The following is a 905562-nucleotide window of genomic DNA, read 5'->3' as shown; positions in this document are numbered from 1 at the left end:
CGCGGCCGCGGGCAGTTTGAAATCAAGGCCACCGCCGACGGCAAAGAGGCCACGGTGTATCTCTACGATGCCATCGTGGCCACCGATGAGGAGGCGGAATGGTACGGCGGCGTGTCGGCGCAATCGTTCGTAAAGCAGCTGGCCGGGCTGGACGCCGAAACCATCCACCTGCGCATCAATTCGCCCGGCGGCTCGGTGTTTGCCGGGCGGGCGATGGAAACCTCACTGCGTGAGCATTCGGCCAAGGTGATTGTACATGTGGACGGGCTGGCCGCCTCCGCCGCTTCGTTTGTGGCGCTGGCGGGCGATGAAATTGAGATGGCGCAAGGTGCGTTTTTCATGATTCACAAGGCTTGGACGCTGGCGTGGGGCAACGGCAACGATTTGCGCAAACAGGCAGACCTGCTGGACAAAGTGGACGGCTCGCTGGTGAAAACCTACCACGCACGCACTAGGCTGCCTGAAAGCGAGCTGGCCGAGATGATGGCGGCGGAAACGTGGCTAGATGCCGACGAGGCGGTGGCAAAAGGCTTTGCCGACCGTGTGGCAGAAGGCAGTGCGGCGCGAAACCGCTGGGATTTATCCGCCTACCAAAACGCCCCATCCGCACCCGTAGCCGACGACCAGCCGCCCCCAGCCGCCAAGGGTGAGCCGCCGGCCAAAACCGGACCGCAGCCCGACCGTGCCGCCTTGGCGCGGGCGGCGCAGGTAGCCATTTTGGGCACCGTAGCCGCCTGAAATGTTTTTATCGCAGTAACCACGCCGCAGCTGCGGCACTATTTTTTGAAAAGGAAATGCTAATGTCTCAACATATTCAAGCCCTGCGCGCCAAGCGCGACCAAACCGCCGCCCTGTTGCAAAACTTGGTGGATAAAGACAAAACCCCGGAATGGACTGCCGACCATCAGGCGCAGTATGACAAGGCGATGGCCGACATCGGCCAAATTGATGCCGAAATCAAACGCCACCACGATGCCATGAACGCCATCGGCGCAGGGGTGAGCGATGAAGACCGCAACCGCTTTACCTTGGACAACGGCCGCCAATCCGGCGACAACCAGCCGCTGCGCGCCTACCTGACCGGCGGCTTGCAGGCACTGACGGACGAGCAGCTGCAGGCGCATAACGCACGCCGTTCGCCGGATATTCAGGCGGCCATGTCCACCACCACTGGCAGCGAAGGCGGCTTTACCGTAGCCACTGAATACTACCGCGAATTGACCGAAGCAATGAAACAGACCGGTGGCATCCGCTCAGTGGCACGCATCCTGCAAACCAGCACCGGCGCACAAATGCTGTTTCCCACCGCCGACGCCACCAGCGAGGAAGGCGAGATTGTGGGGCAGAATGAGGCGGTAGCTACTGCTGACACCACTTTCGGCCAAACCAGCATTGATGTGTTCAAATACTCATCCAAAAATATGGCTCTGCCCTTTGAGCTGATTCAGGACAGTATGTTCGACATTGAGGCTTATATTCAGGCGCTGCTGGCACGCCGTATCGGCCGCATCACCGACAAGCATTTCACGGTGGGCACCGGTAGCGGCCAGCCAAAAGGGCTGATTACCGCCGCCACGGTGGGCAAGGCAGGTAAAACCGGCCAAGCCACCAGCATAACTTACGATGATTTGGTGGATTTGGAGCATTCGGTTGATCCGGCCTACCGCAACGGCGGTAAAGTGGGCTTTATGATGCATGATGCCACGCTGAAAGAGCTGCGCAAACTTAAAGACAGCGACGGCCGTCCAATTTTCGTGCCCGGCTACGAACAGGGCAACCCCGGCGGCGCACCTGACCGCCTGCTGAACCGCCCGATTTACATCAATCAGGCAATGGATCCGATGAAAGCCAATGCCAAATCAGTGGCTTTTGGCGATTTCTCCACCTACTTCATCCGCGAGGTGATGGATTTGACCCTGTTCCGTATGGCGGATTCCGCTTTCATCACGAAAGGGCAAATCGGCTTTGTCGCCTTCAACCGCCAAGGCGGCAATCTGATCGACGTAGGCGGCGCAGTGAAGCTGTATCAAAACAGCGCTAGCTAAATCAGACAAGGCGGGGCGACCCGCCTTTATTGGATCTTTTTTGGAGAACAAATCATGGCAAAACCAAAAGGAAATGCAGACAAGTCAGCAGAAAACAGTACATCGAACGATGCCGCCGCCACTCTGCCGCCCAGTGACGAAAACAGTCTAGTGGACAACGGTACGGCTCCGACCCCGCCGGCAGACGGTGGAGAAAATCCCGCTGCGACAGACGGTACAGAAAATCCACCAGAAAACCCGCCTGTTCCGCCGCCAAGCGAAACACCGCCGCAGGACGGATTGTCCGCCAGCGGTACAGTGCGGGCGCGGGTGATTTGCGCCGGCGCATTCGGCACGGTGGACGAAATCGTGGAAGTATCCGCCGAAGTGGCGGCACAAACGGACGAACTGGATGCCGACCCGGCGGCAGTCGCTTACGCGGAGAGCCTGCAACATGGCCTTGCTTGATTTGGTGAAGGCCCACCTGCGCATCGACGGCGACGAGCACGATACGCTGCTGCAACACCTGATTGCCTCGTCCACCGCCGAATGCCGCCGCTTTACCGGGCTGAAGGCCGATGCCGCCGAACTCTCCGAGCCGGACATCCAAACCGGCATCCTGCTGGCGGTGCAGGCCGATTTCGACGGCAATCCGGCGCAGCGCACGGTGTATTTGCGCGCGGCGCAGGCGTTGTGGACGCCGTTTTGCCGCCAGTTTGGTGTGTAAGTGGTATTCAGGCTACCTGAAAGCGGTTTCAGGTAGCCTGATGGTTTAGCCGGTGATGACGCGGCTGATGAGGTTATGCAGCTTGCCCACTTCGTTCAACACCCAATTCAAGGTGTTTTCGGAGATGCCGGGCAGCTCGTTGTAATCGCGCTTGCGCTCGTAGGCTTCGATCAGCACCTCGTGCAGCAGGGAAGCCATAAACAGCCCGCCCTTGGTGCGGCGCTCGTATTCGCCGCGATCCATTTTGGCATATTCGAAATCGGCCAGGATGGCATCGAGCATATCGCCGCCGTTGCCCGCCGAGAGCCAGCGGAAATGATGCTGCAGTTCGTCGCTGCCGCTGCAGCTTTCGGCCTGCCCTGCCACCATCGGCAGCCCGGCGGCGGTTTGCGTTTTGCGGTGCAGCCGCCGGATCATGCCCACCAGCTCGTGATAGGTGGCTTCATACGGCAGCTTGCCGAAGGTGTCGATAAAGAAGCGCTCCACATTGCCGTCGCACCAGTTGTGGATTTCCTTTAAGCGGTCGCACAGCATGAGCAGCACTTGTTGCAGTTCTTCGCGGGTGGGCAGTTCGGTCACCACGGCGGGCAGCGCCACGGCGGGCGGCTGTTTGGGCTGCATAAAATGCGCGGCGAGCACTTGGAAGCATTCGCGCTGGTATTGCAGCAGGCGTTCGCGGATTTGCGGTTTCACGCGGCGGGCATCGACGCCGAACAGCCAGCCGTTGAGGTATTCCAGCGGCAGGCAGAGGGTTTCTTGTTTGCCACCGTTTGAAGGGGTGGTCATCATAACCACACCTTGTGCCATGACGCTGTTCCGCATGATGCGTTGCCGTTGGGCGCGCCAATCCAAGCCGATATTTTCACAAATCGGCTTCATGGCAACGTAGTGCTGGTGGTTTTGGGTGAATACGGGGATGGTTTGACCGTGGAACGGGATAGATTGAGGGTGAGCCATAATAGTTTCCTTTGTCTTAATTTCGAAGTTGCCCCGGAAAGGGGCGGCCGCGAGGTTCGAAAACCTAGACAAAGAGGCCGGCGTTATTCCCTGCCAAGGCAGGTATTGTATTCCGCACCCTCGCGGCCATAGGAAACTTGGCTGTAACAAATCAACAACACGGGAGCCGTGAATCTTATGGACGTAAAAATATCGCGGTAACGGTGCGATGCCGTTTGTCTTGAGGTTTTCGACGCCTCGTGGGCGGGAATATAGCGCCGCTGTCGGGATGAAGTCAAGAGTGATGATAAGTTGAAGTCTTGGCGATGTTCTTTTCTACTGATATTGTTAATTTCCTTTAACAATATCCATTAAGGAGAGGCTTATGACTGCGCCATCATCACTAGAGATTGAAAATATTACATTAACTGTAAAACTAGGCATGGCAACCGATGCGCTACGCTATATTTGCGCAATCTTGTCTGATATACCGACTGCTGCCGAGTTTGTCTCGGAAGGATTGCCGATTTTAGCTCAGTCGCAAATTGATCAAATACATGAGAGTCTAGCTTCCAACCATGAATATAGGGAAGAATTGATTGAGTTTGTTCAAGACCTCTATATAAAAATACATGATGATTTGGGTTTTCCAGTAGAGGATTGATTTATTTTATAGATTACAGGCTACCTGAAATTCAGGTGGCCTTTTTGTTGGAGGCAGGAAATGCGGGCAGGCGAGCTGAACACACGGGTTACGGTGCAGCGCAAGGTGAAAACGGCCGATACAAGCGGCGCCACGGTGTGGGATTGGCAGGATGTGCGGCAGCTGTGGGCCAACGTACGCCTTGTTTCCGGACTGGCCAAATTGAAGGCGGATCAGGAAATCAGCGTGGTGCGCACCAGCGTGCGTATCCGTTTCCGGCGCGATATTGACCACACAATGCGGCTGAAGCTGCCGAACGGGGCGATATACGACATCAAAGCCGTGCTGCCGGACGAGGAAAAACGGCGCTTCGTGGATTTGGTGTGTGAGAAGGCGGAATAAATGCTGGAATTGGATGTGGACTTATCGGCAGCACTGGGACAGCTGGACGGCATCGCGGAGCGGGTGGGACAAGAGTTGCGCCCGGCTACGCTGGCCGGTGCGATGCTGGTGCGGCGCGAAGCGGAGGAGCGGGCGCCAAGGAGTGAGGCGGCGCACTGGTTTTACAGCCGGCGGCACAAAGACGGCTCGCCGGGGCGCAAATACCTGTTTGAGCCGGGCAGCCTGAAAAAGGCCATCTATATCCGGCACATCGACGAAAACAGCCTGAACGGGCAGAGAGAGGAATACAAAATCGGCTGGCGTAAAAACCCGTCGAATAAAGGCTATGTGCCCTATGCGCACATGGTGGAATACGGCACGGTGCGCACGCCGGCCCAGCCGTTTCTGCGCCCGGCGTTTGATGCCATGCGCAAGCAGGCGGAACAGCTGATTATCGAACGCATTAAGGAGGCGGTTCGTGGAAAAGACCATTATTGATGCCATCCGCTCGCCGCTGCCGACGGTAGAGGTGTATCACGATTTTGCTCCGGATAACGCAGGCAATCCATTGGTGATACTGCAGCGGGTGGGCGGCGCCGGCAATCTGTTTATGGACAACAGAACACCAGGCGGCTACCAAATCCGTCTACAGGTGACGGTGTGGGCACAGACGCGGCTGGAAGCAGTGTCGCTGTCGCTGCGCATCGAGCAGGCGCTTGCCGCCCTGCCGGGCGTGGCACCGATTGGTGCGGCGCAGGCGGATTACGATACGGAAACCGGACTGCGCGGGATGCGGCAGGATTTTTATGTAATGGGGTAGCGGCGCGAAGCCGCTTTTTGTTTGGCCGTCTGCGCCCGCAGGCGGCTTTTTTGTGCCCGTTGGGGCATTTTTTATGGAGTAGTGAATTATGGCTATGAATTTGCCGAACGGTTCGACCGTATTTATCGCAACCGAAATGGAAGCGGAAAAATCCTTTACCGGCGCCAGCAATGCGGACGAATGCGTGCTGACTTCCCCAGCACACGGCCTGCAAAACGGCGATTACATCTTAGTGACCAGCGGCTGGGGCGATTTGAACGGCTGCGTATTCAAAGTGGGCGGCGTGGACACCGACAGCGTGAAGCTGATCGGCATCGACACTACCGATTTAAACCGCTTTCCGGCGGGCAGCGGTGGCGGCACGTTGAGCAAGATTAAAACCTGGCAGCAGCTGCTGCAGATTTTGGAATATTCCACCTCCGGCGGCGAGCAGCAGTATTACGACTATGCCTTTATGGAGGATGGGATTTCGCGCCAGCTGCCGACCACGGTATCGGCTACGCAGATCAATATCGCCCTTGGCGACGACCCGACCCTGCCCGGCTACCAAGCAGCGGTGAAAGCGAGCCGTGCGGGCAAACAGGTGCCGCTGCGCCTGAACCTGAAAAACGGCAGCGTGGTGGTGTACAACGGCTATCTCTCGGTAAACGAGACGCCGACTACCACCATGAACGAGGGCATGAAGATTCAGGCTTCCTACGCCATGAACGGCCGCCCCAACCGCTATCTCGGCTAAGGAGGGCTGAAACATGGCAAGCAAACTGAAACTGCAACCGCATCCGACTTTTAAATGCAAGGTGGATATTCCGGTGCCGGGTGCTGGAGTGGTGGAAGCGGTATTTGAGTTCAAACATAAGGGGTTGAACGAATTAGAACGGTTTTGGGCGGACAACGTGGACAACCCAGACCCTAAAGTAGCGGAAGCCTTGGTGGTTGGCTGGGAATTGGAAGATGAATTCACGACTGACAACTTACGCACGCTGCTGGATAACTATCCCGGCGCGGCACGCGCGCTGATTTCTGCCTACAGCGAAGAGCTGATTACCGCCCGCCGGGGAAACTGATTGCCGCCGCCCGCGCCCTGTATCGGCCGGAAGCCTCCGAAACGGAAATGGCGGCTTTCGGCCTCACGCCGGAGGATTTCGGCGAAGAGGATGCGGTGCAGGTATGGCCGGATTGTTGGGCGGCGGTTCAGCTGTTTGCGGCGGTATCCACCCAATGGCGGGTGAGTATGGCTGGGGCTTACGGGCTGGACTACGGCGCACTGTTCGACGTGATGCGCTCGTGGGGCATCCGCAAGAAAAAACGGGCGGAAATGCTGCACGATATTAGGGTGATGGAGCAGGCGGTATTGGATATGTGGCAGGAGGGTAAAAATGGCTGATTCAGTAGTAACCATCGGCGCGGAAGTGTCCGGCCTGAAGTCCGGGGTGGAAGAGGCTAAGGTATCGTTGCGCTCGCTGGCAGATACGGCAGAAAAAGCCGGCCGCCGTGGTGCGGACGGTTTGGGCGCAGTGGGGGTTGGTGCGGCCGATGCGGCTAAAGAGGTAGAGCGCGCCAACAAACGCCGTGAACGCTCCTACACTTCGCTGGAAAACGCCATCAAACGCGATATTGCTGCCATGCAGGCGGGTGGCAAGGCCAGCCGTGCTTACTACGAGACTTTGGCGGGGCAGCGCGGTTTGGATAAAGCCCGGCTGACGCCGCTGCTGCATGATTTGGAGCGGGCGCGCGAACTGCATTTAGCCAATATCGCGGCCGCCCGCCGGCACAGGCAGATGGTGGGCAATATCACGCTCGGGCAATACAACAACGCCCTGCGGCAGGTGCCGGCCCAGTTTACCGACGTTGTGACCCAGTTAGCGGGCGGGCAAAACCCGCTGCTGATTGCGTTGCAGCAAGGCGGACAACTGCGCGACAGCTTCGGCGGCTTCGGCACGATGTTTCGCGGGCTGGCCGCTTCGGTATCGGTAGGAAAGCTGGCGGTATTGGGCTTCGGCGGCGCAGTGGCCGGGCTGACCTATGCCATGCGCGCGGGCAGTGAGGAAGGGCGCGAATACCAAAAGGCGGTGATTTTTTCCGGCGACAGCGCCGGGCTGACCGCCGGGCAATTGGCTGATTTGGCCTTAGCCGTAGGCAAGGTAAGCGGGCGCTATAGTGAGGCGCGCGCGGCGGTGGTGCAGTTTGTGACCGGCGGGCGGGTGGCGGCGGATGATTTCGCGCAGTTTACCCAATCGGTGGTGTTGCAATCGCAAGCCACCGGCAAATCGGTGGAGGATTTGGCGGCCAAATACGTGGAAATCGCCAATGACCCGCTGAAAGCGGTGCTGCAGCTGTCGCGCACTTACCAAAGCATGACGGCCGATGTGTATGCCCAGGTGAAAGCCTTGCAAGACCAAGGGCGCGAGCAAGATGCCATCCGGTTGGTGCAGGGTAAATATGCTACTGAATCAGAGGATATGTCACGCCGGGTGGTGCAAAACCTCGGCGCGATTGAAAAGGCGTGGCTGGGGATTAAGAACGCTGCCTCCGGCGCTTGGGAGGAAATGAAAAGCATCGGCCGCGAAAAATCGCTGCAAGAGCAGATTGACGTGGTAAACCAACGCATCCGGATGCGGGAAGAAGAACGGGATAACCACCCCGGCCGTTTTTCTGCCTACGATGCCAAGCAGCTTGAGACAGACAAGCTGACCCGCGATCGTTTAACTCGGGAGCGGAATTTTGAGGCGGCACAAGCCAAACAGCGGCAGGAAGAAGCGCAGAAACGCCGCCGCAGTGTGGAGATTTTAGATGAAACCAACCGTGCATACGAACGCAACCGGACCGCACGCGAAGAAGAAACAAGTGAAATCAACAGACTAAGAGGAAATCTAGCTGAATTTAAAGCTGACCGCCGTAATTCGCCGGCGCAGGTGCGACAGATGGAGCAGCAGACGGCGCGCCTGATTGCCGCCGCCCAACAGAAACGTGCGCAGGCAGAACAGCGCGAGCAGCGGCGCAGCCGGCCGCGTGGCGAGCGCAACCAGTTTGCCACCACGGCGCAGGGGTTGCGGCTGAAACCATCGGCCATCGGCACGGTGAACGGGCAGGCGCGCTATGTGGCGCCGGGCACGTTTGCCGCCGCGCAGGCGATGCAGCAGCTGCTCGGCAACAAATTGGTGCATTTCTCGGCTTTTAACGACGATTACCACCATTCCGAAGCCTATTTCCGGCGCAAGGGCAACCGCAGCTCCGGCACGCACGGGGCGGGCTTGGCTTTTGATTTCTCCATCCGCGACCCGCGCAAATCGGAGGAAGTGGAACGGCAAATCCGGGCGTATTTCCGCGAGCTTGGTTTGTCGGAAAAAGATTTCACGCTGATCAACGAATACAAGCGGCCGAGTGCGGGGGCGAACGGCGGGCATTTCCATTTGAACTGGAATAATGCCCGTATTGCCGCGCAATTTGCCGGCGGGTTGGACGGCCGCGCCAAGGCGTTTGCTCACGGCGGGCTGTTTGCCGAGGCGGAAAAGGCCGCCACTCCCTACGAACGGATGCTGGCCCGGCTGACACAGCAGACGGAAAAGGCCAACCTGCAGGCGCGGTTATGGTCGGAAAACCTGGGCAAATCGTTCAGCCACCAGCTGGAATTGCTCGCCAGCCCGGAATATCAGCAATTCAGCGCCACCGAGAAGGAAACGCTGCTGGCTTTGGCGCAAAAGGCCGATGCGCAGGAGCGGGTGAACAGCGTGACCGAGAGATATAACACGCTGATTCAAACGCTGGCACTGGAAACCAATAAAGGTTTTGAAGATAAGGCGTTTGAATTGTCGCTTACCGGCAAAACTGCCGATGAAATCGACCGGTTACGGTTGGCACGGGAATACGACCTGAAAGTTCAGCAGGCAATCGCCGACGGCGCCAGCCCGGAAATTGTGGACGGGCTGCGCCAGCAGAAAGATGCGGCGGAAGCGGCACGCAAGGAGTTTCAGCAGCTGCGCCGGGCGCAGAGTGACGACTGGATGGCCGGCATCAATGACGGCTTCGTGCGCTATGCGGATTCCTTTAAAGGGATGCGTGAGGAAATGGCGGACGGGGTAACCGATTCGCTGGGCAGGATGTCGGATGCGCTGGGAACCTTTGTGGCTACCGGCAAGCTGGATTTCCGCGATTTCACGGTGTCGGTGCTGCAGGATTTATCCAAAATGCTGATTAAGATGGCGATTCTAAATGCCATGAAATCGGCATTTGGCAGCTATGCCGACGGCGGGGTGGTGAAAGACCTTAAGGGCGGTTTGAAAAGCTTGGCGGTTGGCGGCTACACCGGCGCCGGCGGCAAGTACGAACCGGCCGGCATCGTGCATCGCGGCGAGGTGGTGTTTTCGCAAGCTGATGTGCGCCGTTTCGGCGGGGTGCATAGGGTGGAGGCGGCGCGCTTGCGCGGCTATGCCGACGGCGGCGTGGTGGGGATGACACCGGCGCTGGCGGCGGCAGTGTCCGGCGGCGGTCAGCAAAACAATATGCAGGTGAGCATTGTGATCAACCAAGACGGCAGCAGCGAAGCAGGCAGCCAAGGCAACAGCGAAATGGCTAAAGCGTTGGCGGTGGCGCTGCCGGGCATGATTGAACAATGGTATATGGATAACGTGGCCCGTGTGGGCGGCCGTTATCACCGGAGTAATTAAGATGGCGATTGAAACATTCGGCTGGCCGGTGGAGGCCAAGCTCACAGCGGAGCATAAATTTGCCGTTCGCACGGTAAAATTTGGCGAAGGCTACGAGCAGCGGCAGGCACTTTCGCTGCGGCCAAAGCTGCAAACTTGGGAAGTAACCTTGGGCGGGCTGCCGGAAACGCTCTCGCAAGTGCGGGCGTTTTTGGATGCCCATACCGGGGTGCGGGTGTTTTATTGGACGCCGCCGGGGCGGGATAAGCTGCTGGTTAAGGTGGCGGCATACCGCGAAGAGCACCACGGCGGCCGGGTGTGGCAGTTGTCGTGGCGGTTTGAAGAGGTGCTCGCATGAATCCGCGCATGAAGCAGTTGTCGATTCCGATGCTGCGGGCGCTTTCGGCGGCCGAGCAGGGGGTGTTGGTGGATTTGTGGGAGCTGGATTTGCGGCCGTTGGGCGGCGAAATCCTGCGCTACTGCAATTTGTTGAACGAGCTCTCGCAGCCGGTAGTATGGAAGGGGCAGACTTATCAGGGTTTGCCGATTCAGGCCGACGGCTTTGAATCGAGCGGACAAGGGGCGGGCAACCGGCCCAAGGTTACGCTGGCCAACGTGTACGGCACGGTTACCGGCTTATCCGAGCAGTTCGGCCAGCTTATCGGCGCAGAAGTGTGGAGGAGGCAAACTTATGCCCGCTTTTTGGATGCTGCCAACTTCGCGCTGGGCAACCCGCAGGCCGACCCGGCGCAGGAAATTGTGAGCAAATATCTGGTGGAGCGGATGGTATCGCTTACCGCCGATTCGGCACAGTTCGAGCTGGCGGCACCATCGGAAGCAGATGGGGCAGTGATTCCGGCACGGCTGATGCTGCACGATTACTGCCCGTTTGATTATCGCGGCGAAGCTTGCGGCTATCGGGGCAAACCGGTAGCCGACCGCTTCGATATACCCACCGCCGATCCGGAAAAAGACGAATGCAGCCGCAAGCTGCAGGGCTGCAAGGCACGCTTCGGCGAGACTGCCGCCCTGCCCTTCGGCGGCTGGGTGGGGGTGGATAAAACTTTGAGCTCCTCTTGAGGCTACCTGAAATGTTGAAACTGACAAAATCCGTACAGGCGGCAATTCTGGCGCACGCCGCCAAGGAAGCGCCGCAAGAATGCTGCGGCCTGATTGTGCAGGCGGCCGGGAAACAGTTGTATCGGCCCTGCGACAACGCGGCGGCCGACCCGTCGGCACGCTTTAAAATCGCGCCGTTGGATTTGATCGAAGTGTCGGAGCAGGGCGAAGTGTGCGCCATCGTGCATTCGCACCCGCAGGGTGAACCGTGGCTGTCCGGCGCCGACCGGCAAATGCAGGTAGCCAACGGCCTGCCTTGGGTACTCGCTGTTTCAGGCAGCCTGAAAGTGTTCGAGCCTGTATCGCATTTGCGCGGGCGGGTGTTTGAATATGGGCGCTTTGACTGCTACAGCCTGCTGGCGGATGCCTACCATCTGGCGGGGATTGACTTGCCGGCGGTGCAGCGTGGCGACATCGACGATGATGCGTCGCAGGGGCGTTTCTTGGCGCTGGCTGGCGCAGCAGGTTTTGCGCGGGTGCACGAACTACAACCAGGCGATGTGGTATTAACCGAATTCGACGGGCGGGCTTCGCACGTGCTGCTGTATTTGGGCAACGGCGAAATGCTGCACCACGCTTTCGGCCAATTAAGCCGCCGTGATGGTTATGGGCCTTATTGGCAACGGCATACGCACAGTATTTGGCGGCACCAACAATGGCAGCCTGAAATGCTGCAGGCGGTGCTGAATGATTTGGAACACGCATCATGATTACAGTTTGCTTGCACGGCGGCCTGCGCGAATACGGCCGCCGTTTTGATTTGCACGCCGCCAGCCCGGCGGAGGCGCTGCGAGCGTTGCTCACCCAGCTGCCCGGCTTTCGGGAGATTTTAGGCAGCGGCTTTTATCAGGTGCGCTTTAACCGCCACGATTTCGCCGAGGCTGAATTGCCGGACGGTTTTCAGGCTGCCGGCAGCGGTGTTTTGCACATCGTGCCGCGCATTCAGGGCGCGGGCAAGGCGGGGCAGATTATCGCCGGCGTGGTATTGATTGCGTTCGCTTGGTGGAATCCGTTTGGCTGGGCGGCGGCTGGGGCATTGATGAGCGCTGGTATTGGTTTGGTAGCGGGTGGGATTGCGCAGATGTTGGCGCGGCCGCCGAAGCTGGACAACGAGCAGCGTGGGCAGAAGGCTGGGCGCAATACGGCGTTTTCCAATCTGGACAACACAGCGGCGCAGGGCCAGCCGGTGCCGTTGGCTTACGGCAAAGTTTATTGCGGCAGCCGTGTGGCATCGCAAGGGGTGGTGTCGCGCAGGGTGGATACCGACGGTGACCCGGTGTTGCAAAACCCAACGGCGGCCGACGTTACCCTGCGGCTGGTAAAAACCCCGATTACTGAGCAGGCTGCGAAAGCGCCGAACGGGCAGTATTACAACACGGATTTTAATGACGATTCTGTGCGGGCGCGCAATTACACAGCGGCGTTGCAGCAGAATTAGGAGTAAACAATGGGTGGGCAGAAAAGCGGTGGTGGTGCACGCACGCCGTATGAAGCGCCGAACAGGCTATCTTCAGCGCAGATGCTGCGCATTGTGGATGTGATCAGCGAGGGGGTGGTGTCCGGTTTTGCTAACGGCAATGATGCACCGTTTAAAAGCGTGTTTTTCAACGATACACCGGTGCAAAACCCGGACGGCAGCTATAACTTCAAAGGGGTAACTGCCGTATTCCAGCGCGGCACACCCGACCAAAGCTATATTCCGGGCTGGGAAAGCGTGGAGCGCACGGTGTTAGTGTCCAACCCGGTAAAAAACCACCGCCCGGTTATCCGCACCGTGTCCGACAGCGGCCCAACCCGGCTGCGGGTAACGGTGGGTGTAGAGCGTAATGCGGCGATACAGGATAACGGTGATACGCTGCCGGCGAACACGGCATTGATTATCCAGCTGGTGAATGATGACGGCGTGCAGCAGCAGCGTCATGTGAACTTTACCGAGAAGGGCAGCGGCGCGTTTTACCATGACGAAGTGTTCGAGCAGCTGCCGAAAGCGCCGTTTTCGATCAAGGTTTCGCGCCCTACGCCGGACAGCAGCAGCGACAAAATCCAAAACAGCACCTTTTTTGCCAGTTATGTGGAAATTACGGATGCCAAACTGTGCTACCCGTTTACCGCGCTGGCGGCGTTGAGTATTGATTCCGACCAGTTCGGCGGGCAGAACCCCCGCCGAAACTATCTGATTCGCGGCATCGAGGTGCAAGTGCCGAGCAATTACGACCCGGAAAACCGCACCTACAGTGGGCTGTGGGATGGCAGTTTTAAAACTGCATGGACGAATAATCCGGCTTGGGTGTTTTACGATTTGGTACGCCAGGAGCGCTACTCCACGCTGGCATTGCGCCTATCCCCGGAAGACATCGACAAATGGAGCCTGTATCAGGTAGCCCGCTATTGCGACGAGATGGTGCCGGATGGTTTCGGCGGGCGTGAGCCGCGCTTTACCTGCAATGCCTACCTGACCGACCGTCGGCAGGCGGGCGAGCTGCTCACTGAATTGGCGAGTGCGTTTTGCGGCATGCCGCTGTGGAACGGCAACCAGCTGTCGGTGTTGCTGGATCAGGGCGGCGACCCGGTGGCGCAGTATGACAACAGCAATGTGGTGGACGGGCAGTTTGCCTACAACGGGGTGGCGCTGAAATCTACCTATACCGCCGTATTGGTGCGTTTTGCCGACAAATATGATAGCTACCGCAGCAAGACCGAGTATGTGGCTGATGCCGAAGCCGTCAAACGCTATGGGTTGAATATCCAGTCGGTAACCGCTTTCGGCTGCACTACACGCGGACAAGCGGTGCGCTACGGGCAATGGATACTGCAAACCGGGCTTCGTCAGCAGGATGCAGTGTCGTTTACCGTGGGGAGCGAAGGGTTGAAACACCTGCCCTACGATATTATCCAAATAGCGGATAACAATTTTGCCGGCGCACAGCTGGGTGGGCAGGTGTTGGCGGTGAACGGCCGGATTGTAACCATTGACCGTTCCATCAACGACAGCCTGACTGGCTGGCGGCTGCAATACATCGCCCTCGAACAGAATGCGCAAGGCGAAACGGTGCCGAAACAGTACAGCATCAAGGTGGCATCACAGCCGCAGCCTAATCAGTTGCTGTTGGATGGCGACCCATCGGGGTTGGCTTATGGTGACCATTGGGCGTTGTCCGGCAAGGTGGTACCGCGCCAGTATCGGGCGGTAAGCATTAAAGAAAACACCGATGACGGCACTTATACCATTACTGCATTGCGCCATGACCCGGCCAAATATGCGGCGGTAGACAACAGTGCGCTGTTTAAGGCTGGAGCCACCACCAACTATGGACGCCAGCCGCAGCTCGGCAATAGTAACTTGTCCACCAATGGGCGGGATTTAACCTTAAGCTGGGAGAATTTGAGCGCCGATGGTCAAGTGGTGAGCTACGACATCAAAATTTTTAAAGACGGCCGCTTGTGGCGGCATATCCCAGATGCGCCCAGTGCCGAAATCAGCCTGCAAGGGCTTCCCAACGGCGATTACCGCGCTGAAATTCGGGGGCGCACCGCCCGTGGTGTGTTGTCTAAGCCGCTGGAAAAAGCTTGGAGCCTGAACTACACCATTACCGGGGTGCGACCCACGCCCAAGCTGTTTGCCATCGGCCTGAATTGGACGCTGCCCAGCCCGCTATTGGCGGAAGCACACACCGAAATCCGCTACGGCAAAAGCAACAACTTTAATCAGGCGATGCCGTTGGCGAAACTGCCGGCACCGCAAACCGACTACCAGCTCACCAACGTGAAAACCGGCGAGCATTGGTATTTCTGGCTACGACTGGTGGATAGTGCCGGGCTGGCCGGAGAATGGACGGCACCGGTGGATGGGGTGTGCAGCGATGATCCCTCCCTATTGCTCGAGCAGTTGAAGGGCAAGCTGAGCAAGGAACAGTTTGCACCGGGGGCTGGTGAAGACTTGATTAATCTGATCGGCAATTTGGCTGGTGATAACCAAGGCATGGCCGGCAACACCGGCAAGCAAGCCGGCAAGTGGGATTTTTACAGCCAAATGAACGAGGCGGATTACGTTTTATCAAAACGTATCAATGCTGTGCGTTCGCAGTTCGGCGACAAAATCGCCACGGTGGCCGAGGAAATGAAAGCCCTCACCACGCAAACTGAAGCGCAGGCACGGAAAGTGCAGGCGGTGGAAAGCGAAGTAGCCGGGGCCAAGGCATCGGTAACACAAGTGGCGCAATCGTTTGCCGATTTGAACGGTAAATTGCGTGCCGCCTACACTCTGAAGGTGAGCACTGATACCGCCACCGGCACTAAAGTGGTGGGCGGGATTTCGCTGCTGGCCGACGGCACGAGCGGGCAATCTGAAGTGGTGATTCAAGCCGACAAGCTGATGCTGTGGAACAACAAGAAGCTGCCGATGTTTACCGTAACCGGTGATAAAACCTACTTCAACGGGGACTTGATTGCTGACGGCTCGATTTTGGGACGGCACATCAAAGCCAACCAAACGATTGAAGCGCCGGATATCCGGGGTGGCACGTTGAATATGGCCGGCGGCCGCTTTATCGTGACCGCCGAACACGGTGCGCAACTGCGCTCCGACCCGAACGGGAAGGTGGGAACACAACTGGACTATCGCGGCCTGATCGTACGTAACGAGAAAGGCCATGTGATGGTGCGGCTGGGCAAACTGACCGGCTGGGATGATTGATGGGAGAAAATGATGGCGGCCGAATACGGCATCCAGATGTATGACAACGACGGCAAGGTGCTGGATACCAATCTGGATTCGGCGCTGATGGTGGAAGGGGTGTTTATCCTCGGTAATGACCCAATCGGGCGGCTGGCCTTGGACATCCTGTTTCCCTTGCGTGAAAAATTCAAAGGCATCTTCATCATGCCGGTGTTCCATTCATTCTGCATCAATAGTGGCACGGAACACGCCTCGACGGTGTATTTCGATCAGTGGTCTTTGTGCTGGAACATCAGCTACGATGCACGGAGCGGGGTAAACAGTAATGTGGCCCACTACGGTGGAGCCTTTGCCGGGAGACAGTTTTTATATGGCTACGTCAACTGATTACGGGCTGGCAGTGTACAACGGACAGGGCGTGAACGTGTTGGCGAAAAATCTGTTCTGCCCTAAGCTGATCGGCAGCATGACCCTGCGCCTGCGCGACCTGAATCAACCGGGGCAGTTGTCGGTGGTGGCCGCTGACGGCAGCGAACTGCCGCTCAATGACGGCTGTCGCAACCGTCCACTGAAAAAACTGATGGAGCGCGGCTTGACTCAAGGCGGTGAAATACATTCTGCCGGTATGCTGCGCACCCGCGGCGGCATGATTCGCACTGCCTGCACTGTGCGTTTCGAGTTCTCGCTGTACGGCGGCGAACGGGACAGCGAGCCCTTGCTGCCGGCGGTGATTCACGGCTGGGGCAGTGGCTACGATGCGGACAAATGGGAAAAGGCCAGACGCCTAGTACACTCAGTGCTTTCCGGGCAGGATTGGCAATTGGCCAAGTTGCTGAACAAACTGCGCTACGGTGGCGGTACGGCGGCCGACTACCCAAAATATCGGCTGGATTGGACACGCAGCCAAGGCTTGGGGCAGGGTTTGTTTACCGGCCTGCCGGTAACCATGACCTTCCGCAGCCGCGCCCTGGGCGCAACCGACAGCCCGCAGACGGAGTTGGACGGCTTCGGCTTGGTTTCTTGCTGCGGCGGGCGGCTGTATGTGGAGATGTCGTCGAATACAGAAATCACGGTGCATTTTTACGAATTAGCCGGCATCCCGTGGGAATACTTTGCACAATGCTCGACTGTAGCCGAGCCAACATCCTACGGTTTGGTAGTGTACCGCTACGAACCGGCACCGATGAAGTTTGTGATGACAGTGGGCGATACTGGCGATATGTTCGGTATGGCGCAGCAACCATCGCCGTTTGAGATGGGCTACATCGACCGTGGTAGTTATGTGTTTGCCACCGATACACCACTGCCTCTGGACGAGTTGGCGCAAAGGATCGGACAGGAAAACACAGCGGTCAAGCGCCAGATGTCGCAACTGTTCGAGGGCGACCCGGATAAGCCATTACGATACGAGGTGTTGAATAACGCCCGCCCTTACCTACGCCTACTGTCCAATACGGCGGCTATCCGCAAGGGGCAGGCCATCACGGTGCGTAACGACACCCGCCCCAACCAAGGGGCTATCTACACTGTCAAGGGCGGGCACGACTACAGCAAGGTATGCAATATGTTGGTGCACGGCGCGGCAGGATTGTTCAAATTGCCTGGCGGCGGGTTACTCAACGCGGTGGGTGGTACGATGGCACACAGCGCCTTCGAGCGTTCGATGTCCAATCGTCCGCTGTATGTTCACGGGCCGAACGTGCCGGACGACTACAAAGGCGCACCGTGGAATCCGACCGTGCCACTCCGAATGTCAGACGTATATAAACGGGCGAATTTGGACTACTACGCGCCGCAGCATAAACCATCTTGGGACGAGTTGATGGGCAACCCCAGCGTACTGGATAAATTCAACAACTTTTTGACGAACAGCACCTGGAGCCTGCAACGGGCATTCAACCTCCTGTTTAAGCTCAATCCGGTGGTGGCTTATGAAGAAAATGCCAACTACTCGCCGGAAGAGGCGGCTAAACGGCGGCGGGATCTCCGGGTCTTGCAGAACCGCTACAATGAAGCAGAGGCACAACGCGAGTTTGAGACTTGGGGCGGCTGGGATGTGGAGGCGCAGAAAGAGATTCAGGCTGCCGCTGCCGCACAGAAAGGGTTGCTGGATTTAATCGACTTGATTCTGAACTCAACCGAAGAGAACCGCTCGGATCAAGTGCCGTTTTGGGGCGGGCAAGGCTTCCGCCACAGCGACGACAAGTTGGAGGTGTACAAGTATATTTCGCTCAAATCCGATGGCAAGGCATACCAACCGCCGGAGTATGTCCCGGAAAACTGGATTCTGTGCCGGTTGCCGGTATAACGGCTTTCATTACCAAGACCCTGATGAGTCTTTTTTATTGGAGATAATATGGAGCAAATCAATTTGGGCAGCCTGCCAAACGGCGCCGGCGGCGACAGTATCCGCGTCGGATTTCAGAAGTGCAACGACAATTTTACCGAACTGACAGGAAAGGTCGGCAGTGGATCAGATGAAGAGCTAAAGCAGATTAAAAAGGCTGCAGCTGAACTGACGGAACGGGTGGCAAAGCTGGAAAAAGCCGGTGGGAACGCTGCGCCATCCGGTGAACTGGCCGAACTGAAAAAGCAGTTGCAACAACTGCAAACCAAGCTAACTGAGGCGGAAAAAGTAGCCACTGCCGCCGCTGGTAAGGCTGACAGCGCTAGCCAGGCTGCCACGAATGCAGATAGAACAGCACAAACGGCCAGCCAAGCCGCGCAGACTGCTGGCAATACTGCCGCTGCCGCCAAACTCTCCACTGAAACCCTGGAGAGGGAGGTGGCCGAACTGAAAAAGCTGCTAGCCAAAACCGGTACCGGTGATGGTCTATTTGTCGGCAAGATTGAACTGCTGTCCACTACCGCTGACGCTATGCCGGCAAAGTGGTACCTAGCCACCGGAGATAAATACCCGGAAAACTCACCCCAAGGGAAGGCTTTGAAATCATTACCTGAGCCCTACAAACGGGCGTTTAAGATTGAGTTGAAGAACGGGCAGATCAACACGCCAAATCTGTTCCATACCGACGGGCGTGGCTACTTTTTACGCCCATCTAAAACTCTGGGTGAAGTTCAGTCAGATACTCTGGCGAAGCACTACCACGTTACCGGCTTAGGAGCGACGGATAATGATGATATTTGGCTGCCCCGCGACCCGTCGCTTGGGAATAAAGGCATTCCGACCGGCAATCCCATGTACGTCACGTGCGGGATGGTGAACCAAGTCAACACCCCGCCCAAGGTGGCCAGCGCGGATTGGACGGAAAACCATACCGGGCTGGCCACCACCATCACGATGGACACGCCGAAACAAAACCCTGGGGCGAACGGCGAAAACCGCCCGCTCAATATCGGCTTCACGCCGGCCATCTACCTGGGAGTGTAACCATGCAGAACTTCTACTTTGACGACACCCACCCGCTGCACCCCTATACCTACAGCGCCCCGGCCAACCCGGACAGCCTGCCGCCGGACAATGCGCTGCGTATCGGGCCGCAGGCGAAACACGGCTTTTGGCCTTGCGAGACGGACGGCAGATGGCAATACCTGCCCGACCACCGGGGCAAGACCGCCTACCGGACCGGTGACGGCGCGGCGGTAGTGGTGGAACAGATAGGCGAGCTGCCCGACGGACTGACCTTCACCCCGCGGGAGAACGGGCATCAAACGTGGGATGTTCAAGCCAAGGCGTGGGTGCTGACCGAAGAGGCCGCCTCCCGGCTTTTAGCCGAAGCCGTGGAGCGCGGTATGGAGTCCATCGATAACGCGGTGGAACAGGCCTACCGCCACATTACCCGCTTTGAAGCCGAATACCGGCTGCGCGAACGGCAGGCGCGCGACTACAAGGCCGGCGGCTGCAAAGGGGAAGCGCCGTTACAGGTGGCCGCCTTTGCCAAACCCGCCGGCAAGACGGCATGCGAAGCGGCCGACATCATCATCGCCCAAGCCGATGCCTTACGGGCGGCGACGGACAAGCTGGGGATGCTGCGGATGCGCAAGCTCGAACTCAAAGGCTTGAAGAGCGCTGCCGAGGCGGAGGAGCGCACCGCCGAAATCTTGGCCGAAATCCGGCTGGTTGCCGGCCAATTGCAAGGGGCGGATCAATGAGCTGCCCGGCACTTTACCGGCCGGCACTTTAATCGATTGGTTGGTTGGAGGAGGCAATGACGGGTTTCCCGCGAAAAACCTTATACGGACGGTTAAGGCACGGTCTGGGCACTGCGGGCGGCACCGCCTGAAAACGGAGGATGAAATGTCCGAACAGGATAAATACCAAATCATTGCCGACTTTTTACGGCAGGTCGGCTTCCGGCGCGGCGTACTGCTGTTTCTCGCCGGCATCCCGGCACTGGTGTTGTGGAAAACCGACCCCATCGCGCTGGTCGACCGTTTCAGCCGGGCCGGTGCAGAAACGGCAATCGAAGGGGCGCGCAAAGAAGGGTCGGCCGCGCCCTACCTGCAGTCCCCGCACGGCTTTGTGGAAAACAAAGAAGCCGAAAGCGCGGCGGACGGCGTGGCGATGGCGGACCTGCAGGCCGTTTTGGGCTACAAATTCGTACCGAGCAGCAACCCCTACGAATATCAGGGGCGGCTGTTGGTATTTGCCAAAACCAAGCAGGACGAACAGCGCATGGTGTCGGAAATCGGGCTGTCGTGGCTGCCGATTTTAAGCGGCAAGTCCACGGTGGAGAGAATCCTGGCCGGGCAGAGTGGCGTGTCGGCGTGGCAGCCGGAGAAGCAGGGCTTTTACTTTGCCGACGGCACGGCGGACGAAACGCCGAGCCTGAATACCGACCTGCTGGCACACGGCTACGGCGTGCGGCGGGTATACCGCTACCCCGTTAAAAAAGGCGGGCGCGTGGCAGGCTATCTGGCCGTGTATGCGGAAAAGGAATTGGACGCGGCAACGCGCGCGCAGTTGGAAACCGCCGCCGCGAGATTGGGAGCGTATCTATGAGGGGCTTACTGACCGGATACGGCGGCGGTACCGCCAGCCTGTCCAAAGTCGTGATGTTCAGCGGGCATGTGGTGTGCAGCGCGGTGATCGGCTGGCAGGCATACAAGGGCAGCCTGCACTTTGATTTCTACCTGGCCTACATCTGCGCCTGCTACGGCGCGAACAGCACCAACAAGGCCATCAGCATCCTCGGCCGGCGGCCGGCGGCCTCTCGGGACGAACAAGGAGAGGCATCATGAAGCCGAGACTGCCCAAACACTGCACCGCCGCCATCGTGATTTGCGGGGCGCTGGCCGGCTTTACCGCCTATTCGTGGTACGGCTTTGCCGAAGCGCTGGCGGGCAAGAATGCCGAACTGGCGGCCTTGGCGGCCGAGCGGGACGAACTGCTGGAGATCATGGTGGCGCAGGACGGCCTGATACAGAGCCAAACCGCCGCACTGCAAAGCGCCAAGCTGGACAATGCCGGCAGCCGGGCGGAACTCCGTGCCCAGGCGCAAAAACTGGCACAGATGCGCGCCGAGCTGGCCGCCAAACATCCGGCCGCCTCCTTCAGGCCACCTGAAAAAGTCGGACGCGAGACCGCTAACAACCTGAGAAGGATAAACAGACTATGGCAAAAATAATCCTGACCGCCGCACTGCTGGGCCTGGCGGCCTGCACCGGCCCCGCCCACTACCCGACCGTCTGCAGCAAACCGAAACCCAGCACCGACGCCCCCCGGCTGCCGGCGGCGCAAATCAGAGCCGGTACCGGCCAAGACAAGGCCGTGGAACTGCTGACCCAATCCCTGCACACCGCCGCCGTGTACACCAAAAGGCTGGAAGAGTTTGCCGACAGCTGCCGCGCTAATCCCGCCTTCAAGGCACGCCGCTAGACGGCAGAATTTTAGGCTACCTGAAAGACTGCAGTCTGAAAGCTGAAATAAACCTTATAAACAGTAAATTGGAATTTAACCTGGTGTAAAACCACCAAATTAAAACGTTTCCAGGCAGCCTCATACCAGTTATTAAGTAATCCTTTATAACTGGTATGAGGCTACCTGAAACGCAAAAATTAAACCGTTTTAAAACAATGGTATATATTTTTAATTAGGTGGATTTACACCTATTTGGCGCATTTTAAGGCTACCTGGAAAAATCAAAGACTTACGTTTCTGCCCGCTATTGTGCGGGCTTTTTGTTTGGAGGTTAAAAATGACGAAACAAACCGAATTGCCGTGGATTGCCAAAGCGAAAAGCCACTTGGGTTTGCGTGAGATACCGGGCCCGCAGCACAACCCGGAAATCCAACGCTGGGTGAAAAAGTTCGGCGGCTACAACGGTGAACAGAAGGCATGGTGGACGGACGATGAGGTGGCGTGGTGTGGCACATTTGCCGGCATGTGTTTGGGTGAAGCCGGCCGCTTTGTGGTGCCGCAATGGTATCGCGCGGGCGCGTGGGCGGATGAACGCTACCTTACCCGCCTATCCAAACCGGCCTACGGCTGCCTAGCAGTCAAAAAACGCACCGGCGGCAATCATGTGTTTTTTATCGTGGGCAAAGACAGACAAGGTCGCCTGATGGGTTTGGGCGGTAATCAGGGCAACCGCGTGAGCATCATCCCGTTTAATGCGGCGGAATTGAGCTTTTGGTGGCCGAGCTACTGGCGCGATAAGCAGTGTGTTAAATCCGAGCCAGCAGCCATCCGCTACGAGTTGCCGCTGGTGGATGCCACAGGCAAGCAAGGCGAAAGCGAGGCATAGCATGGCAGATGAGAGTACAGCCGACTGGGTGCGCCGCATGATTGCCGAGCAAGAGGCGTTGCTGGCTGATGCTAAAGCCATCGGCGATGCCTATGCCGCCCGGCACGCGGAGCATGAATTGCGTAACTACCGGCAGTTTTTGGCGCGGTTGGAACAGGCTGCCTGAAAAGCGAAACCCCGCAAACTGGGCTGGTTTGCGGGGTTTCTGTATTCAACCTTTGAGCGGAAAGATTGAAAACTGTATGAATGATAAACGATTTACTTTCAAAATGCTAGGAGTATTTTTAATGGAAGCAATGAATGTGAGTCCAAAAGAAGTGCGTAAAACCTTCTGGCACGTTGTGGGCGGCTTGATATTGCTGATTTTGGCTTTCAGGCTGCCTGAAATTTTGGCCGTATTGTTGAGGTAAGAAACGATGTGGATAGTCAAATATTGGAAACCGCTAGCCATTGCCGCCCTGCTGGCGGCGGTGGTGGGCGGCGAATATTGGTACGGCGAGCAGCGCTATAACGCGGGCTACCGAGCCGCTGAAGCCAAACTGAAGCAACAACAAACCGAGGCGCTGGCGAAACAAACCGGCGCGGTGTTGGAAAAAGAAAGGCAGGCGCAGGCGGCATTAACTGCCGCGCAGGCCGAAGTAGAAAAGGAAAGAGAACATGCAAAAATTGCTGTGGATAATCTGCGCGGCGAGCTTGAGCGCGTGCGCGCCTACGCCGCTGCCCGTAGTCGCTCCCTGCCCCAAGCCACCGGCACCGCCGGCGCGGTTGATGAAGCCGCTGCCCGAGGCTGGCAGTTATTCGGCCACTGCGCAAAAGAATATGCAGGATTGGCAGAAATAGCCGACACCCAGCGCAACGACCTAGCCGAGTGGCAGGCGTATGGGCGCGTGGTGGCCGGTACAGCAGATAAGTAAAAACCCGCCGCCTTGCGGCAGTTCCTCCCGCCCTCCTTTGTGTGGGCATTATTTTTAGCAGGCTTGCCCGCAAGCCTGCTTGCTGTTTTGGAGCCTGCAAATGAGCGATGCAACGCAACCGATTATTCCGTGGATGGGTGGCAAACGCCGCCTTGCCGACCAATTATTACCGCTATTCCCGCCGCATGAGTGCTATGTGGAGCTGTTCACCGGTGGTGCGGCTTTGTTTTTTATGCGTGAGCACCCGGCAAAAACTGATGTGATTAACGACATCAACGGTGAGCTCGTTAATTTATATCGGGTAGTGCGTTGCCATTTTGACGAGTTTTGCCGCCATTTCGAGTTTATGCTGGGCAGTCGTGAGGATTGGGATTGGTTTCAGGCGGTCAATTTAAAAACTTTGACCGATATTCAGCGCGCCGTACGTTTCTTTTTTTTACAGCAACACGCCTTCGGCGGCAAAATCGACGGGCAGAATTTTGGCTATGCCACCACTGACCGGGCTTTTGATATTGCTACGGTGCGCGAAAGACTGGCGGCGGCACACCGACGTTTGTCTGGTGCGTATATTGAGCATGGCGATTGGCTGACTTGTGTGGAGCGATACGACCGGCCGCACACGTTTTTTTATGCCGATCCGCCATATTGGGAGACAGCCGGCTATGGCGTGGATTTTGAATGGTCGCAATTTGAGAGACTGGCGGCGGCTATGCGCAATATGAAGGGTAAGTTAATGTTGAGTATCAACGACCACCCGGATATAGCCGCGCTGTTTTCGGAGTTTTGGATGCGGCGGCTGGAGATTAAATACACGGTATCCAACAGCACTGATTTAAAAACCAGCGGGGAATTAGTGATTTGCAATTTTACGCCGGTGGAAAAACAGGCTGCGTTGTTTTGATTTCAGGCTACCTGAAAAAAGGCTACCTGAAATTCAGGTAGCCTTTGATGTGATCAGCCGGCCGTTTTATCGATGGCCGCCAGCGCAGCTTTGGCTAAAAAGCCGGAGCGGGTATCGTGATTTTCGGCGGCGAAGCGGTCAACCTTATCCAGCAGGTATTCAGGCCAGCTGACGTTAAAGCGGGTTTGCTTGGCGGATAGGTTGCTCTCGTCGATTTCGGCAATGCCCCATGCTATGGCATCGGCATAATCGGCATTGGCTCGTAATTCTTCAATCGAGTGCGTGGTTAAGTCTACTTCTAAATCGTTCTCCAGCATAAATTCAATATGCGCTTTGATGGCTGCCTTGCTGTCCTCAATGGCGGCCTCGATGGTGTCGCCGCAGGGATAACAGCCCGGCACATCCGGCACGACTACGCCGTAAGTGGGATTGTCTGCATCTTTATAGATGGCTAATGCAAATGCTTTCATTTTTTGCTCCTGTTTTTTTTGAATTGGTGTAGCAGCTTAGACAATTTTGAGGCGGGTGCGACTGCCCCCCCTTCGGGGCAGTGCTATTATCTTAGTTTTAGTCCTGATTTCCTTTCTGCATCCTTTATCTGGCCTATTGATAGATTTTTATTTGGGTGGGATATGGTGATTGGGAATTTTGCGCCTGGCTTGTAAAATATATGGTGGCTACCGTTTACTCTTTTCAGTTCCCACCCGTCGGCTTTCAGGGCTTTGATGATTTCGTGGCTGTTTTTCATTAAGTGCCTCCTGCTGTCTAAGTGTGTGTATTATTACACACGATAAATTATTTGTCAAGTATTTTATGTGTATTTGTGTGTATTTTACAGATATACCTTTTTCGCATTAGCGATTGCCTCGGCAAAGTCCAGCCTGTCGCCGCGCCGCCGCAAATTGACATAGCGTTGCAGGCTGCCCCACGAATCATGCAGGGTGTATTGCTGGATTTGCGGAATGGTTGCCCCATCCTCAGCTAGTCGTGTTGCTCCCTCATGTCGTAAATCGTGGAAGCGTAGGTCGTGGATGTCCAGCACTTTGCAGGCGCGGGTAAATTGGGCGCTGATGCTGGTGGCTTTGAGCGGCACAAGGCTGCCTGGCCGCTCAGTAATGCGTGCCATCCGTTGCTGCACGTCATCCTGCAGCAGCTCATCGATTACGGATAGTGCGGCCGGACTAACGGCAAAAGCTTTGTCGTTGCCACGGCTGCCATCCGGGTGTTTGATGTCACGGATCATCCACTCACCGGCAGCACGATCAAAATTAGCCAGCATCATGCGGCATATCTCATCTTGGCGGCGGCAGGTGTAAATCGCCAGCCACATAATCAAGTGCATGGGAATCACCGTGCTTTTGATAACGGCATACATCTTGTAAAAATAGTTGGTGAGCCGTTGCAGCTCGTCGCCTGTAGGCAGCCTGCTGCGGCGCGTTGCCTGCGCAATAATCCTACTTCTCCTCAGCCCCTCGAGGGCAAATTCAATTTCCTGCCAGCTAACTTTCAAATTCCACACATAAAACGCATGTTTTAAGACAATGCGGATATACTGTATATCCTGCATGATTGTGGGCGGTTGTACTGGCGGTAATCCCATTTCCGGTATACCGTTATGCCGCTGCTGTGCAAACAAGGCTACCTGATCTCGCGTGATTTTATCCAGCGGCAGCGCAGCAATCGGAAAACCACGTAGAAATAACAGCCCCTGCTTTTTACTGCGCCCAACTGCCGGCAGCTCGGCTAGGTAGCTATCAATGGCTGCGGCAAGTGTCGGCATCCGCTTCTTTTTGATGCCAAGTATTAAATCTGGGTTTGCCTCAATCTCAGCTTCGCGCCGCTTGAGCCATTCGGCGGCTAGAGCTTTTTTCGTAAATGTTTTAGACTCGCTATAAGCGGGCGCATCCGCCTTTTTTATGCGGACTTGCGCCCGATACACCACAGCCCCGCTGGGGTTTGTGCGCCTTATGATCGTTCCCATGTTTGCACCATCGGTAAAAAATCAAAAAATGGTGCATTTATGGTACAACAAATAAACGGAAATAAGCAAAAATAAACCGAAATAATCCGAAATGATACAAACCGAAAACCCAGAAAAAGCAAATATAAACAAGCAATATACTGATTATATTGGTATACACCGCCTTTCGGTTGCGCCGATGCTGGACTGGACAGACCGGCATTATCGCTACATGGCACGCCAAATCAGCCGCCATGCCTGGCTCTACACCGAAATGATTCATGCCGGCGCCATCATCCACGGCCAGACCGAGCGTTTTTTGGGCAAAGACGAAAGCGAAAACCCGGTTGCCCTGCAGCTGGGCGGCAGCAACCCGGCCGATTTGGCCAAGGCCGCCGCCATCGCAGCAGGCTGGGGCTATGACGAAATCAACCTCAACTGCGGCTGCCCCAGCCCGCGCGTGCAAAAAGGCGCGTTCGGTGCCTGCTTGATGAACGAAGTGGATTTGGTGGCCGATTGCCTCAACGCCATGCAGGAAGCCGCGCCTGATTGTGCCGTAACCGTGAAGCACCGCATCGGCATCGACCGCCAAACCGAATACCAAACCGTGTGCGACTTCGTGGGCACGCTCGCCGACAAAACCGCCTGCCGCACCTATATCGTCCACGCCCGCAATGCTTGGTTGGAAGGCCTTTCGCCCAAAGAAAACCGCGACGTGCCGCCCTTGAAATACGACTATGTTTACTGCCTCAAGCAGGATTTTCCCCAGCTGGAAATCATCATCAACGGCGGCATCAAAACCAATGCCGAAATTGCCGAACACCTGCAACACGCCGACGGCGTGATGATTGGCCGCGAGGCCCATCACAACCCCATGCTGATGCAATCGTGGGACAGGCTGTTTTACGGCGAAAGGCTACCTGAAACCGATTTCGACACCCTGATTCCCGCGCTCTACCGCTATATGCAGCGCTCGCTCGCTGCCGACCCGGGCCTCACCATCCGCCACATGCTGCGCCACTACCTCGGCCTGCTGCACGGCCGCAACCATGCCCGGGTGTGGCGGCAGATGCTCTCCGATGCCAGCCTGCTGCAAAGCAACCGCCCCGAATTGATTTTGGAAGCATGGGAGAAGGTTTCCGCTGGGGTTTAACTGCATAAACAAAGGCTACCTGAAAACGGAGCGAAGCGAAGTTTCTGCGTAGCTAAAGTTTCAGGTAGCCTTTTGCTTGGGCGCTGGTTTGAGTAGCGGCATGATGTAGAACCGCATGGACAGGCTGCTAGTGCAGGCTACCTGAAAACCATATAGCAACGCGGCTTCCGATGGAAGCCGCGTTTTAACTGCGTTGTTGTGGCACTTCGCTGCACAGAAACTTCTCTGTGCTTTGTTTTAGCCGCGCAGAAACTTCACTTCGCTCCGTTTTCAGGTAGCCTCTTCAGGCACAAGCATCACCTAGCCGCTGGTGCCCACTGCCGCCGCCTCCTGCGTTTCGGTTTGGGTATCCTCCACGTCTTGCAAGGCCTGGTAGGCGGGGAGCAGGAGTTTGGCAATCAAGGAAAGCTGCTGCCAGAGGGTGTGGGCGTGGGGGCTGGCGCTATTGTCGGGGCGCAGGGCGGTGAGCTGTTGGCGTAGGGCGCTGTAGGCTACCTGAAATTCGGCTTCGGTCAGGCCGGGCAGCTGTTCGAGCAGGCGGGCGGTTTCGTTAGCAGCCCGGGCAAAAGCGGCGTTGAAATCGGGCTCGATTTGGCCGGGGCTGAGGCGGCTGCGGTAGGCACCGAGGGCGGAGGTATAGCCGTTGATGGCGTAAACGGTTTTGAGCAGGGTGAAGCCGCCGGGCAGGTACGCGGCGTATTTTTTCGGCTCGCCGGACATGTCGGACAGGGTGCTGCTTAGCTGGGCGGCGCGTTCGTGGGCGCGGCGGCGTTCGATGCGGTAGGCGGCATCGTCGCAATGGCCGCCGTGCTGGAGCTGGTCGGTGATGCTTTTCAGGTAGCCTGCGTTGCCGGCGAGGGCGCGTTGGGCGGTGCGGGCAAGGGAAAGGTAGCGCCAATCCGGCCAGAGCATGGATACGGCCCACCAGGCCAGCGCGCAGCCGACGATGGTGTCGAGCAGCCGCCAAGGCAGGGCGTCGATGCCGTGCAGGCCGGCGATGTAGAGGTTGGTGATGGCTTGGATGGTGATGAAGAAGGTGGAGTAGCTGTATTTGTTGGTGCGGAAGAAGAAAAACAGGGTGCTGGATGCGGCCACCACGGCCAGTTGGGTAGCCAGCGAGGGAGTGAAATAGGGCAGCAGCGAGCCGACGGCCACGCCGGCCATCGTGCCGACCACGCGCTGGATAAGGCGGCTTTTGGTGGCGGAATAGTTGGGCTGGCACACGAATACGGCGGTAAGCAATACCCAATAGCCCATGGGCAGCTTGAGGCTTTCCACTAAGGCGATGCAGAGGAACACCACGATGGAGAGCCGCACGGCGTGACGGAATACGCCGGATTCGAAGCTGAGATGATGGCGCAGGATCTTGAGATGGCTGCGCCAGCTGCCAGCATCTTCGCGCACGATACGGGTTTGCTCGCTTGCTTCGGTGTAGCCTGCTTGCTCGCCGGCCAGGTGGGTGAGTTGGTAGTTGATGCCGTAGAGGTTGTCGATAAGGCGGCGCAGGCTGCGCGGGCTCTTGTCGGCTTGGGTGGATTGGTGGTGCTGGTATGAGCGGCGGATGCCGGCGGCCAGTTTGGCCAGCTTGGCATTGTCCGGCGCCGCGCTGCCGCGTTGCAAGCTGTGTGCCATGTCGCGGCAGGCCTGCGCCTGCCATTCGATCAGCCGCTGGATGCGGAAGATGAGGTCGCTGTGGCTGAGCTCGGCCACAAAGCGGCGGTATTCGCCGATGTAGCTGGAGCTGGCGCGCTCGTGGATGTCTTGCGCGGCAAAGTAGTAGTGCAGCATGCGGGCGGTACGCGGATGGCGGTGCTGGCCGCGCATGCGGTAAAACAAGGCGCTGCGCACCTGGTTGAAGGCGGCGATCACTTTGCCGTTTTGCATGGCCAGCGCGATTTGCTGCTGCTCGAGCTGATCGGTGTCGTCGGGGTCGAAGAATTGGGCTTTGATGTCGAGATAGCCCGCCAGCTCGGTATAGGCGGCGGCCATGCTGTCTTGCACGGGGCGGTGCGGCAAAATGAGGTGCAGCAGCAGGGTGTTGCCGCTGTAGAGCAGCGTGCCGCACAAAATCAGCAGGGTATTGGCATACCAAACCATGCTGTGGTTGATGGTGAGGATGGTGTAAAGCGCCACCACCAGCGTGCCGAAGGAGATGGTGCGGTAACGCAGGCTGATGGCGCCGGACAGGGTAAACACGAAAGTGAGCAGCGTCATCGCGGGCAAAAACAGCAGCGGCTGACCGAACGTAAACTGCACAGTGAGCGAGGAAACGCTGAAGGCGGCAATGGTGGAGAGCAGGTTTTGGATGCGGCCGGTGAGGCGGTTGTCTAAATCCACCAGGCCGCCGGCAATCACGCCGAGCACCAGCGGCATACACATCAGCGGCTTCTGCCAATACCATACGGCCAGCACGGCCATGCACACGCTAACCAGCATCGGCAGCGCGGCCAGCACGCGCGCGGAAAGCCATTTGAGCCGGGATGGGATAAGGGGCATGGTGGATAAATAAAGGATGAGTGGGAAAGGGCGCTATTTTAGCGCAGGCGGGCGCGGCATGATACGGGCTGCACCTTCGGCAGCGGGGCAGGGTTTTCAGGTAGTATTGAAATATGGAACACGAGCACCCCTATTGTATTTTGTTCGTGCCGCAGCAAGTATGTCCGCTTTCTTTTGTGGCAGAGAAGGCGAACGGCAGGCTACCTGAAAGCAAAGTTTTAGTAAAGTTCCAACCATGCAGGCGGCTTCAGGTAGCCTTGGGTATGCACGAAGGGGCTACCTGAAAAACGAAAGATTATCTTGTTTATACAGTGCAATCTGCCCGGCAGCGTGTTAGAATGCGCGCCGGTTTCGGGCTGCACTTTCAGGTAGCCTCAAGCCTTTGTTTTATTTCCAACCTGCCCTGCCTGTCTGAAACCCTAACCATGCGCCTGCGCTTGTGCGGGCTTATGTTTAGTGTTTTAGCGGCAGCGGCCTTTTCCTAAAGGAATCCTAATGTTTAACAAACACGTCAAATCCTTCCAATACGGCCAGCACACCGTCACCATCGAAACCGGCGAAATCGCCCGCCAGGCGGCGGGTGCGGTGAAAGTATCCATGGGTGAAACCGTGGTGCTGGTGGCCGTTACCGCCAATAAAGAAGTGAAAGCCGGGCAGGATTTCTTCCCGCTCACCGTGGATTATCTGGAGCGCACCTATGCCGCAGGCAAAATCCCCGGCGGCTTCTTCAAGCGCGAAGGCAAACAGAGTGAAAAAGAAATCCTCACCAGCCGCCTGATCGACCGCCCCATCCGCCCGCTGTTCCCCGAAGGCTTCTTCCACGATATCCAAATCGTGGCCATGGTGGTATCGGTTGATCCGGAAATCGATTCCGACATTCCCGCCATGATCGGCGCTTCTGCCGCGCTGGTATTGAGCGGCGTGCCTTTCGCCGGCCCCATCGGTGCCGCCCGCGTAGGCTACCTGAACGGCGAATACGTGCTGAACCCGACCAAAACCCAGCTGGCCAAATCGCAGCTGGATTTGGTGGTGGCCGGTACTGCACAAGCCGTGCTGATGGTGGAATCCGAAGCCCAAATCCTGCCCGAAGACGTGATGCTCGGCGCCGTGGTATATGGTCACAATGAAATGCAGGCCGTTATCCGCGCCATCAACGAGCTGGCCGACGCGGTCAACCCCGAAGTGTGGGACTGGAAAGCGCCCGAAACCGATGCCGCCCTGGTGGCCAAAGTGCAGGAAATTGCCGGTCAAACCGTAGCCGAAGCTTTCAAAATCCGCCAAAAACAGGCTCGCACCGCCAAGCTGGACGAAGCCTGGGCCGCCGTGGAAGCCGCGCTGATCACGGAAGACACCGACACCCTCGCTGCCAACCAAATCAAAGGCATTTTCAAACATTTGGAAGCCAACGTGGTGCGCAGCCAGATTCTGGCCGGCCAGCCGCGCATCGACGGCCGCGACACCCGCACCGTGCGCCCCATCAACATCCAAACCGGCGTGCTGCCGCGCACCCACGGCTCCGCCCTCTTCACCCGTGGCGAAACCCAAGCCCTGGCTGTGGCCACCCTCGGCACCCAGCGCGACGAGCAAATCATTGATGCCTTGAGCGGCGAATACACCGACCGCTTCATGCTGCACTACAACTTCCCGCCCTACTCCACCGGCGAATGCGGCCGCATGGGCGCGCCCAAACGCCGCGAAATCGGCCACGGCCGCCTGGCCAAACGCGCCCTGCTCGGCGTGTTGCCCACGCCCGAAGAATTCAGCTACACCATGCGCGTGGTATCTGAAATCACCGAATCCAACGGCTCTTCTTCCATGGCCTCCGTGTGCGGCGGCTGCTTGAGCCTGCTCTCCGCCGGCGTACCGCTCAAAGCCCACGTGGCCGGTATCGCCATGGGTTTGATTCTGGAAGGCAACAAATTCGCCGTGCTCACCGATATCTTGGGCGACGAAGACCACCTCGGCGACATGGACTTCAAAGTGGCCGGCACCACCGAAGGCGTGACCGCCCTGCAGATGGACATCAAAATCCAAGGCATCACCAAAGAAATCATGCAGATTGCCCTGGCGCAAGCCAAAGAAGCCCGCCTGCACATCCTTGAGCAGATGAAAGCCGCCGTGGCCGGCCCGCAAGAGCTCTCGCAGCACGCGCCGCGCCTCTTCACCATGAAGATTAACCAAGACAAAATCCGCGACGTTATCGGCAAAGGCGGCGAAACCATCCGTGCCCTCACCGCCGAAACCGGCACCGAAATCAACATTGAAGACGACGGCACCATCACCATCGCCGCCGTGAATGTGGAAGCCGTGGAAGCCGCCCGCAAACGCATCGAAGAAATCACTGCCGAAGTGGAAGTGGGCCAGGTGTACAACGGCGTGGTGATTAAGATTTTGGACAACAACGTGGGCGCCATCGTATCCGTGATGCCCGGCAAAGACGGCCTGGTGCACATCAGCCAAATCGCCCACGAGCGCGTGAAAGACGTGAACGACTACCTCAAAGTCGGCCAAAACGTGCGCGTGAAAGCGCTGGAAGTGGACGACCGCGGCCGCGTTCGCCTCTCCATGAAAGCCCTGCTGGATCAAACCCGCGAGCAATAAGCGCAGGCTGACCAGGGTCTGTCGGCACTCAATAGTTTCCGTGTCTTTTTTGCTCCCAAGGGAAAGCAAAGGCTACCTGAAAAAGTTTCAGGTAGCCTTTATTTGAAACTACAATGAATACAGCTGAAGCAATTATTTCCTAACCAAGAAAACCAATGCAGCAGGAAGAGAAGTGCTTTAACTATTAGGAGAAGAAGCCCATGCCCAACCGCCCCATCTTTAAAGAAGCCGATAGCATCGACCACCACATCCTCAAGCTCTTGCAGGAGAATGCCCGCCTGAGCATGACCGAGCTGGCCGAACGCGTCGGCCTGTCCGCCACCCCCGTAACCGAACGTGTGCGCCGCTTGGAGCGCGACGGTTACATCAGCGGCTACCACGCCCGCCTCAATCCCGCCCGCTTGGGCTACGGCTTGCTGGTGTTCGTGGAAATCAAACTGCATTCCAAATCCGGCGATATTTTTGAAGAATTCCGCCGCGAAGTGCTGAAAATCCCGCAAATCCTCGAATGCCACCTCGTGTCCGGCGAATACGACTACCTCATCAAAGTGCGCCTGCAAGACATGTCCGCCTACCGCGACATGCTCGGCAAAATCCTGCTGCAACTGCCCTCCGCTGTGGAAAGCCGCAGTTATGTGGTAATGGAGGAAGTGAAGGAAAACGGGCCGCTGGCACTGGAAGATTGGGAAGAGTAAACCAAAAGCTACCTGAAAATTTCAGGTAGCCTTTCTTAAATTGTTGCAGCAACGGTTAATCCATAACCCCCTTTGCCAGCACCACGCCCGCAGCGGCCAGGCGAGGCCAGTCGAAGAAGTGGCCGGGGTCGCTTTTGCGGCCAGGGGCAATGTGTTGGTGGCCAGTTACGGCTTCGATGGAGTAGTGTGCCTCCATGCTGTGCAGTAGCGGAATCAGGGCTTGGTATTGCGCCTCGGTGAAAGGTTCGAAATCGCAGCCCTCAAGTTCGATACCGAGCGAAAAAGCGTTGCAGCCGCTGCGGCCGCGATATTGCGACACGCCAGCGTGGTGCGCCGCGTCGTTGCCCGACACAAACTGCACCACCTGCCCGCTGCGTTCAATCAGAAAATGGCTGGACACGCGCAAATCCACCAGCTGTGGGAAGAAGGGGTGTGCCTGTGGATTGATGCGGTTGGTGAACAAATCGCGGATGGCGCTGCCGCCGTATTCGAAGGGCGGCAGGGAGATGTTGTGCAGCACCACCAGAGAAACGGTTTCGCCGGCGGGGCGGGACAAGAAGTTGGGTGAAGGGCAATGCACTGCGCCCTGCCACCAGCCGTTGTGCCAAGTTGTGGTCATGATGGGGTTCCGAAGAGATGGGGTGGGGATTATAGCAGGTTGACAGGGAAGGCTATTTGGCTATCTGCTGCCGGTAGCGTTGGATCAGGGCGGCGGTGGAGGGGTCGTGCCCGGCGGGGGATGCGCCTTGCAGTTCAGGCAGGATGGTTTGGACGAGTTCTTTGCCGTATTCCACGCCCCATTGGTCGAAGGAGTTGATGCCCCACACGGCGCCTTGCATGAAGACTTTGTGTTCGTACATGGCGAGAATCAGGCCGAGGGTGTAGGGCGTAATGCGTTCGACGAGGATGGTGTTGCTGGGGCGGTTGCCGGGGAAGCTGCGCTGGCGGGCGAGGGCGGCTTGTTCTCTTTCAGGCAGCCCTTTGCCGGCCGTTTCGGCGCGGGCTTCGGCTTCGCTTTTGCCGCGCATGAGGGCTTCGGCTTGGGCGAAGGCGTTGGCCACGAGCCGGAGGTGGCGGCCGTCGTCTGCCCCTTCGCCGCTGAGGGGGACGATGAAATCGACGGGAATAACCTGCGTGCCTTGGTGGATGAGCTGGAAGAAGGCGTGCTGGCAGTTGACGCCGGCTTCGCCCCAAATGGCGGCGCCGGTGGCGAAATCCACGGGGTTGCCGTGGCGGTTATGGCTTTTGCCGTTGCTTTCCATATCGAGCTGCTGGAGGTGGGCGGGCAGGCGGCGCAGGCCATGGCTGTAGGGGATGACGATGTGGCTGGTGCTGCCGCAGAAATTTTGCTGCCAGATGCCGATGAGGGCGAGCAGGGCGGGGATGTTGTGCCGCCACGGGGTGTGCAGGAAATGTTCGTCCATATCGTGGCCGCCGCGCAGGAATTCGCGGAAATGTTCGCGGCCGATGGCGCACATCACGGGTAGGCCGATGGCCGACCACACGGAATAGCGCCCGCCCACCCAATCAAACATGCCAAATACGTTTTGCGGGGCGCTGCCGAATTCGGCAGCAGCGGCCACATTGGCCGACACAGCGGCGAAGTGCTGCGCGATATCGGCTTCGCTGCGGCCGGATTGCAGAAACCAGCGGCGCGCGGCTTGGGCGTTGAGCAGGGTTTCGGGGGTGCGGAAGGATTTGCTGGCCACGATAAACAGCGTGGTTTCGGGCTGCACGCGGCGCAGGATGCCGTCTAAATCGGCGCTGTCGAGATTGGCGGCGAAGTGCACGTTCAGGTTTTGCCGGTATGGGGAGAGGGCTTGCGTCACCATGCGCGGGCCCAAATCCGAGCCGCCGATGCCGATGTTCACCACGTCGCGGATAGGTGCGCCGGTGCAGCCCGTGTGCGTGCCGTTTTGCAGGCGCTCGGCGAAATCGAGGGCACGGTTTAATTCGGCGTGCACCTGCGGCACGATATCGATACCGTCCACATACACGGGCGCGGCGGTTTCAGGTAGCCTCAGGGCGGTGTGCAGCACGGCGCGGTGTTCGCTCAGATTGATTTTTTCGCCGGCATACATTTGGCGGCGCAGCTCGGCCGCGCCGGATTCGTCGGCCAGGCGGCAGAGCAGGTTGAGGGTATCTTCGCCGATGAGGTTTTTGCTGTAGTCGAGCAAGAGGCCGTTGAATTCGGCGTGCATGCGTTCGAAACGGTCCGGCTCGGCGGCGAAGCGCTCGCGCAAGTGGAGGTGCGCGGTGGCGCGGCGGTGGTCGGCCAGGGCTTGCCAGGCAGGTAGGGAGGTAGGGAGCATGGTGGGTTTAGTGTGTGGGAAGGAGGATTTTGCGGGTCATGGTGTGGGTTTGTGCGGGTTGGGAGAGGCTACCTGAAAAGGTGAAACAGGTTTTTGCTTCGCAGAAACTTCGCTGTGCTCGTTTTAACTCCGTTGAAGCTTGCACTTTCAGATAGCCTCTCTCTCAGCCTCGGGCAGGCGCAGGAAGGTTCGGCGGTAGTGGCGTAATTCTTCGATGCTCTCCAAGATGTCGTCCAACGCGCAGTGCGAGCCTTTTTTACTGAAACTTTTGTAGGCGGCGGGATGCCAGCGGCGGGCGAGCTCTTTGAGGGTGGATACGTCAAGGTTGCGGTAGTGGAACCAGGCTTCGAGGCGGGGCATGTAGCGCTGCATGAAGCGTCGGTCTTGGTGTACAGTGTTGCCGCACAAGGGGCTTGCGCTTTGCGGTGCCCATTGCGCCACGAAATCAAGCAGGCGTTGTTCTACTTCGGCTTCGGAAAGCGTGGAATCTTTCACGCGCCGGGTGAGGCCGGTGCGCTCGTGGGTGCTGGTGTTCCAGGCATCCATGCTGTTGAGCAATTCGTCGCTTTGGTGGATGGCGTAGGATTCGGATTGGGCGAGGATGTTTAAATCGGCATCGGTAACCACCACGGCGGCTTCGATAATGCGGTCGTGCTCGGGGTTGAGACCGGTCATTTCCATATCGAGCCAGCAGAGGTTGAGGGGATTGGGATTGGGCGGAGTGTGCATGAACTTGCTCGCAAAGAGGATAAATGGTGCATTGTAGCGGATACGCCAAATCTTAAAAAGGTTTACCGCGAGCAGATACGGCGGCACAATGCTGGCTACCTGAAAACTTTATCTATAGAAAGCCCGCTCATGCCGCTCAACCTTACCGTGTTCGCCGTTACCCCCTTCCGCCAAAATTGCTCACTTTTGTGGGATGAAGAAAGCAAAGAAGCCGCGTGGATAGACGTGGGCGGCGATGTGCCGTGGTTGTTGGAAGAAGCTGCCAAGCTCGGCGTGCAGCCCAGGGCAATCTGGCTCACCCACGGCCACCTCGACCATGCCGGCGGCGTGGCCGAGATGATTGCGCACACCCCACTGCCCGTTATCGGCCCACACCGCGACGACCAATGGCTGCTTGACAACTTGCCCGAAATCACCACCGGCTTCGGTTTTCCCGTGTCTCCGCCGGTGAGCCCGAGCCGCTGGCTGGAAGAGGGCGACGAGTTAAGCGTGGGCGCATACCGCTTCCAAGTGCTGCACATCCCCGGCCACACTCCCGGACATGTGGTGTTTTACTGCGTCGAACAAAATCTCCTGATTGCCGGCGACGTGCTGTTTTACGAATCCATCGGCCGCACCGACTTCGAACGCAGCAGCCACGCCGACTTGCTACACAATATCCGCGGGAAACTGCTGGTGTTACCCGAAAACACCATAGTGCTGCCCGGCCACGGCCGCAGCACCACCATCGGCCACGAAAAACAACACAATCCGTTTTTGCGGGATTAAAACCCACAGGCGGTAAGGCAATCGATACATACAGCCTGTCTTATAAAGAGGCTACCTGAAAAACACGAAAACCAAAGCTTAGGCTTGCCAAAACAAGGCTACCTGAAAGCGACCAAACGCTTTCAGGTAGCCTTTTCGCCAGAAGATATTGCCGTAAATCTTGGTTAACCCCCCTTTTTATGCCGCACACTTTGGGCTAAGATGCTCTCGCCGCCGGCTATGGCGGTATTTTCTCATTTTATAGGAAATACACAATGAAAGTACGTACTTGGGCTGTACCGGCCTCTTTGGCTTTGTTGCTGACCGCCTGCGTGGCGCCTGCCCCGCAAGACGACGGCCATCGTCATCATCATCACCAACGCCATGAAAACAGCATGCAAGACCCGGGCAACGAGCCGGCTCCGCGCCACGAGCGTCGTGGCGAGCGCCGCGCACACGGTGCCGAGCGTTTCAGCTGTGAAAATGGCCTGTCTGTAACTGTGCGCCAGCAAGGTTCCGACCGCGTAAGCCTGCAGCTTGACGACAAGAGCGCTGTGCTCAACCGCGCTACTTCTGGCTCCGGCGAGCGCTACACCAGCAACCGCGGCCTGTTCGGCAGCGGCGCCGAGTGGCACCGCAAGGGCAACGAAGCTGCGTTCAGCTTCAAAGACCCCTATGGCAACCGCGTAGAAACCGCTTGCCAACGCCAGCAGTAAGCTGATTTAAATTCAACGCCGCATTAGTGAAATCAGGCCGGCAGCCCGAGAATTCCGAGGTTGCCGGTTTTCATTGGGGGCAGAAAATGGAGGACGCAGTAAGGCGGCGTTGTGATGCCATCACCTTGCTGCTTTGCCAAAACTTAATTTCAGCTTCGCAGAAACTCAGCTCCAGCTTTGCTGAAGTTGGCGTTTTCAGGTAGCCTTTTATCTCACTCTATGCTCATATTGATTGCTCCAAGCCATGCCAGCCACCCATATCCTGCAAGCCATCGCCTACGTTCGCTCTCCTTATAAACAGAAATTCGGTGTGCCGCGCCAGCCCGGCTTGGTGCCTTCCGCCCAGGTGTATATCGAGCTGCTGCCCGAGTTTCCTGCCGATTGCGTGCGCGGGTTGGGAAGCTTCAGCCATATTTGGGTGCAGTTCGTGTTTCACGGCGTGGCCGGGGCAGGCTGGCAGCCTTTGGTGCGGCCGCCGCGTTTGGGCGGTAACCGGAAAATGGGCGTATTTGCCACGCGCAGCCCGTTCCGGCCCAACCCGTTGGGGCTTTCCCTACTCAAGCTGGAGCGCATTGAAACCGATGGTGGAGTACGGCTATGGTGTGGCGGAGCGGATTTGCTCGATGGCACGCCGGTGTTAGATATCAAGCCCTATCTGCCCTTTGTGGAGGCTCAGCCCGATGCTGCTTCAGGCTTCGCCACTGTTCCGCCCGTGCCGCTCGAAGTAGCTTGGCTAGATGAGGAAACAGCTGCCACCTTGCCATCAACTATCCGCCTGTTGCTTGAACAAAGCATCGCTCAAGACCCGCGCCCGGCTTATCAGGATACGCCGCAGCGTGTATATAAGATGGCAGTGGAAGATTGGGAAGTGGCGTTTCGAATTGAAAACGGAACAGCTTTAATTGAAGCAGTGATGGAGGCAGAAGGCAAGGCTACCTGAAAGTGCCAGCTTCAACGTAGTTCAAACGATGTCTTGGCACAGCCAAGGCTGAGTTTCTGTGAAGCTAAAATAAAGCTCAATCCCCTGCCGGGCTTAAATAAGCATAACATCCGTGATATCCCGCCCGGCTTACGCAAAGATTCGCAAAAGAATTTGGCTTGTTCGCCTGTATCAGGCAAAGTGTTAAGACGCTTGAAATTCAACAGTCAACCAGCCTAATTCCGGCTGCTGAGATTGAAAAATCACGTTAGTTGGTCATATTGCCGGGTTTGCCCCGGCGGCAAAATTCCGTGCTGCAACGGCACATAAAATACTAAGGAGTAAGTATGAACCGTGTTTTATTGGTAGACGATGACGCCCTGCTCACCGAGCTCTTAACCGAATACCTGAGCGCCGAAGGGCTGGAAGTTAGCAGCGTGCCGGACGGCGAAGCCGGCGTAACCGAAATCCTCACCGGCAACTACAACGTGGTGGTGCTGGATTCCATGATGCCCAAGCTCAGCGGGTTGGATGTGCTCAAAACCGTGCGCCAGCAGAGCAAAATCCCCATCATCATGCTCACTGCCAAAGGTGATGACATCGACCGCATCATCGGCCTAGAAATGGGCGCAGACGACTATGTGCCCAAACCCTGCCAGCCGCGCGAACTCTTGGCGCGCATCAATGCTATTCTGCGCCGCACCCGCCTGGCCGAGCCGGACAACAGCACCCCCAATGTGATTTCCGTGAGCGGTGTAACCCTCTACCCAGCCAAACGCCAAGCCACCATCAACGAAGCCCCGCTGGAACTTACCAGCACCGAGTTCAACCTGCTGGAAGTGCTGATGCGTCACGCCGGCCAGGTGGTAAACAAAGAAACCCTCTCTCTCGAAGCACTCGACCGCAAGCTAGCCAAGTTCGACCGAAGCATCGACGTGCATATTTCCAGCATCCGCCATAAACTGGGCGATGCCTCACTCATCCAAACCGTGCGCGGCCTAGGTTATTTGTTTGTGAAAAACTGATGTTTTGATTCTAACTTGTGTTGAAGCTTACGCTTTCAAGTAGCCTCCATCGAACGAGATAAAGGCTACTTGAAATACCGCTTCTTCATTTGCGCCATTCACCCAACGGCCGCCGCCAAGCCCAAACCGACTGATGGCGGCATTGTTTTGTGGCCTGCCAAACCTTCCCGCCAAAGCATATTCATGAAACTGTTCCAGCGGATTTTCCTCACTTTTTTTTTCGTCATCATCGCCGCCATTTTCGTGGCCAGCTTCTCCTTCTGGCTGGTGCAAGACAAAATGGCCGAAAGCCGTTTCAAACAGCAGCGCGCCTTTGAAACCGGCCTGCTCAACAGCACTGTAACCGTGTTCCAAACCCGCGGCCTCTCCGGTGTACGCGAAACCCTGCAAGACTGGAACAATACCCCCACCTTCGACAATATCCTAGTAATTTCCGGCGACAGCAAAACCGATATTTTTCAGCGTCAGATTGAGCCCTCGCGCATCCTCGCCGCACGCAAATTCGCCTCTGAATATCCCAACTCCCGCGCAGTGCGCGTGGCCTACGACCCCTTGGGCGAAGAATATATCTTCATGTTGGCCGACTGGGACAAACAGCAGCCTACCCGCCCGCCTTCCCCGCTGATGATTCCCGGCATGGAAATGGCGCCCGTGTGGCACGAGCTCATCATCCTCAGCTTCATCATTATCGTCGGCCTGCTCTTAGCCTACATCCTCGCCCGCAATATCTCTCAACCCATCCGCACGCTGGAACGCGGCATGAGCCGTCTGGCCGAAGGCGACCTTGAAACCCGCATTTCCCACCAGCTGCTCGGTCGGCGCGATGAGCTGGCCAAACTCGCCGTCCAATTCGACCACATGGCCAGCCGCCTGCAAAAACTGGTGGAACGCGAACGCCATCTGCTGCACCACGTTTCACACGAAATGCGCTCCCCGCTGGCGCGTATGCAGGCGCTGCTTGCCCTGCTGCAAGTGCAGCCGCACAAACAGGAGCAAAACATCAAGCGCCTCGAATCTGAGCTCACCCGCATGGACAAACTCGTGGGCGAGTTGCTCACCCTCTCCCGTTTGGAAACTGCCAACGTGGAAATGGAAAAAGACCCGCTCAAGCTCGTGCCCTTTTTGAAAAACCTGGTAGAAGACTGTCGCGCCATCGCCTGCCAAAACAATCAGCAAATCGATTTCCACTACGACCCCGCCGATGCCGACGCCACCGTTTCCGCCAATGAGGGCTACCTCTACCGCGCTTTCGACAACGTCTTGCGCAATGCTATGGCCTACGGCCCCGAAGGCAGCAAAATCCACATCCGCCTCTCCGGCCACAAACACCATTGGCACATCGACATTGCCGACAACGGCCCCGGTGTGGACGAACGCCAGCTACCGCACATCTTCACCGCCTTCTACCGCGCCGACAGCGGCGCGCACAAACCCGGCACTGGCCTCGGTTTGGCCATTGCCCGCCACGTTATCGGCAAACACCACGGCCGCATCAGTGCCGCCAACGTGCAGCCCAACGGCCTGAACATCCACTTTGAGCTGCCCGAGCTCACCGCCAAGCAGCAGAAGCAGGAAGAAAAAGAACGCGAAGGAAAAGAGCACGGGCAGGATGAGGACAAATAAACAGGAAGCCGTTGCCGTTGTATAGCACGTATCTTTCAGGTAGCCTTACTCCTCCCGCGCTCCAATAATCGTTTCAAATCAAACCAAGCCAACACAATATGGCTTTATTTGAAATGGCCGTCTATGGGAAAGAAAGTCTTTTCGCTATATAATTCCGCTGTTTCGACAGCACCCCATTCGGAAGTATCAATGAGCACCAACACCATTCTAATTATCGCCATCCTCATTTTCGCCCCCGTGTTCGGCGTATTGCTGTACAACACCTATCAGGAAAAGAAATACCGCGATTCCATCCGCGCCCAATTCGGCCATGCCGATAAAGACGCGCTGATGGAAAGCCACACCCATTCCGTGCGCGACGGCCAGCAGCAAGCTCCCGCTGCCGAAGCAGAAGCCGCCCCGCGCCTGCAGCCGGCCTTTGTTAAATTCAGCCGCTCAAGCGAACCGGCTAGCGAACCCTCCGTTGCCGAAACACCGGCCGAAGCCGACAGCGCCCCTGCCGAGCCGGTATTGCAGGCCGAACCCGCCGCCGAAGCCCCCGCTTTCAACTTTCAGCCCGTACCAGCTGCTGCGCCTTCGCAAACCCAAGAGCCGGCCAAGCGCAAGCTGCTGCTCGATTTGCAGGATTTGGCCAAACAGCAACTGCCCTGGTTCGACAGCCGCTTCGACTACCTCTGCTACATCTCCCTGAAAGAGCCGCAGGAATTGCACGCCATGCCGCGCCTTTCCAGCCGCCACCGCTTCCGTATCGCCGGCTGCACCATGGACGACCGTTTCCAAATTGCTGAGCCGATTCCCAGCGTGTACTACCAAGGCTTCGTGATCGGTCTGCAAGCCATCAGCCGCAACGGCTTGGCCAGCATTGCCGATTTGGAACAATTCGGCGAACAGGCCAACGCCTTTGCCGAGAAAATGGACGGCGGCCTGCTACTCACCGACATCGACACCTTCCTCTCCATCGCCCGCCCGCTGGACGATCTATGCGCCCGCGTGGATCAAACCATCGCCATTCATTTGGTGTCCCGCAACAACGTGAGTGGCGTGGAATTGCGCAACGCCATAGAGCGCCAAGGCTTCGAGCTTTCCCACGACGGCATGTTCTACCTGAACGACGCCAAAGGCGAGCCGCTATTTGCCATCTCCACCCTCGACAACAGCGCCTTCACCGCCACCCTGCTCTCCACCCAAAACTACCGCGGCATCAGCATGCTGTTTGATGCCCCGCACATCCCCGACGGCGAGAAAAACTTCAACCGCTTCATGGATATCGCGGTTAAGCTTTCCAGCATGCTCGGCCTGGATTTGGTAAACGACAAGCTCGAAGAGCTTTCCACCCAATGGCTGAAAGAAATCCGCAGCTATGTGGTGGCGCGGCAAGACGAAATGAAACGGGTGGGCATCGAGCCCGGCAGCGAGCTGGCCAAACGGCTGTTCTCGTAGCCAACCCGCTAAAACACCCGGCCAACCAAACAGGCTACCTGAAACGGCATTTCCCGTTTTCAGGTAGCCTGTTTCCCCAATCCACACACCTCAAGGAAAAACATCATGCATAACGATAACGCCCTGCGCGCCGCCGTTGAGGCCGTCGCCATCCCCAACAGCAGCCTTACCATCGGCAGCAGCCATGCCCTGCAAGCCATCGAGCAAACCGCCGGCGGTTTGCAAATCGAACTCTGCTTCGGTTTTCCCGTCGGCCACATTGCCGACCAGCTCAAGCAAAACATCACCGCCGCGCTGACCCAAGCCGGTTGCACCCAAAACGTGCAAACCAACATCCGCAGCGAAATCACCACCCGCAAAGTCCAACCCGGCGTGCGCACCATCAACGGCGTGAAAAACATCATCGCCGTCGCTTCCGGCAAAGGCGGCGTGGGCAAATCCACCACCGCCGCCAACCTCGCCGTGGCGCTGCACAACATGGGCGCACGCGTGGGTATTCTCGATGCCGACCTCTACGGCCCCAGCCAGCCCACCATGCTCGGCGTGCCTGAGAGCAAACCGCAGCAGGAAAACAAACATTTCATCCCCGTGCGCTCGGCCGAAGGCATCCAGGTGATGTCTATCGGCTTTCTGGTCGATACCGACCAAGCCGTGGTGTGGCGCGGCCCCATGGTGAGCCGAGCCCTGCAGCAGCTGCTGTTTCAAAGCGAATGGGATAACGTGGACTACCTGTTTGTCGATCTGCCGCCTGGCACCGGCGACATCCAGCTCACCCTGTCACAGAAAATCCCCGTTACTGGCTCTATCGTAGTAACCACCCCGCAAGACATCGCCCTCATCGACGCGCGCAAAGCCGTGGATATGTTCGGCAAAGTCAACATCCCCATTTTCGGCGTGCTGGAAAATATGTCGGTGCACATTTGCAGCCGCTGCGGGCACCACGAGCCCATTTTCGGCCAAGACGGCGGCAAAGCGCTGGCCGAACGCCTCGGCGTGCCGCTGCTGGGCCAGCTGCCCCTGAGCCTGCCCGTGCGCGAAGCCATGGATAGCGGCAGCGCCGCCCAAATGCAAGCCACCCACCCCGCCATCGCCCAAATCTACACCGAAGCCGCTTGGCAAATCGCCCTGGCCGTGGCCGCCAAAGGCAAAGACTTCAGCAACCGCTTCCCGCAGATTGTGGTGGAATAAACAGCGCGGCGGGAATACAAAAAGGCTACCTGAAAGCGTTTATCTGCGGTTTCAGGTAGCCTTTTGTTATCTGTTAATTGTTGTCCCGGCTAGTCGGATAGCTTAATTATTCCCAAGTTTTAATCGGTTACTTCAAGCGGATAAAACAAAAGCAGCCCGAAGGTTGCTCGTGTGTACTGAATACATCACGCGTTCAGTTTGTGATAGAGGGTTTGCTCCACGCTGTCGCCATCCCAAGGGAAGTATTCAAAGTATTCATAAACAAAACCCCCTGCAAATGCAAGGGGTTTCAGCCTAGCGAGAGGCTTTAGCCAGCTCTCTTAATGAGAAATCCCACATAGCCAAAGAAGCCCCGTCAGTAGGATTATGGTAAATGTGCTCATCGCTCCGGTCTTGCTTGTTAGTATAAATGATATGGTCAAGCACACCGTCCGCATTTTCATCCACCATCAACACGTCATACACCACGCCATCTGTTCCATTTTTAGCTGTTGTATTTAAAGCCGTGCCAACAGCAAACCCATTTTTGATTTCATCATGCCTCGAGGCTAGAGCCATCCGCTCATCACCGCTACTTGCAGTCCAAATAACATCCAATGTCTCATGCCCTTTCAGGTAAGTAAAAATCTTTTGTGCGTCCTGCTTTCTTAAATTAGCGGCAAACGCTTCTTCATAAAGCGGCTCGTCCTGTCGAGCTGCTGGCACGGTGGCAGTCTGTGCCGAGTTAGGCTTTTGATTTGGGTAAGTATCAATACTGACGATAGAAGACTTCACGCTCATGAATACCGCCACACAAGCAAATGCCACCCACAATAAAATACTCCACCAGCTCTGTTTCGGCTTCATTTCCCCTCTCCTTTACACAATCCAACACTTCCCATCATCCCCCAAGCCAATAAAAAAGGCAGCCGAAGCTGCTAAGTGCCGTTCTAATGGGAACCCCCTACAAACCGCCAAATATCGCATCCTCTAACGTCTGCGGCTCAGCTCGTGCTGCTGCCGCAGATGAAGTGTGTAAAGGCTGCGCTAGCTGCCTACCTGGACCAAATCAGTGCGGCACAGGACGAAGAGAGTTGGCAGGAAGTTGAAGCCCTGTGCTTTGAGAAAGAATACCGCAGCGCCATCATCCGCGAATGGGCAGAAATCGCCATCGAAGACGGTGAAGAGAACTACGACTTCAGCGATCAATGCATACCCTCATTTTTAACTTCGTTGAAGTTGCGTTTTCAGGTAGCCTTTAGTGGTATGGCAAACCAACTGAACTTTCGCTACGGCCTGGGTTCGCCTTGCTGTGCTTTTGTGTTGTCTGTGGCTCACTGCCTCGTATCGAAAGCCAATTTGGCTCGCTATATATTTATTTGTTCTGCCCCATTTTGGCATTAAGCATATCGAGCATGCTGCGCAGGTTGGCTTTGCCTTCTTCGTGGCTCACGATGGGTTCGCCGCCTTTGCGGCCGAGGATTTTGAGGTCGGCTTGGGGCATTTCGTCGATAAAGCGGCTGGGCTCGGGGAATTGCCAGCCGCCTTGGCGGCGGCGTTTGACGCAGTGGGTGAGGGTGAGGCTGTGTTTGGCGCGGGTGATGCCGACATACATGAGGCGGCGTTCTTCGTCGAGGTTGCCTTCTTCTACGCTGTCGGCGTGGGGGAAGAGTCCTTCTTCGCAGCCGGCGAGGATAACGTGGGGGTATTCGAGGCCTTTGGAGGCGTGCAGGGTGGAGAGGGTTACGGTGTCGGTTTCTTCTTTGCTGCGGCTGTCGAGCAGGTTCATCAGGGCGATGGTTTGGGAAAGTTCGATCAGGGTTTTGCCGTCTTGTTCGCCTTTTTTGGCCAGCCAGGCGCATAAATCTTGCACGTTGCGCCATTTGATTTCGCCGCTTTTGCCTTCTTCGTGCTCGAGCAGGTAGGTTTCGTAGCGGATGTCGACCAGGAGCTCTTGGATGAGGCTGCCGGCGGGCTCGCTTTGGGCGCGGCTTTGGTAGCTTTGCATGAGGGCGGTGAACTGGCGCAGGGCTTCGCGGCCGGCGGCGGGGAGCTGGGCTAGAGCTTCGGCGGTGTTGGCGGCGGCGTAGAGGCTGCAGGAGGCTGCGGCGGCGTAGTGGTTGAGGCTGCTGAGGGTGGCGTCACCGATGCCGCGTTTGGGAGTGGTGGCGGCGCGCAGGAAGGCGGGATCGTCGTCGGGGTTGGCGAGCAGGCGCAGGTAGGCGAGGATGTCTTTGATTTCGGCTTTTTCAAAGAAGCTTTGGCCGCCGGAAACGCGGTAGGGAATGTGGGCGCTGCGCAGGGCTTCTTCAAACAGGCGGGCTTGGTGGTTGCTGCGGTAGAGAATGGCGAAGTCGGCGTAGTTGAGGCTGTCGCCGCTTTGGTTGCGCCGGCGGATGATGTTGCTGGCGGCGTATTCGGCTTCGTGTTGTTCGTTTTGGCAGGCAATGATGCGCACGGGCTCGCCTTCGCCATATTGGCTCCAGAGGGTTTTGGGGAAGAGCTTGGGGTTGTTGGCGATAACTTGGTTGGCCACGCGCAGGATGCGGGCGGAGGAACGGTAGTTTTGCTCGAGCTTGATGATTTTGAGGGCGGGGTAGTCTTGCTGGAGCAGGCAGAGGTTTTCCATGTTGGCGCCGCGCCAGGCGTAGATGCTTTGGTCGTCGTCGCCCACGGCGGTGAAGCGGCCCTCGGCACCGGTGAGCAGCTTCATGAGGGTGTATTGGCAGGTGTTGGTGTCTTGGCATTCGTCCACTAGGAGGTGCAGCAGGCGCATTTGCCATTTGATTCGGATGCCGGCTTCGTTTTGCAGCAGGCGGGTGGGCAGGAGGATGAGGTCGTCGAAATCGACGGCTTGGTAGCTGTGCAGGGTTTCCTGATAGCCGGCGTAGAGCTGGGCGGTTTGGCGCTCCCATTCGTTGGAGGCTACCTGAAAGGCTTGCTCGGGGGTGAGCAGGTCGTTTTTCCACAGGGAGATTTTGTGTTGGGCGCGGAAGATGGCGTCGCGGCCGCTGCTGCCGAGCAGCTCGGCGATGATTTTGCCGCTGTCGGAGCCGTCGAACACTGAGAAGTTTTGTTTGTAGCCGATATGCTGGGCTTCTTCGCGCAAGAGGCGCATGCCCAGCGAGTGGAAGGTGCAGACGGTAAGCCCGCGGGTTTGGCGGCTGCCGAGCATGGCGGCGGTGCGCTCCTGCATTTCGGCGGCGGCTTTGTTGGTGAAGGTGATGGCGGCAATATTGTGCGGGGCGTAGCCCACTTCGCGGATGAGGTGGGCGATTTTTTCGGTAATCACGCGGGTTTTGCCGCTGCCGGCGCCGGCCAGTATAAACAGGGGGCCGCCGAGATAGTGCACGGCTTCGAGCTGCTGGGGGTTGAGTTGGAAGGGGGATGCGGACATGGGGGAGTGGATAAGGCTGTTTGGTTTTTCAGGTAGCCTTTGGGTGGTTTGGGTAATGGATGCAGGCTACCTGAAAATAGTTTGTCTGATTTTCAGGTAGCCTCTTTTTTCTGTTTGGCGGCGGCTTTGCGGCGGCGGTTTTCTTTCGGGTCGATGAGCAGGGCGCGGTACACTTCCACGCGGTCGCCTACGCGCAGCGGGGTGCTGTCTTTCACTTTTTTGCCGAAGATGCCGATGGGCGCGGCGGCAAAATCAACGTGCGGAAATTCGGTTGGCAATACAGATTGCAGCACGGCCTGCCGTGCGGTGGTGCCGCAGGCTACCTGAAAAGCCAGCAGGCGTTGTTTGCCCGGCTCGGCATAGGCCACTTCGATATTGAGCGGGGTATTGCTAAGCATAGCGGCGGCCTGCCTCTTTCACGAAAGCATCCACCAGCGTGCCGCTAATGTGGCTGAACACGGGGCTGATGAGCGCGGAGAGCATGCGGCTGGAAAATTCGTAGTGCAGCTCGAATTCCACTTTGCAGGCATCGTCGCCCAAGGGCAGGAAGTGCCAAGTTCCGTTCAGGCTTTTAAACGGGCCTTCGAGCAACACCATGCTGATTTCTCGGCCGGGGATGTTGCGGTTGTGCGTGACAAACGATTGGTGCACGCCCATATAGTCCATAAATAGCCGTGCTTTCAATTCGTTGCCGCTGTGTTCGATGATTTCGGTGCGGCTGTACCACGGCAGAAACTGCGGATAATCCTCCGCTTTGTCCACCAGCTCGAACATCTGCTCGGCAGAATGCGGCACGAGCAGGGATTTCTTCACGGTTTTGAGCGACATACAAACGGCCTTGGCAACGCAAAGTGCGCATTATATAGCGAAACGCCAAACCGCCCCACCGCCAAGCACGTATATGGCGCATAAAAACACAGATTATCAATTTAAAACAATAGATTATTTATTATCTGCCATTCTTGGCTCGAAACTTGCTTGAAGTTTGTTCGATACCGCTCGGCCGCCGCCGACCCGCTTCTTCAATCCCTTTCCTTCACACGCAAAACACATGGAAAACTCCGCAGAACGTTTGGCTCGGATACAGCTTGCGCTGATGCCGTATATCGGCGCGGAAACGTTTTACGAATTGTGCCGCCACTACGGTTCAGCCGTCGCCGTGTGGGCTGCCGAGCAAGAAGTGGGCGCCATTCTGCCCAGCCGCCCGGCGCAGGAAGCCTGGCGAAGCCGCCGCCACGAGGCCGAGGCCGCTGCTGAAGCCGCGTTGGCATGGGAGCAGCAGGAAAACTGCCGTTTATTGTTGGCTTGCGACGCAGATTTTCCGCCGCAATTGGGCGAAGGCATCACCGCCCCGCCCTTATTGTTTGCCCGCGGCAATACTGAATGGCTGCATCGGCCTTCAGTGGCCATCGTGGGCAGCCGGCACGCCACGCCGCAGGCGATGCGGATTGCCGGCGAGTTCGGCGAAGCCTTGGCCGCAACCGGCATTGTAACCGTATCCGGCATGGCCGCCGGCATCGACAGCGCCGCCCACGAAGGCGCGTTGCGCAGGCAGGGTGGCACGGTGGCGGTGTGGGGCACGGGCATCGACCGCGTGTATCCCGTGGCCAACAAAGCCCTGGCGCACCGCATTGCCGAAGAAGGCTGCGTGCTCTCCGAATTCCCCTTGGGCACGCGCCCGCTGGCCGGTAACTTCCCGCGCCGAAACCGCCTGATTGCCGCTCTCTCCTCTGCCGTGCTGGTGGTGGAAGCCGCTTTGGAATCCGGTTCGCTGATTACCGCTCGGCTGGCAGCAGACATGGGGCGCGAAGTGTTTGCCGTGCCCGGCTCCATCGACAACCCGCACAGCAAAGGCTGCCACGCGCTGATTAAGCAAGGCGCAAAGCTCACCGAAACGCTGGCCGATATTCTGGAAGAATGCCCGCAGCTGCCGCAAACCGCATCGACTAACCGCCAAATGGCAGCCCAAGCCAAAAGGCTACCTGAAAATGAGTATAGCGAGTTTCTACAAAACCAAAACGCAGATGTCGAACATCGCCAAGCCGAATCGCTCCCAAGCGAACAGCCAGCCTTGGTCGATGCCACACCGGCATCAACTGAAACCGAAACCTCACTGCTGCTGCAAGCCATGGGCTACGACCCGATACACCCCGACAGCTTGGCCGAGCTGCTCAAACTGCCCGCGGCCGATGTGTATGCCGAACTGACTTTATTAGAAATCAACGGCCAAATTGCCCCGCTCTCCGGCGGCCGCTACCAACGTATTGCTCCAAACAGGAATACCAAATGATTGATGTAATTGCCTTTTTGATAAACAACTTCCAAGACTTCGATACCTGCCCGCCCAGCGAGGCCTTGGGCAGCCTCTTGGAGCAGGTGGGTTTCCAGGATGAGGAAATTCGTGATACGCTATTATTTATGAACGTGCTCCAAGAGCGTAGCCGCTCGCTACACCGTAATTTCCGCGAAGAGCAGGCGATGCGCGTGTATCTGCCCGAAGAACTTGCCGCTTTGCCGCCCGAGGCTTTGGGTTTGCTGCACTTTTTGGTGCAAAACGGCGCGCTTTCTGTGGAGCAGCGGGAATTTGTGCTGCTTGCGCTGATGCACCTTTCGGCCAAAGCAGACGAGCCGCTCACCGATGCACACGTGAAAGTGCTGTCGCTCTTGGTGTTGTGGGCAGACAAATCCGAGCTGCCCATGCTCATCAGCGACGATTTGGTCAATGCCCTGCTGCATGGCCGAGCAGTAATGAATTGAGAAAGGCCACTGCTCTTATAATATAAGGCTACCTGAAAGATTGAGATTTTCAGGTAGCCTTTGATTGAATACAGCGCTCTTGCACCAAGATGGATTAAGGCTACCTGATACCTTGCTTTTATTGGCTAAAGCACTATATTTCCTTAGCTACAGCGTGGCTAAAAACAAAAGTATTTTGCGAGGAAACTATGTCGAAAAACCTGCTGATTGTGGAATCTCCCAACAAAATCAAATCTATTAAAAAATACCTGGGCAGCGATTTTGAAGTATTGGCCTCCTTCGGCCATGTACGCGATTTGGTGCCGAAAAACGGCGCCGTCGATCCCGAGCACGATTTCACCATGAAATACGAAGTGCCGGCCAAGAGCAAAAAGTATATCGATGCCATCGTGGCAGCCGCCAAAGAAGCCAATACCCTCTATCTGGCCACCGACCCGGACCGCGAAGGTGAAGCCATTTCCTGGCATATCTACGAAATCCTCAAATCCAAACGCGGCATCAAAAATCTGGAAGAGCGCACCCTGCGCGTGGTGTTCCACGAAGTCACCAAAAAAGGTGTGCAGGAAGCCCTCAAGCAGCCGCGCAAGCTCGATATGGGCTTGGTGGACGCGCAACAGGCACGCCGTGCCTTGGATTACCTGGTCGGCTTCAACCTCTCCCCGCTGTTGTGGAAAAAAATCCGGCGCGGCCTGAGCGCCGGCCGCGTGCAAAGCCCCGCCCTGCGCCTGATTTGCGAACGCGAAAACGAAATCCGCGCCTTTGAAACGCAGGAATACTGGAGCGTGCACCTCGATAGCCACAAAGGCCGCCAAAAATTTGCCGCCAAGCTCACCCAATGGCAGGGCAGCAAACTGGAGCAGTTCTCCCTGCCCAATGAAGCCGCTCAGGCCGCCGTGTTGGCCGCCATGCAGGGCAAACCCGCGCGAGTGCTCGATGTGGTGAAGAAAAAAGCCACCCGCAAGCCAGCCGCGCCCTACACTACCTCCACCATGCAGCAAGACGCCGTACGCAAGCTCGGCTTCACCACCGACCGCACCATGCGCACCGCCCAGCAGCTGTTTGAAGGCGTGGACGTCGGCCAAGGCTCGGTCGGCCTGATTACTTATATGCGTACCGACAGCGTAACCCTGTCGCAAGACGCGATAGCCGAAATCCGCCACTACATCGACAACAAAATCGGCGCCGATTTCCTACCCAAATCGCCGCGCATGTACCGCACCAAATCCAAAAACGCCCAAGAGGCGCACGAAGCCATCCGCCCCACTTCGGTGTACCGCACGCCCGAAAGCGTGAAGCCCTTCCTTTCCGCCGACCAATTCAAGCTCTACCAAATGATTTGGCAGCGCACCATGGCCTGCCAGATGGTGGAGGCCAAATTCGACGCCACCACCGTAGACATCGGTGTGGGCGAAGGCGTGTTCCGCGCCACCGGCCAAGTGCTCGTATTTGCCGGCTTCCTGAGTGTGTATCAGGAAGGCCACGATGACGACGACGAGGATGAAGACAACAAAAAACTGCCCGAATTGGCCGTGGGCGACGCCCTGCCTGTAGACAAACTCTACGGCGAGCAGCACTTCACCCAGCCGCCGCCCCGCTTCAACGAAGCCACGCTGGTGAAGGCCTTGGAGGAGTTCGGCATCGGCCGCCCCTCCACCTATGCCAGCATCATCAAAACCCTGAAAGACCGTGAATACGTAACCATCGACCAGCGCCGCTTCCTGCCCACCGACACCGGCGAAATCGTGAACAAGTTCCTCACCGAACACTTTACCCAATACGTGGACTACGATTTCACCGCCAAGCTCGAAGACCAGCTCGACGACATTGCCAGCGGCAAGCGGCAGTGGATTCCCGTGATGGACAAATTCTGGAAAGGCTTCCACAAACAGATTGAGGAAAAAGCCGGCATCGAGCGCGCCAAAATCACCACCGAAGAGCTGGACGAAACCTGCCCCAAATGCGGCCAACACAAGCTGCAAATCAAATTCGGCAAACGCGGCCGCTTCATCGCCTGCTCCGGCTACCCCGATTGCGACTACACCCGCAATCTCAACGAAACCGCCGACGAAGCTGCCAAAGCCGCTGAAGAGCCCACCATCGTAGAAGGGCGAGAATGTCCTAAATGCGGCGGTCAGCTTGTGTATAAAAAAGGCCGTTTCGGAAAATTCATCGGCTGTGCCAACTACCCCAAGTGCAAACACATCGAACCCTTGGAAAAACCCAAAGACACCGGCGTGGCCTGCCCCAAATGCGGCAAAGGCAGCCTGATCGAGCGCAAATCGCGCTACGGCAAGCTGTTCTACAGCTGCAACACCTACCCCGACTGCGACTACGCCACCTGGAACCCGCCCGTGGCCGAAGAATGCCCGAAATGCCACTGGCCAGTGCTCACCATCAAAACCACCAAACGCTGGGGTGTGGAAAAAGTCTGCCCACAGAAAGAGTGCGGCTGGAAAGAGCAAATCGAACCGCCCGCCCTGAAAGGCTAAAGCCGTAAATAAACGAAAGGCTACCTGAAAATGAGCAATATTTTTCAGGTAGCCTTTATTGAGCAAATATATAAATCAAATTTAAATTAGGACAAAGCAGCTAGCCGCAGAAGTGTAGTTAAGTACAGCAAACCCGGCCAACGTTATCCTGGATGCAAATAGATTTACCGTACAACGCTAGAACATAAAAAAGCAGCCATCAACCGCTATCGGTTGAGGCTGCTTTCGGTTGTCAGTAGGGGGACATTATTTCCGCAGGTTCGCGAAAATAGCCAAAATAGCCACGGCGCCCAGCGTGGATGCAACCCAGCCTGCTGGCTGCCCGATGGCATACCAGCCCATCATCTGCCCAACCCAGCTGGCCAGCACCGAGCCACCGATGCCGAGTAGCGTAGTCATGATGATACCCAAGCGTTGCCCGCCCGGATACAGGAATTTGGCCAAAACACCGATGATGAAGCCGATGATGATGGTACCGATCATGGTTAGTTTTCCTCTTATGGTGTGATTAGATGGCATACATATCAGGCAAACGGCCGGCTTTTCAAGATAAAGGCTACCTGAATTTTAGCTTCGCAGAAACTCGCGGAGCTCGTTTTCAGGTAGCCTTTCCTATTTAACCAAAGCAACAAACTAAATTCCTACCACGGCTGTTCCTGCACGGCTTCCTGCAAGCTTTGGCGCACGCTGGTGCCTACTCCTTTGCTGAACAGGCGACTGATGTCATCGGCAGGGGTGTAGTCCACCAGCTCGGGGGCTTTGATGATATCGCGCGATACGCTGTAGATATCGCCCAGGCCATCGATGAGGCCGGTTCTGAGGGCTTCGTTGCCGGTGTATACGCGGCCGCTGAACAGGTCGGGATGGTCGGCTTCGTGCAGGCGTTTGCCGCGCCCGTCGCGCACGGCTTTGATGAATTGCTGGTGGATGTCGTCCAGCATGCCTTGCCAAATGGCGGTTTGCTCGGGGGTTTCCGGGCTGAAGGGGTCACCCATGCCTTTGTTGCTGCCAGCAGTGCGCAGGCGGCGTTGGATGCCCATATTGTGCATCAGACCGGTGAGGTCGAAGCTACTGCCGATCACGCCGATGCTGCCGACGATGCTGGAGGGGTCGGCATAGATTTTATCGGCGGCGGCGGCGATGTAGTAACAGCCAGAGGCGCACATGTCTTCGGCCACCATATACACGGGGATGTTGGGATGCTCGGCGCGCAGGCGTCGGATTTCGCGGTAGGCTACGCCAGATACCACGGGCGAACCGCCAGGGCTGTTGGCGCGGATGATGATGCCGCGTACCTGTTTGTTTTTATAGGCGGCTTCAAGGCCTTGGCGCAGTTTGCCGGCCTGGTTTTCGCCGGCGGTAATCGCGCCTTCCAAGCGGATCACTGCGGTATGCGGCCCGGCAGCGGCAGGATTGAGGCTGCCTATATTGCCGAAAATGGCAAACAGATAGAGAGCCAGGAAGGCGATGAGCAACAGGCGGAAAATGAGCTTCCAAATGCGGGCACGGCGTTGCTCGCGGTAAGCTTCGAGCAGGAGTTTTTCCAGGGTGTCGCGCTCCCAGTTGCCACTGTTCGGCTCGCTATTGCGGCGAATGATGTGTTTCATGGCGGGTAACTTTCTTGGAATGATGTGGAATGCCGGAAGGGCATACCTGAAAACGGTATGCGCCTGATTCCGACGGGAAAGGGCGGCTATTGTAACACGCGGCGGCGGCAGCGGTTTCAAGTAGCCCTTATGGTTGCCTACCAAAGATGTCTAGGGCCGGCTAACCCACTGACTACCTGAAAACAAAAGCTACCTGAAAAGCAGAAACACTTTTCAGGTAGCCTTTTATTCATCTGACAACAAACTATTTTTCAGCCTGCTTTTCAGCTTGCAGCTGGGCTTTGCGCTCTTCCAGCCAGTGCTCCAGATAATGGATGCTCACGCCGCCTTTGGCGAAGCCGGGGTCGCGGAACAGGTCGTCGTGCAGCGGGGCATTGGTTTTGATGCCGCTCACAGTGAGCTCGGAGAGGGCAACGCGCATTTTGACGATGGCCTGCTCGCGGTCGTTGCCATACACGCAGATTTTGCCGATGAGGCTGTCGTAGTTCGGCGGGATGCTGTAGCCCTGGTAGATGTGGCTGTCCACGCGCACACCGAAGCCGCCGGGCAAATGGCAGCTGGTGATGCAGCCCGGGCTGGGGATGAAGCTGTAGGGGTCTTCGGCGTTGATGCGGCACTCAAAAGCATGGCCTTGGATTACCACGTCTTTCTGCTTGTATTGCAGCGGCAGCCCGGCGGCGATGCGCAGCTGCTCCTGCACGATGTCGATGCCGGTAATCAGCTCGGTTACGGGGTGTTCCACCTGTACGCGGGTGTTCATTTCGATGAAGAAGAATTCGCCGTCTTCGTACAGAAATTCAAATGTTCCGGCGCCGCGGTAGCCGATGCGTTTGCAGGCAGCCACGCAGGCTTTGCCGATTTTCTCGCGCTCTTTGGCGGTGATGCCGGGCGCAGGCGCTTCTTCGATCACCTTTTGGTGGCGGCGCTGCATGGAGCAGTCGCGCTCGCCCAGATAAATGGCGTTACCGTGTTCGTCGGCCAGCACCTGCACTTCCACGTGGCGCGGGCGTTGTAGGAAGCGTTCCATATACACCATCGGATTGCCGAAGGCGGCTTCGGCTTCGGCCTTGGTCATTTCCACGGCCTTAATCAGGTCTTCGCGTTTTTCCACCACGCGCATACCACGCCCGCCGCCGCCGCCGGAAGCTTTGATGATCACGGGGTAGCCCACGCGCTCGGCAGTTTTCAGGATTTCGTCGGGGTCGTCGGAAAGTGCGCCGTCCGAGCCGGGCACGCAGGGCACGCCGGATTCGAGCATGGCTTTTTTGGCAGACACTTTGTCGCCCATCAGGCGGATGGTATCGGCACGCGGGCCGATGAAGATGAAGCCGGATTCTTCCACCTGCTCGGCAAAGCGGTCGTTTTCAGCCAGGAAGCCGTAGCCGGGGTGGATGGCGTCGGCGCCGGTTACTTCGGCGGCGGCAATGATGGAGGGAATGTGCAGATAGCTCTGCGCAGAGGGGGCGGGGCCGATGCAGACAGATTCGTCGGCCAGCTTAACGTGCAGGCTGTCGTTGTCGGCAGTGGAATGCACGGCCACGGTGGCGATGCCCATTTCGCGGCAGGCGCGCAATACGCGCAGGGCGATTTCGCCACGGTTGGCGATGAGGACTTTTTTCAGCATAATCTTTGCCTTATGGTTTTCAGGTAGCCTTTATGCCGCAGCAGGAGGCTACCTGAAAAATTATTCGATGATAAACAGCGGCTCGCCAAACTCTACCGGCTGGCCGTTTTCCACCAGAATTTCTTTCACCACGCCGCTGCGTTCGGCTTCGATTTCGTTCATCAGCTTCATGGCTTCGATGATGCATAAGGTGTCGCCGGCGTTCACGCTCTGGCCCACTTCCACAAACACCGGCGCGTTCGGGCCGGGGGCGCGGTAGAAAGTGCCCACCATGGGCGAGGTTTGCGCTTTGCTCAAATCGCGGGCGGGTGCGGCAGGCGCGCCTGCGGCTGCAACGGGCGCGGCAGCGGCCACGGCGGGAGCCGGAGCGGCGGCCACAGCAGGCGCGGCGGCATACACGGGCTGCGGCGCGGCCAGCGAGCGGGTAATGCGCACTTTTTCTTCGCCTTCGGTTACTTCAATCTCGGCAATGCCGGATTCTTCCACCAAGTCGATGAGTTTTTTGAGTTTGCGTAAATCCATAATGAGAGGTCCTTTTAAGGGATTCGGAGCCGGGCTTTAGCCGGCCTGTTTTTGTTGCAAGTATTCAATGGCGAAATCCAGCGCGGCAGAGTAGCCGTGTGCGCCCAGCCCGCAAATCACGCCCTGCGCCAAATCGGAAAAATAAGAATGGCGGCGGAAGGGCTCGCGGGCGTACACGTTGGAGAGGTGGACTTCAATAAAGGGTTTGCCGGCGGCGGCGAGCGCATCGCGCAGGGCGACACTGGTGTGGGTGTAGGCTGCCGGGTTGATGATGATAAAGGCGGTATGGTCGGCCATGGCCGCCTGGGCACGCTCCACCAGCACGGCTTCGGCATTGCTCTGCACGGCTTCAAAGGCAAAACCGGCAGCTTCGGCGCGCGCCTGCAGGCCGGCATTGATGTCGGCAAGGGTGGTGCGGCCGTAGATTTCCGGTTCGCGCTGCCCCAAAAGATTGAGGTTGGGGCCGTGCATAACGAGGATGGCGGGTTTCATGCTGGAGGGCAGTTTAAATTCGGTTGAAATGAATAATTGCGCCTGAAAACGCAGTTTGCTGCTAGCGGGCAAGATGTACATTTTCGGCGATAGTGGGGGAAATGTCCAGTTTTTGTATTTATCTGTATGGAAACGGCAGGATTTGTTAAGCAGCAGCTTCAACCGTATTTAAAGCGGCGAAGGCTACCTGAAAACGCAGCGCAGCTAAGTTTCTGCGAAGCTAAACTTCCAGGTAGCCTTCTGTGCCCTTTGCCAGGCAAGTATTTATTTCTTGTCGTGCTGTCTCAGAATTTGATAGAGCTGGTCTTTCAAATGCAGCTTCTGTTTTTTCAGAACTTCCACTTCGTCCAAATTGCCGGTAACCGGGTTTTTAACCATATTGGCGATTTTTTCGTCCAGCTCGTTGTGTTCGTCAAACAGGCGGGCAAAGCGCTTGTCGGATTGTTTGAGCTGGCTGATGAGGTCGCGGTATTCGGGGAACATTGTTTTCTCGCTTTCGAGTGGGCAAGGGTTGAACAAACTTTTTATCTTGACTGTACTTTATCATAGCCGGCGGGAAAAATCGAACGGCTCCTGCTTTTATTCGCCTTATAATGAAACCCTCCAAATTATTGCATTGCCGCCATGCCTGAAATCGAAAGCCACCCCTTCCCCGCCCTACTGCCGCCGGATGCCACCGTGATGATGATGGGCACCTTCCCGCCCAAGGCCGACAAACACGCCATGCTGTTTCATTATCCCAATTTCATCAACGATATGTGGCGCGTATACGGACTCGTGTTCTTTAATGATGCCGCGCATTTCCAAAAAATAGGCGAAAAGGCATTTGATGCGGAAAAAATCAAAGCCTTCCTGCGCGAGCGCGGTATCGCTTCCTGCCCCACCGTGCTCAAGGCCGTGCGCGAGCAAGACAATGCCTCCGACAAATTCCTACGCGTGGTGAAAACCGTGGATTTGCCCGCCGTGCTCGCCCAGCTGCCGTGCTGCCGCCATATATGCGCCACCGGCGGCAAGGCCACCGAAGTGCTGCTCTCCCTGCTGCCCGATGCGCCGAAAATGCCGAAAACCGGCGAAACGCTGCCCTGCACTTTGGCCGGACGGAATTTCACCCTCACCCGCCTGCCCTCCACCTCGCGGGCGTATCCGCTGAGTTTGCAGAAAAAGGCAGCGGCATACCGGGCGTTTTTCGAGATGGCTAGGTTGGTGTAGTTTTCAGGTAGCCTTTAAAAGTGGCTTGAGGCTACCTGAAAATTTGAAAGATTCGGCACTTCAAATGGCTGCGTACAACCCCGCCCCACTCAAACGTGCTGCAGAAAACCATATCGTGAAATTCACCATTCACTGTACTAATGCAAGGCGGCCAAACGCAAACAGCATGAACAATACGGCTAGGCACGCCCCGCCGTAGCAGCGAATTAGGAATTCCACTATAATCCGCCCCCTTGAGTCGGGGTGCTGCCTTGCGCGGCTGAGAACATACCCGTTGCACCTGAACCGGTTAATGCCGGCGGAGGGAACTCATGGCCGGTTTGGGCGAGATACTGCCCGGTTTGATTGGCTGCAGGCGGCAGAGCAGATTCTGCCGCGGCAACGTGATGATGCGCTCCGATTTATCGGGGCGTTTTTTGTTGCCTGTTGTCCTGAGCATGGCATGCAATCTTCGCCCGTAAGCAACTGTGTTTTCGCAGTAAATATTTTTCAGGTAGCCTTCCGCCAGCGGCAGCGGGCTGTTGCAAGAGGATTAAACCATGCGTTTCCGTATTTGGCAGGCAGACGGCCTGCCGCACCCTTATATGATGCTGTTTTTGGCACCGGCGTTTTGGGCCACGAGCAATGTGGCGGGCAAGCTGGGCAAGGCTTGGCTTTCGCCTTATGAGTTTACGTTTTGGCGCTGGGTGCTGGCGGCCTTGCTGCTTTCGTGGCTGTTCCGCGCGCGGATTCGGGAGGATTTGCCTGTGCTCAAGCCGCGTGCGTTGTGGCTGTTGCTGGTGGGCGGCAGCGGGTTCGCTGTTTAATATCGTACTCTACAGCGCGTTTGCGCGCGGGGCGGAGGTGGTGAATGTATCGATTATCACGGCGCTGATTCCGGTGATGGTGTTGCTCGCGGAAGTGCTGTTTTGGCGTACGCGGGCACATTGGCTGCAATGGCTGGGGGTGGGGCTGTCGTTTGCGGGCGTGGTGTGGGTGGTGGGCCGGGGCAATCCGGCCGCGCTGCTGGAAACGGGTTTGTCGCAAGGAGATGCGTTGGCGTTGGTGACTTCTTTGATTTATGCGGGCTATTCGCTGGCGTTGCGCGCTGCACCGAAGGTACATTGGGCGAGCCTGCTGTAGGCTATGTGTGTGGCGGCGGTAGTGGTGAGTGCGCCGTTTTATGTGTGGGAAGGGGTGGAGAGAGGCTTCCGGCTGCCGCCGTGGCAGGCTTGGCTGCTGCTGCTTTATGTTTCTGTGTTTATCGCGATTTTGTCCAAGCTGTTTTATATGGAAAGCGTGATTGCGATTGGCGCGGGGCGGGCGGCGCTCACGATGAATCTGCTGCCGGTGTTCGGTGCGCTGGTGGGCGCGGCGGCCTTCCCAGACGAGCGTTTGGGCGGCTATGTGCTCACAGCCTTGGTCTTGGTGGCAGCAGGGATTGCGGCTTCCGAATGGGGCGCAGCGAAAAAACGGGCTTTGGAAAGCGTGGAATAGTGGCAGCCGTACACTCAAAGACACGATGAACGAAGCCATGCTAGAATGAACCACCCGCATGGACGACATGACACCGAAGTCAAAGCACAGATGCAGGAAGCGATTGGGCGGCAACCCAATGTGGCCATGGCCTGTGTGGGTGGCAGCAACAACGCCATCGGCCTGTTTCCCGTATACTGGAAGCAGTATACGCCTCATCGGTGTGCTGCACGGTTTCCGCAGCTATTAATTGCGGGACGACAACAGCCAAGTGCTCGGCACGCATTCCGTTTCCGCCAGCATCAACTATCCCAGCATCAACTCGGAATACCGCCCTTTGGCCAACATCAGCCGCGTGGAATACACGGCAAGCTGAAAGCGGGCGTGAAAAATTCCGCGACAGAGTAAAACGCCAGTGGCTGGAAAATTATTCAAAGCCGAACTCAAAACACGCGGATTCCAGGTAGCCTCATACGACAGGGAAAGCAGGCATTTCTCCATATCGAAAAATATAGTGGTTCAGCAAAAATCAGAGCGAGGCGGCAAGCCGCAGATAGTACAAGTAGTACAACAAAACGAGCCAACGCTGCACTAGTTTAAATTTAACTCACTATAATGTTATCCACTATATAATTTTGTTTAATCATACTTTCAGGAAACGCCATGTCTGCTTCACGTATGCTTGCCGCTGCCGTATCCGCCGCCCTGCTGCTGAACCTGGGCGGCTGCGCCAACAGTTCCGCCTTGCAATACACCACCTCCCAAGCACAAAACACAGCACGGGTTTACTACGGTGAAGTGCTGTCGGTAACACCCACCACCATACGTGGCGAAGACAACCCGCTGCTCACCACTGCCGGCTCTCTGCTGGGCGGCATCGGCGGCAGTAATTTCGGCGAAGGCCGGGGTAAAGCGGTGAGCGCAATTTTGGGCGCGATTGTAGGTGGCTTGGGCACGCAGTCGCTCACACGCGGACTCGACAGCCAGCGCGGCTATGAAATCGTGGTGCAGCTCGAAGGCTCGCACGATGCAATTTCTGTGGTGCAAAAAAGCGACATCCAATTCCAGCCCGGCCAGCGCGTGCGCGTGCTGCGAAGCGCCAATGGCATGACCCGCGTGCTACCGGCGGGGCAGTCTCCGGTTTATTAATCGGCTGTATGGCTAAAGATGAAAGGCTACCTGAAATTCTTAGGTAGCTTTTTGTTGTTTACAGGCAAGCAATCGGCGTTAAATTCGCTTAGCCAGCTCCTCCGCTTTGCCTACATACAGCGCGGGAGTGAGCGAGAGCAGGCGCGCTTTGGCTTCTTCGGGGATGGCAAGGCCGCGAATGAAGGACTGGAGGGTGGCAGGCGTGATGCCGTCTTGGCCGCGGGTGAGGGCTTTGAGCTGCTCATAGGCCTGCGGCACGGCGTGGCGGCGCATCACGGTTTGGATGGGCTCGGCTAAAAGCTCCCAGGTGGCGTCGAGGTCGGCCTGCATGGCGGCGGGGTTGGCTTCGAGTTTGTTCAGACCGCGCAGGTGGGCGGCCCAGCCGAGCAGGGTGTAGCCTGCGCCCACGCCCATGTTGCGCAGCACGGTGCTGTCGGTCAGGTCCCGCTGCCAGCGGGATACGGGCAGTTTCTCGGCCATGAAGCCGAGGATGGCGTTGGCGGTGCCGAGGTTGCCTTCGGAGTTTTCAAAGTCGATGGGGTTCACTTTGTGCGGCATGGTGGAGGAGCCCACTTCGCCGGCCTTCACTTTTTGTTTGAAATAGCCGAGCGAAATGTAGCCCCACACGTCGCGGTTGAAATCGATGAGGATGGTGTTGATGCGGCTGAGGGTTTGGAAAAACTCGGCCATGTAGTCGTGCGGCTCGATTTGAATGGTGTAGGGGTTGAAAGTGAGCCCGAGCGACTGTTCGACAAAGCGGCGGCAATGCGCTTCCCAATCCATATCAGGGTAGGCGGAGAGATGGGCGTTATAGTTGCCCACGGCGCCGTTGATTTTGCCCAAAAACTCCTGTTTCTCCAGCTGGGCGGTTTGGCGCTGCAAACGGGCGAGCACGTTGGCGATTTCCTTGCCCAGGGTGGTGGGGGTGGCGGGCTGGCCGTGGGTGCGGCTCATCATGGGTTGGGCGGCCAAGCTGTGTGCCATTTGGCGCAGCTTGGCGGCGATTTCGGCCAGCTTGGGCAGCAGCACGCCGTCCCGGGCTTCGCGCAGCATCAGGGCGTGGGAAAGGTTGTTGATGTCTTCGCTGGTGCAGGCAAAGTGGATGAATTCGTTTGCCTTTTGGATTTCAGTTAGCCTTTCGAAGCGCTGCTTGAGCCAGTATTCCACGGCTTTCACGTCGTGGTTGGTGGTGGCTTCGATGGCCTTCACTTCGGCAGCGTGTTCGGGCGAAAAACCGGCAATCACAGCATCGATTTCGGCTAAAGTGGTGGCAGAAAAAGGCGGCACTTCGCTAATTTCGGGCGCGGCAGCCAGCGATTTGAGCCATTCCAGCTCCACGCGCACGCGGGCACGAATGAGGCCGTATTCGGAAAAAACGGGGCGCAGGGCTTCAACGGCGGCGGCATAGCGGCCGTCGAGCGGGGAAAGGGCAAGCAGGGCAGACATGTGGTTTCCTATGAAAAAAGGCCGACAAAACGGCGGTATTCTACCCGAAAAGCGGAAAGGCTACCTGAAAGCGATGGTTTGGCGCATTCTGCGAGGCTTAAAGCGGTAGAATACGTTTTCGCTTTATGCTTTCAGGTAGCCTCACACATGAGCCGCTTTATCCGCCAAACCCTAACCCGCCCGGATGCCCTCGCCATCAGCGTGGATTTATCCCGCATCAAAACCCCGCACAACCTGATGCAGCGCATGCAGGAAGCCTTCGAGCTGCCCGCCTGTTTCAGCGGCGGCCTCGATTCGCTCAACGACTGTATGCGTGACTTGGGCTGGCTGCCGCAACGCGAAATCCACATCGCCTTTTGCGGCCTGGCCGACCTCAGGCAACGCCAGCCCAAACTGTTTGCCGATATTGCCGACTGCCTGGAGCTATACCGCGATTATTGGCACGGCAACCCGCAGGAGCATAAAATCGTGCGGATTTCGATAGCGGATTAAACCGCCACCCCTCTTCATTTAAACGTCGTTGAAGCTCACGCTTTAGCGCCAGAACACCGTTTTTCAGGTAGCCTGTTATGACCTTTACCCTCCCCATCCTGCTTATCGCCTGCTTCGCCGCCGCCCTACTGTGCGCACTCATCGTTTGGCTGTGGCAAAACGCCCGCCACCAAGCCGCGCAACACCGCCACCAGCAAGAAGCCGATCGCCTGCAACATCAGCTCTCCCTGCAACAGCAAGTCTGTCAGCAAAACGAACAGCAACTCGGTCACACCGCCCAAAGCCTGGCCGACAGCCAACAGCAGCTTTCCGCCGCCCGCCAAGCCGCACAGGATTACCAAACCCGTGCCGCCACTGCCGAGCAATCGGTGCAACATTTCACCAACCGCCTGGCCGAAGCCGCCGAGCAGCAGCAGCAGCTCCAACAGCGCTACGAAACCACCCGCCAAGAGCTGGCCGCCAGCCGCCTGCAGCACGAACGCGTGCAAACCCAAATCGAACAGCAGCAGCAAGCCCATGCCGAGCAAATCGCCCTGCTCAACCAAGCCCGCCAAAACTTGGGGGAACAATTCCAAAACCTCGCCAACCAAATCCTCGAAGAAAAAAGCCGCCGTTTTTCCGAGCAAAACCGCCAAGAGCTCGACCAACTGCTCAATCCCTTGAGCGAAAAACTGCAAGGCTTCAGCCAACTCGTACAAAACACCTACGAAAAAGAAGCCAAAGAGCGGCTCACGCTGGAAAACGAGCTCAAACGCCTACAACAGCTCAACGCTCGGCTGCACCAAGACGCCCAAGCCCTCACCCAAGCCCTCACCGGCAGCCGCAACAAAAGCCAGGGCAACTGGGGCGAGATGATTCTGGAAAAAGTGCTGGAAAACTCCGGCCTGGTGAAAGGGCGCGAATACTTCGTGCAAAGCGGCGGCCACCAAACCGACAGCGACGGCGAAAGCCGCTACCTCCAACCCGACGTGCTCATCAACCTGCCCGACAACAAACAAATCATCGTCGATTCTAAAGTGTCGCTCACCGCCTACGTGCGCTATACCCGCGCCGAAAGCCCTGAAGTCGCCGAAGCCGAGCTCGCCGCCCACCTCGCCTCCGTACACCAGCACATCAAAGAGCTGGCTGCCAAACGCTACAGCGACATCGAAGGCCTGGTATCGCTCGATTTCGTCTTCATGTTCGTGCCCGTGGAGCCCGCCTACCTGCTCGCCCTGCAGCAAGACCCCGAGCTCTTCCAAACCTGTTTTGACCAACGCATCATCCTGGTTGGCCCCAGCACGCTGCTGGCCACCCTGCGCACCGTGGCCAACATCTGGCGGCACGAATACCAAAACCGCCATGCCCTGCAGATTGCCAGCGAAGGCGGCAAGCTCTACGACAAATTCGTCGGCTTTGTGGAAACGCTGGAAAAAGTGGGCAAAAACCTCCAGCAGGCGCAAGAAAGCTACCAAGCCGCCCACAAACAGCTCCACAGCGGCCGCGGCAACCTAGTCGGCCGCGTGGAAAAACTGCGCCAAATGGGCGTGAAAGCCGGCAAACGGCTCGATGCGCAACTGGTGGAACAAGCCGGCAGCGAAGAGCCGGAGGCGCTGGAAGATAAAACAGGCGGCGCGGCAGACAAGGTGTAGGGAGAGGCTACCTGAAAATTTCAGGTAGCCTCTTAATTATTGTATGCTGCCGTAACTTGAGCATTTATGCCCGATATTTGTGCCTCACTGAAAGCGTAAACCACAATGCAATAGTAAAACAGCAGCGCTACTACGCCAACATTTTATTCTACCTACTCTTCTTAATATTGTTAGGTAGTCTCCCCATTTGTGCTTCTTAATCTACATTAGTACCTCCTTTTAGCGATGTAGAAAAAAGGCTGCAGGAGGAGAAATATGGTGCTTGAGTGGCTGTTTGCCGGCCAGAATGCGGCGCGCTTGGCGCAAGGCTTGTGGCTCACGGTAAAGATTTCGTTGATTTCGATAACGCTTCCCTGTGTGTTGGACACGCTGTTCGGGCTGCTGATGCGGGTGCATCATCCGCTGGCGTGGTTTGTGGGTGCACTGTATTTGGAAGTGGTGCGGATCGTGCCGATTCTGATGTAGTTGTTTGTACTGTATTTCGGGCTCTCGGCCTAGACGGATATCCATTTGAACGGTGTGTGGGTGTGCATTTGGGTGTTTGTAGTTTGGGGCACACAGGCGAGATGGGAGATTTGGTGCGCGGTGCGCTGGAGCTGAACCGACGGCAGGTGTTTTGGTATATCGAGTTGCCACAGAGTGTGCAGCGGGCACTGCCAGGCACAATCAGTCTATTCACGCGTATGGTGAAAACCAGCTCGCTGGCGGCCTTGACCGGCGTGGTGGAGGTGGGGCAACAGATTATCGAGAATTCCCTACTTACCATGCCGAACGCTTCGTTTTGGGTGTATGGCCTGATTTTCATACTGTATTTCTTGTGCTGCCGGCCGCTTTCGTTGCTGACAGGCTATTTGGAAAAGAAATTAGGAGAGCTGATATGGCTTTGCTAAACGTGCGTCACTTGCGCAAAGGCTACGGTAACACCGTAGTGTTGCAGGACTTGGATTTTAGCCTGGAGAAGGGCGAGGTGGTGATTTTGGGCCCATCGGGCAACGGCAAAAGCTCCCTGCTGCGCTGCATCAACGGCCTGGAGCCGCATCAGGGCGGGCGGCAACATCGAAGTGGAAGGCGTGGACGAATTCGGCAAAAACGTGCCGTGGGGAAATCGCCCGCCAGAAAGTGGGCATGGTGTTTCAGAGCTATGAATTTTTTGCCCACATGAGCGTGATCGACAACATCCTGCTCGGCCCACTAAAGGCGCAAGGCCGCAGCCGCGAAGAAGTGGAGGCGCAGGCCGACAAGCTGCTCGCCTGCGTGAGCCTGCTCAACCACAAAACCGCCTTCCCGCGCGAGCTTTCCGGCGGGCAGAAGCAGCGCATTGCCATTGCGCGCGCTGTGGGAGCTGGCACGCGAGGGCATGAGCATGCTCATCGTTACCTACGAAATGGAATTCGCCGCCAAAGTAGCCGACCAGATTATCTTTATGGGTCAAGGAAACATCATCGAAGAAAGTACATCCGCTAAATTCTTCACCAAACCGGAAAGCAGCTGCGCCCAACAGTTTCTCAGCGGCGCGGATTATTCGCCCACCAGCATGCCCACAACGAGGAAAACCAACAGCAGAGGCATACCGAGTCGCTCCGATATACGGGTGGTCACCACACTGACAAACAGAAACAAGACCATAATCAGAAACAGAGTGTTTAACTGTTCCATATGGGCTATCCTTATGGAGGAATGTAATTGGGTAGAGGCTACTTGAAAATGTGAGCGTCAATGAAGTTAAAATAATAGGGCGGCGTGTAGATTGATCCTGCGGCAGAAACAAAAACAAAGCTTCCGTTATCATTAATAAAATGGATATTTTGCATCTGTCGAAATCGGCTTATATCAATTCATAATGGTAATCTCAAAATGCTTTTCCAATAGGCACATTTGGCCGACGCCCAATATGGAAAAGGCTACCTGAAAACAGATTTTGAGTTTTCAGGTAGCCTTATATATTGCACCCCGTTAACAAACCTTATCAAAGGTTATGTTGGCGGGGTTTTTTAAGCCCCGTTATTTCAAGACAGCCAAGCAAAGGGGCTTAACTCATGAAACTTCAATTACCCACCTATCCCAATATCACGGCCACGATTGACAGATCGAAAGAAGGCCTGTTTTACGAAGTCACGCTGATTCTGCACATCACGCCGGAGCGCGGCCATATCTTGTATTCAGAAATAGTAGAACTCGAATCAGAAGACGTCGTACCCGAATTGCTTGACAGCTATTCATTGTACGTAATCGACGCTATCGAATTGGGCATTCCGTTTTTCCGCAGCATTACCGAATCCGAAGTTGTGCGCCTCGTACCGGAGGAGTGCGTGCTATGAGCAAGCGAAAATATCAGCTACCGGAAGCATCCGATATTGATGCCATCATTGCAGCAGCCAGCATGCGGCCTGAAACGGCAGAGGCGGCAGCGGGCTGTGCCGGTGCTGACGCCGATGCCGATTCAGGCCGCCCCCCTCGGCTAATAGGGGGGGGGGGAACGAAAAAATAACCCTGAAGCGCAAGGTACGGAGGCAGACGGCTGGGAAACCTTTAAAACCTTTACTCACGTCATTTCCAGCAACGGCAAATTATTGGAAGTACCGCTTCGTCGCGGCCAAAGCAATGCCGCCTTTATCGACCAGCTGACCTTTACCATCCACGAAAGCACCCTGTGCCTGATAGCCGGTCATCCTTTGGTAGCGGATGAAGAATACCTGATTCAGTACAGCCGGACACTACAGGAAGTTTTCGGTTTCGGCATTACCAAGAAGTTCGATTACCGCGGCAAATTTTTCTATAACGAATGCTACCAACTCGGGCCTGAAGATATGCAATACGGCAAGCTGCATTACGGCGGCCAGCGTGAAACGGTATTGGTGGAACTGAACGCCCAAGGCTGCATAGCTGCAAAAGAAGGCTGGGAAAAACGCCTGTACGATTTTTTAGCCGATGCCGTCCGTCCGAAAATCACCCGCGTAGACGTGGCACACGATTTTTTTCAGGGCGAATACACACCGGAACAAGCCCTATTGGATTTGGACAACGGCGGTTTCTCGTGGACAAACCGCATCCCAAAAAGCGAATGCAGGGGTTCGGATTGGCGTTCGCAAGACGGTAGCGGCAAAACCTTCTATATCGGCTCGCGCGAAAGCTCCAAACTGACCCGCGTGTATGAGAAAGGCAAACAGTTGGGCGACAAAGAAAGTCCTTGGGTGCGCTTTGAAGTCGAATTTAGGGCGCGAGATATTGTGATTCCGCTCGACGTGTTGTTGAAGCCGGGTAAATACCTGTCGGGGGCATATCCGATATGCGAAAGCATCTTCAAGCAGAAATCGGAGCGGATCGAAGCTGTAAAAAAGACCGTTAACCTGATGCTGGAACACAAGGTCAGACACGCCAGAAATCAGGTGGGACGCTTACTCAATTTTCTATCCGATCTCGGTTACGACGCCGAAGATATCGTGAACCAGTTGAAACCGGAACACGATAAATACCCTAAAGGGTTACGGCCTGAAGAATATGACTGCCAAGTAGCGGCAGACGGTTATATGCATGCCATGCCAAGGCATAAGGTGGATGAATTCGGGATGGTCGAAATTGATTATTTGACCCGTATGCAAGAAGACCCGAATTTTGACTGGCAAGAAAGAATGTTTCCTGATGAGTGGAAAATATTCAAATGATTTTAAAGGCTTGGATGGCTGCCTGAATCGCCATTAATTAACTCTAACAGAAAGGTAAATATCATGAATCAAATCAATTTCGTTATGCAGGCTTCCGTGCTTGGTGTCAAAAAGTTCAAAGGCAACATCGAAGGCACGGAAATTGACCAGACCAAAGTTCTAGTGGCTACCCCACTGGATGAAAGCCAAGGCAATGCCCTTGGTTTGGTAACCAGCGAATATCGTTACGGCACCAGCCTGAATTTTGAAAAGTTCAAAGACAAAACTTTCCCATTCTTCGCTGAACTATCCGTATCCATGACCTCCAACGGCAAAACCCAGTGCATTAATTTAGTGGATTTCCGTGAAATTCCTGAAGAGCCGAAAAAGACAGCACCGGCCAAATAAGGGGGGTACATGAGGCTACAGCGTTTCTTTATCGTGCAGAGCTTGGAAAGTTACGACTTTCTTTGTTCGGACGATGCAGGGGATGTCGGCTTTACTCCGGTGTTGTCGCGGGCGGGCTGTTATGAATCCCGTGAAGACGCTGTGGAAGCAGGCATTGAAGAAATCGGCGCAGGTTTCGCCATCTTTGAGTTTCTGCGCTATTTGGAGGATTGAATGAAACCGAAAATTCCTTTGTCGTTCAAGATTGCCCTAGGCGCATTCGTTGTTTTGGGCTGCATTTTGGCCGTATCGACTTATTACTTGTTCGGTTAACCGGTTTCGGGGTCGGGCGGCGCTCCGGAATACCTTTGCACAGCCGCCAATTTCCTAATCACAACGCATTTAGAAAGGATAAATTATGCGTTTACTTCAGAAGTTCAAAGGCTTCGGCCTGAAAGCAACCGCTGCCGGTACGGCACTGGCAGCAACCGGATCTGCCTATGCAGAAGGTGTGGATTTGAGCAGCATCGGTACTACCGCTGCGACTGAAATCGCCAAATTCGCCGTTATGGTGTCTGCCATCGGTATGGCCTTGCTGTCCGTGGTGATCGTGATCCAAGGCTTCAAGATTGCCTACGGCATGATTAGGTCTGGTCGCTAAGGTGAGGGGGCTGTTGTGGGCTACAGAATCGGTTATCAGTGTTTCTCTTCGCAAGAAGACGCTGCGGACTGGCTGTTGTCGCAACAGCCTCCAACCATTACCGCCGAAGGCAGAGTAATTCGACCCTACAAAGTCGGCCAAACATGGCAGGTAGAAGGCCAGCCCGTCAACTTGTACTTTCCCGAATGCGATATTGGGGAACAAATCAAGCTCGGCATTTTTACCACGTTTCCGCTGTTGTTCCTGTTCTTCATGGTTTGGGGGTTCCGTATTTTGTACAAGCTTGTTTATTCGGCCACTAATTCGGCAGAGGGCGGGGGCGGCGATGATTGATTTTTGGTTTATGTACGGCTTTACCGCCGTGATTCTGGTCTTGTTCCTGTTCAAAGATTGAGCAGCATGTTAAATTCCTTTCCATTTTTGGGTAAGGGAAGGAATCTAAGATGTTTATTTCAGAAGAAGATTTGTACAGACTTCAAAAGTCCAGCCATTTATATCTCGGTCTACCAATGGCATTTATTTTTTATAAAGAGTTAGTTAGGAAGGAAGTTTTTCATACTGGTTTTGGTATGGAACAGGTTCATAATTTTTTTAACCGATGGGCGGATGATTATCGGGTGGAAGTTATGTTTCCTGATCATTCATATTTGAGGATACGTTTTGATAATGCTAAATGTTTTGTCATTTGTCCGCATAAAGAACTTTATAAGGAACTGCCTATTATTTAGTTGCTTGTTATTGCCGCTTTGTGCTTTTGCTGGGCCGGAGTTTATTATTGATGGTAAAACGGGTTTACCAGTTAGAGTGAGAAGTGGCTTTAATGTAAATGGTTTAAAACCTGCTTATTCTACAGCTACTCGAAGTTTTTATTATGAGTATTCTGTAGCTCATGATTTATCAACTCTTCGCTCCGTTATGACTGGTGCGCGTAAAACTGCCCGCGTTCCTGCTACAATCACACGCACCGTCTCCCGCGCCCGCGTAGCACGCGGGCTTCTAACCAAGCTTCGTTATGCCAAATTCACCCCGCAAAGCCTTGTGGCGGGTTTGTTGTTTGAAGCTATCCTAGATAAAGTTCTAGATGCAGGCTATAGCTACGATGCCGACAAAAACAATATGGTGATGCGCAATGTAACCCTATTTTGTGCGTTTTCTTCCGGAGGCTGCATAGATACCAAGGCTAAACAATATATACCGGATAACAAGTTTGCTGTTTACGGAAAGCCGGTAGAAAACCTAAGTAATGATGTTATTGAGCGCGAATTGTGTCGGCAGGTTACGAAGGAGCATTTTAACTTTTCCGACCAATCAGCTATCGGCGTTAAATTAAGCTGCGGTTATCAACCTGCGTCTAAACAACTCCTCGTACAATTCGAAGTGGTAAAGCAAATCGGTTTTTTAAGGCCGGGGCAGATATCCAAGCAGTATATGCAGGTTAGTACCCTTGCGTTGGGCGAAGTTGAATTGACAGAAGAAGATTTGGCACGCATAGCAGAACCCATTTTTGAAGAAAAACCAGAAGAGGTTATTAAAGCTGCCGAACTGCCGGATAGTGCGTGGAGTGAGCCGAAAGTATCCGTGTTGGACGGCACAATAGTTAATTCCGACCCGTTCACCGATTCGCGCGACGGCAAAGCCAAGCAAGCCCAATGGCGGTTTTATAACTGTTCTGCCGGAACGTGTGTACAAGAAACCTTCAAAGACCGTCCTGACCTCAAACCAAATTCCCCGGAAGCGCCCGCTGCCACGCCGGGTGGCAACCAATCCGGCAACGGCAATAAAGACCAGCCCGACCAGCAGAAACCATTCGACCTGTGCCGCGAGCATCCCGAAATTATGGCTTGCGACCAACAGCCTGAACCTGGAAGTGCCGACCTGACCATACCCAAAGAAACCGTCAATCTCGACTTCAAGCCTGAAAACGTCTTCAGCACCGATGCTGCCTGTCCCAAGGGCGAAGAGTTCGAAGCCTTCGGCGGCCGCTTCAGCATCAGCCTTGAACCCGCCTGTGCCGCCGCCCGCAAGATTAGGCCGTTCATCATTGCCGGTGCCTGGCTGGTGGCCGCCTTCTTCGTCGTCCGCGTGGTACGTCAGGAAGTGTAGCAACGTTTCCGCCTGGCCGTCTGAATCCCTGCAATCCTCACTAAGACCAGTGAAGTTTCTCTCCGCCTCCGGCAACAGCCGAACCAGTCAAGTGTCCGCACGGAAGCCGCAGCTAAGCGGAGTAATCAGCTCGCTGATTACGCAGTCTGAACGGGTGAGTACGGAGCCGAAGGCCTTGCACTTGACGCTCCTACCCTAAATACACTCCAGCCGTAGGGGAAGTGTCAAAGCGAAGCGGAGACCTTCCCCGCGCGGCGTCGCAAGTGAGACTAGGGGGTGCAGGGGGACTAGTCCCCCGCAAAACGGTCAATGCTTGCCTGAAACGTTGTCGGTTTCTGCGGAGAATTCGCAGAATTCGCAGCAGAAATCGCGGTGGGACTGCCGGTAGATGCTTGCTGAAAATGTTAGTGGTCTCCAGTGGGAATTTGAAGAATTTTCACTGGAAAGCACGGAGGATTAGGTAGCGAAATAATGAAAGGATAGACAATGAAATTTCTGGCCGCCTTAGCGCCTTTGTTGATTAACGTTGTAGCACGCATATTTACTGCGCTGGGTCTGACAGCGATTACTTATGTCGGTTTCGATTTAATCATCAGCCGCTTCAAGCAGGAAATAACCAGTCTGTTGCTCAGTTCGGGTGCACCTGCCGGGCTGTTGCAGATGTTTTATATTTCTGGTGGCGGGGTTGTGATGAACATCATGTTCGGTATGCTGACCTTTATCGTTACGTTTAAATCCATGACCAAACTGGCCAGTCGCCTCGGGAGGAAATAAGTATGGCGCAAATCGTTCTCGTAACAGGAAAACCGCGCATCGGCAAAACCGCCTTTGTCGTCGATATGATTATGCACGATGAAGCCTACAAAGACCGCAAGCTGTTCTCGAACATCAATGGCCTGAAACTGCCGCATCATCAGCCGCCGGAAGGGCATAGCTGGGAAGATATGTATGAGTGGCTTAAGTGGGAGGAGAATATCGGCTCGTTGGTGGTTTTTGACGAAGTGCAGGATTTATACCCTAAACGCTACGGCAACGGCAAAATGCCGCCCAACGTGTCCTTTCTCAACGTACACGGCCATTATGGCATTGATATGATTTTTATCACGCAATCTCCAAAAATCATCGATTTGAATCTGAAAGAGGTCGTGAATAAGCACATCCATATCGCGGCCAATCAAATGGGCGGTCTTACCCGTCTGGAGTGGAATGAGGCGGTAACGAATACGACTAGCGAAGCCAAGCGCGCCGTCTCCAGTGTACACAAAATCAATGAAGAAGTTTTTGATTACTACAAATCTGCCGAAGTCCACAGCCACAATAAGAAAGTTCGTTCGCGTTGGTGGTATGTCTTGGTATTCGGGCCGTTTGTAGTGTTGTTTATGTTGTCGATTGTCGGCTATATGGGTTGGAGAACCTATCAGGGCTTCAAATCCAAGGGGGACACCCAAGCCAGTCAGCATCAGGCACAAACGGTATCCGAACCAGCAAACCTTACTAACCCCGTGGCAGGCATTACACAGGCAACACAGGCGGCAACCTCTCTCGGCCAAGGAGAAAATGCCAACCTGACCCCGGAAATGTTTGTACCGACCTTGGCCGAAAGACCCGAATCCAAACCACTGTATAACGGCGTACGGCAGGTTCGGCAATTCGAGCGGGTGGCAGCCTGCATAGACGGTGGCGAAAGCGGCTGCGCCTGCTATACCGACCAGGCAACCAAGGTTACAGAAGTGCCGGAAGCTTTGTGCAAACAATACGCGTTGGAAGGGCTGCCGTTCAATCCTTATAAGGAGGCTAGACAAGAGAATGTCGGTCAGCAGCAACCAACCGTGAAGGAGGTCGGTAGCAGTGCTTCGGTATGGACTTTGGATAGTGAGACCAAACAAAATTTAGCTTATGCCCATGATGCGCCTGTTTCAGCACAATAAATACAGGGGCAAGAATGCAGCGTCATTACTGGAAAAATTTTGTTCTTCGCCGTTTTGTATCTAGTATCGTTTCATTGGTAGTAAGACAATTGGCATTATTATTGCGTGCATTTTTTAGATGATTCGGAGTCATGACCGAATCACAGAATCCGTGAGCCCGAAAGGTGTAGCCTGACTTTAAAAGTCGGAAAAAAGATGGGGACACGGATTCTTTTTTGACCTGAATTTGTAAGCTATCTTGGAACGGCTGTGGCCGAATCCGCATTAATAAGGTTAAATTTATGCACCTTGGAATAGACGTATCGAAGCACAGATTGGATTGCTGCCTGTTACTGAATAACGGCAAAACGGCAGAAATCACGATTGACAATTACCCGGAAGGTTATGCCAGATTGCGCAAATGGCTACAGGCACACAATGCGGAAGAAGATTTAAATATCTGCATGGAATACACCGGCATTTACTACGAACAGGCGGCAGACTATTTCAGCCGTTTTTATACGGTTTCGGTGGTTAATCCCTACTGGATAAAATCATTCGGTATGGCAGTATTCAAACGCTCCAAAACCGACAAGCAGGATGCCAAGCTGATTGCACAATACAGCAAAATGGTACAGCCGGAGCCGTGGCAGCCTTTGACTGAAAAACAGCGGCAATTACGCGATTTGAACCGCTATCTGATACGACTGAAACGGCAGCGGGCAGCAGAGGAAACCAAACGGCAGACCGCACCGGACTATTTGCAAGGCTACCTGAATCAAAACATCGACCATTTGGATGAACAGGTTAAAGCAGTAAACCGGCAAATCAAACAGCTACTGAAACAGGATAAAGAACATTCAGACAAAATCAAACAGCTGCAAACCATTCCGGGGATTGGTCTAACTTCCGCCACCATCCTGTTCACGTTGCTACAAGACGGGCGATTCAGCAAAGCCTCCGAACTGGTGGCTTATTTGGGACTAGATCCAAGGCATCAACAATCAGGCAGCAGCCTGAATAAGCCCAGCCGGATATCCAAGTTCGGCCAGAATGATTTGCGTGCCGCCTTGTTTATGCCAGCTATGGTTGCCTATCGGGATAATGCCTTTCCGGCATTTATTGAACGGCTTAGGCAAAAGAGAAAACCGCCGAAAGTAATTATTGTGGCCTTGATGCGCAAGCTGGCCGTGATTGCTTTCCACCTGATAAAAACAGGGCAAGACTTTGAGCCGAAGCGGTATCAGGCAGGGATTAACAGCGAATAGGATGTAGCAAAGAAACAAGGCTGCCCACGTTATTTGTCAATGAGGGGCAGCCTTGTTGCGCGGTAAAGAAACGTAAAGATATATTGACACGCAATAAGCTATCTTTTTTATTGTAGACAACGGTTATACCAAGAATTTCTTGATGTCGATGCCTTTTTCTTGGGCTTCTACAATCCATTTCGGCCGTTTACCCACGCCGCCCCACACTGCGCCGGTTTTCGGATTGCGGTATTGCGGGCGGCTTTGTTTTTCTTTCAGGCCTGCTTCGATATCGGCAATGCTGATTTCAAAGTCTCGCATAATGGCCAGAATTTGATTAACTTTCTTTTTACGCTCGGAAACCAAACGGCGTTGGATTCGGTCTTCCAAAGTTTTCTTCTGTTCCAGGAGTTGGTCTAAAGTCTCACGTGCTGCCATGATGTTTCCTTTGTGAAGGTTGTTAAAATTTATTTCGGGGCTGATTATAAGGGTATTTCGGTTTCTTATGCCAGAAATAAATTGCCGGTTTGGCACAGACACGCGCCAAACCGGCTCAGTTTCGTTATGGTAAATCAGGCTTCGGCTTTCAGCAAATCCTGTAATTCGCCGGCTTCATACATTTCCATCAAAATGTCGGAGCCGCCCACGAATTCGCCGTTTACATACAGCTGCGGGATGGTGGGCCAGTTGGCGTATTCTTTGATGCCTTGGCGGATTTCGGGGGTTTCCAATACGTTTACCGTAACGAAATCATTGCAGCCTGCGGCTTGCAGGATTTGCACGGCGCGGGAGGAGAAGCCGCATTGCGGGAATTGTTTGGTGCCTTTCATAAACAGCACTATGCGGTTGCTGTTTATGAATTGTCTGATTTCTTCTTGGATGCTCATAGTGTTTCTTCTTATGGATCAAATATGGATAAATGCGGATGCGAAACAGCAGTCATTATAGCGGATTAAATCTGCTTTCGATACAAGAAGCAGAAGCGAAGTTGATGCACTATAACCGATCTGACAACTATTCGGGGCGTATCCATACGGCGGCAAAGAAACCATCGGTGTGATGGGTGGCCGTAGCGAGTTGCAGATAGGGGCTACCTGAAAACAGTTCGGGGCAATCGGGCAGGAGTCTGGTGGCGTTTGCCAGCTGCCAATCGGGATGAGCGGCACTGAAGCGTTCAGCTTGGTGTTCATTTTCAGCCGCAAGCACGCTGCAGGTGGCATACACCAAACGGCCGCCGGGGCGCACTAGGCGGGCAGCAGCCTCGAGGATGGCGGCCTGCTGTTTTTCCAATTCGGCGATGCGTTCGGGCGATTGGCGGTATTTCAAATCGGGGTTGCGGCGCAGGGTGCCCAGGCCGGAGCAGGGGGCGTCCACCAGCACGCAGTCGGCTTTGCCGATGAGGCGTTCGAGGCGCGGGTCGGTTTCGCTGCCGATGCGCTGCGGGCTGATGTTGGTGAGGCCGGCGCGCACCATGCGAGGTTTGAGTTTGGCCAGGCGCTTTTCGGCCACATCGAAGGCGTAGAGGCGGCCGCTGTTATTCATGGCGGCGCCTAGGGCGAGGGTTTTGCCACCCGCGCCGGCGCAGAAATCGACGATGATTTCGCCGCGCCGCGCGCCGGTGAGGCGGGCGAGCAACTGACTGCCTTCGTCTTGCACTTCGATGGTGCCTTCCAAAAACAGCGGGTGGCGCATGAGGGCGGATTTGTCGCGCAGGCGGATGCCCCACGGCGAATACGGCGTGGCTTCGCAGCGGATGCCTTCATCTTGCAGTTGGGCGAGCACCTTGTCGCGTTTGGCTTGGAGGGTGTTCACGCGCAAATCGAGCGGGGCGGGGGCGGCGGTGCTGCGGCCGAAAGCGAGGATGTGTTCGTTGCTCCAGCCTTGGGCGTGCAGTTGGGCAATGAGCCATTCGGGCAGTTCGGCGGCAGTGTTCAGCTGCTCGGCAAACTCGGTTTTTTTGGCTTTCAGGTAGCCTAGAAACTCGGTTTCTTCGGCATTGGCGCAATCGGCGAGGGCGGAAATGCTGATGCCGCGACCCAATACCAGGGCGGCCAGCGCGGCGCGGCGGGATTGGCGCACGGGCTCGGGCAGCACACTTTGGATTTTCTGCAAATGGCGCAGGGCGGCAAACACGGTTTCGGCAATTTCGTGCCGGTCTTGGCGGCCGAGTTTTTTGTGGCTGCGGAAATAGGCGGAAACGAGGGCGTCGGCGGGCTGCTCGAAGCCGAGCACTTGGCCGAGCAGGGTGGAAGTATGGAGGAGTTGGGCAGGGGTCATTTGGGCGCGAGGTTTCAGGTAGCCTGGGAAAGGGGAAGGCTACCTGAAAATGGGCAGATAAGAAACAGACAGGCTGCGGGGCGGCTTGTCTGTTTGGTCTGGCATTTCAGGTAGCCTGCTTTGCTGCTTACTTGGGCGGCTGCAGCGGTGTGCCATCGATTTTGCCGCTACGCAGCTTAAGCTCGTAGGTTTTGCCGTCGTCGGTGTATTTGATCAGGGCGGGGATGTTGGCAAAATCGGGGGCAAAGGAATATTCGATGGTGTCGTCGCCACGCTGTACGCGAAAGCGGTTTACCGCAATGCTGGCGCCATTGATGTTGTAGCGGGCGGAAGGCAGGCGGGTCATGCCACGCACGGGATAAACACGTTTGCCATTGGTAATGTGCAAGTTGGCAGGCAGTTGGCCGTTGTTGAGCGCGAGCTGCCAGGCCAGGGTGAAGAGGTCGAAAGTGGGGCCGACAAGCGGCTGGCTTTCGGTGTGGCCGGCTTTGCCGTAAGTGATGGTTTTGGCACCGTAATCGAAGATGGCGCCGGCATAGGCGCGGCCTTTGCGGGTGTCGCTATAGCGGGCGGGCTGTAGTCGGTTACCGCTGATGCTGCCGCTGGAAGAAAAGCGCATTTTGTAGAGCGGCACGTTGATGTCGGCGTTTACGTTGTAGCGGCCGCCGTTTTGGTTGAAGGTCATCACAGCAGGCACGCCGTAGGGGCCGATGTAGTGCAGCTCGGCGTTTTTGGGGAAGGCGGTTTCGGCAGCGGCAGTGGGCGCGGCCAGCGCGGCGGCGCACAGGGCGGCGGCAGTGCCGAGGCGGAGGGTGAGACTGGTCATTTGAAATTCCTTTGGTGAAAAGGGATGGCATGCCGCGCGCAGCAGCTTTGAGGCGGCATTATAGCCTTAAGTTTTGCATTGGAGGGGCGGCGGTTATATGGTTTGACGAGAATTTTAGCTTTGTAAAAATTCCCTACGTTCGTTTAGCTAAGCTGAAACATCAGTTTCAGGTAGCCTTTCGGTATTTTATTTTGTGCTAGGCTGATTTTAATGCCCGGGGAACATGCCTTTCATGCCTTGCGCCATGCGCATGAGTTTGCCCATGCCTTTGCCGCCGAACATTTTCATCATTTTTTGCGACTGCTCGAACTGCTTGAGCATTTTGTTCACTTCCTGCACGGTGGTGCCGGCGCCGGCGGCGATGCGGCGTTTGCGGCTGGCTTTGAGCAGGGCCGGATTGGCGCGCTCTTTCGGGGTCATGGAATTGATGATGGCTTCCACTTTGCTCATGGCTTTTTCCGCTGTGCCCTCGGGGATTTGTGCGGAAAGCTGGCCCATCTCGCCGGGCAGTTTGGACATGAGCGATTCGATGCCGCCCATATTGCGCATCTGCTGGATTTGGGCTTTGAAATCGTTCAGGTCGAAGCCTTTGCCTTTGTGCAGCTTTTTGGCCATGCGTTCGGCCACTTCCTGATCGATGCCTTTTTGCACGTCTTCAATCAGGCTGAGCACGTCGCCCATGCCGAGAATGCGGCCGGCGATGCGGTCGGGGTGGAAAGGCTCGAGGCCGCCGATTTTTTCGCCAGTGCCGATGAATTTAATCGGCTTGCCGGTAACGTGGCGCACGGAAAGTGCCGCACCGCCGCGTGCGTCGCCGTCCATTTTGGTGAGGATAACGCCGGTGAGCGGCAGGGCCTCGTTGAAGGCCTGGGCGGTGTTTACGGCATCCTGGCCGAGCATGGCATCGACCACAAACAGGGTTTCCACCGGATTCACGGCTTCATGCAGGGCCTTGATTTCGGCCATCATGACTTCGTCCACTGCCAGTCGGCCGGCGGTGTCGACCATCAGCACGTCGTAGAAATGCTTTTTGGCGTAATCAAGCGCGGCCTGGGCGATGGCCACGGGCTGCTGGGAAACGTCGGATGGGAAGAAATCCGCGCCCACTTGCTCGGCCAATAGGCGCAGCTGCTCGATGGCAGCGGGGCGGTATACGTCGGCCGACACCAGCAGCACTTTTTTGCGCTGCTCTTCTTTGAGCAGTCGGGCGAGCTTGCCTGCGGTGGTGGTTTTACCCGCGCCCTGCAGGCCGGCCATCAGCACCACGGCGGGCGGTACGGCGGCCAGATTGAGGCTGCTGTTTTGCGTGCCCATCAGCTCGGTGAGCGCTTGGTTGACCACGCCGATAAAGGCCTGGCCTGGCGTGAGGCTGCCGATTACTTCGTGGCCGACGGCGCGTTCTTTCACGCTGGCCATAAAGTCTTTCACCACCGGCAGCGCCACGTCGGCTTCCAACAGCGCCATGCGCACTTCGCGCAGGGCTTCTTTGATGTTGTCTTCGGAGAGGCGCGCTTGGCCGCGCATTTTTTTGGCCCACTGGCTGAGGCGGCCGGATAGATTATCTAACATATTGTTCCTTATGCCGGGTGAAGCCGCCAAAATGCTGCGTTGGCTTGTCTTGTTTTAGGGTGGTTTCACCCGGCCGACAAATGGGGATGGTTATTCAGGATTAAGGATAGCAGCTTTTTTAAACAACTTTGTTGAAGCTGGGTTTTTCAGGTAGCCTTTCCAAGCTTTTCGGTTTTAAGAAATCCAACTTCAGCTTCACCAAAACATCGCTTTCAGACAGCCTCTGACAGGCCGCAAAGTTTGCTAAAATCACAGTATTTTACACTATTACACGCAGCCTTTGCGGCTTTCCTGATGGAAAAGCGGGCGCGCGACACATGGAAAAAGCATGGCCGGATTGTTTATTTTGCTTGCGTTGCTCTACGGCGGCATAGGCGTGTTTGCCTAGCGGTTCGGGAGGCAGGATGCCCGGCAGCCATGCCTGCTCAAAGGTGAGCTGCTGTTGCTGGTGGCGCAGCTGCCCGTGCACGCGGCGGTAGAGTGTCAGCCGCTGCTACTCAGCCGCTTCCCCAACGGCATCGGCTATGCCCAGTGTCTGGGTACCTAGTTGATGCTGCTGTTGTGTTGGTGCGGCAGTTTCTTTTATTTGCTGAAGGGTTTGCAACTGCTCTACCCTTTTGCCACGCTTTCCATGCCGGCTGCCGCGCAGTGGCCGGCGCTGGGCGCGGATTATGCGGTGGGCAATATGCCCTTTCTCTGCACGTGGGCACATCGGTGTTATCGTACAACCTGTTCGGTATTGCCGTGTTGCTTGCGCCGTTGGTTTTGCTGCTGAACCGCCGCCTGCGCAGTTACCGCATTTCGCCACTGATGTCGTTTTGCCACCGCTGTTGGGCCTGGAAAAGCTGATGTTTCAAAGCATGCTGGCGGGTTTTGTGCTGCTGAGCGTTTCTGTGGGCAGCAAGTTTGTGTTGCAGGTGTTGCTGCACCAAGTGTGAAGGCGAAAGGCTACCTGAAAAGTACTTCGGCAAGTTTTCAAGCAGCATTGGTAAACATAATTTTTAGCATACATCAAACAAACAGCAAATAAACCGGTTTCCATTTATAAGCTATCTTGACCACTCCCGTTCCACCACCTATTCTGCACCAAATCCTTTGTTTCCTCTTCATTCCAACCACAGGAGATACCCGATGAAAAAAGTGATGTTGTCCGTTGTCGCTTCCGCTCTGTTTGCCAGCGCCGGCACTTGGGCGCATGATGTGCAGGGCACGAACGAACCGAGCAAAACGCCGGTAGACCGCAGCGTGCAGGTGTACAGAATGTCCAACTTGCAGCAGTGGAACCGCGAAAAAGCCGGCGGCGGCGAAGGCAGGCTACTGGGACGTTTTGCCTACACCCGCCACCAAACCGGCGAGCAAGATGCTATCCGCGAAATCGGCTGGCTCACGCTGCCGCCGGGTGCGTCTATCGGCCTGCACAAGCACACCAACAATGAAGACGTGTACCTGATTGTGGAAGGCCGCGGCACGTTTATGGGTACAGACGGCAAGGAAGTGCCTGTGTCTGCCGGTGACATCACCATCGCCCGCCCCGGTCAGTCGCATGCGCTGAAAAACACCGGCCGCCGGCCGCTGCGCTTCATCAACTTTATCGGCCAGCTGCCGAGCACTGCTCCTGCTGCCCCGGCCGCGCGGTAATCTGGCGCAATCACAGCAAAGGCTACCTGAAAGTTTCAGGTAGCCTTTTTCTTTATTCAGACCGCCCCAAGTGCCCTTTGCCGAAAATTTCGGTATCATGCAGCCTCTTCCCGTTTTTAGGAAAACTTATGTTCCGTTCATTGCTTGTGGCCGCCGTGTTGGCGGCTTCTGTGGTGCCGGCGGCGGCAGAAACGCAGTCGCGCGTGCTGGCCAATGGTATGAAAGTAATTGTGCGCGAAGACCACCGTGCGCCGGTGGCGGTCACGCAGCTGTGGTTTAAGGTGGGCAGTGCCGACGAGCACGCAGGCAAAACCGGCCTGAGCCACGCCTTGGAGCACATGATGTTTAAAGGCACGCCCACCGTACCCGCCGGCGAATTCAGCCGCCGCATTTCCGCGCTGGGTGGCAGCGACAACGCCTTCACTTCACGCAACGAAACCGTGTATCACCAAGAATTTGCCGTAGCCAGCCTGCCGCAGGTGCTGGAGCTGGAAGCCGACCGCATGGTGAACCTGAATTTCAGCGATGCCGATTTTGAAAACGAAATGAAGGTAATCCGCGAAGAGCGTCGCCTCACCACTGATAACGATCCTGATGGCAAAATGTGGGAGCAGATTAATCTGAATGCCTATGCCAAGCCGGAAAACCGCGCGCCGGTTATCGGCTATGAGGCGGATTTGCACACGCTCAAGCCGGAAGATTTGCGCCAGTGGTACCGCGCCTGGTATGCGCCGCACAACGCCACGCTGGTGATTGTGGGCGACGTGAAGGCGGGCGAAGTGCTGGATAACGCGGAAAAACTGTTCGGTAGCCTGCCCGACCACCCGCTGCCCGCGCGCAATGATTTAATCGAGCCGCCGCAAACGGCCAACCGCTCCGCCCGTTCCACCGCGCCGGTAAGCTCGCCGGTGGTGGGCTTGGCTATTCAGGTGCCCGCCCTGCGCAAGGTAGACGACAAGCTGCCCTATGCGCTGAATATGCTGGCCGACGTGCTCGACGGCAGCATGTCTGCCCGCATCGAGCGCAATCTGGTACGCGGCCGCAAGGTCGCCGTGGAAGCCTCGATGGGCTACGATATGCTCACCCGCTCGCCGGATGTGCTGCTGTTTAGCGGCACGCCCGCGCCGAATGTGAAGCCCGAGCAGCTCACGGCAGCGTTTTTGAACGAAGTGCGCCAAATTGCCGAACACGGCGTGAGCGAAGAAGAATTGGCGCGTGTGCGCAACCGCAGCCTGGCCGCACGCGAGTTTGGCAAAGATTCGATGGAAACCCAAGCCACCAACATCGGCTCGCTGGAGTCGGCCGGCTTCTCCTACACGGATGAAGACGAAATTCTCCGCCGCCGCTTGGCCGTGAGCGCCGAAGAAGTGCGCGAGGCCGCCCGCTGGCTCCTGGCGCAGAAACACACCACCGTGGTGCTGTATCCCGAATCCAAGTAAGCGGCAAAGGCTACCTGAAAACGTAGAAATATTTTTCAGGTAGCCTTCCGGCTTGAATGAAAAGGCTACCTGAAAGCGCCCGCTTCAGCACAGCCCAAACCGTATCCAAATTTAGGAGTGAATCCCCATGAAACCCCTGTTCCGCACCCTGCTGCTGGCCTGCCTGCTGCCCGCCGCCGCGCTGGCCGAGAATATCCCCATTCAGCGCTGGCAAACCGCCGAGGGCACCAAAGTGCTGCTGGTGGAGCGGCGTGAAAACCCGATTGTCGATATCGACGTGGCCTTCGATGCCGGCAGCAGCCGCGACAGCGCCAATAAAATCGGCGTGGCCGATTTCGCCGCCGGCTTGGCCGATACCGGCACCAAAAGCCTGGGCGAAGAAGCCCTGCTCCAGCGCGTGGCCGATTTGGCCGTGAGCCTCTCCAGCTACAACACCACCGATACCTCCGGCGTGCGACTGCGCAGCCTCTCCAAGCCGGATATCCTCAATCCCGCCCTCGGCCTGATGCGCGACGTATTGGTTGAACCCCGTTTCGATCCCGCCGTACTCAAACGCGAGCAAGACCGTGCGGTGGAAACCCTCAAACAAAACCGCACCCAGCCCGATTTCCTCGCCTCCGTGGCCAACACCCGGCAGGTGTACCCCACCCATCCCTACGGCTACCCCGCCCGCACCAGCGAGCAAACCATCCGCCGCATCACCCCCGCCGACCTGCACCGCTTCCACCAGCAATATTTCACCCGCCGCAATGCCGTGGTGGCGATTGTGGGCGATGTCAGCCGTAGCCAGGCCGAAGCAATCGTGAGCAAACTCACCGGCGACTTGCCCACCGGCCAAGCCTTGCCGCCCCTGCCCGAAGCCACCCATGGCGCAGTGCAAACCCAAACCCTGCCGCACAGCGGCACCCAGGCGCACATCGTGTTGGGCATGCCCCTCCTCACGCCGAACGATCCCGACTACTACGCCCTGGCCGTGGGCAACTACATCCTCGGCGGCGGCGGCTTTGATAGCCGGCTGATGAAGGTATTGCGCGACCAACACGGCTACACCTACGGCGCTTCCTCCCGCCTCGCCCCCTTGCGCGCCCAAGGCCCGCTCACCATCTCCTTCGCCACCGAAAAATCCCGCGCCGCCGCCGCCCTGGCCGACACACAGAAAGTATTGCAGGAATTTGCCGCCAACGGCCCCACCGAAGCCGAGCTCGCCCAAGCCAAGGCTAATCTCGTGGGCAGCTTCCCCCTGCGCTTCGACACCAACGCCGAACTGTTGGGCTACCTGAAACTCATCGGCCTCTACAACCTGCCCGACGACTACCTCAGCCGTTACCCGGCAGCCGTTTCCTGCTTAAGCGCCGAAGAAGTGAAAGCCGCCTGGCAGCGCCGCGTAACCGGCCTGCACACCACCGTGGTCGGTATGCCCCAAGCCGGCAAACCCGCCGCCCGCCGCAGCAACGGCAGAAGGCGTTAAGCACAATCCGCTTGATTGAACCAAGCGTGGGCAAACCAAAAGGCTACCTGAAAGTTTCAGGTAGCCTTTATTTGGCTTTACAACTTCAACACCCACTTGCGGTAGGCAAACTCGCCGCCCATCAGGATGCCCATCAGGATGTAGGCGATGATGCCGGTGTAGAGCGCCCACCAGCGGTATTGTTCGAGCAGCACGAGCAGGGCGGCGAGGCTGCCGTTGAGGGCGAAAAAGCCGCACCAGATTTGGGTAACGCGGCGGGTGTAGGCCACGCCTTCGGGCGGCAGGTCGGGGTGTTGCAGGCGGGCGAGGCGTTCGATCAGGCTTTGTTTTTGCGTGAGGCTGAGGCCGAACAGCAGCAACAGCAGGCCGTTTACCCACACGGGATACCAATACATGCTGCCGGGCCGCTTCAAAAGGAGGATGGCGGCGAAGAAGGCGGCCACGAGGAGGGAAACGCGCCGCTGGCCGGGATCGCGCTGCATGGCGGCGCGGGCGAGCCAGAGCAGGAGCATGAAGCCGGCCAGCGGATAAAACCAGCCCTGCTCGCGGCCGTAATACCAGAGCAGGGGGTAGAGTACGCTCAAGATGCCGAGCAGGATTTTGGCGGCGGTTTTCACGCTTCGGGCTTGGCTTCTTGGTAGAGCTTGGATACGGCGGCCACGATGTCGTCGATGGTACGGACGTTGCGGAAGTCTTCAGCTTGGAGTTTGTAGCCGGTTTGGCGTTTGATTTGATCGAGCAGGTCGATGGCGTCGATGCTGTCGATTTCGAGGTCTTCGTAGAGATTGGTGCTGCCGGTTACGTTGCTGGTGTCGATTTCAAACATGTTTTCCAGGATGTCGAACAGGAAGGCGCGGATTTCGGTTTCGGTCATGGATGTTCCTTAAATGATGGGGGCGATCGGGCAGGCATGCCCAACCACTGTTTCAGGTAGCCTGCTGCTTTTCGCTTCGCAGTAACTTAGCCTTGGCTTCGCCAAGACTTTGCTTTCAGGTAGCCTTAATCAAACTGCTTCGGCTAGCCGCGTTGTTTCTGCACGAAAGCGGCCAGTGTGGACACATTGGCGAAGCTGTCACGCAGTTCCTGGCTTTCGCCGTCGAGCTGGAAGCCGAAGTGTTTTTGCACGGCCAGGCCGAGTTCGAGTGCGTCTACGGAATCGAGGCCGAGGCCGCTGTTGCCGAACAGGGCTTCTTCGTCGCCGATGTCGGCGGGGGTGAGGTCTTCCAGGCCGAGGCTGTCGATAATCAGTTGTTTGATTTCTTGTTTCAAGTCAGTCATGTTTTTGGCTTCTTTCGTTGAAATATTGTTGCAGGTGGTCGTTGAGGCGGCGGGCGGCGATGGGCAGGGGGTGTTGGCTGAGCCAATCCTGCGGGTTGATGTCGTCGCCCACAATAAAGCGGTAGGCCGGTTTTTGCAGCGGGATTTTGTACCACGGCTGGCCTTTTTTGAAGTTTGGCGGCTGCATTTTAATCACTACGGGGGTGATGACCTGCGCGCTTCTGAGGCCGATGGATACTGCGCCGCGATGAAATTTCACCACACCATCCCAGCCGGTGCGCGTGCCTTCGGGGAATACCAACAGGCATTGCTGCTGCAAAACTTCGTGCACTGCATCGACAAAATCCAAATCTTCCTGATTGGGCAGGTAGCCGCAGGCGCGGATTTGCCCAGCCATGGCCGGATTGCGCTGCAAATCGGCTTTCACGATGCAGTTGGCTTCGGGCACGCGGCCGAGCAGGAATACCACATCGAGCAGCGAGGGATGGTTGGCCAAAATCAGCTGGCCGGGGCGGCCTAGCCACTCGAAGCCTTCAAATTCCGCGCTCAAAATGCCCGAGCGCATCAAATAATAGCTAAACCACAGCCAAGTGCGCGTAACCACGCGCCGCGCCTGCTTTTGCTGCGCCAAAGTGGGCGATGGGCGGCATAGCCAGGGCAGCAGCACGATTTGCAGCAGCACGCCGAACACACCGAAAAACACGAAGCCCAGCCCGGTGGCCAGCAATCGCCACAGGCGGTTTAAACGGGCGCTCAAGGGGTAAGCCGCTGCCATTGCCAAGCCTTGTCTGCATAACGGTTTATCCACTGGCGGCTGCCTGAGTGCTGTTGCCGCAGCCATTCGAGCGCGCCCCAATAGCCGCAGTTTGCCGTACCGCCGGCATCGGGCGCGGCAGAGGAAAGTTCCCACTCTTCGCCGGCGGTGAGCAGCAGCGCGAGCGCGTGGGCGAAGGGCGCGCGTTCGGCCGGTGCGGCGGGGTATTGCGCCTGTAAGGGTTCGTCCACCACCACCGCCAACACGCGCTCCGCCCCATCGGCCAGCAGGCCGGCGGCCTCGAGCACGGCGCTTTCCAAACCGCTCTGCCGCACCGAAAGCGCGGTGTATTCGCTCATGTCGCCGCGCAGCATCGACCACTGCCCGGCCAGGGCGTTGTGTACGGAAAGGCCGAAGGAAGTGGGGGAAACTTCGTTGTCGCGCAACAGCGTGGTCCACAAGCCGAAGCTGCGGTTGATTTCGCCGTCGTGCGAGGCGAGCACCAGCGGGCAGGATTCGCCTTCCGCCAACAGCGGATGCGCCGCCGCAAACAGCAGCCGCGCCGAGAGGCCGAGCCGCCGCCGCTGCATGGCGGGCAGGAAATCCACCTTCGGCGGCGTGTCGGGCAAATCGGCGGCGTTTAAGCGGCCAGATGCCCACGTCGCCCAGTCTTCGCCTGTGTGCAGGCGGGTGGAGGCGGCGTGCCAGCTTTGGATAGAAAAGCGGAGGCGGAAATCGGCGGTCATGGTTTAACTTCGTTGAGGCTGCGTTTTAACTGCGCTGAAGCTTTGCTTTCAGGTAGCCTTTTTAAAAGCCGGCGGCCTGTTAAGAGCTGTTAAGGTGGCGCATTATAACAAGAAAGCAGCACTCGGGCATCTGGCCGGCGGGCGGAAAAATGTGGCGGCGGTTCTGCGAAAAGAAAAGTTTCAGGTAGCCTTTATTTCTGAAGTTTCCATCTTGGCGGCTCGCGAATTTGAGGCTACCTGAAAGCCCACAAGCGGCTAAACAAAACGATAAAGCAGCTGCTTTTCCACCGCCTGCCATTCGCCGAAGCCGTGCCAAGCCCATTCCGCCGCCACTTCCTGCGGCCACACCACGCCGCACAGCCAAGCTCCGTCCAACAGAAACACCGCGCCCTGCCAAAGGCGGTCGCCTGCGCAGAGCCGCCCGCCGTCCCCGTTTGGCCGCAATCCGGTTTGCGGCATCTCCGCCAGGCCCTGCCCGGTGGCCTTGAGCAAGGCTTCTTTCAGCGTCCACAAAGCATAATAATCGGCCAATTCGGCATGCTGTTGCAGCCAGCTCGCTTCGTCGGCATGCAGCACCCAATCCGGCCAGGCATCGAAACGGCGCGGGCGCAGCCGTTCCAAATCCACGCCCACGGGAAAATCGGCAGACGGCACTGCCAGCACGGCATGGCCGCCGCTGTGGCTGAGGCTGCCCGAATAATTCGGGCTACCTGAAAACCCGTCGGCCGCCGCCTGCTGCTTGAGAAAACGGCTCACCTGCCAGCCGGTTTGCACCGCACGGGCAGGGTAGCGCACAAGGTGGGCGCAGTCGGCCGCATCCAGCAGCTCGGCATGGTAGTGCTCGGCGCAGTCGGGCGCGGCCAAATAGAGGTGGAGGGGGTGTGGCGGCGGCAGGCGGGTAGGCATAGGCAAGGTTTTTTAATATACTTTAAACTCTGTGAAATCGCGGCTGCTTGGCCGTGGATTTTCGGTTTTCCAACCCAGCTTAAAAAGGGAGCAAATATGAAATCTCGCCAAATCATGCTGGCGGCTGCAATTGTAGCCGCTTTCGGCCTGGCCGGCTGCCAAAACAACCGCGCGCCAGACAACGCAGGCAATCAAGGCAGCCGCACTGAAGCCCGCCGCGATAGCGGCCGCAACAGCGCCCATGCCACCAGCCAAACCACCGGCCGCGTATGCCGCCTGCTGCGCGACGACGACCCCAACCGCGGCGGCCGCAAAGTGGTATATCGCTGCAACGGTCGTGCTGTGCTGGCTTCCGAAGAAGCCAAGAGCCTGCTCAACCCCAGCGTGCCGGTGAGCTTCAGTGGCGGCGGCCGTGTGATTCAGGCCAATTTGTCTACCCGTCAGGCAGCCAATGCTTCCAACAAATCCGACGAAGCCGCCTGCGAACGCGCCTTTATCAACGCTGCCCATAAATTCCAGGAAACCGCCCAAGCCCGTGGCGGCAGCCGCGTGAGCAACTTCCACAGCTACTACAACCGCCAAGTGCTGCGTGGCGGGCAGTACGATTGCGAAGTGGGCACTTTCCACGCCCGCGTAGTGATGCGCGGCAACATCGCCCGCTAAGTCGGCTGCGGCATCCGCCACCAAAGGCGCGAACTGCCGCTCACGCAGGGCGAATACCGCCTGCTGCGCACCCTGCTTCACCGCCCCGGCCGCGTGTTCAGCCGCGAAGAACTGCTCACCGCCATGTTCGGCGGCAACCGCCCCTCCGACCCCCACACCATCAACACCCACATCCGCGCCCTGCGCCACAAACTGCGCGCAGCCGGCATCGCCGACGAACACATCCGTACCCATCACGGGCTGGGGTACAGTTTTAACGAAACCTGAAGTACGGTTTTCAGACGGCCTTTCAAGCTGTCGCAACCATCCACAGGAGTAACGCCATGCCTTCCGCCAAGCTCATCCAAAAACTCAAACCCGCCTTACAAAACCCGCTTCCACCCGAACAAGACGGCATCCTGCTGTGCCTCGATTCCGACAACGTAACGGGCGACAACGCCAAATACATGAAAATGTACAACCACCTCGCCCGTTGGTACGATTTCGGCGAACGCTGGATAGCCCGCCTCAGATACGGCAACAGCATCAACGAGACACGGCGCAGCCTGATGGGCGAACTGGAATGGCGGCAGGATTGCACCGCCCTCTACGTCTCCATCGGCACAGGTACCGATTTAAACCACCTGCCCGCCAACATCGACCCCGCCGCGCTGGACTTGACCGGTGCCGACCTGTCGCTCGGCATGTTGGAACGCTGCCGCGACGTGTGGCAGAAAAAAGCGGCAGGCTTGGACTTGGTACACTGCAACGCCGAAGATTTACCCTTTGCCGACAATATGTTCGACGTCGTATTCCATGTGGGCGGCATCAATTTTTTCAGCGACAAACAAAAAGCCATCAACGAAATGCTGCGCGTCGCCAAGCCCGGCACCAAAATCATGATTGCAGACGAAACCACCGACTTCATCCAACAACAATACAAAAAAAGCCTATTCACGCGGAGCTATTTCCAAGACACCGATTTCGACCTGACACAAATCGAAAACTGCATTCCCGAAACCGTACAGGAAAAGAAAACGCGGCTGCTGTGGAACAACCGCTTTTACTGCATTACCTTCCGCAAACCTGCTTGAAACAGCCGCCGCATTTTATTTTTCAGACGACCTCCAACCTCGAAAAGGCCGTCTGAAAAATAAAATGCAGCCTGCATTCTTCAAACAAAGTGCAGGCTGCTTTTATGCTCTCAGGTAGCCTTTCAGACGACCTTAATGCAGATTTGCTTTAAAGAACTGCTCAAACTTATCAAACGGAATCTTGCCTCGAGTGTTGTCATACAAATCCGTGTGGTTCGCACCCGGCACGATGTACAGCTCTTTGTTTTTGCTGCCCAGAGATTTGAACATGTCTTCGCTGAAATAGCGTGAGTGAGCTTTTTCACCGTGTACGATTAAAGCGGGGGTGCGCAATTCGCCGGCACGTTGCAGGATGGGCATATTGATGAATGCCAGCGGCACTGTGTTTGCCCACGAACCTTGCGGATTGGAATTCACAGCGCGGGGATGGAAGCCGCGTTTGGTGCGGTAGAAATTGGCATATTCGGCGATGAATTTCGGCGTGTCGGCGGTGATGTCTTTTGCCGGGTCAAGGTTGTTGGCGGGCGAAAGAGTGGCGTAGCCGTTTTGCGCGGCTTCCCAGCGGCCGTTGTTCAATTGCACTTTCGTTTGGTAGCGCGCTTCGACATTCATTTGCGGCTGGGCGCGGTCGTAGCTGCCTTGTGCGTTCTGCTTCATGTTGATTTCGTAGCCGTTGGCCATCACGCGGGTCATGTCGTACATGGTGTTGGTGGCGACGGCCTTAATGCGCGTGTCGGATACCGCCGCGTTCAGTGCCATGCCGCCCAAGCCGCAGATGCCCAAGATGCCGATTTCATCGCGGTTCACGAAGTTTTGCAGGCCGAGAAAATCGACAGCAGCGCTGTAATCTTCGGTATTGATGTCGGGCGAGGCCATATTGCGCGGTTCGCCGCCGGATTCACCGAGGTAGGACGGGTCAAATGCCAAGGTTACAAAACCACGTTCTGCCATCGCTTGGGCATATAAACCGCTGGATTGCTCCTTCACCGCGCCGAACGCGCCGGCCACCGCAATTGCGGGCAGTTTCTGACCTGAACGGATATTTTTCGGCACATATAAATCACCAACCAATGTAATACCGTAGCAGTTGCGGAAGGTAACTTTGTGGTGCTCCACTTTATTGGACAGGGGGAAAATTTTGTCCCATTCTTGGGTAAGCTGCATGGTTTAAACTCCTTTCATCGGGGTAATGGATACGTCTGCCAGCGCAGGGGCGGACAAAGTCAATGCAACGGCGGCTGCGGCAGCAGTTTTCAGGAATGATTTTTTAGCTTGATTTTTCATGGGGTTGCTCCGTTATTTGCTTATCGAAGGAGTGCATTATAGGGATGGACTGATTTGCAAACAATGAATAAAATCTGAATTGTTAATTCTAAAATTTGGAACAATTAAGGTGCAGGCTGCCTGAAAAGGTTTTCAGACGGCCTGAACCAATCTCTTGAAATCAAAATGGATAAACTCAACGCCCTAAAACACTTCTGCTCCGCCGCCGAGACCCTGCAATTCCGCGAGACCGCGCTGCGCCTGTCCGTTTCGCCGCAGGTGGTAACGCGTGTGATTGCCGAATTGGAACAACACCTCGGCGAACAGCTTTTTACCCGCAACACACGCAATATCCACCTGACCGAGTTTGGCGCAGCCTTCCTGCCGCGTGCCCAGCAGCTCCTTGCCGACAGCGAAAACCTGTTTTCTGCCGCCAAAGAAAAAGACGAGATACGCGGCATTGTCCGCATTACCGTACCGCAGTGGAACGATAACAACCGCATACTCACCCGCCTGCTGGAAAAATGCGCCGACTATCCCGAACTTCATATCGATTGGCGCAGCAACAACGCCAAACTTAACGCGGTGGAAAACCAACTCGACATCGGCATCCGCATCGGCACACAGGCGGAAGATTTGATGATTGTCCGCAAAATCTGCGACACCACCGACAAAATCGTCGCCTCCCCCGCCTATCTCGCCCGCCACGGCACGCCGCAAAGCCTAGACGAATTAACCGGCCGTTTTCCTGCATCGTCGCTCATTAACGCCAACACCAACCGCCCGTGGGGCTGGCCGCTCAACTCAGAAATGCACGTTTTTCCAAAAAACATCCGTTTCATCACAGACGACCCTGCCAACGAACTCGCCGCCGCACTGGCAGGCAGCGTTGCCGCCTATATCCCGGAACATCTGTGCCGAATCCACCTGCAAAACGGCGAACTGGTGGAACTCTTTCCCGAAATCCCGCGCCGCCCGTGGCAACTCTACATCTACCGCCCGCAACGCACAGTAACTTCCGGGCGCGTGTTAAAGGTATTCGACTGGCTGACGGAAGTATTGCGGGAAATGTATGATAAAGAGGCTACCTGAAAATCCGGCAAGCTCAAGGATAGTCATCAGTTATCGCTAACCTCCTTTTCAGACGGCCTCCAAGCGCGAAAGCCCGACTTAATCACACACACTTTTCAGGCTACCTGAAAGCGAAACGCAACGAAATTGAAACACCGCCCGACTCAATATCAGGCCACGCAACCATATCCATTCAGCCAATCCCATTCTTAAATATTTCAAACACCTCAGCATCCGTCTTTTCTTCGTCCTGCTCGGCATCCTGCTCCTGCTCACTGCCAGCCTGCTCGTGCTCGGCGCGCTTGCCTGGTGGCTTGCCCACAGCATCAACCGCATCCGCCGTTATGCCGAAGCCATGGCCGCCAACCGCCCCGCCACCGCAATTCGGCGACAACTACCTCTACCGCCTCGTCCACGCCGTCGCCCACCTGCGCGACGAACTCGACCACCGCCAACACATTGAAAATTATGTCTTAGGCCTCACCCACGAACTCAAAACCCCGCTCACCGCCCAGCAGGCCGCCCTCGAGCTGCTGCAAGACAGCCCCCTCAGCCCCAACCAGCAGCAGCTGCTCGACCGCATCCGCCGCAACACCGAAAAACAAAAGTAACTCATCGCCCGCCTGCTCGAACTCGCCCGCCTGGAAAACCGCGACAGCCTGAACGATACCCAAACCGTCGATTTGGCCCATCTCGCCGCCCAAGCCGCCCAAGAAAGCCGCGCCGCCCTGCAAGCCAAACAGCTGCACATCGCCCTCAACTGCCCGCCCCGTGCTATCCAAGGCGATCCGCTGCTGCTGCGCCAAGCCATCGACAACCTGCTTTACAACGCCATTGATTTTGCCGAAACCGGCAGCGAAATCCGCCTCAGTCTCACCCGCAGCCGAAACCGCACCGAACTGGCGGTTTACAACCAAGGCAGCCCCGTTCCCGATTACGCGCTGGCCAAAATCCCCCAACGCTTCTACTCGCTCCCCCGCACCGACGGCAGCCGCAGCAGCGGGCTGGGCTTGAGTTTCACCACCGAAATCATGCGCCTGCACCACGGCCGCCTGATGCTCGCCAACCGCGAAAACGGCATGGAAGCGCGGCTGGTGTTCCCCGATGTGAAAGAGGCTACCTGAAACGCAGCCCCGCACAGTTTCTGCGCAGCTCAAGTTTCAGGTAGCCTGCCAGCATTGCGGCACCCCATGCCGCGGCCTGCTGCCGGAAACAGCCCATCTGTCTTGCACCCGTGTATAATCACGCCTCTCACAAAACCAATCTTTCCAACCAATTACGGCTGAAGCAATGTTCCTCCTGCTGGGTAGTAGTGCCGGCGGGAAAAAATAAGCGCTTTAGCCCTATTTAGGAGCAAACACATCATGACTTTAGCCTACTGGTGCATCTTCTTCGCCATTTTCCTGCCCATTTTCTGCGCCGCCTATGCCAAATACCGCGCCGGCTTTTCCCCGGCCGACAACCACAACCCGCGCGCCTTCCTGGCTCATGCCCAAGGCAAGGCCGCCCGCGCCGATGCGGCGCAGCAAAACAGCTACGAAATCTTCCCGCCGTTTGCCGCCGCCGTGATCATCGCCCACGTTACCGGCAACGCCGCCCAGTTCACCATCAACTTCTGGGCGCTGCTCTTCGTGGCCAGCCGCATCGCCTTTATCTATTGCTATATCAACGATAAAGCCACGCTGCGTTCGGCCATGTTCGGCGTGAACCTGCTGTGCATCGTGGCTTTGTTTATTGCGGCAATTTAATTTTCAGGTAGCCTTATGGAACGCCCCGTTAAGGTTTTGTTCGTTTGCCTGGGCAATATCTGCCGCTCGCCGATGGCCGAATATCTCTGCCGCAGCACGGCTGCCGCCCGCGGCCTGCCGGTGCACACCGCCAGTGCGGGCACATCTGGCTGGCACGATGGCGAAGGCATGCACTGCGGCAGCCTGGAAATCCTCTCCGCCGAAGGCATCGACAGCAGCGGCTTTGTGAGCAGCCGCGTACGCGCGCAGGATTTGGCCGATTTCGACTACCTGCTGGCCATGGACGACAACAACCTGGCCGAGCTGGAACAACGCTTCGGCCGCCACCCCGGCAAAATCTTCAAGATTACCGACCTTCTGCCCGATAGCGGTTACAGCCACGTTCCCGACCCGTGGTACACCGGCAACTTCAACGAAACCCGCCGCATCCTCACCGCCTGCTGCACCGCGCTGCTGGATAAGATTGAAAAAGATTTGGCCAACCAGTCCTAGCAGGCAAACGCTAAAAGGCTACCTGAAAGTTTTTCAGGTAGCCTTTGATTACTGCCGTATCGAAGCCCTACCACTCAAACGGCAGTCCAAGTTCTTCGGCCAAGCGGCGCATTTCGTCCAGCGTTTTGGGCAGGATGGGGATGCCGCTTTGTTTGCGTTCGCGGCAGCATTCGGCTTCTTTTTCGCCGTGGATGTAAATCCGCTCTTGGCCGGCGGCTTTTGCCGATTCGCGCAGCTCTTGCAGGTAGGCGCTGAAATGGCTGCGGATAGCTTGGGCATCGCCGAAGATTTCCGGGTTGAAGGCAGCGAAATAGTGGCAGATGCCGGCATGGCTGTTTTTCATGGTGTGGTTGGAAGTGGTGCCTTGCGAGAGGCAGGCGGAGAAGAATTCCACCAGCACGGCATAACCATAGCCTTTGTGGCTGCCAAACAGCTCGCTGCTGCCGCCCAAGGGATACATGCCACCGCCCAGCCCTTGGCGCACGCATTCCACAATAATCTGCGGGTCGGTTTCGTCCACGCCCTGGCTGTTAATTGCCCAGCCAAGCGGAGCGGTTAAGCCTTTTTTGAGGTATACCTCGGGTTTGCCGAAAGCAACCACAGAGGTGGCGGCATCGAGGCTGAAATCGGTCGGGCTGGCGGGAATGGCCACGGCGATGGGGTTGGTGCCCATCATCGGGGTGCGGCCGTAGGTGGGCACCACGATGGGGAAGGAGTTAGTCATGGAAATGCCCACTAGGCCTTGGCTGGCGGCCATGCTGCTGTAGTAGGCGGCGATGCCGTAGTGGTTGGAATTGCGCACCGACACCATGCCGATGCCGTTTTGTTTGGCCTTGTCGATGGCAATCTGCATGGCATAGCGCGATACGAGCTGCCCCATGGCGGCGTGGCCGTCCACTACTGCCGATACGGGCGTTTCAAACACAGTTTCCGGTTTGGCGCCAATGTGTACGAAGCCACCATTGATGTGCTGACGGTACATTTCCAGCCGCTGCGAACCGTGCGTGTCCACACCGCAGAGGTCGGCGGCTACCAGCACATCGGTAATCTGCGCCGCTTCTTCCGGCACGAAGCCGTAAGCCTTAAAGGCGGCCTCGGTGAACGCACGTAGGGCTGCAGCATCAATTTTTTTAATCGTTTGCATTGTTTATCCTCCTCCGCTTCTGCGGCAACAAAAAACTGGTTCCAACCTGATGTGTTCGCCTACTCACTGCCTTGGCAGCAGGCTTGTTATACCTTTATTATACCGCGATTTTCATCCCAGACGGCAACCAATGCAAACCCTGCGTTGAAAGTGGTAGCAAGTGACGGTTTTAACCTCGTTGAAGCTGCACTTTCAGGTAGCCTTTAATCTGTAAACAAACCTACTTTGGCAAGATGTATCCTTGAAAGGCTTAAAAAAAAAGAATATGCTGCACGCACAGCATCACAGGATGCTGTCTATGTTATCGGAAATGGGGCGGCCAGCCCCATACTATTGTTTAGGAGAACCAACGAAATGGCTAAAAATCTGAACGTTTTCGACCGCGAATACGGTCTGCTCATCAATGGCGAGTGGACAAAGCCCGGCAATCTGCTGGAATCGCACAACCCCGCCAACGGCGAGCTCTTGGCTAAATTCACCGACGCCACCGACGCCGGTGTGGATGCCGCTGTGGCCGCTGCACAGGCTGCGTTTAAAACCTGGCGCAAAACCACCACCGCCGAGCGCGCCGCCATTCTGAACAAAATTGCCGATGTGATTGATGAGAATGCCGAACTTTTCGCCCTGCAGGAAACGCTCGATAACGGCAAACCCATCCGTGAAACCCGCGCTGCCGACATTCCATTGGCCTCCGACCACTTCCGCTATTTCGCCAGCGTAATTCGCGGCGAAGAAGGCAGCGCCAACCAACTGGATGAAGAAGATCTCTCCATCGTATTGCGCGAGCCCATCGGCGTGGTTGGCCAAATCATTCCGTGGAACTTCCCCTTCCTCATGGCTGCCTGGAAAATTGCTCCCGCGCTGGCCGCTGGCTGCACCATCGTTATCCACCCCTCTTCCAGCACCTCACTGAGCCTGCTCTCCTTTGCCCAAAAAGTAAACCACCTGCTGCCCAAAGGCGTGCTCAACGTGATTACCGGCAAAGGCAGCAAATCCGGCGAATACATGCTGCACCACAAAGGCTTCAACAAGCTCGCCTTCACCGGCTCCACCGAAGTGGGCCGCCGCGTGGGCATCGCCGCTGCCGAGCTGCTGATTCCTTCTACTCTGGAATTGGGCGGCAAATCTGCCAACATCTTCTTCGACGACATGCCTTTCGACAAAGCCTTGGAAGGCGCGCAAAAAGGTATTTTGTTCAACCAAGGCCAAGTGTGCTGTGCCGGTTCGCGCATTTTCGTGCAGGAAGGCATTTACGACAAATTCGTAGCCGCCCTGTCTGAAGAGTTCAAGAAAGTGAAAGTCGGCCTGCCTTGGGAAGACGACACCCAAATGGGCGCCCAAGTGAACGCCGGCCAGCTCAACACCATCCTGAAGTATGTGCAAATCGGCGAACAAGAAGGCTGCCGCATCATTACCGGCGGTAAAAAAGTAGAAGGCGAGCTGGGCAAAGGCGAATTTGTTGAGCCCACCCTGATTGCTGCCGACAGCAACAACAGCCGCATCGCCCAAGAAGAAATCTTCGGCCCGGTAGCCACCATGATTAAATTCAAAACCGAAGAAGAAGTTATCCAGCTGGCCAACGACAGCGAATACGGCCTCGGCGGCGGCGTGTGGACGCGCGACATCAACCGCGCCCTGCGCGTATCCCGCGCCCTGGAAACCGGCCGCGTGTGGGTGAACTGCTACAACCGCCTGCCCGCCGGCGCCCCCTTCGGCGGCTACAAAACTTCCGGCATCGGCCGCGAAACCCACAAAATGATGCTCGAAGCCTACACCCAGGTGAAAAATATCTACATCAGCACTCGCGAAGAGCGCGAAGGCATGTATTAATTACTTTGCCTGATTGCAATGCAAAAGCTGCCGGTATCCCGGCAGCTTTTTTGCGTGATCGATGGGCGTTGCTATGTCGATAGGCTATCTGCGTGTTTTAAGATTTTCAGGTAGCCTTTGCGCATCACGCTTCCTGTTTAAAGGCTACCTAAAAATTAATCTATAGCTGAAATAAATATTTCAGCTATAGATTAAATATTCCTGCCATACAGCTTTAGCTACCTTGTATGGAGAAAGCTGCTTCGGTATAGTGCCGTTTATTTTTCGAGGAGAATCACTTAATGCACATTCTACCTTTTTCCATGCCGGTTAAGCCCTTTAAAATGCGCGGCATCGGGCCGCATCGGCCGATTATAATGGCTTTGGTGGCGTTGTTGTTGATACTGCCGGTTGGCGCAATATTTGTTGCGTGGCAGAGTCATGTTGCCACCGAAATCTATCAAGACTACCAAATCGGCCAACACGCTGTGCCAGTAAATGCGCGGATCGATGGTGAATGCAGCACTCGCAAATCCATCTTCACCAGCTGCAAAACTACCATCACATACCGCGATCATACGGTGAAAAAATCCTTTAGCTTTTTCGGTACTGGCGGCGATATTTATGCCCGCGCAGTGGCCGACGCCAACGATCCCTCGCGCCTGACGCTGGATGTGGCGGTGGAAAAAGTGGGCAACCGCAGTATGGGTGTGCTGCTGCTTGGCGGGCTGGGGCTGTTGATGATTGGCGCTGCGTTTTATGTTGCGCTAGTGCGTGTGCCGCGCTACCGCCGGATTTTGGCTGCCATCAACCGACCCGAAGCCCAGCCTTGGCAGCTGGCCGCCGTGCCCTGCCTGAGTACCGGCAATGCGGGTAAAGACGCGGTATATCAAGCGGAAATCGACGGCAAAACCCATAAGATCGGCCTCAGCTTCGGCAAACAGGAAAACCGTGCTTGGACGTTTCAAACCCCCGGCGGGCAGCACTACCTGCTGGCTTTCGTGCCCAATGGCGGCGGCGTGCCGGTGGCGCTGGATAGAAAGCTGCTGGCGGTAGCAGGCTTGAACAAGGAAGAGAAAAGCAAGCTGGCTGCCGAATTGAAGCGGGCGGCAGCAGCGGCAAAGGCAGAATGCTAGTGTGCGGTTTGGCATAAAATAGAGGCTACCTGAAAACGCATTTCCGGGTTTTCAGGTAGCCTTTCCCGCTATAATAGCGCCCGTTTTCCAATTCAAACCAAACCATGAAAACCGCCAAACGTTATCCCTTTCCCGCCCTGTTACGCCAACGCCTGCAGCTGTATTTTGCTGACCAAGCCCGGCTGCCCGGCAGCCCGAGTGAGGCGCAATTCCGCCGCTGGGCATGGCAGGCCCTGAAATCGCAGTACCGCCGTGCCGAAATCGGCCTGCTGCTGCTCGATGAAGAAACCGCCCGCGCCTACAACCGCGACTACCGCCAAAAAGACTACGCCACCAACGTGCTCAGCTTTGCGCTGGATGAAGGCGAGCAGGCCGCTTTGGCCGGGCTTTCAGGTAGCATGCCTGTTTTGCGCGGCGACCTGGTTATCTGCCCGCAGGTGGTGGCGCGCGAGGCTGCCGAACAGGACAAAACCCTAGAAGCACACTTTGCCCACCTCACCCTGCACGGCGTGTTGCACCTGATGGGATACGACCACATCGAGCCCGATGAATCCGAAGCCATGGAGGCACTTGAAATCCGCCTGATGAATCAGTTAGGATACCCCAACCCCTACGCACAGGATGCAGACTGAAATGGACGACCACCCGGCCAAGCCCGGATTTTTTGAACGGCTGTTCGGCCGCCTCGCCGGCGACGGCCCCGATTCCCCCGAAGACATACTCGTCCTGCTGCGCCAAGCGCGCGAACAGAAAATCTTCGATGAAGACACCCAGCAATGGCTGGAAAAAATCATTGATTTCCGCGGGCTGGAAGTGCGCGACGCCATGATCAGCCGCGCCCAGATGGACGTGGTGAAGGCCGGCGACAGCATCAGCCGCATCATCGCCTATGTGGTGGGCACCACCCACTCCCGCTTCCCCGTGATTGCCGACGACAAAGACAACGTGCTCGGCATCCTGCACGCCAAAGACCTGCTCAAATACACCCTCAATCCCGAACAGTTCAAGCTCGAAAACGTGCTGCGCCCGGCCGTGTTTGTGCCCGAGGGCAAGCCGTTGAACGTGTTGCTTAAAGAGTTCCGCGATATGCACAACCACCTGGCCGTGGTGGTGGACGAATACGGCAGCATCAGCGGCCTGGTAACGCTGGAGGATGTAATCGAGCAGATTTTGGGCGACATTGAAGACGAGTTCGACGAAGACGACAGCGCGGATAATATCTTCGCCGTTTCCCCCGACCGCTGGCGCATCAACGCCGTTACCGAAATCGAAGACGTAAACGAATTCTTCGGCACGGACTACAGCGACGAAGAAGTGAACACCATCGGCGGGCTGGTGATTAAAGAGCTTGGCCACCTGCCCGTGCGCGGCGAAAAAGCCGTTATCGGCCCGCTGCAATTCACCGTGGCCCGCGCCGACAACCGCCGCCTGCACACATTGATGGCGGTGAAAGCCAAGCCCGAATAAGCCCGCACGATAAAGGCTACCTGAAACCGGATTTCCATTTTTCAGGTAGCCTTTTGTTCCAACGTGCCCTTATGGTGAATGTATGCATAGAATCATAGGATATAGAGAATTACGTACAGGAACTGGCGAAGCTGTTGAGATTACCTTGCATCAGCCCATTTTTTCCGACGAATACAAGGCATATATTTGCCAATATAAAATAAGCAAACATGATTATTTGGATGAGGGCAGGGTAATCGGTGAAGATATGCTGCAAGCTATTTAGCCATGATCAAACTCGGTGTTATCCTGTCTCACACAGATTATTGGAAAAAGGAAGATTTATCTTGGTATGGGGACAAAAATCTTGGGTTTCCCTTACCCGATCATTTAAACTAGCGAGTAGCAACTGCATTTTTAACCCCGTCGGGCAAAAATTAAGCACGGGGCAAAGCGGCAAGCCGCAGGCAGTACGGCAAGGCGAGCCGACGCCGTATGAGGAAATAAGCAATTTGGCTATAATGCCGCCGTATTCCAGCCCAACACGCCCAAAAGCAACAGCATAAGGATTTTCAGGTAGCCTTCCGCCATGACCAAAAGGCTACCTGAAATTTATATCACAAGGATTCAAAATGGTTTTCTCCTCCCTCCTCACCCTGCTCGACGACATCGCCTCCGTGCTCGACGACGTGGCCTTGATGACCAAAGTGGCCGCCAAAAAAACCGCCGGTGTGGTGGGCGACGATTTGGCGCTCAATGCCAACCAGGTAACCGGCGTGCGCGCCGACCGCGAGCTGCCCATCGTGTGGGCGGTGGCCAAGGGCTCGCTGGTGAACAAGCTGATTCTGATTCCCGCCGCCCTGCTGCTTTCCGTGTTCGCGCCCGCGCTGATTACGCCGCTCTTAATGCTCGGCGGCGGCTATTTGTGTTTCGAAGGCGTGGAAAAACTGCTGCACAAGCTGATGCACCGCCGCGACGGCAGCGCCCACAGCGTGCCCGACGAATTGATAGACGAAAACGCCAAAATCAAAGGCGCCATCCGCACCGACTTCATCCTCTCCGCCGAAATCGTCATCATCGCCCTGGGCGTGGTGGCCGAATCCAGCCTCACCACCCAAATCATCAGCCTGCTGCTCATCGGCATCGGGCTCACCATATTTGTGTATGGCATCGTAGCGCTGATTGTGAAGGCCGACGACTTCGGCTTCGCCCTGATGCGCCGCCCGGCCACCGCCGCCGTAGGCAAAGCCATTATTTTGTTTATGCCGTGGTTTATGCGCGGCGTCAGCATCATCGGCACGCTGGCCATGTTCCTCGTGGGCGGCGGCATTTTTGCCCACAATTGGGGTGCGCTGCACCATTGGCTGCACGAACACCACTGGGACAGCGGCCTCACCAGCACGCTTGCCTACCTAATCACCGGCCTCGTCGTGGGCGCGGTTGCCTGCGCGGTGGTGTTGCCGCTGATGAAATTGTGGGAAAAGCGGCGGCAGAATTGATTTGGTGCATAGCACAATGGAAAGGCTACCTGAAACTTTTAGCTTCGCAGAAGCTTTGTTGCGCTGCGTTTTCAGGTAGCCTTTTTCTTATCTGGGTTGGATGCTTAATATCCGGCAAAGCATTCGATTCTTTCAATATAGCGAATTAAAATAAGAATGCTAGTGCCTTGGCTCGCTTGGTTGCTCTAGCTGTATTATCTGAGGCTTACTGCCTTGCTCCATTCCCATTTGCACAGTAATAAAGGCTACCTGAAAGTTTCAGGTAGCCTTTTCATTGCCTACACAAACGCTGGTTTAATCGCCTGCGGCCATCAGGTGGGCGTTGCCGCCGGCGGCGGTGGTGTTGATGCTGCAGGAGGTTTCTTCAAACAGCTGCAGCACGTCCACGCCGTGTTGGGCGTTGATGATGCGCACCAGTGCGCCGTCGCTGCCGGCCAGTGTCTGTTTGAGTTCCACCGGCAATTCTTCCAGGGCAACCACGTGGCTGATGCCGGCGGAAGCCGGAGTGGCGGAGGTTTCCAGCAGGTCGGCAGCCTGTTCGGCATAGGCGGCCAAGGGATGCTGGTCGGACACGAGGGCGGTGATGCCGGAGCCGGCAAGCTCAACCCAGGCAGCGAAGGCTTGCGGCAGGCTGCCGCCATAGAGCCATACGCGTTTGGGCGCCTGCCAGCTCAACACGTTGTGTTCGCCGGTGGGGCCGCGCAACACTTGCTCGGCTTGGCGCAGGGTGTGTACGCGGGCGCGGCCGAGGCTGCCGGCCAAGTCCAGTTTCTGTTCTTGGGTGAGCGGCAGGCTTTGCAGCAGGCTTTGCAGGCGGTTGAGCGCGTCTTCGTCGGCCTGGCCGCTGCGGGTGAGCGGGGGCGTGCGCCAGCTGTTGAGGCGGCTGAGGCGTTGCAGGTAGAAGGGGCCGCCGGCTTTGGGGCCGGTGCCGGAGAGGCCGTGGCCGCCGAAGGGCTGCACGCCTACCACGGCACCGACGATGTTGCGGTTCACATAAAGGTTGCCGGCTTCGATGCGGCTGCGGATGTGTTCCACCGTGCCGTCGATGCGGCTGTGGATACCGCCGGTGAGGGCGTAGCCTTTGGCGTTGATTTGGTCGATGAGCTGGTCGAGCTCGTCGGCGCGGTAGCGGATAACGTGCAGGATCGGGCCGAACACTTCGCGCTGCAAATCGTTCAAATTGTTCAATTCAAACAGGGTGGGCGCGATGAAGGTGGCGTTATCGGCATTTTCAGGTAGCCTGATTTGATGGCTGGATTTGGCGATGCCTTTCATGCGGTCGATGTGGCTTTGCAGATTGGCCTGCGCTTCGGCATCGATTACCGGGCCGATATCGGTGCTCAGCTCGGCGGGGTTGCCCACGCGCAATTCGTCCATCGCGCCGCGAATCATGTTCACCATGCGGTCGGCCACGTCTTCCTGCACGCACAAAATACGCAGGGCGGAGCAACGCTGGCCGGCGCTGTCGAAGGCGGAGGCGAGCACGTCAACGCATACTTGTTCGGCCAGCGCGGTGCTGTCCACAATCATGGCGTTCTGGCCGCCGGTTTCGGCGATCAGCACGGGTTGGCCGCTGCGGCGGGCAAGCGATTGGTTAATGAGGCGGGCCACTTCGGTAGAGCCGGTGAACACCACGCCGTTGATGCGTTCGTCTTGCGTGAGGGCAGCGCCCACATCGCCCGCACCAAGCACAAGCTGCAGCACGTTGCGCGGAAAGCCGGCTTCGTGCATCAGCTGCACGGCGCGGTAGGCGATCAGGCTGGTTTGTTCGGCGGGTTTGGCCACCACGGTGTTGCCTACGGCCAATGCGGCCACCACTTCGCCGGTGAAGATGGCCAGCGGGAAGTTCCACGGGCTGATAGTGACGATGGTGCCCACGCCTTGGCTGTTTTCAGGTAGCGTGTGTTCGGCTTCGTCGGCGTAGTAGCGGCAGAAATCCACAGCTTCGCGCACTTCGGCGATGGCGTTGTTCAGCGTTTTGCCGGCTTCGCGCACGGCCAAGGCCATCAGCTCGGGCATGTGCGCTTCCATCAGGTCGGCCAGGCGGCGCAGCATGTTGGCGCGTTCGGCGGCGGAAACGGCAGCCCAGCTGCTTTCGGCGGCTTTGGCGGCGGCGATGATTTCCGGCACGGCGGCGGCTTCCACGAAGGCGGCGCTGCCCACCACTTCGCTGTGGTCGGCCGGATTGCACACTTCATGCGCGGCCTGAGTTTTGGCGGCTACGGCCAAAAGCGGCACGGCGTGCAAGGGCATGGCGGCAGTGCTGTTCATAACGGTTTGCAACTCTTGCAGCGTGCTTTCATTGCTCAGGTCGAGGCCTTGCGAATTGAGGCGGGCGCTGCCATACAGATTGCGCGGCAGCGGCAGGCTGTTGTTGGGGTGGATGCCTTGTTCGGCCAGGGTGTCAAACGGGCTGCGGATGAGGGTATCGATGCTGATGTTTTCATCCACGATTTGGTTTACAAACGAGGTGTTCGCGCCGTTTTCCAGCAGGCGGCGCACCAAGTAGGCCAGCAGGGTTTCATGCGTGCCCACCGGCGCATACACGCGCACGCGCCGTCCCAAGTTCTGCGGGCCGACTACTTGGTCGTACAGGGTTTCGCCCATGCCGTGCAGGCATTGGTGTTCGAACTGTTTGCCTTTGCCCATTTGGTAAATTGCGGCTAGGGTGTAGGCGTTGTGGGTGGCGAATTGCGGGAACACGGCATCTTGCGCATCGAGCAGTTTGCGCGCGCAGGCCAGGTAGGAAATGTCGGTGTGGACTTTGCGAGTGTAGGTGGGATAGCCGTTCATACCGTCCACCTGCGCCCATTTGATTTCGCTGTCCCAATACGCGCCTTTCACCAGGCGGATCATCAGTTTCTGATTATTGCGGCGGGCAAGGTCGATTAAATAGTCGATCACGAAGGGGCAGCGTTTCTGATAAGCCTGCACCACGAAGCCGATGCCGTGGTAGCCGGCCAGGTCGGGGTCGGAAACCAGGGCTTCCATCAAGTCGAGCGAGAGTTCGAGGCGGTTGGCTTCTTCGGCGTCGATGTTGATGCCGATATCGTATTTTTTACCGAGCAGGAACAATTCTTTCAGGCGCGGCAGCAGCTCGCCCATCACGCGGTCGTGCTGGGCGCGGGAATAGCGCGGGTGGATGGCGGAGAGTTTGACGGAAATGCCATTGCCTTCATAAATGCCTTTGCCGGCGGCATCTTGGCCGATGGCATGGATGGCGTTGACGTAGTCTTGATAATAGCGTTCGGCATCGGCATCGGTCATGGCGGCTTCGCCGAGCATATCGAAGGAATAGAGATAGCCGAGTTTTTCGCGTTCTTTACCGTTTTTCAGGGCTTCGGCGATGGTTTGGCCGGTAACGAACTGCTTGCCGAGCATACGCATGGCGTAGTCCACGCCCTTGAGGATGAGCGGCTCGCCGCCTTTGCTCACGATGCGGGTGAGCGCGTTGCCGAGGCTCTGCCCGCTGGGGGCTACAGCCAGTTTGCCGGTGACCAGTAAGCCCCAGGCGGCGGCGTTTACAAATAGAGAGGGGCTGTTGCCGAGGTGGCTTTTCCAATCGCCGCCGGAGATTTTGTCGTGGATAAGTTTGTTACGGGTGGCTTTATCGGGAATACGCAGCAGGGCTTCAGCCAAACACATCAGGGCGATGCCTTCTTCGCTGGAAAGGGAGAACTCGTGCATCAATGCGTCCACCCCGCTGGCGCGGCGCCGCTCTTCGCGCACCTGCTTCACCAGCCGGCGGGCGAGCCGGTCGGCGGCGGTACGCTCGTCTTGGCTCATCTGGGCGCGTTCGAGCATATCCTGCACGGCTTCAACTTCGTCGCGGCGGTAGGCATCGGTAACGGCTTGGCGCAGGCTGGTTTGTTGGGGATGGGCAAACTGGAACATGGTTGGTCTCCGTGGTTGGCGGGGCTGCCCGATAAACCGCTTTTCAGGTAGCCTCTGTTTCGTTATGAATAGCTGCTTGGTTTGAACGTCGGTAAAATGGCATCATAAACCAAACTGCGGATAATGTGAAAGAATGTTTGGCAGGGGTGGGGGTTGGTTAATCGGTTAAGGGCTACCTGAAAAGGCCGGAAGCGGTTTCAGCTAGCCTGAAGCCTTTTGATACGGGCAGTTTGAAGGCTACCTGAAAACTTTTCAGGTAGCCTTTTGCCGCCCTTTATTTTGCGGCGCGGGAATCCGCATCGGCTTTTTCAAAGCGTTGGCAGATTTCCTCGGAAGGTGCTTTGCCAACCAGCGATACAGCCACGGCAGTCAGGCCGCAGGCGATGAAGCCAGGGATGATTTCATACAGCGTAGCCATGCCGGCATTGGCCAGCGCAGGATTCACTACCTGCACCCACAACACCACCACCGCAGCGCCGGCAATCATGCCTGCCAATGCGCCGTTGGCGGTCATGCGTTTCCAGAACAAGGAAAGGATGACGATGGGGCCGAATGCCGCGCCGAAGCCTGCCCAGGCAAATTCCACCAGTTGCAGCACTTTGCTTTCGGGGTCGGCGGCAATCAGGATGGCAATAACAGCCACCGCCAGCACCATTACGCGACCCACCCACACCAATTCTTTCTGCGGCGCATTCGGGCGCAGGAAGCCTTTATAGAAGTCTTCGGTGATGGCGCTGGAACACACTAAAAGCTGGCAAGACAAGGTAGACATCACGGCCGCCAGAATCGCGCTCAAAATCACGCCGGCAATCCACGGGTTAAACAACAGGGTGGACAAGGCGATGAATACGCGCTCATGGTTACCCTGCATGGCAGCAGCTTGCTCGGGGTGAGCGCCAAAGTAGGCAATACCGTAATAGCCCACGGCCACTGCACCGCCCAAACACAAAACCATCCAAGTCATGCCGATGCGGCGCGCGCCCACCAGCGATTTCACGCTTTCGGCAGCCATGAAACGCGCCAGAATGTGTGGCTGGCCGAAGTAGCCCAAGCCCCAGGCGGCGGTGGAAATGATGCCGATGAAAGTCGTGCCGTGCAGCAGGCTGCCGTATTCCTTGCCGCTGGCAGCGGCAGCAGTTTGAATGATGGCGGACACTTCATCCGCACCGCCCGCACCCAAATACACCATCACTGGCGTGAGCAGCAGGGCGAAAATCATCAGTGTGGCCTGTACAGTATCTGTCCAGCTCACCGCCAGGAAGCCGCCGATAAAGGTGTAGGCAATGGTGGCGCCCGCGCCCAGCCACATGGCGCTGGTGTAGCTCATGTCGGTAAACAGGCTTTGGAACAGACGTGCACCGGCCACAATGCCGCTGGCGCAATAAATAGTGAAGAAAAACAGAACGATGAACGCGGAAATCACTTTCATTGCCTGCCCGTGAGCACCGAAACGGTGGTGGAAATAATCAGGCAGGGTGAGCGCGTTGTTGTTGTATTCGGTGTGCACGCGCAGCCGCCCGGCCACCAAGAGCCAGTTGAGATACGCGCCGATAATCAGGCCGATGGCAATCCAAGATTTGCTCAGGCCGCTCAAATACACTGCGCCCGGCAGGCCCATCAGCAGCCAGCCCGACATATCCGAAGCGCCGGCCGACATAGCAGTAACAAACGGGCCCAGGCTGCGGCTGCCGAGGATATAGTCGTCGAAATTGCGGGTGGAGAAATAGGCTGCGAGGCCGATTAACAGAACGGCAACCAGATAGATGCCGAAGGTGATATACATCGGGTTCATGAGCTGCTCCTTGTTATTTTCTTTAATTTCCCGAGGCAACTTGAGATGTGGCTGCCTGTTGCAAAAGTAAGCGGCTTGGTTTCGCTTATACTGGGAAACAACAAAAGCAGTCAATATGTATAAAAAACTTGCAATAGGAAAGTAGGATAAATGCAATTTAAGAATGAGAAAGATCGCCTGATTGCTGGCCTAAGTAGGCGGTGATATTAGGATAGGTTGGAAGTTGATAAGACATGAAAAAAGCTCCCTTGAGTTAGCTTGATCAGAGAGAGCTAGTCCGGCCTTATTGTGAAAATAATGCCTGTTTGGCAAAGATACCGTCAGGACTAGCCCCCCGACGGCGCGATATATAAAGGCTACCTGAAAGCGCAGTTCCAGGAGCTTAAACGATGTCTTGGCTAAGCCAAGGCTAGTGGTTTCTGCGAGGCTAAAGCGCGAGCTTTGATGAGGCGCAAAACTTGCCATCGAAACAAACCGCACAGGCAAAATGTAAACCCGGAGAGGCTACCTGAAAACTGTTTTACGTTTTCAGGTAGCCTCTCCCCTGCCCCGCCAAGCAAAAACCATGCCGAACGGGTTTGTGCCCGTGCTAGAGCATGTTATCATGGGTCTAATTCGAAATTGAGATTGCCCGCATGAGCCCTATTCTGCCTGAACTGCCTGAATACCTGCGCCGCCGCGCCGCCGAAATCAAACTGCTGATTATGGACGTGGACGGCGTGCTCACCGACGGCCGCATCTTCATCCGCGACAATGGTGAAGAAATCAAGGCCTTCCACACGCTCGACGGGCACGGCATCAAAATGCTGCACCAATGCGGCGTACAAACCGCCATCATCACCGGCCGCGACGCCCCTTCTGTGGCCGTGCGCGCCAAACAGCTCGGCATCCATCACTACTTCAAAGGCATCAGCGACAAACGCGCCGCCTACGCCGAACTGCGCGAAACCGCCGGCGTGGCCGAACACGAATGCGCCTACATCGGCGACGACGTGGTGGATTTGCCCGTGATGGTGCGCTGCGGCCTGCCCGCGGCTGTGCCTGAAGCGCACGAATGGGTATTGCAACACGCTGCCTACATCACCCGCCGCCCGGCCGGCGCCGGCGCCGTGCGCGAATTGTGCGAAGTCATCATGCAGGCCAAAGGCTACCTGAAAACCGCTTGGGAGCAATACACAGAATGATTAAACGATTCGGCGGCTGGTGGTTTCCGCTGGTGTTGGCACTCGCGCTCGGCGGCGTGAGCTTCTGGCTCGACCGCATCAGCCAGCTTGAAACCGAAGAAACCCCGCTCGATCCGCACGAGCCGCAATACCAGATTTTCGGCATCCGAGGCCGCCGCTTTGCCGCCGACGGCAGCCTGGCCCAGCAGCTCACCGCCACCCGCGCTTGGCAGTTTCCCAACCGCCAAGACGGCTATTTGGCCGAACCCAACGTGATGTTTTCGCAAGGCGGGCAGATGGTGTACCGCATCACCGCCGATCAGGCACACTATATCGGCGGCGAAAACCAAGTAGTATTTGAGAAAAACGTGGTGTTTGACAAACCCGCTATGAACGGTCAGCCTGCCGGCCGCCTCGAAACCGACAGCCTCACCGTCAACACCCAAACCCAAACCGCCCACACCCAAGATTTGGTGAACTATCAATACGGCGCCTCCCACGGCACCGCCCAAGGTATGACCTACAACCACAAACAAGGATTGCTTAACCTCTCCTCCCGCATTAAGGCCGTGATTTATGACCCCAAACAACAAGATTAAACCCGCCCGCGCCCTCCTTCTTGCTGCTGCCTTGCTGCTGCCCGCCACGGCTTCTGCGCTCACCTCCGACCGCAACCAGCCCATCCAAATCGAAGCCGACCAAGGCTCGCTCGACCAAGGCAACCGCAGCACCGAATTTTCTGGCAACGTGGTTATCCAGCAGGGCACCATGTATATCCGTGCCGCCAAAGTGCGCGTGGTGAAAGCCGCCGACGGTGCGCAAACCATGACCGCCTCCGGCAGCCCCGTACACTTCGGCCAGCAGCTCGACCGCCAAGGCACTGTGAAAGGCCTGGCTGCCCGCGTGGAATACCAATCCGCCACCGGCATTGTGAAACTCAGCGGCGGCGCCAAGCTCGAACGCGGCGGCGACCGGGCCAGCGGCGATACCATTACCTACAATACCCGCACCGAAGTTTATACTGTGCTGGGCGGCAGCCGCAGCAACGCCAACAAAGGCCGCGTGAGCATCACCATCCAGCCGCAGCAGAAATAAGGGAGGCGGGATGAAGGCCGAAACCCTGTTTGCCGAAATGGCCGAACGCTACCGCGCCGCGCCCGACCATCCCTTTTCCCGCTTCCCCGGATACGCCGTATTCCGCCACAGCGGCAGCCGCAAATGGTTTGGCGTGTATCTGCCCGTGCCGGCGGAAAAGCTCGGGCGCGCCCCCGGCCGCACCGTGCCCCTGCTCAATGTGAAATGCCGCCCCGAACACATCGGTGCCATGCGCGCCCAAGCCGGTATCCTGCCTGCCTACCACATGAGCAAAGAACACTGGCTGAGCATCGAATTGGAACAGGCCGACGACGTGCTGATTCGCCAACTGATTGACGACAGCTTCCGCCTCACGCAGGGCAAAGCCAAGATCAGGAAACAGGCTACCTGAAAGCCTGCAATACCAGTTTCAGGTAGCCTCAAACGGTTTCAGGCAGCCCGCATTTGAGGCTACCTGAAAAAATAAAACACCTTTTGCATCGCTGAACAAGATGTTCAGGTAGCCCCACACCGCACAGGCTACCTGAAACCGAAAACCAAGCAAGCATGAATATCCGCGTCTTCCTCTTAGCCTGCCTAGCCATGCTGATCGCTTGCGCCGCCCCGCAGCCTGCAGCCATTGCCACACCAAGCATGTCCGGCGCCCAGCCGGAACAGCAAGCTGCCGACCGCGTGCTGATTGTGTTATACGACCCCGCTGTCGGCGCGGAGCCGCTGCTTCAGGCCGTGCGCGAAATGCAGGCCGAGCTGGTGTACCGTTATACAAACATCAACGGCATTGCCGCCCGCATCCCGCCGCCGCAGGAGATGGCGCAGGCCATCCATCGCCTGGAACGCGTACCGGGCGTGTTGCAGGTGCAGCGCGACCAAATGATGCAGCTGCAAAACCCTGCCGCACATTGAAACCGCGTATGGCAGCCCTATTTTTCAGGTAGCCTCAGCGCTGCTCGTGATACCCAACAAACACAAGGGAAAACCAAACCATGACCACACCGCACAGCCGCCTCAGCGTTAAACAGCTGCGCAAAAGCTTCAAACAGCGCCAAGTGGTGCAGGATTTCTCGCTCGATATCGAAAGCGGCGAAGTAGTCGGCCTGCTCGGCCCCAATGGCGCGGGCAAAACCACCAGCTTTTATATGATTGTCGGCCTGGTGGCTGCCGATCACGGCATCATCCGGCTAGACGAGCACGAGCTGCGCCACATGACCGTGTATCAGCGCGCCCGCTTAGGCCTGGGCTATCTGCCGCAGGAAGCCTCAATTTTCCGCAAGATGACGGTAGAAGAAAACATCCGCGCCATCCTGCAATTGCATGAAACCGACCGCCATACCATCGAATCGCGCCTCAACGACCTGCTGGCCGACCTGAACATTACCCACTTGCGGCAAAGCCCCGCCCCCGCCCTCTCCGGCGGCGAACGGCGCCGCGTGGAAATCGCCCGTGTGCTGGCCATGAGCCCGCGTTTCATCCTGTTGGACGAACCCTTCGCCGGCGTCGATCCGATTGCCGTTATCGACATTCAAAACATCATCAACTTCCTCAAACAGCGCGGCATCGGCGTGCTGATTACCGACCACAACGTGCGCGAAACCCTGCGCATCTGCGATCGGGCCTATATCATCAACAACGGCGCCGTGCTGGCCAGCGGCCGCCCCGAAGAATTGGTGGGCAACGAAGAAGTACGTGCCGTGTATTTGGGCGAAAACTTCGATTACTAAGGTTTCAGGTAGCCTCAAATGACCCAGCAATCCGTCAAACTCAAACTGCGCCAAACCCAGCAGCTCAATCAGAAGCAGCAGCAATCATTGCGCATTTTGCATATGTCGTCGCTGGAATTAGCCGAAGAAGTGGAAAGCTGGCTGGCCGACAACCCCCTGCTCGAACGACCAGAACACGACCCGGCCTACAGCGGCGAGCCCGAACCCCATTATTCCGCCGCCATACCGGTTACCCGCAAAACCAACAGCATGGAAGAGAGCGACGTGTGGGAAACCGTGGCCGACGAAGCCGATTTCTCCCGCATGCTGCACGAGCAGGTGTGCGAACACCCGCTAGACGAAAACCAAGCGGCCCGCGTGCATTTGCTGATCGATTATCTCGATGACCAAGGCTACCTGAATGACAGCCTCACCGACATCGTGGAAAACTCTCCGCTGGAATGGATGCTCGATGAGGACGACATGGCCGAAGCCCTGCGCCATCTGCAGCAGTTCGATCCCGCCGGCGTGGGTGCGCGCGATTTGGGCGAATCATTATTGCTCCAGCTGGCGCGGCAGCAGCCGGACGACACTGTATTCTGCGCCGTGCAGCTGGTGAAACACTTCCTGCCCGACATCGTCAAAAGCAGCCTGCCGCCGCAAGTGCGCAAAAAATTCCCCCAATACAGCGCCGCCACCATCGAAGCCGCCCAAGCCCTCGTCGCCTCCCTCAACCCCTTCCCCGCCTACGGCCTTTCCGGTTCCGGCCACACCGAATACGTCGATCCCGACGTATGGATCCGCCCCGATCCCGAAACCGGCAAATGGACGGTGGGCATGTACCGCCAGGCCTGGCCGCAGGTGCAGCTCAATCAGGAATATTCCGACCTGCTCGCCGAATATGGCAGTGAAGCGCCGGAGTTGAAACAAAAGCTCAATGAGGCTAAAGTATTGCTAAGCTCGCTGGAGCAGCGCAAAAGCACTGTGTTGCGGCTGGCCGAAACCATTTTGGAGCGTCAGGCCGACTTCTTCTCTTTCGGCGCCATCGGTCTCGTGCCACTCACCATTAAAGAAACCGCCGCCAACCTCGGCCTGGCCGAAAGCACTGTGTCCCGCGCCGTAAACCAAAAATATTTGGCTTGCCCGCAAGGCGTATTTCCGCTACGCTATTTTTTCAGCCAGGCAGCCGCCTACAGCAGCGAAGAAGACAGCGACGGCATCAGCGCCAACGCAGTAAAAGCCCTTATCGAAAGCCTGATTGCCGCCGAAGACAAACGCAAGCCGCTCTCCGACCAAGCCATGTCCGAGAGGCTCGCTCTGCAAGGTATCATACTCGCCAGGCGCACTGTGGCCAAATATCGCGAAGAACTCAATTTCCCGCCTGCGCACCAACGCAAGCAGAAAGCCTAGCTTGCCGCCGCGCGCAGCCAACCCACCTGTAAAGGAGTGAGCTATGAACCTGAAAATCAACGGAATCAACATCGAAGTGACCGATGCTCTGAGAGGCTATATCAACGGTAAACTCGAGCGCATCGTCCGCCACAGCGACAACGTGATTTCCGCCACCGTTACCCTGTCGGTGGACAAACTGGTGCAGAAAGCAGAAGTGGATTGGCATATGGCCGGCAAAGACCTGCACCTCGACCAAACCGACAAAGACATGTATGCTGCCATCGACCTCTTGGTAGACAAACTCGACCGCGCCGTACTCAAACATAAAGAGAAAAAACAGCAGCACCGCGCCGAACCCAGCGGCAAAGTGAGCATCGAATAAGCTTTGAACCGCCCGATAGGGCATAGATAAAGCAGGCTGCAAAGCCTGCTTTTTTACTAGAACGGGAGGATTGGAAAAGGCTACCTGAAAACCAAACTGCCCCATTTCGCCCGTTTGCGCCGCCCAACCGTTTATAAGATAATGGCAGCGTTTTATGCAGCTGGCACAGCTGCCCGATTTTCCCAACCAAATAACTGAAACCAAAAGAGATAACTATGTCCTTCCTTAAACTCACCGAACAAAACGTGCGCGGCAAAACCGTGCTGATCCGTGCCGACCTGAACGTGCCGATTAAAGACGGTAAAATTGGCGACGATACCCGCATCCGCGCTTCGCTCGCCTCCGTGCGCTACTGTCTGGAAAACGGCGCTGCCGTTATCCTGATGAGCCACCTCGGCCGTCCCACCGAGGGCGAATTCAAGCCCGAAGACGACCTCGCGCCCGTGGCCGCGCATCTGGGCAGCCTGCTCGGCCTCACCGTGCCCGTGAGCAGCGATTGGCAGCAAAACCCGCCGCGCCCGCAGCCAGGCGAAGTGGTGATGCTGCAAAACGTGCGCGTGAACAAAGGCGAGAAGAAAAACAATGCTGAGCTCGGCCAGGCCTACGCCGCGTTGTGTGATATTTATGTGAACGATGCCTTCGGCACCGCGCACCGCGCCGAAGCCTCGCTGGTGGCCGTGGCCGAAGCCGCACCCGCTGCCTGTGCCGGCATTTTGCTAGCTGCCGAATTGGACGCGCTGGGTAAGGCACTGAAAAACCCCGCCCGCCCGCTGGTGGCGATTGTGGCCGGCAGCAAAGTGTCCACCAAACTCACCATCCTCAACAGCCTGGCCGATAAAGTGGACCAACTGATCGTGGGCGGCGGCATCGCCAACACCTTCCTGCTCGCCGCCGGGCAGCCCATCGGCAACTCGTTGGCCGAATCCGACTTGGCAGCCGAAGCCCGCGCCGTGGCCGAAAAAATGGCAGCCAAAGACGGCGCCGTGCCGCTGCCGCAAGACGTGGTGTGCGCCAAAGCCTTTGCCGCCGATGCCGATGCCGAAACCAAAGCCGTGGCCGACGTGGCTGCAGACGACATGATTCTCGACATCGGCCCGCAGTCTGCTGCTTCGCTTGCCGCGCTGCTGCGCGAAGCCGGCACGATTGTGTGGAACGGCCCGGTGGGCGTGTTCGAGTTCGACCGTTTCGCCGAAGGTACGCGCGTGATGGCTGAAGCCATTGCCGAGAGCCGCGCCTTCTCCATCGCTGGCGGCGGCGACACCTTGGCCGCCATTGCCAAATTCGGTATCGCCGACAAAATCAGCTATATCTCCACCGGCGGCGGCGCGTTCTTGGAGTTCCTGGAAGGCAAACAACTGCCCGGCGTGGCCGTGCTGGAAAAACGCGCGGCGGGTTGATGGTAGGCTTAGATGTTTGAAAAGAGGCTACCTGAAAATTTCAGGTAGCCTTTCCTGTATCTAACACTGATAGGCTGGGATATGCGCTTCCACATCGGAAGACACGGTAGCATAGCTACTCCGCTGCTTGATTTTCAGGTAGCACCACCCGCCTTTACCCCGGCCACTATTGGCCGGGTAGGCACGGCTTGCAGTTGCCAGTGTTGCACGGCCCAATCCAGCAGCTCTTGCGGTTTATCCACTGCGGGCGCGGGCGGCAGTTTCAGGTAGCCCATTACTTGCCGCAGCAGGGCTTCTTTGTGTTGCAAATCCAGCGCGGGGGCGAGGGTTTGTTTCGACCATTTCTGCCCTTCGGCATTGGTGAGCAGAGGCAGGTGGGCGTAGTGCGGAGTGGGGAGGCCGAGGCAGCGTTGCAACCAGATTTGGCGCGGGGTGGACACGAGCAAGTCCTGTCCGCGCACGATATGGGTGATGCCCTGTTCAGCGTCGTCGGCCACCACGGCGAGCTGGTAGGCCCACAGGCCGTCGGCGCGCAGGAGGACGAAATCGCCGATGTCGCGGGCGAGGTTTTGCGCATAATGGCCGACGATGCCGTCGGTGAAGGCGATGGTTTCATCCGGCACGCGCAGCCGCCAGGCGGGCACTCTGCCGGCGGCTTCGGGCGGCAGGGCGGCCAGCTGCGCACAGGCGCCGTTGTAAACAAAGCCGTCCACGCCCTGCCGCGCTTGGGCATGCCATTGTTTGCGGCTGCAATAGCAGGGGTAGGCGAGACCGCTTTGTTGCAGGCTGTACAGGGCGGCGCGGTAGAGATGGTGGCGGCGGCTTTGGTAGGCCACGTCGCCGTCCCATTCGAAGCCAAATGCTTCGAGGGTGCGCAGGATATGGGTTGCGGCGCCGGGCATTTCGCGCGGCGGATCGAGGTCTTCCATGCGCACCAGCCAGCGCCCGCCCTGCGCACGGGCATCGGCGTAGGAAGCCAGGGCGGTGAGCAGCGAGCCGATGTGCAGCAGGCCGGTGGGGCTGGGGGCGAAGCGTCCGATATACATGGAAGGGCTTGGTTTAACAGTGTTGAAGCTTTCAGGTAGCCTCTGTGCGGGATGGAGGCTACCTGAAACTTTACAATCAACGGCTTATTCTACCCACTGCACAATCTCTTCCATCGGCAGACGAGTTTTGGCGCGCACTTCTTCAGCGCGGTAGCCGAACGCAGCCATGATGCTGACGCGGTATTCGGCGGGGTCGAACAGGCCTTTTGCGGCCAAGAAGGCATTAACTTCTTCCTGCCGGAAGCCCTCGATCGGGGTGGAGTCGATACCGATAAAGGCGGTGGCGGTCATCATATTGGCCAGGGCGATATAGCTTTGTTTGCTGGCCCAATCGTGGAAGGTGCGCGGGCTTTCGGTGATGCGGAAGTTGTGTTCGGCAAACTGTTTGAAGAAACCTTCGCGTATTTCCACGGCATGCGGCGGGATGTGGTGCACCCCGCTCCACATTTTGTGCCGGTAGTCCGGCTGCATCGCGGCCTGGGTGCGGGCGAGGAGTACGATAAAGTGGCTGCAATCCATGATTTTATCTGCCGCACCCCAAGCCAGCGGTTTGAGCTCGGCACGCAGCGCGGGGTTTTGGATCACGAGAAAACGCCACGGTTCCAGTCCGAAGGAGCTGGGCGAAAGGCGGCCGGTTTCCAAAATAAATTCGAAATCTTCACGGCTGATCTTTTTGGCCGGGTCGTATTTCTTGCAGGCATAACGGCGGTGGAAGGCTTTGAGGACGGTTTGTTTGATGCCGGGCATGGCACACTCCTGAATAAAGGTGCGGAAAAAGCGAAGGATAGCGGCGGCGCGGGGTAGAAGTCAAAATAGATGGCTTTAGCTTTATTGGATGTTTATGCTTTCAGCTAGCCTTCATCCCCGCATCAGGCTACCTGAAAACTATCTGCTTCCACTATAATTCGCTCTTTACGCCAATAATTTTCAGGTAGCCTCCGATGCTCGACAAATACAATCCCGCCGAAATCGAATCCAAACACTATCAAAACTGGGAAACCCAAGGTTATTTCCAGCCCGATATGGATTTGACCAAACCGTCTTTTTCCATCCAACTGCCGCCGCCCAACGTAACCGGCACGCTGCACATGGGTCATGCCTTCAACCAAACCATCATGGACGGTCTGACCCGCTACTACCGCATGAAAGGCTGCAACACCGCCTGGATTCCCGGCACCGACCACGCGGGCATCGCCACGCAAATCGTGGTCGAGCGTCAGCTTGCCGCGCAAAACGTGTCCCGCCATGACTTGGGGCGCGAAAAATTCTTGGAAAAAGTGTGGGAATGGAAAGAAGTTTCCGGCGGCACGATTACGCAGCAGATGCGCCGCGTGGGCTGCTCTGCCGACTGGACGCGCGAGTATTTCACGATGGACGACGTGCGCGCCGAAACCGTGACCGAAGTGTTCGTGCGCCTGTATGAACAGGGCTTGATTTACCGCGGCAAACGCTTGGTGAACTGGGATCCCGTGCTTGGCACGGCGGTGTCTGATTTGGAAGTGGAAAGCGTGGAAGAACAAGGCTCTATGTGGCACATCCGCTATCCGCTGGCGGACAATCCTGCCGAAGCCGTTATCGTGGCGACCACCCGTCCCGAAACGCTGCTGGGCGACGTTGCCGTTGCCGTCAATCCCGAAGACGAACGTTATACCCATTTGATTGGCAAGGAATTAATCCTGCCGCTGACCGGCCGCACTATCCCCGTGATTGCCGATGAATACGTTGAAAAAGACTTCGGTACAGGCTGCGTGAAAATCACGCCTGCGCACGACTTCAACGACTACGAAGTCGGTAAACGCCACGACACGCGCTTGGTTAATGTATTCGACTTGGAAGCCAAAGTGCTGGCAAACGCCGAAGTATTCAACTTCAAAGGCGAAGCGCAACCAGGCTTTGCCCTGCCTGAAAAATACGCAGGTTTGGACCGCTTTGCCGCGCGCAAACAAATGGTTGCCGATTTGCAAGAACAAGGCTTGTTGGTCGAAATCAAAGCGCACACGCTGATGACGCCGAAAGGCGACCGCACAGGTTCGGTGATTGAGCCGATGCTGACCAGCCAATGGTTTGTCGCCATGTCCGCCACCCCAAACGGCGGCGAGCCTGACAGCGAATTCAAAGGCTTAAGCCTTGCCGACAAAGCCAAAAAAGCCGTCGACAGCGGCGCGGTACGCTTTATCCCCGAAAACTGGGTCAATACCTACAACCAATGGATGAACAACATCCAAGACTGGTGCATCTCGCGCCAACTGTGGTGGGGACATCAAATCCCCGCGTGGTACGACGAAGCAGGCAATGTTTACGTTGCCCGCAATCAGGCGGAAGCCGAAAAACAAGCCGGCAAAACAGGCTTGACCCGCGAAGAAGACGTATTGGACACATGGTTCTCCTCCGCACTCGTGCCGTTCTCCACGCTAGGCTGGCCGTCTGAAACCGACGAACTCAAAGCCTTCCTGCCGTCCAACGTCTTGGTCACCGGCTACGAAATCATCTTCTTCTGGGTGGCGCGCATGATTATGATGACCACCCACTTCACCGGCAAAGTACCGTTTAAAGACGTGTACATCCACGGCATCGTGCGCGACCACGAAGGCAAAAAAATGTCCAAATCCGAAGGCAACGTCATCGACCCCGTCGATTTGATCGACGGCATCGACTTGGACAAGTTGCTGGTGAAACGTACGACTGGTCTGCGCAAACCCGAAACCGCGCCGAAAGTGGAAGAAGCCACGAAAAAACTCTTCCCCGAAGGTATCCCCAGCATGGGCGCGGACGCATTGCGCTTCACCATGGCGAGCTACGCCAGCTTGGGGCGCAGCGTGAACTTCGACTTCAAACGCGCCGAAGGCTACCGCAACTTCTGCAACAAAATCTGGAACGCCACCAACTTCGTCTTGATGAACACCGAAAACCAAGACTGCGGCTACGGCGCAACCGCCACCGAACCGCGCGGCTATTCCTTCCCCGATATGTGGATCATAGGTCGTCTGAATCAGACCATTGAGCAAGTAACGCAAGCCTACGAAACCTACCGCTTTGATTTGGCTGCGGAAACCCTGTACAGCTTCGTATGGAACGACTATTGCGACTGGTATCTGGAACTCGCCAAAGTGCAGCTTCAAACTGGCTGCGCCAGCCGTCAGCGCGCCACACGCCATACCTTATTGCGCGTACTCGAAGCCGCCCTGCGCCTGCTGCACCCGATTATCCCGTTCATCACCGAAGAATTGTGGCAAACCGTCGCTCCTATGTGCGACGCGAAAACAGCTGACAGCATCATGCTCGCCCGCTTCCCCGAAGCCGACCGCGAACAAATCGTTCAGACGACCTTCGAGCAAATGACCGTGTTGCAAGATTTGATCGGCGCCGTCCGCAACCTGCGCGGCGAAATGGGCATCCAGCCTAATGTCAAAGCCCCGCTGTTTGTCGAAAGCGCGGACGACTTGGCGGACTACCTCAAATACCTGCCGATGATGACCCGCCTGACCGAAGCACAACAAGTCGCCGCCCTGCCCGAAAGCGAAGACGCGCCCGTCGCCGTCTGCAACGGCGCGCGCCTGATGCTGAAAGTCGAAATCGACAAAGCCGCCGAAACCGCCCGTTTGAGCAAAGAGGCCGAGAAACTGCAAAAAGCCTTGGACAAACTCAACGCCAAACTCTCCAAACCCGGCTACACCGAAAAAGCCCCCGCGCATCTGGTGGAAAAAGACAAAGCCGATTTGGCGGAGTTGGAAGAGAAGATGGCCAAGCTACAAAACGCTTTGGTGAAGTTGAAAGAGTAAACTTCTCCTGTGATTGAAGAAGGCTACCTGAAAACCATTTTTCAGGTAGCCTTCTGTTATACAAGCCGCTCCGATAGGATTAAAATGCCGCTAGCAAAGATATCGGCCAGATTGCGCGGCACGGCATAATCAAATAGAATGCTTAATCTAGAGCTAAAACCTAAATTATGCCGTAAGCGCTTCGCCAACCAACAATTCTGGTTTTTCTCCCACTATATCAAGCTGCCTTTGGCAGCATTAAGGATACCCATGAGCAATTTCGTTCCACAAAACAGCTACTCCAAAGAAGAACTCTTGGCCTGCGGCCGCGGCGAACTTTTCGGCGCCGGCAACGCGCAGCTGCCGGTGCCCAATATGTTGATGATCGACCGCATTGTTGAAATCAACTCCACCGGCGGCAAATACGGCAAGGGCGAAATCATCGCCGAATTGGATATCCACCCCGATTTGTGGTTCTTCGGCTGCCACTTCATCGGTGATCCGGTGATGCCCGGCTGCTTGGGTTTGGACGCCATGTGGCAATTAGTGGGCTTCTTCCTGGGCTGGACGGGTGCGCCTGGCCGCGGCCGCGCCTTGGGCTGCGCCGAAGTGAAATTCACCGGCCAAGTATTGCCCAAGCACAAGAAAATCACTTACCACATCCACATGAAACGCGTGATGAACAGCAAGCTGGTGTTGGGCATTGCCGATGCGGAAATGAGCGTGGACGGCCATAAGATTTACGAAGGAAACGGCCTGCGCGTAGGTTTGTTTACCAGCACAGACGATTTCTAGCCAACGGGCTACCTGAAAACGCCGGCTTTAATTCAACAGAAGCTTCTGCGTTACTTTTCAGGTAGCCTACTTTCCTAACGGAGTTCATTATTATGAAACGAGTAGTCGTAACCGGTATCGGCATCGTGTCCAGCTTGGGCAACAACTGCCGCGAAGTGCTCGAATCGCTGCGCCAGCTCAAATCCGGCATCGCTTTTGACGAAAGCTACCGCGAAATGGGCTTGCGCTCGCACGTGGCCGGCAACATCAATATCGATACCAAAGAGCACATCGACCGCAAAATCCTGCGCTTTATGGGCAACGCTGCCGCCTATGCCTATATCGCCATGAAAGAAGCCATCGCCAACGCCGGGCTCACTGAAGAACAGGTATCAAACGTACGCACCGGCATCGTGGCCGGCAGCGGCGGCGCCTCTTCCGCCTCACAAGTGGAAGCAGCCGATACCTTGCGCGAAAGCGGCGTGAAGCGCATCGGCCCCTACGGCGTAACCAAAACCATGGCCTCCACTGTGGCCGCCTGCTTGGCTACCCCGTTTAAAATCAAAGGTGTGAACTATTCCATCAGCTCCGCCTGCTCCACTTCCGCCCACTGCATCGGCCATGCCGCCGAGCTGATTCAGCTTGGCAAGCAAGACATCGTGTTTGCCGGCGGCGGAGAAGAAGTATCTTGGCAGATGAGCTCCCTGTTTGATGCCATGGGCGCGTTATCAAGCAAATACAACGACACGCCCGAACAGGCCAGCCGCGCTTACGATGCCGACCGCGACGGCTTCGTGATTTCCGGCGGCGGCAGCATTTTGGTGATGGAAGAATACGAACACGCCAAAGCGCGCGGCGCCAATATTTTGTGCGAACTCACTGGCTACGGCGCCACTTCCGACGGCCACGATATGGTGCAGCCTTCCGGCGAAGGCGCGGTGCGTTGCATGCAAATGGCACTGGCCCAGCACGGCGGCAGCGTGGACTACATCAATGCCCACGGCACGTCCACCCCAGTAGGCGACACCAAAGAGCTCGGCGCCATCCGCGAAACCTTTGAAGGCAAAAAAGTGCCGCTCATCAGCTCCACCAAATCTCTCTCTGGCCACGCCCTCGGTGCCGCCGGCTCGAATGAGGCAATTTACTCTATTCTGATGATGCTCAACGATTTCGTATGCGCCAGCGCCAATGTTCTAAATTTGGACGAAAAAGCCGCCAATTTGCCGATTGTACGCGAAAACATCAGCAAAAAGCTTGACGCCGTAATGTCGAATAGCTTCGGCTTCGGCGGCACCAATGCCACCCTGATTTTCAGCTGCATGTAGAGGCCTACTTAAAAACAGCCGAACCCTAAACTGGTTCGGCTGTTTTTATTATGGGTTTTTCTGGCATAAAAAACGGCAACTTCAGCATACAATATCTGTTCATCTGATTCTGTTCACCTAATAATGAGGCAAAACATACAACATAGTTTGTAAAGTTTCTGCCAATTTTTTCAGATAGCCTTGATAATTACCCAGCCCACTATTATCTTAAGTAACGATAGCTCTTTAAAATACACCATGATGATGTATTTATTTTAATTTTGTAGGCAATACGCGCCTTATTGAACAGATAACTTGACTGGTTGTATCCAATATTTTGACTTTAATCAAGAAAATCAATTATCCGCACACTATAACTATTGGATTGAGTTATATAATAAACTAAAACAATACTCTGATTGTTAATAGAGAATTAATTATAAAAACCACACGAAAAAGTTTCCAACTATTTCATTACTTCATTTAAACCAAGGGAGATCACAATGATCAAACATTCCAAATATTCTTCGCTAAATATTGCACTGATACAGGCACGCGAAGCATTGATGACACATTTTCGCCCACTACTCAACGAAATCGGCCTCACCGACCAGCAATGGCGTATCCTGCGCCTCTTGGCTGAAAACGGTACGATGGATTTCCAAGACTTAGCCCGCAGTGCCTGCATCCTGCGCCCCAGCCTCACCGGCATTCTCACCCGCCTGGAAAAAATGAAACTGGTGGTGCGTCTGCGCCCGGCCAATGACCACCGCCGTGTTTACCTCAAACTCACCGAAGAAGGCGAGCGTACCTTCAACAACTTTGTCGGTAAAATCGATGCCTGCTACGACGACATCGAAACCCAGCTTTCCAAAGAAAACCTGGAACAGTTGCACGAATTGCTAAACCAAATAGCTGCTATCCATGTAGCCACTATGGCACGGATGTAAGGCCTTGCCGCATTACGTAAAGGCTACCTGAAACCTTTATCCGGTTTTTCAGGTAGCCTTTTTCTATGACTAAATTCACTTCCTACTACGTTGGCTTACTTCTTAGCTATATGTACAGCAGTTTCGCTTATAATCCTGCAGTCAAAACAAATATGCCAAAGGCTACCTGAAAGAACCCAACCATGCTCAAACAACGAATCCTCACCGCCTTGGTTTTACTACCAATGATGCTCGGTATGCTATTTACCGCCAACAGCGGGCTGTGGGCACTGTTTTCCGGCTTGATTGCTCTGCTCGCTCTGTGGGAATACAGCCGGCTGTGCAGTATGCCGGAACAAGTGCAGCAGCCCTATTTGGCCGGCACCGCGCTGTTTATGGCACTGGCCTGGGGCGGCGGTTGGCGGCTGCCGGCAGCGGCATGGGCAATCGTGCTCGCCTTCTGGCTGCTCGGCATGCCTGCTTGGCTGAGTTTCAAATGGCGGTTACAGGCCGATTGGAAAGGCATGGCCGCTGGCTGGCTGCTGATGCTGCCTTTCTGGTTTGCCCTGCTGGAGCTGCGCCCCAACAGCCAATCCGCACTCCATCTCTTGGCTGTGATGATGCTGGTGTGGATTGCCGACGTGTTTGCCTATGTATTCGGCCGGCTGTGGGGCAAACACAAACTGGCTCCCACCATCAGCCCCGGCAAAAGCTGGGAAGGCGTGTTTGGCGGGCTGTTATGCGTGCTGGTGTATGCCTCATTGGCACACGCTGCCGGCTGGTTCGGCTTCAATATTTCCTGGCTCGGCATCATGCTCACTGCCACTGTACTTACCTTCGTGGGCATCGGTGGCGACCTTCTGGAGAGCTGGTTTAAACGTGCTGCCGGCGTGAAAGACAGCAGCAACCTGCTTCCCGGCCACGGCGGCGTGTTCGACCGTGTGGATTCGCTGATAGCCGTGTTGAGCGTATATGCCGCTATCAGCACGTTGTTCGGCTGAATAGAAAAGGCTACCTGGAAAGTGTTGGCTTTGCGGAAACTTAGCTACGTTCACACTTTGCCCTCAGGTAGCCTTCCTGAGAAACTGCCTGTTTCTATGCTAAAATCCGCCCCCCTCAATATTTCAACCCCACAAAGCGGTTTTCCCTTTTAAATGAATATATTCTACGAAGAAAGCGGCCAATTCAAAGTTGCCGCCGTGGTGCAGAAAAACGATAGCACCTATCAGGCCACCACCCAGCATGGCAAACGCACCAAAATCAAAGCCAATAATGTTTTCGTGGAATTCACCGAGCCGATGGACGCTTTCCTCGAACGCGCCCAGGCCGAAGCCGCACAAATTGATACCGACTTGTTGTGGGAATTTTGCGGCGAAGACGAATTCACCACCCAAAACATCGCCGCCGACTACTTCGGTCATCCTCCAAGCCAGCACGAACTGGCCGCCACCTTGATTGCGCTCTATGCCGCACCGATGTATTTCTATAAAAAAGGCAAAGGCGTATTTAAAGCGGCACCGGAAGACACCCTGAAGCAGGCACTGGCCGCCATCGAGCGCAAAAAACAGCAAGACGCACAAATAGCCGCTTGGGCGGAAGAATTGACACAAGGCCGTCTGCCAGCCGAAATTGCTGCCGATTTACGCAGCATCCTGCACAACCCAGACAAACAATCACTCACCTACAAAGCCTTCACCAAAGCCGCTGCCGAACTGAAAATTTCCGCCTATCAGCTGGCTCGGCAAACCGGCGGTGTCAACTCATTGCCGCAATACCTGCTTGATGGCTTCTGCTGCAAACACTTCCCGCAAGGTACTGCAGCACCGGAAATCGCCGTGCCTGCTATCCCTGAATTACCAGATGCCGCCGATTTGCCCGCATTCTCCATTGATGATGCCGAAACCAGCGAAATCGACGATGCGCTTTCCGTGCAAGACCTGCCGGACGGCGGCAAACGTGTCGGCATCCACATCGCCGTGCCCACGCTGGCCATTGCCGAAAACAGCCCTATTGAAACCCTTATTAAACAAAGGCAAAGCACCGCCTACTACCCTGGCGGCAAAATCACCATGCTGCCGGACAACTGGATTCAAACCTTCAGCCTAGACGAAGGCAAACGGCCGGTATTAAGCCTGTATGTGGAAGTGGACGAGAATTTTCAGGTAGCCTCAGCGCCGCAAACCCGCCTCGAAAACCTAACCATCAAGCACAACCTGCGCATCCAAGACATCGAGCCGCATTTCAACGCCGACACCGGCCTCTCCGAGAACGAGCCCGTACAATTCCCCTGCCAGCCGCAGCTGCGCTGGCTGTACCATTTCGCCGTCGAACGCCAAAAACAGCGCGACCGCTACGAAGAAAACCGCGCCCCGCAATACGACTACGGCATCGAATTCAATCCCGACGGCAGCGTGCGCATCAGCCGCCGCGAACGCGGCTCGCCCATCGACACGTTGGTGTCGGAAATGATGATTCTGGCCAACAGCACCTGGGCGCAAATGCTGGATGAAAACGACCTGCCCGGTTTATTCCGCGTGCAAACCAGCGGCAAAGTACGCATGAGCACTCAATCTGAGCCACACATCGGCATGGGCGTGGCGCATTATGGCTGGTTCACCTCGCCGTTGCGTCGTGCCGCCGACTGCATCAACCAACTCCAACTGCTCAGCCTGATTGATCCCAACCTATCGCCGCGTTTCCAAAAAAACGATAGCAACCTGTTTGCCGCCCTGCGCGACTTCGACGCAACCTATACTGCTTATGCTGACTTCCAACGCCAAACGGAAGCTTACTGGAGCTTAATATATCTGGAACAAGAACAATGCTGCGAGCTGACCGCCGTATTGCTGAAAGAAGATCTGGTGCGTATTGATGGTTTGCCACTGGTCAACCGTGTGCACGGTATACCAATTGATATTCAGCCTAAAACCCACATGAAACTGGCCATTACTCAGTTGGATGCCGAGCAGCAGCTATTGTCTTTGAAATATTTAAATGTATTGCCGGCTGAACCAGCTGCCTAAATGATAGGGTACTGGCTCAGTACAACAACGGCTTATTTCTACTATTCTCTGCGGACAAAGCAGGCAAATAATCGATTTATCCACAAACAGGCAATTAACCCGGCCATTATCCCACAACAATCTACAATTGAACGACAACCAAACAACAAGGGTTACTTAGCCTATCTAAATGGTTTTAATGAATTTTCTAGATAATCCACTATTTCTATACTGCTCCAATATAAACAACAAAAATAAATTAGAAAATTAGATATAAAAACTACTTAGTTCAACCTACCCCGGTATTAAATTTCAAACTTCGTAATTTTAAAATATCATGCAAAACCCTCTTCACAATAAAAGCGATATTGCCGTTATCGGTTTGGCCGTTATGGGACAAAACCTGATTCTGAATATGAACGATCACGGTTTCCAAGTGAGTGCCTACAACCGCACGGCGGCTAAAACTGAGCAATTTCTTAATGGCCCAGCCAAAGGTACAAAAATTATCGGTGCCTACAGCTTGGAAGAACTAATCGGCCAATTGAAGCAGCCCCGCAAGGTGATGCTGATGGTGCAGGCCGGGTGGGCAGTAGACGAGTTGATTGCGCAGCTGGTGCCGCTCTTGGATAAGGGCGACATCATCATCGATGGTGGCAATGCCCATTATCCCGATACCGAACGGCGTACTGCTGAGCTGGCTGAGCAAGGTATTTTATTTATAGGCACCGGTATTTCCGGCGGTGAAGAAGGCGCGCGCCATGGGCCGTCTATTATGCCTGGCGGCAACCCGGAAGCTTGGTCGGCAGTAAAGCCGATTTTGCAGGCAGTAGCCGCCAAAACGGCCAGTGGTGAGGTATGTTGTCACTGGGTGGGCAAAAACGGTGCCGGTCATTTTGTGAAAATGGTACACAACGGCATCGAATACGGCGATATGCAGCTTATCTGCGAAGCCTACCAATTTATGAAAGACGGCCTGGATATGAGCCATGCCGAAATGCAGGCTGTTTTTGCCGAATGGAACAAGACCGAACTTAATAGTTATCTGGTTCAAATTACTGCCGATATTTTGGGCACAAACGACGTAGACGGCACACCGCTGGTAGAAAAAATCCTCGATCGTGCCGGTCAGAAAGGCACTGGGAAATGGACCGGTATCAATGCATTGGATTTGGGCACGCCGCTCATGCTGATTACCGAAGCAGTGTTTGCTCGCTGTATTTCCGCCCTAAAAACCCAACGGGTGCAGGCTGCAACGGTTTTCGGGCATAAAATCGAGCCGGTGGCCGGAAATCGGGAAGAATGGCTGGCTGCTTTGCGCCAAGCATTGCTGGCTTCCAAAATTATTTCTTATGCTCAAGGCTTTATGCTGATGCGTCAGGCCAGCGAGCATTACGGCTGGGATTTGGATTACGGGAATACCGCTTTGTTGTGGCGCGAAGGCTGCATCATCCGCAGTGCGTTTTTAGGCAATATCCGCGATGCCTACGCCGCCAATCCGGATTTGGTATTTCTTGGCAGCGATGCCTATTTCAAAGACCTGTTGCAGCAGGCTCTGCCGGGCTGGCGCAAAGTGGCTGCCGCCGCGATGCAGCACGGTTTGCCGATGCCCTGCACCGTATCCGCCCTCTCTTTCCTCGACAGCTACACCTGCGGCCGCTTGCCGGCCAATCTATTGCAGGCACAGCGTGACTATTTCGGTGCCCACACCTATGAGCGTATCGATCAGCCAGAAGGTGAGTTTTTCCACACCAATTGGACAGGAACTGGCGGCGATACTGCTTCTACCGCCTACAATGTTTGAGGCTACCTGAAAGCTGATGTAGCTTAGTGACACTTTGAAATTAGAGGCTACCTGAAAACCAACAAAAGGTTTTCAGGTAGCCTTTAATCTGCTTGCCCGTTTATGCCGCAGCAGGTAGTACGTGGAAAGCGGCGGGCAGATTTTGGTTATGTGGGAAAGTGACCCATTCGTAGCTTTCCGGGTCGGCGAGAATGGCGCGTAATAAGGCGTTATTGATGGCGTGGCCGGATTTGTGGCCTTCGAATGCGCCGATTATCGGCGCACCGATTACATATAAATCGCCCACGGCATCGAGGATTTTGTGGCGTACGAATTCGTCGGGGTAGCGCAGGCCTTCCGGGTTGAGCACGTCGTTGTCATCAATCACCACGGCATTGCTCAAGTTGCCGCCTAAGCCCAAGCCGTGGGCACGCATCATTTCTACTTCCTGCATAAAGCCGAAGGTGCGGGCACGGGCGATTTCTTCCACATAGGACGCACCGGCAAAATCGATTTCGAAAGTAGGATTACTGCGGTTGAACACAGGGTGGTCGAAATTGATGGTAAGGCTGACTTTAAAGCCGTCATACGGAGTAAAGCGCACCCATTTGCCCGGTTCTTGCACTTCCACCGGCTTCAAAATACGCAAAAAGCGTTTTTCGGCTTTTTGATCCACGATGCCCGCATCTTGCAGCAGATACAAAAAAGGCAGGCTGGAGCCGTCCATAATCGGGATTTCCGGCGCATTCAATTCAATCAACACATTATCAATACCGTAGGCGGCCAGTGCCGACATTAAATGCTCAATCGTGCCCACCCGCACGCCGTCTTCGGTAACGATGGTGGAGGAGAGGCGGGTGTCGTTGATCAGTTCGGGCACGAGCTTGATCGGGCGGCTCTGTTCGCCGGCCAAATCGGTGCGGCGGAATACGATACCGCTGTTTTCGGCAGCCGGATGCAGGGTGAGCAAAACCCGCTCGCCGGAATGCAGGCCGACGCCGGTGGCTTGAACGGATTGGGCTAGGGTGCGCTGTTTCATAAAAACTCCGAAAAATCTGCATAAAGCAGCTGCCATCATACGGGAAATATGTTTACCTGTCTTTCCGATTAAATTTGGCTATGGTTTGTTTTCAGGTAGCCACAAGGGAAAAGGTTACCTGAAACTTAATGCAGCCTACTTGCCAAGCTTCATCTTGTATAGTGGATTAAAATCGCAATGCTACGGCGTTGGCTCGCTTTGCCGTACTACCCGTACTGTCTACGGCTCGCCGCCTGGTATCATTTTTATTTTAATCCACTATAATTCCATCCGTTCCAACCACAGGTTTTCCCTCCGATGAAGATTTTACTGGTGCGCCTCTCCAGCATGGGCGATCTTATCCACACCCTGCCGGCAGTGCAGGATTTGGCGCGGCATTGCCCGCAGGTGGAGCTGCATTGGCTGGCCGAGGCTGGGTTTACCGATATTGCGCGGCTGCATCCGTTTGTGGCCAAGGTGATTCCGATGCGTTGGCGGCAGTGGCGCAAGCGGCTGTTTGCGGCAGATACGCGGCAGCAGATGCGCGCGCTGAAGCAGGAGTTGGCCGGTGGCGGCTATGATTTCGTGCTCGACAGCCAAGGCCTGATAAAAAGCGCATGGTTTGCCCGCCAAGCGGGTGTGCCGGTGAAGGGTTTGGACAAACACAGCGCGCGCGAGGGCTGGGCGGCGGCGTTTTATGCGCAAGGTTTTCAGGTAACCAAAGGACGCGATGCGGTGTGGCGCAACCGCGAGCTGTTTGCCCAAGTGTTCGGTTATCGGTTTGATGGCGCAGCGGATTTCGGCGTGCGTGTGCCGGAAGGCGCGGCGGTGCAGGAGCTACCTGAAAACTACCGTGTGGCTTTGCACGCCACCAGCCGTGAGAGCAAATTGTGGCCGGACAAATATTGGGTGGAATTGTTGAACCGGCTGCATGCGGCAGACGGTGCGGTGGTGTGGCTGCCGTGGGGCAGCGAGGTAGAACGGCAGCGGGCATTGGCCTTGGCCAATCAGATAGAGGCGGTGCAGGTACCGGAAGAAAAACTCAACCTACTGCAGGCGGCCTATGTGTTGCGTGGCGCGCGCAGCGTTATCGGTGTGGATACCGGCCTGCTGCATTTGGCCAATGCGCTGGATAAGCCGCTGATCGGTATTTATACTGACAGCGATTCGGCAAAAACCGGCGTGCAGCCCTCGGCTTGGGCGGAGAATATGGGCGGTATCGGCTGCCCGCCGCAGCCGGAGGAAGTGTTGGAACGGTTGCTTCTGCTGGAGCAGGCCTATCAAACCGGGCGGGGGGTTTTCAGGTAGCCCCAAGCGTTTGCGGCCGGGTTTTGGCCATACTTGCATTATTTCCGCCAAATCGGCACAATCAGCCCGTTTTGCCGGATAAGTGAATCACTAACTAGATAGAAGGAAAAGGAAATTTCATGAAAGCACTGGTTGCTGTAAAGCGGGTGGTGGATTACAACGTGAAGGTGCGGGTAAAGGCCGACGGTTCGGATGTGGACATCGGCAATGTGAAAATGTCGATGAACCCGTTTGACGAAATTGCCGTGGAAGAGGCCGTACGCCTGAAAGAGGCTGGAAAAATCAGCGAAATCGTGGTGGTATCGTTGGGCGTGAAGCAGTGCGAAGAAACACTGCGTACCGCGCTGGCCATGGGTGGCGACCGTGCCATCCATGTGCAGACCGATGATTATTTGGAGCCTTTGGCCGTAGCCAAGCTGTTGCGCAAAATCGCCGAGCGCGAGCAGCCGCAGCTGATTTTGCTGGGCAAACAGGCGATTGACGATGACGCCAACCAAACCGCGCAAATGCTGGCTGCCTTGCTCAACGCGCCGCAGGGCACGTTTGCCAGCAAGGTGGAATTGGGTGAAAACGAAGTAACCGTGGTGCGTGAAGTGGATGGCGGTTTGGAAACCGTGGCTCTGAAGTTGCCGGCAGTAGTCAGCGCTGATTTGCGTTTGAACGAGCCGCGCTATGTGAAACTGCCCAATATCATGCAGGCCAAGAAAAAACCGCTGGAAAAGCTTGCGGTGGAAGAATTGGGCGTGGACATTGCGCCTAAATTGCAGCAGCAGAAAGTGGCCGAGCCCAAACCGCGCAGCGGCGGTGTGAAGGTGCAAAGCGTGGCCGAACTGGTGGCCAAATTGAAAAACGAAGCCAAAGTAATTTGAGGATAATGCCATGACTGTATTGATTATTGCCGAACACGACAACCAACATTTGGCCGCTGCCACGCGGCATGCCGTTACTGCCGGCAGCAAGCTGGGTGAAGTGCATGTATTGGTGGCCGGTAGCGGCGCGGCAGCGGTGGCCGAGCAGGCTAAACAAGTGGCCGGAGTGGCCAAAGTATTACTGGCTGATGCCGAACATTATGCAGGTGGCTTGGCTGAAGAGCTTGCACCTTTAGTAGTGAAATTGGCAGCGGGCTACCGCTACATTACCGCTGCTGCCAGCACCTTTGGCAAAAACTTGCTGCCGCGCATGGCCGCCCTCTTGGATTGCCCACAGGTTTCCGATTTAACCGAAATCGTAGACGGCAAAACTTTTGTGCGCCCGATTTATGCTGGTAACGCCTTCGCCACCGTTTCCAGCGATGCAGAAACTTTGGTGCTTACCTTCCGAACCACTGCCTTTGCCGAAGCTGCCGCCAGCGGCGGTCAGGCCGAAGTGGTGCAGGTAGAGGCCGCTCCGGCTCAGGGTTTGAGCCGTTTCATTAGTCGCGAACTGGTGAAATCCGACCGCCCGGAGCTTACGCAGGCCAGAGTGGTGGTTTCCGGTGGGCGCGCCTTGGGTAGTGTGGAACAGTTTAATGAGTTGTTGCTGCCTCTGGCTGATAAACTTGGTGCTGCCATCGGCGCTTCACGAGCAGCGGTAGACGCGGATTATGCGCCCAATGATTACCAAGTAGGCCAAACCGGCAAAGTGGTGGCACCAGAGCTGTATATTGCTATCGGTATTTCTGGTGCCATCCAGCACACCGCCGGTATGCAGGACAGCAAGGTGATTGTGGCCATCAACAAAGATCCGGAAGCGGCTATTTTCAATATTGCCGACTACGGCTTGGTGGCCGACCTGTTTGAAGCCGTGCCGGAGCTGACTGCGGCATTGAGTAATTAAGCGTTTCATGCGTTCGTGTTTCACGTGAAACACAGCAGGCTACCTGAAAACAATCTGCTTTCAGGTAGCCTGTTTCTTATATAATCAGCTTATTTCCTGATACCACCATTGCTATGTCAACTTCTGATATTCACTGCACCTACCGCACCTTGGCTGAACCCGGCCAGGCCGAGTTTAAAGACAAAGGCAGCCGCTTTATCGCCTTTGCCTATCCCGTGCGCACGGCGGCAGAAGTGAAAAACCATGTGGACGCATTACGGCAGGAACACCACAAGGCGCGGCATTGGTGCTATGCCTATCGTTTAGGCACAGACGGCCTGCGGTTTCGCGCCAACGACGATGGCGAGCCTTCCGGCAGCGCCGGCCGGCCGATTTTGGGCCAGATTGATTCGGCCGGGCTGACCGATGTTTTGGTAGTGGTGGTGCGTTATTTCGGCGGCACGCTGCTGGGCGTGCCCGGCCTGATTCATGCCTACAAAACCGCCACCCAAATAGCCTTGCAGCAAACCGCGCAGGTGGAAAAAAATATTGAAAAACGGGTAACCCTGCGCTGCGATTACCCGCATTTGAGCGAGGTTTTGCGGCTGGCCAAACAGCACGGCGTGGAAGTGTTGCAGCAGGATTTGCAACTGGATTGCCGCCTGCATTGCGCCGTGCCGCTAGCTAATTATGCCGCCTGCCTGGATGCCTGGCAGAAAACGCGCGTAGTGGAAATTTTAGAAGACACGCAAGGCGACGAAGAGGCTACCTGAAAACCCGTTTCTGAGTTTCAGGTAGCCTTTATTACAAATTACACCTTACTTTAAAAGGATAATACTATGAAATTACTCGTTATCGGTGGTGGTGGGCGTGAGCACGCGCTGGCGTGGAAACTAGCGCAGTCGCCCAAAGTGCAAACCGTATTTGTTGCACCCGGTAATGCCGGTACGGCGCAGGAACCTAAGCTGCAAAACCTGCCTTTGAAAACACATCAGGAACTGATTGATTTCTGCCGCCGTGAGCAGATTGTCTTCACTGTGGTCGGCCCCGAAGCGCCGCTGGCAGCCGGCATAGTGGACGATTTCCGCGCCGCCGGTCTGCCCGTGTTCGGCCCTACCCGCGCTGCCGCACAGTTGGAAAGTTCCAAAGATTTCGCCAAGGCCTTTATGGCGCGGCACGGCATCCCCACCGCGCAATATCAAACCTTTGCCGATGCCGATGCCGCGCATGATTATGTGGCTGCCAAAGGCGCACCGATTGTGATTAAGGCAGATGGCTTGGCTGCTGGTAAAGGCGTAGTGGTGGCACAAACCGAAGAACAGGCACATCAAGCCATCGACCAAATGTTGCTCGATAATAAAATGGGTGATGCTGGCGCGCGCGTGGTGATTGAAGATTTTTTACAGGGTGAAGAAGCCAGCTTTATCGTGATGGTAGATGGCGAAAATGTGCTGCCGATGGCCACCAGCCAAGACCATAAACGCCTGCTCAACGGCGATCTCGGCCCGAATACTGGCGGCATGGGTGCATATAGCCCTGCACCCATCGTTACGCCCGAGGTGTATCAGCGTGCCATGGAAGAAATCATCCTGCCTACCGTGCGCGGTATGTGCGAGGAAGGACGTGAATTTACAGGATTTCTCTATGCTGGCCTGATGATTGGTGCCAATGGTGCACCTTATACCGTGGAGTTCAATTGCCGCTTCGGCGATCCGGAAACCCAGCCGATTATGAGCCGTTTGAACAGTGATTTAGTGGATTTGGTGCAGGCTGCTTTGGCACGTAAACTGAATATGGTGCAGGCTAAATGGAAAGCGCAAAGTGCTGTGGGCGTGGTGCTGGCTTCCGCAGGCTATCCCGAACGCTCCAGCAAAGGTGGCATCATTGAAGGCATCGAAGCGGCTAACCGCATTAGCAAAGTTTTCCATGCCGGTACAGCCACAGAGGCTGGCCACACCGTTACCAACGGCGGTCGTGTCTTGTGTGTGGTAGGCTTGGGCGATAATATGGCGGCCGCCAAGCAGCAGGCCTACCAAGCCGTGTCCGAGATCAATTTTCCCGGCATGCAGTATCGCCATGATATTGCCGATAAGGCTTTGCGCTGAGATATAATCGCCCCAAGGCATGATACAGCTGTTGTTGTTTCGCCTTGCTGTACTACTTGTACTGTCTACGGCTCGTCGCCTTGTTTCATGCCTATTTGAAACGACTAAATATTGAAACAAAAACGTGGTTCCAACTGGAATCACGTTTTTGTTAGATAGGTGAATTAAGCTGTGCGCGGCGAGTTTCAGGTGGCCTGCCAATATCTGAAGGCTACCTGAAGGCATAGTTTATACCCTGCCCGTACAAGATTGGCTGCAGGCATGGAGAAGATAGAGTAGTTTTGTTATAATAGCCGCTGGTTTTCTTAGCAATTTCATTGTATTCGCAAGAAAAAACAAGCAGCCGGCGGGCACCGCCGTTTTTGTGTAATTTACATATAAAGGGACATCATGTCTGATAAACTGATTCTGGTATTAAACTGTGGCAGCTCCTCTGTTAAAGGTGCCGTATTAGACAGCACCAACGGCGAAGTTCTGCTGAGCTGCCTGGCCGAAAAACTCCACCTGTCCGACGCACGCATTATTTTTAAAGCAAACGGTGAAAAACGTACCGTAAGCCTCGCTGGGAAGCCCGATCACACCGGCGCTGTTGAGGCCTTGATGAGTGAATTGGAAGCACGTAAGCTTGACAAACGCATTGGCGCAGTCGGTCACCGCGTGGTACACGGTGGTGAACGCTTCAAAGAATCTTGCCTGATTAACGATGAAGTAATTAAAGGCATTGAAGAGTGCATCATGCTTGCTCCGCTACACAATCCTGCCAACCTGCTCGGTATCCGTGCTGCCATGAGTATTTTCAGTCACGTGCCGCATGCTGTTGTGTTTGATACTGCCTTCCACCAATCTATGCCCGAGTACGCCTACACTTATGCTGTGCCGCGCGAGCTTTATCGCCAATACGGCTTGCGCCGCTACGGAGCCCACGGTACCAGCTATCGCTTCGTGGCCATCGAAGCTGCCCGCTTGCTCGGCCGTAGCGAAGAAGGCCTGCGCCTCGTGATTGCCCACCTTGGTAACGGTGCTTCTATTGCTGCTTCCAATAGCGGTAAATGCTGCGATACCAGCATGGGACTCACCCCGCTTGAAGGCCTAGTGATGGGCACCCGCAGCGGTGATATCGATGCCAACGTGTTCCCCTTTCTACACAACAACGTCGGCCTGAATATTGAGCAGATCACCGACTTGCTGCATAAACAAAGCGGCCTGCTTGGCATTTCTGAGCTTTCCAACGACTGTCGCGAAATAGAAGAAGCTGCCAGCAAAGGCCACGAAGGCGCCAAGCTCGCGTTGGAAGTATTTTCCTACCGTTTGGCTAAATACGTTGCCTCCATGAGTGTAGCTGCAGGCGGCCTGGACGCACTCGTTTTCACTGGTGGTATCGGCGAAAATTCCAGCACCATCCGCAGTAAAACCATCGGCTACCTGGGCTTCCTTGGACTCACCGTAGATGAGAAAGCCAATCTTGCCGCCCGGTTCGGCGAAGGTGGTATCATTAGTCAAGCCGGCAGCACCTCGCTAGTCATGGTTATCCCCACCAATGAAGAGTTGATGATTGCCCAAGATACCGCCCATCTAGCCAGCATCGAATAAACCAAATCACTGTTGAAGCAAGGCAAAGGCTACCTGAAACTGAAGACAAACGGTTTCAGGTAGCCTTTACCTTGCCATATGTGTGCTACAGTCTTCTCTTGCTCGCATATGCTGCACAGCGGCGCGAGTGGTGAACGAGGCGGGCAGCTCAATTTGACTGATAGTTTTTGGATGAGGGGAGCAAGCGATGAAAAACTGTTTTCCGTATTGGTATTGGAGCTGACCTTACTACTGGCCGGTTGTGGTGACAAGCCGGGGGCAGAGTTTGTGGGAAAGTAGCAGAGCCCAATAAGTAACTATCAATATGAAATTAAAAAAAATGAAGATGCCTTTAGATACTCATACACTAGAGGGCAAATTGCTGAATGACACACTGATAGTAAATGAAATACTGAATTTGCTATTGACCAAACTACTAGAGAAATGATTCTTCGTGATACAGGCGAAAGATTTAAGAGAATTGAATAGCGTTATATAAAATTAAGTTATTTAGCGTAAGATTGGGTTATGAATTATCCAACACCCAAATGATTCAAATTCCCTTTTCAGGTAGCCTCACGTTACTAGGTAGGCTACCTGAAATGTTTTTCTGTAGCCTTTAGGCCAGTTTGGCGGCTACGTCGCGCAGGGCGGTGCGCAGGCCTTCTTCGATTACGGGATGGTAGAAGGGCATGTCGAGCATTTGCGGTACGGTCATGTGCTGCTGGTGCGCCCAAGCGAGGAGGTGGGCGATGTGTTCCAGCGCGGGGCCGATGCCTTCTGCGCCGAGGAAGCGGCCGGTTTCGCGGTCGGCATACACACGCAGGCTGCCTTGGTTTACCAGCATCACGCGGCTGCGGCCTTGGTTGCGGAAGGATACTTGGCCAGCCACGAGCTTGCTGCCGTATTCTTTTTCTAGCTGGGCAAAGCGCGCGCCCACGCTGATGATCTGCGGGTTGGAGAATACCACGCCGATCATGCTGCGGCGCAGGCCGTCCCGCACATCGGGGTAGCGGCCGGCGTTTTCACCGGCGATTTTGCCTTGGTCGGCGGCTTCGTGCAGCAGGGGTAGCTGGTTGGAAGCGTCGCCAGCAATGAAGATATGCGGGATGCTGGTTTGCATGGTGCGCGGGTTGGCCACGGGCACGCCGCGTGCGTCTTTCTCGATATTGAGGTTTTCCAGCCCGATGTTGTCCACATTGGGGCGGCGGCCGATGGCGGCAAGCAGGTAGTCGGCGGTGAATACGCCGCTTTCGCCGTATTGCGTCCATGCTACTTCCACTTGGCCTTTATCGTTGAGCCTGGTTTCGGTTTGGGCGTTGAGATGAAGCGGAATTTCTTGGCCGAAGATGGCTCTGGTGTCTTCCAGCACCACGGGGTCGGAAATACCGCCGATGAGACCGCCCAGGCCGAACATTTCCACGCGCACGCCGAGGCGGCTTAGGGCTTGGCCAAGCTCGAGGCCGATCACGCCGGTACCGAATACGGCCAGGCTCTCGGGCAGGGTGTCCCATGAGAATACGTCGTCATTGATGACGAGGCGGTCGCCCAGTGCCTGCCATTGCGGCAGCACGATAGGACGGGAGCCGGTGGCGATTACGATGCGCTTGGCACGGATTTGGGTGTGGTCGTCGATTTGCACGGTGTGGTCGTCGATGAATTTGGCCTGCCCCATGATGCGGCGCTCGGCCGGCCAGGTTTCTACGTCTTCCAGCACGAAACCGACGAAGCGGTCGCGCTCGGATTTGACGCGGTTCATCACTTCTTTGCCGTTTACGCTGATGCTAGATTTATCCAGATGCACGCCGAAGGGATCGGTGTGCAGGGCGTGGTGGCGGGCTTCTGCGGCGGCAATCAAGAGCTTGGAGGGCATGCAGCCGACGCGTGCGCAGGTGGTGCCGAAAACGTGGCTTTCGATGAGATAAACGTTTTCGGTGTGGAGGCGGGCGTTACGGAAGGCGCCCATGCCGGCGGTGCCGCCGCCGATAACGACGACGTCTGCGGTAAGGTGTTTCATGTCTACTTTCCTTATGTGGGAAGACCTTTCAGGTAGCCTGTATGGCTGGCAAAAGGCTACCTGAAAAATATCGGCTGCTGCGGTGTAACAGGCTACCTGAAAGGTCTTGGGAAAAGAGCCGCCCTATTCGGGCGGCTCGCAAAGCTATCTACTGTATTGGCAACTGGATAGCTGGAAAATTAGGCGTGTTTGGCCAGGTATGCGTTCAGGTCTTCGCTGCCGCCGATGTATTTGCCGCCGATGAACACTTGCGGGGCGGTTACTTTACCGGTGATGGCGCGTACAGAAACGATGCTGGCGTCTTTACCCAACACGATTTCTTCGTAGGCCAGGCCTTTTTCCTGCAAAGCGGCTTTGGCTTTGGCGCAGAAGGGGCAGCCGGGTTTGGTGAAGATGGCGATGGATTCTTGCGGTTTCCAGTCCGGGGCCACGAATTTCAGCATGGTGTCGGCATCGGAAACTTCAAAGGGGTCGCCTTCTTTGATCGGCTCGATGAAGGCTTCTACGATTTTGCCGTCGTCCACCAGCATAGAGTAGCGCCAAGAGCGCGGACCGAAGCCGATGGCTTCTTCGTTCACTTCCATGCCCATACCGCGGGTGAATTCGCAGTTACCGTCCGGGATCATGGTGATGTTGTGGGCTTCTTCGTCGGCAGCCCAGGCGTTCATTACGAAGGTGTCGTTTACGGATACGCACAGGATGTCGTCGATGCCGTTTTCTTTAAATGCAGAAGCCAGCTCGTTGTAGCGCGGCAGGTGGCTGGAAGAGCAGGTGGGGGTGAACGCGCCGGGCAGGGCGAATACCACTACTTTTTTGCCTTTGAACAATTCGTCGGTGGTAACGTCTTTCCAAGAATCAGCCACGCGGGTGTGAAAGGTTACGTTCGGAACTTGCTGACCAACCAATTGGTCGCGGGATTTGATGTTGATAGACATATAGGGCTCCTTATATCAGGGTGTCAAAAATAATGCGGATGAATTTGCGAGATACGGTGTATCGACAGGGCGGCATTCTAGCCGCCGCCAAGCGATTTGTATAATTTATAGTTCAAATAATACGAATTGCTTTGAGCTATAAATATCTCGCTTATGCCTAGCGGTGCATATATATGGGAAACAACATTTATTCTTATTAGGGCTGGCGGCAGAAATTCAATAGGCTTGGCGGAAATTTGTTGCCAAAGGCTACCTGAAACTATTTAATTCAATAAAAATCAATCTATTAAAATGAAAATAGCCTTTTCCCTTGAAAAAAAAACAGGCAAACCCATTTACTGAGCAAGTTAAAGCGCCAGCAAGGCGCTGTCTGAATTCTACTAATCTCAAGGAGCAATCCATTATGGCAAAAGTTATCGGTATCGATTTGGGTACCACCAATTCCTGCCTGGCCATTTCCGAAAACGGTCAGACCAAAGTGATCGAAAACACTGAAGGCGCACGCACTACCCCTTCTGTTATCGCCTATCTGGACGGCGGCGAAATCCTTGTGGGTGCGCCGGCCAAACGCCAAGCGATTACCAACGCGAAAAACACCATCTACGCGGTAAAGCGCCTGATCGGTCACAAATTTGAAGATAAAGAAGTGCAGAAAGACATTGACCTGATGCCTTTTAAAATAGTGAAAGCCAAAAATGGCGACGCTTGGGTAGAGGCGCAGGGCAAAGAGCTTTCTCCGCCGCAGATTTCCGCCGAAGTGCTGCGCAAAATGAAAGAAGCCGCCGAAGCCTATTTGGGCGAAAAAGTAACCGAAGCCGTGGTTACCGTGCCGGCCTATTTCAACGACAGCCAGCGACAGGCCACCAAAGACGCCGGCCGCATTGCTGGTTTGGATGTGAAACGCATCATCAATGAGCCCACTGCAGCCGCACTGGCTTTTGGTATGGACAAAGGCACCAAAGGCGATCGCAAAATCGCCGTGTACGACTTGGGCGGTGGCACATTTGATATTTCCATCATCGAAATTGCCGATTTGGACGGCGAAAAACAGTTTGAGGTGCTCTCCACCAATGGAGACACCTTCCTTGGTGGTGAAGACTTCGATCAACGCCTGATCGACTATATTATTTCCGAGTTCAAAAAAGACCAGGGCATCGACCTGAAAACCGATGTGATGGCCTTGCAGCGCCTGAAAGAAGCCGCCGAAAAAGCCAAAATCGAGCTCTCCAGCGGCCAGCAAACCGAAGTGAACCTGCCTTACATCACTATGGACGCCACCGGCCCCAAACACTTGGCCATGAAGATTACCCGCGCCAAGTTTGAAAGCCTGGTGGAAGACCTGATCGAGCGTTCTATCGTGCCCTGCCGCACCGCCATCAAAGATGCCGGCTTGAGCGTGAACGAAATCGACGACGTGATCTTGGTAGGCGGCCAGAGCCGTATGCCCAAAGTTCAGGAAACCGTGAAAGAATTCTTCGGCAAAGAACCGCGCAAAGACGTGAACCCCGACGAAGCCGTGGCCTTGGGTGCCGCCATTCAGGGCGAAGTGTTGGGCGGCGGCCGCAGCGACGTATTGCTGCTGGACGTAACCCCGCTCTCCCTCGGTATTGAAACCATGGGCGGCGTGATGACCAAACTCATCAACAAAAACACCACCATCCCCACCAAAGCTTCGCAAGTGTTCTCCACCGCCGAAGACAACCAGAGCGCTGTAACCATCCACGTGTTGCAGGGCGAACGTGAACGCGCTTCCGCCAACAAATCGCTCGGCCAATTCAATCTCACCGACATCGCCCCCGCCCCGCGCGGCATGCCGCAGATTGAAGTTGCCTTCGATATCGATGCCAACGGCATCCTGCACGTGTCTGCCAAAGATAAAGGTACCGGCAAAGCCGCCAATATCACCATCCAAGGCTCTTCCGGCTTGAGCGAGGAAGAAATCGAACGCATGGTGAAAGACGCCGAAGCCAATGCTGAAGAAGACAAAAAACTGCACGAACTGGTGCAGAGCCGCAACCAGGCCGAAGCCTTAACTCACTCAGTGAAGAAATCACTGGCCGACTACGGTGATAAACTCGACGCAGCCGAGAAAGAAAAAATCGAAGCCGCGCTGAAAGAAGCCGAAGAAGCCGTGAAAGGCGACGACAAAGCTGCCATCGATGCCAAAACCGAAGAGCTGGGCAAAGCCAGCCAGAAACTGGGCGAAATACTGTATGCCGATGCCCAGAAACAGGCGCAGGAAGCCCAAGCTGGTCAGTCTGCCGATAGCGAGCAGCCGAAAAAAGGCGATGATGTGGTAGATGCCGAGTTTGAAGAAGTGAAAGATGACAAATAAGCATTGTCCGCTTTAGCGAATGATGAAAAGGCTACCTGAAAGCGAAGCTTCAATGCAGTTAAAACGCAGTACAGCAAAGTTTCTGCGAAGCTAAATTTTTCAGGTAGCCTTTTTGTAAATCCAGGCCGTTGTTGCTAGCCAAAGAAACCCATGCGCACTTGAATCAGTTTCTCCAATTCGCTCACCACGCGGCGGCGAGCCACAAACAGGATGATGTGGTCGCCGTCGGCCAGTTGCACGTCTTGATGCCCCATAAATACTTCTTCACCGCGCACCACGGCGGCAACGTGGCAACCGTTGGGCCAGCGCACGGCGCTCACGCGGCGGCCGACCAGCTTGGAGGTATCTTTGTCGCCGTGTGCCACGATTTCGATGGCTTCGGAATTGCCGCCGCGCAGGGGGTGTACAGCTTCCACGTCGCCGCGCCGGATATGCGCCAAAATTGAGCCGATGGTCACCAAGTGGGGCGACACGGCGATGTCGATGGTGTTACCTTGCAGCAAATCCACGTAGCTGGAGCGGTTTACGATGGCGATAACGCGTTTGGCACCGAGGCTTTTGGCCAGCATACCGGCCATGATGTTGTTTTCGTCATCGTTGGTGAGTGCGCAGAACACATCGATTTCGTCGATGTATTCGCCTTCAAGCAGGCTTTCGTCTGCAGCAGAACCGTGCAGCACGAGAGTGCTGTTGAGGTTTTCAGAAAGCCATTCGGCACGTTTTTCGTTGATTTCGATGATTTTCACATCGAAGCGGTCTTCCAGCTGGCGGCTGAGGCGGAAGCCGATTTGGCCGCCGCCGGCGATCATCACACGCCGCGTGGGCTGCTGCTGCGGGCGTAATTCGCGCAATACTTCGGTCACTTGAGAAGTGGCGGCGGCCACGAATACTTCGTCGCCCGGCTGAATTACGGTTTGTGGCGTGGGCATAATCAGCTTGTTGTTGCGGTAGATGGCGCAGATTTGGCAGTCGGTGTCTTCGGGCAGGTGTTCGTGGATGGTGTGGATGGGCTGCCCCAAAAGCCGCCCGCCGCTTTGTGCGCGTACCACGAGCATGCGCACTTTGTCTTCGGCAAAGGTGAGCACCTGCAGGGCGCTGGGGTGGCAGAGCAAATCGGCCAGCCGCTCGGTAACCAGCTGTTCGGGGCAGATGGATTCGCTCACACCGAATAAATCGAGCGTGCTGCGGCCAGCGTTATCTTCTTCGACATCGCAGCTGGTGAATTCTAAATAATCGGAAAGGCGCACGCGGGCGATGCGGTTAGGAATGTTGAACAGGCTGGAAGCCAGTTTGCAGGCGGCTAGATTGGTTTCATCGTGGCGGGTGAGGGCAAGCAGCAGATCAGTGTCGTAGGCGCCGCCTTCGGCCATCATGGCTGGTGAGGAGCCGTTGCCCAGCAGGGTTTGCACATCGAGCTTACTGCCGATGTTGTGCAGGGCTTCGGGATCGTTGTCGATGATGGTAACGTCGTGGTTGGGGATTTCCACCAGATTCTGTGCTACGGCAGTGCCTACTTGGCCGCTACCTAAGATGAGGATTTTCATATTGGAAGATTAGACTTGGTGGCCAAAGTTTCAGGTAACCTACCAAAGGGTTAGGAAATAAAGGTAAATGCGAGAGGCCGCTTTAAACCATAGCGGGCTGAATGCCGGAAACTAGTTGCTTGAGCCGCTCAGGTTTGAGCAAGCGGATGTGTTTGTATTCCACTTCAATCAGCCCTTCTTGGCTGAATTTGGAGAGTGTTCGGCTCACTGTTTCCAGCTTCAGCCCCAAATAGCTGCCGATTTCCTCGCGCGACATACGCAAAATAAAATCGTTGGCCGATAGGCCACGTTTTTTCAATCGTTGTGACAAATTCAGCAAAAATGCCGCCAGCCGCTCTTCGGCACGCATATTGCCCAAAAGCAGCATCACATTTTGGTCACGCACGATTTCTTGGCTGAACAGGCGGTAGAAATGTAGCTGCAATTCGGGTACCGCCGCGCACAACTCTTCCATACTAGCATAGGGCAGCTCGCACACTTCCGTATCTTCCAGCGCCACCGTATCGCAGTAGTGTATTTGGTTACAGATGCCGTCCATGCCCACCAGTTCGCCCGACATAAAAAAACCAGTAACTTGATCCCGCCCGTCTTGGTTGGCTATAACCGTTTTCAGGAAACCGGTGCGTACCACAAACAGCGAATCGAACCCGTCACCATTACGGAACAGGAAATCACCTTTTTTCAGGCGACGGCTGCGTTTGATAACCGCATCAACGCGTTCCACTGCCACCGCAATCGCGGCATTGGGCTGGCATAGTTCTTTAAAAACGCACCGCGAGCAAGTTGTGGAGTGGGGCATGGCTTTCATGTGTGTGCTAACTTTCTAAGCAAGAAGAGCCTATGAAGCGGCGGCAATTATCGTTTATACTTGCCACCTTGCAATATTTGGGGCAGATTGCCGAACACTGGCATTTTACCCGATTTCACAAACAAAACCTATACTACATATTTATCAAATAGTAGCAGCAACATAAATACAACCATGCTTACCGACCACACTCAAGAAATTATCTTCGACCGCTAGCTTATCACCCCCTACCCGCCAATGATTCATACTACATCCCTATCTCCACCGCTGACCACCTCTACAACAGCTTCACTGCCAATACTACATCCGAGCCGTGCAAAGTCTCCCCTGGCCTCCTCTCGCTCTATTAATCCACATTCCCTTCCGCGACACCATCTGCCTCCAATGCCGCATTGACACCAACATCGTGCCCGATAGCAACACCAAGCTAGACATGTTCCAGCAAATCGTGCAGCACTGGCCAGTGAAGGCTACATTTTTATCGGCGTGGACACACCACTTTGCCAAACCTAAAGACGAACCCTCTATAACCTTGCGTGAAGGTTGTATGCTCCTTCTTCCGAGGCTACTTGCTCAACGAAAATGACTTGCTGCTCCGCTGAATGTCGACAGCCCTCTGTCCCAGTACTTTGCCGCCGAAGGCTTGGTTGAGCTAAATGAAACCAGCCTGAGCGTTACCCCAAAAGACCATTTCCTCATCTGCAACATCGCCATGATGTTCAATCGCCATCTGCACTCCCGCGATACCGCCGCCAAATATTCGCAAATCGTGTTAGCCATTTTTTCTTCACAGAAACTTAACCTTGGTTGCGCCAATACATTGTTTTAATTTTGTTGAATCTAAGGTGAGCAACGCAATAGGAAGAAAGAAGTGCTTTAGTTATCCTGCGCCTCTCCCTCCAAACCCGATATAATCCCGCCATCATGAGCAAACCCACCGCCAAACCCCGCAAGCTCCCGAAGCCCGATCCGCGCCGCGCCCGAGCCGGCGAAGAGCTGCAACGCCACCTCGGCCACAGCTTCCAGAATTCCCGCCTCTTCGAGCAGGCGCTCACCCACCGCAGCTACAGCGCCCAAAACAACGAACGCTTCGAGTTTGTCGGCGATGCCATCCTCGATTACAGCGTGGCCAAAATGCTATTCGACGCCTTCCCCGGCTACAGCGAAGGCGAACTCTCCCGCCTGCGTGCCAATCTGGTCAACCAAGACGTGCTCGCCGAAATCGCCCGCAGCATGGGCGTGGGCGATGCGCTGTATTTGGGCGTGGGCGAGCTCAAAAGCGGCGGTTTCGACCGCCCCTCCATCCTGGCCGATGCCGTGGAAGCCCTATTGGCCGCCATCAGCTTCGATGCCGATTTTGCCGCCGCCGAGCAAACCGTGCTCCGCCTGTTTGCCCAGCGCATCGCCAACATCGACTTGAGCAACCAGGGCAAAGACCCGAAAACTCTGCTCCAAGAAGCCCTGCAAGCCCGCCGCCTACCCCTGCCCAAATACCGCATCGAGCACCAATCCGGCGAAGGCTGCGACGCTCGTTTCGACATCGCCTGCGACTTGGGCGAACTCGCCCACATCACCCGCGCCCAAGCCGCCAGCCGCCGTGCTGCCGAGCAGGCCGCGGCCAAAGAGGCGCTGGATTGGCTGCAGGAGCACCACCCCCTGCCCGGCAAAAACAAAAAACACCGCCAATCCCGTGCCTGAATCGCTGCTGATGCCGCCATCGTTCAGGCCAATAATGTTTGAGCTAATGCAAACAAGCCTTACTGGCAGGATTTACTGATAGAAAACGGCGTATTATATATAGCTACTCATTTTCAACTTAATAAAGGATTCAATCATGGTTTTTGTATTCAGCGTCTTATTCGGCGCCTTTATCGGCATTTTCTTCTTATGGTTTTCTTCCAAAAACGCGGTAAAAGACCATCCTGAACTGCGCATCCATGTGCCTGAAGGAGCGGAAAGCTCGCCAGAATGGCAGGAGTGGGCGCAGGAAAACGACTATAAACTGAACGACAAAGGCGTGTGGGCCAAAGGCACCGGTATGCTTACCAGCGCCACCGAAATCCGCTTTGAAGGCAACGATATGTTGGTTCAGGAGTGCATTAACTTCCTGCTCGGCATCAACCGCTTCGCCATCAACGCCCCCATTCTGGCCGGCAAACCCGTGCGCATGGTGAAAATCAAAGCATTGAACAAGCTCATGGCACAGTGGAATCTGCCCGAAATCGTGTTCGGCAACCCAGAAGACAAAGTTCGCATTAAAAACTAAGCCGCTATATTTTAGCTTTGTTGAAGCCCACGTTTTCAGGTAGCCTATTGAGCATTCCGCACAAGCTACCTGAAAATATATCCATATGAACAACATGAATTATTCCAACACCAAACATCCAACCGCCTTCCGCTGCGGCTTCGTGGCTATCGTTGGCCGGCCAAACGTAGGCAAATCCACGCTGATGAACCACCTCATCGGCCAGAAAATCAGCATCACCAGCAAAAAGGCCCAAACCACCCGCCACAAAATCACCGGCATCTACACCGATGCCGACACCCAATTCGTGTTCGTGGACACTCCAGGCTTCCAAACCCGCCACCGCAACGCGCTCAACGACCGGCTCAACCAAAACGTTACCGAAGCCATCGGCGGCGTAGATGTGGTGGCTTTCGTGGTGGAAGCCATGCGTTTCAGCGAAGCCGACCGCGCCGTGATCCGCCTACTGCCCAAACACCTGCCCGTAATTTTGGTGGTGAACAAAATCGACCGTGCCAAAAGCAAAGCCGAGCTCGACGACTTTATCCAACAGCTGCAGCAAGAATTTAATTTTGCCGGCGTAGAGGCCGTGAGCGCCAAACATGGGCTGCGCATCGGCGAGCTGCTCGCCATCCTGCGCCCCCACCTGCCCGAGGGCGTGCCGCTCTACCCTGAAGACGCGGTAACCGACCGCTCTGCCCGTTTCCTCGCCGCCGAAATCGTGCGCGAAAAACTGTTCCGCCACCTCGGCGAAGAGCTGCCCTATGCCGCCAACGTGGCGGTGGAACAGTTTGAAGAAGAAGACGGGCTATACCGCATCTACATCGCCGTGTTGGTAGACAAAGACGGTCAAAAAGCCATCATCATCGGCAAAGGCGGCGAAAAACTGAAAAAAATCTCCACCGAAGCCCGGCTAGATATGGAAAAACTATTTGAAACCAAAGTATTCCTCAAAGTTTGGGTGAAAGTGAAATCCGGCTGGGCAGATGATGCCCGCTTCCTGCAAGAATTTGGTCTATAGGGCTGCTTAGTTGAAACTCACGTTTAGCTGCGCAGAAATTCGCTTCGCTCATTTTAACTGCGTTGAAGCTCAAGCTTTCAGGTAGCCTCAACCCTTCTGCCCGCTAACCGCCCGTATCGGCAACACACCGCCACCCATCACTCCATCCAACCATCCCCACCGGAGGCCATATGTCGCACCCCATCACCCCCGAAGCCGCCCAAGAGCGCATCAACCGCATCCAAGCCCTCTACCGCGAATGGGAGCGCCTGCTGCCCGAACTGGAGGCTGCCCAGGAGCAATGGCAGCACGCTATGCAGCTGATGCGCGAAATGTCCGATTTCTACGACCGCGAATACATGCCGCTGCACCAAGCCATCGAAAACGGCCTGCCCGTTTCCCTGGCCACCGAAGGCGAATACAGCATCATGAGCGAAGATGCCCTGTGGAACGCCTTCCAGCAGCAATACGATCTATCCTGGGCCTGGCTGCGCGCCGCCACCCACGAGCTCGACCCACAAAACCGCTTCCACTTCGACCCGGCAGCAACCGATGAATAAACAAAGGCTACCTGAAATTTCAGGTAGCCTTTGTTTGGGCATATGCCTTATTTCTGGTTGGCTTCCAACGCTTGCTGCAAAGCATCTTTCGGCATATAGCCGGGCACCACTTTGCCGTTGGGGAATACCATGGTGGGGGTGCCGTTGAAGCCGTAGCGGTTGCCCAGCGCCATGGTTTCTTTCACCGGGTTTTCGCAGCCGGCGGATTCGGGCGGCACGGTACCTTTGCGCATCCAATTGATCCAGGCGGCGGTGCGGTCGGGGCTGCACCAGATGCGCACAGCTTTGGCTTCTGCAGCGGGGTGCAAATCGGGGATGGGCATCATGAAATTGTAGATGGTGATGTCGGTCATCTGCTCGAATTCTTTTTCCAAACGGCGGCAGAAGGGGCAATCTGGGTCGGAGAACACAGCCACTTTCAGCCTGCCGTTGCCGCGCACTTCTTTAATGGCGGAATCGAGCGGCAGGGTGGAGAAGTCGATGCGGTTGAGCTCTTCGCGGCGGGTTTCGGAAAGGTTGCTGCGTTTGTTCACATCGATCAAATCGCCGGTAAACATATAGTTGCCGTCGCCAGTCATGTACACCAGCTGATTGCCAGAAAAGAACACTTCATATAGGTTGTCTACGGGAGCGGGGGTAACGCTCAACACTTCCAGGCCTTGGTCGCCGTAGGTTTGGGTGAGCTTGTTGCGGATAACGGCTTCGGGGCTGCCGGCGGGCGCGGAGGCGGCCGAAGCGGCAGCACTGGAGGCGTTTTGCTGCATGGCGGGCTGGGCGTTGCAGGCGGCCAGAGGCAGCAGCGCGGCCAGCAAGATGGCGGAGAGGGTGTGCTTCATTGGTTTGTTCTCATTAGGTGGTTGTTAAAACAGGGGCGCATTATACCGAAATCTGCGCGGGTAGGCTTTTACGGTGTGTAAATGTAATTTATTGCCCGGATTGGTTTTCAGGTAGCCTTTGAAAGGCTACCTGAAACTGTTTGAGCAGCAGCAATGTTTTCTTCAGCCCACTATCCCCGGCCAACGCGCCAATACGCGTTCTACGGCATCGGGCTGGCGCAGCAGTTCGCCCTGCCATTGCTCGGCGGCCTGCTGCCATGGCGGCAGCTGTTGCAGCAGTTGCCGCCAGCTTTCGGCACGGGCGGCGGGTGTGAGCGTGGCAACGTGGTTCAGGTCGTCGGAGAGGGCTTGGTGGGCGGCAGGCAGCGGGGCAAACGCGGCGGCTTTATGCCAGAAGGCGTGCAGCTTGGGCAGGTGTGCCTGCTCGGCCTGGGGATAGATATGCCACAGCAAAGGTTTGCCGGCGAGCTGGGCACGCACGAAGCTGTCTTCGCCGCGCACGATGGCCATATCGGCCAGCCACAGCACGGCGTCAAATTCGGCCTGCGGCACAAAGCCGATGCGGATCAGCCGCACCGCACCGGCCTGCCACACGCTGCCGGGCTTGCGCAGGGCATGTTCGGGAATCGTGCCGGCTTGGCGCAGGCTGTGGATAATTTGCCGGTCGGCCAGCCATACGTCTAAGGCTTCGCCTGCTGCCTGCCAGGCGGCGAGCCAATCGGCCCATTGTGCGCCGGCATAGCCGAAGCAGAAACATTGCACGGCGCGGCGCGGGGTTTCAGGTAGCCCCAAGCGGCGGCGCAAGGCGGCTTGGGCGGCGGGGTTGGCGAGAAAGGCCTGCTGTTTTTTCAGGTAGCCTGCTTCGCGCAGGAGGCCGCCGCTGATTTCGCTAAAACCCATCAGCCAAAAATATTTTTCCGTGCCGTCGGCTTGCAGCGAAGGCTTGCCGTGCATGGCTTCCGCCCAAGGTTCGGCGCTGAGGTATTCCCAATTGAGCCACAGCGGGCGGTGTGTGCGGACGGCGGCAAGCGCGGCGGGAGGCAAATCGCAGCCGAAGGTTTCAATCACCAAGGTGGGCGCAACCGCAGCCAATTCGGCCGCAATGCTTTCAGCCGCATCGCCCTGCCAATGGTGCGCCCGAATTGCGACAGGCGGCGGGGCTTCGCCGAGCAGTTTGGCCAGTGCGGCGGGATGGTCGTGCCAGAGGGCTACCTGAAAGCCGGCTTCGTTCAGCCGGCGTGCCAGCCGCAGGGAAACGCCGATGTCGCCGTAGTTGTCGATCACGCGGCAAAACAACCAGGCGGCAGGCGGGGTGTCAGTATGTTTGGGTGAAAAAAACGGGTTTGATGGCACGATAAATCTTTCGCTGGGCAAATCTTCAGACAGGACGGCAATTTACGTTAGCTACGCGCTCTGTCAAGCGTTTTGGCAGAAATTTTTTTGGTTTTCCCACAAAGAGCTAAGGAAGCCGCTTTCGGATTGGCATAAAGGCTCAAATCTGCTGCTTGACAAGTTTCGCTTTCATTTAACATATTGATATTTATATTTTTTATAAAAATTGGGCATTTTTTACGCAACCTAAGCCAAGGCCTGATTTATCAGGAAATCTTACGCTTCCCACGGGGTTTTCCACAAAGTTTTCCACAGCTTTTGTGGGTAAGGGATAAAGCTGCAATAGCCGCGTTTTTTTGGCAGATTATTGCCTGCGGCAGATGGGGCGAACAGGTTGGGGGCAAATGCCGTTGGAACACAGGCAACCGACTAAATTTCAGGTAGCCTTGCGCATTGCTGCATCACTCAATGATGATAGCAAAAATGGCCTGTTTGGCAGGGAAAAGCGTTTCTAAGCTTGCGGGAGCTGGAGGCTACCTGAAAATGCCGCTTCAATGGTAATCATCATTTTTAGCTTGGTTAGAAACTGCATCCGAACCGACGCTTTCAGGTAGCCTTTTGCCGCGCCGCCGTTTCGGCTACCATAGCTGCCGTTTTATTGATTAAAGAAGCAATCATGACTTTCCAACAATGGCTGGATACCTGCCGTCTGCCCCGCCTGGAAGCGCGGCTGCTGGTGGAAGCCGTGTGCCGCATCTCTCATGTGCGACTCATCAGCCGCAGCGGCGACGAGCTGCCGCAGCCGCAACGCGCCGTGCTCGACATACTGGCCGCCCGCCGCCGCCTAGGCGAGCCGATGGCTTATCTGCTCGGCAGCCGCGAGTTTTACGGCAGAAGTTTCCGCGTGTCGCCCGCCGTGCTGATTCCGCGCCCCGAAACCGAGCTTTTGGTGGAAGCCGCACTTGCACGCCTGCCCCCGGGCGGGCGGCTGTGGGATTTAGGCTGCGGTAGCGGCATCATCGGCCTCACCGTAGCGCTGGAACGCCCCGATGCCGCCGTACGCGCTTCCGACATCAGTCCCGATGCGCTGGCCGTGGCGCAAGCCAATGCCGCCGCGCTGGGCGCAAGCATCGAATGGGCACAAGGCTCGTGGTTTGCGGCTCTGCCCGCGGCAGAAGGCCTGTTCGACATCATCGCCAGCAATCCGCCTTATATCGAGGCTGGCGACGAACACCTGACTCAAGGCGACCTGCGCTTCGAGCCCGCCGCCGCGCTCACCGATTTTGCCGACGGCCTCAGCCATATCCGCACCCTTGCCGCCCAAGCTCAAGGCTACCTGAAACCCGGCGGCTGGCTGCTGCTGGAACACGGTTGGAACCAAGGTGAAGCCGTGCGCGGCATGTTGGCCGAACACGGCTGGCAGCAGGTGGAAACCCTGCGCGATTTGGCCGGGCTGGATAGGGTGGGCATCGGGCGGAAGGCGGTATAGCTAGCATACTGTATACAGCCTTGGCTTGCTGCTTCGTCTGCGCAGTACTTCCGTTATACACGGAGATAAGCAGCTTTATTGTATCGGCACACTCAAAAGGCTACCTGAAAACCGGTTTGCAGTTTTCAGGTAGCCTTTGTTTCGCCCGAGGGATTAGTTCGGGATATATTGCAGCGGGTCTACCGGCTGGCCGTTTTTACGCAGCTCGAAGTGCAGCTGCACGCGCTGGCTATCGCTGTTGCCCATGGTGGCAATGCTTTGGCCGCGCCGCACGGTTTGGCCTTCGCGCACGAGCAAGCGCTGGTTGTGGCCGTAGGCGGTGAGGTAGGTTTGGTTGTGCTGTACGATGATGAGGTTGCCGTAGCCGCGCAGGCCGGAACCGCTGTACACCACTTTACCGTCGGCAGCGGCCACGACGGGCTGGCCGGCGGTGCCGCCGATGTTGATGCCTTTTTCACTGCCGCCGAAGCGGGTGAGGATGTTGCCGGCGGTGGGGCGCTGCCAGGTGATGCCGGCGGCACTGCGGGTGCTGCCGGATACGGAAGGCGTGGCGGCTGGGGTGGCCGCAGTGTTAGCCGACGGGCGGGGAGTGGGCGGCGCGGGGCGGTGCGCGGCGGAGTAGCGGGCGGCGGGGTTTGCGCAGTAGCGGGCGGAGTGTAGCCGGCGGGCTTCACACGCAATACTTGGCCGACGCTGATGTTGTTGTCGGACAGATTGTTCCAAGCGCGCAGATTGTCTTGGCTAATGCGGTAGCGCAGGGCGATGTTATACACGGTGTCACCGCGCACTACGGTGTGCTGGGCGGCGTTTACGTCCACCGGGGCGTAAGACGGAGTGTAGCCGCTGCCGCCGGCAGGAGCGGTGCTGGTTGCGGGCGGGGTGTAGGGAGTGGTGTTGGCGGATTGGGTGGCGCCAGGCGGGCTGTAAGGCTGCGCGCCGTAGGGGTTGCTGTCGGCCGCGGCGGTGTTGCCGCCGTAGTTGTTGCCGTAGCCTGCGCCGTTGCCGGACACTACGGGGGCGGGCGGCTGGGTGAGGGAGCAGGCGCCGAGGAAAACGGTGAGGGCGAGGGGAAGGGTGCGGAAGGTAAACAATTGATTCATGGGGATACGGGCTTTCTGTGCACGGAAACAGCGCAATCATAAGCAATCCGTGCGGTTTCATGCAAGGTTGGGCGGCGTTTATCGCGGTTAAGTTCCGTTAATCAGCGGTACAAAGCGGGCTTCGTGCACGCAGGTTTCGTGGAAGCCGTGGGCAGTTTTTTCGATGAGCCACAAGTATTGCTGCCCGCCTTCGTCCAGCGGGATCACCATGCGGCCGCCCACGGCGAGCTGTTGCAGCAGTGGCAGCGGCACTTCGGCAGGCGCGGCGGTCACGAGGATGCCGTTGAACGGGGCGACTTCGGGCAGGCCGAGGTAGCCGTCGCCGCACACCAGCCGCGTACCGCCAAGCAAACGGGCGGTGCGCAGATTGTGTTTGGCTTTTTCGTGCAGCGCCTGCAGCCGCTCTACCGAATAAATCTGCTTGAGCCCAACGGCTTGCAGCACGGCGGTTTGGTAGCCGCAGCCGGTGCCGATTTCCAGCACCGGGCCGAAATTTTCCGTGGTTTCGTTGCCAAGCATGAGCTGGGTCATCACGGCCACAGTATAAGGCTGGGAAATGGTTTGCCCCAGCCCCAAGGGCAGCGACATATCATCATAAGCGCGCGAGCGCAGGGCTTCTTCCACAAACACATGGCGCGGCACGTTGCCCATGGCGGCGAGCACGTCGGCGCGGCTGATGCCCATTTTGGCCAGCCGCTGCACCATATTGCGTCGCCGCCAATCGAAGCTGCCCAAGGCGTGTGCTGCGTTCATAGCTCGGTATCCTGCCAGAATTGCGCCACGCCGCCTAAACCGGCGTGGTCGGTTAAATCGACGGAGAGCGGGGTAACCGTGATCATGCCGGCTTCGTTTTGTGTGAAATCGGTGTCGTCTTCGCGGCTGAGTACTGCACCGGCTGCGCCAATCCAATACACATTCTCGCCGCGCGGGCTGCGGGCGGCCACCACGCTTTGCTGATGATGCCGCCGCCCCAGGCGCACGGTGGTGATGCCTTGGATTTGGTTTTCCGGCACCGCCGGGATGTTGACGTTCCACAGCACGGGCGCGGCGGGCTTGGGCACGGCAAATAGATGGGTAAGCAGCCGCCACACGGCCTGTTCGGCGGTGTGCCAATAGCGGCCGCTTTTGTCGTTGAGCGAAAAGGCGATGGCGGGGATACCGAGCAGATAGGCTTCGGTGGCGGCGGCCACGGTGCCGGAATAGAGGGTGTCGTCGCCCATATTCGCGCCGTGGTTGATGCCGGAAAACACCCAGTCGGGCTGGAAATCGGGCAGGCTGTGCAGGGCGAGGTGGATGCAGTCGGTGGGCGTGCCGTCCACAAAATAGAAGCCGTTGGCGGCTTCCTGAATGCGTAGCGGGCGGTCGAGCGTGAGCGAATTGCTGGCGCCGCTGCGGTTGCGCTCGGGGGCGACCACACGTACGTTGGCAAATTCGGCGGCCACCCGGGCAAGAATGGCGAGGCCTTCGGCTTGGTAGCCGTCGTCGTTGCTGATGAGGATATTCATGGTTGGCTTGGGGCTACCTGAAAACGGGTGATTTGGGGTTTCAGGTAGCCTGCAAATGGGGCAGCAGGCTACCTGAAATTGGATTTGGGATTTTGGCGCTGTTAAAGTGGCCGCATTGGCTACACAAAATCCAAGCTCGGCATTGCTAAGGCCTTGCTTTCAGGTAGCCTTTGGTGTTTACAAAACGGTATTGGCCGGCTCGTAGTCGATCACGTCGCGGATTTTGTTTTGCGCATCCACCAGCACCACTTTCGGCCGGTGTGCGGCAATTTCCGGCTCGGAGAGCAAAACGTACGACATGATGATCACCACGTCGCCCGGCTGCACCAGCCGCGCCGCCGCGCCGTTTAGGCAGATTTCGCCGCTGCCGCGCTCGCCGGCGATGGTGTAGGTTTCCAGCCGCTCGCCGTTGTTGTTGTTCACAATCTGCACTTTCTCGTTCACGCAGATGCCCGCCGCATCCAGCAGATCCAAATCCACAGTAATGCTGCCTACATAGTTTAAATCGGCGCGGGTAACGGTGGCGCGGTGGATTTTGCCGCCCAGCAAAGTTCGGAACATATCGGGAATCCTGGAAAAAAGCGGTATTTTATCGCAAGCGGTACGCGGGCTAAAGGCTGCTGGCTGCTTTCAGGTAGCCTTATTCTGCTCCGCAGCCGCAGGGCAGGGAAGCAGAAGCTTGCAGGCTGAGCTGTTTACGCTGCAGCGCTTTTTCGTGGCGGCAGCGCTGGCGTTCGCCGGTGATTTGCAGCGGCGGCACGGGCACGGGCTTGCCGTTTTCCATGGCCACCATGGTGAAATAGCAGCTGTTGGTGTGGCGCACTTGGCCGGTGCGGATGTTTTGCGCTTCCACACGGATGCCGATTTCCATAGAGGTGCGGCCGGTGTAGTTGACGCTGGCGTAGAACGTAACCAGCTCGCCCACGTGAATAGGCTCTTTAAACAATACTTTGTCCACAGACAGGGTAACGCAGTAGTGCCCGCTGTAGCGGCTGGCGCAGGAATATGCCACCTGGTCGAGCAGGCGCAAAAGCTCGCCACCGTGCACATTGCCGCTGAAATTGGCGGCGTTGGGCATCATCAGTTCAGACATCACCAGTTCGTGCGCGGGCAGCTGGCGGGTGTGGGATTCGGTCATGGTGTTCCTCGGTGCGTGAGATAAAAGAATTATTTTATGCTATTAATGCAGCATGGTTTGATTAAACTTGTTTATGGTGCGATTTCTGCATGCCCCGCCAGCCGTTGACCACCAAAAGCAGCAGCCCCGCCCAAATCAGGCCGTAGGTGATGTAGGCAGAGGCTTGCACCGGCGTTTTTAGCACCAACACCGCCAGCAAAAACAGCAAGGCCGGCTCCACATAGCTGAGCATGCCAAATAGGTTGATCGGCAGCAGCAGCCCCGATTTCATGTTCAGCGACATCGACACCGCGCTCAAGCCGCCCAACAGCGGCAACAGCAGCCAACGGCGCGGGCTGGTGAGAAACTGTTGCACAAAACGCGGCATTGCTGCCAGAACGAGCGTCCACGTCATTATCAGCCACAACCCTGCCGCTGTCATCACCATGCGCAGCGCAGACACATCCGTACCGCTAATCGGCTGCATCCAATGGCTAAACAGAGATACAGCACGCTAAACAGCAACTGCGACAGCAGGCACAACACCACGCCTTTGCTCAAGTCAGACACAAACACCCGGGGAGTGAATACAGAAAAGTGTGATTATATAATGAATTAACTACCCTATCGATACCAATCGGCGAACTGCAGCCCAACATTGTGGCAAAATTGAAATCAATCCACTCTATTGGCTTATGGAATACGGTGCAGAATTTTAGGTAGCCTGAGACCTTTGCAAAACCCCGGAGTTGAGTGCAGTTCAAAGTGGTAGCATTGCAGAATATGCAGATAAGATTGGAATATTTTCAGGCATTCGAGAAGCGAGGCGAAGAAATGTGCCGAAGATGGAATTTTGTAAAGGTTTCAGCCTTGATAAGCCGACCTTCCGCCTTATATAAATCCAAGCGGCAGACAGAATGCCGCTCTCCCCCAACCCAATCAGGAGATTAAAACATGAGTAAAGATTTTGACCAGCAGAAAGAAGAGCTCTTGCAAGAAGTGCGCGCCGTGCTCGATGACGTGGAAGAGCTGTACCACAGCGGCGTTGAAGAAGGCAGCAAAGAAGCCGAGCAGCTGCGCGGCAAGCTGCAACGCAAATTGCAGGCCGCCCAGCGCAAATTGGGCGATTTTGAAGAAGTGGCTGCCGAGCGCGTGAAACAAACCGCCCGCCAGGCCGACCAACTGGTGCAAGACAAACCCTACTACGCCATGGGCTTCGCCGCCCTCGCCGGCTTGGTAGTGGGCGTGCTGCTCAACCGCCGTTAATCCTTGCCCCCAGCCGCCCGCCCCGCCCTGTGCAGGCGGGCGTTTTATCATTGCGCCAAATAGGCAGAGCATAGCGTTGCCCGCCTATTTGGCACCTCTATCCCCATCCGAACGGGAGCGCCGCATGAGCCTCAAACACAACATCAACCACATCCGCTTCCTCGTCAACCAAGGCGCGGATCTCTTGCTGCTGCGCCTGCAAATCCTCGGCATCGACCTTTCCGGCCAAGCCACAGGCTTCATCAAAATCACTGCCACCCTGCTCGCCGGCAGCGTGTTGCTGCTCGCCGCCCTAATCAGCCTCTTCTTCGGCCTCGATGCCGTCCTGCCTGTACACGTCAAAATCTGGGTATTTTTCAGCCTGCCCGTATTGCTCCTGCTTATCGCTTGGTTCTTACTCTCCCGCGCCCTAGCTGGCTGGCGGCAGGCTGGTGTTCAGGTAGTCTCCACCCTCGCCGACATGCGCCGCGACCTCGACACCCTGCGCGGCCATACCGCCGGCACAAACACCCCGCCTGCCGACACCGCGCCGGAGCAGCCAGAATGAATCCACAGTCTCAGCAGCCGCTCAGCAAAGCGCAGCAGCGCGAACTTCTCGCCCTGCAGGCTGAACTCGCCCGCCTGAAAATCCGCAGCGAAAACCTGCGCCAACAAGGCCGAAACCGCGCCGGCAAGCCCATCGACTGGCTCAAACTGGCCGACAGCCTGCCTTTGGCCATGCTGCTGTGGCAAGCCGCCGTCCTACCCGCCCCCAAACAACGCCAACTGCTGCCCAAATTCGGCCGCCTGCTGTGGCGCTGGTGGAGCAGCGAACCGGAGAAAAGGAAAAAGGGAAAATAAATATTGGGGCTGATGGCCAAAGACTACCTGAAACCTGTTCCTTTCCCCCTATAGGTGAGCCGCAAAGTCGTTGGTGCGAAACAGAAAGGCTACCTGAAAACCGGTTTGAACCGTTTTCAGGTAGCCTTTCTTACATTCGGCCGGTGCTTAAAGTGTTTCCACCGTGTGCTGGTCGTTGGTGTAGATGCAGATGCTGCCGGCGATTTCCAATGCTTTTTTCACCACGGTTTCGGGCGGCAGCTCGGTGTTTTCCACCAGTGCGCGGGCGGCAGCCTGGGCGTAGGAGCCGCCGCTGCCGATGGCGGCGATGCCGCCTTCCGGTTCGAGTACGTCGCCGTTGCCGGTGATGATGAGGGTGTTGTCTTTGTCGGCCACAATCAGCATGGCTTCGAGGCGGCGCAGGGCGCGGTCGGTGCGCCACTCTTTGGCCAGCTCGATGGCGGATACCGTGAGCCGGCCTTGGTGTTTCTGCAATTTGGCTTCAAAAAGCTCAATCAGAGTAAATGCATCGGCCGTGCCGCCGGCAAATCCGGCCAAAACGGTGTTGTTATACAGTTTGCGCACTTTGCGCGCGGTAGCTTTGATGATGGTGTTGCCCAGGCTGACCTGTCCGTCACCGCCAATGGCGACTTGGTTGCCTCGGCGTACGGAAACGATGGTGGTGCCGTCGAATTGCTGCATGGTGCTTCCTTTTTGCAATGGTTTTTAAATGGTGGGTATGGGCGGCAGATTAGGGCGGCGGCGCGGATTTCAATTTTTCAGGTAGCCCCAACGCGAGATGAGGCTATCTGAAAGCCGGGTTGTCTGCTCTAGCGGGCATTGGCGGTGGCGGCTTGGGTGGGGATGAGGGCGAGCCATTCGATATTGCTTTGGGCGAAGGCTTCGGGAAAGAGATATTCGCCGCGGAATACGGCCAGGTCGATATGTTGCCAGGGTGGATTGAAGGCTGGTTCTTGGGTGCGTACGGCATCGAGCAGGAGGATGGTGCAGTAGTAGGGCTGTTCGGTGCGGGCGGTGAGGCGGAAGGGGCGGCCGGCTTGGGCCGCGGCGTTGTTCGTGGCTGAGGAAGCGGGAGCGGGCGTAGGCGGTCTGCCGGGAGAGGTGGGGCGCGGCGAATTCGGCCAGCGGGGTGAGCAGGACTTGGTTGGGATGGGCGGGATCGTCGTCGGTGGTGGCGTGGGCAATCCATACTTCGGGCTGGGTTTGCACCACGATGCCGATGTGGGAGAAACGGTTGCGGCTGAGCTCGCGGATGAGGTGGCTGTCGGATGAACTGCTCGGCGGTTTTTTCGGGCGTGCCGCCGCCGGAACAGGCGGCAATAAACAGGGTGAGTGCGAAGGCGGCAAGGGCTTTAAACAGAGTGCGTATGGGCATCTCCGTGAGGGTGGGAAAATGGGACTTTACAAAGCAAGGCGGGGCTTGTCAAACGGGGGTTCAGGTAGCCTTTCCCACTGGCTTTAGGCCGCTTTGCAGCGGGCGATGACTTCGTCGGCCAGTTCCAGATAGGCGATGCTGCCTTTGGCTCTGGGGTCGTAGGCCAGGGCGGGCATGCCGTGGCTGGGGGCTTCGGCCAGGCGTACGTTGCGCGGGATGATGGTGTTGAACACGAGGCGGGAGAAGTGTTTTTCCAGCTGCTCGCCCACTTCCAGCGACAGGCGGCTTTGCGGGTTGTACATGGTGCGCACGATGCCGAGGATATCGAGCTTGGGATTGATGGCTTTGCGGATTTTGCGCACGGTGGCGATGAGGTCGGAAATGCCTTCGAGGGCATAGTATTCGCACACCATGGGCACGATGAGGCGGTCGGCAGCCACCAGGCCGTTGAGGGTGAGCAGGGTGAGGGTGGGCGGGCAGTCGATGAGGATGTAGTCGTATTCGGGCAAAAGCGGTTTGATGGCGGTTTTGAGGCGCATCTCGCGGGCGATTTCCTGAATCAGCTCCACTTCTGCTCCGGCCAGGGAGCGGTTGGCGCCGAGGATGTGGTAGCGGCCGTGCGGGCTTTTGAGGCGGGAATCGGCGGCTGCGGCCTGCTCGAGCAGCACTTGATAAGTGCCGCTGCGCAGGCTGCTTTTATCTATGCCGCTGCCGGTGGTGGCGTTGCCCTGCGGGTCGAGATCAACCACCAGCACGCGCTGTTTGCGTTCGGCCAGGGAAGCGGCCAGATTGACGGCGGTGGTGGTTTTGCCCACGCCGCCTTTTTGGTTGGCTATGGCGATAACGGTAGCGCTCATCATCTGGCCTTTCTATGGGAGGGGTTGGGGAAGCTGGAAATTCAGGCTAATTACGGATTCATGCACGCTTTGGGCGCATGATCACCATATGCCGCTCGGCTTCCAGCAAGGGTACGTCGAGCTTATCGACAGACACCACTTCGATATTCGCGGGCAGCTGCTCGATTTCTTCGTAGGGATACACGCCTTTCATGGCGGCCCAATAGCCGTTTTCATTGAGCAGGTGTTTGGTGAGCGCGGCAAAATCGGCCAGCTCGGCAAAGGCGCGGCTGGTTACCACGTCTACTTTTTTATCGTAGATGGTTTCCACACGGCCGGCGGCCACGGTAACGTTGCTCAAGCCCAGCTCAATCACGGTTTGCTGCAGGAAGGCGGTTTTTTTGGTGTTGGCATCGAGCAGGGTGATTTGCAGGTCGGGGTGGCAGATGGCGGTGGGAATGCCGGGCATGCCGCCGCCGGAGCCTACGTCCATCAGGGTTTTCGCTTCTTTCACATAGGGCAGCAGGGTGAGGCTGTCGAGAATGTGGCGGCTGATGATTTGGTCGTTGCGGCGTAGGGCGGTAAGGTTGTAAGTGCGGTTCCACTTTTGCAGCAGCGAGGCGTGTTCGAGCAGCAAAAGCTGCTGGGCGGTGGAAAGGTTGAGGCCGAGGGCGGCTAAGCCTTCTTGCAGTTGTTGTTTGTTGTCCATAATTGTGTGTTTGAATTTTGGATAAAGATTAGGGCTACCTGAAAAGGTTTCGGCTGTTTCAGGTAGCCTGTTGGAATGTTGGGCGGATTTTACTCCATCTATACAAAGAATAAAATCTGGCAGCTAGGAAACCTTGTACCGACTGGCCAGCCAATAGGCGCGGATGTGGTCGAACGCCCAGTTGTAAACCAGGGAATAGAGCACAATCAAGAGGGTGAGGCTGATGTCGGTGAGCAGCGCCTGCCACAGCGTAATGTGCAGAAACCAGGCAATCAGCGGCGTGGTGAAAAACAGCAGCCCGCCTTCAAATGCGCCGGTTTGCAACATCCGCACACCCCAACCGCGCCGCTCGCGCCGGCCGGTGAAGATTTTGTCGAACCCCCAGTTGAACAGGAAATTCCACACCATCGCCGTTACCGACACCGCCACGCTCATGCCAAACGCCGTGCCGGCATGGGAAAGCCCAAACAGCAGCACGGCCACGGCAGAAATCAGCACCGCGCCGGTTTCAAACAGCAGGGCATGGATAAAACGCTCGAAGAAGCTCACGATTCGGCTCGCGTGGGAGAAGGATGGATATTATAGCGCAGAGGCTACCTGAAACTTTCAAGCAGCCTCTTACTCTTTACTCTAAATAGCTGCGGCTTGCCGAATTTCAGGTAGCCCCATCCAGCTAAATCAGCTCTGCCTGCTTCAGCTCGTTCTTCAAATAAGCATAATACACTGGCGAAATGATGATGCCGCCGATGCCGAAAATGCGTTCGAACACCACCATTACCAGCAATAATTCCCATGCGCTAGATTCGATTTGCGAGCCGATGATTTTGGCGTTGAGGAAATATTCCAGCTTGTGTACCACCACCAAAAACACCAGCGAAGCCGCGGCCACATAGAGCGACGCGCCCAGGCTGAGGATGATGATGACCGTGTTGGATACCAGATTGCCGGCCACCGGCACCAGCCCCACCATAAATGCAATCACCAACACGGTGAGCCGGAAAGGCAGCTCCACGCCGAAGGCGGGTAGAATCAGATACAGGTACACTGCGGTAACGGCGGTATCGATTAAGGAGATTTTCACCTGGGCGATAAACACGCGCTCGAAGCTGGTTTGGAAGTTGGTAATGCGCCGTACCAGCTGGGCTTTAAACGGCGGCATCTGATGGCGGCTGCGGCGGGTGTTGAGGCGGTGGAAGCTGAGCAGCGCGCCGATAATCACGCCGATGAGCACGTACACGAAGGAAGTGAAGCTGTTTTTGCTGATGCGGGTGAGCGTGGCACCGTATTCGGTGAGCAGCTCGGCGGCGGCAGCTTTGATTTCGGCCAGATTTTCGGGCAGCATGTTCAAAATGGCGGGCGGCAGCTCGCCGCTGTTTTTGGTGTCGGCCAGAATGGCAGCGAGCTTGGCCAGCATCACTGTGATGTGCCCGCTGTGAATCAGGCGGTACACACCCAACGCCATCAAAGTGATGGCCAAGAGCACCAGGCTGATGGTGAATGTGGCGGACACGAGGTTGATGTTGCGCACATTGAGCGAGCGGTGCAGGAAGGTGTTGTGCGGCAGCAGGCGGTGGCGCATCCACAAAATCAGGCCGTTGGTGCGGTTGATGAAAATGTAGGTGAGGATGATGGAGAGCAACAGCGGCAGGAAGCGGAAATGCAGGATAATCAGCAGCGCGGCGGCCATCAGGATATAGGAAGCTGTGCGGAATTTGGAGTGTTCGGTGTGCATGATGTGGTGTGGGTAAAGGGTGGGGCTACCTGAAAAGCGGGAATCGGGTTTCAGGTAGCCTTTCTCGGGATGAGATTAAACAGGCTACCTGAAACCGAATAGGTTGGCTTATTGTACAGTTAAAGTATCTGCTCCCTATTTCGCATCTTTAAACCCGCGCTTCAAATGCACCATCAGCAATGCCACCGCCGCTGGGGTTACGCCGGAGATGCGGCTTGCTTGCCCAACGGTTTCGGGTTTGTGCTGGTTGAGCTTCTGCTGCACTTCGGCGGATAAACCTTTGACTTTACTGTAATCGATGTCGTCGGGCAGCTTTAAGGTTTCGATGTCGCGGCGGCTGTCGATTTCTTCGTTTTGACGGTCGATATAGCCTTGGTATTTGACTTGGATTTCGACTTGCTCAATCACGTTTTCAGGCAGCCTGCACTCGGGTTCTGCGCCTTCGAGCGTCATCAGTGCGGCGTAGTCGAGGTTCGGGCGGCGCAGGAGGTCGTGCAGGTTGGCTTCGCGGCTGAGTTTTTGTCCGAACACGCGGATTTGTTCGGCTTCGGCGAGTTTTTGCGGCGTATACCACGTTGTTTTCAAACGTTGGATTTCGCGTTCGATGGCTTCGCGTTTTTCGTTGAACATGCGCCATTGCGCTTCACCCACCAAGCCGATTTTGTGGCCGTCTTCGGTCAGGCGCATGTCGGCGTTGTCTTCACGCAGTTGCAGGCGGTATTCGGCGCGGCTGGTGAACATGCGGTAGGGTTCGTTCACGCCTTTGGTGATGAGGTCGTCCACCAATACGCCGAGGTAGGCTTGTTCGCGGCGCAGCAGGAGCGGGTCTTGTTCGCGGACGTATTGCACGGCGTTTGCGCCTGCGATCAGGCCTTGTGCGGCGGCTTCTTCGTAGCCGGTCGTGCCGTTGATTTGTCCGGCGAAGAAGAGGCCTTGGATGGTTTTGGTTTCGAGGCTGGCTTTGAGGTTGCGCGGGTCGAAGTAGTCGTATTCGATGGCGTAGCCGGGGCGCAGGATATGGGCGTTTTCAAGGCCTTTCATGCTGCGCACGAGCGCGATTTGGATGTCGAACGGCAGGCTGGTGGAGATACCGTTGGGGTAGTATTCGTTGGTGGTCAGGCCTTCGGGTTCGAGGAAAATCTGGTGGCTGTCTTTGTCGGCGAAGCGGTTGATTTTGTCTTCGATGGACGGGCAGTAGCGCGGGCCGACGCCTTCGATTTTGCCGGTGAACATGGGGCTGCGGTCGAAGCCGCTGCGGATAATTTCGTGTGTTTCCAAATTGGTATGCGTAATCCAGCAGGACACTTGGCGCGGGTGTATATCGGCGTTGCCGCGCACGGAAAAGACGGGCACGGGCGTGTCGCCGGGCTGTTCGGTGAGCTGGGAGAAATCAATCGTGCGCCCGTCGATACGCGGCGGCGTGCCGGTTTTCAGACGACCTTGCGGCAGGTTCAATTCGCGCAAACGTCCGCCGAGCGATTTGGCGGCGGGATCGCCGGCGCGGCCGCCTTCGTAGTTTTCCAAACCGATATGGATTTTGCCGGACAAAAACGTGCCTGCGGTCAGCACGACGGCGCGGGCTTTAAATTCCACGCCCATCGCGGTGATTACGCCTGAAATGCGGTCGCCGTCCAGCGTTAGGTCGTCAACAGACTGCTGGAAAAGGTCGAGGTTTTCTTGGTTTTCCAGCATTTCACGGATGGCGGCTTTGTACAGGATGCGGTCCGCCTGCGCGCGCGTGGCACGAACCGCCGCGCCTTTGCTGGCGTTCAGACGGCGGAACTGGATGCCGGATTTGTCGGTGGCCAACGCCATTGCGCCGCCGAGCGCGTCGAGTTCGCGTACTAAATGGCCTTTGCCGATGCCGCCGATGGAGGGGTTGCACGACATTTGTCCGAGCGTTTCGATGTTGTGTGTGAGCAAAAGCGTCTGCGCGCCCATACGTGCGGCGGCGAGCGCGGCTTCCGTGCCTGCGTGTCCGCCGCCGACGACGATAACGTCGTAGGTTTTGGGGTAGAGGATGGTGGGCATGATTGTGTGGGTAGCAAAAAATCAAGCGATTATACGCGGTTTTGCCGCCGGATGAGGCTACCTGAAAAACAGGAATGGGTTTTGAGCTTGGCAGAAACCCTGCCTTGGCTTCTCCCAAATATTGTTTTAGCTCCGCAGAAACTCGGCTTCCTCCGGAAATCTCGTTTTGGCGAAATTCGCTTTGCTCATTTTTCAGGTAGCCCGTGCTGGGATAGAGGCTACCTGAAAAAGTTGTGTGTTTGAAAAACGGCTTTCAGGTAGCCTTTTCGGTTTGCAGCGTGAGGTAAGAAGCTAGCTGAAAGTGTTACAATACGCGGTTTCTTTTTATTCGAGCTTTCCGACTTCATCATGTGCAATCACAACCACCCACACCACACCCGCGACAACGACACCATCCGCATCCGCGGCGCGCGCACGCATAATTTGAAAAACGTCGATTTGGACATTCCGCGCCACAAGCTGGTGGTGGTCACGGGGCTGTCGGGCAGTGGCAAGTCGTCGCTGGCGTTTGACACGCTGTATGCCGAAGGGCAGCGTCGTTATGTCGAAAGCCTGTCCGCCTATGCGCGGCAGTTTTTGCAGATGATGGACAAACCCGATGTCGATTTGATCGAAGGCCTGTCGCCCGCGATTTCCATCGAGCAGAAATCCACCAGCCACAACCCGCGTTCCACCGTCGGCACGGTAACGGAAATCCACGACTACCTGCGCCTTTTGTACGCCCGCGTCGGTACGCCGTATTGCCCCGAACACAATCTACCGCTATCCAGCCAAACCGTGTCGCAGATGGTCGATGCCGTGTTGAAGCTGCCGGAAGACACGCGCGTGATGATTCTGGCGCCGGCGGTGCGCGAACGTAAGGGCGAGTTTGTCGATTTCTTTGCCGACTTGCAGGCGCAGGGTTTTGCGCGGGTACGCGTGGACGGCGAAGTCTATCAGTTGGACGAAGTGCCGAAGCTGGAAAAAAACATCAAGCACAATATCGACGTGGTTATCGACCGCGTGAAAGTGAAGGCAGACATCAAGCAGCGGCTGGCGGAAAGTTTTGAAACTGCGCTGCGCCACGGCAACGAACGCGCGCTGGCGATGGAGATGGACAGCGGCGAAGAACATTGGTTTTCCGCGCGTTTCGCCTGCCCAGTGTGTTCGTACAGCCTGCCCGAATTGGAGCCGCGCCTCTTTTCGTTCAACAACCCGATGGGTTCCTGTCCGACTTGCGACGGCTTGGGCAACACCAATTTCTTCGACCCCGAAAAAGTGGTCGCCCATCCTGAATTATCGTTGGCAACGGGCGCGATTGACGGCTGGGACAAGCGCAACCAGTTCTATTTCCAAATGATTCAATCATTGGCGCGGCATTACGGTTTCGATGTGCAGGCTGCTTGGGAAACGCTACCTGAAAAAGTCAAAAAAGTCGTGCTGCACGGCTCGGGCAAAGAAGTCATTGATTTCACTTACCTGTCCGAACGCGGCACCACCTTCAACCGCAGCCACGCCTTCGAAGGCATCATCCCCAATCTCGAACGCCGCTATCGCGAAACCGACAGCGAAACCGTGCGCGAAAAACTGCGCGAATACCAAAACCACCGCGCCTGCCCGAGCTGCGGCGGCGCACGGTTGCGTAAAGAAGCGCGCTACGTTTACGTCAGCGGCGAGCCTTTACACGAAGTTTCCGCCTGGCCGCTGACCAAAACCCACCAATTCTTTGAAACGCTGGATTTAGACGGCAACAAAAAACAAATCGCCGAAAAAATCCTCAAAGAAATCACCGAACGGCTCGGCTTCCTGATTAACGTCGGACTGGACTACCTGAATTTAAGCCGGTCCGCCGAAACCCTCTCCGGCGGCGAAGCCCAACGCATCCGCCTCGCCAGCCAAATCGGCAGCGGCCTGACCGGCGTGATGTACGTTTTGGACGAACCCTCCATCGGCCTGCACCAGCGCGACAACGACCGCCTGCTCGCCACGCTCAAACGCCTGCGCGATTTGGGCAACAGCGTGATTGTGGTCGAACACGACGAAGATGCCATCCGCGAAGCCGATTTCGTCGTCGATATGGGCCCGGGCGCAGGCGAACACGGCGGCAACGTATTGATTGCCGACACCCCCGAAAACGTCGCCAAATGCGAAAAATCCGTTACCGGACAATACCTCAGCGGCAAAAAATCCATTGCCGTGCCGTCTGAACGCACGCCCGTCAATCCCGACCGAATGCTCGTCCTCAAAGGCGCGCGCGGCAACAACCTCAAAAACGTAACCCTCGAACTGCCGCTCGGTTTGATTACCTGCATCACCGGCGTATCCGGCAGCGGCAAGTCCACCCTGATTAACGACACCCTCGCCAAAATCACCGCCCGCGAACTCAACCGCGCCCAAGAAGAACCCGCCCCATACGACGACATCCACGGCCTCGAACACCTCGACAAAGTCATCAACGTCGACCAATCCCCCATCGGCCGTACCCCGCGCTCCAACCCCGCCACCTACACCGGCCTGTTCACCCCCATCCGCGAACTCTTCGCCGGCGTCCCCCTCTCGCGCGAACGCGGCTACAACGTCGGCAGATTCTCCTTCAACGTCAAAGGCGGCCGCTGCGAAGCCTGCCAAGGCGACGGCGTCATCAAAGTCGAAATGCACTTCCTGCCCGACGTATACGTTCCCTGCGAAGTCTGCCACGGCAAACGCTACAACCGAGAAACCCTCGAAATCCAATACAAAGGCAAAAACATCAGCCAAGTCCTCGACATGACCGTCGAAGAAGCCCGCGAATTTTTCGACGCCGTCCCCACCGTATCGCGCAAACTGCAAACCCTGATGGACGTAGGTCTGGGCTACATCCGCCTCGGCCAGTCCGCCACCACCCTTTCCGGCGGCGAAGCCCAACGCGTCAAACTCGCCTTGGAACTCTCCAAACGCGACACCGGCAGAACACTCTATATCCTCGACGAACCCACCACCGGCCTGCACTTCGCCGACATCGCCCTGCTGCTGGAAGTCATAGGTCGTCTGAAAGGCAAAGGCAACTCGATTGTGATTATTGAGCATAATCTGGATGTGATTAAAACCGCGGATTGGATTGTGGACTTAGGGCCGGAAGGGGGCGATGGCGGGGGGAGGATTATTGCTTCAGGTAGCCCCGAAGAAGTGGCGAAGGTTAAGGGGAGTTATACTGGGAAGTATTTGAAGATGGTTCTGTAATTTGATTTGTTTTCTTAAATTTCTTGGTAATTCGTTATGGAAAATTCTTATAAAAACTACTTTGAAACTATCTATTCATTTCATGATGATAGTCATGGTATGGATGCCTTTATTAAAAATAAATGCGATGCAGAAATGCTAGCAATAATAGAGGCAATCTCAAAAGAATTAGGAATTAACAAGCAAATCAGATTAGAAACTCTTCCAGCAAGAGAGGGAAGTTATGATGAATGGCTTCAAACCACATTTTATGCAAATATTATTGCTTCAGCTTCATTGCTAGTATCTATTCTTGCCCTAATTTTTTCTAGGATTCCGGTAAAACCCTATAAGTCAAAAATAGACGAGGAAAATCAGATTTTAGATATTGAATCTAAAAAGCTGGACATTGAAAATAAACGATTAGAAGCTGAAAAGCGCAAAGTAGAACTAGAAATTCTTAAAAAGCAACTTTCTGCTATTAATGAAGAAGCCACAAGAAACAGTATTGAGGAAATCAATAAAAAGGTTTCTATGCTGCAAGATTCTTTTTTTGAAATCTTAAGTCAAAATATTTATATAAAAAAACATTTATCCAATTTCTATAAAACACTTTTAGACTATCCAAAAATAACTTACATTAGTTATTCACATTACGATATTAATTTAAATCTGATTGATAAAAAGCGTACTGTTTTAAAAAAGCAATTTAAAGAATTTATTATATATTCTGATATATTATTTGATTACGATGAAAATGCTAGGATTCATATATATGCACCAAGTTTAGTAAAAGGAAAACATAAATGGCGCGGATATTATGAAAAAGAAAATATTATTATTGATTTTAGTATGAAAGACACTGATTTTAAAGAAAATATTGGTGCTGGATTGATAAATTTTAGAAATGGTTCAATGATTGATGCCGTTTTAGCAATAAAAATTAAATTTGATGAAACTGGGAATGAATCCTCTCGATCTTACTCTGTACTTACAGTTTTACAAAAAATAGATGGCGAAATATTTACTGAAACGGAACAAGGGAAAAAATTCAAAGAACAAAAAAATTCACTGAAAATCAGCTTTCTTTACCATTAGAAGAAGATTCTAAGAAGATTTAACAAGGCATAGCCTGCATACCCACCAACCCAAAGGCTACCTGAAAGCGTGAGCTTCAACGAAGTTAAAACTCACTTCGTTCGTTTTCAGGTAGCCTTTTCTTAACTTGGCGGCAGCCGCAGTTTTAAAAATCAGAAACCGCCGTTATCCGCCAAACAACGCCGCCTTGCCTTCCGCGCCGGAAACATCCAGCACTTCAATTCTTTCCCCGTCCAACACCGCCTGCGTCAGCATGGCCACACCGCCGGAGGGGCCGATTTCCAAAATCCGCCGCACGCCCAGCGCAGCCATGCTGTGGCATTCGGCCACCCAGTCCACCGGATCCATCAGGATATTGTGCGCGATGCCGCGTGCTTGTTCCACGTCCAAACCGCAGGCGGCCGCCCATTCGGCCACTTGCGCCACGGCGGGCAGCATGGCGGGGTGGTGGAAACCGACTTCCACGTCCAGCCGCCACAGCAGGTTTTCGGGCGTTTGGCCGTTGGCGTCTTTTACCGTGTCCGACAACACGCCGCACACGCACGCCACCGATTCGGGCTTGCCGCTGACGACAAAACCGTCCGCGCTGTTCTGCAAGCCGATACACGGGCGGGCGGCCGAATCTGCGGGGAACAGTTCGTCCATCACGGCGGCAAGCTGCCCGCGGCTCACGCCCTGCACCATTACCATCGGATGCAGGCCGTCGTGCAGATACATGCCCGTTGCACGCCCTTGCAACGTGGCCGCCGCGCCAATCAATTCGGCCAAGGCCAGCAGTTCGGCGGCGTGCTGCGGCTCGCGCATCAGATAACGTCCGAGTATGCCCTGCGAATGCCCGATAACGCCCGCCGTCTTGCCGCTGTCCAGCCCGCGCGCTTCCAGCGTGTGCAGATTGGCGATTTGCGACAGAAAAATGCCGGGCGCGCTCACGGCGGCACGCACCAAATCGATGCCGTCCGCGCCGTTTTCCGCCCATTTGATCGGCTCGAAACCCTGCGGGCGGGCGGTGGCAAGCTGCTCTGCGACTGGTGCCAAGATTCGGGCAGCAGCAGCGGCCACTTCGTTTGCCCTGTCCAGCGCCCCGTCGGCCAAAGCCTCGCGCAGGCTGCTTATCCAATCAAAGCCCTGCCCGGAAAAGCAGAGGGCGAAAGGTTCGTTATGCAGTTGTTCAAGCAGGCGTTTTTGTTCAGCCATGATGTTGCTCCCGTAAGTGATGGATTTCAGACGACCTGTGCCGTCTGCAAGATGCCAATCAATGCTGGCGGATGAATTGCTTACGATAACTATACGGGCTGCTGTGATAATGGGTGCTGTGCTAGGTCAAACATCGGGCTGTTTGTAGAGAGAAAGGATAGGATGCGGGGAAGGCCACCTGAAAACCATGTCTTGGCATAGCTAAAGCGAAGTTTCTGTGTAGCTTTGGTTCTGCCAAGCAATAAACCCTCTCCGTTGAAACGGTGCTTTCAGTTAGCCTCTGCCATACTAAAAGGCTACCTGAAAACTGCTAAATACAGTTTCAGGTAGCCTTTTCTACTCAGCGTTTAAGCTGCCAAACGCTTATTTCTTCTTGCGCTGCGGCGGCAAGTCGGTGCAAGTGCTGTTGGCCACTTCTGCCGCCATGCCGATGCTTTCGCCCAAGGTGGGGTGCGGGTGGATGGTTTTGCCGATGTCGGTTGCATCACAGCCCATTTCGATGGCCAAGCAGATTTCGCCAATCATGTCGCCGGCGTGGGTGCCGACGATGCTGCCGCCGATAATCAGGCCGCTTTCGGCATCGAAAATCAGCTTGGTGAAGCCTTCATCGCGACCGTTGGCAATGGCGCGGCCGCTGGCAGCCCACGGGAATACGGCTTTGGTGATTTTTATGCCGTCGCGTTTGGCGATTTCTTCGGTAACACCCACCCAAGCCACTTCGGGGTCGGTGTAGGCCACGCCCGGGATCACGCGTGCATCGAAGTAGGCTTTGTGGCCAGCGCAGTTTTCAGCAGCCACATGGCCTTCGTGTACGGCTTTGTGCGCCAACATGGGCTGGCCGATCACGTCGCCAATGGCGTAGATGTGCGGCACGTTGGTGCGCATTTGTTTGTCCACTTCGATGAAGCCGCGTTCGGTAACGGCCACGCCGGCTTTTTCGGCAGAGCAAAGTTTGCCGTTCGGCGCACGGCCGGCAGCCACCAATACCAAATCATAGCGTTGCGGCTCTTTCGGCGCTTTTTCGCCTTCAAAGGTTACGTAGATGCCGTCGGGTTTGGCTTCCACGGCCACAGTTTTGGTGTTGGTCATGATGTTGTCGAAGCGGTGAGCGTTCATTTTTTCCCACACTTTCACCAAGTCGCGGTCGGCGCCCTGCATCAGGCCGTCCATCATTTCAACTACATCCAGGCGTGCGCCCAGTGTGCTGTACACGGTGCCCATTTCTAGGCCGATGATGCCGCCACCGATGACCAGCATTTTCTCCGGCAGTTTGCCGCCGTTTTGACGCAGTTCCAGTGCGCCGGTGCTATCCACAATGCACGGATCTTCGGGGATGAAGGGCAGTTTCACCACGCGGCTGCCCACGGCGATAATGCAGTTTTTGAAGGCAACGGTTTTTTTCGCGCCGGTTGTGGTGGCTTGTTCGTATTGGGTGGATTCGGTGAGCGACACTTCAATGTGGTTCGCGCCCACGAATTGGCCGTTACCTTGGATAACGTCCACTTTGCGGGCTTTGGCCATGCCTGCCAAGCCGCCGGTGAGTTTGGCGATCACTTTTTCTTTGTAGCCGCGCAGTTCGTCTACATTGATTTCAGGCTCGCCGAATTTGATGCCGTTTTTCACCAAGTGTTTCACTTCGTCGATCACAGCAGCGTTGTGCAGCAGCGCTTTAGATGGGATACAGCCCACGTTCAGGCACACACCGCCCAAGGTGCTGTATTGCTCGATGATGGCGGTTTTCAAGCCTTCGTCGGCTGCGGCAAATGCAGCGGAATAGCCGCCGGGGCCGCCGCCCAATACCACCATGTCGTATTCGGCATCGGCAGAGCCGGCAAATTGTGCAGGCTGCGGTGCGGATGCAGCAGCTTTGGGGGCTTCCTGAGCGGGAGCAGGTGCTGCGGCTTTCGGCGCTTCGGCAGCGGCAGCCGCACCGGCGGCTTCGATCACGGCAATCATGCCTCCTTCGGAGATTTTGTCGCCCACTTTCACTTTCACTTCTTTCACCACGCCTGCGGCTTCGGCCGGCACGTCCATGGTGGCTTTGTCGGTTTCCAGCGTAATCAAGGTGTCGTCTATAGCGATGGTGTCGCCTGCTTTGATTTCTACGGCGATGATGTCTACATTTTCGTGCCCGCCGATGTCGGGTACTTTTAATTCGATTAAGCTCATTGTGTTGTGCCTCATTTTGAGTGTTGGATTAATTCACAAAGGGCTACCTGAAAAATGGAAACCCGCAATGTTGCCAAGTTTTCGGTATTGTCCGATTAATTGTTCAACAGAGTGAATTATAACGCACGTCGCTGTCTTCCCCGCAGCTTTATCGGTGCAGGTTTTTCTGCTGCAGGCGCAGCGATGTCGGGATAGGTATATAATAGGTTCCTAATTATCAAGTTTTCAGGTAGCCTCAAATGACCCAGCCACGCTCCCCCGAACAGCCCGCCAGCCGCCGCGAAGCCTTCCGCCAAAACAGCATCTACCTGCTGCCCAATTCGTTTACACTGGCGGCCTTGTTTTGCGCATTTTTCGCCATCACCCAATCCATGCACGGCCACTACGAAACGGCAGCGGTGGCGGTGTTTGTGTCGATGTTGCTTGATGGCATGGACGGCCGCGTGGCGCGCTGGACCAACAGCCAAAGCGCGTTCGGCGAACAGCTCGACAGCTTGGCCGACATGGTGAGCTTCGGCGTGGCGCCCGCGCTGATTGCCTATAAGTGGCAGCTTTTCGAGTTCGGGCGCATCGGCTATTCGGTGGCCTTTATCTATTGCGCCTGCGCAGCTTTGCGCCTGGCCTTGTTCAACACTTTAATCGGCAAGGTGGACAAACGCTGGTTTATCGGCATCCCGAGCCCGACGGCAGCCGCTTTGGTAATCGGGCTGGTGTGGATGGATCACAACCTGGGCGGTCTGCCGCTGGCGCGTTGGTGGTGCTTGATCATCACACTGTTTGCCGGGCTTTCGATGGTGGCGCAAGTACGGTTTTGGAGCTTTAAGGAAATCAACGTGCGGCGCAAGGTGCCGTTTTTCGGACTACTCTTGGCCGTGATCGGCTTTTTGGTGATTACTTGGGAGCCTTCGTTGGTGCTGTTCCTGCTGTTTTTGGCTTACAGCTTGTCGGGCTATGTGATGTGGTTTTGGCAGCGCGGACGTAAGCAGAAAGAGCAACAGGAAGCGGAAACAGAAAAAGAACCAGAGGCTACCTGAAAAGTGGTAACAGCCTGAATTTCGGGATAGGCAAGTGCCAAGCCAGATTAACCTGAACGGCTAAAGGCTACCTGAAAATTCAAAGATGAACCGCCGCTGCCGATTTGCTTTCCGGCAGCGGCTTTATACAGCCGATAATTGTTGACAGACCCTAAAGTGGAGACCAGGCAATGTGGAGCATGGAAGTATTGCTGCCGATGGCGTCGGTGGGCGCGATAGCAGGATTTTTGGCCGGGCTGCTGGGCATTGGCGGCGGGATGATTATCGTGCCGATTGTGCTGTGGGTGCTGGGCAGGCAGGGCATCACGGGTGAGCACGGCCAGCATTTGGCGGTGGGTACGTCGATGGCAGTGATTGTGTTCACTACCTTTTCCAGCGCACTGGCGCAGCAGAAACAGGGGGCGGTGCGCTGGGAATTTGTGCGGCGTATGGCGCCCGGGCTGGCGGCGGGCAGCCTGCTGGGCTCGCTGGTGTCGAACCGGATTCCCACCTTCGGCCTGCAGGTGTTGTTCATCGTGTTTTGCTATTCGATGGCGGCAAAAAACCTATTTCAGCTCAATCCGAAACCGGCGGCCAAGCTGCCAAGCAGTCGGATGCAGGCGGGGATTGGCGGGTTGTTTGGGCTGCTTTCCAGCTGGGTGGGTATCGGCGGCGGGTCGTTGTCGGTGCCGTTTATGATGTATTGCCGCATGCCGGTGCATCAGGCAGTGGCCACTTCCAGCGTGCTGGCTTGGCCGATTGCGGTAGCGGGGGCGCTAGGCTATCTGCTTTCTGGCTGGAATGTACCGGGGCTGCCTGCGGGTGCAGTGGGTTTTTGGTATGTGCCGTGCATCGTGGTGTTGGGGGTGTGCACGGTGCTGTTTGCACCCTTGGGCGTGAGAGCGGCACACCGCCTGCCGCCTGCCGGCTTGAAGCGGGTATTTGGGGCGCTGATGGTAGTGATTGGTAGCCAGATGCTGTGGAAGTTGTTGCATGGGGCGTAGGGCCAAATGTTTTCACCCCTATAGAATCTGCCGGTATGTTTTTAACTTCGCTGAAGCTTACGCTTTCAGGTAGCCTTCAAGCCGCGCATGCGAGACCAAAGCCGACAAATGCAAAAATCCGTATCCAAACAAGCAATCGCGCGGAAAACTTGCTAAAATGCCATCCGCCAGCCGCACGCCTTTGGGTAGGATGAAAAATCCAATGCGGCCGATATGTTGATAGCGAATTAGATTGGAGAACCAAATGGCCACTGAACGCACCCTTTCCATTATCAAACCCGATGCCGTGGCCAAAAACGTCATTGGCAAAATCTACAGCCGCTTTGAAAGCAACGGCCTGAAAATCGTAGCCGCCAAAATGAAGCACCTCACCCGCGAGGAAGCCGAGGGCTTCTATGCCATACACAAAGAGCGCCCGTTTTTTGCCGATTTGGTGAAATTCATGACTAGCGGCCCGGTGGTGGTACAGGTATTGGAGGGCGAAAACGCAGTGGCCAAAAACCGCGAGTTGATGGGCGCTACCAATCCGAAAGAAGCCGCCCCCGGCACCATCCGTGCCGATTTCGCTTCCTCTATCGATGCAAACGCCGTGCACGGTTCCGACAGCTTGGCCAATGCCGCCATCGAAGTGGCCTATTTTTTCAGCGAGCAGGAAATCTGCCCGCGTTAAACCGGCCAAGCTGCAGGCTACCTGAAAGTTTCAAACGTGTTGAAACGCAGTTTTCAGGTAGCCTTTAAGCCTTTATATATAAATCATAAAACCCAAGAACACAACCAGCCGATTTGCGGCGCTCATATGAAAACCAACCTGCTCAACTACGACATCGCTGGCCTCACCGCCCATTTCGCCCAAATGGGGGAAAAACCCTTCCGCGCCCGCCAAGTGATGCGCTGGATGCACCAAGGCGCAGCCGGCGATTTCGATGAAATGACCGACCTGGCCAAATCGCTGCGCGCCAAGCTCAACGAGAGTGCACAAGTGGGCGTGCCCGCGCTGATGGCCGCGCAGGAAAGCCGCGACGGCACGCGTAAATGGCTGTTGGATGTGGGCACCGGCAACGGCGTGGAAACCGTGTTCATCCCCGAAACCGACCGTGGCACGCTGTGCGTTTCTTCGCAGGTAGGCTGTGCACTGGAATGCACTTTCTGCTCCACCGGCCGCCAAGGCTTCAACCGCAACCTCTCTACTGCCGAAATCATCGGCCAATTATGGTGGGCAAACAAAGCATTGGGTGCCACCCCCAAAGACGAACGAGTGATTTCCAATGTGGTGATGATGGGCATGGGTGAGCCGTTGGCCAACTACGATAATGTGGTGACCGCGCTCTCCATTATGCTGGATGACCACGGCTACGCCCTCAGCCGCCGCCGCGTTACCGTGTCCACCTCCGGCATGGTGCCGCAGATGGACAGGCTCAAAGAAGACATGCCGGTGGCGCTGGCTGTATCTCTGCACGCCCCAAACGACGCCATCCGCAACGAAATCGTGCCGCTAAACAAAAAATATCCGCTCAAAGAGTTGATGGTTGCCTGCCAGCGCTATCTGGTTAAAGCCCCGCGCGACTTCGTTACCTTCGAATATGTTATGCTCGACGGCGTAAACGACAAACCCGAACACGCCCGCGAGCTGTTGGAATTGGTTAAAGACGTTCCCTGCAAATTCAATCTAATTCCGTTTAACCCCTTCCCCAATTCCGGCTACAACCGCTCCAGCGATGAAAATATCCGCGTATTCCGTGACATCCTGTATCAGGCCGGTTTAGTGGTTACCGTGCGCAAAACGCGTGGCGACGACATCGATGCGGCCTGCGGCCAACTGGCCGGACAGGTGCAGGACAAAACTCGCCGCCAACAAAAATGGCTGCAATTACAAGTTGCGAAAGGTTGATTATCATGAGAAAAAATTTAGTTGCCTCCCTGACGGCATTCGCTTTGCTCGCCGGCTGCGGCGGCATCACTATCCACACCGGCAACAAAGAAGTGCGCAACCGGCCAGAGGAAATTGCCGCCATCAAAACCCAGCTTGCCATCGAATATATGAATTCGCGCGACTACCGTGCCGCCGTGTCTGCGATTGAAGAAGCCCTACAGGCTCAGCCACGCAACGAAAACGCCTGGCTGGTGCGTGCTGAAATTTATCAATATCTGAAAGTGCCGGAGAAAGCGGAAGAAAGTTTCCAACGCGCCCTGTCTATCAAGCCCGACAGTGCGGAAATCAACAACAACTACGGTTGGTTTTTGTGCAACTCCGGCAGCCGTGCAAACCAGGCCTTGGCTTATTTCGACCGCGCCCTGGCCGACCCTACTTATCCCAGCCCGCAGGTAGCCTACATGAACAAAGGCATCTGTAGCGCCCGCCTGGGGCAATACAACCTGGCCATGGCCTATCTGGAACGCTCCCAAGCCGCCGACCCGAGTTTCGCCCCCGCGCAAAAAGAAATGGCACGCGTGCGCATGCTCGAAGGCAATTTGGGCGAGGCCGACCGCCAGTTCCGCCAATATCAAAGTAAGGTAGACCGGCTAGGTGCCGACGATCTGCTGCTGGGCTGGAAGATTGCCCGCGCCCGCGGCCAAACCCAGGCTGCCTACGAATACGAAGCGCAGCTGCGCACCAACTATCCGTATTCGCCAGAACTTCAAGAAATTACCACAGGAAGACCCCAATGACCGAGATCTCAACCCCCCAGCTGGCCGCTGCTGAAGAACTGGGCAAATTGTTGCGCCACAACCGCGAACAGCAACAGCTGTCGCTTGGCGATGTGTCGGAACACCTGAAACTGCCCGCCCGCCAGGTGGAGGCGTTGGAAAACGCCGATTTCAGCAAATTGCCTGAGCCCGTGTTTGTGCGCGGCTTTCTGCGCAGCTACGGACGCTACCTGAATTTGGATGAAACCGTATTAAACAACTATCTGGAGCAGATAATTACCCCCAGCCAATTCCAAAGCCCTGCTGCCAAAGAAGACGGCAACGTGAAGATGACCTACCACAACGCTCTGATTAAAAAGCCATTTCCGCGCTGGATTTTCGGCGTGGCCGCCACTGCCGCGATTGTGGGCGTGGTAGTGTTGTGGCAGATGAAGTCCAATACCGAACACCAAAAACAGAATGCCCAAACCAGCATTCCGGAAAACCAAATCCTGCCGCCCAACTTAGACAGCAGCAATGTGCAGGTGTTGCCGCTGCAAGAAGCCTCCACGCCTACTGCCTCCCTGCCGGCGGTTTCAGGTAGCCAGCCGCAGCCGGTAGAAAACCCTGCTTCTGCACCGGCCGCTGCTGCAGGCATCCAATCGGCTCAGGGCGAATTGGTGCTCAAACTGCGCTTCCGCTCTTTCCTCACCGTAACCGATAAAGACGGCCAAATGCTGGTAAGCAAAATCGTGCCTGCCGGCAGCGAACACCGTTTCTCCGGTAACGGTCCCTACCGCGTACGCATCGGCTTTGCCAAAAACAGCTTAGCCAGCTACAGCGGTCGCGACATCAATGTGGCCGAGCACATGGTCGACCAAAAAACCGCCGCCTTCACTGCCGGCGGCCAAGATGATGCCGCCCAATAACCATACCTGTTTATGAACACAACCCTTCCTTCCCGCCGGCGCACGCATCAGGTAGAAATTGAACACATCACCGTCGGTTCCGGCTCGCCGGTGGTGGTGCAGTCAATGACCAACACCGACACCGCCGACGCCGAAGCCACCGCCTTACAGGTAAAAGAACTCAGCGAAGCCGGCTCGGAAATGGTGCGGATTACGGTAAACAACCCGCAGGCCGCCGCCAAAGTGGCCGAAATCCGCAGCCGGCTCGATGACATGGGCTGCCCCACCCCGCTCATCGGTGATTTCCACTTCAACGGCGAACGCCTCTTGGCCGAATTTCCCGAATGCGGCAAGGCCTTAGCCAAATACCGCATTAATCCTGGCAACGTGGGCAAAGGCACGAAAGGCGATGAGAAATTCGCCTTTTTAATCCGCACCGCAGCCGAAAACGGCAAAGCCGTGCGCATCGGCGTGAACTGGGGCAGCCTCGACCAAAGCTTGGCCAAACGCCTGATGGATGCCAACCGCAGCCGCCCCGAGCCGCAGCCGCCCGAAGCCGTGATGAAAGAAGTACTGGTGCTTTCTGCGCTGGAATCTGCACAAAAAGCCGTGGATTTGGGGCTACCTGAAAACAAAATCATCCTGTCGTGCAAAGTCAGTGCCGTGCAGGATCTGATTCAGGTGTATCGCGATTTAGGCAGCCGCTGCGCCTATCCGCTGCATCTGGGGCTTACCGAAGCCGGCATGGGCAGCAAAGGCATCGTGGCTTCTACTGCCGCGCTGTCTGTATTGCTGCAAGAAGGCATCGGCGACACCATCCGCATCTCGCTCACCCCCGAGCCAGGCAGTTCGCGCACGCAGGAAGTGATTGTGGCGCAAGAAATCCTACAAACTATGGGATTGCGCTCTTTCACACCGATGGTAACCGCTTGCCCGGGCTGCGGCCGCACCACCAGCACCGTATTCCAAGAGCTGGCGCGCGATATCCAGCTGCACCTGCGGATGCAGATGCCGGTGTGGAAACACAAATATCCCGGCGTGGAAAGCCTGAACGTGGCCGTGATGGGCTGCGTGGTAAACGGCCCGGGCGAAAGTAAACTGGCCGATATCGGCATCAGTCTGCCCGGCACCGGTGAAACCCCGGTTGCTCCCGTGTATGTGGATGGCGAGCGCAAAGTAACACTTAAGGGCGACAAGATGGCTGCCGAGTTTTTGCAGATTGTGGAAACCTACGTGGCTGAAAACTACGGCGAAGGCGGTAAAAAACGCCTTAGCCAAGCCGCCAAAATCATCCCTATCCGCCAAGCTTAGCCGGATTGGCGTACGAAAACGAAACTTTTGCCTTGATTGGCAAAGGGTTTTTATTTTCAGGCAGCCTCAGCTGCATCGTTGCAAGCTACCTGAAACGTCGTAGCGAAAATTCAGCTAATCCACCATATGTATAGTGGATAAAAATGAGAATGGGACAAGGCGAGCCACGCAGTGGCGTTCTTATTTTAATTCACTATATAAAGATGCTTCGGCCATCACTTGCCCATGTAGAGCTTGCTCTGCAGATTGGCTATAATGCCCACCAACCGCAGCTATAGCGGGCACATAAAGGGAAACATCATGGCCGCCGACCTCCGTCAGCTTCTGCTCAAACTCTATCTACTCAACAACCCCAAACTCGAACACAAGGTTTACATCTACTCCTATCGCGGCGTAACTGATGTGGCCACCAACCCTTTCCAATACGTGAGCGGTGATGTGGCCGAAAACGTGAAGAAAAGCCTGATCCTGCAAAACCTGGCCAGCGGCGAAATGCTGCAGGCCTTCATCGTGCCCACGCCCGATAGCAAAGGCAAAACCCACAGCGCCTACGAAATTGAAAACACCGTGCTCTATGGCAACAAAGCCGGCGTTATCATCGAAATCGGGCTCGACAAAGACAAAATCGAAAAAACCGATAAATATCGCCAGTTCAGCCACTTGGCAGTGAGCATGCTGCGGCAGTTTATCGACTAAACCACAACCCAAGCCCATACAGGCTACCTGAATTTCAGGTAGCCTTTTTCACGCCGCAAAGGCTACCTGAAAAACACCAGCCCACCGGATCTGCTTTGCGGGGCGAGCAGTAGAACTGCTATAATACGCGGTTTCCAAAATTATTTTCCGCACTCGCTGCGACCAAAACTAACATGAAAAACATCCGCAACATCGCCATCATCGCCCACGTCGATCATGGCAAAACCACACTCGTAGACCAACTCCTGCGCCAATCCGGCACCTTCCGCGCTAACCAGCACGTGGATGAGCGCGTGATGGACAGCAACGACATCGAAAAAGAACGCGGCATCACCATCCTGGCCAAAAACACCGCCATCGAATACGAAGGCTACCACATCAATATCGTCGACACCCCCGGCCACGCCGATTTCGGCGGCGAAGTAGAACGCGTGCTCGGCATGGTCGATTGCGTGCTGCTGCTGGTGGACGCGCAAGAAGGCCCGATGCCGCAAACCCGCTTCGTCACCAAAAAAGCCCTCGCACTGGGCTTGAAACCCATTGTGGTGATCAACAAAATCGATAAGCCCACCGCCCGCGCCAGCTGGGTGATCGATCAAACCTTTGATTTGTTCGACAACCTTGGCGCCAGCGAAGAGCAGCTCGATTTTCCCATCGTCTATGCTTCCGGCCTTTCCGGCTTTGCCAAGCTGAACGAAGAAGACGAGAGCAGCGACATGCGCCCGCTGTTCGACACCATCCTCAAATACACCCCCGCACCTTCAGGTAGCGCCGATGCGCCGCTGCAGCTGCAAATCTCCCAGCTCGACTACGACAACTACACCGGTCGCCTCGGCATCGGCCGCATCCTCAACGGCAAAATCCGCCCCGGCCAAACCGTGGCCGTGATGAACCACGACAAACAAATCGCCCAAGGCCGCATCAACCAGCTGCTCGGTTTCAGCGGGCTGGAACGCGTGCCGCTGCAGGAAGCCGAAGCCGGCGACATCGTGCTGATTTCCGGCATTGAGGAAATCGGCATCGGCGTAACCATTTGCGACAAAGACAACCCCGTCGGCGTGCCAATGCTGAGCGTGGACGAACCCACCCTCACCATGGACTTCATGGTGAACACCAGCCCGCTGGCCGGCACCGAAGGCAAATTCGTTACCAGCCGCCAAATCCGCGACCGCCTACAACGCGAACTGCTCACCAACGTGGCTCTGCGCGTGGAAGATACCGCCGATGCCGACGTATTCCGTGTGTCCGGCCGCGGCGAGCTGCACCTCACTATTTTGCTGGAAAATATGCGCCGCGAAGGCTACGAACTGGCCGTGGGCAAACCGCGCGTCGTGTACCGTGAAATCAACGGCCAAAAATGCGAGCCGTATGAAACCCTGACTGTGGACGTGCCCGACGAAAACCAAGGCGCAGTGATGGAAGAACTCGGCCGCCGCCGTGGCGAGCTCACCAATATGGAAAGCGACGGCCACGGCCGCACCCGCCTCGAATACCACATTCCCGCCCGCGGCCTCATCGGCTTCCAAGGCGAATTCATGACCCTCACGCGCGGCGTCGGCCTGATGAGCCATGTGTTCGACGACTACGCCTCCGTGAAGCCCGATATGCCCGGCCGCCACAACGGCGTGCTGGTTTCCCAAGAGCAAGGCGAAGCCGTGGCTTATGCCCTGTGGAACTTGGAAGAACGCGGCCGCATGTTCGTGTCGCCCAACGACAAAATCTACGAAGGCATGATTATCGGCATCCACAGCCGCGACAACGATTTGGTGGTGAATCCGCTCAAGGGCAAAAAGCTCACCAACGTGCGCGCCAGCGGCACCGACGAAGCCGTGCGCCTCACCACGCCGATTAAGCTCACGCTGGAAAGCGCAGTGGAATTTATCGACGACGATGAGCTGGTGGAAATCACCCCCAAATCCATCCGCCTGCGCAAACGCTACCTGAGCGAACTGGAACGTCGCCGCCACTTTAAAAAATTGGACTAAGGCTACCTGAAAAGCCTCAGGCCGCTTAAAATCCGGTAACAGGCTACCTGAAAACGAAGCTGAACATCTCCGCCATCTTTCAGGTAGCCTTTATTCCAATCCAACCTTTCAGCCATATCCACCAACATGAGCCTCCCCGCCTCCAACAGCAGCCTTTCCTACCGAGCCGATATCGACGGTCTACGCGCTGTGGCCGTGATTGCCGTTATCCTGTTTCATATTCATGCCAAGCTGCTCCCCGGCGGCTTTCTCGGCGTGGATATATTCTTCGTTATCTCCGGCTATTTGATTACCTCCATCATCCACAAGGAGCTAACCGGGCAACGCTTTTCGCTGCTCAATTTCTACCAGCGCCGTGCCAAACGCATTTTGCCCGCCTTCTTGTTTGTGCTCGCCGTCTGCACGGCCGTGGGCGCATGGCTGCTGATGCCGGACGATTTTTTTAACTATCTGCGCTCGCTGCGCTCCTCGCTGTTTTTCGGTGCCAACCTGTTTTTTGCCAAAAGCGGAGGCTATTTTGATATTGCTTCTGCCGAAAAACCGCTGCTGCACATCTGGTCGCTTTCCTTGGAAGAGCAGTTCTATTTTGTTTTCCCTCTCTTGATGTGGCTGGTGCACAAATATCTGCCCAAATACACCGTACACGCTGTTATCGCCATGATTACCGCCAGCCTGCTCTCCGGCTTGGTGCCTTATGAGGCAGATGCCTACTACCTGCCGCAAGTGCGCGCATACGAATTACTAATCGGTTCGCTGGCTGCCGTGGTGCCGGCTCGCTGTAAAACCCCGGGCAAAAGCCTAAACCCAACCGCTTGGTTAGCCGCTATTGTTATGCTGGTTTGTTTGTGTTTGCCCGACGGCTTCCTGCCTGGCAAAGGCTATATTGAGCGCTTGGCCGTATGCAGCGCTGCTGCCTGGCTGATTGCCGCCGGCAACGGCAGTCGTTTCAACCAGCTGCTCGCTTGGAAGCCGATGGTGGCCATCGGCCTGATTTCCTATCCGCTGTATCTGTGGCACTGGCCGGTGCTGGCGCTGCTGCGTTATGCATATATGGACAGCGTATTGCCGTTGGATGTGGTATTGGTGTCAATGGCCGGCGTGGTATTGGCTTCGTGGGTATCGTACCGCTTGATTGAGAATCCGATTCGGCACAGCAAAAAACTGTCTGGCAAGGCGTTTGCCAGCGTGATGGCGGTTTATTTCGCGCTGGGGATTGGGGTGAATGCAGGGCGTTCAGCTTACGATAAGCAGCTTCGCCACACTCCGGAAAAACAAGAGTTGGGTTGGCATACTGGTATCTGTAATGATGGAGAAAATAATGATTGCGTTAAAGGCGACCGCAACAAACCGGTAACCATCCTGGCTGTTGGCGATTCACATACCGCGCACTACAACACTTTCTATGAAGTAGTAGGCAGGCATGAAGGTTGGGCAGCATATGTCGTATCTGCTGGTAGCTGTGCTTTCCTATACAACACCACTACAGTACATAAAAACTTAGAACGGCCAGAATGGCGCGAGCGGTGTTTGGCCATGCGCCATCAAGTGGAACAGGATTTAGATAAATATCAAGTAGTAATTTTGTCTAACCGCTGGCAACAACGGTTAGAGCAGCCTGATTTCCCGAAAAATTTCGATAAAACCCTACAATTTCTGCTTAACCGGCAGAAAATTGTTTATGTATTGAAAGATAATCCTAACGCTGGAGTAAACATCCTTCGTAGGAGATACCTCCAATCCATTGGCCTATTTCAGCAACTGACGGAACGGCAGCAATTTATCCGTCAAGACTCGGAAGCAGCCAACCAAACCATTTACGAGATTGTCCGCAAATATCCCCAAGTACACTGGATAGATTTTACTGATTTGGTCCCTTCAGACTTTACCGTTGATGGCCTGCCCATCTATGTTGATAGTGAGCATTTCAACCCATACGGCTCGGAACAAATGGGCAAACGCTTTATCGCTTCCGGCCGCCGCTTATTGCAGCCGCTGCCTGATAAACCAGCCGATCGACAACCGGTAAACCATCAATAGCGCGATTCTGCTCTACCAAAAGGCTACCTGAAATCTGCCCATCGGTTTCAGGTAGCCTTTTCATATCAGCCGAAGAGTACGGCAGAATCGGCTATAATGCCGCCGTTTTCAATTCTTGATTTCAGGAAAGGCATCATGAGCGATTTTCGGCAGGACTTTCTGCGCTTTGCGCTGGAGCAGGATGTGTTGCGCTTTGGTGAGTTTGTTACCAAGGCAGGGCGGCTTTCGCCCTATTTTTTCAATGCCGGGCTGTTTAACGACGGCGCCTCTACCCTGGCGCTGGCGCGGTTTTATGCGCGTTCGATTCTCGAGAGCGGGGTAGAGTTTGATATGCTGTTCGGCCCGGCTTATAAGGGCATCGTGCTGGCTTCGGCCACGGCGATGATGCTGGCCGAACAAGGGCGCAATGTGCCTTTTGCCTATAACCGCAAGGAAGCCAAAGACCACGGCGAAGGCGGCACGTTGGTGGGTGCGCCGCTGGCCGGTCGGGTGTTGATTGTTGACGATGTGATTTCCGCCGGCACTTCGGTGCGCGAATCGGTGCGCCTGATTGAGCAGGCAGGGGCCATGCCGGCCGGGGTGGCAATTGCGCTCGACCGCATGGAAAAAGGCACGGGCAGCCAATCGGCGGTGCAGGAAGTGCGCCAGCAATACGGGCTGCCGGTGGTGCCGATTGCCAGCCTGGCCGATTTGCTCGCACTCTTACAAGACGATGCGCAGTTCCGGCAATATCTGGCGCCGGTGCAGGCCTACCGCGACCGCTACGGAGTGGCGGATTAAGAATAAAGGCTACCTGAAAGCGATGTCTTGGCGAAGCTAAAGCGCCAGCTTCAACGCAGTTAGAACGAGGCTCTGGCGCAGTCAAAGTGAACTTCTTGCGAAGCTGAATTTTTCAGGTAGCCTTCAACGTTCCATCCGCCCGCAGCCGCATTATTCGGTAGAATACCGCATCTTTATTTTCCAGCCGTTCCCACCATGAACACTTCCCCCCTTATTGCCCTGTGTGCCGGCGAAGCTTCGGGCGACCTGCTCGGCGCGCACCTGATTGAGGCCATCCGCGCGCGCTGCCCGCAGGCACGGTTTACCGGCATCGGCGGTCCGCGGATGCAGGCGGCTGGGCTGGAGAGCCTGTTCGACCAAGAAACGCTGGCGGTACGTGGCTATGTGGAGGTGCTGAAAAACCTGCCGGCGATTTGGCGTATCCGCAAGGGCTTGATTGGCGAAATGAAACGGCAGCGGCCAGATGTGTTCGTTGGCATCGACGCACCGGATTTCAACCTGGGTGTGGCTGCTGCGCTCAAGGCCGCGGGCATTCCCACGCTGCACTATGTGAGCCCTTCGGTGTGGGCGTGGCGGCGCGAGCGGGTGCATAAAATCGTGCAGCAGGCAGATGAAGTGCTGTGCCTGTTCCCGATGGAGCCGGAGCTATATCGGCAGGCCGGCGGGCGGGCGCGTTTTGTGGGACATCCGTTAGCGCAAACCCTGCCTTTGGAAGCCGACCGCGCCGCCGCACGCCACGAGTTGAGGCTACCTGAAACGCAGCCCGTATTCGCCCTGCTGCCCGGCAGCCGAGTGAGCGAAATCGACTATATGGCGCCGCTGTTTCTGCAAGCTGCGCAATTGGTGTGGCAACAAATTCCCGAGGCACGATTCCTGCTGCCCTACGCCACCGAAGCCACCCGCGCACGCCTGCAAAGCCTGCTCGCCACCGAGCCATATTGCCGCCTGCCCTTGCAACTGCTCCCGGGCGGCACGGCGCAGGCCTGCACGGCGGCGGATGCGGTGCTGGTCACCAGCGGCACCGCCACCTTGGAAGTGGCACTGTGCAAGCGGCCGATGGTGATCAGCTACAAAATCTCGCCGCTCACCTATGCGCTGGTGAAGCATAAAATCAAAGTGCCCTATGTGGGGCTGCCCAATGTGCTGCTCGGCCGTGCCGCCGTGCCGGAGCTGCTGCAGCACGATGCCGAGCCGGAAAAGCTGGCTGCCGCGCTGCTGGATTGGTATCGCTCGCCGGAGAAAACCGCCGCGCTGCAACAGGATTTCACCGAGCTGCATCGTTTATTGCGCAAAGACACCGCCGCCGAAGCCGCAGCGGCAGTGCTGGCCGCCGCGGGGGCAAACCCATGATTTGGCAGGCCGGGGTGGACGAGGCCGGGCGCGGGCCATTGGTCGGCAGCGTGTTTGCCGCCGCCGTGGTGCTGCCGGACGAATACGATTTGCCGGGGCTCACCGACTCGAAAAAACTCAGCGAACGCCGCCGCGACGAATTGGCGGTGTTGATTAAACAGCAGGCACTGGCTTGGTGCGTGGCCGCCGCCTCGGTGGAGGAAATCGACCAGCTCAACATCCTGCACGCCACCATGCTGGCCATGCGCCGCGCCGTACACGGGCTAGGAAGGCTACCTGAAAAAGCATGGATAGACGGCAACCGCGTGCCGCCCGATTTGGGCTGCGAGGCCGAAGCCGTAATAAAAGGCGACAGCAAAATCATCCAGATTTCCGCCGCCTCTGTGCTGGCCAAAACCGCACGCGACGCGGAAATGTATGCCCTGGCCGAACGTTATCCGCAATACGGCTTCAAACGGCACAAAGGCTACGGCACCGCCGAACACCTTGCCGCCCTGCAACGCCACGGCGCGCTGCCCGAACACCGCCGCAGCTTTGCTCCGGTGCGGGCAATATTGGCACAGGGTCGGCTGTTTGAGTGAATCAGGTTTGCGCCTGCAGAAACTCAGCTTTGCCTTCGTCAAACCATCGCTTTAGCTTCGCAGAAGCGCAGCCTTGGCTTTGCCAAGACATCGCTTTCAGGTAGCCTGCTGGGCAGAAAGCCAAATTGCGCAAACAAAATTAATCAAACAATGCAGGCCAATAGTCTTTATGTGGCGCACAAACTTGACAAGCTCCGCCAAGGCGCGTATAGTCCACTTTCCCTGACGCGGGGTGGAGCAGCATGGTAGCTCGTCGGGCTCATAACCCGAAGGTCGTAGGTTCAAATCCTGCCCCCGCAACCAAATTCAAACCTCCCGGCAATTTGCCGGGAGGTTTTTGCATTCCGGCAATTTTATGCCTTCACCTGGCTAGAAAGTAAAACGATGTGGCGAAATTTCGTTGAGCTCTGGCAATCTGTTGGAAATTTACCAATTCTAACATTATAGACCCGTGCTGTTTTGGCCGCTGAGTTTTATTTCTGCACGAAGTTTCGTGTAGAATAGTTATTCAACGTTAATAGCCAAACAGCTTCATTATTATGTATGCGGGGCAGCAAGCCGCAACGGATGCAGATGTTTAGCTGTATGGCGTAACGTTTCAGGTAGCCTCTTTCATCAAGGCTACCTGAAAACTTGCCTGTTAATCGACAAACACTTATTTCTTTAACCGAATACATCATGATAACCCGCCATTTCTCCCGCTTAGCCTTGTTGCTGGCCGCCGCCTTCTCCACCCAAGCCTGGGCTTCCGGCTACCATTTCGGTACCCAGTCCGTGAGCAGCCAATCCACGGCCAATTCCTCCTCCGCCGAAGCCGCCGATCCTTCTACTTTATTCCACAACCCGGCCGGCCTCACCAAACTCGAAGGTACGCAGGTCAGTATCAACGTAAACCTTGTTGCCCCCAGCGTGAAATACAGCGATGCCGAAGCCTACTACCCCGGCACCAACCAACCCGTGCAAGGTGCCACTTCCGGCAACATCCGCCCGAAGAGCATAGTGGTTGCGCCACATTTTTATTTGTCGCACCGCCTAAACGACAACCTTGCCCTCGGCTTGGGCATGTACGTTCCCTTCGGCTCCGGCACCGAGTACCAACATGATGCCGTTTTGCGCTACAACCTGAATGAGTTGAGCGTGAAAACCATCGCCATCCAGCCCACCGTTGCCTATAAAATCAACGACCAGCACTCCATCGCCCTCGGCCTCGTCGCACAACACACCACCGCCAAGCTGCGCCAATATGCCAACTTCGGCGCTTTCCCTCCGCTGCGCCGTAACGGCTTTGCCGACGGCTACGCCAGCGTGGAAGGCAGCGATTGGGGCTTCGGCTACAACCTCGCCTGGCTGTGGGACGTGAACGATTCCCTGCGCTTGGGCGCAAACTACCGCTCCAAAGTCAGCCACAACCTGCGCGGTGATGCCGAATGGAAACTGGTGGGCGCAGCCTTCCAAACCCCGATGGGCGGCGCACTTTCCAACGCCCTCCGCGCCAATGGTTACGCCGAATCCGAAGCAGCCAACGTACGCATCGTTACCCCCGAATCCTTCTCCCTGCACGGCATGTACAAACTCACACCGCGCTGGTCGCTCTATAGCGACGCCACTTGGACGCGCCACTCCCGCTTCAACCGTGCCGAGCTGAATTTCGGCAACACCAAAACCGTGGCCAACCCCCAAACCGGCGGCCTTGCCCGCAGCAACCAAACTATCCTCACCCCCCAATGGCGCAACACCTATAAGCTCTCCCTCGGCGCGTCTTACCAAATCACCGACCCCCTGCAACTGCGCTTCGGTATCGCCTACGACCAATCCCCCGTACGCGGCGCCAACACCCGTATGAGCACCCTGCCCGATGCCGACCGCCTCTGGCTCTCTCTGGGCGGCAAATACGACATCAATCAGCAACACAGTGTAAATCTTGCCTACAGCTATGTGCACGTGAAAAACACCTCCGCCAACGTAAACGGCTGGTGCGGCGGCACAGCCTCCGGTCCCGGCTCGCAAGCCTGTGTGTCCAGCCGCACCCACGGCTCCGCCAAATTTAGAAGCCACTCCCATATCTTAGGCTTGCAGTACACCTATAAATTCTGATTAGATTAGTGGCAACGGAAAAGGCTACCTGAAAATACCAAAAAGCAGCCTGCACTTTGCTGGGTAGCAAGTGCAGGCTGCTTTTGTGTTTTAGTTTGTGCTGAAGCCAATGCTTTCAGGTAGCCTCAAATGATGCTTGCCAATGATGCCGAGGCAGGCAAGAGGCTACCTGAAAAATGAGCTGGAACCTAAAACGGCGGTATGGTGATACCGCCTAAGTTTTGTCGAGCATAAATACCAGTTTGCGGACTTTCAGGTAGCCTTTCAATCGGTTTTGGAGGCTACCTGAAAGCTCACCCGCTTATCCGCACTGCTGCACGCCCACGGTTGCGGCCAGGGCTTGGAGGCAGCGTTCAGATTTTCCCACGTAGGGGTTGCTGCCATCCCAGGCGTAACCGGCGAGGATGGAGCTGATCATGCGGCTGATTTCGGGGTTGCGGTTGGGGGCGTAGATGGCGTCTTGGAAGCTGCCGTCATACCAGCCGTTCACATAGGTGCGGAAGGCGTTGACGCCCGTCATCAGCGGTTCGGCGAATTCGCACTGCCAGTCTGCTTCTTGGCCTTTGAGCTGGCGGGCGAGCAGGTCGGCGGCGAGTTTGGCCGAGTGCATGGCGATGGTGACGCCGGAGGAGAAGACGGGGTCGAGGAATTCGGCGGCGTTGCCCAAGAGGGCGAAGTGGCGGCCGTGCAGGGTTTTGACGTTGGCGGAATAGCCTTTGATGTGGCGGAAGGGGAAGTCGTTTTCCCATTGGGCGTTGCCCAAAATGCGCGCGAGCATGGGGATTTCGGCGGCGTAGCGGCGCAGGATGGCTTCGGAATCGCCCAGGCCGGCGAAGCGTTCGGGCAGGCCGACCACGCCGATGGAGCAGCGGTTGTCGCCGAAGGGGATGAGCCAGAGCCATACGTCGCGGTGCACCGGGTGGGTGGAGATGAGGATTTTGCTGCGGTCGAAATCGGGGTCGGCGATGTTGTCGTCGATGTGGGTGAAGTGGGCTTCGCGCATGGGCAGGTCGGACGGGGTGTCGAGGCTGAGCAGGCGGGGGAGGACGCGTCCGTAGCCGCTGGCGTCGAGCACGAAGCGGGCGGTGAGTTCGTAGGCTTCGCCGTTGTCGGTTTCCACGCTGAGGCGGGCGGTGTCGCCGCTGTTGTCGAAGGCGGTAACGGCGTGGCCGAAGCGCACATCCGCGCCTTGTTTGGCGGCTTCGTCGATTAGGATTTTATCGAAGATTCCGCGGCGCACTTGGTAGGTGGTGCCGGGGCCGGGGGTGAATTTGTCGGTGAAGTCGAAATAGGTGTAGCGGCTGCCCCAGGTGAAGGCGGCGCCGTTTTTAAACTGGAAGCTGGGCTCGGCTTCTACGGCGGGCAGGAAGCCGGCTTCTTCGATGAATTCCATGCAGTGCGGCAACAGGCTTTCGCCGATCACGAAGCGGGGGAAATGCTGCTTTTCGAGCACACACACGGAAAAGCCGTGTTTGAGCAGCAGGGCGGCGGCGACTGCGCCAGAGGGGCCGGCACCGATGATGGCGATATCGCAGGATTGGGGGCATGTTTGGTCTCCTTAAGGATGGGGGTGTGGGTTTCAGGTAGCCTTTCAGACGGCCTGGAAGGCTACCTGAAAATCGTGGGATAAGGTTTGCGCGGCATCAATATATAAAACCGTATGGGTTTAAGTTTCAGGTAGCCTTTTTCAGACGGCCTCCCGCCCCGCTCCTTCCTTCTTCAGCAGCCAGGCCGAGAGCAATACGTTCAGCCCCACGCCGAGCGATACGGTGATGCCGAAGGCGGCGACGGCGGGGGTGGTGCTGATGGCGAGCAGCAGGAAGGAGATGGCAGTGGTGAGGGCGGCGAGGAGGATGCCGCCGAGTTTGGCGGCGGGGGTTTCGCGGGCGGTGAGGGCGTAGACGGCGTAGTCCGCGCCCACGGCGGCTACCAAGAGCAGGCCGAACATGGCGAACAGGCTGATGGGCAGGCCGAGCCAGCCGAGCAGGCCGATGGTGGCGGTGGCGGAAATCAGCGGCACGGCGAGGATGAGGCTGCCGCGCCGTGCGCCGAAGATGCGCCACAGCACGAGCCAGGCTAGGGCGAAGGAGGCGAGTTTGAGCCAGGCGGCGTGGTTGCGGGTGTGGCGGAAGAGTTCGTTCAGCCGGGCGCGTTTGTCCACCAGCCGGGCGCAGGTGCCGCCTTGGTTGCAGGGCAGCGCGGAGAGCGCAGTTTGCACGGCGGCGGCATCGTTCAGGCCTTGCACGCGCACGAGGGCTGCTTCTTGGCCTTGGATGTTGCCCAGATAGAGGGTGCGCCAGGCTTCGGCGGTTTGCCCGCTTAAGGCTTGATCAAGCGGGACGACGGGCTGGGTGGCGGCTTGCTGCAGGGCGGTTTGGATGGTGTCGAGCTTCAGGCCGAGCTGGAGCATGGGATCGGCCGACGGGGCGGATTGTTCGGCCAGGCGGCGCAGTTGGGCGAGCAGGGCTTGCTGCTCTTCGGCAGGCAGCAGCCACTGGTTGAGCGACTGCACGCCGCCGAGACCGCCTTTGCCGACCAAGGGTTGCAGGGCGGCTTCCACTTGCGCGCTGCGGCGCAGCAGTTCGTCTGCGTTGTCGGCCTGCACGAGAATGCTGCGGCCGCCAGTGTCGTTGCCGCTGATGTCGGCCACTTGGCGCATTTCGGCGATGAGTTGGGGCGACAGGGCCGCCCAGTCGCGGATGTCGTCGCGCCAGTCGGTTTTCAGGTAGCCTGCGGCGGCCAGCGGCAGGATGGGCAGGAGCAGCCAGTGCAGGCGGGCGGCGGCGAGCTTGTGCATGGCGGCGGCAAACCAGGCGGCGCGGGGGTGGTAGCCGTGAAACAGCGGCGGCAGCAGGAGCACGGTGGCGGCAAACGCGCCGCCGAGCGCGGCCACGGAAAACACGGCAGTTTGGCGCAGCACGGGCAGCGGGGTGAAGGCGAGCAGCAGGTAGCCGGTGGCGGTGATGCCCAGTCCGGCGAGGAAGGCGGGCAGGACGCGGCGCATGGCTTCTTTGGCCGCCCAGTCGGGCGAAAACACCGAGGGCGTGAGCCAGTGCAGTGGAAAGTCCACCAGCATTCCCACCAGGCTGGTGCCGATCACGACGGTGAGGATGTGAATCTGCCCGAACGCGCCCACCACGGCCGCCGCGCCGAGCAGCATGCCCGCGCCCAGCGGCAACACCAGTGCAAACACGCGCGGGCTACGGAACACGGCCAACAGCAGGGCGAAGGTGAGCGTGAGGCCGATGGCGGACATCAGGCCGCTTTCGCGTTCGGATTGGGTTTTGGCTTCGGCGGCAAACAATGCGCCGCCGGCGGCCAGCAGGCGGTAGCCGCCGCGCTCGGCTTGGGCGCGGGAATCGGCCAGAAGCGGCAGCAGGCGTTCGGCCTGATTGGAGGCGGCTTTTTCAGGTAGCCTGGCGCGCAGCCACACCCAAGTGATGCCGTCTTGTTCGCTATACATCATGCCGTTGCCGCTGTGCCATTGCAGGCGGCTGGAAGGCTGTTTTTGCTGCACGAAGCGGGCGAAGCCGAGCCAGTCGTCTTCCAGCGGCACGATTTGCGCAGCAAACGGGTTGGCCGCGTCTTCGGCGCGTTGTTGGAAATAGGCGGCGGGGTCGTGCAAGAGCAGCTGTTGCTGTTCGCGCGGCAGGGCGTTCACGCCGAGGCGGCGGATTTCCTGCCGCAGTTGCGCCAAATCGGGGTTCAGCCGGCTGTCCACCGCGGCGAACAGGCCGCTTTGCTGCCAGCGGTCGGCCACTTGTTCGGCGGCGGCGAAGGCGCGGTCGGCATCTTCGCTGCCCACCAAGAGCAGGATTTGGCCGTTGAGCTGTTTTTCGCCCGCTTCGTCTGCCGCGCGCCACACCGCGTCTACCTGCGCGTCGGCGGGCAACAGCGCGGTGAGGTCGGTTTGCAGACGGCCGCCTTGCGCTATCCCCCAGCCCAGCCACGCGGCGGCGAAGGCCAGCAGCAGGGCATACAGCCACGCGAGCCTAGTCATGCAGCGCCACCCTGCCCGAAGCGCAAGGCGTGTCGCCCTGCCTGATGGCGAAATGGATTTTGTTTTTCGCCGCGTCGTGCCGCAGCGTGAGCTGCACGGTGTCGTGCGGGCGCACAAAGTGTTGGTATTTCAGGTTTTCGATGTGTTGCACCGGTTTTCTGCCCCAATCGAAGCGTGCCGCCAAATCCATCGCCCACTGCACTTCGATCACGCCGGGCACCAGCGGGAAATCGGCGAAATGGCCGCCGAAATACGTCAAATCCAGCGGTACAACGCCTTCAAACGCATATTCGCGCGTTTCTTCGTTTGCGTGCAGCAAAGCCCATTGCGGCGCGGTTTGCGGCTGGGTAAAGGCTACCTGAAAATCCTGCGTGCGGATTTTCGCCTGCGAATTGCGCGGCAGGGCGGCGGCAAAACGCCAATAGCGCGGCAGCGCGGCGGTGTCTTGCGTTTTGGCCAGATGCTGTTTCAGGGTTTGCACCACGGCGGCGCGCCCCTGCTCGCGCAGCGCGGCAATGCCCGCTTCGCCCAATGCCGCCCAGGCGGCAATCCGGCCGTGTTGCGGATGGCGGGCGCAATGCGCGTCGGCCACCCAGCCGTGCGCCAGCAAATCGTGCTCCAGCTGCGCCAGCGACACGCGCTTGTCTTCCAGCTTGATGATGCGGTCTTGGCGGCCGAGCAGCTCCAGCCGGCGCCCGTCCAGCCGCACCGCATCTGCGGTTTGCCGCACCCCGCCGCTCCACGGCGAGGCTACCTGAAAAATGTTTTCTTCGTTCACCGAAGCCTCCACTTCGGGCAGCAGTTCCCAAGCGCCGCCCTGCCGCAGCGCGATGACGCCGGTTTCCGTGCTGCCGTACACATCGTGCGGCGCGAAGCCCAGCTTCTCTTGCAGCAGCGCGGTGGTGGCCTCCGGCAGCATCCCGCCCGCGCTGATGATGCCGCGCACATTCTGCCGCAGCCGCGCCCAATCGCGCCCCTCGCCCAAGCGGTTCAACAGCGCGGGGCTGGCAATCCACACGCACTCGCGGCGCGAATCGGCCAGCAGCAATTCGGGATACACGCACTGCCGCCGCCCGATTGCCCAGCCCGCCGCCAGCGACACGAACACGCGGAAAGTCAGCCCGTATAAATGCTGCGGGCTCACGCTGCCCACGGCGGCCAAGCTGTGCCAGCTTTCAGGTAGCCTGTCGGCCACCGCCGCCGCTTCGGCCTGCATCTGCGCGCGGGTTTTGGTTTCCACCTTCGCTTCGCCCGAAGAGCCGGAAGTTTTCAGATACAGCACGTTTTCACGCGGCCATTCCAACGCTTCCGCCGGCGCAGCTGCCTGCTCCGCCTCCCCGTCGTACAGCCAAAGGCCGTTTGCAACGTCGGGCACGTCGCTCAACCACACCGCCCCGCCCGCTTCCGCCCAACGGCGGTTTTCCTCTGCCAGATTCGGCGGCAGATACACCTCCGCGCCCGCCAGCCACGCGGCCAGCAGCGCGGAAGCAAGCCGCGCCGCATCGTCAAACCACAACGCGGCGGCCTGCACCTTGTGCGCACGTAAACGCGCAGCCAAAGCCAGCGTGGCGGCGGAAAACTGCGAGGCTGTCCAGCCTTCGGCCAACAGGGAATCGGGGGAACGGTTTAAAAGCGGGAGTATGGGCATGGTTTCGGGTTGGATGTTGGATAAGGGATTGGCGGTGTTTCAGGCAGCTTTAGGGGCTATCTGAAAAGTGTCGTATAGGCAGCCCACTGTTAGGCTTGGAACGGTGGGCCGAAGTCCCTGCGAGCCGAAAAATAAAACGAAGTGGCACATGGGCGGCGGAAGCTGCAAGTCACTTGTGCAGGTTACGCTTGGCAAAAGGCTACCTGAAACTTTCAGGTAGCCTTTTTGGCTGTAACCGACTTAACGATGGCCGTAGATACTGTAATCGTAGCCCGTGCAGAAAGCCATGCCGTTTTTAGTACGCGGGTTCAAATAGCTGCATTGCCCTTGCCCATGTCGGGCTTCGCAGGCTTGTATGGATTTGGCCGCGGCTCTTGAGTCATCGGTATCAATGCCGACAAACAAATCTTCTGTTGAGCGCGCGCCCCTATCCGGGCGCGTAACCACAGCGCAAGCGTTTGAGAAGGTTGCAAATACCCGGCAATTGGATGTTTTGCATTGTTTCAAGCTTCTCTCAACTGCCCGGCGTTCAGAATAATAGCCACCGGCCCACATGATTTCAAACGTACCGAAATCATAGGCAATCGCCATGTAAAACGGCGTGCGGCGCAGTTCCGCGATTTCTGCTTGCACCTCCGCCTCGCGCTGCTCCCAGGCGCGTATTTCGGCGGTGGTGGGGCCGTGGTAGGTTGGCTGTTGTTGTGCTTCGCGGTTCTGCTGGATTTGCTTGTTCAGCCCGTCTGCCAGCCACGGGTCGAAACCATCCGCCCAAGCCAAGCCCGCACTGCCCAATAGCAGCGCCGCCAATACGCCCGCTGCCGTGTTCATCATGGTTTGCTTCATCTTGCCGCTCCTGTCTGTTTTGAAAGGGGAATAAGGGTATTGCCGATGATCGGATTGTAACAAAATACAAGATATTGTAAACATCTATCCCGCTGCTTGAAGGCTACCTGAAAACGCAGCTCCCGCGTAGTTAAAAGTGATTTCTGGCTTGGCTTATTCGCCCAAGGCTTGTTGGGCGGCGGGGTTGAGGGGCCGGTTGGTTTGCAGCTGGTTAAACTGCATCACGATGCGGTCGCCCTGTTTTTCATCCAGCTCCACTTTCTGCACCAGCTGGCCGCCGTTGATAACGATTTTGTTGAACACCTGGCGCATCACGGCGGTTTTCGGGGTGAGGGTGAGCTGCCATTGCCGGGCGTTGCCGGAAAGGGCGAGGTTGAAATGGCGTTGCAGCTCGGCCGTGTCGCCGCCGAGCACGGCCATGAAGAGTTTCACTTGTGCGGCCTGCGCGGTTTGGCTACCGTTTGCACGCCACTGGCCTTGCGCGTCTTGGCGGCTGATGCCGTCGCGGTGCACGCGCAGTTTCATTTCAAACGGTTTTTGCAGATGCCAAAACAGGCCGCGGCCGGGGCGCAGGGCGAAACGGCCGCCGGTTTGCACGGGTTTGTCCATCGAGCGCAAAAAACGCTGCTGGATAAACCCGCCCTGCACGCTCTGCGGGGCTTGCAGCTGCGTGGTGAGCTCGGCGGTGCTGAAGGCAAGCGCAGGGAGGACGGCAAGGGAAAGGAAGAGGCTGAGGAGGAGTTTTTTCATGGTGCCGGAGTTATGTGGGGAGGATGAAGAGAAGCGTAGTATAGTGGATTTGCGGGGCGTGCGGCGCGAAGAGGTTACAGGGTTTCAGGTGGCCTCAATCCTTGGCCAAGGGCACGAATCCTGCAAACTGCCGCACGGCCTGTTGCCAGCTTGCGGGGGTTTGGAACTGCATTTCGCTGTTGTCGATGCGCTGGGCAACTTGGGTGGTGTGGGCTTGGGTGAGTTTGATGCCGCTTTCTGCGTCGCGCAGGATGTAGTCGATGCGCAGGCAGCTTTCGTATTCGGTTACGGCCATTTCCACGCGGATTTTTTGGCCGAAGCGGGCGGGGTGGATGTATTTGAGGTCGAGCTTTACCACGGGCCAGGCGTGGCCGTGCTTGAGCATAACGGTGTAGTTGTAGCCGATGGCGTCGAGGAAGGCGCAGCGGGCGATTTCGAGGTATTTTACATAGTGGCCGTGCCAGACGATCTGCATCACGTCTACGTCGAAAAAGGGGACTTCGATCTCGGTGTGGTGGCGGCAGTAGATGTGTTTAGCCATGTGGGGTGTTGCTCCAGAAGTCGTAGAAGTTGAACCATTGCAGCGGCGCGCGGGCGGCGTGGGCGGCTAAAACGTCGGCATACTGTTGCGCCATGTTTTCAATCATTTGTTTGCGCGTGGCGGCGGTCCAGCTTGGGGCTACCTGAAAACGTTTCAGGCAGAGGTGATAGCGGCCGTGTTCTTTTAACACGAAGACGGTGTTGGTGGGTGCGCGCAAGAGGCCGGCCAAGAGCCAAGGGCCTTGCGGCAGATGGGCGGTGTGGCCGAGGAATTGCACGGGCACGGTTTTGTTGCCGCGCACGGGGGTGCGGTCGGCGGCGATGGCGAGCCATTCGCCGGCATCGAGTTTTTGCGAGAGCTGGAGCATTTTGGCCGCGTCGAGGTCGGCTACCTGAATCAGCTGCAAATCGCTGGAACCGGCGGCTTTGAGGGCGCGGTTGAAATCTTCGGCGTGGGCGTTGTGCACCAGCACGTTGAGTTTGAAGCCTTGGTGGTGGGAGACGAGGGCGCGGCACACTTCAATATTGCCCAGATGCGAGCAGATGATGATTTGGCCGCGTACGTTGTGGTTGTCTATATCGGCATACAGGTTGTCGGGGTCTTCCACCACGAGGTCGGGCACGGTAATTTTATGCTGCCACACGGCAAAGCGGTCGGCCACGGCTTGGCCGAAGGCGGCGAATTGGCGGTATACGGGGAAACACGCGGGCAGCGGTGCGGTGGGGAAACTGGTTTTCAGGTAGCCTTGATATTGGCGCACGCTGCGGCGTTGGGCGGCGGAAGTGAGGTAGAAATAGGCGGCAACGAGTGCGGCAATGCCGTGTACCGGCCACAGGGGCAGGTAGCGCACCAGCCATTCGGTAATCTTGAGGAAGAGGCGGTGGCCGCGTTCGCGCTGTGCCGACCAATGCGCCTGAGCGGTTTGTGCGGCTTGAGGCCGTCTGAAAAAGCGGCCGAGGCGGCGGGCGACCATGCCGCAAAACAGGCGGGCATGCATTTTGCTGATGAGCAGGTTGTCGCGGCGCACGTTGAAGTGCGATACGCCACCCGCTTCGTAGCGCACGGGCGTGTCCAGCCACACGAAGGGCGCGCCCGCCCAATGCAGGCGAATGAGGATTTCGTTGTCGAAATCCATGCGCTCGCCGATGATGCCGCCGCCGTATTGGATGGGCAAAACGGCATCCAGCGGATAAACGCGGAAGCCGCACATGCCGTCTTTGATGTCGAACGACCAAGTGTGCAGCACGTTCCAAAAATCGGTGATTTTGCGGCCGTAGAGGCGCGATTTGGGCACGTCGCCGCCGTATACCGGCCGCCCGCACACCACGGCCTGCGGCTGCGACTGCGCGGTTTCGATAAAGCGCGGGATGTCGGCAAAGCTGTGCTGCGCGTCGGCATCAATCTGTAAAACGTGGCTGAAACCCTGCTCCGCTGCCAATTTGAACCCCCATTTCATCGCGCTGCCTTTACCGCCGTTCACCGGGCGGAAGGCTACCTGAACGCCTTCTTCGCGCAAGGCCTCCAAACCGGCGCGGCAGTCTTCGCCTGAGCCATCGTCCACCACCAAAACGGGCAGGCCGCAATCTCGCAGGGCGAAAACCACCTGCGGCAGCGTGCCGAGATGTCGGTAGTGGGGGATGACGGCGAGGAGCTTCATGATTGGGCGGCGGTGGGAAAGGCTGGATTGTAGCAAAAGGGCGGAAGGGCTACCTGAAAGCGCAGCTTCAACGAAGCCAAACTTAACTCTCCCCGTTCTGCTTCGCTTCCAGCATCTCCCACCGCTCCAATTTCTCCAGCAGCAGCATTTCGATTTCTTCTGCGCGCGTTTGCAGGCTGCCGGCTTTTTCGTAGTCTTTGAAGATTTCGGGGTTGGAAAGTTGGGCGTTCAAATCGGCCTGTTCGGCTTCCAGCGCGGCGATTTCGTCAGGCAGGGCGTCGAGTTCGCGCTGTTCTTTGTACGACAGTTTCACGCTGCGGTTGGGCTTGGGTTTGTCTTTTTCTGGCTGTTTTTCGGGCTTGGCGGCGGGGGCGGCAGCAGCCTGCACTTTGTCTTCGCGCGCTTTTGCGTCGGCATAGTCCTGATAGCCGCCGATGTATTCTTTCAGACGGCCTTCCCCTTCAAATACAATGCTCTGCGTAATCACGTTGTCCAAAAACATACGATCGTGGCTGACGAGGAACACGGTGCCGGCGTAGTCGCGCAGCAGTTCTTCCAGCAATTCCTGCGTGTCGATGTCCAAATCGTTGGTCGGCTCGTCCAGCACCAGAATGTTGGCGGGGCGGGTGAACAGTTTGGCCAGCAGCAGGCGGTTGCGCTCGCCGCCGGAAAGCGACGACACGGGCGACTGGGCGCGGGCGGGGTGGAACAGGAAGTCTTCCAGATAGCCCATCACGTGCCGCTTTTTGCCGCCGATTTCCACATAATCGTTGCCCTGGCCGAGCGTGTAGAACACGGTGTCGTTTTCGTTCAGCGCGCTGCGGAATTGGTCGAAATACGCCACTTCCTGCTTGCTGCCGAGGCGGATTTTGCCGCCGGTGGGCGCGAGTTCGCCCAAAATCAGCTTCAAAAACGTGGTTTTGCCGATGCCGTTCGCGCCAATCAGGCCGATTTTGTCGCCGCGCTGAATCACGGCGGAAAAATCGTTCATAATCAGTTTATTGCCGTACGCAAACGAGGCGTGTTCCAGCTCGGCGACGATTTTGCCGCTTTTCTCGCCCGAATCAAGCTTGAACGACACCTGCCCCTGCCGATCGCGCCGCGCCGCGCGCTGTTTCCGCAATTCTTCCAAACGCTTAACGCGCCCTTCGTTGCGCGTGCGCCGCGCTTCGATGCCTTTGCGAATCCACGCCTCTTCCTGCGCGTGGAATTTGTCGAACAGGCGGTTGTGTTCGGCTTCTACCGCCAGTTCTTCCGCCTTTTTCTCGCTGTATTTGGCGAACGAGCCGGGATAGGAGCGCAGGCTGCCTCGGTCGAGTTCGACGATGCGGTTGGCCACATTGTCCAAAAAACGGCGGTCGTGGGTAATCACAATCAGGCTGCCTGAAAAGTTTTTCAGCAGATTTTCCAGCCACAAAATCGCGTCAATGTCCAAATGGTTGGTCGGCTCGTCCAGCAGCAGGATGTCGGGCTTCTGCACCCACGCCTGCGCCAGCGCGACGCGCTTTTTCTGCCCGCCGGACAGATTGGCGATTTTTTCGTTTTCAGGCAGCCCCAGCTCGCCGATGGTCTGGCTGACCAGCGCGTCGAACTGCCAGCCGTTTTGCGCTTCGATTTGGTTTTGCAGTTCGTTCAATTCTTTGATGAGGCTGTCGTTTTGTCCGTTCGCCAGCTCGCGGCCGATTTCGTGGTAACGCCGCAGCACGCCGCGTAGGCTGCCCAGCCCTTCGGACACCATGTCGAACACGGTGGCCGCGCCGTCGAAAAAGCTCTCCTGCGGCACATACACGGTTTTCAGCCCGTTTTGCAGGATGAGCTGGCCGTCGTCGGGCTTCTGCACGCCGGCGAGGATTTTCAGCAGGCTGGATTTGCCCGCGCCGTTGCGCCCGATAAGCCCGACTTTGTCGCCCGCGGCCAGTTGGAAAAACGCTTTGTCGAGCAGGGCGACATGCCCGAAGGCGAAGGAAAGGTTTTCGGCTTGGAGGATGGTCATGGGTGTCCTTGGGGTGAATGTTTCAGGGTTGCAGCCTGCATTTGGTTTCCAGATGGGGTTTCAGGCAGCCTGCAGGCGGTAGGTCGGATACAAGTATCTGACCTACAGCTGCTACATCCGCTCAAATACCAAATCCACAAATTCACGCCGTACCAGTTTGCCGCTTTTGCTGACTGCCCAATCGCGGCTGCGCTGTTCAAGTACGCAACGCAACGGCAGGTTATCAGTTAGGGCATGGATGTCGGTGGCGTTGTAGAACGTGAAGCCGTGAGCTGCAAACGGCAATTTGGACATGAATTCTTTTTCACAGAAATTCAGGCACAGTCGGCCGGCGGGTTTCAGTACGCGACAGAATTCGGACAACATGAGCGGCGCATCGTCCCAAAAATAGACGGTGTTGACTGACACGGTTTTATCGAACGAGGCATCGGTAAAGGGCAGCGCGCCGCCGTCATACAGCAAATAATCTGCCTGCCCTGCGGCAATAAACGGCGCGTTGAATGCCTGCGCCTGTTCACACATCAATGGCGAAATTTCCAAGCCGGTGTAGTGCAGGTCGTTTGCCTGCGACAGGATGTAGCCCAGCAGACCGCCGTTGCCGCAGCCGGTTTCTAAGATCTTGTCGCCGTTTCGCAGGTGGGCGGCGGCGAACGCGCTGATGATTTGGGCCAGGTTGCGCAGGTTCATCACCTGCCCGAACAGCACTCCCGCTTCATCGTGCGGACAGCGCAGTTGGGCGGCAGTTTGTTCAGCGGATAATTCCATTATGGCTCCTTAATGTCTGTAGTTTAAGTAGGTGTAGTGTAGGCAGATGATACAAATTGCCGATTGTTGTAGGGTGGGCATTTATGCTTATGCGGTTTCAAGTAGCCCCAAATACAAAACGTTCAGGTAGCAAGTGTCCACCTTGCTCATAGCTTATGGCTTGCCGCGACAGATAATATACCTACAGCCCCTGCGGATGAGCCCATGAAAGATACATATATGGGGTGTCGGCAGTTTGGTAAAACGCCAATGTGGGAAAGTTGGCAATATTGTTTGCCGTAATTTGGTGTACGGTAATACTTTCCAAATCCAAAATCCATTTTGTAGGCGGATGTTTTCAAACTAAAAATAAGCAACGTTTTGGAATAACAGTGTTTCTCCGTTGTTTAAAAACAGTTGCAGCGCTTGTGCGGCAGGGTTGTGGTGGTGACTGTGGCTTTCTTTGTCGTGGTGCATTTTTGCGGCGGGTGGTGTTGGGCAGGCAAAAGCTGTCTAAAAATCAAGCTTTCCGGCAGCCTGATAGGGGTTCCAGACTCGAAATTCGGTCTATGTGTTGTACGGTTTATGAAATTCCCAAGCATCATCATGCCCTTTGAATGCGTGAGCTTTGCTTGACTGATGAGCCTTATTGAGCATTTCGAACGTCTGCTCTGGCTCGTTTAAATGCGGACGGGCCTCGCCGATAGCGATTATAGTCATCATCATGGGATCTATTCAGGAATTTGATTAGGCTGACAGCCAATTCCAAGGCTTCTTTAATAGCGTTTCTGTTTTGTCCAAGCAAGCGTAATTAAAGTCTGCATTATTTAGTTTTTCAGTCAAGGTCGCTTATCCTGTGGTTGCGTAGGGCGATTTTGTGGTTCAGGCTACCTGAAAACCATACAAATCGTTGTTCGTACGAAATTTTGTGATAATATTGAAATGTTAATTTTAACACTTAGGAGAGCCTCATGTTGTGGATTGTCCTTCTTTTATCGGCTGCGTTGAGTGTGGTGGGCGTGATGGTGTATAACCGTTTAGTGATTTCGCAAAACCAATACCGCAACGCCTTCTCCCAAATCGGCGTTCAGCTGCAACGTCGGCATGACCTGATTCCCAATTTGGTGGCTGCCGCCAAAGGCTACCTGAAACACGAAAATGACACCTTTACACAGGTTACGCAGGCGCGCAATCAGGCCGCTGGCGTGCTGAGTGTTGCGCGGCCGGAAAATGCGGAAGCGGTGGCGCAGCTTTCTGCTGCTGAAACCCTGCTCACCCAAGCTGTGCGCAGCTTGATGGTGCAGCTTGAGGCCTATCCAGATTTGCAGGCTGCTGCTAATATGCGCCAGCTGGCCGAGGAAATTACCAGCACGGAAAACCGTATCGCCTTCGCCCGCCAGGCCTACAACGACGCGGCCATGGGCTACAACATGCTGCGCCAGCTGTTTCCGCACAGCATTATCGCCGCCTATTTCGGGCACCGGCAGCCGGCACAGCTTTTGGAGTTTCCCGACCGCGCCAAACACCAAGTGCCGCCTGAGGTGCGGTTTTAAGGGTAGATAATGAGGTTTTCAGGTAGCCTTTTTGAATCCATTCGGTATGCCCAAGGCTGATGTGGTTTTTGCATGGGTGACAAGTTGCTTCAGCTATATGTGCTCTGCAGGCTAGGACAATAGTAAGGCAAAAAGTGTTTTCAGGCAGCCCTTTCAAAATGCGAAGAGGCTTGAAAATATTTTGAACAATAATAACAACACATTACCATAACCCGTAGAACGCCAATCGCAGCATGCAGAAAAACCGCTTGAAAGGACATGCCCTTTCAAGCGGTTTGGTTTCGCTAAAGCTAGAGTCAGCAGCAGCGACCGCCGTTGGCGCCACAGCGGCGTTTGCGGCAGTAATCTGCAAACTGCTGTTCGGTCATCACCGGTGCGTTGGGGTTATAGCGCCTTTGGCGTACCACATAGTTGGCGTAATCCGGTACGCCCACCATCAGGTTGGCGGTCAACTTGGCTGTTTCCCAAGCCTGATGTAGGTGCTGTTTCAGTTTATGCTTCATTCACGGACTCGGTGTTTGCGCCGGCGGTTTCGTTACGGAATACCGGCGGGATTTCGTGGGCGGTGGCCCAGCCGACTTTGCGAGCTTTCATGGCTACCTGGAAGCCGTAAACAGCCACAAATACCACCACAGCCAAGAACAGCACGGTTAGGCCGGAGTTCACATAGTCGTTGAACGCGATGCGGCTCATTTCTTCGGCGGTTTTGGCCGGAGCCAGGATTTCGCCGTTGGCCAAGGCTGCTTTATATTTGGCAGCGTGAGCCATAAAGCTGATACGCGGGCTGGAATCGAACACTTTCTGCCAACCGGCATAGCAAGTTACCACTAATACGCCGATAGACGGTACCAAAGTAACCCAAATGTAGCGGTCGCGTTTCATCTTAATTAGAACCACAGTACACAGGATCAAGGCCACGCCTGCTAGCATCTGGTTGGCGATACCGAACAGTGGCCATAGGGAGTTAATACCCCCCAGCGGGTCGGTTACCCCGGTGTAGAGGAAGTAGCCCCACAGAGCCACGGCTATGAAGGTAGCAATCAGGTTGGCAGGCAGGCTGTCGGTGTTGCCGAACGGTTTGTAGAAGATACTGCCCAAGTCTTGAATCATGAAGCGGGCCACACGGGTACCGGCGTCCACTGCAGTTAGAATGAACAGAGCTTCAAACAGCAGCGCGAAGTGATACCAGAACGCCATCATGCCTTCGCCGGGAATCAACTGGCTCATGATGTGCGCCATGCCCACAGCCAGAGTCGGCGCACCGCCTGCACGGGACAGGATGGTGAGCTCGCCCACTTCTTTGGCAGTATGCAGCAGAGTGGCCTCAGTTACCGGGAAGCCCAGCTGGGTGGTGATCACGTGTGCGGCATTGGCAGCATCGGTGCCGATGAGGGCAGCCGGGCTGTTCATGGCGAAATACACACCAGGATCAAGCGAAGCAGCAGCAGCCAGCGCCATAATAGCCACAAAGCTTTCCATAATCATGCCGCCGTAGCCGATCATACGCACGTGTTCTTCGTTTTCCACCATTTTCGGGGTGGTGCCGGAAGAAATCAGGGCGTGGAAACCAGATACCGCACCGCAGGCGATGGTAATGAATAGGAAGGGGAAAAGGCTACCTGAAAACACCGGGCCGGAGCCGTCGATAAAGCGGGTAACGGCATGCATTTGCAGCGGCGGGCTAACAATAATGATGCCTAAGGCCAATGCAATGATGGTACCGATTTTCAGGAAGGTGGAAAGGTAGTCGCGCGGAGTGAGCAGCAACCATACCGGCAGTACGGAAGCGATAAAACCATAGATCATTACCGCCCAGGCGATAGACAAGCCTTCCAAGTCGAAGATATGCCCGAAGGAACTTTCGGCCACGTTTTTGCCATACACAATCGCCAACACCAGCAGGATAAAGCCGACGATGGAAATCTCGCCGATTTTGCCTGGACGGATGTAGCGGGTGTAGATACCCATAAACAGGGCAATCGGGATGGTGGTGGCGATGGTGAAGGTACCCCATGGGCTGTGGATCAAGGCTTTCACCACAATCAACGCCAGCACGGCCATAATGATCACCATGATCATCAGAATACCGATGGAGGCAATCACGCCAGCCACGGTGCCCAGCTCTTGTTTAACTATATCACCCAAGGATTTACCGTCGCGGCGCATGGACACGAACAATACCATCGCGTCCTGAACCGCACCGGCAAACACTACGCCGAAGATAATCCACAGCGTACCAGGCAGATAACCCATCTGCGCGGCTAGTACTGGGCCTACCAAGGGGCCGGCGCCGGCAATGGCGGCAAAATGATGGCCGAACAGCACACCTTTGTGCGTCGGCACATAGTCCAAGCCATCGTTGTGGCGCTCGGCCGGCGTGAGCCGGTTGGGATCGAGCTGCATTACGTTTTTGGCAATATAGAGGCTATAAAAGCGGTAGGCAATAGCATATACGGAGACGGCAGCAATTACCATCCAGACTGCACTTACCTGTTCACCGCGATGGATAGCCAAAGTGGTAAAGGAGGCCAAGCCAGCCAGCACCACAGCACCCCATATCAGGAAGCTTTTGAGTTTGTTCATGATAACAACACTCCGATTCAACAAAAATAAAACGGCTGTCCGGCCAGGCCGTACTGCCCAACTTCGGCAGCCCCCTATCCGGTAATCGGACGTTGTACCATTAATAAGGCACAAACGTCTTAAACTACCAAACAGTATAAGCTTAACATATTTGTGGAAATAATTACGTTAAATTTTCAAGAGCCAGCTGCTATTTTTGCCATGGTTTAGACAGAAAAGCCTAAATTCAGTACAAAAATGCACTTAAACAAGGATGATTTGACTTAAATCAATAAATAGCTATATAGATTTAAAGTAACCTATTAAATTTTACAAAAAATCGGTCGGGAGAAAGATTATAAAGATTGCTTTGTGGAGTTTGGCCACGCTGACGCTTTCAGGTAGCCTTTGGCCACTACCACTTTGACGATTGCCCAAAGCCTAATAGGCTGCCTGAAAACAGCAAAACCGGATAGCTGTGTGCCTGTCCGGTTTTTGTGGTTCAGCCGATAATCCTGATACCCCGCCTACTGTGCGGGCTGTGCCGTTTGGGCAGGGGCTTTCCGGTAGCGCCCGGCCATGGCTTTATACACCATGCTTTCGTAACGCAGGGCTTGATAGCGGGCCTCAAGCAGGCTTTGTGCACCGGAATATTCGGTGTTCAGCGCGGAAAGCCAGTCTTTGAGCTCGTTGCGGCCGTGTTGGTAGCGCACACGGTAGTAGCGGCTGTTTTCGGCATCGAGCCGGTGGCGGCGGCGCTGGTTTCCTAGGGTTTGGCTGCTGGCGCGGTATTGACGGTAGTTGGTATCGACTTCGTTGAGCGCGGTGGTGAGGGCTTTTTCGAAGGCGAGTTTGGCGTTTTCAAAGTCGGCTTCGGCGCTGCGGTCTTTCCAGTGCATGGTACGCCAGTTGAGGAAGGGCAGATTGAGGCTGACGCTGCCGCCCAATATCGGCACGTTGAACAGGTTCTCGCTGTGTTCAGACGAGGTGCTTAGCGCGGCATTCAGCGTGATGCTGGGATACCAGCTGCGGTATTGCGCCTGCTGGCTTTTGAGGGCGGACTGCAGGCGGTAGTCGGCGGCGATGAGGTCGGGGCGGGCGGCGAGGGTGGAGATGGGCACATTCAAATCGAGCTTGCCGCCTTCGGGTAGTCGGAAGGATTCGGGCTGCACGGCCATTGCCTGGCCGGGGCGCAGGTTGAGTAGGTTGCGCAGGGTGGCTTCGGTGTTGCTGCGGCTCTGTTGCAGGGACAGCAAGCTGTTTTCGGCGGCGAGCAGGGATTGCTCGGCTTGGGTAACTTCTATCGAGGCTACGCGGCCGTGGCGGTATTTGCTGCGGGCGATTTGCAGGATTTGTTTGTATTGCTCGATGGTTTTTTCGGTGAGCTTGACGGCTTCGTTGAGATAGGCTACCTGAAAATAGGCATCGGCCACATTGTTGATTACGGTGAGGCGGGTGGCGGCCAAATCTTGTTCGGTGGCACGCTGCTCCCACGCCTGGGCGGAGGCGGTGGCGTTGAGTTTGCGCCATAAATCGAGCTCATAGCTTAAGCCGAGCTGGCTGCTGTAGCTGTGGCTGTTTTGGCGGGTGTCGAGGTTGCGGTTGGCGTTGGCACCGAGCGAAGCGTTGAATTCTGGCACGAGGTTGGCGCCGAGAATATTGGCCTGATACAGGGCTTTGTTTACGCTAACGGCGGCTTGTTTCAAATCCACATTGTTGGCCAAGGCCTGCTCTACCAATGCATTGAGCCCGCTGTCGCCGAAAGTTTGCCACCAATCGCCTTCAGTTTGGTAGGTGCAGCCGGCGGGATCGGGGCAGTGGCCGCTTTCGCTGGCGGCGGTTTGTACGCTGCCATCGCGCTGAGCTTGGGCGAGGCCGATTTGGGTGTTGGGGGCTTGGTCGATGGCGCAGCCGGCGAGCAAAAGCAGAGCCAGCGCGGCCGCACGGATGGGCAGGTGGGTTGTGTGGTTCATAAACCCTCGTTTCTTGGTTGGGTGTCGGGTGGGTTTCAGGTAGCCTTGGTTGCCGGTTGTAGGCTACCTGAAAATATCAGGCAGCGTTTTAGCTTCGTGGCTTCTCACGCTCCCAGGGGTCTCTAATCGCGCGACAGGGCGGTAATCGGGTTGAGCTTGGAAGCGTTTTTGGCGGGCATGAAGCCGAACAGCACGCCGATGAAGGTGGAGCAGCACACCGCGCTCACAATCGACCAGGTGGAGAATGACATGGCAAACTCGCTGGCCAGAGCGTTGAAGCCCAAGCCGATTAAATAGGAAAGCAGAATACCGGCCGCGCCGCCGATGAGGCAGATGAGCACGGCTTCAATCAGAAACTGCTGCAAAATATTGCCCTGCCGCGCGCCGATAGCCATGCGTACGCCGATTTCCTTGGTGCGCTCGGTTACCGACACCAGCATGATGTTCATCACGCCGATGCCGCCAACCACCAATGAAATCAGGGCGATACAGGAGATCAGCAGAGTCATCGCACCGGTGGTTTTTTCGATGGTCTGCTTGATGCTATCGCTGTTGCTGGTGAAGAAATCTTCTTTGCCGTGCCGCGCTAGCAGCAGCTCTTTGATGCCCTGTTCGGCCACGGAGGTGCTCACATCGTCGCGGATTTTTACGGTTACCGAGCTGATATAGCGTTCGCCGGAAATGCGGTTCATCACCGTGGTGTAGGGCGCCCACATTTGCAGGCTGTCGTTGCTGCCGAAGCCGCTTTGGTCTTCGGCACTGATGCCGATCACACGCAACGGGCGTTTGCCGAACAAAATGGTTTGGCCGATAGGGTTGGTGCCTTCCGGGAACAATTGTTTGCGGGTGTTCGGGTCGATAACGACGACTTGCGCGGCGGTGTCCACGTCGTCTTGGTTAAACAGCCGGCCTTGATCGAGCTTGATGCCGCGTACGTTGAAATACTGCTCGCCCGCGCCGTAGAGCTGGGCGGTAACGTTGGTGTTGCGGTAGGTGGCGGTGGCGCTGGAAGTGGTCGTCGGAGTAACGCTATCGACATAGCTTTGCTTGCCGATGGCTTCGGCATCGGCAATGGTAAGCGTGCGGATGCGGCCTCGGTGGCGGTCGCCGAAGCCTTTGCCGGGATACACGCCGATGGTGTTGGTACCGATAGCGCTGATGTCGGAAAGGATTTTCTCCTGCGTGCCGCGCCCCAGCGCCACCACGGATACCACTGAAGCAATGCCGATAATGATGCCGAGCATGGTGAGCAGGGAGCGCATTTTGTGCGCCATGATGGCCTGCACCGACATTTTGAAGGCTTCCACAAACTGGTCTTTATAAAACAGCCAAGATTGCTTTTCGGTGCGGCTTTCCACGCTGCTGGGTGGGATTTCGGCATTTTTGCTGGTGTCGGCGATGATTTCGCCGTCTTTGATTTCAATCACGCGGTTGGCGAAGGCGGCGATTTTCGGGTCGTGCGTAACCAAAATAATGGTGTGGCCTTTGGCGTGCAGCCCGCAGATGATTTCCATCACCATTTCGCCGCTGTGCGAATCGAGTGCACCAGTGGGCTCGTCGGCCAGGATGATTTCACCGCCGTTCATCAGCGCGCGGGCAATGGAAACACGCTGCTGTTGGCCGCCGGAGAGCTGGTTGGGGCGGTTGGCTTCTTTGCCTTCCAGACCCAAATCGGCCAGAAGCCGGGTGGCGCGCTCGTATCGCTTTTTCTGATCCATGCCGGCATACACGGAGGGCAGGGCCACGTTTTCGCGCGCGCTCAATGCGCCCAAGAGGTTGTAGCGCTGGAAGATGAAGCCGAATTTGCGCCGGCGCAGTGCGGCCAGCTCGTCACCGCTCATCTGTGCGGTTTCCACACCATTGATTTGATACGAACCGGAAGAGGCGCTGTCGAGGCAGCCAAGGATGTTCATCAGCGTGGATTTACCGGAGCCAGATTGGCCAATGATGGCGATGAAATCGCCTTTTTGGATGGTGAGGTTGATGTCTTTTAAAACATGAACGCGGTTGGCGCCTTCACCAAAATAGCGATTGATATTACGGCATTCGATTAGGTTCATATGCGTACGGATTTTGTTGTGGCAGGAGCCACCTGAAAGCATAACTTCAACGAAGCTGAAACAGAGCGCCGCGGAGTTGCTGCGAAGCTAAATTGTCTATACGGCTTGGGTTGAGGGTTTCAGGTAGCCTTAACTTAAGACAGGAGTACGGTGAAAGTGTCGGGTAGTCTGCAGGCACATCTGCTGTCCGACACCTCTTATTACATCGGCGGACCACCCTGCCACTCTTTCACCGTGCCATCGCTCTCCGACACGATCACTTTCTCACCCTCTGTCACGCCCGATTTCACTTCGGTGAGTGTGCCATCGCTGATGCCCACGGTAATGGTGCGTTCTTCCACCTGATTTTCCGCTTTCAGCACGCGCACATAGCGCTCGCTGCCGCGCTGCTTCACGGCGGTGGCAGGAACGGTGAGCACGTTTTTGGCTTCACCGATCACAATGTTGTTTTGCGTGGTCATGCCGATGGCAAGCTTGCCGTCTTCGTTCGGTACGAGGGCGCGGGCGTAGTAGTAGATGGCGGTGTTGGTAGTGTCGGTGCTAGTGGTGTAGCTGCCTTGCGACATGGTAGTCAAGCCCGGATCAATGCTCTCCAACTTGGATTCCCGTTCGCTATTGGGGTCGGCCAGGGTGGTGAACAGCAGGGTTTGGCCGGCTTTCACGCGGGTTACGTCGCCCTCGGCAATCTGCATTTTATTCAGCATGCGGCTCAAATCGGCCACTTGGCCGATGGCGGGTGTGCTCTGCGCCGCATTCACGGTTTGCCCTTCTTCCACTTTCACTGAAACCATCGTGCCGGAAATCGGCGCGGTGATGCGGGTGTAGCCCAAATCAGCTTCGGCCGTGTTGATGGCAATGCGGGTTTGGCGGATAGAAGATTGCAGCTCGCCCACCTGCGCCTTGGCGGCGGCATACGAGCCCTGCGCGCTTTCCAGCTCTTCTTTGGAAGTGGCATTTTCCGCCCACAAGGCCTGCTCGCGGCGGTATTTGCGCTCGGCGTTTTGCAGTGCCACCCGTGCAGATACGAGCTGTGCCTGATAGGTTTCCAGCTTGGCCTTGTTTGTGTTCAGTGTGTTGAGCTGGGTGGTGGAGTCTATTTCGGCGATGAGGTCGCCTTTTTCCACATGCTGCCCGAGCTTCACATACAAGTGCTTGATTTGGCCGGAAGCCTGGGCGCCCACGTCTACCAGCTGCGCAGCAGAGATTTCGCCGGTGGCGGATACGGTTTGGCGCACGTCGGCACGTTTCACTTCTTCGGTGAGATAGGTGGTTGGTGGCTTGCTTGGATTCAAAAAGGCATAACCAGCCGCACCCATGGTCAGCGCAGCCACTGCCCACAACGTCCATTTCAATGGTTTTTTCATTTTGCTCTGCCTGCCCTTTCCGGCAGCTGTTGGGAAATGCGGCTATTCTAGGAAACTGTCGCTGTTTGCGCCATCTGATTAACCTATCCTTACCCCGGTGGGACTTTGTTGGCAGGGTTTTACGGAAATTAGGGCTTGTGCGGGGAAAGCTACCTGAAAACAGCTGCTCAGGCACAATCGTTTCAGGTAGCCTCTTGACTCAAATACCGTGCTACCAACGCTTAAAGATCAGCGACGTATTCACGCCGCCGAAGGCGAAGTTATTGTTCATCACGTATTCGGTGTCGATGCGGCGGCCGGAGCCGGTGAGGTAGTCGGCTTCGCCGCAGCGGGGGTCGATGTCGTTCAGATTCAGGGTGGGGGCGAACCAGCCGCTGCGCATCATTTCGATGGCAAACCAGGATTCGAGTGAGCCGCAGGCGCCGAGGGTGTGGCCGAGGTAGCTTTTTTGCGAGCTGATCGGGACGTGGCCGAACACGGCGGCGGTGGCTTGGGTTTCGGCAATGTCGCCCTGTTCGGTGGCCGTGCCGTGGCCGCTGACATAGCCAACGGCGGAGGGCGGTAGGGCGGCATCTTCGAGGGCAAGCTCCATGCAACGTTGCATGGTACGCATCTCGGGGCGGGTGATGTGGCTGCCGTCGCAGTTGGCGCCGTAGCCGACGATTTCGGCGATGATGTGCGCGCCGCGTGCCTGTGCGTGTTCCAATTCTTCCAGCACCATCATGCAGCCGCCCTCGCCGAGCACGAGGCCGTCGCGTGCGTTGTCGTAGGGGCGGGGGGTGAGTTCGGGTTCACCGTTGCGGCGGCTGGCGGCGTAGAGGCTGTCGAACACGTATGCTTCGGATGGGCAGAGCTGGTCGGCACCGCCGGCCAGCATCATGGGGATTTTGCCGTATTTGATGGCTTCGTAGGCATAGCCTATGCCTTGGCTGCCGGAGGTGCAGGCGCTGGAGGTGGGAATCAGGCGGCCGGTGAGACCGAAGAAGATGGCCACGTTGGCGGCGGTGGTGTGCGGCATCATGCGCACATAGGTGTTGGCGTTGAAATTGTTGGGCTGGTGTGCGAGCAGCAGGCCGATGTCGAGCACGTCGGCAGTACTGCCGCTGGAAGAACCGGCGGCCACGCCCATGCTGCCGCTGCGGATGAGGGGGGCGTCGAGCAAACCTGCCTGCTTTAGTGCTTGTTCGGCGGCATCGGTGCAGTATTGCGCCAGCGGACCCATGCTGCGCAGCTGTTTGCGCGTCCAATGTGCGGGCGGCGCATAGGCGGGCAGCGGCGCGCCGAGGCGGGTTTCCATTTCGGGGAAGGCATCCCACGCTTCCATGCGGCGCACGGCGTTTTTGCCTGCGCGGAAAGCGGCTTCGATTTCGTGCCACTCGCGGCCGAAAGCGCACACCGCGCCCACGCCGGTAATCACCACCCGTTTTGTTTTCATCAACACAATCCTCCGTTTACCGCAATCACCTGCCGCGTGATATAGGCGGCGTGTTCGCTCATTAAAAAGCGCACGGCATGCGCCACTTCTTCAGGCAGCCCCATGCGCTGTGCCGGAATGGCTTTCAAAATTTCTTCCACCGGCACGTTTTCATCCAAAATTTCCGTATCAATCAGGCCGGGGGCAACGCAGTTGACCGTAATCTTGCGTTTGGCCAGCTCCACAGCCAAAGCCTTAGCCGCGCCAATCAGCCCCGCCTTCGACGCACTGTAGTTCACCTGCCCGCGGTTGCCTATCAGGCCGGACACGGAGGCCATGCACACAATCCGCCCCGGCGCGCGGCGGCGGATCATCGGCATGATGAGCGGGTGCAGCACGTTGTAGAAGCCGTCCAGATTGGTGCGCAATACGCGGTCCCAATCCTCGTCTTCCAGCGCGGGGAAGGCATTGTCGCGCGTCAGCCCCGCATTCAGCACCACGCCGTAATACGCGCCATGCTCTTCAATATCCGCTTCCAGCACGCGGCGGCATTCGGCGCGGTCGGCCACGTCAAACTGCAACACCCGCGCTTGCCGCCCCAGCGCGCGGATTTGTTCCGCCACCGCCTCGGCATCCGCCATGCGGCTGTGGCCGTGTACCACAATGTCGAAGCCGTCTTGTGCCAAGGCCAAAGCCGCCGCACGGCCGATGCCGCGGGTGGAGCCGGTGATGAGGATGGTTTGGGTCATGATGGGGTTCCTTTGATATGGGTTGGAGGCTACCTGAAAACAAAGCGCGGCAAGTTTCCACCAAGCTGAAGTTTGGGCTGTATTTGGATGGGATGCGCAGCACATGGATTGTACCTGCGAACCGGATTTGTCGGAATGGCTATGCGGCTGTTTTGGCATTTCGTTGCCGTTTCATATTTGGATGGCATTGAAATTCTGTTTTCAGGTAGCCTGTGGAGGCTTGAGGCCGTCTGAAAGAGTGGATGTTAATAAGATTAAATGAGGCCGGCCTCTGTATGCGGGTGGAAGTTTTGGTGAGGCCATGTGAGATAGTATGAAATTGAAGATATGGATTGAGTGATACAATACCTATGCTCCATCACCCGTCAAGAGGGAATATGCTTCAACGCTTCACCGATCCGAACGAAAACATCTTATGGCAGGGCAATCCGCACCGTTTTTTATACGTATTGGGCAATCCGCTGATTTATCCGTTCGCCCTGTGCTGGGGCTTGTTCGACTTGTTTTTTATCGGCAAGTTTAATGCAGCATCGCATGGTGTGTTCCCCTATGTGAATTTCTTCATGCTTTTTCATCTGGCTCCGGTGTGGTACGCCATCTTTTCGCCGGTTTATCGCTTTTTCAACTGGTACCGCATGGATTACGCGCTCACCGATAAACGCCTATATTTCACGTCGGGAGTGATCGGGCTGGATATTGCCAGTGCCGAACTGCCTGAAGTGCAGAATTTGCGGGTGTATGTGGGCGTGTTGGAAGCCATGTTCAAACGGGGCACCATCCGCTTCGGTGGCAGAAACGCGCTGCGTTATGTGGAAAATCCCTACGAAGTGTATAAGCTGATTCAGCAAACCGCGGTGGACATCACCACAGACCGCCAATTCCCCAACCAATTGCGCCCCGAAGAAAATCCGGGCTACCGCACCCGATATAAGCCTTAATAATGCAGGCTGCAAAAAGGCCGTCTGAAACAGATTTTGCTGTGTTCAGACGGCCTCTTATTGCTTAAAGCAAGGGGAAGAAACTTAATTCCCTAGTTGCGTGGTTTTATTAACAATAATCTCCACACGGCGGTTTTGGGCGCGGCCTTCCGGATTGTCGCTGCCGTCGGGGTGGGTGTTGGGCGCAATGGGGCGTGTGGCGCCGAGGCCTTCAAGCTGATAATTCTGCTGCAGGCCTTTTGCTTCAAACCAGTTTTTTACTGCCTGTGCACGAGCCAAAGACAAGCGTTGGTTGTAGGCATCAGAGCCTTTGCTGTCGGTATGGCCGGTAATCAGGATTACCCCTTGGCCTTTTTGGCGGATGATGTCGGCAGCTTTTTGCAGATCGGCATCAGCTTCGGGTTTGAGTTCGGCTTTGTCGAAATCAAACAGCACATCCGACGACAAATTGATTTCGATATTAAACCCTGTTTCGGTAGCGCTCAAACCGCTGCCTTGTGCAGACAGGTTGCTGCCTTGGGAAGAAAGGCTGTTGCCCTGGGCGGAAAGGGCAGATGATGCTGATGCAACAGCAGAGGCCTGCTCGGTAGCAGGTGCTGAGGAATTAGATGCATCAGATGCGGTTTGGGGCATGACTATGGTGCTGGCGGCAGATGCCTGCGCTTGTGGCTCAGCAGGTTTGGGGTCTTGTCCGCAAGCACATAGAGTGGCTAGCGCTGTAATACAAGCAAGTAAACGTAAATTTTTCATAAAGTCACCTCTAACTGGGGCTGCATATAGGCTGCACGAAGCAGCCTGCACTTTGCCAAGTGGAAAATCAGCGGCTTACCGGCACCGAATCAAACGAACCGGCACCCGGGAAATCGATGGTGATGGTCGGCGATGTGGCGGGCGGGGCGGGGAATTTCAGCGCGACGATTTTGGGCGAGCTGCCTGTGAGACTGATTGTATTGCTCACTTCGGCGGCAGGATCGGTCATGTATTTACCGCTTTCATCTTGCAGCAGGCTGATGCGTTTGCTGGTGGATTCATCAACGTAGGCAAAATCGGTGATTTTACCGGAGTGCATATTAGTGAATTGATAACTGCCTCTTTCATTTTTCGGCGGGATATACATAAATTCCACGTTCAGAATCTGGCCGACTACTTTAACTTTGGTCAAAGCCAGCGTGCCTTCACCAAACGGTTTGGACTGGATGGCCTGTGCAGCGGGATCCTGCTGTTGTTGCGGGGCGGCTGGTTCGCGAATCAGGCTGGGGTTGGATGCTGGTGTGGGAGTAGGAGCAGGCGGAGCGGGATTAGGGTTGGGGGCTTGCTCCTGCGCTTGAGGAGGCGGAGTTGGCTCAGGTTCTTTCTGGCAGGCAGTCAGCAGGGCCAAAGCAGATAAAACGACAAAGGCACTTTTAGAAACACGCATTTTGTATACCTCTCTTAAGGTTGGATACTGCAGTGAAATATGATAGGACTGCATTTCGTGTATACCAAAAATCCCAATGAAATTCAAGCAAACTGTCTCTAGTGTGGACTTTTGAATTCCCATATAGATAAAGATTTCGCCCTTATTGGGCTGTGCTGAAATTTCATTTTAATTTTGTTGGAATTTTCTTTCAGACGGCCTTTTTCGGGCTTGAAGCCGTCTAAAACCCAGGCAGCCACATCCACTATACCGCCGTTTTTTACTTTACTATTGCTGCCAAAACTCCTCGTCATGGAATTTCTCGGGCAGCGCGATATTTTTGACTTGGTATTTTTCTTGCAGCCGATGCAGGGCAGATACATCGTTCAGGCTACGGGCATGGCTGATGTCGATTGTTTCCAAGGCGGTTAGGTTTTCGATGCCGTTTAATGTGCACACGGAGGGGCGAACCAGCAATAAATCTTTCAGCCGTGTCAGGTTTTGGAATTCAGTTAAGTCTTTGCCTTTGTAAGACCATAGGTATAAACGTTCCAAACGGGTGCATTGCCCGATATTTCGGATTTTTTTGTTGTAGTCCATCCTTAAGTCTTTAAGCGCGGGCAGTTGGGAGAGGTCGATGTCGATTGGCTGTCCGATTACCAGGGTGTCCAATTGCTCGAAGCGGTATAGGGCATCCGTATTGATGAATTCGGGCGACTCAAGATCGTGTTCGATTTGGAGGTGCGGCAGTTCGGGATAAGCGGCCAAATCGGCAAAATCCACCACGGCGTGTTTCGGCGCGGGTGTCGGGTTGATGACAACAGTCGGCCGGCTCAAGATCCGAATGCCGCAACGGTAACGCTTGGCCTGTCGCATGGCGGTGCGGATAAATGCGGGCTGAACTTCGATGAGGTTGATGTTTTTATTGTAGAAATACGTTTCCATGGGTGTACTCCGATTCGTGGGCATGCTGGCAAACGTAAGTTCAGGTAGCCTTGGAGAGGTTTGAGGCCGACTGAAAACGGGATGCGGCAGTACCAGCAGCGGGCTTCAAGCCCGCTTTGCTTCATTCATGTTGCAGTTTCGTAGCAAACCATGTTTTCAGGTAGCCTTTCAGACGGCCTCAAGGCTACCTGAAACTTATCTGCCCAAAATCGTGTCCAAGGTCTCGCGGTTGGTGGGGCTGAATACGTTGAGCGCGCCGGAGAGGAGCAGCGTGCCGGGGGTGAGGTCGTCGCAGCCTGGGGGTGGGATGCGGCAGGTGAGGGTGCAGTCGAACACGCCCATGTTGGTGGCGTTGTCTTGCCAGGACAGGGTGATTTGCACATCGAGCACGGTGCCGACGGGGATTTCGGGATGGGCGAAGTGGAGTTTGCGCGTGCCGAGCAGGAAGCCGAGTTGCACGGGGCGTCCGGCGTCCAGCGCGTGCGCGCCTGCCCATGCGCCCACGCCTTGCGCCATGATTTCGAGGCCGAGCCAGCCGGGCAGGGCGTTTGCGCCGTCGGGGAGCAGGATGCAGACGGGTCGGATGGTGCAGACAGCGTGTAGGTTGTTGTTGTCGTAGGATAAAACTTTGTCCAGCAGCACCATGCGGCCGCTGTGCGGCAGGAGGGCGGCGGGTTGTTTAATCGGGCATTGGGGCATGTTCTTCTCCGATGATGAGGACGCTGTTGTTGCCGCCGAAGGCAAACGACGAACTCGCGCCGATGCGCCGCCCTTGCGGCCATCGGCTGCCTGAAACGGTGAGCGCGATTGAGGGCAGTTCGGGGTCGGCTTGGCTGTCCCACAGTTGGGGCGGCAGGCTGCCTTCGGGGTTGTTGCGGCGGCTGGCGATGCCCCATACAAACGCGGCTTCGAGCGCGCCGGCTGCGCCGAGGGTGTGGCCGGTGAGCGGTTTGGTGGAGGTGGCGGCGGTATGGCTGCCGAACACTTCGGCCACGGCGCGGCTTTCCATGCCGTCATTGAGTTGCGTGCCGGTGCCGTGTAGGTTGATCCAGCCGATGCTTTCGGGCGGCAAACCCGCGTGGCTTAAGACTACCTGAAAAGCCTGCGCCGCACCGAGGCCGTCGGGGCGCGGGGAAGACATGTGGTGCGCGTCGCTGCTGGCGCCGTAGCCCAAGAGCGGCAGGGTGTCGCCGTCGTCTTCGCGGGTCATCACGAATACGGCGGCGGCTTCGCCGATGTTGATGCCGTTGCGGTTGCGCGAAAACGGGTTGGCAATGCCGTCGGACAGCACTTCCAGCGAAGCGAAACCGTTGATGGTGAGCGGCGAGAGCGTGTCCACGCCGCCGCACAACACCGCGTCGCACACGCCCAGCCGCAGCAGCCGTGCCGCGCTGATGAGCGCCCGCGCGCCGGACGTGCAGGCGGTGGATACGCCGTAACACGCGCCCCGTAGGCCGTACGCCGCCGCGGCAAAATCGGCGGGAGAGGAAAGCAGTTGCGCCTGCTGTTTGAACGGGATGCCCGCCCAGCCGCCGCCGTTTGCAACGTGTTGGAACAGCGGGATATTTTCATCCGCGCCGCCCACCGACGTGCCGATTACCACACCGATTCTGTCCGCGCCGTAGCGGCTGAGGGCTGCCTGAATTTGCGGCTCGATTTGCGCCAAAGCGTCCCACAACAATTGATTGTTGCGGCTGCGGTGTTCGGCGGGCAGATTGTCGGGGAACGAGCGCAGCGGCCGGTTTACCGCGCCGAAAGCACGGTTTTTGCCCTTCACCCATTCAGTGGAAAACGTGAGCGGGCTGTTTTCAGACGGCCTCAACAGGCCATCCAAATGCTCCGCCAAACCGCTGCCCAAAGCCGACACCAAACCCGGCTGGCCGAGGTATACCCGTGCCTTATTCATCACTCTCTCCCAAAGGCGTCAGCCGCCATTTCGCCCTGCCGCTTTCCAACTCGCGCGGCCGGCCGTCTGAAAAACCGTTTTCCAACAGCGGGAACATCGCCGTGAACACCGCCTGCGCGGCATGGTTCGGCGGCACAAAACCGTCGCGCCGCCAGCCGCTCTGCGTGGCCAGCAAACGCGCCAGCGGCGCACCAAACGCATCGGTTTGAATCCAGCGCGACTTCCCGCCCGCCTCGCCCTGCACCACCAACAGCGACACCTGCTCCGCCGCGCCGGTTTCATCCAGCCGCTCCAGCTTGAAACGGCGGCTCTCGCCCGCCGCCAAATGCGGCAAATCCTGCGGCGCGAAAGTGGCACCGCAGGCGGCAAGCAGCAGCGCGGCAACGATGGGGGTGAGAAGCTTGGGGAAGGTCATTTCAGGTAGCCTTTGCGGAATGGGAATGGGGTGGGATTATAGACGAAGCGGGGCGGGAGTGGATTGTCAGGGATGAGTGTCTTGTTTATAGGGTTTCAGGTAGCCTCAAATGAAATCGGCCAGCTATAAGGCGCAGGCACATGGGGCTACCTGAAATATGGAAGGCTACCTGAAATATGGAAGGCTACCTGAAAAGGTATGAATCACTTTTCAGGTAGCCTTGATTTCCTCCTCTGCTATTGCTGCGACTGCTGTGGGGTTGGGGCACTGCTGTGTTTGCGCGCATACAGTACCCAATACAACACGGCGCAGGCGGCAAACCAGATGGGCATGCACATCAGCCCCAGCCTAGTATCGGCATCGCGCGAGAAGAGCACCAGCACAAAGGCGAGGAAGGCGAGACATACCCACACCATAGCGGTGCCGCCGGGCAGTTTGTAGATGGATTTTTCGTGCAGATGCGGGCGGGTTTTACGATATTTGAGGTAGGCTAGCAGGATAATCGCCCACACGAAAATGAAGCCGATGCTGGAAAGGGTGGTGACCACGGTGAACATGGCCATGATGTCGCCCTCCTGATACAGCAGGAATACGGCCACAATCAGGTAGAGGCAGGAATACAGCAGGCCGGTGGCGGGCACGCCGTTGCGGTTGAGGCGGCTGAACATACGCGGAGCCACGCCGGCTTCGGAGAGGCCGTAGAGCATGCGGCCGGTGGAAAACATGCCGCCGTTGGCAGAAGAAAGAGCGGAAGTGAGCACCACGAGGTTAACCAGCCCGGCGGCAATCGGAATGCCGATGAGGGTAAACATATTCACAAACGGGCTCTTGGCGGGGTCGATTTCGTTCCAGGGCGTTACCACCATAATCACGCTTAAGGCCAGCACGTAGAAAATAATCACGCGCACAGGAATGCGGTTGATGGCTTTGGGCAGGTTAACTTCCGGGTCTTTGGTTTCGGCAGCGGCCGTGCCCACCAATTCAATGCCCACAAAGGCGAACACGGCAATCTGGAAGGCGGAGAAGAAGCCGCCGATGCCGTTTGGAAAGAAGCCGCCGTGGTTCCAGAAGTGGCTGAGCGAGGCTTTTTCGCCGGAAGTGGGGTCAACAAAGCCGCTGGCCACCAAAAAGCAGCCCACGGCAATCAGGGCAACAATGGCCACGATTTTCACCAGGGCAAACCAAAATTCCATTTCGCCGAAGAGTTTTACAGTGAGCAAATTCATGCCGGCCATGAGGATGATGCACAACAGCCCGGGCAGCCACAGCGGCACATCCGGCCACCAGAATTGGGTATAGCCCGTAATGGCGATGATGTCGGCCATGCCGATTACCACCCAGCAAAACCAATAGGTCCAGCCCACAAAAAAGCCGGCGGCCGGGCCAAGCAAGTCGTGGGTGAAGTCGGTGAAGGATTTGTATTCGAGGTTGGAAAGCAGCAGCTCGCCCATGGTGCGCATGATGAAAAACAGGAAAGTGCCGATGATGATGTAAGTGAGGATAACGGAAGGGCCTGCCAAATGGATGGTTTTACCCGAGCCCATAAACAGGCCGGTGCCGATGGCGCCGCCGATAGCGATGAGTTGCAGGTGGCGGTTTTTCAGGTTGCGTTGCAGGCTATGCGGGGTTTCTTGGTTGGTGCTCACGGGTATTCCTTTGTACTTCCTATCACGGATGAAGTCTGAACTTAATCCGCTCTAACTTAATCGGCCGCCGCAGCATTGTGGCAGCCCGAGTCGGAATATAACTCAGCCAATAGCACATATACAACTGATTTTTATGGATAATATTAAATTATCGCTGTTTAAAAACCCTTTCCAACCCGTTTTTGGCATGCATTTCCCCTGGGAAATATAATTTCGCATGAAAAATGCCGACCAGAATCACTGGTCGGCAGGGATTTTCAATGCTTAGCTTAATTCGTTAAGCAATCCGTTTGAGCAAATCCAGCAAAATGCGCCAGCACTCTTCCACGGTATCAATCTGCACCCGCTCTTTGGGCGAGTGAGCGCCTTTGATGGTCGGGCCGAAGGAAATCATTTCGGTGTGCGGCAGGTGTTTTTGCATCAAACCGCATTCCAGGCCGGCGTGTACCACTTCGATTTGCGGCTGCTGCCCGCGTACGGCGGCAAAGGATTCGATGGTTTTCTGCAGCAAGGCAGACGACATATGCGGCTCCCAGCCGGTGTAGTCCTGCTCGGTATGCAGGGTGGCGCCGGAGAGGCGGGCGATTGAGCCAAGCAGGCGGCAGAAGTCGTCTTTCGGCCGTTCGCGCAGTGAGCGCAACAGCATGGAGGCAGTAAATTGGCCGTCTTCCGTGTGCACCACACTTAAGCAGTTGGAGGTGTCCACCACGCCATCGAACTCTTCGCTCCATTTAAGCACGCCGCTGGGAACGGCAGCGAGCAAATCAATAATGCGGCGGCTGTCGGCATGGCTGGCAGCTTGTGCACCCTGGCCGAGTGGGGCTACCTGAATCACCAATTTATCGGCAAACTTGCCCAATTCGTTTTGCGTTTCAGCGCGCACGGTGTCGGCCAGTTCGGCCAATGCGCCGGCAAACGCTTGAGGCAGCACGATTTCGGCTTCCGCCTCGGAGGGAATCACGTTGCGCAACGCACCGCTGTGGAAAGCAGCCAGCCGCCAGCCGCTTTCTTCCGGCAGGCGTGCCAACAGATCGGCCAATACCTTAATGGCGTTGCCGTGGCCGCGATGAATATCGATGCCGGAGTGCCCGCCCAGCAAACCGGACACGGTAATGCGCACATGCTGGCCTTCGGCGGCTTCGGTGGCAAAAGGCAGGCGCAAATCGGCATCGCGCCCGCCGGCACAACCCACATACACGCAACCGGCTGCTTCGGTATCCAAGTTGATCAAATAGCGGCCTTGCAGCAAATCACCACGCATTTGGCGCGCGCCATCCATACCAATTTCTTCTTCCACCGTGAGCAACACTTCCAGGGGCGGATGCTCGATATCATCGGCAAACGCCACGGCCAAGCCCATAGCCGAACCGAGGCCGTTATCTGCGCCCAGCGTGGTTTGCGTGGCATGTACCCAGCCGTCGATGATTTGCGGCCGGATGGGGTCGGTGGCGAAATTGTGCGGCGAATCGGGAGTCTTTTGCGCCACCATATCGATGTGCCCCTGCAAAATTACGCCGGGCTTATCGGCCATGCCCGCGCCGTGTGCCGGCTTGCGGATATAAATATTGCCTTTTTCATCTTGCTGCACCGCCAGGCCTTTTTCCTTGGCGCGGGCAACAATCATTTCGGCCAGCGCGGCTTCCTGATAAGTGGGGTGTGGAATGGCGCAAATATCGGCAAACCACTGCCAAACAGCCTGCGGCTGCAAAGAATGAAGCGGATTCATGGGGTCTCCTTTGGGAATGATGGGCTACCTGAAAATGTAGCCGAAGCAAGAGCCGATACCATTTGGCAAACGCATCGGCGCGAATAAACGGCTTGAGTTTAAACCTGCATCGCACGACAGGCAAGTGGAGTAAAAAGACTACCTAAAAGCATGAGCTTCCACGCAATGAAAAACTGTTTTATTTTTCAGGTAGCCTCCCCGCTATTAGCTTGTCCGTTCCCTTTTCCATTACAATACTACTTAACCCATCTTCAAGCCATCTGCATGCGCACCCTCGTCTTCCTCCTATTCCACACCCTGGCCGCACTGCCGCTTTCCGTGCTGCACTTCATTGCCAACTGCGCCGGCGGCCTGCTTTATTGTTTCGCCCGCGCCGACCGCGAACGTATCCGCAACCACCTGCATACCGCTGGCCTGCCCAACGATGCCGCCCACGTCCACGCCGTGTTCCGCGAAACCGCCAAAGGCGCGCTCGAGCTGCCGCTGGCCTTTTTCCGCAGCCCCGAGCAGGTGGCCGCCCTCTTCGCGGAAACCCACGGCTGGGAACACATCCAGGCCGCGCTCGATGCCGGCGAAGGCCTGCTGCTCATCACCCCCCACATCGGCAACTACGACCTCGCCGGCCGCTACATCAGCCACCGCCTGCCCTTCCCGCTCACCGCCATGTATAAGCCGCCGAAAATCAAAATCCTCGACGACATCATGCAAGCCGGCCGCGTGCGCGACAAAGGCCGCACCGCCCCCACCAACCTACACGGCGTGAAGCAAATCATCCAAGCCCTGCGCCAAGGCGAAGCCACCATCGTCCTGCCCGACCACGTGCCCGACGAACACGGCGACGGCGTATGGGCGCCCTTCTTCGGCCGCCCCGCCTACACCATGACCCTGGCCGGCCGCCTCGCCCAAGTAAAAAACGTGCGCCCCCTGTTTTTCGCCGGCATCAGGTTACCTGAAAGCCGCGGCTTCGTCCTGCGCATCGAGCCCGTGGAAGGCAGCTTCAACGGCGACAAAGCCCACGACGCCGAAATCATCAACCGCAACGTGGAAAACTGGGTGCGCCGCTTCCCTGAGCAATATCTCTTCGCCTACAACCGCTACAAACATCCTGCCGGTGCCCCGCTGCCGCCTCAGGAGTAAATCACGCCTTTAGTTGAGAAAATATCTATTAGAATAAATAGATTAGAGGCTACCTGAAAATTTCAGGTAGCCTTTCTTGCCATAGCCTTCCGCCAAATAGCCAAGCACTTTTTGCTATAATTACTTCTTTTGTTTTCTCTCAACTTTCTCCAGCCAAATGCCGCAGCAAGATTTCTCCCAGATCCTCTCCAAAGACCGTCACTTTCTGCAATCCGCCTTCAAAAATCCCAACAAATACGGCGGCTTGTCCAAAGTCGAAGAAAAATACCGAAAATCGCACGACCTCTATCTGCAACGCCTGTCCAAACTGCCCAAACCCGAGTTCGACAGCACTCTGCCCGTTCACGAAAAACTCGAAGAAATCAAAAAAGCCATTGCCGAGAATCAGGTAACGATTATCTGCGGCGAAACCGGCTCGGGCAAAACCACGCAGTTGCCCAAGATTTGTTTGGAACTCGGACGCGGGGCGGCGGGGCTAATCGGGCATACCCAGCCGCGCCGTTTGGCCGCGCGTTCGGTGGCAGAGCGGATTGCCGAAGAATTGAAATCAGAAATCGGCAGCGCGGTCGGCTATAAAGTGCGTTTTACCGACCACACCTCGCGCGATGCCTGCGTCAAGCTGATGACCGACGGCATCCTGCTGGCAGAAACCCAGACCGACCGTTATCTCTCCGCCTACGACACGATTATCATCGACGAAGCGCACGAACGCAGCCTGAACATCGACTTCCTCTTAGGCTACCTGAAACAGCTGCTGCCGCGCCGCCCCGACTTGAAAGTCATCATCACCTCGGCAACCATAGACGCAGAACGCTTTTCCCAACACTTCAACGGCGCGCCCGTGCTGGAAGTGAGCGGACGCACCTATCCCGTCGAAATCCTCTACCGCCCGCTGACCAGCAAAGACGAAGACGACGCAGAAGTGGAGCTGACGGATGCGATTGTCGATGCGGCGGACGAATTGGCGCGACACGGCGAAGGCGATATTTTGGTGTTCCTGCCGGGCGAACGCGAAATCCGCGAAGCCGCCGAAGCCCTGCGCAAATCCACACTGCGCCGCAACGACGAAATCCTGCCCCTGTTCGCGCGCCTGTCGCACGCCGAACAGCACAAAATCTTCCACCCCTCAGGCGCGAAACGCCGCATTGTGCTGGCGACCAACGTCGCCGAAACCTCGCTCACCGTGCCGGGCATCAAATACGTCATCGACACCGGCCTCGCGCGCGTCAAACGCTATTCCGCACGGGCGAAAGTGGAACAGCTTCATGTAGAGAAAATCTCCCAAGCCGCCGCACGCCAACGCTCCGGTCGCTGCGGACGCGTCTCTGCAGGCGTGTGTATCCGACTGTTTTCAGAAGAAGATTTCAATAGCCGCACCGAATTCACCGACCCCGAAATCGTCCGCAGCAACCTAGCCGCCGTCATCCTGCGCATGGCGGCATTGAGACTCGGCGACGTGGCAGCATTCCCATTTTTAGAAATGCCCGATTCGCGGTATATCAATGATGGGTTTCAGGTGTTGTTGGAATTGGGGGCGGTTAATGAACATAACGGACTGACCAAACTCGGCGAACAAATGGCGCGCCTGCCCATCGACCCGAAAATCGCGCGCATTTTGTTGGCGGCAAAGAAGCACGACTGCATGGCGGAAATATTGGTGATTGCGTCCGCGCTGTCGACTCAAGACCCGCGCGAGCGGCCGCTGGGAGCGCGCGATGCCGCCGCCAAGGCGCACGAGCGTTTTACCGACAAGCAGTCTGATTTCCTTGCCTATCTGAACATTTGGGACAGCTTCCAGCGCGAGCGCGACAAAGGTTTGTCCAACAAGCAGCTGGTGCAGTGGTGCCGCCAATATTTCCTGTCGCACCTGCGGATGCGAGAGTGGCGCGAGCTGCACCACCAGCTTGCCCAAACCGCGATTGAAATGGGTTTGACCACCAAGGAAGCGGCTTTCAGACGGCCTCCCGAAGTCAGGCAGCTCACGTCGTCTGAAAATGCGGGCGACCAAGACCTATCCGCCAAACTCAAACAAAAACAACTGGATAAGAAACAACACCGCGCCCAAATCCGCGCTGCCAAAGAAGCGGGCTACGAACAAATCCACCGCGCCCTGCTCACCGGCCTCATCGCCAACGTCGGCATGAAATCGCCCGACGGCAACGACTACACCGGCGCGCGCGGCAGCCGCTTCCACCTTTTCCCCGCCTCCGCCCTGTTCAAAGCCAAACCCAAATGGGTGATGGCGGCAGAACTCGTTGAAACAACGAAACTTTATGCCCGCGATGTGGCCGCCATCCAGCCCGAATGGATCGAGCAGGAAGCGCCGCACCTCGTCCGCTACCACTATTTCGAGCCGCACTGGGAACAAAAACGCGGTGAAGTCATCGCCAGCGAACGGGTAACGCTCTACGGCCTGACCGTCTTGCCGCGCCGCCCCGTGTCCTATGGCAGAATTGCCCCCGAAGAAGCACGCGAAATCTTTATCCGCAGCGCGCTGGTGGCACAGGAATGCGATTTGAAAGCGGACTTTTTTGTCCACAACAAAAAGCTGATTAAGGAAATTACCGAACTCGAACACAAATCGCGCAAGCAAGACGTGCTGGTCGATGACGAAGCGCTGTTTGCGTTTTATCACGAACGGCTGCCCGACATGGCTTGGAAAGACGCGCAAGGCAGCGTTTGGGGAAGCGAAGACTCCGTACGGATTATTGAATCTGACAAAGCCGAGAGGTCGTCTGAAAACGAGCATTGCAAGTTTCGCCAAAATGAAAATCACGGTAACACCGTAGGTCAGGTTGCAGACTCAACACCCGCTGAAACTGCACAAACCATTAGGTTTGACAATCCAACCTACGCCGCCCAGCAAACTACCCCCTCCCCCGTGGGGGAGGGTCGGGGAGAGGGCAAAACAGTTGCCGCACAAACCAACTTTTCTGCAATCTCAGCAATCCCTCTCCCACAGGAGAGGGAACAGAGTGCCGCAGCTTCAACGATTTCAGACGACCCCAAAGCTCAAAGGCTACCTGAAAACTCCCTATGCTACGCCGACGGTCAACCAATACTGCTGGGTGACCGTGTAACTATCGACAGCAAACAATGGCACGGCAAAATCGTTGCCTTGATTGCCGAGCAGCAATGCGACCCGTCCATCGGTTCCGCCGAAGAATGGGCGGCATTACAAAGCGGCGTAATGGCGCAATTTGACGAAGCAGGCTTGGTGCACTATCCCGATGCTGAGACTGCCGACGAACTCATTTTGTTGGCACGAGCGGATGCAGCAGATGTCCTAAAATCTAAAAAGCACAACGTAGGGTGTGTGGCGCAAGCCACGCACGCGGATTCCAAAGATACAAATAACCGCGTGCGTGAACCGAGTTCACACACCCTACAAAATGTTTCAGTTTCAGCCGACCCCAAACCCAAAAAGCAGCCTGCACCCCAAAAAGGCCGTCTGAAACCCCTCCCCCTCGCCGACATCCGCACCTTCCAAGCCTGGCTCAAAACTGCCGAGCGCGACAATCCGCGCCTGCTGTTCCTCAGTCGCGACGATTTGATGCAACACGCCGCCGCACACATTACCGAAGAGCAGTTCCCCAAATTCTGGCAAACCGCAGACGGCAAATTCAAACTCAGCTACCGCTTCGAGCCGCACCACCCGCTCGACGGCGTTACCCTCACCCTGCCGCTCACCGTCCTCAACCGCATCAGCCCCGCCGCCCTCGAATGGCTCGTGCCCGGCATGATACGCGAAAAAATCCAGTTGCAAATCAAAGCGCTGCCCAAGCAAATCCGCCGCATCTGCGTGCCCGTGCCCGAATTCATCACCCAATTTTTAAACCAAAACCCCGACCGCAACGCCCCCATCCTGCCCCAACTCGCCCAAGCCATCGCCAAAACCGCAGGCGACATCCGCATACTCGAGCAAATCAACCAAGACGAAAGGGCCGCGTTCAGACTGCCCGAACACTGCTATTTCAACCTCCGCATCATCGACGACGGCGGGCAAGAATTAGCCATGGGGCGCGATTTAATCCAAATCCAACAACAACTTGGCAAAGCTGCCGCCACCACCTTCCGCGACAACACCCAAGAATTCGAGCGCGACAACGTCACCACATGGGACATCGGCACCCTGCCCGAATCCATCAAATTCGCCCGCGGCAAACAACAGCTCACCGGCTACCTCGGCCTGCAAAAAGAAAAAGACGGCCGCATCGCCCTGCGCCTGTTCGACACGTCCGCCGCCGCCGAACAAGCCCACAGGTTAGGCGTGATCGAACTCATGAAACTACAACTAAAAGAACAAGTTAAAGACCTGAACAAAGGCATCCAAGGCTTCACCCAAGCCGCCATGCTGCTCAAACACATCAACGCCGACACCCTGCGCGACGACCTCACCCAAGCCGTCTGCGACCGCGCCTTTATCGGCGAAGACGAGCTGCCGCGCAACGAAAAAGCCTTTAAAGAACAAATCAAACGCGCCCGCAGCCGCCTACCTGCCGTCAAAGAAGCCCTCAGCCGCTACCTGCAGGAAACCGCCGCTGCCTACGCCGAACTGAACGGCAAACTCGGCAAACACCCGCTCACCCACCTCCTGCGCCAACGCCTGCAAACCCTGCTCGCCGCCGGCTTCGCCACCCGTACCCCGTGGGTACAATGGCCGCGCCTCCCTATCTACCTCAAAGCCATGACCCTGCGCCTCGAAAAATACAGCGGCAACCCCGACCGCGACGCATCCCGCGAAGCCGACATACAGGAATTGGAACAAATGTGGCAGGAAAAAACCGACGGTTTGGTAAAACAAGGACAACCCGTTTCAGACGACCTCGCCATGTTTAAATGGATGATTGAAGAATTGAGAGTGTCGCTGTTCGCGCAGGAATTGAAGACACCGTATCCAGTGTCGGTGAAAAGGTTGTTGAAGGAGTGGGAGAGGTTAGGTAACTAAGCTTTAGCTTTGTTTCAGGCTATCTGAAAAATCAACTTCTTTGTTGATAACGATGTTACTATGCACGAAATCGAATGCACGTACTTGTCACACCGTCTTTCTCATCAACGAAGCCAGCTATGCTGATATTTTGCATTAAGTGCGTACGCAGGAATTTTATGCGGAAGTTCAGAATATAAGGTTACCTGAAAAGTGTGAACCCATTTTCAGGTAGCCTTTATTTATACAGCCAAACTAAGGCGCAAGCCTCTCTTTAATCCACTTATCACCCTCCAGCCGATATTGAATGCGGTCGTGTAGGCGGCTGGGACGACCTTGCCAGAATTCCATCCGGTCGGGAATCAGCAGATAACCGCCCCAGTGCGGCGGACGCGGTACGTGCAGGGGGTGTTTCACAGCTTCAGCCGCTGCGCGTGCCACGATGATACTTTTACCAGCAATCACGCTGCTCTGCTCGCTGGCCCACGCGCCCAAGCGGCTGGTGTAGGGGCGGCTGGCGAAGTATTCATCTGAAGATTTAGCGTCCAGTTTTTCCACCCGCCCTTCGGCACGCACCTGCCGCTCCAGCTCCGGCCAGAAAAAGGTGAGCGCGGCAAACGGATGCGCCGCCAGCGCGCGGCCTTTGCGGCTTTGATAGTTGGAGAAAAACACAAAGCCCCGGTCGTTTACCTCTTTCAACAACAGGATACGGCTGTTGGGCCGGCCGACTTCGTCCACCGTGGCCACGCTCATGGCGGTGGGCTCTTTAGCGGCAGAATGGATGGCCTCGTTCAGCCATTTTTCAAACTGCGGCAGCGGCGTATTGGCGCAATCGGCCTTGGAAAGCTCCTGTTTGCTGTAGTCTTCGCGGATATTGTGCAAATCCATCTGTTTCTCCTTTTTGAAAATTGCTAACTGACAAACACTACTATCTTGAAGTTATTAAAAAATTTTATTCACCATCCAGTGCGGTTTGGCTATAATAGCGCAGTTTCGGTTTTTGGGATAATCCGCCATGCAGCTTACCGCCATCGGCTTGAACCACCAAACCGCTCCGTTGAGCATACGTGAGTGGTTGGCTTTTGCTGCCGCCGCGCTGCCTGAAACATTGCGTGAGCTGGTGGGTAGCCGCACGGCTGAAGAAGCCGTGATTTTGTCCACCTGTAACCGCACCGAACTCTATTGCGTGGGCGAGCCGGACGATATTGTGCGCTGGCTGGCCGACTACCGCAAGATTTCCAGAGCACGCTGGAGCCCTACCTCTATCTCTACCAAACCGAAGCCTTGGTACAGGTGTATGAACTAAATTCTAGATAAAGCACTTTCTTGAAAGCTTGGTTGTTGAGCAGGAAAAGGCTACCTGAAAATCTCAGGTAGCCTTTTCCTATGCAGCCGGGTTATTTACTTTAACTTCGTTGTGGATTACGTGTTTGGTACAAGCATTCGAACTGCTGTTTTCAAGTAGCCTTTTCCGCCTTAGGCTTCGCCGGCTTCGTCCATGCCGACGATGGAGAGGCTGTCGATGCCGGATTTGTCGTTGTCGCGGCCGCGTTTGCTGTTGAGCTGGATATTGAGGCGCAAATCGTTCACCGAGTCGGCGTTTTTCAGGGCATCTTCATAGGCGATGTGGCCGGCTTCGTAGAGGTCGAACAGGGATTGGTCGAAGGTTTGCATGCCCAAATCGCGGGAGCGGGCCATGATTTCTTTCACGCCGTGGATGTCGCCGTTCAAAATCAGCTCGGAAATTAGCGGGGAGTTGAGCAGTACTTCCACGGCGGCCACGCGGCCTTTGCCGTCGGGCTTGGGCACGAGGCGCTGGGAAATGAAGCCTTTGAGGTTGAGCGAGAGGTCGTTCAAAAGCTGGGTGCGGCGCTCTTCGGGGAAGAAGTTGATGATGCGGTCGAGCGCCTGGTTGGAGTTGTTGGCGTGCAGGGTGGCCATGCAGAGGTGGCCGGTTTCGGCGAAGGCCAGGGCGTAGTCCATGGTTTCGCGGTCGCGGATTTCGCCGATGAGGATGACATCGGGGGCTTGGCGCAGGGTGTTTTTGAGGGCGGCAAACCAGTTTTCGGTGTCCACACCCACTTCGCGCTGGGTGATGATGCAGTTTTTGTGCGGGTGTACGAATTCGATCGGGTCTTCGATGGTGATGATGTGGCCGTGGCTGTTTTCGTTGCGGTAGTCGATCATGGCGGCCAGGGAGGTGGATTTGCCGGAGCCGGTACCGCCCACGAAAATCACGAGGCCGCGTTTTTCCATCACCACCTGTTTCAAAATCGGCGGCAGGTTCATGTTGTCGAACTTGGGAATCTGGCTGGTGATCACGCGGCACACGAGGGCGGCGGCGCCGCGCTGCACCATGGCGTTGATGCGGAAGCGGGACACGCCGGCCAAGCTGATGGCGAAGTTGCATTCTTTGGTGTTGTCGAATTCCTCGGCCTGTTTGTCGTCCATCAGGGCGCGGGCGATGAGGGCGGTGTGGTCGGCGGTGAGCGGTTTGTCGGTAATCGGGGTGAGCTTGCCGTCGAGCTTCATGGCCGGGGGAAAGCCGGCGGTGATGAATAGGTCGGAGCCTTTGCTCTGCACCAGGTGGTTGAGCAGGCCGTGGATGAATTTTTTCATCTCTTCGTTGTAAGCGGGGATTGCCATAGGACGTTTTCCATTTGGGTTAAGGTTGTGGAGTATTTAGATGACGTTTTCAGGTAGCCTTTCTGCGTGGGCAGGAGGCTACCTGAAAATATATTGAAGCTAGGCTTCACTGTCCGGACGGCGGAACAGCAGCACGGGCATGGGGGCTTGGCGCAGCACGCCTTCGGCCACGGAGCCCATCAACAGATGCAGCAGGCCGGAGAAGCCGTGGGTACCCATGGCGATGAGGTCGCACTCTTGGCGCACGGCCTCTTTAATCAGCACGTCGGAAATACGCATGCCGTCGTTTTCCAAGGTGGAGACTTCATATTTCACGCCGGCCTGTTTCATCACGGCTTCGGCATGGTCGGCCACCTGCATTTCGGCCGCATACAGCTCTTCAGAATTAGGCAGGCGGCTGGCTTCGCGCTTGAGATCGGTTAAATCCACCACGTGCACGGCCACCAACACGGCATCGGTTGCCTTGGCCAGCCGGCAGGTCTGTTCCAGGGCGTAGAGAGAGGTTTTGCTGTCGTCTATCGGAACGAAAATCCGTTGATACATTTTGCCACTCCTTTTAGTTGCTGGCGGCCGGGCAGGATTGCCGCCGCCAATTCTTTGCAGACCGAATCACTTTACCTGCGATAGGATTGTAAAGCAAATTGCATCACTTTACAGCGACTGCTCTATTTCCTGCGGCAGGCTACCTGAAAACTGTGGCAGTTTGGTACGGCAGCATATCTCACCAAGCGGTACTACACAGCTTAAAGGCTACCTGAAAAACGGAATGGGTTTTTCAGGTAGCCTTTAATAATAGACACAAACTACTTTTCGTCTGGCGGCAAATCGGCGCTGCCCATGCGGCGCAGGATGATGCGGGTTTTATTGCGCAGGCGGCGGTCGTTGCGGTGTTGCTGGAAGTATTTGGGGTTGGGCAGCATGGCGATGAGGGAAGCAGCTTCACCGGCGCGCAGGCGGGATGCCGGCTTGTGGTAATAATGCTGGGCGGCGGCTTCGATGCCATAAATGCCTTCGCCGAATTCGGCCACGTTCAGATACACGGTGAGGATGCGCTCTTTGTTCCACATGCTTTCCATCATCACGGTAATCACGGCTTCTTCGGCTTTGCGCACATAAGAGCGTTCGGCAAACAGAAACAGGTTTTTGGCCAGCTGTTGGCTGATGGTAGAGCCGCCGGCGCGGATGGTGCCGCTGCGCTGGTTGCGGCGCATGGCGTGTTCGATGCCGTTCCAGTCGAAGCCGTCGTGGTTGCTGAACTGGGCGTCTTCGCTGGCGATGGCCGCCTGTTTCACCACGCGGGCAATTTGGCTGTCGTCCACCCAGGTTTGCTGCACGCGGGAAAAGGTGGAGAGGTTGTGGCGCAGCATAAAGGCGCTGGTGTGCACGGGCTGGCCTTTCCAATAAGCTAAGAGCAGAAAAACCAACAGGTGAAAGCCCAGCAGCAAGAGAATGATGCTCCACACTAGGCGCTTAAACCAACGGCGCAGCAGGCCGGGGCGTTTTTTGGCGGGCGGTGCGGCGGGTACGGGCTGGGGGGTGGGGCTGGAAACGAGTTCGGGAGACGGGGTATCCATCGGCAAATCGATAATGATAAGACGGGGCGATTATAAAGGAATCCGGTTTTAATTTTGGTGAAGCTTGCGTTTGGGCTTTGCAGAAACTCAGCCTTAGCTTTGCCAAGACATCGTTTCAGGTAGCCTGGAGTATGGGTAACAGGCTACCTGAAAGCATTGGCTTCGACCTGACTTGTGCAAGGCTGAAGTGAAACAGCCAACCATCAAATCGAGAAGTCTTCGCGGATGGGCTCGTATAGCGCCTGCTCAATGCGGTCGCGGGTGAGGCTGGGCAGGTAGAGCTGCATAAAGTCGTAGGCATAATTGCGTAGGTAGGCATCCTGCCGCACCACAATATAAGTAAACGACGGCTTAAACAGATGGTCGGCCGGCAGGCAAACCAAATCGGCATCGCGCTGCGGATCGTAGGCGGTATCGGCTAGAAGCTCCCAACCGGTGCGCACATAAGTTTTAATCATGCCCTCATTCATGCTGGAAAGTGCCACCTGTGGCAAAGCCAACCTGCTGTCAGTGAAGGCTTGCTACAATGCCGCATCCTGTTCGGCATCGGTGTAACCGATGAGCGGTGCGGACGACAAATTTACTAGGTTGATGCAACTTTGCCCGTTAGCGCGTGCCCCTGCGGTACCAATACGCAGCGGTTCCAAGCCCGTACTGATGTGACGCAACTTGGAATGACGCGCATCCCCTCCGAATTGATGGTGAAATCGGCTAAGCTATCGGCCACTAACGGTGGCAACACATGCCGTGCCTAAGGCGTAGGCAATCATTTAGCCACTATCCTGCTCGGCAAGTTCAGTGCCGATGCTGCGGATGCTCTGCACCTTGAGGAAGATGCGCTCGGCAATCCCTAGTACGGCCTGCCTCAGCAGCGTAACTGCCACAATGCGCTTGCCGTGCTGCACAAACAGCTGCTTGCCCAGCTCGTCTTCTAAAAGTTTTATTTGTTTGGAAATGACCGGCTGGGAAGTGAAAAAATTTCTACCACCTCCGGAATATTCAGATTGCAGCGGTAATCTCTAGAAAATAGCGCGGTTGTCGCAGTTTCATGATGTATCCAAGTGGTGTTTGTCGGATTTATGCGACAAGCCGGTCGACGAAGTGCCACAGAAATCACCGGTTTCGCCTGAAACCGATAAAGATTGGATGGTAGCATGACCTGCCAGCATTATTTTGCCGTGTGCTGGTAATTTGCGATGGGATTTGTTGTTTTTTAACAACTTACAGAGAAATAACCCTTTCTTTTGCCATTATACTGCTGACAGTAAGGGTAATTTTGGGCATGATTGGGTACGTAGGAAACGGAGGCGCCCGTGTGGCGGGTAGCCAATTCCTTATTGACAGTTCGGGCACGGTTTTTTATAGTGATACCCCGAATATATTTGGATTACCGCAGTATCTGGGCGGTCCGTATATGGTGATTTTTGTGAAGACCGGTATGCTGTAAAGCTTCCCAGGTCTACGCATAACAAACTTTTTGATGAGGGAATAACATGACCAAACAGCTTAAATTAGGCGCTTTGTTCTTGGCCTTGGTTGCTTCCGGTGCCGCCATGGCGGACAGCAGCTTCAATAATGAAAAATATGGCTACACTATCAGCGAGCAGTCTCGCGAAGTAGTTCGCTCCAACTATGAGCCCAAAGGTGCTCACGAATGCTGGGAAAACAGCTTCTTGAATGCTGAAGTGGATCGCTTGGGTCTAGTAGAGTGTGGCGACCGTCAGCCAGAAGCTCCTCCTACCGAACCGCAAGTACGTGAAGAGCTGGTGTCCTTGTCATCCAACTTCCTGTTTGGTTTTGACAAATTCAACCTGCGTCCCGAGGCTCGCACTACTTTGGATGAGCTGGCTCAGCGCTTGACCGGCAGCAACGTACAATCTGTACGTGTTGAGGGTAACACCGACTTCATGGGTAGCGATGCCTACAACCAACGCCTGTCTGAGCGTCGTGCTAACACTGTTAGCGAGTACCTAGTTGGCCGTGGCGTACCGGCTGAGAAAATCTCTGCTGTTGGTTTGGGTGAATCTCAAGCTAAGATGACTGAGCAGTGTCAGCAAGAAGTTCGCAACTTGGGTCGTCGTGTTTCTGCTGCCCGCAAACGCAGTGCTCTGATTGCATGTATCGAGCCGGATCGTCGTGTAGACGTTCGCATCCGTACTTTGGTTGAGCAACCTGCTCAGTAATCGTTATCCAATTAGCATTTAATACAAAAAACCGGACTTTATACAAAGTCCGGTTTTTTGTATGCATTACTTGTAACTAGGGGAATGCAGAAATAGCTGCTTGCCAACAATTTCCCATTGCTAATGCAGGTGGGATGGAGCAAAATTTGTCTGCTGGAAAATATTTTATTAAAAATAATATTATGCTGGAAAAACTTCTACTCCTCTGCACACACCACTTCCGCCTGCTGTTGGCATTTGCTTTATCCTTTTATTTTCAGGTAGCCTTTGCCATCGATTTCGGACGTATCCCGCCGGAAGAGGCGGCCGTTTATGTGCAAGACCTCGACAGCGGTGAAGTGTTGCTAGCGCACCGGGCCGATGTTTCCATGAATCCCGCCTCCACCATGAAACTGGTTATCACCTTTGCAGCCTTGCGCGCATTGGGCGTTGATTACCGCTGGCAAACCCAATGGCGCAGCAGTGGTACGGTGGCTAATGGTGCACTACAAGGTGATTTATACTGGGTGGGCAGTGGCAACCCTGCCTTCGACCAGCCCGATCTCTTGGATATGCAACAGCAGCTAGTGCGGCAGGGCATCTTGTCGTTAAATGGCAAAGTGGTGCTGGATCGGCGTGTTTGGGGTGGCCTTGCTAGTGCTGAAGGTTTTGAAAATGACGCAGGCGAAAGCTTTGTTGTGCCGCCTGATCCACACATGATTGCTTACAAAGCCCTTTGGATTACTGCCGCCCGCAATGAAGCCGGACAGCCTGTTTTCTTGCTCAATCCGCCACTCTACGGCATCCAAACCGACCTCAGCCAACTTACCGAAACCGATGGCCGCTGCGGCAAACTTTCCAATCATGTTTCCGCCAAATTTGAAAACGGCGTGTTGGTATTCCGCGGTCGCCTGCCTGCTGCATGTATGGGCGAGAAAATGTTCATCAATTTGTTCGATGCCCCTCGCTTTGCCGAAGAAAGTTTTCGCGGCTATTGGCTTGCCCAGGGCTTAGGTGGTCTCTATGGTTTTGGTCGGGGAGCTGCCCCTAGCAACAGCCGCATCTTGGCCACGCACTTTTCCAAACCGTTAGGCGAAGTGCTGACCGATATGAACAAACATTCTAACAATCTGATTGCACGCAGCGTTTTTCTCACGCTTGGCCACCAGGCAAACGGACCGCACAGCGTACAGAATGCCGAGGCCGCTGTGCGGCGGCAGCTGGTTTCTGCCGGATTGGATGACGAAGCGCTGGTGTTGGAAAACGGCTCCGGCCTTTCCCGCCGTGAGCGGCTTACTGCCCGTTTTCTCGGCAGCATGCTGTTTCAGGCCTACCGCTCCCCCTTCCGTGATACTTTCATTCACACCCTGCCGATTGCCGGTACCGACGGTACCCTGCGTGGCCGCTTCCGTCAGCTAGGCCGCTCGCTGCGTATGAAAACAGGTACGCTGCGCGATGTGCGTGCGTTGGCCGGCTACTGGTTGCCACCCAATGGGCGCAGGCTGGCTGTGGTGGTGATTATTAACAACCACCGTTCCGGCGGCTACCTGCCCGATATGGATGCCATGGTGCGCCGGATTGTGCATGATGCCGATAGATTGGATAACGTTCAAACCGTACCCGCTCAATAATCGGCAAATGCAACGGGAAAGCTGCCGAATACCTTATCTCACAAGGAAAAGCTGGCAAAGTAGAGCATTTTCAGGTAGCCTAATGTGGTTTATAGCGGATCAATCCGCCATATCTCCATTTTGACTTTTTCACCCCCTTCTCAGGAGTAAACCATGAGCGAACAAGAACAACAGCAACCGATTTTCAATGTAGAAAGACTGTATGTAAAAGATTTGTCTTTGGAAGTGCCGCACGCACCGGAAGTATTTCTCGGCCAGGATGCTCCGAACGTGGAAATCCAAGTGCACACCGATTCTAAGAAACTGGAAGAAGAACACCACGAAGTAACCGTTACCGTAACCGTCACCGCCAAGTTGCCTGATGGCAAAGTATTGTTCCTGAACGAAGTGGCACAGAGCGGCATTTTCCGTTTGGCAAACATTCCGGAGCAAGATGTGAAAGTATTGCTCGGCATTGCCTGCCCGAACATCCTCTATCCCTACGCCCGCGAAGCTGTGTCTTCCTGCATCACCCGCGCCGGCTTCCCGCCCGTGGTATTGATGCCGATCAACTTCGAAGCCATGTACGAACAGCAACAAGCCGCTGCCAACGCTCCGGCTGCCGGTAACGCTTAATTCGAGGTCAATAAGGCAAGCAGGCTATGGTAGGAAATGCCATAGCCTGTTTTGCGTTTTGCACAAAGAGGCTGTTTATTTTTCAGGTAGCCTCTTTAATCATCTAGAAGGCTACCTGAAAACTTCCGGCAGCCCAAAAGCCAATCTTCAAGGGAATGCCTAAAGATTATTCTGTTATTCCCCTGATTCGTTTTATCTCTTTCTCGTATTTACGGTCATTGAAATAATCGCCTGCACTTATTTCCAGTTTGCCGCAATCGGAAATGAGGCGGTCTTGTGTGTCATAAATTTTGTAAGTTTGTTGAATGTTTCCTATCGCACATTCGCCATCCAATCCTAACGATATGGTGTAGAACACATCATCCAGCAGGGTGTTGATTGTTTCTTTAAGCTATTCGGTTTGGCTATCGTTAAGCAGCAGGGTTTTTATTTTGGTATTTACTGTGCTGGGGGGGGGTAGGCCGGCTGTTGTTCAAAACAAGATTTGAGAAATTTCAGCTTTCCCAGATAGAGATTTTTGGCAAATTCGTCTGCAGGCATAGCTATCCCTTCTTCCCGGAGAGATGTCGGTAAGATAGCTGGCAGGCTTGCGGATGTTTCCCAATTAAGTTTTAGCTTCGCAGAAACGCTGCTACGCTATGTTTCTACTCCGTTGAGGCTGACGCTTTCAGGTAGCCTAGCACAACTAAAAGGTTACCTGAAGCTTATAGAAGCTGTTTTTCAGGTAGCCTTTAATCAGAAAACCGCATTTAGCACAATAAAGCAAATCGATGCCAGCAGGCCGGCGGCCGGCACAGTAATTACCCAAGCTAAGGCGATTGGTTTCATCAGCCGCCAGTTGGCATTGCGGTTTACCAGCCCAATGCCGAGCACGGCGCCAACGAGGATGTGGGTGCTGGATACGGGCAGCCCCAGTGCGGAGGCCAGCATAACGACGGTGGCGGCAGAGAGCTCGGCCACGAAGCCGGAAGAGGGGTGCATTTTGGCCAGGTTTTCGCCCACGGTGGCAATCACTTCCCGCCCGATAAACCACAGCCCCACCACCAGCGACACGCCGAAGGTGAGCATAGTAATCGGCGGAATGTCGCCGCTGCTGCCGATGGTGCCGCTGCGCAGTACGTCCATGATGGCGGCAAACGGGCCGATGGCGTTGGCGATGTCGTTTGAGCCGTGACTGAAGGCGAAGCAGCAGGCGGTGAATACTTGCAGCCAGCTGAACATAATGAAGGTGGCGCGGTCGAGGTTGGCGCCGGTTTTTAAGGTGCGGGCGTAGGCAAACGTGCCCATCCACAATACCGCGCCCACCATGCCGACGATTAACAGGGTATCCAGCGTGCTCAGGCCTAAGTTGAGGTGTTTCAAGCCTTTAAACAGCAGCATCGCGGCCATTACCATGCCGCCCACTGCGCCTGCCAGCGGCACCCACAGGCGCAGGGCGCGGAAGGCGTTGATTTCATCTTTACGGCAGTCGATTTCGTGCAGGCCGCGATAGTAGTCGGACACCAGCTCTTCGGGCTGGTAGTTGCCTTCGTTGTAAAGCTGGGCATCACGCACGATGGTGGCGGTGTAGGCCATCTGCTGCAATTCGCTCATCTGCTCGAAGCGTGTTTTGTGTTCTTTTTTGTAGGCCAATTTCTGCTTGCGCAGGCGCTGCACATGGCGGCTGGAAGCCACGTTGTAGCCCAGGATATAGGTTTTGATGTTTTTAAACACCAAATAGGAAGTTACCCCGCCCAAGAGTGGCGAGAGTACCCAGGAAATGGCAATTTCGCCGATTTTTTCCCAGCGCACCATATTCAAACCAGCTAAACCGTTGTTGTAAAAGCCCAAAACCATCGCTGCTCCCACGATGCCGCCGATGATGGAATGCGTGGTGGATACTGGTAGGCCTTTTTGCGAGGCAAACAGCAGCCACAACGAGGCGGCGGCCAGTGCAGCCATCATAATATGGACAAATTGCACAGGTTCCAGTGGCATGCTGCCCAAATCCACGATGCCGTTGCGGATGGTATCGGTAACGCCGCCGCCAACCAGTATCGCGCCGCTCACTTCAAACACCGCCGCCACGGCCAGCGCCTGCGGGATGCTCAGCGTGCCTGCGCCCACCGAAGTGCCAAAGGAGTTGGCCACATCGTTGCCGCCGATATTGAACGCCATAAAGATGCCGAACAGTGCCGCGAGAATAAACAGCGCGGAATGGTTATGTTGTATATAGCCTAGCCCCCAATAGATGAAATAGCAGGACACGCTGAACAACAAGGCCATACCGAGGAAATTGACGCTTTTCAAACGCAGCGAGGCAGAAGAACCGGCCATGGTGAAAATCTTTACAAACAAAATGTTGAATACGGCAGCCGCAGCAATTCGTGCTGCAGCCGAACAAACGGCGCAATTATACCAAACCAATTTGTGCTACATGCAAAATCAGGCTACCTGAAAGCATCGCCTCAGGTAGCCTGATATACAGAATGGGCTGATTACTACACTTTTGCCTGGCTGTATTCCTGCAATAGCGCACGGAATGCTTCCGCCGTTTCCGGGTGTTTCAGCCCGTAGGCCAGCGTGGCTTCCAGGTAGCCCAGCTTGCTGCCGCAGTCATAGCGTTTGCCCGCAAAGGCGTGCGCCAGCACCGGTTCGTGTTCCAGCAGCTTGGCGATGCCGTCGGTGAGCTGGATTTCGCCGCCCGCGCCGCGCCCTACGGTTTGCAGCAGGGAGAAAATGCGCGGCGTGAGAATGTAGCGCCCCACCACAGCTAGGTTGGATGGTGCTTCTTCTGGCTTGGGTTTTTCCACAATGCTTTGAATGCGCTGATATTGCTGCCACGGCGACACTTCCACGATGCCGTAGGAGCCGGTTTGCGAAGGCGCTACGGTTTCCACACCCAGCACGCTGTTGCCGGTTTGGCGGTACACCTCGGCCATCTGCGCAATCGCGCCCTGCGGCGCGTCGATTAAGTCGTCGGCCAGAATCACGGCAAAGGGCTCGTTGCCCACTGCCGCGCGGGCACATAGCACGGCATGCCCCAAGCCCAAGGCCTCGGCCTGGCGGATATACAGGCAGGTAACATCGGGCGGCAAAATATCGCGCACATGTGAGAGCAGCGAAGTTTTGTGGCGCTGTTCCAGTTCGGTTTCCAGCTCGTAGGCCTTGTCGAAATGGTCTTCGATGCTGCGTTTGTTGCGGCCAGTAACGAACACCAATTCGGTGCAGCCGGCGGCTACTGCCTCTTCCACTGCGTATTGGATCAGCGGCTTATCTACAATCGGCAGCATTTCTTTGGGGCTGGCCTTGGTGGCGGGCAGAAAGCGCGTGCCCATCCCGGCCACGGGGAAGACGGCTTTTTTGATTGGAACGGGATTTTCCATGGTTTTGCTTCGGTATAGGTTGGAAAGATGCCGCATTATAGCAGCGGCTGAACATAGGATGTTTTAAAGGCTACCTGAAAGTGAGGCTTAAATTGCAGTTTCGTTGAAACTTCGTTGCACGGCGGTTGAGCTGTTTGCAGCTTACGCTTTCAGGTAGCCTCTTGAAAGCCATCTGCTGCTGTTCTAAGCAGACACAGCATCGGTTGGGCTCAGCGTTTCCGACGTTTGTCAGCTTTCGGGGTGGGGTGGCGACGGGCGGAGTGTGCCGCAACCGAACACAGCTGACGGCATGCCACAAGCAGATAATGGGCAGAGCCAGCAACATGGACGCTATCGGGGCAAGCAGCCAGGCATACCAAACCAGCGTGCCGAAGTGCCACCAGCTGAGGGCAAGGCACAACGGCGTAAACAGGCAGAGAAGCCCGAAGGCGAGCTTTGGGTATCGGCTGAAGGTGTTTTCCAGTATCCACTCAAACAGCGCCTCTATGGGGAGGAAGACTAGGCGGAGCAGGAGTTCAAGGAGGAAATCCATGTTGGGGAGGTGAAGGATTGGTGAGGCTGGTGGTTTTGCTTGGCATGAATGGCCGGTCTATTGGGGTGTATTGCAGAAGCATCTGATAAAGGCTACCTGAATTTCAGGTAGCCTTTTGGTTTGCGTCTCAACGCCATGCGGCCAGGAACTCCTGCCAATGCACTTTGTCTTCTTGGGTTTTCAGGTAGCCTTTGAGCCGCCGGATTTCCATTTCGTATTCGTCGGCATCGGCGGCGCCGCTCATTAGGCGGAAGCGTTGGAACATCAGGTAGGTGTTGGCGGCGTCGGTTTCGCAGTAGTCGCGGATTTCGCGCAGGCGGCCTTCGTGGAAGGCCTGCCACACCTTGCTGCCGTCCATACCCAGCTTGCCGGGGAAGCCGCACAGCTTGGCCATGTCGTCTAAAGGCACGCTGGCGCGGGGCTGGTAGAGGGCGAGTAGATCCATTAGATCGCAATGGCGGTTGTGGTAGCGGTTGATGTAGTTGTTCCACTTGAAGTCGCGGCTGTCGCCGAAGTCGCCCTCGCCGGTGTCCCAATAGCGGGCGGCGGAGAGGCCGTGAATCAGGGCACGGTAGTGCAGCACGGGCAGGTCGAAGCCGCCGCCGTTCCAGCTCACCAACTGCGGGGTGTGGTTTTCGATCAGCTCGAAAAATTTGGCGATGATGGTTTCTTCGCTATCGCCGATTTCGCCGATGGTGCCCACATGGATTTTGTCGCTACCCCAGCGCATGCAGCAGGAAATGGCCACCACCTGCTGCAAATGATAGGGCATAAAATCGCTGCCGTTGTGCGTGGCGCGGCGCTGCTGCTGCGCCCAAGCCACCACGTCGGCATCGGGCGTATCGGCGGGCAGGCCGTGCAGCAGGCGGATGCCGTTGGTATCGGGAACGGTTTCGATATCGAAGGCGAGGATCGGAGTCATGATGGGCGGCGTGAGGTGGGAACAGCATGGATTGTGGCACGAAGCGGGGGTTTCGCCAAGATTGGTCGATGAGTTTCAGGTAGCCTGCGGCTGCTTGGCCAAATCACTGCAATAAAATTGCAGGCACGGCCTCAATTTTTAGTGGAACCTTTTATTTGTATATCCTGATCAGCTGTGAAAAAAGAGCCGCAAATCATTTTGCAGCTCTTTTTGATACCTACCTTACCGCTTCAACTTCGCAAACGCATCCGCCATTGCCGAATTGGCAGGCTGCTTTTCGCGCTGTGGCTGGCCGGAACGGCTGTTTGCGCCGCGTTTTTCGGTTTCAGGTAGCCTTTTGCCGCGCTTCTCCGCGCCCGCTTCGTCATCCAAGCGCATGGTCAGCGCGATGCGTTTGCGTGCGGCATCGACTTCCAGCACTTTCACCTTCACCACGTCGCCGGCTTTCACCACTTCGCGCGGGTCTTGGACGAACTTATTGGACAGGGCGGAGATGTGTACCAAGCCGTCTTGGTGGACGCCGATGTCCACGAATGCGCCGAAGTTGGCGACGTTGGAAACCACGCCTTCGAGTATCATGCCGACTTGCAAGTCGCTGATTTCGTGGATGCCTTCAGCGAAGGAGGCCGTCTGAAACTCGCCGCGCGGGTCGCGGCCGGGTTTTTCCAGCTCGGACAGGATGTCCAAAATGGTCGGCAGGCCGAAGCGTTCGTCGGTGAAGTCGGACGCTTTGATTTGCTTCACGCGCTCGCGGTTGCCGATGAGTTCGGCGGCGGTAATGCCTTGTTGCGCCAGCATTTTGGCGACAACGGGATAGGCTTCGGGGTGGACGGCGCTGGCGTCCAGCGGCTCTTTGCCGCCGTTAATCCGCAAAAAGCCCGCCGCCTGCTCGAAGGTTTTTTCACCCAAACGCGGTACTTTCAGCAATTTTTTGCGGCTGTCGAATGCGCCGTTTTCATCGCGGTAGGCGACGATGTTTTGAGCAAGGGTTTGATTCAAACCGGAAATCCGCGCCAAGAGCGGGGCGGAGGCGGTGTTCACGTCCACGCCGACGGCGTTCACGCAGTCTTCGACCACCGCGTCCAGCGATTTGGCGAGCTGGCTTTGGTTCACGTCGTGCTGATACTGCCCCACGCCGATGGATTTGGGGTCGATTTTGACCAGTTCGGCAAGCGGGTCTTGCAGCCTGCGGGCGATGGACACCGCGCCGCGCAGGGAAACGTCCAAGTCGGGGAACTCGCGCGCCGCCAGTTCGGACGCGGAATAAATCGACGCACCGGCTTCGGAAACGACGATTTTGTGCAGGCTGCTTTCGGGCATTCCGCGCACCAGTTCGCCCGCGATTTTGTCGGTTTCGCGGCTGGCAGTGCCGTTGCCGATGGCGATGAGCTTCACGCCGTGTTGTTTAATCAGGCGCGACAACGTTGCCAACATATTGTTTTCTTGATGTAAATAGACGATGACGGTATCCAGCAGCTTGCCCGTGTCGTCCACCACGGCGCATTTCACGCCGTTGCGGTAGCCTGGGTCGAGACCCAAAGTGGTCAGCCGTCCGGCGGGCGCGGCGAGCAACAAGTCTTTGAGATTGCGGGCGAACACGGTAATCGCGTCGGTATCGGCGGCTTCTTTCAGACGGCCTAAGGCTTCGAGTTCCAACGACAAAAAGATTTTCGCGCGCCAAGTCAGGCGCACGGTGTCGAGCAGCCATTTGTGGCCGTCTGAAACCTTGAAGCGGCGGGCGATGATTTGCTCGTATTCGCTTTGCTGGGTAATCGGCGTGTCGTCGGGCTGGTATTTGAGCGCGATGTTCAACACGCCTTCGTTGCGGCCGCGCAAAACCGCCAGCGCGCGGTGGCTGGGCATGGTGCGGACGGGTTCGCGGTGGTCGAAATAATCGCTGAATTTTTCGCCTTCGGTTTCTTTGCCTTCAACGACTTGCGCGTGGATTTCGGCTTCGTTCCACAGCTTGTCGCGCAGCGTGCCGATGAGTTCCGCGTCTTCGGCAAATTGTTCCATCAGAATCGCGCGCGCGCTGTCCAGCGCGGCTTTGGTGTCGGGAACATTTTCGTTCAGGTAGCCCTGTGCGGCGGCTTCAACATCCTGCGGCTGCTCGGCAAGCAATACGTCCGCCAGCGGCTGCAAACCGTGTTCGCGCGCGATTTGCGCCTTGGTGCGGCGTTTGGGCTTGTAGGGCAGATACAGGTCTTCCAGCGCGGTTTTGTTGTCGGCGGCTTCGATTTGCGCCCTGAGGTCGTCTGAAAGCTTGCCTTGCTCTTCAATGCTTTTTAAAACAACGGCTTTGTGCTCTTTCAACTCGCGCAGGTATTGCAGCCGCTCGGCAAGCTGGCGCAACTGCGTGTCGTCCAGCCCGCCCGTGGCTTCCTTGCGGTAGCGGGCGATAAAGGGCACAGTCGCGCCGTTGTCCAAAAGCTCGACGGCGGCGGTAATTTGCGCGGCGGTGGCGGAGAGTTCTTGGGAGAGGATTTGGGTGATGTTCATGAGGGTCCTTTTGATGGGTGCAGGCTGCTTTTGGGGTGTAGGTTAGAACGAAAATAAATTTTCAGGTAGCCTGAAAAGTTATTTTCGAGAATTTTGTTTGTATTTCTAAGTTTCTAGTAAATAAACTGCTAGTGTTCCTGATAAATTAATGGCTAATTGTGCATGACGGGGCTTGGGATTAATACCTATTTTCCCTTTCCGTGCGCATCGCTCAAACGGTTTCGTAAAGAGCCTAATCCTTCAACGATAGCTGTACAGCCGCCTAATATTTGTTTGAAGATAATCTCCGTATGCTGTGATGGTGCGAGATTGAGATATTCGGCAGTTTGTTTATATAGTTTCTGCAAATCCTGTTTATCATCGTAAGCGATTTTTGCTTCATCTAAGATATATTTGCATACACTTTCTATCAATGTTCGTGCAGATGTAATTGCTCCTTCTGGGTCATCAATCCGTCTTTCGAGAGCCTTTTTCCAAGCATTTTCTATATGTATAGCATCGAGTTTTTTAATGCCTTGATTGATTAATTCGTCAGAAGGACAAGTCTTGCCATAATTAAATTCTATAAAATTCAATAATGGTTCAAATGCTTTATAAATAAATTCTCTGCGCTCTGCATATTTCTCAAATCGCGGTGCTTTTACTTCATTCCAAAATTGATGTAAATCCCTACATGTAAGTAAAAAACTTGGGATGTATTTTTCAAACTTTTTGTTTGAGATAAATAATTGCCTTAGCTGTAAATATTGTGCATTAGATTCTCTTTCGTTGGCGGATATAATTCCGCCGGTGGCACGGGAAATTAATAAATTTTGTAGACTTTGTGCTTGAATTAATAAATCTTGCATTTTTATACCTATCTGTTCATTTAATTTATCTATTTCAGGCTACCTGAAACTACCGTTTCAATACTTCTAATTCGGCAATATCTTCCGCTTCCGCCTGCCGCGCCATGTGCGCCAAACGGTTTTGCCTGAACAGTCCGTATTGTTCGCCGGCAAACGCTTCCATTTGTTTGTGGCTGCGCGTGCCTTTGCCTTCCAATACGGCGAAGCCGTTGTCGGCGATGATACTGTCTATGCGGCTTTGCCAAAACGAAAGCGTCAGGTCTTGCCGGTTTTTGGCGCGCAGTTCCGCACTTTCCAGGAAGATGACGGTCAGGCGGTTGAGTGTGTCGATTTCGTTGGCGGTCAGGTAGTTTTTGGCGATGACGATGTCGGCTTTGCGCACGCGTTCGCCGCTCCATGATGTCAGCCCCATATTGGGGGCGTTGCCGTCGGCGCGGTTGCAGACGAGTTCGGCGGCGGTTTGCTGAGTTACGGCGTAAATCAGTTTGTTTTGCGCTTGGGCGAAAAACATCTGCGTGGCTTTGTCGGTGGAGTCGTAGTCGGTAGAGAGTTTGAACAGTTCGCGCACTTTTTGATAAAACCGCATTTCGCTGGCGCGGATGTCGCGGATTCTTTCCAGCAGTTCGTCAAAGTAATCCACGCGTCCGTTGGGATTTTTCAGGCGTTTGTCGTCCAGCATGAAGCCTTTTTCCAAATAGCCCGTCAAAACCTCGTTAGCCCAACGGCGGAACTGCACGCCGCGTTTGCTGCGTACACGGAAGCCGACGGACAGAATCATTTCCAAAGCGTAATGTTTGACTTGGTATTGCTTGCCGTCTGCAGCAGTTATTAAGAAATTCTTAATAACTGAATCCGCATCCAATTCTTTGTCTTCAAATATATTTTTGATATGCGTTGCAATGTTTGGTACGGAGGTGCCAAAAAGTTCGGCAAGTTGGCTTTGATTGAGCCAAACGGTGTGTTCCTGCACCAGCAGGTTTACGCGGGTGCGGCCGTCTTCGGTTTGGTAAATCAGGATTTCGGACATGGGTTTTCCTTGTTTACAGGGCGGGCAGGCTACCTGAAAATCGGATTATGCCATATCCACCAATCAGTTTTAGCCTTGCAGAAAGTCAGTATCCTTATGGTAACTTTAGTTTTCAGGTAGCCCTCCTACCTAAACTCAGGCTACCTGAAAGCCGCCGTGCGCAAACTTTGCTAAAATGCCGCCAACTTTTTCTATGGAAACCGCTATGCAACAGCAGCCAGAAGACCGGCAGGAATGGGTGAGCAAAACCCGCCGCAAAAAAGAAATGCACGATTTGCAGGATTTGGGCATGCAGCTTGCCCGCCTTTCCGGTGATACCTTGAAGAAAATCGAATTGCCCGAGGAATTGCGGGAAGCCATTACTATGTATAAGAAAATCAATAGCAATGGCGCGCTCAAGCGGCAAACGCAATACATCGGCCGCCTGATGCGCGATCTCGATCCGGAGCCGATCCGCGAGTTTCTCGATAAACTGCAGGGCAGTCATGCCGCCTACAACGCTTTCTTGCAGCGTGTGGAGCAGGTGCGCGAAACCCTGTTGGAAAACGATGATGTGCTCACTGCCTTTCTGCGCGATTACCCCGCGGCCGAAGCCGGCCAGTTGCGCACGTTGATCCGCAACACGCGCAAGGAGCGCGAACAGGCCAAGCCGCCCAAACACTTCCGCGCGCTCTACCGCTACCTGAAAGAAGCGATGGAGGCGGATAACCCCGCCGCAGATATGCCGGAGGAGGAAGACGAACAGAGCGGGGAGCAGGAATAAGCGGTTTAGCCCTGGCCAGCAAGACAAAGGCTACCTGAAAAATGGTTTTCAGGTAGCTTTTATTTTGTTTGCGCTGGCTGGTGTTAGGCTTGATGGTTATAGTGGATGAAAGTCAAAATAGGGCAACAGAGGGAGGGCTCATCTTGATTGTGGCTTAACCTTGCCGTTTCAGCAAACGCGCTATAATGCCGCGTTTTCTAGTTTTACCCCGCAGTGGAGCAGCACCATGAATTCATCCAGCCAACGCCCAGCCGATTCCTCCCATGCCGACGGCCAAACGCCGCAGCGGCGCGCGTGGGCGGGCTACACCGACCGCCGTGCCGTGGCCATGCTATTGCTCGGTTTTGCGGCGGGGATTCCGATTTTGCTGATTTTCTCCAGCCTCTCGCTGTGGCTCACCGAAGCAGGCGTCGACCGCGCCACGGTTACCATGTTCAGCTGGGCGGCATTGGGCTATTCCTTCAAATTTATCTGGGCGCCGTTGATCGATGCGTTGCCGCTGCCGTGGCTCACACGCCGTTTCGGGCAGCGGCGCGGCTGGCTGCTGCTGGCGCAGGGGCTGATTATCGCCGCGATTTTGGCGATGGCTGCGCTCAATCCGGCCAATGCGGCGGTGTTGCCGTGGATGGCGGCAGCGGCGGTGTTGCTCGGCTTTTCTTCGGCCACACAGGACGTGGTGATCGATGCCTACCGCATCGAAAGCGCGCCGGGCGATGCGGCGATGCAGTCGGTGATGTCGGCCACTTATGCGGCGGGTTACCGCGTGGGCATGATTGTGGCCGGGGCGGGCGCGTTGTGGCTGGCCAGCGGCTTCGGCTCGGAAAAGGAGCATTATCTGTATGCCGCCTGGCGCAACACTTATTGGCTGATGGCGGCCACCATGGGTGCCGGTGTGCTCACCACGCTGTGGGTGGCCGAGCCTGCTGTCAAGCGCGAGCGGCCGGCCGGCTTGGCGCTGGGAGACAATGCGCGGCTGGTGGGTTTGTTTGTGTGCGCGGTGGCGGCTTTTGTGCTGGTGTTCCGAGTGGTTGGCGGGTGGCTACCTGAAAACCAAGGGCCGCTGCTTTCCCTGTTGTGGGAGGGCGCGCGGCTTTCGGCAGCACTGATGGCGGCGGTGCTGACGGGGCGGCTGTTGGTGTTGCTGGGGCTGGTGCGCGGCGAAGTGGTGCGGCAAACCTGGGTGTTGCCGCTGGCCGACTTTTTCCAGCGCTACGGTCGCCATGCCGCGCTGCTGTTGGCCTTAATCGGGCTATACCGTATTTCGGATATTGTGGCCGGGGTGATTGCCAATGTGTTTTATGCCGATATGGGCTTCAGCAAAGATGAAATTGCCGGCGCAGTGAAAACCTTCGGTGTGCTGATGTCGATTGCCGGCGGCTTCTTCGGCGGCCTCTTGGCGCAGCGGTTTGCCGTGATGAAAATGATGATGCTCGGCGCAGTGCTGGCTTCGGCCACCAATTTGCTGTTTATCTTGCTGTTTTGGCAGGGGCATAATCTGCCCTTCCTCTATTTGGCCGTGGCCTTCGATAATCTGGCGGGCGGTTTGGCCAGCGCCGTGTTTGTGGCCTTCCTCTCCTCGCTCACCAGTATTCGATTTACCGCCGTTCAATACGCCCTGTTCAGCTCGCTGATGACGCTCCTGCCCAAAACGCTGGGCGGCTACTCCGGCAGTATCGTGAACCAAATTGGCTACGATGGATTCTTCCTCTTCACCGCACTCTTGGGCCTGCCGGTGCTCGGCCTGGTGTGGCTGGTGGGACGCAAGCTGCCGCTGCGGAGGTGAGGTTTCAGGTAGCTTCAAGCAGGGATGAAAGGCTACCTGAAAACAGAAATTCCAACGAAATTAATCTTAACTGATTAAAAATAATTATATAAAACAAACCACAATATTCCACCGTAAACACACCGTCCACCTTTTGGTGTAGACTGCACGCCACCCAGCGTTATTTTTAGGAGTCAAACCATTATGCTGAAAAATATTCTCACCGCCGCCGTATTGTCTGCCTTGCTCGGTGCCTGTGCCGCTACCGGCAGCGGCGATGCCTTCCCCGCCCGTGCCGACCAGCTTTCCGCCCGCACTGAGCAGGCTGCCGCCGCCCTGCGCCAACGCGAAGCGCAAGAAAATATCATTGCCTACTACGATGCTGACGGCGACGCTGCCGACCGTCCGATGAAAGGCGGCTATTACCGCGTGCTGCTCGGCCGCACAGCCGACGGCAAAGCCGTGGTGCAGGATTTCTACCAAGACAGCCACACCAAGCAGATTAACCCCGTTATCATCAGCAAAGACAGCGAGCTGAAAAACTCCAGCTCCGAAGTGATTGAAGGCTTGGTGGTGTGGTACACCCCCGAAGGCCGCCTCACTAATTTTGCCGAAATCCATGACGGCAAATCGCAACGTGCCGGCATGTATGCTGAAAATGGCCAGCTGGTGTTGAGCATTGCGGGTGAGCCGGATGTTAAAGATACACCCTTCGAAATAAAAGGCTTCTACGAAAACGGCAAACCGATGTTCGAGCTAATTGATAACCACACCGACAACGGTTTGGTGCGCACCTACTACTACACCAACGGCAACAAGCTGATGCAGAGCGTGGGCAAAGAGAATGCGGTTAAAACCGAATTCTGGAAAGAAGACGGCAGCAGCGCTACGGCAGACGAGGTGCAGACTCAGCTGCGCGAGAGCCTCCAGCGCGTGAATTATCTGATGAGCAAACACCTGCGCTAAAGCTGGTATAAACCATCAAAGGCTACCTGAAGGTTTTCAGGTAGCCTTTTGCTATGGCGGTGTGGGTAGCATCCTGTATGGAAAAATAATGAGTTTGGCTATAGAATTGCATCAATCTGCCAATCGCGCAGATACTCACCAATTCCAATAGGGAAATCTATGAATAAACACTTCGCCACTGTGGCTGCGGCCCTGTTGCTGGCCGCCTGTAATCCCAATCAAAATAATAGCCAAAACAACGCAGCATTTGCACTGCCGGCTGCTTCCAACACTGCCGAAGGCCAGCAGGCGCCTGCTATGGCCTTGCCTGCCGATGCAACAGAACTTGAAGCGGCGGCTGCCAAAGCCGTGGAAGGTTATCAGCCTGCTGCTGAGAAGCAGGTGATTTATTTCGACAAAGATTCCAAACCCACCGATAAACCCAGCGTCGGCGGCTATTACCGTGAAGTGTTGGGCACCATGCCCGACGGCCGCCTAGTGGTGCAGGATTTCTACCAAGACAGCGGTAAACCGCAGATTCTGCCCGCCATCATCTCCAAAGACGGCGATCCGAAAAACTTCTCCACCGATGTGAACGATAGCTTGGTGGTGTGGAAAGAGGAGGACGGCACGGTATTTGCCGCCGGCAAATTTACCCAAGGCAAACTTGACGGCTGGTACGGTATGTACCGCAACGGCCGCCAGGTTCTCCAAGTTCGTGATAGTGGGTCTGAGTCGGATGACGAAGTGGTGTTCTTCTATAACGATGGCAAACCGATGGTGTGGGGGCGTTCCGCTGCAGACAAGCAACGTCTCATCTTAAACCACTATTATCCAGGCGGCGGCATCATGCTTCACTCCATTGTCAACATCAACGGGACAGAGCAACCCGTTCTCTCCGCTTGGGACAAACAAGGCAAACCCACCTCCGTGGACGCCATCAAAGAAGATTGGGAACCTATTCGATCTTCCTTGGTTGAGCTGCAAGAATATATGGAGCAGCTCAAAACTGTGATAGGCGACGGACAGTCTGCTTCCGAGCCTAAGTAACGCAATGACCTTACAGCCGCTTAACGCAGAGTGATGCCAACGCTTTCCTATGCTAAGCGGCTGATTCTTTCTCCACCCCGCTTTTCACACAAAAGGAGCTTCAATATGTCTCAATTCGACGTAGTGGTAATCGGTGCCGGCCCCGGCGGTTATGTTGCCGCCATCCGCGCCGCACAGCTGGGTTTCAAAACCGCCTGTATCGATGCCGGCGTGAATAAGGCCGGCGACGCCCCTGCTTTGGGCGGCACCTGCCTGAACGTGGGCTGCATCCCTTCCAAAGCTCTGTTGCAATCGTCCGAGCATTTCCATGCTGCGCAGCATGACTTTGCCGAACACGGCATCACTGTGGGCAATGTGCAGTTTGACGCCGCCAAGATGATCGAGCGCAAAGACGCCATCGTCACCAAGCTCACGGGCGGGATTAAGTTCCTGTTTCAGAAAAATAAAGTAACCAGCCTGTTCGGCACGGCCTCCTTCGTGGGTAAAAACGGCGATTTCTGGCAGCTGGAAGTGGACGATAAAGGCGCAAAAACCACGGTTGAAGGTAAGCACATCATCGTGGCCACCGGCTCCACCCCGCGCGCGCTGCCCTTGGTGGACATCGACAACGTAAACGTGTTGGATAACGAAGGCGCGTTGAATCTGACCCAAGTGCCGGCCAAGCTCGGCGTTATCGGCGCAGGCGTCATCGGTTTGGAAATGGGCTCGGTGTGGAAACGCGTGGGCGCGGAAGTTACCATTTTGGAAGCCTCCTCCGTGTTCCTTGGCGCCGCCGACCAGCAGATTGCCAAAGAAGCGTTCAAATACTTCACCCGCGAGCAAGGCTTGAACATCCAGCTGGGCGTGAAACTGAACAAAATCACCAGCGGCAGCAAAGTGGTGGTGGAATACAACAACGCCAAAGGCGAAGCGCAAACTGCCGAGTTCGATAAGCTCATCGTGGCCATCGGCCGCGTGCCCAACACCCACGGCCTGAATGCCGAAGCGGTCGGCCTGCAGAAAGACGAGCGCGGTTTTATCGTGGTGGACGGCGAATGCCGCACCAACCTGCCCAACGTATGGGCCATCGGCGACGTGGTGCGCGGCCCGATGCTGGCGCACAAAGCCAGCGACGAAGGCGTGGCCGTGGCCGAACGCATCGCCGGGCAGAAACCGCACCTCGATTTCAACACCATCCCGTGGGTCATCTACACCGACCCGGAAATCGCCTGGGTGGGCAAAACCGAAGAGCAGCTCAAAGCCGAAGGCGTGGACTACAAAAAAGGCACGTCCGGCTTTGCCGCCAACGGTCGCGCCCTGGGCTTGGGCAAGGCCAAAGGCACGGTGAAAATCCTGGCCGATGCCAAAACCGACCGCATCTTGGGCGTGCACATGATCGGCCCGATGGTGAGCGAGCTGATTAGCGAAGGCGTGGTGGGCATGGAATTCTGCGCCAGCAGCGAAGACATCGCCCGCATCGTCCACGCCCACCCGACCCTGTCGGAAGTGGTGCACGAAGCCGCCCTGGCCGCCGACAAGCGCGCCCTGCACGGCTAATCCCGCTGCCGCCTGCCTTGTGCGAAATGGCGCACAGGGCAGGCAGGATGTGATGAAGGCTACCTGAAATGGTTTGCAGATTTCAGGTAGCCTTTTGTGTGCCTGCCGATTATGGAGCGGGCTTGGTTAGGGCTACCTGAAATGCCGGAGAGGCGGGTTTGATGATGTGGGAATTAACGGTGTTGTGCCGCTCGGTCTGCTTTTTTCCCATCCGTTATATATCCGCCCTGTCGCCATAGCTAAGGCTACCTGAAAATAGGGCGAACGTATTTCCGGCTTCGTTGATGCTTTGCTTTCAGGTAGCCTGCAACGTTGCCGACGGCAGCTGATTTCGTGGGGCAGGGTTGATAATCGGCCCGCCCAAGCTGCTGATGTCGTGCTAAAATCCGCCCGTTACCAGATAGGGATAACGGCCATTCCGTTGGCCGGGCGATTTTCAGGTAGCCTCTCCTCGGCTTGAGGCTACCTGAAAATTTTCATATCCATCCGGCCGCTCTTGCCATCCATTCAGAATACGAAAGCCCATGATCCGACACCGCCTCCTCCCAATCTCTGCCGCCCTCCTGCTCGCCGCCTGTACCGGCCTTGGCACGCAAATGTCTGCCGAAAGCTGGCGCGACGATGCCGCCACGCCCGAATTCGAAGCCTCCGGCCGCATGGGCGTGAAGGAAAACGAACGCGGCAGCTATGCCAATTTCGATTGGCTGCGCACAGCCGCCGTGCAGCTGTTTGAAGTGAAAACCCCGCTGGGCAACAGTGTGGGCCGGTTGTGCCAAGACGGCGGCGGGGTGCAGGCGGTGGCGTCCGACGGCCAGGTTTTCCGCGCCGCCACCACTGCCGAACTCAGCCGCCAGCTGCTCGGCTACGACCTGCCCGTGGCCTATATCGACCGCTGGGCCAACGGCCTGCGCGTGCCCGGCGAGCCCTACAGCGTGCTGCCCGACGGCCGCCTGCAGCAAATGGGCTGGAAAATCCAACGCAATTTGGGCGAAGACGGCCAAGTGCGCATGCTGCTGCTGGAACGCACCGGCCTGAGCCTGCGCCTGGTGTTCGACCGCTTCGGCCAGCCCGAGCGCCGCCCCGGTAGCTGCGCCGCCGATGCCGAGCAGGCCGTATGATGCAGCCGCACCCCGCCGCCCTTGCTTTTCCCGCCCCGGCCAAGCTCAATCTCGATCTGCGCATCATCGGCCGCCGTGCCGATGGCTACCATCTGCTCGAAAGCATCTTCTGCCTGATTGATCTATGCGACACAATATGGCTGCTGCCACGCGAAGACGGGCAAATCATCCTGCACAACCCCGCCGGCGGCATCCCGCCCGAACAAGATTTGAGCCATCGCGCCGCCCGCCTGTTGCAACAGTTTTCAGGTAGCCCCAACGGCGTGGAAATCTGGCTGGACAAACATATTCCCAGCGGCGGCGGGCTGGGCGGTGGCAGCTCGGATGCCGCTACCGTGCTGCTTGCCCTCAATCATTTGTGGTACACTGCCGTGCCGCCCGAAACGCTGCGGGCGCTCGGCCTGAAGCTGGGTGCGGACGTGCCGTTTTTCCTGTTCGGCCAAAGCGCTTTTGTGCAAGGCATCGGCGAAATCCTGAGCCCGCTGGCCGTGCCGGAACAATGGTATGTGGTGGTGCGCCCCGATGCGCATGTGGCTACGCCGAAAATCTTCGCCCACCCCGATATCACCCGCAACAGCCCGCCCTGTGCCCAGCCCGGTTTCGCACAACTGCAACCTTTCCGCAACGATATGCAGGCCGTGGTGCTGGCCGAATACCCGCCCGTGGCCGCCGCATTCCGCCTGCTGCAAGATTACGGCACGCCGCAGTTAACCGGTTCCGGCACCTGCCTGTTTATCGCCTGCGCCACGCAAGACGAAACCGAGTATATCTATAGTAGGCTACCTGAAAATCTGGCTGCCTGGTGCGTGCGCGGTTTGGATAGGCATCCCTTGCAAGGCATCCTGAAAATATAGTGGATTAAAAAAAAGAATGCTACGGCGTTGGCCCGCCTTGCCATACTACTTGTGCTGTCTGCGGCTCGCCGCTTTGTCTCAATTTTATCCACTATGACAAAAACATCAGGCACGCTTGACAATATACCGAAAAAAACGCATAATTCGTCCCTTTCTTGAGTCGCCTGCCGCAATAGCAGGATTGTACTGGGGATTCGCCAAGTTGGTTAAGGCATCGGATTCTGAATCCGACATACGTAGGTTCGAATCCTACATCCCCAGCCAGATTCGTAAACAATACATTTGGGGATTCGCCAAGCTGGTTAAGGCACCGGATTTTGATTCCGGCATGCGTAGGTTCGAATCCTACATCCCCAGCCACCTTACAAAAGCATGTACGCGTACATGCTTTTATTTTTATTGTATGCACCATACACCAAAAGGCTACCTGAAAACGAGCGTAGCGAGTTTCGCCAAAACAAAATCGGTTCGAAAACCGGAGTGGTAAGAATTTTCTTGCCGTGGAAACCCGTTTATTCGGTTTTGATTGCTCAATTAAGGGCGAAAGCAAACCATGCTCAGGCATTCGTTGCCCGCCCCCGATATCAAGCAGGTACAAATGGTGGATATTCCGCACAAACAGCACTTTGGTTTTGCCTGCGCTCGGCGTATAATCTACCATTTGCAAGCCAGTCAAACCCAAGCGCGAGGGAGCGGCAATGTTTCCCACAGTCGGCGGCGAGACCGCAAACAACACAGGTAATGAAGAAATGGCATACGAAAGTTTAATGGTATTCGCCGGCAACGCTAGCGCCGGCTTGGCTGAAAATGTGGTGAAACACCTCGGTATTTCATTGGGGAGTGCTTCCGTTGGCAAGTTTTCCGATGGCGAGGTCGCCGTGGAACTCTTGGAAAACGTGCGTGGCCGCGATGTGTTTATTTTGCAGTCCACCTGCGCACCCACCAACGATAATCTGATGGAGCTGCTCACCATGGCCGACGCGCTCAAGCGCGCTTCCGCTGGTCGTATTACCGCTGCCATACCCTATTTCGGCTATGCCCGCCAAGACCGCCGCCCGCGTTCCGTGCGCGTGCCGATTTCCGCCAAGCTGGTGGCCAATATGCTCGCCACTGCCGGCATCGATCGTGTACTGACTGTGGATTTGCATGCCGACCAAATCCAAGGTTTTTTCGATATCCCGGTGGACAACATCTATGCCACCCCGATTTTGGTGCACGATATCCTTCAACAACGCATTGAAAACCTTACCGTAGTCAGCCCCGACATCGGCGGCGTGGTGCGTGCTCGTGCCGTGGCCAAGGTGCTGAACACCGATTTGGCGATTATCGACAAACGCCGCCCCAAAGCCAACGTGGCCGAAGTGATGAACATCATCGGTGATGTTCAAGGCCGCACCTGTCTGATTGTGGATGACATGATCGACACTGCCAACACTCTGTGTAAAGCTGCTTCGGCTCTAAAAGAGCGCGGTGCAGAACGCGTATTGGCCTATGCCACCCACCCCGTGTTCTCCGGCGAAGCCGTGAGCCGCATCGCATCGTCTGATATTGACCAAGTGGTGATTACCGACACCATCGCCCTGTCTGATGCCGCCCGCAACTGCGACCGTATCCGCCAAGTTACGATTGCCGGTTTGCTGGCCGAAACCATGCGCCGCATCAGCAACGAAGAATCTGTCTCATACCTCTTCAACGAGGATGTGGCATCCCCGGGAGCATTGTTCCTCCCGTAATCCCCGCCGTCAGGGTTGGTCGCAGCCCGGCAGACGGCTTTTTTAACTTAAATGGAGTTTTACCATGTCTTTCAAAATTGAAGCCCAAGTGCGCGAAGAGCAAGGTACTGGTGCGAGCCGCCGCCTGCGCCGAGAAGGCCGTGTGCCTGCCGTAGTTTACGGCGCCGGCTCTGACGCCACTGCTGTTTCCGTTGACCACAAAACCGTATTCTTTGCCCTGCAGAAAGAAGAGTTCCACACCGCCATCATCAAACTGGCGCTAAACGGCAAAGAGCACGACGTGATTGTGCGCGACTTCCAGATGCACCCCGTTCGCCGCGAAGTGCGCCACATCGACTTCCAAATCGTAGAAGCCGGCAAACCGATCAAAATCCGCCTGCCACTGCACGTGGTTAATGCCGAGAAATCTCAGGCTGTTAAACTGCAAAACAGCCGCGTGGCTCTGCTGAGCACCAGCGTGGAAGTGCTGCTGGATCCGAAACACATCCCGTCCGAACTGGTTTTGGATTGCGAAAAAGTTGTGGCTGGTGACGTATTGCACCTGTCCGACATCCAATATCCGGAAGGCGTGGAAAGCACCTCCCTGCGCCGTGGCGCCAACTTGGCCGTAGCCACTGTAACCGCCGCAGGCAAATAAGCCATAGCTTTGATAACAAACCCCGCTGCAAAGCGGGGTTTTGTTTGGCCGGTGTTGCGGTGTAAAGGCTACCTGAAAAGTTATAGCTGGCAGTTTCGGGCAGCCTCTTCGTATTTAAAGGCTACCTGAAAAAGCTTCACCGTCTTCTTCAGCCCGCAGCCCTGCTGCGTTTGGTGTTAAAATCCTGCCCAAACCAAATTACGGAAAAACCATGAACCACACTCTTGAAGTCAGCCCCATCAGCCGCCCCGTGCTTGTTCCGCCGGGAGGGCAAAACAAAGTCTTGCTCCATTCCTGCTGCGCCCCGTGCAGCGGCGAAGTGATGGAAGCCCTGCTTGCTTCCGGCATCGACTACACCATCTATTTCTACAACCCCAATATTCATCCGCTCAAAGAATACCTGTTGCGCAAAGAAGAAAACATGCATTTTGCCGACAAATTCGGCATTCCTTTCATCGACAAAGACGACGACTACGAAAACGACCGTAAAGAATGGTTTGAGAAAGCCAGGGGCATGGAATTCGAGCCCGAGCGCGGAGTCCGTTGTACCATGTGTTTCGATATGCGCTTTGAAAAAGCCGCCCAATATGCCTATGAAAACGACTTTCCTGTGTTCACCAGCAGTCTCGGCATTTCCCGCTGGAAAAATATGAGCCAAATCAATAATTGCGGCCACAGTGCCGCCAGAAAACATCCTGGTTTGGTGTATTGGGACTATAATTGGCGCAAAGGTGGTGGCAGCTCGCGCATGATAGAAATTAGTAAGCGCGAGCACTTCTACCAGCAGGAATATTGCGGCTGTGCCTACTCACTGCGTGATTCTAACGCCCACCGTAAATCGCAAGGGCGGCCGCCGATTAGAATCGGGGTGAAGTATTATGGTGATGAAGAGGATGCAGGTTGAATGCTGCTGATTACATGGAAAAGCTACCTGGAATTTTCAGGTAGCCTTTTTATTGCAGCTTTAATTGCAGCGAGCGGGTACGAAACAAGCTGCTACATAGCTTGCAGCGAGCAAAACCGATATAGGCGTAGACTACCTGAAAATTGGGAGGGGCTGCCCAAATCGATGTTTGCGTAGCAACACTGCGCTACAGTTTTCCAACAGAGTAGGGCGGATCGCTATACCGCTACATGAGGCTATCTGAAAATCCCGGCGCACATTTTTCAGGTAGCTTCCACTTCTATTAAGAAAGAGAAAATCGCTGAAAGGCACTGTATTCGGCGTTTGTAAAGCACTTTGGGTTGCTGATTAGGAAAATAAATGTTGGGAAATGCAAATTTATGCTTGCACGCAGGCGCAGTGCATACTAATATGTGCCACACCAAGTCCCCCTTTGTGCAGGAAAAGCGGATGCGGCTTTCATTTGGATACCGTCCGTATTCTTCTGCCAAAGGAGGAATTATTTTTTGTTACAACAGCGCCGCTTGGCCGGAAGCAGGCTTGCCATGGTTGGATGAGGCGCAACGCAGCATTTTTCAGGTAGTCTGTACGCAGGCATAGAAAAACAGACCATTAGCAAGGAATCCTTTATGACTACGCCAACCAATGAACGCTTTACCACTCCCGTCACCGAAGGCGGCTCATCCAAAGGTGATTTTTTCGGCCATCCACGTCAATTGGGTACCATGTTCCATATTGAGCTGTGGGAACGTTTCTCTTTTTACGGCATGCAGGCCATCCTGCTGATTTACCTCTACTACGCCACTAAAGACGGCGGCCTGGGCATCGATAAAAATCTGGCCGGCGGTGTGGTAGGCGCATACAGCGGCAGTATCTATTTGGCCACCATTCTGAGCGGCTGGTTGGCCGACCGCGTATTGGGAGCGGAAAAAACCCTGTTTTGGTCGGGCGTGGTGGTAATGCTCGGCCATATTGCCCTGGCTGTGCTGCCGGGTTTGGGTGGGCTGATTGTTGGCCTGGTGCTGATTGCCTTGGGAAGCGGTGGGGTGAAGTCTTCTGCCGGCGCCATGGTGGGATCGCTATATGAAGATCCGTCGCGGCGGCACCTGCGCGATGCGGGATTCTCAATTTTTTACACTGCCATCAACATCGGCGGCTTTATCGGCCCGTTGCTCACCGGTTGGCTGCAGTTGAAATACGGCTTCCACTACGGTTTCGGCGCGGCAGCCATAGGCATGGCTTTCGGCCTGTGGCAATACTGGCGCGGCCGTAGCCAATTGCCGCCCTCTCCGCCTGCCAATCCGTTGCCGCCCGAGCGGCGCAAACTGGCTGTATCCATTGCGGTAATCGCTTCGATGGTGCTAGGTGGCAGTATTGCGGGTAAGCTGTTGCATCTGGAAAATTTTTCACGTGTACTCTTGATCGTGGTAATTATTACCAGCCTTACTTATTTCGTGCGCATGTTTACCAGTGAGCAGGTTTCTTATGCGGAAAAACGCCATATTCTGGCCTATGTACCGATGTTTGCGGTAATGTGCCTGTTTTGGGCGGTGTGGTTTCAGATTTACACTGTGGTAACCATTTACTTTGACGAAACGTCTAACCGCGTGTTGTGGGGCTTCGAAATCCCCGTGGCTTGGCTGGCCGCTTTACAGAGTCTGTGGGTTATCGTATTTGCCGGCCTGATGGCTGCGCTGTGGACCAAAATGGGCACCCGCCAACCGAAAACACCCATGAAATTTACCTTGTCGATGGTGATTCTGGGTGCATCCTACCTGTGCTTCATTCCTTTCCTTTCCTCCGGTCAGGTTATGCCGCTGGTGGTAATGGCGCTACTGATTCTCACGATTACCATTGCTGAGCTGCTGCTCTCGCCGATTTCTTTGTCGTTTGCCACCAAAATTGCGCCCGAAGTATTCAAAACACAGATGGTATCGTTCAATTTCCTTACCATTTCGTTGGGTTTCACACTGGGTGGGGTACTGTTCGACCAGTTGTATAATGCTACCAAGGTAATTGAATTCTACCAACTGTTGGGCATCCTCGGCATCAGTGCAGGCGTGGTGTTGCTGGTGATGCTGCCTATGTTGAACCGTCTGTTGAGCGACATAGACTAAATTGCATGATTTTCAGGTAGCCTCAAGTTACCCACTCACTAAAACCTCTGCCGGAAAATGCTGTCGTGGTGGTTTTCCATACTTCTCTAACTAGGCAATATGATTGCATTAACTTTGCATTTGAAAAATCATATTTGCCGCTTTGTAAGCGGATTGTTTTCAGGTAGGCTTGCAGCTGCCGGCGATATTTAATATAGCAACGATAAGCGGCAATAAATGCGTACTTTACAATCAGACAAGTTAAAGCAGCAACACCTTGCATCAGCAGCATCTTTACCAGTAACTGCCAAAGGAGTCAGCTATGAGTAATATTCACGCACAACGTCTCGCCGCCCTGCGGCAAACCATGCAAGAACAGAAAATTGACGTTTGGATTGTGCCCTCCGCCGACCCACATATTTCCGAATACTTGCCCGAACATTGGTGCGGCCGTGCTTGGTTGTCCGGCTTTGATGGCTCGGTCGGCACGCTGGCCGTGAGCGCTGATTTCGCCGAATTGTGGGTGGACAGCCGTTATTGGGAACAGGCCAAACGCCAGCTCGAAGGCAGCGGTTTCGTATTGCAGAAACTCGGCCAGAGTTACCCCACCATGGTTGAATCGTTGGCTGAGAGGCTACCTGAAAACTCCGTAGTCGGCATTCCGGCAGATGGTTTGTCGCTCTCACTCAAGCACGAAATGCAGGCTGATTTTGCTGCGAAAAACATCTACCTGCGGCTTGATACCGACCTGCTCAATAACTTCTGGCACGACCGCCCCGGCTTGCCGGAAAGTCCTATTTTCGTACACGAAGCCCGATTCTCATCAGAAAGCGTGCCGGAAAAACTCGCCCGTGTGCGTGCTGCAATGAAAGAACTTGGTGCCGACCGTCATTTGGTTTCCTCGCTCGACGACATCGCTTGGATTACCAGTCTGCGCTGCAATGACGTGCCGTTCAACCCCCTGTTTATCTCCTATCTGCTGATTGATGCCGAACGGGCTACCCTGTTTGTGAATCCCACCAAGCTCACTGATGCCTGCCGCAAAGTACTGAACGAAGCCAAAATCGACGTGGCTGAATACCGCAGCGTGGTGGATGCCGTGGGCAAACTCAGTGGCAGCCTCCTAGTCGATCCCGACCGCACCGCCGTTTACACCTTGGGCAAGTTGCCCGACAGTGTGCGTGTAATTAAAGACATCAACCCCAGCACCCTATTTAAAGCCTGCAAGTCTGAAGCCGAAATCGAACACGCCAAACATGCCATGGTGCGTGACGGAGTGGCTTTGTGCGGCTTCTTTGCCGAGCTAGAGCAGAAACTGGCCGCCGGCGAAATCGTTACTGAGCTGGATATCGATACCATGTTAATCGACCACCGCAGCCGTCAGGCCGATTACATTTCGCTCAGCTTTGATACTATTGCCGGCTTCAACGAGAATGCCGCTTTGCCGCACTATGCCGCTACACCCGAGCACTATAGCACCATCACAGGGCAGGGCATCCTGCTGATCGACTCCGGGGCACACTATCTGGACGGTACCACTGATATCACCCGCGTTATCCCTATTGGTTCGCCTACTGCCGAGCAGAAACGTGACTACACCCGCGTGCTAAAAGCACACATTGCCCTAGCCGAAGCAGTGTTCCCGGAAAATCTCTCCGGTCAAGTACTGGATGCCATCTGCCGTGCACCGCTGTGGAAAGAGCAGTGCGACTACGGTCACGGTACCGGCCACGGTGTAGGTTATTTCCTCAACGTGCACCAAGGCCCGCAGAAAATTGCCTACAACACTTCTGGTCTCAAGTGCAACAATATGAAAGAAAACATGATTACCTCTAATGAGCCTGGTTTATACCGTTCGGGCAAATGGGGTATCCGCATTGAAAACCTGGTAGTGCACCGTCGCGTGAAACAGCCGAAGGAAACCGAATTTGGCCAATACCTGTGCTTCGAGCAGCTTACCCTGTGCCCAATTGATACGCAGCTTATCGAACGCAGTATGTTGAGCGACGACGAAGCCGCTTGGCTAAACGACTACCACTCCCTCGTGCGCGAAAAACTGGCCCCGCATACCGAAGGTGCAGCTAAAGCATGGCTGGAGAAGAATACCCAGCCCATTTGATTTTGATGATGTGGTTCAATAACGTGCTGACAAAAGACTACCTGGATTTCAGGTAGTTTTTTTTGCCTTTCAGGCCATATTTTCTGTCTGGAAAGGGGCAATTTCCGTTTCGTGTAAAGAAATTTTTACATAACTTGTTTTTACAAATAATAGACTTACGGTCAGTAGGTTGTTTTTTGTTGCTTTTCAAGCGAAAAATATTTGGCAGTTGTTTGGCAGTTATGCTAATATTTCACTGCGCAGCAAGGGAAAAATTTTAAGAATTGCGCTGTGTTAGCATATAAAGAAATAGAGATGTGAACCGTTTTCATTTAAGCGCACAGAGAATTTAGCACTTATTGTTTGGTTAATAATAAAGCAAAATGCTAAATTTTGTTTAGGTGGAATGCGGAGCAAGATGACTGATTCACAAAACTACACAAAAACACAAAAACACAAAACATAACATACACTCATCACTCCAAATAAAGAGTTTTCCCATTGCTGCCGCTGTGGTTTGGCGGCGGTGTTTTTAAACACATAGGAGTTTGATATGACGTTTTTGAAAGTAGCAGCCAGCCCGTCTGTTCAACAGGGCTTCACCACTGAGTTAGATGTGGTGGACGTGCAAGGTGCCGACCTCGCAGGTATTGGTGCCGTTGTTGCTTCTACTGCTGACGCAGCCAAGGCTGTAGAGCAGGTTGAAGCCACCGGCTTCGGTATTCCGGTATTTGTTGCTCTGCAGCCCGGCGAGAGCGTGCCCGAAAGCCTGTTGACCCGTGTGAACGGCGTGATTCAATTAGGTCGCGGCAATGAAGAATACTATGGCCGCCAAGTGGATACTGCCGTAAATCAATATGGTTCCAAACTTGCCCCTCCTTTTTTCGGTACGCTGAAGCAGTATGTAAATATCGGTAACGCCCAGTTCGACTGCCCCGGACACCAAGGTGGACAGTTCTACCGCAAACACCCTGCCGGCCGCGAATTTTACGAATTCTTCGGTGAAAACGTATTCCGCGCCGACTTGTGCAATGCCGACGTTCGCTTGGGTGATTTGCTGATCCACGAAGGACCTGCTTGTGCAGCTCAGCAATACGCTGCCAAAGTGTTCAATGCTGACAAGACCTACTTCGTTCTGAACGGTACTTCTTCTTCCAATAAAGTGGTGGCCAACGCTCTCTTGGCTAAAGGCGACCTGGTATTGTTCGACCGCAACAACCACAAATCTAACACCATCGGCGCGCTGATTACTGGCGGCGCTATCCCGGTTTACCTGCAAACTACTCGTAACCCCTACGGCTTCATCGGTGGTATTGACAATGCTTGCTTCGAAGAAGCCTACATCCGCGAACAACTGGCTAAAGTTGCTCCGGAGCGTGCTAAAGAAGAACGTCCGTTCCGCTTGGCTATCATTCAGTTGGGTACTTACGACGGTACCATCTACAATGCTCGCCAAGTAGTAGACCGCATTGGTCACTTGTGCGACTACATCCTGTTCGACTCTGCTTGGGTAGGTTACGAGCAATTCATCCCGATGATGCGCGACTGCTCACCGATGCTGCTGGAACTGAACGAAAACGATCCTGGCATCTTCGTTACCCAATCCGTACACAAACAACTGGCCGGCTTCTCTCAAGCTTCTCAGATTCACAAAAAAGACAGCCACATTAAAGGCCAGAAACGCTATTGCAGCCACAAACGCTTCAACAATGCGTTCATGATTCATGCTTCTACCAGCCCGTTCTACCCGATGTTCGCTTCTCTGGACGTGAACGCTCGGGTTTTGGATGGCGAAGTAGGTCGCAACCTGTGGCGCGACTGCGTAACCGTAGGTATTGAAGCTCGTAAGATGCTGCGTGCAAGCTGCAAGCTGATCAAACCATTTATTCCGGAAACCATCGACGGCAAACCGTGGGAATCCTACCCGACTGAAAAGATAGCCAACGACCTGCGTTTCTTCGAATTTGAACCGGGCGCTAAATGGCACTCCTTCCCTGGCTACGGTAAAGGCCAATACTTTGTTGACCCGTGCAAATTCCTGTTGACCACTCCTGGTATCAATGTGGAAACCGGTGAATACGAAGACTTCGGTGTACCTGCTACCATTTTGGCTAACTTCCTGCGCGATAACGGTATCGTTCCGGAAAAATGCGACTTGAACTCCATTCTGTTTCTGATGACCCCGGCCGAAGACCTGGCTAAGATGGAACACTTGGTTGCTCTGATCTCTCGCTTCGAAAAACACATCGAAGCCGACAGCCCGATGAGCGAAGTGGTGCCCACTGTATACGGCCGCAACGCCGAGTACTACAAAGGCTACACCATCCGTCGTCTGTGCCAAGAAATGCACGACTTCTACAAACGCAACAACATGAAACAGTTGCAGAGCGAGATGTTCCGTGCCGACGGCTGGCCGAAACAAGCCATGCTGCCCTACGATGCACAGCAAGCCTTCATCCGCAACGAAGTGAAACTGGTTCGCTTGAGCGAAATCGCTGGTCAAATCGCTGCTGAAGGTGCTCTGCCTTATCCTCCGGGCGTACTGTGTACTATCCCGGGCGAAGTTTGGGGTGGTGCAGTGCAGAAATACTTCCTGGCTCTCGAAGAAGGCATCAACTGCTTGCCTGGTTTCGAACCTGAGCTGCAAGGTGTATATCTGCAGACCGTGGAAGACGGCAGCCGCCGTGCTTTCGGTCATGTAGTGGTTAAAGGCTAATAAGCCGTATCAGGCTACCTGAAACGGTTTCGGGTAGCCTTTGTTAGATAAATTTGATTGCGCGGCAGCGCAGGCTTCGCCAGAATATTGGCTAAACCCGCCTGCTGCATTAAGAAGGATTAAGTATATGTCAACCTCTCAAAACAAGATGGGCGTGGTGCAACTGACCATTCTCACCATGGTAAATATGATGGGCTCAGGCATCATCCTGTTGCCGGCCAAATTGGCTCAGGTTGGTACGATTTCTATTTTATCGTGGCTAGTTACCGCTGGTGGCTCTTTGGCCTTGGCTTACGCGTTCGCTAAGTGTGGCCGCTTCAGTAAAAATACTGGTGGTATGGGTGGTTATGCCGAGTATGCCTTCGGTAGATCCGGTAACTTTATTGCCAACTACACCTACGCCGTTTCTCTTGTAATTGCCAACATCGCTATTGCTATTACCGCAGTAGGCTACCTTGCCCAGTTGATGGAATGGCAGCTTTCTCCGCAGCAAGTAGCCATGTGGACCATTATCTTCGTATGGGTAACCACGGTTGCTAACTTCGGCGGCGCATCCATCACCGGACGCATCGGCAGCTTCACCGTGTGGGGCGTGGTGATTCCGGTGGTTGGTATTTCCATTATCGGCTGGTTCTGGTTTGATGGCGCTAAATATGCTGCCGCTTGGAACCCGCATAACTACGGTGTGTTTGAAGCACTGCCGAAATCCATCTCAATCACTCTGTGGTCATTCCTTGGCTTGGAATCTGCTTGTGCAAACTCCGATGCTGTAGAAAACCCCGAGAAAAACGTACCGATCGCTGTATTGGGTGGTACCATGATGACTGCGGTAATCTACATTGTTTCTACCAACGTAGTAGCTGGTATTGTAGACAATTCTACTTTGGCTGCCTCTGATGGTCCGTTCGGTTTGGTATTTGCCCAAATCTTTAATCCGACTATCGGTAAAGTGGTAATGGGTTTGATGGTGCTGGCTTGTACTGGTTCCCTGTTGGGTTGGCAGTTCACTGTGGCTCAAGTGTTCAAATCCAGTGCTGACCAAGGTTACTTCCCCAAAGCGTTCAGCTCTGTTACCAAATCTAACACTCCGTTGGTAGGTATGATCATCCTGTGCGTGGTTCAAACCCTGCTCTCCCTGATGACCATAAGCCCGAGCTTGAGTGAGCAGTTCGACGTATTGGTGAACTTGGCTGTAGTAACCAACCTCGTGCCCTACGTACTGTCTATGTCTGCCCTGTATGTAATGCAGAAAGTCAGCAACGTGCCGGCTGGTGAATTGAAAGTAACCACTTTCGTTGCCTTGGTTGGCAATATATACAGTTTCTATGCCCTGTATGGTTCAGGCGCAGACGCCATGCTCGGTGGTGGTTTGGTAACTTTCTTCGGCTGGCTGATCTACGGTCAGGTTGCTGGTAAGAAATTCGACCTGAAAGAGCCGTATTAGTCGGTTATAGCAAACCGGTCTGAATACAGTTTAGACAAACCTGCTAAAAGCAGCCCCCGAATTCTAAATAGAGGAGAGTTCGGGGGCTGCGCTTTTTCAGGTAGCCATTCCGAATCTGTTACAATACATCCCCTGAATTTAACGCATTAAACAAGACAATAATTATGGAAGCCGAACGCATCAACCTGCTCAACAACACCCTCGCCGATTTAGAAAAACGCAGTGGCGAAATTCGCGTGTATCTCGAGTACGACGGCAAAAAAGACCGGCTGGAAGAAGTGGTCGGCCTATCCGAAGATCCCGAGCTTTGGAACGATCCCAAACGCGCCCAAGAAATCGGCAAAGAGCGCAAAGTGCTCGAAGGCATTGTGCTCACGCTCGACAATATCGCCAGCGGCATCGACGACAACCGCCTACTCATCGATATGGCGCTGGAAGAGGGCGATGAAGACAGCTTCGCTGCTATTGAGGAAGACGTAGCTGAGTTGGAAAAACAAATGGCCGAGCTCGAATTCAAGCGCATGTTCAGCCAGCCTGCCGACGTGAACAACTGCTTTATCGACATCACGGCCGGCGCCGGCGGCACCGAAGCCGAAGATTGGGCCGGCATGCTCCTGCGCATGTATGTGCGCTATGGCGAGCGCAAAGGCTTCAAAGTGGAAATCATGGAGCAGGACGACGGCGAAATCGCCGGTATCAATCGCGCCACCATCCGCCTGGAGGGCGAATACGCCTATGGTCTGCTGCGCACCGAAACCGGTGTGCACCGCCTGGTGCGCCACTCGCCATTCGACTCCAACAACAAACGCCACACCTCCTTTGCCTCCGTATTCGTCTACCCCGAAGTGGACGACAGCTTCGAAGTGGAAATCAACCCGGCAGACGTGCGCACCGATACCTACCGCGCATCCGGTGCCGGCGGCCAGCACATCAACAAAACCGACTCCGCCGTGCGCATGACGCATATTCCCACCGGCATCGTGGTGCAGTCGCAAAACAGCCGCTCGCAGCACGACAACCGCCGCGTGTGCGAAGAAATGCTGCGTGCCAAGCTGTTTGAGTTGGAAATGCGTAAGCGCAACGAGGAAAAACAGGCGCTGGAAGAAGGTAAATCAGACGTGGGCTGGGGCAGCCAAATCCGCTCTTATGTGCTCGATTCCTCTCGCATCAAAGACTTGCGCACCAGCTACGAAACCGGTAACACCAAAGCTGTGCTCGACGGCGATTTGGACGACTTCATCGAAGCTAGCTTGAAACAGGGCATGTGATTGCCGCCTAAGTGATTTGAATGCAGAAAGGCCACCTGAAAGTGTGATGAGGGTTTCAGGTAGCCTCAAACGTTTAACTCAAGGGGCAATATGATGACTAAACGACAGCGTGAATACACATTTCGCCTAAGCCAGCCTTACTCAGCGGGTGCAACTTTTGGCGGTATTGGTGTGCCTGAGCCAATTATTGAGTTGGCTGGTGGGAATGGTTTTGTTGAAGGCGTTGGGTTGGCTGGAATTGTCGACAGGGGAACTCGGCAACTTGGCAGGGTGGCAGTGTCTGGAACTTGGGTGTTGGTTGGTTTGCTGCTGTGTTCGGGTTTGGTGTTTTTGTGCTGGCTGTACCGGGCGGCCTGTAATGTGCGGGCTTTGGGGGCGCAGGGAATGCAGGTGAGCCCGGCTTGGGCGGTTAGCTTAGCTGTTTGGCCGCTTCAATGGCGTAATAGGTGAGAATGCCGTCTGCGCCGGTGCGTTTAAAGGCGAGCAGGCTTTCGATGATAACTTTGTTGCCGTCAAGCCAGCCGTTTTTGATGGCGGCTTGGAGCATGGTGTATTCGCTGGATATTTGGTAGGCATAGGAGAGTACGCCGAATTGGTCTTTCATGCAGCGGATGGCATTGAGATAGGGCAGGCTAGGCTTCACCATCACCATGTCTGGTCAAATGCGATTTCGTGCAAGGCTTTGTTGCTGTTGGCGGGACCCATTTGATAAGTGCGTTTGTCAGCCTTGCCTAAGTTGGCGGAACTGCCCACTGCATCGCGGAACGGACCGTAGAAGGTGGAAGCATAATTTAGCAGAATAGGCCATCAGTCGGGTATGGATGTGGCCGGCATCTTCCAAGGCTTCGTGGATGGCGCGTGGATGGAGCCAATACGACCGTCCATCATATCGGAGGGGCAACCACTTGTACGCCGGCTTCAGCGTGGCATATGCTTATTTAATCAGCACTTCTATGGTTTCATCATTATAATACATACGTAGCCATTTTCATCAATCAAGCTGTCTTGGCCGTGACTGGTGTAGGGGTCGAGTGCTACATCAGTCATCATGCCCAACTCGGGAGAGCGGTCGCGCAAGGCGCGTACGGTGTGCGGTACGATGCTTCTGAGTTGTAGGCTTCGCTGGCAGTTAGGTCTTTATGCGGCACTGAAGCAGGAAATAAGGTCAGCATGGGAATGCCCAGTTCGCAAGCTTGCTCAGCTTGGTGCAGCAGGTTATCCAAGGTTTGCCGCTCAATGTCGGGCATGGAAGGAATGGGCTCGTTGCCAGAGCATTGCTCCAGCACGAATACAGGGTAGATTAAGTGAGGGGATGCTTACCGCATCGGGCAACGAGAAAAATCATCTCTACGCATCCGGCGTGGGCGGATGAAGGGAACTTGGCAGGGCGGGAAATTCATACTGGAAACCTATGGGATGTTTTTAACGGCGTATATTCTATGTCGTTTAACTAGAAAAGGGGATGGATGAGAATGGTGGCAGATGTGGTACGCAATTTTCCGCTAATGAAACTTCTTCCGTCTTAGTGATTTAGTTTTTGTTTGTGGATATTTTGTTTTCCGGTATTTGACAAAATATTTTGGTAGGCGTATAGTCCGCATCTTCGCTGTTCCTTACGGCACGGTTTTGTTGTCGGTTTTACGGTTCAGCAGCTCTTTAACAATCAGATTACCGATAAGTGTGGGTGTTTTACACCTGCACTGTTGAGAAGAAGACAAGACGATGTTTAACATTGTTCTGTCGATTTCTTTGAAGCAGACCAGAAGTATTAAGTTAGAGATTGAACATAAGAGTTTGATCCTGGCTCAGATTGAACGCTGGCGGCATGCTTTACACATGCAAGTCGAACGGCAGCGGGGTAGTGCTTGCACTACTGCCGGCGAGTGGCGAACGGGTGAGTAATATATCGGAACGTACCGAGTAATGGGGGATAACCAATCGAAAGATTGGCTAATACCGCATACGTCCTGAGGGAGAAAGCGGGGGATCGCAAGACCTCGCGTTATTCGAGCGGCCGATAACTGATTAGCTAGTTGGTGGGGTAAAGGCCTACCAAGGCGACGATCAGTAGCGGGTCTGAGAGGACGATCCGCCACACTGGGACTGAGACACGGCCCAGACTCCTACGGGAGGCAGCAGTGGGGAATTTTGGACAATGGGGGCAACCCTGATCCAGCCATGCCGCGTGTATGAAGAAGGCCTTCGGGTTGTAAAGTACTTTTGTTCGGGAAGAAAAGGAGGGTGCTAATACCACCCTTTGCTGACGGTACCGAAAGAATAAGCACCGGCTAACTACGTGCCAGCAGCCGCGGTAATACGTAGGGTGCGAGCGTTAATCGGAATTACTGGGCGTAAAGCGAGCGCAGATGGTTATTTAAGCAGGATGTGAAATCCCCGGGCTCAACCTGGGAACTGCGTTCTGAACTGGATAGCTAGAGTGTGTCAGAGGGGGGTAGAATTCCACGTGTAGCAGTGAAATGCGTAGAGATGTGGAGGAATACCGATGGCGAAGGCAGCCCCCTGGGATAACACTGACGTTCATGCTCGAAAGCGTGGGTAGCAAACAGGATTAGATACCCTGGTAGTCCACGCCCTAAACGATGTCGATTAGCTGTTGGGCAACTTGATTGCTTAGTAGCGTAGCTAACGCGTGAAATCGACCGCCTGGGGAGTACGGTCGCAAGATTAAAACTCAAAGGAATTGACGGGGACCCGCACAAGCGGTGGATGATGTGGATTAATTCGATGCAACGCGAAGAACCTTACCTGGTTTTGACATGTACGGAACCCTTTAGAGATAGAGGGGTGCCTTCGGGAGCCGTAACACAGGTGCTGCATGGCTGTCGTCAGCTCGTGTCGTGAGATGTTGGGTTAAGTCCCGCAACGAGCGCAACCCTTGTCATTAGTTGCCATCATTTAGTTGGGCACTCTAATGAGACTGCCGGTGACAAACCGGAGGAAGGTGGGGATGACGTCAAGTCCTCATGGCCCTTATGACCAGGGCTTCACACGTCATACAATGGTCGGTACAGAGGGTAGCCAAGCCGCGAGGCGGAGCCAATCCCAGAAAACCGATCGTAGTCCGGATTGCACTCTGCAACTCGAGTGCATGAAGTCGGAATCGCTAGTAATCGCAGGTCAGCATACTGCGGTGAATACGTTCCCGGGTCTTGTACACACCGCCCGTCACACCATGGGAGTGGGGGATACCAGAAGCAGGTAGGGTAACCGCAAGGAGCTCGCTTGCCACGGTATGCTTCATGACTGGGGTGAAGTCGTAACAAGGTAGCCGTAGGGGAACCTGCGGCTGGATCACCTCCTTTCTAGAGAAAAAGTAGGGGTAGAGCATCCACACCTATCGGTAATCGGATACAGATGCGAAGAGAATGTTGGGTTTGTAGCTCAGCTGGTTAGAGCACACGCTTGATAAGCGTGGGGTCGGAGGTTCAAGTCCTCCCAGACCCACCAGTAGGCGTAGAGTGGAGCAGATCCGCCCAGGTACTGGGGGCATAGCTCAGTTGGTAGAGCACCTGCTTTGCAAGCAGGGGGTCATCGGTTCGATCCCGTTTGCCTCCACCACACAATACTTTCCAAATAAAAGTATGCTAAATATGCGAGCAAGCTGTTACATGTTGCAGTTTTGAGCGGTAGTTTATTTTTATTTGCGAAGTCAAAACGCATCGATCTTTAACAAATTGGCAAGCCGAAATCAACAAACAAACGAAGTAAGGCTTATCCTAAAGATAAGTCATACAGAAATTTGGGTGATGATTGTATCGACCGAATCCTGAAACGCAAAAGGCAGGGTTCGGACACAACAAGCAGTAAGCTTTATCAGAGTGGAGGCCTTAAGCCCCAGCTGTAGTCAACGCAGCGCGGGCGAAGTCAAAGAGGCGCTTCAAATGATAGAGTCAAGTGAATAAGTGCATCAGGTGGATGCCTTGGCGATGATAGGCGACGAAGGACGTGTAAGCCTGCGAAAAGCATCGGGGAGCTGGCAATAGAGCTTTGATCCGGTGATGTCCGAATGGGGGAACCCACACAGCAATGTGTATCCTAAGCTGAATATATAAGCTTAGAGAAGCGAACCCGGAGAACTGAACCATCTAAGTACCCGGAGGAAAAGAAATCAACCGAGATTCCGCAAGTAGTGGCGAGCGAACGCGGAGCAGCCTGTATGTGATAGCCGTCGGGATAGGAGAAGGAATTGGAAACTTCCGCCATAGTGGGTGATAGCCCTGTATCCGAAATTCCGGCAGTGGTACTAAGCATATGACAAGTAGGGCGGGACACGAGAAATCCTGTCTGAAGATGGGGGGACCATCCTCCAAGGCTAAATACTCATCATCGACCGATAGTGAACCAGTACCGTGAGGGAAAGGCGAAAAGAACCCCGGGAGGGGAGTGAAATAGAACCTGAAACCTGATGCATACAAACAGTGGGAGCACTTTATTGTGTGACTGCGTACCTTTTGTATAATGGGTCAACGACTTACATTCAGTAGCGAGCTTAACCGGATAGGGGAGGCGTAGGGAAACCGAGTCTTAATAGGGCGTCATAGTTGCTGGGTGTAGACCCGAAACCGAGTGATCTATCCATGGCCAGGTTGAAGGTGCCGTAACAGGTACTGGAGGACCGAACCCACGCATGTTGCAAAATGCGGGGATGAGCTGTGGATAGGGGTGAAAGGCTAAACAAACTCGGAGATAGCTGGTTCTCCCCGAAAACTATTTAGGTAGTGCCTCATGTATCACTTCCGGGGGTAAAGCACTGTTATGGCTAGGGGGTCATTGCGACTTACCAACCCATGGCAAACTCAGAATACCGGAAAGTGCAATCATGGGAGACAGACAGCGGGTGCTAACGTCCGTTGTCGAAAGGGAAACAACCCAGACCGCCAGCTAAGGTCCCAAATGATAGATTAAGTGGTAAACGAAGTGGGAAGGCTTAGACAGCCAGGATGTTGGCTTAGAAGCAGCCATCATTTAAAGAAAGCGTAACAGCTCACTGGTCGAGTCATCCTGCGCGGAAGATGTAACGGGGCTCAAATCTATAACCGAAGCTGCGGATGCATGCTTCATTAAAACAGCTTGCCGGAGCAAAGTGACGGAAAGCGCCCATCAAAGTCGAGTATGGTAGATGGGGTTAGCTGTTTTAATGAAGCGTGCATGGTAGGGGAGCGTTCTGTAGGCCTGAGAAGGCGTTTCGTAAGGAATGCTGGAGGTATCAGAAGTGCGAATGTTGACATGAGTAGCGATAAAGCGGGTGAAAAGCCCGCTCGCCGAAAGCCCAAGGTTTCCTGCGCAACGTTCATCGGCGCAGGGTGAGTCGGCCCCTAAGGCGAGGCAGAGATGCGTAGTCGATGGGAAACGGGTTAATATTCCCGTACTTGATTTAAGTGCGATGTGGGGACGGAGAAGGTTAGGTCAGCAAACTGTTGGAATAGTTTGTTCAAGCTAGTAGGTGGAAGAATTAGGCAAATCCGGTTCTTCATAACACCGAGAAGCGATAACGAGTATCTACGGATACGAAGTGACTGATACCACGCTTCCAGGAAAAGCCACTAAGCTCCAGCTTAAATCGAACCGTACCGCAAACCGACACAGGTGGGCAGGATGAGAATTCTAAGGCGCTTGAGAGAACTCGGGAGAAGGAACTCGGCAAATTGATACCGTAACTTCGGGAGAAGGTATGCCCTCTGAGGTGAAGGATTTACTCCGTAAGCTTTGGAGGGTCGCAGAGAATCGGTGGCTGCGACTGTTTATTAAAAACACAGCACTCTGCAAACACGAAAGTGGACGTATAGGGTGTGACGCCTGCCCGGTGCTGGAAGGTTAATTGAAGATGTGAGAGCATCGGATCGAAGCCCCAGTAAACGGCGGCCGTAACTATAACGGTCCTAAGGTAGCGAAATTCCTTGTCGGGTAAGTTCCGACCCGCACGAATGGCGTAACGATGGCCACACTGTCTCCTCCCGAGACTCAGCGAAGTTGAAGTGGTTGTGAAGATGCAATCTACCCGCTGCTAGACGGAAAGACCCCGTGAACCTTTACTGTAGCTTTGCATTGGACTTTGAAGTCACTTGTGTAGGATAGGTGGGAGGCTTAGAAGCAGAGGCGCTAGTTTCTGTGGAGCCGTCCTTGAAATACCACCCTGGTGACTTTGAGGTTCTAACCCAGGTCCGTAAACCGGATCGGGGACCGTGCATGGTAGGCAGTTTGACTGGGGCGGTCTCCTCCCAAAGAGTAACGGAGGAGTTCGAAGGTTATCTAGGTCCGGTCGGAAATCGGACTGATAGTGCAATGGCAAAAGGTAGCTTAACTGCGAGACCGACAAGTCGAGCAGGTGCGAAAGCAGGACATAGTGATCCGGTGGTTCTGAATGGAAGGGCCATCGCTCAACGGATAAAAGGTACTCCGGGGATAACAGGCTGATTCCGCCCAAGAGTTCATATCGACGGCGGAGTTTGGCACCTCGATGTCGGCTCATCACATCCTGGGGCTGTAGTCGGTCCCAAGGGTATGGCTGTTCGCCATTTAAAGTGGTACGTGAGCTGGGTTTAAAACGTCGTGAGACAGTTTGGTCCCTATCTGCAGTGGGCGTTGGAAGTTTGACAGGGGCTGCTCCTAGTACGAGAGGACCGGAGTGGACGAACCTCTGGTGTACCGGTTGTCACGCCAGTGGCATCGCCGGGTAGCTAAGTTCGGGAAGGATAAGCGCTGAAAGCATCTAAGCGCGAAACCTGCCTGGAGATGAGACTTCCCTTGCGGTATAACCGCGCTGAAGAGTCGTTCTAGACCAGGACGTTGATAGGTGGGGTGTGGAAGCGCGGCAACGCGTGCAGCTAACCCATACTAATTGCTCGTGAGGCTTGGCTCTATCATTTGAAGTGCTTTGCGGTGTGGAGACACCGGGAAGGGCACTCATAGAGAATAAAGCTTACTGGAATCGATACACATTACCCGATTGTTTGGTTAGTATAGCCGGACAGGACAGTTTGATTTGATTGGCCGGAGTGGACGCTACCGGCGGCTTGACGATTTGTACAGTTTAAGTTTGGCGGCCATAGCGGTTTGGTCCCACGCCTTCCCATCCCGAACAGGGCCGTGAAACGAACCAGCGCCGATGATAGTGCGGATACCCGTGCGAAAGTAGGACACTGCCAAACACCTATTTACGACACCCGCCTGATGGCGGGTGTTGTGCTTTGTGGGAGTATGATGAAAGGAATGGATGGAAATCCGGGATAGCGGTACAGTGTGAGTTGGAAAAGGAAGTGGGGATAAAGAAACGAGAGAGAAGAGGAGATGAAGAAATGGGTGAGGAATGGAACGAGGAAAGGAGAGAGGCTAGCTGAATGTTTCAGACAGCCTCTTCCTCAGACCGGGCAAGACTATTTATTTGCTAGCTTATCTGCCGGTGCGGCGATGGCTTTTCCCGGGGAGATGCCGGCAGGAGGAAGGGAGGCGTTGCCGGCATTGCGATCCATGCGGATATCGCCAGTGTAAACGGCTCCATCTTCCACTTGTAGGGATTGGGTGCGGATGTTGCCAGTTACGCGAGCGTTGGGCTTGAGGTGTAGTTTTTTCACTTCAATCAGACCTTCGGTTTTGCCGAACACGATCAGATCGCTGCCGCGGATGTCGCCATTCACCGCGCCTTTGTCGCCAACGATGACGGTGCCGCCGGCTTGCACATTGCCTTGGATTTGGCCGTCGATTTTCACCGATTGCTGGCTCAGGATGTCGCCCTGAATCCGGCATTGTGCGCCGATGATGGTGTCGATGGCGCTGGTGGAGTTGCTGGGTTGGGAACGGTCTTTTTTATCTTTAAACATGGTTGTTTCTCCGCGGATTGAATTGAAATGGAGTGCCGCGCGTGTTTATTTTGCGAGGCTGAGGAAAGTGGCGGGATCGTGCGGCTCGTTGTTGAGGCGCACTTCGTAGTGCAGATGCGGGCCGGTGGAGCGGCCGGTGGAGCCGATTTTGCCGATGAGGTCGCCGGCTTTAACAGTTTGGCCGGGTTGCACGCCGATGTGCGATAAATGTCCATACACAGTGCTGTAGCCGTAGCCGTGGCGCACTTTCACCACTTGGCCGTAGCCGTTCATGGTGCCGGCAAATTCCACTGTGCCGTTGGCAGTAACGCGTACGGGGTCGCCAATGTTGCCGCGAAAATCTAGGCCATGATGAAACTCGCTGCCTTTGCCGCTAAACGGGTTGTGCCTGGGGCCGAAGCCGGAGGAGATTCCGCCTTGAGCGGGGCGGCCAAGTGGTACATTGTTGGCTACTTTGAGTAGATTTTCAATAGTTTGGCTGAATTCTGGCGTGTCGGCTGGCGGTAGGATGTTGCGCGGGCCGCCGGCTTGGTGGATGGGCTTGCCTTCTTCGGAAGCGGTAGCTGGTTTTGGGGTGGGTACGTTCGCACCTCGCTGACGTAGGTAGTTTTGCAGATCGGCCACGGCTTTTTCGGATTGGGCGAGCTGATTGAGTTTGGCGCTAACCTCAGCGGAACGCGCTTCTTTCAAGTCTTCGATTTGCTGGCTGAGTGCTTGAGTTTGCTGTTGTTGTTGCGCAAAGCGGTTGTAGCTTTGGTAGTGGTGCCAACCCAACGCCAACAGAGCAGCCAAGAGCGTCACCGTGGCCACGGAAAGGCCGATGACGGTGGGCTTGATAGCGCGCAGCCGTGATTCAGCGATCACGAAAGTTTCGGTGCGGTGTTCGTCCAACACCATCACCGTAACGAGTTTCTTTTGCTTATCCATTGATTTGAATGGTAAATGAGTTGTTACTCAAAATTGGCATTGTATTACAAAATGCTATTGTTTGGCAAAAGCAAATCTATCATTTGGCGGGCTGTTTCTGGTTTGGCAGTAACCTGCTTTCAGGTAGCCTCAGCCTATTCATGGCCTACCTTGCCTGTTTCGCTATACAATCAGCCACTGCATACAGGAAAGCAAATGGGCAATTTTTTTCACACCATGCGGCGGATGCGGCAGGAAAAACAGCAGCTCGACCGCAACATAATGCGTATTTCGTTTAGCCTGCCCGTATTTTGGCTATTCGGCATGCTGCTGGCCGTTGCGTTAGGCATGGGCGCATTGGTAACTTCGGCTGAGTTGAGCAAGCGGCAGCGGCATTTGAACGTAGCCGTGGCTTATACGCATCATGCCACCGCTGAGCTGCAGCGGCGCCAATGGTATGACGATGACGACAACCTCCACGTGGCCGGCAGCATCCGCATCGCCGAAGGAAAACAGCTCAATTTGGATTGCCGCAACCTGGCCGACCCGTTGTGCCAATATGACGAAAACGTTTGGCAGCGTGAAGAAAAGCTGACTGTACAAAGCCTTATCCAGGCCCATTGGTTGAGCTACCATGTGATTACCGAGCTCGCCTACACCAAAGACGGCAGCGAGCGGCACTACCGCGCCGCCTTCAGCCCGCAGGAAGAAACCGAAAACTGGCGGCTGTATGCCCGCCTTTGGACACGCGCCGCCACAGTAGCCGGAGCAGGCTGGCTTTGGCTCAGCATTGCTTGGTATCGGCGCGCCAGGCGGCGCAGGAAGGCTCGGCAAAAGGCTACCTGAAACCTATTTCTTGTTTCAGGTAGCCTTTTTCAGGTAGCCTGCCCTGCCGCCTTTCTTTTAAAATACAACATTCCGCTTTTTCATTGTTTTTCATGCGCCTCACCCACATCAAACTTGCCGGCTTCAAATCTTTCACCGACCCCACCACCATCCACGTGCCCGGCCAACTGGTGGCCGTGATCGGGCCCAACGGCTGCGGCAAATCCAACGTTATCGACGCCGTGCGCTGGGTGCTGGGCGAAGCCTCGGCCAAACAGCTGCGCGGCGAGAGTATGCAAGACGTGATTTTCAACGGCGCCACCACCCGCCGCTCCGCCCCCCGCGCCTCCGTGGAGCTCGTGTTCAGCAATGCCGATGGCAGCCTGCAGGGCGCATGGGGGCAATACGGCGAAATCAGCATCCGCCGCCAGCTCACCCGCCAAGGCGAATCCAGCTATTACATCAACGGCCAGCAAGTGCGCCGCCGCGACATCACCGACCTTTTCCTCGGCACCGGCGTCGGTGCGCGCGGCTATGCCGTGATTGAGCAGGGCATGATTGCCCGCATCATCGAAGCCCGCCCCGAAGAATTGCGCGCCCACATCGAAGAAGCCGCCGGCGTATCCAAATATAAAGAACGCCGCCGCGAAACCGAAAACCGCCTGCGCGACACCCGCGAACACCTCCAACGCCTCGGCGACTTGCAGTCCGAACTCGGCCGCCAAGTGGAAAAACTCCAACGCCAGGCCGCCGCTGCCGAACGCTACCGCAGTCTCACCGCCGAACTCAACCACGCGCAAAACCGCCACGATTTCGCCCAATGGCGGCACACTCTTGCCGCCGCCGATCGCGCTGCTGCCGAACACGAACGCGCCCGCGAGCGGCAAGACGAACTCGTCCGCCAAAACCAGGCCATGAACGATGCCGTGCAAGTGTTGCGCCAAACCGAGCAGCACCAGCAGGCTGAGCAATACCGGCTCAACCAACAGCACGCCCTGCTGCGCGAGCAAACCGCCCGCCTCGAAGAGCAAATCCGCTCGCGGCAGAGCCAACGCCAGCGACTCGAACGCGAACAGGCTGCCGCCCAAGCCGCCCTTCAAAAAATCGACAGCGAACACGTCGAGCTACAACAGCAACACGCCCAAGCCGAGCAGGCCGTTGAGCAGCAACAGATGCAGCTTGAGCTGCTCACCGCCGAAGCCGCCGCCCTCGAAGAGCAACTGCCCGAACTCGAAGCCGCCCAGCAGCAGGCTGCCGAGCAGCAGCACAGCCGGCACGATGAAGCCGCCCGCCTCCGCCGTGAGCTCGCCCTGAAGCAGCAGCAACTGCAACACAGCCGTCAAAACATTAGCCGGCTGCAAGAGCGCCAAGCCCGTTTGCAACAGGAAGCTGCCGCCCTGCAAGGCGATGTCGGGCAGAGCACCGCCGCCATCCAAGCTCAGGCCGATACCCTTGCCACCCAATATCAACAGGGTGAGAAGCGACTGCAACAGCTCGAAGAACAAACAGGCTACCTGAAAACCGCCCTCGTGGCCGCCCGCGAACGCGAACAGGAACACGAACGCCGCATTCTCGCTGCCGAAGCCGAGCAGAAAACCCTCGCCGCCCTGTTGGCCGACAATGCCCGCCACAACTTCTGGCAGGGCAGCGAGCAAGCCGATGCGCCCGCCCTGTGGCAGCACATCCGCGTGCCAAAAGAGTGGCAAGGCGCACTGGCCGCCGTGTTGGGCGAGCGGCTCAACGCCCGCGCGCTGCCTGCCGATTTCCAGCCGCCGTCGCCGTTGCCTGAAGCTGCAGCCGCCTGGTTCAACCGCGAAGCCCATGCCCACCGCGCCGCCAGCCCGGCTCAGGCGCTGATTCACCAAATCCAGGCCGAGCCGCCTTTTCAGGTAGCCTTAGCCCATTGGCTCGAAGGCATTTTGTGTGCGCCTAATTTGGATTACGCGCTGGCGCATCGCAGCCGCCTCGAGCCCGGCCAAGAATGGCTCACCCCGCAAGGCCACCGCATCGACCGCCTCGGCGTGCTGCTGCATCATGCCGACAGCGGCAGCCAGCATATACGCCACCGTACTCGCCACGATGAAATCGCCGCAGCATTGGCCGAATGGCAGCCGCAGTTTCAGCTAGCCCGAGCCGAAGCCAAGCAACTGGCGCAGCAGCAAGCTCAAGCCGAAACCGAGCTGCGCCAGGCCCAAACCGAGCAACGCCGCCTCGCCGCCGACTTGGCCGTCGCCCAACAGCAGGCCGGTGCGCTTGCCGCCCGTGCCGCACAGGCGCAGCAGCGGCATGAACACATTGCCCAAGAACAGACCCGGCTGGCGCAGGAGGCGGAAGAGCTGGCGTGTGCTGCCGAAATTCTGGCTGAAGAAACCGCTGCCCTCGAAGAGCGCATGCCCGAACTGGAAGCAGAAAGCCGCACCCAAGCCGAGCACAGCCAGCAGGCGCAGCAAGCCCTGCGCCAAGCCCGCCAAGCCGTGCTCGAAGCCGACCGCCGCCGCAGCGCCGCCGAAATCGAAGCCCACCGCCAAACCCAGCAGCTGCAAAATATCACCGCCCGCATGGCCGCGCTGGTGCAGCAAAAAGCCGACTGGCAGCACCGCCAGAGCGAGCTCGCCCTCACCTACGCCGAAGACGGCGAAGACGAGCAACGCCTGCAGCTGGAAGAACTGGCCGAAGCCGCCTTCACGCTGGAAGAGCAAATCCAGGCCGCCGCCGCCGAGCTGGCCGAAACCCAAGAGCAGGGCAGGCAGCAATACGCCCGCCAGCAGGCTTTGGCTGCCGAGCTGCCGCAGTGGCAGCAGGCCGCTCAAACCGCCCTGTTGCAGCAGCAGGAAGCCCTGCTCAACGCCAAACACTTCCACGATAACTTATTGGCACGCCAAGCTGATATCGCCGCGCTCGAAGCCGAACAGCAGGCAGGCTACCTGAAAACCGACTGGCCGCAGCAAATCGACAGCATTTCCCGCCGCATCCAAGCCCTCGGCGCGGTGAACCTGGCCGCGCTCGACGAATTGGCCGAAGCCCGCGAGCGCGACGGCTACTACCAAAACCAACGCGCCGACCTGCAATCCGCCATCGCGCTGTTGGAAGAAGCCATCGCCCAAATCGACGGCGAAACCAAACAGCGCTTCCAAGCCACCTTCGATGCCGTGAACCAAAAAGTGCAAACCTTCTTCCCCACCCTGTTCGGCGGCGGCGAAGCCAGCCTGCACATGGTGGGCGACGATTTGCTCACCGCCGGCGTATCCATCATGGCGCGCCCGCCCGGCAAGAAAAACAGCACCATCCACCTGCTCTCCGGCGGCGAAAAAGCCCTCACCGCCATGAGCCTCGTGTTCGCCCTGTTCAGCCTCAATCCCGCCCCCTTCTGCCTGCTCGACGAAGTGGACGCCCCGCTGGACGATGCCAACACCGGCCGCTTCTGCAATCTGGTGAAAGAAATGTCTGCCCAAACCCAGTTCCTGTATATTTCCCACAACCGCCTCACCATGGAAATGGCCGAGCAGCTCATCGGCGTAACCATGCAGGAAAAAGGCGTGTCCCGCATCGTGGCCGTAGACATCAAACAAGCGCTGGAAATGGCGGAAACCGATTGAAATTAAAATTTCAGGTAGCCTCACGCCCGGCAGAGGCTACCTGAAACATGGAATCCATCACCGAACTGCGCCACTTCAAATTCCAGCTTACCGGCGAGCCCTGCGACGGCATGCGCAGCGGTGAAGCACGCAAAAGATACCTGGCAACTCCTGCCAAATCATCCGCGAACGCGGCTTTGCTGATTTGCCTGAGCCGGACATGTTGGGATAGTGGCGGGTTGCGTCTGGAAAGCAGGAATGGGCTGCCTGAAACCAAGCAGGCTGCCCGCCCCGTGGGAAAGGGTTGGCAACGTAGGCCTGCATTTCCCTTGCCGCCCTGTATAAAAACAGGATTCCGCTTAGAATTGCACTCTCCGTTTTCAGGCAGCCCGCCCAAGCTTTGAAGCTGCCTGAAAACGGGTAAAACGAATTTCTGCGAAGCTGAAAATCACCCCTGCCCCTTCTGCACTGCCCGCTGCCTGGTATGAAAAAATGAGCTTTAGCTATAGAGGTTCTTGGCAAGGGAAAGGCTACCTGAAATATTTTCAGGTAGCCTTGTCAGCCTCAAACGGCAGGTTTTAGCGCTGATTGTAAAGACTGTGGTCGTAGCCCACGCAGAAAGCCGTGCCGTTTGCGCCCTTGCCGGTATGCGCGCCTGTGTAGAAACACCTGCTTCTTGTAACACCATGTACCCGCTGGCAGGCCCGCATGGCTTGTTGTGCCGCTATTTCGTCGTCAGGATTGATACCAACGAACAAGTCGTTTGTATCTCGCGGATTGTCCGTTGCTTTCACCACAACCGCGCAACTGTTGCTAAAAGTGGCAAATACATGACAACTGGAAGAATTACATATTTGTTTTGCGCGTTCAATGGCTCTTTCTTTAGAAGGGTACCCTCCAGGCCATGTGATGGTATCTTTATCAAAATTCCAAGCCAAAGCCATCCAAAACGGCGTGCGGCGCAGTTCCGCGATTTCGGCTTGCACCTCCGCCTCACGCTGCTCCCAGGCGCGTATTTCGGCGGCGGTGGGGCCGGAGTAGGTTGGCTGTTGCCGTACGGCATTGCGCTCGCGTTGTATCCGATCTGCTTCCGACTGCATGATGCCATTAAAGTTGTGCCATTGCTGCGAGCCAACCGGATAGGGGTTGGCATATGCCAAGCCCGCACTGCCCAATAGCACTGCCGCCAATACGCCCGCTGCCGTGTTCATCATTGATTGCTTCATCTTGCCGCTCCTGTTTGGAAAGGGGAATAAGGGTATTGCCGATAATCGGATTGTAACAAAATACAAGATATTGTAAACATCTGTCCCGCTGCTTGAAGGCTACCTGAAAACAGCCAACGCCCGTTTTAACTGCGTTGCAGCCCTACTTTCAGGTAGCCCCAATTATATCCCGATTGCCCGAGCCAATTGGTTATTCTATTGGACAAGCTATATAATTCCGCCAGTTTCACCGCACCCACCCGCCCGTTATGAGCCTGATTACCCACCTGCGTCCGGCACGCATCCAAGATTGCGAACACATCTACAACGCCCACCAATACGCCGTGCGCTACACCTGCGCCCGCAACTACAGCGAAGCCGTGCTGCAAGCCTGGCTTGCCCTGCTCAGCCCCGACAGCTACCTCGATACCCTCGAAGACGAACGCAAGCTCTTGTGGGTGATCGAATTTAAGCACCATATCCAAGGCTTTTTCCAGCTTAATCTGCAAGAGTCCCAGCTCGATGCGCTGTATGTGCACCCCTTCGTGCAGCGCCAAGGCCTCGGCACTGCCCTGCTCGGCCGCGCCGAAGAGCTGGCCTACCAACACGGGCTGGGCATGCTCAAGCTCTACGCCTCGCTCAATTCCGAACAGTTTTACCTGCTCAACGGCTACCGCCCGCTGGGCGAAGCCGTGCTGCCGCTCAACCAGGAAATCGGCATCGAATGCCGGCTGATGCGCAAACTGCTCACCGACCGTTGATGCCGGCTTTCAGGTAGCCCACTCCTCCGCCATACCGAAAGAGCCGAAATGAAAATCCCGCTATTCCTGCTTGCCCTGTTCGCCCTCCCCGCCTGCACTTATCTCGACGGCCCAGACGGGCGGTTCTTCTCGCTCGATTTACCCGTGGAAACCACACACACCGTGCACAAAACCGTACGCGTGGATGCCGCCCCGGGCACCACCGTCATCATGAGCGAAAGCTCCCCGCTCGACGGCTACTACCGCCCCGTGCTCAACAACGGCCGCCGCACCCTGCTGCGCCAGGCCGCCGACAATTCCTGCCTCGGCCTCGAACGCAGCGGCATGCCCGCCTACCTGGTCAGCCAGCCCTGCCACGGGCGCAATAACCAACAATTCATGTTCGACGGCCCGCGCCTCAACATCAACGGCTTGTGTGCCGAAGCCACCGGCGGCGCCGGCAGTCCTGTCATCGCCACCGCCTGCCAAAACAGCCGCAGCCAGCATTGGGTTACCGAGGGCAGCCACATCCGCAGCGCCGCCAACGGCCTGTGCCTAGACGGCAGCGGCGGCACGGTGAGCCTGCAATATTGCGATAACGGGATGGGGCAGCAGTTTTACCGATAGTTTGGCTGCGGGTTGCGTGGGAATGGAAAAGGCTACCTGAAAACCATCCGATAGGTTTTCAGGTAGCCTTTTCTACTATTGCTTATTGCCGTGGGGCGTTTAGCGCCGGTAGTTGATTTGGATATTGCCGCGCACGGGCGATACCGGCCGCCAGTTGCCGGTGCAGATGGTGGAGCCGGCACTGGTGTGGCAGTTGCGGTGTTCGGTGTAGCCGATGCCGCCCCGGCTGTATTGCTCGGTGGTTTGGATTTGGCCGCCGCCGTATTGGTTGGAGCCGTTGTAGAAATAGTAGCTACGGTTGGGGTAGTAGCCGGGGTAGCCGTCCGGGCCACTGTAGTAGTAGTCGGCATGGGGGTTGATTTGTAGGTTGATTTGGGCGCTGGTTTCGGCTACTGCAGCGGCACTGAAGAGGATGGTGCAGATGAGGAGCAGGGTTCGCATGATGGGTCTCCCGAAAGGTGGCGGGTGGAAACGTTCGGCCTGCTTCGTGCCCATATCTTGTCTTCGGGCGCAGGTTGGAACGATAATTGCTATAAACTATAGCTGCCGCGCACGGCACTTTGCCGATGGCGGTATAATCATTATAGCGCTAATTCCCTCCAAACAGCTGTTTGTTTACACAGCGTTTTCATTCATTTTTCTTTTTCAGGTAGCCTTATGCCGAACCAGCCTACCATCCTTTGCCGCGAACTGAGCCTGCTGGCGTTCAACCGCCGCGTGCTGGCGCAGGCACGGGACGAGGGCGTGCCGCTTTTGGAGCGGTTGCGCTTTTTGTGTATCGTTTCTTCCAATTTAGACGAATTTTTCGAAGTGCGCATGGCTTGGCTGAAGAAGGAAAGCCAGCTCAACCCGCACGCGCTTTTGGATAACGGCACCACGCCCGCCGAAACCATGGCTGCCGCTGCTGCTGAGGCCAAAAAATTAATTCAGGAGCAATATGAGCTGTTTAACAAAGAGCTGATTCCCGCGTTGCGCAAAGAGGGCATTTTCTTTTACCCGCGCCACCAGTGGACAGACAAACAGTGCGCCTGGGTTGAAAGCTATTTCGACCGCGAGCTGCTGCCCATCCTCACCCCGCTGGGGCTCGACCCGGCACACCCTTTCCCGCGCCTGCTCAACAAATCGCTCAACTTCGCGGTGGCGCTTTCCGGCAAAGACGCTTTCGGCCGCGCTTCCGGCATGGCCGTGGTGCAGGCGCCGCGCATTCTGCCGCGCGTGGTGAAGCTGCCCGACGAGCTTGGTGAAGGGCACGGCTTCGTGCTGCTTTCCTCCATTTTGCACGCTTATGTGCACAAACTCTTCCCCGGCATGGAGGTGGAAGGCTGCTACCAATTCCGCCTCACGCGCAACAGCGAGCTCACGGTGGACGAAGAAGACCTCACCAACTTGCGCGCCGCCGTGCAAACCGAGCTGCGCGGGCGGCAGTATGGCGACGAAGTGCGGCTGGAAGTGGCCGACAACTGTCCGCCGCATGTGGCTGGATTCCTGCTCACGCAATGCAATTTGAGCCCGAACGAGCTCTACCAAGTGGTTGGCCCCGTGAACCTGGTGCGGCTGATGGCTGTGCCCGATATGGTGGATCGTGCCGATTTGAAATTCCCGCCCTTCGTGCCCGGCCTGCCCAAAGATGTGCGCAAAGACCAGCCCATGCCTGAGGTGCTCAAACAGCATGACGTGCTGCTGCACCACCCCTACCAATCCATCGCCCCCACCGTGCGCTTCATCCAAGAAGCGGCTGCCGACCCGGATGTGGTGGCTATCAAGATGACGATCTACCGCACTGGCACCCATTCCGACCTTGCCCGCGCCCTGATTGCCGCCGCCAACGCGGGCAAACAGGTAACCGTGGTGGTGGAGCTGATGGCGCGGTTTGACGAAGAAAATAATGTCAACTGGGCGCGCCGCCTCGAAAGCGCCGGCGCACATGTGGTATACGGCGTGTTCGGCTACAAAGTGCACGCCAAAATGGCGCTGGTTATCCGCCGCGAAGGAGGCTACCTGAAACGCTACGCCCACCTCGGTACCGGCAACTACCACCAAGGCACCTCCCGCATCTACACCGACTTCGGCCTACTCACCGCCGATGAAGCCATCACCGCCGACGTGAACGCCATCTTTATGGAAATCACCGGCCTGGGCCAGCCCACGCGGCTTAACAAGCTTTATCAAAGCCCCTTCACCCTCAGCCCCATGCTGCTGGAGCGCATCGCCGCCGAAACCGCCGAAGCCCGCGCCGGCCGCCCCGCCCGCATCATTGTCAAGATGAATTCGCTGATCGAGCCCGGTATCATCCGCGCCCTGTATGAAGCTAGCCGGGCAGGCGTGCAAATAGATTTAATCGTGCGTGGCATGTGCACCCTGCGCCCCGGTGTGCCCGGTCTTTCCGAAAACATCCGCGTGCGCTCCATCATCGGCCGCCTGCTCGAACACTCCCGCGTGTTCTACTTCCACAGCGGCGGGCGCGAAGAGCTCTTCATTGCCAGCGCCGATTGGATGAGCCGCAACTTCTTCCGCCGCATTGAAATCTGCACTCCCGTGGAAAACCCGGCCCTCAAACAGCGCATCATGCGCGAAGCCCTCACCCTCGCCCTGGCCGACAACCGCAAAGCCTGGCTGATGCAGCCCGACGGCAGCTATGTTCGTGCCGTTGCGCAGGAAGGGGAAGAAGGGCTGGATATGCAGGAAACGCTGTTGAACGAATATCGGCGTTGATGGCACGAGAGTGCAAAAGGCTACCTGAAAGTTTCAGGTAGCCTCTTTAGCAAGGTAGGAAGAGTATTTGCTACCCGCTTGCGATAATCTGGAATCTGGGTTTTGTATAGCCCCCGCTTCGCTTTCAGGTAGCTTCTTCATTTCCCGCTATAATCCTTATTTTTTGCTCCAATCCCCACGCTCCCCATGACCCAGCCCAGCCCTGAATACACCGCCCAGCTGCAACAAAAAGTAGGCTACCTGAAACAGCGTTTTGCCGAATTTTCCCCACCCGAATGGCAGGTGTTTGCTTCGCCTGAAAAACATTATCGGATGCGTGCCGAATTTCGGGTTTGGCACGATGGCAATCATATCAGCTATGCCATGTTCGAGCCCGGGCAGAAGGCTGGTTCGGCCTCGTCGCGCCGGATCGATTCCCTGCCTGCCGCGTCTGCTGCGATCAATGCCTTGATGCCTAGGCTGCTGGCCGCCGTGCAGGCCGATCCGCTGTTGCGGGAGCGGTGGTATCAGTGCGAATTTTTGTCTACCCTGAGCGGCGATATGCTGGTGGGCATGATTTACCACAAGCGGCTGTGCGGGCAATGGCAGGCTGCGGCGGCGCGTTTGCAGCGCGACTTGGGCATCATGATTATCGGCCGCAGCCGGGGGCAGAAGCTGGTGTTGGCGCAGGATTTCGTTACCGAACGCCTGCATGCCGACGAGCGCGATTGGCTCTACCGCCAATACGAAGGCGGCTTTAGCCAGCCCAATGCGCTGGTGTGCCAAAAAATGTTGGATTGGGCTTGCAGCGCGGCGGCGGGGTTGGGCGGCGATTTGCTGGAGCTCTATTGCGGCAACGGCAATTTCACCCTACCGCTGGCGCGTTATTTCCGCCGCGTGCTGGCCACGGAATTGTCGAAAACTTCGGTGCAGGCGGCGCAGTGGAATATAGAAGCCAACGGCGCAGCCAACATCCGCCTGGCGCGGCTCTCCGCCGAAGAGTTTACCCAGGCCTACCAGGGCGTGCGCCGTTTCCGCCGCTTGCAGGAGCAGGGCATCGAGCTGGCGGACTATGCCTTCTCTACCGTGTTTGTTGATCCGCCGCGCGCCGGCATAGACGATGCCACCTTGCGCCTGCTGCAGAATTTCAGCAACATCATCTATGTTTCCTGCAACCCGGAAACCCTGCACGCCAACCTTGCCACGCTCACGCAAACCCACTGCATCGAACGCGCCGCGCTGTTCGACCAATTCCCGTTTACGCCGCATATTGAGAGCGGGGTGTTGTTGCGGCGGAAATAATCGGTTTCAGGTAGACTTACTTTGTATGCGTCGCTGCCGACTGTTTGGTTTGCCCCTGCCGTTGGCGATATAATTAAGACTCTTTTCAGCAATCAACATATAAGGAGTTCCATTATGGCCAAAACTATCATTCATACCAACAATGCCCCTGCCGCCATCGGTGCTTATTCCCAAGCCGTGCGTGCCGGCAATACTATCTATTTAAGCGGCCAGATTCCGCTGGTGCCTGCCACCATGCAGGTGGTGGAAGGCGGCTTTGCTGAGCAAACCCGCCAAGTGTTTGAAAACCTCAAAGCCGTGATTGAAGCCGCCGGCGGCAGTTTCGACGATGTGGTGAAACTCAACGCCTACCTCACCGACCTCTCCAACTTTGCTATCTTCAACCAAATCATGGGCGAATACTGCCGCGAACCCTTCCCCGCTCGTGCTGCCGTGCAGGTGTCCGCCCTGCCAAAAGGTGTGCTGGTGGAAGTGGAAGGTGTGGTGGTACTGAACGCTTAAAGCACATAAAAGTATTATAGAGGCTACCTGAAAACAGAACTTCAACGGAGTGAGCTGATGTCTTGGCGCAACCAAGGCCGAGCTTCGGCGAAGGGAAAGTTTCAGGTAGCTTTTCGCTTTACTCAACCCACTATAAATCACCCTCTAACACAAACATCATGGCACACTACGCAATCGGCGACCTGCAAGGCTGTTTCGCCGAATTTCAAACCCTGCTGGTACACATCGGCTTCAACCACGGTCGCGATACCCTTTGGCTGGTGGGCGACATCGTCAACCGCGGCCCCCAATCCCTCGACTGCCTGCGCTACATCAAACAGCACGAAAACAGCATCCGAACCGTGCTCGGTAACCACGACCTGCACCTGCTCGCTATCGCCTATGGGCACGGCAAACTCAAGCGTAGCGACACTGTGGGCGACATTCTCGCCGCCCCCGATCGCCAATCACTGCTCGATTGGCTGCTGCACCAGCCCCTGATGCTGCAACACGGCAATAACCTGATCGTGCACGCCGGCATTTGGCCGCAATGGAAGGCCGAAACTGCACAGCAGCGTGCCGTCGAAGCGGCTACCGCCCTGCAAAGCCGCCCCGATTGGTTTTTTGCCCATATGTATGGCAACACGCCCGATAGCGACTGCGCCGATAACGAAACCGAACGCCTGCGCTTTGCCACCAATGTGTTCACCCGCATGCGCGCCCTGCACCGCAACGGCCGCATGGATTTCGACTACAAAGCCACTCTGCCCGAAATGCCCTCCGGTCTCATGCCCTGGTTTCGCGCGCCCAACCGGCAAACCCTTGGTTATCAAACTGTATTTGGCCATTGGTCGGCACTCGGCCTGTATCGCGGCGAGCAGGTATGCGGCATCGATACCGGCGCGCTGTGGGGCGGCCGGCTCACCGCACTGGATTTAGACACGCAGCAGATTTTTCAGGTAGCCTCCAAACAGCCCAAGAAGTTTGGTTAAGCTATTGTCTCTACATGATTTAATGTTTGTTAACACGAACAGGCAGGCGGGCAGGGCGGGCTTTTGTTACAATGTCGCCTGTTTGTGCCTGCCCGAGCCCTTGCCGTGGCATGTTTTTCAACCGATTAAGGAGTTACCCATGAACAGCAAATTAGTCATCCCCGCCGCCATCGCCGTATTGGCACTGAGCGCCTGCTCCAGTAGCAAATCGCCGGAAAAACCGGTGCAGCCGCAAACCCAGCAACAGACACAGCAGGGTGATGAAACCACCGCCGCTATCGGCAAAATCCAAGTGGCTCAGGTGGACAGCATCGATAAAACCGTAGAAGTGCACTACACCTGCCAAGCCGGTAACGGCCAGCAGCAAAAAGTGAGCGCCATGTATGGCATCAAGAGCGATACCTTGGTGGTAACTCAACTGAAAATCAACGATAAAGTTTCCCCCGGCCTGTGGCGCGTGCTCAACGACAGCAATGGCCAACAGCAAAATAGCTACTACAGCAACGGCGTGATTTGGGTAACCGGCAAAGCCACCCCCACCAACGTGACCCGCACCAATGCCATCGCCTTGCTGCAGGCGCAGAGCGTGGATGACGCCGGTAATCCGGTAAATCCCGTGGCCGTGCTGGAAAACTGCAGGGTAACCCGCCAAGCCGCTCCGGTTCGCGGTAACCGCCCGCAACGCCGCCGCTAAGCTGGTGTAATGAGAATGGAAAAAGCTGCCTTGGCTGGCAGCTTTTTTATGGGGGGAGGCTACCTGAAAGTGTGTGGGCGGTTTCAGATAGCTTTTTTTTGTGGCGAATATTGTTCAGGCAGTCTTGCGCTTATCAGAGGCTCTCTAAAACTTTAGCTTCGCAGAAACTTACTGAGTTCGTTTCCAGGCAGCCTTTCTGCCTACTGATTCGCCCGAATCCAGGCCAGCCAGCGCTCAAACAGGTCGGGCTGCAGGCCGGCGATGACGGAGCGTTTGAAAACGTGTTCGCCGCTCCAGAAGTCGTCGCCTTCCAGCGTGGCCAGGCGGCCGCCGGCTTCTTCGTAAATCAGAGTGCCGGCGGCATAGTCCCACAGTTTTTGACCGCCATGTAGGTAGAGGTCGTAGCGGCCGGCGGCGAGGTAGCACCAGTCGAGCGTGCTGGCGCCCATGCTGCGCTGTGAGCCGAAGGGGTGGAGGGTTTGCATGCGGCTGGCGAGTTTGCCTGAACGCAGGTATTTCACTTCCACGCCGGCAATGGACTCATGCAGTTTTTTCGGTGTGTTACGCAAGGGCAGGGGACGGCCGTTGAGGTGTGCGCCGTGACCGCGTTCGGCAGTGAACATTTCCTGCATCATGGGGTGGAAAATAGCGCCCAGTTGGGCGCGGCCGTGGCGGATGTAGGCCACGGAGAGGGCGAAGTGCGGCAGGCCGTTGATGAAGTTGTTGGTGCCGTCGATAGGGTCGACCACCCACAGCCCGGTTGCGGCGTACTGCCACATGGCGTGTTGTTCGTCGGCGCTCATTTCTTCGCCCAGCATCGGGCAGTCGATGATTTGCGGCAGCTTTTGAGCAAATAGGGCTTGGGCGTGCAGGTCGGCTTCGGTGAGGCGGGTACCGTCGCTTTTGGTGCTGACGGCGGCGTTGAGAAAACGCGGCATCACGGCGGTTTGTGCCACTTCGCGAACCAGTTCTGCTAAACGGTTGAGCAAAATCTTTCCTTCCCGATGCTTTTCTGATAGAAACGGGATATTAACCATTTTTCGGGGTAAACAATAGATGCCGCGTTTTTATGTTCCGCAAACTTTTGTTGCCGGCGAGGTGCTGAGGCTACCTGAAAATGTGTGCCGGCATATCCAAGTACTGCGCTTGCAGGCGGGTGCACCGCTGGTGTTGTTTGACGGGCAGGGGCAGGCGGCGGCGGCAGAATTGCTGGAAATTGGGCGCAAACAGGCGCTGGTGCGGGTGGATAAGTTGCTCTTGGAATCGCGCGAATCGCCGCTGGCGGTTACGTTGATTCAGGCGGTATCGGCTTCGGAAAAGATGGATTTTGCGGTACAGAAGGGCACGGAATTGGGGGTGAAACGCATCGTGCCGGCGGTTTCCACGCGCTCGAATGTGCGGCTTTCGGGCGAGCGGTCGGAGAAAAAGGTGCGGCGCTGGCAGGAAATCGCTATCTCGGCCTGTGAGCAATGCGGGCGCAATGAGGTGCCGCCTGTGGTGCCGATTGACGATTTGCCGCAGGTGCTGGCTGCACTGCCGGCCGATTCGGGGGTGCGGCTGCTGCTGAGCCCGCACGATGGTGTGTCACTGCGCAGTCTGCCTCCGGCGCAAAGCGCGGTTTTGCTGAGTGGACCGGAAGGCGGGCTGACGGCGGAAGAAGAGGATTTGGCACGCTCGCAAGGGTTTCAGGCGGTGCAACTCGGTGCACGGGTATTGCGCACGGAAACGGCGGCGCTGGCGGCGCTGGCGGCGATGCAGGCCTTGTGGGGCGATTTTTAGCGGTATGAGCGCTGTGCTAAAATGCGCAAATTGACAGTTTTCAGGTAGCCTTCTTCCTTACCTTAGAGGCTACCTGAAAAAATAAATGGATTAGGAAGCAGATAAATGGCAAAACCGAAAAGCGGCCTCGGCGGCCGGGGCTTGGATTCTTTGTTGGCCGGCGCGGTGGGCGACAGCAGCGGCGACAGGCTGACCAGTGTGCCGGTACGCGACATCAAGCCGGGGCGCTATCAGCCACGTTCGCAAATGGATGATGAAGGCTTGCAGGAGCTGGCCGATTCGATTAAGGCGCAGGGCGTTATCCAGCCGGTTATCGTGCGTGAGCACGGCCTGTCTCAATACGAGCTGATTGCCGGCGAGCGCCGTTGGCGCGCCAGCCAGCTGGCGGGATTGGTCGAAATTCCGGTGGTAATTAAGAGCATCGGCGATGAAGCGGCGCTGGCGATGGGTTTGATTGAAAATATCCAGCGCGAAAATCTTAATCCGATCGAAGAGGCGCAGGGTTTGAAGCGTTTGGTGGATGAATTCGGCCTCACGCACGAAACCGTGGCCAAGGCAGTAGGTCGCAGCCGCAGTGCGGTGTCGAACAGCCTGCGCCTGTTGGCTTTGCCCGAACCGGTGCAGGAAATGCTGTTTTTACGCCAGCTGGAAATGGGGCACGCACGGGCCTTGTTGTCGCTGCCGGTGATGGAGCAGCTTTCCTTGGCGCAGAAGGCGGTGAAAAATGGTTGGTCGGTGCGTGAGGTGGAGCGGCGCAGCCAGCTGGCACAACAGGCACCACAGGAGAAAAAATCGAAAATCGTCAGCCCGGATATACGCTACCTGAACGAGGCGCTTACGGAAAAATTGGGTGTGCGCGCGGAAGTGCAAACTGCCAACCACAAACGCGGTAAGGTGGTGTTGCATTTCGACAGCCCGGAAACCTTTGCACGGTTGATGCAGCAGCTGGATGTGAAGTTGCCTGGTTGAGCAAAGGCTTGTCTGTGGTTTCGAGCGCTCGGAAATTATGCGTGCTCGATTTTCAGGTAGCCTTTAATGCTATGAGCATTGATATTGTTTGACAAGAATTAACACTTTTCTTGACTTTGTTGGCGGTTTTGCTTATATTCAAAAAGCTAACATTTAGTGTGTGTGAAGATGGATGTATGGCGGCAACAATTTATCTCCAATTAGCAATCACGGCGATACTTGTTGCTGTTTTTTGGGTGTCTTCCGGTGTCGTTGCAGCAAAGTCAGCGGCGCTGGGTTGTTTGTGTTACGCCTTGCCCACCATCTTGGCAGTACTGGTTTTAAGGTTTTTCCTGAAGTTTCCGAAATGGCGCGGCAGCGCATTTTGGCTGGGAGAAAGTTTAAAAATAGTACTGGCGCTCGTGTTGATGATGCTGGTGTTCGTTTTTTATCGCCAACGCATCGTGTTCGTTCCGTTTATTGTCGGGTTGGGTGCGGTGAGTCATGCGGTGTTGTTGATATTTTGGAAAGCTAAGAAGTATGGCTAGTGAGAGCATGAGTGCAGCCGACTACATCAAGCACCATTTGCAAAGCTTGACCAGTCTGTCGGATGTGGGCAAAGGACAGGGTCTGCAAAATATTGCCGACTTCTCATTTATAAACTTGGATTCCCTTTTTATTGCGGCCTTTTTGGCGATTCTCGGTTCGCTGGTGATGTGGTATGCTGCTCGCAAGGCTACGCCAGGTGTGCCGGGGCGTTTTCAGGCTGCCGTAGAGATCTTGTTCGAGTTTATCGATAATTTGTGCAAGGGCATGATTCACAACGAGCAATCGCGTAAAACAGTGGCGCCGCTGGGTTTGGCGCTGTTTGTTTGGATTGTGTTGATGAATAGCATGGACTTTTTGCCGGTGGATTTGTTGCCGTGGATTTGGCAGCGTGTAACCGGTAATCACCACGCCTTGCTGCGCGTGGTGCCGACTGCGGATTTGAATATTACTCTGGGTATGTCGATTGGTGTGCTGCTTATCTGCTTTATGTTCAATATCAAGCTTAAAGGCTTGGGTGGCTGGATTCACGAACTGTTCGCTGCGCCGTTCGGTATTTGGCTGGCTCCGTTCAATTTTGTTTTGAATCTGGTGGAGTTTTCGTCCAAAACTATTTCTCACGGTATGCGTCTGTTCGGTAATATGTATGCTGGTGAATTGGTGTTTTTGCTGATTGCTATGCTAGGCGGCGCTTGGGCAATGCCGGGTGAAGCAGTTACTTGGGTGGATCCCGTTTTGGCATTCTTCCATGTTTTGGCTGGATTTGTTTGGGCGGTGTTCCATATTTTGGTTATCGTGTTACAAGCATTTATTTTCGTTGCTTTGGCTTTTGTGTATATCGGCCAGGCGCATAGTTCTCATTAGTAGTTTGTTGTTTTTTGTAGTAGTTTAACTTCACTTTTAGATAAGGAGTTTCAAATGGATTTGAATAGTGTATTGGCCATCACTTGCGGCTTGATTGTTGCGTTCGGTGCTGTGGCTGCTGCGGCCAGTATCGCATTCGTGGGTTCAAAATATCTGGAGGCTTCTGCCCGCCAGCCTGAACTGATTGAACCGCTGCAAACCAAATTGTTCCTGATTGCCGGTTTGATTGACGCAGCATTCCTGATCGGCGTAGCCGTTGCCTTGCTTTTCGCCTTCGTGAATCCGTTTGCTCCGGCAGTTGCAGGTTAAGATTACACAAACTTCTGACGTTTGTTTTAACCCTAACTGTGAAGGTTGAGTAAAGTGAATATTAATTCAGCTTTAATCATACAGATAATTGTTTTCTGCTTGTTGGTGTGGTTTACTGTGAAGTTCGTGTGGCCACCCATCGCTAAGGCTTTGGATGAGCGAGCCAGCAAAATTGCCGAGGGCTTGGCAGCTGCCGAGCGCGGGAAAAGTGATTTTGAACAGGCTGAAAAGCGTGTGGCCGAACTCATGGCTGAAGGCCGCAATCAAGTTGCTGAAATCATCACTAACGCAGAGAGGCGGGCTTCTCAAATTGTTGAGGATGCTAAAAAACAGGCTTCTGACGAGGCTGCTCGTGTTGCTGCGCAGGCTAAGACTGATGTGGAGCAGGAAGTTAATCGGGCACGTGAGGCTCTGCGTGAGCAGGTGGCGGCACTGGCAGTTAAAGGTGCTGAGCAGATTCTGTGCAGCGAGATTAATGCCGATAAACATGCCCAGTTGCTGGGTATGTTGAAGCAGGAGCTGTAAAACTATGGCTGAACTTGCCACTATTGCCAGGCCGTATGCTAAAGCCTTATTTGAATTGGCGTCTGAAAAAAGTCAAGTCGAACTTTGGCTGGAGAAGCTAAAAGATTTGGCGTGGGCTGTCGGCCAACCTAAACTTGCCACATTGCTGGACGATGCCGGCATTGCACCCCACCAGAAGGCAGATACTTTGATTGGATTACTTGACGGTATCCATACGCCACAACATGTAGCTTTCAAAAGCTTCCTGTATGTGCTGGCTGAAGGAGGTAGGTTGTTCGTTTTGCCGGAAGTTTATAACCAATACCAAGTACTGGTATTGGCAAAAGACCATATACAGAAGGCCGTAATTTACAGTGCTTTCCCGATGAGTGAAGGACAGTTTGCCAAGGTGGTGAGCGATTGCCAGCAGAAATTTGGCCACAAGCTGAAGGCTACCTTAAAAGTGGTGCCCGAGCTGATTGGTGGTATCAAAATTGAAGTTGGAGATAAAGTTTTAGACTTGTCCGTGCAAGGGAAGTTAAAAAACCTGTATACGGCCATGATAAATTAGGAGAGTTTCATGCAGCTTAATCCTGCTGAAATCAGTGAATTATTAAAATCTAAAATTGAGAACCTGAATGTAAAGCAAGAAGCCAACACCTATGGGGGTGTGATTTCTGTGACCGATGGTATCGTGCGCGTGCACGGATTATCGGATGTAATGCAGGGTGAGATGTTAGAGTTCCCCGGAAATACTTTCGGTTTGGCCATGAACTTGGAGCGTGACTCGGTTGGTGCGATTGTATTGGGCGAGTACGAGCACATTAAAGAAGGCGATCAAGTCAAATGTACCGGCCGTATTTTGGAAGTACCGGTTGGTCGTGAGCTAGTTGGCCGCGTAGTGAATGCGTTGGGGCAACCGATTGACGGCAAAGGCCCAATTAACACTAAAGAAACTGCGCCGATTGAGAAAATCGCTCCGGGTGTAATTGCGCGTCAATCCGTGGATCAGCCGATGCAAACTGGTTTGAAATCGGTGGATTCCATGGTGCCGATTGGTCGTGGTCAGCGCGAATTGATTATCGGTGACCGCCAAACCGGTAAGACAGCTGTTGCGTTGGATGCGATTGTTAATCAAAAGGGTACTGGTGTTATCTGTATTTATGTGGCAATTGGCCAAAAAGCCTCTTCTATTGCCAATGTGGTACGCAAACTGGAGGAGCATGGCGCGATGGAGCATACCATCGTGGTGGCAGCAACTGCTTCCGAAGCAGCTGCACTGCAATTCATTGCCCCATATTCCGGCTGCACAATGGGCGAATATTTCCGCGATCGTGGCGAAGATGCATTGATTGTATATGATGATTTGTCTAAACAAGCTGTTGCCTACCGTCAAATTTCTTTGCTGTTGCGTCGTCCGCCTGGTCGCGAAGCTTATCCGGGTGACGTATTCTATCTACATAGCCGCCTGTTGGAGCGTGCTGCACGTATCAATGCCGATGAGGTGGAAAAGCGCACAAATGGCGAAGTAAAAGGCAAAACCGGGTCGTTGACTGCATTGCCAATTATCGAGACCCAAGCGGGTGACGTATCTGCTTTTGTGCCAACTAACGTGATTTCTATTACTGATGGCCAGATTTTCTTGGAAACTGATTTGTTCAACTCAGGTATTCGTCCGGCCATTAACGCAGGTATTTCTGTATCGCGTGTAGGTGGCTCCGCTCAAACTAAGGTTATCAAGAAATTGGGTGGAGGTATCCGGTTGGCTTTGGCTCAATATCGCGAATTGGCTGCATTCTCTCAATTTGCTTCTGATTTGGATGAAGCTACCCGCAAACAGCTGCAACACGGTGAAGTGGTTACTGAATTGATGAAGCAAAAACAATTCAGCACAATGAGTATTGCTGAGATGGCTTTGACCTTGTGGGCAATTAACAAAGGCTTTTACGAGGATGTGCCAGTATCCAAGGCATTGGCATTTGAGGCTGATTTCTTAGGCTATGTGCGCACGCAGCACACCGATATGTTGGATCAAATAAATCAGCAAGGCGTAATGAGTGATGAGAACGAGCAAGTCTTGACTGAAGCCATAAATACATTTAAAGCCTCTCGCAATTACTCGGCCTAAACCGCAGAAAAGGAAAAGTCTGAAATGGCAGTAGGGAAAGAAATCCTCACGAAAATCCGCAGTGTACAGAATACACAGAAGATTACCAAAGCCATGCAGATGGTGTCGACTTCCAAAATGCGGAAAACGCAGGACAGAATGCATTTGGCACGGCCTTATGCCGAGAAAGTGCGCGTGGTGATGAGTCACTTGGCACAGGTAGAAACCGAGCATAAGCAGTTGCCAATCTTGGAAAGTCGGGAAAACATTCGGCGTGCCGGCTTCATCTTAATTACTGCCGACAAAGGCTTGTGTGGCGGGTTGAATGCCAACTTGCTAAAGAAGTTTTTCGGACAAGTGCAAGAATACCAGCAGCAGGGTGTGGAAGTGGAAGTTATCTGCTTCGGTAGCAAAGGGTTGGCTGCTTGTAATCGTGCTGGCCTCAATGTAGTGGCCAGTGCGGTAAGTTTGGGCGATACCCCGAAGATGGAAGTGTTGCTTGGTTCGCTGACTGAAGCGTTTCAACGTTATGCTGATGGTGGCTTGGATATTGTGCACTTGGTGTATTCTAGATTTATCAATACTATGTGCCAAGAGCCGAACTTAGAGATCTTGCTGCCTATCGGTCACAATGTGCTGAACGAAATATCGGAAGCAGAAGAATATGGCCGAGAATATATCTATGAGCCATCGCCAATTTTGGTGCTGGAATATTTGGTGCGCCGCTATTTAGAATCGGTAGTGTATCAGGCTTTGTGTGAGAACATGGCTTCCGAGCAGTCTGCCCGCATGGTGGCAATGAAGGCCGCTACGGATAATGCAAGTAATGCAATTAAGGAATTACGCCTGATTTACAACAAATCCCGTCAGGCAGCGATTACCACTGAATTGTCGGAAATTGTAGCCGGTGCTGCTGCAGTATAGGTGGGTAGAGCAGGCAGATTTGAATATTTAGGATAGATAAATGAACCAAGGCAAAATCGTACAAATTATTGGTGCGGTAGTCGATGTGGAGTTTCCGCGTACCGCTATTCCACGTGTTTACGATGCACTCAAACTGGTCGATACCGATTTGACACTAGAAGTGCAACAGCAGCTTGGCGACGGCGTTGTCCGCACCATTGCGATGGGTAGTACAGACGGTTTGAAACGCGGCGTGGCCGTGCAAAATACTGGTGCACCGATTACTGTGCCGGTGGGTAAAGCTACCCTGGGTCGCATCATGGATGTTTTGGGTAACCCTGTGGACGAGCAAGGTCCTATCGGTTCTGAACATACCCGTGCTATTCATCAATTTGCACCTAAGTTCGACGAACTCTCTAGTACTACCGAATTGTTGGAAACAGGCATTAAGGTGATTGATTTGCTTTGCCCGTTTGCCAAAGGTGGTAAAGTGGGTCTGTTTGGTGGTGCTGGAGTGGGCAAAACCGTGAATATGATGGAGCTGATTAACAACATTGCAAAAGCGCACAGTGGTCTCTCCGTATTCGCCGGCGTGGGCGAGCGTACCCGTGAAGGCAATGACTTCTACCACGAAATGAAAGACTCCAACGTGTTGGATAAAGTGGCCATGGTGTACGGCCAGATGAACGAGCCGCCTGGTAACCGCCTGCGTGTTGCTCTAACCGGTTTGTCGATGGCTGAATACTTCCGTGACGAAAAAGACGAAAACGGCAAAGGTCGTGACGTATTGTTCTTTGTGGACAATATTTATCGCTATACCCTGGCCGGTACAGAAGTATCCGCCCTGCTTGGCCGTATGCCTTCTGCCGTGGGTTATCAGCCGACGTTGGCTGAAGAAATGGGTCGTTTGCAGGAGCGTATTACTTCCACCCAAACTGGCTCCATTACCTCTATCCAAGCCGTATATGTGCCGGCCGACGACTTGACCGACCCGTCTCCCGCCACTACGTTTGCCCACTTGGATGCGACTGTAGTATTGAGCCGCGATATTGCCTCCCTTGGTATCTATCCTGCGGTAGACCCGCTGGACTCCACTTCTCGCCAGCTCGATCCAATGGTGCTCGGCCAGGAACATTATGATGTGGCTCGTGGCGTGCAATCTACCTTGCAGAAATATAAAGAGTTGCGCGACATCATCGCCATTTTGGGTATGGACGAGTTATCTGACGAGGATAAGATGACTGTGATGCGTGCCCGTAAGATCCAGCGTTTCCTGTCGCAGCCTTTCCACGTGGCAGAAGTGTTTACCGGCTCACCCGGCAAATACGTTTCGCTGCGTGATACCGTGGCCGGCTTCAAAGCTATTCTGAGCGGCGAATACGACCATCTGCCGGAGCAGGCCTTCTATATGGTGGGCGGCATCGAAGAGGCCGTGGAAAAAGCCAAAACCCTGAACTGAGGAATGCAGCATGAATATCATGCAGGTTGATGTGGTCAGCAACGAGGAGAGCATCTACTCCGGTGAAGCCAGCTTTGCCGTGGTGCCGACCCTAAACGGCGAGCTCGGTATTTACCCGCGCCACGAGCCGATTATGAGCTTGGTGCGCCCCGGTGTGCTGCGTTTGCAGGTGCCGGAGCAGGAAGAAGAGGTTTTGGTGGCTATCTCCGGCGGTATTCTGGAAGTGCAGCCGCACAAAATCATGATTTTGGCTGACGTGGCTGTGCGTAGTGCCGAGCTGGATCAGGCGCGGGCAGAGGAGGCCCGAAAAGCTGCAGAAGCCGGCGTGAAACATGCCAAAGATGATGAGTCAATGGCTAAAGCTCAGGCAGCGTTGGCAATTGCGCTGGCCGAACTGAAAGCTCTCAATTACCTGCGTATTAAAAATAAGCGCTAAACCAACCGGTTTGACGAACGAAAATAAAGCACGATGTAATCGTGCTTTATTTTTCTTGGCAGCTAAGGCTACCTGAAAAGACTGAGGCAAGGAGAGCATGACTGTTCTGCCGGTAATACCGTTTTCAGGTGGCCTACCTTGAGAGGCGGATGGCGGACAATCAATCCTCAGGCGAGCAGCCGTGGTCGGTTAGTATTTTGCGGTACACGGCATCAGGTATGTAGCGGCGGATGGTTTTCTGCCAGTTTTGCGGGCCGACCATGCTTTTGACCATGGTGGACGATACTTCGGCAAATTCGCGTGGCGGCATCAGGATAACAGTGGTGATGGCCGGCTGCAGGTCGGCGTTGATGTAGCGCATGGCGCGTTCGTATTCGTAGTCGGAGCCGCTGCGGATGCCGCGCACCACGAAATCGGCTTGGATACTATCGGCGAAATCAACCAGAAAGCGGTTATGAAACTGGGTAACGCACACGTTGGGAAATTCGGCGGTGATGTCCACCAGCATGGCTTTGCGCTCTTCCAGTGTATAGGTGGCCTGCTTTTCGGGATTGGTGCCGATGGCTACGATAAGTTCGTCAAACATGGCCTGCGCTTGGCGGATCATCCACAGGTGGCCGTTGGTGGGGGGATCGAAACTGCCGGCGTAAACGGCGCGGCGGTGATGTGGTTTCATGGGTGGTGCATGCAACAAATTAAAAACGGGCGAAGCCTACCCCGCTTGCTGCGGCAGCGCAAGTTTATTTTGGTAGGTTGTGTAGGTTGAGGTCGTTACTCAGTATCTTCAGCCATTGCGTTTTCAGGTAGCCTCCAGCCAGAAAAGGCTACCTGAAAACACCATGCCGCGATGATTTAGCTATATAATGCCGCTTCTTTATCAAGGCTACCTGAAAACATGAATTGGGTTGCAAAATTTGAGGATTGGTGTAGTCGGCGCTATGTGTACTGGCCGCTGGTGATGCTGCTGGCAGCCGCCACGCCGCTGGCTTTTGCGCCGTATTACCATTTTTGGCTGATGCCGCTGCTGTTCGGCGCCCTCATCCGGCTCACCGAGCTGCGGCCGCAAAACAGCGTGTTTGGCGCATATTGCTTCGGGTTGGTTGGCTACGCCGCACAGTTCTATTGGATACACACCGCGCTGCACGACATATCCGGCCTGCCCAATCTGTATGCCCTGCCGCTCACTATCCTGCTGCCAGCTTACCTTGCGCTCTATCCTGCCGCTTGCTTCTGGTTGCTGGAAAAAGCCCGTCTACCCCGTGGTTGGCGTATTGGCCTTTTGCTGCCCGTGTTGTGGGCATTGGCCGAATTTGCCCGCGAGCGGGCGATTACCGGCTTTGGTTGGGGGGCGCTGGGCTACAGCCAAGTGGCCGACTTTTCCCCGCTGGCCGGTTATGCTCCCGTGGGCGGGGTGCATTTGCTCACTTTGCTGTGTGCCTTTTGCGGCGCATGGCTGGTGCTGGTGCTGCACAACCAAGGTTGGAAGCGGCGGGCATTACCGCTTGTGCTGCTCATCGGTGTTATCGCCGGCGGCTGGCAGTTGCGCCAAGTGCGTTTCACTGAGCCCGACGGCAGCAGTGCCACCGTGGCGTTGGTGCAAGGTAATATAGCGCAAACTTTGAAATGGGATGCCGACTATCTGAGTGAAACCATACAAAGCTACTATGATCAAGTAGCCAACAGCCATGCTGACATCACTATCTTGCCTGAAACCTCCATTCCCGTGATGCGGCAGGATTTGCAGGAATATAATCCCGGCGTCCTCGACCAATTTGCCTACGAAGCCCAGCGCAACGGCAGCGCGCTCGCCATGGGTATTGCCCAATACAATCAGCAGCGCACAGGCTACCTGAACGCTGTGATCAACTTAAGCAATTACCACCCCGACCGCCCTGACGACATCCTGTTTTACGCCAAAAGCCACCTCGTTCCCTTCGGTGAATATAAACCCCTGCCTGCTATCTCCGAGCCGCTGTACCGCATGATGAACATGCCTTTGGCCGGGTTCGACCGTGGCGGCAGCGCCCAAGCTCCGTTGCTTTTAGCCAACCAGCACGTGGCGTTTAACGTGTGCTACGAAGACGGCTTCGGCGACGAACTGATTGCCTCTGCCAAACAAGCCAGCCTCCTGGCCAATGTGAGCAATCTGGGCTGGTTTGTCCGCTCCAACGCCATCCACCAGCATTTGCAAATATCGCAAGCCCGTACCCTTGAGCTCGGCCGCTACATGGTACGTGCCACCAACACCGGTGCCACCGCTATCATCAATCCGCAAGGCCAGGTGGTGAAACTCGCCCCGCCCGACACCCGCACCGTGCTCGAAGGCAATATCGAAGGTTATCGCGGCGAAACCCCGTATATGAAAATAGGCGGCTCGCTGCCCCTGGTGTGTGGCTTGTTGTGTTTGGCCGTATTGCTGATGCTGGCCGGCTATTTGCCACGGCGCAAACCTGCTCCCGATGCCGCAGAGGAAAGGCTACCTGAAAACAGCAGCGAACCAAGTGCCGAGCCGCAATATGAGGGCAAATAGATACCGTTTGCCCGAAGTTGCCGTTGTTTACGGTAATATAGAAAATAAATTAAAATGTAAAAAATACAAAATTTAACCTATCGTAAACCAAAATCACACAGTATGGGTGTTTAATCACCCTCGTAACTAAAGAGACAGAAGAGATAAATACCGCCGAAGGCGGCAGAAAATACTAAAAGGAATCAAAAGACAATGAATAACGCATTTGCATTGCCCATCCCCAGCGGCCACGGCAGTTTGGAGCAATATATTCACACTGTAAACAGCATTCCGTTGCTCACCGCAGAGGAAGAACACAGCCTAGCTGTACGCCAGCTGCAAGGTGACCTGGAAGCCGCCAAGAAACTGATCTTGTCGCATCTGCGTGTGGTTGTATCCATCGCGCGTGGCTATGATGGCTACGGCCTCAATCAAGCCGACCTGATTCAAGAAGGCAACATTGGCTTGATGAAAGCCGTAAAACGCTACGAGCCCAACCGCGGTGCCCGCCTGTTTTCCTTTGCCGTACATTGGATTAAGGCCGAAATCCACGAATTCATCCTGCGCAACTGGCGCATGGTGCGCGTGGCCACCACCAAGCCGCAGCGCAAACTTTTCTTCAACCTGCGCAGCATGCGTAAAAGCATGAACGCCCTCTCGCCCGAAGAAGCGCAAACCATCGCCGACGACTTGGGCGTGAAAATGGACGAAGTGCTGGAAATGGAACAGCGCATGACCGGCAAAGACATTGCCCTTCTGCCCGACAACAGTGACAGAGAAGAAGACAGCTACGCTCCCATCGACTGGTTGGCCGATACCCGCAACGAGCCCACTCAGCAAATCGCCCAAAAAGCCCGCTACGCTATGCAGACCGAAGGCCTGCAAAATGCGCTCGCCCAGCTAGACGAACGCAGCCGCTGTATCTTGGAAAGCCGCTGGTTACAAGACGGCGGCGGCCTTACCCTGCACGAGCTGGCCGCTGAATATGGCGTTTCCGCCGAGCGCATCCGTCAGATAGAAGCCAAAGCTATTCAAAAACTGCGCGGCTTTATGAGCGAAGAATAAGTGGATGAAAAAAGACTGCCTGAGGGCAGTCTTTTTTATTGGGTGTTTGGTTTTATGGTGGCTTACGTTTTCAGGTAGCCTTTTATATGATGGGGCTTATTCGTCTTCGTCCTCTTCCTCGTCGCCCAAATCCACTTTCTCAAGCGGAATCACCCGGGTGCGGTAGCGTAGTTTGTGGTAGAGGTAGAAACCGAAGAATATGGGCAGGCCCATATAGGTCACCACAATCCGTTGCCAATCGATTTCGCCGCTCATCACCAGCTCGGTGTCCTGACCCAGAATCACCAACACACACAACACCAGCGCGATCAGCGGGCCGAAGGGAAACCATTTGGCGCGGTAATTCAAGTCTTTCAAATCAAAACCCTGGGCGATATAGGCGCGGCGGAAGCGGTAGTGGCTGATGGCGATGCCCAGCCAAGAGATGAAGCCGGTTAAGCTTGAAGCGGCCAGAATATATTCATAGGCGTGGTCGTTGAAAATTTCGATTAAAAACAGCAGCAGCACCACCGCTGCCGTGGCCAGCACCGAACGTACCGGTACGCCGAAGCGGTTTACCTTGCGGAAGCTCTTGTACGCCATACCGCTTTTGCCCATGGCATACAACATGCGCACCGAGGCATACATGCCGGAATTGCCGGCGGAGAGGATGGACGTGAGGATCACCGCGTTCATCACCGCTGCCGCCATGGCTAAGCCAGCGCGCTCAAACACCAGCGTAAACGGTGATTTGGCAATCTCAGACACGTTTTCCGCGCCCAACAGCTCCGGGCTGGTGTATGGAATCAGCAGGCCGATCACAAAAATCGACAAGATATAGAAAATCAGGATGCGCCAAAACACCTGTTTCACGGCTTTCGGGATGCTCTCTTTCGGGTTTTCTGATTCACCGGCGGTGATGCCAATCAGCTCCGTCCCTTGGAAAGAGAAACCGGCGATCAGGAACACGCCCAGCATGGTTAAGAAGCTACCTGAAAAACCGTCACCTAAAAACGGCGCGTCGCCCACGGTAAAGTTAGCCAGACCCACATAGTCGCCGCCAAGAATACCGAAAATCGTCAGCATGCCCACGCCGAGAAATACGACAACCGTAACCACCTTAACCAGCGAAAACCAATATTCCGATTCGCCGAAAGCTTCTACCGACAACATATTCAACAGCACAATCAGCCCGAAAAACAGCAGGCTCCAGCCCCAAGGCGGCATAAAGCGCATCGGCTCCCAATACGTGATTACCAGCGCGGCAATGGAAATGTCTACTGCCACTGTGATGACCCAACTAAACCAATAATTCCAGCCTAGGGCATAACCCAGCGAGGGATCGACAAACTTGGCGGCATAAGTGGAAAACGAGCCGGACACCGGCAGATAAGTGGCCATTTCGCCCAATGAAGTCATCAGGAAATACACCATCAGGCCGATGGCGGCATAAGCCACCAATGCGCCGCCTGGGCCTGCCATGTGGATGGCGCTGCCGCTGGCCATAAACAGGCCGGTGCCGATACTGCCGCCGATGGCGATCATCGAAAGATGGCGGGTTTTTAAATTGCGGCGGATTTTGTTTTTGTTGGCCTGCGTGGTAGCAGGGTTGGCCGCGGTTGAAGGGGTTAGATTCGGTGTGCTCATGCTCTATTTCTCCCGACGAGGCTGCCTGGCAGCAACTAAACCGAAACGGAAACCTTGCAAAACTGCAAATTGGCAAAGATTCCCACCTTAACTTTGGGGCATTATAGGAGCAATCACTACTTGGTAAAACCGCTTAAACCTGCAGTTAAATCAAATAAACGGCATATACTGCTATTTTTAATAGAAACATTACTCGAAACAAAGACTTTTGATTTGCCCGAGAGTAGCTTGATATCTAGCTTTGCGTGAATTTTTTACCTGCTGAACCCCGTTTCACAACGTGTCATAAACACCACATCCGCAAACTTGAGGCTACCTGAAAACTGTCTATTTTTGATATCTCGTTTTCAGGTAGCCTTTTGATCTAGCGATTGCGCCAATCCACTCCGCAAGCGGCGGCCATTTCGATGGCGGCTTCGGGAGCGTGGCTGCCGGCAGGGTAGGGCTGGGGTTCGGGTTGGCGTGCCGCCCAGTCGTCGAGCACGGGCTGGAGCCAGTGCCAGGCGGCTTCGAGTTCGTCGCTGCGCATAAAGAGGGCGAGTTTGCCGTCTATTGCGTCGAGCAGCAGGCGCTCATAAGCGTCGGCACGGCGTTCGGGGAAGATTTTGAGCAAGTCCAAATCCAGTGCGGCTTCGTGCACGCACAGGCTGGTGCCGGGGGCTTTCATTTGCAGAAACAGCTTCACGGATTCCTGCGGCTGCAGGCGCACGCTGATGCGGTTGGGTGAGCCGCCGCAGCCGAATACGGGGTGGGCTTCTGGCCAGAAGTGGAGCACGATTTCAGCCAGCCGCCCGGCCATGCGCTTGCCGCTGCGTAACAGGAAGGGCACGCCGCGCCAGCGCGGGTTGTCGATTTCGGCGCGCAGGGCGATGAAGGTTTCGGTACGGCTTTGCGGGGCTACGTTGGCTTCTTCGCGGTAGCCGCACACGTTTTCGCCCCGGATTTGGCCGGCGGTGTATTGGCCGCGCACCACGTCGGCGCGCACGCTGTAGGCGTTGAAGGGCTTGAGTGCGCGCAAAACGTTGAGCTTGGCGTTGCGCACATCGCTATCGCCGAGGGAAAGTGGCGGCTCCATGGCGGTGAAACACAAAAGCTGCAACAGGTGGTTTTGCAGCATATCTCGTAGGGCGCCGGTTTGGTCGTAGAACTCGCCGCGTTTTTCCACGCCGAGCTCTTCGGCAATGGTGATTTCCACGGCGCGGATTTGGGCGGCACACCACAGGGGCTCGAACAGGCGGTTGGCAAAGCGCAGGGCGAGCAGGTTTTGCACGGGCTCTTTGCCTAGATAATGGTCGATACGGTAGATCTGCTCTTCGCGGAAGAAGGCGGCCACGGCGGTGTTGATGCTTTGCGCGGAGGCAAGGTCGTGGCCGAGCGGTTTTTCCAGCACGATGCGGGTTGCGGGGCGGTTCAGCCCGGCGGCGGCCAGATGTCGGCAGATGGGCATGAAATAGTGCGGCGCGGTAGAAAGGTAAACCACCAGGGCGCGGCTGTTTTGCCCGGCTTCGGCGCCGAGCAGCGCGGCGAGGTGGTGGAATTGTTCGGCGTTTTCGGCGTCTACGGGCAGGTAGTTGATGCGTTGGCAGAAGGTATGCCACGTTTCGGCTTCAAGGTTGGGAATATGCGGCCGGGCAGATTCCTCTACTTTTTTCAGGTAGCCTTCGCGCCCTAAATCGCGGCGGCCGAGGCCGATGATGCGGCCGCCCGGGTGAAGCGTGCCGGCGGCGTGGGCTTGATAGAGGGCTGGCAGCAGCTTGCGCATCACGAGGTCGCCGGTGCCGCCGAAGAAGACTATATCGAAAGGGGTAGGCATGGTTGGATAGGCCGTTAAGAAAAAACAGGCGCATTATAGCCCCGCCGTCAGGCTACCTGAAAATTTAGCATCGGCTCAGGTACAATACGGCGTTTTCATTTGATACGGGCACACCACCATGTTCAATCACAGCGAGCAAACCCTGCGCGATGTTTGCGCCCAAGCCCTCGAGCTGGCCAAAGCCGGCGGCGCCACCGCGGCCGAAGCCGACGTGAGCGAATCCATCGGCCAATCCGTGCAGGTGCGGCTGCAGGAAATCGAGCACATCGAATACCAACAAGACAAATCGCTCGACCTCACCGTGTATGTAGGTCGGCGCAAAGGCCGCGCCAGCACCGCCGATTTCTCCCCCGCCGCCATCGCCGATACCGTGCGCGCCGCGCTCGATATTGCCCGCTACACCGCCGAAGACCCCTGCGCTGGTCTGGCCGAAGCCGCCCTGATGGCTACCGAATTTCCCGATTTGCAAAGCTACCACGAATGGCCGCTGAGCACCGCCGAAGCCGCCGAGCTCGCCCGCCGCAGCGAAGCCGCCGCCCGCGCCGCCGATTCCCGCATCACTAATTCCGAAGGCGCCCACATCCAAACCGGCCATTATCAATATGTGTACGGCAACAGCCACGGCTTTATGCAACACCAGCGCAGCAGCCGCCACAGCCTGTCTTGCAGCGTGGTAGCCGGCAGCGGCAGCGGCATGCAGCGCGATTATTGGTACGACCTCGCCCGCAGCAGCGCCGATTTGGACACGCCCGAACACATCGGCCAAACCGCCGCCCGCCGAGCCGTGCAGCGCCTCGGTGCCAAAAGCCTGTCTACCGGCAGCTACCCTGTGCTATTCGATGCCACCGTTTCAGGTAGCCTCATCGGTCACCTCGCCGGCGCACTCAGCGGCGGCGCACTCTACCGCCAAACCAGCTTCTTGCAAGACAGCATCGGCCGCCAAATCCTCCCCGCCGCACTCAGCCTGCGCGAAGAGCCGCACCTGCCCAAAGCGCTGGCCAGCACCGCCTTCGATGCCGAAGGCGTCGCCACCCGCCCCCGCTTTGTGATTGAAAACGGCATTATCCAAGGCTACTTCCTCAGCAGCTACAGCGCCCGCAAACTCGGCCTGCCCACCACCGCCAACGCCGGCGGCGCCCACAACCTCATCCTCAGCCACACCCACCAAAGCCAGGCCGAGCTCCTGCGCGAAATGGGCAGCGGCCTGCTCGTTACCGAACTCATGGGCCAAGGCGTCAACACCCTCACCGGCGACTACTCGCGCGGCGCCGCCGGCTTTTGGGTGGAAAACGGCCAAATCGCCTACCCCGTGCAGGAAATCACCATCGCCAGCCGCCTGCAAGACATGCTGCCCAATATCGCCGGTGCCGCCAACGACGCCCTCAAACGCAGCGCCCACAAAACCGGCTCCCTGCTGCTCGAACAGATGATCGTGGCCGGGCATTGAGCGGGCAGGTGTCGGAGGCGGCGATGCTACCTGAAAACGTGGGCTGCTACGCAGTGAACATACCGCGTTGCTGTTTTCAGGTAGCCTTTTTCTATCCTTGTAGACAGGAATACTGGTGTAGTAAACTGATTGAACAATGATTTTCGGCATGGCATGCTTGAGGAGGAGTTGTGTTTTACAAGTTATTGCGCTGCTTTTATGGAGCAGTGCTTTTATTGCGGCCAAATATTCCTACACGATGATGGATCCGCTGATGATGCTGCTGTTCCGGCTGGCGATTGCGGCTTTGCTGGTGTTGCCGCCTTGCCTGCGCTATTGGCGGACTATTGAACGGCGCTATTGGCCAGGGCTGTTGTGGTTGTCGTTTTTAAATTATGTGGTGGTGCTGGCTTTGCAGTTTTGGGGGCTAAAGTTCACTTCAGCGGCGAGCACGTCCACCATTGCGGGGCTGGAACCGCTGTTAACGGTGTTTATCGGCCATTTTTTTTTCACGACCGTGCCGAGTGGTATCACTGGTTGTGCGGGTTGCTGGCCTTTATCGGCGTGGCGCTTTTGATTGCGGGCGGCGGCGAGGGCGGCGACATCAGTTTGCTTGGTTGCTTGATGGTGTTGGGCGGCGGGGTAGTGTTTTGTGCCACGTTGCGCCCGACGCAGAAAATGATTGCGGCCATTGGTGCGCCGGCGTTTACGTCGCTATCGATGGGGGTGGCGCCTTTGTTGTGTTTGCCGGTGAGCCTGCTGCTCGCAGATGATTTGCACATTGGCTGGAATTTGCCGGGCACGTTGGGCCTGCTGTATTTGGGAGTGTGTTGCAGCTGGTTGTCGTACACTTGTTGGAACAAGGGTATGACCAGTGTGTCGTCGAACGTGTCGGGCATGCTGACGGCCTCGGAGCCGATTTTCGGCACGCTGCTGGCTGTGTTAATTTTGGGCGAGCATATTTCAGCCATGTCACTGGCGGGTGTGGTGCTGGTGATTTCGGCCACGGTAGGCTCGGTGGTGATGCCGAAGTGGCTGGTGCGGCAGCGAGTGTAGCTTGCATTGGTAGGGGGAGTGTTCTGCACATGGCCTACGCGTTGATTTCAATTTTCAGGTAGCCTCCCGCAAAGCAAGCAGGCCGCCCCGTTTGGGGAGCGGCCTGTTTGTTTACAGCCTAAGGCTTAGTGATGGCAACCGCAAGCTTTCATGTCGATAACCATACGGCCTTGGATTTTGCCGTCGCGCATTTCTTGGAAAATGGTGTTGGCTTCGTCCAGTTGGCGCAGCTGCACCACGGGCACCACGATACCTTCGGCGCCGAATTGGAAGGCTTCTTCCAAGTCTTTGCGTGTGCCCACCAATGAGCCGACCACTTCGATGCCGTCCAGCACCAGGCGCGGAATCGACAAATCCATGGTTTCGGGCGGCAGGCCAACGGCTACTACGCGGCCGCAAGCGCGCACGCAATCCACGGCGGAATTGAATGCAGCGCGGGACACGGCGGTTACCACGGCGGAGTGTGCGCCGCCGGTTTTCTCTTGAATGAACTTAGCAGCGTCTTGTTTGGCCGGGTTCACGATCAAATCAGCGCCGGATTCTTTGGCCAGAGCCAGTTTGTCGTCGTTGATGTCTACGGCGATCACGTGTGCGCCGAATACTTTCTTGGCGTATTGCACGGCCAGGTTGCCCAAGCCGCCGGCGCCGTAGATGGCAATCCACTGACCGGGCGCAGCGCCGGCCACTTTGATGGCTTTATAGGTAGTTACGCCGGCGCAGGTGATGCTGCTGGCCTGGGCGGGATCAAGGCCTTCGGGCACTTTCACCGCATAATCGGCTTTCACCACGCAGTGGGTGGCCATGCCGCCGTCGGCGGTGTAGCCGGCGTTCAGCACGCTGCGGCAGAAGGTTTCGCGGCCGGTGATGCAGTATTCGCAGTGGCCGCAGCTGGCAAACAGCCAGGCAATGCTCACGCGGTCGCCTACTTTCAGGGTGGTTACATCGGGCGCAACCTGTTTCACGATACCGATGCCTTCGTGGCCGAGCACACGGCCGGGTTTTTTACCGTAGTCGCCGGCAGCCACGTGTAAGTCGGTGTGGCACACGCCGCAGTATTCTACTTCCACCAGCGCTTCACCTGCACCCACGGCAGGAATGTCGCGCTCAACGATTTCTACGTTACCGTCGCATTGGGGGGTAACAACTGCTGCTTTCATTTTCATGGCTATGATCCTTGTTCTGATTAGTTGATTAGGGGGACTACTCGATCGGAAGTATGCACTTTTTCCAAGCTGGCAGTCAAGACTTCTTAACAAATAACTTATTGATTTAAATCATGTTATATTATAACTTTCGCTTGAATTTGGGTCGCTTAAATAGAAGCTACCTGAAAGCAGCGCGGGCAGGGCGGCTGGCGCAGTTTGGCGGCGCCGGGTTTAACTCGTTTTACGGCTGGCGGCTGGCAATTATTGCAATATTATTTTTGTCAGTGCACAAGGTTTTGGCCGGCTGCCGAAGCTTGTGCTTTCAGGTAGCCTGCCTGCTGTTTCATTTGCTAGAATGCCCATTCCTCAACCACTTTGCCGCGATGCCCGCCATGTCTGTTTACACCAGCGTTTCCGATCAAGAAATCCGCCAGTTTTTAGAAGACTACGATTTAGGGAGCTTCGTGTCGCTGCAAGGCATTGCCCAAGGCGTGACCAACAGCAACTACTTCCTCGACACTGATCGCGGCCGCTATGTGCTCACCATCTTCGAGGTGCTCACCCGCGAAGAGCTGCCCTTTTTCATGGATCTCAGCCAGCACCTCAGCCGCAACGGCGTGGCCTGCCCCGCGCCCATTCCCCGCCGCGACGGGCGCTTCGACAGCACGCTCGCCGGCAAACCCGCCTGCTTGGCCACCTTCCTTAATGGCCGCGACACCGCCGTGCCCGAAGCTGCCCAATGCTTCCACACCGGTGCTATGCTCGCCAAAATGCACATCGCCGGGCGGAGCTTCGGCCAAAGCATGCCCAACCCGCGCCATGCCGCCTGGTGGGAAGCCGAAAGCCGCCGCCTGCTGCCCTGCCTGAGCAGTGAAGATGCCGCGCTGCTGCAAGACGAAATCGCCTTTCTCGCCGCCCACCCCGACAGCCACCTGCCCCACGGCATCATCCACGCTGATTTGTTCAAAGACAACGTGTTGCTCGACGGCATTCAGGTAGCCGGCTTCATTGATTTCTACTACGCCTGCAACGGCAGCTTCATGTACGACCTCGCCATCGCCGTAAACGACTGGGCGCGCCTGGCCGACAACCGAATCGACCCGCAGTTGCAGCAAGCCTTTATGCGCGGCTATCAAAGCGTGCGCCCCCTCACTCCTGCCGAACAGGCCTATTTGCCCATCGCCCACCGCGCCGGCTGTATCCGTTTCTGGGTGTCCCGCCTGCTCGACTACCATTTCCCGCAGGGCGGCGAAATGACCTTCGTGAAAGACCCCGACGTTTTCCGCGACCTGCTGCTCTATTTCCGCCAAAGCCCCGCCCCCGCCGCAACCGACCAAGCCCCGTTCAACCTCGGCGGCAAAGTGTTCCAACCCGCCGAAGCAGGCCATGCAGGCGAAATACCCGAACGCGGCCACTTCCACCAAGACGGCGACACCGCGTGGGCGGAATACCAAGGCGGCGGCATCCGCAAAGGTTTCCTGCTCGGCCGCTACACCGAACGCAGCAGCATCGCCTACACCCGCCAACACCTCACCCTCGCCGGAGCAGCCCACAGCAGCAGCGGCCGCCTGCGCATCGAAACCCTGCCCGACAGCCGCCTGCGACTGCATTTGTTTAGCGAAGACGGCGAAGCGGTGTGGGACGAGTGCGTGCCATAGGACTGTTGGAGTAGGGATGTGAAAAGGCTACCTGAAAGTTTCAGGTAGCCTTTTGTTTGATTGCTGCCGATACTACACCGCCACTTGCGCTTTGATATGCGGGTGCGGGTCGTAGTTTTGCAGCTCGAAGTCTTCAAAGCGGAAGTCGAACAGGTTTCGCACTTCGGGGTTGAGCTGCATTTGCGGCAGGGCTCGCGGCTCGCGGGTGAGCTGGAGGCGGGCTTGTTCGAAGTGATTGCTGTAGAGGTGGGCGTCGCCGAAGGTGTGGATGAATTCGCCGGGCTGTAGTCTGCACACTTGTGCCATCATCATGGTGAGCAGGGAATAGCTGGCGATGTTGAAGGGTACGCCGAGGAAGACGTCGGCGCTGCGTTGGTAGAGCTGACAGGATAGGCGGCCTTCGGCCACGTAAAATTGGAACATGGTGTGGCAGGGGGGCAGCGCCATTTCGTCGACGAGGGCGGGGTTCCAGGCGGATACGATGAGGCGGCGGCTGTCGGGGTTGCGTTTGATTTGCTCGACAACATTGGCGATTTGGTCGATGTGGCGGCCATCGGGGGCGGGCCAGGAGCGCCATTGGTAGCCGTATACGGGGCCGAGGTCGCCGTTTTCGTCGGCCCATTCGTCCCAGATGGAGACGTTGTTTTCTTTCAGGTAGCGGATGTTGGTGTCTCCTTTGAGAAACCAAAGGAGCTCGTGGATGATGGAGCGCAGGTGGAGCTTTTTGGTGGTGAGCAGGGGAAAGCCTTGGGCGAGGTCGAAGCGCATTTGGTGGCCGAATATGGAACGGGTACCGGTGCCGGTGCGGTCGGATTTGTTGGTGCCGTGGCTGAGGATGTGCTGCATGAGGTGGAGATAGGGTTGCATGGTGTGATTGGGTTGGGTGTCGAAATGGGGGTATTGTACACGTTTGAGGGTGTGGGGAGGAAAGGGAAAGGCTACCTGAAAACGTAGCGCAGCAAAGTTTCTGCGTTGCTAAAGTTTCAGGTAGCCTTTTTATGGCGAATGATCAGAATGCTGGTGCGTTGGCTCGCTGCCTTGCTTTATGAGCATTTTAGTCTGCTATAGCGGGCATGGAGGCTATTCCAAATCGAAGCAGCCGACGGTTTCAACGTGGGCGGTTTGGGGGAACATGTTGACGATGCCGGCATTGCGGAAGCGGTAGCCTTTGCCTACGAGTACAGCGGCATCGCGGGCGAAGGTGGCGGGGTTGCAGGAAACGTACACGATGCGATGGGGGAGGTAGGGGGCGTGCAGGGCTTGGACGAGGGCGTAGGCGCCGCTGCGGGGCGGATCGAGCAGGATTTTGTCGAAATAGCCCCAGCCGGCGACGGTGTGTTCGGTGGTTTGGAAGAGGTCGGCGCTGTGGAACTGGGCGCGTTCGGCGAGGTGGTTGAGGCGGGCGTTTTGGCTGGCACGCTCGGTGAGCGCGGGCGAGCCTTCGATGCCGATGACTTGTGCGCCGGCGGCGGCGATGGGGAGGCTGAAGTTGCCGAGACCGCAGAAAAGGTCGGCGATGCGTTCGCCGCTTTGGGGCCGCAACAGCTGCATGGCGCGGGCAACGAGCAGGGCGTTGGCGGCGGGGTTGACTTGGGTGAAGTCGCCGGGGCGGTAGGGGAGGGTGAGGGCGTATTCGGGCAGGCTGTCGCTGAGTTGGGGGCTGTCTGGCAGATGTGGTTGGGCGGGCTGGTGTGGGGTTTGCAGCCAGATGTGCCAGTTGGCGGGCAGGCTTTGGGCGTGCTGGATGAGGTGGGCGCGGGCGGCTTTGGGGAGGTGTTCGGTGTGTAGGGTGAGGCTGTTGGCGGTGGGGCTGTGGTGTAGTTCGATGGTGTGGACAGGGGCGTGCAGGCGGTTGAGCTGCTGGAGCAGGGCACGGGTGTTGCCCAGTTGGCTGGCAAGCTGGGGGGCGAGGATGGGGCATTGCCGGATATCGACAATGCGGTGGCTGCTGCGGCTTTGGAAGCCTAGGATGGTGCGGCCTTGGCTGTGGTGGGCGCTGAGGCGGGCGCGGTGGCGGTAGCCCCAGGCTTGGCCGTAGATGGGGGGTAGGAGGTATTGGGGGCGGATTTTGCCGAGGCGTTGGAGTTGGTCTTCGAGGATGCGTTGTTTGTAGGCTACCTGAACGTTGCTGTGGACGTGTTGGAGGGTGCAGCCGCCGCATTGGCTGTAGTGGGGGCAGGCGGGGGGTGGTGCGGTAGGGTGAGGGGGTGAGGATGCGGGTGGTTTGGGCTTCGTCGTGGTGTTTTTTGCTGCGGGTGATTTGGTAGACAACGGTTTCTTGGGGCAGGGCGCCGGTGATGAAGGTGGTTTTGCCGTGGATGCGGGCTACGCCGCGGCCTTCGTGGTCGATGCTGTGGATGGTGGCGGTGTTCATGGTGTGGGGTGTGGATAGATTGAGGCTACCTGAAAGCGGGATTGGAGTTTCAGGTAGCCTCTGTCGACTATTCGTGGTCGCCAATCTGGGGCGGGGCCTCTTCCTGGCTGGGAATGCGGTAGCTTTCGTCTGCCCAGGTGCCTAGATCGATCATTTTGCAGCGTTGGCTGCAGAAGGGGCGGTAGGGACTGCTCTCGCTCCAGAGTACAGGTTTTTGGCAGGTGGGGCAGGATACGGTGCGCTGGGTCATGGTTTGTCGGCGATGGGGTCGAAGCTGCACATTTTGAGCTGGAAGGGGATGTCGGTGTCGATCTGTTTTCCGCGCGGACTGTCTTGGGTGGCTTGGGTGAAGCGGATATGGGTGAAGTATTTGTTGGCGGAAATCTCGGGCAGGGTGTGGTGGGATTGGGCCACATCTACGGTGAGCATGTGGATGTTGCTGCCGAGCTTGGTGTTTTGATAGTTGCCTTGGCGGGCGAGGCATTCGAGGCGGATGCTGTTGCGGCGCAGGATGCGCAGTAGCAGGGAGATGGCGTCGCCGGTGGGGGTGAGGGAGCGAATCCAGCAGCCGAGGTCGGCCACGCGCTGCTCAAAGGGCAGTTGCAGCCAGTAGTGATAGGAGGGGAGGTCGAAGGGGCTGGTGCCGCCGGATACGAGCATGCGCTGCTTTACGCCCATAAGCCATTCGTTTTCACGCAGGTGTTGGCCGAATTTTTGCTGTACTTCTTGCAGATTTTGGGTGGCTTGATAGAGGTCGTCTTGCTCGGGAGTGGAGTCGTATTGCTCGCGTTCGGCCTGGGAAATCTGCTGGCGTTGACGTTCGAGCTCTTGCAGGATGTCTAGCTTGAGTTCGGCGCGGGAGGCGCAATCCATGATTTCGAACAGAGTGCCGAGGGCGGCGTGGTGTGCCCAAGGGTCTGGGTGGCTGACGGTGGCGTTGAAGCGGGAAAAGAGGTGCTCGAGGCGCAGGAAGTTGCGGATGCGTTCGGACAGAGGGTGTTCGAAGGTAATGATGGCGGACATGGTTCAACTACCGAATAATTGTTGGTAAATAAGGTGTTGCCGCTTCACGGCGGCAGCAAACTCGGGCAGGCCGGCTTCATTGCTGATGAGGTCGTCGGCAATGCTGCGGCGCTGTTGACGGCTGGCCTGGGCGGTGAGAATGCCGTTAATCATATCACGGGTAAGGCCGCTGCGTTCAATGGTGCGGCGGATTTGTGTTTCTTCACTGCAATCGATAACGAGAATGCGCTGGAGAATGCTTTGAAAAACAGGTTGCTCGGCAAGCAGGGGGATTTCGATGATGCCGTAGGCGGCTTGGGGATATTGCTGCTGTTGCGCCTGGATTTCTGCGAGAATCAGCGGATGTAAGATGCTTTCGAGCTTGGTTTTGGCTTCGGGGGATTGAAAAACGAGTTGGCGCAGGGTGGCGCGGTTGAGGCTACCTGAAAAATCGAATACGGCCTCGCCAAAGGCAGCACGGATGGCGTGCAGGGCAGCTCCGCCGTTTGCGGTGAGGACGCGGGAGACGGCATCGGCATCAATCAGCGGCACGCCGTGTTGGGCAAACAGGCGGGCAGCGGTGGATTTACCGCTGCCGATGCCGCCGGTGAGGCCGACCCAGGCGGTCATATCAGATGAACCCGGATTTGTGCAGCCACCATTGGATGCCTTGCAGGATATAGCTGTTGGCAGCGAAAACCAGCCAGCCGGCAATGGCGAGCGCGGGGCCGAAAGCGATGGGCTGGCCTTTGGCGGCACGCATCACCAAGGCGGCAACCAGGCCAACTAAGGCAGCCACGAAAACAATAACGGGCAGGGTGCTAACGCCGAGCCAGGCACCCAGTGCGGCGAGTAGTTTGAAGTCGCCATAGCCCATGCCTTCCTTGCCGGTGATGAGTTTGAATAGGTGGAACAGCAGCCAAAGGCTCAAGTAGCCGACCACGGCGCCGAGCAGTGCCGATGGCAGGCTGACGAAGCCAACTTGCCAGTTGAACAGCAGTCCGAGCCAAATCAGGGGCAGGGTGAGCTGGTCGGGCAAAAGCTGGGTGTCGGCATCGATAAAGGTGAGGACAACCAGCACGGCAGTGAACACCAGGCTGCCAAGGGTGAGCCAAGTGTAGCCGTAGCGCCAGGCGACGATACCGAACAGGATACCAGTGAGCAGCTCAACGGCGGGATAACGCCAGCTGATGGGAGTGTGGCAGCTGTGGCAGCGACCGCGCAGCAGCAAGTAGCTGATGATGGGGATATTTTGCCACGGTTTCACCGGGCTGCCGCATTTGGGGCAGCGCGAGGGCGGGGTGCTGATGTTGAATGGTTTTTGGTCTTCTTCGTCCAGCGGCAGTTCAAGATGCTGTTTGGCAGCGATACGCCATTGTTTCTCGAGCATGACCGGCAGGCGGTAGATAACCACGTTGAGAAAGCTGCCTACCAGCAGGCCGAGCAGGACGGCGAAGGGGATGTAGATTTCGGGATCAAGATTGGTCATGGGCGTGGTGCGGGTATATTTTCAGGTAGCCCGTGGGAGGCTACCTGAAAGGCTAAGATGATTAAGATGGAATGGGTTGACTGAATAGATTAGCCAACTACGCTGCCCAGGTTGAACAGTGGCAGGTACATGGCAACTAGAATCACACCAATAATGCTGCCTAATACCACCATAATAATCGGTTCCATCAGGGACGATAGAGTAGAAACGGCAATATCTACTTCCTCTTCATAAAATTCGGCAGCTTTGTTCAGCATATCGTCCAGTGAGCCGGATTCTTCGCCAATGGAGGCCATTTGCAGAACCATGTTGGGGAACAGGTCGGTTGAGCCCATTGCGGTGGTCAATGAAGTACCCTGGTTTACTTGGTTACGGATACTTCTAGTAGCTTCCTCATAAATAATATTACCTGATGCGCCGCCTACGGATTCTAGTGCCTCCACCAGCGGTACACCAGCGGTAAATAGGGTGGCGGTTGTACGAGCCCAGCGGGCGATTGTACCTTTCTCTACGATGTTGCCGAAGATAGGCATTTTGAGCAAGAGGGCATCGATACGTTTTTGCAGCTCAAAAGAGCGTTTATACCATTGAACGAAAGCTACTACAGAACCAATCATAATGACAATTACGATCCAGCCGTAAGCAACCATGAAATCAGAAATGCCCATCATGAATTGGGTAAGTACCGGCATTTCTGCATTCATACCGTCATACACTTTTTTAAACTCGGGCAATACGAACATCATCATGATGATAACTAAAACGATGGCTACTACCACTACTGCAATCGGGTAAGTTAGTGCGCTCTTGATTTTCTTTTTGATGGCTTGGGTTTTTTCTTTATATACGGCCAGTTTGTCCAGCAGAGTTTCTAGTACACCACCTGCCTCACCGGCATCCACTAGGTTGCAATAGAAATCATCAAAATATTTAGGATGCCTGCGGAATGCATTGGCCATAGATGTCCCTTGCTCGATGTCGTTGCGTACTTCCATCAAAAGCTTGGTCATAGAGGCATTGGAGTGACCTTTTGCCACAATATCAAATGCTTGCATAACCGGCAGGCCGGCTTTCATCATAGTAGCTAGTTGGCGGGTAAAAACGGTAATGTCGCTCTGGGTAATTTTCTTTTCGCGAACTTTTTTCTTTTTATGTAGGCTGATAACCTTGATGCGGCGGCGAGCGAGTTTGGCACGGGCATCCTGTTCGTCTTTGGCAACTACTTCGCCACGGACGATTTGTTCGGACTCCATGTGTCGGCCTTCAAATTCGTAGCTGGTTCCCGCCACTTTTTTGGGGTGGTTGTTTCGTTTGTTTGTAACCATGATGATTCCCTTTTAAATGAAACGAACTTTGAATTAATCATTGGTGCTGGCAAGAATTTCTTCTAAGGTGGTAATACCTTGCATTGCTTTTAAAATACCGGCTCGGCGCAAGTCCACCAGTCCGTCGGCATAGGCTTGTTCGGCAATATCCACCTCGGTGCCGTTATTGATGATGATTTTCTGCATGGCATCAGTAACCGGCATGATTTCATATACACCGGCACGGCCTTTGAAGCCTTTGCCTTTGCAACGGTCGCAACCCACTTGACGGTATAGCTGCCAGTCATCCTTGGTCAAATCTTCTTCAGTGAAGCCGACTTTCAGTAAAGCCTCGGCAGGCGGACGTTCGATTGGTTGCTTGCAGGTGCAGAGTCGGCGCACCAAACGCTGTGCCATAATCAGATTAACCGAGCTGGCGATATTGAACGGTGCTACCCCCATGTTCAGCATACGGGATAGAGTGGCCGGGGCGTTGTTGGTGTGCAGGGTGGAGAACACCATGTGGCCGGTTTGTGCCGCTTTAATGGCAATATCGGCGGTTTCCAAATCACGAATCTCACCTACCATGATGATGTCTGGATCCTGGCGCAGGAAAGCCTTCAGTGCTGCGGCAAATGTCAAGCCTTGTTTATCGTTCACATTTACTTGATTGATGCCAGGCAGGTTAATCTCGGCCGGATCTTCGGCAGTGGAAATGTTTACACTGTCGGTATTTAAAATGTTCAAGCAGGTATACAGTGACACGGTTTTACCGGAACCGGTCGGGCCAGTAACCAGTACCATTCCATAGGGGCGGTGGATGGCTTCCAGCAGCAATTCTTTTTGGAAAGGTTCGAAACCCAGTTGGTTGATGTTCAGCGTGGCAGCATCCGAATTCAAAATACGCATTACGATTTTTTCGCCGAATAGGGTGGGCAGCGTATTCACACGGAAGTCGATGGGCTTTTGGTTTTTATTGAACTGAATCTGAATACGGCCGTCTTGTGGAACGCGTTTTTCAGAAATATCCATTTTGGACATTACTTTTATACGTGAAGCAATCTGCCCGCGGATATTCAGTGGTGGTTGTACCACTTCACGCAGCTGACCGTCAGTACGGAAGCGGATGCGTGCCATTTCTTCGTAGAACTCAAAGTGAATATCAGATGCGCCAGTGTTGAGGGCATCAGACAGCACTTTGTGGATGAATTTGGCAATCGGGCCGTCTTCTTCTTCGTCATCCACCTTGAGTGCCGGTGCGGTCACGCCTGTGGGATCGGCAGAAATTTCATCCAAAATGGCTGTGGATGTTTGGCTGGCGAATTCCAGCAGACGATCTAGTTGCTCGTCGTTTACCAGAATCAGGTCGACAATTAGGCCGCTAGGGAAAACGAGCTTTTGGTATGTTTGCAACAAAGTGGGATCGGAGACACCCAAAAACAGTTTTTGTCCGCGTTTGAACAAAGGTACACAGCGGTACTCCATCATCTGGCTGTCGTTGAGCACATCCTGCACCATCATGCTGCGGGAGTAGAGGGACAAATCTAAAATCGGATAGTGGAACAACTTGGCCAAAAGTTGTGCCAAATCTGTCTGCTTGATGATGCCGGCTTCGGCCAGAATTGGAATTATATTTTTGTTTTGATTAACCTTTTCTCGGTATTTTTCAACCTGATCCTGTTCAATCAGCTTGGTTTGAAATAGGATGCGCAATAGTCCGACGCTCATAGTATTTGCCTGAGTAAAGTAGAATGGATTTCGAAATTTCGAGCGGATATTTGCTTTTTAGGATACCGCCCCCAATGTCCACATTTAGTAAGAATGCTTTTACAGTATTATAGTTAAGGTGCGATTATAAGTTAAATCATGGTAAGAATGCACCGTTTATGGAAAAAGTGATTATTCCCTGCAGCCAGATATGTTGGTGTACCATGAGGACAATGATAAAAGTTTTGGCTGTGTATTGCACATCAGCCTGCCTCCCAGTGGTCGATATGCAGTTGTAATTCGTATTGATTGCGCCATTGATTGGCGATGGGGCGGTATACGGTGTGAATTTTGGCCGGGAGTTCTTCGGTGCAACGGAAAAACATGGCTTCTACAGTGTGTCCGCCGCAGTTTAGACCAGCTTTTTTATGGCCGTTGCCAACTACCCGCTGCCACAATACTTCAAACTGGTTATAGAAACATGGGGGTTGAAAGCCTTGCCCCCATACTTGGTTGGACAGCGTTTCGGCAGTGTGCAGGGAAATTTCTTCTGGGTTCAGGCTGCCGTCAGTGAGGAAGGTGCGGGTAAGTGAGTCTCGATCTAGTAGTTCGGACAGCACGTTTTCGAAAGCCTGTTGGAATCGGGGAAAATCCTGTTCGCGGATGCTGAGGCCGGCAGCCATGGCGTGGCCACCGAATTTTAGAATTAGCTCGGGATGGCGTTTGGCCACCAAATCGATGGCATCACGCAGATGTAATGAGGGGATAGAACGGCCAGAGCCACGCAGTTCGCCATTGCCTGTGGGGGCGAACACGATTGAGGGGCGATGGAGGCGGTCTTTTAGCCGGCTGGCCACAATACCGACCACGCCTTGGTGCCAATCGGGATGGAAGGCGGTAATGCCCAGGTTGCTGCCAACGATGATTTGATCAGCCAGGGCAAGGGCTTCTTGTAGCATGTTTTGCTCGATTTCTTGCCGTGTACGGTTAAGTTCATTTAGCTGTTCGGCTAGTTCGGCGGCGGTGGCTGGGTCTTCGGTTAGCAAGCAGGCAATGCCGATTTCCATGTTTTCCAAACGGCCGGCAGCATTAATGCGCGGACCGATGGCAAAGCCCAAGTCAAATGGCTTGGCTTGCCGAATATCGCGCTGGGCTACCTGAAAAAGCGCCTGAATGCCGGGGCGGGTTTTGCCAATCTGCATTCGTTTGAGCCCTTGGCTAACCAAGATTCGGTTGTTGTAATCCAATGTCACCACATCGGCCACGGTGCCCAAAGCAACCAAGTCTAAAAGCTCGGCCAAATTAGGTTCAGGTAGCCTTTGTGGGTTGAACCATTGCTGTGTACGCAGCAGGGCGCGTAGGGCAGTTAATACATAGAAGATTACGCCCACTCCGGCCAGATTCTTGCTGGCAAACGTGCATCCCGGTTGATTGGGGTTAACGATGATACATTCAGGTAGCGTGTCGCCCGGCAAGTGGTGGTCGGTGATAATCACGTCCATGCCCAATGCGTGGGCGCGTGCTACACCGGCAGTGCTGGAAATACCGTTATCTACGGTTAATAGCAGCTGAGTACCTCGTTTGGCAGCCAGCTCGGCCAGTTGCGGGGTGAGGCCGTAGCCATGTTTGAAACGGTCCGGCACTAAAAACTCCACCCATGCCCCCATGCGGCGCAAGCCTAAAATGCCTGCCGCGCAGGCGGTAGCACCGTCAGCATCATAGTCGGCCACAATTAAAATTCGTTCTTCCTTTTGGATGGCGTAAGCCAACCGTTCGGCGGCAGCATCAATATTTTTCAGTGATTGATAGGGCAGTAGGCTCGCTAAGTGGTTATGCAGTTCGGCAGGAGAACGGACATTGCGGGCGGCAAACAGGCGTGCTAGCAAGGGCGGGGTGCCACCGGCTAGCAGGGCTTGTTCGGCTTGGAGGTCGATTTGGCGGGTACGGATAACGGCATTCATAAAGCCATAGTGCGTGGTATTAATTAAACGGCATATTATAGCGCAAACGGGTGGGCTGAGAGATTATCGACAGGTTGACAGGTGAAATGTTGAAAAAGTTTTTTCACTTTTATAACAGTGTGTTGCTATTTTATAGCAAGTTTTTTGTAAGAAATACTTGCAATGGCGAGGATAGTTTGGTGTAATACTCGTCTTCTAGTGCTGTGCACGGAAATACGGGTGATTAGCTCAGTTGGTAGAGCGTCTGCCTTACAAGCAGAATGTCGGCGGTTCGACTCCGTCATCACCCACCATTTTGCGCGCGCGGTGGTAGCTCAGTTGGTTAGAGTACCGGCCTGTCACGCCGGTGGTCGCGGGTTCGAGTCCCGTCCACCGCGCCATTTCAATATAAAAACCCCGCTGCTTAAAGGCAGCGGGGTTTTGGCATTTCCAGTTTTAATATTTTCCATATCCCACCGTGAAAAGCCGCTTGGTTTTATGATATATTCCCCTTGGCTAGGAATAAGTTGGATATGTCTTAATATAGTTATTTAGAATCAGTATGATGCAGATAGTGCCCGCTTAGTTGTGCCATAATTGGAAGCCGCTATAATTGAAGCATATTTTTCATGCAAGGCGATAATCCGCAGACAGTATGAGCAATATGGCAAGGTGAGCCAACGCGGTAATTAAGTGTTTTATCTACCCAGTTGGTTTTTGAATTTAGAAATCTAACAAACTTCAGGAGCTGTGTGATGGAATTTCGCATTGAAAAAGATACCATGGGAGAAGTAAGGGTGCCGGCCAACCGGTATTGGGGCGCGCAGACCGAACGCTCCCGCAACAACTTCAAAATCGGCCCGGCTGCTTCCATGCCGCATGAAATCATTGAAGCCTTTGCCTACTTGAAAAAAGCAGCTGCTTTTGCCAATGCCGACTTGGGTGTATTGCCTGCTGAGAAGCGCGATCTGATTGCTGCCGCCTGTGACGAAATTTTGGCGCACAAGCTGGATGAAGAGTTTCCGCTGGTGATTTGGCAAACCGGCTCCGGCACACAGTCCAACATGAATTTGAACGAAGTCATTTCCAACCGTGCTCACGTGTTGAACGGCGGCAAATTGGGCGAGAAAAGCGTTATCCACCCCAATGACGACGTAAACAAATCCCAGTCTTCCAACGACACCTATCCCACCGCCATGCACATTGCCGCCTACCAAAAGGTAGTGCAGCACACCCTACCCGCCGTTAAGCGCCTGCAAAAAACCTTGGCTGCCAAAGCCGAGGCATTTGCCGACGTGGTGAAAATCGGCCGTACCCATCTGATGGATGCCACTCCGCTCACCCTCGGTCAAGAATTTTCTGCCTATGCCGCCCAGCTTGCCTACGGCATCCGTGCCTTGGAAAACACCCTACCGCACTTGGCCGAACTTGCCTTAGGCGGCACTGCCGTGGGCACCGGCTTGAACACGCCCAAAGGCTATGATGTTCAGGTAGCTTTCTATATCGCCAAATTCACCGGCCTGCCCTTTGTTACCGCGCCGAACAAATTCGAAGCATTGGCCACGCACGACGCTATTGTGGAAACCCACGGTGCATTGAAGCAGCTGGCTGTGTCGCTGTATAAAATTGCCAACGATATCCGTTTGTTGGCTTCCGGCCCGCGTTCCGGTATTGGTGAAATCCTGATTCCCGAGAATGAGCCAGGCTCCTCCATCATGCCCGGCAAAGTGAACCCCACCCAGTGCGAAGCCCTCGCCATGGTGTGCGCCCAAGTGTTGGGCAACGACACCGCCATTTCTTTCTCCGGCACTCAGGGGCAGTTCCAGCTCAACGTGTTCAAACCCGTGATGGCCGCCAACTTCCTGCAATCGGCACAGCTTTTGGCTGATGCTTGCATTTCGTTTGACGAACATTGTGCAGCCGGCATTGAGCCTAACCTGCCTCGTATCAAACAGCAGCTCGATAACTCCCTGATGCTGGTTACCGCGTTGAACACCAAAATCGGCTACGAAAACGCTGCCAAAATCGCCAAAGCCGCTCACAAAAACGGCACCACCCTGCGCGAAGAAGCCGTTAAATCCGGCTTCTTGAGCGCCGAGCAGTTTGACGACTGGGTACGTCCTGCCGATATGGTAGGCAGTTTGAAATAAGTTCAGTTAGGAAGGAAGAAGCGCATATTGGAAGCAGTATGCGCTTTATTTCGTTTATTGTTTGCACGGTAGGAAGGCTACCTGAAAAGTGTTTGTTTGGATTTTCAGGTAGCCTTTCGATGATATTTGTATCGGTATGGCCATAGTTAAAGCACTTATTTCTGGCTACTGTATCGGCAAGCTTTGCCGTACTGCGGCGGCTTGTTGCCCGGTATGAAGACATAAGTGCTTTGGCTATTGTTGCCTGCGTGCAATCTAAAGGCTACCTGAAAGTTTGGCTCCGCAGAAACTTCGCTGCGTTGCGCTTTCAGGTAGCCTTTGCTTGTGATTACTGATGGCTCAGTTTGTTAGCGGTTGCGGCCGTTGTTGTCGTACACCATTTTGGTGCCTTCAAAGATGTGGATGCTGGCGGCGCAGGTGGCGGCGGAGCATGTTTTCATCGGCAGGGTTACGCTGTAGCGGCCGCTGCGGGCGGGGCGGTAGCTGAACAGGGGCACGCTGTCGCCCAATACGTCTTGTTTCACCACGCGGCCATTGAGGCGTACGGTGAGGTCGATGTCGGAGCAGTTGTCGTCGCAGTCGCCGTAGAAGGTGTAGGCTTTGCCGGCGGTGAGGTTAACTTGCTCGGTGTGGCTCTGGCCGGCAGCAAGGCGTTGCTGGCGTAGTAGGAACACACGGGCGGCCGGGTCGTGGTTTTTCACGATGTTCACGTTGCTTTGCTGGGCATGCAGCAGGGAGGGGTCGGTGTCGGTGCTGCTTTCAAACACTTGCACGGAGTAGGCGCAGGAGTCGTTGTCGCAGTCTTCCATGCTGATGTTGAGCTGATGGCGGCCGCCTTGTTCGGCTTTGAAGCTCAATTGGGGTGCATCGTTGCCTTCGGTGTCGGAGGCGATTGTTTTGCCATTGGCGCCGAGGGAGAGGTCGAGGTCTTCGCAGGATTGGTCGCAGCGGCCGAACACGCTGTAATACTTGCCGGCGGTGAGCTCGATTTCCACACTGCGGTTTTGGCTGTCGGTGAGCTGGCCGCTAATCAGGGGCAGTTCGTGGACGTTTTTGTCGAGAGCTTGCTGTGCTTCGCGGGTGGTTTTTTGGGCGGCTTCCAAGGAGGCACCTGCGCTGTCACTGTTGCTTACTTTGCCGCCGCTAAACACGTGCAGCATGGAACGGCAACGGCTACGGGAGCAAGCGACCATTTCGGTGTTGAGTTCCACGCGGCCGTCGCGTTCGGCTTGCCAGGTGAAGCGGGAGCCGTCGCCACGGTTTTTACGGAATAGGGTGGTGCGGCCTTGGGTAACGCTGAATTTGATGTTGGAGCAGTTCACGGAGCAGTCGGCAAACACGGTATATACCTGGCCGGCTTTTACATCCAGTGTGGTGGTGTTGCTTTGGCCTTCTTCCAGGCGGAAGCTGCGCTGGAACAGCTGCTGTGCGGCAGGGTCTTCGCCTTTGATGGTTTCGGTGTGGTTGGATGCTTGGCTGGTGAGGTAATTGTCGGCAGCAAAGGCGGGTAGGGAGAGGGCGGCCAAAATTGGCAGCAGGGCGAGTTTTTTCATGGGTTGTTTCCTTTTGTTGGAGGAGAAATAAATTTTGCCAAGAGGGTTATAGCAAAGGAATGCGTTTTCGATACAAGGCATGCTAACGTCGCAGTGGAAGCGTGTTCATCCGCTATATGCAAAATTTTGCAGCATTATGCATGATTGCGTTAAATTTTCCAACTAATTTGCTCGGGTATGTATGTTTTGGCTGATACGTTGAAGGCTGCCTGAAGTTTTAGCCCTGCAGAAACTGCGTTGCGTTTTAATTGTGTTGAAGCTTCACCTTCATGTAACCATTCCCCTGTCTGCCACAAGCCCCGTGCACTTTTGAGCTAAGTCAAACTCTGTGTCTGTCGAAGAGAGATAGGGATTCAGTTTTCCCTGCATGATGGATGGATACAAACTCTTGTCTGCACAAAAATCTTCCTGCCCTTCAGAGGCTGTTCTCATTTAAAAGCATTCGTAATTAACCCGATTTAACGGCGCAGCCGCTTGCGTTTTTCCTGCGAAAGCAGGACAATTCACCACAACATATAGTGTTTTAAAAAATTTATCGCACTATATGTTGTATTTTTAAGGATAGGGCTATGGAAACGCTGAATTTTACCCGTGAGCAGATCGTTTGGCAGGAAGTGCCGGGCGAAGTGTCGCTGGCATTTCTGTTTTCCGGCTGCCCGCTGCGCTGCAAAGGTTGCCACAGCGCTGACAGTTGGAAGGGCGGTTTGGGCACCGAACTGACTGCCGAATACCTGCAAAGCCGCCTGGCACGCTATCGCGGGCTGATTACCTGCGTGCTGTTTATGGGCGGCGAATGGCTACCTGAAAAACTGCTGCCGCTCTTGGAAACCGTGCGTGCAGCCGGCCTGCACACCTGCCTTTACACCGGCCTGGAGCAAGACGAGCTGGAACGCGCCTCCATCGCCATCATCCCGCAGCTCACCTATCTCAAAACCGGCCGCTGGAAAATGGAACTCGGCGGCCTGGAAAGCCCGCACACCAATCAGCGTTTCATAGATTTACGCACCGGCGAAGTGCTCAACCATCTGTTTATCGACGAGCAGGCCGCGCCCCGCCGCCCCGTCATCCCCTTGGTGCAACAACCGCCGCTGGCGGCCGGTAGTCTGCATTTCCAATCGGCCTAACGGCTGAATATTCGCCCCTTTCGTCCCCACTAACACTGTCAATGAGGAGAGTAAACCCATGATCCGGCTAGATTCCGAACGGTTAAACGGCAAACTGCAGTTCATGCACGACTACATCAGCGCGCAAAACGCGGCGGACGGCTCGAAAATGGACGCCAACGCCAACGTAACGCAGAAGAACATCGCCACGATGGAAGCCGAGCTGATGAAAGACTTTTTCGTGCAGATTAACCGTGCCCAGGTGTCGCGCAAAATTGCCGAGATTTTCGATCAATCTGTGGCAAACGAATATTTGCGCCAAATCGAAGCACACGAAATCTATGTGCACGACGAAACCAGCCTGAAACCCTATTGCGTGTCGGCCACGCTGTATCCCTTCCTGCTGGATGGTTTAAGCAAACTCGGTGGCGAATCCAAAGCGCCGCAACATCTGGCATCGTTTTGCGGCTCGTTTATCAACCTTGTGTTTGCCATCAGCGCGCAGTTTGCCGGTGCGGTGGCAACGGTGGAATTTCTGACCTATTTCGACTACTTCGCCCGCAAAGACTACGGCGACGATTATTTGGAAAACCACGGCAAAGAAATCGCCAACCACATGCAGCAGGTGGTATACAGCATCAACCAGCCCGCCGCCGCGCGCGGCTATCAGAGCGTATTCTGGAATATTTCCGTTTACGATCAATACTATTTCGATGCGATGTTCGGCGATTTCGTCTTCCCCGATTTCAGCAAACCGGTGTGGGCGAGCGTGGCGAAGCTGCAAAACTTCTTCCTCAAATGGTTCAATCAGGAACGCACCAAAGCCGTTTTAACCTTCCCCGTCGTTACCGCTGCGATGCTGACCGATGGCGGCAAATGCAAAGACACCGTGTTTGCCGACGAAATGGCGAAAGAGTTGGCGGAAGGAAATTCCTTCTTCGTTTATCTTTCCGACAACCCCGACTCGTTGGCTTCCTGCTGCCGCCTGCGCAACGCCATCGAAGACCGCACCTTCAGCTACACACTCGGTGCGGGCGGCGTAGCGACCGGTTCCATCAACGTCATCACCATCAATATGAACCGACTGGAGCAAGACGGTCGCGACCTTGCCGCCGAAGTCGCCAAAATCCACAAATACCAATACGCCTATCGCAAACTGATGGAAGAATACCAAGCTGCCGGAATGCTACCCGTTTACGATGCAGGCTTCATCACTCTGGACAAACAGTTCCTCACCATCGGCATCAACGGCATGGCGGAAGCCGCCGAATCGCAAGGCATCAAAGTCGGCTACAACGATGACTACATCAACTTCGTCCAAGGTCGTCTGAAAACCATATTTGAAGCTAATCAAGCCGCCAGCAAACACTACGGCGTGAAGTTCAACACCGAGTTTGTTCCCGCCGAAAACCTCGGCGTGAAAAACGCCAAATGGGACAAGGCCGACGGCTACAAAGTCAGCCGCGAATGCTACAACTCCTATTTCTATGTCGTCGAAGACGAAGAAATCAACGCGCTCGACAAATTCCTGCTGCACGGCAAAGAACTGGTGGACTGGCTCGACGGCGGCTCCGCGCTGCACCTGAACCTCGACGAAGCCTTGCCCGCGTCCGGCTACCGCTCGCTTTTGGACATCGCCGCGCAAACCGGCTGCAACTACTTCTGCGTGAACGTGCGCATCACCATTTGCAACAAATGCGGCCACATCGACAAACGCACCCTGCACGCCTGTTCCACCTGTGGTTCGCACGACATCGACCATGGCACCCGCGTTATCGGCTACCTGAAACGCGTTTCTGCCTTCTCAAGCGGGCGGCGCAAAGAACACACGCTCAGGCACTACCACCGCGAGCAGCAGCAGAAATGGCGGCAAGTGGCCTAGAGGATGCTGTGATTACGCCGATAGCGATTTAATCTGCTAGACAGCATTTTCAGGTAGCTTCTCCTCCACCTCCGAGCTATCTGAAAACTTTAAGCACACCGCTTTTGCGGTGTGCCTTTTTATTGGGTGGGAAAAATGGAATAGTGGCGTAGGATAGTGCTGCCCTGCTGCCGCGTAAGGCTATATGAAACTATCTGCAATTAAGATTAACTTTTCAGGTAGCTACAATAAAGGAGCCTCCCTGAAATCCAAACTGCCCGCACAAAAAAATCAGGCAGCCCATATACTAAAGGCTACCTGAAGTTTTACTCTCTCTAAGCACTTAATATCTGGTAACAACTATCCTAATCCATTTGCAAATGGTCCAATGGCAGCACGGTGGAATTTTTCACTTCCTGCAGTACAAAGCTGGAACGTGCATCCACCACGCCCGGGTGCGCCAGTAGGGTGTCTAGGATGAATTGGGAGAAGCTTGCCATGTCGGCGAAAAAAGCGTGCAGCATATAGTCGGTTTCGCCAGTGAGTGCGAAACAGCGCAGCACCTGCGGCCAATTGCTCACAGAATCGGCAAAGCCATCGCGCAGATGGTTGCTTTTATCCACCGATACGCGGATAAACACCTGCAGGCCGAGAGCCACGGTGGAAGGATGAACCAAGGCAGCATAACCCTGGATAATGCCGGTGGACTCCAATTGCTTGAGTCGGCGCAGGCAGGGAGAAGGGGAAAGAGCAACACGTTCGGACAGTTCAACGTTGCTCAGTCGGCCGTTGTGTTGCAAGGCCTGAATTATTTTCAGGTCGATTTTGTCAAGCGAAACAGATATGGTCATGATTTCGGTATCCAATCATACTACTGAGGCAGAGACTGTATGTGTGCCAGCCCAAGCTGTCAACTAGGAAAGCAACCACTCCGACTTGTAGCTGGTTTACTGGCTATACACAGCAAATATCTGGTCGATTATTATATTGTAAATATGTTGGAATAATCCGCTATAATTTCCAATTATAGAGAAATATCTTACCTAGCTATTCAATATCTGAGCATTTTTAGTTGAATTCGATATGAAGCAATAGGCCCTAAGCTCTACAAATCACTAAAATACCTCACGCTCAGTAAACAAATCTTGCCTCAAAACCCGATTTCAGGTAATAATTCGATGAGTTTGCAGGAGAATTATTAACAAAGATTAACAACGGCACCAAAGGCACAATTGCCCAGGTAAAATGCTGCAAGCCCATTTCAACTGTTATTTTTATTAATGACTTGGGAGGATCGGTCCTAAATAATGATAGACTTTTGATATTTTTGATAATACAGATTCCTGAGTTCAGTAAAATTTTTGAAATAAAACATTTATTTGGAGGTTTTAAGATGAAATCACAGCATTCAAGCCACCAGCAAACGGTCTCTTCGAAATTGAATAAATTTGACTTGGTTTGGATACTAAACCTATTCGGCACCGCCGTGGGCGCTGGTGTGCTGTTCCTTCCGATCAATGCAGGCATGAGCGGATTTTGGCCGCTTGTTGCCATGGCCATTATTGTCGGCCCGATGACTTATTTCGCCCATCGGGGGTTGGCGCGTTTTGTACTTTCTTCCGCCAAGCCCGGCAGCGATATTACCGAAGTAGTAGAAGAGCACTTCGGCAAAACTGCCGGCAAATTAATTACCCTGCTCTACTTCTTTGCCATTTTCCCCATTTTGCTGATTTACGGTAACGGCATCACCAATACCGTAGACTCTTTTCTCGTCAACCAGCTTGGCATGGCCTCTCCTCCGCGGGCCTTGTTGTCATTCATTTTGATTGCTTCGTTAATCGGTGTGCTGTTGTTGGGTGAGCGTATCGTTTTGAAAGTAACCGAATGGCTGGTATATCCGCTGGTATTTATTCTGTTTATCTTATCGGTATACCTGATTCCTGAATGGAATACTTCTTCGCTTACCAATATTCCGAGCGCGGGCGCGTTTTTAACCACCTTATGGATTACGATACCCGTGTTGGTTTTTTCCTTCAACCATTCGCCGGCCATTTCTTCTTTCGTTTTGTCCCAACAACGAGAATACCAAGATGCCGAATTAACAGACCAGCATGCCAGCAACACCCTGCGCAGCACTGCCACCGTGTTATTGGTTTTCGTGATGCTGTTCGTGTTCAGTTGCGTATTGACTTTAACGCCGTCTGAGCTGGCCATGGCAAAAGAACAAAATATTTCGATTCTGTCGTTCCTCGCCAATAAATTCGACAATCCTTACATTTCCTATTTAGGTCCGTTTGTTGCATTTCTAGCTATTGCCAGCTCTTTCTTCGGCCACTATATGGGTGCGCGCGAGGGTTTAGAAGGCTTGTTTATCAAACTTAAACGCGATGCCGGCTCGGATACTGCCATCAATCATAAAAAACTGAACCTCTACTCTGCTCTGTTCTTCCTGATTACTTTGTGGGTTGTTGCCATCATCAATCCGAGCATCTTGGGCTTGATTGAGTCGCTGGGCGGCCCCATTATTGCTATGATCCTGTTCATTATGCCGATGTACGCCGTCAGAAAAGTACCGGCAATGAAACGGTTCCAAGGCAAATTCAGCAATATCTTCGTGGTGGTAATGGGCTTGATTGCAATATCCAATATTATCTATAACCTAATTGCTTAAATAAGCTGTAACCGTATTCAGGCCATCTGAAAACCATCTGTTCAAATGTTTTATGGTCATGTGAAGCAAGAGGTTTCTCAGACGGCCTCTCAGACAAATACCATTCCGGCTTTATAAAGCCATATCCTAAAAGATAAGTGAGCAGTGCCATGATTAGTGTATTCGATATTTTTAAAGTTGGGGTCGGTCCTTCGAGCTCACACACTGTCGGTCCGATGAAAGCAGGCAAACAATTCATTGACGATTTGTGCGCTCAAGGCAAATTGAAGCAGATAGAGCATATCCGCATTGACGTATATGGTTCATTATCCATGACCGGTTTGGGTCATGGGACGGATACTGCCATCATTATGGGGTTGGCTGGTTATTTGCCGCATAACGTCGATATCGATTTGATTCCAATTTTTGTTGAAAACGTTAAAGCAAGCGGCAAACTGGCTGTGGCATTAAACGAACACGAAGTACGCTTCCAATACGCCGAAGACATGTTGTTCCATAACGATTTTTTGCCTCTGCATGAAAACGGCATGACTATCACAGCCTTTGATAAAGACGAAAAAGAAGGCTACCGCCAAACTTATTATTCCATCGGCGGCGGTTTTATTGTTGACGAAGCGCATTTCGGCGCTGAAGAAAAACAAACAATTGAAGTCCCCTTCCCTTATAAAAACGCCAAAGACATTATCAAGTATTGCAACGACAACGGTTTGTCCATTTCCAATCTGATGTATCAAAATGAAGTGGCATTGCATGGCGAAGAAGCAGTTGAAGAATACCTGCAATACATCTGGCAAACCATGTCCGACTGCATGAAGCATGGCTTGGCAACTGAAGGCGTGTTGCCAGGCCCACTAAAAGTCGTCCGTCGCGCCACAGGGCTTCACCGCTGGCTTTCTGCTAATAAAAGCCTCAGCAACGACCCGATGCAGATTATAGACTGGGTAAATATGTATGCTCTAGCGGTAAGCGAAGAAAATGCCGCCGGTGGCCGCGTGGTAACTGCCCCGACCAACGGTGCGTGCGGTGTCGTGCCTGCCGTTTTGATGTATTACGACAAATTTGTCGAACCGCTCACCCCCGAAATCATCGACCGCTATTTGCTCACCGCAGGCATTATTGGATCGCTCTATAAAATGAATGCCTCTATTTCGGGAGCGGAAGTAGGCTGCCAAGGCGAAGTCGGCGTAGCCTGTTCAATGGCAGCGGCAGGGTTGGCGGAAATTTTAGGCGGTACGCCCGAACGCGTTTGCAGCGCAGCAGAAATCGCCATGGAGCATAGTCTTGGTCTCACCTGTGACCCAGTAGGCGGCCAAGTGCAGGTTCCTTGCATCGAACGTAATGCCATCGGTTCAGTAAAAGCCATCAATGCTGCACGTATGGCTCTGCGCCGCGCCAGTACGCCATATGTCGACTTGGACAAAGTGATTGATGCCATGTATGAAACCGGTAAGGATATGGACGCCAAATACCGCGAAACATCACAAGGAGGCTTGGCAATCAAGATTGTCTGCAATTAACATTGCAACCTGCTTTCATTAAAGAAGCTATCCTAGATAACTGGGGGTTATTAAATGGGGCCTATACCCCACGGATGATTCCGCAACATCTTTAGCAAGAGTTGATACAGGTCTTCTTTGCGATGATTAAAGAGGAATCATCCGTTGGGGGTAAACTTGCTTCCCAAGTCCCTTATGTGTCGGTCTGTCTGCTAGGCTGCCTGAAACAGCTTCATCCAGAGAGCAGCATACAGTGCCCACTGAAGAATCGGCAAATTCGCTGAAAATCTCAGATACCCGAAACAGATTAGAGAAGCTACTTCTATTACCGCCCAATGGAGACTCTGAAATCATGCCTGCGATCAAAACTACCCCTTTCTACCAAGCCCATCAAGATGCGGGCGCCAAGCTGGTTGATTTTGCTGGCTGGGAGCTACCCATCCATTACGGCTCGCAAATCGTCGAGCACGAAGCTGTACGCACCGATGCTGGCATGTTCGACGTATCCCATATGCTCGTAACCGATGTATCCGGCGAGCAAGCCAAGGCTTTTTTCCGGAAACTGCTGGCCAACGACGTGGCCAAACTCGCCTTTGTTGGCAAAGCCCTCTACTCCGCCATGCTCAACGACCAAGGCGGAGTAATCGACGACCTCATCGTTTATCGCGGCAACGAAGCCGAAACGCAATACCGCATCATATCCAACGGCGCCACCCGCGAAAAAGACTCCGCCCAGTTCCAAAAAATCGGCGCCGAATTCAGCATTAAGCTTACACCCCGCTACGATTTGGCTATGCTCGCCGTACAAGGCCCCCAAGCCGTGGCTAAGCTACTCACCGTGAAACCTGAATGGGCTGACACTGTAAACAACCTCAAGCCCTTCCAAAGCGCCGATTTGGGCAATGATTGGTTCGTAGCCCGCACCGGCTACACCGGCGAAGACGGTGTGGAAGTGATTCTGCCCGGCAGCGCAGCCGAGCCTTTCTTTAAAGCATTGCAACAGGCCGGCGTGAAGCCTTGCGGCCTCGGCGCGCGTGACACCCTGCGTATGGAAGCCGGCATGAACCTCTACGGCAACGATATGGACGACGATACCAGCCCGCTTGAAGCCGGCATGGCCTGGACGGTGGATTTGAAAGACGAAGCCCGCGATTTCGTCGGTAAAGCCCCGCTGGTGGCCCTGAAAGAAAAAGGCGTGAGTGTGAAACAGGTCGGCCTGCTCTTGGCCAAGGGAGGCGTGCTGCGCGAGCACATGGAAGTGATCACCCCGCAGGGCAAAGGGGTAACCACCAGCGGTGTGTTCTCACCCAGCCTCAAGCAATCCATCGCCATTGCCCGCGTGCCCAAAACCTTTGAAGGAAATACTGCCAAAGTGGTGATTCGCGGTAAAGAAGTGGATGTGCGCGTGCTGAAACTGCCTTTCGTGCGCAATGGCCAGAAACAGTTTGATTAAACGCGTTTAGGTTTTCAGGTAGCCTGTTGCATCAATCGGGCACGCAGGCTACCTGAAAACAACTCTTTGACGTAGTTCAAAAGAAGTCTGCACAAGGTGTGGGCGAAGTTTCTACGAAGCTAAAAAACTGTTTTGCCCTTTTATCAAAGAATTCAATATGTACAAACTCCAGCTGACTCCCCTTCTGTTAGCAGCTATCGGTTTAAGTGCCTGTTCGCCGCAAGATAATAATTCTACTCCGACGGTTGTTTCTGTTCCTGCTGTTGCTGAAGCTCCGGCTCAAGTGCAAACCGTTTCCGTGCCCGTGGTGCTTGAGGGGTCGTGGAGCGATGCCGTTCCCGTGTATTATCAAACTCCCGATCCCGGTTTAAAGCGCGCGCTGGCCATTCTCCATCAAGGTCTGAACGATCCAATGATGACCACGCCCGGAGCCAAGCCCGGTCCATTCAATAACCTATCTGTTTGGGCGGCACAAATCTTGGCAACACATCCGGATCAAACCATGGCTTGGTGCCAAGAATTACGACAGCAGCATCCGAACAACCAACTTATTCTGATATTCCAACTCTCCGGCACACCGGATAGCAGAAAGTGTCTTGGCCAGCTTGATCTGCCTCCTGAGTACCAAGAAGTATTGTCCACTCCCACACTGACCGCAGAAAGCTTCTTGCGCTTGAATCTCGCGCCGGTAACTCTCGACATCCACTGGGCAAGCTTCTACGCTACCGGCCAGCCTGAATACGTGTACCGCATCGTCGATTATGTGGCCGATAATGCTAAGCTGCTTGATGAAAAGCCGGCCAACCCCACCCAGCAAGATGCTGAAAAAATCCTAACCTATGGTGCCGCCCGCTGGTCGCTCGGCTCGAACATGAAGCAATATCCGCAGATTAAAGCATTGGTAGAAAAATATACTGCCAGCTGGCCGTCCGAAAGGCAGCAGGCATTGCAAAGGGCGTTGAACCCGCCCCAGCAATAATGCAGGCTACCTGAAAATATCCGATTTACCCCACCACTCAAGAAAGGAAACCCGCTATGCGTCTCATCCTCGCCCTGCTTCTGCCCTGGGTGCAATTTTTTACCATCGGCAAACCCATTTCTGGCGTCATCTGTCTGCTGTTGCAACTCACGCTCATCGGTTGGATTCCCGCCGCCATCTGGTCGGTGTATGCCCTGAGCCAATATAAAACCGACCAGAAAATCCGCCGTGCCCTACAAGATAAATAAGGCTACTTGAAAGCACAGTTTCAACGAAGCTAAGCAAAAGCGTAAGCCCGTTCAACACACACCACGAATTTGCTCAGTGCAAGATGCTGTTTTTCAGGTAGCCTTGCGTCAGCGCAAACCCCAATACAGGCAAATCTGTATAATGTGAATGACCTTACATCAGCCCACCTTCATAACTCCGGAGAAAAACCATGAGCAACAACATTCCTGCCGAACTTAAATACGTTTCCAGCCACGAATGGCTGCGCGCCGAAGCCGACGGTAGCGTAACCGTGGGCGTAACCCACCATGCACAGGAGCTTTTGGGCGACATCGTATTCGTTGAATTGCCCGAAGTGGGCGCATCGCTCGCCGCCGAAGACCAAGCCGGCGTAGTGGAATCAGTGAAAGCCGCTTCCGACGTGTATGCCCCTATTGCCGGCGAAGTCGTGGCCGTAAACGAAGCCTTGCCTGATGCGCCCGAAACCGTAAACAGCGACCCCTATGGCGAAGGCTGGTTCTTCCGCATCAAGCCTGTCAACCTTGCCGACTTAGACAGCCTGATGAACGCAGAGCAATACGCCGCCGAAATTGCCTAACTAGGTAAACAACAGCCTGAAAGTTGGCTTTCAGGCTGTTTTCCATTTCCGCCCGCGGCAGGTTTGCCAAAAGGCTACCTGAAACCCACACATCCATGAACAGACGACAATTCCTCATCAGCAGCGCCATCCTCGCCCTGGCCGCCTGCGGCAAACGCCGCAACCGTGCCCAATCCCTCCCCAAAGGCAGCACCGTGCTCGCCTTGGGCGATTCCCTCACTTACGGCTACGGCGCCGCCTCCGATGCAGCTTATCCCGTGCAGCTGGCCGGGCTCACCGGCTGGAAAGTCATTAACGGCGGCGTATCCGGTGACACCACAGCCGATGCCCTCACCCGCCTGCCCGGGCTCATGCGGCAACAGCCCAAGCTCGTCATCGTCAGCATCGGCGGCAACGACTTCCTGCGCAAACTGCCCGAAAGCACCACCCGCGCCAATATCGGCAAAATCATCCAAACTGTGCAGGCCGCCAACATCCTCGCCGTGCTGGTGGCCATCCCCCATTTCACTGTGGGCGCACTGTTCGGCAAACTCAGTGACCACCCGCTCTACCAGGAAATAGCCGAACAATACCGCCTCCCCCTGATGAGCGGCGCGTGGTCGGAAATCCTCGGTGACCGAGATTTGAAATCTGACCAAATTCACGCCAATGCCGCCGGTTACCGCCTGTTTGCTGAAAAGCTGTATGCCTTTTTAAAAGAACAGGGCTTTGCTTAAAACCGCTGTTGAGGCTACCTGAAAGAGTTTCGTCCCAAACTAAGCCGTGCGTTTGTCACATTAAGAGAATTGCCGATGAATCAAGATAAAACACCATCAGAGTGAAAGTTTACGCGTATGGTATCCCCCTACAGCTGCTATACTGTCATGCAGGTATTTTGGGGCTTTCCGCTGGTTCTGTTGCTGATGGTTGCCGGTTTCGCATTAACCTGGGGCTGTGGAAATGGTCAGCTGAATGCTGTTTGCCGGCGAGCTGCTGTCGGCGTTAATCGACGGCGGTGTTTACTTTGCCGGCATTTCACTGTTTTTTCTTGTTTTCGCTATTCTGCCTAGTGATAACGGTGCAGGCGAGTCCTTGCCCATATTCGGACCGGTATTTGCCTTAGTCGGTGCCATCTCCTCCCTGATTTTATCGGCCGCATTGCCCAAGTCCGGCTAATCCTGCTGCCCATATTTTGAGGTTACCTGAAAACCGCAAAACAGTTTAACTTCGTTAAAGCCGATGCTTTCAGGTAACCTTTTCTTCGCCCTCTCCCACAAAAGCGGCTGCTTGCGGTACACTTGCGCCCGTTTTATCGATAGGTAGGAAAGCATGAACCTTCTTAGCGCGTTGGCGAAAATCGGCAGCATGACTATGCTGTCGCGGGTGCTCGGTTTTGTGCGCGATGCGGTGCTGGCACGGATTTTCGGCGCGGGCATTGCGATGGACGCATTCGTGGTGGCCTTCCGCCTGCCCAACCTGCTGCGCCGTATTTTTGCCGAAGGGGCGTTTTCGCAGGCTTTTGTGCCGATTTTGGCGGAATACCGGCAAAAGAAATCGCCGGCAGAAACGCAGGAATTTGTGCAGCATGTGGCGGGGATGCTGATGTTTGCGCTGCTCATCGTTACCGCCATCGGCGTGCTGGCGGCACCAGCGGTGATTTGGGCCACGGCCAGCGGCTGGGGCGGCAAGCCGGAGAAGTTTGTGCTGGCTTCGCAGCTCTTGCGGATTATTTTCCCCTACATTTTGCTGATTTCACTATCGTCTTTAGTTGGCAGCATTCTCAACACTTACGGCAAGTTTTCCGTGCCGGCCTTCACGCCGGTGTTGCTGAATGTGTCGCTCATCGGCTTTGCGCTGCTGGGGGCGAAGCATTTCGAGCAGCCGGTGATGGCTTTGGGTTGGGGCGTGTTTTGCGGCGGGGTGCTGCAACTGGGTTTCCAGCTGCCTTGGCTGTTTAAGCTGGGCTTTTTGAAAATGCCGAAGTTGCGTTTCGGCGATCCGGCGGTAAACCGGGTGATTAAACAGATGGCACCGGCAATTTTGGGCACGTCGGTGGCGCAGGTGTCGTTGGTGATCAACACAAATATCGCGTCTTACCTGCAAAGCGGTAGCGTGTCGTGGATGTATTTTGCCGACCGGCTGATGGAGCTGCCCACCGGTGTGTTGGGCGTGGCGCTGGGCACGATTCTGCTGCCGGGGCTGTCTAAACACGCGGCCACGGGCGACAAGCGGGAATTTTCCGCACTGTTGGATTGGGGCTTGCGTCTGTGCCTGCTGCTTACGGCGCCGGCGGCGGTGGGCATGGCGGTGCTGGCCTTCCCGCTGGTGGCCACGCTGTTTATGTATAACAAAATCGGCGTGCACGACGCACAGATGACGCAACAGGCGCTGATTGCCTATGCGGTGGGCCTGCTGGGGCTGATTCTGATTAAGGTGCTGGCGCCGGGGTTTTATGCACAGAAAAACATCAAAACGCCGGTGAAGGTGGCGATTGTAACGCTGGTGTGCACGCAGCTGATGAACCTGATGTTTGTGTGGAAGCTGCAGCATGCCGGGCTGGCGTTATCCATCAGCTTGGGCGCGTGTATCAATGCGGCGTTCCTGTTTTTATTGTTGCGGATTAAAGAGATGTATCAGCCCAAGGCGGGCTGGCGCGCGTTTTTGCTGAAGCTGGCGATTGCGCTGGCCGTGATGGCCGGCGGGCTTTGGGCGGTGCAGCATTATGTGGCGCTGGAGTGGGTGCACGTGGGCGGCTTGCGGCGCACAGGGCAGTTGTTTGCGCTGATCGGCTTCGGCATGGTGCTGTATTTTTCCACGCTGGGGCTGCTGGGCTTCCGACCGCGCCACTTCAAGCGGCGGGAGATGTAATTCTGGAGATTTCAGGTAGCCTCTTATCAAAAGGCTACCTGAAAACGGAGCGAAGCGAAGTTTCTGCGAAGCTAAAGCGCAGCTTCAATGTAGTTCAAACGCTCAATCCAAGCAAAACAATCCGCTGGCAGGCATGATGGTTTGCCGGCGGATTTTATCGTTGCGAAGGGACGCGCTTACTCATCTTCTTCCTCTGCCAAGGCAGGATGCGCCGCTTCCTGATTGCGGCCGATCAGCCACAATACGCCGCCCACCACAACGAGTGCAATCTTAATGCCCCAGGCCACGTCGTCGCCCCAGTTGTAAATCCAAGCCAATACTTTCGGCACACGGTTGAAGAAGTCTAGAAAAATCGCCAGGATGCCTAAAATGGCCAAAGTGCTACCTATGTTTTGCATGATTGTCCCCTTGTTGTATGGTTAAGAAAGAGGCAAAATCCTGCACAAAGCATACATTTTTTCAAGCCACAAGTGAAAATGGTATGATACCGTCTTCGCAATTCCAACACACAAAGGAACCGCCATGCCCCTGCTCGACAGCTTCACCGTAGACCACACCCGTATGCACACCCCCGCCGTGCGCGTGGCCAAAAACATGCGCACCCCAAAAGGCGACGACATCACCGTGTTCGACCTGCGCTTCTGTGTGCCAAACCAAGAAATCCTGCCCGAAAAAGGCATCCACACGCTGGAACACCTGTTTGCCGGCTTCATGCGTGATCACCTCAACAGCGCAAACGTAGAAATCATCGACATTTCCCCCATGGGCTGCCGCACCGGCTTCTACATGAGCCTCATCGGCACCCCAAGCGAAGAAGCCGTGGTCGCCGCCTGGCAAGCCGCCATGCAGGATATTTTAAACGTGCAAGACCAAAGCCAAATCCCCGAGCTGAACGAATACCAATGCGGCACCTACCGCATGCACTCCCTCGAAGAAGCCCAGCAAATCGCCCGCAACATCCTCGCCCGCCAGATCGGCATCAATAAAAATGCCGACCTCGCCCTGAGCGAAGACATTCTCGGCAAGCTATAAATAGCCAAACAAAGAGGCTACCTGAAACATATTTTTCAGGTAGCCTCTATCGCCCGCCAACCCAAACATTTGAAACAAAAGCCATGCAAACTTTCTCCCTCAACGGCCACGAACACATCGCCCTGTGCGACCTGCTCAAACTCACCGGCCTGGCCGACAGCGGCGGCCAAGCCAAAACCTGGATCGCCGAAGGCCGCATACGCCGCAACGGCGAAACCGAAACCCGCAAAACCGCCAAAATCCTCGCCGGCGAAATCATCGAGCTGGATAAAGGCAGCGCGATTGAAGTGCAGGAATAGCGCAGCAATAAAGGCTACCTGAAATTTAGCTTCGTAGAAACTTCGCTGTGCTGCGTTTTAACTCCGTTGAAGCTGCACTTTCAGGTAGCCTTTTTCTCAACCTAACTTTCCAATTCCTGCAAAATATAATCTCTCAAAGGCCGGTTATCCTTTAACACATCATCCATGATTGCCTTAAATGCCGGATTCATCGCCTTCGTTTGCGAATCCCGCCAATGGTAAACGGAAAGCATAAAGTACGTTAAAATATCCCGTTGCCCGTTTCCTCCCTGCTTATTTTGCGCCGCCGCATCCGCCAGATTCCGATACCTCGCTTGCAGATAGGCAGAACAGCTTGGGTATCGCTGATTCAACGGCTCTTCAGGCATAACGGGCAATAATTTTTGCCTGCCTGCTGCCGAAGGTGGAGCCTCGTTTTTCAACAGCAACAAACTGCTTCTGGAAAATTGTTGCAAAGCCGCCTGTTGCTTGGCAACTGATTCTGCTCCATCTACATTGCTGCCGCAAATTGAGATTGGCATATGTTGATTGTACAAAACAACTTCTGGATATGCTTGCTGCATTATCAGCACACAAAGTATAGAAAAAACAAATCTCGACATATCCATCCTTTCATATTCACAGTAAAACTTTTATAGGCTACCTGAAAAATTCAGGTAACCTTCTTGCACAACTTATCCCTAATCACAATCCAGGATAAGAGTAAATCGGCTTATTCTTATCACAAAGAATTCGAGCCGAAGGAAAATTTAGATCACCACGCACTGGATCTAAATTTCCTTCCATTGAAACATCAACTCCTACAATCACGTCATTATCCCATTTATTCACAGCCCAAAATACACTATAGCTATAGCGACCATTTATCATATTTTTCTCACCCCACAATCCGGAGCCACCGGTTTTTGTATTATCCAAACTCCTTTCTAAAACATCTTGTTTCGGATTGCTGAAAACCAATTCAGGGTGATTGGGACGGCCAAAACTATAAATATAGTTATCTTCTTTTTGATAAATTGCCAATTGTTTCCCATTAACTGTTGTACAGGAAAAAACTGTTATAGCCAATGCTTCTGGCTTTTTTATTTCCGCCCGGATAAAAAGGCTGATTGTGCACATAACAACTATTGGAAATATTTTCATAGACATTCCGCCTATTAGCTTTAGTTTAACCTAAAAATTTATGCTTATCAGATGCCTACCATACTATTTTCTGAGGCTACCTGAACCTTTCAGGCAGCCTCAATTGGTTTAAAATAACCCTTCCTGGCAATGAGGATTTGCCTCCGTATCGCCCCACCACAATTTATGTACATATCTGCACATCTCTGGATTATCTTTCAGAGATTCATAAACTACTGAATCTACTGGTTTCAGTACATAACCGCCTTCTCCCCCAATAACATTCGAACCAATCTTAAAAACCCGCATACTTTTTGGAGATGGAGCCCACTCATGTATTGTTTCTACAAAATAGGTGGCAACATCCCACTTCCTGATACTATTTTGGTTCTGTTTTGTAGCCTGCTCCATTACATGATAGCGATGCCGGAGATAGGTTTCACAATCGGCGGCTATTTGTTCGGCATGGGCTAAAGAGCCAGGAATAATCTGATCTTCGTCTACTTTATGAAATTGATTAGAAGTTTGAGGGTTAGGGGCTTGATTTTGCCTTAATAGTATCAATCCATTTTGGGCAAAATTTATGAATAATCCTCCTTTCTCACCTATATAAGTCCTAGCACCACACTTTATTCCGATTGACCCCCTATCTAAAGGACTAAGCCTATACACTTCACCATAAATAGAGCTGCTGGCAATAACAGTCATGATAAGAAATACGTGCTTCATACTCAATCCTTTAGATAATCATAAAACGGCATCCCATCCGCAGATCCATAAGCATTTCCACCAAATGGCTCATCCATATCGTCTATGATTGGATAACGTTTTGAGCATTCCTCATCCCGAATCATATTCTTACGCCTATTCCACACAGAAACCCCCGTCCAGACGGCTTCTGTTGCGCTATCTATTACTGTATATGCACGATAGCGATAGCCCTTATTTTCCATAACCATTGCATGCCACCGAAACCGCATAATCCCTGTCCCTCTAGGGCTTTGGGCGATGACCTGCCGTTTAGATTGAGAAAAAACCAACAGGGGGCGTTGCCCACGTTTACCAAAACTATATCGATAAGAATTACCTATGCTTTCTACTTTTACCTGATTGCCTCGGACAGTAGTGCAAGAAAAAACGGTTTTGGGGCGTTGTGCATAAGCTGGAAATATTACAGACACAAGAAATAATGTAAAAAGACTTCTCATTTTCCCATGAATAAATATATGGTTTTATTTAATTTAATGGCGTTTCGTCATATAAATTTAGGCAAATATAAATAGTATTATAACTTTATTTACTTTTCCGCATTAATGCATCATGAACATCCTGAATAAATCTTTCAATATCATAAGGAATATAATCTAAATTGTTCTGATTATTTTTATTCTCGTTTACAGCCCCATCTAGTACTTGTATCTGCCATTCAACCCATGGTTTGCAGTACTCAATATTTCTTGGTACTTCTATTTTTCTAAAAGAAGATGTATTTGAAAAATTTGTAGTCTTTCTTAATTCATCTGCTCTTATATCAAATAAATTAACAAGATCATTGCTCTCATTTTCAATACAATTGGTCATTGGTGTAATAATGTTATATGATCCTTCTTTGAAGTCCAAATATTTTATTTCGGTATTTGCATCTGTATTCATGGGAAAAGTTCCTATTGCTAGTGTTAAAAATAATAGTCTCATAACTTGTTTACCTGTTTGATTTATGGGCAAGATGATTTAAATCTTGGGATTCCTCCTAGTTGATTATTTATAATATCAATATTTTTATTTGGTTCGCTAAACTTAAAAGTTATCTCTACTAATCCCTTTCTTGTAGTAGTATATCCATTTTTGTCTGTAATAGTTGATTGCTGAAGTATTGTCAATAGGTATATCTTCCCATTTGGTTTTAATCTCCACTCATATGGAATATTATAATGAACCTCTCCTTGCTGTATATTTCTCATACAAAAATATGCGAGGAACGAGTATACAAAATCATTACCTGACAGGATATTTCCATCCTCTTTCATATGATATGACGAATCGAGCCAAGGACTATATCCCCCCAGGATAATTACCATGAAACGTACCATGGGAGTTAATTCGTGATCCTGTAGCATGGGCAGGACTATCTACCTCTCTGACTTGTACTCTATAAAAATTGACACTATTTGGCAATAAATAAAAGTTTGCGATAAATCCAGCATCTAATACATTTTGTGCATGAATAATTTCTCGCCTTATTACCATAAGTCCTTTAGGCTGGATAACGGAAAAGGTAATATTTTCCTCATCGCAATCTGTTCTAGCTATAACCCCTTAATACTTCCTTCTTGATCATCAGCAGTAAAAATCAAAGTAGTAGCTGTTTTATGTTCTTTATGCAATAAACCACCCCTGATTTCCCACTCTACAATCTGATTAGCAGTTACTTTGACTGTCTCACCAACACCAATGATTGTCCGCCGTCTGTTAACTGGCAGCGTGGCATCTGTCAGAGAAGTAAGCTCCAATTTAGCCGTCCCATTATCCTGTTCCATACCCAACACTTTCCCCGTAGCCGGATCAATCAGCATGCGCTGTTTGTATTTTTCCTGCCATAGCTCGATGCCGCGCTCGGTATGGCGGATGATTACGCAGTTGCCTTCGGCATCGCACAGGCTCAGGCAGCGGCGTTCGTTTTTCAAGCTCTCGGGCAGGTACGGATCGTGTTGGGCGCAGGCAGGCTTGAAACGGCCGGAGGCGGCATCGTAGATTAATTCGGAACAGGTTTCTTTCGGCCAGGTTTCCAAAGCGGGTTTCCGGCATATCTCTTTATCGGCGTATGAGGCGGAACAACTAATTTTACCAAACCAGCAAACGGCAGAAACGACACTATATTTGAAACCCGGATCTTTCGGCGGCTCGCGAAAAGTATTGTTTGTGATTGCACCAGATTCATGAGTTCTCATTTGCTCTGCAATGGATGAGCCAGGATCTTCCGCTTCGCCATTGTGGGGCTGACTGGTTCTATTTTTCGTGAAATACTTCCCATAGAAAGTTTCTGCGGCAGCAATCATTTCCTGCCGGGTTCGGAAACTGGTTTTTGGTAGCATCCGTCTATGTCCGGCAGACGGCCAGAACTTGCCTACACTGCCTTCCAAAGTGAAGTAATAATCTGATTCGGGCGGTTGGCAGACGGATTCCCAGCCCTGCGGTGCCACAGCCTTGCCGTCTAATCTCAAATTCAAACAGCGCCCGCTTTCGCAGTCTTTCAGGCCGCTCATGCCGTTTACGGTGTCACCGGTTTTCAGTTGGGTATTTGCATGGATGGTTGCCATATTCTTTCCCTTTCTGCAGATGTGTTTGAAGGCTACCTGAAAAAAGGTTTCAGGTAGCCTTCAATATAGGCCTCTTCATGGCGGATGGCAATCAATATACTGTAAATATTGGTATTTATTTGCAGCAAGTCAAATCTGCGGCCAACTTGCTATTCTGGCGAGGTGCTGCCGGTATCGGCCGTTTCGGCGGCCGCATCCTCCTCCTGCGCAGCCTCTTCGGCTTCAATCAGTGCGGACGGCGGCGGGGTGGCAGCGGCAGCTGCGGCTTCTTGGGCTTGTTTGTAGGCCAAGGCGGCTTCGCGGTCGCGTTTGTTTACGCGTCGCATCATGAGGTAGTTGCCGGTGATGACGAGGGTGCCGATGATGGTGATCAGGAAGGTGGCCAGCACGTTCATCTGCGGGTTCACGCCGCGTTTTACTTTGGCGAAAATCAGCTGTGGTAGGGTGGTGTAGTTGGGGCCGCTGAGGAAGGAGGTGATCACTAGGTCGTCCATGGAAAGGGTCATGGCGAGCAGGAAACCGGAAGCGATGGCGGGGGCAATCAGCGGTAGGGTGATCACCCAGAAAATCTTCCACGGCTTGGCGCCCAAATCTTGTGCGGCTTCTTCCAAGGATTGGTTGAGCTCGCCCAGGCGGGTGCAGATCACCACGGTAACGTAGGCCATGCACAGGGTGGTATGACCAAGCCAAATGGTGAACCACCCGCGCTCAAATTGCAGCCAGCTTAGGCTGGAGCCGCGCAGCAAGGCCTGCACCTGCAAAATCAGCATCACCAGCGAGATGCCGGTGATGATGTCGGGCATCACCATGGGGGCAGACACCATGCCGGTGAACAGGGTGCTGCCGCGGAAGCGTTTGATGCGCGCCAAGGCATAGGCGGCCATGGTGCCGAGCACCACGGCGGCGGCGGAGGAAATGAGCGCGATGCGGATGGAGAGCCAGGTGGCTTCCAAAATCTCGCTGTTATTCAGCAGCGCGCCGTACCATTTGGTGGAGAAGCCACCCCATACGGTTACCAGCTCAGAGCGGTTGAAGGAATACACCACCAGCACCAGCAGCGGGATATAGAGGAAGGCTAGCCCCAAAAACAGGCAGATGCGCAGAAACCAAGTGGACGATGCAGATTTTCTAGCCACGGCGCGCTCCTTCCAGCTGTTTGGCTTCATGACGGTGGAACAGGCCGATGGGCACCACCAAAAGCAGCACCATCACCACGGCCATGGCCGAGGCGAGCGGCCAGTTGTTTTGGGTGAAGAAGGCCTGCCACAGGGCTTTACCGATCATCAGGTGTTCGGGCCCGCCCACCAAATCGGGAATCACAAATTCGCCCACCGCCGGGATAAACACCAGCATAGAGCCGGCGATGATGCCGCTTTTGGAGAGCGGCAGGGTAATGGAAAAAAATGATTTCACCGGCCCGGCGCCCAAATCGGCAGAGGCTTCGAGCAGGCGGTTATCCAGCTTGAGGAGCTGGGTGTACAGCGGCAGCACCATAAAAGGCAGATAGGTGTACACCATCACGATATTGAGCGAGAAGCTGTTGTAGAACATATCCAGCGGCTGGTTAATCCAGCCCCAGCGCAACAGCAGGTTGTTGATGATGCCGTTTTGCGAAAGCAGGCCCATCCAGGCGTACACGCGTAGCAGCAGTGAAGTCCAAAACGGCAGCATAATGGCCAAGAGCAGCGGGTTGCGCCATTTTTCGCGGCTGCGCGAGATGGCGTAGGCGATGGGGTAGCCGGCCAGCAGGCAAATCAGCGTGGTGGTGATGGCGGTTTTGATGGAGAGCAGGTAGATGTGCACATACAGGTTGCTGCCGGATTTGTCGGCAAAGGGGTTGAGCCCGAGCCACAGCGACTGCCAGAAATTATCGAAAATACCGGTGTAGTTCAGGTAGCTCAGGGAAATATTCACGCGCCCGGCCGCTTCGTCCACCGTGTAGAGCGGGGTGTAGGGCGGAATCGAGGTGGCTTGCTCGGCCAGGCTGATTTTCAGCACGAAGAAGAAGGGGATCAGGAAGAGCACCAGCAACCACAAATAAGGTATGCCGATAACCAGCCCCTGCCCGGGGCTGAGTTTGCGTTTTAAAGCCTGCCATTTCATTTTTCAGGTAGCCTTTTCATGTTCGGCTGCCTTGCCGAACCGGTATGTTGGTTTTAACTGTGTTGCAGCTGTGCTGTGCTTCACAGGAACGCTGCTTTGGCTGCACAAAACATCACGAAGTTGCACTTTCAGGTAGCCTTTAACGGGTAAGCGGCACGGGCTGGTTGGCCGGCCAGCTCAGATACACGGTCTCGTCCCAAGTGGGCGGCTCCAAGTTGGCCAAATACCAATAAGACGACAACACCTGGCTTTTCACCATGCGCCCGCTGGGCAACTGCACATGATAAATGGCGAAGCTGCCCAAATAGGCGATTTCCTTCACCGTGCCGATGGTCCAGTTGTGTTCGCCCACATTGGCCGGCTTTTCCTTGTGCATATTGATGTCTTCCGGGCGAATGCTGACCCACATGGTCTGCTCTTCCGGCCCGGCCACGCTGTGGTCGATGAGGATATTCTGCGCCAACTCGGGGCAATCGATTTCGGCATGGTCGGCCTCATCCACCACCAGATGACCTTCAAAAATATTGGTTTCGCCGATGAATTCGGCGGTGAAGCGGCTGTTGGGGAAGTCATACACCTCGCGCGGTGTGCCCACCTGTTGCAGCTGGCCTTCCGACATGATGGCGATGCGCGTGGCCATGGTCATGGCTTCTTCTTGGTCGTGCGTTACCATGATGCAGGTTACGCCCACTTTCTCCAGCGTATCCACCAATTCCAGCTGGGTTTGCTGGCGCAGGTTTTTATCCAGCGCGCCCAAAGGCTCGTCCAGCAGCAAAAGTTTGGGCTGCTTGGCCAGCGCGCGGGCCAGTGCGATACGTTGCTGCTGCCCGCCGGAAAGCTGGTGCGGCTTGCGTTTGGCGTATTTGCTCATCTGCACCAGGCGTAGCATTTCCTCCACCCGTTCGGCAATCTGGTCTTTGGGCATTTTGTCCTGCTTCAGGCCGAAGGCGATGTTCTGCTCCACCGTCATGTGTGGGAATAGCGCATAGCTTTGGAACATCATGTTAATCGGCCTGTCGTAGGGCGGCAGACGGGTGATGTCTTGCCCGTCCAAAATAATCTTGCCCTGATCCGGCGTTTCCATGCCCGCCAGCATACGCAGCAATGTGGACTTGCCCGAGCCGGAACTGCCCAACAGGGCGAAGATTTCGTGTCGGTCGATATCCAAATCGATGTGGTCCACCGCATAATTCTCGCCGTAGGTTTTCACCACGTCTTTGATTTGCAGATAGGGCTTGGTTTGGGGAGGAATATATTTTTCAGACATGGGCACAGGGCTCCGCAGCAGTTGCAAACCGGCTTCCGCACGGGAAGCCGCAGGCGGCAGTTTGTGTCTGCTGGTGCAAAACAGAAACGAGGCGGCGAATCCAAGGCCGTATCGTTTCTATTTTAAGCAGCGATAAATCACAGACTGCAAAGCTCAATTGTAGGATAGTGCCACCGGCAGGGGCAATGAAAAAAACCAAATGCGCCCGCTTTTGGCCGATTTGGCAGGGAAAGTGTTGCCGACTGAGGCAGACCGGTGTAGCAAAAGGCTACCTGAAAGCTATTAGGCCGAGTCAGCAAGCCATCATTCCATTTTTCAGGTAGCCTCAACTCATACCTAAGATTTCAAACAATTCAATACCTTGGTTTAACCATAGAAAAGGCTACCTGAAATTTCAGCTTCGCGGTAATTCCGCTCTGCTGTGTTTCAGGTAGCCTCAATTCCAACCGGCTTAACTACTATTGCGCTGCTGTGCCGGAAATATCCACGGTAACGCGACGGTCGGGCTGCAGGCAGGCTTTCAGAGCCGCAGTAGCGCGAGTGCCGGTACAAGCCGTGGTAACCGGCTGGCTTTCACCGACGCTGGCTACGCTGATGGGGGCTTGTACGCCTTTGCCTTGCAGATAGTTTTTCACTGTTTGAGCACGCCGCAGGCCGAGGTTGTAGTTGTATTGCTCGCTGCCGAGACGGTCGGTGTGGCCGGTGAGGGCGATGCTGTCGATATGAGCTTGACGGCTAACGAGGTTTTCGGCCAAGCGGTCGAGGGTGGCTTTGCCTTCGGGCAACATATCGGCAGCATCCGATTGGTTGAAGCGGAACAGGGCATCAGCCGAGAGGTTAATGCGCTCAACTTGCGGCGCTGCCACAACGGGTTGCGCAACAGGAGCTTCTTCGGCACACCAGCGGTGGTGTACGTCGCGGGCGGCGGCTTGGCTGCTCAAACCGGCGGCCAAGGCGGTGAGAAGGAGGGTTTTTGTAATCTGATTCATTGTATTCAATCCTTGTTGGGGCTACCTGAAAACTGTTCGTTCAAACTTTTTCAGGTAGCCTTTGCTGCATCAAACGCTTACTTCCAAGTGTATTTGAAACCTACGCTGCCACGATAACCATGGCGGCTGGTGCTGCCAAAGTTGTGTTGGTAGCGGGCATCGCCATACACATAGGCGTTGTTGGATACGGGCAGCTGGGCACCGAGGCCAACTTCGCCCCAAGTGGCGTTGCGTTTCTCGCGCACATTATCTTCACCAATATCTACGCCATGCGGCTTGATAAAGTCGTGCCATACGTTGGCCACGGCATAGAAGGTGTTGGTACGCAGGCTGCGGCTGGGGCCGTTGTAGGCCAGGCGGGCGCCGAGGCGGCCGCGCAAGCTGTGCTGCTTGTCTTGGCTAACTTGGCGGATACCGTCGTTGAAATCTTTGAGACCAACGTATTGGTATACCAGTTGTGCCTGCGGCTCAATCAGCCAGCCACCTTGGTTATCGGCATGGCTGCCTAAGGCAAACGGACGGCCAACTTCGGCGGAGAGGGCAGCACCCCAGCCGTTTTGTTTCACGCTGGCGCTGTCGCGATCTTGGTATTTATTACGCAACCAGCTCAGCTGGCCAACCAAGTCGAAGTAGCTGCCGTTGGCGGCATAGTAGGTGTTGCTCAAGCCGAGGCTAACTGCATCGGTAGTGCCTTTACCGCTGTAGTGGTCAGGGCTGATGCTGCCGTTTACAGCACGATAGCGGTCGAAAAAATCGGTACTGGCTCGGGTGTAGGCCAGGTAGCCGCCGGTGAGACGGTGGCCGCCTTTATCGTTGCGGTGAACAGCGAAGTCGTGGCCGATCTGGAAGCCGCCCATTTTGGTTTCGAAATTGAAGCGTTCTTTGCCATCGCTATCGAGGCGGCTGCCAAGGAGGCGGGTCCAAGTTTGGCCTTTGGCTTGCTCGCCGCAACGGGCGCAATCATCCCAAGCCAGGGTTTGGTTCTCGCCACGGCGCTCGTGCAGAGTACCGATGGTGTGGTGGCCAATTTCTTGGTTCACTTGCGGCATCAACACATAGCCGGCTACGGCAGGGGCGTAAATGTAGGTCGACGGACCGGCGTTGGGGTCGGCAAACAGCGTCCAGGCATACACGTTTTTACCGCCGGCAGTGCTCTTCAATACAAGCTGAGCTTGGCCGGCATTGGTGGTATTAGCCGTACCGGTAAAGATAGCATTGCCGTCAGGCTGGCCTTCTTGCTGATTAGGGGCATTGGCACTCGGGGTTTCTACAGTAACCACATCAGACGAGAATTGCTGGGCGTTGGTTTTGCTGATGTTACCGATGATGCCGTTCGGTGTGCTAACCACAGTAGTACCGCTAGCGGTGCCTTTAATGATCAGGTAATCAGAATCTTTGTCGGCATCGCTATTCCACAGGGTGTTCACCACCAATTTACCGTTATTGCCGGTGTAGTCGCCGTTTACGGTGATGGTTTTGTAGTTGCCCACAGCAGCTGTAGTCGGTGTAGCAAAGGCTACGGTGCCGGCATTATCCAGGCTGGTTACGGTGGAATTGCCGGTATTGTTCCAAGTGGTACCGTTAGCCAGCTCCACGGAAGAAGTACCTGCCGCCAGCGACATAACACCATTCAGCACCGCGCCATTAGTGGCAACGAGTGAGTTGGTGCCAGCAACTGAATTGAATACGTTGGTGGTGCCGGTTACCGTACCGCCATTAACGTTGATGGTGTTGTTGCCAGCATTGGCTCGCAAAGCATCACCATTGGCTTTCACCGTTGCGTTGTTCAGGTTGGCTGTACCGTTATTCAGCGTTTGTACGGCAACACTGTTGGCACCCTTCAGATCAAGGTTACCTGAATAGTCCACTGTACCGCTATTTTGCGCACTGTATCCAGTCACACCTGCTGCATTGGTAGTGGTGTTCAGCTCAGAAACCAGTTTGGTGGTGTTATCACTGGCGCTACCTGCAATCAGTTGATTCTCCAAACCATAGCTTTTGCCATCTGCCTTACCGATGGTGGCACCAGTGGCGCTGTCAGCAACGGTTGCCGTGCCCTTCAGATTGCCGGTTGCACCGCCGGACACCAGCGCAACAGTTGCGCCGTTTCCAGTGAGGTTGAACGTACCATTATTTACTGTGATGGTGGATGCTTTGTTGGCATTGGCATCTTTGCCGTTGCTGGCCAAGATGACTGCATCTTTACCGGACGCGGTTACGTTCAAGCCTGCCGCATTAATGGTGCCGCCTGCTTCCGCACGGAATAGAGTGGAGTTTTCAGTAGTGATATCGGTGTTATTAGCCAAAGCCGCTACATTAGCGGTAGCTGAACCACCGTGAATATAGTAGGCGATTTGGTTTTTTGCGTTGTTGGCGTCATCGAACACGGTTGTCATGTTCGAATTCACGTCCATCGCTGAGTTGCCGCGCGCATGGGCACCGATTACGTTATCGCCTTTCAGCGTCAACGTACCATCTACCACCACATCAGCCTTACCTGTGCCTCGTCCTTCAGCATAAATGCCGTAGTTACGGGTAGCAGTGTTGGCGCTGGTTTCTTCCACGATAATTTTGCTGCTGGCAGTATTGGTAATCTTGGCCGTATGCCCAGCTTCGGCCACAATGTTCTCGCCCACAGCATTGGTGCCGCTCACATTAATTGTGCCGGCATTAGTGATTTGTGCAGCCCCAGAATTTTGCGCTTGAACACCGATATTCTGCTTCGGCTGACCGCCTGCTACCGTGGCATTGCCCAGTACATTAATGACGCTGTTCGCACCCAAATTAACCGTAGTCGAGGCATTGCCGTTACTTGCCCTAACAGCGGTTGCACCTTGGGTTTCCTTACCGATGGTAATAGTGCCATCGTGATTTACGGTAGCATTGTTGCCTCTCACCAAGATACCAACCTGATCCGAGGTGTTGCCAATTAGAGTAGTGGGCGCGTTCTTGCTATATTGTGCGGTACGGCCGATGAAGATTTCGCTGCCGGCTTCGCCCGTAAACGTACCATTGTCTTCCACACGTACGCCATGCACAGGATTGTTCGGCGTGTGATTCACCGCAACGTTAATAACACCGCCGGCCTGGTTTACAGCTGTGGCATTATTGTTTACCCGAATACCGTAGTTATTGAAATTTAGGTTGGGATAAGTAAAGCCGGCAACGTTGATGATACCGTCGTTTTTGAAAACGCCATTATTAGTAGCATTAACTGTTGTCCCTTCAACATAAACATCGTTTTTATTGGCCTGACCGGCTTTACTGGTATCAAAATTATCAGAAGCGTAATAGCCGCCAGAAATCACACCGTGGTTTTCACCGACACTACCCACACCGCGCACAACCAAGCTGCTGAAGACGCCGGACAAATTAGCGCCTTCTTCGATAACGGCCTTACCGCCTTCTTCAGCCAACATACCGCCACCGGTATTTTGCCCTGTACGATGGTCGATTTGACCACCATTCTTCAATGTAGCAGTTGAGCCGCTGCCGGTAGCAGCCAAAACCCAAATTTCTTTGGTCGGCAGCAACGAATCCGGAGTGGGCGTAATGGGGTTAGGTTGTTCAAACTTATAATTTTGAGTTTTGGCAGCCTCATTGAACCAACGGTCATACGCTGCCTGTTGGGTTTCGCCAGGTTTGGCAAAACCTGGCTTGCCGATAGCCGGTTTCAAAACATTGTTGTTGTAATTGATCAGATCTTGTACCGTGTCGAGCCGATGGGAGCTGCCATCCATAAAGGTAACGGTTTTCGGCTGGAACAAAGTCTGGGTAATAGATAATTTATCGGATGCAACCACATTTTGCTCAAACCGGATGCGGTTTTTAGACGTCCATTCCGCTGAAGCACCATTTTCAGCCTGCACCATGCGCGTATCTTTTGCAGCGATAGGCGTAGCCGTACGGTTGGTGGCAACGGTATTATCTACTATAGCAGCATTGGGATCCCCCAAAGAGGCAATAATTTTGCTGCCACTGCCGGTGGCGGTGCCGATGCGCATATCCACATAAACATCATTCCCTGTCGCCACGATGCTATCGATGTCCAACGCGGATAGAAAGCCAATATTATTGTATACGTTAACAGTTTGATTACTGCCGCTGATTGGGTCGGTAACAGTACGGGTTTCCCCCTTTTGATTGGGATTCACACGCTGCAAATCACCCAACTGCTGGAGAATAGCTGGATCGGTAAACAAATCACGTAGCTTGCCGGCTCGGAATGAGCTGCCTGCTGATGTAATTTTATTGATGTCTGGGGTGGTTACGGTAACGGTATCACCATTATTAGCCAAAGCCTGACCAACCTTACGGTCATTAACGGTTGCGCTGAATGTGCCCATATCACAGCTACCGCCATTGGCTACAGTACTACCGTCGCCGCAGGTAGAAGCCGCTGCGGGCAAAGCAGATACGCCAAGACCAATCACTGCAGCAGAAGCCAGCAGCTTGGCGGCAGAATTACTGGAAGATTTTTTCCGACTAGCACGCTCCAGCTCTGAGCACACCACCCAGCTGCCGCGCTCTTCAGAGTACACGATATTATATATTTTATTCATTAAATCAACTCCTTAAAGTGCAAATACGCTGATGCATTTGAACAGGTTTCAAATGCTCGCATACCATTCCGCAAAATAAAAGCGACGGATTTTAACATATGCAAACAAGGGAGCTAACGAAAACTCATCACCAACAACAGCAATTGATGGATAAAAGATACAAAACAGTAATACAACACATCTCATTGAACTGCTTACTCTAAATGGATACTGTTTCTCTGTTATCAATGTGCAACAACTAGTTTCAGGTAGCCTTTCCCTATCCGAAGGCTACCTGAAACACCCTGCCCATCCCTGTGTTACCATAGCGCCCATCTTTTCACATCACGCCATACACCATGCCCACCAAACACATCCTGCTCGGCATCAGCGGCGGCATTGCTGCCTATAAATCCTGCGAACTCGTGCGCCTGCTCAGAAAACAGGGGCATACCGTGAGCGTGGCCATGAGCCGCGCCGCTGCCAGTTTCATTTCTCCGCAAACCTTCCAAGCCCTGAGCGGGCACATTGTGTGGACGGACGATACCGCCGACTCCGCCGACGGCATGACGCACATCCGCCTCAGCCGCAAGGCCGACGTATTCCTCATCGCCCCCGCCAGTGCCAACACTCTCGCCAAAATCGCCCACGGCATAGCAGACAACCTGCTCTCCACCTTGGCCGCCGCCCGCGCCTGCCCGCTGGCCGTCGCCCCTGCCATGAACGTGGAAATGTGGCGCAACCCGGTCAACCTGCGTAACATCGCCCAACTACAAGCCGATGGCATTACCGTGTTCGGCCCCGCCAGCGGCAGCCAGGCCTGTGGCGAAACCGGCGAAGGCCGCATGCTCGAAGCCGCCGAATTGGCCGAACTGCTGCCCGATTTGTGGACGCCCAAACTGCTGGCCGGCAAACGCGTGTTGCTCACGGCCGGCGCCACCTTTGAAGCCATCGATCCCGTGCGCGGCATCACCAACCTGTCCAGCGGCCGCATGGGTGTGACGCTGGCGCAGGCCTGCCGTGCCGCCGGGGCGGAAGTGGTGCTGGTGGCCGGGCAGCTTCAGGTAGCCCTGCCTGCCGGAGTGGCCGTACACCACGCCCACAGCGCGCGTGAAATGCACGAAGCTGTGATGCGGGAAGTAGGCAGCTGCGACGTATTCATCAGCGTAGCCGCCGTAGCCGACTACCACGTGGCCAACCGCAGCACCGAAAAGCTGAAAAAAGACGGCAGCGGCACGCCGCCCGTTATCGAATTGGCCGAAAACCCAGACATCCTCGCCGCCGTGGCTCGGCTGCCCAACGCGCCCTTCTGCGTGGGTTTCGCCGCCGAAAGCCACAACGTGCTCGAGCACGCCCGCGCCAAACGGCTGCGCAAAGACGTGCCGCTAATCGTGGCCAACCACGCCGTCAGCGCCATGGGCAGCGGCAACAACCAAGTAACACTCATCAGCGATTCAGCCGAAACCGCGCTGCCGGAAATGGGCAAACGCGATACTGCTGATGCCATCGTGGCCGAAATCGCCCACCTGTTGGAAAAGGCTACCTGAAGCCCTGCCCTATGGCTGCAGTAGGTTTTTCTATACCAAATAGAGCAGCAAGAAGAACCAAAGCAGCAACCCAAAAGCAACGCTTGAACGATACTATTTTCAGGTAGCCTTACGCCCAACAGGCTACCTGAAAACGAGGCTTCCAAAGGAAGGCGAGTTTCTGCGAAGCGCGGTTTTGGCGCAGCCAACGCTGAGCTACTGCCAAGCTAAAATGCAACTGTAATGTAGCTAAAACAAAAAAACCGTGCCGCCGGAAAGCTCCAGCGGCACGGTTTTTATTGGGCAAAGATTACTTACGCAGATTCAAGCGGGTAATCACATCGCGGTAGGTATCCACATCGGTATTGCGCAGGTAGGCCAACAGGCGGCGGCGGGCGCTCACCATTTTCAACAGGCCGCGGCGGCTGTGGAAATCTTTCGGGTTGGCTTTGAAGTGCGGAGCCAGATCGTTGATGCGGAAAGTCAAGAGAGCGATTTGCACTTCAGAAGAGCCGGTATCGCCTTCTTTGCGCTGGAAATCTTTGATGATTTGCGCTTTTTGTTCTACGGTTAATGCCATAATAAAACTCCAAAAATATAGCCTTGCGGCCGGACAAGCTGGCCGAGCCGGGAAGACCCACGCCAACTCCTAATGCCTGCTAAAACAGGCAGGCGCGAATTATGGCACAAAACCGCTGCCAAAAACAGCCGCATAGGCAAAATCGCACTAAAGATGATGCCGCTGTGCAACCAAAAGGCTACCTGAAAACGAGGCTTCCGCAGAAAGCTGAGTTTTCAGGTAGCCTTTTAGCCGAAAACCGAACTTCCGCTACAACCGCTGCCGCATCTGCTCAAACAAGCAAACGGTGGCCGCCATCGCCACGTTCAGCGATTCGGTTTGCGCCGCCATCGGAATATGCACGAGGCGGCTGGCCGCGGCCAGCATGGTTTCGCTCACGCCCGCGCCTTCGTTGCCAAACAGCCAGGCAGCAGGCGCGCGTAAATCGCAATCGTACAGGCTCATACTGTTGCGGCGTAGCGCAGTGGCCAGCAACGGCACGCAGCATCGCTCCCGCCACGCCGCCAAATCCGGCTCAACAAACAAGCGCAGCGCAAAATGCGCCCCCATGCCCGCGCGCAACACCTTGGGCGACCACACATCGGCACAATCATCGGAAAGCACCACCTGCCCCACGCCCGCCGCTGCCGCGCTGCGCAGAATCGTGCCGATATTGCCCGGGTCTTGAATACGCTCCAGCACCACGCAATCGGCCTCGGCATCAAACGGCTCGGCAGGCGGCAGCGCAATCAGCGCGGTGATTTCTTCGGCATCGGTGAGGCTGGTGATTTTCTGCAAGGCCGCGCCCGCCGTCTGTACCACCCGTTCGGGTGGCAGCTGCGAGAGCAGCCGCGCAGTTTCCGGCTGCTGCATTTTGCTTGCCGGCACATAAGCTTGTAGCACCTGCCCGCCGGCCTGCAAATAGGCGGAGAGCAAATGCGCCCCTTCCAGCACAGCCTGCCCGCTCTCGCGGCGCGCACGGGCGCTGCGCAGCAGTTTGGACAGATGTTTGAGCGCGGGGTTTTGGGCGGATTCGATGGTGTTCATGGCGGCAGATTATATAGCAGGGCAAGGTAATTTTGCTTGTTCAGACAGCCTTTCGGCACACAAACCAAGGCTACCTGAAAACGAGGGTTCCGTAGGAAGACGAGTTTCTGCGAAGCTAAAGCACTGGCTTCAACGAAATTAAAACTGCTTTCCCATTTTTCAGGTAGCCTCTTTTCATGACACATCAATCTTGTAATCTTCCGGCGCAATCCATTTAAGCTTATTCACAAACAGCCAGTCCACCGCAAACGCCCCGGCCACAGGCACAATCACAAACACCAGCAGCGACACCGCCAGCTGCCCAGCACCCCAGCCAGCGAGTTTCAAATGGTTCACCGGCCCGATGAGGCCGCTGATGCCGAAACCGGCGCTAAATTCCGTGCCTTGGATGTGAAACAGCGAAGCCAGCACCCCAGCCAGCGCGGCATTGAGCATAATCGGCAGCAAGAGCTTGGGTTTAGCCACGATATTGGGCATCGAAAGCTTGGGCGAGCCCACAAAATGCGCCGCGCAAGTGCCCAACGGGTTCACCCGCCGCCCAGCCACGGCCAACGAAAACGCACAGGCACAAATGCCCAAATTGGCCGCGCCCGAGCCCACCCCGGCCAAATGAATCGCTGTGGCAATACCCACGGAAGACACCGGCGACACAATCAGGCAGGCAAACGCGATGGCAATCAACACCGCCATCAGCGTTTGCTCCAGCGTGAGCAGGTGGGCAATCCACGAGCCCAGCAGCTGCGAAAAGCCGATGAAATACGGAAACGCCAGCCGCCCCAGCGCACCCGCCACAAACAGGCTCACCACGGGCACCACCAAAATCGCATAGCCGCGTACCTTGCCACGCAGCAGCACAATCAGGCCGGCGGCAATGCCGGCAGTGAACACCATGGTGAAAATATCGCCCGTGCCCTTGAGCTGGATGATGCCGTCGGCAAAGCGCACCGCTCCGCCGGCGGCCATGGTGGCCAGCCCCACCGAAATCGATTCAATTGGTGTGAATTTAAACATATAGCCGATGGCCACGCCCACGGCGATGCCGACCATGGCGTTGGTGGCACCGATCATCTGCGTGAGCATGCCCAGCGGCTCGCAATACGGCGTGAGCGCCTTAAACAGCTCGCCCAACAGCGCACCTGGCACCAGAGCTACCACAATGCCCAAGGCCGAGCCGTTGAGCAGGTGCATCATAAAGGATTTGGGGGTGAGTTTTTCCATGATTTCACTCCTTTGGAGAAAGATTTATGTATGGAGAAATATAACGCTGCCGATAAAAGAGCGCAAATTTGCGTGGTTTGGGCGCGGAAACGGAAAAGCTACCTGAAACCGGCCAACCCCACACCGAATACATCATGACCAAACTCAGCCTCCCCCTCTGGCATATCCCGAGCAAGTCCGCGACATCTTGCTCGCCCTGCCCGTAACCAAGCACAACCGCGTCCTGTACGAACTTGTTTGGCGATTTGACCACAATAACCCGCAAGGCATACCGGAAACTAAAGCTCTGCCTGCGCCCCTGTGCCTGCTCTGGCACAACCCGCGCTTTCAGGGGCTGGAAAACATCAAATGCTGGCTGGAGGAAGTGCCCAACTTATGATGATGACAATGGCTCATGGCTTGCCCGGCAACCCGAAATCGAAGCCCTGCTTGATGTGCTCCACCCTGAAGCCTGCCGCGTGTATGGCGAGCATGGCGGCATGTGGCAAAGCGCGGAAACGTTTGCCTTCTTTGTTGCCCGAATGTTTGCCCGCAATACCGAAGCTTCGCGCGGTATGGCAGGGACTGCCTCTACTGAAGTGAAGCCCTCTGCTGCCAACGTCCCAATTGGGCGGAATGGCTCAAAAACGAAATCCGCAAGCTGCAAGAAAAATAAGGCTCAACATAGGCTGCCAAAAAATTTTAGCTCCATAGAAACTCGTGCTGCTCGTTTTAATTTCATTGAAGCTGCGCTTTAGCTTCACAGAAACTTTGCTTCGCATCGTTTTTCAGGTAGCCTTTAATTATTGGGGGATTGGGGCTGCCTGAAAGCGCAGTTTCAATGAAGTTAAAAACCAATCCTTCCACACACCATTCAAACCAAACCATGCTGCCCATCCGCCAACGCCTTTTCTCCTTCCTGCGCCAAGCCGCCACGATGGCTGCCGCCTTTATCGTTATCAGCCTGCTGCTTGACTGGTATCGCGCCCCTGTCGTGCCGCCCCAGACTGCCGTACTGCCGCTGCACACCCTGCAAGGGCGGCAAACCACCTTGTCCGAACTGGGCCGCCGCCGCACTACTGTGCTGTATTTCTGGGGTTCGTGGTGCGGTATTTGCCGGCACACCTCTCCGGCGGTGGATAAACTCGCGCGCAACGGCGTGCCCGTGGTGGGCGTGGCCTTGCAGTCGGGCGGCGATGAAGAAGTGAGGAGCTACCTGAAAACGCACGGCTGGCAATTCGATACAGTAAATGATGCAGACGGCGTCTGGGCGCGGCAATGGCAGGTGCAGGTAACGCCTACCATCGTGCTGGTGAAAAATGGCCGTGTGCGCCACAGCACCACTGGGTTGTCCAGCTATTGGGGCCTGCGGGCGAGGATTGCTTTGTTGGATGTGCTGGATGGGTGAGGCTACCTGAAAATTTGGGTAGGGAACCGGCTGAACTGCCGATACGGCGTTGGGTTGCTTGGCCGGATTCTTGTTATTGCCTGCGGCTCGCTGCCTTGTATCGATTACAATTCAGTCCGCTATCGCTCCGCAGAAACCCTGCTGCGCGTCGTTTTAACTTCGTTAAAGCCGCGCTTTCAGGTAGCCATTGCTTGGCAATCCGTAGAAAAACCTCTATCCTTGCCGCCGCGTAACAGCAATCTTCATCAACATCAAGAAAAGGATAGCAAAATGGCAAACATCACCTTCCGCGGCACGCCCGCCAACACCGTAGGCAACCTGCCCGCCGTTGGCGCCGCCGCTCCCGCCTTCACCCTCACCGTCGCCGATTTGTCCGACAAAACTTTGGCCGACTTCGCTGGCAAACGCAAAGTGCTCAATATTTTCCCCAGCATCGACACCGGCGTGTGCGCCCAATCCGTGCGCACCTTCAACCAACGCGCTGCTGCGCTGCAAAACGCCGTGGTGCTGTGCATTTCCGCCGACCTGCCCTTCGCCCTTTCCCGCTTCTGCGGCGCGGAAGGCATTGAAAACGTGGTAATGCTCTCCAGCTTCCGCAGCAGCTTCGGCGCCGACTACGGCATCACCTTAGCCGACACCCCGCTGTGCGGCCTCACCGCCCGTGCCGTGGTAGTGCTGGATGAAAACAATAAAGTGCTGCACGCCGAACTCGTGCCTGAAATCGGCCAAGAGCCCAACTATGAAGCTGCTTTGGCCGTGCTGTAACCCGGCTTAGCTAAGCCAAAGCCAAACTGCCTGCATCCATTGTGTGCAGGCGGTTTGGCTTTGGGTGGTAGGGCAGGGAGGGGCTATCTGAAATACTCCGCAGCGGGATTTTTGCGAAGGGTTTCAGGTAGCCTTTGTTGTGTGTCGGTTGCAACAGCTGTTTCGGTTCACTCGCTGATCACAACCCAAACACCGTGGTATCGCCAGCGCCTTGGCGGATAAGCTCGGTGCCGTTGGTCATATCGATTACCGTGGTCGGTTCGGTGCCGCACCAGCCGCCATCGATGATTAAATCCACGGCGTGTTCGAGCAGGTTGCGGATTTCGTAGGGGTCGGTTTGCGGCTCGGTTTCTTCGGGCAGCATCAGGGTGCAGGAGAGCATGGGCTCGCCCAGCTCGGCCAAAAGGGCGAGAGCGATTTGGTTGTCGGGCACGCGAAGGCCGATGGTTTTGCGTTTGGGGTGCAGCGTGCGGTTGGGCACTTCTTTGGTGGCGGGCAGGATAAAGGTGTATGCGCCCGGGGTGGCGGCTTTGAGCTGGCGGAATTGGCTGTTGTCCACCTTGGCATAAGTGCCCAGCTCGCTCAAATCGGCGCACATGAGGGTGAGGTGGTGTTTCAAATCGATTTGGCGGATGGCTAGGATGCGTTCCATGGCTTCCTTATTACCCATCTGGCAGCCGAGCGCGTAGCAGGAGTCGGTGGGATACACGATCACGCCACCCTGGCGCACGATTTCGGCGGCTTGTTTCACCAGCCGCTCTTGGGGATTTTCGGGGTGGATGGCGAAGAATTGTGCCATGGCTCTCTCCTGCTGGAAAAACGAGTATTTTAAGCCTTTATGCTGCGCCTTGTCCTGAATTAAATTGAATTCACGCTGCTTAAATCCCGTTGTGTTTTTCAGGTAGCCTGTTTACCTGTTTAAACCTAAGCCAGCAGCCTGTGTGCCTGCTGTTTGATATAATACCGTATCCATTCATAACACAGCAGATTAATTCTCTAATATAGGCGTGCCAACGCTATATTGGAGAACCTAAGTGTTTAGCTATACACACCAAATCATGCTCGAAGAACTAGCCCACATCGCCCTGCCCGGCTTTTTGCTGCTGGCTTTCAGCATCAGTGCCGCCACCGAAACCTCCACCGCCCGCAGCGAAACCGCTCCAGCCGAAATTTCCTATCTCTGTCAGCTGGCCGACGGGCGCAGTGTGCGCACCTCCTTGCCGCAAGGCCGTTGCCGCCCCGTGACTAAGTCTTTGGTGGAGGAAGAGGCTGATTTGCCCAAGCAGGCTGCCGCTGTGTTTGCCCCCGTGGTTGCTGCCTCCGCATCCGCTAGCCAACCTGCCAATAAAGCTGATGGTGGCAGCAGCGAATTGCCCGCCATATGGCAAGAAGCCGTGGCTGCCGCCAGCGATGTGGAAATCAGCAAACCCGTGCCCATGCGCGTTACCCTGCGCCACCAGCCCGAGCGTCGCGCCCCCGTGTACCCTGCGCCGGTGATTGCTGCCAAACCGCTCACACCCAAGGAAATCATCGCCCGCGACATTCGCCGTGAAGAACGTGCCTTGGCACAGGTAGAACGCGAGCTGGCCACTGCCCGCCGCAACAACCAGTCTGATCGTGCCGGCAACCTGCAACTGCAAATTGCCGACCGCCGCTCCGGCTTGCAGTCGCTGCGCCAAGAGCTGCGCCGGCATCAGTAGGCTACTGTTGTAAGCATGATTAAAGGCTACCTGAAAGGTTTCAGGTAGCCTTTTGATATTTTGAGTGCTTGCAGATTTGTTCTTTTGCAAGGAATAGGATGGTATTTCAGGTGGTCTGCGCCGCTGAGGCTACCTGAAACAAGCCCGAATATCCTCGCATCAATAAACTTGCACACCTGCCTGGAACATGGCAGGCTACCTGAAAATTCTTCATGAAAGAGAAGTCATGTTTCAGGTAGCCTTTTCTTTTGCTGGCTGGAGGTGCGCATGAGCCGGCAAACTATCGTGATTATCGGCGGCAGCGGCTTTATCGGCCGCCATCTGGCCGCGGCGTATCAGGCCGACGGCCATCGTGTGATCATCGTTAGCCGCCATCCGGCCAGCGCGCGTGAGGTGGATAAGCGTTTTGAATACATCGCCGCGCTGCACCACCTCTACGACAGCATCCGCCCCGATTTGCTGATTAACCTGGCGGGGGCGTCGGTGGGCGGAGGCCGCTGGACAGCGCAACGCAAGCAGGAGCTGTTGCAAAGCCGCTTACAGCCGGTGCAGGCTGTGGCTGACTGGCTGCGCCGCCACCCGCAGCCGCCGCGCCTCATCATCCAGGCTTCCGCCGTGGGCTATTATGGCAATGGCAGCGCGGAGGGCTGGCCGCCGTGTGCGGAAAACGCACCACCGCAAAATGTTTTCCCTTCGCAGCTGTGCCGGCAATGGGAAGCGGCGATACAACGCGTACAGCAGGAGAGCGGCGTGCCGGTGGCCGTATGCCGCTTTGGCGTAGTGCTGGGCAGGGATGGCGGCATTTTGCCGCAGCTGCTCAAACCGGTGCGCTACTGCGCGGGCCGGCTCGGTAGCGGCGAGCAGCCCCTGCCGTGGGTGCATATGGATGATATCGTAGCCTCCATCCGTTTTCTGGCCACGCAACCGCACAACAGCTTTCAGGCCTACAACATTACTGCCCCCAAGCGCACCACCCAGCTCGACTTTGCTCGCGCTGCCGCCCAACGGCTGCGCCGACCGCTGTTGTTTTCCGTTCCCGAGCAAGTGTTGCGCCTGATGCTGGGCGAGCAGGCCGATTTGGTGCTAGACGGCCAATTTGCCCCACCGAAAGCCCTGTTGCAGCAAGGATTTGAGTTTGCCTTCCCCACCATTGAGCGTGCGCTCGACAACTTGCTGGATTAGGCCGCCCAATTCAATCCTTAGCCGTTGCTTAAAATCAGGTAAAATAGCGTTTTCCTGTTTTAAATTTTCCCCCGAAAGAATGCCATGACTCAATCCCTCAGCTACCGCGATGCCGGTGTCGATATCGATGCGGGCGACCAACTGGTCGAAAACATCAAACCCTTTGCCAAGCGCACCATGCGCCCCGAAGTGTTGGGCGACTTGGGCGGCTTCGGCGCACTGGTGGAAATCAGCAAAAAGTATCAAAACCCCGTGCTGGTAAGCGGCACCGATGGCGTAGGCACCAAGCTGAAACTAGCGTTTGAATGGGATATTCACGACACCGTGGGCATCGACCTGGTGGCCATGAGCGTGAACGACATCCTCGTACAAGGCGCAGAGCCGCTGTTTTTCCTCGACTATTTCGTCTGCGGTAAGCTCGATGTGGCGCGCGCCACCGATGTGATTAAAGGCATCGCCGAGGGCTGCGAACAATCCGGCTGCGCCCTGATTGGCGGCGAAACGGCCGAAATGCCCGGCATGTATCCCGAAGGCGAATACGATTTGGCCGGCTTCGCCGTGGGCGTGGTGGAAAAAAGTAAAGTCATCAACGGCCGCAGCATCCGGCCCGGCGACGTGGTGCTCGGCCTCGCCTCCAACGGCGCGCACTCCAACGGCTATTCACTCATCCGCAAAATCATCGAGCGCAGCAATCCCGATTTGGATGCCGAGTTCGATGGCGGTAAAACCCTGTGCCAAGCTATCATTGCGCCCACCCGCCTGTATGTGAAGCCGATTTTGGCAGCGCTGGAAAAATTTGAAATCAAAGGCATGGCGCACATTACCGGCGGCGGCCTCACCGAAAACATCCCGCGCGTGCTGCCCGAAAATTGCGTAGCGCAAATCGATGCCCAATCCTGGCCGCTGCCCAAATTGTTCCAATGGCTGCAACAGGCTGGCAACGTGGAGCAACAGGAAATGTACCGCACCTTCAACTGCGGTATCGGCATGGCCGTTATCGTGCCTGCCGAGCAGGCCGATGCGGCGCAGGCCTTCCTCGCCGAACAAGGCGAAACCGTGTACCGCCTGGGTACAATCCGCGAACGCGCGGGAAGCGAGCATCAAACGCAGGTGGCATAAATGGTTTCAGGTAGCCTAATTATTGGTATGAGGAGGCTACCTGAAAAATCTAAGTGCTTCTTATTTATTAAGATTAAAAAGGGGAGGTAATGGGCGTTTATCGCTGCAACCATTGTAAACAACTAGGGGAACATTCTGTACAAGAAGGTGCCGTATGCCAAAAATGTGAGCAGCCAGTTACCGTTTACGATACCGTGTATTTCATCAGCCAGCTGATTAACCGCTACGCTGCTGTTATGCGTGAACTAAATGCGTTGAAAGAGCAGGAAAGCGAACAGGTTTCTAATTTAGCAAATGAGGCCACACAATCAAGTGATACCAATCCACTATACGGCATTAAATTGTCGAATACTGAAGTTCTAAGTACTACACAGCAGCATTTCGGATTGGCGCAATGGTTTGCTGACAAACAAATTACCCCAAACTTCGACTATTCCGCCGTGGACATGAGCGGCTATTACGATGAAGCTGCCGAACGTATTGGGCAGTATTACAACGTATTTAAAGACATTATCAGTAGAATTGCTTGGTCATACCGCAATAGCCACAGCGGGCTGAATTTGGATTTGAAAAAATACTCGCAAAAAGACGCCCAACAAATTAACACCCTCTGCCGCGAGTTTTATAGCAACACCCTATTTTCCCGTTATTCTTATCAAAAACAAGATAAACTCATCCACTTGAAACTACAAAGTGCCGCACCTGTCCGCCAATTTTTTAGTGGTGAATGGCTGGAGTGGTATGCACTCGGGCAGATATTGAAAGAAGCCAAGCAACGAGGGAAAACTTACTCTTTCTCTTGTGCCAGAAGCTTGGAAATTCGTTTCGCCAATGAAGACCTGCATGAACTGGATGTCGTCTTTCTACCTACTGGCAAGCAGCCTTTGGTAATCGAATGCAAAACCGGTGAGTACCGTCGCGATTTGGATAAATACCTTACCCTACGCAAACGGCTGAATATTCCCGCCGAAAACTTTATCTTACTGGTTACCGATATAGACGAAGCACAGGCCAAGGCTTTCAGTAGTATGTATGAATTAACATTCCTGACCCTGCCCATGCTACCTGAACACATTAAGGTGCTAATGTAGGCAGAAGTTACAAAAACCATTTCTACCAATTAACAAATAAAGGCAACAACATTATGGCAAAAAATATCGTAGTAATCGGCGCGCAATGGGGCGACGAAGGCAAAGGTAAAATCGTAGACTGGCTGGCTGAAGAATGCGCCGGCGTGGTGCGTTTCCAGGGTGGCCACAATGCTGGGCACACGCTGGTGGTGAACGGCAAGAAAACCGTGCTACGCCTGATTCCCAGCGGTATCCTGCATGAAAACCTGCATTGCTATATCGGCTCCGGCGTGGTGGTTTCCCCCGAAGCCCTGCTCGGCGAAATCGATGAGCTGACTGCTGCCGGCGTGAAAAACGTGGCCGGCCGGCTACACATCGCCCCCACCTGCCCGATGATTCTGCCCTACCACATTGCGCTCGATCACGCCCGCGAAGCTTCCAAAGGCACTGGTAAAATCGGCACTACCGGCCGCGGCATCGGCCCGGCTTATGAAGACAAGGTATCCCGCCGTGCCATCCGTTTGGGCGATTTGGCCGATGCCAAATTGTTGGCCGACAAACTGCGCGCCAATCTCGAAGTGTACAACGTGCAGCTGCAGCATCTGCACGGCGCCGAGCCCGTGCAGTTTGATGACGTGATGGCCAAAATCAACGCCTTCAAAGAGCGTATTTTGCCCATGCTAGCCGACGTATCGCGCAGCCTGCATGACACCATCCAGCGTGGCGAACGCCTGCTGTTTGAAGGAGCACAAGGCACGCTGCTGGATATCGACTACGGCACTTATCCCTTTGTTACCTCATCCAACTGTTTGGCAGGTGCCGCTTCCGCTGGTGCAGGCGTACCGCCTCAGGCATTGGATTATGTGCTCGGGATCGTGAAAGCCTACACCACCCGTGTCGGTTCCGGCCCCTTCCCCACCGAACTGTTCGATGAAACCGGCAAAGGCCTGGCCGAACGTGGCAACGAATTCGGCTCGGTAACCGGCCGTGCCCGCCGTTGCGGCTGGTTTGATGCCGCCGCCCTCAAGCGCTCCATCCAAATCAACGGCATCAGCGGCCTGTGCATCACCAAACTCGACGTGATGGACGGCATCCCCGAAATCAAAATCTGCACCGGCTACACCCTGCCCGACGGCAGCACCACCGATATCCTGCCCTTTGGAAGCGATGCCGTGGCCGGCTGCACCCCGATCTACGAAACCTTACCCGGCTGGACAGAATCCACCTTCGGCGTGCAAAGCTTTGATCAACTGCCGGAAAACGCCAAAGGCTACCTGAAACGCATTGAAGAAGTGTGCGGAGCACCCATCGCCATCGTCTCCACTGGCCCAGATCGCGTGGAGACCATCGTGCTGCAGCATCCGTTTACCAATTAAACCACTGGGCTGGATGAGAAAAGGCTACCTGAATGGGTTCAGGTAGCCTCCTCCATGTACAAGGTGAGTGCAGAGCAACTTTGTGAGCCATATTACGAGAGAAATATTGCAAGGGAAAGCTCCAGTATACGTGCGGCACACTCCATGATAGTTTGCTATACTAAATCGAAGGCTACCTGAGAATACAGATTGCCTGGTTTAGCTTCGTTGAAGCGTTACTTTCAGGTAACCCTATTTTCCTTTGTTCCAAACAATCAAGAAGAGTATAGGCAAAGAAAAGGCTTGCCGAAGCAAGCCTTTTGTTGGGTTACTAGACTAGGCTAGCCACAAATTAGAATTTATGTACCACGCCAGTGCCTACGCCCCAGTTGTTTACGTTTTTATCGTTAGTGTTGGCTTTTTCACGCAACCAACCTACAGATACCAAGCCAGTGGTGCGGCGAGAGAACGCGTAGTCAGCACCAACAATGGCTTGCAGGTAGCGACCACCATCGGTCTGAACGTTATCACTCTTAGCACGGCCGTAAGCTACAGTTGCTTTCGGAGTAATAGCACCGAAAGTGTAAGCAGCAGAGAGTTGAGCCTCTGTGGTTTTGCCGTTGTTTTCGGTGGTAGCAGCAACGTCAGCATCTGCAAAGAAGTTAGTGTTTACGTTTTTAGCGTATTGGAAACCACCAGCAACATACAGGTTGTTAGCATCATAACCTACAGACAGGTTGTGAGCGTGGCTGTCTTTCCGACCGGCAGCAGCACTGGTAGATTTGCGAGCGTATTCAGTTGCGTAACGTGCGAAGAAGCCGCTGTTTTTGTAACCTAAGCCCAAACCAAATACCGGCTTGCCGTCATTAGTGCGGCCGCCGTGTACGTTAGCACCAGGAGCCATCTGGAATGAGAAGTCAAAACCACCAAAGTCAGGAGACTGATAGTTCAAGCTGGTACGGCGAGTACCGAAACGGGTATAGCGATCCAAGCCTAAGAGGTAGCTGCCATATTCCCAGTTGTCTTGGGCAACTACAGCATTTCTCAGCGGAGTGCTTACACGACCAACTTTAACAGTACCGAAACCACCTTCCAAACCAATGAAGCTGTCGCGGTTGTTTACAAAGCTGCCACCGGCCAAGCTGGTGTTAGCTTCAACTTGCCAAATAGCTTTCAGGTTGCCACCCAGGTCTTCAGAACCTTTGAAGCCGATGTAGCTACCGTAGTCAACCACACCCCAAGCGTTTCTTACGCTCTTCGGCTGGGCAGAGGTGCCTTCACGAACAAATTCAACACCGGCACGGATGTTGCCGTACAGAATCACTTCTGCAGAAGCGGCAACCGGCAAGGAAACCAATGCTAATGCAATCAGGGTTTTTTTCATGCTGCATTCCTTTATCTATGTCTAAACTAAAAATACACACTTAAAAAAGAAACTTCGTCTTCCTTTATTTAAGCTCTTACGCAATCGCCGCATTAGCGATTTCATAACTGCAATATAATTGTTCGGCGGCAAAAAAACAAATCCAATCGCGGGCAAAACAGCAGATGCGGGCGAAGTTGTATGCTTTATGCAACAATGTAGCGCTGTGTTGAGGGGCGGGTTTTGTGTTGTTTCAGGGCTGTGCTTTCTGGCAGCATCTGGTTGCGCGGCGAGGATTGCCTTGGTACGCGATACGGCCTAATTATCGTATAAATTATATTGTTCCGGCTGCCAGAAGGCGGTGCAGCCGGGAGTTTGAAATAAATGTTTGAGAGTTTATGAGCCACACTGTACACCTGAAATTTGAAGAGATAGATAACTCAGTTTTGCAGCGGCTGTGCGGGCCGCTGGAAGAGAATTTGGAAAAACTTGGTAAAGTGTTGGAAGTAGAAATTGGGCGACAGTTTGCCGAATTTACCTTTATTGGCAATCATGCTCATGCAGCGCGGGCCGCCCTCTTAAAGCTGGCCGAATTGGCTGAACAGCGGGATTTGGACGATAACGACATCCAGCTCTCAGCGGTAGAGGCCAAAACAGCCGACGAGGCTTTTGTGCCAAAGAGTGAGGCTGGATATCAGTCTTTCCTGCAAACGCGGCGCGGCAAGCTGGGCGGACGCACGCCGCGCCAAAATGGCTATATCCGCGCACTGCTCAGCCACGATATTGTTTTCGGCTTAGGCCCGGCGGGTACAGGCAAAACTTATTTGGCAGTGGCGGCAGCAGTGGATGCCATGAGCAAGCACGAAGTGGAACGTATTGTGCTGGTGCGCCCCGCGGTGGAAGCGGGGGAGAAACTCGGCTTTCTGCCGGGCGATTTGGTGCAAAAGGTAGACCCTTATCTGCGCCCGCTGTATGACGCGCTGTATGATTTGATGGGCTTCGACCGCGTTACCAAGCTGCTGGAACGCGGGCTGATTGAAATTGCACCGCTGGCCTATATGCGCGGGCGTACGCTGAACGGCTCGTATGTGATTCTAGACGAAGCGCAAAATACCACTCCGGAACAGATGAAAATGTTCCTCACGCGTATCGGCTTCGGCGCTAAGGCAGCAATCACCGGCGACATCAGCCAAATCGACTTGCCACGCAATATTAAGTCCGGTCTGAAAGACGCGCGGGAAAAACTGCAAGGCATCGAGGGCATTTATTTCCACACCTTTACCAGCGAAGACGTGGTACGCCATCCCTTGGTGCAGAAAATTGTGGATGCTTACGATGCTGCGAATGCAGAGCGGGAAGAGTAGCGTTTGCCGCCTTTGTCTCTTTAATTATTCCAGTTTCAGGTAGCCTCAAACCATCTACTTAAAGGCTACCTGAAATTTATCTCGGGTTCGACCTCAACCTTCAAAGTAAAGAACGATTATGCAAAATATGCGGCTGCCGTTGCGGCTCTATTTCAAAATATTCACGCCATTTTGGCATATGTGAATAAGTCGCATTTCCTTCACCAAATGATACAATCGTACCAAACCTTGCGGGAGAATTAGGAATAATGGGCAAAATGGAATGGATGATTGCGGTTTCGGCGGCAGGGCTGGCGGCTGGGGTGGCGTGGATACGGCATCGCCGGCAAACTGGTCAAGATTCTTACTTACCGTTGTGGCGGCCTTTGGTGTGGCTGGCGGGTTGGCTGGCTATACTCTTGGGTATTATCGGCATTTTTTTGCCGGGTTTGCCGACTGTACCGTTTGTGTTGCTGGCGGCAGGCTGTTGGTCGCGCACATCGCCGCGTTTCCACCGTTGGCTGAGCGAACACCGCCATTTCGGCCCAATGGTGCGTGACTGGGAGCGCAAACGGGTAATTCCGCTTAAGGGCAAGATAATATCGGCGTTGATGATGTCCTGTTCGTGTGCGTGGATGCTGTATCGTTTCCCAGAGCGCTGGTGGGCAGGTGTGGGGATGGTGATAGTGTGTTTGGCGGTAACAGTGTGGATGTGGCGGCTGCCGAGCAAGTAAAGTTGAGGGAGGGGAACATGAGGAAGGGGCTACCTGAAGATTTCAGGTAGCCCCTCCTGTATCAAATAACGTGTCGTTCTACAGGCTGTGTACTTTAAAAACAGTCCTTCAATCGGAGCGAGCTGTTTGTCTGCGGCGTGTGCCGGTGGCTTCTTGCAGGATTTGTTGAGTCGTGATTTTTCCCTTTCGGGCGTGGTGGATACGGCTGCAGCAATTGTTTTTCATACCGGGAGAGCCAACGCGGTATGAAGCAATAAGTGCTTTAGCTGTAATGTTTGGCAATATAAGGGTTTTGTGGCGATGGGTAGTAGCGTATTGCGGCAAGATGGTGTTTCTTCGCGAGAAAGGATAGTTATGTTTTCACTTTGTTGGAGCTCTTGTTTTCAGGCAGCCTGTACTGGATGGTAGCTTCCTTGAATAAAAAGGCTACCTGAAATTCCAGCTGCGCAGAAACTTGCGTAGCCGTTTTAACTTCGTTGAAGCTTACACTTTCAGGTAGCCTTTTACCTACTATGGAATCATAAAATCTGCCACACGAAGAAAATCAAGGTGTGCAGGATAAACAGCGGCACGAGGATGCCGAACGACCAGGCCATGTAGCCGAAGAAGCCGGGCATGGGCACTTTGCGCTGTTCGGCGATGGCTTTCACCATGAAGTTGGGGGCGTTGCCGATGTAGCTGAGTGCGCCCATGAACACGGAACCCATGGATATGGCCAGCAGGGTGTGGAACAGGTGGCCGTTCATCAGGGTGTGTGTGTCGCCGCCGGCCATGTTGAAGAACACGAGGTAGGTGGGGGCGTTATCCAAAAAGGCGGAGAGCATGCCGGTCATCCAGAAATACATGGTATTGATCGGATTGCCGGAAGCATCGTGCACGAGGGAAATCAGCGGGGCAAACGCACCGTGTTCGCCGGCTTGCAGTATGGCCAATACGGGGGCGATGGTGATGAAGATGCCGAGGAAGAGTTTGCCCACTTCGGCGATGGGCCCCCAGTTGAATTCGTTGCCGGCACGCACCTGTTTGGGGGTGATGGCGAGGGAAGTAACGGCCAGTGCCACCAAAATCAGATCGCGGGCGAGGTTTTGCAGGGCGTAGTGGGTGCCGAAAATTTCCAGGCCGGGGTGTGCGGGTTTCCAAATGCCAGACATCATCACGGCTGCCACCACGCCGCCCAGGAGCAGGAAGTTCCATTTGCCCATGAGCTTGATTTTTTCGGGCGGGCTGTCGGGGCTCGGGTCTTTGGCCAGGATTTCGTCGGCTTGGGCGAAGTATTTGCTGTCGAGGATGTAGAACACGGTGAGCAGCACGGCGGCGCTAATCAGCACGGGCGGCAGCATGTGTTGTACCGTCCACATAAAATCCACGCCTTTGAGGAAGCCGAGGAAGAGCGGCGGGTCGCCCAGCGGGGTGAGGCCGCCGCCGATATTGGCCACGAGGAAGATGAAGAAAATCACCACGTGCACGCGATGCTTGCGGTTGTCGTTGGCTTTGAGGATGGGGCGGATCATCAGCATGGCGGCGCCGGTGGTGCCCATCACGGAGGCCAGGAGCGTGCCGATGGCGAGCAGCGCGGTGTTCATGCGCGGGCTGCCGTGCAGATTGCCCCACACGAGGATGCCGCCGGAGATGGTGTAGAGCGCCCACAGCAGCAAAATGAAGGGGATGTATTCGGCCACCAAGGCGTGCACCAGCACATGCAGGCTGGTGGAGAAGCCGTACACGAGGGTGAAGGGGATGAGGAAGACCAGCGTCCAGCCGGCGGTGATTTTGCCGAAGTGGTGGTGCCAAATGTGGGCGAAAAACAGCGGGCCGGTGGCGATGGAGAGCAGAATCAGCACGAAGGGGATGCCCCAGGGCAGGCTCAGCTCGGCGCCGTTGAGCTCGCCGGCCAGCGCGGGAAGCGGCAGGGAGAGCAGCGGCAGGAGGAGGGCGGTTCGGATACGCATCGGGTTTCCTTTTGACGGGTGGTCTCAAACAAAATATTTCAGCCGGACGGGTTATCCGGCTGCTTTGCCGTGCCGATTGTAAATGAAAGCGGGCGGTGTGTCAGTATGTGCTGTTGGGTGGCGGTTGCAGGCTACCTGAAAACAAGCAGGCTTTATTGCCTATGCCCGCCACTTGAGGCAGCAGAGGCTACCTGAAACCCACCCGCCCGCTGTGCTACAATCCCGCCCTTGAATCGAACTGCTGCAAACCCGCCATGACCAAGAAAAAACCGAAAACCTTTGAAGAAGCCGTGAGCCGGCTGGAAGCCATCAACCAAGCCATGCAGGCCAGCGATATGCCGCTGGAAGATGCCCTGGCCGCCTATCAGGAAGGCAGCGAACTGGTGCGTTTCTGCCAAGCGCGGCTGGCCGAAGTAGAGCAGAAGCTGCAAGTGCTGGATTCCGGCGTGGAACGCGAGCTGGTGTTGGAACAAGATGAATAAACCTGATCATTGGCAACAACGTGCCCGCGCCCAGGCCGAACTCGTGCTGGAGCGCGTGCTGCCCGAAGCAGACAGCCTGCCGCAGCGGCTGCACCAAGCCATGCGCTATGCCGTGCTCGGCGGCGGCAAACGGCTGCGCCCCCTGCTGGTGCTGGCTGCCGCCGAATTAGGCCAATCCGAAGCCGCCGCTGTCGAGGCCGCTATGGCTGCCGTGGAGCTGGTGCACGTTTATTCCTTGGTGCACGACGACATGCCCGCCATGGACAACGACAGCCTGCGCCGCGGCAAACCCACCTGCCACGTTCAATACGACGAAGCCACCGCCCTTCTGGTGGGCGACGCGCTGCAAACCCTTGCCTTCGACGTGCTCAGCCGCCCCAACGGCCTGCTCGCGCAACGGCAGCTGCAAATGGTGCACACCCTCGCCCGCGCTTCCGGCAGTCTCGGCATAGCCGGCGGGCAGGCCATCGATTTGCAATCCGTGGGGCAGCGCATCGGCCAGACCGAATTGGAAACCATGCACCGCCTGAAAACCGGTGCCCTAATCCGCGCAGCCGTGGCCTTGGGCGCGCTTAGCTGCCCCGATTTGGACGATGCCGCCCTGGCGCGGCTCGACGACTACGCCGCCAAACTCGGCCTTGCCTTCCAAGTAATCGACGACGTGCTCGATTGCGAAGCCGACACTACCACATTGGGCAAAACCGCCGGCAAAGACCAAGAAGCCGACAAACCCACTTATGTCAAACTCATGGGGCTGAACACCGCCCGCGACTATGCCGAACGGCTCGTGGCCGAAGCGCAGCAGGCCTTGTCCGGCTTCGATGCCCGTGCCGACCGTCTGCGCCAACTGGCCGCCTTTGTCACCGAACGGCGGAACTGATGGGTTGCTGGCCGAAAAAGGGAAAGGCTACCTGAAAACCTGTTGAATCGGTTTCAGGTAGCTTTTAATTTGATCGGTGCAATCCATTTTGCCGTGAACGGGTTTTGCCCATTTGCTGTAAGTGGAGGCTACCTGAAAAATCGGTGTGGTTTTTTTCAGGTAGCCTGTGGCGGCACGGGTTATCTGAAATGCAAAGTGCTCAAGTTTGCTGTTTGTACAGCCATATTGATCTGCTTTGTGTGTGGCAAACAATAAAAAGGCTACCTGAAACTGTCAGGTAGCCTTTCGTTATGCTTCAACGTGGCCGGTGTAAAGCTTGGGGTTTACCAGTAACCCCTCACTTTCCACCAAACACCGCCGATAATCACGAAGACGGTGAGGTTGACCACGCTCATGATGAAGCCTGCTTTCCACCATTCGCCCAAGGTGGTGTAGCCGGAACCGAAGATCACGGGAGAGGTGCCGGTGGCGTAGTGGGTAAGGGTCATCATGATGCTGGAAGAGGAAGCCAGCAGCAGGGCGTAGAGCATGGGAGGCGCGCCCAGGGCCAGGCCGGCGGCATAGAAGGCGCTGAGCATGGCGGTGATGTGGGCGGTGGTGCTGGCGAAGATGTAGTGAGCATACATATAGGCCAGAAGCAGCAGGGTTACCGCGCCAACCCAGCCCATGCCCATGCCGCCGATGCCGCTTTCCAAGAGTTTGGAGAGCCAGGCAATCAGGCCGAGCTTGTTGAGGAAGGTGGCCATCATCACCAGGGCGGAGAACCAGGTAACGGTGTCCCACGCGCCTTTTTCAGTCAGGACATCCTGCCAGGTAAGCACACCGCTGAGCAGCAGCAGGGAGAGGCCGAGGAAGGCGGTGGTGGTGGGGTTGACGGCGTAGGCTTTGCCGAAAATCATGGCCGGAATGCCTGCCCACAGCAGCAGCAGGATGGCAAAAATGCCCAACATGATTTTTTCGCCGCGGTTCATCGGGCCCAGTTCTTGCAGCTTGTCTTTGGCAAACTGAGAAGCGTTCGGGGTTTCCTTGATTTCGGGCGGGAAGAAGAAATACAGCACCAGCGGCATCAGGAACATGGCTGCCAAACCGGGCACAAGCATAGCAACAGCCCAAGTGCCCCAGCTCAGATGGATATCGGAGTTGGTGGCTTTAGCAATCAGATCCACGATCAGCGGGTTGGGCGCGGTGGCGGTGATGAACATGGCGGAGGTAATCGGGTTGCTGTGGTAGTTTACCAAGGCCAAGTATTTGCCGATGCGGCTTTGCGTGCCTTTTTCCGGGTCGGAATCGAAGCTGCCCGCAATAGATTTCATAATCGGGTGGATGATGCCGCCGCCGCGCGCAGTATTACTGGGCGTTACCGGAGCGAGAATCAGCTCGGAAATGGCCAGGCTGTAGCCGATGCCCAGCGTTTTCTTGCCGAATAAGGAGATAAAGTAGTAGCCGATACGTGCGCCCAGCCCGGTTTTCAGGATGCCGCGCGAAATCATGATGGAAATACCGATGAGCCAAATCAGCGGGTCGCCGAAGGAGCTCAACGCATCTTTAATGGCCACGGTGGCCGGGTTTTTGATCGGGTTGCCTTCGGGATCAAGCTCGGGCACGGTTACCTTGGTAATGGCCACCAGCATAATGGCGAGAATCGATAGCGCGCCGATGGGCATGGCTTTGCCGATGATGGCGGCAATTACGCCCACAAACAGCGCCAGCAGATGCCAGGCATTGGGGGTAACGCCCTGCGGTACGGGAATGACAAACCAAATCAACAGCGTCAGCGCCACGGCCACCGCCATTGGTATGGGTTTAAACCCGAGTTTGTTGTCCATTTCCTACTCCTTAACTCAAGTTGATGAAAGTACTGCAACCAATGAATTGTCTAGCGCATTTTAGCAGTTTTTTACGTAAATAGAAGGAATTTACTTTGCTAAAATTTATCGTGAATACAATGAATTGTTGAAATGATATGAATGCGGAGGCATCGAGGCGGCGCAAAATGGCAAAGGCTACCTGAAAATCGGCGGGGATTTTCAGGTAGCCTTGATTCGGGGGGTTGGCTGTTATAGCTGCTCTTTTTTCACGGCAGCCAGGGCGCGGGCGAGGTTGTAGGCCAATACGTCGTCCACCAGGCGGGGCACTTCGTCTAAGAAGGCCTGCTGCATATTCTGCACCATCAGCGCGGTTTGCCGCTGCAACGCGGTTTTCACCATGCCGGATACGGCATCGGCCAGATGCGGGCGCAATTTTTCGGCCAGGCGTTCGAGCAGGACTTGCTCGCTTAGGCAGAGGATTTTGTGTTGCAGATTGCCGGGCAGGGTGTAGGCGTTGAGCAGCACCACTTTTTCGGCAGCAGCGGCCAGCGCAGCGGTGCCGGGCTCGGCTTGGGCATCGTATTCGGGCTGTGCGGCAGCCTCGGCGGCGGCTTCGATTTGTTCGGCTACGTCTTGATCTGGCGTTACCGTGGGCTGTGCGCCGCCCAACCAAACGGTGGCCTGCTCGATTACGGGCTCGTCACGGCCGACGCGCAGGGAATGTTGGGCGGCCAGCCAGTCTTCTTGAAACAGGATTTGCGGGTTGTTTAGCTCGGCTTCGGAGCTGGCGGTTTGCAGGTTGTGCTGTTGCTGCCAATGCTGGAGATAGGCTTGATAGGCCTGTTTTTGTTCGTCCAGATTCAGGCGGCGGTGGAGGCTGTCGCGGAGTGCGCTGGGGCGTACGCCGGAGCTGGTGGGCTGTGCGGCGGTTCCAGCAACGGGTGATGGGGTGTGGATATGCGCGGGGCGGATTTCTGCGGTAGACGCGGGCGTTGGGTTGGCTTCGGCAACCAAGGTGTCGTATAGGAGGGCGGCAGAAGGGAGGCGGTTGGATTGGGCGGCGGGCGGTTGTTGTGCCTGTTTGGCCAGATGGCGGCGTTTTTGTTGCAGACGCTCTAGGTCTTTTTCCCAATCTTCGGTGTCTGCTGCAGCGGATTGCGGGGTGGAGGTGTTGTCGTTGAGGGTGAAAACCAAATTGTCTTGCGCTTGGGTCATGGTGGTTTTTTCGAGGAGTGGTTAGTTTATGTATTAACCGTTTTAGGTAGCCTTTGATTGCTTGCCATGAGGCTACCTGAAAACGTAACAGACGATATTATTTCATAAAATATGCTTCTGTGGGTGGCGGCTGTCCAATCGCCGGGCTTGAGCTTATAATCCGCCCCGTTGCCTGGCAGCGTGGCCTAGGGCGGAAAGGAAGAATGTTATGGAAGAAATCAATCAGAGAATCAGCTATTTGGAAGAAAGCTACGAGGCTTTGCGCGTGCAAAACCTAGTGTTGGGCAGCGCGTTGAAAAGCCTGCTGCGCAGCCTGCCGCCGGATATGGCGCAAGATGTGTTGGAGGCAGTGCGCGCGGGGTTTGATGATGAACTGGCGCGGCTGGAATATTCCGACAGCGCACAAAGCGAGCTGTTCCATTATGCAACTTATGCCTTTTTTGGTGAGAAGAACTACTGACTAAATTAGGTGTCGTGAATTCAGATTTAAATCGGAGTAAGGCTGGCCGCAGATAGTGATGGCGGGTTAACGCAGTATCGGTTTAAATTTAATTCACGAAAATACAGGAGAAAACCATGCACACACTTTGCAAACTGCCCTTTTTCGGCGTGGCGGAAGTGAGCGGCGTGGATGCCGCCGAATTTCTGCACAGCCAGCTTTCCAACCATATTTTGGATTTGCAGCCGGGCGAGGCTTGTTTCACCACCTACAATTCGCCGCGCGGGCGGGTGCTGGCCAATATGCTGGTGTTGCGCCGTGCCGACCGTTTCCTGCTGGTGATGGCGGCGGATTTGCTGGAAGCCACGATAAAGCGGCTGCGGATGTTTGTGCTACGCAGCAAAACGTTGTTCCACACCGACAGTGCCTGGCAGGTGTACGGCCAAAGCGGTGCGGATACGGGCACAGATGCCGCCGCGCTCAAGTTTGCTGCCGAAGAAGATGATAATGGTCTGATTACGCTGGCTTTGGCCGGCGGTAACCGCATTGTGCTCAGCCCTGCGCCGCTGCCCGATGCCGACCGCCCTGCCGCTGCCGAAGCCTGGCAGGCCGCCGAAATTTTGCAGGGGCGGCCGTGGATTTCACGGCCCACTGTGGAAAGCTGTGTGGCGCAAATGTTGAATCAGCACCTGCTCGGCGGCGTGCATTTCAAAAAAGGCTGCTATCCGGGGCAGGAAATTATCGCCCGTGCGCAATATCGCGGCCAGGTGCGGCGTGGTATGGCGGTGTGCCGCAGCGCCCAGCCTGTAGCCGTGGGCAGCAAGGTGGAAGCCGATGGTGAGGAAGTGGGCATTGTTATTAACAGTACGGCACACGACGGGGCTTTTGTGTTGCTGGTGGTAATCAAACACGGCGCGGCAGGCAAGGACTTGCAGGCCGGCGGGCAGGCTTTGCAAACGCTAAAGTTGTTGTTTGAGACGGAAGCGGCGGGATGAGATAGCCGCCTGCCTGGCTGAAGTGCAATTAAGAAACAGGCTACCTGAAAATGCTACACAGTTTCTGTGAAGCTAAAGTTTCAGGTAGCCTGTTGTGTTGCTGCTTTGCTTAATTGCACAGCAAAAGCGGTTCAGCTAAATTGATTAAGGAGTGATTCTCCGTGTGCCGAAAGCGCCGGTGTACTCACCTTGTTTTTGGTAGGTGCCGCCCATCTCGTCGGCATGGCCGCCATAGAAGTAGCCGCTGAATTTCGCGCCAGAGTTGGCCGTGCCGCTAAAGCTGTTGCCGGAAATGCGTTATCCAATACAACGGTCGCGTTGTTGGCGGGAGTAAGTGTGCCGCTGATAGTGTGATTGCCGAAATCAACATTGAAGTTGGCTGCACCGGTTTCAATCCGAGCGTTGGGTTGATTGGACATTGGGGCGTGAACGGCATAATCGGAATAGTTAAATGTACCGCTATTAGGCATATCGTTGGCTGATGTCACGATACCTTGCGAAAACATATAACCCTGAGCATCAGTTCCTTCACGGACGTAGCCATAGCTGGATTGCGTCATCACTTGCCCTACGCGTGCGGTGTTTCGTGCTTGCATATTGAGCAGACCGCCGGCAACTATATTGGGAGGGATAATGTTCAGCTCTTGACCATCTACCTTCAGAACGCCAAAGTTTTGTTGGGTAAAGGACAGAGCCTGCTCGCTGATGCGCTGATAGCCGTTAGATGACAGGGTGATGGCCTTGCCGGTACGCTGATTAGCGGGAGGGGGCGGGGGATTGCCGCCACCCGGATTGGGGTCGTCGGGATTGATCGGATTGTTGGGGTTACCCAATTTAGTTGGCTTGTGTGCTCATCAGGCGCAGGGCTTTCAGGTAGCCTTGCTGACTGGTGACGAGGCCGATGAATTCGCCGTTGGCGGCGTAGATGCGCAGGGGGGTGTTTTCCGGCAGCTCCAGTGGGGCGGCAGGGGTTTGGCCGAAGCGCAGGGCGCGAATGGTTTGTTCGCTGGCGGTGTGCTGCGGCAGATGTTGCACCAATGTATCGCAGGGCAACAGTAAGGCATCGCGCTGCTCCTCCGTGAGCGCGGTAAGGCTTTCGATGCTGTGGCTGTGTTCGATTTGGAAGCCGGCGGTGGCGGTGCGGCGCAGGGCGGTGAGGTGGGCTAGGGTGTGGATGCTTTTAGCAATATCTTCGGCGAGGGTGCGGATGTAGGTGCCTTTGCTGCATTGCACGCTGATTTGGGCTTCGGGGAATTGGAAGCGGAGGATTTGGATGGCGTGGATGTAGATGTTGCGGGGCTGGCGTTGGATATCGATGCCTTGGCGGGCATATTGGTATAGGGGTTTGCCTTGGTGCTTGAGGGCGGAATACATGGGGGGCAGCTGCTGTTGTGCGCCGAGGTGCTGGCGGCAGGCTACCTGAAAATCGGTTTGGCTGATTTCGGTGTGGCTGGTGGCGATGATGCTGCCTTCGGCATCGCCGGTGTCGGTGGACTGGCCGAGGCGGAGGGTGGCGATGTAGGCTTTGTCGGCATCGAGCAGGTATTGGGCGAATTTGGTGGCTTGGCCGAAGCAAACGGGGAGCAGGCCGGTGGCCAGCGGATCGAGCACGCCGGTGTGGCCGGCTTTTTCGGCATGGTAGAGGCGGCGGGCTTGCTGGAGGGCGCTGTTGCTGGATAGGCCGGTGGCTTTGTCGAGCAGGAGGACGCCGTCGAGGGGGCGTTTTTGAGGTTTCATGGCGTGGATTATTGATTGATCGGTAGTTTATTTTTCAGGTAGCTTTTCTTCGGAGGAAGGCTACCTGAAAATATTGGGGCGGGTTGTTCGGCCAAGCGGTACACTTCGGCGAAGTTGGGCTCGCCCACATGGGTTTTGGCGATCTGGCCGTTTTTGTCCATCAGAAAGGAGATGCAGCGGCGATGACTTGGTAGGCCTGCTGGGTTTGGCCTTGTGTGTCGTAGAGCACGGTGAAGGGCAGACGGTGGGTTTGGGCATTTTGGTTTTATGCAGCCGGGGCAGTAGGGAAACCAGAAGTTGATGAGGGTAACTTTACCTTGCAGGGTGGTTTGGTCCACGTTTTGGCCTTGCAGGTTTTGCAGGGCGAAGGCGGAGGCGTTTGGGGGCGAACAGGATGTAGCCGGCGGCAGCGAGCACGGCCAGCAGGAGGAAGGCGCCGAGGTATTTTTTCATGAGGCGGGTTCTGCGGGGTTGGACGGTATGTGGGCGGCAATGGCTTGCTGCAGTTCGGTAGGGAAGCGGATGGCGCGGCCGGTGGTTTGGTCGATGAGCATGAAGCTGACACGGGCTTCAGCGAGGATGTGTGGGCTGCCGGTTTTGCGGATGATTTGGTTGATAACGGCTTGGCGCGCGTCGGCTTGGGCAAAGGCGGTTTCGATGTCGAGCTTGTCGCCGAGGAGGGCGGCGCGGCGGTAGTGGATGTCGATGTGGACGATAGCCATGCCGTAACGGCTATTGCGGAAGAATTCGGCCAGTCCGTTGTGGTCGAAGTAATCCCAGCGGGCTTCTTCGAGGAATTCGAGATAGCGGGCGTTGTTTACGTGGCGGTATACGTCGAGGTGGTAGCCGCGCACGGTGAGGTGGGTGTGGTGTGGCATGGCAGGGATGGAAATGGCCGGTGTGCGGGCTGCCGGCCGTTGGTTTTACAGGGGTTGGAAGGGTTCACGTTCCACTTCGCGGGCGGACAAATCGCAGAGGATGGGGGAGAGTTGGATATCGAACCATTCGGCAAAGATGTCGGGATACAAATCGGGCCATTGGCTTTCGTCTTCGCACCAGTCGGCCAGTTCGGCGGCGAAGATGGTGTCGATTTGGGATTTGATTTCCGCCCACACTTCTTCGCTATCATCGCAGGGGTTGGTGAGGTAGGCGTTGGCGTTGTTTTGCAGGTCTTCGAGGGTAAGGTCGTCGAGCTCGGCGCCGGGCAGGGCGGTGAGCCAGTTCCAAAACGGCTGTAGCGGCACCAGCCGGAATACGCTGCGGTTGATTTCGTACATGATGCGCTCCTTTGTTGAGGCGGTGGGGGAAGGGTTTCAGGTAGCCTTTGTTTTTCAGGTAGCCTTTGCTGCTTGTGGAAAGGCTACCTGAAAATCAGAAGGGCGGCAATTTTAGCGGCTGAGGATTTCTTCGTAGATGGTATTGGGGGCGGGGCGACCGCTGTTTGAGTTGTCTGCCGGAGTATTGGTAGCTGGGGTGCCCAAGTTTGCTGCGGGCTCGGCAGACGGTTGCGCGGTGGTGGCTGGTTCAGCGGCGGGTTGCTCGGCAGTAGCTGTGGATTCGCTGCCGGTGTTGCCGCTATCTTCTTCAAAGCTGGGCACGTAGTCGTCTTCGCTGCCGGGCAGGGTGGTGCCGGTTTGTTTGGCACGGGCGGCCATGTAGGCATCGCGGATGAAGGTGTAGCGGTCGAGCGCAACTTGGTTTACGCCGTCGGTGAGGTCGAGCAGGTTGGCGCGGGTATCCAGGGTTTTCACGCCGGTGGCGGCCCAGTAGCCGGCGCCGTTGCCGAAGGCGAGTTTTTCGGGGGAATAAACGCTGGTGATGGTGTTGCCCAATGCATCGCGCACGGTGCTGGGACCGAGCAGGGGATAGACGAAGTAGTTGCTGTTTTTCCAGCCCCAGCTGGCGAAAGTGTCGCCGAGGGTGTTTTTGTTGTTGGGCATTTGGGCTTCGCTGGCGATGTCGATGAGGCCGCCGAAGCCAAAGGTGGTATTGATGCCTACGCGCACGAGGTCGCTGCCGGCTTTGGAAATGTTGAGCCGCAATAGGTTGCTGCCAACACTCACGATGTCGCGCAGGTTATTGAAAAAATTGCCGATGCCGCTGCGCACGGGGCGGGGGGTAACGGCGCGGTAGCCGCGTGCCACGGGAGAAAGGAAGTGGCGGTCGATGCGGTCGTTTACGCCGAACATGAAGCGGTTGTAGCCTTCATAGGGGTCGTAGGCGACGCCTTCGGCCAGGGCATTACCGGACAGGCCGATGGTGAGCAGGGTAAGGGTGAGCAGTTTTTTCATGATGTTATCCAGCCGCCTACTTCATACAATTCGGCCAAGGCCGCCACGCCGGCGGGCAGGCCGCGGAATACCCAAGCGGCTTCGGGGCGGCTGCGTTTGGCGGTGGCCATGAGGGAAATGCAAACGGAATCGGCTTGGCTGACGCCGGAGAAATCGATTGCGGGGGCAGGGCTGTTTTTCAGGTAGCCCAGCTGTTGGCAATAGGCGTGAAACAGCGGGGCGGTTACCGTGGCAACGGTTACTTCCCCACTGAGGTACACAGTTTCATCGCGGCATTCGCTGTGCATGGATTCAGCTGCCGTTTTTGCTGCGCAGTTCTTGAATCAGGCCGTCGATGCCTTTTTGCGCGATGGTGTTGTTGAATTGGCTGCGGTACACGGTTACCAGGCTGGCGCCTTCTACGGCCACGTTATAAACGCGGTATTTGCCGCCGCTTTGGTACATGGTGTAGTCCATGGTGACCGGTTTGCCGCCGGCGGGAGTGATGTCGGCGGTAACGATAATGCTGTTGCCGCGCTGAACCGCGTTCTCGCGGATAACCACGTTGGCGTTGCGGTATTGCAGCATGGTGCCGGAGTAGGTGCGGATGAGCAGGGTTTTAAACTGCTCGGTCAGTGCGGTTTTCTGCGCTGGGGTGGCGTTGCGCCAGTTGGCGCCCACGGCCAGCTCGGTCATGCGGGTAAAGTCGAAATAGGGGATGGCGTAGTTTTCGGCCTGACGGCGAACTTGCACATCGTTGTTGTTTTTGGCGTTTTGCAAGATGTTCAGCACTTGGGTGCTGTTCTGCTTGAGTTGCGCCACGGCCTGCTGCGGCGTGGCGAAGGCCAGGCCGATGCTCATGATGCCGATGCTCAGGGCGGCGGTGAGTGCGGATTTTTTCATTGATGTTTTCCTTTCCCAGTGAAAAATGAAAATGTTGTAGTGTGTTTATTGTGTTGCGCCGTTTTTTTCTACGGTATTGGTCATAAATTTGCCGATTAACTGCTCCAGCACCAAAGCGGAGCTGGTGATTTCGATGGAGTCGCCGTTTTTCAGTTCGGTTTCCTCCGCGCCCTGCTGCAGGCCGATGTATTGCTCGCCCAGCAGGCCGGAAGTGAGGATTTCGGCAGAAACGTCGGTGCTGAAGCGGTATTGGCTGTCGATATTCAAGCTCACATTGGCTCGGTAGGTTTTTGGATCGAGCTGGATGGAGGATACCCTACCCACCACCACGCCTGAAGCCTTCACCGGGGCTTTCACTTTCAAGCCACCGATGTCGGTAAAGCTGGCGGAAACGGTGTAGGACGACTGGCGGGAAACTGTTTGTCCGCCGGCTACGCGCAGTGATAAAAATACCACAGCGGCAATGCCTAAGGCCACAAAAACGCCGACCCAAAGTTCTAAAGTGCTTCTTTTCATAATCCGGTTATCCGATAAACATGATGGCGGTTAAAACAAAATCCAAGGCCAAAACGGTGAGCGCGCTGCTCACCACGGTGCGGGTGCTGGCACGCAGGATGCCTTCCGGCGTGCTGCGGCAGTGGAAGCCTTGATATACGGCAATTAGCGAAATGGCCACACCAAACACCACCGATTTAATCAACCCGTTCACCACATCGTAGCCCACATCGATATTCGCCTGCATCTGTGACCAGAAAATGCCGCCGTCCAAGCCCAGATAGCGCACGCCGATAAGATAGGCGCCGTAAATGCCGGCCACATTGCAGATAGAAGCTAACAGCGGCATGGAAATCACGCCTGCCCAAAAACGCGGCACCACCACGCGGGCAACGGGATCAACCGCCATCACCTTCATCGCCTCCAGCTGCTCAGTGGTTTTCATCAGGCCGATTTCGCTGGTCATCGCGCCGCCCGCGCTGCTGGCAAATAAGATGCCGGCCAGTACCGGCCCCAGTTCGCGCAACAGCGATGCAGCCACCATATAGCCCAAAATATCGGCCGATTTAAATTTGGCCAGCTGGGTGTAGCCCTGCAAACCCAGTACCATGCCCACAAACAGTCCGGACACAGCAATGATGACAATGGATAGCACACCGGTGAAATACATTTGGCGGATACCCAGCCGCAGGCGCGGCAGCAGCGTGCCGGAGCGTGCCAGCACGGCGAACAGGAATAGGGTGGTTTTGCCCAGTTCCTGTAGGAAATCCAGCGTTTTCGCGCCTAGGGTTTGGAAAAAATTCATAATTCAGCTATTGAGCAAAACTTGTTGTATGCCGCGCTCGGCCGGATAGCGGAAGGCGACCGGGCCGTTGGGCAGGCCGTTGATAAATTGGGTAATCCACGGTGAATCGAGGCTGCGCATTTCTTCTGGGCTACCTGAAAACAGGATTTCGCCGTGGGCAAGGAAAATCACTTGGTCGGCAATTTGCAGCGAGCGTGGCACATCGTGTGTAACCATCATGCTGGTGGAGCGCAGGGCACGGTTGATTTTGCTGATCAAGTCGGCAATTACGCCCAGCGAAATCGGGTCGAGGCCGGTGAATGGCTCGTCATACAGCATCAGCGCGGGGTCGAGGGCGATGGTACGCGCCAAGGCAACGCGGCGGGACATGCCGCCGGATAGCTCGTCCGGCATCAGGTTTTCCGTGCCGTGCAGGCCGACGGCACTGAGCTTCAGGCGCACCAAATCGCGGATGATTTCTTCTGGCAAGTCGGTTTGCTCACGCAGCGGGAAAGCCACGTTTTCATATACGGATAAATCGGTAAATAGTGCACCGAATTGGAACAGTACGCCCATATTGCGCCGATGTTGGTGCAACTCTTTTGCGTTGAATGCGGCAAGGTCGCGGCCATTAATCAGCACGCGGCCGGAAGTGGGGGCAATTTGGCCGGTAATCAGGCGCAGCAGGGTAGTTTTACCACTGCCGGAACCACCCATCACGGCGGCAAACGTGCCTTGGGCTACCTGAAAACTAACGTTGTTCAGGATGGGGCGTTCGCCATAGGCAAAGGCGACGTTTTGCATTTCGATGAAGGGTGTGGCCATGGGCGGCGGTGGTTAGGTTTACATACAAGGGAGTCGATTATAGGGAAAAAGCACACTGGGTTCAATGATTTTGCCAATGGTGAGGCTGAGTGCTGGCTGGAAGTGTTGTAGATTTTTCAGGTAGCTTTTGTGTGGAGGGAAGTGTTTTTATATCATGTAGATAGCTTGAACTGAAGGCTACCTGAAAGTTTTAAGACTGCTGCATGAGTGGCAGATTTTCAGGTAGCCTTTGTGCCTGATAGTGTGCGGCTATGATGGTGCGCGGTGGTGTTGCCAGTGTTTGGCCATATCGAGGGCGGTTTGAATGGCGGTGAGCAGGCTGCCGTGGTCGGCGCGGCCGGTACCGGCTAGGTCGAGAGCAGTGCCGTGATCGACTGAAGTGCGGATGAAGGGTAGGCCAAGGGTGATATTCACGCCTTGACCGAAGGAGGCATATTTGAGTACGGGCAGGCCTTGGTCGTGATACATGGCAAGCACGGCGTCGGCATCTTTGAGCAGGAAAGGCTGGAATAGGGTGTCGGCGGGGTAGGGGCCGCGTACATCGAGGCCTTGCTCGCGCAGGGATTGTAATTCGGGTTCAATGATTTGGATTTCTTCCCAGCCAAGATGACCTTGTTCGCCGGCATGGGGGTTGAGCCCGGCCACGAGGATGGTGGGCTTAGTGATGCCGAATTTAGTTTGCAGGTCGGTGTGTAAAATGTGCAACACGGAGTGCAACAGCGGGCGGGTGATGGCGGCGGGGATATCTTTGAGGGGGAGGTGGGTGGTGGCGAGGGCAACGCGTAGGCCGTTGCCGGCCAGCATCATGACGACCTGTTCGGTATGGCTGATGGCAGCGAGGTATTCGGTGTGGCCGCTGAAGAGGATGCCGGCGTCGTTGATGATGCCTTTGTGCAACGGGGCGGTTACCATGCCGGCAAATTCACCTTGGCAGATGCTGCTATAGGCACGATCAAGCAGGGAGAGTACGTAGCGGGCATTGGCGGAGTTGAGTTGGCCGGTGTGGCAGGGGGCGGAGAGGGGAATGTGTAAAACTTCCAGTGTGCCAGGGGCGGGCGGATGGTTGGGATGATAATCGGCAAGGGGGGTGTTGTAGCCGAGTTGCTGGGCACGTTCGGTGAGGAGTTGTTTGTCGGCTAAGACAACGCAGCGACAGGGTAAAGTCTGCTGAGCTAAAGTAAGACAGATATCGGGGCCTATGCCGGCAGGCTCGCCGGAGGTGATGGCTAGGATAGGTGTGACGGGCATGGTGAGGCTACCTGAAAACTAAAGATGGCAGGATTATAGCAGTTGGTAGCTAAGCAGATTTTTGATGTGGATAATACTTGTGTGCGGAATAAGGGTGTTAGCCAGGATAATTTAATTTAGGCAAAATAAAAGGATGCTACCTGAAGTAGCATCCTGAAATTAGGCTAGCCGTTGATTATTCGTCGGCACCAGTGTAGGGGCGAACGTTAACGGTTTTACGGTTGTGTACGCCTTTTACGGTAAATTCTACGTAGCCGTCCACTTTGGCAAACAGGGTATGGTCTTTACCCATGCCTACGTTGTTGCCTGCATGAAACTTGGTGCCACGCTGGCGAACGATGATGGAACCGGCAGGAATCAGCTCGTTGCCGTAGGCTTTTACGCCCAAGCGTTTGGCTTCTGAATCGCGGCCGTTGCGGGTGCTGCCGCCTGCTTTTTTACTTGCCATGTTTGATACTCCTGAATTAGGTTAAAAACTTAGGCGATGGCCACGATTTCAATTTGGGTGAAATTCTGGCGGTGGCCTTGGCGTTTCTGATAGTGTTTGCGGCGGCGCATTTTGAAAATGCGGATTTTTTCGCCGCGGTCATGAGCCACTACCTTGGCTGTTACTTTTGCGCCTTCAATAAAAGGTGCGCCTACTTTTACAGATTCGCCGTCAGCAATCATCAAAACTTCAGTCAGTTCGATTTGGCTGTCGAGTTCGGCAGGTATCTGTTCTACTTTCAATTTTTCGCCAACAGCAACTTTGTATTGTTTGCCGCCGGTTTTTATGACCGCGTACATACTCAACTCCATGTGGGGTTATTATCAAAGGTTTATAAAGGTTTAATTTTTTATCTAGTGTTCGATTAATGCCTGGAACACAAGACAAGAACTGCGTATTTTATTGCATCTGTGGTTATCTTGTCAAAAGGTTATTTTCCTTTTGTAGTCTGATGGCTGTGTTGTTGTTGGTAAAGAACGGGTCAAAAGGTATTTGACAAAATATTTTGGTAGGCGTATAGTCCGCATCTTCGCTGTTCCTTACGGCACGGTTTTGTTGTCGGTTTTACGGTTCAGCAGCTCTTTAACAATCAGATTACCGATAAGTGTGGGTGTTTTACACCTGCACTGTTGAGAAGAAGACAAGACGATGTTTAACATTGTTCTGTCGATTTCTTTGAAGCAGACCAGAAGTATTAAGTTAGAGATTGAACATAAGAGTTTGATCCTGGCTCAGATTGAACGCTGGCGGCATGCTTTACACATGCAAGTCGAACGGCAGCGGGGTAGTGCTTGCACTACTGCCGGCGAGTGGCGAACGGGTGAGTAATATATCGGAACGTACCGAGTAATGGGGGATAACCAATCGAAAGATTGGCTAATACCGCATACGTCCTGAGGGAGAAAGCGGGGGATCGCAAGACCTCGCGTTATTCGAGCGGCCGATAACTGATTAGCTAGTTGGTGGGGTAAAGGCCTACCAAGGCGACGATCAGTAGCGGGTCTGAGAGGACGATCCGCCACACTGGGACTGAGACACGGCCCAGACTCCTACGGGAGGCAGCAGTGGGGAATTTTGGACAATGGGGGCAACCCTGATCCAGCCATGCCGCGTGTATGAAGAAGGCCTTCGGGTTGTAAAGTACTTTTGTTCGGGAAGAAAAGGAGGGTGCTAATACCACCCTTTGCTGACGGTACCGAAAGAATAAGCACCGGCTAACTACGTGCCAGCAGCCGCGGTAATACGTAGGGTGCGAGCGTTAATCGGAATTACTGGGCGTAAAGCGAGCGCAGATGGTTATTTAAGCAGGATGTGAAATCCCCGGGCTCAACCTGGGAACTGCGTTCTGAACTGGATAGCTAGAGTGTGTCAGAGGGGGGTAGAATTCCACGTGTAGCAGTGAAATGCGTAGAGATGTGGAGGAATACCGATGGCGAAGGCAGCCCCCTGGGATAACACTGACGTTCATGCTCGAAAGCGTGGGTAGCAAACAGGATTAGATACCCTGGTAGTCCACGCCCTAAACGATGTCGATTAGCTGTTGGGCAACTTGATTGCTTAGTAGCGTAGCTAACGCGTGAAATCGACCGCCTGGGGAGTACGGTCGCAAGATTAAAACTCAAAGGAATTGACGGGGACCCGCACAAGCGGTGGATGATGTGGATTAATTCGATGCAACGCGAAGAACCTTACCTGGTTTTGACATGTACGGAACCCTTTAGAGATAGAGGGGTGCCTTCGGGAGCCGTAACACAGGTGCTGCATGGCTGTCGTCAGCTCGTGTCGTGAGATGTTGGGTTAAGTCCCGCAACGAGCGCAACCCTTGTCATTAGTTGCCATCATTTAGTTGGGCACTCTAATGAGACTGCCGGTGACAAACCGGAGGAAGGTGGGGATGACGTCAAGTCCTCATGGCCCTTATGACCAGGGCTTCACACGTCATACAATGGTCGGTACAGAGGGTAGCCAAGCCGCGAGGCGGAGCCAATCCCAGAAAACCGATCGTAGTCCGGATTGCACTCTGCAACTCGAGTGCATGAAGTCGGAATCGCTAGTAATCGCAGGTCAGCATACTGCGGTGAATACGTTCCCGGGTCTTGTACACACCGCCCGTCACACCATGGGAGTGGGGGATACCAGAAGCAGGTAGGGTAACCGCAAGGAGCTCGCTTGCCACGGTATGCTTCATGACTGGGGTGAAGTCGTAACAAGGTAGCCGTAGGGGAACCTGCGGCTGGATCACCTCCTTTCTAGAGAAAAAGTAGGGGTAGAGCATCCACACCTATCGGTAATCGGATACAGATGCGAAGAGAATGTTGGGTTTGTAGCTCAGCTGGTTAGAGCACACGCTTGATAAGCGTGGGGTCGGAGGTTCAAGTCCTCCCAGACCCACCAGTAGGCGTAGAGTGGAGCAGATCCGCCCAGGTACTGGGGGCATAGCTCAGTTGGTAGAGCACCTGCTTTGCAAGCAGGGGGTCATCGGTTCGATCCCGTTTGCCTCCACCACACAATACTTTCCAAATAAAAGTATGCTAAATATGCGAGCAAGCTGTTACATGTTGCAGTTTTGAGCGGTAGTTTATTTTTATTTGCGAAGTCAAAACGCATCGATCTTTAACAAATTGGCAAGCCGAAATCAACAAACAAACGAAGTAAGGCTTATCCTAAAGATAAGTCATACAGAAATTTGGGTGATGATTGTATCGACCGAATCCTGAAACGCAAAAGGCAGGGTTCGGACACAACAAGCAGTAAGCTTTATCAGAGTGGAGGCCTTAAGCCCCAGCTGTAGTCAACGCAGCGCGGGCGAAGTCAAAGAGGCGCTTCAAATGATAGAGTCAAGTGAATAAGTGCATCAGGTGGATGCCTTGGCGATGATAGGCGACGAAGGACGTGTAAGCCTGCGAAAAGCATCGGGGAGCTGGCAATAGAGCTTTGATCCGGTGATGTCCGAATGGGGGAACCCACACAGCAATGTGTATCCTAAGCTGAATATATAAGCTTAGAGAAGCGAACCCGGAGAACTGAACCATCTAAGTACCCGGAGGAAAAGAAATCAACCGAGATTCCGCAAGTAGTGGCGAGCGAACGCGGAGCAGCCTGTATGTGATAGCCGTCGGGATAGGAGAAGGAATTGGAAACTTCCGCCATAGTGGGTGATAGCCCTGTATCCGAAATTCCGGCAGTGGTACTAAGCATATGACAAGTAGGGCGGGACACGAGAAATCCTGTCTGAAGATGGGGGGACCATCCTCCAAGGCTAAATACTCATCATCGACCGATAGTGAACCAGTACCGTGAGGGAAAGGCGAAAAGAACCCCGGGAGGGGAGTGAAATAGAACCTGAAACCTGATGCATACAAACAGTGGGAGCACTTTATTGTGTGACTGCGTACCTTTTGTATAATGGGTCAACGACTTACATTCAGTAGCGAGCTTAACCGGATAGGGGAGGCGTAGGGAAACCGAGTCTTAATAGGGCGTCATAGTTGCTGGGTGTAGACCCGAAACCGAGTGATCTATCCATGGCCAGGTTGAAGGTGCCGTAACAGGTACTGGAGGACCGAACCCACGCATGTTGCAAAATGCGGGGATGAGCTGTGGATAGGGGTGAAAGGCTAAACAAACTCGGAGATAGCTGGTTCTCCCCGAAAACTATTTAGGTAGTGCCTCATGTATCACTTCCGGGGGTAAAGCACTGTTATGGCTAGGGGGTCATTGCGACTTACCAACCCATGGCAAACTCAGAATACCGGAAAGTGCAATCATGGGAGACAGACAGCGGGTGCTAACGTCCGTTGTCGAAAGGGAAACAACCCAGACCGCCAGCTAAGGTCCCAAATGATAGATTAAGTGGTAAACGAAGTGGGAAGGCTTAGACAGCCAGGATGTTGGCTTAGAAGCAGCCATCATTTAAAGAAAGCGTAACAGCTCACTGGTCGAGTCATCCTGCGCGGAAGATGTAACGGGGCTCAAATCTATAACCGAAGCTGCGGATGCATGCTTCATTAAAACAGCTTGCCGGAGCAAAGTGACGGAAAGCGCCCATCAAAGTCGAGTATGGTAGATGGGGTTAGCTGTTTTAATGAAGCGTGCATGGTAGGGGAGCGTTCTGTAGGCCTGAGAAGGCGTTTCGTAAGGAATGCTGGAGGTATCAGAAGTGCGAATGTTGACATGAGTAGCGATAAAGCGGGTGAAAAGCCCGCTCGCCGAAAGCCCAAGGTTTCCTGCGCAACGTTCATCGGCGCAGGGTGAGTCGGCCCCTAAGGCGAGGCAGAGATGCGTAGTCGATGGGAAACGGGTTAATATTCCCGTACTTGATTTAAGTGCGATGTGGGGACGGAGAAGGTTAGGTCAGCAAACTGTTGGAATAGTTTGTTCAAGCTAGTAGGTGGAAGAATTAGGCAAATCCGGTTCTTCATAACACCGAGAAGCGATAACGAGTATCTACGGATACGAAGTGACTGATACCACGCTTCCAGGAAAAGCCACTAAGCTCCAGCTTAAATCGAACCGTACCGCAAACCGACACAGGTGGGCAGGATGAGAATTCTAAGGCGCTTGAGAGAACTCGGGAGAAGGAACTCGGCAAATTGATACCGTAACTTCGGGAGAAGGTATGCCCTCTGAGGTGAAGGATTTACTCCGTAAGCTTTGGAGGGTCGCAGAGAATCGGTGGCTGCGACTGTTTATTAAAAACACAGCACTCTGCAAACACGAAAGTGGACGTATAGGGTGTGACGCCTGCCCGGTGCTGGAAGGTTAATTGAAGATGTGAGAGCATCGGATCGAAGCCCCAGTAAACGGCGGCCGTAACTATAACGGTCCTAAGGTAGCGAAATTCCTTGTCGGGTAAGTTCCGACCCGCACGAATGGCGTAACGATGGCCACACTGTCTCCTCCCGAGACTCAGCGAAGTTGAAGTGGTTGTGAAGATGCAATCTACCCGCTGCTAGACGGAAAGACCCCGTGAACCTTTACTGTAGCTTTGCATTGGACTTTGAAGTCACTTGTGTAGGATAGGTGGGAGGCTTAGAAGCAGAGGCGCTAGTTTCTGTGGAGCCGTCCTTGAAATACCACCCTGGTGACTTTGAGGTTCTAACCCAGGTCCGTAAACCGGATCGGGGACCGTGCATGGTAGGCAGTTTGACTGGGGCGGTCTCCTCCCAAAGAGTAACGGAGGAGTTCGAAGGTTATCTAGGTCCGGTCGGAAATCGGACTGATAGTGCAATGGCAAAAGGTAGCTTAACTGCGAGACCGACAAGTCGAGCAGGTGCGAAAGCAGGACATAGTGATCCGGTGGTTCTGAATGGAAGGGCCATCGCTCAACGGATAAAAGGTACTCCGGGGATAACAGGCTGATTCCGCCCAAGAGTTCATATCGACGGCGGAGTTTGGCACCTCGATGTCGGCTCATCACATCCTGGGGCTGTAGTCGGTCCCAAGGGTATGGCTGTTCGCCATTTAAAGTGGTACGTGAGCTGGGTTTAAAACGTCGTGAGACAGTTTGGTCCCTATCTGCAGTGGGCGTTGGAAGTTTGACAGGGGCTGCTCCTAGTACGAGAGGACCGGAGTGGACGAACCTCTGGTGTACCGGTTGTCACGCCAGTGGCATCGCCGGGTAGCTAAGTTCGGGAAGGATAAGCGCTGAAAGCATCTAAGCGCGAAACCTGCCTGGAGATGAGACTTCCCTTGCGGTATAACCGCGCTGAAGAGTCGTTCTAGACCAGGACGTTGATAGGTGGGGTGTGGAAGCGCGGCAACGCGTGCAGCTAACCCATACTAATTGCTCGTGAGGCTTGGCTCTATCATTTGAAGTGCTTTGCGGTGTGGAGACACCGGGAAGGGCACTCATAGAGAATAAAGCTTACTGGAATCGATACACATTACCCGATTGTTTGGTTAGTATAGCCGGACAGGACAGTTTGATTTGATTGGCCGGAGTGGACGCTACCGGCGGCTTGACGATTTGTACAGTTTAAGTTTGGCGGCCATAGCGGTTTGGTCCCACGCCTTCCCATCCCGAACAGGGCCGTGAAACGAACCAGCGCCGATGATAGTGCGGATACCCGTGCGAAAGTAGGACACTGCCAAACACCTATTTACGACACCCGCCTGATGGCGGGTGTTGTGCTTTGTGGGAGTATGATGAAAGGAATGGATGGAATACTCAGATTAATTAAGAATTTTAACTATATAATCCATCTTTTCTAGTTAGCCCAATACTCCATATCGTGTTCACGCCTATTCCGAAAAACTCCCTACTTTCCGGCTTAAACAATGAGCAACTTTCTGCGGTAACCTGGCCGGCGCAATCTGCTTTGGTGCTGGCTGGTGCCGGCAGTGGTAAAACGAAAGTGCTTACTACCCGCATCGCCTGGCTCTTGCATAGCGCCCAAGCTAGCCTACATTCGGTAATAGCGGTTACTTTCACTAATAAGGCTGCGAAAGAAATGCGTGCCCGGCTCGAAGCCATGTTGCCGCTTAATATTCGCGCTATGTGGCTGGGTACGTTCCATGGCCTGTGCCACCGATTTTTGCGTTTGCATCACAAAGAAGCTGGTCTGCCTGCTACCTTCCAGATTTTAGACAGCAGTGATCAGCTCGCTTTGGTCAAACGACTGCTCAAAACCCTCAACATTTCCGAAGAAATCATCGCTCCGCGTGCCTTACAAGGCTTTATCAACGCGCAGAAAGAAGCAGGTTTGCGTGCTACCGTGCTGCATGCCAGCAATTCGTTTGAGCAGCGCCTGATTGAATGCTATGCCGAATACGATCGTTTGTGTCGGCAGGAAGGGGTAGTAGATTTTGCCGAACTCATGTTGCGTAGCTATGAAGTGTTGCAAAGTAACGAGATCCTGCGTACTCACTACCAGAACCGTTTCAACCACATCTTGGTGGACGAATTCCAAGACACCAACAAACTACAATACGATTGGCTCAAACTTCTGGCTGGACAACATATTGCCGTGTTTGCTGTGGGCGATGATGATCAAAGTATCTACCGTTTCCGTGGTGCGCGCGTAGGCAATATGGCCGATTTCATGCGTGAATTTCAGGTAGCCTCTCCTATCAAGCTGGAGCAGAACTACCGTTCGGTGGGCAATATCCTTGCTGCGGCCAATGCCGTGATTTCCCATAATGACGGCCGCTTAGGCAAGAACCTGCGCACTGAAGCCGAGCATGGCGAAAAAATCCGCTTCCTTTCCGCCTTTACCGACGGTGAAGAAGCCGAGTTCGTGGTAGAAGAAATCAAAGCTCTGCACCGCGACGGCATGGATTTGGCACAAACTGCCGTGCTCTACCGCAGCAATGCCCAGTCGCGAATTCTCGAACAAGCTCTGTTTCGTGCAGGACTGCCCTATAAAATCTACGGCGGCCTGCGCTTTTATGAGCGGCAGGAGATCAAACATGCACTTGCTTATTTGCGGCTGGCGGTTAATCCTGACGACGATAACGCTTTGTTGCGCGTCATCAACGTGCCCGCACGCGGCATTGGCAGCCGTACGGTGGAAAACATTCAAGCCGCTGCTGCGCAGGAAGGCATGCCGCTGTGGCAGGCAGCCTGCCGCGTGGCCGTGAAAAACGGCAAAGTGGCAGCCTTTGTGCGCCTGATTGAAAGCCTGCGCGGCTGTATCGGCCAAGTCGGGCTACCTGAAATTGTGGCGGAGGCCGTACGCAGCAGCGGCCTGTATGAGTATTACCAAAACCAAAAGGGCGATCATCAAGACCGCTTAGACAACTTGGACGAGCTTATCCGAGCGGCCGAAGAATTCCGCCCTGAAGACAGTACGTTTGAAACCCTACCCGCCGATGCCGCAGAGAGCCCGGCATTCCCCGTGCTTGCCTTTTTGAGCAATGCTGCGCTTGAATCTGGTGAGAACCAGGCCGCCGCCGATGAATCTGCCGTACAGCTGATGACCGTGCACGCCGCCAAAGGGCTGGAATTCGACGCCGTATTCCTCACCGGCATGGAAGAAGGCCGTTTTCCCAGCGAATTAAGCCTGGCCGAACACGGCGGGCTGGAGGAAGAGCGGCGGCTGATGTATGTGGCCATCACCCGCGCCCGGCGGCGGCTCTACATCAGTATGGCGCAACAGCGGATGTTGCACGGCCAAACCCATTTCGGCACCGTATCACGCTTTGTGGAAGAAATTCCGCCCGATTTACTGCGTTTACTCACCCCCGTGCTGAAACCACGCTTCCCCGTGCCCGAAGGCCGGCCTCAACAGAGCAGGGCAGAATGGGCTGCGCCGGTGGCGAAGCAGGATTACGACGGCTTCAGCATCGGCCAAAATGTGCGGCACGCCAAATTCGGCACCGGCGTAATCATCGAAGGTGAGCACAAAGCCGGCAGCGCCCGCCTCACCGTAAACTTCGGCAAGCAGGGCATCAAAGTGCTGGACACCAAGTTTGCCAAACTGGAAGCCGTGTGAGTTTTCAGGTAGCCTTAGGGCTTGAAGCAAATTGCTTTAAAGGCTACCTGAAAAACATTAGCTTCAATGCAGCCAAAAAAATCCATTGATTATCAAGGAGAACACCATGTCCGCATACGACAGCAACAACATTTTTGCCAAAATCCTGCGTGGCGAAATCCCCAACCACACCGTGTACGAAGACGAAAAAGTCCTCGCCTTCCTCGACGTGATGCCGCAGGCGCGGGGCCATGTGTTGATTGTGCCGAAAACACAGGCTGTGGAGCTGACTGACCTGCCGCCGGAATACGCCCAAGCCGTGTTTGCTGCTGCCCAAAAAATCACTGCCGCCCAGCGCAAAGTTCTGCAGCGGCACGGCATCGTGCAAATGCAGCTTAACGGCCAAGAAGCAGGCCAGAGCGTGTTCCACTACCATATGCACCTGATTCCCGGTCATCTGCACGAGCTGGGGGAACACGAAGACAAGATGGCCGATCATGCAGAACTGGCCGTGCTGGCCGCCCAACTGCGTGAGGCCGTGGCAAAGTCGTGCTCCTATTCGGCAGCATATCGAAGCGGCGGCAATTAAATCGACTACATGCACAGCAGCATTCACGGCAAACCTGAAAAGTTTCAGGTAACCTTTTGGAAGAATCCAATTGAGTTGCTGAAGTTAGCGGCATAAGACCTTTTAAGAGTTGCCGAATATGGGCGCAGTTCAAGGCGTTTCACCAAACACCTTCTTCTCCTCCCCTTACGGCGTTAGCTCACCTTGTTGTACTACTGTGCTTTCTGCAGCTCGCTGCTTTGCGGGGAGAAAGAATTTGTTTGGCTGTCGCAGCACAGGCATATCATTAGGTAGGTAAGCGATTGAGTAGCGCATAATGCCCTAAGTGCCCGTGGGAGGTAGTTTTTCAAAGGTCTTAGCATGTCAGAATGGCAGTAGCTAAATCGTCTAATCACAAAGTATGGGCTACTTGAAAGTTTCAGGTAGCCTTCCAAAGCAAAATGAAACCTAACCAAGCAGACCCCAATCACCACCTGGAACAGGTTTGGCAGCAGGCCGATGTTGCCGAACTGCGGCGCAAACTTCTACGTTTTGCCACCTTGCAACTACACGATGCCCAATGGGCGGAAGACGTGGTGCAAGACACCATGCTGAAAGCTTTTGCCCGCCGGCAGCAGTTTCAAGCTGCCGCACAATGGCAAACGTGGGTGTTTGCTATTTTGCGTAACACCTTATTAGACAGCCTGCGTAGCCAACAAAACCGACTGCAATGGCAAGTGAGCAGCGAAGACGAGCAGTTTCTCGATGCCGTCCGCCGGCAGCAGTTTGACGAGAGCGGCCATTGGATGGACAGCGCCAACCCACAAGCATGGGCTTCTCCGGAAGACATCATCCGGCAGCAGGAATTTATGCATACTATGGAATACTGCCTCGAACAATTACCGGACAATACCGCGCGAGTATTTATGCTACGGGAGTTGATGGGGTTGGAAGTGGCTGAAATTTGTCAGCAAACCGGTATTAGCGCTGATAACTGCTACACTATTCTTTACCGCGCCCGTAATGGCCTACGTCGCTGTCTGCAAAGTAATTGGTTAAACGGATAAGGAGGATGCATATGCTGAAATGCCAACAAGCCGCAGAACTGATTTCGCTACAACACGACCGTCCACTGAGCCTCTTGGAATACTGGCAACTGCGATTGCATCTCCTCGTTTGTTCACCTTGCAAACACTACCGTAAACAGCTGTACACTATTGAGTTGGCAATGGAACATTTGCGGCAGGATCAGGGTAGAGACAAGAGATGAAAGGCTACCTGAAAAATATTTGAGAAAATAATATATTCGCTAATTAACAAAAATATTTTCCCGGGAAAGCTTGACTCAGATTGGAATAACTGGTGTAATAATAAGCTGCGAAAGCGGCCAGATAGCTCAGTTGGTAGAGCAACGGATTGAAAATCCGTGTGTCGGCAGTTCGATCCTGCCTCTGGCCACCACTAACCGCATTTTAGCGGTTATTTTTTTGTCTAACGCCATCTATCCAAATCTACAAGACCCAAGCCCAGCAAGGCTTCCAGCTATATTTGAGGCTTGTTTGGTATCTACCGCCGTCTATCCGAATTGCATTGAAGCAACAGAATTTTTACGGTATCTTTTACGGTATTTTGAAAATACCGCCGAAAAAATACCGTAAAAATGCCGCTAACCAACCGCCAAATCAAGAATGCCAAGCCTACCGCCAAAGCCTACAAGCTGACTGACGGCAGCGGGTTATATCTGCAAGTTACCCCTGCGGGCGGCAAATTGTGGCGGTTTGATTACGCGATAGCCAATAAGCGAAAAACACTATCAATCGGGAAATATCCCCTTATCTCCCTGCTCGAAGCGCGGGAAGCCGCCGAAAGCGCACGCCGCCTGCTGGCTGCCGGGCAAGACCCGGGCGAAGCCAAGAAGCAGGCTAAACAAGAGCGCATTGCCGCCCTGCAAAACACCTTCCGCAATTTGGCCGCCGAATGGTACGAACACCAGCGCGCCGGCTGGACGGCAGGCCATGCCGCTAAAGTGTGGCGCAGCTTCGAGGTAGATATTTTGCCCGCGCTTGGCAGCCTACCGATAGCGGAAATCCGTATTAAAGACGTGAAGGCAACCGTTGATGCGGTGGCCGCACGCGGTGCGTTGGATACGGCGGCCAGCGTATTGCAGCGCATCAAAGCTGTATTCAATCACGCCATACGCACGGAACGAGCCGAAAACAACCCCGCCGCCGCGCTAACCGGCACAATCAAACTGCCCAAACAAAAACACCAGCCCGCTTTGCCACAAGCCGAGCTGGTGGAGTTTTACCGCCGTTTGCTGACCGAAAAAATCCGGCAGCCAACCGTGAAGATAGGATAATCCGCAAGAGCGCGCGCGATTTCCTACAGGCCTACGGGCAGAGCAGCAAGTATTTTGTCAATTTAGCGGATGTGGGTATTGGCGGCAATTGCCAACCTGATTATGCGGAGTTTTGGGGCTTCGTTGTGCCGGCAAACTATGAAGACGGCAGTACGGGCAAACCGCGCTATTTCCTCACGGATAAGGTGTTTGAAGAATATATCTGCAAGGGCTTTGACCCGCGCAAGGTGTGCCAAGTCTTAACGGCGGACGGCTGGATGCGCAAAGACGGCAAACATAACCGTATCAAGCTGCCGCGTAAGGCGGTGGAGCTGAACCTGCTTTGCGTGAAGCGGATGTATTGCTTTGTCGGGGACGTGCCGCCGGATGAGGCGGCGGAGCAAATTTGACGGTGCGCGTCGGGCGGATATGAGCCGGCAAGGCAAGCGCGGGGTGTGTGCATTTTTAACACCAGCTATCACACGCGCGAGAAGAATAAGTGGGGAAGGTGGGGACAGGTTTAATATATAGCAGTTAATCAATATATAAATCAATTGGATATATTGAAATTTGCCGCTTAGTAAAAAGTGGGGAAGGTGGGGAAGCGTTTCAGGTAGCCTGCCCTTCCTGCCGGCTGGTGTCCCCAGCCCCTTCCTCACGCCTGTCCCCACCCCTCCCCCACCTAAACGCCTTTGTAATCTATTGATTATGTTTGGTTTCCCCACTTTCCCCACCATGTTTTGTATATATAGAAAAAATAAAATCAGGGTGTATTTTATAAATTCAGGAAAAACAATATGATAGATGGTATCGTTAGCGGTAGGCAGCAATTAAAGCCGAAAATGCTGAAAACCAAACGGGGAACGGACTACCTAATCGCGAAGCTGACGGTGTACGGCTAAATGAACCGACAACTAAGTTGATCGTACCAAGTTTAGTTATAACACGGTGGTGAGTATAGGCATACAAATAGGTAAGCGATAAGTGAGCCGGCAGCAAACAAAGAAAGTAGGCATGTGCCACAAACAACATTTTTCAAGTATCTAAGGCTACCGAGAATTTTCAGGTAGCATTAGATACTTGCATATAAATAAAGAGCCGGGGAAACCGGCTCTTCTGCAATATAAAACGAATTAACGTTTGGAGAACTGTTTGGCGCGCCGTGCTTTGCGCAGACCGAATTTTTTACGCTCCACTTCACGGGCATCGCGAGTAACGAAGCCAGCTTGAGACAGAGCAGATTTCAAACCTGCATCATAGTCGATCAGAGCACGGGTGATGCCGTGACGGATAGCGCCGGATTGGCCGGTTTCACCGCCACCACACACGTTTACCATAATATCGAATGCTTCAGCATTTTCGGTCAGAACCAAAGGCTGGCGCACCACCATGCGGCTGGTTTCACGGGCGAAAAATTCGTCAACGGGGCGACCGTTTACCACAATCTGACCAGAACCTTTTTGCAGGAACACACGGGCTACAGAACTTTTGCGACGGCCAGTGCCGTAGTAGTATTTACCGTTCATAAAATGGTGTCCTTAAATTTCCAATACTTTGGGTTGTTGGGCGGCATGCTGATGTTCGCTGCCAGCGTACACTTTTAGCTTGCGGATCATGGCGTAGCCCAAGGGGCCTTTAGGCAACATGCCTTTAACAGCTTGTTCTAGAGCGCGGCCGGGGAATTTGTCTTGCATTTCCCGGAAAGTGCGCTGGTAGATACCGCCAGGGAAGCCAGAGTGGCGGTAGTAGATTTTGCCTTCATTTTTATCACCGGTAACACGCAGCTTGTCGGCATTAACTACAATGATGTAGTCGCCAGTATCTACGTGCGGAGTGTATTCGGGCTTGTGTTTGCCACGCAAGCGACGGGCGACTTCGGTAGCCACACGACCCAGAACTTTATCTTGGGCATCAATGACATACCATTCGCGCTTCACCTCGTGCGGTTTGGCTAAGAAGGTTTTCATAGCAGAAAAATCCAAATTAATATAAGAAAACTTTAATTTTAAAGATTAAGCGGTTTACTGTCAATGTTTATCCTGAGCGGAAACGGAATTTATGGCGTAATCCCTATACATTGTTGCAGTAAGGCAAGCTAGGGAGGAAGGTTGTATATATGGATTTGGCCGCTGCTGTTTGGCATTGTTTGGCTGGGTGTGGTGCAGGTAAAGTAATTTTATTTCAATAGATTAGGTTTGCTCTATGTTGATTTGATTGGCGTATTGGAGACGCAACAAGGAGTGTAGAGGTTACCTGAAAACCGTATTGCCCGTAGCGCCAAGGATATTAGTCATCCCACAACATTTCCTGCATCAGCCGCATGCCCCATTGCCAGCCGCCCAAGCGCTGGTTGAGGTGGCCGGACTGTGGTGCGCGTAACAGCCTGGCTTGCCAGATGGTGGCGGTATCGCTTGCCCAGTCGGTTGGGCACAGTGGATTTTCATCTTGCCCGATTACTAAAGCGGCTTTGCAGTTGGTGCGGGCTCGTTGCAGGGTGTGCCATTCATCATCTATACAGGCAGATTGCAGGGGGGAGACCAAAATCATGCCGCGGATGCGTTGTTGGCTACACATACTGTTTTGGAACTACCAGGCCATGACGGCCGGTACGCCTGCGCCGTGTGCCACAATCATGGCCTGGCCGGGGATAAGCTGCCATGCGGTGTTGATTTTACTTTGCCATTGGGCAATGCCTTCGTTGGCAGCGCAGGCTACCTGTTGCACGAGCGGATAGCTGCGTGCCCAAATATCTATCCACATTTCCGGCTCAGCAGCATCGCGCACGAGGAGCAGGGTAAGGTCTTGAGCAGCAGACATAAGCGGTAGGGGAATATGGGGAAAAGTGTCATTGTAATGTATGGCTATTTCAAATAGGAGTGGGATGGGGTGAGTCCATGCGGTTATTTTTATTTCTTACGACTATTAAGGAAACTGCGCTGCCGCCTTTCAGGTAGCCTGCGGCACGATAGAAGCCGCCGAATGCCGGTGCTATAATCCGCCACTTCATATTACGCTGTTTCCATTAAAATGATTTTGCGGTGGAATCAGCGATTCCATTAAGCTAAAACAACAGGTTATTCATGCTTTCTAACTCCACCATCCTCGTAACCGGCGGCACCGGCTCGTTCGGCAACACCTTCGTGCCCATGACCTTAGCCAAATACAATCCCAAAAAAATCATCATCTTCTCCCGCGACGAAATGAAGCAGTGGGAAATGGCGAAAAAATTTCAGGGCGACAAACGCGTGCGCTTCTTCATCGGCGACGTGCGCGACAAAGACCGCCTGTACCGCGCGCTCGACGGCGTGGATTACGTCGTCCATGCCGCCGCCACCAAAATCGTCCCCACCGCCGAATACAACCCGTTTGAGTGCGTGAAAACCAACATCAACGGCGCAATGAACCTGATTGACGCCTGCATCGACAAAGGCGTGAAACGCGTCGTCGCCCTGTCCACCGACAAAGCCAGCAGCCCCGTCAATTTATACGGCGCGACCAAGCTCGCCAGCGACAAACTCTTCGTGGCCGGCAACGCCTATTCCGGCGAACACGGCTGCCGCTTCGCCGTGGTGCGCTACGGCAACGTGATGGGCTCGCGCGGCTCGGTGATACCGTTTTTCCTCACCCAACGCGCACGCGGCACGCTGCCGATTACCGACCCGCGCATGACCCGATTTATGATTTCGCTGGAACAGGGTGTGGAGCTGGTGTGGCACGCGTTTGACGACATGGTGGGCGGCGAAATTTATGTGAAAAAAATCCCGTCCATGAACATTTGCGACTTGGCTGCCGCCGTTGCACCCGAATGCGCGCAGGAAACCGTCGGCATCCGCCCCGGCGAAAAACTGCACGAGCAGATGATTGGCGCGGAAGACTCGTTCCACACTTACGAATATCCCGAACACTTCAAAATCCTGCCCGCCATCAACGGCTGGGATGAAACGCCCGAGCGCATCAAAAACGGCGTGAAAGTGCCCGAAGGCTTCGTGTATGCCAGCAACAACAACACGGAATGGATGACGCGCGAGGAATTGCAGGCGTGGATTGAGGCTAACAAAGAGAAAATCGGCGCGATTTGATAGAGAAGGCTACCTGAAAGGGAAGCTTCAATGAAGTTAAAACTAGTTGAACAATTTTCAGGTAGCCTGAATTTTATGATGGAGACATTAAAGGAGAAAATTATGTATTCAAATCAAAAGAGACTTTTGGCAGTATTGCTAGGAGCAACCGTCCTTTTTGCATGTACATCAATTACGGTTCAACCTGTTAGTGCGGCTGAGGATATTAGGGAAATCTGTATTGAGAATAACCCGCGTGTGCAGGTTAGAGATTTTGTTAGCGTACTGCAAAATCGGTTGGCATATCATAATATTCAGTCGCAAGTTGTAGAAAATAAATCAGCACAATGTTGTGTTTATTCTATGACTTATACTGCTTTGCGTTCTTGGGACGTAACTACTTACCTATCACATGCCGAATTATATCTTTGGAAAGAAGGAAGACAAATTGCGCAAGCAGAATATCATTTGCGTGGAGGCGGTGGTCTTGCATTGACAAAATTTGCTTCCACACAAACCAAAATGGAACCTGTCATTGATCAATTATTAGGACGAAGTGGTGTAAAACAAGGAGCTCCTACAACAGTTACTCAGCCACGAGTTTCCCCTGTTCCTATGCGGCAGAAAAAACCTCAGCAAATAGAGCAAGAGCAGCCGATGATAAACGGGAATATGGGAAGTAATTAAAACCTAATTTCAGGTAGCTTGCATCCATAAAGGCTACCTGAAAATAAAATCTCGGCAGCTGCGCAGTAGAAAAGCCATTTCCACAACAAACCCATCTATCCAACTAAAGGACTCCCTCATGATCCCCTACGGCCGCCAAACCATCTCTGAAGCCGACATAGCCACTGTCGTGCGTGTGCTCCAATCCGACTTTCTCACCCAAGGCCCGCAAGTGCCTGCCTTTGAAGACAGCCTGAAGAATTACTGCGGTGTGCAGCACGCCGTTGCTGTAAACAGCGCCACCTCCGCCCTGCACCTCGCCTGCCTCGCCCTCGGCCTGGGCAAAGGCGACAGCCTGTGGACATCTCCCATCACTTTCACCGCCTCTGCTAACTGCGCCCGCTATTGCGGTGCTGATGTGGATTTTGTAGACATCGACCCGCACACCCTGAATATGTCCCCCGCTGCGCTGGAAGCCAAGCTGAAAGCGGCCAAAGTTTCAGGTAGCCTGCCCAAAATCGTTGTGCCGATTCACTTTTCGGGTGAACCCTGTGATATGCGGAAAATCCACGCATTATCCAAAGAATACGGCTTCAAAATCATCGAAGATGCCTCCCATGCCGTTGGCGGCAGTTATCAGGGCGGCAAAGTTGGCAACTGCCAATATAGCGACATCACCGTATTCAGTTTTCACCCCGTCAAAATCATCACCACCGCCGAAGGCGGCGCAGCCCTCACCAACAGCCCAGAGCTTGCCGCTAAACTCGCCCTGCTGCGCAGCCACGGCATCACCCGCAATCCTGAAGAAATGACTCAGGAGCCGGATGGGGCTTGGTATTACCAGCAAATCGACCTCGGCTACAACTACCGCATGACCGAACTGCAAGCCGCCCTCGGCGTGAGCCAGATGACCCGCATCGACGAATTTGTCGCCCGCCGCCACGAGCTCGCCGCGCGATACGACCGCCTGCTTGCCCATCTGCCGCTCGTCTTGCCGTACCGACATCCAGAAAGCCGCTCCGCCTTGCATCTCTACCCCGTACAAGTCCGCGCCGACAGCGGCAAAACCCGCCGCCAAGTGTTCGACTTTCTGCGGCAAAATGGCATCGGCGCCAACGTGCACTATATTCCCGTCCACACCCAGCCCTACTACCGCCAATACTTCGGTTTCAAAACAGGCGACTTCCCCCGCGCCGAAGCCTACTACGCCGGCACAATCAGCATTCCGCTGTATTTTGATCTGACTGAAGCCGAACAGGATAAAGTGGCGGAAGTGTTGGAACGGGCTTTCAGGTAGTCTTTGGCAGCGAGGGGAGGCAGCCTGAAAACGAGGTTTCCGCAGGAAGATGAGTTTCTGCAAAGCTAAAATTTCTGCTGCCTGAGAGAAAAATCATGACAAATAAAGCATTATGGATATTACTGGCCTGCACGGTATTTGCTGCCCGGGCCGAGCCTCCGTCGCCTGAGCAAGAACGTGGTTATGCGCTTATGGTTGCAGCCATGCTCGGGCAGGCACATCAGGCATTGGTGCTGTGCGGCCTGTCGCAGGGAAACGACCCATTTTTTGCCGAGGGCAACCCCATTCAGCAAAACATGGTGATTCATATGAATCGCGTAGCGCCTGACGACAAAGCTTTTCCACAAATGTTTTACCAGACGTATCAAGATGCATTCCGCCGATCCAATCCCGATTTTTCGCCTGAAAAATGTGGTCATTTGGATGAGGAAGCCGTGAATCGGGAAAAGCAGCGTTTGCTGGATCGGTTTGCTGCACCGTTTGGCAGATAGCAACAGCCGTAAGATATGTGTGTGAGCAAGCTTCCCCCTGCTTGCTGATGAAGAGGTCTTGACGCAGACAAGACTGTTCATGTTCAGGTAGCCTTTATTAAAGTATAAAGGCTACCTGAAAACGAACGTAGTGCACTTCTACAGCATAACTTCAAGCCGCCCGGTGTTCGTATCCCAAATGTGCCGCACCCGCGAAACCACCGCACCCTATTGCCGGCACTACGGCATCGAGCCCGCTGAGTTGCCCTGTTTAAACGAATTTTCCTATCTGCCATTCGATTTGATCGCCAAGCTCAGCCCTAGCGAGCGCCGGCCTATTGGCAGCGCGGCGATGTGAACGAGCGAGTAGGGCAGGGCGCAGACAGCTTTGCCGATTTCGATGCACGGCTGGAGGCGTTTTTGCAGCAATGGCATCAGTTGCCCGATGGCAGTTTGTTGTTCGGTCACGGGCTTTGGATTGCCTTATTGGCGTGGAAGCTGTTGGGCTTTCAGGTAGCCTCTCCTGCCGACATGGCAGCCTTCCGTGCCTTTCAAACTGCCATGCCTATGCCGAATACCGCCGTGTGGACGCTCGTTGGCAGCTGCCGAGAAGATTTGCGGCTGGTGTTTCAAAGCGGCCCGGTGGCAGAGTGAGATCCCAAATAGTACATTGCCACCGCCTGCGCTTATTAAGGATTAATGCAATCATTTTATGCATTGTTTAAAATAATGTTTTCAGGCTACCTGAAGGAGTAATCATGACCCTGCAACAAGCCCTCGAACGCCGCCGCTCCGTGCGCCACTACGGCGACGCCCCCATTGATGCCGACACCGTACGCCAGTGCCTGCGCCTTGCCCAGCTGGCTCCCAGTAGCTCCAATATGCAGCTTTACGAGTTCTACCACATCACCGATGCTGCCGTGTTGAAGCAGCTCACTGCAGCCTGCCTTGGCCAAAAAGCCGCTGCCACCGCGCCGCAGATGGTGGTGTTCGTTACCCGCCAAGACCTGCACCGCAGCCGCGCTCAAACCGTGCTCGATTTTGAGCGCGGCAACATCCAACGCAACAGCCCGCCCGAAAAACAGGCCAAACGCATTCAGGCGGAAGAAGGCTACCGCAACAAGCTCATGCCCTTTGTTTACGCTCGCTGCTTCGGCCTGCTCGGCGCGTTCCGCACAATGCTGGCATGGAGCATCGGCCTGTTCCGCCCGATGATGCGCGACGTGTCTGAAGCCGATATGCGTATCGTGGTGCACAAAAGCTGCGGCTTGGCGGCACAAACCTTTATGCTCGCCATGGCCGAAGCCGGCTACGACACCTGCCCGATGGAGGGGCTGGACAGCCGTTGCGTAAAACGCATTCTGAACCTGCCGCGCGGCGCAGAAATCAATATGATTGTGGCCTGCGGCATACAAAAAGAAGGCCACGGCATTTGGGGCGAACGCTACCGCCTGCCGTTTGACGAGGTGTATCGGCATATTTGAAGCGCTGTATACAAATTTGAGGCTACCTGAAAAGTTTCAGGTAGCCTTTTTGATAAACGGGCGGATTTTATATTTGCCATGCCAAGGCTCCGCCGAAACCCTTGTTGTGCCCACCGCAATCCCTGCCTACACCCATCGCAAACCGCTGCGGCCGACTGCTCAAATCAGCTATAATCCCCGCCTTAATAAACCGTATGCGCCACGCCTTCCCAAAGGCCGGCAGAAACCGCTACTCCATGACCCTTTGCATCATTCCCGCCCGCGGCGGCAGCAAACGCATTCCGCGCAAAAACATCAAGCTATTCAACGACAAGCCAATGATTGCCTATTCCATCGAAGCTGCACTGGAGAGCGGCTGCTTTACGCGTGTGGCGGTGTCGACCGATGATGAAGAAATCGCCGCCGTGGCGCGGCAATATGGTGCGGAAACCCCGTTTGTGCGCCCGCCCGAGCTGGCGGATGATTTCGCCACCACCGGCGCCGTGATGCGCCATGCTGTTGCTACGCTGCTGGCGGAGCGGTTGTCTGAAAGTGAACGCAGCGGGTTGCTGCACGGCAAGAGCGGGCAGCCGGATTGTTCAGCTAGCCCCAAGCCAGTCTTGCCCGAAGTCTGCTGCCTGTATGCCACCGCCCCTTTTGTGTGCCCTGCCGACCTGCAACGCGGGCTGGATACGCTGCGCCAAAGCGGTGGCGATTATGCCTTTTCGGTAACCGATTTCCCCTTTCCTATCCAGCGGGCCCTGCGGCTAAACGAGCAGGGCGGCGTGTCGATGTTTCAGCCGGAGAATTTTGCCGTGCGCTCGCAGGATTTGGAACATGCTTGGCACGATGCGGGGCAGTTTTATTGGGGCAATGCCGAGGCTTGGCTGACGGAAAAACCGATTTTCAATAGCCAAGCTGCTGCCGTGAAGTTGCCGCGCTATCGTGTGCAGGATATTGATACGCCGGAAGATTGGGCGCGGGCGGAAATGATGTGGCGCGTGTTGCAGGAGATGGGTGATTAGTTTTTGCCGCGTAGCAGCTCGCTGAATCCGCTTTCAGGTAGCCTTTGATTAAAGACCAAACGATGAAGATTTTAATCCGTGCAGATGCCTCCCTCCAAATCGGCAGCGGCCACATCATGCGCTGCCTCACGCTGGCGCACGGGCTTTCGCGGCGCGGCCATGAGGTGCGCTTTATCTGCCGTGCGCTGCCCGGCCATTTGGGCGAAACCATCGGGCGTGCCGGTTTCGGCTTGGTGTTGCTGCCCGTGCCGCCGCAGGCCGTAAGGCTACCTGAAAGCGAACGCTGCGAGCTTCTGCGCAGCAAAAATGAACGCAGTGAGCTTTGCCAAAACGAAGCGAAGGCCGCAACACACTTTCAGCCAGCCCATGCCCATTGGCTGCCGGTATCACAGGCGCAGGATGCCGTCGATTGCTTGCCGCATATCCTTGCTTTTGTGCCGGATTGGATTATTTGCGACCACTACGCCTTATCCGCCGAGTGGGAGTTGGCCGCTAAAGCCGCTGCGGGCAGCCGCCTGATGGCGATCGACGATTTGGCCGACCGCCCCCACGCCGCTGATTTGCTGCTGGATCAAAACCTCGACCATACCCCTGCCGATTACGCCGGCCTGGTGCCGCCCGCCTGCCGCCTGCTCACCGGCACGCGCTACGCCCTACTGCGCGAAGAATTTGCAACGTGGCGCGCGGCGAGCCTGCAACGCCGTGCTGCCCAAGCCGACAAAGGCTACCTGAAGCATATTTTGGTGACCTTGGGTGGTGTGGATAAGGACAACCATACGTTGGCAGTGCTGCAGGCGCTTTCAGGTAGCCTGCCTGCCGCCTGCCGCGTCACCGTGGTGATGGGCAAAACCGCGCCGCACACCGCCGCCGTGCAGGCGTTTGCCGAAAGTGCGCCGTATCCCTGCCGCGTGCTGGTGGGCGCAAACAATATGGCCGAACTGATGGCCGAAGCCGATTTGGCCATCGGCGCGGCGGGCAGCACTTCGTGGGAACGCTGCTGCCTGGGATTGCCCACCATGATGCTGGTGTTGGCAGAAAACCAACACGGCATTGCCGAAACCTTGCAACAGGCTGGGGTGGCGAGCGTGGCCAATATGGCGGATTTGCCTGCCAGCTTGGCCAGTCTGCTGGCCGAAACGCCTGCCCTGCGGGCAGAGCAAAGCCGCCGTGCCGCCGCGCTGTGCGATGGGCGCGGCGCGCTGCGAGCAGCCAATAATTTGGCCGATTTCGTGCCTGCCGTGCTGCGACCTGCCGCGCCTGCCGACTGCCGCCGCCTGTTTGAGTGGCGCAATCACCCCGAGATTCGCCGCTTTATGTTCGATAGCAGGGAAATCGCTTGGGATGGGCATCAGGCATGGTTTGCCCGCCAGCTGGCCAATCCCGGGTTCACCATGCTGCTGTATGAAGCCGGCGGGGCGGCGCAGGGCTATGCCAGCTTCAAACACCTGGGCGGTGGCCGCTGCGAATGGGGCTTCTACCTCACCCCCGATTGCCCGCGCGGCCAAGGCCACGGCGGCACATTGGGGCAGCTGGCGTTACAATACGCTTTCGGCCGCCTGAATATGCACGAAGTGCACGGCCAAGTGTTGCCGCACAATGCCGCCAGCCTGGCCCTGCACTGCCGGCTCGGTTTCTGTCCGGCCGATAAGGCAGCCGGGCAGGGGGCGCAGCAGGCCTTATCATTTGTGCTTCGTGCCGAAGATTTTTTGTATTAAATGCTAAAACGACAGCCTCCCCATAAAGGCTACCTGAAACCGAAACCACCCATGAAACCCACATTCCAAATCAACTGCCGCCCCATCGGCGCTGCCCACCCGCCCTACATCATTGCCGAGATGTCGGCCAACCATAACGGCAGCCTGCAAACCGCCTTCAACATCATAGAACAGGCCAAGGCCGCCGGTGCCGATGCCGTCAAAATCCAAACCTACACCGCCGACACCATCACGCTGCGCAGCAACGCGCCCGAGTTTCAAATCAAAGGCGGCCTGTGGGACGGGCAAACGCTGCACGAGCTGTATCAAAAAGCGCATCTGCCTTGGGAATGGCACAAGCCGCTGTTTGATTTTGCCCGCGAGCAAGGCATCACCATTTTCAGCTCGCCGTTTGATTTTACGGCGGTGGATCTGCTGGAAAGCCTCAACGCCCCGGCTTACAAAATCGCCTCGTTTGAAGCGGTGGATTTGCCGCTGATCCGTTATGTGGCGCAAACCGGCAAGCCGATGATCGTGTCCACCGGCATGGCCGATGCCGAAGAAATCGCCGAAGCCGTGGCCGCCGCGCGCGAAGGCGGCTGCAAGGAATTGGTGCTGCTGCACTGCGTGAGCGGCTACCCCGCCCCGGCGGCCGATTACAACCTGCGCACGCTGCCCGATATGGTGCAGCGCTTCGGCGTGCCGGTGGGTTTGTCCGACCACACGCTGGACAACACCACCGCCATCGCCGCCGTGGCGCTCGGTGCGTGCGTGATTGAAAAACACTTCACGCTAGACAGAAACGGCGGCGGCCCGGACGACAGTTTTTCTTTAGAACCGCAGGATTTGGCCGAACTGTGCCGCAGCAGCCGAACCGCCTGGCAGGCACTGGGGCAGGCCGATTACGGCCTGAAATCGAGCGAGCAGGGCAATATCCAGTTCCGCCGTTCGCTGTATTTTGTGAAAGATATGAAAGCGGGCGACACCATCGGCGCCGACTGCATCCGCAGCGTGCGCCCCGGCTACGGGCTGGTGCCCAAACATTACGACGCGCTCATCGGCAAACGCCTGCGCCGCGATGTGGCGGCCAATACGGCCACCGGTTGGGATTGCGTGGAAGAGTAGAAAAAGTTTCAGGTAGCCTCACGGCGGGTTTAGAGGCTACCTGAAAAGTTCCGATATGAAGATTCTAAAAGACAGCCTCATCTACCTTGTCGGCGAAATGCTGGCCAAGGCCATGCCTTTCCTGCTGCTGCCTTACCTCACGCGCAAGCTGGGTACGGCGGGGTTTGGCGAGCTGTCGTATTATCAGGCGGCGTTTTCGCTGCTGCTTATCGGCTTCGGCATGAGCCAGGATGGCGCGGTTACGCGGTATTACTATGTATACGGCCAGCGCAATCTACACAGCGTGGTGTATGCCGGCGCGCTGTATACCGCCTTTGCCGCGCTCATCGGCCTGTTGGCGGCGTGGCAGCTGTATTCGCTGGCGTTGGCGGCGGTGGTGTGTGCGGCGGCGGCACAAACAGTGCTGTCCACGCAATTGAGCCTGCGCCAATGCCGCAAACAGGCCTTGTCCTATACCGCCATTCAGTTCGGCAGCAGCTTGTTTACCACCGTGCTCACGGTGTGGCTGCTGGAAATGAGTGCGGATTATCCGGTGGAGCGGCGCTTTTTGGCGCTGTTTGCCGGCAATGCGCTGGTGTCGCTGGCGGCCTATCTGCTCTATCGGCGCAGCGCCGGGCAGCAGCTGGGTTTCAACCGGCGGCGGGTGCGGCAGGCTTTGCGTTATATTTTCGCGCTCGGCCTGCCTTTGGTGATTCACCATGCGGGCAATTATGTGAAAGGGCAGTTCGACCGCGTGGTGATTTATCAGGGCTATTCCGCCGCCACGCTGGGCGTGTATTCGGCGGGTTATCAAACCGCCAGCGTGTTGGGCGTGTTGCTGATGGCGTTGAACAAAGCCACCGTGCCGTATTACTACCAGGCCTTGCGCAGCGGCAAAATCACGGCGGCCACGGTGCGCCGCTGGGCGCTGCTCTCGCTCTTGGCTGCGCCGCTGCCGGCAGTGGTGGCCTGGCTGATGCCGGAGCGGCTGTTTTTGTGGCTGCTTGGGGCGCAGTATGCGGGGGTGCATTACTATATTTGCCTGTTTTTGCTTGGTTTCGGTTTAACCGTGCCCTATTATTTGCAGGTAAATTATTTGTTTTACCACGCGCAAAACCAGCGCATCGCGCTCACTTCGCTGCTCTCGGCAGGCGGCTATTTGCTGGTGTTGCTGCTCACCGCGCGGGTGGGCATCCAATGGGTGCCGCTGGCGATGATTGCGGGCAACGCGCTGATTTTCCCGATATTGTTCCGGCAGGTGAAACCGTATGGCTGATTTGGCGAATTTAATCATCTGCCTCACGCCCCTGCAGGCCTTGATGGCGCAGCGGCTGATGGCGCAGCGCGCAGAGCCGTTCGATTTGCTGATGCTGTGCTACGAAGATGCGGATAATGCCAAGTTTCGGCATTATTTTCAGGTAGCCTCTGCGGGCAGCCGCCATGCCGAATATGCCCTGATTCCGCAAAGCAAATGGCGGCGCGAGCTGGGCTTGCCCCGCCTGCTGCGCGGGCTGGATAAAGAATACGCCACCGCCTTTGCCGCCAGCATCGATAATCCGAACGTGCAATATGTGCTGAACCGCATCCGCTTTGATGCGCTGGAAACCTTCGACGACGGCACGGGCAACCTGATTCCCGGCAGCGTGCTCTACCGCAACAGCAGCAACCGCCAGCGGCAGCTGATGAACCGCCTGCTCGGCATCCGCCTGCAAACCGAAGACCTGCGCCGCCTCTCGCGTCGGCACCACACGCTCTATCCCGGCCAGCCCAATATTGCCGCGCCCACCGTGCCGCTGGATTTGTGGGCGGTAGCCGGGCAAGGGCTACCTGAAAGCGGGCAGGGTGGGCTTCGCCAAAGCGAAGGCAGAGAGGTGCTGAGAAGCGAAAATGGGGCAGTGGATGAGTGTGGCTTAAACGAAAGGCTACCTGAAAAAAATACGGCCGACGTATCTGCCGCAAACCCTACGCCCGAGCACACCCGCCGCATCCTGCTCGGCCAGCCGTTGCTGCCCAATACGGCAGATAACGCCGCGCTGGCCGAAAGCCTGCTGCGCCGTTTTGAGATTGGCGAATATTTCCCGCACCCGCGCGAAACCTACCGCGTATCGGACGCCGAATACATCGCCAGCCCGCTGATTTTTGAAGACTATCTGTTGGAAAGCCTGCGCCGCGAGCCTGATACCCGCTTTGAGGTGTATCACCTCGTCAGTACTGCCGCGCTGAATGTGTACGCCTTCCCGCGCACCGCCGTGTATGCCGTGCGCCCCGCAGAAGCCGCCTTTCACACGCCCGGCGTGGCGCGGATTTATGAAGTGATGGCGCAGTTGGGCATTCCGATTATCGATATTGAGTGAGTTTCACGATAACTGTTTAGCGTTATGAGCAGCGCCTTTTTAATTTTGTGCCACCGCCCGCCGCTGTATTGGCTGCGGCTGGCCGAGCGCCACCCCGAAATCCGCCTGCTGCTGCACTACGATGCCAAGGCGGATATCGGTGCGTTGCCGACTCTGCCGCCGAATGCGAGCCTGATTCCGCAGCGCGTCAACATCCGCTGGGCGGGCTTCAGCATGGTGGAAGCCACGCTGCATCTGATGCGTGCCGCGCTGGCCGATGCAGACATCCGCTTTGTGCACCTGGTGAGCGGCAACTGCGTGTTGCTGCAATCTCCTGCGCAAATTGAGCGCGAATTTGCCGCACTGCCAAGCGGCAGCCTGCTGCTGGAATGCCGCGCCGCGCCGCGCCTGCGCTACCGCGTGCGGTTCAACACGCCGCACGCCGATACCGCCTGGCAGCGCTGCCTGCCCGGCAAATTGCTCACCAAAGCGTTTCAGGCGGCTGATAAAATCCTACCCGCCGCGCAAACGGCCTATGCCGGCAGCCAATGGTTTTCTGCCGACCGTGCGGCCTTGGCAGCCCTGCTGAACGCGGCTGATGAACAAGCTTGCGCCTTTTTCCGCAAGAAGCTTTGCCCGGATGAGCATTTCTTCCAATATCTGGCAAAAAGGCTACCTGAAACGACGCGCATCATGCTGTGGCCCAGCAACCACCGCCACATCCGTTTCGCTCCGGGCAGCAACCACCCCGATACGCTGGCTTTGGCCGAACTGCAAGCCTTGCGCCACAGCCCGAATTGGCTGGCACGCAAAGTGGACGATGATACTGCGCGGCACTTTTTAGACGAGATAGAAGGAGTAGCGTCATGACGGTGCCAGCGCAAAACCGGTTTTCAGGTAGCCTTTTGGTGGAAAGCACGCCGCCGTTTTCCGTGTTGATGTCGCTGTATGCCCGTGAACAGCCGGAATATCTGCGTCAATGTTTGGCCAGTTTGGCCGCACAAACCCTGCCGCCAAACGAAATCGTGCTGGTGTATGACGGTGGGCTACCTGAAAGCTTGGAAACCGTGGTAACAAGCTTTTCAGCTAGCCTGCCGCTGAAGATTGTGCGGCTGCCGCAAAACGTGGGGCTGGGGCGGGCGCTGAATGCAGGCCTGCAGGCCTGCATACACGAATGGGTGTGCCGCATGGATACCGACGACATCTGCCACCCCGAGCGTTTCGCGCGGCAGCTGGCTTTTGTGGCGATGCAGCCGCAGCTTGGCGTGTGCGGCAGCCAGATTGACGAGTTTGAACACACGCTGGCCGATGCCGCGCACAGCCGCCGCGTGCCCTGCGAACACGAGGAAATTGCCCGCTTTGCCAAAAGCCGCAATCCCATCAACCACATGACGGTGTGCTACCGCAAATCGGCCGTGCTCGCGGCGGGCAATTATCAGCACGCGCCGCTATATGAGGATTACGATTTGTGGGTGCGCATGCTGCTGAACGGCTGCCGTTTCGCCAACCTGCCCGAAGTGCTGGTGTATGCGCGCGCGGGCGACGAGATGTATCGGCGGCGCGGCGGCTGGGCGTATGCGAAAAACGAGCTGGCCATGCAGCTCCGTTTTTACCGCGCGGGCTTTTTGAGCGCGGTACAGTGGGCAAAAAACGTGCTGCTGCGATTGCCGGTGCGGCTGCTGCCGAACGGGGCGCGGCAGTGGGTGTATCGGGTGTTGTTGCGGAAGTAGATTCATTGTGAAGCCGGGCTTTTATTAAGCATAATTTGAGCTTGGGCAGCTTGCTGAATTTCAGGTAGCCTCTACCATTTTTACTCCATTCGCCCTTGTTTCCCGAAAAACCACGCTCCGTTCGGCTGTGCCAGCAGAGATACATAGCCCGAACCATATGCTCATAATGGCCTGCGCTTGGTTTTATAGGGTGTTTAAAATTTCAGGTAGCCTGTATCGACCCAACTGCCAAACGAGAAATAACGGAAATAATGAAAACGATAAAAATGATTCTGCGCTTTATCGCCGCGGCCTTGGTGATTCTGATTGCGCCGGCGTGGTGGTTTTGGCCGCCGCGCGAGTGGACTCATCCCACGGCCACCAATCTTTCCAGCTACAGCCTGCTCTTGGCCGGCCTGCTGCTCTCCTACGCTTTGAGCCGCAACCTGACGCGTTTCCCCGGCGAGCGTTCTAAGCTGTCGGTGATTCCGGTGGCGGCCATCGGGCTGGGGTTGCCGCTGGTGTTTGCTGCCATGCTGCGACTGCCGTATTCGGTGTATTACCTAGCCGCCGGGTTTGTGCTCACGGTGTTGTATCTGTTTGCCGAAACCTGGCTGGAAAAGCGGCACATCCGCCATCTGTACTATATTGATGTGGAAGGCATGCGTGATTTGCCGCAGCTATCGAATATCCGCTGGCATGAGCTTGCCGAGCCGAGGCTACCTGAAACCGGCCGCGTGAATACGGTGGTGACTAATCTGCATGCGCCCGATTTGGGTGCGGATTGGCAGCGTTTCCTGGCCGACTGCACCTTGCGCGGCATTGCGGTTTACAACATCCGCCAGGTGGAGGAGTCGCTTACCGGCCGCGTGAAAATCCGGCATATGTATGAAAACGATTTGGGCTCGCTGCTACCCAGCCCGGCCTATATGGCGATTAAGCAGGCGCTGGAAGCCTTGATGGTGGTGGCCAGCCTGCCACTCACCCTGCCGCTGATGCTGGCTACCGCGCTGGCCATCCGGCTGGAAAGCCCGGGGCCGGTGCTGTTTGTACAAAACCGTGTAGGCCGCGGCGGGCGCGAGTTTAAAATTTATAAATTCCGCAGCATGGTGTGCGATTCGGAAAAACACGGCGCGCAGCTGGCGCAGGAAGGCGACGCACGCGTTACCCGCACCGGCCGCTTCATCCGCAAAACTAGGCTGGACGAGCTGCCGCAGTTTTGGAACATCATTAAAGGCGACATGGCGCTCATTGGCCCGCGCCCCGAGCAGAAAGCCTTTGTGCAGCAGTTTGAGCAAAGCATCCCCTTCTACGGCTACCGCCACATCGTGCGCCCCGGCCTTTCCGGCTGGGCACAGGTAATGCAGGGCTATGCCGGCAACACAGACGAAACCCAAGTGAAAATCGAGCACGATTTCTACTACATCAAGCACTTTTCCTTCGCACTGGATGTGCTGATTCTGTTTAAAACCCTGAAAACGATCATCACTGGCTTCGGTGCAAGATAAGTTTCAGGTAGCCTTTTGCCAGCCTAAAGGCTACCTGAAAACCAATGCGGCGGGCTTTTGTGAAGCTAAAATATCATCCAAAACAAAAAGGAAACCCATGTCCACTATCCTCGTTACCGGCGGCGCCGGTTTCATCGGCTCGCACACCGTGGTCGAGCTCATCCAAGCCGGCCATCTCCCCGTGATTATCGATAACCTCTGCAATGCCTCGCCCCAAGTTATCGGCCGCATCGCCGAAATCACCGGCCACACCCCCGTCTTTTATCAGGGCGATATCCGTGACCGCGAATTATTGCGCCGTATTTTTGCCGAACACCCCATCCAATCCGTGATCCACTTCGCCGCCCTCAAAGCCGTGGGCGAGAGCGTGAACAAGCCGCTTGAGTATTACAGCAACAATGTTTCAGGTAGCCTTATCCTGCTGGAAGAAATGCAGCACGCCGGCGTGAAAAGCATTGTGTTCAGCTCCTCCGCCACCGTATATGGCGACCCGGATACCGTGCCGATTACCGAAACCGCCCCCCTTGGCGAAGCCACCAATCCCTATGGCGCGTCGAAACAGATGATGGAGCGCATGATGGCCGACCTCCACACCGCCGACCCCGAATGGAGCGTGATTTTACTGCGCTATTTCAACCCCATCGGCGCGCATCCCAGCGGCCACATCGGCGAGCAGCCCAACGGGATTCCGAACAACCTGTTGCCCTACGTTTGCCAAGTGGCTGCCGGCAAGCTGGCCGAACTCTCCGTATTCGGCGACGACTACCCCACCCCCGACGGCACCGGCGTGCGCGACTATATCCACGTTGTCGATCTGGCGCTCGGCCACGTGGCCGCCCTCGATAAAAAAAGCCGCGAAGCAGGCGTGCACATCTACAACCTCGGCACCGGAAAAGGCTCGTCTGTGCTGGAAATCGTCCGCGCCTTTGAAGCCGCCTCGGGCAAAAAAATCCCCTATGCCATCAAGCTCCGCCGCGCCGGCGATATCGCCGAATGCTACGCCGACCCCGCCCGCGCCTTTGCCGAGCTGGGCTGGCATGCCGAACGCAGCCTAGCTGATATGATGCGCGACTCTTGGCGCTGGCAAAGCGGTAATCCGGATGGGTATGGAGATTGATGGATAAAGGTTACCTGAAAAGAATAATGTACTAATTTTTCTAAATTTCAAAGCCCTATCTTGTTATGCTGCATGGTGGCAAACCTAATGGGTAGCGGAAAGAGAACTGTTTGTTTATTCAGAGTTGAAACTCAATTGGGTCAGGATTACCATGCTCGCCGGAATATTGCTTCCTCAAAGCATTAAACTGATTTTGTCAGCAGTATCCCGCCGTTGGATGCGGTAAACCGCCGCCACGGCATTCTTTCCATCCACACCGGAGAAAATTATGCAGAAAACCCTAATTGCCTTGGCCGTGTTGGCCTTGTCTGCCGCTGTTCAGGCCGCCCCTGCAGATGAGGGTGTGCCGCTGCACCCCATCAAAGACGGCCGCTACACCGTAACCACCGGTTACGCACACGAAAATGCCAAAATCGATCAACTTAAATATTCCGGCAACGGCGTTACCCTGCAAGGCCGCGCCGATATTCCGCTAGCTCAGCAACACGCTATTCGTGCCGAATTGGGCTATCAATACCTCGATTCCGATGCGAAAGCCAATGGCGAAAAAATCATCAACGGTGCCAAAACTAATAACGTAGATGTGTATGCCGGTTATTTGTTCTCTCCCTCCGGCTTCAAAAACGGCGGTCTGCGCGTGGGGGGTGGTTTGGGCTATAGCCACGGCAAAATAGATGTGCACAGCCACCGAATCGATCCCGACGACGATGCTGTCGATATCAGTGCCAACAACCTGTATCTGAAAGCCCAGGTGGAATACGAGCAGCAACTGGGCAGCAGCTGGAGCATTACCCCGTGGACCGAAGCCCAAGTCAGCCTACACCGCCGTGTGGAAGAACAATATACACAGATTGAGTATGCCAGTGACGGTAAATACAAACAAAACAACTACAGCCTCGGATTGGGTGTAGATGTGAACAAACAGCTGGGCGAAAGCACTAGCCTCACCTTCGGCCCCTATTACCGTTACACGCGGGATAAAGCCACCAACTTTACCCACGAAGGTGAAAATATCGAGGTGCAGAAAACCAACCGCCACAGCTTCGGCATCCGGGGCGGTGTGCGTTTCTAATAGTTGTATTTGTCTGCAATGCAAAGGCTACCTGAAAACGAGCTCGCGAGTTTCTGCGAGGCTAAAGTTTTCAGGTAGCCTTTTACTTGATGTCTAAATCCCAACAGGGCGGGCGGTTTATTTACCCATCTGCACGGCCTGGATGGCGGTGAGGGCGATGGTGTAGACGATGTCGTCCACCAATGCGCCGCGCGAGAGGTCGTTTACCGGTTTGCGCAGGCCTTGCAGCATGGGGCCAATGCTCAATACGTTGGCGCTGCGCTGTACGGCTTTGTAGGTGGTGTTGCCGGTGTTCAGGTCGGGGAAGACGAACACGTTGGCTTGGCCGGCTACTTTGCTGTCGGGCGCTTTCTGGCGGCCTACGCTGGGCACGCTGGCGGCGTCGTATTGCAGCGGGCCGTCGATGAGCAGATCGGGGCGTTTTTCCTGCGCCAGGCGGGTGGCTTCTTTCACTTTTTCCACATCGGCGCCGCTGCCGGAGGTGCCGGTGGAGTAGGAAATCATGGCCACTTTGGGATCGATGCCGAAGGCTTTGGCGGATTCGGCCGATTGGATGGCGATGTCGGCCAGCTCTTCGGCGGTGGGCTCGGGGTTCACGGCGCAGTCGCCATACACGAACACCTGCTCGGGCATCAGCATGAAGAACACGCTGGACACCAGGCTGGCGCCGGGGGCGGTTTTAATCAGCTGCAGGGCGGGGCGGATGGTGTTGGCGGTGGTGTGTACCGCGCCGGATACCAAGCCGTCCACGTCGTCTTGCTGCAGCATCATGGTGCCGAGCACGACGCTGTCTTCCAGCGCCTGGCGCGCCAAGCCGGGGGTGAGGCCTTTGTTTTTGCGCAGCTCTACCATCGGGGCAACGTATTGCTCGCGGATGGTGTCGGGATCGATGATTTCCAAGCCTTCAGGCAGAGTGATGCCGCGGTTGGCGGCCACTTCGCGCACAGCTTCCGGTTTGGCCAGGAGCACGCAGCGGGCGATACCTTTGCTTTGGCAGATGGCGGCGGCCTCCACGGTGCGCGGTTCGTCGCCTTCCGGCAGGACGATGCGGCGGTTGGCGGCGCGCGCCTGTTCCATCATGCGGAAGCGGAAGGCAGGCGGCGACATCAGCAGCTGGCGCGGCCGACCGATGTGGCGGCAGAGCTCTTCCGCATCAATATGTTCGGCCACGAATTCCACCATGGTTTCCATGCGTTCGGTGTCGTCGGCGGGGATGGTTTGGTCTTGGTGCGCCAGCGCGTAGGCGGTGGCGAAAGTGTCGTGTTCGGTGAGCAATACCGGCACGTTTTGGCTCAGCGCGGGGCTGATGATGCCCTGTACGGCGGGCGAAGGCGCGGTGCCGCAGGTGAGCAGCAGGCCGGCCACCGGCACGCCGCTGAGGATTTTCAGCGAGGCGGCCATCAGGATGTCTTCACGGTCGCCGGGGGTAATCACCAGCGCGCCGGAAGTGATGCGGTGGTGCATGTGGGCGGCGTTTTGCGCGGCCACCACGATTTCTTTGGTGCGGTTGCCCAAATGCTCTTGGCCGGCAATCACTTGGGCGTTCAGGTAGCCTGCAATGTCGGCCACGCGGCACGGCGATTGTTCTGGCGCGAAAGGCAGCACACCCATGCAGGGGATATCGCCGCGCACTTTGGCGGCCACGGTTTGGGCGAAGGCTTTGCTGTCGTTGCCGTGGTAGCGGTTGATGATGAAGCCGGCCACGTCGGTATGGCTGTTGGCGTATTCCTGTGCGGCTAGGTTGATTTGGTCGGCCACCTGTTCGGCACTGTGGTTGCCGGCTGCGGCCACCAGAATTACGTTGGCGTTGAGCGCGGCGGCGATTTGCGCGTTTTTGCTGGTGAGGAAGCCGCGTTCGCTATCGGGCACCATGCCTTCAATAATAGCTACATCGTGCTCGGCGGCGGTAACCTGGTCGAAATCGGATACCATCAGCTCGATCAAATCGTCGTCACGCCCTGCGCCCACCAGCTCTTCCACTTTGGAGAGCGGCTGCGGGTGCGGCGGGTTGAGGTGGAACAGTTTGTTGGCAAATACGATGGCGGCTTCGGTGTCGCCGGCGGGGGTGGGCTTGTGCGATACCGGTTTGTAGTACACCGGACGGCAGCCGCTGTGCTGCAGGGCGCGCAGCAGGCCGAGTGAGATGCTGGTGAGGCCGGTTTTGGTGCCGATAGGCACGAGGAGGAAGTTTGGCATAGGGCTTCTTTCTTGGTAAAGGGTTAATCAATCAGCGTAAAGCAGCCGAATCAATAAGACGGCCGGCAGACGTTTGCCTGTGCTGGTTTTTCGCAGGCCGCATTGTTGCACTATTAACCAGGGGCGGCAAGCGATGGGATTGGGTTTGTTTGGGTAAGGCTACCTGAAAGTGATTCGGTGCCTCAGGTAGCCTTAAGTTTGGGTTTGGCTATTTATTGGCCAGGGCGTAGATGGCGCCGAGGTTGCGCCACATGCCACCGGCATCCATGCCGTAGCCGAACACATAGCGGTCGGGCACGTGGATACCTACATAATCGGCAGTGATGGGTTTAGGGCGGTTGATGTTTTTATTGGCGAATACGGCGGTGCAGCAGGAGGCGGCGCCCATTTCCAGTACTTGTTTGTGGATGGCGGCCATGGTGTGGCCTTCGTCTAGGATGTCGTCGAGCACGAGAACGTGTCGGCCTTCCACGCTGTTTTGCGGGGCACGCAGCCAGTTGAGCTGCACGCTGCCGCTTAGTTCGCTGCCGTAACGGGAAACGTGTACGTAGTCGAAATCGAGCGGGAAGCGCAAGAGGGGCAGGAGCTGGCCGGTGAAAACGACGGCACCGCCCATCACGGGTAGGAGCAGGGGGTATTGCTCGGCCAAGTCGGCGGTAATTTCTTCGGCCATGCGCTCCAGGGCAGCTCGGCAGGCGGCTTCGTCGAACAGGAGGTCGGCTTCTTCCAGTATGGTGCTGGCTTGCCAGAATCGTTGTTTGATGGTCATGTGGGATGTCCTTGCGCTGGGGTTTGGATTGGGGCTATCTGAAAAATGCGTTGCGAACACGCCTTAAGAGGCGAATTTGGAAATGGTGATTTCTATGTTGCGGCCTTTGCGCTCAAAAAAGGTGGCACGGGTGTAGGGGGTGGCGGGGTCGTTGTAGTCAAAGAGGTCTTGGCTGTCATGGGGGGGATGTCTTTGGGGTTGTTGGTATGGTGGCCGCTGCTTATGAGTGGCAGGGAGGTAGTGGGATTATAACGCTAATGGGTGCTGAGGTTAGTGTGTGGTGGCGTTAATGAAAAGGCTACCTGAAAACCGCGTAAGGGGTTCAGGTAGCCTTTGATGATGTATGGCGTGGATTATTTGTCGAGTCGGCGGGTTTCCACGATGCGACCGTCGGCCACCATCCGGGGTAGTTCGTCGCGTTTGATTTGGATGCGCTCGGATTCGTCCCAAGTGATGTTGGAGAGGTTGCCGTTCAGGTCTTGTTTGGCGCCTTCTGGCACTTCCCAAGCAGCATCTTCGGTGATAACGATGATGTGGTTGGACTGCACTTCCACCACTTTCATCAGGCCGTAGGCTACGGACTGCTCTTTGCCGTTTCGGCTAAAGCCTTGGTCGGAAAACGCGCTGATTTTAGCGGCGTAGAGGTCGCCCACTTTGGGGTCGGCTAGTACGGAATCGAGAGCAGGGGCGGTAGCAGCGGGTTGTGCGACGCTGGCAGCAACGGGCTGTGTGCTGCTGGTGTCGGTTGATTGAGCCGGGGCAGAGCTGTTGGTTTGACCGCCGCAGGCTGCCAATACGGAAATGAGAGCTAAGGCAAGTAAGCATTGTTTCATGATTGGGAGGGTCCTTATGGATAATTGAATTTATTTATGGCTTTCGTGTCCGAAAGCAGGTGTATTATCGCTGTTTTACAGAAAATAGACAAATTATTACGCTTTTAGGCAGCACTTTGTGGCAAGGTCACCTGAAATTGATACATGCATTTTCAGGTAGCTTCCTGCGCGGCGGCAGCCTGTTTTTGCAGTTGATACAGCAGATCGAGGGCTTGGCGCGGGGTAAGTTCGTCGGGGTGTAGCGCGGCGATTTTTTGCAGCAGGTGGTGGGCGGCTGGCGGGGCGGCTTCAGCCGGGTTGTGTTCTGGCGCTGCATCTTCTGGCAGGCTGAACATATCCATCTGCGGGCGGTGGGCGGCGGCTTGGGCTTCGAGCTGTTCGAGGTGTTTCTGCGCGGCTTTGAGGGCAGGAGCGGGCAGGCCAGCCAGTTTGGCCACGGCGATGCCGTAGCTTTTTTCGGCCGGGCCGGGCTCGATGTGGTGTAGGAAGACGATGTCTTGCCCTTCTTCCAAGGCGGAGAGGTGCATATTGACGGCGGCGCTATGCTGCTCAGGCAGGCGGGTGAGTTCGAAATAGTGGGTGGCAAACAGGCTGAAGGACTGGTTTTTCTGGATTAAATGTTCGGCCACGGCTTGGGCGAGGGCGAGGCCGTCGAAGGTGGAGGTGCCGCGGCCGACTTCGTCCATGAGCACCAGGGATTGCTCGGTGGCATGGCGCAGGATGTAGGCGGTTTCGCTCATTTCCACCATGAAGGTGGAGCGGTTGGCGGCGAGGTCGTCGGAGGCGCCGATGCGGGTGAAGATTTGGTCGATTTGGCCGATGCGGGCGGCTTCGGCGGGCACGAAGCTGCCGGTGTGGGCAAGCAAAACGATGTGGGCGACTTGGCGCATATAGGTGGATTTGCCGCCCATATTGGGGCCGGTGAGCAGCATGAGGCGGTGTTTGTGGTCGAGGCGGGTGTGGTTTGGCGTGAAGTGCGGCACTTGGCCTTCAACCACAGGGTGGCGGCCGTTGTCGATTTCGATGCCGGGGTAGTCGGTGAACTGGGGGGGGTGGTAATCGTGTTCGGCGGCAAAGTGGGCAAAGCAGCAGAGTACGTCCAGCGCGGCAGCGGCTTTGGCGGTACGCTGCAGCAGGGGCAGTTGCTGCTGTAGCTTTTGCAGCAGGCTGTCGTAGAGGCGTTTTTCGAGGGCGAGGGCGCGATCTTGGGCATTGAGCACTTTGTCTTCGAAGGCTTTGAGCTCGGGGGTGATGAAGCGTTCGGCGTTTTTCAGGGTTTGGCGGCGTTGGTAGTCGGCGGGCGCTTCGGCGGCTTGGATTTTGGAAAGCTCGATGTAGAAGCCGTGCACGCGGTTGTATTCGACTTTGAGGGTGGAAAGGCCGGTGCGCTCGCGTTCGCGCGCTTCGAGTTCGAGCAGGAAGTCGCTGCCGTGGTTTTGGATGCGGCGCAATTCGTCGAGCTCGGTGGAAAAACCGTGGTTGATCACGCCGCCGTCGCGCAGCCACACGGCGGGCTCGGGCAGGATGGCCTCTTGCAACTTCTCGGCGATGCCGGCACCTTGCGGGAAAATGTCAGCCAGGGTGTTGAGCAGGCTGCTTTCAGGTAGTCTGAGTTGGGCAAGGGTGAATAAGCTGTCGCGTAGGCCGGAGAGGTCGCGCGGGCGGGCGGAGCCCACGGCGATGCGGGCGGCGATGCGTTCGATGTCGGCGATGGTTTTCAGGTAGCCTTGCAGGGCGGAATAATCGCTTTGCAGGGCGGATACGGCTTCTTGGCGGGCGCGGATGTGTTCGCGGTTGCGCAGGGGGTTGTGCAGCCATTGGGCAAGCAGGCGGCTGCCCATGTTGCCGGCGCAGCGGTCGAGGGTGGAAAAGAGGGTGGGCTCTTTTTTGCCGGACAGGGTGGCAGTGATTTCGAGGTTGCGGCGGGTGGCGGCATCCATGCCGATGTATTGCTGTTCGGTTTCGAGGCTGAGGTTGTCGAGGTGGCGCGGCAGGCGGGATTGGGTGTGGCGGATGTAGTTGAGCAGGGCGCCGGCGGCGCCGATGGCGGGGTCGTGTTCGCCAGCTTGGAGGCCGAAGCCGAGCAGGTCTTGGCAGCCGAAGTAGTCGGTGAGCAGGGTGTGGGCGCTGTCGGGGGCGAATTGCCAGTCGTGTAGGCGGGTGGGGTTGCAGTTTTCAGGTAGCCTTAATTTGGCGGCGGCTTGGTCGGGCAGCAATACTTCGGCGGCCTGCAAGCGGGCGAGTTCATCGGGCAGTTGAGCCGGGGCGATGATTTTGGCTTTGAATTCGCCGCTTTGCAGGGAGGCCCAGGCGAGGCCGACCGGTTGCTTGGCCTTGCCGTTCCAAGCCACGGCGGCGATGCGGTTGGTTTCTTTGTCTTCCAATAGGGCGGCATCGGTGAGCGTGCCGGGGGTAATGATGCGCACCACTTCTCGCGCCACCGGGCTTTTGCCGACGCCCACTTCACCTACTTGCTCGCAAATGGCCACGCTGCGGCCGAGTTTGACCAGTTTGGCCAAGTATTGCTCGGCCGCATGGTGTGGCACGCCGGCCATTTTGATGGGTTCGCCGTTGATTTGGCCACGGGTGGTGAGGGTTATGTCGAGCAAGCGGGCAGCTTCTTCGGCATCGGTGAAGAAGAGCTCGTAGAAGTCGCCCATGCGGTAGAACAGCAGTTTGTCGGTATGCTGGGCTTTGATCTCGAGATACTGCTGCATCATGGGGGATACGGCGCTTTTGCGGCTCATGAAAGGCTACCTGAAAAATGGAAAGGCGAAAAACGATATTGTAGCCGATGCGGCAGCGGGCGAAATGTTTGTACTTGTAAAATGATTTGCCCGGCGGCTTGGGTGGGTGGTTAAATTCTGCCAGTTTACGCCTGCGGCCGCCGTAAACGGGCAGGAGTTGGCTAGAATGCACCGGAAGCGGCGCGGGACGGGCGGCAATGTTTATATATTATTTATCGATTTCTTTCAGTGGTATAAATTCAACTTCATGGAATGAAAACTGAAATGGCAGGCAAATTTCTTTCTTCTCGTAACGGCCGGCTGTTGCTGTCGGCATTGCTGCTGGGCGGCTGTTTTTTTCATAGTCGGCCCAAGCCTTCTGGCAGCGGTGTCAGCGGTATGTCGGCTTTGCCGCCCGGGCAGCGTTATGCAGAAGGCTATCAGCACCGGGTTTCAGGTAGCCCGGCAGGGTATAAGGCGGTATCGTTTGCGGCGTTGCCGCAGTGGCCGCAGCAGGATTTTGCGGCTAGCTTGAATGCGTTTCGCAAAAGCTGTACTGCTTTGAAAAACAAGCCGCAATGGCAGAATGTGTGTGCCCAGGCCGACAGGGTGGGCAGTCAGTCTGCGGCGGCTAGGCAGTTTTTCGAGCAATATTTCACGCCGTGGGAGGTGAGCCACAACGGGCAGTTGGGCGGCACGATAACCGGCTACTACGAGCCGGTGTTGCATGGCAGTGCGCGGCAAACGGCACAGGCACGATTCCCGATTTATGGCTTGCCTGCGGATTTGGTTACTGTGCCGCTGGCCGGTGCGCCGCAATCGGGAACAGTACGAATCCGCCTCACCGGCCGCAACAGTGGCCAAATTGCCGCCAATGGTGAATACACGGCCAATCTGGCTGATTTCCCGGGGCGCGAGAAAAGCCGGTCTTTGAAAGGACGGGTTTCACGTAGCCGTTTTGTGCCGTATTACACCCGTGAGCAAATCAATGCCGGTGCGGTAAATGGCAGTGCGCCGGTGTTGGCTTATGCCGATGATCCGGTTGAATTGTTTTTCCTGCATATCCAAGGCTCCGGCCGAATTCGTACGCCGGATGGGCGCTATATCCGCTTAGGGTTTGCCGATAAAAACGACCACCCCTATATTTCTATTGGCCGTTATATGGCCAATAAAGGTTATCTGCCGCTGGCGCAAACCAGTATGCCGAAAATCCGTGATTGGTTGCGTGCACATCCGGATAAACTGGCTGAGGTGTTGGGTCAAAACCCCAGTTATGTATTTTTCCGCCAACTGCCGGACGGCAATGACGGACCGATTGGTTCGTTGGGAGTGCCATTGAGCGGCGGTTATTCCGGTGCAGTTGATAAACGCTTCATCACTTTGGGCGCACCACTGTTTCTGGCCACTGCGCATCCTGAAACCGGCCATGCGCTCAACCGCCTGATTATGGCGCAAGACACCGGCAGTGCCATCAACGGCGCGGTGCGGGTGGATTTTTTCTGGGGTTATGGTGACGAAGCAGGCAGAATGGCCGGCCGCATGAAGCAGACCGGCTATGTTTGGCTGTTGTTGCCCAACGGGGTGTTGCCGTGAAAATTGCCTATCAGTTATTGCCTGCTGGGAGGAGAACAAAGATACGCTGTTGGTGCGCAACCCCTTCCTTTTTGGTGGCGGTTTTCGTGAATCCGTTTGAATAGAACGTGTAAATTAATATATACTTTAGGCTGAATTTTCAACATTTGTATTTGGAAAGACGTAATTAAGAGAAGTAGGATGAATATTTTCATTCAATTATGTTTAGGGAGGGTGGGATAAATGGATCTGATGATTCTGATTCCGCTATTGGTGGTTTTGGCTGGCTTGATTTTTGTTCAACGCCGCCAGAAACAGCAGGCAAAAGCCGCTGTTGATGAAGAGAAAAAAGGCAGAAGTAAGCGTGCTGCCGCTAGGGTGGCCAGCAAGAAATCGGCTCCAGCGGCAGATCGACAGTCTGTAGCCGCTTCGTTATCCGAGCCTGAAGAGGTTGAGGTGAGCGAAGACTGGGGTTGGGAAGCTGTACCTGATGTGGAAGTGGAAGAAGCTACCAATGTGTCGCAGGAAGTGGATGCACTGACGGAATATAAAGTCTATAAGCAATTCGGTTACCACGAAAAAGCTGCCGAATCGCTGTCTCAATATCTAACTTCTGGCTCGGTAGTCGTGAGCGATGGTATGCGCAGCTCTTTAGTTAATGAGCTGGTGCAGCTGTGGCTGGATGCTAAAAAGCCGGATGAATTGGCTGAAACTTTGCGCCAGTTCGGCAATCTGCTCACTAAAGCGCAAACCGAGGACTACATCAAACAAGGTTTGGCAGTTGATAAAAACAACCTTAGTCTGCGCGTGTTGGCTGAAGAATTACTAGGCTGGGGTATACAGCAGACCTCTGCTGAAATCGGCGAACGCATCGGGCTGGATATGCCGGCACAAACCAAGCAGAAAAGCCGCCGTATAGCCGTAGAAGCCGAGAGCGAGCAGAAAGTGGCCAATTCAGCATTGGCCGAGTCCCGCAAAGAGCTGGTTACCAATTCCAAATATACCGGTGCTATTCTTGTACATGATGAAGAAAAAGCTGCTCTGATGGGCTTTATGAAGCCTGAATCTGGCTATCGCCTGATGAAGGACAGGCTTGCCTACGATACGGCAGTTAGCTATGCCAATAAGGCCATCCGCCAGGCCAACAAACCGGCTGCGTTGATTATTGATGCGCTGAGTTTGGACTATAAAAATCAAAATATTGACCGTTTTGCCCAACATCTTTGGCAGCTTTATTACACCTTGGGTCAGTATGGCCGCCAAGTGAAGGAAAGAATGCTGGGCTGGGGTCTCAACCTGGGCGAACACACCATCTTCACTCAGTTGGAATCCAATCCGAATGAGGTTCAACTGCGCGAAATCGGGACTGCCAACGGTTTCTTGGATCGTGGCACCAGTACTCAAAAAGCGCACCGTAAACCCCTTATTAAAACACGTACTGATGATGTCAGCATGAAACAGACCCCGGCAGAAAAAGTGTTGCGTGATGTCGAATCATTACTGATGTATGGCCAGTTAGATGAAGCAATGAATTTGCTGGAAGAATCCATCTTGGAGTACCCCAGCGAATCACAGTTGTATATTACGTTGTTCGATATTTGCGAACGTGCAGAAGAATGGGAACGCCTGGAGCAGGTATTGCATAAGATACGTGCCAATATCCAGCATCCGCCAGAGGAGGTAGTATTGGCAATGAGCCAATTACTACAAAAAATCAACTACGGTTCTGTTCGGACATGATAAATGACTAATAACGCAATCCCCCAAGTGAAGACGGTTCACATCATGTTGTTGGGCATGGATGAGCGCCAATATGCGATGTTCCGTATGGCATTCAAAATGCATGGTATTACTAATTATGAACTGGTTACAGTGGAGCAGGGTATTCAGCCAGATATGGTATTGGCCGATGCCGATACTGATGTGGAGATTTGGAAAGATGCAAAAAACCAGTTTCCCGATGCGAAGGTGGTGTATTTTTCCAGCTTGCCGCCTCCGGTAACCGCTCCTTATCTGGCCAAGCCGATTAAGTTCGATACTCTGTTTTTGAACTTAAAAAACCTGCAACAGGGTAACGGCATTTGGGTAGCCAGTAGTAGTAGCCGAGCGGAGCATGCTCCTAGGCTGGCAACACAGGAAACCGAGCAAGCTTCGTCTGTACGATCTCATTCGGCTAGTATCACCATCGAACATTTCGATGAAGACAACGGTTTGTTGGGCGAAGTACGCAAAGCAGCCAAGCAGGATGTCAATGTGGCGGTAATGCACAACGGCAAACCTATGTTGCTGGTGTTCCCGTCCATTCAGAAAGTGTTGTTGGTAACCGATTCTGAAACACTCAAATCTTTGTGTGAACAGAAATTTGTTGATTTGCAAACGCGAGCGATTACTGAAGAGAACTTGAAAGCCAAGGCCAAGCTTTCCATTACTGCTTGCTTATGGCAGTTGGCTATTTGGACAAGTAATGGCCGCTTTCCCAAAGTAATCAACAAAAGCACAGTATTCAAAGTTCGCAACTGGCCAAACCTGACTCGTTTGGCACCGCTTGCCGAATCAATGCGCCTATCCGCCTTCTTAACCAAGGCTTCAGGTAGCCTGACTATTCTGCACAAGCTGATGCTTATCGATAACAAAGATTTAGCTGATTATCTTACTGCGGTCTATGTTACCGACCATCTGATTGTGGAATCGGCCGGGCAGGCTGAGACTCAGACTGCTGGAGCAGGGCAAGCTAGAGTTGCTGCACAAACGCAAACTATACAGCGTCCGGAGAGAGTTCATACTAGAGCGCATGAAGAAGATAGCGACGAAGAAGTACCGAAACAGCGCGGGCTGCTGCAACGTTTGATGAATAAAATTATTGGCCGATAAAGGAATATAACATGGCAGAGAATAAGATTATTTTTACAGGTCCGGTCGGCGTAGGGAAAACTACCGCTATTGCTGCACTGTCAGACGACCCACCGATTAAGACCGATGCCCGTGCATCTGATATGACTACCTCCATGAAAAGCCACACCACCGTGGCCATGGACTACGGTGTGATTCACTTAGATGAGAATACCAAGGTGCATTTGTACGGCACGCCCGGGCAGGAACGTTTTGATTTCATGTGGGACATTTTGAGCCAAGGCAGTATGGGCTTGGTGTTGCTGTTGGATAATACCCGTTCCAATCCTTTGAAAGACCTGAAATTCTTCTTGGATTCGTTTAGTGATTTGCTCAAAACCGCACCTGTGGTTGTGGGTGTAACCAAGATGGATTTGAAAGCCACGCCCGGTATCGAGGTGTATCAGAAATACCTGCTGCAATACGGCATGAACGTGCCGGTATTTGAAATTGATGCGCGGAATGAAAACGATGTGAAACAGCTGGTTACTGCGATGCTGTATTCAATTGATCCTGGTTTAGAGGTATAAAAATGGATTCGACACTACTTTTGCAGCCTAATCTATACCCACGAGTAACTCCCGCTGGCGCATACTATGCGGTTTCCAATAAAGGCCAAAGTGCTAGCCGTACTCTGCTGGGCGGTATTCTGCAGGCTGGCGAGCAGGAAACTGTTGGCCGGGAAAATTTATTGCGTTGGGCGCAAACCAACGATATTGATGCCGCACTCAACTTGTTGTACCGCATGCAGCGTTTGGAATTTTTGTATGGCGAAGACGAGCCGGACAAAAAAACCGATTTGCTCAGCGGCACCGGCCTGCCCAATATTCTTACGCACCTCTCTGATGTGCAGAAGGCATTATTGGTAGATCAAGACGGTTTCTATTTTTCCAGCTCCGGTTTCAACCACGAAGCTGCTGAAGAAATCGCAGTGTTGGCCAGTGAAGCCGTTCGCTTGTATGAACAGCATAGCCTCTTGATTAAGAACAACCTGAATATCTACCACAATGCGGTGGGCATTTGTGATCCGTCAGGCCAGAGTGAGCTGACTTTCTTCCCGCTGTATATCGGTGATTTGAAATTTATCCTGGTTACCGGCGGTGTACCGCAGCTGCATAAAGATGAATTTGTATCTTTAGTGCGGGCGCTGTATCAAATCGTTGATTCTGCTAACCAGATTGAAGCACTCTAATTAAATTATTGGGAAAACACAATATGCAACAACAATTAGTTTCTTCTGTATTGAGTGATTTAAACAGCTCGTCTGTTGATATTACCGCTTCCGCTGTTATTTCCAGTGACGGCTTGCCGGTTGCCTCTATGCTCCAGGCCAATATTGACCCGGATCGTGTTGGTGCTATGTCTGCCGCGTTGCTGGCCTTGGGCAACCGTACCACCAAAGAGCTACTATGTGGCGAATTGGAGCAGGTGATTGTGAAAGGCACCGATGGCTACATCCTGCTGATTCAAGCCGGTGAAGACACTGTATTGGTAGTAACTGCCCGAGAAAGTGCCAAACTGGGCTTGATTCTGCTCGACGCCCGACGTGCCGCACGCAGCATTGTAGATTTGGAAAGCAGCTAAACGCCTATCCGACACGCAATGAGTGCCGCACGCCAGGCTACCTGAAAATACAGCCAATCTGTTTCAGGTAGCCTTTGTTCCATTGCTGACTAGTAAACCGGTTTGTTTATGGAGTATAACCAACCAGATGGTATTTGGATTTTTTAGAAAACGCAAAGCGCAACCAACTGCCCCGCAACAGAAAGCTGAGTTGGTGCAGGCTGTTGAAGAAGCAGTTCAACCAGATGAGGTTGCGGCACAATCTGCCCTAAAAACAGCAGAGCAATCTGCTGCCCCGACATTTGCTGCTGAAATTTCTGTTGCCGAATCGAAATCGACTGACTTGCCCAACAAAACATTGGTGCATGAAACTGCAGCTACAGAGGTAGCGAATGCTGAAGCACCGCTCGTGCAATCGGAAGTCTTGGCTGAACAATCCATTGCCACGACTGAAGAAGTTGCTTCGATCAATGAATATGCCTCTGATGAGCAGTCAACTAACGAACTAGCATTCAGTGAACAGGAAGCCGCTGAACTGGCTGCTTCATCAATTGCAGAAGCAATCACTACCGAACCTTCGCCTGAACAGCCCGCCTCACTCGGCTGGGCTGCCCGCCTCAAGCAAGGCTTGAGCAAATCGCGCCAGCAGATGGCCAAGTCGCTGGCCGGTGTGTTTGGTGGCGGCAAGATAGACGAAGACCTGTATGAAGAGCTGGAAACCGTGTTGCTCACCAGCGATATGGGCATTGAAGCCACCGAGCATCTGATGGAAGAGGTGCGCCAGCACGTGAGCCTGCGTGGCCTGAAAGATGGTGAAGAACTGCGCGGTGCATTGAAAGAAGCCATCTACGAGCTGATTAAACCGTTGGAGCAGCCGTTGATCTGGCCCGCAGACAAACGGCCGTTTGTGATTATGCTCGCCGGCATCAACGGCGCGGGCAAAACCACTTCTATCGGCAAGTTGGCCAAAAATTTCCAAGCCCAGGGCAAAAGCGTGCTGCTGGCCGCCGGAGATACTTTCCGCGCCGCTGCCCGCGAGCAACTGGCCGAATGGGGCGAGCGCAACGGCGTTACCGTGATTTCCCAAGCTTCCGGCGATTCTGCCGCCGTCTGTTTCGATGCCGTGGAAGCCGCCAAAGCGCGCGGTATTGACATCGTGCTGGCCGACACCGCCGGTCGCCTGCCCACGCAAACCCATTTGATGGAAGAAATCAAAAAAGTGAAGCGCGTGTTGCAAAAATCCATGCCCGACGCGCCGCATGAAATCGTGGTGGTGCTGGATGCCAATATCGGCCAGAATGCTGTGAACCAAGTGATTGCCTTCGATGACGCTCTGGGGCTCACCGGCCTCATCGTCACCAAGCTCGACGGCACGGCCAAAGGCGGCGTGCTGGCTGCGCTGGCCAGCCGCCGCCCCGTGCCGGTGCGCTTTATCGGCGTGGGCGAGGGCATCGACGACTTGCGCCCGTTTAACGCCCGCGAGTTTGTAGACGCACTGCTGTAATCCCAAGATACACAGCAAAAGGCTACCTGAAAAACCGTTTTCAGGTAGCCTCTCGGTTTTCAGGTAGCCTGTTATATAATCCGCTTCACTCCTTCCTTTCGAGAACACCATGCTGCTTGCCCTCTCTTTGCGCGATTTTGTGATTGTTGAGCAACTCCATCTGGATTTCCAGCCCGGTTTTACCGTGCTCACCGGCGAAACCGGTGCCGGCAAATCCATCACGCTCGATGCGCTCAGCCTGCTGCTCGGCGACAAGGCCAACTACAGCCAAATCCGCCACGGCTGCCCCGAAGCGCAGCTTTCCGCCCTGTTTGATTTGAGCGGCTTGCCCGCATTGCGCGCCGAACTCTGCGAACAAGGCCTGCTCGGCGCAGACGAGGTCGAGCTTTCCATCCGCCGCACCATCGACAGCAAAGGCCGCAGCCGCAGCTTCATCAACAATCAGGCCGCCACCCTGGCCCAACTGCGCCAAATCGGCAGCCGCCTGGTGGACATCCACGGCCAAAGCGCGCACCACTCGCTCAACAGCGAAGCCGTGCAGCGCGATCTGTTGGATGCTTTTGCCGGCAGTAAGCCATTGGCCGAGCAAGTGCAAGCCGCTTATCGGCAATGGCGGCAGGCACAAGAAGATTTGGCTACCGCCGAAGCCGAGGGCGAGCGTTTGGCCGAAGAGCGCGAGCGGCTGGCTTGGCAGGTGGGCGAAATGGAAAAACTCGCCCCGGTGGAAGGCGAATGGGCGCAGCTTTCGCAAAGCTACGACAGCTTGGCGCACGCTGCCGAGCTGTTGCAGGCTGCCGAAGAAGTGGCCGCCCACATCGATGGCGACAACGGCCTGCACAGCCTGGCCGGGCGTTGCCGCCGCCAGCTGGAAAGCCTCTCCGGCATCGAGCCACGTTTTGCCGAAAGCCTGGCCATGCTGGATAGCATCGAAGCCGAGTTGGGCGAAATCAGCAGCCACATGCACAGCGTGGCCGCCCGTGCCGAAATCAACCCCGCCGAATTGGCCGCGCAGGAAGAGCGCATGGCCGAGCTGATGTCTGCCGCCCGCCGCCACCGTATCGAGCCAGAAGACCTGCCTGCCCGCCTGGCGCAGCTGCAGCAGGATTTGGCCGATTCCGAAGCCGCCGCCGATATCGAAGCCCTGCGAGAACAGGTGCGCCTGGCCGAAGCCGCCTATTTGCAGCCTGCGCGCGAGCTGTCTGCTCAAAGGCAGCAGGCCGCTGCCAAACTGGCCGAAGAAACCACCGAACACATGCAGCAGCTTTCCATGCGTGGTGCGCGTTTCCACATTGAGCTCATCCCGTGCGAAGCGCAGGCATATGGGCTGGAGCAGGTGCAGTTTCAGGTAGCCGCCAACCAAGGCAGTCCCTTGCGGCCGTTAAACAAAGTCGCCTCCGGCGGCGAACTGGCCCGCATCAGCCTGGCTCTGCAGGTCACCGCTAGCCAATGCACGCAGATTCCCACCCTGATTTTTGACGAAGTAGACAGCGGCATCGGCGGCGGCGTGGCCGAAACCGTCGGCCGCGCCCTGCGCACGTTGGGGCGGCAGCACCAAGTGCTTGCCGTTACCCACCTGCCGCAAGTAGCTGCCTGCGGCGCGCAGCATTGGCAGGTGAGCAAGCACAGCGGTGGCGGCCAAACTGTGAGCACCATCCGCGAGCTCGAAGGCAGTGCGCGCGTCGAAGAAATCGCCCGCATGCTCGGCGGCGAAACCCTCACCGACACCACCCGCCGTCATGCCGCCGAAATGCTGGAAATGGCGGCAGCAGAGTAGGGCGGTGGTTTCAGGTAGCCTTTAGGCCAAGCAAGAGGCTACCTGAAAACTAAACCAGCCCAAATTTCAGGTAGCCTGAAACCCAGAAAGGCTACCTGAAAACACCTCCTCCTCCATAAAAACCGTTGTCTGTTTGCAGCTAGCCCTTCCTTCTATTCCAAGCCCATCATGACCGATTCCCTCTACCTCCCCGCTGCCCGCCTGCGCCCCGCCGCCATCACGCTGCCCGGCTCCAAAAGCATCAGCAACCGCACCCTGCTGTTGGCCGCCCTGTCCGACAACGCTTGCCGCATCGACAACCTGCTCGATGCCGACGACACCCGCCATATGCTCGCCGCGCTGCAAAGCCTCGGCGTCCGCATTGAACATCATGGAGGCGGCAGTTACACCGTGCACGGCTGCGGCGGCCGTTTCCCACGGCGGCAGGCCGATTTGTTCCTCGGCAACGCCGGCACCGCCTTCCGCCCGCTCACCGCCACCCTGGCTCTGCTTGGCGGCGATTACCATCTGCACGGCGTGGCACGGATGCACGAACGCCCCATCGGCGATTTGGTCGATGCCCTGCGCCAAGCCGGAGCCAATATCCGTTATGAAGGCCAGACAGGCTATCCGCCGCTACACATCAGCGAGCGGCAGGTCGGCGGCCAGAGCCGCATCGCCGTGCGCGGCAACGTGTCCAGCCAATTTCTCACCGCCCTCCTGATGGCCTTGCCGCTCACCGGCCAGGCGCACGAAATCGAAGTACAGGGCGAGCTGATTTCCAAACCCTATATCGACATCACGCTCAAACTGATGGCGCAATTCGGCGTTCAGGTAGCCCACGACAGCCATCGGCTGTTCAGGCTACCTGAAACAGCCCGTTACCACGCCCCGGCCAACCTTCACGTGGAAGGCGATGCCTCCGGCGCATCCTATTTCCTTGCCGCCGGCCTGCTCGCCGCCACTCCCGTGCGCGTGTACGGTATCGGGTGGCACAGCATCCAGGGCGACACTGCGTTTGCCGTCGAGCTGGAAAAAATCGGCGCCGCCGTGGAGTGGGGCGAAAATTATATTCAGGTAGCCCGCCGCCCCGGCCAGCGCATCCGCCCCTTCGATTTGGATGCCAACCACATCCCCGATGCGGCAATGACCCTGGCCGTGGTGGCACTTGCTGCCGGCGCGCGTTGCAGCCTGCGCAATATCGGCTCATGGCGCGTGAAAGAAACCGACCGCATCGCCGCCATGGCCGCCGAACTGCGCAAACTTGGCGCACGGGTGGAAGAGGAAGCCGAAGCCATCCACATCACCCCGCCGCCCCGCCTAGTCGCCAATGCCCGCATCGCCACTTACGATGACCACCGCATGGCCATGTGCTTCTCGCTGGTTTCCCTGCTTGGCGTGTCCGTGTATATCAACGACCCGCAATGCGTGAACAAAACCTTTCCCGATTATTTCCGATTGTTTGGATCCATGTGGGCGTAAGGGCTATTTGAGATTCCGCAGGGTATATTTAATGCCTGCACGCCACCGCACCGAAGGCTACCTGAAATCCATTTTTCAGGTAGCCTTTCACACAAAACCGCTCCCAAGTTTCCCTGCGGGCAGCTGTTTGGTGTAAGCGGGCTAAGCGCTTGGTTTGGAGACACTAAAATCTTCACTTGGCTCTTCTCTTTCACCAGGGCTTCAAAGCCTTCGCTCACGATGTCTTGCAGCTTGATGCGTTTGGTAACCAGCTTGTTTTTCGGGAAGTAGCCTTGTTCCATCAGTTGCAATACGGCGTGGAAAATGTCGCGGTAGGCGATGATGCCTTTCACAGTTTTTTCCTTAATCACGATTTCGTTCGGGTGGATGGAGGCTTCGTTTTCCCAAATGCTCACGATCACGCATTTGCCGTCGTTTTCCACGGCTTCGATGGCCTGTTTCAGCACGGGAGCCACGCCGGTTATCTCAAACGACACGTTTACGTCGTCATCGTTTTCGACTTTGATGTGTTCTACCACATTCACTTTGGAGGGGTTGACCACCACAGCACCCAGTTTGCGAGCTTTGGCTTGGCGTTCGGGAGAAAGCTCAATGGCGTAGATGATGGTGGCACCGGCAGCATGCAGGGCTTTGAAGCTGCTTTGGCGCACGGCATACAGGGCTGCGGCAGCGGGCTCTGACGTACCCTGTTCGTAGTCGATGCTGTCGGACAATTTGTGGCACAATTCGCCGTCTACCACGCAGTAGCTGGTGAATCCGCTATCGGCAGCCAGGCCGACAAAGCTGAGGTTTTTACCAAGGTTGTATTTGCCTTTGAGTCCGTCTTTGTCCAAAATCGGCCCAACGGTTATGCAGTCACCTACTTTCACATTGGTGGTTACGCCTGTTCCCACTTCCACGATTTCGCTGGCAAATTCGTGGTCGGGCGTGAGCGGGCCTTTGCGGCTGGAATAGGGGTGCTCTTTCTCTACCAGGATAAAGATAGGGCCGTTGAGGTATTCGTGCAGGTCCGCTGCCGCAGATGCCGGTGTATTTCACAGCGATTTTCACTTATGACGGGCGTGTGATTTCGGGAATGGCTACGTCTTCCACACGGATGTCGCGGCGACCGTACCATCTTACAGTTTTCATTGTACTCATATCAGTATCATTATTAGGTTGAGTTAAGAACGAGGATCGATTTTAGAAATTTTGGGCGGCAGTTTCGAGTAGACTTAGGCTATTATTCTGATATTATTTTTCAGGTAGCTGAATAAAATGGACAGTTTCTGGCAACTTTGTTAAGAATTTAAAATGTTAAGAATTTAAAATTTATGATTGAAATACAAGAAATTACCTACCGCTATTCACAGGCACAGGAAAACGCACTCGACAGCGTGAGCTTGCCAGTGGCCGAGGGGGCGGCGCTGGGCTTGCTCGGCCCAAACGGCGCAGGCAAAACCACGCTGATGTCGCTTTTGGCCGGGCTTTTGCCGGTGCAGAGCGGGCAGATTTTGTTTGACGGCGTGCTGCTGGGCAGGCTGCCGGCCAAAGAGCGGCAGCGTATTTCTCTGGTGCCGCAGGATTTTGCCTTTTATCCCTTGCTCTCGGTGTGGGACAATATGCGCTTTTTTGCCGCGCTGTATGCCGTGCGCGACGAAGGCTACCTGAGAACCCTGCTGGAGCAGGCCGGCCTGGCCGTACACCGAGCGAAGCTGGCTAAACACCTTTCCGGCGGCCTGAAGCGGCGGCTGAATTTCGCCATCGGCCTCATCAACTGCCCCAAGCTGATTTTTTTGGACGAAATCACCGTAGGCATCGACCCCGAATCGCGCCGCTTTATTTTGGATAGCGTGGCCGCGCTCACGCAGCAAGGCATCACGGTGGTGTACACCTCGCATTATTTGCAGGAAATCGAGCTGTTGTGCCGCGATATTGCGCTGCTGCACGGCGGGCGGCTGGTGTATCACGGCGGCTTGCATGAGGTGCTGCGCCAAGGCGGGCAATCTGGTCTGGCCCTGCGCACCGTGCCGCCGCTGCCCGATGCCGAGCTGGCCGCGTTGCAAGGCCGCCGTGCCGCCGACGGTACCCTGCATTTCGATACCGATACGCCCGCCGAACTGCTGGCCGCGCTGCAAGATAAAGGCTACGCCGCCGAAGCCTGCCGTTTCGGCTTTGCTTCGCTGGAAAGTTTTTATTTGGACTTCTTGTCCAAGCAGGCTACCTGAAAACCATAAAACGAATATGATCAAACCCATGCAAGCATCCCATCCCACAAGGCCGGCCTCATGTTAGCCGCCGCCATTGCGAAAGAACTCAAGCTGCTCAGCCGCGATCTGCACGGCGTGGCGGTGCTGTTTGTGATGCCGATTCTGTTTATGCTGATTATGTCGGCCGCCTTGAGCAGCAGCCGGGAAAACCTCAATCCCGATGCGCAAATCGTGCTGCTTGGTAAGCCCGGCAGCCAGCTCAACCAACAGTTTCTGCAAGCCCTGCAAAACGAGAAGCTGAAAGTGCAGCTGGCCGATAAAAGCCGCCTGGCCGAGTTTCAGCTAGCCTTACAGCGCGGCGAGGCCGATTTGCTGCTGCTTAATCCAAACGATGAAACCACCCCGCTGGAAAAAGAACAGCCCCTACGCCTGTGGCTCCAGCCCGATGCCGACCGCGGCTGGCTGCTCGGCATCAAAGGCCTGATGCGCCAGCACTACACCCAGGCACGCCTGGCGCAGTATTTCGATGGCAACGAAATCGTGTTGGACAACAACAAAAATCCCGCCGTGCGCCGCATTCAAGACCAAGTGAACAAAGAATTGGACAATAAGTTCGGCCAAATCGAAACTTATCTCGGGCGCGAAATGTGGCAGGAAACGTATCTGAACCGGCAGGGAGAGGCGGTGGAACAGCCCAACTCCGTGCAGCACAGCGTGCCCGCCTGGCTGATTTTCGGCATGTTTTTCATCATGATACCGCTATCCAACGTGATGGCGATGGAACGGCAGACCAACACGCTCACCCGCTTGAACATGGCGCGAGCCCCCGCTTGGAAACTCTTGGCTGCCAAGCTGATTCCCTACTTCTTAATCAACCAGTTGCAGTTTGCAGGCATGATTGCGCTGGGCGCATGGGTGCTGCCCCTGCTCGGCATGCCCTCCTTTGCGCTGGCCGGGGGCTGGGCGGGCTATGCCGCCGTATCCTGCGCCGTGAGCCTGGCCGCGCTGGGCTACGGGCTTTTGGTGAGCGTGCTGGCCAAAACCACCGAACACGCCGTGGTGCTGGGCGGCGGCGGCATCATCATCATGGCCGCACTGGGCGGCGTAATGGTGCCGGTGCATATCATGCCCGCGCTGATGCAGCAGCTCTCCCAGCTCTCGCCGATGGGCTGGGGCTTGTCCGCCTTCCAGAAACTGCTGTTAAACCATTACACCCTAGCGCAAATCGCCCCGCAGCTGCTGCGCCTGGCCGGTTTCGGCCTCGCCGTCCTCGCCGCCGCCGCCGCGCTCTACCGCCGCCAACTCAAAACCCAAGCGAGATTTTAAAGTGAACATGCCCGATTTAAGCTCCCCCGCGCTGGAGCAGGCCTTGAAAAGCCTGATTGTGCGCGAAACCGAAAAACAAGACGATGTGGACATGGCCGCCTTTGCCGACGACTCCCCGCTATTCGGCCCGGAAAGCCCGGTCGGCCTCGATTCGCTCGACGCGCTGCAAATCACCGTCGCCCTGCAAGCCCGTTACGGCGTGCGCCTCAACGGCGACCGCATGGTGCGCAAACACATGATGAACGTGCGCGATTTGGCCGCCTTTATCCGCGAACAGCACGGCGCATAAAGGCTACCTGAAAGTCTTTTTCAAGACCTGTTTGTAAAGCAAGAGTTAGGTTTTAAGCAGTAGCCAAATTTCAGGTAGCCTTCGCTATTTTTGCCTGTTCACCTTTGCGCCTCATGCCGGCGCGGGCACTTTCTTTTCTTTGCTTCGCCAAAGAAAAGAAAGCAAAAGAAAGGCGACTGCGGGCACAGGTTTGGCTTCACCAAACTTCCCTCACTCCACGCGATTTTTCGGGCGGGCTCGCAACTTTCGGCTAAGCCGCTTCGGGCATGCAAGCCCTTGTCCCCCGAAAAACCGCGCTCCGTTCGGCTGCACCAGCAGATAAGCATAGCTGCACCATTCGCACTGGAAAATTTGTGCCTAGTGGTTTGAATATTTTTGTTAAACAATTGTCTATATTTTTCAGGTAGCCTTAAGGGTGTAACCATGAACTCTAAAATCGCCCAACTCCAACAACGCAACGCCCAAGCCCGCTTGCAGCAGCGCTATGCCTTTTTAAACATTGCCGACATCCAATCCACAGATGGCGACATTGCTCGTCGGTTTGTCGACAGCGGTATCTACCGCACCGCCCGCCCGGCTGCCGCCGTGTTCCCGTTTCATCAAAACGGCATCATCGACCACCCGTTCCGCCAAGTCCAACACCAAGCCGCCCGCGCCGAAATGGTGCACCGGGTACGCGCCTTACTGGCCGATACGGCGTGGATAAGCCTAGAAGAAAATGGCTTCGGCTTCTGGGCGCGCATTTCCCTGCCCGCCTTGCAGGCCGCGTTGGATCATTGGTTTGAACAACATGACGATTTCGGGCTGTATCTTGAAAACGGCTATGCGCTAGCCATCCATGATGCGGAGTATGAATGGGAATTGCTGGAAATGCCGGGCAGACCGCTTGAGGCTACCTGAAAAATGAACACTGCAAACACTCCATCCCGAGCCGCCTATTTGTGCGGTAGCAGCTATTGGTGCGCACAAGGGCAGGGCAGCCGCCCGTTCGGGCTACCTGAAACCTCATTCTTGCCGCCCGTCCTCCGCACCGCCCAAGGCCTAGGGCAGCCGCGCGAGCTGCCGTATTTTGCCGCCTTCCCCGCCGCTCCGGCCACGCTGGCGCAGCTGTGCGGCTGGATTGAGGCTCAAATCCGCCAAGCCGCCGCCGCGGCCGGCTGGGAGGCAGACAACCTGGCCGGTATTCCCGTGTTCATCGGCTCCACCTCCTATGTGATGTCCGACCGCGAAGCCGCGCCGGCTGCTAGCCCCGAAGAAGAACACTACACCCTGTGTGAAATTGCAGGCTACCTGAAAACCCGTTTCCGCAGCCCCAACGTATTTAGCTTCGCCACCTCCTGCACCGCCGCCGCCCAAGCCCTGCTCGCCGCCGCCCGCAGCATCGAAAACGGCGTGACCGAACGTGCCATTGTGGTTGGCTTTGAAAGCTTCAACTGGCTCACCTTTGAGCATTTCCATGCCATGAACCTGCTCGACACCGAGCCGGGCAGGCTGCCGTTTCTTAATGCCGGCGGGCTGGTGTTGGGCGAAGGCATGGCTGCGCTGGCACTCTCTTCCCAGCCGCACCGTGATTACGTTTGCCGCCTGCACGGCTTCACTGCGCAAACCGACCACCTCAACCTCACCGCCTCTTCCGCCGAACCGCTGCACAGCCTGCTTGCCGAATGCCTGCGCTGCGCCGGAATGGCCGCGTCGGATTTATGCGGCGTGAAAACCCACGGCAGCGGCGGCTTGAGCGATGAAGTAGAAAAGCAGGTGCGCCGCCAAATCTGGCCGCATACTCCGTCCCTGCTGTTCAAACCCTACACCGGCCACACCCTCGGCGCCACCGCCGCTTTGGAAACCGCCCTGCATCACTCAGCCCTGCAACAAGGCCGCCTGCCGCCCCTGCCTGTTGCCGCTTCGGATTTTCCCCTGCCCACCCTGCACGGCCAGCCGCTGCCAAACGGCAGCTATCTGAACTACTTCCTCGGCTTCGGCGGCAGTCATTGCGCTTGGGTGTTGGATTGGCAGGGTTGAGGCTACCTGAAAAGTATTGTTGATGATGTTGAATCCATTAAATCCAGGCCGAACCTTGGCCTATCTCCAAGCCACTGCCCGTTTTATCGCCGAGCCGCAGCAGCCCGATGCCGAACTGCACCGCCTTTTGCGCGAGCAATACGGCATCGATGTCCGCCGCCTGAGCCGTTTCACCTTGCTCGCCCTGCTTGGCGCTTTGCCGCTGTGCCAAGGGCTACCTGAAAACCCTGCCATTTATCTCGCCTCGCCGTTCAGCTCCCCCTCGCGCATGGCCGCGATGCAGCAAAAACTTGCCGCCAGCCAGCCCTCGCCGCTCGATTTCATGGCCAACCTCCACAACGCCGCTACCTTCCAGCTGGCGCAAATCCTCGGCAGCAGCGGCAACAGCGTGTTTCTCGCCGTCGATGCCGCCGATTGCCTCAGCCCGCTGTATGCCGTGCTGAATGCATTGCTGGCCGAGCCCGGGCAAACCGTGCTGCTGGGCTGGGCTTATGAGCAGTCGGGACAAGAGGAGCAGGAAGGCAGCATGTGGTGGCAAGTTTCAGGTAGCCTGCTGCCAGGGCAACATGGCTGGCGGATAAGTACCGCTACAATTGATGACGCCATCACCGTCATGCCGCACCAATTTGCCTTTCTGTCTGCGGCATTGGTCTTGGAAGAGCAGCTGTACGGCCGGGGCCGGCTTCTGCTGCCACCACACGGCATCTGGCCAGCGTTGCAAATAGAGACACTTTCTGCCAACAAGATAGGGTAGTTGAACTGATTAGAGACATTCCCGAACACCGCCTGTCTGTCAGCACACACAGCGTGATTCTGGATATATACGGTAAAGATGAGTGTGAAATTGAATTCGTGGGCGGAAACGGCGAAACCTTGGCCTTGCCCGTTTTAAACGGGCAGGCAGATTCTGAACCGGAGTAGGGGGGCTAATATATAGCCCATCATTGCACAGAGAATAGTGGGTAAAGCTCATCCTGCCAACATAATAAGGCTACCTGAAAGCTCCAGCTTCTACGAAGCTAAATTTCAGGTAGCCTTTTATGTTAGTTTGGCCAAATAGTAGAGAAGGTTTGTAGCAGCCAGAAAGGCCATAGCTGAAGCACTCATACAAGGCGAGCCAACGCAGTAGGATAGAGAAGTGCTTTAGCTATATACCAAGGCCACAACTGCAACTTTTCCCTGCCCTCCCATTTACATAAAAACCTATTGCCATACTAAATTAGTTTCCATTACTATACACTAATAATACTGATTATCAATAGAACAACTATTTTTAAGGGGCACACTCATGTTTGTTTGTGTTTGTAATGCCATTTCCGACCGCCAGATTCAAGAAACTGTTGCCGCCGGAGCCACCAGCCTTACTGACCTGCAAAACGCCTTGGGCGTGGCCACCTGCTGCGGCTGCTGCGCCGATTTGGCCGTTTCCTACCTAGGCAACCACAGCGATAACCATCAGGCTGCTGCCGGCAAAAACAATCTGCAATAGCCGCAGTTTTGCCACCGCGCACCCAGCTCGGCCAACCCTGTCCACACATTGACACTGCTGCCGTATTACGGCAGCATTTTGCTTTTCAGGTAGCCTCAACAATACACATCATGGACTTATTCAACACCAGCTCCGTTACCTTCGAGCAGCCCACCGCCATGCTGCGCGCCTGCCATGGCAAAGTAAAACGCTTCTGCAGCCAGCTGCACGCCCTGCCCGACTATCTGCAACAGCACGGCTACAACACTGTAGCTGAGCAAGCCGTTACCCAAATCTGTCACTATTTCAATGTAGCCGCTCTTCTACACCACCAAGACGAAGAAGAAGATTTCTTTCCCCTACTGCTGCAATACGCCCCCGAAGCCAAGGCGCTGATCCAAGAATTGGAAAGCGAACACCAATCCCTGCACAGCAGCTGGGATTTACTCAACCAACACCTGGCCTCCCTTGCCGACGGCACACCACTCAACCTCGAACTCATCTCCCGCTTCACTGCCGGCTACGACTTCCACATTCCACGCGAAGAGCAGCTGTTCGACCTAGGCGACCAAAAAATCTCCGAAGCCGAACTGCACATCATCGGCAAACGCATGGCCGCCAGGCGGCAAGGATAAGGGCTGAGTACCGTTCGACAATAAAATTAAAAGGCTACCTGAAAATCGGCTTCGCAGACATGTGCAAAGCCTACTTTCAGGTAGCCTTTCTGGTATTCAAAGCGGCTTCTGCATACCTCGTTGGTTTGCATCGTTCACTCTTTACAGAAAGCTTTATCGCTATACTGTGACAGTACAAGCAAAAAGCTACCTGAAAGTCTAGCTTCGCAGAAACTCGCGAGCTCGTTTTAACTGCGTTGAAGCTTACGCTTTCAGGTAGCCTTTATTGAAAGAACCAATCAAACTTAGCCGCCACAAACGCCGCAGCAGCCGCTTTCGGTGGTTTCGCCGTTGTTGTTGTCGGCATTGTTGAGCACCTTCAGCTCGGTATCATCCTGCACTTGCGGTGCATTGTTACCGGCGGATTCGGGCTGGAGGTTTTCGTTTTGGCTCATTGTCTTTCCTTTCATCGGATGTGTTGGCAGGAAAATAATACACCGTGATTTTAAAGCTGTTTGTCGGCAGTGGCCTCTTGCTGCTCCGATTCTTCTGCAGCCTGTGCGTTCAGCGGAACGGCAGCTTGGTCTTGCTCGGCAGCCTCATCTGCCAAAGCCGGAGCGGGTTCGGCAAGAGGCTGGTCAGTTTCGCCTGCATCTGTTGCCTCAGCGCTGCCGGCATCGGCGTCGTTGCCGCCACGCACATTGTGGCTGTAATCTTTCGGCGGACTGGGCTGCTTGCCTTCCATGATCTCCAGCACTTGGTCGCGATCGATGGTTTCCCACTCCATCAAGGCTTTACACATGGTTTCCATCTTATCGCGGTTTTCATCCAAAATTTTGTAGGCTACCGCATATTGTTCGTCCAGAATGCGGCGGATTTCGGCATCCACATCCTGCTGGGTTTTCTCGGAAATATGCTGCGAGCGGGTAATGCTGCGGCCAAGGAACACTTCACCTTCGTTTTCGGCATACACCATCACACCCATTTTTTCGCTCATGCCATAGCGCGTCACCATTTCGCGCGCTATCTGCGTGGCGCGTTCGAAATCGTTGGACGCGCCGGTGGAAATGCGGCCGACAAAAATATCTTCGGCAATGCGTCCGCCAAACAGGATGGCCAGTTGGCTCAGCATTTGGTCTTTATACATCGAAATGCGGTCGCGCTCCGGCAGCTGCCAGGTCAAGCCCAGCGCACGGCCGCGCGGCATAATGGTTACTTTATGCACCGGATCGGTAAACGGCAGGCTCTCGGCCACGATGGCATGGCCGGCTTCGTGATAAGCGGTGGCGCGTTTCTCGTCTTCGTGCATCACCATGCTGCGCCGCTCGGGGCCCATATAGATTTTATCTTTGGCATCTTCAAAGTCGCTCTGATCGACTTTGATTTTATTGCGGCGGCCGGCAAACAGTGCAGCCTCATTCACCAAGTTGGCCAAATCCGCGCCGGAAAAACCGGGTGTGCCGCGCGCCAGCGACACCAAATCCACCGAAGCATCCAGTGGCACTCTCTTAGCGTGCACTTTCAAAATCTGTTCGCGGCCGCGGATATCAGGCAACGGCACCACCACTTGGCGGTCGAAACGGCCGGGGCGCTGCAAGGCTGGGTCGAGTACATCCGGGCGATTGGTGGCAGCAATCACGATAACCGTTTGATTGCTTTCAAAACCATCCATCTCCACCAGCAGCTGGTTCAAAGTCTGTTCGCGTTCATCGTTGCCGCCACCCAAACCGGCACCACGCTGGCGGCCCACGGCATCGATTTCATCGATAAAGATGATACAGGGCGCATTTTTCTTAGCCTGCTCAAACATATCGCGCACGCGGGAAGCACCCACGCCCACAAACATTTCCACAAAGTCCGAGCCGGAGATGCTGAAAAATGGCACGCCTGCTTCGCCGGCAATCGCCTTGGCCAACAAAGTTTTACCTGTACCCGGGCTGCCGGCCAGCAAAATTCCGCGCGGCACGCGGCCGCCCAAGCTCTGATAACGGTTCGGCGCTTGGAGATAGTCCACAATTTCCTGCACTTCTTCTTTCGCCTCGTCGCAACCGGCCACATCGGCAAAGGTTACGCGGTTGGCATCTTTATCCAGCAGCCGGGCACGGCTTTTGCCGAAGGAAAACGCTCCGCCTTTGCCCCCGCCGCCGTTTTGCATGCGCAAAAAGTAGAACCAAGCGCCAATCAGCAACAATACCGGCAACAGGCTGGTGAAGAAAATATTGCTCCACAGGCCGGGCTTTTCTTCGGGGATATAGCGGAAATCAACGTTCTTATCCTGCAGCATCGTCAGGAGTTTGTCGTCCATCGGCGCATTGGTGTAGAACTTGGATTTGTCGGTGCGCTCGCCTTTGATCACATAACCACTCAGCAGCGTGCCTTCAATATCCACCTTGGCCACTTCGCCTTTGTTTACCTGCTGGATAAACTGCGAATAGTTGATCAGCTGTTTGTCTTCCCTCTTGCCTAGCAACGTTTGGGCCGAGGCAAGCAGCACCCCGGCCAGAAACAGCCAAACCAAAATCGTCCTAACAGTGTTACGCACGGTAACAAGCTCCTAACTATCAAAATGCCACAAATAAAAAACTAATGATAACCAGCATCTTGCTGATTACCGCTTATTCCTGCCCAGCAGATACACCTCGCTGGAACGGCTGCGCGAAGCCTTGGGCTTGCGCACCTGCACTTGGGCAAACACCCCGCGCATGGCCTGCATATATTCCTGAAAACCCGCGCCCTGAAACACCTTAACCAGCATATTGCCGCCGGTTTTCAGATGATCGGCGGCAAAATCCAGCGCCAGCTCGCACAAAACATAGCTGCGCGCCTGATCGGTTACCGCATTGCCCGACATATTGGGTGCCATATCGCAAATTACAAGGTCTAGCGCGCGGCCTTCGAGCAGGTTTTCCAACTCTTCCAACACCTCGTTTTCGCGAAAATCGCCTTGGATAAACGATACGCCTGTAATCGGCTCCATCGGCAAAATATCCAATGCGAACACCCTGCCCTGCGCCCCCACCAGCTTAACTGCCACCTGCGACCAACTGCCCGGCGCGCTGCCCAAATCGGCCAACACCGTACCGTTTTTAATCAACTTGTCTTTTTCGTTGATTTCCAGCAATTTGTATGCCGCCCGGGCACGGTAGCCGTCTTTTTGCGCCTGATGCACATAGGGGTCGTTCACGTGCTCGTTCAGCCAGCTTTTAGAGGATTTGGAACGGGTTGCCATCATCAATCCCAATCAAATAAACGGCCGCATTGTAGCCGATAAGGCTACCTGAAAACCACAATCGGGGTTTCAGGTAGCCTTCTGATGTGCCAATCCAAGGGCTCAAACATTAAAGCTTTCGCCGCAACCGCATTCGTTTTTCACGTTCGGGTTGGCGAATTTGAAGCCCTCCTGCAGGCCTTCTTTGGTGAAGTCCAACTCGGTGCCGTCGAGATAGATATGGCTTTTCGGATCAACCAATACTTTCACGCCGTGCCCTTCAAACACCAAATCATCGGGCAGGATTTCATCGGCAAATTCCAGCGTGTAGGCCATGCCGGAGCAGCCGCTGGTTTTCACGCCGATGCGGATGCCTTCGCCTTTGCCGCGCTTGGTGAGGAAGCTGCGGATGTGTTCGGCAGCGTTGGGTGTGAGTGTAATCATGGGGTTTCCTTTGTTTTAGGTTCTTAAGAGGCTGCCTGAAAAACAATATCAGGTTTTCAGGTAGCCTTTTGTCGGTTTACCGCCCAAGCAATGGCGGCGACTACAGCAGCTTTGGCCTGTGGGCTATTTTTCCAGCAAGTGCTGCCGGTGAGCGCCGCGCTCTGCTCCAATACATCGGCAACATCAGCAGCGGCCAGTTTGGCCACGTCGTCCAAACCCATTTGCTGTAAGCGTTGCAGCACGGTTTTGCCGATGCCTTTTTCGGCGAGCAGGGATTGAGCTTCTTCTGAGGTAAACATGGGGTTGTTCGGTATTTAGGTTAGCAAGACTTTTTTAGGAGCGCAGGCTACCTGAAAACGGAGTTTCTGCGAAGCTAAAGCGCAGCTTCAACGCCGTTAAAACCGTTAGGCAACGAAATGGTCGTACATGGCATCGATACCTGCGCAGGCATGTTGAACCGCTTCTTCCCAGTCGCCAGCCGTGTCTTCGGCACAAACAGTTTCCACCGAAGCGAAGCCTAAGAAACCACCGGACAATACTTTCAGGTAGCCTATTTCAGCTGGCTGTCCTTGCTACCGCGCCGGTTGTAGGCGGATCGGAATTGCTGTTGTTTATCGACCTCTTCTTGGCAGACGATGCACAACTGTACCCCGGGCAGGGCACAGCGGCGGGCTTCGGGAATCGGCTCGCCGCATTCGGCGCATTCGTGGGCGCTTTCACCGGAGGGCAGGTTTTGCCGAGCGGCGGCCAACGCGTCGTCTAAATTGGCGTCGATTTGCGCCTGTTCCGCGCCGTCGGGCGCCCAGCCACCGGCCATAGTTATACGCCTTTTTTCTTTTTATAATCGGCCACGGCGGCTTTCACTGCGTCTTCCGCCAAAATCGAGCAGTGGATTTTCACGGGCGGCAGTTCCAATTCTTCGGCAATTTCGCTGTTTTTAATCGCCAGCGCGTCGTCCAGGCTTTTGCCTTTCACCCATTCGGTAATCAGGCTGGAAGAAGCGATAGCGGAGCCGCAGCCGTAAGTTTTAAATTTGGCGTCTTCGATGATGCCTTGGTCGTTCACTTTGATTTGCAGGCGCATTACGTCGCCGCAGGCGGGCGCACCCACCATGCCAGTGCCGACATTACTGTCGTCTTTATCGAGCGTGCCGACGTTGCGCGGATTTTCGTAGTGGTCAATAACTTTATCGCTGTATGCCATGATGTGTTTCCTTATTAAAAATTATGATGGTTTGTGATTGGATTAAGGCTACCTGAAAACGGAGTTTCTGCGAAGCTAAAGTTCTAGTTTCAACGAAATTAAAACGGGCAAAACAGATTCCTGCGAAGCTCAAGCGGGGCGGCTAAATTTTGCACGCACCGCCTTCACAGCCGTCATCGTTGTTTTCAGGATCAGTGCCGCCTTCCACGGTGATACCATCGAAGTCTTCGAGTAGGGCATCCAAATTATCAAGGTCTAGTTCTTGGTCGTTCATGGTTGTGTTCTTCAAAGTTTAATGTGGAATTAAGGCTACCTGAAAAAAGGATTTTGCTATTGTTGGGTTTTTAACCCAACCTACTTGCTAGGATTGGTAGATAAATCTCAGCCAGCCTTTTCTTTTAGAGCAAATCAATGTTCTGCCCACTCTACCGTACTCAAATCAATTCCTTCCTTAAACATCTCCCACAGCGGAGAAAGCTCGCGCAGTTTGCCGATTTTGGATTTAATCAGTTCTGCTGCAAACTGCACTTCTTCTTCGGTGGTCATGCGGCCGAAGGTGATGCGCAGAGATGAGTGCGCTAGTTCGTCGTTGCGGCCGAGCGCGCGCAGGACGTAGCTGGGTTCGAGCGAAGCGGAGGTACAGGCGGAGCCGCTGGATACGGCGAGTTCTTTCACTGCCATAATCAGGCTTTCGCCTTCGACGAAGTTGAAGCTGACGTTCAGGTTGTTCGGGGCGCGGTGTTCGAGGTCGCCGTTGATATAGACTTCTTCGATGCCTTCGATGCCTTTGAGGAAAATGTCGCGCAGTTTGGTGTAGTGCGCCATATCTTGCGCGAGTTCTTCTTTGGCGATGCGGAAGGCTTCGCCCATGCCGACGATTTGGTGGGTGGGCAGGGTGCCGCTGCGGAAACCGCGTTCATGGCCGCCGCCGTGCATTTGGGCTGCGAGGCGGACGCGGGGTTTGCGGCGGACGTATAGTGCGCCGATGCCTTTGGGGCCGTACACTTTGTGTCCGGACATGGACAGTAAGTCGATTTTGGCGGCTTCAACGTCCACAGGTATTTTGCCGCAGGCTTGGGCGGCATCGACGTGGAAGATGATTTTTTGTTCACGGCAGATTTCTCCGATGGCGGGGATGTCTTGAACCACGCCGATTTCGTTGTTTACCCACATCACGGAAATCAGGATGGTGTCGGGTCGGATGACAGCTTTGAGTTCGTCCAAATCGATCAGGCCGTTTTCTTGTACGCCGAGGTAGGTGACTTCAAAACCTTGGCGTTCGAGGTCGCGCATGGTGTCGAGCACGGCTTTGTGTTCGGTTTTGACGGTGATGAGGTGTTTGCCTTTGGATTTATAGAAGTTTGCCGCGCCTTTGATGGCGAGGTTGTCAGACTCAGTCGCGCCGCTGGTGAAGACGATTTCTTTGGGGTCGGCGTTAATCAGGGCGGCGATGTTGGCACGGGCTTTTTCAACAGCTTCTTCCGCCGTCCAGCCGAATGTGTGGCTGTTGGAGGCGGGGTTGCCGAAGATGTCGCTCAAATAGGGAATCATTTTTTCGGCCACGCGTTTGTCTACGGGGCAGGTGGCGGCGTAGTCGAGATAGATGGGGGTTTGTTTGGCCATGATTTTCTCTGTTTGGTATGTGGTTGTGTAATTAATTCATAGCGGAAGCGCATTTCCAAAGCGGCTGGCTTACCCCCCGCAGAAAGAAATAAGTGCCTTAGCTATAGTGGATATGGGTAAGGCCGATGGCGGCATCATGACAGGTAGTGGCTATACCTTTTATCAAGCACATCTTGCAGGGAGATGCTGTTCAGGTAGCCTTGGATGGTTTGGTTGAGGTTCTCCCATAAATCATGCGTGAGGCAGAGCGCGCCTTTATGGCAGTTGGTTTGGCCGCCGCAGCGGGTGGCATCCAGCTTGTCTTCGGCGGCGTAGATGATTTCGGCAATGTTGATACTACCGGGCTGGCGGCTGAGCAGATAACCACCGCCGGGCCCACGCACGCTTTCTACCAGCCCGGCGCGGCGCAGTTTGCCGAAAAGCTGTTCGAGGTACGATAAGGAAATATTCTGCCGTCCGCTGATAGCATTGAGGCTGACGGGGTTTTCGCACCCGTGCAGCGCTAAATCGAGCATGGCGGTTACGGCAAAACGGCCTTTGGTGGTTAATTTCATAGGACTATGGCCTTGTTGCATCAAGAGGATACGAATTTTCCAATACCCAAGTGATTTAGTCAAGTATAGACACCTTCCGGCATGAAAGCAGGCTACCGGAAAACCTGGTCTAAGCGTTTTCAGGTAGCCTTTGCATCCGGTGCAGGGATTATTGGGCTTTCACCTGCCAAGTGTCGCGCAAACCCACCGTTTTGTTAAACACGGGCTTGCCTTTTGCGTGGTCTTTGCGGTCGGTAACGAAATAGCCCAGCCGTTCGAACTGCCAACGGCTCTCCGCAGGCAAATCGTTGGCAGCGGCTTCAACGTATGCGGTGATTTCTTTAGCCGATTCGGGGTTGAGGAAATCGGTAAACGGCAGGGATGCACCGTCTTCGCCGCGCACGGCATCGGGGCGGGGTTCGGTGAACAGGCGGTCGTACAGGCGCACGGTGGCGGGCACGGCGTGTTCGGCGGAAAGCCAGTGGATAACGCCTTTCACTTTGCGGCCTTCGGGGTTTTTGCCCAAGGTGTCGTAATCCAAGCTGCATTTGAGTTCGACGATGTTGCCGCTGGCGTCTTTCACCACTTCGTCGCACTTTATCACATAACTATAGCGCAGGCGCACTTCGCCGCCGGGTGTGAGGCGTTTCCAGCCTTTGGGCGGGTTTTCGCTGAAATCGTCGGCTTCGATATAGAGCGTGGACGAAATCGGCAGTTCGCGGCTGCCCATGTCTTCGCGGTTCGGGTGATAGGGCGCGGTGCGACTTTCGGCTTGGGCTGTATCGTAGTTGGTGAGCGTTGCCTTGATCGGATTCAACACGGCCATCATGCGCGGGGCGGAGTTTTCCAGCTCTTCGCGAATCGCGCCTTCCAACACGCTCATATCAACGATATTTTCCGATTTGGAAATACCGGCGCGTTTGGCAAACAGGCGCAGGCCTTCGGGCGTGTAGCCGCGGCGGCGCATACCGGAAATGGTGGGCATACGCGGATCGTCCCAGCCGGCAACGTGGCCGTCGGCAACCAATTGGTTCAGTTTGCGTTTGGAGGTGATGGAATACAACAGCTCCAAACGGGAAAACTCGTATTGGCGCGGGCGGGTGGGGTGCGGCGCGGGGATGTTGTCCAATACCCAGTCGTAAAGCGGGCGGTGGTCTTCAAATTCGAGCGTACACAAGGAGTGCGTGATGCCTTCGATGGCATCAGAAATGCAATGCGTGTAGTCGTACATCGGGTAGATGCACCATTTGTCGCCGGTGTTGTGGTGGTGGGCGCGGCGGATGCGGTAGATGACGGGGTCGCGCATATTGATGTTGCCTGCCGCCATATCGATTTTCAGGCGCAGGGTTTTGCTGCCGTCGGGGAATTCACCGTTTTTCATACGTGTGAACAGGTCGAGGTTTTCTTCGATGCTGCGATCGCGGTATGGGCTGTTTTTGCCCGCTTGGGTCAGCGTGCCGCGGTATTCTCGCATTTCTTCGGGCATCAAATCATCCACATACGCTTTGCCGTCTTTGATCAAACCGACGGCGTAGTTATAAAGCTGGTCGAAATAGTTGGAAGCGAAACGCGGCTCGCCCGCCCAATGGAAACCGAGCCACTCAACATCTTCTTTGATGGCATTAACGTATTCGTCGTTTTCTTTTTCAGGGTTGGTATCGTCGAAACGCAGGTTGCACAAGCCGTCGTAAATATAGGCCAAACCGAAATTCAGGCAGATGGATTTGGCGTGGCCGATGTGCAGATAGCCGTTGGGTTCGGGCGGGAAACGGGTTTGGATGGCATTGTGTTTGCCGCTTTTGAGGTCTTCTTCGATGATGGTGCGGATGAAATGGTTGTCGGCGAATTGGTCTTTATTAAGCATGGTTTGGGCTACCTGAAAATAATGATGGTCGGGCGGATTTTACCTGAAAGCGCGGGCGGCTGTCAGATGCGGCGTTGGCTAAAATTTTTCAGGTAGCCTTTGATAACGCAGAGGCTACCTGAAAAACGCGAACCAAAACTAATCGGCCAGCGAAAAATTCGGATGCGCCAGCAGTTCGGCTTTTTTGGCGGCGAAGCCTGCGGCATCGATGGCACGGGTGGCGTGTTCGAGCAGGCGCACACGGAAGCCTTCGGCGAGCGCGTCGGCAATGCTGAAATACACGCAGAAATCGGCAGCCAGCCCCGCCACATCAATATCGGTTACGCCGTGGGCGCGCAAATAGGCGGCAAGCTGGGTGCTGCGACGGCGGCCGTTATCGTAAAACGCGCTGTAGCTGTCGGTGTGCTTGTCCATGCCCTTGCGGAACACGGCGGCGATGGGCGTGGTGTCGAGCTCGGGATGAAACGCCACGCCGCTGCTGCCGGCAATGCAGTGGTCCGGCCACAGCACTTGCTCCAAACCGTGCAGATTGATGACGTCGAACGGCTTTTTACCGGCATGGGCGGAGGCGAAGCTCTCGTGTCCGGCGGGATGCCAGTCTTGAGAGGCCACCACCAGCGGATAGCCGCCGATAATCCGGTTTACCGGCTCGATAATGGCATCGCCTTCGGCCACAGGCAGGCGGCCGCTTGGCATGAAGTCGTTTTGGATATCGACAAGAAGAAGGGCTCGCATAGTTTTCTCCTAAGTTAAATAACTTTCAGGTAGCCTTCTTGCAAACAGGCTACCTGAAAATCCGGCAAGCTACACGCCGCGTAGCAGTTCGTTCACGCTGGTTTTGGCTCGAGTTTGCGCGTCCACTTTCTTCACGATCACGGCGCAGTAGAGGCTGTGCGTGCCGTCTTTAGCCGGCAGGCTGCCCGACACCACCACCGAGCCGGCGGGCACGCGGCCGTAGTGGATTTCGCCGGTTTCGCGGTCGTAAATCTTGGTGGATTGGCCGATATACACGCCCATGGAAATCACGCTGCCCTCTTCCACAATCACACCTTCCACAATTTCGCTACGTGCGCCGATGAAGCAGTTATCTTCAATGATGGTGGGCGCAGCCTGCAACGGCTCGAGCACGCCGCCGATGCCCACGCCACCGCTCAGGTGCACGTTTTTACCGATTTGCGCGCAAGAGCCCACGGTGGCCCAAGTATCTACCATCGTACCCTCGTCCACATAGGCGCCGATGTTCACATAAGAAGGCATCAACACCACGTTTTTGCCGATAAAGCTGCCGCGGCGCGCCACGGCGCCGGGCACGGCGCGGAAACCGGCTACCTGAAACTGCTGCGGAATCCAATCGGCGAATTTGGTGGGCACTTTGTCGAAATATTTGCTCACGCCGTCGCTGGCCACTTCGTTATCGGCAATGCGGAAGGAAAGCAGCACGGCCTTTTTCGCCCACTCGTTCACTTTCCACTGCCCCACGCCCTGCCGCTCGGCCACGCGCAGGCTACCGGAATCGAGCTGATAAATCGTATCGAGCACGGCTTCCTTCACTTCGGCGGAAACATTGTGCGGAGTAATTTCGGCGCGCTGTTCAAACGCGGTTTCGATGATGTTTTGTAGAGACATGGTTTCTCCTTGTGGGTGATGGGTGATACGGCGGATTCACTTCCCTTTTGCCGCGGCATGATAGCCCGCCCGGCATGAAAGCAGGTTTATCCGCCATAGAGTAAGCGGGAGGCTACCTGAAACTTTCAGGTAGCCTGTAATCTGAAACAGCCGATATTGTGCCATGTAACGCGCTTCTTGCGAACCGGTTTCGGCACTCACTCCTCCTTGCCGAACCACGCACCCTGCTGTTGGAGCAGGCGCTGGCCGATGGGTTCGGCAAGTGTTTGTGCGGTCAGGCGGTTTAATTCAGCCTGGAAATCGTTAAAAGCCATCAGCTCCGAGCCGAAACGCGCCAGATGCGGCGTGTCTTGCTGGCAATCGATTAAGGCGATGCCGCAGCGCTGCAAAAACGGCATGGCATGGGCAAAAGCGATTTTCGAGGCATCGTTCTGCCAGGCAAACATCGATTCGCCGAAAAATACCCGACCAATCTGCACGCCATAAAGCCCGCCGGCCAAAAGCAGATGATCGTTTTCATCGGGATACCAGCATTCAAACGAATGCGCATGGCCGATGCGGTGCAGCTCGGTGTAGGCTACCTGAAACGCCGGTGCGATCCAGCTGCCACCCTGATGCGGCCTGGGCGTGGCGGCGCAGGCGGAAATCACGGCGGGGAAGTTTTGGTTGACCGTTACCGCGTAATGCCGATTGCGCATGACCTTGGCCAGCGAGCGGCCGATGTGCAGCCGCTGGGGCCGCAGCACCGTGCGCGGCGCGGTGGCAAACCAAAAAAACAGGCCATCCTCCTCAAACCACGGGAAGATGCCCTGTTGATAAGCTGCCAAAAGCCGCTGTGCCGTTAAATCCCGGCTCACTGCCACCAAGCCATCGTGTTCGGCAATGGCCAAGCGCGGGTCGGGAAACTGCAAACAGCCTTCCGGTAGCAAAGGAATATTTTGAGCCATAGAGGCTACCTGAAAATATTGCTGCCTGCTTTATAGATAGTGTTTCTACTGACAATTGCCGCACACACCATACAGATACAGCGCGTGGTCTACAATGAGGTAACCGTTTTCTTCGGCAATTTTGCCTTGCAAGTTTTCGATGGTGGGGTTGTGAAACTCGGTAACTTTGCCGCATTTCACGCACACGATGTGGTCGTGGTGGTCGCCCTTGTTTAGCTCGTACACCGCTTTACCGCTCTCGAAATGGTGGCGCAACAAAATATCGGCCTGTTCGAACTGGGTTAAAACGCGGTAAATGGTGGCCACGCCGATTTCAACGCCTTCTTCCAAAAGGATGCGGTACACATCTTCCGCACTCAGGTGCTCTTCGGCATGGGTTTCAAACAAATCCAAAATCTTCAAACGCGGGCCGGTTACTTTCAGGCCGCTGCCTTTGAGTTGTGCAATATTGTTTTCCATGATGTATGATGTTCTGTCGCTCAAATTTGTCAACAACCGTTATAATACGCATTTTTAAGGCACTTGCCCACCTTTAAATTACTCAGCCGGGGCGGTGCGCGATTTATCTTGAAAGGCATATTTGTGAATAAATCCGTTTATTTGGCCTTGGCTGCCTGCATCGGTTTGGCCGCGTGCAGCACCGAACGTCTCGCCCGCTTCCCCTCCTACAAACTCACCATAGTGCAGGGCAACGAGCTCGATTTGCAGGCCGTTGCCTCGCTGCACCAAGGCTTGAGCAAAGAGCAGGTGCAGCATATTCTGGGCACGCCGCTGCTGCGCGACCCGCTGCACGGCAACCGCTGGGACTACGTTTTCGAAGTGAGCCGCGGCGGCAAAGTGCGCGGACGCAAAAACCTCACCCTGTATTTCGATGCAAACGACTCCCTGGTTAGAGCCGAAGGCGATGTGCTGGACGAATTGCGCAAGCAACAACCGCAGCAAGCCGCGCCTGCCGGCCAAACTGCGCAATAATCCCGCTTGAGGAATATCATGTCTGCCACCATTAAAGTTGCCCTGGCCGGCGTGAACGGCCGCATGGGCAAAGTGTTGGTTGAAGCCGTAGCCGCCAATCCACACACCGTGCTTACCGGCGCGCTGGAACACGCAGGCTCCGAAGCCTTGGGCTTGGATGCCGGCCATGCTTCCGGCTTGAAAACAGGCGTAGCCATCAGCAGCGACATCGATGCCGTGCTCGCCAACTGCGACGTGCTCATCGATTTCACCCGTTCCAATGTTTCAGGTAGCCTTTTGCCCCGCTGCGCCGAGCGCGGCATCAAAATGGTTATCGGCACCACCGGTTTTGACGAAGCGGGCAAAGCCGCCATCGCCGCCACCGCCGAACGCACCGGCATCGTGTTTGCCGCCAACTTCAGCATCGGCGTAAACCTCACCTTCCACATCCTCGACACCGTAACCCGCGTGTTGAACGAAGGCTACGACATCGAAATCATCGAAGCGCACCACCGCCACAAAGTGGACGCCCCCAGCGGCACCGCGCTGTGCATGGGCGAAGTGATTGCCCACGCCCTTGGCCGCAACCTGGCCGACTGCGCCGTGTATGGCCGCGAAGGCCACACCGGCACGCGCAGCCCGCAAACCATCGGCTTTGCCACCGTGCGCGGTGGCGACATCGTAGGCGAACACACCGCCCTGTTTGCCGGCGAAGGCGAGCGCGTGGAAATCACCCACAAAGCCTCCAGCCGCATGACCTTCGCCGCCGGCGCCGTACGTGCCGCCGTGTGGCTGCAACAGCAACGCACCGGCCTATACGATATGCAAGACGTATTGGGCTTAAACAACCGTTAAACCCCATCCACACCACCCGAAAAGGAAAGCACATGACCCGCATGGTAAATTGCATCAAGCTGGGCAAAGAAGCGCCCGGCCTCAAATTCCCGCCTCTGCCCAACGATTTGGGCAAGCGCATTTTTGAAAACGTATCGCAGGAAGCATGGGATGCCTGGACGCGCCACCAAACCATGCTCATCAACGAAAACCGCCTCAGCCTGGCCGACCCGCGCGCCCGCCAATATCTGGCGCAGCAAATGGGAAACTACTTCTTCGGCGATGGCGAAGCCGACGTGGTGCAAGGCTATGTTCCGCCTGCCAAATAAACCCATAGCTGTCCGCACAGCATTGAGGCTACCTGAAAAATCCCCCAACCCATTTTCAGGTAACCTTTCCTACCGAAACCCCGGCCCGCCATGATTCCCAGCGAATTCATCGACGAGCTGCTGGTCAAAACCGATATTGTCGACATCATCGACGAGAGTGTGCCGCTGAAGAAAGGCGGCGCCAACTACATGGCCTGCTGCCCGTTCCACAAAGAAAAGACTCCGTCGTTCTCCGTCAGCCCGAGCAAACAGTTCTATCACTGTTTCGGCTGCGGTGCACACGGCACGGCCATCGGTTTCGTCATGGAATACCAAGGGCTGGGCTTCACCGAAGCCGTGCAGTATCTGGCCGACCGTGCCGGCATGGTGGTGCCGCAGCAAAAAGGCCGGCAGGAAAGCCTCGAAGCGCGCGCGCGCCGCAAACAGCGCCAGCAAACCCTGGAAGAAACCACCGCCCAAGCCGCTGCCTTCTACACCCGCGAGCTGGCTGCCAACGAAACGGCAAAAGGCTACCTGAAAAAGCGCGGCCTCTCCGATGAAGTCGCAGCCCACTACGGCCTGGGCTATGCGCCCGACAGCTGGCGGCCGCTGGCGCAAAGTTTCACCCCCTACCCTTCCGAAGCGCTGGTCAACAGCGGCATGGTGATTGAAAAAGACGGCAGCCACTACGACCGCTTCCGCCACCGCATCATGTTCCCCATCCGCAACAGCAGCGGGCAGGTTATCGGCTTCGGCGGCCGCGTGTTGGACGACTCCAAACCCAAATACCTCAACTCGCCCGACACCCCGCTGTTCGATAAAGGCAAAAACCTCTACGGCCTCTACGAAGCCCGTGCTGCCGTAAAAGAAGCCGGCCGCATCCTGGTGGTGGAAGGCTATATGGACGTGGTTGCACTGGCGCAGTTCGACATCGGCTACTGCGTGGCCGCACTGGGCACCTCCACCACCGCCGAGCACGTTAAAATCCTGATGCGCCAAACCGACAGCATCTATTTCTGCTTCGATGGCGATGCGGCCGGCCGCAAAGCCGCCTGGCGTGCATTGGAAAACGCCCTGCCCCAACTGAAAGACGGCAAATCGCTGCACTTCCTCTTTCTGCCCGAAGGCCACGACCCCGACAGCTATGTGCGCGAACACGGGCGGGAACGTTTTGAAGATATGCTGCTGCACCAAAGCAAGCCGCTTTCCGCCTATTTTTGGGACGCGCTCACCGCCAAGCTCGATTTGCGCAGCCAAGAAGGGAAGGCCGAGCTGGTGAAAACCGCCACCCCGCTGCTCACCCAGATTACCGCCCCCGCCCTCGCCTTCCTGCTCAAGCAGAAACTGAGCAACTTAGTGGGCATCGATCCGGCCAATTTGGCGCATCTGATGGGGCAGGAAGTCCCCAAACGCTACGTTGCCCAGCAACGCTACACCCTGCCACGCCAAACCTTCCGCCAGCCGCAAATGCTGAGCTTGGCGCAACAACAAATCCGCCGCCTATTGATAAATCCGCAATGGGCTACATATATCGACCTACCCGACCATCTGGAACTGGATACCGACCTTGCCTGCCTGAGCGTCATGGCCGCCCATGTGCGCCGCAGCCGCTCGCCGCTATCCAGTGCCGGATTGATGGAAGCCATGCGCAACACCCCCTATTACGGCAATATCAGCCGCATCATGCAGTCCGGTACGGACAGCGCCCACTTTGAGGGGGATGGCGAATCCGACGCACTGAATTTCCAATCAGGCATGCAAAAATTGATGAACGCCTTGAAAACCCAGCAAGTTGAAGCGTTGAAACGCAAACGCATCGAACACGGCTTGAGCGATGACGAAACCAAACTGCTGCTGGAGCTTTTGAGGCGTCCTCCTGCCAACGGCACCATTTAGGCAATGCCGATTACACCGACCTGTGAACAACGAGAGAAACATGTCCGAACAGAACAACCCCGCCACCGAAGAACAAGACGAAAGCAACCGCCCGCTCACGCCGGAGGAGCAAAGGGCACGGCTCAGACAGCTGATTCTGCAAGGTAAAGAACGCGGCTACATCACCTACGCCGAAATCAACGACGCTCTGCCCGACGATATGTCGGATGCCGAGCAGATCGACAATATCGTCAATATGATTTCCGGTCTGGGCATTCAGGTAACCGAAGAAACGCCCGACAGCGAAACCCTGCTGTTGGCCGACAATACGGCCAACATGACCGACGACGATGCCGTTGCCGAAGCCGAAGCCGCCCTCTCCAGCGCCGACTCCGAATTCGGCCGCACCACCGACCCCGTGCGCATGTATATGCGCGAAATGGGGCAGGTGGATTTGCTCACGCGCGAAGACGAAATTGTTATCGCTAAAAAAATCGAAACTGCCCTGCGTAACATGATTCAGGCCATCTCCGCCTGCCCCGGCTCGATTGCTGAAATCCTCGAACTGATTGAAAAGATTCGCAATGGTGAAATCCGGGTGGACGAAGCGGTGGAAGATATTATTGACCCGCACGAAGAGCTGCTTGATGAATTGGGCATCGGTGTGGGAAAAGCCGAAGAGGCGGCTCCCAATACCAATTTGGATGAAAACGAAGACAGCAATGCAGATGAAGAAGATACTGAAGAAGATACTGGCGCCATCTCTGCCGCCAACCTCGAAGAGCTCAAGCAAAAAGTGTTGGCACACTTTGAAAACATCCAAGCTACCTATCAGAAAATGATTGCTGCGCTGCAAAAACACCACAGCCAGCACAAAACCTATCTGAACCTGCGCAACTATATTGCTGATCAACTGCTTAATGTACGCTTTACCACCCGCCAGATTGAAACTCTGAGCAACAATCTGCGCACTCGCGTAGATAGCATCCGCCGCCTGGAACGCGAAATCCGCGACATCTGTCTCAACCGTGTACACATGGATCGCGATTACTTTATCAACAATTTCCTGTCCAATATTACCGATTTAAATTGGGTGGAAGCCGAAATCAGCAAAAACCATGTGTGGAGCGAGGCCCTGAGCCGTTTCCAATATGCCATCATCGAAAAGCAGAATATTCTCATCGAACAGGAGAAACACGCGCAGATTTCCATTGCGGAACTGAAAAAAATCAGCAAAAACATGGTGGCGAACGAGAAAGAAACCGCCGCTGCCAAGCAAGAAATGATACAGGCCAACCTGCGCCTAGTAATTTCCATCGCCAAAAAATACACCAACCGCGGCCTACAATTCCTCGATTTGATTCAGGAAGGCAATATCGGTTTAATGAAAGCGGTGGATAAATTCGAATATCGGCGCGGCTACAAATTCTCCACCTACGCTACTTGGTGGATACGCCAAGCCATTACCCGTTCGATTGCCGACCAGGCGCGTACTATCCGCATCCCGGTGCACATGATTGAAACCATCAACAAAATGAACCGCATCTCGCGCCAGTATCTGCAAGAAACCGGTGAAGACCCAGACGCTGCCGAGCTGGCCGAATTGATGGAAATGCCGGAAGACAAGATCCGAAAAATCATGAAGATTGCCAAAGAGCCTATTTCTATGGAAACCCCCATCGGCGACGACGACGACAGCCACTTAGGTGACTTTATCGAAGACGTAAACAATATTGCCCCGGCCGATGCCGCCATGTATTCCGGACTGCGTGAAGCCACCAAAGACGTTTTAGAAAGCCTCACTCCGCGTGAAGCCAAAGTTTTGCGCATGCGTTTCGGCATCGACATGAACACCGACCATACGCTGGAAGAAGTGGGCAAACAGTTTGACGTAACCCGTGAACGCATCCGCCAAATCGAAGCCAAAGCTCTGCGCAAACTGCGCCATCCCACCCGCAGCGACCGCTTGCGCAGCTTCCTAGACAGCGAGGAAAACAAGCAGTAATCCTTGCTAGGCCGGCGGCTTGTCGGTACAATGCCGCCCTTTCTAGCCGGGTCTGTAGCTCAGGGGTTAGAGCAGAGGACTCATAATCCTTTGGTCGCTGGTTCGAGACCAGCCAGACCCACCAAAAATAGCCAGCAGGCTGCATGCAGTTGCAGCCTGTTTTCTATTGCAACAGCCTAAAAGCACGGTTTCTCCACCCTGCTGTATGGCCAAATGAGACAAATCGGCGAACCAACACAGTACCCTTCCTATTTGGAACAGCTACACAAAATAATGCTGTTCAAATTCGCAAAAAACCTGTATAGTGCGCGCTTCCTAAACTGGAAGCGTGGCAGAGTGGTTTAATGCAGCGGTCTTGAAAACCGTCGTGGGTTAGGCCCACCGTGAGTTCGAATCTCACCGCTTCCGCCAAATTGAAAAACCTTTGTTGCGAAACAAAGGTTTTTTATTACCTTTTGCTCTCTTGCAAAAGGCTGCCTGAAAGTGCAGTTTCACGAAGTGAGTTTTAATTGCGTTGCAGCTGTGATTTCAGGTAGCTCCATTTTTATTTCAGGTGCCTTTTCCTTATTCCAACTACCTATCCAGCCTCTGTTGTACCATTTCGGCGGCAGGGCGGCGCTTTGGTGCGGTTGTTCGCGCAAGGTTTCTGCGAAGCTAAAATGAAAAAGGCTACCTGAAAATCTTGCATTTGGTATCTTCAGGTAGCCTTTTCGGCAGACTTACTCTTCCGGCTGTTCGCCGTCGGTCTTGTCGCGTTGCCCTTCGGTAATCTCGATATTGATGCCGACTTCCTTGCGGATTTGCGCTTCAATTTCGGCGGCCACTTCCGGATTTTCCTTCAGCCACACACGCACGTTGTCTTTGCCTTGGCCGATTTTATCGCCGTTGTAGCTATACCACGCGCCGGATTTTTTGATGATGCCGACTTTATCGCCCCAGTCGATCAGCTCGCCTTCGCGGCTTACGCCTTCGCCGTAGAGGATGTCGAACTCGGCTTGACGGAATGGCGGCGCTACTTTGTTTTTAATCACTTTCACGCGGGTTTCGTTGCCCAGGATGTCGTCGCCTTTTTTAATCTGGCCGATGCGGCGGATATCGAGGCGCACGGAGGCGTAGAACTTGAGCGCATTGCCGCCGGTGGTAGTTTCCGGGCTGCCGAACATCACGCCGATCTTCATGCGGATTTGGTTGATGAACACCACCAAAGTGTTGGTTTTCTTAATGTGGCCGGTGAGCTTGCGCAAGGCCTGGCTCATCAGGCGGGCTTGCAGGCCCACGTGGCTGTCGCCCATTTCGCCTTCGATTTCTGCTTTCGGCACCAGCGCGGCCACGGAGTCGATCACCACCATGTCCACACCGCCGGAACGCACCAGCATATCGCAGATTTCCAGCGCCTGCTCGCCCGTGTCCGGCTGCGACACCATCAACTCTTCCACCTTCACGCCCAGCTTGCGCGCGTAAATAGGGTCGAACGCGTTTTCCGCATCGATAAAGGCACACACGCCGCCGTTTTTCTGACATTGTGCGATAGTTTCCAAACACAGCGTGGTTTTACCAGAAGATTCCGGGCCGAAGATTTCCACAATACGCCCGCGCGGCAAACCGCCCACGCCCAGCGCCAAATCCACGCCCAAAGAGCCGGTGGAAATCACTTCCAAGTTTTTATCCTGATGGCTGCCGTCCATCTTCATGATGGCGCCTTTGCCGAAATTCTTTTCAATCTGCGCCAGCGCGGCGGCTAGAGCTTTTTTCTTATCGTCTTCAGGAGTAGACGCTTTATCTGCCTTGTTTTTTGCTTCTGCCATAATCAATCCCTGTTTCTGAAGTGTGAATAAATCTAGTGGATTATCGCACAAAGCACAGCCCCTGTGTTTGCCGGAAAGCGGTTGAAACTTGAGCGCCCCGCCTGATGCTGGCAATATAGCACCATTTGATCCACACATTGCAGACACCCAACATGACCCAATCCGATGCCCAACACGAACAACACCCGCGCAGTATCAAATCCTTCGTTTTGCGCCAAGGCCACATGACTCCCGCCCAACAGCGCGCCATCGATGAAAACTGGCCGCGCTTCGGCTTGGATTTTCAACACGCGCCTATTGATTTAAACGCCGCCTTCGGCCGAGAAGCCCCGAAAATCCTCGAAATCGGCTTCGGCATGGGCACCGCCACCGCCGAAATCGCCCAAAGGCTACCTGAAAAAGATTTTCTCGCCATCGATGTGCACGGCCCCGGCGTGGGAAATTTGTGCAAACTCATGGCCGAGCAGGATATTGCCAATATCCGCGTGATGCGCCACGATGCCGTGGAAGTGGTGGAAACCATGCTGCCCGATGCCTGCTTGAGCGGCATCCACATCTTCTTCCCTGACCCTTGGCACAAAAAACGCCACCACAAACGCCGCCTGATTCAAGCCCCCTTCGTGGCCAAACTGCTGCCCAAACTCAAAAGCGGCGGCTATATCCACCTCGCCACCGACTGGGAAGAGTACGCTGTGCAGATGCTGGAGGTGTTGGGCAGCTTACCTGAGCTGCAAAACACCGCCGAAGCCTACGCCCTCACTCCCGCCTACCGCCCCGAAACCAAATTTGAAGCACGCGGCAAACGGCTCGGGCATGGTGTGTGGGATTTGGTGTTTGAAAAACGCTGATGAGTGGGTTTCAGGTAGCCGTTGGTTTACCATAGCTAAAACCCTTACTCTCTTCATGCCGCGTTGGCTTGGCTTGCCGTATTACTCATACTGCCTGCGGTTCGCCGCCTGGTATAAAAAAATAATTGTTTCAGCTATAATCTTGCGCCCACACACTAGCATTTGCATACCCAACTCAAAAAAAGCTACCTGAAAACGAATGAAGTAAGTTTCAGGTAATTTCTTGACCATACCCTCAAATCTTCCCCAACCATGCCCTTCACCCTTGCCCACCCCGTTGCCATGCTGCCCTTTGCCCGCCGCCGCGTTCACTTCCTGGCCATGGTTATCGGCAGCCTCGCACTGGATTTTGTGTATTTCCTGCACGGCTGCGCAGTGCCGGGCGGGCATGGTTTGGCCAATCTGCTGTGGCCAAACCTGCCGCTGTGTTTCGCCATCTACGCGCTCTATCTCGCCTTATGGCACCACACTTTGCGCAACTTCCTGCCCAACTGCCCCAACGCGGCTTACAGGCTACCTGAAAATACCTTAGCCGCCGCACCGCAAAAACGCCGCCAAATGGCGGCTGTGCTGTTTGCCTTTATGGGCAGCGCTCTGTTCGGCATGGCCACCCATCTGTTTTTGGATACCTTCACCCACTCGACCGGCTGGTTTGTACAGCATTTTGCCCCGCTGCAGCAGCTGGTGCTCGCCCTGCCAGCTTATAAGTGGCTGCAATATGGCGGCGGTGTGCTCGGCTTGGGCGGCTGCCTGCTGTTTGCGCTCTATACCGCCCGCCGTCGGCCGCACCGCTCAGCCAAAACCGTGCAGCAGAAAAGCCTCTTCATGGGCAGGCTGCACCCTGCTGACGTTCTCCGGCTGGGCACTTTGGCAAACCGCTGTCCCCGTACCGCTGGCCCATGCCGCTACGCAAACAATCTGCCTCATCGACTGCGGCGTGCTCAGATTATTACTACTCTGCACGGCGCTTTGCTTTCAGGTATCGCTAACGCACTTCTCTTCTCTTACTGCGTTGGCTCGTCTTGCTGTACTTTTGTACTGTTTACGGCTCATGGTCTGGTAGGAGAAGATGTTGCTTCAGCTATAGCCTGAATGGAGTTGAGAGAGGCAGGATGTTTGTTTGACGCTGGAGCCTGTTCCATAAGTTTGGCTGCATGCAGGCGCTTTATAGTACAGTGCAGCCACTTTTTATCTGTTAGGTGATGATAAATATGAAAGAAGTTTCGTGGTTCCGGCTGTGGTCGTATGCTTTGCTGGCTGCTTTGGTAGTGGTGGCCGATCAGTGGAGCAAATTGTGGGTGTTGGATCATATCGTGTTCAACTGGCGCGAACCGGTTATCGAGGGGTTTTTCGATCTGACACATGTGTACAACCCCGGCGCGGCGTTTAGTTTCCTGGCCGGTGCCTCAGGCTGGCAGAAATATTTGTTTGCCGGCTTGGCGGCGGTGGTTACGCTGTATTTGGCATTGGGTATCCGTTCTGGGAAATTCGGCCGTTTGGGTGATGTGGCAGCAGCGATGATTATCGGCGGCGCCATCGGTAATGTCATCGACCGCATCAATTACGGGCATGTAATCGATTTCTTGTTGTTTTATTGGAATAATCGCTACTATCCGGCGTTTAATGTGGCCGATAGTTTTATCTGTATTGGCGCAGTATTGTTCGTAATTGACGGTTTCTGTCAGGGCAGGCGAGATCAAGCTACCTAAAGATAGCAACAGACACACACAGAGGAAAAACATGGTGAAAACCATTATGCTGGCCAATCCGCGCGGTTTTTGCGCAGGAGTGGACCGTGCCATCAGTATTGTGGAACGGGCATTGGAGCTGTTTGGTGCGCCGGTTTATGTGCGGCATGAAGTGGTGCACAATAAATTCGTGGTGGACAATTTGCGCGCCAAAGGGGCGATTTTCGTGGAGGAGTTGGAGGAAGTACCGCCCGGCGCTACACTGATCTATTCGGCGCACGGCGTATCCAAGGCGGTGCAGCAGGAGGCGGCGGAGCGTGGATTCCGTGTGTTTGATGCCACTTGTCCGCTGGTAACCAAGGTACACCGTGAAGTGGCGCGATTGGACGAGCACGGCTACCAAATCATCATGATCGGCCATGCTGGCCATTCGGAAGTGGAAGGCACGATGGGTCAACTGCCGCCTGGCAGTATGCTTTTGGTGGAAACGGCGGCGGATGTAGCCGATTTGGAAGTACACAACCCCGATAAGCTGGCGCACGTGAGCCAAACCACGCTGTCGATTGACGAAACCAAGGAAATCATCGATGCGCTGCGGGCGCGCTTTCCCAATATCCGAAGCCCGCACAAGGAAGACATCTGCTATGCTACCACCAACCGTCAAGAAGCGGTGAAGCAGCTGGCGGCGGCCAGCGATGTAGTGGTGGTGGTAGGCTCGCCCAATTCTTCCAATAGCAATCGTTTGCGCGAAGTGGCCGCGCAGCGTGGCGTGGATGCCTATATGGTGGACAATGCAGGCTACCTGAAAAAGGAATGGTTTACCAGCAAAGAGCGGGTAGGGATTACTGCTGGGGCCTCTGCACCAGAGGTGCTGGTGCGAGAGGTAGTGGATACCGTGCACAGTTGGGGTTATGAAACAGTGCAGGAAAGGGAGGGCAAGAAAGAGAGCATCGTGTTTGTGCTGCCCAAAGAACTGCGTGGGTGAGTGTGGACAGATTGGGCAGCAGGGAATACCGGAATGTTTGTGTTCTCGGGAAAACAGATACTCTGGTTTTGGCTGTATTGAGGTAAGGGCAGATTTAAGCAACCAGTATGGCAAAGGTTGCCTGAAAATGGGTTTTAGATAGCCCTTTGTTTGGCTTGTGTTGCAAAAGATTTATAGCTAAATGCATTGATTTCTTTATACGGCGTAGACCTACTTTACCGCACTCTTGTACTGTCTGTGGCTTGCTGCTTTGTATGAAAAATGTACTTTAGCCATATACTACGAATCATGCAGGCAAAAAGCAGGCTACCTGAAAAATCAAGCAGCCTAAAAGAACAGCTAGAGAGTAACTTTACTGGGTGCAGATGCTTTCGATAGCCTGCGGGATATCGCCGGCACAAGCCCAAATCAATTGACCCTGCGACTGCATTGGCAGCAGGAGAACCGCACGTTCGGCAGTGCTGCCGGCAGGAATAGCAGTAATCGCGCCTTGACTAAGAGTGATACTCTGCCAGAACTCCTCCTGACCAACAGGAACGTCGATTGCTTCATTGATTTCATTCAAGCGGGTACCTTTGGCTAAGCGGGTTTCCACCCATACTTTCGCCATATTCAGTGCTTCAACGGCTTTCGGATCGGTGATGGTGGGGGCAGCAGGCACTTGCGGGGCGGTTGCGCCCATACCGCTTTCATTGGCCGGTTCGGCCAAGCCGACAATGGATTTTGCCTGCTCGATGATTTCCGGGTTTATATAGGCATATACGCCGCCACCCACCAGAATCAGAGCCAACAGAAGGCTGACTGAACGCAATGCGCCGCCGCCATTCCTGCCGCTGCGTTTGCTGCGGGATTTGTTGTTACGGGATAATTTTCTCACTGCTGTAGCCATTTATTTGGTGTCCTAATAATTGTTGGATAGTTTAGATGGGTAGAAAAAGAAATTTCGATAGTGGATAAGCATAAAGCGTGCCAAAGTTTGATGTTGGATTAAGTTTGGCGTGATGAATTTTCATTTTGATTATTATTTGTTGTTATATATAGAAATTTATTTATAGAGAATATGCGGATTAGTGATGGGGAAGAGGCTACCTGAAAACGCAGCGCAGTGAAGTTTCTGCGAAGCTAAAATTTCAGGTAGCCTAACGGCAAACGGCAGGCAAGAAAAAGCACCCTCAGGCGAGGGTGCTTTTGCATGGCGTTGGGATAATTACATCATACCCATTCCGCCCATGCCTCCCATTCCGCCCATGTCCGGAGCGGCGGGCTTGTCTTCCGGAATGTCGGCTACCATGCATTCGGTGGTCAGCATCAGGCCAGCGATGGAAGCGGCGTTTTGCAGCGCAAAGCGGGTAACTTTGGCCGGATCGATTACACCCATTTCCAGCATGTCGCCATAGCTATCGTTACCGGCGTTGTAGCCGAAGTTACCGCTGCCTTCCAGCACTTTGTTCACCACCACGCTCGGCTCGCCGCCGGCGTTGGCTACGATTTGGCGCAGCGGAGACTCAACCGCACGCAATACGATTTGCACGCCGGCTTCTTGGTCGGCATTGGCAGTTTCCACTTTACTCAGGGCAGAGCGGGCACGCAGCAGGGCTACGCCGCCGCCGGCCACTACGCCTTCTTCCACAGCGGCACGAGTGGCGTGCAGCGCGTCGTCTACGCGGTCTTTTTTCTCTTTCATTTCTACTTCGGTGGCCGCGCCCACTTTGATTACGGCCACGCCGCCGGCTAGTTTAGCCACGCGCTCTTGCAGTTTTTCCTTGTCGTACTCGCTGGTAGCGGTGTCAATCTGGGTGCGGATTTCGACCACACGGGCTTCTACGGCGGATTTGTCGCCCAAACCATCGATGATGGTGGTGTTTTCTTTGCCCACTTCGATGCGTTTGGCCTGGCCCAAATCTTCCAGCGTGGCTTTTTCCAAAGACAAGCCCACTTCTTCGGCGATCACAGTGCCGCCGGTGAGGATGGCGATGTCTTGTAACATGGCTTTGCGGCGGTCGCCGAAACCAGGGGCTTTCACGGCCACGGTTTTCAGGATGCCGCGGATGTTGTTCACCACCAGCGTGGCCAAGGCTTCGCCTTCCACGTCTTCAGCGATAATCAACAGCGGGCGGCTGGTTTTGGCCACTTGCTCCAATACGGGCAGCAGGTCGCGGATGTTGCTGATTTTCTTGTCGAACAGCAATACAAACGGGCTGTCCAGCTCGGCCAGTTGTTTTTCCGGGTTATTGACGAAATAGGGGGAGAGGTAGCCACGGTCGAACTGCATACCTTTTACCACTTCCACTTCGTTTTCCAGCGATTTGCCGTCTTCCACGGTGATCACGCCTTCTTTGCCCACTTCGTTCATGGCTTGGGCAATGATGTTGCCGATGGATTCGTCGGAGTTAGCGGAAATAGAGGCCACTTGGGCGATTTCCTTAGATTTCTCCGGCACGGGCTTGGCAATGTTTTGCAATTCTTTTACCAAAGCGGAAACGGCTTTGTCGATACCGCGTTTCAGGTCGGTCGGGTTCATGCCGGCGGTAACGTATTTCATGCCTTCGGCCACGATGGCTTGTGCCAACACGGTGGCGGTGGTGGTGCCGTCGCCGGCCACATCGTTGGTTTTGGAGGCGACTTCTTTCACCATCTGTGCGCCCATGTTTTCAAACTTGTCTTTCAGTTCGATTTCCTTGGCCACGGTAACGCCATCTTTGGTGATGTGCGGGCCGCCGAAAGTGCGGTCCAACACCACATTACGGCCTTTCGGGCCGAGTGTTATTTTCACGGCGTTAGACAAAATGTTTACGCCGTTTACCATCTTCTGGCGGACTTCATTGCCAAACTGTACATCTTTTGCTGCCATATGTATGACTCCTAAAATAAAAAATCAGAAATTGTTGTCTTGATGAGGTTGCTTATTCGATGATGCCAAAAATGTCTTCTTCGCGCATCACTAGCAACTCTTCGCCGTCTGCTTTCACGGTTTGACCGCTGTATTTGCCGAAAATCACGCGGTCGCCCACTTTCACATCCAGCTTACGGCGCCCGCCGTCTTTGGTGAGTTTGCCGGCGCCCACGGCCACTACTTCGCCCATATCGGGTTTTTCAGCGGCAGAGCCGGGCAAAACAATGCCGGAAGCGGTTTTTTCTTCGGCTTCCAGGCGTTTGATAACCACACGGTCGTGCAACGGACGAATTTTCATAAATCTTCTCTCCAGAATTGAATTTGATGATTTGTTGCTACCCGATTGAGGGTAAACAGAAATATGCCGGGCAGGGCACGGCACACCATTTGTGCGGGCTTGAAGATAAGGCTGGTGACGTTGAATTCAAGAGTGGGGTGGGAAAAATATTTGGCTGAAGGAGGAGAGGATGGCAGAGAGCAAACTCTGCATGTCCATACCCCCGGCCACAGCTACCCCATCCACATCGGCTTTCGCCTGCTTGATAATCTGGCCGAACACATCCGCCCACACATTAGCAGCAAAGCCGCCATCATCAGCAACCAGACCGTTGCCCCGCTCTACCTTGCTCCTATTGAAGCCGCCTGCCGACAACTCGGCATCAGTACCTGCAGCATCATCCTGCCCGACGGCGAACAATACAAAAATAACGAATCCCTCCAGCAAATCTACACTGGATTGTTGCAGCACCATGCCGGCCGCCGTACCACCATCCTCGCTCTCGGCGGCGGCGTAATCGGCGACCTTGCCGGTTTTGCTGCCGCTACCTACCAGCGCGGCATCCCCTTTATCCAAATCCAAGATATCTGCCTACTAGATACACAAATTCGGAGGTGAGCATTGAGTTCAACTGTTGAAATTACTGAGCTGTATTTCGCCGCCCTGTGCGAGCAGGCAAAGAAGGAAAAATCCACATCGCCGAAGGCTGGGCCACGGCAGCCTTATACGAACAACTTTCACAGCAATACAGCTTTACTCTATACAACAGGAACGTGTGCGCGTGGCGGTACATGCTTTTGCCGGTTGAGAGCAGCTGATTGTTGCCAACGACATCGTGGCCTTTATCCCTCCGGTAGTAGTAGGCTGAATATTTGATTTGAATGAATAAGCAATAGAAAGCCAAGCCCTGCACCAACAGCTTTTAATAAGGGGCTGTACTAGATTAGCCCTAAATTCCACACCACTTCCGCAGCGTTTTAAGCTGCCGGGATGGTGTGCCGAAGTTAAGCCAGAATTCGCATTCTTTCAAGAACAGCAGGAAAGATTTGCGGTCGATTCCGTTGTATTTGCGTAAGGCGCGTTTTGCCTGATTCCAAAAATTTTCGATGCCGTTGATGTGGTTCTGACGGTCTGCAAACGCTTTGGCATGATTGATGCGGTGATAGATAAAACCACTCACATCTAGTCTGTCGTGGCTGCTTAGGCTGTCCGTGTAAATGATGCTGTCAGGGATAATTTTTTATTTGATGACAGGCAGTAAAGTTTCATACTTGTCGTTATCTGCAACCACCATATAGACCTTATCATGCTGTTTCAGAATACCGGAGACGACCACTTTGCCTGCCGCCACGCGACCGCGCCTACCCTTACGCCGTCTGCCAAAATAACTTTCGTCCAACTCAACTGGGTTATCAAAAATCTCATTAGTAGCCAGTGCTAGATGATGGCTGATGACTTAGCGGATTTTGCGGTAGAACAGGGCTGCCGAATTTGGGATGGATATCTAAAATATCGGCAGTGGCACGGGCAGTAACTTTCAGCACAAAAAACGGATCAGTTCTTTCTGTACTTTTTCTTTAATTTGCAGTGTGTTATCTTCATGCTCTGAGGATAACATAGTTGCTAATCTAGTACGGTCCCCTTAATAAATGAGCAATGCGGTGCTTTCCTCAGCTTCGAAGACTGGATACGCCGTCAAAACGATGGGCAGCACGTGAATTATTTGGTGTACGGCGTGTATGAAGAATTGGCGTGCTGCCAAGGGCAGGCTGTGATTGAAGAGGCCAAACGCTGCTTTGGCTTGGAAGCAGCCGTGTGCGTGTACCACTACAGGTGGCTGGAAGTGGGTGGCATGGCGGTGTGGGTGGGTGTAACCACCTGCCACCACGATATGGCCTTCGCCGGCTGCCGCTACGTTATCGACATGGTGAAAGCCGAAGAGCTGATTTGGGAATAGGAATTCTAGAAGCGTCCAAGTTGTTGTCTCATGATTTGGATAACCAAACGGCGGGTGGCGAACGCCAACAGGTCAAATAGCGGGTTGCAGTCATAAACAAGCTACTTGAAATTTCATGTAGCATTTTGCCTTGTGTGGTTTTTTAGCCAATCGCATCCGCCACGCGGATTTTGGAGCGGTCGATAATTGAGGCAGGCCAGTAAAATCTGTAAAATAGCAGAATAGGGCGGCAGGTTTGGAATAATTGCCCACATCCTTTCGCCCTGTGCCGTTTCAGTCTGGCCGTCGGCGCGTTTTTTGCCGAATTTAATTTAAAACCGAATGGTTGTCGTATCCCAATGGCCCTATTGTAGTGCCAACCTGGCATTGGCAGCATTCGGTTTTCAGGAAAAACACCATGCGAGGCTATCAACTCAACCCCAACCAACCCGTAGGCGGCGTTATTGCGGAGGATGCTGACCAGCAAATCGTGCAGCTCAACCTGCAAAAAGGCAATGAAGTGCCACCCTATTCGGCTGAAGCCATCATTACCATCACCGTCCTCTCTGGCGCGGTATGCCTGAAAACCGAGCAGGGGCAGATTGATTTGCAGCCGATGACCCTGGCGCGGCTTGAACCGCAGGAAACCCATGCCCTCGTGGCTTTGGAGGATAATACCTCCGTACTCGTGGTGAAACAGCTGTGCTACCATGCCCTGTTAAACCAAAAACTGCGCTTTGGCCGCTGCTGCGTTTAACCCTAATCCTTCCCCCCCCCATATCAGCAGCCTGCTGGTATGGGATTATTTTAAAACTATAGCTTTACAACACAACTCTTGGAGATGAACCATCATGATTAAAGGCATTCAAATTACCCAATCCGCCCAACACCCCGCCTTGGTGCGCTCTTTCTGGCTGTTGGACGACGAAACCCAGCAGGCACGCTGCCTGTGCAGCAAGGACGAGCATTTCGCTGCCGACCAAATCGTTGCCCTGAGCGACTTGGGCGATGTGAGCTACCAAGAAGTGGCGGTAGACAGCTACATGCGCCCGAAAGTGGAAGGCGGCCAGCACCTGAACGTGAATGTGATGAGCCGCGAAATGCTGGAAGACGCAGCCGCTAATCCCGATAAATATCCGCAGCTCACCATCCGCGTATCCGGCTATGCCGTGCGCTTCAACTCCCTCACGCCCGAGCAGCAGCGCGACGTGATTACCCGTACCTTCACGCAGCATATGTAAGCCGGAATCACAACACAGCCCCGCCGTTTCAGATGGCGGGGCTGGTTTTTTTACGGGGTATGAAATAGCTAATAGCAGGACGGCAAGATAAGTGAAAGTAGTCCCAGTTTTTGTTTAACCATTACCAAACAGTTTTCAGGTAGCTTGATTGATAAACGGAAAGGCTACCTGAAAACTCAAAATGATTTGGTTATATTGACCATATTTTTCAGGTAGCCTCATGCCGCAGAAATTTTAAGCTCCGGCTTATTTTTTCTCCTTCTCAGGCCGTATCCAGCCCGGGATAGTGGTTTGACGAGTGCGGGTGAGGGTGAGTTCACCTTCTGGGCAGTTGCGGGTGAGCGTGCTGCCGGCGCCGGTGGTGGCGCGGTGGCCGATGGTGAGCGGGGCGACCAGCATATTACCGGAGCCGATGCGCACTTCGTCACCGATAACGGTTTGGTGTTTGTGTACGCCGTCGTAGTTGCAGGTGATGGTGCCGGCGCCGATGTTGCTGCGGCTGCCGATTTGCGCGTCGCCGAGGTAGGTGAGGTGGTTGGCTTTGCTGCTGCGGCCGATGGTGCTGTTTTTCACTTCCACGAAGTTGCCGATGTGCACTTCGTCGGCCAGATCGGCTTTGGGGCGCAGGCGGGCGAAGGGGCCGATGCGGGCGCTGTTGCCGATGCGGCAGTTTTCGAGGTGCGAGAAGGGTTCGATAACCGTGTTGTCGCCGATTACCGCGTTTTTAATCACACAGTTGGCGCCGATAGATACGTTGTTGCCGAATTGGTTTTCGCCTTCCAGCACCACGTTCACATCAATCACCACATCTTGGCCGTGCTGAAGACTGCCGCGCAGGTCGAAGCGGGCCGGGTCGCGCAGGGTGAGGCCGGCTTGGAGCAGGTTGTGCGCCTGTTCGCGCTGGAAGATGCGTTCGAGTTCGGCGAGCTGGATTTTGTTGTTTACGCCGGCAGCAAGGAAGGAGGAGGCTACCTGAACGGGATGCACGGCCACGCCGTCGGCGCGGGCAAGGGCGATGACGTCGGTGAGGTAGTATTCGCCTTGGGCGTTGTTGCTGGAGAGGCTGCCTAGCCAGCGGGCAAGGTGTGCGTTGGGCAAAACGAAAATGCCGGTGTTGGTTTCGCGGATGGCTTTTTGCTCGGGTGTAGCGTCTTTTTCTTCCACAATGGCGGCCACTTGGCCGTTGGCCTCGCGGATGATGCGGCCCAGCCCGAAGGGGTTGGGCGGGATGTCGGTGAGCAGGCCGATTTCGCTGCCGGCGGCTTGCAGCAGCTCTTCTAGCGTGGCGCGGTTAATCAGCGGCACGTCGCCGTAGAGCACGAGGGTGCGGCCGGTGTTGCCAAGGTGCGGCAGGGCGGTTTGCACGGCATGGCCGGTGCCGAGCTGTTCGGTTTGCTCCACCCAGCGGATGCCTTCGCGCTGCACTTGCTCGCGCACCTGCTCTTTGCCGTGGCCGATGACTACGTTGATACTTTGCGGGCTGAGGCTTTGCGCGGTATCGATAACGCGCTCGAGCATGGTTTGGCCGCCGATGCGGTGCAGCACTTTGGGCAGGGCGGAATACATGCGCGTGCCTTTGCCGGCGGCGAGGATGACGATATGGAGGGGCTGGTGCATGAGGGAGCTTTCTGGAAACGATTTCGTTGATAATGATGGTTTTCAGGTAGCCTGCTTGGGGCTACCTGAAAAAAGAGGATTCAAACTGCCGATATTAATGGCTGCTTGGCGCTTCGGGCACGCTGTGTTGGTGTTGCTCGCGGGTAACAGGCACGGGCACGGGGCGGTATTCGTTGTAGCGTTGGTCGCGGGCGAAAGTGCCGTCTTGGTATACCACGGGCGTGCCCGGGGCATAACGCTGGCGCAGGCCGGTTTTGCCTTGTTGGTCTTGGTAGGTTTCCCAGGTGCAGGCGGAAAGGGCGATGAGGGCGAGCAGTAGAACGGCGGGGCGCATGGCTTTATCCTTTTTCTGTTGTGAGACGGGTGTTGCTTTTGCTGCCAATTATAACGCGAACAGCTGGGGCTGGCTGTTGGTTTTTGGGCTTTGATGGAGGTAGGAAGTTGGGGATGGCTGTGTGTCCGTTGTGTTTTCAGGTAGCCTTTGGTCGGCGTGGGGTGGTTTGCCAGTGTTGAGGCTACCTGAAAGATTGGCCAGTATATCGGTTTAATGGTAGAGTAGCGGGGGCAATCGTGCCGTTCAAACAATGGGAGAAAATCATGAAGCGTTTGGGTTTGATGTTGGCCGCTTGTATGGCTATGAGTGGGGCATATGCTGCTCCGGCATCGGACACAGGCTATGCCTATGGGGCAAACCATTGTTATGGTTTCCACGCGCCAGCCGGCTGGACGCAGGATAACCGGTTGCTGGCGGATAAGGGAGTACCGATGGTATTTCTGCCGCAAGATGGCAGACTGCGGGCGGCGCGGGTGATGATTTATGCGGGCAGCATCGGCCGTAAGCCGGGCGAGAACTTTTCCGCAGCTGTGCGCGGGCAGGTGAATGATGTGGTGGCGCAATATGCCCAATCGAATGAGCGCATACGGCCGGCCATGCTGCGCCGTATCCGTGCCCGCGACGGGGTGAGCGGCGAGCTGTGGCGGTTTACGGGCTACCGTAACGGCGGGCAGGAGCTGGTGGCTTATCTGCCGGGCAGCCGTTCGGTGAATTATTTTGTGGCGCAAATCCCCGCACAGGCAGATGCGTCGGCGGTGGAAACCGCTGTGCTGGCTTTGGCCGCCAGCTACCACGAGCGGCAGTCGTGCCCGCCGTGCCGTGGCGAAGGATGTGCGGCGGAGTGATGATGTAATGGGCCAAAAGGCTACCTGAAAGTTCAGGTAGCCTTTTGCTTTGTTGGCCATGGATGTTAATCGCTGCTTTTGCTGTGCGGCTTGAGCCGGTAGGCGCAGACGATGGTGAGGATGCCGACGGCGAGGGCGAAGCTCATGCTCAGGTGGATGCCGTTGAGCATGGCTTGCTGCGGACTGCTGCCGCTGGAGAGGTGTTCGCCGATGTTGGTGATGCCCACAAAGAAGGCCGCGCCAATGGCACCGGCGATGGGGTTGATGGTGGTAATAATGGCGGCGCCGTGCGGGTTGAGGTATTTGGGCAGGGCGTTGAGGCCGTGGGTTTCGCCGGTGATGCAGGCGGATACGGACACGGCCATCAGGGCAAACATGGCGGAGAGGGCGGTGGTTTGGGTGTCGATTTTCAGGTAGCCCCACAATACAGCCAGGGCGGCGGTGAGCATAATGGTGGCGGGCAGCACCACGAAGCGGCCGCCTTTTTTATCCAGCAGTTTGCCGAACAGCGGGGCGGCCAAGGCCTGGGCGATGCTGGCGGGCATGAGGATGAGGCCGGTGGCGGTGCCGGAGAGTAGCAGTACTTGCTGGGTGTAGATGGGAATCATCAGCTCGAGGCCGAGGAAGAGGAAGCCGACGCAGGCGAGGATGGCGAGGCAGAGGCTGAATTGGCGGTATTGCAGGGCACGCAGGTTTAAAAGCGGCGTGGCGATGTGGAACTGGCGGCGCACAAACCAGCCGATGAGCACCACCGAGCCGGCCAACAGCAGCACGAATTCGGCCAGGGGTAGGCTGGCGAAGTTGCTGCAGGCATATACCAAGCCGCCGAAGCCGCTGATGGAGAGCAGGGCGGAGGGGATATCGATTTTGGGGCGGGTGATGGGGCTGAGGTTGACACTGAGGTATTTGCCCACGAGGAACATGGCCACGAGCATAAACGGCGCGGTGGTGGCGAAGATCACACGCCAGTGGGTGTGGTCGATGATGATGCCGGAGAGGGTGGGGCCGAGTGCGGGGGCGGCGGTGAACATCATGGTGATCACACCCATGGCCGTGCCGCGCCGGTTGGGCGGGAAAATGTTGAGGATGCCGTTAAACAGCAGCGGCACGAAGAAGGCGGCGGATATGGCCTGCACCATGCGCCCGACCAGCAGCACGCCAAAATTGGGCGCGAGGGCGCAAATCAGCGAGCCGGCGAGGAAGGTGGCTTGGGTGATGAGCACCATTTTGCGGGTTTCAAACCATTGGATAACGCCGGCGGTAATCGGCGTGAATGCGCCCATCACCAGGAGAAAGCCGGTGGTGAGCCATTGGGCGGTGGTTTTATCGATGTGGAAATCGCGCATGATGGGCGTGAGCGCCACGTTGAGCAGAGTGTCGTTCAGGTAGCCGAAGAAGGCGCCGATAAAGAGCGTGGCCACGATGGTTTTGGCGGGAAAGCCGGGGCGGTCGGCGAAGTATTCGTGTTGGGTGTCGGCAGAATCGGTGTGTTGCATAGGGCGTTCTTTCTTGTTATTTGATTATGGCCAAGAGGCTACCTGAAATCTGATATTGGAATGCAAGAGCCAGATTTTACATGATTTTGCCAGCCAGAGCCTGCAGCTCGCACATATCGCGGGCGATATGGTCGGCACAGGGCTGCGGCCGGGCGCGGCTGCCAAACCACACCGTGCGCATGCCCAAAGCTTTGGCCGCTTGCAGATTGGCCGGGCTGTCGTCCACCAGCACGCATTGCTGAGGCGGCACGGCCAGCGCGGTGCACACCATATGGAAAGCTTGCGGCTGCGGCTTGTAGTGCAGGGCAAGGTCGTCCACGCCGAATAGGGCTTCAAAACGGCTGCCCAGCCGCATGGCTTCGATCAGGGCGCGCACATAAAACGCAGGGCCGTTGGAAAACACGGCTTTGCGGCCGGGTAGGGCGGCGAGCGCGGTATCGATGTGCGGCATCGGCTGCAAGGCGGCGATGAGTTCGGGCAGATGGTGGCTTTGGCGCAGGAATTCGGCGGGGCAAACCTGCGGATGGTGCTGCTGCAAACCGCCGAGCGTGGCGCCGTAGTGCCGCCAATAGTGTTCGCGCAAGTCGGAAGCTTCGGGCAGGCTCAGGCCCAGTTCGCGTGCCATGAATTCGCTCATGCGGCGGTTGATAAGGCGGAAAATGCCCGCATCGGCGCGATGCAGGGTGTCGTCTAGGTCGAACAGCCAAACGGGCTGGGAGGGCGGCATGAGGCTACCTGAAAAATAAAAAACCGAATTATATAGCTGCTGCAAATGAGTATTCTACTGCCTTACCCGCCTTGTCATGCCTGCCACTACGGCCTGCTGCCATGCTCAATTTGAATCGGCTAAATTTCCACCCCCGCCATTGGGGCGGTTTGCTGCTATAATCTCGCAGATTTTCACAACCAATTATCATTCAGGAGATTGCTATGGCTCTGGTATCCATGCGCCAGCTTTTAGACCATGCCGCCGAACACGGCTACGGCCTGCCCGCTTTTAATGTGAACAACTTGGAGCAGATGCGCGCCATCATGGAAGCGGCCGACCAAGTGAACGCGCCCGTTATCGTGCAGGCTTCCGCCGGCGCGCGCAAATATGCCGGCGCCCCCTTCTTGCGCCACCTGATTTTGGCGGCAGTGGAAGAGTTTCCGCACATCCCCGTGGTGATGCACCAAGACCACGGTGCCTCGCCCGATGTGTGCCAGCGCTCTATCCAACTGGGCTTCTCCTCCGTGATGATGGACGGCTCGCTCCTGGCCGACGGCAAAACCCCGTCTTCCTACGAATACAACGTGGACGTTACCCGCACTGTGGTGAACTTCTCCCATGCCTGCGGCGTGTCGGTTGAAGGCGAAATCGGCGTGTTGGGCAACTTGGAAACCGGCGAAGCGGGCGAAGAAGACGGCGTGGGCGCAGCGGGCAAATTGAGCCACGACCAAATGCTCACCAGCGTGGAAGATGCCGTGCGCTTCGTGAACGACACCGGCGTGGATGCGCTGGCGATTGCCGTGGGCACCAGCCATGGCGCCTATAAATTTACCCGTCCGCCCACAGGCGACGTGCTGCGCATCGACCGCATCAAAGAAATCCACGCCGCCCTGCCGAACACGCATATCGTGATGCACGGCTCCAGCTCAGTACCGCAGGAATGGCTGAAAGTAATCAACGAATATGGCGGCGGCATCGGCGAAACCTATGGCGTGCCGGTGGAAGAAATTGTGGAAGGCATCAAACACGGCGTGCGCAAAGTGAATATCGACACCGACCTGCGCCTGGCCAGCACGGGAGCAATCCGCAAATTCTTAGCTGAAAACCCTGCCGAATTCGACCCGCGCAAATACCTGGCCAAAACCATTGAAGCCATGAAAGGCATCTGCCTGGCCCGCTATCAGGCCTTCGGCTGCGAAGGCATGGCCAGCAAAATCAAACCGATTTCGCTGGAAAAAATGGCCACCCGTTATGCCAAAGGCGAATTGAACCAGGTGGTGGCGAAATAGCCGCTTGGTTTAAGTGAAAAAAGCAGGCTACCTGAAAACGCTTAAAACTTTCAACTTCGTTGAAGCTGCGCTTTCAGGTAGCCTTCTCTTCAGCCCACCATGAATTTCCCCGTCCCATCCGCTATTATCGATAGAGATTAACCACTCCAACCAACTTTCTGATTTATTAACCCACCCGCTTTCGTGGGCATCGTTACCCCGCAAACCATTGCATTCGAACAGCCCTTTGCCCTGCAAAACGTCGACACGCTGCTGCGTTTTGATTTGATTACCGAAACCTATGGCACGCTCAATGCCGATAAATCCAACGCCATCCTGATTTGACATGCCCTTTCCGGCATGCACCACGTGGCCTGCCGCCACCATCCGGACGACGAACACTCCGGTTGGTGAGGCAACATGGTCGGCCACAATAAACCGGTGGATACCAAGCTTTTTTGTGGTCGGGCCCAATAACCTGGGCAGCAGCGGCCCGTTGAGCATCAACCCCGCCACAGGCAAACCTTACGGCTCGGATTCTCCGATGGTTATCGTAAAAGCCCGGGTGCGCTCGCAAGCCATGCTGGCCGACCATTTCGGCATCAAGGGGCGGCAGTCTCGGCAGTATACAGACCTTGCAATGGGCAACCGACTTCCCCGAACGTGTGCGTCACGTGCCGGTGATTGCCTCTGCGCCTAAATTGTCCACCCAAAACATCGTGTTTAACGACATGGCCCGCCAGGCTATCCTCACCGATCCCGACTTCCACGAAGGCCACTACTCCAGTCGCCAAGCCGTGCCCCGGCGCGGCCTGAAGATTGCCCGCATGATGGGGCACATCACTTATCTGGCTGAAGACGGGCTGGGCAAAAAATTCGGCCGTCAGATGAGGAGCGGTAAGCTGCAATACGGCTACAGCATTGAATTTGAGGTGGAAAGCTACCTGCGCTACCAGGGCGACAAATTCGCTGACCGCTTCAATGCCAACACTTACCTGCTTATGACCAAGGCACTGGACTATTTCGACCCCGCCGCCGATTTCGACTACTGGCACAACCGTTTTCAGGTAACCTTCGGTGGGCACATATGCTCGTGAGCAAGGGTATGTTTTAGTGATTGGTACGACACGCCGAACATCCATTGGTGCATCCTGGGCTATTTCGATCACCTGTGCGCGAGAAACCGCATCCACGTACTGGAACGCGCGGTGACAGTTGGCAGCCAGCGTATTTCCTACCTGCCGAACCTGTTGGGTGGTTTGGTGTCTTATCGCGAGGGTCAAATGATATATTTGGTTTTATAATTCAGCCTGTTGCCTATATTAACGGGGAGATTGTTTAAACATACCTAATTCGCCATTTGTTTGATTTAAGTCAAATATATCGCGCCCACAGGCAATGGTATCGCCTGTGGGCAAAACGTATAATCAAGTTAAATTTTTTAGACATTTTGTAATGTCAAGGGGGAAAGCAGTATGTTGCGCAATTTTTCAGACAAATTTTTCGGCAACGACGACAAGGGTGACTTCGAGCTGCAATGCCTGATGATGATTATCGAAGACCCGGCACGCCGCCAATGGGCGGTGCGTTTGAAAATCACCAAAAAATACGATGTTAGCAACGCCCGCACCATATTGTTGGAAAAATTCGAAAAAGGGTTTGAAAAAGAACATGATGCCCAGTTGTTTGTGTTGGACGAGCTGGATGAGTTTCCGATATTCCGTGTTAAGGTGTTGGAAGGTTTCCGACAGTAATTGAGTTGTTGATTTATACAAAAGGCTACCTGAAAGCTGGATTAGGCTTTCAGGTAGCCTTTTTAGGAATGTTGAGCAAGTAGGTGAATTTTATCTTCGTGAGGGCAGGCAATACCAGGCTACCTGAAACACTGTAGCAGCTGAGCTTGCACCCATCAGCTGTACCAGTTGAGGCTACCTGAAAATGGTGCCGTCTTGGCAAAACGCATTCGGCTCCGTATAATTCGTACTTTCTACGGCGGGTCTCCCCGCATGCAGGTTTGGGACAAGGGGTCAGGTGCGGAAGCAAGCAGCCCACCCTGAATTCAGCAGTGCCGGGGCTCCGGCTCGCCACCTCATATAAAAACCGCTCCGGTGTAATACCGGAGCGGTTTTGCTATATATGGCTGAATAGCTGAAGCTATTTCAGCAAGAGCTTATTTGTAAAAACGCTCAATAGAATGAATTTTAAACGCGCTTACTTGGCATTTGTCGGCCACGAATTTTTTAAATTCGGCCTGGTTCAGATAGCGCACTTCCTCACGTGGCAGCTGCAACAAAACCTGGCGGTTTTGGTTGCTGTTGATGGCATCAGCAATGGTTACAACGTAGTTGGTGGTTTTTTTTGTCATAATTTACTCTCTTTAAAGCTGTTATTTTCTAGTGCAAACAGAATTTTTATTATCTAATAGATTGCTTTTGTGAAAATGGTAAATTATCTATTCTGATTGTGCAAGGTTCAGGAGGGTAAAGATATGCAGGGCTATGTAAATGCAGTAATGTCAGTAGGCGGCCTCAGAGGTTTACCACTTTTTTGTGGATAGTTCATCGGTCAGCTGTTGCAGAAGCTGTAAGCGGTCGGCACGGATATGGCCGGCTTCTGCAGCGGCTTTGATCGCGCAGCCAGGTTCTTGGCGGTGGCTGCAGTTGTGGAACCGGCATTGGCCGATGAAGTCGCGCATATCGGGGAAATAGTGGGGCAGGGAGGCTACCTGAAGATGGTGCAGGCCGAATTCCTGCAGGCCGGGGGAATCGATGATGTGGGCGGTTTCGTTTAGGTCGTAGAGCTGGGCGTGGGTGGTGGTGTGTTTGCCGGAATCGAGGGCGCTGGAGATTTCGTTGGTGTGGGCGATGCTTTGGCCGAGCAGGGCATTAATCAGGGTGGATTTGCCCATACCGCTTTGACCAAGCAGGATGCTGGTGTGCCCATTCAATATCGGTAGCAGGGCGGCGGCATCTTGCATGGCGCTAACGGGCAGCACGGGGTAGCCCAGGCCTTCATAAAACTCTAGTTTGCTGCGCCATTGTCCTGTTTCCGGCAAATCGGTTTTGTTCAACACAATCACTGCGCCGATATCGGCTGCTTCTGCCGCCAGCAGGGCGCGTTGTAGTAGCAGCTCGCTGGGTGTAGGCACAGCAGCCAGCACAATCAGCAGTTGGCTCACATTAGCGGCAATCAGCTTGGTTTTCCAAGCATCTTGGCGGAAGAGCAGGCTGCGGCGCGGCAGGAAATCTTCAATCACCGCTTGCTCGGCATTCAGCGGCGTGATGTATACTTGGTCGCCGCAGGCGAAGTCTACCCGCTTTTTGCGGGTGGTGGCCTCGAAGGTGTGGCCGCCGGTGGTGCGTACAATAAAGCGGCGGCCGTAGCTGGTAATGATTTGGGCGGTGTCGGTCATGGCAGTGTGCCGGGTAGGAAAGTGTCATCATAGCAAGGATTGGCATGCTGATGCCAATTTGCCTGCTGTGCCGGGCAGAATGGCTATATAATCTGGCTTTATTTATCCCAATCAATAGGGAATCGCCACACTATGACTACCACGCCGCTTCTCGATACCATCAACTACCCGCAGGATTTGCGCCGTTTGCGTGAAGACCAGTTGCCGCAGCTGGCTGCTGAATTGCGTACCTTTCTGCTCGACAGCATCAGCAAAACTGGCGGGCATTTTGCCAGTAATCTGGGCGCGGTGGAGCTGGCTGTGGCGTTGCATTATGTGTACGATACACCTAATGACCACTTAATTTGGGATGTTGGCCATCAAAGCTATCCGCACAAAGTGCTCACCGGCCGCCGCAACCGCATGCATACCATGCGCCAATACGACGGTTTGGCCGGTTTCCCAAAACGCAGTGAATCGGAATACGACGATTTCGGCGTTGGCCATTCTTCCACCTCCATCGGCGCGGCATTGGGCATGGCGGTGGCCGACAAACTTTCAGGTAGCTCCAACCGTAGCGTGGCCGTTATCGGTGATGGGGCCATGACGGCCGGTCAAGCGTTTGAAGCGCTGAATAATGCCGGCGACATGGATACTGATCTGCTGGTTATTCTCAACGACAACGAAATGTCGATTTCTCCCAATGTGGGCGCTTTCCCTAAATACCTCGCCGGCAGCCAGGCTAAAGACTGGCGCGACACGCTGCGCAGCATCAAGCACAAATCCGAAAAAGTGCTCGACAAACTGCCCGGCGCACTGCACATCGCGCAGAAAGTGGAGCAGCGGCTGAAAAGCGTGCTCGACGGCTCGCGCATCCGCCCTGATTCACTGTTCGATAACTTTGGCTTCACCTACACCGGCCCGGTGGACGGCCACGACATGCGGCAACTGGTGGCCGTGCTCAAAGATATGAAACAGCGCAAAGGCCCGCAGCTTTTGCATGTGCTCACGCAAAAAGGGCAGGGCTACAAACTGGCTGAAAACGATCCGGTCGGTTTTCATGCCGTGGGCAAATTTAATCCCGACCAAGGCCCAGTGAGTGGTGGCGCTGCCCCTTTGAGCTACACTCAGATTTTCGGCCAATGGATATGCGACCAAGCCGCTGCAGATGGTAAATTGGTCGCCATCACTCCCGCCATGCGTGAAGGCAGTGGGTTGGTGGAGTTTGAGCGACGCTTTCCCGAACGCTATTTTGACGTCGGTATTGCCGAGCAGCACGCTGTTACTTTTGCTGCCGGCCTAGCCTGTGGCGGCATCAAACCCGTGGTGGCGATTTACTCTACTTTCCTGCAACGCGCTTACGACCAACTTGTGCACGACGTGGCATTGCAAAACCTGCCAGTATTGTTTGCCATCGACCGTGCCGGTATCGTCGGCGCCGACGGCCCTACCCATGCCGGTGCCTATGATTTGAGCTTCCTGCGCTGTATTCCGAATATGGTGCTGGCTGCGCCCAGCAGCGGCGAAGAATGCCGCCTGCTGCTTTCTACCTGCTACGCGTTGGATTGCCCCACTGCCGTGCGCTACCCGCGCGGTGTCAGCGGCAGTACGGTAATTGGCAGCAGCTTGGATACCGTGCCGGTAGGCAAGGGCGTGGTGCGGCGGCAGGGCAGGGGAACTGCTGTGTTGGCTTTCGGCAGTATGGTGCAGCCCGCGTTGCAGGCAGCGGAACAGCTGGATTTAACTGTGGCCGATATGCGCTTTGTGAAACCGCTGGACGAAGAATTGATTGCCGATTTGGCTGCCACCCATCAGCAGCTAGTGTGCATTGAAGAAAACGCCGTGCAAGGCGGAGCCGGCAGCGCAGTGTTGGAGGTGCTGGCTAAACAAGGCTGCCGCTTGCCCGTGTTGCTACTGGGCATCGAAGACATCGTTACTGGCCACGGCGACCCGACTATCCTGCTGGACGACCTGGGTTTGAGTGCTGAGAAACTGACAGCACGGATTGAAACATTTGCATAATTAGTTGGCTGAGTACAGCTGAGAGCAGCTATTGTGATGGGATGAATCATAAAATGATGGTAAAAAGGCTACCTGAAAATTTCAGGTAGCCTTTAATTGCGGTTGAACAGAAAGGGTTGTAATGTATTGGTTATTGCCAAAGCACTTTACTTCCTACTATGTTGGCTTACCTTGTTGTATTCCTGTATTGTTTGTGATTAGCCATCTTGTATCAGTTTCAGTAACTCCGATAAAGCAATAACAAATAATTGTAGCAGCTATAATACACAAAACATAAATAAAAAGAACTTAACTTGGCTTCCAAAGTTAAGTTCTAAAGTCATTATTTTTTGTTATTCCAAAGCCCAAAATTAACTGAACTCTTGAAATCTTGGCACGCTGTACTTTCTATACTATGAACTCAACGGATGCATATCCTACTACCAAAAATCTTTCGTGTTCAGCCTAGCTCTCGCTTCTGGCAACAATCTTGTAAATCTGTGAAGGGTGAATTTGCTCGCCCAAATTCTTGGTAGCTTGCTTGGCTATTCTCGTTATTCCTACCCCTATCATTGCTTTTGTGCAGTATCACAATATGTCGATTCCTCCTCAAATATTGGTGGTAACAAACAACACATAGTCTCCATCTGACTGGCTGCGGTCGATACTTTTCAGCTCGTCATGTTCTTGTCGTGCATCGCTCAGGCATTGGAAGTGAACTTCGAATGGGTGGCCACCGGCAAAGGAGAAATGACCGGCATCATGTATGAGCCAGTGCGAGAGGTGCTGGCCGAAGCCTTGCCCGAATACAACAACTATACTGAAGAGCAGCGCGAGTTTTTGTGCCTGTTTGATAAACTGCCCAAGGGCAAGCGTGAAATTCTGTTCACGTTTATGTGGGAGTGGGTGAGGTGAAAAATTTGGAGCCGGTGGAGTTCTTGGAATTTCAGGTAGCCTGCAGGTTTTTGAGTTTGATCTGTTCGCAAACCTACGGGCTGGAGTTACGCGATTACTGTGATGTTTTTAGATGTTGGAATACAGTTAGAAAATCAGCGAACTGCTCAATAAAAAAGTATTTGATACTCTGTTGCTTATTAACGATGGGAAACCGGAACATAAAGCATTGATGGAATAGTGCTCAGGCTGTTGGCCCAGCTTGTTTCCTCTTCTAGGCAGAGATGGGCATGAGATGACGGACAGAAATATCCAACAGCTTCTGCTTATGTGGTCTTAATATCAGAGAATTCAAACTCATTGCCCTTCCATTTTGATCAACACCTACAGGGTAGGTAGACAAGCTGGCTGTTATGTTTGTTGGTAGGCAATTCAATTGGTATTAAAAAATGACGGATTTACACTACTGTAAATCCGTCATTTTAGATAATGGGATACTTAGTTAGAAAGAAACCCGCACTCCCGTTCGTACCGATCTGCCCGGCAACGGAGCCAAATACTTCAAGGTGGAGTTATGCGGGCGTGCTTCGGTATTACTCAGATTTCGGGCATCCAAAAACCATTCCATTTGAGCGGACTGTCCCAATTGATGGGAGTAATTCAGGTACATATCCCAAATAGTATACCCACCCAAACTGATTTCTTCGTTGATGACGCGCCCCAAATGTTTTTGTGGTAAATAGTGAGTCAAACTGCTGCTGAGCATCCAGTTTCCTTTACTCCAAACCAAACTTGCTCCGTATCGTGATGCTGGTAGTCCGGGCATATAATCACCATCATTTTTACGGCGCACATATTCATCCCATGAAGAACTATTGGAATCATTTTTACCGGTAAAAACCGGACTATTTTTTACCCAATCTACAAATACTTTTGCTTCTAAAGTACCATAACGATCTAAATGAAAATGATGGGATGCTTCTAATTCCATCCCTTCAATCCGGGTATCTCCCTGCCGCCATTCTTTATAAGGCAGCCCATCCCCCTTATCTGTGCCAGTTTGTCCCAAGTAGATATAGTCCTGGAAACGGGTTTGGTAATAATTAACCTTCAGTCGGCTATTTCTCCAACTAATTTGTTGGCTGAATTCCCATGTATTGGCCGTTTCAGGCTGCAAACGCGGATCGCCGTGCTCATTGGTTAAAATGGCGTAGTGTCGGTTACTGGCAAACAGCTCGTTTACTTCCGGTGCCCGTTGCGAACGGCTGTAGCGGATACCAGTTTCCCAACCTTCAGCAGGCTGCCATTTTAAAGCTGCCTGATAGCTGTTCAATTCAAACATTTTATTATTATGTTGTTTGATATAACCTTCATTTAAGCCGCGCCCAGGCTGGTAATTGCCCAATATGGCTTGCTGACGGGTGCGTCCATGCCGCGCACCGATATCAGTTGACCAATTTCCCCAATTAAACTTCTGCAACGCAAACACCGCATATTCGATCGTCTTTGTGTCCGGCAGATAACGATCAACCCCCTCACCGTTAGTGCGGCGTTGTGTCCAATCCCCGCCCAACACTCCCTGCCACCATTGGATAGGTCGGTAATTTATCTCCAGTCTTCCTTGGTTGCTTTGGCTATTCAGGCTGTCGGCAAATTGGTTGCCGAGCAACTCACGGTTTGCCGCATCAATATGCGCAAAAGAAAACCTGACGTTATCCAGCCAGGGTTGTTGCGAACGATACATCCCATCCAGTAGCCAACGGGCTTGGCTGCTTTCTATATTAACTGGTGACAATGCATTCTTCTTACCAGCTCGTGTGGATAAGGAGGCATAGCCCGGTACCCCGTAGCGGTTCAGATAACGGCTGACCCCCAACCCAATATATCCATCTGCACCGATATAGCTGACACCGGCCGATACAGATTGTTGGTGCATATGGCTATTGGCCATTTTGCCGTGTTCATTAGGTGTTACATCTTCAATACTTCTCAACCGTCTGCCTTTGCCTTCGGTAACAGATGGATCATATCCGGGATTTTCCACCCAATTGCCGTAAGAAGGCTTATCCCGACGGTAAACATCGGAAATATCCAATTCGTATTGGTCTAAGTAGTCTTTACCTCTGAGTAGATAATTCCGATCTACATATTTATAGAACCCTTGATTGAAGAAATACTCGTAATTCCTCGAAACTTGACACAAGAGAGTCAGCGGATAATTGGTATTGATTTCTGCCCGATTGTGGCATATCGCAGCCTTACTGTCTCCCGGTACGCGGTAGGATGAAATCTTGTTATTCATCCCGTCGATATGCCAGGCAATCTGCCCGCTTTTGCCGGTAAGGCTGAATAACTGCGTGGTCGGAGTATTGTATCCCCCGCTGATTTCCCCCTTGCCGCCAAAATTTTTCTCCGGCAGTTGTTGGGGAATCTGCCCAGTTTCCACTTGAACCGCCCCTCCAACAGCATGCCCTCCATACAACACGGCAGCAGAAGATTTTTGTACAGTTATCTTATCAGCTAGGAAAGGCTCAACCGCACTGGGCAGATTGCCGCTGATACCGGCCATATCCGATATACCCAAACCATTTTGCATCAGGTATACCCTCGATCCGGTCAAGCTGCGGATTTGCGGCAAACCGTTATTGGGGCCGAAGCTGTTGTTGTGAACACCACTGATTTTTTCTACCGTCTGCCCCAAGGATATTGCTCGAACAGATTGCAGATCTGAGTTATAAAGCACGCTCTTGCTACCGCTATCCAAACGGGCACCCGATTGCGGGGTTTTACGTCCCGTGATATGAATCTCCGATAACTCTACCGCATCTTCAGCCCAAACTGTTGTTGGGTAAGTATTAAAAACAACTAAACCTACTGACAGAAAAACAAAAAACTTCATAGCTACACCAGTTACACTATGTTATTCTATAACATAGTGTAACATGATTTAATAAAACAGCTCTACTGAGATCTTAAAATAGGTGGTGATGCAGATGCCGGGCACTATGATGCAGCTATTACTTACCCATACGCCTGCCATTTGGGCAGGTCGTTGCACTGGTTGTCGGCTACTTTTACCAGTTCTGCATATTTTTTGCACGGCGTCCGAATAGCTGCCAGCTGGCGGTAGTGGTTTCATCAATCGTGCCGGTGGTGTTGGCGGTTTTGCGGGTAGAAACTCACCGAACTATCCACTCCCAAGCACTGTGCCGAGTCCAGCATAGGCAGGAAGCGGGAAAACAGCCGGTCGGCCGGCATGTCGTCGATTTCTTCCAGCGAACCGATACTCAGGCCGTCACCGTCAATTTGGCTCATGATGCCGTAGCAGACGGCCTTACTGCCGTTGTGGAACTGGTAACGCGTGTCGGCAATCTGTCGCCGCCCGGATTTATAGCCGATCCAACCGCTCAAAATCGGACTGCGGCGGATGGCATCGATGTGATACATCAGGTTGGTTTGGCTCTGCTGTAAGCGGGGCGCCACAATCCCTTCTTCTTGGAAAGGGGTAGTAGCCAAATATTCCAGGCAGTACATTTCTTTCACTGCAGTTTTACCGGTGCGGCGGCAGGAAAAATCCACCGTATTGCGGTTATCGTCCATCTGCTGCATCTTCAACACCTGCATCGGATCGAGATCGACGTTGTGCACATGCTTGTGCCACAGAGCGTGCGGCCTGATGCCGGTAACCGGGTCGGGGCGGGCATAGCGCATGATTTCCTGCTCGGCGCTATGTTGTATTTGGATGCGCTGGGCGGCGGTCGTCATACAACCTCCTCCGGCGGAGCCAACTGCGCCAAATAGGCTGCCCATTCCTCATGGCAGTCGCGGCACACGTCCAAATATTGCAACTGCTCGTGCCCGTCCAATTTGGCGCCGCAGTCGGCACAGTATTCCGACGGCAACATCAATCCACCTTTAACCCGAAAAAACATACATAAAATACCGCGGCGAATACCAACCAACCGCAATGCGGTACCCGTTCTTTCGCCGACAGATAGGCTACATACACGATTGCCACCTTACTACCCAGAAACAGGGTGCTGATTGCAAACTCTTTCATGATTTATCCCCGTTCTGCTGCCGGTATTCAATCAACACCGGATCTTGTTGTAGCCGTTGGTTGGCGCGTTGTGCCAGTACCGATAAATTTTCCAACGCTTTGGCACTGCGCTCGGAGAATTCCAAAAGCGACTGCTGGGTGGCGGCATCCTGTTTCAGGTGGCCCAGCGCCTGCTCTTCCTGCTCGATGACTTTCGGTGTCATACCCATATCGGCCAGCGACAAACCGTTTTTGCTCAAGAAATCCTGCAGGCTGCGAATCAGCGGATGGGCGTGGACTTCGTAAATCACCTTCATCTCGCCGCTGGCCCGGTCTAGGTATTCGCCGATCACTACATTGCCTTCCTGATCCACCTTCCATGCCGGTGCGCGCAAAACCACCCCGTCCGCCACAATCGTCTGCAGTATCTGCTGGACGATGGCGGTGATGGCCGCCTGCATATCGGCATAAATCTCGGTCAAATACCGCGGGTCGCGCTGCTCGAACGCGGCGTGGTGCAGCATAAACAGCTGCGTCTGCTTTACGCAGGCCGGCTGGCTGCGGCAGTATTCGCGATCCACCGTACAGGTGCGGCAGGCCGGGTAGCCGTCCGGCTTGGCCGGGAAATAGGTGGCGGTGCGGGCATTCATGCCGTGTTTGAGCGCATTGAAGCGGGTCCTTCGTGTTTCCTCCGGCGTCGGGTGGCCTTCCAGATTCTTACGCACCGCCGCCTTGCCTTCCGGCGTCTTCGGACCGGTGGCATTCGCCCAACCCTTCATCAGATTGCGGTGCCAGGCCGCCTGGGCGCAGGCCTCCCCGCATTTCGGGCAGGCTGCCTGATAGGCAAACGGGTGCCACTCGCATTCAGGCGCATCCAACACTGTCTGCGGCGCACACTCAAAAGTGTGCTTGCAGGCGGTGCAACGGAAAACAACGGTGTCGAGGGATTGGGAAGAATGGTCGGCCATACGGGCATTAAACGACCAAAGACAAGAACAAAACAGGGGTATTTTTGGCACAGGATAGGCAGTAAAATCCACCCTACACAGGAAGGGAAATCATGAAACGAGCAATCATCTATGTGCGGGTCAGTACCACCCGCCAAGCCGACGAGGGCATTTCAATCGATGCCCAGACAGATCAATGCAAAAAGAAAGCCCAAGAGCTCGGTGCCAGCGTGCTGCAGATATTCCGCGATGAGGGCATTACCGGTACTTCGGCGGTGAAGAGGCAGGCTTTTCAACGCGCGATTCATTATTGTGCGGTAAACGATGTGGACTACTTCATCGTCTGGTCCACCTCCCGTTTCGCCCGTAATAAGCTGGATGCCGCCCGCTACAAACTGCTGCTGCGTGAAAGCGGCACCCGCCTGGTATATGCATCGATGAATATCGATAGCGACACCGACGAGGGCTGGTTCACCGATTCGATTATGGAGATTATGGATGAGCAGGTATCGCGCCAAATCAGTCGCGACACCCGCCGCGCCATGTTGAAAAATGCGGAAGAAGGCTGGTTTAACGGCGGGCGCGCACCGTTCGGCTATCAAATAACCAGCCAGGGCAAACGCCGTAAACTGGTACCGAACGATGCCGAAAAACCACTGGTGCAGGAAGCCTTCCGCCGTTTTGCGGCAGGGGAGGGCGCCATTGCCATCGTCCGCAGCTTTACCGCGCGCGGTCATACCCGGCGCGGGGCCGAATGGCAGGCCGCCAGCCTGTCGCATATGCTGAAAAACCGTGTCTACATCGGGCAGACCGTGTATAACAAACGCAGCGGCAACAAACCCAACCCGCCGGAAGAGTGGGTTATTCGGCAAACCCACGAGCCGTTGGTTTCGGAAAAAGATTTCGAAGCCGTACAAAAACGCTACCGGCCGGATTATAAGCAAACCGGCAGCCCTTCCAGCCGTTTCCTATTCACCGGTTTGCTGCGGTGCGGCCACTGCGGCAAGGCCATGAGCATTGAAACTGCTACCAGCAAAACCAAACGCCGCTACAATTACTACAACTGCAGCGGCTTCAAGAAAGGTTGCAATTGCATATCGCGCCGCATATCGGCCGAAAAGCTGGATGACTACCTGCTAAATATTGTGGTCGACAAACTGCTTACCCAAGAAGTGGTCAGCGATTTTATTGGTGAGGCTTATCGGAAATACGTCGAAAAACGTACCAATAATGCCGAGCAGCACAAACTACTGCAGCAAGAGCTCACCGAACTACGCCGCCGGCGCAATACCCTATTCGAACTGGTGGAATCAGGGCTGTCCGGTTCAGACAGCCGCTCCCTGCTTGAGCGCGTGGCCGGGGTTATGATGAACGGGAACAAACCCTGCTCATCGAACTCGACAAGCTGGCGGGCGCGCCCGATGTCGATGCAATCCCGGAGATTGATGTCGACAGCGCATTACGCACGCTGAAAACTATCCTCCTGAATACTGCAAATGAAAAAAAGCTCCGCATTTTATTGCAGAGCTTTATCGGAAAAATAGATATAAATCCCACTGAAGTGGTTATACACTACAACCCGGAACGAATTATCAATGATTCTATAGGGGTTCATAGTACGGAAAGTTGGCACGCCCAGGGGGAATCGAACCCCCGTTACCGCCGTGAAAGGGCGATGTCCTAACCGCTAGACGATGGGCGCGGATAAATTATGGCGCACCCGGAGCGATTCGAACGCCCGACCCTCTGGTTCGTAGCCAGATACTCTATCCAACTGAGCTACGGGTGCGCTGTGAAGTTCTGAATTATATTTAGGATTAATTTCCAAGTCAAGCTATTTCGCCGAAAATATTCCCTATTCATGCACAATATTGTCTAGCTGTTTCATTCATCAGTAAAAATAAATGTTATATAAACCCTTTTTATCAAATACTTTTAAACTGTACAGCTTGGTTTCCAGGTAGCTTTCCCTAGCTTGCAGACTACCTATAACTTGGCAAATCCAACCAAACTCGCTATAACCCAGCTTCATCACCATCTACCCAATTCTGCTCCTCATGACCGAAACTTCTTCCCTCTGGCTGGCCAAACAGCTTATTGCCCGGGCCTCCATCACCCCAGATGACCACGGCTGTCAAGAGATAATTGCCGAACGTTTACGCGCCATTGGTTTTTCTATTGAACACATGCCCTTTGGCCGCACACAAAACTTATGGGCGCGGCGCGGCAGCGGTACGCCGCTATTGTGCTTTGCTGGCCATACTGACGTTGTTTCGCCCGGCTCCGCTGGAGCATGGGCATCTCCGCCGTTCCGGCCCACCGAACGCAACGGCAAACTCTACGGGCGCGGCTCAGCCGACATGAAAACCAGCATCGCCTGTTTCATTACTGCCTGCGAGCGCTTTATTGCACAGCATCCACAATTTCCAGGTAGCCTCTCCCTGCTAATTACTTCAGACGAAGAGGGCGACGGCAAAGACGGCACCGTGCGCGTGGTGGAAACCCTGCGTGCACGCGGCGAGCATATCGACTACTGCATCGTCGGCGAGCCTACCGCTGAACACATCCTTGGCGATACCATCAAAAATGGTCGGCGCGGTTCACTTTCAGGTAGTCTCACCATCCACGGCAAACAAGGCCATATTGCCTATCCCCACCTTGCCGCCAACTCCATCCACCTTGCCGCTCCCGCTCTGACTGAGCTCACTGCCGAGCATTGGGACAACGGCAACGCCTACTTCCCGCCCACCGGCTTCCAAATTTCCAATATCCACGCCGGCACCGGTGCCACCAACGTCATCCCCGGGGAGCTATCCGTCCAATTCAACTTCCGATTCTCCACAGAATCTGATGCCGAAAGCCTGCAACGCCGGGTAGAGGCCATACTGGATAAACATCATCTGCGCTACAGCCTCCAATGGCAGCTCTTCGGCCAACCTTTCCTGACTGAAGCCGGCCGCCTCACCCAAGCCGCTCAAGCTGCTATTGCCGAAGAATGCAGCATCCAAGCCGTCCTCTCCACCGGCGGCGGCACCTCAGATGGCCGTTTCCTCAAAGCCATTGCCCGCGAACTTATCGAACTCGGCCCAGTAAATGCCAGCATCCACCAAATCGATGAGCACATCGATCTAGCTGCCATCCCCCGGCTTTCTGCCATTTACGAAAATATCTTGCGCCGCTTGTTACTCGATTAAACCTGTTGGGTATTTCAACCCGAATGCCACAAAGTTTCAGGTGGTCTGCTTATCTACAGGCTACCTGAAAATTCAATGCACTGAAATAAAAAATAAAATTACAAGACCAAACAAAAGGCCGTCCCTACAAACTGGACAGCCCAACAATCATCACGACAGCTTAAGTCCGCTCGAACACAGCCCCCTTTTCTTCCACCACGCTCTCCGGCGGCAGCCCGCGCAGTTCGCCCATCTTGGCCGCAATTTGCGCCTGGGCGGCGGCGCATAACTCTTGCCGCGTTTTGCCTTCCGGCGAAATCGGTTCCAGAAAATACAGCACGCCTTCGCTGCGCTTTTGCGGCAGGATGCGGCAGAACGATTCCCACAGGCTGATTTCGCCGCAATAGGCCATATCCGTGTTCGGGCTGCCGTCTTCATTTGGATAGTACACCAACACCGGCCACACCGGATATTTGCCGATGATGGCGGTATCGAATAGCCCGCTCTTAAACGGCTTGATGCCACGCCCGTCGGTGCTTGTTCCTTCGGGGAAGACAACCGCGTAATCCTTTTCCTCCAAAATCTGCAACAGCACATCCATCACCTGCTGCGATGATTGGCGGTTGCCGCGTTTAATAAAAATCGTGTCCACCCGCGCCACCAGCCAGCCGATTACCGGCCAGTCGCGCACTTCCTGCTTGGCCACAAATCGTACGGCCTGCACAGAGTTGATGAGGAAAATATCCAGCCAGGAGATGTGGTTGCCCACCATAAACTGGCCACCTTCGGCGAAAAAACGTTCTGCGCCGTGCACGGTCAGCTTGGTACCGAACACTTTCATGCACTGGCGCGACCAGCGTTGAATCCGCCATTGGCGTTTGGCCTTATTTTCACGGCCGAAAAACAAGGCTACCTGAAGGCAGCCCCACAACAAAATGGCAGCCACCCCAAATAGCCTGACAATCAGTCTGAGCCTACGCATCAGCTAACCTTGTTTTCTGATTTATTTAACAAAATGTTTGGCGTAACGCGGATGGATATTGGCCATCGGCATCATCACCAGCATATCGGCACTGCCGAAATCCTTATCCCAATGCGGTTCGCCGCAAATCCACACGCCGGCGCGCAGGTAGCCCTTCATCAGAGGCGGTGCCTCCACCTCCAAATCCTGCCGCAGTTCGTTCAGCGGCAGCGGCACTTTCGGAAACACGCGGTATTCCTCGGGCGAGTAATGGGTCTGTTTGAGCTGGTTAAACAGGCTGGCGGCATAATGCCCGCCGTCATCTACATGCACGCTACCGCAGCCGATCATGTATTCCAGCCCATGTGCTTGCATGAAACTGATCAACCCCATCCACAGCAATGAAATCGTGCCGCCGGTACGGTAGTCTTTATGTACGCAGGCGCGCCCCAGCTCCACGGTTTTGGGCAGGATGTGGCGAATGCGGGAGAGATCGAATTCCGAATCGGAATACCAGCCGCCGGCGGCTTGGGCCGCTTCTTCGGTGATCAGTCGGTAGGTGCCGATGATGCGGCCGCTGGTTTTGTCGCGCACGATCAGGTGGCGGCAGAATTCATCATAACGGTCGATATCGCGGCCGTCTTCACTGTGTATGCCGGCGCCCATCTCGCGGCCAAAGATGTCGAAACGCAGGCGTTGCGCTTCTTCCACGGCATCTGCTTCGCGGGTTACACTCACTTCAAGATTGCCGCCGTCTACCAGCAGCCATTCTTGGTTTTTTATTTGTTGCATGGGTGTTTCTCCTGAGAAACGTGCATTTCGCACAGGCCGAACTGTAAAGCCACAAGGCGCAAGTGGCAAGTAGATTGTTTGCCCGTGCGGCAGAAATGGCGGATTTTAACAAAGGTTTTACTCGACAGCGAAATAGCACGCCCTAGATTATTCAATAATATTGCTGGCCAAGTATTTGGTCTGGGTTAAAGTTTGTACCTTCAGGTAGCCCTATCAATCCATAGCTAACAGGCTACCTGAAAGCCTGCCTGAGCAATCGAAAATTTTCAGGTAGCCTCTTATGTTCGCCGTAAAAACTGTGGCGGCACTTCTTTAATCAACCACACTTTATTGGCTGTTAAATAAAATACAAAACCCTGCTGACGCATCAGCCCGGCCTGCACTTCCAACACCAACGGCTTGCCGTGGCGGCTACCCACCGATACAGCCGTCTCCACATCGCCCGACAAGTGCACATAATGCCGGCTGCCCGGCAGCAAGCCTTGCTGTTCAATAGCCTCGGCAAAATGTTGCGCCGTGCCGTGATACAGGATTGCCGGCGGCTCGGTTTCGGTGTAGGCAATATCCACTTGTGCCGTGGAATGCCCTTGTTCAGCACGGATTTTGCGGCCATCGGCAGACAGCGTAAACCGTTTTTTATTATTGGTGGCCACCACTTCATGCAATAGCGGCAGGCTGATGTTGCGCCCGTGCGCAGCTGCTTGGGTTAATAGTTCACCCACATCTGCCCAGCCTTCGCCATCTAGCGTCAAACCGATGGCTTCGGGATGATGGCGCAGGATATAACTGAGGAATTTGCTCACGCCGGCGTTTGATTTGTCCATTGTATTGCCTTTAAATCTGGTGTTTGGCTGTATTGATATCGCGCTGGGATTAAAAAACAAAAAATATTAAATGAGCCCTACCACATTCATCAAACCATACCGGCCTGATGCAGCACTTGTTCTTAGCAATTAAGGCTATCTGAAAATAAAATCATTAAATAAATAAACTTATTAAAACAGCATGTTAAATACAAAACCTATCCAGCACACCGTTGCAGGCACCCTACCCACAAAATGTTGTATCCAGCAGCACATCCGCCAAGTTCATCGCGATAGAACTTGAACCGAAAATGCTTTCTATGGTATAAAGCAAGTTTCGTTTCTATCTAATATTTTTTGAAGTTTGGAGAATTAACCATGGCACGAGTTTGCAAAGTAACCGGGAAGCGGCCGATGTCCGGTAACAACGTATCGCACGCCAACAACAAAACCAAGCGCCGTTTTTTGCCGAACCTGCAATCGCGCCGTTTTTGGGTTGAGAGCGAAAACCGCTGGGTGCGCTTGCGCGTTTCCAATGCGGCTTTGCGTTTGATTGACAAAGTTGGCATTGATGCCGTTCTGGCTGATCTGCGCGCACGCGGCGAAGCCTAATCACATTATTTAAGGAATTAGAGTCATGCGCGATAAAATCAAGCTGGAATCCAGCGCCGGCACCGGCCATTTCTACACCACCACAAAAAACAAGCGGACTACTCCCGGCAAATTCGAAATCAAAAAATTCGATCCGGTTGCCCGCAAGCACGTGGTTTACAAAGAAACCAAGCTGAAATAATCTTCAGCTACACTTTCTACCCAGACTGCATTTTCTGCTTGGCAGAGAATGCAGTTTTCTATATCTGCCGTACTAAGGGCGCATCCGCCGTTAAAGAGGGCAAATACGCGTAATACCAATGCCCTGCCCGGCAAAGAGCCTGTATACTGTGCGCCGCTTTTTGCAAGTCTAATGCTTGGCCAAGTTTGCGTAGTATGTGCCTTGCCGCCGTATCAAATACACCGCTGAAGCATATTTTGCAAATGAAGCGAACTGATGCTGTATGAAGTGATGTTTAGCCAGATAAAGGCTACCTGAAACCCCGCCAATCCCACGATTGCAGCCTGCTTCGGCAGACTGCGGAGCCCATTCCACTATGCTTTCCTTAGAAACTTGGATCGGCCTGCGCTATATGCGCGCCAAAAAACGCAACGGGCTGATGTCTGTTATCAGCATCATCTCGATTTTCGGCATTGCCACCGGCGTAACCGCGCTGATTGTGGTGCTTTCCGTCATGAACGGTTTTCAAAAAGAAATCCGCGGCCAGCTGCTGAAGGTTACCCCACATATGCAGATGAGCTATCTACAGGCCGACCCGGGCGATACCTGGCAGGGCCTGGCCAAAATCGCCCAAGCTAACCCGCGCGTGCTGGGTGTGGCGCCCTACGTGAGTGGGCAGGCGCTGTTGGCTAATTCCGGTGAGGTGCAGGGCGTGCAGGTAAAGGGGATCGACCCGGCTGAAGAACCAAAAGTGTCAGAATACGGCGAAAAGCTGCCCAATGAGCTGTATCAGCAGCTCAAACCTGGTCAGTTTGAAATGATTTTGGGCAAAGATATTGCTGATCGCTTAGGCGTGCAGCCTGGCGAAAAAGTAACCCTGATTTCGCCCGAAGGCAACGTTACACCGGTGGGCATGGTGCCTCGCATGAAGCAATTTACTGTGGCCTCTACTGTTTCCACCGGCATTTTTGCTGTAGATAACAGCTTGTCTATCATCCATATTGAAGACGCCAAAACCCTGTATCGCGCCGGGGATGGCGATGTCAGCATTCAGCTGCGCCTTTCGCAGCCGGAAACCGCACCCGACGTGACCGCCACCATTGTGCCCGCCGAGCAGCGCAACCGCATTGCCGCCTTCGATTGGACCTACCAAAACCGCGACTACTTCCAAGCCGTGGAGGTGGAGAAAAAAATGATGTTCGTCATCATGTTCTTCATCAGCCTTGTTGCCTCCATCAACCTGATTTCCACCCTCATCATGACCGTAACCGAAAAGCAGGCTGCCATCGCCATTTTGCGCACCCTCGGCCTGCCTCCGCGCGGTATTATGAAGATTTTCCTGGTACAGGGTACGCTTTTGGGGGTGGTCGGTACCGCTATCGGCGTAGTGCTGGGCGTAACCGTGGCGCTGAACGTGGGCGCTATCGTTTCCGCCATCGAGCAAATGGCCGGCCGCAAACTGGTTACTTCCGCCATCTATTTCATCGACTACATGCCTTCGCAAGTGAAGCTGTCCGACGTGCTGGCGATTGTTGCCATTTCCCTCGGCCTCTCCTTCGTGGCCACCCTGCTGCCCAGCTGGCGCGCATCCAAAACCCAACCCGCAGAGGCCTTGCGCTATGAATAAAGAAGCCGTTATCCAATGCCAAAACGTAGGCAAAACCTACGACGACGGCAGCCTCAAAGTGGAAGTGCTGCGTAATATCGATTTTCAGGTAGCCTCAGGCGAAGGCATCGGCATCATCGGCGCCTCCGGCAGCGGCAAATCCACCCTGCTGCACATCCTCGGCGGGCTGGATAAGCCCACCAGTGGCGAAGTGAAAATCCAAGGGCAGAGCCTAAACAGCCTCTCCCAGGTGGCCATCGGCCGGCTGCGTAATCGTCATTTGGGCTTTGTTTACCAATTCCACCACCTGCTGCCCGAGTTTTCCGCGCTGGAAAACGTGATGATGCCGCTGTTGGTGGCACGCAAAAGCCGCACCGAAGCGCAGGCCGCCGCCGCCGAAATTTTAGAAAAAGTCGGCTTGGGCAGCCGCAAAACCCACCGCCCAGGCGAACTCTCCGGCGGCGAACGCCAACGTGCCGCCATCGCCCGTGCCCTGGTAACCAAGCCCGATTGCCTGTTGGCCGACGAGCCCACCGGCAACCTCGACCGCAAAAACGCCACCCACGCGTTGGAAATGATGCTGGAGCTCAAACACGAGCTGGGCACTGCCCTTATCGTGGTTACCCACGACGAGCAGCTGGCCAAACGCTTCGACCGCGTGCTCACTATGGATGATGGCAGTTTGCGAGGTTGAACCTGTCCGCTAGTTGTCCTGACACGGCTGAAAGCCGCTCATAACCTGATGTTTGCAACATCAATTTATTGAGGAAGAATGGCATGTAAGGCAGACACATGGTTGCCTAAGTTGCGCCTGCCACATAGCAGAGGCTACCTCAAAGCGAAAACGTAAAAGCATTTGGAAATTTGGGGGCAGCCTTTGTTATGTGGCAGTCTAGTATATAGCGGAATAACTGAAACGGATGTAAGGTGGTAAGCCGCAGATAGTACGGGTAGCACAGCGAGGCAAATCAACGTAGTCCTAGTTTAAAATTGATTCACTATACACTGTGTTGGTTGGTGGGCTGGAGCCCGCCTACAAGGTTTCAGGTAGCCTTTGGGATGGCTGTTTTGTCGAAAAACAAGAGCAAACTGCCGATATAGCAGTTTGCTCTTCACATACAAGTACGCCTTAGGCTGTCGGTTTGTCGTGCAGCGTGGCGGCATAGTAGGTGTTTTCCAGCAGGATGGCGATAGTCATCGGACCTACGCCGCCGGGAACGGGAGTAATCATGGAGGCACGCTCTTTGGCGGTTTCAAAATCCACATCACCACAGAGTTTGCCGTCTGCTAGCCGGTTGATGCCCACATCCACCACCACGGCGCCAGGTTTAATCCAGCTGCCCTGAATCAGCCTGGCTTTGCCCGTGCCCACTACCACTACGTCGGCTTTAGAAACCTCATGCTCTAAGTTTACAGTAAAGCGGTGGCATACGGTAACAGTGGCACCAGCCAACAGCATTTCCAGCGCCTGCGGGCGGCCAACAATATTGGATGCGCCCACGATTACCACTTTTTTGCCGCGCAGCTCCACGCCGTAAGTTTCTAGCAGGGTCATCACTCCTTTGGGTGTGCAAGGGCGCATCAGCGGCATTTTCATGGCCAGCCGGCCGATGTTGTAGGGGTGGAGGCCATCCACGTCTTTATCCGGCTGGATGCGCTCGATAACCGACTGGCTGTTAATGTGTGCCGGCAAGGGCAGCTGCACCAAAATGCCGTCCACGGTGGGGGCGGTATTGAGTTCGTCAATCAGCTGAAGCAGTTCTTCTTCGGTAGTGGAAGCGGGCAGCTCGTAGGAATGGGAATCGAAATTAGCCTTTTCACAGGCAATTTTTTTGTTGTGCACATACACTACACTGGCAGGATCACTACCAATCAGCAAAACAGCCAAACACGGGGGGCGCAAGCCTTGTTTGCGGCGCTCGGCCACTTTGTCGGCAAGTTTCAGCAGACGTTCGTTAGCAACGGCTTTACCGTCGAGAATCTGGGCTGTCATGGATTGTTCCTTTTCTGTCGGGTTGGGTGGGGAAGTAAAATGAATTGGCTGAATGGCTGCCACGAATAGAAGTAGCAATCTATTGATAAAAAATAAAGATAATCCATGCAGCACTATGCGCGGCAGTCAGCAATTGCTAAGGTTTCAACGATTGTCGACGTGGCGATTATAGCATGTTGCTAATAACTCTTTTGGGCTGCTGGAAATCTTGCCCGTGTGAGTTTATTGTGCATACACGTACTGGTGTTGTGAATTAGATATTCTATTAATAAATTGTTATCTAACATGAAATGTTATCCATGAAAGCAAGGCGACATTTAATTTTGAATCACCTGCTTGACAAAACAAAAGCAGCGTGGGTACAATTCTCATTTCTTATCGGGGCGTAGCGCAGTCTGGTTAGCGCATCTGCTTTGGGAGCAGAGGGTCGTGAGTTCGAATCCCACCGCCCCGACCAAAGTTCTCTGAGAAATTGTGAACGACAGGATAGCGCCCGTAGCTCAACCGGATAGAGCACCCGCCTTCTAAGCGGGCGGTTACAGGTTCGATTCCTGTCGGGCGCGCCAAAAGTTTTATGGTGGCTGTAGCTCAGTTGGTAGAGCCCCGGATTGTGATTCCGGTTGTCGTGGGTTCGAGCCCCATCAGCCACCCCAAATTGAAAACCCGTATGCTGAAGCATGCGGGTTTTCTTTGTATTCCAAGCTTATTTCACCCCACTAAATCCTCTTTTTCAGGTAGCCTGTGTTGATTGTGCAAATATTGTACACACACTAAGCCACGATTATTCTGCTACCCCCAGCAAATACTTGCTTACGCTATACTTTACCGATATAATGCCACGCTTTCCACCCTTGCCCGCTGTTTCCGCATGACGGCGGGCTGTATTTAGCCATAAGGAGAGAACATGCGTCATTACGAGATTGTATTTATCGTTCATCCCGACCAGAGCGAGCAAGTACCTGCCATGGTTGAACGTTACAAAGCCCTGATTACCGAAACCGGCGGCCACATTCACCGCTTGGAAGACTGGGGTCGCCGCCAGTTGGCCTACCCCATCAACAAGCTGCACAAAGCACACTACGTGTTGATGAACATTGAGTGCACCCCGGCTGCCATCGAAGAGCTGGAAACCGGTTTCCGCTTCAACGACGCCGTATTGCGCCACCTGACCATCAAAATGGACGAAGCTGTTACCGAAGCTTCTCCCATGATGAAGGAAGAAAAATCCAAAAACCTGCTGAATGGCCAGCCTCAGAAAGAAGTTGCCACCAAAGCCTAAGTGTGAGATTTTGAACAATACTGTAAGCCTTACCGCTCGCATCAAGGATGTCGATGCCTTGCGCTACACCCCGGCCGGCATAGCCGTATTGGGATTGGTTTTAGAGCATGAATCGTGGCAAACAGAAGCAGGCGAACATTATCTCGCCCGGTTTGAACTCCAGGCGAAATTAATCGGCAAACAGGCAAAATTCTGGCAATACAAAGCAGGCAGTATGGTGGATATATCCGGATTTCTTGCGGCTTACAGCCAAAAATACCGTCGCCCCATATTGCATATACAGACAATTATTGAAAATAAAGGTTGAATTGAGATGGCTCGTCAAACATTTAAACGTAGAAAATTCTGCCGCTTTACCGCAGAAGGCATCAAACAAGTAGATTACAAATCAGTTGATTTGTTGAAAGATTTCATTTCCGAGAACGGTAAAATCATTCCTGCCCGCATTACCTGTACCAAAGCCCATTATCAGCGCCAGCTGTCTGTGGCCGTAAAACGTGCCCGTTTCCTGGCTCTGCTGCCGTACACCGACCAACACAAATAATTAACGGAGAATTTATATTATGCAAATCATTCTGTTAGAAAAAATTGGCGGCTTGGGCAATCTGGGTGATGTGGTAACCGTAAAAAATGGCTATGCCCGCAACTTCCTGATTCCTCAAGGTAAAGCCAAACGTGCTACCGAAGCTGCTCTGGCCGACTTCGAGGCTCGCCGTGCCGAACTCGAGGCTCGTCAGGCTGCAATCCTGGCTGATGCACAGGCTCGTCAGGCTAAACTGGAGGGCCAATCTATCACTATCGCCCAAAAGGCTGGCGTGGACGGACGCTTGTTCGGTTCTGTAACCAACGCCGACATTGTCGAAGCTATCCGTGCATTTGGTGTGGAAGCTGCTAAAGCCAACGTACGCCTGCCCAACGGCCCTTTCAAAGCAGTTGGTGAATACGAAGTCGAAATTGCCCTGCATGCTGATGCTGTAGCCAATATTACCGTGGTTGTTGTGCCGGCCACAGAATAAGCCCACGCTGTTATCTGCAACATCAAAAAGGCTACCCGAATATTTCAGGTAGCCTTTATTTTATTATTTTTACTGTATAAGGGATAAATACGTTTTTTAATGTGGCTAAAGCAATTATTTTCATAAAAGGCCACGCGGCATAAACAGTATGGGTAGATAGGATGGCGAAATATAGCTAAATACTTATTTCTTCATCCGATGTTGGTTCACTTTGCGGTATTCCCGTGCTGTCTGGGACTGCAGCTTTGTCTCTTTCCTGTTTGGCATGACTATAATTTATTCAGTAGAAGGGCTACCTGAAAATTTTAGCTTCGCAGAAACTGCGTTGCATTATGTTTTCAGGTAGCCTTTTCTTATATCCCGCGGTTTAGGCAGCGTTTAAATCGAAGCCGCTATGGCGGAGTAGGGCATCGATGCTGGGGGCGCGGCCGCGGAAGGCTTGGAAGGATTCGGCGGCGCTGCGCGATCCGCCCACGGCGAGGATTTCCTGCCAGAAGCGGCGGCCGCATTCGGCTACGTTGCCGCTTTCTTCAAATGCGGCATAGGCATCGGCGCTGAGCACTTCGGCCCAGGCATAGCTGTAGTAGCCGGCTGAGTAGCCGCCGGCGAAGATGTGGCCGAAGCTGTTGGCGAAGCGGTTGTAGGCGGGTGGCTGCACCACGGCCACTTCGCGGCGCACACTGTCTAACACTTGAGCCCAGCCGGAAAGACGGGGGGGATCGGTTTCGCTGTAAATCAGCATATCAAACAGTGCGAATTCCATCTGGCGCACGAGGAACATGCCGCGTTGGAAGTTTTTGGCGGCGAGCATTTTGTCGAACAATTCCTGCGGCAGTGGTGCGCCGTTGTCTTCGTGTTCAGACATGCTGCACAGTACATCGTATTCCCACACGAAGTTTTCCATAAACTGGCTGGGCAGCTCCACAGCATCCCATTCCACGCCGTTGATGCCGCTCACGCCCAGCTCGTCCACTTGGGTGAGCAGATGGTGCAGGCCGTGGCCGGTTTCGTGGAAAAGGGTGAGGATTTCATCGTGGGAGAGGCGGGCTTCTTTGCCGGCTGCGGGCGGGGTAAAGTTGCATACCAGATAGGCAGTGGGGCTTTGCAGCTGGCCGTTGGGCAGGCGGCGGCGGCCTTTATAGTCGTTCATCCATGCGCCGCCGCGTTTGCCTTCGCGGGCGTACAAATCCATATATACGCCGCCGATGTGCGCGCCGTTTTGCGAGAGTTCGAAATAGCGCACATCGGGGTGCCATACGGGCACGGTTTTTTCGGTGAAATCCACGCCGTAGAGCCGTTTGATTTGGGTGAACAGGCCGAGGAGCACTTTGCTCACGGGGAAGTATTTTTTCACTTCGGTTTCGCTAAACGAATATTTGGCCTGGCGCAGTTTTTCGGAGGCATAGACCAAATCCCAGGGCTGTGGGTTTTCGATGGAGAGGGTGTCGCGAGCGAAGGCCTGCACGGCAGCAAAGTCCTGTTCAGCGAAGGGCTTGGCGCGTTTGGCCAAGTCGCGCAGGAAGTCCAGCACTTGCGCGGGCGAATCGGCCATTTTGGTGGCCAGCGAGAACTCGGCGAAGTTGGTGTAGCCCAGCAGTTTGGCTTCCTGCAGGGTGATTTCGAGGCGGCGGGTGATGTTGGGGCTGTTGTCGAAACGGCCTTCGTTGGAAAGCTCGCTGGCGCGGGTAACGTAGGCGCGGTATACCTCTTCGCGCAGTTCGCGCCGGTCGGCGTATTGCATCACGGCGAGGTAGTGCGGCATTTGTAGGCCGATTTTGTAGCCGCTTTTGCCTTCGGCCTGTGCGGCGGCGGCAAACATTGCCATGGCGTCTTCAGGTAGCCCGGAGAGCGGCTCGGCATTGTCGAAATAGAGGGCGAAGGCATCGGTGGCATCGAGCACGTTTTGCGAGAACTTGGCGGCCAGCTGGGCGCCTTCGGTTTGCAGGGCGGCGAATTCGGCCTGTTTTTCGGGCGGCAGCTCGGCGCCGCTGAGCACGAAATCGCGCAGGTCGTGGTTGAGCTTGGTTTGCTGCGCCGGGCTTAAGGCGGCGAATTCGGGGGAGCCTTTGATGGTTTTGAAGCGTTGGTAAAGCTCGATGTCTTGGCCGATTTCGGTAAAGAACACGGTGATTTCCGGCATCAGCTCGTTATATACGGCGCGCAGCTCGGGGGTGTCGGCCACGGAGTTGAGGTGCGATACCACGCCCCAGATGCGGCCGACGCGCTCAGTGATGTCGGTGAGTTTTTCCACGGTGTTGGCCCAGGTGGCTTCGCTTTGAGCCTTAACGGCGGCAATGTCGGCCCGGGCTTCGGCGAGGGCGGATTCGAGGGCAGGGCGGATGTGGGTGGTTTGGATTTGGTCGAAACGCGGCTCTTCGCCGAGTTGGAGCAGGGGATTCACGGATTTTCCTTTTGATGATGGGGGATGATACGGGCAAATAGGGGCGGGGCGGGTTTTCACAAGGGCAGGGTTAATTGGTGTTTTCAGGTAGCCTCAGTTGCGGTGTGAATACGGATAAAAAACTGCCGACCTTTCTATGATATGTGTGGGAGGGTCGGCAGGGCAGGCTGCCTGAAAACGTAATGAGGGCAGCCGGATTATTTGCCGTTTGCTGCAGCAGGGGCAGAAGCGGCTTCTGCTGTGGTTTGGGCCGGCGTTGCTGCGGCGGCCGGGGCGGCTTCGGTGTGTTGCTTGAGGCCGCCGCCGAGGGCTTTATAAAGGTCGGCCAGGTTTTCCAGCATGGAAAGCTGGGTGGCGAGCACGGCGGCATCGGCGGAATAGCTGCTGCGTTCGGCATCGAGCACTTCCAGCGAGCTGGACACGCCGTGGCGATAGCGCAGATTAATCAGGTGCAGGCGGTCGTTGTAGGCTTTTTGGGTTTGCACGCGGGCATCGTATTGCTGTTGCAGGGTTTCGCGCGCTACTAGGGCGTTGGATACATCTTGGAAGGCGGACTGCACGGCTTTTTCATACGCGGCCACGGCCGATTGCTGGCGCAGTTTGGTCACATCCAGGCTGGCGCGCAGACTGCCCCAGTTGAAAATCGGTACTTTGATGGTGGGGGAGAATACCCAGGTGCGGTTTATGCCGTCGAATAGGCGATTCATCTCGGTGCTGCCGGTGCCGATGCTGCTGGTGATGCTGATGCTAGGGAAGAAGGCGGCACGGGCGGCTCCGATATTGGCATTGGCCTGGCGCAGGTTGTACTCGGCAGCGCGGATATCGGGGCGGTTTTGCAGCAGGTCGGAGGAGAGGCTGGCGGGCAGTTGGGTGATGCGGAATTGCTTGTTCAGCGGCAGGCCAGCGGGCAGATTATTGGGCACGGGCTGGTTGATCAGCACGGCCAGGGCGTTGTGTGCCTGCTCGCGGGCGCGCAGGGCGGCGGCGTAGTCGGCTTTGGCCGATTCAATCAGGGCTTCCATTTCACGCAGATTGACGGCGGAAATCACGCCGGCATTGTGTTGGATTTGGTTGAGCCGGTAGGTTTGCTCGCGGGTTTGCAGCACCCGCTGGGCGAGCTTCATGGATTCTTCAGCGTAGCGTTCGTTGAAATAGGCTTTGGCCACGGCAGAAACCAGCGCGAGGTGGGCGGAATCGCGGGCGGCGGCGCTGCTGAAATAGCTTTGCAGTGCGGCTTGGTTGTTGCTGCGGGCTTTGCCGAACAGGTCGAGCTCGTAGGAGGCGATACCGAGGCCGACGGTGTAGGATTCGGCGATGTAGGAGCGGCCGGTGGCGCTCAAATCTTGCGCCACGCGGGCACGTTGGCCGGTACCACTGGCGTTGATGCCGGGCAGGGAGGCGGCGCGGGTGATGGCGTATTGGGCGCGTACCGCTTCGGCATTCAGTGTGGCCATACGCAGGTCGGGGTTGTTTTGCAGCGCCAGGGTAATCAGGGATTTAAGGCGCGGGTCGGCAAAGTAGTCTTCCCAGCCGGTGTCGGCGGCACGGCTGCTTTGACCGGCGGCGGTGTCGTAGCGGAAATTGGCGGGCACGTTTACTTCGGGCTGCTGATAGCGCGGCGCGAGGGTGCAGGCGGAGAGCAGCAGGCTGAAGGCGAAGCTGCCGGCAATCGGTTTTAAAACGGTTGTTCTCATGTGCTTTGTCCTTATGGTTTTCAGGTAGCCTCCAATGTGGCAGAGGCTACCTGAAAACGTTTTACTGGTCGTTATGCAGGTCACGTTTCTCTTCTTCGCTCAGCCCTTGTTCGGCGGCAGAAACGTAGAATTCGGCCTGCTCGGGGCTGATGTTGGTGTGGGCGGCGGCCATTTCGGTTTCATGTTGTGACGGTTTAAACAGCTTGCGTACCAACACGTAGAACAGCGGTACCAGAAATACCGACAGCAGTGTGCCGACAGACATACCCCAGAATACGGCGGTACCGATGGCGCGCTGGCTGGCGGAGCTGGCGCCGGAAGCGATATATAGCGGCACCACGCCCAAGATGAAGGCGAAGGAAGTCATCAGAATCGGGCGGAAACGCAGGTGGGCGGCGGCCAAGGCTGATTCCATCGCGCTCTTACCCTGCGCTTGCAGATCTTTGGCAAATTCGATAATCAGAATCGCGTTTTTCGCACTCAAGCCGATTACGGTAATCATGCCGACCATGAAATAGATGTCGTTGAAGAACACCTCTCGGATGCCGAATACGCCGTTGAACAGGTTGCGGCCGAACACGCCCAGCACCACGCCGAGGAAGCCCAAGGGAGCAACCAGCAGCACGGCAGCGGGAATCGACCAGCTTTCATACAGGGCGGCCAGCACGAGGAAGGTGGCCAGCAATACGAAGCCGTAGAGCATGGTGCGCTGGGAAGAGCCGCTGGCTTGTTCGCGCGATTCGCCCGCCCACTCCACGCTGTAGCCGTCCATTTGCGATACGATGCGTTCTACTTCGGCTATAGCGTCGCCGCTGGCGAAACCGGGTTTGACCGCGCCGCTAATCGACATGGCGGGATAGCCGTTGAAGCGGGTGCTCTGCTCCACGCCGGCTTCCCATGAGGCGCTAACCACGGTGGAAAGCGGCACGGCCACGCCTTGGCCGTTAGGCACGGTAATGGCCAGAATTTGCTCGGCCTGCATACGGGCCTGGGGCACGGCTTGCACATACACTTTTTGCAGGCGGCCGTTATTGGGGAAGTCGTTTACATACGCTCCGCCAAGAGCCGTACCCAAGGTGCTGCGGATAGAAGCCATGCTGATGCCTTGTGCGGCAGCGGCGGCTCGGTCGATGGTGAGCTTGAGCTGTGGTGCGTCTTCCAAGCCGGCGGCACGGGTGTCGCCGAACATCGGGTTTTTACGCATTTCGGCAATCAATTTATTGCGTGCCGCCAGCAGGGCTTGATGGCCTTGGCTGTTGCGGTCTTGTAGGTAGAATTCCAGGCCGCCGTTACCCAGCTCGCGGATGGGCGGTGGATTCACGGCGATAGCGAAACCGTCGCGGATCAGGCCGCTGGACATGAAGGTACCAGTCAGTTTCCGAGTGATGCTGGCTGCATCTTCCCCTGCGCCTTTGCGTTCGTCCCAATTTTTCAGGATCACAAAGCCCATGGCCATGTTCTGACCGCTACCTGAAAAGCTGAAGCCGGATACGGTAAATACATCTTTCACGCCGGGTGTATTTTGAGCAATCTGCTCCACGGCCAGTAGGGTTTGGTCGGTACGCTCTTTGGTGGCGCCGGCCGGCAGCTGGATGCTGACCATCAGGTTGCCTTGGTCTTCCGACGGTAGGAAGGAGGACGGGATACGGGTGTAGAGCAGGCCGGCGGCAGCCACCAGCGCCAAGTATACAATCAGCATACGGCTGGCACGGTGTAGCAGGGCGGCCACCCAGCCTTCATAGCGCTTGTTGCCGGCGGTGAATTTGCGGTTAAACCAGCCGAAGAAGCCGGTTTTTTCCTCGTGATGCCCTTTCCCAATCGGTTTGAGCAGCGAGGCGCACAAGGCTGGCGTGAGTGACAGAGCAAGGAAGGCTGAGAAAGCAATAGAGAGCACCATAGTGATGGCAAACTGCTGGTAGATTTTGCCGGTGGCGCCGCTGAACATGGCCAGTGGTACGAACACGGAAATCAACACGGCGGTAATGCCGACCACGGCGCCGGAAATCTGCCCCATAGCTTTATGCGTGGCTTCACGCGGCGGCAGGCCTTCTTCCGACATGATGCGTTCCACGTTTTCCACCACCACAATGGCATCATCCACCACAATACCGATTACCAGCACCATGGCAAACATGGTCAGCACGTTGATCGACATGCCGAAATAATAAATGCCGGCAAAGCCGCCCAAGAGCGAAATCGGTACCACAATGGTGGGGATCAGGGTATAGCGGATGTTTTGCAGGAACACGAACATCACGATAAACACCAACACCATGGCTTCCACCAAGGTGTGCACCACTTGTTCGATGGAGATTTCTACGAAGGTGGAGGTATCGTACGGAGCGCTCCAGCTAACATCACTGGGGAAATATTGCGCCAATTTGGCCATACGTTCTTTTACCAGCGCGGCAGTGGCGGTGGCGTTGCCGCTATTGGACAACATCACGGCCATGCCGACGTTTGGCTTGCCGTTGAGGCGGGTACTGGCAGAGTAGTCTTCCGAACCTAGCTCGATTTTGGCCACATCGCGCAGATAAACGTTGGCACCATCTGTGGTGCTGCGCAGGATGATGTTGCCGAATTCTTCTGGCGTGCTGAGTTGGCCTTCGGCGGTGATGGTGGCAGTGATGGTTTGCCCCTGCACTGATGGTAGAGAGCCGAGCGAGCCAGCGGAAATTTGCACGTTTTGTGCGCTGATGGCGGCGGAAACGTCGGCAAAGGAGAGGTTGAAGTTTTGCAATTTCTGCGGGTCTACCCAGATACGCATGGCGCGTTCGGCAGCAAACAGGCGCACTGCACCCACACCTTCAACACGTTGCAATTCTGGCACGATATTGCGTTTGGCGTAATCGGCCATTTCTTCCAAATCTTGCGTTTGCGAAGAGAGCGCCACCACCATCAGGAAGTTGGATCGAGATTTGGATATGCGTACACCGTATTGCTGCACGGTGGCAGGCAGGCTGGACAAGACTTCATTCAGCTTGTTGTTTACTTCCAGCTGTGCCACGTCTTCATCGGTGTCGGGCGTGAAGGTGAGGGTAACGCTACCTGAACCGCTGGAGTCGGCAGAGGTAGACATATAATCCAAGCCTTCCACGCCATTCATATTGCGCTCGATCACTGCCAATACACTGTCTTCCATCACTTGGGCGGAAGCACCGGGGTAGGTGGCGGTTAGGTTGAATGTAGGCGCGGCAACAGACGGGTATTGCGATACTGGCAGTTTTCGGATGGCCAGCACACCCGCCAAAATAATAAAGATGGAGATAACCCATGCGAACACGGGTCGGTCAATAAAAAATTTAGCCATTTACGTACGCCCCTTTATTTGGCTTGGGAAGCAGATTGGGCGGCCGGAGCGGAGGCTGCTGTGCCGGATAGGACGGGAGCAGAAGTGCTGTTTGGCTTGATCGGGGCGGCAGCTGTGCCAGATTGTTGCGGCTGTGAGGCTTGCCATTCCTGGGTTTTCACTTTTTGCGCCCCCATCATGCCGGCAATCATGGTGCCGTCTATGGCTACTTTGTCGCCGTCTTTCAGCCCGCCGGTAATAATCCAATTGTTGCCGCTTTGGCCGGCAATGGTTACTTCCTGTTGGCGCATTGAGCCATCGGACGCTACGATTACCACGGTATTTTTGGCACCACGGGTAACGGCGCGTTGCGGAATGAGGTAGGCGCTGTTGGCTTGTGCCTGCGGCAGGCGTACGCGCACATACAGACCGGGTAGCAGGATATTGTCGTCGTTCGGCACTTCCACACGCAGGGAAACCTGGCCGGTGGTTTCGTTTACCGTCGGGTCGGTAAACAGCAGGCGGCCTTTTTGCGGGTATTCGCTGCCGTCTTCTAAAATAATGGTTACTTCCACTGCGCCGTTTACCGCACTCATCTGGCCTTCGGCAATCTGGCGGCGCAGTTTCATCACATCCAGCGCAGACTGGGTAACGTTTGCATACATCGGATTGGTTTGCTGGATGGTGGCCAGTACGGTTGCACCACCGGCAGTGAGCAATGCACCTTCGGATACGTTGGAGCGGCCGATATAGCCGGAAATCGGCGCGGTGATGCGAGCGTGGTTCACATTAACCTGCGCCGAGCGGATGGCGGCGCGGGCGGCGTTCACATTGGCCACGGCAGAACGTTGTGCGGCCACGGCAGCATCGTATTCCTGTTTGCTGATGGCATCAGCAGCTACCAAGGGCTGGTAGCGTGCCAAATCGGCATTGGCTTTAGCCTGAGCGGCTTCGGCGGCAGCTAGCTGGGCGCGTGCGCTGGCAAGGCCGGCTGAGTAGCTGGCGTCGTCCAGTTGATACAGCGCCTGGCCAGCTTGTACATAACTGCCTTCTTGGAACAGGCGGCGTTTGATGATGCCGCTCACCTGCGGGCGCACTTCGGCAGAGCGGAATGATTCCAAACGGCCGGGCAGTTCGGTGTTGATGGTGGTGTCTTCTGCCTTCACGGTAAGCACGCTTACTACTAATTCCAGCTCACTCTGCCGCTGTGGCTCGCTTTTGCCGCAAGCAGACAGCGCTAATACGGAAGTCACGACGATTGCACTCAGCCTGAAGCTCGTTTTCCCTGATATGCTGAAATATGTCATTATGATGATGGCCTTGTTAAGTTGATGTCTAATTTAATGAATTATGGCCGCTTGAAGCCCATGGGGGCGGAAGCAGCCGCTAGAGAATAAAAATAATATTTTACATACATTATTGTATGTTGTCTATGGCTATTCAAATGAAGAAATGCTAATATACTAAAAAGCAACATTATTGCGCGGGCGAGCCGATAGGAAGCTTGAAAGCCTGCTCTAAACATGACAGAATTCAATAATAAATAAACCAGTGAATATTCTGGAATAGTGATGAGAAAAACGAAAATTGAAGCGCAGAAAACACGCAACTACCTACTTAAGGCAGCATTGGATACATTCTATATAAGAGGGGTCAGCCGTTCATCTCTAAACGAAATCGCTCAAACTGCCGGCGTAACGCGTGGCGCGCTGTATTGGCATTTCAAAAATAAAGAAGATTTGTTTGAAGGTCTGTTTCAAAAAGTATTTGTCGAATTATCTAGCAAGTTGGCGTACGATATAGAAACCCAATCGCCGGATATTTGGGAAAGTTTTGAAGTAGCCACCATTAATCTGTTTCAAAAGCTGGAAACCGATGAAACCGTAAGAAAGTTTTGCAACATCATTCATTTGAAATGCGAATACACTGAGCAAAACCACTCTGTGGTGAAAATCATGCGCAGCTATCAGGATATGTGGCAGCGTCAGCTCACCGATGTGCTGACGTTAAGCCTGCAAAAGAAAAAGCTACCGGAAGATTTGAATATTAATCTGGCGGTGGTGTTTATGATGTCAGTTATCAGCGGGCTGATGAACATTTGGATGAATATGCCCGAACAATTCAGCATCGGCAAAACTGCGCCGAATATTATCCGTACCGCCATGAAGGCATTGCAGCATTCGCCGGATTTGTGCACTCAGTCTTTTAAACCTCTGCCACTGAGTATGCGGCAGCATAAGGCTTAATATTTCCGTACCGCATACAGGCTACCTGAAAAATTTCTGCTTCATTCATACAGAAGTTTTCAGGTAGCCTGAAGTTGTTTGTAGCTAAAGCTCTTATTTATTCCTGCTACGTTGGATCGCCTTCTCGTATTACTCATACTGTCTACGGCTCACCACCTGGTAGGGAAAAATAATTGCCTCAGCTATATTACCGTTTGAGCTCCTCAAAATATGCCATATGAAAACCTTGTTTTCCGAGTTAGTCCTTTCCCTGTTGCTCATCGGCGTAGCAGCGGGCATTACCGGCATTGTGCTGACATTGCTGCTGCACACGGTACAGCATTTGGCGTTTGGTTATCCGCTGAATGTAGAGAGTTGTCGTACTGCGTGATGGTGGAATAGAGCATACCGCTGCGGCGTTTGATAGTGCTGCTGCGCTATTGGCTTGCGGCATGGTGTTGTGATGGTGCGCTCGGCATTGGATGATGTGATTCAGTATCCGCTACTGGATTTTCCTTTTCCGGATGAGTGGGTTAAAACATGAGCACTGGTAGCCTGTGCGTGGAATGTTTGACTGCCGGTAGTGGATATGGGGGCGGCAGCATTTGTGGGAGCAGTGGTGTTTTGGGTGTGGCGTAGAAAATGCTGATTACCACGCTGGTGTTTATGCTGGAATTGTCGAACCAGTCGCCAGCGCTGTGGCTGCCGCTGTGTTTGGTACTGACTTTGCTGGTGTATCGGGCATTGCCGGTGAAGCAGGTGGTTTGAGGGGCAGGATGGCTGGAGAATCTACCTGAAAAACAAAAACAGTGGTATTGCTATGCCGCTTCCAATTTTTACCAGCCGCCATTAAGTAGGCATAACAAAAGGCTACCTGAAGTTTTCAGGTAGCCTTTTCTGTGCTGAATAAGCTTAGCGGATATTGGCTTGTTGATAGAGGCGGGCAATTTCCTGCTCGATCAGCAGGTTTTGCAAATCTTGTTGGATTTGCGGTTTCAGTTGGGCAAACGGCGGCACGCGCACGGGGCGTTTGGCTTCCATATAGAAGATGGCGAAAATGCCGTTGCTTTCCACCGGGGTTTCGGTGAATTTGCCCTGGCCGAGTGATTTCACGGCGTTATACACCATGGGTGCGCCTTCTTCCAAATCTTTCAGTGGGGTGAAAGTGGGGCTGATGCCGCCGTTGGCACGGCTTGGCGTGTCGATGGTGTATTGACGGGCCACATCGGTGAAGCGGCGGCCGCGTCGGAGATCGGCTACGGCTTTTTGGGCGTTATCGCGGTTGTTGAGGATGATTTCGCCAAGTTTAACTTCTTGCGTGCCGCGATAGCGGTTGGTGATTTCCTGGTAGGCCTGTTGCACTTGGGCGTCGGTTACTGGGTTGGAGCGAAGGATGTGTGCCACCAGGGCTTGGGCGGTTACGTTACCTTCAAAGGTTTCCCAGTCTTGCTGGAAGGTGGGTTTGCGGTCTTCGCCACTGGTGCGGGCATCGGTGCGGGCGCGTTCGATGATTTGTTTGAATTCGGGGCTTTCGTTTAGGCGCAGGCGGCGTGATTCTTGAATCATCAGTTCGCGGGTTACGAGGCGGCGGGCAATGTTTTCGCGCAGCTCAGGGGTGTCGACCACCTGGCCGTTGCTCTGCTCGTTAATAATCCTTACCTGTTGGTCGATTACGGTGCTGTCAATGCGGGTATTGTTTACGGTTACAACGGTTTGGGCAGCTAGCGGGGAGACAGCCAAAACGGTAGTCAGTAGTAGTGCGAGTGAAGTTTGTTTCATGTTGTTGTCCTTAAATTCAAGATAGTTATAGCCGGATTATAAAGGATTTTGCGGCGCGCATTCTCCGGTGTTTGTGCGCGGATGATCAGGGCGTGGATTTAGGCAGGGTATAAATCGTGCAATATCTGCTGGACTGTGTGTTGGTGGGCGATGTGGTTCATGTCAGTTAAAATGGGTGCTGACGATGTGTGCTCCGATAATGCCTGCCGCTTTGGTTGCCGGTGTGGCAGATGTGTAATGGCTCCCGTCAGCCAGTTCGAGCAGGCTGTGAGAAAACGGTTTCCAGGGCGCTGGAGAATGATTTGTGTGCTCATGCAGGCAGTACTTTCTTAAACGGACGGATGAGGATTTCGGCATATACGCCGGCTTCCACATAGGGGTCTTGCCCAGCCCATTCTTCAGCTTCGTCTAAAGAGGCGAAGTCGGCCACGATGAGGCTACCTGAAAAGCCGGTTTCGCCCTCGGGCAGGGGACATGGTCCAGCCAAAACCAGCCGGCCGGCTTTGGCCAGCTTTTCTAGCCTGGCCAAATGCGCGCTGCGGGCAGCTAGTCTGGCTTTGGTGGAATCGGTCACGTCGGAGGCCATCAGCATGAACAACATAATTCGGTTTCTCTTGATAAATTTGGAAATCGGGCAAAGGCGTTTGCTACAACGAAATCTGTGGATAGTTTTGGCCGGCTGCCGTCAAACTTTGCATCATCTTGTAAGCTGGCAGTTTGCAAGTGGTGCAATTTAGGTGTTTATCTTAAAGCAAATGCGGAAATTCTGCACTTAAAATATCGCAAATCTGAGGATTGGGAGGGTGCGTTGGCAACAGTGCAAACACACCAGAAAGGCGAAAGATTGAAAGACTGGATTTTTGTTAAATAATTAAAAATGTTTCATTCCTGTATAGAAAATCGGGCCAAATAGCAGAAATGGCTTGGCATAAATAGGAAATAAACGATATGATACCTAAGTTTAGAGATTTTAATCCGTTGCACAACTGCCGTGCTCAGGCTGGAATTTTGCTTATTTGGCCCTGTATTTTTCTGTTGGTTCAGACGGTTAGCAGTGCATTACTTTAGGTTGTTAAGGGGGATTTGATGTTTTGTAAGCAGTATAAAATGAAACTGATCGCGGCTTCGCTGGGTTTGGTAGCCTCTGTCGGTGCCCATGCCGCTTTGGGCGTTTTGCAGGTTCAGTCGCGTTTGGACGAGCCGTTTTCCGCCACAGTGGTGGTAACGGGCGACGAGGCACGTGCTTTGGCTTCGGCCAAGCCCACCATCAATGGTGCCAATCTGCAAGCCACGGTATCGCGCCGAAGCAGCGACCGTGCCGTTATCCATTTGCATTCCAGCACGCCAATTAAAGAGCCGGTGATGACTTTCTGGCTGGGCGTAGGTAATCAAAACCACCAATATACCGCCATTTTGGACCCCCGCGATTATCAATCTGCCCCCAGTAGCTCTCGTTCGCGCCACGAACGCCGTGCTGAAGCTGCACCGAGCCGCCGCCATCCTGCCGAAACCAGACGGCACCGCCGTGCTGCCGACCGTCGCGAAGCACCAGTGCAGATTCAGGGAGAAAGCTATCAGATTAAAGATGGCGAATTGCTGGTGGACATTGCCCAGCGCGTTAAGCCGTCCGGCATGACTTTGCGTCAAACCATCAACGCATTGGTGGCCGCCAACCCGCGCGCCTTCCGCAACGGAAACCCTGATTTGATGTATCGTGGTGCCACCCTCACCATTCCCGATGGCGAAACCCTGCGCCGTTTGGCACACAACCCACCACGCCGCGTAAGCGACCGCGCACAGGAAGAGCGCCCAGCAGTTGACACTGCTCCAGCACGCCAGCTGCCGTCGGTGGAAACTCAGTCGGCCGCACCCACTCCGCCGATTACTCCCCCTGCACCGCCTGTTGAGCCGGCTCAACCCCAGCCGCAACAACCTGCCCAGCCGCCAGTTCAGCAATTGCCTCAAGAGCAGCCTGCTGTTCCGCCCATGGCCAGCGATGTAGTCCCCGAGATGCCGGCTTCTGCCGTGCTGCCCGATATGGGTGCCAGCTTGCCTGAGCAGGCTTCCGATATGATGGTGTCCGAGCCGGTGGAAGAAATGCCGCCGCCCGTGGTTGCCCCGCCGGTGGTGGAAACCCCGCCGATGGAGGAAGAGGGCATGGACATCACTCAGATGGCACTCTACGGTGGTGGTGGATTGTTGGTGTTGGGTGGTTTGGCGTATCTCCTGATGAACCGCCGTCGCAAAATGGCCGCACCTGCCCGCGGTGACGATCATGCGGACGATGACGGCCTCTATTTTGAGAGTGTTACCGACCATTCCAGCAGCTTTTCTGCCGCTCCGGCTGCTCCTGCCGCAGTGCAGCCTGCACCAGTGAGCGAACAGGATTTGGGCTTGGACTTGAGCCACTTAGACGAACAGCAGCAGCTGGGCAGTACTCCCAGTACTGGAGACGCGGCCCGGCAGGCCGAAGCCGATGAGTGGAGTTGGCTGCAGTCCGAACAACCTGCTGCAGCACCTGCTGCCCCGGCTGCGCCCGCTGCTGCTGGATCTACCGCTTCGGATGACGATTGGCTGAACTTTGCTACCGAAGAGCCTACTGCTTTCGCTGCCCCGGCGGCTCAAGCACCTGTGCAGCCAGCGCCCGAGCCACAGGCTGAACCGGTTGCCCCTGAAGAGCTGGATTGGGTGTTGGATGAAACTCCTGCTGCCGTTGAAGTGGTAGAGCCTGCCCAGCCGGCAGCGTCGGAAATGGACAATACCATTTCCTTTGATGTATCAAGCTTGGATACTGAAGGCGTGAGTAGTGTAGCTGAAGAAGCTGCCGCTGCATCCAATGTAATGGATTTGGACTTTGACAGCACGCCGGCTGTTCCGGCTCAAGCCGCTCCGGTGGAAGTCAGCCAGCCCGCTTCGGCATATGCCGAGCCGGTTAGTGCCGGCCCGCTGCCGAAAGAGGCGCTGGAAGCCAAATTGGAACTGGCTAAAATGTATCTGGAAATCGATGATGCCAACACTGCCCGTCAGACCCTGATGGAACTGATTAACGAATCAGAAGGCAGCAGCATTCAGGCTGAGGCACAGCAATTGTTGAACGACATCGGCCAGTAATCCAGCTAGCCACAGCAACCCGGGCAGTTCCGCCCGGGTTTTTCTATACAGGGCAGGATTTGCTGGCGTTGTTTCTGTTTTCAGGTAGCCTTTTCCAATATGCAGGCTACCTGAAAGCATGGCTGCAACGAAGCTATAGTGAATTAAAATTAAAAATGCTACTGCGTTGACCCGCCTTGCCGTACTATCTGCGGCTCGCCTCCTTGTCCCATTCTTATTTTAATCCACTATAAAACCAATTAATTTGAAGAAACATGAATCCATCTCCCATCAAACGACGTGTCTTATTCGTCAGCTACGACGGCAGCCGTTTTTTCGGCTGGCAGAAGCAGGCAGACGGCATTGCCACCGTACAAAGCGCCTTGGAAGCTGCTTTGAGCGAATTGGCGCAGGAACACATCAGCGTGGTAACGGCCGGGCGTACCGATACCGGTGTGCACGCCACCGCGCAGGTGGTGCATTTCGATTCCGCCGCGCAGCGGCCGGATCAGGCTTGGGTGCGCGGTGTGAACGCGCTGTTGCCCGAGGGCGTGGCCGTGTGGCGGGTGCAGGATGTGGCGCCGGAGTTTCATGCCCGTTTTGATGCCTGCGGGCGGCGTTATCGTTATCTGTTGCAATCGGCGCCGGTGCGTTCGCCGCTGTTGGTGGGGCGTGCGGGGTGGGCGCATTATGCCTTGGATATGGATGCCATGCGCCAAGCTGCCGCGCTCTTGGTGGGCGAGCACGATTTTTCCAGCTTCCGCGCTGCCGAATGCCAGGCCAAATCGCCGGTGAAAACCCTGTATCGTGTGGCTTTGTGTGGCACGCCGGAATTGATGGCGGTGGATTTCCACGGCAATGCCTTTCTGCACCACATGGTGCGCAACTTGATGGGCGCGCTGGTGTATGTGGGCTGCGGTAAGTTGAGTGTGGACGGTTTTGCCGGGCTGCTGGCCGCGCGTAGCCGCAAGCTTGCGCCCCCCACTTTTATGCCCGACGGGCTGTATCTCACCGGCATCGACTACCCGCCGCACTTCGGCGTGGCCACGCCGCCGCCACCCGCCTGGCTGTTTCCAGATTGGTAAGGAAAATCAGATGGTTCTAACTTTAATGTTTCGCGAATATTGCAGCCTGTGCCACCATATGCGCGCTGCCCTGCAGCCGTATCAGGCGGCATATGGTTTTGAGTTGCAGGTGTTTGATGTGGATGAAGATCCGGAGCTGGAAGCGCGGTATAACGAGCTTGTGCCGGTATTGCTGCATGAAGGCGAGGAAATCTGCCATTGGCATTTGGATGAGGCCAAATTGCTGGCGGTGCTGCAAAATGCAAAGGCTACCTGAAGGGAAAACCCGGGCAACGTAGCCGCCGCCGTGCGGCAAACCGGTGCTGCTTGGCTGGATGTGTCCAGCGGGGTGGAGCAGGCGCCGGGGGTGAAGAGTAGGGAACTGATGGAGCGCTTTGTGCGGCTGGCGCGCGAGGCATGATTGATAAGCGGTGCGGGCAATGAAAAGGCTACCTGAAAAGTTTTCAGGTAGCCTTTTGCCGATACCAAATATCAATCTTGGCCGTACACGCTGTAATCGTAGCCGGTGCAGAACGTATCGCCAGTACGGGTTTGCACATCAGCATAGCTGCATTGGTTGTAGCCATGCACCGCTTCGCAGGCGCGCACTGCCCGCACGATGGCCTGCTGCCCGTTGCGGTCTTTGCCGACAAAGAAGTCAGATGGCTTGTTTGGCCCGCCGTCGGGATAGGCAAACATGGCGCAGGTGTTGGCGAAAGTGGCTACCAGATGGCAGCTTCGGCCACGACCGCAGCGGCGCATGGTTTCTTCCACCGCACGGGCTTCGCTGCGATAACCGCCGGCATACATCACCCGCCGGTTTGGGATCTCATATGCAATCGCCATCCAATACGGCGTGGCGCGGAAACGGGCGATACGTGCTTGCACCTCCGCCTCACGCTGCTCCCAGGCGCGTATTTCGGCGGCGGTGGGGCCGGAGTAGGTTGGCTGTTGCCGTACGGCATTGCGCTCGCGCTGTATCCGATCTGCTTCCGACTGCATGATGCCATTAAAGTTGTGCCATTGCTGCGAGCCAACCGGATAGGGGTTGGCATATGCCAAGCCCGCACTGCCCAATAGCACTGCCGCCAATACGCCCGCTGCCGTGTTCATCATTGATTGCTTCATCTTGCCGCTCCTGTTTGGAAAGGGGAAAAGGGTATTGCCGATGATCGGATTGTAACAAAATACAAGATATTGTAAACATCTGTCCCGCTGCTTGAAGACTACCTGAAAACCATTTTTCGGTTTTCAGGTAGCCTTTTCATGTATGGCGATTGGGGATGGCATTACCGGCTTGGTTTCTATCGTAGCCGTAAGTTGGGCATGGATGCCCGGCCTACCTTTTGTTGGGTTACGCCTGCGGCTATACCATCGTCAGCGCGCCAGGATTTTCTCGGCGGCTTCCACGCCCCAGTAAACGGCTTCTTCCATCACGGAGTAGCTGCTCAGGTCGCTGTGGGCAAAGGTGAGGCGGGAGTGGTGCTGGCGCAGTTGGAGCAGGGTTGGGTGGGCGAGGTAGCCGGGGGCGGGGGAGCTCATGCCGTGGCCGCGTATGCTGATGTCTACGGAGGCGACCTGATGCCAGAAGCTTGGGCCGTAGGCTGGGATGAGGTCTTGGGCGGCATGTTCAAGCAGCTCGGCCTCACTGGCTTTGAGCAGCCAGCGGCGGATGCTTTGCGGGCTGTCGTGGTTGAGGGCGGTGTAGGCGGTGAAGATGGTGTGTTCGGGTTTGGCGGTGCGGATGAGCTGGTTGGTGGACACAACGTAGCCGAGGCCTCGTGTGCCGTGCACTACGTTGTCCCACGCCAATTCGCTGCGCTGTGCTTCCCGGGGGAAGCCGTTGAGCACGAAATTGCTCACCAGCCAGGGGGCGTAGGCGGGCAGGTTGAGCGAGAAGCCGTAGCGCTGGGGCTGGGCGATGATGCGGGCGGCAATCATTAGGGGCATGGCGCAGATAACGTTTTGGGCGCGGATGAGGGCGGTATGGCCGCTTTGGTTGTGGCGCAGGATAACGGCAACCTCTTCATCGGTTTCGCTGATTTGTAGGGCGGAGGCGTTGATGGCGGTGGGTTGGGCAAAGGTAAGGTCGGTGGTTTCAGGTAGCCTGTCGATGTTTTGCAGGCGGATATGGCGGCGGATGGCTTCGGAGAGGTGGGCGAGGCCTTCGGGCCAGGTGAGCACGGCTTCGTGGGTGTGGCCGCGGGCGGCGAAGTAGTGCAGGCCGGCAAAGGCGGATACTTGGGCGATGCCTTGGCCGTAGTCGTCGCGGCAGCAGTAGTCGAGATACCAGAGCAGGCTGGGGGAGCGGTAGTTTTCTTTTTCGAGCCAGGCGGCGAAGGTGGTTTGGTCGAGGCGGCGCCATTCTTCGTCGGCGGAGGAGTGGGCAATGGGGATGGCGAAGATTTTGCGCCCGTCACGGCCGTGGGCGCGGCGCAGGGTTTCGATAAGGGCGTGGAAGCGGCGGCTGTCGGCATCTTCTTGCGGCAGCAGGGAATATTGCCAGCGGTTTTGGTAATACAGGCGCTCGGCGGGGGCATAAACCAAATCGGTTTCGCGATACAGGGGCTCGGGCTGATCGATGCCGTCGAGCAGGATACCGAGGTCGGATAAGAGTTGGCGCACATACACGCTTTCCTGTGAGGGCAGGGCTAAATAGTGTGCGCCGGAGGGGGCGGAGAGGCTACCTGAAACATAGGCGGCATTGTTGCCATTGCGCTCGATGCCTTCGGCGAGAAGGAAGTTGCGTTGGCCGTGTTTGGCCAGGTGCCAGGCGGCGGAGAGGGCGGCGGCGCCGCTGCCGAGGATGAGGGTGTGGCAGCGGTGTTCGGATTGGGGGGCAAGGGAAACTTGGCCGTTGCGCAGCTCGTGGCCGAAGGGCAGGCCGATGCGGTGGATGCGCACGGGCGGCAGGCGGTGGAGGTATTGATGGCCCAGGCGGGAGGCTGCGGCTGCGGCGGTGAGGGCGGCGGCGCTGCCGAGCAGTTGGCGGCGGGTGAGTTTCATGTTTCAGGTAGCCTTGAGGGGTAGGCTGGTGGCGGGCAGAAGTCTAATAGTTTATATGTTTTCAGGTAGCCTCTATGAATAAAAGGCTACCTGAAAACAAGATGTGGTGCGGCTTTATTCGGTAGGCCGATTTTGCTGTTTGCTGCGTTCGGCTTGTCGTTTTTGGCGCATTTCCTGCAGTTTGGCGTGGAAAAATTGGCTGCGGCGGCGTTTGCGTTGCCAGAAGTAGAACAACACCAGTGCGCCGATACCGATGATCACATAGAGGATGTGCTGGAACTGGTGGGCTTTCATGAGCAGCCAGTCTTTGTTCGCGGCGCCGTAGTGGCCGAGATACACCCAGGCTGGCACGGAAATCAGGGAGGCGAGGCCGTCCATAATCAGCCAGCGCCAAAACGATATTCGGCCGCTCATCCCGGCGGTGATGAAGATGGGGGTGCGCAGGCCGGGCAGGAAACGGGCCACGAATAATACCCAGCTGCCGTGTTTGTCGAACTTTTCCTGCACTTGCAGGTAGCGTTGCGGCGGCATCAGGCGTTTGACGAAGCGGGCTTTGAGGATGCGGTCGCCGTAGAAGTGGCCGAGTAGGAACATCATGCCGTCGCCGGTGAGCACGCCGATCATGCCCACCACCACCATAATATGCTCATTGCTGTGGCCGAGGCCGGAAATCACGCCGCCGGCAATCAGAGTGATGTCTTCGGGAATGGGAATGCCGAAACCGCAGGCAACCAACACCACGAATACGGCGGCATAGCCGTATTGGGTGAACAGGGCTTCTAGAATGTCCAGCATGGTTGTGGGTGTTCCTGTGAGTTGCGGTTATTTTTGACGGATGCTGTCGGCAATGCGTTCGGCACAGCGTTGCGCGAGCTTGGTGTCGCGTGCTTCCACCATCACGCGTACCACGGGCTCGGTGCCGGAGGCGCGCAATACCACGCGGCCGTGTCCGGCCAATTCGGCTTCCACGGCCTGCAGCTCGGCGGCGGAGGCGGTTTGCCAATCCTGCCCTTTGCTGATACGCACGTTAATCATGGTTTGCGGGAAGGGCAGCCAATCTACGGCGGCGGCCAAATCCTGATCCAGCGTTTGCAGCGCAGCCAGCACTTGCAGGGCGGCAATGGTACCGTCGCCGGTGTTGTGTTTATCGAGGCAGAGGATGTGGCCGCTGGCTTCGCCGCCCAGCTGCCAGCCGTGTTGGTGCAGCTGTTCCAGCACATAGCGGTCGCCCACTTTGGCGCGGCAGAATTCGATTTTAAGCTGCGCCAAGGCCAGCTCCATCGCCATGTTGGTCATCACCGTGCCGACTACGCCGCCAACCAGCGAACCGGCTTTATGGCGAGCACGGGCAATCACGTAAATCAGCGAATCGCCGTCGTACACTTTGCCTTGTTTGTCCACCATCATCAGGCGGTCGCCGTCGCCATCGAGCGCAATGCCGTAGTCGGCCTCGTTTTGCAGCACGGCGGCTTGCAGGGTTTTGGTGTAGGTAGCGCCGCATTTGTGGTTGATATTGAAACCGTTGGGCTGGTTGCCGATTTCAATTACGTCTGCACCCAGCTCGTGGAACACTTTAGGCGCCACGTGATAACCGGCGCCGTTGGCGGTGTCCACCACCAGCTTCAGCCCGCGTAAGTCCATATTGGCGGGGAAGGTGGATTTGCAAAATTCGATGTAGCGGTCGTCTGCGCCGCTCACGCGTTTGGCGCGGCCGAGGTGGTCGGAGGAAACGGTGTACATTTCCTGCTCCAGCTGCTGCTCGATTTCCTGCTCGATTTCATCGGAAAGCTTCATGCCGTCTTCGGTGAAGAATTTGATGCCGTTGTCGGCATAGTGGTTGTGGGAGGCGGAAATCATCACGCCGGCAGAGAGACGCAGCGCGCGGGTAAGATAGGCAACGCCCGGTGTGGGCAGCGGGCCGGTTTGGATAACATTCACGCCGGCAGCGGTGAAACCGGCCACCAGCGCGGTTTCCAGCATATAGCCGGAGATGCGGGTATCTTTGCCGATGAGCACGGTGGGCTTGATTTCATCGTCGTGCTGGGTCAGCACCTGGCCGGCGGCATAGGCCAGCTTCAATACGAAATCGGGCGTAATCGGAAATTTGCCCACTTCGCCGCGCACGCCATCGGTGCCGAAATATTTTTTTGCCATCGTGAAATCCTTTGTAGTAGCCGCTTGCAGGCCGAATGAGCGAATTGTAAAACAGCACTCTCTCTTATGCCAGCATTGCGGCGGTTAAATCGGGCAAACCTACGGCGGAAAAGGCATTTGAGTGGCGGCAATCAATAGGCGACAAAGCATTCGGAAATGAAGTTTAGCCATCCAAAAGGCTACCTGAAAAATTTGAGTGGTGTGGAAATTCGTGCTGCATTTTAATTTTGTTGAAGTTTTGCTTTCAGGTAGCCTTTGCCTGAATGGTGCATGTGTTACAGCGAAGCTGGCTAAGGTGGGATTATTGCCCGCTTAGAACGGCTATATATAGATTATGCCAGCGATGGTCGCTATAATCAGGCCTTTCAAACCGTTCAAGCACAGAAGGAAAAACCATGGCAGACTTCAATAAAATTCTCGACGCCGGTGATGTAGACGGCGGTATCATCAACGTAGTGGTGGAAATTCCGCAAGGCTCCAACCAGAAAATCGAATGGGATCGCAAAATCGGCGCGATGAAACTCGACCGCATAGAGCCGCAGATTTTCGCCAAACCCACCAACTACGGCTTCATCCCGCAAACCCTCGATGAAGACGGCGACGAACTCGACGCCCTGATTATTACCGATCTGCCGCTGCCTACCGGCATCTACATGGAAGCTAGAGTGATCGGCGTGATGAAATTTGTGGACGACGGCGAAGTGGACGATAAAGTAGTGGTGGTGCCTGCCGACGACCGCCACAATGGCAATGCCATCAAGACTTTGGCCGATTTGCCGCCGCAGCTGATCAAGCAAATCGAATTCCACTTCAATCACTATAAAGACCTGAAAAAACCCGGCAGCACCAAAGTTGGCCACTGGGGCGACATTGAAGAAGCCAAAGCCGTTATCCGTGAATCGCAAGCTCGTTGGAAAGCACAATAACCGAGTGCTAGTGGTTAGCTGAATAGGCTACCTGAAAAGTAGAACCCGTTGTTCTGGATAAGAGAATAGCGGGTTTTTGTTTTTTAGGCAGCCTGATTGGGCGAAGGGTGGTTGGTTATTTATCCTTATTCCAAGTCCCCGGACAAAGTGATCAATAAGTCACGGAGCTGCTGATACTCTCGAAAAGATAGGTTTTTTATTGCCGTGGTTTCTATGTTTAAGTGCGAAGGGACGGCTTTTTTTATCAGAGTTTCACCCTTTGGCAACAAATTGATTAACCAGCTTCGCCTGTCTTCTGGGTTTAAAATCCGCTGTACTAAGCCTTTTTTCTCTAGTTTATTGATTCTATTGGTTAGTCCGCCAGATGAAATCAACACTAGATCTTGTATCTGTTTTGGTGTCAATGTCTGGTTTGGCTCTCGTAACAATGCTGCTAATACATCGAATTCGCCAACTGTTAGTTTATAGTTGGCCAAGTTTTCATCTACTAATTGAGAAATAATCGAACTAATCCGAATAATCCTGCCGATGATTTCTGTACCTGAGGTATCTAGGCGGTGGTCAAATTTCTTCCAATGGTCGGTTATATAGCCAACAACATCAATCACTTCTTTTGATTCTGCTTGAGTCATTATTTACCCCAATATTCGGTTATCTAATAAGATCATATCTTAATACAAAGATTTATCCAAAATGCAAGATTGCAAGCCATCGAGGGGAGAATAGGAATTATATCAAATAAAATTTGATATATATCAAATTTTATCAAGGTTTTCTTTAAAAGTCCTTATGCTGGATTGCGGCGCATTATTATTTCATATAAAATATTTTCATGCAAAGATATTTTATATGAAGCTTTATTGGCTGTATGGCTTTAAAGTAATCTTTGCATAGGAAACATATAACTATTTCATACGCTTTAAAAAGGATTAAACTATGAAAACCGCTATCCGAAGTGCGATGCTTACATTCAAAAAAGACCCATTTTTTCATGAAATGGATGAATGCTTGGTATATGAATCTGATGCTGTAATTGTGATGGAAGGAGGGAAAATTACCCAAGTTGGCCGTGCACAAGATATTTTGCCTAGCTTGGATGGTGTGGAAGTAAAACGCTACACCGACAGCGTCATCATCCCCGGCTTTATCGATTCGCACGTCCACTACCCGCAAACCGAAATCATCGGTGCCTATGGCGAACAGCTCTTAGACTGGCTAAACAACTACACCTTCATCGCCGAGCAGGGGTTCAAAAATAAAGAACACGCCAGTGAAGTGGCAAAAGTATTTTTGAAAGAGCAGTTTAGAAATGGTGTTACTTCCTCTACTGTTTATTGTACAGTATTCCCGCAATCGGTAGATGCCATCTTTGAAGAAGCGGAAAAATACGATATGCGGATTATGGCGGGTAAGGTCTGCATGGATAGGAATGCACCGGAAGCATTATTGGATACACCGCAGCGTGCCTATGATGAATCTTCTTCCCTAATTAAAAAATGGCATAACAAGGGGCGTGCCGAATATGTGATTACCCCCCGTTTTGTGCCTACCTCTACACCAGAACAGATGGAAATGATGCAGGCGTTAGCTGCGGAAAATCCAGATATGCTCATTCAATCGCATGTTTCTGAAAATGTGAATGAGGTGGCTTGGGTGAAAGATTTATGTCCGAAAGCTAAAGACTATACAGATGCTTATGCACAATATGGATTGGTTAGGCCAAGGGCGATTTATGGTCACGGTATTCACTTAACTGATCGGGAATTAAGTGTATTTAGTGAAACTGGTGCAGCCGTTGCTCACTGCCCGACTTCTAATTTCTTCTTAGGGTCAGGTTGCCTAAACGTTAAAAAACTGCGGGATAAAAACCGTCCTGTCCACGTTGGTTTGGCAACTGACTTAGGTGCCGGTACCAGCTTCTCCATGTTGCAAACTATGAATGAAGCTTATAAAGCAGCACAAATGAACGGTACGCCATATACCTCTCTTCACAGTTTCTACTTAGCCAGCCGTGGTACAGCTGAAGCACTAGGGCTGCAAGATAAAGTTGGCACGATTGCTGTAGGCATGGAAGCGGATTTAACAGTATTAAATTTGAAATCTACGCCGATTATCGACTACCGCATGAAATATGCCAAAGATTTGGAAGAGGCATTGTTTATCCAAATGACTTTGGGTGATGACCGCGCTATTGCTGCCACATATGTTGCAGGTAAAGAAGTCTATCGTGCCAACTGATATGTTTCAGGTAGCCTAGTTAGAGGTTTCTTGAATCATTAGGCTACCTGAAAGCGATTTTTTAGTTAAATCGGATTTTTGGAGTATTGATTATGAGTAACAAAACTGAATTTCAACTCGGCGGTACAAGAGCGTGGATCGTTTGGGTTATTGCCGTATTATTTGTAGTGTGGCTGTTCAACGTGCAAACGGGATATGCCATCGTTAACGACAGCGTATCCAAAGCCCTGAATCTGAGTATTGATCAAGTAGGCTTGATTGCCGCTACCTACACTTGGACTTTCGCTATTGCGCAAATGTTCTCAGGTGCTCTGTTGGATAAGCTAGGTAGCCGGAAAATCCTCATTCCTGCCATTACGTTGGTAATTATTGGGGTGTTCCTGTTTGCTTTTGCTCAGAGCTTTGAAATGCTGCTCTTATCACAGGTGGTATTGGCTATCGGCTCCAGTGCTGGCTTTGTGGGCGCGGGCTATGTGGGCGGTGTTTGGTTCGGTATGGCTAAATTCGGCCTGATGTTCGGTTTGGTACAGCTCGTGGCCGCCTTGTCTTCCGCTTTCGGCCAAACTGGTTTCGACTTTGCCTTGGCTAATTGGGACTGGCGCACCATCATCACAGGCTTCGGTATCTTCGGTGTGCTGCTGCTGGTTGCCGCTGTGATGTTCGTGTGCAACCCTGCCCCGGTGGAAAGTCCAAAAAGCTCCGTTGGTGAATTTGTTTCCTCTGTATTGCAATCTATTGTTGAAGTGTTGAAGAAAAGCCAGATTTGGGCCATCAGCATTCAAGGTGCAATTGTGTTCGGTACCATCCTAGCTTTGGGTGTGGTATGGGGCCCGAAGTTGTTGATTGCCCACGGAATGGATCCCAGTGCCGCCAACCACGCTACTGCCTGCCTCTGGCTGGGTCTGGCTGTAGGCAGCCCGCTGATCGACCGCATCTCTAATGCCACCAAATCACGTAAATTGCCAATTACGATTGCTACCATGGTGCAGATGCTTGTGTTAGCTGGTGCGATGTACATCGATGTAACTCCCACAACCGCCATGGTTTTGTACTTTATCTTCGGTTTCTGCAATGCCGGCCATATGCTGAACTTCACTGCTGCGTCAGACAACGTACCCCCGCACAGAATCGGTACTTCATCTTCTATCGTAAACGGTTCTATGTTTATCGCAGGTGGTATTTTGATGGGCTTGCCTGGTAAGATGTTGGCTGGCACTCAGGAAACATTGGCCGACTACCAAGCCGCTCTGCAACCTACCCTGATTGCATTGGCTGTCGCCTTGATTATTGCACTGCTTTGGATTAAAGAAAGTTTCCCGAAGCAGCAATAAATAGATAAATAAAATAGATTCAGGGGGATAGAGAAACTATTCCCCTGAATTTGCAAGAAAACAGCTAATTCCCTCCCTTCCTCGTTATCTCAACCCAACGTTTAGTCTTTCCTGATGCCGCCTGTTTGAGTGGGCAGTAAAGTACCAATTATGGAATTTTTAAAGGAACTATTATGTTTGCCAGTAAAAAAGCGTGGCTTTGTTGGATTTTAGCCGTCAGCTATGTCATTTTGATTTTTGGCTTTCAGACAGGATATGCGGTTATTAACCCAAAAATATCTGAAACATTAGGCTTGAGTGCTACAGAGATGAGCCTGATCAGCGCAACATATACTTTTTTCTTTGCATTCTTTCAGATATTTTCAGGTAGCATTTTGGATAAAACAGGTGTTAAACCAGCAATCCCATTGGCTTGTCTGTTTTTAACGATGGGTTTGGTGTTGTTTGTGCTGTCTAAATCGTTATGGGGGTTTGTATTAGCACAGATTTTTGTGGCATTAGGAGGCTCATTTGGCTTTATTGGCGCTGGATTTGTGGGCAGAATTTGGTTTTCCAGTGAAAAATATGGATTAATGTTCTCATGGGTTCAGTTTGTAGCATCGGTTTCAGCTTGTTTGATCCAGTTGGTATTTATTAAAGTTTTGGAGCATCTGCCATGGGGTGATGTTGTTATTGGTTTTTCTGTATTGGGTGGAACGATGATTCTATTGATGGCGATTTTGCTTGATAATCCAAAAGAATTAAATTTTCAGCCATTGCGTATCGAAACAGCCAGAGCTGTTATTAAGGGTTGTATAGTTGATTTGCTTAAGACAATTCATCAAAAAAAAGTTTTATTTATTATGTTTATTGGAGCGGTTTCTTTTGGGTCGATGCTCAGTTTCAGTATCGTATGGGGTAGCCGATTGCTGCAATCTTATGGAATTGGCCAAAATCAGGCGCATTTGGCAGTAGCAATGAGCTGGTTGGGTTTGGCGATAGGCTCGCCGTTGTTCAGTTATATCAGTAATTTTTTAAGAAGTAATGCAAAAGCTCTTGGAATAGGGCTGATTGGACAAACGGTTACTTTGGCAATCTTGGTTTGTTTGCAAACTAATGCATGGCAGTCTACTCCCCTTCTTTTCTTGTTCGGTATTTTTACTGGAGCATCTATGTTGCCATTTGCAATTGCCGCATCATTGGTTGATGCCAATCATGTTGGCACATCAGCAGCACTGGTGAATGGTAGCCAATTTCTATTTGGTGCGATTTTGGTTTCTATGCCAGGCTACCTATTAAATCTCTCGCCGGCAGCCAGTATGAGGCAGATATTGCTTCCTGTGTTCTTTATTTTATTGGCAACGACCTCTTGCTATATTTTGCTTGGGAAGAAAGCAGCCAAATAAATTGGATGTGATGTTACAACCCCTTGTGTTGATTATTCAACATAAGGGGTTGTTCCGTTGTCGTCTTCCTGTTGACGGGGCTCTCACCATGACTTATCCGTAGTTTACATGTTCAAAGCAGCCGTGGCGCAGGAAGTGGGCGGTTTGTCGGGCGACGGTGGGGTCGGTGAGCATGGCGGAGTGGTTGATGGGTAGGACGAGGTAGTCGCGGCAGTTGGCAGGGCGGGTTTCGGAGAGGAGGACGGTGCCGTCACCTTCGCCTTGCAAACCAACGATTTGGCCGACGCCTAGGTGATGGTTGCCGGCGATGCAGCCGAGTTCGAGCTGGGGCGGCCAGGGCGGGAGATTGCCGTCTAGGCCGTTCTGGTAGGCACCGCCAATAAGGGCGGGGGCGTAGCGGTGCAGCCGGTTGGCGGTTTCGCTGCCGAGATGCGGGGTGGCGAGGGTAACGCTGCGGCCGCGTACCAGTTCGGGGTAGTCGGCGGCGAAACGGCGCAACACGAGGCCGCCGAGGCTGTGGCAGATGAAGTGCAGCGGTTCTTGGTGCTGCTGGTAGTGGCGGCGGACGGCTTCGGCGAGGCGGCGGCTGTGCTGGGGCAGGGTTTGGGCGATGCTGTAGTAGCCGAAGCAGCGGCTGTGGATATTATGGCGGCGCAGTTGCCAGGCAAGCGGAAGCATCACCCAGGCGTGCATATGGATGCCGTGCAGCAGGAGGGCGCGCAGCGGGGTTTTGGGCTGGTTCATGGTGTTAGCGGCTGCCGTCGGCAAGTAGCCATTTCTGGGCTTCGGCGGCATCGTTGAAATATTTGGGATGCTGGCGGGTGAGTAGGCTGGAAATATGGGCGGAGAGGCGTATCCAGAGGTCGTTGGTGACGATGGCGATGCGGCCGAAGTCGTTGTCGTGGTTGTTGAGGAAGCGCAGTTGCTCGGCAGCCATGTCGATGGTGTAATCGCGCAACAGGGATAGGTCGAGGAGGATGTCGGGGCGGTGCACGCGTTGGAGGCACTCGAGGATGGCGGCTTCGAGGGTTTTGAAGTCTTCAAGGGTGAATTCGTTGTAGAGGGCAACGTTGAGGCCGTAGTTTTGCTGGCGGATGGAAATCATGGCAGAACTCCTGTTGAGATGGGTTTCCCGCGAGGGGGTGGGAGTGATACCGGCACGCTGTGGGTGCTTACTGATTATAGTGAAATTGTCGGCAAACTGCTATGGCATGAGTTTGTATTGCCGCAATGAATGCGCTGTATGCGGGCGGCAAAAAGGCTACCTGAAAATCCACTTGGTTTGTTTTCAGGTAGCCTTTTATAGCAAGCCAACTTAATTTTCGCTACAGCGGTGGTTCGACTTGCCGTACTTCTGTACTGTCTTCGGCTCACCGCCTTGTATTGAAAAATTAATTTGACTTGCTGTAGATTAAGCCGATGGTTATTTGATGTCGCTGCGGCTGGACAATACTTGGTCGATGAGGCCGTATGCTTGGGCTTCTTCGGCCGACATGAAGTTGTCGCGGTCGGTGTCGCGTTCGAGTTCGTCCAGCGTACGGCCGCAATGTTCGGCCAAGAGCTGGTTGAGTTTGGCTTTCAGTTTGAGCAGCTCTTTGGCGTGGATTTCGATATCGGAAGCCTGGCCGCCCAAGCCGCCGCTGATTAGGGGCTGGTGAATCATCACGCGGCTGTTGGGTAGGGCGAAGCGTTTGCCTTTGGCACCGGCGGAAAGTAGGAACGCGCCCATGCTGGCGGCTTGGCCGAGGCACAGGGTAGACACATCGGGCTTGATGAAATTCATGGTGTCGTAGATCGACATGCCGGCAGAAACTGAGCCGCCGGGGCTGTTGATGTAGAGGAAAATATCTTTATCGGGGTTTTCGCTTTCCAAAAACAGCAGCTGTGCCACCACCAGGTTGGCAGTTTGGTCGTTTACCGGACCCACCAGGAAGATAATCCGCTCTTTGAGCAGGCGGGAGTAAATATCGAAGGCGCGCTCGCCCCGGCCGCTCTGTTCGATAACGGTGGGCACCAGATAGTTGTTTTCGATTGTGGGATTCATGGGTTTCCTCGCGTTTATAAGGGATAATTTGGGCAAAAAGCACCTCGGCGGATACGGCCTTGGTGCTTTGTTTGCAACGAGTTTCAGGTAGCCTGAATTACTGCTGGCCCATCACTTCGTCGAAGCTCAGTTTTTTCTCGTTTACCTTGGCCTGACCCAACACATAATCCACCACATTGGCTTCTACGGCCATAGAAATCGGGCCTTCCAAGCGGCTGCGGTCGGCGAAGTACCAATCCATTACTTCCTGCGGATCTTCGTAGCTTTCGGAGAAGGTTTGCACCACGGCTTTAACTTGGTCGTCGGTCGGCTGCAGATTGTGCTTGCCTACCAATTCGGCCAAAATCAAGCCCAGTGCCACGCGGCGTTCGGCTTGTTCGGTAAACAGGCTGTCGGCCAAATCTACATCTTCCGGCTTCATACCTTGGTTCACCAGGTTTTGGCGGGCGTTTGCAACCATACGGGCAGTTTCTTCGCGCACCAAGGTTTTCGGCAACTCGATGGGGGTAACGTCCAGCAGGGCTTTCATCACGTTGTCTTTGGTTTGCGCTTCCACGCGGCGGGTTACTTCGCGCTCGATGTTTTTCTTCACTTCTTCGCGCATTTTGGCCACATCGCCGTCTTGGATGCCCAAGGCTTTGGCGAATTGCTCGTCCACTTCCGGCAGCACGGCTTCGGCTACGTTGCGCAGGGTGATGGCGAATACGGCGGTTTTGCCGGCCACTTCTTTGCCGTGGTAGTCGGCAGGGAAGTTGACGCTCACGTCTTTGGTTTCGCCTTCTTTCATGCCTTGGATGCCGGATTCAAATTCGGGCAGCATCTGGCCTTGGCCGAGGATGAAGGGGTAGTTTTGTGCGGAGCCGCCTTCGAAGGGGATGCCGTCGATGGTGCCGGCAAAGTCGATGATTACGCGGTCGCCGTCTTTGGCTTCGCGTTCCACGCGGTTGAAGCGGGTGCGCTGGCGGCGCAGGATGTCGATGGTTTTTTCCACTTCCGCTTCACCCACTTCGCACACCATTTTTTCGATTTCCTGGTCGGCCAGGCTGCCCACGGTGATTTCGGGGAACACTTCGAAACGGGCGTTTACTTTGAATACTTTTTCGTCGTCTTGCGCTTCAACGGCATCAAAAGCCAGCAGGCCGGCGAGGCGGATATCTTCGGAATCCACGATTTCGCCGAATTTGTGACGCAGGCTGTCGTTTAAAACCTCATCGCGGATGCTCGCGCCATACATGGATTCAATCATGCGCAGCGGGGCTTTGCCGGGGCGGAAGCCGTCTACACGGGCACGTTTTTGAGTGGCTTGCAGGCGTTTTTGTACGGCTGCTTCGATGTCTGCCCAGGGCAGTTCCAGTTGCAGGCTGCGTTCGAGACCTTCCAGTTTTTCAATAGTTACGCTCATTCGTAATACCTTGTTTTGGTGTTAATCAAACCGATAGGCGGATGCCTGCTCGGAAAAGTTTGCACTTGGCCGGCATATTTTTCTGTACTGGCCGTAAACGAAAGGCGCAAGTGTATCATAACTTGATGGCACAGGCAGTGTTTGGCTGAGGAATTATGTGGCAAAACGGGTTTCAGGTAGCCTCTTTAAGTATGGGTATGAGGCTGGCCGCAAATGAGTGGGTGCCAAGAGGAAGGTTGCCTGAAAATGTGTGCAGCAGATTTTGCTTTATCGGGTGGCCTATTCTGTATCCCATCAACTTGCCGAACCTGCCTCACTCTCCGCGTGCAACATGGCGGCAGCGTCGTCGAATTCGCGGATGAAGTTACCTTCGCCGAGCAGGCTGACGATGCCGCTGCGTTCAAGGCTAGCGCGAACTTGTTCGTTGGCGCCGGTAACGATAACGCGGATGCCGCGTTTTTGCAGGCCGCCGATAACACGTTCTAGGGTGAGGATGCCGGTGATGTCGATATAGGGTACCCAGCGCATCCGCAGCACCACGGCGTGCGGCTGGGTGTTGATGTCGGCCAGCGTGGTTTCAAATTTTTCCATCGCACCGAAGAAGAATGGGCCGTTTACGATAAACATCAGCATGTTATCCGGCAGGGCGGCAGCATCGCAGCTGTGTTCTTCTTTGCGTACCTCCACCGCTTTGGCCATCTGGCCGATAAAGTGCAGGGAGGACAAAATCACGCCGATGTTCACTGCCACCACTAAATCCACCAAGATAGTGAGGAAAAAGGTGATGAAAAACAAAATATAGGCAGCACGCGGGGCGCGGCGTAGGATGTGCAGACAGCGCTTGGGCTCGCTCATGTTCCAGGCTACCTGAAACAGGATGGCGGCCAGCGCGGCCAAGGGAATATCGGCGGCCAGCGGCGCGGCCACGAGCAGAATCAGCGCCAGCGTGAGGGCGTGAATAATGCCGGCCAGCGGGCTGTTGCCACCCTGGCGGATGTTGGTGGCGGTGCGGGCAATGGCGCCGGTGGCGGCAAAACCGCCGAAAAATGGCGTGATGATGTTGGCCAACCCTTGGCCCACCAGTTCCTGATTGGCACTGTGGTGTGTGCCGGCCATGCCATCGGCCACCACGGCGGAGAGCAGCGATTCAATTGCGCCGAGCATGGCGATGGTGAAGGCGGGCAGCACCAGTTTGGCGGTTTCTGCCGCAGTAAAATCGGGCAGGGAAAGATGTGGCAGGGCGCGCGGAATGGCGCCATAGGCCGAGCCGACGGTGGCCACGCCTTCAAAGTGGAACAGGCTTTGCAGCACGGTGGCGCATAGCAGCACCCACATCGGCGAGGGTAGGCGGCGTAGTAGCGGCACTTTGGGCACTAACAGCAAAAGTGCAAGCGAAAACAGCCCCAGCGCGGTAGTGGCCGGGTGAAGATGAGGCAGGCTTTGCAGCAGCGACCATAATTGCTGGTGGAAGTGCTCACCACCTGCTTTGGGCAGGCCGAAAAATGCCGCCCACTGCCCCACAAAAATCACCACGCCGATGCCGGCGGTGAAACCCATAATCACCGGCATGGAAATGAAGCGGATCATGCCGCCGAAGCGGAATAATCCCATAAACAACAGCATGATGCCGGCGAGGACGGTGGCAATTTGCAGGCCGTCGAAGCCGAATTTGGCGGTGATGCCGGAGAGAATGGCGATAAACGCGCCGGTGGGGCCGGCAATCTGCACACGCGAGCCGCCAGCCACGGCCACAATCACGCTGGCCACAATGGCGGTGTAAATCCCCTGTTCGGGTTTCACGCCGGTGGCGATGGCGAAGGCCATGGAAAGCGGCAGCGCCACCACGCCTACGATAATGCCGGCCACAATATTGTTCGCCCAATGGGCGCGGTCAAGCAAACCGGCGCGGCGGGCTTCCATCCAAGCAATCATGTTTGATTCCGTGTGCTTCTGTAAAAAATTGTGAATTATACGCTTATAAGGAGGGAATGACAAAGGCCACCTGATTGCCAGGTAGCCTTTTGTTTGCCCTTATCCACCCTAAACCATAATCCCTCCAATAGACAGGCAACCAAGCGGCAAGCCGTAGGCAGCATACATATACTGCAAGGCGAAGCTCACACTATAACCCTGTCTATTGGGAGCACCCAGAAAGGCTACCTGAAACTTAGCTGCGTAGAGACTCGCGTGGTTCATTTTAACTGTGTTGAAGGCGGTACTTTCAGGTAGCCTGCCCGCCCTGCCGTAGGGCGGCGACGCGTTCGCGGGCATTAGGGTGGCTGTTGTACCAGCGGGCATACCAGCGATCGTTCACCAGGCTGGCGGCGTTGCTGCGGTAGAGCTTGAGCAGCGCGGAAATCAGGTCTTCGGCGTGGGTGTGCGCGGCGGCGAAGCGGTCGGCTTCAAATTCGTTGCGGCGCGAGGAAAAGCTGCCCAACGGGGCAAAGGGGAAGGAGAGCACGGGCAGCACCAGCATCATTAACAGCAGCGCCATAGCATGGCTGGGGTAGGCCACGCCCAAGCCGTGATACACGGCGGCAAAGTGGATGATTTGCCCGAGCGCAAACAGCACCAAGAGCGCGAGCAGGAAGCGCACGGCGATTTGCTTCACGATGTGGCGGTGTTTGAAATGGCCCAGTTCGTGCGCCAATACGGCTTCCACCTCCTGCGGCTGCATACCTTTGAGCAGGGTATCGAAAAACACGATACGTTTGTTTTGGCCGAGGCCGGTGAAATAGGCATTGGCGTGACCGCTGCGTTTGCTGCCGTCCATCACGAAAATACCGTTGCTGGCAAAGCCGGTGCGCGTGAGCAGATTAGTGATGCGCTGTTGCAAGTCTTCATCGGCCAGCGGTTCGAAGCGGTTGAACAGCGGGGCAATCCATTTGGGAAATGCCCACAGCATCAGCAGCGAGAAACCGAGCCACAACAGCCACACCCACAGCCACCACGCATTTCCGGCCGCACCCATCAGATAAATCACCGCATACAACAGCGGAATGCCGATGGTCGCGCCCAGCAGCAGGCCTTTGATTTGGTCGGCAAAGAAAGTGCTCAAGGTCATGTTGTTGAAGCCGAATGCGGCTTCCAGCCGGAAGCTGCGGTAGAGCGCGAAGGGCAGGGATAACAGGCTGCTGGCCAATGAAAAAAGCACCACCACCAACACGCCTTGGTTTAGCGGCGAGTCGGCAAGGCGATTGGCCGTCTCTGCCAGCAGGTTCAGCCCGCCGCCAAGGGTAAACATGAGCAGCAGCAAGGTTTCATACAGAATATGCCAGCGTGAAAACCGCTGTTTGGTCAGTGTATAGTCGGCGGCTTTCTGGTGTTCTTCTAGCGAAATCACGTCTTTAAAATCGCGCGGCACGCGGCCTCGGTGCAGCAGCACGGCACGGCTCTGGCGCAAAGAGAGCAGCAGTTGCAGCAGGGTGGAAAAGGCGGTGAAACCGAGAAAGAGGTAAAACACGGTGGCGGACATGAGCTGCTCCGAATAGAAAACGGGCGGCAGTATAGTGGGATTTCTGATGAAGAGCTATGGTACTCGCTTGATTTGCTGTAATGGATGCATAGTGCATGGCTGGCTGATTTATATTTGAAAAGAATGATTTGTTTGGCTGATTCGGATTCGAATGTGTGACCAAACAGCGGGAATAGAATATTTATGCAATGGAAGCAGGCAAAAAAGCGGCACATATTGAAATATGTGCCAAATCTACAAAGGAGAAATAGAGGAGAAACTTGTTAAGTGGTCTCCTTGACCACCCAACAAAATGTATTATAGGGCGGCCTAAAAAGGAAGGCAAGGCTAATACTATGATTTAACCTGCTTTTTCTAGATTGTAAGTAAGTGTGAATGTAGAATGCTAGCAGCATGAAACTAAAACAGAAATTAAATATACTGATTTATTCGAGATTCGGATTGTATATGGATTTAGGATGGATGTCGGTATTTTATGGCTGCTATATGCAAAAATAATACACTAATTTTTCAGGTAGCCTGTTTGGATAGAAAGCTACCTGAAAAATATGAGTGTGGTTTAGAAAGCATCCCAATCGTTCAGCATTACGCCCAGGCCGATGCTGTTGTGTTTGTGGTTGTAATCGAGCAGGCTTTCGCCGTAGCCGTGGAAGGCCTGCACATAGCCTTTGAGTCGGCCGGCGATGGGGAAGGTGTAGTTCAGCTGCAGGCTGCCTTTGCTGCTGGCAGGATTGTAGCGGGCGAGGGCACCGAGGGTTTGGCGGTCGTTGAAGCGGTAGTACATCTGCAAATCGCCGTAGCCCATGTAGCGGTTGATGTTGGAGTTGTCGTCATCGTCGCTTTTTTCGGGAATGCGCCACCACAGGCGCGGCACCACGGTGAGGTTGCCCCATTCCATGCCGGCCATGGCGTAGATGCGGTTCCAAGAGCGGGAAAGTGGGTCGCTTTGGCCGTTGGATTGGTGTGCGGCACCAATGCCGAGCATACGCAGGCCGCCACCGCCAGGCAGAGCGGCTTTCACGGGCTGGGTAAGGAAGATTTCGGGCTCGTAGTCGGTGTTGCGGAAGGGGGAGGACATGGAGCCTTTATATACTTGCCAGTGGGAAACTTGAGTGTAGCCGAACCAGAGGTCGGCGTTGGTGCCGAACAGGTCTTGTAATAGCTTGGTTTTGAAGGAAATCTGCATTTTTGCTTCAACGTGGTTTTGGCGCTGCTGCTCGGGAATGGCGGAAGTGTGTTCGGGGGAGGAGGGGTTGCGGTTGGGCGAGCTATTGTACCAGCCGGGCAGCAGGTAGAGCGGGCGGTGGGCACGCACGCTGAGGATGCCGGATTCGTGGTTTACGTCTAAATCGTAGGCGAGGCTGAGCGGGCTGAAGGCCTGCGGCTGGGTGGGGGCGGCAGGGGCTTCGGTGAGCACCACCTTGGGTGTGCTCTCGGCTTGGCTTTGCTCGATGCTTTGTTTGATGTCGATAGCGGCTTTGGTGTCGGCGGGAGCAGACAAGGGCTGGGTGGGCGGAAGTTGTGCACCCATGCTGTGGTCGTAGCAAGCAAGGCGGGCGGCGGGGTAGCCGATTTGGGTACAGGCCAGGGCGCTGGCAGGGGCTTGGGTTTGGGCGGCGCTGTGGGCAGAAACGAAAAGGACGGTGGCGATGAGGGGGAGGCGGGATGTTTGCATGATGGTTGGGGTGTGAAACGTCATCTTTAGGAGTAAGGCTACCTGAAAACCTGCTTCAGATTTCGCCCATGCGGTAAAACAAATCGGCCAGTGCGGCCAGGCGCAGGGTGTCGCAGCCCCAGCGTTCGGATTGGATGTGGCGCATCCACAAAATGGGGCGCATACTGCGGCGCAAGGTGCAAATTATAGCGGGATTTTGCTTTTGCAGGCAGGTTTTGTAATGTTCAGCGGCTTGATCGAGTAGGCCGCTGCGCAGGAGGATGTCGGCGGTGGATTGCAGGTAGCACAGCCAGTCACGGCTTTGGCACAGCGGCAGGCTGAGTACGGTAGCGGGGTTGTCTTCGAAGTCGATGAAGCCGATGCCGCCGGCTTCGGTCAGCACCATATTGCGGGCGAAAGCTTGGCTGAGAAATTGGTTTTGCCGGTGTACGGCTTCGATGGCATGCAGACCTTGCAGCCAGCCTTCGAGGCTGCCGACTTTGGTTTGCTTTTCGATGGCGATGAGCAGGGTTTGCTCGCCCACATGGCTCATCAATAGGGCATTCTCCTGCACGGCCAATAGTTTGGGCGCGGTGATGCCGGCTTCGGCCAGCTCGCGCAGGCGGCCGGCTTCGATGGCAATGCCGGCATGGCCGCCGGGATTGAGCACCGGGGTGAATACGCTCAAACGGCACACTTTGGCCAGGCCGTTGAGCAGGCTGTAACGCCAGGCGGCTTGACGCGGGGCGGCTTTGCGCAGCCACACGGTTTCGCCGTTGTCTAAACGGTGGCGGGCGATGGTTTCGGTTTGGGCGACAGCGAGGGTGGCCAGCTGGGCGGCGTAGTTCATGGCAGTGCGGGAAAAAGAAAGCGGCATTATATAGCGAAACAGTTTTGCCCGCCTTGCTGTGAGGCTGCTCCATTTTTAAGTAACCTGCCGCACATTCACACTACCAAGCGAGAAGGCGAAGTCAGCGATATGGTATGGATACAGGGTAAAATGGGCGCTTTGGTGACGCTGGTGCCCATCTACGCCTTGGGCAGCTTCCAAGGGCGGTTACCCTTTCCAAGCCCTCCGTGCCGATGCTTACCGTTTCTGAAGATGCCGACAACTTGTAAAAATGCTTCGAGCTCGGTGCGCACGGCTATATTTTGAAAAACACCGATACCGATTTCCTGGTAGCCGCTATCCGCCAGGCCGTGGCCGGGCAGCAAACTGTGTCGCCCGACCATTCCGCCATCCTCGATTCCCGCACCCAGAGCGAGCACGATGTGTTGCACTGCGCAGCTGGTGGTTGCGCAGCTGGTGGTTATCAGCAACAAAATGATTGTCTGGCGGATGTTTTTATCCGAAAACACGGTGAAGGCGTATATGCAGATTATCTTCCGCAAACTAAACATCGACAACTGCGTACGTGCTGCCGTGTATGCCCGAGAATTGGGCTTGGATAAGGAAGAGGAATAATGAGATTGGCGGTTTCAGGTAGCCTTTGGATGAGGCTACCTGAAAACTGAAAGACAGAAGGCTGGCGGCTGTTGCTGTTTCAAATAGCGGGATTGCCGGTGTCGGATTTCAGCATCCGGCCTACAGCGAGCTGCAATCAGTAAAGGCTACCTGAAAACGAGCTACGCAAGTTTCTGTGAAGCTAAATTTTCAGGTAGCCTTTTCAGCCTTTCTTATGTCCGCCGCACACTTTACAGGTGGGATTTGGGGGGGATGGAGAAGTGCTGCCATTGGCCGCTGAGTGCGTTGTATCAGCACAAAACGCCGTTTTCGGCAGGCAGGCCGAGCAGGATTTTCAGGGTTTTGGCAGCTTGGGTGGTGCCGATGATGCCCACTAGTGGGGAGAACACGCCGAATAGGGTGTAGGTAGTGGTGGCCGGCAATGTTGCGGTTACCTGCGGCTAGGGTTTGATAAATGTCTTGTGTGGCGGAATCCACCATATCGGCCCCCCATTTGGCTGATGCTTTTCAGATTAACGGGCTTGTCTTTGGCGAAAATCGGGCTGCTGATGAGCAGGCAGAAGATGAAGATGCTGTGTTTCATGTTTGTTTTCTGGTGTAGTGTTGCAGAAAAAAACAGCCTGATGTGGCTTACATTTCAGGCTGTTTTCGCTCGGGCGCGGGGATTAGCGATGCTGCTTTTGATAATCCTTGTTCCACGCTTGAACGGCGGTGTTGGCATCGCGCGCGGCAGAGTGCAAGGTGTTGCAGGCAGATAAAGTGTCCGGCAAAACGGTGCATAAAACGATTCTTTTCATATGGATTTTTCCTTTTAATTGATTGATATGTGTGATTGATGATTAAGCTTGTTTGGCGGCTTGCATATTTTGGATAAACCGGTCAAACAGATACCCCACATCTTGCGGGCCGGGGCTGGCTTCGGGGTGCCCTTGGAAGCAGAACACGGGTTTGTCGGTCAGCTCGATGCCTTGCAAGGTGTTGTCGAACAAGGATTTATGGGTAATCCTTGCGTTGGCAGGCAAGGTGTCAGCATCGACGGCGAAGCCGTGGTTTTGGCTGGTGATGACGACTTTGCCGCTGTCCAAGTCTTGCACGGGGTGGTTTGCGCCGTGGTGGCTGAAGTGCATTTTCAGGGTTTTTGCGCCGATGGCGAGGCTGATGAGCTGGTGTCCCAAGCAGATACCGAAGATAGGTTTGCCGCTTGCCATCAGTTTTTGCACGGCTTCGATGGCGTAGGTGCAAGGCTCGGGGTCGCCGGGGCCGTTGGACAGGAACATGCCGTCGGGGTTGAGTGACAACACGTCTTCCGCGCTGGTTTGGGCGGGGACGACGGTCAGGCGGCAGCCACGTGAGGCGAGCATACGCAGGATGTTGGTTTTCACGCCGAAATCGTAGGCGACAACGTGGAATGGTTGTTCGGCAGGGGTGACGAAACCTTTGCCCAGCGCCCATTCACCTTCGGTCCATTCGTAGGCTTCTGTGCAGGAAACTTCTTTTGCCAAGTCTTTGCCGACCATGCTGCCGAACGCGGCGATGAGTTCTTGCGCTTTTGCAACCGGTGCGTCCGCGCCGGTCAAAATCGCGCCGCCTTGCGCGCCTTTTTCACGCAGCAGCGTGGTCAGGCGGCGGGTATCGATGTCGGCGATGGCGACGGTTTTATTGCGCACCAGATAGTCGTGCAGGCTTTCGAACGCGCGGAAGTTGCTGTGCAGCAGCGGCAGGTCGCGTATAATCAAGCCGGCGGCATAAACGCTGCGGCTTTCTTCATCTTCGGCGTTGGTGCCGGTGTTGCCGATGTGGGGATAGGTGAGGGTTACGATTTGTTTGCAGTAGGACGGGTCGGTCAGGATTTCCTGATAGCCGGTCATGGAGGTGTTGAACACGACTTCGCCGGAAGCTGAACCTTTGTAACCGATTGATGTGCCTTGAAATACGCTGCCGTCAGCGAGAACGAGAAGGGCGGGAGTGGTCATGATTGGTGTCCGGACGCGGGGGATAAAGAACACGTTTCGCGGCTTTCTAAGCGGGGCAAAACGTGCTTCGGCGAAGGCGGCAGTGCCTGCCGGAAGCGTGTTATTCTAATGGACAATGGGAGGGCTGGGCAAGGTTGGGTGGGGAGTTTTCAGGTAACCTGAGCGCTTGTATGGTGGAGGAGTTATATTTGGCTGTTGCCATACCGAAGGCTACCTGAAATTTGTGGAAGGCAGACAAAACAATATAGCTTTTAGGCTACCTGAAGAAGCGGTTTCCATATTTTCGGGTAGCTTTTTCGTATCGCAGCAAAAGGTCACCTAAAACCGCACACTTTATTTCGGCAGGCGGCTGATGCGGATTTGTTCGATGCGCTGGCCGGCTTTGGCGGCCACGGTGAAGCGCCAGCCGTGGTAGTCGAGGGTGTCACCCACTTCAGGCAGGGTTTTCAGCTCTTCCATCATCAGGCCGGCCACGGTGTGGTAGTCGGCATCTTCTTCGGGCGGGGGAAGACCAAGCTGGGGGGCGAGCTCGGCGTATTCGTGACTGCCGTCCACCAGCAGGCTATCGCTGCTGTCAGTGTTGTTTTCGCCGGATTGGTCATTCGGCTCTTTACGCTCGTAGGCTTCGGGAAATTCGCCGGCAATGGCGGAGAGCAAGTCTTTGGTGGTAACCATACCCTGCACGGCGCCGAATTCATCCACCACGAGAGCGTAGTCGGCACCGCTGTGGCGGAATTGTTCGATGGCGGAAAGAGTGTTGGTGCTATTGGGCAGGATGAGCGGCTGGCACAGGGCGGCCTGGATATCGGGCTCTTTCCCGGCCAGAAGCTGGTTGAGCAGGTCTTTTTTGTTGATGTAGCCCAAAGGCTCGTCGGCACCGGCCTTGCCCACCACAAGGAGGCGGGAATACGGGGTGTTTTGCAGCTGGGCATATTGCTGCTCGCGGCTTTGGGAAATATCGAGGCGTTCGATATCGCGGCGGGGCACCATGATGCCGGGCAGGGGGCGCTCGGCCAGGGTAAGCACGCTGCGGATCATGGATTTTTCGTTTTCTTCAAAGTGGCCGGCATCGTGGTTTTCTTCGCCGGCTTTAGCCAGCATGGTTTCGCGGATGCCCATCATGCCAAGCACGTTTTCGGCGGTACGGCGGCGCCAAGAGCGGCTGCCGTAGGCGTTTCTGTCGGTGTTGCGCTGGGAGATTTGGTTGAACACTTCAATCAGCACGGAGAAGCCGATGGCGGCATACAGGTAGCCTTTGGGGATGACTACGTGGAAGGCTTCGGCAATCAGGCTGAAGCCAATCATCAAGAGGAAGCCGAGGCAGAGCATCACCACGGTGGGATGGCGGTTGACAAATTCGGTGAGCGGTTTGCTCGCCCAAATCATCATGGCCATCGCCACAATCACGGCGGCCATGGCGATTTGGATATGCTGCACCACAGCCACGGCGGTCACCACAGCATCAATGGAAAACACGGCATCGAGCACGAGAATCTGTAACACCACGCCCCAAAACGGCGCATGCTGTTTGCGATGGTCGGTGTCGGAAACGGCGTAGTGGTTGGCACCTTCCAGCCGCTCGTGCAGCTCGGTGGTGGCCTTATACAGCAGGAATAAGCCGCCCACAAACATGATGATGTCTTTGCCGGCCACGTCCAGCCGCCCCAGGGCAAACAGCGGAGTGGTGAGCTGCATGATGCGGCCCATAAAGGCGAGCATCAAAAGCCGGATGAGCACGGCCAAAGTCAGGCCGGTGATGCGGGCACGGTCGCGCTGGGCGGGGCGCACTTTGCCGGCCAAAATGGCCACGAACACCAGGTTGTCGATGCCGAGCACGACTTCGAGAATAATCAGCGTGGCGAAGCCCAGCCAGGTTACCGGGTCGGCCAGCCAGGAGAAATCCATAAGTAGAATCCTTAAAATTAAAGCGGCAATGAGCTTTTTTCAAAACCCCATCTTTGGCGCATTTCTTCGCAGTACGCCTCCCGAATGTTGGAAAATATTCAAATATTGTCTTCGTGATTTGCGATGCTACTGCTTTGAATTGAGATCAAATATGGGGTTTTGCAAGGGTTTCATAATAGGGAAAAACAAAGGCTACCTGAAAATGCCGTGGGCAGTTTTCAGGTAGCCTTTAAATACGACGCACCGCGTACAAACTTATCTACCGAGGCAGGCTCGGGCTCTGAGGAGGCGGGGGAAGCAGGGTGCATATCGGTACGGGAGTAGTAAATGAGGTGGCAAGTTTAGCAGATTGCGACAGCTTGCTGAAGCAATTATTCCTTTGGTTAAACTCAAACAGTATGGAGGCTACACTACTGGCCGTTGGCGGTAGAACAGCAGCCCCGGTAGCGCCAGCCCGAAGGCCAGTGCGCCGATAACGAAGCCTGATTTCACAAAATAATCCACCGCCTGCTCTAAAAGCTGTTCGGAAAAGCCCTTGTGATTTATCTGCACCAGCGCAATCATAGCTTTATACACATACACGCCTGGAATCATCGGAATGATGGCGGCCACAGTAAACACTTTCGGGTGCGCCCGATAGCGTTGCGACAAATACACGCCGATAAAGCCCACCAGCGAGGCCGCACACAGCGTGGCCAAGCCCTGCGACAGACCAAACTGCATCATGAGTGTGCGCGAGCCATGCCCCAGCGCACCCAAATAAGCACAGTATTTCAACGCATTGCGCGGCACGTTGAACAAAATCGCAAAGCCCACGGCGGGGATGGCGGCGAAGAACATATCGTCTAGCAAATTCAGCAGCATGGTTTAATCCCAAGCAGAAACATTCAACAGGCTCAAGGCCAACACAATGCCCAAACAGGTGCTGAACGTGAGCAGCATGGCCACTGTCCAGCGGCTCATACCCATATTCACATGGCCTTTGAGCATATCGGCCAGCGAATTAATCAGCGGCATCCCAGGCACTAGCAGCAGGACGCTGGCCGCCGTAGCGATTTCTGGGTGCTCGCCCCAACCGAACTTCAGTGCCGTGCCCGACACCATTGAAGCCACAAAAGCAGTAACCGCGAACACTACCGCCGGGTTATAGTGCCGTGCCGACAACCTTTGGCGTACCCACATACCGCAGGCCGAAGCAATAAACGTGATGAAGCAAATCAGCGGATCGCCACCCGAGAGGTGGGCAAAGCTCGCGCAGGAGAGCCCCACCATAAACACCACAAAATAGCGGTTGTATTTTTCCGGCTTCACCGCATCCAGCTGTTCACGCACTTCCTGCACGCTATATAGACCGTCTTCCGCATCCAGCACAATGTGCTGCACCGCTGTGATCACCGACATATTGATGCCTTTGTCGAAATTCTTGCGCGTGGTGGTGATGCATTGATTGCAACGGCGCGTGGTGATCACAATCGCATTGGGTGTGAGCGCACACTCCACACTGTCCATGCCCAGCGCACGGCCAAGGCGCACGGCGATTTGGTCAATAAGCGTGCTTTCCGCACCGTATTGCAACAGCAACAGTGCGGCATGGACGCACAGGCGGGTGATTTCCTGCTGCTGTTCGTAATCAGTGGAAACGGAGGGAAGGGAAGCGGGAACGGGAGTCGTCATTAAATATACCGGCTGGGAAAAACAGAAGGAAGACGCGTGCAGAAAACGGCTGGAAATGCTGTGGGTCAAAGAGCCGTTTGGTTGGATGTATGATGGGAACGAATTATACCGCAAGCCCCGTACAGCAGCCAATTGTGCAGTGTGAATGCGGGTGTTTACGGGCAAAAAGGCTACCTGAAAACGTGAACTTCAGTGAGGTTAAAATGGTTTCAGGCAGCCCTTATATGGTGTGGGTGCTGATATACGCCCGTGGCATTGCTTTTCCCCACGGGAGAAGGATACAGATGATAGGCTGCTTGAAAACGGGATATCAACATGGTAAACAACCCATCATTTTCAGATTACAATACCGCTTCAAACCCCATATCGGCATCCAGCAAGAATCATGTTTCCACGAGTTCTTTCCGTCTCCGCCGCCCGAGGGCTGCGTGCGCACCTGCGCGGCGGCGGCTTGGTGGCTTATCCCACGGAATCCAGCTACGGATTGGGCTGCCTGCCCACGCATCGCCGCGCCTTGCGCCGGCTGATGCAGCTGAAAAAACGGCCACAGCACAAGGGGTTGATTGTTATCGGCAGTAATTTGGTGCAGCTCGAGCCATTGCTGCAAAGGCTACCTGAAAACCAGCGCCGGCTGGCACAAAGCACTTGGCCGGCGGCGGTAACGTTTTTATTTGCGGTATCAGGGAGTGTACCGGCGTTGTTACGCGGGCGCGGGCGGGAAAAACTGGCGGTGCGCGTGCCGGCGCATGATGGGGCACGGCGTCTGTGCGCGCTGCTGGGCGCACCGCTGGTGTCCACTTCGTGCAACCGCAGCGGGCGGCGGGCTTTACGGCATCAGCGCGAGGTGCAGCGCTGTTTTGGGCGGGATGTGTATGTGGTAAACGGCCGCTGCGGTGGGGCGAAGCGGCCGAGCCGGATTGTGGATGCGCAGAGCGGGACGTGTTTGCGCTAGAGGCTACCTGAAAGCTGTTTTCAAGTAGCCTCTAACATACTATGCCGCGAGGTATGTGGTAGATCTGCGTTGCTGTAGGAGTGTTTGAACTCTCGTGCCGTTCAAATTTTCAGGTAGCCTGTATTATTGCATGCCCAGTTCACCTTTGCGCCTTATGCCGGCGCAGGGCACTTCCTTTTCTTTGCTTCGCCAAAGAAAAGGAAGCAAAAGAAAGGCGACTGCGGGCACAGGTTTGGCTTCGCCAAACTTCCCTCACTCCACGCAGTTTTTCGGGCGGGCTCGCAACTTGCGGCTGCGCCGCTTCGAACATGCAAGCCCTTATTCCCCGAAAAACCACGCTTCGTTCGGCTGCGCCAGCAGACGGGTGGCAACACGATAGATTAACCACTTGGCTTCTAAGCCTATGGGTGTTAAAGGCTACCTGAAACTTGCAGGAGCAGGGTTTATATCCGCCTGCTGCAATGGCTGAGCTTGCTCGAAGCAGTTTTTTAATTTGGCTGAAACGCGCCCGCTGTTAGCAAAGTTTCAGGTAGCCTTCATCTATCTTTGCCAATCCGGCGGCGGTTTGTTATAAGGTAATCTGATTAAAACGAATAAACAATGAGGTAGCTATGCGCTTGGGCGGGTTGTGCTGTTGGGTGGCGGGTGTGCTGCTGGCTTTTTTGTTGCCGGCAGCACATTTTGTTGCCGTTGCCGCTGCCTTGGCGTTGTTACTTGCTCTGATTGGCTGCTTCCGGCGCGCCCGTGGGGCGTGGTGGCTGCTGTGTGGGCTGCTTTACGGCGTGTGGCGGGTGCAGTTGGCGCTATCGCAGCAGTGGCCGGCGGAACCGGAGTTTCAACGGGTGCGGCTGGATTTTCAGGTAGCCTCGGTGGCGGAGGCATCGGCGCAGTCGGTGCGGTTTGAAGCTTGGGCGCAAACGGAAACGGGGGAGCGGTTTCGGCTGCTGGTGTCGGATCGGTATTTGCGCGAGTGGCGGCCGGGCAGCCGCTGGCGGATGACGGTTCGGGTGCGGCCTACGGTGGGCGAGCGCAATGAAAACGGCTTCGATCGCGAGGCTTGGGCGTTGAGCCAGCATATCGACGGCATGGCTTCGGCTGCGCGCGAGCGGGTGGAACTGCCGCCGGACACGGGCTGGCAATCGCGTTGGCAAAACTGGCGCTACGAGCGGCAGCAGGCTTGGCAACAGGCGGCGGAAAGCTACCCGAACGGGGCGGCGCTGATGCGGGCTTTGGGCGGCGGCGGATACGGCGGGCTGGCGGATGAGCATTGGCAGGCGTTTCGGGTGTTGGGCATCAATCATCTGATTAGCGTGTCGGGGCTGCACATCGGTATGGTGGCGCTGGCGGCAGCGTATTTGGCGCGGCTTTTGCTGCTGCGCCTGCCGCTGGCCGAGCCGCGACGCTGGTATTTGGCGGCTGGCTTGGCAGCGGCTTTGTTTTATTCGGCATTGGCCGGCTTCGGCGTGCCGATTCAGCGCAGTTTGCTGATGCTGACCGTGTTTGCCTGGCAATGGTATCGGCGCGGCAGCCCTGCGCCGTGGCGGGCTTGGTGGCAGGCTTTGGCCGTGGTGCTGCTGTTCGACCCGCTCTCGGCTTTGGGCGTGGGTTTTTGGTTTTCCTTCGGCGCGGTGGCGGCGCTGATTTGGGTGGCACAAGGGCGGCTGGAGGCCATGCCGGATGACGATGCGCCGGAAGGCGGCTGGCTGCGTACGGCCAAGCATTCCGGCAAATGGCGCACCGCGCTGCGTGCCCAATATGCGGCCACGCTGTTGGGGTTTTGGCAGGCCGGGCAGGTGTTCGGCATTGTGCCGCTGGCCGCGCCTTTGGCCAATGCGCTGCTGATTCCGTGGTTTTCTTGGGTGTTGGTGCCGCTGGCCTTGCTGGCGGTGCTGCTGCCGTTTGAAGGCTACCTGAAAATGGCGGCTGCCATCGGCGAATACACCATGGGCGCGGTGGTGTGGGCGGGCGGCATCGTGCCCACCGGCGCACTGGCGCATTTGCCGCCGCTGTTTTGGCTGGCCGTGTTGGCCGCGCTGGCGGTGTGGCTGTTGCCGCGCGGCCTGGGATTGCGGCCTTGGGCGGCGCTGGTGTTGGCGGCATCCTGCCTGTATCGCACGCCCGCACCGGAGCACGGCACGGCGGCAGTGCGGATTGTGGACGTGGGGCAGGGGCTCGCCTTGCAGGTGCGCACGCAAAACCATTGGCTGCTGTTCGACACCGGCACGGCGGGGGCGGCGCAGACGCAGCTGGTGCCCAACCTGCTGGCGCAGGGGCTGCCGCCGCCTGACGTGTTGGTACTCTCGCATCACGATGCCGACCACGACGGCGGCTTCCCCGCTGTTCAGGCAGCCTTTACGCCGCGCAAACTGTATGCCGGTCAGCCGGAAGCTTATGCCGGAGCGGTCGAATGGTGTGCCGGCGGCACGGCGTGGGAATGGGACGGCGTGCACTTCGAATTTCTCACCCCGCCGCGCCAACCGCAGGCCGACGATAACGAACAAAGTTGCGTGCTGCGCGTGTTGGCAAACGGGCAGGCTGTGTTGGCGGGCGGCGATTTGGGCATTGCAGGCGAGCGCTGGCTGGTGGGCACATACGGCGATTCGCTGCACAGCCAATTATTGGTGCTGGGGCACCACGGCAGCCGCTCTTCATCTGATTCGGCCTATCTGAATGCCGTGGCGCCTGAAGCAGCGGTGGCGGCCAACGGTTTCGCCAACCCCTACGGCCACCCCGCCGCCATTGTGCGGCACCGCCTCTCCGCCCACCACATCCGGCTCTACACCACCGCCCGCAGCGGGCAGCTGGATTTCGTGCTGGGGCAGGGCGGGGCAATACAGCCGCAGCGCTTGGGCAGGAGGTTTTGGCAGCGCAAGCCGTTTGAGGAGTGAAGGTTTCAGGTAGCCTGTTGGTGGATTGAGAGGCTACCTGAAAATCTTTCCACTACTCAACCACCCCCGTCCGCGCTTACCGCCCGTTTGCGGTACAATGTGTGTCCTTCCTGTTTTCAATCAGGCTACCTGAAAGCGCGTAGCCAAACCCCTCTCCCAAGCCCGAAATATGACCGCCCCTGTTTACATCCCCCTGCGCCAACACACCGAATTTTCCATCACCGACGGCACTTTGCGCATCAAAGAGCTGGTGAAGAAAGCCGCCGCTTTCGGCCTGCCCGCGCTGGGCATCAGCGATTTGATGAACACGTTCGGCCTGGTGAAATTCTACAAAACCTGCCGTGGCGTGGGTATCAAACCGGTGGTGGGGGCGGATGTGTGGGTGGCTAATCCGGACAATCCGGAGCAGCCCTTCCGAGCCATGCTCTTGGTGCGCAACGAAGCGGGCTACCGCCGCCTGTGCGAGCTGCTCACCCGCGCTTATGTCGGCACGGATCGCAATGTTGCCCATGCCGAGCTGGAGCCGCAATGGCTGGCCGAAGGCGGCAATGAAGGGTTGATCTGCCTGTCCGGTGCGCATTTGGGCGAAGTGGGCCGCCAGTTGATGAACGGCCATGACAACGCCGCCCGCGCCGCCGTGCAGAAATACGCGCAATGGTTTCCCGATGCTTTTTATTTGGAACTGCAAAGGCTACCTGAAAAACCGGAATGGGAAACTTCGGTTTCAGGTAGCCTCAAATTGGCGGCAGAGCTGGGTTTGCCCGTGGTGGCCACCCATCCGGCACAGTTTTTAAACCCTGACGATTTCAAGGCGCACGATGCGCGCGTGTGCATTGCCGGCGGCTGGGTGCTGGCCGATAAACGCCGCCCGCGCGAATTTGTGTCCGGCCAGTATTTTGCTTCGCCGGAAGAGGTGGCCGCCCGCTTTGCCGATTTGCCGGAGGCACTGCAAAACACGGTGGAAATCGCCAAGCGCTGCAACCTCACGCTTACGCTGGGCAAAAACTTCCTGCCGCAGTTCCCCACGCCCGACGGCATGAGCTTGGACGATTACCTCGCCCAACTGGCCAACCAAGGCCTGCGCGAACGGCTGGCCGTGCTCTATCCGGATGAGGCGGAGCGCGAACAAAAACTGCCGGAATACCAGGCGCGGCTGGATTTCGAGCTGGGCACCATCGTGCAGATGGGCTTCCCAGGCTACTTCCTGATTGTGGCCGACTTCATCAATTGGGCGAAAAATAACGGCTGCCCGGTGGGGCCGGGGCGCGGCTCGGGCGCAGGCTCGATGGTGGCGTATTCCTTAAAAATTACTGATTTAGACCCGCTGCGATATGCGCTGCTGTTTGAGCGTTTCCTCAATCCCGAGCGCGTGTCAATGCCCGATTTCGATATTGACTTTTGCCAAAACAACCGTGGCCGCGTGATTGAATATGTGCGCCAAAAATATGGCTTCGAGGCAGTGAGCCAGATTGTTACCTTTGGCACAATGTCTTCCAAAGCCGTAATCCGTGATGTGGGGCGCGTGCTGGAGCTGCCGTTCGGCGTGTGCGACCGGCTTTCCAAGCTGATTCCGATGGAAGCCAACAAGCCGCTGAGCCTGGAGAAGGCGATGGAGGCCGAGTCGGAAATCGCCAAGGTGCTGGAAGAGGAAGAGGCCGAAGAGCTAATGGAGCTGGCCAAAAAGCTGGAAGACCTCACGCGCGGGCTGGGCATGCATGCCGGCGGCGTGTTGATTGCGCCAGGCAAGATTTCCGATTTCTGCCCGGTGTATCAGGCCGATGAATCCGCCTCGCCCGTTTCCATGTATGACAAGGGCGACGTGGAAGATATTGGGCTGGTGAAGTTTGACTTCCTTGGCCTGCGCAATCTTACCATCATTAAAATGGCGCAGGAATTTATTGCGCAAACCACCGGCAAGCACATCGATGTGAACCACATCGACCTCACCGACCAGCAGGCCTATGAAGTGTTCCGCAAGGCCAACACCACGGCGGTGTTCCAGTTTGAATCCACCGGTATGAAAAAGATGCTGGCGCAGGCCAATACCACCAAGCTGGAAGAAATTATCGCCTTCGTGTCGCTCTACCGTCCCGGCCCGATGGATTTGATTCCGGACTTCATCGCCCGCATGAAGGGCGTACGCTTCGAATACATGCACCCGCTGCTCGAGCCCGTGTTGCAGCCCACCTACGGCATCATGGTGTATCAGGAGCAGGTGATGCAGGCCGCGCAGGTGATTGGCGGCTATTCGCTCGGCGGTGCGGACTTATTGCGCCGCGCCATGGGCAAGAAAAAGCCCGAAGAAATGGCGAAACACCGCGAAATTTTCGCCGAAGGCGCGGCCAAGCAGGGCATTGCCCGCGAAAAAGCCGATGAAATCTTCGACTACATGGAAAAATTCGCCGGCTACGGCTTCAACAAATCCCATGCCGCCGCCTATGCCTTGGTGGCCTACCAAACCGCCTGGCTCAAAGCTCACTATCCGGCCGAATTCATGGCCGCTACCATGTCGAGCGAGTTGGACAACACCGACCAGCTCAAGCTGTTCTATGACGATGCCCGCGATAACGGCATCCGCTTCCTGCCGCCCGATGTCAACCATTCCGGCTACCACTTCCAGCCTGATGCCCAACGCCGTATCCGCTACGCCTTGGGCGCGATTAAAGGCACCGGCGAAGCTGCGGTGGAAGCCATTGTGGCCGCACGGGAAGCAGGCGGCGCCTTTAAGAGCCTATTCGACTTCTGCGAGCGCGTGAGCCGCCAGCACATCAACCGCCGCACCATCGAAGCCTTGGTGCGGGGCGGCGCGTTCGACAGCATCGAGCCCAACCGCGCCCGCCTGCTTGCCAATATCGACCTGGCTATGAGTAACGCCGAGCAGCAGGAAGAGAATGCTAACCAAGGCGGCTTGTTCGATATGGTGGAAGATGCGATTGCTCCCTTGGAGATGATTGATGTGCCCGCCTGGGACGAAGCCGAGCTTTTGGCCGAGGAAAAACAGGCCATCGGCTTTTATTTTTCCGGCCACCCCTTCGGCCCGGCCGAAAAAGAAGTGCGCCAGTTCGCTCCCACCCGCCTTTCCCAGCTCAAACCTAATGACAACGCGCGCGTGGCCGGCTTTGCCACCGCCATCCGTAGCATGGTGGGCAAGCGCGGCAAAATCGCCTTCATCACGCTGGAAGACACCGGCGGCAAAGCCGAAGTGATGATTAGCGGCGAAACGCTCGAACAGCTCGGCCGCGACACCCTGCGCGCCGACCAAGTGTTGATTGCCGAATGCCGCATCAGCCGCGATGACTACGGCGGCGAAGATGGCCTGCGCATCATCGCCAACCGCGTTTACACCCTGCAGGAAGCCCGCAGCCACTACGCCCGCGCCCTCACCCTGCACCTCGCCCCCCACCACAACATCGCCCGCTTGGCTGAGTTGTTGCAACGAGGCGGCGAAGGCAAACGTGTTCCCCTGCGTCTGCACTACGCCAATGCCAAAGCCAGCGGCGAGCTCATTCCCGACAGCCGCTGGCAGCCCTGCCTCAACACCGAACTCTTGGAAGAACTGGTGTCGCTCTTAGGCGAGCGGCAGGTAGGGGTAAATTGGTAGGGGCTACCTGAAAAGCATTGTGCTAACAGCAGTGGATTCGGCATTGATACCTGGCATGATGAGAAGCAGGCTACCTGAGAAGTTTCTGCAGCAGGACAGGAAGGTTTTCAGGTAGCCTGCGCAGTATGTACAGGCTACCTGAAAGTCTTTATTCCGTTTGGTCGTCCAAACTACCAATGTTGGACAAAATAAACCGGGTCAAATCTTCAGCTTGCGCTTGATAGCCATTCGGCACGGAGAGGCGGCAATGGGTTTGCAGGTTGGCAGCGGCGAGGCAGCCGTGTTGTTCGTGTACCCACAGCGGCCATAGGGCGCGCATGAAGGGGGGCACTTTTTTTTCCTGCAGCAGGCGGCTGATTTTTTTGCGGCCGTGCGGCAGGGGCAGGGTGTCGCCGGGTTGCGGGGCGCGCCAGATGCCGCTGTCGGGCTGAATCAGATTTTCAGGTAGCCCGTGAGTGGTGGGTTGCCACATGGGTTGGGCAAGTAGTTCACCGGCGGTCCACTTGGCGGGAACGGGAAACAGGCAGCCGGCGTAGAGGATGGCGCGGCCGTGCGGCAGCAGCCATTGGGCTTGCCGCACGGTGGGGTTGGCGAGGGTGGCGGCGAATTGGCGCACGCTGTCGGCGCGGGGGCTGCCGAGGCGGTGGTTGCGGGCGAACAGGTGCAGCTGGTGGGTTTGCCGTAAGGGGGGAAGCTGCCGCCAAGAGGCTGCCTGAAAACGGCCGGCGGCGTCATACAGGCTGTTGTGCTCAGTTTGGCTGTAGTCTTCCAATAGTGCCAAGTCGTGTTGCAGGCGGCCGACGGTGGCGAGCAGTTGGCGGGTGAGATGTGGCACGCGTTCTTGCCATGGGGGTAGGGCTTCGCGGCGCAGCCAGTTGCGCAGTAGGGCGGTATCGGCGTTGCTGCTGTCTTCCACCCATGTCAGCTTGTGTTCTTGGGCGTAGGCGAGCAGCTCGGTTCGGGGAACGGCCAAGAGGGGGCGCCATAGGCTGATACGTTCGTTCAGCGCCCGCAGGGCAGGCATGGCGGCGAGGGCACGGAGCCCACCGCCGCGCAGGGCGGCCAGCAGCAGGGTTTCGGCTTGATCATCGGCATGGTGGGCGAGGGCAACGGCATCGGCGCGGCTTTGGGCGAAGCAGCGGTAGCGTTCGGCACGGGCAGCGGCTTCGAGCCCGAGTTTGCCGAACGCCACCTGCACGCGCTCTATGCGCAACGGCACTTGCCATCGGGCGCACAGTTCGTGGCAGAATTCCGCCCATTCGTCGGCGGGGGCATCGAGACCGTGGTGGATGTGTACCGCGCTCAATTCCAGCGACAATTCGTTGCGCAGGCTGCATAACAGGTGCAATAAGACCACGGAATCGAGCCCGCCGCTGAAACCGACTTCCACGGCAAAACGGCCGGCGTTTGGCGCCGGCCATTGTTGGGTAATGTGTTGCCGCAGTTGGTTATTTGTCGGTAAATTTTCCATAGGCCATGATGCGGTCGAAGCGTTTGGCCAGCAGCTGCTCCACCGGCTGGTGTTCCAAATCGGCCAGCTGCTGGCGGATGGTTTTGCGCACGTTGTTCATCACGGTTTCATAATCGCGGTGGGCGCCGCCCAAGGGCTCGGCGATGATTTGGTCGATTAGCTCGAGGCTCTTCAAGCGCTTGGCAGTAATGCCTAGGGCTTGTGCGGCATCGGCAGCTTTTTCGGCAGTTTTCCACAGAATGGAAGCGCAACCTTCAGGCGAAATCACAGAATAGGTGGCGTATTGCAGCATATTTACGGCATCACCCACGGCAATGGCCAGTGCGCCGCCGGAGCCGCCTTCACCGATTACGGTGCAGATAACCGGCACGCGCAGGCGGGTGAGCTCATACAGATTGCGGCCGATGGCTTCGGATTGGCCACGCTCTTCAGCACCGATGCCAGGATAGGCGCCGGGGGTGTCGATAAAGGTAAGCACAGGCAGGCCGAATTTTTCCGCCATCTTCATTAGGCGCAGGGCTTTGCGGTAGCCTTCAGGGCGGGGCATGCCGAAATTACGGCGGATTTTGGCCTTGGTATCGCGGCCTTTTTGGTGACCAATAACCACCACGCTCTGGCCTTTAAATTTGGCCAGCCCACCCACGATGGCATAGTCGTCTGCATAGTGGCGGTCGCCGTGCAGCTCTTCAAAATCGGTACACAGTGCTTCGATGTAGTCGAGGGTGTAGGGGCGCTGCGGATGGCGCGAAACCTGCATAATTTGTGCGGGAGTGAGCTTGGCAAAAATGTTTTTGGTGAGCTCGTTGCTTTTCTTTTGCAGGCGTTCGATTTCTTCGGAAATATCCAATACCGAGTCGTTTTGCACGAAGCGCAGTTCTTCTATTTTCTGCACCAGTTCGGCAATGGGCTGCTCGAAATCGAGAAAAATCTGTTTCATGTGTCTGTTTCCTTGTTGCGGCTGCCACCGATTGACGGAGGCAGCCCAAACTAAGTGCGCTTGGGGTGGCTAAAGCACTTATTTCCTACTGATTGCCTCGCTGCCGCGGATAAAAAAGTGTTTTATCTATAACTGTAGCGCGGAGACTATTTCTTAGCATTACTTTGCGGTCTAAACCGCTGTAATGATACGCTAGGATGCGCAGTTTGTGCAGCCGTTGCTACTGATTTTTCGTGGGCCGGGTTGGTTTCAGGTAGTCTTTAAAATAGCTAACTGTTTTGTTGTATCGAGGCTTTTGCTAATTTTTGTTATGTTTTAAATGTGGGGTGCGTGGTTTTAGCTCCGCAGAAACTTGCCTCCTTCGGAGACCTCGTTTTAACTTCGATGAAGCTAATTTCAGGTAGCTTGTTGTTAGATGCTGCAAATAGGGCAGATACTAAAATAGTACTACAGGCTACCTGAAAACCATTGGCTGGATTTTCAGATAGCCTGATTGGGTGGAGCTATTTGCTGTCGTTACTGCCTCGGCGGGAGAATTGGATACCGAGCTGTTTGAGCTTGCGGTACAGGTGGGTGCGCTCGAGGCCGACTTTCTGCGCTACTTTGCTCATGTTATGCCCTTCCTGGGCAATATGGTATTCGAAATAGCGGCGTTCCAAGTCTTCGCGCAATTCGCGTAGGGGCAGGTCGAAGTTGAAGCCGCCCACCAATTCGGAGGGTTGGTTGAGCGTGAACTGGCTGAGCACGGCCTGCACATTTTCCAAACAGATTTCTTTGCTCTCGGCGGTGAGCACAATGCTTTTCACCACACTGCGCAGCTGCTCGAAGTTGCCCGGCCAGTCGTATTGGCGCAGGGCGTTCAGGGCAGCAGTGTTGAATTTAACGGCGGTTTTGCGGCTTTCGGAAAACTCTTGAATCAGCTGCTCCACCAAGAAAACAATGTCTTCGGGCTGGTTGCGCAATGGTGGGATGCTGACCATGATGGCCGAGAGGCTGTTGAGCAGGCGGGAGTCGAAGTCTGGGCTGGTAATCAGCTCTTGCACAGGCTGGCTGCAGGCGCAGACGATGCGCACGTTGTAGCGGTCGGCCTTACCCAAGAGGAAGAGGATGCCTTGCTGGATGCTTTTGCCGTATTGGGCGATGTCACCTAGATAGAGCACACCGTTGCCGGCTTTTTGCAGCAATTCGATGGGGCTGCTGCTGATTTGTTCGATTTTGCCGAGCTCCACCCAGGGGGCATTGCCGGTTTGGAAGTAGTGTGCCACCAACTCGAACGGTGAACCTGGCTCGCCGGAGAGTAGCACGGGGGCTTGGGTGCGGGCAGCACGTTCGAGCTGCTGGTTGAGCTGTTTAACAGCTTCGCTGGTGCCGAGTTTATCCAGCGACATGGTGGAAGAAGCCTGCATAGCGCTGTGTTTGAAGGCACGTTCTACGGCAGCCAAAAGCTTTTGTAGGGCGATGGGTTTTTCCAAGAAATCCAGCGCGCCGATTTTGGTGGCCTCCACGGCAGTATCGATGCTGGCGTGGCCGCTCATCATCACCACAGGCATGTTGAGCTGACCAGATTTGGCCCACTCTTTGAGCAGAGTAATGCCGTCGCAATCGGGCATCCAAATGTCCAGCAACACCATGGTGGGGCGGGTCTGGTTTCGAAGTTGGCGGGCTTCTTCGGCATTTTCGGCCAGAGTAACCGAATAGCCTTCGTCTTGCAGGATTTCCGACAGCAAATCGCGGATGCCCACTTCATCATCTACAATCAAAATATCACTGCTGCGCATCGTTTTCCACCAGTAGGGGTAAAGTAATTTTCACACAAGCCCCGCCTTCTGGGCGGTTGGCCAGCGATATGCGGCCTTTGTGCTCTTCAATAATTTTTTTTACCACCGGCAAGCCCAAACCGGTGCCGCCGGGTTTGTCGGTAACATAAGGATTAAAGGCGTGGAGAAGCATGTCTTCGCTGAAACTTTTGCCGTTATTGCAAATGTTTAGCAGCACTTTATCATCTTGCACCGCCGTTTGGATGAACACTTTCGGCTGTTCGTCTGCAGCAGCGGCTTCGGCGCCGTTTTTCAAAATATTGTGTAACACTTGGCGCATGGCACCGGCATCGGCTTCGACCACGGTTTCTATATTACTGAAATCCGCTTCAAATGTACAATTTGAGCTCTCATACAGCACCAAAAGCTCGGCAGCCAGAACGTTTAAATCGATACGTTCCAGTTTGAGTTTCGGTGCTTTGGCGTAGTTGCGGAATGCTTCAACCATGTCTTTCATGGCAGCTACCTGGTTGACGATGGTGTTGGTGGCGCGCTCAAGCATGGCGGCGTCTTTGTCGTCCAGCTTGCCGTCGAGCTTCCAGGCCAGGCGCTCGGCGGAAAGCTGGATGGGGGTGAGCGGGTTGCGGATTTCGTGTGCCAAGCGCTGGGCCACTTCGCCCCAGGCGGCTTCTTTCTGCGCCTGCACCAGTGTGGTTACATCGTCGAACACCAATACAGTGCCGGCGCCGTTGTCTTCGGGCAGACGGGTGGCCTTGCCCAGCAGGATACGGGATTCGTCGGGTGCGGCATAGGTGAGCTGCACGGGTTTGTCGCTGTCGATGGTGGGGAGGATGGCAAGCAGCACTTGGGCGGCCAGCGCCTCGGCCACGCCGAGCTTGTGCCATTCGTGCACGCTACTTTCCCGGCAGGCGGCCAAGTCGAGCATTAGGATTTGTCCGGCGCTGCTGTTGCAGGCTTTCAGGTAGCCTTGGTCGTCGAGCGTAACCACGCCGCTGGTCAGGCTGGAGAGCACGCATTCGAGATAGTGGCGGGCGGCTTCCTGGCGGATATGGGAAGCGTTGAGCTCGGCGGTCATGTGGTTGAATAGGGTGGTGAGGCGGCCGAGCTCGTCGTTGCGGTATATGGCCAGTTGATGCGAATAATCGCCCTGTGCCACGGAGCGTGCACCGGCAGCCAAGGAGAGAATCGGCGCGGTGAAGCGTTGGGCGAAAAATAGGGCAATTACCAGCGCGAGCAGAATGGCCAGCAGGGTGGCCATCAAGAGGGTGAACAGGAAGAAGGTTTGCAGACCTTGTTTGGCATAGCTGATTTCTGCGTAGCGGGCGCGGGCGGCTTCAATCAGGGTTACGTCGTTGGCTACTTGTTTCTGCACCGGTTGGCGGAAGAACAAAATATAGTTTTGGCCGTGTAGCTCGGGCAGGGCGAGCCAGCCTTGGGCGTAGAGTGTGTGGCCGACGTTGGCTACGCTGCGTGCGCTGCCGGTGATTTTCACTTGTTCGAGGATATCGTGTGTGAGTTCGGGTGGCGGCAGTTTGTCGGCATCGGGCTTGCGGTATTCGGCAGCGGGGTTCAAGGTTTTGCTGTCGTAGAGTGCGAGCTGGTCAAAGCCGCTATTGGCAGAAAGCTGGCTCAGAACCTGCCGCGCGTCTTGCTGCAGCGACATTTCGCCGATTAAGGCTACCTGAACAGTGGCAGCTTTGCGCACTGAGGTGTCCAGTGCCAAATCCAGTGCGGATTTGCTCAGGCTCAGACTGCGCTCCAGCGCTTCTTCGGTTTCGTTGCCAAACCAGGAGTCGATGCTGTGGGAAATAAACTGGGCCGACACGCCGAATAAGAACAGGCCGGGCAGGATGGCCACCAACATAAACATTTTGGCTAGGCGAATAGCGGTCTGCGAGCCGAACACCCGCCTGCGCCGGTCGAGCCAGAGTTTCCACAGTTGGGAGATGAGGATGGTGAGTAGGATGCCTAAGAGAGCGGCACTGAAGGTGAGAATCCACCAAAAATACTGCGCCAGCTTGCTGGCATGACCGGTGGCGAGCGCCAGCACATACAGGGCGAGCATGCCCAAAACAGCGATGAAGGTGAGCAGACGGCGCATGGTTTCCCTTTATTGCTGGCTGATGAGCAGTTTGCGCCAGCCGGAATCGAGCTGCCAGCTCTTCGAGGTTTCGCCGTTGATTTGGAAGGGGCGCGGTAAATCGCTGATGCTCAGGCTTAAGCGGATGTCGGCAGCCACGTCGGCGGGGGCGGTGTCGGCGAGTGTGCCTTTGTCGAGCACTTGCCAGTTGGCTACCGCGCCGACGGCTTTTAGCGCGGTGGGCAGGGTGCCGTATTCGGTGGAAAACGAACCGACGCTGACGCGGTAGCGGTCGGTGAGCGGGTGGTAGGCGAGTTTGTAGTTGATGGTTTGCGCCGAACCGACTAGTTGACCGAGCCGCCAGCGGTAGGCGGCCAGGGTGGGCGATTGCAAGCGGTAGCTGAGTTGGAAATTAAGCGGCACGCCTTGTTTGAGGGCTACCTGAAGCTGGCCGGGCAGCTCGGTTTGGAAGCGGCTGTTTACCGACAGGCGGCCGTCGGTGGTAAGCGTGGCGCTGGAACGGGTAACGTTGATGCCTTCTGCCCGCACGCCCACGGCTACAAAAGCCAGCAGGCAGCAGGCGAGCAGGCTAAGCAGTTTTGTGGATAAGCGCGTAATAGAAGCCATCTTGGTGCGGGTTGGGTAATAGGGTTTCGCTGCGGGTACAGGCGGCGTCGGGGTGGCGTTGCAAAAAGGCTTGCAGCTGGCTGCCGTTTTCTTCGGCAAACAGCGAGCAGGTGGACAGGAGCATCCTGCCGCCGGGTTTGAGCGTGCGCCACAGGGCATCGAGCAGATCGGTTTGCTGGGCAGCCGTGCTCTTAGCATCCTGCGGCCGGCGCAGCCATTTGATGTCTGGATGGCGGCGGGCAACGCCTGAAGCGGTGCAGGGCACGTCGGCCAATACTGCGTCGAACAAAGAGCCATCATAACACGAAGCCCATTGCCGTGCGTCGGCTGCGTGCAGCTCGGCGCTCAGGCCGAGGCGGTTGAGGTTGTCGCGTACTTGTTGCAGGCGGGCGGGGTCGATGTCGATGGCGGTAAGCTTGCAGTCTGCCCATTCGAGCAGGTGGCCGCTTTTGCCGCCGGGCGCGGCACAGGCATCGAGTACGCGTTCGCCGTTTTGCACGTTGAGCCAAGCGGCGGCCTGTTGTGCGCCCCAATCCTGCACGGATACGGCGCCTTCGGCAAACAGCGGCAAAGCGGACACGGGCACGGGCGTAGCCAGCATCACAGCGTGGCTGCTGAGGATTTCGGCCTGCATACCGTGTTCGGCCAGGATTTTCAGGTAGCCTTCCGCATCGGTGTGCCGGCGGTTGATGCGCAGGGTCATCGGCGGATGGTTATTGAAGGCTTCGGTGATTTGCAGCCAGTGTTCGGGGTAGTCTCGCTGCAGCCGTTCGAGCCACCAGTCGGGCAGGTTGTAGCGGCCTTCCGGGCTTTGCTGCGCCTGCTGCATCAGGCTGTCGCGCTCGCGTAGGAAACGGCGGAGCAGGGCGTTAGTGACCGCTTTGTATTGGCCTTTGCCGATTTTGCCGGCAGCGCGCACGGCTTCGTTTACCACGGCATGGGCGGCGTTGCGGCTGTAGGCGAGCTGGTAGAGGGCGGCCAATATCAGGCTGCGGATGTCGGCACGGGGCAGGGGTTTGTTCAGCATCAGGCCGAGCAGGGCGCGCAGGCTACCTGAAAAACGTTGGCAGCCGTAGGCAATATCTTGCAGCGCGCCGCGTTCTTGGGTGGAGAGCTGTGGGTGGTCGCGCCAGATTTCGGCCAGTACGTCGGACAGATTGCGCCCGGCTTCAACGGCAGCCACGCTGTGGGCGGCGAGGGTTTGTATGTTGGCCAGGCTCATGTGTGTTCCGCTCCGAATTGGCTGCCGGCGGCGACGGGGTGGCCGACCAGAAAGGCGGCGGCTTCCATGCGGGCGCTGCCGGCGGGCTGAAGGGTTTGAATCAACAATGAGCCACTGCCGCAGGCTACCTGAATACCGTTTTTGTCGGCTTGTAACACGCTGCCGGCCACGCCATTGGCCGAGCAGGCTTGTGCAGCCCAGATTTTCAGCGGTTTGCCGTGGTAGTCGCACCAGGCGCCGGGCACAGGGTTGAAGGCGCGGATGCGGCGTTCGATGGCTTCGGCGGGCTGCGTCCAATCGATTTGGGCATCGGCTTTGCTTAATTTGTGGGCGTAAGTGATACCGTGTTCAGGCTGGGGCTGGGCGTTGCGTTGAGAATAGTGTTGCAAATCAGCAACAATGGCGCGCGCACCGATTTCGGCCAGTTTGTCGTGCAGGGTTTGGGCGTTGTCGCCGGGGAGAATCGGGCAGGGATGGCGGCTGATAACGGCACCGGTGTCAAGCCCGGCGTCCATTTGCATGATGCAGATGCCAGTTTCGCTATCGCCTGCTTCAATAGCGCGCTGGATGGGTGCGGCACCGCGCCAGCGCGGCAACAGCGAAGCATGGATGTTGAGGCAACCGTGGTGCGGAATGTCGAGCACGGCTTGCGGCAGTAACAGACCGTAGGCGGCCACCACCATGACGTCGGCTTCCACGGCGCACAGCATTTCTTGTGCAGATTCGCTTTTCAGGCTTTCGGGTTGGGCTACCTGAAAACCGAGTTCGAGCGCGGTTTCTTTCACGGACGAAGCTTGCAGCTTCATACCGCGCCCTTTGGGGCGGTCTGGCTGGGTGAGCACCAGCGGGATGTCGAAGCCGGCCTCGGCAATAGCACGCAGGGCGGCGGCGGCGAAATCGGGGGTGCCGGCAAAAATGACTTTGCGAATCATGGTTTCAGGTAGCCTCTTGCTCGGGTTAGAGCGTGTGTTTGTCGAGTTTCTTCATTTTGGTTTTGATGCGTTCCTGCTTCAGGCGCGACAGATATTGCACGAAAACTTTGCCGTCGAGATGGTCGACTTCGTGTTGGATGCAGATGGCTTGTAGGCCGTCGGCACGAATAGTGTAGGGCTTGCCTTCGGCATCCAGCGCTTCGGCCACGATGCTTTCGGCACGGGTTACTTTGTCGTATACACCCGGCACCGAGAGGCAGCCTTCTTCATACACGGTTTCGCCGTTGCGCTCCAAAATTACAGGGTTAATCAGCACTTGCAGCTGGTCGCGGCTTTCGGACAAGTCCATCACCACCACACGCTCGTGCACGTCCACCTGTGTGGCGGCTAGGCCGATGCCCTTTGCTTCGTACATGGTGTCGGCCATGTCAGTCACCAGTTTTTTGATGCGTTCGTCCACTTGTTTTACCGGTTTGGCCACCAGGTTTAGGCGGGGGTCGGGATAGCGCAAAATATTTAGTAAAGCCATTTGATTTCTCTCTTAAGTGTGCATAGATAGATACGTTCTTATTGCAGTTGTAACGGTTTTTTCGCCTGAATACTGGCGCAAGATACCTAAAATGTTCTATGATTCCGTTAATTTCATCAACAACAACGTAAATAAAGCGTTATCAGGTTCGTTAATCCTAATAGGGAAGCTCTCTCATGAGAAAACATATTATAACCTTGCTTTGCGCCATTGGCTTGACTGTTTCTGTTCTGCCCGCCGAGGCCGCGCCCCTGCGCGTACGCCCCAACGCCCCCGCACGCTATACCGTGCGTACTGGCGACACCTTGTGGGGCATTTCCGGCAGATACCTTTACCGTCCGTGGAAATGGCCGCAGCTGTGGGGCGCCAACCGCCGCACCATCCGCAACCCTCATCTGATTTATCCAGGTCAAGTGCTGGTGTTGCACTATGTCAACGGACAGCCGCGCCTGCGTGTGGATAACGCCGGTGGTATTCCCACCGTTAAACTGCAGCCGCGTGTGCGCGAAACTTCTTCTGGCTACGGCATCTCCACCCTCAATCTGAACTACTACCGTATGTTCATGAAACACCCGCAGGTGATTGCCCGCCGCACCACCCAAGATGCACCGCGCATCATCGCCGGCCCGGAAGGCAAAACCATGTATTCTCTGGGCGACCGCATTTATGCCTACGGCGTTACCGAATCAGGTGAATACCTAGTTTACCGCCCGATTAAAGATATTCGTGATCCCGAAACAGGCAAATTTATCGGTCAGCTGGTAACCTTTAGTGGTAAACTGGCTACCTTGCCGGTAACCAGCACCGCCTTGGCCGAGCGTTCCGAGCGCGACCGCCAAGCCCTGCCTGACAACCAATACTACACCCGCCTACACCCTTTGGTGAAAGTGCCGACCGAAACCGCACAGGCATTGCAGATTCGTGAGCAAGTGGCTGAAATCCGCCAAGGCGATTACCTGCTGCGTTATAACGGCGAAGAAAACGCTTTCAATATGATGCCCCACGAGCCCGAAAACCAGGTGCGTGCCCGCATCGTGGATGTGTTGGACGGCATCAGCGAAGCTGGTCGCTTCAGCACTGTTATCCTGAACAAAGGTTCGGCTGATGGTTTGGATAAAGGTACTGTGGTGAGCCTGTACCGTCAGAGCCGCCAAGTGCGCACCGATATCAATCCGAGCCCGACTGTGAAATACGTGAGCATCCCTGCTGAAGAAATTGGTTTGGCCATGGTGTATAACGTGGGCGGACACGTTTCTTCTGCCATTGTGCTGGAATCTAGGGTAAACGTATCAGTGGGCGATTTAGCCACTGAGCCTGGCCACGATTTGGATGACATGGGTCATCAGTATCGCCATGCACCCAATGACCCGCAAGGCCCGTATGAATACGACCACCATCAATATGACTTCCGCAGCAATATCGATCCAACCCGCTAAGCATGAAACAGTGTGATTGAATAAAAGGCTACCTGAAAAGTTCAGGTAGCCTTTTTGTTGCGGGAGAGGGCAGGGTGTTGAATAAGGAATAGGGGTACAGTTGAAGCATGTTTTAAAAGACAGCGGGTAGTGTGGGTTTGAGCTCGCTGCGTACTAATCTATATTCACATTGTTGCTGATGGGTGTGTGTTAGTGGGTGTGGTTGGATTGCGATATCGATATTTTGTTTTACCTGCTGTTTCCAGGTTTCAGGTAGCCTTGAGTTAAGCATTATATCGGACACAAGTATCCAAGCTATGACTAGTTGAAATGCTGTGTCCAAAGTTTCTGCATGGTAGGGGTGATGTGGAATTCGTCGTCCGAGTCTTCGTCGAGTAGTGACAATGGTGTACGAGCGGATGGGAATTCTGCCATTGCTGCCCCATCAGGGCGGAAATGGTATGTTCGATTGCCGGATCGTGGTTGGCTTCTACAGCTAGGTAGATATTGAATGAGTCAAGGATGAGCCCCATCAGGGCGTGCTGTTCTTGGCATGAAAAACTGCCGGTTTCGTAGGCAGAGATGAATTCGGGCAGGTGTCTGGGGTTGGTGTTTCCGATTCCCTGTCTTGCATATCGGGGAGGTAGACAAGGCCGGGGAGGCTGCTGAGTTTTCCGTAGAAGTACATAGTTTAGATATGTTTTTCTATTAGAAGGCTACCTGAAAACCACTTGCGGTTATTTCAGGTAGCCTTTTGCTATTTGGACTGGCAGAATCCGCTTACCAAATCGATTTAATAGTTTAGCCGTTGCAGGCGGGCGATGCGGTCGTCGAGGGTGGGGTGGGTGCTGAACAGAGAACGCAGGGTGCTGTCGTTGATGCCCATGGCGGCCATTTGGGGCGGCAGGCTGCTGTGGCTGCCTTTGAGCCGTTGCAGGGCACAGATCATTTTGGGCGCCCCCACCAGTTTGGCAGCTCCGGCATCGGCACGATATTCGCGCTGGCGGCTGAACCACATCACGATGATGCCAGCCAGCCAGCCGAAGATCACTTGGAACACCATGCTGACTACGGTTTGGATGGTGCTGCTGCCGCCATCGTGCTGCCGGTTTTGACGCAGGGAGGAGGCAATAATGGAGGCGATGATTTGAGAGAAAAACAGTACAAAGGTGTTCACCACGCCTTGAACCAGGGTGAGCGTAACCATATCGCCGTTGCCGACGTGTGCCATTTCGTGTGCGAGCACGGCTTCCACCTCGTCACGGTTCATGATTTGCAAGAGGCCGGTGCTGACGGCAACCAGTGAGCTGTTGCGGCTGGCGCCGGTGGCGAAGGCGTTGGGCTCAGGCGACTCATAAATGGCAATTTCGGGGGTTTGCAGGTTCCATTGTTTGGCCTGGACTTCCACCACGCGCACGAGCCAATCTTCGGTTTCGTTGCGCGGCTGGCGGATAACGTGGGCGCCCACGGCCTGCTTGGCGCTGCTTTTCGACATGATGAGGGCAATCAACGAGCCGGAAAAGCCGGTGATGGCGGAGAGCAGCAGCAGGCCGGAGATATCTTGTGGATTGAGGCCGAGCAACCCGAACAGCAGGCGGGCAGCCAGGAGTACGGCCATATTGGTGAGGAGAAAGAGGATTATGCGCTTCACGGTATTGGTCTGGGCGGTTTGGTTTCAGGTAGCCTTCGGGCTTCTGCTCTTGTTTACTGCAGGCTGCTGCGGCATAGTGCCGCTGTGCCGCTTTAGCGGGAATGCTGTTTGGTGTGCTGTTTGACGCGGCAGTTTCTTGGCGAAACTTGTTTATTGGTTTTATGTGGTGAAGCTGAGGTTTTCAGGTAACCTTTTCTTGCCACCGCAATCAGACAATATATTGCCATAAGATCGCTGCTTTGGGGCTACCTGAAAAACCGGTTTCTTATAGTTAAATCAACCGGCCGTTAATCGAGTTGGGCGACAGTTTTGCCGATGCCGCGCAGTTGGGCGAGTTTTTGTTCCATGGTTTGCTGCTGGCGGCGGAATTCAGCCAGCTCGGCGGTGGTGAGTCGTTTGGCGGGTAGGGCGACGCCGGCGGGGTTTACCGGCACGCCGTTGAGGCGTACTTCGTAGTGTAGGTGCGGTCCGGTGCTGCGGCCGGTAGTGCCGATAAAGCCGATGATGTCGCCGGCGCGCACGCGCTGGCCGGGGGCAGCATTGGCGGAAAATGCGCTCATGTGCCCGTAGAGCGTTTGCATACTGTCGCTGTGGCGCAGGATCACGGTGTTGCCATAGCCGCCTTTGGGGCCGCGGAATTCCACGATGCCGTCTGAGGGGGCGTGAATCGGTGTGCCGGTGGGGGCGGCGTAGTCAATGCCGGTGTGCATGCGCAAATAGCCCAATATCGGGTGGACGCGCACGCCGAAGGGTGAGCTGATGCGGCTGCCGGGCACGGGTTGGGTTTCGAAGCCTTTTTTCAGTGGCTGGCCGTGTTCGTCGTAGTAGCGGCCGTTGTCGTCTTCGCCGAAGTAATAGGCACGGTAGAGCTTGCCTTGGTGGCTTATTTCCACGGCGAGGATATCGCCCATGGAAATCTGCTGGCCGTGAAAGTAGTTTACCTGATAAAGAATGCGCACGGTATTGCCGGCTTCGAGCTTGTAGAGATCGAGCCGGTTGCTGAACAGTTCGCGCAGGGAATCACGGACTTCGGCAGGGATTTCGGCACGCGACATGGCACCGGCGGTGGTGCCGCTGGAGCGGATGATAACGGATTTGAGCGTGGCTAGGGTGGTGGTTTTCACGTCGTCGGTTTTAGCCTGCCAGCGGTTGCCGGCATAGGCTAAATCAACCAGTTGGGTTTCGCCGTTGTCGTCGTCGTTGAAAAACTGTACCTGCACGGGGTGGCGCTGGGCATCGAGCCTGAGGCTGACGGTTTGGTCGGGGTGTAGGTGGGGCTGTTTGCCTTCTGAGGCGGCGGCTTGGGTGATGTCCTGAATTTGCTGGGCAGAAAGGTTGAAGCGTTCCAACACGTTGCGCAGGGAGTCACCTGGCTGGATGACTTCGTCACTCCAGTAGCCGGTGGCCGGGGTTTTGCCCTTGGCTCGCACGGTGGTGAGTTTTTCCACGATGCGTTTGCTCTGCATCGCGCCTTCCGGCTTAACAGAGGTAGCAGCGATGATGGCAATCAGAATGAACACGCCAAGCAGCACGGCGGCCGCAACAAGGACAATGCGGGCACGGTGGGGCAGGCGGGAGAATAGGGCGGGTAGGGACACGGTTTGGCGGGATGCTGTTGCAGCAAACAGGTCTATCGGAATTGCACTATTTTAATGGATAGGCAGGGCGGGGCGTGTGGCGTTTTGCGGTTTTTTACTTGTTATTGAACTAGGGTGCGGCTGGAAACCGACACAGGGGCGGCAGGTGGTTGGGCTTTGTTGGGAATTTTAGCTTCAAGTAGCCTTTTTCTTTAAGTAAGGCTATCTGAAAACCGTATCAACGCTCGATGTTTTAACTATTCTGTTGCTGATTGCACCGGATAAATTCGGCCATGGTCATATCAGCGGCGGTGATGGCGGGGGTCATGATTTGCTGCACGGTGCGGCCGATGGAATCGTTGGAGTAGCTATGGCTGCCATACACGAACAGCTGGAACAAGTCGGTCACGCGGATGGCTTCGGGGCTGGTTTTCAGCATCCAGCCGTTGCGTAGGTTTTGTGCAATGTAACCGCGTCGGGCGAGTTGTTCCAACAGATCGCCAAGCTCGTCGTAGCCCAGCTGGATGTGGCGTCGGAACTGTTGAGTTTTCAGGCTTTTTCCTTGGCTTTGCGCTTGGGCGAGCAGGGTGAGGATGCCTAAGGCATCGTGAAACCGCGTGCCGTGGCAGCCTTGGCGGCGGAAAGCGTCGCCCTCCCAATAGGAAAGTGAGGCGGCCAGGAGCGCGCCGCTGAGGATGACAATCCAGTTTAAGTTGAGCCACAGCAGAAACATCGGCACGGCGGCAAAGGTGCCGTACACTAACTGATAGTTGTTGAAGTTGGCCACATACACGCCGAACCCGCGCCGCAACAATTCAATAGACACCGCCGCCAGCGCGGCGCTGATCAGGGCGTGGCGGAGGGGCACATAGCGGGCGGGCACGAGCTTGTAGAGCAGGCAGAGCATGCTCCAGGTGGCGGTGAGGGCAACCGTGAATTGCAGCAACGAGGCGAGCAGCGGATAGTGCAGATAAAACAGGGTGCGCCGCCACACCACGCCCCACAGCGACATGCCCACGCCTACCAAAAGCGGCCCTAGGCTGAGTAGCGCCCAATATACCAGCACGCGGGTAACGATGCTGCGCGGGCGTTTCACCCGCCAAATTTGGTTGAATGTGCGCTCGATGGTGTGCACCAGCATCAGCGAAGTGATGATCATCATGGCGATACCGATGGCGGTAAGGCGGCTGGCGTGGTCGCGGAATTGGAAAATGTAGTCGCTCACCGCCGCCACGCCTGCCGGCATCATGATTTCCGACACCAAGCGGTGAAACTGAGCGGAAAAATCAGCAAACACGGGAAAGGCAGATACCACCACCACGACCACGGTAAACAGCGGCACCAGGGCCAGCAGTGTGGTAAATGTGAGGCTTGACGACACCTGCGGAATGTTCACTTCATAAAAACGCGTATAGAGGAAACGGGCAAACGCCAGCGTACGCGAGTGGCGCAGGGGTTCGGGCAGGGAGAATTTGGGCAGTAGGCGCATGGCGTGTTGGGACTACCTGAAAAGCTGTTTTGGTTTTTCAGGTAGCCTGTGTATTTGGTTTAAATGATGCTGGCTGAATGTTTTAAAATAATAGCGTTGCGGGCCAACCGAATCAGTCGGCCTGCCATATTGTAAAATAATGTTATTGAAAAGACAAAACCACCCTGCTAGGGCAGGGCGGGAGCGAGGCAAACCATGAACATCACCATATTGGCCGTGGGCAACAAAATGCCCGGTTGGGTGGACGAAGCTGTGAAGGAATATGCCAAACGCTTCGGCCGCGACATCAAATACACCCTGAAAGAAATCAAGCCGGAAAAGCGCGGTGCGGGCGTGAATACGGCGCAGGGCATGGCGGCGGAAGAAAAGCGCATCTTGGAAGCTATGCCGGCCGATGCGTTTTTGGTGGTTTTAGACGAGCGTGGTGTTGCGCCCACTTCGCAGGAGCTGGCAGGCTACCTGAAAAAATGGCAGCAGAACGGGCGGCATGTTTGCATGGTAATCGGCGGGGCAGACGGGCTCACCAAGCGCATCAAACAACAAGCCGGCCTGATGCTGCGCCTCTCTAGCCTCACCCTGCCGCACGGCATGGTGCGCGTGTTGCTCACCGAACAGCTGTATCGGGCGGTGTCGATTCTGCATAATCATCCGTATCATCGTGAATAATGTTTCATTTTTAATATGATTTGAATATGGCTAAAGCGCTTATTTCTTCCTACTGCATAGGCTCGCCTTGTCGTAACTACTCGTACTGTCTGTGGCTTGCAGCCTTGTATAAAAATATGTTTTAGCTATTTACATATACCTATGCCGCACATAAAAAATTGCCCCGGCAAAAGCGGGGCGCAAAAAGGAACACAAACCACTACCAAAACTGAACATCTCGTAACAGAGCGAAATGCTGAAATTTAGCAGTTCAGCACAAGATAGAACCGTCTTACTTTACTGAACGTGTATGTATTATACCGAAGAACGGCTATATCATCAAATGATAATTATTACTATTAATGTAGATATCGTGTAATAATTTGTTAATCCTACGAATCATTTTTACTGTCAGATAAGCTAATTCGAAGTATTGCCGCATTGCCGGCCAAGCAGTCTTTGCTGCAGTCTAACAAACTAGTACGTGTTGGCTTGCCTTACTGCATGTGTGTACTATCTGCGGCTCGCTGCCTTGCCTTGATTTAAAGTTAGTCCGCTATGAGTTAAGATGCTTCCCATTTGCCAACATTATTAAAGCTATACTCCGATGAAACATTTGCGCCAAATCATTCTTGATACAGAAACCACCGGTTTTTATTATGATCGCGACGATCGCCTCATCGAATTTGCCGGCCTGGAAATGATCGACCGCCGACTTACCGGCAACTATCTGCATTTATACGTCCACCCCGAGCGCGACATTCCTGAAGAAGCCGTCAAAGTGCACGGCATTACGCTGGATAAGCTCGAAGGCAAACCCAAGTTTGCCGAAATCGGGCAACAGATTGCCGATTTCATTTCCGGTGCCGAGCTGGTTATCCACAATGCTCCCTTCGATGTGGGCTTTCTCAATGCCGAATTCCGCCGCGCTGGCCTACCATCCGTACAAGAATTAACCGCTAGTGTGGTGGATACGCTGGTGATGGCGCGTACCATGTATCCTGGCCAGAAAAACTCGCTGGACGCATTGTGCACCCGCCTCGAGGTAGACCGTAGCAAACGCGTATTCCACGGTGCATTAATCGACTGCGAACTGTTGAGCGAAGTGTATCTGGGCATGACCCGCTCGCAATTCAGCTTGGCCGACCAGTTTACCGAAGAAGAAAGTGCCGAAGCCGATGCGCCTGCCGTGGTGATCGCGCCTACCGAACGCCCGGCACAACTGAAAGTGCTGGCTGCCAATGCCGAGGAAAGCGCTGCACATGAAGCCTATCTGGACGAGTTGGACAAAAAAGCCGAAGGCGGCAGCATCTGGCGGAAAACGCCATGAGCCGCTATTTCGCCCTCGTGCCCGCGGCCGGCGTGGGCAGCCGCTTCGGTGCCACCCTGCCGAAACAATATGTGCAGATAGCCGGCCGTACCGTGCTGGAGCACTCCCTGCGCCGCCTACTGGCTGAGCCGCAGATTGTTCAGGTAGCTGTAGTGTTGGTGCGGGATGATGCGTGGTTTGAACAGGAAGTGGGGCTACCTGAAGACTTGGCTGCCAAACTGCGAACGCTGTACTGCGGCGGCGAGAGCCGTGCTGAAAGTGTGTTTAACGGGCTGAATTCGCTGCTGAAACACGGCGTGATGCGGCCGGACGATAAAGTGCTGGTGCACGATGCCGCCCGCTGCTGCCTGCCTGCTGAAGCCTTGCGGCGGCTGTTGCAAGAAGCAGGGCAGCATCCGGTTGGCGGCATTTTGGCTTTGCCCGTGGCTGATACCCTCAAACGTGGCAACGGCGAAAATCACATTGCCGAAACGGTGAGCCGAAGCGGTTTGTGGCAGGCACAAACCCCGCAGCTTTTTCCCGCCGAGTTGCTGCAACGGGCGCTGGCTGCCGCCAATCTGGCGGAGATTACCGACGAGGCCTCCGCCATTGAACAGCTGGGTTTGCAACCCCTGCTGGTGCGGGGCGACAGCCGCAATTTGAAACTGACTTGGCCGGCAGACGAGAGGATTGCACGGCTGCTGTTGCAAGATGAGGCTACCTGAAAAAGCCAAGCTTCTTTTGCTCGGCTGAATATTTTTCAGGTAGCCTGAAATAACGGGCAAACTGCTATTTGGAAGCAGTTTGCCCGTTGGTTTTGGCTGGATGGTTTAAGCGGCTTCCCCAGAAGTCACTGAATACGCTTTGCCCTCATGCCCGTCTTCGTCGATGATTTGGCGCACGGCGGCGGCGAGGGCGGTGCGGGTCATGTATTGGCAGGGGATGGCGGGGAGCTGTTCGTGCAGCTGATAGGTGGTGTCGTCGCCGTCGGCGAGCCCGCAGGGGCGCAGGATGGTCCAGGCGAGGGGGCTTTGGCGCAGGGCGTTTTCGGCTTCGGTTTTGGCGGCCACGGCTTCGCCCAGGGCTTGTTTGAACATGTCACTCATCAGCGCGTATTGTTCGCCACAGCCCATGCTGGTAACGAGGATGAGGCGGGCTTGGGGGGCGTGCTGTTCGAGGGCGCGGATGATGTGTAGGTTGCCGGTGGCGTCGCTGCGGATGCCTTGTTCGTTTTTGCCGCCGATGAAGCTGACGACGGTGTCTGGCCGGAATTGTTGCACGGCGCGGGCGATGGCGTCTGCATCGAGTGCGTCGGCAACGGTGGTGGGGATGTGGTGTCGGGCGAAGAAGTCATCGGTTTCAGGTAGTCTTAATGCGGCTACAGCAGCTTGGGGGTTGGGAAGCCGTTGGATGAGTTGGCGGCCGCTGGGGCCGTTGGCGCCGAATATCATCAGCATGGGGTGCTCCTGTTTGGGGGTGAATGGGTGCAGGCTGCTTTTAGGGTTTCAGGTAGCCTTTAAGTGGTGTTTCGGGGTTCGGTTTTAAACGGGGGGTCGGTTGCGCGGTTTTGCCCTCTCCCTAACACTCTCCCACGGGAGAGGGGATTGGGGGGTTATTTTTCTGCTGCTGGTGTATTCCGAAGTTATTCGTTAAATGTGCAGGCTGCTTTTTGGGTTTCAGGTAGCCTGAAACGGGTTTGCCTGACGGTGTTTGGCATACGCTTGGGATGGGGCGGTTGCGGTGTTCGCGGCTTGCCCTTTTCCTAACCCTTTTCCGCAGGTGGGAGGATTGGGTGGCGGTTGCGTGGGGGTGGTTGTTTTGCGGTCGTCGGTGTATTCCGAAGCCATATCTGTTAAATGTGCAGGCTGCATTTTGGGTTTCAGGTAGCCTGTAACGGTTGGGTATGGCGGTGTTTGGTATACATATGTTTGGGATTGGGCGGTTGCTGTGTTGCGCGGTTTTGCCCTCTCCCTAACCCTCTCCCGCGGGAGAGGGGATTGGGTGGTTATTTTTCCGTCGCTGGTGTGCTCCGAAGCCATATTCGTTAAAAGTGCAGGCTGCTTTTGATGTTTCAGGCAGCCTGCACTTTGGTTTTTGGGGTGCAGGCTGCTTTCAGGTAACCTTTAAGCGCTGGGTGCGGATTTAGGCGAACAGGGCGCGCATGGCTTGGATTTGGTTTTGTTTGAGTTCGCCGGCTTCGTCGCGACCGACGAAGATTTTGAACATGGCGCCGCCGTTGCGGTTCACGAAGTTGAGCGACACGGTGTCTTTGCCCATGAAGGGGCGTTCGATCAGGTAGATGGCGGCGCAGTTTTCATAATAAATGTGGCCGTGGATGCCGCCTTCTTCGGCATGTTCGAAGTTGTAGAAGCCGCGGCCGACTTTACCGTTGGGGATTTTCCCGGTTACTTCGGCAATCACGTCGGGGGTGTGGGCGATGAAGGTAACGGCTTCGTCCCAGCCGGCAAGGGCTTGCATGATTTCGACAAAGCGGTTGCCTTCGGTTTTCTTGATGAGCTGTGCAGGTAGGCAGTTGATCACGTCTTCAAAGCTGCATTGGTGCTGGCCGGCAAGCATTTCGAGGATTTGGCCAGGTTTTTCGGCCAGTGAGTTGCGCAATACGGTTTGTTGTTCGCTGGAGAGTTTTTGCATAGTGCTTTCCTTTTCATCAGGTGGGAGGGACATCATCAGTTTACGGGTGAGGGTGGGCGACCAGTAGCGGCCGCTGGTGTTGAGAATGGCCTGGCCGTTCTCGTGGATGGTTAAGAGCTGGGCTTGCTGCCATTGGCGCAGTAGGGTTTGCGCTTCGGCGTTGTCGGCAAACAGGGTGGTGTCGATGCGGCCGAGTTCGATGTCGTGCTGCACTTGGCCGAGCAGGGTTTTGTGTCGGCCGTGGCGGCTCATGAAGGAGAGGGCTTTTTGGCCCGGCGGGGCTTTCAGGTAGCCTTTGAGGTCGCTCTGCACTTGGTAGCTGAAGCCGCCGAAGTTGCCGCCTGCGCCGGAACCGAAGGCGAGGCAGGGCATATTGGATTTGACGAGGGTGTTGTAGCGGTTGCGCTCGCCGCGGCCGGGATAGGCGAAATGGTTGTTGCTCACTTGCTGCCAGCCGAGCCGCGCCAGTTCGCGCACGGCGTAGGCGTAGTGTTGGGATTGCACATCAAAACCGAACAGCGGCGGGAATGCGCCTTTTTCAATCATGCGGTTGATGGGCAGGAAGGGGTAGCAGTTGAAGGCGTATGTGTCGAGGCCCGACAGGGGCAGGCCGGCGGCGCGTTCGATGTCGTGCGCCCAGATTTCGTCGGTTTGGCCGGGCAGGCCGAAAATCAGGTCGGCCACAATCACAGCATCGAGGCCGCACAGTTCTTTCAGGTAGCCATAGGCTTCTTCGCCGCTGTGTTTGCGGCCGAGGCGGCGGCGGATGGCGGTGTTGAAGGTTTGAATGCCGATGGAAATGCGGTTCACGCCGGCTTCAACGGCGGCGCGGGCTTTGTCGAGCCCGAAATGGCTCATGCGGCCTTCAAGGGTGAATTCGCAGTCGTCGGCCAGCGGCAGGTATTGGTAGCAGGCGCGGATGAGGCGAACTAGGTCGGGCGTGTCGAGCGCGGTGGGCGTGCCACCGCCGAAATACACGGCTTGGATTTTGCCGCTGCCGCTGCGCTGTTCGGCTTCAGCGGCCAGCTCATCAATCACTTTGTCCACATACGCGCCGCCATGCTCTTCTTTCCAGGCGTTACGGTAGAAACCGCAGAACACGCAGTGGTTGGCACAGAAGGGGATGTGGAGGTAGGCCAGGCCGTCTTCATTGAGCGAATGGGCGATTTGGCTTTGCCACAGTTTCTGCCATTGCGGCATCGGCACGGGCACGCCGCCCCAAATCGGCATCAACGCCTGCCTTTCGGGAAAGGCTTGCGGCGCAGCTTCTTTCGACGGCCAGCGGATGGTTTTGATGGTTTGTGGGGCAGCAGCAGACATAGACTTTATTGGCAGATAGTAAACAAAACAGGAATTGATTCTACTACATGGAATGGTGTTGCTGAAATAGCAGAATAGAAGCGTTTTCCTTTACCTTATTTTAGTGGTTTATTTTTATAATATTTCTGTATATTTAAAGCAATTATTTCTTCATGCTGCGTTGGTTCGCTTCTCCATACTCCTGTACTGTCTTCAGCTCACCGCCTTGTATGCAAAAATAATTGTTTCAGCTATAGGGAAGGCTACCTGGAAAACGAGGTGGTGGTTTCAACTAGCCTTTGGTATGCTGAGAGGAATTGTTGAAGCTTAATTTTGCTTTACTGTGGTTTACAAAAAATAGGCAGCTGGTGTAGACCGAGCTGCCCATTTTTTGCCTTGCTGCCAACTACTGTTTCTCTTCCCGCAGCTCGCGGCGCAGGATTTTGCCCACGTTGGATTTAGGCAGCTCGTCGCGGAACTGAATGTCTTTTGGCACTTTATAAGCGGTGAGCTGGGTGCGGCAGAAGGCGATGATTTCTTCGCGGGTGAGCGCCGGGTCTTTTTTCACCACGAAAAGCCGCAGGGCTTCGCCGGTTTTGTTGCTGGGCACGCCGATACAGGCGGCTTCCAGCACCATCGGGTGTTTCGCCACCACTTCTTCCACTTCGTTTGGATACACATTGAAGCCGGATACCACAATCATGTCTTTTTTGCGATCCACTAGTTTGATGAAGCCTTGTTCGTTCATTTTCACTATATCGCCGGTAGCGAGGAAGCCACGCTCGTCCAGCACAGCGGCGGTTTCTTCAGGGTGTTGCCAGTAGCTCTGCATGATTTGCGGGCCTTTAATATACAATTCACCGATTTCGCCCAGTGGCACTTCGTTTCCTTCACTGTCACGGATTTCTACCTCGGTGTTGGAGATGGGCAGGCCTACGGTGCCATTGTAGTCGCTGATGTTCAGCGGGTTGGCGCATACGCCGGGACTGGCTTCGGTGAGGCCATACACTTCCACAATCGGTTGGCCGGTGAGCGCTTTCCATTGTTCGGCCACGTTTTCTTGCACCGCCATGCCGCCGCCTAGGCACAGTTTCCAGCTGGAGAAATCCACGCTTTGGAAATCGGGGTGGTGGAGCAGGGCGTTGAACAGAGTATTTACGGCTGGCAGCACGCTCACGCGATATTTTTTGAGCTCTTTGATGAAAAATTTAATATCACGCGGGTTGGTGATGAGCAGGTTTTGCGCACCTATGCGGGTGAAGATCATCAGGTTTACCGTGAGCGCGAACACGTGGTACATCGGCAGCGCGGTTACCACCAATTCGCCCTCGACGGTGAGGTTGGATTGAATCCATTCTTCGGCTTGCAGCATATTGGCGCAGATATTGCCGTGCGAGAGGACGGCACCTTTGGATATGCCGGTGGTGCCGCCGGTGTATTGCAGAAAGGCGGTGTCTTCGAGCGTAACCGGCACGGGATGGAAGGTGTGCGCCGCGCCTTGCTTGAGTGCGTGGTTGAAGCGCACGAAGTGGGGCAGATCGTAGGGCGGCACCATTTTTTTCACATGGCGCACAATCAGATTCATCAGGCCGCCTTTGAAGAAGCCGAGCAAATCGCCCACAGAGGCGAGGATGATGTGTTTTACATCGGTTTCGGCCACCACTTCGGCCAGCGTATGGGCGAAGTTTTCCAGCACCAGAATGGTGGTGGCGCCGCTGTCTTTCAGCTGGTGTTGCAATTCGCGCGGGGTGTAGAGCGGATTCACGTTCACCACGATGCCGCCGGCCTGCAAAATGCCGAATACAGCCACGGGGTATTGCAGTAGGTTGGGCAGCATCACGGCCACGCGGCTGCCTTTTTCCAGCTTGAGTACGTTTTGCAGATAGGAGGCGAACTGCTCGGCTAGGCGCGCAGTTTGGGCATAGGTTTGCACCTTGCCGAAGTTGGTGAAGCCGGAGCGCTTGCCATAGAGGTAGGCGGTTTCGTGGAATACTTCGCAGATTGAGCTGTAGCGGCGCACGTCGATTTCGGGGCGTACACCTTCCTGATAGCTTTGCAGCCAGATTTTTTCCAATTTGGTCTCCTGATAGGGGCTACCTGAAAATTCAGCTTTGCAGAAACTTTGCTGTGTTGCGCTTTCAGGTAGCCTTTAAGGTTTGTGTTGCTGGGCTTTGTTTGATTTGAATGAATTAAACGTCTGCGTCGGCTTGGTCGATAATGCCGCCACCCAGACAAACTTCGCCATCATACAGCACGGCGGATTGGCCGGGGGTAACCGCCCATTGCGGTGTGTCGAATACCAGCTCGGCGGAATCATCGCCCAAATAGCGCAGTTGGCAGGGGGCATCGGCCATGCGGTAGCGGGTTTTGCAGGTATAGCGGCCTTCGGGTGGGCGGCTGCCGTGTGCTTCGCCAGGGTTTTCAGGCAGCGTCCAGCTTAATTGGCTCATGGTGAGGCTACCTGAAAATAACAGCGGGTGTTGGTGGCCTTGCACCACGATTAAGCGGTTGGCGGCCAAATCTTTGTCGGCCACAAACCACGGCTCGCCTGCGCCGCCGATGCCCAAGCCTTTGCGCTGGCCGAGGGTGTAGAACATCAGGCCGACGTGCTTGCCCACGACTTTGCCTTCGGGTGTCACCATATCGCCTTCGCGAGTGGGCAGGTATTTTTGCAGAAATTCGCGGAAGGGGCGTTCACCGATGAAGCAGATGCCGGTGCTGTCTTTTTTGGCGGCGGTGGGCAGGCCGGCTTCGGCGGCGATGCGGCGCACTTCGGGTTTTTCCAAGTGGCCTAGCGGGAAGAGGGCGCGCTCGAGCTGATGGGGCTGGAGGCGGTAGAGGAAGTAGCTTTGGTCTTTGTTGGCATCCAGGCCTTTGAGCAGATAATGTTTGCCGCCGCGCACTTCTTTACGGGCGTAGTGGCCGGTGGCGATGGCTTCGGCGCCTTGCTCGATGGCGTAATCCAAAAAGCATTTGAATTTGATTTCGGCGTTGCACAGCACGTCGGGGTTTGGGGTGCGGCCGGCTTGGTATTCCTGCAGGAAGTAGGCAAATACTTTGTCTTTGTATTGGGCGGCGAAATTAACGATGTCGATGTCGATGCCGATGATGTCGGCCACGGCGATGGCATCGAAGGAATCCTGCTTGATGCTGCAGTATTCGTCGTTGTCGTCGTCTTCCCAGTTTTGCATGAACACGCCGCGCACTTGGTGCCCCTGCTGCTTGAGCAGGTGGGCGGTTACGGAGGAATCGACGCCGCCGGACAGGCCGACGATGATGTTTTGCGGGGTAGGCATAATGTTTGGTTTCTAGGTGAGGCTACCTGAAAGTTTTCAGGTAGCCTTTTAATTTTAAGATTGGCCTTGCCGTTTTTTCACGCTCACTTGGCGTTTTTTGGTTTTGGCTTTGCTGCGGGCTTTTTCATCGCGTTTGGCGATGCGGTTGCTCAAGATGGTGCGGCGCAGGGGTTTGTTTTTGGTTTTTTCCGCTGTGTCTTCGTAGGGGTTGTCGGAAATATTGTATTGGATGCGCAGCGGCGTGCCTTGCAGGTTGAAGGCTTTGCGGAAGGTTTGCGTGAGGTAGCGGGTGTAGCTGTCGGCCACGTGCTGCAGCGAGTTGCCGTGAATCACGATCACAGGCGGGTTCATGCCGCCTTGGTGGGCGTAGCGCATTTTCGGGCGCACCAGGCCGGCGCGGGCGGGCTGCTGGCGTTCGATGGCCGATTGCAGCACGCGGGTGATTTTGGGCGTGGGCATTTTGATGAATGCCGCGTCGTAGGCCGATTGGATGCTGGCAAACAGGCCGTCGATGCCGCGCTCTTTCAGGGCGGAAATGAAGTGAAATTTGGCGAAATCGAGGAAGTGCAGCTTGCGTTCGATGTCTTTTTTAATCGTGTTGCGCCGCTCTTCGGAAATGCCGTCCCATTTGTTTACCGCCACCACCAGCGCCCGCCCGGCCTCCAGCGCGAAGCCGGCGATGGTCGCGTCTTGGTCGGCAATGTCTTGCTGCGCGTCCAGCACCAATACGGCCACATTGGAGGTTTCCACGGCCTGCATGGCTTTGATCACGGAGAATTTTTCCACTGCTTCTTCCACTTTGCCGCGGCGGCGCACGCCGGCGGTGTCGATGATGGTGAAGGGTTTGCCGTCGCGTTCGAAATCGATATGGATGCTGTCGCGGGTGGTGCCGGCCATATCGAAGGCAATCACGCGCTCTTCGCCCAAAATGGCGTTCACCAGCGTGGATTTGCCCACATTCGGCCGACCGATCACGGCAAACACGGGGTGTTTGACTTCGCTGTCTTCTTCTGCGGCTTCGGGGAAGTTTTCCAGCACTTCTTCCATCAGGTAGTACACACCGTCGCCGTGTGCGCCGGAGATTACATGCGGCTCACCGAGCGCCAGCTCGTAGAATTCGGCAGCCAGCACGTCGCGGCCGCCGCCTTCGCCTTTGTTTACCGCCAGATATACGGGGCGTGGCGATTGGCGCAGGTGGTCGGCAATGATTTTGTCTTGCGGCGTGAGGCCGGTGCGCGCGTCCACCAGGAAAATCACGGCATCGGCTTCATCCACGGCCTGCAGGGTTTGCTTGGCCATTTCGTGCAAAATGCCGCTATCTACCACGGGCTCGAAGCCGCCGGTATCTACCACGAGATAGGGTTTGCTGCCCACTTTGCCGTGGCCGTAGTGGCGGTCGCGCGTGAGGCCGGGCAGGTCGTGCACCAGCGCGTCTTTGGTGCGCGTGAGGCGGTTGAACAGGGTGGATTTGCCCACATTGGGGCGGCCGACTAGGGCGATGGTGGGTTTCATGATGTTGGTCTTTCTGTATCAGGCTGCCTGAGCCAGGCAGCGAGCAGGTGCGCGGAGGCACGGAAGGGTTGGTGTGGCTTCGTTGGAAGCGGGTTTTCAGGTAGCCTTTGATTTTGGAGTGCGGCTGCCAAAAGTGTGTAGGCGAGATTATAGCTGGTTATGAATGGTTTGGCTTGGGGAGATGGCTCGGATGGATGGGGAGGCGGTGGTTTTAGTTTACGGTGGGGCTAATGTTTTCAGGTAGCCTGCTTAGCAGCTGAAGGCTACCTGAAACCAGAAACCTGCCGTTCTTAAAAAACGGCAGGTTTCTATTTGGCTTACAGCAAGGTATCCGACAGCGGAATATCCTGCGGCTGCACGGGCGTAGCGGGCAGGGGCCGCTCGCGCGGCTCGGTGCGGCGGTGCGGGGCAGGGCGGGTGCTGGTGGGAATCGGGGTTTCAGTGCTGCCGGCACCGTCGGTGAGCGCTTCCACGGCGCTGCCTTCTGGCAGGATTTCATCCGGCTGCTGGGGCTCGGAGGCTTCCACGGCCTGTGGGCGGCTCAATTCGGCTGTGCCGTTTTGCCAGGCCACGGATTGCAATTTGCCTTGCACGCGGGCATTGGCGTTTTGGCAGGTGATACACACCAGGCGGCCGTTACGGCTGCGCAAAACACTGTTGATGCGGGCGGGGTTGGCGGTGAGGCCGTTGGCCTGCGACCAGGCGTCGATGCTTTGGCGCAGGGCGGTGGTGTTCAGGTTGCGCTGCTGATAGGGGTCGGCATAGGCGGCGAGCCAGAGGTGGTTGTTGGCATCGGCATTGAGGCTGGCCAGCTGGTAGATCACGGCGGCGCTGGCACCGGTGCGCACGTTGCGGGCAAATTGCAGGGCGTTGTTGCTGTGCATGCGCACGCAGCCGTGGCTGCGGATGCCGGGCACGCTGGCGGGGGCATTGGTGCCGTGGATGCCCAAGCCTAAGCGCGGCGGACCCAAGCGCACGAATACCGGACCCAGCGGGTTGCTCGGACCGGGCGGAATGCTGCTGATTTCAGGCAGGCCGGCGGCGGCACGCTCGCGGCGGATGCTGGCGGGGATCGACCAAGTGGGGTTGTAGGCTTTGGAACCGATGTGGTAGTTGCCCAGCGGGGTGCGGGTGCGGTTTTTGCCCACCGCCACGGGATAAACGTTTTTCAGTTGGCCGTTTTCATACAGGAAAAGGCGCGTCTGTGGGATGTTGATAACAACGTGCTGGCCTGCGGCCACAGGTGAGAAATCGGGCAGCGGGGTGTTGTTGGCGGCGGCAGTGCCGGCGGCGGCCAGGAGGCAAAGTAATGCGAGTTTCTTCATGGTAATCGTTGGGGAAAATAGGTTTGTGTGTTGTAAAGACAATAAATGGTGGCATGATACCCGAAACTGCCGCCGCCCGATGCGGCAGGCTACCTGAAAGCGGTAAAACGTGTTTTAATGCCACACAATTATTCCGATTGCGCCGCATATCGTATGCGCGGCCGGCTCGGTTTAATTTGTTTAAATGCAATAAAATCATAAGCTAGCAATCATTTCAGGCTACCTGAAAGCACCGGCGCCTGACAAAGCTCAACTAGCTTCCCTGCTTTTCTGTTTACCCACCTCACGGAGCAGCTATGCAACGCCACATCATCCAATCTTTGCTGGACACCGATCTCTATAAATTCACTATGCTGCAAGTGGTATTGCACCAGTTTCCACAGGCGCATGGTGTGTATGAATTTCGCTGCCGCAACCTAGACGAATGCGTGTATCCGCTGGTGGAGATCCGCAGCGAGCTGGAAGCCGAGCTCGATGCCCTGTGCACCCTGCGCTTCACTCCCGATGAGCTCAACTATCTGCGTAGTCTGCGCTTTATTAAAAGCGATTTTGTGGATTATTTGGAGCTGTTCCAGCTCAAACGCCGCTTCATCCAAGTGACCGTGGATGAGCAAAACCGGCTCTGCATCCGAGTGGAAGGGCCGATTATCCAAGCCATGTTCTTCGAGATTTTCGTGCTGGCGATTGTGAACGAGCTCTACTTCCGCCGCCTCGAAACCCCTGAAGTGTTGGCCGAAGGCGAACGCCGCCTGCAGGCCAAGGCCGATTTGCTGCGCAGCTATGCCGCCGCCCAACAGATAGGCGAGCCGCCCTTCCTTGTATCCGATTTCGGCACGCGCCGCCGCTACAACCTTGCTTGGCAGGAGCACGTGGTGCACACGCTGAACCAAGCCGCCCCCAGCTGCCTGCGCGGCACCAGCAACGTTTATCTGGCCAAAAAACTCGGCCTCATCCCCATCGGCACCATGGCGCACGAATTTATGCAAGCCTTCCAAGCTTTAGACGTGCGCCTGCGCGATTTCCAAAAAGCCGCACTGGAAAGCTGGGTGCGCGAATACCGCGGCGACCTCGGCATTGCGCTCACCGACGTGGTGGGCATGGATGCCTTCCTGCGCGATTTCGACCTTTATTTTGCCAAACTCTTCGACGGTCTGCGCCACGACAGCGGCGATCCCTATGTGTGGGGCGAAAAAGCCTACGCCCACTACCAAAAGCTCAAAATCGACAGCCGTACCAAAATGCTCACTTTCTCCGACGGCCTCGATTTGAAAAAAGCCTGGGCGCTGCACCAATACTTCAAAGACCGCTTCAAAACCAGCTTCGGCATCGGCACCAACCTGACCAACGACATGGGGCACAAGCCTTTGAACATTGTGCTCAAACTGGTGGAGTGCAACGGTCAATCCGTAGCCAAACTCTCCGACAGTCCCGGCAAAACCATGGGCGATAACAATACCTTCCTCGCCTATCTGCGCCAAGTGTTCGAAATTGCCGACATGCAATAGGGCGTGAAAAATTTTCAGGTAACCTCTTGCTGCTAGCATTTAGATGCTACCTGAAACTTTATCCATGCCCTTCGGATTTCTACTATATATGAAATGGCTGGCTACCTGGCCGTCATCTTAAAACTATGTACCGCTGCTTCGGGCTGGCCGATCTTTATGGCTGTGTGTGGCAACCAGCATCGTTTACCTTGGCTCTGGTTCGGACTCCGATATGCTGTGTACGATGGCACGGAACAGATTGGATTTTCTGTGCCTGCTGGCTATTGGTTATGATGAAATCTGCCGGGGTGATTTGCTGCTGTTGCCACCCAACCATAATAAAGACAAACTTTTTGTCAAACCCAACCTGCCTTTTGCTCTTGGGTGGGAAATACTTTCCACACCACTGTTCCTGAGCTTGGAACGGAGATTATGACGCCGGTTTTGTTGATGGGGCAGGGAAATGCAGACAATCTGTTTGTTTGTTGGGTTCATCGGGTGGCGGAATAAATGGGTAGCGGCTTGCCGCCTTATATCGGGTGATGCTAAGCCGCTCTGCCCGATATGGCTCCTGAAAATTTGTAGGGGTGGGTTTTATATCCGCCTGCAACGTTAGTACGGGCTATCTGTAAACGTAAGTTGCACCCGCAATGTTGGTTGTGTTAAAGGCTGCTTGAAAGTTTCAGGTAGCCTTTCCCATCCCAATCTTCATTGGATGCGGGCGTATGTGTCGGGAAAAGTAAATTGTTCGTGCCGCATTAGCCCCCAAATGCCGCTTCAAACCCTGCCGCTCTTGTTCGAAGCGGGTGTATTGCCAGCAGCGTTTGTATTAAAACAGCCATGGATGGCGCAACAAGGCGGCGGTTTTCCACGGTGCCGTGTCCAGTCATCAGCCAATAAACGGGGCTGCCGGGCACGGCGGTATCGGCGAACAGTATCGAGTCGTCAAACATGTTGCCAAATACCGCCCATTTTCGCGCCAGCCGTCTATTGGCAAATATTGTTTCACCTTGTTGTTCCAGCCAAACGCTCAATCGTTCCAAATATCGGGCAAACCCGCATAAGGCAGCCATTGCAGGAACAAGGTTTGCATTTCCAGCCAGTAGTCGGCACACGGATTTTCGCCCGGCCATGTGCTGTCTATAATGGTAGTAGAAATCCGCCAGCTTGCCTAAATGCAGGTGGCGCTTGTCGGCTAAGGCGGGCAGGTTTTGCGATTCTGGCGTGTAAGGCAGGCCGAAGGTTTGGGCGAAAGTGCGGATAAGGTTGGTGTTTGGCATGGGGTTTTATTCCTGTTCGGGCAGTTTTGCCTGGTGTTTATATTTTCAGGTAGCCTCGCGGGTAGGTTCTACATTCGTGGTGCGGGCTACCTGAAACTGTAGGCTGTAATCCTTAATGGTGTTTGGATTGAAGGCTACCTGAAACCCTATTCGGCTGCTCTGGGATTAAATTCGTCCAGTTTCTGCTCTACCCAAACTCGGGCGGTATTGGGGTGTCGGGCATGGTTCGGCTTCGCCGAAGTGGGAGACGGCGGGCAGGGAGTGCAGGTCGGTATCGATGTCTAGGCTTAAAAAGTAGTCATGCAGGTCAAAGCTTACGTTGAGGACGCAGCCGGGGAGGGACGATGCGGTCGTGCAGGTGGCTGAAAAGGCAGTGCTGCTAGTCAGCGCAGATTGTGCTGCACTTGACAGCGATGTCTGGTACGCCGAAGCGTTCGTTGAGTTTCCAGCAAGGCTGGCGGCCTTGGCTGATTTTGAAGTGGACGTTGCCAATTTGCCATTGGTCGCTGAGGCAAACTTGCTATTCGTCTGTGCCTTTGATGCAGAGGTTTTTGCCGAAGCTGGCTGCTGATTTGGCTGTATTCAAAGGGTTCGGGCTAGGCAATGCGGATTTCGTGGATGGTGTCGATGGTTTGGGGTATGATGGATCCCTCCACAAGGTTGGGGCGGATTATAGCGGATGGGCTTGGTTTCCTCTTTTACGGGCTATGGCTGAAGTGCATTTTCCCCTACAAGGCGGCGAGCTGCAGATAGTATAAGAGTACGGTAAGGCGAGCCGACACCATATGAAGAAATAATTGCTTTAGCTATATCTGAAAGTTTCAGGTAGCCTTTCATTTGGCAGCCTGAGCCAAGGCAATAAAAAACAGGCAAGCTTGCAGCCTGCCTGTTTGCATGGTTTGGCATAATTAATCGTTGAATATGTTGCGGCTGCCAACAAATACTTGGCTGCTGTATTTACAACTGCCAGCAGTTTGGCAGCCGGGGATGGTTACACTCAAAGTGTAGCGGCCGGTATGGGTGGCGCGAAAGCCGAACATAGGGGCGTCTTCTTCTTCAGTGTCGGCTTTGATTATGCTGCCGTCGGCTGATTTTAGGGTCAGGTCGATGTTGTTGCAGCCAAGGTCACAGGCGGCGAAGAAGGAGTAATATTTGCCGGCGGTAAGCTGTACCTGGTGGTTTTTGGTTTCACCTGATTTGGCGCTGCCTTGGAACAGGTTGGCTTGGCGGGCGCCGGGATCTTTCTCCTGAATAACTTGTTTGTAGAGCTGCTGGGCTTCTTTCTTCCTTTTGTTTGGTTATATTATGAGTAAAAGTGTACGCATTATAATGTAAACTTGAGAAATGCTCTACTTTCCTATATTTTTAAAATCACTGGTTTATGGTTATGTACTTTGTGTTTTCGGACGGGTTAGGGAAGGCAAAAGGCTACCTGAAATTTTAGCTTCGCAGAAACTCGCGAGCTCGTTTTCAGGTAGCCTTCTTTAGTGCACTCGAGTTCAGCGATTGAATACGGGTTTGGTGCCCATGAATACCTGGCTGCTGTATTCGCATTGTTCGGTGCTGCATTTAGGCATGGTAACAGTGAGGGTGTAGCTGCCGGTGCGGTTAGCACGCCAGCCGAACATGGGGAAATCATCGTCGTCGCTGTTTTCTTTAACCACGCGGCCATTGGCTGATTTTAGGGTCAGGTCGATGTCGCTGCAAGAGTAGTCGCAGTCGGCGAAGAAGCTGTAGTATTTGCCGGCAGTAAGCTGTACCTGGTGGCTCTGGTTTTGCTCTTTAGCAGCACGGCCGCTAAACAGATGGATTTGACGAGCTTGGGCGTCTTTTCTGTGCACTATATCGTGGTTGATTTTTTGTGCTTCGGGCAGCCAAGGGCCGTTTTCAAAGGCTTGGATACTGTAGGCACAGCCGGAAGAGGCTTCGCATTTGGTCATGTTGGCGGTGAGGGTGTAGGTACCGCTGGTTGAAATAGCGCTGTTGATGACGGGGTTATCGTCGTCGTCTTTATCTTCTTTGATGGTTTTGCCGTTGCTATCGGTCAGCTTGAGGTCGATGTTGGAGCATTGGCGGTCGCAGTCGGCAAAGAATACGTAGGATTTGCCGGCTTCGAGCCGGATGGTGTGGTTTTGGCTGCGGTTTTGTGCCAGATTGCCGTTGAACAGCTGGAGTTCTCGCGCATCGGCACTCCGTTGACGCACGATTTCGCGGTTGATTCTTTGTGCTTCGGGCAGCCAGTTATCCGCCTGCGCAGGTGCAGCGAAGGCGGGGGCAGCAGCCATCAGAGTGGCGATGGCGGCAAGAGTAAATTTCTGCATGGAATGCTCCTTCTGGTTAAGAAAGTAATAAAAGGGGAACAACAGACAGATTATAGCCAATGTGCGGGAATTTAACTAATCTTTTCTTATGTTAATCAGGCTACCTGAAAAACCATTTTCAGGTAGCCTGATTGGGGCTTAACGTACCGAGCGGATTGGTTCGGCTTGCAGGAGAACATGCTGCCTGCGGTCGAGCAGTTCCAGCCTGTTGCCATTGATGCGGTAGGCGGCGGTGCGGGCAAAGGCGGCAGAGAGTTGCTCTTCCTGCGCCTGAACGTTCGGCGGGCAGAGCATCAGAGTGGTGGCGAGTTCGCCGATTTGCAGATTTTGGCCCTGGTGGCTGAAGTGGCCGGATAGGGAGTTACAGCCGAACGAGGCGTTCACGCGATTGTTGGCGTTGAACTCCAACGATCCGTTGGCGGCGTGACGGCCGATGCGGGTGATGCGCCAGCCGTGGCGAGAGAGTTCTGCTGCGGGTGCGCTTGGTGCTGTGGCGGCAGGTGCAGGCCGGTCTGGCCCAGCGGGGGGCGGTGGTGCGCTGTCGGCAGGGTTGGGATGGGCGGCGCAAGCGGTGAGTAGGAAGGCGGCAAGATAAATCGGTTTCATCGTGTGGGCTCCTATCTGGTGGAAAATTATTGAATCCAATATATTTGGATTATACACCCGAGGGTGTTGCAGTGTTAATTGAAATATAGCAATTTAAAAACATTTTGTTTTGAGAAAGGCAAACAGTATGGCAAAGGCTGCCGAAAACTATAGTATAGTCGCCCCAAATAGGAACGATACGGCGTTGGTTCATTTAGCTGTGCTGCCTGTGGCTCGCTGCCTCGCTTCCTTCCTATTTGGAACAACCCGAATATTCTAACAAACACAAGGACACACCGTGTCAGTCGGACACTACGAAAATTTCCCCGTCGGCTCGCTGGTTTTACCGCGCCGCCTGCGCCGACCGGTGCACGCCATTTATGCGTTCGCCCGCACTGCCGACGATATAGCCGACGAAGGCGATTTGCCCAACGAAGAGCGCCTGCGCCAGCTTGATAATCTGCGCGCCGAGCTCGACCGCCTAGCCGCCGGGCAAACCCCGCACAGCGAATTGATGCAGCGGCTCGAGCGCGAAGCCATCCGGCCGTTCAATCTTCCGCTTGAACCTTTCTACCACTTGCTTTCCGCCTTCAGCCAAGACGTGGTGAAAACCCGCTATCAGCACTTTGGCGAGCTGGTGGATTACGCCCGCCGCAGTGCCAATCCGATCGGCCGGCTGCTGCTGCATCTCTACGGGCACACCGATCCACTCAGCTTCGCCCAAAGCGACGGCATCTGTACCGCCCTGCAACTCATCAACTTCTGGCAAGACGTGGCCGTGGATTGGCAGAAAGGCCGCGTTTATCTGCCGCAAGACGATTTAGAGAAATTCGGCGTGAGCGAAGCGCAAATCGCCGAAGGCCGCGCCGATGCCGCCTTCCAACGCCTGATGGCGCACCAATGCCAGCGCGCCCACAAAATGCTCAAAGCCGGCTCCCCGCTGGGCAAAACTTTGCATGGCCGCATCGGCTTCGAGCTGCGCCTGATTATCCTCGGCGGGCAAAGCATCCTGCGCAAGCTGGAGGAAAACTACTACAACGTCTTCACCCGCCGCCCCATGCTCGGCGCGAAAGATTGGTGGCTGATGCTGAAACGGGCTTGGCTTAAGAAGTGAGCAGTTTTATTTAGCCCAGCCAAAAGGCTACCTGAAAATTTTAGCTTCGCAGAAACTTGCGGGCTCGTTTTCAGGTAGCCTTTTTGTTGCACGGCAATATTGTTAACTTCAAGGATACTCAATCAGCGCATAGGCTGAATGGTTGTGGATGCTTTCGAAGTTTTCGCTTTCCACGCTGAAGCGGTCGATGCGTGGGTCGTTTTTCAGCGCCACGGCGATGTCGCGCACCATGTCTTCCACGAATTTGGGGTTTTCGTAGGCGTGCTCGGTAACGTATTTCTCATCGGGGCGTTTGAGCAGGCCGTAGAGCTGGCAGGAGGCTTTGTTTTCCACCAAATCGATGATTTCTTCAATGGAAACTTCCTGTTTATGGCAGGTGAGGGTAACGGTAACGTGCGAGCGCTGGTTGTGCGCGCCGTATTGCGAAATTTCCTTGGAGCAGGGGCATAGGCTGGTAACCGGAGCCAATACTTTGATTTGGTGGCTGTATTCTCTGCTGGCTGACACTTCGCCTTGCCAGGTGACGGCGTAGTCGAGAAACGAGGTGATACCGCTCACGGGGGCGGCCTTTTTGCGGAAGAAGGGGAAGCTGATATTGATGCGGCCGGCTTGGGCATCGAGCCGCTCCAGCATATCGAGCGTGAGCTGATACAGGCTGGTGAAATCGAGCACCAGGTGCTGCCGCTCTTCCATCAGCGCCACAAAGCGCGACATATGCGTGCCTTTTTGCGAGGCAGGCAGGGCAACGGTCATGCCGATGCGGGCGATAGTGTGCTGCACGCCTTCTGCGCCCTGGATTTGCAGCGGGAAGTGCAGGTCTTTGATGCCCACTTGGTTGATGGGCATATTGCGTTGGTCGGGGCTGCTTTGCACGTCGGCAATGGCATTCATCCGTGGTTTCCTTATCGGGTGTGTGTGGCGGTGGATTAAGGGGGCGAAGTATAGCCCTGCCGCTGCCGCCGGGCAATTGTTGGCGTGAGTTTATAGCTCAGATTTATGGCCACAATTTTGTGCAATCGGGTGTGTTGCCTGGTTTTGGTTTATCATACCGCCCGCACCCCCCTGTTTAAAGGACTGCCATGAACATCCTCTTCATCGCCGACCCGCTGGCCACCTTCAAAACCTACAAAGACACCACCTACGCCATGATGCGCGAAGCCGCCAAGCGCGGGCACAAATGGCACCACACCCTTGCCGGCGAACTCTCCGTGCAAAACGGCAAAGTAGTTGCCCAAGCCGCACCTTTCCAATCCATCGGCGCGAAAGATGATCATGACCACAACTGGTTTCAGGTAGCCTCAGCCGAACAACGTGCGCTTGCCGATTTTGATGCCGTGATTATGCGCACCGACCCGCCGTTCGATATGCAATATCTCTACAGCACCCAACTGCTCACCCTCGCCGAACAGCAGGGCGCAAAAGTGTTCAACAGCGGGCAGGCCATGCGCGACTTCAACGAAAAACTCGCCATTTTGAATTTCGCCCAATTCACCGCGCCCACCCTCGTTTCCACTCGAGCTGCCGACGTGCGCGCCTTTTTAGACGAACACGGCGACATCATCGTGAAACCGCTCGACGGCATGGGCGGCATGGGCATTTTCCGCCTCACCGAGTGCGACCCGAATATCGGCAGCATCCTCGAAACCCTGATGCGGCTGGATACGCGCACCATCATGGCGCAACGCTACATCCCCGAAATCGTGCACGGCGACAAACGCATCCTCGTGATTGACGGCGAAGTCGTGCCCTTTGCCCTTGCCCGCATTCCGCAGCAGGGCGAAACGCGCGGCAATCTGGCCGCAGGCGGGCGCGGCGTGGCGCAGGAATTGAGCGAGCGCGACCGCGAAATCGCCGAAACCCTCGCCCCCGAGCTGAAGCGGCGCGGCATTTTGCTGGCGGGTTTGGACGTGATTGGCGAAAATTTGACTGAAGTAAACGTCACCAGCCCCACCGGTTTCCAAGAAATCACCAAGCAAAAAGGCTTCGACGTAGCCGCTAAATTTATCGACGCAGTGGAACGGAACGCACGGTAGTTTCGCTTCATTGAAGCCCACGTTTTAGCTTTGCAGAAATTCCGCTGTGCTGCATTTTCAGGTAGCTTTTAGTTCATTCGGAGTACACAAAATGACCAAATCACACACATTATTGTTGCCCGGCCTGTTGGCTGCGCTGTGTTGGACAGTGGCGGATATGCTGCTGGTGGGCTTTGTGCAGTCGCCAGAGCAGTATCCGCTGTTTTCGCACACACTGGCCGCAGGCCTGGGCGACGATGTGGATTTGGCAGTGCTGATGCTGGCCGGATCGCCACATCGGCTGTTTTGGGGCGTGTTGCCCGCCACTTTCAGCCTGCCATTTTATTTGGCTTCGGCTTTCGGTGTGCGCCGTTTGCTGCGCGGCAGGGCGGCAGGTGCGGTGTTGTGCCTGCTCTCGGCAGGCTATGCACTCTCGCCCTTGGGGCATGCGGGCTTTTATTATATGGGCATCAGCGCGCAAACCCTGCTGCATAGCCCGCCTGAAGCCTATCTGCTGCTACTGGCGCAATTTCGGGCGTTTCATGCCATGCTGACGGTGCATTGGTTTGCCTCGGCGGGGCTGCTGGCCGCGGGCTGGCTGGTGCTGCTGGTGCAAACCGTGCGCGGGCAAACCGCCTTGCCGCGTGCCTCGGTATGGGCAAACCCCTTGCCGGTGGGCGCTGCGGTGGCGGGCGTGTGCAGCCTGTTTCCACAATCTGCCGCAGCGGCCTGCATCGGCGGGGCAACGTTCAATATCGCCCAGGCGGTGTTTTTCGCCTCCGCTTGGTATTGCCTTTATTCCAACCGCCAACATCAAAAGGAGCATCGATGAAACCCGGCAAACGCGGCCTCGCGCGCCTTATCGCCGCCGCCCAATATTCCTGCGACGGCCTCGCCGCCGCCTACCGCAACGAAGCCGCCTTCCGCCAGCTGGTGTGGCTGCACGCCGTGCTGCTGCCCTTGGCATTCTGCTTCGATTTCGATACGCCCGTGCGCATGCTGCTGGTGGGCGCATCGCTGCTCTCGCTGATTGTGGAACTGTTCAACACCGCCATCGAAGCCGTGGTAGACAGGATTTCCACAGAGCTGCACCCGCTCTCCAAAATCGCCAAAGATGCCGGCTCCGCCGCGCAGCTGGTAGCACTGCTGCTCGTTAGCGTTTTTTGGCTGATGGCCTTCAACACCCTGTAGTCCAATCTCATTTAATAGAAAGGAAAGCATATGAAACTGAAGCAAATCGTTATCCTCTCCGGCCTGCTTTTGGCCGCGGCCGCCTAGGCAGAAGTACGTGCCAGCCTCGTGGCAGAAAGCATGGTGGGTGGAGGCTACCTGAAACCACAACTACCTGATTCAAAATCATGAAAGACAACTTCCAACTCCTCGACGACACCCGGCATATGTTGCAATGGTTTGCCGACGAACCCTGTGCAGAAATCCGCAGCAGCATCGAAAGCATCTTGCACGAACAAATAGCCGACAGCCGCCTGCTCGATTTTGCCGTGACCTCTCCGCCCGATTGGCTCACCGTTGGTGCCGCTCCGAAAGCCATCCCGAAACCATAGCTGTAAACCGCACCGCCGTGGCCTTTGAGTTTTGCCTGCATGTGTCCGGTGCCGGCCACACCCATGAGCTCCAAGGCGTGTATAGCTGGGCAGCCTGGCATCTGGACGGCAGCGGCGAAGCAAACCAGCAAGTCTGGTTCGATATAGGCGGCACACTGGCCGAATTCGGCAAAGACGGCGCGCTGTTCGAGCGGCTGAACCAAGGGGCAGCGGCATGAGCCGGGCGGATAATCGGATTTGGGTGTTCCAGGGCAGCGGCAGCCGGAATGTGTCGGCCTGTTTTTCCGGTAAAGAAAACGCAGAGCGCTGGATTCGGTAACACGCCCTCAGCGGCCTGCTCACCGCCTATCCGATTGATCAGCCGGTGTATGATTGGGCAGTGCAAAGCCAAATCATCCTCCCCACCAAAGACGAGCAACAAACCGCCCAATTCATCCAAAATCTCAGCAGCGCCCATCTGGAGCACTACCACTACGAAGCGGTCAGAGAAGCCTAAAGGCTACCTGAAAACCGAATCTTCAATTCAGTGGAAACGAGCCACGCGAGTTGCGACGAAGCTCGGATAGATGCCAACCCATGAATAAAAAACCGCTACTTGCCCTATTCGGCACCATTCTTCTGCTGCTCGGCGGCGGCTATGTTTTTCTACGGCACAGCAGCAACCCACCCGGCAGCCTGCCCAACATCAGCAACAGCGCCGGCCTCAGCCCCAGGCAGCAAAGCCTATTGCAACAGCCCGCCCTGCCGCCGGGCAGCGAAATTGCCAAACTCGTTGTGCGCAAAGCCGAGCGTGAAATGGATGCCTACGACGCGCAAGGCAATCTGCTGAAAACCTATCCCATCGCACTCGGCTTTAGCCCGGTTGGCCACAAACAATTTGAAGGCGACGGCAAAACCCCTGAAGGCCGCTACACCATCAACGACCGCAATCCCTACAGCAGCCACCATAAAAATCTCGGCGTTTCCTACCCCAATGCTGCCGACCGCGCCCATGCCGCCGCACAAGGCAAAAGCCCCGGCGGTGACATCAAAATCCACGGCCTGCGCAACGGCCTAGGCCTTATCGGCGCGCAACACCTGCGCCGCGATTGGACCCACGGCTGCATTGCTGTAACCGATGGCGAAATCGACGAACTTTACGCCCACGTCAAACCGCAGGCTGAAATTGAGATTTTGCCTTAGCGGGCAGGGTAGTCCGGCATGGCAAAAGGCTACCTGAAAACGGTAAATCGTTTTCAGGTAGCCTTTTATGTGGTTCAGTTGTTTCTATTCCCGCTTCTGTGCCACTGCCCATTCATACAGCGCCTTCTTATTCGCCCCGCTGATTTCCGCAGCCAGCGCGGCGGCTTTTTTCGGCGGTAGTTCGGCGGCGAGCAGGCTCATGATGTGCCGTGCCTGATCGTTTAGTTCGTTGGCAGCGGCGGCTTCGGGCGGGTGCAGCACCAGCACCATCTCGCCGCGCGTCTGGTTGGCATCGGCACGCACGGCAGCCAGCACTTCGGCCACGCTGCCGCTGATAAAGGTTTCAAACGTTTTGCTGATTTCGCGTGCCAGCACCAAATGCCGGTTGGGCAGGATTTCGGCCATTTGGGCGAGTGCCGCCTCGATGCGGTGCGGCGTTTCAAACATCGCCACGGCATAGGGCACTTCGCGCCAACGCTCAAACCATTGCGCCCGCTCGCCCGCTTTGGGCGGCAGAAAGCCGGCAAAATAAAAATCCGACTGCGTTACCCCGGCCACGCTCAAAGCCGCCATCACTGCGCTGGCTCCGGCCACCGGCACTACCTTAAAACCGGCTGCCCGCACGCCTGCGGCCAGCCGTGCCCCGGGGTCGCACACTGCCGGCGTGCCCGCATCCGATATCTGCGCCACCACCTGCCCGGCAGCGAGCGCGGCGGTGATGGTGTCGGTCATTTGCCGCTCGTTGTGTTCACGCACGCTCACGAGTTTGGCACGGATGCCGTAGGCCGAGAGCAGCTGCTGGCTCACGCGCGTGTCTTCTGCGCACACCAAGTCTGCCCGTTGCAACACCGCCAGTGCGCGCAGCGTGATATCGGCCAGGTTGCCGATGGGCGTTGCCACCACATACAACGTTTGCGGCTCAATTTGCGAGGTCGCTTTATCCAATATTTTTTGCCACATGGTCTTCGGGTATGATTGCATTTGGAATACTGCAAACTATAGCAAATTAAATTAGCTTTCGATACAGGGCGGGACAAGGCTGTAGCGGAAGTTAAGTTGATTTGCCGTATCGCACGAAAGGAAACCGATGCGCCTCAATCATGCCGCCGGCCAAGCTGCCGAAGATACCGCCGCAGGCTACCTGAAAAAACAGGGTTGCCGCATCCTCGCGCGCAACTGGCATTGCCGCTATGGCGAAATCGATATCATTGCCGAGCAGGGCGGGGTGTATTTGTTTGTAGAAGTGCGGCAGCGGTGCAGCCAAAGCTTCGGCGGCGCGGCAGCGAGCATCACCCCGGCCAAACTGGCCAAACTCAGCCGCAGCGCTGAAAGCTGGCTCCAGCAAAATGCGCCGAATAAACCCTGCCGTATCGATGCTATATTGATTGAAGGCAACCAGCTGCCGCAGTGGGTGCAGAATATCGGCGGGTATTGAAGCGGCAGTCGGTGCTGGCGCAAGGCTACTTGAAAGAGGGTTGGATTTTTTTGCTTTGCAGAAACTTGCGTTACTGGTTTTCAGGCAGCCTTTGGCGTTTGCAGTGAGGTTGGTATTGACCACACCGGCAAGCCTAAACGGTGCTTTGCTCGCCCGAGGTGGTAAAGGCCACCTGAAAATGCGGATGTGTTTTGTGCTTGACAGCAACTGGCACTGCTTGTTTTAGCCGTGTTGCAGGCGATGTTTCAGGTAGCCTTTACCCGCTTGCCCGTTGCCAGCAATTGTTCAAACCACCATATGCCGCTACAATAGCCGACGTTTTCATTTTTTATTTTCAGGTAGACTTTATGAACCCAGCCGCCCAACGCGTATTGCAGCATTTTCAGGAAAGCATTGCCGCCAAACAGCAGTGTGCCGAACAATTGGCCGAGCCGACGGCGCGGGCGGCAGCGTTGCTATTGGATTCACTGATGGCCGACGGCAAGATTTTGGTGTGCGGCAACGGCGGTTCGGCAGCGGATGCGCAGCATTTTGCCGCTGAGCTCACCGGCCGTTTTGAAAAAGAACGTATGCCGCTGGGCGCCATCGCGCTCACCACCGATACTTCCGCGCTCACCGCCATCGGCAACGATTATGCCTTCGAGCAGATTTTTGCCCGCCAAGTGTCTGCACTCGGCCGCCCGGGCGATGTGCTGGTGGCGATTTCCACTTCTGGCAATTCCGGTAATGTACTCGCTGCCATTGACGCCGCCCGCGAGCAGGGTATGAACGTGGTGGCGCTCACCGGGCGCGACGGCGGCAAAATCGCCGGTGTGCTGGCAGAAGGCGATGTGCTGCTCAACGTGCCACATAAGCGCACGGCGCGGATTCAAGAAATCCATATCCTGCTGATTCACGCCCTGTGCGATCAAATCGATACCGCTTTGTTTGAAGAATAAACGCTTCCCCCATTTCCGCCCAAAAGGATAATAAACCATGAAAAAAAGTTTCCGCCTCCTGTTGCTGTGCCTGCTGCCGCTGCCGCTTTCCGGCTGTGTTACCGCGCTGGTGGGCGCGGGCGCATTCGGCGTGATGTCGGCCACCGACCGCCGCAGTACCGGCGCGCAGGCCGATGACCAAGTGATGGAAGTGCGCATCCAAAACACGGCGCTCACCCATCTGCGCAGCAACAACACTACGCAGGGCTTTGAGCCGAAGCTTTCCGTGGTGAGCTTCAACCGCCAGGTGCTGTTGATGGGCTTGGTGGCCAGTGAGGCCGATAAGGCATTTGTGGAGCGCGTGGCTCGCGCCCAGCCCAATGCCGAGAAGATTTACAACTATATTCAGGTAGCCACCAGCGCACGCGGCTTCGGCGAGGTAAGCAACGATTCGTGGGTTACTTCCAAAGTACGCACCACTTTGCTCGGCACCAAGGGCGTGTCGGCCAACCATGTGAAAGTGGTAACGTATAACGGCGTTACTTATGTGATGGGCATCCTCACACCCGAAGAGCAGGCGCTGGTGAGCAACACCGTGAGTACCACCGCCGGTGTGCAGCAAGTGGTTACGCTGTATGAAACCTTCGTGCCCAGCAATGTGCGCTAAACACGCTTATCTTTGAATTGTAAGGAAAGTTCATGACCGGCAAAGAAATGCCTTCTTCTCCCAAAAAGCCGCAGCGCAGCACGTTTAGCCGCATTGTGTGGATAGCGTTTATTGTGGCCTTTATCGTGGTGTTTGCGCTGGTGGCCATGGCTTGGCTTACGATACAAAAATCTGATTTCGGGCCAAGCGCCGGCGATGCTTCCGCACCGCAGCAGGGCGTGGAAATTTGGCAGCCCAGCGGCGCATCAGCCGCGGCCGGCCAAACCTACAGCCTGCCACCGGCTGCCGATATGAATGCCGCTTCCCAGGCATCCGAGCCGGCACAAGAGCGCCCCGCCGCGTCGCGCCGCGCTACACCGGCCACCCCTGCTGAGGAAGAAGTGCCGATTCAGCCGGTTGCCCCGCAGCAGGAAACCGAAATCCGACCGATTGAGGTGCCGGTGAAACCTGTGCCGCAACCCCAGCCGCGCCAGCCTGGAGGCGATGGCGGTGGCAATCCGGTGGATAGCCTGTTTTAAAACGGAGGCTACCTGTAAAGCGCAGTGTAGCGAAGTTTTAGGCAGCCTGTTTGTGGTTATGGTTGCAGCAATGTTTCATGGCCGGCTATTGCTATAGTTACACGTATTTCTTCCTACTGCGTTGGCTTGTTTTGCCGTATTGCGTTGTACTGTCTGCGGCTTACTGCTTGGTATGAGAAAATGTGCTTCAGCTATAGTTAAGAGGAGAGAGATAGTGAAAGTTTACCGCTTGCTTACCGGCACAGACGATTCCGTGTTCTGCCGCCGCGTAACCGAAGCCCTGCAACAAGGTTGGGAGCTGCACGGCAGCCCGACCTTGGCGCACACCGACAACGGCGTGCGCGTGGGGCAGGCGATTGTGAAAGAAGTGGCGCAATACGACCCGAATAAGCCGTTGAGCGAATATTGATATGTAGCAAATAGTAAAGGCTACCTGAAAACTTTTCAGGTAGCCTTTATGGTGTCTGGGCGCGCAATCAATTGCTCTGCACTTGAACCCGGCTCGGAAACTTCGCGGCCACTTGGGTGATGATGCTGTGTGTGCGGGTGCCGCGTTCAACCACCTGTTTTAGCCGCGCTTCGTCCAGCCCCTGTTTTTCCACTTCTTGCAGCACTCTGTGGTATTCGCTAAAGGCACTGGTGCATTCGGCAAGCAGGGCATCATCAGGAATCGAGTGGCAGCCGCCTCGGTCGGAATTGGCCATAAAACCAGCACTATACCGCACCGGCATCATCACAGTTTCGGGCACACTGCCGAAATCGGTGCGTTCGTTTAGGTGGGTGAGGAAGCGGTTTTCATTGTTGATGAACACATTGTAGTGTTCTACAAACTCTTTCAGCTTCACGGTTTTAACAGCATCGTAGCCGCGCCAGCCTAGAAGGACGATGGCAAGGGCGCCGCCGATGAGGATTTTCTTGGTTTTAGGGGACATGGTTTCTTCTTGGTTTGCTTGAAAAAAGTCATGATTAGATTGCTATATTGTTGGCGGGTATTTTCAGGTAGCCTCTACAGTGTGCGGGAGGCTGCCTGAAAATATAGTCGCCCTAGGGGGGAACGATACGGTCTTGGTTCGCCTTGCTGTATCGTTCTTATTGTCTGCGACTTGCCGCTTTGTTTCAATCCCTATTGGAAGCAATATATATTATGCTGGATTGCACCGATACCCATTATCCGGCCAAACCCACCAGCAGCTGCCGGATGGCGGGCCAGGCTTCGCCGGTTTCTGCGCCTTTGATGATGCGGTCGATGCGGGCACATTCTTGCAGGGCGGCGATGAGGCGCGGAGTGGCGATGCGGCGCACAGCTAGGGGGGCAAGTTGCTGTTTGCTGCCCCACAGGCGCAGGCTGTTGCGCACTTGGGCTACGGTTTGCCCTTGTTTGAGGGCGGCGGTGAGGCGGATGAGGGTGCGGATGTCGTCGGCCAGCATCCACAGCAGCATCACGGGTTCTTCGCCGTCGGCTTCTAGGCCTTCGAGCAGGCGCACCACGCGGGCGGGCTCGCCACTCATCCAGGCAGCGGCAAGCTGGAATACGTCGAAGCGCGCTACGTCGGCCACTGCAGCTTCGGTTTCGGCAATGCCCAATTCGTGGCCGGCAGGGTGGAGCAGGGCGAGTTTGTCGATTTCCTGCTTGGCGGCCAAGAGGTTGCCTTCCACGCGCTCGGCAAACAGGGCCAGCGCTTCGTTGCCGATGGATAAATGATGCTGCGCGAGGCGGCTGCGTATCCAGCCGGGCAGGGCTTGGGCATCAACGGCTTTGGCTTCGACCACGGTGCCGCTGCGGCTGAGGGCGGCAAACCATTTGGCTTGGGTTTGGGCGCGCTCGAGCTTGGGCAGGAGGATAACGGTTACGGTGTCAGGCGGGAGGTTGGCGGCCAGTTGTTCGAGAGCTTCGCCGCCGGCTTTGCCGGGCTTGCCGCCGGGCAGGTGGATTTCGAGCAGTTTGAGTTCGGCAAACAGGCCGATGCTGTTGGCGGAGGCGAGGAGGTCTTGCCAGTCGGCGGTGGTGTCGGGGGTGTGGTTTTCGCGGTTCAGGTAGCCCTGCTTTTTGGCGGCGGCGCGGATGGCATCTAAGGCTTCTATCCGCAGCAGGGCTTCTTCGCCGTGCAGCACATACAGCGCTTGCAGGGGCTGTTTGAGCTGCGGCAGCAGGCGTTCGGTGTTGATGGCGGCCATTATTCGGCTTTCAGGTAGCCCAGTCGGCGCACGAGCTGGCGGGCAGCATCCACGCGCATGTCGGCCCAGAGTTGGGCTTCTTCTTCTTGCTTACCGAGGATTTCGCTGTCGCTGTAGTCCAGTGTGCGGTATACGGTAATCATCATCGGCTCGCCCAGGGCTTTTTCGCCGCGCCAAGCTTGGGCGGATACTTTGAGCTCCAGCTGGTATTCGGTTACTGTGCCGGAGAGGTTGAGGGTTTGGATGTTTTTATTGGTTTGGATATCGGTTACTTTGACGATGGCATCGGCAAAGGCGCTGTCGAGCTTGGCATGGCGGCGCAGCAGTTCGATTTCGATGTTTTGCTGCAATTCGCGCCCTTGTACGGCCCAGGTTTGGTAGGGCAGGGGCGGGTTGAGTGCGGGGTCACTGCCGGCTAGGCGGAAGCCGCAGGCGGCCAGCAACAGCAAAAGGGGCAGCATCAGATATTTTTTCATGGTGTTTCCTTGACTTGCGTCGTAAGAGACGGCGGCTTGGGGGCGTATTCTAGCGGATTGTGGATGGGGGAGGCTACCTGAAAACGGATAGGTGTTTTCAGGTAGCTTTTCAGTATGGACTCAGGCTATACATGACATGGTTTCCCGTGCGTACAAAATCAGTAGTCAGGTCAATCAGTTCTGCCCGGTATTGGTTTCGGTACGGGCAATATTGGGCAAGAATCTCTGAGCTTATTGATATGCGCATCAGCGGGTACGGTTTGCACCCAGCGCATAAGTTTGTCCGTTGCGCCAGGCAAACCACCAATACAGGCGCATGTTCGGGTTATCGGGCTTGCTCATGCGGCAAAACGCAAATGCTTGATTGTGGATGCACACCATCGGCATAACTCGGAGTTCAGACGGCAGCAAGGCTTTCCATTCGCGCACTTTCTGCACGGAAGAAGTCTGCAAACGGCATTCGCCTGAGCCTTGGCACACCGGTGCCCATGGGCTGTTGCCGTTTTTCCCGTCCATCATCCATTGCGTGCCGCGCTGGTAATAGCGCATCTGCACCTGCGTGGGGTGCTGGTTCTTATCCAGTAGCACGTATTCGCCGGCATCCGATGCATCCAAACCAGCTGCCCATGCACTGCCGACCAACGCCAGCCATAAAACTATGATTTTGGTAATTTTCATAAAGATCTCCAAAGATAAAACCGTTGCCTATTCCTGCTTAAGCGCGGGTTGATTGGGAAAACAGTGCAGCTTGTTTTCTAGCAGGCGAAAGCAATCTGCACCTTATTATTCACACAGTGTATGTATAGTCGGGCAAACTTTCAGACAGTGTGATCAGGCTACCTGAAAGCTGATTCTCGAACTTTTCAGGTAGCCTGTGCCTTACGCCAACTTCGCTCTAACCAACTCCTGCACCTGCGCGGGATTCGCTTTGCCTTTGCTGGCCTTCATCACTTGTCCCACAATCGCATTCAAGGCTTTTTCGTTGCCGGATTTGAATTGCTCTACGGCTTTGGCATTGTTTGCCAGCACTTCGTCCACCATGGCTTCAATCGCGCCGGTATCGGTCATCTGTTGTAAGCCGTGTTTTTCAATGATTTCAGCGATGGTGGCTTCGGGCTCGGCCCACATGGCTTCAAAGGCTTTTTTCGCTAACTTGCTGCTTAAAGTGCCGTCGGCGATTTTGCCCACCAGTGCGGCGAGGCGCGGGGCGGTAATCGGGCTGTCGGCAAGCTCCATGCCTTCTTTGTTCAGCGTGGCGGCGAGTTCGCCGTTCATCCAGTTGGCAGTTAGCTTGCCTTGTCCGCTCTCTTTGGCGGCTTCTTCAAAATAGGCAGCCTGTATGCGGCTGGCGGTGAGCAGACGCGCGTCGTAGTCGGACACGCCGTAATCAGCCACGAAACGTGCCGCCATTTCTTTCGGCAGTTCGGGCATTTTTTCTTTGGCTTTTTGCAACTGGTCGTCTGAAATGATGACGGGCAGCAAATCAGGGTCGGGGAAGTAGCGGTAGTCATGTGCGTCTTCTTTCAAACGCATCACGCGGGTTTCGCCTTTTTCCGGATCGAACAGCATGGTTGCCTGCTGTACTTTGCCGCCGTCTTCCAAAATCTCGATTTGCGCTTCCACTTCGTAATTAATCGCCTGCTCTAAGAAACGGAAGGAATTGAGGTTTTTAATCTCGCGGCGCGTGCCGAATTCCGCTTGACCTTTCGGACGCACGGATACGTTGGCATCGACGCGGAACGAGCCTTCCGCCATATTGCCGTCGCAGATGTCCAGCCAGGTTACCAAGCTGTGTAAGGCTTTGGCGTAGGCAACGGCTTCGGCGGCGGAACGCATTTCGGGTTCGGATACGACTTCCAACAGCGGCGTGCCAGCACGGTTCAAGTCAATACCGGTCGCGCCGTTCAAGCCCTCGTGCACGGATTTGCCCGCATCTTCTTCCATGTGCGCGCGGGTTACGTTGATGGTTTTCACATCGTCGCCGACTACGATTTCCAATTTGCCGTGTTCGACAATCGGCAAATCCAACTGGCTGATTTGATAGCCTTTTGGCAAATCAGGATAGAAGTAGTTTTTACGGTCGAACACGTTTTTCTGATTGATTTTTGCATCCAAAGCCAAGCCCAATTTGATGGCTTTTTCAACGACTTCCCGGTTCATTATCGGCAGTACGCCCGGCAGCGCGCATTCCACCACGCTGGCGTGTGCATTGGGTTCCGCACCGAACGCAGTCGATGCGCCGCTGAAAATTTTGGATTTTGTGTTGAGTTGGACGTGGATTTCCAGTCCGATTACGGTTTCCCAGGTCATAAGGGGTCTTTCTGTTGAAGAAGGGTTAATCGGTTTGTAAGGGTTTCCGGTTGGGCAGAGGCTACCTGAAAACCTAGATTCTATCTTTCAAACGGCCTTTTGCCGCTATTTTCTACGCGGCTGGAAGCCGGGAAGCTGCCAGTGGAAGCGGTAGGCAGCCAACCGCAGAAACAGGCCGGAGGCAAACAGCAGATGCAGGGTAAAGGCGTTTATCCAGCCGAACCGCGCGAGGAAATACATCAGCCCGCCGATGAAGATGGCAACGCTGCCGTAGAGGTCAGCACGCAATACGATGGGCACGTCGTTCACCAAAATATCGCGGGCAATGCCGCCGCCCACGGCGGTTACAAAGGAGAGCACGATCACGCCGAACAGGTTTAATTGCAGGCCGATGCCGATTTGCGCACCGGTGATGCTGAAGGCGGCCAGGCCGATGGCATCGGCAATCAGGAAGGCGGCGGCAAGATGGGTGCGGCGGTAGCGCTGCACGCGCAGCAGCCAGGCGATAGCGAGGGTGGCGAATACCACAATCAGCGCGTCGGTGTGCCGGAACACCTGCGGCACATGTCCTACCAGCGCATCGCGCATCATGCCGCCGCCCACGGCGGTGAGCAAGGCGGTGATGACCACGCCGAGCACATCAAGCCGCTTGCTGTAGCCGACGAGGTAGCCGGACACGGTGAAGGCGGCAGTGCCGATGATTTGGATGAAGTCGGTGGTGGTCATGGTTTCAGGTAGCCTTGCAGGCAGTGTTAGGTGGTTAAATAGGTTTTCAGACGGCCTTAGAGGCTACCTGAAAAGTTTCATGGGTTGGGCATTCATGCTTGTTAGTAACCTTAAACTGCTTTCAGGTAGCCTTAATCTGCATTGTTGCCGTTTAACTGCTTGAACTGCCGATAACTGTCGAGCAGGCGGCTTTGGTAGAGGCCGCTGCCGGAAAGGGTAATCATCAGGTAGCTTTGGGCGCGGGTCATGGCAACGTAGAGCAGGCGCGTGTTGTCGGCTTCCTGGTTTGCGTCTTTATGCTTCAAGGTACAGATGCCCATAAGCATCACGCGCTGGAATTCGAGGCCTTTGCTGCTGTGCATAGTAAAGACGGCAACAGCGTTGTCGTGCGGATTGTAGGCCTTTTTGCTACCGCCGTAATGCAGGGAGTGGCGGATACCTTTTTGTTTCAACAGTTTGGCAACGTCGTTGCATTGTTCTTTGTTGTAGCAAATGACGGCGATGTCTTGCGGCGGAATGCGGTCTTTGAGCCATTTGTCGAGGCAGCGGGCAAGGTAGTCGAGCTCGCCCTGCCAGTCGGAGCATTCTTTGATATAGGGCGAAATGCCGTTTACGCCTGCGGCTTCGGGCTCGACCAGCGGTACGCCGTCCTCGCCGCTTTCGTGCGGCTGCATTTTGTTTTGGGCAAACAGGTAGGCGAAGCCGATGATTTCTTTGGTGTTGCGGTAGTTCAGGCGCAGGATGGTGGTGCGGCCTTGGGCTTTGATGCCGACGCTGGATAGGGTAAAGCCCAAGCCTGCGCCACTTTTTTTGTAGATGGCCTGAGCATCGTCGTAGAGCAGCAGCAAATGGCCGTTCTCGGCATCAAGCATATGCACGCTCAGGCGCAGCCAGTCGGCTTCGAAATCGTGCCCTTCATCAATCAGCACCGCGCCGTAGCGGCCGCCGGGCAGTGTGCCGTCGTGCATGGCTTGCAGCACGGTCAGCGGGGCGTGTTCGTAACCGGGCAGATGGCGGTAGCGCTCGGGCGTCTCCAACCCGTATGCCTTTTGCAGTTTGCCGCACCATTGGTGGAAGCTGCACACCTCCACTTTTTCCGCCAAGCCTTTGTCGGCCACGGCGGTACGTAATTTATCGGCTAATACGCGGTTGTAGCACAGCACCAAAACGGGTTTGTCGGACTGTTCGGCCAGGTATTGGCAGCGCATCAGCAAAATCAGGGTTTTGCCGCTGCCTGCCACGCCGTGGATGACGCGGTGGCCGCCGCCGATGCTGCGGGCAAGCTGTTCCTGCTGAATATCCATGATTTTGATGATGTCGGGCACGGCGATGGGCTGCGGCACAGAGTCGGCAGGCTGGGGAGTGGACTGCTTTTCCGTTTTGTCGTCGGCATGGTCGGCCGTAAACAGTTCTTGCTGTTGTGGAATGCGAATACGGATTTCGGGGAATAGGCAATAACGGATACGGTCTATTTGTGCAGTATCCAGCGAACAGGGAAATGAATGGGTAAACATCTTTTCCAAGCGGCTATAAACGCGCTCGGAAGATTTTTCTTGTAAACTTTCTTTATACCAAGTCTGTTTGATAGGGAATAGTTGCTTGAATACGGCATTGCCGGCTGCTTCATCTAATTTTTTGATTTCAGCATGTGCTAGATGGGTAAACACTACTCCGTGTGCATAGGGAAATATTAGAGCTCCTTGATATGCTCCGCTTTTTTGTAGCAGATATTTATCTTGTTTCAGTAGGTTGGCAGTGTATTGTATATAACCTCGTGCCTGTTCTAATGGGTGTTTTTGCATAATGCTTTGCCCATCTACCATCAGTTCACATTTTTGCGGATTAAAATAGTTGAGCGATTTTAACTTCCAATCTTTCACTTCCAAACACAGTAATCCCAGCTTCGGCAACAGAATCAGAAAGTCTGCATGCAAACGTTTGTCTCCAACCGGAATATTGCACCAAACAATACTATCTTCTGGCAAATGCTGATTCAAAAATTTTGCTACACTACGCTCACCTACCGTATCCATCCGTTGTATAGCTTCATTTAGGCTGGGAACAAACTGAGCCATGTTTCTTAATCTCCAAGAACTTTATTCTTATTTTCAGGTAGCCTCAAAACAGAGGCTACCTGAAAACTTTCACGCCGGCGCTTTCGTATGCCAATCACTCGCCAGCTGTACTTGATGCGCTGCGCCAAGGATTTTGGCTTCGGAGAAGTGGTTGCCGATAAATTGTACGCCGATGGGCAGTCCGCTGCTGCTGAAACCTGCGGGCAGGGTTAGAGCGGGCAAGCCAGCTAAATTCACAGCGATGGTGTAGATGTCGGAAAGGTACATCTGCACGGGGTCGTGGATGTCGCTGCCGAGTTTGGGGGCGGCGGTGGGCGCAGTCGGGGCGAGGATGAAGTCACATTGCGCGAAGGCCGTCTGAAAATCGTTGGCAACGAGGCGGCGCAGTTTTTGGGCTTTCAGGTAATAGGCGTCGTAGTAGCCGTGCGACAACACATAAGTGCCAATCATGATGCGGCGTTTGACTTCGCTGCCGAAACCTTCGGCGCGGGTGTTGCTGTACATTTCTTCTAGGTCGCTGAATTGGGCGGCGCGGTGCCCGTAGCGCACGCCGTCGTAGCGGGAAAGGTTGGTGCTGGCTTCAGCGGAAGCGAGGACGTAGTAAGCGGGGATGGACAGGGCGGTTTGCGGCAGGGAAACTTCAATGGTTTCCGCGCCTTGCGCTTTTAAAAGGTTGATGACGTTTTGCAAAGCAGCCTGCACATCGGCATCCGCGCCTTCGCCGAAATATTCTTTAGGCAGGCCGATTTTCATGCCTTTGAGCGGTTTGTCCAAATCGCGGGTATAGTCTTCTTTGTTGCGTTCCAAGCTGGTGGAATCGCGCTCGTCGAAGCTCGCCATCGCATTGAGCAAAATCGCGCAGTCTTCGGCAGTTTGCGCCATCGGACCGGCTTGGTCGAAACTGGACGCGTAGGCAACCATGCCGAAGCGGGAAACCGTGCCGTAGGTAGGTTTAATGCCGGTGATGCCGCAGTGTGAGGCAGGCTGGCGGATAGAGCCGCCGGTGTCCGAACCGAGTGCGACAGGAGCAAGACGTGCTGCAACAACGGCTGCGGAACCGCCGGACGAACCGCCTGGGACGTGTTCGGGATTCCACGGATTTTTGGTTGCGCCGTAGAACGAGGTTTCATTGGTCGAACCCATAGCGAATTCGTCCATGTTGGTACGGCCGAGCGTTACCATGCCTTCGTCGAGCAGATTTTGGACGACGGTGGCAGTGTAGGGGGAGACGAAGTTGTCCAGCATTTTGGAGCTGCACGCACTGCGCCAACCTGTTTGACAGAAAATGTCTTTGTAGGCGATGGGTACGCCGGTAAGTGCGGTGGCGTTGCCTTCTGCGATACGCGCATCGGCAGCACGGGCTTCGGCGAGGGTTTTGTCATGGTCGAGGGTGATGTAGCCGTTGATTGCCGGGTTCTGCGCGGTAATAGCGGCAAGATATTCGGTGGCCAGTTCGACGGCGGAGATTTGTTTGGATTGCAGCAGTTGGCTGGCTTGTTTGAGGGTGTATTGGGTCATGAGGGTCTTTCGGTTGAAAATAATTGGAATTTTAAAGGGTTAATGGAGCAGGCTGCTTTTTGAGGCCGTCTGAAAATATCAACCTATCAATTTTTGGTAAGTATCCGGTTGGTTGAGCTGCGTGGCGGAACGGTACAGCAGCGATTGTTCGTCATTTTCATCATAATCATCAATATAAAACGCAAACAGCAATATACCGTTTTCAGCACGATTGCCGAACAGGCCTTCTTGGTCGCATTGTTGCAGTGCGGCTATCAGGGCTGTTTCGTATTCGGTGCGTTTTTGCTGATAGATGTCGTCATCATCTAGATTTTCTATGCTGCGGTATGCAACTTGGTAGAGCTCGCTTTGGTTTTCCAGCCAGTTATCTGAAGCATTCTGGATTTCGGTTTTGCCTTCATAAAGTGTGCATCTGCCATCCCAAATCACCTGCAGGATGGTGCAGTTTTTGTACTCTTTCCTATACTTGGCAGCAAAGGCAGCTAAATCCTGATGGGTAATCGCGGCGTTGCCAGCGGCAAAAAAGTCGTCCACCAAATAGAAATAATACGCGGCAATTTCTTTGCCTGCCTGCTCAGCCTGCTGCTTGAGGCGGCTGAAACATTGGCGGATGTGGCTAACGGCGGCGGCGTGTAGGTGTTGTTGCTCGGATGGCATGGGGTTCTTTGGTTTTTCAGGTAGCCTTTGCTGCTTTGAGGCTACCTGAAAATATTGCGGGCAGGTTTATTTGGCTGCACTAACGTGGCCGCACACGGCTTGTACCATTTTGGCGGTGTGCTGGTCTTCGCCGCCCACGGCGTTGAGTTCATTGACAGTTTCTTCGCTCAGTTCGGCAGGCTTGGCATAGGGGTGGGTATCTTTTAAGCCGTTTAGGCTGCCGTTGGAGTTAAACAGGGCCAGTGCGCTCATCACGGATTGGTGTTTGCCGCTGCCGCAGAATACCCAGTCGGATACCAGCATATAGGGCTCAGCGCCAGTGCGTTGCGAGCGGTGGCGGGATACGACGGAATACCAGCCACCGCCGAGGGCTTGGATGGTGTCGGGATAAAGATAGGCAGTGTAGGCGCCGTCGCCGTCGCTTTGGTAGTTGTAGAGGAGCACGTCTTCGCCGAGCTTGGTTTGCGCTATGGCGGCAGCTTTAGGGTTGGCTTCACGTTCGGCCGGGCTGGCTCCGGCGTGGGCAGTGGCGGCGAGAATGCCCAAGAGGGCGGTGAGGAAGAGTTTTCTCATGATGTTTGCTCCGTGGGGGGGTGCTTCAGGTAGCTTGAGGCCTTTGCTAGAGTTGCCGAATTAAGAATGCAGTTTAGGGCATTTCACTAAGCATCTTACTTTATCCCACTGCGGCGTTAGTTTACCTTGTCGTACTAACGTTGTGCTGTCTGTGACTCGTTGCTTTGTAAAGGAAAAGAATTTGTTTGGCTGTCGCAGCATAGCGAGCGCAGACATGCCATTAGGTAGGTGAGCGATCTGGCACAACGTTCCAAATATGCTGCTGGTGGTAGTTTTGTAAAGGACTCAGCCTGAGAAAAAACTACCTGAAAGTTTATTCCTCAATTACTTGCGGCACGATATACAGGCGGTTGCGCACTTCGGGGGCAACGGCTTGGTATTCGGCGGTGTGGTCGGCTTCGGTGATTTGGTCGGCACGCAGGCGCAGGGCGAGTTCGTGCGGGTGGGTCATCGGTTCGATGCCGTCGGTGTTCACGCTCTGCATCTGCTCTACCATGGCGAAAATGCCGTTGAGTTCGTCGAGGGTGGTGGTTTTCTCAGCTTCAGTTAGGCTCAAACGCGAGAGGCGGGCGATTTTTTCAACGTCGGAAAGTGTAAGCGACATAAAAATTCCTTAAATTATGTTTAGCAAACAGCCCAATCTCAGGTATCATTACGCGTTTCTTTTGAGACTGGCTTGCAAAGTTAGAATTATAGCCTAAAAGCCTGCCTCTCGGCACGGCATAAGAATAAGGTTGCGCAAAGCAGCGCCGGTCTCTCCATAGGCTTGGTTTCTTTAAAGTATTCATCAGTATTCAAACGCTAGGATTTAAAGCAAAATGTTCCGCTTTCTCACCCGATATTTCTCTAATGATCTGGCCATCGATTTAGGTACGGCCAACACTCTGATTTACATCAAAGGCCGCGGTATCGTTTTGGACGAACCTTCGGTGGTGGCTCTCCCCAACGACATGAGCAACAATAAGAATGCCACGGTGGCGGTGGGTGCGGAAGCCAAGCGTATGCTGGGGCGTACGCCAGGCGGCATTCAGGCGGTGCGCCCGATGAAGGATGGGGTGATTGCCGACTTTAATGTTACCGAGAAAATGCTCAAGCACTTTATCCGCAAGGTGAACAACAGTCGCTTTGCTGCCGCTCCGCGCATTGTGATTTGCGTGCCCTGCGGCTCAACCCAGGTGGAACGCAAGGCGATTCACGATTCGGCGCAACAGGCTGGTGCGGCCTCTGTGAATCTGATTGAAGAGCCAATGGCAGCAGCCATCGGTGCAGGCTTGCCGATTGAAGAACCGACTGGCTCCATGGTAGTGGACATCGGTGGTGGTACGACCGAAGTTGGCATCATCTCTTTGTCTGGTGTGGTGTATTCCCATTCTGTGCGTGTGGCAGGTGATGCGTTTGATGAAGCCATTATCAATTATGTACGCCGCAATTACGGCATGCTGATTGGTGAAGCCACCGCTGAAGAAATCAAAAAAACCATTGGCACGGCCTTCCCGGGCAATGCCGTGCGCGAAATCGAAGCCAAAGGACGCAATCTGGCCGAAGGTATCCCACGTGCTTTCACTATCAGTTCCAATGAGGTGCTGGAAGCCTTGGCTGAGCCGTTAAACCAAATCGTGCAGGCTGTGAAAAACGCATTGGAGCAGACTCCGCCGGAATTGGGCGCAGATATTGCTGACCGTGGCCTAGTGCTCACCGGTGGCGGTGCACTGCTCAACGGTTTGGATCGTTTGCTGGCTGAGGAAACTGGCCTGCCGGTGAGCATTGCCGAGGACCCGCTTACCTGCGTGGTGCGTGGCTCCGGCAAGGCGCTGGATTTAATCGGCAAGATGAACTCTGTGTTTGTGCCCAATCCTTGATTTATCCTGGCATCCCATGTGCTGCAAAATCGGAGCGGGATGCCACTTAGTTTGTTTTGTGTCAGACCTGCCTGCGCGGTGTCTTCGGTTTCCAGGTAACCTGCCTGTTATTCTCCCTTTATGTCGCAAGAAATCAATTTTGTCAGCCCGATTATCAGCTCTGCCGGCAAGCTGGTGTTGCTGGGGATTGCCTCAATGGCATTGATGGTACTGGACAACCGTTATGCGGCATTGCGGCAGGCTAAATCTTATGTAGCGACCGGGCTTTATCCCTTGCAGTGGGTGGCACGCCAGCCGGCAGAATGGGTGAGTGGCGGCATGGCATTTATGCGCGACAAACAGCAGCTACTCGCCGAAAACACACGCCTGAAAGAAGAAAATGCCCGTCTGAATATGCAGTTGCAGCTGCAAGCGCCGACGGCGCGCGAATTGAGTGAGCTGAAAACACTGAATCGTTTGCAGTCGCTGCTTGCGCCCAAGGCAGTGCTGGCGGAAATCGTATCTAATGGCCGTATCCCGCGAGCCGATCGTCTGTTGATTACTAAAGGCAGTAACAGCGGGATTCAGGTGGGTGATCCGGTGAGTGACGAAAAAGGCTTAATTGGCCAGGTAACCACCGTACAGCCGGCCACAGCGGAGGTGGCGCTGATTAACAACCGCCAGTCGGTGATTCCGGCGATGGTGGCTGAAACCGGCGTACGCACACTGGTGTACGGGCGCGGTGAAACGCTGGATTTGCGTTATTTTCCAGTGTCGGCCGAATTGAAAGAGGGCGATTTGCTGGTTACTTCTGGTATTGACAGTATCTACCCAGCCGGCATTCCGATTGCCAAAGTGGCACATGCTGACCGCAATTCCGGTACGCCGTATTACCGTACTGTGCTGACGCCGTCAGCCAGTCTGAGCAGCAGCAGCTATGTGCTGGTGATTCCTCAGAAGCCGCAAGTGTCTGCAAGGCTACCTGAAGCCGCTTCCGAGCCGCTAACCGAACAAGATACGCAGGAATAAGCATGTCTCCGATCTCCCCGCTTAAAGAATCCACACCCAAACGCTGGGTGGCATTCAGCTTTTTGCTGGCGTTGCTCTTCGATTTCGTCCCAGTGCCCCCGCCCTGGGTGTTTCCTTTGCCTGATTTCACATTGATAATGCTGGCTTATTGGCTGCTGCACCGGCCGCGGCTTATCGGTATCGGTGTGGCGTTCTGTCTTGGCTTGCTAGTGGATATCGGCACCAATTCACTGCTGGGGCAGCACGGCTTGGCTTATAGTGTGGCCGCATTTTTGATTGAACGCAACCGGCGGCAGGTTGTGCTCAATTCCTTCGGCTGGCAGGCTGTAGCAGTGGCGGGTGCAGTGTTGGTTAGCCAGCTGGTGGTTTTCCTGGTCAGCCTGTTTCAGCAGCAGCCGTTTCCTCTGTGGCGGTTGTGGCTGCCTTCGCTCCTCACTGGCCTGTTGTGGCCGCAGTTGAATAACATGATGCTCGCCATCGACCACTACCGCCGTTCCCGTAAATGAAGTCGCGCCGCCATTACACGCCCGCTAAAGCGCCGTCCCGTAGCCGGCAGAAGGATTATCTGCTGCGCTTGATGGTGGCATTTGCTATAATTTTAATATTCTTCAGCGTGCTGGTATGGCAGTTTGTGCGGCTTCAGGTGGCCAGGTACGATGAATTTGTGGACAAGGCCGTTGCCAACCGTATCTCCCTTATCCCTACCCCGCCGATTCGCGGTGAAATCACCGATGTGAACGGCGTGGTACTGGCTCACAATTATCCAGCCTATTCACTGGAAGTCATCCCCAACGAATTGGAGATGAAAGTTGAGGATTTGATACCGGTTTTGCGCCCGTATGTGGAAATCAGCGAGGCCGATGTGAAGCGCTTCCAGCGTTTCCGTGCCGAATCCCGCTCCTACGAACGCATCCCCCTGAAATTGAAACTGAGCACCGAAGAAGCCGCTCGGTTGGCAGCGGTGCTGTTCCGCTTCAAAGGTGTGGAAGTGAATGCACGCACTTTTCGCGAATATCCCTACGGTGGGCTCACTACTCACATCATCGGCTACATCGGCCGCATCAGCGACAAAGACCGTGACCAGTTGGAAAGCGAAGACCGCTACGAGCTTTATCGCGGCACCACCCACATCGGCAAAATGGGTTTGGAGAACTATTACGAGCAGCAGCTGCATGGCGTGCCCGGTTATCAGGAAGTGGAAAAAGATGCGCAGGGCAATATAGTGCGTACCTTGAAAACCGCACCAGCCGCGAGCGGGCAGACCCTGCGCCTGTCGCTCGACATCCGCATGCAGCAGAAAGCTAGTGAACTGTTGGGCAACCGGCGCGGCGCAGTGGTGGCTATCGATCCGCAAACAGGCGGTGTGCTGGTTTTGGTATCGAAGCCGACTTACGATGCCAACCTGTTCATTGACGGCATCGACAGCGATACATGGAAAAGCCTGAACGACGATTGGCAACGTCCGCTCATCAACCGCGTTACCCAAGGTCTGTATCCGCCCGGTTCCACTTTTAAGCCGTTTATGGGCATGGCTGCGTTGCAAAGCGGGCAGATTACGCCCAACACTGTGCTGCCTGCGCCCGGCGCGTGGAGCATTCCCGGCAGCCGCCACCAGTTCCGTGATTCGGTGCGCAGCGGGCACGGTTCAGCCAATCTGGGTAAGGCCATCCAAGTGTCATCCGACACCTTTTTCTACCGCCTAGGCTACGAAATGGGCATAGAAAAAGCTTATCCCTATTTGGAGCACTTCGGCTTTGGCCAGCAAACTGGCATTGATTTGCCTAATGAATACAAAGGAATATTGCCTAGCCCCGAGTGGAAAGCGCGCCGTTTTGCCAATTCGCGCAACGAATCTGCCCGCCAGTGGCGCGCCGCTGATATGGTTACTATCAGCATCGGGCAGGGCTATAACGCTTACACGCCGCTACAGATGGCGCACGCCACCGCCATACTGGCTAACAACGGCGTGAGGTATCGCCCGCACTTGGTACGCGAGCTCACTGACCACCAAAAGCAAACTCGCATTTTAGTCGGTACTCAGCCCAGTGCCACCCTACCGTTCAAGCCGGAATATTTCACTTTTGTGAAGCAAAGCATGGAGCGCGTGTTGCGCCCGGGCGGCACGGCTTGGCGCATGGGCGTGGGGCTGAAATACAGCATGGGAGGCAAAACCGGCACAGCGCAGGTGGTGCAGATTCGGCAGGGTGCATCGTATAACGCGGCCGCGCTGGCCGAACGCCACCGTGACCATGCCTGGTTTATTGCCTTTGCGCCGGCACAGAATCCAAAAATCGCCATCGCTGTGCTGCTAGAAAACGGTGGCTGGGGTGCGAATGCCGCGCCGGTGGCGCGCCAGTTGGCCGATTTTTACCTGATGCAACTACAGGGCGAAAACGGTAAAAACCTGCCGCTGCCCAAGCTTGCTGTACCGAGAGATGGTGCGATGAGGCAGGTAGAGTATCCGCTGATTAACGTCCAAGCGGTACGCACCCTGTCTGCCTATCGGGCGGTTTCAGGTAGCTTGCCAGCTGCCACATCCGAGGTCCGATAATATGCAGCACCCGTCTAAACACGCTATCCGCCGCTACTGGCGGAAAATTTGGGATCCGATGGACATGTGGCTGTTTTACAGCATGCTGGCCATCTATGTGATGAGCCTATTTTTGCTGTATTCGGCCGACGGCCAGAACATCGGCCAGCTGGAAAACAAAACCCTGCACACGATAGTGGGCTTTGTACTGCTGTGGTGCATTGCCCGTACTCAGCCGCAGGTGCTGAGCAACTTCGCCATCGTGCTGTATGGGGTGAGCCTGCTGATGTTGGTGGGGGTGCACTTTTTCGGTGTGATTGTGAATGGTTCGCAACGATGGTTGAATTTGGGCATCATCCGTTTGCAACCCTCAGAGTTGATGAAAATTGCGCTGCCAATGACGGTGGCGTGGTATCTGCAAAAACACGAAACGGAGCTGGGCTGGCAGCATTACTTGGCTGCATTGGTGCTGATAGTTGCACCGGGCTTCTTGATTTTGAGGCAGCCTGATTTGGGTACGGCTGTGTTGATTATGGCGTCCGGGCTGTTTGTGATATTTTTTGCGGGGCTGCCGTGGAGGGTGATTGCGGTGGCCGTGGTCGGCTTTTTTGCTTCGCTGCCTCTGTTGTGGCAATACGGTATGCATGACTACCAGCGCACCCGCGTGCTGACCCTGCTCGATCCGACTAAAGACCCACTCGGCGCGGGCTACCATATTTTGCAGTCAATGACTGCTATCGGCTCCGGCGGCGTGTGGGGTAAGGGCTGGCTCAATGGCACACAGACGCATCTTGACTATATCCCGGAGTCCACCACGGATTTCATCTTCGCTGTGTATGGTGAAGAGTTCGGTCTTATTGGCAATCTCCTGCTGCTATCGGTGTATACCATCATGTTGGGGCGTGGTCTCTATATTGCTGCCAAAGCCCCTACGCTCTATAGCCGCACCTTGGCCGGTGCACTCACTATGACGCTGTTTTGTTATGTGTTTGTGAATATGGGCATGGTGAGCGGTATCCTGCCGGTAGTGGGTGTGCCGCTGCCATTGGTGAGTTACGGCGGCACGGCCACGCTTTCTATCATGATCATTGTTGCTATGTTGATGGGCATCAGTAATCAGCAGAGCAAGATGTAGGGCGGTGGAGGCTACCTGAAATTTCAGGTAGCCTTTGTTGCGGATTGTATGTTTGCTGGCAGAAGTAATGATATATGTGTTGAATCTGCAATACATTTGACATAGTGTGGTGTCTGGTAATGGCAAAGGTTGCATTGCCTGTATAGAATAGTGGCAGTTCTCCGGCCAATGCTGGGGGTATTCTACTCAGATCAGAAAACGGGTATTTTAAGCTTTATTGCGGCGAGTATTTTCAGGTAGTATTAGCCACGGAAAGAGCATAATGAAGAAAATGGTTTTGTTGGTTATAGACACCCAGCAGGCATTGCTGGATATGGGAGCTTATCGCTGGGTGGAAATGTTGGATGCCATCAGCCGAATGTTGCTTGCTGCCCGTACGCATGGGCGCGAAGTCATCTATGTGCGGCATAACGAGGCGGATTCGCCCTTTGCGCCAAACTCGCCCGGTTGGCAGATTGCTGCCGCCGTTGCGCCGCAGGCCGGTGAGAAAGTAGTGGATAAATGGTATAGCAGCGCTTTTCGCGGTACGGATTTGCTGGATTACCTGCGTGGCAACGGAGTTGAGCGCTTAGTGGTGGTTGGTATGATGACTGAATACTGTGTGGAAACTACTGTGCGGGCTGCCAGCGATTTGGGCTTTGAAGTGATTTTGCCAGAAGGTGCCAACAGCACGCTGGATAATGGCCGCTGGTCGGCTAAAGAGCTGTATGAGCATCATAATTTCGATATTATGCGTGGGCGCTTCGCAGCCATGCCGAGCGTAGATGAAGCCGTGGCGCTGTTATCTGACTGATTTGATGTTTTGAGAGAAATGATGATTACTCATATCCTGTATTTGTTCACTGGCCTGATTGCTCTAAATAATCCATTGATTGCACTTGGATATTTTGTTGATAAGACAGTGGATTTTACTTTGAAGGAGCAGCGTAAAACCGCGCGCCTGGTAGCGATTAGCGCCTTTGTCTGTATGGTGGTGGCCGGGGTAATTGGTACGCCGTTGTTGAAAGTTCTAGGCATCGGCATTCCAGCCTTCCAGATTGCTGGAGGCATTTTAGTATTTGTGATTGCCATGAACATGATGGGAGGCGAGGATAATCCGGTGAAACCTAGTTTAAATAAGGAGCATTTAAGCCTGCCGCCGGAGAAACAATTTACCTTTGCCGTGGTGCCGATGGCTACACCGATTATCGTTGGTCCGGGCGGATTTTCTATCATTATCATTTATAGCAGTCATGTGGAAACGTGGGTGGGTGCACTACAACTTCTGGCCGCCTGTTTTATGGTGGGGGTAACCTGTTATTTGATTTTGGCCTGTTCGGCCAGACTGAGCAAAATACTTGGCAGTGTTGGCATCAAGATCATCAACCGCGTGTCTGGCCTGCTGCTGGCAGCAATTGCGGTGGAGATTGTATTGGCTGGTTTGCGAGGCTTATTCCCGGCTTTGAAAATAACGGGTTAAGTTTGAGTATAAAAAGGAAGTGATGAAGGGCGGGGGCGTACCCGCCCTTTTGTTTGTATCTCAACTTTCACTTTGCCATCTTGCATCAATATTTTTTAGTGATTACATGATATGTTGTATCTATAATGATGAATATTCGCTTCTTATCAACTGATTTAGAGTACAATCCCTAGAGCTACGCTCTTCTTTTCCAACTCTTTATTTGGAGACCGTTATGCCCCAATTGTCCGACGTTCAAATTGCTCAAGCTGCCTCCATCCGGCATATTGACGAAATCGCTGCCAAGCTTGGCTTGAAACCGGAGCAGTTGGAGCATTATGGTAAATATAAAGCCAAAATCCATCCTGTGGATGCATTCAGGCTACCTGAAAAGCAAGGTAAGCTAATTTTGGTGACTGCCATCAGCCCCACGCCGGCCGGGGAAGGCAAAACTACAGTAACCATCGGCTTGGCCGACGCGCTCAATCGCATCGGTAAAAATGCTGTCATTGCCCTGCGTGAGCCTTCACTCGGCCCTGTGTTTGGTATCAAAGGCGGTGCGGCTGGTGGCGGCTATGCCCAAGTGCTGCCAATGGAAGATATTAACCTGCACTTTACTGGCGATTTTCACGCTATTGGTGCCGCAAATAACCTTTTGGCTGCTCTTATCGACAATCATATCTACTATGGTAATGCGCTCAATATCGATACAAAACGGATTCTGTGGCGGCGTGCAGTTGATATGAATGATCGCCATTTGCGTAATATTATCGGGGGATTGGGCAGAACTACCGATGGTGTGATGCGTGATGATGGTTTTGATATAACTGTTGCCTCCGAGGTGATGGCTGTATTCTGTTTAGCCCAAGATGTTGCCGACCTCAAACAGAGGTTGGGTAATATGTTGGTGGCGTATGCCAAAGACGGTAGCCCGGTGTATGCACGCGATTTGAAAGCACAAGGTGCAATGGCGGTGCTGTTAAAAGATGCGATTAAGCCAAATCTTGTTCAAACTATTGGAGGTACGCCCGCTTTTGTGCATGGCGGTCCGTTCGCTAATATTGCCCACGGTTGCAATTCAGTTATCGCCACACGCTTGGCTTGTCATCTGGCCGATTATGCTGTTACCGAAGCTGGGTTTGGTGCGGATTTGGGGGCTGAGAAATTTTGCGATATCAAATGTCGGTTGTCCGGTTTGCGGCCGGATGCTGCAGTGGTAGTAGCTACCGTGCGGGCATTGAAATATAACGGTGGCTTACCAAAAGATGAGTTGTCCGGTGAAAATCTGGCTGCACTGGAAAAAGGGTTACCCAATCTGTTGCGTCATATTGATAATCTGAAAAATGTGTTTGGCTTGCCGGTGGTGGTAGCTCTCAACCGATTCAGTGTTGATACTCAGGCCGAATTGAATTTGGTGGCTGAAGCCTGCCGACAACGTGGTGCGGAAATATCATTTACCGAAGTGTGGAGTAAAGGTGGTGCCGGTGGTGAGGATTTGGCGCGTAAAGTAGCTGCTGTTATCGAACAATCATCTGCACAATTTAGCTTCTCTTATGAAGTAGAGCAAAGTATCCCGGAAAAAATCCGCATGGTTGCCCAGAGAATTTATGGTGCAGATGATGTGGATTTCAGTGCGGAGGCGCTGGCTGATATCGCTAATTTGGAAAAATTGGGGTGGGACAAGTTGCCCGTTTGTATGGCAAAAACGCAATATTCATTCAGTGATAATGCTAAGTTGTTGGGTGCACCACAAGGTTTCCGTATCATTGTGCGTGGGCTGACGTTGTCTGCTGGAGCAGGGTTTGTTGTGGTGCTGTGCGGCAATATGATGAAAATGCCAGGTTTGCCAAAAGTGCCGGCTGCAGAGCGAATTGATGTGGATGAAGATGGAGTAGTTAGTGGATTGTTCTGAATAGTTTTATAATGAAAGAATTTAATAGCCTGGCAGTTGCTCGGCTATTTTTTGTGCAGGTATCTTTCAGGTAGCCAGTAGTCAGTTGTATTTATGCCGGGTAAATTTCATTTCACCTTAGTGATTTAGTTTTTGTTTGTGGATATTTTGTTTTCCGGTATTTGACAAAATATTTTGGTAGGCGTATAGTCCGCATCTTCGCTGTTCCTTACGGCACGGTTTTGTTGTCGGTTTTACGGTTCAGCAGCTCTTTAACAATCAGATTACCGATAAGTGTGGGTGTTTTACACCTGCACTGTTGAGAAGAAGACAAGACGATGTTTAACATTGTTCTGTCGATTTCTTTGAAGCAGACCAGAAGTATTAAGTTAGAGATTGAACATAAGAGTTTGATCCTGGCTCAGATTGAACGCTGGCGGCATGCTTTACACATGCAAGTCGAACGGCAGCGGGGTAGTGCTTGCACTACTGCCGGCGAGTGGCGAACGGGTGAGTAATATATCGGAACGTACCGAGTAATGGGGGATAACCAATCGAAAGATTGGCTAATACCGCATACGTCCTGAGGGAGAAAGCGGGGGATCGCAAGACCTCGCGTTATTCGAGCGGCCGATAACTGATTAGCTAGTTGGTGGGGTAAAGGCCTACCAAGGCGACGATCAGTAGCGGGTCTGAGAGGACGATCCGCCACACTGGGACTGAGACACGGCCCAGACTCCTACGGGAGGCAGCAGTGGGGAATTTTGGACAATGGGGGCAACCCTGATCCAGCCATGCCGCGTGTATGAAGAAGGCCTTCGGGTTGTAAAGTACTTTTGTTCGGGAAGAAAAGGAGGGTGCTAATACCACCCTTTGCTGACGGTACCGAAAGAATAAGCACCGGCTAACTACGTGCCAGCAGCCGCGGTAATACGTAGGGTGCGAGCGTTAATCGGAATTACTGGGCGTAAAGCGAGCGCAGATGGTTATTTAAGCAGGATGTGAAATCCCCGGGCTCAACCTGGGAACTGCGTTCTGAACTGGATAGCTAGAGTGTGTCAGAGGGGGGTAGAATTCCACGTGTAGCAGTGAAATGCGTAGAGATGTGGAGGAATACCGATGGCGAAGGCAGCCCCCTGGGATAACACTGACGTTCATGCTCGAAAGCGTGGGTAGCAAACAGGATTAGATACCCTGGTAGTCCACGCCCTAAACGATGTCGATTAGCTGTTGGGCAACTTGATTGCTTAGTAGCGTAGCTAACGCGTGAAATCGACCGCCTGGGGAGTACGGTCGCAAGATTAAAACTCAAAGGAATTGACGGGGACCCGCACAAGCGGTGGATGATGTGGATTAATTCGATGCAACGCGAAGAACCTTACCTGGTTTTGACATGTACGGAACCCTTTAGAGATAGAGGGGTGCCTTCGGGAGCCGTAACACAGGTGCTGCATGGCTGTCGTCAGCTCGTGTCGTGAGATGTTGGGTTAAGTCCCGCAACGAGCGCAACCCTTGTCATTAGTTGCCATCATTTAGTTGGGCACTCTAATGAGACTGCCGGTGACAAACCGGAGGAAGGTGGGGATGACGTCAAGTCCTCATGGCCCTTATGACCAGGGCTTCACACGTCATACAATGGTCGGTACAGAGGGTAGCCAAGCCGCGAGGCGGAGCCAATCCCAGAAAACCGATCGTAGTCCGGATTGCACTCTGCAACTCGAGTGCATGAAGTCGGAATCGCTAGTAATCGCAGGTCAGCATACTGCGGTGAATACGTTCCCGGGTCTTGTACACACCGCCCGTCACACCATGGGAGTGGGGGATACCAGAAGCAGGTAGGGTAACCGCAAGGAGCTCGCTTGCCACGGTATGCTTCATGACTGGGGTGAAGTCGTAACAAGGTAGCCGTAGGGGAACCTGCGGCTGGATCACCTCCTTTCTAGAGAAAAAGTAGGGGTAGAGCATCCACACCTATCGGTAATCGGATACAGATGCGAAGAGAATGTTGGGTTTGTAGCTCAGCTGGTTAGAGCACACGCTTGATAAGCGTGGGGTCGGAGGTTCAAGTCCTCCCAGACCCACCAGTAGGCGTAGAGTGGAGCAGATCCGCCCAGGTACTGGGGGCATAGCTCAGTTGGTAGAGCACCTGCTTTGCAAGCAGGGGGTCATCGGTTCGATCCCGTTTGCCTCCACCACACAATACTTTCCAAATAAAAGTATGCTAAATATGCGAGCAAGCTGTTACATGTTGCAGTTTTGAGCGGTAGTTTATTTTTATTTGCGAAGTCAAAACGCATCGATCTTTAACAAATTGGCAAGCCGAAATCAACAAACAAACGAAGTAAGGCTTATCCTAAAGATAAGTCATACAGAAATTTGGGTGATGATTGTATCGACCGAATCCTGAAACGCAAAAGGCAGGGTTCGGACACAACAAGCAGTAAGCTTTATCAGAGTGGAGGCCTTAAGCCCCAGCTGTAGTCAACGCAGCGCGGGCGAAGTCAAAGAGGCGCTTCAAATGATAGAGTCAAGTGAATAAGTGCATCAGGTGGATGCCTTGGCGATGATAGGCGACGAAGGACGTGTAAGCCTGCGAAAAGCATCGGGGAGCTGGCAATAGAGCTTTGATCCGGTGATGTCCGAATGGGGGAACCCACACAGCAATGTGTATCCTAAGCTGAATATATAAGCTTAGAGAAGCGAACCCGGAGAACTGAACCATCTAAGTACCCGGAGGAAAAGAAATCAACCGAGATTCCGCAAGTAGTGGCGAGCGAACGCGGAGCAGCCTGTATGTGATAGCCGTCGGGATAGGAGAAGGAATTGGAAACTTCCGCCATAGTGGGTGATAGCCCTGTATCCGAAATTCCGGCAGTGGTACTAAGCATATGACAAGTAGGGCGGGACACGAGAAATCCTGTCTGAAGATGGGGGGACCATCCTCCAAGGCTAAATACTCATCATCGACCGATAGTGAACCAGTACCGTGAGGGAAAGGCGAAAAGAACCCCGGGAGGGGAGTGAAATAGAACCTGAAACCTGATGCATACAAACAGTGGGAGCACTTTATTGTGTGACTGCGTACCTTTTGTATAATGGGTCAACGACTTACATTCAGTAGCGAGCTTAACCGGATAGGGGAGGCGTAGGGAAACCGAGTCTTAATAGGGCGTCATAGTTGCTGGGTGTAGACCCGAAACCGAGTGATCTATCCATGGCCAGGTTGAAGGTGCCGTAACAGGTACTGGAGGACCGAACCCACGCATGTTGCAAAATGCGGGGATGAGCTGTGGATAGGGGTGAAAGGCTAAACAAACTCGGAGATAGCTGGTTCTCCCCGAAAACTATTTAGGTAGTGCCTCATGTATCACTTCCGGGGGTAAAGCACTGTTATGGCTAGGGGGTCATTGCGACTTACCAACCCATGGCAAACTCAGAATACCGGAAAGTGCAATCATGGGAGACAGACAGCGGGTGCTAACGTCCGTTGTCGAAAGGGAAACAACCCAGACCGCCAGCTAAGGTCCCAAATGATAGATTAAGTGGTAAACGAAGTGGGAAGGCTTAGACAGCCAGGATGTTGGCTTAGAAGCAGCCATCATTTAAAGAAAGCGTAACAGCTCACTGGTCGAGTCATCCTGCGCGGAAGATGTAACGGGGCTCAAATCTATAACCGAAGCTGCGGATGCATGCTTCATTAAAACAGCTTGCCGGAGCAAAGTGACGGAAAGCGCCCATCAAAGTCGAGTATGGTAGATGGGGTTAGCTGTTTTAATGAAGCGTGCATGGTAGGGGAGCGTTCTGTAGGCCTGAGAAGGCGTTTCGTAAGGAATGCTGGAGGTATCAGAAGTGCGAATGTTGACATGAGTAGCGATAAAGCGGGTGAAAAGCCCGCTCGCCGAAAGCCCAAGGTTTCCTGCGCAACGTTCATCGGCGCAGGGTGAGTCGGCCCCTAAGGCGAGGCAGAGATGCGTAGTCGATGGGAAACGGGTTAATATTCCCGTACTTGATTTAAGTGCGATGTGGGGACGGAGAAGGTTAGGTCAGCAAACTGTTGGAATAGTTTGTTCAAGCTAGTAGGTGGAAGAATTAGGCAAATCCGGTTCTTCATAACACCGAGAAGCGATAACGAGTATCTACGGATACGAAGTGACTGATACCACGCTTCCAGGAAAAGCCACTAAGCTCCAGCTTAAATCGAACCGTACCGCAAACCGACACAGGTGGGCAGGATGAGAATTCTAAGGCGCTTGAGAGAACTCGGGAGAAGGAACTCGGCAAATTGATACCGTAACTTCGGGAGAAGGTATGCCCTCTGAGGTGAAGGATTTACTCCGTAAGCTTTGGAGGGTCGCAGAGAATCGGTGGCTGCGACTGTTTATTAAAAACACAGCACTCTGCAAACACGAAAGTGGACGTATAGGGTGTGACGCCTGCCCGGTGCTGGAAGGTTAATTGAAGATGTGAGAGCATCGGATCGAAGCCCCAGTAAACGGCGGCCGTAACTATAACGGTCCTAAGGTAGCGAAATTCCTTGTCGGGTAAGTTCCGACCCGCACGAATGGCGTAACGATGGCCACACTGTCTCCTCCCGAGACTCAGCGAAGTTGAAGTGGTTGTGAAGATGCAATCTACCCGCTGCTAGACGGAAAGACCCCGTGAACCTTTACTGTAGCTTTGCATTGGACTTTGAAGTCACTTGTGTAGGATAGGTGGGAGGCTTAGAAGCAGAGGCGCTAGTTTCTGTGGAGCCGTCCTTGAAATACCACCCTGGTGACTTTGAGGTTCTAACCCAGGTCCGTAAACCGGATCGGGGACCGTGCATGGTAGGCAGTTTGACTGGGGCGGTCTCCTCCCAAAGAGTAACGGAGGAGTTCGAAGGTTATCTAGGTCCGGTCGGAAATCGGACTGATAGTGCAATGGCAAAAGGTAGCTTAACTGCGAGACCGACAAGTCGAGCAGGTGCGAAAGCAGGACATAGTGATCCGGTGGTTCTGAATGGAAGGGCCATCGCTCAACGGATAAAAGGTACTCCGGGGATAACAGGCTGATTCCGCCCAAGAGTTCATATCGACGGCGGAGTTTGGCACCTCGATGTCGGCTCATCACATCCTGGGGCTGTAGTCGGTCCCAAGGGTATGGCTGTTCGCCATTTAAAGTGGTACGTGAGCTGGGTTTAAAACGTCGTGAGACAGTTTGGTCCCTATCTGCAGTGGGCGTTGGAAGTTTGACAGGGGCTGCTCCTAGTACGAGAGGACCGGAGTGGACGAACCTCTGGTGTACCGGTTGTCACGCCAGTGGCATCGCCGGGTAGCTAAGTTCGGGAAGGATAAGCGCTGAAAGCATCTAAGCGCGAAACCTGCCTGGAGATGAGACTTCCCTTGCGGTATAACCGCGCTGAAGAGTCGTTCTAGACCAGGACGTTGATAGGTGGGGTGTGGAAGCGCGGCAACGCGTGCAGCTAACCCATACTAATTGCTCGTGAGGCTTGGCTCTATCATTTGAAGTGCTTTGCGGTGTGGAGACACCGGGAAGGGCACTCATAGAGAATAAAGCTTACTGGAATCGATACACATTACCCGATTGTTTGGTTAGTATAGCCGGACAGGACAGTTTGATTTGATTGGCCGGAGTGGACGCTACCGGCGGCTTGACGATTTGTACAGTTTAAGTTTGGCGGCCATAGCGGTTTGGTCCCACGCCTTCCCATCCCGAACAGGGCCGTGAAACGAACCAGCGCCGATGATAGTGCGGATACCCGTGCGAAAGTAGGACACTGCCAAACACCTATTTACGACACCCGCCTGATGGCGGGTGTTGTGCTTTGTGGGAGTATGATGAAAGGAATGGATGGAAATCCGGGATAGCGGTACAGTGTGAGTTGGAAAAGGAAGAACGAACCAACTTCGCATAAGGTAAAATGCAATTATTTGTTACTTATGGGTAAAGATGCTTGTGTGATAAGTAATGTCAGGCTATCATAACGTGAATACTGTATCTTTAAGGAGCAGTATTTTGCCCGATTAATTGTATAAGGAGTTCTGTATGAAGAAGTTTCTTTTCGTCGTTTTTACCCTGTTAAGTTTTTCTTGGGCATTAGCACAAGTTAATATTAACACAGCCACCGCGCAAGAGCTTCAAACCTTGAATGGCATCGGTCCGGCTAAGGCTGCTGCAATTGTAGAATATCGCACAGCCAATGGCCCGTTCAAATCTCCCGAAGACATTAAAAATGTACGTGGTATCGGTAACGGCATTTATCAGAAGATTTCTTCAGAAATTACCATAGGCAATGGTCAGGATGCCCGTGCTCCTGCCGCCCGTCCGGCCACTCAGCAGCAACAGCAGCAACCGGCTGCTGCCAAACCAGCTACTCCTGCAGTCAAACCGTCTGCCAGCAAACCTGCCGCCGCCCGGCCAGCTACCAACAAATCTGCTACCAATCCCTGATAAGCACCAAACACTATGCACCGCCAGCCATTTTGCCGGCGGTGTTTTTATGCCCGAAAGCGGGTACAATAAATACCATTTTATTTGGAGAAGAATATGCCCAAACACCATAAACTCATCATCCTCGGTTCTGGCCCTGCTGGTTACACCGCCGCCGTTTACGCCGCCCGCGCCAATCTCAATCCCATCATCATTACCGGTTTGGAACAAGGCGGCCAACTTATGACTACCACCGAAGTGGACAACTGGCCTGCCGATGCCGACGGCGTGCAGGGCCCCGAACTGATGGCACGCTTTCTCGCCCACGCCGAACGCTTCGGCACAGAAATCGTTTTCGACCATATCCACACCGCGCAACTGCAGCAACGCCCGTTCAAACTCATTGGTGATGCGGGCGAATATACCTGCGACGCACTCATCGTCGCCACCGGCGCATCGGCCAAATACCTCGGCCTGCCGAGCGAAGAAACCTTTGCCGGACGCGGCGTGTCCGCCTGCGCCACCTGCGACGGCTTCTTCTACAAAAAACAGGACGTAGCCGTTGTCGGCGGCGGCAACACCGCCGTGGAAGAAGCACTTTACCTGGCCAACATCGCCAATACCGTAACCCTGATACACCGTCGCGACAGTTTCCGAGCCGAAAAAATCATGGTGGACAAACTGATGCGCCGCGTGGAAGAAGGCAAAATTGTCTTGAAAACCGAAGCCGTGTTGGAAGAAGTATTGGGCGACGACAACGGCGTAACCAGCGTGCGGCTGAAATTCAACGACGGCCACAGCGAAGACATCGCCGTCAAAGGCGTATTTATCGCCATCGGGCACAAACCCAATACTGACATCTTCAAGGGCCAGCTTGAAATGGATGATGCGGGCTACCTGAAAACCAAAGGTGGCAGTGGCGATAACGTCGGCGCAACCAACATCGAAGGCATCTGGGCGGCGGGCGACGTGAAAGATCACACCTACCGCCAAGCTATCACCAGCGCGGCCTCCGGCTGCCAAGCCGCACTCGATGCTGAACGCTGGCTTGACCAACACTGAGTGCCAACAGGCTACCTGAAAGTGCGAAATATCTGAAAAGTCGTTTTAGTTTCGCAGAAACTCAGCTTCGGCTGCGCCGAAACATCACTTCAGGTAGCCTCTCGCCTATAATCAAATTTCAGGTAGCCTAACCGCAAGGCAATACTCCTAGTATCACAAATCATTGCTGGCAATGAACAGGCTACCTGAAAATCAAAACGTTCCGTAAAACCATTTTTCAGGTAGCCTCCATGCCCACCGTTACGTTCTACACCCACGTTGCCGATTTGGAAACCTTCGCCTGCCGCCTGGCCAAACGCGTAGTTGAAGCCGGCTGCCGTGTGCTAGTTTGGGGCAGTAGTGCGGAACAGCTGACAACCCTCGACCGCCAACTGTGGGTATTCGAGGCCGAAAGCTTCCTGCCGCACGAAATCTGGCTGCCAGAAGAAAACCCGTGCCCGACAGAACCGCCGATACTGCTGGCCGAAGATGAAGCTCTGCCCGCAGCGGACAGCAGCCTGGTGGTGCTGAATTTATCGGCAGACTTGTGGAGCGATGCGCCGAATACGCCAGAACGTGTGCTGGAAATCGTTGGCCACAGTGAAACCCAGCTTGCCGCTGCCCGCCGTCGTTTTGCTGCCTACCGTAACGGCGGTTTCAAAATCGAACACCACAATATGCAGGGCAAAGCCTAGTTTTTTGTCCGCCGTCCGCTTTGCCGGTCTGCTATAAAAACAGCCCATTTTCGGCTAAAATGCCGCCTTTCCCGCCTTCGGTTTTGCTGCCAGATTTTTCAGGTAGCCTGCAGGTGTGTCGCCTCATTCCTATCATCATTTCACAATAAAATATGCAAAACGCAGAACAAATTACCGCCGCCGGCATTGCCGCCATCCAAAACACCGCCGACCAGCAAGCCCTCGAGCTCGTTAAAGCCCAGTATCTCGGCAAAACCGGCGAACTCAACGCCCTGCTCAAACAGCTCGGCAGCCTGCCGCCCGAAGAGAAAAAAACCGTCGGCGCGTTCATCAACGAATGTAAGCAGCGTTTCCAAGTCGCCTACGATGCCAAACGCGCCGAGTTGGCCGAAGTCAAACTGCAAGCCCAGCTTGCCGCCGAAGCACTCGATATTACCCTGCCTGGACGCGCGCAGGAAAATGGCGGTCTGCATCCCGTAACCCTGACCTTGCAGCGCGTGGTCGAACTCTTTCACGGCATGGGTTTTGAAGTGGCAGACGGCCCGGAAATCGAAGACGATTTCCACAACTTCCAAGCTTTGAACATTCCCGCAAACCATCCGGCCCGCGCCATGCAGGATACGTTCTACGTTGAAAACGGCGATGTTTTGCGTACACACACTTCCCCAATTCAAATCCGCTACATGCTCGACAAAAAAGAGCCGCCCATCCGTATTATCGCCCCAGGCCGTGTTTACCGCGTGGACAGCGATGCTACGCACTCGCCCATGTTCCACCAAGCTGAGGGCCTGTGGGTGGAAGAGGGCGTAACCTTCGCCGATTTGAAAGCCGTGTTCACCGATTTCATCCGCCGCTTTTTCGAACGCGATGATTTGCAAGTACGTTTCCGTCCGTCTTTCTTCCCGTTTACCGAACCGTCCGCAGAAATCGACATCATGTGTGAAAACGGCAAATGGCTGGAAGTCAGCGGCTGCGGCATGGTGCATCCCAACGTGTTGAAAAACGTGAATATCGACCCCGAAAAATACACCGGTTTCGCCTTCGGCATCGGCCTCGACCGCTTTGCCATGTTGCGTTACAACATGAACGATCTGCGATTGTTTTTCGATAACGATTTGAACTTTTTGAAACAGTTTGCGAAATGATTGTGCAGGCTGCCTAAAAATGAAAAAGCAGCCCGTACCGCAGAAAGCCGAATCATGAAACGCTATGTCGGCCCATCCGTTTGCTATGCGTTTGCTGTTGCATTGTGGCTGCTGTCCATCTATTGTGAAATCTGTGCTTTGGCACTGGCTGATTTGAAAACCCTGACCGGCGACGATGTGGAAGGTGCAATAAGGTGGTCGAATTACGGATTTACCGCATTTACCGTATCCTGTTTTGCCACCGCGATCGGTAGTTGGTTGATGTCGTGGTTTAAAAGCTGGGAGCGTGTGGCGTTTACAGTGAGTGTCACCTTAAGCTATACCTTGCTGGCGTGGTTCGTAACAATCTTATTGATTTGATTGCTTAAGGTTTGAAAAGGCTACTTGAAAGCAACAGCCTCAACAAAGTTAAAAAGCAGCCTGCCCCCTAAGCAAACAGGTCGTCTGAAAACAAAATCTGATAAAAAGTTAATTAGTTGATTGAGAACATAACATGCAATTCTCCTACTCATGGCTGAAAACCCAAGCCGATACCGAACTTTCCGCCGATAAGCTGGAACATTTGTTAACCATGTCCGGCTTGGAAGTGGAAGAGGCCGAGACTGCCGCGTCTGCGTTTACGGGCGTGGTGATTGCCGAAGTGAAATCCGTTGAAAAACATCCTGATGCCGACCGTTTGAACGTTACCCAAGTCGATGCGGGTACGGGCGAGTTGGTGCAGATTGTGTGCGGTGCGCCGAATGTGAAAGCGGGCATCAAAGTGCCGTGTTCGCTGCCGGGCGCGGTGTTGCCGGGCAATTTCAAAATCAAGCCGACCAAGATGCGCGGCGTGGTGTCGAACGGAATGTTGTGTTCCGCCAAAGAGTTGGGGCTACCTGAAAACGGCGTAGACGGCTTGCTCGTCCTGCCGCAAGACGCTCCTGTCGGCGCAAACATCCGTGAATATCTGGATTTGGACGATACGGTGTTCACGCTGAAAATTACACCGAACCGTGCCGACTGCCTGAGCATCAAAGGCATTGCGCGTGAAGTGTCCGCATTGACGGGTTGCGCGTTCAAGCAGCCTGAAATCCATGCCGCGCCCATTACGGGCAGCCGCAAACAGCCTGTGCAGATTGATGCGCCTGCCGATTGCGGCCGCTTTATCAGCCGCGTGATTGAAAACGTGAACGCGCGCGCCGCTACGCCGGATTGGATGAAGCAGCGTTTGGAGCGCAGCGGTGTCCGCAGTATTTCCGCGCTGGTGGACATTGGCAATTATGTGATGCTGGAAATCGGTCAGCCAATGCATGTTTTTGATGCAGACAAACTTTCAGGCAGCCTGCACATCCGCCGCGCGTGCGAAAGTGAAATGCTGGAATGCCTGAACGAGAAAACCGTCTCTCTGTCTGAAAACACGCTGGTAGTTGCCGACGAAAAAGGTGCGTTGAGCTTGGCAGGTCTGATGGGCGGCGCAGCGAGTGCAGTTTCAGACGACACGCAAAATATCGTGCTGGAAGCGGCTTGGTTTGCGCCTGAAATCATCGCAGGGAAATCGCGCCAATACGGTTTTGGCTCGGATTCGTCGTTCCGCTTTGAGCGCGGCGTGGATTACCGTTTGCAGGCTGATGCTATCGAACGCGCCACCGAATTGGTTTTGCAAATCTGCGGTGGTGAGGCAGGCGAAATGGTAGAAGCGTTGGGCAGGCTACCTGAAAACAAACAGGTTGAATTGCGTTTAGGCCGTCTGAAAACCGTGTTGGGCGTGGACATTCCTGCCGAACAGGTGGAAACCATTTTGCAGCACTTGGGCTTGCAGCCTGAAAAAACGGCGGAAGGCTTCCGCGTTACTGCGCCGAGCTTCCGTTTCGACATCGAAATCGAGGCCGATTTGATTGAAGAAATCGGTCGCGTTTACGGCTATGAAAATATCCCCGACGATTACACGTCAGGCCGTCTGAAAATGTTGGCGCTGCCCGAAACCCGCCGTCCGCGTTTTGCCGTTTATAACGAAATGGCGGCGCGCGGCTACCGCGAAGTGGTCAGCTATGCCTTCGTTGACGAGCAGTGGGAACTCGATTTTGCCGCCAACGCCAACCCCATCCGCCTGCAAAACCCGTTGGCGGCTCAGTATGCCGTGATGCGTTCCACGCTCATTGGTGGCTTGGTGGAAATTCTGCAGAACAATCTGAACCGCAAGCAAAACCGCGTGCGCGTGTTTGAAATTGCCCGCGTGTTCAGCAAAGGTTCAGACGGCCTGTTTGTGCAAAACGAACGCATCGGCGGCCTGTGGTACGGCGCGGTGATGCCCGAACAATGGGGCGAGAAAACGCGCAACGCAGATTTTTACGATATTAAGGCCGATGTGGAAAATCTGTTGAAAAACAAAGCGGTTGAGTTCGTCAAAACCGAACATTCCGCCCTGCATCCCGGCCGCGCTGCCAATATCGTTTCAGACGACCAAGTCATCGGCTTTGTCGGCGAATTGCATCCGAAATGGCTGCAAAAATACGACTTGCCGCAAGCGCCGCTGGTATTTGAAATCGACATGGCTGCCGTGTTAGAACGCGAAAAAACGCGCTATCAGGCAGTATCAAAATTCCAGCCGGTTCGCAGGGATTTGGCGTTTGTCATGCCGGAAACCACCACCTTCGAGCAGTTGCAGGCTGCTTTGCGCGGCGTACAATCGGATTTGATTCGAGAAATTACCTTGTTTGACGTATATCGTGGAGTAGGGCTACCTGAAAACATGAAAAGCATGGCAGTAAAAGTGATTTTGCAGGATACTGAACGTACCTTGACAGATGATATGGTTGAAGAGATCGTACAGAGGTTGATTGCTGCTGCTGAAACTGTTGGTGCACAGTTAAGATAGATAAGAATAAGAAGCCGGCTGCTTAGGTATCAAGTAACCGGCTTAGTTATATAAATAAAATCTATTTGTTAATCATTGTACAAGAAGATGATTTGCTTTGTGCCTCATTTACAGTTTTGCATTCGTAGATAGTACCAGATGCTGTAATGTAAAGGGACTTTCTGTAGTTGCTAGGTCTAGGTTGGAGGTATACATAGTAACTGTTAATAGATGAACCACTCCCAAACCCTGAAGTAAACGTATATTTGCCTGTGGGGTTGCTATTTTTAGAGTTAATCAAGCTAGCTAGCCCAGCAGTAGAGTAGTTACCATTATTGAGTATTTTATTTTGTCGCATTTGCGCTGCAATATCTAATAACTCATTTTTTGCAACTGCTAAATCAGTTCGTTCAACATAAGCTTGATAGGAAGGCAGGGCAATGATTGTCAATATAGCAATAATTGCAACCACTGTTAATAGCTCTAGGAGGGTAAATCCAGTTTGGGCTTTCATATTCTTGACCTGTTATGAGCTGATGTACTCTACATAAGATTGCAAAGTCACAACTGTGTTAGAGTTTGCGCCCCATGCTCTAGCTGTAACCCGGAAAATACTTTTCGATGCATTTTGATCCTGATGAGTGCCACCCAAACGCTCAACCATATAACAAGCATTATTTTTATTACTATTCCCAGAAATACAGTACCTACCTTTCCCGTTGGTATTCAGATCTACACTATCATCCGAACGTTTCCATACTGGCGTGGACTCAGATGCTTTACCACCACAAATTCCATTTGAGCAACTATTAGAAGTTTCCTGTTTATCAAATTCGGCATTCCCCACTTCTAAAATACGAGATTCACCACTACGTAAAGCTTGTTCGGCTAGTGAGAGAGCAAACTTCCGATCCGCTTCGTTTGAGCTGATACGCATTTCAGTATTAGTAGATTGTATACTAGCAATTACAACTATTGCAATTACCAGCATCATGATTAGAACAACAAATAAAGTGTAACCTTTTTGTTTTAGAATAGGTTGGCACATATATTACCTCCACGGACGTTTGCACGAATTAAATATTGATTCACGACACCGTAAGTTGATGGGCTATTATTAAGCCGTAATTGTACCTCAATAATGGTGGGTAAGGTGGATACACGCGTAATATTTGCTGTTGATTTTAGCTGGTCTCTATTTTCGGAAAAAGTAACCTTAGTACTAGTATCGTCACAGCCAGAATATATGGCAGAATATTGCATGCTCTGTATATTTGCAGCCATTAACTGAGGGTTACTCCACTGCCCATTTTTATCTAAGGTAAAACGGTAAAGAGCATCGGTGTCATTAACCCCATTTATACGACCAACAACGTAGGCAGCACTATATACCTGAGATAGTGTAGTTTGTGGGATATAAAAAACAGCACTATTATTTGAGTTTGATGTACGCGGGCCTGTACCAAAATCAGATACATCTACTTCATTGCTGTTAATTTTAATGTTGTTGCTTCTGTGTTTATCAATATACATTCGTGAACAAGAAGATAAAGCAACATGTCCGCCTGCTCGCACCACAGATCTTAACTCTTCAGAAGCACCAGTTGTTTTTGTTCCTGTGCTATCAAGAGGAGTGGGATGTAACCCGTACGTAAAAACGAGAACTTTTGATCCCGGTTTGGGAATAAAGTTATGGCGAGAAAATGCGGCGCTTGCATCAGTATTGCTCATGGTGCTAATGCCGTTATAATTTGGGTCACCCAATTTAAGTTGAAATTTAGCAGGAGATTGAAAACCATCACTTGAGCCAGGAGAAGTGGGGAGTTCTTTTGGGACTAAGTTACCCATGTTAAAACAACCGAAGGCACCTGCCATTTGAGCATCACGTAAGACTAACTCTGATACGTTGCGTAAATCTTGTTGTGCGGCTAGGCGGTTTTCTGATGTTCTTTTCATTCTGCTGGTGGTGCCGTAAGTAATACCAATAGCCAGCAATACAACCAAGGCAAGCGAGCTGGCCACCATGAATTCAATTAGAGTAAAACCATACTCTGTGTTCTGTGGAAGAAGGGGGGAAATTGGAGAAAGTTGTTTTTTCCTCATGTTAATCTCCTACGACGGCACTATATTGGAAGTTATAATTATCACTATTTGCCCCCGCTGCATCATCATTAGTTTCTGACCATTTGACGGATATGGTGGTCGTGGGGGTTGCTCCGCTTGTACTGTCTATTTTGTAGGCAATATTGCCGGCATTTGGTAATGCAATCTTTAACTCATTCACAAACGCATTCGTAATACAAGTAGTAAACTCGCTATTCGTCACGATTGAGTTGGCAGAACCTAATCCACATATAACATTAGCGGTCGGAGGATTGCTGTCAACATTGACCCAAGAAGCGGTTTTATAGTTTGAATATTGTAATTTGGCATTGACGTTACTAGCACTACCTAAATTGGTAATGACATCTGGATTACTCAGCATACCTGCAGATAGGTTTTGTACTGCCTGGGCAACACGAGTTTGCATTTCTGCCTCGCGGACATTACCAACAGATTTTAGTTGTGCAAGCATTAAAGCCATGATGCCGAAAGCCATAATAAAAACAGATATCAATACTTCAAGCAAGGTACTTCCGCGCATTGATTGTAGTTTTAGCATGGGAAATTTCTTTGTATGAGCCATGGTTTATAAGGTTCCTAAAATTATGAGAGAGCACAGAAGTTTTTGTAATCAGCTGCCTGAATCCTATCAAATACAGCAGGCGTCATGGATGTATTGCACGAGACAACCCTTCCACTAGGTGCAATGAGAGCCATCCGTACTCGTTTGCCATCACTGGCTGAAATTCTAATGTAGTGCGAGGCATAGGTGTAAGGTACACTGGATCCGCTTTTTATTCCAGTACCAAAAGAACCATTGGGTAAGAATATAAACCGGTATTTAGTGTTTGAAGTAGATAGCTTATTAAAACCAATATCCAAATAAGTGATATTGACATTGCCTTGATCGATCAAGACAGAGCGTAAATCAATATCGCTGTTAGGATTGGTGATACTACTTTGATAGTCGTCATCTTTGTTGCTATCAACAAATGCCAATAGGGAGCTACCTCCCTTATCACAGCCATTATCAGGTTTTGCGTCAGACTTTAACTTAATTCCTCCGCATATAAGCACGGGTGCGTTACGCCGAACAGCTTCTGTTCTGGCAAATCTAAAAGTGGTAACAACACGGTCAATATGCCCAGCAATTCTTTGATTTGAAATAAAATCACTCATGCTTGGCATGGCGAGCGTGGCCATAATCCCAATAAGGGTTAGGGTAATCATTAGTTCTATCAAGGTAAAACCCTGGATATGTTGTTGTGTTTTCATAGCCATCACTCTAAAACGGGGAATGGGGCACCCAAAAATAGGTGGATTGATTAGGATTATTCTTATTCTTCAGTGAAGTAAGTATGCCCAGTATGTACAGCATTGTCAAATTTGCTGAATTCACCGGTAAACACCAGCGGGATTTTGCCGGTGGGACCGTTACGGTGCTTGCCGATGATGCATTCGGCCATGCCTTTTTTGTCGGTATCGGGGTGGTAGTATTCATCACGATACATAAACATAATCAGGTCGGCATCCTGCTCGATGGCACCGGATTCGCGCAGGTCGGACATCATGGGGCGTTTGTCGGTGCGGGATTCAACAGTACGCGATAGCTGCGAGAGGGCGATAATTGGAATATCCAATTCTCTGGCCAGTGACTTAAGTGAACGAGAAATTTCTCCCAATTCTGCTGCACGGTTATTGTTATTGTGGCCGGTGCCGTTCATCAGCTGTAAGTAGTCGATAACCACCAGCCCTAATTTGCCTTTTCTTCTAGCCAGTCGGCGTACGCGGGCACGGACTTCCAACGAATTTAAGGCGGGAGTTTCGTCGATAAAGATGGGAGCGTCTGACAGTTTGTACAGAGCGTCATTGAGCTTGCTCCAATGTTCGTCTTGCAATTGACCGGTTTTGAGTAAGCTCTGATCCAGCCTCCCAACCGAACCAAGCATACGCATTACCAGCTGCACACCGCCCATTTCCATCGAGAAGATGGCAACGGGCAGGTGCGTACTGATAGCGACGTTTTCCGCGATATTCAATGAAAAAGCGGTTTTCCCCATTGCTGGTCTCCCAGCGACGATGATGAGATCGCCGCCGTGCAAACCAGCTATTTTTTTATCTAGATCAATGAATCCGGTTGGAATGCCAGTTACATCGTCTTTATTTTCCCTCGAGTAAGCCTTGTCGATTTTGGCGACTGCTTCTTTCAGCATGGCAGGCATCTCTAAGAACTCGTGTTGCACTCTGCTGGTGCTTTCCGCGATTTTAAAGATTTTGGCTTCTGCCTCGTCTAACATTTGTTTGACGTCCTTGCCTTGCGGATTGTAAGCATTCCTAGCAATCTCTGTGCCAGCTTGTGCCAGTTGGCGCATGATGGAGCGGCTACGTACGATTTCGGCATAGCGGGAGATGTTGATGGCAGAGGCAGTATTTTGTGCTAAATCTACCAGATAGCCAAAGCCGCCGGCTTCCTCCAACACTTCTTCACGCTGCAATACTTCTTCCACGGTGATGGTGTCGGCGGGGCGGTTGCGTTCAGCCAGGTGGGAAATGGCGTGGAAAATTAGGCGGTGTTCGTAGCGGTAGAAGTCTTCTTCCGAGATGGTGCCGGCAATGCGGTCCCAGGCGGAGGAATCCACCATCAGTCCGCCCAATACCGACTGTTCGGCTTCTATGGAGTGTGGTGGTAGGGCGAGGCTTTCGTTGCTTTGGTCTTGAATATTCATAATTAGTTGTGGCGGGGGAATAGGGACCCCTGAAAAATACGTTACTTAATGTGTGGTTCATGGCTACCTGAGAACCAGTATCCATTTGTTTTCCAGATAGCTTCCGAAGTGTACCCCGACTGATCGGAGTAAACTGACAAATTCCGTCACTTTTGTTGCTTGCACACGGGGTATGGAGCAGTCCTTTAGTTCCGTCGGATAAGGCAGGTTCATTCGGCGCAGGCAGGACGCTCAACTATCAACACCGTAGTTTGGTTGTACCAATGCGCACACAGGGCGGCTGCGGCGGCTGCGGCCGGGGATGCGGCCGCATTCCTGTGCGGGGCTGTCGAAGTAGCTGCTGTGTGAGAAGGATTTGCTGCGGCTGTCTGAGTTGCGGCCTCGTCGGCTGTGGCGTGTTTCACGCGACTCACGTGTTTCGCGCGAGGAGTGCTCGGCGGCGGGGCGGCTGCCTTCCTGCTGATGTTGCCACCAGCGCGGCTCGAAGCCCTCAATCCGTTCCACCGGCAGTTCTTTGCCAATGAGTTCTTTAATGGCTTCAAACATTTTCTGTTCGTCTTCATCCATCAGCGAGATGGCCACGCCCTCGGCGCCGGCGCGGCCGGTGCGGCCGATGCGGTGCACATAATCTTCGGCCTGGGTAGGCATTTCGTAGTTGATGACAAATGGCAGCTCGACAATGTCCAGCCCGCGTGCAGCCACGTCGGTGGCTACCAACACGCGCAGTTCGCCGGCTTTGAAGGCGTTGAGCGTTTCCAAGCGGGTTTGCTGTGATTTGTCGCCGTGAATCGGCGCCACGCTGAGACCGCGCCGTTTCAGATCGCGGGCTACCTGATCAACGCTCTGCTTGGTTTTGCAGAACACGATTACCTGGTTGATGTGCAAATCCACAATTAGCCGCTCCAGCAGATTGCGCTTTTGTGCGGTGTCGATGGCGATGATGTGCTGTTCAACGCTGGCGCTGGTGGTATTTTGCGGGGCAGTTTGCACCTGTTCCGGCTGGTACATGAGATCTTGCGCCAGCTTGCGGATGGGAGGGGAGAATGTGGCGGAAAACAGCAGGGTTTGACGCTGTTTGGGCAGCAGCTGCATGATGCGGCGGATGTCGTCGATGAAGCCCATGTCGAGCATGCGGTCGGCTTCGTCGAGCACCACGATTTCCACTTTATCCAGCCGGATATTTTTTTGCTGTACGTGATCCAGTAGGCGCCCCACGGTGGCCACCACGATTTCGCAGCCGGCGCGCAGGTCGGCAGTTTGTTTGTCCATATTCATGCCGCCGAACAGCACTGTGTGGCGCAGCGGCAGGTTTTTGATGTAGGCGGCGGTGTTTTGGTCGATTTGATCGGCCAGTTCGCGGGTAGGGGTGAGTACCAGCATGCGCACCGGATGCATGGCGGGCGAGGTGCTGGTGGTGGCATAGCGGCGCAGGCGTTCCAGGCTGGGCAGCATGAAGGCTGCAGTTTTGCCGGTGCCGGTTTGGGCGGCGGCCAGCAGATCGTGACCGGCCAGCACTTTGGGGATGGCGGCGGTTTGGATGGCGGTGGGCTGCTCGTAGCCCTGGTCGGTCAGTGCAGCGGTGATTTCAGCGCTGAGGCCGAGATTGGTAAAGGGGTTGTTCATATTTGCTCCGTGTGGCAGCCACACGGTGGGCGGCTGTGGGGAATTGGGACGGGCTTTGGTAGCGGTTTGGATAAACTTAGCCGGCAGAGGCTTAAGGCTACCTGAAAGCGTGGGCTTCAACGAAATTAAAATAAAAGGCCGGAAAAGCGAGATGCCGAACAGGCCGTATTGTGCCTGAAAAACCAGTTTTCAGGTAGCCTTTGCAACGGCCTATTTCCAGATTTGCCGCGCATTTTGGCGCAGGTAGTCGACATTGGAAAGGTGGTGATCAGATGCGGCTTGAGGGCGATGAAGATAGCAGACAGCAGGCCGGTAAGGAAGGCTTCACTCCAGGCAATCAGAAAGAACACCGGCAGTACGGAATCCAGCAGGATGGTGGTGGGAAAAGTTCCGGCCAGATACAGCAACACTCCATTTGTGGCCGCGCTGAGTAGGATGCCGGCCGCGGCGGCGAAAAAGCCGTTGAGGAAGATGTAGATAAACAGGTTGCGCGGTAGCCGCTGCACGATTTGCCGCGCCAGCGCTACGCCGACCAGCGGCGGCACAATGCCGGCCAAAACCGTTAGCCCCGCCACACTTAAATCGCCCACGCCTTGCCACAGCCAGATATAGGGCAACAGCAGCAATACGGCCAGGCAGAATGCTGCCGGGATGCCCACCATCAAGGCCAGTAGGCCGATACCCAGCAAGGGGTAGCTCAAACTGCCCAGCATCCTGCTGGCCGGTGCGGCGCGCAGGCTCCAGCACAGCGCCATGATCAACAGCCCAACCCATGCCGCCTGGCGGTGTGCCCGCCATGCTGCCAAAGCCGGGCGCAGGGCGGCGGCAAACAGCATCAAGCACAGCACGTTAGCGGCTCAGATTTGCCAATCAATCGGCGGCAGACCGTGCTGTTGCAAATAGGCATTGGCCTGTGAGAAATGGCGGCAGCCGAAGAAGCCGCGGTGGGCGGAGAGCGGCGAGGGGTGCGGCGCGGTGAGCACCAGATGGCGGGCGCGGTTGATAATGGCGCCTTTTTTCTGGGCATGGCTGCCCCACAGCATGAATACCAAGTGTTCGCGTCCTTCGTTGAGCACGGCAATCACGTGGTCGGTGAAGGTTTCCCAGCCCAGCGCGGCGTGGGAATGAGCTTGGCCGGCACGCACAGTGAGCACGGTGTTGAGCAGCAGCACACCCTGCTCTGCCCAGCTTTGCAGATAGCCGTGTTTGGGAATTTGAAAGCTGGGGATATCTTGTGCCAACTCTTTGTAAATATTTACCAGGGATGGCGGCACGGCCACGCCTTCGCGCACAGAAAATGCCAGCCCGTGCGCTTGGTTGGCACCGTGGTACGGGTCTTGCCCGAGGATAACCACGCGCACCCGGCCAAACTCGGTGGTGCGGAAGGCGTTGAACACATCGGCGGCGGGCGGGTACACAATCTGCCCGGCTTCGCGCTCGCGGTGCACGCTGTGAATGATGTGTTGGAAATAGGGCTGCTGTTTTTCCGCGCCGATGACTTCGTGCCAAGTTTGCATGGGGTTTCCTTATGAGATGGAGTGAGGCTATCTGAAAAATGGGAACTGCTAATTTCGGGTAGCTCTTTGGTTTACATCAGCCAGCCGTCCGGTGTGACGGATTGATTGTCGATTAAACGCACAATACCGGCCACCACGCGGAAGAGATACCACAGGCCGACTAGCAAGAACAGCGGCATGCCGATGATTAGGCCGATAATCGTGATCATCAACAGACAGCTTGCTGCCAACCCGATCAGGCTGGCCCAAAAAGTGCGCAGCAGGAATTGGATGTGGTCGAAATAAATCGTACCGCGCATATCGTCGCGCTTCACATAGGCCACGATGGCACCGATGATGGTGGGCATGGCAAAGCTGACTACGCCCAGCGCATACAGGCCGTAAATCGCATACATATAGTTGCGCTGCTCAGGCGTGGGTGTGCCAGCAGTGGGCACGGGGTAGGCGGAATCGGATTGTGTAGTCATGATGACACTCCTTGCAGTGGATTTAATGCGTATCCAGCTCGGCAAAACCTTTTACCAGATTATCAATCTGCTTGAGCTGGCTCAAGAAAGGCTCGAGCTGGCTTAGGTGCAGGGCGCAGGGGCCGTCGCACTTGGCCTGCTCGGGATCGGGGTGTGCTTCCAAAAACAGCCCGGCCAGCCCCACCGCCATGCCGGCGCGCGCCAAGGTAACAATCTGCTCTCGCCGCCCGCCGGCTGAATCGCTGCGTGCGCCGGGCTGCTGCAGGCTGTGGGTAACGTCGAAAAACACCGGCACGTTCATCTGCTTCATGGTGTCAAAGCCGAGCATATCCACCACCAAGTTGTTGTAGCCGAAGGTAGAGCCGCGCTCGCACAAGATGATTTTATCATTGCCCGCCTCCAGGCACTTGTTGATGATGTGTCGCATTTCATGCGGGGCGAGGAATTGCGCCTTTTTCACGTTGATAATCGCACCAGTGCGCGCCATGGCGTGCACCAGATCGGTTTGGCGGCTCAAAAAGGCCGGCAGCTGCAAAATATCGGCCACCTCCGCCGCTGGCGCGGCTTGGTAAGGTTCGTGGATGTCGGTAATCACTGGCACGCCGTAGGCCGATTTAATATCGGCCAACCATTGCAAACCCTTTTCCAAACCCGGTCCGCGGAAAGAATGCAGGCTGGAGCGGTTGGCCTTGTCGAAACTGGCTTTGAATACATAGGGAATATCTAGCTTGCGGCAGATTTCCACATAAGTGGCGGCAATTTCCATGGCCAAATCGCGGCTTTCCAGCACGTTCATGCCGCCGAACAAAACAAAGGGGTGATTGTTGGCAATGGCGAAGCCGTGAAGCGGGATTTGCGAAAGGGCGGTTTGCATGGCGTGCGTCCGTTGTTTGGGTGGATTTAAAGATGGCACGATTATAGCGGAAAAAAAGGGGGGGGACGGAAGGCTTAAGATAGTTTATATATTTCCAGGTATCCTATTTGGGCAATGTAGGAAAATCAATGAATTGCCTACTGCGCAACCTGAGCGCACTAGGCTTTGTGCCGAGATTTGAGTACAATACACTACATCAAAGTAACGTGTTTGCTGCAAGCAAACAGACCGCCAGCCGCCGCCGGAACCACAACCAAACAGAGGCTGGCGTTTGTTTCAGCCCGGCTGACAGCGCGCCCCTTCGGGTGTAGAAAGTGGAACATGACCAAAGCGAAAACAACGCCGATTTTACCACCCGCCATGCTGGGCATTTTGGGCGGAGGCCAGTTGGGCCGGATGTTTACCGTGGCCGCCAAACAAATGGGCTACAGCGTTACCGTGCTCGATCCCGATCCCAACTCCCCTGCTGCTGTGCTGGCCGACAAACACATCTGTGCCCCGTATGATGACCTCGGTGCACTGGCCGACCTTTCCATCTGCGCCGCCATTACCACCGAATTTGAAAACGTCAATGCCCAGGCTATGCGCGCCTTGGCCTTAGAAACCCGCGTTTGTCCCAGCGGCGATAGCGTGGAAATCGCCCAAAACCGCATTCAAGAAAAAGCCTGGATAGCCAAAGCTGGCCTCCAAACCGCGCCTTACCTGCCTGTTACCCAAGAAGCCAACCTCACCGACGAAGCCCTCGAGCCGCTCCTGCCCGGCATCTTCAAAACTGCCATGTTTGGCTATGACGGCAAAGGCCAGGTGCGCGTGTCCAGCCCGAAAGAAGCCCGCGCCGCTTTCAAACGGCTCGGCAGCGTGCCTTGCGTGTTGGAAAAAATGCTCAACCTGCATTCCGAGATTTCCGTGATCGTGTGCCGACTCAACAGCCAGCAGGTGGAATGCTTCCCGCCTGCCGAAAACCGCCACGAAGACGGCATCCTCGCCTACTCTATTGTGCCTGCCCGCCTGCCTGACGAAGTGCAGAAACAGGCACAGGCAATGGCCTGCCAGCTGGCCGAAGCCATGAATTACGTCGGTGTGCTGGCTGTGGAAATCTTCGTGATCGGCAACGACCACAAACTGATTGTGAACGAAATCGCCCCGCGCCCGCACAACTCCGGCCACTACACTTTGGATGCCTGCGCCAGCAACCAATTCGAGCAGCAAGTGCGCCTCATGTGCGGCCTGCCGCCCGCCGATACCCGTTTGCTCTCCTGCTGCAGCATGGCCAATCTTTTGGGCGATATTTGGCTACCCGCAGGCAAAGTAAACTGGCTGCCGCTTCTGCAACGCCCCGACGTGTGCCTGCATCTCTATGGCAAAAAAGATGCCCGCCCGAAACGCAAGATGGGTCACTTCACCGTGCTCTCCTCACAATCTGCCGACATCGCTTTTATGCTTGCACACAAATTGCAGCGGCAACTGCAACGCAAAGGGAAATAGCAAACACAAACTCAACGGGGCTGCCGGAAACGGTGGCTCTGTTTTTTATGGGGAGCGGATACGGAGTAGCTTGGAGGGTAGAGGCTACCTGAAAATTTCAGGTAGCCTTTATCTTGCCCGGCCGGTCTATAACGCGTTTTGCGGCCTGCCTTCGGCGAAGGCGGTGATGTTGGCTTCGAGGATTTCGGTCATATTGAGCAGGGCCTCCTGGCTGGTCCAGGCGATATGCGGGGTAACAATGAGGTTGGGCAACGGGGCGAGCAAGGGGTTGCCTTGGCGCGGGGGTTCTTGGCTGAGTACGTCGAAACCGGCGCCGCCGAGCCGGCCTTGTTGCAGAGCGGCGAATACGGCTTGTTCGTCGGCGAGGCCGCCGCGGCCGGTGTTGATGAGGATGGCGGTGGGTTTCATCAGGCGCAGCTCGGCCTCGCCGATCATGTGGCGGGTGTGCTCGTTGAGCGGGCAGTGCAAGGAAACGGCATCGGCCTGCTGCAAGGCTACCTGAAACGGGGTGTAGCCTTCGCGCACGGCGGCTGCGTGTTTGTGTTCGCCCCAGATGACTTTCATGCCGAAGGCCTGGGCATAGCCGGCGAGGGTGCGGCCGATATTGCCGCGGCCGAAGATGGCGAGGGTTTTGCCGCCGAGGTCGTGCATGGGGGTGTTGAAATGGACGAATTGGGGGGATTGCTGCCAGGCGCCGGCAGCGATGTCGCGCATACAGGCGGGCAAGTGGCGGATGAGGGCGAGCAGCATCATGAAGGCGTGCTGGGCCACGCTTTCGCTGCTGTAGTTGCGCACGTTGCACACGGTAACGCCGGCGGCCTTGGCGGCGGCCAGGTCGATGTGATCGTAGCCGGTGGCGGCCACGGCGATGAGTTTGAGCTGGGGGTTGGCGGCGAGGTGTTCGGCACGGATGGCAACTTTGTTGGTGATGCCGATTTGCGCGCCGGCGAGGTGGGAGTTGGTTTGCTCGGGCGCGGTGGCCGGAAATTCGTGCAGGGTATGGGGAAAGTTGAAAGAGAGCGGACGGGCGGGGAGAGTGTCGCGGTCGAGGAAGACGATGTGCATGAATGGCTCCTTGGAACAGGGATTATGAAGACGATATGGCCTGCAGCGAGTATAGCGCGAAACCAGGGGCGGGTGGCAGGCTACCTGAAAATTGGCGCCGTCTGCTTTCAGGTAGCCTTAATTAGATTTTCGGCGGCCTGCCGGTTTTAGCCTCATGGAACCACCGCTGCCTACTACTTTCACCGTTTGAGTTTGCTTTTTTTCATAGTTGCGAGCACTTGGAACGATTTGATGGCGCAGTAGAAGCAGATGAAGGTTATTTGGAAGGCGGCCGCAAAGGCAAACGCAGTCTCGGAACAGCCGGCAAAGTTGTGGTATTCGGGCTGTTAAAGCGTAACGGCAAGGTTTACACCGTTACCGTAGCCAATATTAGCGACTACCCTACTGCCGATTATCCGGGAGCAGATAAGGCCGGACAGCGTAGCTTATACCGATTGTCACAGTATCCCAATGTATTGGATGTTAGCTTAGCCGCTTGCACATTAATTACCACACTCATTTTGCAGGCAGGCAAAACCACATTAACGGGATTGAGAATTTCTAGAACCGAGCCAAACGTCATTTACGCAAGCTCAACACAAAGACATTGCTGAAGATATTGAAGACGCTAAATCAGGCGAATAAGCCCGATTGCAGTTGTATTGGAAATGCTGCTGGAAAGCCCGGCGGCATTTTTGCTGGCTGGATAGATTGATGGAGAAAAGGCTACCTGAAACTTTAGATTGCAGCTGTGCTAGTGTGCTCATACTGGCTGGTGTGTGGATTTTCAGGCAGCCTTTAAGCCTCTCTCAAAAGGCTACCTGAAAGACAGTGTGGGCTAATGCTGTTTGAGGGGCAGTTTGATATGGGGTTTGGACGTAGTTTTAGGGGCGGGAGTAGGTGCGGCTTTGAAGCCGAGTTCGATTTGCTGCTCATCGCTGAACAGGTTGCTCCAGTCGCCGCTTTTATACCATTTGGGGCCGTCGGTTTCAATGGGATGTTGGATACGTTCGCAGCCATTGCCGCATTGCAGATCTTCGGTGCGGCAGTATTTGTCACAACCCCAGCAGATGCGTTCGGGGTGTTTGGGGGAAATGGGGAATTTTTTGGCCATGATGTGTGTCTTTTATTGATATGGTTTAAAACACGGCGGTGCGGGCTAAGGAGAGGATTCTTATAGCTGCTACTGCATTAGCTTGCTTTGCCTCAGCTACAATAATAAAAATCCCACTCTCATTGGCGCTGCACTTTGCGTACCTGCGAAATGGTATGCAGGGAATGGATGATTTGCTTGAGTTGTCCGAGGTTGGATACTTGGAGGCGGAAGCTGAATTCGATGAAGCCTTCGTTGTTTTCCTGCGCGGAGCTGAGGGTATCAACCGATTCGATGTCGGCACCATGCCCGGATACGGCTTGTGCCATGGCGGCGAGCAGGCCGTGGGCGCGTTTGGCGGATACGGTGATGCTGGTGTGGTAGGTTTTCTTTTGCTCGATGCCTTCCCAGTTGGCATCCAGCTGCTGCTCGGGTGGGGCTTTGAGGGTATTGGGGCAGGTATCGCGGTGGATGATGAGGCCGTGGTCTCTCACGAGCAGGGCTTTGATACTGTCGCCGGGGATGGGGTGGCAGCAGGAAGCAAGTTGGACACGGCCGCTGTCGCTGCTGCCCACGCTGATAGGGGCGATTTTCACGCCGTTGTTTTCGGGCTGGCGGCCGGCGATTTCGGCAATGTGCATGGCTACGGATACGGGGGCGAGCCTGCCCATGCCCACGTCGTAGAGGATGTCTTCGAAGCTGGTGTTTTTGCGGCTGAGATCGTCGAGATAGCTTTGCTTGAGATCTTCGGAGAGTAGGAGCTCTTGGGGCAGCAAGGCGGTGAGGGCGCGTTGCAGCAGTTGCTCACCCAGGCGAACGGCATCGCTGCGGTCGATGTTTTTGAGTTTGTTGCGGATGGCACTGCGGGCGCGGCCGGAAATCACGAAGTTGAGCCAGGCCGGATTGGGACGGGCGGTGTTGGAAGTAATGATTTCCACGCTGTCGCCAGTGCGCAGGCGGGTGCGCAGGGAAACCATGTTGTTGTTGACGCGGGCGGCAATGCAGCGGTGGCCGATGTCGGTGTGCACGGCATAGGCGAAATCCACCGGTGTGGCGCCTTCGGGCAGCACGAGGATTTTGCCCTTTGGGGTAAACACATACACTTCACGCGGGAACAAATCCACTTTAACGTGTTCAAGGAATTCGATGGCGCTGTCACCTTGGGCTTGGAAGTCGAGAATATTTTGCAGCCATTGGTGGGTGCGTTGGGCGGCGGGGTCGGTGGCGGGGTTTTTGTAGAGCAGATGGCTGGCCACGCCTTCTTCGGCCACTTTATCCATTTCGCGGGTGCGGATTTGCACTTCGATGGGCAGGCCGAAGGGGCCGACCAGGGTGGTATGCAGGCTTTGGTAACCATTGGCCTTGGGGATGGCGATGTAGTCTTTGATGTGGCCGGGCTTGGGTTTATAGAGGCTGTGTAGCGCGCCGAGGGCAGCGTAGCAGGCAGGGATGTTGTTTACGATGACGCGGAAACCGTAAATATCCATCACTTCGGAAAAATGCAGTTTTTTGTCCTGCATTTTCTTGTAGATGCTGTAGAGGTTTTTTTCACGGCCACAGATTTTGGCTTCGATATTGGCACTTACCAGCCGCTGGCTGAAGGCGCTCAATACTTTGCCCACCACGTCGCGGCGGTTACGACGGCTGGCTTGGCGGGCGCGTTCGAGCACGGCGTAGCGGTTGGGCAGCAGATATTTGAAGGAGAGATCTTGCAGTTCGCGGTAGGCTTGGTTGAGGCCTATGCGGTTGGCGAGCTGGGCGTAGATTTCCAGCGTTTCATGGGCGATGCGGCGGCGGCTGTCGGGCTTTTTGGCATCGAGCGTGCGCATATTGTGCAGACGGTCGGAGAGCTTGATGATGATGACACGGATGTCTTTGGTCATTGCCATGATGAGCTTGCGGAAGCTCTCGGCCTGGTGCTCGGCCTGGCTGTCGTATTCGAGCTTTTCCAGCTTGGAAAGGCCATCCACCATGTTGGCGATGGCTTGGCCGAATTCGGCGGCAAGCTCTTCTTTGCTCGTACCAGTGTCTTCGAGCACGTCGTGCAGCACACCAGCGCACAGGCCTTGGGCATCGATGTGCCATTCGGCCAGCTGTTGAGTCACGGCCATAGGGTGGGTAATGTAGGGCACGCCACTGTTGCGGAATTGGTTTTGGTGGGCGCGGATGCCGAAATCGCAGGCGCGGTTGAGCAGGCTTTGTTCTTCGGTTTTCAGGTAGCCTGCGGCGTGCAGCAGGGATTGGCGGCTGCGTTCGATGATGAGGTGGTAAACCTCGTTGATTTGCCGGCGGCACTGGGTGAGCTGGGCTTCTTGACCGGCTTCTGGGTTGGTGTGGATGTGGGCGATGATTTCGATGCACACTTCGCCGAATGTGGGCTGCAAAAAGGCAGGGTCTGCCTGTGTGCCGAGGTCTTCCATGGCAATTTGTACTAGCACCGCGCACAGGGCGTGCACGCGCTGTTTTTCTTCGGCCAGTGCGGCGGTGAGGCGGAAGGCGCGTTCGAGCCGCTCGGGCTGCCCCTGCTTGGTGGCGGTGTCGTAAATGTAAACGCAGGCGGCTTCGAGCAAGGCCCAGCGTTCCATTTTTTTCAGGTAGCCTGTTTGGGCAAACAGGTGTTCACGCCAGGCAGCAACGGGGGCGGCATAATCGGCGCTGGGGGCAATCATAGTTACTTGCTGCGGGAAAGAATTTCTTCGCCGATTTGGCCGGCAGCGATTTCGCGCAGGGCGGTTACAGTTGGTTTGTTGTTGCGGATATCGTCCACCAGCGGCATGGAGCCGTTGGCCAGCTGGCGGGCGCGGTAGGCGGCGGCCAGGGTGAGGTTGAAGTGGTTGGGGATACGGCTGATGCAGTCTTCTACAGTAATACGTGCCATGATGTGTTCCTTAAATATGTTGTGAATTAAATGGGGTAAATGTTTTCAGGTGGCCTATTGGCAGGTTGAAGCTGCCTGAAAAGATTAATTCGGAATTGGCTCAGGCGTTTTCGCTACCGCCAAGCAGTTTGGTGAGGAAGGGCGTTTGGTTTTCCAAATGAAAACGCTGGGATTTGATAATGTGCAACAGGGCAGCTTCGGCGGCAGTGAGGTCGTCGTTGATCACTAGGTAGTCGAACAGGCGTGCCTGTTCGATTTCGTTGCGCGCTTCGGCCAGCCGCACAGCAATCACCTGCGGGGCATCGGCGGCGCGCTGGCGCAGGCGCTGTTCCAAAGTGCCTAAGGAGGGCGGGGCGATGAAGATGCTGTAGGCCTGTGGCAGCTGGCGGCGGATTTGCTCCGCGCCTTGGGTGTCGATTTCGAGGATAACGTCGGTGCCTTGGCGGGTGAGGCTTTCCAGGCTTTGGGTGCTGGTGCCGTAATAGTTGCCGTACACTTTGGCGTACTCCACGAATCGGCCTTCTTCTATCATGCGCTCGAATTCGGGTACGCTGACGAAGTGGTAGTGCTTGCCGTTTTCTTCGCCTCGGCGCGGGGCACGGGTGGTGTGGGAAATGGACACGCGGATGTCGGAATGGTGCTGCAGCAGCCGGGCGATCAGTGTAGTTTTGCCGGTGCCGGAGGCAGCGGAAATAACGAAAATATTGCCTTGCATGGTACAGAAAATTTTTAGTTGAAACTCGGGCGTATTATCGCATAGCATTCAGGGCTTTGGAAGGGTGGCAGATAGGGCTTTGCACTTTGTTGGTGTGTATTTTTCAGGTAGCCTTTACTCAGGCAGGCTACCTGAAAACCGAAAACCCCGTGCTTTTGCTTTTGCGGGAAACGGGGTAAAATTATGCTTTCCAAAGTGGGCATTTCATCATGACCAAATTTATTTTCGTAACCGGCGGAGTGGTATCTTCCTTAGGGAAAGGTATCGCCGCCGCTTCTATTGCCGCCATTCTCGAATCGCGCGGGCTGAACGTAACCATGCTTAAGCTGGATCCGTATATCAACGTGGATCCTGGTACGATGAGCCCCTTCCAGCACGGCGAGGTGTTCGTGACCGAAGACGGCGCGGAAACCGACCTCGACCTCGGCCACTACGAACGTTTTATCGACGCCAAGCTCACCCGCGCCAACAGCTTCAGCGCCGGGCAGGTGTATGAAAACGTGATTGCCAAAGAGCGGCGCGGCGACTACTTGGGCGGTACGGTGCAGGTGATTCCGCATATCACCGACGAAATCAAACGCCGCATCCACGAAGGTGCGGCCAATAAAGACGTGGCTATTGTGGAAATCGGCGGCACGGTGGGCGATATCGAATCGCTACCATTTTTGGAAGCTATCCGCCAGATGCGCAGCCAGCTCGGCCGCGCTAACACGCTGTTTGTGCACTTAAGCTACGTTCCCTACATCGCCGCTGCTGGCGAAATCAAAACCAAGCCCACCCAGCATTCGGTGAAAGAACTGCGCGAAATCGGTATCCAGCCCGACGTGCTCATCTGCCGTATGGACAGACTGCTGCCCGAAGAAGAGCGGCGAAAAATCGCCTTGTTCTGCAACGTGGAAGAGCGCGCCGTGATCGGCTGCTACGATGCCGACAGCATCTATAAGATCCCCGAAATGCTACACGGCCAGGGCATCGATGATGCCATCTGCGAGCAGCTCCAGCTCAACATCCGGCAGGCCGATCTCACCGAATGGCGCAAAATCGTGTATGCCATCGAGCATCCGAAGCACACTGTGCACATCGCCATGGTGGGCAAATATGTGGATCTGACCGAATCCTACAAATCGCTCAGCGAAGCCCTGAAGCATGCCGGCATCCACACCGAAACCAAAGTGTGCATCACCTATATCGACAGCGAAAACATCGAAACCGAAGGCACCGACTGCCTGAAAAACTTCGATGCCATCCTCGTACCCGGCGGCTTCGGCGTGCGCGGTGTGGAAGGCAAAATCGCTGCCGCCCGCTATGCCCGCGAAAACAAAGTGCCCTATTTGGGTATTTGTCTCGGTATGCAGATTGCGCTCATCGAGTTTGCCCGCCACATGGCCGGCATGGAAGGCGCCAATTCCACCGAGTTTGATTTGAAAACGCCCTATCCCGTGGTGGCGCTGATTGATGAATGGCAAACCGCCGACGGCGCGGTGGAAAAACGCGATGAACACGCCGATTTGGGAGGCACCATGCGCTTGGGCGCGCAGGAAGTGGAGCTCGCCGCCGGCAGTCTGGCCGCAGCCATCTACGGCAGCACCAACATCAAAGAACGCCACCGCCACCGTTATGAAGTAAACAACCACTTCGTACCGGCGCTGGAAAAGGCCGGGTTGGTGATCAGCGGCGTATCCGGCGGGCGCGAACGCTTGGTGGAAACCATCGAGTTGCCGCAGGGTACGCATCCTTGGTTCTTCGCCAGCCAGTTCCACCCCGAATTCACTTCCACCCCGCGCAAAGGGCATCCGCTGTTTACTTCGTTTATCAAGGCGGCCTTGCAGCATAAGGAATAGGCACGTGTGCGATTGAATAAAGGCTACCTGAAAATTTTCAGGTAGCCTTTCTCTTGTGCCGCAATCAGGGAGAACCACATGACCGAGCAAGAATTAATCCGCCGTTTTCATCAGGCTTTGGCTGAGATTGCCCAACTGGCCGGAGCCATCGGCGAGCAGCATTGGCAACAGGCTTTTTTTGACAAGGCACGGCACACGCTGGCCAACGAAGCCCTGCTTGCGCGGGAACGCCTGCGGCTGGCCTGCGAACAGAGCCATGTGTTTGGCGGTATGGGCTCTTGGAACGATTCCCCGCCGTTTTCCGCCGCCGAGCACGGCCTGCTGGAAGAGTTTGAGCAAACCACCGCCGCGCTGTATGAAATACGTTCGGCCGCCATCGTGCATTTGAGGCGGCGGGGCAGGGGGCAAGGGTAGGGTCGGGTTTGGATGCACTGTTTGGCATGCCCGACAGCCGCGGCAAAAGGCTACCTGAAAGCGTGAGCTTCAACGGAGTTAAAACGTAGCGCAGCGAAGTTTCTGCGAAGCTAAAATTTTTCAGGTAGCCTCAAATATGGGTTGGTTATGCCGCGTGTTTGGCCGTGCTGGGATTAGTTGAAGTGGTCGTTGCAGCTAATCCGCCGATCGCCGATGGATTCCCAGTGGTAGTCCACTACGATGTCGTTGGCGTCGGTGTAGTAGGTTTGGTAGAGGTTGTGCCCGTAGCAGACATCGCTATAGTAGCTGGTAATGATGGGGCCGTTTAGGCTGCGGCCTTCGAATTGACGGCCAGCGTAGCGGGTACGGTAGTAGTTGTAGGTGTAGGCGTAGCGGTTGTTGCCCACTTTGCGGCGTCCGGCATTGGGGCGGCCGCCGTGTTCGCGGAACACTTCGCTGATGTGCTGGCCGACGTGGCGCTGCATGGTGTCGTCGAGGGTGGCGCAGCCGGCCATCAGGAAAACGGCGGCGGCAATCAGGCCGAGACGCGACAGATTTTTAACGCGCGGGGGAGGGAGTGTTGTATACATACATGGATTGCTCCTTGCTGGTTGAAATTACAAGGGATAATACAGACGGCAGGATGGGTTGGCAAGCAAAAGGCTACCTGAAAAATTAGCTTCGGTTTGACTGCGTTGAAGCTGCATTTTCAGGTAGCCTTTTGCCCGGCGGCCGATGCTTATTTGAGGGAATCCAACAGGCCGCTCAAGTTCAGCAGGAACAGCAGGGTAAATCCAGTGAGGTAGATGAGGCCGATGATGGCGAGGAAGTTCATGCCGGTGGTGAGCTTATGGCGTTTATCGCCTTTCACGAGGCGGTAGTTGAGCCAGGCAAACACGGGGGCGGAGAGGAAGGCGGTGATCATGGCGAATTTGAGCAGTTCGGCCATGGCACTGTTGAACCAGAAAATCACGGCCAATCCGGAGCCGGCCACCCAAGTATTCCAGGCAAAGAGCTCGATATTGCCGGTTTTATCTTTGCCGCGCAGCAGGCGGATGGGTTCGGCAATGGCGCGTGCGTAGCCGTCTACCACGGTAATCGTGGTGCCATACATGCAGGCGAAGGCGATAAAGGCCACCAGCGGTTTCGACCAGCTGCCAATGGTAACGGCATACATATTGATCAGTTGGCTCACGTATTTGCCACCTGCCATCTGCACTTCTTCGCCGTTGCCGTATTGCACATACGCGCCCAAAGCAAGAAACACCACGGCCAGCACGGCGCTGGTGATGTAGCCGACGTTGAAGTCGAAAATGCCGTCGCGGTAGCTGGAAGGATTGAGCCGTTGTTTTTCGGTTACCCACAGCGAATTGATGGCCGAAATTTCAATCGGTGCCGGCATCCAGCCCATCAGTGCGATGAGGAAACCCAAGGCGGTGAATGTCCACGGCGTAGGCTCGATAAAGTCGGGCTTCATCTGCATGCCGCGCGACATGGCGATGGCGGCAGCGGCCACGGTGGCGATGGTGAGGCTCACGATGATGATTTTGGAAACATTATCCAAAGCCTTGTAGCGCCCGCTGGCCAGGATAATCAGGCAGGAAGCCATAATCAGCGCGGAGATTGCGCCTACATCCAATGTTAGCGAAGGAATCGCCATTTTGACGATGGCGGCAGTGACCACCGCCACTGCGCCGGCATTAATCGTGGCCGATGCCACACACAAAATCAGGAATACCCACAGATAAAAGCGGCTTTTCTCGGCATAGCCCTCAATCAGGCTTTTGCCCATGTCCAATGTGTAGTGTGCGCTGAAACGGAAAAATGGGTATTTAAACAGGTTGGTGAGGATGATGATCAGTGCAAGCTGCCAGCCGTAGAGTGCGCCGGCCTGGGTGGAAGCAATCAGGTGTGAGCCGCCCACTGCTGCCGAGGCCATCATGATTCCAGGGCCAAGCGCATTGATGCGGCTTTTCCAAGTTGAAGTGTGTGCGTGGTGTTCAGACATAAAATTCCCGCCTGGTGAGGCGTCCTTCACGAAAAAAAGGCGCATTTTAACGTAAATCAAAACGCGCCCTAATAAATATTTGGCTATTTTATATTTTATTTAATCAAAATTATTCTATTTCAAGCAGAAATGGGTATATCACAAGCATAATGTGCTATGAAACTTTTTTCAGGTAGCCTGGTATCGCTTTTTACTTGCCGTTAGCCGTGCCAATAGTAGCGGACGATGTGGAAAAAAATCGGTGCGGCAAAGCAGATGGAATCCACACGGTCGAGCATACCGCCGTGGCCGCGTATCAAGTTGCCCCAGTCTTTCACGCCGTAGTCGCGTTTGATGGCGGACATCACCAGCCCGCCAAAGAAGCCCATCAGGCAGATGGTAAAACCGATGGCTGCGGCCTGGCCGTGGGTAAATGGAGTAATTGGCGACATCAATGCGGCGAGCGCGGTGGCAGACAAAATGCCGCCCACCGTGCCGGATACGGTTTTAGATGGGGAAAGCGAAGGCATGATTTTGGCACCGCCCACCAGTTTGCCCCAAACGTATTGCAACACGTCTGAAGCCTGTACCACGCCGATCAGGAAAATCAGCAACAGGATATTGCTGCTTCTGTCGAAGCCGTCTAAGTTTAGGAATATTAGGGCGGGAACATGGGAGAGGCAGAAGATGCAGATCATCGCCATCCATTGCGTTTTGGCTGCGCGTTCGAGGAAATGAGCGGTTTGGCCGCTTAGGCTGGCGATAATCGGCAACACCAAAAAGCCGTACACGGGGATGAAAATGCTGAACATGCCGTACCAGCCGTCATAAACAAAATAATATTGCACCGGCAACAGCAGGTAGAAGCAGGTTACCATGCTGTAATAATCGCTGCGGCGGCGATAAACGAGGGTCATGAATTCGCGCAGGGCGGCAAACGAAATCAGGAAAAACAACACCACCGTACCGGTTTTGCCAAACCAGAAGGCGGCCAGCAGCACCAGCGTCATCAGCCACCAAGTATAGATGCGGGCGTTGAGGTTGGCGATGGTGGCATTGCCTGTGCCGTTTTTGCGTTTCAGCCATTGCCCGATGATGCTGGCGAAAATCAATACGGCAAATACGCCGGTAAAGATATAGCTCACCTGTGGGGTGAGATGAGCGGCGGTTTGTTCGGTGGTGATTTGGCTGGATGTGTTGGCAAAGCTCATGATGCTTCTCCTGTGTTTTGGTGCGGCTCACTGTGTTCGTTTGGGCGAACATCGTTGCCCTCGTTTTGGCGAAGCTCACTCCGTTCGCTTTCAGACGGATTCAAAGTCACGAGAATTTTATATAACCCATTGATTTAGCTAATTTACCGCTTGCTAAAACTTTGGATACCTTGGCCGTATTAAACCATACGCTGGCAAACTTTGTCCAAACTCTTTATTAGCCATCGTTGTACTAGTGGCTGCCTACCTCGGCCATGCCTTGATTAGGCCGTCATGCCGTGCCGCACAGTCGTTATACAGATGCACCACTTCCAGCGCCCACGGCAGCATCACCTTGCCCGTTGTTCCCGACAATTCGGGCAGCCTTGGGCAGGGCATAGCCAAATCGGCCGGCGGCTCAATGGCGCTCGGCAATGGCGGCGTTGAGGACTTGCACCCCGGAAGCATCAACGCAATCGCCAGTAAACACAGGCCGCTCGATAATTTGCTGTACCACTTCACGCCTTACCCTCACTTTCTCGTCCGCTTTGGACTTCTCTTGTTGATATTCCACGCTTGCCGCATGGGCGGTTTTTTGATGCTTCTGCTTTTGCTCGGCCAGTTTGGCATTGATGGCTGCCGTGGCCGCAGCATAGCCCGCTTGGTAGCGCAGCTTGCCGTATTGCACTTCGCCGTATATCACGGCCAGCAGTACCACACCGCCGAGTAGCGGCTTCCAGTATTTCAATATCCATGTCATGGGATTCCTTTCTTTATGTTGCCAATCAAGAGAAAACACGCTACTATATCCACGCTGTTCAATAGCAGCACAGGCTTGGCGGCCTGTTTTCTTCAGTATCGGACGCATCAATGCCGCATCTGCGGTTTTTGTTGTCATTGCGCTTACCCTTTGGGCAAGAGCGTGTGGGAAGCCCGTAAAGCTTGCTGTGCCCCGTCCGGTACCACAGTCCGCCAACCTGCACGTTTCTGCCCTCCCCGCTTGGCGGCGGGAGGCAGGTTTTCAAACTTGTTACCGGAGCGCAAAATGCAAACTCAACTTTCTCTTTCTTTCCGCAACGTATCCTTTGATATTACCGACATCCACGGCCAGCCTTGGTTAAGGGGCTTGCAAGTTGCAAGTGCCTTGGGATACAAAAATCCAGCGGCTGATATTGTCAATCTCTACAATCGCAACGCCGACGAATTTACCGACAGCATGACCCAAGTCATCGAACTGCCCACCGCCGGCGGTAAGCAGCAGGTACGCGTATTCAGCCTGCGCGGCTGCCACCTTCTCGGCATATTGGCTCGCACCAAAGTAGCCAAAGAGTTCCGCCGCTGGGTGCTGGACGTGTTGGAGAAAGAAGTTTCAGGCAGCCCCCAAACCCGCAAAGCCCTACCGTCCGGCCTGACCTACGAGCAGCAGGAACAAGTCAAAGCCCTACACCGTATGCTGGTGGGAGCCGTGCCGAGAGAACATCAGGCCAAGCTGGCTATTACCTTGTGGAGCAGCATCAAATCCAAATTCAAAGTCGGCTACAAAGACGTGCCGCCCGAACAGTTCCTTGAAGTGTTGAGCCTGATGAGCCGCGTGGCGGTGGAGAAGGGCGTACAGTACAGCGAAGCCGACACCGTGAACTTGGAAACCGTGCCGAAGCTGTTTGCCAATCAGGCCAATATCCCGTTCAACCTGAACCGCAACGCCTACTACGCCGTTACAGTGAAGGGCGGCAAAATCTACCGCCATCTCGTCAGCTACATCACCTCTCCGTATGAAGACGGCATGATTCCGTGTCTGGCGCATCAGGTGTAAGATACTGTTGTTTCCGATAGCAATATCGGTAGGAATCTGTTTCCCGCTAGGTTGAGACAGTGACAGCAGGGCATCGGGCAACCGGTGCCCTTTGCCTTACCCCTGGATTTCTGAGGGCAAATCGTTTATGATTCACGTAGTCGTCAGTCTCCATGCCGCCGCTCCGAGATTGATGATTAGAGACCCCGCCAACCCGCCTGTTTGCGGGGTTTCGCCTGTTCGGGCAGTTTGTTTCTGCCGGCCATAGTTACGCCTCGTTTCTGCTCAGCTTCCCGTCGCTCTGCAACAGCGGCAGCGTATAGCGCCCTTCTGCGGGATAAGCGGGTTTGCCGCCTTTGTTCGGCCACAGGTAGGCAATCACGCGGCTCTTGGCAAACGGTTTGATATTGACCGCGTCGCCCTGGTTGCCGCCCAATACCATCAGGTTGCCCTGCCTGTCCTGCCCGACCACAAAGCCCACATGCCCGCCGCCCTGCCGCTCGAATACCACGATGCAGCCGTAGGCCGGCTTCGCCAAACGGGTTGCGCCTTTTGCCCAGGATTTCGCCCGATACCATTCTTTTGCAATATCCCTGCCGGCTGCCTGCAGACAGTGGCCGACAAACGTTCCGCACCACGGCGTTTTGGTATCGCTCCACCAGCCTTTCAAAGCCCGTACCCACATAGGGATGGTTTTTAAGCCGCGGGCATCCCGTTCGTGCATACCGATGTATTTTCTTGCTTCGTCAATCCACGGCAATTCTGTCATTTCGTTTCCTTTCTGGTTTTCAGGTAGCCTAAAATTCTGCCGTCTAGCGGCGTGCCTTGAAGGCGGGATTAGCGCGGCAGCTGTCGGCAAACTCTTCCAGCCTTTTGGTGTACACGGCGGCGGTGTGCAGGGATTGGGTCAGCAGTTCCACGGCCTTGTCTTGGCCGGTACCGGCTCTGATTTGCGCCGCCGGCAGCCGGGGGGCGTCGGTGCTGGGTTTCGGTTTGCTGCAGACGGTCGGGTAGTGGGCGGGGCCGGTGCAGGCCGCCAGGCCCAGCAGTGCGGCGGTCAGGATTATTTTTGCCATAGTCTGTTTATCCTTCTCAGGTTGTTAGCGGTCTCGCGTCCGACTTTTTCAGGTGGCCTGAAGGCGGCGGCCGGATGTTTGGCAGCCAGCTCGGCGCGCATCTGTGCCAGTTTTTGCGCCTGGGCACGGAGTTCTGCCCGGCTGCCGGCATTGTCCAGCTTGGCGCTTTGCAGTGCGGCGGTTTGGCTCTGTATCAGGCCGTCCTGCGCCACCATGATCTCCAGCAGTTCGTCCCGCTCGGCCGCCAAGGCCGCCAGTTCGGCATTCTTGCCCGCCAGCGCTTCGGCAAAGCCGTACCACGAATAGGCGGTAAAGCCGGCCAGCGCACCGCAAATCACGATGGCGGCGGTGCAGTGTTTGGGCAGTCTCGGCTTCATGATGCCCCTCCTTGTTCGTCCCGAGAGGCGGCCGGCCGCCGGCCGAGGATGCTGATGGCCTTGTTGGTGCTGTTCGCGCCGTAGCAGGCGCAGATGTAGGCCAGGTAGAAATCAAAGTGCAGGCTGCCCTTGTATGCCTGCCAGCCGATCACCGCGCTGCACACCACATGCCCGCTGAACATCACGACTTTGGACAGGCTGGCGGTACCGCCGCCGTATCCGGTCAGTAAGCCCCTCATAGATACGCTCCCAATCTCGCGGCGGCGGTTTCCAACTGCGCGCGCGTTGCCGCGTCCAATTCCTTTTCCGCATACACGGCCAGATAGCCTGCCACGCGCCCGCCTTTTTTAACGGGGTAGCGGTATATGAGATTTAACTAACAACACAAAAGCAGCCCGAAGGCTGCTTGAGGCATACTGCTCTAATCAATTTTTAGCTTGGGTTTGGAGTGATGTATTCCCCTTCCCACAGGGGCATTCCTGCATCCAAGGTGGTAAGGTTTAATTCCATCTGAAGATGAATACCTACCGCAATTTGCGAATATTCATGTAATTTCGCCACTAGCGCGGGGTTTCTGCCTAATGCTTGTTCCGGGGTTTGCCCGTCTACGCCTTCTAAGCGAAAAAACACCATATATTCGGATTCGAGGGCGAAAATCTCTTCATCCTCCCCATTCGCAATCCGAAATTGTACTTGGGGACGGATTAAAATCTGGTCATTTTCTTCATTCAGAAACAGCTTACCTCGGGTGATGGTGAGGCTTCTGTTGATTCCCGATATATCAATACCCTGCCCACCAAGACGTTTGGTTGACGAGCCCTGTTTGATGTCGAGCAGTTGTATTTTCACTTTACACCTCCAGCGCTAGCGGCCTGAAGTTGCCGATGTGGTAAGGCTGTCGCTTAGATAAGTTGGTTATAGGGGAGTCGGATGTAATACTCAAAACCCGTCCATATTCTGCTTGCAGCTTATCTTCGGTAGAAATCACAATTTTTTCATCCAGCGCAAATAACATAGAAACCATGGTTTCTATAGTCAGATTATTGCTGCCGCCCATAATCCTAGAAACAAGTGATTTACTTTTGCCCGTGAGTTTGGCCAGGTCGGTATAGGAGAGTTTTTTCTCATCCAAGAGGTTATTCAGCATGATGGCGAAATCTACCTTCGCCTCTTCTTGAGCTTTTATCAGTTCGTAATTTTCTATTTTATTCATGATACCAAATGCTCCAATGACAACACATTTTGCAGTTGCCGATAAGCTTTTTCCAAATCTGATGATTTAGTTTTCTGCCATTTTTTCAACACGCTATGGCTAAGCAGGAGACAGCCTTTTGAGTTCGGGATATTTATACAATAAACACGAATCGGCTATTTGATGAACTCATACACGGTGAAGCCGTGTGCCTTGCCGGCCTCATGAAACATCTTCGGTGTCAGTCTTTCGCCGTTGGCGAAGCGCTGCATAATAGCTTGGATACTAGCCTCATGGCGGACGGTTTGGGCGGATTGCCGGTAGCTATCCAGCTCATGCTCTAAGCCAGACAACTCTTCCCCATCTTCGCAGAGTACATATAAAGGGCGTATGCCATTGTATAGCAGTTTAGGTTTCATTGTACACTTATAAGTAAACTATGGGCATCAAATTTATCCAACAACACACCTGGGCAAACTAAGTTCCATCATACCGCAGCCGCAATAAAAAAAGCAGCCCGAAGGCTGCTGAAAAAGCCCGCACGGGGCGGGCTGAGGATTATGCCATAGCAAATTTAGCAATCAGGAGCTTAACCTCCCTGCTGGCATATCGCGATGTTGATGCGCCGGCAATGATACGGCTCAACAGCTCCGCGCTGCACGGTGGTTTCACAGAGAACACTCCTTCGTGTACACGTTTTTCTATATGTTCTACAGCATCAATCCTAGCATCACGGTAGCGTACATAACTGTCATGCTGGACAAATGGGTGTTCTCCCGATTTGATGATACAGGCATTGTCATATGGGATATTTGCCCGGATAGAAGAAATGCCGACAGAAAGAACCTGTGGCTTACTCCCACGACTGGGTAAGATGCAAGGATTAACTAGAATGGTAAATAAGTGCTGATAACTGCCCGGTCCGGAAGGGATGAGCAAGCATTCTCCTTGTCCGCATTGCCACAATTGAGACATGCCATCGTCCTTACTGGAAAGAACGATTGATGTAAGCCTGTTCTTCCAGCCTTTCTACAATCGCTACGGCTTGTTCGTCACTATAACCAAGCACAGACAACAGTTTTTTGATAGGAATAGGCCGGCTTGAGCCGTGGGGGTCTTCCCATTCCGGGCATAGCCCGTTGTGGGTCATGTTACGCAATTCCCATGCAGAATAATGACCGTACTCTTTCCAAACCGATTCCAGCACTTCCAAATCAGCCTCAGACAATGCCAGTAAGTCTTGCTCAGGCGTCCGAATCATACTTGGGTCGCGCAAAGCAAGCATCCTGTCTTCGCGGTCGGTAACCCATGTTGCCCATCCGTTCGGGACAGACTCATGCCCGCCGTTAATGAAATCCAAAGTCATAGAGAGTACCGGGCCATGCGGCATTGAAACCAACGCATCTCCTGTCAGTCCTTCCCCGAAACGGGAAAAAGACTCACGCTCAGCCAAGTACATCAGCTTCACCAGCTTCAGCACTTCAAGCTTGCCGTTTGCCTTGTACAGCATGAAGGCGGCTGCTTGGGCAGCCTTCGGCTCTTGGAAAAGGGTGTCGTTATGCGGTTTCATACTTTTGATTATATGCGGGTGGCTGCAAAACAGGCAATTTAATTCGGCATATTTCCGTACATTTTACATCTTTTCCGTATATTTCAGCATATTCCAGCATATTTCAATCCAACATCCCTCCCGCTCCTTTATTGAACTAGTTCGAACCCAGCCCCGTGATGCGTTCGCGGGGCTGGGCTACCTGAAAATCAGGCGTTGAGCTGGTGATAGCTAGCTTTCTCCGCACTATCGCCATCCCAAGGGAAGTATTGGAAATACTCGTTATCGGGTACTCTGATGCCTGCCTGTTCGGCCACGTTGCGCAGGAACATGATGCTGTCGGCGGCATGGTCGTTCAGGGTGGCGGCCAGGCGGCGGTTCAGCCCTCGCAAGGCTAGCCGGTGCTGATAGATAAATTCGGCACAGTACAGGCTGTTGAGGACTGCACCCTGCAAGTTGCGCAATGGCTTGGGCTGCATATTTTCAGGCAGCCTGTCCAACACTTCGCTGCTAATACCGTTATGCAGCATCAAGCTGTGAACGTAGGCCACCGCAGAGGGCAACAGCGGGGCGGCGATTTGGTCGATATGCGCCACACCGAAGCGCTGATGCACCATGCGGTAGGCAGCCGAATAATCGATGCCGCAGCGGGCTACCAGCAGCTTGACCGCATCCACCAGGCCGCGCCGCTCGTCTATCGTGGTTTGGGCAGATGGCAGAGCTTCGGGAGCGTGCAGGCTGCCTGAAATTACTGCATCGAAGGTTCGGATAACCTGTAAGAAGAATTTAGCGGAAACCCAAGTGGCATAGGCATACACTAGCTCCTTGCAGACGAATGTACCGCTTTGGTTACCACCTTTAACAACTTTGATAACGTGTTGATTCTTATCCAAAGCAGGAAATCCTGCTTTGGAAATTTCATCAACTAAATCAATTGATTGTTGGTTTTTTAGCCATAGCGACGGTTTGTGCCGGTTTTCAGCCCCACTAGCCCTATGTAGATCATTGAGAGAATAAAGATTTTCAGTTTGTCGGATAGTTATGTTAGCTATTGATACTGTTCTCATGGTAGAATACTTCCGCTTAGATTAATTTGTAATGGATTTAAGTGCCTGTGTCCCAGTAGCTGCAACTACTGGGGCAATTTTATTACGCTCACAATTCCTACAGTCTTTGATTATACTTACAATTTCACCAGAAACGGTGCGTACATTGTTCGTGGCTCTTGACTGAATCCATTCAGCTATATCCAGAGGGACTCGAACCGAAACTAATTTTGTTTCTTTTTTCAACATAATATATACTCCTAATATAGTTCAAAATCATCATCCATTTAAAGATGATAAAGCTATATTAGACTATCGAAAAGATAATTTCAAGCTATTTTTATACAATCTAAGATAATTTCAAGCTATTTTTATACAATCTAAGATGATTTCAGATTTTTCTACTCTTTTAAAAGCCTGTCGAATTAAAGCTAAACTATCCCAGAAGGAGTTAGCTGAGAAGGCTGGTACCACGCCTGCTTTAATCTCCAAGTACGAGTTAGGCAAGGTTATGCCACGCACAGAGACGATAGCTAAGCTAGCAGCTGTTCTTCATGTCCCTTTAGAAGATATGCTAAACAGTGTCTCTGCTTTTGACGTGAGATCACCGGTAGTCTCTATCCCCATAGGGAATAACAGGGAACTTTTCTTATCTGAAGAAGAATTAAGAAAGCATGGGCTTAATCCGTTAAACCTGTTGGCTATAGAACAGCAGGGGGACGCAATGAGACCCATCTTGAATGATGAAGATGTGTTTTTAGTAGATGTCAGTAAGCAAAAGGTATTTGATGGAAAGATTTATGCTATCAGCGATAAGGAGAATAAAATCATCCGTAGTTATATGCTGATGAATTTATTAGATGGGTCTTTGAGACTTGTTAGCTTTAGTCCACATTACCCGGATATGGAGATAAATCGAGACGATATAGAAATTATTGGAGAGATAGTTTGGAGGAGCGGCTTTATAATCCGTTGATATATATTTAAAACAAAACCCCCTGCGAATGCAAGGGGCTTTGATTATTGGTTACTTCATCGTCATACTGACTTCTACATCCGTATCGGTAATAACGCAACGTGCGCGGTACTCTATTTCCATGCCAGCGTTATTTTTTGCAGTAAAGCCACGGGTAACAACAATATTCCCTGTCGCCCCGATAGATGTTCCTGTATCAAGGATATGCCCGCTAAACGTGGATGGGTTTGCTAATTGCCGCTTAATAGCAGCATCGCATAGGTTGATAGCAGCGGCTTCATCAACCTGCTTATCCTGCACAGCCGTAACAGATGCTTGGCCTTTAATATCAGCCTCGGAAACATAGAAACGCTTACCGTTGGCGCAATCGGCGAAGAATACAATCTGACTGCGCGGCTTACTCTTGCTGTCAGAAACCTCTACGATTTCCACCCTATCGCAAGTGGATTCACTGGCTACAAGTAAAGCCGCTTGTGGTAGTAGCTCGTTGATTTTCGCAACGCCTGCTCTGCCCCAACGCTGGTAAAGTTTCGGGTAGTCTTTTTGCGTGTATTTGAAATCCAAAATACCAGCAGCAATTTTGGATTCTGGAGAGACAGTAGAAGATTGGCTGGCTTGGCTGCCTCCACTAGACGAGCCTCCACCATCACAACCCCTGCCAAGTGAGAAAAACACACAGACGGCAAAGAGTATCCAGAGCACCTTTTTAACTGGGATTTTTTGTTTAGTTCCCACGCCGTTTTCAGGAGTATTTTTTTTGATTTTCACTCCTTTTTGTTGTTTAGTTCCCACACTAGCTAATGTTTTGCGCTGTATCCAATTCTGCCTACGGACTTCCAAATCTTGCGGCTCGTCAAATAACGCGGTACGCAATGTTTTGATAAATGCTTCATTTTGCTCTATCAGCAACCGCCTACCATCAAACAGGTGGATTTCAATTACGCCGCCGCTTTCTTCGCTATATGATTCAATATCGATTAGATAAATCTTTGTTTTCCTGTTGAAAACAATAAATGAATCATTATAAGCAGCTGGAGCTTTCGGGAAGTCTCCTGCCAGCACTTTGATTAAACGCATCATCTTCTGGCTCTCTTGTGTAGTTGAGAATATTACTAAATCTTAACAAAACCATTACAACAGTTCAAACAACAGCGAGCAAATATACATATTTTTACACAACATAGCCGCACAAGCACAAACTACCCAATAATCCCCGCTTGCCTAAACTCTGGCTCCAGTTTACAAATGGCGCTATTGAGCAGCCCAGCCACGATTTCCCCAACCTGTTTCTTTTTCCGCCACAACGTTACTCGCCCAATATCAAATCTATCCTGAATCTCTGTTTGCTTCGGGCTACCTGAAAAAATATGAGACAACAGGGCATCACAGAGCAACAAGGAAATGCCTTGCTGCTGTTCTAAGATGTAGCTGCTCAAATCCACGATACGGCTTAACTTGCTGCCGTATTGGGCTTCTACAGCACAAAGCTCCAAATGGTTCAGCAGTCGTTCCACCCTTGCCCGTATCATCGCACTGTTGGCGTGCCAGTCATGTTGTGTCATCCCTTGTCCGCCGCCACGACTTACGCCCTTATCCTCCACCCAGTGGCAAATTTGTGCGGTATTGTTCAATGGCTCAATCCGCATACAAGATAAGCGGTAGGCGTGGCTCAATGCTGCTTCGACTGACTGGTACATGCTATTTCCTGTTCATCTGTTTGGATAGTAGTTTCTTGATACGGCGGCGTTTCATTACTCGATACCAGCGGCTTGCCCGGATTTTTGCCTTGCGCTGCCGTTGGGCTTCACGGCGGGCTACTTCATCAAAGGTCGGGTCTTTGTAGGTTTGCGGCATTTACCCCTCCGCCCTTCCGCCAAACTCCACCCCGTTGCCCGCCGCCCACGCCTGGATATACTCAATCAAACTCGCCGTACGCCGCACCCCCATCCGCGCCGTACTCTCCCGTAGGTTGATGACTTCGCCCTCCAAGCCAATCGCCATTTCAGCCGTGCCGCCGGTGGCAATCCGATGCCCGGAGACAAAAATCATCTTCCATTGCTCGATTGAGAGTTTTTGGCCGTTAAAGGTTTTCTGTTTCGCAATATCCCCCAGCATCGCGTGCAGCTTGGCATTTTGCGCATCCGAACGTTTCCGCTCCCGCACTTCCACAATGACCTTTTCATGCGACTGCAATAGCGTTCCCGCCATCTCATACGCCAGCTTCATCACATCCCGCTTGTTTTTCTTGTCCAGCACCCGCTCAAACTTTTGGCTCATTCGATTTCCCTCGCCTTCCGGCGGTACTCCGCCGCCAGTTCGCGCAGCTCTTCTTTCGTCCACTTCCGCACTTCATGGTCGGCATCCAGCTCCTCCACCCGCGCCTGCCCGATGCGTTCAATCAAGCCCTGCCGGTAGCCGCGGATATTGCCGCTCTCGTACAGGTTGCAGCGCACACAGCCACCATGCACATTGGCCTCGTCAAACCGCAGCTTGCCGCTCCTGCCCGCCGGCACATAGTGGCAGGCTTGGAAATTGTCCTTCCACGGCGCACCGCAGCTGATGCAAGGCCTGCCCCTGTCCCGCAGCCGGATGTAGCGGTTAAACGCCGCCTGCGCCTTCTTGGTCAGCTCCGGTATGGTTTCCAGCCTATGCCGCAGCGCCTTGGTCCTTGCCCGTTCCTTGCGCTTGGCTTCCCGCTCTGCCTTGGTAGCCGCCTTGCGCTTCTGCTCACGCCGATACTCAATGCCGCAGGTTATGGAACAGACAAGCTGCCCCATCCTCTGCTTCTCAAACACCGTGCCGCATACTTTGCATTTACGCCCGGCCATCCCGCTTCCTCCCGCGCCAAACCGCCCGGTAGCGTTGCGGGTATGATGTGATGTAGCCCCGGTATTCGCGCCAGCATTCCGATACGAACAGCCAAGCCCCGGCCAAAGCCGTGAATATCAGCAACAGCACAAAGCCAATCAACAGCACCACGGGCGAAGTCAGGATATACAGCCATCTGTGCTGCTCGTAACGTTGTAAAAATTCATCAATCGATTCCATGTTGTTTCCTCACTTTCTCCAAAATCTCTTCACGGGTCGGCGCACCGGACATGGCAGTCAGCTGGTGCAACATCTTCTCCTGCAGCTTCCTGTTCGGCCGGCAGCGGCGGATTTGTTCGGCACAGCATTCCGGGCAGCGGAAGTTCAGCACAGGGCCGGTAGGCGGGCAGCAGGGGCAGGTGTCCATATCACACCTCCATCGTCAATCGCTCGAGCAGCGCAGCAATCTGCGGGCGGAACGGGTTGCCGTTCGGCAATGCGGGCAGCGGCTCGCCGGTTTCCAGCCAATGCCTTTCCTCCGCCGCCTCGGAAGGCAAGCAAGTCAGTGCCTGTTCGGCGGTCAGGCGGCCTTTGCGTACTGCATCCATGATGGCGGTGGTCTGATGCTCGCGGTTGTAGCCACGGCTAACGAACCATTTCACTTTGCCCCCGTTGGCCAGCAAGTCGGCGGAAAGTCGGGTGTAGCTGTCGCGGAAGGCCAAACGCGCCCCAGTCTTATCCCCGGCGGCGAACAGCTCCCATGCCCCGTTGCCCGCCGCCGTCATGGCGATTTCCGGCACAATCACAGTCAACTCCTCATTGCGCCATCCTTCGGCCAACATCCCGAAAGCTTCATCGGCAGACGGCAGGCCGGTATCGATACGCTCCAAGATAGCGGCCAAGCTCAACCGTCCGGTCAGTTCACGGCGGCAGCGGTTAAGTGCGGACAGCACGGCTGCCGTTTCGTAGGTTTGCAAGTCATCCACCATCACATCCACAGCGGCTGCGCTCAAAGTGGTGCCGGTTAGTTCGGCGGTAACGGCCAGCGCCTGTTTCAGTTCGGCGCGTTTGGCCAAAAATTCTTGTTGGTTCATACTGCTGCTCCCTGTTGTTTGCGTTGGTAGCGCTCCCACGCCGCTATGTCGTCGGACTGCATCACGGCATCAAAATTGCCTTGTGTGCGTTCGGCCTGCTGCGCTTTGGCTTGGGTCATCTGTTCGCCGCGCTGCATATCGGTCAGCACCTGCTGGTAGGACTTGAGCAGGCAGCCGATTTCGTGGCGGCACTGCACAAACCAGCGGTTATTGTGGGAAACGAAGTAGGCCGCCAGATGCGGGGCAAGCTCCCTGCCAACGAAGCGCACCAGTTGCGCCGTCTGCCCGCGTGTTTTGGCATTCGAGGCAGGCAATACCCCGTAGCGCTCGCGGTAAGCTCCGGCATAGGCTTGCCAAGTCGCCACGTTGTCGGGGTTCGGTTCAGATTTGGGTTTTGGTTTGGCAGGCTTGGCAGTTTGGATTTCTGCCAGCTGAAATTCAGGTTCGGCAGCGGCGGGATTTATCCCCGTCGCCACCTCTGACGGTTCTCTCTGATGGTTAAAGGTTTCTGATGGTTCTTCTTTATACGAAGGTGCAAAATTTGCACGTTCGGGGCTGTATTTTGCACATGCAGAATTTGCACATGCAGAATTTGCACATGCAGAATTTGCACATGCAGAATTTGCACATGCAGAATTTGCACATGCAGAATTTGCACATGCAGAATTTGCAGGTTCTGAATATTCATCCAGCGTGATGTAGTACAGGTCGGTTTTCCTGCGTTGGGTGTTTTGGCGGCGCTCTTTTCTCAAAATGCCGCGCTGCTCCAGCCATTTGCAATGGCTGACCACCGTCCGCAGCGCCATGCTGCACTTGGCGGCAAGCCTTTCTTGGCTCGGATAGCACACCCCTTCGTCGTTGGCATGGTCGCACAGTGCCAGTAACAACATTTTCTGCCCCATCGGCAAACTCATATCCCATGCAATACTCATCAACTTCACGCTCATTTCCTGTTCCTCACTACCGCCAACATGCGGCGCTCGCAAAATTCACTCACTCCCAAAGCCAGGGAGAATGCCCAACTCCAAAAACGCTCACGCATGGCCGGCCTCCGCTTCCACCATCTGTGCCAGCTTGGTAATGCCCTTTGGGGTTAAATACACTTGGGCGCGCAGCTGCTCCGTGCCGCTGCTGTCGGTGTAACGGTGCTCGCTGTGGCGGATTAGGCCCTGCTGCACCTTGTCCTGATAGCCAATCCACGAGCCGCGCCCGTCGCGCTTGTAAATCCAGCGGCGCATATTCAACAGTCCGAACAGGTCTTTCGGGCGGAGTTTGAGCAGCTTGGCCGCATCGGTAATGCACATATCGCCGTCGGCATGGCTGATACGCTCCAATGCCTGCGCCTTGGGTTGTGTTTCAGCCAGCAAGGCAGCCTGTTTTTCGTTTTGTTCGGCCAAGTCGGCAGCCAAGCGCAGAGCTTCGGGCAGGGTTTGCGGGATAGACGGCGCAGTCTGTTGCTCCAACTCCATCCAGCGGCGGTTGATGCGGATACGCATGTCCGAGCGGTAGCCCGTTATCAAGTCGACGCACTGCTCGCGGGTAAGCAGGTATTCGGGATACTCGACACCATTTAACTGATTGATATATTTAGAGACCTCAATTTTGAGGAGACCCATTTCCGCATAGGTCGCATTCAGCCGCTCAATGTCGCGCAAAACGTTGTCATGTCGTTTCTCGCACAACTGGGCGATTTCACGGCTGCTCATCAAAGGTTGTTGCTGCTTGCCAATTTGGATAATCTGATTCATAATCTGCTCCGATTTGTAGCTCTCCCTAACACCATTGCCCGCCACGCTCCGGCGGGCTTTTTTTCATCCCCACCATTTCCGAAACCGCCGAAACCAAGCAGCCTTGACCGGCACATAAATCCGTTGCATAACTTGCCCGTCATAACGCGCATTGGCCGCTGCCACCAGTTTCTCCCTAGCCTCTTCCGGGCTGTCCGCCCAAATACTCAATGACCACGTCCTGCCTTTGAAACGGTAGGAGAACGTGTATTCGTTTTTCGCATAATCCATAGGAGTTCCTTTAGCTAACCTTCCCGCTTGGCAAACCGCACCAAGTCCAGAAAATCCCCGCACATTTCCAACGCGTGGCCTAACTCGTCCTTGAATCCGTAACGTTTGAAATAGGCTATAATTTCCGCCTCGCTCATTCGTTCGAAAGGTGCCGGGAATGCACCATCAATTTGTTTCGTCATCAACCCTGCTCTCCATTGGTTATGAACATCCGGTTTTGGAAGTGCGCTTCAAACACGGCGGCTGTTACCAGTATCACGGTGTGCCGGAAGGTGTGTATCGCGAACTGCTGAACACTCCTTCCAAAGGCCGCTACCTGCACTACCAAATCAAACCCTTCTACCCGTGCTACAAAGTGTTCTGATTGCCCGTCTGTCCGGATTGTCATTGTTGAGGTTTCCGATATTGGTTGGCATAACTTAGAGCCATTGATGCAATTACGTTTGCAAACTCGTTTTCACCGATAAAGCAGCTGTCTGATTCCTGCGAACATTCTTTGGCTTCGGTAGCAGTTGCCCCATCCGTTGCCGTCAGACGGTCGTCATAGCGCCGCACGGCGGCAACCGCACGGCACATTCCGTAAGCCGTTGCCTGCAAGTCAATCATCGGATGCGCCTCCGCCGTCCGCAGCAACGCATTGATAATCTCGTTGCGGTCTTCCAAAGACAGTACTTGCTCAATCTCTTGTCTTTCCCTCATCTTCTTTCCTTTCCTCAAAAATATTTGCGACCCTACTCGTCCCTAATCGTCTCTGTGAGCAAATCCTGATTAGGCGTAACCTCTCCGTACAGTTTTTCGCGCAGCAGTTGGCGAATCAGCGGGCTGAGCGAATCGTAGCCACGTATGGCGGCCAGCGTTTTCAAGTCGGCCTTGAGCTTCTCCGGCAGGTGCAGCTTGACCTCTTCAGTGCATTTTTCGCGTTTCATGGCTTAACCCTAAATACTTCCGCATACAAAGCACGCAGTTTGTCCATAACGATGTATGAAGGGGTTGTTCGGGTGCCATTATTCAGCTTCGACACATAGGCGGTTGAGCAGCCAATATTCTTAGCAATAGCCTCATTACTCAGGCCTTTTTTCTTAATATTCGCTACAAGAGTTCTCGGTTTCATAGTCTTATCCTACTCATCAATAGCTGCATTATAAGTACTAATGTACTCAAAAAGCAAGCACCAAGATACTTATCTCATTAAGTACAATAGTACAAAAGGAAATTAAGATGAAAACACTACAAGACCGTTTGAAGTTTGCTCGAGCCAAGAAGGGATTAAGTCAAGCCAGCCTAGCTAAAGCCATCGGTAAATCCCAGTCCTCCATTGCCGCCATCGAAGCAGGCCGGAATAAAGAGACCACCAATATTGCTTCACTAGCTATGGCATTGGGCGTAGATGCAGTTTGGCTGGAAACAGGTAGAGGTACACCATTCATCAACAGTGCCAACGTCCGTGAGTTAGACATTCCCCTTAATACCGTCCCCCTCATCTCATGGGTCAAAGCCGGGTATTGGGCGGAAGCCATTGATTTGCTCCAGCCCGGCGAAGGCGAGCGCATCTCCACCAGTATCAAAGTCCGCCGCCACACCTACGCCCTAATCGTGGATGGCGACAGCATGGAGCCGGAATTTACCGAAGGCGACATCATCATCGTAGAGCCGGATGAAGAGCCCGTCCCCGGCAAATTCGTCATCATCCGCCAAAACGGCGGCGAGACCACCTTCAAGCAGCTTATCAAAGACGGCGGCCGCTGGCTGCTCAAGCCGCTCAACCCCCGCTACCCTGTCATGGAGATGCGCGAAGACGCCGTTTTCTGCGGCGTGGTTAAAGAAAAAATCAAACGCTATTAGCTAAAAGGAAAATAAGGATGAAAGGTTTGGCACTCATAGTTTTCTTGGCCTATTCGCTGGCTTCGCTGATATTGGGAGTAATGGGTATAGGCCATGAATTTGGTTACTGGTGGGCATTTGCCGCAGTTGCCGCTTTTATTTTCGCCCGCTTTGCCATTCCGATATCTGTCGGCGTCTATCTCTATGCCCACCACGTTTGGGGTTGGCATTGGATCGGCGCGGCCGCATTCGCCTTCCCATTGGTCGCCGTCCAAGTCGCCTTACTGTTCGGCGCAACACTTGCAACCGCCTTCGAATACATCACACGCCCCAAGTCATAGGCCGCGTATTTTGGTGGAGCGTGTTGGATTGATTTAAGTAGCCAGCAGAATAAATTGTAGTTATCAAAAATTTAAGGGAATATCTATGGATAATATTGAAAAGAACGAGCAAGAATCTCAAATAGAAAAGGAAGAATCCAAAATAGAAATCAGCTCTGAGACTGCTTATAACTCCACAACAAACATCCAGCCTGGATTGTTTCCTGTAGAGATACTACAGACAAAGAAAATATCTAAAGCAACAGCACAAAGTCCTTTTTACGCACAAGGCAGTGATGGGGTCAGCTATGTTGCCAAGCCGGCAAGAGGCATAGATAATGCAATTAAAGAAGAGGTTGAGCGGCGAAATATCCCGTGTAAAATCATATCAGCGATGACCCCAGCTGCTGAAATATTAGGCACGGAAATCGCTAGATATTGTGGACTGGCTGTTCCAGAGTACAATATATTGATAGATATAGAGACTAGGGAGCTATTCTTTGGCTCATGTGTTGAATATGCTCACCAACATGGAGGGGTGCCGCCAGAACGACTGCTATCCTTCATCACAGGAGGAACCCCAGGAGAAGCCGATGTGGTATGTAAGCAACTTTGGGCAACACACGGCATTGATTGCTTCCTTCTTAATATAGATAGGCATCTTGGAAACTATCTGTATATCAATAGTGAGATATTTGGCAACAGTTATATTATGCCATTTGATTTTGGATTGTCTTCATTAGCTATAGATGGATGGCCAAAGAATGACACTCATTTATCAGAACTAAGTCAATTGACTTGCAACTCAAATAAAAACTGGCGTTATATAACGCATGTATTACGAGAAGGACATCCAAGATATGGCTTGTACGAACAAAACTATAAACGGCATGCAGCTAATATGTTGTTGCGGCTAAATGAGATGAATAAAGATCAGTTTTCATCTCTCCTGCACAAGATTCCTGAGCAGTGGTTAGCCGCCAAAGAAAAGCAGACTTTGGCGGAATGGTGGGATAGCCCGCATAAAGAGATTAGAATACAGAAGATTATAGACGAGCAGCTGACATGAAAAAAGTATCTTATAACATCCTCAAGCTCTGCCCTGATGTTTTCCGAGGGGAAGTGGTAAATATTGGCATTGTAGCAGAATGGAAAAACGAGCTTCGTTATATCCTTGTTAAGGATAAACGGAAAGTTAGACTGTTGTCATCAACTTTTTCTGTTTTTGATATTGAAAGCTATTTATTTAGCGCAAATATAATTTATAGAACATACAAAAATATAAATGTATTACGAGAGTTAATACCAAACTCTCAAATATCTATGGAGGATTCCGGTTATTTTATTCTAGAATATGATTCTGAAGAACTATTCAAAGATAAATTAAACGAGCTCTATTTAAAATGGGTGGAGCTACCAAGGAAAAAGCATCCCAAAACTACATATGATAAAAAACTATCTCAAACAGTTAAAGATTTTTTTAATAATCAAGGTTTACTAAGCAGCAATCCTAATGATTTATATAGCCATAAAATCATTTCAAATTACCCATTGTCAGAAAGCAAAGGGTTAAAAGCAGATTTGCTGTTAAAAAACGGGGAATATCATTTAACAGAAATTATTAATTTTTCTAAAAAGAATGATTTTACTCTTAACTTACAGCGTGCGGCATTAAAGACAGTAACCATCGAAGAAGCTAAAACTGTGCTTAATTCGAGAGTGAATGCTTTTTTAATTTATGACTTAAGCGCTGATGATGAAAAAAAATTTACTCCGCACTTGAACTTATTGGAAGAAAGAGCAACACTGGTAAATTACCGTTCTACCCAAGACATCACCTCATATTATAAATATATCATAGACAAAACAGATAATCCGCAGTTGCCCAATCTGCATCCATAACCCAGCCCGCCCCGCGCGGGCTTTTCTTTTGCCCGCCAAATCCCGTCCAACCGTAAACCCGTAGCCGACTGTTGCCGCCTTGTGCGGCTTTTTTGTTGCCTGCTGAAAAAATAAATTCAACGGATAATCAAGTACTAAAGTAATTTATACTGAAATTAAGTACAATAGTACTTTACAAGTATTGAGTACGATAGTACTATACACCCCAACGAAGCACAACACCGCTTCACCGCCACCCTCAAGTAGCAGCAGTCAGGCCGGAGGGGAACTGGGGCAAAAGACAGACAGGCCGGGAAGCCGCCGCCCCTATCAACGGTAAACGAATTTTTAACAGAGCCATTTCAAGGAGATGGCTTGATTAAACATTCATTAATTGATTGGAGAGAACAATCATGTACACCATCCACCCAAACTACGACGGCATGCTAGCCGCCCACTTGAGCAGCCTAGACTATGACAGTTACGTTTCTGATACTGCGGACGAAATCATAGCCGACAGCATCCTAGACGACATCATGCCCTACCTCAGCCCCGCCGCCGAGGATGAAGTAAGAAAAATCGTTTTAGAGATGGCAGCAAAGCGCATCCGAAAAGAGCGTGAAGAAGCAGAGCGTGAAAGAGAATCTGACGAGCGCGAGTACCGCGAGGAGTGCATCAATGAAGCATACTGGAACAGCTTCTAACATAAGGAAGAGAACATCATGCAAAGCAATACAGATTGGAAGTGCAGCCGCGCCATTAGGGTGCTACAGCGCGGCATAAACCTTATCCAAGGCACAACGCTGGATGAAATCATAGACGGGCTAAGCCCGGAGGTGCGAGCTGCAATCATCAGGCACATGATGGATAAAGCCGACAGCCTTATCCGCGAGGAAGAGGAAGAACAAGAGGAACTAGAGCGGCGCGAACGCGAACGGCAGTTCATAGGCTTGGCAGCCAGCCAATAACCGCAAAGTGGCGCAGAGACCCCCAGCCGGCGGTGGGGCAAAACACCGGCAGCAGGCAACGGAAAAAGCAAAGACCTCCTATACGGGTAATCCCCCCGAAAAGTCGCCGGATGCCTGCATCTATACCACAAATTTCAAACGCCGCAATGATTGCAAACCACCAACGACACAATCCGCGTCAAACCGTTATATGCAATTTTTTGAGTAGGGCGGACGTAACACAATGTAAACGCCACATCCTTCTTTTTACAATACGGACAATCCAAAGGAATTTGTAACATGAATACTTTCAATCAAGATTTGACCCGGGAGACCAGATTTTTAAACAGCATCATGAATCTGCCAAACCGAGAAGCCATACTGATACAGCATTATAAAGGTTTGGGTGAACAAGAGCGCACCAAACTGTTTATTGCCTTAGTCGGTAAATACAGCATTCTGACACAGATCCAAACTACAGGAGACCCAAAATGAAATCCCCCCTCGCCGCTTGGACAGCGGCCTTTTTTATCGGCGCGGCCTTTGTCGCCATGCCCACCCTAGACAGCCAAGACGAATACCTACAGGCCGAAGAAACCGCCGCCGAACGGGTAGCCAAGCTAGACCAGCAAGCCTCACAAGAGGCCGCCGAAGCGCAGAAACACTACGAAGAGATGACCGACTACGAGGTAATGCGCGGCGTGGTGTATGAGCCTGCTGAATAGGCTACCTGAAACCATTGCCAAACCACCCCAACCCTGCAAAAATCATCTCCGTTTATTACCCGAACGGAGATGAGCATGGAAGCCAAACTGGACGACAACATGACACTCGTAGTAGAAATCAACAACAGCGAGCCCGTAGAGCTGGCCGATTTTGCCAAAAGCATGATGAGCTTGGCCAACGACTACCAAAGCCGCCAAACCGCCGACCCCAAACTCCCTGCCAAACTCTACATCAAAGAAATCAAAAGCGGCAGCATCATAGCCGCACTTGCCCCCATGATGCCGTTGGCCGGGCAGCTACTGATAGAGCATTACGACCAAATCGAAAACTACGCCGAACACCTGTATCGCCTGATCGGCTGGCTGCTGGGGAAAAACGACAAGCCCGAAAACACCAACGGCAAGCAACTGAACAACCTGTACAACATCGTTAACCCCGTTGCCAACGACAAAGGCAGCCAACTCACATTCAGTACCATCGACACCAGCGGCAGCGTCGTTAACAACATCACCGTCAACTATTACGAAGCCAACACCGTGCAAAACCGCGCACGGCAGGAAATCCAACAGCTTCAAGAGCAAGAAGCGCCGGTAGAAACCGGCGACTATACCCAAGTTGTCATGTACTGGGCGCAGGCAGCCCCAAACAAAGAAACGGATCAGGCCGTTATTGAAGCGGTTTGGCCCAAGCCCGTCAAAGTCATACTGCCCGACCGCATCAAACAGGAAATCCTGCTGGACGAGCCGTATCCTTTCAAAAAACTCTACATCGTGGATGTGAACGTACAAGTCGTCAAAGGCAGGCCGAAGCTCTACAAAGTCCTGGCCTGCTACGGCTCAATGGAGATGGATGAAAACTGATTGCCAAACCCGCGGAAACAGGGTACTATGGCCGCATCACTTACATAGCGGTTTACATCGCACCCGTCAGCTGCGGCTTTTTTATGCCTGATACTTTTCAGGTAGCCTTCAATGGCGGGTCGAGAGAGCCGAATACAATACCCGAAAGGGGAATACGCTCCGCCGACTATGTACGGTGATTGAAGCCCGCCACCTCATCAAGTGGCAATCCAATCAATTTACATAGGAGTTCAGAAATGAACGCAATTCAGTCTTTCTCTTTCAACAATATCCCTGTTTCTTTCCGTGATGACGGCTACCTGAACGCAACAGCAGTTGCCGCGCATTTCAGCAAATTGCCGAAAGACTTTTTGAAAAACGAGCAAACTCAAGAGTATATTGCTGCACTTGCTGATAATTTGAGCAAGAGGAGAAAAATCCTCTTGGATAAAAATCAACTGGTTATTGTTAAACACGGCGGCAATAATCGCGGCACATGGCTACACCCAAAGCTGGCCATTCACTTCGCCCGCTGGCTCGACCCTAAATTTGCCGTATGGTGCGATGAACAGATTGAGCAGATTCTTTCAGGCAGCCCGAACCCCAAAACCACCGTAGACGACCGCACCGGATTGCGCCAAGCCGTATCCGCCCTGGTCGGCAGGTGCGGCATCGACTACAGCAGCGCCTACAACATGGTGCATCAGCGCTTCGGCGTCGCCGCCATCGAAGACATCCCCGCCGAAAAGCTGAGCGATGCCGTGCAGTACGTCCACACCATCACGCTATGCAGCGGCATCAATGGCGAAGTGTTGGACAGGCTGCCTGAAAACCTGCAGCCCAAGCCCCTGCGCAACTTGCAGGGTGCTGTAATCAATAGTCTGTACTGTGCCGAATTTATCTATCAACACCGGCTAGCCTTGCGAGGGCTGAACCGCCGCCTGGCCGCCACCTTGAACGACCACGCCGCCGACAGCATCATGTTCCTGCGCAATGTGGCCGAACAGGCTGGCATCAACGTGCCCGACAACGAGTATTTCCAATACTTCCCTTGGGATGGCGATAGTGCAGAGAAAGCCAGCTATCACCAGCTCAACGCCTGATTTTCAGGTAGCCCTTAACCCCCGCCCCGTATCCACGGGGCTTTTTCTTTGGAAACCATCATGACCCAGCAAAACAAAACCCACTATCGCAAAGTATTCGACAGCCCCTACCTGTCCGCCGCCGATATTGTCGAGCCGGTAGTGCTTACCATCAGATGCGTTCAAGTCGAGGCAGACAAAACCAAAAAGACCAAAGACAGTATGAATACCGCCTACTTCGCCGAGCGTGAAATCCGAGCCGGCGAGCCGTTAAAACCCATGATACTCAACGCCACCAATTCCAAGATGGTCGCCAAGATAACCGGCAGCCCGTTCCTTGAGGATTGGAACGGCGTGCAGGTAGAAATCTATGTAGACCACAACGTGAGATTCGGGCGCGAAACCGTGGAAGGCCTGCGCATCCGCCCTGCCGCCGTCCGCCCGCCGAAGCGCGAGCTCACCCCAAGCAACCAAGTCATGTGGCAGCGCGCCATTGATGCCTATAAACGCGACGGCAGTCTGGAACAGGTGGAAGCCCACGTTCACATCAGCGAAGAGAACCGGCAATTACTTATCCAACAGGCAGAGCAATCATGAAATGGTACGACATCGAACAGAACAGCCCGGAATGGGATGAACTCCGCGCCGGGCGGCTGACTGCTTCCAACTTCGCCCTCATCATGGCCAACCAACCCAAAGCCTTCAGCGATGCCGCCAAACGCCTGGCCGTGCAAATCGCCTTCGAGCGCATCAACGGCCATTCCATGCGCGCCCACTACGGCGACGGCTACAGCAATGCCGATATGGAGCGCGGCCACATAGAAGAGCCGGCAGCCCGTGCCTTGTATGAGGCAGAAACATTCTGCACCGTGCAAAACGGCGGCTTTTTCTGTGATGACTATATCGGCTGCTCCCCCGACGGCCTTATCGGAGAGGATGGCGGGATTGAAATTAAAAGCGTGCTGCCGCAAACCCACGCCGCCACCAAACGGCGCGGCAGCTTCGACCCCGCCTACCGCTGGCAGATACTGGGCAACCTTGCCCACTCCGGGCGCGATTGGTGGGATTTTGTCAGCTATTGCAGCTTCGCCCCCGATCCATACCGATTATTGGTTTACCGCGTCTGCCGCGAGCAGTATCACACCCAAATCCAGCAGCTTCTCGCACGGGAAAAAAGATTCATCGAATTGATAAACAAACAGATAAAGGAGTTTTCATGAGCGCCATCGCAGTAGCAGGCCGTTTCACCAAAGACGGCGAAATCCGTATTACCCCGAACGGCCGCCACATTCTTAATTTCGGCATTGCCGAAAACATCCGCATCAACGGGCAAGAGCAGGCACAGTTCTTCAACTGCCAACTGTTCGGCAATCGTGCCGAAAAGCTTGCCCCTTATATCAAAAAGGGCGGGGCGGCTACCGTATTTGGCAGCCTGCAAATCCGCAAATATACCGACCGCCAAGGCATCGAGAGGCAGGGCATCGACATCATAGTCGGCGACATTACCCTGCAAGGCAGCCGCGACCAAGCCCACGCTTCCCAACCGGCAACACATCCTGCCGCAGCAAGGCCACACGCCGCGCAACCAGCAAGGCAACAAGCCGCCGTGCCCGTACCACAAGATGGAATCGATGATTCAATCCCTTTTTAGGAGCAACCATGACACCCACCACAAACCCCGCCGCGTAAAACACCGGAAGCAGGCGGCAGTATGCTTCTTTCCTTATGCGGACAAATCCTCAGCTGGGCGCTTACACTTACTACCATTGATTTATATGCTTTACTTCCACAATATTTCCTAATATACTACATCATTATGATGTGTTGATAAAGGAAATCCGATGTTTGAATTACAAGCCGTCCAAGGGATGGAGCAAGCCGTCATCACGCAAGGTGATGAGGTAGAAGAGAGACTCAAACGCATTGACAGCCACTTGACAATTGGTGTATTCACCGAATTGGCACAACATCTGCAATATGTCTGTCAGCATCTCACCCCGTTCCACACCCAGAATTACACCGGAGTCATGCCGCAAGGCGAATTATCCGCGGCGGTACGCAGCAGATTGGCGGATTTCGGTTGGCATCTGGTCAATACTACCGGTGGAGGCGGGATAAGCGTTTCTCCAAACAATGACTATATTATCACCGTAGCGACCGGTACGGAACAAACCGGCTGCGAGAATGGGTTTCCTTATAATAAAAGCTCTAAAGGCACAGTTTGGGAACAGGCCAGCCAGCAAAAATTACCCAATTTGGATACTGCCGAATTTTGGGTATTGCTGTTCTACCGAGACAGCCTCAATGGGCGCATACAAATGGAGCTCTCCCAAGTAGCTGAGTTCCAAGATAAGCATATTGAATCATTCAAAGAAAGAATACTGTTGCCTACCGTCTCCATCAATGATGTTTCGGTTTCACGTTTGGAACCGGCTGAAGTTGAGGAAATCACAGTTGAAAGGAGGCAGCGGCAAGGATAATAGAAAGCGTTTTTACATCATGTTCAATCCAGAAAGGCTTAAATTCGCGCTTGCCAAACGCGGAATGAGTAATTCGGCTTTTGCCCTACAGGCCGGAGTAAGTGTTCGGCAGGTCAGCAATTATCTGAACGGAACCACCACTCCAGACATTAAGCAGCTTTCCTCCATCTTAAATTTCCCTGCAGAATTTTTCTATGGCGGCGAACTACCGGAGATTAGCGAATATGCAGTCAGTTTCCGCTCCAAAGCCCGCACTCCCCAGAAGCTGTTGCGCCAAGCACGAGCCCATGGCGTAACAGCATTTTTGCTGAATGATTGGCTAGAGAAAGAGTTTAGGCTGAAAAAAGCCGAGCTGGCCGATTACAGCGACCTGCCGCCAGAAGAAGCTGCCGAAGCAGTACGGCTGGACTGGGGCTTAGGGATACAGCCAATCGGGAACATGATTAAATTACTGGAGTCAAAAGGCATCAGGGTATTTTCCCTTTCCATAGAAACATCTGATGTGGATGCATTTTGCACTTGGCATGACAGCCGGCCCTTCATCTTCCTCAATACCCAGAAATCAGGCGAGAGGAGCCGTTTTGATGCCGCACATGAACTCGGCCACCTGCTCCGAGATTCACATAACATGAAACATGGTAAGGAGAAACCCAACGACATTGAGCATCAGGCAAATAAATTTGCTGCCGCCTTCCTAATGCCGGAAGCGGCATTACGTCAATACAATTCTATTCAACCTACCCTGGAAAATTTATTCAAACTCAAATCTGTATTTGGCGTATCTCTCATTGCCCTTACCCGTAGAATGCACGAAATCGGCCTAATCAGCGAATGGATTTACAGCAGGGTGCTCTGTCCGCAGATTGCCAGGCTCAAATATCGAACAAACGAACCCTATCCAATGGATAGGGAGACTTCAGAGGTATTGGAGAAAGCTTTATCCATGTTGAGGGCAGACAATATCAAACTGGACGAAATCGCACGACAGCTTGCCGTTGACCCCACACAGGACATAAAAGCATTAACCTTCCAACTGGTCAGGGAGAATCTAACCAGATACCCAAGGTTAATCAAATAGACAATTAAACGGTTTTTCAGCCCTATGAGAGACATAGGGCTTTTTTCATGGAGCTACAAAATGAAATCCACTCTTGCCTCCTGGACAGGCCGCCTGCCTGGCCTTCGGCTTGCGGGAGCTAGACGGGCTGGAAGAGGTGGACGGCGAACAGTCCGTCATCAAGATTATTATTTAAGCAGGAGAACATCATGCAAACCTACAACATCCGCGAAGCCGCCGCGCTACTCAAGTGCCACCACACCACCGTCTGCACCATGTGCAAAACCGGCGAAATCGCCGCCTTCAAAGCGGGCAGGGCATGGGTAATTACAGAAACCGCACTTGAAAACTACATCGCCGCCAAGCAAAATGAACGCGAGCAAGCGGTGATTGGCAAAAGGAGTAAAACACAATGTCAATCCATCTCAACAAACACGGGATATGGCAAATATCCTTTCGTACACCAAGCGGTGTCCGCTTTAGACGTACTGCTGGAACAACCGACCGACAACTCGCGCAAGAGTTGCACGATAAACTAAAGCACGAGCTTTGGCGGCAAGAGAAACTAGGGGAGAAACCGCAGCGCCTATGGGATGAAGCCTGCATCCGCTGGATACAAGAAAACCAAGGCAAGAAAAGCCTGTCAGACGACAAAACAAAGATAAGGCTGCTAACCGAACTGCGCGGCCTGCCACTTGAGATGCTAACCCGTGACCTAATCCATAGCGTAGTGAATAAGCGACCGGGAACAGGCAGCACCAAGAACAGATACTTTGCCCTGATACGCGCCATCTTGAATAAGTGCGTGAACGAATGGGATTGGCTCGATAAAGCCCCCAAGCTCAAACTTCACAAAGAGCCAAAGAAACGCATCAGGTGGCTGTATCCCGAAGAAGCACAGCGCCTAGTTAATGCCTTGGCACACCTGCCCTATATGCAGCATCTGGTTATCTTCTCGCTCGCTACCGGATTGAGACAAGCCAACGTGCTTAATCTCAAATGGGAGCAGCTAGACCTTAACCGGCAGGTGGCCTGGATATATCCCGATCAAGCCAAAGCAGGGAAAGCGATAGGTGTGCCGCTCAATCACACCGCCATGCAAGTATTGATGGGGCGGCCACGGGTAAGCGATTATGTGTTTACCAACACACGCGGCGGCAGAGTTCAAGAGGTTAGCACCAGGGTATGGCGCGAAGCGTTGGAGAAAGCGGGGATAGAAGATTTCCGCTGGCATGATTTGCGGCACACTTGGGCAAGCTGGCTAGTCCAGCAGGGTACGCCCCTAGCAGCGCTAAAAGAAATGGGCGGTTGGGAAAGTATCGAAATGGTGCAAAGGTATGCCCACCTGGCACCGGAACACCTTTCGCAACACGCCAGATTGATTGATTCAGACCTACGCCCCGGAGTCGAGTTAGTCCAAAATTTGTCCAAAGTGCCAGAGAGCATTCAGGCAAGAAAAATCGCAAACCAACTTAACTAGCTGATTTGCGATTAGAAGTGTGGTGCCGGCGGCAGGAATCGAACTCGCGACCCCCTGATTACAAGTCAGGTGCTCTACCAACTGAGCTACACCGGCAAGGAACGCTGCATTATGCCGATGTTGTGTATATTTGGCAAGTAGGCGCTGCAAAAAACAGTGGAACGTGGTTTTGCGGTAACTTGGTGAGAATGGGTAAGAATAGAATGGTGTAGCATATATTCTCAGGTAGCCTGTTGCGGGAACCAGGCTACCTGAAATATGTTTGTGGTGGTTTAAGCTTAACCAGTGAGTTGTTTGGTAATCAGTTTTTTCACCGGTGGCAGGTGGTTGCTCAGGCGCAGTACAGTATTACGCAGGAATTTGGCGGGTAAAGAAGCCGGCGGGTGTGTACATTGATCAAGAGGTAGGCGTGGATGCTGCCGGCTGGTGTTATGTTGCCGAGCTTGTGTCGGCAGCGATGAGCAGGCAGGCGGATACGGTATCGCCGTTGTCGAGCAGGATGCTCACGTTTTCTTCGCTATCTACGGCTTCCTGCACTTTATGGCTGGTGAGAAAGTGGACATTTTTTGCCGGCTGGCAGTTTGGTAGGCGGTGCGGCGGATGTCGTGAGTTGGATATGAGGAGGCTGAGCTGGCCTTTGCCGTTGGTGTGTGTGGGAAGTTGATGGTGCGGGGGAGCTGTCCTTGATCACTTTGGGGCTTTGAGCGGGTAGATACCTTCGGCGGGAATGTGCTGCCACAGGCTGAGTTTCCCCATGATGCCGTGCGAGGGGTGGGTGAGGGCGATTTTGCAGCTATCATGGGGCGGGTTAGCCAAGGGTTCCTGGCTGCTTTGTTTGATAAGCAGGATGTTCAGGCTGCCGTATGCGGCTGCGGTGGCGAAGCTGAGGCTGGCTGGGCCGATGCCGATAATGACGATATCGCAAGTGTGCTGCATGGTAAAGCCCCTCTTGGGGTGGTGGGAAAATCGTGTGGCTGTATCCGATTATGCCGCTTCAGTTATAAAATAGTCAGTTGAAAAGATGAAACTAGATATGGAGCCGAAATAATGGATAAACAGGATACGCAAAAGCTGCTGCAGCAATTGGGTAAGGAGGCGAAGCGGCGGCAGGAGGAAGTGGTGGCGCAAACGAGGCAGCAGCGGCAGGAAGATCTGGATTTTGCGGCGGCAGTGGGCAAGGTTACGCCGCTGAAAAACAGTAATCGGGTGGCTGCACCGAAAGACAATAAACCTTTGAAACGGCGGTTTGATGAGGCGGAGTGGGATGATGATGAGTATTTTTATGTGAGCGCCGACAGCGAACACGAGCCGCCGCGTTCGTTTTGCAAAAACGGCCGTGGGCAGGACGACATCCGCCGCTTGGTGGCCGGTCATTGGCCGTGCGTGGGGCGCTTGGATTTGCACGGCTGCACGCGCGAGGAAGCGCAGCGGGAGTTGAGCGAGTTTCTTGAGGAAGTGTTGCGACGCGGGGTGTGCGCGGAAATCGTGCACGGTAGCGGGCTGGGTTCGCACGGCTTTGTGCCGGTGTTGAAAAGCTTGGTGCGCCGCTGGCTGATGGCGCATCCGGAAGTGCTGGCTTATGTCGAGCCACATGGTGCGAACGATGGGGCTGTGCGCATTTTGTTGCGTAAACGGCGCGCAGGGTAGGCGGTTCTGTTTTGTTGTTTTATGTATATGCCATCCTAGCCTGTTTTCGGATGATTTTTTAGGCAGTGAGGTGCCGGAAAGGGGCTTGTGTCTTGAAGAATAAAGGCTTTAAAAGCCTGAAAAAAACGTTGCCAATCAGGCGCAAGACTGTTAATATTCCATGGAAATGCAGAGTGTTGCAGCATTGTTGGTGTGGCAGAAATCTTTAGGAAACAGCGGTTTCCTAATTTTTCTGTTTAAGTGCGTGCTTTGTAAGGGTTTTATGTAGATGATTAAGATACTATGTTTGTAGGAAAGGATTTTGATTGAGATGAAGAAATTATTAATAATGATATTTTTTTTAGCAATTTCAAGTTTGGGATTTTCTAGAGAATTTGCAATGCATGGTGGAGTTTTAGATGGGGCTAATCTTAGGGAAAAACCTAATACTAATTCAAGGATATTGGCAAAATTAGATATCTTTGACGGCGGTAGAATAATAAGAAAAGAAGGAAGCTGGTATTATATTGAATATAAAACAGAATCAGGGAAAACTGTCTATGGATATGTCCATGAAAGTCAAGGTAATGTAATAGATTCTTATGTAGTTTCAGCAAGAGATGGCTATGCAAATGTAAGAGCAGGAGCTTCTTCTGAATCAAGAATTATGGGAAAGGTATATAATGGAGAAACAGTACATTCCTATGGGGAAGAGGGAGATGGATGGCTACATATTACATGGGATGGATCTGCGGAAATACCAGTGGCGTATATTCATAAAAGCCAAGTAAGAAAAATAGAATAATATGGTAGATTTTTACTGTGTTGCCAAACGAAAAAGCGAAGCTCATTGATTAACCCAAGTAAAGAGGATAAGGATTTATGTCTGCCGAAAAACATGATATCGACCCGATTGAAACCCAGGAGTGGTTGGATGCGCTCAGTTCCGTGCTAGAAAACGAAGGCTCGGAGCGGGCGCATTTTCTGTTGGAAAACTTGGTGCGCTACACCCGCCGCCGCGGCGTGCACCTGCCGTTTAGCGCCACTACTGCGTATCTGAACACCATCCCGGTCGGCAAGGAGCAGAAATCGCCCGGCAATCAAGAGCTGGAACATCGCATCCGCGCCGCCATCCGCTGGAACGCCGCCGCCATGGTGCTGCGTGCCGGCAAAAAAGATTTGGAATTGGGCGGCCACATTGCTTCCTTCCAGTCTTCCGCTACTTTGTATGACGTGGGCTTCAACCACTTCTGGCGTGCCAAAGACGAAGCTGCCGGTGAAGAAGGTGATTTGATTTATGTTCAAGGCCACTCTGCTCCCGGCATTTATTCCCGCGCCTTTGTGGAAGGCCGCCTGAGCGAAGATCAGCTGAACAACTTTCGCCAAGAAGTGGGTGGCAACGGTCTGCCGTCTTATCCGCACCCGCACCTTATGCCTGATTTCTGGCAGTTCCCCACTGTATCCATGGGTTTGGGCCCGTTGATGGCGATTTACCAGGCACGCTTCCTGAAATACTTGGAGTCTCGTGGCCTGGCCAAAACCAAAGGCCGCAAAGTATGGTGCTTCTGCGGCGACGGCGAGATGGACGAGCCGGAAAGCCAAGGCGCTATCGCTTTGGCCGCCCGCGAAGGCTTGGACAACCTGATTTTCGTTATTAACTGCAACCTGCAGCGTTTGGATGGCCCGGTGCGCGGCAACGGCAAAATCATCCAAGAACTGGAAGGCAACTTCCACGGCGCAGGCTGGAATGTGTTGAAAGTGATTTGGGGTCGCCGTTGGGACGGCCTCTTGGCACGCGACACTAACCACGCCCTGAAACAGCGCATGGAAGAATGCCTGGACGGCGACTACCAAACCTTCAAGTCCAAAGACGGTGCATACGTTCGCGAACACTTCTTCAACACGCCCGAATTGAAAGCCCTTGTGGCCGATATGTCTGACGACGAAATCTGGGCCTTGAACCGTGGCGGTCACGACCCGTACAAAGTTTACGCTGCTTACCATGAAGCCGTGAACAACGCCGGCGGCCGCCCCACTGTGATTTTGGCCAAAACCATCAAAGGCTACGGCATGGGTGCATCTGGCGAAGGCCAAAACGTTGCCCACCAAGCCAAGAAAATGGACGTGAAGTCGCTCAAACAATTCCGCGACCGCTTCGGTATTCAGGTAACCGACGAGCAAATCGACAGTGGCGACTTGCCCTACTTCCGCTTTGCTGAAGACAGCCCGGAAATGCAATATCTGCGCGAACGTCGCAACGCCTTGGGCGGTTACTTGCCGGTACGTAATCCGAACAACGAAGCCCTGCCGATTCCGGCTCTGGAAACATTCGATGCCCAGCTGCAATCCAGTGGTGATCGCGAATTCTCCACCACCATGGCTTTCGTACGTATCTTGGCTGCCTTGCTGAAAGACAAGCAAATCGGTCGCCGCATCGTGCCGATTGTGCCTGATGAAAGCCGCACCTTCGGTATGGAAGGCATGTTCCGCCAATACGGCATTTGGAATCCGAAAGGCCAGCAATACACGCCGCAAGATAAAGACCAACTGATGTTCTATAAAGAATCCGTTGACGGTCAAATCCTGCAAGAAGGCATTAACGAACCCGGCGCGATGGCCGACTGGATTGCTGCTTCCACCAGCTATGCCAACAACCGCTACGCCATGATTCCGTTCTACATCTACTACTCCATGTTCGGTTTCCAACGCATCGGCGATTTGGCTTGGGCTGCCGGCGATATGCACGCCCGCGGCTTCCTCTTGGGCGGCACCGCAGGCCGTACCACCCTCAACGGCGAAGGCCTGCAACACGAAGACGGTCATAGCCAACTGCAAGCCGACCTGATTCCGAACTGCATCAGCTACGACCCGACCTTCCAATACGAAGTGGCCGTAATCGTACACAACGGCCTGCAACGCATGTACGTGGATAACGAAGACGTATTCTTCTACATCACCCTGATGAACGAAAACTACGCCCACCCCGCCATGCCGCAACGCAAAGGCATCGAGCAGGAAATCCTCAAAGGTATGTATCTGTTCCGCGAAGGCGACAAAGGCGACAAACGCGTTCAGCTGATGGGATCCGGCACCATCCTGCAGGAAGTGATTCATGCTGCCGATTTGCTGAAAAACGATTTCGGTGTGGAAGCCGACATCTGGTCTTGCCCCTCATTCAACCTGCTGCACCGCGAAGCCATCGAAACCGATCGTTGGAACCGCCTGCATCCGGCTGCCGAGCAGAAACTGCCTTTCGTGAGCCAGCAGCTGCAAGGCCATGCCGGCCCGGTTGTAGCCGCTACCGACTACATCCGCAGCTTTGCCGACCGCATCCGCGCCTACATCCCCAAAGAAAACGGCGACTATGTGGTGCTCGGTACCGATGGTTTCGGCCGCTCCGACAGCCGCGCCAACCTGCGCAGCTTCTTCGAAGTAGACCGTTACCATGTGGCTGTAGCTGCGCTGGACGCTTTGGCCAAACAGGGCAAAGTGGGCAAAGACGTGGTGCAGAAAGCCATTGAGAAATACGGAGTTCAAACCGAAGTTGCCCCCAGCTGGAAACGCTAATCCCGGCCTGAAGTTTTCAGGTAGCCTTGCCCCGCGGTAGAGGCTACCTGAAAAACAGAAAAGGAAGAATATGAACCCCTTATTCGTTGCATGCTCCGTCAGTCTTACTGACTGCTTGCGCTTCTAATACGCCGGTGGCGCAGGAGAAAAACACCGCGGTTACTAACAGCAGTACCCAAGTTACACGTGCCCCTATATGTCCAAAACAGGAAGCCACCGTCATGGTGAGCGGCATCAACTGCGAAGATGAAAATTGATCCGCTGCGGCCACAAAGTGAATGTGGGCGGCAGCTTGGGCGATGCGTTTGGCTCGTTTGCCGGTACGGTCAAAAGCCGCAGTTTGGGCATAGCCGAAACCGTACACAGCAAAAATATTGGTCAATCCAACGGTATTTTATCGCGGGCGATTTTTCCGCGAATTTGCCGTGCCGGCCGGCACGGCTGTGAACGTACAGGCCGCCTATCTCGACTTGCAGAATGTGATGGAAGGCGCTACCGAAACCGTCATTCAAACCGAAGGCTCGTGCAACACCCGCATGGCTTCATTCGTGCCCCAGGCCGGGCACGATTACGAAGTGATCGGCCTGTCCGGGCGGCGCTGTGCCGTGGCCGTGTATGAAGTCGGCACCCAAGGTGAACTGAAGCCGGTGGAATTGCAAGACGCGGTAAGCTGCCGAAGAAGGCGTTAAGTTAACGGTGTCTGAATCTGTTCAGACCATATCCAACCGAATACCAAAGGAACTCTTATGAGTATTGTAGAAATCAAGGTCCCCGATATCGGCGGACACGAAAATGTAGATATTATTGCCGTGGAAATCAAAGCCGGCGACACCATCGCGCTGGACGACACCCTGATTACCCTGGAAACCGACAAAGCCACCATGGATGTGCCGGCCGATGCCGCCGGCGTGGTGAAAGAAGTGAAGGTGAAAGTGGGCGATAAAGTGTCTGAAGGTGATGTGATTGTGCTGGTGGAAGCCGCCGGTGCAGGCGCCGCTGCCGCTCCGGCTGCCGCACCCAAAGCCGAAGCCGCTCCCGCACCTGCTGCGCCCGCCGCTGCCCCGGCTGCTGCCGCCAATGTTCAGGTAGCCGTACCCGATATCGGCGGCCACACCGATGTGGACGTGATTGCTGTGGAAGTGAAAGTGGGCGACACCGTGGCCGTGGACGACACCCTGATTACTCTGGAAACCGACAAAGCCACGATGGACGTGCCCAGCACCGCTGCCGGTACGGTTACCGCCGTACACATCAAAGTGGGCGACAAAGTGTCTGAAGGCAGCATCATCATCGACGTGGCCGCCGCCGGCGCACCTGCCGCTGCTGCGCCCGCCGCTGCCGAAGTGCCCAAAGCCGCTCCCGCGCCTGCTGCCGCCCCGGCTCCTGCTCCCGCTGCACCTGCCGCTCCGGCCACTGCCGCCTATGGCAGCGCACCTGTAAACGAAGCCGGTTTCGCCAAAGCCCACGCCGGCCCCTCCGCCCGCAAATTGGCGCGCGAACTGGGCGTGGATTTGAGCCTGGTGAAAGGCAGCGGCAACAAAGGCCGCATCACCAAAGACGACATCAAAGCCTTCGTTAAAGCCGCCATGCAGGGCGGTGCAGGCAAACCTGCAGCTGCCGGTGCTTCTTTGGGCGGCGGCTTGGATTTGCTGCCGTGGCCGAAAGTGGATTTCGCCAAATTCGGCGAAGTCGAAGTGAAAGAGCTCAGCCGCATCAAGAAGATTTCCGGCCAAAACCTGTCGCGCAACTGGGTAATGATTCCGCACGTTACCGTACACGACGAAGCCGACATGACCGAGCTGGAAAGCTTCCGCAAACAGCTCAACAAAGAGTGGGAGCGCGAAGGCGTGAAACTCTCGCCCCTGGCCTTCATCATCAAAGCCAGCGTGGCCGCGCTCAAAGCCTTCCCCGAGTTCAACTCCTCGCTCGACGGCGACAACCTGGTATTGAAAAAATACTTCCACATCGGCTTTGCCGCCGACACCCCCAACGGCTTGGTAGTGCCCGTGATTAAAGATGTGGACAAAAAAGGCCTCAAAGAAATCAGCATCGAGCTGGGCGAATTGAGCAAAAAAGCCCGCGAAGGCAAGCTCAAACCGCAGGAAATGCAGGGCGCTTGCTTCACCATTTCCAGCCTAGGCGGTATTGGTGGCACCGGCTTCACCCCGATTGTGAATGCCCCCGAAGTAGCCATCTTGGGCGTGTGCAAATCACAGATGAAACCGGTGTGGAACGGCTCCGATTTCGAAGCCCGCCTAATGTGCCCGCTCTCCCTGTCGTTCGACCACCGTGTGATCGACGGCGCCGCCGGCATGCGCTTCACTGTATTCTTGGCCAACTTGCTCAAAGACTTCCGCCGTATTTCCCTGTAAGCGTTTGGGCATGATTAAAAGGCTACCTGAAAGTTGTCAGGTAGCCTTTTTGTTGTTCTCGTGGATTAGAAATAAGGATGGGATACGGCGGCGAGCCGCAGGCCATACATACGGCCAAGCTAGCCATTCTTAATTTTAATTCGTATATGGTGAAAGCCGAGGTTAGGGTGGTATTGTTGTAGTAAAGTGCTGTTTGGCTGTCTTTCTTAATTTTCAGGTAGCCCCAAGGTGATATGAGGCTACCTGAAAACCGATGTAAGCCAAACAAACCGGCTGCCTGATGCGTTCTGGCAGCCGGTGTTTTATGCGCGGATTACTTGAAGAAGTTGTCCATGCCGGGGGGTAGGCCGAGGCCTTGGGTGAATTGCGACATATGCTGTTGGGCGGCGGCTTCCACTTTGCGGGTAGCATCGTTGAAGGCGGCGGCAATCAGGTCTTCCAGCATTTCTTTGTCGGAAGCGGCATCGGCGGCGAGGCTGTCGTCGATGTGCACGCGTTTAACGGCGTGGTGGCAGCTGAGGGTGATTTTCACCATGCCGCCGCCGGCTTCGCCTTCCACGGTGATGTTGGCCAATTCGGCCTGTGCCTGTTTCATTTTTTCCTGCATTTTTTGTGCCTGTTGCATCAGGTTGCCGAGGCCGGCTTTGCTGAACATGAGTGTGCTCCTATTTAAAGAGTGGGTGGAAATGAAAAAGTACGGGAGCGGCCTTAGGTTTGGCCATTTTCCTGCAATACAAGGCTTTCGGGCAGCCAGCGGGCGCCGAATAGATTGAGGATATCTTGCGCGGCGGGGTCTTGCTCCAGCAGGCTTTGCGCTTGCTCGCGGGCGGCCTGGCGCAGGCGCTGTTGGCGCATGGCGGGGGTTTCGGCGGTTGTGCCGTCGGCCGGCCAATCGGTAGTGCGGATGCTGATGGGATGGCCGTAAGCGGCGGCCAGGTGCTGCTCGATGCGCTGGATGTGTTCGCGGCTGATGCTGACTTGCCCGGCTTCGGCTACGGCAAGGGTGAGCAGGTGTTGCTGCTGGTCGTAGCCGAGGCAGGCGGTGTGCTGGGCGCTCATTTGGGCGGCACCGATTTTGGGCGCGATGGCGGCGACGATGTGCGGCCAGGTATCGGCATCGGGCAGAGGCAGGGCTGTCGTGCCGGAGTGTTCCGGGGCTGCGGCAGCGGCTGATTGGGCTTCGGTTTGCCCGTTTTGGCTGTGTAAAAATCCGCTTTGTTCGGTTTCAGGTAGCCTTTCGCTGCCTAATCCAGTTTCGTTTTGGGATGCGGCATCATGCTGGTGCTGGGGCAGGCTGTCATTTTGGTTTCGGCTATGCGGAAACTCGTTTGCGGGGTTTTGGCTGTGCTTGGTTTCAGCTAGCCTTGGGCTTGGGGGGCTGTCGGGCTGTTGAGTTTCAAAACCAGCGGGCGGCGGGCTGTCGTCCCATGGCGGGCTGCTTTCGAAGGCGGCGGGGACGGCTTCTGCCGGGGTAGGTTGCGGCTCGCTAGGATAGGGGAGGCCGGGTTCGGCTAAACCGGGCGCGGGGTTGCTGGATGCGCTTAGGTTGGGCGAAAGCCCGTGCTGACCATTTGGGCTGCCTGAAATATTTTCAGGTAGCCTTTCGGTATGGCGGGCAGCGGGAGCAGTTTCCTGCGGCAGGGGTTCGTTTGGCGAAAGCCTGCCGTTGTTGTTTGGGCTACCTGAAAAACTGCCGTGTTCATTTTGTTTGTTAGGCTCGTTTTCAGGTAGCCTGGGTTCGGCTTGGGCGGGCGGGGCTTCTGCGGGATGGTTTTCGGCTGGAATGCGGGTCTTATCCGGCTGCGGTGTGGCAGCCGGACGGGGCTTTGGGGTGGGATCGTGCAGTTCGCTGCCGCTGATGTGGCTGCCTTCGGGCAGCTCGGCGGCGGCCAAGGGAGCGAAGGCGAGCAGGCGCAGCAGGGTCATAACGAAGCCGGCGTATTCGTCGGGCGCGAGCGGCAGGTCTTGTTTGCCGTGGATAACGCATTGGTAATACAGCTGGATTTGTTCGTCACCCAGTTGGCTGGCGAGCTGTTGCAAGGTGTCGCACTCGGGATCGTCTGCGGGCACGGCGGTGGGGATGGTTTTGATGAGGGCAAGCTTTTGCAGCAGGAGGGCGAGCTCGCTCAAGGCGCTGTCGAAACCGATGGCGCGGCCGGCCATTTCCTGCGCGGTGGCGAGCAGGGCGGCGCCATCTTGGTTGGCGGCGGCTTGCAGCAGGGAATAAAGGTAGCGTTGGTCGACGGCGCCAATCATTTGGCGCACGTCGGCTTCGGTTACGCTGCCGGAGCCCATAGCGATGGCTTGGTCGAGCAGGCTGAGTGCGTCGCGCATGGAGCCGGCTGCGGCGCGGCCGAGCAGGGCGAGGGCGGGGGCTTCGTAGGGGATTTGTTCGCTGGTCAGAACGTGCGCGAGGTGCTGCGATACCTGCTGGGCGGTCATGTTGCGTAGCACGAATTGCAGGCAGCGGCTGAGTACGGTAACGGGGACTTTGTGCGGGTCGGTGGTGGCCAGGATGAATTTGACGTGTTCGGGCGGCTCTTCCAGCGTTTTGAGCATGGCGTTGAACGCGGATTTGGAGAGCATATGCACTTCGTCGATGATATAGACTTTGTATTTGCCGGCGGTGGGCGCGTATTGGGCGTTTTCCAGCACTTCGCGGATGTTGTCGATACCGGTGTTGGAGGCGGCGTCGATTTCCAGCAGATCCACAAACCGCCCTGCGTCGATATCGCGGCAGCTTTGGCATTGGCCGCACGGCTCGCCTTCGTGCGGGGTTTCGCAGTTGAGGCTTTTGGCAAGGATGCGGGCGATGGTGGTTTTGCCCACGCCCCTCGTGCCGGTGAGCAGGTAGGCGTGGTGTAGGCGGCCTTTGCCCAGGGCGTTTTGCAGGGCTTTGACAACGTGTTCCTGCCCGACTAAATCGGCAAAGGTTTTGGGGCGCCACTTGCGGGCGAGAACTTGGTAGGCCATGTGGGATGCTTTGATGGGGTTGTTCGGGCGCACGGATGCGCGGGGCGCGCATGATGGTGCTAAAGGCGGTATTTTAGCATTATCGCCGCTATTCTTGGGGGCGGGGAAAGGCAAACAGGCAGGCTACCTGAAAACCGGATTTCAGGTAGCCTGCCTGTTTGGCCGAGTGGGGCTTATTTGCCGTTGCCGCCGTTGTTGGCGCGGTAGTATGCCCATTCTTCCACTTCTTTGCCGTCGGGCAGAATGCACACGCCGTATTCGCTGCCGTCTTGGTTTTTGCGGATTTCAGACTTGCCGCCTTGCTGCACGCAGTACACGCTGGCGGGATTAGCCGCGCCCACGGCGGGCATGGAGGAGTCGGCTGGCTCAGAGGCGGAAGCAGGGGTTTGGCTGCCGGCGCAAGCGGCCAGGCTGAGGGCGGCCATCAGGGGCAAGAAACGTTTCATGGGTTATCCTTTCCGGGTGTTGCGAACGAATTTTCAGGTAGCCTTGTCAAGGTTATAGTGAATTGATTTTAAAACAAGACTGCGTTGATCTACCTTGCTGTGCTACCCATGCTATCTGCAGCTTGCCGCCTTGTCCTGATTTAAATTTAATCCACTATGGGTTTGCCTTGATTAAGACTACCTGAAAGATATATAGATAAACGGAAAATTAAACGTTAATCCGAGTTTGTGCAGGTAAAGGCGCGGTGTTTTACAACCTAACCTTGCGTACGGCGCGGCAACATTGGCGATACCAGCGCTTTTGTGCGGCTTTCGGAGGCAGGCCGTCGGCGTAGTTCCAGCGCTCGTATTGCGCTAGCAGGCTTTCTAGCTCGGGACAGAGATGCTCTTGTTCACGCAAGATGTTGGCAGTTTCGGCGGGGCCAAGGGCGGCAGGGTCGATGCCTTCCACATCGAGCAGGCGTTCTTTGATGTGGGCGAAGCCTTCTTCCAGGAGGTTGGCATAACGCCGGCTGCTGCGCCACCACCATAACCACAGCGGAATCACGGCTAAGGTGCCGCCAATCAGCAGGAATACGAGCAGGCTCAATAGGTTGAAGCCGCCCAAGCCCAAGCTGTGGAACAGGTTTTGCTGCGAACTGCTGTCGTAGTTCACCACCCATTGCTGCCAGTAGAACTGGCCTTCGGCGCTGAGTTTGCTCCACCATTGCCAATTGCCGCTGCCGGCCACCAGCTCTTGCTCGCCGCCATCCAGCGCGGAGGAGAGGCCTTGTTCGATACGGTTGCTGCTCACGGCGGCGGTGGGATCGACACGCAGCCAGGCTTCTTCTTCGGGCAGCCACACTTCGGCCCAGGCGTGGGCATCTTTGCCGCGCACCTGCCAGAAGCCGCCGTCGGGGTTGTATTCGCCGCCCTGATAGCCGGTAACCACGCGGGCGGGCACGCCGGCTGCGCGCATGATGGCCACAAAGCTTTCGGCATAGTGTTCGCAGAAGCCGCGACGGTTGTCGAACACGAAGTTGTCGATTCGGTCGGGGCTGCGGTCGAGCGGGGGGTTGAGGGTGTAGGCGAAGGATTGGTTGCGGTAGTAGGCCAGGGTGCGGTTAACGAAATCGGCGGTGTTGGCGGATTGGTTGCGCAGCTGGCGGGCGAACGAGCGGGTGCGCTGGTTACTGTAACCGGGCAGGCGACTCAGCTGGCGTTGGCGCGAGGGGGAAAGTTTTTCAGGTAGCCTGTTGCCGATAGCGGCACGGAGTACGAAACGGCGCAGGCCGTCGTGGCTGCGTACGCGGATAGTGTGGCCTTCGGCAAAACGCATTTTGCTGCGGGCGTTGTCGGTATTGAAGTTGATGATGGGGTAGTCTAGCGCAGGAATGCGGCCTTGCTCGTCGCGCATAATGATGCTGTAGGAAATAATGGTTTGCGTGTAGGCAGTGTCGGCGCGGGTGGGCAGTTCGTCATCATCGGCACGCCATTGCTCGCCATCAAACTGGCTCATGGTGATGGCGCGCCAATAAAGGTCGGATTGGTTGGGGGTGTAGCCCCCATCGAAAGTGGCGTTGAAAGCCAGTTCGTTGCTCTGCACCAAATTGCTGATACTGCCCGGCTGCATGGTGTCGGACAGGCCGGTTTGGGCTTGGCCGGGTTTGAGCGGCTGCGGAATGCGCCATAGAGGCTCGCTCATGCGTGGCACGGCGATAAATAATACGGCGGCCAGCGGCAGGGTGAGTAGCAGGGCGGTAGCGGCGTGGCGGGCGGCCAGACGCAGCGGCATATTCAAGAGGGCAATGCAGGTGGCGGTGCCGAACAGGCCAGCCAACAGCCACAGGCCGATGAACATGCCTTGATTGAGCAGCACGGTGGCGCCCATCAGGAATACCATGGCGGTGAGCAGCATATGCCAATCGCGCAACACGCGGCTTTCATAGGTTTTCAGCAGCACCAGCAGCAGAAGCAGTGCGCTGCCGCCTTCGCTGCCGAGAAACGTGCCTAACTGCGAAAACACGAAGCCGAACACAGCCAGGCCGCCAATGGCGGTGGCCCAAGCGGGCAGGCCACGGCTACCGATAAGCGTGAGCCCGAGCTGTATCAGCCACAGCACGCCGAATACGACAATCACGCTGGCAGGCAGGGCAAAGGCTAGCGGCAGGGTGATCCATAGCAGCAGCAATAGAACGCCCAAACGCGGCAGGCGTTCGGGCGGGCGGTTGATATATTCGGGATTAAAAATAAACATGGCGGTTTGAGTTTGACGACGGCTTTGTTTTTGGCTTCGCAGAAGGCTGGCTTCTGCTGTGCCGAAGCTTCGTTGAAGCTCACATTTTTCAGGTAGCCTGAACGGTTGTTTTGGTTTCTTGAAAACTCGGCTTCCTTCGGGAGCTTTGTTTCAGGTAGCCTTTTTATCAGACGGTGTGTTTTGTTTGTCCGCTGCTGTCCACCTGCGTTCAATCGGCAATGAGGTTGGGCAAGGTGCGGCTTAGTTGCAGCGAATTGCCAATTATACCCAAATCCGCATCGGCAAAGCAGGCGTTTTCCAAAATCAGCCCCCTGTTGGGGCGCGAGGCGTGCAGGCTCATGCGCATCTGCGCCGGGGTGAAGGGCAGGTTGTGCTTGCGGGCGTATTCGGCGGCGCGGCGATTGGCAGTTTGCAGTATCGGAATCAGCGTGATGTCCAAATGAAACACGCGCACGCCCAACACCAAAATGCGGGCGGAAAACCAATCGGCTTCTTCGGTGAACACTTCTGGGCTATGCTGCTCGAAATTGTGCCGCTCGGCAGCAATCAGGCAGACCGGGAGCGGATTTGCGGCAGCAGGGCTTCGCACGGCATGAAATCTTGCTGCTGCGGCGTATCGGCCTGTAAATCGGCGCGGTGCTGGTTGCCGTCCGCAGCCAAATACCAGCGTTGCAGCTCGGTGCGGGGATGGGCGGGGGAAGCTGGAGCTGGCGGAGTTGGCGGGCTAGGGCAGACATTTTGTGTTCCTGTTCGGCTGGGAGGTTCATGGAAGGATTCCGTGGGTGAGCGGCCTTGCCGGGGCAAATAAAAAACCGCTCGGGGTTTCCGGGCGGTAGCTTTTCTTTCGGCTAATGTAGCGCGAATCAGGTGCGCAGTATAAAGATACTGCTCGGTTGGGCGGTACCATAAAAAGGAGGTGAAAGAGAAGTTTTGCGTATTCATGGGGGGTGCCAATGTGGTGGCGTAGGCTGTCAAGTGCCGGGCAGCGACGGGATTGGCGTTTTCAGACAGCCTTTATAAACAGGAGCAGCTGGTTTTTCAACTGTAAAAATAATATTGCAGACAGTATGTTGGAGTAAAGCCGGGTTAAACGGTTTCGAAATTGCTTGCTCCGCTGCTATCATGCATGACTTTGTGGATACCGCGCGGGCATTCCGAATTCTGTTCCAAATCAGCCGGGCTTGATCAGGTTTGGCTGGCTGTAGGAGAAAAAAGTTGAAATATTCAAATTTATTGTGGCTGCTGCCGCTTTTGGCGCTGGCCGGTTGCATTTCGCCGGAAGCAGCGGGCATCCGCCGGCAGCAGTCGAATATCAATTATGATGACGATGTGAAAATCGGTAGTTCGCGCATGGCCTACGGCTTCCGCAGCCAGCCCACACGCGGCAGGCCGGAGGTGGAAGTGCGGAGCGACAAAGCGCCGGGCGAGGCAGCGCAATGCCTGCAAAAACAGCTGCAAACCCGTTTGCGTTTGCCGGAAAACTTTATCCAAGTCCGCAGCTATACCAATTCGGCCTATACTGTGGCACTGCACAACCCCTTCACACATAAAGACGGCGTGGTGATGGATGTGCGGCAACGCGGCGTAAAAAGTTCGGAGATTAAACTGTATGCCAACGGCACCACGCTTTCGCGCGTTTGGCGCAGCATACCGGCAGCGTGCAAGTAGCCGAGTGTTTGCCAAGATATTATAATGACAGCGTTTTAATCCGACTAATCACACAGGCAGACGAAACATGAAAAAATATTTGCTGGCTTTGCTGCTGGCCTTGAGCAGCACCGCTTGGGCGCACCGCTTCCCCATCGACAGCATGGAAGTAGCCGTGCTGAAATCTGCTTCTTTCCCGCAGGTTACGCTCACTACCGACGGCTTTTCCTGGTTGCGCACCCTGACTTTGGGTTGGCTGGACGATGGCGCGAAAACTGTGGATATGGTGCAGGGCGTGCGCATTAAAGACGAGAACAACCGCTTCATTACCCACGGCCAGCTGCAAAACTACACCGGCCGCATCGTGGCTCTGCGCCGCAACGGGGCGGGCAATATCGTGGAAATGTGGATACTGACCCCGCAGGAAAACGAAGCATTCAAAGAACGCGCTGCCTTGCTGCAAAACCAGCAGCGTTAAGGCGGGATGAGAAATGAAACCTCCTGCTGCCCCGAATGGGGTGGCGGGAGGTTTTGGTTTGAATGGAGTTGAGATTTTGCTTTCAGGTAGCCTTTGGGAAAAGGCTACCTGAAAAAGTGAAAGCCATTCTATGAGGCTACCTGAAAACGCTGTACTGGGTTTTCAGGTAGCTTTTTTAAACAGAAGGGCCGGATAGTACGTTTAATCCGATGCAGTTTATGCGCGGCAACATATATCAATCCTACGGCTTGAGTTAAGCACCACTCCCGTTATACACATCAAACCGGGTTGATTTGCCCGTGTATTGGTAATCCGGCTTGCGACCGCACAGGAAATCGCCCAGACGCGGGCGTTTGACCACCACGCGGGCGGTGGCTGTGGCAAGGGCGGCATCGAGCAGGGTGGAGTCGTTTTGCGCGGTGCCAACCAACTCGTGGAAAAACGCCATTTCTTTTTTTACCGCTGCCGATTTGCGCCGTTCGGAGTACATCGGGTCGAGATACACCACCTGCGGGCGGCCGATTTCGGCGGCCAGGCGTGGCATATATTCGGCGGCATCGGCGTGGTGCAGGGTGAGGCGGGAAGCGGTTTCGGCGGTGTTCGGGTGGAGTAGGGCGCGTGCAAGGCCATCGGCCAAGAGGCAATATACGGCGGGATGCCGCTCGAAAATATGCACGTTTAGCCCGAGCCCGGCCAAAACAAAACTGTCGCGGCCGAGCCCGCCGGTGGCATCCCAAACGGTGGGCTGTTTGCTGCGGCCGACAGCTTTGGCCAGCAACTCGCCGCCGCCGTGCAACCGCCTGTGCTGCGCCGCGCCGGTAGTGAAGTCCACCCACACGGCGCCTTTGTCGCCCACGCGGTGTAGTACGATGCCGTACTCTTCGATGGCTAGGTAGAGGCCGGAATCAGGCAGGGTGTCGGAAACAGTCAGTGCGGGATGGCGGGCGTAGTCTGGCAGGGTGTGCTGGGTTGGGGTGATGAGAGGGATGGGGTGCATGGTGGGTTTCAGGTAGTGTTTTCAGGTAGCCTCCTAGGCAGGCTGCCTGAAAATCTGTATTACGTCGACACAATCCAAAAAATCAGATCGAGCCCAAAGGGGATATTTGGTAGCTAAAAATGCTCGCCTAAATTGAGTGGCGGGGTTGCCTTCCAAACTGCGTTGTGCTAGCAGCACACCGGCGAAGCCCAGTAGCCATATCGGCACGGATACGACGAAATACACAACAAAAACTTCTGGGCCGGGCATCAGCCGATCCAGCAGCAGGTAGCCGAACAGCCCAAAATCAAAGCTGAATGAAATAGCTGATGCAAAATAGGGCCGAACGCTTTTTATCCGCCAGCGGCAGAAGAAAGCCATAAATGTGGGCAGCATGGCTATGGGCACAAAAAATATGCCGCTCCAATCGCCATGTGCGGCGCGAACAGGATAATCAGCGGCAGATACAGGGGTAATGCAATCAGCATATTTTTATTTATGCTGGCTGGTACTTTTACACATTAGCATCTCCTTTGGATTTAGGTGCTAGTGGGGTTACAACTTCGCTTTCAGGTAGCCTTTATGGTAGGTAGAGGCTACCTGAAAAGCTGCCGTTTTGTTTCAGTGGCTATTCGATTTCCAAACGCTCCATCCGATAGCGCATGGAACGGAAGCTGATGCCGAGCAGTTTGGCGGCTTGGGTGCGGTTGTAGCGGGTTTTTTGCAGGGCTTGCTCGATAATCAGCCGTTCCACATCGTCGAGATAGTCTTGCACTTGGGTGCGGCCGAGTACAAAACCGGGTAGGTTGTCGAGCTGCCCGCTGCTTTCGGGAGCAGCTGTTTCGGCGCTGCTGCTGTTTTGGCCAACGGCGTCAATGGCGCTGCCCCAGTTGTCATCTTCTTCCAATAGCGGGGAGCTGGAGAGCTGGAGGTCGGCGGCGTCGATGGTGTTGTCGGCAGCGAGGGCGACGGCGCGTTCGAGGATGTTTTCCAGCTCGCGGAAGTTGCCGGGATAGCTGTATTGCAAGAGGGCCTGTTTGGCAGGCTGGGTGAGGGTGTAGTAGCTGCCTTGGCGGTGTTTGCGCAAGAGCTGGGTGATGAGCTGGGGCAGGTCTTCGCGCATTTCGCGCAGGGGCGGCATGGTGAGGGAGACGACGTTGAGGCGGTAGAACAAGTCTTGCCGGAATGCGCCCTTAGTCACGAGGCCGGCAAGATCTTTATGCGTGGCGGAGATGATGCGCACGTTTACTTTCACTTCTTGCGCGTCGCCGATGCGGCGCACGGCTTTTTCCTGGATGGCGCGCAGGAGTTTTACCTGCATATGTAGGGGCAGGTCGGCCACTTCGTCGAGGAAAAGGGTGCCGCCGTGGGCGTGCTGGAAGAAGCCGAGGCGGTCTTGGTCGGCGCCGGTGAAGCTGCCTTTTTTGTAGCCAAAGAATTCGCTTTCCATCAGGTTTTCAGGGATGGCACCGCAGTTTACGGCTACAAAGGGGCGGCTGTGCCGCTCGGAGAGTTCGTGGATGCTGCGTGCGGCCTGTTCCTTACCGGAACCGGATTCGCCGGCAATATACACGGGCACGGTGGTGCGGGCTAGCTTGCGGATCATCTGCCGGGCTTCTTCGATTTGTGGGGAGCGGCCGATGAGGCGGGGGATGTCTTCGGGATTGGCTGCAGGCTGTTTGTCGGCTGTAGGCTGGAGCTTGCGGCTGGCAGCCTTGCTGTCTTGTGATTCTGCTACGGGAGGCTTTTGCTCTGGATGAAACTCACTATCTTCGCTTTCAGGTAGCCCTTCGTCTGCGCTTTCTGCTTTAGCACTGTTGTCTTTTTTGGCCGGTGCGGGGGCAGGGTGGCTGTCTTCTTCGTGGATCTTGATGGCGGATTTCACCAGGGTGCGCAGTTGCGCCAGGGTGATGGGCTTTTGCAGGTAGTCAAAGGCGCCGGTTTTAATGGCTTGCACGGCCTGGTCGGCATTGCCGAAGGCGGTGATTACGGCCACGGGCACGTCGAGCTCTTTTTCGTTAATATATTCCACCACTTCGAGCCCGGAGCCGTCAGGCATGCGCATATCGGTGAGCACGAGGGAGAATTTTTTGCTGTCGAGCCACTTTTTAGCGGCATTGACGCCCTCGGCGGTTTCCACCGACAGGCCCATTTTCATCAGGGTCATTTCCATCAGATCGCGGATGTCTTGTTCGTCGTCCACAACCAATACCGGTTTTTGCAGGCTTTGTTTACTCATTGATATCTTTCGGCATGATTAGTTCGAATCCCTTGACTTCGGGATGATAGTGAAGCTGGCCGGAGTTGGCGTGCGCCAATTCGCGTGCCACATACAGCCCCAGCCCGGTGCCTTCGGAACGGGTGGTGAAAAACGGTTCGAACAGGCGCGGCTGGTTTTCGAGCGAAACGCCAGGGCCGTCGTCCATCACAGTGAGCGATACGGATACGTTGTCGTCGGTGGGCTTAACCAATACGGTAATGGAATCGGCCTGCTTGCTGCCGTGCTGCCAGGCGTTGTTGATGAGGTTCCATATAATCTGCTGCAGGTGCATTTTGTCGAAATACACTTTCAGCGCGCCGCCTTGCATATAAAGGTGCACGGCATGTTTGGCTTCGGGACGGGTGAGCAGGAATTCCTGTTTGAAATCGAGCCAGAATTTCATCAGGTTGATGGTTTGCGCATCGAGGCGGTCGCTCTTATTCAGGCTGCTCACTTCTTCCAGCATTTTATCGATACGCTGGATATTGTTGTCGATGATGCCGCGCAGCTTGGTGGTCATCGGATCTTCGTCTTCCTCGGCCAATAAGCCGTTGGATTGGCGGATGGCGGAGAGCGGGTTGCGGATTTCGTGCGCCAGGTTGGCCGTGAGCTGGCCGAGCGCGGCTAGTTTGGTGGCCATGGCTTCCATGGCGACTTCTTGGTCGGAGCGGATAAACAGCATCAGCAGCGATTCGTCTTCGCGCACCAGCGGGCGGGCACGCACCTGCACGCCTTGCCCGCCCAGCTCGGCATGGGTGATGAAGTTGCGTGTGGGTGTGCGCTGCCAGCGTTTCACCAAAATATCGAACATTTCTTCGTGGCGGTCGACTTTCACATAAGGAAAATAGAGGCCGGCCTGGCGGTTCATCAGCCAGATGCGGCTGCCGGTATCCACCACTACCACGGCCTCGGCCACATGGTTGAGTACCAGTTCGTTCAGGCCTTTGAGGCGGTCGAAGGCGCGGCGGTGTTTGCTCAGGGTGGAGGAGGCGCGGTTGAGGAAAGAGGCGTAAAACGAGGTGAGCAACGCCACCAGATAGCCTACCGCCGAGAGCACGATGGTATGGATAATCGCACTGCTGCCGGCTTGGCTGTTGGCTTCAAACGGCCAATAATGCAGCCAAGTGCCGATAAACAACAGGAGGGCAACGTAGGAGGCATATAGGAGCGGGTAGCGGCCGTGGCTGAGCAGGCAGGATACGCCGATAAAGGGCAGGATGAGGATGCCGAAGCCGGAGGCAATGCCACCGGCCAGGTGCATCAGTATCACCATCATAGTGATGTCGACCACCGCACTGATGTTGGGCAGATTGTTTCTTTGTTGCTGCCAGTTGGGAAACGCCATGCTGAACACGATTAGCCCTCCGTATACTGCTGCCCAAATATAGAAGCGGCTGCTGAAAATGGGCATTGAGGCCAGCCTAGCCATGCCCACATTTGAGCCGTAGGCATTTACCAACACGTGGAAGGTGAGCAGCGAGAGCAAGAGGCTCACGCGGGCGATGTTCATCAGCCAGGGCAGGCGGTCGAGTTGGCTGTCCCATTCGTTGGGGGCATACGGTTTCGGCAGTTGGGTCATGCTTCGCCCTCCTTCGTGCTGCTCAGGCTGATGAGGCTACCTGAAACATTCAGCACCCGGCCTTTGCGGCCGCGTTTGCCTTCAATGTCCTGCACGCGTAAGCGTTCGCGGTGTGCCGCACCGCGTTTGCCGCGGCTGCATACCCAGAAATCGGGGGTGGACACCAAGGCGGTCAGTTGCAGCGAGTCGTTGCCACGCAAAGACATCAGTTGCAGGCCACGCCCTTTGGCCATCACTTTCAATTCGCCAATCGGGAAGGCGAGCAGGTGTTTTCCCGCGCTGGCCAGCACCAATCGGCAATCAGGGTTGATCAGTGCAGACTGGCGTACCGGCTGCGGCATCAGCAGGGTTTCGCCCGCCTCCAGTTTTACCACTTCCTTGCCCGCCTTAACGCGGCCGACCAAATCGCCCAGTTTGACGATGAAGCCATAGCCGCCGCTGCCGGCGAGCAGGTAGTGCTCTTGTGGCTGCCCGGCCAGCATGGTGAGCACCGACGCGTCCGGCTGTAATTCTAAGAGTGAGGCCAGCGGCACACCGTCGCCGCGCCCGCCAGGGATTTCGGCCGGGTCGATGGTATAGCTGCGGCCGAGCGTGTCGAGCACTACCACCGGATCGACAGTACGCGTTTCCAGTGTTTGCTGTAATTCGTCGCCTTCTTTAAACGCGGTGGCCGACAAATCCAGCCCGTGCCCGGCCCGGCTGCGAATCCAGCCCTGGCGCGACAGGATGAGCGTTACCGGCTCGTCGGCCGTGGTGTGGGTAAGCGCGGCGCGTTCGGCTTCGGCCACCAGCGTGCGGCGCGGGTCGCCAAACTGCTTGGCATCGGCCTGCATCTCTTTGATGATGAGCTTTTTCTTCGCGCTTTCGTCGGCCAATAAGTTTTTCAGGTAGCCTTCTTCTTCGCGTAAATCAGCCAATTCCTGCTCCAGTTTGAAACCTTCCAAACGGGCGAGCTGGCGCAGGCGGATTTCCAAAATATCTTCGGCTTGGATTTCGGAGAGGCCGAAGGCGGCCATCAATTCGGGCTTGGGTTCATCGGCTTCGCGGATGACGCGGATAACCTCGTCGATGTGCAAAAAGGCGGTCATGCGCCCGTCGAGGATATGGATGCGTTTGAGCACCTGTTCCAAGCGGTATTGCAGGCGGCGGGTTACGGTGGATACGCGGAAATCGAGCCATTCTTGCAAAATAGTTTTCAGGTTTTTCTGCGCGGGGCGGTTGTCGAGCCCGATCATCACCAAGTTGGCCGGCACATTGCCTTCCAAACCGGTTTGCGCCATTAGGGTGTTGATGAAGTTATCCGGCTCGATTCGGCTGGATTTGGGCTCGAATACGAGGCGCACGGGGTGTTCGCCGTCGCTTTCGTCACGCACTTTGTCGATGAGCTCGAGCATCAGCTTTTTGGTGTTGAGCTGGTCTTGGTTGAGCTGTTTTTTGCCGGATTTGGGCTTAGGGTTGGTTTGCTCTTCGATTTCGGCCAGGATTTTCTGTGCGCTGGTGTTGGGTGGCAGCTCGGTGATGATGAGGCGCCATTGGCCGCGTGTCAGTTTTTCGATTTCGTAGCGGGCGCGCACGCGGATGCTGCCTTTGCCGGTTTCGTAGAGCTGGAGTAGGTCTTTGGCCGGGGTGATGATGTGGCCGCCGCTGGCGAAATCGGGGGCGGGGATGTGCTCCATCAGCTCGGCGGTGGTGAGCGTGGGTTTTTTGAGCAGGGCCACGGCAGCGGCGGTTACTTCGCCCAGGTTGTGCGGCGGGATTTCGGTAGCCATGCCCACGGCGATACCGGAGGCGCCGTTGAGCAGCACCATGGGCAGGCGGGCGGGCAGGGCCACGGGCTCATCAAACGTGCCGTCGTAATTCGGCACAAAGTCTACCGTGCCTTGATGCAACTCGGAAAGTAGCAACTCGGCAATCGGGGTGAGGCGGGCTTCGGTGTAGCGCATGGCAGCCGCGCCGTCGCCGTCGCGCGAGCCGAAGTTGCCGATGCCGTCGATTAAGGGATAGCGCAAGGTGAAGTCTTGCGCCATGCGCACCATGGCGTCATAGGCGGAAGCGTCGCCGTGCGGGTGGTATTTACCCAGGATTTCGCCCACCACGCGCGCGGATTTCACTGGCTTAGAATTGGCGGCCAGCCCCATTTCTTTCATGGCAAACAGGATGCGCCGCTGCACGGGCTTTTGGCCGTCGCCCACGTCGGGCAGGGCGCGGCCTTTCACCACGCTCATAGCGTATTCGAGGTAGGCGCGTTCGGCGTAGGGGGCGAGCAGCAGGATGTCGCTGTTTTCAGCGGATACGGTGTTTTCTGGCATGGTGTGGCTGGTGTTTCGGTTGCTAAACGCCGTAATTGTAAAGCAAGCAAGGGTTTTCAGGTAGCCTGCGGGAGTGTAGGGCTACCTGAAACCATCGTGAAAGAACAAGTTAAGTTTTGTAGTGCGCCTTGTAGGTAGAGGGAAATGGAGTTTTATAATTGCGCGCTTTCAGGTAGCCTGCATAGGAAGGCTACCTGAAACCGGGAAGCCGGCGCATACCGGCATGAAACGTCTGACTCACTGTTAAGAGGTAAAAATAATGACTGAAAAACAAATCAAAATTTTAGGCATCGTGGCCAGCATCATGGCTGTGGGCATGTATGTGGCCTACATTCCGCAGATTGCCGACAACCTGGCCGGGCATAAAGGCAATCCGGTGCAGCCCCTCGTGGCTTTTGTGAACTGCACGTTGTGGACTGGCTACGGCCTGTTTAAAAAGCCGCGCGACTGGCCGATTGTGGTGGCCAACGTGCCGGGCATCTTTTTGGGTTTGGCAGCCTGTTTTACCGCGCTGTAAACCTTTTAACTTCGCAGCAGCCACGCTTTCAGGTAGCCTTTTGCCGACACGGCAGGCTACCTGAAAACATTGCAGAGTTTCTGTTCAGCGAACACTTATCTAAACCCAACCACAAGCCCATGCTCTATCTGCACGCCTTCCCCTCGCCCTTGGGCAATATCCTTGCCGCCGCCAGCGAACGCGGCCTGTGCTTGCTCGAATTTGCCGGCAGTCAGCGTATCGACGATGAATTGCGCGATCTTCAGCGCCTGCTCGGCTGCCAAACCAAGCAAGGCGAAAACGAACACACCCACCTAGTGCAAACCCAGCTGGGCGAATATTTCCAAGGCGCGCGCCGCGAGTTTAGCGTGCCGTTGCACGCCCCCAGCAGCCCGTTTCAGCGGCGGGTGTGGAACGTGCTGCAAACCATCCCCTACGGCGGAACCACTCATTATCAGGCGCTGGCCGAACAGCTCGGCAACCCTGCCGCCGTGCGCGCCGTGGCCGCCGCCAACGGCGCCAACCGCCTCTCCATCCTCATTCCCTGCCACCGCGTCATTGGCAAAGACGGCAGCCTCACCGGCTACGGCGGCGGCCTGCAGCGCAAACAATGGCTGCTCGACCACGAACAGGGCAGGCATCAGGTGCAGCCTGATTGGCTGGGCTAATAGACAGAGGCGTTTCAGGTAGCCTGCCCGTGCATTAAAGACTACCTGAAAGAGTGAACCCGGTGGATCTATGCCGACATTTGTAGTTTCGAACCTTTTAGCTTTTCAGGTAGCCTTTTACTATGTGCAATTTGTTCACCTTTGCGCATCATGCCGGCGCGGGCACTTCCTTTTCTTTGCTTCGCCAAAGAAAAGGAAGCAAAAGAAAGGCGACTGCGGGCACAGGTTTGGCTTCGCCAAACCTCCCTCACTCCACGCGGTTTTTCGGGCTGGCTCGCAACTTGCGGCTTCGCCGCTTCGAACATGCAAGCCCTTGTTCCCCGAAAAACCGCGCTCCGCTCGGCTGTGCCAGCAGACGGGTGGCAAGACCGATAGGTTTAAGGGAGAGTTAACTGTATTTATCTTGTTAGATGTTCAAGGCTACCTGAAGCAGTAGGTTTTATCCCGTCTGCCGTAATATAGGCTACCTGAAATTCCATCCGCCCCATTTTTCACGTATCATCTGCCTCCCCGTAACCACCGCCACCGCCATGACCACTTTCACCCACCAACACACCGCCCACTGCGAAAGCGGCGTGATGTCCGCCCTCCTCACCCACCACGGCTGCGCCATGAACGAAGCGATGGTATTCGGGCTAGCTCATGCGCTCACCTTTGTGTATCTGCCCGTGGTCAAACTCAACGGTATGCCCCTGATTTCCTACCGCATCGCCCCGCGCGGCATCATCAAAAACGTTTGCCGCGCCCTCGGTGTGAAGCTCGATATGCGCAAATTCGCCCAAGCCGAGCGTGGTGCGGCTGCGCTGGATGAGGCGCTTTTGCGCGGGCAGATTGCCGGTTTGCAAACCTCCGTGTATTGGCTGCCTTTTTTCCCGCCTGAAATGCGCTTTCATTTCAACGCCCACAATCTTTTGGTGTATGGCCGCGAAGGCGGGGATTATTTAATTAGCGACCCCGTGTTTGAAACGCCCCAGCGCTGCGCCGCCGCCGATTTGCAGCGCGCCCGCTTTGCCAAAGGCGCCCTGGCCGGCAAAGGCTTGATGTACACGCTCGACACCGCCAGCCTGCCGCAAAAGCAGCAGCTGGCCGAACGCCTGCCAGCCCTGCTGTATGCCGCCATCCGCAAAAACGCCAAACAAATGCTCGCCCCCGTGTTTTTCGTGGGCGTGCGCGGCATCCGCACCGTGGCCAAGAAAATCGAACGCCTGCCGCAAGAGCCGGAAAAATACCAAAAGCTGTGGCTCGGTCATCTCGTTCGCATGCAGGAAGAAATCGGCACCGGCGGCGCCGGCTTCCGCTATCTTTACGCCTATTTTTTAGAGCAGGCCGCCGATGCCTGCGCCAACCCCGCCTTGCAAACCGCCTCGCAGGAAATGACCGCCATCGGCGACCAATGGCGGCAGCTGGCCAGCCAGTGCGTGAAACAATGCCGCCGCCCGAGCGAACAAGGCTGCGCCCAAATCGCCGCCTTCCTGCGCGAAATTGCGGATAGGGAAGAAAAACTGTGGCGCGGCTTGCTGCATATTGCGAAATAAGATAGAGGGCAAGATGAAAGGCTACCTGAAACTTCAGGTAGCCTTTGCAGACTGTTTTATCAAACGCTGAATGGTTCACTCTAAACTATCGCTTTGGTTTTCAGATTTCCTTGTTTAGAATTCTCTTTTTTAACCACACACAGATAAAAATCATGGATTTGGATATTCAACAACTCTCTTCAAATTCCGGCTGGGAACGGCTTATCGAAGTCGGCATGGCATTTGGCACCAATTTGGTTGCTGCGCTGGCGATTTTCCTTATTGGTAAATGGATAGCTGCCCGCCTCGTTATTTTGATGAAGGGCACTTTGATACGTGCCAAAGTGGATAAGACGCTGGTCAGCTTTCTCGGTAATGTGGCTAATATTGGTTTGTTAATCCTCATTATTATTGCTGCACTGGGCAAGCTGGGCATTCCCACTACATCAGTTACCGCTTTAATTGGCGGTGCTGGCTTGGCAGTCGCCCTGTCGCTGAAAGACCAACTGTCGAACTTCGCCGCCGGCGCGCTGATTATCCTGTTCCGCCCGTTCAAAGTGGGCGATTTCATTAGGGTGAACGGTTTTGAAGGTACCGTGAGCGAAATCAAAATGGTGCAGACCGCGCTGAGTACACCGGATAACGAAGAAGTTATTTTGCCAAACAGCGTGGTGATGAGTAACAGCATTGTAAACCGTTCTTCCAACCCGTTGTGCCGCGTGCAGGTGGTGGTGGGTGTGGATTACGCTTGCGATTTGAAAGCCGCCAAAGCCGCCGTATTGAAAGCCGCCACAGAGCATCCCCTGTGTGTGCAGACCAAAGACAGGCAGGCCGTGGCATACATCACCAACCTGGGCGACAGCGCCATCGAAATCACATTGTGGGCGTGGACGAACGAAGCCGATTTGGGCGCATTCCGCTTCGGCCTGAACGAGCAGGTGGTGGAAAACCTGCGCGCCGCCAATATCAATATTCCTTTCCCGCAGCGGGATGTCCATATTATTTCTCAGGGCTGATTAGAAGTATAAAAATTTAATCGTTGATAGCTGAGGCCTGCCCTAACGCCGGGCAAGCTGCCTCAGCCATATCGCACGATACCGTTTTATGAGGTACATGAAGCCGCGCGCGATAAATATCCCCACTTCGGCGCGATAAATCAGTCCTGATATTATTGCACCCTGTGCAACAACGTTACAAATCCCACCTTACTTGGTGGGATTTTTTACATCAAGCTGACTTCGCCTGCTCCGTGGTGATGGGGTAGTTGGCAATCAACAGCTCGTCAGCCTCGGTAGTAATCTCCTTATTGATGCTGTAGCGCAGGCTGACCTCTTTAAACTGGAAGCCGGTGAAAATCTCCCTAATGGGAGGTACGTCGTTAATCGACAGCAGGAAGCGCCCTTTGATGTGGCGTAGCTGCTCGGCCAGCCGTTCGAAGTCAGCCTTAGCAAAGATGCCTTTGCCGTACATCGTCTCACAGTCCCAATACGGCGGGTCGATGTAAAAGAAGGTGCCGGGTTTGTCGTAGCGGGCGATGAAGTCATCGTAGTTGAGCCGCTCCAGCATCACACCCTGCAGGCGGCGGTGGCTGTGTTGCAGCTCCTCGGCCAACCGGTCGGCGCGGAATTTGGGCGGGCGGGTGCTGGTGGCAGCGCAGCAGAACTCGGCTACCTTACCGCCGAAACCCATGCGGTGCAGATAGAGGAAGCGCACCGCACGCTGGATGTCGGTCAGGGTGGAGGGATTGCAATGCTGCAGCCGGCAATACTCATCGCGGCTGGGCAACAGGTATTCGGCCTGCCGCAGCAGCTCGGGCAGGTGGTTTTGAACACACCTATATAGGTTGATGACATCGGCGTTGATGTCGTTGATGGCCTCCACTTTGGATGGCGGCTTTTTGAACAGCACCCATGCCGCACCGCCGAACACTTCGGCGTAGCAGGTGTGGTCTGACGGGATTAACGGAATGATGGTACCGGCCAGGCGGTATTTGCCGCCCAGCCAGCCCCTAAGCGGACTGATGGGATGGGTGTTGCCCATGATGCTTGTTCCTTGAAGTTTGGCGCTCACGGGCACTCCGGGTTGTTAAAGAACCAAATTGGTTGACCGCTTTGCAGCGCGGGCATTTGATTTCCAATTGCCCCTCGCCTTTGGCCAACAGCTTATTGCAGTTTTTGCAACGATATTGCATTTTTGCAGCTCCCACATTACCAGTATGTTAGAATCCGCCCGCCTCTAGAGGTGGCGGCCTTGGGTCATGCAGGCTATCTCTGCGTGGCTGGCGCGGTTTGGTGGGCAAACACCGGCCGCGCCGCCGTCCTACTTATTGCGTATACCCGCCCCTGTGGCGGGTATTTTTATGCCTCCTCCTTATATAGGGCGGGTACGATAACAGCGAGGTCGTTGGGCGACCAGCGCCAGCTTTCAGGCAGCCTCAACGCGGTGGCGCACCACTCGGAGCAAAACCAGCGGCGGCGGTTTTGCGGCAGCCCGAAGGCGATACCCAATGCGCCCATCAGGTCGTAGCCCTGCCCCTCGGTGGACGTCCACACCCTCTGCAGCTGCTCGTGTACCTCAGGGACGGAGGGCAGCGGGATCAAGTCCCATTTAGCCGCTGGCAGCGGCATCACTTTGCAGCGCACGCCTTTATCGCGGATGGAAGCGGAGTAGCAGGTATAAAGGCAGCCGCCTGGCCGTCGAGTTCTACACCAATGCGGCACTCAATAAAACCGCGACAGGCATCGAAGCCTTATCTACCCCAAAAAACAAAGCCGCCTGCCAGCGCCTGTGCCGTGCTGTGGAACAGGCCACAGGCTGGAAGCTGCGCGGCGAAGACGGCTACAAGCCCGACAATGCCGGCCAACACAGTCGTCTGGCCTACGCCCAAGCCGGCGGCATCATCCTCGAACCGTTCTTTATCTCCAATGATGGCGACCTTGTTAAATGGAAACAAACCAAATGGAGCATCTGCCGAGCCATCGCTAACGCTATTGCCGAAGAGGTCAAAGCATGAAAGAGAAAAAAACATTGGTGGCGCTGGCACTGTCTGCCGTATTGCCGAGCCTGACCCATTCCGCACCCCGGCTGGAATATTCGGTCGGCGCGGGGAGCTACCTGCTTAGCGGCCGCCGCAGCGGTGTGGCTGCCGCCAGACGCGCCGCCAAACGGCGCAGAAAGGCTGGAAGATGAATAGCCTTAAAAACTGGCTGGCCGGCGCGTTTACCAACCCGTCCAGCGGCCAAGCCAGCCATACCAAGGTATGGGCCAACGTGGCCTACGCCGTGATGACTTACAAATTTGTCATGGCACCCGAACCGGTGGAGTGGATGTGGTGGAGCTACGGCTGCATTGTGGGCGGCTATCTGCAGCAGAAGGGCATCAACGTATCGTGGGACTGGCAGGACATGTTGGATGATGCGCACGTCACCGCCTTCACCGTGGCCAAAACCGTCCGCATGGATGTAGTCGGCGATATCTATGCCGCCGTGGTCAAAGCCGCCGAAAGCGGGCAGACCTTGGAGCAGTTCAGCGAGCAGCTGACGCCGATATTGCAGGCCAAAGGCTGGTGGGGCAGGCAGGACGTGCCGCACCCGGACACCGGCGAAATCCAAACCGTGCGACTGGGCAGCCCGCACCGCCTGAAAACCATCTACCTGACCAATATGCAGTCGGCCTATATGGCCGGGCGTTATGCCGAGATGATGGATGCGATAGATACCCACCCTTACTGGGAATACGTGGCAGTCAACGACGAGCGCACCCGCGAGACCCACCGCCTGCTGCACGGCAGCGTTTATGCCGCCGACGACCCGGTGTGGGACAGCCTGTATCCGCCCTTGGACTACCGCTGCCGCTGCCGGGTTCGACCCTTATCACGCAGCCGTGGGGCAGACCGGGTAAAACCCAGCCCGCAGCTGGAAACCCAAACCGTGGACATTGGTGTCAACCAATATACCGGCGAAGAACGCCATGCCCGGCGCACCGGCATCCGCATTAACGGCAAATTCGTCGCCCCCAATGCCGGCTTCAATGCCAACCAAGGCAAAGCCATGCTCTCGCGCATGGCTTCGGTGGCGGTGGATAAGGCGCAGGCCGCCCATCCTGATATTGCCCGTGTGGCGCTGCGGCAGATGATGGGCAACGAGCGTTTCAAATCCTCGCTCAATGCCGCCCAGCTGGCTTGGGTGCTTCAACTGTTGAGAGGATAATGATGCTGGAAATCAGCTTGGACGACAGCGACCTGCAACGCGGACTGGGGCAGTTACTACATAACGCCCGCCACCCGCGCCCGATGATGCGAGCCATTGCCGCCGAACTGCTCAGTATTACGGAAGACAACTTCGAATCCGAAAGCTGGGGCGGCAAAAAAGGGCCGGACAATGCGCGCGGCGGCAAAATCCTGCAAAAAAGCGGGCAGTTTGCCGCCAACATCCACACCGCCTCCGGCAGCAACTTCGCCCGCATCGGTACCAACAAACCCTACGCCGCCATCCACCAGTTCGGCGGCACGGTCAAAGCCAAAAACAAACCCTATCTTGTATTCAAAGTCGGCGACGGCTTCCGCAGGGTCAAACAGGTCAACATCCCGGCACGCCCCTACCTGCCGATGAGCAAAGGCGGTACACTTCAGGCCGGTGCCGAATCCCGCCTGCTGGATGTCGCCCTCGATGCTTTGGCACGGGGTGTCCGAAAATAAAAAGCGGGCAAATCCGCCCGCTCCGTTTTGTTGCACCCAGTGCAACGTTGTTACAAATTTCCCATCCCCCTTCATCCATCCTCATCCAACTTAATCCCATTTATCTCACAGACCCCTTATATTTATCTCACTGGGTTTCAGGTACACCATATGTTTTATGTCATCGTTGCAATCAAACTTATCCTGGGCCTGTTGGCCCTGGTGCTGGTTATTAACCTGACCGGTAAGGGCAATCTTGCGCCAGCTTCGGCCAGCGACCAAGTGCAAAACTATGTGCTTGGCGGGATTGTGGGTGGTGTTATCTACAACACCGATATTTCCATCCCCGTATTTATGTTGATTTTGGCCATTTGGTTTGCAGCGGTTTTATCGCTGCGCTGGTTGAAAAAACATAACAATTTGGTTAAGAGATTAGTGGACGGGCGGCCTGCGATGTTGATTTCCCGCGGCAAAATCGATGTGGACGCGGTGCGTAAAGTAGGCATATCGGCCAATGATTTGTCCTTTAAGCTGCGTATGCAGGGCATTTATACGATAAAAGATGTTAAGCAAGCCATTCTTGAACAGGACGGGCAACTCATCGTCACCTCTTTTGGCGAAGAAAACCCGAAATATCCGCTGATTACTGATGGCAATGTCCAGCCTACTACGCTGGAAATGATTGATAAAGATGAAGAGTGGTTGCGGTCTGAATTGAAAGAGCAAGGGATAGAAGATATTAGCACGGTATTTCTTGCGGAATACGATAGCGGTAAGATTACCGTTACGGGGTATGAGTAGGTGTAGGCTGACGTTTTGCCCTGTACTCAATCAGAAAGGCTACCTGAAACTTATCTGCATTATTTCGCCTGTTGTGCAGCCAGTTTTTGCGAGAAGGCGGCCACTTCTTCGCGTTTGGCGCGGGCTTTGCTGCTGTCGATGGCTTTGCGAGCTATATCCACGCCTTCGTCGAGCTCATCGCTGCCGTGCACCACGAGGGCGTGTTTGCTGCCGAGCTGCTGGAACACGTGGGAGAGGATGCCTACCAAATCAATGTGAAACACGCCGATGAGCTGGCTAGCAGCTCCAGCGAGGTTGGTGAGCGAGCCCAACACGTTGAACACGGTGCGTATGCCCAATGTGCGGCGCACGGGGACAACGTATTTCATGCTGTTGTGGTAGTTGGGGCATAGGGGTTTCTTTGCGGGAAAAGATAAGGCTACCTGAGAGCGCAGCCTAAAATTTGTCGGCATCTTTGTTCGGGTAGCCTTTGGCATTTGCTATTTCTGCAAGGCGGTTTTGAGCAGGCGGCTTACATCGCTCATATCGGCCTGGCCGGCGAGGCGTTTTTTCAGCACGCCCATGGCTTTGCCCATGTCGGCCATGCCGGATGCGCCGGTTTGGGCAATGGCTTCGGCCACGGCGCTTTGGATTTCGGCTTCGGACAGCATCTCGGGCAGGTAGCGCTGGAGGATGGCCACTTCGGCCAGCTCTTTGTCGGCCAGGTCTTGTCGGCCGGCTTCGTGGTAGATGGCGGCGCTTTCTTTGCGCTGCTTAATCATTTTGCTGAGCATGGCGGTGATTTTGGCATCGTCGGCTTCGGCGCGCTCGTCCACTTCGTAGCGTTTGATTTCGGCATTGGCCAAGCGGATGGTGGAGAGAGTGAGCGTGTCTTTGGCACGCATGGCGGTTTTCATGTCTTCGGTGAGGCGGGTTTTCAGGCTCATGGTGTTCTCCTTTTTGTTTGAGGTTTGAATTTTGGGGTTCAGGTAGCCTTTGGTTTTGCTACGAAGCGAGCCAACGCGGGAGCGGAAGTTAGGCTCACTGGCTATTTGCGGCCGCGTGCTCTTTAGATGAAGTTAGCCAGCATATCGTGGCCGTGTTCGGTGAGCAGGGCTTCGAGGTGGAATTGTACGCCTTCTACGGTGTGTTGTTTATGGAGCACGTCCATGATTTTACCGTCTGCCGCCCAGACGGTGATGTTGAGGCATTTGGGCAGACCGGCGAGTATGCCGTTGTTGGTGTGATGCACAGGCGATACTTTGCCGTGCATCAGCTCTTGCGCACGCACGATGCGGCCGCCGAAGGCTTCGCCGATGGCTTGGTGGCCGAGGCACACGCCCAAAATGGGAATCTGCCCGGCAAAGCGGCGCAGAGGAGGCACGGAAATGCCGGCTTCTTTGGGCGAGCAGGGGTCGGGGCCGATCACGAGGTATTGAGGCCGGAGTTCGGCAATTTCGTCCAGCGCTATGTCGTCGTTGCGGCGCACACTGATTTCCTGGCCGAACTCGGCGAAGTATTGGATGATGCTGTAGATGAAAGAGTCGCAATTATATATAAATAACAGCATGATATGGTTTATTTATGAGGCTACCTGGATTGGCTTGACAGCAATCGGTTTTGTTTGTTTCAGGTAGCCTTTTGCTTGGCTAGGCTTGTTCGTTTTTCACGATAAAGGCTTTGTTGATGCGGATGCGTTCGCCGCGACCGGCTTTTTTGATTTCCACCCAGTCGCTGTAGATGGAGTGGATGAGGTCGCGGCCGTTGGCGCAGCCGTATTGGATGGGATCGATGGCGGCGGGAAGCTGTTTGACTACGTCGCCCAGCCGCGCCCAGCCATCGGGGTCGGCGGTGGCTTGGATAGCCTGCTGCACGGCGGGAATGAGCTTGGTGAAGGAAGGTTTGGCGGCTTTGGACGAACTGGCTTCGGCTTTGGCGGACTGGGGTTTGCGTTTGGCGGGTTTGCTTTCGGTGGGCTGGTCGCTTTGCTGGCGCGGCTCGTTTGGGTTGGGGCGGGCTTCGCTTCGTTCATTCTGGCTTTGCCGTGCTTCGTGTTGCTCGTTTTGATTTTCAGGTAGCCTTTCGGGGCGGGATTCGGTTTTGCGGCGCACTTGGAGCTGGTTGTTGTCGGTGCGGTGTTCGAAGATGTCGAAGGATTTGATGAGGTCGGAGAGTTTGCCGTAGCCGTAGAGGCGGGAGTCGAAATCGGGGTTGATTTTATTGATGTAGCTGCCGATGGGGCCGAGGTTGGCCCAGCCGAGGTCGTCGGCGTTTTCGCGTACGGCACGTTTGAGCAGGGGCAGGGCGTCGGGTGTGTTGTTGCTTTCTTCGGCGGCGGGGGCGGGGGCTTTGCCGTTGCCGCGCTCTTTGTTGGCGCGCTGTTTTTCGGGCAGGAAGATTTCGGTGTAGATAAATTTGTCGCAGGCTTTGCGGAAGGCGGTGGGGGTTTTCTTTTCGCCGAATCCGTATACGGTGAGCCCGCTTTCGCGCAGGCGGCTGGCGAGGCGGGTGAAGTCGGAATCGCTGGATACGATGCAGAAACCGTCGAAATTGCCGCTGTAGAGCAAATCCATGGCGTCAATCACTAAGGCCATGTCGGTGGCGTTTTTGCCTTTGGTGTAGGCAAATTGCTGCACGGGGATGATGGCGTGTGGCAGGAGGGCGGCTTTCCATTTGGAGAGACCGTGGCTCCAGTCGCCATAAATGCGTTTCACGCTGGCGATGCCGTATTTGGCGATTTCTTCGAGCAGGCGGTCGATGATGTCGGCGGGGGCGTTGTCGGCGTCGATGAGGACGGCAAGGCGGGCTTGTTGGTCGTTTTTCTGCATGGTGTTTGGTTTCTGGGTTGGGGCTACCTGAAAAATGGTTTTCAGGTAGCCTTTGGTATTAAGATTGCTGGTTTAACAGGGTTTTGAGGTCTTCCACCAGATGGGTGGCGGTTTGACTGACGGCTCCCATCACCACGGAGCAGCCGTTGCGGTAGGTGGAGGTGGATTCGCCGCCGATAGGGTCTTGGCTGATGTCTGTGCCGTGAAACCGGCTGGCAACAGCAGAGGTGGCAGAGGCCAAAGATGCCGACACTTCAGGCACGGCAGGTGGTTTGGATGGGCAACCGTCCAATAGCAGGAGGGCTGCGGATAAGGAGTATTGGTATGCATATGCGGCGATTATATATAGTGGATTCACTTTAAACCAGTACTGCGTTGGCTCGCTATGCTAGCTGCACTCTGCGGCTTGTTAACTTGTCCTGATTTAAAGCCAATCTGCTATAATTAAGTACAAACTAGAACTCCACCATCGCACAAAATGAGGTTTTGTCCAGCCAAAAGGCAGCACGGCGGAGTAGGGCTGTGGTTTTATTGCCATTGAAAACACGGTTTTAAACGGCAAAACGGCGGATGTGCAGGTAAAAAACTTTACAAACGTGGAAAAATGCCTATAATGCCGTTTCCTCATCACCTGCCCAGGTGGCGAAATTGGTAGACGCAGGGGACTCAAAATCCCCCGCCGCAAGGTGTGTCGGTTCGAGTCCGACCCTGGGCACCACAAACCGCTTTTCAGCGGTTATTTTTTTTATCTTCCCGTACCCACTAAAAACTGCAAAGTAATTTAAATTCAATCGATTGATTTGTTTTGATTTTAACTTCCATCTTTACAAATCTTCCCTTGTTTTCCAAAAGCCACATCAATCAGTTGGTGCTTTTGTAGGTGCATGGTTAAGATAACTGGCAAAAGCACCAACATCCTAGTATGGCAAATTGAGAGAAAGTATGACTAAAATAAACGGTTATTCTGCCAATAAGGGAAATGTTATGTTATTAAGTGATCACAAGATTAAAAGCCTCAAACCCGGTAAGAAAAAACAGACCTTGGCCGACGGTAGAGGGCTATCATTTGTCGTTGCTCCTAGCTCCTATTTTCCGAGGCAGCACACGGTATTTTGTCTACAATTACCGCTATCACGGTAAAGCACAGAGGCGATTGTGGGAGGCCTACGGCATTCAGATAGGGTTTCAGGCAGGTTTGGAATAGCAGGCTTGGTAGAGGCTGTGCTCCAGCTGGGCATAAGTGGTGTTGGCCACGCCGATGATTTCTTTCACTTGTTCCAGTGTGCCGTAGCTCAGTGTGCGGGAGTCTTCGCCGGTGAAAGCGTCCAACAGGCGGATTTTGTCTTGCAGCGCGTCAAATTCGGCTTGCAGCTCGGGGGAAATGTTTACTTTGCCGTTGCGCAAAGCCTGCAACTGAGAAGGCGTGAGCGGCACGCCTTGGCCGGCGGTGCCGGATTGCTCGGTGGCGGCAGTGAGCGTGGGCGTGTAGCTGCCGTAGCGGGCATCGGTTTTGCCCCACTCGGCGGCCAGCTGCGCCAGCAGTGCCGTTTGTTGCTCTTTGGTTTCGGCAGCGGCATATTGGCGCAACACCGCATCCAAAGCAGGGGACAAAGCCGCCGCCTCGCGCAAATCGCGCAAGCGACCGATGCCGGAGAGGTTCGGATTTTGCAGCTGCTCGGCGGTTAGTTCTACATGATCGTTGAAGCGGCTGAACAGCGGATCGTTGGCCAGCAGCAAATCGCCCATCTGGCGGGTTTGGCCGTCGGTGGTGGTGTAGCTGCCTTCCTGCGCCAGCGTGTTGCCGTCGCCCAGGCTACGGTTGGTGTTGCTAAATTGAGTGCTGAGCGACTGCACCTTGGCCTGCTCCAGCGTGAGCAGCTCGCCTTCCTGGCTGATGCCGTCTTGATTGAGATCGCGCCAAACGCGCAATGAAGAGAACGCCTTGTCGGCCGCATCGATTTTACCGTCGCCGTTGTCGTCCAAATCGGCCAGCGCGGCAAACCCATGCTCCGCCGTGCCGCCGTTTTTCAGGTGGGTGGCTTCGCCGAACAGCTCGCTGCCGTTGTTGATGATGCCGTCGCCGTTGCGGTCATACACCAACAGCCCGTCTTCTTTGCCCACCCAGCCCGAAGCCGTACGGATACCGTCGCCGTCGTGGTCGAAGAGGCTACCTGAAAACTGGTTGGCCACCACGGTACGGATACCGTTGCCATCGAGGTCTAGGGCAAGAGGGTCGACGATATGGTATTTTTTGCCTTTATGAGTATTTTTCCACGGAGTAAATCCACCGGGGAATAACCAGCGGAAAAAATCTTCTAGATTTTCCTCTAGGAATCCACCAACGGTTTTTGGATCAAAGGGTAGTTCTCCTTTTAATATTTTTTCTACAATTTCAAAGGAGTCTGTTATATCTCGGTGTAATTCATTTGTTCCTCCTTTCCAAGGATTTATCCCGAGAAAAGCTGGAGGTACAGAATAAATAAATCGAGAAGCATGCTCGAATAATCCGCTATAGGATTTTGGGTCTAGGAAGAAACCAGGGATCTTTTTTACATCATCAATGCTCATCTTTGAATTGCCAAGATGCTCATTTCCATAATCTTTTATGCTCGTTCCTAATATATTAAATTCATGTTGTAAGAGAATGGCATTTCTTAATATCTTTGAACCACCAGGTTTGCTAGATTGATCAAAATATTTGTTAGCAAGACTAGACTTTGCTGAATCAGGAAGTAGTTTGCCTATAATACTTTCTCCTTTTACAGTTCGGTCAAGTAGGCTAGTAAAATACCCAATTCCGTCACCAATGGCTATAAAAGAGTCTCCGATTGCTTGTTGGATATCATTTGGCTTAAATTCCCCAGTATGTTGTATATCATTGTAAACATTTGTTAATTGAGTTTTTATATTGAAGAGTGAGGAAGTAAGAGAAGCGGTATTTAAATATCCATTCTGCTTCCCAATGCTATCTAAAAAAGCATCTGCTGCTTGAATAGAATTTCCTATAGCAACGGTAAGGTTCCCTCTGTTATTTCCATTATAAATGGTATCTGATAATGAGTAGATTGAGCTTACAAATGAATTATACGATTTATATGCTAAAAGTGGGGAAAGCATGCTAAACTTGAGCTCACCAAATTTAATCGGTCCTATATTTGCATTAGCTTTATATTCATAAGCCATAATTAATCCTTAATTTTATTATAAAAAAAATATGAGGGAAGACGCCTGAAATAAGGGTGAAAAGCATAAATTTATAATCATCTCCATTAATAATACTAAAAATAATAAATATTATTGGGAGTAGTATATGAAACCATATTGTAAATTTATAAAAAAATGATTTTGGTAAGTATTCTGTTTTTAAATGTCTTAAAGAGAAATAAGCAATTATATTTAATATACCAAAGCATGCGATATCAGATAGCATATGTACAAATACTAATAAGTTAAATTTATTTGTAATAATTATTGTTAGATAGGCTACGGTAAAATATATAAAAAAAAACCGTTGCCAATTTAAAAAGGAACTGACTTTTATCATATAATAGTCTCATAGGTACGTGTAGGGTAGGTGCTCGCTGCCCACGCATTCATATCATAAGGCTACCTAAAAGCACGTAAGCATAAATTCATACTTGCGATAATCGATATCCCATCGATCTGTGAAACATTTTAAATTTGTAACTCTGAAAACCTGCTTTATCTGTTTTTAGGTAGTCTAGAAGAGCATGAACGCAAATACCTGCTCTGCACTTGTCGATCTGTGTGTGATGATTGGAATAATATTGAACTTCCGTATGCGGCAGGCTACCTAAAGGCGTAAGCTTCGGTGAAGCTAAAACATTGGCTCGGACGAAGCGGAAGCACCGCGACCGCCTTAAAGCCGGCGGTCGAAGCTAAAATTTTTAGCTTACTACATATTGGTTGGCGTGACAAGAATTTTATTTTGTATAGGAGTGATAAGAAGCGATAAAAAGAAAGAAACTGTTGGCATGAGTTGCAATCTTGCCTGCAGGCTACCTGAAACCAGCCGCTCTCCGCCGCTGCATTTGCACTCTACAAAAGACAGCTGCTGCTGTTGGCCAATCTTGGACTTTACCCTTTTTAGCAAGCCATGAGGTTGCTTCGTTGCAGGTGTTGCTTTTAGGTAGCCTTTTCCATTTGGTTATGCCGTTATTTGGCTGTCCCATTGCTTGGGGCTTTGCCTGGGGCGCGGCTTGGATAATAGTTTTGCTTGAATGGCACGGATTTGGTGGGATTGTTGCAAAGAAGCTGCATAGTTTGGGTGTGTGAGTGCTTTTGTTGGTGTTTAGGATGTGGCATATGGCGGTTCGCATTTATAATTATGAGCATAGAATGCGGCTTTGATAAAAGCCTGCCAAATAATACGACAGCCTGAAATGATTAGCATTTCAGGCTATTTTGCGTTAGCTGCTAAGTTTCAGGTAGCCTTATGCTATATGCCGCTGTAGGCTACCTGAAAATGTCCACACACACATCATATAATATCGAAGGGGAGCCGGAATTGCATAAGCCATCAGATGTTTATATCAAGCGCGCTGCTGCGTTTCTGCCGAATTCGCCGGTGAGCAATGAGCAGATGGAAGCCGTGCTCGGTATGACGGGGGATACGCCTTCGCGCGTACGCAAGATGATTTTGCGATCCAACGCCATTACTTCCCGCCATTACGCCATTGATCCGCACTCCCGACGTGCCACCCATAGCAACACAGAGCTGGCTGCGTTGGCGGTGCGCGGTTTGTTGGAGCAGGGTTTGCGTGCGGACGAAATCGGCAGTCTTGTCTGCGGCACGTCTTACCCCGACCAGATTTTGCCCGGCCATGCGGTGATGGTGCACGGGCTGCTGCCGCAGATTCCACCCTGCGAGGTGGTGAGCACGGCTGGCGTGTGTGTGGCGGGGATGGCGGCGATGAAGCAGGCCGAACGCGCGGTGCGCACCGGGGAATGTAGCGAAGCGGTGGCAGCAGCTTCGGAAACGGCTTCGGCGGTATTGCGCGGCGAGCGTTTCCGTTGTGAAACCGACAGCCTGCGCCTGCAGGGTGCCAAGCCGGAGATTGCGTTTGAAAAGGATTTTTTGCGCTGGATGCTGTCGGACGGTGCCGGCGCGGTGCAGCTGGGCAGTGAACCGCTGGCCGGGCAGTTGAATTTTAAAATCCATTGGATTGATTTGCTGTCGTATGCCAGCGAGATGCCAGTGTGTATGTATGCCGGTGGCGAAGTGGGGCAGGGCGGGGAGTGGCTGAGCTGGAAAGATGTCGATGCCGATGAGTGTGCCAAGCGCAGCCTGATGGTGGTGAAGCAGGATGTGAAGCTGTTGAATGAAAATATCGTGGCTTACACGGTGGAAAAGCCGCTGTGCCGTCTAATTGCCAAGCACGGCCTGCAAGCCGGCGAGATTGATTGGTTTCTGCCGCATTACTCCTCCGATTTCTTCCGCAGTAAGTTAGCCGATGGTCTTGCTGCAGCGGGGCTGCCGATTGCCGAAGAAAAATGGTTTACCAACCTGCACTATAAAGGCAACACCGGTTCGGCGGCGATTTACATTATCTTGGAAGAGTTTATGCGCCGCACAGACATCCAAGAAGGCCAGAAAATCCTGTGCTACATTCCCGAAAGCGGCCGCTTTTCCACTTGTTTTATGTTGCTGGAAGCGGTGTATGCCTGAGGCTACCTGAAAACCCAGATTCTGCTTGTTTGGAACTATTCAGCATGGATATCAACGACATTCCGCAAGACGACAGTCCCAGCTATCGTGGGCATCAAAAAATTATCTATGGCACGCACAATGGCCGTTACCAAGCCGCCACCAGCACCGGCTGGCAAGACGAATCCTACGCCACTGTGCAGGCCGTGGCCGAGTTGGAGGAACAGGCCGAAGCCGCCAAACAGGCCGTGGAACGTGGCGAGCGCTCTGCTTTGTATTACCACATGTTCCGCAGCCGATACGACGAAGTCGGCCTGGCTATGGCCGCCGGCGTATGGCGTTGGCAGCTGCGCCGCCATTTACAACCAGTCGTGTTTGAGGGGCTACCTGAAAAAACCTTGGCTAAATACGCCCAAGCGTTGGGTATCAGCTTGAGCGAACTGCGGCAACCGTTGTGAGGCGATGGATGGAGCAGGATAGCAACCTTGTTTTTCCTCTGTATTAGGCGATGGGTGTAATAGGGCCTTTGTTAAAGACAATTGCTGAAAATTTATTTTACAGCTGAGAGTTTGAAACGCTTGTTTATCCTAATGATAAGCAAGCGTTTTTTGTGTAAGGACTAGGGGTGATTGACATTGGGTTGTGTTTGCCCGATTTTGCGGTGCCCTGTGCCATTTACGATCTAGGTTTGTGTTGTATTACGATTAAAACCTCATAAAGGGTAGGGAGGAGAAAGTTACCTGAAATTTAGGAGGACATGGCAGCACAATATTTTATTGCTATTTTGTTGCGTATTATAGAAATTTTGTAATAGATATTGCTGCTAAGCTACAAGTTGATTCAAGCTAGGAATAGCTTGTAATTTACTTAGTGAGGTTACTCAATAAAGTGAAGCTTCGGCTCGGGCAATAGGAAACGAGCGTGTTTATGCTTAGTTTTTGGGTGGTATTTAAGTATTTGTATATTAAGGAATTATAATATTATGCTCGCTACCTAAAAACCGCTTGAAATGTGTAGTTGATGTGGCTTGTATAAGTAGAGAGTGTTACAAATTTGTTGCAAGTTTTTGTAAAAGAAATACAACCAAGCGATAAGCGGCTAGGATGATACGTTAACTGCCTGTATTATGCCAGCCTCAATTTGCCCACGGGTTTAGAATACGTAGTCTATTGAATTTATTTGAATAAAATAAAGTCACCTTGCAAAAATAATTTAAGTTTTGTATGGCCTGACAAGCGTAGGAAGAAATCGATGGTTATTGATGTAAATCAACCGATGGGCTTTTCCGTTGTTTAATGTGTTTTATTTTTTGATTCTTTAATTTTGGAAAGTTAGGAAGCTGAATTATATGAACAAAGTTTACCGTACCGTATGGAATGAATGTACCAACACTTGGGTGGCTGTGCAGGAAACAGCTAAGGCGCATGGTAAGTCGGCCTCTATTATAAGTGCAAATGGTATTAGTGGGGCTATTTTGAGTCGGGTAGGCATTAGAATGTCCCGCTTTGTTTCTTCCGCAGTAGTATTGGCTGTGGCTGCTGCGGCCGGTCAGGCTAATGCCGAAGCTGGCTTCTATTTTAACGACGGTCGGGATGTTAACTGTACAGGTCTTGCTGACAGTACAAATGCTGTTCAATATGCCATCATGGGCACAAACATTCATACGCCATTGCAGGGTATAGGCACTGTGCAAGTACCGAATCCTGCTTTTTTTGGCATAACGCCGACATATAACCCGTGTAAGCCGATCAATGGGACTGGTGCGGAAAACCGTGATACACAGACCAACCGCACTTTGTTCTATGGCACTGTAAATGCTCCTGCTAATACTACCGATAATGGCGCCAAAAACCTGACCCTGGGCGGCCGATTGGATGTCAACAGCGGCATTATTGGCATCGGACACCGTGGCACGAACGGAGTTGATCCGAACTTCAGCCAGAATGGTGAATATAAAGATACCAATGGCAACCTGTATCGTTCATCGAACAGCATCCGCATGGGTACCGGCATTACTTTAAATGAGGCCAATAACAAAGAGGCATCTATTGCTATCGGTGTAGACACCAAATCCACTGGGCTCAGAACGGTAGCCATCGGCTGGGCGGCAGAGGCAACTGGCAACGAAGACGTGGCCTATGGCGTGCGTGCCAAGGCATCCGGTGGGCAGGCCGTAGCTTTGGGGCCGTCGACTCAGGCAATTGGTGCCCAGTCTACTGCAATCGGTAACAACAGCATTTCCAGAGGCGATTCTTCCGTAGCTATCGGCGGCGATGATTTGAATGCTGTGTCGAAGGATGCTGGTGGTAATTTCAATCAGTCTGACGTGGCGAAGAAGTACAAGGCGCTGACAGGCGATGAGTTGGTGCAGAACACCGCTGCGCCTTTCATTCCCACTGAGTCAGGTACGGCGGCTGTAGCTGTCGGCGTGCAGGCCAAAGCGAGCGGTAGTCTTTCCACTGCATTCGGTACGCGTTCTGCTGCTTCGGGCGTGGCATCATTGGCACTGGGCGTGGGTTCCAATGCATCGAAAGAAAATGCGGTTGCATTGGGTGCGGGCAGCACCACGGCTGCAGCGGCTACGTCAGAAAAAATGGCAACCGTGGGTTCAATCACTTATGGCAGTGCGGCTAATCCGTTTGCTGGCAGCGGCAGCGTGACTGCCGGTGACCAGGTTTCTATTGGTACGGCAGGTTTCGAGCGCCAAATCAAACACGTTGCTCCAGGCGCTATTAATGCTGCCAGCACCGATGCCATCAACGGCAGCCAGCTGTTTTATGTAACGCAAGGATTGCAAAACCAGATTGGTGCTGCGAAAACACATTACTATAGCGTAAAAGGCAGTGGTGCTACCGACGGAAACTACAACAACGACGGCGCAACAGGTACGCATGCACTAGCCGCTGGCGTAAATGCGTCTGCTTCTGCAGAGCATTCGGTAGCCGTAGGTTCTGCAGCCAAGGCAATGGATAAAGGAACTGTTGCGTTTGGTAATGATGCTCAAGCGACAGGACGAGATGCGCTGGGTATTGGTACGACAACTCGTGCAAACGGAATGGGCGCAACCGCAATCGGTAATACGGCTGAATCAACCAAGCATGGGGTTGCTATCGGTAATGGCGCACATGCAAAAGCTACGGGCGGTTATTCCACCGCGGTCGGTACCGGTTCCAAAGCTATGGGAGATGCTGCAGTAGCATTAGCTAATGATGCGAAGGCTGGAGGACGAAGTTCTGTTGCAGTTGGTAGAGAGGCTAATGCAGGGGGTGATGCTGCGATTTCTATCGGGGAATCGGCTGCTGCTAATGCTGCACAAGCTATTGCAATGGGTCGTGAAGCCAAGGTTACTAAAAATAATAATATCGCTATTGGCTATAAGTCCTCGGCTACCGGCGAAAGGACGGTCGTGGTCGGCCCGAATGCAATTGCGACTGCCGATGATGCGACCACAATCGGGAGTGCGGCAACAGCAACAAAATTACGCAGTTCGGCATTCGGTAGTAATGCGAAAGCTGACGGTATTGATTCCTCCGCATTAGGACAAGGTGCTGAAGCCAAAGCGGATAGCGCAACAGCTATCGGTTCTAAGGCTATTGCTTCTCAGGGCAGCTCCACCTCTATAGGTACTGAGGCTAAGGTGGCAGCCGCCAGCGGTGTTGCTATCGGTGCAGGTGCGAAAGTAGAAGGTGCTGGACAATATGGTACTGCCATCGGTTCTGGCGCATCGGCAACCCATTCTAAGTCTGTTGCATTGGGTAGTTCTTCGACTACTGAAAATGCGGTAGGTACAAATACTGCAACGGTAGGCAATATCACTTACGGTGGTTTTGCGGGAACCAATCCTGTTGCGACAGTAAGTGTTGGTAATGGCAGTGAAAAACGTACAATTACCAATGTGGCCGCGGGCCGCATCAGTGCCACCAGCACCGATGCCATCAATGGCAGCCAGCTGTATGCCACACAAACGGTGATTGGCAATGTGGCTGGTAGCATGAAGAATATTTTGGGTGGTAATGCAGCCGTAGGTGCCGATGGTAAACTCAGCATGAACAATATTGGTGGCACAGGTAAGGGCAACATTCACGAAGCCATTCAAGCCAGCAGAACCACGGTGTCTTCTAACAACGGCAGCCTTACGGTCACCAAAACGACCAATGGAACAACTGGCGCAGATAACTACGATCTGAGTGTCAACGCCCAAGGCTTGGCCGAGTCTGCCCAGCTGCCGGTGGTCTACACCAAAGCTGACGGCAGCAAAGTGTACAAACACACCGACGGCAAGTTCTACACCCAGCCTAACGGCGCAGGTACCCAAGTAGCAGCTGGCGATGTAATTGCCAGCATGCAGAATGCCGCTGGCTCCACCACTGAGCCGACCACATTGGCCAATGTGAAGAGCAACCTGGCTGATACAACCAATGCTGTAAACAACCCGGCCAACAACAGCCGCGCTGATTTTGCAGGCAAAGGCAACAATGCCGCTACCGTAAATGACGTATTGAACGCTGGCTTCACCGTACAAGGCAACGGAGTTAATAAGGACTTCGTCACCCACGGCGACACCGTCAACTTCGCCAACGGCCAAGGTACTGTAGCCAAAGTAACGAGTACCAACGGCGTAACTACCGTTAAGGTTGATACCCCGATGACCTATGCCGATGCTTCAGGCAACCCCACCAATACGCCAACTAACAGGGTGAACTTAGTAGGCGGTACCGCAGGCAACCCGGTTACCTTGGGTAATGTGGCGGACGGTACTGTTGCCGCTGGCAGCAAGGAAGCTGTAAACGGCGGTCAGCTGTATGCCACTAACCAAAACGTGGCTAAAGGTATCAACTTCGGCGGTACTACTGGTAGCAACAACTACAAGCTGGGTGACACCATCAACGTGAAAGGCGACAGCAACATCACCAGCACCACTATAGCTGGCGGCACACAGTTGGCGTTGAACCCGAACCTGAACGTAACCAGCGTAACCACCACCGATGCAGCTGGTAATAAAACTGTTACCAACGGTAGTGGCGTAACCATCACTCCGGCAGCAGGTGGCGGCAACCCCGTTAGTCTTACCACCGGTGGTCTGAACAACGGCGGCAACAAAATTACCAATGTTGCTAGAGGTACGGATGGCACGGATGCAGTTAACGTGAATCAGCTGAATGCGGCTAAAGCAGCAGCCACTAGCAAGATAGAAGCAGGCAACGGTATTAGTGTTAGCAGTACGCCAAATGCTGATGGCAGTACCACCTATAAAGTGGCTGCCGACACCACTGCGTTGAACGTGGGCGACGGCACCGGTGGCAACCCGGCTGGTAAAGTGATTGCTCCGGCTCCCGCTGATGCTAACAAACTGGCTACTGCCGGCGATATAGCCAAGGCCATCAACAACAGCGGCTTCAACATCGATGCTGGCGGCAATGTAGCGGGTAATCATTCTGCTACGCTCGCCAAACCCGGCAGCACTCTGACCCTGAAAGCGGGCAACGGGTTGACTGTGAAACAGGAGGTGGACGGCAATGGCAATCAGAGCTACACCTACGCCCTGAATGCCCAATCTGTGGTGCAGAGCGCCCAAACCCCGGTGGCGTACACCAAAGCTGACGGCAGCAAAGTGTACAAACACACCGACGGCAAGTTCTACACCCAGCCTAACGGCGCAGGTACCCAAGTAGCAGCTGGCGATGTAATTGCCAGCATGCAGAATGCCGCTGGCTCCACCACTGAGCCGACCACATTGGCCAATGTGAAGAGCAACCTGGCTGATACAACCAATGCTGTAAACAACCCGGCCAACAACAGCCGCGCTGATTTTGCAGGCAAAGGCAACAATGCCGCTACCGTAAATGACGTATTGAACGCTGGCTTCACCGTACAAGGCAACGGAGTTAATAAGGACTTCGTCACCCACGGCGACACCGTCAACTTCGCCAACGGCCAAGGTACTGTAGCCAAAGTAACGAGTACCAACGGCGTAACTACCGTTAAGGTTGATACCCCGATGACCTATGCCGATGCTTCAGGCAACCCCACCAATACGCCAACTAACAGGGTGAACTTAGTAGGCGGTACCGCAGGCAACCCGGTTACCTTGGGTAATGTGGCGGACGGTACTGTTGCCGCTGGCAGCAAGGAAGCTGTAAACGGCGGTCAGCTGTATGCCACTAACCAAAACGTGGCTAAAGGTATCAACTTCGGCGGTACTACTGGTAGCAACAACTACAAGCTGGGTGATACCATCAACGTGAAAGGCGACAGCAACATCACCAGCACCACTATAGCTGGCGGCACACAGTTGGCGTTGAACCCGAACCTGAACGTAACCAGCGTAACCACCACCGATGCAGCTGGTAATAAAACTGTTACCAACGGTAGTGGCGTAACCATCACTCCGGCAGCAGGTGGCGGCAACCCCGTTAGTCTTACCACCGGTGGTCTGAACAACGGCGGCAACAAAATTACCAATGTTGCTAGAGGTACGGATGGCACGGATGCAGTTAACGTGAATCAGCTGAATGCGGCCTTGGGTGCTTTGAGCGGTACCAACAATGCTAACATCATTGCTCTGGATGCCAAAGTTAACGATGTAGCCAATACTGCCAATGCCGGTGTAGCCCAAGCCATTGCCACTGCTGGCCTGCCGCAGGCTTACTTGCCGGGCAAAAACATGGTGGCTGTGGGTGGCGGCTACTACAAAGGCGAAACCGGTTATGCCGTTGGCTTCTCCACTATTTCTGATAGCGGTAACTGGATTATTAAAGCTACCGGCAGCGGTAATTCACGCGGTAACTTCGGTGCTTCTATCGGTGCGGGCTATCAGTGGTAAGCTGTAAAGAGGCTACCTGAAAATCTAAGCATAGAATTTTCAGGTAGCCCTACTGGATTCTCCAAAATAAACAACCCAAAGGAAAAAATTATGAAATTTGCTAAAGTAGCCCGTTGCACAGCAGCTGTGGCCACTATCGCCATAGTATTGTCTGCCTGTTCCTCACTAACAAGAGTAAGCTCAAGCGGTACTACTGACCAGCCGGTATGGCCAAAGTGGGATCGGGTAACCCTCAATAAAACCCGTGGCACCTTCCCTGATTTGGGCAGTCTGAACCAAGTGAGAGCTGGCTTGACCAAAGACGATTTGTACTACCTGATCGGCCGTCCGCACTACGGTGAAATGTGGCGTCCGCGTGAATGGAACTACCTGTTCCACTTCCATACTCCCGGCCAAGGTACCAATGGCGTAACTACTTGCCAATTTAAAGTGTTGTTCGACAAAAACGTGTTCAGCAACGAAACCTACTGGCGCGCTGTTGATCCCGAAAACGCCACCTGCCCACCACTATCGCAAGAGTCTGCAGCCCCTGCACAACAGCAGCACCGCTACACGCTGAGTGCAGATGTATTATTTGCGTTCGACCGTAGCGGCGAATATGATTTACAGCCACGTGGACGCGAAGAGCTGAGCGAATTGGCCGCTAAATTGAGAAACTTCGAGCAGCTCAATAGCATCACCGTAATCGGCCACACCGATTACCTCGGCTCAGATGCCTATAATCAAAATCTATCGCAGCAGCGCGCCGAAACTGTGCGCCGTTATTTGGCAGCTCAAGGCTTGCCGGCTGACAAAATCCGCGCAGTTGGCATGGGCGAATCCCAGCCAGTTAGGCAGTGCGATAACCACGGTGGACGCAACCAGCTGATCACCTGCCTGCAGCCCAATCGTCGTGTGGAGATCCAAGTAGACGGCTACGGCAGCCGTTAAGCTTGCCTACAGGCAGTTTTGTTGGTACTCAGTTGGCAATAAATAAACCTTTCTGTTTCGGCAGAAAGGTTTATTTATTGCAGGGGAGGAAACTGGCATAAGACTTGCTTGAAATTAGATAGCTTTTACATATCTGTTTTACCTGTCAGGATTTTGCTGGCGGATTTTCGGTTTTATGTAAAAGTTGCTGCTTGGCGAGGAAGTTTAAGTGCCGCGGCGATCAATTTTTTGTTTACTTGATGAGGGATACACCATGCCTTTCGTATATTGGACTTCCGATTTGGACACCGGACTCGACGATATCGATGCACAACACCGCCAATTGGTTGATTATACTAATAAGTTGTATGATGCCAGAGAAGCTAACGATAAAGAAGCTATCGAGCTGGAACTCCAACACCTGATTGACTACACCGTAGAACACTTCAGCTACGAAGAGATGATGTTGGAGGAGGCACAGTACCGTCTGGTAGAGCAGCACAGAAAAGTGCATCAAAACTTCGTAAACCGTATGAGTACCCTGCAAGCCCGTTATCACAACGGTGACCTTGAAGCCTTGGATGAAGTAATTACTTTATGTGAAGGCTGGTTGTTCCGCCACATCCGTATTAACGACCATGGCTACGTTGACAGCGTGAAAGCATCCGGCATCCGCTCTTAATCTGAGTAGATTTCGCTCCATAGGCTACCTGAAAATCGTTTCAGGTAGCCTGTTTGTATAGCCATCCAGAATAGGAATGATACGGTGTTGCCTTGTCTTGTTACTGTTTTTTGTCTGTGGTTCGGCGTCTTCATCCTACTTGGGAAGACTATATTAAGGAGCACATTTAAATAGAATGCAGAAATGATTTACTCCTCTGGTATATATCGAACATTACTTATCCGTATTACTTTGCAGCTCCATCCCAGCTATGAAGGGAGCTTTCATGAACCTACTTGATGAAAATATAAAACACAACAAACACTTCGTTGAAAGCGGCGAATGCGTAGAATTTTTCAGCAATAAATACCCTGAAAAGAAACTGGCCATCCTATCCTGCATGCATATACGTATTTTCGAGCTGCTGTATGCCGCCTTAAACTTGAAAAACGGCGATGGCAAAGTTATCCGTAATACCGGCGCTGTAGTGCCGCACCCGTGGGGTTCAGGAATACGCAGACTCTTGGTGGTTGTGTTTGATTTAGATGTGGAAGAAATCATGGTGGTGGTGCATCATGACTGCAGCATGTGCGGCTTTTCTCCCAATCGCCCGTTTAATAAAGCCCGCGCCGCCAGCATTCCGGAGGCGAACACCAACATCCTACGTCATACTGGTATTGACTTAGACGTCTGGCTCACCGGCTTCAATAATGTTGACGACAGCGTGCGCCAACCGTGAAGACCATCAAACAACACCTGCTGATGTCTGAGTGCATCGCCGTATGCGGCTTGGCTATCCACCCTGCTACCGGCAAGCTCACCGTGGTGGTGGAAGGCAATAAAAAAGCCGCCGAGTAAACACCGCTTTGGCCAATAACCTGCGCTTCATGCCCGCTGCTTTAGTTTTCAGGTAGCTTTTTACTGATGCCTGCGGCGGGATATTTAGTGCCCGCCCACGGTATCGGCAGCGCGGTTGAGGCCTTGGGACAGGGATTCCACCATGGCGGGGTAGCCGTCGCCCTGCTGCGGGGTTTGGATATTGAATGGGGTGGTTCGGCCGTTCGGCCATTGGGCATAGCCGCTCACGAGGGTGTGGCCTTGGAAGCTGCCTTGGAATTGCTCGATGTAAATCTTGAGCACGGGCAGGCCGTTACCGCGGCCGTAGGGCACGAAGCGGGCGCTGCCGCGGCGGTTGAGCCGGTTGCTGAAGGCGGCTGCAAGGCTTTGATCCAGCGGAGCGGCCCACAGGTGGTGGCGGGCGAAGTTGAGGCGGTGGGCGTCGGTTTGGTAAACGAGGCCGCCTTGACCGAGCGGCTCGGCCAGGATGATTTGCACGGCGGTTTGGCCGCTGCTTTGGCCGGCAGGCGGCACAAAGGCGCTGTTGGGCAGGCTGAAATACTGGGCGGCGGGGGCGGAGGCGCAGGCGGCCAGCAGCAGGGCCGTGGCGGCGGCGGACAGTTTGGCAAATAAGGACATCAGCGGCTTCCTTTCGGGGTGGGGTCGGTGGCGGAAGAGTTGAAAATCAGGGCGTTGGGCTGCTCTTTGAGGGTGTTGAGCACGGGCGCGGCCTGCTGCAGGGTGCGGTCGATGCTGCGCAGGGTTTTCTGCACGTCGCCATACACGGGCGATTGCGGGGATACGCCCTGCAGGGTAGTGCGCAGTTCGGCCAGGGTGCGGTTGAGCTCGCCGGGCAGCTGCTGGGTTTGCGGCTGGCCGAGCAGGCGGTTGGCCTGGGCGAGCGTGCCTTTCAGCTCGGTTAGGCTGCCGTTGAGTTCGCGCACGGTTTTATCCAGCGGTAGGCGGTTGAATTTGTCGAGCAGGGTGGATACTTGCTGCTGCAAATCGCCCAGGCTGCCGCCGTTACGGCTGGCGATGACGGTGTTGCCCTGATAGCTGGCGGCGGGTTTGAGCACGCTTTGGCCGGGGGCTTCGGAAAGCTCGACAAACAGGGAGCCGGTGAGCAGGTTGTTGCTGGACAGGGTGGCGCTGAGGCCTTTGTTGAGGGCGCGGCTGATTTGGTCGGCCCAGGCTTCTTTGCTTTGGCTGTCGGCGTTGATTTCGAGGCGGGAGGGATCGATGCGGATACGCACGGGAATCCAGCCGTTGTCGAACAGGTTGAGGCTGTCGTTTCGGCTGAAATAGGGCACGTCGGTTACCGTGCCGATGGGGATGCCTTTGTATTCCACGGGCGCGCCGGCGGCCAGGCCGCGCACGCTTTGTTTGAAGAAGACCACGTAATACAGCGAGCGCGCGTCGGCTTGGTTGTCCACGTCGGCACGGCTGTCGTAGAGGGGGAAGAGGGTGTTGTTGCCCACCTGGCTGCCTTTGTTGCCGTCGGGCGGGTCGTCGAAGGCGATGGCGCCGGAAATCAGGGCGGGCAGGGAAGGGGTGTCCACTTTGAGGCCGCTGCCGCCGAGCTCGATTTTGAGGCCGCTTTGCAGCCAGAAGCGCACATTGTTGCCGATGAGTTTGTCGTTAGGGCTGCCGATGAAGATTTGGTAGTCGGTGGTTTTGGACACGGGGTCGAATTTTGCGCCCTCCACGATGCCAACCACGATGTCGCGGTACATCACCGGGCTGCCGCTGCTAAGAATTTTGCCGCTGCCGCCTTTTAAGCGCAGCCGCAGGCCACCTTGGGCGAAGGCAGACACGGGTGGCACATCGGCTACAGTAAATTCGCGTGCTTCTTCCGGGTTTTTCCCAGGCATCAGGGCGATATACGAGCCGGACACGAGCGTGCTCAAGCCGGTGATGCCGCTTTGATCCACGCGCGGTTTCACCATCCAAAATTGGCTGTCTTTGCGAACCATGTCTTTCGCTTCGCCGGTGAGCTGGGCGGTGAGCGCCACGCCTTCCTGGCCGGGGCGCAGGTGGATGGCGGTAACGCGGCCCACGTCTACATCCAACACCTTAATCACGGTGTTGTTCACTTCAATGCCCTCGGCATTGCTCATATACAGCGTGACTTCCGGGCCGGTGTTGCGGATATGGTCGAACAGCAGCCAGCCGCCGGTGAAGAGGGCGATGAGCGGAATCAGCCAAACCATAAAGGAAAAACTGCGGTTGCGGCGGATTTTTGCCTGTGGTTCGCGTGTGGAAGAAGGTTTATTCATTGTGTGATTTTGCGTTTTATGGAAGAGGTTTTCAGGTAGCCTATGCTGCGTTGGGGCTACCTGAAAATGGTTCGGGCAGCCTTAATGGTTTCAGGTAGCCTTTGCGTTGCGCTGGGCAGCTTTGTCCCACATCAGGCGCGGGTCGAAAAAATGCGCCGACAGCATGGTGAGCAGCACCACCAAGCAGAAATACAGTGCCGCCGGCCCGGGTACTACCCGCGCCATGTGCGTGCGGAAAGTGGACATCAGCATGATGATGACGAAAATATCGATCATCGACCAGCGCCCGATGGATTCCGTAATCAAATACAGCTTGGAAAGTTTTTGCGGTGCCATCTTGGTGCCAAACTTCGCCGCATACAGCAGCACGCCCATGGCGATAATCTTCAGCCACGGCACCATAATGCTCGCGCTGAAAATAATCATGGCGATGTAGTGGTCGCCATCGCGCCACATAAACTGAATGCCGCTGAAAATCGTGCTGCGTTCGATAACGGTGGGGTTGGACGACACCATAATCGTCATCAGATTGGCCGGCAGCAGCAAAATCACAGAAGTAATCAGCAGCGCCAAGCTCAAGCTTAGGCTGTTTGGCCGCCGCTTATGCAGCCCCGAGCCGCAAATTCCGCATTCGGTTTCGTGTGCCGGCCGCTCAAACAAACACTTGCCGCAAAACACCGAGCCACCCTCAGGCCGCACCAAATCCTTATCTCCGCGCAGCCGCCGGATTTGGTAATACACCCAATGCTCCGGCACGGAAAGCGCAGTGCGGATAAGCAACACGGACAGCACAAACATCAAATAAAACGCCGGCCCGAAATGCACTTCCGCCACTTTGCCCAGCTTGATATAGGCCACCAGCGTGGAAATAAAAAACACATCCACCATCATCCAGCCGCGCAGCCGCACCAACCAGCGCGTGGCGCGCAGCACGCCAGGTGGCGGCTTGCCCCACAGCAGCCCGCCATACACATACAAACACAGCAGGCAGAAGAAAAACGGCGCGCCGAAGGTGAGCACAAACATCACCTCGGCTAAAAAGCCGGATTTCTGCAAAATCAGCACCTTCATCATTCCCGGCATGGTGAGTGGCACCTCTAAGCCCAGCACCGTCACATGCATATACAGCCCGGAAAACACCACTGCCAGCATAATCAGCGAGGCCAAGGCCAGCGCCGGCGGCAGCAGAAACGGGTTGGCTTCCACCCGTGCCAGCGGATGGCCGCAGCGCGGGCAAAACGCCGCTTTCCCCGGCTTGAGCGGAGGCAGGCGCTGCTCAAGCCCGCAGGAATGGCAGGAAATATAGTGTGCCGGCATTACCGCCTTCGGCTGATATGGCCGGTAGCGGCGCGCGCGGCGCAAGCGGGTGGCGAATTTCAAAAGGGAATCGGAAGATAATGAAAAATAGCGATTATAGCCCAAAGCGGATTGGCAGAAATAGCTTAGCAGGTTTCAGGTAGCCTTGGCAGGGGAGAAGGCTACCTGAAAAATCGTGGCTGTTGCGGATAGGAGTTTGGTACGGAAGTACGGCACACTATTTTCAGGTAGCCTAAAGCAGCAATTTAGGATTTAGTTTAGACGATGGCGGTGGCCAGCCACAGTTTGGCCGCGAAGAAGATAAACAGAGCGCCGGCACCACTTTTACCGAACGCAGCCACACGGCTGTATTTGGTGCCCACGCGGCCAACCGAGTTAGCCATCAGAATCAGCGTACCCATGCACAGCAGGCTGCACAGCTGGAAGGTGCCGCCCAAGAGCAGGAAGCTCAGGTACGGGTGTTCATAGCGGATATCGACAAACTGCACCATGATGGCTGGGAAAAACAGCAGGCTTTGCGGATTGAGCAAGGAAATGGTGAGCGATTTGCGGAACACTTGCAGCAGGGTGCCTTCAGCAGTATGGCTGTCGGCTTTGGCAGCGGCAGCATGATGCAGTTTGAGCCAGCCTTCACGCAGCAGCATGATGCCCAAATAGGCCAAGTATGCGCCACCGGCCAGTTGCAGCGCGTTAAATAAAGAAGGATAGGTTTGCAACAGGGCACTGGCGCCGAAAGTGGAAGCCACAATCAACACGCCATTGCCGACAAAGATGCCAGCGAAGGCGCTCCAGCCTGTTTTGGTGCCGTATTGCCCGGCCACTGATAAGCAGTAAATCATATTCGGCCCGGGCAGCAACACCAGCAGCAACACGGCGAGCAAATAAGCAGAAAAATTAATAATACCGAACATTTACATACTCCCAAATACTCAGGTGGCCATACTATTACAACTGGTTTCTTGATTAGAATACTGCTTAAGGAAGCCCGTGATAGGTAAAGTAGATGATAAATTTCCGCCTCATTCGCCATTTGTGGATGTTTTTTGCCGTGGCCGAAGAAGAACACTTCGGGCGCGCCGCTGAACAGCTGAATATGTCGCAGCCGCCGCTCACCGAACATATCAAACAGCTCGAGCAGGCCTTGGGTATGGTGCTGTTTGAACGCTCGCGGCGCGGCACCAAACTCACCGCCGCCGGCTATTCCATCCTGCCCGCCGTGCGCAAATTTGCCGAGCAGATGCAGCGGCTGCAAACCACCGTGCAGGAAATCGCCGCCGGCCACAGCGGCATTCTGCACATCGGCGCGATTACCATGGCGCTCTTGGAAGTGGTGCCGCCCCTCATCGAATATATCCACCAGCACTACCCCACGCTCACCGTGCGGGTGCGCGAAATCGACAGCGGAGACGCCGAGCCGCTGCTGCAAGCGGGTGATATCGACCTCGCCTTCGCCCGCCTGGAAATCCCATGGGACAGCACCATCCGCCTGCACACCCTGCGCCGCGAGCCGCTGGCCGTGGTGTTGCCGAAAAGCCATCCCTTTGCCGAGCGCGAGTCGATAGATTTAAAAGACCTGGCTTGCGAAGGCTTTGTGATGTTTGAGCGCGCAGTCAGCCCCGATTCCTTCGACGCCCTGCTTGCCGCCTGCCAACGCGCCGGATTTGTGCCCAATATCCTGCACGAAGTGCGCTCCATCGCCTTACAGGTAGCCTTTGCCGGTTGCGAGCAGGGCGTGGCACTGGTGCCCGTATCTTCCGAGCGCTACCTGCCCGATAACGCCGTGCTGCGGCCGCTGAACGACGATATCCAAATTACCAGCGTGACCCTAGCCTTTGGGAGATAAGGTGTAACAACGGTATTTTGCCGGGCGGGGTGAATAAATACAGGAGCTTGCATTATTTGAATCAAATTCGGCACTTCGGCGCGGGTATTAATATTTTGTCGGATAAGGGCAGCCTGCCTAATAGTAATTCAAAATAAAGTAGGATGGTGGCGAAATGAATTCGTTTTAACTTCATTGCTCTAATAGTTTGTAGGCCGGGAAAGCTTGACCGAACTATTTAATATAGCTATCTTTCAATAAAAAATAAAAATATTTACATACGCACCGCAACGCTTTTTTCCACTCCTTAACAGAAAAGGATATTGCAATGCTCTGCTTCAAACGTACGTTACCCCGCCTGACCGCCGTCGTGCTGTCGGCGTTTACCGCGCTCTCTGCCGTCGCACATGGCGACCATACCCATTGGGGCTACACAGGGCACGATTCCCCCGAAAGCTGGGGCAATCTGTCCGAAGAGTTCCGCTTGTGCTCCACCGGCAAAAACCAATCCCCTGTAAACATTACCGAAACCGTTTCCGGCCGCCTGCCTTCCATCAAAGCCAATTACCATCCGAGTGCTGTGGAAGTGGAAAACAACGGTCACACCATTCAGGTCAATTATCCCGAAGGCGGCAACACCCTAACCGTGAACGGTCGCACCTACACCCTGAAACAGTTCCACTTCCACGTGCCGAGCGAAAACCAAATCAAAGGCCGCACCTTCCCGATGGAAGCCCACTTCGTCCACTTGGACGAAAACAAACAGCCGTTGGTATTGGCCGTGCTGTATGAAGCCGGCAAAACCAACGACCGCCTGGCCTCCATTTGGGACGCCATGCCGATGACGGCAGGAAAAGTGAGACTTGATCAGCCGTTCAATGCCGCATCACTGCTGCCGCGCAACCTGCGTTACTATCGCTTTGCCGGCTCACTGACCACGCCGCCATGCACCGAAGGCGTATCATGGTTAGTATTGAAAACTTATGACCATATCGACCAAGCGCAAGCGGAGAAATTCACCCGCGCCATCGGTTCGCACAATAGCCGCCCCGTACAGCCGCTGAATGCGCGGGTCGTTATTGAATAAGCGGTAACGCTGTGAACAGAAAAGCAGCCTGCACTTTGGGAATTAGAAGTGCAGGCTGCTTTTTTTGGGGAATGTAGGGGCGGCATTTATGCCTACGCAGGTGCAGGCTGCCTCCAAGGCAAAGAACGCGTGCGTGCGTACCGCACACACCCTACACGTTGGTTTTAAAGTTTGTGCCGCCCGCAGGTAGGGTGTGTGGCGCAGCCACGCACGCGGTAGATGGAAATGCAGGCTAGGGCCTGCTATACGTTAGTTTTGAGGAATTCATCTAAGAAATTATGAATTTCTTGCTCATATGCCAAATATGGTTTCCTTATTTCTGAAGGGTTCATTTGAATAATATCTGCAATCCATTTAATTAAATCACAAAATGCTGTTTCAATCTTTTCTTTGCTTGGGGTAGCATGTAAGCCAGCATTGAACAACTCAATTAATCTATCTGCTTCTTTTCCAAGCTTTTCTATTAAATCTGAATGGGACTTTTCGCAAGCTATTGTAATATATGCCCAGATTCTATTTTTATATTCGCTTGTTCCTACCTTTCGTCCTCTCCAAAGTTCATTCTGTGGGGGAAATAGATAATGAGCTAATTTTTCTAAGAACCTTCTACCTGATAAAGCTGCCTGTGCTAAATCCTCTTCTGTTTCTGCTCTTTCTAAAGTTCTAGTTGATGCAGCTAATATATCAAAGAGTTTAGGGTGCAGTTCTTCTAAGTTATAGATAGCATTAGAAATATCTTCAGTTTCTAAACCAGCCAATGTCATGAAAAAATTTTCAAAAGACTCAATTCTTTTAAAATGCTCTATATTATCAAAGTTATCAAATATGGTACCTCTAGCCCCTATATCTTCAAATGTAGTTAAAAAACCAAAAGTTTCAAATAAATCCTTAATTTCTGTATCAAAAGAACCTTCCTCCATTTCCCCCATTGAATAAAATAAAGATATTCTTCCAGAATCTAATCTATATAACTCTATAAGACTATTTCTAAAAAAATAAAGATGAAGAGGATTAGAAAACTTGATATCCATTGAGCCAAGATAAGGAGGAAATGAATTTAAAGAACTATGTATTTTTTGAGCAGTCAATAAATCCATATTTTGAAATAACAAACAATAAATTGTTGCTGTATTAAATGTATCTTTCAATTTCTTTGCATATAGGTGATCTAATGAAACAGGCTGATAAACCCTTTGACATAATTCAGCATGATCTAAATTGTACTGCATGGCGTTTGAATAAGTTAAAATATCTCCAACTGATATACGCATACTCCTGTCAACCGACTGCAAAATACCAGTTTCCAGAATAGCTTTCATAATCGGATAACCATAATATGAACCCAATAAATGATGGTCTGAATTAAATAAAAAAGCTACATTCATTGCATCAATCCTTTCCGTTAAAATCTTTACTCCCAAACAACAACCCTTCCTTAATCCCACGAATCCTATCCCTCAACACAGCCGCTTCTTCAAACTGCAAATCCCTAGCCGCCTGCTGCATGGCTTTTTCCAGTTTGGCGATTTCTTTAATCGCGTCTTCTTCATTGTGGATTTCGCCGACTTTAACTTTGTTTTTGCCTTTCAGACGGCCTTTGCCACTGTCTTCTTCGTGGTACACGCCGTCGATGATGTCTTTGACCTGTTTTTTAATCTGTTGCGGCACGATGCCGTGTTCTTCATTAAATTTAATCTGTTTTTCGCGGCGGCGTTCGGTTTCGTCGATGGCGGCTTTCATGGAGTCGGTGATTTTGTCGGCGTACAGAATGGCGACGCCGTTCACGTTGCGCGCGGCGCGGCCTATGGTCTGAATCAGGCTGCGGTGGGAGCGCAGGAAGCCTTCTTTGTCGGCGTCGAGGATGGCGACGAGGGAGACTTCGGGGATGTCCAAGCCTTCGCGCAACAGGTTGATGCCGACGAGTACGTCAAACAGGCCGAGACGCAAATCTCTAATGATTTCAACGCGCTCGACGGTGTCGATGTCGCTATGCAGGTAGCGCACTTTGATGCCGAGTTCGCTGTAATAGTCGGTAAGTTGCTCCGCCATGCGTTTGGTAAGGGTGGTAACGAGTACGCGTTCGCCTTTTTGGATGCGGTCGTTGATTTCGCTCATTAAGTCATCGACTTGGGTGGCGACGGGGCGGATGATGATTTGGGGGTCGACCAGCCCTGTGGGGCGGACGACTTGTTCGACCACTTGTCCGGCGTGTTCTTCTTCGTATTTGGCGGGGGTGGCGGAAACGAAGACGGTTTGCGGCATGACTTTTTCAAATTCGTGGAATTTGAGCGGGCGGTTGTCGCGGGCGGAAGGCAGGCGGAAGCCGTAGTCCACGAGGTTTTGCTTGCGCGATGCGTCCCCTTTGTACATGCCGCCGATTTGGGTAACGGTAACGTGGCTTTCGTCGATGAACATGATGGCGTTGTCGGGCAGGTAGTCCATCAGTGTGGGCGGCGGTTCGCCTTCTTTTTTGCCGGAGAAGTGGCGGGAGTAGTTTTCGATGCCTTTGCAGAAGCCCATTTCGTAGAGCATTTCGAGGTCGAAGCGGGTGCGCTGTTCGATGCGTTGTTGCTCGACGGGGCGTTGTTCGCGGGCGAAAAATTCGATGCGTTCGCGCAGTTCTTCTTTGATGGACTCGCAGGCGCGCAATACGGTGTCGCGCGGGGTAACGTAGTGGCTGGACGGGAAGACGGTGTAGCGGCCGACGCGCTGGTGCAGGCTGCCTGAAAGTGGGTCGAACATATCGAGGCGGTCGATTTCGTCGTCAAACAGGCTGATGCGCAGGGCGTTTTCGGAGCTTTCGGCGGGGTACACGTCAATCACGTCGCCGCGCACGCGGAAGCTGCCGCGTTTGAAGTCCAAATCGCCGCGTTCGTACTGCATGGAAACGAGTGTGGCGATGATGTCGCGCTGCTCGATGGTGTCTCCTTCTTTGACGGACAACACCATTTGTTGATACTCGGTCGGGTCGCCGATACCGTAAATGGCGGACACGGTGGCGACGATAATCACGTCGTCGCGCGTCATCAGGTTTTTGGTGGCGGAAAGGCGCATTTGCTCGATGTGTTCGTTGATCGCGCTGTCTTTTTCGATGAACAAGTCGCGGCTGGGCACATAGGCTTCGGGCTGGTAATAGTCGTAGTAGGAGACGAAATATTCCACCGCGTTTTCGGGGAAAAACTCGCGCATTTCGGCATAAAGCTGGGCGGCAAGGGTTTTGTTGTGCGCCATGATGATGGCGGGTCGGCCGCTTTGCGCGATGACGTTCGCCATGGTGTAGGTTTTGCCCGAACCGGTTACGCCGAGCAGGGTTTGATAGGCAAGGCCGTCTGAAAGCCCTTCGAGCAGGCCGGCAATGGCGGTAGGCTGGTCGCCGGCGGGCGGGAAGGGTTGGTGGAGTTTGAAGGGGGAATCGGGGTATTGGATGATGTCCATGAGGCTACCTGAAAAAGCGCGGGCAAAGGTGGAATTATAACGCTAATGCGTGTGCTTGCTGCTGGGTGGCTGGGGAAGTTTCAGGTAGCCTTTTGTGGCAGGGTAGGGGGACGGTATTGTTATGCTGCCGGATTGGTTCCTACACAGCTAAAACCACAGCCCGGCTTTGCCGCCATCCGATTTTCAGGTAGCCTTTGCGGCTTGATACGAACCAGGAGTTTTCCATGAGCAATATCCGCCCTTATTTGGATACCGTGCCGCAGATGCATGGCAGTTGTTATCTCGATCCGCTATGTTTGGTGGCGGGGGATGTAGTGTTGGCCGAGAATGTGTCGGTATGGCCGTTTGCCGTGCTGCGGGGGGATGTGAATAGCATCCGTGTGGGGCGGGGCAGCAATATTCAAGATCATGTGATGCTGCACGTGAGCCACAAAACGGACGACAAACCGGAAGGTTCGCCGCTGATCATCGGCGAAGATTGCACTATCGGCCATCATGTTACGCTGCACGGCTGCACCGTTGGCAACTGCGTGTTGGTGGGGATGGGTAGTATTGTGTTAGATGATGCGGTGATTGAAGATGATGTGATGATTGGAGCGGGCAGCTTGGTGCCGCCGCGCAAACGGCTGGAAAGCGGTTATTTGTATGTGGGTTCGCCGGTGAAGCAAGTGCGGCGGCTTACGGCGGATGAAATGGCGTTTCTGCCTTATTCGGCGGCGCATTATGTGCGGGTGGCAGAGGGGCATAAGGCGGGCGGCTGATTTGAGTTCCACAGAAACTCAGTATTCCTTCGGAAACTTCGTTGAAGTTGGGCTTTCGGGTAGCCGGCTGTGCCGTAGAGGCTACCTGAAAATTATTGTGCTATTATTCGCTATTACTTGTATTGTATTCAATCAGATGAAAGGAAAAGCAATGAAAGCAGCATATCGTTTGGCCGCTGTGGCGGTGTTGGTTGTTATGTTGTCGGCCTGCGGTGCCGGCGTGGGTGTGGGTGTGAGCGGCGGCAACGGTCACGTAGGTGCGAGTGGTTCGGTGGATTTGGGTAGCGGGAATAGCAGCGTTACGCCCTATGGCAAAGTGGGTGTTGGTGTGGAGGTAACGCGCTAGACTGCTGTTTTGCCGATGATGTTTTTGCATCTGTTTATTAGAAAGGCTATCTGAAAACCGGTTGGATGGTTTCAGGTAGCCTTTTTGCTGTTCGGCCTTGTTGTTCAGCCACGGCACATCAGGCGTTGTGTTTCATGCCATATGCCGTCGGGGCGTGGTTCGACCACGGCGATGAGGCCGGGGGCTTGGCGGGCGAGTTCGGCTGCGGTAATGGTTTGTTCAAACGGGACGCGGGCAGGGGCGAGGTAGGCGAGGCGGGGCAGGGGGTGGAAGCGTTGTGCGGCCTGGGCGGGATAGTTTGCCCATTGCCGGAGGAGAAGGCCGCTCCAGCCTAGGGGATTGAGAGGGCTGCCGTTGAGGTTGCCGTTTGGGGTAAAGCCGGTGCCGCGGATGATGGTGGCGGTGGTGAGGGCTTGGCTGAGGTTTGGGGGTTGGCGGCAATCTGTTGTGCCCGTATTGGCTTCGCTGGGGCTTGCTTCGTTTGTTTTAGCTTCGTAGAAACCCGCTTTGCTCGTTTTAGTTTCGCAGAAACTCACTTCGTTCGTTTTAGCTTCGTAGAAACCCGCTTTGCTCGTTTTAGCTTCGTAGAAACCCGCTTTGCTCGTTTTAGCTTCGCAGAAACTCGCTTCGCTCGTTTTCAGGTAGCCTTTGAATGGTTCGGGCAGTTGGGCGCGGGCTTGGGTGGTGTGGAGGAGGAGGCATTGTTGTTGCAGTTTGGCGGCTTTGCTGAGTAGGGTGTCGGTGGGGTTGAGGCCGCTGAGGTCTTGTGGGGTGTCGCCACCGTAGTATTTGCAGGTGAGTTCGAGGTGGTAGGGGGTGGAGTCGAGCAGGCAGAGGAAGTCGGCGGCGCCGAGGGTTTGGCCACTTTCGCTGCGGATGGGGTGGTTGCGGGCGATGAGTTGGCAATGGGGGGCGTGTGCCAGCCAGAAGGCGAGTAGGCTTTCGGCGTAGTGGCCTAGGCGGTGGCCGAAAGGGGCTTCTTGTTCGAGCCATTGTTGCAGCGGTGCGGGCTGGCTGTCGAGGTTGAGCAGGAAGCGGAAGCCTTGGCTGCCGAGCAAGCGGGGGATGGGGAGCTCGCAGCCGCTGTGCCATAGGGGCGGGGCGGTGAGTAGGGAGGCGAGGTCGCGCACGGCGGGGTGGCGCAGCCGCCACCAGATGGCATCGAGGGCGTAGTTCATGCTTGGGCGGGGATAAAATGGGATGGAGGGAATGTAGCGATGGCGGGGTGGGCAGTCAAGTTGTCTCAAAAGGCTACCTGAAAAGAGAGCGTGGTTTCAGGTAGCCTTTCTTGTTGATTGTGTGTGAAATCATTTGTTTTTTATGGGTTGACACCGGATAATGCGCGCGACGCGGCATGTGCCGGATGAATTTAAGAGGCTGTAGTATGTATCAAGCGAAGAAGCGTGGCTGGCTGCCGTGGGTGGTGGGCATAGCGCTATTGTTGGTGGTGGTGCTTTTAATTGTGCAGATGCGCGATATGCTTTCGCCGTTTGTGGTGGCTGCAGTGTTGGCCTATATTTTGAACCCGCTGGTGGAAAAGCTTTGCCGGCACAGGGTGCGGCGTGCGACGGCGGCGATGCTGGTGATGGTGTTTGCGCTGCTGCTGCTGGTGTTGCTGCTGCTGATTGTGGTGCCGATGTTGGTGCAGCAGTTTGGCAGTTTGCTGGATAAACTGCCGGAATTGGTGGCATTTGCGCAAAATAAGGCGCTGCCCTGGATTAATCATATGCTGGGTACGCATTGGGTGTTGGACGATCAATCGGTATCAAAATGGCTGAGCAGCCATGTGAGCAGCGTTCAGGCGGGGCTTTCCAAGGCGCTGCCGGCCTTGCTGGAACAGGGTGGCAGCCTGGTATCCGGTTTGGGCAACTTGATGGTACTGCCGTTTTTGCTGTATTACTTTTTGCTGGATTGGTCGCGCTGGGCAGAGGGGATTAATACCATGATTCCGCGCCGCTATCTGGCGGCCTATACGCGCATCGGCGGCAATATGGATACGGTGTTGGGCGAATTTTTGCGCGGCCAGCTGATTGTAATGCTGATCATGGGCCTGCTCTATGGTTTGGGCCTGATGCTGGCGGGTTTGGAATCGGGTTTTGCTATTGGTATGGTGGCGGGGCTCTTGGTGTTTGTGCCGTATTTGGGAGCGTTCACTGGCCTGCTGCTGGCCACGATAGCTGCGCTGTTGCAGTTTGGCACTTGGCAGGGGCTGATTACGGTGTGGGCGGTGTTTGCCGTGGGGCAGTTTCTGGAGAGTTTCTTTATCACGCCGAAGATTGTGGGCGATCGCATCGGGCTTTCGCCGTTTTGGGTAATTTTCGCCTTGATGGCTTTCGGCAGCCTGTTGGGCTTTGTGGGTATGCTACTGGCGCTGCCTTTGGCCGCGGTTACGCTGGTATTACTGCGCGAGGGCGTGGTGGCATATATGGATAGCGGGTTCTACCGGCGGGAGAAATAGTTAGGCAGGGTGCGGCGTTATTAGCAAAGGAGATCTGAAAGTTTCAGGTAGCCTTTTTGGTTTGGCTTTGGCAGTTTTAAGATTGAGACCTTTGCAAAACTCCATCTTGGGCACATTTCTTCGCAGTATGCTTCTCGAATGCTTGAAAATATTCCAATATTATCTGCACATTCTGTGATGCTACTACTTTAAACTGTATTCAAATCTGTAGTTTTGCAAAGGCCTCAGATTAGCTGAAAAATATAGCAGTCCGCCCCAAATTTGTTGTATCAGGCAAACGTTCTTTTGCCACTTGCCCTCCGTTTACCGAAAACAGCTCGTGGCTGCTTGCATTTAGGCAACATCGTCAGTAAAATAACGCGCTTACGTATTATATTTTACTTAATCAGGAGATTTTTCATATGGCCAATAGCGCCCAGGCACGCAAACGCGCCCGCCAGTCGCAGAAAAACCGTGCACACAATGCCAGCCTGCGTACTGCTTTCCGTACCGCAGTGAAGAAAGTTTTGAAGGTTGTGGAAAGTGGCGATAAAGCCGCCGCCCAAGCCGAATTCGTGGCAGCCACCAAAGTGATGGACCGCATCGCCGACAAAGGCGTGTTCCACAAAAACAAAGCCGCCCGCCACAAAAGCCGTTTGGCTGCCAAAATCAAAGCCATGGCTTAAGCCGCTTGCTGCATAAACGCTGCCGTATCTTGCAAATAGATGCGGCTTTGTTTTGCGCGGAAGATTTGCAGAACGGTTGTGAGGCTACCTGAAAATATGCCAATCCCAGCAAGCCTAGGCCGCCCACCTGTAAGGCCGCAGCCAAAATGCGCTACAATGCGCCACTATCTTGCACAACAGGAATACTCAATGATCTACGGCATCGGCACCGACATCCTGCGTATCGAGCGCATCGAGCAGCTATACGATAAATACGGCCAGGCATTGGCCGAACGCCTGCTTAGCCGCATCGAACTTTTGGAGTGGCGCTCCGTCGGCAACAAGGTAAACTTCCTAGCCAAGCGGTTTGCCGCCAAAGAAGCCTTTGCCAAAGCCGTGCACACCGGCTTGCGCTCGCCGGTAACTCTGCACCACATCTCCATCGCCCACGACAAACTCGGCCGCCCAGAATTTGTGGTAGAGCCGCCCTTGCAGGAATGGCTGCGCCAACAAGGCATCGGGCGGGTGCATTTGAGCCTGAGCGACGATAACGGCGCGGTGGTAGCCTTTGTCGTGGCCGAAAAAGAGTAGGGCAAGGCAGTTTATAAAAATAATAAAAACAATCGCATCAAGTTTTAGTTTCGCAGAAGCCAGCAGGGCTTGTTTTAGCTTCGTTAAAGCTGCGCTTTCAGGTAGCCTACTGCATGGGCTGCCCGCTAAAACCATTTAATCCAAAGCAAATAGAGAAAGGAAACACCATGTTCTATAGCCGTAACGTCGTCAGCAACACCTTGCTATACGAACGCCCCGCCGACAGCATGGACGCCTTCAGCCAAAGCCTGGCCGAAATGCGCACCGCCCAGCGCCGCTTTGCCGCTGCCGGCGTGCAGGCGCGGGTGGCCATGCTTGCTGCCTTTGCCGACCGCCTCGAAGCCGAAAAAACCAAGCTCGCCCGCATGATTTGCGAAGAAGTCGGCCGCTGCCTGCGCGAATGCGAAGCCGAGATGGACAAATCCGTCTCCCTCATCCGCTATTATGCGAAGCTCGCCCCCCAGCTTCTGCAACACCAAACCATCGCCACCCAGGCCAGCCTCAGCCAAGTGCGCTTCGAGCCCTTGGGCGTGGTGCTGGCCGTGATGCCGTGGAACTACCCCGTGTGGCAGATTATCCGCTTTGCCGTGCCCGCCCTCTGCTCCGGCAATGCCTGCTTGGTGAAACCAGCGCCCAGCGTGGCCCGCGTAACCGCCGTCCTGTTTGATATTGTCGGCAGCGAATTGCCCTGGCGCGCCGCCTGGCTGGCACACGAAGACGTGGAACACGCCATTGCCCAAACCGATGCGCTGGCTTTCACCGGCTCTGCCAACGTCGGCCGCCGCCTGGCCGGTTATGCCGGAAGCCACCTGAAAAAATGCGTGATGGAGCTCGGCGGCAGCAACGCCTTCATCGTGCTCGACGATGCCGACATCGCCCAAGCCGCTGCCGATGCCTGCTATGCCCGCTTCCGCGATGCCGGCCAATCCTGCAACGCCGGCAAACGTATCATTCTCACCAAAGGCATCGCCGCAGAATTCACCCAACTCTTCCTCGAACACTGCCGCCGCCTTACCTCCGGCTGTCCGCTCGATCACGATACCACCCTCGCCCCGCTGCACCGCAAAGACCTGCAGCTGCAAGTGCATGAACAAGTGCAAGACGCGCTCGAACACGGTGCCAAACTCCTGCTCGGCGGCGAACTGCCCAACGAAGCCGATACCACCTTCTACCCGGCCACCGTGCTCGACAACATCACTCCTGCCTGCCGCATGTACCGCGAAGAAGTGTTCGGCCCCGCCGTGGGCATTTTCCACGCCCGCGATGCCGCCGACGCCGTGCGCCTGGCCAACGACAACCCCTTCGGGCTCGGTGCCAGCATCTACTCCGCCAACCTCGACAAAGCCTGGGAGCTCGGCCAGCAAATCGAAGCCGGCAGCGTATTCATCAACCGCCACACCAGCAGCGATTTGCGCCTGCCATTCGGCGGTGTGAAAGATTCCGGCTTCGGGCGCGAACTTTCCGAATTTGGCTTGTATGAATTTGTGAACGTGAAGGCATATTGGCAGAAATAGCGCAGCAGCAGGCTACCTGAAAGCGCAGCTTCAACGCAGTTAAAACGATGTTTGGGCGCAGCCCAAACTGAGTTTTTGCGAAGCTAAAACGGCAGTCCCGCAGGCCGGTTCGCAGCCGGGCGGCATTGCCGCACCGATATCGGATTATTTTCAGGTAGCCTCTATGCCACAGCAAAGGCTACCTGAAAGAGTAAGTACCAACAAAGTTTCAATCGGTCTCTCGTGTTTCAATCTCTAGCCGGAACACATTTTTCACAAGACGGCGAGCTGCAGACAATATGGCAGTAGTAGGATGAGCTAATGCCTCATGAAGAGAAGTGCCTTGGCTATTTCCGAACACTGTGGTGCAAGCGCAATATAAAAGGCTACCTGAAAATATTTCAGGTAGCCTTTTTGCTTGCTTAATCCGCTTAGTGCTCAATCGGTTTGGCCGGGCGGGTGGCGGCCTGGCCCAGGGAGGCGCGCCATTGTTGTGGAGCTTTCACCAGTTCCAAAGCGCGGCGCAATTGGTCGTCTTTGGCCGGATCGGGTTTGTAGCGGGTGGCGGGGTTGTTGTCGGCCTCGTCTTTGGCAGCGGGCTCAGAGGCGGCTTTGTTTTCAGCGCTGTGGTTGTTCAGTGCACGGCCGCGCACTTCGTGGCCGCCGTTGGGGTTGCTCAGGTGGCCGGAGAGGTCGGCTTCGCGGCTTTCATAACGGCGGGTTTTATCAGCCACTTCCACGTCGGGCATGATACCTTGGGCTTGTATGGAGCGGCCGCTGGGGGTGTAGTAGAGCTGGGTGGTGATCTTCAGCGCGCCGCCATTGGAAAGGGGCATCACGGATTGTACGGAGCCTTTGCCGAAGCTTTGGGTGCCCACAATCACGGCGCGTTTGTGGTCTTGCAGGGCGCCGGCCACGATCTCGGAGGCGGAGGCGGAGCCGGAGTTAATCAACACGGTGATGGGGATGGTTTTAAATTCGGCAGGCAGGCCAGCAAGAGGGTCTTTGCTGCTGCCGATTTGGTAGTCGGCGGGTTGGGCTTTGAGATTCATGTTTTCTTTGCCGTTGCGGCCTTTGGTACTCACCACGAGCTGGCCATTTTGCAGGAAGGCGGCAGATACGCCCACTGCGCCATTGAGCAGGCCGCCAGGGTCGTCACGCAGGTCGATGATGAGGCCTTTGAGAGGGCCGCCGTTGGTGCGGCGCATAGTTTGCAGAGCCTCAACCATAGCAGGCACGGTACGTTCTTGGAACTGACTGATACGTAGGTAGCCGTAGCTGGGCTCGATGAGGTCGTGGCGTACGCTGCGCACTTTGATGATGGCGCGGGTAAGGGTAACCACGATGGGCTGGGGCGCGTCTTTTCGGGTGAGGGTAAGGGTGATTTTGGTGCCGGGCTCGCCGCGCATGCGCTTCACGGCATCGTTTACACTCATGTTGCGGGTGGAGGCATCATCGATTTTGATGATGTAGTCGCCACTTTGGATACCGGCACGTTCGGCCGGCGTATCTTCAATCGGGGCAACGATTTTGATGAAGTTATTTTCAGAACTGACCTCCATGCCTAAGCCGCCGAATTCACCTTTAGTATTTTCCTGCAGGTCGGCATAGTCTTTGGTGTTCATGTATTCGGAGTGCGGATCGAGGTGGGCAACCATGCCTTTGAGCGCGCCTTCGAGGATTTCGTCGTCGGTTTTGTCTTGATAGTAGTTGGCTTTCACCTGGCTGTACACTTCGGCCATGGTGCGCAGGGAATCCACAGGCAGGGGCTGCTGGCTGCGGGTTTCGGCAAAGCTCTGCATGCTCAGGCTCACGGCGATGCCGGTGAAGGTGCCCAGGGTGTAGAGGGCAATTTTTTTGAAGGTGTTGTTGGACATAATGGGTTTTTGTCTTTCAGTTTGCTGATTAGGTGGCCGGGATGGTTTGCAGTTGCGGGGCTATTTGGTTTTCAGGTAGCCTGCTGCTCAGCCAGATTGAACTTTAGGCAAATTTTCCTGTTCCAGCAAGGGGGTGGGGGTAAATAAATGCTAAATGGGGGATTTTAGCAGGTTCTGTGTGAGTGGAGGCTGCCTGAAAATGTAGCGCAGCGAGGTTTCTGCAAAGCTAAAGGTCGACTGTTTGGTTTGATTAATTCACCCATGAAGTGGGATTCATGGCCTGGTTGCGGTAGCGGATTTCGAAGTAAAGGCCGTTTTCGCCGTCGGGGAGGCTGCCGCTGCGGCCGATGGTTTGGCGGGCGGATACGCGGCTGCCTGCGCCGGCGCTGATTTGGGAGAGGCCGGTGTAGATGCTGAGGTAGCCGCTGCCGTGGTCGATGATAACGGTGTTGCCGTAGCCTTGCAGTGGGGCGGCGTAGGCGACTTCACCTTCGGCGATGCTGCGCACGGCGGTGGGCGGGGTGCTGATGAAGAGGCCTTTCCAGGTGCCGCCGCCGGGGCGGGCTTGGCCGAAGCGGCCGCTGATGCTGCCGCTAGCGGGGCGTTGCAGGCGGCCTTGCATGCGGCTGAAGCCATGGCTTTGCGGCTCTTGGGCTTCGGGGGCTTCGAGGGCGAGGTCTTCGGCGGTGAGGGTGTTGCGGTTGGTGTTCTCTGGTGTTGGAGTGTCGTGTTGACGGGCTTCGTTGCGTTCGCTTTCAGGTAGCCTTTGCGGACGAGGGGTGGGTTTGTTGCCGTTTTGGGCTTGTTGGGCTTGCTGCTGGCGGCGTTGGCGCAGGGCTTGGGCTCGGCGCTGGCGTTCGGCTTCCTGCCGTTGGGCGGAGCGGCGGCTGAGGCTGGCGATGAGGCCGTTGAGACGGCTTTCGTTTTGGCGCAGGGTGTGCAGCTTGGCGGTTTCGCGGCTGATGTCTTGCTCGAGGTTTTGCTGTTGGCGTTGCTGCTGTTGCTGCTGGCGGCCGAGGCGGGCGGCGGTGGTTTGCTGCTGGCGTTTGAGGGCGTCGAGCCGCTTCAACTGCTCGTTGATGCTGTCTTGCTGCTGTTTGAGTTCTTGGCGGTTGTGTTGCAGCTGGGTGAGGGCTTGGGCGTTGGCTTGGTTGAGGTGGCGTAGGTATTCGAGATGGCGGCCTTTTTGTTGGGGGTCGGCGTTTTGCAGGAACAGGGTTACGGCGTTGGGCTGCTGATTGCGGTAGCGGCTGTTGAGCAGGCGGGCGGCTTGGGCTTGGGTGTTTTGGATGAGGGTTTGCAGGCTGTCGAGCTTGGCCTGCATGGCTTGCAGCTCGCGCCAGACGGTTTGGCGGCTGCGGGTGAGGCGGTCGAGCTCGCGGCGCACGGTGTCGAGTTCGCTTTGGGTTTGGCGGATGTTGCTTTGCAGCTGGCGTTGTTCGCTTTGCTGCTGTTGGAGTTTGCGGTTGCTCTCGCCGATGGCGCGCTGTACTTGGCGCAGGTCGTCTTTGGGCGCGGCGGCGGCGGGCAGGGCGCTGCAGAGGAGGGCAAGGAGGATAAGGATTTTGCTGTGCTTCATGAGGCTACCTGAAAAAAAGGAGAGGCTACCTGAAAAGGGTTTAGGGAAAATGGAGGTGTTCGGCGAGGATGAGGGTGCCGATCCCGATGAGTACAAGGCCGCCGAGGATTTCGGCGCGTTTGCCGATGGCACTGCCCAGGAGGCTGCCCAAACGCAGGCCGATGGCGGCCATGATGGTGGTGGCCAGGCCGATGGCGAGAGCGGTGAGCAGGATGTTGACTTCGAGGAAGGCTAGGCCGACGCCGACGATCATGGAGTCGATGCTGGTGGCGAAGGCAATGGCAACGAGCATGAGCGGCGAGGGCGGGCGGCGGCCGGATTGGCCGCTTTCGGGCTGTGCCTTTTCAGATTGTTCCCCGGCGTGCTGTTCCGGCTGTAGCGCGCCATAAATCATACGCAGGCCGAGTAGGAGCAGCAGGAGGAAGGCGATCCAGTGATCCCAATCGGCGATGTAGCGTTGTGCCACTGAGCCGATTGCCCAGCCGATGAGCGGGGTGAGGGCTTCCACACTGCCAAACACGGCTGCGGTACGCAGTGTACCCCGGCGGGTGGGCGTGCCGATGGCGGCGCCTTGGGCGATGGCGGCGGCGAAGGCGTCCATAGACATGCCGAAGGCGAGGGCGAGGATGGTGAGGAAGCTCATGGCGGGTGGAGGCTACCTGAAGCTTTCAGGTAGCCTGCTGCTGGGCGGTCAAACAAACTCAATCAGGCTCTCGCCGCTCATTTCCTGCGGCTTGGGCAGGCCGAGCATGGCGAGGAGAGTGGGGGCGATGTCTTTCAGCGCGCCGCCGGCTTTGATGCGGGCGGGGCGGCCCACATACAGGAAGGGTACGGGGTTGGTGGTGTGCTGGGTGTGCGGCTGGCCGTTGGCGGGGTCGAACATCTGCTCGCAGTTGCCGTGGTCGGCGGTAATTAGCACTTCGCCGCCGGCTGCTTGAGCAGCAGCCACGATTTTGCCCACACAGTCGTCGAGCGTTTCCACCGCTTTGATGGTGGCAGCCAGCACGCCGCTGTGGCCGACCATATCGCCGTTGGCGAAGTTGCACAGGATCACATCGAAACGCTTGGCGGCGAGGCTGTCGAGGATGTGTTGGCACACTTGCGGCGCGCTCATTTCGGGCTGTAAATCGTAAGTGGCAACTTTGGGCGAGGGCACGAGGATGCGCTCTTCGCCGGGATAGGGCTCTTCGCGGCCGCCGTTGAGGAAGTAGGTAACGTGCGGATATTTCTCGGTTTCGGCAATGCGCAGTTGGCTTATGCCTTGGGCAGACAGGTATTCGCCCAAGCCGTTGCGGATACTTTCTTGGGCAAACAGCACGGGGAAGCGGTATTGGCTGCCGTAGCTGGTGAGCGAGGTGAAATAGCTGGGGCGGAAGCGCTGTTGGCGAGGGAAGCCTTGGAAATCGTCGAACAGCAGGGCTTGGGTGAGCTCGCGGGCGCGGTCGGCGCGGAAGTTCATGAAGACAACCGCATCGCCATCGTGCAGGGCGGCTGTGGGATCAATAACGGTGGGCTGCACGAATTCGTCGTGTTCGCCACGTTCATAGGCGGCAGCCAGGGCTTGCAGCGGCGTGTCGGCGCGGAACGGGGCTTGGCCGAACAAGGCGTTGTAGGCCTGCTCAACGCGCTCCCAGCGGTTGTCGCGGTCCATGGCGAAGAAGCGACCGACCACGCAGCCCACTTTCACTTGCGGGTGTTGCTCGCAATAGCTTTGCAGGGTTTTCAGGTAGCCTTCCGCACTTTGCGGCGGGGTGTCGCGGCCGTCTAGGAAGGGGTGGAACACGATTTTCTGCATACCGGCGGCCAGGGCGGCGTCGGCCACGGCGAAGAAGTGGTTGATGTGGCTGTGTACGCCGCCGTCGGAGAAGCAGCCGAGCAGGTGCACGGTTTTCGTGGGGCTTTGCCAGGCGGCGGTGAGGGCAGGGTTTTGCGCGAGCGAGCCATTTTCGATGGCCATATCGATGCGGGTGATGTCTTGCGCCACCACGCGGCCGGCGCCGATATTCAAATGCCCCACTTCGGAGTTGCCGAACTGGCCGGAGGGCAGACCCACCATGCGTTCGGAGGCGTCAATCGTGCCGTAGGCGTATTGTGCTTTGAGGCGGTCGAGATTGGGGGTGTTGGCGAGGAGGACGGAGTTGTCGTCGCCTTCGAGTCGGTGGCCGAAGCCGTCGAGAATGAGGAGGACGATGGGTTTGGTGAGCTTGCTCATGGTGTGCGTTTCAGATGGAAATTGGGATGACGGCATTATATAGCGGATTGGGTGAGAATTGAATGCGGGGGGAGGGCAGGGTGTTGTTTGGGAAGAGGGTTGGGCAAAGGGGGAGGCACAAAAGGCTACCTGAAATTTCAGGTAGCCTTCGTATTGCGGCGGGGAGATGATTACCAAGTTTTTTCTTGTTGAAAAACAGGCTACCTGAAAAAGCCAAATCGGTTTTCAGGTAGCCTTTATTCAACCAAACGGCCTTACACCACGATATTCACCAGCCGTTTCGGCACCACGATGATTTTCTTCGGTTCTTTGCCTTCCATGAACTTCTGCGCGCCGGCGGTGGCGAGGGCGGCGGCTTCGATGGTGGCTTTGTCGGCCTCGGCAGGAACGGTGATTTTATCGCGCAGTTTGCCGTTTACCTGCACCATCATCTCCATCTCGGTTTGCACCAGCGCGGCGGGATCGGCTTTTGGCCAGGGCTGCTGCCACACATTACCGCCCTCGCGCAGCTGCTCCCACAGGTTTTCGCAAATATGCGGCACGATGGGCCACAGCAAAAGCAGTACGGTTTCGAGAGTTTCCTGCGCTACTTCGCGGCCGTGTGCTTCGGCGAATGCGCCGTTTTTGGCGGTGGCATCATACTGGTTCAGCAGCTCCATCACGGCGGCGATGGCGGTGTTGAACTGCTGGCGGCGGTCGTAGTCGTCCGTTACTTTGGCGATGGTGCTGTGCAGCTTGAAGCGCAACTCTTTCAGGCTACCTGAAAGTGAGTTGTGGCTACCTGCAAACACTGCGGCCGTGCCGCCCTGTTTGAACTCATACACGGTGCGCCACAGGCGGCGCAGGAAGCGGTGTGCGCCTTCCACGCCTGCATCCGACCATTCCAGCGACTGCTCGGGCGGGCTGGCGAACATCATAAACAGGCGGGCGGTGTCCGCACCATAGGCTTCGATGAGTTCTTGCGGGTCCACGCCGTTGTTTTTGGATTTGGACATTTTTTCCACGCCGCCAATCACCACGGGTTGCCCGTCCGCTTCCAGCACGGCGGACACAGGGCGGCCTTTGTCGTCTGTCTGTACGCGAACTTCAGTGGGGTTGAACCACGTTTTTTTCCCGTCCTCACTTACGCGGTAATACGTCGCCGCCAGCACCATGCCCTGCGTGAGCAGTTGTTTGAACGGCTCGCGCACGGACACGATGCCTTCGTCGTTCATCAGTTTGGTGAAGAAACGGGCATACAGCAGGTGCAGGATGGCGTGTTCTATGCCGCCGATATACTGGTCGGCCTGCCCCCAATACGCGGCGGCTTCGGGTGCGACCATATGCGCGTCGTCGCGCGGCGACATATAGCGGAACTGGTACCAGCTTGATTCCACAAACGTGTCCATGGTGTCGGTTTCACGCTTGGCCGCGCCGCCGCATTTCGGACAGGTGGTTTCGTAAAATTCGGGCATTTTGGCCAGCGGCGAACCTGCGCCGTCCGGCACCACGTTTTCAGGCAGCACCACGGGCAAATCTTTTTCCGGCACGGGCACGTCGCCGCATTGGTCGCAATGAATAATTGGTACGGGGCAGCCCCAATAGCGTTGGCGCGAAATACCCCAGTCGCGCAGGCGGTATTGCGTTTTCGGTTCGCCCGCAGAAGCAGCCTGTAACTTGGCGGCGATGGCATCGAAGGCAGCCTGAAAATTCAAACCGTTGAATTCGTTGCTGTTTACCAGCACACCGTTTTCCTTATCGGCATACCAATCCTGCCATTGCGCCGCATCAAACGGCTGGCTGTCCACGCTAATCACCTGCTTAATCGGCAGATGATACTGTTTGGCAAAGGCGAAATCGCGTTCGTCATGCGCGGGCACGGCCATCACCGCGCCGTCGCCGTAGCCCCACAGCACATAGTTCGCCACCCACACTTCCAGCCGCTCGCCGTTGAGCGGGTTGATGACGAAGCGGCCGGTGGGCATGCCTTTTTTCTCCATGGTCGCCATATCGGCTTCCGCCACGCTGCCCGCCTTGCATTCGGCAATGAACGCTTGCAGTGCAGGCTGCTTTTCGGCAGCGGCAGTGGCCAGCGGATGCTCGGCGGCCACGGCCACATAAGTCGCGCCCATCAGCGTGTCGGGGCGGGTGGTATACACCTGCATAAACTCGCGGTGGCTTTCAGGTAGCCCTTCGCGGCTGTCGGCGGCTACCTGAAAACGCACCGTCATGCCGCGCGATTTGCCAATCCAGTTGCGCTGCATGGTTTTCACTTGTTCCGGCCAGTCCAAATCGTCCAAATCCGCCAGCAGCTGCTCGGCATAATCGGTGATTTTGAAGTAGTACATCGGGATTTCGCGCTTTTCCACCAGCGCGCCGGAACGCCAGCCGCGCCCGTCAATCACCTGCTCGTTGGCCAGCACGGTTTGATCGACCGGGTCCCAGTTCACCGTGCCCAACTTCTTGTACACAATGCCTTTTTCAAACAGCTTGGTAAACAGGAGCTGCTCCCAGCGGTAGTATTCCGGGCGGCAGGTGGCGATTTCGCGCTCCCAATCCAGCGCAAAGCCCAGGCTCTGCAACTGCTTGCGCATATAGGCAATGTTTTCATACGTCCATTTGGACGGCGCAACTTGGTGGTTAATCGCCGCATTTTCGGCGGGCATGCCGAACGCGTCCCAACCCATTGGCTGCAACACGTTGAACCCCTGCATTTTTTTGAAGCGGCTGCGCACATCGCCGATGGTGTAGTTGCGCACATGCCCCATGTGCAGCTTACCGCTGGGATAGGGGAACATGGAGAGGCAGTAGAATTTGGGTTTGGAAGCGTCTTCGGACACATTGAACATGCGTTCAGCAGCCCATTTTTTCTGCGCAGCGGGTTCGGTGAGTGATGGTTGGTAGTGTTCTTGCATGATGAGGTTTTGCCGATGGTTTCGGATAGATTGAAAAGCTATAGATTATAAGCCAGCAGCGGGCGCTACGCCAAACGGGATGACGGCGGGAAAATCAATTAGGAATGATACAGCGTTAGCTTGCCTTACTAACCTGTACTGTCTATGGCTAGCCACCTGATCTCATTCCTACTTGGAACAATTATAAATTGGGAGGCTGTTGTTTGAAACAGCCTCCCAAGGCGATGTAATGATTCTGAAAAACGAGCTCATAGATTGCAATAGTCGGTTCCACATTTCTCTGTGGCCAGAGACTACCTGAAAGCACAAAACTCAAATGAGCTTAGCTTCCTTCCCTTTCGTTTTGGCTGGCTAAATATAGAAACCCCCTCCATCTAGCCTACACAAAAAAAACCATCAATACCAAGGGAGGAAGTATCGATGGCCAATTTGCGGGAAAACGTCTACTTACTATCCATGCTTGCCTACCAAGAAGCAGCACAGATGTAGTACATTATATAGAACACTTTCCACGATGTCTCTACCTAATTGTCTTTTTTACCTAACTGCCGCAATTTACTGCAATTAAATTGCATAAAAATACACTTTGCCAACAACTCGAGCGTTTACTTTAATTAATATTGATATCAGTATTTAAACAATATTGTTTAACATTTATTCACTTTTTGCCTGATAATGCCGTGCGATGTTATGTTATTTCAAATGTTGTATTTTTGTCATCATCCATTGTATTCATCTTTTTAACGGCTTGCCGCACCTTCTCCGGATCGCTCAGGCGCAGCAGTTTTTGCACCTGTGCTGCCAGCTCGCCAGCGTGGCTTTGAATGATTACATTCTTCACGGCCAAAAGATTGCTGGCGTTCATGGAGAAGCGGCGCAAGCCCAAGCCGAGCAGCAGGCGGATGAAATGTAAATCACCAGCCATTTCGCCGCATACCGATACTGGCTTGCCCATGCGTTTGGCAGTGCGGAAAATATGGTGCAGTAGTTTCAACACTGCTGGATGGGCGGGCTGGTAGAGGTAGCTCACGCTATCGTCGCCACGGTCTACTGATAAGGTGTATTGAATCAAATCGTTGGTGCCCACTGAGATAAAATCCAAGTGTTGCAGGATATGGCCCACTGTGAGCGCGGCGGAGGGAATTTCAATCATCGCGCCCACCTGCACTTCGCCATATTCTGTGTCACGTTCATCCAGCTGCTTACGGGCAACGGCCAAATGATTGATACATTGTCGCACTTCATCCACCGAAGTAATCATCGGCCACATAATCTTTACCGACCCGTGCGCCGCTGCGCGCAAAATCGCACGCATTTGGGTACGGAACATCAGTGGCTCGGCCAGGCATAGGCGGATACCGGTCATGCCCAGCGCGGGATTGAGCGCATGGTCCTCGCCGAACCAGCGCGGGTTTTTGTCCACGCCCAAATCCACGGTACGCACGGTGAGCGGCTTGCCTTTGAGCTTTTTCACAATGCCGGCATACACGCGGTATTGCTCGTCTTCCTCAGGCAGATTATCGCGGTTGAGAAACAGAAATTCACTGCGAAACAGTCCCACGCCGTCGGCAGAGAGGCGGTGCATCAGGCGCACATCTTGGGCGGATTCAATATTAGCCAACAGCTCTATATCTACGCCGTCTTTGGTGGTGGCGGTGATGTCTTTGAGTTTGTTGAGCAGGCGGCGCTGGCTGCGGTATACGCGGTCGCGCTTGCGGTATTCGCTGAGGATTAAATCGTCGGGGTTGATAATCAGCACGCCACTGATGCCGTCCACGATAATCCAGTCGTCTTGGCTGATGAGTTCGCGTGCGTTGTAGAGCCCGATTACCGAGGGCATATCCAGGCTGCGCCCCAAAATGGCGGTATGGCTGGTGGGGCCGCCGGCATCGGTGGCGAATCCGGCAATATGGTGTTCTTTGAAGTACACTGCATCGGCAGGCGACAAATCGTGGGCAATCAGGATGATGTCGTCGTCTAACTCGCTTTCTTCGGGCAAGAAATCGGTATGCTGCCCCATCAGGTTTTGGTGAATCCGCTCGGCTACCTGAAGCATATCCTGCTTGCGTTCGCGCAGGTATTCATCTTCAATCGCATCAAACTGCTCGGCCAGCTTATCGGTTTGCAGCTTCAGCGCCCATTCAGCATTGATGGCCTGCGCGCGCAGAATATCAATCGGCTCGCGCGAAAGTGTAACGTCGGTCAGGAGCATCAGGTGCAGCGAAATAAACGCGCCCAATTCGGTTGGCGCATTTTCCGGAATGGCGCTGCGCAGCTGCTCCAGTTGTCGGCGCGTGGCCTTGATGGCGGCATCGAAACGTTCGGCTTCCGCATCAATTTCTTCCGGCGCCAAATCCAGTTGCGGCACTTCCTCCATGCCGCGCACCACCAAATGTGCCCGCCCGATGGCAATCCCGCCGCCTGCTGCAAATCCGTGCAACACCACGCTCATGTTTATTCGCCTTCGTCAAAATAATTGTTGATTAAAGCCGTCAGCGCCTGCATGGCTGCTTGTTCGTCTGCCCCCTCGGTTTCAATTTCAATCACCGAGCCCTTGGCTGCTGCCAGCATCATCAAACCCATAATGCTTTTGCCGTTTACGCATCTGCTGTTGCGGCACACCCGCACTTCCGCCGCAAACGCGCCTGCCGTTTGCGTGAACTTGCTGCACGCGCGCGCGTGCAGCCCCAGTTTGTTTATAATCTCCACCTCCTGTTTCAGCATACACCCTGCTCCTCTTCCGGCAACACCAACATAATCCCCGCTAAGGCCGACTGGCGGACCGACTCGGCCATTGCCAGTAAATCATCAGCCTTTTCCGCCCCCTGCACCGCTTTCACCATCATCGGCGCATTCAGCCCGGTGAGCATCACCATGCGGTGGTGTGGTAGCAGCCGGCGGCCGATATTGCACGGCGTAGCGCCAAACACGTCGGCTAAAAGCAAAATACCGTCGGCAAACGCCAAACGCTCCGCTTCCGCTTGGGCTCGAGCGGCGGCCACGTCCACATCTTCATCCGGGTTCACTCCCACAATTGCCAAATGCGCCGGCATCTGCTTGAAAAAATGCCGGGCCAGCTTGGTGTACGACTCGCCCAGCGTTTCATGCGTGATAATCATCAAACCAATCATGTGTTTCTCATTCCATTGCAAAATTTTTTTCAGGTAGCCTTGAGCCAGTTAAAAGGGTAATGCTAAACAGGCTGGAGGCTACCTAAAAGCGTTTAATCGGCCATTTTCCGTTTTCAGGTAGCCTCTGCTTGGCAACAGGCTACCTGAAACTTTAACTCAACCAATAATACACATACAGCCCGAAAATGCTAAACAGCACCACCAGCGCACAGCCCAACTTCGCCACCACGCCCGCCACAAAGCCCAAGAGCGTGCCCAGCCCCACTTTGCCAGCCGCCCACAAGTTGCGTTGCGCCGCAAATTCTCCCATTGCCGCGCCAACCAGCGGGCCCAGCACCATGCCCGGCAGCGCAAAAAACAGCCCCACAACGCCGCCCGCCAACGAGCCCCACAGCGCCTGTTTGCTTGCCCCGGTAAACTTCGCCCCCAGCAGCCCCGCCATATAATCCAGCGTCCAGGCCAGCGCCATAATCAGCCCCAACACCGTCAGCGCCGTGGTGCCGATAACCTCGTAATTCTGGCTGTAGGCCAAGAGCCAAGTGCCCGCAAACATCAGCGGCATCCCCGGCAGCAGCGGGTGTATTGCGCCCGCCAAACCCGCTAGCAGCAACACCAGTGCCAGAATAATCAGCAAAGCTGTCATCATTAAATTCCTTTATCAAACAAGGCAGGCAAATTCCCGCATGCCAATCAAATAAGGCCGCCGCTGCCGATTTAAAGCCCGGGCGCTTTTGCCCGTCTGCCGCCCAAGGTATAATGCCGCCCCAACATCGGCTGCCGTTTCCGGCGCAGCCTTTCCATTTTCAGGTAGCCTGCCAGCAGCAGCCTGCCCTCACCAGCCAAATCGGAGAAATATGAATCCCGTCCTCAACACCGCTGTCAAAGCCGCCCGCCGCGCCGGCGACATGATGCTACGTGCCGCCAACACCCTGCCCGCAGTTAAAATCGACAGCAAGGCCTTCAACGATTTCGTTTCCGACATAGACCGCACTGCCGAGGAAATCGTCCGCGAAATCCTGCAGGAAGCCTATCCCCAGCACAAAATCACCGCCGAAGAAGGCGGCAGTAGCGGCCCCGAAAAAGCCGAATACGAATGGATTATCGACCCGCTCGACGGCACCACCAACTACCTGCACGGCCATCCCCAATACGCCATCAGCATGGCTCTGCTGCACAAAGGCGTATTGCAGGAAGCCCTCGTTTACGCCCCCGAGCGCAACGACCTCTACCTCGCCTCACGCGGCCAAGGCGCCCTACTCAACGACCGCCGCATCCGCGTATCCAACCGCATCGAGCTCAACCGCTGCCTGATCGGCACCGGCTTCCCCGTGGTGGATCAAAGCATGATGGAGCGCTACCTAAACATCCTGCGCGACTTCCTCGCCAAAACCGCCGGCGCCCGCCGCGAAGGCGCCGCCTCGCTCGATCTGTGCGCCGTGGCCTGTGGCCGCTTCGACGGCTTCTTCGAATTCAACCTCAAACCCTGGGACATCGCTGCCGGCGCACTTATCGTGCAGGAAGCGGGCGGTATTGTAACCGATATGCGCGGCAACGAAGGCTGGCTCGAAAGCGGCAACATCGTAGCTGCCCCGCCCAAGGTGCTGGCACAAATGCTGCAAACCATCGCCCTGCATTTGGCTGCCTAATACTCTTACATAATATAAAGGCTACCTGAAAACACTGCGTCAACGAAATTCAAACCACGCGCTGTGTTTTCAGGTAGCCTTTTCTCATCCCCACACTTATTCAGCCTCCACATAATACCCCAGCTGATTCTCCCGCACTTTCACCCGCACCGTCTGCCCAATCATCTCCCGTGGCGCACTCCGCAAAAAACCGTATTCCACATCAAACTGCGTACCGTCCTCCAGCTCCAGCACCCACGTATTGAATCCACTCTGGCTTCCCCGTATTTCCAACAACCGGGCTTGTACTAAAACTGGCTGCAGCGGCAGCAATGTGGCTAGCACGATGCCGTTTACCGCCACCCGCGTCATCACGCAAGCCAGCAACACGCCCCACATCACGCGCGACATATTAGATTTAAACTTATTATGTGCACCTGCACCGCCCTGCCCTCCGCTCGCCGGCCAGCGCAGCAGCCAACGCACGCAGCACACCGCCAGCGGCACAAACACAATGATGCCCAGCCGCGAAGCATCTGCCTTCCACACCAGCGGCCGGGTAAGCAGCAGAAGTGATCCCAACAACACCGCCACCACCAATGCCAGCTTGTTCCACCATTCCCATTCGCTCATTTTGAACCAAGCCATTTCGCTTTCTCCATTCGGTGTTCAGGCTACCTGAAAATATGCCTACCCGATTTTTCAGGTAGCCTTGCACATTCTTCACAAACAAGCACTTAAGTCTACCTGATAACCATGATTGTCTCCTAAGAACAGTTAAAGAATACAAGGCCAAGATGCGCAAACCAGCTCGCACTCATTCAACAAAGGCTACCTGAAACCCATTTTCAGGTAGCCTCTTATCAACTCAGCTTCGCCGCATGTTCCCTGGTTTCATGGAACACAATATCCGGCCAGCGTTCCTGCGTCAGGTTCAGGTTCACGCGGTTGGGCGCGAGGTAGGCGAGGTTGCCGCCTGCGTCTACCGCCAGATTGCCCGCGTTGGCTTTTTCAAACTCCGCCAGCTTTTTCTTGTCTTCACACGATACCCAGCGTGCCGACCAGATGGATGCGCTGTCAAACACGGCTTCTACGCCGTATTCGTTGGCGAGGCGGGAGGTAACGACCTCAAATTGCAACACGCCGACCGCGCCCAAAATCAAATCCGCGCCGCTCATGGGTTTGAACACCTGTACTGCACCTTCTTCGCCAAGCTGTTGCAAGCCTTTTTGCAGTTGCTTGATTTTCAGTGGGTTTTTGATGCGGACGCTGCGGAACAGTTCGGGCGCGAAGAAGGGGATGCCGGTGAACGCCAGTTGTTCGCCTTCCGAGAAGCTGTCGCCGATTTGGATGTTGCCGTGGTTCGGGATGCCGATGATGTCGCCCGCGTAGGCTTCTTCCACCAGCTCGCGGTCGTGCGACATGAAGGTAACCACGCTGGAGGCGGCGATTTCGCGGTTGATGCGCAGGTGTTTCATCTTCATGCCGCGCTCGAATTTGCCGGAGCAGACGCGCAAAAAGGCGATGCGGTCGCGGTGTTTCGGATCCATATTAGCTTGGATTTTAAAGATAAATCCGGAAAACTTTGGCTCGTCCGGCTCGACCATACGTATGGTCGCATCGCGCGGTTTCGGTGCGGGCGCCCAGTCAATCAATGAATTGAGGATTTCCTGAATACCGAAGTTGTTAATCGCCGAGCCGAAGAACACGGGCGTGAGGCTACCTGAAAGAAATTCGTCGAGATTGAACTCGTTGGAAGCAGCCTGCACCAATTCGATTTCGTCGCGCAACTGCTGGATTTCCAACGGAAAGCGTTGTTCCAATTCGGGATTGTCGATGCCTTTGATGATGTCGAACTCGTGCGGCAGGCGCTCGCCACCTGCCTCGAAAAGATAGATTTCGTCGTTCAGGATGTGGTACACGCCTTTGAAGTTTTTGCCCATGCCGATCGGCCAAGTAACGGGCGCGCAGCGGATTTTTAAAATATTTTCTACTTCGTCCAACAATTCCAAAGAATCGCGCACTTCGCGGTCGTATTTGTTCATGAACGTGACAATCGGCGTATTGCGCAGGCGGCAGACGTTCAAGAGTTTGATGGTTTGCGCTTCCACGCCTTTTGCCGCGTCGATGACCATCAAGGCGCTGTCCACGGCGGTCAAAACGCGGTAGGTGTCTTCGGAGAAGTCTTGGTGTCCCGGCGTGTCCAAGAGGTTGACGGTGTGGTCTTTGTAGTCGAACTGCATCACAGACGAAGCCACGGAAATGCCGCGCTGCTTCTCGATTTCCATCCAGTCGGAGGTGGCGAATTTGCCGGTTTTCTTGCCTTTCACCGTGCCCGCGCTCTGAATCGCGCCTGAAAACAGCAAGAGCTTTTCAGTCAGCGTGGTTTTACCCGCGTCGGGGTGGGAGATGATGGCAAACGTGCGGCGGCGGCGCACTTGGTCTGGAATATTGGACATGGCGGAAAATCCGAATTGAAAACGGCGTATTTTAACATATTGCTGCGAAGGGAAAGGCTACCTGAAAATATGGACAGCAATGAAGTTAAAAATTCATCCGCCAGATTTTTCAGGTAGCCTTCCCCTTGTATAATGCCGCCTTTGTTTATTTTCCAGCCGTCTTGCCATGTCCGACCTATTCGCCCCCGCCGCGCTTTCTGTTTCCGAGCTCAACCATTTGGCCAAAAACCTGCTGGAAGACCAGCTTGCCGGGCTGTGGGTGGGCGGCGAAGTGTCGAATTTGATGAAGGCGGCGAGCGGGCACTATTATTTTGTTTTAAAAGACCAACGCGCCCAGGTGCGCTGCACTTTGTTTAAGCATGCCGCCCGTTCGCTGGCCGCGCTGCTGCGCGAGGGCGAGGAAGTGGAGGTGTTGGGCAAAATCACGCTGTATGAAGCGCGCGGGGAGTTTCAGATTAATGTGCAGGAAGTGCGGCGCAAGGGGCTGGGGCAGCTGTTTGAGGCTTATGAGAGGCTGAAGCAGCGCCTACAGGCGGAAGGCTTGTTTGATGCGGCACACAAACGGCCGTTGCCTACCGCGCCGCAATGTATCGGCGTGGTCACCAGTTTGGCAGCGGCGGCATTGCGCGATGTGGTCACCACGTTGCGGCGGCGTGCGCCGGATGTGCGCGTGGTGGTGTATCCCACGGCGGTGCAGGGCGCGGGCAGCGAGTTTCAGGTAGCCTCGGCCATTGCGGCGGCGGCGGAACATGCGCAGGCAGATGTGCTGATTGTGTGCCGTGGCGGGGGCAGCATTGAGGATTTGTGGGCGTTTAACGAAGAAGCGGCGGTGCTCGCGGTGGCGGCATGCCCGATTCCGGTGGTGAGCGGGGTGGGGCACGAAACCGATTTCACGCTCACGGATTTTGCCGCCGACGTGCGCGCACCCACGCCCACCGCCGCTGCTGAGCTGGCCAGCCCGAACCGTTTGGAGCAACTGGACAAAATGTGCCGCCTGCATAGCCATATGCGCCACACGCTACAAAGGCGCTGCACAGACGCGGCGCAACGGCTCGATTGGCATGCCGCGCAGTTGCGCCATCCGCGCCAGAAATGGCAGGAACAGCAGGCTGGCTTGTTGCGCAGCCGCCAAATGCTTGCCGACAATATGCTGCGCCACCTGCACCGCAAACAGGAGCAGCTGATCTACTTGGCCGAACTATGTCGCCGCAGCCGGCCACAAGTGCAGACTGCTGTGCGGCAGCTACAAACACAGGCTATACAACTCAACCGCTACATGGCCGCACTCTTGGCACAAAAGCAGGCACAGTGCCAAAAGCAGGTGGGCATTTTGGATGCCCTCTCGCCACAACACACGTTGTCGCGCGGCTATAGCGTGATTACCGACCGTACGGGCAAAGTGGTGCGCGATGCGGGCAGACTGCACAGCGGGCAGGTGTTGCAGCTGCATTTTGAAACCGGCACGGCCAAGGCGCAGGTGTTGCCGCAGCGTACCGGGCAGCAGGATTTGTTTGATTAGCGCGTGCAAATATCGCTGCAGCAATTTTTTCCTGCGAGGTGGCACAAGCCAATGCAATCAAGAAACATCATCGCTGTAGTTATAGTTTTTCAGGTAGCCTCACTATAGGAAGGCTACCTGAAAAAGCAAAACGGCTTCCTTTGCGGAAGCCGTTTGTTGTTTGACCGATACGTTTATGCCACGGTAAAACCTTCTGCCGAGATGGCAGCTTTGAATGTTTCAAGGTCGAAACCTTCGCCGTGTGTAATGACTACGCGGCCATTGTCATGATTAGCATTCACCATTCTCACACCCGCAACAGTTTCGCCCTTCAAAACCAAGCGATCCTCATCCGTTTTGTGCTTCATACCGGATACTTGAATCAACGTTTGTGGCATATTAACCTCTAAATATAAGTTGATTGAAAACAAAGATCTGGCCATACTGCACTGTTTTTTTACAATTATGCGGCCGTGTATCACAAAAATATTGTTCACACTTTGTTACGCGTTTCCCCCCCAACATCCTTGCTGCATCAAACAGGCAATGTATACATTTTGCCTAGGTAGCGGCAACTTGTCCAGCATTATTAAGGGGGGGGAGGCCATCTTCGTCGCTCGGTGTGTGGCAGCACACCCTAATGCTGCCAATGGCGCATTTGGTAAGATGCTGATGGATGCGCAAAGTTGGATAACTATAGTGGATTAACTTTAAATCAGTAAGGCATTGGCTTGCTTTGCCGTTACGTGTGTACTATTTGTACTTGCCACCTTGTTCTGATTCTTGTTGGTTCACTATTATAAAGAGGTGGAAAAATGATCAGTATTTTTGACATGTTCAAAATCGGTATCGGCCCGTCCAGTTTGCATACCGTGGGACCGATGCGTGCTGGTATACTGTTTCGCAAACAGCTTATCAAACAGGGACTACTGGATAAGATTGCTCGGTTTAGCGCCAATGTGTACGGCTCGCTCTCTTTACACTACACTGGCAAAAACCACGGCACAGACCACTCCATCATCGGCAGCCTGGCGGGCTACGAGCCGGATACATTAGATACCACCGCCTCCCCAAATTCATCGCGCAAGTATTGCACGGCAAAACCCTCACCGAAATTGGCGGCCACTACACCCCGTTTGACTACGAACGTGACTTCATGTTCCATTCTTCCTTCCGCTACGCGAAAACGGCGTGCGCCTGGAAACCTATATCGGCGATGATTTAGTTGTGCAGGAAGTGTTTTACTCCATCGGCGGCAGTTTTGTGATGACCGAAAAACAGTTTGCTGATAGCGGTAAGCAGTCCTCCCCTGTAAATGTGTTCTACCCATACACCAATGCGGACGATCTCATCCGCTAGTGTGCCGAATACAAGCTCTCTCCGAATTGATGTTTCGCAATGAATGCGCCCTGCGTCCGGAGCAGGAAGTATGCGACTATGTGTGCCAGACCATGAGTGACTATATCCAGCGCGGCCTGCATACCGAAGGTGTGCTGACTGGCCTCATGCAGATACGCCGCCGAGCGCCGCTTTCACGCAAACAATTTGAAAAAAACGAGCTGAACGATAAAGACCCGATGGCGGCGGTGGATTGGGTAAATATGGTGGTCTTTGCCGTAAACGAAGAAAACGTGGCGGGCGGGTGGTTACCGCCCCCGCCAATGGCGCCTGCGGCATCGTGCCCACTGTATTGGCCTACTACGACCACTTCATTTTCTACGCCGATGAAAACACATTCTGCGTTATTTAATCACGGCCAGCGCCATCGGCAGCTTGTATAAAATGAACGCATCCATTTCCGACGCGGAAGTGAGCTGCCAAGGCGAAGCGGGTGAGGCCTGCTCCATGGCTGCTGGGCTGACCGAGATTCAGGGCGGCAATGTCGAAAAGTGTATATGGTCGCCGAAATTGCCATGGAACACCATCTCGGCCTCACTTGCGACCCGGTGGGTGGCCAAGTGCGGGTGCCGTGTATCGAGCGTAATGCCATTTCCTCCATCAAAGCCATCAACGCTTCACGCATGGCGCAGCAACGCACCACCGAGCCGGTGGTGTCGCTGGATGAGGTAATCAAAACCATGTATGAAACCGGCAAAGACATGAACCGGAAATGCCGCGAAACCTCCACCGGCGGCTTGGCCACGCATGTAGTGCATGTGCTGTGCTGAGATTTAATGCTGTTCAGTGCCAGAACGACAAGAAGGCTACCTGAAAAATTGTTTTTCAGGTAGCCTTTTGATTGCAGCCATAGCCAAAGTAGTTATCCCCTGCCAGGCAGCGGGCCGCAGACAGTATGGATAATGTGGCAAGGCAAGCCAATGCCGTAGGAACTTAAGTGCTTCGGCTATATGATATTAACGGTTTGGTCGCTGCCGGTCTTCTCCTAATTGCTGCCACCGTTTGCCATACACTTTTTTACTTGCTTGAAAAGTTTTGTTTTAATGTTTGCCCGAACGCCAGATAGACCAGATAATCCACAGGCTGTTGGCAAAGGCCAAGAGATAGCCGAGGAAGCCAACAAACGACAAGCCAAACAGCTTCGGGCCGATATTGCTGCTGAGCAGGATGGATGAGCCGATAATCAACGCCGCCGTCACCATGCCCATGGTCAGCCGGTTGGCACTGTATTCCAGGTGTCGGTTTAAACTGTCGAGGCGTTTCAAATCCAGGTTCACGTTTAATCGGCCGCTTTGCAGATTGCGGTTGAGGCGCAGCAAGTTTTTGGGCAGCTCGCCCAGCATTTGCCCCAGCATACGGCTTTGCGTGCGGCTTCGGCGCCAAAGTTGCTGTAGCGAAAGGCGCTGGCGGATCACTTTCTGCACAATCGGTTTGGCGTGCTCCAGCAGTTGGAAGTTGCCGTCCAGCCTTTTTACCACGCCTTCGAGAGTGAGTAGGGCTTTGAACAGCATCACCAAATCGCCCGGCAAGGCCAGCTCGTGCTCGCGCATGATGCGGGTTAAATCGTTAATTACCTGGCTGATGCGCAGATCACGCACGGCGGTGTGTTCGTAGTCGAGCAGCATTTCCATCACGTCGGCGCCGAGCAGGTCTTCATCGGGAACATCGCCCTGTGCCCAGTTGCTCAGAATATATTGCACGGCAAACGGATCACGGTGGATAAGGGCTTCAATCAGCGCGTTGATTTCCTGCCGGCGCATCGGATTCAGGTAGCCTGTCATGCCGAAATCGATCAGACCGATGCGTAAGTCGGGATAAATAAAGATATTACCCGGGTGCGGGTCGGCATGAAACAGGCCCTGCCCCAGTATCATGTTGAGCAGTACGTCGGTGATGCGGCAGGCCAGAATATGCCGCTCTTCTGCGCCAAGTAATTCGATTTCGGTATCTTTCAGCAGGGCGGCAGCCACGTATTCCTGCACCAACGCCTGCCGGTTGCTGTATTCAGGATATACCTTGGGAATATGCACCGCCGGATGGTCGGCATACAGCGCAGCAAACCGCTGCAAATGGCGCATTTCGGCCAGCAAATCGGTTTCCCTAGCCAGACTTTTGGCAAAATACTGCACCATCTGCACCGGCTGATAGCGGCGGGTTTCTGGCATTTCCGATTCGGTGAGCTGTGCCAGGTGGGTTAGAATACGCAGATCCGCCTGGATTAGCGGTTCGATATCCGGCCGGCGCACCTTTACCGCCACCTCGCTGCCGTCGAGCAACACCGCGCGGTGTACCTGTGCGATGGAGGCACTACCCAAAGGCTCGGTATCGATGTGCAGGAATACCTGCTCCGGCGGGCGGCCCAGCTGCTCGGTGAGCAAAGAGAAAATCGCCTCGAATGGCAAGGGATTTGCGCTGCTTTGCAGATGCTCGAATTCCTCAATCCATTCGGCGTTGAAAATATCAACCCGGGTGGCCAAAATCTGGCCGAGCTTGATAAAGGTCGGCCCCAGCTCCTCAAACGCCAGCCGGAAACGGTGTGCCGTGCTCGAAATATCCGCATTTTCCTGCTCCGGCTTGCCACCGAGCCAAGCAGCGCGATTCAGCTTAATCCGGCTGAGAAAACCGCCCAAACCGTGCCGTGCCAGCGTGGCCACGATTTGACGCAACCGATTGATATCGCCCAAAGCGGGCATGGCAGATCTAACCATACAGCCCCCTTGCGGAACCAATGTCCGCACAAATAGATACACAGCATAACATACGCGCCCACCGGTGGCGCACAAACTGCCCCTATTGCATACTGCCCGGCCAAACACATTGCCGCGCCTTGCTGCACTATGCTATAACATGGGCAAAACAAGAAAGTTTCAGATTGATGAAGTGGATAAAACAAGCAACCCTCTGCGCCCTGGCCGTCCTTGCTTTCGGCCTCGCTCCCACCGCATACGCCGCCCCGGAAGGATTGGATAACGACGCACTCGAGCGCCTTATCCGCGAACGCACCGGACGTGGTGGCCACAGCAACAACGCCCCTGCACCCAGCCGACAATCTTCATCTGCCGGCAGCCGCGCCTCCTCCGGCAGCCAAGACGAAGCTGGCGACCTCATCATGAACGCCATGAGCCTCATCGGCCTCTCCTACCGCTTTGGCGGCAACTCCCCCACCCAAGGCCTCGATTGCAGTGGTTTCATGCAATACATCTTCAAACGCAGCATGGGCATTACCCTGCCGCGCACTTCCGCCGAAATGGCCACCGTAGGCCAACGGGTAGACCGTGCCAACCTCAAGCCCGGCGACATGGTGTTCTTCGGTGCCGGCGGCCGCGTTTCCCACGTAGGTATGTATATTGGCAACGACCGCTTCATCCACGCCCCGCGCACTGGCCGCGACATCGAAATCACCAGCATGAACGGTACTTACTGGAAAAACCGCTACATCACCGCCCGCCGGGTAGACCGCTCCACCCGCTTCACCCGCTAAAGGCCTGCATCATGAATATGCCCATCATGCCCAAATGGCACAGCGACGACGGCAGCATCGTATCGTGCACCGAAAAAGTGAAAGTGATGCAGGAAAACATGCAAGAGCTCTACCAGCTCGCACAAGACACCTTCGAAGACGCCCTGCTGATGGGCTGCAGCGAAAAACAAGTGCGCGAATTCCTGCAAGATTTGGTACGCAGCGTGCATAACCCGTATAACTAATGCAGGCGGTATCTGCCGATTAAGGAAAGGCTACCTGAAAATTTCAGGTAGCCTTTTCTATATGCTGTATGTGGTCGGTATGAGCGATGGCAGCACTGTGGTAGATGGTTTGTCTAGATTGTCAGTAAACAATTGCCGTACCGAATACTGGTCAGGCAGCACGCTATTTATTTTTCAGGTAGCCTCAAGCGTATGGAAGGCTACCTGAAAATTGCCAGCCTAGATAAAACAGCACGGTATTAAATCGGGCATAACCGCTATATAATCAAATCATTTCCACACACGCCGAAACCGATTATGGATTTAACCAACCATTTCCTCATCGCCATGCCCGATATGCAGGATAATTTCTTTGCCGAAAGCGTGGTGTATGTTTGCTCCTATTCCGCCGAAGGCTGCATGGGCGTGATTATCAACAAGCCCTCGCCGCTGCCGCTGCGGCAGATTCTGTCTGCCCAGCAGCACGCCGAGCCGCAGCATTTGTTTGACGACTATATCTTCTTGGGCGGCCCGGTGCAGGTAGATCGCGGGTTTGTGCTGCACAGCCCGGCGGGCAACTGGATGAGCAGCATCATCGTGGGCGACAACCTTGCGCTCACCTCCTCCGGCGACATCCTTCCCCATCTGCACGACGAACAAAGCGTGAAGCAGGCCATGCTGTTTATGGGCTACACCGGCTGGAGTGCCGGCCAGCTCGAGCGCGAGCTGGCAGAAAACAGCTGGCTCACCGTGCCGGCCAGCGAACACATCATATTCGGCATGCCGCACGAGCAGCGCTACCACGCTGCCATGTCGCTGCTTAATATTGCACCCGAACAACTCATCCGAACCGGCGGCCATGCTTAATATCCCACACGGCACCACGCTGGCCTTCGATTTCGGCGAAACCCGCATCGGCGTGGCGCAGGGCGACGCCGAAGTGGGCATTGCCCACCCGCTGGCCACCATCAGCGGCGAGGGCAACGACAAAAAATTCGCCGCCATTGCCGCCCTGGTGGCCGAATGGCGGCCGGTGCAATTCGTGGTGGGGCTGCCGCTTTCCACCGACGGCGGCGAACACGAAATGACCCGTTTGGCTCGCAAGTTCGGCCACCGCCTCAACGGCCGCTTCGGCCTGCCCGTGTATTGGGCAGACGAGCGGCTCACCTCGCTCTATGCCACCGAGCTCCTCAATCAAACCGGCCTACGTGGCCGCAAACAAAAGCCCGTGCTCGACCAAGTGGCCGCACAGGCGATTTTGCAGGGCTTCTTTGAAGGCGGCTGGGTGGAAGAGTTTCACGGTTGATGGCATGAAGAAATGCTACCTGAAAACGGGAATAAGGTTTCAGGTAGCCTTTTTGGCAACGGGTGGGCAAATCTTTGCAGCAGTGCGCTGCCCGCAGCCATCTGGTTGGAACTATCCCCACTCCAATAAAAGGATGAAAACATGAAACTAAAATTATGGCCGGCCATATTGATGCTGTTGCCCGCGGTGGCTCTGGCCAAGCCTGCCCCGCGCGGCGAAGAAATCGTTTATTTCAGCGCACCGCCGGCAGGTTTTGAAATCGGTTATCGGGCTTCCCAGGGCGGACAGACGATTGTGGAGCTGGTGCCACGAGGGCAGACAGTACAGAACTGGGAGCGGATGGTTACCCTGCAAACCTTCGCCGGCTCCGCCCGCTCGGTAAGTGATTTTCGCCGTGCGGTGTCGGACGGTTGGCGGCGCGCCTGCCCGGGCGGCAATACAATCAATCTGAGCGAGGGGCAGGAAAACGGCTATCCCTTCGCTTTTTGGCAAATGACTTGCGAGCGCAACCCGCAAAGCGGCAGGCCGGAATATACTTGGATAAAAGCGATGCGGGGCGAACGTGCGCTTTATGTGGCGCAATACGCCTTCCGTCACTTGCCGAGCCGGGCGGATCTGACCGATGCGGCACGCCGACTGCGCGGCATGTCGCTGTGCGATACGCGGCCGGGCAGGGCGCGCCAGCATCCTTGCGGCCGTCGTTAGGAGTATGAAAAGGCTACCTGAAAGCTCACTATATCCGCTTTCAGGTAGCCTTTAAGCTGAATGCTGCTGTATGCTTGTCGGGCAGGGAACTGTCTGTATGGCAAAGCTAAACTACGGTGATGTGGTAAGAGTTGGCTGAAGTTTTTCAGGTAGCCTGTGGGGGAAAGGGGCTACCTGAAAACATATGGGCTGCTTCTCGACAGTTCTGAAGCTAAATAGCAATCTGCTCCAATTACTCCATTTCGTTATCATGCTTCCCATTCGGATTTGTAGGTGTGTGGAACCGAAACGACTGGGTGTGGAAACATTTTGCCGGTGGAATCATTTAACCATTTGGTGTGTCGGCTACCTTTGCTGCGGCAGCTTGAAAAAACAGGGCGGCGGGGTATAATCGCGCCCAATTAGTCGGGGTGCTGCTTTGGGCGGCTGAGAGGATACCCGTTGTACCTGATCCGGTTAGCACCGGCGTAGGGAACTATCAGGCAGAGGATGCGGGCGGCGTGTGCTGTTCGGGTTGCTTTGCCCCATCCGGAACGGATGGTTTCTTCTCTGCTTTGCTCTGCTCCCCCGGCTTGGTGTGCCGGGTTTTTTTGTGCGCATTTGATACGCGGCTCGGTGGAGTAGTTTTTCACAATATAGAGGAAACAGTTTGATGGAACAGCAGGCAGATAAACTTTCGGTTACCGCTTCGGCGGTGATTTGGTTTGGGGCGGCGGTGTCGGTGGCGGAAATTCTCACCGGCATGCTGTTTGCGCCGTTGGGTTGGCGCATGGGCCTTTTGGCAGTGGCTATTGGCCATGTGATCGGCGGGGTGCTGTTTTATCTGGCCGGGCTGATTGGGGCGCAAACGGGTCGCAGTGCGATGGAAACGGTACAGCTTTCCTTCGGCCGTCGCGGCTCGCTGCTGTTTTCGGCGGCCAACGTGGTGCAGCTGGTGGGCTGGACAGCGATTATGATTTTTACCGGGGCGCAGGCTGCGGTGGCGCTCACGGCGGGCTGGAGCGGCGCGCAGATAGGCTGGAGCGTAATTATCGGTGCGCTGATTTTGCTGTGGCTGCGTATTGGGATGCGGAATTTCAGCAAAATCAATTTTGTGTCGATGGGCACGCTGTTTGCGTTGACGCTGTGGCTGAGTGTTCAGGTAGCCTCCGGTGAGCCGGCGGCAGCCGGGCAGGCAGATGCGGAAGCGATGAGTTTCGGGCTGGCGGTGGAGCTGGCGGCGGTGATGCCGCTGTCGTGGCTGCCGCTGGTGTCGGACTACACACGCCGTGCAGCCAAGACGCGGGTGGCCACGCTTTCGGCTACGTTGGCTTATTTCTGCACCAGCTCGTGGATGTATGCCATCGGGTTGGCCGCGGCGCTGTTTGCCGGCCAGAGCGAAATCGCGCCGATGCTGCAATATGCCGGGCTGGGCGCGGCCGGGATTTTGGTGGTGGTGTTGTCTACGGTGAGCACGACGTTTTTGGATGCGTATTCGGCCGGGGTGAGCTTCCACAGCATCAGCAGCCGTTTTGGTGAAGTGGCGGTGGCAGCGGCGGTTACGTTGCTGGGCACGCTGCTGGCGCTGGTGTTTGATGTGAGCCGCTTTGAAGGGTTTTTGTATTTTATCGGCTCGGTGTTTGCACCGATGATTGCGGTGCAGATTGCGGATTATTTTGTGCTGAAACGCAAGCCGGCTTCGGGGGAAGTGGATTGGGTGAGCCTAGCATTGTGGCTGGCGGGTTTTGTGTTCTACCGCCTGATGCTGCAATGGCAGCCGCCGCTGGGCACCACGCTGCCGGTGATTGCGGCCACGTTTGCGCTGACGCTGCTGGTGCGTAAGTTGCTGCCGGCATCGGACGGGGCGGCAGTACATGAAAGTTGAGTAGCACCAAGAGCAAAAGGCTACCTGAAAATTTTCAGGTAGCCTTTCGTTTTGTTGTAGATGGAGGAAAGCCTGTTCCCCATCATTTTTCAGGTAGCCGCTATCCGAAGGCTACCTGAAATTTTTGGCGGGGATCAGCCATTAAATACGGGCAGGATATTGGCACGGCTGAGGATTTGGGCGGCTACGTTGGCCAGCCCGAAGAAGAACACCCAAGCCATCAGCCATTTCCCGCCGTACACGCGGTAGCCTTTGCCTTCGCCGAATTTTTTGCGGCAGGCGTAGAGCAGCAGGGCGGGCACGAATGCCGTCCACACGGTGGCGGCAAAGCCGACGTAGCTGATGGCGAGCACGAAGCCGGTGGGGAACAGCAGGCAGGCAACGAGCGGAGGCAGGAAGGTGAGGGCGGCGGCTTTGCTGCGGCCGGCGCGGCTGGTGCCGAAGCCGAACAGGTCGGTGAGGTAGTCGAGCAGGCCGAGGGTTACGCCGAGGAAGGAGGAGGCGATGGCCATGTAGGAAAACAGGGAGAGCACGCGCACCAGCCCGCTGCCAGCCACTTGGGCGAGGGCGGCGAGCAGGGCGGCCACGTTGTCTTGCGCGGCAATCACGGGGCCGAACTGGCTGCGCGGCAGGTTGCCTTGCACGGCGAACTGCCAGAGGGCGTAGATTACCAGCGCCACCAAGGTACCGAGCCAGAGCGAGCGGGCCACTTTTTTGGCGTCGCCCCGGAAGTAGTCGAACAGGCCGGACACGTTGCCGTGGAAGCCGAAGGAGGCGAGGCAGACGGGCAGGGCGGTGCCGAGATAGATCCAGTAGCTGCCGTTTTCGCTGCCGGCAGTATCGAATAATATGGCGGGCTGGGCGGAAAGGAGCAGGCCGCCGTTGGCCCAGAGGAAGGTCATAATCATGCCGCCGATGAGGATGGTGGTGCCGCGGTCTACCCAAAAGGTGGACCACCATACGCAACCGGCGAAGATGAGGGCAAACACAATCTGCCCTACCCATAGCGGCGCTTGGAGGGCTTGGGCAGTGAGGTTGCCGCCGGTGAAGATGTAGGCGTAGGTAAGCAGGTAGAGCACGAAGGCCACGGAAAGGCCGGTGATGATGCTCCAGCCGCGGCCGAGCAGGTCTTTAACGATGGTGTCGAAGTTGGCGCCGGGCGGGTAGTGGGTGGTGGCTTCGAGAATCATCAGGCCACTGGAGAGCATGGAAAACCAGGTGTAGAGCAGCACGATGAGCGAGCCGACAAACCAGATGCCGGCAGTGGCGGTGGGGTTGGCGAGCATACCGGCGCCGATTACAGTGCCGGCGATAATCATGGCGCCGCCGAGTACGGAGGGTTTTTGATTCATGGTGATGTGGGTATGGAGTGGTTTTCGGTATGGTTAAAGCACTGCATTGCTTCCTACTGCGTTGGCTTGCCTTGCTGTCTGTGGCTCACCGCCCTGTAGGAACAAATCATTGCTTCTGCCACACCCTGGGGCAGGAAAATGAAACGGCCGCCCAAATCTGTAGCGGCCGGAGGCGGAATTATACAGGGCAGGGACTTGGCTTGACTATATGGTTTGCGATTTTTGTGCGCCTGGGTTTTGGCATATTCTCACATTATTGCTTATTTAATGGCGTTTAGTTTTTAAAATGCAGTTTTGTTGTTATGTTGTTGCTTGGATGGTATCTGGCAGGCAGATCATTCTGTTGAGTCAGAGGCTACCTGAAAATAAATTGTTGGCTTTGCGGGAACGGGCAAAGCTCGTTAGAACTTGGTTGAAGCCTTATGTTTTCAGGTAGCCTGTGGCGCAGAACAAGTCACTTGATGCCCACGCGGCAACTGTGATTGGCTTGGTGATGCCGCATATATTTCGATTAGAGAAAAAGGCTACCTGAAAATACCGGATAGGGTTTCAGGTAGCCTTTTCAATCAGGCAGAGCGTTTGGTTTAGAACAGAGCGTCAATCTCTTGCGAGGGTACTGCGCCACCACCGCCGTTTTGCGGCTGTACCGGCTCTACCGCGGTTTCTTCCGGGATCACCGGATCGCCGCCTGCGGCTTGGATATCTTCGGCATCAGGAGTGGCGCCACGGTTGTCGATAGCCAGGCGCGGGCTGGTGCTCTGCTGCTCTTGCAGGAAGTATTCGCCGCCATTGCGGACAATCTTCGCGGGCATCGGCATGCCTGTTTGCGGTACTCCTTTGAGTGCGTAGCGCATGTATTCCACCCATACGGGCAGGGCGATCGTGCCGCCAAAGCCGGCGCGGCCCATGCTGCGCGGTTTGTCGAAACCGATATACACCACGCCCACCAAGTCGGGATTGAAACCGGCAAACCAGGCATCTTTGTTTTCGTTGGTGGTACCGGTTTTACCGGCAATATCACGTCGGCCCAGTGCGTTGGCGCGGGCACCGGTACCTCGGCGCACCACGTCTTGCATGATGGTATACATGATGTAGGCGTTGCGCGGATCAATAACCTGCGGCGCGCTTTCGCCGGCCACCAAAGGTTTCATCTGGGCATGCAGACGGCCTTGGTTATTTTCAATACGGTCAATCACATAGGGCGATACTTTATAGCCGCCGTTGGCAAATACGGCATAGGCCTGCGCCATTTGCAGCGGGGTAGCCACGCCACTACCCAAGGCCATAGACAGCGAATCGGGAACCTGGCGGGCATTGAAGCCGAAACGCTGTACGTATTGATGCACTTCGTGCACACCGAGTGCCATCACGATGCGGATAGAAACCATATTTTTAGACGCAGTAAGCGCCTGGCGTAGGGTGATGAAGCCAGAGTAGCGGCCATCAGAGTTTTTCGGACGCCACGGACGGCCGCCGCTACCCATGCCGGGCAATTCGATCGGGGCATCATTGATGGTGGTGGCGGCAGTCATCCCTTTGGCCAAAGCAGCGGAGTACACAAAGGGCTTGAAGGTAGATCCGGGCTGGCGCTCGGCCTGAGTGGCACGGTTGAAGCTCTTACTATGGAAGTCGAAACCGCCCACCAAGGCGCGGATGGCGCCAGTTTTGCTGTCTAATGCCACAAATGCGCCTTGCAGCTCGGGCATTTGGCTGATTTGCCAGCCGCGATCGAGTTTGCGCACGCGGATAACCGCACCGGGGCGGATGGCATTGTCTTTACCGTTGTTGATAGTACGCGCTACATAGTTGAGTGCATTGCCGCTGATTTTGATGCGGTTGCCGCCTTGTGTGTAGGCCTCTATCGAAGAGCGGTTGGCTTGCAACACCACAGCCGGTTGTAGACCAGCTACAGTGTAAACTGTATCCAGATATTGATCTAGGTTTTCATCCAAGGCGTCGGCTTCTATCGTTTTTAAATCGATAAATGCTTCTGCACCACGATAAGCACCCAGCCCGAAGCCTTTCAGGGCACGGCGCAGGGCTAGGGTGGCCACTCTTTGGCTTTCTGAGCTAACGGTGGTGTACACACGGAAGCCTTGAGTATAGGCATCTTCGCCGTATCGATCGTACATTTCTTGGCGAACCATTTCAGCTACATATAGAGAGTTTTGGTCAATCTCTACCTGTTGGCGTCGGTAATGCAATTCTTCAGCCAGCGCTTGGTCACGTTCCGCGGGCGTAATCATCTTTTCTTCAACCATATTGTTGAGAATATAACGCTGGCGCAAACGGGCACGTTCGGGGTTCACGATCGGGTTGAAAGAAGAAGGTGCTTTAGGCAGGCCGGCCAGGATGGTGGCTTCGGCCAAAGTCAGTTCTTTAACTGGCTTATTGAAGTAAATCTGCGAAGCGGCAGCAAAGCCGTAGGCACGCTGACCCAAGTAGATTTGGTTGAAATACAGCTCCAAAATCTGTTGTTTGCTTAGCGATTGCTCGATTTTGTAGGCCAATAATGCCTCATTGAACTTACGGCGGTAGCTGCGCTCGTTGGTGAGGTAAAAGTTGCGGGCTACCTGCTGGGTAATAGTACTGGCACCAGATTGCACACCGCCGGCACGGAAGTTGCCAATCAGAGCACGCGCCACGCCAGTAACGTCTACCCCCCAGTGTTGATAGAAGCGTTTATCTTCTGCAGCGATAACGGCATTGATCAATATCGGTGGGAATTCGTCGATTTTAGTAAACGCACGGCGCTCTTCGCCATACATGCCGATGAGCTTGCCATCTGATGAATAAATAGTTAGCGGCATCCTGGGTTGATAATTTGTTACTATCTCTAAGCTGGGTAGTTTCGGGTAGGTTGCTAAAACTGCAATAGCCAGCAATCCGATACCGAACAAGGCTAGCCCCAATAATAATCCAAAGACAGTTTTAAATATTTTTCTAAACATAGTTACAAATTTTTCTATCAATAAGTACTTTGATTAAAGTAAACTATACCTTAATTTATGCAAGAAAACGCAAAACCTGATATAAATTTGCCTGTGACCGTTCAATTGGTCTTTCAAAGGGAGACTTAAAGATGCGAATATTAAAAAAACCAAGAAAATCAAAACAAAAGACTAAAATATCTTTTGGCAGTAAAGGCTGCTTGGGCGTGGATATTACGCCAACCGCCATTAATATGGTACATCTTGTTGGCAGCGTTCCGGGTAATCTTCGGTTGGAAAATTACACCATCCAGCCCCTACCTAAAGGCGTTATTATAAACGGCAACATCGAAGATCATGACCAACTCGTGTCATATTTACAACAAGCTTACCAACAGCTCGGTAGTGGTTGCAAGAATGTAACAGCAGCCTTGCCGCAAGCTCTAACCAACATACAAACGATTACTTATGATGTTCGTAGTTCTGATTTGCCGATAGATGAGTTCGTTGAACTGGAAGCCAGCCAAACCATCGGCTCCGATAATCTGAGCTATGATTTCCAAGTTACTGCTGAATTGCAAAACGGTAATGTGCAGGAAATCGTGATGGCCGCCGCCAAGCGCGACGATGTGGATTTGCGCACAGACTTGTTCTCGGATGCTGATATTCCATTGACACAAATGGATGTGGATACTTTCGCTGTTGTAAATGCTTTCTCTGTTTGGATCGATCAATTCGCTCCCGATTTGGAACATCAAAAACTGGCTATCTTCCATGTAGATGAAGATCAGACCAAAGCTTTGATCCTCCAAAATGGCAATCTTGTTTATAAACAAGAAACCAATTTTGGCAACAAGCAGCTGACCCACAATATCCAGCGCCAATATAAATTGAGCGAGGATGATGCGTGGAGTATGCGTTTCAAAAGCAATAAGCCCGCAGATTTCCAAGGCGCAGTAGCTGATCACTTTAATAGTCAGCTTACTCAGGAAATCCAAAGGGTTCTGCAATTCTATTACACCACGGTTAGCAGTGATTACCAAGATAGCATTAAGCACATCTTGATTTCTGGATGTCCGTTTATGCAGCCTTTCGGTCTTGCAAAAAGCGTGTACGCTCAAACAAATATCTCTACTCAACAAGTGGAGCCTATTGCTAGCACACGAGGCAGCAAACAAACCGAAACTTCGAAATTTAATTTGGAATCCGGGCAACTAACTGTTGCATTTGGATTGGCTGTAAGAGGATTGTAAAATGATTCCATTGATTCAACTGAATATGCTCCCTTATCGTGAGGAGCAGGATAAGCAGAAAAAAGCTCAGTTTACCAGGCTGATGGTATTTTCCGGTTTGATAGGAGTTGGTTTGTTGGTGTTTACTTATGTATCGCTTAGCGGCTTGATTTTGAACCAAGAGTCCCGCAATCGGCAGTTAACTGCTGGTATCGAGCAACTAGATATTCAAATCAAGGAAGTAGAAACCTTGGAAGCTGAGAAACGTGACTTCTTGGCTCGGAAAGCCAAAGTAGAAGAACTGGAAAATAAACGTTTTGAAGCGGCTAGGATGATTGATTCTCTGAATACTGTTGCACCTGAAGGTATTTACCTTACAGGGATTAAGGCAAAAGATGTCAGTACTTATACCCTGTCAGGCAAAGCTACCAGCGATAGCAAAATTGCCGATCTCATGCGTGTGATCCCGAGTACCAATGTATTTGGTCAGCCCTCATTAGATCGCATCAATAAAGTAGAATCAGTGCAAGAATTTGAATTGACCGTAGCAGTTTCTGCTTCTGCACCGATGAATGGCGACTATGCGAATGTTGCTCCTGTTGTGATGTCGTCAGAGGCTGCTTCTGTTGCCAGCGACGTTTCTGCATCAATACCTAATACGCCTGTAGCGCCTGCGTCATCTGCTACAGCCACTTCCTCCCCTGCGAATTAATGGAAGGATGAAATCATGGCACAAAAAATTGACCTTAACACCCTATATAAACAGAACAAGCTGGTTCAGCTTGGGGCTGGTATTGTTATTGTTATTCTTCTTTTAGTTGCAGGCTACTTTGTTTTGTTTAAAGAGCAGTGGGAAGAGTTTGAAACCTTGCAGCAGAAAGAAGAGCAGTTGAAGCAGGACTATCAGAGTAAAGCTGATCAAGCGGCTAATCTGCCGGTTTTGAAAGATGAATTGGAAAAAATCCGAACTGCATTTAATGTGTTGCTGAAGCAGCTGCCAACTGATGCAGAAATTCCGAACCTGATTCAGGAGCTGCATCAAGCTGGGGCCAAAAACAGTATGCGGATGAATAGTGTGAAGCCTCTGCCCCCAGTGGATCTTGATAACGTACAACAATTGCCTTATGAGATTTCCATTTCGGGAAATTATGATCAAATTGCACAATTTATACGTGATGTGGGTCGTCTGTCCCGTATCGTAACTTTGGATAAGATCAATCTTGCTCCTGCAGATGCAAAAGATAGTAATGGCGTACTCACTTTGACTGCTAATGCTAATACCTATAAGGCGTTGGCGCAGAGTGAGGTGGCTGCTGCATCAGCTGCATCACAAGCTGAATGATAAGAATGGTTCTTTATAAAGGATTTTATAATGAAGAAAAATATACTAAGGTTCTTAGCTATTATTTTTTTGCTGACGGCCTGTTCTTTGGCAGAGGGTGATTTGCAGCAGTGGATGGATAACGCCCGGGCGGAAGCAAAAAATAAAGTTCGTCAACCTCAGGTACCAACTATTTCAAAGTCGCCTGAGTATATAGATCCTGTTATTAATGGTTTGAATATATTTGATTCAAAGCGGCTTCGTGTGAATCAGCAATCAGGTATTAATGCTCCGAACCCCGATAGGCCAAAAGAGATTTTGGAGAACTTTAGTTTGGAAAGCTTGCGTTATGTGGGCTCTATTAAGCGGGGTGGGCAGGTTTCTGCTTTTGTTGAAGCCGGTGGGCATACCTATACCGTACATGTTGGCAATTATCTCGGTCAAAACTACGGACAAATTACAGCTATTACGCCGGATAAGCTGATTTTATCGGAGGTAACTGAAGACAGCTATGGTGCATGGCAACGTCGAACAGCGGAGTTGGAACTGAACACAACTCCAGATGCTTCTAATCAATCAAAACCTAATTAAACTTATCAAGGGATTTACGCTATGAAAATCAAAAAACTGCAATATCTAACTGCTTTAGGTATGGGCTTGGCCATGCAAGGCGTACTAGCTGGTAATATTACAGATATTAATGTCTCTGCTTTGCCAAATAATCAAAAAGTTATCAAAATCCATTTCGATCGGGATGTGTTGAAGCCTAGCGGTTTCATTACTACTACGCCTGCTCGTATTGCTTTGGATTTCCAAAATACCGGTGCTAATCTTAGCCAACCGGTACTTCAATATAATGACTCCTTGCTCAGCCAAATCGCAGTTGCTCAAGACGGCAATAAGACCCGTGTTTTGCTCAACTTAAACAGACCAGGGCAATACAATGCTGAAATCAAAGGTAACGAAGTTTGGATTTATCTGAACGAGTCTGGTCAAGCATCTTCTGCAGCTGCCAGAACTACTGCACCCAACAACCAGATTCAGCAAGAGTCTCTGGGTGTAACTGAGAGTAAGCCTGCCGCAGGACAAACTGCTCTTGGCAGCAATACTGCAAACGTAGCAGTTGATTTTCACAAAGGTGCAAATAATTCAGGTGTGATTGAAATTAATACCGCCGGCTATCGTGGCACTCCTGAAATCAAACAACGTTCAAATAACCTGGTTATTTTACTGAAAAATAACCAATTGCCGATTGCTGCTCAGCGCAATTTGGATGTGACCGATTTCAGCACACCGGTTCGGACTATCAGTTTGCGCCGTTTAGGTAACGATACTGAGATTACCATTAAAAATCAAGGCGGCTGGGAGCATAAAACCAGCCAGTCTGCTGGTCGGTATACTATTACCGTTTCTCCCAAATCTGTAGTGGCCGAAGGTGGTATCAACCGTAATCGCAACCGTAACTTTACCGGAAAACGTGTTTCTTTAGATTTCCAAGACGTAGATGTGCGTACCATTCTGCAAATTTTAGCTAAAGAATCCAATATGAACATTGTGGCTAGTGACAGTGTTTCTGGCAAGATGACCTTGTCATTAAAAGATGTGCCTTGGGATCAGGCTTTGGACTTGGTAATGCAATCACGCGGGCTAGAGTCACGTCGTAACGGTAATATTATCCGTGTTGCTCCTGCTGATGAATTTCGAGAAATTGATCTTAAAGCTTTGGAAGGTGCTAAACGTATCGAAGAGCTTGGTCCGCTGGTGTCTCGTACATTTCAGTTGAAGTATAAAGATGTTAATGAATTCCGCAAAATTTTGAATATTAATGAGAATGGTGGATCCAATAACAGTAATAACAGTAACTCTTTATTGAGCAGTCGTGGTTCTGCTGTTATTGATCCGGCTACTAATACTTTGATTATTAAGGATAATCAAAACGTTATTAAAGAGTTTGAGCGATTAATTGAACAGTTGGATGTTCCTGCCCGTCAAGTGATGATTGAGGCTCGTATTGTTGAAGCTAAAGATGGCTTCTCCCGTGCATTGGGTGTGAAATTTGGTTATGATCGTAAATTCGGCTCAACCCGAGTAGGTAGTGGTTTGGGTGGGGGCTCCAGCACCACCGGTAACATCTTTAACCTTGCTCCGAACGTGAATCTGCCGGCAGCATCTGCGACTTCTTCGCTGACCATTGTTCGTGCCTTGTCTTCCGGTGCACTTGGTTTGGAGTTGACTGCCATGCAGGAGCAAAACCGTGGCAAGATTATTTCTAGTCCGCGCGTGCTGACTCAAGACCGTAAAGAAGCAACCATTAAAGCTGGTCTGGAAATTCCTTACCAAGAAGCTTCTTCCAGTGGTGCTACCAGTACCAGCTTCAAAGAAGCTGTATTGGGCTTGACCGTTACTCCGCAAATCACGCCTGATGGCAATGTGATTATGGATATCAAGCTGAATAAAGACTCTGTGGATCAGGGTTGTAGCGTATTAGGCACTCCGTGTATCAGCACCAAAGAGCTGACTACCCGTGCCATGGTAGAAGATGGTGGCACTATTATCTTGGGTGGTATCTATGAGGAAGACAACTCCAATACTCAGTATAAAGTACCGTTGTTGGGTGATATTCCGCTCGTTGGCCCCTTGTTCCGTGGTACTAAGCGCAACAATGAGAAAAACGAATTACTGATCTTCATCACCCCGAGAATCATGGGCAGTGAAGGTAACGTTCTGCGCTACTAAGCCACACTTCACCGATTGATTCGGTATATAATGCCTGCCATGGTATCCATGGCAGGCAATATTTTTTTCATCGGATTGATGGGTGCGGGTAAGACCACGCATGGGAAGCAGTTGGCAGCGTTGCTGCAACGCGATTTTATCGATAGCGACCAACTGATTTGCCAACGCACTGGCGTTTCTATCCCCACTATTTTCGAGCTGGAAGGGGATAGTGGTTTTCGTAAGCGCGAAGCTGCCATTATTAACGAACTTACCCGCCGCCATCCCATCATCCTTGCCACAGGTGGTGGAGCTGTCTTGTCTCCCGACAATCGCCGTTGTCTGCATACGCGCGGCACAGTGATCTATTTGCACGCTACCCCAGAAATTCTATACCGGCGCATCCAATACGACAAAAACCGCCCCCTGTTGCAGGTAGCCGACCCACTCGACAAGCTGCAAACATCCTACCAACAGCGCGACCCGCTCTACCGCGAAACCGCCCACCTCATTTTCAATATTCCGCCGCAACACTCCTGCCCGCGAATCACCAAGCAACTGTTGCAGCTGATTCAACAACATAGCCAAGAAAACCGATGATGCAAACTCTGCACGTCCATACCCCCGGCCACAGCTACCCCATCCACATCGGCTTTCGCCTGCTTGATAATCTGGCCGAACACATCCGCCCACACATTAGCAGCAAAGCCGCCATCATCAGCAACCAGACCGTTGCCCCGCTCTACCTTGCTCCTGTTGAAGCCGCCTGCCGACAACTCGGCATTAGCACCTGTAGCATCATCCTGCCCGACGGCGAACAATACAAAAATAACGAATCTCTCCAGCAAATCTACACTGGATTGTTGCAGCACCATGCCGACCGCCGTACCACCATCCTCGCTCTCGGCGGCGGCGTAATCGGCGACCTTGCCGGTTTTGCTGCCGCTACCTACCAGCGCGGCATCCCCTTCATTCAAATTCCCACCACCCTGCTCAGCCAAGTCGATTCATCCGTGGGTGGGAAAACCGGTATCAACCATTCCCTCGGCAAAAACATGATCGGCGCGTTTTACCAGCCCCAAGCCGTCATTGCCGATATTGCCACCCTACAAACCCTTCCTCCGCGCGAATTTTCCGGTGGCTTGGCCGAAGTCATCAAATACGCCCTGCTCAGAGACATTGATTTTCTCGCCCGACTCGAACAAACCATGCCCAGCATTATGCAGCAAGAGCAAACCGCTCTCGCTGATACCATCCGCCACTGCTGCCAAATGAAAGCGCACATCGTTGAGCAGGACGAAAAAGAACAGGGCATCCGAGCCCTGCTCAACCTCGGCCACACCTTTGGCCATGCCATCGAAACCCAAATGGGCTATGGCAACTGGTTGCATGGCGAAGCTGTGGCTGCCGGCATGGTGCTTGCTGCGCGACTTTCCGAGCATAAAGGCTACCTGAAAACCGCCGACACCGAACGCATCATCCGCCTGCTGCAAGCCGCACAATTGCCCGTTGCACCGCCGGAGTTTGCGATTGATACCTGGCTTGCCCACATGCAGCATGACAAAAAAAATCAAGCCGGCCAAATCCGTCTTGTTATTCTCAAACAGCTCGGCCAAGCTGCAGTGGAAGCTGGCTTCAGCCGTGAAGACATGGCAGCCTTGCTGCAAAGCATCTGATTGCCCATTGCAAGCGGGTTGGCTAATTTATCAAGTTGGTACAGCAATACAGGCCGATGCCATATCGGGAATAAAAATCTTAGTTTTGCAGAAATTCGCCTTTTTGTGGAAATCTTACTTTCAGGTAGCCTCTCATACAGCAGGCTACCTGAAAATTATTTTGGCTGTTGGGCATGGTTTAAGTTTAAGGTTTGCTGAAAAATAAGGCTTTGTCTTTGGTAATAATCCAGAGGATCAATATAAGCAGCAAACCAGTTTGGATGATTTTGCTATCGGGATGAGTGGCAAAAATTTCGTTGCCGAGGTTGGCAGATAGGTGGAACAACACAGCAATCAGGATACTGCGGCCGCTTTTCAGATACAGCCAGTTGGAAAGCAACACGAATACAATCATGCTGAACACAAAATTGGCGGTATATAGCGCGCCTTCAGCCACCACTTGGCTATGGTAGTAGCCTTGAATAAAGGCCAGCGGCAGATGCCACAGCGCCCAATATACGGTAAAGATCATGGAGGCGGTGAACATACTGAATCGGCTCAATAATGCATCGGTGCCATAGCTGTGCCAGGCCAGTTCTTCAATGATGGCAGCAGAAATGAGGAGGAGCCACGGCGAGACCATAGCCGAGCTGAATGAGGGGTTGCCGGAGATGTGGAATTGCGCCATGCTGTGGCCAAACAGCAGGGAGATGAATTGTGCCAATATCAAGGTGAATGGCAGGAGCAGAAGAGTGCACAGCAGATAGCGTTTGGGAAAACCGCCCAGCTTCAACAGCCGGTTGGCAGCATCGACACGTAAGCTCGGGTTGCTTCGCAGCAGCCATAACGCCAGCAACATTGGCGATACCAGCCCGGCTATGCCTAAGCCGATTTGTACATATAGCATGGCCTTCGAAGGCTGATGATGGCTAATATAGGCGGCGGTGAACCACAATAGCCAGGGAATGAGCAGGGAAAGGGAGAAGAAGGTGAGGGGGCGGTAGGTTTGTCGCATGATGGTTTGGTGTTTGCTATGTTGGAAAAGTTTTCAGGTAGCCTGTCTCAGAACAAAAGGCTACCTGAAAAACAAAATAGCGGCTTGAAAAATCGTCTTGCCGTTACCCGTTTCAGGTAGCCCTCTGCTTGGTTTGGGGCTACCTGAAAGCGTAAGCTTCAACGAAGTTAAAACCGTTCGCCGTTTAAAACGTGTAGCCAGTTTGCAGCTCTTCGTCGCCCACCAGCTCGAGCAAGAGTGCGTAGAGTGGGGCGAGTTCGCGGTAGCGGCGGGCGGTGCGGCGCAGGTAGTTGAGGAAGCGGGGGATTTCGGGGCGGTATTTGCCTTTGCCGTCGCGGTGCCACAGGCGGGCGAAAATGCCGGCCACTTTCAAGTGCCGCTGCACGCCCATCCATTCGAAATTGCGGTAGAAACTGTCGAAATCGGCGGATACGGGCAGGCCGGCGGCGCGGGCTTTTTCCCAGTAGCGCACAGCCAGGTCGATCACAAACTCTTCTTCCCATTCGATAAATGCGTCGCGCAGGAGAGAAACCAGGTCGTAAGTAATCGGGCCGTAGAGCGCGTCTTGGAAATCCAGCACGCCGGGGCGGCCCGGGGTGAGCATCAGGTTGCGTACGATGAAATCGCGATGCACATACACTTGCGGCTGGGCGGTAAGCACGGGCAGGAGGGCGTTGAGCGTTTGCTGCCACAGCTGTTGCTGTTTGAAGTTCAGGCTTTTGCCCAGCTCTTTGGCCATAAACCAATCGGGGAACAGCTGCATTTCCCAGCGCATCACGGCTTCGTCGTATTCGGGCAGTACGCCGGGGCGGCTGGATTTTTGCAGTTCGATCAGCGTGTCGAGCGCATCCAAAAGCAGGGCGCGTTGCACTTCGGTGCGGGTGTCGTGTTCCAGTGCGGCCAGGTAGGGCACTTTGCCGAAGTCTTCCAAGGCGGCGAAACCGTGTTCGATATCGTGGTGAAACACTTGCGGCACATGCATGGCGGCAAAAATCTCGCGCACGCGCAAATAGGGCTCGATGCTCATTTTGTCGGGCGGTGCGTCCATGCAGATCACGCTCTCGCCGTTTTCGAATACGGCGCGGAAATAGCGGCGGAAATCGGCATCCGCTGCAGCGAAGGAAAGGGTGAAACTCCGCTGCGGATAACGTTTCTGCAGCCAGTTTTGCAATTCTTTTTCTCGTTCCATGATGTTTTTCGGGTTAAAATATGCGCCATTTTAAACCCGCTGTAAAAAAATTGGGGTGATTCTTTGTCTTGCTTTTTCCGATTGAGCCCGATGGCGGCTGCCGTGCTGGCCGGTTTGAGCCTGCCAGCCCTGCTGCAGGCCGAGCCGTTGTCGCTGGCGGCAGAGGGCGGGGCAGCCTGCCACAGGCCGGATGCGCCCAAACAGATGATTGCGGCGGTGAAAACCAGCGGCGAAGGTGCATTGGCCGAAGGTGTTACCCGCGTGAATGCCGACCGTGTTATCGGCCAGAGCGATGTGCGCGTGCGTGCCGAGGGCGATGTGGTGGTGGAGCGCGGCAACCAGGTGCTCAACGCGCAATGGATTGACTACAATCAGCCGCAAGATACCGTGCAGGCTGGCGACCGCTTCACCTTGGAGCAGGGTAGTGGGCGCGTGAGCGGCGAGAGCCTGCGTTATAAGATGGACACCCGCCAGGGCGAGGCCACCAATGCCCGCTTCGAAGTCGAAAGCAGCAGCGGCCGCCGCCTGCAGGGCACCAGCCGAACTCTGCGCATAGATGGCGAAAACCGCTACCGCTTGGAAAACGGCCGCTTCAACACCTGCAACTCGGGCGATGAGAGTTGGTATATCCGTGCTAAAAACATTGAAGCGGACTACGAACGCAATATTGGCATGGCACGCAATGCTTCGCTAGTGGTGGGTGGTGTGCCGCTGTTTTATACGCCGTGGATTGATTTTCCGCTCAACGGCAACCGTAAAAGCGGCTTTTTAGTACCTACCTTCAAAGCTGGTTCCAACGGTGCGGAAATCACCGTTCCCTATTATTTCAACCTTGCTCCGAACTACGACTTCACGCTTACGCCCAAACTCTATAGCCGGCGTGGCCTGCAGCTGGCCGGCCAGTTCCGCTATCTGCGGCCTAAATACCAGGGAGATATAAGTTTGGCCGTACTGCCCAAAGACCAGCTTAGCCGGCACGCCACCCGTAGCAAAATCGATTGGGATCACCAACACCAATTCAGCCGCACCCTCAGCGGCGGTGTGGATTTCCACCAAGTATCCGATGATGACTACTACCGCGATTTCTACAACCGCACTGATATCGCCACCAATGTCAACCTCAACCGACAGCTGTGGCTACGCCACCAAACCGAATTGTGGACTGGCCGCTTTGATAGCTACGCCACCGTGCAGAAATACCAAACCTTGGCCAATGCCGACGGCTACAAAGGCGACCAACCTTATTCTCTGTTGCCGCGCTTAAGCAGCCAGTGGCAGAAGCGTTTCGGTATCGTCAACTTCCAAATGTTTGGCCAATACAGCAACTTCCGCCACGATAGCAAACAGGAAGGTAGCCGTTTGGTGCTCAACCCCAGCGTGAGCGCGGAATTCAACCGCAGCTGGGGCTATGTCCGACCCAAGCTCGGCTTTCACGCCACTTATTACAACCTAGACAGCCATAACGGCGCACAGGCACGCAATTTCAGCCGCATATTGCCCACCTTCAGCGTGGATAGCGGCATGGTGTTTGAGCGGCCGGCTAGCTGGCAGGGGCGTGATTATGTGCAAACCTTAGAGCCGCGCCTGTTCTACACCTACATCCCCACCAAGCAGCAAAACGATATTCCGCTGTTCGATACTGCCGAAAACAGTTTCAACTATAGCCAGCTGTTCCGCGAGAACCGTTTCTCCGGTCACGACCGCATCAACGCCGCCAACTTCCTCACTATGGCGGTGCAAACCCGCCTGTATGATGCCCGAAATGGCGCAGAGCGTTTTTCCGCCGGCCTCGGTCAGCGCCTGTATTTCACTCGTGACGACGTATTGCTCGACGGCAGCCGTGTGCAGCGGCGCAGCGGCCATTCCGATTTGCTGGCCTTTGCCGACGGCCGGATAACCGACAATATCTGGCTGAACAGCGAAGTGCACTACGACACCAGCCAAAATGCCGCGGCCAAATATCATTTCGGCCTGCGCTACAGCCCTGAGCCCGGCAAAACCGTGGGCGCGCGCTATCAATACCGCCGCCATGGTGAAATTTACGATGACGTGTACGGCAAAGTACGCCGGGCAGACGTATATTTCCAATGGCCGGTGAGCCGCAATCTTTATCTGGTGGGTCGCCACAGCTATTCCTTCAGCGAACATAAGCCAGTGGAACACCTTTTGGGCATGGAATACATCAGCGGCTGCGGCTGCTGGAGCTTGAGTGCCGTCGGTCAGCATTATGTAAACGGCGTGAACTCCAGCAAAAACGCCTTCTTCCTCCAGCTGCGCCTGCGTGATTTAAGCAGCTTGGGCAACAATCCTTTTGAACAAATCCGCCAGTCGATTCCTGGCTACACCAACATTGATGAGGTAATGCGTAAATGAAAATGAAAACTTTGGTTTTGGCGCTGGGCATGAGCCTGGCTTTTCAGGTAGCCTCGGCCAACACCGTGCGGTCGGTAGACAACATCGTGGCCGTGGTGGAGAACGAAGTCATCACCCAGCGTGAGCTCGATCAGGCCGTGGCCCACACCCGCAGTCAAATGCCGCGCGGTACGCAAGTATCCGAGCAGGAATTGCAGCGGCAAACCCTGATGCAGCTGGTGAACCAATCGCTTTTGGTGCAGGCCGGTCGGCGCAACAATATCCAAGTGCCCGATGCCGAAGTGGAAGCAGAAATCGCCCGCATCGCCGCCTCCCGCCGCAAAAGCGTGGCTCAATTTGAAGCTGCCCAAGCCCGCTTTGGCATCAACAAAAGTGCCCTGCGTCGCCAAGTACGCGATAGCATGCTCGCCCAGCGCGTACAGCAGGGGCAGACCGCCGGCGAGACTAAAGTGAGCGAAGAGGAAATCAATGCCGCTATCGCTCGCGCCCGCGCCCAAGGCATTGCCTTGCCGCAGGCTACGCCCAAAACCCAATATCATGCCCAGCACATCCTGATTGCCAGCCAGGGTGAACGCTCCCAGCGGCTGGCGCAACGCCTGGCGCAAAATGCCCAACGCGGCGCCGATTTTTCCGCCTTGGCGCGCCAGTATTCGCAAGACAGCAGTGCTGCCAACGGCGGCGATTTGGGCTGGCTCTCTGAAGGTGAAACCGTGCCCGAGTTCGAGCGCGCCATGCGCGGCCTGAAGCCTGGTCAGGTAAGCGCGCCGGTGCACACCCAGTTCGGCTGGCATGTGATCCGCCTGGTGGAAGCCCGCACGCCCAACACGCCCGATGCCCGCATCCGCGCCGGCGTGCACGATGCCATTGCCGCCCAGAAAACCCAAGCCGCTATGCAGAGCCTGCTCCAGCAGCTGCATCAAAACAGCTTTATTTCCATTCGGATGCAGTAGGCGGATTGGCCGCAGAGGATGATTGGCCTATCCTTTGCGGCCAATTTACAGGCTACCTGAAAGTTTCAGGTAGCCTCAGGTTTGGCCAAATCGTGCTGCCATAGATTTGGTATGACCATACCAATGCCACACTTCTTTTCAGGTAGCCTCCAAGGCTACCTGAAACCCGTAAACCCAAGTAACAGAAGCCTAATAGAAGAGAACCACCATGCGCCCGCTTACCGCCACCATCCGCCTCAGCCACCTGCGCCACAACTACCAACTACTCAAACGCCTGCACGGCAACAAAATGCTCGCTGTGGTGAAAGCCGATGCCTACGGCCATGGTGCCGTGCGCTGCGCCCGTGCGCTGGCCGATTTGGCTGATGGTTTTGCCGTGGCCACGCTGGATGAGGGCATCGAACTGCGCGAAGCCGGCATCAGCGCGCCCATCGTGATGCTCGAAGGCGTATTTGAGCCCGCCGAATACGCTGCGGTAGACGAATATCGCCTGTGGCCTGGCGTACAAAACCAATGGCAGCTCGAAAGCCTGCTGGCGTACCGCTGGCGCGAGCCGGTTACCGTTTGGCTGAAAATGGATTCCGGCATGCACCGCGTGGGCTTCTTCCCGCAAAACTTCGCCCCCGCCCACCAAGCCCTGCGCCAAAGCTCGCAGGTGGCGCATATTGTGAACATGACCCACTTCGCCCGCGCCGACGAGCCGGAGCAACCGATGACCGCCGCCCAGCTGGCTGCTTTCGAAACCGCCGTGGCCGGCCTTTCCGGCGTACAGAGCCTCGCCAACTCCGCCGCCATCATCGCCCACCCCGCCGCCCGGCGCGACTGGGGTCGCGCCGGCATTGCCCTCTACGGCATCGAGCCCTTTCCGGGAGCCTGCCCCGAGCTCAAACCCGTGATGCGCCTCACCAGCCGTATTTTTGCCGAACGCACCCTCCAGCCCGGCGAGCCGGTTGGCTACGGCGCATCCTTCATCACCGAACGCTCCACCCGCATCGGCATTGCCGCCTGCGGTTATGCCGACGGCTACCCCCGCACCGCACAGAACGGCTGCCCGCTCACCGTAAACGGCCAGCCCAGCCGCCTCATCGGCCGCGTGAGCATGGATATGCTCGCCGTCGAGCTCGACCACCACCAAGGCGTGGGCAGCGAAGTGGAGCTGTGGGGCGACGCCGTTTCTGTAGCCACCGTGGCCCAATCCGCCGGCACGATTTCCTACGAGCTGCTGTGCCACATCAAACGCGCCAACTATGTGTATCAAGAGTAATCAAGCAGTTGAAGGCTACCTGAACCCCATCACTCATTAATAGCATCCATGAAAAAACTTCTCCCTTTCCTGCTCTTCGCCCCCTTGTGCGCCCAAGCCCAACCGCTTGGTACAGGTACATACAAATACGTTGAATGGGGCGTCCACGGCGGTGCCGACATCCGAAAAATGCTGGTGATCGAGGTGTTGCCCAATAGCCGATACTGCATGCTTTCCCTCATGGACCACAAAGAAGACAGTGCTGCGGGCAGGTGGCAGCACAGCGGCAACAGCATTCGCCTTGGCAACGGCCTGCGCCTGCAGCAGAGAAACGGCCAGGTGTATGCCGGCCAACAAGCTGTGCAATACGAACCTTATGTCAGCAAAGATAGAGAAGACTACGCCGCCGGGGTTTGTAAGGAAGTAGAAGCCAGGAGCGCGCCGTCGCGTTGAAGCCGTGGCTGCCGTTTTTGAGGCTACCTGAAAAAAGTAGCCCGACATCCATCCCCCGCCGTTTTGCCAAATCCACCCAACACACATCACACCACCCATGCCGCCAACCCTTTCCCCCGAAAGCCTGATCGAAGCCGCGTTGCTCACACAGCCCGAGCCGTTGCCCGAACGCCGCCTGCGCGCCCTGTGCGAGCCGCCGCTTTCTGCCGATAAGCTCGAAGACGTGCTCGAAGCACTGCAACAGCGCTGGCAGGGCCGGGCGCTGCAACTGGTGCGCACCCATGAGGGCTGGCGGTTTCAGGTAGCCTCTGCCGCCTTCGAGCGGCTCGGCAGCTTGGAAGAGCAGCGCACGCCACGCTACTCTCGCGCGGTGATGGAAACCTTGGCCATCATCGCCTACCGCCAGCCGGTTACGCGCGGCGATATCGAAGCCATCCGCGGTGTGGCGGTGTCGCAAAACGTGATGCAAACCCTGCAAGAACGCGGCTGGATAGAAAGCGTGGGCAAACGCGACACCATCGGCCGCCCCAGCCTGTGGGCCACCACCAAAACCTTTCTCACCGATTTGCAAATCGACACCCTCGAATCCCTGCCGCCCCTGGCTGAATTGGGCGAATTGGTGTTGCCGGAGTTGGGTATTTCCGGCACAACGGCAGAAGAAGAGGCTGCGGAATAGGGCATTCAAGCACGGCCAATATTTTCAGGTAGCCTGATGAAGGCTACCTGAAAAACATCTGCTCCAGTACAATCCCGCCATCTTTCTGCGCTGCACAAGTTCATGCTTTAGCTTCGCAGAAACTCACTTCGTTCGTTTTAACTGCGTTGAAGCTCACGCTTTCAGGTAGCCTTCCCCATGAGCGCCGATTTCAAACAACAACTCAAGCTTACCGATACCACCGCCGGCAAGCTCGCCAAGCTGCATATCCGCAGCCTGTGGGATGCCGTGCTGCACCTGCCCCTGCGCTACGAAGACGAAACCCACCTCACCCTGATCAAAGACGCGCCCGTGGGCGTATCCTGCCAAGTGGAAGGCGAAGTGGCGCATCAGGAAATCCAGTTCCGCCCGCGCCGCCAGCTGATTGCCCAAATCCGCGACCAATCCGGCAGCGTGCTGCACCTGCGCTTTATCCATTTCTACCCCAGCCAGCAAAAACAGCTCGCCGTAGGCAAACGCATCCGCGCCATCGGCGAAATCCGCCATGGCTTTTTCGGCGACGAAATGGTGCACCCCAAAATCCGCGATGCGGCAAGCCAAAGCCTGGCCGAGAGCCTCACTCCCGTGTATCCCACCGTGTCCGGCCTCAGCCAGCCCACGCTGCGGCGCATTATCCGGCAAGCCCTCGAGCAAACCGATTTGACCGACACGCTACCTGAAAGCCTGCTGGCCAAACTCAAGTTGCCGCCGCTGGCCGAAAGCCTGCACCTTCTGCACGCGCCGCCGCCCGAATATAGCATTGGCCAATTGTCGGATGGCAGCCTGCCTGCCTGGCAGCGGCTCAAGTTCGACGAACTGCTGGCCCAACAGCTTTCCATGCGCCTAGCCCGCGCACAGCGGCTCAGCGGGCAGGCCGTGCCGCTGGTGGGCGACGGCAGCCTGGCCGAGCCGCTGGTACAGAGTCTGCCTTTTGCCCTCACTGCCGCGCAGGAGCGCGTGTTGGCTGAAATCCGCCAAGATTTGGCGCAGCCGCACCCGATGCACCGACTGCTGCAGGGCGATGTGGGCAGCGGTAAAACCATTGTGGCCGCGCTTTCCGCGCTGGCCGCCATCGAAGCAGGCGCGCAAGTGGCCGTGATGGCGCCCACCGAAATCCTCGCCGAGCAGCACCACATCAAATTCCGCCAATGGCTCGAGCCGCTGGGCATCAGCGTAGCCTGGCTTTCAGGTAGCCTCAAAAAGAAAGAAAAAGACCAAGCCAAAGCCGCGCTGGCCGACGGGCGCATCCGTTTGGCCGTGGGCACGCATGCCCTGTTTCAAGACGACGTATCTTTCCAAAACCTTGGCTTGGTGATTGTGGACGAGCAGCACCGCTTCGGCGTGGCTCAGCGCCTTGCCCTAAAAAACAAAGGCCGCGACGTACACCAGCTGATGATGTCTGCCACCCCCATTCCGCGCACGCTGGCCATGAGCTTCTTTGCCGACCTCGATGTTTCCATCATCGACGAGCTGCCGCCCGGCCGCAAACCGATTAAAACCCGTTTAGTCAACAACATCCGCCGCCACGAAGTGGAAGGCTTTGTACTGGCTACTTGTAAAAAAGGGCAGCAGGCCTATTGGGTGTGCCCGCTGATTGAAGAGAGCGAAGCGCTGCAGCTGCAAACCGCCACCGATACGCTCGCCGAGCTGCAGGCCGCCCTGCCCGAGCTGACTATCGGCTTGGTACACGGCCGCATGAAAAGCGCGGAGAAAGCCGCCGTGATGGCCGAATTTGCCGCCGGGCGGATTCATGTGCTGGTAGCCACCACCGTGATCGAGGTGGGGGTGGACGTGCCCAACGCCGCCCTGATGGTGATCGAACATGCCGAGCGCATGGGGCTTTCCCAGCTGCACCAGCTGCGCGGCCGGGTAGGGCGTGGCGCGGCGGTGTCGAGCTGCGTATTGCTGTTTGCCGAGCCATTGGGCGACACCGCCAAAGCCCGCCTCAAAGTGATCTACGAAAATACCGATGGCTTTGAAATCGCCCGCCAAGACCTCAATATCCGCGGCCCCGGTGAATTCCTCGGTGCCCGCCAAAGCGGCCTGCCCCTGCTGCGTTTCGCCGATCTGGAGCAAGATTTGCCCCTGCTCGAAGCTGCCCGCCAGCTCGCCCCTGAACTTATCGCCCGCTCCCCCGATATTGTGGAAAAACACTTAGAGCGTTGGCTTTCCAGCCACGAAGGGTATTTAGGGGTATGAGCGGGGAAAAGCCACCTGAGAACGGATTCCGTTAAAATTGAAAGAAGTAGGCAAATTCAAAATATCGGTGTGGCAACACCGGCCTACAAAGGAAGTGGAGGGTAGGGAGGTGTGACCACGCTGCCGTTTGGGCGGAATTGGATGGGAGAAAAGATACTGCTACATATTTTGTCAAATTCTCACTGTATAAAGGATGGTTAAATAAATATACACCTTTTGGTTTACACCTTTTGGTTTTATTACATTTCTCGGATTATGTCGCCGACACATTAAAACTCAAAATCCTATCCTATCGGGCAGGGTCATTATTCCTGCTGCACTTCACTTGGCGGTAACCTGCCTGCCTTTATCTCCTACGGAGCTAAAAGCATTCAGGCTGCTTTGGGTTGGTATGGCTTTCCGTTCTTCAGTACGGCAAAGCAGTAAACGGCCAATTTGCACATGATGCACAAACAATCTGCTTGCCCGTCTCTCCAGCGGCTCTCAAGCGCTCAATTAACGGCCGTCATTCCGGCATTGTGAATGTCATGACGGCTGGCATGTACAATGCCGCCCTCGCCGTCTTACCAAACAGCTCAACAAGCTGGTAAAAGTGCGGGCCTTGGGCAAAGACCGCAACGAGCTCCTGCGCCTCACCGATATTAACCACGGCCAGGTAGTGGCGTAACCGATAAGAGCTATGTGATTGAAATCACGGGCACCAGCGACAAACTTGACAGCTTCCTCGAAACCGTACCCAAAGGCCTGATTCTGGAAACCGTGCGCACCGGCGCTGCCGGCATCGGGCGCGGCGAGCGGATTTTGAAGATTTGATGTTTGTTTGGCCGGCTTAAAGCCCGCTGTGAATTTTCAGGTAGCCTTTTGCTGCACAGGCTACCTGAAACCAGCCACCACAACGCATACCGAAGACCAAAATAACGACAGGGTGGGCTTCACTTGCTGCTATTGAATTGTTGGCGATAAATTCTGTTTATATGAGTTAAATGGGGAGAATCACTTTTGGTAGCTTGGAATTGTAGGTAATGAATAGTTTTTCACTGCCATGCTGTTTGGTGGAAAATGGCGAAAATCCTTGCTGCAACGGGTTTGCAAACGATAGAATCCCCACCCATTAAGGCATCCTGCCACATTTTCAATCGAGTTTTTACTGTGGATACTCCAGTTTACAACTTCTCCGCCGGCCCGGCCGTGCTGCCCGAATCCGTATTGCGTACCGCGCAAAGCGAAATGTTCGACTACAACGGCACGGGCTTTTCCGTGATGACTATGAGCCACCGCTCTGATGTGTTCATGAGTATCCTCTATCATGCCGAGCAGGATTTGCGTCAGCTCTTGAATATTCCTGATAACTATAAAGTTTTGTTTTTGCAAGGCGGGGCCAGCGCACAGTTCAACATGACCGTGATGAACCTGAGCAACGGCTTCAAGCGTATTGATTCCGTGGTGAGCGGCAACTGGAGCCGCATTGCTCATCAGGAAATGGGCAAGCTGTCTGATGTAAACATCCATCTGGCCGCGCATGGCGGCGAGCAGTTTGATTACACCGACCTGCCGCCTGTTGCGTCTTGGGATATCGATCCGAGCTCTGCCTTTGTGCATTTCGTGATTAACGAAACCGTGCATGGTCTGCAATACCATGAAGTGCCCAAACTGGGTGCGGATATGCCGCCCTTGGTGTGCGATATGTCGAGCGAGATTCTTTCCCGCCGCATCAATGTGGCCGATTTCGGCGTGATTTATGCCGGCGCACAGAAAAACATCGGCCCTTCCGGTACCACCATCGTCATCATCCGTGAAGACCTGCTCGAGCGCTGCTCCAGCCGCGTGCCCGATGTGTGGAACTATCGTTCGCACATCGAGCGCCAAGGTATGTATAACACCCCCGCCACCTATCCCATCTACATTTCCGGCCTCGTGTTCCGCTGGTTGCAGTCGCAGGGCGGGGTAGGACAGATGGAAACCATCAACACCCTCAAAGCCAAAACCCTGTATACTGCCATCGACAACAGCGGCGGTTTCTACTGCAACCGCGTTGCGCCAGCCGCCCGCTCCAAAATGAACGTGATCTTCACCACTAGCAACAAAGAATTGGACGAACTTTTCGTTCAAGAATCCACCACCCGTGGCCTGCGTCTGCTGGGCGGCTACAAGAGCATGGGCGGCATGCGTGCCAGTATCTACAACGCCATGCCCTTGCAAGGGGTGGAGGCGTTGATTGAATTTATGCGTGAATTTCAGAAGCGCTATGGCTGATGCGTGTTGAACATAATTCGCTGAAGTGATTGTTTTTTCATACAAGGTTGGCCGACACCGTGGGAGGAAACAAGAATTTTGGTGATAGGCGTATAATGAGGCTATCTGATAATTATTTTCAGGTAGCCTCTGTTTTTACTTCGTGGAAGTCTCGTTTTAGCTCCGCAGAAACGCGCTACGCTTGTTTTAACTTCGTTGAAGCTGACGCTTTCAGGTAGCCTCTTATTTGGTTTGTTTCTAGTGCGCAAACAGATAGTTTACAGGAGAACGCCATGATTAAAATAGAAAATGCCATCAGCGAAACCCTGCTGATTCCGCTCTATATGAAATACCGTGCCTCCCAGCAGGCCAATCCTATCCTCACCGACCCCGTTGCCTGCCGCTTGGTGCCGCAGATCGACTATGATTTTGCCAAGTTCGACCGCGCCAAGCCCACCCTCATTGGCACAGCCATCCGCGCCCGCTATTTCGACCGGCTTACCACCGATTTCATCCGCCGCCAAAGCTGCCCCGTGGTCGTCATCCTCGGCTGCGGATTTGACAGCCGCCGCGAACGGCTCGGCAGCGAAGCAGACGGTGTGCCGTTTTATCAGCTTGATTTGGAAGACGTGATTCAATGGCGGCGTGCCATCCTGCCGCCGCAAAGCAACGAAACCCTGATTGCCGCCTCCGCCTTCGACACCGAATGGATGGACGATTTGCACGCCCGCCACCCCGATGCCCAATTCCTGTTCGTGATTGAAGGCGTGCTGATGTATTTTTCCAATGAAATGGTACGCACCTTATTCCAAAACCTTGCCGCTCGTTTCCACGGCAGTGAAATCGCCTTCGATATGTGCAACAGCTGGACGGTAAAAAACTCTGCCCGCCACGATGCCATGAGGCATGTTAGTGCCCGCTTTGAATCCTTTTGCGACAACGAACGCGAGCCGGAGAAATGGGCAGATAATCTGTGCTTCATTTCCAACAGCTATATCGTTGGCGACTTCCCTGACGAGTGGAAACGCATCGGCTTCGTCTCTAGCCTGATTATGCGCCTGGTGCGCGTTATCCGCGAAAGTAGCCGCATGTTGCACTATCGGATTGATTGAACGCGGCCTTGCCCTTTGTTTGGTGGAAATAAAGGCTACCTGAAAGCGTCAGCTTCAACGAAGTTAAAACGAGCAACGCGGGTTTATGCGCGGCTATGGTTTCAGGTAGCCTTTATCTATGGAACGGGCTAACGGTTTAATCGTCGGGATCAAATTTGGAAGAGAGGATGCGGCCGCTGCGGGCGTCCACAATCACTCCATAATCGCCACGCCGGCCGTCTAAATCCACTTCATACACACGGCGGTCGTGCCAGGTGGTGAGGTACACGTCAGTTACGCGGGCACGGGTGTGGCGGGCAGCACAGGTGCTCGAATCAAAGTTCGGAGGTTGAGGAAACCGGGAAAGGCTACTTGAAGGATATGGCGTCGATTTTAACGAGACTCTAATGTGTTCGTTTTAACTTCGTTGAAGCTTGCGCTTTCAGGTAGCCTTCTTGCTTACTGGATGCGGGTAACAGCTTTCACATCCACTTCGGTGCGGCGCCATTCTTGATCGATTTCAGCTTCGATGCGTACTTTATCGCGCGGGGTAACGTTCAGGCCACGCCATACGTCATCGTCGATTTCCACTTCGATACGGCCGCTGGCATCGCGGAAGATATAGTGTTCGTGGCGCACTTGGCGTTCGATGTAGCCTTCCAAGATAACGTAGCTGTCGTCCGGTACGCTGCGCAGGGCAGAAACGCGGGTTACGGCATTTTGGGAGGCAGACGCTTGGCCATTTTCGGAGAAGCCGGCAGAAGCGGTGGCGGATACAGCTAACAGGGCGGTGAAGAGCAAAGCGTTTTTCATGGTGTTTTCCCTTATTCAAGATTGTGGTTTATCGGGCGGCAACCGGTGTTGCCTGAGTTGATGGCTCGCATTATAGGCAGGCAAGCTTAGCGGAAAATTAGGGTTGCGTGAAAAAATGTAAATTATGCAAACTGGCAAAAGCTGCCTATAGTGGATGAATTTAAATCAGGGTGCAGCGGTATGGTTTAAATTTATCCGCTATAAAACAATCTGGCCGTATCCATTGCGGGATTCGGCCGGGCGGAACTACACGGCTTATTGTAAACCTTGAGTAAAGTTGTCCGCGGCATCCATTTCTTCGTTGCTCATGCGTTTGGCAATGTTGCTCATGATGGAGTTGGTGCGCTGGCCGCTTTGTGTAGATGCGGAGTTGGTCTACCACACAAGATTTGTGCTGACCGGCCAGACGTGGGTAAGCCACTGTACCATCTTTCTGGGTTTGGTTGCCCGGAATGCCCGCGCTACAGGAGCCGTGCCACGACATACATGCAGGCAAGCTACCACGATGCGTGCCTAATCTCTATTTTTATAAACGTGGTATTCTGTACTAAATTTTACTTTTTGTTCCAGCCATGCCGCTTTTTAAAAACGCTAAATTTTATACTACCGTTAATCATTTAAAAGACCTGCCCGATACCCCTGCTGAAATCGCCTTCGTGGGGCGCAGTAATGCCGGCAAATCCAGTGCCATCAATACGCTCACCGCCCACACCCGCCTGGCTTACGTTTCCAAAACCCCGGGCCGTACCCAGCACATCAACTTCTTCAGTCTGTCCAATGGGCACTATATGGTGGATTTGCCCGGCTACGGCTACGCCCAGGTGCCCGAAGCCGTGCGCACGCATTGGGTGCAGCTGCTTGGCGGCTACCTGCAAACCCGCGCCCAGCTGATCGGGCTGGTGTTGGTAATGGATGCGCGCCACCCGCTTAAAGAGCTGGACAAACAAATGCTGGAATTTTTTGCCAGCACTGGTAAACCTGTGCATATTTTGTTGTCGAAAGCCGACAAACTTTCTAAAAACGAGCAGATTAAGACCCTCGCTGCCGTACGCCGCGCACTCCAGCCTTTTGCCGAGCGGCAAGCAGTGGGCGTGCAATTGTTTTCCAGCCTGAAAAAACAGGGCATGGAGGAAGTGGATGCCGTGGTGGCCGCATGGTTTGCGCAATGGGAAGCAGACGGAAAACGAGCAGGCAGCCGCCAACGAAGAAGAGGCTACCTGAAAAACGAAATAGCCGGAAACTGAATTAGCCCGTGGCTGAAGCCATTATTTTCCATGTTGGGTAAGCCAACAGCGTATGAAGAGATACCCCGCCTCAGAGTGAATCCGATTTTCAGGTAGCCTCAGCCCAGGCTACCTGAAAAGCTGCCAAAGCAACCCCGGCAGGCAGGCTGAAAGCCGCACAGCTTAAACTTTTCCAACAGTATTTCAGGTTATAATCCGCCGCATGCAAAACTCCCTCTCTCTCTTTCTCAACGGCGAAGCCGCTACCGAAGCCTTCGGCAAGCGTATTGCGCCCGATTTGGCCGCACCGCTGGTGGTGTGGCTGGAAGGCGATTTGGGCGCGGGCAAAACCACGCTGGTGCGCGCCATTTTGCGCCGGTTGGGGCATGCGGGCGCAGTGAAAAGCCCCACCTATGCCATTGTGGAAAGCTACCGGCCAAACGGCCTGGCGGTAAACCATTTCGATCTATACCGCTTTGCCGCACCGGAAGAGTGGGAAGATGCCGGGCTGGGCGAACTGTTTGTCGAGCCCGCCCTCCATTTCATCGAATGGCCGCAACGTGCCGAGGGCTTTGTGCCCGCAGCCGATTTGCGTATCGCGCTGCAAAACAGCGGCAGCGGCCGTGTCTGTACTCTTTCCGCTGATTCTGAAAACGGCAAGCAACTTATCAAATTATGGCAAAACTTACCCGCCGAACTTTCCTAAGCAGCGGCGCCGGCCTGCTGCTCCTGAGCATTGTGCCCACGGGCGAAGCGCACGGTACGCCGCAGTTTGTGGCCGTGCGCATTTGGCCGGCCTCTTCCTACACCCGCGCCACGCTCGAATCCACCCGCCCTCTGCAGCATAAATATTTCCTGCTGGACAACCCGCGCCGCCTAGTGGTGGACATTCAGGGCGCGAGCCTCGATAGCGTGGTGCAGAGCCTGCCGCAGAAGCTCAGCCGCAGCGATCCGTATGTGGCCGGCATCCGCGTGGGGCAGTTCAACCCCGATACCATCCGCGTGGTGATGGATTTGAAAACCGCCGTGAACCCGCAAGTGTTCGCGCTCACGCCGGTGGCTAATTTCAAACACCGCTTGGTGATCGACCTCTATCCCACCCAAGCCGTGGCGCTGGCGCAGGAAGCCAACGACCCGCTGATGGCGCTTCTGCAAGACTACACCAACGGCCGCATCCGCCAAGACGGCACCGCCACTGCGCAGGCGCGAACCACCAGCGTGCCGCCGGTGCAAAACCATGCTGGTGGTAACCGGCGTGGCAACCGCAAGCTGGTGGTGATGCTAGATCCCGGTCACGGTGGCGAAGATTCCGGCGCAGTCGGCCCCAGCGGCCTGCGCGAAAAAGACGTGGTGCTTTCGATTGCGCGCGAAGCCAAACGCGAAATGGAGCGGCTCGGCTATCAGGTGTACATGACGCGCAACGAAGACATGTTCATCCCGCTGGGCGTGCGCGTGGCCAAGGCGCGCAGCCGCAAAGCCGATATTTTCATTTCGATTCATGCCGATGCCTTCACCACGCCGCAGCCGCGCGGCACCGGCGTGTATGCTTTAAGCCGGGGTCGGGCCACCAGCGCCGCCGCCCGCTGGCTGGCGCAATCGCAAAACGCTTCCGACCAAATCGGCGGCATCCGCGTGAGCGGCAACCGGCAGGTGGACCGCACGCTGTTTGATTTGGTGCAAACCGCTACCATCAACGACAGCCTGCGCCTGGGCAAATCGGTGCTCGACGAAATGGGCAAAATTAACCGGCTGCACAAAGGCCATGTCGATCAGGCCGGCTTTGCCGTGCTCAAAGCGCCAGATATTCCGTCTATCCTGGTGGAAACCGCCTTTATCTCCAACCCCACCGAAGAGCGGATGCTGGCCAGCAGCCAGTTCCGTCAAAAAGCCGCCCGCGCCATTGCTGCCGGGGCACAGCAATATCTGGCCACGGCCGCGGTGGCAAGACGTTAACTGCTTGGCCGGCAAGCGTTAAAGGCTACCTGAAAAGGCAAACCCGTTTGTAGAGGCAGGCGGGTTTGTTTTTTCAGGTAGCCTTTGCATTCGCGCCGGGTTGGATGCCTGTGCTACACTTCATGCATTGTTTGTTTGCTTGGAAATCATTATGAAATTGAAATTTGCCCCCGCTTTAGCCGTTTTGTTTGTGTTGGCCGCATGCAGCAGCGAGCAGCCGATTGCGCCTGTGCCGGAGGCGCAGAAGGTGGTGCCGGAAGCATCGGCCTTGCCGGTGTCGGAAACCGGGTTCAGCCAAAATGCCGAGGTACAGCGTTTTATCCGGCAGCAGGCCGGGTTGGGCGTGATGGGCGAAGGCCAGTTGCAGCAGTTTTTTGCACAATCGGTGTATAAGGGCAATATTGTCAACATCATGAACCGCCCCGGCACGTCGCGCCCGTGGTATGAGTTCCGCAGCGGTAATGCCGGCGCAGGCAAAATCAACGGCGGCCGTCGTTTCTACCAGCAATACCGCCAAGTGCTAGACCAAGTGGCGCGCGAATACGGCGTGCCGGCAGAAGTGTTGGTGGCGATTGTGGGCATCGAAACGAACTACGGCAGCAATATGGGCAGCTTCCGCTTGGCCGATTCGCTGCCCACGCTGGCGTTCGGCTACCCGCGCCGGGGCGAGTTTTTCCAGCAGGAGCTGCATGAATTCCTGCTGATGGCCAAAGAAGAAGGGCGCGATCCGTTCAGCTTCATCGGCAGCTATGCCGGGGCGATGGGGATGCCGCAGTTTATACCGTCGAGCTACCGCAAATGGGCAGTGGATTACGATGGCGACGGCCAGCGCAACATCTGGGGCAGCGTGCCGGATGTGGCGGCTTCGGTGGCGAACTATCTGAAGGCACACGGCTGGCAGCGCGGCGGCAAGGTGATGGTGCCGGTGTCGATGGTGCCTACGCCGGAACTACTGGCGCTGATTGAGGAAAAAACCGCGTTGAATAAAACCGTGGGCGAGTTGCGGCGGATGGGGGTAACGCCGCTGGAGGAAGTGGCCGACCACGAAAAAGCCGTGCTGTTCCGCCTGGAAACTGCGCCCGGCCAGTATGATTACTATATCGGTCTCAACAATTTCTTCGCTGTTTGGCAATACAACCACAGCCGCCTGTATGTGAGCGCGGTGCGTGAAATCGCCAACGGCGTGGGCGGCGGCAAGCTGTAAACCACGTTGCAACAAAGGCTATCTGAAAAGCGATTGGCTGGTTTCAGGTAGCCTTTGGTTTATACAAACAAAACGCTGTTTTTGTATTGGGCCATCTGTGCAGCGATAGAGGCTGGATGGAAAGTAATCAACTGTTTTCAGGTAGCCTTTTCCGTTACAATACGCCACTCAAAAAATTCAGCCAAGAAAGCACACACCATGCCCAAAGTAACCATCTTGCCGCACAGCGAATTGTGCCCCGAAGGCAAAATCATCGAAAACGCCCCCGAAGGCGAAAGCATTTGCAGCCTGTTGCTCGACAACGGCATCGAAATCGAGCACGCCTGCGAGCAATCCTGCGCCTGCACCACCTGCCACGTGATCGTGCGCCAAGGCTTCGACAGCCTGGAAGAACCGAGCGAAATCGAAGAAGACCTGCTCGACCAAGCCTGGGGCTTGGAGGCCGAATCGCGCTTGAGTTGCCAGGCCAAGGTGGCTGGTGAAGATTTGGTGGTGGAAATCCCCAAATACACCATCAACCATGCCCGCGAGCATCATTAAACCTAGCGCTCCCCAGCCGCCGGCTGTACACATCTAGTTTCAGGTAGCCTCATCATGAAATGGACCGACACCCAACGCATCGCCGAAGAGCTCTTCGACCGCCATCCCGAAATCGACCCGAAAACCGTCCGCTTCACCCAGCTGCGCCAGCTCATCCTCGATTTACCCGAGTTTGATGACGACCCGCAGCGTTGCGGCGAGCGCATCCTCGAAGCCGTGCAGCAGGCTTGGATAGACGAAGCCGAGTAAGCAGCCAGCCAATATAGTGGATTAACAAAAACCAGTACGGCGTTGCCTCGCCTTGCCGTACTCCCTGTACTGTCTGCGGCTTCGTCGCCTTGTCCTGATTTTTGTTAATCCACTATATTTCAATTCCGTTGAAGCACACACTTTCAGGTAGCCTCACTATCGATGCAGGCTACCTGAAAAATTCATTCCGAAAGTAAACGCCATGAAAATCGCCACTTGGAACGTAAACTCCCTCAAAGTGCGCCTGCCGCACGTGAGCGACTGGCTGATTCAGCATCAGCCCGATGTGCTCTGCCTGCAAGAGCTCAAGCTGGATCAAGACCAGTTCCCGCTTTCCGCCTTCGAAATGCTCGGCTACCGCGCCGTGTGGAGCGGGCAGAAAACCTATAACGGCGTGGCCATCCTCAGCAAAGAAGAAGCGCAAAACGTGCACACCGGCCTGCCCGCCCTGCCCAACGACCCGCAACGGCGCGTGATTGCCGCCACCATCGGCGGCGTGCGCGTGGTGGACGTATATTGCGTGAACGGCGAGGCCGTGGGCAGCGAGAAATTTGCCTATAAGCAGCAATGGTTTGCCGCGCTGGCCGAATTTATCCGCAGCGAATTGGTGCAATACCCGGAATTGGTGCTGCTCGGCGATTTCAACATCGCCCCCGCCGATCTGGATGTGTACGACCCGGAAAAATGGCAGGGCAAAATCCTCTGCTCCGCCGAAGAGCGCGCCTGGTTTCAAACCCTGCTCGACCTCGGCCTTACCGACAGCCTGCGCCGCCTGCACCCCGCCGAACCGCTCTATACCTGGTGGGACTACCGCATGAACATGTTCCGCCGCAAACTCGGCCTGCGCATCGACCACATCCTCGCCAGCCAAGCCCTGCTGCCGCGCCTTACCGCCGCCGGTGTAGACACCGCTCCACGCGCGCTAGAACGCCCCAGCGACCATGCGCCGGTGTGGGCGGAGTTTGAATAGCACATCGTTGTCGCAATGAGAAAGGCTACCTGAAAGCAATGCCTTGGCGAAACCGAGGTTGGGCTTTCAGGTAGCCTTTGGATTGGCAATCTAATGTTGTCTAGTTGGTTTTAATCGTGTTGGGGGATGCAGTAAATGGCTAGCCCAATCTACACTTGCTATAACATGGAAAAGGCTACCTGAAAATGTGAGCTTTGCAGAAATTCGCTCCGCTCCTTTTCAGGTAGCCTTTTTGTATCAAAATCAGAGCGGGCTGGGCTTACGATTGCATCGTCCAAGCCACGCTGCTGCCGGCGCGCATGGGGACGAGGTTGCCGCCGTTGCCGATGGGGAAGCTGTTGGGCACGGTTTGCGCTTGTTTCACCAAGGTGATGGTGTCAGTGTTTTCGGGCAGGCCGTAGAAGCGGGCGCCGTTTTTCGAGGCGAAGGCTTCGAGTTTGTCGAGCGTGCCGATTTGCTCGAAGGCTTCGGCGTAGAGCTCGATGGCGGTGGCGGCACTGAACATGCCGGCGCAGCCGCAGGCGTTTTCTTTGGCGTGTTGCGGGTGCGGCGCGGAGTCGGTGCCGAGGAAGAATTTGTGCGATTGCGCGCCGGATACGGCTTCGAGCAGGGCTTGGCGGTGGCTTTCGCGTTTGAGCACGGGCAGGCAGTAGTGGTGCGGGTGCACGCCGCCCACCAAGAGGTCGTTGCGGTTGAGCAGCAGGTGCTGCGGGGTAACGCTGGCGGCGAGGTTTTCGCCGCTTTGGCACATAAGGCGGGCGGCTTCGGCAGTGGTGATGTGCTCGAACACGGTTTTGAGGCCGGGCACTTTATTCAGCACGGGCTGGAGGATGCGCTCGATGAATGCGGCTTCGCGGTCGAAGATGTCGATGGCGGGGTCGGTTACTTCGCCGTGCACCAGGAAACGCATATCCTGGGCGGCAATTTCTTCGAGCACGGGCAGGAGTTTGAACAGATCGGTTACGCCGCTGTCGGAGTTGGTGGTGGCGCCGGCGGGGTAGAGTTTGAAGGCAACGATGCCGGCGGCTTTGGCTTCCCTCACCAGAGCAGGGGTGGCGTGGTCGGTGAGATAGAGCGTCATCAACGGTTGGAAGCGGCTACCGGAGGGCAGGGCGGCAAGGATGCGTTCGCGGTAGGCCAAGGCATTGGCCACGCTAATCACCGGAGGCTTGAGATTGGGCATGATCACGGCGCGGCCCATCTGGCGGGCGGTGTGCGGCAAAACGTGGTGCAGGGTGTCGCCGTCGCGCAGGTGCAGGTGCATATCGTCGGGGCGGAGGAGGGTGAGGGTTTGCATGGCGGACTTTCTTGGTTGGATAGATAGTGTTTTCAGGTAGCCTTGGGATGCTGGGTGGATAAGGCTACCTGAAACTGTGTTGCAAGGATGGTTAAAACGGTATTGTGGTGAAGCCGGGCTATTTGTGTTGGATCACCAAAACGAACACGCCGTTATCCGTATTGGAAGCGAGCAGTTGGTGGCCGGTTTGGCGGCAGAAAGCGGCAAAGTCGTCGGGGGCACCGGGGTCGGTGGCGCGCACGGAAAGGATCTGCCCGGTTTCTAAAGTGGCCAGCGCTTTTTTGGCGCGGAGGATGGGCAGGGGGCATTTGAGGCCGGTGAGGTCGAGCTCTAGGGTCGGGGTCATGACGATGGTTGTTGTGTGGTTGAGTAGAGAGATTATAGCGGAAAGTGGGGTGATAAAAGGCTACCTGAAATTTCAGGTAGCCTTTTGAATTTTACATAGCCTAGTGCAAAGCTTGCCACACTTTCAGTGCGTCGGCGGTGGCTTTCACGTCATGCACGCGCAGGATGGCAGCACCGCGTTCGGCGGCATAGAGGGCGGCAGCCACGCTGCCGTGGATGCGTTGGGCGGGTTCAATCTCACCAGTGATTTCGCCGATCATGCGTTTGCGCGATACGCCGATGAGTAGGGGCAGGCCGGTTTGTGCTTGCAAATCGGGCAGGTGGCGCATGAGTTGGGTGTTGTGCTGGAGGGTTTTGCCGAAGCCGAAGCCGGGATCGAGCACGATGCGTTCGGAGCAGATGCCGGCGGCTTGGCAGGCTTGGGCACGGGCTTTCAGGTAGCCTGCTACTTCGGCCACCACATCTTGGTATTGCGGGTTGTTTTGCATGGTTTCGGGCAGCCCCTGCATGTGCATTAGGCAGATGCCGGTGTCGGGATGGGTGGCGAGCAGTTCGATGGCACCGCTGTCTTCTAGGGCGGATACGTCGTTGATGATGTCGGCCAAGCCCTTGCCGAGCAGGCGTTGCATGATGGCGGTGCGGCGGGTGTCCACGCTGAGCGGGACGTTCCATTTGATGATTTCGCTCACGATGGGTTGCAGCCGTGCCCATTCTTCTTCGGGGGAAACGTGGTCGGCACCGGGGCGGGTGGATTCGCCGCCAATGTCGAGAATGTGCGCGCCTTCGGCGAGCAGGCGTTCGGCATGGGCGAGGGCAGTACTGCTGCTGCGGGAATAGGTGCCGCCGTCGGAGAAGGAGTCGGGGGTGAGGTTGATGATGCCCATGATTTTGGGCGTGGATAAGTCGATGCGAAAGCGCCCGGCTTGCCAAGAGGGTTGTGTCATGTGAGGCTACCTGAAAAAGAGGGAAAACAGAATTATAAGCTTGTGCTGTGAAAAGGTCTTCTTTGTTGTGCTAGGTAGTGGAAATAGGATTAGTGCGGTGTGTTTGAAACGAAAATAGCTGAAAAAATGACATTATGCAGTGAAAAAATAGTCAGCTTGAACAGTGTTTAGCGGCGGCTAGGGCGCGGATATTTTTGGCCTTATGGGATAAGAAACAAAAATATCATGGCACTTGGGTGTGGGTGCCAGAAGTTGCTGTGCATCAAATGCATACAATATATGTCGGTGTTAATGTTTACTTTGAAAAGTAAAAGGCATATACTGCGATTCAGCGTTGAAGGTGGTGGAAAAGCTTTATACAGCCAGCTGCCTAGTCCAGCTAACTAAATAGAAGCAGGTGATGTTGTTTGGATAATAAGGCCTGCCAAGCCTTCCTGAGTTACAAAGTAGAGAGTATGAATTGGTTTCGGGAAGCTTTAAATTATTTGTTTTTATTTTGTTTTTGTGGAGATCTTGTCGAAAATGAATTACGATAAAACCGTAGCAGAAATGTTGAACGTGGATGGCGCCCTGGCTGCCGCAGTAGTGGATTACTCCAGCGGTATGTTGTTGGCCGGTGGCGGTAGCCCCTCAATCGATTTGGAAATTGCCGCCGCAGGTAACACAGAAGTAATCCGTGCCAAAAAGAAAACCATGCAAATGCTTGGTTTGAAGGATGAAGTAGAAGACGTTTTGATGACCCTGGGTACCCAATATCACCTGCTGCGTCCGCTGCCCCGTCATGACGGTCTGTTTTTGTACTCTGTGCTGGACAGAAGCAAAGCTAACTTGGCTTTGGCTCGCCGTTCTCTGATTAACGCCGAACGCAACTTGGGCTAATTGCAATATTCGAAACCGGCTGTCTATTACCAGACAGCCGGTTTTTATTGTTTGCTACACAGGGCATGGTGCGGGAAAAATACAATGACCTATGCACCTTTTCTACTATGCACTTGCCGTAGCCGGTATCGACCGCTACCACGCACAGGTTTTCAATAATTCATTCATCACTGCAAAGAAAGGAGTTTATCATGCCGTACGCTTCAATCCTCCGTTCAACTCTCAACTCTTTGCAGCTCAGAAGCCTGAGGCTATTCCTTTTTTTTGTGCCACCCGCTTCGGGTTGCTTTCTTCCTATTTTGTAAACTGTATTTAATGCGCTGCTTTGCCGCACCTGCCGTTTGCACTCTGCAGATGAATTTACTTGCTGTTTCAACCTGTCTCCACTGTATGTGCACGTTTGTGGCAGAGCTGTGCGCAAACGGATTTATCCGCCGCAAGAAAGTACATTATGGGCACACAAAATCCCCAAATCATTTCTGAAAACATTGTTTTAATAGCCGGTTCAAATACCTGGATTGAAGGCAACGCCATCCAACAGTTCCAAAACACCGCCCGCCTGCCACAGATGCGCCGGGTGGCCGGTATGCCCGATTTGCATGCCGGGCGCGGCTATCCCGTCGGCGCGGCATTTTTTAGCTTCGGCTGTTTTTATCCCGCGCTCATCGGTAACGACATCGGCTGCGGCATGGCGCTGTGGCAAACCGATTTGCCCGCACACAAAGCCAAACCCGCCAAGCTGGCCAAACAGCTTGGCAGTATCGATGCGCCGCTGGATGAAAGCAGGCAGGCACGGATTAACGCAATCTTGCCGCAGCATCCTTTTCAGGTAGCCTTAGGCAGTATTGGCGGCGGCAACCATTTTGCCGAACTGCAAACCGTGGACACAGTCTATCGCCCCGAAAAGCTACCTGAAAACTTCGATACCGATTGCTTGCAACTGCTTGTGCACAGCGGCTCGCGCCGGCTCGGCCAGCAGGTTTTTTGCGCCGCCATGTGGACGCGCACGGCCACCAAGGACTACCTGAAAACAGCCCCGAAGCCGATAAGCAGGTGTACAGTTCATACGACATCGACACTGTGTATCCGCAACACCGTCGCCACCGCCTCCCTCTGCAGATGGTGCGCTTTCTCGACGGCAGCAAATACTGCCTGCCTCAATGTCATAACTACTACTGGCCCGGGTATCACCACTTCCAAGCGCCCGACCTCAGCCCAGCCCGCTGCAACTGTAGCCAACCCGCCATCGCCAAATACCGCCATACGCCGCTGTTGCTCGTCTATTACGCCGACCCGAACCGGCCCACTCGGCTCGACAGCCGCCAAGATTTCGCCGAAGATCTGCAGCTCTCCAGCCTCGGCGTGTACCTCGACCCCGATACTGTGTGGCAGCACCCATGCAAAACTGGTATATCGGCGTGTTCAGGCTACCTGAGATTCCCGCGCTACCGGAAAGCGAAGGCATCGAATTCCAAACCTGCTACGCCGGCAGCAAAGGCGGGCAGCACGTGAACAAAACCGACTCCGCCGTGCGCGCCGAGAGCGAATGCGGTCAGTACGCCAACAAAAAACGCACACTGAGGCTGCTCGCGCTCAAACTGGCCGAACACTACCAAACCGCCCTGCGCCAACACACCGCCGATGCACACAAATTACTCTATCAAGTGGAGCGCGGCAACCCGAGACGGGTTTTAAGGGGGAAGATTTCCGCGAACAGGCCTGACGGCGCGGGCAATGCGAAAGGCTACCTTAAATTTCAGGTAGCCTTTGTGGTTTAAATAGCCGTATCTGGTGGATAGGCCGCCATTCGGGAAGTCGGATTCAAGAATCCGACCTACAGGTTTTCAGGTAGCGTTTCCCTATTCGGCACATTGGCAGCCGGTATGGCGATGCCGTGTTGTTTGAGCGGTGTGTAGGGTTTTGCCGCAGGCATGCGCGCTGTCGCCCGATGTTTCAAACCGCGTGCGTGTGGTTCCGCACATACCTATGCACCCCGCAAAGGGAAAGGCTACCTGAAAACGGTTGGTTGTCGTGGGGGCGTGGGCAGGCGGGCTGTTGTCTGAGTATTAAAACCGCATGTGTGTGTTTCCGCGCACTTTGCGCGTCCAGCAACGGAAAGGCTACCTGAAATTGTTTTAGCCCAGTAGGAACAACTCGCGGCCGTGCTGTTTGAGCCAGGCGGTAGCGGCGGGTCGGTACGGAGAGTGTTGTTCGACTTCTGCCCAAAAGGCTGGGCTGTGGTTGGGGTGGCGCAGGTGGCAGAGTTCGTGCACGCAGACGTAGTCGGCCACGTATTCGGGTGCGCCGACGAGCCGCCAGTTGAGGCGGATATTGCGGCGGCGGCATACGCCCCAGAAGGTTTTGGCGCGGCTGAGGGCGGTGTGCTCGGGAATGAGTTGCAGGCGCTGGGCGTGTGTGGCGAGGCGGGGGAGAAGGTAGGCTTCGGCCAGCGGCTGGAGGTGTTGGCACAGGAGGGCTTGCTGTTGCGGCCATTCGGCTGCGGGCAAGAGGATACGGCCGGGCTGGATTTGGACGGCGGTTTGGGCGTGGGATTGCAGTTGGTGCGGCTGGCCATAGAGCCAGAGGTGGCTGGGGGCAGCGGACGGGGTGGGGCGGCGCCGGAGCATTTGCTGCAGGGCAGTTTCGTTATGTTGTAGCCAGCGGCGCAACTCGGGTAGGCTTAGCTGCGGAGGAATGCTGAGCCGCAGGCTATGTTCGCTGTGCGCCCGCAGGATAATGTTTTTCTTGGCACGGCGGCTGAGGTGGAGCTGGATGGTGTGGCCGTTGGCGAGGGTGTGGGTGAGGAGGGGCATGGTAGACTTCAGGTCGGCTTTGGGGTTTGATTTATATGGTTTCAGGTAGCCTAAGGCTACCTGAAAATATTTATGCTGGTACAGCTACACCAGCCGATGGCTGGTAAGCTTATGCCCGATATTTGTGCCTAAAACTGCTATTTGGCATGAATGCCCGGCCTACGGTTTTAGTTTCAGGTAGCCTTTGAGCAAACAAAAGGCTACCTGAAAGTTTAATTGGATTGACCGGCGGCTTCCGGCTGGGCGGATACGGCTTCGGTGACAACAGCTTGGTGCAAAGTGGTGAGCTTGCGGGTGAGGATGTTGAGGATGAGGCCGTAGGCGGGCAGGAAGAAGAGTGTGCCGATCACGAGTTTGAACAAGTAATCAACAAAGGCGATGTGCGGCCAGTTGGCGGCCATAAAGGCATCGCTGCTGCCGGCGAAGGCGATGGAGAAGAAAAGCACGGTATCCACGGCGTTGCCGGCGAAGGTGGAGGCGGTGGGGGCAATCCACCAGGATTTCAGCTGGCGCAGGCGGTTGAACACGACAATATCGAGGATTTGGCCCACGGCATAGGCGGCAAAGCTGGCCAGGGCGATGCGGAACACGGGCATCACGAACACAGCAAGCGCGCTCCAGCCTGTCCACGCGCCTTCTTGAAACAGCACGGAAAAGGCATAAGAAACGAGCAAGGCGGGGAACATAACGAAGAAGATAATGCGTCGGGCGAGGCTTTGGCCGAAGATGCGCACGGTTAAATCGGTGGCGAGGAAGATGAAGGGGAAACTGAGCGCGCCCCAGGTGGAATGCACTTCGAAGCCGTTGGGCAGGGTGACGCTGAAGGGAAACTGCACGAGATAGTTGCTGGCGGCAATCACCAGGATGTGGAAGAAAATGAGCCAACGGAGGGCTTGCTGCTGTTGGGCGGGGGTGAAGCGGTAGTTTTGCATAATGGTCCTTAGTTTTGGTTTAGATAAAAATCTACGCGGGAGGGTTGCGAACCGCGCGGGGTTGGAAACTGGCTAAAAATATCGAGTTTTAAATTATATAATTAATTAATATTAATAGGCTCAAAATTCAATGCAAGGCAATATTGCATCATTACGAAACTCATTTAGCATACCGGAAAATTGGGTGATGAAAGTATTGAATAAACCCGGTTCTGTTACAAAATACATTGTTGCCATGCTGCTAACCATTCTGGATTTAAACCTAAAATACTCAGTTTCTAAATATATTTTAATAAATAATCTACTATGATAAATTTCTGACAAGTGTAATCGTGCAGCGAAAGCTCCTCCTGCATACTCTTCCCCCAAACCACCTAATCGTAAATCATAAATTCCATTAAGTTGTTTACTCAAGGTGCGGAGATCGTTCAAGATGGATATACAGTTCTTTTTGCCAGTATAAATCTTCGTACAGAATGTGGACTGGTTATTTGATGCGATAATTTCCCATTCCAGTAAGTCATCATCACTAGTAATTTGTTGGAAACGGATGAATTGATTCATTATGCTGAATTTTCTTAATTAGTGGATGGGATAATTTAATTTTGCCACTGGTTTCAAAGAAAAAAGTGAGGTTAGTAAACCAGTATAGGCTACCTGAAAAATATTGCCGCTATGTTTCTTGTTCAAATTCTGTCTGCATGATGCGGTAGGCCTGTTCAAAAGCGGCTTTCTTTTGATTGCTGAAAACCGGCAGGGAGAGGGTGAGCTGGTTGGCTTCGTTCAGGCTGATGCGGCGGTTGGCTTGTAAAAGGCAATACAGGCTAGCAATGCTGTACTGTGCTGTTTCAGCCGGCAGATTTCGACGGCCAGTGCTGCGTTATCCAGCAGGGGAAGAGAGACGGCACGGTTTTTAATCTCAGCAATCGGCATGGGTTTCAGGTAGCCCGCAGGCTTACTGCATATCGTGTGTAAACAGCCGCTCGCGCGCCATTTGCTCGAATGGCGTGCCGGGTCGGCCATAGTTGGCGAACGGATGAATGGCGATGCCGCCGCGCGGGGTAAATTCGCCGAACACTTCGATGTATTTCGGGTTCATCAGTTTGATGAGGTCTTTCATGATGATGTTGATGCAGTCTTCATGAAAGTCGCCATGGTTGCGGAAGCTGAAGAGGTAGAGTTTGAGCGATTTGCTTTCCACCATTTTGATGTCGGGGATATAGCGGATGAGGATGGTGGCGAAATCGGGCTGGCCGGTGAGCGGGCACAGGCTGGTGAATTCCGGGCAAACGAACTTGACGAAGTAGTCGTTGCCGGGGTGTTTGTTGTCGAACGCTTCGAGGATTTCGGGAGCGTAGGTTGAGGGATATTGCGTGCCGGTGTTGCCCAGCAGGGAGAGGCCGCTGAGCTCTTCTTTGTTGCGCATGGGAGTCCTTAGTTTTGGTAACGCGGGAGGGTTGCGAACCGCGGTTTGGAAAAAGGGACGGATTATAAAGGATTTTTAGGCTACCTGAAAGTGCGGCTTCAACGAAGTTAAAATGAAGTTTCCAAAGGAAGCTGAGTTTCTGCGAAGCTAAAGTTTCAGGTAGCCTTTGGCAGGTTTGTGCTAAATCTCTCCGGCGCGCAGGGCGGCGAGTACGGGGGCGGTTTTTGGGGAAAAGCCGCGCCAGAGGCGGTAGGATTCGGCGGCTTGTTCCGCCAGCATGCCCAAGCCGTCAGCGCTACGTTGGGCGCCTGCTTTGGTGGCGAAATGCATAAAGGCGGTGGGCTCGCGGCCATAGGCCATGTCGTAGGCGAGTTCGCATTGGGCGAATACGGCAGGGGCAATGGCGGGCACTTGGCCGCTCAGGCTGCCGGAGGTGGCGTTGATAATAATATCGAAACCAGCAGCAGGCAGCTCGCCCAACTCGCCGGCACGGATGCCGAAAATGGCAGCCAGCTCTTGTGCTTTGGCCGCGGTGCGGTTGGCAATGGTGAGGCTGGTGGGACGGCATTCGAGCAAAGGCAGAATCACGCCGCGCACTGCGCCGCCTGCGCCGATAAGGAGGATGCGCTTGCCGGTTAGGGCTACATGAAAGTTGCGGCCAATATCAGCCACTAGGCCGAGGCCGTCGGTATTATCGGCATGGATTCGGCCGTTGGCCTGTTTGATTAATGTGTTGGCCGCACCGGCGGCTCGGGCGCGTTCGGAAAGGCTATCTGCCCAGGCACAGGCATCGGTTTTGAAAGGCACAGTTACGTTTGCGCCCGCGCCGCCCGCAGCGAAAAAGGTGGCGGCAGTTTGGGCGAAGCAGCTCGGTTCGGCCAGCAATCGTTCATATTTGATGGTCACGCCTTCTTGGGCGGCAAACATTTGGTGGATAGTTGGTGAGCGGCTGTGAGCCACGGGGTTGCCGAAAACGGCGTAACGGGAAGCAGGCATGGTGTGCAGCAGAGAAAAGAAAAGTGCTGAATTATAGCCAAATATATGCCTCAACGCTTGCAAATCTGCCATGTCGCCCCATCTTACTGTTTGACTGCCGAAGCAGGCAGCAGCAGCCGGCTGAATTTTTTGCAAACGGCGTATTTGCTGCTACAATCAATATTCGTTTCTTTTTTATTTGATATTCAAGAGGAGTTTTTCCACATGCAACCACGCAATGTTTACGATTACACCGACGTGGGCAGCAGCGTTTCCGCACAAAGCACCATTTTGCGTAAAACCTACGGCTTGCTCGGGCTCTCGTTTCTTCCGGCGGCTGCCGGCGCATTCGTCGCTATGGCCACCGGTCTGAGCCTGTTCAGCTTTACCGGCAACTATTGGATTGCTGTGGGCATTTTCTTCGCCTTTTTCTACGGCATTAGCTTTCTAATCGAGAAAAACCGCCACAGCAATGTGGGTGCTGCCCTGCTGATGATGCTCACTTTCGGCCTGGGCTTCACGCTGGGTCCGATTTTGAACTACAGCCTGGCGCTTTCCAACGGCATAGAACTCATCGGCATTGCCGCCGTCATGACTGCCGCCGTATTTCTGAGCATGGCAGCCATGGCCAAATCGCCCACCTTCCAAACCAACAGCATCGCCCGCTTCGTTAGCGTGGGTTTCGTGGTGGCCGTTATTGCCATGGTTGCCAGCTTCTTCCTGCAGATTCCTGCACTCTCGCTCACCGTATCTGCCTTATTCTCAATCGTCAGCTCAGTGTTGATTATGTGGCAAGTGCGCGTGGTAATTGAAGGCGGTGAAGACAGCCACATTAGTGCCGCGCTGACTTTGTTTGTTGCCATCTACAACATCTTCGTCAGCCTGCTGCGCCTGCTGTTGGCATTTGCCGGTGAAGACTAAGTCGCTTTAAGTAGATTGGATAAAGGCTACCTGAAAAATTTCAGGTAGCCTTTTGTTATGGAAAAATATATAGCTCAACGTTATTACGCCGAAGCCAACGGCTTGAGCATGATGCACCACCGTACGCTGTAATAGGCTTCTTTGCGCGGCTAGGGGAATTGGGCAAGCTGTTTCTCGGCAGCGGCATTGTCTTGGTTGTCTATCATAAACTCTGCATTCAGTGTTTCGTTTTCGGCTTGGGCATAAAAAAGTGGATTAATGATATTGCATTCTCATGGTTTGCCATACCACTATCACTGGCGCCTTTGGTCATCCAGTAACCCAGAATTGCTTGAAAACTTTCACCGTTGCAGCTTATCCAGATTTCGTGTGGGCAAGATTTTCACCGGTATTGAACGCATCGAGCAAAATGTGCAGGCTGTTGGTGCAGAAGCTGTGCAGGTTGCGCGAGAGGGAGTCCTCCAGGTTTTCGCCGATGCCGTCGCAGCATTCGTAGAGTTCGCGCCCGTCGGGCAGGGTAATGCCGACATCAAAACGGCTCACCACCACGCCGTTGCTGCGTTCACGCGGAAACGCCCAAGTTTCGAGCTGCACGGGCACGGCGAAATCGGGCAGGATTTTTTCGCCCCGCGTTTGGCAGGCATAACCGTGGGCTTGCAGGATTTCGGCGAGGGCTTCGTTGAGGTCTAGGGTATCGAGTTCTTGAGGTTCCATGAGTTTGCTCTTGAGGCTACCTGAAAAATATGCTGGCTGGTAGAACTATGTTGTTGGAAGTCTAAAGTAGCTTTAGCGCTGTTTGGTCATTTCGCTAATACAGCGCCGCACGCTGCGTTTGAATGAAACTAAGCGGTGTCCTGGCGTGGCAGAATAGATGTCGTCGATTAGGCAGCGACCGTTTGGGCTGCATTGCAGCACGAATTGCACTTGGGTGGCCGAGAAATCGCCGGGAAACTGCTGGAATACGGCTTCGATTCGGCCGTTGGCCAGTGGCCGGATGTTCAGCGTCCGGTTTAGGCTGGCTTGATCCCAATCTTGCCCTGCAATAATTGGGTCGTAATCGATGCAGCCGACTTCGTTCGGTGCTGTATGCTGTTTGTCTTCTTGATATACGGCTCGTAGATCGGCGGAAAAGTGGCGTTCCGGATGGGCATGAACGGTATTGCCGTTTTGATAGGGTACATATAGGCTATGTATTAAGGCCAGCTTGTGTGAGCGGAAGCTGTTTGCCCCGGCTGTTGGGGCGCAGGCAAGCAATAGGGCGGTCAGAATATATTTTTGCATATTGCTCTCCAATAAGGTGGGCTGAAACAATGTTTCTTCATTATATCAGCTATATAAAAGGCTACCTGAAACTTTCAGGTAGCCTTTTGCCATACGGAAAAGCTTAATGCCTAAAATGGCGCACGCCCGTTACCACCATGGCGATGCCGTGTTCGTCCGCCGCATCGAAGACTTCCTGATCGCGCATCGAGCCTGCGGGGTGGATGATGGCTTTGATGCCTTGTTCGGCGATGACGTCCACGCCGTCGCGGAAGGGGAAGAAAGCGTCGGAGGCGGCACACGCGCCGTTTAAGTCTAAGCCTGCGTCCTGCGCTTTGCGGGCGGCGATGCGGGTACTGTCCACACGGCTCATTTGGCCTGCGCCGATGCCGTAGGTTTGACCGCCTTTGCCGAACACGATGGCGTTGGATTTGACGTATTTGGCGACGTTCCAGACGAACAGTAAATCGTTCCATTCCTGCTCGGTCGGTTGGCGTTTGGAGACGACTTTCAAATCGACGCGGCTGATGCGGTGGATGTCGGGCGTTTGTACCAATAATCCGCCACCGACGCGTTTGAGTTCGAAGCGGTTCGCACCTGCTTCGAGCGGGGTTGTTAGAGAAATTTGCAATACGCGCACGTTTTTCTTGGCGGCGGCAATTTCGAGGGCTTCGGCGGTGAACTTCGGCGCCATCAAGACTTCCATAAACTGATTGTCAGTAATCTGTTGCACGGTTGCGCCGTCCACTTCGCGGTTGAAAGCGATGATGCCGCCGAACGCGCTGGTGGTGTCGGTGGCGTAGGCGAGTTTGTAGGCGGTCAATGTATCGGCCGCAACGGCGACGCCGCATGGATTGGCGTGTTTCACAATCACGCAGGCAGGCGCGTCGAAGGATTTGACGGCTTCCCAAGCGGCATCGGCATCGGCGATGTTGTTATACGACAATTCTTTGCCTTGCAGTTGCTTGTATGCAGCGAGGCTACCTGCGGCGGGGTACACATCGCGGTAGAACGCGGCGTGCTGGTGCGGATTTTCACCGTAGCGCATGTCTTGCACTTTAATCCAGCTTTGGTTGAACTGGCTTGGAAACTCGCCGATTTCGGGCGTGCCGCTCAAGACGTCGTCTGAAAGTGAAGTTAAGTAGTTGGAAATCATGCCGTCGTATTGGGCGGTGTGGCTGAACGCTTTGCGCGACAGGTTGAAGCGGGTTTTGTCGCTCAATGCGCCGCCGTTGGCTTCCATTTCGGCGGCGATGGCGGGGAAGTCGGCGGTGTCGGTAACGATGGCGACGTGTTTCCAGTTTTTCGCGGCGGAGCGCACCATGGTCGGGCCGCCGATGTCGATGTTTTCAATCGCGTCTTCCAGCGTGCAGCCGGGCTTGGCGATGGTGGCGGCGAAGGGGTAGAGGTTTACGCACACCAGGTCGATATTGCCGATGTCGTGCTCTTCCATAGTGGCAACGTGATCAAGCAAATCGCGCCGGCCGAGAATGCCACCGTGGATTTTGGGATGTAGTGTTTTCACGCGGCCATCGAGCATTTCGGGGAAACCGGTGTAGTCGGATACTTCGATCACGGGAATGCCCGCATCGGCAAGCAGCTTGGCCGTGCCGCCGGTGGAGAGGATTTCGACACTGAGTTTATGCAGGGCTTGGGCAAATTCGACTGCGCCGTTTTTATCGGACAGGCTGATGAGGGCGCGTTTGATGGAAGGCATGGGGGAGTCCTTTTGTGGTAGCTGGTGGGAAGGGGAGAGGCTACCTGAAAACAGAGCTTCCGAAGGAAGTAAAGTTTCTGCGAAGCTAAATTTCAGGTGGCCTTTATGGCAGGCATTTCATGTAGTAAATTAACAAAAACCGGTATGGTGTTGGTTCGCCTTGTCGTACTGATTGTACTGTCCTCGGCTCGCCGCCTTGTCCCGATTTTTGTTAATCCACTATATGAGGAGGGCTGTTAATTTACACGCCGCAGCTGGCTTTTGTGGATATAGCCTTGGAATACGGCATCGTTGCCGTATTCGTCTTTTTCGGTGTATGCGCCCTGGTTGTCGTATAGCAGCCAGTTGTCTTTGCTCAAACCCGGAACAATTTGCACGCGTGTGCCGTTGGATAGCGTTTTGATGATTGGGGCTCTGCCAGTTGGGTAGCCAGGGTGGATGCTGTGGACATTTGCCGAGCCGTTAGGGCTGGCGACAATGTAGTTTTGCACAATAAAGCCCTGGTTTTGGTGCACAAATCCGATGTGCCGGCCATCTAGGCGGATGTGGTACCAATTGCCCTGCCTGCTGAGGATTTCGCGTTGTGCGCTGCGGTAATCCAGCCTGGCGAGGATTCTGCTGTTGGCATTGGGCGCGGTGCGGACGTTTGCCGTGCCGTCGGCTTCGATGTGGGGCAGGAAGTAGTCTGCAGCTTGGGCAGACAGGCTGGCGGCGGTGAGTAGGGCGGCTAGGAAGGTTTTCATTTGGAAGGGCTTCTGTTTGGGCTTAAAAGCCCGGTGGGCAAGGGGTTACCTGAAATTTCAGGTAACCTCATTCATCAACGGTTGTTTTGGATACGTTGATTAGCGCGGTGGGCAGCTGGGCTATTGGGGTAGGTTTGCATCAGCTTGCGCCAGGTGGCGCGGGCGATGTCTCGCTGCTGCATGCCCCATTGGCAGTGGCCGACACTGTAAAGGGCCTCGGCGGCTTTGGGGTTGGCGGCGAAGCGGGCGGCGAAGCGTTGGCCGGTGAGGATGACGGATTCGCAGTTGCGCAGTTTTTCGTGGCTCTGCATGAGCAGGAAGAGGGCGTTTTGCTCGGTGCGGCCGCCGCTGCCGCTGCGTTCGGCGAAGCGCAGCTGCTGTAGGGCCTGGCTGTAGAGGCCGCTGCGATAGAGTTGCAGGGCTTGTTGATAGGCTTGCTCTTGCGGGTTTTCAGCCGGAGTGGTGGCAGGCTCGGCACTGCTGTGGCTGGTGCTGCGGCGGGAGGCGGCTCGAGCATCGAGGAGCTGAGCGAGCTGCTGCTGGCGTTGTTGCAGTTCGCTGATTTGGCCGCGTAGTTCGACAATTTGTTGTTGCAGCTGGCTGATTTGCTGGTTGTGGGCGGTAAGTTCGGTTACGATGCGCTGCGAGGGTTGGGGGCTGCCGGCGGCGGATGGTCGTGTGGGGGGGAGAGCGGTACAAGCAGCGAGGCCGCAGAGGACAGCTGGAATAATCAGGCGCATGGGGTTTCCTCGGGATGACGTTTGCGCAGCAGTGTAAGGCCGTCGCCCAGGGGCAGGGTGAGGGCGGCGACGCGGGAATCTGTTTGCAGGGATTGGTTGAAGGCGCGGATGCGCTCGATAGATTCGGGAGCGGACTCGGCGTTTGCCTGATACACGCGGCCGCCGAGCAGGAGGTTGTCGATGGCAATAAGGCCACCGGGGCGCAGCAGGGTGAGGCAGCGTTCGTAGTAGTGGGCGGTGGGCGGTTTGTCGGCATCGATCAGGGCGAAATCGTAGCTGCCGCTGCGGCCTTGTTCGATGAGTTGGTTGAGCGTGATGAGGGCGGGCTGGAGGTGGAGCTCGATTTTGTGTTCCACGCCGGCTTCGCGCCAGAAGCGGCGCGCGGTGTTGGTGTAGGTGATGTTGATGTCGCAGGCGGTGAGGCGGCCGTGTTCGGGCAGGGCGAGGGCGACGGCGGTGCTGCTGTAGCCGGTGAACACGCCGATTTCGAGGCAGCGCTCGGCGCGGATGAGCTGCACGAGAAAGGCGAGGAGTTGGACTTGCTCGGCGGCCAGGTGCATTTTGCCCATGCGGTGCTGCGCGGTGGTTTGGCGCAGGTGTTGCAACACTTCTGCTTCGGGCGGGTTGATGCTTTTCAAGTAGCCTGCAAGGCCGGGGGGCAGATGGTCGGTGGCTGCGGTCATGGCGCGGCGCGGGATTTAGTAGGAATAGTAGGTGTAGGGTTTTTTGGCGACTTTGCCGGCGGCGAAATCGACCTGCTCTTCTGGGTTGAGCTCGACATCCCACAACAGGCCGCGGTTTTGGAGGCGGCGTTCTTGCTCTTCGGGGTGTTCTTCGATGTATTTTTGCAGGAACTGGGTGGCGTCGGATTGGTAGTTATACATGGTGTGTTTTTCTGTGGTGTGAGGTAGTGGCGATTATAACGGAAAGCGCTTGGTTTGGCAGCCGTTGCGGCGAAAGGTTATACTGCGCACTTTATCTTAAGCACGCGCCTGCGCGCACACCGCAGGCTACCTGAAAAACAAGAAGAGAATACCCCCCTATGCTGACTAGATGGCTGCGCAAAATCCTGCCGGGCAAACCTGAAGCCGCCGCAACATATTCACACAAACAGGTGCTGCCGCAAAACGAACACGGCATCACGCCGGACGGGATCAGCTATGCGGCGGAAAAGGTGGTGTCGCGGTTGCAGCAGGCCGGGTTTGAGGCTTATATAGTGGGCGGCGCGGTGCGCGATTTGCTCTTGGGCATTGAGCCGAAAGACTTCGACGTGGCCACCAACGCCCGCCCCGAAGAAGTGCGCAAAGTATTCCGCCGCAGCCGCATCATCGGCCGCCGCTTTCAGATTGTGCACGTGATGGTGGGGCCGGAAACGATTGAAGTCACCACCTTCCGCGGCGGCAACCGCCCCGCGCGGCAAAACGAACACGGCCGCATCATGCAAGACAACAGCTACGGCAGCATGGAGCAAGATGCCGCCCGCCGCGATTTCACCTGCAACGCTCTGTATTACAACCCCGCACGCGGGGAAATCACCGATTTCCACCACGGCGTGGCCGACATCCGCGCCAAACGGCTGGTGATGATTGGCGACACCCGTGCGCGCTATCAGGAAGACCCGGTGCGCATGCTGCGCGCCGCCCGGCTTTCGGGCAAACTCGGTTTTCAGGTAGCCCACGACACCGCCGCGCCGATTGCCGAATGCCTGCACCTGTTGCCCAAAGAGCCGCTGGCGCGCCTGTTCGATGAAGTGATGAAGCTCTTGTTTTCCGGCGCGGCCATCGACTGCCTCAAACAGATGCAGGCTCTGGGCATGGATGGCCAAAGCGTGCACCCCCTGCTTGCCTGCACCTTGGAAAGGCTACCTGAAAACCAGGGGTGCGGCATGGTGGCACTTGCCCTCAACAGCACCGACAGCCGCCTGCGCGCCGACCAAGGCGTATCCGTGGGCTTTGTGTTAGCCGCCGTATTGTGGCCGCAGGTGCGCGAGGCCTGGCAGCGCGCTCAGGCTGGCGGGCTCAGAACCATGCCCGCACTCAGCGCCGCCGTGGCCGAAACCCGTGCCCACATGGAAAAAGGCTGGGGCGTGCCGCACCGTTTCACCGCCTCGATGCGCGAAATCTGGCAGCTCCAGCCCCAGTTTGAGCACCAGCGCGGTGCCCGCCCCTTCCGCCTGCTTGCCCAGCCCCGCTTCCGCGCCGCCTACGATTTCCTGCTGCTGCGCGCCCGTGCCGGCGAAGTAGAGCAGGGTATTGCCGACTGGTGGACAGCTTTCCAAGAAGCCGATGAAGAACAGCGCAAACAGATGATTCAAGCCGCCGAACAACGCCCCGACAGCAGCGACGCCCCGGCCAAAAAACGCCGCCGCCGGCGCAAGAAGAAAACAGACGCGGTAGATAAGGGTGCGGCTGAATAGGTGGCATTGGGTTGAAGCAGCCATAGGTCGGATCCTCGAATCCGACACCTCATTCAAAGGCTACCTGAAAAGCCCGACGACTCCGTTTTCAGGTAGCCCCAATTCCAATCACTCCATGATTAAAAACACCAAATGAAGCAAGCCATTATTGCCTTGGGTAGCAATCTCGAACAGCCCGTTTCTCAGCTGCAAAACGCCCTGGCCGCGCTGGCCGCACATCTGCAAGTGCAGGTGCTGGCCACTTCCTCGTTTTACCGCACCGCACCGGTGGGCTATGCCGACCAGCCTGACTTCATTAACGCTGCTGTGCTGCTGGCCACCGATTTGCCCGCTGTCGAACTGCTTGCCCTGCTGCACCAAACCGAAGCCACCGCCGGCCGCGTGCGCAGTTTCCGCAATGCCCCGCGTACGCTGGATTTGGATTTAATCGACTACGCCGGCCAAACGCTCGACAGCCCCGCTTTGCAGCTGCCCCACCCGCGCGCCCATCAACGCGGCTTCGTGATGATTCCCCTGGCCGAAATCGCCCCGCAGCACATCCTGCCCGGCCAAACCGCCACCGCTGCCGAGCTGGCCGCTGCTCTGGGTAATGAAGGCGTGCAACGTTTAGATGGAACAGAGAGTTAAGTTTTCAGGTAGCCTTTAATCGGCTGCCTGACCCCCGAAAGGCTACCTGAAACATTCCAAGGAGAGACCATGCAGGCAGACTACCGCTACATCGTTGTGGAAGGCCCCATCGGCAGCGGCAAATCCCCGCTCAGCCGCAAGCTGGCCGAACATTTCGGCTGCACCCTCATCAGCGAGCAGCCCGAGCAAAACCCGTTTTTGGAGCAGTTCTACCTCAACGCCGCCAACCACGGCCTGGCCACCGAGCTCTACTTCCTGCTGCGCCGCACCGAAACGCTCAACCTCATTGCGGCCGCCGACGAAATCGGCAATGCCAACCACAGCATGCAGCGTGTGGTGAGTGATTTCTTATTGGAAAAAGACCAGATTTTCGTGCCCACCATCCTGCGTGAAGACGAGCAGGCGCTGTATTGGCAGCTCAAGCAAAAAATCATGCCTGAAATTCCCGTGCCTGATTTGGTGATTTACCTGCAAACCAGCGCCGGTGCCGCCGAAGCGCAGCTGCGCAGCCGGGGCGACAACCACATCAACCTGTTTCCGCCCGGCTACCTGCAGCAGGTGCACGAGGAATACCACCGCTATTTCTACCTCTACGACCGCGCCCCACTGCTGATTGCCAATACCGAAGAGCTGGATTTTGTGAACAACCCCGACCATTTCCAACTGCTGCTGCACGCCATCGCCAATATGCGTGGCAGCCGGCATTATTTGAACTTGAGCGAACGCTAGGGCGGAATGGTAAAGGCTACCTGAAATGTTTCAGGTAGCCTTATTTTAAGACGGGGTGCGGCGGAAGCTCACGGCCTGCATGACGTGGCGCTGGTTTACGGTGTCGCTGCCGGCCAAGTCGGCCAGGGTGCGGGCGATGCGCAGGATGCGGTGGTAGCTGCGGGCGGAAAGCGAGAGTTTTTCCAACACGGCGGAGAGGGCTGCTTTGGCTTCGGGCTCGATGGCGGCCAGCTCGTCCAGTTCGGTTACGTTGAGCAAGGCATTGCTTTTGCCTTGCCGCTGCTGTTGGCGTTCGCGCGCGGCCAGCACGCGTTCCCGTACGGCAGCGCTGGGTTCGCCGGGTGTGGCTTGAGTGAGCTCGGCGGCGGAGAGGGCGGGCACTTCAATAATCAAATCAATCCTGTCCAAGAGCGGGCCGGAAATTTTGCCGCGATAACGGGCAATGCTTTCGGGCGTGCAGCGGCAGGGTTTGGCGGGATGGCCGAGGAAGCCGCATGGACAGGGATTCATGGCAGCCACTAGCTGGAAGCGGGCGGGATAGGTGGCTTGGCGGCTGGCGCGGGAAATGTGGATAAGGCCGTTTTCCAGCGGTTCGCGCAGCATTTCCAGCACCTTGCGGTCGAACTCGGGCAATTCGTCGAGGAACAATACGCCGTTGTGCGCCAGGGAAATTTCGCCGGGCTTGGGGTCGGAACCGCCGCCCACCATGGCGGCGGCGCTGGCGCTGTGGTGCGGCGAACGGAAGGGTCGGCGGCGGGAGAAACTGTGCTGCTGGGGCAGCAGCGAACGCAGTGCCCAGGTTTCGGTGATTTCGTCGTCGGAGAGCGGCGGCAGGATGCCGGGCAGGCGTTGCGCCAGCATGGATTTTCCGGTGCCTGGCGGGCCGCTCATCAGAATGCTGTGGCCGCCGGCAGCGGCAATTTCAAGCGCGAGCCGCGCGGTGTGCTGGCCTTTTACGTCTTGCAGGTCGGGAGAGGGTGCTTCTTCGGCTGAATCGATGCTGGCTTGGCAACGGGGTAGGGCGGCGATACCGTTGAGGTGGGCGGCTACGGCCACCAGGCTTTCGGCTGCCAACACTTCGGCGCGTTCAATCAGCGCGGCTTGCTCGGCGCTCTCTTGCGGCAAAATAAAACGACGCCGCGCCTGCGTGCTCTGCCACACCATGGCCAGTGCACCGCGCACCGGGCGCAGCAGTCCGGACAAAGCCAGTTCGCCAGCCAGTTCGTATTTGGCCAATTCTTCGGGCGAAATGGCGATTTGGCCGGAGGCGGCGAGGATGCCCACGGCAATCGGCAGGTCGAAACGGCCGGATTCTTTGGGCAAATCTGCCGGGGCGAGGTTTACAGTGATTTTTTTGGCGGGGAAGTCGAAGCCGCTCTGTATGATGGCGGCACGCACGCGGTCGCGGCTTTCTTTCACTTCAGTGTCGGGCAGGCCGACAATATTGAATGCGGGCAGGCCGTTGGCCAAGTGGGCTTCCACTTCCACCAAGGGCGCGGCCATGCCGCTGAGCGCCCGGCTGTATACCACCGCCAAACTCATGCCGCGTTTCCTATTGCTGTTCGGAAGGGTTGGGTAGGGCGGCCGGAGCGTTGGCTTCCAGCTTGGCCAGGCGCGCTTCTAAGGCGGCCAGTTTTTCGCGGGTTTTGACGAGCACCTGCTGTTGGATGTTGAATTCTTCGCGCGTTACCAAATCAAGCTTGCTGAATGTGCTGCCGAGCAGGGTTTTCACGTTTTTTTCCACGTCTTTCACCGGGCTTTCAGCGATGGCGCTGCCGATTTTTCCGGCAAGTTCGTCGAGGAATTGTTTGGCCAACATGGGGGTTTCCTTTATTTTTGAAGGGTTGGGATGGGCGCATTGTATAAGTGCGGGAATAGGGCGGCAAGCGGTAAAAGGCTACCTGAAAAATTTCAGGTAGCCTTTTCAGCCCGATTTATTGCCACTCGAAACGCAGCAGGCGCATGATTAAAAACAGTCCCAGCAGGCTGATGAGCACATACAGGCTGCTGGACATGTTGTGCCAGAAAGCCAGCTTGCCGCCGAGCAAGTTGGATAGCCAATGCGTCTGCCCGCTGCGCAAAGCACGGATAAGTGGCACCAGCACAAATTGCGAGATTGCCAGCAGCAGCCAGGTGAGCGCGACGGTGCGCGAGCTGAGTTTGCTGCGTTGGCCGTAGCTGCGTTTCTGTGCCGAGAGGCCGGCCAAATAAATGATGGCCCACACAAACAGCCCGATATAGTTCACTGCGCTAAACAGCACACCGGCCAGGCTACCGGCCTGCTCTTTGGGCAGAGATTGAAACAATAGCGGCGCCACGCCGTAGCCGGCCAAAAGGTATGCGCCAAACCACACGGCAGCCAACAGGGCCAACACTCGATTTGCAAACATTCGTTTCCTTTCTCTGCTTTTTGTTTAAAACGAAACGCAGTGTACCGTATTCTTTGCATACTTTCAGCTGCCGGGCCGATACTTTACCTGCTATAAAATCAGCCTACATTGCGTTACAATCCCGCACTTTACGTTGCCAACACACCATTATGTCCAATAAACCCAAACACGAACACGAAGCCAACAAACTGCACAAACGCCTGCGCCACGCCGTGGGTCATGCGATTAACGATTTCAATATGATTGAACAGGGCGATAAAGTCATGGTCTGCCTCTCCGGCGGCAAAGACAGCTACGCCCTCTTAGACATCCTGCGCCACCTGCAAGCCTCCGCGCCGATCGATTTCGAGCTGGTGGCAGTAAACCTCGACCAAAAACAGCCCGGCTTCCCCGAGCACGTGTTGCCGGAATATCTGACTTCTATCGGCGTGCCGTTCAAAATTGTGGAAGAAGACACCTATTCCACCGTGAAGCGCGTGCTCGATGAAGGCAAAACCACCTGCTCGCTGTGCAGCCGCCTGCGGCGCGGCATCCTCTACCGCACGGCCAAAGAGCTGGGCTGCACCAAAATCGCGCTCGGCCACCACCGCGACGACATCCTCGCTACCCTGTTTTTAAATATGTTCTACGGCGGCAAACTCAAAGCCATGCCGCCCAAGCTGGTGAGCGATAACGGCGAGCACATCGTCATCCGCCCGCTGGCCTATGTGAAAGAAAAGGATTTGATCAAATACGCCGAAATCAAGCAATTCCCCATTATTCCCTGCAATCTGTGCGGCTCGCAGCCCACTTTGCAGCGGCAGGTGGTGAGCGAAATGCTGAAAGACTGGGACAAACGCTTCCCCGGCCGCATCGAAAGCATGTTTTCCGCCTTGCAAAACGTAGTGCCCTCGCATTTGGCCGATACCGAACTGTTTGATTTCGCGGGGTTGCAACGTGGTCAGACCCTGAAACACGGCGGCGATTTGGCCTTCGACAGCGAAACCGTTTCCTTTAACGCCCCGCGCGACGACGAAGACGAAGGGCTACCTGAAAAACCCGCACGCAAAGTGATTAACATTTTGGGCAGCAAGCCGAAAACCGGAGGCTGCGGTGCGCTCTAGGCTGGTGGCGGTTTTGCGGCTCATTGGCCTGCTGATACTGATGCAGGTGCTGCCGCTTTTGGTTTTGCTGCTCGGCGGCATGGGTAAAAGCATGGCTGCCCAGGCCGTGGCCGCGCTGCTGTTTACGGTTGCTGCTGTGGCCATGTGCAGGCTATGCCTGCAGCTCTACCGTAAGCAGGCAGACGGCTATTTTCAGGATTGGCAAAGCCGGTTTTCCGGCAAAAAACTGCTGTGGGCGGCAGGCTATATTGCGCTGATGCTGGCCACCAATCCGCTCTACGAAATGCTGATGGCCGCGCTGGGCCTAGAAAGCAGCGTGGACAACCTGCAAAACCAGCGCATGGTTATGGAAATGCTGCAACGCGCCCCGCTGACGATGGCGGCCTATATCGTGCTGTTTGCGCCGATTTTGGAAGAGTTGCTGCTGCGCGGCATTTTTTTTCAAAGCTTCGGCAGCATAGAAAACCGCGGTAAACGCTGGCTGCTGCTGGTGCTGTCTGCCTTCATCTTCGGCAGCCTGCACAGCCCGCCGGTGCATTACGATTTCCTGCTGTATTTCGCCATGGGCCTGGTGCTCGGCGCGGCCTATCTGCACACCAAAGATTTGAAATACCCGGTTTTGATTCATATGGTAAACAACGCATTGGGCTTGGCCGGGGTGTTGTTTGAGTGAGAATGGGAAAAGGCTACCTGAAAACAGCATATTGATTTTCAGGTAGCCTGATGGAGATGGCGATGCAGACAGACGAAAGGGCGGAGCGCAACAGCAAACAAGAATGCTACCGCCGCCGCGTGCGCGAATTTGTGCAGCAAAACAGGCTGGTGGGCGCGATGAACAACACCAAATGGCGGGAGCTGCGCGAGGCAATGGATGGGTGGGAAAATGCGCCGGCCTATGAAATCAAGTATTTGTTTGATGAAAAATCGGAAGCGGACGTTGAGCAAGCCGTAGCTGAAACGACGGTGGCAATCGGCGATTGGGGCCATGAGCATTTTTATCCGATGTTCGATATCGAATGGGTGAAAATCCGGAAATTGCGCTCGGTGTTTCGAGGGCATCTGATTGCGCGGGAAATTGTGGATAATAGCGAAGGCATCCGCGCGATATTGGATCGGTTTGCCATTCCATATGTGGAGGGCGAGTTTTGCTTCACGGTATATGGCTACCTGAAAGCTTGAGTGCCGGAAAAATAAGATAAAGGCTACCTGAAAGTGTTTCAGGTAGCCTCTCTCTACACCCAGCCGCTTAAGTTTTCTTGTGCGATATCGGCCAGAGCCTCGATGAAGATGGGGTTGTCGTTGAGGCAGGGGATGAAGCGGAAGGTTTGGCCACCAGCTTCGTGGAATTGTTCGCATCCTTTTATCGCGAGCTCTTCTAGGGATTCCAGGCAGTCGCTCACGAAGCCTGGGCAGAAAATGTCGAGCTCGCGGATGTTGTGTTTGGCAGGCAGTTCGGTGAGCAAATCGGTGGTGGCAGGACCTATCCAGCGGTTGCGGCCAAAGTGGCTTTGGAAGGCGAGATACCATTCTTGGGTGGTGAGCTGCAGGGCTTTAGCCAGCATTTCTGCGCTGGCATGGCATTCGGCCTCGTAAGGGTCGCCCTGCTGCACGGCGGCTTTGGGGATGGCATTAAAGCTGAACAGGATGCGCTGGCCGCGACCGTGCAGCCGCCAGTAAGCGCGGATATGTGCGGCCATGGCTTGGATGTAACTGGGGTGGTTGTAGAAGCGGCTGATGGTGCGCAGACTGATTTGGTTGCGCTGTTGGAGCAATACGCTCAACACCTTATCCAGCGCGGCGCCACTGCTGCTGGCAGCGTATTGCGGATAGAGGGGGATGGCGAGCAAGCGGTCTACCCCTTGGGCTTTCATGACGGCGATAGCATCGGCCACGGCAGGCACGCCGTAGGACATGGCGTGCCCCACCAGCACTTGCGGCAGCTCGGCTTGTAGGGCGGCAGCCTGTTTGGCTGTGAACACAGCCAGCGGAGAGCCTTCTCTTTGCCAGATCTGGCGGTAGCTATGTGCGCTTTTTTTTGCACGGAAGGGCAGGATGATGCCGTGCAGCAGCGGCTGCCACAACAAGCGTGGCAGCTCGACCACGCGCGGGTCGGACAAGAATTCGCGCAAGAAATGGCGCATGGCTTCGGGTGTAGGTGCAGCGGGCGTGCCGAGGTTGACCAGAAGAATGCCGACTCGAGCTTGCTGCCGGCCGCCGTGTGGCGGCTCGGGTTGGAAGTGGGGCATGGGGGCTCCTTGGGTGTTTTTATTGGAGGCTACCTGAAAACATCGGCTCCAATATTTCTATAAGTCATCCTTCCTTGCCAATATTTTACGCGCTCCACTCACATCGGCGGGGGAAACGATGCCCGCGTCTTCCAAAGCCTGCATCAGGTTGGCGGCTCGGTTGTAACCGATGCGCAGTTGGCGTTGCAGCGAGGAGATGGAGGTTTTGCGGCTTTCCAGAATAAAGGCCACGGCTTGGTCGAACATTTCGTCGCTGCCGGCATTGGGGTTGACGGCGTTTACGGTTTCCTGCGCGGCTTCGCCGGAGAGCAGGCCTTCGATGTAGTTGGCGCCCTGCTGGCGTTTGGCGAAGGAGGCCACTTCGTGCACTTCGTGGTCGCTCACAAACGCGCCTTGCAGGCGCACGGGCTCGGCGCTGCCGGGCTGGAGGAAGAGGAGATCGCCGTATTTGAGCAGGTCTTCTGCGCCCATCTGGTCGAGGATGGTGCGGCTGTCGATGCGGCTTTGCACGGTGAAGGCCATGCGGGTGGAGATGTTGGCCTTAATCAGGCCGGTTACCACGTCCACGCTGGGGCGCTGGGTGGCCACGATCAGATGCATACCGGCAGCGCGGGCTTTTTGTGCCAGGCGGGCGATTTGCGTTTCCACCGCCTTTTTCTCGGTCATCATCAAATCGGCCAATTCATCAATCACAATCACGATATAGGGCAGTTTTTGCAGCGGCTCGGGCTCGTCGGGATTGGGGCTGAAAGGGTTGGGCAGCGGCTTGCCGGAAGCAGCGGCTTCGGCCACTTTTTGGTTGAAGCTGGCTAGGTTGCGTACGCCGGCATGGGCAAGCAGGCGGTAGCGTTTTTCCATTTCGGCCACACACCAATTCAGCGCCTGCCCGGCCTCGCGCATATCGGTTACCACCGGGCAGAGCAGGTGAGGAATGCCTTCATACACGGAAAGCTCCAGCATTTTCGGGTCGATCATGATAAAGCGCACTTCATCCGGCGCGGCCTTATACAGCATCGACATAATCATGGCGTTCACTCCCACCGATTTGCCCGAGCCGGTCATGCCGCCCACCAGAAGGTGCGGCATTTTGCCCAAATCGGCCACCACCGGCTGCCCGGCAATATCTTTGCCCAAGGCTACGGTAAGCTTGGACGGCGCGGCGGCAAACACCGGCGAGGAAAGGATTTCGCGCAGCAGCACTTCCTGCCGCTTCTCGTTCGGCACTTCGATGCCCATGGTGCTCTTGCCGGAAATGGTTTCCACCACGCGCACCGACTGCATGGAAAGCGAACGCGCCAAATCTTTGGCCAGATTGGTAATCTGGCTGCCTTTCACACCCTGCGCCGGCTCGATTTCAAAACGCGTGATCACCGGCCCGGCAGTGGCGCTTACCACGGTTACCTGAATGCCGAATTCGGCCAGCTTGGCCTCGATGCGCTCGGCCATGTGCTGCAGGGCTTCGGGATTGATTTCCGGTTTGTGCTCCTGCGGGCGCGTGAGCAAATCCAATTCCGGCAGCAGATATTCGCCGTCTTCAGCCTGCCGTTTGGGAGCGAACAAATCTTTTTGCCGCTCGGGCGCGGGTTTTTGTTTTTCAGGTAGCCCTTGGCTGGCAGGCTGGTTAATCTGCACCGCTACCGGTTTGCGGTTGCTGCTGGCACCTTCCACGGTTTCCACTTCTTCGGCGGTGATGGTTTTCGCCGTGCGCACCATGCGGCGGACAAACTTCGCGTTCGGGATATCGCGCACAAACTGGTGCGGCTGGCGGATAAGCCGATACCATAGCCATTCCAGCTGCGCCCCCGCCTTTTCCAACAGTGTGAGCCACGACACCTGCAACAGCAGCGAGAGCCCCGCCACAATCAGCACTGCCTGCACCAGCAGGCTACCTGAAACCCCCAGCAGCCGCATAAAGCCGCTGCCGAGTGATTGGCCGATTAAGCCGCCCGCGCCCATCGGCAGGCTGTCATGCAATTCTGCCGACCAGGCCGCTGCCTCCAAAAGCGGGCTGCCAAATAGCAGCAGCGCCGCACCGCTCAAGCCCATGCCCAAGTGATACGGCTTCTTGCTGCTCTGCTTCACGCTGCGGAAATTGCGGTAGAGCCACACCGCTGCCGCCAGCAGCAGCCACCACACCGACAGCCCGAACAGATAATAGGCCACATCCGCCGTGTATGCGCCCACGAGTCCGGCCAGATTGTGCGGCTCATTATCGGTGGGAATGCTGCGCGACCAAGCCGGGTCGTCCATGGTGAAGCTTGCCAGCGCCAAAGCCAGGCACACGGAAAACAGCAGCACCAACAGCCACAGCATATCGGCCAGCAGCGAAATGGATTGCGAAGCCGCCGTAGCCGCCGAAGGCACATGGCTCCGGCGCGCGGATTTGGAAGGGGGATTATGCCTGTTTGGCTTCGGCTTGGCGGGTTTGCGGGAAGGTTTCTTGCTCATATTTCACAACTGCCGGCAGCCTGATAGGGGCTACCTGAAAAACGGTGGAGAACTGATTAAAGCCCGGGGTTACAGCTAGGGATGACGGCCGGGAGCGGCCATACAAAACGCCGCATTATAGCAGTATTGCCCAAGGCTTGGCGCGGCAAGGGCGGGTGGAAAAGGCTACCTGAAATTTTCAGGTAGCCTTTCGGGTTTGACTTGGCGCGGTAGGGTATGTGGCGCAGCCACGCACGCGGATAGGAACTTCAAGCAACGCGTGCGTGCGTTCCGCAACACCCTACCCATGCTGCCACTATGCGTTGCAGTACGGCGGCTCGGAATAGGCGTTATCGCGCCGAATTGTTGGCAGCAATACGGCTGACTTTGCCGTTGCGCACGAAAATGGTTACGCCTTCGGTTCTTCTTGGCAGATATGTTCCGGCATTGGTCGCCACGGGGCTGAGCTCTCTGACTGCCACTTGACCTAGCGCCGGATTTTTGCTGGTAGTGCTCAAAATATTGAACTGAGACAAAGCGAAGGTGCCTGCCGCGTTTACCATACTGGTCGTTGTTTCATCTGCTTCCCGCGTAGTTACATAATTCAGTTGCAGCGAACCGCCGGCCTGCTTGGAGGAAGTGGGCTGGCCGCATAATTCGATAACTTCGTTATGGGTGGTTTGCCCAGGCTTGATGTTTTGACGAACCCAGTTGATGTTGCTGCAACTGTTTGCGGAACTGCCGCCGGGCAAGCCGAGGGTTTCACATCCGGTGAGCGTGAAAGCAGCTATAAATAGATAGATAGGTTTTTTCATGTCCATCATAATTTCCTTAATTTACGAAATATTCGGTGCATTTCGGGCAATTTGCCTGCCGTCATGCCTTAAAACATCGGATACATCGCTCTGAAAATACTGCCTTCACAGCTTGCTGGGAATATAGCTGGTTTAATGATTTTTTGCAAGCAAATCTTTTTAAATTTGAATGCGATACATCAAATATCGGCATCAATCCGCTTCTCATCAGATTATTCCCGCCCCGAAAATTTTCAGGTAGCCTATAATCCGCACCGTCCTATAAGCAAAGCATACACCATGAGCCACACCGAATCCCAAGCCAATACCTGTTTCCACTGCGGCCTACCCGTGCCGCGCCCTATATGCCGTTGAACCCGCAAAGCTTGGTGAGTGGCAGCCCCGAGCATCCGCCGATTAATGTGAATATGCCTGTGCCGTGCAGCGTGCGTTTGATAATTTGGCTGCACACGCGGCGGAATACTCTGTGCAGTTCGACAACGATGCCGACCACCGCCGCGCCATCGCCGATTTGCAGCCTTTGGGCGTGCTGCTCGACAGCCTCGTGCAAAACAATACGCCGCGTGCCGGTGCCGCGCCCAGCCAAGGGTACTTAGCGCTCCTGCAAATGCGCGCCCGTTTCAACTGGATGGGGTACAACCTCGACCAAGCCGGCTATGCCGAACATGCCGAAGCCGACTACGCCCGCCTGCTTGCCCTTGCTCCTGCCGCGGCTAAACCCGCCGTGCAGGGCGAATTCGGCAACTTCCTCGCTTCCAGCGCCCGCATGGAACGCGCCATTCCCATGTTGCGCGCCGCCTACCAAGCCGGCCATAAAGAAAGTGGCCGGGATTTGGCCACTGCTCTTTTAACGCAAAATAAACGCAGCGAAGCCCTGCCGCTGCTGCGCGAATATGTGCGCAACTTCCCGCAAGACCAAAAAGGCCGAGCCATCCTCAATGCGGTGGAACAGGGCAGGGTGGAAACGCACACGGTGCATCCGAGCCATTTGCAGCGTTTGTCTAAGCAGCATCGGCGTTAAAATTGCATTGGGATTGCATGCCAAACAGGCTACCTGAAAATCTTCAGGTAGCCTGTTTGCCTAGAAGGGCATAGAATTTTGCCCACCCCAATACAGGAGAACACCATGCCGCAGAATCCCCCGAAAATCTACACCGCCGCCCAGATGCGCGAGCGGGAACAGGCTGCGGTGGCGGCTGGCACCAGCTTTTTGCAGCTGATGGAAAATGCTGGGCAGGCTGCTGCTGCCGATTTGCTGCGCCGACTGCCCATGCCGGGCCGGGCCCTGCTGGTGTGCGGCAAAGGCAATAACGGCGGCGATGCGCTGGTGATTGCTCGCGTGTTGCAGCAGCACGGCTGGCAGGCCGATATTGTGTTGCTCTTGGGCACGACGCTGTCGGATTTGGCCGAAACCAACCGCCAACGCCTCCAGGGTTTGGATGGCATCCGCTTCCTGCCGGCTGAGGCATTGCCTGCCGCGCTGGAGCAAGGCTATGGCCTGATTATCGACGGCATTTTCGGCACCGGTTTTTCAGGTAGCCTGCCGCCCGAGGCCGCCGAAAGCTGCCGCCTGCTCAACCGCGCTGCCGGCTACAAAGTGGCGCTCGATATCCCCACCGGCCTCAACGGCGACACCGGGGAAGCCGCCGCCGACACCTTCCGCGCCAACCTCACCTACGCCTTTGCCGCCCTCAAACCCGCCCACGCCGGCCCCACCGCACAGCAGTGGTGCGGCGAGATTGTGTGTTTGGATATCGGGATTGACTAGGCGGACGGCTGGCTACAGTTGAAGTACAACACTTCCCACAGCATTGTCCGCCTTGCCATATATGTGTGCTGACCGTAGTTCGCTGCGTGGTATGAAAAATGTACTTCAGCTATAGCAAAGGCTACCTGAAAACGGAGAGGATTTCAGGTAGCCTTTTTGATGTGTCGGCGGCAATCATGTCGGCTTGCGGTTTATTGTTTTCTGCCTATGGCTAGGGTTGTAATTTCTTCCACTGCGCTGGCTCGCTTTGCCGTATTACTTGTACTGTTTGCCGCCTGCCGCTTGGAATGAAGAAATAATGATTTCAGCCATAGCTCTCTTCCACGGTGGAAGAGGATGATTTTCAGGTAGCCTGCCGGAATGCAGGCTACCTGAAAAATGGGCAGATGCTTGGCCTGTTTAGGGTTTGCGGTAGATCAGGTGGATGGTGTCGCCTTCCTGTTTGGCTTCGGGAAGCTGGAGCAGCTTGGCGATGATTTGCCGGGTGTCTTCTTCGTTGTAGCTGCGGTTCGACCAGTCGGCAAAAGTGTGGTTGGCAGCTTGGATGAAGCCTTGGTGGATGCGGATGTCGGCACGGTATTGCAGGTTCTGCACCAGGGTTTCGGGCCGGATGTTTTCGATATTGCCGTATTGGCCTGGGGGGCAGGGTGAGTTCGTTGTTTTCTTTGTGCAGGGTAACTTGGCCGTTGATGTCTTGCCAGGTGAGGGTGTTGTTGTCTTTCTGCACGGTGCGGCCGGGGAGGTTGAAGCTGGTTTGCACGTTGCCGCCCCAGCTGATGTGGCGGCGGGCATTGAGGAGGAAGCCTTCTGGGAAGTAGGTGTGGAGCTATGGGGAGTCGGATACGATGTGGATTTTGCTGTCGATGCAGTAGTTGGAGAGTGAACGATGGATGGTGTCGCTGCTCCGGATGGTAATTTTATTCCTAGGCTGGCAGGGGTCGAGAACGAGGTTGCCTTACCATTGGGCACTGCCGGATAGGACGCCCAGCTTGGGTTGGGTTTGGAAGTTGGCCAGGTTGGAGAAGCGGTGCATGAGCTTGAGGGAGTAGGCATTGCCTGTTTGCTGTTGGTTAACATAGAGGCTGCCGCCTGCGGTTGCGCCACTGAATACGAGGAGGCCGGCAATGCCGACGATGAGGGCTTTGTTCATGATGGGCTTTCGGGATGGTGGGGGAGAGGAAATTTTAGCATGCCTGCGGTTTGCCGCCTGATAGGGAAATCAATAATTGCTTTGGCTCTACTGAGGAAATGGTTGATTTAGCTCTAGCCGAATAATTTCAGGTAGCCTTTCGTGATGAAAAGCCTACCTGAAATTATTTTTGCATGGGCTTACTTAACGATTTCCACCGGGCCGTGGTCATCGCAGTGGTCGCTGTGTTGGTGGTGCAGCCGGCCGTTTACGATGTAGTCGATGTGGTCGCCGTGCGGTACGGCTTCGTGGCCGCAGCCTTCGCCGTGAACATGGCCGTTACAGGTTTGCACGGGGTGGCAGCCGTCGGGGTTGGTGGCGTTTACATCGAGGCTGTGTTCATCATAGTGGCTGTTGTGTTCGTGGTGCAGGTGGCCGTCATGGATATAGTCGATGTGGTCGCCGTGTTTAATGGCGGTATGGCCGCAGCCTTGGTCGTGAACGTGTTGGTGGTTGGCATGGGTATGACAGTTGTTCATTTCCTTTCCTTTCGTAAGAGTGTGTTTTGTAGATGCGGCGATGATAGTGGAAATGGATGCTGATTGCAAGTAATTTGTTGATTTATATAAATTTATAATCCAGTATAACGTAACGGGGTAGGGTATAACATTGGCGAGAGCAGCTGAGTTTGTTTGGGTTGAATCGAAAAAATTTCAGGTAGCCTGCTGGGAAAGGCTACCTGAAAAATATTGTGCAGCTTGCTTAGGCTTTGGCCAAGGCGGCTTTGAGCTGTTTGAGGCTGTGCCAGGCTTGGGCTTTGAGCTCGGGCTGGCGCAGGAGGATGGCGGGGTGGGGGACTGTGAAAGCGGGGGTGCGGCCGATGAGTTGTTTGAGCAGCCAGCGGCGGGCGGGGTCGTAGAAGCTGTTGCCGAGCAGGAGGACGGCTTGCGGCTGCACCCAGGCGAATTCTTGGCGGATAAAGGCGGCGCAGCGCACTTGTTCTTTGGGGGTGGTTTTGAGGGCGATGCGAGGCGTGCAGCGCAGCCAGGCGGTACGGAAGACTTGTTCGGGCGCCAGGCCGATGGCGGCGAGCATATTGTCGAGCAACCGGCCGTGCCGGCCGCTGATGAGCTGGCCGGTTTCGTCATCGCTGGGGGCGGGGTTGAGGCTGATCACCATGATGCGAGCGGGCATGGCGCCGTAGCCGCTGAGGGCTTGTTTGCGCTGGCTGTGTAGGGAGCAGGTGGCACAGGCGGCGGCTTGCTGTTGCAGCTCTTCTATGTTGGCGAAGGTGGCAGGGAGCAGTGCTGCCCAAAGCCGTTGCACGGCGGCGAGGGGGTTGCTTTCGTTGTCGACTTGCGCAGGAGTGGGCTGTAAAGGCTGGGAAGTGGCTATGGTAGCCAGCACATTGGCACGGTGGCCTTGCGGGGGCGGCATGGTGCGGGCGGCGGGTTGGTTTGGCGCAAGGGTGTGGTTTTGATGTTGCTGAAACTTGCCGGCCTCATTTTGCCGAAGCTCACTTCGTTCACTTTCGGGTAGCCTGGGTTGGGCTGCAGGTGCGGTAGAGTGGGGCGGGTTTGGTTGAAGCTCGCTGTGCCCGTTTTGGCGAAATTCGCTATGCTTGTTTTCAGGTAGCCTTTGTGATTCGGGGTGGGTATTCTCAGTAATGCAGGCACTGCGTTTGAGCCACATGGGGCCGAGGCCGAGGGCTTCGTGCAGGCGGGGATAGCGGCTGCTCAGCATGGTTTCTCCATCAGCAGGGCATCTTCGCGGCTGCCGTCCGGGCAGGGGTAGTAGCCGGGGCGGCTGCCGCAGGAGATGAAGCCGTATTGTTGATACAGGGCAATGGCGGCGCGGTTGCTGTGGCGCACTTCGAGGAAGATGCGGCGGATATTTTTGGCTTTGGCCTGTTTGAATAGGTGGCCGAGCAGCAGGCTGGCCACACCTTGGCGGCGGTAGGCAGGGGCGGTATCGATGAGGTGCAGCTCAGCTTCGTCGAGGATGGTTTGCCACACGATGAGCCCGGCCAGCTCGCGGCCTTGTTCGGCCAAGAGCACGGTTTCGTTGGCATGGCCGATGCAGGCGGCGAATTGCTTTTCCGACCAAGGGGAGGGATTGCATTGCGCATCGAGCGCGGCCAGGGCGGCGCTGTCGCCTGGGCGGGCAAGGCGGACGATCATGCCGCTCCTTTGCGCGCGGCCTGTTCGGCTGCGGTGAGGGCGACTTTGTTGCGCACGTAGAGCAGTTCGGCCTCGGCGGCGGAAACGGCGGGGTAGCGGCCGGAGGCGGTCAGCGCCAAGTAGTGCTCGGCGGTGGGCATGTCGGAACGGCCTGGGAAGGGCGGGGGCTCGGGCAGGGCAAAAGCGTTGCCGATGCCGCTGATGCCATCAGGGTTGAGGCTACCTGAAAGGTTTTCAGGTAGCCTGATTTCGTCGGCTTTGCCCACTTGGTAATCGCTCAAGCGTTGTTGGGTTTGGGTGTTGAACCAGGCATAGAACACTTCGCCCATGCGCGCATCGGTGGCCGCTAGCACGGCAGTTTGGCCGGGGCAGAGCGAAGCGACTGCATCGAGGCAGGGCACAGGAATGAGCGGAATGCCGAACGGCGCAGCCAGGCCTTGCGCCACACCGGCGCCGATGCGCAGGCCGGTAAATGTGCCCGGGCCTTGGGCATAGGCAATGGCGGCCAGTTCGCGCACAGTCAGCCCAGCTTCATCCAGCAGGGTGGTAATCTGCGGCAGGATGAGTTCAGACTGCCGATTGCCGGTTTCCTGATGAAACAGACGAGTGTGGCCGTTGTGCCGTAGCGCCAACGACAACCACTGGGTGGAAGTGTCGATGGCGAGCAGCGGTTGTTCGGCGGAAACGGTGTGGTTCATGCTGTGTAGCTTCAGCCTGCTGCCACGATTTTGGACAGGTTGCGTACCAGCGCGGAGAGCATAGACAAGTCGACTGGTTCGTAGTGCTGCATGTCGGCAATCTGGCTGCGTGCTGCGGCGATTTTGGCGGCGGCACGGCTGTTGCTGCCGGCCTGCAGGAAGTCGCGCGTGAACGCCAAATGGATGTTGGTGGCGTCTTCATACATGGCCAAACCGGCTTGCGACTGCCATTGGTTGTCGCTCGGCAGTTTGGCGATGGCGCGGTAGATCCAGCTCATGTTCAGTTTTTCGGAGAGCATGAAGTAGGCTTTGGCAACAGTGGCAATGGGCTTGCCGATTTTGGCGGCCAAATCCACTACGGCCAACACATTGGCGGCAAAGGGCAGGCGTGCGAGCATAGCAGCTTCCTGCTGGCTGAACACGCTATAGCTGCCGAGCCAAGTTTCGCGTTCGGCGATGCTGGGGTGCTCTTCGGCCTGGATGCGCTCCGGCAGTTGCTGCATGAACTCGGTGGTGGGAGCGCGGTAGTGGCTGATGAGGCTGCCGATGTTGTCGAAGGGGCGTTTGCTGCGCAGCAGCTGGCCGGCTACATGGCCGATAAGCTCGGCAATGTCGGCACACAGGCGCATTTGCGCTTCGGCAGGCAGGCGGTTGTCGAGAGCCTGCACGGCGCGGAAACGCTCTTCGCCATCGAGCAGGATATCGGCCACCCAGTAGGCGCGTACCACATCGGCCACGGAAGCTTGGTTTTCTTCGCTGCAACGCTGGATAAAGTGCATACCCATGCGGTTGATGACGCGGTTGGCCAGCTGGTTGGCGATGATTTCGCGCCGCAGGTAGTGCTGCTGCATTTCGGTGCCGTATTGCTGCTGGAGCGGGGCAGGGAAATAGCGGATAAGCGCGGGCAGGAAGTTGGGGTCGTCGGGAAGGTCGCTGCCCAAGAGGTTGTCTTGGCAGTGCATTTTGCTGTAAGACAGCAATACTGCAACTTCGGGGTTGCTCAGGCCTTTGCCGGCTTCGGTGCGGCAGTTGATTTCGGCTTCATCCGGCAGGAATTCCACGGAGCGGTCGAGACCGGCGTTTTCTTGCAAATAACGGATGAGCGCGGCAGCGGTTTTCAGGTAGCCTGCTGGGTTGAGCTGGGCAACAGAGAGGGCTTGGGTTTGCAGATAGTTGTCTTGCAACACCAATTGCGCCACTTCGCCGGTCATGTCCCGGAGCAACTCATCGCGCTCTTCCAGCGTTAGGCGTTCGGCACGCACGGCTTCGCCGAGCAGGATTTTGATGTTTACTTCGTGGTCGGAGCAGTCTACACCGGCGGAGTTGTCGATGGCATCGGTGCAGCAGCGGCCGCCGCTTTGCCAGTATTCGATGCGGCCCAGCTGGGTGGCGCCGAGATTGCCGCCTTCGCCCAACACTTTAGCTCGCATTTCGCCGCCATTCACGCGCACTTCGTCGTTGGCTTTGTCGCGCACGTCGGCGTGGCTTTCGGAAGCGGCTTTGATGTAGGTGCCGATACCGCCGTTGTAGATCAGTTCCACATCGGCTTTGAGCAGCTCGCGGATGAGCTCGTTGGGGGTCAGGCTGTCGGCTTCGATATCGAGCCAGGCTTTCACTTCGGGCGTAATCTCGATGGACTTGGCGCTGCGTTCATACACGCCGCCGCCCTGCGAAATCTGTGCACGGCTGTATTTTTCCCAACCGCCGCCACTTTGGAACAGGCGTTTGCGCTCTTCAAAGCTCTTGGCGGCGCTGGGGTTCGGATCGATGAAGATGTGGCGGTGGTTGAAGGCGGCTTTGAGCAGGATGTGCTCGGACAGCAGCATACCGTTGCCGAATACGTCGCCGCCCATGTCGCCAATGCCGACTACGGTGAAGTCTTCGTTTTGGATATCTTTACCCAAATGGCGGAAATGGCGTTTTACCGATTCCCACGCACCACGCGCAGTGATGCCCATGCCTTTGTGGTCGTAGCCGGCGCTGCCGCCGGAGGCGAAGGCGTCGTCCAGCCAGAAGCCGTGTTCGGCGGAGAGGGCATTGGCGGTGTCGGAGAAGGAGGCGGTGCCTTTGTCGGCAGCCACTACCAAGTAGGGATCATCACCGTCGCGGCGGTGCAGCTGCTGCGGCGGCTCGATGCCTTCGGCGGTGCGGTTGTCGGTAAGGTCGAGCAAGGCGTTGATGAAGATCTTATAGCAGGCGATGCCTTCTTTTAGGTAGCCTTCGCGATCGGTAGCGGCATCGGGTAGTTGTTTGCACACGAAACCGCCTTTGGAGCCGCCGGGCACGATCACGGCGTTTTTCACCATCTGTGCTTTCACCAAGCCCAGCACTTCGGTGCGGAAGTCGTCGAAACGGTCGGACCAGCGCAGGCCGCCGCGAGCCACTTTGCTGCCGCGCAGGTGGGTACCTTCCACACGCGGGCTGTACACCCAAATTTCAAACAGCGGGAGCGGCTTGGGTAGGAAGGGGATGTCTTTAGATTTGATTTTTAGGCTGATTTCGGATTTCAGGCCGCCTTCTTTGTCGGTTTGCCAGAAGTTGGTGCGGCACACCGCCAAAATCACGGAACGGAAGGCGTTGATGATGCGCTCTTCATCCAGCGAGGGTACGTCGGCTAAGAGGCCAGTGAGCTCGCTGTTGATCATCAGAGCACGGTTCTCGTCGGCTTCTTCGGGGTGCAGGCGGGCAGCAAACAGTTCCACCAGTTTGGCGGCGATGACGCCATGGCGAATGAGGGTTTGCTCGATGCGCTCTTGGGAGAACGGCAGGGTAGCTTGTTTCAAATATTTGGCCAGCGCACGCAGCAGCACGCTGTTGCGCCAGGTGATGCCGGCAGAGAGTACCAAGGCGTTGAAGCGGTCGTTTTCCACACGGCCTGCCCATACTTCGGCAAACAGCGCAGGCAGTTCGCTTCCCAAGGCATCGCAGCCATCGGCTTGAGCGTGGACAGGCACATTGGGTTTGAGGGAGAAGTGGTTCAGGCCGACGGCACTGTTCTCGGTGTGCAGGGTATAGGGCACAGCGGTATGCACGTCGAACCCCATGTTCCCAATAATGGGCAGGGTTTGCGATAGCGGTGGGCTGATTTGCGGGGTGTAGAGGCGCAGCGCGTAGGGCGCGGCTGGATTTTCCTGCTCGGAGAAGACGGTAACCAGCACGCGGTTGTCGTTGAGGAGTTCGGTGTGTTTGAGGTCGGTAAGGGCCTGGTCGGGGCTGAAAGCTTCGCGGTAGGCAGCGGAGAAGGCGGTATCGTCTTCGTGGGCGGCAGATGCAGATTTGGCCTTGGCTTTGTGTTTGGCTTCAGGCTGTTTTTTCTGTTCGGCTTTGGGTTGTGGTGCGGCAGCCTGCGGGGTGGTTTCGGCATTGGCTGCCAGGCCGGCAACGTGTCGTTCCAGCTCGCTGCGGGTAAAGGCAGGCAGTTTGCCGGCATTGGTGCGGCACAGGAATTGGACGCAGGCGAGCGGGTTGTCGTCGGTCAGTTGCACGGTGTATTCGCAGCTTTCGGCGGCCAGAGTGGCTTTCAGGTAGCCTGCAATGCGTTGGCACAGTTGGCTGCCGAATTGTTCTTTGGGTAGATAGCACAGCACGGAAACGTAGCGCTTGAATACATCGCTGCGGGCAAACAGGCGCACGCGCGGGCGCTGGCCCAGCGCAAGCAGGCTGGCAGCAGCTTCGGTCAGTTCTTCGTTGCTGGATTCAAACAGCTCGTCGCGCGGGTAGGTTTGCAGCAGGTGGCGCAGGTTGTGCTCTTGATGGCTACCATCGGCAACATCAAAGTGGTTCAGCACATGTTTGGCTTTGTCGCGCAGTACGGGGATGTTCCAGATGCTGTCTGTGTAGGCGGTGGCGGTGTAGAGACCGATGAAGCACCATTGGCCGACAACTTGGCCGTTGGCATTGAGTTTTTGGATGCTGACTTGGTTGAGATAGGCCGGGCGGTGGATGCGGCTACGCTGCTGCGATTTGTTGAGCAGCAGGCGGTTGTGGCGCAGCCATTGTTTCTTGTCGGCATCGGAGAGGGCGGCAAAATTATCGGCAATCAGATTGCTGTTACCAGCGAGGATGCCTTGCGCAGTGTTGGCTTTGGCCTGCAAGCGCGGGCTGCCGGAATGGTTGACCAAATCGTATTCGCAGAAACCCATCAGGAGGAAATGGCGGTCGGCCAGCCAGCTGAGGAAGGAAACGATTTCCGCATCTTGGCTGCGGCCTTCGTTCAGAATCATCTGGTTAACCAGGAAAAGCTGGCCGCGCAGTTTGTGTTCGCTTTCCACAATCGTGCCCAATTCGGCTAAGAGGCTGCGGATTTGCTTGGCCAGTTTTTGGTCTTGTGCGGCCTCGCCACCTTTCAGATACATGGCCACCAATGTTTCCTGTGCGCTGCTTTCTTTGGCAGCTTCTTCGAGGGTGGCAGCTTTGCCGTCTGCATTGCGCTTTACCTGCCATGCACTGTGTAACACGGCTAAAGGCACACGCTGCTCACGATTGAGCAGCATTAACAGGGAGTCGAGTAAGAAGGGGAGGTGGTCGGCCACAATTTCCACCAGCGTGTGCCGCACAGTGTCGCCAGTAGGCGAAACGCGCACCACGGCTTTGCTGGCGGCACGGGGCTCTTGGGCGAGCTTGCGGTGCGAATCGGCGGCAGATAATAGTTCTGTGTCGCTATAGCTGGCTAGGTCGGCAAAGTCGGCCTGGCGATAATAGCCGGCAAGGAAGGGGAGGAAATCTTCTGCAAAATTCTGTTGGCGGGCACTGTCTTGCAGGCGCAAAACGGGGGTCGGCAGGCTCATGCTGGGCTCCTCTTGAGCTTCTTTGGTTGGTATGGCGGATTGCAACTTGAGCAGCGCAGTTTTGCCGCGTTTGCTCTTTGCCGGTTTTAACCCGGCATAATAAAAATTAAGGCAGCTTAATGATACGCGAAATGTGCGGTTTGAGGTAGGGTGTGGTGAGGATGTGGCGGTAGGATGTGGCGGAGAGGTTTCAGGTAGCCTCAGATGTGGGAAAGGCAATAGCCGAAATACTTTGTTTTATAGAGTGTTATAGCGAAAGTGATTATTTTTAGGGGCAAGGTGGTAAGCCCGTAGGGGCACAATAATCCATCGAGGGAACGTGTCTTGTTGTTTACTGTATAAAGAATGTATTGCGATTGTTGCTTGTAATAAAGAAAAGGCTACCTGAAACACTTTTCAGGCAGCCTTCGCTCTTAAATTCCAATCGGTCTCAGGAAACCTGCTGCTGATACCACTCGATAAACGCTGCTGGCTCGGTAAAGCCGATGAGCGGGCTACTGCGGCGGCCATCGGGGTGGATAACGAAGATGCCGGGCGGACCGGGCAGACCGTATTCCTGTAATAGCGCGCGATGCTCGGGCGTGTTGTCGGTGAGGTCGATTTTAAATACACGATCGGGCGGCACAGCAGCCTGCACTTCGGGGCGGCTGAAGGTTTTATGTTCCATCTCTTTGCAGCTGGCGCACCAGTCAGCATAAAAATCCAGCACCACCGGCTTACCACTGGCCAAAGCCCTCTGCATGGCACTGTTGAGCTGCTGCGGCGTGGTAAATACTTGGTGTGCGGTTTGCTGCTGCGGGAACACGGTGAGTGCTTGGTGCAGGAAGGTGGGCTGCATGCGCACGCTCTGCACGGCAAAAAACACGCCGATGGTGAGCAAGAGGCTGCCCAGCCCCATAGCCAGCGGCTTGAGTTGCCGCGCACGCAGGTGTTTGCCCAAGAGCAGGCCACCGGGAATCACCAGCAGCAGGGAATAGAGCGAAACGGTGAGTGCATAGGGCAGGAAGGGGGCAGCCAGATACACGGCCACGGCCAAAAGGATGATACCGAAGGCGTGTTTGATGCTGTTCATCCACGTACCAGCCTTGGGCAGGATATGCCCGCCGAAAGTACCTACCAACACCAAGGGTACACCAGTGCCCAGCGCCATGCTGTATAAGGCCAGGCCGCCTAGCGCGGCATCGCCGGTTTGGCCGATATAGCCCAAGGCCACGGCCAAAGGTGGCGCCACGCAGGGGCCAACAATTAGTGCTGAGAGCATACCCATCACAAATACGGAAGCCATTTTGCCGCCGGAAAGCTTGCTGCTTTGCTGCTGGAAATAACTCTGGATAAAGGAGGGCAGCTGGATGGTAAATACGTCAAACATGCCCAGCGCCAGCACCACAATCAGCGCGGCGGCAGAAAGCACCACCCACGGCTGTTGCAGCCACACGGTGAGCAGCGAGCCGGTAAGTCCGGCTAATACGCCCACAGCGGCATAGGTGAGCGCCAGCCCCTGCACATAAACCGAAGACAAAATCAGCCCACGGCGTTTGCCGGCATTGGCACGGTCTCCCACGATAATGCCCGACACAATGGGCAGCAGGGGATACATGCAGGCGGTAAAGCTCAAGCCAATGCCAAAACTAAAAAAAGCCAGCAGGTTCGCCCCCAATGTATCGCGTGACAGACTGAATGGGCTTTTGCGTTGCTGCGGCACGGGGCTGGCAGCGGGCGTGCCATCCTGCGGTGCAGTAAAGCGGTTGCTGCCGCTGGCAGGCGGGGTGGACGTATCGCCATATACACCCGTACCTTTAATTTCCAGCGTTTTCGTTACTGGCGGATAGCATATGCCCACATCTGCACAGCCTTGGTAGGTGAGCGTGAGGCGGTAAGCGGCGGGTGCAGCGGATTGGAAGGGCAGTTTGACAACAGCTTGGCGGTAATGCACAGTTTGTTTGCCGAAGAACTCATCTTCCTTTTCTTTACCCGGCGAAAATTCAGCTGCGCCCAGCAGGCCGGAAGGCTCGGTTTCCACACGAATTTTCTCTTGATAGAGATAATAGCCATCGGCAATCTGGAACTGCACGGTCACATCTTGCTCACCCACTGCCACCGTGGGGCGGAATGCTTGCTCCGACGGCAGCAGGTTGCTGGCATCCACCGCATGCGCGGCCATACCTGAGCATAACAGCACGGGCAGGATGAAAGATTGAATAAATTTTTTGAACATAAAGGTTACCTGAAGATTAAAGACACAGAAATCTGCGTATATTATAAGGAAATAGTATCATGCCAGCTATGGGCTTAATTTAACAAAGCGATTGATGGGATTAACTTTGCCGCCACAGCCGACCTGCTGAATAGACGGATGGTACACGCTGTTTCTGACAGCCACCGCAAAATAATTGCGCCCGTTGCCCCCCTTCTGCTTGAAAAGCCGCCATCCCTCCCCATTTGGCAGGTCAAATGCTCTCTATCTAAAAGGAACTCCCATGTCTCATCACCATAACCACCAGCAACACCAAAGCCCAGAAACCGAATTCCCGCAGCAAGAAGCACAGGCTGAAGCTGCCAAGGCGCAGGACAACGCTGAAGCCACTGCCGAGCTTACGCCCGAGCAGCTTGTCCAGCGCGTGGCCGAACTGGAAGCCGAGCTGGCCGACATCAACAAATACCATCAGGCCGAGTTACAAAACCTGGGCCGCCGCCATCAAGAAGAAATCCAGGTCGCCCACAAATTTGCCGCCAAGAAATTTGCCGGAGAGCTGTTGAAAGTAAAAGACTATTTGGAGATGGCACTACTTGATCAAAGCGGCAATTTCGACGCGCTGAAAATGGGCGTGGACATGACCCTTACCGAGCTCAAACATGCCTTCGAGCAGGCTCAGATTAAAGAAATCCTGCCTCAGCCCGGTGATAAACTTGACCCGTATCACCACCAGGCTTTCCAAACCGTGGAAAGCGAGCAAGAGCCCAACACCATCGTCAGCGTGATGCAGAAAGGCTATACCCTGCACGATCGCGTGCTGCGTCCGGCCACTGTATCCGTAGCCAAGGTGCCAGAGGCGAAATAGCTTTCGGCCTATAAACAGACTGAGACCTTTGCAAAACCCCAGATTTGAGTGCAGTTCAAAGCGGTAGCATCGCAGAATGCGTAGATAATATTGAAATATTTTCAAGCGTTCGAGAAGCGCACCGTACAGAAATGTGCCAAATATGGGGTTTTGCAACGGTCTCAGACTTTCAGGTAGCCTGCTATATTCAGATGCAGGCTACCTGAAAATTTTGGCACGCAGTAAAGCGATTGCTTCAATAAAAGGCTACATGAAGGTTTCAGGTAGCCTTTGTTGTGACCGTTTTTATCTGTTATTGCTGACCATCTGCCGTTTTGCCGAAACGCCGGATGCCATTTTCGCACACCCATACGTCTAGCTGCATATCATATTCTTCGGCAGGCAGGATGTCGGTTTCCTGGCAGGCGAAGCCGACACCGATTTTGTGCGGGCATAGGCGGTGACGGGTGGCGGCGAAGGTAACGTCGTAGAAGCCGCCGCCTTGGCCGAGTCGGTAGCCGCGCCGGTCGATGCCGACTAGGGGGATGATGCTGCTGTGCAGGTTGTGGATGCGGATTTTGTGGCCGGCAAATTGGGGGATGTTCAGCTTACCTTGGCGGCGGCGTTCGGGGCGGCCTTGTTGCGGGAAAGGGGTAAACCACAGGCGCTGGCGGCGCGGCTCGATATAGGGCAGGTAGAGCTCAGTGCCGCGTTGGCGGGCGGCAGCAGCGAGGCTGTCGAGCCGCAGCTCGCTGCCGATGGGCCAATAGATGGCCAGCCGTTTGCCACGTTTCAGGTAGCCTTTGAGCAGGTTGTTGATGCGTTTCTCGGCACGCTGACGTGCGGCAGGCGTCAGGCCTTGCCGTTGGCGACGGAAGTGGCGGCGGAGGTCGGTTTTACTTGGCATGGCAGGCTCAGTGGTTTAGGTGAGGCTTTTTTTTCAGACGGGTCCAGCTTTCTGGGTCTTCCTGCCATTCTACGCTTTCACCGCGCAGTATGGCCTGCATCATTTGGGCGGTTTCGGCATCGATTTCACGGGCAGTTTGCAGCAGGGGCTCGTTGGCGAATATGGGCAGGTCGGGATTGTATTCTTCGGCCATTTTGTCCATTTGATAGCGGTCACGGGCAGCGTAGAATTCACTGAGTTCTTGTGCTTTTTCGGGGTTGATGCCGAGTTTTTCCAGAGCGAGGCGGCCGCTGCGGATGGCGGCATCCACGGTTTCGCGGATGATGTAGTTAGCACCGGCATGGTGCAGGTAGTAGGCGTGGATACGGTCGTGGGCACGGGTAATTATGGGCAGGTTGGGGTAGTGGCGCTGTACGAATTCCACGATTTCGGTTGCCTGCTCGAGGTTGCCGATGCAGATAATGAGCAGCTTGGCGTGTGCCAGGCCGATGGAATTGAGTAGCTCGGGGCGGGTAGCGTCGCCGTAGTAGGTTTTGCTGCCGTATTTGGTGAGGCCTTCCACGGTGTCGGCCTGGTAGTCGATAACGGTGGTGTGGAAACCGCAGGCGGTGAGCATGTTATTGATTTGTTGTCCGAAACGGCCGTGGCCGAGTAGGATGATGGGGTTTTCTTCTTCAATCATGTCTTGCGGGCGCTCTTGGTTTTCTTCCACGATGCCGCGCGGGGTGATCACTTTGTCGTAGAAGATGAACAAAAGCGGGGTGAGCAGCATGGAAAGGGCGACCACCAGCGAGATGCGGTCGGCCATGGCGCGCGGCAGCACATGGCTCTGGCGGGCGATGGAAAGCAGCACAAAGCCGAATTCACCGGCCTGCGCCAGACTCAGCGCGAGTAGCTTGCTGCCCATGCGTGGCAGGCGGAACAGTAGGCCTAGGATAAAGAGAATGCTGCCTTTCACTGCCAGCGTGGCTAAGGTGATGGTGGATACTACCCAGAATTCTTTGGATAAAAGGGTGAAATTCATGCCTGCGCCCACGGTGATGAAAAACAGCCCCAAAAGCAGGCCTTTGAAGGGTTCGAGGTGGCTTTCCATTTCGTGTCGGTAGGAGTTGTTTGCCAGCGCCACGCCAGCCACGAACGCGCCCAGCGCGGGGGAGAGGCCGATGAGCGACATCAGTGTGGCGATACCCACCACTAAGGCCAGGGTGAACATGGTGAACATTTCGTTGAGGCGGACTTTGCTGATGAAGCAGAACATGCGCGGCACAAGGTAGCGCACGCTCACGGCAATCGCCAAGATGGCGGCAATGCTCACGGTGGCAAGTACCCAGCCGGGTTGGTTCGCCAGAAGGTTGGTGGTATGCTGGTTGCTTTGGTGGTGGTGGGTGGCGGCCAGGAGCGGTAAAAGTGCCAGCATCGGGATGGCAGCCACATCTTGAAACAGCAGGATGGCAAAGCCGGCCTGCCCGCCGGGTGACCGCATCAGGTTTTTTTCGTTGAAGGTTTGCAGCACGATGGCGGTGGAGGAGAGAGCCAGGATGCAGCCCACGGCTATGCCCATTTGCCAGCTTTTGCCAATGGTTACGGTGATACCGGCAATGACTGCTATTGAGAGCAGCACTTGTAATCCGCCTAGTCCTAAGAGCTTGTGCCGCAGCTGCCATAGCTTTTGCGGTGCCAGTTCCAAGCCGACCAGAAACAGCATCATCACTACGCCGAATTCGGCAACGTGTTGGATGGATTCGGTTTCTTTGCTGGTCAAGCCTAAAATTGGGCCGATGGCGATACCGGCCATCAAATAGCCCAACACCGAGCCCAAGCCCAGTTTTTTGGAGGTAAGCACAGCAGCCACAGCGAAGGCAAGATAGATGAAAGTGTAGGGTAAGATAGAAGTCATGGGCTTGTGGTGCTAGGTGAGTTGTTGTTATAACAATGACTTAGGGTTTCAAGTAGCCTATTTGACGGGCGAGAGGCTGCCTGAAAATAGATAGTGGTGTTTGCACCGTTCGTTTGGGCGAAACTTGTTGCACTCGTTTTAACTTTGTTGAAACTTACGTTTTCAGGTAGCCTTTCGGCAATTATTGCCGCGCGGCTTCGGCAATCAGTTTGTTCACCAGCTGCGGCACGCCGTCTTTGGCTTTGGCTTCGATGATGCTGATATCGGCCAAGCCCACCGGCGGGCGCGGATCGACCAGATAGCGTTCGGCTTCGTAGGGAGCATATTCCAACAGGCCAGCAGCGGGATACACCTGCATCGAGGTGCCGACTACCAGCACTTTGTCGGCCTGCGACACCCATCGGGCAGCGGTTTCAATCAGCGGCACGGCCTCGCCGAACCAAACGATGTACGGGCGCATGGGGTGGCCTTGGGGGTCGGTGTCGGCAGTGGATTGGTCGCCCGTCCATTCGATCACGTAGTTTTCATCGGCGCTACTGCGGGCTTTGTTCAATTCGCCGTGCAGGTGCAGCACGGTGCTGCTGCCGGCACGTTCGTGCAGGTCGTCCACGTTCTGGGTAACGATTTGAACTTGGTAGTATTTTTCCAGTTTGGCCAGCGCATGGTGGGCGGCGTTGGGCTTGGCAGCCTGCGCTTGGCGGCGGCGCTCGTTGTAGAAATCGATCACGAGCTTGGGATTACGCGCGAAGGCTTTGGGGGTGCACACATCCTCCACTTTGTAGCCTTCCCACAGGCCGTCGGTGTCGCGGAAGGTGCGCAGGCCACTGTCGGCACTGATGCCGGCACCGGTGAGGACGACGATTTTTTGCATGGTTTGCTTTCTTTCAGGTTTTGTTTGAAATACTCGTTTTCAGGTAGCTTGAGTTGTTTGAAAGAGGCTGCCTGAAAAATAGGATATGGATTTTCAGGTAGCCTTTGCGTTTAAAACCGGCGGTGTTGCAGGGTGGGCAGTTGGTTGCGCACGGTGTGCAGGCGTTGTGGCTTGAGTTCGGCCATAATCCAGCCTTCGCCTTCTGGCCGCTCAGCAAGGATTTCGCCCCAGGGGTCGATAATCATGCTGTGGCCGTAGGTGCGACGGCCGCTGTCGTGTAGGCCGCCTTGGGCAGCGGCGATAACGTAGCATTGGTTTTCGATGGCGCGGGCCTGCAGCAGGGTTTGCCAGTGGGCTTTGCCGGTAGTGTAGGTGAAGGCGGCGGGCAGGAGGAGTACGTCGAACGGCTGCTGGGCGCGGAAGATTTCGGGGAAGCGCAGGTCGTAGCACACGCCTTGGCCGTAGCGCCAGCCGTCGATCTCCACAGACGGGGGGATGCTGTTGCCGGCTTCGATGGTGTCGGCTTCGCAGTAGCTTTCGCCGATGCCGGTGTAGCTGAAGAGGTGGGTTTTGTCGTAGCGGCTGAGGCATTGGCCGTCTCGGCCATATACGAGCAGGCTGTTGATGATTTTGCCGCTTTCGTTGGCGAGCAGTGGAATGCTGCCGCCGAATAAGACGATGCGGTGGCGGACGGCAAGCTCAGCCATGAAGATTTGCAGGGGGCCGCGGCCGAATTGTTCGGCCTGGGCGAGTTTGTCGGTGTCGTGCCGACCCATCAACGACCAGTATTCGGGCAGCAGCACCCAGTCGGCGCCGGCTTGGGCGGCAGCGGCCACTTGCTGTACGACGCTGCAGCGGTTTACGGCAGGGTCGGTATGGGAAACGAGTTGGATGGCGGCGGCGCGGATAGTTTGCATAGTGTGTTCGATGTTTAGATTGGAAAACTAGGATGGGCAGGCTACCTGAAAGCATCTGCTTCAACGGAGTTAAAACAATATCTTGTTGCGGATGGTTGTTTCGGCGAAGCTAAAATAATTTCAGGTAGTCTTGGGTTTATTGTTGGTGCAATCGGGTGGCGTAATCCACTTCTTCGCGGCTGCCCATAATCACGGCCACGCGTTGGTGCAGGCCTTCAGGCTGAATATCGAGCATGCTCTCGCGGGCATTGGTGCTGGCGCCGCCGACTTGTTCGATGATGAGGCTCAAGGGGTTGGCTTCATACATCAGGCGCAGTTTGCCGGGCTTGGCCGGGTCGCGCGCGTCTTTAGGATACATAAAGATGCCGCCGCGCATGAGAATGCGGTGAACCTCGGCCACCATGCTGGCTACCCAGCGCATATTGTAGTTTTTGCCGCGAGGGCCGGTTTCCCCGGCGAGCAGTTCGGCAATGTATTGCTGCATGGGTGGCTGCCAATGGCGCTGGTTGGACATATTAATGGCAAATTCGCGCGTGGCTTGTGGAATTTGCGGGTTGAGCTGGGTTTGGACAAATTGGCCGCCGGCATCCAGCGTAAACACGGCCACACCGTGGCGCAGACAGAGCACGAGCTGGGTTTGCGGCCCGTAGAGCGTATAACCGCTGGCTACTTGAGCACGGCCGCTTTGCAGGAAGGATTGGGTGGAAAGCGGGCCTGCTGGTTTTTCCAAGATGGAGAAAATAGTGCCGACCGAAATATTGATGTCGATATTGGACGAGCCGTCTAAAGGGTCGAACAGCACGAGATAGCGGCCTTGATCGTGGGCGGGCACAAACTGCTCTTCTTCCTCGCTGGCCAAGCCGGCCACAGTGGGGTTCGCGGAGAGGGCGTCAATCAAGATTTGGTTGGCGATCACATCCAGTTTTTTCTGGGCTTCGTCTTGCACATTGCTGCTGCCGGCTTCACCCAGCACGCCGGCGAGCGCACCTTGGCGCACTTGGCCGCTGATGGTTTGGCAGGCTTGGACGATGGTGGAAACCACGCTGCCTAATTCGGCGGGGAGGTGGTGTTCGGCGAGGTGTTGCTGGAGGAATTGGGATAGAGTGGGCATGGGGAAAACTCGATTAGGATGTTTTTGTGGGTTATCTGTGTTAAAGGCTACCTGAAAAGTTTGGCATGGCAGCGCCGTTACGCTGGATTTGAACTGCGTAGGGACTTTATTTCCAGGTAGCCTGTTGGCATGGCCATATTTTACCCGCACAGCGGCTTGGCGGGGTAGGGTTTGCAGGGAGAAATTTGACGTGCAGCCATGTTTTGGCGTGGGAAGTTTAACGGCGCTTATTACTGCCGACGCGGCCTGGCTGAACTGTGCATTCCGCTTCGCGCTGAACGCATTTTACTTTGTGCCGGAATGGCGGAGTGAGGTGTTGGCTTGTCTGTTCGTAGTGTTGGCTAATCAGGCGTATCATTGGCGGCATCATGGCTTTAGTTAATCACCCTGTTCAGCACGTTTTGTCTAATCGGCGTGCGGTAGAAGGTAATCATGATGTTCACCTCTTCCTGTGTATAGGTTTGGTTTATTGCATTGTGACTGATTCCATGCAATTGGTTCAGTACTTCTTCAGATTGGAATACTTCGCGGTTAATACTGGTAATATATTGCTCGGCAGCGTGTTGTTCGAGGTTCGGACAGGGGTTATTGTTGGTTTGGTGAGGCGATTTTCTGGTTGGTGAAATCGGAGGTGGTGGACACGGTGGTGCACAGGCAAGTGGAAAGATTTAGCGGATCAATCAGTTGGTCGAGCACTTAGTTCAGATGGGGTTTGTGTTGTAGCGGGAGGGGAGTTAGGAGTGCGGCCAAGGCAAGGCTGCGCAGTAGGTGTGGGATATAAGCTTCTTTCTAGGCTGAGAGGCTACCACCTGAAAGTAGAACGTACATTGGGCGGTTGCCACAGAATTGGCTATTGTTCGTCACGGTGATACTCGTGAGTAAAAAAACTGCAATCATCGTGCCCGTGGGCGGTGAGCGGCTTGCGCCGGCGGTGGTGGTGCTGTTTCAGCCGCACCAGCAGCCATAGCAGCAGTGCTAGCAATAAGAAAGAGAGAGATAAATCAAACATCGTTATTCTCCCGCAAATAATAGCGCAAAACACCTTGCATCCCCAATTATTTTGTAATTTATCTAGTAAGGCAACAAGTCTTGGTTGTGTGGGATGAAGTTGTCTGGTTGTAGGTATCAGAATTAGTATTTACTATTTGTTTGTTATCGCAGCGCAAGGGTAAGAGTTCAAAGCTTGCCGCTTTTAGCAGAATGCTGTTTACATATTATGTTTCAACGAGCCTCTCTTTTTCGGAAACCCTCTGTATCTATTTTGAATTATAGCGATTTCTTTACATTTATGTCTAGTATAGTGACCAAAAAAGGTGAAAAAAGATAAAACATATGCGCAACAAGTGAATGGTTGTGGGCAATAAGCATAAAAATTCACTCGTTTACACATTATTTGTAAAAATCGTGCTTGTTTTTATGTCTATAGAAATGTCTATATATGGCGGCATCTACTATTCTCGGTTTAGATTGAAAGTCTATTATGAACTCGATATCGATCTCCTGATTGTTTATTTAGCCGGTGTAAATGCATTAGCCGAGGTACTGCGCCTACATGATCCCGAAGGAGTTACCTCCACGGCGGCAATTTACAAATGCCGCGCACGCGGCGCTCGCTGCCGCTGGTGCAGCTGCAAAGGCTGACTACTCTGGCTGAAGTGCAGGGCAGGCCGTTGGACTTGAATGCTTTTTTGGAGCAACAGCCTACTTTGCAGCATGCCCCGGCACAGCCCGGTAGTAGCCGCATAGTGGTGTTCGATGCCACTTTACGCGATGGTGAGCAATCTCCGGGCGCCGCCATAACCAAGGAAGAAAAAGTACGCGTGGCACGACAGCTGGATAGGCTGGGGGTGGATGTAATCGAGGCCAGCAACGTCAGCTTGGAAGAAATCGTGATGGTGCTGGAAGTGCGGCACGACTTGTTTGGCCTGGAAACCGGCATCGATACCACCCAAATCGTACCCGCGTCTAAGCTGGTGTCCAGCATCACCGGCTATCCGGTGCAACCCAATAATGCCATTATGGGTGCCAATTTTTGCCCACGAATCAGGCATCTACCAAGATGGCATGCTTAAACATCGGGAAACCTATGAGGTCATGTCGGCCGAATCGGTGGGTTGGTCGGCCAACCGATTGAGTTTGGGTAAACTTTCTGACCGCAATGCCTTCAAAAACCAAATTGGCTGAGCTGGGTATCAAATTGGGTAGCGAGGAAACACTCAATACTGCTTTTGCCCGCTTCAAAGAACTGGCCAATAAAAAACGTGAGATTTTTGATAAATACCTGCATGTGCTGGTGTCAGACGAAATATTCAATCTTACGCCAGACCGTTACAAATTCATCTCCCAGCGCATCATTACCGAAACCGGCGAATTACCGCGCGCCGAAATTGTGTTTAGTGCCGATGGCGAAGAGCAGCATGCCGAAGCCACCGGCTCCGGCCCGGTGGATGCAATTTTCAAAGCCATCGAAAGCGTGGTGCAAAGCGGTGCCGAATTGCAGATTTATTCGGTGAATACGGTAACTTTTGGTACGGAAAGCCAAGGTGAAATCGGTGTGCGCCTAGCCAGAAACGGCCGCGTGGCCAACGGCCAAGGTGCGCTGATATTTTGGCCGCCACCGCCAAAGCCTATCTTTCTGCGCTGAATAAGCTGGAAGGTGGTGAAAAAGTGAAGGCGCAAGGAGGGATTTAGCAGAGTTTTGTTTTCCGCTTGCTTTTAAAGTACCGCCCTTCGGCATCATGTCGCAGGGCGGTTTGATTTTGCGCGAAAGGCTACCTGAAACTATGTGGTATGGTTTTCAGGTAGCCTTTTTGTTGTGCAGGAGGCGGGGATGTACACATCTGAGCAATGCAGATATCCCCGCCTGAGTTTTGCAGTGCCAGACTGCTTTCAGGTAGCCTGAATCATTCTGTATGAGCAGGGCAGTTTGTGCACCAGATAGTTGATTCGTGCCACATCAAATTTGACTAAAGTCTATGTTTTTATATTTAAATTAGCTGATTTTGCCGCTCCGTTGTTGCCTGGCTTGCCGCCCCGAACAACATGGGCTGCGCCATGTTTGGCAAAGGCAAATTGGCTGAAAACGTGTTGTCTGCATTTAAAAGGCTACCTGAAATTTTCAGGTAGCCTTTTATGGATTGGCTTAGGCATCCGGCAGGGTGGTTGCTGTGTCGCTGTCTTGAGTGAACCGCGTGCAGACTTCGAGGATATCGCTGCCGAATTTTTGGATTTTGGCTTCGCCCAGTCCGTAGATGTTTTGCAGTTCGGTGAGGCTGGCGGGGCGTTGCTGCACGATGTCTTGCAGGGTGCGGTCGCCACACACAATGTAGGCGGGCACATTGTCGGCGCGGGCGCGTTCGGTGCGCCATTGGCGCAGGGCTTGCCAGAGGCGTTCTTCGCGCTCGGTGCGCAGCCATTGTTCGCGCGGGGTGCGGGTGGCGGATTTTTCGCGCTTGAGCGGGCGCAGCATCACGGTTTGTTTGCCTTGCAGCACGGAGCGGGCGGCTTGGGTGAGCATGAGGGCGTGGTAGTTGTGCGGGTCGGTGGCGAGCAGGCCTTGGCCGATGCATTGGCGGATGACGCTGCGCCATTCTTTGTCGGACAGGGCGGCACCGATGCCGTAGGTAGATAGCTGGTCGTGGCGGTTTTGGCGGATCCAGTCGTCGGCTTTGCCGCGCAATACGTGGATAACATAGCCGGCGGCGAAGCGCTGGCCGACGCGGTAAACGCAGCTGAGGAGTTTCTGCACGTTTTCGGTGGCGTTGAAGAGGACGGGCGGGTGCAGGCAGTTGTCGCAGTGGCCGCAGGGTGGGATTTCTTCACCGAAGTGGCGCAATAGGGCGGCGCGGCGGCAGCTGGAGGTTTCGCACACGGCAAACATGGCTTCGAGTTTTTGCTGTTCGATTTGCTTTTGGAAGTCGTTGCTGTTGCCGGTTTGGATGCGTTCGTGCAGCAGGGAATAGTCGTTGAGGCCGTAGCACAGCCAGCTGGCGGCGGGCTGACCGTCGCGCCCGGCACGGCCGCTTTCCTGGTAGAAGTGTTCGATGCTTTGCGGCATATCGAGGTGGGCGACGAAGCGTACGTCGGGTTTGTCGATGCCCATGCCGAAGGCGACGGTGGCTACGATGATGAGACCTTCTTCCCGGGTAAAGCGGTGTTGGTTTTCGTTGCGCTCGGTCATGGTGAGGCCGGCGTGATAAGGCAGGGCGCAGTAGCCGTGTTCGTTTAAAAAGGCGGCGGTGTCTTCTACTTTTTTACGGCTTAAGCAGTAAACGATACCGCTTTCACCGTGGGGGCGGTTGTGCAGAAAATCGAGCAGTTGCTTTTTGCCGTTATTTTTTTCGATGATTTGGTAGTAGATATTGGGGCGGTCGAAGCTGGCGATGTATTCGGCGGCGTTTTCCAGTTTGAGGTAGTGTTTGATGTCGGCACGGGTTTCGGCATCGGCTGTGGCGGTGAGAGCGATGCGGGGGATGGCGGGGTAGCGGTCGGCCAAGAGGCCGAGCTGGCGGTATTCGGGGCGGAAGTCGTGCCCCCATTGGCTCACGCAGTGGGCTTCATCGATGGCGAACAAGCTGATTTCGGTGTGGTCGAGAAAGCGCAGGAAGCGTTCGCTCACCAGGCGTTCGGGAGAAACGTAGAGCAGTTTCAGGTAGCCTGCCTCGATGGTGTCGGCAATCTGCTGCACCTGACTGCTGCCGATGCCACTGTGCACGCTGGCGGCGGCCACGCCTGCAGCCTGCAGGGCGGCCACTTGGTCGTCCATCAGGGCAATCAGCGGCGACACCACCACAGCCAGTCCGTGCTGCATCAGGGCGGGAATTTGATAACACAGGGATTTGCCGCCGCCGGTGGGCATCAGCACCAGCAGGTTTTGCCCCTCTGCCAGTGCGTTCACAATTTCTTCCTGCCGCCCCCGGAAGGCGTGATAGCCGAAAACTTCGCGCAGGATGTTGAGGGCGGAGGGTTGTGGCATGGGTGGTTTTCCGTTTGCGGTATTTGTTGGATATAATGGCGCGGATTTTATAGCGTTTGAAGGCTACCTGAAAGGATTTTTATGCAACTGAAGAGATTGGCCGGGCTGTGTGCGGTGTTAGTATTAGCGGGTTGTCCGAGCATGAGCAGTGGGCCGAGCCTAGGCGGCAGCTGGAGAGAAGTGGGCTTGAGCCAAAACGGCAATATGCGTTACGAAATAGACACTTCTAGCATTCGGAAAGAAGGCAGCCGGGTTAGCTTCCGTGAGCGGATTACCGTGTCGGATGTGGGGCGTGAACATTATGTGAACACGCCGCATTTCAAAACGGCGGTAAACCAATGGCAGTTCGACTGCCAGACGCGCACACGCCGTTTGGCTGCGGTGGATATGTGGGATGCTTCCGGCAACAAGCTGGCTGCTAACCAATATGAAACGGCCAGGCGGCCTGCCCAGCCGGTGGTGAAAGGTTCGGCCGGCGGCAAACAGTTTGAAATTGCCTGCGGCAAAACTTTGTGATTCTTGCAGAATTAAGGAGAGAAAATATGCGGATCAAGGGAATTATGGCCGGGCTGTGCCTGCTGGCCGCTGCTACGCCAGCTTGGGCGGATGATGCGGCACAAACCGAGCTTTTGAGTGCGCAGATGGCGTATCAGGAAGCATTAAAGGCGCAAACCGATAACGGTAGCCGTGTGAGTACGTTGCGCACCCGTTTGGAAGCGGCGCAAACTGCTTTGCAGCAGAAACAGGCGGAAATCACGCAGTTGCAAACGCAATTGAATGAGGCGGATGTGGCCGCGCAGCAATCGAATACCACGCTGGAAGAAGCTGGCCGTCGGTTGGACGCGGCTTGGACGGCGGTACGCGGACAGCAGCGTTAGTCGTAGATTGGTTGCAGCAGGCTTTTAGCTTTGCAGTAACTGGTCTTGACCGGTTAAAACTGCGTTTTCAGGTAGCCTTTTTGTTTGGAGAGGCTACCTGAAAGTTTATGTGATGGTTTTGATGTTGGAGTTTGTATGGAAGAGGCTACCTGAAAGCACGGCGTAGCAGAGTTTCTGCGCAGTTAAAATTTCAGGTAGCCTTTGCTTGCCTAGCTATATCGGCATATAAAAAACCGGCCTGATTGCTCAGGCCGGTTGATTTATGCTGCGAGGGCATGGAGCCCCGTTCCGCGTGGGTTAAGCTTTAACAATCTTAACTTTGTAGCGGCCGTCTTCTTGACGGTAAGCACCGTGGATGTCGGTTTCGAAGCCGGGGAAGTGGGCGCCGATTTCGCACAGCATCATCAGGAATTCCAAGATGGGCTTGCTCTCTTCGGTGATCATTTCGCCAGGCATTACCAACGGTACGCCGGGAGGATAGGGTAGAATCATGTTGGCGTTGATCTTGCCTACCATGTCTTCCAAGTAGCAGTCTTCAATCTGACCTTTCAGTTCAAGCTGGAAGGCTTTGTGCGGGTTCATTACCATGGTCGGCAACACTTCGAATGCGCTGAACATGAGTTTAGGCAGATTGTGTTTGCAGATCAGGCTGTGGATGCCTTGTGCCAATTCTTGAATCCGCATTTCTTTGTAGAAAGAGGGAGATTCATTGAACACGCGCGGCAATACTTCTTCCACGGTGGCGTTGGCATCGTACAGGGACTTGAATTCGTTCAGTGAGCGCAGCAGGCTGTGGGCTTTAGTGTCGTCCACGCCGATGCTGAAGAGCACGAGGATATTGTAGGGGCCGGTTTTCTCCACGATGATGCCGCGGTCTTCCAAGAATTTGGAAACGAGGGTAGCGGGGATACCGGTTTTTTCCAGCTCGCCGTTTTTATCTAAGCCCGGGGTGAGTAAGGTTACCTTGACCGGGTCGAGGTACATGTGCTGGGCGTCGATATTTTTGAAGCCGTGCCATTTGTCGGTTTGATGCAGTTCCCAACATTCGATGTTATCAACGTTTTCAGGTTGCCATACGTCGAAATACCATGAATCGGCATGGGCTTTGTATTTTTTGATTTCCTTACGGAATTTAACGGCACGCTCCAGGGAATCCTGCATCAGGCGTTTACCTGCGTTGCCGCGCATCATGGCTGCTGCCACTTCGGTAGAGGCTACCATGGGGTAGAACGGAGAAGTGGAGGTGTGCATCATGTAGGCTTCGCCGAAGGTGGCGGTGTTCAGGTTACCCTTAACGTGAATCATGGAAGCCTGTGAGAATGCAGCCAGCAGTTTGTGGGTGGAGTGGGTTTCAAAGATTACCTTGTCTTTAACCTGTTTGCCGCCCATACCGGTTTTGCCGTTGTAGATCGGGCTGAAGTTGGTGTAGGGAACCCAAGCAGAGTCGAAGTGGATGGATTTCACATCCAAGGTGTCTTTGATCTTGTCGGTGTTGTAGAACAGGCCGTCATAAGTTGAGTTGGTGATCACGGCGTGTACCGGCCAAGTGGCACCCGGAACTTTGGCGAGTTTTTCGGTGATGACTTCTTTGGTGAATTCTTTTTGCGGAATACCACCCAAGATACCGTAGGCGTTACGGGTCGGTTTCAGGTACACCGGAGTAATGTCGCTCATCATCAACAGATGAGTTAACGATTTGTGGCAGTTACGGTCGATCAGTACGGTACTGCCGGCGGGCACTGAGTACATACCCACGATTTTGTTGGCGGTAGAAGTGCCGTTGGTTACGACGTAGCTATGGTCGGCATTGAAGGTTTTGGCGATGTATTCTTCGGCTTCTTTGTGCGGACCGGAGTGGTCGAGCAGAGAGCCTAGCTCGCCCATGGAAACGGAAATGTCGGATTTGAAAGTGTTTTCGCCGTAGAAGTCGTAGAACAGGCTGCCTACGGGAGATTTTAAGAAAGCGGTACCGCTCATGTGGCCCGGAGTACAGAATGTATATTTGTTTTTAACAACGTAGTCAAACAGGGCTTTGGTGAAGGGAGGTGTGATATTGTCGATATAGTGGCAGATTGCTTTTTCAATTTTATCAACAACGTCTTCGTTGCTGAACAGGTGGCAATCAATGAAGGTGGCGTGGTCGCCTACAGCACCGAAGTCCACGGGTTTGTCGCAGTCGGTAGGCTTCAGAATGAATACAGGCAACTCATCGTTGAGCGCAATAATTTTCTTGTCTAATTCTTGGTTGAAAATATCCAGTGTACAAAGCACGGAACCTATTCTGGCATCATGTTTCAAAAGCGTCAGTATTTCTTGCTGGTCATGGGCTATTCGGATGGCGTAACCACCCTTTTCCAAAGTTGCAATCAAGCTCTTCAGATAGTCACCAAGTTCCTTATGACCACAGCCTAATAATATATTCTTCATGATCTAAATCCTTTAAATAAATTAAAAAACAGCTGCTTTGCTAGCCGGATAAACCCGGCTTTTTGCTGCTGCTGCTGTGCCAGAATAGCACAGCAGCAGCGGCAACTTGTGTTTTGCCGTTTGCGAGCACAACGACAAAAATAAACCTGCATACGGTATATGCAGGCAAGGGGGATAGTGCGTTAATGATATCCTGAGACAAGCTGTCTGGCGGCGGGTAGAATATCTGTCTTACAGTTAAATACTGCTAAGGAAATTTAACAGTTGCTTTAGCTGTTGCGTTCAAGTGGACAAATGCTAAAATCATTTGCATCCTTGCATGCATATAGAGCCAGTTGATTTTAAAGAGCAATATCTTAATAATTGACTGAATTGGCAATTTATTTTGAATGTCTATCCATTTATTGATACATCATATCATAAAATATTGTGATATGGGTTGACTTTAGTCAGAAAATTTTAGAGTAAACATACTAACTAAAGGGAGCTGGCGGGAAGGTGCTGGCAGCAAGGGTTGAGTGTGAATTTGCGTAAATGGAAATGGTGGGTACTGGGGTATTTAATCGTTGAGAAAAATAAGTTTCCCGCAAATATATTGGGAGGGGGTATTATGTAGAGCACATTTTCCTACAGGGCGGCAAGCCACAGACAATACAGGAGTACGGTAAGGTGAGTTAACGCAATTAGGATATGAAGTGCTTTGGCCATATTTTCAGGTAGCCTCTGCCTGCTGCCAAGCGGGGCATTGCCATTTGGGTGCGTCTTGGAAGCGGTAGGCAGCCATTTTATCCAGCAGGGCAGAGATGCCACTGTCCACACATACTAGGCCGGTATTGGCGGTAGGCATGAAACCTTGGTTGGCGGTGTGCTGCAACAGGGTGGTAATGGGATCGAAAAAGCCGTTGATATTGAGCAGGCCGATGGGTTTGCTGTGCAGCTTGAGTTGGGCGGCAGAGAGTACTTCAAACAGCTCTTCGTATGTACCCAGCCCGCCGGGCAGGGCGATGAAGGCATCGGCCTGCTCAATCATTTTGGTGCGCCGCTCGGCCATGTTGTCGGTGATGATGAGCTCGGTGAGGCAGTCGTGCGCCATTTCTTCGTGGCGTAGAAAGGTGGGGATGATGCCAGTTACTTTGCCACCGGCGGCCAGAGTGGCGGAAGCCACTTCGCCCATCAGGCCGATGCCACCACCACCGTACACCAGCCGGCTGCCGCGTTCGGCAATAGCACGCCCCAGCTCGCGGGCGGCTTGGCTGTAGCTCGGGTCTTCGCCTAGGTTGGAGCCGCAATAGACGACGATGTTGTTCATTGGGTTCATATTTGTTCTTTCAGGTAGTCCGAGGTCTTGGCTAAATACTGCTCGCGGTATATTTTTTGGTTGCATGTACACGCCTTAAACTGCATCTATATTCGGCAGCTTGGTGCAGGCCTTATCCTCTTGGAGGGTAGTGGTTTCGGCAATTAGCCGGTAAAGGTGAAAGGGTGAATTATAGCGAAATAGGAATTTTTGCGCACAAGCCGGAGGGGAGGACGGGCAAAGGCTACCTGAAAATGCTACAACAGCTTTTCAGGTAGCCTTTGGCTTTAGTGGGACTGATGTTTTCAGGTAGCCTGAAACTTGTATGGTGCAAAAAAACAGGCTGCCGATTACTTCGGCAGCCTGTTTGGCGTGTATCGTTAATGCCCGTGGTGGCAGCCGCCACCGCCAGCCGAGGCCATGGCTTCGGCCGCTTGGGCGTCTGCGTGGTAGCTGGAGCGCACCATGGCACCGATAGCAGCGTTGGTAAAACCTATGGCGTAGGCTTCATGTTCGAACTGCTTGAACATTTCGGGGGTAACGTAGCGCAATACGGGCAGGTGGCTATTGCTGGGCTGCAAGTATTGCCCCACAGTGATCATTTCGATGTTGTTGGCACGCATATCGCGCATGATTTCGCGCACTTCATCGTCAGTTTCGCCCAAGCCTACCATGATGCCGGATTTGGTGGGGATGTGCGGCATCATTTCTTTATAGCGGCGTAGCAGCTCGAGCGAATGCTGGTAGTTGGCGCCGGGGCGGGCCTGTTTGTAGAGGCGCGGGTGGGTTTCTAGGTTGTGGTTCATCACATCGGGCGGGGTTTTGGCCAGAATTTCGAGGGCAATATCCATGCGGCCGCGGAAATCGGGTACGAGGATTTCAATTTTAGTATTGGGGCTGCGCTCGCGGATGGCAGTGATGCAGTCGGCAAAGTGCTGGGCGCCGCCATCGCGCAAATCGTCACGGTCTACCGAGGTGATAACAACGTAGCGCAAATTCATGGCGGCCACGCTGGAGGCGAGATGTTGCGGCTCTTCGGTATCGAGCGCGTTGGGGCGGCCGTGGCCGACATCGCAGAAGGGGCAGCGGCGAGTGCAGATATCACCCATAATCATGAAGGTGGCGGTGCCGCGGCTGAAGCATTCGCCGATATTGGGGCAGCTGGCTTCTTCGCACACGGTGTGCATTTTCTGATCGCGCAGGATATTTTTGATTTCAAAGAACTTCTTGCCGGTGGGCAGCTGGGCGCGAATCCATTCTGGTTTTTTCAGTTTCTGCTCCAGCGGCACAACCTTAATCGGGATACGGGCAACTTTGGCCGCGCCTTTGTGTTTTACGCCGCGGCTGTTGTCTTGTTTGGCGGGGTTTTCTGTGGCCATGGCTTGTTCCTTTACTGTGTTTTCAATGTGGTGTGTACTTTTCAGGTAGCCTGTGGGTGGTCAGTCGGCCTGTTTTTCAGGTAGCCTCAACTGCTGCTGCAAATGGTTGGTCAGTTTGGCGGCCACGTCGGCCACGGAGGGGACGGGCTGCACCAAGTCGGCAATTTGGGTCATTTCCAGCCCGGCGTAGCCGCAGGGGTTGATTTGGCAGAAGGGGCTCAAATCCATGTTTACGTTTAATGCCAAGCCGTGATACACCGCGCCGCGTTTGATGCGGAGGCCGAGCGAGGCGATTTTTTTGCCTTCCACATACACGCCGGGGCGCTTCGGGTCGGCTGCGGCGGCGATGCCGTATTCGGCCAGGGTGGCGATGATGCTGTTTTCCAAGCGGCTCACCAATTCGCGCACGCTGATTTTGCGGCGTTTGAAGTCGATTAGGGTATATACCACCAGCTGACCGGGGCCGTGGTAGGTAATTTGGCCGCCGCGGTCGATTTGCACCACGGGGATATTGCTGCGGGACAACAGGTGCTCGGCTTTGCCGGCCATGCCTTGAGTGAACACGGGCGGATGTTCCACCACCCAAAGCTCGTCTTCCGTGCGCTCGTTGCGCGCATCGGTGAAGGCTTCCATGGCGTGAAAAATCGGGCTGTATTCGGCCAGGCCAAGCGGGATGACTTTCATCACAGCACCACTTTCACCAAGGGGTGTGAAGTGAGTGCGAGGTAAATATTATCGAGCTGCGCCTTGCTGTGGGCATTTACGGTAACGGTTACACCCTGGTAGTTACCTTGGCTGCTTTCGCGGTGGCGCATATCGTGTTCGGCGGTGTCCGGCGCGTGCAGGCGCACGGTTTCCAATATCTGCACGGCAAATTCGGGGTGCTTGGCGCCCATGATTTTGATGGAGAAGCGGCAGGGGAATTCCAGCAGGGTTTCTTGGTTGGTTTCGCTCATGATGGATGGTCTTTCAAGCGGCCGCCGTTCGGGGTGGCGGCGCGGTATAATCAGGGTGGCATTTTACTGGAAAACCGATGGCTTGAACAACACGCCGCCGTGTGGCGGAAATAGGGTTTCAGGTAGCCTTTGGCGCCGGATAAAGGCTACCTGAAAAGATTAAATGCCTGTTTTTTATGTCTGCCTTAAATTAAGAATGACGGGATTGGTTCGCTACTTTGTTTCATTCCGAAAGGGGAACCGCTATAGCGTGTCAGAAAACCGCTGCCCGTTCCGTCTAAGCTATGTCTTCCACTTTTTCGAAAGCTCAAACTATGCTACGCAAAATATTGCTACTCTTAGCCGCTATCATTCCAGCCGTTCTCATCCTCGGCTTTTTTGCCCCCAAATTCATCGCCCAAGCCAAACCTGGAGCCCATGCCATGCCCAGTAACCCCGCCTTTGCTCAACGCCTCGTTTCCTTGCACACTCCCGGCGGTCAGCCCGTACAAACCCTACTCAAAAGTAACCGCCCCACATTGGTTAAATTCTGGGCCAGCTGGTGCCCCTTGTGTTTGAGCGAGTTACAAACTACTGCCGAATGGCAGCAATCTGCCGAGTTTTCCGGCGAAAACGCCCGTGCCAACCTGATTACCATTGCCTCGCCTGGCTTCCTCGGCGAAAAGCCAGAAGCCGAATTTAAAGAATGGTTTGCTAAGCTAGACTACCCTGGCCTTCAGGTAGCCCTCGACGACGGCAGCCTAGCCAAAGCCGCCGGTGTTGGTGTGTATCCTAGCTGGGTATTACTCTCTGCCGACGGAGAAATCTTGCGCGTGCACAAAGGTAGTTTGCAGCATGAACAAGCCCTCGCCTTACTCGATAACCCTAATGCCGACCTCGCCGCCGTGCCCGTACAGCAGCACTACACCGCCGCCGACGGCAGCAGCCGCACCGCACAGACCAAAACCATCTACCTTGCCGGTGGCTGCTTCTGGGGTGTAGAAGCCTATATGCAGCGCCTGCCTGGCGTGGTGGATGCCGTATCCGGCTACGCTAACGGTCAAACTGCCAACCCTAGCTATGAGGATGTAATCCGCGGCAGCGGCCACGCTGAAACCGTGAAGGTGGATTACGACCCCGAGCGCATCAGCCTGGCAGACCTTCTACGCTACTACTTCCGCGTTATCGACCCCACCTCGCTCAATCAGCAAGGTAACGATCGAGGCCGCCAATACCGTACCGGCATCTACTACACCGACCCTGCCGAAGCTAAGACCGTACGCGCCGCCCTGGCTGCCGAACAGCGTAAACATCGCCGTCCCATCGTAGTGGAAGCCCTGCCCTTGCAACACTTCTATCCTGCCGAGGCCTATCACCAAGACTACCTCGCCAAAAACCCCAACGGCTACTGCCACATCGACATCGGCCTCGCTGACAAGCCGCTTGACCCTGCCGAGGGAAGCAGCCCTGCCCCCGCCAAAGGCTTCAACCCTGCCACCTACCGCAAGCCAGACGACGCCACCCTGCGCCGTACTCTCACCGACGAGCAATACCGCGTTACCCAAAAAGGTGACACTGAACGTGCCTTCAGTCACCAGTATGATGACCTGTTCGAGCCCGGCCTGTATGTTGATATTGTTAGCGGTCAGCCTCTGTTTAGTAGCCGCGACAAATTCAACTCCCACTGTGGCTGGCCCAGCTTCACCCGTCCCATCAGTCCTGATGCCATCACCGAACACGACGACTACAGCTACCATATGCACCGCACCGAAGTGCGCAGCAGCGCTGCCCACTCCCACCTCGGCCACGTCTTCCCCGACGGCCCAAAAGACCGCGGCGGCCTGCGCTACTGCATCAACGGTGCCAGCCTGCGCTTCATCCCCGAAAACCAAATGCAGCAGCAGGGCTACGGCAGCTACCTGAAAGATTTGCATTAAGTGTGGATAAATGCAGAAAAGGCTACCTGAAGGTTCAGGTAGCCTTTGTTTTGTATAGATAGCGGATAGGCTACCTGAAAAGGGATAGGAAGTTTTCAGGTAGCCTTTTTGTATGGCAGGCAGCCGTTTGGTTGTTTATCTTCAGTTAGCCTCTTAAATACTCAGTGTATCTATCTCAAGTCTGTTTTATTTTAAAGCCAAGCTGCGTCCACGCAAATACTGCTAGAGCGGCAGCGGCTAGGGCGGTGCCCACCCAGCCTAGCGTACCCAGCCCCCAGTGGCGCGAGATGATGCCGCCCAAGAGCGCGCCGCCGCCGATGCCGATGTTGTAGCTGCCAGAGTAAATCGCATTGGCCACATCGGTGGCATCCGGAGCGTAGCGGATCACATGGGCAACCATGCTCAAGCCCAATACCCCGATGCCAGTTCCCCAAACCAGCGAGAGTGCAAACATGGCTGCCGTGCTGCCGCCTAAAGGTCTCAACAGCAGTAATGAAACCAGCAGCAAGGCTGCCGAGCTGAGTAGAGTGGGATTCGGGTGTTTCGGATAGAAGCGCGAATACAGCCAGCTCGCCATCATGCCCGACAGGCCGAATACCAGCAGCAGCGCCGTGGCTGTATCCGGTGGCATATGGGTAATTTCCAGCACATAAGGCTCGATGTAGCTATAGGCCGTGAAATGGGCGCTCACAATGAGCACCGCCATTGCATACATCCCCAGTAGATGGGGGCGTTTGGCCAAGAGCGGCAGGCTTTTGAGCGAACCGGCATTTTTGCTTTCCAGGCGCGGCAGGATTTTGGCCAACAGCACCATCACACCCAAGGCCAGTACGCCGATCAGCGCGAAGGTAACCCGCCAGCCCAGCCACTGTCCCACCAACCGCCCCAGCGGCAAGCCCAACACCGTGGCCATAGACGTGCCTAAAGAGAGCCAGCCCAAAGTCTGCTGCCTCCTGCCCACCGGTGCCAGGCGCATCACCAGCGAGGCGGTGATGGCCCAAAACAACGCGTGGGTAAAGGCAATCAGCACGCGCGAAGCCAAGAGCACGGGAAAGCTCCACGCCACAGCAGAAAGCCCGTGCCCGGCCACAAACACGGCAAACAGCGCAAGCAGCAGCCTGCGCCGTTCCGCGTTGGCTACCAGCAGCATCAACGGCAACGAAGCCAGCGATACTACCCAGGCATACACGGTAATCATGATACCCGTGTCGGCGGCAGACATATTGAAGCCCTTGCCAATATCGGTGAGCATGGCGATGGGGATGAATTCGGTGGTGCACACCACAAAGGCCGCCACCGAAATCGCAAACACGCGCAGATAGGCCAGCAGGATGGGAGCGTGGGGGTGATGTTTGAGCATGGGCGTATATGGAAAGCGAAGTAATGTTTTCAGGTAGCCTTTAAACCCTGATCCAGCAGGCGGTTTAAGGGTTCAATATTCTTGCAATCAGTGCCTTATCCCTGCCCACCATATTCGGAATCTGCACCTGAATGCCGTTGCCGGGGGCAACTTCCGCCGCTTCGCCCCTACGCTTCATGGCTTGCAGCACGATGGTTTGGTTGCCCTGCGGGTGAATGATTTCCAGCGTGTCGCCCACGGCGAAGCGGTTTTTCACTTCCACAGTGGCCCAGCCTTCGGTGTCGATTTCGGTAACGTGGCCGACATATTGGCTTTGCTTGGCCACGGAGTGGCCGGTGAGGTAGTTTTGGTAGTCTTGCGTTTGGTGGCGCTCAAGGAAGCCGGAGGTGTAGCCGCGGTTGGCGAGGCCTTCGAGTTCGGCCAGTAGGCTGTAGTCGAAGGGGCGGCCGGCTACGGCGTCGTCGATGGCTTTGCGGTAGGCCTGAGCCACGCGGGCCACGTAGTACACGGATTTGGTGCGGCCTTCCACTTTGAGGCTGTCCACGCCGATGCGGGCGAGCTCGGCCACTTGCTCTACGGCGCGCAAGTCTTTGGAATTCATGATGTAGGTGCCGTGTTCGTCTTCCATAATCGGCATCATTTCGCCGGGGCGATTGCTCTCTTCGATGAGGAAGATTTTATTGGCGGCGGGGTGGCGCACTTGGCCGTTGATGCCTTCGAAGGCGGCGTTGGCTTCTTCTTGGGCTTTGTTGAAGTCGAAGCCTTGCAGCAGGCGGGCATCACCCATTTCGTCGATTTCGGCGGGGTGGACTTTATAGTCCCAGCGGCAGGAGTTGGTGCAGGTACCTTGGTTGGGGTCGCGGTGGTTGAAATAGCCGGAGAGCAGGCAGCGGCCGGAGTAGGCGATGCAGAGTGCGCCGTGCACGAACACTTCGAGTTCGACATCGGGGCATTCCTGGCGGATTTCGGCGATTTCTTCCATGCTCAATTCGCGCGACAAAATAATGCGTTCCACGCCGATGCGCTGCCAGAATTTCACGCCCCAGTAGTTGGTGGTATTGGCCTGCACGGAGAGGTGGACGGGCATATCGGGCCAGCGTTCGCGGGTAACCATAATCAGGCCGGGGTCGGCCATAATCAGCGCGTCGGGCTTCATGGCAACCAGCGGCTCCATATCGGCCACAAAGGTTTTGAGCTTGCTGTTGTGCGGCAGGGTGTTGACGGTGAGGTAGAACTTTTTACCGTGTGAGTGGGCTTCGGCAATGCCGGCTTGCAATACGTCGAGCTTGGAGAATTCGTTGTTGCGGGCGCGCAGGGAATAGCGCGGGCTGCCGGCATACACGGCATCGGCGCCGTAATCGAAAGCAGTACGCATGCGCTCGGGACCGCCGGCGGGGAGAAGGAGTTCGGGAGATTTCATGATGATAAATATGTAATTGGAATAATAAAGATTTTTGCTTCGCAGAAGATCAGCTTTGGCTACGCCAAGACATTACTTTCAGGTAGCCTCTAAAGATTTTCAGGTAGCCTCTTAAGTAGGCTACCTGAAAAACATCGGCTTCCACAGAAGCAGTAGTCAAACGGATTATAGCGCAAAATAGCGACTAACCGGTTTCGGCTGAGTCGTGCTTGGGCGTGGGCTCCCAAATCTGCGAGGTGAAGAGTTGCGCGTCGTGCACATAGGGGTTGTTTTGGTCCCACACGTAGCCGGCAAACACGGCGCTGAGCATGCGGTCGGTTTCCGGTGTGCGTTGGCTGCTGAAAATCATGTCTTGCAGTGTACCGGAATACCAGGCATCCACATAGTGCCGGAACACGTTTACGCCGGACATCAGCGGGCGGGCGAATTCGTTTTGCCAGTTTACCTGCTGACCGTTCAGCTGGCGGGCCACCAAATCGGCGGCGAGTTTGGCCGAGTGGGTGGCGATGGTTACGCCGGAGGAGAATACTGGGTCGAGAAATTCGGCGGCGTTACCCAAAAGGGCGAAGTGGCGGCCGTAGAGCGATTTTACGCTAGCGGAATAGCCGGGCAGGTAGATGAACGGGAAGTCGTTATCCCATTGCGTGTTTTTCAAAATGCGGCGCAAGATTGGCACTTCCAGGGCGAATTTCTTCAGGATAACGGTGGAACTTTCCAACCCAAGTTTTTCAGGCAATCCTACCACACCGATGGAGGAGCGGCCGTTGGAAAAGGGAATCAGCCACAGCCAAATGTCGCGGTGTTCGGGGTGGATGCATACCAGGTTTTTGTTGCGGTCGAAGGCCGGGTCGGTGATGTGATCGTCGATGTGGGTGAAGTGCACGTGGCGTAAGGGCAGGTCGGAGGGGATGTCCCAACTGAGCATGCGCGGCAGTACACGATGGTAGCCGCTGGCGTCCAGCACGAAGCGCGCACCCAGCACATAAGGGTCGCCACCTTCCTGTTGCACTACCAATTTGGCGAAATCACCGTGGTTGTCGAAGGCCTTTACCGTGGAGCCGAACTGCACAGTTACGCCCTGCTTGATGGCTTCGTCAATCAAGATTTTGTCGAAACGGGTACGCTCTACATTAAATGCAGTAGAAGGGCCGGGGGAGAATTTGTCGGTGAATTTAAAGCTGGTGTTGTGTTCGCCCCAAGATAAAGCAAAGCCGTTTTTATATTGAAAGCCGAAGCCGGCTTGCACGGCGGGCAGGAAGCCGGCCTCATGCAGCAGCTCTATGCAGTGCGGCAGCAGGCTCTCGCCGATAACGAAACGTGGGAAATGCTGCTTTTCCACCACGCAAACATTAAATCCCCGCTTGTTCAACAAAGCGGCCGCCACCGCCCCCGAGGGGCCGGCACCGATGATGACGACGTCGTAATGCTGAATCATGTTTTCCCTTTAATTATTGGTTTCCGCTCAGCTGCAATGGGTTGGTTGTAAGTAGTGGCAAGATTATTTGTTTTCAGCCAATCAGCCATTGCATCCCATTACATGGCAGCATGGGCTTGAATGGTTTGAAAACTATTTATGATTATTAATAATTGGACAAAAATTGTCCGAAACCAACCGCCGTGGGCAACACGGCACGGCTTTTGCCTGCTTGAGCAGTGTTGCCAGGTCAGCAATAGGCCTATAGGCTACCTGAAAGCAATTACTCTGCCAAGCCATATTTATTTTTAAATTAGCGGATTAACTTTCTTCTTGCCACGGCATATGTTGGCATTAATGTGCTTTCGAGTCTTGTTAGCGGTTTACAGCCCGGCATCGGTAGCAAATTTGATCCGCTATCGATCGCAGACAGCTTGCTGGACAGGACGTACAATAATGCCCATTATCCATGGCTACCTGAAACACCAAGGACTCCACCATGCAGGATTTCCACGTTGCACAACTGCCGCTGCCGCCGAAGGGCACCCACCTTATCGAAGCCTCCGCCGGCACGGGCAAAACCTACAGTATCGCCGCGCTGTTCACCCGCCTGGTGGTGCTCGAAGGCTGGGCGCCGGAAAACATACTGGTGGTTACCTTCACCGATGCTGCCACCGCTGAGCTGAAAAACCGCCTGCGTGCCCGGCTGGGCGAAGTTTTGGCTGCCCTGCAGAGCGGGGAGACACCGGCCGATGAGTTTCTGCAACACCTGCTGGCCGAAGCCTTGGCCAAACAAGAGCGCGGCAAACTCATCCTGCAGCTGCAGGCTGCCCTTTCCGGCTTTGACACCGCCGCCATCTACACCATCCATGGCTTCTGCCTGCGCGTGCTGGGCGACTACGCCTTCTTGTGCGGTGTGCCCTTCGAACTGGAAACCGGCCCCGCCGACACGGCCGCCCGCCTGGTGGCCGCACAGGATTTTTGGCGCGAATACGTGGCCGACCACCCACAAAACGCGCGCATCGCTGCCCGCTTCGGTATCACTCCCGCTTCCGTGCTGGCCGAATTTTCAGGTAACCTCAAACACGCCTTTGTGGACTACAGGCTACCTGAAAACCGCCTGCCGCAAATATTGAAAGGCCGCAATGCCGCTTGGCAGAAGCTGCAACGGAATGTGGACGAAATCGAAGCCGTGTACCGCCGCATCAAGCCGCAGCTCAACGGCAATACTTTCAATGCCTCTATCGACACCCTGTTTACCGAGCTCCGGCAAGCCGCACAAGAAGGCTTGGAGCAGCCCGTGCTTTCCAGGCTGGACAAGCTGCTGTGTTTTGAAGACAACGCCCTGCGCGGCAAAATCCGGAAAAACCAGCATATTGAAGAAGCCGACATCGCCGCCCTGCAGCCCTTGGCCGTTCTCGGCCACCGCCTGGCCGAAATTAGCGAGGCCGAGCAGGAAGCCGCCATCCGCCTCAAACTTGAATGTTTGGGCTACCTGAAAACCCGTTTGGCCGAAGACAAGCGCCGCAGCCCGCGCCGCGACTACGACGACTTGCTGCTCGATGTGCATGCCGCCCTGTCCAACCCCGAACATCCCGAGCAGGCGGAAGCGCTCGCCCAAGCCCTGGCGGCCAAATGGCGCGTGGCGCTCATCGACGAATTCCAAGACACCGACCCGCTGCAATATGCCATTTTCCACACCGCCTTTATTCGCCAAGGCGTGCCCGTATTTTTGGTGGGCGACCCCAAGCAGGCCATCTACGGCTTTCGCGGTGCCGACATCCATGCCTACCTCGCCGCCGCCGCCGATACCGCCCCCGAGCAAAGCTACACCCTGCACACCAACTACCGCAGCCACCGCAATTTGGTAAACGGCATCGGCCATCTGTTTTCCGCCCGCAGCCGCCCCTTCGTGCTGCCACAGATTGCCTATCCCAATGTGCAGGTTGCCCGCATCGAGAGCTTGCTCCGCCCCGCGCCTGAAGCCGCTGTGGCCGTGCGCTGGATCAATCCGGCTGGCGAAAGCGAAGGGAAGTTGCCGAATAAAGATTCTTTGCGCGAGCTCTGTGCCGATTATTGCGCCCGCGAAATTGCCGCACGGCTTAATCAGGCGCTTTCAGGTAGCCTTTCTATCGGTGGCAAACACGGCGGCGAAAACATGCCGCTGCATCCGGGCCAGGTGGCCGTATTGGTTCGCACCCACAGCGAAGCCGCCCTAGTCGCGCGCGCGCTCAAACGTCGGGGAGTGCGCAGCGTATTGCTACAACAGCAATCGGTGTTCGACACGCCCGAAGCCGAAGCCCTGCACGCCCTGTTGCTGTTCTGGCTGGCTCCGCAGCAAACCGAATACCTGCGCTTCGTGCTCGGCGGCATCTTTTATGACTACACCGCGCAAGACCTGGCCGAACTGAACGGCAACGAAAACCGCCTGGCCGAGTGGATAGCCCTGGCCGAAACCGCCGCCGAAACCTGGCAGCAGCACGGCATCTACACCGCGCTCACCCGCTTTGCCCGTCAAAGCGGCCTCGAGCAGCATCTTCTGCACACCCGCAACGAACGCAGTTTTACCAATTTCTGGCAGCTGGCCGAAATCTTGGCGCTGGCCGCTGCTGAATGTGCCAGCCCAGTCGCATTGACGCAATGGTTGGAAATGCGGCTGAAAAGTAGCAAGAAAAACAAGAAAAGCAAAGAAAATAAAAATGATAGGGAGGATAAGGGGAATAAAGAATACCAGCTGCGGCTGGAAAGCGATGAAGACTTGGTAAAAATCGTTACCATGCATGCGGCTAAAGGGCTGGAATACCCGCTGGTATTTTGCCCTTTCGTGTGGGATACCAGCGACAAATTGGTGCAAGATTGGAACATCATCAGCCAAAGCAACGGCCGCAACCTATTGTTGGCCAAAGCCCAGCTGGGCGAAGAAGATGAGCGGCAGCTGTTTGCCGAAGACCTCGGCGAACGCCTGCGCCTCTTGTATGTTGCGTTCACCCGCGCCCGCGAGCAGCTCGTGCTCTACGCCGCCCCCTGCAGCAACACCCCGGAAAACACCTTTGCCTACCTCTTGGCCGAAACAGGCGAAGACGATTGTCATGCCATCCGCGATTATTGGCGCAGCCTGAAAGGCCAAGCCCTGGCCGAAGCCCTGCGCCAGGCCTGGCTCAACCACATCCAAAGCGCCGCGCCCGGCCAGCTGCAATGGCTGGAAGGCGAGCCGCCCGAAGCCAGTTACCGCGCCCGCGACGAACAGCAGGGCAGCTACCGCGCCCTCGTGCTGCCCGAACGGCCGCTGCAATTTATCTGCCATACCAGCTTTACCGGCCTGAGCCGCCAAACCCTTGCTGCCGAAGAGTGGCTACCTGAAAGCCTGCTGGCTGATGAAAACCCCGCCGCCGAAACCGAAAAGCTACCTGAAAGCGCAAACAACGAGTTGCGTTCCAACGGTCAAAATGTAGTTCAGCCAAACGGGCAGGGCGACTTATGGCCAAACGAAGCCGAAACCGCTCTGCTAGCCTTCCTCGCCGGCACCACCCCCGGCATCTGCCTGCACAGTATTTTGGAAAAAACCGATTTCGTTTGCCCTGCCGCTGAACAAGCGGCATCCTATGCCGATATCTTGGCCAAACACGGCTTCGAGGCCGAACAATGGCTGCCGGCGGTGTTGGAAATGGTGGAAGCTGTGCGCCGTGTGCCATTGGCAGAAAATATGCAGCTGGCCGATATTACCGCTGCCTGCCGCGTGGCGGAAATGGGCTTCGTGCTACACCTGCACGATTTCGGTTTGCAACGCCTGCGCCGTTGGTTTGCCCGTCCCGACATCGGGCTACCTGAAAATGCCGCCACCCACCTGCTGCAGCTGGATTTCCATACCGTAAACGGTTTCCTCAACGGTTTCATCGACCTAATTGCGGCAGACGAAAATAGCAGGGTATGCGTAATCGACCACAAATCCAACCACTTGGGCAATCATTTGGCAGATTACGGCCAAGCCGCCATGAGTGCGGCGGTGAGCGAACACCATTATTACCTGCAGGCACTGATTTACGCCGTAGCCACCGCACGCTACCTGAAACAACGCCATGCCCTGCCCGAATACATCTATGTGCGCTACCTGTTTGTGCGCGGCCTGAATCCGCACGGCCAAGAAGGCCTGTGGTGCTGGGACATCCCTGTTTCCACCCTGCAAGAATGGCTCGAATAGTCGCAGCCGTGCCGACGGGGAAAGGCGTGGCAGAAAAATCAGCATAAATAACAATCCTTAGCCAAGTTTTCCAGAATGGATATTGACTATTTGTCAAATCTACCTATAATATGCCGTTTTCGTAAGTATGGCGCAGCCGGAAAACGCCCAAGCGGGAATAGCTCAGTTGGTAGAGCGCAACCTTGCCAAGGTTGAGGTCGCGAGTTCGAGACTCGTTTCCCGCTCCAAGTTTTCAATCATCCGAATCCCAAGCGGGAATAGCTCAGTTGGTAGAGCGCAACCTTGCCAAGGTTGAGGTCGCGAGTTCGAGACTCGTTTCCCGCTCCACTATCCACTTAGTTGTTGGTTCGGGTGCTATGCGGGAATAGCTCAGTTGGTAGAGCGCAACCTTGCCAAGGTTGAGGTCGCGAGTTCGAGACTCGTTTCCCGCTCCAAGTTTTAGCAATTTGGCCGATACAGTCGGCCAAAAGCTAATTTGGCGGGATAGCAAAGTGGTTATGCAGCGGCCTGCAAAGCCGTGTACGCCGGTTCGATTCCGACTCCCGCCTCCAAAATACCATAGTGAATGTAAGCCGCAGGCAGCAAATAGCCATCGCGGTATTGGTTTAAATTAACCATACATCAATCAGCACGGCGGGGTGGCAGAGTGTTTATGCTGCGTGGGGTGCAACCCTCGCATAGGCCGGTTAAAATCCGTGCCCCCGCCTCCAATCATCCAGGCTGCTAGCCGCAGCCCGGCCCGAGTGGTGGAATTGGTAGACACAACGGACTTAAAATCCGTCGCTCCTTAATACGAGCGTACCGGTTCGATTCCGGTCTCGGGCACCACAAACCGCTTTTCGGCGGTTCTTTTATTTTGTCTAATTAATATCTGCTTAAGTATATATTGCTAAGTACTTCACTTCATACAGAGTTAATTCGTCTTGCTATAGTTCTGTGTTGTCTGCGGCTGGCAACCTTGTACGAGTAATATGGCAAGGTAAGCCGACGTGGTACTGGTTTAAAGTTAATTTGCTTAAGTTGTGTATTTGACAAGTATGCGGGTGGGTCCTTCTCATTTTTCTGCAGGAGTTTTGTCAGCAAAACCGCCGGCCTGATTATTTCAGGCCGGCGGTTGCTTTAATAATGTGCGCTATATTACTGCCCATTTTTAGCTGCCCACTCGGCGGGAGTGGTGGCTACGGAGATGGAAAGGGCGTGCAGTTCATTGCTAGCCAGCCGGTCGGCGAGGCCGTCTTTGATCAGGCGGTGACGGGCAAGGCGGGGTTTACCTTCAAAGTCGGCGGAAACGATGGCAGCAAAAAAGTGATGGCCGTCGCCTTCCACTTGAATCATTTCGGCGTTGATGATTTCGCCAATCATGGCTTTGACTTGTTCGGGAGTGAGCATGTGGGATTCCTTATTGATTGCTTATAACGGATTCACAAAAACGCTACGGCGGTTCGCCGCCTTGTCCTGTTTTTTGCGAACCCACTATCGGGGTTTGTGTGAGGGGCGTATTCTACCGTAAACCGTTAGGGCGCGCTTTGTTTGTGTTGGGTGGCACTTAAAAAGTTTCAGGTAGCCTGTGTCGCGTAACGGGCTACCTGAAACTTTGATGCGGTTTGAAAAACAGCCCGTGCGGGCGGCGATTTGGCGGAAGCCGTGCTCTCGCTTTATTGCGTTTTCGCTTTCGTTGCAGCTCAAGCTTCAGGTAGTCTCTGTGGCGGGCTGTAAAACATACAGGCTCACGGTTTCGCGTAGCCGAGCAGCGGCGAGGGGGTTGGAGGCATCGCGGCTTTTTGGGTGTTGCGGGCGGGTGTCGAGGCGTTGGCTGACGGTAAGGCCGGCGGCAGCGATACGTTCGGCCAATTCATTCGGTTGTCGCAGGCCGAGGTGTTCAGCAAGGTCGGACATGACGAGCCAGATTTGTCCGCCGGGATTGAGGTGGGCGGGGGCGTGCTGCAAAAAGGCTTGCAACATGGCACTGCCGGGGTCGTAGAGGGCTGTTTCGATGTCGGCAGCGGGTTTGGCGGGCAACCAAGGCGGGTTGCAAACAATAAGGTCGGCGCAGCCTTCGGGGAAAAGATCGGTTTGCAGCAGCTTAATTTGGGGCAGGCAGAGGCGTTGGAAATTGGCGCTAGCACAGGCGACGGCGCGGGTGCTGTTGTCGGTGGCGGTAATCGCTTGGAGGCCACGCCGGGCGAGCAGTGCGGCAATTACGCCGCTGCCGGTGCCGATGTCGAAAGCACTCTGGGCGTGAGGCGGCAGGGGTGCAGCGGCGATCAGATTGAGATATTCGCCGCGCAAGGGGGAGAACACGCCGAACGGCACATGGATGCGCGCACCGAGGGCGGGGATTTCTACGCCTTTTTTGTGCCATTGGTGGGCGCCGATGAAGCCAAGCAGCAGATTGAGCGGCAACAGGAACGGCTCGCTGTTCGGTTCGCCGAACACGTCGGCTAAGGCGGCGGCCACATCGGGAGCACGTCGCAAATTCAGCCGATAGCCGGCATCGATTTCCACCAACAGCATATTGGCCAGCCGGCTGCGTTGGGCCTGCTGCATGCGATGAGTGTGGAAATCGGGCGATGTAGCGGCGGGAAGCTGGCGTTTCACGGCAGAGAGCAGCTGCACAGCCTGATGATAATCGCCGCGCCAAAGCAGGGCTTGGCTTTGGCGGAGGCTTTTGAGCGCGGCTTTGGCAGAAAGGCCTGCTTCAGCTACGGTGAGCGCGGTAGGCGGCTTCTGCGCGGCGGTGTTGCGCCACGGGGCTTGGCGGGCTTGGCCTTGTTCTTGCCAGGTGAAGATATGGCGCATAGTGGGTTCGCTTGATTTGGGCTTCAGGTAGCCTTTGTGCAAGGAAGAGGCTACCTGAAATTTTACTAATGTATTTTCACTTTCTACTGGCCTCATACCTGCTCTGCCAAGCCATCCAGCAACTTCTGATGAATCCCGCCGAAGCCGCCGTTGCTCATCACGAGGATGTGGTCTCCGCTTCGGGCGTTGCTCAGGATGCTTTGCACGAAGGCGTCGAAATCGTTGCCGGTATGCAGTTTGCTGCCGAGCGGGGCGAGGGCGGCGGCCACATCCCATTCCACGCCGCCGCCGTAGCAGAACACCTGGTCGGCTTCGGCCAGGCTTTTGGGCAGGGCGGCTTTCATACTGCCGAGCTTCATGGTGTTGGAGCGCGGTTCGAGCACGGCGATGATGCGCGCGCTGCCCACTTTCTGCCGCAGGCCGGCCACGGTGGTGGTGATGGCAGTGGGGTGGTGGGCAAAGTCGTCATATACGGTGATGCCGTGCACGCAGCCTTTCACTTCCATGCGCCGCTTCACGTTTTGGAATTGCGAAAGCGCTTCGCAGGCTACCTGAATACTCACGCCGGCGGGGCGGGCGGCGGCGATTACGGCCAGTGCGTTGAGGCGGTTGTGTTCGCCCAACAGCGGCCAGGCGATATGGCCGACGGTTTGGCCTTGGTGCAGCACATCGAATGCGCCATTCTCGTCAGGTTCACCAGCCTGCCAGCCTTCTGCGCTGCCGAAGCTTTCCACCGGCGTCCAGCAGCCTTGCGCCAACACGGTTTGCAGGCTCTCTTCGCGGCCGTTGCACACAATCAGGCCTTGGCCGGGAATGGTACGCACCAGGTGGTGGAACTGGGTTTGGATGGCGGCGAGGTTGGGGAAAATGTCGGCGTGGTCGTATTCGAGGTTGTTCAGAATGGCGGTGCGCGGGCGATAGTGCACGAACTTGCTGCGCTTGTCAAAGAAGGCGGTGTCGTATTCGTCGGCTTCAATCACGAAAAACGGCGAGCGGCTGGCCGGATCGGCTTTGGGCGTCTGCGGCAGGCGGGCGGAAATACCGAAGTTTTGCGGAATGCCGCCGATAAGGAAGCCTGGAGCCAGGCCGGCGTATTCCAACACCCAGGCCAGCATGGAGGCGGTGGTGGTTTTACCGTGCGTACCGGCCACACCGAGCACCCAGCGGCTGTGCAGCACGTTTTCGGCCAGCCATTGCGGGCCGGACACATAAGGCAGGCCGCGATTCAAAATGGCCTCGATTACCGGCATGCCGCGCTTGGCCACGTTGCCAACCACATACACATCGGCGGGAAATTTATTCAGTTGTTCCGCATCAAATCCTTCATGCACAGCAATGCCCAAATCGGCCAGCTGCGTGCTCATCGGCGGATACATTTTGGCGTCGCAGCCGCTCACCTTGAAGCCCGCTTCTTGCGCGATGGCGGCCAGCCCGCCCATGAATGTGCCGCCGATGCCGATAATGTGGATGTGTTGCATAGCCGAAAGCCTTATCTGGAAATGGAAAGGCGGAATTATAGCGGATTGGCGCGGCGGCGGGCATGGCGATTCCTGCTATGCCGCGGATTAGGCTTTCAGGTAGCCTTACCGTACAGCAGGCTACCTGAAAGTGATGTTTGAGCAGAATTCAATATGGTTTCATCCAGCCCGTTTCAGAATAAACCCGTTGATTTGACAATAAAACCGCTAAAATTTAGAATCCCGCCGTTTTAAACTGGGAAGCCGGGATAACAATGAGCAAACGTGTGTTGGTGGTGTCGTATTCACAGAGCGGGCAGTTGGTGCGCTTGAAAGAGAGTTTTCTACGCGATATACGCGGCGCGGCAGGAGTTGAAGTGGACGATGTGGTGCTGCGGCCGGCACAGCCGTTTGCTTTCCCCTGGCGCTTCCTGCCGTTTTTCGATGCCTTTCCCGAAACCGTACATTTACAACCCGCCCCCATTGAGCCGCCTGTTTTGGCACACGAGCGGTATGACTTGGTGGTGATTGCCTACAGCGTATGGTTTTTGTCGCCCGCCCAGCCGATTACGGCATTTCTGCAAAGCGAAACCGCGCGGCAGGTGTTGCGCGATACACCGGTAATTACATTAATCGGCTGCCGCAATATGTGGCTGATGGCGCAAGAAAAAATGAAACGCTTACTGGCCGATGCGGGCGCACGGCTAGTGGGCAATGTGGTGAAAATCGACCAATGCGGCAGCGCGGCCAGTTTCATTACCACGCCGCTGTGGATGTTTACCGGCAAGCGGCAAGCCGTGCATTGGCTGCCGCCTGCGGGCATCAGCGAAGCAGAAATCGCCGATGCGGCGCGTTTCGGGCAGCGCACCGCTGAAGCTTTGCAGCACGATGAAACATTAGACAAAACACTGCTGCAACACATGGGCGCGGTGAAGATAAACGAAAAACTGATGGCCAGCGAGCGTGTGGGGCACCGCAGCTTTTTGGTGTGGGGCAAGCTGGCGATGGCTGCCGGGCATGTGTCGCCGCTCTTGAGGCGGCTGGTGTTGTGTGTGTATATCGTGTTTCTGCTGGGGATAATTCTCACCGTGGTGCCGATCGGCGCGCTGCTTAAAACCTTGCTTGCCCCACTGCGCCGCGAGCAGAGGCGGCGGGAGCGGGAGTATTATGCCGCGCCGTCTGGGGAGTGAGGTGGCTGTTGGATGCAGATATTGGTAAGAAAGAAAGGCTACCTGAAAACGAGCTTGCGAGTTTCTGCGAAGCTAAAATTTCAGGTAGCCTTTTGTTTTGATGTATTCACAGTAGCTATGCGCTACTAAGCATAGATCGGATTTCTGAATCAGACATCTCTGACATTGCGGCCATAATAGCAGTAGGCGAGGGCATCCCAAGTTTTGTTGGATACGGGTATCCGCTCTGCTTCGCTTTCAGGTAGCCTCACGTTAAAACTGCTTTTCCAATTCTACAAATACTTGCCGGCTTTTATGTTCTGCCCACACATGGCTGCTGCGGATGCGCTGCCAAGAGAAATTCAACTTCGGGGTTAGGCCTAGGATGGTCCAGTTTCTGTGCCACAGTGAAGCAGAGTATTGGATCTCGCGGTCGCGGCGTTGTTCGGGCGGGAAGCCTTGCGGAGTGATGTTTAGCGCGGTGCCACGGAAAAGGCGTTCGGCGAAGGAGACGTTAAGCCGGGTGGAGAGGCCGCCTAGAGCATCCCAATCGTGAATCCAGCCTGCGCCGATGCCGTGGCGGTGGTAGGCGGCATTGTTCGGTTTGCTGCGCAGGGTGGACTGTTCTGGCAGCATCTGGTTGAAATTCAGCCCGGCATACAGCGTGTTGCGCGATGTGGCGCGCCAGGCCAGGGAAATGCTTTCCCCCAAATACCAGCCGTTATACATTTCTGCTTTTTCGCTCATTCGGTAATACTGGCGATAGGCATCCAATGCGGTATGAAGCTGCCAGCGCGGGGTGAGCAGGTGGTTGTATTCCGTGCGCAGTCCGGAAGCGTGCGCCCACATGTACATTTTCAGCGTGTGGTTGTTTTGTGGTTTGCGGTTTTCCCAGTTGTCTGTGCCGCTAAGCTGGAATTGGTAAAACGGCATCACCAACAGCCGCTGCCGCGCATCTTGCCAGAGCCAGCCCGTGCCCAAGCGGCCGTAGGTGCTGTCGTAGGCCGACTTGTTGCTCCAGTAATAATTGGTGCCGCTCACATCCAGCTGCACGCGCAGGTTGTGATGCCCGGCCAATGCCTGGTTTTTTGCCAAGCCCAGGCTGTAGGCTATGCCCACTGCATCTTCTGCGCGCTCTCGGCTGCAGCCGAACGGGCTGCAATGCGGCAGCGCCGCGTTGTTCACATTGTTATCAAATGAAGGGGAAAGCCCACCGCTCCACTGCCATTGCTGCTGTTTGGTGATATGGTTCAGATAATGTTGCACATTATTCTGCACCTCCGCCGGCACTTCCGGCTTGTTCTGCACTGTTTCAAATAGCTGCGCCGATTCGTGCCATTGCTTATCTTCTGCCAGCATCGCCGCCAAATCCAGGCGGATGCGTACATCCTGCGGCTCTTCTGCCACCAATTCCCGGTAAATTTGCACCGCGCGCGCGTAATCGCCCGTATATTTTGCCTGCATGCCTTGCGCACGACGCAGCAACACTGTGTCTGGCTGCGGTATTTGCGCATACAGCGAAGTCAAATCCGCCAGCAATTCCGGCTGTGGTGGGCTGTTTAACACTTGCACTAACATATGCGCCAATAATTGTGGCCGTGCCAGCAAATCCTGCTGTGTGAGCACTGGCGCAGCTTGCTGCCCATCTGTTACTGCAGGCGTTTGCACATTATTTTCCAACTGCCGCAGCCATTGCTGCTGCCCTGTTTGTAAAAAACGTTTCTGATCCTGTTCTGGTGTGGTGTCTCCCCAGCTGTGTTGCGCAACACACAACGTAGAAATAATCAGAAACACACTCGTTTTCATCTGCATATATACAAATAGTCTCTTGAAAATAATGAGAATATGATAGATAGGGTTTCGTTAAGTTTGGACATTTCATGCAAACAAAACAGTTTCCTTATCTACAAAAATGAGATATATTACCATTATTTTTAACGAAGGCAGGACTTATTAAGTAACTATGAAACACCTAATTTTATCTTTGTTTGTGGCTGCTGCGTTGGCAGGGTGTGCGGGTAACGGCGGGGTAACTATTCCCGATGGCACTGCACCTGTGCCTCCGCTCATGCCGGCTGATCCCAGCAAAATCCTCGGCCCGGCGACCAGTGGCGATACCCCTACCGTTTTCCAAACGGGCAGCGGCCAACTGCGTTATGTGTCGTGGAATCAGATGATGTTTGGTCAATCTTTCCCGACCGACAAGTTCATCTATCGCGCACCTGATGGTAAAGATTACGCTTTTGATGGGTTTACCAACCCGCCAAACTTTTCAGGCCGTTTTGTTCCCGACAAAACACAACCCACCAAAATTACCCCTCAATCCACCCCGGAAGGCAATAAATTATTGGTTTGCTGCGAGGGCTTCGATTCCAACCTGCCTGCCGGCTATTTGACTGCCACTCGCTACGGTGTTTGGATCGGCAATGGGCAAATCGATATGTTTGCCGGCGGTATTGCTGCGCCAGTGGCTGATATGCAGAAACGCAACGGTGCTACTGCGCCTACTGGTAAAGCCACTTATGAAGTATGGGCATTCCGTGTGAAAGATGGCTCGGTAACGGCTTCCACATACAATCCAGCAGACGCAAGCAAACGTTCCTTGCTGACTGTTAACTTCAACACCGGCAAAGTGGGCGGCACCATCAAAGGCAATGCGGATTTCGGCGCGGATATTAATTTCCGCGATGTTACTCTCAGTGGCAATACTTTCAGCGGCAGCGTTACCTCCGGTGGCGTTGATGGGCAAGTAAGTGGCGGCCTGTTCGGCAAAAAAGGATATTATGGGCCGGCGGGTACCGAAATTGGTGGGAAAATCACTTTCGGTAGCAACCAAAGCCTCAACAGCGTATTCGGCGGTTCAGTACCACAGCGCAGTTACCGTGATGAAAACTCCACTTCAAATGATTTAACCCCGCTTACTCCTTAATTTAATTTTCAGGTAGCCTTTTGCAGGGTATGTGTCAATTTGGCGCACACCCTGCAATATATTTGGCTAATTAATGAAATTGTTTTTCAGGTAGCCTTTATTATTTCAAACTTTTTAACAGAATCATGAAAACACATATCCATCAGCACCGACCAAGTATTTTATTCTTGGCTTTGTGTAGCATCTTTTCCGCCCCGGTTTGGGCATCAGGCGAAACTGAGGACACCAGTTCTGCCCAATTGGAAACCATTGAAATCCAAGGCCGCAAACATACGCCGCGCCAGCTGGGACGTGAACGTATCCGACGGGAGCAGCTGGATAAAGAAATGGTGCAGGATATCCGCGATATGGTGCGTTATGACCCCGGTATCAGTGTGGCCGAAGGCGGCCGGGCCGGCTCCAACGGTTTCAGTATCCGGGGTGTGGATAAAGACCGTGTGGCCATTGTGGTGGACGGTCTTGATCAAGGCGAAAGCCGCTCTTCCTCTGCCTTCCAGGAGCTGTTTGGTGCATACGGCAATTTCAATGCCAACCGCAACGCCGCTGAGCTGGAGCACATGAGCGAAGTAACCATCAGCAAAGGCGCGGATTCCATCACGGCCGGCAGCGGTGCTTTGGGTGGTGCGGTGATTTACCGTACCAAGTCGCCGCGCGATTATGTGGATGAAGACAAGCCTTATTATGTTGGGATGAAAACCGGTTATCTGAGCCGCTCCGAACAATGGTTGGCCAGCATTACCGCTGCCGGTCGACTGGGCAAGTTTGACGCTTTGGTGGTTGGTACCGTGCGCAACGGACATGAAACTAAAAACTACAGCGAAGCTAAAGATGTAAATCTCAGCTTCAACAATAACTACCAATTCGGCAACACAAAATATAGCGGCGTGGCGCGCGGCATTCCCGACCCACAAAACACCGAAGATCATTCCGATTTATTCCGCCTCGGTTACCACTTCAACGACAGCAACTATCTGAGCGGCATTTACGAAACTACACGGCAAGATCGGGAAACAGATGAATTATCTAATCTTTTTGGCGCTTATGACAGCACTAGCTACCGCTACCGCCGCGATGTTGCCTATCGCCGCCGTGTTGGCCTAGAATATGAAAACCTACTGGACTGGGGGCCGTGGAATAAGCTGACCGTGAGCCTTGACCGGCAAAAAATCCGCATGACCACCATGACTTGGGATATTCCCACTCAAGATTACATCCGCCGAATGGGACGCAGTGCCGAAAACTACTTTATCCGCCGTAGTCTGAATTACGAAACCAACCAATTCAAAGTGGCCGCCGAAAAACATCTCGATTTTGGCAAAAATGTATTGTGGGATACGGCATATGGCGTGGGTGGCTCTCACAAACGCAATACTAACAGTAACACCAGTTATTGGACTTTCGTTTTCTATCCCGATCGTCTGGCTTCCGATCGCGATGAAAAAGAATTTTTGGTCAGCACCCAATCCAATAACTACAATCTTTATTGGAACAACACTCTGCGCTTTAACGAACGCTTCAAGCTGAATCTCGGTGTGCGCTACGACCACACCAAAATGCACACTTTGGATACGGAAAGCTTCAACCCCGACGTAAAAGGCCAGCTCGAAGCCAAGGGTATTTGGAACCAACAAGCGCGCTTCAGCTCGCCCAGTTATGTGGCTGCGCTGGATTGGAATATCAGTCCGTCTGTAACCTTGCAGAGTAAATACAGCACCGGTTTCCGCGCGCCCACCACCGATGAAATGTGGTTCTACTTTCCCAACACCTTGTTTTATGTTGAGCCCAATCCGAATCTGAAAGCGGAACGCTCCAAAAACGTTGAGCTGGGCATAGATGTGCATGGCAATTGGGGGCATGTACGCCTTTCTGGCTACCGCACCCGTTACACCGATTTCATCGATTTTGTACATCGTGGTTACAGAGAGGTTATGACTTGGAACTATACCAACAAAACCTTGAGCAACCGCGAATATGCCGACGTTTACCAGAACGTAAACCGTTCCCAAGCCGAAATTAAAGGTTTGGAGCTGAAAGCACGCTGGAATCTCGACAGCATCGGCCTGCCGGCCGGCATGTATACTACGTTGGCCGCCAATTACACCAAAGGCGAAGCTGACGGACGTATTCCGATTAACGCTATCCAGCCGTTTAACGGTGTTATCGGTTTCGGCTACCAGCAGCCCGACAATCGTTGGGGTGTGGATTTGAATATCAGCTATTTCGCGCGCAAAAAACCAGAAGACACTATCGCCTCCTATGACGATACCGGCCGCACTTTCCCTTTTGTCCGCCACAGCAGCAACATCTGGTTGGCCGATCTGACTGCGAATTACCAGTTCAGAAAACACATTACTATACGTGGCGGCATCTACAACCTGTTTAACCGCCACTACTATACCTGGGAAACCCTGCGCAGCATCCGCGAATTCGGCACCGTAAACCGTGTGAACAACCAAACCCATGCCGGTATCGAACGCTTCAGCGCCCCGGGCCGCAATTTCAGCCTTGTTATTGAAGCTAAGTTTTAAATCCTTGCCGATGGCAGAAACTCCGCTTCCTTGCGGAGGCTTCGTTTTAATTGCGTTGAAGCTTACACTTTCAGGTAGTCGCTCAGGTAGTCGCTGCACTTCTTGGGAGGTTACCTGGAATTACGTTGGCTACACACTTTAAAAAAGGAAAACAAACCATGCAAGATATCCCTTTCAAGCAATACCTGAAAGAAAACTGCCGCACCACCCACGACAGCGTGGATGAGCTGGTGATGTCAGTGAAGCCTTTCGATAACACCGAAAACTACATCCGCTTCCTGCAGCTGCAAGCCGTGTTCCACAAAATTGTGGACGACATCTACAAAAACCCGCAGCTCAACGAAAAAATCACCGGCCTGGCCGAGCTTGCCCGCTACGATGATGTAATCCTCGATCTGCAAGACCTGAACGCTGCCGAAAAAGCCGTTTCCCTGCCCATTCCCAAGCCCGAAGGCGCAGAAGCATTGGGCTGGCTCTATTGTGCCGAAGGCTCCAACGTGGGCGCTGCCTTCTTGTTTAAAGATGCGCAAAACAACCTTGGCTGCAACGCCGAACACGGTGCCCGCCACCTCGGCCCGCACGCCGATGGCAGGGGCAAACATTGGCGCCGTTTTGCCGAGCAGCTGAACAATCTGGGCATTTCCGACAGTGAACGCGAACAAGCCCTGCAAGGCGCGCTCACCGCTTTTGCCTTCTACAAAAAACTGCTGCGCGAAATCTTCGCGTTGCCCGAAGCCGCGTAAGGATTGCCAGCTGTATCCGGCATAACAAAAAGCTACCTGAAATCTTAGCTTCACAGGAACTTCGCTGCGCTGCGTTTTCAGGTGGCTTTTTTGGTGATACTGTATATAGCTGAAGCACTTATTTCTTGATACAAGGTGAGCCAACGCCGTATGAAGGAATAAGTGCTTCAGATATTGGGTCAAACTGCAAATATTATCGTATGTTGGCTCGTGTAAGCTGTACGTAGCTACCGCGGTTTTGCACGTTGGTGTAGCCCATGCTTTCCAGCACTTGTTTGGTGGTTTCGGCACGGCGGCCGCTACGGCAGTAGAGGTTGATGGGGGTATTTTTATTGGGAACGTGGGCAGCAATCTGTTGGCCGATTTGGTCGTGCGGAATATTTTTGGAGTTTTGCAGGTGGCCTGCAGCATATTCTTCTGGCGTGCGCACATCGATCCACACGGCTTCTTGGCGGGCGGGGGCGTGGCGCGGCTGGCTCTGTTGTTGGGCAGGCTTGCGGCTGTGCTGGCCGTGGGCGGAAGCGGCAACGGGCAGGGCGGTCAACAGGGCGATGGCGGCTAGAGAGAGAGTTTTCTTCATGATGTACCTTTCTTGATGGCGGGGGAGTTTTTCAGGTAGCCTGTTATTCATTAAAGGCTACCTGAAAACCGGTTTAGGCTTCGCGGGCGTCTTCCACGGCTTCGAGGGCGCGCAGGGAGTAGGTGTAGGCGGCACCGGCGTTGAGGGAAATGGCGGTGGCGAGCGCACCGGCCACTTCGCTCTCGGTGGCACCGGCTTTCACAGCGGCTTGGGCGTGTACGGAAATGCAGCTTTCGCAGCGGGTGGTAACGGCCACGGCCAGGGCGATGAGTTCGCGGGTTTTGGCATCCAGCGCTTCGGCTGCGGCAGCGCTTTCGAGGGCGGCATAGCCGGCTAGCATTTTGGGGTGGTCTTTGCCGAGTTTGGTAAAGGATTGTTTAACGTGGGTAGCGTGTTTTTTCCAATCTAAAAACATGATGTTATCCTTAGCAATAAACTCAAATGAAATTTGAACGGATAGCTTTTATCGAAACTGTCTGATGTGGTGCATGATGGCATAAGTTTTAGAGTAAGAATTGACTGATCGTCTCATTCTTTTGACTGCGTGCTATAGCTGAAACAATTATTTTTTCCTACAAGGCTACGAGCCATGAACGGTAAAAGTACGGCAAGGCGAGCCAACGCTGTATGAAGGAATAAGTGTTTTAGCGATATATTTCCGCCATCGGCCAATAAGGAGAATGAAAATGGATGTGTTAGACAAATTAATTTATCTGGCATGGCTGCGTGGTCGGATTGATGTGTGCTGCCGGCTGGGCGGTGGATTTCACTTGGTACACGAAACCGAGCCGGAAACAGCGCGGCTGCATTGGGTGGTGTCAGGCAGCGGCTGGCTGCGGGTAGGTGACGGGCAAGCAGTGGCTTTGCATACGGGCGATGCGGTGCTGCTTCCCTATGATACGGCACACAGTATTACCGACAGTTTGGAGGGTTTGGCGCAACCAGCGGGCAAGCCGCAGCTTCACGGAAACGGAGTGTTGGCAGTGAAAGACTGCGGCGGCAACCGCTTGCAACTGTTGTGCGGCCAATACCGCTATACGCGCCGTGCAGCGCTGTGGCTGGGTATGCCGGAATACCTGCTTTTACCGCTACCGGAAATGCGGCAAACGGCATCGATGATGCTGGATGAAGCGGAAAGGCTGCGCTATGGCAGCGGTACGGTGGTGAACGCGCTCTCGCAGGTGATGCTGGTGGCCGTGCTGCGACGCTATCGGCAGCAGAGCAGTGCCCTATCTTTTTTGTCGCAGCTGGAAGACCCACGCCTAAGCGGGCTGTTGCAGGCGGTGTTGCTCGCGCCGCAGGATGAGTGGCCAATTGCACGGATGGCGGAAATGGCGAAACTTTCGCGGGCACAGCTGATGCGTTTGTTTAAATCGGTAACCGGGGTGAGTCCGCACCGCTTTGTGCTGTCTATCCGCTTGCAGCAGGCAGCAGTGCAGCTGGCGGCGAGTGCGGATACGATTTTGCGCATTGCGTTGGAAAACGGCTTTGTGTCGGAATCGCATTTCAACCGCGCGTTTAAACAGTATTTCGGGCAAACACCGAAGCAATACCGCGTACAGCAGCTGGAAGAGGCAGAGAAGGCTGTGGCTTGAGAATAGTGAGAATAGTGTTTTAATTAATGAAGGCTACCTGAAAACATGCGCTGTGTTCGCTGTGCTTTCAGGTAGCCTTTAGTTGCATATGGCGGTATCTGGTTTTACCTATTCCAGATAAAAGGCTACCTGAAACTTTTAGCTTCGCAGAAATTTCCTGCACTACGTTTTCAGGTGGCCTTTGTTTACTCTCTAAGCTGTTCTTCGTATTACTGTTTTCTGAAGTCTTTCAAAGTGCCGTCCATGTTGAAATCGATAGAGTATTTGGCACGCGGGGTTTCGATGGTGGAAGTAATCCAGCGGCGGGTTTGGTTCGGCACCCACAGTTGGAAGCTGGTGAAAGTCAGCTCGGTTTCGGTGGCTTCCACTTCCTTGGCTTTCTCGTTCCAAGTTTTGGCGATGGTGGCCACGGTGGCAAACTTGATGTCGTTCAGGGGAGTAACGTTGTCTTTCATGTCGCCGCCGCCAGAAATCTGCACCGGTTGCGGTTCGCTCCACTTGCCGTCTTCATAGGTGTAGTGGTCGATATTATCCGGTTTTTCCGGGTCTTGGATGTCGATTTCAATGCGCGGACGGTTGCTGCCATAGAATTGAACGTTTTGGAATACATTCAATTCCTTGCCGGAAAACTGCGGCAGGGCTTTGAGGGAATCTTCCGCTGCCTGCAAAGCTTGGGCGTTGCTCAGGAAGTTATCCATAGAAGCTGCTTCCTGCTGGCTGCCGCTCTCAGCCTGCTGGCTGCCCTCCTGGCTTTGCGAAGCTTGTTGCTGTTGCACGGGGGCTTGTTCATCGCCGCCTTTGCCACCACAGGCGGAAAGGCCGAGTACGGCAGATACACACAACAACCAAAGTGCTTGTTTAGATTTCATAAAGTCATTCCTTCTTCAATATTGGTTGGATAAGTCAGCATTGCTGCTGGGTGGTATTGTAAAGAAAATTGCTGTGTTTTTCAAAATCGTAGCCGATAAGACACGGTATCCGCCCCAAATTTGGTTGTTAGATGTTGGCTCACACAATATAAGGATTGATGCATTTATAAGTCCTCATTTTTGGTGTATTTCTTCACAATGCGTTTTTCGGATGCTGTCTATTTTCGATGTATCTGCGCGCTCTGTTTTGCTTGTTTTAAACTACACTTTAAAAGACGAGGAGTTTGTAAATATCATAGGCTATCTGCAACCGAATCTATCTTTTTCAGGTAGCCTTTTTCCTGTCTACTAAAACCACAGGTTGATCAAAGCCAAAATAGGCAGCCCGCTTTGCTTGAACAGAATACTTTTGTTGGGGGCGCACCGCAGGCGGTAACGGTGATGCAGTTGAGCAGCAAAACGGCGGCGAATTCTTTCGGCTGGGAGGCAAACAGGATGGCGTAGACGAGCATGAGGGCAGTGCAGCCGTTGTAGATGCCTTGGTTACGCATCACACGTTGAAGCGCGGTTCGGCCAACTGCGTTTGACTGAGTTTGAATACGCGGGTGGTGGTGAGGGAAGTAGTGGCGAAAGTTTCGAGATACATGATGTAGCCGAACAGGGCGGCGGGAGTAAAACGAGGATTTGCGAGAGGGTAGGCATATTTTACTTTTTTATTCGTTAGTTATGGTGTGTATGAGTTATGGGAGATTTAGCTTTGGAGCTAGTTAGAATAGCACAGATTCAAGCAGCAGGCCGCTGCCGAAAAGTAGGTTTATAGCCAAGGCAAGGCGCACGATATGCGGCAGTTCGCGCCCGGCGGCAGCGGGGCTGGTGGCGGTTTTCAGGCGGTGCAAGTGGGTGGCGGCCAGCGGCAGCGCGGTTAGCCAGAAGAGGCCGCTAGGGATTTGAGGGGCGAGGGCGGCGTAGCAGGCAAGGGCGGCGGCGAGGAGGAGGCGGTGCAGGGTTTTGCTGCGTTCAAAGCCCAGCCGGGTGGCGGGGGTGGTTTTGCCGGATTGGCGGTCGTTTTCGATGTCGCGCATATTGTTGATGTGCAGTACGGCAGCGGCGAGCAGACCGCAGCCGGCGGCGGGCAGCCAGCCTTCGGGCGGGCAGCTGCCTTGTTGCAGGTAGGCGCTGCCCTGCACACCGAGCAGGCCGAAGAACAGGAATACGCTGATTTCGCCCAGCCCGTGGTAGCCGTAGGCGTGGCGCCCGAGGGTGTAGGTGAGGGCGGCGGCGAGGGCGAGGCTGCCTAAGAGCAAGAAAGCGAGCCATTGCTGCGGGTGGCGCAAGCTGAGGGCGATGAGTGCACCACCGAGGAGCAGGGCGGCTAATACGCTGGCGGTGAGGAGACGGCGGATGCGTGGGAGAGGAATTTGGCCGCTAGCGGTGAGGCGTTCGGGCGCATCGGGCGCACGGTGGCGGTCGGTACCGCGTATGCCGTCGCCGTAGTCGTTGGCGATATTGGAGACGATTTGCAGAGCCAGCGCAGTGAGCAGGCTGAGCAGGAACACGCTGCCGCGCCAGCTTGCGGGGCTGCTGTGCCAGGCGAGGGCGTTGCCGCAGCAAACAGCGGCAAGAGCCAGCGGCAGGGTGCGCGGGCGGATGAGGCGGAGTAGGGCGTGCATAGTGGGGGAGCGGCTTGGAGGCTACCTGAAAAAGTGGCACTTAAACGAAGCTAAAATCCAATCGGCGGTTTCAGGTAGCCCGATACGAAAAATGGGCATGATACCTGATTCTGCGCCATTGGGCTGGAGCTTGCGCTTTTTGCTTGTGTTGGGTCAAGCGGGAGAGTGAACAAATTGTCGGGCAGCTTCAAGCGTTTTCGGCTAGAATACGCAGTTTGGTTTCGGCACGGCTTGCTGTGTTGCCGCTCCTGTTTTAACTTCGCTGAAGCTCCACTTTTTCAGGTAGTCCGTATGGGCCAAACCGATGCTTTTGCCTGCCATTACGACCGCTTACTTTTTTGCCAAAATATGAACAATATCCGCAATTTCTCCATCATCGCCCATATTGACCACGGTAAATCCACGCTCGCCGACCGCTTCATCCAACACTGCGGCGGCTTGGAAAACCGCGAAATGAGTTCGCAGGTTTTGGACAGCATGGACATCGAAAAAGAGCGCGGCATCACGATTAAGGCGCAAACCGCCGCGTTGAACTATAAAGCCCGTAATGGCGAAACTTATCTTTTAAATCTGATTGATACGCCCGGGCACGTCGATTTCTCCTATGAAGTTTCCCGCTCGCTTTCTGCCTGTGAAGGTGCGCTGTTGGTGGTGGACGCATCGCAGGGCGTGGAAGCGCAAACCGTGGCCAACTGCTACACCGCGATTGATTTGGGCGTGGAAGTGGTGCCGGTGCTGAACAAAATTGACTTACCCGCCGCCGATCCCGACCGCGTGGCGCAGGAAATTGAAGACATCGTCGGCATTGATGCGGTGGGCGCGGTAACCTGCTCGGCCAAATCGGGGCTAGGTGTGGAAGACGTGCTGGAAGAAATCGTTGCGAAAATTTCCGCGCCGGAAGGCGACGAAAACGCGCCGCTGCAAGCCGTGATTATCGATTCGTGGTTCGACAACTATGTTGGCGTGGTGATGCTGATCCGTGTGAAAAACGGTCGGCTGAAACTAAAAGACAAAGTGCGCTTCATGTCCACCAAGGCTGAAAGCCAAGTGGAGCAGCTTGGTGTGTTTACGCCGAAATCGGTGAACAGGCAAGAGCTTAAAGCGGGTGAAGTGGGTTTTTTGATTACCGGTGTGAAAGAGCTCGGTCAAGCCAAAGTGGGCGATACGGTAACGCTGGCGCAAAACCCCGCTTCCGAGCCGCTGCCCGGCTTCAAAGAAGTACAAAGCCAAGTGTTTGCCGGCCTCTATCCTGTGGAAAGCCACGACTACGAAGCCCTGCGCGATGCGTTGGAAAAACTGCAACTCAATGATGCTTCATTAAAATTTGAGCCGGAAGTGTCTCAAGCGCTCGGCTTTGGCTTCCGCTGCGGCTTCCTCGGCCTCTTGCACTTGGAAATCGTGCAGGAACGCTTGGAGCGCGAGTTTGATATGGACTTGATTACCACCGCGCCTACCGTGGTGTATGAAGTGATTTTGAAGAGCGGCGAACATATCGAAGTGGAAAATCCGTCCAAACTGCCGGATTTGGCCACGGTGGAATCCATTCTGGAGCCGATTATCACCGCCACCATCCTGGTGCCGCAGGAATATGTGGGCAATGTGATGACGCTGTGCAACCAGAAGCGCGGTGTGCAAATCAATATGCAGTATCTCGGCCGCCAGGTGATGCTCACTTATGATTTGCCGATGAACGAAGTGGTGATGGACTTTTTCGACAAGCTTAAATCCACCTCGCGTGGCTATGCTTCGCTGGACTACCATTTCAAAGAGTTTCGCGCTGCCAATTTGGTGAAATTAGATATTATAGTGAACGGCGACAAAGTGGATGCGCTCAGCCTGATTGTGCACCGCCAAAATGCCATACACCGAGGCCGCGAGCTGGCAGCAAAAATGCGCGAACTGATTCCGCGCCAAATGTTTGACATCGCCGTGCAGGCTGCTATCGGCAGCCAGATTATCGCTCGCGAAAACGTGAAGGCGCTGCGCAAAAACGTATTGGCAAAATGCTACGGCGGCGACATCACGCGCAAGAAAAAACTGCTGGAAAAACAAAAGGCCGGTAAGAAACGCATGAAGCAGGTGGGCAATGTGGAAATCCCGCAGAGCGCATTTTTGGCGATTTTGCAGGTGGGGGATAAGTAGCCACATTCAGGCTACCTGAAAAACGAGAGCCTGAATGAAAGGAAGCCTGATAATGAAAAACATTTTTTGATGCTGGCGATTTGTGTGGCTTCCTCCGCCTGTGCCACGCCCGACCTGCAGATGGAAAAGCCGACGCTATCCGAAAACCTTGCCGTTTCTGCCGCGCCGGAAGTGTTGGAACAATTCCGCCAATTCTGCCAGCAAGGCACACCGGTGCTGTTTTTGAATGAATACGATCTTCAGCAGCAATATTTTCAGGTAGCCTGCCGCCAGGGGTAGACGGTGAAACCGCCTATGGCTTTGGTGTGGGGCTGGGCAGATAGCACGCCAGATACAGATAATTTAGCTGCAGACCACCGCTGCCGTGTTTTGGCTTTGAGGGCTGCAGGCTTTGAGGTGATGCGGTGTTTCCGGCAGCTATGACTTCCGTTTTCAGGAATCAGCCGTTAAGAACGAGCGATTTAGAGCCGGTGAGGCGCAAAAAATTAGTGGTAGAGTCGGTTTCGGCTATGGCCTCAGTTTTATCGAAGGTGTAACCATCAGCGGCAGGAAGCTATGAACAAAGATTTTAGGCGGGCTGCCAGTTTTCAGGTAGCCTAAAGCTTATCAAACTCATTTCAATACAGGAAATATAAAAGTGGAACAATCCAACACAATCCTTTATGCCGCTATAGCTGCTCTGGTGGCCGGTATCGTGCTGTTTGCCGTGAGCAGGAAAACGCGGCAAGAAAACAGTGAATGGAGCAGCGGCCTGCAATGGGGCTACCTCCTGATGATGGTAGGCTCGTTCGGCCTGCTGGCCAAGCTGATGAGCCTCACGGCAGTGTTGCTGCTGCTGGTGCTGTTTACTGGCGCAGTGTGGCTGTGGGCGCGTGCGGCACGCAAACAGCGCAGGCAACTGACTGATCATGCTGAAGCAGCAGAGCAAGATGATAACCATTTCCGCGATTATATGGGCAGCTTCTTCCCGCTGATTTTGATGGTGTTCGTGTTGCGCACTTTTGTAGCCGAGCCGTTTCAGATTCCCTCCAGCTCGATGCGGCCGGGGCTGGTGAAGGGCGACTTTGTGCTGGTGAACAAGTTTAGCTACGGCATCCGCGTGCCGGTGTTGAATAATGTACTGATTCCGGTGGGCCAGGTGCAGCGTGGTGATGTGGTGGTGTTTAATTATCCGGTGGAGCCGGATACCAACTACATCAAACGCATTGTCGGCCTGCCGGGCGATGTGGTGGAGTATCGTAATAAGGTGCTGACGGTAAACGGCAAAACTGAGCAGGATAATTTGGTGGGCGGCTACCAATATCCAGATGATTACAAGCCGGATCGGATTCTAGAAGCCACCCGCTTTTCCACTGATTGGGAAGGCCGCCATTTCGATGTGCTGAAAAATGAAAATGCGCCCACGGTTTCCATCCCCTTCTTGGCCGAATCCGCCAATAATTTTGCTGCAAACGGCTACCAAAGCGGCTTGCGCGAAAATTGCGAATACGAGGCAGACGGCAGCGGCTTTAAATGCACCGTGCCGGCGGGCAAGTATTTCGCCATGGGCGACAACCGCGACAGCAGCGCCGATTCGCGCTACTGGGGCTTTGTGGACGACAAGCTGATTGTGGGCAAAGCGCTTTTCGTGTGGATGAACGTGGGCGACACTTCGCGCATCGGCAACACTATCCGCTGATAGGAAAGACAAACCGACCGGCTGGCCGGTTTGTGCTACTTATGCAAAAGGCTACCTGAAAGTTTCAGGTAGCCTTTAATCGTTGTTGCAAATCAGATAGATATGGGGCCTTGCCTCAATCCTTGTGGTGACTATTTGGATTGATCCGGCTTGAGCCAGCGGAAGGCGCGGCACAGTTCGGCAGTGCCGTTGGCTTCGTAGCAGCGGCCGTGGGCGAGGATGATTTTTTCGGGCTGCCAGGCAAGCATTTGCGCCAGGCTCTCGCGGGCGGCGGCGCGGTTGCGGAAGGTGGCGCGCCAGTCGGGCGGAATTTTGCCGTCCGGCTCGGCAATGCCTACCCATTTCATTACCTGCGCCCAGAAACGGCTGGGGAATTTGGCGGGCTCGAAGTTTTCGATAAGGTCGGTGAGGATCAGGGTGCGGCTGGCGCGATGGAAGAAAACAGTTTCGGTCATAGCCGAACTGCCGAGGAAAGGGAGCTGGGCAATGTCGTCTGCCCATTGGGCTGGGGCGCTGGGGCCCAAATCGGCATCGAACGATACGGCGATGTGCTGGGCAGCGGCGCGTTCGCGCACGCCGAGGCTGGCCCAGGCGGTGGCTTGGGGATAGTGTTTTTGCCAGGCGGGGATATGGGCGTAGTGGATGCGGTTGGGCGAGACGAGGTGGCGCACTTCGCCCAGTGCGTTGATTTGGGATAGCAATTCCGGGTGAGGTTCGATGGGGGAGTGGCACCAGAGGCCGCCATCGGCGAGGCGGATAACCGTCATGCGGGTACTGAAGGGGATGCTCAGGCCGAGCGGGAAGGCCATGCGCACGATGCCGCCATCGGCAATCCAGATATTGCTGCCGAAGGGTTTGAGGGTGTGGAGCGGGCGGTAGAGGTGGATGGAGGTGCTCATACGGTTTCCTTGCTGGTGGTAAGCAGCTGTCGTTGAAGCCGGTGGTTTCAGGTAGCCTGTTGGTACATTGAGGCTACCTGAAAGCGGGCGGTGCGGGTTTCGGCAAGGCTGAAACTATCGGCTCAGCCGCCTGCTTTATTCCGCCCAAACCACGGTTTCGGCGGCATCGCGGCGCGGTTTGGGCTGAATGTCGCGGGCGCGGTAGCCGAAGGTGGCGGCCACGGACACGCCGTATTCGGCGGGGTCGAGCAGCCCGGCTTGGGCGAGAATGTGCTCCACGGCGGCGTAGTTCATGCCTTCTATGGGGCAGGAGTCGATGCCGAGCATGGCGGCGCCGGTGAGCATATTGGCCAGGGCGATGTAGCTTTGTTTGCTCGCCCAGTCGAACAGGGCGCGTTCGTCGTCGGCGATGACGATATCGTGGGTTTGGAAGTCGCGGTAGCGCTCGAGGGCGGCGGCGCGCTGCTCGGGGGTGAAGCCGCGCCGGTCCATCAGCTCGCTGAAAAAGGGAGTGTCGTAGCGGGCGTGTTTTTTCGCCAGCAGGATCACTAGGTGGCTGGCTTCGGTAATGCTGCTTTGCATACCCCAGGCCACGGGCTTGATTTTTTCACGCAGCTCTTGGTTTTGTATCACCAGAAACTTCCACGGTTCGGAGCCGACGGAGCTGGGCGAGAGGCGGCCGAAATCGAGGATGGCGGCGAAATCTTCGGCGCTGATTTTGCGTGCGGGGTCGTAGTAGCGGGTGGAAACGCGGCGGCGGAAAATATCGAGGGCTTGCTGGCGGGTGAGGATCATGACGGTTCCTTTCTATGGCATGACATGTTTATCGAAGGGATAGCTGGTTTGGGCGGCGCAGAAACTGGCTTCGTGTGTTTTTCAGGTAGCCTGTTTGTTTTCCTGATAACGGTGTTCGGGCATGCCGATTTGGCGGCTGACAGGGTTGTTTGTCAGATGGAAGAAGCCGTCTTCGATTTCGTAGAGCGGGTGGTTCCAAAAGGCGTGGTCGGCAGCGGCATCGGGGTCGGCTTGAGCGAGCCAGCTTTGCAGTTGTGCGGCCAGGGCTGTGCCTTGGTCAAAGTTGTAGCCTTGGGCGAAATCGGCTTTGAGCAGGAATACGGCCGACATCAGCCGGCAATAAGTTTGCACAAACAAGGCCAGGCTGCTGTTAACCAATACCCATTCCTGCTCCCAAGCGTTTTCGGCACGCGGCGAATACAGCCACACCGCATCATCTGCGGCCACCACGAAATAGCTGCCGCCATAGCCGTATTTGCCGAAACAGCGGGCTTCGCCGCGCGGGGTTTGGATGGCGATGGTTTCATCGGGGAGGCGGACGAAGTGGAAACGGGCGGGCGGATAGTCGGCCAGATAGGCGATGCCGTCTTTGAAAACAGCATCGAGGCTGGCCGGCTCTCCAATACTATAGGCGGCGGGGCGGAGGATGGGGATACGGTCGGCAGCGAGGGCGCGGGCTAGGTTCATGGCGGTGTTGGGGTTTGGCGTTGTCGATGGGCAGGCTACCTGAAAGCCAAGTTAAAACTAAGGTTTGGATTGATTATGGCGGATGTGTTGTACTTTCAGGTAGCCTGTTTCAGCAAGGCTACCTGAAAATTTTGCTATGGATTTAACTGCAGTGAAGTTTTGCAGGAACTCAGCTTTGGCTGAGCCGAAACTTCGCTTTCAGGTAGCCTTTTGTAGCTGAAATCGGCCTACAGTGCGGGCAGCCATTGGCTGAGGGTGTAAATCAGCAGGCCGACCAGGCCGCCGACCAAGGTGCCGTTGATGCGGATAAACTGCAAATCGCGGCCGATGGAAAGCTCGAGTTTGTCGCTCATTTGGCGGCTGTCCCAGCTTTTCACTTTGTCGGCGATAAATTTGGCGGCGGCGTGGCGGTGGCGGCGCACCAGGCTGCGGGCGAGCAGGGCGAGGCGCACGTTGAGGCGGCGCAGCTGCTGCGGAGTGGCGGCGTGTTGCTGCAGCAGGTAGGTGAGCAGGCTATTCAGCCGGCGTGCAGCGGTGGAATCGGGGCGTTGGGCATCGGCAGCGAGGCGGGTGGTAAGGCTTTGCCACAGTTGGGCGATTTGCTGTTGCAGCTCGGGAGAGTCGGCCAGGCGGCGTTTGGCTAGGGCGAGTTTGCGCTGCCAGGCTTCTGATGTGGCGAGCTCGCGGGCGAGAGCGCAATATTGGCGGCGAAAGGCGGTGCGCAGCTCGTGCTGCGGGCTGGTGAGGGCGGCTTCGAGGTAGTTGTCGGCCCAGTCGAGGGCTTTTTGCGCCACCCAGCTGTCGATTTGGCCAACGAGGCGACCGCGCAGCTGGGCTTTGAGTTTGTCCCAGGTGTCGGGCTGGCTGGTTTCGATTTTTTCAGCCCAGGCGCGGAGATTTTCTTCGAGCGAAACGCGGGTGTTTGGCTGTTTGATCCAATGGCGGATTTGGCCGAGCAGGGTGGTTTGCAGGTTTTCAGGTAGCCCTTGCTGTTCGAGCAGGAGCAGGGCTTGGGAGAGGGCGGCGCCGAGTTGTTTGCCGCTGCCGTGTGTGGCTAAAAAGGCAGCGCCGAGGCGGGCGGCTTCTGGCGGCGGGATGGTTTGCAGCGCGGCGGGGATTTGGCGCGCGAGGGCGGGCAGCCATTCTTGGAGGGTGCTGCTGCGGGCCAGCCAGCGGCGCAGTTTTTCGGCGATGCGCAGGCGGTAGATGCGGATGGCGATGGGGCGCTCGGGCAGGAAGTTGGTTTCGATGAAGCGGCCGAGCTCGTCGGCAATGCGGTTTTGGTTGCGCGGCAGGATGGCGGTGTGGGGGATTTTGAGGCCGAGCGGATGGCGGAAGAGGGCGGTTACGGCAAACCAGTCGGCCAGCGCGCCGACGGTGGCGGCCTCAGCGAAGGCTTTCAGGTAGCCCAGCGCGGGGTGGCGCTGCACGAACAGCGCGGAAACGATAAACAGCAATACGGCAGCCAGCAGCAGGCCACCGGCCTGGCGGCGGCTGCGTTGCAGCCCAGCGCGGGCGGCAGCTTCTCGGGCGTGGCCGGACAGGGTGTTCATGCTATAGGGCGCGGTCGGAATAGAGCGACACTTTGCTCTCGGCCGACAGGCGTTCGATATAGGCCTGCAACTTGGCGGGGAAGGCGATGCCTTTCACCAAGGTAAGGTTGCGCAACACGGGGAAAATGATGATGTCTTCCATGCCAGGGGCGCTGCCGTTGAGATAAGGCTGTTCGCCCAACAGTGCGGCCAGCTCGGGCAGGGCGAGATGGATGCGCTCGAGATAGGTGTTGGTTTCGGCCAGGTTTTGCTCGAAGCTGCCGATGTTTTGCTCTTTCTTCTGCACGAAGTAGGCAACGGCTTCGGCGGTGGCGAATTCGGGCAGCGGCGGCTCGAGTCGCACTTCGCGCGGCATCACCAGATGGTTGTAGAATTTGTTTACTTGGTCGACCCAAGCCTGCACGGCGGGGCGGATGGTTTCATCCAACCGGGCTTGGCCGGCGAGCTCGTCTACATAGCGCACGATATCGAGGCTCTCGCCCATGTGGCTGCCGTCGGGCTTTTGCAGGATGGGCACTTGTTTGGCACCGATTAGTCCGATGGGCGTGGCTTCGTCGTCGTTCAGCAAAATGATTTCTTCCACCGGCACGTTGCGCAGGCCGAAAATCATACGGGCGCGCACGCAGAAGGGGCAGTGGTCGTAGAGATAGAGCTTCATGGCGGTTTCCTTGGCGGGGTTTGATTTCAAACAGGCAGATTGTAGCACGGCGACAGAAGGCTACCTGAAAGTATCGTGGATTAAAATGAAGAATAGCACCAGGCGGCAAGCCGCAGACCGTACAAGCAGCACGGCAAGGCTGGTTGATGGGCAGCATTCTTAATGTGGATTCACTCTATCTACCTACCAAAGCCGTTGCCGGGCGAATGTTCAGCGGCACGGTTTGCTGTTAGAATCCGCTTTCTGTAACGAAACGGCAAAGCATCATGAGTATCGCCAACAATAAAAAAGCCTTTCACGATTATTTTATCGAAGACCAGCTCGAGGCCGGATTGGTGCTCGACGGCTGGGAGGTGAAAGCCGTGCGCGCCGGCCGCGTGCAGCTGAAAGAAAGCTATATCCACTGGAAAAAAGACGCGTTTTACCTGGTGGGCTGCCACATCACCGCGTTGCCCACCGCCTCCACCCACGTTAAGCCCGATCCGGTGCGCCAGCGCAAGCTGTTGCTCAAGCAGAGTGAAATCAACAAGCTGATCGGCAAAGTAGAACGCAGCGGCTACACCCTGGTGCCGCTCAACCTGCACTACCGGCGCGGCTACATCAAAATGGACATCGGCCTGGCCAAAGGCAAAAAACAGCACGACAAACGCCAAAGCATGAAAGAAGCCGACTGGAAACGCGAAAAACAGCGGCTGCTGAAAAACCGCTGAGTTGTTTGCGTGTCCGATTAAAGGCTACCTGAAAGCGCCATGCCGCCAAGTTTCAGGTAGCCCCACCTTCAGCAGGAGTTCCTTATGAAACAATCCTCCCTTGCCCTCCCCATCGTGTTGATTATTTTCGGCGCCGTTTGGTTCCTCAGCAGCACCGACATCCTGCCCACCACCGCCACGCTGCTGGCTCTCGCGCTGGTATTGGGCGGCCTTGCCCTGCTGCTGCTCGACGGTATCAACACCCAAAGCATCGTGCACGGCCCCATGCTGATGTATATCGGCGCCGCTATTTACCTGCGCAACCAAATGTTTATCAACACAGCCCCGCTGGCCGCGCTCGGTATGATGCTGCTCGGCGCACTCATGCTGCTCACCCGCAGCGGCATCGTGCCGCAAAAATACGGCGCCCACGGCATCCCGTTGCGCCGCAAACACCGCAACGGCGAACAGGAATAACATCAAGGCTACCTGAAAAAGTTTTGGCCTGGCAAAAGCTCGGCCAAGGTCTTGTTTTCAGGTAGCCCGTTACCGGAATTATTAGGAAAAACAATATGGCCATCATCATCAAAACCCCCGAAGAAATCCAAAAAATGCGCGAGCTCGGCCGCCTGGCTGCCGAAGCCCTCGACTACATCGGCGATTTCGTCAAACCCGGCGTTACCACCAACGAACTCAACCAGCTGGTGCACGATTATCATGTAAACGTGCAAGGCGGCTACCCCGCACCCCTGCACTACGGCAATCCCCCCTTCCCCAAATCCTGCTGCACCTCAGTAAACCACGTTATCTGCCACGGCATCCCCGATGATAAGCCCCTGAAAAACGGCGACATCCTCAATATCGACATCACCATCAAAAAAGACGGCTTCCACGGCGATTCCAGCCGCATGTATGCCGTGGGCACCATCAGCCCGCAGGCGCAGCGCCTGATCGACATCACCCATCAAAGCATGATGGCCGGCATCGAAGTGGTGAAGCCCGGCGCCACCCTCGGCGACATCGGCTACGCCTGCCAGCAAATCGCCGAAAACGCCGGCTATTCCGTGGTGCAGGAATTTTGCGGCCACGGCATCGGCCGCAGCTTCCACGAAGACCCGCAAGTTGTCCACTACGGCAAAAGAGGCACCGGCCCCGTGTTGCAACCCGGCATGATCTTCACCATCGAGCCCATGATCAACCAAGGCAAACGCCACCTGCGTATCCTTGAAGACGGCTGGACCGTGGTGACCAAAGACCGCAAACTCTCCGCCCAATGGGAACACGAAGTGCTCGTTACCGACACCGGCTACGAAATCCTCACCATCAGCCCCCGCACCGGCCGGCCATAATCCCGCCCCTTCGATTTGGCCTGGCCGGAGCAGATTCAGTCTCCAGCCGTGCCAGGCAAACTAACGGCACTGATTTCATTGCCATAAACACCCGCGCTACCTGATTTCCACCGCACTTTCAGGTAGCCTTTTCCCTTCGCCAAGCACCGCCATGAACCGCACCTACCAAATTTTCTATTCCTTCTACACCGACGATGCCCATATCGACGGCGGCAGCCCCATTACCGTGTCCGCTGCCGAGCTGCCCCAATATTTCAGCCGTCTGCAGCAGCACCACGACTTCCTCGGCATTATCGATCGGCACGACAATACCTTCCAAATCCTGCTCGAAGAATTCAGCGGCTTTTACTGGGGCGAAATCCCCGATCCCGTAAAAGTGGGCGCACACGGCCGCTTCTACAGTGCCGAAGAGCTGCTCGAGCTGCTGGACAACCTGCCCGCAGAATTTGTGCCGCAAAACTTCGAAGGCCTCAGCTTCGAGCCCTGGCATGAATATTTCGAAGACACTACCTACGGCAAAGAAGCCCAGCTCTTGTTTGAAAGCAGCGGCGATACCGGCGAAATGGTGCGCACCGCCGAAGACATCTGCGAATCCTGCCGCCTCGGCGCATGGGACAACCTCTGCGACGACGGCCTCACCCTCCTGCAAAGCGAACTCCCTGCCAGCCCCGCCGCCTACACCGAAATCAACTACCAGCGCCTCTGCCGCAGCCTCGATTGGCTCGAAGACCTCGTGGCCGAAAACGGCGCATTCGACGAAGACAGCATGGACGACTTGTGCGACATGCTGCTCGAACGCATCGTTGATCTCGACAACTACCGCCAGCCAAGGCACTAGACATAGCCCATCGAAAGGCTACCTGAAAGGGTATAGGCGGGCTTTATATAGACCAAACAGCGATAAAGGCTACCTGAAAAATGTTTCAGGTAGCCTTTGTTACAGGAAAGCCTGCACGGTGCGTAGGGTGCGTGCCGCAGGCACGCCGTTGCCAGTTATTCCCAAGCCGCGAGCATGCGTTCCGCACACACCCTACACCCCACAAATGGGCAGGCTACCTGAAATTTATTTTTCAGGTAGCCTGTTGATCAGGCAGGGTGTAGGTTGGGTTAGTAACCCTAACATTTCACTTTAATTTGTTGGGTTACGCCTGCGGCTAATCCAACCTACTTACTGTGTTGGCAGGTCGGATTCGAGAATCTGACCTACGGCTGCTGTTGGTTGGGAAAGTGCAGTAGTTTCGGGGTGTCTGGGTGCACTTGCCTTTCAAAAATACAGGCTCGGCCGCTATAGAAATCGGGGTTGAACAAGTCAATACCGAAATGGCTGTAATAGCGCTCCACCATTTCCGGGGTGAGCCGGTCTTTGATACGCCGGGCTTGGTATTGCGCCACTTCTTCAAACGGAAACGGCTCGCCCCATTCTTCAAATTCCCAGCGGCTCTCACGGTGTGCTAATACATATCGGCCGGGAATTTTATAGTAGTAGTCGGTTGGTGTGCCTATTTTTTCGGCACGAGTGCCATCCATATAAACAAACTGGGTTGAACCTGGTTGGTCGTTGGGAATATCTTTTACCATAACTACTGATACTTCACGAATTCCAAGTGTTTTGCACAAATAACGGGGATCGGAGTTAAAGTCAGTCCCCTGCATACCGTTATCCACATAAACACACCATGGGGACTGGGTTTCTGAAATCATTGCTTTGGGGGAATGTAGAGTCAGCGGCAGCAGGCTGTTCAATCTTTGCTCCCATGTGCCGCCAATCTCAATCTTTTGTATGGGCACTTCACGATATTTATCCCGTTTACGTTCCCATTGTGCGAGACCATCAACCAGCTTGTCATAGGGAATTTCCAAAAAGGCCATGATATTGGTGGTGGGTGCATAACGGCGGAGGAAGAAATCGGGATCGCGCATGGTTTTTCCTTGGTTGCTGGGGTGTGGAGGCTACCTGAAAATTTCAGGTAGCCTTTTTGCCTTCCGGCTGCGTGGTGCTGCTTGGGGCAGCTTCATCCAAATCTTTGAGCCAGGATAATTTTTCGGCGATTTTGGCTTCGAGGCCGCGTGGCACGGGTTGGTAGAAATCGGGCTCGGCCAGGCCTTCGGGCATATAGGTTTCGCCGGCGGCGTAGGCGTGCGGTTCGTCGTGGGCGTAGCGGTAGGTGCGGCCGTAGCCGAGCTCTTGCATGAGTTTGGTGGGGGCGTTGCGCAGGTGGATCGGCACTTCGGCGCTGCCGTGTTGCTTCACGAATTGGCGCATTTGGTTGTAGGCGGTGTAGCCGGCGTTGGATTTGGCGGCGGCGGCCAGATAGAGCACGGCTTGGGCGAGGGCGAGCTCGCCTTCGGGGGAGCCGAGGCGTTCGTAGGTGTGGGCGGCTTCGTTGGCGATAGTGAGGGCGCGGGGGTCGGCCAGGCCGATGTCTTCCCAGGCCATGCGGACGATGCGGCGGGCGAGGTAGCGGGGGTCGGCGCCGCCGTCGAGCATGCGGCAGAGCCAGTAGAGGGCGGCGTTGGGGTGGGAGCCGCGCACGGATTTGTGCAGGGCGGAGATTTGGTTGTAGAAGCTTTCGCCGCCTTTGTCGAAACGGCGGATTTGGCTGCCGAGGCTGTCGGCCAGGAAATCGGCGTTGAGGCAACTGATGCGGCGGGTGGCGGCGGCGCGCAGGAGCTGTTCGAGCAGGTTGAGCAGGCGGCGGGCGTCGCCGTCGGCGGTTTGGATGAGTAGTTTTTGCGCGTCTGCTTCGAGGCTGAAGCTGCGGTATTCGGGCAGGGCGAGCACTTTGGCGGTGAGCCGGGCGAGTTCGTCTGCGGAAAGGGCTTGCAATACGTAAACTTGGGCGCGGCTGAGCAGGGCGGGATTGACTTCGAAGGAGGGGTTTTCGGTGGTGGCGCCGATGAAGGTGAGCAGGCCGCTTTCCACATAGGGCAGGAAGGCGTCTTGCTGGGCTTTGTTGAAGCGGTGGACTTCATCGACAAACAAAATGGTGGCGCGGCCTTGCTGGAGGGCGATTTCGGCTTTGTTGACGGCTTCGCGGATGTCTTTCACGCCGGAAAACACGGCGGATACGGGCAGGAATTGGGCGTTGAAGCTCTGTGCGAGGATGCGGGCGAGGGTGGTTTTGCCCACGCCGGGCGGCCCCCACAGCAGCATGGAGTGCGGCTGCCCGCCTTCCACGGCCACGCGCAGGGGCTTGCCCGCGCCGATCAAGTGCTGCTGGCCGACTACGTCGTCGAGCGTGTGCGGGCGCAGGCGTTCGGCCAGGGGGGCGGCGGGGGTTTGGGCGAAGAGGTCGTTGGGCATGGCAGGCTACCTGAAAAGTGATAAGGCGTTGGGGTGGATTTTATAGCAAATTCTGTGCGGCGGCTTCAGGGGGAGGGGGCGGGATGTGGTATGATGCGGCGCGAAGGGTTTCAGGTAGCCTTAAGCGCATTGGCTGCGAATACTGAAAGGCTACCTGAAAGCTGTGTTTCCGATTTTCTGAAAATAGCCCAAGTATGGGCTGTTTTTAACGCTTGACTGATTCTCTCCTTATGCGATTCCGTTTTGATTTTACGGTGCTGTATGCCTTACTGGCGTTGAATGGGCTGGTGTTTGTGCTGATGCAGCTGCCGGGTTTTGAATTTTTGCAGCTGGCCGGCTCGTTGTGGCCGTTGGAGCACCTGCGCTACCGCTATTGGCAGTGGCTGAGCCATATGTTTTTGCATGCGAATTTCACACATCTGCTGTTTAATATGGTGGTGTTGTGGTCGTTTGCGCCGATGTTGCTGCTGCGCTTCGGCCAGCGGCGTTTTTTGCTGCTTTATTTGCTGTGCGGCTTGGCCGGGGCGCTGCTTTATACGGGCTGGAACGAATACTTGATTGCCAACGGCGTGCGCAATGTGGCCGAGCAAATCGGGCTGGACGAGGCCACGGTACGCTCGGCGCTGCTCTCCGGTGGCCTGCCCAATGTGCCCGACGGCTTGGCGATGGCGTTTTATACCCACCTGCTGGGTGCATCTGGCGCGGTGTTCGGCGTGCTTGCGGCGTTTGCGCTGTGCTTCCCGGATGCGCCGCTCACGGTGATGTTTTTGCCGATGCGGATTAAGGCGAAATATTTGGTGCCGGTGGCGGTGGGGTATGAGCTGTTTGCCCAGTTCGGCGGGGTATCGCTGTTTGGCGACAATATCGCGCATCTGGCGCACGTGGGCGGCGCGGTGTGCGGCGGGCTTTTGGCCTGGTATTGGCTCAGCCGCCGTGATCCGGTGTCGTTTACCGATTTCGGTGCTTCGGATTTCAGGTAGCCTTTTTATACAATTCATTATTCCAACGGTGTTTTTATGAAATACATCAGCACGCGCGGGCAAACCGTGCCCAAATCTTTCAGCGAAGTTTTGCTTATGGGTCTCGCACCCGATGGCGGCCTGATGCTGCCGGAGCGTTATCCGCAGGTGAATGTAGCCACGCTGCAGTACTGGCGCGGCTTGAGCTATGCCGAATTGGCGTTTGAAATCATGAGCCTGTTTATCGATGATATTCCTGCAGCCGATTTGCGCCACCTGGTGGGCAACACCTACACCGAAGCCGTGTTCGGCACGCGCGAAATCACCCCTGTGCGCACCCTCTCCGACGGCATCAAAATCCAAGCCCTGTCCAACGGCCCCACGCTGGCTTTCAAAGACATGGCCATGCAGTTTCTCGGCCACGCCTTCGAATATGTGCTGGCGCGTGAAGGCAAATGCCTGAACATCATCGGTGCCACCAGCGGCGACACCGGCTCTGCCGCCGAATATGCCCTGCGCGGCAAGGCCGGCATTCATGTGTTTATGCTTTCGCCGCACGGCAAAATGAGCGCCTTCCAGCGGGCGCAAATGTATAGCTTGGCCGATGCCAACATCCACAATATTGCTATCGAAGGCATGTTTGACAACTGCCAAGACATTGTAAAAGCACTACAAAACGATGCTGCCTTCAAGCAGCAATACAGCATCGGCACGGTAAATTCCATTAACTGGGGGCGCATCGTGGCGCAGGTGGTGTATTACTTTGCCGGCTATTTCCGCGCCACCGAAAGCAATAGTGAAGAAGTGAGCTTCTGCGTGCCCAGCGGCAATTTCGGTAACATCTGCGCCGGGCATATCGCCAAACAGATGGGCCTGCCCATCCGCCGCCTGATGGTGGCCACCAATGAAAACGACGTGCTGGACGAGTTCTTCCGCACCGGCCGCTATCGCCCGCGCAGCGCCGCTAAAACCCACGTTACCTCCAGCCCTTCGATGGATATTTCCAAAGCCTCCAATTTCGAGCGTTTTGTGTTTGATTTATTGGGGAGAGACAGCGTTCATGTAGCCTCTTTGTGGCAGCAGGTGGTCTCGGGTGAAGGTTTCGATTTATCCGCCGAACTGCCGCGCATCCGCGATACTTTCGGCTTCGTGTCCGGCTCCAGCCGCCATGCCGACCGCCTCGCTACTATCCGCGCCATACACATAAGCGACGGGGAATGGCTCGACCCGCACACCGCCGACGGCATGAAAGTGGCGCGCGAATTGCGTGAGGCGGGCGAAACCGTCGTGTGCCTGGAAACCGCGCTGGCAGCCAAGTTTGCCGACACCATCAGCGAAGCCGCCGGACATGAAGTGAAACCCCCGCGCCCCGCCGCACTTGCCGGGTTGGAAAACCTGCCGCAACACGTTACCGTACTGCCCAACAGTGTGGCAGCAGTGAAAAGCTTGATTGAGCAGGCTTTGGCTTAATTGACAGACAATGAAAAGGCTACCTGAAAATATCGGCTTCAACGGAGCTCAAGCCAATTTCAAGTAGCCTTTGGGTGTATTATGAGCCGGTACGAACGCTTCAGCCTGAGCGGCATTGCACTGCCGCTGCTTCCACCGCTTGTGTGAGCTGCTGCGGCGATACTTCGCCCAGCAGGGTTTTGCGGTAGTTGCCGCAGGCCGGGGCGCGGATTACGGTGAAGGGCAGGGCGCCGGTTTGGTTGCCCAAGCCGCGCATCCAGGCGGTGCTGTCATTGCCGGTGTAACGCAGGATTGGGTAGCGCACTGGCACGCTCTGCAAAAAGAGGCTCACATCGGCAGGCTTATCCAGTGCCACGCCTGCCATGTCCACGCGCACTCCGCGCCGCTGCCGTTTTTCGGCGGCATACCATTGCGAAAGCGCCGGCATCTCGCGCCGGCACGGCACGCACCATGTCGCCCACACGTTTACTACCTGCACCCGCTTCTGCGCGCCAGTATCGAGCGAGGCAGGGCGGTTGTCTGAATGGTTCACCAAATCTGCCGCATACAGCGGCACAGCGGCCAGCAGGGCGGCCAATCCAACATATTTTTTCAAAACAGATTTCCAAATTGTGAAAACAAGAGTGCCTATTGTACGATATAGTGGCTTAGAATTGAATCGACCGATGCTGATGCAGCTATTCCTTCCTGCCGCATTGACTCGTCTTAGCGTATAGTTTGTACTAGTCTGCAACTAGCTTACTTATGTATGAAAAAATAATTGCATCAACTATCTCTGCCGACAAACCGCTGTTTAAATCATCATTTCTCTGCGAGCACCCCATGAGCAAAACCGTTTTGCTGTATCACAACCCGAATTGTTCCAAATCCCGTGCCGCCTTGGAGTGGCTGCAACAGCAGCCGGGCGTGGCCGTGCAAACACTGGATTACTGTGCCAATCCGCCTTCCGAAGCCGATTTGCGAGGGCTGCTACAACAGCTCGGCACCCAAGATGTGCGCAGCATCATGCGCACTGCCGATGCGGCCTATGCCGAGCTGGGTTTGGACAAGCCGGAGTTGAGCCAAGACGAGCTGATTGCCGCGCTGCACCAACATCCGGCATTGCTGCAACGCCCGATTGCAGTATACCGACAACGCGCCGCCATCGGGCGGCCGTTGGAAAACATTATTGCCTTGTTCGATTAACTGATTGAGTTGTAAGTATATGTGAGACCACCATGCCATCCATATCCCGCAGTTCCCTGTTGCGCCAAGTTTGGCGGGGCATCAAGCTCTGCCTGCTGGTGTTGCTGGTGCAGGCCGCATGGTGCACTTGGCTGGTGTACAGTTACAGCACGCGCACCGCTTCCCGGCGGGCAGATGCAGCGGTGGTGCTGGGTGCGGCGGCCTGGGGCAAAAATCCATCGCCCGTGTTCCGCGAGCGCATCAATCACGGCATCACGCTCTACCGCAGCAATCGAGTGGGCAAGCTGATTTTCACTGGAGGCACACCCAAGGCGGGCTATATGACCGAAGCCGAAGTGGCCCGCCGCTACGCACGCAGCCACGGCGTGCCGAATAAAGACATCCTGCTGGAAACCACTTCGCGTGATACGCAACAGAATTTGGAAAATACCAAAACTTTAATGTATAACAACGGTTTGGAAAGTGTTGTCATCATCAGCGACCACTACCACCTCGCCCGCGCTGCCGCTGTGGCCGACTATGTGGGGCTGGATTACCAAACTGAGCCCACGCCCACCAGCCGCTACAGCGGGCAGAACCGTGCTAAATTCATAGTCAGCGAAGTGCTGTCGCTGATGGCCTTCCAATGGTGGCGGTTGAGCGAAACCGCTGCTGCCTACGGGCGGGATTACCTGCTTTCGCGGCAGGCAGGGCAGTAGTTTTCAGCACACCGCTTCTTTGCTGCCACCATTATCTCCCCGCCGGCAGGAAAAGGGATAGAGAGGCAACGGTGTTTCCCCTATTCAGTTCACATAATTTTCAGGTAGCCTTTTGCATGATTTGGGTGGCTTATTTTGTGTTTTCGGTTTGGGTGCAGCTGTTTTTGGCAATGGCGGCTTTGAAGGTTTCGGGGTGACCAGTGAGGGTGAAATGGTGGGTGGTGGGGTAGTAGAGGTTGCTTTGGGCGAGCAGGGGGTCTTCGCACACAAGGGCTCGGGCTTCGGTTTGCAGTTTGGTGCGGATTTGTGCAACTGGCTGTTTGGTGAGCTCAGGATCGTTGAGAGTGAGGTATTTGTGCATGGTGCGCGCGGTGTGGTCGAAGCGGACGCGCTGGAGGGTGAGTTTGTCTTCAGTGAGGGGGAGGCGTTGGTTCATGCCGGGGATGAGGAGGATGAGGGCAGCGATTTGGCTGTTTTCTTCTTGCTGGGCAGGGTTTTGGCTACTTTGGATTTGGGCGCAGCGGCCGGCAGGGATGGTAATGCTGATGGGGGCGGTTTCGCCGCTGATGGTGTAGCGGGTGGTGAGGTTGCGAGTTTGGTTGAGGGCGGGGAATTGAGGGTGATGGCACCAGGAGGCTTCGGCAAGGGTTTGCAGGGCTTGGCGGGTAGGCTCCCGTTCGACAGCGGGCGGCAGGGGGAGCAGTTGGCTGTCGATGGCGGCATCGATCAGGATGTTGCGGCCTTGCGCGGCGGCACGGCGGATGGTGATGGGGCCGGATTCGATGGGTGCTTTTTGGTTGATGCTGCGGATGAATCGGGGCAGGTTTGCAGCTTGGCGAGCGGGAGCGGGCTGCTTGGCTTGGCCGGCGAGGGGCATGGCGATGGTGGATAGAATGAGGGCTAATTTGATTGCTTGCATGGTGGGTTCCTTTTTATGCGGGTTGGAGGCTACCTGAAAACTGCGGTTTGGTTTTTCAGGTAGCCTGTTTCTATTTTACGCTTTCTTGCAGCACAAAAGGCTGTGGCCGAGGCCGAGGTTGTCGTGGATTTTGGCTATTTGCAGGCCGGCGGCTTTGATGCAGCGGCTGAGGTCGGCGCTGTGGAAGATTTTGCTGTTACCGTTGGCCAGGGCGGTGAAGTAGAGGCTGGTTTGGGTGAGGCAGTAGGCGGCGGTTTCATATTTTTGCCTGTCCCACAGGGGCTCGAGGATGTAGAGGGTGCTGTTTACGCTCATGCTGGCGGCGGCACGGCTGAGAATGGAGGTAACTTGCTGTTCGGTAAAGCAGTCGAGGAATTGGCTCATCCAGATGGCGTCGAAGCCTTCGGGGAATGGGGTGGCGGGGTCGAGTAGGTTGGCGGGGTGGCCGTGGATGCGTTCGGCACCGGGCAGGTGGGCGGTGTGCTCTTTCATCAGTTGGATTTGTTGGGGCAAATCCATGATGGTGACCTGCACTGCCGGGTTGTATGCCACGCATTGCAGCGCCCAGCGGCCGGTGTTGCCGCCCACGTCGAGCAGGCGGCGGACGGGTTGGGAAAAGACGATTTCCAGGACGGCGGGGAAGGATTGGTCGGAATAGAAGTGATCGAAGGCGAGCCATTTTTCGAGGGCGCGGGGGGGAAGGCTGGAGAGGCCTTCGTATATGGTCGGCCAGCTGCCGAACACTTTAAGCCCGGCGGGGCGGCCTTCGAGCAGGGCGGCCTCGAGATCGAACGCGGCTTGGTAGCATACATCGTGCACGAAATCCATGTTGATGGGAGACATGGAGTCTTTAATGAGAAACCAGCCTACTTTGCTGATGCGGTAGCGCTCGTTATCGAGCAGGACGGTGCCGATGGAAAGGGAGGCTTCGAGCAGCACTTGGGCGGCGTAGCGGCTGAGCTTGGCTTCTTGGGCGATTTCTTCCAGGGTTTGGCCTTCGGCAGCGCGGTTGAGCCGTTCGAGGATGCCGAATTTCACCATCAGGCGGGAGGCTTGGAAGGCGATGGGGCCGAAGATGATTTGCTGGGCAAGGCGCTGGGCTTCTTGGGCGGTGTGCTGTTCTTGGCTGTAGCGTTCGAGGGTGTGTTTGGCGTTCATAATGGATTGGCCGATAAAAGGGTTTAGGTTTTCAGGTAGCCTTTAAGCATAGTGGAAGGCTACCTGAAAGCGTCAGCTTCAACGAAGTTAAAACGAAGTTTCCGAAGGAAGCGGAGTTTCTACGAAGTCAAAACGGATTTTAGATAAGGCAGTATCAGCCTGCCCATTGCCCGCTGATGCGGGCGGCTTCCTGCAGGCGTTCGGGAGTGCCCACGTCGAGCCACAGGCCGGTGTGCATTTCGCCGCACACTTGGCCTTGCTGCATGGCTTGGTGCAGCAGGGGGGCAAGTTTGGCGCGCTGGTGTGCTGCGGTGTGGGCGAAAAGCTCGGGGCGGTAGAGGCCGATGCCGCTGAACGTGTGGGCGGGCTCTTGGGATTCGGTGTCGGTAACTTGGCCGCCAGCTTGGAGGCGGAAATCGCCTTGTGGGTGGTGCGGGGGGTTGGGCACGAGCCAGAGGTGGGCGAGGGTGTTCTCACTCATTTGGGCGGCACGCTCGATGGCGGTGTGGCAGTCGAAATCGGTGAGGATATCGCCGTTGATCACCAGGAAAGGCTCGCTACCTAAGAGCGGCAGGGCGGTGGCGATGCCGCCGGCGGTTTCCAGCCCGCCGGGTGCTTCGGGCGAATATTGGATAGACACGCCATAACGGCTGCCGTTGCCGAGGCCGTGTTTGATTTTTTCGCCGAGCCAGGCGTGGTTGATAACGATTTCTCTGATGCCGGCGGCAGCCAGGCGGCGCAAATGCCAGCCGATGAGCGGCTCGCGGCCGCAGGGGAGCATGGGTTTGGGCAGGGTGTCGGTGAGCGGGCGCATCCGCTCGCCGCGCCCGGCAGCCAGAATCATGGCTTTCATGGTTTCAGGTAGCCTTAAGAATGAGAAAACCGGGCGATTATATAGCGGAATGGTTTTTCAGGTAGCCTTTTTGGTGGCAAGGGTCGGTTGGTTTGGCGCTGATGTCTGAGCTACGGCTGCCTAAAAATATTAAAGATGGGGTAGTGCAGGAAGGGGCTACGTTTGAGTTAGAGGGCTACCTAAAACAGGCAAATGGTTTTCAGGTAGCCTTTTGCCGAATACCTAAACGTGGCTATTCTGCCTTGGGCGTGCGGTGGGAGCCGCGTACCATGTCGAGCAGGAACAGGCGGCAGTCGAGGTTGCCGTTGTAGAGGGGGATTTTGCGTTTGGGGGACAGGCGCATGAGCTTGGGCAGGTCGCGGTCGGCGGTGAGTAGGCCGCAGAGCCAGCCGGGAAAGTGTTGTTTGAGCCAGGAGCCGAGCTGGGGGTAGAGGGCGTGCAGAGTGTGGATTTCTTCGAGGCGCACGCCGTAGGGCGGATTGGCGAGAAGGATGCCGTTTTCGCCGTTGGGGCGGGTGTCGCGCACATCGGCTACCTGAAAAACGATGTGCCCGGCCACTTGGGCTTCGCGGGCGTTGATGGCGGCGGTTTGAATCAGGCGGCGGTCGGTGTCGCTACCGGCGATGGGCGCGGGAGCTTGCGGCAACACGGCAGCTTGGGCTTCTTGGCGCAGACGCTGCCAGAGGTCGGCATCAAAGTTGGCCAGCTGCTCAAAACCGAAACGGCGGTCGAGGCCGGGTGCGCGACGGGTGGCGATAAGGGCGGCTTCGATGGGGAGGGTGCCGCTGCCGCAGAAAGGGTCTTGGAAAGGCTGGCTGCCGTTGTAGCCGGCAAGTAGGAGCAGGCCGGCGGCGAGGTTTTCGCGCAGGGGGGCGGCGCCGGTGTCTTGGCGGTAGCCGCGTTTGAACAGGGCTTCGCCGCTGGTGTCGATAAAGATGGCGGTGTGCTGTTCGCTGATGAAGGCGTGGATGCGGATGTGCGGATTGGCTTTATCCACGCTGGGGCGTTGGCCTTGGCTGCTGCGGAAGCGGTCGCACAGGCCGTCTTTGATTTTGAGGGCGGTAAAGTCGAGGCTTTTCACGCGGGCGCGTTTGCCTTCCACCTTGATTTTGAAGGTTTGCCCGGCATGAAACCAGTCTTCCCAACGAATGCTTTTGGCGGCACGGTAAATGTCGTCTTCGCTGCGATAGGGCTGTTTGGCCAGTTGCAGCAGGATGCGGCTGGCGGTGCGGGAATGGAGGTTGGCGCGGTAGGCAGCTTCGAGGCTGCCTTGGCAGGATACGCCGCCGTCGGTGGGGGCGATGTGGGTGCAGCCTTGGGCGGCAAGCTCTTGGGCAAGGATGGTTTCGAGGCCGCGCGGGCAGGTGGCGAAGAGGGTATGGATGGTCATGACTGGCAATCGGGGTTGGTTTGGGCTGCGATTATAGCGGGAAACGGACAGATTGCGGCGGAAGGCTACCTGAAAAGCATCCGGCAGCAGCTTGGGCAGTATCATTGCCATTTTAATCCGCTATACAATACAGAATTTTCGGTTTCAGGTAGCCTTATATATGAATACAGATTTCTCCGCCCGGCTGGTGCGCTGGCAAAAGCAACACGGGCGGCACGGCCTGCCTTGGCAGGTGCGCGAGCCTTATGCGGTGTGGCTTTCGGAGATTATGCTGCAGCAAACGCAGGTGGCCACCGTGTTGGAATACTACCCGCGCTTTCTGGCGGCATTTCCAAACGTAGCCGCGCTGGCCAAGGCGGATCAAGACGAAGTGCTCGCGCTATGGGCTGGACTGGGCTACTACAGCCGCGCCCGCAATCTGCATGCGGCGGCTAAACAGGTGATGCGCGATTTTGGCGGCCGCTTTCCCGATACGCGCCAAGACCTTGAAACGCTCAAGGGCGTGGGGCGCAGCACGGCAGCGGCGATTGCTGCCTTTGCCTTCGGCCGGCGCGAAGCGATTTTAGACGGCAACGTGAAGCGCGTTTTGTGCCGCGTGTTTGCACAAGACGGGGCAATCGGCGACAAAAAATTCGAAACCGCTTTGTGGGATTTGGCCGAAAGCCTGCTGCCCGCAACCGAGGAAATGACCCCCTACACGCAAGGGCTGATGGACTTGGGCGCGCTGGTGTGCAAACGCAGCAAACCGCACTGCGATGCCTGCCCGATGGCAGAAATCTGCCTGGCCAAACAGCAAGGTCGGATTGCCGAGCTGCCGCGCAAGAAAACCGCGGTGGCAGTGAAGGAATTGGCGCTGTATTGGCTGGTGCTGCGCGACAAGCAGGGCCGGGTGCTGCTGGAAAAACGCCCGGCCGGGGGCATCTGGGGCGGGCTCTACTGCGTGCCCTGCTTTGAGCGGCTGGATGATTTGTATGAACGCGCCGCCGCTTTCGGCGTGGCATCGGAAGATTTGGCCGAAGGAGATTTGGTGAGCCACCGCCTCACTCACCGCCTGTTGCAGATTACGCCTTTGCAGGCAAACGGAGTGGCGGCAGCTACGGCACACGGCAGCCTGTGGGCCAATGCGGCGGAATATGGTTTGCCCAAGCCGCTGGCAAAATATTTGCGGCGTGGGTAAAGCAAGAGGCTACCTGAAAACAGCACACTAATCCGCCAAAATTTTCAACACTGCAACAACTCACGTCCTGATACTTAATTTTCTTTACTTCTTTTTAAATAAAATATAGAATTATTATCAATTCTACTAAGGTAACAGCCTGATGAACGGGCTGTTTTTCATGCAGTCATCCTCATTCCGAGAACCAAACATGCACACTCCGCCTCATCCGCTTTCATGCCTACAGAGCCGCCTATTATCCGCCCTGTGCCTGCCAGCTATATTCGGTTTCATTGCTGTGCCTACTCAGGCGGCCGGTAAAAACAGCGATAGTGCCGTATTGCCCGTGATCGAAATCCGGGGGCAGCGTGCACTTTCTACCCTTGCCGGTCAATCTCGCCTTACCCGCGAAAATATCGACCAACAACAAGCAGACAATGTTGCCTCCCTTCTTGACCTGCTGCCTGGCACCAGCAGCTCCGGTTCGCCACGCCCTGGTGGGCAAACCCTAAATATCTGGGGCTTTGGCGACAACGAAGACATCAAAATCTCCATCGACGGCGCTGCCAAAAACTTCGAACGCTACCGCCAAGGTTCGGTGTTTATCGAGCCGGAACTGCTACGCCAAGTAACGGTAGACAAGGGCTCATTTGACGTGTCGCGCGGCAACGGTGGCTTCGGCGGCGCAGTGAAGCTGGAAAGCCGAGATGCACGGGAGTTTTTGCGCGAAGGGCAAAATGTGGGCGGCCTTGTCAAAATCAGCTATCACACCAACGATGAACAATGGCAAACCAGCACCGCTGTCTTCCTACAAAACAACAACCAAAGCTGGGACGGTTTGCTCTACACCTCCGTACGCCGTGGCCATGACATCCAACAACCCGACGGCGAACGCCTGGCCTATTCTGCCAACAACCAACAAAGCTTCCTCATCAAAAGTAACTACAGCCCCGCCCCCGAGCACCACTTTGCCCTTTCTGCCATGTATGGTCGCCATCACGCTTGGGAGCCCTTTGCCGCCAAACGTGGTGAGCTCGCCCGCCCATCCGAACGCGACATCCGTCTCTATGGCTTAGACGGTGCTTGGAAACGCAAACTGGTGTATCGACGCCAAGATGACCAAAGCTATTCCCTCAAATACCGCTACATGCCCGAAAATCCGTTATTCGATCTCACCATGCAACTCAACCATACAAAAACCGTGCAAGATGACGCCCGCCCGGAAAACGCTGGTTCTGGCTTCCTCGGCAGCATGGGCAATGAAAGCCACACTGCCTACCAAGATACCGGGCTCGACATCAGCAATATTAGCCACTTCAGTACTGGCCTGATGCAACACCGCCTCACTCTCGGCCTACAAACAAACCGCCACGTGCGCGAAGTGATGATGTACGACAAGAGCCGGCGGAATAATGCCAATTTCAACTACGGCCGTTTCCAGCCTTATTACATGCCCGCCGGCACGCAACAACAAAACAGCTTTTACGTGCAAGACGAAATCCGCCTTGGCAACTGGACGTTCACCCCCGCCCTGCGCTACGACCACATCCATAACCAAGGCGAGCCAAATGTGGCACGCGGCTACAACACCCCTTCTGCCGGCCATGACTACCGCAGCAAAACCTACAGCAGCTGGTCGCCGTTTTTGGGCATCGCTTGGCAGCCCAACGACAACGCCCTACTATTTGCTAACGCCAGCCGCACTTGGCGCGCTCCTGTAATTGACGAACAATACGAAGTGCAATCCGCCACCAGCAGTGCCTCTGCTACCAGCCGCTATCTCGAGCCCGAGCGACTCACCTCCTTCCGCCTCGGCGGCATCCTGCGTTGGCAAAACCTGCTGCGCGAACAAGACAGCCTGCAACTGCGTACCACTTTGTTCCACAGCAGGGGGAAAGACGAAATCTTCAAAAACCGGGGTATCTTCTGCCGAGAGCAGCTGCCTAACCGCCCCAGCAGCGTTTGTGCCAAACCCATTGCCAACTACCGTAACCTCCCGGGCTACACCATACGCGGTGGCGAAATTGAAGCCTACTACGAATCCGACCACTGGTTTGCCGGCCTCACTTATTCCTTCATGCGTGGTAAACGCCAAGGCTCACCACGCAACCCTTGGCATGACCAAGATACCTGGCTCGCTGACATCCCTCCGCGCAAAGCTACTGCCACCCTTGGCGTACGCTTCCCCGCACAGGGTTTAACCTTCGGCTGGAAAGGCGAATTTATCCGCCGCCAAGACCGTTCACCCACCGATGGCGACCCAATGGCCGCCTACTGGGCGCTACCCAAATCCAAAGGCTACGCCCTGCACGGCCTATTTGCCGCTTGGCAGCCGCCGTACCACGAACAGTTCACTCTGCGTATCACCGTGGACAACCTGTTCAACCGCCGCTACGCCCCCTATCTTGGCGAAGCTGTGAGCGGCGTAGGGCGCAATATCAAAGGTAGCATGTCATGGCAGTTCTAACGGCAATCTTGTAATAAACAAACAAGAAATAGGCTACCTGAAAAATTTGTTTTCTAGGTAGCCTTTGTATTGGCGTGGCAAAACAGCCGAATCGTTTTTCAGGTAGCCTTTCGGCTTCGATCAAGGCTACCTGAAACTTACATCGCAATGCCCAGCTTCGCCAGCAGCCAATCCAAATAAAACAGGCTGTAAATCGCCGCGAGTGCCAACACAATGCCGGCTTGGTTCACTGCCGAAATCTTCTCCTTAAATGTCAGCGCGCCGGTGAGCGTACCCAGCACAATCACGCCCAAGTTCATGCCGGCAAATACCAAGGTTGGGTCGCCGGTAAAAGCATGGTGTGCCCTGATATAAAACAGAATATTGCCGAAATTCAGCAATCCCAGCAGCAGCCCGCCGGCAAAATCCACTGCTTTGAGCGGTTTGCCCTGCCGCCACACATAACCCCACATCAGCACACAAGCCAGTGCGAAGACTGCAAACAGATTCAGCGACATCGCCTGCCCGGTTTTGGATAACTGCTTAAACAAAATATCAATTACCCCAAAGCCCAGCCATACTCCCGCTAGCCAAAACATCCCGCCATCCTGCTTGCCCTTTCCCGGCTTATAGAGCAAAGCCGCTAGCGCGCTGAAAGCCAGCACAATGCTCATAATTTTATTACTGTTCAGCCGTTCGCCAAACAGCAGGAAAGCCGCCAACACCGGCAACACCAGCGACAGCCGCTGCGCCGCATCCGAACGCACAATCCCCGCCTGTTCCACTGCCCGTGCCATCACCACAAAAATGCTCGGCAACAACACGCCCAAGGCCAAAAACGGCCACAAGCCGCCAATATCCGCCCCGCGCAAGCTATCCAACGGCGGAGCAAGCAAAAACCAGCAGCAGGTCGTGGCCACAATATAATTCACCGCAATCGCATGCTCAATGTGAACCCCTTTTTTGCGTGCTATTTTCAGCAGAACAGAAACCGCCACGCTGCACAACACCGCCAAGGCGAGAAACTGCCATGTCCAAGAGGCAGGGGAAAAAGATAAAGCAGATAAAACCAGCATGATTGATGTTTAACAATAAATAGAGAAAGAAGAATGGGGAAAATGGCGGCCTAGAAAAAATCGAAATCCATCTGTTCCGGCAGCTCGATAGAAACGGCCTGCTGTTTAACGGCCAACTGCAACAGCTTGTACTTACGCAAACGGCACAGACGCAACACGTTCTGTTTTTGCGTACCCGTAAGCTTCAGCCAATACAGCCGCTCCTTACGGCTGCGCAAACAGCCTTTGCAATACCCCTTGCTATTGGCCTGACAAACGCCGATGCAGGGGCTGGGAATGCTGAAAAATTCGAGTTGTTCCATGGTGTGTGCGAAACACTGCGCGAAGTCGGCATTGTATAGCAAGCGTTTGGGTGGAAGCCAGCGGCAGAAGGGGGGGTTGGCTGAATTTCAGGTAGCCTTTTCAAATGCCATGCGGTAAGCTAAAAACGCGTAAGCATGCTCCACATCCCGTAAGGGGAAAGGCTACCTGAAAATAAACGTACGCAAAGCAATAGGCTACCTGAAAAGCAAAACTTTCAGATAGCCTGTTTGTCATGCGGCAATAAAGGCTTACATCACTTCCAGCGTGTCGATGCCCAAGAGGCTGAGGCCGGTTTGTAGGGTTTGGCCGGTGAGGGTGGCCAGCTGCAGGCGGGTGTTGCGGGCGCTGCCTTCGG

Annotated in this window: 852 protein-coding genes, 27 tRNA genes, 9 rRNA genes, 1 other RNA gene, 31 pseudogenes and 2 riboswitches (2 of these 922 only partly in view); of the genes and pseudogenes, 496 read left to right on the top strand and 424 right to left on the bottom strand. The window is 55.1% G+C overall.

The genetic code is table 11. The features are described 5' to 3' along the window. From EZJ17_RS09780 to EZJ17_RS09765, 4 genes are all read left to right on the top strand, one after another. Positions 1–738: the 3' portion of a head maturation protease, ClpP-related gene (locus tag EZJ17_RS09780; protein ID WP_151086516.1), read on the top strand. Its footprint begins 36 nt before the window's first position; the window shows 738 of its 774 coding nt (coding positions 37–774); its start codon lies beyond the left edge, outside the window; its stop codon occupies positions 736–738. A 62-nt stretch (positions 739–800) separates the two neighbouring features. Continuing rightward, positions 801–2045, top strand: a complete 1245-nt coding sequence (locus EZJ17_RS09775; protein ID WP_067442237.1) for a phage major capsid protein — start codon at positions 801–803, stop codon at positions 2043–2045. Positions 2046–2099: 54 nt separating this feature from the next. Continuing rightward, positions 2100–2492 (top strand): hypothetical protein, encoded by a 393-nt coding sequence (locus tag EZJ17_RS09770; RefSeq protein WP_151086513.1) that lies wholly within the window; start codon positions 2100–2102, stop codon positions 2490–2492. After that, a complete protein-coding gene (locus EZJ17_RS09765; RefSeq protein ID WP_064084338.1) occupies positions 2479–2751 on the top strand; it encodes a head-tail connector protein in 273 nt (90 codons plus the stop codon). Before EZJ17_RS09770 ends, EZJ17_RS09765 begins: the two co-directional genes overlap by 14 nt. Positions 2752–2796: 45 nt before the next feature. Here the strand turns inward: EZJ17_RS09765 and EZJ17_RS09760 are convergent, their stop codons facing one another. After that, positions 2797–3708: a phage antirepressor N-terminal domain-containing protein gene (locus EZJ17_RS09760; RefSeq protein WP_151086509.1), complete on the bottom strand. Its 912-nt coding sequence runs from the start codon at positions 3706–3708 to the stop codon at positions 2797–2799. A gap of 364 nt (positions 3709–4072) precedes the next feature. Here EZJ17_RS09760 and EZJ17_RS09755 point away from each other — a divergent pair, with 364 nt between their 5' ends. The 26 genes from EZJ17_RS09755 (at position 4073) to EZJ17_RS09635 (ending at position 24490) form a co-directional block, all read left to right on the top strand. Then, on the top strand, positions 4073–4351 hold the full coding sequence (locus EZJ17_RS09755) for a hypothetical protein (protein ID WP_067448249.1): 279 nt from the start codon (positions 4073–4075) through the stop codon (positions 4349–4351). A gap of 60 nt (positions 4352–4411) precedes the next feature. Continuing rightward, a complete protein-coding gene (locus EZJ17_RS09750; protein WP_151086507.1) occupies positions 4412–4732 on the top strand; it encodes a phage head closure protein in 321 nt (106 codons plus the stop codon). Beyond that, positions 4733–5209 (top strand): HK97-gp10 family putative phage morphogenesis protein, encoded by a 477-nt coding sequence (locus EZJ17_RS09745; RefSeq protein WP_067442229.1) that lies wholly within the window; start codon positions 4733–4735, stop codon positions 5207–5209. Then, positions 5190–5531 (top strand): tail completion protein gp17, encoded by a 342-nt coding sequence (gp17, locus tag EZJ17_RS09740; RefSeq protein WP_067448243.1) that lies wholly within the window; start codon positions 5190–5192, stop codon positions 5529–5531. The genes EZJ17_RS09745 and gp17 overlap by 20 nt, the downstream gene beginning before the upstream one ends. Before the next feature lie 88 nt (positions 5532–5619). Further along, a complete protein-coding gene (locus EZJ17_RS09735; RefSeq protein WP_067442227.1) occupies positions 5620–6267 on the top strand; it encodes a phage tail protein in 648 nt (215 codons plus the stop codon). Between the two features lie 13 nt (positions 6268–6280). Continuing rightward, positions 6281–6595 (top strand): phage tail assembly chaperone, encoded by a 315-nt coding sequence (locus EZJ17_RS09730; protein WP_067442225.1) that lies wholly within the window; start codon positions 6281–6283, stop codon positions 6593–6595. A gap of 47 nt (positions 6596–6642) precedes the next feature. After that, positions 6643–6915: a DUF1799 domain-containing protein gene (locus tag EZJ17_RS09725; protein WP_067442223.1), complete on the top strand. Its 273-nt coding sequence runs from the start codon at positions 6643–6645 to the stop codon at positions 6913–6915. Then, on the top strand, positions 6908–10195 hold the full coding sequence (locus EZJ17_RS09720; RefSeq protein ID WP_151086505.1) for a phage tail length tape measure family protein: 3288 nt from the start codon (positions 6908–6910) through the stop codon (positions 10193–10195). Before EZJ17_RS09725 ends, EZJ17_RS09720 begins: the two co-directional genes overlap by 8 nt. Before the next feature lies 1 nt (position 10196). Next, the gene (locus tag EZJ17_RS09715) at positions 10197–10532 is read left to right on the top strand and encodes a phage tail protein (protein ID WP_067442220.1); all 336 of its coding nucleotides are present in this window, start codon (positions 10197–10199) and stop codon (positions 10530–10532) included. Then, on the top strand, positions 10529–11254 hold the full coding sequence (locus EZJ17_RS09710) for a phage minor tail protein L (RefSeq protein WP_151086502.1): 726 nt from the start codon (positions 10529–10531) through the stop codon (positions 11252–11254). Before EZJ17_RS09715 ends, EZJ17_RS09710 begins: the two co-directional genes overlap by 4 nt. 11 nt (positions 11255–11265) lie before the next feature. Then, complete coding sequence (locus EZJ17_RS09705; protein ID WP_067523948.1) at positions 11266–12003, top strand: C40 family peptidase; 738 nt, start codon at positions 11266–11268, stop codon at positions 12001–12003. Then, on the top strand, positions 12000–12731 hold the full coding sequence (locus EZJ17_RS09700) for a tail assembly protein (protein ID WP_151086500.1): 732 nt from the start codon (positions 12000–12002) through the stop codon (positions 12729–12731). Before EZJ17_RS09705 ends, EZJ17_RS09700 begins: the two co-directional genes overlap by 4 nt. A gap of 9 nt (positions 12732–12740) precedes the next feature. Continuing rightward, a complete protein-coding gene (locus EZJ17_RS09695; RefSeq protein WP_082887875.1) occupies positions 12741–15986 on the top strand; it encodes a TipJ family phage tail tip protein in 3246 nt (1081 codons plus the stop codon). A 36-nt stretch (positions 15987–16022) separates the two neighbouring features. Continuing rightward, entirely contained in the window at positions 16023–16355 is a 333-nt protein-coding gene (locus EZJ17_RS09690; RefSeq protein WP_167508188.1) for a hypothetical protein, read from the top strand. Further along, on the top strand, positions 16339–18276 hold the full coding sequence (locus EZJ17_RS09685) for a hypothetical protein (RefSeq protein WP_151086496.1): 1938 nt from the start codon (positions 16339–16341) through the stop codon (positions 18274–18276). Before EZJ17_RS09690 ends, EZJ17_RS09685 begins: the two co-directional genes overlap by 17 nt. A 48-nt stretch (positions 18277–18324) precedes the next feature. After that, positions 18325–19359: a hypothetical protein gene (locus EZJ17_RS09680; RefSeq protein WP_151086494.1), complete on the top strand. Its 1035-nt coding sequence runs from the start codon at positions 18325–18327 to the stop codon at positions 19357–19359. 2 nt (positions 19360–19361) lie between these two features. After that, positions 19362–20081, top strand: coding sequence for a hypothetical protein (locus EZJ17_RS10460; RefSeq protein ID WP_205748061.1), 720 nt, complete (start codon positions 19362–19364; stop codon positions 20079–20081). Positions 20082–20226: 145 nt separating this feature from the next. Continuing rightward, positions 20227–20931: a hypothetical protein gene (locus tag EZJ17_RS09670; RefSeq protein WP_151086491.1), complete on the top strand. Its 705-nt coding sequence runs from the start codon at positions 20227–20229 to the stop codon at positions 20929–20931. Beyond that, positions 20928–21170, top strand: coding sequence for a DUF2644 domain-containing protein (locus EZJ17_RS09665; protein ID WP_067445017.1), 243 nt, complete (start codon positions 20928–20930; stop codon positions 21168–21170). Before EZJ17_RS09670 ends, EZJ17_RS09665 begins: the two co-directional genes overlap by 4 nt. Next, positions 21167–21556, top strand: a complete 390-nt coding sequence (locus EZJ17_RS09660; protein ID WP_151086489.1) for a hypothetical protein — start codon at positions 21167–21169, stop codon at positions 21554–21556. The genes EZJ17_RS09665 and EZJ17_RS09660 overlap by 4 nt, the downstream gene beginning before the upstream one ends. After that, a complete protein-coding gene (locus tag EZJ17_RS09655) occupies positions 21544–21807 on the top strand; it encodes a hypothetical protein (RefSeq protein WP_151086330.1) in 264 nt (87 codons plus the stop codon). The genes EZJ17_RS09660 and EZJ17_RS09655 overlap by 13 nt, the downstream gene beginning before the upstream one ends. A 319-nt stretch (positions 21808–22126) precedes the next feature. Continuing rightward, a complete protein-coding gene (locus tag EZJ17_RS09650; RefSeq protein WP_151086487.1) occupies positions 22127–22675 on the top strand; it encodes an NlpC/P60 family protein in 549 nt (182 codons plus the stop codon). A gap of 1 nt (position 22676) precedes the next feature. Continuing rightward, entirely contained in the window at positions 22677–22841 is a 165-nt protein-coding gene (locus EZJ17_RS10375; protein ID WP_167508187.1) for a hypothetical protein, read from the top strand. After that, complete coding sequence (locus EZJ17_RS10720; RefSeq protein WP_240746208.1) at positions 22789–23085, top strand: hypothetical protein; 297 nt, start codon at positions 22789–22791, stop codon at positions 23083–23085. Before EZJ17_RS10375 ends, EZJ17_RS10720 begins: the two co-directional genes overlap by 53 nt. A 6-nt stretch (positions 23086–23091) precedes the next feature. After that, the gene (locus tag EZJ17_RS09640) at positions 23092–23589 is read left to right on the top strand and encodes a DUF2514 family protein (protein ID WP_151086485.1); all 498 of its coding nucleotides are present in this window, start codon (positions 23092–23094) and stop codon (positions 23587–23589) included. A 100-nt stretch (positions 23590–23689) separates the two neighbouring features. Next, positions 23690–24490: a DNA adenine methylase gene (locus EZJ17_RS09635; protein ID WP_151086483.1), complete on the top strand. Its 801-nt coding sequence runs from the start codon at positions 23690–23692 to the stop codon at positions 24488–24490. Positions 24491–24543: 53 nt separating this feature from the next. Here the strand turns inward: EZJ17_RS09635 and EZJ17_RS09630 are convergent, their stop codons facing one another. The 3 genes from EZJ17_RS09630 to EZJ17_RS09620 form a co-directional block, all read right to left on the bottom strand. Beyond that, a complete protein-coding gene (locus EZJ17_RS09630) occupies positions 24544–24960 on the bottom strand; it encodes a type II toxin-antitoxin system HicB family antitoxin (RefSeq protein ID WP_151086480.1) in 417 nt (138 codons plus the stop codon). Between the two features lie 86 nt (positions 24961–25046). Further along, positions 25047–25238: a type II toxin-antitoxin system HicA family toxin gene (locus EZJ17_RS09625; RefSeq protein WP_151086478.1), complete on the bottom strand. Its 192-nt coding sequence runs from the start codon at positions 25236–25238 to the stop codon at positions 25047–25049. An 84-nt stretch (positions 25239–25322) separates the two neighbouring features. Beyond that, positions 25323–26270, bottom strand: coding sequence for a site-specific integrase (locus EZJ17_RS09620; RefSeq protein WP_346265216.1), 948 nt, complete (start codon positions 26268–26270; stop codon positions 25323–25325). A 379-nt stretch (positions 26271–26649) separates the two neighbouring features. On the opposite strand from EZJ17_RS09620, the gene dusA reads away from it, so the two are divergent. Next, positions 26650–27603 carry a tRNA dihydrouridine(20/20a) synthase DusA gene (dusA, locus tag EZJ17_RS09615; protein ID WP_240746207.1) on the top strand — a complete coding sequence of 318 codons (954 nt, stop codon included), beginning with the start codon at positions 26650–26652 and terminating at the stop codon, positions 27601–27603. A 300-nt stretch (positions 27604–27903) separates the two neighbouring features. On the opposite strand, the gene yccS is transcribed toward dusA, so the two are convergent. Continuing rightward, positions 27904–30099: a YccS family putative transporter gene (yccS, locus tag EZJ17_RS09610; RefSeq protein ID WP_151086473.1), complete on the bottom strand. Its 2196-nt coding sequence runs from the start codon at positions 30097–30099 to the stop codon at positions 27904–27906. 113 nt (positions 30100–30212) lie between these two features. Between yccS and EZJ17_RS10370 the strand changes: the two genes are divergently transcribed. The 3 genes from EZJ17_RS10370 to EZJ17_RS09600 all read left to right on the top strand — a co-directional run bounded on the left by EZJ17_RS10370 (position 30213) and on the right by EZJ17_RS09600 (position 33395). Next, on the top strand, positions 30213–30383 hold the full coding sequence (locus EZJ17_RS10370; RefSeq protein WP_156496427.1) for a hypothetical protein: 171 nt from the start codon (positions 30213–30215) through the stop codon (positions 30381–30383). A 211-nt stretch (positions 30384–30594) separates the two neighbouring features. After that, positions 30595–32700, top strand: coding sequence for a polyribonucleotide nucleotidyltransferase (gene pnp, locus EZJ17_RS09605; RefSeq protein WP_067439763.1), 2106 nt, complete (start codon positions 30595–30597; stop codon positions 32698–32700). 200 nt (positions 32701–32900) lie between these two features. Continuing rightward, entirely contained in the window at positions 32901–33395 is a 495-nt protein-coding gene (locus EZJ17_RS09600; RefSeq protein ID WP_067439765.1) for an Lrp/AsnC ligand binding domain-containing protein, read from the top strand. 55 nt (positions 33396–33450) lie between these two features. Here EZJ17_RS09600 and ampD read toward each other — a convergent pair whose 3' ends face one another. From ampD to orn, 3 genes are all read right to left on the bottom strand, one after another. Then, positions 33451–34014, bottom strand: a complete 564-nt coding sequence (gene ampD / locus EZJ17_RS09595) for a 1,6-anhydro-N-acetylmuramyl-L-alanine amidase AmpD (RefSeq protein ID WP_067444316.1) — start codon at positions 34012–34014, stop codon at positions 33451–33453. 52 nt (positions 34015–34066) lie between these two features. Continuing rightward, complete coding sequence (gene pgi, locus EZJ17_RS09590; RefSeq protein WP_151086470.1) at positions 34067–35707, bottom strand: glucose-6-phosphate isomerase; 1641 nt, start codon at positions 35705–35707, stop codon at positions 34067–34069. Between the two features lie 147 nt (positions 35708–35854). Beyond that, a complete protein-coding gene (gene orn, locus EZJ17_RS09585; protein WP_151086468.1) occupies positions 35855–36436 on the bottom strand; it encodes an oligoribonuclease in 582 nt (193 codons plus the stop codon). A gap of 129 nt (positions 36437–36565) precedes the next feature. Here orn and EZJ17_RS09580 point away from each other — a divergent pair, with 129 nt between their 5' ends. The 7 genes from EZJ17_RS09580 to apbC all read left to right on the top strand — a co-directional run bounded on the left by EZJ17_RS09580 (position 36566) and on the right by apbC (position 44094). Further along, the gene (locus tag EZJ17_RS09580; protein ID WP_067444319.1) at positions 36566–37204 is read left to right on the top strand and encodes an MBL fold metallo-hydrolase; all 639 of its coding nucleotides are present in this window, start codon (positions 36566–36568) and stop codon (positions 37202–37204) included. Positions 37205–37458: 254 nt separating this feature from the next. Next, a complete protein-coding gene (locus tag EZJ17_RS09575) occupies positions 37459–37899 on the top strand; it encodes an MliC family protein (protein WP_067439778.1) in 441 nt (146 codons plus the stop codon). A 244-nt stretch (positions 37900–38143) separates the two neighbouring features. After that, the gene (tsaA, locus tag EZJ17_RS09570) at positions 38144–38839 is read left to right on the top strand and encodes a tRNA (N6-threonylcarbamoyladenosine(37)-N6)-methyltransferase TrmO (RefSeq protein ID WP_067440278.1); all 696 of its coding nucleotides are present in this window, start codon (positions 38144–38146) and stop codon (positions 38837–38839) included. Between the two features lie 326 nt (positions 38840–39165). Continuing rightward, positions 39166–39843 (top strand): response regulator transcription factor, encoded by a 678-nt coding sequence (locus EZJ17_RS09565; protein ID WP_067439781.1) that lies wholly within the window; start codon positions 39166–39168, stop codon positions 39841–39843. Between the two features lie 183 nt (positions 39844–40026). Continuing rightward, positions 40027–41466 (top strand): sensor histidine kinase, encoded by a 1440-nt coding sequence (locus tag EZJ17_RS09560; RefSeq protein ID WP_067440281.1) that lies wholly within the window; start codon positions 40027–40029, stop codon positions 41464–41466. Between the two features lie 189 nt (positions 41467–41655). Then, complete coding sequence (locus EZJ17_RS09555) at positions 41656–42906, top strand: cell division protein ZipA C-terminal FtsZ-binding domain-containing protein (RefSeq protein WP_067439784.1); 1251 nt, start codon at positions 41656–41658, stop codon at positions 42904–42906. Positions 42907–43011: 105 nt separating this feature from the next. Further along, the gene (gene apbC / locus EZJ17_RS09550; protein WP_067439787.1) at positions 43012–44094 is read left to right on the top strand and encodes an iron-sulfur cluster carrier protein ApbC; all 1083 of its coding nucleotides are present in this window, start codon (positions 43012–43014) and stop codon (positions 44092–44094) included. Between the two features lie 294 nt (positions 44095–44388). On the opposite strand, the gene EZJ17_RS09545 is transcribed toward apbC, so the two are convergent. Beyond that, positions 44389–44940 carry a hypothetical protein gene (locus tag EZJ17_RS09545; RefSeq protein WP_067439790.1) on the bottom strand — a complete coding sequence of 184 codons (552 nt, stop codon included), beginning with the start codon at positions 44938–44940 and terminating at the stop codon, positions 44389–44391. A gap of 144 nt (positions 44941–45084) precedes the next feature. Between EZJ17_RS09545 and EZJ17_RS09540 the strand changes: the two genes are divergently transcribed. Continuing rightward, on the top strand, positions 45085–45477 hold the full coding sequence (locus tag EZJ17_RS09540; protein WP_067439792.1) for a hypothetical protein: 393 nt from the start codon (positions 45085–45087) through the stop codon (positions 45475–45477). On the opposite strand, the gene EZJ17_RS09535 is transcribed toward EZJ17_RS09540, so the two are convergent. The 3 genes from EZJ17_RS09535 to EZJ17_RS09525 all read right to left on the bottom strand — a co-directional run bounded on the left by EZJ17_RS09535 (position 45449) and on the right by EZJ17_RS09525 (position 48298). Then, positions 45449–47470: a UvrD-helicase domain-containing protein gene (locus EZJ17_RS09535; RefSeq protein WP_067439795.1), complete on the bottom strand. Its 2022-nt coding sequence runs from the start codon at positions 47468–47470 to the stop codon at positions 45449–45451. The genes EZJ17_RS09540 and EZJ17_RS09535 overlap by 29 nt on opposite strands. Positions 47471–47562: 92 nt before the next feature. Further along, complete coding sequence (locus EZJ17_RS09530; RefSeq protein WP_067439797.1) at positions 47563–47868, bottom strand: RnfH family protein; 306 nt, start codon at positions 47866–47868, stop codon at positions 47563–47565. Further along, a complete protein-coding gene (locus EZJ17_RS09525; RefSeq protein WP_067439800.1) occupies positions 47861–48298 on the bottom strand; it encodes a type II toxin-antitoxin system RatA family toxin in 438 nt (145 codons plus the stop codon). Before EZJ17_RS09525 ends, EZJ17_RS09530 begins: the two co-directional genes overlap by 8 nt. 223 nt (positions 48299–48521) lie before the next feature. Between EZJ17_RS09525 and dprA the strand changes: the two genes are divergently transcribed. From dprA to topA, 3 genes are all read left to right on the top strand, one after another. Next, positions 48522–49760, top strand: a complete 1239-nt coding sequence (dprA, locus tag EZJ17_RS09520; RefSeq protein ID WP_067444325.1) for a DNA-processing protein DprA — start codon at positions 48522–48524, stop codon at positions 49758–49760. Beyond that, a complete protein-coding gene (locus EZJ17_RS09515) occupies positions 49757–50227 on the top strand; it encodes a Smg family protein (RefSeq protein WP_067439805.1) in 471 nt (156 codons plus the stop codon). Before dprA ends, EZJ17_RS09515 begins: the two co-directional genes overlap by 4 nt. Positions 50228–50415: 188 nt before the next feature. Next, positions 50416–52716 carry a type I DNA topoisomerase gene (gene topA / locus EZJ17_RS09510; protein WP_067439807.1) on the top strand — a complete coding sequence of 767 codons (2301 nt, stop codon included), beginning with the start codon at positions 50416–50418 and terminating at the stop codon, positions 52714–52716. Between the two features lie 246 nt (positions 52717–52962). On the opposite strand, the gene EZJ17_RS09505 is transcribed toward topA, so the two are convergent. The 6 genes from EZJ17_RS09505 to EZJ17_RS09480 all read right to left on the bottom strand — a co-directional run bounded on the left by EZJ17_RS09505 (position 52963) and on the right by EZJ17_RS09480 (position 57444). Then, positions 52963–53199: a GlsB/YeaQ/YmgE family stress response membrane protein gene (locus tag EZJ17_RS09505; RefSeq protein WP_067439810.1), complete on the bottom strand. Its 237-nt coding sequence runs from the start codon at positions 53197–53199 to the stop codon at positions 52963–52965. Positions 53200–53357: 158 nt separating this feature from the next. Beyond that, a complete protein-coding gene (locus tag EZJ17_RS09500) occupies positions 53358–54323 on the bottom strand; it encodes a S49 family peptidase (RefSeq protein ID WP_067529934.1) in 966 nt (321 codons plus the stop codon). 244 nt (positions 54324–54567) lie between these two features. Beyond that, positions 54568–55947: an acetyl-CoA carboxylase biotin carboxylase subunit gene (accC, locus tag EZJ17_RS09495; protein WP_067439815.1), complete on the bottom strand. Its 1380-nt coding sequence runs from the start codon at positions 55945–55947 to the stop codon at positions 54568–54570. 60 nt (positions 55948–56007) lie between these two features. Beyond that, positions 56008–56469, bottom strand: a complete 462-nt coding sequence (accB, locus tag EZJ17_RS09490; protein WP_067439817.1) for an acetyl-CoA carboxylase biotin carboxyl carrier protein — start codon at positions 56467–56469, stop codon at positions 56008–56010. Between the two features lie 36 nt (positions 56470–56505). After that, positions 56506–56961, bottom strand: a complete 456-nt coding sequence (gene aroQ / locus EZJ17_RS09485; RefSeq protein WP_067440284.1) for a type II 3-dehydroquinate dehydratase — start codon at positions 56959–56961, stop codon at positions 56506–56508. A 264-nt stretch (positions 56962–57225) separates the two neighbouring features. Beyond that, positions 57226–57444 carry an HP1242/YdcH family protein gene (locus tag EZJ17_RS09480; protein ID WP_067439820.1) on the bottom strand — a complete coding sequence of 73 codons (219 nt, stop codon included), beginning with the start codon at positions 57442–57444 and terminating at the stop codon, positions 57226–57228. A 141-nt stretch (positions 57445–57585) separates the two neighbouring features. On the opposite strand from EZJ17_RS09480, the gene EZJ17_RS09475 reads away from it, so the two are divergent. The 6 genes and pseudogenes from EZJ17_RS09475 (at position 57586) to EZJ17_RS09465 (ending at position 60774) form a co-directional block, all read left to right on the top strand. Continuing rightward, the gene (locus tag EZJ17_RS09475) at positions 57586–58170 is read left to right on the top strand and encodes a uracil-DNA glycosylase family protein (RefSeq protein ID WP_197478826.1); all 585 of its coding nucleotides are present in this window, start codon (positions 57586–57588) and stop codon (positions 58168–58170) included. 229 nt (positions 58171–58399) lie between these two features. Beyond that, positions 58400–58494, top strand: a riboswitch (TPP riboswitch). A 215-nt stretch (positions 58495–58709) separates the two neighbouring features. After that, the gene (locus EZJ17_RS10455) at positions 58710–58976 is read left to right on the top strand and encodes an EamA family transporter (RefSeq protein WP_197478827.1); all 267 of its coding nucleotides are present in this window, start codon (positions 58710–58712) and stop codon (positions 58974–58976) included. A gap of 40 nt (positions 58977–59016) precedes the next feature. Then, positions 59017–59292: an EamA family transporter gene (locus EZJ17_RS10450; RefSeq protein WP_240746206.1), complete on the top strand. Its 276-nt coding sequence runs from the start codon at positions 59017–59019 to the stop codon at positions 59290–59292. A gap of 3 nt (positions 59293–59295) precedes the next feature. Further along, positions 59296–59646 carry an EamA family transporter gene (locus EZJ17_RS10905; protein WP_197478829.1) on the top strand — a complete coding sequence of 117 codons (351 nt, stop codon included), beginning with the start codon at positions 59296–59298 and terminating at the stop codon, positions 59644–59646. After that, positions 59642–59998: pseudogene (locus tag EZJ17_RS10710) on the top strand (tryptophan synthase subunit beta); the annotation flags it as partial. The gene EZJ17_RS10905 and the pseudogene EZJ17_RS10710, both read left to right, overlap by 5 nt. A 290-nt stretch (positions 59999–60288) precedes the next feature. Further along, positions 60289–60774, top strand: coding sequence for an outer membrane lipoprotein (locus EZJ17_RS09465; protein ID WP_067439826.1), 486 nt, complete (start codon positions 60289–60291; stop codon positions 60772–60774). 78 nt (positions 60775–60852) lie between these two features. Here EZJ17_RS09465 and purB read toward each other — a convergent pair whose 3' ends face one another. After that, the gene (gene purB / locus EZJ17_RS09460; RefSeq protein ID WP_067439829.1) at positions 60853–62220 is read right to left on the bottom strand and encodes an adenylosuccinate lyase; all 1368 of its coding nucleotides are present in this window, start codon (positions 62218–62220) and stop codon (positions 60853–60855) included. Between the two features lie 147 nt (positions 62221–62367). On the opposite strand from purB, the gene EZJ17_RS09455 reads away from it, so the two are divergent. The 4 genes and pseudogenes from EZJ17_RS09455 to EZJ17_RS10975 all read left to right on the top strand — a co-directional run bounded on the left by EZJ17_RS09455 (position 62368) and on the right by EZJ17_RS10975 (position 65807). Beyond that, a complete protein-coding gene (locus EZJ17_RS09455) occupies positions 62368–62712 on the top strand; it encodes a barstar family protein (RefSeq protein ID WP_067439832.1) in 345 nt (114 codons plus the stop codon). A 77-nt stretch (positions 62713–62789) separates the two neighbouring features. Then, positions 62790–64343, top strand: coding sequence for a DNA recombination protein RmuC (locus tag EZJ17_RS09450; RefSeq protein WP_067439835.1), 1554 nt, complete (start codon positions 62790–62792; stop codon positions 64341–64343). A 255-nt stretch (positions 64344–64598) separates the two neighbouring features. Next, positions 64599–65233 (top strand): annotated as a pseudogene (locus EZJ17_RS09445) (ABC transporter permease subunit). Further along, positions 65221–65807 (top strand): annotated as a pseudogene (locus EZJ17_RS10975) (ATP-binding cassette domain-containing protein). Before EZJ17_RS09445 ends, EZJ17_RS10975 begins: the two co-directional pseudogenes overlap by 13 nt. A 54-nt stretch (positions 65808–65861) precedes the next feature. On the opposite strand, the gene EZJ17_RS10705 reads toward EZJ17_RS10975, so the two are convergent. Beyond that, the gene (locus EZJ17_RS10705) at positions 65862–65999 is read right to left on the bottom strand and encodes a hypothetical protein (protein ID WP_231868040.1); all 138 of its coding nucleotides are present in this window, start codon (positions 65997–65999) and stop codon (positions 65862–65864) included. A 380-nt stretch (positions 66000–66379) separates the two neighbouring features. Here EZJ17_RS10705 and EZJ17_RS09435 point away from each other — a divergent pair, with 380 nt between their 5' ends. The 11 genes from EZJ17_RS09435 (at position 66380) to EZJ17_RS09385 (ending at position 74310) form a co-directional block, all read left to right on the top strand. Beyond that, positions 66380–66661, top strand: coding sequence for a hypothetical protein (locus tag EZJ17_RS09435; RefSeq protein ID WP_067444336.1), 282 nt, complete (start codon positions 66380–66382; stop codon positions 66659–66661). A 252-nt stretch (positions 66662–66913) separates the two neighbouring features. Next, entirely contained in the window at positions 66914–68005 is a 1092-nt protein-coding gene (locus tag EZJ17_RS09430; RefSeq protein ID WP_240746205.1) for a replication initiation factor domain-containing protein, read from the top strand. A 63-nt stretch (positions 68006–68068) separates the two neighbouring features. Further along, complete coding sequence (locus tag EZJ17_RS09425; protein ID WP_240746204.1) at positions 68069–68392, top strand: hypothetical protein; 324 nt, start codon at positions 68069–68071, stop codon at positions 68390–68392. 9 nt (positions 68393–68401) lie between these two features. Then, a complete protein-coding gene (locus tag EZJ17_RS09420) occupies positions 68402–68605 on the top strand; it encodes a hypothetical protein (RefSeq protein ID WP_067444342.1) in 204 nt (67 codons plus the stop codon). Between the two features lie 184 nt (positions 68606–68789). Beyond that, the gene (locus EZJ17_RS09415; RefSeq protein WP_067444345.1) at positions 68790–69032 is read left to right on the top strand and encodes a hypothetical protein; all 243 of its coding nucleotides are present in this window, start codon (positions 68790–68792) and stop codon (positions 69030–69032) included. Positions 69033–69047: 15 nt separating this feature from the next. Further along, on the top strand, positions 69048–69365 hold the full coding sequence (locus EZJ17_RS09410) for a hypothetical protein (RefSeq protein WP_067444348.1): 318 nt from the start codon (positions 69048–69050) through the stop codon (positions 69363–69365). Positions 69366–69475: 110 nt separating this feature from the next. After that, positions 69476–69760 (top strand): hypothetical protein, encoded by a 285-nt coding sequence (locus EZJ17_RS09405; RefSeq protein WP_067444351.1) that lies wholly within the window; start codon positions 69476–69478, stop codon positions 69758–69760. Next, positions 69711–71135 carry an IgG-binding virulence factor TspB family protein gene (locus EZJ17_RS09400; RefSeq protein WP_167508185.1) on the top strand — a complete coding sequence of 475 codons (1425 nt, stop codon included), beginning with the start codon at positions 69711–69713 and terminating at the stop codon, positions 71133–71135. The genes EZJ17_RS09405 and EZJ17_RS09400 overlap by 50 nt, the downstream gene beginning before the upstream one ends. 486 nt (positions 71136–71621) lie before the next feature. After that, positions 71622–71909, top strand: coding sequence for a DUF2523 family protein (locus EZJ17_RS09395; protein ID WP_067444356.1), 288 nt, complete (start codon positions 71622–71624; stop codon positions 71907–71909). Between the two features lie 2 nt (positions 71910–71911). Beyond that, complete coding sequence (locus tag EZJ17_RS09390) at positions 71912–73063, top strand: zonular occludens toxin domain-containing protein (RefSeq protein ID WP_067444359.1); 1152 nt, start codon at positions 71912–71914, stop codon at positions 73061–73063. 281 nt (positions 73064–73344) lie between these two features. Continuing rightward, on the top strand, positions 73345–74310 hold the full coding sequence (locus EZJ17_RS09385) for an IS110 family transposase (protein ID WP_067444361.1): 966 nt from the start codon (positions 73345–73347) through the stop codon (positions 74308–74310). 123 nt (positions 74311–74433) lie between these two features. Here EZJ17_RS09385 and EZJ17_RS09380 read toward each other — a convergent pair whose 3' ends face one another. The 5 genes from EZJ17_RS09380 to ffh form a co-directional block, all read right to left on the bottom strand. Beyond that, on the bottom strand, positions 74434–74727 hold the full coding sequence (locus EZJ17_RS09380; RefSeq protein WP_067439840.1) for an H-NS histone family protein: 294 nt from the start codon (positions 74725–74727) through the stop codon (positions 74434–74436). A gap of 134 nt (positions 74728–74861) precedes the next feature. Further along, a complete protein-coding gene (gene grxD, locus EZJ17_RS09375; protein WP_067439843.1) occupies positions 74862–75176 on the bottom strand; it encodes a Grx4 family monothiol glutaredoxin in 315 nt (104 codons plus the stop codon). Positions 75177–75303: 127 nt separating this feature from the next. After that, positions 75304–76566 (bottom strand): RsmB/NOP family class I SAM-dependent RNA methyltransferase, encoded by a 1263-nt coding sequence (locus EZJ17_RS09370; protein ID WP_067439846.1) that lies wholly within the window; start codon positions 76564–76566, stop codon positions 75304–75306. A gap of 127 nt (positions 76567–76693) precedes the next feature. Next, positions 76694–77392: a DUF3108 domain-containing protein gene (locus EZJ17_RS09365; protein WP_067439849.1), complete on the bottom strand. Its 699-nt coding sequence runs from the start codon at positions 77390–77392 to the stop codon at positions 76694–76696. A 207-nt stretch (positions 77393–77599) separates the two neighbouring features. Next, complete coding sequence (gene ffh, locus EZJ17_RS09360; protein ID WP_067439852.1) at positions 77600–78961, bottom strand: signal recognition particle protein; 1362 nt, start codon at positions 78959–78961, stop codon at positions 77600–77602. A gap of 648 nt (positions 78962–79609) precedes the next feature. Here ffh and EZJ17_RS10440 point away from each other — a divergent pair. The 4 genes from EZJ17_RS10440 to EZJ17_RS09340 all read left to right on the top strand — a co-directional run bounded on the left by EZJ17_RS10440 (position 79610) and on the right by EZJ17_RS09340 (position 83506). Next, positions 79610–79810 (top strand): hypothetical protein, encoded by a 201-nt coding sequence (locus EZJ17_RS10440; RefSeq protein ID WP_151086464.1) that lies wholly within the window; start codon positions 79610–79612, stop codon positions 79808–79810. 282 nt (positions 79811–80092) lie between these two features. Continuing rightward, entirely contained in the window at positions 80093–80599 is a 507-nt protein-coding gene (locus EZJ17_RS09350; protein WP_067439860.1) for a cupin domain-containing protein, read from the top strand. Between the two features lie 128 nt (positions 80600–80727). Continuing rightward, entirely contained in the window at positions 80728–82038 is a 1311-nt protein-coding gene (locus EZJ17_RS09345) for a M16 family metallopeptidase (protein ID WP_067439862.1), read from the top strand. A 127-nt stretch (positions 82039–82165) separates the two neighbouring features. After that, positions 82166–83506, top strand: a complete 1341-nt coding sequence (locus EZJ17_RS09340; protein WP_167508184.1) for a M16 family metallopeptidase — start codon at positions 82166–82168, stop codon at positions 83504–83506. A 77-nt stretch (positions 83507–83583) separates the two neighbouring features. Here EZJ17_RS09340 and EZJ17_RS09335 read toward each other — a convergent pair whose 3' ends face one another. The 6 genes from EZJ17_RS09335 to EZJ17_RS09310 form a co-directional block, all read right to left on the bottom strand. Beyond that, the gene (locus EZJ17_RS09335; protein WP_067439868.1) at positions 83584–84123 is read right to left on the bottom strand and encodes a COG4648 family protein; all 540 of its coding nucleotides are present in this window, start codon (positions 84121–84123) and stop codon (positions 83584–83586) included. Then, complete coding sequence (locus tag EZJ17_RS09330; protein ID WP_067439871.1) at positions 84120–84380, bottom strand: acyl carrier protein; 261 nt, start codon at positions 84378–84380, stop codon at positions 84120–84122. The genes EZJ17_RS09335 and EZJ17_RS09330 overlap by 4 nt, the downstream gene beginning before the upstream one ends. 143 nt (positions 84381–84523) lie before the next feature. Beyond that, positions 84524–84784, bottom strand: coding sequence for a phosphopantetheine-binding protein (locus tag EZJ17_RS09325; RefSeq protein WP_067439875.1), 261 nt, complete (start codon positions 84782–84784; stop codon positions 84524–84526). Then, entirely contained in the window at positions 84777–85559 is a 783-nt protein-coding gene (locus tag EZJ17_RS09320) for a lysophospholipid acyltransferase family protein (RefSeq protein ID WP_067439878.1), read from the bottom strand. The genes EZJ17_RS09325 and EZJ17_RS09320 overlap by 8 nt, the downstream gene beginning before the upstream one ends. After that, positions 85538–86284 (bottom strand): beta-ketoacyl synthase chain length factor, encoded by a 747-nt coding sequence (locus EZJ17_RS09315; RefSeq protein ID WP_067439881.1) that lies wholly within the window; start codon positions 86282–86284, stop codon positions 85538–85540. The genes EZJ17_RS09320 and EZJ17_RS09315 overlap by 22 nt, the downstream gene beginning before the upstream one ends. 255 nt (positions 86285–86539) lie before the next feature. Beyond that, the gene (locus EZJ17_RS09310) at positions 86540–87190 is read right to left on the bottom strand and encodes a 4'-phosphopantetheinyl transferase family protein (protein ID WP_067439884.1); all 651 of its coding nucleotides are present in this window, start codon (positions 87188–87190) and stop codon (positions 86540–86542) included. 96 nt (positions 87191–87286) lie between these two features. Here EZJ17_RS09310 and EZJ17_RS09305 point away from each other — a divergent pair, with 96 nt between their 5' ends. From EZJ17_RS09305 to EZJ17_RS09295, 3 genes are read left to right on the top strand one after another with little or no spacing between them, the layout of a single operon-like run. Next, a complete protein-coding gene (locus EZJ17_RS09305; RefSeq protein WP_067439887.1) occupies positions 87287–87853 on the top strand; it encodes a hypothetical protein in 567 nt (188 codons plus the stop codon). 12 nt (positions 87854–87865) lie between these two features. Continuing rightward, positions 87866–88120: a winged helix-turn-helix domain-containing protein gene (locus EZJ17_RS09300; protein ID WP_346265220.1), complete on the top strand. Its 255-nt coding sequence runs from the start codon at positions 87866–87868 to the stop codon at positions 88118–88120. A 56-nt stretch (positions 88121–88176) separates the two neighbouring features. Further along, positions 88177–88926, top strand: coding sequence for a class I SAM-dependent methyltransferase (locus EZJ17_RS09295; protein ID WP_067439890.1), 750 nt, complete (start codon positions 88177–88179; stop codon positions 88924–88926). A gap of 132 nt (positions 88927–89058) precedes the next feature. On the opposite strand, the gene EZJ17_RS09290 is transcribed toward EZJ17_RS09295, so the two are convergent. Beyond that, complete coding sequence (locus tag EZJ17_RS09290) at positions 89059–90090, bottom strand: alpha/beta hydrolase (RefSeq protein WP_240746203.1); 1032 nt, start codon at positions 90088–90090, stop codon at positions 89059–89061. Positions 90091–90375: 285 nt separating this feature from the next. Here EZJ17_RS09290 and EZJ17_RS09285 point away from each other — a divergent pair, with 285 nt between their 5' ends. The 5 genes from EZJ17_RS09285 to EZJ17_RS09270 all read left to right on the top strand — a co-directional run bounded on the left by EZJ17_RS09285 (position 90376) and on the right by EZJ17_RS09270 (position 93500). Next, a complete protein-coding gene (locus tag EZJ17_RS09285; RefSeq protein ID WP_067439893.1) occupies positions 90376–91281 on the top strand; it encodes a LysR family transcriptional regulator in 906 nt (301 codons plus the stop codon). Between the two features lie 323 nt (positions 91282–91604). Continuing rightward, complete coding sequence (locus tag EZJ17_RS10700) at positions 91605–91871, top strand: histidine kinase dimerization/phospho-acceptor domain-containing protein (RefSeq protein ID WP_231868142.1); 267 nt, start codon at positions 91605–91607, stop codon at positions 91869–91871. Positions 91872–91943: 72 nt separating this feature from the next. Next, positions 91944–92384: an ATP-binding protein gene (locus EZJ17_RS10695; protein WP_231868143.1), complete on the top strand. Its 441-nt coding sequence runs from the start codon at positions 91944–91946 to the stop codon at positions 92382–92384. A gap of 240 nt (positions 92385–92624) precedes the next feature. Further along, positions 92625–93008, top strand: a complete 384-nt coding sequence (locus tag EZJ17_RS09275) for an MAPEG family protein (RefSeq protein ID WP_067439896.1) — start codon at positions 92625–92627, stop codon at positions 93006–93008. A 15-nt stretch (positions 93009–93023) separates the two neighbouring features. Next, on the top strand, positions 93024–93500 hold the full coding sequence (locus EZJ17_RS09270) for a low molecular weight protein-tyrosine-phosphatase (protein ID WP_067439899.1): 477 nt from the start codon (positions 93024–93026) through the stop codon (positions 93498–93500). Between the two features lie 67 nt (positions 93501–93567). Here the strand turns inward: EZJ17_RS09270 and EZJ17_RS09265 are convergent, their stop codons facing one another. After that, positions 93568–94644, bottom strand: coding sequence for an Ldh family oxidoreductase (locus EZJ17_RS09265; protein ID WP_067439902.1), 1077 nt, complete (start codon positions 94642–94644; stop codon positions 93568–93570). Between the two features lie 354 nt (positions 94645–94998). Between EZJ17_RS09265 and EZJ17_RS09260 the strand changes: the two genes are divergently transcribed. From EZJ17_RS09260 to EZJ17_RS09235, 6 genes are all read left to right on the top strand, one after another. Beyond that, positions 94999–96474, top strand: a complete 1476-nt coding sequence (locus EZJ17_RS09260; RefSeq protein ID WP_067439905.1) for an aldehyde dehydrogenase family protein — start codon at positions 94999–95001, stop codon at positions 96472–96474. 323 nt (positions 96475–96797) lie between these two features. Then, entirely contained in the window at positions 96798–97589 is a 792-nt protein-coding gene (locus EZJ17_RS09255) for a hypothetical protein (RefSeq protein WP_151086461.1), read from the top strand. Between the two features lie 104 nt (positions 97590–97693). Continuing rightward, complete coding sequence (gene ybeY, locus EZJ17_RS09250) at positions 97694–98221, top strand: rRNA maturation RNase YbeY (RefSeq protein ID WP_067439911.1); 528 nt, start codon at positions 97694–97696, stop codon at positions 98219–98221. 1 nt (position 98222) lies between these two features. Beyond that, positions 98223–99056 (top strand): CorC family transporter, encoded by an 834-nt coding sequence (locus EZJ17_RS09245; RefSeq protein WP_067439914.1) that lies wholly within the window; start codon positions 98223–98225, stop codon positions 99054–99056. Between the two features lie 82 nt (positions 99057–99138). Then, a complete protein-coding gene (locus tag EZJ17_RS10690) occupies positions 99139–99321 on the top strand; it encodes a DUF6968 family protein (RefSeq protein ID WP_231868033.1) in 183 nt (60 codons plus the stop codon). Positions 99322–99667: 346 nt separating this feature from the next. Then, positions 99668–100534, top strand: coding sequence for a DUF808 domain-containing protein (locus tag EZJ17_RS09235; RefSeq protein WP_151086459.1), 867 nt, complete (start codon positions 99668–99670; stop codon positions 100532–100534). A 294-nt stretch (positions 100535–100828) separates the two neighbouring features. On the opposite strand, the gene putA is transcribed toward EZJ17_RS09235, so the two are convergent. Together putA and putP are read right to left on the bottom strand one after the other, a co-directional pair. Further along, positions 100829–104428, bottom strand: a complete 3600-nt coding sequence (putA, locus tag EZJ17_RS09230) for a bifunctional proline dehydrogenase/L-glutamate gamma-semialdehyde dehydrogenase PutA (protein WP_067444367.1) — start codon at positions 104426–104428, stop codon at positions 100829–100831. Between the two features lie 274 nt (positions 104429–104702). Further along, positions 104703–106220, bottom strand: coding sequence for a sodium/proline symporter PutP (gene putP / locus EZJ17_RS09225; protein ID WP_067439923.1), 1518 nt, complete (start codon positions 106218–106220; stop codon positions 104703–104705). 635 nt (positions 106221–106855) lie between these two features. Between putP and EZJ17_RS09220 the strand changes: the two genes are divergently transcribed. The 9 genes from EZJ17_RS09220 (at position 106856) to EZJ17_RS09180 (ending at position 113346) form a co-directional block, all read left to right on the top strand. Beyond that, entirely contained in the window at positions 106856–107404 is a 549-nt protein-coding gene (locus EZJ17_RS09220) for a KdsC family phosphatase (protein ID WP_064104118.1), read from the top strand. Then, the gene (lptC, locus tag EZJ17_RS09215; protein ID WP_067439926.1) at positions 107401–107982 is read left to right on the top strand and encodes an LPS export ABC transporter periplasmic protein LptC; all 582 of its coding nucleotides are present in this window, start codon (positions 107401–107403) and stop codon (positions 107980–107982) included. The genes EZJ17_RS09220 and lptC overlap by 4 nt, the downstream gene beginning before the upstream one ends. Further along, on the top strand, positions 107960–108478 hold the full coding sequence (gene lptA, locus EZJ17_RS09210) for a lipopolysaccharide transport periplasmic protein LptA (RefSeq protein ID WP_197478830.1): 519 nt from the start codon (positions 107960–107962) through the stop codon (positions 108476–108478). The genes lptC and lptA overlap by 23 nt, the downstream gene beginning before the upstream one ends. 10 nt (positions 108479–108488) lie before the next feature. Beyond that, complete coding sequence (locus tag EZJ17_RS09205) at positions 108489–108869, top strand: MmcQ/YjbR family DNA-binding protein (RefSeq protein ID WP_067439929.1); 381 nt, start codon at positions 108489–108491, stop codon at positions 108867–108869. A gap of 155 nt (positions 108870–109024) precedes the next feature. Next, positions 109025–109381, top strand: a complete 357-nt coding sequence (locus EZJ17_RS09200; protein WP_067439932.1) for a protease inhibitor I9 family protein — start codon at positions 109025–109027, stop codon at positions 109379–109381. Between the two features lie 80 nt (positions 109382–109461). After that, a complete protein-coding gene (gene lptB, locus EZJ17_RS09195) occupies positions 109462–110196 on the top strand; it encodes an LPS export ABC transporter ATP-binding protein (protein ID WP_067439935.1) in 735 nt (244 codons plus the stop codon). Positions 110197–110214: 18 nt separating this feature from the next. Next, positions 110215–111585 (top strand): RNA polymerase factor sigma-54, encoded by a 1371-nt coding sequence (gene rpoN, locus EZJ17_RS09190; RefSeq protein WP_067439938.1) that lies wholly within the window; start codon positions 110215–110217, stop codon positions 111583–111585. Positions 111586–111628: 43 nt separating this feature from the next. Beyond that, a complete protein-coding gene (gene hpf, locus EZJ17_RS09185) occupies positions 111629–111949 on the top strand; it encodes a ribosome hibernation-promoting factor, HPF/YfiA family (RefSeq protein WP_067439941.1) in 321 nt (106 codons plus the stop codon). A 215-nt stretch (positions 111950–112164) separates the two neighbouring features. After that, on the top strand, positions 112165–113346 hold the full coding sequence (locus EZJ17_RS09180) for a phosphoglycerate kinase (RefSeq protein WP_067444370.1): 1182 nt from the start codon (positions 112165–112167) through the stop codon (positions 113344–113346). 134 nt (positions 113347–113480) lie between these two features. Here EZJ17_RS09180 and gluQRS read toward each other — a convergent pair whose 3' ends face one another. Further along, on the bottom strand, positions 113481–114392 hold the full coding sequence (gene gluQRS, locus EZJ17_RS09175; RefSeq protein WP_067439948.1) for a tRNA glutamyl-Q(34) synthetase GluQRS: 912 nt from the start codon (positions 114390–114392) through the stop codon (positions 113481–113483). 84 nt (positions 114393–114476) lie between these two features. Then, positions 114477–115139, bottom strand: coding sequence for an NAD(P)H-dependent oxidoreductase (locus tag EZJ17_RS09170; RefSeq protein ID WP_067439951.1), 663 nt, complete (start codon positions 115137–115139; stop codon positions 114477–114479). A 194-nt stretch (positions 115140–115333) separates the two neighbouring features. Here EZJ17_RS09170 and EZJ17_RS09165 point away from each other — a divergent pair, with 194 nt between their 5' ends. From EZJ17_RS09165 to gnd, 7 genes are all read left to right on the top strand, one after another. Continuing rightward, positions 115334–118171, top strand: coding sequence for a valine--tRNA ligase (locus EZJ17_RS09165; RefSeq protein ID WP_067444373.1), 2838 nt, complete (start codon positions 115334–115336; stop codon positions 118169–118171). 249 nt (positions 118172–118420) lie between these two features. After that, positions 118421–118945 carry a 3-hydroxyacyl-[acyl-carrier-protein] dehydratase FabA gene (fabA, locus tag EZJ17_RS09160; protein ID WP_067439957.1) on the top strand — a complete coding sequence of 175 codons (525 nt, stop codon included), beginning with the start codon at positions 118421–118423 and terminating at the stop codon, positions 118943–118945. Between the two features lie 92 nt (positions 118946–119037). After that, on the top strand, positions 119038–120249 hold the full coding sequence (gene fabB / locus EZJ17_RS09155) for a beta-ketoacyl-ACP synthase I (RefSeq protein ID WP_067439960.1): 1212 nt from the start codon (positions 119038–119040) through the stop codon (positions 120247–120249). Positions 120250–120731: 482 nt separating this feature from the next. Beyond that, complete coding sequence (gene hpaR, locus EZJ17_RS09150; protein WP_067439963.1) at positions 120732–121178, top strand: homoprotocatechuate degradation operon regulator HpaR; 447 nt, start codon at positions 120732–120734, stop codon at positions 121176–121178. A gap of 182 nt (positions 121179–121360) precedes the next feature. Further along, entirely contained in the window at positions 121361–122158 is a 798-nt protein-coding gene (locus EZJ17_RS09145; protein ID WP_067439966.1) for a phosphatidate cytidylyltransferase, read from the top strand. A gap of 153 nt (positions 122159–122311) precedes the next feature. Then, positions 122312–124180, top strand: a complete 1869-nt coding sequence (locus tag EZJ17_RS09140; protein ID WP_067439969.1) for a ribonuclease catalytic domain-containing protein — start codon at positions 122312–122314, stop codon at positions 124178–124180. Positions 124181–124496: 316 nt separating this feature from the next. Further along, entirely contained in the window at positions 124497–125963 is a 1467-nt protein-coding gene (gene gnd / locus EZJ17_RS09135; protein WP_151086457.1) for a decarboxylating NADP(+)-dependent phosphogluconate dehydrogenase, read from the top strand. Positions 125964–126063: 100 nt separating this feature from the next. On the opposite strand, the gene lpxC is transcribed toward gnd, so the two are convergent. Continuing rightward, positions 126064–126981: a UDP-3-O-acyl-N-acetylglucosamine deacetylase gene (lpxC, locus tag EZJ17_RS09130; RefSeq protein WP_151086454.1), complete on the bottom strand. Its 918-nt coding sequence runs from the start codon at positions 126979–126981 to the stop codon at positions 126064–126066. A gap of 297 nt (positions 126982–127278) precedes the next feature. Between lpxC and waaC the strand changes: the two genes are divergently transcribed. From waaC to EZJ17_RS09100, 6 genes are all read left to right on the top strand, one after another. Beyond that, complete coding sequence (waaC, locus tag EZJ17_RS09125; RefSeq protein ID WP_067439978.1) at positions 127279–128268, top strand: lipopolysaccharide heptosyltransferase I; 990 nt, start codon at positions 127279–127281, stop codon at positions 128266–128268. 119 nt (positions 128269–128387) lie between these two features. Next, positions 128388–129137 (top strand): electron transfer flavoprotein subunit beta/FixA family protein, encoded by a 750-nt coding sequence (locus EZJ17_RS09120; RefSeq protein WP_067439981.1) that lies wholly within the window; start codon positions 128388–128390, stop codon positions 129135–129137. Between the two features lie 10 nt (positions 129138–129147). Next, entirely contained in the window at positions 129148–130083 is a 936-nt protein-coding gene (locus EZJ17_RS09115; RefSeq protein WP_067439984.1) for an electron transfer flavoprotein subunit alpha/FixB family protein, read from the top strand. A gap of 113 nt (positions 130084–130196) precedes the next feature. After that, positions 130197–130835 carry an IMPACT family protein gene (locus EZJ17_RS09110; protein ID WP_151086451.1) on the top strand — a complete coding sequence of 213 codons (639 nt, stop codon included), beginning with the start codon at positions 130197–130199 and terminating at the stop codon, positions 130833–130835. A 66-nt stretch (positions 130836–130901) separates the two neighbouring features. Continuing rightward, positions 130902–132167, top strand: coding sequence for a phosphoribosylamine--glycine ligase (gene purD, locus EZJ17_RS09105; RefSeq protein WP_067444376.1), 1266 nt, complete (start codon positions 130902–130904; stop codon positions 132165–132167). 390 nt (positions 132168–132557) lie between these two features. Continuing rightward, positions 132558–133757 (top strand): acetate kinase, encoded by a 1200-nt coding sequence (locus tag EZJ17_RS09100; protein WP_067439993.1) that lies wholly within the window; start codon positions 132558–132560, stop codon positions 133755–133757. A gap of 598 nt (positions 133758–134355) precedes the next feature. Here EZJ17_RS09100 and EZJ17_RS09095 read toward each other — a convergent pair. Together EZJ17_RS09095 and EZJ17_RS09090 are read right to left on the bottom strand one after the other, a co-directional pair. Beyond that, entirely contained in the window at positions 134356–135753 is a 1398-nt protein-coding gene (locus tag EZJ17_RS09095) for a dihydrolipoyl dehydrogenase (protein WP_067444379.1), read from the bottom strand. A 179-nt stretch (positions 135754–135932) separates the two neighbouring features. Next, a complete protein-coding gene (locus EZJ17_RS09090; protein WP_067444381.1) occupies positions 135933–136688 on the bottom strand; it encodes a glutathione peroxidase in 756 nt (251 codons plus the stop codon). Between the two features lie 403 nt (positions 136689–137091). On the opposite strand from EZJ17_RS09090, the gene dnaK reads away from it, so the two are divergent. Continuing rightward, on the top strand, positions 137092–139023 hold the full coding sequence (gene dnaK, locus EZJ17_RS09085; RefSeq protein WP_067440002.1) for a molecular chaperone DnaK: 1932 nt from the start codon (positions 137092–137094) through the stop codon (positions 139021–139023). A 134-nt stretch (positions 139024–139157) separates the two neighbouring features. Here the strand turns inward: dnaK and trkA are convergent, their stop codons facing one another. Continuing rightward, entirely contained in the window at positions 139158–140567 is a 1410-nt protein-coding gene (gene trkA, locus EZJ17_RS09080; RefSeq protein WP_067440005.1) for a Trk system potassium transporter TrkA, read from the bottom strand. An 82-nt stretch (positions 140568–140649) separates the two neighbouring features. Then, positions 140650–141375 (bottom strand): helix-turn-helix domain-containing protein, encoded by a 726-nt coding sequence (locus tag EZJ17_RS09075; protein ID WP_082886457.1) that lies wholly within the window; start codon positions 141373–141375, stop codon positions 140650–140652. Positions 141376–142018: 643 nt separating this feature from the next. On the opposite strand from EZJ17_RS09075, the gene EZJ17_RS09070 reads away from it, so the two are divergent. From EZJ17_RS09070 to EZJ17_RS09050, 5 genes are all read left to right on the top strand, one after another. Beyond that, complete coding sequence (locus EZJ17_RS09070; RefSeq protein ID WP_067440008.1) at positions 142019–142204, top strand: hypothetical protein; 186 nt, start codon at positions 142019–142021, stop codon at positions 142202–142204. Positions 142205–142299: 95 nt separating this feature from the next. Continuing rightward, positions 142300–143073 carry a ribonuclease III gene (gene rnc, locus EZJ17_RS09065; protein WP_231868034.1) on the top strand — a complete coding sequence of 258 codons (774 nt, stop codon included), beginning with the start codon at positions 142300–142302 and terminating at the stop codon, positions 143071–143073. A gap of 136 nt (positions 143074–143209) precedes the next feature. Then, the gene (locus EZJ17_RS09060) at positions 143210–143641 is read left to right on the top strand and encodes a hypothetical protein (protein ID WP_067440011.1); all 432 of its coding nucleotides are present in this window, start codon (positions 143210–143212) and stop codon (positions 143639–143641) included. Between the two features lie 85 nt (positions 143642–143726). Further along, positions 143727–144641 carry a GTPase Era gene (era, locus tag EZJ17_RS09055; RefSeq protein ID WP_067440014.1) on the top strand — a complete coding sequence of 305 codons (915 nt, stop codon included), beginning with the start codon at positions 143727–143729 and terminating at the stop codon, positions 144639–144641. Positions 144642–144811: 170 nt separating this feature from the next. After that, positions 144812–145180 (top strand): DUF4298 domain-containing protein, encoded by a 369-nt coding sequence (locus EZJ17_RS09050; protein WP_067440017.1) that lies wholly within the window; start codon positions 144812–144814, stop codon positions 145178–145180. A gap of 47 nt (positions 145181–145227) precedes the next feature. On the opposite strand, the gene EZJ17_RS09045 is transcribed toward EZJ17_RS09050, so the two are convergent. Continuing rightward, complete coding sequence (locus EZJ17_RS09045; protein ID WP_067440020.1) at positions 145228–146016, bottom strand: DsbC family protein; 789 nt, start codon at positions 146014–146016, stop codon at positions 145228–145230. 162 nt (positions 146017–146178) lie between these two features. Continuing rightward, positions 146179–147369, bottom strand: a complete 1191-nt coding sequence (gene earP / locus EZJ17_RS09040) for an elongation factor P maturation arginine rhamnosyltransferase EarP (RefSeq protein WP_067444476.1) — start codon at positions 147367–147369, stop codon at positions 146179–146181. A 655-nt stretch (positions 147370–148024) separates the two neighbouring features. Between earP and prmC the strand changes: the two genes are divergently transcribed. Continuing rightward, entirely contained in the window at positions 148025–148837 is an 813-nt protein-coding gene (prmC, locus tag EZJ17_RS09035) for a peptide chain release factor N(5)-glutamine methyltransferase (RefSeq protein ID WP_067444387.1), read from the top strand. Positions 148838–148990: 153 nt separating this feature from the next. Here the strand turns inward: prmC and EZJ17_RS10970 are convergent. From EZJ17_RS10970 to EZJ17_RS09005, 6 genes and pseudogenes are all read right to left on the bottom strand, one after another. Then, positions 148991–149937, bottom strand: a pseudogene (locus tag EZJ17_RS10970) (peptidoglycan DD-metalloendopeptidase family protein). Between the two features lie 87 nt (positions 149938–150024). Further along, a complete protein-coding gene (locus EZJ17_RS09025) occupies positions 150025–150690 on the bottom strand; it encodes a protein-L-isoaspartate(D-aspartate) O-methyltransferase (protein WP_067440029.1) in 666 nt (221 codons plus the stop codon). After that, positions 150687–151442 (bottom strand): 5'/3'-nucleotidase SurE, encoded by a 756-nt coding sequence (gene surE, locus EZJ17_RS09020; protein ID WP_067440032.1) that lies wholly within the window; start codon positions 151440–151442, stop codon positions 150687–150689. Before surE ends, EZJ17_RS09025 begins: the two co-directional genes overlap by 4 nt. Positions 151443–151619: 177 nt before the next feature. After that, a complete protein-coding gene (gene panD, locus EZJ17_RS09015) occupies positions 151620–152003 on the bottom strand; it encodes an aspartate 1-decarboxylase (RefSeq protein WP_003824535.1) in 384 nt (127 codons plus the stop codon). Between the two features lie 79 nt (positions 152004–152082). Next, positions 152083–152580 (bottom strand): acyl-CoA thioesterase, encoded by a 498-nt coding sequence (locus tag EZJ17_RS09010; protein ID WP_023887520.1) that lies wholly within the window; start codon positions 152578–152580, stop codon positions 152083–152085. Between the two features lie 61 nt (positions 152581–152641). Further along, positions 152642–153046 (bottom strand): EamA family transporter, encoded by a 405-nt coding sequence (locus EZJ17_RS09005; protein WP_231868035.1) that lies wholly within the window; start codon positions 153044–153046, stop codon positions 152642–152644. A gap of 467 nt (positions 153047–153513) precedes the next feature. On the opposite strand from EZJ17_RS09005, the gene EZJ17_RS09000 reads away from it, so the two are divergent. From EZJ17_RS09000 to EZJ17_RS08990, 3 genes are all read left to right on the top strand, one after another. Further along, a complete protein-coding gene (locus EZJ17_RS09000) occupies positions 153514–153825 on the top strand; it encodes an ElaB/YgaM/YqjD family protein (RefSeq protein ID WP_067440037.1) in 312 nt (103 codons plus the stop codon). Between the two features lie 124 nt (positions 153826–153949). Further along, positions 153950–154372, top strand: coding sequence for a phage holin family protein (locus EZJ17_RS08995; protein WP_067440040.1), 423 nt, complete (start codon positions 153950–153952; stop codon positions 154370–154372). Beyond that, positions 154369–154665 (top strand): hypothetical protein, encoded by a 297-nt coding sequence (locus EZJ17_RS08990; RefSeq protein WP_067440043.1) that lies wholly within the window; start codon positions 154369–154371, stop codon positions 154663–154665. Before EZJ17_RS08995 ends, EZJ17_RS08990 begins: the two co-directional genes overlap by 4 nt. A gap of 147 nt (positions 154666–154812) precedes the next feature. On the opposite strand, the gene hslV is transcribed toward EZJ17_RS08990, so the two are convergent. The 7 genes from hslV to mnmG form a co-directional block, all read right to left on the bottom strand. Next, positions 154813–155346, bottom strand: coding sequence for an ATP-dependent protease subunit HslV (gene hslV / locus EZJ17_RS08985; protein WP_067440047.1), 534 nt, complete (start codon positions 155344–155346; stop codon positions 154813–154815). Positions 155347–155474: 128 nt separating this feature from the next. After that, positions 155475–155849: a hypothetical protein gene (locus EZJ17_RS10365; RefSeq protein ID WP_067440050.1), complete on the bottom strand. Its 375-nt coding sequence runs from the start codon at positions 155847–155849 to the stop codon at positions 155475–155477. A gap of 274 nt (positions 155850–156123) precedes the next feature. After that, positions 156124–156897, bottom strand: coding sequence for a ParA family protein (locus tag EZJ17_RS08975; RefSeq protein ID WP_067440299.1), 774 nt, complete (start codon positions 156895–156897; stop codon positions 156124–156126). 58 nt (positions 156898–156955) lie between these two features. Beyond that, the gene (rsmG, locus tag EZJ17_RS08970) at positions 156956–157585 is read right to left on the bottom strand and encodes a 16S rRNA (guanine(527)-N(7))-methyltransferase RsmG (protein WP_067440056.1); all 630 of its coding nucleotides are present in this window, start codon (positions 157583–157585) and stop codon (positions 156956–156958) included. Between the two features lie 123 nt (positions 157586–157708). Next, complete coding sequence (locus EZJ17_RS08965) at positions 157709–158134, bottom strand: PACE efflux transporter (RefSeq protein WP_067440059.1); 426 nt, start codon at positions 158132–158134, stop codon at positions 157709–157711. Positions 158135–158258: 124 nt separating this feature from the next. Next, positions 158259–159317 carry an AI-2E family transporter gene (locus tag EZJ17_RS08960; RefSeq protein ID WP_067440062.1) on the bottom strand — a complete coding sequence of 353 codons (1059 nt, stop codon included), beginning with the start codon at positions 159315–159317 and terminating at the stop codon, positions 158259–158261. Between the two features lie 135 nt (positions 159318–159452). Continuing rightward, positions 159453–161348 carry a tRNA uridine-5-carboxymethylaminomethyl(34) synthesis enzyme MnmG gene (gene mnmG / locus EZJ17_RS08955; RefSeq protein WP_067440065.1) on the bottom strand — a complete coding sequence of 632 codons (1896 nt, stop codon included), beginning with the start codon at positions 161346–161348 and terminating at the stop codon, positions 159453–159455. A gap of 348 nt (positions 161349–161696) precedes the next feature. On the opposite strand from mnmG, the gene uvrA reads away from it, so the two are divergent. Together uvrA and EZJ17_RS08945 are read left to right on the top strand one after the other, a co-directional pair. Continuing rightward, a complete protein-coding gene (gene uvrA, locus EZJ17_RS08950; RefSeq protein WP_067444399.1) occupies positions 161697–164546 on the top strand; it encodes an excinuclease ABC subunit UvrA in 2850 nt (949 codons plus the stop codon). Positions 164547–164582: 36 nt separating this feature from the next. After that, positions 164583–165623, top strand: a complete 1041-nt coding sequence (locus EZJ17_RS08945; RefSeq protein WP_151086449.1) for a hypothetical protein — start codon at positions 164583–164585, stop codon at positions 165621–165623. Positions 165624–165788: 165 nt separating this feature from the next. Here EZJ17_RS08945 and EZJ17_RS08940 read toward each other — a convergent pair whose 3' ends face one another. Continuing rightward, positions 165789–166817 (bottom strand): ACP S-malonyltransferase, encoded by a 1029-nt coding sequence (locus EZJ17_RS08940; RefSeq protein WP_067440074.1) that lies wholly within the window; start codon positions 166815–166817, stop codon positions 165789–165791. Between the two features lie 363 nt (positions 166818–167180). Continuing rightward, the gene (gene lpdA, locus EZJ17_RS08935) at positions 167181–168986 is read right to left on the bottom strand and encodes a dihydrolipoyl dehydrogenase (protein ID WP_151086446.1); all 1806 of its coding nucleotides are present in this window, start codon (positions 168984–168986) and stop codon (positions 167181–167183) included. Positions 168987–169225: 239 nt separating this feature from the next. Here lpdA (EZJ17_RS08935) and pssA point away from each other — a divergent pair, with 239 nt between their 5' ends. Next, positions 169226–170020: a CDP-diacylglycerol--serine O-phosphatidyltransferase gene (pssA, locus tag EZJ17_RS08930; RefSeq protein WP_067440080.1), complete on the top strand. Its 795-nt coding sequence runs from the start codon at positions 169226–169228 to the stop codon at positions 170018–170020. A 170-nt stretch (positions 170021–170190) separates the two neighbouring features. Next, positions 170191–171003 (top strand): sulfite exporter TauE/SafE family protein, encoded by an 813-nt coding sequence (locus EZJ17_RS08925; RefSeq protein ID WP_067440083.1) that lies wholly within the window; start codon positions 170191–170193, stop codon positions 171001–171003. 57 nt (positions 171004–171060) lie between these two features. Here EZJ17_RS08925 and EZJ17_RS08920 read toward each other — a convergent pair whose 3' ends face one another. Beyond that, complete coding sequence (locus tag EZJ17_RS08920; protein ID WP_151086444.1) at positions 171061–171255, bottom strand: hypothetical protein; 195 nt, start codon at positions 171253–171255, stop codon at positions 171061–171063. Here EZJ17_RS08920 and ndk point away from each other — a divergent pair. The 13 genes from ndk to EZJ17_RS08855 all read left to right on the top strand — a co-directional run bounded on the left by ndk (position 171248) and on the right by EZJ17_RS08855 (position 185370). Beyond that, positions 171248–171673, top strand: coding sequence for a nucleoside-diphosphate kinase (ndk, locus tag EZJ17_RS08915; RefSeq protein WP_067440086.1), 426 nt, complete (start codon positions 171248–171250; stop codon positions 171671–171673). The genes EZJ17_RS08920 and ndk overlap by 8 nt on opposite strands. Before the next feature lie 126 nt (positions 171674–171799). Then, positions 171800–172891 carry a dual-specificity RNA methyltransferase RlmN gene (gene rlmN, locus EZJ17_RS08910; RefSeq protein WP_067440088.1) on the top strand — a complete coding sequence of 364 codons (1092 nt, stop codon included), beginning with the start codon at positions 171800–171802 and terminating at the stop codon, positions 172889–172891. Between the two features lie 5 nt (positions 172892–172896). Further along, positions 172897–173670 (top strand): type IV pilus biogenesis/stability protein PilW, encoded by a 774-nt coding sequence (pilW, locus tag EZJ17_RS08905; RefSeq protein WP_082880724.1) that lies wholly within the window; start codon positions 172897–172899, stop codon positions 173668–173670. Next, positions 173667–174557 (top strand): RodZ domain-containing protein, encoded by an 891-nt coding sequence (locus tag EZJ17_RS08900; RefSeq protein WP_067440091.1) that lies wholly within the window; start codon positions 173667–173669, stop codon positions 174555–174557. Before pilW ends, EZJ17_RS08900 begins: the two co-directional genes overlap by 4 nt. Before the next feature lie 12 nt (positions 174558–174569). Beyond that, positions 174570–175847, top strand: coding sequence for a flavodoxin-dependent (E)-4-hydroxy-3-methylbut-2-enyl-diphosphate synthase (ispG, locus tag EZJ17_RS08895; protein WP_067440094.1), 1278 nt, complete (start codon positions 174570–174572; stop codon positions 175845–175847). A 300-nt stretch (positions 175848–176147) separates the two neighbouring features. Continuing rightward, positions 176148–176543 carry a hypothetical protein gene (locus tag EZJ17_RS08890; RefSeq protein WP_067440095.1) on the top strand — a complete coding sequence of 132 codons (396 nt, stop codon included), beginning with the start codon at positions 176148–176150 and terminating at the stop codon, positions 176541–176543. Positions 176544–176716: 173 nt separating this feature from the next. Then, on the top strand, positions 176717–178528 hold the full coding sequence (gene typA / locus EZJ17_RS08885; RefSeq protein WP_151086442.1) for a translational GTPase TypA: 1812 nt from the start codon (positions 176717–176719) through the stop codon (positions 178526–178528). Positions 178529–178654: 126 nt separating this feature from the next. Next, a complete protein-coding gene (locus tag EZJ17_RS08880) occupies positions 178655–180565 on the top strand; it encodes an acyltransferase family protein (protein WP_151086440.1) in 1911 nt (636 codons plus the stop codon). A 135-nt stretch (positions 180566–180700) separates the two neighbouring features. Further along, positions 180701–181345 carry an orotate phosphoribosyltransferase gene (gene pyrE / locus EZJ17_RS08875; RefSeq protein ID WP_067440104.1) on the top strand — a complete coding sequence of 215 codons (645 nt, stop codon included), beginning with the start codon at positions 180701–180703 and terminating at the stop codon, positions 181343–181345. A 195-nt stretch (positions 181346–181540) separates the two neighbouring features. Next, positions 181541–182695 carry a lipid-A-disaccharide synthase gene (lpxB, locus tag EZJ17_RS08870; protein ID WP_067444411.1) on the top strand — a complete coding sequence of 385 codons (1155 nt, stop codon included), beginning with the start codon at positions 181541–181543 and terminating at the stop codon, positions 182693–182695. Beyond that, a complete protein-coding gene (gene rnhB, locus EZJ17_RS08865; protein WP_067440110.1) occupies positions 182692–183276 on the top strand; it encodes a ribonuclease HII in 585 nt (194 codons plus the stop codon). The genes lpxB and rnhB overlap by 4 nt, the downstream gene beginning before the upstream one ends. A gap of 226 nt (positions 183277–183502) precedes the next feature. Continuing rightward, positions 183503–183579, top strand: a tRNA-Met gene (locus tag EZJ17_RS08860). Positions 183580–183954: 375 nt separating this feature from the next. Next, positions 183955–185370, top strand: coding sequence for an OmpP1/FadL family transporter (locus EZJ17_RS08855; RefSeq protein ID WP_067444414.1), 1416 nt, complete (start codon positions 183955–183957; stop codon positions 185368–185370). Between the two features lie 301 nt (positions 185371–185671). Here the strand turns inward: EZJ17_RS08855 and EZJ17_RS08850 are convergent, their stop codons facing one another. Further along, the gene (locus EZJ17_RS08850; protein ID WP_151086438.1) at positions 185672–186898 is read right to left on the bottom strand and encodes an NAD(P)/FAD-dependent oxidoreductase; all 1227 of its coding nucleotides are present in this window, start codon (positions 186896–186898) and stop codon (positions 185672–185674) included. On the opposite strand from EZJ17_RS08850, the gene EZJ17_RS10360 reads away from it, so the two are divergent. Then, a complete protein-coding gene (locus EZJ17_RS10360; protein WP_167508182.1) occupies positions 186839–187000 on the top strand; it encodes a hypothetical protein in 162 nt (53 codons plus the stop codon). The two genes, EZJ17_RS08850 and EZJ17_RS10360, sit on opposite strands and share 60 nt — an antisense overlap. Positions 187001–187057: 57 nt before the next feature. Here EZJ17_RS10360 and EZJ17_RS08845 read toward each other — a convergent pair whose 3' ends face one another. The 9 genes and pseudogenes from EZJ17_RS08845 to EZJ17_RS08810 all read right to left on the bottom strand — a co-directional run bounded on the left by EZJ17_RS08845 (position 187058) and on the right by EZJ17_RS08810 (position 197567). Then, entirely contained in the window at positions 187058–189370 is a 2313-nt protein-coding gene (locus tag EZJ17_RS08845) for an MMPL family transporter (protein ID WP_151086435.1), read from the bottom strand. Beyond that, positions 189363–191018: an ApeI family dehydratase gene (locus EZJ17_RS08840; protein WP_151086433.1), complete on the bottom strand. Its 1656-nt coding sequence runs from the start codon at positions 191016–191018 to the stop codon at positions 189363–189365. The genes EZJ17_RS08845 and EZJ17_RS08840 overlap by 8 nt, the downstream gene beginning before the upstream one ends. A 240-nt stretch (positions 191019–191258) precedes the next feature. Beyond that, entirely contained in the window at positions 191259–191861 is a 603-nt protein-coding gene (locus EZJ17_RS08835) for a DUF4189 domain-containing protein (protein WP_167508181.1), read from the bottom strand. A gap of 153 nt (positions 191862–192014) precedes the next feature. After that, a complete protein-coding gene (locus EZJ17_RS08830; protein ID WP_151086428.1) occupies positions 192015–192611 on the bottom strand; it encodes a LolA family protein in 597 nt (198 codons plus the stop codon). Between the two features lie 94 nt (positions 192612–192705). Beyond that, on the bottom strand, positions 192706–193152 hold the full coding sequence (locus EZJ17_RS08825; RefSeq protein WP_151086426.1) for an acyl-CoA thioesterase: 447 nt from the start codon (positions 193150–193152) through the stop codon (positions 192706–192708). Beyond that, on the bottom strand, positions 193145–194287 hold the full coding sequence (locus EZJ17_RS08820) for a lysophospholipid acyltransferase family protein (protein WP_240746217.1): 1143 nt from the start codon (positions 194285–194287) through the stop codon (positions 193145–193147). The genes EZJ17_RS08825 and EZJ17_RS08820 overlap by 8 nt, the downstream gene beginning before the upstream one ends. Positions 194288–194398: 111 nt before the next feature. Continuing rightward, a pseudogene (locus EZJ17_RS10685) lies at positions 194399–194809 on the bottom strand (glycosyltransferase family 2 protein); the annotation flags it as partial. An 82-nt stretch (positions 194810–194891) separates the two neighbouring features. Next, the gene (locus tag EZJ17_RS08815) at positions 194892–196802 is read right to left on the bottom strand and encodes an ATP-binding cassette domain-containing protein (protein WP_067444438.1); all 1911 of its coding nucleotides are present in this window, start codon (positions 196800–196802) and stop codon (positions 194892–194894) included. Between the two features lie 111 nt (positions 196803–196913). Then, entirely contained in the window at positions 196914–197567 is a 654-nt protein-coding gene (locus tag EZJ17_RS08810) for a class I SAM-dependent methyltransferase (protein ID WP_067444441.1), read from the bottom strand. Positions 197568–198517: 950 nt separating this feature from the next. Between EZJ17_RS08810 and EZJ17_RS08805 the strand changes: the two genes are divergently transcribed. Beyond that, positions 198518–199099, top strand: coding sequence for a LemA family protein (locus EZJ17_RS08805; protein ID WP_067440149.1), 582 nt, complete (start codon positions 198518–198520; stop codon positions 199097–199099). 296 nt (positions 199100–199395) lie between these two features. Here the strand turns inward: EZJ17_RS08805 and EZJ17_RS08800 are convergent, their stop codons facing one another. The 7 genes from EZJ17_RS08800 to fabG form a co-directional block, all read right to left on the bottom strand. Continuing rightward, positions 199396–199602 (bottom strand): YbdD/YjiX family protein, encoded by a 207-nt coding sequence (locus EZJ17_RS08800; RefSeq protein WP_067440151.1) that lies wholly within the window; start codon positions 199600–199602, stop codon positions 199396–199398. After that, positions 199592–201682: a carbon starvation CstA family protein gene (locus EZJ17_RS08795; RefSeq protein ID WP_067440154.1), complete on the bottom strand. Its 2091-nt coding sequence runs from the start codon at positions 201680–201682 to the stop codon at positions 199592–199594. The genes EZJ17_RS08800 and EZJ17_RS08795 overlap by 11 nt, the downstream gene beginning before the upstream one ends. 506 nt (positions 201683–202188) lie before the next feature. Beyond that, positions 202189–203634, bottom strand: a complete 1446-nt coding sequence (locus tag EZJ17_RS08790) for a TolC family protein (protein WP_067440157.1) — start codon at positions 203632–203634, stop codon at positions 202189–202191. A 122-nt stretch (positions 203635–203756) separates the two neighbouring features. Beyond that, entirely contained in the window at positions 203757–205694 is a 1938-nt protein-coding gene (locus tag EZJ17_RS08785; protein WP_067440160.1) for a MacB family efflux pump subunit, read from the bottom strand. A 200-nt stretch (positions 205695–205894) separates the two neighbouring features. Next, a complete protein-coding gene (locus tag EZJ17_RS08780) occupies positions 205895–207058 on the bottom strand; it encodes an efflux RND transporter periplasmic adaptor subunit (protein WP_067440163.1) in 1164 nt (387 codons plus the stop codon). Between the two features lie 211 nt (positions 207059–207269). Further along, the gene (locus EZJ17_RS08775; protein ID WP_151086421.1) at positions 207270–208493 is read right to left on the bottom strand and encodes a beta-ketoacyl-ACP synthase; all 1224 of its coding nucleotides are present in this window, start codon (positions 208491–208493) and stop codon (positions 207270–207272) included. Continuing rightward, entirely contained in the window at positions 208493–209221 is a 729-nt protein-coding gene (gene fabG, locus EZJ17_RS08770) for a 3-oxoacyl-ACP reductase FabG (protein WP_151086419.1), read from the bottom strand. The genes EZJ17_RS08775 and fabG overlap by 1 nt, the downstream gene beginning before the upstream one ends. A 377-nt stretch (positions 209222–209598) precedes the next feature. On the opposite strand from fabG, the gene EZJ17_RS08765 reads away from it, so the two are divergent. Beyond that, complete coding sequence (locus EZJ17_RS08765; RefSeq protein ID WP_067444444.1) at positions 209599–210159, top strand: PH domain-containing protein; 561 nt, start codon at positions 209599–209601, stop codon at positions 210157–210159. Positions 210160–210243: 84 nt separating this feature from the next. On the opposite strand, the gene EZJ17_RS08760 is transcribed toward EZJ17_RS08765, so the two are convergent. The 8 genes from EZJ17_RS08760 to EZJ17_RS08725 all read right to left on the bottom strand — a co-directional run bounded on the left by EZJ17_RS08760 (position 210244) and on the right by EZJ17_RS08725 (position 218193). Beyond that, complete coding sequence (locus tag EZJ17_RS08760; RefSeq protein ID WP_067440171.1) at positions 210244–210792, bottom strand: OmpA family protein; 549 nt, start codon at positions 210790–210792, stop codon at positions 210244–210246. Positions 210793–210976: 184 nt separating this feature from the next. Beyond that, on the bottom strand, positions 210977–211576 hold the full coding sequence (locus EZJ17_RS08755; protein WP_067440174.1) for a phosphoribosylglycinamide synthetase: 600 nt from the start codon (positions 211574–211576) through the stop codon (positions 210977–210979). 267 nt (positions 211577–211843) lie between these two features. Beyond that, positions 211844–212500 (bottom strand): leucine-rich repeat domain-containing protein, encoded by a 657-nt coding sequence (locus tag EZJ17_RS08750; RefSeq protein WP_067440177.1) that lies wholly within the window; start codon positions 212498–212500, stop codon positions 211844–211846. A gap of 195 nt (positions 212501–212695) precedes the next feature. Then, on the bottom strand, positions 212696–213199 hold the full coding sequence (locus EZJ17_RS08745; RefSeq protein WP_067444456.1) for a hotdog family protein: 504 nt from the start codon (positions 213197–213199) through the stop codon (positions 212696–212698). Then, on the bottom strand, positions 213180–214406 hold the full coding sequence (locus tag EZJ17_RS08740) for a beta-ketoacyl-ACP synthase (RefSeq protein ID WP_067440182.1): 1227 nt from the start codon (positions 214404–214406) through the stop codon (positions 213180–213182). Before EZJ17_RS08740 ends, EZJ17_RS08745 begins: the two co-directional genes overlap by 20 nt. Then, complete coding sequence (locus tag EZJ17_RS08735; protein WP_067440185.1) at positions 214399–214821, bottom strand: hypothetical protein; 423 nt, start codon at positions 214819–214821, stop codon at positions 214399–214401. Before EZJ17_RS08735 ends, EZJ17_RS08740 begins: the two co-directional genes overlap by 8 nt. Before the next feature lie 236 nt (positions 214822–215057). Further along, entirely contained in the window at positions 215058–216467 is a 1410-nt protein-coding gene (locus EZJ17_RS08730; protein ID WP_067440188.1) for an amino acid permease, read from the bottom strand. 277 nt (positions 216468–216744) lie between these two features. After that, on the bottom strand, positions 216745–218193 hold the full coding sequence (locus EZJ17_RS08725) for an aminoacyl-histidine dipeptidase (RefSeq protein ID WP_067440191.1): 1449 nt from the start codon (positions 218191–218193) through the stop codon (positions 216745–216747). A gap of 264 nt (positions 218194–218457) precedes the next feature. Between EZJ17_RS08725 and EZJ17_RS08720 the strand changes: the two genes are divergently transcribed. Beyond that, positions 218458–219330: a lysophospholipid acyltransferase family protein gene (locus EZJ17_RS08720; protein WP_067440194.1), complete on the top strand. Its 873-nt coding sequence runs from the start codon at positions 218458–218460 to the stop codon at positions 219328–219330. A 157-nt stretch (positions 219331–219487) separates the two neighbouring features. Beyond that, positions 219488–224278 (top strand): ATP-dependent RNA helicase HrpA, encoded by a 4791-nt coding sequence (hrpA, locus tag EZJ17_RS08715; protein ID WP_067440197.1) that lies wholly within the window; start codon positions 219488–219490, stop codon positions 224276–224278. Positions 224279–224512: 234 nt separating this feature from the next. Here the strand turns inward: hrpA and pdxH are convergent, their stop codons facing one another. Then, positions 224513–225145 (bottom strand): pyridoxamine 5'-phosphate oxidase, encoded by a 633-nt coding sequence (gene pdxH / locus EZJ17_RS08710; RefSeq protein ID WP_067440200.1) that lies wholly within the window; start codon positions 225143–225145, stop codon positions 224513–224515. A gap of 127 nt (positions 225146–225272) precedes the next feature. Here pdxH and EZJ17_RS08705 point away from each other — a divergent pair. Continuing rightward, positions 225273–225550: pseudogene (locus EZJ17_RS08705) on the top strand (glutamyl-tRNA reductase); the annotation flags it as partial. A 183-nt stretch (positions 225551–225733) separates the two neighbouring features. On the opposite strand, the gene EZJ17_RS08700 reads toward EZJ17_RS08705, so the two are convergent. From EZJ17_RS08700 to EZJ17_RS10845, 5 genes are all read right to left on the bottom strand, one after another. Next, positions 225734–226903 carry a PilT/PilU family type 4a pilus ATPase gene (locus EZJ17_RS08700; protein ID WP_067440204.1) on the bottom strand — a complete coding sequence of 390 codons (1170 nt, stop codon included), beginning with the start codon at positions 226901–226903 and terminating at the stop codon, positions 225734–225736. A 99-nt stretch (positions 226904–227002) separates the two neighbouring features. Then, a complete protein-coding gene (locus tag EZJ17_RS08695) occupies positions 227003–227446 on the bottom strand; it encodes a universal stress protein (protein ID WP_003823668.1) in 444 nt (147 codons plus the stop codon). A gap of 260 nt (positions 227447–227706) precedes the next feature. Continuing rightward, entirely contained in the window at positions 227707–228477 is a 771-nt protein-coding gene (gene mtgA / locus EZJ17_RS08690) for a monofunctional biosynthetic peptidoglycan transglycosylase (protein WP_197478831.1), read from the bottom strand. A 203-nt stretch (positions 228478–228680) separates the two neighbouring features. Next, the gene (locus EZJ17_RS10680; RefSeq protein ID WP_231868036.1) at positions 228681–228935 is read right to left on the bottom strand and encodes a type 2 periplasmic-binding domain-containing protein; all 255 of its coding nucleotides are present in this window, start codon (positions 228933–228935) and stop codon (positions 228681–228683) included. Positions 228936–229247: 312 nt separating this feature from the next. Continuing rightward, positions 229248–229382: a hypothetical protein gene (locus EZJ17_RS10845; RefSeq protein ID WP_255361163.1), complete on the bottom strand. Its 135-nt coding sequence runs from the start codon at positions 229380–229382 to the stop codon at positions 229248–229250. Between the two features lie 588 nt (positions 229383–229970). On the opposite strand from EZJ17_RS10845, the gene EZJ17_RS08680 reads away from it, so the two are divergent. The 3 genes from EZJ17_RS08680 (at position 229971) to secB (ending at position 232885) form a co-directional block, all read left to right on the top strand. Continuing rightward, the gene (locus EZJ17_RS08680; protein WP_067440207.1) at positions 229971–230660 is read left to right on the top strand and encodes an OmpA family protein; all 690 of its coding nucleotides are present in this window, start codon (positions 229971–229973) and stop codon (positions 230658–230660) included. Between the two features lie 182 nt (positions 230661–230842). Beyond that, positions 230843–232270, top strand: coding sequence for a D-alanyl-D-alanine carboxypeptidase/D-alanyl-D-alanine endopeptidase (gene dacB, locus EZJ17_RS08675; protein WP_205748060.1), 1428 nt, complete (start codon positions 230843–230845; stop codon positions 232268–232270). Between the two features lie 153 nt (positions 232271–232423). Continuing rightward, positions 232424–232885, top strand: a complete 462-nt coding sequence (gene secB / locus EZJ17_RS08670) for a protein-export chaperone SecB (protein WP_067440210.1) — start codon at positions 232424–232426, stop codon at positions 232883–232885. Positions 232886–233620: 735 nt separating this feature from the next. Here the strand turns inward: secB and EZJ17_RS08660 are convergent. Both EZJ17_RS08660 and galU read right to left on the bottom strand, forming a co-directional pair. Next, the gene (locus EZJ17_RS08660; RefSeq protein WP_067440213.1) at positions 233621–235201 is read right to left on the bottom strand and encodes an inorganic phosphate transporter; all 1581 of its coding nucleotides are present in this window, start codon (positions 235199–235201) and stop codon (positions 233621–233623) included. A 164-nt stretch (positions 235202–235365) separates the two neighbouring features. Next, on the bottom strand, positions 235366–236250 hold the full coding sequence (gene galU / locus EZJ17_RS08655) for a UTP--glucose-1-phosphate uridylyltransferase GalU (protein ID WP_067440216.1): 885 nt from the start codon (positions 236248–236250) through the stop codon (positions 235366–235368). Positions 236251–236539: 289 nt separating this feature from the next. On the opposite strand from galU, the gene EZJ17_RS08650 reads away from it, so the two are divergent. Beyond that, a complete protein-coding gene (locus EZJ17_RS08650; RefSeq protein ID WP_151086416.1) occupies positions 236540–236752 on the top strand; it encodes a hypothetical protein in 213 nt (70 codons plus the stop codon). A 157-nt stretch (positions 236753–236909) separates the two neighbouring features. Here EZJ17_RS08650 and EZJ17_RS08645 read toward each other — a convergent pair whose 3' ends face one another. The 4 genes from EZJ17_RS08645 to EZJ17_RS08630 form a co-directional block, all read right to left on the bottom strand. Further along, the gene (locus tag EZJ17_RS08645; protein ID WP_067440223.1) at positions 236910–237704 is read right to left on the bottom strand and encodes a 3'-5' exonuclease; all 795 of its coding nucleotides are present in this window, start codon (positions 237702–237704) and stop codon (positions 236910–236912) included. A gap of 222 nt (positions 237705–237926) precedes the next feature. Next, positions 237927–240203: a Tex family protein gene (locus EZJ17_RS08640; RefSeq protein WP_067444459.1), complete on the bottom strand. Its 2277-nt coding sequence runs from the start codon at positions 240201–240203 to the stop codon at positions 237927–237929. A 185-nt stretch (positions 240204–240388) separates the two neighbouring features. After that, positions 240389–241051: an abortive infection family protein gene (locus EZJ17_RS08635; RefSeq protein WP_205748059.1), complete on the bottom strand. Its 663-nt coding sequence runs from the start codon at positions 241049–241051 to the stop codon at positions 240389–240391. 49 nt (positions 241052–241100) lie between these two features. Continuing rightward, positions 241101–242078, bottom strand: coding sequence for a virulence RhuM family protein (locus EZJ17_RS08630; protein ID WP_067440226.1), 978 nt, complete (start codon positions 242076–242078; stop codon positions 241101–241103). A 205-nt stretch (positions 242079–242283) separates the two neighbouring features. Here EZJ17_RS08630 and yjgA point away from each other — a divergent pair, with 205 nt between their 5' ends. The 13 genes from yjgA (at position 242284) to EZJ17_RS08565 (ending at position 255497) form a co-directional block, all read left to right on the top strand. Further along, positions 242284–242841 (top strand): ribosome biogenesis factor YjgA, encoded by a 558-nt coding sequence (gene yjgA, locus EZJ17_RS08625; RefSeq protein WP_167508180.1) that lies wholly within the window; start codon positions 242284–242286, stop codon positions 242839–242841. 328 nt (positions 242842–243169) lie between these two features. Then, a complete protein-coding gene (locus EZJ17_RS08620) occupies positions 243170–244624 on the top strand; it encodes an AmpG family muropeptide MFS transporter (RefSeq protein WP_151086580.1) in 1455 nt (484 codons plus the stop codon). 183 nt (positions 244625–244807) lie between these two features. Further along, positions 244808–245569, top strand: coding sequence for a toxin-antitoxin system YwqK family antitoxin (locus EZJ17_RS08615; RefSeq protein ID WP_067440232.1), 762 nt, complete (start codon positions 244808–244810; stop codon positions 245567–245569). Between the two features lie 159 nt (positions 245570–245728). Further along, the gene (locus EZJ17_RS08610; RefSeq protein WP_067440235.1) at positions 245729–246598 is read left to right on the top strand and encodes a hypothetical protein; all 870 of its coding nucleotides are present in this window, start codon (positions 245729–245731) and stop codon (positions 246596–246598) included. A 105-nt stretch (positions 246599–246703) separates the two neighbouring features. Further along, a complete protein-coding gene (lpdA, locus tag EZJ17_RS08605) occupies positions 246704–248134 on the top strand; it encodes a dihydrolipoyl dehydrogenase (RefSeq protein WP_067440238.1) in 1431 nt (476 codons plus the stop codon). Positions 248135–248658: 524 nt separating this feature from the next. Then, complete coding sequence (locus EZJ17_RS08600) at positions 248659–249252, top strand: outer membrane lipoprotein LolB (protein WP_067440241.1); 594 nt, start codon at positions 248659–248661, stop codon at positions 249250–249252. After that, on the top strand, positions 249249–250106 hold the full coding sequence (gene ispE / locus EZJ17_RS08595) for a 4-(cytidine 5'-diphospho)-2-C-methyl-D-erythritol kinase (RefSeq protein WP_067440244.1): 858 nt from the start codon (positions 249249–249251) through the stop codon (positions 250104–250106). Before EZJ17_RS08600 ends, ispE begins: the two co-directional genes overlap by 4 nt. A gap of 187 nt (positions 250107–250293) precedes the next feature. Further along, positions 250294–250370 (top strand) — tRNA-Gln (locus tag EZJ17_RS08590). A gap of 19 nt (positions 250371–250389) precedes the next feature. Next, a tRNA-Gln gene (locus EZJ17_RS08585) sits at positions 250390–250466 on the top strand. Positions 250467–250855: 389 nt separating this feature from the next. Next, positions 250856–251839 carry a ribose-phosphate pyrophosphokinase gene (locus EZJ17_RS08580; RefSeq protein WP_151086576.1) on the top strand — a complete coding sequence of 328 codons (984 nt, stop codon included), beginning with the start codon at positions 250856–250858 and terminating at the stop codon, positions 251837–251839. Positions 251840–251903: 64 nt separating this feature from the next. Then, entirely contained in the window at positions 251904–252476 is a 573-nt protein-coding gene (locus tag EZJ17_RS08575) for a 50S ribosomal protein L25/general stress protein Ctc (protein WP_003824618.1), read from the top strand. Positions 252477–252687: 211 nt separating this feature from the next. After that, entirely contained in the window at positions 252688–253380 is a 693-nt protein-coding gene (locus tag EZJ17_RS08570; RefSeq protein WP_067440253.1) for an epoxyqueuosine reductase QueH, read from the top strand. Positions 253381–254009: 629 nt separating this feature from the next. Next, entirely contained in the window at positions 254010–255497 is a 1488-nt protein-coding gene (locus EZJ17_RS08565) for a peptide MFS transporter (RefSeq protein ID WP_067444462.1), read from the top strand. 22 nt (positions 255498–255519) lie between these two features. Here the strand turns inward: EZJ17_RS08565 and EZJ17_RS08560 are convergent, their stop codons facing one another. Then, positions 255520–255768, bottom strand: a complete 249-nt coding sequence (locus tag EZJ17_RS08560; protein ID WP_151086412.1) for a hypothetical protein — start codon at positions 255766–255768, stop codon at positions 255520–255522. 30 nt (positions 255769–255798) lie between these two features. Here EZJ17_RS08560 and EZJ17_RS08555 point away from each other — a divergent pair, with 30 nt between their 5' ends. From EZJ17_RS08555 to prfB, 4 genes are all read left to right on the top strand, one after another. Continuing rightward, the gene (locus tag EZJ17_RS08555; protein ID WP_067440259.1) at positions 255799–257595 is read left to right on the top strand and encodes an aminopeptidase P family protein; all 1797 of its coding nucleotides are present in this window, start codon (positions 255799–255801) and stop codon (positions 257593–257595) included. Positions 257596–258127: 532 nt separating this feature from the next. Beyond that, positions 258128–260290, top strand: coding sequence for an ornithine decarboxylase (locus tag EZJ17_RS08550; protein ID WP_067440262.1), 2163 nt, complete (start codon positions 258128–258130; stop codon positions 260288–260290). Between the two features lie 127 nt (positions 260291–260417). Further along, the gene (potE, locus tag EZJ17_RS08545; RefSeq protein ID WP_067440264.1) at positions 260418–261734 is read left to right on the top strand and encodes a putrescine-ornithine antiporter; all 1317 of its coding nucleotides are present in this window, start codon (positions 260418–260420) and stop codon (positions 261732–261734) included. 164 nt (positions 261735–261898) lie between these two features. Further along, entirely contained in the window at positions 261899–263002 is a 1104-nt protein-coding gene (gene prfB / locus EZJ17_RS08540; protein WP_067440267.1) for a peptide chain release factor 2, read from the top strand. Positions 263003–263411: 409 nt separating this feature from the next. Here prfB and EZJ17_RS10670 read toward each other — a convergent pair. Then, positions 263412–263755 (bottom strand): annotated as a pseudogene (locus EZJ17_RS10670) (hypothetical protein). Positions 263756–263953: 198 nt separating this feature from the next. Continuing rightward, positions 263954–264249, bottom strand: a pseudogene (locus EZJ17_RS10665) (hypothetical protein). 535 nt (positions 264250–264784) lie between these two features. On the opposite strand from EZJ17_RS10665, the gene EZJ17_RS08525 reads away from it, so the two are divergent. The 5 genes from EZJ17_RS08525 to rrf (EZJ17_RS08505) all read left to right on the top strand — a co-directional run bounded on the left by EZJ17_RS08525 (position 264785) and on the right by rrf (EZJ17_RS08505) (position 270171). After that, positions 264785–266325 (top strand): 16S ribosomal RNA (locus EZJ17_RS08525). A 68-nt stretch (positions 266326–266393) separates the two neighbouring features. Further along, positions 266394–266470 (top strand) — tRNA-Ile (locus EZJ17_RS08520). 35 nt (positions 266471–266505) lie between these two features. Continuing rightward, a tRNA-Ala gene (locus EZJ17_RS08515) sits at positions 266506–266581 on the top strand. Positions 266582–266911: 330 nt separating this feature from the next. Beyond that, positions 266912–269882: ribosomal RNA gene (locus EZJ17_RS08510) — 23S ribosomal RNA — on the top strand. A gap of 176 nt (positions 269883–270058) precedes the next feature. Further along, positions 270059–270171 (top strand): 5S ribosomal RNA (rrf, locus tag EZJ17_RS08505). The 16S, 23S and 5S rRNA genes sit together here with 2 tRNA genes alongside, the layout of an rRNA operon. Positions 270172–270396: 225 nt before the next feature. Here rrf (EZJ17_RS08505) and EZJ17_RS08500 read toward each other — a convergent pair. Both EZJ17_RS08500 and EZJ17_RS08495 read right to left on the bottom strand, forming a co-directional pair. After that, positions 270397–270840, bottom strand: a complete 444-nt coding sequence (locus tag EZJ17_RS08500) for a bactofilin family protein (RefSeq protein WP_067441735.1) — start codon at positions 270838–270840, stop codon at positions 270397–270399. A 45-nt stretch (positions 270841–270885) separates the two neighbouring features. Further along, positions 270886–271767 carry a M23 family metallopeptidase gene (locus tag EZJ17_RS08495; protein WP_067441738.1) on the bottom strand — a complete coding sequence of 294 codons (882 nt, stop codon included), beginning with the start codon at positions 271765–271767 and terminating at the stop codon, positions 270886–270888. A gap of 195 nt (positions 271768–271962) precedes the next feature. On the opposite strand from EZJ17_RS08495, the gene EZJ17_RS08490 reads away from it, so the two are divergent. The 3 genes from EZJ17_RS08490 to EZJ17_RS08480 all read left to right on the top strand — a co-directional run bounded on the left by EZJ17_RS08490 (position 271963) and on the right by EZJ17_RS08480 (position 276550). Beyond that, positions 271963–272592: a hypothetical protein gene (locus tag EZJ17_RS08490; protein ID WP_067441741.1), complete on the top strand. Its 630-nt coding sequence runs from the start codon at positions 271963–271965 to the stop codon at positions 272590–272592. A gap of 92 nt (positions 272593–272684) precedes the next feature. After that, a complete protein-coding gene (gene smc / locus EZJ17_RS08485; RefSeq protein ID WP_067441744.1) occupies positions 272685–276167 on the top strand; it encodes a chromosome segregation protein SMC in 3483 nt (1160 codons plus the stop codon). Positions 276168–276214: 47 nt separating this feature from the next. Beyond that, positions 276215–276550, top strand: a complete 336-nt coding sequence (locus EZJ17_RS08480; RefSeq protein ID WP_151086408.1) for a hypothetical protein — start codon at positions 276215–276217, stop codon at positions 276548–276550. Between the two features lie 174 nt (positions 276551–276724). Here EZJ17_RS08480 and EZJ17_RS08475 read toward each other — a convergent pair whose 3' ends face one another. Continuing rightward, complete coding sequence (locus tag EZJ17_RS08475) at positions 276725–277372, bottom strand: DUF4189 domain-containing protein (RefSeq protein ID WP_067443941.1); 648 nt, start codon at positions 277370–277372, stop codon at positions 276725–276727. Positions 277373–277620: 248 nt separating this feature from the next. Here EZJ17_RS08475 and EZJ17_RS08470 point away from each other — a divergent pair, with 248 nt between their 5' ends. Beyond that, on the top strand, positions 277621–278112 hold the full coding sequence (locus tag EZJ17_RS08470) for a GNAT family N-acetyltransferase (protein WP_067441750.1): 492 nt from the start codon (positions 277621–277623) through the stop codon (positions 278110–278112). Between the two features lie 48 nt (positions 278113–278160). Beyond that, entirely contained in the window at positions 278161–278718 is a 558-nt protein-coding gene (locus EZJ17_RS08465) for an RICIN domain-containing protein (protein WP_067441753.1), read from the top strand. A gap of 99 nt (positions 278719–278817) precedes the next feature. Here EZJ17_RS08465 and EZJ17_RS08460 read toward each other — a convergent pair whose 3' ends face one another. After that, complete coding sequence (locus tag EZJ17_RS08460) at positions 278818–279159, bottom strand: hypothetical protein (RefSeq protein ID WP_067443943.1); 342 nt, start codon at positions 279157–279159, stop codon at positions 278818–278820. Between the two features lie 216 nt (positions 279160–279375). On the opposite strand from EZJ17_RS08460, the gene ppk1 reads away from it, so the two are divergent. The 5 genes from ppk1 (at position 279376) to EZJ17_RS08435 (ending at position 284877) form a co-directional block, all read left to right on the top strand. Next, complete coding sequence (gene ppk1 / locus EZJ17_RS08455; RefSeq protein WP_067441758.1) at positions 279376–281430, top strand: polyphosphate kinase 1; 2055 nt, start codon at positions 279376–279378, stop codon at positions 281428–281430. Between the two features lie 186 nt (positions 281431–281616). Next, the gene (gene trmA, locus EZJ17_RS08450) at positions 281617–282711 is read left to right on the top strand and encodes a tRNA (uridine(54)-C5)-methyltransferase TrmA (RefSeq protein ID WP_067441761.1); all 1095 of its coding nucleotides are present in this window, start codon (positions 281617–281619) and stop codon (positions 282709–282711) included. Positions 282712–282825: 114 nt separating this feature from the next. Next, positions 282826–283212 carry a RidA family protein gene (locus tag EZJ17_RS08445; RefSeq protein WP_067441764.1) on the top strand — a complete coding sequence of 129 codons (387 nt, stop codon included), beginning with the start codon at positions 282826–282828 and terminating at the stop codon, positions 283210–283212. 158 nt (positions 283213–283370) lie between these two features. Further along, on the top strand, positions 283371–284183 hold the full coding sequence (locus tag EZJ17_RS08440) for a symmetrical bis(5'-nucleosyl)-tetraphosphatase (RefSeq protein WP_067441769.1): 813 nt from the start codon (positions 283371–283373) through the stop codon (positions 284181–284183). 139 nt (positions 284184–284322) lie between these two features. Then, entirely contained in the window at positions 284323–284877 is a 555-nt protein-coding gene (locus EZJ17_RS08435) for a hypothetical protein (protein ID WP_067441774.1), read from the top strand. Positions 284878–285077: 200 nt separating this feature from the next. Here EZJ17_RS08435 and EZJ17_RS08430 read toward each other — a convergent pair whose 3' ends face one another. Continuing rightward, complete coding sequence (locus EZJ17_RS08430) at positions 285078–285866, bottom strand: inositol monophosphatase family protein (protein WP_067441776.1); 789 nt, start codon at positions 285864–285866, stop codon at positions 285078–285080. 67 nt (positions 285867–285933) lie between these two features. Here EZJ17_RS08430 and EZJ17_RS08425 point away from each other — a divergent pair, with 67 nt between their 5' ends. From EZJ17_RS08425 to EZJ17_RS08375, 11 genes are all read left to right on the top strand, one after another. Continuing rightward, positions 285934–286656 (top strand): 16S rRNA (uracil(1498)-N(3))-methyltransferase, encoded by a 723-nt coding sequence (locus EZJ17_RS08425; protein ID WP_067441779.1) that lies wholly within the window; start codon positions 285934–285936, stop codon positions 286654–286656. A 105-nt stretch (positions 286657–286761) separates the two neighbouring features. Further along, on the top strand, positions 286762–287625 hold the full coding sequence (locus EZJ17_RS08420) for a ParB/RepB/Spo0J family partition protein (protein ID WP_067441782.1): 864 nt from the start codon (positions 286762–286764) through the stop codon (positions 287623–287625). 176 nt (positions 287626–287801) lie between these two features. Further along, positions 287802–288152 (top strand): ATP synthase subunit I, encoded by a 351-nt coding sequence (locus tag EZJ17_RS08415; protein WP_067441785.1) that lies wholly within the window; start codon positions 287802–287804, stop codon positions 288150–288152. Further along, positions 288145–289014 (top strand): F0F1 ATP synthase subunit A, encoded by an 870-nt coding sequence (gene atpB / locus EZJ17_RS08410; RefSeq protein ID WP_067441787.1) that lies wholly within the window; start codon positions 288145–288147, stop codon positions 289012–289014. Before EZJ17_RS08415 ends, atpB begins: the two co-directional genes overlap by 8 nt. Positions 289015–289068: 54 nt before the next feature. Then, on the top strand, positions 289069–289323 hold the full coding sequence (gene atpE, locus EZJ17_RS08405) for a F0F1 ATP synthase subunit C (RefSeq protein ID WP_067441789.1): 255 nt from the start codon (positions 289069–289071) through the stop codon (positions 289321–289323). 54 nt (positions 289324–289377) lie between these two features. Beyond that, entirely contained in the window at positions 289378–289848 is a 471-nt protein-coding gene (locus EZJ17_RS08400; protein WP_067441792.1) for a F0F1 ATP synthase subunit B, read from the top strand. Positions 289849–289852: 4 nt separating this feature from the next. Continuing rightward, positions 289853–290398 carry a F0F1 ATP synthase subunit delta gene (locus EZJ17_RS08395; protein WP_067441795.1) on the top strand — a complete coding sequence of 182 codons (546 nt, stop codon included), beginning with the start codon at positions 289853–289855 and terminating at the stop codon, positions 290396–290398. Positions 290399–290407: 9 nt separating this feature from the next. Continuing rightward, entirely contained in the window at positions 290408–291955 is a 1548-nt protein-coding gene (gene atpA / locus EZJ17_RS08390; protein ID WP_067441798.1) for a F0F1 ATP synthase subunit alpha, read from the top strand. Between the two features lie 24 nt (positions 291956–291979). Then, positions 291980–292858, top strand: coding sequence for a F0F1 ATP synthase subunit gamma (gene atpG, locus EZJ17_RS08385; RefSeq protein WP_067441802.1), 879 nt, complete (start codon positions 291980–291982; stop codon positions 292856–292858). 40 nt (positions 292859–292898) lie between these two features. Next, complete coding sequence (gene atpD / locus EZJ17_RS08380) at positions 292899–294296, top strand: F0F1 ATP synthase subunit beta (RefSeq protein ID WP_067441805.1); 1398 nt, start codon at positions 292899–292901, stop codon at positions 294294–294296. Positions 294297–294306: 10 nt separating this feature from the next. Further along, entirely contained in the window at positions 294307–294732 is a 426-nt protein-coding gene (locus EZJ17_RS08375; protein WP_067441808.1) for a F0F1 ATP synthase subunit epsilon, read from the top strand. Positions 294733–294892: 160 nt separating this feature from the next. Here EZJ17_RS08375 and coaD read toward each other — a convergent pair whose 3' ends face one another. After that, positions 294893–295408 carry a pantetheine-phosphate adenylyltransferase gene (gene coaD / locus EZJ17_RS08370; RefSeq protein ID WP_067441810.1) on the bottom strand — a complete coding sequence of 172 codons (516 nt, stop codon included), beginning with the start codon at positions 295406–295408 and terminating at the stop codon, positions 294893–294895. Positions 295409–295627: 219 nt separating this feature from the next. Here coaD and lnt point away from each other — a divergent pair, with 219 nt between their 5' ends. Next, positions 295628–297262 carry an apolipoprotein N-acyltransferase gene (gene lnt / locus EZJ17_RS08365; RefSeq protein ID WP_067443947.1) on the top strand — a complete coding sequence of 545 codons (1635 nt, stop codon included), beginning with the start codon at positions 295628–295630 and terminating at the stop codon, positions 297260–297262. 192 nt (positions 297263–297454) lie between these two features. Then, positions 297455–298306: an RNA polymerase sigma factor RpoH gene (rpoH, locus tag EZJ17_RS08360; RefSeq protein WP_067525352.1), complete on the top strand. Its 852-nt coding sequence runs from the start codon at positions 297455–297457 to the stop codon at positions 298304–298306. A gap of 96 nt (positions 298307–298402) precedes the next feature. On the opposite strand, the gene EZJ17_RS08355 is transcribed toward rpoH, so the two are convergent. Continuing rightward, a complete protein-coding gene (locus EZJ17_RS08355; protein WP_487246624.1) occupies positions 298403–299932 on the bottom strand; it encodes an amino acid permease in 1530 nt (509 codons plus the stop codon). Positions 299933–300296: 364 nt separating this feature from the next. Then, a complete protein-coding gene (gene zwf / locus EZJ17_RS08350) occupies positions 300297–301745 on the bottom strand; it encodes a glucose-6-phosphate dehydrogenase (RefSeq protein WP_067444231.1) in 1449 nt (482 codons plus the stop codon). A gap of 118 nt (positions 301746–301863) precedes the next feature. On the opposite strand from zwf, the gene pmbA reads away from it, so the two are divergent. Both pmbA and EZJ17_RS08340 read left to right on the top strand, forming a co-directional pair. Beyond that, positions 301864–303192, top strand: coding sequence for a metalloprotease PmbA (pmbA, locus tag EZJ17_RS08345; protein ID WP_151086402.1), 1329 nt, complete (start codon positions 301864–301866; stop codon positions 303190–303192). A 148-nt stretch (positions 303193–303340) separates the two neighbouring features. Further along, positions 303341–304227: pseudogene (locus tag EZJ17_RS08340) on the top strand (DMT family transporter). Positions 304228–304352: 125 nt separating this feature from the next. Here EZJ17_RS08340 and adhP read toward each other — a convergent pair. After that, positions 304353–305390 (bottom strand): alcohol dehydrogenase AdhP, encoded by a 1038-nt coding sequence (gene adhP / locus EZJ17_RS08335; RefSeq protein WP_082886547.1) that lies wholly within the window; start codon positions 305388–305390, stop codon positions 304353–304355. A gap of 374 nt (positions 305391–305764) precedes the next feature. Between adhP and thrB the strand changes: the two are divergent. Next, a pseudogene (gene thrB, locus EZJ17_RS08330) lies at positions 305765–306682 on the top strand (homoserine kinase); the annotation flags it as partial. Continuing rightward, entirely contained in the window at positions 306662–307030 is a 369-nt protein-coding gene (locus EZJ17_RS10980) for an avidin-fold protein (protein ID WP_487246625.1), read from the top strand. The pseudogene thrB and the gene EZJ17_RS10980, both read left to right, overlap by 21 nt. 72 nt (positions 307031–307102) lie before the next feature. On the opposite strand, the gene EZJ17_RS08325 is transcribed toward EZJ17_RS10980, so the two are convergent. Then, a complete protein-coding gene (locus EZJ17_RS08325; protein WP_067444237.1) occupies positions 307103–307897 on the bottom strand; it encodes a thymidylate synthase in 795 nt (264 codons plus the stop codon). Positions 307898–308110: 213 nt separating this feature from the next. Then, positions 308111–309404, bottom strand: a pseudogene (gene rlmD, locus EZJ17_RS08320) (23S rRNA (uracil(1939)-C(5))-methyltransferase RlmD). Between rlmD and EZJ17_RS10355 the strand changes: the two are divergent. Beyond that, positions 309328–309549, top strand: coding sequence for a hypothetical protein (locus EZJ17_RS10355; RefSeq protein WP_167508160.1), 222 nt, complete (start codon positions 309328–309330; stop codon positions 309547–309549). The pseudogene rlmD and the gene EZJ17_RS10355 overlap by 77 nt on opposite strands. Here the strand turns inward: EZJ17_RS10355 and yacG are convergent. The 7 genes from yacG to recJ form a co-directional block, all read right to left on the bottom strand. Next, on the bottom strand, positions 309472–309654 hold the full coding sequence (gene yacG / locus EZJ17_RS08315) for a DNA gyrase inhibitor YacG (protein ID WP_067442002.1): 183 nt from the start codon (positions 309652–309654) through the stop codon (positions 309472–309474). The two genes, EZJ17_RS10355 and yacG, sit on opposite strands and share 78 nt — an antisense overlap. Further along, positions 309651–310427, bottom strand: a complete 777-nt coding sequence (gene zapD, locus EZJ17_RS08310) for a cell division protein ZapD (RefSeq protein ID WP_185737496.1) — start codon at positions 310425–310427, stop codon at positions 309651–309653. The genes yacG and zapD overlap by 4 nt, the downstream gene beginning before the upstream one ends. Before the next feature lie 3 nt (positions 310428–310430). Then, a complete protein-coding gene (coaE, locus tag EZJ17_RS08305; protein WP_067444239.1) occupies positions 310431–311036 on the bottom strand; it encodes a dephospho-CoA kinase in 606 nt (201 codons plus the stop codon). Position 311037: 1 nt separating this feature from the next. After that, positions 311038–311895 (bottom strand): prepilin peptidase, encoded by an 858-nt coding sequence (locus tag EZJ17_RS08300; RefSeq protein ID WP_067444241.1) that lies wholly within the window; start codon positions 311893–311895, stop codon positions 311038–311040. A gap of 89 nt (positions 311896–311984) precedes the next feature. After that, a complete protein-coding gene (locus EZJ17_RS08295) occupies positions 311985–313220 on the bottom strand; it encodes a type II secretion system F family protein (RefSeq protein ID WP_067444243.1) in 1236 nt (411 codons plus the stop codon). Between the two features lie 33 nt (positions 313221–313253). Beyond that, on the bottom strand, positions 313254–314927 hold the full coding sequence (gene pilB, locus EZJ17_RS08290) for a type IV-A pilus assembly ATPase PilB (protein ID WP_067441990.1): 1674 nt from the start codon (positions 314925–314927) through the stop codon (positions 313254–313256). Between the two features lie 242 nt (positions 314928–315169). Beyond that, entirely contained in the window at positions 315170–316867 is a 1698-nt protein-coding gene (gene recJ, locus EZJ17_RS08285; RefSeq protein WP_067444245.1) for a single-stranded-DNA-specific exonuclease RecJ, read from the bottom strand. 217 nt (positions 316868–317084) lie between these two features. Here recJ and EZJ17_RS08280 point away from each other — a divergent pair. From EZJ17_RS08280 to fumC, 3 genes are all read left to right on the top strand, one after another. Continuing rightward, positions 317085–317160, top strand: a tRNA-Val gene (locus tag EZJ17_RS08280). A 10-nt stretch (positions 317161–317170) separates the two neighbouring features. Further along, positions 317171–317247, top strand: a tRNA-Asp gene (locus EZJ17_RS08275). 354 nt (positions 317248–317601) lie between these two features. Continuing rightward, entirely contained in the window at positions 317602–318996 is a 1395-nt protein-coding gene (gene fumC, locus EZJ17_RS08270; RefSeq protein WP_067444247.1) for a class II fumarate hydratase, read from the top strand. A 347-nt stretch (positions 318997–319343) separates the two neighbouring features. Here the strand turns inward: fumC and EZJ17_RS08265 are convergent, their stop codons facing one another. Next, positions 319344–320549 carry a hypothetical protein gene (locus EZJ17_RS08265; RefSeq protein WP_067444249.1) on the bottom strand — a complete coding sequence of 402 codons (1206 nt, stop codon included), beginning with the start codon at positions 320547–320549 and terminating at the stop codon, positions 319344–319346. 569 nt (positions 320550–321118) lie between these two features. Between EZJ17_RS08265 and nrdG the strand changes: the two genes are divergently transcribed. Next, the gene (gene nrdG, locus EZJ17_RS08260; RefSeq protein ID WP_067444251.1) at positions 321119–321673 is read left to right on the top strand and encodes an anaerobic ribonucleoside-triphosphate reductase activating protein; all 555 of its coding nucleotides are present in this window, start codon (positions 321119–321121) and stop codon (positions 321671–321673) included. A gap of 7 nt (positions 321674–321680) precedes the next feature. Next, positions 321681–323534, top strand: coding sequence for an anaerobic ribonucleoside-triphosphate reductase (gene nrdD, locus EZJ17_RS08255; RefSeq protein ID WP_255361771.1), 1854 nt, complete (start codon positions 321681–321683; stop codon positions 323532–323534). A 344-nt stretch (positions 323535–323878) separates the two neighbouring features. Here nrdD and EZJ17_RS08250 read toward each other — a convergent pair whose 3' ends face one another. Next, positions 323879–324364 carry an Lrp/AsnC family transcriptional regulator gene (locus tag EZJ17_RS08250; RefSeq protein ID WP_067441972.1) on the bottom strand — a complete coding sequence of 162 codons (486 nt, stop codon included), beginning with the start codon at positions 324362–324364 and terminating at the stop codon, positions 323879–323881. A 542-nt stretch (positions 324365–324906) separates the two neighbouring features. Between EZJ17_RS08250 and EZJ17_RS08245 the strand changes: the two genes are divergently transcribed. From EZJ17_RS08245 to murJ, 9 genes are all read left to right on the top strand, one after another. Then, complete coding sequence (locus tag EZJ17_RS08245) at positions 324907–326184, top strand: HAAAP family serine/threonine permease (protein ID WP_067441969.1); 1278 nt, start codon at positions 324907–324909, stop codon at positions 326182–326184. Between the two features lie 149 nt (positions 326185–326333). Further along, on the top strand, positions 326334–327701 hold the full coding sequence (locus tag EZJ17_RS08240) for an L-serine ammonia-lyase (protein ID WP_067441966.1): 1368 nt from the start codon (positions 326334–326336) through the stop codon (positions 327699–327701). A 331-nt stretch (positions 327702–328032) separates the two neighbouring features. Beyond that, on the top strand, positions 328033–329133 hold the full coding sequence (gene gcvT, locus EZJ17_RS08235) for a glycine cleavage system aminomethyltransferase GcvT (RefSeq protein WP_067441962.1): 1101 nt from the start codon (positions 328033–328035) through the stop codon (positions 329131–329133). A gap of 157 nt (positions 329134–329290) precedes the next feature. After that, the gene (locus EZJ17_RS08230) at positions 329291–330112 is read left to right on the top strand and encodes a hypothetical protein (RefSeq protein ID WP_151086400.1); all 822 of its coding nucleotides are present in this window, start codon (positions 329291–329293) and stop codon (positions 330110–330112) included. Positions 330113–330168: 56 nt separating this feature from the next. Then, positions 330169–330360, top strand: coding sequence for a YqaE/Pmp3 family membrane protein (locus tag EZJ17_RS08225; protein ID WP_067441956.1), 192 nt, complete (start codon positions 330169–330171; stop codon positions 330358–330360). A gap of 191 nt (positions 330361–330551) precedes the next feature. Continuing rightward, entirely contained in the window at positions 330552–330938 is a 387-nt protein-coding gene (gene gcvH / locus EZJ17_RS08220; protein ID WP_067441953.1) for a glycine cleavage system protein GcvH, read from the top strand. Positions 330939–331033: 95 nt separating this feature from the next. Then, complete coding sequence (locus EZJ17_RS08215; RefSeq protein WP_067442023.1) at positions 331034–331654, top strand: arylesterase; 621 nt, start codon at positions 331034–331036, stop codon at positions 331652–331654. A 235-nt stretch (positions 331655–331889) separates the two neighbouring features. Next, on the top strand, positions 331890–332093 hold the full coding sequence (locus tag EZJ17_RS08210) for a hypothetical protein (RefSeq protein WP_067441951.1): 204 nt from the start codon (positions 331890–331892) through the stop codon (positions 332091–332093). Positions 332094–332246: 153 nt separating this feature from the next. Further along, positions 332247–333785, top strand: coding sequence for a murein biosynthesis integral membrane protein MurJ (murJ, locus tag EZJ17_RS08205; protein WP_067441948.1), 1539 nt, complete (start codon positions 332247–332249; stop codon positions 333783–333785). Between the two features lie 176 nt (positions 333786–333961). On the opposite strand, the gene EZJ17_RS08200 is transcribed toward murJ, so the two are convergent. Continuing rightward, positions 333962–334183, bottom strand: coding sequence for a hypothetical protein (locus tag EZJ17_RS08200; RefSeq protein ID WP_067441945.1), 222 nt, complete (start codon positions 334181–334183; stop codon positions 333962–333964). Between the two features lie 124 nt (positions 334184–334307). Between EZJ17_RS08200 and luxS the strand changes: the two genes are divergently transcribed. Continuing rightward, positions 334308–334817 carry an S-ribosylhomocysteine lyase gene (gene luxS / locus EZJ17_RS08195; protein WP_067444254.1) on the top strand — a complete coding sequence of 170 codons (510 nt, stop codon included), beginning with the start codon at positions 334308–334310 and terminating at the stop codon, positions 334815–334817. Between the two features lie 83 nt (positions 334818–334900). Then, positions 334901–335116 carry an RNA-binding S4 domain-containing protein gene (locus EZJ17_RS08190; RefSeq protein ID WP_067441939.1) on the top strand — a complete coding sequence of 72 codons (216 nt, stop codon included), beginning with the start codon at positions 334901–334903 and terminating at the stop codon, positions 335114–335116. Between the two features lie 101 nt (positions 335117–335217). Here the strand turns inward: EZJ17_RS08190 and EZJ17_RS08185 are convergent, their stop codons facing one another. The 11 genes from EZJ17_RS08185 to EZJ17_RS08135 all read right to left on the bottom strand — a co-directional run bounded on the left by EZJ17_RS08185 (position 335218) and on the right by EZJ17_RS08135 (position 348476). Continuing rightward, on the bottom strand, positions 335218–335718 hold the full coding sequence (locus tag EZJ17_RS08185; protein WP_151086398.1) for a hypothetical protein: 501 nt from the start codon (positions 335716–335718) through the stop codon (positions 335218–335220). An 82-nt stretch (positions 335719–335800) separates the two neighbouring features. After that, entirely contained in the window at positions 335801–336265 is a 465-nt protein-coding gene (locus EZJ17_RS08180) for a hypothetical protein (RefSeq protein ID WP_151086396.1), read from the bottom strand. 102 nt (positions 336266–336367) lie between these two features. After that, a complete protein-coding gene (locus EZJ17_RS08175; RefSeq protein WP_151086394.1) occupies positions 336368–336967 on the bottom strand; it encodes a hypothetical protein in 600 nt (199 codons plus the stop codon). Positions 336968–336969: 2 nt separating this feature from the next. Beyond that, positions 336970–337446: a hypothetical protein gene (locus tag EZJ17_RS10435; RefSeq protein ID WP_151086392.1), complete on the bottom strand. Its 477-nt coding sequence runs from the start codon at positions 337444–337446 to the stop codon at positions 336970–336972. A gap of 85 nt (positions 337447–337531) precedes the next feature. Further along, positions 337532–337891 (bottom strand): hypothetical protein, encoded by a 360-nt coding sequence (locus tag EZJ17_RS08165; protein ID WP_067441924.1) that lies wholly within the window; start codon positions 337889–337891, stop codon positions 337532–337534. A 653-nt stretch (positions 337892–338544) separates the two neighbouring features. Continuing rightward, positions 338545–339555 (bottom strand): hypothetical protein, encoded by a 1011-nt coding sequence (locus EZJ17_RS08160; protein ID WP_067444261.1) that lies wholly within the window; start codon positions 339553–339555, stop codon positions 338545–338547. A gap of 149 nt (positions 339556–339704) precedes the next feature. Then, entirely contained in the window at positions 339705–340721 is a 1017-nt protein-coding gene (locus EZJ17_RS08155) for an ABC transporter permease (RefSeq protein ID WP_067444263.1), read from the bottom strand. Further along, entirely contained in the window at positions 340684–341658 is a 975-nt protein-coding gene (locus EZJ17_RS08150; protein ID WP_067441915.1) for an ABC transporter permease subunit, read from the bottom strand. Before EZJ17_RS08150 ends, EZJ17_RS08155 begins: the two co-directional genes overlap by 38 nt. A 139-nt stretch (positions 341659–341797) precedes the next feature. Further along, complete coding sequence (locus EZJ17_RS08145; protein ID WP_067441912.1) at positions 341798–342925, bottom strand: ABC transporter ATP-binding protein; 1128 nt, start codon at positions 342923–342925, stop codon at positions 341798–341800. Positions 342926–343383: 458 nt separating this feature from the next. After that, positions 343384–343914, bottom strand: coding sequence for an OmpA family protein (locus EZJ17_RS08140; protein ID WP_067441910.1), 531 nt, complete (start codon positions 343912–343914; stop codon positions 343384–343386). Positions 343915–343991: 77 nt separating this feature from the next. Next, entirely contained in the window at positions 343992–348476 is a 4485-nt protein-coding gene (locus EZJ17_RS08135) for an autotransporter outer membrane beta-barrel domain-containing protein (protein ID WP_067441907.1), read from the bottom strand. Between the two features lie 338 nt (positions 348477–348814). On the opposite strand from EZJ17_RS08135, the gene coaBC reads away from it, so the two are divergent. Further along, positions 348815–350002 carry a bifunctional phosphopantothenoylcysteine decarboxylase/phosphopantothenate--cysteine ligase CoaBC gene (gene coaBC, locus EZJ17_RS08130; RefSeq protein ID WP_067441904.1) on the top strand — a complete coding sequence of 396 codons (1188 nt, stop codon included), beginning with the start codon at positions 348815–348817 and terminating at the stop codon, positions 350000–350002. A 289-nt stretch (positions 350003–350291) separates the two neighbouring features. On the opposite strand, the gene rpsO is transcribed toward coaBC, so the two are convergent. From rpsO to EZJ17_RS08115, 3 genes are all read right to left on the bottom strand, one after another. Further along, positions 350292–350561 (bottom strand): 30S ribosomal protein S15, encoded by a 270-nt coding sequence (gene rpsO, locus EZJ17_RS08125; protein WP_003823508.1) that lies wholly within the window; start codon positions 350559–350561, stop codon positions 350292–350294. Positions 350562–350810: 249 nt separating this feature from the next. Then, complete coding sequence (locus EZJ17_RS08120) at positions 350811–351587, bottom strand: TrmH family RNA methyltransferase (protein WP_067441901.1); 777 nt, start codon at positions 351585–351587, stop codon at positions 350811–350813. A 174-nt stretch (positions 351588–351761) separates the two neighbouring features. Then, positions 351762–352805 carry a PTS sugar transporter subunit IIC gene (locus EZJ17_RS08115; protein WP_067441899.1) on the bottom strand — a complete coding sequence of 348 codons (1044 nt, stop codon included), beginning with the start codon at positions 352803–352805 and terminating at the stop codon, positions 351762–351764. Between the two features lie 68 nt (positions 352806–352873). Here EZJ17_RS08115 and EZJ17_RS10660 point away from each other — a divergent pair, with 68 nt between their 5' ends. From EZJ17_RS10660 to tpx, 4 genes are all read left to right on the top strand, one after another. Then, the gene (locus tag EZJ17_RS10660; RefSeq protein WP_231868056.1) at positions 352874–353011 is read left to right on the top strand and encodes a hypothetical protein; all 138 of its coding nucleotides are present in this window, start codon (positions 352874–352876) and stop codon (positions 353009–353011) included. Between the two features lie 39 nt (positions 353012–353050). Beyond that, positions 353051–353542, top strand: a complete 492-nt coding sequence (locus EZJ17_RS08110; protein ID WP_231868055.1) for a hypothetical protein — start codon at positions 353051–353053, stop codon at positions 353540–353542. A gap of 137 nt (positions 353543–353679) precedes the next feature. Beyond that, a complete protein-coding gene (locus EZJ17_RS08105; RefSeq protein ID WP_167508200.1) occupies positions 353680–354192 on the top strand; it encodes a protein disulfide oxidoreductase in 513 nt (170 codons plus the stop codon). Positions 354193–354462: 270 nt separating this feature from the next. Further along, entirely contained in the window at positions 354463–354957 is a 495-nt protein-coding gene (gene tpx, locus EZJ17_RS08100; RefSeq protein ID WP_067441896.1) for a thiol peroxidase, read from the top strand. Positions 354958–355135: 178 nt separating this feature from the next. On the opposite strand, the gene EZJ17_RS08095 is transcribed toward tpx, so the two are convergent. Continuing rightward, positions 355136–355756, bottom strand: a complete 621-nt coding sequence (locus EZJ17_RS08095; RefSeq protein WP_067441893.1) for an L-threonylcarbamoyladenylate synthase — start codon at positions 355754–355756, stop codon at positions 355136–355138. A gap of 235 nt (positions 355757–355991) precedes the next feature. On the opposite strand from EZJ17_RS08095, the gene EZJ17_RS08090 reads away from it, so the two are divergent. The 5 genes from EZJ17_RS08090 to EZJ17_RS08070 all read left to right on the top strand — a co-directional run bounded on the left by EZJ17_RS08090 (position 355992) and on the right by EZJ17_RS08070 (position 361404). After that, positions 355992–356657 (top strand): hypothetical protein, encoded by a 666-nt coding sequence (locus EZJ17_RS08090; protein ID WP_067441890.1) that lies wholly within the window; start codon positions 355992–355994, stop codon positions 356655–356657. A gap of 267 nt (positions 356658–356924) precedes the next feature. After that, positions 356925–357839 carry a TIGR01777 family oxidoreductase gene (locus EZJ17_RS08085; protein WP_067441888.1) on the top strand — a complete coding sequence of 305 codons (915 nt, stop codon included), beginning with the start codon at positions 356925–356927 and terminating at the stop codon, positions 357837–357839. Positions 357840–357923: 84 nt separating this feature from the next. Beyond that, a complete protein-coding gene (gene purM / locus EZJ17_RS08080) occupies positions 357924–358958 on the top strand; it encodes a phosphoribosylformylglycinamidine cyclo-ligase (RefSeq protein WP_067441885.1) in 1035 nt (344 codons plus the stop codon). An 89-nt stretch (positions 358959–359047) separates the two neighbouring features. Then, the gene (locus EZJ17_RS08075) at positions 359048–360049 is read left to right on the top strand and encodes a DUF1887 family protein (RefSeq protein ID WP_067441882.1); all 1002 of its coding nucleotides are present in this window, start codon (positions 359048–359050) and stop codon (positions 360047–360049) included. 53 nt (positions 360050–360102) lie between these two features. Beyond that, on the top strand, positions 360103–361404 hold the full coding sequence (locus EZJ17_RS08070) for an adenylosuccinate synthase (protein ID WP_067441879.1): 1302 nt from the start codon (positions 360103–360105) through the stop codon (positions 361402–361404). Positions 361405–361735: 331 nt separating this feature from the next. Here the strand turns inward: EZJ17_RS08070 and EZJ17_RS08065 are convergent, their stop codons facing one another. Then, positions 361736–362767 carry a porin gene (locus EZJ17_RS08065; protein WP_067441876.1) on the bottom strand — a complete coding sequence of 344 codons (1032 nt, stop codon included), beginning with the start codon at positions 362765–362767 and terminating at the stop codon, positions 361736–361738. A gap of 377 nt (positions 362768–363144) precedes the next feature. On the opposite strand from EZJ17_RS08065, the gene EZJ17_RS08060 reads away from it, so the two are divergent. Both EZJ17_RS08060 and EZJ17_RS08055 read left to right on the top strand, forming a co-directional pair. After that, positions 363145–364110 (top strand): PhoH family protein, encoded by a 966-nt coding sequence (locus EZJ17_RS08060; protein ID WP_067441873.1) that lies wholly within the window; start codon positions 363145–363147, stop codon positions 364108–364110. A 353-nt stretch (positions 364111–364463) separates the two neighbouring features. After that, positions 364464–364823, top strand: coding sequence for a YbaN family protein (locus tag EZJ17_RS08055; protein WP_167508199.1), 360 nt, complete (start codon positions 364464–364466; stop codon positions 364821–364823). A gap of 518 nt (positions 364824–365341) precedes the next feature. Here the strand turns inward: EZJ17_RS08055 and EZJ17_RS08050 are convergent. Beyond that, complete coding sequence (locus tag EZJ17_RS08050; RefSeq protein WP_067444266.1) at positions 365342–366772, bottom strand: sodium:proton antiporter; 1431 nt, start codon at positions 366770–366772, stop codon at positions 365342–365344. Between the two features lie 254 nt (positions 366773–367026). Between EZJ17_RS08050 and EZJ17_RS08045 the strand changes: the two genes are divergently transcribed. Both EZJ17_RS08045 and EZJ17_RS08040 read left to right on the top strand, forming a co-directional pair. Beyond that, positions 367027–367254: an exodeoxyribonuclease VII small subunit gene (locus EZJ17_RS08045; RefSeq protein WP_003823446.1), complete on the top strand. Its 228-nt coding sequence runs from the start codon at positions 367027–367029 to the stop codon at positions 367252–367254. Next, the gene (locus tag EZJ17_RS08040; protein ID WP_067444268.1) at positions 367247–368134 is read left to right on the top strand and encodes a polyprenyl synthetase family protein; all 888 of its coding nucleotides are present in this window, start codon (positions 367247–367249) and stop codon (positions 368132–368134) included. The genes EZJ17_RS08045 and EZJ17_RS08040 overlap by 8 nt, the downstream gene beginning before the upstream one ends. Before the next feature lie 323 nt (positions 368135–368457). On the opposite strand, the gene EZJ17_RS08035 is transcribed toward EZJ17_RS08040, so the two are convergent. Then, complete coding sequence (locus tag EZJ17_RS08035; protein ID WP_067441859.1) at positions 368458–369960, bottom strand: DASS family sodium-coupled anion symporter; 1503 nt, start codon at positions 369958–369960, stop codon at positions 368458–368460. 231 nt (positions 369961–370191) lie between these two features. Next, a complete protein-coding gene (locus EZJ17_RS08030; protein WP_067441856.1) occupies positions 370192–371157 on the bottom strand; it encodes a hypothetical protein in 966 nt (321 codons plus the stop codon). Positions 371158–371365: 208 nt separating this feature from the next. Here EZJ17_RS08030 and EZJ17_RS08025 point away from each other — a divergent pair, with 208 nt between their 5' ends. Both EZJ17_RS08025 and ygfZ read left to right on the top strand, forming a co-directional pair. Next, positions 371366–371617, top strand: a complete 252-nt coding sequence (locus tag EZJ17_RS08025; RefSeq protein WP_067441852.1) for an NGO1151 family protein — start codon at positions 371366–371368, stop codon at positions 371615–371617. A gap of 116 nt (positions 371618–371733) precedes the next feature. Further along, positions 371734–372591 carry a CAF17-like 4Fe-4S cluster assembly/insertion protein YgfZ gene (gene ygfZ / locus EZJ17_RS08020; RefSeq protein WP_067441849.1) on the top strand — a complete coding sequence of 286 codons (858 nt, stop codon included), beginning with the start codon at positions 371734–371736 and terminating at the stop codon, positions 372589–372591. 131 nt (positions 372592–372722) lie between these two features. On the opposite strand, the gene EZJ17_RS10655 is transcribed toward ygfZ, so the two are convergent. From EZJ17_RS10655 to rplU, 14 genes are all read right to left on the bottom strand, one after another. Then, positions 372723–373424, bottom strand: a complete 702-nt coding sequence (locus EZJ17_RS10655) for a HupA family protein (RefSeq protein ID WP_067441846.1) — start codon at positions 373422–373424, stop codon at positions 372723–372725. Between the two features lies 1 nt (position 373425). Continuing rightward, on the bottom strand, positions 373426–374328 hold the full coding sequence (gene truB, locus EZJ17_RS08010; RefSeq protein WP_067441843.1) for a tRNA pseudouridine(55) synthase TruB: 903 nt from the start codon (positions 374326–374328) through the stop codon (positions 373426–373428). A gap of 8 nt (positions 374329–374336) precedes the next feature. Continuing rightward, positions 374337–374489 carry a hypothetical protein gene (locus EZJ17_RS10650; RefSeq protein ID WP_231868054.1) on the bottom strand — a complete coding sequence of 51 codons (153 nt, stop codon included), beginning with the start codon at positions 374487–374489 and terminating at the stop codon, positions 374337–374339. Between the two features lie 288 nt (positions 374490–374777). Beyond that, positions 374778–375206, bottom strand: coding sequence for an acyl-CoA thioesterase (locus tag EZJ17_RS08000; RefSeq protein ID WP_067441839.1), 429 nt, complete (start codon positions 375204–375206; stop codon positions 374778–374780). 45 nt (positions 375207–375251) lie between these two features. Continuing rightward, a complete protein-coding gene (locus EZJ17_RS07995) occupies positions 375252–375605 on the bottom strand; it encodes a VacJ (RefSeq protein WP_067441836.1) in 354 nt (117 codons plus the stop codon). A 111-nt stretch (positions 375606–375716) separates the two neighbouring features. Beyond that, the gene (locus EZJ17_RS07990; protein WP_067441833.1) at positions 375717–376619 is read right to left on the bottom strand and encodes an MlaA family lipoprotein; all 903 of its coding nucleotides are present in this window, start codon (positions 376617–376619) and stop codon (positions 375717–375719) included. Then, the gene (locus tag EZJ17_RS07985) at positions 376616–376906 is read right to left on the bottom strand and encodes an STAS domain-containing protein (protein ID WP_023887830.1); all 291 of its coding nucleotides are present in this window, start codon (positions 376904–376906) and stop codon (positions 376616–376618) included. The genes EZJ17_RS07990 and EZJ17_RS07985 overlap by 4 nt, the downstream gene beginning before the upstream one ends. A 4-nt stretch (positions 376907–376910) precedes the next feature. Continuing rightward, the gene (locus EZJ17_RS07980) at positions 376911–377501 is read right to left on the bottom strand and encodes an MlaC/ttg2D family ABC transporter substrate-binding protein (protein WP_023887831.1); all 591 of its coding nucleotides are present in this window, start codon (positions 377499–377501) and stop codon (positions 376911–376913) included. A gap of 45 nt (positions 377502–377546) precedes the next feature. Beyond that, on the bottom strand, positions 377547–378017 hold the full coding sequence (gene mlaD / locus EZJ17_RS07975) for an outer membrane lipid asymmetry maintenance protein MlaD (protein ID WP_067441829.1): 471 nt from the start codon (positions 378015–378017) through the stop codon (positions 377547–377549). Positions 378018–378024: 7 nt separating this feature from the next. Further along, entirely contained in the window at positions 378025–378801 is a 777-nt protein-coding gene (mlaE, locus tag EZJ17_RS07970; protein ID WP_067441826.1) for a lipid asymmetry maintenance ABC transporter permease subunit MlaE, read from the bottom strand. A gap of 3 nt (positions 378802–378804) precedes the next feature. Further along, positions 378805–379605 carry an ABC transporter ATP-binding protein gene (locus EZJ17_RS07965; RefSeq protein ID WP_067441823.1) on the bottom strand — a complete coding sequence of 267 codons (801 nt, stop codon included), beginning with the start codon at positions 379603–379605 and terminating at the stop codon, positions 378805–378807. A gap of 249 nt (positions 379606–379854) precedes the next feature. After that, on the bottom strand, positions 379855–380853 hold the full coding sequence (gene pdxA, locus EZJ17_RS07960) for a 4-hydroxythreonine-4-phosphate dehydrogenase PdxA (protein ID WP_067444270.1): 999 nt from the start codon (positions 380851–380853) through the stop codon (positions 379855–379857). A 175-nt stretch (positions 380854–381028) separates the two neighbouring features. After that, positions 381029–381301 carry a 50S ribosomal protein L27 gene (gene rpmA, locus EZJ17_RS07955; protein ID WP_023887836.1) on the bottom strand — a complete coding sequence of 91 codons (273 nt, stop codon included), beginning with the start codon at positions 381299–381301 and terminating at the stop codon, positions 381029–381031. A 29-nt stretch (positions 381302–381330) separates the two neighbouring features. Next, complete coding sequence (gene rplU / locus EZJ17_RS07950; protein WP_151086386.1) at positions 381331–381639, bottom strand: 50S ribosomal protein L21; 309 nt, start codon at positions 381637–381639, stop codon at positions 381331–381333. 409 nt (positions 381640–382048) lie between these two features. Between rplU and EZJ17_RS07945 the strand changes: the two genes are divergently transcribed. The 12 genes from EZJ17_RS07945 to EZJ17_RS07890 all read left to right on the top strand — a co-directional run bounded on the left by EZJ17_RS07945 (position 382049) and on the right by EZJ17_RS07890 (position 393049). Continuing rightward, positions 382049–383589, top strand: a 16S ribosomal RNA gene (locus EZJ17_RS07945). 68 nt (positions 383590–383657) lie between these two features. Then, positions 383658–383734 (top strand) — tRNA-Ile (locus tag EZJ17_RS07940). 35 nt (positions 383735–383769) lie between these two features. Beyond that, a tRNA-Ala gene (locus EZJ17_RS07935) sits at positions 383770–383845 on the top strand. A 330-nt stretch (positions 383846–384175) separates the two neighbouring features. Beyond that, positions 384176–387146, top strand: a 23S ribosomal RNA gene (locus tag EZJ17_RS07930). Positions 387147–387322: 176 nt separating this feature from the next. After that, positions 387323–387435, top strand: a 5S ribosomal RNA gene (gene rrf, locus EZJ17_RS07925). A gap of 138 nt (positions 387436–387573) precedes the next feature. Beyond that, a complete protein-coding gene (locus EZJ17_RS07920; protein WP_067441170.1) occupies positions 387574–389775 on the top strand; it encodes a UvrD-helicase domain-containing protein in 2202 nt (733 codons plus the stop codon). A gap of 106 nt (positions 389776–389881) precedes the next feature. After that, entirely contained in the window at positions 389882–390343 is a 462-nt protein-coding gene (locus EZJ17_RS07915) for an HIT family protein (RefSeq protein ID WP_151086384.1), read from the top strand. A gap of 419 nt (positions 390344–390762) precedes the next feature. Beyond that, positions 390763–391368 (top strand): sigma-70 family RNA polymerase sigma factor, encoded by a 606-nt coding sequence (locus tag EZJ17_RS07910; protein ID WP_067441168.1) that lies wholly within the window; start codon positions 390763–390765, stop codon positions 391366–391368. A gap of 5 nt (positions 391369–391373) precedes the next feature. Continuing rightward, on the top strand, positions 391374–391571 hold the full coding sequence (locus tag EZJ17_RS07905; protein ID WP_346265213.1) for a zf-HC2 domain-containing protein: 198 nt from the start codon (positions 391374–391376) through the stop codon (positions 391569–391571). Between the two features lie 115 nt (positions 391572–391686). Next, positions 391687–391762 (top strand) — tRNA-Phe (locus tag EZJ17_RS07900). A gap of 199 nt (positions 391763–391961) precedes the next feature. Further along, on the top strand, positions 391962–392660 hold the full coding sequence (locus EZJ17_RS07895; protein ID WP_067441162.1) for a tyrosine-type recombinase/integrase: 699 nt from the start codon (positions 391962–391964) through the stop codon (positions 392658–392660). A gap of 125 nt (positions 392661–392785) precedes the next feature. Continuing rightward, a complete protein-coding gene (locus EZJ17_RS07890; protein WP_151086381.1) occupies positions 392786–393049 on the top strand; it encodes a hypothetical protein in 264 nt (87 codons plus the stop codon). A gap of 723 nt (positions 393050–393772) precedes the next feature. Here EZJ17_RS07890 and rpsI read toward each other — a convergent pair. From rpsI to EZJ17_RS07875, 3 genes and pseudogenes are all read right to left on the bottom strand, one after another. Continuing rightward, the gene (rpsI, locus tag EZJ17_RS07885; RefSeq protein WP_003822527.1) at positions 393773–394165 is read right to left on the bottom strand and encodes a 30S ribosomal protein S9; all 393 of its coding nucleotides are present in this window, start codon (positions 394163–394165) and stop codon (positions 393773–393775) included. Between the two features lie 12 nt (positions 394166–394177). Then, positions 394178–394606 carry a 50S ribosomal protein L13 gene (rplM, locus tag EZJ17_RS07880; RefSeq protein ID WP_067441157.1) on the bottom strand — a complete coding sequence of 143 codons (429 nt, stop codon included), beginning with the start codon at positions 394604–394606 and terminating at the stop codon, positions 394178–394180. A gap of 319 nt (positions 394607–394925) precedes the next feature. After that, positions 394926–395456, bottom strand: a pseudogene (locus tag EZJ17_RS07875) (alpha/beta hydrolase). 263 nt (positions 395457–395719) lie between these two features. Here EZJ17_RS07875 and pseB point away from each other — a divergent pair. The 17 genes from pseB (at position 395720) to EZJ17_RS07795 (ending at position 412155) form a co-directional block, all read left to right on the top strand. Next, positions 395720–396718, top strand: a complete 999-nt coding sequence (pseB, locus tag EZJ17_RS07870) for a UDP-N-acetylglucosamine 4,6-dehydratase (inverting) (RefSeq protein ID WP_067441155.1) — start codon at positions 395720–395722, stop codon at positions 396716–396718. A 30-nt stretch (positions 396719–396748) separates the two neighbouring features. Beyond that, positions 396749–397384, top strand: a complete 636-nt coding sequence (locus tag EZJ17_RS07865) for an Sbal_3080 family lipoprotein (RefSeq protein WP_067441152.1) — start codon at positions 396749–396751, stop codon at positions 397382–397384. 118 nt (positions 397385–397502) lie between these two features. Beyond that, complete coding sequence (gene pseC, locus EZJ17_RS07860; protein WP_067441146.1) at positions 397503–398660, top strand: UDP-4-amino-4,6-dideoxy-N-acetyl-beta-L-altrosamine transaminase; 1158 nt, start codon at positions 397503–397505, stop codon at positions 398658–398660. A 95-nt stretch (positions 398661–398755) separates the two neighbouring features. Then, complete coding sequence (locus tag EZJ17_RS07855) at positions 398756–399151, top strand: hypothetical protein (protein WP_067444093.1); 396 nt, start codon at positions 398756–398758, stop codon at positions 399149–399151. A 163-nt stretch (positions 399152–399314) separates the two neighbouring features. After that, complete coding sequence (locus tag EZJ17_RS10340) at positions 399315–399488, top strand: histidine phosphatase family protein (RefSeq protein WP_156496217.1); 174 nt, start codon at positions 399315–399317, stop codon at positions 399486–399488. Continuing rightward, positions 399485–399784 (top strand): histidine phosphatase family protein, encoded by a 300-nt coding sequence (locus tag EZJ17_RS07850; protein ID WP_067444091.1) that lies wholly within the window; start codon positions 399485–399487, stop codon positions 399782–399784. The genes EZJ17_RS10340 and EZJ17_RS07850 overlap by 4 nt, the downstream gene beginning before the upstream one ends. A 104-nt stretch (positions 399785–399888) precedes the next feature. Beyond that, on the top strand, positions 399889–400614 hold the full coding sequence (locus EZJ17_RS07845; RefSeq protein ID WP_067444089.1) for a nitroreductase family protein: 726 nt from the start codon (positions 399889–399891) through the stop codon (positions 400612–400614). A 236-nt stretch (positions 400615–400850) separates the two neighbouring features. Further along, on the top strand, positions 400851–401618 hold the full coding sequence (locus EZJ17_RS07840) for a pseudaminic acid cytidylyltransferase (RefSeq protein ID WP_067444087.1): 768 nt from the start codon (positions 400851–400853) through the stop codon (positions 401616–401618). 62 nt (positions 401619–401680) lie between these two features. Continuing rightward, entirely contained in the window at positions 401681–403333 is a 1653-nt protein-coding gene (pseG, locus tag EZJ17_RS07835; protein ID WP_067441132.1) for a UDP-2,4-diacetamido-2,4,6-trideoxy-beta-L-altropyranose hydrolase, read from the top strand. A 51-nt stretch (positions 403334–403384) separates the two neighbouring features. Next, positions 403385–404437, top strand: a complete 1053-nt coding sequence (pseI, locus tag EZJ17_RS07830) for a pseudaminic acid synthase (RefSeq protein WP_067441129.1) — start codon at positions 403385–403387, stop codon at positions 404435–404437. A 55-nt stretch (positions 404438–404492) separates the two neighbouring features. Continuing rightward, positions 404493–405692 carry an oligosaccharide flippase family protein gene (locus tag EZJ17_RS07825; protein ID WP_151086379.1) on the top strand — a complete coding sequence of 400 codons (1200 nt, stop codon included), beginning with the start codon at positions 404493–404495 and terminating at the stop codon, positions 405690–405692. Next, positions 405685–406770, top strand: coding sequence for a glycosyltransferase family 52 (locus EZJ17_RS07820; protein ID WP_151086377.1), 1086 nt, complete (start codon positions 405685–405687; stop codon positions 406768–406770). The genes EZJ17_RS07825 and EZJ17_RS07820 overlap by 8 nt, the downstream gene beginning before the upstream one ends. Before the next feature lie 24 nt (positions 406771–406794). Then, a complete protein-coding gene (locus tag EZJ17_RS07815; protein WP_151086375.1) occupies positions 406795–407619 on the top strand; it encodes a beta-1,6-N-acetylglucosaminyltransferase in 825 nt (274 codons plus the stop codon). Beyond that, entirely contained in the window at positions 407616–408479 is an 864-nt protein-coding gene (locus EZJ17_RS07810) for a glycosyltransferase family 2 protein (RefSeq protein WP_067441118.1), read from the top strand. The genes EZJ17_RS07815 and EZJ17_RS07810 overlap by 4 nt, the downstream gene beginning before the upstream one ends. Before the next feature lie 251 nt (positions 408480–408730). Then, complete coding sequence (locus EZJ17_RS07805; RefSeq protein ID WP_082888173.1) at positions 408731–409966, top strand: sugar transferase; 1236 nt, start codon at positions 408731–408733, stop codon at positions 409964–409966. 97 nt (positions 409967–410063) lie between these two features. Continuing rightward, a complete protein-coding gene (gene galE / locus EZJ17_RS07800) occupies positions 410064–411083 on the top strand; it encodes a UDP-glucose 4-epimerase GalE (RefSeq protein WP_067441113.1) in 1020 nt (339 codons plus the stop codon). Positions 411084–411351: 268 nt separating this feature from the next. Then, positions 411352–412155 (top strand): outer membrane beta-barrel protein, encoded by an 804-nt coding sequence (locus EZJ17_RS07795; protein WP_067441110.1) that lies wholly within the window; start codon positions 411352–411354, stop codon positions 412153–412155. A 117-nt stretch (positions 412156–412272) separates the two neighbouring features. Here EZJ17_RS07795 and pta read toward each other — a convergent pair whose 3' ends face one another. The 4 genes from pta to mutS form a co-directional block, all read right to left on the bottom strand. Next, positions 412273–414351, bottom strand: a complete 2079-nt coding sequence (gene pta, locus EZJ17_RS07790; protein WP_067444083.1) for a phosphate acetyltransferase — start codon at positions 414349–414351, stop codon at positions 412273–412275. A 208-nt stretch (positions 414352–414559) separates the two neighbouring features. Next, positions 414560–415120: a hypoxanthine-guanine phosphoribosyltransferase gene (locus EZJ17_RS07785; RefSeq protein ID WP_067444081.1), complete on the bottom strand. Its 561-nt coding sequence runs from the start codon at positions 415118–415120 to the stop codon at positions 414560–414562. A gap of 353 nt (positions 415121–415473) precedes the next feature. Beyond that, on the bottom strand, positions 415474–415953 hold the full coding sequence (locus EZJ17_RS07780) for a hypothetical protein (RefSeq protein ID WP_067441098.1): 480 nt from the start codon (positions 415951–415953) through the stop codon (positions 415474–415476). A 152-nt stretch (positions 415954–416105) separates the two neighbouring features. After that, complete coding sequence (mutS, locus tag EZJ17_RS07775; protein WP_067444080.1) at positions 416106–418700, bottom strand: DNA mismatch repair protein MutS; 2595 nt, start codon at positions 418698–418700, stop codon at positions 416106–416108. A 264-nt stretch (positions 418701–418964) separates the two neighbouring features. Between mutS and mltA the strand changes: the two genes are divergently transcribed. The 9 genes from mltA to aroA all read left to right on the top strand — a co-directional run bounded on the left by mltA (position 418965) and on the right by aroA (position 429442). Continuing rightward, positions 418965–420272 (top strand): murein transglycosylase A, encoded by a 1308-nt coding sequence (gene mltA / locus EZJ17_RS07770; protein ID WP_067441185.1) that lies wholly within the window; start codon positions 418965–418967, stop codon positions 420270–420272. Positions 420273–420494: 222 nt separating this feature from the next. After that, positions 420495–421991 (top strand): hypothetical protein, encoded by a 1497-nt coding sequence (locus EZJ17_RS07765; protein ID WP_151086371.1) that lies wholly within the window; start codon positions 420495–420497, stop codon positions 421989–421991. A 3-nt stretch (positions 421992–421994) separates the two neighbouring features. Next, positions 421995–423122, top strand: a complete 1128-nt coding sequence (locus EZJ17_RS07760) for a hypothetical protein (RefSeq protein ID WP_067441089.1) — start codon at positions 421995–421997, stop codon at positions 423120–423122. 11 nt (positions 423123–423133) lie between these two features. Then, positions 423134–423670, top strand: coding sequence for a GTP-binding protein (locus tag EZJ17_RS07755; RefSeq protein ID WP_064089950.1), 537 nt, complete (start codon positions 423134–423136; stop codon positions 423668–423670). Between the two features lie 2 nt (positions 423671–423672). Then, entirely contained in the window at positions 423673–424332 is a 660-nt protein-coding gene (locus EZJ17_RS07750) for a roadblock/LC7 domain-containing protein (RefSeq protein ID WP_067441086.1), read from the top strand. Positions 424333–424355: 23 nt separating this feature from the next. Further along, positions 424356–424724 carry a roadblock/LC7 domain-containing protein gene (locus tag EZJ17_RS07745; protein WP_067441083.1) on the top strand — a complete coding sequence of 123 codons (369 nt, stop codon included), beginning with the start codon at positions 424356–424358 and terminating at the stop codon, positions 424722–424724. Between the two features lie 127 nt (positions 424725–424851). Continuing rightward, the gene (gene ftsY / locus EZJ17_RS07740) at positions 424852–426207 is read left to right on the top strand and encodes a signal recognition particle-docking protein FtsY (RefSeq protein WP_082886514.1); all 1356 of its coding nucleotides are present in this window, start codon (positions 424852–424854) and stop codon (positions 426205–426207) included. Positions 426208–426316: 109 nt separating this feature from the next. Beyond that, positions 426317–427981 carry a DNA repair protein RecN gene (gene recN / locus EZJ17_RS07735; RefSeq protein ID WP_151086369.1) on the top strand — a complete coding sequence of 555 codons (1665 nt, stop codon included), beginning with the start codon at positions 426317–426319 and terminating at the stop codon, positions 427979–427981. A gap of 168 nt (positions 427982–428149) precedes the next feature. Beyond that, positions 428150–429442 (top strand): 3-phosphoshikimate 1-carboxyvinyltransferase, encoded by a 1293-nt coding sequence (aroA, locus tag EZJ17_RS07730; RefSeq protein ID WP_067441077.1) that lies wholly within the window; start codon positions 428150–428152, stop codon positions 429440–429442. Here aroA and EZJ17_RS07725 read toward each other — a convergent pair. Next, positions 429409–430416, bottom strand: a complete 1008-nt coding sequence (locus EZJ17_RS07725) for a zinc-binding dehydrogenase (RefSeq protein WP_282958265.1) — start codon at positions 430414–430416, stop codon at positions 429409–429411. The two genes, aroA and EZJ17_RS07725, sit on opposite strands and share 34 nt — an antisense overlap. A 339-nt stretch (positions 430417–430755) precedes the next feature. Between EZJ17_RS07725 and EZJ17_RS07720 the strand changes: the two genes are divergently transcribed. From EZJ17_RS07720 to EZJ17_RS07680, 9 genes are all read left to right on the top strand, one after another. Next, positions 430756–431649, top strand: a complete 894-nt coding sequence (locus EZJ17_RS07720; protein WP_067441071.1) for an ABC transporter ATP-binding protein — start codon at positions 430756–430758, stop codon at positions 431647–431649. Positions 431650–431709: 60 nt separating this feature from the next. After that, positions 431710–432957, top strand: a complete 1248-nt coding sequence (locus tag EZJ17_RS07715; protein ID WP_067441068.1) for an ABC transporter permease — start codon at positions 431710–431712, stop codon at positions 432955–432957. Positions 432958–432964: 7 nt separating this feature from the next. Beyond that, positions 432965–433246 (top strand): acyl carrier protein, encoded by a 282-nt coding sequence (locus EZJ17_RS07710; protein ID WP_067441179.1) that lies wholly within the window; start codon positions 432965–432967, stop codon positions 433244–433246. A 423-nt stretch (positions 433247–433669) separates the two neighbouring features. After that, on the top strand, positions 433670–434146 hold the full coding sequence (locus tag EZJ17_RS07705) for a hypothetical protein (protein WP_067441065.1): 477 nt from the start codon (positions 433670–433672) through the stop codon (positions 434144–434146). 3 nt (positions 434147–434149) lie between these two features. Beyond that, positions 434150–435265 carry a beta-ketoacyl synthase N-terminal-like domain-containing protein gene (locus tag EZJ17_RS07700; RefSeq protein WP_067441061.1) on the top strand — a complete coding sequence of 372 codons (1116 nt, stop codon included), beginning with the start codon at positions 434150–434152 and terminating at the stop codon, positions 435263–435265. 55 nt (positions 435266–435320) lie between these two features. Then, positions 435321–436019 carry a hypothetical protein gene (locus tag EZJ17_RS10645; RefSeq protein WP_151086366.1) on the top strand — a complete coding sequence of 233 codons (699 nt, stop codon included), beginning with the start codon at positions 435321–435323 and terminating at the stop codon, positions 436017–436019. 53 nt (positions 436020–436072) lie between these two features. Then, positions 436073–436186: a hypothetical protein gene (locus EZJ17_RS10965; protein WP_369799465.1), complete on the top strand. Its 114-nt coding sequence runs from the start codon at positions 436073–436075 to the stop codon at positions 436184–436186. Positions 436187–436553: 367 nt separating this feature from the next. Then, the gene (locus EZJ17_RS07685; protein WP_067441055.1) at positions 436554–436754 is read left to right on the top strand and encodes a (2Fe-2S)-binding protein; all 201 of its coding nucleotides are present in this window, start codon (positions 436554–436556) and stop codon (positions 436752–436754) included. Positions 436755–436864: 110 nt separating this feature from the next. Then, on the top strand, positions 436865–437368 hold the full coding sequence (locus EZJ17_RS07680; protein WP_067441052.1) for a hemerythrin domain-containing protein: 504 nt from the start codon (positions 436865–436867) through the stop codon (positions 437366–437368). Between the two features lie 284 nt (positions 437369–437652). Here the strand turns inward: EZJ17_RS07680 and EZJ17_RS10335 are convergent, their stop codons facing one another. The 17 genes from EZJ17_RS10335 to fur form a co-directional block, all read right to left on the bottom strand. Further along, entirely contained in the window at positions 437653–437802 is a 150-nt protein-coding gene (locus EZJ17_RS10335) for a hypothetical protein (protein ID WP_167508159.1), read from the bottom strand. Positions 437803–437852: 50 nt separating this feature from the next. Continuing rightward, positions 437853–439889 carry an ATP-dependent zinc metalloprotease FtsH gene (gene ftsH, locus EZJ17_RS07675; RefSeq protein WP_067444078.1) on the bottom strand — a complete coding sequence of 679 codons (2037 nt, stop codon included), beginning with the start codon at positions 439887–439889 and terminating at the stop codon, positions 437853–437855. Positions 439890–439955: 66 nt separating this feature from the next. After that, positions 439956–440576 carry a 23S rRNA (uridine(2552)-2'-O)-methyltransferase RlmE gene (rlmE, locus tag EZJ17_RS07670; protein ID WP_067444077.1) on the bottom strand — a complete coding sequence of 207 codons (621 nt, stop codon included), beginning with the start codon at positions 440574–440576 and terminating at the stop codon, positions 439956–439958. Beyond that, positions 440551–440682, bottom strand: coding sequence for a hypothetical protein (locus EZJ17_RS10835; RefSeq protein WP_255362669.1), 132 nt, complete (start codon positions 440680–440682; stop codon positions 440551–440553). Before EZJ17_RS10835 ends, rlmE begins: the two co-directional genes overlap by 26 nt. After that, the gene (gene iscA, locus EZJ17_RS07665) at positions 440679–440999 is read right to left on the bottom strand and encodes an iron-sulfur cluster assembly protein IscA (protein ID WP_049257904.1); all 321 of its coding nucleotides are present in this window, start codon (positions 440997–440999) and stop codon (positions 440679–440681) included. Before iscA ends, EZJ17_RS10835 begins: the two co-directional genes overlap by 4 nt. A gap of 56 nt (positions 441000–441055) precedes the next feature. Beyond that, positions 441056–441298 carry a recombinase RecA gene (locus EZJ17_RS07660; RefSeq protein WP_067444073.1) on the bottom strand — a complete coding sequence of 81 codons (243 nt, stop codon included), beginning with the start codon at positions 441296–441298 and terminating at the stop codon, positions 441056–441058. Positions 441299–441403: 105 nt separating this feature from the next. Further along, entirely contained in the window at positions 441404–441535 is a 132-nt protein-coding gene (locus EZJ17_RS10830) for a hypothetical protein (protein WP_255362668.1), read from the bottom strand. A gap of 14 nt (positions 441536–441549) precedes the next feature. Continuing rightward, a complete protein-coding gene (locus EZJ17_RS07650; protein ID WP_067441041.1) occupies positions 441550–441816 on the bottom strand; it encodes a DksA/TraR family C4-type zinc finger protein in 267 nt (88 codons plus the stop codon). Positions 441817–441818: 2 nt separating this feature from the next. Next, positions 441819–442202 carry a Fe-S cluster assembly scaffold IscU gene (iscU, locus tag EZJ17_RS07645; protein WP_067441038.1) on the bottom strand — a complete coding sequence of 128 codons (384 nt, stop codon included), beginning with the start codon at positions 442200–442202 and terminating at the stop codon, positions 441819–441821. A 142-nt stretch (positions 442203–442344) separates the two neighbouring features. After that, on the bottom strand, positions 442345–442476 hold the full coding sequence (locus EZJ17_RS10825; protein ID WP_255361152.1) for a hypothetical protein: 132 nt from the start codon (positions 442474–442476) through the stop codon (positions 442345–442347). 134 nt (positions 442477–442610) lie between these two features. Next, positions 442611–443825, bottom strand: a complete 1215-nt coding sequence (locus EZJ17_RS07640) for an IscS subfamily cysteine desulfurase (RefSeq protein WP_067441035.1) — start codon at positions 443823–443825, stop codon at positions 442611–442613. A 134-nt stretch (positions 443826–443959) separates the two neighbouring features. Beyond that, entirely contained in the window at positions 443960–444379 is a 420-nt protein-coding gene (locus tag EZJ17_RS07635; RefSeq protein WP_067441032.1) for an Rrf2 family transcriptional regulator, read from the bottom strand. A gap of 148 nt (positions 444380–444527) precedes the next feature. Beyond that, a complete protein-coding gene (locus EZJ17_RS07630; protein ID WP_067444071.1) occupies positions 444528–446222 on the bottom strand; it encodes a glutamine--tRNA ligase/YqeY domain fusion protein in 1695 nt (564 codons plus the stop codon). Between the two features lie 138 nt (positions 446223–446360). After that, the gene (pncA, locus tag EZJ17_RS07625; RefSeq protein ID WP_067441026.1) at positions 446361–446957 is read right to left on the bottom strand and encodes a bifunctional nicotinamidase/pyrazinamidase; all 597 of its coding nucleotides are present in this window, start codon (positions 446955–446957) and stop codon (positions 446361–446363) included. 69 nt (positions 446958–447026) lie between these two features. Continuing rightward, positions 447027–447848, bottom strand: coding sequence for a 2,3,4,5-tetrahydropyridine-2,6-dicarboxylate N-succinyltransferase (gene dapD, locus EZJ17_RS07620; RefSeq protein WP_067441023.1), 822 nt, complete (start codon positions 447846–447848; stop codon positions 447027–447029). A gap of 197 nt (positions 447849–448045) precedes the next feature. Then, positions 448046–448795, bottom strand: coding sequence for a leucyl/phenylalanyl-tRNA--protein transferase (aat, locus tag EZJ17_RS07615; RefSeq protein WP_067444069.1), 750 nt, complete (start codon positions 448793–448795; stop codon positions 448046–448048). Positions 448796–448840: 45 nt separating this feature from the next. Then, complete coding sequence (fur, locus tag EZJ17_RS07610; protein ID WP_185737504.1) at positions 448841–449290, bottom strand: ferric iron uptake transcriptional regulator; 450 nt, start codon at positions 449288–449290, stop codon at positions 448841–448843. 87 nt (positions 449291–449377) lie between these two features. On the opposite strand from fur, the gene EZJ17_RS07605 reads away from it, so the two are divergent. The 7 genes from EZJ17_RS07605 (at position 449378) to EZJ17_RS07575 (ending at position 455179) form a co-directional block, all read left to right on the top strand. Beyond that, on the top strand, positions 449378–449767 hold the full coding sequence (locus tag EZJ17_RS07605) for an outer membrane protein assembly factor BamE (RefSeq protein ID WP_067441013.1): 390 nt from the start codon (positions 449378–449380) through the stop codon (positions 449765–449767). Positions 449768–449785: 18 nt separating this feature from the next. Then, entirely contained in the window at positions 449786–450601 is an 816-nt protein-coding gene (gene dapB, locus EZJ17_RS07600; RefSeq protein WP_067441010.1) for a 4-hydroxy-tetrahydrodipicolinate reductase, read from the top strand. Between the two features lie 32 nt (positions 450602–450633). Continuing rightward, entirely contained in the window at positions 450634–450909 is a 276-nt protein-coding gene (locus EZJ17_RS07595; protein ID WP_067441008.1) for an oxidative damage protection protein, read from the top strand. A gap of 90 nt (positions 450910–450999) precedes the next feature. Continuing rightward, on the top strand, positions 451000–452784 hold the full coding sequence (gene dnaG, locus EZJ17_RS07590) for a DNA primase (RefSeq protein ID WP_067441005.1): 1785 nt from the start codon (positions 451000–451002) through the stop codon (positions 452782–452784). Between the two features lie 40 nt (positions 452785–452824). Beyond that, entirely contained in the window at positions 452825–454768 is a 1944-nt protein-coding gene (gene rpoD, locus EZJ17_RS07585) for an RNA polymerase sigma factor RpoD (RefSeq protein WP_067441002.1), read from the top strand. Positions 454769–454816: 48 nt separating this feature from the next. Then, a tRNA-Ile gene (locus tag EZJ17_RS07580) sits at positions 454817–454892 on the top strand. Positions 454893–455090: 198 nt separating this feature from the next. Further along, a tRNA-Ser gene (locus EZJ17_RS07575) sits at positions 455091–455179 on the top strand. Between the two features lie 308 nt (positions 455180–455487). On the opposite strand, the gene recA is transcribed toward EZJ17_RS07575, so the two are convergent. Further along, a complete protein-coding gene (gene recA / locus EZJ17_RS07570; protein ID WP_067444062.1) occupies positions 455488–456573 on the bottom strand; it encodes a recombinase RecA in 1086 nt (361 codons plus the stop codon). A 152-nt stretch (positions 456574–456725) separates the two neighbouring features. On the opposite strand from recA, the gene trmB reads away from it, so the two are divergent. The 4 genes from trmB to ispH all read left to right on the top strand — a co-directional run bounded on the left by trmB (position 456726) and on the right by ispH (position 460094). Continuing rightward, on the top strand, positions 456726–457421 hold the full coding sequence (gene trmB / locus EZJ17_RS07565; RefSeq protein WP_067444060.1) for a tRNA (guanosine(46)-N7)-methyltransferase TrmB: 696 nt from the start codon (positions 456726–456728) through the stop codon (positions 457419–457421). 252 nt (positions 457422–457673) lie between these two features. Beyond that, positions 457674–458513, top strand: coding sequence for a DUF4184 family protein (locus EZJ17_RS07560; protein WP_067444058.1), 840 nt, complete (start codon positions 457674–457676; stop codon positions 458511–458513). Between the two features lie 110 nt (positions 458514–458623). Beyond that, on the top strand, positions 458624–459130 hold the full coding sequence (lspA, locus tag EZJ17_RS07555; protein ID WP_082886512.1) for a signal peptidase II: 507 nt from the start codon (positions 458624–458626) through the stop codon (positions 459128–459130). Then, on the top strand, positions 459117–460094 hold the full coding sequence (ispH, locus tag EZJ17_RS07550; protein ID WP_255361765.1) for a 4-hydroxy-3-methylbut-2-enyl diphosphate reductase: 978 nt from the start codon (positions 459117–459119) through the stop codon (positions 460092–460094). The genes lspA and ispH overlap by 14 nt, the downstream gene beginning before the upstream one ends. Before the next feature lie 352 nt (positions 460095–460446). Here ispH and EZJ17_RS07545 read toward each other — a convergent pair whose 3' ends face one another. The 3 genes from EZJ17_RS07545 to groES all read right to left on the bottom strand — a co-directional run bounded on the left by EZJ17_RS07545 (position 460447) and on the right by groES (position 463285). Continuing rightward, entirely contained in the window at positions 460447–460971 is a 525-nt protein-coding gene (locus EZJ17_RS07545) for a hypothetical protein (protein ID WP_151086363.1), read from the bottom strand. 330 nt (positions 460972–461301) lie between these two features. Next, on the bottom strand, positions 461302–462945 hold the full coding sequence (groL, locus tag EZJ17_RS07540) for a chaperonin GroEL (RefSeq protein ID WP_067444056.1): 1644 nt from the start codon (positions 462943–462945) through the stop codon (positions 461302–461304). Between the two features lie 52 nt (positions 462946–462997). Continuing rightward, positions 462998–463285: a co-chaperone GroES gene (gene groES / locus EZJ17_RS07535; protein WP_067444054.1), complete on the bottom strand. Its 288-nt coding sequence runs from the start codon at positions 463283–463285 to the stop codon at positions 462998–463000. A gap of 150 nt (positions 463286–463435) precedes the next feature. On the opposite strand from groES, the pseudogene EZJ17_RS07530 reads away from it, so the two are divergent. Continuing rightward, positions 463436–463843 (top strand): annotated as a pseudogene (locus EZJ17_RS07530) (3-dehydroquinate synthase); the annotation flags it as partial. Positions 463844–464213: 370 nt separating this feature from the next. On the opposite strand, the pseudogene EZJ17_RS07525 reads toward EZJ17_RS07530, so the two are convergent. Then, positions 464214–464866, bottom strand: a pseudogene (locus EZJ17_RS07525) (IS1595 family transposase). A 43-nt stretch (positions 464867–464909) separates the two neighbouring features. Between EZJ17_RS07525 and EZJ17_RS07520 the strand changes: the two are divergent. The 3 genes from EZJ17_RS07520 (at position 464910) to grcA (ending at position 466441) form a co-directional block, all read left to right on the top strand. Further along, a complete protein-coding gene (locus EZJ17_RS07520; protein WP_082886508.1) occupies positions 464910–465221 on the top strand; it encodes a molybdenum cofactor biosynthesis protein MoaE in 312 nt (103 codons plus the stop codon). A gap of 397 nt (positions 465222–465618) precedes the next feature. After that, a complete protein-coding gene (locus EZJ17_RS07515) occupies positions 465619–465957 on the top strand; it encodes a cupin domain-containing protein (RefSeq protein WP_067440978.1) in 339 nt (112 codons plus the stop codon). Positions 465958–466051: 94 nt separating this feature from the next. Then, positions 466052–466441: an autonomous glycyl radical cofactor GrcA gene (grcA, locus tag EZJ17_RS07510; protein WP_067440976.1), complete on the top strand. Its 390-nt coding sequence runs from the start codon at positions 466052–466054 to the stop codon at positions 466439–466441. Positions 466442–466687: 246 nt separating this feature from the next. On the opposite strand, the gene glmU is transcribed toward grcA, so the two are convergent. Together glmU and EZJ17_RS07500 are read right to left on the bottom strand one after the other, a co-directional pair. Continuing rightward, the gene (gene glmU, locus EZJ17_RS07505) at positions 466688–468058 is read right to left on the bottom strand and encodes a bifunctional UDP-N-acetylglucosamine diphosphorylase/glucosamine-1-phosphate N-acetyltransferase GlmU (protein WP_151086361.1); all 1371 of its coding nucleotides are present in this window, start codon (positions 468056–468058) and stop codon (positions 466688–466690) included. A 94-nt stretch (positions 468059–468152) separates the two neighbouring features. Beyond that, positions 468153–468392, bottom strand: a complete 240-nt coding sequence (locus EZJ17_RS07500) for a hypothetical protein (RefSeq protein WP_067440970.1) — start codon at positions 468390–468392, stop codon at positions 468153–468155. 236 nt (positions 468393–468628) lie between these two features. On the opposite strand from EZJ17_RS07500, the gene EZJ17_RS07495 reads away from it, so the two are divergent. After that, positions 468629–469237: a hypothetical protein gene (locus EZJ17_RS07495; RefSeq protein WP_156496438.1), complete on the top strand. Its 609-nt coding sequence runs from the start codon at positions 468629–468631 to the stop codon at positions 469235–469237. 65 nt (positions 469238–469302) lie between these two features. On the opposite strand, the gene EZJ17_RS07490 is transcribed toward EZJ17_RS07495, so the two are convergent. Together EZJ17_RS07490 and EZJ17_RS07485 are read right to left on the bottom strand one after the other, a co-directional pair. Continuing rightward, positions 469303–470733: an MFS transporter gene (locus EZJ17_RS07490; protein ID WP_151086357.1), complete on the bottom strand. Its 1431-nt coding sequence runs from the start codon at positions 470731–470733 to the stop codon at positions 469303–469305. Between the two features lie 76 nt (positions 470734–470809). Then, positions 470810–471460, bottom strand: a complete 651-nt coding sequence (locus EZJ17_RS07485) for a pyrimidine 5'-nucleotidase (protein ID WP_067440960.1) — start codon at positions 471458–471460, stop codon at positions 470810–470812. A 203-nt stretch (positions 471461–471663) separates the two neighbouring features. Between EZJ17_RS07485 and fba the strand changes: the two genes are divergently transcribed. The 5 genes and pseudogenes from fba to ffs all read left to right on the top strand — a co-directional run bounded on the left by fba (position 471664) and on the right by ffs (position 474799). Next, a complete protein-coding gene (gene fba, locus EZJ17_RS07480; RefSeq protein WP_067440957.1) occupies positions 471664–472731 on the top strand; it encodes a class II fructose-bisphosphate aldolase in 1068 nt (355 codons plus the stop codon). Between the two features lie 165 nt (positions 472732–472896). Then, positions 472897–473753: pseudogene (gene metX / locus EZJ17_RS07475) on the top strand (homoserine O-acetyltransferase MetX); the annotation flags it as partial. An 84-nt stretch (positions 473754–473837) separates the two neighbouring features. Beyond that, positions 473838–474014: pseudogene (locus EZJ17_RS07470) on the top strand (hypothetical protein); the annotation flags it as partial. Between the two features lie 171 nt (positions 474015–474185). Then, a complete protein-coding gene (locus EZJ17_RS07465; RefSeq protein ID WP_067440955.1) occupies positions 474186–474464 on the top strand; it encodes a hypothetical protein in 279 nt (92 codons plus the stop codon). 237 nt (positions 474465–474701) lie between these two features. Then, positions 474702–474799, top strand: an RNA gene (gene ffs, locus EZJ17_RS07460) — signal recognition particle sRNA small type. 81 nt (positions 474800–474880) lie between these two features. Here the strand turns inward: ffs and EZJ17_RS07455 are convergent. Continuing rightward, on the bottom strand, positions 474881–475075 hold the full coding sequence (locus EZJ17_RS07455) for a hypothetical protein (RefSeq protein ID WP_067440952.1): 195 nt from the start codon (positions 475073–475075) through the stop codon (positions 474881–474883). A 171-nt stretch (positions 475076–475246) separates the two neighbouring features. Further along, entirely contained in the window at positions 475247–476122 is an 876-nt protein-coding gene (gene rsgA, locus EZJ17_RS07450; protein WP_067444050.1) for a ribosome small subunit-dependent GTPase A, read from the bottom strand. A gap of 132 nt (positions 476123–476254) precedes the next feature. Here rsgA and dxs point away from each other — a divergent pair, with 132 nt between their 5' ends. Then, entirely contained in the window at positions 476255–478123 is a 1869-nt protein-coding gene (gene dxs, locus EZJ17_RS07445; RefSeq protein ID WP_067444049.1) for a 1-deoxy-D-xylulose-5-phosphate synthase, read from the top strand. Between the two features lie 693 nt (positions 478124–478816). Continuing rightward, positions 478817–479017 carry a hypothetical protein gene (locus EZJ17_RS07440; protein WP_067440943.1) on the top strand — a complete coding sequence of 67 codons (201 nt, stop codon included), beginning with the start codon at positions 478817–478819 and terminating at the stop codon, positions 479015–479017. 481 nt (positions 479018–479498) lie between these two features. Here the strand turns inward: EZJ17_RS07440 and EZJ17_RS07435 are convergent, their stop codons facing one another. The 4 genes from EZJ17_RS07435 to EZJ17_RS07420 form a co-directional block, all read right to left on the bottom strand. Continuing rightward, a complete protein-coding gene (locus tag EZJ17_RS07435) occupies positions 479499–481895 on the bottom strand; it encodes a TonB-dependent receptor (RefSeq protein ID WP_067440940.1) in 2397 nt (798 codons plus the stop codon). A 239-nt stretch (positions 481896–482134) separates the two neighbouring features. Continuing rightward, positions 482135–482761, bottom strand: coding sequence for a hypothetical protein (locus EZJ17_RS07430; RefSeq protein ID WP_067444047.1), 627 nt, complete (start codon positions 482759–482761; stop codon positions 482135–482137). After that, positions 482758–482928, bottom strand: a complete 171-nt coding sequence (locus tag EZJ17_RS10330) for a hypothetical protein (RefSeq protein WP_156496473.1) — start codon at positions 482926–482928, stop codon at positions 482758–482760. The genes EZJ17_RS07430 and EZJ17_RS10330 overlap by 4 nt, the downstream gene beginning before the upstream one ends. 124 nt (positions 482929–483052) lie before the next feature. Further along, complete coding sequence (locus EZJ17_RS07420) at positions 483053–484003, bottom strand: FmdB family zinc ribbon protein (RefSeq protein WP_067444044.1); 951 nt, start codon at positions 484001–484003, stop codon at positions 483053–483055. Positions 484004–484095: 92 nt separating this feature from the next. Between EZJ17_RS07420 and EZJ17_RS07415 the strand changes: the two genes are divergently transcribed. Next, entirely contained in the window at positions 484096–485454 is a 1359-nt protein-coding gene (locus EZJ17_RS07415; RefSeq protein WP_067444043.1) for a recombinase family protein, read from the top strand. 155 nt (positions 485455–485609) lie between these two features. Here EZJ17_RS07415 and EZJ17_RS07410 read toward each other — a convergent pair. Both EZJ17_RS07410 and EZJ17_RS07405 read right to left on the bottom strand, forming a co-directional pair. Beyond that, a tRNA-Glu gene (locus tag EZJ17_RS07410) sits at positions 485610–485684 on the bottom strand. Positions 485685–485694: 10 nt separating this feature from the next. Further along, a tRNA-Arg gene (locus EZJ17_RS07405) sits at positions 485695–485771 on the bottom strand. 268 nt (positions 485772–486039) lie between these two features. Here EZJ17_RS07405 and dapE point away from each other — a divergent pair. Continuing rightward, positions 486040–487176, top strand: a complete 1137-nt coding sequence (dapE, locus tag EZJ17_RS07400; protein WP_067441447.1) for a succinyl-diaminopimelate desuccinylase — start codon at positions 486040–486042, stop codon at positions 487174–487176. Positions 487177–487336: 160 nt separating this feature from the next. Here dapE and EZJ17_RS07395 read toward each other — a convergent pair whose 3' ends face one another. From EZJ17_RS07395 to EZJ17_RS07385, 3 genes are all read right to left on the bottom strand, one after another. Continuing rightward, the gene (locus EZJ17_RS07395) at positions 487337–488137 is read right to left on the bottom strand and encodes a lysophospholipid acyltransferase family protein (protein WP_067441444.1); all 801 of its coding nucleotides are present in this window, start codon (positions 488135–488137) and stop codon (positions 487337–487339) included. A 21-nt stretch (positions 488138–488158) separates the two neighbouring features. Further along, positions 488159–488908, bottom strand: a complete 750-nt coding sequence (locus tag EZJ17_RS07390) for a GNAT family N-acetyltransferase (RefSeq protein WP_067441442.1) — start codon at positions 488906–488908, stop codon at positions 488159–488161. Between the two features lie 278 nt (positions 488909–489186). Further along, positions 489187–489732: an RNA 2'-phosphotransferase gene (locus EZJ17_RS07385; RefSeq protein ID WP_067441439.1), complete on the bottom strand. Its 546-nt coding sequence runs from the start codon at positions 489730–489732 to the stop codon at positions 489187–489189. 357 nt (positions 489733–490089) lie between these two features. Between EZJ17_RS07385 and rpmB the strand changes: the two genes are divergently transcribed. From rpmB to lolD, 4 genes are all read left to right on the top strand, one after another. After that, positions 490090–490323 carry a 50S ribosomal protein L28 gene (gene rpmB, locus EZJ17_RS07380; protein ID WP_035579964.1) on the top strand — a complete coding sequence of 78 codons (234 nt, stop codon included), beginning with the start codon at positions 490090–490092 and terminating at the stop codon, positions 490321–490323. A gap of 25 nt (positions 490324–490348) precedes the next feature. Beyond that, positions 490349–490504 carry a 50S ribosomal protein L33 gene (gene rpmG / locus EZJ17_RS07375; RefSeq protein WP_003822324.1) on the top strand — a complete coding sequence of 52 codons (156 nt, stop codon included), beginning with the start codon at positions 490349–490351 and terminating at the stop codon, positions 490502–490504. 355 nt (positions 490505–490859) lie between these two features. Next, entirely contained in the window at positions 490860–492110 is a 1251-nt protein-coding gene (locus EZJ17_RS07370) for a lipoprotein-releasing ABC transporter permease subunit (RefSeq protein ID WP_067441436.1), read from the top strand. Continuing rightward, entirely contained in the window at positions 492103–492783 is a 681-nt protein-coding gene (gene lolD / locus EZJ17_RS07365; protein WP_067441433.1) for a lipoprotein-releasing ABC transporter ATP-binding protein LolD, read from the top strand. The genes EZJ17_RS07370 and lolD overlap by 8 nt, the downstream gene beginning before the upstream one ends. Before the next feature lie 435 nt (positions 492784–493218). On the opposite strand, the gene folD is transcribed toward lolD, so the two are convergent. After that, positions 493219–494082, bottom strand: a complete 864-nt coding sequence (gene folD / locus EZJ17_RS07360) for a bifunctional methylenetetrahydrofolate dehydrogenase/methenyltetrahydrofolate cyclohydrolase FolD (RefSeq protein WP_067441431.1) — start codon at positions 494080–494082, stop codon at positions 493219–493221. A gap of 379 nt (positions 494083–494461) precedes the next feature. On the opposite strand from folD, the gene EZJ17_RS07355 reads away from it, so the two are divergent. From EZJ17_RS07355 to rplI, 7 genes are all read left to right on the top strand, one after another. Next, a tRNA-Pro gene (locus tag EZJ17_RS07355) sits at positions 494462–494539 on the top strand. Between the two features lie 32 nt (positions 494540–494571). Next, positions 494572–494648: transfer RNA gene (locus EZJ17_RS07350), tRNA-Arg, on the top strand. An 11-nt stretch (positions 494649–494659) separates the two neighbouring features. Next, positions 494660–494735, top strand: a tRNA-His gene (locus EZJ17_RS07345). Between the two features lie 251 nt (positions 494736–494986). Then, complete coding sequence (gene rpsF, locus EZJ17_RS07340) at positions 494987–495361, top strand: 30S ribosomal protein S6 (RefSeq protein WP_067441428.1); 375 nt, start codon at positions 494987–494989, stop codon at positions 495359–495361. 10 nt (positions 495362–495371) lie between these two features. After that, a complete protein-coding gene (gene priB, locus EZJ17_RS07335; protein ID WP_067441469.1) occupies positions 495372–495668 on the top strand; it encodes a primosomal replication protein N in 297 nt (98 codons plus the stop codon). A 6-nt stretch (positions 495669–495674) separates the two neighbouring features. Beyond that, on the top strand, positions 495675–495905 hold the full coding sequence (gene rpsR, locus EZJ17_RS07330) for a 30S ribosomal protein S18 (RefSeq protein ID WP_067441425.1): 231 nt from the start codon (positions 495675–495677) through the stop codon (positions 495903–495905). A 19-nt stretch (positions 495906–495924) separates the two neighbouring features. Next, complete coding sequence (gene rplI, locus EZJ17_RS07325; protein ID WP_067441423.1) at positions 495925–496377, top strand: 50S ribosomal protein L9; 453 nt, start codon at positions 495925–495927, stop codon at positions 496375–496377. Between the two features lie 367 nt (positions 496378–496744). Here rplI and EZJ17_RS07320 read toward each other — a convergent pair whose 3' ends face one another. From EZJ17_RS07320 to EZJ17_RS07305, 4 genes are all read right to left on the bottom strand, one after another. Continuing rightward, the gene (locus EZJ17_RS07320; RefSeq protein WP_151086353.1) at positions 496745–498778 is read right to left on the bottom strand and encodes a M3 family metallopeptidase; all 2034 of its coding nucleotides are present in this window, start codon (positions 498776–498778) and stop codon (positions 496745–496747) included. A 197-nt stretch (positions 498779–498975) separates the two neighbouring features. Continuing rightward, a complete protein-coding gene (locus EZJ17_RS07315; protein WP_067444042.1) occupies positions 498976–500472 on the bottom strand; it encodes an efflux transporter outer membrane subunit in 1497 nt (498 codons plus the stop codon). Between the two features lie 61 nt (positions 500473–500533). Further along, the gene (locus tag EZJ17_RS07310; protein WP_067441419.1) at positions 500534–503782 is read right to left on the bottom strand and encodes an efflux RND transporter permease subunit; all 3249 of its coding nucleotides are present in this window, start codon (positions 503780–503782) and stop codon (positions 500534–500536) included. Between the two features lie 14 nt (positions 503783–503796). After that, positions 503797–505068, bottom strand: a complete 1272-nt coding sequence (locus EZJ17_RS07305) for an efflux RND transporter periplasmic adaptor subunit (protein ID WP_067441417.1) — start codon at positions 505066–505068, stop codon at positions 503797–503799. 264 nt (positions 505069–505332) lie between these two features. On the opposite strand from EZJ17_RS07305, the gene mtrR reads away from it, so the two are divergent. The 3 genes from mtrR to EZJ17_RS10820 all read left to right on the top strand — a co-directional run bounded on the left by mtrR (position 505333) and on the right by EZJ17_RS10820 (position 506754). Next, positions 505333–506007 (top strand): multidrug efflux system transcriptional repressor MtrR, encoded by a 675-nt coding sequence (gene mtrR, locus EZJ17_RS07300; protein WP_067441415.1) that lies wholly within the window; start codon positions 505333–505335, stop codon positions 506005–506007. 217 nt (positions 506008–506224) lie between these two features. Further along, positions 506225–506377, top strand: a complete 153-nt coding sequence (locus tag EZJ17_RS10325; protein ID WP_156496440.1) for a hypothetical protein — start codon at positions 506225–506227, stop codon at positions 506375–506377. Between the two features lie 251 nt (positions 506378–506628). Then, entirely contained in the window at positions 506629–506754 is a 126-nt protein-coding gene (locus EZJ17_RS10820) for a hypothetical protein (RefSeq protein WP_255361769.1), read from the top strand. Positions 506755–506898: 144 nt separating this feature from the next. On the opposite strand, the gene EZJ17_RS07295 is transcribed toward EZJ17_RS10820, so the two are convergent. Further along, a complete protein-coding gene (locus EZJ17_RS07295; protein ID WP_067441412.1) occupies positions 506899–507765 on the bottom strand; it encodes a peptidyl-prolyl cis-trans isomerase in 867 nt (288 codons plus the stop codon). A gap of 310 nt (positions 507766–508075) precedes the next feature. After that, positions 508076–508369: a YciI family protein gene (locus tag EZJ17_RS07290; protein WP_193563044.1), complete on the bottom strand. Its 294-nt coding sequence runs from the start codon at positions 508367–508369 to the stop codon at positions 508076–508078. 503 nt (positions 508370–508872) lie between these two features. On the opposite strand from EZJ17_RS07290, the gene EZJ17_RS07285 reads away from it, so the two are divergent. The 4 genes and pseudogenes from EZJ17_RS07285 to trpF form a co-directional block, all read left to right on the top strand. Continuing rightward, positions 508873–510876 carry a FimV/HubP family polar landmark protein gene (locus tag EZJ17_RS07285; RefSeq protein ID WP_067444041.1) on the top strand — a complete coding sequence of 668 codons (2004 nt, stop codon included), beginning with the start codon at positions 508873–508875 and terminating at the stop codon, positions 510874–510876. A gap of 254 nt (positions 510877–511130) precedes the next feature. After that, complete coding sequence (gene truA / locus EZJ17_RS07280; RefSeq protein ID WP_067441405.1) at positions 511131–511940, top strand: tRNA pseudouridine(38-40) synthase TruA; 810 nt, start codon at positions 511131–511133, stop codon at positions 511938–511940. A 10-nt stretch (positions 511941–511950) separates the two neighbouring features. Beyond that, the gene (locus EZJ17_RS07275; protein WP_067441404.1) at positions 511951–512196 is read left to right on the top strand and encodes a glutaredoxin family protein; all 246 of its coding nucleotides are present in this window, start codon (positions 511951–511953) and stop codon (positions 512194–512196) included. An 18-nt stretch (positions 512197–512214) separates the two neighbouring features. Further along, positions 512215–512340 (top strand): annotated as a pseudogene (gene trpF, locus EZJ17_RS07270) (phosphoribosylanthranilate isomerase); the annotation flags it as partial. Between the two features lie 71 nt (positions 512341–512411). Here trpF and EZJ17_RS07265 read toward each other — a convergent pair. The 4 genes from EZJ17_RS07265 to glmM all read right to left on the bottom strand — a co-directional run bounded on the left by EZJ17_RS07265 (position 512412) and on the right by glmM (position 517079). Next, positions 512412–513047 carry a DUF4189 domain-containing protein gene (locus tag EZJ17_RS07265; RefSeq protein WP_151086350.1) on the bottom strand — a complete coding sequence of 212 codons (636 nt, stop codon included), beginning with the start codon at positions 513045–513047 and terminating at the stop codon, positions 512412–512414. Between the two features lie 249 nt (positions 513048–513296). Then, positions 513297–514925: an FAD-dependent oxidoreductase gene (locus tag EZJ17_RS07260; RefSeq protein ID WP_067444037.1), complete on the bottom strand. Its 1629-nt coding sequence runs from the start codon at positions 514923–514925 to the stop codon at positions 513297–513299. Positions 514926–515039: 114 nt separating this feature from the next. Beyond that, positions 515040–515720: a DedA family protein gene (locus EZJ17_RS07255; protein ID WP_067441394.1), complete on the bottom strand. Its 681-nt coding sequence runs from the start codon at positions 515718–515720 to the stop codon at positions 515040–515042. Between the two features lie 27 nt (positions 515721–515747). Next, positions 515748–517079 carry a phosphoglucosamine mutase gene (glmM, locus tag EZJ17_RS07250; protein ID WP_067441390.1) on the bottom strand — a complete coding sequence of 444 codons (1332 nt, stop codon included), beginning with the start codon at positions 517077–517079 and terminating at the stop codon, positions 515748–515750. Positions 517080–517474: 395 nt separating this feature from the next. On the opposite strand from glmM, the gene EZJ17_RS07245 reads away from it, so the two are divergent. Beyond that, positions 517475–518005, top strand: coding sequence for an inorganic diphosphatase (locus tag EZJ17_RS07245; RefSeq protein ID WP_003824323.1), 531 nt, complete (start codon positions 517475–517477; stop codon positions 518003–518005). A 125-nt stretch (positions 518006–518130) separates the two neighbouring features. On the opposite strand, the gene EZJ17_RS07240 is transcribed toward EZJ17_RS07245, so the two are convergent. Then, positions 518131–518637 (bottom strand): MarR family winged helix-turn-helix transcriptional regulator, encoded by a 507-nt coding sequence (locus EZJ17_RS07240; protein WP_067441386.1) that lies wholly within the window; start codon positions 518635–518637, stop codon positions 518131–518133. Positions 518638–518941: 304 nt separating this feature from the next. Between EZJ17_RS07240 and guaD the strand changes: the two genes are divergently transcribed. From guaD to EZJ17_RS07225, 3 genes are all read left to right on the top strand, one after another. Next, complete coding sequence (gene guaD / locus EZJ17_RS07235; protein ID WP_067441384.1) at positions 518942–520243, top strand: guanine deaminase; 1302 nt, start codon at positions 518942–518944, stop codon at positions 520241–520243. Between the two features lie 92 nt (positions 520244–520335). Beyond that, positions 520336–521574: an MFS transporter gene (locus tag EZJ17_RS07230; protein ID WP_067441382.1), complete on the top strand. Its 1239-nt coding sequence runs from the start codon at positions 520336–520338 to the stop codon at positions 521572–521574. 173 nt (positions 521575–521747) lie between these two features. Next, a complete protein-coding gene (locus EZJ17_RS07225; protein ID WP_067441379.1) occupies positions 521748–522959 on the top strand; it encodes an MFS transporter in 1212 nt (403 codons plus the stop codon). 93 nt (positions 522960–523052) lie between these two features. Here the strand turns inward: EZJ17_RS07225 and EZJ17_RS07220 are convergent, their stop codons facing one another. From EZJ17_RS07220 to EZJ17_RS07180, 9 genes are all read right to left on the bottom strand, one after another. Continuing rightward, positions 523053–523703 carry an esterase/lipase family protein gene (locus EZJ17_RS07220; RefSeq protein WP_067441377.1) on the bottom strand — a complete coding sequence of 217 codons (651 nt, stop codon included), beginning with the start codon at positions 523701–523703 and terminating at the stop codon, positions 523053–523055. 4 nt (positions 523704–523707) lie between these two features. Continuing rightward, entirely contained in the window at positions 523708–524064 is a 357-nt protein-coding gene (locus EZJ17_RS07215) for a SpoIIAA family protein (RefSeq protein WP_023887131.1), read from the bottom strand. A 318-nt stretch (positions 524065–524382) separates the two neighbouring features. Continuing rightward, on the bottom strand, positions 524383–525003 hold the full coding sequence (gene clpP / locus EZJ17_RS07210; RefSeq protein ID WP_064084091.1) for an ATP-dependent Clp endopeptidase proteolytic subunit ClpP: 621 nt from the start codon (positions 525001–525003) through the stop codon (positions 524383–524385). A gap of 97 nt (positions 525004–525100) precedes the next feature. Further along, positions 525101–526405 (bottom strand): trigger factor, encoded by a 1305-nt coding sequence (tig, locus tag EZJ17_RS07205; protein ID WP_067441374.1) that lies wholly within the window; start codon positions 526403–526405, stop codon positions 525101–525103. A 294-nt stretch (positions 526406–526699) separates the two neighbouring features. Next, the gene (locus EZJ17_RS07200) at positions 526700–528337 is read right to left on the bottom strand and encodes a SulP family inorganic anion transporter (RefSeq protein ID WP_067441371.1); all 1638 of its coding nucleotides are present in this window, start codon (positions 528335–528337) and stop codon (positions 526700–526702) included. A 289-nt stretch (positions 528338–528626) separates the two neighbouring features. Continuing rightward, positions 528627–529880: a M48 family metallopeptidase gene (locus tag EZJ17_RS07195; RefSeq protein ID WP_067444035.1), complete on the bottom strand. Its 1254-nt coding sequence runs from the start codon at positions 529878–529880 to the stop codon at positions 528627–528629. 559 nt (positions 529881–530439) lie between these two features. Further along, a complete protein-coding gene (locus EZJ17_RS07190; RefSeq protein WP_067441464.1) occupies positions 530440–531555 on the bottom strand; it encodes a phospholipase A in 1116 nt (371 codons plus the stop codon). 55 nt (positions 531556–531610) lie between these two features. Further along, positions 531611–532411 carry a BUD32 family EKC/KEOPS complex subunit gene (locus tag EZJ17_RS07185; RefSeq protein ID WP_082888168.1) on the bottom strand — a complete coding sequence of 267 codons (801 nt, stop codon included), beginning with the start codon at positions 532409–532411 and terminating at the stop codon, positions 531611–531613. Between the two features lie 152 nt (positions 532412–532563). Further along, a complete protein-coding gene (locus EZJ17_RS07180) occupies positions 532564–532815 on the bottom strand; it encodes a hypothetical protein (RefSeq protein ID WP_151086347.1) in 252 nt (83 codons plus the stop codon). On the opposite strand from EZJ17_RS07180, the gene EZJ17_RS07175 reads away from it, so the two are divergent. Then, entirely contained in the window at positions 532805–532999 is a 195-nt protein-coding gene (locus tag EZJ17_RS07175; protein ID WP_067441364.1) for a helix-turn-helix transcriptional regulator, read from the top strand. The genes EZJ17_RS07180 and EZJ17_RS07175 overlap by 11 nt on opposite strands. 202 nt (positions 533000–533201) lie before the next feature. Here the strand turns inward: EZJ17_RS07175 and EZJ17_RS07170 are convergent. The 6 genes and pseudogenes from EZJ17_RS07170 to EZJ17_RS07150 form a co-directional block, all read right to left on the bottom strand. Next, a pseudogene (locus EZJ17_RS07170) lies at positions 533202–533397 on the bottom strand (molybdopterin-synthase adenylyltransferase MoeB); the annotation flags it as partial. A 267-nt stretch (positions 533398–533664) separates the two neighbouring features. Then, positions 533665–533796 (bottom strand): hypothetical protein, encoded by a 132-nt coding sequence (locus tag EZJ17_RS10815; protein WP_255361768.1) that lies wholly within the window; start codon positions 533794–533796, stop codon positions 533665–533667. A 42-nt stretch (positions 533797–533838) separates the two neighbouring features. Further along, positions 533839–534972: a glutamine-hydrolyzing carbamoyl-phosphate synthase small subunit gene (carA, locus tag EZJ17_RS07165; RefSeq protein WP_067441357.1), complete on the bottom strand. Its 1134-nt coding sequence runs from the start codon at positions 534970–534972 to the stop codon at positions 533839–533841. Positions 534973–535305: 333 nt separating this feature from the next. Then, a complete protein-coding gene (locus tag EZJ17_RS07160) occupies positions 535306–536877 on the bottom strand; it encodes a TerC family protein (protein WP_151086344.1) in 1572 nt (523 codons plus the stop codon). Positions 536878–537282: 405 nt separating this feature from the next. Then, on the bottom strand, positions 537283–537741 hold the full coding sequence (locus tag EZJ17_RS07155; protein WP_067441353.1) for a threonine/serine exporter family protein: 459 nt from the start codon (positions 537739–537741) through the stop codon (positions 537283–537285). Between the two features lie 3 nt (positions 537742–537744). Then, complete coding sequence (locus EZJ17_RS07150) at positions 537745–538551, bottom strand: threonine/serine exporter family protein (protein ID WP_067441350.1); 807 nt, start codon at positions 538549–538551, stop codon at positions 537745–537747. 385 nt (positions 538552–538936) lie between these two features. Here EZJ17_RS07150 and EZJ17_RS07145 point away from each other — a divergent pair, with 385 nt between their 5' ends. The 3 genes from EZJ17_RS07145 to dnaE all read left to right on the top strand — a co-directional run bounded on the left by EZJ17_RS07145 (position 538937) and on the right by dnaE (position 545992). Next, positions 538937–539503 (top strand): L-threonylcarbamoyladenylate synthase, encoded by a 567-nt coding sequence (locus EZJ17_RS07145; RefSeq protein WP_082886525.1) that lies wholly within the window; start codon positions 538937–538939, stop codon positions 539501–539503. 611 nt (positions 539504–540114) lie between these two features. Continuing rightward, entirely contained in the window at positions 540115–542391 is a 2277-nt protein-coding gene (locus EZJ17_RS07140; RefSeq protein WP_067444033.1) for a DNA internalization-related competence protein ComEC/Rec2, read from the top strand. A gap of 169 nt (positions 542392–542560) precedes the next feature. Continuing rightward, entirely contained in the window at positions 542561–545992 is a 3432-nt protein-coding gene (gene dnaE, locus EZJ17_RS07135) for a DNA polymerase III subunit alpha (RefSeq protein WP_067444032.1), read from the top strand. Positions 545993–546140: 148 nt separating this feature from the next. Here dnaE and tilS read toward each other — a convergent pair whose 3' ends face one another. From tilS to def, 8 genes are all read right to left on the bottom strand, one after another. After that, the gene (gene tilS / locus EZJ17_RS07130) at positions 546141–547463 is read right to left on the bottom strand and encodes a tRNA lysidine(34) synthetase TilS (RefSeq protein ID WP_067444030.1); all 1323 of its coding nucleotides are present in this window, start codon (positions 547461–547463) and stop codon (positions 546141–546143) included. Then, entirely contained in the window at positions 547441–548400 is a 960-nt protein-coding gene (locus EZJ17_RS07125) for an acetyl-CoA carboxylase carboxyltransferase subunit alpha (RefSeq protein ID WP_067441337.1), read from the bottom strand. Before EZJ17_RS07125 ends, tilS begins: the two co-directional genes overlap by 23 nt. A 503-nt stretch (positions 548401–548903) precedes the next feature. After that, on the bottom strand, positions 548904–550178 hold the full coding sequence (locus tag EZJ17_RS07120) for a sigma-54-dependent transcriptional regulator (protein ID WP_067441334.1): 1275 nt from the start codon (positions 550176–550178) through the stop codon (positions 548904–548906). Then, entirely contained in the window at positions 550165–552279 is a 2115-nt protein-coding gene (locus tag EZJ17_RS07115) for a sensor histidine kinase (RefSeq protein WP_067441332.1), read from the bottom strand. Before EZJ17_RS07115 ends, EZJ17_RS07120 begins: the two co-directional genes overlap by 14 nt. 9 nt (positions 552280–552288) lie before the next feature. Beyond that, entirely contained in the window at positions 552289–552885 is a 597-nt protein-coding gene (locus EZJ17_RS07110) for a DUF4390 domain-containing protein (protein WP_067441330.1), read from the bottom strand. Next, on the bottom strand, positions 552848–554107 hold the full coding sequence (rsmB, locus tag EZJ17_RS07105; protein WP_067441329.1) for a 16S rRNA (cytosine(967)-C(5))-methyltransferase RsmB: 1260 nt from the start codon (positions 554105–554107) through the stop codon (positions 552848–552850). The genes EZJ17_RS07110 and rsmB overlap by 38 nt, the downstream gene beginning before the upstream one ends. Beyond that, positions 554104–555039, bottom strand: a complete 936-nt coding sequence (gene fmt, locus EZJ17_RS07100) for a methionyl-tRNA formyltransferase (RefSeq protein ID WP_067441326.1) — start codon at positions 555037–555039, stop codon at positions 554104–554106. Before fmt ends, rsmB begins: the two co-directional genes overlap by 4 nt. A 25-nt stretch (positions 555040–555064) precedes the next feature. After that, complete coding sequence (gene def / locus EZJ17_RS07095; RefSeq protein ID WP_067441324.1) at positions 555065–555568, bottom strand: peptide deformylase; 504 nt, start codon at positions 555566–555568, stop codon at positions 555065–555067. A 176-nt stretch (positions 555569–555744) separates the two neighbouring features. On the opposite strand from def, the gene EZJ17_RS07090 reads away from it, so the two are divergent. After that, entirely contained in the window at positions 555745–557004 is a 1260-nt protein-coding gene (locus tag EZJ17_RS07090; RefSeq protein ID WP_067441321.1) for a LysM peptidoglycan-binding domain-containing protein, read from the top strand. Between the two features lie 772 nt (positions 557005–557776). On the opposite strand, the gene htpX is transcribed toward EZJ17_RS07090, so the two are convergent. The 3 genes from htpX to EZJ17_RS07075 all read right to left on the bottom strand — a co-directional run bounded on the left by htpX (position 557777) and on the right by EZJ17_RS07075 (position 561700). Beyond that, complete coding sequence (gene htpX, locus EZJ17_RS07085; protein ID WP_067441318.1) at positions 557777–558634, bottom strand: protease HtpX; 858 nt, start codon at positions 558632–558634, stop codon at positions 557777–557779. 287 nt (positions 558635–558921) lie between these two features. Beyond that, positions 558922–560232 (bottom strand): M23 family metallopeptidase, encoded by a 1311-nt coding sequence (locus EZJ17_RS07080; RefSeq protein WP_082886524.1) that lies wholly within the window; start codon positions 560230–560232, stop codon positions 558922–558924. Between the two features lie 232 nt (positions 560233–560464). Further along, entirely contained in the window at positions 560465–561700 is a 1236-nt protein-coding gene (locus EZJ17_RS07075; RefSeq protein ID WP_067441313.1) for a YihY family inner membrane protein, read from the bottom strand. Between the two features lie 195 nt (positions 561701–561895). On the opposite strand from EZJ17_RS07075, the gene rlmH reads away from it, so the two are divergent. The 3 genes from rlmH to ispD all read left to right on the top strand — a co-directional run bounded on the left by rlmH (position 561896) and on the right by ispD (position 564379). Further along, the gene (rlmH, locus tag EZJ17_RS07070; protein WP_067441311.1) at positions 561896–562366 is read left to right on the top strand and encodes a 23S rRNA (pseudouridine(1915)-N(3))-methyltransferase RlmH; all 471 of its coding nucleotides are present in this window, start codon (positions 561896–561898) and stop codon (positions 562364–562366) included. A 586-nt stretch (positions 562367–562952) separates the two neighbouring features. Beyond that, positions 562953–563675 (top strand): DNA polymerase III subunit epsilon, encoded by a 723-nt coding sequence (gene dnaQ / locus EZJ17_RS07065; protein ID WP_067441309.1) that lies wholly within the window; start codon positions 562953–562955, stop codon positions 563673–563675. After that, positions 563672–564379 (top strand): 2-C-methyl-D-erythritol 4-phosphate cytidylyltransferase, encoded by a 708-nt coding sequence (ispD, locus tag EZJ17_RS07060; protein WP_067441307.1) that lies wholly within the window; start codon positions 563672–563674, stop codon positions 564377–564379. Before dnaQ ends, ispD begins: the two co-directional genes overlap by 4 nt. Positions 564380–564484: 105 nt before the next feature. Here ispD and EZJ17_RS07055 read toward each other — a convergent pair whose 3' ends face one another. The 6 genes from EZJ17_RS07055 to EZJ17_RS07030 form a co-directional block, all read right to left on the bottom strand. Next, positions 564485–565111, bottom strand: a complete 627-nt coding sequence (locus tag EZJ17_RS07055; protein ID WP_067444028.1) for an NAD(P)-dependent oxidoreductase — start codon at positions 565109–565111, stop codon at positions 564485–564487. Positions 565112–565796: 685 nt separating this feature from the next. Beyond that, positions 565797–567626 (bottom strand): heme anaerobic degradation radical SAM methyltransferase ChuW/HutW, encoded by a 1830-nt coding sequence (hutW, locus tag EZJ17_RS07050; protein ID WP_067441303.1) that lies wholly within the window; start codon positions 567624–567626, stop codon positions 565797–565799. Between the two features lie 385 nt (positions 567627–568011). After that, the gene (locus EZJ17_RS07045; RefSeq protein WP_067441301.1) at positions 568012–569679 is read right to left on the bottom strand and encodes an AMP-binding protein; all 1668 of its coding nucleotides are present in this window, start codon (positions 569677–569679) and stop codon (positions 568012–568014) included. A gap of 115 nt (positions 569680–569794) precedes the next feature. Then, entirely contained in the window at positions 569795–570901 is a 1107-nt protein-coding gene (mnmA, locus tag EZJ17_RS07040; RefSeq protein ID WP_067441298.1) for a tRNA 2-thiouridine(34) synthase MnmA, read from the bottom strand. Positions 570902–570955: 54 nt separating this feature from the next. Further along, a complete protein-coding gene (gene der, locus EZJ17_RS07035) occupies positions 570956–572413 on the bottom strand; it encodes a ribosome biogenesis GTPase Der (RefSeq protein WP_067441295.1) in 1458 nt (485 codons plus the stop codon). Positions 572414–572730: 317 nt separating this feature from the next. After that, complete coding sequence (locus EZJ17_RS07030) at positions 572731–573738, bottom strand: L,D-transpeptidase (RefSeq protein ID WP_067444027.1); 1008 nt, start codon at positions 573736–573738, stop codon at positions 572731–572733. A 296-nt stretch (positions 573739–574034) separates the two neighbouring features. Between EZJ17_RS07030 and pncB the strand changes: the two genes are divergently transcribed. Further along, positions 574035–575243 carry a nicotinate phosphoribosyltransferase gene (gene pncB / locus EZJ17_RS07025; protein ID WP_067441291.1) on the top strand — a complete coding sequence of 403 codons (1209 nt, stop codon included), beginning with the start codon at positions 574035–574037 and terminating at the stop codon, positions 575241–575243. A gap of 166 nt (positions 575244–575409) precedes the next feature. After that, positions 575410–575658, top strand: a complete 249-nt coding sequence (locus EZJ17_RS07020) for a hypothetical protein (RefSeq protein WP_151086342.1) — start codon at positions 575410–575412, stop codon at positions 575656–575658. Between the two features lie 322 nt (positions 575659–575980). On the opposite strand, the gene EZJ17_RS07015 is transcribed toward EZJ17_RS07020, so the two are convergent. Continuing rightward, the gene (locus EZJ17_RS07015) at positions 575981–576502 is read right to left on the bottom strand and encodes a hypothetical protein (RefSeq protein WP_231868046.1); all 522 of its coding nucleotides are present in this window, start codon (positions 576500–576502) and stop codon (positions 575981–575983) included. Between the two features lie 352 nt (positions 576503–576854). Between EZJ17_RS07015 and EZJ17_RS10960 the strand changes: the two genes are divergently transcribed. Next, positions 576855–577073, top strand: a complete 219-nt coding sequence (locus EZJ17_RS10960; protein ID WP_151086340.1) for a hypothetical protein — start codon at positions 576855–576857, stop codon at positions 577071–577073. Positions 577074–577410: 337 nt separating this feature from the next. On the opposite strand, the gene EZJ17_RS10810 is transcribed toward EZJ17_RS10960, so the two are convergent. The 3 genes from EZJ17_RS10810 to EZJ17_RS06995 all read right to left on the bottom strand — a co-directional run bounded on the left by EZJ17_RS10810 (position 577411) and on the right by EZJ17_RS06995 (position 579429). Beyond that, a complete protein-coding gene (locus EZJ17_RS10810; protein WP_255361767.1) occupies positions 577411–577542 on the bottom strand; it encodes a hypothetical protein in 132 nt (43 codons plus the stop codon). A gap of 459 nt (positions 577543–578001) precedes the next feature. After that, on the bottom strand, positions 578002–578823 hold the full coding sequence (locus EZJ17_RS07000) for a hypothetical protein (protein WP_082886523.1): 822 nt from the start codon (positions 578821–578823) through the stop codon (positions 578002–578004). A gap of 138 nt (positions 578824–578961) precedes the next feature. Further along, positions 578962–579429 (bottom strand): META domain-containing protein, encoded by a 468-nt coding sequence (locus tag EZJ17_RS06995; RefSeq protein ID WP_151086339.1) that lies wholly within the window; start codon positions 579427–579429, stop codon positions 578962–578964. 277 nt (positions 579430–579706) lie between these two features. Here EZJ17_RS06995 and hpnC point away from each other — a divergent pair, with 277 nt between their 5' ends. Further along, positions 579707–580522, top strand: a complete 816-nt coding sequence (hpnC, locus tag EZJ17_RS06990) for a squalene synthase HpnC (protein ID WP_067441282.1) — start codon at positions 579707–579709, stop codon at positions 580520–580522. A 108-nt stretch (positions 580523–580630) separates the two neighbouring features. Here hpnC and folE2 read toward each other — a convergent pair whose 3' ends face one another. Then, a complete protein-coding gene (folE2, locus tag EZJ17_RS06985; protein ID WP_067441279.1) occupies positions 580631–581413 on the bottom strand; it encodes a GTP cyclohydrolase FolE2 in 783 nt (260 codons plus the stop codon). Between the two features lie 188 nt (positions 581414–581601). On the opposite strand from folE2, the gene gshB reads away from it, so the two are divergent. The 7 genes and pseudogenes from gshB (at position 581602) to EZJ17_RS06950 (ending at position 585278) form a co-directional block, all read left to right on the top strand. Beyond that, entirely contained in the window at positions 581602–582555 is a 954-nt protein-coding gene (gene gshB / locus EZJ17_RS06980) for a glutathione synthase (protein WP_067441272.1), read from the top strand. Positions 582556–582646: 91 nt separating this feature from the next. Then, positions 582647–583366 carry a DUF6796 family protein gene (locus EZJ17_RS06975; RefSeq protein ID WP_067441269.1) on the top strand — a complete coding sequence of 240 codons (720 nt, stop codon included), beginning with the start codon at positions 582647–582649 and terminating at the stop codon, positions 583364–583366. After that, the gene (locus tag EZJ17_RS06970) at positions 583363–583725 is read left to right on the top strand and encodes a diacylglycerol kinase (RefSeq protein ID WP_082886521.1); all 363 of its coding nucleotides are present in this window, start codon (positions 583363–583365) and stop codon (positions 583723–583725) included. The genes EZJ17_RS06975 and EZJ17_RS06970 overlap by 4 nt, the downstream gene beginning before the upstream one ends. A 167-nt stretch (positions 583726–583892) precedes the next feature. Beyond that, entirely contained in the window at positions 583893–584096 is a 204-nt protein-coding gene (locus tag EZJ17_RS06965) for a hypothetical protein (RefSeq protein WP_067441263.1), read from the top strand. Beyond that, on the top strand, positions 584051–584314 hold the full coding sequence (locus EZJ17_RS06960; protein ID WP_167508177.1) for a hypothetical protein: 264 nt from the start codon (positions 584051–584053) through the stop codon (positions 584312–584314). The genes EZJ17_RS06965 and EZJ17_RS06960 overlap by 46 nt, the downstream gene beginning before the upstream one ends. After that, positions 584311–584592, top strand: a pseudogene (locus tag EZJ17_RS10955) (DUF7710 domain-containing protein). The gene EZJ17_RS06960 and the pseudogene EZJ17_RS10955 overlap by 4 nt, the downstream one beginning before the upstream one ends. An 80-nt stretch (positions 584593–584672) precedes the next feature. Further along, a complete protein-coding gene (locus EZJ17_RS06950; RefSeq protein ID WP_067441257.1) occupies positions 584673–585278 on the top strand; it encodes a L,D-transpeptidase family protein in 606 nt (201 codons plus the stop codon). An 84-nt stretch (positions 585279–585362) separates the two neighbouring features. Here EZJ17_RS06950 and rsmI read toward each other — a convergent pair whose 3' ends face one another. Further along, the gene (gene rsmI / locus EZJ17_RS06945) at positions 585363–586238 is read right to left on the bottom strand and encodes a 16S rRNA (cytidine(1402)-2'-O)-methyltransferase (protein WP_067444017.1); all 876 of its coding nucleotides are present in this window, start codon (positions 586236–586238) and stop codon (positions 585363–585365) included. A 127-nt stretch (positions 586239–586365) separates the two neighbouring features. On the opposite strand from rsmI, the gene EZJ17_RS06940 reads away from it, so the two are divergent. The 5 genes from EZJ17_RS06940 to EZJ17_RS06920 all read left to right on the top strand — a co-directional run bounded on the left by EZJ17_RS06940 (position 586366) and on the right by EZJ17_RS06920 (position 589224). Continuing rightward, entirely contained in the window at positions 586366–586713 is a 348-nt protein-coding gene (locus EZJ17_RS06940; protein WP_067441253.1) for a YraN family protein, read from the top strand. A gap of 347 nt (positions 586714–587060) precedes the next feature. Continuing rightward, positions 587061–587651 carry a phosphoheptose isomerase gene (locus EZJ17_RS06935; protein WP_067441249.1) on the top strand — a complete coding sequence of 197 codons (591 nt, stop codon included), beginning with the start codon at positions 587061–587063 and terminating at the stop codon, positions 587649–587651. A 37-nt stretch (positions 587652–587688) separates the two neighbouring features. Beyond that, positions 587689–588297, top strand: coding sequence for a BON domain-containing protein (locus EZJ17_RS06930; RefSeq protein WP_067441247.1), 609 nt, complete (start codon positions 587689–587691; stop codon positions 588295–588297). Between the two features lie 32 nt (positions 588298–588329). Beyond that, positions 588330–588815, top strand: coding sequence for a hypothetical protein (locus tag EZJ17_RS06925; protein ID WP_067441245.1), 486 nt, complete (start codon positions 588330–588332; stop codon positions 588813–588815). Between the two features lie 214 nt (positions 588816–589029). Then, a complete protein-coding gene (locus tag EZJ17_RS06920) occupies positions 589030–589224 on the top strand; it encodes a DUF1737 domain-containing protein (protein WP_067441242.1) in 195 nt (64 codons plus the stop codon). Between the two features lie 67 nt (positions 589225–589291). Here EZJ17_RS06920 and EZJ17_RS06915 read toward each other — a convergent pair whose 3' ends face one another. The 12 genes and pseudogenes from EZJ17_RS06915 to gatC form a co-directional block, all read right to left on the bottom strand. Continuing rightward, positions 589292–589747, bottom strand: coding sequence for an SH2 domain-containing protein (locus EZJ17_RS06915; protein WP_067441239.1), 456 nt, complete (start codon positions 589745–589747; stop codon positions 589292–589294). 235 nt (positions 589748–589982) lie between these two features. Beyond that, positions 589983–590990, bottom strand: a complete 1008-nt coding sequence (gene holA, locus EZJ17_RS06910) for a DNA polymerase III subunit delta (protein WP_067441230.1) — start codon at positions 590988–590990, stop codon at positions 589983–589985. Further along, complete coding sequence (locus tag EZJ17_RS06905; RefSeq protein ID WP_067441227.1) at positions 590990–591466, bottom strand: LPS-assembly lipoprotein LptE; 477 nt, start codon at positions 591464–591466, stop codon at positions 590990–590992. The genes holA and EZJ17_RS06905 overlap by 1 nt, the downstream gene beginning before the upstream one ends. Positions 591467–591712: 246 nt before the next feature. Next, the gene (locus EZJ17_RS06900) at positions 591713–592144 is read right to left on the bottom strand and encodes a hypothetical protein (protein WP_067441224.1); all 432 of its coding nucleotides are present in this window, start codon (positions 592142–592144) and stop codon (positions 591713–591715) included. A 201-nt stretch (positions 592145–592345) separates the two neighbouring features. After that, positions 592346–593776, bottom strand: coding sequence for an Asp-tRNA(Asn)/Glu-tRNA(Gln) amidotransferase subunit GatB (gene gatB / locus EZJ17_RS06895; protein ID WP_067441222.1), 1431 nt, complete (start codon positions 593774–593776; stop codon positions 592346–592348). Between the two features lie 105 nt (positions 593777–593881). Continuing rightward, positions 593882–594502 (bottom strand): trimeric intracellular cation channel family protein, encoded by a 621-nt coding sequence (locus EZJ17_RS06890; RefSeq protein ID WP_067441219.1) that lies wholly within the window; start codon positions 594500–594502, stop codon positions 593882–593884. Between the two features lie 131 nt (positions 594503–594633). Next, positions 594634–596016 carry a DEAD/DEAH box helicase gene (locus tag EZJ17_RS06885; protein WP_231868133.1) on the bottom strand — a complete coding sequence of 461 codons (1383 nt, stop codon included), beginning with the start codon at positions 596014–596016 and terminating at the stop codon, positions 594634–594636. A 228-nt stretch (positions 596017–596244) separates the two neighbouring features. Then, positions 596245–596535: pseudogene (locus tag EZJ17_RS10640) on the bottom strand (NERD domain-containing protein); the annotation flags it as partial. A 111-nt stretch (positions 596536–596646) separates the two neighbouring features. Beyond that, positions 596647–598095, bottom strand: a complete 1449-nt coding sequence (gatA, locus tag EZJ17_RS06880) for an Asp-tRNA(Asn)/Glu-tRNA(Gln) amidotransferase subunit GatA (RefSeq protein ID WP_067441215.1) — start codon at positions 598093–598095, stop codon at positions 596647–596649. 78 nt (positions 598096–598173) lie between these two features. Next, entirely contained in the window at positions 598174–598752 is a 579-nt protein-coding gene (locus tag EZJ17_RS06875; RefSeq protein WP_067444014.1) for a DUF4303 domain-containing protein, read from the bottom strand. 66 nt (positions 598753–598818) lie between these two features. Continuing rightward, positions 598819–599325, bottom strand: coding sequence for a hypothetical protein (locus EZJ17_RS06870; protein ID WP_067441213.1), 507 nt, complete (start codon positions 599323–599325; stop codon positions 598819–598821). A 313-nt stretch (positions 599326–599638) separates the two neighbouring features. Then, the gene (gatC, locus tag EZJ17_RS06865) at positions 599639–599929 is read right to left on the bottom strand and encodes an Asp-tRNA(Asn)/Glu-tRNA(Gln) amidotransferase subunit GatC (RefSeq protein WP_067444010.1); all 291 of its coding nucleotides are present in this window, start codon (positions 599927–599929) and stop codon (positions 599639–599641) included. Positions 599930–600143: 214 nt separating this feature from the next. Between gatC and EZJ17_RS06860 the strand changes: the two genes are divergently transcribed. The 19 genes from EZJ17_RS06860 (at position 600144) to pheT (ending at position 621350) form a co-directional block, all read left to right on the top strand. Beyond that, on the top strand, positions 600144–601184 hold the full coding sequence (locus EZJ17_RS06860) for a rod shape-determining protein (RefSeq protein WP_067441210.1): 1041 nt from the start codon (positions 600144–600146) through the stop codon (positions 601182–601184). A 120-nt stretch (positions 601185–601304) separates the two neighbouring features. Continuing rightward, on the top strand, positions 601305–602192 hold the full coding sequence (gene mreC, locus EZJ17_RS06855; RefSeq protein ID WP_067441209.1) for a rod shape-determining protein MreC: 888 nt from the start codon (positions 601305–601307) through the stop codon (positions 602190–602192). Positions 602193–602194: 2 nt separating this feature from the next. Then, positions 602195–602698 carry a rod shape-determining protein MreD gene (gene mreD, locus EZJ17_RS06850; RefSeq protein WP_067441206.1) on the top strand — a complete coding sequence of 168 codons (504 nt, stop codon included), beginning with the start codon at positions 602195–602197 and terminating at the stop codon, positions 602696–602698. Continuing rightward, the gene (gene mrdA / locus EZJ17_RS06845) at positions 602695–604743 is read left to right on the top strand and encodes a penicillin-binding protein 2 (RefSeq protein WP_151086338.1); all 2049 of its coding nucleotides are present in this window, start codon (positions 602695–602697) and stop codon (positions 604741–604743) included. The genes mreD and mrdA overlap by 4 nt, the downstream gene beginning before the upstream one ends. Before the next feature lies 1 nt (position 604744). Continuing rightward, positions 604745–605857, top strand: a complete 1113-nt coding sequence (gene rodA, locus EZJ17_RS06840; protein WP_067441203.1) for a rod shape-determining protein RodA — start codon at positions 604745–604747, stop codon at positions 605855–605857. Positions 605858–606119: 262 nt separating this feature from the next. Beyond that, complete coding sequence (locus EZJ17_RS06835) at positions 606120–606650, top strand: cysteine hydrolase family protein (protein WP_151086337.1); 531 nt, start codon at positions 606120–606122, stop codon at positions 606648–606650. Positions 606651–606668: 18 nt separating this feature from the next. After that, on the top strand, positions 606669–607316 hold the full coding sequence (locus EZJ17_RS06830; protein WP_231868045.1) for a MarC family protein: 648 nt from the start codon (positions 606669–606671) through the stop codon (positions 607314–607316). A gap of 214 nt (positions 607317–607530) precedes the next feature. Beyond that, positions 607531–609207, top strand: a complete 1677-nt coding sequence (locus EZJ17_RS06825; RefSeq protein WP_067441198.1) for a formate--tetrahydrofolate ligase — start codon at positions 607531–607533, stop codon at positions 609205–609207. A 377-nt stretch (positions 609208–609584) separates the two neighbouring features. Further along, positions 609585–611125: ribosomal RNA gene (locus EZJ17_RS06820) — 16S ribosomal RNA — on the top strand. Between the two features lie 68 nt (positions 611126–611193). Next, a tRNA-Ile gene (locus EZJ17_RS06815) sits at positions 611194–611270 on the top strand. 35 nt (positions 611271–611305) lie between these two features. Continuing rightward, positions 611306–611381: transfer RNA gene (locus EZJ17_RS06810), tRNA-Ala, on the top strand. A gap of 330 nt (positions 611382–611711) precedes the next feature. Next, positions 611712–614682 (top strand): 23S ribosomal RNA (locus EZJ17_RS06805). A gap of 176 nt (positions 614683–614858) precedes the next feature. Further along, positions 614859–614971, top strand: a 5S ribosomal RNA gene (gene rrf / locus EZJ17_RS06800). 260 nt (positions 614972–615231) lie between these two features. Continuing rightward, positions 615232–615636 (top strand): ComEA family DNA-binding protein, encoded by a 405-nt coding sequence (locus EZJ17_RS06795; RefSeq protein WP_067442625.1) that lies wholly within the window; start codon positions 615232–615234, stop codon positions 615634–615636. A gap of 96 nt (positions 615637–615732) precedes the next feature. After that, positions 615733–616677, top strand: a complete 945-nt coding sequence (gene trxB / locus EZJ17_RS06790) for a thioredoxin-disulfide reductase (protein WP_067442628.1) — start codon at positions 615733–615735, stop codon at positions 616675–616677. A gap of 230 nt (positions 616678–616907) precedes the next feature. After that, positions 616908–617351 carry a DNA polymerase III subunit chi gene (locus EZJ17_RS06785; protein ID WP_067443951.1) on the top strand — a complete coding sequence of 148 codons (444 nt, stop codon included), beginning with the start codon at positions 616908–616910 and terminating at the stop codon, positions 617349–617351. A gap of 152 nt (positions 617352–617503) precedes the next feature. After that, positions 617504–618496, top strand: a complete 993-nt coding sequence (gene pheS, locus EZJ17_RS06780) for a phenylalanine--tRNA ligase subunit alpha (protein WP_067442632.1) — start codon at positions 617504–617506, stop codon at positions 618494–618496. 54 nt (positions 618497–618550) lie between these two features. Further along, positions 618551–618856: a hypothetical protein gene (locus tag EZJ17_RS06775; protein WP_067442634.1), complete on the top strand. Its 306-nt coding sequence runs from the start codon at positions 618551–618553 to the stop codon at positions 618854–618856. 133 nt (positions 618857–618989) lie between these two features. Then, on the top strand, positions 618990–621350 hold the full coding sequence (gene pheT, locus EZJ17_RS06770) for a phenylalanine--tRNA ligase subunit beta (RefSeq protein ID WP_067442635.1): 2361 nt from the start codon (positions 618990–618992) through the stop codon (positions 621348–621350). 61 nt (positions 621351–621411) lie between these two features. On the opposite strand, the gene EZJ17_RS06765 is transcribed toward pheT, so the two are convergent. The 11 genes from EZJ17_RS06765 to kdsA all read right to left on the bottom strand — a co-directional run bounded on the left by EZJ17_RS06765 (position 621412) and on the right by kdsA (position 630639). Then, positions 621412–621843: a type IV pilin protein gene (locus tag EZJ17_RS06765; RefSeq protein ID WP_082888166.1), complete on the bottom strand. Its 432-nt coding sequence runs from the start codon at positions 621841–621843 to the stop codon at positions 621412–621414. A gap of 12 nt (positions 621844–621855) precedes the next feature. Next, positions 621856–622377 (bottom strand): pilus assembly PilX family protein, encoded by a 522-nt coding sequence (locus EZJ17_RS06760; protein ID WP_082880718.1) that lies wholly within the window; start codon positions 622375–622377, stop codon positions 621856–621858. Then, entirely contained in the window at positions 622359–623432 is a 1074-nt protein-coding gene (locus EZJ17_RS06755) for a PilW family protein (RefSeq protein WP_151086336.1), read from the bottom strand. Before EZJ17_RS06755 ends, EZJ17_RS06760 begins: the two co-directional genes overlap by 19 nt. Position 623433: 1 nt before the next feature. Further along, positions 623434–623991 carry a PilV family protein gene (locus tag EZJ17_RS06750; RefSeq protein ID WP_067442638.1) on the bottom strand — a complete coding sequence of 186 codons (558 nt, stop codon included), beginning with the start codon at positions 623989–623991 and terminating at the stop codon, positions 623434–623436. A gap of 44 nt (positions 623992–624035) precedes the next feature. Continuing rightward, positions 624036–624707, bottom strand: coding sequence for a GspH/FimT family pseudopilin (locus tag EZJ17_RS06745; protein WP_231863633.1), 672 nt, complete (start codon positions 624705–624707; stop codon positions 624036–624038). A 62-nt stretch (positions 624708–624769) separates the two neighbouring features. Further along, complete coding sequence (gene dnaB, locus EZJ17_RS06740; protein WP_067442641.1) at positions 624770–626158, bottom strand: replicative DNA helicase; 1389 nt, start codon at positions 626156–626158, stop codon at positions 624770–624772. A gap of 231 nt (positions 626159–626389) precedes the next feature. Further along, positions 626390–627781 (bottom strand): DEAD/DEAH box helicase, encoded by a 1392-nt coding sequence (locus tag EZJ17_RS06735; protein WP_067443955.1) that lies wholly within the window; start codon positions 627779–627781, stop codon positions 626390–626392. Positions 627782–627906: 125 nt separating this feature from the next. Beyond that, positions 627907–628629 (bottom strand): energy-coupling factor ABC transporter permease, encoded by a 723-nt coding sequence (locus EZJ17_RS06730; RefSeq protein WP_151086335.1) that lies wholly within the window; start codon positions 628627–628629, stop codon positions 627907–627909. 9 nt (positions 628630–628638) lie between these two features. Then, positions 628639–629298 (bottom strand): uracil-DNA glycosylase, encoded by a 660-nt coding sequence (gene ung, locus EZJ17_RS06725; RefSeq protein WP_067442645.1) that lies wholly within the window; start codon positions 629296–629298, stop codon positions 628639–628641. 71 nt (positions 629299–629369) lie between these two features. Continuing rightward, positions 629370–629765, bottom strand: coding sequence for a DUF4870 family protein (locus EZJ17_RS06720; protein WP_231868070.1), 396 nt, complete (start codon positions 629763–629765; stop codon positions 629370–629372). A 22-nt stretch (positions 629766–629787) separates the two neighbouring features. Then, the gene (gene kdsA, locus EZJ17_RS06715; RefSeq protein WP_067442647.1) at positions 629788–630639 is read right to left on the bottom strand and encodes a 3-deoxy-8-phosphooctulonate synthase; all 852 of its coding nucleotides are present in this window, start codon (positions 630637–630639) and stop codon (positions 629788–629790) included. A 321-nt stretch (positions 630640–630960) separates the two neighbouring features. Between kdsA and EZJ17_RS06710 the strand changes: the two genes are divergently transcribed. Next, positions 630961–632124, top strand: a complete 1164-nt coding sequence (locus EZJ17_RS06710; protein WP_067442649.1) for a 5-(carboxyamino)imidazole ribonucleotide synthase — start codon at positions 630961–630963, stop codon at positions 632122–632124. A gap of 126 nt (positions 632125–632250) precedes the next feature. Here the strand turns inward: EZJ17_RS06710 and EZJ17_RS06705 are convergent, their stop codons facing one another. Then, a complete protein-coding gene (locus tag EZJ17_RS06705; protein WP_067442652.1) occupies positions 632251–633189 on the bottom strand; it encodes a D-2-hydroxyacid dehydrogenase in 939 nt (312 codons plus the stop codon). A 159-nt stretch (positions 633190–633348) separates the two neighbouring features. On the opposite strand from EZJ17_RS06705, the pseudogene EZJ17_RS06700 reads away from it, so the two are divergent. Continuing rightward, positions 633349–633730: pseudogene (locus EZJ17_RS06700) on the top strand (transposase); the annotation flags it as partial. Between the two features lie 276 nt (positions 633731–634006). On the opposite strand, the gene EZJ17_RS06695 reads toward EZJ17_RS06700, so the two are convergent. The 4 genes from EZJ17_RS06695 to gmk all read right to left on the bottom strand — a co-directional run bounded on the left by EZJ17_RS06695 (position 634007) and on the right by gmk (position 637854). After that, a complete protein-coding gene (locus tag EZJ17_RS06695; RefSeq protein ID WP_067442654.1) occupies positions 634007–634282 on the bottom strand; it encodes a DUF3079 domain-containing protein in 276 nt (91 codons plus the stop codon). Positions 634283–634401: 119 nt separating this feature from the next. Further along, on the bottom strand, positions 634402–636930 hold the full coding sequence (locus EZJ17_RS06690; protein WP_151086334.1) for a RelA/SpoT family protein: 2529 nt from the start codon (positions 636928–636930) through the stop codon (positions 634402–634404). Between the two features lie 2 nt (positions 636931–636932). Further along, positions 636933–637139, bottom strand: a complete 207-nt coding sequence (gene rpoZ, locus EZJ17_RS06685) for a DNA-directed RNA polymerase subunit omega (protein WP_067442656.1) — start codon at positions 637137–637139, stop codon at positions 636933–636935. Positions 637140–637239: 100 nt separating this feature from the next. Further along, on the bottom strand, positions 637240–637854 hold the full coding sequence (gene gmk, locus EZJ17_RS06680; RefSeq protein WP_067442676.1) for a guanylate kinase: 615 nt from the start codon (positions 637852–637854) through the stop codon (positions 637240–637242). Positions 637855–638063: 209 nt separating this feature from the next. Between gmk and pyrG the strand changes: the two genes are divergently transcribed. After that, complete coding sequence (gene pyrG / locus EZJ17_RS06675; protein ID WP_067442658.1) at positions 638064–639695, top strand: CTP synthase; 1632 nt, start codon at positions 638064–638066, stop codon at positions 639693–639695. 78 nt (positions 639696–639773) lie between these two features. Beyond that, entirely contained in the window at positions 639774–640109 is a 336-nt protein-coding gene (locus tag EZJ17_RS06670) for an NADH dehydrogenase (protein WP_067443957.1), read from the top strand. Between the two features lie 173 nt (positions 640110–640282). On the opposite strand, the gene EZJ17_RS06665 is transcribed toward EZJ17_RS06670, so the two are convergent. The 5 genes from EZJ17_RS06665 to EZJ17_RS06645 all read right to left on the bottom strand — a co-directional run bounded on the left by EZJ17_RS06665 (position 640283) and on the right by EZJ17_RS06645 (position 644184). Then, positions 640283–640699, bottom strand: coding sequence for a hypothetical protein (locus EZJ17_RS06665; RefSeq protein ID WP_067443959.1), 417 nt, complete (start codon positions 640697–640699; stop codon positions 640283–640285). Between the two features lie 149 nt (positions 640700–640848). Continuing rightward, positions 640849–642117 carry an NRAMP family divalent metal transporter gene (locus EZJ17_RS06660; protein ID WP_151086332.1) on the bottom strand — a complete coding sequence of 423 codons (1269 nt, stop codon included), beginning with the start codon at positions 642115–642117 and terminating at the stop codon, positions 640849–640851. Between the two features lie 200 nt (positions 642118–642317). Then, positions 642318–643307, bottom strand: a complete 990-nt coding sequence (locus EZJ17_RS06655; RefSeq protein ID WP_067442665.1) for a phosphatidate cytidylyltransferase — start codon at positions 643305–643307, stop codon at positions 642318–642320. Between the two features lie 243 nt (positions 643308–643550). Next, positions 643551–643721: a hypothetical protein gene (locus EZJ17_RS10320; RefSeq protein ID WP_167508176.1), complete on the bottom strand. Its 171-nt coding sequence runs from the start codon at positions 643719–643721 to the stop codon at positions 643551–643553. Then, the gene (locus tag EZJ17_RS06645; protein ID WP_197478820.1) at positions 643705–644184 is read right to left on the bottom strand and encodes a hypothetical protein; all 480 of its coding nucleotides are present in this window, start codon (positions 644182–644184) and stop codon (positions 643705–643707) included. The genes EZJ17_RS10320 and EZJ17_RS06645 overlap by 17 nt, the downstream gene beginning before the upstream one ends. A gap of 147 nt (positions 644185–644331) precedes the next feature. Here EZJ17_RS06645 and EZJ17_RS06640 point away from each other — a divergent pair, with 147 nt between their 5' ends. Then, a complete protein-coding gene (locus EZJ17_RS06640) occupies positions 644332–645099 on the top strand; it encodes a BRO-N domain-containing protein (protein ID WP_067442670.1) in 768 nt (255 codons plus the stop codon). A 247-nt stretch (positions 645100–645346) separates the two neighbouring features. Here EZJ17_RS06640 and EZJ17_RS06635 read toward each other — a convergent pair whose 3' ends face one another. From EZJ17_RS06635 to EZJ17_RS06590, 11 genes are all read right to left on the bottom strand, one after another. Then, positions 645347–645847, bottom strand: coding sequence for a TIGR02594 family protein (locus tag EZJ17_RS06635; RefSeq protein ID WP_067528328.1), 501 nt, complete (start codon positions 645845–645847; stop codon positions 645347–645349). A gap of 43 nt (positions 645848–645890) precedes the next feature. Beyond that, on the bottom strand, positions 645891–646154 hold the full coding sequence (locus EZJ17_RS06630; RefSeq protein WP_151086330.1) for a hypothetical protein: 264 nt from the start codon (positions 646152–646154) through the stop codon (positions 645891–645893). After that, positions 646142–646531, bottom strand: a complete 390-nt coding sequence (locus tag EZJ17_RS06625; RefSeq protein WP_067445020.1) for a hypothetical protein — start codon at positions 646529–646531, stop codon at positions 646142–646144. Before EZJ17_RS06625 ends, EZJ17_RS06630 begins: the two co-directional genes overlap by 13 nt. Beyond that, a complete protein-coding gene (locus tag EZJ17_RS06620) occupies positions 646528–646770 on the bottom strand; it encodes a DUF2644 domain-containing protein (RefSeq protein WP_151086328.1) in 243 nt (80 codons plus the stop codon). The genes EZJ17_RS06625 and EZJ17_RS06620 overlap by 4 nt, the downstream gene beginning before the upstream one ends. 193 nt (positions 646771–646963) lie before the next feature. Continuing rightward, positions 646964–647380 (bottom strand): hypothetical protein, encoded by a 417-nt coding sequence (locus EZJ17_RS06615; protein WP_067438139.1) that lies wholly within the window; start codon positions 647378–647380, stop codon positions 646964–646966. Between the two features lies 1 nt (position 647381). After that, positions 647382–647744: a helix-turn-helix domain-containing protein gene (locus tag EZJ17_RS06610; protein ID WP_067438143.1), complete on the bottom strand. Its 363-nt coding sequence runs from the start codon at positions 647742–647744 to the stop codon at positions 647382–647384. A 155-nt stretch (positions 647745–647899) separates the two neighbouring features. Beyond that, a complete protein-coding gene (locus EZJ17_RS10315; protein WP_156496412.1) occupies positions 647900–648076 on the bottom strand; it encodes a hypothetical protein in 177 nt (58 codons plus the stop codon). Between the two features lie 205 nt (positions 648077–648281). Beyond that, positions 648282–648698: a hypothetical protein gene (locus EZJ17_RS06605; RefSeq protein WP_082886381.1), complete on the bottom strand. Its 417-nt coding sequence runs from the start codon at positions 648696–648698 to the stop codon at positions 648282–648284. Positions 648699–648708: 10 nt separating this feature from the next. Continuing rightward, entirely contained in the window at positions 648709–649293 is a 585-nt protein-coding gene (locus EZJ17_RS06600) for a Panacea domain-containing protein (protein WP_082888203.1), read from the bottom strand. 188 nt (positions 649294–649481) lie between these two features. Beyond that, positions 649482–650339 (bottom strand): KilA-N domain-containing protein, encoded by an 858-nt coding sequence (locus EZJ17_RS06595; protein WP_082886385.1) that lies wholly within the window; start codon positions 650337–650339, stop codon positions 649482–649484. A gap of 21 nt (positions 650340–650360) precedes the next feature. Beyond that, positions 650361–650567 (bottom strand): hypothetical protein, encoded by a 207-nt coding sequence (locus EZJ17_RS06590; RefSeq protein WP_151086325.1) that lies wholly within the window; start codon positions 650565–650567, stop codon positions 650361–650363. Between the two features lie 136 nt (positions 650568–650703). Here EZJ17_RS06590 and EZJ17_RS06585 point away from each other — a divergent pair, with 136 nt between their 5' ends. After that, entirely contained in the window at positions 650704–651294 is a 591-nt protein-coding gene (locus EZJ17_RS06585) for an XRE family transcriptional regulator (protein WP_067438152.1), read from the top strand. Positions 651295–651345: 51 nt separating this feature from the next. Here EZJ17_RS06585 and EZJ17_RS06580 read toward each other — a convergent pair whose 3' ends face one another. From EZJ17_RS06580 to EZJ17_RS06535, 11 genes are all read right to left on the bottom strand, one after another. Beyond that, positions 651346–652374, bottom strand: coding sequence for a hypothetical protein (locus tag EZJ17_RS06580; protein ID WP_067438156.1), 1029 nt, complete (start codon positions 652372–652374; stop codon positions 651346–651348). A gap of 119 nt (positions 652375–652493) precedes the next feature. Next, complete coding sequence (locus EZJ17_RS06575; protein ID WP_151086323.1) at positions 652494–652991, bottom strand: hypothetical protein; 498 nt, start codon at positions 652989–652991, stop codon at positions 652494–652496. A 1-nt stretch (position 652992) separates the two neighbouring features. Beyond that, on the bottom strand, positions 652993–653148 hold the full coding sequence (locus EZJ17_RS10310) for a hypothetical protein (protein ID WP_156496273.1): 156 nt from the start codon (positions 653146–653148) through the stop codon (positions 652993–652995). Beyond that, the gene (locus EZJ17_RS06570) at positions 653149–653571 is read right to left on the bottom strand and encodes a recombination protein NinB (RefSeq protein WP_067438161.1); all 423 of its coding nucleotides are present in this window, start codon (positions 653569–653571) and stop codon (positions 653149–653151) included. Next, positions 653568–654122 (bottom strand): recombination protein NinG, encoded by a 555-nt coding sequence (locus EZJ17_RS06565; protein ID WP_067438163.1) that lies wholly within the window; start codon positions 654120–654122, stop codon positions 653568–653570. Before EZJ17_RS06565 ends, EZJ17_RS06570 begins: the two co-directional genes overlap by 4 nt. Further along, positions 654109–654342: a hypothetical protein gene (locus EZJ17_RS06560; protein WP_067438166.1), complete on the bottom strand. Its 234-nt coding sequence runs from the start codon at positions 654340–654342 to the stop codon at positions 654109–654111. The genes EZJ17_RS06565 and EZJ17_RS06560 overlap by 14 nt, the downstream gene beginning before the upstream one ends. Continuing rightward, on the bottom strand, positions 654329–654529 hold the full coding sequence (locus EZJ17_RS06555; protein ID WP_067438169.1) for a hypothetical protein: 201 nt from the start codon (positions 654527–654529) through the stop codon (positions 654329–654331). The genes EZJ17_RS06560 and EZJ17_RS06555 overlap by 14 nt, the downstream gene beginning before the upstream one ends. 1 nt (position 654530) lies before the next feature. Beyond that, positions 654531–655196: a hypothetical protein gene (locus tag EZJ17_RS06550; RefSeq protein ID WP_067438172.1), complete on the bottom strand. Its 666-nt coding sequence runs from the start codon at positions 655194–655196 to the stop codon at positions 654531–654533. Further along, on the bottom strand, positions 655193–656143 hold the full coding sequence (locus EZJ17_RS06545) for a helix-turn-helix domain-containing protein (protein ID WP_151086321.1): 951 nt from the start codon (positions 656141–656143) through the stop codon (positions 655193–655195). Before EZJ17_RS06545 ends, EZJ17_RS06550 begins: the two co-directional genes overlap by 4 nt. An 87-nt stretch (positions 656144–656230) precedes the next feature. Beyond that, positions 656231–656944 carry a phage antirepressor KilAC domain-containing protein gene (locus tag EZJ17_RS06540; RefSeq protein WP_067438178.1) on the bottom strand — a complete coding sequence of 238 codons (714 nt, stop codon included), beginning with the start codon at positions 656942–656944 and terminating at the stop codon, positions 656231–656233. Positions 656945–657007: 63 nt separating this feature from the next. Then, on the bottom strand, positions 657008–657214 hold the full coding sequence (locus EZJ17_RS06535) for a hypothetical protein (RefSeq protein WP_067438181.1): 207 nt from the start codon (positions 657212–657214) through the stop codon (positions 657008–657010). Between the two features lie 157 nt (positions 657215–657371). On the opposite strand from EZJ17_RS06535, the gene EZJ17_RS06530 reads away from it, so the two are divergent. Continuing rightward, entirely contained in the window at positions 657372–657578 is a 207-nt protein-coding gene (locus EZJ17_RS06530; protein WP_067438184.1) for a KTSC domain-containing protein, read from the top strand. A 20-nt stretch (positions 657579–657598) separates the two neighbouring features. Here EZJ17_RS06530 and EZJ17_RS06525 read toward each other — a convergent pair whose 3' ends face one another. Genes EZJ17_RS06525 through EZJ17_RS06515 form a run of 3 tightly spaced genes read right to left on the bottom strand, consistent with a single transcriptional unit; the run spans position 657599 to position 658325 of the window. After that, positions 657599–657913: a hypothetical protein gene (locus tag EZJ17_RS06525; protein ID WP_067438187.1), complete on the bottom strand. Its 315-nt coding sequence runs from the start codon at positions 657911–657913 to the stop codon at positions 657599–657601. A 32-nt stretch (positions 657914–657945) separates the two neighbouring features. Next, on the bottom strand, positions 657946–658140 hold the full coding sequence (locus tag EZJ17_RS06520) for a ribbon-helix-helix protein, CopG family (protein WP_067438191.1): 195 nt from the start codon (positions 658138–658140) through the stop codon (positions 657946–657948). Beyond that, positions 658137–658325 carry a helix-turn-helix domain-containing protein gene (locus EZJ17_RS06515; RefSeq protein ID WP_067438194.1) on the bottom strand — a complete coding sequence of 63 codons (189 nt, stop codon included), beginning with the start codon at positions 658323–658325 and terminating at the stop codon, positions 658137–658139. The genes EZJ17_RS06520 and EZJ17_RS06515 overlap by 4 nt, the downstream gene beginning before the upstream one ends. A 107-nt stretch (positions 658326–658432) precedes the next feature. Here EZJ17_RS06515 and EZJ17_RS06510 point away from each other — a divergent pair, with 107 nt between their 5' ends. The 17 genes from EZJ17_RS06510 to EZJ17_RS06430 all read left to right on the top strand — a co-directional run bounded on the left by EZJ17_RS06510 (position 658433) and on the right by EZJ17_RS06430 (position 669847). After that, positions 658433–659056 (top strand): LexA family protein, encoded by a 624-nt coding sequence (locus EZJ17_RS06510; protein WP_067438197.1) that lies wholly within the window; start codon positions 658433–658435, stop codon positions 659054–659056. 17 nt (positions 659057–659073) lie between these two features. Continuing rightward, a complete protein-coding gene (locus tag EZJ17_RS06505) occupies positions 659074–659376 on the top strand; it encodes a hypothetical protein (RefSeq protein WP_067438200.1) in 303 nt (100 codons plus the stop codon). Positions 659377–659461: 85 nt separating this feature from the next. Further along, positions 659462–660424 (top strand): hypothetical protein, encoded by a 963-nt coding sequence (locus EZJ17_RS06500; RefSeq protein ID WP_067438203.1) that lies wholly within the window; start codon positions 659462–659464, stop codon positions 660422–660424. Next, the gene (locus EZJ17_RS06495) at positions 660421–661257 is read left to right on the top strand and encodes a DUF3037 domain-containing protein (RefSeq protein ID WP_067438206.1); all 837 of its coding nucleotides are present in this window, start codon (positions 660421–660423) and stop codon (positions 661255–661257) included. Before EZJ17_RS06500 ends, EZJ17_RS06495 begins: the two co-directional genes overlap by 4 nt. Positions 661258–661634: 377 nt before the next feature. Continuing rightward, positions 661635–661940, top strand: a complete 306-nt coding sequence (locus tag EZJ17_RS06490) for a hypothetical protein (protein WP_151086318.1) — start codon at positions 661635–661637, stop codon at positions 661938–661940. An 18-nt stretch (positions 661941–661958) separates the two neighbouring features. Next, complete coding sequence (locus EZJ17_RS06485; RefSeq protein ID WP_067438212.1) at positions 661959–662204, top strand: hypothetical protein; 246 nt, start codon at positions 661959–661961, stop codon at positions 662202–662204. Positions 662205–662483: 279 nt separating this feature from the next. Next, positions 662484–662678: a hypothetical protein gene (locus EZJ17_RS06480; protein ID WP_067438214.1), complete on the top strand. Its 195-nt coding sequence runs from the start codon at positions 662484–662486 to the stop codon at positions 662676–662678. After that, complete coding sequence (locus EZJ17_RS06475) at positions 662675–662908, top strand: hypothetical protein (protein WP_067438217.1); 234 nt, start codon at positions 662675–662677, stop codon at positions 662906–662908. Before EZJ17_RS06480 ends, EZJ17_RS06475 begins: the two co-directional genes overlap by 4 nt. Before the next feature lie 75 nt (positions 662909–662983). Continuing rightward, positions 662984–663769 (top strand): hypothetical protein, encoded by a 786-nt coding sequence (locus tag EZJ17_RS06470; protein ID WP_067438220.1) that lies wholly within the window; start codon positions 662984–662986, stop codon positions 663767–663769. 236 nt (positions 663770–664005) lie between these two features. Continuing rightward, the gene (locus EZJ17_RS06465) at positions 664006–664851 is read left to right on the top strand and encodes a KilA-N domain-containing protein (protein WP_082886389.1); all 846 of its coding nucleotides are present in this window, start codon (positions 664006–664008) and stop codon (positions 664849–664851) included. 60 nt (positions 664852–664911) lie between these two features. Continuing rightward, entirely contained in the window at positions 664912–665427 is a 516-nt protein-coding gene (locus EZJ17_RS06460; RefSeq protein ID WP_067438223.1) for a hypothetical protein, read from the top strand. Then, positions 665424–666050 carry a lambda exonuclease family protein gene (locus tag EZJ17_RS06455; protein WP_067445005.1) on the top strand — a complete coding sequence of 209 codons (627 nt, stop codon included), beginning with the start codon at positions 665424–665426 and terminating at the stop codon, positions 666048–666050. Before EZJ17_RS06460 ends, EZJ17_RS06455 begins: the two co-directional genes overlap by 4 nt. Further along, positions 666047–666481 carry a single-stranded DNA-binding protein gene (locus EZJ17_RS06450; protein WP_067445003.1) on the top strand — a complete coding sequence of 145 codons (435 nt, stop codon included), beginning with the start codon at positions 666047–666049 and terminating at the stop codon, positions 666479–666481. The genes EZJ17_RS06455 and EZJ17_RS06450 overlap by 4 nt, the downstream gene beginning before the upstream one ends. A 190-nt stretch (positions 666482–666671) precedes the next feature. After that, complete coding sequence (locus tag EZJ17_RS06445) at positions 666672–667310, top strand: hypothetical protein (RefSeq protein ID WP_067438231.1); 639 nt, start codon at positions 666672–666674, stop codon at positions 667308–667310. A 19-nt stretch (positions 667311–667329) separates the two neighbouring features. Beyond that, positions 667330–668388: a helix-turn-helix domain-containing protein gene (locus tag EZJ17_RS06440; RefSeq protein WP_067439632.1), complete on the top strand. Its 1059-nt coding sequence runs from the start codon at positions 667330–667332 to the stop codon at positions 668386–668388. A 188-nt stretch (positions 668389–668576) separates the two neighbouring features. Then, the gene (locus tag EZJ17_RS10630; RefSeq protein ID WP_082888200.1) at positions 668577–668906 is read left to right on the top strand and encodes a helix-turn-helix domain-containing protein; all 330 of its coding nucleotides are present in this window, start codon (positions 668577–668579) and stop codon (positions 668904–668906) included. After that, on the top strand, positions 668807–669847 hold the full coding sequence (locus tag EZJ17_RS06430; RefSeq protein WP_240746216.1) for a tyrosine-type recombinase/integrase: 1041 nt from the start codon (positions 668807–668809) through the stop codon (positions 669845–669847). The genes EZJ17_RS10630 and EZJ17_RS06430 overlap by 100 nt, the downstream gene beginning before the upstream one ends. A gap of 20 nt (positions 669848–669867) precedes the next feature. On the opposite strand, the gene EZJ17_RS06425 is transcribed toward EZJ17_RS06430, so the two are convergent. After that, positions 669868–669943, bottom strand: a tRNA-Thr gene (locus EZJ17_RS06425). A 591-nt stretch (positions 669944–670534) separates the two neighbouring features. Next, a complete protein-coding gene (locus tag EZJ17_RS06415) occupies positions 670535–670783 on the bottom strand; it encodes a hypothetical protein (protein ID WP_067438239.1) in 249 nt (82 codons plus the stop codon). 111 nt (positions 670784–670894) lie between these two features. Between EZJ17_RS06415 and EZJ17_RS06410 the strand changes: the two genes are divergently transcribed. From EZJ17_RS06410 to aceE, 3 genes are all read left to right on the top strand, one after another. Further along, positions 670895–671494: a Smr/MutS family protein gene (locus EZJ17_RS06410; protein WP_067438242.1), complete on the top strand. Its 600-nt coding sequence runs from the start codon at positions 670895–670897 to the stop codon at positions 671492–671494. Positions 671495–671804: 310 nt separating this feature from the next. Continuing rightward, on the top strand, positions 671805–672278 hold the full coding sequence (locus tag EZJ17_RS06405) for an SH3 domain-containing protein (RefSeq protein WP_151086316.1): 474 nt from the start codon (positions 671805–671807) through the stop codon (positions 672276–672278). Positions 672279–672355: 77 nt separating this feature from the next. Beyond that, positions 672356–675040 (top strand): pyruvate dehydrogenase (acetyl-transferring), homodimeric type, encoded by a 2685-nt coding sequence (gene aceE / locus EZJ17_RS06400; RefSeq protein WP_067438245.1) that lies wholly within the window; start codon positions 672356–672358, stop codon positions 675038–675040. Positions 675041–675119: 79 nt separating this feature from the next. On the opposite strand, the gene EZJ17_RS10625 is transcribed toward aceE, so the two are convergent. Next, positions 675120–675422: a hypothetical protein gene (locus tag EZJ17_RS10625; protein WP_231868010.1), complete on the bottom strand. Its 303-nt coding sequence runs from the start codon at positions 675420–675422 to the stop codon at positions 675120–675122. On the opposite strand from EZJ17_RS10625, the gene EZJ17_RS10620 reads away from it, so the two are divergent. Beyond that, the gene (locus EZJ17_RS10620; protein WP_231868011.1) at positions 675415–675729 is read left to right on the top strand and encodes a hypothetical protein; all 315 of its coding nucleotides are present in this window, start codon (positions 675415–675417) and stop codon (positions 675727–675729) included. The two genes, EZJ17_RS10625 and EZJ17_RS10620, sit on opposite strands and share 8 nt — an antisense overlap. Before the next feature lie 57 nt (positions 675730–675786). Continuing rightward, positions 675787–677412 (top strand): dihydrolipoyllysine-residue acetyltransferase, encoded by a 1626-nt coding sequence (gene aceF, locus EZJ17_RS06390; protein WP_067438248.1) that lies wholly within the window; start codon positions 675787–675789, stop codon positions 677410–677412. A gap of 313 nt (positions 677413–677725) precedes the next feature. Here the strand turns inward: aceF and EZJ17_RS06385 are convergent, their stop codons facing one another. The 5 genes from EZJ17_RS06385 to EZJ17_RS10615 all read right to left on the bottom strand — a co-directional run bounded on the left by EZJ17_RS06385 (position 677726) and on the right by EZJ17_RS10615 (position 683572). Then, positions 677726–678067: a YbaB/EbfC family nucleoid-associated protein gene (locus EZJ17_RS06385; RefSeq protein WP_067438251.1), complete on the bottom strand. Its 342-nt coding sequence runs from the start codon at positions 678065–678067 to the stop codon at positions 677726–677728. Between the two features lie 53 nt (positions 678068–678120). Next, the gene (dnaX, locus tag EZJ17_RS06380) at positions 678121–680385 is read right to left on the bottom strand and encodes a DNA polymerase III subunit gamma/tau (RefSeq protein WP_067444998.1); all 2265 of its coding nucleotides are present in this window, start codon (positions 680383–680385) and stop codon (positions 678121–678123) included. Positions 680386–680558: 173 nt separating this feature from the next. Further along, positions 680559–680831: a putative hemolysin gene (locus EZJ17_RS06375; RefSeq protein WP_067438256.1), complete on the bottom strand. Its 273-nt coding sequence runs from the start codon at positions 680829–680831 to the stop codon at positions 680559–680561. A 250-nt stretch (positions 680832–681081) separates the two neighbouring features. After that, on the bottom strand, positions 681082–683067 hold the full coding sequence (locus EZJ17_RS06370) for a transglutaminase TgpA family protein (protein ID WP_067444996.1): 1986 nt from the start codon (positions 683065–683067) through the stop codon (positions 681082–681084). A 208-nt stretch (positions 683068–683275) separates the two neighbouring features. Then, positions 683276–683572 carry a hypothetical protein gene (locus EZJ17_RS10615; RefSeq protein WP_231868012.1) on the bottom strand — a complete coding sequence of 99 codons (297 nt, stop codon included), beginning with the start codon at positions 683570–683572 and terminating at the stop codon, positions 683276–683278. Between the two features lie 710 nt (positions 683573–684282). Here EZJ17_RS10615 and EZJ17_RS06360 point away from each other — a divergent pair. Together EZJ17_RS06360 and EZJ17_RS06355 are read left to right on the top strand one after the other, a co-directional pair. Beyond that, positions 684283–684735 (top strand): hypothetical protein, encoded by a 453-nt coding sequence (locus tag EZJ17_RS06360; protein ID WP_231868013.1) that lies wholly within the window; start codon positions 684283–684285, stop codon positions 684733–684735. 67 nt (positions 684736–684802) lie between these two features. Further along, the gene (locus EZJ17_RS06355; protein WP_064083976.1) at positions 684803–685192 is read left to right on the top strand and encodes a hypothetical protein; all 390 of its coding nucleotides are present in this window, start codon (positions 684803–684805) and stop codon (positions 685190–685192) included. A 253-nt stretch (positions 685193–685445) separates the two neighbouring features. Here EZJ17_RS06355 and EZJ17_RS06350 read toward each other — a convergent pair whose 3' ends face one another. From EZJ17_RS06350 to parC, 5 genes are all read right to left on the bottom strand, one after another. Beyond that, positions 685446–686189 (bottom strand): class I SAM-dependent methyltransferase, encoded by a 744-nt coding sequence (locus tag EZJ17_RS06350; RefSeq protein WP_067444993.1) that lies wholly within the window; start codon positions 686187–686189, stop codon positions 685446–685448. A gap of 33 nt (positions 686190–686222) precedes the next feature. After that, a complete protein-coding gene (locus EZJ17_RS06345; RefSeq protein ID WP_151086313.1) occupies positions 686223–686576 on the bottom strand; it encodes a hypothetical protein in 354 nt (117 codons plus the stop codon). A 220-nt stretch (positions 686577–686796) separates the two neighbouring features. Continuing rightward, positions 686797–688407 (bottom strand): sigma-54-dependent transcriptional regulator, encoded by a 1611-nt coding sequence (locus tag EZJ17_RS06340; RefSeq protein WP_067438268.1) that lies wholly within the window; start codon positions 688405–688407, stop codon positions 686797–686799. Further along, positions 688400–690007 (bottom strand): sensor histidine kinase, encoded by a 1608-nt coding sequence (locus EZJ17_RS06335; RefSeq protein ID WP_067438271.1) that lies wholly within the window; start codon positions 690005–690007, stop codon positions 688400–688402. The genes EZJ17_RS06340 and EZJ17_RS06335 overlap by 8 nt, the downstream gene beginning before the upstream one ends. Beyond that, a complete protein-coding gene (parC, locus tag EZJ17_RS06330; RefSeq protein ID WP_151086310.1) occupies positions 690004–692316 on the bottom strand; it encodes a DNA topoisomerase IV subunit A in 2313 nt (770 codons plus the stop codon). The genes EZJ17_RS06335 and parC overlap by 4 nt, the downstream gene beginning before the upstream one ends. Before the next feature lie 259 nt (positions 692317–692575). Between parC and EZJ17_RS06325 the strand changes: the two genes are divergently transcribed. The 4 genes from EZJ17_RS06325 to EZJ17_RS06310 all read left to right on the top strand — a co-directional run bounded on the left by EZJ17_RS06325 (position 692576) and on the right by EZJ17_RS06310 (position 696010). Next, positions 692576–692833, top strand: a complete 258-nt coding sequence (locus EZJ17_RS06325) for a SemiSWEET family transporter (RefSeq protein WP_067438277.1) — start codon at positions 692576–692578, stop codon at positions 692831–692833. A 119-nt stretch (positions 692834–692952) separates the two neighbouring features. Then, positions 692953–693480, top strand: coding sequence for a methylated-DNA--[protein]-cysteine S-methyltransferase (locus EZJ17_RS06320; RefSeq protein ID WP_067444987.1), 528 nt, complete (start codon positions 692953–692955; stop codon positions 693478–693480). Positions 693481–694010: 530 nt separating this feature from the next. Next, positions 694011–695015, top strand: coding sequence for a BtrH-related acyltransferase DarH (darH, locus tag EZJ17_RS06315; protein ID WP_067438286.1), 1005 nt, complete (start codon positions 694011–694013; stop codon positions 695013–695015). Between the two features lie 152 nt (positions 695016–695167). Further along, positions 695168–696010, top strand: coding sequence for a mechanosensitive ion channel family protein (locus EZJ17_RS06310; RefSeq protein ID WP_067438288.1), 843 nt, complete (start codon positions 695168–695170; stop codon positions 696008–696010). A gap of 211 nt (positions 696011–696221) precedes the next feature. On the opposite strand, the gene EZJ17_RS06305 is transcribed toward EZJ17_RS06310, so the two are convergent. The 3 genes from EZJ17_RS06305 to EZJ17_RS06295 all read right to left on the bottom strand — a co-directional run bounded on the left by EZJ17_RS06305 (position 696222) and on the right by EZJ17_RS06295 (position 697621). Continuing rightward, on the bottom strand, positions 696222–697064 hold the full coding sequence (locus EZJ17_RS06305; RefSeq protein WP_240746202.1) for a DNA adenine methylase: 843 nt from the start codon (positions 697062–697064) through the stop codon (positions 696222–696224). Then, on the bottom strand, positions 697003–697185 hold the full coding sequence (locus EZJ17_RS06300; RefSeq protein ID WP_082886393.1) for a Com family DNA-binding transcriptional regulator: 183 nt from the start codon (positions 697183–697185) through the stop codon (positions 697003–697005). Before EZJ17_RS06300 ends, EZJ17_RS06305 begins: the two co-directional genes overlap by 62 nt. Positions 697186–697351: 166 nt before the next feature. After that, positions 697352–697621 (bottom strand): hypothetical protein, encoded by a 270-nt coding sequence (locus EZJ17_RS06295; protein WP_197478848.1) that lies wholly within the window; start codon positions 697619–697621, stop codon positions 697352–697354. A gap of 50 nt (positions 697622–697671) precedes the next feature. Between EZJ17_RS06295 and EZJ17_RS06290 the strand changes: the two are divergent. The 5 genes and pseudogenes from EZJ17_RS06290 to EZJ17_RS06270 form a co-directional block, all read left to right on the top strand. Next, positions 697672–698007, top strand: a pseudogene (locus tag EZJ17_RS06290) (N-acetylmuramoyl-L-alanine amidase); the annotation flags it as partial. Beyond that, positions 698004–698183 carry a hypothetical protein gene (locus EZJ17_RS06285; RefSeq protein WP_067438294.1) on the top strand — a complete coding sequence of 60 codons (180 nt, stop codon included), beginning with the start codon at positions 698004–698006 and terminating at the stop codon, positions 698181–698183. The pseudogene EZJ17_RS06290 and the gene EZJ17_RS06285, both read left to right, overlap by 4 nt. 113 nt (positions 698184–698296) lie before the next feature. Next, positions 698297–699202: a phage head morphogenesis protein gene (locus tag EZJ17_RS06280; RefSeq protein WP_067439639.1), complete on the top strand. Its 906-nt coding sequence runs from the start codon at positions 698297–698299 to the stop codon at positions 699200–699202. Positions 699203–699204: 2 nt separating this feature from the next. Beyond that, the gene (locus EZJ17_RS06275) at positions 699205–699690 is read left to right on the top strand and encodes a phage virion morphogenesis protein (RefSeq protein ID WP_067444980.1); all 486 of its coding nucleotides are present in this window, start codon (positions 699205–699207) and stop codon (positions 699688–699690) included. 150 nt (positions 699691–699840) lie between these two features. Continuing rightward, positions 699841–700470: a DUF421 domain-containing protein gene (locus EZJ17_RS06270; protein ID WP_067438300.1), complete on the top strand. Its 630-nt coding sequence runs from the start codon at positions 699841–699843 to the stop codon at positions 700468–700470. Between the two features lie 59 nt (positions 700471–700529). On the opposite strand, the pseudogene EZJ17_RS06265 reads toward EZJ17_RS06270, so the two are convergent. The 5 genes and pseudogenes from EZJ17_RS06265 to EZJ17_RS06245 all read right to left on the bottom strand — a co-directional run. Next, a pseudogene (locus tag EZJ17_RS06265) lies at positions 700530–700856 on the bottom strand (hypothetical protein); the annotation flags it as partial. A gap of 93 nt (positions 700857–700949) precedes the next feature. Further along, positions 700950–701396, bottom strand: coding sequence for a GatB/YqeY domain-containing protein (locus tag EZJ17_RS06260; RefSeq protein ID WP_067438306.1), 447 nt, complete (start codon positions 701394–701396; stop codon positions 700950–700952). A 122-nt stretch (positions 701397–701518) separates the two neighbouring features. After that, on the bottom strand, positions 701519–702019 hold the full coding sequence (locus EZJ17_RS06255) for an aminodeoxychorismate/anthranilate synthase component II (protein WP_067438309.1): 501 nt from the start codon (positions 702017–702019) through the stop codon (positions 701519–701521). A gap of 79 nt (positions 702020–702098) precedes the next feature. Further along, the gene (locus EZJ17_RS06250) at positions 702099–703277 is read right to left on the bottom strand and encodes an NYN domain-containing protein (protein ID WP_067438312.1); all 1179 of its coding nucleotides are present in this window, start codon (positions 703275–703277) and stop codon (positions 702099–702101) included. A gap of 58 nt (positions 703278–703335) precedes the next feature. Continuing rightward, complete coding sequence (locus EZJ17_RS06245; protein WP_205748058.1) at positions 703336–703635, bottom strand: hypothetical protein; 300 nt, start codon at positions 703633–703635, stop codon at positions 703336–703338. Positions 703636–703910: 275 nt separating this feature from the next. Here EZJ17_RS06245 and EZJ17_RS06240 point away from each other — a divergent pair. Next, positions 703911–703995 (top strand) — tRNA-Leu (locus EZJ17_RS06240). Positions 703996–704756: 761 nt separating this feature from the next. On the opposite strand, the pseudogene EZJ17_RS06235 reads toward EZJ17_RS06240, so the two are convergent. Then, positions 704757–705584: pseudogene (locus tag EZJ17_RS06235) on the bottom strand (calcium-binding protein); the annotation flags it as partial. Between the two features lie 2179 nt (positions 705585–707763). On the opposite strand from EZJ17_RS06235, the gene EZJ17_RS06230 reads away from it, so the two are divergent. From EZJ17_RS06230 to EZJ17_RS06205, 7 genes and pseudogenes are all read left to right on the top strand, one after another. Further along, positions 707764–708966, top strand: coding sequence for a beta-ketoacyl-ACP synthase III (locus EZJ17_RS06230; RefSeq protein WP_067439640.1), 1203 nt, complete (start codon positions 707764–707766; stop codon positions 708964–708966). Positions 708967–709010: 44 nt separating this feature from the next. Continuing rightward, a complete protein-coding gene (locus EZJ17_RS06225; RefSeq protein WP_067438320.1) occupies positions 709011–709403 on the top strand; it encodes a DarG family dialkylresorcinol biosynthesis protein in 393 nt (130 codons plus the stop codon). 890 nt (positions 709404–710293) lie between these two features. Next, a pseudogene (locus EZJ17_RS10950) lies at positions 710294–710407 on the top strand (ESPR domain-containing protein); the annotation flags it as partial. A 33-nt stretch (positions 710408–710440) separates the two neighbouring features. Next, positions 710441–715768 carry a YadA-like family protein gene (locus tag EZJ17_RS06220; RefSeq protein WP_231868015.1) on the top strand — a complete coding sequence of 1776 codons (5328 nt, stop codon included), beginning with the start codon at positions 710441–710443 and terminating at the stop codon, positions 715766–715768. A 90-nt stretch (positions 715769–715858) separates the two neighbouring features. Beyond that, entirely contained in the window at positions 715859–716698 is an 840-nt protein-coding gene (locus EZJ17_RS06215) for an OmpA family protein (protein WP_067438338.1), read from the top strand. A 253-nt stretch (positions 716699–716951) separates the two neighbouring features. Then, entirely contained in the window at positions 716952–717359 is a 408-nt protein-coding gene (locus EZJ17_RS06210) for a bacteriohemerythrin (RefSeq protein WP_067438342.1), read from the top strand. Positions 717360–717624: 265 nt separating this feature from the next. Then, positions 717625–718196 (top strand): annotated as a pseudogene (locus EZJ17_RS06205) (beta-class carbonic anhydrase). Between the two features lie 84 nt (positions 718197–718280). On the opposite strand, the gene EZJ17_RS06200 reads toward EZJ17_RS06205, so the two are convergent. The 4 genes from EZJ17_RS06200 to leuE form a co-directional block, all read right to left on the bottom strand. Next, on the bottom strand, positions 718281–718814 hold the full coding sequence (locus EZJ17_RS06200) for a PqiC family protein (RefSeq protein WP_151086301.1): 534 nt from the start codon (positions 718812–718814) through the stop codon (positions 718281–718283). Continuing rightward, a complete protein-coding gene (gene pqiB / locus EZJ17_RS06195) occupies positions 718814–720451 on the bottom strand; it encodes an intermembrane transport protein PqiB (RefSeq protein WP_067444968.1) in 1638 nt (545 codons plus the stop codon). The genes EZJ17_RS06200 and pqiB overlap by 1 nt, the downstream gene beginning before the upstream one ends. 90 nt (positions 720452–720541) lie before the next feature. Then, complete coding sequence (locus EZJ17_RS06190; protein WP_151086570.1) at positions 720542–721768, bottom strand: paraquat-inducible protein A; 1227 nt, start codon at positions 721766–721768, stop codon at positions 720542–720544. A 257-nt stretch (positions 721769–722025) separates the two neighbouring features. Next, the gene (gene leuE, locus EZJ17_RS06185; protein WP_151086298.1) at positions 722026–722679 is read right to left on the bottom strand and encodes a leucine efflux protein LeuE; all 654 of its coding nucleotides are present in this window, start codon (positions 722677–722679) and stop codon (positions 722026–722028) included. 92 nt (positions 722680–722771) lie between these two features. On the opposite strand from leuE, the gene EZJ17_RS06180 reads away from it, so the two are divergent. Further along, entirely contained in the window at positions 722772–723611 is an 840-nt protein-coding gene (locus EZJ17_RS06180) for a LysR substrate-binding domain-containing protein (protein ID WP_067438353.1), read from the top strand. 307 nt (positions 723612–723918) lie between these two features. Beyond that, entirely contained in the window at positions 723919–724677 is a 759-nt protein-coding gene (gene cah / locus EZJ17_RS06175; RefSeq protein WP_067438356.1) for a carbonic anhydrase, read from the top strand. A gap of 242 nt (positions 724678–724919) precedes the next feature. On the opposite strand, the gene EZJ17_RS06170 is transcribed toward cah, so the two are convergent. Beyond that, complete coding sequence (locus EZJ17_RS06170; RefSeq protein WP_151086296.1) at positions 724920–726098, bottom strand: hypothetical protein; 1179 nt, start codon at positions 726096–726098, stop codon at positions 724920–724922. After that, a complete protein-coding gene (uvrB, locus tag EZJ17_RS06165; protein ID WP_067438362.1) occupies positions 726067–728112 on the bottom strand; it encodes an excinuclease ABC subunit UvrB in 2046 nt (681 codons plus the stop codon). The genes EZJ17_RS06170 and uvrB overlap by 32 nt, the downstream gene beginning before the upstream one ends. A gap of 224 nt (positions 728113–728336) precedes the next feature. Here uvrB and EZJ17_RS06160 point away from each other — a divergent pair, with 224 nt between their 5' ends. Then, the gene (locus tag EZJ17_RS06160; RefSeq protein ID WP_067438365.1) at positions 728337–728873 is read left to right on the top strand and encodes a gamma carbonic anhydrase family protein; all 537 of its coding nucleotides are present in this window, start codon (positions 728337–728339) and stop codon (positions 728871–728873) included. A gap of 151 nt (positions 728874–729024) precedes the next feature. Beyond that, positions 729025–729219 carry a hypothetical protein gene (locus EZJ17_RS06155; protein ID WP_067438368.1) on the top strand — a complete coding sequence of 65 codons (195 nt, stop codon included), beginning with the start codon at positions 729025–729027 and terminating at the stop codon, positions 729217–729219. 662 nt (positions 729220–729881) lie between these two features. Here EZJ17_RS06155 and EZJ17_RS06145 read toward each other — a convergent pair. Further along, a pseudogene (locus EZJ17_RS06145) lies at positions 729882–730397 on the bottom strand (DUF1853 family protein); the annotation flags it as partial. 206 nt (positions 730398–730603) lie between these two features. On the opposite strand from EZJ17_RS06145, the gene EZJ17_RS06140 reads away from it, so the two are divergent. The 4 genes from EZJ17_RS06140 to EZJ17_RS06125 all read left to right on the top strand — a co-directional run bounded on the left by EZJ17_RS06140 (position 730604) and on the right by EZJ17_RS06125 (position 734426). Beyond that, positions 730604–731677 carry an AI-2E family transporter gene (locus tag EZJ17_RS06140; protein WP_067444958.1) on the top strand — a complete coding sequence of 358 codons (1074 nt, stop codon included), beginning with the start codon at positions 730604–730606 and terminating at the stop codon, positions 731675–731677. A gap of 401 nt (positions 731678–732078) precedes the next feature. Next, complete coding sequence (gene rpsT, locus EZJ17_RS06135; protein ID WP_003823349.1) at positions 732079–732342, top strand: 30S ribosomal protein S20; 264 nt, start codon at positions 732079–732081, stop codon at positions 732340–732342. Between the two features lie 189 nt (positions 732343–732531). Further along, on the top strand, positions 732532–732912 hold the full coding sequence (gene acpS, locus EZJ17_RS06130) for a holo-ACP synthase (RefSeq protein WP_067438371.1): 381 nt from the start codon (positions 732532–732534) through the stop codon (positions 732910–732912). Positions 732913–733079: 167 nt separating this feature from the next. Beyond that, complete coding sequence (locus EZJ17_RS06125; protein WP_067438374.1) at positions 733080–734426, top strand: aldehyde dehydrogenase family protein; 1347 nt, start codon at positions 733080–733082, stop codon at positions 734424–734426. Between the two features lie 410 nt (positions 734427–734836). On the opposite strand, the gene EZJ17_RS06120 is transcribed toward EZJ17_RS06125, so the two are convergent. The 10 genes from EZJ17_RS06120 to EZJ17_RS06075 all read right to left on the bottom strand — a co-directional run bounded on the left by EZJ17_RS06120 (position 734837) and on the right by EZJ17_RS06075 (position 746744). Further along, positions 734837–736282, bottom strand: coding sequence for a S41 family peptidase (locus EZJ17_RS06120; protein ID WP_067438377.1), 1446 nt, complete (start codon positions 736280–736282; stop codon positions 734837–734839). 250 nt (positions 736283–736532) lie between these two features. Further along, positions 736533–737861, bottom strand: a complete 1329-nt coding sequence (locus tag EZJ17_RS06115) for a murein hydrolase activator EnvC family protein (RefSeq protein WP_067444955.1) — start codon at positions 737859–737861, stop codon at positions 736533–736535. Between the two features lie 40 nt (positions 737862–737901). Further along, entirely contained in the window at positions 737902–738504 is a 603-nt protein-coding gene (locus EZJ17_RS06110; protein WP_151086293.1) for a manganese efflux pump MntP, read from the bottom strand. 48 nt (positions 738505–738552) lie between these two features. Then, the gene (gene gpmI, locus EZJ17_RS06105) at positions 738553–740073 is read right to left on the bottom strand and encodes a 2,3-bisphosphoglycerate-independent phosphoglycerate mutase (RefSeq protein ID WP_067444946.1); all 1521 of its coding nucleotides are present in this window, start codon (positions 740071–740073) and stop codon (positions 738553–738555) included. 10 nt (positions 740074–740083) lie between these two features. After that, positions 740084–740317: a hypothetical protein gene (locus tag EZJ17_RS06100; RefSeq protein WP_151086291.1), complete on the bottom strand. Its 234-nt coding sequence runs from the start codon at positions 740315–740317 to the stop codon at positions 740084–740086. A 10-nt stretch (positions 740318–740327) separates the two neighbouring features. Further along, the gene (gene leuS, locus EZJ17_RS06095) at positions 740328–742967 is read right to left on the bottom strand and encodes a leucine--tRNA ligase (protein WP_067444943.1); all 2640 of its coding nucleotides are present in this window, start codon (positions 742965–742967) and stop codon (positions 740328–740330) included. A gap of 688 nt (positions 742968–743655) precedes the next feature. Continuing rightward, a complete protein-coding gene (gene ptsP, locus EZJ17_RS06090) occupies positions 743656–745419 on the bottom strand; it encodes a phosphoenolpyruvate--protein phosphotransferase (RefSeq protein ID WP_067438391.1) in 1764 nt (587 codons plus the stop codon). 2 nt (positions 745420–745421) lie between these two features. Then, the gene (locus EZJ17_RS06085; protein ID WP_067438394.1) at positions 745422–745691 is read right to left on the bottom strand and encodes an HPr family phosphocarrier protein; all 270 of its coding nucleotides are present in this window, start codon (positions 745689–745691) and stop codon (positions 745422–745424) included. Next, complete coding sequence (locus tag EZJ17_RS06080; RefSeq protein WP_067438396.1) at positions 745685–746098, bottom strand: PTS sugar transporter subunit IIA; 414 nt, start codon at positions 746096–746098, stop codon at positions 745685–745687. Before EZJ17_RS06080 ends, EZJ17_RS06085 begins: the two co-directional genes overlap by 7 nt. 151 nt (positions 746099–746249) lie before the next feature. Further along, on the bottom strand, positions 746250–746744 hold the full coding sequence (locus tag EZJ17_RS06075) for a DUF456 domain-containing protein (protein WP_082886399.1): 495 nt from the start codon (positions 746742–746744) through the stop codon (positions 746250–746252). 208 nt (positions 746745–746952) lie between these two features. Here EZJ17_RS06075 and EZJ17_RS06070 point away from each other — a divergent pair, with 208 nt between their 5' ends. Then, positions 746953–747744 (top strand): inositol monophosphatase family protein, encoded by a 792-nt coding sequence (locus EZJ17_RS06070; RefSeq protein WP_067444940.1) that lies wholly within the window; start codon positions 746953–746955, stop codon positions 747742–747744. Between the two features lie 96 nt (positions 747745–747840). On the opposite strand, the gene EZJ17_RS06065 is transcribed toward EZJ17_RS06070, so the two are convergent. Further along, positions 747841–748371: a hypothetical protein gene (locus tag EZJ17_RS06065; protein WP_151086289.1), complete on the bottom strand. Its 531-nt coding sequence runs from the start codon at positions 748369–748371 to the stop codon at positions 747841–747843. 215 nt (positions 748372–748586) lie between these two features. Continuing rightward, positions 748587–750182, bottom strand: a complete 1596-nt coding sequence (locus EZJ17_RS06060) for a peptide chain release factor 3 (RefSeq protein ID WP_151086286.1) — start codon at positions 750180–750182, stop codon at positions 748587–748589. 166 nt (positions 750183–750348) lie between these two features. On the opposite strand from EZJ17_RS06060, the gene xseA reads away from it, so the two are divergent. Then, complete coding sequence (gene xseA, locus EZJ17_RS06055; RefSeq protein WP_067438413.1) at positions 750349–751701, top strand: exodeoxyribonuclease VII large subunit; 1353 nt, start codon at positions 750349–750351, stop codon at positions 751699–751701. A 173-nt stretch (positions 751702–751874) separates the two neighbouring features. Here xseA and EZJ17_RS06050 read toward each other — a convergent pair whose 3' ends face one another. Continuing rightward, entirely contained in the window at positions 751875–752123 is a 249-nt protein-coding gene (locus EZJ17_RS06050; protein ID WP_346265211.1) for a hypothetical protein, read from the bottom strand. Between the two features lie 372 nt (positions 752124–752495). Between EZJ17_RS06050 and EZJ17_RS10945 the strand changes: the two are divergent. Continuing rightward, positions 752496–752708: pseudogene (locus tag EZJ17_RS10945) on the top strand (serine dehydratase beta chain); the annotation flags it as partial. An 8-nt stretch (positions 752709–752716) separates the two neighbouring features. On the opposite strand, the gene EZJ17_RS10800 reads toward EZJ17_RS10945, so the two are convergent. Further along, a complete protein-coding gene (locus EZJ17_RS10800) occupies positions 752717–752845 on the bottom strand; it encodes a hypothetical protein (protein ID WP_255361757.1) in 129 nt (42 codons plus the stop codon). 26 nt (positions 752846–752871) lie between these two features. On the opposite strand from EZJ17_RS10800, the gene EZJ17_RS10795 reads away from it, so the two are divergent. The 3 genes and pseudogenes from EZJ17_RS10795 to EZJ17_RS10600 all read left to right on the top strand — a co-directional run bounded on the left by EZJ17_RS10795 (position 752872) and on the right by EZJ17_RS10600 (position 753848). Beyond that, positions 752872–753039 (top strand): hypothetical protein, encoded by a 168-nt coding sequence (locus tag EZJ17_RS10795; RefSeq protein WP_255361752.1) that lies wholly within the window; start codon positions 752872–752874, stop codon positions 753037–753039. Positions 753040–753131: 92 nt separating this feature from the next. Then, on the top strand, positions 753132–753461 hold the full coding sequence (locus EZJ17_RS10790) for a hypothetical protein (RefSeq protein WP_282958251.1): 330 nt from the start codon (positions 753132–753134) through the stop codon (positions 753459–753461). A 1-nt stretch (position 753462) separates the two neighbouring features. Then, positions 753463–753848 (top strand): annotated as a pseudogene (locus EZJ17_RS10600) (L-serine ammonia-lyase, iron-sulfur-dependent, subunit alpha). A gap of 270 nt (positions 753849–754118) precedes the next feature. On the opposite strand, the gene EZJ17_RS06040 reads toward EZJ17_RS10600, so the two are convergent. Further along, the gene (locus EZJ17_RS06040; RefSeq protein WP_067438416.1) at positions 754119–755786 is read right to left on the bottom strand and encodes an ABC1 kinase family protein; all 1668 of its coding nucleotides are present in this window, start codon (positions 755784–755786) and stop codon (positions 754119–754121) included. 167 nt (positions 755787–755953) lie between these two features. Between EZJ17_RS06040 and EZJ17_RS06035 the strand changes: the two genes are divergently transcribed. From EZJ17_RS06035 to cytX, 6 genes are all read left to right on the top strand, one after another. Continuing rightward, positions 755954–756559, top strand: a complete 606-nt coding sequence (locus tag EZJ17_RS06035; protein WP_067438419.1) for a C40 family peptidase — start codon at positions 755954–755956, stop codon at positions 756557–756559. Positions 756560–756570: 11 nt separating this feature from the next. Further along, positions 756571–756783 carry a hypothetical protein gene (locus tag EZJ17_RS06030; RefSeq protein WP_067438421.1) on the top strand — a complete coding sequence of 71 codons (213 nt, stop codon included), beginning with the start codon at positions 756571–756573 and terminating at the stop codon, positions 756781–756783. Between the two features lie 297 nt (positions 756784–757080). Next, the gene (locus EZJ17_RS06025; RefSeq protein ID WP_003823247.1) at positions 757081–757629 is read left to right on the top strand and encodes a YqgE/AlgH family protein; all 549 of its coding nucleotides are present in this window, start codon (positions 757081–757083) and stop codon (positions 757627–757629) included. Then, on the top strand, positions 757622–758068 hold the full coding sequence (gene ruvX, locus EZJ17_RS06020; RefSeq protein WP_067438425.1) for a Holliday junction resolvase RuvX: 447 nt from the start codon (positions 757622–757624) through the stop codon (positions 758066–758068). The genes EZJ17_RS06025 and ruvX overlap by 8 nt, the downstream gene beginning before the upstream one ends. A gap of 141 nt (positions 758069–758209) precedes the next feature. Beyond that, on the top strand, positions 758210–758773 hold the full coding sequence (locus EZJ17_RS06015; protein ID WP_067438428.1) for a hypothetical protein: 564 nt from the start codon (positions 758210–758212) through the stop codon (positions 758771–758773). 396 nt (positions 758774–759169) lie between these two features. After that, a riboswitch (TPP riboswitch) is annotated at positions 759170–759264 on the top strand. 161 nt (positions 759265–759425) lie between these two features. Beyond that, positions 759426–760637, top strand: a complete 1212-nt coding sequence (cytX, locus tag EZJ17_RS06010) for a putative hydroxymethylpyrimidine transporter CytX (RefSeq protein WP_067438431.1) — start codon at positions 759426–759428, stop codon at positions 760635–760637. A gap of 134 nt (positions 760638–760771) precedes the next feature. On the opposite strand, the gene EZJ17_RS06005 is transcribed toward cytX, so the two are convergent. Together EZJ17_RS06005 and EZJ17_RS06000 are read right to left on the bottom strand one after the other, a co-directional pair. Continuing rightward, positions 760772–761989 carry an aromatic amino acid transporter gene (locus EZJ17_RS06005; protein ID WP_064104997.1) on the bottom strand — a complete coding sequence of 406 codons (1218 nt, stop codon included), beginning with the start codon at positions 761987–761989 and terminating at the stop codon, positions 760772–760774. A gap of 584 nt (positions 761990–762573) precedes the next feature. Continuing rightward, entirely contained in the window at positions 762574–764940 is a 2367-nt protein-coding gene (locus EZJ17_RS06000) for a penicillin-binding protein 1A (RefSeq protein WP_067438435.1), read from the bottom strand. 131 nt (positions 764941–765071) lie between these two features. On the opposite strand from EZJ17_RS06000, the gene pilM reads away from it, so the two are divergent. From pilM to aroB, 7 genes are read left to right on the top strand one after another with little or no spacing between them, the layout of a single operon-like run. After that, positions 765072–766172: a type IV pilus biogenesis protein PilM gene (gene pilM / locus EZJ17_RS05995; RefSeq protein WP_067438439.1), complete on the top strand. Its 1101-nt coding sequence runs from the start codon at positions 765072–765074 to the stop codon at positions 766170–766172. Between the two features lies 1 nt (position 766173). Next, positions 766174–766863, top strand: coding sequence for a PilN domain-containing protein (locus EZJ17_RS05990; RefSeq protein WP_067438442.1), 690 nt, complete (start codon positions 766174–766176; stop codon positions 766861–766863). Between the two features lie 15 nt (positions 766864–766878). Beyond that, a complete protein-coding gene (locus EZJ17_RS05985) occupies positions 766879–767493 on the top strand; it encodes a type IV pilus inner membrane component PilO (protein WP_067438445.1) in 615 nt (204 codons plus the stop codon). A 30-nt stretch (positions 767494–767523) separates the two neighbouring features. Then, entirely contained in the window at positions 767524–768063 is a 540-nt protein-coding gene (locus tag EZJ17_RS05980; protein ID WP_067438448.1) for a pilus assembly protein PilP, read from the top strand. Between the two features lie 21 nt (positions 768064–768084). After that, positions 768085–770208 (top strand): type IV pilus secretin PilQ, encoded by a 2124-nt coding sequence (locus EZJ17_RS05975; protein ID WP_205748057.1) that lies wholly within the window; start codon positions 768085–768087, stop codon positions 770206–770208. 30 nt (positions 770209–770238) lie between these two features. Beyond that, complete coding sequence (locus EZJ17_RS05970) at positions 770239–770787, top strand: shikimate kinase (RefSeq protein WP_067438451.1); 549 nt, start codon at positions 770239–770241, stop codon at positions 770785–770787. Further along, complete coding sequence (gene aroB, locus EZJ17_RS05965) at positions 770787–771863, top strand: 3-dehydroquinate synthase (protein WP_067439653.1); 1077 nt, start codon at positions 770787–770789, stop codon at positions 771861–771863. Before EZJ17_RS05970 ends, aroB begins: the two co-directional genes overlap by 1 nt. 184 nt (positions 771864–772047) lie before the next feature. Here aroB and EZJ17_RS05960 read toward each other — a convergent pair whose 3' ends face one another. Beyond that, positions 772048–772857, bottom strand: a complete 810-nt coding sequence (locus EZJ17_RS05960; RefSeq protein WP_067438454.1) for a CPBP family intramembrane glutamic endopeptidase — start codon at positions 772855–772857, stop codon at positions 772048–772050. A gap of 184 nt (positions 772858–773041) precedes the next feature. Beyond that, positions 773042–774046, bottom strand: a complete 1005-nt coding sequence (amgK, locus tag EZJ17_RS05955; protein ID WP_067438457.1) for an N-acetylmuramate/N-acetylglucosamine kinase AmgK — start codon at positions 774044–774046, stop codon at positions 773042–773044. 63 nt (positions 774047–774109) lie between these two features. On the opposite strand from amgK, the gene EZJ17_RS05950 reads away from it, so the two are divergent. The 9 genes and pseudogenes from EZJ17_RS05950 (at position 774110) to EZJ17_RS05910 (ending at position 785302) form a co-directional block, all read left to right on the top strand. Beyond that, a complete protein-coding gene (locus EZJ17_RS05950) occupies positions 774110–776419 on the top strand; it encodes an LPS-assembly protein LptD (protein WP_067438460.1) in 2310 nt (769 codons plus the stop codon). Then, positions 776416–777369 (top strand): peptidylprolyl isomerase, encoded by a 954-nt coding sequence (locus tag EZJ17_RS05945; protein ID WP_067444928.1) that lies wholly within the window; start codon positions 776416–776418, stop codon positions 777367–777369. Before EZJ17_RS05950 ends, EZJ17_RS05945 begins: the two co-directional genes overlap by 4 nt. Positions 777370–777577: 208 nt before the next feature. After that, positions 777578–778633, top strand: coding sequence for an alanine racemase (gene alr, locus EZJ17_RS05940; RefSeq protein ID WP_067438467.1), 1056 nt, complete (start codon positions 777578–777580; stop codon positions 778631–778633). Between the two features lie 48 nt (positions 778634–778681). Beyond that, positions 778682–779065 (top strand): hypothetical protein, encoded by a 384-nt coding sequence (locus tag EZJ17_RS05935; protein WP_067438469.1) that lies wholly within the window; start codon positions 778682–778684, stop codon positions 779063–779065. 97 nt (positions 779066–779162) lie between these two features. Continuing rightward, positions 779163–779741: an SMC-Scp complex subunit ScpB gene (gene scpB / locus EZJ17_RS05930; RefSeq protein WP_067438472.1), complete on the top strand. Its 579-nt coding sequence runs from the start codon at positions 779163–779165 to the stop codon at positions 779739–779741. Positions 779742–779918: 177 nt separating this feature from the next. Then, a complete protein-coding gene (gene recG, locus EZJ17_RS05925; protein WP_067438475.1) occupies positions 779919–781958 on the top strand; it encodes an ATP-dependent DNA helicase RecG in 2040 nt (679 codons plus the stop codon). 559 nt (positions 781959–782517) lie between these two features. Continuing rightward, positions 782518–782771: pseudogene (ilvN, locus tag EZJ17_RS05920) on the top strand (acetolactate synthase small subunit); the annotation flags it as partial. A gap of 336 nt (positions 782772–783107) precedes the next feature. Beyond that, positions 783108–784211 carry a 3-phosphoserine/phosphohydroxythreonine transaminase gene (gene serC, locus EZJ17_RS05915; RefSeq protein WP_067438476.1) on the top strand — a complete coding sequence of 368 codons (1104 nt, stop codon included), beginning with the start codon at positions 783108–783110 and terminating at the stop codon, positions 784209–784211. Between the two features lie 272 nt (positions 784212–784483). Then, the gene (locus EZJ17_RS05910) at positions 784484–785302 is read left to right on the top strand and encodes a class I SAM-dependent methyltransferase (protein WP_067444924.1); all 819 of its coding nucleotides are present in this window, start codon (positions 784484–784486) and stop codon (positions 785300–785302) included. A gap of 136 nt (positions 785303–785438) precedes the next feature. Here EZJ17_RS05910 and EZJ17_RS10595 read toward each other — a convergent pair whose 3' ends face one another. Both EZJ17_RS10595 and EZJ17_RS05905 read right to left on the bottom strand, forming a co-directional pair. Next, positions 785439–785570, bottom strand: coding sequence for a PepSY domain-containing protein (locus EZJ17_RS10595; protein ID WP_231868151.1), 132 nt, complete (start codon positions 785568–785570; stop codon positions 785439–785441). A 170-nt stretch (positions 785571–785740) separates the two neighbouring features. Next, positions 785741–786094: a YgiW/YdeI family stress tolerance OB fold protein gene (locus EZJ17_RS05905; protein ID WP_067444919.1), complete on the bottom strand. Its 354-nt coding sequence runs from the start codon at positions 786092–786094 to the stop codon at positions 785741–785743. 572 nt (positions 786095–786666) lie between these two features. On the opposite strand from EZJ17_RS05905, the gene yihA reads away from it, so the two are divergent. From yihA to xth, 7 genes are all read left to right on the top strand, one after another. After that, complete coding sequence (yihA, locus tag EZJ17_RS05895; protein WP_151086284.1) at positions 786667–787338, top strand: ribosome biogenesis GTP-binding protein YihA/YsxC; 672 nt, start codon at positions 786667–786669, stop codon at positions 787336–787338. 202 nt (positions 787339–787540) lie between these two features. Next, on the top strand, positions 787541–788023 hold the full coding sequence (gene tsaE, locus EZJ17_RS05890) for a tRNA (adenosine(37)-N6)-threonylcarbamoyltransferase complex ATPase subunit type 1 TsaE (protein ID WP_067438483.1): 483 nt from the start codon (positions 787541–787543) through the stop codon (positions 788021–788023). Continuing rightward, a complete protein-coding gene (locus EZJ17_RS05885) occupies positions 787993–789270 on the top strand; it encodes an N-acetylmuramoyl-L-alanine amidase (RefSeq protein ID WP_067438487.1) in 1278 nt (425 codons plus the stop codon). The genes tsaE and EZJ17_RS05885 overlap by 31 nt, the downstream gene beginning before the upstream one ends. Before the next feature lie 151 nt (positions 789271–789421). Further along, positions 789422–790474, top strand: coding sequence for a lytic murein transglycosylase B (mltB, locus tag EZJ17_RS05880; protein ID WP_067438490.1), 1053 nt, complete (start codon positions 789422–789424; stop codon positions 790472–790474). A 198-nt stretch (positions 790475–790672) separates the two neighbouring features. After that, a complete protein-coding gene (fdx, locus tag EZJ17_RS05875) occupies positions 790673–791014 on the top strand; it encodes an ISC system 2Fe-2S type ferredoxin (RefSeq protein WP_067438493.1) in 342 nt (113 codons plus the stop codon). A 54-nt stretch (positions 791015–791068) separates the two neighbouring features. Next, positions 791069–791263, top strand: a complete 195-nt coding sequence (gene iscX, locus EZJ17_RS05870; RefSeq protein ID WP_023886254.1) for a Fe-S cluster assembly protein IscX — start codon at positions 791069–791071, stop codon at positions 791261–791263. A 202-nt stretch (positions 791264–791465) separates the two neighbouring features. After that, complete coding sequence (gene xth, locus EZJ17_RS05865; RefSeq protein WP_067438495.1) at positions 791466–792233, top strand: exodeoxyribonuclease III; 768 nt, start codon at positions 791466–791468, stop codon at positions 792231–792233. 259 nt (positions 792234–792492) lie between these two features. Here the strand turns inward: xth and pyrC are convergent, their stop codons facing one another. The 3 genes from pyrC to folP all read right to left on the bottom strand — a co-directional run bounded on the left by pyrC (position 792493) and on the right by folP (position 794819). After that, positions 792493–793530 carry a dihydroorotase gene (pyrC, locus tag EZJ17_RS05860; protein ID WP_151086282.1) on the bottom strand — a complete coding sequence of 346 codons (1038 nt, stop codon included), beginning with the start codon at positions 793528–793530 and terminating at the stop codon, positions 792493–792495. Between the two features lie 118 nt (positions 793531–793648). Then, complete coding sequence (locus EZJ17_RS05855; RefSeq protein WP_067438499.1) at positions 793649–793876, bottom strand: sulfurtransferase TusA family protein; 228 nt, start codon at positions 793874–793876, stop codon at positions 793649–793651. A 100-nt stretch (positions 793877–793976) separates the two neighbouring features. After that, positions 793977–794819 carry a dihydropteroate synthase gene (gene folP / locus EZJ17_RS05850; RefSeq protein ID WP_067438501.1) on the bottom strand — a complete coding sequence of 281 codons (843 nt, stop codon included), beginning with the start codon at positions 794817–794819 and terminating at the stop codon, positions 793977–793979. A gap of 522 nt (positions 794820–795341) precedes the next feature. Between folP and EZJ17_RS05845 the strand changes: the two genes are divergently transcribed. The 3 genes from EZJ17_RS05845 to EZJ17_RS05830 all read left to right on the top strand — a co-directional run bounded on the left by EZJ17_RS05845 (position 795342) and on the right by EZJ17_RS05830 (position 797476). Then, positions 795342–795698: a hypothetical protein gene (locus EZJ17_RS05845; protein ID WP_067438504.1), complete on the top strand. Its 357-nt coding sequence runs from the start codon at positions 795342–795344 to the stop codon at positions 795696–795698. Positions 795699–796149: 451 nt separating this feature from the next. Further along, on the top strand, positions 796150–797133 hold the full coding sequence (locus EZJ17_RS10585) for an RtcB family protein (protein WP_346265210.1): 984 nt from the start codon (positions 796150–796152) through the stop codon (positions 797131–797133). Next, positions 797096–797476: a peptide chain release factor-like protein gene (locus EZJ17_RS05830; protein WP_067438511.1), complete on the top strand. Its 381-nt coding sequence runs from the start codon at positions 797096–797098 to the stop codon at positions 797474–797476. Before EZJ17_RS10585 ends, EZJ17_RS05830 begins: the two co-directional genes overlap by 38 nt. Before the next feature lie 357 nt (positions 797477–797833). Here the strand turns inward: EZJ17_RS05830 and EZJ17_RS05825 are convergent, their stop codons facing one another. The 5 genes from EZJ17_RS05825 to aroE all read right to left on the bottom strand — a co-directional run bounded on the left by EZJ17_RS05825 (position 797834) and on the right by aroE (position 801865). Then, positions 797834–798511, bottom strand: coding sequence for a M48 family metallopeptidase (locus tag EZJ17_RS05825; protein WP_067444906.1), 678 nt, complete (start codon positions 798509–798511; stop codon positions 797834–797836). Positions 798512–798723: 212 nt separating this feature from the next. Beyond that, positions 798724–799443 carry a 7-cyano-7-deazaguanine/7-aminomethyl-7-deazaguanine transporter gene (locus EZJ17_RS05820; RefSeq protein WP_067438517.1) on the bottom strand — a complete coding sequence of 240 codons (720 nt, stop codon included), beginning with the start codon at positions 799441–799443 and terminating at the stop codon, positions 798724–798726. 120 nt (positions 799444–799563) lie between these two features. Beyond that, positions 799564–800007: a hypothetical protein gene (locus tag EZJ17_RS05815; protein ID WP_151086279.1), complete on the bottom strand. Its 444-nt coding sequence runs from the start codon at positions 800005–800007 to the stop codon at positions 799564–799566. 391 nt (positions 800008–800398) lie between these two features. Then, positions 800399–800869 (bottom strand): preQ(1) synthase, encoded by a 471-nt coding sequence (queF, locus tag EZJ17_RS05810; protein WP_064105635.1) that lies wholly within the window; start codon positions 800867–800869, stop codon positions 800399–800401. Positions 800870–801049: 180 nt separating this feature from the next. Next, a complete protein-coding gene (gene aroE, locus EZJ17_RS05805) occupies positions 801050–801865 on the bottom strand; it encodes a shikimate dehydrogenase (RefSeq protein WP_082886445.1) in 816 nt (271 codons plus the stop codon). A 204-nt stretch (positions 801866–802069) separates the two neighbouring features. Between aroE and EZJ17_RS05800 the strand changes: the two genes are divergently transcribed. After that, positions 802070–802765 (top strand): Bax inhibitor-1 family protein, encoded by a 696-nt coding sequence (locus EZJ17_RS05800; protein WP_067445069.1) that lies wholly within the window; start codon positions 802070–802072, stop codon positions 802763–802765. 354 nt (positions 802766–803119) lie between these two features. On the opposite strand, the gene EZJ17_RS10580 is transcribed toward EZJ17_RS05800, so the two are convergent. From EZJ17_RS10580 to EZJ17_RS05765, 7 genes are all read right to left on the bottom strand, one after another. After that, a complete protein-coding gene (locus tag EZJ17_RS10580) occupies positions 803120–803479 on the bottom strand; it encodes a DUF6348 family protein (protein ID WP_231868016.1) in 360 nt (119 codons plus the stop codon). A gap of 72 nt (positions 803480–803551) precedes the next feature. Continuing rightward, the gene (locus tag EZJ17_RS05790; protein ID WP_067438522.1) at positions 803552–804046 is read right to left on the bottom strand and encodes a hypothetical protein; all 495 of its coding nucleotides are present in this window, start codon (positions 804044–804046) and stop codon (positions 803552–803554) included. Positions 804047–804149: 103 nt separating this feature from the next. Further along, entirely contained in the window at positions 804150–805742 is a 1593-nt protein-coding gene (gene purH / locus EZJ17_RS05785) for a bifunctional phosphoribosylaminoimidazolecarboxamide formyltransferase/IMP cyclohydrolase (protein WP_067438525.1), read from the bottom strand. A 236-nt stretch (positions 805743–805978) separates the two neighbouring features. Then, a complete protein-coding gene (locus tag EZJ17_RS05780) occupies positions 805979–806485 on the bottom strand; it encodes an SH3 domain-containing protein (RefSeq protein WP_067438528.1) in 507 nt (168 codons plus the stop codon). Positions 806486–806559: 74 nt separating this feature from the next. Then, a complete protein-coding gene (locus EZJ17_RS05775) occupies positions 806560–807225 on the bottom strand; it encodes a tetratricopeptide repeat protein (protein WP_067438530.1) in 666 nt (221 codons plus the stop codon). Beyond that, entirely contained in the window at positions 807216–807908 is a 693-nt protein-coding gene (locus EZJ17_RS05770; protein WP_067438533.1) for an O-methyltransferase, read from the bottom strand. The genes EZJ17_RS05775 and EZJ17_RS05770 overlap by 10 nt, the downstream gene beginning before the upstream one ends. A 15-nt stretch (positions 807909–807923) precedes the next feature. Next, positions 807924–808109 (bottom strand): DUF3460 family protein, encoded by a 186-nt coding sequence (locus EZJ17_RS05765; RefSeq protein ID WP_067438536.1) that lies wholly within the window; start codon positions 808107–808109, stop codon positions 807924–807926. 158 nt (positions 808110–808267) lie between these two features. Here EZJ17_RS05765 and pcnB point away from each other — a divergent pair, with 158 nt between their 5' ends. The 3 genes from pcnB (at position 808268) to EZJ17_RS05750 (ending at position 810997) form a co-directional block, all read left to right on the top strand. Next, on the top strand, positions 808268–809641 hold the full coding sequence (gene pcnB / locus EZJ17_RS05760) for a polynucleotide adenylyltransferase PcnB (protein ID WP_067444901.1): 1374 nt from the start codon (positions 808268–808270) through the stop codon (positions 809639–809641). A 132-nt stretch (positions 809642–809773) separates the two neighbouring features. Next, on the top strand, positions 809774–810268 hold the full coding sequence (gene folK, locus EZJ17_RS05755; protein ID WP_067438542.1) for a 2-amino-4-hydroxy-6-hydroxymethyldihydropteridine diphosphokinase: 495 nt from the start codon (positions 809774–809776) through the stop codon (positions 810266–810268). Between the two features lie 69 nt (positions 810269–810337). After that, positions 810338–810997 (top strand): deoxynucleoside kinase, encoded by a 660-nt coding sequence (locus EZJ17_RS05750; RefSeq protein WP_067438544.1) that lies wholly within the window; start codon positions 810338–810340, stop codon positions 810995–810997. A gap of 45 nt (positions 810998–811042) precedes the next feature. Here the strand turns inward: EZJ17_RS05750 and EZJ17_RS05745 are convergent, their stop codons facing one another. The 3 genes from EZJ17_RS05745 to EZJ17_RS05735 all read right to left on the bottom strand — a co-directional run bounded on the left by EZJ17_RS05745 (position 811043) and on the right by EZJ17_RS05735 (position 813387). Beyond that, complete coding sequence (locus tag EZJ17_RS05745; protein WP_067438547.1) at positions 811043–812539, bottom strand: YifB family Mg chelatase-like AAA ATPase; 1497 nt, start codon at positions 812537–812539, stop codon at positions 811043–811045. 10 nt (positions 812540–812549) lie between these two features. Further along, positions 812550–812816: an accessory factor UbiK family protein gene (locus EZJ17_RS05740; RefSeq protein WP_067438549.1), complete on the bottom strand. Its 267-nt coding sequence runs from the start codon at positions 812814–812816 to the stop codon at positions 812550–812552. 115 nt (positions 812817–812931) lie between these two features. After that, on the bottom strand, positions 812932–813387 hold the full coding sequence (locus tag EZJ17_RS05735; RefSeq protein ID WP_067438552.1) for a DUF4149 domain-containing protein: 456 nt from the start codon (positions 813385–813387) through the stop codon (positions 812932–812934). A 149-nt stretch (positions 813388–813536) separates the two neighbouring features. On the opposite strand from EZJ17_RS05735, the gene ttcA reads away from it, so the two are divergent. The 3 genes from ttcA to EZJ17_RS05720 all read left to right on the top strand — a co-directional run bounded on the left by ttcA (position 813537) and on the right by EZJ17_RS05720 (position 815669). Further along, complete coding sequence (gene ttcA / locus EZJ17_RS05730) at positions 813537–814490, top strand: tRNA 2-thiocytidine(32) synthetase TtcA (RefSeq protein ID WP_067444898.1); 954 nt, start codon at positions 813537–813539, stop codon at positions 814488–814490. A 13-nt stretch (positions 814491–814503) separates the two neighbouring features. Beyond that, a complete protein-coding gene (locus EZJ17_RS05725; protein WP_151086277.1) occupies positions 814504–815163 on the top strand; it encodes a CPBP family intramembrane glutamic endopeptidase in 660 nt (219 codons plus the stop codon). 62 nt (positions 815164–815225) lie between these two features. Next, the gene (locus EZJ17_RS05720) at positions 815226–815669 is read left to right on the top strand and encodes a DUF6678 family protein (RefSeq protein ID WP_151086274.1); all 444 of its coding nucleotides are present in this window, start codon (positions 815226–815228) and stop codon (positions 815667–815669) included. 53 nt (positions 815670–815722) lie between these two features. Here the strand turns inward: EZJ17_RS05720 and hemH are convergent, their stop codons facing one another. The 3 genes from hemH to EZJ17_RS05705 all read right to left on the bottom strand — a co-directional run bounded on the left by hemH (position 815723) and on the right by EZJ17_RS05705 (position 819984). After that, complete coding sequence (hemH, locus tag EZJ17_RS05715; RefSeq protein ID WP_067438564.1) at positions 815723–816736, bottom strand: ferrochelatase; 1014 nt, start codon at positions 816734–816736, stop codon at positions 815723–815725. A 57-nt stretch (positions 816737–816793) separates the two neighbouring features. After that, entirely contained in the window at positions 816794–819184 is a 2391-nt protein-coding gene (locus EZJ17_RS05710) for a DNA translocase FtsK (RefSeq protein WP_151086271.1), read from the bottom strand. Positions 819185–819513: 329 nt separating this feature from the next. Continuing rightward, positions 819514–819984, bottom strand: a complete 471-nt coding sequence (locus EZJ17_RS05705; protein WP_167508174.1) for a lipoprotein — start codon at positions 819982–819984, stop codon at positions 819514–819516. A 412-nt stretch (positions 819985–820396) separates the two neighbouring features. Between EZJ17_RS05705 and EZJ17_RS05700 the strand changes: the two genes are divergently transcribed. Next, positions 820397–820999: a hypothetical protein gene (locus EZJ17_RS05700; protein WP_151086267.1), complete on the top strand. Its 603-nt coding sequence runs from the start codon at positions 820397–820399 to the stop codon at positions 820997–820999. 105 nt (positions 821000–821104) lie between these two features. Next, the gene (locus EZJ17_RS05695) at positions 821105–821746 is read left to right on the top strand and encodes an NAD(P)H-hydrate epimerase (protein ID WP_151086265.1); all 642 of its coding nucleotides are present in this window, start codon (positions 821105–821107) and stop codon (positions 821744–821746) included. Positions 821747–822145: 399 nt separating this feature from the next. Here the strand turns inward: EZJ17_RS05695 and EZJ17_RS05690 are convergent, their stop codons facing one another. Next, positions 822146–822340: a hypothetical protein gene (locus EZJ17_RS05690; RefSeq protein ID WP_151086262.1), complete on the bottom strand. Its 195-nt coding sequence runs from the start codon at positions 822338–822340 to the stop codon at positions 822146–822148. 16 nt (positions 822341–822356) lie between these two features. Between EZJ17_RS05690 and EZJ17_RS05685 the strand changes: the two genes are divergently transcribed. After that, positions 822357–822629 carry a hypothetical protein gene (locus tag EZJ17_RS05685; RefSeq protein ID WP_067438580.1) on the top strand — a complete coding sequence of 91 codons (273 nt, stop codon included), beginning with the start codon at positions 822357–822359 and terminating at the stop codon, positions 822627–822629. Positions 822630–822701: 72 nt separating this feature from the next. On the opposite strand, the gene EZJ17_RS05680 is transcribed toward EZJ17_RS05685, so the two are convergent. From EZJ17_RS05680 to dsbD, 7 genes are all read right to left on the bottom strand, one after another. Further along, on the bottom strand, positions 822702–822896 hold the full coding sequence (locus EZJ17_RS05680; protein WP_067438582.1) for a hypothetical protein: 195 nt from the start codon (positions 822894–822896) through the stop codon (positions 822702–822704). 179 nt (positions 822897–823075) lie between these two features. Further along, positions 823076–823414: a hypothetical protein gene (locus tag EZJ17_RS05675; RefSeq protein WP_067438585.1), complete on the bottom strand. Its 339-nt coding sequence runs from the start codon at positions 823412–823414 to the stop codon at positions 823076–823078. Between the two features lie 223 nt (positions 823415–823637). Next, complete coding sequence (locus EZJ17_RS10305) at positions 823638–824618, bottom strand: uracil-DNA glycosylase (RefSeq protein WP_067438588.1); 981 nt, start codon at positions 824616–824618, stop codon at positions 823638–823640. Then, positions 824612–825055, bottom strand: coding sequence for a ribosomal protein S18-alanine N-acetyltransferase (gene rimI, locus EZJ17_RS05665; protein WP_067438591.1), 444 nt, complete (start codon positions 825053–825055; stop codon positions 824612–824614). Before rimI ends, EZJ17_RS10305 begins: the two co-directional genes overlap by 7 nt. Further along, positions 825052–825753: a tRNA (adenosine(37)-N6)-threonylcarbamoyltransferase complex dimerization subunit type 1 TsaB gene (gene tsaB, locus EZJ17_RS05660; protein ID WP_067438593.1), complete on the bottom strand. Its 702-nt coding sequence runs from the start codon at positions 825751–825753 to the stop codon at positions 825052–825054. Before tsaB ends, rimI begins: the two co-directional genes overlap by 4 nt. Before the next feature lie 11 nt (positions 825754–825764). Further along, positions 825765–830540 carry an NAD-glutamate dehydrogenase gene (locus EZJ17_RS05655; RefSeq protein WP_067444892.1) on the bottom strand — a complete coding sequence of 1592 codons (4776 nt, stop codon included), beginning with the start codon at positions 830538–830540 and terminating at the stop codon, positions 825765–825767. A gap of 430 nt (positions 830541–830970) precedes the next feature. Then, on the bottom strand, positions 830971–832755 hold the full coding sequence (gene dsbD, locus EZJ17_RS05650) for a protein-disulfide reductase DsbD (protein WP_067438599.1): 1785 nt from the start codon (positions 832753–832755) through the stop codon (positions 830971–830973). Between the two features lie 262 nt (positions 832756–833017). On the opposite strand from dsbD, the gene grpE reads away from it, so the two are divergent. Then, the gene (gene grpE, locus EZJ17_RS05645) at positions 833018–833599 is read left to right on the top strand and encodes a nucleotide exchange factor GrpE (RefSeq protein WP_067438601.1); all 582 of its coding nucleotides are present in this window, start codon (positions 833018–833020) and stop codon (positions 833597–833599) included. A gap of 292 nt (positions 833600–833891) precedes the next feature. Here grpE and EZJ17_RS05640 read toward each other — a convergent pair whose 3' ends face one another. The 5 genes from EZJ17_RS05640 to EZJ17_RS05620 form a co-directional block, all read right to left on the bottom strand. Then, entirely contained in the window at positions 833892–834485 is a 594-nt protein-coding gene (locus tag EZJ17_RS05640; RefSeq protein ID WP_067438604.1) for a 5-formyltetrahydrofolate cyclo-ligase, read from the bottom strand. Positions 834486–834492: 7 nt separating this feature from the next. Next, a complete protein-coding gene (locus EZJ17_RS05635; RefSeq protein WP_067438606.1) occupies positions 834493–836382 on the bottom strand; it encodes a monovalent cation:proton antiporter-2 (CPA2) family protein in 1890 nt (629 codons plus the stop codon). Positions 836383–836563: 181 nt separating this feature from the next. Next, complete coding sequence (locus EZJ17_RS05630; RefSeq protein WP_067438609.1) at positions 836564–837253, bottom strand: SIR2 family NAD-dependent protein deacylase; 690 nt, start codon at positions 837251–837253, stop codon at positions 836564–836566. Between the two features lie 110 nt (positions 837254–837363). Then, positions 837364–838170: a carbon-nitrogen hydrolase family protein gene (locus EZJ17_RS05625; RefSeq protein WP_067438612.1), complete on the bottom strand. Its 807-nt coding sequence runs from the start codon at positions 838168–838170 to the stop codon at positions 837364–837366. 136 nt (positions 838171–838306) lie between these two features. Further along, positions 838307–839281, bottom strand: a complete 975-nt coding sequence (locus EZJ17_RS05620) for a class 1 fructose-bisphosphatase (RefSeq protein WP_067444889.1) — start codon at positions 839279–839281, stop codon at positions 838307–838309. Between the two features lie 1428 nt (positions 839282–840709). Between EZJ17_RS05620 and EZJ17_RS05615 the strand changes: the two are divergent. Continuing rightward, positions 840710–841972: pseudogene (locus tag EZJ17_RS05615) on the top strand (alpha-isopropylmalate synthase regulatory domain-containing protein). Between the two features lie 451 nt (positions 841973–842423). On the opposite strand, the gene recQ reads toward EZJ17_RS05615, so the two are convergent. After that, positions 842424–844256, bottom strand: coding sequence for a DNA helicase RecQ (gene recQ / locus EZJ17_RS05610; RefSeq protein ID WP_067444886.1), 1833 nt, complete (start codon positions 844254–844256; stop codon positions 842424–842426). A gap of 81 nt (positions 844257–844337) precedes the next feature. On the opposite strand from recQ, the gene EZJ17_RS05605 reads away from it, so the two are divergent. Together EZJ17_RS05605 and EZJ17_RS05600 are read left to right on the top strand one after the other, a co-directional pair. Beyond that, entirely contained in the window at positions 844338–844772 is a 435-nt protein-coding gene (locus EZJ17_RS05605; protein WP_067438621.1) for a surface-adhesin E family protein, read from the top strand. A 26-nt stretch (positions 844773–844798) separates the two neighbouring features. After that, positions 844799–845134, top strand: coding sequence for a hypothetical protein (locus tag EZJ17_RS05600; protein WP_067438624.1), 336 nt, complete (start codon positions 844799–844801; stop codon positions 845132–845134). Between the two features lie 297 nt (positions 845135–845431). Here the strand turns inward: EZJ17_RS05600 and EZJ17_RS05595 are convergent, their stop codons facing one another. The 5 genes from EZJ17_RS05595 to EZJ17_RS05575 all read right to left on the bottom strand — a co-directional run bounded on the left by EZJ17_RS05595 (position 845432) and on the right by EZJ17_RS05575 (position 851193). Then, positions 845432–847561 (bottom strand): lysine decarboxylase LdcC, encoded by a 2130-nt coding sequence (locus EZJ17_RS05595; protein ID WP_067438627.1) that lies wholly within the window; start codon positions 847559–847561, stop codon positions 845432–845434. Positions 847562–848273: 712 nt separating this feature from the next. After that, positions 848274–848879, bottom strand: coding sequence for an LOG family protein (locus EZJ17_RS05590; RefSeq protein ID WP_487246623.1), 606 nt, complete (start codon positions 848877–848879; stop codon positions 848274–848276). Positions 848880–849238: 359 nt separating this feature from the next. Next, entirely contained in the window at positions 849239–850237 is a 999-nt protein-coding gene (gene lipA / locus EZJ17_RS05585) for a lipoyl synthase (protein WP_067438633.1), read from the bottom strand. A gap of 60 nt (positions 850238–850297) precedes the next feature. Then, a complete protein-coding gene (gene lipB / locus EZJ17_RS05580) occupies positions 850298–850921 on the bottom strand; it encodes a lipoyl(octanoyl) transferase LipB (RefSeq protein WP_067444883.1) in 624 nt (207 codons plus the stop codon). Continuing rightward, positions 850921–851193, bottom strand: coding sequence for a YbeD family protein (locus EZJ17_RS05575; protein WP_023886423.1), 273 nt, complete (start codon positions 851191–851193; stop codon positions 850921–850923). Before EZJ17_RS05575 ends, lipB begins: the two co-directional genes overlap by 1 nt. A gap of 314 nt (positions 851194–851507) precedes the next feature. Here EZJ17_RS05575 and msrAB point away from each other — a divergent pair, with 314 nt between their 5' ends. Next, positions 851508–853109 carry a bifunctional peptide-methionine (S)-S-oxide reductase MsrA/peptide-methionine (R)-S-oxide reductase MsrB gene (gene msrAB, locus EZJ17_RS05570; RefSeq protein ID WP_231868017.1) on the top strand — a complete coding sequence of 534 codons (1602 nt, stop codon included), beginning with the start codon at positions 851508–851510 and terminating at the stop codon, positions 853107–853109. Positions 853110–853284: 175 nt separating this feature from the next. Here msrAB and EZJ17_RS05565 read toward each other — a convergent pair whose 3' ends face one another. The 3 genes from EZJ17_RS05565 to EZJ17_RS05555 all read right to left on the bottom strand — a co-directional run bounded on the left by EZJ17_RS05565 (position 853285) and on the right by EZJ17_RS05555 (position 857324). Further along, positions 853285–854469 carry a sugar transporter gene (locus EZJ17_RS05565; protein WP_067444877.1) on the bottom strand — a complete coding sequence of 395 codons (1185 nt, stop codon included), beginning with the start codon at positions 854467–854469 and terminating at the stop codon, positions 853285–853287. Between the two features lie 64 nt (positions 854470–854533). Further along, on the bottom strand, positions 854534–855889 hold the full coding sequence (trhP, locus tag EZJ17_RS05560; protein WP_067444874.1) for a prephenate-dependent tRNA uridine(34) hydroxylase TrhP: 1356 nt from the start codon (positions 855887–855889) through the stop codon (positions 854534–854536). A 184-nt stretch (positions 855890–856073) separates the two neighbouring features. After that, positions 856074–857324, bottom strand: coding sequence for an NAD(P)/FAD-dependent oxidoreductase (locus EZJ17_RS05555; protein ID WP_067438651.1), 1251 nt, complete (start codon positions 857322–857324; stop codon positions 856074–856076). 478 nt (positions 857325–857802) lie between these two features. Here EZJ17_RS05555 and recB point away from each other — a divergent pair, with 478 nt between their 5' ends. From recB to EZJ17_RS05520, 7 genes are all read left to right on the top strand, one after another. Further along, positions 857803–861501 (top strand): exodeoxyribonuclease V subunit beta, encoded by a 3699-nt coding sequence (recB, locus tag EZJ17_RS05550; RefSeq protein WP_067438654.1) that lies wholly within the window; start codon positions 857803–857805, stop codon positions 861499–861501. Positions 861502–861652: 151 nt separating this feature from the next. Beyond that, positions 861653–861728 (top strand) — tRNA-Gly (locus EZJ17_RS05545). A 24-nt stretch (positions 861729–861752) separates the two neighbouring features. Next, positions 861753–861828, top strand: a tRNA-Gly gene (locus EZJ17_RS05540). Positions 861829–861859: 31 nt separating this feature from the next. After that, a tRNA-Gly gene (locus EZJ17_RS05535) sits at positions 861860–861935 on the top strand. A gap of 43 nt (positions 861936–861978) precedes the next feature. Then, a tRNA-Cys gene (locus EZJ17_RS05530) sits at positions 861979–862052 on the top strand. Positions 862053–862133: 81 nt separating this feature from the next. Next, a tRNA-Cys gene (locus EZJ17_RS05525) sits at positions 862134–862211 on the top strand. Between the two features lie 27 nt (positions 862212–862238). Then, a tRNA-Leu gene (locus tag EZJ17_RS05520) sits at positions 862239–862329 on the top strand. A 309-nt stretch (positions 862330–862638) separates the two neighbouring features. On the opposite strand, the gene EZJ17_RS05515 is transcribed toward EZJ17_RS05520, so the two are convergent. From EZJ17_RS05515 to mpl, 3 genes are all read right to left on the bottom strand, one after another. Continuing rightward, positions 862639–862890, bottom strand: a complete 252-nt coding sequence (locus tag EZJ17_RS05515; RefSeq protein WP_067438657.1) for a BolA family protein — start codon at positions 862888–862890, stop codon at positions 862639–862641. Positions 862891–863190: 300 nt separating this feature from the next. Further along, positions 863191–864300: a methyltransferase gene (locus tag EZJ17_RS05510; RefSeq protein WP_067439661.1), complete on the bottom strand. Its 1110-nt coding sequence runs from the start codon at positions 864298–864300 to the stop codon at positions 863191–863193. Between the two features lie 92 nt (positions 864301–864392). Continuing rightward, positions 864393–865778, bottom strand: coding sequence for a UDP-N-acetylmuramate:L-alanyl-gamma-D-glutamyl-meso-diaminopimelate ligase (gene mpl / locus EZJ17_RS05505; RefSeq protein ID WP_067444870.1), 1386 nt, complete (start codon positions 865776–865778; stop codon positions 864393–864395). Between the two features lie 254 nt (positions 865779–866032). Between mpl and EZJ17_RS05500 the strand changes: the two genes are divergently transcribed. Beyond that, complete coding sequence (locus EZJ17_RS05500) at positions 866033–866947, top strand: hypothetical protein (protein ID WP_067438663.1); 915 nt, start codon at positions 866033–866035, stop codon at positions 866945–866947. A 252-nt stretch (positions 866948–867199) separates the two neighbouring features. On the opposite strand, the gene EZJ17_RS05495 is transcribed toward EZJ17_RS05500, so the two are convergent. Then, complete coding sequence (locus EZJ17_RS05495) at positions 867200–868738, bottom strand: porin family protein (RefSeq protein ID WP_067438665.1); 1539 nt, start codon at positions 868736–868738, stop codon at positions 867200–867202. A gap of 151 nt (positions 868739–868889) precedes the next feature. On the opposite strand from EZJ17_RS05495, the gene EZJ17_RS05490 reads away from it, so the two are divergent. The 3 genes from EZJ17_RS05490 (at position 868890) to EZJ17_RS05480 (ending at position 873126) form a co-directional block, all read left to right on the top strand. Continuing rightward, entirely contained in the window at positions 868890–869855 is a 966-nt protein-coding gene (locus EZJ17_RS05490) for a transferrin-binding protein-like solute binding protein (RefSeq protein ID WP_067438668.1), read from the top strand. Between the two features lie 239 nt (positions 869856–870094). Next, positions 870095–872383: a TonB-dependent hemoglobin/transferrin/lactoferrin family receptor gene (locus tag EZJ17_RS05485; protein WP_369799473.1), complete on the top strand. Its 2289-nt coding sequence runs from the start codon at positions 870095–870097 to the stop codon at positions 872381–872383. Between the two features lie 158 nt (positions 872384–872541). Beyond that, the gene (locus EZJ17_RS05480) at positions 872542–873126 is read left to right on the top strand and encodes a biliverdin-producing heme oxygenase (RefSeq protein ID WP_067438674.1); all 585 of its coding nucleotides are present in this window, start codon (positions 872542–872544) and stop codon (positions 873124–873126) included. Positions 873127–873319: 193 nt separating this feature from the next. Here the strand turns inward: EZJ17_RS05480 and EZJ17_RS05475 are convergent, their stop codons facing one another. Further along, positions 873320–873706 carry a rhodanese-like domain-containing protein gene (locus EZJ17_RS05475; RefSeq protein ID WP_067438677.1) on the bottom strand — a complete coding sequence of 129 codons (387 nt, stop codon included), beginning with the start codon at positions 873704–873706 and terminating at the stop codon, positions 873320–873322. A gap of 73 nt (positions 873707–873779) precedes the next feature. Beyond that, the gene (locus EZJ17_RS05470; RefSeq protein ID WP_067438680.1) at positions 873780–874121 is read right to left on the bottom strand and encodes a carboxymuconolactone decarboxylase family protein; all 342 of its coding nucleotides are present in this window, start codon (positions 874119–874121) and stop codon (positions 873780–873782) included. A gap of 271 nt (positions 874122–874392) precedes the next feature. Between EZJ17_RS05470 and EZJ17_RS05465 the strand changes: the two genes are divergently transcribed. Continuing rightward, complete coding sequence (locus EZJ17_RS05465; protein WP_067438682.1) at positions 874393–875301, top strand: AraC family transcriptional regulator; 909 nt, start codon at positions 874393–874395, stop codon at positions 875299–875301. Positions 875302–875510: 209 nt separating this feature from the next. Here the strand turns inward: EZJ17_RS05465 and EZJ17_RS05460 are convergent, their stop codons facing one another. The 3 genes from EZJ17_RS05460 to menA form a co-directional block, all read right to left on the bottom strand. Next, positions 875511–876170, bottom strand: coding sequence for a hypothetical protein (locus tag EZJ17_RS05460; protein ID WP_067438685.1), 660 nt, complete (start codon positions 876168–876170; stop codon positions 875511–875513). A 365-nt stretch (positions 876171–876535) separates the two neighbouring features. Beyond that, entirely contained in the window at positions 876536–876721 is a 186-nt protein-coding gene (locus tag EZJ17_RS10575; RefSeq protein ID WP_231863667.1) for a DUF1304 family protein, read from the bottom strand. Positions 876722–876937: 216 nt separating this feature from the next. Next, positions 876938–877840, bottom strand: coding sequence for a 1,4-dihydroxy-2-naphthoate octaprenyltransferase (menA, locus tag EZJ17_RS05450; RefSeq protein WP_067438688.1), 903 nt, complete (start codon positions 877838–877840; stop codon positions 876938–876940). Between the two features lie 348 nt (positions 877841–878188). Here menA and lepA point away from each other — a divergent pair, with 348 nt between their 5' ends. The 3 genes from lepA to lepB all read left to right on the top strand — a co-directional run bounded on the left by lepA (position 878189) and on the right by lepB (position 881660). Then, on the top strand, positions 878189–879982 hold the full coding sequence (lepA, locus tag EZJ17_RS05445; protein ID WP_067439664.1) for a translation elongation factor 4: 1794 nt from the start codon (positions 878189–878191) through the stop codon (positions 879980–879982). Between the two features lie 69 nt (positions 879983–880051). Next, positions 880052–880261 (top strand): hypothetical protein, encoded by a 210-nt coding sequence (locus EZJ17_RS05440; RefSeq protein ID WP_067438691.1) that lies wholly within the window; start codon positions 880052–880054, stop codon positions 880259–880261. A 358-nt stretch (positions 880262–880619) separates the two neighbouring features. Beyond that, positions 880620–881660, top strand: coding sequence for a signal peptidase I (gene lepB / locus EZJ17_RS05435; RefSeq protein ID WP_067438694.1), 1041 nt, complete (start codon positions 880620–880622; stop codon positions 881658–881660). A gap of 131 nt (positions 881661–881791) precedes the next feature. Here the strand turns inward: lepB and EZJ17_RS05430 are convergent, their stop codons facing one another. The 5 genes from EZJ17_RS05430 to grxB all read right to left on the bottom strand — a co-directional run bounded on the left by EZJ17_RS05430 (position 881792) and on the right by grxB (position 886252). After that, entirely contained in the window at positions 881792–882559 is a 768-nt protein-coding gene (locus EZJ17_RS05430; RefSeq protein WP_067438697.1) for a DUF4336 domain-containing protein, read from the bottom strand. Between the two features lie 135 nt (positions 882560–882694). Then, positions 882695–883354 carry an NAD(P)H-dependent oxidoreductase gene (locus EZJ17_RS05425; RefSeq protein ID WP_067438700.1) on the bottom strand — a complete coding sequence of 220 codons (660 nt, stop codon included), beginning with the start codon at positions 883352–883354 and terminating at the stop codon, positions 882695–882697. Positions 883355–883435: 81 nt separating this feature from the next. Continuing rightward, positions 883436–884041 (bottom strand): SUKH-4 family immunity protein, encoded by a 606-nt coding sequence (locus tag EZJ17_RS05420; RefSeq protein ID WP_067438702.1) that lies wholly within the window; start codon positions 884039–884041, stop codon positions 883436–883438. Positions 884042–884268: 227 nt separating this feature from the next. Beyond that, positions 884269–885594, bottom strand: a complete 1326-nt coding sequence (locus EZJ17_RS05415) for a DUF445 domain-containing protein (protein WP_067438705.1) — start codon at positions 885592–885594, stop codon at positions 884269–884271. A gap of 1 nt (position 885595) precedes the next feature. Then, a complete protein-coding gene (gene grxB, locus EZJ17_RS05410; protein ID WP_067438708.1) occupies positions 885596–886252 on the bottom strand; it encodes a glutaredoxin 2 in 657 nt (218 codons plus the stop codon). Positions 886253–886515: 263 nt separating this feature from the next. On the opposite strand from grxB, the gene smpB reads away from it, so the two are divergent. From smpB to EZJ17_RS05390, 4 genes are all read left to right on the top strand, one after another. Continuing rightward, entirely contained in the window at positions 886516–886962 is a 447-nt protein-coding gene (gene smpB, locus EZJ17_RS05405) for an SsrA-binding protein SmpB (RefSeq protein WP_255361181.1), read from the top strand. Positions 886963–887046: 84 nt separating this feature from the next. Beyond that, positions 887047–887418: a hypothetical protein gene (locus EZJ17_RS05400; protein ID WP_067444859.1), complete on the top strand. Its 372-nt coding sequence runs from the start codon at positions 887047–887049 to the stop codon at positions 887416–887418. 95 nt (positions 887419–887513) lie between these two features. Further along, entirely contained in the window at positions 887514–888290 is a 777-nt protein-coding gene (gene map / locus EZJ17_RS05395; RefSeq protein WP_067438714.1) for a type I methionyl aminopeptidase, read from the top strand. A 151-nt stretch (positions 888291–888441) separates the two neighbouring features. Continuing rightward, the gene (locus EZJ17_RS05390; RefSeq protein ID WP_067438717.1) at positions 888442–889128 is read left to right on the top strand and encodes a hypothetical protein; all 687 of its coding nucleotides are present in this window, start codon (positions 888442–888444) and stop codon (positions 889126–889128) included. Positions 889129–889493: 365 nt separating this feature from the next. Here EZJ17_RS05390 and EZJ17_RS05385 read toward each other — a convergent pair whose 3' ends face one another. Beyond that, positions 889494–890210 carry a hypothetical protein gene (locus EZJ17_RS05385; protein WP_067444853.1) on the bottom strand — a complete coding sequence of 239 codons (717 nt, stop codon included), beginning with the start codon at positions 890208–890210 and terminating at the stop codon, positions 889494–889496. A 43-nt stretch (positions 890211–890253) separates the two neighbouring features. Then, complete coding sequence (locus tag EZJ17_RS05380) at positions 890254–891594, bottom strand: replication-associated recombination protein A (RefSeq protein ID WP_067444850.1); 1341 nt, start codon at positions 891592–891594, stop codon at positions 890254–890256. A gap of 230 nt (positions 891595–891824) precedes the next feature. Between EZJ17_RS05380 and EZJ17_RS05375 the strand changes: the two genes are divergently transcribed. Both EZJ17_RS05375 and thrC read left to right on the top strand, forming a co-directional pair. Then, complete coding sequence (locus tag EZJ17_RS05375) at positions 891825–892574, top strand: rhomboid family intramembrane serine protease (RefSeq protein ID WP_067438726.1); 750 nt, start codon at positions 891825–891827, stop codon at positions 892572–892574. A 36-nt stretch (positions 892575–892610) separates the two neighbouring features. Next, on the top strand, positions 892611–894023 hold the full coding sequence (gene thrC / locus EZJ17_RS05370; protein WP_067438729.1) for a threonine synthase: 1413 nt from the start codon (positions 892611–892613) through the stop codon (positions 894021–894023). A 100-nt stretch (positions 894024–894123) separates the two neighbouring features. Here thrC and EZJ17_RS05365 read toward each other — a convergent pair whose 3' ends face one another. Further along, positions 894124–894618 carry a TlpA family protein disulfide reductase gene (locus tag EZJ17_RS05365; RefSeq protein ID WP_125080193.1) on the bottom strand — a complete coding sequence of 165 codons (495 nt, stop codon included), beginning with the start codon at positions 894616–894618 and terminating at the stop codon, positions 894124–894126. Between the two features lie 227 nt (positions 894619–894845). On the opposite strand from EZJ17_RS05365, the gene arsC reads away from it, so the two are divergent. Together arsC and EZJ17_RS05355 are read left to right on the top strand one after the other, a co-directional pair. Beyond that, positions 894846–895208, top strand: a complete 363-nt coding sequence (gene arsC / locus EZJ17_RS05360; protein ID WP_067439670.1) for an arsenate reductase (glutaredoxin) — start codon at positions 894846–894848, stop codon at positions 895206–895208. A gap of 32 nt (positions 895209–895240) precedes the next feature. Then, positions 895241–895906: a YdcF family protein gene (locus EZJ17_RS05355; protein WP_067438732.1), complete on the top strand. Its 666-nt coding sequence runs from the start codon at positions 895241–895243 to the stop codon at positions 895904–895906. A gap of 130 nt (positions 895907–896036) precedes the next feature. Here EZJ17_RS05355 and EZJ17_RS05350 read toward each other — a convergent pair whose 3' ends face one another. From EZJ17_RS05350 to EZJ17_RS05335, 4 genes are all read right to left on the bottom strand, one after another. After that, complete coding sequence (locus EZJ17_RS05350) at positions 896037–896825, bottom strand: hypothetical protein (RefSeq protein WP_067438734.1); 789 nt, start codon at positions 896823–896825, stop codon at positions 896037–896039. Positions 896826–896900: 75 nt separating this feature from the next. Continuing rightward, positions 896901–897983, bottom strand: coding sequence for a FlxJ family methyltransferase (locus EZJ17_RS05345; protein WP_067438736.1), 1083 nt, complete (start codon positions 897981–897983; stop codon positions 896901–896903). A gap of 154 nt (positions 897984–898137) precedes the next feature. Next, the gene (murU, locus tag EZJ17_RS05340; RefSeq protein ID WP_067438739.1) at positions 898138–898836 is read right to left on the bottom strand and encodes an N-acetylmuramate alpha-1-phosphate uridylyltransferase MurU; all 699 of its coding nucleotides are present in this window, start codon (positions 898834–898836) and stop codon (positions 898138–898140) included. 232 nt (positions 898837–899068) lie between these two features. Further along, on the bottom strand, positions 899069–900226 hold the full coding sequence (locus EZJ17_RS05335; protein WP_067439672.1) for a THUMP domain-containing class I SAM-dependent RNA methyltransferase: 1158 nt from the start codon (positions 900224–900226) through the stop codon (positions 899069–899071). A gap of 160 nt (positions 900227–900386) precedes the next feature. Here EZJ17_RS05335 and mutY point away from each other — a divergent pair, with 160 nt between their 5' ends. Beyond that, positions 900387–901403, top strand: coding sequence for an A/G-specific adenine glycosylase (gene mutY / locus EZJ17_RS05330; RefSeq protein ID WP_067438742.1), 1017 nt, complete (start codon positions 900387–900389; stop codon positions 901401–901403). A 277-nt stretch (positions 901404–901680) separates the two neighbouring features. Next, positions 901681–903849, top strand: a complete 2169-nt coding sequence (locus EZJ17_RS05325) for a TonB-dependent hemoglobin/transferrin/lactoferrin family receptor (protein WP_231868148.1) — start codon at positions 901681–901683, stop codon at positions 903847–903849. Positions 903850–903986: 137 nt separating this feature from the next. Here EZJ17_RS05325 and EZJ17_RS05320 read toward each other — a convergent pair whose 3' ends face one another. From EZJ17_RS05320 to argS, 3 genes are all read right to left on the bottom strand, one after another. Then, positions 903987–904904: an EamA family transporter gene (locus tag EZJ17_RS05320; protein ID WP_067444848.1), complete on the bottom strand. Its 918-nt coding sequence runs from the start codon at positions 904902–904904 to the stop codon at positions 903987–903989. A 50-nt stretch (positions 904905–904954) separates the two neighbouring features. Further along, positions 904955–905206 (bottom strand): DUF1289 domain-containing protein, encoded by a 252-nt coding sequence (locus EZJ17_RS05315; protein WP_067438751.1) that lies wholly within the window; start codon positions 905204–905206, stop codon positions 904955–904957. Between the two features lie 249 nt (positions 905207–905455). Next, positions 905456–905562, bottom strand: the 3' portion of a protein-coding gene (argS, locus tag EZJ17_RS05310; protein ID WP_067438754.1) for an arginine--tRNA ligase. It continues 1612 nt past the right edge of the window; only the last 107 of its 1719 coding nucleotides appear in the window; the start codon falls outside the window, past its right edge; it ends in the stop codon at positions 905456–905458.

The organism is Eikenella exigua, assembly GCF_008805035.1.
Classification (GTDB): Bacteria; Pseudomonadota; Gammaproteobacteria; order Burkholderiales; family Neisseriaceae; genus Eikenella; species Eikenella exigua.
Note: the sequence above shows the minus strand (reverse complement) of the source record. Positions and strands in the feature narration are given on the sequence as shown.

Coding starts and splice junctions, on each gene's coding strand:
- EZJ17_RS09775 (WP_067442237.1), top strand. CDS start 801: ATGTCTCAACATATTCAAGCCCTGCGCGCCAAGCGCGACCAAACCGCC.
- EZJ17_RS09770 (WP_151086513.1), top strand. CDS start 2,100: ATGGCAAAACCAAAAGGAAATGCAGACAAGTCAGCAGAAAACAGTACA.
- EZJ17_RS09765 (WP_064084338.1), top strand. CDS start 2,479: ATGGCCTTGCTTGATTTGGTGAAGGCCCACCTGCGCATCGACGGCGAC.
- EZJ17_RS09760 (WP_151086509.1), bottom strand. CDS start 3,708: ATGGCTCACCCTCAATCTATCCCGTTCCACGGTCAAACCATCCCCGTA.
- EZJ17_RS09755 (WP_067448249.1), top strand. CDS start 4,073: ATGACTGCGCCATCATCACTAGAGATTGAAAATATTACATTAACTGTA.
- EZJ17_RS09750 (WP_151086507.1), top strand. CDS start 4,412: ATGCGGGCAGGCGAGCTGAACACACGGGTTACGGTGCAGCGCAAGGTG.
- EZJ17_RS09745 (WP_067442229.1), top strand. CDS start 4,733: ATGCTGGAATTGGATGTGGACTTATCGGCAGCACTGGGACAGCTGGAC.
- EZJ17_RS09735 (WP_067442227.1), top strand. CDS start 5,620: ATGGCTATGAATTTGCCGAACGGTTCGACCGTATTTATCGCAACCGAA.
- EZJ17_RS09730 (WP_067442225.1), top strand. CDS start 6,281: ATGGCAAGCAAACTGAAACTGCAACCGCATCCGACTTTTAAATGCAAG.
- EZJ17_RS09725 (WP_067442223.1), top strand. CDS start 6,643: ATGGCGGCTTTCGGCCTCACGCCGGAGGATTTCGGCGAAGAGGATGCG.
- EZJ17_RS09720 (WP_151086505.1), top strand. CDS start 6,908: ATGGCTGATTCAGTAGTAACCATCGGCGCGGAAGTGTCCGGCCTGAAG.
- EZJ17_RS09715 (WP_067442220.1), top strand. CDS start 10,197: ATGGCGATTGAAACATTCGGCTGGCCGGTGGAGGCCAAGCTCACAGCG.
- EZJ17_RS09710 (WP_151086502.1), top strand. CDS start 10,529: ATGAATCCGCGCATGAAGCAGTTGTCGATTCCGATGCTGCGGGCGCTT.
- EZJ17_RS09705 (WP_067523948.1), top strand. CDS start 11,266: ATGTTGAAACTGACAAAATCCGTACAGGCGGCAATTCTGGCGCACGCC.
- EZJ17_RS09700 (WP_151086500.1), top strand. CDS start 12,000: ATGATTACAGTTTGCTTGCACGGCGGCCTGCGCGAATACGGCCGCCGT.
- EZJ17_RS09695 (WP_082887875.1), top strand. CDS start 12,741: ATGGGTGGGCAGAAAAGCGGTGGTGGTGCACGCACGCCGTATGAAGCG.
- EZJ17_RS09690 (WP_167508188.1), top strand. CDS start 16,023: ATGTATGACAACGACGGCAAGGTGCTGGATACCAATCTGGATTCGGCG.
- EZJ17_RS09685 (WP_151086496.1), top strand. CDS start 16,339: ATGGCTACGTCAACTGATTACGGGCTGGCAGTGTACAACGGACAGGGC.
- EZJ17_RS09680 (WP_151086494.1), top strand. CDS start 18,325: ATGGAGCAAATCAATTTGGGCAGCCTGCCAAACGGCGCCGGCGGCGAC.
- EZJ17_RS10460 (WP_205748061.1), top strand. CDS start 19,362: ATGCAGAACTTCTACTTTGACGACACCCACCCGCTGCACCCCTATACC.
- EZJ17_RS09670 (WP_151086491.1), top strand. CDS start 20,227: ATGTCCGAACAGGATAAATACCAAATCATTGCCGACTTTTTACGGCAG.
- EZJ17_RS09665 (WP_067445017.1), top strand. CDS start 20,928: ATGAGGGGCTTACTGACCGGATACGGCGGCGGTACCGCCAGCCTGTCC.
- EZJ17_RS09660 (WP_151086489.1), top strand. CDS start 21,167: ATGAAGCCGAGACTGCCCAAACACTGCACCGCCGCCATCGTGATTTGC.
- EZJ17_RS09655 (WP_151086330.1), top strand. CDS start 21,544: ATGGCAAAAATAATCCTGACCGCCGCACTGCTGGGCCTGGCGGCCTGC.
- EZJ17_RS09650 (WP_151086487.1), top strand. CDS start 22,127: ATGACGAAACAAACCGAATTGCCGTGGATTGCCAAAGCGAAAAGCCAC.
- EZJ17_RS10375 (WP_167508187.1), top strand. CDS start 22,677: ATGGCAGATGAGAGTACAGCCGACTGGGTGCGCCGCATGATTGCCGAG.
- EZJ17_RS10720 (WP_240746208.1), top strand. CDS start 22,789: ATGAATTGCGTAACTACCGGCAGTTTTTGGCGCGGTTGGAACAGGCTG.
- EZJ17_RS09640 (WP_151086485.1), top strand. CDS start 23,092: ATGTGGATAGTCAAATATTGGAAACCGCTAGCCATTGCCGCCCTGCTG.
- EZJ17_RS09635 (WP_151086483.1), top strand. CDS start 23,690: ATGAGCGATGCAACGCAACCGATTATTCCGTGGATGGGTGGCAAACGC.
- EZJ17_RS09630 (WP_151086480.1), bottom strand. CDS start 24,960: ATGAAAGCATTTGCATTAGCCATCTATAAAGATGCAGACAATCCCACT.
- EZJ17_RS09625 (WP_151086478.1), bottom strand. CDS start 25,238: ATGAAAAACAGCCACGAAATCATCAAAGCCCTGAAAGCCGACGGGTGG.
- EZJ17_RS09620 (WP_346265216.1), bottom strand. CDS start 26,270: ATGCCGACACTTGCCGCAGCCATTGATAGCTACCTAGCCGAGCTGCCG.
- dusA (WP_240746207.1), top strand. CDS start 26,650: ATGCTGGACTGGACAGACCGGCATTATCGCTACATGGCACGCCAAATC.
- yccS (WP_151086473.1), bottom strand. CDS start 30,099: ATGCCCCTTATCCCATCCCGGCTCAAATGGCTTTCCGCGCGCGTGCTG.
- EZJ17_RS10370 (WP_156496427.1), top strand. CDS start 30,213: ATGGAACACGAGCACCCCTATTGTATTTTGTTCGTGCCGCAGCAAGTA.
- pnp (WP_067439763.1), top strand. CDS start 30,595: ATGTTTAACAAACACGTCAAATCCTTCCAATACGGCCAGCACACCGTC.
- EZJ17_RS09600 (WP_067439765.1), top strand. CDS start 32,901: ATGCCCAACCGCCCCATCTTTAAAGAAGCCGATAGCATCGACCACCAC.
- ampD (WP_067444316.1), bottom strand. CDS start 34,014: ATGACCACAACTTGGCACAACGGCTGGTGGCAGGGCGCAGTGCATTGC.
- pgi (WP_151086470.1), bottom strand. CDS start 35,707: ATGCTCCCTACCTCCCTACCTGCCTGGCAAGCCCTGGCCGACCACCGC.
- orn (WP_151086468.1), bottom strand. CDS start 36,436: ATGCACACTCCGCCCAATCCCAATCCCCTCAACCTCTGCTGGCTCGAT.
- EZJ17_RS09580 (WP_067444319.1), top strand. CDS start 36,566: ATGCCGCTCAACCTTACCGTGTTCGCCGTTACCCCCTTCCGCCAAAAT.
- EZJ17_RS09575 (WP_067439778.1), top strand. CDS start 37,459: ATGAAAGTACGTACTTGGGCTGTACCGGCCTCTTTGGCTTTGTTGCTG.
- tsaA (WP_067440278.1), top strand. CDS start 38,144: ATGCCAGCCACCCATATCCTGCAAGCCATCGCCTACGTTCGCTCTCCT.
- EZJ17_RS09565 (WP_067439781.1), top strand. CDS start 39,166: ATGAACCGTGTTTTATTGGTAGACGATGACGCCCTGCTCACCGAGCTC.
- EZJ17_RS09560 (WP_067440281.1), top strand. CDS start 40,027: ATGAAACTGTTCCAGCGGATTTTCCTCACTTTTTTTTTCGTCATCATC.
- EZJ17_RS09555 (WP_067439784.1), top strand. CDS start 41,656: ATGAGCACCAACACCATTCTAATTATCGCCATCCTCATTTTCGCCCCC.
- apbC (WP_067439787.1), top strand. CDS start 43,012: ATGCATAACGATAACGCCCTGCGCGCCGCCGTTGAGGCCGTCGCCATC.
- EZJ17_RS09545 (WP_067439790.1), bottom strand. CDS start 44,940: ATGAAGCCGAAACAGAGCTGGTGGAGTATTTTATTGTGGGTGGCATTT.
- EZJ17_RS09535 (WP_067439795.1), bottom strand. CDS start 47,470: ATGTCCGCATCCCCCTTCCAACTCAACCCCCAGCAGCTCGAAGCCGTG.
- EZJ17_RS09530 (WP_067439797.1), bottom strand. CDS start 47,868: ATGCTTAGCAATACCCCGCTCAATATCGAAGTGGCCTATGCCGAGCCG.
- EZJ17_RS09525 (WP_067439800.1), bottom strand. CDS start 48,298: ATGTCGCTCAAAACCGTGAAGAAATCCCTGCTCGTGCCGCATTCTGCC.
- dprA (WP_067444325.1), top strand. CDS start 48,522: ATGGAAAACTCCGCAGAACGTTTGGCTCGGATACAGCTTGCGCTGATG.
- EZJ17_RS09515 (WP_067439805.1), top strand. CDS start 49,757: ATGATTGATGTAATTGCCTTTTTGATAAACAACTTCCAAGACTTCGAT.
- topA (WP_067439807.1), top strand. CDS start 50,416: ATGTCGAAAAACCTGCTGATTGTGGAATCTCCCAACAAAATCAAATCT.
- EZJ17_RS09505 (WP_067439810.1), bottom strand. CDS start 53,199: ATGATCGGTACCATCATCATCGGCTTCATCATCGGTGTTTTGGCCAAA.
- EZJ17_RS09500 (WP_067529934.1), bottom strand. CDS start 54,323: ATGAAACACATCATTCGCCGCAATAGCGAGCCGAACAGTGGCAACTGG.
- accC (WP_067439815.1), bottom strand. CDS start 55,947: ATGCTGAAAAAAGTCCTCATCGCCAACCGTGGCGAAATCGCCCTGCGC.
- accB (WP_067439817.1), bottom strand. CDS start 56,469: ATGGATTTACGCAAACTCAAAAAACTCATCGACTTGGTGGAAGAATCC.
- aroQ (WP_067440284.1), bottom strand. CDS start 56,961: ATGAAACCCGCCATCCTCGTTATGCACGGCCCCAACCTCAATCTTTTG.
- EZJ17_RS09480 (WP_067439820.1), bottom strand. CDS start 57,444: ATGTTCCCCGAATACCGCGACCTCATCAGCCAGCTCAAACAATCCGAC.
- EZJ17_RS09475 (WP_197478826.1), top strand. CDS start 57,586: ATGCCTGAAATCGAAAGCCACCCCTTCCCCGCCCTACTGCCGCCGGAT.
- EZJ17_RS10455 (WP_197478827.1), top strand. CDS start 58,710: ATGCGTTTCCGTATTTGGCAGGCAGACGGCCTGCCGCACCCTTATATG.
- EZJ17_RS10905 (WP_197478829.1), top strand. CDS start 59,296: ATGTGTGTGGCGGCGGTAGTGGTGAGTGCGCCGTTTTATGTGTGGGAA.
- EZJ17_RS09465 (WP_067439826.1), top strand. CDS start 60,289: ATGTCTGCTTCACGTATGCTTGCCGCTGCCGTATCCGCCGCCCTGCTG.
- purB (WP_067439829.1), bottom strand. CDS start 62,220: ATGTCTGCCCTGCTTGCCCTTTCCCCGCTCGACGGCCGCTATGCCGCC.
- EZJ17_RS09455 (WP_067439832.1), top strand. CDS start 62,368: ATGAGCCGCTTTATCCGCCAAACCCTAACCCGCCCGGATGCCCTCGCC.
- EZJ17_RS09450 (WP_067439835.1), top strand. CDS start 62,790: ATGACCTTTACCCTCCCCATCCTGCTTATCGCCTGCTTCGCCGCCGCC.
- EZJ17_RS10705 (WP_231868040.1), bottom strand. CDS start 65,999: ATGGAACAGTTAAACACTCTGTTTCTGATTATGGTCTTGTTTCTGTTT.
- EZJ17_RS09435 (WP_067444336.1), top strand. CDS start 66,380: ATGAAACTTCAATTACCCACCTATCCCAATATCACGGCCACGATTGAC.
- EZJ17_RS09425 (WP_240746204.1), top strand. CDS start 68,069: ATGAATCAAATCAATTTCGTTATGCAGGCTTCCGTGCTTGGTGTCAAA.
- EZJ17_RS09420 (WP_067444342.1), top strand. CDS start 68,402: ATGAGGCTACAGCGTTTCTTTATCGTGCAGAGCTTGGAAAGTTACGAC.
- EZJ17_RS09415 (WP_067444345.1), top strand. CDS start 68,790: ATGCGTTTACTTCAGAAGTTCAAAGGCTTCGGCCTGAAAGCAACCGCT.
- EZJ17_RS09405 (WP_067444351.1), top strand. CDS start 69,476: ATGTTTATTTCAGAAGAAGATTTGTACAGACTTCAAAAGTCCAGCCAT.
- EZJ17_RS09395 (WP_067444356.1), top strand. CDS start 71,622: ATGAAATTTCTGGCCGCCTTAGCGCCTTTGTTGATTAACGTTGTAGCA.
- EZJ17_RS09390 (WP_067444359.1), top strand. CDS start 71,912: ATGGCGCAAATCGTTCTCGTAACAGGAAAACCGCGCATCGGCAAAACC.
- EZJ17_RS09385 (WP_067444361.1), top strand. CDS start 73,345: ATGCACCTTGGAATAGACGTATCGAAGCACAGATTGGATTGCTGCCTG.
- EZJ17_RS09380 (WP_067439840.1), bottom strand. CDS start 74,727: ATGGCAGCACGTGAGACTTTAGACCAACTCCTGGAACAGAAGAAAACT.
- grxD (WP_067439843.1), bottom strand. CDS start 75,176: ATGAGCATCCAAGAAGAAATCAGACAATTCATAAACAGCAACCGCATA.
- EZJ17_RS09370 (WP_067439846.1), bottom strand. CDS start 76,566: ATGACCCCTGCCCAACTCCTCCATACTTCCACCCTGCTCGGCCAAGTG.
- EZJ17_RS09365 (WP_067439849.1), bottom strand. CDS start 77,392: ATGACCAGTCTCACCCTCCGCCTCGGCACTGCCGCCGCCCTGTGCGCC.
- ffh (WP_067439852.1), bottom strand. CDS start 78,961: ATGTTAGATAATCTATCCGGCCGCCTCAGCCAGTGGGCCAAAAAAATG.
- EZJ17_RS09350 (WP_067439860.1), top strand. CDS start 80,093: ATGAAAAAAGTGATGTTGTCCGTTGTCGCTTCCGCTCTGTTTGCCAGC.
- EZJ17_RS09345 (WP_067439862.1), top strand. CDS start 80,728: ATGTTCCGTTCATTGCTTGTGGCCGCCGTGTTGGCGGCTTCTGTGGTG.
- EZJ17_RS09340 (WP_167508184.1), top strand. CDS start 82,166: ATGAAACCCCTGTTCCGCACCCTGCTGCTGGCCTGCCTGCTGCCCGCC.
- EZJ17_RS09330 (WP_067439871.1), bottom strand. CDS start 84,380: ATGACCGAAACCGAAATCCGCGCCTTCCTGTTCGACATCCTGGAAAAC.
- EZJ17_RS09325 (WP_067439875.1), bottom strand. CDS start 84,784: ATGACTGACTTGAAACAAGAAATCAAACAACTGATTATCGACAGCCTC.
- EZJ17_RS09320 (WP_067439878.1), bottom strand. CDS start 85,559: ATGGCAGCGGCTTACCCCTTGAGCGCCCGTTTAAACCGCCTGTGGCGA.
- EZJ17_RS09315 (WP_067439881.1), bottom strand. CDS start 86,284: ATGACCGCCGATTTCCGCCTCCGCTTTTCTATCCAAAGCTGGCACGCC.
- EZJ17_RS09310 (WP_067439884.1), bottom strand. CDS start 87,190: ATGCCTACCCGCCTGCCGCCGCCACACCCCCTCCACCTCTATTTGGCC.
- EZJ17_RS09305 (WP_067439887.1), top strand. CDS start 87,287: ATGAAATCTCGCCAAATCATGCTGGCGGCTGCAATTGTAGCCGCTTTC.
- EZJ17_RS09295 (WP_067439890.1), top strand. CDS start 88,177: ATGCCTTCCGCCAAGCTCATCCAAAAACTCAAACCCGCCTTACAAAAC.
- EZJ17_RS09290 (WP_240746203.1), bottom strand. CDS start 90,090: ATGCAGCTTACCCAAGAATGGGACAAAATTTTCCCCCTGTCCAATAAA.
- EZJ17_RS09285 (WP_067439893.1), top strand. CDS start 90,376: ATGGATAAACTCAACGCCCTAAAACACTTCTGCTCCGCCGCCGAGACC.
- EZJ17_RS10700 (WP_231868142.1), top strand. CDS start 91,605: ATGCCGAAGCCATGGCCGCCAACCGCCCCGCCACCGCAATTCGGCGAC.
- EZJ17_RS09275 (WP_067439896.1), top strand. CDS start 92,625: ATGACTTTAGCCTACTGGTGCATCTTCTTCGCCATTTTCCTGCCCATT.
- EZJ17_RS09270 (WP_067439899.1), top strand. CDS start 93,024: ATGGAACGCCCCGTTAAGGTTTTGTTCGTTTGCCTGGGCAATATCTGC.
- EZJ17_RS09265 (WP_067439902.1), bottom strand. CDS start 94,644: ATGCAAACGATTAAAAAAATTGATGCTGCAGCCCTACGTGCGTTCACC.
- EZJ17_RS09260 (WP_067439905.1), top strand. CDS start 94,999: ATGGCTAAAAATCTGAACGTTTTCGACCGCGAATACGGTCTGCTCATC.
- EZJ17_RS09255 (WP_151086461.1), top strand. CDS start 96,798: ATGCGCGGCATCGGGCCGCATCGGCCGATTATAATGGCTTTGGTGGCG.
- ybeY (WP_067439911.1), top strand. CDS start 97,694: ATGAAAACCGCCAAACGTTATCCCTTTCCCGCCCTGTTACGCCAACGC.
- EZJ17_RS09245 (WP_067439914.1), top strand. CDS start 98,223: ATGGACGACCACCCGGCCAAGCCCGGATTTTTTGAACGGCTGTTCGGC.
- EZJ17_RS10690 (WP_231868033.1), top strand. CDS start 99,139: ATGCATAGAATCATAGGATATAGAGAATTACGTACAGGAACTGGCGAA.
- EZJ17_RS09235 (WP_151086459.1), top strand. CDS start 99,668: ATGGTTTTCTCCTCCCTCCTCACCCTGCTCGACGACATCGCCTCCGTG.
- putA (WP_067444367.1), bottom strand. CDS start 104,428: ATGTTCCAGTTTGCCCATCCCCAACAAACCAGCCTGCGCCAAGCCGTT.
- putP (WP_067439923.1), bottom strand. CDS start 106,220: ATGAACCCGATGTATATCACCTTCGGCATCTATCTGGTTGCCGTTCTG.
- EZJ17_RS09220 (WP_064104118.1), top strand. CDS start 106,856: ATGAGCCCTATTCTGCCTGAACTGCCTGAATACCTGCGCCGCCGCGCC.
- lptC (WP_067439926.1), top strand. CDS start 107,401: ATGATTAAACGATTCGGCGGCTGGTGGTTTCCGCTGGTGTTGGCACTC.
- lptA (WP_197478830.1), top strand. CDS start 107,960: ATGACCCCAAACAACAAGATTAAACCCGCCCGCGCCCTCCTTCTTGCT.
- EZJ17_RS09205 (WP_067439929.1), top strand. CDS start 108,489: ATGAAGGCCGAAACCCTGTTTGCCGAAATGGCCGAACGCTACCGCGCC.
- EZJ17_RS09200 (WP_067439932.1), top strand. CDS start 109,025: ATGAATATCCGCGTCTTCCTCTTAGCCTGCCTAGCCATGCTGATCGCT.
- lptB (WP_067439935.1), top strand. CDS start 109,462: ATGACCACACCGCACAGCCGCCTCAGCGTTAAACAGCTGCGCAAAAGC.
- rpoN (WP_067439938.1), top strand. CDS start 110,215: ATGACCCAGCAATCCGTCAAACTCAAACTGCGCCAAACCCAGCAGCTC.
- hpf (WP_067439941.1), top strand. CDS start 111,629: ATGAACCTGAAAATCAACGGAATCAACATCGAAGTGACCGATGCTCTG.
- EZJ17_RS09180 (WP_067444370.1), top strand. CDS start 112,165: ATGTCCTTCCTTAAACTCACCGAACAAAACGTGCGCGGCAAAACCGTG.
- gluQRS (WP_067439948.1), bottom strand. CDS start 114,392: ATGTATATCGGACGCTTCGCCCCCAGCCCCACCGGCCTGCTGCACATC.
- EZJ17_RS09170 (WP_067439951.1), bottom strand. CDS start 115,139: ATGCCCGGCATCAAACAAACCGTCCTCAAAGCCTTCCACCGCCGTTAT.
- EZJ17_RS09165 (WP_067444373.1), top strand. CDS start 115,334: ATGCTCGACAAATACAATCCCGCCGAAATCGAATCCAAACACTATCAA.
- fabA (WP_067439957.1), top strand. CDS start 118,421: ATGAGCAATTTCGTTCCACAAAACAGCTACTCCAAAGAAGAACTCTTG.
- fabB (WP_067439960.1), top strand. CDS start 119,038: ATGAAACGAGTAGTCGTAACCGGTATCGGCATCGTGTCCAGCTTGGGC.
- hpaR (WP_067439963.1), top strand. CDS start 120,732: ATGATCAAACATTCCAAATATTCTTCGCTAAATATTGCACTGATACAG.
- EZJ17_RS09145 (WP_067439966.1), top strand. CDS start 121,361: ATGCTCAAACAACGAATCCTCACCGCCTTGGTTTTACTACCAATGATG.
- EZJ17_RS09140 (WP_067439969.1), top strand. CDS start 122,312: ATGAATATATTCTACGAAGAAAGCGGCCAATTCAAAGTTGCCGCCGTG.
- gnd (WP_151086457.1), top strand. CDS start 124,497: ATGCAAAACCCTCTTCACAATAAAAGCGATATTGCCGTTATCGGTTTG.
- lpxC (WP_151086454.1), bottom strand. CDS start 126,981: ATGAAACAGCGCACCCTAGCCCAATCCGTTCAAGCCACCGGCGTCGGC.
- waaC (WP_067439978.1), top strand. CDS start 127,279: ATGAAGATTTTACTGGTGCGCCTCTCCAGCATGGGCGATCTTATCCAC.
- EZJ17_RS09120 (WP_067439981.1), top strand. CDS start 128,388: ATGAAAGCACTGGTTGCTGTAAAGCGGGTGGTGGATTACAACGTGAAG.
- EZJ17_RS09115 (WP_067439984.1), top strand. CDS start 129,148: ATGACTGTATTGATTATTGCCGAACACGACAACCAACATTTGGCCGCT.
- EZJ17_RS09110 (WP_151086451.1), top strand. CDS start 130,197: ATGTCAACTTCTGATATTCACTGCACCTACCGCACCTTGGCTGAACCC.
- purD (WP_067444376.1), top strand. CDS start 130,902: ATGAAATTACTCGTTATCGGTGGTGGTGGGCGTGAGCACGCGCTGGCG.
- EZJ17_RS09100 (WP_067439993.1), top strand. CDS start 132,558: ATGTCTGATAAACTGATTCTGGTATTAAACTGTGGCAGCTCCTCTGTT.
- EZJ17_RS09095 (WP_067444379.1), bottom strand. CDS start 135,753: ATGAAACACCTTACCGCAGACGTCGTCGTTATCGGCGGCGGCACCGCC.
- EZJ17_RS09090 (WP_067444381.1), bottom strand. CDS start 136,688: ATGTCTATCAACATCAAATCCCGCGACCAATTGGTTGGTCAGCAAGTT.
- dnaK (WP_067440002.1), top strand. CDS start 137,092: ATGGCAAAAGTTATCGGTATCGATTTGGGTACCACCAATTCCTGCCTG.
- trkA (WP_067440005.1), bottom strand. CDS start 140,567: ATGAAAATCCTCATCTTAGGTAGCGGCCAAGTAGGCACTGCCGTAGCA.
- EZJ17_RS09075 (WP_082886457.1), bottom strand. CDS start 141,375: ATGAAAGCCATGCCCCACTCCACAACTTGCTCGCGGTGCGTTTTTAAA.
- rnc (WP_231868034.1), top strand. CDS start 142,300: ATGAGCAAACCCACCGCCAAACCCCGCAAGCTCCCGAAGCCCGATCCG.
- EZJ17_RS09060 (WP_067440011.1), top strand. CDS start 143,210: ATGGTTTTTGTATTCAGCGTCTTATTCGGCGCCTTTATCGGCATTTTC.
- era (WP_067440014.1), top strand. CDS start 143,727: ATGAACAACATGAATTATTCCAACACCAAACATCCAACCGCCTTCCGC.
- EZJ17_RS09050 (WP_067440017.1), top strand. CDS start 144,812: ATGTCGCACCCCATCACCCCCGAAGCCGCCCAAGAGCGCATCAACCGC.
- EZJ17_RS09045 (WP_067440020.1), bottom strand. CDS start 146,016: ATGAAGCACACCCTCTCCGCCATCTTGCTGGCCGCGCTGCTGCCTCTG.
- prmC (WP_067444387.1), top strand. CDS start 148,025: ATGACTTTCCAACAATGGCTGGATACCTGCCGTCTGCCCCGCCTGGAA.
- EZJ17_RS09025 (WP_067440029.1), bottom strand. CDS start 150,690: ATGAACGCAGCACACGCCTTGGGCAGCTTCGATTGGCGGCGACGCAAT.
- surE (WP_067440032.1), bottom strand. CDS start 151,442: ATGAATATCCTCATCAGCAACGACGACGGCTACCAAGCCGAAGGCCTC.
- panD (WP_003824535.1), bottom strand. CDS start 152,003: ATGTTCCGAACTTTGCTGGGCGGCAAAATCCACCGCGCCACCGTTACC.
- EZJ17_RS09010 (WP_023887520.1), bottom strand. CDS start 152,580: ATGACCGAATCCCACACCCGCCAGCTGCCCGCGCACGAACTGGTGATG.
- EZJ17_RS09005 (WP_231868035.1), bottom strand. CDS start 153,046: ATGCAGCCGATTAGCGGTACGGATGTGTCTGCGCTGCGCATGGTGATG.
- EZJ17_RS09000 (WP_067440037.1), top strand. CDS start 153,514: ATGAGTAAAGATTTTGACCAGCAGAAAGAAGAGCTCTTGCAAGAAGTG.
- EZJ17_RS08995 (WP_067440040.1), top strand. CDS start 153,950: ATGAGCCTCAAACACAACATCAACCACATCCGCTTCCTCGTCAACCAA.
- EZJ17_RS08990 (WP_067440043.1), top strand. CDS start 154,369: ATGAATCCACAGTCTCAGCAGCCGCTCAGCAAAGCGCAGCAGCGCGAA.
- hslV (WP_067440047.1), bottom strand. CDS start 155,346: ATGCAGCAATTCGACGGCACCACCATCGTTTCCGTACGCCGAGGCAAC.
- EZJ17_RS08975 (WP_067440299.1), bottom strand. CDS start 156,897: ATGAGCGCTACCGTTATCGCCATAGCCAACCAAAAAGGCGGCGTGGGC.
- rsmG (WP_067440056.1), bottom strand. CDS start 157,585: ATGGACAACAAACAACAACTGCAAGAAGGCTTAGCCGCCCTCGGCCTC.
- EZJ17_RS08960 (WP_067440062.1), bottom strand. CDS start 159,317: ATGCACACCGAACACTCCAAATTCCGCACAGCTTCCTATATCCTGATG.
- mnmG (WP_067440065.1), bottom strand. CDS start 161,348: ATGCCCACCATCCTCTACCCCAAAACCTACGACGTTATCGTCGTCGGC.
- uvrA (WP_067444399.1), top strand. CDS start 161,697: ATGTGCAATCACAACCACCCACACCACACCCGCGACAACGACACCATC.
- EZJ17_RS08945 (WP_151086449.1), top strand. CDS start 164,583: ATGGAAAATTCTTATAAAAACTACTTTGAAACTATCTATTCATTTCAT.
- EZJ17_RS08940 (WP_067440074.1), bottom strand. CDS start 166,817: ATGGCTGAACAAAAACGCCTGCTTGAACAACTGCATAACGAACCTTTC.
- lpdA (WP_151086446.1), bottom strand. CDS start 168,986: ATGAGCTTAATCGAATTAAAAGTACCCGACATCGGCGGGCACGAAAAT.
- pssA (WP_067440080.1), top strand. CDS start 169,226: ATGACCCAGCCACGCTCCCCCGAACAGCCCGCCAGCCGCCGCGAAGCC.
- EZJ17_RS08925 (WP_067440083.1), top strand. CDS start 170,191: ATGTGGAGCATGGAAGTATTGCTGCCGATGGCGTCGGTGGGCGCGATA.
- ndk (WP_067440086.1), top strand. CDS start 171,248: ATGGCCACTGAACGCACCCTTTCCATTATCAAACCCGATGCCGTGGCC.
- rlmN (WP_067440088.1), top strand. CDS start 171,800: ATGAAAACCAACCTGCTCAACTACGACATCGCTGGCCTCACCGCCCAT.
- pilW (WP_082880724.1), top strand. CDS start 172,897: ATGAGAAAAAATTTAGTTGCCTCCCTGACGGCATTCGCTTTGCTCGCC.
- EZJ17_RS08900 (WP_067440091.1), top strand. CDS start 173,667: ATGACCGAGATCTCAACCCCCCAGCTGGCCGCTGCTGAAGAACTGGGC.
- ispG (WP_067440094.1), top strand. CDS start 174,570: ATGAACACAACCCTTCCTTCCCGCCGGCGCACGCATCAGGTAGAAATT.
- EZJ17_RS08890 (WP_067440095.1), top strand. CDS start 176,148: ATGGCCGCCGACCTCCGTCAGCTTCTGCTCAAACTCTATCTACTCAAC.
- typA (WP_151086442.1), top strand. CDS start 176,717: ATGAAAAACATCCGCAACATCGCCATCATCGCCCACGTCGATCATGGC.
- EZJ17_RS08880 (WP_151086440.1), top strand. CDS start 178,655: ATGAGCCTCCCCGCCTCCAACAGCAGCCTTTCCTACCGAGCCGATATC.
- pyrE (WP_067440104.1), top strand. CDS start 180,701: ATGAGCGATTTTCGGCAGGACTTTCTGCGCTTTGCGCTGGAGCAGGAT.
- lpxB (WP_067444411.1), top strand. CDS start 181,541: ATGAACACTTCCCCCCTTATTGCCCTGTGTGCCGGCGAAGCTTCGGGC.
- rnhB (WP_067440110.1), top strand. CDS start 182,692: ATGATTTGGCAGGCCGGGGTGGACGAGGCCGGGCGCGGGCCATTGGTC.
- EZJ17_RS08855 (WP_067444414.1), top strand. CDS start 183,955: ATGATAACCCGCCATTTCTCCCGCTTAGCCTTGTTGCTGGCCGCCGCC.
- EZJ17_RS08845 (WP_151086435.1), bottom strand. CDS start 189,370: ATGACTAGGCTCGCGTGGCTGTATGCCCTGCTGCTGGCCTTCGCCGCC.
- EZJ17_RS08840 (WP_151086433.1), bottom strand. CDS start 191,018: ATGCCCATACTCCCGCTTTTAAACCGTTCCCCCGATTCCCTGTTGGCC.
- EZJ17_RS08835 (WP_167508181.1), bottom strand. CDS start 191,861: ATGAAGCAAACCATGATGAACACGGCAGCGGGCGTATTGGCGGCGCTG.
- EZJ17_RS08830 (WP_151086428.1), bottom strand. CDS start 192,611: ATGAAAAAACTCCTCCTCAGCCTCTTCCTTTCCCTTGCCGTCCTCCCT.
- EZJ17_RS08825 (WP_151086426.1), bottom strand. CDS start 193,152: ATGGCTAAACACATCTACTGCCGCCACCACACCGAGATCGAAGTCCCC.
- EZJ17_RS08820 (WP_240746217.1), bottom strand. CDS start 194,287: ATGGATTTCGACAACGAAATCCTCATTCGCCTGCATTGGGCGGGCGCG.
- EZJ17_RS08815 (WP_067444438.1), bottom strand. CDS start 196,802: ATGACCATCCTCCAAGCCGAAAACCTTTCCTTCGCCTTCGGGCATGTC.
- EZJ17_RS08810 (WP_067444441.1), bottom strand. CDS start 197,567: ATGGAATTATCCGCTGAACAAACTGCCGCCCAACTGCGCTGTCCGCAC.
- EZJ17_RS08805 (WP_067440149.1), top strand. CDS start 198,518: ATGTTGTGGATTGTCCTTCTTTTATCGGCTGCGTTGAGTGTGGTGGGC.
- EZJ17_RS08800 (WP_067440151.1), bottom strand. CDS start 199,602: ATGAAGCATAAACTGAAACAGCACCTACATCAGGCTTGGGAAACAGCC.
- EZJ17_RS08795 (WP_067440154.1), bottom strand. CDS start 201,682: ATGAACAAACTCAAAAGCTTCCTGATATGGGGTGCTGTGGTGCTGGCT.
- EZJ17_RS08790 (WP_067440157.1), bottom strand. CDS start 203,634: ATGAACCACACAACCCACCTGCCCATCCGTGCGGCCGCGCTGGCTCTG.
- EZJ17_RS08785 (WP_067440160.1), bottom strand. CDS start 205,694: ATGAACCTAATCGAATGCCGTAATATCAATCGCTATTTTGGTGAAGGC.
- EZJ17_RS08780 (WP_067440163.1), bottom strand. CDS start 207,058: ATGAAAAAACCATTGAAATGGACGTTGTGGGCAGTGGCTGCGCTGACC.
- EZJ17_RS08775 (WP_151086421.1), bottom strand. CDS start 208,493: ATGAAAACAAAACGGGTGGTGATTACCGGCGTGGGCGCGGTGTGCGCT.
- fabG (WP_151086419.1), bottom strand. CDS start 209,221: ATGACCCAAACCATCCTCATCACCGGCTCCACCCGCGGCATCGGCCGT.
- EZJ17_RS08765 (WP_067444444.1), top strand. CDS start 209,599: ATGCTTCAACGCTTCACCGATCCGAACGAAAACATCTTATGGCAGGGC.
- EZJ17_RS08760 (WP_067440171.1), bottom strand. CDS start 210,792: ATGCCCCAAACCGCATCTGATGCATCTAATTCCTCAGCACCTGCTACC.
- EZJ17_RS08755 (WP_067440174.1), bottom strand. CDS start 211,576: ATGCGTGTTTCTAAAAGTGCCTTTGTCGTTTTATCTGCTTTGGCCCTG.
- EZJ17_RS08750 (WP_067440177.1), bottom strand. CDS start 212,500: ATGGAAACGTATTTCTACAATAAAAACATCAACCTCATCGAAGTTCAG.
- EZJ17_RS08745 (WP_067444456.1), bottom strand. CDS start 213,199: ATGCCCCAATGCCCGATTAAACAACCCGCCGCCCTCCTGCCGCACAGC.
- EZJ17_RS08740 (WP_067440182.1), bottom strand. CDS start 214,406: ATGAATAAGGCACGGGTATACCTCGGCCAGCCGGGTTTGGTGTCGGCT.
- EZJ17_RS08735 (WP_067440185.1), bottom strand. CDS start 214,821: ATGACCTTCCCCAAGCTTCTCACCCCCATCGTTGCCGCGCTGCTGCTT.
- EZJ17_RS08725 (WP_067440191.1), bottom strand. CDS start 218,193: ATGAATCCGCTTCATTCTTTGCAGCCGCAGGCTGTTTGGCAGTGGTTT.
- EZJ17_RS08720 (WP_067440194.1), top strand. CDS start 218,458: ATGCGCACCCTCGTCTTCCTCCTATTCCACACCCTGGCCGCACTGCCG.
- hrpA (WP_067440197.1), top strand. CDS start 219,488: ATGCCGCAGCAAGATTTCTCCCAGATCCTCTCCAAAGACCGTCACTTT.
- pdxH (WP_067440200.1), bottom strand. CDS start 225,145: ATGGATTTGCACAATATCCGCGAAGACTACAGCAAACAGGAGCTTTCC.
- EZJ17_RS08700 (WP_067440204.1), bottom strand. CDS start 226,903: ATGGCAATCCCCGCTTACAACGAAGAGATGAAAAAATTCATCCACGGC.
- EZJ17_RS08695 (WP_003823668.1), bottom strand. CDS start 227,446: ATGTATCAACGGATTTTCGTTCCGATAGACGACAGCAAAACCTCTCTC.
- mtgA (WP_197478831.1), bottom strand. CDS start 228,477: ATGGATACCCCGTCTCCCGAACTCGTTTCCAGCCCCACCCCCCAGCCC.
- EZJ17_RS10680 (WP_231868036.1), bottom strand. CDS start 228,935: ATGATTAAAACTTATGTGCGCACCGGTTGGGAGCTTCTAGCCGATACC.
- EZJ17_RS08680 (WP_067440207.1), top strand. CDS start 229,971: ATGACCAAACAGCTTAAATTAGGCGCTTTGTTCTTGGCCTTGGTTGCT.
- dacB (WP_205748060.1), top strand. CDS start 230,843: ATGCTGGAAAAACTTCTACTCCTCTGCACACACCACTTCCGCCTGCTG.
- secB (WP_067440210.1), top strand. CDS start 232,424: ATGAGCGAACAAGAACAACAGCAACCGATTTTCAATGTAGAAAGACTG.
- EZJ17_RS08660 (WP_067440213.1), bottom strand. CDS start 235,201: ATGGCCGGTTCTTCTGCCTCGCTGCGTTTGAAAAGCGTCAATTTCCTC.
- galU (WP_067440216.1), bottom strand. CDS start 236,250: ATGGAAAATCCCGTTCCAATCAAAAAAGCCGTCTTCCCCGTGGCCGGG.
- EZJ17_RS08650 (WP_151086416.1), top strand. CDS start 236,540: ATGCCACAAGCAGATAATGGGCAGAGCCAGCAACATGGACGCTATCGG.
- EZJ17_RS08645 (WP_067440223.1), bottom strand. CDS start 237,704: ATGACTCCGATCCTCGCCTTCGATATCGAAACCGTTCCCGATACCAAC.
- EZJ17_RS08640 (WP_067444459.1), bottom strand. CDS start 240,203: ATGAACATCACCCAAATCCTCTCCCAAGAACTCTCCGCCACCGCCGCG.
- EZJ17_RS08635 (WP_205748059.1), bottom strand. CDS start 241,051: ATGCAAGATTTATTAATTCAAGCACAAAGTCTACAAAATTTATTAATT.
- EZJ17_RS08630 (WP_067440226.1), bottom strand. CDS start 242,078: ATGTCCGAAATCCTGATTTACCAAACCGAAGACGGCCGCACCCGCGTA.
- yjgA (WP_167508180.1), top strand. CDS start 242,284: ATGCAACAGCAGCCAGAAGACCGGCAGGAATGGGTGAGCAAAACCCGC.
- EZJ17_RS08620 (WP_151086580.1), top strand. CDS start 243,170: ATGCTATTGCTCGGTTTTGCGGCGGGGATTCCGATTTTGCTGATTTTC.
- EZJ17_RS08615 (WP_067440232.1), top strand. CDS start 244,808: ATGCTGAAAAATATTCTCACCGCCGCCGTATTGTCTGCCTTGCTCGGT.
- EZJ17_RS08610 (WP_067440235.1), top strand. CDS start 245,729: ATGAATAAACACTTCGCCACTGTGGCTGCGGCCCTGTTGCTGGCCGCC.
- lpdA (WP_067440238.1), top strand. CDS start 246,704: ATGTCTCAATTCGACGTAGTGGTAATCGGTGCCGGCCCCGGCGGTTAT.
- EZJ17_RS08600 (WP_067440241.1), top strand. CDS start 248,659: ATGATCCGACACCGCCTCCTCCCAATCTCTGCCGCCCTCCTGCTCGCC.
- ispE (WP_067440244.1), top strand. CDS start 249,249: ATGATGCAGCCGCACCCCGCCGCCCTTGCTTTTCCCGCCCCGGCCAAG.
- EZJ17_RS08580 (WP_151086576.1), top strand. CDS start 250,856: ATGGCATACGAAAGTTTAATGGTATTCGCCGGCAACGCTAGCGCCGGC.
- EZJ17_RS08575 (WP_003824618.1), top strand. CDS start 251,904: ATGTCTTTCAAAATTGAAGCCCAAGTGCGCGAAGAGCAAGGTACTGGT.
- EZJ17_RS08570 (WP_067440253.1), top strand. CDS start 252,688: ATGAACCACACTCTTGAAGTCAGCCCCATCAGCCGCCCCGTGCTTGTT.
- EZJ17_RS08565 (WP_067444462.1), top strand. CDS start 254,010: ATGACTACGCCAACCAATGAACGCTTTACCACTCCCGTCACCGAAGGC.
- EZJ17_RS08560 (WP_151086412.1), bottom strand. CDS start 255,768: ATGCTGCTGATGCAAGGTGTTGCTGCTTTAACTTGTCTGATTGTAAAG.
- EZJ17_RS08555 (WP_067440259.1), top strand. CDS start 255,799: ATGAGTAATATTCACGCACAACGTCTCGCCGCCCTGCGGCAAACCATG.
- EZJ17_RS08550 (WP_067440262.1), top strand. CDS start 258,128: ATGACGTTTTTGAAAGTAGCAGCCAGCCCGTCTGTTCAACAGGGCTTC.
- potE (WP_067440264.1), top strand. CDS start 260,418: ATGTCAACCTCTCAAAACAAGATGGGCGTGGTGCAACTGACCATTCTC.
- prfB (WP_067440267.1), top strand. CDS start 261,899: ATGGAAGCCGAACGCATCAACCTGCTCAACAACACCCTCGCCGATTTA.
- EZJ17_RS08500 (WP_067441735.1), bottom strand. CDS start 270,840: ATGTTTAAAGATAAAAAAGACCGTTCCCAACCCAGCAACTCCACCAGC.
- EZJ17_RS08495 (WP_067441738.1), bottom strand. CDS start 271,767: ATGGATAAGCAAAAGAAACTCGTTACGGTGATGGTGTTGGACGAACAC.
- EZJ17_RS08490 (WP_067441741.1), top strand. CDS start 271,963: ATGGGCAATTTTTTTCACACCATGCGGCGGATGCGGCAGGAAAAACAG.
- smc (WP_067441744.1), top strand. CDS start 272,685: ATGCGCCTCACCCACATCAAACTTGCCGGCTTCAAATCTTTCACCGAC.
- EZJ17_RS08480 (WP_151086408.1), top strand. CDS start 276,215: ATGGAATCCATCACCGAACTGCGCCACTTCAAATTCCAGCTTACCGGC.
- EZJ17_RS08475 (WP_067443941.1), bottom strand. CDS start 277,372: ATGAAGCAATCAATGATGAACACGGCAGCGGGCGTATTGGCGGCAGTG.
- EZJ17_RS08470 (WP_067441750.1), top strand. CDS start 277,621: ATGAGCCTGATTACCCACCTGCGTCCGGCACGCATCCAAGATTGCGAA.
- EZJ17_RS08465 (WP_067441753.1), top strand. CDS start 278,161: ATGAAAATCCCGCTATTCCTGCTTGCCCTGTTCGCCCTCCCCGCCTGC.
- EZJ17_RS08460 (WP_067443943.1), bottom strand. CDS start 279,159: ATGCGAACCCTGCTCCTCATCTGCACCATCCTCTTCAGTGCCGCTGCA.
- ppk1 (WP_067441758.1), top strand. CDS start 279,376: ATGCCGAACCAGCCTACCATCCTTTGCCGCGAACTGAGCCTGCTGGCG.
- trmA (WP_067441761.1), top strand. CDS start 281,617: ATGACCCAGCCCAGCCCTGAATACACCGCCCAGCTGCAACAAAAAGTA.
- EZJ17_RS08445 (WP_067441764.1), top strand. CDS start 282,826: ATGGCCAAAACTATCATTCATACCAACAATGCCCCTGCCGCCATCGGT.
- EZJ17_RS08440 (WP_067441769.1), top strand. CDS start 283,371: ATGGCACACTACGCAATCGGCGACCTGCAAGGCTGTTTCGCCGAATTT.
- EZJ17_RS08435 (WP_067441774.1), top strand. CDS start 284,323: ATGAACAGCAAATTAGTCATCCCCGCCGCCATCGCCGTATTGGCACTG.
- EZJ17_RS08425 (WP_067441779.1), top strand. CDS start 285,934: ATGCCGCGTTTTTATGTTCCGCAAACTTTTGTTGCCGGCGAGGTGCTG.
- EZJ17_RS08420 (WP_067441782.1), top strand. CDS start 286,762: ATGGCAAAACCGAAAAGCGGCCTCGGCGGCCGGGGCTTGGATTCTTTG.
- EZJ17_RS08415 (WP_067441785.1), top strand. CDS start 287,802: ATGGCGGCAACAATTTATCTCCAATTAGCAATCACGGCGATACTTGTT.
- atpB (WP_067441787.1), top strand. CDS start 288,145: ATGGCTAGTGAGAGCATGAGTGCAGCCGACTACATCAAGCACCATTTG.
- atpE (WP_067441789.1), top strand. CDS start 289,069: ATGGATTTGAATAGTGTATTGGCCATCACTTGCGGCTTGATTGTTGCG.
- EZJ17_RS08395 (WP_067441795.1), top strand. CDS start 289,853: ATGGCTGAACTTGCCACTATTGCCAGGCCGTATGCTAAAGCCTTATTT.
- atpA (WP_067441798.1), top strand. CDS start 290,408: ATGCAGCTTAATCCTGCTGAAATCAGTGAATTATTAAAATCTAAAATT.
- atpG (WP_067441802.1), top strand. CDS start 291,980: ATGGCAGTAGGGAAAGAAATCCTCACGAAAATCCGCAGTGTACAGAAT.
- atpD (WP_067441805.1), top strand. CDS start 292,899: ATGAACCAAGGCAAAATCGTACAAATTATTGGTGCGGTAGTCGATGTG.
- EZJ17_RS08375 (WP_067441808.1), top strand. CDS start 294,307: ATGAATATCATGCAGGTTGATGTGGTCAGCAACGAGGAGAGCATCTAC.
- coaD (WP_067441810.1), bottom strand. CDS start 295,408: ATGAAACCACATCACCGCCGCGCCGTTTACGCCGGCAGTTTCGATCCC.
- lnt (WP_067443947.1), top strand. CDS start 295,628: ATGAATTGGGTTGCAAAATTTGAGGATTGGTGTAGTCGGCGCTATGTG.
- rpoH (WP_067525352.1), top strand. CDS start 297,455: ATGAATAACGCATTTGCATTGCCCATCCCCAGCGGCCACGGCAGTTTG.
- EZJ17_RS08355 (WP_487246624.1), bottom strand. CDS start 299,932: ATGAGCACACCGAATCTAACCCCTTCAACCGCGGCCAACCCTGCTACC.
- zwf (WP_067444231.1), bottom strand. CDS start 301,745: ATGCCTACCCCTTTCGATATAGTCTTCTTCGGCGGCACCGGCGACCTC.
- pmbA (WP_151086402.1), top strand. CDS start 301,864: ATGTTCAATCACAGCGAGCAAACCCTGCGCGATGTTTGCGCCCAAGCC.
- adhP (WP_082886547.1), bottom strand. CDS start 305,390: ATGAAAATGAAAGCAGCAGTTGTTACCCCCCAATGCGACGGTAACGTA.
- EZJ17_RS08325 (WP_067444237.1), bottom strand. CDS start 307,897: ATGCAACCCTATCTCCACCTCATGCAGCACATCCTCAGCCACGGCACC.
- EZJ17_RS10355 (WP_167508160.1), top strand. CDS start 309,328: ATGAAGGTGGTTTTGCCGTGGATGCGGGCTACGCCGCGGCCTTCGTGG.
- yacG (WP_067442002.1), bottom strand. CDS start 309,654: ATGACCCAGCGCACCGTATCCTGCCCCACCTGCCAAAAACCTGTACTC.
- zapD (WP_185737496.1), bottom strand. CDS start 310,427: ATGTCCGCCATCATTACCTTCGAACACCCTCTGTCCGAACGCATCCGC.
- coaE (WP_067444239.1), bottom strand. CDS start 311,036: ATGACCGCCTGGGTCGGCCTCACCGGCGGCATCGGCAGCGGTAAATCC.
- EZJ17_RS08300 (WP_067444241.1), bottom strand. CDS start 311,895: ATGACCAATCTTGATCCCGAAATCTACATCCCCTTCGCCGTCCTGCTC.
- EZJ17_RS08295 (WP_067444243.1), bottom strand. CDS start 313,220: ATGGTTACAAACAAACGAAACAACCACCCCAAAAAAGTGGCGGGAACC.
- pilB (WP_067441990.1), bottom strand. CDS start 314,927: ATGAGCGTCGGACTATTGCGCATCCTATTTCAAACCAAGCTGATTGAA.
- recJ (WP_067444245.1), bottom strand. CDS start 316,867: ATGAATGCCGTTATCCGTACCCGCCAAATCGACCTCCAAGCCGAACAA.
- fumC (WP_067444247.1), top strand. CDS start 317,602: ATGGAATTTCGCATTGAAAAAGATACCATGGGAGAAGTAAGGGTGCCG.
- EZJ17_RS08265 (WP_067444249.1), bottom strand. CDS start 320,549: ATGAAAAAACTCGCCCTGCTGCCAATTTTGGCCGCCCTCTCCCTACCC.
- nrdG (WP_067444251.1), top strand. CDS start 321,119: ATGGAAACGCTGAATTTTACCCGTGAGCAGATCGTTTGGCAGGAAGTG.
- EZJ17_RS08250 (WP_067441972.1), bottom strand. CDS start 324,364: ATGACCATATCTGTTTCGCTTGACAAAATCGACCTGAAAATAATTCAG.
- EZJ17_RS08245 (WP_067441969.1), top strand. CDS start 324,907: ATGAAATCACAGCATTCAAGCCACCAGCAAACGGTCTCTTCGAAATTG.
- EZJ17_RS08240 (WP_067441966.1), top strand. CDS start 326,334: ATGATTAGTGTATTCGATATTTTTAAAGTTGGGGTCGGTCCTTCGAGC.
- gcvT (WP_067441962.1), top strand. CDS start 328,033: ATGCCTGCGATCAAAACTACCCCTTTCTACCAAGCCCATCAAGATGCG.
- EZJ17_RS08230 (WP_151086400.1), top strand. CDS start 329,291: ATGTACAAACTCCAGCTGACTCCCCTTCTGTTAGCAGCTATCGGTTTA.
- EZJ17_RS08225 (WP_067441956.1), top strand. CDS start 330,169: ATGCGTCTCATCCTCGCCCTGCTTCTGCCCTGGGTGCAATTTTTTACC.
- gcvH (WP_067441953.1), top strand. CDS start 330,552: ATGAGCAACAACATTCCTGCCGAACTTAAATACGTTTCCAGCCACGAA.
- EZJ17_RS08215 (WP_067442023.1), top strand. CDS start 331,034: ATGAACAGACGACAATTCCTCATCAGCAGCGCCATCCTCGCCCTGGCC.
- EZJ17_RS08210 (WP_067441951.1), top strand. CDS start 331,890: ATGCTGTTTGCCGGCGAGCTGCTGTCGGCGTTAATCGACGGCGGTGTT.
- murJ (WP_067441948.1), top strand. CDS start 332,247: ATGAACCTTCTTAGCGCGTTGGCGAAAATCGGCAGCATGACTATGCTG.
- EZJ17_RS08200 (WP_067441945.1), bottom strand. CDS start 334,183: ATGCAAAACATAGGTAGCACTTTGGCCATTTTAGGCATCCTGGCGATT.
- luxS (WP_067444254.1), top strand. CDS start 334,308: ATGCCCCTGCTCGACAGCTTCACCGTAGACCACACCCGTATGCACACC.
- EZJ17_RS08190 (WP_067441939.1), top strand. CDS start 334,901: ATGCAAACTTTCTCCCTCAACGGCCACGAACACATCGCCCTGTGCGAC.
- EZJ17_RS08185 (WP_151086398.1), bottom strand. CDS start 335,718: ATGTCGAGATTTGTTTTTTCTATACTTTGTGTGCTGATAATGCAGCAA.
- EZJ17_RS08180 (WP_151086396.1), bottom strand. CDS start 336,265: ATGTCTATGAAAATATTTCCAATAGTTGTTATGTGCACAATCAGCCTT.
- EZJ17_RS08175 (WP_151086394.1), bottom strand. CDS start 336,967: ATGAAGCACGTATTTCTTATCATGACTGTTATTGCCAGCAGCTCTATT.
- EZJ17_RS10435 (WP_151086392.1), bottom strand. CDS start 337,446: ATGAGAAGTCTTTTTACATTATTTCTTGTGTCTGTAATATTTCCAGCT.
- EZJ17_RS08165 (WP_067441924.1), bottom strand. CDS start 337,891: ATGAATACAGATGCAAATACCGAAATAAAATATTTGGACTTCAAAGAA.
- EZJ17_RS08160 (WP_067444261.1), bottom strand. CDS start 339,555: ATGGCAACCATCCATGCAAATACCCAACTGAAAACCGGTGACACCGTA.
- EZJ17_RS08155 (WP_067444263.1), bottom strand. CDS start 340,721: ATGAAGCCAAACAGCTGGAAGGAGCGCGCCGTGGCTAGAAAATCTGCA.
- EZJ17_RS08150 (WP_067441915.1), bottom strand. CDS start 341,658: ATGAAATGGCAGGCTTTAAAACGCAAACTCAGCCCCGGGCAGGGGCTG.
- EZJ17_RS08145 (WP_067441912.1), bottom strand. CDS start 342,925: ATGTCTGAAAAATATATTCCTCCCCAAACCAAGCCCTATCTGCAAATC.
- EZJ17_RS08140 (WP_067441910.1), bottom strand. CDS start 343,914: ATGAATCAGATTACAAAAACCCTCCTTCTCACCGCCTTGGCCGCCGGT.
- EZJ17_RS08135 (WP_067441907.1), bottom strand. CDS start 348,476: ATGAATAAAATATATAATATCGTGTACTCTGAAGAGCGCGGCAGCTGG.
- coaBC (WP_067441904.1), top strand. CDS start 348,815: ATGCCCACCAAACACATCCTGCTCGGCATCAGCGGCGGCATTGCTGCC.
- rpsO (WP_003823508.1), bottom strand. CDS start 350,561: ATGGCATTAACCGTAGAACAAAAAGCGCAAATCATCAAAGATTTCCAG.
- EZJ17_RS08120 (WP_067441901.1), bottom strand. CDS start 351,587: ATGAACACCATCGAATCCGCCCAAAACCCCGCGCTCAAACATCTGTCC.
- EZJ17_RS08115 (WP_067441899.1), bottom strand. CDS start 352,805: ATGGAAAAACTCACCCCCAAATCCTTTATGATGCACCTGCTCAACGGC.
- tpx (WP_067441896.1), top strand. CDS start 354,463: ATGGCAAACATCACCTTCCGCGGCACGCCCGCCAACACCGTAGGCAAC.
- EZJ17_RS08095 (WP_067441893.1), bottom strand. CDS start 355,756: ATGGCACAATTCTTCGCCATCCACCCCGAAAATCCCCAAGAGCGGCTG.
- EZJ17_RS08085 (WP_067441888.1), top strand. CDS start 356,925: ATGAGCCGGCAAACTATCGTGATTATCGGCGGCAGCGGCTTTATCGGC.
- purM (WP_067441885.1), top strand. CDS start 357,924: ATGACTCAATCCCTCAGCTACCGCGATGCCGGTGTCGATATCGATGCG.
- EZJ17_RS08075 (WP_067441882.1), top strand. CDS start 359,048: ATGGGCGTTTATCGCTGCAACCATTGTAAACAACTAGGGGAACATTCT.
- EZJ17_RS08070 (WP_067441879.1), top strand. CDS start 360,103: ATGGCAAAAAATATCGTAGTAATCGGCGCGCAATGGGGCGACGAAGGC.
- EZJ17_RS08065 (WP_067441876.1), bottom strand. CDS start 362,767: ATGAAAAAAACCCTGATTGCATTAGCATTGGTTTCCTTGCCGGTTGCC.
- EZJ17_RS08060 (WP_067441873.1), top strand. CDS start 363,145: ATGAGCCACACTGTACACCTGAAATTTGAAGAGATAGATAACTCAGTT.
- EZJ17_RS08050 (WP_067444266.1), bottom strand. CDS start 366,772: ATGCGTATCCGAACCGCCCTCCTCCTGCCGCTGCTCTCCCTGCCGCTT.
- EZJ17_RS08045 (WP_003823446.1), top strand. CDS start 367,027: ATGACCAAGAAAAAACCGAAAACCTTTGAAGAAGCCGTGAGCCGGCTG.
- EZJ17_RS08040 (WP_067444268.1), top strand. CDS start 367,247: ATGAATAAACCTGATCATTGGCAACAACGTGCCCGCGCCCAGGCCGAA.
- EZJ17_RS08035 (WP_067441859.1), bottom strand. CDS start 369,960: ATGGACAACAAACTCGGGTTTAAACCCATACCAATGGCGGTGGCCGTG.
- EZJ17_RS08030 (WP_067441856.1), bottom strand. CDS start 371,157: ATGACCCAAGCGCAAGACAATTTGGTTTTCACCCTCAACGACAACACC.
- EZJ17_RS08025 (WP_067441852.1), top strand. CDS start 371,366: ATGGAAGAAATCAATCAGAGAATCAGCTATTTGGAAGAAAGCTACGAG.
- ygfZ (WP_067441849.1), top strand. CDS start 371,734: ATGCACACACTTTGCAAACTGCCCTTTTTCGGCGTGGCGGAAGTGAGC.
- truB (WP_067441843.1), bottom strand. CDS start 374,328: ATGAAACCTCAAAAACGCCCCCTCGACGGCGTCCTCCTGCTCGACAAA.
- EZJ17_RS10650 (WP_231868054.1), bottom strand. CDS start 374,489: ATGGACAAAAACGGCCAGATCGCCAAAACCCATGTGGGCGAGCCCAAC.
- EZJ17_RS08000 (WP_067441839.1), bottom strand. CDS start 375,206: ATGCCACACCACACCCACCTCACCGTGCGCGGCTACCACCTCGACGTA.
- EZJ17_RS07995 (WP_067441836.1), bottom strand. CDS start 375,605: ATGTACGAAATCAACCGCAGCGTATTCCGGCTGGTGCCGCTACAGCCG.
- EZJ17_RS07990 (WP_067441833.1), bottom strand. CDS start 376,619: ATGAAAAAACTGCTCACCCTTACCCTGCTCACCATCGGCCTGTCCGGT.
- EZJ17_RS07985 (WP_023887830.1), bottom strand. CDS start 376,906: ATGCACAGCGAATGCCGCGATGAAACTGTGTACCTCAGTGGGGAAGTA.
- EZJ17_RS07980 (WP_023887831.1), bottom strand. CDS start 377,501: ATGAAAAAATCCGCACTCACCGCCGCCCTGAGCATCGGCATCATGAGC.
- mlaD (WP_067441829.1), bottom strand. CDS start 378,017: ATGAAAAGAAGCACTTTAGAACTTTGGGTCGGCGTTTTTGTGGCCTTA.
- mlaE (WP_067441826.1), bottom strand. CDS start 378,801: ATGAATTTTTTCCAAACCCTAGGCGCGAAAACGCTGGATTTCCTACAG.
- EZJ17_RS07965 (WP_067441823.1), bottom strand. CDS start 379,605: ATGGCCACACCCTTCATCGAAATGCAAAACGTCGCCTTTGCCTATGGC.
- pdxA (WP_067444270.1), bottom strand. CDS start 380,853: ATGCCCGTCACACCTATCCTAGCCATCACCTCCGGCGAGCCTGCCGGC.
- rpmA (WP_023887836.1), bottom strand. CDS start 381,301: ATGGCAAGTAAAAAAGCAGGCGGCAGCACCCGCAACGGCCGCGATTCA.
- rplU (WP_151086386.1), bottom strand. CDS start 381,639: ATGTACGCGGTCATAAAAACCGGCGGCAAACAATACAAAGTTGCTGTT.
- EZJ17_RS07915 (WP_151086384.1), top strand. CDS start 389,882: ATGTCCGCATACGACAGCAACAACATTTTTGCCAAAATCCTGCGTGGC.
- EZJ17_RS07910 (WP_067441168.1), top strand. CDS start 390,763: ATGAAACCTAACCAAGCAGACCCCAATCACCACCTGGAACAGGTTTGG.
- EZJ17_RS07905 (WP_346265213.1), top strand. CDS start 391,374: ATGCATATGCTGAAATGCCAACAAGCCGCAGAACTGATTTCGCTACAA.
- EZJ17_RS07895 (WP_067441162.1), top strand. CDS start 391,962: ATGCCGCTAACCAACCGCCAAATCAAGAATGCCAAGCCTACCGCCAAA.
- rpsI (WP_003822527.1), bottom strand. CDS start 394,165: ATGAACGGTAAATACTACTACGGCACTGGCCGTCGCAAAAGTTCTGTA.
- rplM (WP_067441157.1), bottom strand. CDS start 394,606: ATGAAAACCTTCTTAGCCAAACCGCACGAGGTGAAGCGCGAATGGTAT.
- pseB (WP_067441155.1), top strand. CDS start 395,720: ATGCTTTCTAACTCCACCATCCTCGTAACCGGCGGCACCGGCTCGTTC.
- EZJ17_RS07865 (WP_067441152.1), top strand. CDS start 396,749: ATGAAGTTAAAACTAGTTGAACAATTTTCAGGTAGCCTGAATTTTATG.
- pseC (WP_067441146.1), top strand. CDS start 397,503: ATGATCCCCTACGGCCGCCAAACCATCTCTGAAGCCGACATAGCCACT.
- EZJ17_RS07855 (WP_067444093.1), top strand. CDS start 398,756: ATGACAAATAAAGCATTATGGATATTACTGGCCTGCACGGTATTTGCT.
- EZJ17_RS07845 (WP_067444089.1), top strand. CDS start 399,889: ATGACCCTGCAACAAGCCCTCGAACGCCGCCGCTCCGTGCGCCACTAC.
- EZJ17_RS07840 (WP_067444087.1), top strand. CDS start 400,851: ATGACCCTTTGCATCATTCCCGCCCGCGGCGGCAGCAAACGCATTCCG.
- pseG (WP_067441132.1), top strand. CDS start 401,681: ATGAAGATTTTAATCCGTGCAGATGCCTCCCTCCAAATCGGCAGCGGC.
- pseI (WP_067441129.1), top strand. CDS start 403,385: ATGAAACCCACATTCCAAATCAACTGCCGCCCCATCGGCGCTGCCCAC.
- EZJ17_RS07825 (WP_151086379.1), top strand. CDS start 404,493: ATGAAGATTCTAAAAGACAGCCTCATCTACCTTGTCGGCGAAATGCTG.
- EZJ17_RS07820 (WP_151086377.1), top strand. CDS start 405,685: ATGGCTGATTTGGCGAATTTAATCATCTGCCTCACGCCCCTGCAGGCC.
- EZJ17_RS07815 (WP_151086375.1), top strand. CDS start 406,795: ATGAGCAGCGCCTTTTTAATTTTGTGCCACCGCCCGCCGCTGTATTGG.
- EZJ17_RS07810 (WP_067441118.1), top strand. CDS start 407,616: ATGACGGTGCCAGCGCAAAACCGGTTTTCAGGTAGCCTTTTGGTGGAA.
- EZJ17_RS07805 (WP_082888173.1), top strand. CDS start 408,731: ATGAAAACGATAAAAATGATTCTGCGCTTTATCGCCGCGGCCTTGGTG.
- galE (WP_067441113.1), top strand. CDS start 410,064: ATGTCCACTATCCTCGTTACCGGCGGCGCCGGTTTCATCGGCTCGCAC.
- EZJ17_RS07795 (WP_067441110.1), top strand. CDS start 411,352: ATGCAGAAAACCCTAATTGCCTTGGCCGTGTTGGCCTTGTCTGCCGCT.
- pta (WP_067444083.1), bottom strand. CDS start 414,351: ATGCCAAACTTCCTCCTCGTGCCTATCGGCACCAAAACCGGCCTCACC.
- EZJ17_RS07785 (WP_067444081.1), bottom strand. CDS start 415,120: ATGACCATCAAACAACGATTCTGGCAAGCCAGCACCATACTGGAAGAA.
- EZJ17_RS07780 (WP_067441098.1), bottom strand. CDS start 415,953: ATGAAACAATGCTTACTTGCCTTAGCTCTCATTTCCGTATTGGCAGCC.
- mutS (WP_067444080.1), bottom strand. CDS start 418,700: ATGAGCCGCAAAAGCGCCGTATCCCCCATGATGCAGCAGTATCTCGAG.
- mltA (WP_067441185.1), top strand. CDS start 418,965: ATGGCAGGCAAATTTCTTTCTTCTCGTAACGGCCGGCTGTTGCTGTCG.
- EZJ17_RS07765 (WP_151086371.1), top strand. CDS start 420,495: ATGGATCTGATGATTCTGATTCCGCTATTGGTGGTTTTGGCTGGCTTG.
- EZJ17_RS07760 (WP_067441089.1), top strand. CDS start 421,995: ATGACTAATAACGCAATCCCCCAAGTGAAGACGGTTCACATCATGTTG.
- EZJ17_RS07755 (WP_064089950.1), top strand. CDS start 423,134: ATGGCAGAGAATAAGATTATTTTTACAGGTCCGGTCGGCGTAGGGAAA.
- EZJ17_RS07750 (WP_067441086.1), top strand. CDS start 423,673: ATGGATTCGACACTACTTTTGCAGCCTAATCTATACCCACGAGTAACT.
- EZJ17_RS07745 (WP_067441083.1), top strand. CDS start 424,356: ATGCAACAACAATTAGTTTCTTCTGTATTGAGTGATTTAAACAGCTCG.
- ftsY (WP_082886514.1), top strand. CDS start 424,852: ATGGTATTTGGATTTTTTAGAAAACGCAAAGCGCAACCAACTGCCCCG.
- recN (WP_151086369.1), top strand. CDS start 426,317: ATGCTGCTTGCCCTCTCTTTGCGCGATTTTGTGATTGTTGAGCAACTC.
- aroA (WP_067441077.1), top strand. CDS start 428,150: ATGACCGATTCCCTCTACCTCCCCGCTGCCCGCCTGCGCCCCGCCGCC.
- EZJ17_RS07720 (WP_067441071.1), top strand. CDS start 430,756: ATGATTGAAATACAAGAAATTACCTACCGCTATTCACAGGCACAGGAA.
- EZJ17_RS07715 (WP_067441068.1), top strand. CDS start 431,710: ATGTTAGCCGCCGCCATTGCGAAAGAACTCAAGCTGCTCAGCCGCGAT.
- EZJ17_RS07710 (WP_067441179.1), top strand. CDS start 432,965: ATGCCCGATTTAAGCTCCCCCGCGCTGGAGCAGGCCTTGAAAAGCCTG.
- EZJ17_RS07705 (WP_067441065.1), top strand. CDS start 433,670: ATGAACTCTAAAATCGCCCAACTCCAACAACGCAACGCCCAAGCCCGC.
- EZJ17_RS07700 (WP_067441061.1), top strand. CDS start 434,150: ATGAACACTGCAAACACTCCATCCCGAGCCGCCTATTTGTGCGGTAGC.
- EZJ17_RS07685 (WP_067441055.1), top strand. CDS start 436,554: ATGTTTGTTTGTGTTTGTAATGCCATTTCCGACCGCCAGATTCAAGAA.
- EZJ17_RS07680 (WP_067441052.1), top strand. CDS start 436,865: ATGGACTTATTCAACACCAGCTCCGTTACCTTCGAGCAGCCCACCGCC.
- EZJ17_RS10335 (WP_167508159.1), bottom strand. CDS start 437,802: ATGAGCCAAAACGAAAACCTCCAGCCCGAATCCGCCGGTAACAATGCA.
- rlmE (WP_067444077.1), bottom strand. CDS start 440,576: ATGGCAACCCGTTCCAAATCCTCTAAAAGCTGGCTGAACGAGCACGTG.
- iscA (WP_049257904.1), bottom strand. CDS start 440,999: ATGATTACACTCACACCCAACGCTGCCGAACACATCCGCAGCTTCCTC.
- EZJ17_RS07660 (WP_067444073.1), bottom strand. CDS start 441,298: ATGTTTACCTCAGAAGAAGCTCAATCCCTGCTCGCCGAAAAAGGCATC.
- EZJ17_RS07650 (WP_067441041.1), bottom strand. CDS start 441,816: ATGGCCGGTGGCTGGGCGCCCGACGGCGCGGAACAGGCGCAAATCGAC.
- iscU (WP_067441038.1), bottom strand. CDS start 442,202: ATGGCATACAGCGATAAAGTTATTGACCACTACGAAAATCCGCGCAAC.
- EZJ17_RS10825 (WP_255361152.1), bottom strand. CDS start 442,476: ATGAACGACCAAGAACTAGACCTTGATAATTTGGATGCCCTACTCGAA.
- EZJ17_RS07640 (WP_067441035.1), bottom strand. CDS start 443,825: ATGGCCAAACAAACCCCCATCTATCTCGACTACGCCGCCACCTGCCCC.
- EZJ17_RS07635 (WP_067441032.1), bottom strand. CDS start 444,379: ATGAAATTAACCACCAAAGGCCGTTTTGCCGTAACCGCCATGCTCGAT.
- EZJ17_RS07630 (WP_067444071.1), bottom strand. CDS start 446,222: ATGCTTAATAAAGACCAATTCGCCGACAACCATTTCATCCGCACCATC.
- pncA (WP_067441026.1), bottom strand. CDS start 446,957: ATGCGAGCCCTTCTTCTTGTCGATATCCAAAACGACTTCATGCCAAGC.
- dapD (WP_067441023.1), bottom strand. CDS start 447,848: ATGTCTCTACAAAACATCATCGAAACCGCGTTTGAACAGCGCGCCGAA.
- aat (WP_067444069.1), bottom strand. CDS start 448,795: ATGGCTCAAAATATTCCTTTGCTACCGGAAGGCTGTTTGCAGTTTCCC.
- dapB (WP_067441010.1), top strand. CDS start 449,786: ATGTCTGCCACCATTAAAGTTGCCCTGGCCGGCGTGAACGGCCGCATG.
- EZJ17_RS07595 (WP_067441008.1), top strand. CDS start 450,634: ATGACCCGCATGGTAAATTGCATCAAGCTGGGCAAAGAAGCGCCCGGC.
- dnaG (WP_067441005.1), top strand. CDS start 451,000: ATGATTCCCAGCGAATTCATCGACGAGCTGCTGGTCAAAACCGATATT.
- rpoD (WP_067441002.1), top strand. CDS start 452,825: ATGTCCGAACAGAACAACCCCGCCACCGAAGAACAAGACGAAAGCAAC.
- recA (WP_067444062.1), bottom strand. CDS start 456,573: ATGGCAGAAGCAAAAAACAAGGCAGATAAAGCGTCTACTCCTGAAGAC.
- trmB (WP_067444060.1), top strand. CDS start 456,726: ATGACCCAATCCGATGCCCAACACGAACAACACCCGCGCAGTATCAAA.
- EZJ17_RS07560 (WP_067444058.1), top strand. CDS start 457,674: ATGCCCTTCACCCTTGCCCACCCCGTTGCCATGCTGCCCTTTGCCCGC.
- lspA (WP_082886512.1), top strand. CDS start 458,624: ATGATAAATATGAAAGAAGTTTCGTGGTTCCGGCTGTGGTCGTATGCT.
- groL (WP_067444056.1), bottom strand. CDS start 462,945: ATGGCAGCAAAAGATGTACAGTTTGGCAATGAAGTCCGCCAGAAGATG.
- groES (WP_067444054.1), bottom strand. CDS start 463,285: ATGAAAATTCGTCCGTTGCACGACCGTGTGGTTATCAAACGCCTGGAA.
- EZJ17_RS07515 (WP_067440978.1), top strand. CDS start 465,619: ATGCGAGGCTATCAACTCAACCCCAACCAACCCGTAGGCGGCGTTATT.
- grcA (WP_067440976.1), top strand. CDS start 466,052: ATGATTAAAGGCATTCAAATTACCCAATCCGCCCAACACCCCGCCTTG.
- glmU (WP_151086361.1), bottom strand. CDS start 468,058: ATGCACCAGCCCCTCCATATCGTCATCCTCGCCGCCGGCAAAGGCACG.
- EZJ17_RS07500 (WP_067440970.1), bottom strand. CDS start 468,392: ATGCGCCCCGCCGTTCTACTGCTCGCCCTCATCGCCCTTTCCGCCTGC.
- EZJ17_RS07490 (WP_151086357.1), bottom strand. CDS start 470,733: ATGCAACACACCGATTCTGCCGACACCCAACACGAATACTTCGCCGAC.
- EZJ17_RS07485 (WP_067440960.1), bottom strand. CDS start 471,460: ATGCCGCCCTCCCAGCCCGTTTGGCTGTTCGACCTAGACGACACCCTG.
- fba (WP_067440957.1), top strand. CDS start 471,664: ATGGCTCTGGTATCCATGCGCCAGCTTTTAGACCATGCCGCCGAACAC.
- EZJ17_RS07465 (WP_067440955.1), top strand. CDS start 474,186: ATGTTGCGCAATTTTTCAGACAAATTTTTCGGCAACGACGACAAGGGT.
- EZJ17_RS07455 (WP_067440952.1), bottom strand. CDS start 475,075: ATGACAAAAAAAACCACCAACTACGTTGTAACCATTGCTGATGCCATC.
- rsgA (WP_067444050.1), bottom strand. CDS start 476,122: ATGACCGACACCGCCCAAATCATTACCAGCTACGGCCGCCGCTTTATT.
- dxs (WP_067444049.1), top strand. CDS start 476,255: ATGACTACCACGCCGCTTCTCGATACCATCAACTACCCGCAGGATTTG.
- EZJ17_RS07435 (WP_067440940.1), bottom strand. CDS start 481,895: ATGAAGTTTTTTGTTTTTCTGTCAGTAGGTTTAGTTGTTTTTAATACT.
- EZJ17_RS07430 (WP_067444047.1), bottom strand. CDS start 482,761: ATGACGACCGCCGCCCAGCGCATCCAAATACAACATAGCGCCGAGCAG.
- EZJ17_RS10330 (WP_156496473.1), bottom strand. CDS start 482,928: ATGTTTTTTCGGGTTAAAGGTGGATTGATGTTGCCGTCGGAATACTGT.
- EZJ17_RS07420 (WP_067444044.1), bottom strand. CDS start 484,003: ATGGCCGACCATTCTTCCCAATCCCTCGACACCGTTGTTTTCCGTTGC.
- EZJ17_RS07415 (WP_067444043.1), top strand. CDS start 484,096: ATGAAACGAGCAATCATCTATGTGCGGGTCAGTACCACCCGCCAAGCC.
- dapE (WP_067441447.1), top strand. CDS start 486,040: ATGACCGAAACTTCTTCCCTCTGGCTGGCCAAACAGCTTATTGCCCGG.
- EZJ17_RS07395 (WP_067441444.1), bottom strand. CDS start 488,137: ATGCGTAGGCTCAGACTGATTGTCAGGCTATTTGGGGTGGCTGCCATT.
- EZJ17_RS07390 (WP_067441442.1), bottom strand. CDS start 488,908: ATGCAACAAATAAAAAACCAAGAATGGCTGCTGGTAGACGGCGGCAAT.
- EZJ17_RS07385 (WP_067441439.1), bottom strand. CDS start 489,732: ATGGACAAATCAAACGCCGGCGTGAGCAAATTCCTCAGTTATATCCTG.
- rpmB (WP_035579964.1), top strand. CDS start 490,090: ATGGCACGAGTTTGCAAAGTAACCGGGAAGCGGCCGATGTCCGGTAAC.
- rpmG (WP_003822324.1), top strand. CDS start 490,349: ATGCGCGATAAAATCAAGCTGGAATCCAGCGCCGGCACCGGCCATTTC.
- EZJ17_RS07370 (WP_067441436.1), top strand. CDS start 490,860: ATGCTTTCCTTAGAAACTTGGATCGGCCTGCGCTATATGCGCGCCAAA.
- lolD (WP_067441433.1), top strand. CDS start 492,103: ATGAATAAAGAAGCCGTTATCCAATGCCAAAACGTAGGCAAAACCTAC.
- folD (WP_067441431.1), bottom strand. CDS start 494,082: ATGACAGCCCAGATTCTCGACGGTAAAGCCGTTGCTAACGAACGTCTG.
- rpsF (WP_067441428.1), top strand. CDS start 494,987: ATGCGTCATTACGAGATTGTATTTATCGTTCATCCCGACCAGAGCGAG.
- rpsR (WP_067441425.1), top strand. CDS start 495,675: ATGGCTCGTCAAACATTTAAACGTAGAAAATTCTGCCGCTTTACCGCA.
- rplI (WP_067441423.1), top strand. CDS start 495,925: ATGCAAATCATTCTGTTAGAAAAAATTGGCGGCTTGGGCAATCTGGGT.
- EZJ17_RS07315 (WP_067444042.1), bottom strand. CDS start 500,472: ATGAGAACAACCGTTTTAAAACCGATTGCCGGCAGCTTCGCCTTCAGC.
- EZJ17_RS07310 (WP_067441419.1), bottom strand. CDS start 503,782: ATGGCTAAATTTTTTATTGACCGACCCGTGTTCGCATGGGTTATCTCC.
- EZJ17_RS07305 (WP_067441417.1), bottom strand. CDS start 505,068: ATGACATATTTCAGCATATCAGGGAAAACGAGCTTCAGGCTGAGTGCA.
- mtrR (WP_067441415.1), top strand. CDS start 505,333: ATGAGAAAAACGAAAATTGAAGCGCAGAAAACACGCAACTACCTACTT.
- EZJ17_RS10325 (WP_156496440.1), top strand. CDS start 506,225: ATGAAAACCTTGTTTTCCGAGTTAGTCCTTTCCCTGTTGCTCATCGGC.
- EZJ17_RS10820 (WP_255361769.1), top strand. CDS start 506,629: ATGCTGATTACCACGCTGGTGTTTATGCTGGAATTGTCGAACCAGTCG.
- EZJ17_RS07295 (WP_067441412.1), bottom strand. CDS start 507,765: ATGAAACAAACTTCACTCGCACTACTACTGACTACCGTTTTGGCTGTC.
- EZJ17_RS07285 (WP_067444041.1), top strand. CDS start 508,873: ATGAAACTGATCGCGGCTTCGCTGGGTTTGGTAGCCTCTGTCGGTGCC.
- truA (WP_067441405.1), top strand. CDS start 511,131: ATGAATCCATCTCCCATCAAACGACGTGTCTTATTCGTCAGCTACGAC.
- EZJ17_RS07275 (WP_067441404.1), top strand. CDS start 511,951: ATGGTTCTAACTTTAATGTTTCGCGAATATTGCAGCCTGTGCCACCAT.
- EZJ17_RS07265 (WP_151086350.1), bottom strand. CDS start 513,047: ATGAAGCAATCAATGATGAACACGGCAGCGGGCGTATTGGCGGCAGTG.
- EZJ17_RS07260 (WP_067444037.1), bottom strand. CDS start 514,925: ATGAAACTCACCCGCCGCCAACTGCTCGGCAGCGCCGCCGCCCTCACC.
- EZJ17_RS07255 (WP_067441394.1), bottom strand. CDS start 515,720: ATGCTGGACATTCTAGAAGCCCTGTTCACCCAATACGGCTATGCCGCC.
- glmM (WP_067441390.1), bottom strand. CDS start 517,079: ATGGCAAAAAAATATTTCGGCACCGATGGCGTGCGCGGCGAAGTGGGC.
- EZJ17_RS07245 (WP_003824323.1), top strand. CDS start 517,475: ATGGCAGACTTCAATAAAATTCTCGACGCCGGTGATGTAGACGGCGGT.
- EZJ17_RS07240 (WP_067441386.1), bottom strand. CDS start 518,637: ATGACTCAAGCAGAATCAAAAGAAGTGATTGATGTTGTTGGCTATATA.
- guaD (WP_067441384.1), top strand. CDS start 518,942: ATGAAAACCGCTATCCGAAGTGCGATGCTTACATTCAAAAAAGACCCA.
- EZJ17_RS07230 (WP_067441382.1), top strand. CDS start 520,336: ATGAGTAACAAAACTGAATTTCAACTCGGCGGTACAAGAGCGTGGATC.
- EZJ17_RS07225 (WP_067441379.1), top strand. CDS start 521,748: ATGTTTGCCAGTAAAAAAGCGTGGCTTTGTTGGATTTTAGCCGTCAGC.
- EZJ17_RS07220 (WP_067441377.1), bottom strand. CDS start 523,703: ATGAACCAGCCCAAAACCCCGCTGCGCGCCCTCCTGCTGCACGGCATC.
- EZJ17_RS07215 (WP_023887131.1), bottom strand. CDS start 524,064: ATGATTTCCATCCGCCAGCAAAACTACGGCCTCAACGTTGCCCTCTAC.
- clpP (WP_064084091.1), bottom strand. CDS start 525,003: ATGAATCCCACAATCGAAAACAACTATCTGGTGCCCACCGTTATCGAA.
- tig (WP_067441374.1), bottom strand. CDS start 526,405: ATGAGCGTAACTATTGAAAAACTGGAAGGTCTCGAACGCAGCCTGCAA.
- EZJ17_RS07200 (WP_067441371.1), bottom strand. CDS start 528,337: ATGATTGCTTGGATGGAAGCCCGCCGCGCCGGTTTGCTTGACCGCGCC.
- EZJ17_RS07195 (WP_067444035.1), bottom strand. CDS start 529,880: ATGTCCGCCACCGTGTTTTACCTCTTTCTCGGTTTCACCGCCTTTTCC.
- EZJ17_RS07190 (WP_067441464.1), bottom strand. CDS start 531,555: ATGCAAACATCCCGCCTCCCCCTCATCGCCACCGTCCTTTTCGTTTCT.
- EZJ17_RS07185 (WP_082888168.1), bottom strand. CDS start 532,411: ATGCCGCTTTCTTTTTCCCGCACTGCCATGAACTACGCCGCCCAGCTG.
- EZJ17_RS07175 (WP_067441364.1), top strand. CDS start 532,805: ATGTGTTGCACTGCGCAGCTGGTGGTTGCGCAGCTGGTGGTTATCAGC.
- EZJ17_RS10815 (WP_255361768.1), bottom strand. CDS start 533,796: ATGAAAAGAATCGTTTTATGCACCGTTTTGCCGGACACTTTATCTGCC.
- carA (WP_067441357.1), bottom strand. CDS start 534,972: ATGACCACTCCCGCCCTTCTCGTTCTCGCTGACGGCAGCGTATTTCAA.
- EZJ17_RS07160 (WP_151086344.1), bottom strand. CDS start 536,877: ATGGATTTCTCCTGGCTGGCCGACCCGGTAACCTGGCTGGGCTTCGCC.
- EZJ17_RS07155 (WP_067441353.1), bottom strand. CDS start 537,741: ATGCTGCTGAATTTGCTAGACGATATGTTCTTCGCCGCCATCCCCGCC.
- EZJ17_RS07150 (WP_067441350.1), bottom strand. CDS start 538,551: ATGACGACTCCCGTTCCCGCTTCCCTTCCCTCCGTTTCCACTGATTAC.
- EZJ17_RS07145 (WP_082886525.1), top strand. CDS start 538,937: ATGTTTCCACGAGTTCTTTCCGTCTCCGCCGCCCGAGGGCTGCGTGCG.
- EZJ17_RS07140 (WP_067444033.1), top strand. CDS start 540,115: ATGCGCTTGGGCGGGTTGTGCTGTTGGGTGGCGGGTGTGCTGCTGGCT.
- dnaE (WP_067444032.1), top strand. CDS start 542,561: ATGACCGCCCCTGTTTACATCCCCCTGCGCCAACACACCGAATTTTCC.
- tilS (WP_067444030.1), bottom strand. CDS start 547,463: ATGGAAAATTTACCGACAAATAACCAACTGCGGCAACACATTACCCAA.
- EZJ17_RS07125 (WP_067441337.1), bottom strand. CDS start 548,400: ATGAAACAGATTTTTCTCGATTTCGAGCAGCCCATTGCCGAACTGGTG.
- EZJ17_RS07120 (WP_067441334.1), bottom strand. CDS start 550,178: ATGCGCAGCAGTGATATTTTGATTGTAGATGATGAAGTGGGCATCCGC.
- EZJ17_RS07115 (WP_067441332.1), bottom strand. CDS start 552,279: ATGCGCCGTCTGCTCACCTTCATCGCTGTTTTGGGCATGCTCGCCCTG.
- EZJ17_RS07110 (WP_067441330.1), bottom strand. CDS start 552,885: ATGGCTTCTATTACGCGCTTATCCACAAAACTGCTTAGCCTGCTCGCC.
- rsmB (WP_067441329.1), bottom strand. CDS start 554,107: ATGAGCCTGGCCAACATACAAACCCTCGCCGCCCACAGCGTGGCTGCC.
- fmt (WP_067441326.1), bottom strand. CDS start 555,039: ATGATTCGCAAAGTCATTTTTGCCGGCACCCCCGATTTCGCCGCCGCC.
- def (WP_067441324.1), bottom strand. CDS start 555,568: ATGGCTTTACTAAATATTTTGCGCTATCCCGACCCCCGCCTAAACCTG.
- EZJ17_RS07090 (WP_067441321.1), top strand. CDS start 555,745: ATGAGAAAACATATTATAACCTTGCTTTGCGCCATTGGCTTGACTGTT.
- EZJ17_RS07075 (WP_067441313.1), bottom strand. CDS start 561,700: ATGCGCCTACTGCCCAAATTCTCCCTGCCCGAACCCCTGCGCCACTCG.
- rlmH (WP_067441311.1), top strand. CDS start 561,896: ATGAACATCACCATATTGGCCGTGGGCAACAAAATGCCCGGTTGGGTG.
- dnaQ (WP_067441309.1), top strand. CDS start 562,953: ATGAAACATTTGCGCCAAATCATTCTTGATACAGAAACCACCGGTTTT.
- ispD (WP_067441307.1), top strand. CDS start 563,672: ATGAGCCGCTATTTCGCCCTCGTGCCCGCGGCCGGCGTGGGCAGCCGC.
- EZJ17_RS07055 (WP_067444028.1), bottom strand. CDS start 565,111: ATGCTGATGATATTCGGCGCCAACGGCCCCAGCGGCCGCCAACTCATC.
- hutW (WP_067441303.1), bottom strand. CDS start 567,626: ATGTCTGCTGCTGCCCCACAAACCATCAAAACCATCCGCTGGCCGTCG.
- mnmA (WP_067441298.1), bottom strand. CDS start 570,901: ATGCCTACCCCGCAAAACATCATCGTCGGCCTGTCCGGCGGCGTCGAT.
- der (WP_067441295.1), bottom strand. CDS start 572,413: ATGAAACCCACCATCGCCCTAGTCGGCCGCCCCAATGTGGGCAAATCC.
- EZJ17_RS07030 (WP_067444027.1), bottom strand. CDS start 573,738: ATGAAGAAACTCGCATTACTTTGCCTCCTGGCCGCCGCCGGCACTGCC.
- pncB (WP_067441291.1), top strand. CDS start 574,035: ATGCAACGCCACATCATCCAATCTTTGCTGGACACCGATCTCTATAAA.
- EZJ17_RS07015 (WP_231868046.1), bottom strand. CDS start 576,502: ATGCCAAACACCAACCTTATCCGCACTTTCGCCCAAACCTTCGGCCTG.
- EZJ17_RS10810 (WP_255361767.1), bottom strand. CDS start 577,542: ATGTTCGGCTTTCGCGCCACCCATACCGGCCGCTACACTTTGAGTGTA.
- EZJ17_RS07000 (WP_082886523.1), bottom strand. CDS start 578,823: ATGCAGAAATTTACTCTTGCCGCCATCGCCACTCTGATGGCTGCTGCC.
- EZJ17_RS06995 (WP_151086339.1), bottom strand. CDS start 579,429: ATGAAACCGATTTATCTTGCCGCCTTCCTACTCACCGCTTGCGCCGCC.
- folE2 (WP_067441279.1), bottom strand. CDS start 581,413: ATGAATGCCATTGCCGACGTGCAAAGCAGCCCCGACCAACGCAATATG.
- gshB (WP_067441272.1), top strand. CDS start 581,602: ATGAACATCCTCTTCATCGCCGACCCGCTGGCCACCTTCAAAACCTAC.
- EZJ17_RS06975 (WP_067441269.1), top strand. CDS start 582,647: ATGACCAAATCACACACATTATTGTTGCCCGGCCTGTTGGCTGCGCTG.
- EZJ17_RS06970 (WP_082886521.1), top strand. CDS start 583,363: ATGAAACCCGGCAAACGCGGCCTCGCGCGCCTTATCGCCGCCGCCCAA.
- EZJ17_RS06965 (WP_067441263.1), top strand. CDS start 583,893: ATGAAAGACAACTTCCAACTCCTCGACGACACCCGGCATATGTTGCAA.
- EZJ17_RS06950 (WP_067441257.1), top strand. CDS start 584,673: ATGAATAAAAAACCGCTACTTGCCCTATTCGGCACCATTCTTCTGCTG.
- rsmI (WP_067444017.1), bottom strand. CDS start 586,238: ATGTGGCAAAAAATATTGGATAAAGCGACCTCGCAAATTGAGCCGCAA.
- EZJ17_RS06940 (WP_067441253.1), top strand. CDS start 586,366: ATGCGCCTCAATCATGCCGCCGGCCAAGCTGCCGAAGATACCGCCGCA.
- EZJ17_RS06935 (WP_067441249.1), top strand. CDS start 587,061: ATGAACCCAGCCGCCCAACGCGTATTGCAGCATTTTCAGGAAAGCATT.
- EZJ17_RS06930 (WP_067441247.1), top strand. CDS start 587,689: ATGAAAAAAAGTTTCCGCCTCCTGTTGCTGTGCCTGCTGCCGCTGCCG.
- EZJ17_RS06925 (WP_067441245.1), top strand. CDS start 588,330: ATGACCGGCAAAGAAATGCCTTCTTCTCCCAAAAAGCCGCAGCGCAGC.
- EZJ17_RS06915 (WP_067441239.1), bottom strand. CDS start 589,747: ATGTCCCCTAAAACCAAGAAAATCCTCATCGGCGGCGCCCTTGCCATC.
- holA (WP_067441230.1), bottom strand. CDS start 590,990: ATGGCCGCCATCAACACCGAACGCCTGCTGCCGCAGCTCAAACAGCCC.
- EZJ17_RS06905 (WP_067441227.1), bottom strand. CDS start 591,466: ATGAAAAAATATCTGATGCTGCCCCTTTTGCTGTTGCTGGCCGCCTGC.
- EZJ17_RS06900 (WP_067441224.1), bottom strand. CDS start 592,144: ATGAAAATTACCAAAATCATAGTTTTATGGCTGGCGTTGGTCGGCAGT.
- gatB (WP_067441222.1), bottom strand. CDS start 593,776: ATGACCTGGGAAACCGTAATCGGACTGGAAATCCACGTCCAACTCAAC.
- EZJ17_RS06890 (WP_067441219.1), bottom strand. CDS start 594,502: ATGACCACCACCGACTTCATCCAAATCATCGGCACTGCCGCCTTCACC.
- EZJ17_RS06885 (WP_231868133.1), bottom strand. CDS start 596,016: ATGTTTACCCATTCATTTCCCTGTTCGCTGGATACTGCACAAATAGAC.
- gatA (WP_067441215.1), bottom strand. CDS start 598,095: ATGACCCAATACACCCTCAAACAAGCCAGCCAACTGCTGCAATCCAAA.
- EZJ17_RS06875 (WP_067444014.1), bottom strand. CDS start 598,752: ATGCCATCCGAGCAACAACACCTACACGCCGCCGCCGTTAGCCACATC.
- EZJ17_RS06870 (WP_067441213.1), bottom strand. CDS start 599,325: ATGAGAAAACTCTTCCTCACCGCCCTCTTGGGCATTCTCGCCGCCACT.
- gatC (WP_067444010.1), bottom strand. CDS start 599,929: ATGTCGCTTACACTTTCCGACGTTGAAAAAATCGCCCGCCTCTCGCGT.
- EZJ17_RS06860 (WP_067441210.1), top strand. CDS start 600,144: ATGTTCCGCTTTCTCACCCGATATTTCTCTAATGATCTGGCCATCGAT.
- mreC (WP_067441209.1), top strand. CDS start 601,305: ATGTCGCAAGAAATCAATTTTGTCAGCCCGATTATCAGCTCTGCCGGC.
- mreD (WP_067441206.1), top strand. CDS start 602,195: ATGTCTCCGATCTCCCCGCTTAAAGAATCCACACCCAAACGCTGGGTG.
- mrdA (WP_151086338.1), top strand. CDS start 602,695: ATGAAGTCGCGCCGCCATTACACGCCCGCTAAAGCGCCGTCCCGTAGC.
- rodA (WP_067441203.1), top strand. CDS start 604,745: ATGCAGCACCCGTCTAAACACGCTATCCGCCGCTACTGGCGGAAAATT.
- EZJ17_RS06835 (WP_151086337.1), top strand. CDS start 606,120: ATGAAGAAAATGGTTTTGTTGGTTATAGACACCCAGCAGGCATTGCTG.
- EZJ17_RS06830 (WP_231868045.1), top strand. CDS start 606,669: ATGATGATTACTCATATCCTGTATTTGTTCACTGGCCTGATTGCTCTA.
- EZJ17_RS06825 (WP_067441198.1), top strand. CDS start 607,531: ATGCCCCAATTGTCCGACGTTCAAATTGCTCAAGCTGCCTCCATCCGG.
- EZJ17_RS06795 (WP_067442625.1), top strand. CDS start 615,232: ATGAAGAAGTTTCTTTTCGTCGTTTTTACCCTGTTAAGTTTTTCTTGG.
- trxB (WP_067442628.1), top strand. CDS start 615,733: ATGCCCAAACACCATAAACTCATCATCCTCGGTTCTGGCCCTGCTGGT.
- EZJ17_RS06785 (WP_067443951.1), top strand. CDS start 616,908: ATGCCCACCGTTACGTTCTACACCCACGTTGCCGATTTGGAAACCTTC.
- pheS (WP_067442632.1), top strand. CDS start 617,504: ATGCAAAACGCAGAACAAATTACCGCCGCCGGCATTGCCGCCATCCAA.
- EZJ17_RS06775 (WP_067442634.1), top strand. CDS start 618,551: ATGAAACGCTATGTCGGCCCATCCGTTTGCTATGCGTTTGCTGTTGCA.
- pheT (WP_067442635.1), top strand. CDS start 618,990: ATGCAATTCTCCTACTCATGGCTGAAAACCCAAGCCGATACCGAACTT.
- EZJ17_RS06765 (WP_082888166.1), bottom strand. CDS start 621,843: ATGAAAGCCCAAACTGGATTTACCCTCCTAGAGCTATTAACAGTGGTT.
- EZJ17_RS06760 (WP_082880718.1), bottom strand. CDS start 622,377: ATGTGCCAACCTATTCTAAAACAAAAAGGTTACACTTTATTTGTTGTT.
- EZJ17_RS06755 (WP_151086336.1), bottom strand. CDS start 623,432: ATGAGGAAAAAACAACTTTCTCCAATTTCCCCCCTTCTTCCACAGAAC.
- EZJ17_RS06750 (WP_067442638.1), bottom strand. CDS start 623,991: ATGCTAAAACTACAATCAATGCGCGGAAGTACCTTGCTTGAAGTATTG.
- EZJ17_RS06745 (WP_231863633.1), bottom strand. CDS start 624,707: ATGAAAACACAACAACATATCCAGGGTTTTACCTTGATAGAACTAATG.
- dnaB (WP_067442641.1), bottom strand. CDS start 626,158: ATGAATATTCAAGACCAAAGCAACGAAAGCCTCGCCCTACCACCACAC.
- EZJ17_RS06735 (WP_067443955.1), bottom strand. CDS start 627,781: ATGAACAACCCCTTTACCAATCTCGGCCTCAGCGCTGAAATCACCGCT.
- ung (WP_067442645.1), bottom strand. CDS start 629,298: ATGCAAACTTGGCACGAAGTCATCGGCGCGGAAAAACAGCAGCCCTAT.
- EZJ17_RS06720 (WP_231868070.1), bottom strand. CDS start 629,765: ATGACTACACAATCCGATTCCGCCTACCCCGTGCCCACTGCTGGCACA.
- kdsA (WP_067442647.1), bottom strand. CDS start 630,639: ATGCAAACCGCCCTTTCGCAAATCCCGCTTCACGGCTTCGCCATTGCC.
- EZJ17_RS06710 (WP_067442649.1), top strand. CDS start 630,961: ATGACCAAAGCGAAAACAACGCCGATTTTACCACCCGCCATGCTGGGC.
- EZJ17_RS06705 (WP_067442652.1), bottom strand. CDS start 633,189: ATGCACATCGTCTTCCTCGACCGCGACACTCTCCCCGCCCGTCCGCTC.
- EZJ17_RS06695 (WP_067442654.1), bottom strand. CDS start 634,282: ATGGCCAAAAAATTCCCCATTTCCCCCAAACACCCCGAACGCATCTGC.
- EZJ17_RS06690 (WP_151086334.1), bottom strand. CDS start 636,930: ATGATTGCCCCCAGCGCCGATTATGCCGCCCCCGTTGCTGCCTGGCGT.
- rpoZ (WP_067442656.1), bottom strand. CDS start 637,139: ATGGCACGTATTACTGTAGAAGACTGCATCAGCCGTATCCCCAACCAC.
- gmk (WP_067442676.1), bottom strand. CDS start 637,854: ATGCAAGGCAATATTTTCGTTATTTCCGCTGCCTCCGGCACCGGCAAA.
- pyrG (WP_067442658.1), top strand. CDS start 638,064: ATGACCAAATTTATTTTCGTAACCGGCGGAGTGGTATCTTCCTTAGGG.
- EZJ17_RS06670 (WP_067443957.1), top strand. CDS start 639,774: ATGACCGAGCAAGAATTAATCCGCCGTTTTCATCAGGCTTTGGCTGAG.
- EZJ17_RS06665 (WP_067443959.1), bottom strand. CDS start 640,699: ATGTATACAACACTCCCTCCCCCGCGCGTTAAAAATCTGTCGCGTCTC.
- EZJ17_RS06660 (WP_151086332.1), bottom strand. CDS start 642,117: ATGTCTGAACACCACGCACACACTTCAACTTGGAAAAGCCGCATCAAT.
- EZJ17_RS06655 (WP_067442665.1), bottom strand. CDS start 643,307: ATGAGCTTTGCCAACACATCCAGCCAAATCACCACCGAACAAACCGCC.
- EZJ17_RS06645 (WP_197478820.1), bottom strand. CDS start 644,184: ATGACAACAAAAACCGCAGATGCGGCATTGATGCGTCCGATACTGAAG.
- EZJ17_RS06640 (WP_067442670.1), top strand. CDS start 644,332: ATGCAAACTCAACTTTCTCTTTCTTTCCGCAACGTATCCTTTGATATT.
- EZJ17_RS06635 (WP_067528328.1), bottom strand. CDS start 645,847: ATGACAGAATTGCCGTGGATTGACGAAGCAAGAAAATACATCGGTATG.
- EZJ17_RS06630 (WP_151086330.1), bottom strand. CDS start 646,154: ATGGCAAAAATAATCCTGACCGCCGCACTGCTGGGCCTGGCGGCCTGC.
- EZJ17_RS06625 (WP_067445020.1), bottom strand. CDS start 646,531: ATGAAGCCGAGACTGCCCAAACACTGCACCGCCGCCATCGTGATTTGC.
- EZJ17_RS06620 (WP_151086328.1), bottom strand. CDS start 646,770: ATGAGGGGCTTACTGACCGGATACGGCGGCGGTACCGCCAGCCTGTCC.
- EZJ17_RS06610 (WP_067438143.1), bottom strand. CDS start 647,744: ATGAATAAAATAGAAAATTACGAACTGATAAAAGCTCAAGAAGAGGCG.
- EZJ17_RS06605 (WP_082886381.1), bottom strand. CDS start 648,698: ATGTCTCAATTGTGGCAATGCGGACAAGGAGAATGCTTGCTCATCCCT.
- EZJ17_RS06600 (WP_082888203.1), bottom strand. CDS start 649,293: ATGAAACCGCATAACGACACCCTTTTCCAAGAGCCGAAGGCTGCCCAA.
- EZJ17_RS06595 (WP_082886385.1), bottom strand. CDS start 650,339: ATGAGAACAGTATCAATAGCTAACATAACTATCCGACAAACTGAAAAT.
- EZJ17_RS06590 (WP_151086325.1), bottom strand. CDS start 650,567: ATGTTGAAAAAAGAAACAAAATTAGTTTCGGTTCGAGTCCCTCTGGAT.
- EZJ17_RS06585 (WP_067438152.1), top strand. CDS start 650,704: ATGATTTCAGATTTTTCTACTCTTTTAAAAGCCTGTCGAATTAAAGCT.
- EZJ17_RS06580 (WP_067438156.1), bottom strand. CDS start 652,374: ATGATGCGTTTAATCAAAGTGCTGGCAGGAGACTTCCCGAAAGCTCCA.
- EZJ17_RS06575 (WP_151086323.1), bottom strand. CDS start 652,991: ATGTACCAGTCAGTCGAAGCAGCATTGAGCCACGCCTACCGCTTATCT.
- EZJ17_RS10310 (WP_156496273.1), bottom strand. CDS start 653,148: ATGCCGCAAACCTACAAAGACCCGACCTTTGATGAAGTAGCCCGCCGT.
- EZJ17_RS06570 (WP_067438161.1), bottom strand. CDS start 653,571: ATGAGCCAAAAGTTTGAGCGGGTGCTGGACAAGAAAAACAAGCGGGAT.
- EZJ17_RS06565 (WP_067438163.1), bottom strand. CDS start 654,122: ATGGCCGGGCGTAAATGCAAAGTATGCGGCACGGTGTTTGAGAAGCAG.
- EZJ17_RS06560 (WP_067438166.1), bottom strand. CDS start 654,342: ATGGAATCGATTGATGAATTTTTACAACGTTACGAGCAGCACAGATGG.
- EZJ17_RS06555 (WP_067438169.1), bottom strand. CDS start 654,529: ATGGACACCTGCCCCTGCTGCCCGCCTACCGGCCCTGTGCTGAACTTC.
- EZJ17_RS06550 (WP_067438172.1), bottom strand. CDS start 655,196: ATGAACCAACAAGAATTTTTGGCCAAACGCGCCGAACTGAAACAGGCG.
- EZJ17_RS06545 (WP_151086321.1), bottom strand. CDS start 656,143: ATGAGCGTGAAGTTGATGAGTATTGCATGGGATATGAGTTTGCCGATG.
- EZJ17_RS06540 (WP_067438178.1), bottom strand. CDS start 656,944: ATGAATCAGATTATCCAAATTGGCAAGCAGCAACAACCTTTGATGAGC.
- EZJ17_RS06535 (WP_067438181.1), bottom strand. CDS start 657,214: ATGGATTATGCGAAAAACGAATACACGTTCTCCTACCGTTTCAAAGGC.
- EZJ17_RS06530 (WP_067438184.1), top strand. CDS start 657,372: ATGCACCATCAATTTGTTTCGTCATCAACCCTGCTCTCCATTGGTTAT.
- EZJ17_RS06525 (WP_067438187.1), bottom strand. CDS start 657,913: ATGAGGGAAAGACAAGAGATTGAGCAAGTACTGTCTTTGGAAGACCGC.
- EZJ17_RS06520 (WP_067438191.1), bottom strand. CDS start 658,140: ATGAAACGCGAAAAATGCACTGAAGAGGTCAAGCTGCACCTGCCGGAG.
- EZJ17_RS06515 (WP_067438194.1), bottom strand. CDS start 658,325: ATGAAACCGAGAACTCTTGTAGCGAATATTAAGAAAAAAGGCCTGAGT.
- EZJ17_RS06510 (WP_067438197.1), top strand. CDS start 658,433: ATGAAAACACTACAAGACCGTTTGAAGTTTGCTCGAGCCAAGAAGGGA.
- EZJ17_RS06505 (WP_067438200.1), top strand. CDS start 659,074: ATGAAAGGTTTGGCACTCATAGTTTTCTTGGCCTATTCGCTGGCTTCG.
- EZJ17_RS06500 (WP_067438203.1), top strand. CDS start 659,462: ATGGATAATATTGAAAAGAACGAGCAAGAATCTCAAATAGAAAAGGAA.
- EZJ17_RS06495 (WP_067438206.1), top strand. CDS start 660,421: ATGAAAAAAGTATCTTATAACATCCTCAAGCTCTGCCCTGATGTTTTC.
- EZJ17_RS06485 (WP_067438212.1), top strand. CDS start 661,959: ATGCAAAGCAATACAGATTGGAAGTGCAGCCGCGCCATTAGGGTGCTA.
- EZJ17_RS06480 (WP_067438214.1), top strand. CDS start 662,484: ATGAATACTTTCAATCAAGATTTGACCCGGGAGACCAGATTTTTAAAC.
- EZJ17_RS06475 (WP_067438217.1), top strand. CDS start 662,675: ATGAAATCCCCCCTCGCCGCTTGGACAGCGGCCTTTTTTATCGGCGCG.
- EZJ17_RS06470 (WP_067438220.1), top strand. CDS start 662,984: ATGGAAGCCAAACTGGACGACAACATGACACTCGTAGTAGAAATCAAC.
- EZJ17_RS06465 (WP_082886389.1), top strand. CDS start 664,006: ATGAACGCAATTCAGTCTTTCTCTTTCAACAATATCCCTGTTTCTTTC.
- EZJ17_RS06460 (WP_067438223.1), top strand. CDS start 664,912: ATGACCCAGCAAAACAAAACCCACTATCGCAAAGTATTCGACAGCCCC.
- EZJ17_RS06455 (WP_067445005.1), top strand. CDS start 665,424: ATGAAATGGTACGACATCGAACAGAACAGCCCGGAATGGGATGAACTC.
- EZJ17_RS06450 (WP_067445003.1), top strand. CDS start 666,047: ATGAGCGCCATCGCAGTAGCAGGCCGTTTCACCAAAGACGGCGAAATC.
- EZJ17_RS06445 (WP_067438231.1), top strand. CDS start 666,672: ATGTTTGAATTACAAGCCGTCCAAGGGATGGAGCAAGCCGTCATCACG.
- EZJ17_RS06440 (WP_067439632.1), top strand. CDS start 667,330: ATGTTCAATCCAGAAAGGCTTAAATTCGCGCTTGCCAAACGCGGAATG.
- EZJ17_RS10630 (WP_082888200.1), top strand. CDS start 668,577: ATGCAAACCTACAACATCCGCGAAGCCGCCGCGCTACTCAAGTGCCAC.
- EZJ17_RS06415 (WP_067438239.1), bottom strand. CDS start 670,783: ATGCAGCACACTTGCGATATCGTCATTATCGGCATCGGCCCAGCCAGC.
- EZJ17_RS06410 (WP_067438242.1), top strand. CDS start 670,895: ATGGATAAACAGGATACGCAAAAGCTGCTGCAGCAATTGGGTAAGGAG.
- EZJ17_RS06405 (WP_151086316.1), top strand. CDS start 671,805: ATGAAGAAATTATTAATAATGATATTTTTTTTAGCAATTTCAAGTTTG.
- aceE (WP_067438245.1), top strand. CDS start 672,356: ATGTCTGCCGAAAAACATGATATCGACCCGATTGAAACCCAGGAGTGG.
- aceF (WP_067438248.1), top strand. CDS start 675,787: ATGAGTATTGTAGAAATCAAGGTCCCCGATATCGGCGGACACGAAAAT.
- EZJ17_RS06385 (WP_067438251.1), bottom strand. CDS start 678,067: ATGTTCAGCAAAGCCGGCCTCGGCAACCTGATGCAACAGGCACAAAAA.
- dnaX (WP_067444998.1), bottom strand. CDS start 680,385: ATGGCCTACCAAGTTCTCGCCCGCAAGTGGCGCCCCAAAACCTTTGCC.
- EZJ17_RS06375 (WP_067438256.1), bottom strand. CDS start 680,831: ATGAAACGTTTCTTGCCCCTGATGGCCGCCCTCAGCCTGGCCGCTTGC.
- EZJ17_RS06370 (WP_067444996.1), bottom strand. CDS start 683,067: ATGTTTATTTTTAATCCCGAATATATCAACCGCCCGCCCGAACGCCTG.
- EZJ17_RS06355 (WP_064083976.1), top strand. CDS start 684,803: ATGAAAAAATATTTGCTGGCTTTGCTGCTGGCCTTGAGCAGCACCGCT.
- EZJ17_RS06350 (WP_067444993.1), bottom strand. CDS start 686,189: ATGCACCCCATCCCTCTCATCACCCCAACCCAGCACACCCTGCCAGAC.
- EZJ17_RS06340 (WP_067438268.1), bottom strand. CDS start 688,407: ATGAGTAAACAAAGCCTGCAAAAACCGGTATTGGTTGTGGACGACGAA.
- EZJ17_RS06335 (WP_067438271.1), bottom strand. CDS start 690,007: ATGACCCAACTGCCGAAACCGTATGCCCCCAACGAATGGGACAGCCAA.
- parC (WP_151086310.1), bottom strand. CDS start 692,316: ATGCCAGAAAACACCGTATCCGCTGAAAACAGCGACATCCTGCTGCTC.
- EZJ17_RS06325 (WP_067438277.1), top strand. CDS start 692,576: ATGACTGAAAAACAAATCAAAATTTTAGGCATCGTGGCCAGCATCATG.
- EZJ17_RS06320 (WP_067444987.1), top strand. CDS start 692,953: ATGCTCTATCTGCACGCCTTCCCCTCGCCCTTGGGCAATATCCTTGCC.
- darH (WP_067438286.1), top strand. CDS start 694,011: ATGACCACTTTCACCCACCAACACACCGCCCACTGCGAAAGCGGCGTG.
- EZJ17_RS06310 (WP_067438288.1), top strand. CDS start 695,168: ATGGATTTGGATATTCAACAACTCTCTTCAAATTCCGGCTGGGAACGG.
- EZJ17_RS06300 (WP_082886393.1), bottom strand. CDS start 697,185: ATGCAATATCGTTGCAAAAACTGCAATAAGCTGTTGGCCAAAGGCGAG.
- EZJ17_RS06295 (WP_197478848.1), bottom strand. CDS start 697,621: ATGCCGCTGCCAGCGGCTAAATGGGACTTGATCCCGCTGCCCTCCGTC.
- EZJ17_RS06285 (WP_067438294.1), top strand. CDS start 698,004: ATGAAAGAGAAAAAAACATTGGTGGCGCTGGCACTGTCTGCCGTATTG.
- EZJ17_RS06280 (WP_067439639.1), top strand. CDS start 698,297: ATGGCACCCGAACCGGTGGAGTGGATGTGGTGGAGCTACGGCTGCATT.
- EZJ17_RS06275 (WP_067444980.1), top strand. CDS start 699,205: ATGCTGGAAATCAGCTTGGACGACAGCGACCTGCAACGCGGACTGGGG.
- EZJ17_RS06270 (WP_067438300.1), top strand. CDS start 699,841: ATGTTTTATGTCATCGTTGCAATCAAACTTATCCTGGGCCTGTTGGCC.
- EZJ17_RS06260 (WP_067438306.1), bottom strand. CDS start 701,396: ATGAGCCTGAAAACCCGCCTCACCGAAGACATGAAAACCGCCATGCGT.
- EZJ17_RS06255 (WP_067438309.1), bottom strand. CDS start 702,019: ATGCTGTTATTTATATATAATTGCGACTCTTTCATCTACAGCATCATC.
- EZJ17_RS06250 (WP_067438312.1), bottom strand. CDS start 703,277: ATGCAGAAAAACGACCAACAAGCCCGCCTTGCCGTCCTCATCGACGCC.
- EZJ17_RS06230 (WP_067439640.1), top strand. CDS start 707,764: ATGTCCACACACACATCATATAATATCGAAGGGGAGCCGGAATTGCAT.
- EZJ17_RS06225 (WP_067438320.1), top strand. CDS start 709,011: ATGGATATCAACGACATTCCGCAAGACGACAGTCCCAGCTATCGTGGG.
- EZJ17_RS06220 (WP_231868015.1), top strand. CDS start 710,441: ATGTCCCGCTTTGTTTCTTCCGCAGTAGTATTGGCTGTGGCTGCTGCG.
- EZJ17_RS06215 (WP_067438338.1), top strand. CDS start 715,859: ATGAAATTTGCTAAAGTAGCCCGTTGCACAGCAGCTGTGGCCACTATC.
- EZJ17_RS06210 (WP_067438342.1), top strand. CDS start 716,952: ATGCCTTTCGTATATTGGACTTCCGATTTGGACACCGGACTCGACGAT.
- EZJ17_RS06200 (WP_151086301.1), bottom strand. CDS start 718,814: ATGTCCTTATTTGCCAAACTGTCCGCCGCCGCCACGGCCCTGCTGCTG.
- pqiB (WP_067444968.1), bottom strand. CDS start 720,451: ATGAATAAACCTTCTTCCACACGCGAACCACAGGCAAAAATCCGCCGC.
- EZJ17_RS06190 (WP_151086570.1), bottom strand. CDS start 721,768: ATGCCGGCACACTATATTTCCTGCCATTCCTGCGGGCTTGAGCAGCGC.
- leuE (WP_151086298.1), bottom strand. CDS start 722,679: ATGTTCGGTATTATTAATTTTTCTGCTTATTTGCTCGCCGTGTTGCTG.
- EZJ17_RS06180 (WP_067438353.1), top strand. CDS start 722,772: ATGATAAATTTCCGCCTCATTCGCCATTTGTGGATGTTTTTTGCCGTG.
- cah (WP_067438356.1), top strand. CDS start 723,919: ATGCTCTGCTTCAAACGTACGTTACCCCGCCTGACCGCCGTCGTGCTG.
- uvrB (WP_067438362.1), bottom strand. CDS start 728,112: ATGGACATCATCCAATACCCCGATTCCCCCTTCAAACTCCACCAACCC.
- EZJ17_RS06160 (WP_067438365.1), top strand. CDS start 728,337: ATGAGCAATATCCGCCCTTATTTGGATACCGTGCCGCAGATGCATGGC.
- EZJ17_RS06155 (WP_067438368.1), top strand. CDS start 729,025: ATGAAAGCAGCATATCGTTTGGCCGCTGTGGCGGTGTTGGTTGTTATG.
- EZJ17_RS06140 (WP_067444958.1), top strand. CDS start 730,604: ATGTATCAAGCGAAGAAGCGTGGCTGGCTGCCGTGGGTGGTGGGCATA.
- rpsT (WP_003823349.1), top strand. CDS start 732,079: ATGGCCAATAGCGCCCAGGCACGCAAACGCGCCCGCCAGTCGCAGAAA.
- acpS (WP_067438371.1), top strand. CDS start 732,532: ATGATCTACGGCATCGGCACCGACATCCTGCGTATCGAGCGCATCGAG.
- EZJ17_RS06125 (WP_067438374.1), top strand. CDS start 733,080: ATGTTCTATAGCCGTAACGTCGTCAGCAACACCTTGCTATACGAACGC.
- EZJ17_RS06120 (WP_067438377.1), bottom strand. CDS start 736,282: ATGTCCAACAACACCTTCAAAAAAATTGCCCTCTACACCCTGGGCACC.
- EZJ17_RS06115 (WP_067444955.1), bottom strand. CDS start 737,861: ATGAAGCACAGCAAAATCCTTATCCTCCTTGCCCTCCTCTGCAGCGCC.
- EZJ17_RS06110 (WP_151086293.1), bottom strand. CDS start 738,504: ATGAGCTTCCTCACCATCCTCGCCCTCGCCTTCGGCATGTCTATGGAC.
- gpmI (WP_067444946.1), bottom strand. CDS start 740,073: ATGAGCAAGCTCACCAAACCCATCGTCCTCCTCATTCTCGACGGCTTC.
- leuS (WP_067444943.1), bottom strand. CDS start 742,967: ATGCAAGAACACTACCAACCATCACTCACCGAACCCGCTGCGCAGAAA.
- ptsP (WP_067438391.1), bottom strand. CDS start 745,419: ATGAGCGTGGTGTTGCACGGATTTGCAGCAGGCGGCGGGATTGCCATC.
- EZJ17_RS06085 (WP_067438394.1), bottom strand. CDS start 745,691: ATGCTGAAACAGGAGGTGGAGATTATAAACAAACTGGGGCTGCACGCG.
- EZJ17_RS06080 (WP_067438396.1), bottom strand. CDS start 746,098: ATGATTGGTTTGATGATTATCACGCATGAAACGCTGGGCGAGTCGTAC.
- EZJ17_RS06075 (WP_082886399.1), bottom strand. CDS start 746,744: ATGATGACAGCTTTGCTGATTATTCTGGCACTGGTGTTGCTGCTAGCG.
- EZJ17_RS06070 (WP_067444940.1), top strand. CDS start 746,953: ATGAATCCCGTCCTCAACACCGCTGTCAAAGCCGCCCGCCGCGCCGGC.
- EZJ17_RS06065 (WP_151086289.1), bottom strand. CDS start 748,371: ATGGCTTGGTTCAAAATGAGCGAATGGGAATGGTGGAACAAGCTGGCA.
- EZJ17_RS06060 (WP_151086286.1), bottom strand. CDS start 750,182: ATGTCCAATATTCCAGACCAAGTGCGCCGCCGCCGCACGTTTGCCATC.
- xseA (WP_067438413.1), top strand. CDS start 750,349: ATGTCCGACCTATTCGCCCCCGCCGCGCTTTCTGTTTCCGAGCTCAAC.
- EZJ17_RS06050 (WP_346265211.1), bottom strand. CDS start 752,123: ATGGCCAGATCTTTGTTTTCAATCAACTTATATTTAGAGGTTAATATG.
- EZJ17_RS10800 (WP_255361757.1), bottom strand. CDS start 752,845: ATGGAACATGAAGTCACGTTCGTAGTCAAACGGGGTGTAGTGGCCGCC.
- EZJ17_RS10790 (WP_282958251.1), top strand. CDS start 753,132: ATGAGTGACTATATCCAGCGCGGCCTGCATACCGAAGGTGTGCTGACT.
- EZJ17_RS06040 (WP_067438416.1), bottom strand. CDS start 755,786: ATGGTTAGATCTGCCATGCCCGCTTTGGGCGATATCAATCGGTTGCGT.
- EZJ17_RS06035 (WP_067438419.1), top strand. CDS start 755,954: ATGAAGTGGATAAAACAAGCAACCCTCTGCGCCCTGGCCGTCCTTGCT.
- EZJ17_RS06030 (WP_067438421.1), top strand. CDS start 756,571: ATGAATATGCCCATCATGCCCAAATGGCACAGCGACGACGGCAGCATC.
- EZJ17_RS06025 (WP_003823247.1), top strand. CDS start 757,081: ATGGATTTAACCAACCATTTCCTCATCGCCATGCCCGATATGCAGGAT.
- ruvX (WP_067438425.1), top strand. CDS start 757,622: ATGCTTAATATCCCACACGGCACCACGCTGGCCTTCGATTTCGGCGAA.
- EZJ17_RS06015 (WP_067438428.1), top strand. CDS start 758,210: ATGAAACTAAAATTATGGCCGGCCATATTGATGCTGTTGCCCGCGGTG.
- cytX (WP_067438431.1), top strand. CDS start 759,426: ATGGAACAGCAGGCAGATAAACTTTCGGTTACCGCTTCGGCGGTGATT.
- EZJ17_RS06005 (WP_064104997.1), bottom strand. CDS start 761,989: ATGAATCAAAAACCCTCCGTACTCGGCGGCGCCATGATTATCGCCGGC.
- EZJ17_RS06000 (WP_067438435.1), bottom strand. CDS start 764,940: ATGTTTAGAAAAATATTTAAAACTGTCTTTGGATTATTATTGGGGCTA.
- pilM (WP_067438439.1), top strand. CDS start 765,072: ATGCGAATATTAAAAAAACCAAGAAAATCAAAACAAAAGACTAAAATA.
- EZJ17_RS05990 (WP_067438442.1), top strand. CDS start 766,174: ATGATTCCATTGATTCAACTGAATATGCTCCCTTATCGTGAGGAGCAG.
- EZJ17_RS05985 (WP_067438445.1), top strand. CDS start 766,879: ATGGCACAAAAAATTGACCTTAACACCCTATATAAACAGAACAAGCTG.
- EZJ17_RS05980 (WP_067438448.1), top strand. CDS start 767,524: ATGAAGAAAAATATACTAAGGTTCTTAGCTATTATTTTTTTGCTGACG.
- EZJ17_RS05975 (WP_205748057.1), top strand. CDS start 768,085: ATGAAAATCAAAAAACTGCAATATCTAACTGCTTTAGGTATGGGCTTG.
- EZJ17_RS05970 (WP_067438451.1), top strand. CDS start 770,239: ATGCCTGCCATGGTATCCATGGCAGGCAATATTTTTTTCATCGGATTG.
- aroB (WP_067439653.1), top strand. CDS start 770,787: ATGCAAACTCTGCACGTCCATACCCCCGGCCACAGCTACCCCATCCAC.
- EZJ17_RS05960 (WP_067438454.1), bottom strand. CDS start 772,857: ATGCGACAAACCTACCGCCCCCTCACCTTCTTCTCCCTTTCCCTGCTC.
- amgK (WP_067438457.1), bottom strand. CDS start 774,046: ATGGAACGAGAAAAAGAATTGCAAAACTGGCTGCAGAAACGTTATCCG.
- EZJ17_RS05945 (WP_067444928.1), top strand. CDS start 776,416: ATGAAAATGAAAACTTTGGTTTTGGCGCTGGGCATGAGCCTGGCTTTT.
- alr (WP_067438467.1), top strand. CDS start 777,578: ATGCGCCCGCTTACCGCCACCATCCGCCTCAGCCACCTGCGCCACAAC.
- EZJ17_RS05935 (WP_067438469.1), top strand. CDS start 778,682: ATGAAAAAACTTCTCCCTTTCCTGCTCTTCGCCCCCTTGTGCGCCCAA.
- scpB (WP_067438472.1), top strand. CDS start 779,163: ATGCCGCCAACCCTTTCCCCCGAAAGCCTGATCGAAGCCGCGTTGCTC.
- recG (WP_067438475.1), top strand. CDS start 779,919: ATGAGCGCCGATTTCAAACAACAACTCAAGCTTACCGATACCACCGCC.
- EZJ17_RS05910 (WP_067444924.1), top strand. CDS start 784,484: ATGATTAAAATAGAAAATGCCATCAGCGAAACCCTGCTGATTCCGCTC.
- EZJ17_RS05905 (WP_067444919.1), bottom strand. CDS start 786,094: ATGAAAAACGCTTTGCTCTTCACCGCCCTGTTAGCTGTATCCGCCACC.
- yihA (WP_151086284.1), top strand. CDS start 786,667: ATGCCGCTTTTTAAAAACGCTAAATTTTATACTACCGTTAATCATTTA.
- tsaE (WP_067438483.1), top strand. CDS start 787,541: ATGCAAAACTCCCTCTCTCTCTTTCTCAACGGCGAAGCCGCTACCGAA.
- EZJ17_RS05885 (WP_067438487.1), top strand. CDS start 787,993: ATGGCAAAACTTACCCGCCGAACTTTCCTAAGCAGCGGCGCCGGCCTG.
- mltB (WP_067438490.1), top strand. CDS start 789,422: ATGAAATTGAAATTTGCCCCCGCTTTAGCCGTTTTGTTTGTGTTGGCC.
- fdx (WP_067438493.1), top strand. CDS start 790,673: ATGCCCAAAGTAACCATCTTGCCGCACAGCGAATTGTGCCCCGAAGGC.
- iscX (WP_023886254.1), top strand. CDS start 791,069: ATGAAATGGACCGACACCCAACGCATCGCCGAAGAGCTCTTCGACCGC.
- xth (WP_067438495.1), top strand. CDS start 791,466: ATGAAAATCGCCACTTGGAACGTAAACTCCCTCAAAGTGCGCCTGCCG.
- pyrC (WP_151086282.1), bottom strand. CDS start 793,530: ATGCAAACCCTCACCCTCCTCCGCCCCGACGATATGCACCTGCACCTG.
- EZJ17_RS05855 (WP_067438499.1), bottom strand. CDS start 793,876: ATGACCCCGACCCTAGAGCTCGACCTCACCGGCCTCAAATGCCCCCTG.
- folP (WP_067438501.1), bottom strand. CDS start 794,819: ATGACACAACCCTCTTGGCAAGCCGGGCGCTTTCGCATCGACTTATCC.
- EZJ17_RS05845 (WP_067438504.1), top strand. CDS start 795,342: ATGAATTACGATAAAACCGTAGCAGAAATGTTGAACGTGGATGGCGCC.
- EZJ17_RS10585 (WP_346265210.1), top strand. CDS start 796,150: ATGGGCACACAAAATCCCCAAATCATTTCTGAAAACATTGTTTTAATA.
- EZJ17_RS05830 (WP_067438511.1), top strand. CDS start 797,096: ATGCAAAACTGGTATATCGGCGTGTTCAGGCTACCTGAGATTCCCGCG.
- EZJ17_RS05825 (WP_067444906.1), bottom strand. CDS start 798,511: ATGCCCCTCCTCACCCACACCCTCGCCAACGGCCACACCATCCAGCTC.
- EZJ17_RS05820 (WP_067438517.1), bottom strand. CDS start 799,443: ATGCAAAACTACCGCTTCACCCCCGCCCAACAGCAGCAAGCCCTCCGT.
- EZJ17_RS05815 (WP_151086279.1), bottom strand. CDS start 800,007: ATGAATCAATTCATCCGTTTCCAACAAATTACTAGTGATGATGACTTA.
- queF (WP_064105635.1), bottom strand. CDS start 800,869: ATGCGCAACAAAGAAGAGCTCAGCGGCCTCTCCCTGCTGGGCAACACC.
- aroE (WP_082886445.1), bottom strand. CDS start 801,865: ATGCCTGCTTCCCGTTACGCCGTTTTCGGCAACCCCGTGGCTCACAGC.
- EZJ17_RS05800 (WP_067445069.1), top strand. CDS start 802,070: ATGCAACCACGCAATGTTTACGATTACACCGACGTGGGCAGCAGCGTT.
- EZJ17_RS10580 (WP_231868016.1), bottom strand. CDS start 803,479: ATGGAACCTCAAGAACTCGATACCCTAGACCTCAACGAAGCCCTCGCC.
- EZJ17_RS05790 (WP_067438522.1), bottom strand. CDS start 804,046: ATGCAAAAATATATTCTGACCGCCCTATTGCTTGCCTGCGCCCCAACA.
- purH (WP_067438525.1), bottom strand. CDS start 805,742: ATGCCTTCCATCAAACGCGCCCTCATCAGCCTGTCCGATAAAAACGGC.
- EZJ17_RS05780 (WP_067438528.1), bottom strand. CDS start 806,485: ATGAAAACCTTCCTAGCCGCCCTACTCACCGCCGCCAGCCTGTCTGCC.
- EZJ17_RS05775 (WP_067438530.1), bottom strand. CDS start 807,225: ATGCGCCTGATTATTCCAGCTGTCCTCTGCGGCCTCGCTGCTTGTACC.
- EZJ17_RS05770 (WP_067438533.1), bottom strand. CDS start 807,908: ATGACCGCAGCCACCGACCATCTGCCCCCCGGCCTTGCAGGCTACTTG.
- EZJ17_RS05765 (WP_067438536.1), bottom strand. CDS start 808,109: ATGTATAACTACCAATCCGACGCCACCCAGTTCCTGCAAAAATACATC.
- pcnB (WP_067444901.1), top strand. CDS start 808,268: ATGCTGACTAGATGGCTGCGCAAAATCCTGCCGGGCAAACCTGAAGCC.
- folK (WP_067438542.1), top strand. CDS start 809,774: ATGAAGCAAGCCATTATTGCCTTGGGTAGCAATCTCGAACAGCCCGTT.
- EZJ17_RS05750 (WP_067438544.1), top strand. CDS start 810,338: ATGCAGGCAGACTACCGCTACATCGTTGTGGAAGGCCCCATCGGCAGC.
- EZJ17_RS05745 (WP_067438547.1), bottom strand. CDS start 812,539: ATGAGTTTGGCGGTGGTATACAGCCGGGCGCTCAGCGGCATGGCCGCG.
- EZJ17_RS05740 (WP_067438549.1), bottom strand. CDS start 812,816: ATGTTGGCCAAACAATTCCTCGACGAACTTGCCGGAAAAATCGGCAGC.
- EZJ17_RS05735 (WP_067438552.1), bottom strand. CDS start 813,387: ATGTTTGCAAATCGAGTGTTGGCCCTGTTGGCTGCCGTGTGGTTTGGC.
- ttcA (WP_067444898.1), top strand. CDS start 813,537: ATGTCCAATAAACCCAAACACGAACACGAAGCCAACAAACTGCACAAA.
- EZJ17_RS05720 (WP_151086274.1), top strand. CDS start 815,226: ATGCAGACAGACGAAAGGGCGGAGCGCAACAGCAAACAAGAATGCTAC.
- hemH (WP_067438564.1), bottom strand. CDS start 816,736: ATGCCCCACTTCCAACCCGAGCCGCCACACGGCGGCCGGCAGCAAGCT.
- EZJ17_RS05710 (WP_151086271.1), bottom strand. CDS start 819,184: ATGAGCAAGAAACCTTCCCGCAAACCCGCCAAGCCGAAGCCAAACAGG.
- EZJ17_RS05705 (WP_167508174.1), bottom strand. CDS start 819,984: ATGGACATGAAAAAACCTATCTATCTATTTATAGCTGCTTTCACGCTC.
- EZJ17_RS05695 (WP_151086265.1), top strand. CDS start 821,105: ATGCCGCAGAATCCCCCGAAAATCTACACCGCCGCCCAGATGCGCGAG.
- EZJ17_RS05685 (WP_067438580.1), top strand. CDS start 822,357: ATGTTTTCGATATTGCCGTATTGGCCTGGGGGGCAGGGTGAGTTCGTT.
- EZJ17_RS05680 (WP_067438582.1), bottom strand. CDS start 822,896: ATGAACAAAGCCCTCATCGTCGGCATTGCCGGCCTCCTCGTATTCAGT.
- EZJ17_RS05675 (WP_067438585.1), bottom strand. CDS start 823,414: ATGAACAACTGTCATACCCATGCCAACCACCAACACGTTCACGACCAA.
- EZJ17_RS10305 (WP_067438588.1), bottom strand. CDS start 824,618: ATGCTGAGCAGCCGCTATCCCCGCCTGCACGAAGCCCTCGGCCTCGGC.
- rimI (WP_067438591.1), bottom strand. CDS start 825,055: ATGATCGTCCGCCTTGCCCGCCCAGGCGACAGCGCCGCCCTGGCCGCG.
- tsaB (WP_067438593.1), bottom strand. CDS start 825,753: ATGAACCACACCGTTTCCGCCGAACAACCGCTGCTCGCCATCGACACT.
- EZJ17_RS05655 (WP_067444892.1), bottom strand. CDS start 830,540: ATGAGCCTGCCGACCCCCGTTTTGCGCCTGCAAGACAGTGCCCGCCAA.
- dsbD (WP_067438599.1), bottom strand. CDS start 832,755: ATGTTCAAAAAATTTATTCAATCTTTCATCCTGCCCGTGCTGTTATGC.
- grpE (WP_067438601.1), top strand. CDS start 833,018: ATGTCTCATCACCATAACCACCAGCAACACCAAAGCCCAGAAACCGAA.
- EZJ17_RS05640 (WP_067438604.1), bottom strand. CDS start 834,485: ATGCCAAGTAAAACCGACCTCCGCCGCCACTTCCGTCGCCAACGGCAA.
- EZJ17_RS05635 (WP_067438606.1), bottom strand. CDS start 836,382: ATGACTTCTATCTTACCCTACACTTTCATCTATCTTGCCTTCGCTGTG.
- EZJ17_RS05630 (WP_067438609.1), bottom strand. CDS start 837,253: ATGCAAAAAATCGTCGTCCTCACCGGTGCCGGCATCAGTGCCGACAGT.
- EZJ17_RS05625 (WP_067438612.1), bottom strand. CDS start 838,170: ATGCAAACTATCCGCGCCGCCGCCATCCAACTCGTTTCCCATACCGAC.
- EZJ17_RS05620 (WP_067444889.1), bottom strand. CDS start 839,281: ATGCCCACTCTATCCCAATTCCTCCAGCAACACCTCGCCGAACACCAC.
- recQ (WP_067444886.1), bottom strand. CDS start 844,256: ATGCCACAACCCTCCGCCCTCAACATCCTGCGCGAAGTTTTCGGCTAT.
- EZJ17_RS05605 (WP_067438621.1), top strand. CDS start 844,338: ATGCAACTGAAGAGATTGGCCGGGCTGTGTGCGGTGTTAGTATTAGCG.
- EZJ17_RS05600 (WP_067438624.1), top strand. CDS start 844,799: ATGCGGATCAAGGGAATTATGGCCGGGCTGTGCCTGCTGGCCGCTGCT.
- EZJ17_RS05595 (WP_067438627.1), bottom strand. CDS start 847,561: ATGAAGAATATATTATTAGGCTGTGGTCATAAGGAACTTGGTGACTAT.
- EZJ17_RS05590 (WP_487246623.1), bottom strand. CDS start 848,879: ATGAACCCAATGAACAACATCGTCGTCTATTGCGGCTCCAACCTAGGC.
- lipA (WP_067438633.1), bottom strand. CDS start 850,237: ATGGCCACAGAAAACCCCGCCAAACAAGACAACAGCCGCGGCGTAAAA.
- lipB (WP_067444883.1), bottom strand. CDS start 850,921: ATGAAAGTCATCCCGCTTGGCCTGGCCGAATACAGCCCGATTTTTCAC.
- EZJ17_RS05575 (WP_023886423.1), bottom strand. CDS start 851,193: ATGAGCGAAACCAACCAAGAAACCCTGCTGGAATTCCCCTGCCGCTTC.
- msrAB (WP_231868017.1), top strand. CDS start 851,508: ATGCTACGCAAAATATTGCTACTCTTAGCCGCTATCATTCCAGCCGTT.
- EZJ17_RS05565 (WP_067444877.1), bottom strand. CDS start 854,469: ATGCTCAAACATCACCCCCACGCTCCCATCCTGCTGGCCTATCTGCGC.
- trhP (WP_067444874.1), bottom strand. CDS start 855,889: ATGAAATCTCCCGAACTCCTTCTCCCCGCCGGCGGTCCCGAGCGCATG.
- EZJ17_RS05555 (WP_067438651.1), bottom strand. CDS start 857,324: ATGATTCAGCATTACGACGTCGTCATCATCGGTGCCGGCCCCTCGGGG.
- recB (WP_067438654.1), top strand. CDS start 857,803: ATGCAGGATTTCCACGTTGCACAACTGCCGCTGCCGCCGAAGGGCACC.
- EZJ17_RS05515 (WP_067438657.1), bottom strand. CDS start 862,890: ATGCTCACTCCCGAACAAGTCAAAGCCATGATTGGCGAAATCATCAAC.
- EZJ17_RS05510 (WP_067439661.1), bottom strand. CDS start 864,300: ATGCGCCATATCTTCACCTGGCAAGAACAAGGCCAAGCCCGCCAAGCC.
- mpl (WP_067444870.1), bottom strand. CDS start 865,778: ATGCAACACATCCACATTATCGGCATCGGCGGCACATTCATGGGCGGG.
- EZJ17_RS05500 (WP_067438663.1), top strand. CDS start 866,033: ATGAGCAAACGTGTGTTGGTGGTGTCGTATTCACAGAGCGGGCAGTTG.
- EZJ17_RS05495 (WP_067438665.1), bottom strand. CDS start 868,738: ATGCAGATGAAAACGAGTGTGTTTCTGATTATTTCTACGTTGTGTGTT.
- EZJ17_RS05490 (WP_067438668.1), top strand. CDS start 868,890: ATGAAACACCTAATTTTATCTTTGTTTGTGGCTGCTGCGTTGGCAGGG.
- EZJ17_RS05480 (WP_067438674.1), top strand. CDS start 872,542: ATGCAAGATATCCCTTTCAAGCAATACCTGAAAGAAAACTGCCGCACC.
- EZJ17_RS05475 (WP_067438677.1), bottom strand. CDS start 873,706: ATGAAGAAAACTCTCTCTCTAGCCGCCATCGCCCTGTTGACCGCCCTG.
- EZJ17_RS05470 (WP_067438680.1), bottom strand. CDS start 874,121: ATGTTTTTAGATTGGAAAAAACACGCTACCCACGTTAAACAATCCTTT.
- EZJ17_RS05465 (WP_067438682.1), top strand. CDS start 874,393: ATGGATGTGTTAGACAAATTAATTTATCTGGCATGGCTGCGTGGTCGG.
- EZJ17_RS05460 (WP_067438685.1), bottom strand. CDS start 876,170: ATGAAATCTAAACAAGCACTTTGGTTGTTGTGTGTATCTGCCGTACTC.
- EZJ17_RS10575 (WP_231863667.1), bottom strand. CDS start 876,721: ATGCGTAACCAAGGCATCTACAACGGCTGCACTGCCCTCATGCTCGTC.
- menA (WP_067438688.1), bottom strand. CDS start 877,840: ATGCACGCCCTACTCCGCCTCATCCGCCCGCGCACCCTGCCGCTGGCT.
- lepA (WP_067439664.1), top strand. CDS start 878,189: ATGAACAATATCCGCAATTTCTCCATCATCGCCCATATTGACCACGGT.
- EZJ17_RS05440 (WP_067438691.1), top strand. CDS start 880,052: ATGCTGGCGATTTGTGTGGCTTCCTCCGCCTGTGCCACGCCCGACCTG.
- EZJ17_RS05430 (WP_067438697.1), bottom strand. CDS start 882,559: ATGAGCACCTCCATCCACCTCTACCGCCCGCTCCACACCCTCAAACCC.
- EZJ17_RS05425 (WP_067438700.1), bottom strand. CDS start 883,354: ATGATCCTCACCCGCCAGCAAGCCCTCGATATTTTCCGCCGCCGCGTT.
- EZJ17_RS05420 (WP_067438702.1), bottom strand. CDS start 884,041: ATGAACCTAGCCCGCGCCCTCGCTGCCGACCGTATCCCCATCCTCCGC.
- EZJ17_RS05415 (WP_067438705.1), bottom strand. CDS start 885,594: ATGAACACCCTGTCCGGCCACGCCCGAGAAGCTGCCGCCCGCGCTGGG.
- grxB (WP_067438708.1), bottom strand. CDS start 886,252: ATGAAGCTCTATCTCTACGACCACTGCCCCTTCTGCGTGCGCGCCCGT.
- EZJ17_RS05400 (WP_067444859.1), top strand. CDS start 887,047: ATGAAACAATCCTCCCTTGCCCTCCCCATCGTGTTGATTATTTTCGGC.
- map (WP_067438714.1), top strand. CDS start 887,514: ATGGCCATCATCATCAAAACCCCCGAAGAAATCCAAAAAATGCGCGAG.
- EZJ17_RS05390 (WP_067438717.1), top strand. CDS start 888,442: ATGAACCGCACCTACCAAATTTTCTATTCCTTCTACACCGACGATGCC.
- EZJ17_RS05385 (WP_067444853.1), bottom strand. CDS start 890,210: ATGCGCGATCCCGATTTCTTCCTCCGCCGTTATGCACCCACCACCAAT.
- EZJ17_RS05380 (WP_067444850.1), bottom strand. CDS start 891,594: ATGCCCAACGACCTCTTCGCCCAAACCCCCGCCGCCCCCCTGGCCGAA.
- EZJ17_RS05375 (WP_067438726.1), top strand. CDS start 891,825: ATGCGATTCCGTTTTGATTTTACGGTGCTGTATGCCTTACTGGCGTTG.
- thrC (WP_067438729.1), top strand. CDS start 892,611: ATGAAATACATCAGCACGCGCGGGCAAACCGTGCCCAAATCTTTCAGC.
- arsC (WP_067439670.1), top strand. CDS start 894,846: ATGAGCAAAACCGTTTTGCTGTATCACAACCCGAATTGTTCCAAATCC.
- EZJ17_RS05355 (WP_067438732.1), top strand. CDS start 895,241: ATGCCATCCATATCCCGCAGTTCCCTGTTGCGCCAAGTTTGGCGGGGC.
- EZJ17_RS05350 (WP_067438734.1), bottom strand. CDS start 896,825: ATGCAAGCAATCAAATTAGCCCTCATTCTATCCACCATCGCCATGCCC.
- EZJ17_RS05345 (WP_067438736.1), bottom strand. CDS start 897,983: ATGAACGCCAAACACACCCTCGAACGCTACAGCCAAGAACAGCACACC.
- murU (WP_067438739.1), bottom strand. CDS start 898,836: ATGAAAGCCATGATTCTGGCTGCCGGGCGCGGCGAGCGGATGCGCCCG.
- EZJ17_RS05335 (WP_067439672.1), bottom strand. CDS start 900,226: ATGACCATCCATACCCTCTTCGCCACCTGCCCGCGCGGCCTCGAAACC.
- mutY (WP_067438742.1), top strand. CDS start 900,387: ATGAATACAGATTTCTCCGCCCGGCTGGTGCGCTGGCAAAAGCAACAC.
- EZJ17_RS05320 (WP_067444848.1), bottom strand. CDS start 904,904: ATGCTGGTTTTATCTGCTTTATCTTTTTCCCCTGCCTCTTGGACATGG.
- EZJ17_RS05315 (WP_067438751.1), bottom strand. CDS start 905,206: ATGGAACAACTCGAATTTTTCAGCATTCCCAGCCCCTGCATCGGCGTT.